782 protein-coding genes, 10 tRNA genes, 6 rRNA genes, 1 other RNA gene, 22 pseudogenes and 7 riboswitches (2 of these 828 only partly in view) are annotated in these 920,502 nt (G+C 66.8%); of the genes and pseudogenes, 451 read left to right on the plus strand and 370 right to left on the minus strand.

The window, feature by feature from the left end; all coding sequences use genetic code 11:
* The 3 genes from ASPU41_RS07670 to ASPU41_RS07680 all read left to right on the plus strand — a co-directional run.
* Window positions 1-214, plus strand: partial view of an IS256 family transposase gene (locus ASPU41_RS07670; protein ID WP_069950424.1) — the end only. 1,037 nt of this gene lie to the left of the window's left edge; 214 of the gene's 1,251 nt are visible here — the last part of the coding sequence; its start codon lies beyond the left edge, outside the window; the stop codon is at window positions 212-214.
* Window positions 215-916: 702 nt separating this feature from the next.
* Entirely contained in the window at window positions 917-1,159 is a 243-nt protein-coding gene (locus ASPU41_RS22590; RefSeq protein ID WP_157356958.1) for a hypothetical protein, read from the plus strand.
* 689 nt (window positions 1,160-1,848) lie between these two features.
* Window positions 1,849-2,238 (plus strand): DUF6596 domain-containing protein, encoded by a 390-nt coding sequence (locus ASPU41_RS07680; RefSeq protein ID WP_069950426.1) that lies wholly within the window; start codon window positions 1,849-1,851, stop codon window positions 2,236-2,238.
* 250 nt (window positions 2,239-2,488) lie between these two features.
* On the opposite strand, the gene ASPU41_RS21960 is transcribed toward ASPU41_RS07680, so the two are convergent.
* Genes ASPU41_RS21960 through ASPU41_RS07695 form a run of 3 tightly spaced genes read right to left on the minus strand, consistent with a single transcriptional unit; the run spans window position 2,489 to window position 4,725 of the window.
* Window positions 2,489-2,800, minus strand: coding sequence for a histone-like nucleoid-structuring protein Lsr2 (locus tag ASPU41_RS21960; RefSeq protein WP_083266675.1), 312 nt, complete (start codon window positions 2,798-2,800; stop codon window positions 2,489-2,491).
* Window positions 2,801-2,831: 31 nt separating this feature from the next.
* A complete protein-coding gene (locus tag ASPU41_RS07690; RefSeq protein ID WP_083266410.1) occupies window positions 2,832-4,070 on the minus strand; it encodes an exonuclease domain-containing protein in 1,239 nt (412 codons plus the stop codon).
* Window positions 4,063-4,725, minus strand: a complete 663-nt coding sequence (locus tag ASPU41_RS07695) for a hypothetical protein (protein ID WP_157356959.1) — start codon at window positions 4,723-4,725, stop codon at window positions 4,063-4,065. Before ASPU41_RS07695 ends, ASPU41_RS07690 begins: the two co-directional genes overlap by 8 nt.
* Window positions 4,726-4,976: 251 nt before the next feature.
* Here ASPU41_RS07695 and ASPU41_RS07700 point away from each other — a divergent pair, with 251 nt between their 5' ends.
* The 3 genes from ASPU41_RS07700 (at window position 4,977) to ASPU41_RS07710 (ending at window position 9,546) form a co-directional block, all read left to right on the plus strand.
* Window positions 4,977-5,207 (plus strand): hypothetical protein, encoded by a 231-nt coding sequence (locus ASPU41_RS07700; protein WP_157356960.1) that lies wholly within the window; start codon window positions 4,977-4,979, stop codon window positions 5,205-5,207.
* 288 nt (window positions 5,208-5,495) lie between these two features.
* The gene (locus ASPU41_RS07705) at window positions 5,496-6,266 is read left to right on the plus strand and encodes a Hachiman antiphage defense system protein HamA (protein ID WP_331712774.1); all 771 of its coding nucleotides are present in this window, start codon (window positions 5,496-5,498) and stop codon (window positions 6,264-6,266) included.
* An 85-nt stretch (window positions 6,267-6,351) separates the two neighbouring features.
* Window positions 6,352-9,546 carry a DEAD/DEAH box helicase gene (locus ASPU41_RS07710; RefSeq protein ID WP_197515788.1) on the plus strand — a complete coding sequence of 1,065 codons (3,195 nt, stop codon included), beginning with the start codon at window positions 6,352-6,354 and terminating at the stop codon, window positions 9,544-9,546.
* Window positions 9,547-9,558: 12 nt separating this feature from the next.
* On the opposite strand, the gene ASPU41_RS07715 is transcribed toward ASPU41_RS07710, so the two are convergent.
* The 3 genes and pseudogenes from ASPU41_RS07715 to ASPU41_RS07725 all read right to left on the minus strand — a co-directional run.
* A complete protein-coding gene (locus tag ASPU41_RS07715; RefSeq protein WP_069949528.1) occupies window positions 9,559-10,803 on the minus strand; it encodes an ISL3 family transposase in 1,245 nt (414 codons plus the stop codon).
* A 1,243-nt stretch (window positions 10,804-12,046) separates the two neighbouring features.
* Window positions 12,047-12,382: a hypothetical protein gene (locus tag ASPU41_RS07720; RefSeq protein WP_069950431.1), complete on the minus strand. Its 336-nt coding sequence runs from the start codon at window positions 12,380-12,382 to the stop codon at window positions 12,047-12,049.
* 44 nt (window positions 12,383-12,426) lie between these two features.
* Window positions 12,427-13,272: pseudogene (locus ASPU41_RS07725) on the minus strand (DinB/UmuC family translesion DNA polymerase); the annotation flags it as partial.
* Window positions 13,273-13,431: 159 nt separating this feature from the next.
* Between ASPU41_RS07725 and ASPU41_RS07730 the strand changes: the two are divergent.
* From ASPU41_RS07730 to ASPU41_RS07750, 5 genes are all read left to right on the plus strand, one after another.
* A complete protein-coding gene (locus ASPU41_RS07730; RefSeq protein WP_083266413.1) occupies window positions 13,432-14,541 on the plus strand; it encodes a tyrosine-type recombinase/integrase in 1,110 nt (369 codons plus the stop codon).
* The gene (locus ASPU41_RS07735; RefSeq protein WP_069950432.1) at window positions 14,538-14,876 is read left to right on the plus strand and encodes a helix-turn-helix domain-containing protein; all 339 of its coding nucleotides are present in this window, start codon (window positions 14,538-14,540) and stop codon (window positions 14,874-14,876) included. The genes ASPU41_RS07730 and ASPU41_RS07735 overlap by 4 nt, the downstream gene beginning before the upstream one ends.
* A 35-nt stretch (window positions 14,877-14,911) precedes the next feature.
* Window positions 14,912-16,963 (plus strand): hypothetical protein, encoded by a 2,052-nt coding sequence (locus ASPU41_RS07740; protein ID WP_197515789.1) that lies wholly within the window; start codon window positions 14,912-14,914, stop codon window positions 16,961-16,963.
* Window positions 16,964-17,116: 153 nt separating this feature from the next.
* The gene (locus ASPU41_RS23030; RefSeq protein WP_197515666.1) at window positions 17,117-17,620 is read left to right on the plus strand and encodes a transposase; all 504 of its coding nucleotides are present in this window, start codon (window positions 17,117-17,119) and stop codon (window positions 17,618-17,620) included.
* A 17-nt stretch (window positions 17,621-17,637) separates the two neighbouring features.
* Complete coding sequence (locus tag ASPU41_RS07750) at window positions 17,638-18,624, plus strand: IS3 family transposase (protein ID WP_231941082.1); 987 nt, start codon at window positions 17,638-17,640, stop codon at window positions 18,622-18,624.
* A gap of 59 nt (window positions 18,625-18,683) precedes the next feature.
* Here the strand turns inward: ASPU41_RS07750 and ASPU41_RS07755 are convergent, their stop codons facing one another.
* Entirely contained in the window at window positions 18,684-18,863 is a 180-nt protein-coding gene (locus ASPU41_RS07755) for a hypothetical protein (RefSeq protein ID WP_069950434.1), read from the minus strand.
* Between the two features lie 281 nt (window positions 18,864-19,144).
* On the opposite strand from ASPU41_RS07755, the gene ASPU41_RS07760 reads away from it, so the two are divergent.
* The 5 genes and pseudogenes from ASPU41_RS07760 (at window position 19,145) to ASPU41_RS07775 (ending at window position 23,018) form a co-directional block, all read left to right on the plus strand.
* A complete protein-coding gene (locus ASPU41_RS07760; protein WP_083266414.1) occupies window positions 19,145-19,795 on the plus strand; it encodes an isochorismatase family protein in 651 nt (216 codons plus the stop codon).
* An 84-nt stretch (window positions 19,796-19,879) separates the two neighbouring features.
* A pseudogene (locus ASPU41_RS24000) lies at window positions 19,880-20,302 on the plus strand (trehalase-like domain-containing protein); the annotation flags it as partial.
* A 45-nt stretch (window positions 20,303-20,347) separates the two neighbouring features.
* Window positions 20,348-21,733 (plus strand): glycoside hydrolase family 15 protein, encoded by a 1,386-nt coding sequence (locus ASPU41_RS07765; RefSeq protein ID WP_197515790.1) that lies wholly within the window; start codon window positions 20,348-20,350, stop codon window positions 21,731-21,733.
* A 3-nt stretch (window positions 21,734-21,736) separates the two neighbouring features.
* Window positions 21,737-22,399 (plus strand): TVP38/TMEM64 family protein, encoded by a 663-nt coding sequence (locus tag ASPU41_RS07770; protein ID WP_157356963.1) that lies wholly within the window; start codon window positions 21,737-21,739, stop codon window positions 22,397-22,399.
* Window positions 22,392-23,018: a CDP-alcohol phosphatidyltransferase family protein gene (locus ASPU41_RS07775; RefSeq protein WP_069950437.1), complete on the plus strand. Its 627-nt coding sequence runs from the start codon at window positions 22,392-22,394 to the stop codon at window positions 23,016-23,018. The genes ASPU41_RS07770 and ASPU41_RS07775 overlap by 8 nt, the downstream gene beginning before the upstream one ends.
* On the opposite strand, the gene ASPU41_RS07780 is transcribed toward ASPU41_RS07775, so the two are convergent.
* A complete protein-coding gene (locus tag ASPU41_RS07780) occupies window positions 22,972-24,426 on the minus strand; it encodes a dihydrolipoyl dehydrogenase family protein (protein ID WP_069950438.1) in 1,455 nt (484 codons plus the stop codon). The genes ASPU41_RS07775 and ASPU41_RS07780 overlap by 47 nt on opposite strands.
* Window positions 24,427-24,571: 145 nt before the next feature.
* On the opposite strand from ASPU41_RS07780, the gene ASPU41_RS07785 reads away from it, so the two are divergent.
* From ASPU41_RS07785 to ASPU41_RS07835, 11 genes are all read left to right on the plus strand, one after another.
* A complete protein-coding gene (locus ASPU41_RS07785; RefSeq protein WP_231941196.1) occupies window positions 24,572-25,162 on the plus strand; it encodes a class I SAM-dependent methyltransferase in 591 nt (196 codons plus the stop codon).
* 103 nt (window positions 25,163-25,265) lie between these two features.
* Window positions 25,266-26,771, plus strand: coding sequence for a hypothetical protein (locus ASPU41_RS07790; protein ID WP_197515791.1), 1,506 nt, complete (start codon window positions 25,266-25,268; stop codon window positions 26,769-26,771).
* A complete protein-coding gene (locus ASPU41_RS07795) occupies window positions 26,768-28,009 on the plus strand; it encodes an ABC transporter substrate-binding protein (RefSeq protein ID WP_197515792.1) in 1,242 nt (413 codons plus the stop codon). The genes ASPU41_RS07790 and ASPU41_RS07795 overlap by 4 nt, the downstream gene beginning before the upstream one ends.
* A gap of 67 nt (window positions 28,010-28,076) precedes the next feature.
* Window positions 28,077-28,892 (plus strand): ABC transporter permease subunit, encoded by an 816-nt coding sequence (locus ASPU41_RS07800; RefSeq protein WP_231941197.1) that lies wholly within the window; start codon window positions 28,077-28,079, stop codon window positions 28,890-28,892.
* Window positions 28,883-29,761, plus strand: a complete 879-nt coding sequence (locus tag ASPU41_RS07805) for an ABC transporter permease (RefSeq protein ID WP_197515793.1) — start codon at window positions 28,883-28,885, stop codon at window positions 29,759-29,761. Before ASPU41_RS07800 ends, ASPU41_RS07805 begins: the two co-directional genes overlap by 10 nt.
* Window positions 29,758-30,876, plus strand: coding sequence for an ABC transporter ATP-binding protein (locus tag ASPU41_RS07810; RefSeq protein ID WP_083266416.1), 1,119 nt, complete (start codon window positions 29,758-29,760; stop codon window positions 30,874-30,876). Before ASPU41_RS07805 ends, ASPU41_RS07810 begins: the two co-directional genes overlap by 4 nt.
* Before the next feature lie 323 nt (window positions 30,877-31,199).
* Complete coding sequence (locus ASPU41_RS07815) at window positions 31,200-31,661, plus strand: hypothetical protein (protein WP_069950443.1); 462 nt, start codon at window positions 31,200-31,202, stop codon at window positions 31,659-31,661.
* Window positions 31,651-32,439: a Crp/Fnr family transcriptional regulator gene (locus ASPU41_RS07820; protein WP_083266417.1), complete on the plus strand. Its 789-nt coding sequence runs from the start codon at window positions 31,651-31,653 to the stop codon at window positions 32,437-32,439. Before ASPU41_RS07815 ends, ASPU41_RS07820 begins: the two co-directional genes overlap by 11 nt.
* 104 nt (window positions 32,440-32,543) lie before the next feature.
* On the plus strand, window positions 32,544-33,092 hold the full coding sequence (locus tag ASPU41_RS07825; protein ID WP_069950444.1) for a carboxymuconolactone decarboxylase family protein: 549 nt from the start codon (window positions 32,544-32,546) through the stop codon (window positions 33,090-33,092).
* A 592-nt stretch (window positions 33,093-33,684) separates the two neighbouring features.
* Entirely contained in the window at window positions 33,685-34,128 is a 444-nt protein-coding gene (locus ASPU41_RS07830; protein ID WP_157356964.1) for a thioredoxin domain-containing protein, read from the plus strand.
* Window positions 34,129-34,145: 17 nt separating this feature from the next.
* Entirely contained in the window at window positions 34,146-35,780 is a 1,635-nt protein-coding gene (locus ASPU41_RS07835) for a DUF3179 domain-containing (seleno)protein (protein ID WP_069950446.1), read from the plus strand.
* Between the two features lie 60 nt (window positions 35,781-35,840).
* On the opposite strand, the gene ASPU41_RS07840 is transcribed toward ASPU41_RS07835, so the two are convergent.
* From ASPU41_RS07840 to merA, 8 genes are all read right to left on the minus strand, one after another.
* Window positions 35,841-36,800, minus strand: a complete 960-nt coding sequence (locus tag ASPU41_RS07840; protein ID WP_069950447.1) for an ABC transporter substrate-binding protein — start codon at window positions 36,798-36,800, stop codon at window positions 35,841-35,843.
* A gap of 96 nt (window positions 36,801-36,896) precedes the next feature.
* Window positions 36,897-37,223, minus strand: coding sequence for a thioredoxin (gene trxA / locus ASPU41_RS07845; protein ID WP_069950448.1), 327 nt, complete (start codon window positions 37,221-37,223; stop codon window positions 36,897-36,899).
* A 442-nt stretch (window positions 37,224-37,665) separates the two neighbouring features.
* Window positions 37,666-38,487, minus strand: coding sequence for an alpha/beta fold hydrolase (locus ASPU41_RS07850; RefSeq protein ID WP_231941289.1), 822 nt, complete (start codon window positions 38,485-38,487; stop codon window positions 37,666-37,668).
* Window positions 38,488-38,573: 86 nt separating this feature from the next.
* A complete protein-coding gene (locus ASPU41_RS07855) occupies window positions 38,574-39,353 on the minus strand; it encodes a DUF427 domain-containing protein (protein WP_069950449.1) in 780 nt (259 codons plus the stop codon).
* Between the two features lie 9 nt (window positions 39,354-39,362).
* Entirely contained in the window at window positions 39,363-40,037 is a 675-nt protein-coding gene (locus ASPU41_RS07860; RefSeq protein WP_069950450.1) for a haloacid dehalogenase type II, read from the minus strand.
* 51 nt (window positions 40,038-40,088) lie between these two features.
* The gene (trxA, locus tag ASPU41_RS07865; RefSeq protein WP_069950451.1) at window positions 40,089-40,415 is read right to left on the minus strand and encodes a thioredoxin; all 327 of its coding nucleotides are present in this window, start codon (window positions 40,413-40,415) and stop codon (window positions 40,089-40,091) included.
* Complete coding sequence (locus ASPU41_RS07870; protein ID WP_069950452.1) at window positions 40,412-41,776, minus strand: dihydrolipoyl dehydrogenase family protein; 1,365 nt, start codon at window positions 41,774-41,776, stop codon at window positions 40,412-40,414. The genes trxA (ASPU41_RS07865) and ASPU41_RS07870 overlap by 4 nt, the downstream gene beginning before the upstream one ends.
* 44 nt (window positions 41,777-41,820) lie before the next feature.
* Window positions 41,821-43,266: a mercury(II) reductase gene (gene merA / locus ASPU41_RS07875; protein WP_231941198.1), complete on the minus strand. Its 1,446-nt coding sequence runs from the start codon at window positions 43,264-43,266 to the stop codon at window positions 41,821-41,823.
* Window positions 43,267-43,519: 253 nt separating this feature from the next.
* On the opposite strand from merA, the gene ASPU41_RS07880 reads away from it, so the two are divergent.
* Window positions 43,520-43,909: a heavy metal-responsive transcriptional regulator gene (locus ASPU41_RS07880; protein ID WP_069950453.1), complete on the plus strand. Its 390-nt coding sequence runs from the start codon at window positions 43,520-43,522 to the stop codon at window positions 43,907-43,909.
* 22 nt (window positions 43,910-43,931) lie between these two features.
* On the opposite strand, the gene ASPU41_RS07885 is transcribed toward ASPU41_RS07880, so the two are convergent.
* Complete coding sequence (locus ASPU41_RS07885) at window positions 43,932-44,363, minus strand: DUF427 domain-containing protein (RefSeq protein WP_231941199.1); 432 nt, start codon at window positions 44,361-44,363, stop codon at window positions 43,932-43,934.
* A gap of 115 nt (window positions 44,364-44,478) precedes the next feature.
* On the opposite strand from ASPU41_RS07885, the gene ASPU41_RS07890 reads away from it, so the two are divergent.
* The gene (locus tag ASPU41_RS07890) at window positions 44,479-44,832 is read left to right on the plus strand and encodes an alpha/beta fold hydrolase (RefSeq protein WP_197515795.1); all 354 of its coding nucleotides are present in this window, start codon (window positions 44,479-44,481) and stop codon (window positions 44,830-44,832) included.
* A 196-nt stretch (window positions 44,833-45,028) separates the two neighbouring features.
* Here the strand turns inward: ASPU41_RS07890 and ASPU41_RS07895 are convergent.
* Both ASPU41_RS07895 and ASPU41_RS07900 read right to left on the minus strand, forming a co-directional pair.
* Window positions 45,029-45,481 (minus strand): annotated as a pseudogene (locus ASPU41_RS07895) (Y-family DNA polymerase); the annotation flags it as partial.
* A 47-nt stretch (window positions 45,482-45,528) separates the two neighbouring features.
* Window positions 45,529-45,960 (minus strand): annotated as a pseudogene (locus ASPU41_RS07900) (LexA family protein).
* Between the two features lie 442 nt (window positions 45,961-46,402).
* Here ASPU41_RS07900 and ASPU41_RS07905 point away from each other — a divergent pair.
* Entirely contained in the window at window positions 46,403-47,524 is a 1,122-nt protein-coding gene (locus tag ASPU41_RS07905) for an EcsC family protein (RefSeq protein WP_231941200.1), read from the plus strand.
* A gap of 291 nt (window positions 47,525-47,815) precedes the next feature.
* On the opposite strand, the gene ASPU41_RS07910 is transcribed toward ASPU41_RS07905, so the two are convergent.
* Complete coding sequence (locus ASPU41_RS07910; RefSeq protein ID WP_069950457.1) at window positions 47,816-48,472, minus strand: helicase associated domain-containing protein; 657 nt, start codon at window positions 48,470-48,472, stop codon at window positions 47,816-47,818.
* 425 nt (window positions 48,473-48,897) lie between these two features.
* On the opposite strand from ASPU41_RS07910, the gene ASPU41_RS21970 reads away from it, so the two are divergent.
* A complete protein-coding gene (locus ASPU41_RS21970; protein WP_083266419.1) occupies window positions 48,898-49,734 on the plus strand; it encodes a DUF4429 domain-containing protein in 837 nt (278 codons plus the stop codon).
* 529 nt (window positions 49,735-50,263) lie between these two features.
* Window positions 50,264-51,682 (plus strand): zinc-ribbon domain-containing protein, encoded by a 1,419-nt coding sequence (locus tag ASPU41_RS21975; protein WP_083266420.1) that lies wholly within the window; start codon window positions 50,264-50,266, stop codon window positions 51,680-51,682.
* Window positions 51,683-51,714: 32 nt separating this feature from the next.
* Here the strand turns inward: ASPU41_RS21975 and ASPU41_RS07925 are convergent, their stop codons facing one another.
* The 3 genes from ASPU41_RS07925 to ASPU41_RS07935 form a co-directional block, all read right to left on the minus strand.
* Window positions 51,715-52,392, minus strand: coding sequence for a hypothetical protein (locus tag ASPU41_RS07925; RefSeq protein WP_157356965.1), 678 nt, complete (start codon window positions 52,390-52,392; stop codon window positions 51,715-51,717).
* A 339-nt stretch (window positions 52,393-52,731) separates the two neighbouring features.
* The gene (locus ASPU41_RS07930; protein ID WP_197515796.1) at window positions 52,732-53,337 is read right to left on the minus strand and encodes a S1 family peptidase; all 606 of its coding nucleotides are present in this window, start codon (window positions 53,335-53,337) and stop codon (window positions 52,732-52,734) included.
* 131 nt (window positions 53,338-53,468) lie between these two features.
* Window positions 53,469-53,966 carry a hypothetical protein gene (locus tag ASPU41_RS07935; RefSeq protein WP_069950460.1) on the minus strand — a complete coding sequence of 166 codons (498 nt, stop codon included), beginning with the start codon at window positions 53,964-53,966 and terminating at the stop codon, window positions 53,469-53,471.
* Between the two features lie 167 nt (window positions 53,967-54,133).
* On the opposite strand from ASPU41_RS07935, the pseudogene ASPU41_RS24005 reads away from it, so the two are divergent.
* Window positions 54,134-54,232: pseudogene (locus ASPU41_RS24005) on the plus strand (recombinase family protein); the annotation flags it as partial.
* 183 nt (window positions 54,233-54,415) lie between these two features.
* Here the strand turns inward: ASPU41_RS24005 and ASPU41_RS24010 are convergent.
* Window positions 54,416-54,727 (minus strand): helix-turn-helix domain-containing protein, encoded by a 312-nt coding sequence (locus ASPU41_RS24010; protein ID WP_069950461.1) that lies wholly within the window; start codon window positions 54,725-54,727, stop codon window positions 54,416-54,418.
* A gap of 88 nt (window positions 54,728-54,815) precedes the next feature.
* Here ASPU41_RS24010 and ASPU41_RS07945 point away from each other — a divergent pair, with 88 nt between their 5' ends.
* Complete coding sequence (locus ASPU41_RS07945) at window positions 54,816-55,988, plus strand: LAGLIDADG family homing endonuclease (protein ID WP_231941295.1); 1,173 nt, start codon at window positions 54,816-54,818, stop codon at window positions 55,986-55,988.
* A 1,403-nt stretch (window positions 55,989-57,391) separates the two neighbouring features.
* On the opposite strand, the gene ASPU41_RS07950 is transcribed toward ASPU41_RS07945, so the two are convergent.
* The 3 genes from ASPU41_RS07950 to ASPU41_RS07960 all read right to left on the minus strand — a co-directional run bounded on the left by ASPU41_RS07950 (window position 57,392) and on the right by ASPU41_RS07960 (window position 60,257).
* A complete protein-coding gene (locus tag ASPU41_RS07950) occupies window positions 57,392-57,913 on the minus strand; it encodes a hypothetical protein (RefSeq protein ID WP_069950463.1) in 522 nt (173 codons plus the stop codon).
* A gap of 1,559 nt (window positions 57,914-59,472) precedes the next feature.
* A complete protein-coding gene (locus tag ASPU41_RS07955) occupies window positions 59,473-59,865 on the minus strand; it encodes a helix-turn-helix domain-containing protein (RefSeq protein WP_069950464.1) in 393 nt (130 codons plus the stop codon).
* The gene (locus tag ASPU41_RS07960) at window positions 59,862-60,257 is read right to left on the minus strand and encodes a hypothetical protein (RefSeq protein WP_069950465.1); all 396 of its coding nucleotides are present in this window, start codon (window positions 60,255-60,257) and stop codon (window positions 59,862-59,864) included. Before ASPU41_RS07960 ends, ASPU41_RS07955 begins: the two co-directional genes overlap by 4 nt.
* Window positions 60,258-60,696: 439 nt before the next feature.
* Here ASPU41_RS07960 and ASPU41_RS07965 point away from each other — a divergent pair, with 439 nt between their 5' ends.
* From ASPU41_RS07965 to ASPU41_RS07980, 4 genes are all read left to right on the plus strand, one after another.
* The gene (locus ASPU41_RS07965; RefSeq protein ID WP_069950466.1) at window positions 60,697-61,587 is read left to right on the plus strand and encodes a hypothetical protein; all 891 of its coding nucleotides are present in this window, start codon (window positions 60,697-60,699) and stop codon (window positions 61,585-61,587) included.
* Between the two features lie 3 nt (window positions 61,588-61,590).
* Window positions 61,591-62,238, plus strand: a complete 648-nt coding sequence (locus tag ASPU41_RS22600; RefSeq protein WP_157356966.1) for a hypothetical protein — start codon at window positions 61,591-61,593, stop codon at window positions 62,236-62,238.
* 190 nt (window positions 62,239-62,428) lie between these two features.
* Window positions 62,429-63,088 (plus strand): hypothetical protein, encoded by a 660-nt coding sequence (locus ASPU41_RS07975; RefSeq protein ID WP_197515797.1) that lies wholly within the window; start codon window positions 62,429-62,431, stop codon window positions 63,086-63,088.
* A 359-nt stretch (window positions 63,089-63,447) separates the two neighbouring features.
* Window positions 63,448-64,122 (plus strand): hypothetical protein, encoded by a 675-nt coding sequence (locus tag ASPU41_RS07980; protein ID WP_069950469.1) that lies wholly within the window; start codon window positions 63,448-63,450, stop codon window positions 64,120-64,122.
* Window positions 64,123-64,131: 9 nt separating this feature from the next.
* Here the strand turns inward: ASPU41_RS07980 and ASPU41_RS07985 are convergent, their stop codons facing one another.
* Entirely contained in the window at window positions 64,132-65,988 is a 1,857-nt protein-coding gene (locus ASPU41_RS07985; protein ID WP_069950470.1) for an alpha/beta fold hydrolase, read from the minus strand.
* A 149-nt stretch (window positions 65,989-66,137) separates the two neighbouring features.
* On the opposite strand from ASPU41_RS07985, the gene ASPU41_RS07990 reads away from it, so the two are divergent.
* The 11 genes from ASPU41_RS07990 (at window position 66,138) to ASPU41_RS08040 (ending at window position 73,912) form a co-directional block, all read left to right on the plus strand.
* Entirely contained in the window at window positions 66,138-66,596 is a 459-nt protein-coding gene (locus ASPU41_RS07990; RefSeq protein WP_231941203.1) for a hypothetical protein, read from the plus strand.
* A gap of 70 nt (window positions 66,597-66,666) precedes the next feature.
* Entirely contained in the window at window positions 66,667-67,131 is a 465-nt protein-coding gene (locus ASPU41_RS07995; protein WP_069950471.1) for an Asp23/Gls24 family envelope stress response protein, read from the plus strand.
* On the plus strand, window positions 67,128-67,319 hold the full coding sequence (locus ASPU41_RS08000) for a hypothetical protein (protein WP_069950472.1): 192 nt from the start codon (window positions 67,128-67,130) through the stop codon (window positions 67,317-67,319). The genes ASPU41_RS07995 and ASPU41_RS08000 overlap by 4 nt, the downstream gene beginning before the upstream one ends.
* Window positions 67,316-67,699, plus strand: a complete 384-nt coding sequence (locus ASPU41_RS08005) for a hypothetical protein (protein ID WP_069950473.1) — start codon at window positions 67,316-67,318, stop codon at window positions 67,697-67,699. Before ASPU41_RS08000 ends, ASPU41_RS08005 begins: the two co-directional genes overlap by 4 nt.
* A gap of 107 nt (window positions 67,700-67,806) precedes the next feature.
* Window positions 67,807-68,370 carry a DUF6286 domain-containing protein gene (locus tag ASPU41_RS08010; protein ID WP_069950474.1) on the plus strand — a complete coding sequence of 188 codons (564 nt, stop codon included), beginning with the start codon at window positions 67,807-67,809 and terminating at the stop codon, window positions 68,368-68,370.
* Window positions 68,367-68,978 carry a hypothetical protein gene (locus ASPU41_RS08015; RefSeq protein ID WP_069950475.1) on the plus strand — a complete coding sequence of 204 codons (612 nt, stop codon included), beginning with the start codon at window positions 68,367-68,369 and terminating at the stop codon, window positions 68,976-68,978. Before ASPU41_RS08010 ends, ASPU41_RS08015 begins: the two co-directional genes overlap by 4 nt.
* A 237-nt stretch (window positions 68,979-69,215) precedes the next feature.
* Window positions 69,216-70,502: an ABC transporter substrate-binding protein gene (locus ASPU41_RS08020; protein ID WP_069950476.1), complete on the plus strand. Its 1,287-nt coding sequence runs from the start codon at window positions 69,216-69,218 to the stop codon at window positions 70,500-70,502.
* Between the two features lie 7 nt (window positions 70,503-70,509).
* Entirely contained in the window at window positions 70,510-71,547 is a 1,038-nt protein-coding gene (locus tag ASPU41_RS08025; RefSeq protein ID WP_069950477.1) for a carbohydrate ABC transporter permease, read from the plus strand.
* Window positions 71,544-72,431, plus strand: a complete 888-nt coding sequence (locus ASPU41_RS08030) for a carbohydrate ABC transporter permease (RefSeq protein ID WP_069950478.1) — start codon at window positions 71,544-71,546, stop codon at window positions 72,429-72,431. The genes ASPU41_RS08025 and ASPU41_RS08030 overlap by 4 nt, the downstream gene beginning before the upstream one ends.
* Before the next feature lie 10 nt (window positions 72,432-72,441).
* Window positions 72,442-72,696, plus strand: a complete 255-nt coding sequence (locus ASPU41_RS08035; RefSeq protein WP_069950479.1) for a hypothetical protein — start codon at window positions 72,442-72,444, stop codon at window positions 72,694-72,696.
* Window positions 72,697-72,856: 160 nt separating this feature from the next.
* Window positions 72,857-73,912 (plus strand): LacI family DNA-binding transcriptional regulator, encoded by a 1,056-nt coding sequence (locus tag ASPU41_RS08040; protein WP_069952562.1) that lies wholly within the window; start codon window positions 72,857-72,859, stop codon window positions 73,910-73,912.
* Between the two features lie 26 nt (window positions 73,913-73,938).
* Here ASPU41_RS08040 and ASPU41_RS08045 read toward each other — a convergent pair whose 3' ends face one another.
* Complete coding sequence (locus ASPU41_RS08045) at window positions 73,939-74,871, minus strand: hypothetical protein (RefSeq protein WP_069950480.1); 933 nt, start codon at window positions 74,869-74,871, stop codon at window positions 73,939-73,941.
* A gap of 31 nt (window positions 74,872-74,902) precedes the next feature.
* Complete coding sequence (locus tag ASPU41_RS08050; RefSeq protein ID WP_069952563.1) at window positions 74,903-75,709, minus strand: exodeoxyribonuclease III; 807 nt, start codon at window positions 75,707-75,709, stop codon at window positions 74,903-74,905.
* Between the two features lie 165 nt (window positions 75,710-75,874).
* Here ASPU41_RS08050 and ASPU41_RS08055 point away from each other — a divergent pair, with 165 nt between their 5' ends.
* The 4 genes from ASPU41_RS08055 (at window position 75,875) to ASPU41_RS08070 (ending at window position 80,249) form a co-directional block, all read left to right on the plus strand.
* Window positions 75,875-77,374, plus strand: a complete 1,500-nt coding sequence (locus ASPU41_RS08055) for a CoA-acylating methylmalonate-semialdehyde dehydrogenase (RefSeq protein ID WP_069950481.1) — start codon at window positions 75,875-75,877, stop codon at window positions 77,372-77,374.
* On the plus strand, window positions 77,374-78,447 hold the full coding sequence (locus ASPU41_RS08060) for an enoyl-CoA hydratase/isomerase family protein (protein ID WP_069950482.1): 1,074 nt from the start codon (window positions 77,374-77,376) through the stop codon (window positions 78,445-78,447). The genes ASPU41_RS08055 and ASPU41_RS08060 overlap by 1 nt, the downstream gene beginning before the upstream one ends.
* Entirely contained in the window at window positions 78,440-79,390 is a 951-nt protein-coding gene (mmsB, locus tag ASPU41_RS08065) for a 3-hydroxyisobutyrate dehydrogenase (RefSeq protein ID WP_069950483.1), read from the plus strand. Before ASPU41_RS08060 ends, mmsB (ASPU41_RS08065) begins: the two co-directional genes overlap by 8 nt.
* Before the next feature lie 79 nt (window positions 79,391-79,469).
* Window positions 79,470-80,249 carry an enoyl-CoA hydratase gene (locus ASPU41_RS08070; RefSeq protein ID WP_069950484.1) on the plus strand — a complete coding sequence of 260 codons (780 nt, stop codon included), beginning with the start codon at window positions 79,470-79,472 and terminating at the stop codon, window positions 80,247-80,249.
* A gap of 182 nt (window positions 80,250-80,431) precedes the next feature.
* Here the strand turns inward: ASPU41_RS08070 and ASPU41_RS08075 are convergent, their stop codons facing one another.
* The gene (locus ASPU41_RS08075) at window positions 80,432-80,902 is read right to left on the minus strand and encodes a DUF1761 domain-containing protein (protein WP_069950485.1); all 471 of its coding nucleotides are present in this window, start codon (window positions 80,900-80,902) and stop codon (window positions 80,432-80,434) included.
* Between the two features lie 64 nt (window positions 80,903-80,966).
* On the opposite strand from ASPU41_RS08075, the gene ASPU41_RS08080 reads away from it, so the two are divergent.
* On the plus strand, window positions 80,967-82,364 hold the full coding sequence (locus tag ASPU41_RS08080) for an MFS transporter (protein ID WP_069950486.1): 1,398 nt from the start codon (window positions 80,967-80,969) through the stop codon (window positions 82,362-82,364).
* 92 nt (window positions 82,365-82,456) lie between these two features.
* On the opposite strand, the gene ASPU41_RS08085 is transcribed toward ASPU41_RS08080, so the two are convergent.
* The 3 genes from ASPU41_RS08085 to ASPU41_RS08095 form a co-directional block, all read right to left on the minus strand.
* On the minus strand, window positions 82,457-83,311 hold the full coding sequence (locus tag ASPU41_RS08085; RefSeq protein WP_069950487.1) for a helix-turn-helix transcriptional regulator: 855 nt from the start codon (window positions 83,309-83,311) through the stop codon (window positions 82,457-82,459).
* A gap of 79 nt (window positions 83,312-83,390) precedes the next feature.
* Complete coding sequence (locus ASPU41_RS08090; RefSeq protein ID WP_069950488.1) at window positions 83,391-83,897, minus strand: MarR family winged helix-turn-helix transcriptional regulator; 507 nt, start codon at window positions 83,895-83,897, stop codon at window positions 83,391-83,393.
* A 35-nt stretch (window positions 83,898-83,932) separates the two neighbouring features.
* A complete protein-coding gene (locus ASPU41_RS08095) occupies window positions 83,933-85,675 on the minus strand; it encodes an AMP-binding protein (RefSeq protein WP_069950489.1) in 1,743 nt (580 codons plus the stop codon).
* Window positions 85,676-85,940: 265 nt separating this feature from the next.
* Between ASPU41_RS08095 and ASPU41_RS08100 the strand changes: the two genes are divergently transcribed.
* Window positions 85,941-87,074: an acyl-CoA dehydrogenase family protein gene (locus ASPU41_RS08100; RefSeq protein WP_231941301.1), complete on the plus strand. Its 1,134-nt coding sequence runs from the start codon at window positions 85,941-85,943 to the stop codon at window positions 87,072-87,074.
* Between the two features lie 101 nt (window positions 87,075-87,175).
* Here the strand turns inward: ASPU41_RS08100 and ASPU41_RS08105 are convergent, their stop codons facing one another.
* Window positions 87,176-87,379, minus strand: a complete 204-nt coding sequence (locus tag ASPU41_RS08105; RefSeq protein ID WP_069950491.1) for a cold-shock protein — start codon at window positions 87,377-87,379, stop codon at window positions 87,176-87,178.
* A gap of 157 nt (window positions 87,380-87,536) precedes the next feature.
* On the opposite strand from ASPU41_RS08105, the gene ASPU41_RS08110 reads away from it, so the two are divergent.
* Window positions 87,537-88,295 (plus strand): glycosyltransferase family 2 protein, encoded by a 759-nt coding sequence (locus ASPU41_RS08110; protein WP_069950492.1) that lies wholly within the window; start codon window positions 87,537-87,539, stop codon window positions 88,293-88,295.
* Window positions 88,292-88,468, plus strand: coding sequence for a hypothetical protein (locus tag ASPU41_RS22605; protein ID WP_157356967.1), 177 nt, complete (start codon window positions 88,292-88,294; stop codon window positions 88,466-88,468). The genes ASPU41_RS08110 and ASPU41_RS22605 overlap by 4 nt, the downstream gene beginning before the upstream one ends.
* 12 nt (window positions 88,469-88,480) lie before the next feature.
* On the opposite strand, the gene ASPU41_RS08115 is transcribed toward ASPU41_RS22605, so the two are convergent.
* The 6 genes from ASPU41_RS08115 to ASPU41_RS08140 all read right to left on the minus strand — a co-directional run bounded on the left by ASPU41_RS08115 (window position 88,481) and on the right by ASPU41_RS08140 (window position 95,379).
* On the minus strand, window positions 88,481-89,419 hold the full coding sequence (locus ASPU41_RS08115; RefSeq protein ID WP_083266424.1) for an alpha/beta fold hydrolase: 939 nt from the start codon (window positions 89,417-89,419) through the stop codon (window positions 88,481-88,483).
* A gap of 59 nt (window positions 89,420-89,478) precedes the next feature.
* Window positions 89,479-90,636 carry an alpha/beta hydrolase gene (locus ASPU41_RS08120; RefSeq protein WP_231941206.1) on the minus strand — a complete coding sequence of 386 codons (1,158 nt, stop codon included), beginning with the start codon at window positions 90,634-90,636 and terminating at the stop codon, window positions 89,479-89,481.
* Between the two features lie 115 nt (window positions 90,637-90,751).
* Window positions 90,752-93,472 carry a PEP/pyruvate-binding domain-containing protein gene (locus tag ASPU41_RS08125; protein ID WP_069950493.1) on the minus strand — a complete coding sequence of 907 codons (2,721 nt, stop codon included), beginning with the start codon at window positions 93,470-93,472 and terminating at the stop codon, window positions 90,752-90,754.
* A 9-nt stretch (window positions 93,473-93,481) separates the two neighbouring features.
* Complete coding sequence (locus ASPU41_RS08130; protein WP_069950494.1) at window positions 93,482-93,799, minus strand: hypothetical protein; 318 nt, start codon at window positions 93,797-93,799, stop codon at window positions 93,482-93,484.
* Between the two features lie 144 nt (window positions 93,800-93,943).
* Window positions 93,944-94,999 carry a zinc-dependent alcohol dehydrogenase family protein gene (locus ASPU41_RS08135; RefSeq protein WP_069950495.1) on the minus strand — a complete coding sequence of 352 codons (1,056 nt, stop codon included), beginning with the start codon at window positions 94,997-94,999 and terminating at the stop codon, window positions 93,944-93,946.
* Between the two features lie 38 nt (window positions 95,000-95,037).
* Window positions 95,038-95,379, minus strand: a complete 342-nt coding sequence (locus ASPU41_RS08140) for an iron chaperone (RefSeq protein WP_069950496.1) — start codon at window positions 95,377-95,379, stop codon at window positions 95,038-95,040.
* 267 nt (window positions 95,380-95,646) lie between these two features.
* Between ASPU41_RS08140 and ASPU41_RS08145 the strand changes: the two genes are divergently transcribed.
* The 5 genes from ASPU41_RS08145 (at window position 95,647) to ASPU41_RS08165 (ending at window position 103,563) form a co-directional block, all read left to right on the plus strand.
* Entirely contained in the window at window positions 95,647-97,575 is a 1,929-nt protein-coding gene (locus ASPU41_RS08145) for a hydantoinase/oxoprolinase family protein (protein ID WP_069950497.1), read from the plus strand.
* A 50-nt stretch (window positions 97,576-97,625) separates the two neighbouring features.
* A complete protein-coding gene (locus tag ASPU41_RS08150; protein ID WP_231941210.1) occupies window positions 97,626-98,066 on the plus strand; it encodes an acetone carboxylase subunit gamma in 441 nt (146 codons plus the stop codon).
* 27 nt (window positions 98,067-98,093) lie between these two features.
* Complete coding sequence (locus tag ASPU41_RS08155) at window positions 98,094-100,220, plus strand: hydantoinase/oxoprolinase family protein (RefSeq protein ID WP_069950499.1); 2,127 nt, start codon at window positions 98,094-98,096, stop codon at window positions 100,218-100,220.
* Window positions 100,221-100,284: 64 nt separating this feature from the next.
* Complete coding sequence (locus tag ASPU41_RS08160) at window positions 100,285-102,618, plus strand: hydantoinase B/oxoprolinase family protein (RefSeq protein WP_069950500.1); 2,334 nt, start codon at window positions 100,285-100,287, stop codon at window positions 102,616-102,618.
* 123 nt (window positions 102,619-102,741) lie between these two features.
* Entirely contained in the window at window positions 102,742-103,563 is an 822-nt protein-coding gene (locus ASPU41_RS08165; protein WP_069950501.1) for a hypothetical protein, read from the plus strand.
* A gap of 11 nt (window positions 103,564-103,574) precedes the next feature.
* On the opposite strand, the gene ASPU41_RS08170 is transcribed toward ASPU41_RS08165, so the two are convergent.
* The 4 genes from ASPU41_RS08170 to ASPU41_RS08185 all read right to left on the minus strand — a co-directional run bounded on the left by ASPU41_RS08170 (window position 103,575) and on the right by ASPU41_RS08185 (window position 109,209).
* Window positions 103,575-106,388 (minus strand): LuxR C-terminal-related transcriptional regulator, encoded by a 2,814-nt coding sequence (locus ASPU41_RS08170; RefSeq protein ID WP_069950502.1) that lies wholly within the window; start codon window positions 106,386-106,388, stop codon window positions 103,575-103,577.
* A gap of 164 nt (window positions 106,389-106,552) precedes the next feature.
* On the minus strand, window positions 106,553-107,737 hold the full coding sequence (locus ASPU41_RS08175; protein WP_069950503.1) for an acetyl-CoA acetyltransferase: 1,185 nt from the start codon (window positions 107,735-107,737) through the stop codon (window positions 106,553-106,555).
* Window positions 107,734-108,420 carry a 3-oxoacid CoA-transferase subunit B gene (locus tag ASPU41_RS08180; RefSeq protein WP_069950504.1) on the minus strand — a complete coding sequence of 229 codons (687 nt, stop codon included), beginning with the start codon at window positions 108,418-108,420 and terminating at the stop codon, window positions 107,734-107,736. The genes ASPU41_RS08175 and ASPU41_RS08180 overlap by 4 nt, the downstream gene beginning before the upstream one ends.
* A gap of 33 nt (window positions 108,421-108,453) precedes the next feature.
* Complete coding sequence (locus ASPU41_RS08185) at window positions 108,454-109,209, minus strand: CoA transferase subunit A (RefSeq protein ID WP_069950505.1); 756 nt, start codon at window positions 109,207-109,209, stop codon at window positions 108,454-108,456.
* Window positions 109,210-109,411: 202 nt separating this feature from the next.
* Between ASPU41_RS08185 and ASPU41_RS08190 the strand changes: the two genes are divergently transcribed.
* Window positions 109,412-110,197, plus strand: a complete 786-nt coding sequence (locus ASPU41_RS08190; RefSeq protein WP_069950506.1) for an IclR family transcriptional regulator — start codon at window positions 109,412-109,414, stop codon at window positions 110,195-110,197.
* A gap of 121 nt (window positions 110,198-110,318) precedes the next feature.
* Here ASPU41_RS08190 and nadE read toward each other — a convergent pair whose 3' ends face one another.
* Window positions 110,319-111,140 carry an ammonia-dependent NAD(+) synthetase gene (nadE, locus tag ASPU41_RS08195; protein ID WP_069950507.1) on the minus strand — a complete coding sequence of 274 codons (822 nt, stop codon included), beginning with the start codon at window positions 111,138-111,140 and terminating at the stop codon, window positions 110,319-110,321.
* A 93-nt stretch (window positions 111,141-111,233) separates the two neighbouring features.
* Here nadE and ASPU41_RS08200 point away from each other — a divergent pair, with 93 nt between their 5' ends.
* Together ASPU41_RS08200 and ASPU41_RS08205 are read left to right on the plus strand one after the other, a co-directional pair.
* Entirely contained in the window at window positions 111,234-112,475 is a 1,242-nt protein-coding gene (locus ASPU41_RS08200; RefSeq protein ID WP_069952566.1) for an FAD-dependent oxidoreductase, read from the plus strand.
* Between the two features lie 50 nt (window positions 112,476-112,525).
* Window positions 112,526-113,113, plus strand: a complete 588-nt coding sequence (locus ASPU41_RS08205) for a dihydrofolate reductase family protein (protein WP_069950508.1) — start codon at window positions 112,526-112,528, stop codon at window positions 113,111-113,113.
* An 8-nt stretch (window positions 113,114-113,121) separates the two neighbouring features.
* Here ASPU41_RS08205 and ASPU41_RS08210 read toward each other — a convergent pair whose 3' ends face one another.
* From ASPU41_RS08210 to acsA, 5 genes are read right to left on the minus strand one after another with little or no spacing between them, the layout of a single operon-like run.
* Window positions 113,122-113,364 (minus strand): acyl carrier protein, encoded by a 243-nt coding sequence (locus ASPU41_RS08210; RefSeq protein ID WP_069950509.1) that lies wholly within the window; start codon window positions 113,362-113,364, stop codon window positions 113,122-113,124.
* A gap of 13 nt (window positions 113,365-113,377) precedes the next feature.
* Window positions 113,378-114,766: a dihydrolipoamide acetyltransferase family protein gene (locus ASPU41_RS08215; RefSeq protein ID WP_231941215.1), complete on the minus strand. Its 1,389-nt coding sequence runs from the start codon at window positions 114,764-114,766 to the stop codon at window positions 113,378-113,380.
* Window positions 114,767-114,773: 7 nt separating this feature from the next.
* Complete coding sequence (locus ASPU41_RS08220; RefSeq protein ID WP_069950511.1) at window positions 114,774-115,754, minus strand: alpha-ketoacid dehydrogenase subunit beta; 981 nt, start codon at window positions 115,752-115,754, stop codon at window positions 114,774-114,776.
* Complete coding sequence (gene pdhA / locus ASPU41_RS08225; RefSeq protein WP_231941217.1) at window positions 115,751-116,788, minus strand: pyruvate dehydrogenase (acetyl-transferring) E1 component subunit alpha; 1,038 nt, start codon at window positions 116,786-116,788, stop codon at window positions 115,751-115,753. The genes ASPU41_RS08220 and pdhA overlap by 4 nt, the downstream gene beginning before the upstream one ends.
* The gene (gene acsA, locus ASPU41_RS08230; RefSeq protein ID WP_069950512.1) at window positions 116,785-118,632 is read right to left on the minus strand and encodes an acetate--CoA ligase; all 1,848 of its coding nucleotides are present in this window, start codon (window positions 118,630-118,632) and stop codon (window positions 116,785-116,787) included. The genes pdhA and acsA overlap by 4 nt, the downstream gene beginning before the upstream one ends.
* Before the next feature lie 143 nt (window positions 118,633-118,775).
* Between acsA and pyrE the strand changes: the two genes are divergently transcribed.
* The 4 genes from pyrE (at window position 118,776) to ASPU41_RS08250 (ending at window position 122,049) form a co-directional block, all read left to right on the plus strand.
* Complete coding sequence (gene pyrE / locus ASPU41_RS08235; RefSeq protein ID WP_069950513.1) at window positions 118,776-119,360, plus strand: orotate phosphoribosyltransferase; 585 nt, start codon at window positions 118,776-118,778, stop codon at window positions 119,358-119,360.
* A 92-nt stretch (window positions 119,361-119,452) separates the two neighbouring features.
* A complete protein-coding gene (locus ASPU41_RS08240; protein ID WP_069950514.1) occupies window positions 119,453-120,226 on the plus strand; it encodes a GAF and ANTAR domain-containing protein in 774 nt (257 codons plus the stop codon).
* Window positions 120,227-120,334: 108 nt separating this feature from the next.
* Window positions 120,335-120,925, plus strand: coding sequence for a hypothetical protein (locus tag ASPU41_RS08245; RefSeq protein ID WP_197515798.1), 591 nt, complete (start codon window positions 120,335-120,337; stop codon window positions 120,923-120,925).
* 83 nt (window positions 120,926-121,008) lie between these two features.
* Complete coding sequence (locus ASPU41_RS08250) at window positions 121,009-122,049, plus strand: thioesterase domain-containing protein (RefSeq protein ID WP_442856238.1); 1,041 nt, start codon at window positions 121,009-121,011, stop codon at window positions 122,047-122,049.
* Window positions 122,050-122,058: 9 nt separating this feature from the next.
* On the opposite strand, the gene ASPU41_RS08255 is transcribed toward ASPU41_RS08250, so the two are convergent.
* Window positions 122,059-122,913 (minus strand): HAD-IIA family hydrolase, encoded by an 855-nt coding sequence (locus ASPU41_RS08255; protein ID WP_069950517.1) that lies wholly within the window; start codon window positions 122,911-122,913, stop codon window positions 122,059-122,061.
* Between the two features lie 130 nt (window positions 122,914-123,043).
* Between ASPU41_RS08255 and ASPU41_RS08260 the strand changes: the two genes are divergently transcribed.
* The 3 genes from ASPU41_RS08260 to ASPU41_RS08270 all read left to right on the plus strand — a co-directional run bounded on the left by ASPU41_RS08260 (window position 123,044) and on the right by ASPU41_RS08270 (window position 125,320).
* Entirely contained in the window at window positions 123,044-123,688 is a 645-nt protein-coding gene (locus tag ASPU41_RS08260; RefSeq protein WP_069952568.1) for a TrmH family RNA methyltransferase, read from the plus strand.
* A 180-nt stretch (window positions 123,689-123,868) separates the two neighbouring features.
* Window positions 123,869-124,888, plus strand: coding sequence for a class II fructose-bisphosphate aldolase (gene fbaA, locus ASPU41_RS08265; protein ID WP_069950518.1), 1,020 nt, complete (start codon window positions 123,869-123,871; stop codon window positions 124,886-124,888).
* A gap of 3 nt (window positions 124,889-124,891) precedes the next feature.
* Complete coding sequence (locus ASPU41_RS08270; protein WP_069950519.1) at window positions 124,892-125,320, plus strand: DUF3151 domain-containing protein; 429 nt, start codon at window positions 124,892-124,894, stop codon at window positions 125,318-125,320.
* 148 nt (window positions 125,321-125,468) lie between these two features.
* On the opposite strand, the gene ASPU41_RS08275 is transcribed toward ASPU41_RS08270, so the two are convergent.
* Both ASPU41_RS08275 and ASPU41_RS08280 read right to left on the minus strand, forming a co-directional pair.
* Window positions 125,469-126,101 (minus strand): uracil-DNA glycosylase, encoded by a 633-nt coding sequence (locus tag ASPU41_RS08275; RefSeq protein WP_069950520.1) that lies wholly within the window; start codon window positions 126,099-126,101, stop codon window positions 125,469-125,471.
* A 155-nt stretch (window positions 126,102-126,256) separates the two neighbouring features.
* Entirely contained in the window at window positions 126,257-127,465 is a 1,209-nt protein-coding gene (locus ASPU41_RS08280) for a cobalamin-independent methionine synthase II family protein (RefSeq protein WP_069950521.1), read from the minus strand.
* A gap of 11 nt (window positions 127,466-127,476) precedes the next feature.
* Window positions 127,477-127,580: riboswitch (SAM riboswitch) on the minus strand.
* Window positions 127,581-127,876: 296 nt separating this feature from the next.
* On the opposite strand from ASPU41_RS08280, the gene ASPU41_RS08285 reads away from it, so the two are divergent.
* The 4 genes from ASPU41_RS08285 (at window position 127,877) to ASPU41_RS08300 (ending at window position 131,385) form a co-directional block, all read left to right on the plus strand.
* Entirely contained in the window at window positions 127,877-129,166 is a 1,290-nt protein-coding gene (locus ASPU41_RS08285; protein ID WP_069952569.1) for an adenylosuccinate synthase, read from the plus strand.
* Between the two features lie 345 nt (window positions 129,167-129,511).
* Window positions 129,512-129,988 (plus strand): hypothetical protein, encoded by a 477-nt coding sequence (locus ASPU41_RS22610; RefSeq protein WP_069950522.1) that lies wholly within the window; start codon window positions 129,512-129,514, stop codon window positions 129,986-129,988.
* An 87-nt stretch (window positions 129,989-130,075) separates the two neighbouring features.
* A complete protein-coding gene (locus ASPU41_RS08295; protein ID WP_069950523.1) occupies window positions 130,076-130,624 on the plus strand; it encodes an RNA polymerase sigma factor in 549 nt (182 codons plus the stop codon).
* A complete protein-coding gene (locus tag ASPU41_RS08300; RefSeq protein ID WP_069950524.1) occupies window positions 130,621-131,385 on the plus strand; it encodes a hypothetical protein in 765 nt (254 codons plus the stop codon). Before ASPU41_RS08295 ends, ASPU41_RS08300 begins: the two co-directional genes overlap by 4 nt.
* Before the next feature lie 160 nt (window positions 131,386-131,545).
* On the opposite strand, the gene ASPU41_RS08305 is transcribed toward ASPU41_RS08300, so the two are convergent.
* The 7 genes from ASPU41_RS08305 to ASPU41_RS08335 form a co-directional block, all read right to left on the minus strand.
* Window positions 131,546-132,043, minus strand: a complete 498-nt coding sequence (locus ASPU41_RS08305; protein ID WP_069950525.1) for a CoA-binding protein — start codon at window positions 132,041-132,043, stop codon at window positions 131,546-131,548.
* Entirely contained in the window at window positions 132,040-133,407 is a 1,368-nt protein-coding gene (locus ASPU41_RS08310) for an O-acetylhomoserine aminocarboxypropyltransferase/cysteine synthase family protein (protein WP_069950526.1), read from the minus strand. The genes ASPU41_RS08305 and ASPU41_RS08310 overlap by 4 nt, the downstream gene beginning before the upstream one ends.
* Window positions 133,407-134,627, minus strand: coding sequence for a dimethylsulfone monooxygenase SfnG (sfnG, locus tag ASPU41_RS08315; protein ID WP_069950527.1), 1,221 nt, complete (start codon window positions 134,625-134,627; stop codon window positions 133,407-133,409). Before sfnG ends, ASPU41_RS08310 begins: the two co-directional genes overlap by 1 nt.
* 9 nt (window positions 134,628-134,636) lie before the next feature.
* A complete protein-coding gene (gene acs / locus ASPU41_RS08320; RefSeq protein ID WP_157356968.1) occupies window positions 134,637-136,616 on the minus strand; it encodes an acetate--CoA ligase in 1,980 nt (659 codons plus the stop codon).
* Complete coding sequence (locus ASPU41_RS08325) at window positions 136,607-137,518, minus strand: ABC transporter permease (RefSeq protein WP_083266427.1); 912 nt, start codon at window positions 137,516-137,518, stop codon at window positions 136,607-136,609. Before ASPU41_RS08325 ends, acs begins: the two co-directional genes overlap by 10 nt.
* Window positions 137,518-138,561, minus strand: a complete 1,044-nt coding sequence (locus tag ASPU41_RS08330) for an aliphatic sulfonate ABC transporter substrate-binding protein (RefSeq protein ID WP_069950529.1) — start codon at window positions 138,559-138,561, stop codon at window positions 137,518-137,520. The genes ASPU41_RS08325 and ASPU41_RS08330 overlap by 1 nt, the downstream gene beginning before the upstream one ends.
* A 133-nt stretch (window positions 138,562-138,694) precedes the next feature.
* Entirely contained in the window at window positions 138,695-139,555 is an 861-nt protein-coding gene (locus ASPU41_RS08335) for an ABC transporter ATP-binding protein (RefSeq protein ID WP_069950530.1), read from the minus strand.
* 376 nt (window positions 139,556-139,931) lie between these two features.
* Between ASPU41_RS08335 and ASPU41_RS08340 the strand changes: the two genes are divergently transcribed.
* From ASPU41_RS08340 to ASPU41_RS08370, 7 genes are all read left to right on the plus strand, one after another.
* Window positions 139,932-140,357 carry a CoA-binding protein gene (locus ASPU41_RS08340; protein WP_069950531.1) on the plus strand — a complete coding sequence of 142 codons (426 nt, stop codon included), beginning with the start codon at window positions 139,932-139,934 and terminating at the stop codon, window positions 140,355-140,357.
* Between the two features lie 64 nt (window positions 140,358-140,421).
* Window positions 140,422-140,832 (plus strand): MmcQ/YjbR family DNA-binding protein, encoded by a 411-nt coding sequence (locus ASPU41_RS08345; protein ID WP_069950532.1) that lies wholly within the window; start codon window positions 140,422-140,424, stop codon window positions 140,830-140,832.
* Window positions 140,829-141,374, plus strand: coding sequence for a DUF1990 family protein (locus ASPU41_RS08350; protein WP_069950533.1), 546 nt, complete (start codon window positions 140,829-140,831; stop codon window positions 141,372-141,374). Before ASPU41_RS08345 ends, ASPU41_RS08350 begins: the two co-directional genes overlap by 4 nt.
* Window positions 141,375-141,652: 278 nt before the next feature.
* Window positions 141,653-141,970, plus strand: coding sequence for a putative quinol monooxygenase (locus tag ASPU41_RS08355; protein ID WP_069950534.1), 318 nt, complete (start codon window positions 141,653-141,655; stop codon window positions 141,968-141,970).
* 144 nt (window positions 141,971-142,114) lie between these two features.
* The gene (locus ASPU41_RS08360) at window positions 142,115-143,335 is read left to right on the plus strand and encodes an IS481 family transposase (RefSeq protein WP_069949836.1); all 1,221 of its coding nucleotides are present in this window, start codon (window positions 142,115-142,117) and stop codon (window positions 143,333-143,335) included.
* A gap of 105 nt (window positions 143,336-143,440) precedes the next feature.
* A complete protein-coding gene (locus ASPU41_RS08365; RefSeq protein WP_069950535.1) occupies window positions 143,441-143,734 on the plus strand; it encodes a DUF503 domain-containing protein in 294 nt (97 codons plus the stop codon).
* Between the two features lie 121 nt (window positions 143,735-143,855).
* Window positions 143,856-144,797: a hypothetical protein gene (locus tag ASPU41_RS08370; protein ID WP_069950536.1), complete on the plus strand. Its 942-nt coding sequence runs from the start codon at window positions 143,856-143,858 to the stop codon at window positions 144,795-144,797.
* Window positions 144,798-144,874: 77 nt separating this feature from the next.
* Here the strand turns inward: ASPU41_RS08370 and purL are convergent, their stop codons facing one another.
* From purL to purS, 3 genes are read right to left on the minus strand one after another with little or no spacing between them, the layout of a single operon-like run.
* Window positions 144,875-147,202, minus strand: coding sequence for a phosphoribosylformylglycinamidine synthase subunit PurL (gene purL / locus ASPU41_RS08375; protein ID WP_069950537.1), 2,328 nt, complete (start codon window positions 147,200-147,202; stop codon window positions 144,875-144,877).
* Window positions 147,199-147,957, minus strand: coding sequence for a phosphoribosylformylglycinamidine synthase subunit PurQ (purQ, locus tag ASPU41_RS08380; protein WP_069950538.1), 759 nt, complete (start codon window positions 147,955-147,957; stop codon window positions 147,199-147,201). Before purQ ends, purL begins: the two co-directional genes overlap by 4 nt.
* 1 nt (window position 147,958) lies before the next feature.
* On the minus strand, window positions 147,959-148,210 hold the full coding sequence (gene purS / locus ASPU41_RS08385) for a phosphoribosylformylglycinamidine synthase subunit PurS (RefSeq protein WP_056427643.1): 252 nt from the start codon (window positions 148,208-148,210) through the stop codon (window positions 147,959-147,961).
* Window positions 148,211-148,497: 287 nt separating this feature from the next.
* On the opposite strand from purS, the gene ASPU41_RS08390 reads away from it, so the two are divergent.
* Both ASPU41_RS08390 and ASPU41_RS08395 read left to right on the plus strand, forming a co-directional pair.
* Window positions 148,498-148,683 (plus strand): hypothetical protein, encoded by a 186-nt coding sequence (locus ASPU41_RS08390; protein WP_069950539.1) that lies wholly within the window; start codon window positions 148,498-148,500, stop codon window positions 148,681-148,683.
* A 291-nt stretch (window positions 148,684-148,974) separates the two neighbouring features.
* Window positions 148,975-152,115 (plus strand): S8 family serine peptidase, encoded by a 3,141-nt coding sequence (locus tag ASPU41_RS08395; protein ID WP_442856239.1) that lies wholly within the window; start codon window positions 148,975-148,977, stop codon window positions 152,113-152,115.
* 107 nt (window positions 152,116-152,222) lie between these two features.
* Here ASPU41_RS08395 and ASPU41_RS08400 read toward each other — a convergent pair whose 3' ends face one another.
* Genes ASPU41_RS08400 through ASPU41_RS08415 form a run of 4 tightly spaced genes read right to left on the minus strand, consistent with a single transcriptional unit; the run spans window position 152,223 to window position 154,619 of the window.
* Window positions 152,223-152,603, minus strand: a complete 381-nt coding sequence (locus tag ASPU41_RS08400) for a serine protease inhibitor (RefSeq protein ID WP_069950540.1) — start codon at window positions 152,601-152,603, stop codon at window positions 152,223-152,225.
* The gene (locus tag ASPU41_RS08405; protein ID WP_069950541.1) at window positions 152,603-153,580 is read right to left on the minus strand and encodes a 3-methyladenine DNA glycosylase; all 978 of its coding nucleotides are present in this window, start codon (window positions 153,578-153,580) and stop codon (window positions 152,603-152,605) included. The genes ASPU41_RS08400 and ASPU41_RS08405 overlap by 1 nt, the downstream gene beginning before the upstream one ends.
* Complete coding sequence (locus ASPU41_RS08410; RefSeq protein ID WP_069950542.1) at window positions 153,555-154,118, minus strand: SSI family serine proteinase inhibitor; 564 nt, start codon at window positions 154,116-154,118, stop codon at window positions 153,555-153,557. The genes ASPU41_RS08405 and ASPU41_RS08410 overlap by 26 nt, the downstream gene beginning before the upstream one ends.
* Window positions 154,119-154,145: 27 nt before the next feature.
* Entirely contained in the window at window positions 154,146-154,619 is a 474-nt protein-coding gene (locus ASPU41_RS08415) for a MarR family winged helix-turn-helix transcriptional regulator (RefSeq protein WP_069950543.1), read from the minus strand.
* A gap of 119 nt (window positions 154,620-154,738) precedes the next feature.
* Here ASPU41_RS08415 and ASPU41_RS08420 point away from each other — a divergent pair, with 119 nt between their 5' ends.
* A complete protein-coding gene (locus ASPU41_RS08420; protein WP_442856246.1) occupies window positions 154,739-154,933 on the plus strand; it encodes a hypothetical protein in 195 nt (64 codons plus the stop codon).
* 166 nt (window positions 154,934-155,099) lie between these two features.
* Window positions 155,100-155,333, plus strand: coding sequence for a hypothetical protein (locus tag ASPU41_RS08425; protein ID WP_442856240.1), 234 nt, complete (start codon window positions 155,100-155,102; stop codon window positions 155,331-155,333).
* A gap of 88 nt (window positions 155,334-155,421) precedes the next feature.
* Here ASPU41_RS08425 and ASPU41_RS08430 read toward each other — a convergent pair whose 3' ends face one another.
* The 4 genes from ASPU41_RS08430 to ffs form a co-directional block, all read right to left on the minus strand.
* Window positions 155,422-156,780, minus strand: a complete 1,359-nt coding sequence (locus ASPU41_RS08430; protein ID WP_069950545.1) for an aspartate kinase — start codon at window positions 156,778-156,780, stop codon at window positions 155,422-155,424.
* Window positions 156,781-157,108: 328 nt separating this feature from the next.
* The gene (gene recR / locus ASPU41_RS08435; protein ID WP_069950546.1) at window positions 157,109-157,708 is read right to left on the minus strand and encodes a recombination mediator RecR; all 600 of its coding nucleotides are present in this window, start codon (window positions 157,706-157,708) and stop codon (window positions 157,109-157,111) included.
* 50 nt (window positions 157,709-157,758) lie between these two features.
* On the minus strand, window positions 157,759-160,884 hold the full coding sequence (locus tag ASPU41_RS08440) for a DNA polymerase III subunit gamma and tau (protein WP_083266429.1): 3,126 nt from the start codon (window positions 160,882-160,884) through the stop codon (window positions 157,759-157,761).
* A gap of 27 nt (window positions 160,885-160,911) precedes the next feature.
* An RNA gene (gene ffs / locus ASPU41_RS08445) (signal recognition particle sRNA small type) lies at window positions 160,912-161,008 on the minus strand.
* 235 nt (window positions 161,009-161,243) lie between these two features.
* On the opposite strand from ffs, the gene ASPU41_RS08450 reads away from it, so the two are divergent.
* Window positions 161,244-161,328: transfer RNA gene (locus ASPU41_RS08450), tRNA-Ser, on the plus strand.
* Window positions 161,329-161,344: 16 nt separating this feature from the next.
* Here ASPU41_RS08450 and ASPU41_RS08455 read toward each other — a convergent pair.
* Both ASPU41_RS08455 and ASPU41_RS08460 read right to left on the minus strand, forming a co-directional pair.
* A complete protein-coding gene (locus ASPU41_RS08455) occupies window positions 161,345-161,824 on the minus strand; it encodes a hypothetical protein (protein ID WP_069950548.1) in 480 nt (159 codons plus the stop codon).
* A 218-nt stretch (window positions 161,825-162,042) separates the two neighbouring features.
* Window positions 162,043-162,954 carry an oxygenase MpaB family protein gene (locus ASPU41_RS08460; protein WP_069950549.1) on the minus strand — a complete coding sequence of 304 codons (912 nt, stop codon included), beginning with the start codon at window positions 162,952-162,954 and terminating at the stop codon, window positions 162,043-162,045.
* Between the two features lie 329 nt (window positions 162,955-163,283).
* Here ASPU41_RS08460 and ASPU41_RS08465 point away from each other — a divergent pair, with 329 nt between their 5' ends.
* The 4 genes from ASPU41_RS08465 (at window position 163,284) to ASPU41_RS08480 (ending at window position 167,818) form a co-directional block, all read left to right on the plus strand.
* Window positions 163,284-164,657 (plus strand): M23 family metallopeptidase, encoded by a 1,374-nt coding sequence (locus tag ASPU41_RS08465; protein ID WP_231941220.1) that lies wholly within the window; start codon window positions 163,284-163,286, stop codon window positions 164,655-164,657.
* A 109-nt stretch (window positions 164,658-164,766) separates the two neighbouring features.
* Window positions 164,767-165,249: a glutathione peroxidase gene (locus ASPU41_RS08470; RefSeq protein WP_069950550.1), complete on the plus strand. Its 483-nt coding sequence runs from the start codon at window positions 164,767-164,769 to the stop codon at window positions 165,247-165,249.
* A 223-nt stretch (window positions 165,250-165,472) separates the two neighbouring features.
* Window positions 165,473-166,684 carry a formaldehyde dehydrogenase, glutathione-independent gene (gene fdhA, locus ASPU41_RS08475; RefSeq protein WP_069950551.1) on the plus strand — a complete coding sequence of 404 codons (1,212 nt, stop codon included), beginning with the start codon at window positions 165,473-165,475 and terminating at the stop codon, window positions 166,682-166,684.
* A gap of 195 nt (window positions 166,685-166,879) precedes the next feature.
* Window positions 166,880-167,818 carry a phosphodiesterase gene (locus tag ASPU41_RS08480; RefSeq protein WP_069950552.1) on the plus strand — a complete coding sequence of 313 codons (939 nt, stop codon included), beginning with the start codon at window positions 166,880-166,882 and terminating at the stop codon, window positions 167,816-167,818.
* A 22-nt stretch (window positions 167,819-167,840) separates the two neighbouring features.
* Here the strand turns inward: ASPU41_RS08480 and ASPU41_RS08485 are convergent, their stop codons facing one another.
* Window positions 167,841-169,475 (minus strand): stealth family protein, encoded by a 1,635-nt coding sequence (locus tag ASPU41_RS08485; RefSeq protein WP_197515799.1) that lies wholly within the window; start codon window positions 169,473-169,475, stop codon window positions 167,841-167,843.
* A gap of 105 nt (window positions 169,476-169,580) precedes the next feature.
* A complete protein-coding gene (locus ASPU41_RS08490; RefSeq protein WP_069950553.1) occupies window positions 169,581-170,495 on the minus strand; it encodes a hypothetical protein in 915 nt (304 codons plus the stop codon).
* Between the two features lie 179 nt (window positions 170,496-170,674).
* Here ASPU41_RS08490 and ASPU41_RS08495 point away from each other — a divergent pair, with 179 nt between their 5' ends.
* Window positions 170,675-170,974 carry a type II toxin-antitoxin system VapB family antitoxin gene (locus tag ASPU41_RS08495; RefSeq protein ID WP_197515837.1) on the plus strand — a complete coding sequence of 100 codons (300 nt, stop codon included), beginning with the start codon at window positions 170,675-170,677 and terminating at the stop codon, window positions 170,972-170,974.
* Complete coding sequence (locus tag ASPU41_RS08500) at window positions 170,967-171,644, plus strand: LytR C-terminal domain-containing protein (protein ID WP_069950555.1); 678 nt, start codon at window positions 170,967-170,969, stop codon at window positions 171,642-171,644. The genes ASPU41_RS08495 and ASPU41_RS08500 overlap by 8 nt, the downstream gene beginning before the upstream one ends.
* A 35-nt stretch (window positions 171,645-171,679) precedes the next feature.
* Here ASPU41_RS08500 and ASPU41_RS08505 read toward each other — a convergent pair whose 3' ends face one another.
* Entirely contained in the window at window positions 171,680-172,318 is a 639-nt protein-coding gene (locus tag ASPU41_RS08505) for a TetR/AcrR family transcriptional regulator (protein WP_069950556.1), read from the minus strand.
* Between the two features lie 163 nt (window positions 172,319-172,481).
* Between ASPU41_RS08505 and ASPU41_RS08510 the strand changes: the two genes are divergently transcribed.
* The gene (locus ASPU41_RS08510; RefSeq protein ID WP_069950557.1) at window positions 172,482-173,600 is read left to right on the plus strand and encodes a glycosyltransferase family 4 protein; all 1,119 of its coding nucleotides are present in this window, start codon (window positions 172,482-172,484) and stop codon (window positions 173,598-173,600) included.
* A gap of 15 nt (window positions 173,601-173,615) precedes the next feature.
* Entirely contained in the window at window positions 173,616-175,763 is a 2,148-nt protein-coding gene (locus ASPU41_RS08515) for an amylo-alpha-1,6-glucosidase (RefSeq protein ID WP_069950558.1), read from the plus strand.
* Between the two features lie 63 nt (window positions 175,764-175,826).
* Here ASPU41_RS08515 and ASPU41_RS08520 read toward each other — a convergent pair whose 3' ends face one another.
* Both ASPU41_RS08520 and ASPU41_RS08525 read right to left on the minus strand, forming a co-directional pair.
* The gene (locus ASPU41_RS08520; protein ID WP_069950559.1) at window positions 175,827-176,546 is read right to left on the minus strand and encodes a DsbA family oxidoreductase; all 720 of its coding nucleotides are present in this window, start codon (window positions 176,544-176,546) and stop codon (window positions 175,827-175,829) included.
* Between the two features lie 56 nt (window positions 176,547-176,602).
* Window positions 176,603-177,139, minus strand: a complete 537-nt coding sequence (locus ASPU41_RS08525; RefSeq protein WP_069950560.1) for a GNAT family N-acetyltransferase — start codon at window positions 177,137-177,139, stop codon at window positions 176,603-176,605.
* 603 nt (window positions 177,140-177,742) lie between these two features.
* Between ASPU41_RS08525 and ASPU41_RS08530 the strand changes: the two genes are divergently transcribed.
* Window positions 177,743-178,936, plus strand: a complete 1,194-nt coding sequence (locus ASPU41_RS08530) for an MFS transporter (protein ID WP_069950561.1) — start codon at window positions 177,743-177,745, stop codon at window positions 178,934-178,936.
* A gap of 230 nt (window positions 178,937-179,166) precedes the next feature.
* Here ASPU41_RS08530 and aceB read toward each other — a convergent pair whose 3' ends face one another.
* On the minus strand, window positions 179,167-180,831 hold the full coding sequence (gene aceB / locus ASPU41_RS08535) for a malate synthase A (RefSeq protein ID WP_069950562.1): 1,665 nt from the start codon (window positions 180,829-180,831) through the stop codon (window positions 179,167-179,169).
* Between the two features lie 104 nt (window positions 180,832-180,935).
* Window positions 180,936-182,249: an isocitrate lyase gene (gene aceA, locus ASPU41_RS08540; RefSeq protein ID WP_069950563.1), complete on the minus strand. Its 1,314-nt coding sequence runs from the start codon at window positions 182,247-182,249 to the stop codon at window positions 180,936-180,938.
* Between the two features lie 142 nt (window positions 182,250-182,391).
* On the opposite strand from aceA, the gene ASPU41_RS08545 reads away from it, so the two are divergent.
* From ASPU41_RS08545 to ASPU41_RS08555, 3 genes are all read left to right on the plus strand, one after another.
* On the plus strand, window positions 182,392-183,900 hold the full coding sequence (locus ASPU41_RS08545) for a helix-turn-helix transcriptional regulator (RefSeq protein ID WP_069950564.1): 1,509 nt from the start codon (window positions 182,392-182,394) through the stop codon (window positions 183,898-183,900).
* Window positions 183,901-184,076: 176 nt separating this feature from the next.
* Window positions 184,077-185,825, plus strand: coding sequence for a pyruvate dehydrogenase (locus ASPU41_RS08550; protein ID WP_069950565.1), 1,749 nt, complete (start codon window positions 184,077-184,079; stop codon window positions 185,823-185,825).
* 208 nt (window positions 185,826-186,033) lie between these two features.
* A complete protein-coding gene (locus ASPU41_RS08555) occupies window positions 186,034-187,314 on the plus strand; it encodes a serpin family protein (protein ID WP_069950566.1) in 1,281 nt (426 codons plus the stop codon).
* Between the two features lie 107 nt (window positions 187,315-187,421).
* On the opposite strand, the gene ASPU41_RS08560 is transcribed toward ASPU41_RS08555, so the two are convergent.
* Window positions 187,422-188,291, minus strand: coding sequence for a hydroxymethylpyrimidine/phosphomethylpyrimidine kinase (locus ASPU41_RS08560; protein ID WP_069952575.1), 870 nt, complete (start codon window positions 188,289-188,291; stop codon window positions 187,422-187,424).
* 142 nt (window positions 188,292-188,433) lie between these two features.
* Here ASPU41_RS08560 and ASPU41_RS08565 point away from each other — a divergent pair, with 142 nt between their 5' ends.
* Window positions 188,434-189,846: an MFS transporter gene (locus ASPU41_RS08565; protein WP_069950567.1), complete on the plus strand. Its 1,413-nt coding sequence runs from the start codon at window positions 188,434-188,436 to the stop codon at window positions 189,844-189,846.
* Between the two features lie 295 nt (window positions 189,847-190,141).
* Entirely contained in the window at window positions 190,142-190,837 is a 696-nt protein-coding gene (locus tag ASPU41_RS08570) for a queuosine precursor transporter (RefSeq protein WP_069950568.1), read from the plus strand.
* A gap of 246 nt (window positions 190,838-191,083) precedes the next feature.
* Here ASPU41_RS08570 and ASPU41_RS08575 read toward each other — a convergent pair whose 3' ends face one another.
* The gene (locus ASPU41_RS08575) at window positions 191,084-192,025 is read right to left on the minus strand and encodes a type IV toxin-antitoxin system AbiEi family antitoxin domain-containing protein (protein ID WP_069950569.1); all 942 of its coding nucleotides are present in this window, start codon (window positions 192,023-192,025) and stop codon (window positions 191,084-191,086) included.
* 193 nt (window positions 192,026-192,218) lie between these two features.
* Window positions 192,219-193,232, minus strand: coding sequence for a LacI family DNA-binding transcriptional regulator (locus tag ASPU41_RS08580; RefSeq protein WP_069950570.1), 1,014 nt, complete (start codon window positions 193,230-193,232; stop codon window positions 192,219-192,221).
* Between the two features lie 153 nt (window positions 193,233-193,385).
* Between ASPU41_RS08580 and ASPU41_RS08585 the strand changes: the two genes are divergently transcribed.
* Entirely contained in the window at window positions 193,386-194,564 is a 1,179-nt protein-coding gene (locus ASPU41_RS08585; RefSeq protein ID WP_069950571.1) for a Gfo/Idh/MocA family protein, read from the plus strand.
* Window positions 194,561-195,580, plus strand: coding sequence for a sugar phosphate isomerase/epimerase family protein (locus ASPU41_RS08590; protein ID WP_069950572.1), 1,020 nt, complete (start codon window positions 194,561-194,563; stop codon window positions 195,578-195,580). Before ASPU41_RS08585 ends, ASPU41_RS08590 begins: the two co-directional genes overlap by 4 nt.
* Before the next feature lie 219 nt (window positions 195,581-195,799).
* On the opposite strand, the gene tgt is transcribed toward ASPU41_RS08590, so the two are convergent.
* The 5 genes from tgt to ASPU41_RS08615 all read right to left on the minus strand — a co-directional run bounded on the left by tgt (window position 195,800) and on the right by ASPU41_RS08615 (window position 200,417).
* Window positions 195,800-197,098, minus strand: a complete 1,299-nt coding sequence (gene tgt / locus ASPU41_RS08595; protein WP_069950573.1) for a tRNA guanosine(34) transglycosylase Tgt — start codon at window positions 197,096-197,098, stop codon at window positions 195,800-195,802.
* A 33-nt stretch (window positions 197,099-197,131) separates the two neighbouring features.
* Complete coding sequence (locus ASPU41_RS08600; RefSeq protein WP_069950574.1) at window positions 197,132-197,857, minus strand: hypothetical protein; 726 nt, start codon at window positions 197,855-197,857, stop codon at window positions 197,132-197,134.
* Between the two features lie 48 nt (window positions 197,858-197,905).
* Window positions 197,906-198,946, minus strand: coding sequence for a DUF6707 family protein (locus ASPU41_RS08605; RefSeq protein WP_069950575.1), 1,041 nt, complete (start codon window positions 198,944-198,946; stop codon window positions 197,906-197,908).
* Between the two features lie 120 nt (window positions 198,947-199,066).
* Complete coding sequence (locus ASPU41_RS08610) at window positions 199,067-199,606, minus strand: NUDIX hydrolase family protein (protein ID WP_069950576.1); 540 nt, start codon at window positions 199,604-199,606, stop codon at window positions 199,067-199,069.
* Window positions 199,607-199,649: 43 nt separating this feature from the next.
* Window positions 199,650-200,417, minus strand: coding sequence for a hypothetical protein (locus ASPU41_RS08615; RefSeq protein ID WP_069950577.1), 768 nt, complete (start codon window positions 200,415-200,417; stop codon window positions 199,650-199,652).
* A 90-nt stretch (window positions 200,418-200,507) separates the two neighbouring features.
* On the opposite strand from ASPU41_RS08615, the gene ASPU41_RS08620 reads away from it, so the two are divergent.
* Entirely contained in the window at window positions 200,508-201,107 is a 600-nt protein-coding gene (locus ASPU41_RS08620) for a YdeI/OmpD-associated family protein (protein ID WP_069950578.1), read from the plus strand.
* Window positions 201,108-201,119: 12 nt separating this feature from the next.
* Here ASPU41_RS08620 and ASPU41_RS08625 read toward each other — a convergent pair whose 3' ends face one another.
* The 4 genes from ASPU41_RS08625 to ASPU41_RS08640 all read right to left on the minus strand — a co-directional run bounded on the left by ASPU41_RS08625 (window position 201,120) and on the right by ASPU41_RS08640 (window position 206,345).
* Window positions 201,120-202,295, minus strand: coding sequence for an ABC transporter ATP-binding protein (locus ASPU41_RS08625; protein WP_197515800.1), 1,176 nt, complete (start codon window positions 202,293-202,295; stop codon window positions 201,120-201,122).
* Window positions 202,292-203,884, minus strand: a complete 1,593-nt coding sequence (locus tag ASPU41_RS08630; protein WP_197515801.1) for an ABC transporter permease — start codon at window positions 203,882-203,884, stop codon at window positions 202,292-202,294. Before ASPU41_RS08630 ends, ASPU41_RS08625 begins: the two co-directional genes overlap by 4 nt.
* Before the next feature lie 4 nt (window positions 203,885-203,888).
* Window positions 203,889-204,944 carry an iron ABC transporter substrate-binding protein gene (locus ASPU41_RS08635; protein ID WP_069950579.1) on the minus strand — a complete coding sequence of 352 codons (1,056 nt, stop codon included), beginning with the start codon at window positions 204,942-204,944 and terminating at the stop codon, window positions 203,889-203,891.
* 165 nt (window positions 204,945-205,109) lie between these two features.
* On the minus strand, window positions 205,110-206,345 hold the full coding sequence (locus tag ASPU41_RS08640) for a glycoside hydrolase family 76 protein (RefSeq protein ID WP_069950580.1): 1,236 nt from the start codon (window positions 206,343-206,345) through the stop codon (window positions 205,110-205,112).
* Window positions 206,346-206,484: 139 nt separating this feature from the next.
* On the opposite strand from ASPU41_RS08640, the gene ASPU41_RS08645 reads away from it, so the two are divergent.
* Both ASPU41_RS08645 and ASPU41_RS08650 read left to right on the plus strand, forming a co-directional pair.
* Entirely contained in the window at window positions 206,485-207,318 is an 834-nt protein-coding gene (locus ASPU41_RS08645) for an SDR family NAD(P)-dependent oxidoreductase (protein WP_069950581.1), read from the plus strand.
* 83 nt (window positions 207,319-207,401) lie between these two features.
* Window positions 207,402-208,541, plus strand: a complete 1,140-nt coding sequence (locus ASPU41_RS08650; RefSeq protein ID WP_157357105.1) for an acyl-CoA dehydrogenase family protein — start codon at window positions 207,402-207,404, stop codon at window positions 208,539-208,541.
* A gap of 10 nt (window positions 208,542-208,551) precedes the next feature.
* On the opposite strand, the gene ASPU41_RS08655 is transcribed toward ASPU41_RS08650, so the two are convergent.
* Both ASPU41_RS08655 and ASPU41_RS08660 read right to left on the minus strand, forming a co-directional pair.
* Window positions 208,552-209,409 (minus strand): DUF1684 domain-containing protein, encoded by an 858-nt coding sequence (locus tag ASPU41_RS08655; RefSeq protein WP_069950583.1) that lies wholly within the window; start codon window positions 209,407-209,409, stop codon window positions 208,552-208,554.
* The gene (locus ASPU41_RS08660) at window positions 209,406-210,008 is read right to left on the minus strand and encodes a TetR/AcrR family transcriptional regulator (protein WP_069950584.1); all 603 of its coding nucleotides are present in this window, start codon (window positions 210,006-210,008) and stop codon (window positions 209,406-209,408) included. The genes ASPU41_RS08655 and ASPU41_RS08660 overlap by 4 nt, the downstream gene beginning before the upstream one ends.
* 147 nt (window positions 210,009-210,155) lie before the next feature.
* Here ASPU41_RS08660 and ASPU41_RS08665 point away from each other — a divergent pair, with 147 nt between their 5' ends.
* The 3 genes from ASPU41_RS08665 (at window position 210,156) to ASPU41_RS08675 (ending at window position 213,757) form a co-directional block, all read left to right on the plus strand.
* Window positions 210,156-210,476: an NAD(P)-binding domain-containing protein gene (locus tag ASPU41_RS08665; protein WP_231941221.1), complete on the plus strand. Its 321-nt coding sequence runs from the start codon at window positions 210,156-210,158 to the stop codon at window positions 210,474-210,476.
* 112 nt (window positions 210,477-210,588) lie between these two features.
* Window positions 210,589-213,408: a phosphoenolpyruvate carboxylase gene (gene ppc / locus ASPU41_RS08670; RefSeq protein ID WP_069950586.1), complete on the plus strand. Its 2,820-nt coding sequence runs from the start codon at window positions 210,589-210,591 to the stop codon at window positions 213,406-213,408.
* 43 nt (window positions 213,409-213,451) lie between these two features.
* A complete protein-coding gene (locus ASPU41_RS08675) occupies window positions 213,452-213,757 on the plus strand; it encodes a hypothetical protein (protein ID WP_069950587.1) in 306 nt (101 codons plus the stop codon).
* Window positions 213,758-213,773: 16 nt separating this feature from the next.
* On the opposite strand, the gene ASPU41_RS08680 is transcribed toward ASPU41_RS08675, so the two are convergent.
* Together ASPU41_RS08680 and ASPU41_RS08685 are read right to left on the minus strand one after the other, a co-directional pair.
* On the minus strand, window positions 213,774-214,397 hold the full coding sequence (locus tag ASPU41_RS08680; protein ID WP_069950588.1) for a DedA family protein: 624 nt from the start codon (window positions 214,395-214,397) through the stop codon (window positions 213,774-213,776).
* Window positions 214,398-214,507: 110 nt separating this feature from the next.
* A complete protein-coding gene (locus ASPU41_RS08685; protein WP_069950589.1) occupies window positions 214,508-215,509 on the minus strand; it encodes an RluA family pseudouridine synthase in 1,002 nt (333 codons plus the stop codon).
* Window positions 215,510-215,729: 220 nt separating this feature from the next.
* On the opposite strand from ASPU41_RS08685, the gene ASPU41_RS08690 reads away from it, so the two are divergent.
* Both ASPU41_RS08690 and ASPU41_RS08695 read left to right on the plus strand, forming a co-directional pair.
* The gene (locus ASPU41_RS08690) at window positions 215,730-216,389 is read left to right on the plus strand and encodes a winged helix-turn-helix domain-containing protein (protein ID WP_069950590.1); all 660 of its coding nucleotides are present in this window, start codon (window positions 215,730-215,732) and stop codon (window positions 216,387-216,389) included.
* Window positions 216,382-217,074, plus strand: a complete 693-nt coding sequence (locus ASPU41_RS08695) for an ATPase (protein WP_069950591.1) — start codon at window positions 216,382-216,384, stop codon at window positions 217,072-217,074. The genes ASPU41_RS08690 and ASPU41_RS08695 overlap by 8 nt, the downstream gene beginning before the upstream one ends.
* Window positions 217,075-217,096: 22 nt before the next feature.
* Here the strand turns inward: ASPU41_RS08695 and yczR are convergent, their stop codons facing one another.
* Window positions 217,097-218,611: a MocR-like transcription factor YczR gene (gene yczR, locus ASPU41_RS08700; protein ID WP_069950592.1), complete on the minus strand. Its 1,515-nt coding sequence runs from the start codon at window positions 218,609-218,611 to the stop codon at window positions 217,097-217,099.
* A gap of 61 nt (window positions 218,612-218,672) precedes the next feature.
* On the opposite strand from yczR, the gene yczE reads away from it, so the two are divergent.
* Window positions 218,673-219,305 (plus strand): membrane protein YczE, encoded by a 633-nt coding sequence (yczE, locus tag ASPU41_RS08705; RefSeq protein ID WP_069950593.1) that lies wholly within the window; start codon window positions 218,673-218,675, stop codon window positions 219,303-219,305.
* A 36-nt stretch (window positions 219,306-219,341) separates the two neighbouring features.
* Here the strand turns inward: yczE and ASPU41_RS08710 are convergent, their stop codons facing one another.
* The 5 genes from ASPU41_RS08710 to ASPU41_RS08730 form a co-directional block, all read right to left on the minus strand.
* Window positions 219,342-220,220 (minus strand): DNA-formamidopyrimidine glycosylase family protein, encoded by an 879-nt coding sequence (locus tag ASPU41_RS08710; RefSeq protein WP_069950594.1) that lies wholly within the window; start codon window positions 220,218-220,220, stop codon window positions 219,342-219,344.
* Window positions 220,213-225,282: an ATP-dependent helicase gene (locus ASPU41_RS08715; RefSeq protein ID WP_069950595.1), complete on the minus strand. Its 5,070-nt coding sequence runs from the start codon at window positions 225,280-225,282 to the stop codon at window positions 220,213-220,215. The genes ASPU41_RS08710 and ASPU41_RS08715 overlap by 8 nt, the downstream gene beginning before the upstream one ends.
* Before the next feature lie 77 nt (window positions 225,283-225,359).
* Window positions 225,360-225,995 (minus strand): DUF4232 domain-containing protein, encoded by a 636-nt coding sequence (locus ASPU41_RS21995; RefSeq protein WP_083266431.1) that lies wholly within the window; start codon window positions 225,993-225,995, stop codon window positions 225,360-225,362.
* 257 nt (window positions 225,996-226,252) lie between these two features.
* Entirely contained in the window at window positions 226,253-228,652 is a 2,400-nt protein-coding gene (ppsA, locus tag ASPU41_RS08725) for a phosphoenolpyruvate synthase (protein WP_069950596.1), read from the minus strand.
* Between the two features lie 150 nt (window positions 228,653-228,802).
* Window positions 228,803-229,621 carry a pyruvate, water dikinase regulatory protein gene (locus ASPU41_RS08730; RefSeq protein ID WP_069952579.1) on the minus strand — a complete coding sequence of 273 codons (819 nt, stop codon included), beginning with the start codon at window positions 229,619-229,621 and terminating at the stop codon, window positions 228,803-228,805.
* Between the two features lie 109 nt (window positions 229,622-229,730).
* On the opposite strand from ASPU41_RS08730, the gene ASPU41_RS08735 reads away from it, so the two are divergent.
* The 3 genes from ASPU41_RS08735 to ASPU41_RS08745 all read left to right on the plus strand — a co-directional run bounded on the left by ASPU41_RS08735 (window position 229,731) and on the right by ASPU41_RS08745 (window position 231,956).
* A complete protein-coding gene (locus ASPU41_RS08735) occupies window positions 229,731-229,934 on the plus strand; it encodes a hypothetical protein (protein ID WP_069950597.1) in 204 nt (67 codons plus the stop codon).
* A 747-nt stretch (window positions 229,935-230,681) separates the two neighbouring features.
* Window positions 230,682-231,461 carry a type 1 glutamine amidotransferase domain-containing protein gene (locus ASPU41_RS08740; RefSeq protein ID WP_069950598.1) on the plus strand — a complete coding sequence of 260 codons (780 nt, stop codon included), beginning with the start codon at window positions 230,682-230,684 and terminating at the stop codon, window positions 231,459-231,461.
* A 234-nt stretch (window positions 231,462-231,695) separates the two neighbouring features.
* Window positions 231,696-231,956, plus strand: coding sequence for a recombinase family protein (locus ASPU41_RS08745; protein ID WP_442856247.1), 261 nt, complete (start codon window positions 231,696-231,698; stop codon window positions 231,954-231,956).
* Here the strand turns inward: ASPU41_RS08745 and ASPU41_RS23310 are convergent.
* Window positions 231,950-232,122 (minus strand): annotated as a pseudogene (locus ASPU41_RS23310) (phosphomethylpyrimidine synthase ThiC); the annotation flags it as partial. The gene ASPU41_RS08745 and the pseudogene ASPU41_RS23310 sit on opposite strands and share 7 nt — an antisense overlap.
* A gap of 218 nt (window positions 232,123-232,340) precedes the next feature.
* Here ASPU41_RS23310 and ASPU41_RS08750 point away from each other — a divergent pair.
* Window positions 232,341-234,911 (plus strand): AMP-binding protein, encoded by a 2,571-nt coding sequence (locus tag ASPU41_RS08750; protein ID WP_083266432.1) that lies wholly within the window; start codon window positions 232,341-232,343, stop codon window positions 234,909-234,911.
* A 185-nt stretch (window positions 234,912-235,096) separates the two neighbouring features.
* On the opposite strand, the gene ASPU41_RS22620 is transcribed toward ASPU41_RS08750, so the two are convergent.
* On the minus strand, window positions 235,097-235,270 hold the full coding sequence (locus ASPU41_RS22620) for a hypothetical protein (protein ID WP_157356969.1): 174 nt from the start codon (window positions 235,268-235,270) through the stop codon (window positions 235,097-235,099).
* A gap of 281 nt (window positions 235,271-235,551) precedes the next feature.
* Here ASPU41_RS22620 and ASPU41_RS08755 point away from each other — a divergent pair, with 281 nt between their 5' ends.
* Together ASPU41_RS08755 and ASPU41_RS23315 are read left to right on the plus strand one after the other, a co-directional pair.
* Window positions 235,552-236,256: an SRPBCC family protein gene (locus tag ASPU41_RS08755; protein WP_197515802.1), complete on the plus strand. Its 705-nt coding sequence runs from the start codon at window positions 235,552-235,554 to the stop codon at window positions 236,254-236,256.
* Between the two features lie 896 nt (window positions 236,257-237,152).
* Window positions 237,153-237,877, plus strand: a pseudogene (locus ASPU41_RS23315) (IS3-like element ISAar46 family transposase); the annotation flags it as partial.
* Between the two features lie 118 nt (window positions 237,878-237,995).
* Here the strand turns inward: ASPU41_RS23315 and ASPU41_RS08765 are convergent.
* The 3 genes from ASPU41_RS08765 to ASPU41_RS08775 are packed head-to-tail and all read right to left on the minus strand — an operon-like array spanning window position 237,996 to window position 241,137.
* Window positions 237,996-238,988, minus strand: coding sequence for a tyrosine-type recombinase/integrase (locus tag ASPU41_RS08765; RefSeq protein WP_069950600.1), 993 nt, complete (start codon window positions 238,986-238,988; stop codon window positions 237,996-237,998).
* Complete coding sequence (locus tag ASPU41_RS08770) at window positions 238,985-239,920, minus strand: tyrosine-type recombinase/integrase (protein ID WP_069950601.1); 936 nt, start codon at window positions 239,918-239,920, stop codon at window positions 238,985-238,987. The genes ASPU41_RS08765 and ASPU41_RS08770 overlap by 4 nt, the downstream gene beginning before the upstream one ends.
* Entirely contained in the window at window positions 239,917-241,137 is a 1,221-nt protein-coding gene (locus tag ASPU41_RS08775) for a tyrosine-type recombinase/integrase (protein WP_069950602.1), read from the minus strand. Before ASPU41_RS08775 ends, ASPU41_RS08770 begins: the two co-directional genes overlap by 4 nt.
* Window positions 241,138-241,302: 165 nt before the next feature.
* Here ASPU41_RS08775 and ASPU41_RS08780 point away from each other — a divergent pair.
* The 9 genes and pseudogenes from ASPU41_RS08780 to ASPU41_RS22625 form a co-directional block, all read left to right on the plus strand.
* Window positions 241,303-241,920, plus strand: a pseudogene (locus ASPU41_RS08780) (transposase); the annotation flags it as partial.
* A 128-nt stretch (window positions 241,921-242,048) separates the two neighbouring features.
* Entirely contained in the window at window positions 242,049-242,708 is a 660-nt protein-coding gene (locus tag ASPU41_RS08785) for a hypothetical protein (protein ID WP_069950603.1), read from the plus strand.
* A 219-nt stretch (window positions 242,709-242,927) separates the two neighbouring features.
* Window positions 242,928-243,029 (plus strand): annotated as a pseudogene (locus ASPU41_RS24015) (IS110 family transposase); the annotation flags it as partial.
* Between the two features lie 100 nt (window positions 243,030-243,129).
* Window positions 243,130-243,579 (plus strand): annotated as a pseudogene (locus ASPU41_RS23330) (IS110 family transposase).
* 39 nt (window positions 243,580-243,618) lie between these two features.
* A complete protein-coding gene (locus tag ASPU41_RS23335) occupies window positions 243,619-243,978 on the plus strand; it encodes a hypothetical protein (protein ID WP_069950604.1) in 360 nt (119 codons plus the stop codon).
* Between the two features lie 272 nt (window positions 243,979-244,250).
* Window positions 244,251-244,598, plus strand: coding sequence for a cytoplasmic protein (locus ASPU41_RS08800; protein ID WP_069950605.1), 348 nt, complete (start codon window positions 244,251-244,253; stop codon window positions 244,596-244,598).
* 77 nt (window positions 244,599-244,675) lie between these two features.
* Window positions 244,676-245,083, plus strand: coding sequence for an antibiotic biosynthesis monooxygenase family protein (locus ASPU41_RS08805; RefSeq protein WP_083266435.1), 408 nt, complete (start codon window positions 244,676-244,678; stop codon window positions 245,081-245,083).
* A 260-nt stretch (window positions 245,084-245,343) separates the two neighbouring features.
* Window positions 245,344-245,445 (plus strand): annotated as a pseudogene (locus ASPU41_RS22000) (helix-turn-helix domain-containing protein); the annotation flags it as partial.
* A 155-nt stretch (window positions 245,446-245,600) separates the two neighbouring features.
* Window positions 245,601-245,723, plus strand: a pseudogene (locus tag ASPU41_RS22625) (transposase); the annotation flags it as partial.
* Here the strand turns inward: ASPU41_RS22625 and ASPU41_RS23340 are convergent.
* The 8 genes and pseudogenes from ASPU41_RS23340 to ASPU41_RS08840 all read right to left on the minus strand — a co-directional run.
* A pseudogene (locus ASPU41_RS23340) lies at window positions 245,697-245,885 on the minus strand (IS3-like element ISAar46 family transposase); the annotation flags it as partial. The pseudogenes ASPU41_RS22625 and ASPU41_RS23340 sit on opposite strands and share 27 nt — an antisense overlap.
* 221 nt (window positions 245,886-246,106) lie before the next feature.
* Complete coding sequence (locus tag ASPU41_RS08815) at window positions 246,107-246,469, minus strand: hypothetical protein (protein WP_069950607.1); 363 nt, start codon at window positions 246,467-246,469, stop codon at window positions 246,107-246,109.
* Window positions 246,470-246,670: 201 nt separating this feature from the next.
* A complete protein-coding gene (locus ASPU41_RS08820) occupies window positions 246,671-247,741 on the minus strand; it encodes an aldo/keto reductase (RefSeq protein WP_069950608.1) in 1,071 nt (356 codons plus the stop codon).
* 411 nt (window positions 247,742-248,152) lie between these two features.
* A complete protein-coding gene (locus tag ASPU41_RS22630; RefSeq protein WP_157356970.1) occupies window positions 248,153-248,368 on the minus strand; it encodes a hypothetical protein in 216 nt (71 codons plus the stop codon).
* Window positions 248,369-248,487: 119 nt separating this feature from the next.
* Complete coding sequence (locus tag ASPU41_RS08825) at window positions 248,488-249,510, minus strand: ornithine cyclodeaminase family protein (protein WP_069950609.1); 1,023 nt, start codon at window positions 249,508-249,510, stop codon at window positions 248,488-248,490.
* Window positions 249,511-249,613: 103 nt separating this feature from the next.
* A complete protein-coding gene (locus ASPU41_RS08830) occupies window positions 249,614-250,810 on the minus strand; it encodes a PucR family transcriptional regulator (RefSeq protein ID WP_069950610.1) in 1,197 nt (398 codons plus the stop codon).
* 498 nt (window positions 250,811-251,308) lie between these two features.
* On the minus strand, window positions 251,309-252,601 hold the full coding sequence (locus ASPU41_RS08835) for an MFS transporter (protein WP_069952581.1): 1,293 nt from the start codon (window positions 252,599-252,601) through the stop codon (window positions 251,309-251,311).
* A 592-nt stretch (window positions 252,602-253,193) separates the two neighbouring features.
* Window positions 253,194-253,281: transfer RNA gene (locus ASPU41_RS08840), tRNA-Ser, on the minus strand.
* A gap of 147 nt (window positions 253,282-253,428) precedes the next feature.
* On the opposite strand from ASPU41_RS08840, the gene ASPU41_RS08845 reads away from it, so the two are divergent.
* Genes ASPU41_RS08845 through ASPU41_RS08860 form a run of 4 tightly spaced genes read left to right on the plus strand, consistent with a single transcriptional unit; the run spans window position 253,429 to window position 257,442 of the window.
* The gene (locus ASPU41_RS08845) at window positions 253,429-254,502 is read left to right on the plus strand and encodes a zinc-dependent alcohol dehydrogenase (RefSeq protein ID WP_069952582.1); all 1,074 of its coding nucleotides are present in this window, start codon (window positions 253,429-253,431) and stop codon (window positions 254,500-254,502) included.
* Between the two features lie 4 nt (window positions 254,503-254,506).
* Window positions 254,507-254,905 (plus strand): 6-pyruvoyl trahydropterin synthase family protein, encoded by a 399-nt coding sequence (locus ASPU41_RS08850; RefSeq protein WP_069950611.1) that lies wholly within the window; start codon window positions 254,507-254,509, stop codon window positions 254,903-254,905.
* A 7-nt stretch (window positions 254,906-254,912) separates the two neighbouring features.
* Window positions 254,913-256,181 (plus strand): glycosyltransferase, encoded by a 1,269-nt coding sequence (locus ASPU41_RS08855; protein ID WP_231941224.1) that lies wholly within the window; start codon window positions 254,913-254,915, stop codon window positions 256,179-256,181.
* A gap of 4 nt (window positions 256,182-256,185) precedes the next feature.
* Window positions 256,186-257,442, plus strand: a complete 1,257-nt coding sequence (locus ASPU41_RS08860) for a DNA glycosylase AlkZ-like family protein (RefSeq protein ID WP_069952583.1) — start codon at window positions 256,186-256,188, stop codon at window positions 257,440-257,442.
* Between the two features lie 42 nt (window positions 257,443-257,484).
* On the opposite strand, the gene ASPU41_RS08865 is transcribed toward ASPU41_RS08860, so the two are convergent.
* Window positions 257,485-257,988 carry a nucleoside deaminase gene (locus ASPU41_RS08865; RefSeq protein ID WP_069950613.1) on the minus strand — a complete coding sequence of 168 codons (504 nt, stop codon included), beginning with the start codon at window positions 257,986-257,988 and terminating at the stop codon, window positions 257,485-257,487.
* Between the two features lie 61 nt (window positions 257,989-258,049).
* Between ASPU41_RS08865 and ASPU41_RS08870 the strand changes: the two genes are divergently transcribed.
* The 3 genes and pseudogenes from ASPU41_RS08870 (at window position 258,050) to ASPU41_RS08880 (ending at window position 259,904) form a co-directional block, all read left to right on the plus strand.
* Window positions 258,050-258,922 (plus strand): phosphatase PAP2 family protein, encoded by an 873-nt coding sequence (locus ASPU41_RS08870; protein ID WP_069950614.1) that lies wholly within the window; start codon window positions 258,050-258,052, stop codon window positions 258,920-258,922.
* Between the two features lie 12 nt (window positions 258,923-258,934).
* The gene (upp, locus tag ASPU41_RS08875) at window positions 258,935-259,570 is read left to right on the plus strand and encodes a uracil phosphoribosyltransferase (RefSeq protein WP_024366205.1); all 636 of its coding nucleotides are present in this window, start codon (window positions 258,935-258,937) and stop codon (window positions 259,568-259,570) included.
* Window positions 259,571-259,665: 95 nt separating this feature from the next.
* A pseudogene (locus tag ASPU41_RS08880) lies at window positions 259,666-259,904 on the plus strand (hypothetical protein).
* Window positions 259,905-259,941: 37 nt separating this feature from the next.
* Here the strand turns inward: ASPU41_RS08880 and ASPU41_RS08885 are convergent.
* The 3 genes from ASPU41_RS08885 to ASPU41_RS08895 all read right to left on the minus strand — a co-directional run bounded on the left by ASPU41_RS08885 (window position 259,942) and on the right by ASPU41_RS08895 (window position 263,334).
* Window positions 259,942-260,694, minus strand: a complete 753-nt coding sequence (locus tag ASPU41_RS08885; RefSeq protein ID WP_069950615.1) for a hypothetical protein — start codon at window positions 260,692-260,694, stop codon at window positions 259,942-259,944.
* A riboswitch (cyclic di-AMP (ydaO/yuaA leader) is annotated at window positions 260,693-260,851 on the minus strand. Its footprint overlaps the gene before it by 2 nt.
* 104 nt (window positions 260,852-260,955) lie before the next feature.
* Window positions 260,956-262,590: a sensor histidine kinase gene (locus ASPU41_RS08890; RefSeq protein WP_069950616.1), complete on the minus strand. Its 1,635-nt coding sequence runs from the start codon at window positions 262,588-262,590 to the stop codon at window positions 260,956-260,958.
* A gap of 3 nt (window positions 262,591-262,593) precedes the next feature.
* The gene (locus tag ASPU41_RS08895) at window positions 262,594-263,334 is read right to left on the minus strand and encodes a response regulator transcription factor (RefSeq protein ID WP_069950617.1); all 741 of its coding nucleotides are present in this window, start codon (window positions 263,332-263,334) and stop codon (window positions 262,594-262,596) included.
* Between the two features lie 623 nt (window positions 263,335-263,957).
* On the opposite strand from ASPU41_RS08895, the gene ASPU41_RS08900 reads away from it, so the two are divergent.
* From ASPU41_RS08900 to ASPU41_RS08920, 5 genes are all read left to right on the plus strand, one after another.
* Complete coding sequence (locus tag ASPU41_RS08900; protein ID WP_069950618.1) at window positions 263,958-264,821, plus strand: winged helix-turn-helix domain-containing protein; 864 nt, start codon at window positions 263,958-263,960, stop codon at window positions 264,819-264,821.
* Window positions 264,822-265,042: 221 nt separating this feature from the next.
* Window positions 265,043-265,246, plus strand: coding sequence for a dodecin family protein (locus ASPU41_RS08905; RefSeq protein WP_069950619.1), 204 nt, complete (start codon window positions 265,043-265,045; stop codon window positions 265,244-265,246).
* Between the two features lie 55 nt (window positions 265,247-265,301).
* The gene (locus ASPU41_RS08910) at window positions 265,302-265,829 is read left to right on the plus strand and encodes a SixA phosphatase family protein (RefSeq protein WP_069950620.1); all 528 of its coding nucleotides are present in this window, start codon (window positions 265,302-265,304) and stop codon (window positions 265,827-265,829) included.
* Between the two features lie 117 nt (window positions 265,830-265,946).
* On the plus strand, window positions 265,947-266,480 hold the full coding sequence (locus ASPU41_RS08915) for a hypothetical protein (RefSeq protein WP_069952584.1): 534 nt from the start codon (window positions 265,947-265,949) through the stop codon (window positions 266,478-266,480).
* A 79-nt stretch (window positions 266,481-266,559) separates the two neighbouring features.
* Entirely contained in the window at window positions 266,560-267,606 is a 1,047-nt protein-coding gene (locus ASPU41_RS08920) for an EamA family transporter (protein ID WP_083266439.1), read from the plus strand.
* Between the two features lie 525 nt (window positions 267,607-268,131).
* On the opposite strand, the gene ASPU41_RS08930 is transcribed toward ASPU41_RS08920, so the two are convergent.
* From ASPU41_RS08930 to ASPU41_RS08945, 4 genes are all read right to left on the minus strand, one after another.
* The gene (locus ASPU41_RS08930) at window positions 268,132-268,833 is read right to left on the minus strand and encodes a TetR/AcrR family transcriptional regulator (protein WP_069952585.1); all 702 of its coding nucleotides are present in this window, start codon (window positions 268,831-268,833) and stop codon (window positions 268,132-268,134) included.
* A gap of 20 nt (window positions 268,834-268,853) precedes the next feature.
* The gene (locus tag ASPU41_RS08935; RefSeq protein WP_069950622.1) at window positions 268,854-270,914 is read right to left on the minus strand and encodes a YhgE/Pip family protein; all 2,061 of its coding nucleotides are present in this window, start codon (window positions 270,912-270,914) and stop codon (window positions 268,854-268,856) included.
* Entirely contained in the window at window positions 270,911-271,546 is a 636-nt protein-coding gene (locus ASPU41_RS08940) for an ABC transporter ATP-binding protein (RefSeq protein WP_069950623.1), read from the minus strand. Before ASPU41_RS08940 ends, ASPU41_RS08935 begins: the two co-directional genes overlap by 4 nt.
* Window positions 271,547-271,663: 117 nt before the next feature.
* Window positions 271,664-273,121 carry a dihydrolipoyl dehydrogenase family protein gene (locus ASPU41_RS08945; RefSeq protein WP_069950624.1) on the minus strand — a complete coding sequence of 486 codons (1,458 nt, stop codon included), beginning with the start codon at window positions 273,119-273,121 and terminating at the stop codon, window positions 271,664-271,666.
* A 179-nt stretch (window positions 273,122-273,300) separates the two neighbouring features.
* On the opposite strand from ASPU41_RS08945, the gene ASPU41_RS08950 reads away from it, so the two are divergent.
* Window positions 273,301-274,014, plus strand: coding sequence for a FadR/GntR family transcriptional regulator (locus ASPU41_RS08950; RefSeq protein ID WP_069952586.1), 714 nt, complete (start codon window positions 273,301-273,303; stop codon window positions 274,012-274,014).
* Between the two features lie 87 nt (window positions 274,015-274,101).
* On the opposite strand, the gene ASPU41_RS08955 is transcribed toward ASPU41_RS08950, so the two are convergent.
* Window positions 274,102-274,175, minus strand: a tRNA-Arg gene (locus ASPU41_RS08955).
* Window positions 274,176-274,450: 275 nt separating this feature from the next.
* Here ASPU41_RS08955 and ASPU41_RS08960 point away from each other — a divergent pair.
* Window positions 274,451-276,283 carry a phosphoenolpyruvate carboxykinase (GTP) gene (locus tag ASPU41_RS08960; RefSeq protein ID WP_069950625.1) on the plus strand — a complete coding sequence of 611 codons (1,833 nt, stop codon included), beginning with the start codon at window positions 274,451-274,453 and terminating at the stop codon, window positions 276,281-276,283.
* Between the two features lie 252 nt (window positions 276,284-276,535).
* The gene (locus ASPU41_RS08965) at window positions 276,536-277,921 is read left to right on the plus strand and encodes an FAD-binding oxidoreductase (RefSeq protein WP_069950626.1); all 1,386 of its coding nucleotides are present in this window, start codon (window positions 276,536-276,538) and stop codon (window positions 277,919-277,921) included.
* Between the two features lie 121 nt (window positions 277,922-278,042).
* On the opposite strand, the gene ASPU41_RS08970 is transcribed toward ASPU41_RS08965, so the two are convergent.
* From ASPU41_RS08970 to ASPU41_RS08985, 4 genes are all read right to left on the minus strand, one after another.
* Window positions 278,043-279,203, minus strand: coding sequence for a globin domain-containing protein (locus ASPU41_RS08970; protein WP_069950627.1), 1,161 nt, complete (start codon window positions 279,201-279,203; stop codon window positions 278,043-278,045).
* Window positions 279,204-279,451: 248 nt separating this feature from the next.
* A complete protein-coding gene (locus ASPU41_RS08975; RefSeq protein WP_069950628.1) occupies window positions 279,452-279,901 on the minus strand; it encodes an RrF2 family transcriptional regulator in 450 nt (149 codons plus the stop codon).
* Between the two features lie 20 nt (window positions 279,902-279,921).
* Window positions 279,922-280,416 carry a hypothetical protein gene (locus ASPU41_RS08980; RefSeq protein WP_069950629.1) on the minus strand — a complete coding sequence of 165 codons (495 nt, stop codon included), beginning with the start codon at window positions 280,414-280,416 and terminating at the stop codon, window positions 279,922-279,924.
* Between the two features lie 2 nt (window positions 280,417-280,418).
* Entirely contained in the window at window positions 280,419-281,837 is a 1,419-nt protein-coding gene (locus ASPU41_RS08985) for a phosphomannomutase/phosphoglucomutase (protein ID WP_069950630.1), read from the minus strand.
* A gap of 164 nt (window positions 281,838-282,001) precedes the next feature.
* Between ASPU41_RS08985 and ASPU41_RS08990 the strand changes: the two genes are divergently transcribed.
* Window positions 282,002-284,203 (plus strand): RecQ family ATP-dependent DNA helicase, encoded by a 2,202-nt coding sequence (locus ASPU41_RS08990; protein ID WP_069950631.1) that lies wholly within the window; start codon window positions 282,002-282,004, stop codon window positions 284,201-284,203.
* Here ASPU41_RS08990 and ASPU41_RS08995 read toward each other — a convergent pair.
* From ASPU41_RS08995 to ASPU41_RS09010, 4 genes are all read right to left on the minus strand, one after another.
* Complete coding sequence (locus ASPU41_RS08995) at window positions 284,148-285,614, minus strand: MFS transporter (protein WP_069950632.1); 1,467 nt, start codon at window positions 285,612-285,614, stop codon at window positions 284,148-284,150. The genes ASPU41_RS08990 and ASPU41_RS08995 overlap by 56 nt on opposite strands.
* 15 nt (window positions 285,615-285,629) lie before the next feature.
* Entirely contained in the window at window positions 285,630-287,279 is a 1,650-nt protein-coding gene (locus ASPU41_RS09000; protein ID WP_069950633.1) for a phytoene desaturase family protein, read from the minus strand.
* Between the two features lie 152 nt (window positions 287,280-287,431).
* Window positions 287,432-287,519: transfer RNA gene (locus ASPU41_RS09005), tRNA-Ser, on the minus strand.
* A gap of 148 nt (window positions 287,520-287,667) precedes the next feature.
* Window positions 287,668-289,908 (minus strand): prolyl oligopeptidase family serine peptidase, encoded by a 2,241-nt coding sequence (locus ASPU41_RS09010; protein WP_069950634.1) that lies wholly within the window; start codon window positions 289,906-289,908, stop codon window positions 287,668-287,670.
* Window positions 289,909-290,029: 121 nt separating this feature from the next.
* Here ASPU41_RS09010 and ASPU41_RS09015 point away from each other — a divergent pair, with 121 nt between their 5' ends.
* Window positions 290,030-292,012, plus strand: coding sequence for an FAD/NAD(P)-binding protein (locus tag ASPU41_RS09015; RefSeq protein ID WP_157356971.1), 1,983 nt, complete (start codon window positions 290,030-290,032; stop codon window positions 292,010-292,012).
* Between the two features lie 160 nt (window positions 292,013-292,172).
* On the opposite strand, the gene ASPU41_RS09020 is transcribed toward ASPU41_RS09015, so the two are convergent.
* Window positions 292,173-296,732: an ExeM/NucH family extracellular endonuclease gene (locus ASPU41_RS09020; protein ID WP_197515803.1), complete on the minus strand. Its 4,560-nt coding sequence runs from the start codon at window positions 296,730-296,732 to the stop codon at window positions 292,173-292,175.
* 542 nt (window positions 296,733-297,274) lie between these two features.
* Here ASPU41_RS09020 and ASPU41_RS23345 point away from each other — a divergent pair.
* Complete coding sequence (locus ASPU41_RS23345; RefSeq protein WP_069950636.1) at window positions 297,275-298,039, plus strand: hypothetical protein; 765 nt, start codon at window positions 297,275-297,277, stop codon at window positions 298,037-298,039.
* Between the two features lie 202 nt (window positions 298,040-298,241).
* Here ASPU41_RS23345 and ASPU41_RS09030 read toward each other — a convergent pair.
* Window positions 298,242-298,329, minus strand: a tRNA-Ser gene (locus tag ASPU41_RS09030).
* Between the two features lie 168 nt (window positions 298,330-298,497).
* On the opposite strand from ASPU41_RS09030, the gene ASPU41_RS09035 reads away from it, so the two are divergent.
* From ASPU41_RS09035 to ASPU41_RS09065, 7 genes are all read left to right on the plus strand, one after another.
* Window positions 298,498-299,481: an NAD(P)H-quinone oxidoreductase gene (locus ASPU41_RS09035; RefSeq protein WP_069950637.1), complete on the plus strand. Its 984-nt coding sequence runs from the start codon at window positions 298,498-298,500 to the stop codon at window positions 299,479-299,481.
* A 131-nt stretch (window positions 299,482-299,612) separates the two neighbouring features.
* Entirely contained in the window at window positions 299,613-300,149 is a 537-nt protein-coding gene (locus ASPU41_RS09040; protein WP_069950638.1) for a PadR family transcriptional regulator, read from the plus strand.
* 193 nt (window positions 300,150-300,342) lie between these two features.
* Window positions 300,343-302,643: a carbon starvation CstA family protein gene (locus ASPU41_RS09045; RefSeq protein ID WP_069950639.1), complete on the plus strand. Its 2,301-nt coding sequence runs from the start codon at window positions 300,343-300,345 to the stop codon at window positions 302,641-302,643.
* A 13-nt stretch (window positions 302,644-302,656) separates the two neighbouring features.
* Window positions 302,657-302,848: a YbdD/YjiX family protein gene (locus tag ASPU41_RS09050; RefSeq protein ID WP_069950640.1), complete on the plus strand. Its 192-nt coding sequence runs from the start codon at window positions 302,657-302,659 to the stop codon at window positions 302,846-302,848.
* Window positions 302,849-303,022: 174 nt separating this feature from the next.
* Window positions 303,023-303,751, plus strand: coding sequence for a bacterial proteasome activator family protein (locus ASPU41_RS09055; RefSeq protein WP_197515804.1), 729 nt, complete (start codon window positions 303,023-303,025; stop codon window positions 303,749-303,751).
* A gap of 7 nt (window positions 303,752-303,758) precedes the next feature.
* The gene (locus ASPU41_RS09060) at window positions 303,759-304,214 is read left to right on the plus strand and encodes a hypothetical protein (RefSeq protein ID WP_069950641.1); all 456 of its coding nucleotides are present in this window, start codon (window positions 303,759-303,761) and stop codon (window positions 304,212-304,214) included.
* A 105-nt stretch (window positions 304,215-304,319) separates the two neighbouring features.
* A complete protein-coding gene (locus ASPU41_RS09065; protein WP_069950642.1) occupies window positions 304,320-305,165 on the plus strand; it encodes an aldo/keto reductase in 846 nt (281 codons plus the stop codon).
* Window positions 305,166-305,280: 115 nt separating this feature from the next.
* Here ASPU41_RS09065 and ASPU41_RS09070 read toward each other — a convergent pair whose 3' ends face one another.
* From ASPU41_RS09070 to ASPU41_RS09080, 3 genes are all read right to left on the minus strand, one after another.
* Window positions 305,281-305,682 (minus strand): hypothetical protein, encoded by a 402-nt coding sequence (locus tag ASPU41_RS09070; RefSeq protein ID WP_069950643.1) that lies wholly within the window; start codon window positions 305,680-305,682, stop codon window positions 305,281-305,283.
* A gap of 123 nt (window positions 305,683-305,805) precedes the next feature.
* Window positions 305,806-305,985, minus strand: a complete 180-nt coding sequence (locus ASPU41_RS09075) for a hypothetical protein (protein ID WP_069950644.1) — start codon at window positions 305,983-305,985, stop codon at window positions 305,806-305,808.
* Between the two features lie 39 nt (window positions 305,986-306,024).
* A complete protein-coding gene (locus ASPU41_RS09080; RefSeq protein ID WP_069950645.1) occupies window positions 306,025-307,008 on the minus strand; it encodes a hypothetical protein in 984 nt (327 codons plus the stop codon).
* 70 nt (window positions 307,009-307,078) lie between these two features.
* Between ASPU41_RS09080 and ASPU41_RS09085 the strand changes: the two genes are divergently transcribed.
* Window positions 307,079-307,450, plus strand: a complete 372-nt coding sequence (locus ASPU41_RS09085) for a hypothetical protein (protein WP_069950646.1) — start codon at window positions 307,079-307,081, stop codon at window positions 307,448-307,450.
* Complete coding sequence (locus ASPU41_RS09090; RefSeq protein ID WP_083266441.1) at window positions 307,447-310,344, plus strand: cation-translocating P-type ATPase; 2,898 nt, start codon at window positions 307,447-307,449, stop codon at window positions 310,342-310,344. Before ASPU41_RS09085 ends, ASPU41_RS09090 begins: the two co-directional genes overlap by 4 nt.
* A 37-nt stretch (window positions 310,345-310,381) precedes the next feature.
* On the opposite strand, the gene ASPU41_RS09095 is transcribed toward ASPU41_RS09090, so the two are convergent.
* The 7 genes from ASPU41_RS09095 to tmk form a co-directional block, all read right to left on the minus strand.
* Window positions 310,382-311,692: an MFS transporter gene (locus ASPU41_RS09095; protein WP_083266442.1), complete on the minus strand. Its 1,311-nt coding sequence runs from the start codon at window positions 311,690-311,692 to the stop codon at window positions 310,382-310,384.
* A 57-nt stretch (window positions 311,693-311,749) separates the two neighbouring features.
* Window positions 311,750-312,244: a hypothetical protein gene (locus ASPU41_RS09100; protein ID WP_069950649.1), complete on the minus strand. Its 495-nt coding sequence runs from the start codon at window positions 312,242-312,244 to the stop codon at window positions 311,750-311,752.
* Window positions 312,245-312,348: 104 nt separating this feature from the next.
* The gene (locus ASPU41_RS23710) at window positions 312,349-313,320 is read right to left on the minus strand and encodes a glycoside hydrolase family 16 protein (protein ID WP_157356972.1); all 972 of its coding nucleotides are present in this window, start codon (window positions 313,318-313,320) and stop codon (window positions 312,349-312,351) included.
* Window positions 313,321-313,571: 251 nt separating this feature from the next.
* Window positions 313,572-313,644 (minus strand) — tRNA-Thr (locus ASPU41_RS09110).
* A gap of 94 nt (window positions 313,645-313,738) precedes the next feature.
* A complete protein-coding gene (locus ASPU41_RS09115; RefSeq protein WP_069950651.1) occupies window positions 313,739-315,304 on the minus strand; it encodes an alpha/beta hydrolase in 1,566 nt (521 codons plus the stop codon).
* Window positions 315,305-315,413: 109 nt separating this feature from the next.
* On the minus strand, window positions 315,414-316,556 hold the full coding sequence (locus ASPU41_RS09120; RefSeq protein WP_069950652.1) for a DNA polymerase III subunit delta': 1,143 nt from the start codon (window positions 316,554-316,556) through the stop codon (window positions 315,414-315,416).
* Window positions 316,553-317,209, minus strand: a complete 657-nt coding sequence (gene tmk, locus ASPU41_RS09125) for a dTMP kinase (protein WP_069950653.1) — start codon at window positions 317,207-317,209, stop codon at window positions 316,553-316,555. Before tmk ends, ASPU41_RS09120 begins: the two co-directional genes overlap by 4 nt.
* 88 nt (window positions 317,210-317,297) lie before the next feature.
* On the opposite strand from tmk, the gene ASPU41_RS09130 reads away from it, so the two are divergent.
* Together ASPU41_RS09130 and ASPU41_RS09135 are read left to right on the plus strand one after the other, a co-directional pair.
* Window positions 317,298-318,488 carry a trans-sulfuration enzyme family protein gene (locus ASPU41_RS09130; RefSeq protein ID WP_069952589.1) on the plus strand — a complete coding sequence of 397 codons (1,191 nt, stop codon included), beginning with the start codon at window positions 317,298-317,300 and terminating at the stop codon, window positions 318,486-318,488.
* Window positions 318,489-318,497: 9 nt separating this feature from the next.
* Window positions 318,498-318,854 carry a DUF2516 family protein gene (locus ASPU41_RS09135; protein WP_069950654.1) on the plus strand — a complete coding sequence of 119 codons (357 nt, stop codon included), beginning with the start codon at window positions 318,498-318,500 and terminating at the stop codon, window positions 318,852-318,854.
* 184 nt (window positions 318,855-319,038) lie between these two features.
* Here the strand turns inward: ASPU41_RS09135 and ASPU41_RS09140 are convergent, their stop codons facing one another.
* Window positions 319,039-319,902 carry a class I SAM-dependent methyltransferase gene (locus ASPU41_RS09140; protein WP_442856241.1) on the minus strand — a complete coding sequence of 288 codons (864 nt, stop codon included), beginning with the start codon at window positions 319,900-319,902 and terminating at the stop codon, window positions 319,039-319,041.
* Between the two features lie 143 nt (window positions 319,903-320,045).
* Between ASPU41_RS09140 and ASPU41_RS09145 the strand changes: the two genes are divergently transcribed.
* On the plus strand, window positions 320,046-320,792 hold the full coding sequence (locus ASPU41_RS09145) for a phosphoglyceromutase (protein ID WP_069950655.1): 747 nt from the start codon (window positions 320,046-320,048) through the stop codon (window positions 320,790-320,792).
* A 116-nt stretch (window positions 320,793-320,908) separates the two neighbouring features.
* On the opposite strand, the gene phoU is transcribed toward ASPU41_RS09145, so the two are convergent.
* A complete protein-coding gene (gene phoU / locus ASPU41_RS09150) occupies window positions 320,909-321,571 on the minus strand; it encodes a phosphate signaling complex protein PhoU (RefSeq protein WP_069950656.1) in 663 nt (220 codons plus the stop codon).
* Window positions 321,572-321,777: 206 nt separating this feature from the next.
* On the opposite strand from phoU, the gene ASPU41_RS09155 reads away from it, so the two are divergent.
* Together ASPU41_RS09155 and ASPU41_RS09160 are read left to right on the plus strand one after the other, a co-directional pair.
* Window positions 321,778-323,034: a sensor histidine kinase gene (locus ASPU41_RS09155; RefSeq protein ID WP_069950657.1), complete on the plus strand. Its 1,257-nt coding sequence runs from the start codon at window positions 321,778-321,780 to the stop codon at window positions 323,032-323,034.
* A complete protein-coding gene (locus ASPU41_RS09160; RefSeq protein WP_069950658.1) occupies window positions 323,031-323,711 on the plus strand; it encodes a response regulator transcription factor in 681 nt (226 codons plus the stop codon). The genes ASPU41_RS09155 and ASPU41_RS09160 overlap by 4 nt, the downstream gene beginning before the upstream one ends.
* Before the next feature lie 97 nt (window positions 323,712-323,808).
* Here the strand turns inward: ASPU41_RS09160 and ASPU41_RS09165 are convergent, their stop codons facing one another.
* Window positions 323,809-324,351: a hypothetical protein gene (locus ASPU41_RS09165; RefSeq protein WP_069952591.1), complete on the minus strand. Its 543-nt coding sequence runs from the start codon at window positions 324,349-324,351 to the stop codon at window positions 323,809-323,811.
* A gap of 313 nt (window positions 324,352-324,664) precedes the next feature.
* Between ASPU41_RS09165 and ASPU41_RS09170 the strand changes: the two genes are divergently transcribed.
* From ASPU41_RS09170 to rlmB, 6 genes are all read left to right on the plus strand, one after another.
* Entirely contained in the window at window positions 324,665-325,147 is a 483-nt protein-coding gene (locus ASPU41_RS09170; RefSeq protein ID WP_024367191.1) for a CarD family transcriptional regulator, read from the plus strand.
* Between the two features lie 113 nt (window positions 325,148-325,260).
* The gene (gene ispD / locus ASPU41_RS09175; protein ID WP_069950659.1) at window positions 325,261-326,079 is read left to right on the plus strand and encodes a 2-C-methyl-D-erythritol 4-phosphate cytidylyltransferase; all 819 of its coding nucleotides are present in this window, start codon (window positions 325,261-325,263) and stop codon (window positions 326,077-326,079) included.
* 2 nt (window positions 326,080-326,081) lie between these two features.
* Complete coding sequence (gene ispF, locus ASPU41_RS09180; protein WP_069950660.1) at window positions 326,082-326,618, plus strand: 2-C-methyl-D-erythritol 2,4-cyclodiphosphate synthase; 537 nt, start codon at window positions 326,082-326,084, stop codon at window positions 326,616-326,618.
* 41 nt (window positions 326,619-326,659) lie between these two features.
* A complete protein-coding gene (locus ASPU41_RS09185) occupies window positions 326,660-326,989 on the plus strand; it encodes a hypothetical protein (protein ID WP_069950661.1) in 330 nt (109 codons plus the stop codon).
* A 55-nt stretch (window positions 326,990-327,044) separates the two neighbouring features.
* Window positions 327,045-328,511: a cysteine--tRNA ligase gene (cysS, locus tag ASPU41_RS09190; RefSeq protein ID WP_069950662.1), complete on the plus strand. Its 1,467-nt coding sequence runs from the start codon at window positions 327,045-327,047 to the stop codon at window positions 328,509-328,511.
* A gap of 123 nt (window positions 328,512-328,634) precedes the next feature.
* Entirely contained in the window at window positions 328,635-329,621 is a 987-nt protein-coding gene (gene rlmB, locus ASPU41_RS09195; RefSeq protein ID WP_069950663.1) for a 23S rRNA (guanosine(2251)-2'-O)-methyltransferase RlmB, read from the plus strand.
* Window positions 329,622-329,881: 260 nt separating this feature from the next.
* Here rlmB and ASPU41_RS09200 read toward each other — a convergent pair whose 3' ends face one another.
* Complete coding sequence (locus tag ASPU41_RS09200) at window positions 329,882-330,685, minus strand: carbon-nitrogen hydrolase family protein (RefSeq protein WP_069950664.1); 804 nt, start codon at window positions 330,683-330,685, stop codon at window positions 329,882-329,884.
* A 117-nt stretch (window positions 330,686-330,802) separates the two neighbouring features.
* Between ASPU41_RS09200 and glgX the strand changes: the two genes are divergently transcribed.
* Genes glgX through ASPU41_RS09215 form a run of 3 tightly spaced genes read left to right on the plus strand, consistent with a single transcriptional unit; the run spans window position 330,803 to window position 333,800 of the window.
* Entirely contained in the window at window positions 330,803-332,917 is a 2,115-nt protein-coding gene (gene glgX / locus ASPU41_RS09205) for a glycogen debranching protein GlgX (protein ID WP_069950665.1), read from the plus strand.
* Between the two features lie 33 nt (window positions 332,918-332,950).
* Window positions 332,951-333,436 carry a ribonuclease domain-containing protein gene (locus ASPU41_RS09210; RefSeq protein ID WP_069950666.1) on the plus strand — a complete coding sequence of 162 codons (486 nt, stop codon included), beginning with the start codon at window positions 332,951-332,953 and terminating at the stop codon, window positions 333,434-333,436.
* 7 nt (window positions 333,437-333,443) lie between these two features.
* On the plus strand, window positions 333,444-333,800 hold the full coding sequence (locus tag ASPU41_RS09215) for a barstar family protein (RefSeq protein ID WP_069950667.1): 357 nt from the start codon (window positions 333,444-333,446) through the stop codon (window positions 333,798-333,800).
* Window positions 333,801-333,877: 77 nt separating this feature from the next.
* Here ASPU41_RS09215 and glgP read toward each other — a convergent pair whose 3' ends face one another.
* Window positions 333,878-336,502 carry an alpha-glucan family phosphorylase gene (gene glgP, locus ASPU41_RS09220; protein ID WP_069952592.1) on the minus strand — a complete coding sequence of 875 codons (2,625 nt, stop codon included), beginning with the start codon at window positions 336,500-336,502 and terminating at the stop codon, window positions 333,878-333,880.
* A gap of 168 nt (window positions 336,503-336,670) precedes the next feature.
* On the opposite strand from glgP, the gene ASPU41_RS09225 reads away from it, so the two are divergent.
* The 7 genes from ASPU41_RS09225 (at window position 336,671) to ASPU41_RS09255 (ending at window position 350,899) form a co-directional block, all read left to right on the plus strand.
* Window positions 336,671-338,725: an alpha-1,4-glucan--maltose-1-phosphate maltosyltransferase gene (locus ASPU41_RS09225; protein ID WP_069950668.1), complete on the plus strand. Its 2,055-nt coding sequence runs from the start codon at window positions 336,671-336,673 to the stop codon at window positions 338,723-338,725.
* Window positions 338,722-340,518, plus strand: coding sequence for a maltose alpha-D-glucosyltransferase (treS, locus tag ASPU41_RS09230; RefSeq protein WP_069950669.1), 1,797 nt, complete (start codon window positions 338,722-338,724; stop codon window positions 340,516-340,518). The genes ASPU41_RS09225 and treS overlap by 4 nt, the downstream gene beginning before the upstream one ends.
* Before the next feature lies 1 nt (window position 340,519).
* Window positions 340,520-344,212 carry a 1,4-alpha-glucan branching enzyme gene (locus ASPU41_RS09235; RefSeq protein ID WP_069950670.1) on the plus strand — a complete coding sequence of 1,231 codons (3,693 nt, stop codon included), beginning with the start codon at window positions 340,520-340,522 and terminating at the stop codon, window positions 344,210-344,212.
* Between the two features lie 482 nt (window positions 344,213-344,694).
* Window positions 344,695-346,218, plus strand: a 16S ribosomal RNA gene (locus ASPU41_RS09240).
* Window positions 346,219-346,709: 491 nt separating this feature from the next.
* Window positions 346,710-349,856 (plus strand): 23S ribosomal RNA (locus ASPU41_RS09245).
* A 241-nt stretch (window positions 349,857-350,097) separates the two neighbouring features.
* Window positions 350,098-350,214: ribosomal RNA gene (gene rrf, locus ASPU41_RS09250) — 5S ribosomal RNA — on the plus strand.
* Together the 16S, 23S and 5S rRNA genes form the textbook arrangement of a ribosomal RNA operon.
* Window positions 350,215-350,401: 187 nt before the next feature.
* A complete protein-coding gene (locus ASPU41_RS09255) occupies window positions 350,402-350,899 on the plus strand; it encodes an SRPBCC domain-containing protein (protein WP_069950671.1) in 498 nt (165 codons plus the stop codon).
* A gap of 225 nt (window positions 350,900-351,124) precedes the next feature.
* On the opposite strand, the gene ASPU41_RS09260 is transcribed toward ASPU41_RS09255, so the two are convergent.
* Complete coding sequence (locus ASPU41_RS09260) at window positions 351,125-352,555, minus strand: IS1380 family transposase (RefSeq protein WP_069950672.1); 1,431 nt, start codon at window positions 352,553-352,555, stop codon at window positions 351,125-351,127.
* Between the two features lie 182 nt (window positions 352,556-352,737).
* On the opposite strand from ASPU41_RS09260, the gene ASPU41_RS09265 reads away from it, so the two are divergent.
* A complete protein-coding gene (locus ASPU41_RS09265; RefSeq protein WP_069950673.1) occupies window positions 352,738-354,105 on the plus strand; it encodes an FAD-binding oxidoreductase in 1,368 nt (455 codons plus the stop codon).
* A 44-nt stretch (window positions 354,106-354,149) separates the two neighbouring features.
* On the opposite strand, the gene ASPU41_RS09270 is transcribed toward ASPU41_RS09265, so the two are convergent.
* The 4 genes from ASPU41_RS09270 to ASPU41_RS09285 all read right to left on the minus strand — a co-directional run bounded on the left by ASPU41_RS09270 (window position 354,150) and on the right by ASPU41_RS09285 (window position 359,240).
* Window positions 354,150-355,568 (minus strand): DUF4032 domain-containing protein, encoded by a 1,419-nt coding sequence (locus ASPU41_RS09270; protein WP_069950674.1) that lies wholly within the window; start codon window positions 355,566-355,568, stop codon window positions 354,150-354,152.
* A 120-nt stretch (window positions 355,569-355,688) separates the two neighbouring features.
* On the minus strand, window positions 355,689-356,771 hold the full coding sequence (locus ASPU41_RS09275; protein ID WP_069950675.1) for an ABC transporter ATP-binding protein: 1,083 nt from the start codon (window positions 356,769-356,771) through the stop codon (window positions 355,689-355,691).
* 257 nt (window positions 356,772-357,028) lie between these two features.
* Window positions 357,029-357,841 carry a trehalose-phosphatase gene (otsB, locus tag ASPU41_RS09280; RefSeq protein WP_069950676.1) on the minus strand — a complete coding sequence of 271 codons (813 nt, stop codon included), beginning with the start codon at window positions 357,839-357,841 and terminating at the stop codon, window positions 357,029-357,031.
* Window positions 357,831-359,240, minus strand: coding sequence for an alpha,alpha-trehalose-phosphate synthase (UDP-forming) (locus tag ASPU41_RS09285; protein ID WP_231941321.1), 1,410 nt, complete (start codon window positions 359,238-359,240; stop codon window positions 357,831-357,833). Before ASPU41_RS09285 ends, otsB begins: the two co-directional genes overlap by 11 nt.
* Window positions 359,241-359,509: 269 nt before the next feature.
* Between ASPU41_RS09285 and ASPU41_RS09290 the strand changes: the two genes are divergently transcribed.
* From ASPU41_RS09290 to ASPU41_RS09320, 7 genes are all read left to right on the plus strand, one after another.
* Window positions 359,510-360,400, plus strand: coding sequence for a DsbA family protein (locus tag ASPU41_RS09290; protein ID WP_069950678.1), 891 nt, complete (start codon window positions 359,510-359,512; stop codon window positions 360,398-360,400).
* 153 nt (window positions 360,401-360,553) lie between these two features.
* A tRNA-Thr gene (locus tag ASPU41_RS09295) sits at window positions 360,554-360,630 on the plus strand.
* Between the two features lie 221 nt (window positions 360,631-360,851).
* Window positions 360,852-361,751: a hypothetical protein gene (locus tag ASPU41_RS09300; RefSeq protein ID WP_069950679.1), complete on the plus strand. Its 900-nt coding sequence runs from the start codon at window positions 360,852-360,854 to the stop codon at window positions 361,749-361,751.
* A gap of 115 nt (window positions 361,752-361,866) precedes the next feature.
* Window positions 361,867-362,355 (plus strand): GyrI-like domain-containing protein, encoded by a 489-nt coding sequence (locus tag ASPU41_RS09305; RefSeq protein ID WP_069950680.1) that lies wholly within the window; start codon window positions 361,867-361,869, stop codon window positions 362,353-362,355.
* 202 nt (window positions 362,356-362,557) lie between these two features.
* A complete protein-coding gene (locus ASPU41_RS09310; RefSeq protein WP_069950681.1) occupies window positions 362,558-362,860 on the plus strand; it encodes a DUF4193 domain-containing protein in 303 nt (100 codons plus the stop codon).
* A 256-nt stretch (window positions 362,861-363,116) separates the two neighbouring features.
* On the plus strand, window positions 363,117-363,662 hold the full coding sequence (locus ASPU41_RS09315) for an AMIN-like domain-containing (lipo)protein (RefSeq protein WP_069950682.1): 546 nt from the start codon (window positions 363,117-363,119) through the stop codon (window positions 363,660-363,662).
* A gap of 167 nt (window positions 363,663-363,829) precedes the next feature.
* Window positions 363,830-364,309 carry a Dps family protein gene (locus ASPU41_RS09320; protein ID WP_069950683.1) on the plus strand — a complete coding sequence of 160 codons (480 nt, stop codon included), beginning with the start codon at window positions 363,830-363,832 and terminating at the stop codon, window positions 364,307-364,309.
* 118 nt (window positions 364,310-364,427) lie between these two features.
* Here ASPU41_RS09320 and ASPU41_RS09325 read toward each other — a convergent pair whose 3' ends face one another.
* Window positions 364,428-366,059, minus strand: coding sequence for an MFS transporter (locus tag ASPU41_RS09325; protein WP_083266445.1), 1,632 nt, complete (start codon window positions 366,057-366,059; stop codon window positions 364,428-364,430).
* Between the two features lie 82 nt (window positions 366,060-366,141).
* Between ASPU41_RS09325 and ASPU41_RS09330 the strand changes: the two genes are divergently transcribed.
* The 6 genes from ASPU41_RS09330 to ASPU41_RS09355 all read left to right on the plus strand — a co-directional run bounded on the left by ASPU41_RS09330 (window position 366,142) and on the right by ASPU41_RS09355 (window position 374,599).
* A complete protein-coding gene (locus ASPU41_RS09330; RefSeq protein ID WP_069952594.1) occupies window positions 366,142-366,681 on the plus strand; it encodes a TetR/AcrR family transcriptional regulator in 540 nt (179 codons plus the stop codon).
* 196 nt (window positions 366,682-366,877) lie between these two features.
* Window positions 366,878-366,976, plus strand: a riboswitch (glycine riboswitch).
* A gap of 1 nt (window position 366,977) precedes the next feature.
* Window positions 366,978-367,094, plus strand: a riboswitch (glycine riboswitch).
* 39 nt (window positions 367,095-367,133) lie between these two features.
* Window positions 367,134-370,034, plus strand: coding sequence for an aminomethyl-transferring glycine dehydrogenase (gene gcvP, locus ASPU41_RS09335; protein WP_442856242.1), 2,901 nt, complete (start codon window positions 367,134-367,136; stop codon window positions 370,032-370,034).
* 12 nt (window positions 370,035-370,046) lie between these two features.
* A complete protein-coding gene (gene gcvT / locus ASPU41_RS09340; protein WP_069950684.1) occupies window positions 370,047-371,210 on the plus strand; it encodes a glycine cleavage system aminomethyltransferase GcvT in 1,164 nt (387 codons plus the stop codon).
* Window positions 371,211-371,307: 97 nt separating this feature from the next.
* Window positions 371,308-371,691 (plus strand): glycine cleavage system protein GcvH, encoded by a 384-nt coding sequence (gene gcvH / locus ASPU41_RS09345; RefSeq protein WP_069950685.1) that lies wholly within the window; start codon window positions 371,308-371,310, stop codon window positions 371,689-371,691.
* Window positions 371,688-373,010, plus strand: a complete 1,323-nt coding sequence (gene glyA, locus ASPU41_RS09350) for a serine hydroxymethyltransferase (protein WP_069950686.1) — start codon at window positions 371,688-371,690, stop codon at window positions 373,008-373,010. The genes gcvH and glyA (ASPU41_RS09350) overlap by 4 nt, the downstream gene beginning before the upstream one ends.
* A gap of 167 nt (window positions 373,011-373,177) precedes the next feature.
* Window positions 373,178-374,599, plus strand: coding sequence for an L-serine ammonia-lyase (locus tag ASPU41_RS09355; RefSeq protein WP_069950687.1), 1,422 nt, complete (start codon window positions 373,178-373,180; stop codon window positions 374,597-374,599).
* A 1-nt stretch (window position 374,600) separates the two neighbouring features.
* On the opposite strand, the gene ASPU41_RS09360 is transcribed toward ASPU41_RS09355, so the two are convergent.
* Window positions 374,601-375,086 carry a TspO/MBR family protein gene (locus ASPU41_RS09360; RefSeq protein ID WP_231941226.1) on the minus strand — a complete coding sequence of 162 codons (486 nt, stop codon included), beginning with the start codon at window positions 375,084-375,086 and terminating at the stop codon, window positions 374,601-374,603.
* Between the two features lie 184 nt (window positions 375,087-375,270).
* Between ASPU41_RS09360 and ASPU41_RS09365 the strand changes: the two genes are divergently transcribed.
* Both ASPU41_RS09365 and ASPU41_RS09370 read left to right on the plus strand, forming a co-directional pair.
* Window positions 375,271-376,344, plus strand: a complete 1,074-nt coding sequence (locus ASPU41_RS09365; RefSeq protein ID WP_069950689.1) for a lipid II:glycine glycyltransferase FemX — start codon at window positions 375,271-375,273, stop codon at window positions 376,342-376,344.
* A gap of 30 nt (window positions 376,345-376,374) precedes the next feature.
* Window positions 376,375-377,871, plus strand: coding sequence for a threonine/serine ThrE exporter family protein (locus tag ASPU41_RS09370; RefSeq protein ID WP_069950690.1), 1,497 nt, complete (start codon window positions 376,375-376,377; stop codon window positions 377,869-377,871).
* A 72-nt stretch (window positions 377,872-377,943) separates the two neighbouring features.
* On the opposite strand, the gene ASPU41_RS09375 is transcribed toward ASPU41_RS09370, so the two are convergent.
* Complete coding sequence (locus tag ASPU41_RS09375; RefSeq protein WP_069950691.1) at window positions 377,944-378,783, minus strand: siderophore-interacting protein; 840 nt, start codon at window positions 378,781-378,783, stop codon at window positions 377,944-377,946.
* A 51-nt stretch (window positions 378,784-378,834) separates the two neighbouring features.
* On the minus strand, window positions 378,835-379,620 hold the full coding sequence (locus ASPU41_RS09380) for a uracil-DNA glycosylase (protein ID WP_069950692.1): 786 nt from the start codon (window positions 379,618-379,620) through the stop codon (window positions 378,835-378,837).
* Between the two features lie 94 nt (window positions 379,621-379,714).
* Between ASPU41_RS09380 and ASPU41_RS09385 the strand changes: the two genes are divergently transcribed.
* The 6 genes from ASPU41_RS09385 (at window position 379,715) to ASPU41_RS09410 (ending at window position 385,606) form a co-directional block, all read left to right on the plus strand.
* Window positions 379,715-380,032: a DUF3263 domain-containing protein gene (locus tag ASPU41_RS09385; RefSeq protein WP_069950693.1), complete on the plus strand. Its 318-nt coding sequence runs from the start codon at window positions 379,715-379,717 to the stop codon at window positions 380,030-380,032.
* 81 nt (window positions 380,033-380,113) lie between these two features.
* A complete protein-coding gene (locus tag ASPU41_RS09390; protein WP_069950694.1) occupies window positions 380,114-380,755 on the plus strand; it encodes a LytR C-terminal domain-containing protein in 642 nt (213 codons plus the stop codon).
* Between the two features lie 220 nt (window positions 380,756-380,975).
* Window positions 380,976-381,182, plus strand: a complete 207-nt coding sequence (locus ASPU41_RS09395) for a cold-shock protein (protein ID WP_069952596.1) — start codon at window positions 380,976-380,978, stop codon at window positions 381,180-381,182.
* A gap of 89 nt (window positions 381,183-381,271) precedes the next feature.
* A complete protein-coding gene (locus ASPU41_RS09400; protein WP_069952597.1) occupies window positions 381,272-382,534 on the plus strand; it encodes an ABC transporter substrate-binding protein in 1,263 nt (420 codons plus the stop codon).
* 317 nt (window positions 382,535-382,851) lie between these two features.
* The gene (gene groL, locus ASPU41_RS09405; RefSeq protein ID WP_069950695.1) at window positions 382,852-384,489 is read left to right on the plus strand and encodes a chaperonin GroEL; all 1,638 of its coding nucleotides are present in this window, start codon (window positions 382,852-382,854) and stop codon (window positions 384,487-384,489) included.
* A gap of 121 nt (window positions 384,490-384,610) precedes the next feature.
* Entirely contained in the window at window positions 384,611-385,606 is a 996-nt protein-coding gene (locus tag ASPU41_RS09410; protein ID WP_069950696.1) for a ribonuclease HI family protein, read from the plus strand.
* A 27-nt stretch (window positions 385,607-385,633) separates the two neighbouring features.
* Here the strand turns inward: ASPU41_RS09410 and ASPU41_RS09415 are convergent, their stop codons facing one another.
* From ASPU41_RS09415 to ASPU41_RS09440, 6 genes are all read right to left on the minus strand, one after another.
* Window positions 385,634-385,921, minus strand: coding sequence for a WXG100 family type VII secretion target (locus tag ASPU41_RS09415; RefSeq protein WP_069950697.1), 288 nt, complete (start codon window positions 385,919-385,921; stop codon window positions 385,634-385,636).
* Window positions 385,922-386,044: 123 nt separating this feature from the next.
* Window positions 386,045-387,538 (minus strand): sensor histidine kinase, encoded by a 1,494-nt coding sequence (locus ASPU41_RS09420; RefSeq protein WP_069952598.1) that lies wholly within the window; start codon window positions 387,536-387,538, stop codon window positions 386,045-386,047.
* Between the two features lie 5 nt (window positions 387,539-387,543).
* Complete coding sequence (locus tag ASPU41_RS09425) at window positions 387,544-388,254, minus strand: response regulator transcription factor (RefSeq protein ID WP_069952599.1); 711 nt, start codon at window positions 388,252-388,254, stop codon at window positions 387,544-387,546.
* Between the two features lie 102 nt (window positions 388,255-388,356).
* On the minus strand, window positions 388,357-390,003 hold the full coding sequence (locus tag ASPU41_RS09430; RefSeq protein WP_069950698.1) for a DNA repair helicase XPB: 1,647 nt from the start codon (window positions 390,001-390,003) through the stop codon (window positions 388,357-388,359).
* The gene (locus ASPU41_RS09435; protein ID WP_069950699.1) at window positions 390,000-392,495 is read right to left on the minus strand and encodes a helicase-associated domain-containing protein; all 2,496 of its coding nucleotides are present in this window, start codon (window positions 392,493-392,495) and stop codon (window positions 390,000-390,002) included. The genes ASPU41_RS09430 and ASPU41_RS09435 overlap by 4 nt, the downstream gene beginning before the upstream one ends.
* Before the next feature lie 10 nt (window positions 392,496-392,505).
* Entirely contained in the window at window positions 392,506-392,739 is a 234-nt protein-coding gene (locus ASPU41_RS09440) for a hypothetical protein (RefSeq protein WP_069950700.1), read from the minus strand.
* Between the two features lie 178 nt (window positions 392,740-392,917).
* Between ASPU41_RS09440 and ASPU41_RS09445 the strand changes: the two genes are divergently transcribed.
* Genes ASPU41_RS09445 through ASPU41_RS09455 form a run of 3 tightly spaced genes read left to right on the plus strand, consistent with a single transcriptional unit; the run spans window position 392,918 to window position 395,382 of the window.
* Window positions 392,918-393,301: a cold-shock protein gene (locus tag ASPU41_RS09445; protein ID WP_069952600.1), complete on the plus strand. Its 384-nt coding sequence runs from the start codon at window positions 392,918-392,920 to the stop codon at window positions 393,299-393,301.
* A gap of 9 nt (window positions 393,302-393,310) precedes the next feature.
* Window positions 393,311-394,009, plus strand: a complete 699-nt coding sequence (locus ASPU41_RS22015; protein ID WP_083266446.1) for a DUF3027 domain-containing protein — start codon at window positions 393,311-393,313, stop codon at window positions 394,007-394,009.
* A gap of 44 nt (window positions 394,010-394,053) precedes the next feature.
* Complete coding sequence (locus tag ASPU41_RS09455; RefSeq protein WP_069952601.1) at window positions 394,054-395,382, plus strand: MFS transporter; 1,329 nt, start codon at window positions 394,054-394,056, stop codon at window positions 395,380-395,382.
* Window positions 395,383-395,421: 39 nt separating this feature from the next.
* On the opposite strand, the gene serC is transcribed toward ASPU41_RS09455, so the two are convergent.
* Complete coding sequence (gene serC / locus ASPU41_RS09460; RefSeq protein ID WP_069950701.1) at window positions 395,422-396,549, minus strand: phosphoserine transaminase; 1,128 nt, start codon at window positions 396,547-396,549, stop codon at window positions 395,422-395,424.
* Window positions 396,550-396,814: 265 nt separating this feature from the next.
* On the opposite strand from serC, the gene ASPU41_RS09465 reads away from it, so the two are divergent.
* The 9 genes from ASPU41_RS09465 to ASPU41_RS09505 all read left to right on the plus strand — a co-directional run bounded on the left by ASPU41_RS09465 (window position 396,815) and on the right by ASPU41_RS09505 (window position 407,282).
* Window positions 396,815-397,510, plus strand: coding sequence for a metal-dependent transcriptional regulator (locus ASPU41_RS09465; protein WP_069950702.1), 696 nt, complete (start codon window positions 396,815-396,817; stop codon window positions 397,508-397,510).
* A gap of 144 nt (window positions 397,511-397,654) precedes the next feature.
* Window positions 397,655-397,870: riboswitch (cyclic di-AMP (ydaO/yuaA leader) on the plus strand.
* A 3-nt stretch (window positions 397,871-397,873) separates the two neighbouring features.
* On the plus strand, window positions 397,874-398,695 hold the full coding sequence (locus tag ASPU41_RS09470; RefSeq protein ID WP_069950703.1) for a M23 family metallopeptidase: 822 nt from the start codon (window positions 397,874-397,876) through the stop codon (window positions 398,693-398,695).
* 129 nt (window positions 398,696-398,824) lie between these two features.
* Window positions 398,825-399,002, plus strand: a riboswitch (cyclic di-AMP (ydaO/yuaA leader).
* A gap of 309 nt (window positions 399,003-399,311) precedes the next feature.
* Window positions 399,312-400,055 carry an NlpC/P60 family protein gene (locus tag ASPU41_RS09475; protein WP_069950704.1) on the plus strand — a complete coding sequence of 248 codons (744 nt, stop codon included), beginning with the start codon at window positions 399,312-399,314 and terminating at the stop codon, window positions 400,053-400,055.
* A 222-nt stretch (window positions 400,056-400,277) separates the two neighbouring features.
* On the plus strand, window positions 400,278-400,778 hold the full coding sequence (locus ASPU41_RS09480; RefSeq protein ID WP_069952602.1) for an HNH endonuclease: 501 nt from the start codon (window positions 400,278-400,280) through the stop codon (window positions 400,776-400,778).
* Between the two features lie 64 nt (window positions 400,779-400,842).
* Window positions 400,843-401,499, plus strand: a complete 657-nt coding sequence (gene mobA, locus ASPU41_RS09485; protein ID WP_069950705.1) for a molybdenum cofactor guanylyltransferase — start codon at window positions 400,843-400,845, stop codon at window positions 401,497-401,499.
* Window positions 401,500-401,551: 52 nt separating this feature from the next.
* Window positions 401,552-401,839 (plus strand): DUF6457 domain-containing protein, encoded by a 288-nt coding sequence (locus ASPU41_RS09490; protein ID WP_069950706.1) that lies wholly within the window; start codon window positions 401,552-401,554, stop codon window positions 401,837-401,839.
* Window positions 401,836-403,203, plus strand: coding sequence for a molybdopterin molybdotransferase MoeA (locus tag ASPU41_RS09495; RefSeq protein ID WP_069950707.1), 1,368 nt, complete (start codon window positions 401,836-401,838; stop codon window positions 403,201-403,203). Before ASPU41_RS09490 ends, ASPU41_RS09495 begins: the two co-directional genes overlap by 4 nt.
* Window positions 403,204-403,279: 76 nt before the next feature.
* Window positions 403,280-404,155: a formate dehydrogenase accessory sulfurtransferase FdhD gene (gene fdhD / locus ASPU41_RS09500; RefSeq protein ID WP_069950708.1), complete on the plus strand. Its 876-nt coding sequence runs from the start codon at window positions 403,280-403,282 to the stop codon at window positions 404,153-404,155.
* Between the two features lie 103 nt (window positions 404,156-404,258).
* Entirely contained in the window at window positions 404,259-407,282 is a 3,024-nt protein-coding gene (locus ASPU41_RS09505) for an alpha-mannosidase (protein ID WP_069950709.1), read from the plus strand.
* A gap of 300 nt (window positions 407,283-407,582) precedes the next feature.
* Here the strand turns inward: ASPU41_RS09505 and ASPU41_RS09510 are convergent, their stop codons facing one another.
* Window positions 407,583-408,305, minus strand: a complete 723-nt coding sequence (locus ASPU41_RS09510; protein ID WP_069950710.1) for a hypothetical protein — start codon at window positions 408,303-408,305, stop codon at window positions 407,583-407,585.
* Window positions 408,302-409,048 (minus strand): hypothetical protein, encoded by a 747-nt coding sequence (locus ASPU41_RS09515; RefSeq protein ID WP_069950711.1) that lies wholly within the window; start codon window positions 409,046-409,048, stop codon window positions 408,302-408,304. The genes ASPU41_RS09510 and ASPU41_RS09515 overlap by 4 nt, the downstream gene beginning before the upstream one ends.
* 228 nt (window positions 409,049-409,276) lie before the next feature.
* Here ASPU41_RS09515 and ASPU41_RS09520 point away from each other — a divergent pair, with 228 nt between their 5' ends.
* On the plus strand, window positions 409,277-410,947 hold the full coding sequence (locus tag ASPU41_RS09520) for an ABC-F family ATP-binding cassette domain-containing protein (protein WP_069950712.1): 1,671 nt from the start codon (window positions 409,277-409,279) through the stop codon (window positions 410,945-410,947).
* Entirely contained in the window at window positions 410,944-412,857 is a 1,914-nt protein-coding gene (locus ASPU41_RS09525) for an ABC transporter ATP-binding protein (RefSeq protein WP_069950713.1), read from the plus strand. Before ASPU41_RS09520 ends, ASPU41_RS09525 begins: the two co-directional genes overlap by 4 nt.
* Here ASPU41_RS09525 and ASPU41_RS09530 read toward each other — a convergent pair.
* The 3 genes from ASPU41_RS09530 to ASPU41_RS09540 all read right to left on the minus strand — a co-directional run bounded on the left by ASPU41_RS09530 (window position 412,854) and on the right by ASPU41_RS09540 (window position 413,838).
* Window positions 412,854-413,273 (minus strand): NUDIX hydrolase, encoded by a 420-nt coding sequence (locus tag ASPU41_RS09530; protein WP_069950714.1) that lies wholly within the window; start codon window positions 413,271-413,273, stop codon window positions 412,854-412,856. The two genes, ASPU41_RS09525 and ASPU41_RS09530, sit on opposite strands and share 4 nt — an antisense overlap.
* Complete coding sequence (locus tag ASPU41_RS09535; RefSeq protein ID WP_069950715.1) at window positions 413,270-413,764, minus strand: DUF6314 family protein; 495 nt, start codon at window positions 413,762-413,764, stop codon at window positions 413,270-413,272. Before ASPU41_RS09535 ends, ASPU41_RS09530 begins: the two co-directional genes overlap by 4 nt.
* Before the next feature lies 1 nt (window position 413,765).
* Window positions 413,766-413,838: transfer RNA gene (locus tag ASPU41_RS09540), tRNA-Arg, on the minus strand.
* Window positions 413,839-413,923: 85 nt separating this feature from the next.
* Here ASPU41_RS09540 and ASPU41_RS09545 point away from each other — a divergent pair.
* From ASPU41_RS09545 to ASPU41_RS09555, 3 genes are all read left to right on the plus strand, one after another.
* On the plus strand, window positions 413,924-414,814 hold the full coding sequence (locus ASPU41_RS09545; protein ID WP_083266447.1) for a DUF998 domain-containing protein: 891 nt from the start codon (window positions 413,924-413,926) through the stop codon (window positions 414,812-414,814).
* 243 nt (window positions 414,815-415,057) lie between these two features.
* Window positions 415,058-415,519 carry a DUF7793 family protein gene (locus ASPU41_RS09550; protein WP_069950716.1) on the plus strand — a complete coding sequence of 154 codons (462 nt, stop codon included), beginning with the start codon at window positions 415,058-415,060 and terminating at the stop codon, window positions 415,517-415,519.
* Window positions 415,509-417,044, plus strand: a complete 1,536-nt coding sequence (locus tag ASPU41_RS09555) for a putative bifunctional diguanylate cyclase/phosphodiesterase (RefSeq protein ID WP_069950717.1) — start codon at window positions 415,509-415,511, stop codon at window positions 417,042-417,044. The genes ASPU41_RS09550 and ASPU41_RS09555 overlap by 11 nt, the downstream gene beginning before the upstream one ends.
* 105 nt (window positions 417,045-417,149) lie before the next feature.
* Here ASPU41_RS09555 and ASPU41_RS09560 read toward each other — a convergent pair whose 3' ends face one another.
* Window positions 417,150-417,332 carry a hypothetical protein gene (locus ASPU41_RS09560; RefSeq protein ID WP_069950718.1) on the minus strand — a complete coding sequence of 61 codons (183 nt, stop codon included), beginning with the start codon at window positions 417,330-417,332 and terminating at the stop codon, window positions 417,150-417,152.
* A gap of 210 nt (window positions 417,333-417,542) precedes the next feature.
* Here ASPU41_RS09560 and ASPU41_RS09565 point away from each other — a divergent pair, with 210 nt between their 5' ends.
* Complete coding sequence (locus ASPU41_RS09565) at window positions 417,543-418,562, plus strand: hypothetical protein (protein WP_069950719.1); 1,020 nt, start codon at window positions 417,543-417,545, stop codon at window positions 418,560-418,562.
* 194 nt (window positions 418,563-418,756) lie between these two features.
* Here ASPU41_RS09565 and ASPU41_RS09570 read toward each other — a convergent pair whose 3' ends face one another.
* Window positions 418,757-419,410 carry a hypothetical protein gene (locus ASPU41_RS09570; RefSeq protein WP_069950720.1) on the minus strand — a complete coding sequence of 218 codons (654 nt, stop codon included), beginning with the start codon at window positions 419,408-419,410 and terminating at the stop codon, window positions 418,757-418,759.
* A gap of 110 nt (window positions 419,411-419,520) precedes the next feature.
* Between ASPU41_RS09570 and ASPU41_RS09575 the strand changes: the two genes are divergently transcribed.
* The 7 genes from ASPU41_RS09575 (at window position 419,521) to sucD (ending at window position 427,601) form a co-directional block, all read left to right on the plus strand.
* Window positions 419,521-420,378 carry an inositol monophosphatase family protein gene (locus ASPU41_RS09575; protein WP_069950721.1) on the plus strand — a complete coding sequence of 286 codons (858 nt, stop codon included), beginning with the start codon at window positions 419,521-419,523 and terminating at the stop codon, window positions 420,376-420,378.
* Window positions 420,379-420,599: 221 nt separating this feature from the next.
* Entirely contained in the window at window positions 420,600-423,116 is a 2,517-nt protein-coding gene (gene pcrA / locus ASPU41_RS09580; RefSeq protein ID WP_442856248.1) for a DNA helicase PcrA, read from the plus strand.
* 113 nt (window positions 423,117-423,229) lie between these two features.
* The gene (locus ASPU41_RS09585) at window positions 423,230-424,030 is read left to right on the plus strand and encodes a hypothetical protein (protein ID WP_157356974.1); all 801 of its coding nucleotides are present in this window, start codon (window positions 423,230-423,232) and stop codon (window positions 424,028-424,030) included.
* Between the two features lie 22 nt (window positions 424,031-424,052).
* Window positions 424,053-424,508, plus strand: a complete 456-nt coding sequence (locus ASPU41_RS09590) for a glycosyltransferase (protein ID WP_069950724.1) — start codon at window positions 424,053-424,055, stop codon at window positions 424,506-424,508.
* Between the two features lie 75 nt (window positions 424,509-424,583).
* Window positions 424,584-425,291 (plus strand): hypothetical protein, encoded by a 708-nt coding sequence (locus ASPU41_RS09595; RefSeq protein WP_069950725.1) that lies wholly within the window; start codon window positions 424,584-424,586, stop codon window positions 425,289-425,291.
* A 225-nt stretch (window positions 425,292-425,516) separates the two neighbouring features.
* The gene (gene sucC / locus ASPU41_RS09600) at window positions 425,517-426,686 is read left to right on the plus strand and encodes an ADP-forming succinate--CoA ligase subunit beta (RefSeq protein WP_069950726.1); all 1,170 of its coding nucleotides are present in this window, start codon (window positions 425,517-425,519) and stop codon (window positions 426,684-426,686) included.
* Between the two features lie 12 nt (window positions 426,687-426,698).
* On the plus strand, window positions 426,699-427,601 hold the full coding sequence (gene sucD / locus ASPU41_RS09605) for a succinate--CoA ligase subunit alpha (RefSeq protein ID WP_069950727.1): 903 nt from the start codon (window positions 426,699-426,701) through the stop codon (window positions 427,599-427,601).
* A 208-nt stretch (window positions 427,602-427,809) separates the two neighbouring features.
* On the opposite strand, the gene ASPU41_RS09610 is transcribed toward sucD, so the two are convergent.
* Window positions 427,810-428,292, minus strand: a complete 483-nt coding sequence (locus ASPU41_RS09610) for an SRPBCC family protein (RefSeq protein WP_069950728.1) — start codon at window positions 428,290-428,292, stop codon at window positions 427,810-427,812.
* Entirely contained in the window at window positions 428,289-428,630 is a 342-nt protein-coding gene (locus ASPU41_RS09615; RefSeq protein WP_069952603.1) for an ArsR/SmtB family transcription factor, read from the minus strand. The genes ASPU41_RS09610 and ASPU41_RS09615 overlap by 4 nt, the downstream gene beginning before the upstream one ends.
* Window positions 428,631-428,864: 234 nt before the next feature.
* Here ASPU41_RS09615 and ASPU41_RS09620 point away from each other — a divergent pair, with 234 nt between their 5' ends.
* The 11 genes from ASPU41_RS09620 (at window position 428,865) to ASPU41_RS09670 (ending at window position 442,624) form a co-directional block, all read left to right on the plus strand.
* Window positions 428,865-430,508, plus strand: coding sequence for an alkaline phosphatase D family protein (locus tag ASPU41_RS09620; RefSeq protein WP_069950729.1), 1,644 nt, complete (start codon window positions 428,865-428,867; stop codon window positions 430,506-430,508).
* Window positions 430,505-431,806: an alkaline phosphatase family protein gene (locus ASPU41_RS09625; protein ID WP_231941227.1), complete on the plus strand. Its 1,302-nt coding sequence runs from the start codon at window positions 430,505-430,507 to the stop codon at window positions 431,804-431,806. Before ASPU41_RS09620 ends, ASPU41_RS09625 begins: the two co-directional genes overlap by 4 nt.
* Before the next feature lie 166 nt (window positions 431,807-431,972).
* On the plus strand, window positions 431,973-432,377 hold the full coding sequence (locus tag ASPU41_RS09630; RefSeq protein WP_069950730.1) for a tautomerase family protein: 405 nt from the start codon (window positions 431,973-431,975) through the stop codon (window positions 432,375-432,377).
* A 215-nt stretch (window positions 432,378-432,592) separates the two neighbouring features.
* Complete coding sequence (gene iolC, locus ASPU41_RS09635; RefSeq protein ID WP_069950731.1) at window positions 432,593-433,594, plus strand: 5-dehydro-2-deoxygluconokinase; 1,002 nt, start codon at window positions 432,593-432,595, stop codon at window positions 433,592-433,594.
* Complete coding sequence (locus tag ASPU41_RS09640; RefSeq protein WP_069950732.1) at window positions 433,591-434,556, plus strand: Cgl0159 family (beta/alpha)8-fold protein; 966 nt, start codon at window positions 433,591-433,593, stop codon at window positions 434,554-434,556. Before iolC ends, ASPU41_RS09640 begins: the two co-directional genes overlap by 4 nt.
* A 39-nt stretch (window positions 434,557-434,595) precedes the next feature.
* Window positions 434,596-436,524, plus strand: coding sequence for a 3D-(3,5/4)-trihydroxycyclohexane-1,2-dione acylhydrolase (decyclizing) (gene iolD / locus ASPU41_RS09645; protein ID WP_069950733.1), 1,929 nt, complete (start codon window positions 434,596-434,598; stop codon window positions 436,522-436,524).
* Window positions 436,525-436,570: 46 nt separating this feature from the next.
* Complete coding sequence (locus tag ASPU41_RS09650; protein WP_069950734.1) at window positions 436,571-438,088, plus strand: CoA-acylating methylmalonate-semialdehyde dehydrogenase; 1,518 nt, start codon at window positions 436,571-436,573, stop codon at window positions 438,086-438,088.
* A gap of 203 nt (window positions 438,089-438,291) precedes the next feature.
* On the plus strand, window positions 438,292-439,203 hold the full coding sequence (locus ASPU41_RS09655; RefSeq protein WP_069950735.1) for a sugar phosphate isomerase/epimerase family protein: 912 nt from the start codon (window positions 438,292-438,294) through the stop codon (window positions 439,201-439,203).
* Window positions 439,204-439,230: 27 nt separating this feature from the next.
* Window positions 439,231-440,244, plus strand: coding sequence for a Gfo/Idh/MocA family protein (locus ASPU41_RS09660; RefSeq protein ID WP_069950736.1), 1,014 nt, complete (start codon window positions 439,231-439,233; stop codon window positions 440,242-440,244).
* An 86-nt stretch (window positions 440,245-440,330) separates the two neighbouring features.
* Entirely contained in the window at window positions 440,331-441,206 is an 876-nt protein-coding gene (locus ASPU41_RS09665; RefSeq protein ID WP_069950737.1) for a sugar phosphate isomerase/epimerase family protein, read from the plus strand.
* Window positions 441,203-442,624, plus strand: a complete 1,422-nt coding sequence (locus ASPU41_RS09670) for a sugar porter family MFS transporter (protein ID WP_069950738.1) — start codon at window positions 441,203-441,205, stop codon at window positions 442,622-442,624. The genes ASPU41_RS09665 and ASPU41_RS09670 overlap by 4 nt, the downstream gene beginning before the upstream one ends.
* 76 nt (window positions 442,625-442,700) lie before the next feature.
* On the opposite strand, the gene ASPU41_RS09675 is transcribed toward ASPU41_RS09670, so the two are convergent.
* The gene (locus ASPU41_RS09675; protein WP_069950739.1) at window positions 442,701-443,150 is read right to left on the minus strand and encodes a MarR family winged helix-turn-helix transcriptional regulator; all 450 of its coding nucleotides are present in this window, start codon (window positions 443,148-443,150) and stop codon (window positions 442,701-442,703) included.
* Between the two features lie 172 nt (window positions 443,151-443,322).
* On the opposite strand from ASPU41_RS09675, the gene ASPU41_RS09680 reads away from it, so the two are divergent.
* The 7 genes from ASPU41_RS09680 (at window position 443,323) to ASPU41_RS09710 (ending at window position 450,940) form a co-directional block, all read left to right on the plus strand.
* Entirely contained in the window at window positions 443,323-444,558 is a 1,236-nt protein-coding gene (locus ASPU41_RS09680) for an MFS transporter (protein WP_069950740.1), read from the plus strand.
* Window positions 444,559-444,817: 259 nt separating this feature from the next.
* A complete protein-coding gene (locus ASPU41_RS09685) occupies window positions 444,818-445,813 on the plus strand; it encodes a substrate-binding domain-containing protein (RefSeq protein WP_069950741.1) in 996 nt (331 codons plus the stop codon).
* Between the two features lie 51 nt (window positions 445,814-445,864).
* On the plus strand, window positions 445,865-446,914 hold the full coding sequence (locus tag ASPU41_RS09690) for an ABC transporter permease (protein ID WP_069950742.1): 1,050 nt from the start codon (window positions 445,865-445,867) through the stop codon (window positions 446,912-446,914).
* Between the two features lie 14 nt (window positions 446,915-446,928).
* On the plus strand, window positions 446,929-447,843 hold the full coding sequence (locus ASPU41_RS09695; RefSeq protein WP_069950743.1) for an ATP-binding cassette domain-containing protein: 915 nt from the start codon (window positions 446,929-446,931) through the stop codon (window positions 447,841-447,843).
* A 141-nt stretch (window positions 447,844-447,984) separates the two neighbouring features.
* A complete protein-coding gene (locus ASPU41_RS09700) occupies window positions 447,985-449,088 on the plus strand; it encodes a Gfo/Idh/MocA family oxidoreductase (RefSeq protein ID WP_069950744.1) in 1,104 nt (367 codons plus the stop codon).
* Window positions 449,088-449,909, plus strand: coding sequence for a TIM barrel protein (locus ASPU41_RS09705; RefSeq protein ID WP_069950745.1), 822 nt, complete (start codon window positions 449,088-449,090; stop codon window positions 449,907-449,909). Before ASPU41_RS09700 ends, ASPU41_RS09705 begins: the two co-directional genes overlap by 1 nt.
* A complete protein-coding gene (locus ASPU41_RS09710) occupies window positions 449,906-450,940 on the plus strand; it encodes a Gfo/Idh/MocA family protein (protein WP_069950746.1) in 1,035 nt (344 codons plus the stop codon). The genes ASPU41_RS09705 and ASPU41_RS09710 overlap by 4 nt, the downstream gene beginning before the upstream one ends.
* A gap of 115 nt (window positions 450,941-451,055) precedes the next feature.
* On the opposite strand, the gene iolB is transcribed toward ASPU41_RS09710, so the two are convergent.
* Complete coding sequence (gene iolB / locus ASPU41_RS09715; RefSeq protein ID WP_069950747.1) at window positions 451,056-451,952, minus strand: 5-deoxy-glucuronate isomerase; 897 nt, start codon at window positions 451,950-451,952, stop codon at window positions 451,056-451,058.
* A gap of 100 nt (window positions 451,953-452,052) precedes the next feature.
* Window positions 452,053-452,793 carry a GntR family transcriptional regulator gene (locus tag ASPU41_RS09720; protein ID WP_069950748.1) on the minus strand — a complete coding sequence of 247 codons (741 nt, stop codon included), beginning with the start codon at window positions 452,791-452,793 and terminating at the stop codon, window positions 452,053-452,055.
* Window positions 452,794-453,089: 296 nt separating this feature from the next.
* Here ASPU41_RS09720 and ASPU41_RS09725 point away from each other — a divergent pair, with 296 nt between their 5' ends.
* Complete coding sequence (locus tag ASPU41_RS09725; protein WP_197515805.1) at window positions 453,090-455,012, plus strand: glycerophosphodiester phosphodiesterase family protein; 1,923 nt, start codon at window positions 453,090-453,092, stop codon at window positions 455,010-455,012.
* Window positions 455,013-455,037: 25 nt separating this feature from the next.
* On the opposite strand, the gene ASPU41_RS09730 is transcribed toward ASPU41_RS09725, so the two are convergent.
* Window positions 455,038-455,811, minus strand: coding sequence for a gamma-glutamyl-gamma-aminobutyrate hydrolase family protein (locus ASPU41_RS09730; RefSeq protein ID WP_069950750.1), 774 nt, complete (start codon window positions 455,809-455,811; stop codon window positions 455,038-455,040).
* Between the two features lie 53 nt (window positions 455,812-455,864).
* On the opposite strand from ASPU41_RS09730, the gene ASPU41_RS09735 reads away from it, so the two are divergent.
* Together ASPU41_RS09735 and ASPU41_RS09740 are read left to right on the plus strand one after the other, a co-directional pair.
* On the plus strand, window positions 455,865-456,353 hold the full coding sequence (locus ASPU41_RS09735) for an SRPBCC family protein (RefSeq protein WP_069950751.1): 489 nt from the start codon (window positions 455,865-455,867) through the stop codon (window positions 456,351-456,353).
* A 9-nt stretch (window positions 456,354-456,362) separates the two neighbouring features.
* Window positions 456,363-457,496 (plus strand): LOG family protein, encoded by a 1,134-nt coding sequence (locus ASPU41_RS09740; protein WP_069950752.1) that lies wholly within the window; start codon window positions 456,363-456,365, stop codon window positions 457,494-457,496.
* A gap of 25 nt (window positions 457,497-457,521) precedes the next feature.
* On the opposite strand, the gene ASPU41_RS09745 is transcribed toward ASPU41_RS09740, so the two are convergent.
* Both ASPU41_RS09745 and ASPU41_RS09750 read right to left on the minus strand, forming a co-directional pair.
* Window positions 457,522-458,430: a matrixin family metalloprotease gene (locus ASPU41_RS09745; RefSeq protein WP_069950753.1), complete on the minus strand. Its 909-nt coding sequence runs from the start codon at window positions 458,428-458,430 to the stop codon at window positions 457,522-457,524.
* The gene (locus ASPU41_RS09750) at window positions 458,430-459,623 is read right to left on the minus strand and encodes a VIT1/CCC1 transporter family protein (protein WP_069950754.1); all 1,194 of its coding nucleotides are present in this window, start codon (window positions 459,621-459,623) and stop codon (window positions 458,430-458,432) included. The genes ASPU41_RS09745 and ASPU41_RS09750 overlap by 1 nt, the downstream gene beginning before the upstream one ends.
* A 264-nt stretch (window positions 459,624-459,887) precedes the next feature.
* Between ASPU41_RS09750 and ASPU41_RS09755 the strand changes: the two genes are divergently transcribed.
* Window positions 459,888-460,124: a hypothetical protein gene (locus ASPU41_RS09755; RefSeq protein WP_069950755.1), complete on the plus strand. Its 237-nt coding sequence runs from the start codon at window positions 459,888-459,890 to the stop codon at window positions 460,122-460,124.
* 124 nt (window positions 460,125-460,248) lie between these two features.
* Here ASPU41_RS09755 and ASPU41_RS22020 read toward each other — a convergent pair.
* Window positions 460,249-460,441 (minus strand): annotated as a pseudogene (locus ASPU41_RS22020) (sodium:solute symporter); the annotation flags it as partial.
* A 129-nt stretch (window positions 460,442-460,570) separates the two neighbouring features.
* Here ASPU41_RS22020 and ASPU41_RS09760 point away from each other — a divergent pair.
* Window positions 460,571-461,146 carry a helix-turn-helix domain-containing protein gene (locus ASPU41_RS09760; RefSeq protein WP_069950756.1) on the plus strand — a complete coding sequence of 192 codons (576 nt, stop codon included), beginning with the start codon at window positions 460,571-460,573 and terminating at the stop codon, window positions 461,144-461,146.
* A 165-nt stretch (window positions 461,147-461,311) separates the two neighbouring features.
* On the opposite strand, the gene ASPU41_RS09765 is transcribed toward ASPU41_RS09760, so the two are convergent.
* Window positions 461,312-462,151 (minus strand): type IV toxin-antitoxin system AbiEi family antitoxin domain-containing protein, encoded by an 840-nt coding sequence (locus ASPU41_RS09765; protein WP_231941228.1) that lies wholly within the window; start codon window positions 462,149-462,151, stop codon window positions 461,312-461,314.
* A gap of 306 nt (window positions 462,152-462,457) precedes the next feature.
* On the opposite strand from ASPU41_RS09765, the gene speB reads away from it, so the two are divergent.
* From speB to ASPU41_RS09785, 4 genes are all read left to right on the plus strand, one after another.
* Window positions 462,458-463,546, plus strand: coding sequence for an agmatinase (gene speB / locus ASPU41_RS09770; protein ID WP_069950758.1), 1,089 nt, complete (start codon window positions 462,458-462,460; stop codon window positions 463,544-463,546).
* Entirely contained in the window at window positions 463,543-465,219 is a 1,677-nt protein-coding gene (locus ASPU41_RS09775) for a thiamine pyrophosphate-binding protein (protein ID WP_069950759.1), read from the plus strand. Before speB ends, ASPU41_RS09775 begins: the two co-directional genes overlap by 4 nt.
* Window positions 465,220-465,374: 155 nt before the next feature.
* Window positions 465,375-465,854 carry a MarR family winged helix-turn-helix transcriptional regulator gene (locus tag ASPU41_RS09780; protein ID WP_069950760.1) on the plus strand — a complete coding sequence of 160 codons (480 nt, stop codon included), beginning with the start codon at window positions 465,375-465,377 and terminating at the stop codon, window positions 465,852-465,854.
* A gap of 11 nt (window positions 465,855-465,865) precedes the next feature.
* Entirely contained in the window at window positions 465,866-467,635 is a 1,770-nt protein-coding gene (locus ASPU41_RS09785; RefSeq protein ID WP_231941229.1) for an MFS transporter, read from the plus strand.
* On the opposite strand, the gene ASPU41_RS09790 is transcribed toward ASPU41_RS09785, so the two are convergent.
* Window positions 467,632-468,387 (minus strand): class F sortase, encoded by a 756-nt coding sequence (locus ASPU41_RS09790; protein ID WP_069950761.1) that lies wholly within the window; start codon window positions 468,385-468,387, stop codon window positions 467,632-467,634. The two genes, ASPU41_RS09785 and ASPU41_RS09790, sit on opposite strands and share 4 nt — an antisense overlap.
* A gap of 77 nt (window positions 468,388-468,464) precedes the next feature.
* Window positions 468,465-469,208, minus strand: a complete 744-nt coding sequence (locus ASPU41_RS09795; RefSeq protein ID WP_069950762.1) for a hypothetical protein — start codon at window positions 469,206-469,208, stop codon at window positions 468,465-468,467.
* A gap of 463 nt (window positions 469,209-469,671) precedes the next feature.
* Here ASPU41_RS09795 and ASPU41_RS09800 point away from each other — a divergent pair, with 463 nt between their 5' ends.
* From ASPU41_RS09800 to ASPU41_RS09825, 6 genes are all read left to right on the plus strand, one after another.
* Window positions 469,672-471,405, plus strand: coding sequence for an ABC transporter ATP-binding protein (locus ASPU41_RS09800; RefSeq protein ID WP_069950763.1), 1,734 nt, complete (start codon window positions 469,672-469,674; stop codon window positions 471,403-471,405).
* The gene (locus ASPU41_RS09805; RefSeq protein WP_069950764.1) at window positions 471,402-473,471 is read left to right on the plus strand and encodes an ABC transporter ATP-binding protein; all 2,070 of its coding nucleotides are present in this window, start codon (window positions 471,402-471,404) and stop codon (window positions 473,469-473,471) included. Before ASPU41_RS09800 ends, ASPU41_RS09805 begins: the two co-directional genes overlap by 4 nt.
* Window positions 473,472-473,521: 50 nt before the next feature.
* Window positions 473,522-473,980, plus strand: a complete 459-nt coding sequence (locus ASPU41_RS09810) for an acyl-CoA thioesterase (RefSeq protein WP_069952605.1) — start codon at window positions 473,522-473,524, stop codon at window positions 473,978-473,980.
* Between the two features lie 91 nt (window positions 473,981-474,071).
* On the plus strand, window positions 474,072-474,350 hold the full coding sequence (locus ASPU41_RS09815) for a hypothetical protein (RefSeq protein WP_442856243.1): 279 nt from the start codon (window positions 474,072-474,074) through the stop codon (window positions 474,348-474,350).
* A 91-nt stretch (window positions 474,351-474,441) separates the two neighbouring features.
* The gene (locus ASPU41_RS09820; protein WP_069950765.1) at window positions 474,442-476,673 is read left to right on the plus strand and encodes an McrB family protein; all 2,232 of its coding nucleotides are present in this window, start codon (window positions 474,442-474,444) and stop codon (window positions 476,671-476,673) included.
* Complete coding sequence (locus tag ASPU41_RS09825) at window positions 476,660-477,928, plus strand: 5-methylcytosine restriction system specificity protein McrC (protein WP_197515840.1); 1,269 nt, start codon at window positions 476,660-476,662, stop codon at window positions 477,926-477,928. The genes ASPU41_RS09820 and ASPU41_RS09825 overlap by 14 nt, the downstream gene beginning before the upstream one ends.
* A gap of 21 nt (window positions 477,929-477,949) precedes the next feature.
* Here the strand turns inward: ASPU41_RS09825 and ASPU41_RS09830 are convergent, their stop codons facing one another.
* The 3 genes from ASPU41_RS09830 to ASPU41_RS09840 form a co-directional block, all read right to left on the minus strand.
* Window positions 477,950-478,249 carry a hypothetical protein gene (locus tag ASPU41_RS09830; RefSeq protein ID WP_231941230.1) on the minus strand — a complete coding sequence of 100 codons (300 nt, stop codon included), beginning with the start codon at window positions 478,247-478,249 and terminating at the stop codon, window positions 477,950-477,952.
* A 118-nt stretch (window positions 478,250-478,367) separates the two neighbouring features.
* The gene (locus tag ASPU41_RS09835; RefSeq protein ID WP_083266449.1) at window positions 478,368-478,898 is read right to left on the minus strand and encodes a very short patch repair endonuclease; all 531 of its coding nucleotides are present in this window, start codon (window positions 478,896-478,898) and stop codon (window positions 478,368-478,370) included.
* Between the two features lie 143 nt (window positions 478,899-479,041).
* Window positions 479,042-479,476 (minus strand): pyridoxamine 5'-phosphate oxidase family protein, encoded by a 435-nt coding sequence (locus ASPU41_RS09840; protein WP_069952609.1) that lies wholly within the window; start codon window positions 479,474-479,476, stop codon window positions 479,042-479,044.
* A 599-nt stretch (window positions 479,477-480,075) separates the two neighbouring features.
* Between ASPU41_RS09840 and ASPU41_RS09845 the strand changes: the two genes are divergently transcribed.
* Both ASPU41_RS09845 and ASPU41_RS09850 read left to right on the plus strand, forming a co-directional pair.
* Window positions 480,076-480,498 carry a DUF6318 family protein gene (locus ASPU41_RS09845; protein WP_069950766.1) on the plus strand — a complete coding sequence of 141 codons (423 nt, stop codon included), beginning with the start codon at window positions 480,076-480,078 and terminating at the stop codon, window positions 480,496-480,498.
* Between the two features lie 329 nt (window positions 480,499-480,827).
* A complete protein-coding gene (locus tag ASPU41_RS09850; protein WP_231941231.1) occupies window positions 480,828-481,421 on the plus strand; it encodes a PKD domain-containing protein in 594 nt (197 codons plus the stop codon).
* Window positions 481,422-481,504: 83 nt separating this feature from the next.
* Here ASPU41_RS09850 and ASPU41_RS09855 read toward each other — a convergent pair whose 3' ends face one another.
* Window positions 481,505-482,842 carry a GAF domain-containing protein gene (locus tag ASPU41_RS09855; protein ID WP_069950767.1) on the minus strand — a complete coding sequence of 446 codons (1,338 nt, stop codon included), beginning with the start codon at window positions 482,840-482,842 and terminating at the stop codon, window positions 481,505-481,507.
* Window positions 482,843-483,045: 203 nt separating this feature from the next.
* Between ASPU41_RS09855 and ASPU41_RS09860 the strand changes: the two genes are divergently transcribed.
* From ASPU41_RS09860 to ASPU41_RS09870, 3 genes are all read left to right on the plus strand, one after another.
* A complete protein-coding gene (locus ASPU41_RS09860) occupies window positions 483,046-484,836 on the plus strand; it encodes an NAD(P)/FAD-dependent oxidoreductase (RefSeq protein ID WP_069950768.1) in 1,791 nt (596 codons plus the stop codon).
* A gap of 134 nt (window positions 484,837-484,970) precedes the next feature.
* Window positions 484,971-486,026: a 2,3-butanediol dehydrogenase gene (locus ASPU41_RS09865; protein WP_069950769.1), complete on the plus strand. Its 1,056-nt coding sequence runs from the start codon at window positions 484,971-484,973 to the stop codon at window positions 486,024-486,026.
* 82 nt (window positions 486,027-486,108) lie between these two features.
* A complete protein-coding gene (locus ASPU41_RS09870; RefSeq protein WP_069950770.1) occupies window positions 486,109-487,179 on the plus strand; it encodes an alkene reductase in 1,071 nt (356 codons plus the stop codon).
* A gap of 219 nt (window positions 487,180-487,398) precedes the next feature.
* Here the strand turns inward: ASPU41_RS09870 and ASPU41_RS09875 are convergent, their stop codons facing one another.
* Window positions 487,399-491,064 carry a TM0106 family RecB-like putative nuclease gene (locus ASPU41_RS09875; RefSeq protein ID WP_069952611.1) on the minus strand — a complete coding sequence of 1,222 codons (3,666 nt, stop codon included), beginning with the start codon at window positions 491,062-491,064 and terminating at the stop codon, window positions 487,399-487,401.
* A 164-nt stretch (window positions 491,065-491,228) separates the two neighbouring features.
* On the opposite strand from ASPU41_RS09875, the gene ASPU41_RS09880 reads away from it, so the two are divergent.
* From ASPU41_RS09880 to ASPU41_RS09895, 5 genes are all read left to right on the plus strand, one after another.
* Window positions 491,229-491,831, plus strand: coding sequence for an SOUL family heme-binding protein (locus ASPU41_RS09880; RefSeq protein WP_069950771.1), 603 nt, complete (start codon window positions 491,229-491,231; stop codon window positions 491,829-491,831).
* A gap of 104 nt (window positions 491,832-491,935) precedes the next feature.
* On the plus strand, window positions 491,936-494,410 hold the full coding sequence (locus tag ASPU41_RS09885) for a Tex family protein (RefSeq protein WP_069950772.1): 2,475 nt from the start codon (window positions 491,936-491,938) through the stop codon (window positions 494,408-494,410).
* Window positions 494,411-494,568: 158 nt separating this feature from the next.
* Entirely contained in the window at window positions 494,569-495,963 is a 1,395-nt protein-coding gene (locus ASPU41_RS09890) for an OFA family MFS transporter (RefSeq protein ID WP_069950773.1), read from the plus strand.
* Window position 495,964: 1 nt separating this feature from the next.
* A complete protein-coding gene (locus ASPU41_RS23715) occupies window positions 495,965-496,093 on the plus strand; it encodes an MFS transporter small subunit (RefSeq protein WP_269450081.1) in 129 nt (42 codons plus the stop codon).
* Window positions 496,094-496,193: 100 nt separating this feature from the next.
* Window positions 496,194-498,011 (plus strand): gamma-glutamyltransferase family protein, encoded by a 1,818-nt coding sequence (locus ASPU41_RS09895; protein ID WP_069952612.1) that lies wholly within the window; start codon window positions 496,194-496,196, stop codon window positions 498,009-498,011.
* Here the strand turns inward: ASPU41_RS09895 and ASPU41_RS23860 are convergent.
* The 7 genes from ASPU41_RS23860 to ASPU41_RS09930 form a co-directional block, all read right to left on the minus strand.
* On the minus strand, window positions 498,008-498,568 hold the full coding sequence (locus tag ASPU41_RS23860) for an HNH endonuclease signature motif containing protein (protein WP_331712775.1): 561 nt from the start codon (window positions 498,566-498,568) through the stop codon (window positions 498,008-498,010). The genes ASPU41_RS09895 and ASPU41_RS23860 overlap by 4 nt on opposite strands.
* A 9-nt stretch (window positions 498,569-498,577) precedes the next feature.
* Window positions 498,578-499,945 carry a DUF222 domain-containing protein gene (locus ASPU41_RS09905; RefSeq protein WP_069950775.1) on the minus strand — a complete coding sequence of 456 codons (1,368 nt, stop codon included), beginning with the start codon at window positions 499,943-499,945 and terminating at the stop codon, window positions 498,578-498,580.
* Window positions 499,946-500,037: 92 nt separating this feature from the next.
* Window positions 500,038-500,895, minus strand: coding sequence for a YqjF family protein (locus ASPU41_RS09910; RefSeq protein WP_069950776.1), 858 nt, complete (start codon window positions 500,893-500,895; stop codon window positions 500,038-500,040).
* Between the two features lie 13 nt (window positions 500,896-500,908).
* Entirely contained in the window at window positions 500,909-501,697 is a 789-nt protein-coding gene (locus tag ASPU41_RS09915; protein ID WP_069950777.1) for an isocitrate lyase/PEP mutase family protein, read from the minus strand.
* A gap of 40 nt (window positions 501,698-501,737) precedes the next feature.
* Window positions 501,738-502,127 (minus strand): DUF1622 domain-containing protein, encoded by a 390-nt coding sequence (locus ASPU41_RS09920; protein WP_069950778.1) that lies wholly within the window; start codon window positions 502,125-502,127, stop codon window positions 501,738-501,740.
* Window positions 502,128-502,174: 47 nt separating this feature from the next.
* The gene (locus ASPU41_RS09925) at window positions 502,175-503,122 is read right to left on the minus strand and encodes an SDR family oxidoreductase (RefSeq protein WP_069950779.1); all 948 of its coding nucleotides are present in this window, start codon (window positions 503,120-503,122) and stop codon (window positions 502,175-502,177) included.
* A gap of 47 nt (window positions 503,123-503,169) precedes the next feature.
* On the minus strand, window positions 503,170-504,069 hold the full coding sequence (locus ASPU41_RS09930) for an MSMEG_6728 family protein (protein WP_069950780.1): 900 nt from the start codon (window positions 504,067-504,069) through the stop codon (window positions 503,170-503,172).
* A 212-nt stretch (window positions 504,070-504,281) separates the two neighbouring features.
* Here ASPU41_RS09930 and ASPU41_RS09935 point away from each other — a divergent pair, with 212 nt between their 5' ends.
* Complete coding sequence (locus ASPU41_RS09935; RefSeq protein WP_069950781.1) at window positions 504,282-504,809, plus strand: hypothetical protein; 528 nt, start codon at window positions 504,282-504,284, stop codon at window positions 504,807-504,809.
* A 204-nt stretch (window positions 504,810-505,013) separates the two neighbouring features.
* On the opposite strand, the gene ASPU41_RS09940 is transcribed toward ASPU41_RS09935, so the two are convergent.
* Complete coding sequence (locus ASPU41_RS09940) at window positions 505,014-505,697, minus strand: transglycosylase family protein (RefSeq protein ID WP_069950782.1); 684 nt, start codon at window positions 505,695-505,697, stop codon at window positions 505,014-505,016.
* A gap of 264 nt (window positions 505,698-505,961) precedes the next feature.
* A complete protein-coding gene (locus tag ASPU41_RS09945) occupies window positions 505,962-508,601 on the minus strand; it encodes an excinuclease ABC subunit UvrA (protein WP_069950783.1) in 2,640 nt (879 codons plus the stop codon).
* 48 nt (window positions 508,602-508,649) lie between these two features.
* On the opposite strand from ASPU41_RS09945, the gene ASPU41_RS09950 reads away from it, so the two are divergent.
* On the plus strand, window positions 508,650-509,741 hold the full coding sequence (locus ASPU41_RS09950; protein ID WP_231941232.1) for an adenosine deaminase: 1,092 nt from the start codon (window positions 508,650-508,652) through the stop codon (window positions 509,739-509,741).
* A 74-nt stretch (window positions 509,742-509,815) separates the two neighbouring features.
* On the opposite strand, the gene ASPU41_RS09955 is transcribed toward ASPU41_RS09950, so the two are convergent.
* From ASPU41_RS09955 to ASPU41_RS09975, 5 genes are all read right to left on the minus strand, one after another.
* The gene (locus ASPU41_RS09955; RefSeq protein ID WP_069950784.1) at window positions 509,816-510,208 is read right to left on the minus strand and encodes a helix-turn-helix transcriptional regulator; all 393 of its coding nucleotides are present in this window, start codon (window positions 510,206-510,208) and stop codon (window positions 509,816-509,818) included.
* Between the two features lie 10 nt (window positions 510,209-510,218).
* Window positions 510,219-511,262, minus strand: a complete 1,044-nt coding sequence (locus ASPU41_RS09960; RefSeq protein WP_069950785.1) for a TerC family protein — start codon at window positions 511,260-511,262, stop codon at window positions 510,219-510,221.
* A 186-nt stretch (window positions 511,263-511,448) separates the two neighbouring features.
* Window positions 511,449-511,883 carry a DUF2177 family protein gene (locus ASPU41_RS09965; RefSeq protein WP_069950786.1) on the minus strand — a complete coding sequence of 145 codons (435 nt, stop codon included), beginning with the start codon at window positions 511,881-511,883 and terminating at the stop codon, window positions 511,449-511,451.
* Window positions 511,880-513,748, minus strand: coding sequence for an AMP-dependent synthetase/ligase (locus ASPU41_RS09970; protein WP_069950787.1), 1,869 nt, complete (start codon window positions 513,746-513,748; stop codon window positions 511,880-511,882). Before ASPU41_RS09970 ends, ASPU41_RS09965 begins: the two co-directional genes overlap by 4 nt.
* Window positions 513,745-514,206 (minus strand): MarR family winged helix-turn-helix transcriptional regulator, encoded by a 462-nt coding sequence (locus ASPU41_RS09975; protein WP_069950788.1) that lies wholly within the window; start codon window positions 514,204-514,206, stop codon window positions 513,745-513,747. Before ASPU41_RS09975 ends, ASPU41_RS09970 begins: the two co-directional genes overlap by 4 nt.
* A 142-nt stretch (window positions 514,207-514,348) precedes the next feature.
* Here ASPU41_RS09975 and ASPU41_RS09980 point away from each other — a divergent pair, with 142 nt between their 5' ends.
* The 3 genes from ASPU41_RS09980 to ASPU41_RS09990 all read left to right on the plus strand — a co-directional run bounded on the left by ASPU41_RS09980 (window position 514,349) and on the right by ASPU41_RS09990 (window position 517,414).
* Window positions 514,349-515,215, plus strand: coding sequence for a DUF1295 domain-containing protein (locus tag ASPU41_RS09980; RefSeq protein ID WP_069950789.1), 867 nt, complete (start codon window positions 514,349-514,351; stop codon window positions 515,213-515,215).
* Window positions 515,216-515,442: 227 nt separating this feature from the next.
* A complete protein-coding gene (locus tag ASPU41_RS09985; RefSeq protein ID WP_069950790.1) occupies window positions 515,443-516,417 on the plus strand; it encodes a pullulanase X25 domain-containing protein in 975 nt (324 codons plus the stop codon).
* A gap of 202 nt (window positions 516,418-516,619) precedes the next feature.
* Complete coding sequence (locus ASPU41_RS09990) at window positions 516,620-517,414, plus strand: alpha/beta fold hydrolase (RefSeq protein ID WP_069950791.1); 795 nt, start codon at window positions 516,620-516,622, stop codon at window positions 517,412-517,414.
* 344 nt (window positions 517,415-517,758) lie between these two features.
* Here the strand turns inward: ASPU41_RS09990 and ASPU41_RS09995 are convergent, their stop codons facing one another.
* Both ASPU41_RS09995 and ASPU41_RS10000 read right to left on the minus strand, forming a co-directional pair.
* On the minus strand, window positions 517,759-519,537 hold the full coding sequence (locus tag ASPU41_RS09995; protein ID WP_069950792.1) for a glycoside hydrolase family 13 protein: 1,779 nt from the start codon (window positions 519,535-519,537) through the stop codon (window positions 517,759-517,761).
* 191 nt (window positions 519,538-519,728) lie between these two features.
* Window positions 519,729-521,000, minus strand: a complete 1,272-nt coding sequence (locus ASPU41_RS10000; RefSeq protein WP_083266450.1) for a mechanosensitive ion channel family protein — start codon at window positions 520,998-521,000, stop codon at window positions 519,729-519,731.
* A 219-nt stretch (window positions 521,001-521,219) separates the two neighbouring features.
* On the opposite strand from ASPU41_RS10000, the gene ASPU41_RS10005 reads away from it, so the two are divergent.
* Window positions 521,220-522,002 carry a hypothetical protein gene (locus tag ASPU41_RS10005; protein WP_231941233.1) on the plus strand — a complete coding sequence of 261 codons (783 nt, stop codon included), beginning with the start codon at window positions 521,220-521,222 and terminating at the stop codon, window positions 522,000-522,002.
* Here the strand turns inward: ASPU41_RS10005 and ASPU41_RS23355 are convergent.
* On the minus strand, window positions 521,976-522,236 hold the full coding sequence (locus tag ASPU41_RS23355) for a hypothetical protein (protein WP_157356975.1): 261 nt from the start codon (window positions 522,234-522,236) through the stop codon (window positions 521,976-521,978). The genes ASPU41_RS10005 and ASPU41_RS23355 overlap by 27 nt on opposite strands.
* 16 nt (window positions 522,237-522,252) lie before the next feature.
* Between ASPU41_RS23355 and ASPU41_RS10010 the strand changes: the two genes are divergently transcribed.
* Complete coding sequence (locus ASPU41_RS10010) at window positions 522,253-522,783, plus strand: hypothetical protein (protein WP_157356976.1); 531 nt, start codon at window positions 522,253-522,255, stop codon at window positions 522,781-522,783.
* Between the two features lie 15 nt (window positions 522,784-522,798).
* Here ASPU41_RS10010 and ASPU41_RS10015 read toward each other — a convergent pair whose 3' ends face one another.
* The 3 genes from ASPU41_RS10015 to ASPU41_RS10025 are packed head-to-tail and all read right to left on the minus strand — an operon-like array spanning window position 522,799 to window position 525,346.
* Window positions 522,799-524,067, minus strand: coding sequence for an ABC transporter permease (locus tag ASPU41_RS10015; RefSeq protein ID WP_069950793.1), 1,269 nt, complete (start codon window positions 524,065-524,067; stop codon window positions 522,799-522,801).
* A 4-nt stretch (window positions 524,068-524,071) separates the two neighbouring features.
* Window positions 524,072-525,028 carry an ABC transporter ATP-binding protein gene (locus ASPU41_RS10020; protein WP_069950794.1) on the minus strand — a complete coding sequence of 319 codons (957 nt, stop codon included), beginning with the start codon at window positions 525,026-525,028 and terminating at the stop codon, window positions 524,072-524,074.
* 54 nt (window positions 525,029-525,082) lie between these two features.
* On the minus strand, window positions 525,083-525,346 hold the full coding sequence (locus tag ASPU41_RS10025; RefSeq protein WP_069950795.1) for a YegP family protein: 264 nt from the start codon (window positions 525,344-525,346) through the stop codon (window positions 525,083-525,085).
* 201 nt (window positions 525,347-525,547) lie between these two features.
* Between ASPU41_RS10025 and ASPU41_RS10030 the strand changes: the two genes are divergently transcribed.
* On the plus strand, window positions 525,548-525,853 hold the full coding sequence (locus tag ASPU41_RS10030; protein ID WP_069950796.1) for an acylphosphatase: 306 nt from the start codon (window positions 525,548-525,550) through the stop codon (window positions 525,851-525,853).
* A 14-nt stretch (window positions 525,854-525,867) separates the two neighbouring features.
* Here the strand turns inward: ASPU41_RS10030 and ASPU41_RS10035 are convergent, their stop codons facing one another.
* The gene (locus ASPU41_RS10035) at window positions 525,868-527,661 is read right to left on the minus strand and encodes a RecQ family ATP-dependent DNA helicase (RefSeq protein WP_083266451.1); all 1,794 of its coding nucleotides are present in this window, start codon (window positions 527,659-527,661) and stop codon (window positions 525,868-525,870) included.
* Window positions 527,662-527,841: 180 nt separating this feature from the next.
* Here ASPU41_RS10035 and ASPU41_RS10040 point away from each other — a divergent pair, with 180 nt between their 5' ends.
* Window positions 527,842-528,177, plus strand: coding sequence for a cupin domain-containing protein (locus ASPU41_RS10040; RefSeq protein ID WP_069950797.1), 336 nt, complete (start codon window positions 527,842-527,844; stop codon window positions 528,175-528,177).
* Window positions 528,178-528,228: 51 nt separating this feature from the next.
* Here the strand turns inward: ASPU41_RS10040 and ASPU41_RS10045 are convergent, their stop codons facing one another.
* On the minus strand, window positions 528,229-529,860 hold the full coding sequence (locus tag ASPU41_RS10045; protein ID WP_231941327.1) for a PucR family transcriptional regulator: 1,632 nt from the start codon (window positions 529,858-529,860) through the stop codon (window positions 528,229-528,231).
* A gap of 135 nt (window positions 529,861-529,995) precedes the next feature.
* On the opposite strand from ASPU41_RS10045, the gene ASPU41_RS10050 reads away from it, so the two are divergent.
* The 9 genes from ASPU41_RS10050 to ASPU41_RS10090 all read left to right on the plus strand — a co-directional run bounded on the left by ASPU41_RS10050 (window position 529,996) and on the right by ASPU41_RS10090 (window position 538,430).
* The gene (locus ASPU41_RS10050) at window positions 529,996-531,345 is read left to right on the plus strand and encodes an alpha-hydroxy acid oxidase (protein WP_083266452.1); all 1,350 of its coding nucleotides are present in this window, start codon (window positions 529,996-529,998) and stop codon (window positions 531,343-531,345) included.
* 7 nt (window positions 531,346-531,352) lie between these two features.
* Window positions 531,353-532,255, plus strand: coding sequence for an ABC transporter substrate-binding protein (locus tag ASPU41_RS10055; protein ID WP_069950799.1), 903 nt, complete (start codon window positions 531,353-531,355; stop codon window positions 532,253-532,255).
* Between the two features lie 6 nt (window positions 532,256-532,261).
* Complete coding sequence (locus tag ASPU41_RS10060; RefSeq protein ID WP_157356977.1) at window positions 532,262-533,317, plus strand: amino acid ABC transporter permease; 1,056 nt, start codon at window positions 532,262-532,264, stop codon at window positions 533,315-533,317.
* Complete coding sequence (locus tag ASPU41_RS10065; RefSeq protein ID WP_069950800.1) at window positions 533,314-534,081, plus strand: amino acid ABC transporter ATP-binding protein; 768 nt, start codon at window positions 533,314-533,316, stop codon at window positions 534,079-534,081. Before ASPU41_RS10060 ends, ASPU41_RS10065 begins: the two co-directional genes overlap by 4 nt.
* Window positions 534,082-534,160: 79 nt before the next feature.
* Window positions 534,161-534,763 (plus strand): class I SAM-dependent methyltransferase, encoded by a 603-nt coding sequence (locus tag ASPU41_RS10070; protein ID WP_069950801.1) that lies wholly within the window; start codon window positions 534,161-534,163, stop codon window positions 534,761-534,763.
* Between the two features lie 180 nt (window positions 534,764-534,943).
* Entirely contained in the window at window positions 534,944-536,302 is a 1,359-nt protein-coding gene (locus ASPU41_RS10075; RefSeq protein ID WP_069952618.1) for an MFS transporter, read from the plus strand.
* A gap of 186 nt (window positions 536,303-536,488) precedes the next feature.
* On the plus strand, window positions 536,489-537,106 hold the full coding sequence (locus ASPU41_RS10080; RefSeq protein ID WP_069950802.1) for a DUF1326 domain-containing protein: 618 nt from the start codon (window positions 536,489-536,491) through the stop codon (window positions 537,104-537,106).
* Between the two features lie 42 nt (window positions 537,107-537,148).
* Entirely contained in the window at window positions 537,149-537,934 is a 786-nt protein-coding gene (locus ASPU41_RS10085) for a DUF2182 domain-containing protein (protein WP_231941234.1), read from the plus strand.
* A 76-nt stretch (window positions 537,935-538,010) separates the two neighbouring features.
* Window positions 538,011-538,430 carry an ester cyclase gene (locus ASPU41_RS10090; RefSeq protein ID WP_069950804.1) on the plus strand — a complete coding sequence of 140 codons (420 nt, stop codon included), beginning with the start codon at window positions 538,011-538,013 and terminating at the stop codon, window positions 538,428-538,430.
* A gap of 191 nt (window positions 538,431-538,621) precedes the next feature.
* On the opposite strand, the gene ASPU41_RS10095 is transcribed toward ASPU41_RS10090, so the two are convergent.
* The 21 genes from ASPU41_RS10095 to ASPU41_RS10185 form a co-directional block, all read right to left on the minus strand.
* Window positions 538,622-539,692, minus strand: a complete 1,071-nt coding sequence (locus ASPU41_RS10095) for a glycerophosphodiester phosphodiesterase family protein (RefSeq protein WP_083266453.1) — start codon at window positions 539,690-539,692, stop codon at window positions 538,622-538,624.
* Between the two features lie 139 nt (window positions 539,693-539,831).
* A complete protein-coding gene (locus ASPU41_RS10100; RefSeq protein ID WP_157356978.1) occupies window positions 539,832-543,389 on the minus strand; it encodes a DEAD/DEAH box helicase in 3,558 nt (1,185 codons plus the stop codon).
* Between the two features lie 166 nt (window positions 543,390-543,555).
* A complete protein-coding gene (locus tag ASPU41_RS10105) occupies window positions 543,556-544,008 on the minus strand; it encodes an SRPBCC family protein (RefSeq protein ID WP_069950807.1) in 453 nt (150 codons plus the stop codon).
* 72 nt (window positions 544,009-544,080) lie between these two features.
* Window positions 544,081-545,226 carry a flavin-containing monooxygenase gene (locus ASPU41_RS10110; protein ID WP_069950808.1) on the minus strand — a complete coding sequence of 382 codons (1,146 nt, stop codon included), beginning with the start codon at window positions 545,224-545,226 and terminating at the stop codon, window positions 544,081-544,083.
* A gap of 38 nt (window positions 545,227-545,264) precedes the next feature.
* Window positions 545,265-545,573 (minus strand): hypothetical protein, encoded by a 309-nt coding sequence (locus ASPU41_RS10115; RefSeq protein ID WP_069950809.1) that lies wholly within the window; start codon window positions 545,571-545,573, stop codon window positions 545,265-545,267.
* Between the two features lie 111 nt (window positions 545,574-545,684).
* On the minus strand, window positions 545,685-547,385 hold the full coding sequence (locus ASPU41_RS10120) for a response regulator transcription factor (protein WP_069950810.1): 1,701 nt from the start codon (window positions 547,383-547,385) through the stop codon (window positions 545,685-545,687).
* Window positions 547,386-547,540: 155 nt separating this feature from the next.
* Window positions 547,541-548,335, minus strand: a complete 795-nt coding sequence (locus tag ASPU41_RS10125; protein WP_069950811.1) for an alpha/beta fold hydrolase — start codon at window positions 548,333-548,335, stop codon at window positions 547,541-547,543.
* 134 nt (window positions 548,336-548,469) lie between these two features.
* On the minus strand, window positions 548,470-548,760 hold the full coding sequence (locus ASPU41_RS23360; protein ID WP_231941038.1) for a hypothetical protein: 291 nt from the start codon (window positions 548,758-548,760) through the stop codon (window positions 548,470-548,472).
* Window positions 548,757-549,362: a potassium channel family protein gene (locus ASPU41_RS10130; protein ID WP_231941039.1), complete on the minus strand. Its 606-nt coding sequence runs from the start codon at window positions 549,360-549,362 to the stop codon at window positions 548,757-548,759. The genes ASPU41_RS23360 and ASPU41_RS10130 overlap by 4 nt, the downstream gene beginning before the upstream one ends.
* Window positions 549,363-549,455: 93 nt before the next feature.
* Entirely contained in the window at window positions 549,456-549,809 is a 354-nt protein-coding gene (locus ASPU41_RS10135; protein WP_069950812.1) for a hypothetical protein, read from the minus strand.
* A gap of 118 nt (window positions 549,810-549,927) precedes the next feature.
* Complete coding sequence (locus ASPU41_RS10140; RefSeq protein WP_231941040.1) at window positions 549,928-551,364, minus strand: serine hydrolase domain-containing protein; 1,437 nt, start codon at window positions 551,362-551,364, stop codon at window positions 549,928-549,930.
* Window positions 551,365-551,539: 175 nt separating this feature from the next.
* Entirely contained in the window at window positions 551,540-551,764 is a 225-nt protein-coding gene (locus tag ASPU41_RS24020) for an alpha-amylase family glycosyl hydrolase (protein ID WP_231941041.1), read from the minus strand.
* A gap of 357 nt (window positions 551,765-552,121) precedes the next feature.
* Window positions 552,122-552,865, minus strand: coding sequence for a sulfite exporter TauE/SafE family protein (locus ASPU41_RS10145; protein WP_069950814.1), 744 nt, complete (start codon window positions 552,863-552,865; stop codon window positions 552,122-552,124).
* Complete coding sequence (locus ASPU41_RS10150; RefSeq protein ID WP_069950815.1) at window positions 552,866-554,305, minus strand: NAD-dependent succinate-semialdehyde dehydrogenase; 1,440 nt, start codon at window positions 554,303-554,305, stop codon at window positions 552,866-552,868.
* A gap of 22 nt (window positions 554,306-554,327) precedes the next feature.
* Window positions 554,328-555,440: a M24 family metallopeptidase gene (locus ASPU41_RS10155; protein WP_069950816.1), complete on the minus strand. Its 1,113-nt coding sequence runs from the start codon at window positions 555,438-555,440 to the stop codon at window positions 554,328-554,330.
* Complete coding sequence (locus tag ASPU41_RS10160; RefSeq protein ID WP_069950817.1) at window positions 555,437-556,252, minus strand: carbohydrate ABC transporter permease; 816 nt, start codon at window positions 556,250-556,252, stop codon at window positions 555,437-555,439. The genes ASPU41_RS10155 and ASPU41_RS10160 overlap by 4 nt, the downstream gene beginning before the upstream one ends.
* A gap of 4 nt (window positions 556,253-556,256) precedes the next feature.
* Window positions 556,257-557,219, minus strand: coding sequence for a carbohydrate ABC transporter permease (locus ASPU41_RS10165; RefSeq protein WP_069950818.1), 963 nt, complete (start codon window positions 557,217-557,219; stop codon window positions 556,257-556,259).
* Entirely contained in the window at window positions 557,216-558,505 is a 1,290-nt protein-coding gene (locus ASPU41_RS10170) for an ABC transporter substrate-binding protein (protein ID WP_069950819.1), read from the minus strand. Before ASPU41_RS10170 ends, ASPU41_RS10165 begins: the two co-directional genes overlap by 4 nt.
* 54 nt (window positions 558,506-558,559) lie before the next feature.
* Window positions 558,560-559,984, minus strand: coding sequence for a hypothetical protein (locus tag ASPU41_RS10175; RefSeq protein ID WP_069950820.1), 1,425 nt, complete (start codon window positions 559,982-559,984; stop codon window positions 558,560-558,562).
* Window positions 559,981-560,865, minus strand: a complete 885-nt coding sequence (locus ASPU41_RS10180; RefSeq protein WP_069950821.1) for an aldolase — start codon at window positions 560,863-560,865, stop codon at window positions 559,981-559,983. The genes ASPU41_RS10175 and ASPU41_RS10180 overlap by 4 nt, the downstream gene beginning before the upstream one ends.
* A 16-nt stretch (window positions 560,866-560,881) precedes the next feature.
* Entirely contained in the window at window positions 560,882-561,781 is a 900-nt protein-coding gene (locus ASPU41_RS10185; protein WP_069950822.1) for a PfkB family carbohydrate kinase, read from the minus strand.
* Window positions 561,782-561,914: 133 nt separating this feature from the next.
* On the opposite strand from ASPU41_RS10185, the gene ASPU41_RS10190 reads away from it, so the two are divergent.
* A complete protein-coding gene (locus ASPU41_RS10190) occupies window positions 561,915-563,054 on the plus strand; it encodes a Gfo/Idh/MocA family protein (RefSeq protein ID WP_069950823.1) in 1,140 nt (379 codons plus the stop codon).
* An 89-nt stretch (window positions 563,055-563,143) separates the two neighbouring features.
* Window positions 563,144-563,926 carry a DeoR/GlpR family DNA-binding transcription regulator gene (locus ASPU41_RS10195; protein ID WP_069950824.1) on the plus strand — a complete coding sequence of 261 codons (783 nt, stop codon included), beginning with the start codon at window positions 563,144-563,146 and terminating at the stop codon, window positions 563,924-563,926.
* A 101-nt stretch (window positions 563,927-564,027) separates the two neighbouring features.
* Here ASPU41_RS10195 and ASPU41_RS10200 read toward each other — a convergent pair whose 3' ends face one another.
* The gene (locus tag ASPU41_RS10200; RefSeq protein ID WP_157357112.1) at window positions 564,028-565,422 is read right to left on the minus strand and encodes a phosphomannomutase/phosphoglucomutase; all 1,395 of its coding nucleotides are present in this window, start codon (window positions 565,420-565,422) and stop codon (window positions 564,028-564,030) included.
* Window positions 565,423-566,156: 734 nt separating this feature from the next.
* Here ASPU41_RS10200 and ASPU41_RS10210 point away from each other — a divergent pair.
* The 4 genes from ASPU41_RS10210 (at window position 566,157) to ASPU41_RS10225 (ending at window position 570,750) form a co-directional block, all read left to right on the plus strand.
* Window positions 566,157-567,821, plus strand: coding sequence for a Mu transposase C-terminal domain-containing protein (locus tag ASPU41_RS10210; RefSeq protein WP_069950827.1), 1,665 nt, complete (start codon window positions 566,157-566,159; stop codon window positions 567,819-567,821).
* A 118-nt stretch (window positions 567,822-567,939) separates the two neighbouring features.
* Entirely contained in the window at window positions 567,940-569,184 is a 1,245-nt protein-coding gene (locus tag ASPU41_RS10215) for an ISL3 family transposase (RefSeq protein ID WP_069949528.1), read from the plus strand.
* Window positions 569,185-569,221: 37 nt separating this feature from the next.
* A complete protein-coding gene (locus ASPU41_RS10220) occupies window positions 569,222-570,115 on the plus strand; it encodes a TniB family NTP-binding protein (RefSeq protein WP_331712751.1) in 894 nt (297 codons plus the stop codon).
* Complete coding sequence (locus tag ASPU41_RS10225; protein ID WP_069950829.1) at window positions 570,115-570,750, plus strand: TniQ family protein; 636 nt, start codon at window positions 570,115-570,117, stop codon at window positions 570,748-570,750. Before ASPU41_RS10220 ends, ASPU41_RS10225 begins: the two co-directional genes overlap by 1 nt.
* Before the next feature lie 121 nt (window positions 570,751-570,871).
* Here ASPU41_RS10225 and ASPU41_RS10230 read toward each other — a convergent pair whose 3' ends face one another.
* From ASPU41_RS10230 to ASPU41_RS10250, 5 genes are read right to left on the minus strand one after another with little or no spacing between them, the layout of a single operon-like run.
* Window positions 570,872-571,492 carry a hypothetical protein gene (locus ASPU41_RS10230; RefSeq protein ID WP_069950830.1) on the minus strand — a complete coding sequence of 207 codons (621 nt, stop codon included), beginning with the start codon at window positions 571,490-571,492 and terminating at the stop codon, window positions 570,872-570,874.
* Window positions 571,493-571,534: 42 nt separating this feature from the next.
* Window positions 571,535-572,116, minus strand: a complete 582-nt coding sequence (locus ASPU41_RS10235) for a DUF6286 domain-containing protein (protein WP_069950831.1) — start codon at window positions 572,114-572,116, stop codon at window positions 571,535-571,537.
* A complete protein-coding gene (locus ASPU41_RS10240) occupies window positions 572,113-572,508 on the minus strand; it encodes an Asp23/Gls24 family envelope stress response protein (protein ID WP_069950832.1) in 396 nt (131 codons plus the stop codon). Before ASPU41_RS10240 ends, ASPU41_RS10235 begins: the two co-directional genes overlap by 4 nt.
* The gene (locus ASPU41_RS10245; protein WP_069950833.1) at window positions 572,505-572,684 is read right to left on the minus strand and encodes a hypothetical protein; all 180 of its coding nucleotides are present in this window, start codon (window positions 572,682-572,684) and stop codon (window positions 572,505-572,507) included. Before ASPU41_RS10245 ends, ASPU41_RS10240 begins: the two co-directional genes overlap by 4 nt.
* Before the next feature lie 57 nt (window positions 572,685-572,741).
* On the minus strand, window positions 572,742-573,251 hold the full coding sequence (locus ASPU41_RS10250; RefSeq protein ID WP_231941042.1) for an Asp23/Gls24 family envelope stress response protein: 510 nt from the start codon (window positions 573,249-573,251) through the stop codon (window positions 572,742-572,744).
* 220 nt (window positions 573,252-573,471) lie between these two features.
* Here ASPU41_RS10250 and ASPU41_RS10255 point away from each other — a divergent pair, with 220 nt between their 5' ends.
* The 6 genes and pseudogenes from ASPU41_RS10255 to ASPU41_RS10285 all read left to right on the plus strand — a co-directional run.
* Window positions 573,472-574,065 (plus strand): RNA polymerase sigma factor, encoded by a 594-nt coding sequence (locus ASPU41_RS10255; protein WP_231941043.1) that lies wholly within the window; start codon window positions 573,472-573,474, stop codon window positions 574,063-574,065.
* Entirely contained in the window at window positions 574,056-574,640 is a 585-nt protein-coding gene (locus ASPU41_RS10260) for a hypothetical protein (RefSeq protein WP_069950836.1), read from the plus strand. The genes ASPU41_RS10255 and ASPU41_RS10260 overlap by 10 nt, the downstream gene beginning before the upstream one ends.
* Window positions 574,633-575,046: a hypothetical protein gene (locus ASPU41_RS10265; RefSeq protein WP_069950837.1), complete on the plus strand. Its 414-nt coding sequence runs from the start codon at window positions 574,633-574,635 to the stop codon at window positions 575,044-575,046. Before ASPU41_RS10260 ends, ASPU41_RS10265 begins: the two co-directional genes overlap by 8 nt.
* Before the next feature lie 118 nt (window positions 575,047-575,164).
* Window positions 575,165-575,392 carry a hypothetical protein gene (locus tag ASPU41_RS10270; protein WP_069950838.1) on the plus strand — a complete coding sequence of 76 codons (228 nt, stop codon included), beginning with the start codon at window positions 575,165-575,167 and terminating at the stop codon, window positions 575,390-575,392.
* Between the two features lie 1,100 nt (window positions 575,393-576,492).
* Window positions 576,493-577,083 (plus strand): recombinase family protein, encoded by a 591-nt coding sequence (locus ASPU41_RS10280; protein ID WP_069950840.1) that lies wholly within the window; start codon window positions 576,493-576,495, stop codon window positions 577,081-577,083.
* A gap of 88 nt (window positions 577,084-577,171) precedes the next feature.
* Window positions 577,172-577,456, plus strand: a pseudogene (locus ASPU41_RS10285) (recombinase family protein); the annotation flags it as partial.
* Between the two features lie 553 nt (window positions 577,457-578,009).
* Here the strand turns inward: ASPU41_RS10285 and ASPU41_RS10290 are convergent.
* Window positions 578,010-578,537, minus strand: a complete 528-nt coding sequence (locus ASPU41_RS10290; RefSeq protein ID WP_069950842.1) for a hypothetical protein — start codon at window positions 578,535-578,537, stop codon at window positions 578,010-578,012.
* A gap of 496 nt (window positions 578,538-579,033) precedes the next feature.
* Between ASPU41_RS10290 and ASPU41_RS10295 the strand changes: the two genes are divergently transcribed.
* Entirely contained in the window at window positions 579,034-579,627 is a 594-nt protein-coding gene (locus ASPU41_RS10295) for a uridine kinase (RefSeq protein ID WP_231941044.1), read from the plus strand.
* Between the two features lie 7 nt (window positions 579,628-579,634).
* On the opposite strand, the gene ASPU41_RS10300 is transcribed toward ASPU41_RS10295, so the two are convergent.
* The 5 genes and pseudogenes from ASPU41_RS10300 to ASPU41_RS10320 form a co-directional block, all read right to left on the minus strand.
* A complete protein-coding gene (locus tag ASPU41_RS10300) occupies window positions 579,635-581,011 on the minus strand; it encodes an alpha-amylase family glycosyl hydrolase (protein WP_231941045.1) in 1,377 nt (458 codons plus the stop codon).
* Window positions 581,008-581,271 (minus strand): annotated as a pseudogene (locus ASPU41_RS10305) (carbohydrate ABC transporter permease); the annotation flags it as partial. The gene ASPU41_RS10300 and the pseudogene ASPU41_RS10305, both read right to left, overlap by 4 nt.
* Entirely contained in the window at window positions 581,272-582,207 is a 936-nt protein-coding gene (locus tag ASPU41_RS10310; protein ID WP_069952619.1) for a lipid kinase, read from the minus strand.
* Between the two features lie 35 nt (window positions 582,208-582,242).
* Window positions 582,243-583,916, minus strand: coding sequence for a thiamine pyrophosphate-binding protein (locus ASPU41_RS10315; RefSeq protein ID WP_069950844.1), 1,674 nt, complete (start codon window positions 583,914-583,916; stop codon window positions 582,243-582,245).
* Window positions 583,917-584,035: 119 nt separating this feature from the next.
* The gene (locus ASPU41_RS10320; RefSeq protein ID WP_069950845.1) at window positions 584,036-584,539 is read right to left on the minus strand and encodes an Lrp/AsnC family transcriptional regulator; all 504 of its coding nucleotides are present in this window, start codon (window positions 584,537-584,539) and stop codon (window positions 584,036-584,038) included.
* 93 nt (window positions 584,540-584,632) lie between these two features.
* Here ASPU41_RS10320 and hisC point away from each other — a divergent pair, with 93 nt between their 5' ends.
* Complete coding sequence (gene hisC, locus ASPU41_RS10325) at window positions 584,633-585,730, plus strand: histidinol-phosphate transaminase (protein WP_069950846.1); 1,098 nt, start codon at window positions 584,633-584,635, stop codon at window positions 585,728-585,730.
* A gap of 52 nt (window positions 585,731-585,782) precedes the next feature.
* Entirely contained in the window at window positions 585,783-587,195 is a 1,413-nt protein-coding gene (locus ASPU41_RS10330) for an amino acid permease (RefSeq protein ID WP_069950847.1), read from the plus strand.
* Window positions 587,196-587,561: 366 nt separating this feature from the next.
* On the opposite strand, the pseudogene ASPU41_RS24025 reads toward ASPU41_RS10330, so the two are convergent.
* Window positions 587,562-587,705 (minus strand): annotated as a pseudogene (locus tag ASPU41_RS24025) (RES domain-containing protein); the annotation flags it as partial.
* Window positions 587,687-588,025 carry a HEPN-associated N-terminal domain-containing protein gene (locus ASPU41_RS24030; RefSeq protein WP_442856195.1) on the minus strand — a complete coding sequence of 113 codons (339 nt, stop codon included), beginning with the start codon at window positions 588,023-588,025 and terminating at the stop codon, window positions 587,687-587,689. The pseudogene ASPU41_RS24025 and the gene ASPU41_RS24030, both read right to left, overlap by 19 nt.
* A gap of 79 nt (window positions 588,026-588,104) precedes the next feature.
* Between ASPU41_RS24030 and ASPU41_RS10335 the strand changes: the two genes are divergently transcribed.
* From ASPU41_RS10335 to ASPU41_RS24035, 7 genes are all read left to right on the plus strand, one after another.
* Complete coding sequence (locus ASPU41_RS10335) at window positions 588,105-588,575, plus strand: hypothetical protein (RefSeq protein WP_231941046.1); 471 nt, start codon at window positions 588,105-588,107, stop codon at window positions 588,573-588,575.
* A gap of 386 nt (window positions 588,576-588,961) precedes the next feature.
* Complete coding sequence (locus tag ASPU41_RS10340) at window positions 588,962-590,263, plus strand: hypothetical protein (protein WP_197515638.1); 1,302 nt, start codon at window positions 588,962-588,964, stop codon at window positions 590,261-590,263.
* A gap of 652 nt (window positions 590,264-590,915) precedes the next feature.
* The gene (locus ASPU41_RS10345; RefSeq protein WP_083266458.1) at window positions 590,916-591,977 is read left to right on the plus strand and encodes a DUF262 domain-containing protein; all 1,062 of its coding nucleotides are present in this window, start codon (window positions 590,916-590,918) and stop codon (window positions 591,975-591,977) included.
* A gap of 15 nt (window positions 591,978-591,992) precedes the next feature.
* Window positions 591,993-593,027 (plus strand): IS30 family transposase, encoded by a 1,035-nt coding sequence (locus tag ASPU41_RS10350; RefSeq protein WP_069952410.1) that lies wholly within the window; start codon window positions 591,993-591,995, stop codon window positions 593,025-593,027.
* Window positions 593,028-593,102: 75 nt separating this feature from the next.
* A complete protein-coding gene (locus ASPU41_RS10355; protein ID WP_069950850.1) occupies window positions 593,103-594,044 on the plus strand; it encodes a DUF4357 domain-containing protein in 942 nt (313 codons plus the stop codon).
* A gap of 328 nt (window positions 594,045-594,372) precedes the next feature.
* Window positions 594,373-597,507 (plus strand): DUF3427 domain-containing protein, encoded by a 3,135-nt coding sequence (locus tag ASPU41_RS10360; protein WP_069950851.1) that lies wholly within the window; start codon window positions 594,373-594,375, stop codon window positions 597,505-597,507.
* A 2,068-nt stretch (window positions 597,508-599,575) separates the two neighbouring features.
* The gene (locus ASPU41_RS24035) at window positions 599,576-599,770 is read left to right on the plus strand and encodes a matrixin family metalloprotease (RefSeq protein WP_157356979.1); all 195 of its coding nucleotides are present in this window, start codon (window positions 599,576-599,578) and stop codon (window positions 599,768-599,770) included.
* A gap of 643 nt (window positions 599,771-600,413) precedes the next feature.
* Here ASPU41_RS24035 and ASPU41_RS10370 read toward each other — a convergent pair.
* Together ASPU41_RS10370 and ASPU41_RS23370 are read right to left on the minus strand one after the other, a co-directional pair.
* Window positions 600,414-600,935 carry a PH domain-containing protein gene (locus ASPU41_RS10370; protein ID WP_069950853.1) on the minus strand — a complete coding sequence of 174 codons (522 nt, stop codon included), beginning with the start codon at window positions 600,933-600,935 and terminating at the stop codon, window positions 600,414-600,416.
* Window positions 600,936-601,123: 188 nt separating this feature from the next.
* A complete protein-coding gene (locus ASPU41_RS23370) occupies window positions 601,124-601,408 on the minus strand; it encodes an HNH endonuclease (RefSeq protein ID WP_331712752.1) in 285 nt (94 codons plus the stop codon).
* On the opposite strand from ASPU41_RS23370, the gene ASPU41_RS23375 reads away from it, so the two are divergent.
* Window positions 601,328-601,618: a hypothetical protein gene (locus ASPU41_RS23375; RefSeq protein WP_231941488.1), complete on the plus strand. Its 291-nt coding sequence runs from the start codon at window positions 601,328-601,330 to the stop codon at window positions 601,616-601,618. The two genes, ASPU41_RS23370 and ASPU41_RS23375, sit on opposite strands and share 81 nt — an antisense overlap.
* A 225-nt stretch (window positions 601,619-601,843) precedes the next feature.
* Here ASPU41_RS23375 and ASPU41_RS10380 read toward each other — a convergent pair whose 3' ends face one another.
* The 8 genes from ASPU41_RS10380 to ASPU41_RS10405 form a co-directional block, all read right to left on the minus strand.
* Entirely contained in the window at window positions 601,844-603,433 is a 1,590-nt protein-coding gene (locus ASPU41_RS10380; RefSeq protein ID WP_069950854.1) for an alkaline phosphatase D family protein, read from the minus strand.
* Window positions 603,434-603,536: 103 nt separating this feature from the next.
* Window positions 603,537-604,007, minus strand: a complete 471-nt coding sequence (locus tag ASPU41_RS24040; protein ID WP_083266460.1) for an SRPBCC family protein — start codon at window positions 604,005-604,007, stop codon at window positions 603,537-603,539.
* Window positions 604,004-605,293, minus strand: a complete 1,290-nt coding sequence (locus ASPU41_RS10385) for a Wadjet anti-phage system protein JetD domain-containing protein (protein WP_157356980.1) — start codon at window positions 605,291-605,293, stop codon at window positions 604,004-604,006. Before ASPU41_RS10385 ends, ASPU41_RS24040 begins: the two co-directional genes overlap by 4 nt.
* Window positions 605,283-608,711, minus strand: coding sequence for an ATP-binding protein (locus ASPU41_RS10390; protein WP_083266461.1), 3,429 nt, complete (start codon window positions 608,709-608,711; stop codon window positions 605,283-605,285). Before ASPU41_RS10390 ends, ASPU41_RS10385 begins: the two co-directional genes overlap by 11 nt.
* Entirely contained in the window at window positions 608,708-609,367 is a 660-nt protein-coding gene (locus tag ASPU41_RS10395; RefSeq protein WP_069950856.1) for a DUF4194 domain-containing protein, read from the minus strand. Before ASPU41_RS10395 ends, ASPU41_RS10390 begins: the two co-directional genes overlap by 4 nt.
* A complete protein-coding gene (locus tag ASPU41_RS10400) occupies window positions 609,364-610,806 on the minus strand; it encodes a DUF3375 domain-containing protein (RefSeq protein WP_069950857.1) in 1,443 nt (480 codons plus the stop codon). The genes ASPU41_RS10395 and ASPU41_RS10400 overlap by 4 nt, the downstream gene beginning before the upstream one ends.
* Window positions 610,807-610,991: 185 nt before the next feature.
* Complete coding sequence (locus ASPU41_RS22045; RefSeq protein ID WP_442856249.1) at window positions 610,992-611,252, minus strand: HNH endonuclease; 261 nt, start codon at window positions 611,250-611,252, stop codon at window positions 610,992-610,994.
* A 12-nt stretch (window positions 611,253-611,264) separates the two neighbouring features.
* Window positions 611,265-612,011, minus strand: a complete 747-nt coding sequence (locus ASPU41_RS10405) for a haloacid dehalogenase type II (RefSeq protein ID WP_069950858.1) — start codon at window positions 612,009-612,011, stop codon at window positions 611,265-611,267.
* Between the two features lie 44 nt (window positions 612,012-612,055).
* Here ASPU41_RS10405 and ASPU41_RS10410 point away from each other — a divergent pair, with 44 nt between their 5' ends.
* The gene (locus tag ASPU41_RS10410; RefSeq protein ID WP_069950859.1) at window positions 612,056-612,676 is read left to right on the plus strand and encodes a flavin reductase family protein; all 621 of its coding nucleotides are present in this window, start codon (window positions 612,056-612,058) and stop codon (window positions 612,674-612,676) included.
* Between the two features lie 92 nt (window positions 612,677-612,768).
* Here the strand turns inward: ASPU41_RS10410 and ASPU41_RS10415 are convergent, their stop codons facing one another.
* The gene (locus tag ASPU41_RS10415; protein ID WP_069950860.1) at window positions 612,769-614,157 is read right to left on the minus strand and encodes an SLC13 family permease; all 1,389 of its coding nucleotides are present in this window, start codon (window positions 614,155-614,157) and stop codon (window positions 612,769-612,771) included.
* A 12-nt stretch (window positions 614,158-614,169) separates the two neighbouring features.
* Window positions 614,170-614,988, minus strand: a complete 819-nt coding sequence (locus ASPU41_RS10420) for a maleate cis-trans isomerase family protein (RefSeq protein ID WP_069950861.1) — start codon at window positions 614,986-614,988, stop codon at window positions 614,170-614,172.
* Window positions 614,989-615,175: 187 nt separating this feature from the next.
* Between ASPU41_RS10420 and ASPU41_RS10425 the strand changes: the two genes are divergently transcribed.
* A complete protein-coding gene (locus tag ASPU41_RS10425) occupies window positions 615,176-615,961 on the plus strand; it encodes an IclR family transcriptional regulator (protein ID WP_069952621.1) in 786 nt (261 codons plus the stop codon).
* A 178-nt stretch (window positions 615,962-616,139) separates the two neighbouring features.
* Here the strand turns inward: ASPU41_RS10425 and ASPU41_RS10430 are convergent.
* A pseudogene (locus tag ASPU41_RS10430) lies at window positions 616,140-616,641 on the minus strand (alkaline phosphatase D family protein); the annotation flags it as partial.
* A 293-nt stretch (window positions 616,642-616,934) separates the two neighbouring features.
* On the opposite strand from ASPU41_RS10430, the gene ASPU41_RS10435 reads away from it, so the two are divergent.
* The gene (locus tag ASPU41_RS10435; RefSeq protein WP_069950863.1) at window positions 616,935-617,783 is read left to right on the plus strand and encodes an esterase/lipase family protein; all 849 of its coding nucleotides are present in this window, start codon (window positions 616,935-616,937) and stop codon (window positions 617,781-617,783) included.
* A gap of 33 nt (window positions 617,784-617,816) precedes the next feature.
* Here ASPU41_RS10435 and ASPU41_RS10440 read toward each other — a convergent pair whose 3' ends face one another.
* The 4 genes from ASPU41_RS10440 to ASPU41_RS10455 all read right to left on the minus strand — a co-directional run bounded on the left by ASPU41_RS10440 (window position 617,817) and on the right by ASPU41_RS10455 (window position 622,282).
* The gene (locus tag ASPU41_RS10440; protein ID WP_069950864.1) at window positions 617,817-619,082 is read right to left on the minus strand and encodes a flavin-containing monooxygenase; all 1,266 of its coding nucleotides are present in this window, start codon (window positions 619,080-619,082) and stop codon (window positions 617,817-617,819) included.
* Between the two features lie 2 nt (window positions 619,083-619,084).
* Window positions 619,085-619,471 carry a TfoX/Sxy family protein gene (locus ASPU41_RS10445; RefSeq protein WP_069950865.1) on the minus strand — a complete coding sequence of 129 codons (387 nt, stop codon included), beginning with the start codon at window positions 619,469-619,471 and terminating at the stop codon, window positions 619,085-619,087.
* A gap of 94 nt (window positions 619,472-619,565) precedes the next feature.
* On the minus strand, window positions 619,566-620,981 hold the full coding sequence (locus ASPU41_RS10450) for a ferredoxin reductase (RefSeq protein WP_069950866.1): 1,416 nt from the start codon (window positions 620,979-620,981) through the stop codon (window positions 619,566-619,568).
* On the minus strand, window positions 620,978-622,282 hold the full coding sequence (locus ASPU41_RS10455) for an aromatic ring-hydroxylating oxygenase subunit alpha (protein WP_069950867.1): 1,305 nt from the start codon (window positions 622,280-622,282) through the stop codon (window positions 620,978-620,980). Before ASPU41_RS10455 ends, ASPU41_RS10450 begins: the two co-directional genes overlap by 4 nt.
* A 160-nt stretch (window positions 622,283-622,442) precedes the next feature.
* Between ASPU41_RS10455 and ASPU41_RS10460 the strand changes: the two genes are divergently transcribed.
* Window positions 622,443-623,375 carry a LysR family transcriptional regulator gene (locus tag ASPU41_RS10460; protein ID WP_069950868.1) on the plus strand — a complete coding sequence of 311 codons (933 nt, stop codon included), beginning with the start codon at window positions 622,443-622,445 and terminating at the stop codon, window positions 623,373-623,375.
* 224 nt (window positions 623,376-623,599) lie between these two features.
* Here ASPU41_RS10460 and ASPU41_RS10465 read toward each other — a convergent pair whose 3' ends face one another.
* The 6 genes from ASPU41_RS10465 to ASPU41_RS10485 form a co-directional block, all read right to left on the minus strand.
* A complete protein-coding gene (locus ASPU41_RS10465) occupies window positions 623,600-625,621 on the minus strand; it encodes a BCCT family transporter (RefSeq protein WP_231941048.1) in 2,022 nt (673 codons plus the stop codon).
* A gap of 37 nt (window positions 625,622-625,658) precedes the next feature.
* Window positions 625,659-625,844, minus strand: a complete 186-nt coding sequence (locus ASPU41_RS23380; RefSeq protein ID WP_231941049.1) for a hypothetical protein — start codon at window positions 625,842-625,844, stop codon at window positions 625,659-625,661.
* Window positions 625,845-625,859: 15 nt separating this feature from the next.
* A complete protein-coding gene (locus ASPU41_RS23385; protein WP_231941050.1) occupies window positions 625,860-626,006 on the minus strand; it encodes a Rieske 2Fe-2S domain-containing protein in 147 nt (48 codons plus the stop codon).
* Window positions 626,007-626,173: 167 nt separating this feature from the next.
* Window positions 626,174-626,761: a GTP cyclohydrolase I FolE gene (gene folE / locus ASPU41_RS10475; RefSeq protein WP_069952622.1), complete on the minus strand. Its 588-nt coding sequence runs from the start codon at window positions 626,759-626,761 to the stop codon at window positions 626,174-626,176.
* Between the two features lie 8 nt (window positions 626,762-626,769).
* Window positions 626,770-628,959: an FdhF/YdeP family oxidoreductase gene (locus tag ASPU41_RS10480; protein WP_069950870.1), complete on the minus strand. Its 2,190-nt coding sequence runs from the start codon at window positions 628,957-628,959 to the stop codon at window positions 626,770-626,772.
* Between the two features lie 13 nt (window positions 628,960-628,972).
* On the minus strand, window positions 628,973-629,656 hold the full coding sequence (locus ASPU41_RS10485; RefSeq protein WP_231941051.1) for a methylenetetrahydrofolate reductase: 684 nt from the start codon (window positions 629,654-629,656) through the stop codon (window positions 628,973-628,975).
* 368 nt (window positions 629,657-630,024) lie between these two features.
* Here ASPU41_RS10485 and ASPU41_RS10490 point away from each other — a divergent pair, with 368 nt between their 5' ends.
* Window positions 630,025-630,720, plus strand: coding sequence for a GntR family transcriptional regulator (locus tag ASPU41_RS10490; protein ID WP_083266463.1), 696 nt, complete (start codon window positions 630,025-630,027; stop codon window positions 630,718-630,720).
* Window positions 630,721-630,769: 49 nt separating this feature from the next.
* On the opposite strand, the gene ASPU41_RS10495 is transcribed toward ASPU41_RS10490, so the two are convergent.
* The 4 genes from ASPU41_RS10495 to purU (ASPU41_RS10510) all read right to left on the minus strand — a co-directional run bounded on the left by ASPU41_RS10495 (window position 630,770) and on the right by purU (ASPU41_RS10510) (window position 635,828).
* On the minus strand, window positions 630,770-631,645 hold the full coding sequence (locus ASPU41_RS10495) for a bifunctional 5,10-methylenetetrahydrofolate dehydrogenase/5,10-methenyltetrahydrofolate cyclohydrolase (protein WP_069950873.1): 876 nt from the start codon (window positions 631,643-631,645) through the stop codon (window positions 630,770-630,772).
* Window positions 631,642-632,268, minus strand: coding sequence for a cyclodeaminase/cyclohydrolase family protein (locus tag ASPU41_RS10500; protein ID WP_069950874.1), 627 nt, complete (start codon window positions 632,266-632,268; stop codon window positions 631,642-631,644). Before ASPU41_RS10500 ends, ASPU41_RS10495 begins: the two co-directional genes overlap by 4 nt.
* 97 nt (window positions 632,269-632,365) lie before the next feature.
* Window positions 632,366-634,858 carry a GcvT family protein gene (locus ASPU41_RS10505; RefSeq protein ID WP_069950875.1) on the minus strand — a complete coding sequence of 831 codons (2,493 nt, stop codon included), beginning with the start codon at window positions 634,856-634,858 and terminating at the stop codon, window positions 632,366-632,368.
* A 55-nt stretch (window positions 634,859-634,913) separates the two neighbouring features.
* Window positions 634,914-635,828 carry a formyltetrahydrofolate deformylase gene (gene purU / locus ASPU41_RS10510; protein ID WP_069950876.1) on the minus strand — a complete coding sequence of 305 codons (915 nt, stop codon included), beginning with the start codon at window positions 635,826-635,828 and terminating at the stop codon, window positions 634,914-634,916.
* A gap of 120 nt (window positions 635,829-635,948) precedes the next feature.
* Here purU (ASPU41_RS10510) and ASPU41_RS10515 point away from each other — a divergent pair, with 120 nt between their 5' ends.
* The 13 genes and pseudogenes from ASPU41_RS10515 (at window position 635,949) to ASPU41_RS10570 (ending at window position 651,114) form a co-directional block, all read left to right on the plus strand.
* Window positions 635,949-636,632, plus strand: coding sequence for a GntR family transcriptional regulator (locus ASPU41_RS10515; protein WP_069950877.1), 684 nt, complete (start codon window positions 635,949-635,951; stop codon window positions 636,630-636,632).
* A gap of 207 nt (window positions 636,633-636,839) precedes the next feature.
* Window positions 636,840-638,138, plus strand: a complete 1,299-nt coding sequence (glyA, locus tag ASPU41_RS10520) for a serine hydroxymethyltransferase (RefSeq protein WP_069952623.1) — start codon at window positions 636,840-636,842, stop codon at window positions 638,136-638,138.
* Entirely contained in the window at window positions 638,135-639,355 is a 1,221-nt protein-coding gene (locus ASPU41_RS10525; protein ID WP_069950878.1) for a sarcosine oxidase subunit beta family protein, read from the plus strand. Before glyA (ASPU41_RS10520) ends, ASPU41_RS10525 begins: the two co-directional genes overlap by 4 nt.
* Before the next feature lie 14 nt (window positions 639,356-639,369).
* Window positions 639,370-639,777, plus strand: coding sequence for a sarcosine oxidase subunit delta (locus ASPU41_RS10530; protein ID WP_069950879.1), 408 nt, complete (start codon window positions 639,370-639,372; stop codon window positions 639,775-639,777).
* Window positions 639,774-642,749 (plus strand): annotated as a pseudogene (locus tag ASPU41_RS10535) (2Fe-2S iron-sulfur cluster-binding protein). Before ASPU41_RS10530 ends, ASPU41_RS10535 begins: the two are co-directional and overlap by 4 nt.
* A pseudogene (locus ASPU41_RS10540) lies at window positions 642,742-643,373 on the plus strand (sarcosine oxidase subunit gamma). The pseudogenes ASPU41_RS10535 and ASPU41_RS10540 overlap by 8 nt, the downstream one beginning before the upstream one ends.
* On the plus strand, window positions 643,373-643,477 hold the full coding sequence (locus tag ASPU41_RS23720; protein ID WP_269450047.1) for a serine dehydratase beta chain: 105 nt from the start codon (window positions 643,373-643,375) through the stop codon (window positions 643,475-643,477). Before ASPU41_RS10540 ends, ASPU41_RS23720 begins: the two are co-directional and overlap by 1 nt.
* Window positions 643,478-643,517: 40 nt before the next feature.
* On the plus strand, window positions 643,518-644,072 hold the full coding sequence (locus ASPU41_RS23390; RefSeq protein ID WP_269450048.1) for a serine dehydratase beta chain: 555 nt from the start codon (window positions 643,518-643,520) through the stop codon (window positions 644,070-644,072).
* A 194-nt stretch (window positions 644,073-644,266) separates the two neighbouring features.
* Window positions 644,267-644,731: an L-serine ammonia-lyase, iron-sulfur-dependent, subunit alpha gene (locus tag ASPU41_RS23395; RefSeq protein WP_231941052.1), complete on the plus strand. Its 465-nt coding sequence runs from the start codon at window positions 644,267-644,269 to the stop codon at window positions 644,729-644,731.
* A 461-nt stretch (window positions 644,732-645,192) separates the two neighbouring features.
* Window positions 645,193-645,777, plus strand: coding sequence for a TetR/AcrR family transcriptional regulator (locus ASPU41_RS10555; protein ID WP_069950881.1), 585 nt, complete (start codon window positions 645,193-645,195; stop codon window positions 645,775-645,777).
* A 332-nt stretch (window positions 645,778-646,109) separates the two neighbouring features.
* On the plus strand, window positions 646,110-647,813 hold the full coding sequence (betA, locus tag ASPU41_RS10560) for a choline dehydrogenase (protein WP_069950882.1): 1,704 nt from the start codon (window positions 646,110-646,112) through the stop codon (window positions 647,811-647,813).
* 33 nt (window positions 647,814-647,846) lie between these two features.
* Complete coding sequence (locus ASPU41_RS10565) at window positions 647,847-649,406, plus strand: aldehyde dehydrogenase family protein (protein WP_069950883.1); 1,560 nt, start codon at window positions 647,847-647,849, stop codon at window positions 649,404-649,406.
* A gap of 157 nt (window positions 649,407-649,563) precedes the next feature.
* The gene (locus ASPU41_RS10570) at window positions 649,564-651,114 is read left to right on the plus strand and encodes an APC family permease (protein WP_069950884.1); all 1,551 of its coding nucleotides are present in this window, start codon (window positions 649,564-649,566) and stop codon (window positions 651,112-651,114) included.
* Window positions 651,115-651,436: 322 nt separating this feature from the next.
* On the opposite strand, the gene ASPU41_RS10575 is transcribed toward ASPU41_RS10570, so the two are convergent.
* Entirely contained in the window at window positions 651,437-652,591 is a 1,155-nt protein-coding gene (locus ASPU41_RS10575) for an MFS transporter (protein WP_069950885.1), read from the minus strand.
* A gap of 122 nt (window positions 652,592-652,713) precedes the next feature.
* Between ASPU41_RS10575 and ASPU41_RS10580 the strand changes: the two genes are divergently transcribed.
* From ASPU41_RS10580 to ASPU41_RS10600, 5 genes are all read left to right on the plus strand, one after another.
* A complete protein-coding gene (locus ASPU41_RS10580; RefSeq protein ID WP_157356981.1) occupies window positions 652,714-653,205 on the plus strand; it encodes a hypothetical protein in 492 nt (163 codons plus the stop codon).
* An 813-nt stretch (window positions 653,206-654,018) separates the two neighbouring features.
* Entirely contained in the window at window positions 654,019-654,387 is a 369-nt protein-coding gene (locus tag ASPU41_RS23865) for a hypothetical protein (RefSeq protein ID WP_331712753.1), read from the plus strand.
* 446 nt (window positions 654,388-654,833) lie between these two features.
* Window positions 654,834-655,988, plus strand: a complete 1,155-nt coding sequence (locus ASPU41_RS23400; RefSeq protein WP_083266464.1) for a DUF6226 family protein — start codon at window positions 654,834-654,836, stop codon at window positions 655,986-655,988.
* Window positions 655,989-656,155: 167 nt separating this feature from the next.
* Window positions 656,156-658,138 carry a vWA domain-containing protein gene (locus ASPU41_RS10595; RefSeq protein ID WP_069950888.1) on the plus strand — a complete coding sequence of 661 codons (1,983 nt, stop codon included), beginning with the start codon at window positions 656,156-656,158 and terminating at the stop codon, window positions 658,136-658,138.
* 411 nt (window positions 658,139-658,549) lie between these two features.
* Window positions 658,550-659,758 carry an acyltransferase family protein gene (locus ASPU41_RS10600; protein ID WP_083266465.1) on the plus strand — a complete coding sequence of 403 codons (1,209 nt, stop codon included), beginning with the start codon at window positions 658,550-658,552 and terminating at the stop codon, window positions 659,756-659,758.
* 12 nt (window positions 659,759-659,770) lie between these two features.
* Here ASPU41_RS10600 and ASPU41_RS10605 read toward each other — a convergent pair whose 3' ends face one another.
* On the minus strand, window positions 659,771-660,925 hold the full coding sequence (locus ASPU41_RS10605) for a hypothetical protein (RefSeq protein ID WP_069950890.1): 1,155 nt from the start codon (window positions 660,923-660,925) through the stop codon (window positions 659,771-659,773).
* A gap of 140 nt (window positions 660,926-661,065) precedes the next feature.
* On the opposite strand from ASPU41_RS10605, the gene ASPU41_RS10610 reads away from it, so the two are divergent.
* Window positions 661,066-661,284, plus strand: a complete 219-nt coding sequence (locus tag ASPU41_RS10610) for a hypothetical protein (protein ID WP_069950891.1) — start codon at window positions 661,066-661,068, stop codon at window positions 661,282-661,284.
* 59 nt (window positions 661,285-661,343) lie between these two features.
* Here ASPU41_RS10610 and ASPU41_RS10615 read toward each other — a convergent pair whose 3' ends face one another.
* Both ASPU41_RS10615 and ASPU41_RS10620 read right to left on the minus strand, forming a co-directional pair.
* Window positions 661,344-661,745: a VOC family protein gene (locus ASPU41_RS10615; protein WP_069950892.1), complete on the minus strand. Its 402-nt coding sequence runs from the start codon at window positions 661,743-661,745 to the stop codon at window positions 661,344-661,346.
* Between the two features lie 38 nt (window positions 661,746-661,783).
* Window positions 661,784-662,206 carry a helix-turn-helix transcriptional regulator gene (locus ASPU41_RS10620; RefSeq protein WP_069950893.1) on the minus strand — a complete coding sequence of 141 codons (423 nt, stop codon included), beginning with the start codon at window positions 662,204-662,206 and terminating at the stop codon, window positions 661,784-661,786.
* A gap of 258 nt (window positions 662,207-662,464) precedes the next feature.
* Here ASPU41_RS10620 and ASPU41_RS10625 point away from each other — a divergent pair, with 258 nt between their 5' ends.
* The gene (locus ASPU41_RS10625) at window positions 662,465-662,668 is read left to right on the plus strand and encodes a cold-shock protein (RefSeq protein ID WP_024365339.1); all 204 of its coding nucleotides are present in this window, start codon (window positions 662,465-662,467) and stop codon (window positions 662,666-662,668) included.
* A gap of 113 nt (window positions 662,669-662,781) precedes the next feature.
* Here ASPU41_RS10625 and ASPU41_RS10630 read toward each other — a convergent pair whose 3' ends face one another.
* A complete protein-coding gene (locus ASPU41_RS10630; RefSeq protein ID WP_069950894.1) occupies window positions 662,782-663,141 on the minus strand; it encodes a DUF6176 family protein in 360 nt (119 codons plus the stop codon).
* A gap of 129 nt (window positions 663,142-663,270) precedes the next feature.
* Window positions 663,271-665,079: an SARP family transcriptional regulator gene (locus ASPU41_RS23725; protein ID WP_069950895.1), complete on the minus strand. Its 1,809-nt coding sequence runs from the start codon at window positions 665,077-665,079 to the stop codon at window positions 663,271-663,273.
* Between the two features lie 116 nt (window positions 665,080-665,195).
* Here ASPU41_RS23725 and ASPU41_RS10640 point away from each other — a divergent pair, with 116 nt between their 5' ends.
* Window positions 665,196-665,390 carry a hypothetical protein gene (locus ASPU41_RS10640; protein WP_069950896.1) on the plus strand — a complete coding sequence of 65 codons (195 nt, stop codon included), beginning with the start codon at window positions 665,196-665,198 and terminating at the stop codon, window positions 665,388-665,390.
* 122 nt (window positions 665,391-665,512) lie between these two features.
* Here the strand turns inward: ASPU41_RS10640 and ASPU41_RS24045 are convergent.
* From ASPU41_RS24045 to ASPU41_RS10655, 3 genes and pseudogenes are all read right to left on the minus strand, one after another.
* A pseudogene (locus ASPU41_RS24045) lies at window positions 665,513-666,066 on the minus strand (NAD(P)-binding domain-containing protein); the annotation flags it as partial.
* Window positions 666,067-666,179: 113 nt separating this feature from the next.
* Entirely contained in the window at window positions 666,180-666,869 is a 690-nt protein-coding gene (locus ASPU41_RS10650; RefSeq protein WP_069950897.1) for an alpha/beta fold hydrolase, read from the minus strand.
* Window positions 666,870-667,065: 196 nt separating this feature from the next.
* The gene (locus ASPU41_RS10655; RefSeq protein ID WP_069950898.1) at window positions 667,066-667,248 is read right to left on the minus strand and encodes a PspC domain-containing protein; all 183 of its coding nucleotides are present in this window, start codon (window positions 667,246-667,248) and stop codon (window positions 667,066-667,068) included.
* Window positions 667,249-667,387: 139 nt separating this feature from the next.
* Between ASPU41_RS10655 and ASPU41_RS10660 the strand changes: the two genes are divergently transcribed.
* From ASPU41_RS10660 to rrf (ASPU41_RS10680), 5 genes are all read left to right on the plus strand, one after another.
* A complete protein-coding gene (locus ASPU41_RS10660; RefSeq protein ID WP_069950899.1) occupies window positions 667,388-667,582 on the plus strand; it encodes a hypothetical protein in 195 nt (64 codons plus the stop codon).
* Window positions 667,583-667,630: 48 nt separating this feature from the next.
* The gene (locus ASPU41_RS10665) at window positions 667,631-668,902 is read left to right on the plus strand and encodes a plasmid pRiA4b ORF-3 family protein (protein ID WP_069950900.1); all 1,272 of its coding nucleotides are present in this window, start codon (window positions 667,631-667,633) and stop codon (window positions 668,900-668,902) included.
* Between the two features lie 573 nt (window positions 668,903-669,475).
* Window positions 669,476-670,999: ribosomal RNA gene (locus tag ASPU41_RS10670) — 16S ribosomal RNA — on the plus strand.
* 491 nt (window positions 671,000-671,490) lie between these two features.
* Window positions 671,491-674,637, plus strand: a 23S ribosomal RNA gene (locus tag ASPU41_RS10675).
* Between the two features lie 241 nt (window positions 674,638-674,878).
* A 5S ribosomal RNA gene (gene rrf / locus ASPU41_RS10680) occupies window positions 674,879-674,995 on the plus strand.
* A gap of 164 nt (window positions 674,996-675,159) precedes the next feature.
* On the opposite strand, the gene ASPU41_RS10685 is transcribed toward rrf (ASPU41_RS10680), so the two are convergent.
* The 4 genes from ASPU41_RS10685 to ASPU41_RS10700 all read right to left on the minus strand — a co-directional run bounded on the left by ASPU41_RS10685 (window position 675,160) and on the right by ASPU41_RS10700 (window position 679,247).
* Entirely contained in the window at window positions 675,160-676,395 is a 1,236-nt protein-coding gene (locus ASPU41_RS10685) for an amidohydrolase (protein ID WP_069950901.1), read from the minus strand.
* A 30-nt stretch (window positions 676,396-676,425) separates the two neighbouring features.
* Entirely contained in the window at window positions 676,426-677,154 is a 729-nt protein-coding gene (locus tag ASPU41_RS10690) for a hypothetical protein (RefSeq protein WP_069950902.1), read from the minus strand.
* Between the two features lie 27 nt (window positions 677,155-677,181).
* Window positions 677,182-677,937, minus strand: coding sequence for a DUF5058 family protein (locus tag ASPU41_RS10695; protein WP_069950903.1), 756 nt, complete (start codon window positions 677,935-677,937; stop codon window positions 677,182-677,184).
* A gap of 62 nt (window positions 677,938-677,999) precedes the next feature.
* On the minus strand, window positions 678,000-679,247 hold the full coding sequence (locus tag ASPU41_RS10700; protein ID WP_069950904.1) for a M20 family metallo-hydrolase: 1,248 nt from the start codon (window positions 679,245-679,247) through the stop codon (window positions 678,000-678,002).
* A gap of 213 nt (window positions 679,248-679,460) precedes the next feature.
* On the opposite strand from ASPU41_RS10700, the gene ASPU41_RS10705 reads away from it, so the two are divergent.
* Together ASPU41_RS10705 and ASPU41_RS10710 are read left to right on the plus strand one after the other, a co-directional pair.
* Complete coding sequence (locus ASPU41_RS10705) at window positions 679,461-680,537, plus strand: LacI family DNA-binding transcriptional regulator (RefSeq protein WP_069950905.1); 1,077 nt, start codon at window positions 679,461-679,463, stop codon at window positions 680,535-680,537.
* A gap of 48 nt (window positions 680,538-680,585) precedes the next feature.
* Window positions 680,586-681,434: an SDR family NAD(P)-dependent oxidoreductase gene (locus ASPU41_RS10710; RefSeq protein WP_069950906.1), complete on the plus strand. Its 849-nt coding sequence runs from the start codon at window positions 680,586-680,588 to the stop codon at window positions 681,432-681,434.
* A gap of 52 nt (window positions 681,435-681,486) precedes the next feature.
* Here the strand turns inward: ASPU41_RS10710 and ASPU41_RS10715 are convergent, their stop codons facing one another.
* The 5 genes from ASPU41_RS10715 to ASPU41_RS10735 form a co-directional block, all read right to left on the minus strand.
* A complete protein-coding gene (locus tag ASPU41_RS10715; protein ID WP_069950907.1) occupies window positions 681,487-682,479 on the minus strand; it encodes a sensor domain-containing diguanylate cyclase in 993 nt (330 codons plus the stop codon).
* Window positions 682,480-682,639: 160 nt separating this feature from the next.
* Window positions 682,640-684,739: a putative bifunctional diguanylate cyclase/phosphodiesterase gene (locus ASPU41_RS10720; protein WP_231941053.1), complete on the minus strand. Its 2,100-nt coding sequence runs from the start codon at window positions 684,737-684,739 to the stop codon at window positions 682,640-682,642.
* Between the two features lie 134 nt (window positions 684,740-684,873).
* Window positions 684,874-687,177: a sensor domain-containing phosphodiesterase gene (locus ASPU41_RS10725; RefSeq protein WP_083266468.1), complete on the minus strand. Its 2,304-nt coding sequence runs from the start codon at window positions 687,175-687,177 to the stop codon at window positions 684,874-684,876.
* A gap of 110 nt (window positions 687,178-687,287) precedes the next feature.
* Complete coding sequence (locus tag ASPU41_RS10730) at window positions 687,288-688,814, minus strand: UDP-glucose dehydrogenase family protein (RefSeq protein ID WP_083266469.1); 1,527 nt, start codon at window positions 688,812-688,814, stop codon at window positions 687,288-687,290.
* Complete coding sequence (locus ASPU41_RS10735) at window positions 688,811-689,959, minus strand: glycosyltransferase family 4 protein (RefSeq protein ID WP_069950909.1); 1,149 nt, start codon at window positions 689,957-689,959, stop codon at window positions 688,811-688,813. The genes ASPU41_RS10730 and ASPU41_RS10735 overlap by 4 nt, the downstream gene beginning before the upstream one ends.
* Before the next feature lie 402 nt (window positions 689,960-690,361).
* On the opposite strand from ASPU41_RS10735, the gene ASPU41_RS10740 reads away from it, so the two are divergent.
* Complete coding sequence (locus tag ASPU41_RS10740; RefSeq protein WP_069950910.1) at window positions 690,362-691,744, plus strand: phenylacetate--CoA ligase family protein; 1,383 nt, start codon at window positions 690,362-690,364, stop codon at window positions 691,742-691,744.
* Window positions 691,745-691,807: 63 nt separating this feature from the next.
* On the opposite strand, the gene ASPU41_RS10745 is transcribed toward ASPU41_RS10740, so the two are convergent.
* Window positions 691,808-692,671, minus strand: a complete 864-nt coding sequence (locus ASPU41_RS10745; protein ID WP_069950911.1) for an HNH endonuclease — start codon at window positions 692,669-692,671, stop codon at window positions 691,808-691,810.
* 209 nt (window positions 692,672-692,880) lie between these two features.
* Window positions 692,881-693,414: a TetR/AcrR family transcriptional regulator gene (locus ASPU41_RS10750; RefSeq protein ID WP_231941054.1), complete on the minus strand. Its 534-nt coding sequence runs from the start codon at window positions 693,412-693,414 to the stop codon at window positions 692,881-692,883.
* Between the two features lie 272 nt (window positions 693,415-693,686).
* On the opposite strand from ASPU41_RS10750, the gene ASPU41_RS10755 reads away from it, so the two are divergent.
* The 5 genes from ASPU41_RS10755 (at window position 693,687) to ASPU41_RS10775 (ending at window position 699,993) form a co-directional block, all read left to right on the plus strand.
* Entirely contained in the window at window positions 693,687-695,345 is a 1,659-nt protein-coding gene (locus ASPU41_RS10755) for a class I adenylate-forming enzyme family protein (RefSeq protein ID WP_157356982.1), read from the plus strand.
* A 2-nt stretch (window positions 695,346-695,347) separates the two neighbouring features.
* Window positions 695,348-696,142, plus strand: coding sequence for an SDR family oxidoreductase (locus ASPU41_RS10760; RefSeq protein WP_083266470.1), 795 nt, complete (start codon window positions 695,348-695,350; stop codon window positions 696,140-696,142).
* A 76-nt stretch (window positions 696,143-696,218) separates the two neighbouring features.
* Window positions 696,219-697,457: an acyl-CoA dehydrogenase family protein gene (locus ASPU41_RS10765; RefSeq protein ID WP_069950912.1), complete on the plus strand. Its 1,239-nt coding sequence runs from the start codon at window positions 696,219-696,221 to the stop codon at window positions 697,455-697,457.
* Window positions 697,454-698,554, plus strand: coding sequence for a phosphotransferase family protein (locus ASPU41_RS10770; RefSeq protein ID WP_069950913.1), 1,101 nt, complete (start codon window positions 697,454-697,456; stop codon window positions 698,552-698,554). The genes ASPU41_RS10765 and ASPU41_RS10770 overlap by 4 nt, the downstream gene beginning before the upstream one ends.
* A gap of 128 nt (window positions 698,555-698,682) precedes the next feature.
* Window positions 698,683-699,993 (plus strand): MFS transporter, encoded by a 1,311-nt coding sequence (locus tag ASPU41_RS10775; RefSeq protein WP_083266471.1) that lies wholly within the window; start codon window positions 698,683-698,685, stop codon window positions 699,991-699,993.
* Window positions 699,994-700,404: 411 nt separating this feature from the next.
* Here ASPU41_RS10775 and ASPU41_RS10780 read toward each other — a convergent pair whose 3' ends face one another.
* The gene (locus ASPU41_RS10780) at window positions 700,405-700,875 is read right to left on the minus strand and encodes a DUF4383 domain-containing protein (protein ID WP_069950914.1); all 471 of its coding nucleotides are present in this window, start codon (window positions 700,873-700,875) and stop codon (window positions 700,405-700,407) included.
* A 187-nt stretch (window positions 700,876-701,062) separates the two neighbouring features.
* Here ASPU41_RS10780 and ASPU41_RS10785 point away from each other — a divergent pair, with 187 nt between their 5' ends.
* On the plus strand, window positions 701,063-702,379 hold the full coding sequence (locus tag ASPU41_RS10785; protein ID WP_069950915.1) for a cell division protein PerM: 1,317 nt from the start codon (window positions 701,063-701,065) through the stop codon (window positions 702,377-702,379).
* A 58-nt stretch (window positions 702,380-702,437) separates the two neighbouring features.
* On the opposite strand, the gene ASPU41_RS10790 is transcribed toward ASPU41_RS10785, so the two are convergent.
* Entirely contained in the window at window positions 702,438-702,866 is a 429-nt protein-coding gene (locus tag ASPU41_RS10790; RefSeq protein WP_069950916.1) for a hypothetical protein, read from the minus strand.
* Window positions 702,867-702,905: 39 nt separating this feature from the next.
* Here ASPU41_RS10790 and purN point away from each other — a divergent pair, with 39 nt between their 5' ends.
* Window positions 702,906-703,490, plus strand: coding sequence for a phosphoribosylglycinamide formyltransferase (gene purN / locus ASPU41_RS10795; RefSeq protein ID WP_069950917.1), 585 nt, complete (start codon window positions 702,906-702,908; stop codon window positions 703,488-703,490).
* Window positions 703,491-703,506: 16 nt separating this feature from the next.
* On the opposite strand, the gene ASPU41_RS10800 is transcribed toward purN, so the two are convergent.
* A complete protein-coding gene (locus ASPU41_RS10800) occupies window positions 703,507-704,859 on the minus strand; it encodes an MFS transporter (protein ID WP_069950918.1) in 1,353 nt (450 codons plus the stop codon).
* A gap of 153 nt (window positions 704,860-705,012) precedes the next feature.
* On the opposite strand from ASPU41_RS10800, the gene purH reads away from it, so the two are divergent.
* Window positions 705,013-706,707, plus strand: a complete 1,695-nt coding sequence (purH, locus tag ASPU41_RS10805; RefSeq protein WP_069950919.1) for a bifunctional phosphoribosylaminoimidazolecarboxamide formyltransferase/IMP cyclohydrolase — start codon at window positions 705,013-705,015, stop codon at window positions 706,705-706,707.
* A gap of 498 nt (window positions 706,708-707,205) precedes the next feature.
* Here the strand turns inward: purH and ASPU41_RS10810 are convergent, their stop codons facing one another.
* Window positions 707,206-708,207, minus strand: coding sequence for a trypsin-like serine peptidase (locus tag ASPU41_RS10810; RefSeq protein WP_069950920.1), 1,002 nt, complete (start codon window positions 708,205-708,207; stop codon window positions 707,206-707,208).
* 245 nt (window positions 708,208-708,452) lie between these two features.
* Here ASPU41_RS10810 and ASPU41_RS10815 point away from each other — a divergent pair, with 245 nt between their 5' ends.
* Window positions 708,453-710,672, plus strand: a complete 2,220-nt coding sequence (locus ASPU41_RS10815; protein WP_069950921.1) for an NADP-dependent isocitrate dehydrogenase — start codon at window positions 708,453-708,455, stop codon at window positions 710,670-710,672.
* Between the two features lie 238 nt (window positions 710,673-710,910).
* Complete coding sequence (locus tag ASPU41_RS10820) at window positions 710,911-713,124, plus strand: catalase (RefSeq protein ID WP_069950922.1); 2,214 nt, start codon at window positions 710,911-710,913, stop codon at window positions 713,122-713,124.
* A 73-nt stretch (window positions 713,125-713,197) separates the two neighbouring features.
* Here ASPU41_RS10820 and ASPU41_RS10825 read toward each other — a convergent pair whose 3' ends face one another.
* The 11 genes from ASPU41_RS10825 to ASPU41_RS10880 form a co-directional block, all read right to left on the minus strand.
* Window positions 713,198-713,701, minus strand: a complete 504-nt coding sequence (locus ASPU41_RS10825) for a hypothetical protein (protein ID WP_069950923.1) — start codon at window positions 713,699-713,701, stop codon at window positions 713,198-713,200.
* Window positions 713,698-714,957, minus strand: a complete 1,260-nt coding sequence (locus ASPU41_RS10830; RefSeq protein WP_069952630.1) for a serine/threonine-protein kinase — start codon at window positions 714,955-714,957, stop codon at window positions 713,698-713,700. Before ASPU41_RS10830 ends, ASPU41_RS10825 begins: the two co-directional genes overlap by 4 nt.
* Window positions 714,958-715,623: 666 nt before the next feature.
* On the minus strand, window positions 715,624-717,099 hold the full coding sequence (locus ASPU41_RS23730; RefSeq protein ID WP_157356983.1) for a hypothetical protein: 1,476 nt from the start codon (window positions 717,097-717,099) through the stop codon (window positions 715,624-715,626).
* A gap of 115 nt (window positions 717,100-717,214) precedes the next feature.
* Window positions 717,215-718,285 carry a Gfo/Idh/MocA family protein gene (locus ASPU41_RS10840; RefSeq protein WP_069950925.1) on the minus strand — a complete coding sequence of 357 codons (1,071 nt, stop codon included), beginning with the start codon at window positions 718,283-718,285 and terminating at the stop codon, window positions 717,215-717,217.
* A gap of 177 nt (window positions 718,286-718,462) precedes the next feature.
* Window positions 718,463-719,170, minus strand: a complete 708-nt coding sequence (locus ASPU41_RS10850) for an ABC transporter ATP-binding protein (RefSeq protein ID WP_069950927.1) — start codon at window positions 719,168-719,170, stop codon at window positions 718,463-718,465.
* 2 nt (window positions 719,171-719,172) lie between these two features.
* The gene (locus ASPU41_RS10855) at window positions 719,173-720,624 is read right to left on the minus strand and encodes an ABC transporter permease (protein WP_069950928.1); all 1,452 of its coding nucleotides are present in this window, start codon (window positions 720,622-720,624) and stop codon (window positions 719,173-719,175) included.
* A 185-nt stretch (window positions 720,625-720,809) separates the two neighbouring features.
* Window positions 720,810-721,910: a substrate-binding domain-containing protein gene (locus tag ASPU41_RS10860; protein WP_069950929.1), complete on the minus strand. Its 1,101-nt coding sequence runs from the start codon at window positions 721,908-721,910 to the stop codon at window positions 720,810-720,812.
* Window positions 721,911-721,973: 63 nt separating this feature from the next.
* Window positions 721,974-723,242 (minus strand): multiple monosaccharide ABC transporter permease, encoded by a 1,269-nt coding sequence (gene mmsB / locus ASPU41_RS10865; RefSeq protein ID WP_069950930.1) that lies wholly within the window; start codon window positions 723,240-723,242, stop codon window positions 721,974-721,976.
* Between the two features lie 58 nt (window positions 723,243-723,300).
* The gene (gene mmsA / locus ASPU41_RS10870; protein WP_069950931.1) at window positions 723,301-724,857 is read right to left on the minus strand and encodes a multiple monosaccharide ABC transporter ATP-binding protein; all 1,557 of its coding nucleotides are present in this window, start codon (window positions 724,855-724,857) and stop codon (window positions 723,301-723,303) included.
* A 131-nt stretch (window positions 724,858-724,988) separates the two neighbouring features.
* Entirely contained in the window at window positions 724,989-726,179 is a 1,191-nt protein-coding gene (locus tag ASPU41_RS10875; protein ID WP_069950932.1) for an ROK family transcriptional regulator, read from the minus strand.
* A gap of 118 nt (window positions 726,180-726,297) precedes the next feature.
* Window positions 726,298-726,816 carry a gamma carbonic anhydrase family protein gene (locus tag ASPU41_RS10880; RefSeq protein ID WP_069950933.1) on the minus strand — a complete coding sequence of 173 codons (519 nt, stop codon included), beginning with the start codon at window positions 726,814-726,816 and terminating at the stop codon, window positions 726,298-726,300.
* A 40-nt stretch (window positions 726,817-726,856) separates the two neighbouring features.
* Between ASPU41_RS10880 and ASPU41_RS10885 the strand changes: the two genes are divergently transcribed.
* Window positions 726,857-727,177 (plus strand): hypothetical protein, encoded by a 321-nt coding sequence (locus tag ASPU41_RS10885; RefSeq protein WP_197515640.1) that lies wholly within the window; start codon window positions 726,857-726,859, stop codon window positions 727,175-727,177.
* Between the two features lie 68 nt (window positions 727,178-727,245).
* On the opposite strand, the gene ASPU41_RS10890 is transcribed toward ASPU41_RS10885, so the two are convergent.
* Both ASPU41_RS10890 and purU (ASPU41_RS10895) read right to left on the minus strand, forming a co-directional pair.
* Window positions 727,246-727,659 (minus strand): class I SAM-dependent methyltransferase, encoded by a 414-nt coding sequence (locus ASPU41_RS10890; protein WP_069950934.1) that lies wholly within the window; start codon window positions 727,657-727,659, stop codon window positions 727,246-727,248.
* Window positions 727,660-727,680: 21 nt separating this feature from the next.
* Window positions 727,681-728,541 (minus strand): formyltetrahydrofolate deformylase, encoded by an 861-nt coding sequence (gene purU / locus ASPU41_RS10895; protein ID WP_069950935.1) that lies wholly within the window; start codon window positions 728,539-728,541, stop codon window positions 727,681-727,683.
* Window positions 728,542-728,601: 60 nt separating this feature from the next.
* Window positions 728,602-728,687, plus strand: a riboswitch (ZMP/ZTP riboswitch).
* A 170-nt stretch (window positions 728,688-728,857) separates the two neighbouring features.
* Here purU (ASPU41_RS10895) and glyA (ASPU41_RS10900) point away from each other — a divergent pair.
* The 10 genes from glyA (ASPU41_RS10900) to ASPU41_RS10945 all read left to right on the plus strand — a co-directional run bounded on the left by glyA (ASPU41_RS10900) (window position 728,858) and on the right by ASPU41_RS10945 (window position 738,340).
* Complete coding sequence (gene glyA / locus ASPU41_RS10900) at window positions 728,858-730,159, plus strand: serine hydroxymethyltransferase (protein WP_069950936.1); 1,302 nt, start codon at window positions 728,858-728,860, stop codon at window positions 730,157-730,159.
* Between the two features lie 3 nt (window positions 730,160-730,162).
* Complete coding sequence (locus ASPU41_RS10905; protein WP_069950937.1) at window positions 730,163-731,095, plus strand: bifunctional methylenetetrahydrofolate dehydrogenase/methenyltetrahydrofolate cyclohydrolase; 933 nt, start codon at window positions 730,163-730,165, stop codon at window positions 731,093-731,095.
* Between the two features lie 205 nt (window positions 731,096-731,300).
* On the plus strand, window positions 731,301-732,248 hold the full coding sequence (locus ASPU41_RS10910) for an ABC transporter ATP-binding protein (RefSeq protein WP_069950938.1): 948 nt from the start codon (window positions 731,301-731,303) through the stop codon (window positions 732,246-732,248).
* Between the two features lie 10 nt (window positions 732,249-732,258).
* Window positions 732,259-733,128 (plus strand): ABC transporter permease, encoded by an 870-nt coding sequence (locus ASPU41_RS10915; protein WP_069950939.1) that lies wholly within the window; start codon window positions 732,259-732,261, stop codon window positions 733,126-733,128.
* Window positions 733,125-733,958, plus strand: coding sequence for an ABC transporter permease (locus ASPU41_RS10920; RefSeq protein WP_069950940.1), 834 nt, complete (start codon window positions 733,125-733,127; stop codon window positions 733,956-733,958). The genes ASPU41_RS10915 and ASPU41_RS10920 overlap by 4 nt, the downstream gene beginning before the upstream one ends.
* A gap of 87 nt (window positions 733,959-734,045) precedes the next feature.
* A complete protein-coding gene (locus ASPU41_RS10925; protein WP_069950941.1) occupies window positions 734,046-734,621 on the plus strand; it encodes a hypothetical protein in 576 nt (191 codons plus the stop codon).
* Window positions 734,622-734,631: 10 nt separating this feature from the next.
* The gene (locus ASPU41_RS10930; RefSeq protein ID WP_069952631.1) at window positions 734,632-735,465 is read left to right on the plus strand and encodes an exodeoxyribonuclease III; all 834 of its coding nucleotides are present in this window, start codon (window positions 734,632-734,634) and stop codon (window positions 735,463-735,465) included.
* Between the two features lie 131 nt (window positions 735,466-735,596).
* Entirely contained in the window at window positions 735,597-736,592 is a 996-nt protein-coding gene (trpS, locus tag ASPU41_RS10935) for a tryptophan--tRNA ligase (RefSeq protein ID WP_231941344.1), read from the plus strand.
* Window positions 736,593-736,596: 4 nt separating this feature from the next.
* Window positions 736,597-737,232: a 2'-5' RNA ligase family protein gene (locus ASPU41_RS10940; RefSeq protein ID WP_083266472.1), complete on the plus strand. Its 636-nt coding sequence runs from the start codon at window positions 736,597-736,599 to the stop codon at window positions 737,230-737,232.
* Between the two features lie 55 nt (window positions 737,233-737,287).
* Window positions 737,288-738,340 (plus strand): YihY/virulence factor BrkB family protein, encoded by a 1,053-nt coding sequence (locus ASPU41_RS10945; RefSeq protein WP_069952633.1) that lies wholly within the window; start codon window positions 737,288-737,290, stop codon window positions 738,338-738,340.
* Here the strand turns inward: ASPU41_RS10945 and ASPU41_RS10950 are convergent.
* From ASPU41_RS10950 to sdhC, 5 genes are all read right to left on the minus strand, one after another.
* A complete protein-coding gene (locus ASPU41_RS10950) occupies window positions 738,297-739,067 on the minus strand; it encodes an alpha/beta hydrolase family protein (protein ID WP_069950943.1) in 771 nt (256 codons plus the stop codon). The genes ASPU41_RS10945 and ASPU41_RS10950 overlap by 44 nt on opposite strands.
* 129 nt (window positions 739,068-739,196) lie before the next feature.
* Window positions 739,197-739,979: a succinate dehydrogenase iron-sulfur subunit gene (locus tag ASPU41_RS10955; RefSeq protein ID WP_069950944.1), complete on the minus strand. Its 783-nt coding sequence runs from the start codon at window positions 739,977-739,979 to the stop codon at window positions 739,197-739,199.
* Window position 739,980: 1 nt separating this feature from the next.
* Entirely contained in the window at window positions 739,981-741,789 is a 1,809-nt protein-coding gene (sdhA, locus tag ASPU41_RS10960; protein ID WP_069950945.1) for a succinate dehydrogenase flavoprotein subunit, read from the minus strand.
* Between the two features lie 127 nt (window positions 741,790-741,916).
* On the minus strand, window positions 741,917-742,402 hold the full coding sequence (locus ASPU41_RS10965; RefSeq protein ID WP_069950946.1) for a succinate dehydrogenase hydrophobic membrane anchor subunit: 486 nt from the start codon (window positions 742,400-742,402) through the stop codon (window positions 741,917-741,919).
* Between the two features lie 2 nt (window positions 742,403-742,404).
* Window positions 742,405-742,740 (minus strand): succinate dehydrogenase, cytochrome b556 subunit, encoded by a 336-nt coding sequence (sdhC, locus tag ASPU41_RS10970; protein WP_056433017.1) that lies wholly within the window; start codon window positions 742,738-742,740, stop codon window positions 742,405-742,407.
* Between the two features lie 348 nt (window positions 742,741-743,088).
* Between sdhC and ASPU41_RS10975 the strand changes: the two genes are divergently transcribed.
* The 24 genes from ASPU41_RS10975 to ASPU41_RS11090 all read left to right on the plus strand — a co-directional run bounded on the left by ASPU41_RS10975 (window position 743,089) and on the right by ASPU41_RS11090 (window position 768,849).
* Window positions 743,089-744,234: a mannose-1-phosphate guanylyltransferase gene (locus ASPU41_RS10975; protein WP_069952634.1), complete on the plus strand. Its 1,146-nt coding sequence runs from the start codon at window positions 743,089-743,091 to the stop codon at window positions 744,232-744,234.
* Window positions 744,235-744,404: 170 nt separating this feature from the next.
* A complete protein-coding gene (locus tag ASPU41_RS10980; protein WP_069950947.1) occupies window positions 744,405-745,604 on the plus strand; it encodes an amidohydrolase in 1,200 nt (399 codons plus the stop codon).
* A gap of 79 nt (window positions 745,605-745,683) precedes the next feature.
* Window positions 745,684-746,118, plus strand: coding sequence for a MarR family winged helix-turn-helix transcriptional regulator (locus ASPU41_RS10985; protein ID WP_069952635.1), 435 nt, complete (start codon window positions 745,684-745,686; stop codon window positions 746,116-746,118).
* Window positions 746,119-746,189: 71 nt separating this feature from the next.
* Window positions 746,190-746,621, plus strand: a complete 432-nt coding sequence (locus tag ASPU41_RS10990; RefSeq protein WP_069950948.1) for an organic hydroperoxide resistance protein — start codon at window positions 746,190-746,192, stop codon at window positions 746,619-746,621.
* Complete coding sequence (locus ASPU41_RS10995; RefSeq protein ID WP_069950949.1) at window positions 746,618-747,649, plus strand: NADP-dependent oxidoreductase; 1,032 nt, start codon at window positions 746,618-746,620, stop codon at window positions 747,647-747,649. The genes ASPU41_RS10990 and ASPU41_RS10995 overlap by 4 nt, the downstream gene beginning before the upstream one ends.
* Window positions 747,650-747,928: 279 nt before the next feature.
* The gene (locus ASPU41_RS11000; protein ID WP_069950950.1) at window positions 747,929-749,038 is read left to right on the plus strand and encodes a BMP family lipoprotein; all 1,110 of its coding nucleotides are present in this window, start codon (window positions 747,929-747,931) and stop codon (window positions 749,036-749,038) included.
* Between the two features lie 166 nt (window positions 749,039-749,204).
* Window positions 749,205-750,875, plus strand: coding sequence for an ABC transporter ATP-binding protein (locus ASPU41_RS11005; RefSeq protein WP_069950951.1), 1,671 nt, complete (start codon window positions 749,205-749,207; stop codon window positions 750,873-750,875).
* A complete protein-coding gene (locus ASPU41_RS11010; RefSeq protein ID WP_069950952.1) occupies window positions 750,868-752,235 on the plus strand; it encodes an ABC transporter permease in 1,368 nt (455 codons plus the stop codon). Before ASPU41_RS11005 ends, ASPU41_RS11010 begins: the two co-directional genes overlap by 8 nt.
* Window positions 752,232-753,569 carry an ABC transporter permease gene (locus tag ASPU41_RS11015; protein ID WP_069950953.1) on the plus strand — a complete coding sequence of 446 codons (1,338 nt, stop codon included), beginning with the start codon at window positions 752,232-752,234 and terminating at the stop codon, window positions 753,567-753,569. Before ASPU41_RS11010 ends, ASPU41_RS11015 begins: the two co-directional genes overlap by 4 nt.
* A gap of 2 nt (window positions 753,570-753,571) precedes the next feature.
* Complete coding sequence (locus tag ASPU41_RS11020; protein WP_069950954.1) at window positions 753,572-753,976, plus strand: cytidine deaminase; 405 nt, start codon at window positions 753,572-753,574, stop codon at window positions 753,974-753,976.
* Window positions 753,973-755,295, plus strand: coding sequence for a thymidine phosphorylase (locus ASPU41_RS11025; RefSeq protein WP_069950955.1), 1,323 nt, complete (start codon window positions 753,973-753,975; stop codon window positions 755,293-755,295). The genes ASPU41_RS11020 and ASPU41_RS11025 overlap by 4 nt, the downstream gene beginning before the upstream one ends.
* A 168-nt stretch (window positions 755,296-755,463) precedes the next feature.
* Window positions 755,464-756,144, plus strand: coding sequence for a DedA family protein (locus ASPU41_RS11030; RefSeq protein ID WP_069950956.1), 681 nt, complete (start codon window positions 755,464-755,466; stop codon window positions 756,142-756,144).
* Window positions 756,145-756,210: 66 nt separating this feature from the next.
* The gene (locus ASPU41_RS11035) at window positions 756,211-757,011 is read left to right on the plus strand and encodes a DedA family protein (RefSeq protein ID WP_069950957.1); all 801 of its coding nucleotides are present in this window, start codon (window positions 756,211-756,213) and stop codon (window positions 757,009-757,011) included.
* Window positions 757,012-757,071: 60 nt separating this feature from the next.
* Window positions 757,072-758,229 (plus strand): adenosine deaminase, encoded by a 1,158-nt coding sequence (locus ASPU41_RS11040; RefSeq protein WP_069950958.1) that lies wholly within the window; start codon window positions 757,072-757,074, stop codon window positions 758,227-758,229.
* Between the two features lie 64 nt (window positions 758,230-758,293).
* Entirely contained in the window at window positions 758,294-758,902 is a 609-nt protein-coding gene (locus ASPU41_RS11045; protein WP_083266685.1) for a MazG nucleotide pyrophosphohydrolase domain-containing protein, read from the plus strand.
* Window positions 758,903-759,058: 156 nt separating this feature from the next.
* Window positions 759,059-760,339, plus strand: coding sequence for a phosphopyruvate hydratase (gene eno / locus ASPU41_RS11050; RefSeq protein WP_069950960.1), 1,281 nt, complete (start codon window positions 759,059-759,061; stop codon window positions 760,337-760,339).
* 205 nt (window positions 760,340-760,544) lie between these two features.
* Window positions 760,545-761,252, plus strand: a complete 708-nt coding sequence (locus ASPU41_RS11055; protein ID WP_069950961.1) for an FtsB family cell division protein — start codon at window positions 760,545-760,547, stop codon at window positions 761,250-761,252.
* Window positions 761,253-761,347: 95 nt separating this feature from the next.
* Window positions 761,348-762,100: a DUF501 domain-containing protein gene (locus ASPU41_RS11060; RefSeq protein WP_069952636.1), complete on the plus strand. Its 753-nt coding sequence runs from the start codon at window positions 761,348-761,350 to the stop codon at window positions 762,098-762,100.
* Window positions 762,097-763,044 carry a Ppx/GppA phosphatase family protein gene (locus ASPU41_RS11065; protein WP_069950962.1) on the plus strand — a complete coding sequence of 316 codons (948 nt, stop codon included), beginning with the start codon at window positions 762,097-762,099 and terminating at the stop codon, window positions 763,042-763,044. Before ASPU41_RS11060 ends, ASPU41_RS11065 begins: the two co-directional genes overlap by 4 nt.
* A gap of 175 nt (window positions 763,045-763,219) precedes the next feature.
* On the plus strand, window positions 763,220-764,620 hold the full coding sequence (locus ASPU41_RS11070; RefSeq protein WP_069950963.1) for a S8 family serine peptidase: 1,401 nt from the start codon (window positions 763,220-763,222) through the stop codon (window positions 764,618-764,620).
* Window positions 764,621-764,658: 38 nt separating this feature from the next.
* Window positions 764,659-766,137 carry an NAD(P)/FAD-dependent oxidoreductase gene (locus ASPU41_RS11075; RefSeq protein ID WP_069950964.1) on the plus strand — a complete coding sequence of 493 codons (1,479 nt, stop codon included), beginning with the start codon at window positions 764,659-764,661 and terminating at the stop codon, window positions 766,135-766,137.
* 123 nt (window positions 766,138-766,260) lie between these two features.
* Window positions 766,261-767,220 (plus strand): N-acetyltransferase, encoded by a 960-nt coding sequence (locus ASPU41_RS11080; protein ID WP_069950965.1) that lies wholly within the window; start codon window positions 766,261-766,263, stop codon window positions 767,218-767,220.
* Window positions 767,221-767,240: 20 nt separating this feature from the next.
* A tRNA-Leu gene (locus tag ASPU41_RS11085) sits at window positions 767,241-767,314 on the plus strand.
* A gap of 179 nt (window positions 767,315-767,493) precedes the next feature.
* Window positions 767,494-768,849, plus strand: a complete 1,356-nt coding sequence (locus tag ASPU41_RS11090) for an ABC transporter substrate-binding protein (protein ID WP_069950966.1) — start codon at window positions 767,494-767,496, stop codon at window positions 768,847-768,849.
* A 332-nt stretch (window positions 768,850-769,181) separates the two neighbouring features.
* On the opposite strand, the gene ASPU41_RS11095 is transcribed toward ASPU41_RS11090, so the two are convergent.
* From ASPU41_RS11095 to ASPU41_RS11110, 4 genes are read right to left on the minus strand one after another with little or no spacing between them, the layout of a single operon-like run.
* On the minus strand, window positions 769,182-769,955 hold the full coding sequence (locus tag ASPU41_RS11095; protein ID WP_069950967.1) for an ABC transporter ATP-binding protein: 774 nt from the start codon (window positions 769,953-769,955) through the stop codon (window positions 769,182-769,184).
* Window positions 769,952-771,046 carry an ABC transporter ATP-binding protein gene (locus ASPU41_RS11100; RefSeq protein ID WP_069950968.1) on the minus strand — a complete coding sequence of 365 codons (1,095 nt, stop codon included), beginning with the start codon at window positions 771,044-771,046 and terminating at the stop codon, window positions 769,952-769,954. Before ASPU41_RS11100 ends, ASPU41_RS11095 begins: the two co-directional genes overlap by 4 nt.
* Complete coding sequence (locus ASPU41_RS11105) at window positions 771,043-772,011, minus strand: branched-chain amino acid ABC transporter permease (RefSeq protein ID WP_069950969.1); 969 nt, start codon at window positions 772,009-772,011, stop codon at window positions 771,043-771,045. Before ASPU41_RS11105 ends, ASPU41_RS11100 begins: the two co-directional genes overlap by 4 nt.
* A 9-nt stretch (window positions 772,012-772,020) precedes the next feature.
* The gene (locus tag ASPU41_RS11110) at window positions 772,021-773,304 is read right to left on the minus strand and encodes a branched-chain amino acid ABC transporter permease (protein WP_157356984.1); all 1,284 of its coding nucleotides are present in this window, start codon (window positions 773,302-773,304) and stop codon (window positions 772,021-772,023) included.
* Between the two features lie 519 nt (window positions 773,305-773,823).
* Between ASPU41_RS11110 and ASPU41_RS11115 the strand changes: the two genes are divergently transcribed.
* A complete protein-coding gene (locus ASPU41_RS11115) occupies window positions 773,824-774,702 on the plus strand; it encodes a Bax inhibitor-1/YccA family protein (RefSeq protein WP_069950971.1) in 879 nt (292 codons plus the stop codon).
* 107 nt (window positions 774,703-774,809) lie between these two features.
* On the opposite strand, the gene ASPU41_RS11120 is transcribed toward ASPU41_RS11115, so the two are convergent.
* A complete protein-coding gene (locus ASPU41_RS11120; RefSeq protein ID WP_069950972.1) occupies window positions 774,810-776,048 on the minus strand; it encodes an acetyl-CoA C-acetyltransferase in 1,239 nt (412 codons plus the stop codon).
* Between the two features lie 20 nt (window positions 776,049-776,068).
* The gene (gene galK / locus ASPU41_RS11125) at window positions 776,069-777,229 is read right to left on the minus strand and encodes a galactokinase (RefSeq protein ID WP_069950973.1); all 1,161 of its coding nucleotides are present in this window, start codon (window positions 777,227-777,229) and stop codon (window positions 776,069-776,071) included.
* A gap of 88 nt (window positions 777,230-777,317) precedes the next feature.
* On the opposite strand from galK, the gene ASPU41_RS11130 reads away from it, so the two are divergent.
* From ASPU41_RS11130 to ASPU41_RS11145, 4 genes are read left to right on the plus strand one after another with little or no spacing between them, the layout of a single operon-like run.
* Window positions 777,318-778,352, plus strand: a complete 1,035-nt coding sequence (locus tag ASPU41_RS11130; protein WP_083266686.1) for an aldose 1-epimerase family protein — start codon at window positions 777,318-777,320, stop codon at window positions 778,350-778,352.
* 47 nt (window positions 778,353-778,399) lie between these two features.
* Window positions 778,400-779,731 carry an AI-2E family transporter gene (locus tag ASPU41_RS11135; protein WP_069950974.1) on the plus strand — a complete coding sequence of 444 codons (1,332 nt, stop codon included), beginning with the start codon at window positions 778,400-778,402 and terminating at the stop codon, window positions 779,729-779,731.
* Window positions 779,732-779,776: 45 nt separating this feature from the next.
* Complete coding sequence (gene ilvA, locus ASPU41_RS11140; protein WP_069950975.1) at window positions 779,777-781,015, plus strand: threonine ammonia-lyase; 1,239 nt, start codon at window positions 779,777-779,779, stop codon at window positions 781,013-781,015.
* 5 nt (window positions 781,016-781,020) lie between these two features.
* The gene (locus tag ASPU41_RS11145; RefSeq protein ID WP_069950976.1) at window positions 781,021-781,647 is read left to right on the plus strand and encodes a rhomboid family intramembrane serine protease; all 627 of its coding nucleotides are present in this window, start codon (window positions 781,021-781,023) and stop codon (window positions 781,645-781,647) included.
* Window positions 781,648-781,805: 158 nt separating this feature from the next.
* Here the strand turns inward: ASPU41_RS11145 and greA are convergent, their stop codons facing one another.
* Both greA and ASPU41_RS11155 read right to left on the minus strand, forming a co-directional pair.
* On the minus strand, window positions 781,806-782,300 hold the full coding sequence (greA, locus tag ASPU41_RS11150; protein ID WP_069950977.1) for a transcription elongation factor GreA: 495 nt from the start codon (window positions 782,298-782,300) through the stop codon (window positions 781,806-781,808).
* A 208-nt stretch (window positions 782,301-782,508) separates the two neighbouring features.
* Window positions 782,509-782,967, minus strand: coding sequence for a DUF4307 domain-containing protein (locus ASPU41_RS11155; RefSeq protein ID WP_069950978.1), 459 nt, complete (start codon window positions 782,965-782,967; stop codon window positions 782,509-782,511).
* A gap of 120 nt (window positions 782,968-783,087) precedes the next feature.
* Between ASPU41_RS11155 and mca the strand changes: the two genes are divergently transcribed.
* From mca to ASPU41_RS23735, 4 genes are all read left to right on the plus strand, one after another.
* A complete protein-coding gene (gene mca / locus ASPU41_RS11160; RefSeq protein ID WP_069950979.1) occupies window positions 783,088-783,993 on the plus strand; it encodes a mycothiol conjugate amidase Mca in 906 nt (301 codons plus the stop codon).
* A 110-nt stretch (window positions 783,994-784,103) separates the two neighbouring features.
* A complete protein-coding gene (locus ASPU41_RS11165; RefSeq protein ID WP_069950980.1) occupies window positions 784,104-784,490 on the plus strand; it encodes a hypothetical protein in 387 nt (128 codons plus the stop codon).
* Window positions 784,468-786,720 (plus strand): thioredoxin domain-containing protein, encoded by a 2,253-nt coding sequence (locus ASPU41_RS11170; RefSeq protein ID WP_069950981.1) that lies wholly within the window; start codon window positions 784,468-784,470, stop codon window positions 786,718-786,720. Before ASPU41_RS11165 ends, ASPU41_RS11170 begins: the two co-directional genes overlap by 23 nt.
* Window positions 786,717-786,845, plus strand: coding sequence for a hypothetical protein (locus ASPU41_RS23735; protein WP_269450049.1), 129 nt, complete (start codon window positions 786,717-786,719; stop codon window positions 786,843-786,845). The genes ASPU41_RS11170 and ASPU41_RS23735 overlap by 4 nt, the downstream gene beginning before the upstream one ends.
* On the opposite strand, the gene trhA is transcribed toward ASPU41_RS23735, so the two are convergent.
* Window positions 786,812-787,474 carry a PAQR family membrane homeostasis protein TrhA gene (trhA, locus tag ASPU41_RS11175; RefSeq protein ID WP_197515845.1) on the minus strand — a complete coding sequence of 221 codons (663 nt, stop codon included), beginning with the start codon at window positions 787,472-787,474 and terminating at the stop codon, window positions 786,812-786,814. The two genes, ASPU41_RS23735 and trhA, sit on opposite strands and share 34 nt — an antisense overlap.
* Before the next feature lie 213 nt (window positions 787,475-787,687).
* Between trhA and ASPU41_RS11180 the strand changes: the two genes are divergently transcribed.
* Both ASPU41_RS11180 and ASPU41_RS11185 read left to right on the plus strand, forming a co-directional pair.
* The gene (locus tag ASPU41_RS11180; protein ID WP_069952638.1) at window positions 787,688-788,449 is read left to right on the plus strand and encodes an isoprenyl transferase; all 762 of its coding nucleotides are present in this window, start codon (window positions 787,688-787,690) and stop codon (window positions 788,447-788,449) included.
* A 233-nt stretch (window positions 788,450-788,682) separates the two neighbouring features.
* A complete protein-coding gene (locus ASPU41_RS11185; protein ID WP_069950982.1) occupies window positions 788,683-790,125 on the plus strand; it encodes a PhoH family protein in 1,443 nt (480 codons plus the stop codon).
* 220 nt (window positions 790,126-790,345) lie between these two features.
* On the opposite strand, the gene ASPU41_RS11190 is transcribed toward ASPU41_RS11185, so the two are convergent.
* Window positions 790,346-790,990 carry a GNAT family N-acetyltransferase gene (locus ASPU41_RS11190; protein WP_069950983.1) on the minus strand — a complete coding sequence of 215 codons (645 nt, stop codon included), beginning with the start codon at window positions 790,988-790,990 and terminating at the stop codon, window positions 790,346-790,348.
* A 48-nt stretch (window positions 790,991-791,038) separates the two neighbouring features.
* Window positions 791,039-791,866 (minus strand): hypothetical protein, encoded by an 828-nt coding sequence (locus tag ASPU41_RS11195; protein WP_069952639.1) that lies wholly within the window; start codon window positions 791,864-791,866, stop codon window positions 791,039-791,041.
* 58 nt (window positions 791,867-791,924) lie between these two features.
* Between ASPU41_RS11195 and ASPU41_RS11200 the strand changes: the two genes are divergently transcribed.
* Window positions 791,925-792,488 carry a prepilin peptidase gene (locus ASPU41_RS11200; protein ID WP_069950984.1) on the plus strand — a complete coding sequence of 188 codons (564 nt, stop codon included), beginning with the start codon at window positions 791,925-791,927 and terminating at the stop codon, window positions 792,486-792,488.
* Window positions 792,489-792,712: 224 nt separating this feature from the next.
* Here ASPU41_RS11200 and ASPU41_RS11205 read toward each other — a convergent pair whose 3' ends face one another.
* Window positions 792,713-794,278, minus strand: coding sequence for an IS1182 family transposase (locus tag ASPU41_RS11205; protein WP_069950985.1), 1,566 nt, complete (start codon window positions 794,276-794,278; stop codon window positions 792,713-792,715).
* An 87-nt stretch (window positions 794,279-794,365) separates the two neighbouring features.
* Between ASPU41_RS11205 and ASPU41_RS11210 the strand changes: the two genes are divergently transcribed.
* Window positions 794,366-794,836: an NUDIX hydrolase gene (locus ASPU41_RS11210; RefSeq protein ID WP_069950986.1), complete on the plus strand. Its 471-nt coding sequence runs from the start codon at window positions 794,366-794,368 to the stop codon at window positions 794,834-794,836.
* Window positions 794,837-794,938: 102 nt separating this feature from the next.
* Window positions 794,939-795,607, plus strand: a complete 669-nt coding sequence (locus ASPU41_RS11215) for a vWA domain-containing protein (protein ID WP_069950987.1) — start codon at window positions 794,939-794,941, stop codon at window positions 795,605-795,607.
* Between the two features lie 122 nt (window positions 795,608-795,729).
* Here ASPU41_RS11215 and ASPU41_RS11220 read toward each other — a convergent pair whose 3' ends face one another.
* The 3 genes from ASPU41_RS11220 to ASPU41_RS11230 all read right to left on the minus strand — a co-directional run bounded on the left by ASPU41_RS11220 (window position 795,730) and on the right by ASPU41_RS11230 (window position 798,592).
* Entirely contained in the window at window positions 795,730-797,166 is a 1,437-nt protein-coding gene (locus ASPU41_RS11220) for a class II fumarate hydratase (protein ID WP_069950988.1), read from the minus strand.
* A 72-nt stretch (window positions 797,167-797,238) separates the two neighbouring features.
* Window positions 797,239-797,853: a carbonic anhydrase gene (locus ASPU41_RS11225; protein ID WP_069950989.1), complete on the minus strand. Its 615-nt coding sequence runs from the start codon at window positions 797,851-797,853 to the stop codon at window positions 797,239-797,241.
* A gap of 10 nt (window positions 797,854-797,863) precedes the next feature.
* Window positions 797,864-798,592, minus strand: a complete 729-nt coding sequence (locus ASPU41_RS11230) for a DUF4245 domain-containing protein (RefSeq protein WP_331712754.1) — start codon at window positions 798,590-798,592, stop codon at window positions 797,864-797,866.
* Between the two features lie 236 nt (window positions 798,593-798,828).
* On the opposite strand from ASPU41_RS11230, the gene glpX reads away from it, so the two are divergent.
* Together glpX and galE are read left to right on the plus strand one after the other, a co-directional pair.
* The gene (gene glpX / locus ASPU41_RS11235; RefSeq protein ID WP_024366327.1) at window positions 798,829-799,851 is read left to right on the plus strand and encodes a class II fructose-bisphosphatase; all 1,023 of its coding nucleotides are present in this window, start codon (window positions 798,829-798,831) and stop codon (window positions 799,849-799,851) included.
* 113 nt (window positions 799,852-799,964) lie between these two features.
* Entirely contained in the window at window positions 799,965-800,939 is a 975-nt protein-coding gene (gene galE, locus ASPU41_RS11240; RefSeq protein WP_069950990.1) for a UDP-glucose 4-epimerase GalE, read from the plus strand.
* Between the two features lie 391 nt (window positions 800,940-801,330).
* On the opposite strand, the gene ASPU41_RS11245 is transcribed toward galE, so the two are convergent.
* The 5 genes from ASPU41_RS11245 to ASPU41_RS11265 are packed head-to-tail and all read right to left on the minus strand — an operon-like array spanning window position 801,331 to window position 807,077.
* Window positions 801,331-802,323 (minus strand): lipid II:glycine glycyltransferase FemX, encoded by a 993-nt coding sequence (locus tag ASPU41_RS11245; protein WP_069950991.1) that lies wholly within the window; start codon window positions 802,321-802,323, stop codon window positions 801,331-801,333.
* Between the two features lie 4 nt (window positions 802,324-802,327).
* Complete coding sequence (gene manA, locus ASPU41_RS11250) at window positions 802,328-803,620, minus strand: mannose-6-phosphate isomerase, class I (RefSeq protein ID WP_069950992.1); 1,293 nt, start codon at window positions 803,618-803,620, stop codon at window positions 802,328-802,330.
* Window positions 803,621-803,678: 58 nt separating this feature from the next.
* Window positions 803,679-805,310 (minus strand): LCP family protein, encoded by a 1,632-nt coding sequence (locus tag ASPU41_RS11255; RefSeq protein ID WP_069950993.1) that lies wholly within the window; start codon window positions 805,308-805,310, stop codon window positions 803,679-803,681.
* 10 nt (window positions 805,311-805,320) lie between these two features.
* Window positions 805,321-805,932: a 5-(carboxyamino)imidazole ribonucleotide mutase gene (gene purE / locus ASPU41_RS11260; protein WP_083266474.1), complete on the minus strand. Its 612-nt coding sequence runs from the start codon at window positions 805,930-805,932 to the stop codon at window positions 805,321-805,323.
* On the minus strand, window positions 805,929-807,077 hold the full coding sequence (locus ASPU41_RS11265; RefSeq protein WP_069952642.1) for a 5-(carboxyamino)imidazole ribonucleotide synthase: 1,149 nt from the start codon (window positions 807,075-807,077) through the stop codon (window positions 805,929-805,931). The genes purE and ASPU41_RS11265 overlap by 4 nt, the downstream gene beginning before the upstream one ends.
* Before the next feature lie 201 nt (window positions 807,078-807,278).
* Between ASPU41_RS11265 and ASPU41_RS11270 the strand changes: the two genes are divergently transcribed.
* Window positions 807,279-807,863 carry a GtrA family protein gene (locus ASPU41_RS11270; RefSeq protein ID WP_069950994.1) on the plus strand — a complete coding sequence of 195 codons (585 nt, stop codon included), beginning with the start codon at window positions 807,279-807,281 and terminating at the stop codon, window positions 807,861-807,863.
* Between the two features lie 45 nt (window positions 807,864-807,908).
* On the opposite strand, the gene ASPU41_RS11275 is transcribed toward ASPU41_RS11270, so the two are convergent.
* A complete protein-coding gene (locus ASPU41_RS11275; RefSeq protein WP_069950995.1) occupies window positions 807,909-808,613 on the minus strand; it encodes a TIGR03089 family protein in 705 nt (234 codons plus the stop codon).
* Window positions 808,614-808,963: 350 nt separating this feature from the next.
* Here ASPU41_RS11275 and ASPU41_RS23430 point away from each other — a divergent pair, with 350 nt between their 5' ends.
* The 3 genes from ASPU41_RS23430 to ASPU41_RS11290 are packed head-to-tail and all read left to right on the plus strand — an operon-like array spanning window position 808,964 to window position 814,663.
* Window positions 808,964-809,506 carry a WhiB family transcriptional regulator gene (locus tag ASPU41_RS23430; RefSeq protein ID WP_083266475.1) on the plus strand — a complete coding sequence of 181 codons (543 nt, stop codon included), beginning with the start codon at window positions 808,964-808,966 and terminating at the stop codon, window positions 809,504-809,506.
* Window positions 809,507-809,535: 29 nt separating this feature from the next.
* On the plus strand, window positions 809,536-812,937 hold the full coding sequence (locus tag ASPU41_RS11285; RefSeq protein ID WP_069950996.1) for a glycosyltransferase family 2 protein: 3,402 nt from the start codon (window positions 809,536-809,538) through the stop codon (window positions 812,935-812,937).
* Window positions 812,930-814,663 (plus strand): DUF5719 family protein, encoded by a 1,734-nt coding sequence (locus tag ASPU41_RS11290; protein ID WP_157356985.1) that lies wholly within the window; start codon window positions 812,930-812,932, stop codon window positions 814,661-814,663. The genes ASPU41_RS11285 and ASPU41_RS11290 overlap by 8 nt, the downstream gene beginning before the upstream one ends.
* Window positions 814,664-814,767: 104 nt before the next feature.
* On the opposite strand, the gene ASPU41_RS11295 is transcribed toward ASPU41_RS11290, so the two are convergent.
* Window positions 814,768-815,304, minus strand: coding sequence for a metallopeptidase family protein (locus tag ASPU41_RS11295; protein ID WP_069950997.1), 537 nt, complete (start codon window positions 815,302-815,304; stop codon window positions 814,768-814,770).
* Window positions 815,305-815,410: 106 nt separating this feature from the next.
* Here ASPU41_RS11295 and ASPU41_RS11300 point away from each other — a divergent pair, with 106 nt between their 5' ends.
* From ASPU41_RS11300 to ASPU41_RS22065, 5 genes are all read left to right on the plus strand, one after another.
* Window positions 815,411-815,800, plus strand: coding sequence for a DUF3499 domain-containing protein (locus ASPU41_RS11300; protein WP_069950998.1), 390 nt, complete (start codon window positions 815,411-815,413; stop codon window positions 815,798-815,800).
* 82 nt (window positions 815,801-815,882) lie between these two features.
* Complete coding sequence (locus ASPU41_RS11305; protein WP_069950999.1) at window positions 815,883-816,128, plus strand: Trm112 family protein; 246 nt, start codon at window positions 815,883-815,885, stop codon at window positions 816,126-816,128.
* A 122-nt stretch (window positions 816,129-816,250) separates the two neighbouring features.
* Window positions 816,251-817,738 carry an adenosylhomocysteinase gene (gene ahcY / locus ASPU41_RS11310; protein ID WP_069951000.1) on the plus strand — a complete coding sequence of 496 codons (1,488 nt, stop codon included), beginning with the start codon at window positions 816,251-816,253 and terminating at the stop codon, window positions 817,736-817,738.
* Between the two features lie 215 nt (window positions 817,739-817,953).
* On the plus strand, window positions 817,954-819,216 hold the full coding sequence (locus tag ASPU41_RS11315) for a L,D-transpeptidase (protein ID WP_069951001.1): 1,263 nt from the start codon (window positions 817,954-817,956) through the stop codon (window positions 819,214-819,216).
* A gap of 204 nt (window positions 819,217-819,420) precedes the next feature.
* Window positions 819,421-820,869 carry a TIGR01906 family membrane protein gene (locus ASPU41_RS22065; protein WP_331712755.1) on the plus strand — a complete coding sequence of 483 codons (1,449 nt, stop codon included), beginning with the start codon at window positions 819,421-819,423 and terminating at the stop codon, window positions 820,867-820,869.
* A 101-nt stretch (window positions 820,870-820,970) separates the two neighbouring features.
* Here ASPU41_RS22065 and ASPU41_RS11325 read toward each other — a convergent pair whose 3' ends face one another.
* Window positions 820,971-822,800 (minus strand): AMP-dependent synthetase/ligase, encoded by a 1,830-nt coding sequence (locus tag ASPU41_RS11325; protein ID WP_069951002.1) that lies wholly within the window; start codon window positions 822,798-822,800, stop codon window positions 820,971-820,973.
* A gap of 55 nt (window positions 822,801-822,855) precedes the next feature.
* A complete protein-coding gene (locus tag ASPU41_RS11330) occupies window positions 822,856-824,559 on the minus strand; it encodes a dolichyl-phosphate-mannose--protein mannosyltransferase (RefSeq protein ID WP_069951003.1) in 1,704 nt (567 codons plus the stop codon).
* A 251-nt stretch (window positions 824,560-824,810) separates the two neighbouring features.
* On the opposite strand from ASPU41_RS11330, the gene rsmI reads away from it, so the two are divergent.
* Window positions 824,811-825,632, plus strand: a complete 822-nt coding sequence (gene rsmI / locus ASPU41_RS11335; RefSeq protein ID WP_069952644.1) for a 16S rRNA (cytidine(1402)-2'-O)-methyltransferase — start codon at window positions 824,811-824,813, stop codon at window positions 825,630-825,632.
* Window positions 825,633-825,824: 192 nt separating this feature from the next.
* Window positions 825,825-827,324 carry an NAD-dependent succinate-semialdehyde dehydrogenase gene (locus ASPU41_RS11340; protein ID WP_069951004.1) on the plus strand — a complete coding sequence of 500 codons (1,500 nt, stop codon included), beginning with the start codon at window positions 825,825-825,827 and terminating at the stop codon, window positions 827,322-827,324.
* 28 nt (window positions 827,325-827,352) lie between these two features.
* Here ASPU41_RS11340 and ASPU41_RS11345 read toward each other — a convergent pair whose 3' ends face one another.
* The 3 genes from ASPU41_RS11345 to ASPU41_RS11355 are packed head-to-tail and all read right to left on the minus strand — an operon-like array spanning window position 827,353 to window position 832,557.
* Window positions 827,353-829,938: a transglutaminase family protein gene (locus tag ASPU41_RS11345; RefSeq protein ID WP_069951005.1), complete on the minus strand. Its 2,586-nt coding sequence runs from the start codon at window positions 829,936-829,938 to the stop codon at window positions 827,353-827,355.
* On the minus strand, window positions 829,935-831,446 hold the full coding sequence (locus ASPU41_RS11350; RefSeq protein ID WP_069951006.1) for a DUF58 domain-containing protein: 1,512 nt from the start codon (window positions 831,444-831,446) through the stop codon (window positions 829,935-829,937). Before ASPU41_RS11350 ends, ASPU41_RS11345 begins: the two co-directional genes overlap by 4 nt.
* A gap of 13 nt (window positions 831,447-831,459) precedes the next feature.
* Window positions 831,460-832,557, minus strand: coding sequence for an AAA family ATPase (locus ASPU41_RS11355; protein WP_069951007.1), 1,098 nt, complete (start codon window positions 832,555-832,557; stop codon window positions 831,460-831,462).
* A 207-nt stretch (window positions 832,558-832,764) separates the two neighbouring features.
* Here ASPU41_RS11355 and ASPU41_RS11360 point away from each other — a divergent pair, with 207 nt between their 5' ends.
* The 5 genes from ASPU41_RS11360 (at window position 832,765) to ASPU41_RS11380 (ending at window position 839,220) form a co-directional block, all read left to right on the plus strand.
* Window positions 832,765-833,652, plus strand: a complete 888-nt coding sequence (locus ASPU41_RS11360) for a TatD family hydrolase (RefSeq protein ID WP_069951008.1) — start codon at window positions 832,765-832,767, stop codon at window positions 833,650-833,652.
* A 305-nt stretch (window positions 833,653-833,957) separates the two neighbouring features.
* Window positions 833,958-835,118, plus strand: coding sequence for a resuscitation-promoting factor (locus ASPU41_RS11365; protein ID WP_069952645.1), 1,161 nt, complete (start codon window positions 833,958-833,960; stop codon window positions 835,116-835,118).
* Window positions 835,119-835,329: 211 nt separating this feature from the next.
* A complete protein-coding gene (gene rsmA, locus ASPU41_RS11370; protein WP_083266477.1) occupies window positions 835,330-836,253 on the plus strand; it encodes a 16S rRNA (adenine(1518)-N(6)/adenine(1519)-N(6))-dimethyltransferase RsmA in 924 nt (307 codons plus the stop codon).
* Between the two features lie 81 nt (window positions 836,254-836,334).
* Window positions 836,335-837,297, plus strand: a complete 963-nt coding sequence (locus ASPU41_RS11375) for a 4-(cytidine 5'-diphospho)-2-C-methyl-D-erythritol kinase (RefSeq protein ID WP_069951010.1) — start codon at window positions 836,335-836,337, stop codon at window positions 837,295-837,297.
* Between the two features lie 93 nt (window positions 837,298-837,390).
* Window positions 837,391-839,220: an ABC-F family ATP-binding cassette domain-containing protein gene (locus ASPU41_RS11380; protein WP_069951011.1), complete on the plus strand. Its 1,830-nt coding sequence runs from the start codon at window positions 837,391-837,393 to the stop codon at window positions 839,218-839,220.
* A gap of 220 nt (window positions 839,221-839,440) precedes the next feature.
* Here the strand turns inward: ASPU41_RS11380 and ASPU41_RS11385 are convergent, their stop codons facing one another.
* Window positions 839,441-840,040 (minus strand): TetR/AcrR family transcriptional regulator, encoded by a 600-nt coding sequence (locus tag ASPU41_RS11385; RefSeq protein ID WP_069952646.1) that lies wholly within the window; start codon window positions 840,038-840,040, stop codon window positions 839,441-839,443.
* A 215-nt stretch (window positions 840,041-840,255) separates the two neighbouring features.
* Here ASPU41_RS11385 and ASPU41_RS11390 point away from each other — a divergent pair.
* From ASPU41_RS11390 to sufU, 11 genes are all read left to right on the plus strand, one after another.
* Window positions 840,256-840,327 (plus strand) — tRNA-Gln (locus tag ASPU41_RS11390).
* A gap of 212 nt (window positions 840,328-840,539) precedes the next feature.
* Window positions 840,540-842,021 (plus strand): bifunctional UDP-N-acetylglucosamine diphosphorylase/glucosamine-1-phosphate N-acetyltransferase GlmU, encoded by a 1,482-nt coding sequence (glmU, locus tag ASPU41_RS11395; protein ID WP_069951012.1) that lies wholly within the window; start codon window positions 840,540-840,542, stop codon window positions 842,019-842,021.
* 5 nt (window positions 842,022-842,026) lie between these two features.
* Entirely contained in the window at window positions 842,027-843,007 is a 981-nt protein-coding gene (locus ASPU41_RS11400; RefSeq protein ID WP_069951013.1) for a ribose-phosphate diphosphokinase, read from the plus strand.
* Between the two features lie 274 nt (window positions 843,008-843,281).
* Window positions 843,282-843,884 carry a 50S ribosomal protein L25/general stress protein Ctc gene (locus ASPU41_RS11405; RefSeq protein WP_069951014.1) on the plus strand — a complete coding sequence of 201 codons (603 nt, stop codon included), beginning with the start codon at window positions 843,282-843,284 and terminating at the stop codon, window positions 843,882-843,884.
* Window positions 843,885-843,989: 105 nt separating this feature from the next.
* The gene (pth, locus tag ASPU41_RS11410) at window positions 843,990-844,577 is read left to right on the plus strand and encodes an aminoacyl-tRNA hydrolase (protein ID WP_069951015.1); all 588 of its coding nucleotides are present in this window, start codon (window positions 843,990-843,992) and stop codon (window positions 844,575-844,577) included.
* Window positions 844,578-844,765: 188 nt separating this feature from the next.
* The gene (locus ASPU41_RS11415; protein ID WP_069951016.1) at window positions 844,766-847,510 is read left to right on the plus strand and encodes a helix-turn-helix transcriptional regulator; all 2,745 of its coding nucleotides are present in this window, start codon (window positions 844,766-844,768) and stop codon (window positions 847,508-847,510) included.
* Window positions 847,511-847,541: 31 nt separating this feature from the next.
* Window positions 847,542-850,211 (plus strand): helix-turn-helix transcriptional regulator, encoded by a 2,670-nt coding sequence (locus ASPU41_RS11420; RefSeq protein WP_069951017.1) that lies wholly within the window; start codon window positions 847,542-847,544, stop codon window positions 850,209-850,211.
* Between the two features lie 890 nt (window positions 850,212-851,101).
* Window positions 851,102-853,837, plus strand: a complete 2,736-nt coding sequence (locus ASPU41_RS11425) for a helix-turn-helix transcriptional regulator (RefSeq protein WP_197515642.1) — start codon at window positions 851,102-851,104, stop codon at window positions 853,835-853,837.
* Between the two features lie 66 nt (window positions 853,838-853,903).
* On the plus strand, window positions 853,904-856,585 hold the full coding sequence (locus ASPU41_RS11430) for a helix-turn-helix transcriptional regulator (protein ID WP_069951019.1): 2,682 nt from the start codon (window positions 853,904-853,906) through the stop codon (window positions 856,583-856,585).
* A gap of 218 nt (window positions 856,586-856,803) precedes the next feature.
* Window positions 856,804-858,012, plus strand: a complete 1,209-nt coding sequence (locus ASPU41_RS11435) for an aminotransferase class V-fold PLP-dependent enzyme (RefSeq protein WP_231941345.1) — start codon at window positions 856,804-856,806, stop codon at window positions 858,010-858,012.
* Window positions 858,013-858,024: 12 nt separating this feature from the next.
* Complete coding sequence (gene sufU / locus ASPU41_RS11440; RefSeq protein ID WP_069951021.1) at window positions 858,025-858,498, plus strand: Fe-S cluster assembly sulfur transfer protein SufU; 474 nt, start codon at window positions 858,025-858,027, stop codon at window positions 858,496-858,498.
* A 94-nt stretch (window positions 858,499-858,592) separates the two neighbouring features.
* On the opposite strand, the gene ASPU41_RS11445 is transcribed toward sufU, so the two are convergent.
* The 3 genes from ASPU41_RS11445 to ASPU41_RS11455 are packed head-to-tail and all read right to left on the minus strand — an operon-like array spanning window position 858,593 to window position 860,899.
* Complete coding sequence (locus tag ASPU41_RS11445; RefSeq protein ID WP_069951022.1) at window positions 858,593-858,814, minus strand: SCO4848 family membrane protein; 222 nt, start codon at window positions 858,812-858,814, stop codon at window positions 858,593-858,595.
* A 3-nt stretch (window positions 858,815-858,817) separates the two neighbouring features.
* A complete protein-coding gene (locus ASPU41_RS11450) occupies window positions 858,818-859,315 on the minus strand; it encodes a DUF2505 domain-containing protein (protein WP_069951023.1) in 498 nt (165 codons plus the stop codon).
* A gap of 48 nt (window positions 859,316-859,363) precedes the next feature.
* Window positions 859,364-860,899, minus strand: a complete 1,536-nt coding sequence (locus ASPU41_RS11455) for an SDR family oxidoreductase (protein ID WP_069951024.1) — start codon at window positions 860,897-860,899, stop codon at window positions 859,364-859,366.
* Window positions 860,900-861,148: 249 nt separating this feature from the next.
* On the opposite strand from ASPU41_RS11455, the gene mfd reads away from it, so the two are divergent.
* Both mfd and ASPU41_RS11465 read left to right on the plus strand, forming a co-directional pair.
* Window positions 861,149-864,814: a transcription-repair coupling factor gene (gene mfd / locus ASPU41_RS11460; protein ID WP_069951025.1), complete on the plus strand. Its 3,666-nt coding sequence runs from the start codon at window positions 861,149-861,151 to the stop codon at window positions 864,812-864,814.
* Window positions 864,815-864,817: 3 nt separating this feature from the next.
* Window positions 864,818-865,651 (plus strand): metal-dependent hydrolase, encoded by an 834-nt coding sequence (locus ASPU41_RS11465; RefSeq protein WP_197515643.1) that lies wholly within the window; start codon window positions 864,818-864,820, stop codon window positions 865,649-865,651.
* A gap of 134 nt (window positions 865,652-865,785) precedes the next feature.
* Here the strand turns inward: ASPU41_RS11465 and ASPU41_RS11470 are convergent, their stop codons facing one another.
* The 6 genes from ASPU41_RS11470 to nirB all read right to left on the minus strand — a co-directional run bounded on the left by ASPU41_RS11470 (window position 865,786) and on the right by nirB (window position 872,954).
* Complete coding sequence (locus ASPU41_RS11470) at window positions 865,786-866,019, minus strand: hypothetical protein (RefSeq protein WP_069951026.1); 234 nt, start codon at window positions 866,017-866,019, stop codon at window positions 865,786-865,788.
* A 53-nt stretch (window positions 866,020-866,072) separates the two neighbouring features.
* Window positions 866,073-866,822: a deoxyribose-phosphate aldolase gene (gene deoC / locus ASPU41_RS11475; RefSeq protein ID WP_231941055.1), complete on the minus strand. Its 750-nt coding sequence runs from the start codon at window positions 866,820-866,822 to the stop codon at window positions 866,073-866,075.
* Window positions 866,823-866,923: 101 nt separating this feature from the next.
* Window positions 866,924-867,784: an FAD-dependent oxidoreductase gene (locus tag ASPU41_RS11480; RefSeq protein ID WP_069951027.1), complete on the minus strand. Its 861-nt coding sequence runs from the start codon at window positions 867,782-867,784 to the stop codon at window positions 866,924-866,926.
* A 225-nt stretch (window positions 867,785-868,009) separates the two neighbouring features.
* Window positions 868,010-869,128 (minus strand): uroporphyrinogen-III synthase, encoded by a 1,119-nt coding sequence (locus ASPU41_RS11485; RefSeq protein WP_069952649.1) that lies wholly within the window; start codon window positions 869,126-869,128, stop codon window positions 868,010-868,012.
* Window positions 869,129-869,208: 80 nt separating this feature from the next.
* Window positions 869,209-870,243 carry a uroporphyrinogen-III C-methyltransferase gene (cobA, locus tag ASPU41_RS11490; protein ID WP_069951028.1) on the minus strand — a complete coding sequence of 345 codons (1,035 nt, stop codon included), beginning with the start codon at window positions 870,241-870,243 and terminating at the stop codon, window positions 869,209-869,211.
* 2 nt (window positions 870,244-870,245) lie between these two features.
* Window positions 870,246-872,954: a nitrite reductase large subunit NirB gene (gene nirB / locus ASPU41_RS11495; protein ID WP_069951029.1), complete on the minus strand. Its 2,709-nt coding sequence runs from the start codon at window positions 872,952-872,954 to the stop codon at window positions 870,246-870,248.
* Between the two features lie 270 nt (window positions 872,955-873,224).
* Between nirB and nirD the strand changes: the two genes are divergently transcribed.
* Entirely contained in the window at window positions 873,225-873,602 is a 378-nt protein-coding gene (gene nirD / locus ASPU41_RS11500) for a nitrite reductase small subunit NirD (protein ID WP_069951030.1), read from the plus strand.
* Window positions 873,603-873,631: 29 nt separating this feature from the next.
* On the opposite strand, the gene ASPU41_RS11505 is transcribed toward nirD, so the two are convergent.
* Window positions 873,632-875,389 carry a phospho-sugar mutase gene (locus ASPU41_RS11505; RefSeq protein WP_069951031.1) on the minus strand — a complete coding sequence of 586 codons (1,758 nt, stop codon included), beginning with the start codon at window positions 875,387-875,389 and terminating at the stop codon, window positions 873,632-873,634.
* Window positions 875,390-875,520: 131 nt separating this feature from the next.
* Here ASPU41_RS11505 and ASPU41_RS11510 point away from each other — a divergent pair, with 131 nt between their 5' ends.
* Window positions 875,521-876,003: an RrF2 family transcriptional regulator gene (locus tag ASPU41_RS11510; protein WP_069951032.1), complete on the plus strand. Its 483-nt coding sequence runs from the start codon at window positions 875,521-875,523 to the stop codon at window positions 876,001-876,003.
* 2 nt (window positions 876,004-876,005) lie between these two features.
* Here ASPU41_RS11510 and ASPU41_RS11515 read toward each other — a convergent pair whose 3' ends face one another.
* Complete coding sequence (locus ASPU41_RS11515; protein ID WP_069951033.1) at window positions 876,006-876,824, minus strand: purine-nucleoside phosphorylase; 819 nt, start codon at window positions 876,822-876,824, stop codon at window positions 876,006-876,008.
* Window positions 876,825-876,930: 106 nt separating this feature from the next.
* Between ASPU41_RS11515 and ASPU41_RS11520 the strand changes: the two genes are divergently transcribed.
* Window positions 876,931-878,346 (plus strand): NAD(P)H-quinone dehydrogenase, encoded by a 1,416-nt coding sequence (locus ASPU41_RS11520; protein ID WP_069951034.1) that lies wholly within the window; start codon window positions 876,931-876,933, stop codon window positions 878,344-878,346.
* Window positions 878,347-878,365: 19 nt separating this feature from the next.
* The gene (locus ASPU41_RS11525; RefSeq protein ID WP_069951035.1) at window positions 878,366-879,091 is read left to right on the plus strand and encodes a hypothetical protein; all 726 of its coding nucleotides are present in this window, start codon (window positions 878,366-878,368) and stop codon (window positions 879,089-879,091) included.
* A gap of 112 nt (window positions 879,092-879,203) precedes the next feature.
* Here ASPU41_RS11525 and ASPU41_RS11530 read toward each other — a convergent pair whose 3' ends face one another.
* Window positions 879,204-880,661 (minus strand): benzaldehyde dehydrogenase, encoded by a 1,458-nt coding sequence (locus ASPU41_RS11530; RefSeq protein WP_069951036.1) that lies wholly within the window; start codon window positions 880,659-880,661, stop codon window positions 879,204-879,206.
* A gap of 178 nt (window positions 880,662-880,839) precedes the next feature.
* Between ASPU41_RS11530 and ASPU41_RS11535 the strand changes: the two genes are divergently transcribed.
* A complete protein-coding gene (locus ASPU41_RS11535) occupies window positions 880,840-881,379 on the plus strand; it encodes a flavodoxin domain-containing protein (protein WP_069951037.1) in 540 nt (179 codons plus the stop codon).
* 36 nt (window positions 881,380-881,415) lie between these two features.
* Here the strand turns inward: ASPU41_RS11535 and ASPU41_RS11540 are convergent, their stop codons facing one another.
* Both ASPU41_RS11540 and ASPU41_RS11545 read right to left on the minus strand, forming a co-directional pair.
* Complete coding sequence (locus ASPU41_RS11540; RefSeq protein WP_069951038.1) at window positions 881,416-882,108, minus strand: hypothetical protein; 693 nt, start codon at window positions 882,106-882,108, stop codon at window positions 881,416-881,418.
* A gap of 65 nt (window positions 882,109-882,173) precedes the next feature.
* A complete protein-coding gene (locus ASPU41_RS11545) occupies window positions 882,174-882,407 on the minus strand; it encodes a hypothetical protein (RefSeq protein ID WP_069951039.1) in 234 nt (77 codons plus the stop codon).
* A gap of 139 nt (window positions 882,408-882,546) precedes the next feature.
* Between ASPU41_RS11545 and ASPU41_RS11550 the strand changes: the two genes are divergently transcribed.
* The 4 genes from ASPU41_RS11550 to ASPU41_RS11565 all read left to right on the plus strand — a co-directional run bounded on the left by ASPU41_RS11550 (window position 882,547) and on the right by ASPU41_RS11565 (window position 885,517).
* Window positions 882,547-883,263 carry a Pr6Pr family membrane protein gene (locus ASPU41_RS11550; protein ID WP_069952650.1) on the plus strand — a complete coding sequence of 239 codons (717 nt, stop codon included), beginning with the start codon at window positions 882,547-882,549 and terminating at the stop codon, window positions 883,261-883,263.
* The gene (locus tag ASPU41_RS11555; RefSeq protein ID WP_069951040.1) at window positions 883,256-884,332 is read left to right on the plus strand and encodes a hypothetical protein; all 1,077 of its coding nucleotides are present in this window, start codon (window positions 883,256-883,258) and stop codon (window positions 884,330-884,332) included. Before ASPU41_RS11550 ends, ASPU41_RS11555 begins: the two co-directional genes overlap by 8 nt.
* Window positions 884,333-884,517: 185 nt before the next feature.
* Entirely contained in the window at window positions 884,518-885,006 is a 489-nt protein-coding gene (locus tag ASPU41_RS11560; protein WP_069951041.1) for a hypothetical protein, read from the plus strand.
* A 73-nt stretch (window positions 885,007-885,079) separates the two neighbouring features.
* Window positions 885,080-885,517 carry a hypothetical protein gene (locus tag ASPU41_RS11565; protein WP_069951042.1) on the plus strand — a complete coding sequence of 146 codons (438 nt, stop codon included), beginning with the start codon at window positions 885,080-885,082 and terminating at the stop codon, window positions 885,515-885,517.
* Between the two features lie 17 nt (window positions 885,518-885,534).
* Here the strand turns inward: ASPU41_RS11565 and ASPU41_RS11570 are convergent, their stop codons facing one another.
* From ASPU41_RS11570 to ASPU41_RS11580, 3 genes are read right to left on the minus strand one after another with little or no spacing between them, the layout of a single operon-like run.
* The gene (locus ASPU41_RS11570) at window positions 885,535-887,091 is read right to left on the minus strand and encodes an FAD-dependent oxidoreductase (protein WP_069951043.1); all 1,557 of its coding nucleotides are present in this window, start codon (window positions 887,089-887,091) and stop codon (window positions 885,535-885,537) included.
* Entirely contained in the window at window positions 887,088-889,301 is a 2,214-nt protein-coding gene (locus tag ASPU41_RS11575) for a molybdopterin oxidoreductase family protein (RefSeq protein ID WP_069951044.1), read from the minus strand. Before ASPU41_RS11575 ends, ASPU41_RS11570 begins: the two co-directional genes overlap by 4 nt.
* A 1-nt stretch (window position 889,302) precedes the next feature.
* Window positions 889,303-890,739, minus strand: a complete 1,437-nt coding sequence (locus ASPU41_RS11580) for an MFS transporter (RefSeq protein WP_069951045.1) — start codon at window positions 890,737-890,739, stop codon at window positions 889,303-889,305.
* Window positions 890,740-891,024: 285 nt separating this feature from the next.
* On the opposite strand from ASPU41_RS11580, the gene ASPU41_RS11585 reads away from it, so the two are divergent.
* A complete protein-coding gene (locus tag ASPU41_RS11585) occupies window positions 891,025-892,437 on the plus strand; it encodes an MFS transporter (RefSeq protein ID WP_069951046.1) in 1,413 nt (470 codons plus the stop codon).
* 162 nt (window positions 892,438-892,599) lie between these two features.
* On the opposite strand, the gene ASPU41_RS11590 is transcribed toward ASPU41_RS11585, so the two are convergent.
* From ASPU41_RS11590 to ASPU41_RS11600, 3 genes are all read right to left on the minus strand, one after another.
* The gene (locus tag ASPU41_RS11590; protein WP_069951047.1) at window positions 892,600-893,331 is read right to left on the minus strand and encodes a glutamine amidotransferase; all 732 of its coding nucleotides are present in this window, start codon (window positions 893,329-893,331) and stop codon (window positions 892,600-892,602) included.
* A gap of 67 nt (window positions 893,332-893,398) precedes the next feature.
* The gene (locus ASPU41_RS11595; protein WP_157357117.1) at window positions 893,399-895,174 is read right to left on the minus strand and encodes an acetyl/propionyl/methylcrotonyl-CoA carboxylase subunit alpha; all 1,776 of its coding nucleotides are present in this window, start codon (window positions 895,172-895,174) and stop codon (window positions 893,399-893,401) included.
* Between the two features lie 202 nt (window positions 895,175-895,376).
* Window positions 895,377-896,054: a Maf family protein gene (locus ASPU41_RS11600; RefSeq protein ID WP_069951048.1), complete on the minus strand. Its 678-nt coding sequence runs from the start codon at window positions 896,052-896,054 to the stop codon at window positions 895,377-895,379.
* Between the two features lie 369 nt (window positions 896,055-896,423).
* On the opposite strand from ASPU41_RS11600, the gene ASPU41_RS11610 reads away from it, so the two are divergent.
* Entirely contained in the window at window positions 896,424-897,926 is a 1,503-nt protein-coding gene (locus tag ASPU41_RS11610) for an HNH endonuclease (RefSeq protein ID WP_083266479.1), read from the plus strand.
* Window positions 897,927-898,069: 143 nt separating this feature from the next.
* On the opposite strand, the gene ASPU41_RS11615 is transcribed toward ASPU41_RS11610, so the two are convergent.
* The gene (locus ASPU41_RS11615) at window positions 898,070-900,610 is read right to left on the minus strand and encodes an MMPL family transporter (protein ID WP_069951050.1); all 2,541 of its coding nucleotides are present in this window, start codon (window positions 900,608-900,610) and stop codon (window positions 898,070-898,072) included.
* Window position 900,611: 1 nt separating this feature from the next.
* Window positions 900,612-901,349: a TetR/AcrR family transcriptional regulator gene (locus tag ASPU41_RS11620; RefSeq protein ID WP_442856196.1), complete on the minus strand. Its 738-nt coding sequence runs from the start codon at window positions 901,347-901,349 to the stop codon at window positions 900,612-900,614.
* Window positions 901,350-901,546: 197 nt separating this feature from the next.
* Between ASPU41_RS11620 and ASPU41_RS11625 the strand changes: the two genes are divergently transcribed.
* On the plus strand, window positions 901,547-902,113 hold the full coding sequence (locus ASPU41_RS11625) for a hypothetical protein (protein ID WP_069951051.1): 567 nt from the start codon (window positions 901,547-901,549) through the stop codon (window positions 902,111-902,113).
* A gap of 95 nt (window positions 902,114-902,208) precedes the next feature.
* On the opposite strand, the gene ASPU41_RS11630 is transcribed toward ASPU41_RS11625, so the two are convergent.
* The 4 genes from ASPU41_RS11630 to ASPU41_RS11645 form a co-directional block, all read right to left on the minus strand.
* Window positions 902,209-903,666: a dicarboxylate/amino acid:cation symporter gene (locus ASPU41_RS11630; RefSeq protein WP_069951052.1), complete on the minus strand. Its 1,458-nt coding sequence runs from the start codon at window positions 903,664-903,666 to the stop codon at window positions 902,209-902,211.
* A gap of 198 nt (window positions 903,667-903,864) precedes the next feature.
* A complete protein-coding gene (locus ASPU41_RS11635; protein ID WP_231941056.1) occupies window positions 903,865-905,559 on the minus strand; it encodes a DUF885 domain-containing protein in 1,695 nt (564 codons plus the stop codon).
* Between the two features lie 90 nt (window positions 905,560-905,649).
* Window positions 905,650-905,859 carry an acyl-CoA carboxylase subunit epsilon gene (locus ASPU41_RS11640; RefSeq protein WP_069952654.1) on the minus strand — a complete coding sequence of 70 codons (210 nt, stop codon included), beginning with the start codon at window positions 905,857-905,859 and terminating at the stop codon, window positions 905,650-905,652.
* 32 nt (window positions 905,860-905,891) lie between these two features.
* Window positions 905,892-907,475 carry an acyl-CoA carboxylase subunit beta gene (locus tag ASPU41_RS11645; protein WP_069951053.1) on the minus strand — a complete coding sequence of 528 codons (1,584 nt, stop codon included), beginning with the start codon at window positions 907,473-907,475 and terminating at the stop codon, window positions 905,892-905,894.
* Window positions 907,476-907,758: 283 nt separating this feature from the next.
* On the opposite strand from ASPU41_RS11645, the gene ASPU41_RS11650 reads away from it, so the two are divergent.
* The 8 genes from ASPU41_RS11650 to ASPU41_RS11685 form a co-directional block, all read left to right on the plus strand.
* Complete coding sequence (locus ASPU41_RS11650; RefSeq protein ID WP_069951054.1) at window positions 907,759-908,649, plus strand: SDR family oxidoreductase; 891 nt, start codon at window positions 907,759-907,761, stop codon at window positions 908,647-908,649.
* A gap of 73 nt (window positions 908,650-908,722) precedes the next feature.
* Window positions 908,723-909,679, plus strand: coding sequence for a biotin--[acetyl-CoA-carboxylase] ligase (locus tag ASPU41_RS11655; RefSeq protein ID WP_069951055.1), 957 nt, complete (start codon window positions 908,723-908,725; stop codon window positions 909,677-909,679).
* Window positions 909,672-910,280 carry a PH domain-containing protein gene (locus tag ASPU41_RS11660; protein ID WP_069951056.1) on the plus strand — a complete coding sequence of 203 codons (609 nt, stop codon included), beginning with the start codon at window positions 909,672-909,674 and terminating at the stop codon, window positions 910,278-910,280. The genes ASPU41_RS11655 and ASPU41_RS11660 overlap by 8 nt, the downstream gene beginning before the upstream one ends.
* Window positions 910,270-911,610: an adenylate/guanylate cyclase domain-containing protein gene (locus tag ASPU41_RS11665; RefSeq protein ID WP_231941057.1), complete on the plus strand. Its 1,341-nt coding sequence runs from the start codon at window positions 910,270-910,272 to the stop codon at window positions 911,608-911,610. The genes ASPU41_RS11660 and ASPU41_RS11665 overlap by 11 nt, the downstream gene beginning before the upstream one ends.
* Before the next feature lie 155 nt (window positions 911,611-911,765).
* A complete protein-coding gene (locus tag ASPU41_RS11670; protein WP_083266480.1) occupies window positions 911,766-917,951 on the plus strand; it encodes an Ig-like domain-containing protein in 6,186 nt (2,061 codons plus the stop codon).
* Window positions 917,952-918,024: 73 nt separating this feature from the next.
* Entirely contained in the window at window positions 918,025-918,999 is a 975-nt protein-coding gene (locus ASPU41_RS11675; protein ID WP_069951057.1) for an AAA family ATPase, read from the plus strand.
* Between the two features lie 99 nt (window positions 919,000-919,098).
* Entirely contained in the window at window positions 919,099-920,430 is a 1,332-nt protein-coding gene (locus ASPU41_RS11680; RefSeq protein ID WP_069951058.1) for a DUF58 domain-containing protein, read from the plus strand.
* Window positions 920,427-920,502: the 5' end (the start) of a transglutaminase-like domain-containing protein gene (locus tag ASPU41_RS11685; protein WP_083266481.1), read on the plus strand. Its footprint extends 2,477 nt past the window's final position; only the first 76 of its 2,553 coding nucleotides appear in the window; its start codon is at window positions 920,427-920,429; the stop codon falls past the right edge of the window. The genes ASPU41_RS11680 and ASPU41_RS11685 overlap by 4 nt, the downstream gene beginning before the upstream one ends.

The following is a 920,502-nucleotide window of genomic DNA, read 5'->3' on the forward strand; positions in this document are numbered from 1 at the left end:
CCGGCGCCGCACCGACGTCGTCGGGATCTTCCCCGACCGCACCGCGCTGATCCGGCTCGTCGGCGCCGTCCTCGCCGAACAGCACGATGAATGGATCGAAGCCCGCCGCTATCTCAGCCTGGACCTCATCCAACAATCACAGACCGTCGGCACCGCGCCGGCGCCCACCACGGAACAGGAGGAAACCAACCCCGAACTGGCGCTCAGCGCCTAACCAAAATCAAGAATCACGCGGCAACCGCGTTACACCACGCAAATGGACTTGACCGCGGCTCTCGTCGCGTATCACCCTTGATCGAAGCGTCCTCTGACGACCGTGAAGGCGAGCTGGACATGCGGTTGGTGGATTCCGTCATGACTCCAGCGGGCGTGACCAAGGTCAGCGCGCGGCTGAGCTGCTGGCCAACTAGGACGGCATCTGCAGCGGCCCGGTGACACGGGAGTCGGACGGGTACGCGGTGCCTCTAGATCGGCTTCTGCGACCCCGGGGCCCCTCGGAACGCTGGAAACGCTCAATGTCGGATGTTGGCCCTAGTCTTACATCGGCTCTCAAATCTGTGGGCCGACGTGTGGCAAGAGTTCCGTCGCTCGTGACGTGACAAGGAGTACATGTGCTCAGGAGGACTGTCATGGCCGGTCAGCTGGTCGAGGTGGAGGGACGCTCGATCTCAGCAGCATCTTCGAGCTTGATCTGATAGCGGAACTACAGCTGCGGGCTCAGGCCCGGGCTCAACAAATGGGGGAATGAATGAAACGACTGATCATAACTGGAGCCGTCGCCGCAATGGGGCTTGCGCTCACCGGTTGTGGCGGGGCGGCGCAAGCTGAGCCGTCTCCGACTCCGACTGACACTAGGACCACGCTGCAGAAGGCGACGTCCGAGTGCATAAAGGGGGCAACCGTCGGGATGGAGCTGATGGACGCAGGCAAGTCGGTGGAGATGCGCACCGCGGGGGAGAAGTCGCCCTACCTGACGGGCCTCAAGCAGGCTGAAGTGGATTGCGTGCTCAAGGCAAGCGGGGCCTCATCCGCCGTCCTGGCCAAGATGGGCAAGACGCGCGCTCTTGACGGAACCCGGACGGATTCCTGGAGCAACTTCGAGGTTTCGTACAGCTACCACCCCAACAGCGGATTTGCTGTCATCCTAGAGGAAAAGTAGCCGGAATCACCCCGGTCGTTACCGTAGTCAAGTGCCCACGTGGAGCCCCGGCCCTGAAAAGCTGGGGTTTTCCATTCTGGCATTCACTTTGCCGGGGGCGGCGGAGAATCTGCACGTGATCATAAACTTGCCGCCTCGTTGGCCGCCGGGAGCACGTACGCTCTGCGCGGCCAAGGTTTTGTTACCATTGCTGCGGCTCGAATGCGTCCAGCCACCCTTGGATTTGGGGCCATGACCGCTTGCGGCGGCTCGGCCGCAGAGTACGCATGATCTTCGGATAATTCGGCGAAATTTGGGAGCGGGTCTCCGGTCCGTCACTGAGGGGCTGGACACGACCTTTCCCATGGGGACCGCGATGCTGACGTGGGTTGTGGAACAACGTACGGGACGGCCAGGTTACGCGTCGGCTGCGGTTCGCGGTTAGCGGGAGAGCGTCCTAGGATCGCTGTTCCGGTTCTAAGAAGGTCCCGACGTCGATTGATGAGCCAGGTCGCCAAGGCCCGATCGCGGGCTGCGGGGGACTTGGATGAGGGGAGGCGGCCTTCGGCTTTGTAGAGGGCGAGGGTGTCGCGGAGGTTTTGCAGCGGTGATGCGGGTGGTCCGTGTGGGGCGGGTGGCGTTGCGGTGGTCGTCCCTTAGAGGCGGTTCGGCCTTGGCTGCCATGGCCAAGTGGTAGCGGACGGTGCTTTTTGGGCGGCCCCGGCGGTTGCGGCGATCTGGGTGCTGCTGAGGCCTTGCCGGTCTATCTCATGTTTAATGAGGGCTATTCGGCTACCGGCGGCAGCACCTTGATCCGCGGGTCTCTGGTCCGGGAAGCGATTCGCCTCGCCCGGTTGCTGATTGTGGTGCTCGAGGGTTCTCCGCAAGAGCCCGAGTCTCTGGGACTGCTGGCGCTAATGCTGTTCCACGACGCCCGGCGACGGGCGCGGACAGACGCCGCAGGGGCCCTGGTGACACTGGAAGAGCAGGACCGCGGATCCCGGAACCATTCTGCGATTGCCGAAGCTGCCGCGTTGCTGGCGGTCGCCGATAACCTGGACATCTCCCGCCATCGCGGCATGCCACATGACTATTTGTAAGGAAGTCAGCATGGCCAGGCGGGACATCTTATACATCAGGGTCAGGCTCGCGCGGAGCTTGGTGAAGTCGATGAGGACAAAGGTTGTCCCGCTCGAGTTGTCTAAGGAACAGCTGGTCAACTAGCAGAACCGAGGCCAGAACTCGAATAAGTTCCGGCCTCGGGTTTGCACTTTAGACGGTGCTCAGTGGGGTTCTGTTCTTGACCTACCCATATCGGCCGGCTGAACTCCGGATCTGGTGGTATGGCCCTTAGTGCGCGGCTTCGTACTTTTCCATGATGTCAGCCTGGATGCGGCCGCGGGTATTGACTGGCAGTCCTTGGTCTGCTGCCCAGAGCCGGACTTCGCGGGCGTTGGAGGAAGAAGGACGAGCTGTCCGAGCCCGCCCGCCGGTCTTCCTGGCCGCTTTGGTGTAGCGGCTGAATACTTCACGCAGTTCGCTTGCATGAGCATCATTGAGATCGATTGCATATTCGACGCCGTCGAGGGCAAACGAGAGTGTCTCACTTGCTTTGGAGCCGTCGAAGTCGTCTTCTAAAAGGGTTACTACTCTTTGTGCCATAAGAAAAGCATAGGTCTTCGAGGTTGTCTGCTCAGAGGCACGGGACTCCAATAACGTCGTACAGGTACTGTTCCGCGACGACCGGTATCCCATACAGGCGTGCCTTTGCGGCTTTTCCGGAGAGGCTGTCGGGATCTGCTGCGACGACGAGATCGGTCTTTTTGGTGGCTCTGTCTGCTACGTTGTAGCCCATTTCGGTGAGGAACCCCGCTAACTCGTTGCGTTCTCTCGTCATTGCCCCTGTCAGTACGATGACGGCGCCGTGCCGGATTGCTCTCGGAGGTTGAGCCGGCGAAGCATCAGTCGTCGGGGCAGGAGGCTCTGAAAGGTTGACGTCCACGAAGTCTCTTTCAACCGCCAGGAGATCCGCGGCTGTGTAAAGGTCTCCTCGTTCTTGGGCTGTTATAACTCCATCGGCCCACGCGGCCCTGACGAGCTGTTCGAGGTAGTAGATGTGAAGGGTCCGGCAGCGCTCCTGACTGATGCCGAGTTCATCGGCGACACGTAGCAGGGCGCGTGTCTCATGGACGGAAAGCTGCAAATCAAGCATGGCCTGTGAAAGTAGCGCCAGATACTGGTCGTGTTCTTCAGGTCCGGTGAATTCGGGCATATGCGAAGTAATTCGGGACAGGAAGTGCTTTTCGACGCGGTTACCGGTCGCCCGGATCACGGGGGAGAACGGCCGGGGACTTGCAGCGTACGAGGGCCAGGAGATGCTTCGGGCAGTCTCCAGTGCCCGGGTCCAGTCATGGCGGTCAGGGTCCATATCGATGTAGCGGCCAAGAAGGCCCGCGGCGGCCATGGCGTCATCGCCGGCGCAGTGGGCCCGATCATTGGCGACACTGAGGAACTCGCAGCAATGAGCCAGAGAGCGGGCATTTCCGATGACGAAATCGTGGGCGAGGCGCATGGTGCACAATCCGCCGAGGAACGCTTCCGGTAGTGACAGATCAGCCTTACGGAATTCGTGAGCGAGGAAAGCTGCATCGAAACTCAGATTGTGGGCGACCATGATGCTTCCCTGAAGTACTTCCGCCAGGGCCGGAGCGACTTGGCTGAAGGTTGGGGCATCGAGGATGTCGGCGGCCCGGATGCCGTGAATTCGCTGCGGGCCGAGATCTCGTCCCGGATTGACCAGGGTTTCCCACCGGTCAACGATCCGGCCCGCAGCGTCTACCCGTACGACACCGATCTCTGCGACGCGGTGGTTCATCGCAGTGAACACCCCGGTCGTTTCCACGTCCACAACGGCGAACATCGGCTCAGGCACTTGGCGCTCCTACCGCCGTCGCGGGAACTGGCCAGGAACGAACCGCCGAACCACCGACGCCGTTGAAGTACTTTCGGGACGCGCGCGAGCGGTCATTTTCGATCTCCAGCCAATAATTCAGGAGTTGGATGCACCCGTTGGCGACCCGAAGTGCTTCCGTATTCACTGGCTCGACACATTCCACCGAGCTTGCCCAGACTGAGGGGAGTGGTGGCGCCGGCCAATCGATGTCCTGAAGCGGACCTTGTCGCTGGTATTCCGGAAGGGGTTCGCCGGCGGCGCGGGCCTTCTTGCGTGCTTGAACCTTGTGGGAGTTGTGGGAGGCCCGTCGGTCATTTTCTGCCCAGAACAGGTCCTGGAGCAGATCTACCCAGGACGTGCAGTCGCTGACAAAGACTTCCGGATCGAACTCCGGCGTTTCCAGCACAACCGCTTCCGTGCAATGCTTCCGGGCCCGCGAAGTCAGAAGAACGGGACGCTTATACGAGAGGCTGCGAAATGCCCTCTCATCAAAACCGTCAGTAACTACGGCATTCGTGGCAGATGCTCTCAGTGAACCAGTCAGGGACATTGCTGAAACCTGCCAGATAGCCCATTTGTCTTCGTGGATATCGAGGACCGCAATTCCGTGTACGACAGTTTCAGATGTCGGCATCTATTCCCCCATGGTTGAGACCTGTGCTCATCCTAAGCCTAGGAAACTGCAGAGAACGGCCAGTATGAAAAATGACGCGCAGGTCTTCCCAGTAGTCGGCATGCCCGGGGGCTCATCTTTCCGGTTCGAAGATCCAACGCTCAGCACCGAAGAGTCCGGTAACGATCTTCGTTTAGAAAGAGCGGAGGGCAAGGTTTCCTCGATTCCGAGCCGCACGCCTCAATGTCGCACCCTCAAGTTACGCTCCGCTCATGACTGTAGATTCAGTAATTTCAGGAGCCCTCGAATGGTCCGACTCTTCGTTGGGCGATGGCGTTCTTGATGGCGTTCTCACTGGGGTTATCGTTGCCGGGGTATTTTCTCTGCCACGCCTCATCCGTCGCTTCATTCGCGGCGTCATCAGTGCCCCGGAGCGGATGCTAATGGGTGCCTTGAACATCATCGATCGAAGGACCTCATCCAGGAATCAGGGCTTGCTGTAAGGAGACACTCAGCTTGTCTTGGTAATCATTCGCACGGACGGCTGCGGTAATTCTGGAGTTCCAGGGTGGCGCAGTTGGCATGCTGTCGTATTCTGAACCAACAAGCGAGTTACTTCGCTGATATCCCTCAGGAATTAGGCTTAGCTTCCGGTATTGAGAAGAGGGTAGGGCCATGTAGGTCGAAGCCGGCCAGTAGGGGCGATGGCGCCCGGGTCGTGTATGAATGGAGAGGTTGTTGGGTGCGGGTTTCGAGCCGGCGCGATTTGGGGAGTGGATGAGCTCGTGACCATGTTTGATAGTTGGTGCTTAAACGGGGGGCTGACCTCGATCGCCGGCCAAGCAGTTGGCAAGGTAGTCGGCAAGATCGACTCTCATGACGACGCCACGGGCGTCGAGATCGTAGCTGCCAAGCTTCCTGATGCCTACGCCGACACGACGGCTCTCGCGTTGATCGCTGAGCGGCATGGAAAGCCTGGGCTGGCGACTTTTCTCCGCCATCGGCTTCCAACGAAGAAGAGCGCTCGATCCGGCGATATGGGTGAGATCCTGGCAACGGCGTATCTCGCCGAGGAGCACGGTTACGTCGTCGGGCCTAGTCGACTCATCGACCGAGACCACCAAGAGTGGGCGATGAGAGGTGACGACGTGCTGGCCGCCAAGATTCATGACGGCTCAAAGTTGCACCTCGTCAAAGCCGAAGCCAAGAGTCGCATTACCCTCGGTGAAGCAACAGTCAAGGAAGCCAGAGAGGGGCTCGCCCGGAACGACGAAATGCCGTCCCCACATTCGCTGTCCCAGTTCGCTACCCGACTCCTGAAGACATCTGATCGCGAGATTGGTGAGGCCGTGCTCGACGTGCAGCTGACTGACGGGGTGAGGTCGGACCGCGTAGGTCATCTGATGTTTCTGCTAACGGGTGGCGACCCAAGCGCTCACGTGGGCGCAGATCTCAACGCATACTCTGGCACGGTTCCCCAGCTGACAGTCACGCTCCGAGTCCAGTATCACCAAAAGTTCATCAACGACGCTTACGACAAGGTAGTCGCCGATGTCCCGTGACGCACAAGCTCTAGTCGCTGCTCTCAACGCCGCCACAGACGCGGGCTTCCGTAGTCGCCTATTGGCCCGCGGACAGGCCCAGTCAATGATTCGCCGGGACGGCGTGCTTCCGAACGGCTCGCCGGAGTTCAGCCCCCTCCTCGACGCCGACCTCCTCAACTATGGCTACGCGCTACTCGCCGACGGAATGGACCTACTCGAGGAGTTAGAAGCAGACGGCGACGGCGAAACGACCAGCCAAGTCGAGGTCGCCCGGCTAGCGTTCATTCAGAGCTCATACGCTTTGGAAGCGGCCACTCGCAACGCCGCGGACGTTTCCGACAAGATGTTTCATCGACTCATCGCGGGTGCGGCTAGCCATCTCGGTGGTTACGCCGCCCGTGCATTCTCGCTGATGGAAGGGAGTCGGGAATCCGGCCAGTTGACGCCTATGGAGCTCACCCTGGCTGACCTGACAATGCGCAATCTCGGCGCCATCGAGGAACGAACACGGCTGCTGCGCTCTTCCGAAAAAGTCTCTGACGACTCCCTGCTCGCATCCCTCTCCGATGAGGACACCCGTGAGGTGGATACGCTCGGCCCCATCGCCCTGCTGCTCAGCGAGAACTACCTCTCGGCCGTGTGCGCAGGTCTCTTTGCAATTGAGGTCGGTGACCGGGAACTTCTGGACAACGCATTGGAGGATGTGACCCTGGGTGAGCGGGCCTCAATGGACGTTAGCGCTCCCGGACCCTGGTGGGTGTATAGGCTCACTCGTCGGATGCTCGGCGACTTGTTCGCCACCAGCATCGACACTAACGTTCCGGTCGACCCGCCAATTGGCGGCGGGGGCGAGGTCCCCCGTTGGCGTTACTTGCGCCGTACTTTCATTGAAAATCTCCTTGCACGAGAACGGTCCGAGATCGATTTATGGCCGTCGCAGCTCCACGTCGTGGACCGCATTTTCGCCGATGCGCGCGACCTAGTCGTCGCCCTTCCGACCAGCGCTGGCAAGACTCGCATTGCCGAACTATCCATACTGGCGTGCCTGGCACAGAGGCGGCGTACCGTCTACGTCACCCCGCTCCGGGCTCTCTCTGCCCAAACTGAGCAGGTCCTGACGAGGACGTTCAGTCCTCTCGGCGTGCGAGTGTCGTCCCTGTACGGCAGCGCGGGAATCAGCGACGTAGACGACGACGCGTTGCGCTCCAGCGAGATAGTTGTCGCCACCCCGGAGAAGTTGGACTTCGCGCTTCGGTCCGATCCCTCTGTGTTGGACGACGTCGGGCTGGTCGTTCTTGACGAGGGCCACATGATCGGCGCGTCTGAGCGCGAGGTGCGCTATGAGGCCCAGATTCAGAGGCTCTTGCGGCGCCCCGACGCTTCAACCCGTCGGATCGTCTGTCTGTCCGCCGTGTTCCCTTCCGGTACAGATTTGGAGGACTTCGTTGCTTGGATCACCGACGACGACCCGAAGGGCCTGCACCACGAGACTTGGCGCCCGACCCTGCAGCGGTTCGGCCTCGTTGAGTGGCAAGGCGACCATGCGCGGCTGGCGATCACCCTCGGGTCTGACCAGCCGTTCATCCCCCGCTACTTCGAGGCACGTCGACCTACCGGGAGGCGCAAGAGGCAGTTTCCCGCGGACCAGCGCGAGTTGGTGATCGCGACAGCATGGCGCTTGGTCGATGAGGGCCAAACCGTTCTTGTCTTCTGCCCGCAGCGCAACTCGGTTGAACCCTATGCGCGCAAAATCATCGATTTACACAATCGAGGCCTCATCACCACCGTCCTGCCTGATCACGTCGACCTAAGCGGAGCGCTCGTTGTAGGAGCGGAGTGGTTCGGCGCCGATCACCCGATTCTGAAGTGTCTCGAGCTCGGCGTCGCCATTCACCACGGAGCCCTTCCGGCGCCGTTCCGCAGGGAAGTGGAGAAGCTCCTCCACGATGGCAAGTTGAAAGTCACTATCGCCTCACCGACGCTTGCCCAGGGACTCAACCTGTCGGCGTCGGCAGTGCTGTTCCATGGTCTCAAACGTGGCCGCGAATTGATGAAGGGCTCCGATTTTTCCAACGTCATCGGTCGTGCCGGGCGCGCGTTCGTCGACACCGAGGGACTGGTGCTCTACCCGATCTTCGAGCCGCAACCCCGCCAACGCCAAAATTTACGGCGGGAATGGCTGCAGTTAACGCAAGGTGAGGGAGGTAAGGCGCTCGACTCGGGACTCATCCAGGTCGGCCTTACGCTGCTCAAGCGCATGTACGCCTCGCGCGGGGCCGGACCCATCGAGCCCTTCCTGGACTACCTGACAGGTGGGCCGGACTGGAGCCTTCCAGTCCTGCAGCAGGAGCCAACTCCAGACCAGGTGAAAGCCGCGGCCACGTGGAGATCCAACCTCTCATTGCTGGATATCGGAATTCTCAGCATCATTGGGGACGGCGCTTACGACTCCGACCCGGACGCTGCTACGCAGGTCCTCTCCGATGCTCTTGTTGACTCGCTGTGGGAGCGCCAGCTACGCCGCGGAGAAATCGGCACCGCCACGGCCGTTCGTGAATTAGTCATGGGTCGGGTCCGACATCTATGGCGCACATCCACGCCGTCTCAACGCCGCGGCTGGTATCTCGCTGGGCTGGGAGCCGACGCCGGGGCGAGCCTGTCCGCGATCTCAGGGCATGTGATCGACCTGCTGGACCAAGTCGAAGTCGACCTCGTCGATGACGATCACGTCGCTGCGGCCGATCGTCTCGTCGAGATCGCTAATGCCGTCTTTAGCCTGGACACATTCGCCCCGGAAGTCTTGGTTGACGACTGGAGCGGCGTGCTTCGTCAGTGGGTCCAAGGACTGAGTCTTGCGGACCTCCCGGGGGATCGCGTCGCGATCGCGCGATTCATCGAATCAGGGCTGGTCTATGGATTGGTCTGGGGCATGGAAGCCGCCCGGGTCTTCGAGACAGCCCAAGGCAATGTCCTCGCCGAGACGTTGAATGGTGCAGCCGTGACCGCAATCGAAACCGGGACTTTTAACTGGTCGGCATCGGTCCTCATCCGTTCTGGCTTCGACCATCGACTTGCCGCTGTAAACGCCGTCGTCAGCACTGGAGCCGACTTCAACTCGGCGGCAGACATGCGCCAATGGATAGACGACCTCGACCCCACATACGCATCGAACGAAACGTGGCCAGGCCGTGAATCTCGGTCGGCGTGGGAGGAGTTTGCGTCGCACGTCCGCCGACCGAGATTCCGGCAATGGACGCGTACAGATGAAGACATTGAAGATGTGGCTCTCCTGACGTGAATGTGGGTTCGGTTATGTCTGGTATGGGAGTTTGATTTCGACGGGTCCGCAGGCGAGCATGATCAGGGCGAGGGCGGCTTCGGGGGTGTGGAATCCGTAGGATCTGCGGGTCATGGTGCGGATCTTGTTGTTCAGTCCTTCGTGGCGGCCGTTGGAGAGTTTCCTGGTGACTGCTGCGTGGATCCCTTGGGTGTGGGATCGGATCGTGGCGGCGGCCCTGGCGAACTCGCGGATGTTGGATTTGGCGGCGAGGTCGCACCAGGTGGTGATCATCTCCATCACGTCATCGGGGTTGAGGTCGCCGGCGAAGACCTCCCGGAGGGATTCCTTGAGCTGGTAGGCGTCCCAGAGCAGCCCTCCGGTGCGTTCGAGCCCGGCCAGGGTGGCTTGTTGTTTTTCGGTGAGGTTCTGCGGGTTTTTCAGCAGCACCCAGCGGGTTCCTTTGAACTTCTTCGCGATGTCCTGATCGGGCAGCTCACGGGTCCGTTGCCAGATGGAACGGCGGAAGGCTTCCAGCGCGTTGGTGGCGACCTGGATGACGTGGAACGGGTCGTAGCAGATGACCGCGCCGGGTGCGTTGGTCTTCACGGACTTGGCAAAAGCCGGGCCCATGTCCATGCTGACGGCCTCTATCGCCGCCGTGTTCACCGGTCCGATCTCCTTGAAGAATCCATCCAGTGTCGCCGCGTTCTTTCCCGGTGCGCCCCAGACGATCTTCGAGGTGGCGTGGTCCGAGACGAGGGTCAGGTAGCGGTGGTGTTTGCGCCAGGAAATCTCATCCACGCCGATATTGACCAGGCCTTCGAAGCGGCTCTCATCGAGTTGTTCGGCCACGACGCGTTCACAGATCGCCCCGACGGTCCGCCACGCTATCCGGGCGAAGGTGGACACCGTGGTCTTGTCCGCACGGGTGACCAGCCAGGCGATCATGTCCTCAAATTCCGTGCTGAACCGGGAGCCGGGCCGGGCGAACGGCACGCCCTGCACCACGACGCCGTGGCTGGGGCAGACCAGCCGCCGGCGGAGCATTGTGAGCACCAGGACCCTGCCGGCGAAATCCAGATGCCGCCACGACGATTCCGCCCACCGGGTGTCATACCCGGCCATCGTTGAGTAGCTGCAGTGCGGGCAGTCCAGGCGCTTGCGGGCCTTCAACGCCACCCGCACCAGCAGCGGACCCCCGGCGCCAGGATCAACGTCAACAACCCGGACCCCGGCCAGATTCAAGACGCCGTTGAGTAGAGTAGTAGCACGCATGGGTAGCTCCGAAATTTGGACAGTGTGAGAACTCCCAAATCTACCGGGCTACCCATGCCTCATAACACGCAAACCCTGACCCACACTTACGTCAGGAGAGCCGAAGATGTTAGGTGGCATGGAGATGTGCCTGCCCAAAAAACCTGGCTCCGGGCCACCGTCCGGGACGCAAACACTATCCAAATCTGGACGCCTGGCTTTGACCTCCTCGGCGAGGCCAATGTCCGAATAAACCCCGAGCGACTCGGGATTCTTCGCGCCCAACGTACGCCGCACTCTCAAGGGATCCGTTTGAAGTATCGCGGCCCCCGGGACCTCTTCCCTTCCACAGGCTCAGAGAGTTCGGGCCAGCCCCATTAGCACGCTCTTACTTACGGGGTGCGAAGTCCCCTTTTTAGACCACGCCGCCTTCTGAACTCGCCTGCTGCAACCTGGTCAGCTCAGATGAAGTGTCGTAGTTGATCAGTCGCCCAGACGTCGTCCATACAAGTACTGCGCAAGGCTCCTAGCTGGGCCGAGACCGGGGTGAAGGCTCACTCACTACCATCTCGGTCAGATGACAACGGTCGGTGCTTAAGCCGAACCAAGAAGCATCGCAACATCAGCGATTTCTATCAGCTGAAGTGATGCCGACTCTGTTCATCTAGTCACATATCTCGCTGCACTCAAGGCGTTACAAGTCCCGGACGAGACTTTCCGGGGTAGGGCGGAACAAGAAGAATGATCACCGACACGACGGCGAGTCCGGCATGACCAGTCCCGCACCGATCCGAATTGTTCCATCCCGCGCCGAAGTTTCCATGAACCACTGTCAGGGAGACTTCGTCCCCTTGACGGTTCCGCATAGCATCTCAGGTGATCTCCGCCGGAGACAACATCCAAGTGTCTGCCAGCGCCTACGATCGCTTGGGCTGGTACTTCCGTAAGAAGCTCGTTTGGGGGGAGGACGTAGTTGACCGAAAACTGATCGATCTTCGGAATACAGTCCGATCGGCCGCCAACAAACCGACACTCCCCAAACGAAAAGCGACCTTCAATCCCTAGACTCAAGCGGTCCTGTTAGGCCTTGCATTCGGACAACCCACTCTCGATAGTCCGGATAAGAAGACGCGCACGAGCTGCCGCATGACCGGTTCGGGGTCTTCCATCAGCTCGGAGAGACGGCGGCAGACCTGCTGCAGGGTCGGCAGTGCGAACTCGGGTCGGATTCTTTCCCACGTGTGATCGCTGATGGGTTGGCGGTTCAATTTTCGGTGGCCTCGTGGCAGTCGCTGATGCTGTCCAGGAGCCACTGCGTGGAGAGAGGTTCCCGGCGGAGCATCACGGTTCGAAGAGCGGAGCTGGAATCGGTCCGTACCTGGACCCGCCAGAATTCGATGCTGACCAGGTCGCCGCTACCTACGGCGGCGGTGCGTCGGGTGTCCCACCAGGCGTCCCGTCCGAACCAGTGCTGAGACTCCGTGTCGGGATCGACAAGCCAGATCCGTCCGTCGTGGCGGATGGCGAGGGGTTTGCCTGCCGGGTCGGTCCGGACCTGAAAGTCGTTGGTTTGGGTGGGCGCTTCGATGGTGGTGGTCATGGGGTACGTTCTTTCGTGGTGCGGTCGTGCGGGTGAAGTTTGGTTTAGGCGGCTTTGACGAGGGGGAGTTCGTCCCAGTGGGTGGTGTAGCGGGGGGAGAGCATGTCCCGTTTCATGGTCCAGTCCGGCCCGCCGCGGATGCCGCCGTGGCCCAGTCCGATGGATCCGCGCCCGTATCGGCGGGTGATGTCTTCGAGGAGGGTTCCGACGTGGCGTTCCTCGTGCGGGTTCTCGAACAGGGCCAGGGGTGCCTGGTTGCCGCTGGGCCTCAGGTCGGTGACCATGATCCCGGCCCTGGCGTACCGGATGCCCTCGCAGATGCGGGGCAACAGGGCGTGGGCGGCCTTGGTCAGGATCACCGGGTCTGCGGTGGGCATCGGCAGCGGCACGCACACCGAGGGGTAGGAGGTGTCTTTCGGGTTGAAGTGTGAGGTCCCGGCGAACGCGGTGAGGACTTTGGCCTGGAGCCCGTGTTTGGCCAGCCTTGCCGAGGCCTGCTGGCCGTAGACGCTCATGACCTGCCGGATCCCGGCAGCGGTGGTGATCGGGGTGGCGAAGGAGCGGGAGAAGATGAGCTGGTCCCGGCCGATCCGTTCTTCCTCCATCGGGATGCAGGGGGTGCCCTGCAGTTCCAGGACGGTGCGCATCATGACCACGGAGAAGCGGTCCCGGATCATGACCGGATCAGCCCGGGACAGATCAAAGATGGAATGAATCCCTAAGGCGTTGAGGCGTTTGGTCAGCCGCGCGGCGACACCCCAAATCTCAATGACGGACAGGCGGCGCATCAATCCTTCCCTGTCCGGGGCGGGCACGGAGTCCCAGTGGCAGACCCCGTCGAAGGCCGGGTTGTTCTTGGCCCATTTGTTCGCCAGCTTCGCCAGGGTCTTCAACTATGGACTGTTGCATCAGATGTAACTGGCCACCATATGAATCGTGATCTATAGGCACGAACGCGCCCGTTAGGCGTCCCCGTAATCAGCGTACTAGCAGGACAGCCGGTCCGGTTTTTGATGATTGTTGCATCTGTCCATACACTTTCGTATTAGATGCAACATTTTCTGGGGGTCAGTCAGCTCCGCCGGACGTTCGGATCCGACGACGGCGTCGACTTGCTGCGCCCGGAGGAGGCGGTGTACCAGTCGATGCTCGGGTCCTGGGGGCAGCAGCAGCGCAGCCGCAGCCTGGCCTCCGACACGATCGAGAGCCGGGTCCGCATCGTGAGGCGTTTCTCCGACTATGCAGGGTCCTATCCGTGGCAGTGGCAGGCCTCCGATCTGGATGAGTACACAGGGCTCCTTCGGTCCAAGGGCCTGGCCGTATCGACTATCCGCCAGATGCACGGGGCGTTGAGCCTGTTCTGCGATTACCTGACGAGCCCGGCGTACGACTGGGTGGAAATCTGCGAGTCCCAGTTCGGTGACACCCCGTCCCAGATCTGCCTGCCGTGGAACACCACCAAGCATGTGCAGGACTACGAGGGCCACCCTTCGCGGCGCGCGTTGACGTTCGACGAGCTCCAGCAGCTCTTCGACTACGCCGACTCGAGGGTGGAGTCCGCGATGAAGCAGGGCAGGAAGGGGGCGCTGGCGGCGTTCCGCGACGCCCAGATGTTCAAGACCGCCTACGCATTCGGGCTCCGGCGGGCAGAGCTTCGCGGCCTGGACCTGCCCGATCTGCACTTCAACGCGAAGGTCCCTCAATGGGGCCAGTATGCTGCCCTGCACGTGCGCTGGGGAAAGGCGAGCAAGGGCAGCGCACCGAAGCGCCGGACGGTCCTTCTCGTGCCGGAGCTGGCGTGGTGGATCGATGGAATGCGTCAGTGGGTTGAGGATGGCAGGGCCCTGTTCGCCCCCGGTGACCTCCCCGCGATGTGGCCGACCGAGCGCGGGACGCGCGTGTCGCTGGAGTACATCGACCGGCGGTTCACCGCCCTGCGCCGTGAGCTGGGTCTGGACCCTGCGCTGAAGTTGCACTGTCTGCGCCACTCTTATGTGACCCATCTGATCGAGTACGGGTATGCCGATCGCTTTGTCCAGGAGCAAGTCGGCCATCGGCATTCGTCCACGACCTCGATCTACACTTCCGTCAGCGGGGACTTCAAGAACCGGATTTTGGCAGATGCCCTGCGCCGCTTCAAGACACTGGAGGTGCCATGAGCACGGGAATCGAGACTGTCTGGCATTTGCGCCGGATTATGGCCGAGCACGGACTCTTCAAGACCACGGAGCTGATCCCGCTCTTGGAGAAGTATGGGGTCCACTTGTCGCGGGAGCAGGTCTTCCGGCTCGTCACGCAGACACCCGAGCGTGCAAACCTGCACGTGATCGGGGCAGTCTGCGCCGCGCTGGGATGCACTCCTGCGGACCTGATCGAAGTGCGGATTGTGGAGGAGAAAGCCGTCGCGTTGGAACAGACCCGCGGGTCACTCGGAAGCCTTCGGCCAAAACCCGCGCGGATCCACCGCCCGCGTTCGGTTTCACCGGAAGAGTGAGCGCCGCGACCGCGGGTGCGCCCGGGAATCTCGCAGTGATCGTTCGTGCGTGCCAGGCGGCGGTGCCGGAACTGCCGGAGTCGGCCATCATCGCCACCGCCCTGGACTCGGGCGGCCGCAGGGCCCTGACCAGGCTCGCGGGCGAGCTGGTTTCAAGGCCGGACCTGCTCGTCTCGGGCCGATCAGATGCCTCTCCGACCGCCCAGCGTCTGATCCGGGGGCTGCGTGCTCAAGGCTTTGATCGATTGCAGCTGCCTCGGTGCTCGTCCTGCGGGCGGGCAATGTGGCTCTCCCACCGCGACGGCAAGGGCGGCAAGCACTGCGACAAATGCAACCGTGATGCCCGCAACCGGGCGTGCACTTCGTGTGACCAGAGGCGCCCGGGCGGCTACCGGATGCTCGACGGGCAACCGTTCTGCAGGACGTGCTTTCGTCGGGATCCCCGCAGCCGCGAGACGTGCAGCGTCTGCGCGGAGAAAGGGGAGCCCCAGGCCAGAATCGACGCGGGCCCGATCTGCCGACGGTGCTACTCCGCGCCGCCGCTGATCTGCACGCTATGCAGGCGTGAACGCCCCGTCGCCACCAGGCGCGACGACCAGCCGCTCTGCATGAAGTGTTATCAGGCACTCCGCCGCACTCCCCGAACCTGCTCGGGCTGCGGGGAACGACGGATATCGCCCCACCTCAGCGAGCAGGGGCCGATCTGTGCCCCGTGCGCGGGCACGGACCGTTCGGGCGGCTGCGTCGGCTGCGGCGACGACCAGCGCCGGCTCAACGGCATCTACTGCGCCCGGTGCATCATTCCGGGCAAGCTCCGGTCACTCATTTCCGACGGTCAGGGCCGCCCGCACCGCCAACTGTTTGCTCTCGAGCAGTACCTGCTCCGCGACGAGGAGAACGCAGAGGCTGTCCTGTCCTGGATCAGGCGCAGCCCGATGTCCAGGGTCGTCCATGACATGGCAGCGGGGCGTACCCCGATTTCGCTCCGTGCCGTGGCTGAGCTGCCCGCGACGGGCGCCAGTGGCTACCTCGCTGCCTTGCTCATGGAATCCGGGGTGGTCCCGATAGAGAACTTCGACCGGGTCCGTCTGGAGGTGTGGGAGCGGGAGTTCCTCAAAACCCTTGTAAACCCGGACATACGGGCAGTGCTCCACCGGTATGCGGCTTGGATTGTTAACCCGCGCTTCTCCGATAAGGCCCACCTGAGCAGGTCAGACGACAGCCGTCGCCTCGGGGCCTCGAAGGCGCATCTGACCGCTGTGGCAGAGTTGCTGGAGGCGCTCGACGCCCAGGGACTGGATCTCGGCACGGTACCGCAGCGCAGTTTCGATGACTACGTCGTCGCCCGCGGGCGCAAAGGAAAGGAACTCACTCCGTTTGTCCGGTGGGCGCGTTCCCAGCAGCTGACCCGACTGCGCAGCGAATACCTCCAAAGCAGTCCCGGCGCTCCAGCGTTGTCAGAAGACCAGCGCTGGGCATGGGTGAAGGACCTCTTGAACGCGGACGACCTGGGGATCGCCTCGCGCGTGGGGGGACTTCTAATGATCGTCTACGGCATCACGGCAACCCGATCTGTCTCGATCCGGCGCGACGCGGTCGATCTGGCCGGCGGCAGGACGCGGATAACGCTTGGGACCGATCCGATCGAGCTTCCCGACGCGATTGGCGCCCTTGTCCGGCAGTTGATAGATACCGGTCCGGCACTCTCGAAGACGGACAGCATCTGGCTGTTTAACGGCCGCCGCGCGGGCCGCCACCTGACCACGGCTGCATTGAACGGTCCGCTTGCGAAGAGAGGCATCAATCTCCGGGCCGGAAGGAGCGCGGCCCTGCTCAACCTCGCCCGCGATGTCCCGGCGTCCGTGCTGTCCGATCTGCTCGGGATCTCCATTTATGCCGCCGAACGATGGGGCTCCCTTAGCGGCCGAGACTGGGTCGACTATCCCAGGACGCGGCTGACGGAAGTCGGCTCCTCAGTAGTTGGCGAGGCTGGATTATCTGAGGACCGCGGCAGCGATTGGGGCCACAGACGTAATTATGCGGAGGAACCCGCGCTCATAAGCTGCCATCCTTCGGCCGGTGTGTGAGGCCAGAGGACCATCGTGGAGGGAGAATCGCCTATTGGGATCGTGGTCATCCACACTCCTGTCAGGCCCGATGGGACGGCCCTATCGGCCAGACTCGTTAGAGACCGCTTCTTGAACGAGAATAGAGGCTGGAGGCAGGAGGGAAACTTCACCATGAATACATCCACACCAGCAGGGACTGGACAGCCCGTACCGGAAGAAATAGCCAGCCAGGACCAAGGATCAGCGGAGCAGGGCCCGCGTTCCAACCGGTCGGCACGCAGGACCTTTACCGCCGAGTTCAAACGCGCGATCGTCCAGGAATACGATGCGGCACCGAACGGTTCCAAGGGCGCAGTGCTACGCCGCGAACGGCTCTACGATTCCCATATCCAGGAATGGCGGGCCGCGTTCGATGCGGGCAGGCTCGCGAAGCCGGCGGCACGCCGGGGCCGGCCGAAGAACACGGACGAGCAGGCCCAGATCGCCCAGCTGACCAAGGACCTGGTCGCGGAGCGGGCCGCACACGAGCGGACCCGCGGGAAGTTGGCTTCCTCGGATGCCGCCCTGGATACCTTGGGAAAAGGAGTCGCGTTCTTGGAAGCTCTCTCATCGAAGAACGCGCAATCACCAGCACCGCACACCAGTCGTGGCAATCAGCAACCGCAACGGAACTGACCGGGCACCTCGGGGTGGTGAGGGCCTGCAGGCTGGTGGGCCGCTCCCGGGCCACCCATCACCGGCAGGCCGCGCCCAAGCCCCGGATGCACGGGCCCTGGCCCAAGGCCCAGCACCCGGCGGAGCTCTCGCCGGCCGAGCGTGCCGAGATCCTGTCGGTGCTCAACCGCCAAGACTACGCGAACCTTTCACCGACCCAGGTCTATGTCCGTGAGCTGGACGAGGGGCGGTACTGGTGTTCGCAGCGCACCATGTATCGCGTGCTGGCGGACGCGAAGATGGGCGGGGAACGCCGACGGCAAGCCACTCATCCGACCAAGGTGATTCCGGAGCTCATGGCCACAAAACCGTGCGAAGTGTGGTCCTGGGATATAACGAAGATGCGTGGCCCGGCGAAGGGAATCTGGTATCACGCCTACGTGGTGCTGGATATTTTTTCCCGTTACGTGGTGGGCTGGCGCATCGAGCGTATCGAGGACGGCCAGCTGGCCGCGGACCTCGTGCAGGAGATTGTCGCCGAGACCGGTGGTAACCCTCCGGGGTACCTGCACGCCGATGGTGGGGCGGCGATGACGTCCAAAGCCCTTGCCTCGATGCTGGTGGACATGGATATCACCAGGTCGCATTCCCGAGCCCATACATCGAATGACAATCCGTTCAGCGAGGCCCAATTCAAGACCATGAAATACACCTCTGACTACCCGGAACGGTTCGACTCCGTGAACGAGGCCAGGACCTGGATGGAAGGATTCACCGCCTACTACAACCACGAGCACAGGCATTCCGGGATCGGCTATCACACCCCGGCCAGCGTGCACTACGGCACAGCCGAGGACGTGCGTGAACAACGCCAGCACACCCTGGACCGGGCGTACGGCGCGCATCCCGAGCGGTTTGTCCGCCGTCCTGCCGCACCTCCGCTGCCGCTGAAGGCGGCGATCAACGACCCGGCAAAAAGAGCCGCGCCCTCGGTGCATTTACAACAACCACTACGTCTCATTTGATTTGACAAATTCCGCGGACGCCGCGCCGAGAGGCATGGCCGAAGGATGGTCGGGAGTTGTCAGCGCGCCTCGGAAATGCACTGTTCGGGGCGTTCCGCCAAACCGGACGAACATCTCCGATAGCGCGGTGCCGCTCCAAGATCCGCGTCGTTGAGTGCGTACTTCATCTTCCCGACGTTGCAGCCCTTGCCGAGTTCTCGGTTGAGCTCGTCGACGATGTCAGGCCTGAAGGTGCCCACGATCTCCTGTTCGACGTGAACTCGGCCGGCCTCTCCAGGGCGGGGTCGGATCGCCGGCCCCGAAGATGGCCTCCGAAGAACTGAGGAACGCAGGATGGCGCGACCTGCTACAGCGATTTCCCTGAGACTGACTGCCGACGAGGTTCTGGACGGGTCCAATGTCTGTACTGGAGAAAGGACTGATATTTGTGCGGCAGATTACAGACCAGTGGCTTACGCAGTCCTAGGTTGGAGCGACAGGCGTGCGCCGCACGTTTCCGGCTTCAAGGAGGAAGAATCCCGTGCAGTTTGATAGTTCTACTACGGCCCTTGTCCTGACTGATCCCCAGAATGATTTCCTGAGCCCCGACGGTGTGACGTGGGAGCTGGTGGGGAAAAGCGTCGAGGAAAACCACACCGTCGATCACATTGAGCAATTACTGGTGGCCGCGAAGGCAGGCGGCTACGGGGTGTTTGTGTCCCCCCACTATTACTTTCCGCACGATCATCAGTGGGAGTTTGGCGGGACGCTGGAAAAGAAGATGCATGAGATTGGGATGTTTGACCGTTCCGGGCCCCTCGATCTCGGGGGTTTCACGGATTCCGGGGCGGACTGGCTGGATCGGTATAAGCCTTACCTGGAAGATGGCAGTACTGTCATCTGCAGCCCGCACAAGGTCTACGGGCCTGAGCAGAATGATCTGGTCCTTCAGCTTCGCAAACGGGGTATCAGCAAGGTAATCCTTGCTGGCATGTCCGCCAACCTCTGCGTTGAAAGCCATTTGCGTGAACTCCTCGAACAGGGTTTTGAGGTAGCCGTCGTGGCCGACGCCACGGCCGCAGCGCAGCATCCTGAACTCGGAGACGGTTATGAAGCGGCCCTCATTAACTTCAACTACATTGCCGGGGCAGTGCTTTCCACTAAGGATGCCGTTGAGCAACTCGCTGGTTAGCCGGGATGACGGGCGTCCCTGGCTGGCGGGCAAGCGCCGCGTCTTCGCCTTGCTGAAGCGGACCGGGTCGGTCAGGCTGTGACGATGACCAGTAGCCGTATCGCAGATTATGGCCTGCTCTCTGACTGCCGGTCCGCGGCGTTGGTGAGCGCTGAAGGATCTGTGGACTGGCTGTGCCTGCCCCGGTTCGACAGTCCTTCGGTTTTTGGCCGGCTCCTGGGTGATGAAGCAGGGTTCTGGTCGATCCGTCCTGTTGCTGACTTTACGTCCACCCGGCGATACGTCGGTCCCAGCATGGTTCTTGAGACCTCTTTCCGCACCGACAAGGGGGAGGTCACCTTGACCGACGCCTTGGTTCTTGGAAACGGGAACAGGGGTCATGACCTCGGTGCTGGGTCACCGGGGGCGCTGTTGCGGCAGGTTTCCTGCACACGAGGAACGGTTGAGGTTGACGTCGTCTTTGTGGCGCGTCCGGAATACGGGTCGATACGGCCTTTGGTCCGCCCGGGATCAGGTGGGTTGCTGATTAGAGGAGGCGCCGCGATTCTGTCATTGTCTGCCCCCGTTCCGCTGACGATCGAAGGCGATGTCGCCCGGGTCCGCATTCTTGTGGGAGAAGGTGATGCTTTTGGATTCGCCCTTGAACACGCGAACAGCTGGGAGGATGCGCCCGGCTTTTGGGCGCAGGAGGAAATCAGCCGGCGGCTTGCCGACACCGTTGAGGGCTGGAGCAGCTGGTCGGGGATGCACCAGAACTACGCCGGCCCGTGGCAGGACCTGGTTGCCCTGAGTGGCCGGGTGCTGCAGGCGTTGACGTTCTACCCCACCGGAGCGATCGTGGCGGCGCCTACCACGTCACTGCCGGAGGTCATCGGAGGCCAGCGCAACTGGGACTACCGCTATACATGGATACGGGATGCAAGCATGACCCTGCAGGCACTATGGGTTGCTGCCTGCCCGGACGAGGCGGGAAAGTTCTTCCGTTTCCTGGCGACGGCTGGCTCCGGCCAGCTGGGGGAGGGTGAAGAGTTGCAGATCATGTACGGGGTCGGCGGTGAACGGGACCTGTCAGAACGTGAACTGTCCCACCTTCCGGGTTGGCGTTCAAGCGCTCCGGTCCGGGTGGGGAACGCCGCGTGGCAGCAGCGCCAGCTCGACGTCTATGGGGAACTGCTGGACGCTGCCGCAACACTGCCGGAATACCTGGCAGACATGGACCCCGACACCCGGCGTTTCCTTGCTGACGCCGCCGACGCGGCCGCAGGCCGGTGGCAGTCCCCGGACCAGGGGATCTGGGAGGTCCGCGGTGAGCCGCGCCACTACCTGTACTCAAAGCTCATGTGCTGGGTGGCCGTGGACCGTGCGATCAGCATTGCCGACCTCCTGGACGCAACTGACAGGGTCCCGTATTGGCGGGACGTGCGGGAGCAGATCGCCGCCGCAATACGAACCAATGGCTGGAGTGAGACTGCGAACGCCTACACCCAGGCGTTGGGCTCCGATGAGCTGGACGCTTCAGCTCTGATGCTCTCCATTGTCGGCTTCCTGCCGGGGGATGACCCACGGATACTGGCAAGCATTGACGCGATCCAGCGGCATCTGACGGACGCGCGGGGCCTGGTGTACCGGTACGCCGGCGAAGACGGGCTCCCCGGGGCTGAAGGGACGTTCCTGCTGTGTACGTTCTGGCTCGCCCATGCCCTCGCTCTTGCCGGTTCCGTTCAGCGCGCCCGGGAAGTTTTCGAAGCCGCGGCCGGCTTCGCTACAGAGCTGGGCCTGCTTTCTGAAGAGGTCGCAGCCGGCAGCGGCGAGTTGCTGGGGAACTTCCCGCAGGCGTTCAGCCATATCGGACTGGTCAACGCTGCCTGGGCGATCAGCCGGGCCGAAGAAAAGGGCCACGGGCCCGGAAACCCACCCAGCAGCGGAGCACAGGGCTAGCGGGTGGCAAGTTACATGAGGGGCCGCCGCCGGGCTGTGATCCGCCTGGCATGGTTGCTGGTTTTCATTGCGGCCGCGACTGTGGCCGCACTCCTGTTCCCTGTCCCGGCCGTGGATGCTCTCCAGCAGTACTTCACGACCACCCGGTGGGGTCCCACAGTTTTTGTCCTGGGCTACGCTGTGCTGACGCTTTCGCCAGTACCGAAGAACGTTCTGTCCATTGGTGCCGGGGTGGTCTTTGGCTTTGCCGGCGGAATAGGTGTCGTGGTGGCGGCGGCCCTGTTGGGTGCGACGGCCGCTTTCTGGCTGGGCCGCTGGCTGGGGCGTGAGGCTGTTGAGACTTTCACGGGAGCGAGGGTGGAGAAGCTGGATCAGGTGCTTCGACGGAGGGGGTTTGCCGCGGTGATCGGCGTGCGGCTGGTGCCCGTGCTGCCGTTCACTGCCATCAATTACCTGGCCGGTCTGACTTCGGTTCCCTGGTGGCCCTATCTCGCCGGCACGGCGCTCGGCATCCTGCCGGGCACGGTCAGTTACGTGACCCTGGGCGCGTTCGGCATGCAGTTCGGCTGGCAGGTCCAGGCCGCTGCGGCCGCCCTCGGTCTGCTGACCCTTGCCGGGCTTTTCGTGGCTGTGCGCAGGCGGCGGAAAGGGGCCTGGAATGTTTGATGCCATGCTGCGGACACGGACGGCGCCCGTTCTTGACCGGGTGGCTTCGGCGTTGGACCGGCCCTGGGTCACCCCCGACCGTTTGACCGGGCTGAACCTGGTGCTGGGCCTTGCCAGCGCGGGCCTGGCAGCGGCGCAGTGGTGGCTCCCGGCGCTGGCTGCGTGGTTGTTGTGTCGGCTGGCTGATGGCCTGGACGGGCCGCTGGCCCGTCTGAGGCGCCGCCGGTCAGGGCAGGAGGATCCTGGTCAGGGCGGCTTCTGGGACATCAGCGCGGACTTCGTGGTCTACGGCGCCACCGTCGTTGGTGTGGGCATAGGCGCCACGTCCGCGTTCGCCGCCCCGTGGCTGCCGTTCGTGCTGGTTCTCTTCGCCTATTACATCAACGGTGCGGTCTTCCTGGCCTTCTCTTCAATCGCCGAGAAGACCGGCCGCCAGATCGACGACGGAAGGTCGCTGTCGTTCTTGGCCGGACTGGCTGAAGGGGCTGAGACCGTGGTCGTGCACAGCCTGTGGCTGATTTTCCCGGAGGCTGCCTGGCTGATCGCCGCCGTCTGGGCCCTTCTGGTGGGGATCAGTGCCGCCCATCGGATCCTGGCGGGGTACCGGGCTTTGAGCTGATCCGGCGCCTGTCGATGGCCAGCCGCCGGATCCTGCTCAACACCTTGATGGCAGTGCCCGTGAGCGGGGAGCGCAGGCGTTCGCGGACATCCAGGACGGCGGCGTTCCACACACCGTCGGAATACGTGGGGTAGGCGTGGGTGGCGCCGGCAATGTCTGAGGTCCGTAGCTTCTTGTGCACGGCCAGGGACAGTTCGGCTAGGGATTCCCCTGCCCGGGGGCCCACGATGGTACCTCCGATGATGCGGCCGCCGCGGCCCACCAGCAGGCGCGTGAAGCCGTCGGTCTTGTCCTCGGTGATGGCCCGGTCCAGATGGGAATGCCGCACGGTCCGGGATACTTCTGACTGCCCCTCCTCGGATGCCGTGCTCACGGCGGCGATTTCCGGTGAGGTGTACGTGACCCGCGGGACCGCGGTGCTGATCCGGCGTCGGAGGCCGAGCACCGCATTGGATGCTGCCACGCTGGCGTGGACACCGGCAAGATGCGTGAACTGCGGGTGTGTGGTGACATCTCCTGCCGCCCAGATCAGGGGATTGGAGGTCCGCATGTGTGAATCAGTGATCACATGCCCGCGGGCGTCAAGGCTGACGCCCACGCGTTCGAGCCCAAGGCCAACGGTCCGCGGCGTGCGGCCCGTTGCCAGCAGCACGATGGAAGCGTCCATAGCCGTTCTGTCCGCCAGTTGCAGCCGCACCCCCTCCCCGGTACTGCTTGCCTTGGCGAGGGTCGTGTTTTCCAGGATCTTCACGCCGTCGGCCTTCAGGCTTTCCCGCACAAGGTCCACCGCCTCCGGGATCTCTTTGGCCAGGATCCGGGAGCGGACGATCATGGTGACATCAGATCCCAGCCGGGCGAAGGCCTGGCCCAGTTCACAGGCAACCGGTCCGCCGCCCAGGATGGCAAGCCGGTCCGGCAGTACGGCGAGGTCCCAGACCGTTTCGGAGGTGACGGTCAGGGCAGGGTCCAACCCGGGAATGGGTGGCCGGGCGGGCTCCCCGCCGGTTGCTATCAGCGCCTGCCGGAACCGGAGGGGGCGTCCGTCCAGGTCCGCGATCCCGGGACCGGTGAACCTCACCCGCCCCGGGAGGACTTCGACGCCGGCTTGTTCCAGAGCCTCCGGTGTATCCACGGGCTCGATGGTCCGGATTGCTGTGGCGATGCGTTCCCGCACTGCGGGGAAATCCGGTTCCTGGCCGGCCTGCATCCGCAAGGTCCTGGCCTGCGCCGCAGCGGAGAGGAGCGTCTTGGAGGGGACGCAGCCGGTCCACAGGCAGTCCCCGCCGGTGCGTTCCTGCTCCACGAGGACGGTGCGGGCGCCGAGGCCGGCTGCGGTCTTGGCCCCGACGATTCCCGCTGTGCCTCCGCCGAGGACCAGGAAGTCAATAATTCGGTCAGTGGGTGTCATGATGAAGGTCCTTACGGTCGTTGCCGGATGCTGCCGTGGAGGACGCCGGCGTCCCGGTGTATTCCCTTGATCAAAGGAGCGGGTTATCCCCGACAAGTACACAGCATTCGCGCCGTTTTACGATGCCCTCTCCGGCGAATACCCGGTGTACCGTGCCGGAAGGGTCCGCGGAATCGGTGCGCTGACGCTACGGCCGGGGGAGCAGGTCCTGGACCTGGGCTGTGGAACCGGGCTCAATTTTCCGTTGCTCCAGGACCGGTTAGGCCCCTCGGGAACGATAGTAGGAATCGACCGCAGCGCCCGGATGCTGCAGCAGGCCCGCCGACGCGCCATCAAGGCCGGATGGGACAACGTCATCCTCATCCAAGCCGACGCCGTCCTGCTGGATCCGGCAGAACTTTGCGCCACGATCCAAGGGCAGGGAGGATCCGGGACCTCCGATGCCGCCCTGGCCACCTATGCGCTCTCGCTGATGCCGGAATGGCGGAAAGCCTGGGCCAATCTGACGCAGCTGCTGCGCAATGATGCCAGGGTGGCCGTGGTGGACATGCAGGACCCGGTCGGATGGGCGCGGCTGCTCACTCCCTTGGCCCGGGCCGCGTGTGCCCTGGGCGGCGCGGACATAACAGCACACCCCTGGCAGGCCGTTGAGGAGGACTGCACCGGCGTCATCCGGGACTCAGCCCGGGCAGGACATCTGCAGATCCGCGCAGGCACGCTCGGGGGCCCTGCCTGAACACTTGCGAAGGAGCATGCCTTGTGTGCCCGAGATTACTTAACCGTGCTGCGGCCGGGCCGTAATGTTGCCGGTATCACTGCGGCAAGACGAAAGGCAGGCCATGACTCCGGGAGCCACCGTCCCGCACCGTTCGCGTCGGCCTTGGCTGAGCCGCGGTGCCGGCAGGGCAGTGCAGCGCGGAACAGCAGCTGCGGGGAAGATCGCCACGCTGCTTCGCAGCCTGGAACTGGGGACCAGACCTGTCCATCCGGAGAGCCGTGCCGCGCTCGACAGGCGCTGGTCCGAGCTGCCCGGGCACGTAAAAACCCCAGCCCAGCTGCTGGGCAGGACAGCGGTGGGATGCGAAGGAACCCACGGCGTCTTTCCCAAATGCAACCTGACCTGCACCCCGTGTTACCACTCAGCAGATGCGAACAAAGTGCGGATCGACGGCGGCCACACCGTGCGGGCAGTAAAGGAACAGCTGGCGTTCCTCCGCCGTCTGCGCGGACCCCGCGCCCACGCCCAGCTGATCGGCGGCGAAGTCAGTCTGCTGTCCGCCGCAGACCACGCAGCGGCCCTGCTTGCCATGCGTGCCGCCGGACGGGAACCGATGTCCATGACGCACGGAGACTTCGACTACCAATACCTGCTCGATGTTGCGCTGGAGCCGACCGGCAAACCGAGGTTCCGGAAAATATCGTTCGCCGCCCATTTTGATTCCCTCATGCGTGGCCGCAGGGGAGCGCCCCGTCCCTGGACCGAGGCTGAACTGGACCCGTTCCGCGAACGGTTCGCCGCGATGTTCACGGATCTCAAGAGGGACCACGGGATCAGCTCCTACATCGCCCACAACATGACTGTCACCCCGGCCAACATTGACCAGGTGGCCGGGGTCACCACCGCCGTGCTCGACATGCCTTTCGACATGCTGTCCTTCCAGCCGGCCGCGTACATCGGCGATGACAGGAGATGGGGGAAGGGCTTCACCGACGTCACCATCGACGCCGTCTGGGACCGGATCGAGGAGGGCGCCGGGCAGCGGATTCCCTGGCAGGGAACCCAGTTCGGCGATGTGCGCTGCAACCGGACCGCCGTGGTTTTACGGGCAGGGGAAAGGCAGGCCGCGCTGCTGGACCCGGCCGACCAAAAGGACCTCGACGCACGGGACCGGCTGCTGGCCCACTTCGGCGGGATGTATTTCGGCGGGACACCACACTGGATTGTCGCCGTAAAAGCCATCAGGGCATTGCTGGCCCACCCACGCGACGTCCCCGTAATCCTCCGCTTCGCTCAGCGTCTGGCCAGCCGCGCCGGCGGCCTGTTCGGGATCATTTCCGCGGCCTGTTCGGGACGGCTGGCCTTCAAGACGTTCGTGGTCCATAACTTCATGGATGCCGCCGACGTCGCGCCCGCGTGGGACCTGATGGGGAAGGGCGTGGCCAGTGAGGACCCGAAAACCCGTGAGGTCCAGGAACGGCTGGGCGCCTGCATGTACACCATGAGCCATCCCGAAACCGGCCAGCTGGTCCCCGCCTGCGTCCAGCATTCGGTGCTGGACCCGGCCGAAAACGCAGGCCTGCGCAAATTGCTCCCCCTCACCCCCAAAGTCAGGACCGAACCTTGAAGCCAGCCCTCCCCATGCGCCACCGGACCATGCCCGCGGCGGCTGCAGCCGGTTTGTTGTTCCTCAGCAGCTGCGCGGCGGTACCGGCCGGACAACCTGAAGCAGGCAGCTGGGAGGAAGTCATCTCCGAAGCGCAGGGACAAACGGTCAAGCTGTGGATGTACGGCGGGGACGAACAGGGTAACGCCTACGTGGACGAACACCTCATCCCTGCTGCAGCGGCTGAAGGCGTCAACCTGGAACGCGTGCCGGTGGCTGACACCAAGGACTCCTTGAACCGTGTCCTGACCGAGATCCAGTCCGGTACCGCCGACGGCGAAGTGGACCTCGTCTGGGTCAACGGCAACAATTTCGGCACGGGCAAAGAGGCTGGGGCGTGGTCCTGCGGCTGGACCTCGCTGCTGCCCAACATGGCTCTCACGGACCCGGCGGATCCGATGCTCTCGCAGGATTTCGGAACCCCGGTTGACGGCTGCGAAGCGCCATGGAGCAAAGCTCAGTTCACCATCGCCTACAACTCTGCAGCCGTCCCTGAGCCTCCGACAACGCTCGCCGGCCTGCTCGAATGGGTACGGTCCCATCCGGGCCGCTTCACATATCCGGCACCGCCGGACTTCACCGGTTCCGTCTTTACCCGCGAAGTGCTCTACAGCGTATCCGGGGGCTACGCCAACGTGCCGCTGGCCTTCGACGAAGTCGCCTTTGACAGACTCACCCCCGCCCTCCTGAAGGAACTGGAAGACCTGAAACCCTCGCTGTGGCGGAACGGATCAACCTACCCGAAATCCTCCAGCGAACTGGATGCCTTCTACGCCGGCGGGCAGGTCGATTTCACCATGACCTACGGGCCGGCCGCCCTGACCAAGCTGGTCGCGGACGGAATATACCCCGCCGGCACCAAAGTCCTCAGCCTGGAGGAGGGGACCGTGGGCAACGCCAGCTTCCTGGCTATCCCCTCAACTTCCGGTCAGCGCTCCGGTGCCATGGTGGTGGCCAACCTGGCATTGTCAGCCGGGCAGCAGGCCAAAAAGGCCGACCCCCGGATCTGGGGCCAGTTCCCTGTCCTGAACCCCGGCGCGCTCAGTTCCGAGGAGCGCGCCCTGTTCGAGCAGCTCCCGTCCTCCCCGGTTGTCCCGGGCTATGAGGTGCTGTCACGGAACGCGAACCCGGAGCTTGCCGCCGGATGGGTCACCGCCCTGGATGAGGCCTGGCGGAGGCAGATCCTTGCCGGAAGCTGAGGCTGTAAGAGCCCAACCCCCACCCCGGACACGGGCCCGCGCGGGGAGCCGATTCCGTATCGCGGGGGTGCTTCTGGCTGCCCCGGCGGTCCTGGTAGTAGCCTTCGTCGTTGTCGGTGGCTCGGCGATGGTGGGGGCCCAGAGTCTGGGACTGATGCCGCTGGTGGGCCCGCCTCACCTGTCGACCGTGGCCTACACCGCCCATGCCGGGGACGTCGTGGGCGGCGCCGGCCTCTCCCTGGTCATTGCTGGAACGTCCACCGTCCTGGCGTGCCTGATCGGCTTCACGGCCGCCTTGGTCATGATGCAGGGGAGGTGGTGTGGGAAGCTCGTTGCAGCCATGAGCACGCTGTCCATCCCGGTTCCCCACATTGTGGGGGCAGCCTCGGTAGGTTTGTTGCTCGCCGATTCCGGCCTGCTGGCGAGGATTTTCGGAGCAGCAGGCAGCTGGCCTGAGCTGGTGGGAGGGCCGTGGTGGCTGGCCGTCATCTTTGAGTACGCGTGGAAGGAATCAGCCTTCGTGGGACTCGTGGTGGCCGGCACTCTGGCAACCCGGTCAGTGAGCTACGAGGAAACCGCCGCTCTCCTGGGCGCCGGGCGGCTCCGCCGCCTGCGGCACGTGCTGTTGCCCCTGAGCCTGCCCTCCCTGATCATCGCCGGGACCATCGCCTTCATTTACAGCTTCGGTTCCTACGAAGTTGCCTGGCTTCTGGGCCGGCCGTATCCCGAGCCGCTGCCCGTCATGGCACTGCGTCTGTACAACTCGGTGACGCTCACCTCCCGGCCTGAGGCGGCCGCCGTCGCCGTCGTCACGGCAGTGGTGTCACTGGCCGCCGCTGCGACTGCCCTCGCCTTACTTCGAAAGATCCCGCTATGGCGATAACCCTGCCCCCCGGGCTCACCCCGTCCACACCGCCGGACACCACAGCACAAGACGGGACAGCACAGAACGGGCTGACGGTTTCGCGCGGCGCCGGGCGGATCATGAGGACGGCAGTTGCCGCCGCCCTTGCAGTGTGGTTTGTGCTCCCGCTGGTACCCCTTGGCCTGTGGGTCTTCGCGGACCGCTGGTCCTATCCCGTTGCCATGCCCCAGGAATGGGGATTCCAGAACGTGGGAACGGCGCTGGCCCAGGGTGCCGTTCCGGCGTTCTCCCGTTCGCTGGGGCTGGGCCTCCTCGTCAGCGCGATAGCCACGCCGCTGGGCGTACTGGCTGCCCGGAGCCTGGCGTTCCACCCTTCCCGGTGGTCCACCCTGGTCAGTGCCCTGTTGTTCGCTCCGCTGGCGCTCCCGGCCTTCGTCGCCGTTTTTGGGCTGAACGTCCTGCTGGTCCGGCTGCAGATTCCCGCCTACGCCGGGGTCGTCCTGGTCCTGACGGCCTACGCCCTTCCCTACACGGTGTACGTGATGCGGCTGGCGTACGCAGCCCATGACATCGGTTTCGAGGAAGAGGCCTGCACCCTGGGGGCAACCCCGGGGCAGGTGTTCTTTCGGGTGCAGCTGCCCCTGATCGCACCGGCCCTGGCCCGGGCGGCTTTCCTGGCCTTCCTGGTGGGATGGAGCGACTACCTGGTCACCCTCCTCATCGGCGGCGGTTCCGTGGTGACCACGCCGCTGCTGGTCGCGGCCGCTGCCTCGGGAACCGGCAACGACGGGATCGTGGCGGTGCTGTCGGTGGCAGCGCTGGCACCCCCGCTGGGACTGTTACTGGCTCTGGGACTGACAGGACGACGGCGGGGAGGCCGGTCATGACACAGGCATTGGTCCTGAGACATCTGTCCAAGTCGTTCAGGAAATCCCCCGTCCCGGCACTGGATGACGTCAGTTTTACCCTGGACGCCGGTTCCTGCACCGCAGTAGTGGGCCCCTCCGCCTCCGGTAAAAGTACGCTCCTGCGGACGGTCGCAGGCCTGGAAGTCCCGGACGAAGGCAACGTTCTGCTCGACAGCCACGATCTGGCCGCTGTCCGCCCCGAACACCGCCGGATGGCGATGGTCTTTCAGCGACCGCTGATTTTCCCGCACCTGAATGTCCTCGACAACGTAGCCTTCGCCTCCACGATCCGCGGTGTTCGGCAAAAGCGGGCCCGTGAGGACGCGGAGGCCTTCCTGGAAATGGTCCAGATGGGAGGAACCGGGAGGCGCGCGGTGACAGAGCTCTCCGGCGGGCAACAGCAGCGGGTGGCCATCGCCCGCGGACTGGCCGCCCGGCCGGCGGTACTGCTGCTGGATGAACCGTTCAGCGCCCTGGACCCCGAACTCCGCTCAGCCATGCACGAACTGCTGGCAGACGTTCGGGAGAAGCTGAACCCGACCATCCTGATGGTCACGCACGACCATGACGAAGCCGCGGCCGTGGCCGATAACCTGGCCCTGCTCAGCGGCGGCAGGCTGCTCCAGCACAGTTCTGTTGAAGCGATGTACACCCGGCCCGCATCACTTCAGGTCAGCCGCCTGATGGGAGGAACCAACGAAATCCCCGGGACGGTACGCGAGGGCGTGCATTACTCCGCCCTGGGCGCCCACCCACTGCCCGGGAGCCACCAATGGCCCGAAGGACCCGCCACGCTGCTCATCCGGCAGGAACGCATCGTCCTCCTTGAGGAACACAGCCCGGGCATGCCAGCGGTGGTAACCGGGATCCGCACCCGCGGGCCCCGGCGGCTGGTCACCCTGGAGGCCGCCGGCGTGAACCTGTACGCGGAAGCCACCGCCGGCCCTGCCCTCGCCACCGGGGATACCGTCCGTATCCAGCTCCCGACTCCCGCATTGGCGGCAGTCGGAGGCGCTGCAGAACACCCAAGCGCGGGCCTTGACTTCCCCCGACTGGAAGGTTTTAGCGTGACAGTATCAGCAACCAAAAACTGAAGGAAAGGAGCTGGCCATGGCGCTGCAACAAGGAGAGGTCTACCGCTGCCCGGATCAGGCATGCGGGTGCGAAATCACTGTCACCAAGGGCGCAGCCCCCGGTCACGGCGGAGACAGCGACCCTAAGTGCTGCTGCGGGCACAGTATGGAAAAAGTGAACTGACCCGGCGTCTGCCGCAACCGGGCGCCCCGGTTGCGGCAGACGCCATCGGACGCTGTTCCAAGCCGGGGCCCTTATGTGTCCGGGTTCACAGAGCGGGGAGGGACCACGGGCCTATCTTTCGAAGGTAAGCAGTTCCGTTTCAACGAAAGGCAGCAAAACGATGTCCGCTACATCTCCGGTGGCACACCAGCCACACGCCTTCACTCGTCACCTTGCCCGGCGCATCACCGCCGGGGTCACCGGCGGTATTGCCGGCGGCCTCGTTTTCGGCGTCCTGATGGCCATGATGGGCATGCTGCCCATGATCGCCTCGATGGTCGGATCGGATTCGGCCCTGGTGGGCTTCGGGATCCACCTCGTAATCTCCATCCTGATCGGCTGGGGCCTGACCGTTCCCTTCTCCGGACTCCTGACCTCCTACGGCCGGGCCGCGCTGATCGGCCTGGCCTACGGGGCACTCTGGTGGGTACTCGGTCCCCTGCTCATCATGCCCACGATGCTCGGCATGCCCCTGTTCATGGTCGACGCGACGGCAGGATTTTCCCTGATGGGCCACCTGATCTATGGGGTCATCCTGGCTCCCGTGGCCTTCCGCATCCTGAAGTCCGCACATGGACGATAACTGGGAAAAAGGGCTGGAAGCCGCCGTCGGCGGCCTCCAGCCCTGGTCTCCGGGCCAACGCGAACCGTATCCGCTCACGGCAGGCCCGGAGGACCCCTTCACCTGCCTGAATGAGGTGGACCTCTTCGCTGATCTGTCCGCTGAAGAGATGCACGCGATGGACATGATGGCCCCGGCGCGGATGTTCCGCCGCGGAGAGCTCGTCTTTAGCCAGTCCCAGCCCGTCACCGCGCTCTTTATCCTCAAGTCGGGCCGTATACGGGTCTTCCGCGTCGCCGAGGACGGTAAAGCCCTCACGATGGCCATCCTGGAACCGGGAGCCGTCTTCGGGGAAATGATGCTGGTCGGCCAGCGCATGTACGACAACTATGCCGAAGCTATCGAGGACTCCGCCATTTGCCGGCTGGGCGTCGAGGACGTTGAAAGGTACCTGATCTCTGACCCCCGCATCGCGATCCGGATCTCCCGGCTCCTGGGGGAGCAGGTGGCCCGACTGGAGGAACGCCTCACGGACCTGGCCTTGCGTCCGCTGGCTGCCCGGGCCGCGTCCATTCTGATCAGCCTCGATGCCGCGGCGCCCAGTGGCCGGTTCGGGCAGAGCCGGGCCATCCGGCTCACCCACGAACAGATCGCCGGACTTCTCGGCGCAACCCGGGAAGCCACCAGCAAGGCACTGGCAGACTTTGCAGCCCAGGGAATCATCCGCCAGGGCCGCGGCCGCATCACCATCCAGAACCCGGCAGCCCTGCGTTCGGCGGCAGTAAGCAGCAGCCCGTGACCGGGGATCAAGGCACGTGCCCGGCAAGTTGCACCATCCGAGGCCCCCCGCACACGGAAAGCCTTCACTGATCCGACACACGAACCGAAAAACAAGGAGCCACCATGCCCCGCATTCCTGCCCACACCCTCGACAGCGCCCCCCACGGATCCAAGGAAATCGCCGGCCACCTGAAACGGCGCATGGGAAAGTTCCTGAACATCCATGCCGGCATGGCCCACTCCCCGGCTGTGATCGGCGCCTACGACGGCATCTCGCAGGCCATCGCAGCCCATGGGTCCTTCGACGCCCGGACCAAGGAAGCCATCGCCTTGGCCGTGGGCAACCAGAACGGCTGCGAATACTGCCAGGCCGCCCACACGCTCTCGGCACAGAAATCAGGGCTCACGGACGAACAGATCCTCGCAGTGCGCGCAGGCGAGGTGGACTTTGACCTGAAACTGGCCGCCATCACCGAGGTGGCACGCGAAGCCGCGGCAAGGACCGGAAATGTCTCCGACGCCGTCTGGCAGGCAGCCCTCGACGCCGGCTGGACCGACGAGGAACTCGCCGAAGCCTTCGCGCACATCGCCGCGAACCTCTTCACGAACTACTTCAACCACTACGCCAAGACAGAACTTGACGTCCCGGCTGCACCGGCCCTGAGCGCTTAGCCCGGGGCGGGGCGCCCTGATGATGTGATCGGCGTGGAGCGTCGTGTCTCAGGCCTGCACCCTTCCCGGCCCGGTGATCCTGGCTTCGGCCTTGATAACCGTGGCGCCCTGCCCGGGTAGCCGGCGACCTGTGCCTTGTCATCCAAGTGCCGGATCATGTAATCCCGGTAGTCACTGACGGCGCCCCAATCCAGTCCGGCTCCCGTGACGCCGGCCGCCCGAGTCGCTGCCGTCCTCGCTTCCGGCGACGCAACAGGGTTTTGGACGGTATGCAGGCCCAGCGACGCGCATTCTCCGACGATCAGTTCACGTTCGATCACACGGCGACCTTTTCCCTGCCTTCAGAAGCCGGTCCGCTGCCACTCAACTGTCGCCGGCTTATTTTGGGTATGTCCGGCAGAAGGCGCCGCCGGCACCGTTGGCCTTCCGGCCCGGATAAGGGTCCAAGAATTTCGGGCGGGCGACATCCTGCCAGGGCATCTTTTTAAAGCGGGCGTTCAGTGTTCCTGAACACAGACTCCGCTGCCTTAGGTTGTTACGTTGGGCAGAGGAAGTGATTGAGCAACTCACCGTTGCCGGAGAAGGTGTAGCCATGAAGATGCCCGCAGCGGCCTTAGTCTTCGCCGGAGTCGTGGTGGCGGGGGCAGTATTCGTTGCCCAGTCCCTGAGCGACCCCTTGGGAAGAACCGATGGAGCCGGGCAGAGTTCCTCGTCCCTCGCCGCAACCTCAGCTTACGGCGGCTATTCCCCTGAGGCTGTTTCGTCAGCGTCGGACGGCGACAGGGTCGTGCTCTTCTTCCACGCCCAGTGGTGCGCAACCTGCAAGCTGCTGTCCGATGACATCTCCGCCAACATCGACCGGATACCGCACGATGTTCGAATCCTTGTGGTCGACTTCGATAGCCAGACTGCGCTGAAAAAGCGGTACGGTGTCACGCTGCAGCACACCCTGGTGCAGGTCACCCGTGACGGTGGCCTGGTAGCGAAATGGAACTTGAGCCGCACGCTCGACGATGTGATCAGCAGAATCTCCTGAGCAGAGGCGGGTGAATCATGGAACTCTTGCCGATCGCGTTTCTCGCGGGAGTCCTGACCGTTCTTTCTCCCTGTGTGCTGCCGCTTCTGCCGGTCGTGTTGGCCGGTTCAGCGGTTGAACCGAGCCGGCGCGCATCGTTTCTCATTATTGGCAGTCTTGCCGTTTCGGTGGTTCTCTTCACGCTCCTGATCAAGGCCACCACCGTACTGCTAGCTGTTCCAAGCGGTGTCTGGCTGGCTATTTCCGGTGTTCTCGTCGCCTTCGTTGGGGCGACATTGACCTTCCCCGCTGGATGGGAGTGGCTGTCCGGGCGGCTGCGCTTCCAGTCGGCGGCCGCCAGCTTGGCCCATCGTTCCGGTAAGCAATCCGGGACGGCGCGGAGCATCCTGCTGGGCTTTTCCCTCGGGCCGGTTTTCACGAGTTGCAGTCCTACCTACGGCCTGATTCTCGCCGTCGTCCTGCCCGCCAGCCTGGTCGTGGGCGTTGCGGATATCATCGCCTACACGCTCGGCCTGAGCGTGGTCATGCTCCTGGCAGCAATGGGCGGGCGGAAAATCACCAGGCACCTCGGATGGGCCGCCGATCCGGACGGGAAATTCCGACGGGGACTGGGCGTGGCCCTGCTCATCATTGGACTGCTGATTGCTTCCGGCCAGGTGAGGAAAATCGAAGCATGGCTGATCGACCGCGGCCTACTGGGAAGCGTCGTGCTGGAGCAAGGGATCCTCGATTCCATCAACGAACCGACGTCAGAGTCAGGTGTTGATATTCCGAACTTTTTGCGTCAGTCGTTTCCCCGCACGGACTGGTCCCGGGCCGATCCGGCAGTCGCAAATGCACTAAGTGGCGGACCATCCAAGGACGGCATCCCCGCGATCGACGAACCACACTTCATTCCGATCTCCAGCTTCACGCATCCCGACAGCGTGCAGGCGCTCGTCATCGAGGGCCGCACCGGGGTGAAGGCCTATCCTTACAACATCCTGATCTGGCATGAAATCGTCAATGACACTGTTGATGGAACCCCCGTTGCCGTGACGTTCTGCCCGCTCTGCGGGAGCGCCGTTGTTTTCGAACGGGTTCTTCCCGACGGCGGGACCACCACGTTCGGCGTGAGCGGTGGACTGCTGGAGAGCAACATGATCATGTTCGATCGCGCGAGCGAAACGCTGTGGCAGCAGAGCACCGGCCAGTCCCTCGCCGGCAAGCATTTCGGTCATCAGTTGCCACTGCACAAATTCCAGCTATTGACCGTCGGCGAAACCAAGGCGCAGTTTCCCGATGCGCTGGTCCTGAGCGACAGCACAGGCTACGGACGCGACTACTCACGCAATCCCTACGCCGGCTATGAGGAGAGCGAGGGCTTCTACTTTTCCCCCAGCGTGACCGACAAGCGGTATCCCGCCAAAGATATCTTCGTCGCCTTCACCCTCAACGGCACACCCGTAGCTGCACCGTGGCTTGCCCTCGAGAACGGCCGGACCTATTCACATTCTGTCGACGGGCACAGCGTCACCCTCAGCAAAGCGGACAACAAACTGGCGGTTACCGGCCCGGACGGATCAGATATTCCCTTTTACTTTGAGATGTGGTTCAGCTGGGCAGTCCAGCACAAGGACGCGGGGGTGGTGCTTGACCCGCGTGGACAATAATAGCCGGCTGCTTCACGGGGATTCCTGGTCCCCGGCCCGCTGCCCAACTACAGGCTGCTCCTACTTCGCGAGGCCTTTGTCTTTGAGCCAGGCAGCAGCAGCATCCTTCGGATTTTGCTTCTGGTCTCCGCTCACGGCGCGGTTGAGGTTAAGCAGGTCCTCTGTAGTAAGGGTTCTGGACACTGCGTTCAGCGCGTCCTTGGCCTTATCCGTCATCTTGGCTTTGTTGTAGAGCGGCAGGACCTGCTGGGCGATGAAATTGTTTTTGGGATCTTCAAGAACCACAAGATCGTTGTCAAAGATCGCCGGTGTTGTGGTGTAGATGTCAGCGACCTGGACCTGGTCATCCAGCAGTGCCCTGACGGTAAGCGGGCCCCCGCCGTCACTGAAGGGCTCCAGTTTCAGAACGCAGTTGTAGTTCTTCTTCAGCCCCGGAAGCCCGTAGGCGCGCTCGGCGAAAGTGGCAGGAGCCCCCATCACGAGCTGGTCGCACACCTTCGCAAGATCCTCAATGGACTCTAACTGGTACTTTTCCGCAGTCGCCTTGGTGACTACCATGGCGTCTTTGTTCTCAGCTTTGGACGCTTCCAGAACGGCCAAGCCATCTGGCAGCTTCGCTGGCAGCGCTTTTGCTATCTCGTCGGCGGAAACCTGGGTTGCTTCCTTGTCCAGGTGCAGGAGCAGATTGCCGCTGTAATCCGGCACCAGATCAACGGAGCCGTCCTGGACGGCCCTGAGGTACACCTCGCGGGATCCGATGTTGGCTTTTGTGCTGGCGGTAACGCCAGCGGCATTCAGGGCCCCCGCATAGACTTCGGCCAATATCTGGCTTTCGGGGAAATCGGCGGAGCCTACGACCAATGTGGATCCCGGGCCGGAGGCGCGGGAGGAGTCCGTGGCGGGTGCGCTGCCGATGGGATCCGATCCGGCGCAGGCGCTCAGTGCAAGCGCCAGGCCAAGCCCGGTGACCAGGCCACCGAACGCCCGTCGGGCAAGCCTCTTCTGACTGATTTCATGCATAACATGCCTCCTTGCAACGACGCCCCCATGGATGGAGAGCCTGTGAGCCCAACCGTGCCTGCTGGCCGCGGTCAGGCATGATGAGATAAGTGGCTTCTACTGGAGGTATTCGGCGAATTCCTTCTCGAAGAAAGGTTTCGGCCTGGCCCCAACCACAGAAATTTTCTGCTGCCCATCCTTGAACAAATAGACCGCCGGAATGGAGGTGATGCCGAATTCAGAGGCTGTTTCCGGATTTTCGTCGACGTTCACCTTGACGACGTCGACCTTGTCGGCGCAGTCCTCCGCGAGTTGCTCGAGTACCGGCGAGAGCCTGATACAGGGCGCGCACCAGGAGGCCCAGAAATCCACGATTACCGGCTTTACCGATTTGAGTACCTCAGTCTCGAACGAAGCGTCGGTGACGTCCCTGGTTTTTCCCATGATTCTCTCCCTTCATTGTGTGGCGCCTAGCCGCAATGTAGCCCCGTCAACGGCCCTACGTATGTAAACCAGGACACACAAACGGAAGGGGGCTATTGGCTCGCCGGACATGAGTGTGACTTCTGCGGCCTCGATGGCGATTATGTGACCCTCGGTAGTGCCAACCTTTTTGCATCGCTGCTGGTCAGTGGCGTGAGGTTGCCGGGAATTGTCGGCATACTAACAGGCCCTGATCCATCCCAGGCCAGGGACATACTTAACAAAGTTTCCTGGGTGCTCACCACCGCAGTCCTCATGCAGCTCAACGGGAAAGTTTCCGGCAGACGCGAAGCAAAACCCCTGGGACGCTGCAGCCGTCTGGCTCAAGGACAAAGGCTTCGCCTGACCGGATACCCCGGCACGCCAGAGCGGAGGGTGCGTAGCTTCCAAACGGCGGGCCCGGTCACGCTGCCAGGTGGTCGAGGATGGCTTCCGCCACCTGCTCCGGACTGTCTTCGGTCGGAATGTGTTTACCTGGCACCTCGACCAAATCGGATGCCGGGATTTCGGCCGAGTAGCGGCGGGCAAAGGTGATTTTCTGGAATTCATCCTCACGGCCCCAGACGAGGCGGGTGGGGACGGCAGCTTCTCTCAGGGCCGGGACAAGGTCCATGGTGTAGCGGGCGTCCGCCGCGGCGGCCATCGCCATCCACGACCTGACCCTGGTCGGGTCTTTCCACGGTGAGACGTAGTCGGCTACCTCATCGTCACTGAGTGGCCTGGCCACGGCTTTGCGGGTAGTTTCAGCGCGGGCGGTCAGCATTTCGTTGACCCCCATCGAGGCGCGGACCTGCGGGTCGCGGAACCGTTCGACGGCGGGAACCGGCCAGGAGTCGAACATCACCGAGTTCATCAGGACGAGACGGTCCACGCGTCCGGACGTCGCGGCCAGATGCTGGGCGATCCCTCCGCCAATGTCATGGCCGGCCAAGTTAAATCGGTCCATGCCCAGTGCGTCCGCTGCAGCCAGCACCGTCCGGGCGAGCTCCGGTACCGTGGCGCTGTGTACGTCCAGCTCTCCGTCGCTGGCACCGAAGCCGGGCAGGTCAAGTGCCACACACCTGGAATGTGTACCCAGCGCGGGAAGCACCGGGAGCCAGACACGGCTCCAGAAGGTGCCGTGCAGCAGAAGCAACGGCGCGGCACTGCGGCCGCCTGCTTCCAGGTACGACAATCCTGTCCCATTGACCTGTACTTGCTTGCGCTGCACCTGCTGTTCAGACATTGCTGTCACTTCCATTCTTCGTTGCAGATCCCCGCAGGGGCCCGTGGCCGGTCTCCTGTCAGGCTTCGGCTTCAGGCACCCGGCCGTCACCGGGGAGCTACGGCGGGTTTGCCTTCGACGTTGATGGTGGTCCGTTCGTCATAGAAAGCGATGAGGCCCGTGAGCTGGGTCGCGTCCTGAAGGGGCTGTTCGTAGCTCCACGCAATGTTCTCACCCCGGGTACCGGCCCCTTTGACGGACCAGTACGACGCTGTGCCTTTGTAGGGGCAGATCGTGCTGTGTGACGTGCGTTCCAGCAGCCCGAAGTCCACATCGCCGCGTGGCAGGTACGTCCGCACGGGCAGCATCGTTTCATAAACGAATACCGGCTGCGCGCTTTCGGCCAGGACCATCGATTCGTAACCAACACTCACACGCCGTGATGAGGCCCGCGCATCCACCCGGTGGAACGGGTCCCGGGGATGGCCTTCTATCACCTGGTCCTCCTCGCGCCACTGGTCAAAGGCCCCGAAGTCCAGCAGCACATGGCCGGCCAGATCCGGGTCAGCAACCCGGAAGGCGGCCGCCGGCAGTTCCAGCCCGCCGCTCCTCACGGTCAGTTCCTGGCCCTCGGCTGTGTGATTGGCGAAGTGCGAACGGGTGCCCCCGCCCGCCCTGCCCGGGGAGGAGGGGAGGAGATCTGCGGCGATGTCCGCTTCCGGTACCGCGAACACCGGGGTCAGCTTCCGTGGCTCGAAAACAAGGAGCGCGTCCTGTGAATCGACAACCGTCCTCCCCCCGGCGTCCGCTCTGATCCTGCGCGGCGTTGGCTCGTAGCGCAGGCCGTGCGCCAGCGCCCGCATTTCAGAGCGCAATCGAACAGCCATGCCAGTTCCTTAGCTTTCTCCGGCAAGGGCCGGGACCAGTTCAGGCAGGGCGGAGACAGCATGATCCGGCGCCTGGAAATAGTTTTGATACGGGCCCCCGGCGCGGTTGATCCAGGCGGTGGCAAGGCCGGCGCGGGATGCGCCGTGGATATCCCAGGGGTGAACGGCGACCAGGAGCATTTGCTCGGGCCTAGTCCCGCAGGCGGATGCTGCGTACTCGTAGGAGGCTTTGCCGGGCTTCCAGGCCGGGGCGTCCTCCACAGAGAGCAGCAGGTCGAAGCTGTCGCGGATGCCTGCATCGGTGAACAGCTTCTCGGCCACCTGGCTGGAGCCGTTCGTCAAAGTAACGAGCCGGTATCCGGCAGCGTGCAGGGCCTTGACGCCGGTGACGACATCCGGGTGCAGCCCAAGGCCGGACATGCCGGCCATGACGTGCTGCACGGCCGGCTCGACGTCCCGGTTCAGTTCCATGCCGGTGAACAGGCCGCGCAAAGCTTCGGCGCCGATCCCGGCGAAGGTGCCGTTATCTCCCGCTGCGGTGAGGGCAAAGCCATCCCGCAGCAGGGTCGCGAACCAGAGCTTTGCCAGGTGTGCCGGCGCCCCCACCTCGACGAACCGTTGTCCCATCGGGGACATGTCCGACAGGGTCTCGTTGACGTCAAAAATAATGGTTGAGGGTTTCATACACGCTTCTCCTTGATTCGAGGATTGACGGTGCCACGACAAACTCGGAAGTCAGTGCAGGTACTCCACGAATTCCTTCTCGAGGTATTGCTTGGGCCGGGCACCGACCACGGCGGATTTCAGGGCGCCGTCTTTGAACAGGTAGATGGCGGGGATGGAGGTGATGCCAAATTCCGCCGCTACCCGGGGGTTTTCATCGATATTGAGCTTGACGACGTCCACTTTTCCGGCGTGCTCGGCCGCGAGCTGGTCCAGGACGGGGGAGACCATCCTGCACGGCCCGCACCATTCCGCCCAAAAATCGACGATGACGGGCTTGTCTGATCGCAGGACTTCCTGTTCAAACGTGCTGTCGGTGACATCCCTTGCGCTGCTCATAACAGTTCCTTTCGGTATTTGAGGTTATCGAGGGCCATGTGGAAGGCCTCGCTGTAGCTGGGGAACTGGGCGACCTGGTCGTGCAGGACCGCCAAGGGGATCCGGGCCCGGATCGCGAGGGAGGCCTGATGGATCCATTCCCCGGCCAGGGGGGATACGGCCCATGCTCCGATGAGGGTGCCCGTGTTGGTGTCGGTGAGCAGCCCGAGGTGTCCCCGGGGTTCCTGCTCGTAGGTCCAGGGGCGGGTGAGCGATTCGGCCAGGTCCAGCTCGGCGAAAGCGGTGGAGAGCCCCTGCTCATCGGCCTGGGCCTGGGTGATCCCCGCGGCCGCGATCTCCGGATCCCCGAAGACCACCCTCGGGATACCGTCATAGGTGGCCGGCCGTGCGTGGCCCAGGATGGCGTCTGCCACGATACGGCCCTGGTACTTGGCCACATGGGTGAACGGCATGACCGCGGTGACGTCGCCGCCGGCCCATACGCCTTCGCCGGCCCGGCACTGCTCGTCGATCACCACCGCGCCCTTGGGGTCAAGCTTCACCCCTGCTGCCTCAAAGCCCAGATCCTTGCTCCGGGGCCTGCGTCCCGTTGCGAAAATGACGACGTCGGTGCCCACTGATGTGCCGTCGTCGAGCTCCAGCGAACTGCTGTCCCCCTCACGCCTGGCACGCACGGCATGGGACGCCAGCCGCACGTTCACGCCGGCCTCTTCGAGATAGAGCCGCGTCAGTTCTCCGACGCGGGGCTCCTCGCGTTCCATCAGGGCCTTGCCGCGGTGCACCAGGGTGACATCCACGCCGAAACGGGCCAGGAACGTGGCCGTTTCGGTGCCCACTGCGCTGCCTCCGATCACAACGGCCCGCCGCGGCAAAGTCGTGGTCGTAAATGTTTCCCTGTTGGTCCAAATGGTGACGTTTTCTGCCCCTTCCAGCTCGGGCATAACGGCCTCGGAGCCGGTCGCGATGATGATGTGATCGGCGTGGATGGTCCTGCCGCCGGCCTGCAGCGTGCCCGGCCCGGTGATTCTGGCTTCGGCTTTGATCACGGTGGCGCCCTGGCCTTTATAGCCATCGATCTGCGCTTTATCGTCGAGGTGCCGGATCATGTAGTCCCGGTAGTCACTGGCCGCGGCCCAGTCCAGTTCGGCTCCGGTGACCCCGGCCGACCGGGCAGCTGCTGTCTTCGCTTCCGGCGGCCGCAGGAGTGTTTTGGAGGGCACGCACGCCCAGTACGCGCATTCGCCGCCGATCAGTTCGCGTTCGATCACGGCGACTTTTTTGTGGGCTTTCAGGAGACGGCTCGCCGCCACCTCACCTCCCGGTCCCATGCCCAGGACTGCCACATCAAAGTGTTCCTCCATCAGTTCCTCCCCTTCGTGGTTAATAGGTATCGCTCGAGGCGTGGTCAGGTTGCGCAGCAGGAGAGCCTGGAGATGTCCGTGGTGTAGGACTGGGCGGCGATTTTGATGCCCTCGGCCATCGTCAGGTAGGGGCTCCACAGGTTCGCGACCTGCTCGACGGTCATGCCCGCCTCCAGGATGTAGACCCCTGCGGCGGCAATGTCACCGGCTTCCTTGCCGACGGCCGTAAGTCCGAGAATCCTGCCCGTACCGTTCTCGGCCACGAGCTTGATGAAGCCCCGCGTATCCCGGTTGACCAGGGCACGCGGAACGTATTCCAGCGGTAGAACACGGCAATCGCAGCTGATGCCCTCGCCGTTTGCTTCCTTGTCGGTCATCCCGACGGCGGCCATCGCAGGGCTGGTGAACGCCACCCGTGGCAGGTGCCGGTAGTCAATTTCGCGGCCGGCGTTGTTGAAGGCGTTTTCGACGGCGAGGGCACCGTGGGCGGATGCGACGTAAACGAATTCCCGGTGCCCGGTCACATCGCCCGCGGCCCAGATCCTGGGGTTGGTGCTGGCCATCGTGTTCTGTACCAGGACCTCGCCCCGGTCCCCGGTCTTTACCCCGACGGTGTCCAGGTTCAGTCCTTCGGTAACGGCGCGCCGCCCGGTAGCTACCAAGAGCCGCGCGGCCCGGAAGTTCTCCTGGCCGCCGGCGATGTCCGCGACAGCCTTGACACCGCCGGTGTCCTCATCTTTCCCGACGGAGGCCAGCGTGGCCCGGCGGATGACGCGGATGCCTTCATCGGTAAAAACGCTCATCAGTGCCAGTGAGACTTCGGGTTCTTCCGTCGAGGCGAGGCGGGACCGGACCAGCATGGTCACGTTGGATCCCAGGCGCGCGAACAGCTGGGCCTGCTCCAGGGCTACGTAGCCGCCGCCGACCACCAGCAGGGATTCCGGGACCTCTTCCAGTTCCATCGCGGTGGTGGAGGTCAGATAATCTGTTTCCCGAAGTCCCGGGACCGGGGGAGTCCACGGCGCCGAGCCGGTGGCCACCAGGTAGTGGGCCGCAGTCACTGACTCCCGCACGCCGTCGGAGGTGGTGATTTCCAGCACCGGTTCCTCCGGTGTCCCGGCGAACGCCGCAGTGCCGTGTCTGAAGTCCCATCCGTAGTCGGCGATCAGGTCGACGTATTTCTCCGAGCGCATCCCCTCCACCAGGGCGCGCTTCCCGCCGATCAGGCCGGGCATGTCCACCGCGCCGGCAGAAGTACTGATGCCGGGGAACCTGCCGCCGGCATCCAAGGCCACGTGGCGGGCCTCAGCTGCTGCGAGCAACGCTTTGGAGGGCACGCATCCGGTGTTCACGCACGTCCCGCCAACTGTTGACCGCTCGACCATCAGGACACTTTTGCCCAGGTTGGTTGCCCGGATGGCCGCAGCGAAGGCGCCCCCGCCTGAGCCGATGATCGCCAGATCAAAGTCAAACTCTTGTATTGCAGCCACGAAACCTCCGCCAGTAGCAGGGAACCTGTCCCTGGGTCGAACGGCGGCTCCCCGATGGACCCGCATGACGTTCTTCCTCTCCAGCCTGCACCTTCCCCCGTAGGGGAAGGTCAAGGGAATGCAATTCCCCCGCATTCATTGGTGTGTCAGGACTCCTTGGGGCCGTAGCAACCTTTACCTATACTGGAACCCCTAGGTCACCGGGGACCGCCGGAAACTCCCGCGGCATAAGGTGCTGGAAGTGAGGTCAGTGATGCTTATCGGTGAAATTGCCAAAGCCGCGGGGATGACGCCGAAGACCCTTCGGTTCTATGAAGAGCAAGGACTGCTTCCACCTGCCCAGCGAGGCCCCAACGGTTATCGGCAATACAACGATGACAGCGTGGCCCGGCTCGACTTCATTGCCCGGGGCAGGGCCGCGGGACTGTCCGTGAGCCAGATCCGGAACATCCTCGCCGTCAGGGAGCCCGGCAACGCTCTCTGTGCACATGTGCAGGACATCCTGGCGGGCCAACTGGCCGAGCTCGACCTGAAAATCGCTGAACTGACTGCCCTGCGGGCAGGTGTGGCCGCCTCGTATGAGGCCGTTGCGGCCGGCAATCCGGCAGCGTGTGATCAGTCCAGGGTCTGCAGCTACCTCTGATCATCCCTACGCACCCCACGCTTCATGCTTCGATCGTCACTCCCCGCCAGAAGGCAATGCGGTCCTTAATCGGTGCGGCCCGCTTTTTGGGTTCGCTGTAGAACCAGGCTGCGTCCACGTTGACCTGGCCGTCCACTTCAAGGGTGTGATAGCCGGCTTGCCCCTTCCACGGGCAGGCGGAATACATGTCACTCTCTCTGAGATACAGCGGATTCACCGCCTCACGGGGAAAATAATGGTTGCCCTCGACCATCACCGTGTCCTCGGACTCGGCAATGACTTTCCCGTTCCAGATAGCCCTGACCATATTCTTTACCTTCCACCGTTTCTCATTGATCCGGACGCGGCGAGGACAACGTCCATGGGGAGTGGAATCCCGTTGCACCCAGATGATGCGTGTTCTGTAGCAATCACGATAGGGCGACGCTGGCCGGGCTTCTGCGATCTCGAACACACACCGCCTGCCCCGGTTGTTGAACTTACTGCAGCCCGGGTACTGTCCAGGCGGTGACGGGGCAGGCTAACGTGGTCCCTCAAACAATCCTGTGCGCCGGCTCAAGGAGATGGTCATGACCGAATGGCAGCCCATGCGCGAGGATGCCCATGGCAGGTGGGCTGAACGCGGGACCCGCGCCCCTGTCATCCTCATTCATGGCATCCCCACTTCACCACGCCTGTGGCGCCACGTCATGCCTCTGGTTGAGGGCCGCTGCCTGGCGTGGGAGATGCCAGGCTACGGCTCAAGCATCCCCAGGGGAGCGCACCAGGATCTGAGCCTTTCGGCCCAGGCCGATTACCTTCTTGAATGGCTCGGCTCCCTGGACATTGGGGAAAAGCCGGTGTTGGTTGGCCACGATTTGGGCGGGGAGTGGCGCAAATCGCGGCCGTGCGGCAGCCGGATGCTTTCGCCGGCCTGTTGCTGACGAACACTGTTTCCTACGACTCCTGGCCGATCCCAAGCGTGAAGATGATGCAGCGGCTTGCACTTTTTCTGGCCCGGCTTGCCGCAACCCTGATCTACCCCACGCTTGTTCAGCTGCTTCACCGTGGTCATGACAACCGGCAACGGGCCCTTGAATCGGGGCAATAAGCCACTCCGAAATACTCGTCGATACCGGTAGTCGGTGCGATCCCCACGCAGACCGGAACCCCGACGTTCCGCCGCACCGTCGCCTTCATGCTCCGGCCGAGAGCGAGGAGTTCCTCCGGGGTGCCTTTGACGCCGAGGAACGCCTCGTCGATGCTGTAGACCTCCAGCCAGGCCGAGTACCGGCCGAGGACTTCCATCACGCGGGCGCTGATGTCGCCGTAGAGCTCGTAGTTGCTCGAGAGGGCAACGAGTCCCCATTGTTTGGCCCGCGGGGCGAGTTTGAACCACGGCTCACCCATGGCGATGCCGAGGGCTTTAGCTTCGGGGGAGCGGGTGACGGCACAGCCGTCGTTGTTCGAGAGCACGATGACGGGCCGGCCCTCCAGGGACGGGTTGAAGGCCCGCTCTGCCGAGGCGTAGAAGCAGTTCACATCCACGTGCGCGATCTGCGGCATATGACGCATGGCAGCGGGCTTAGACATTGCTTGCCCCGTGCCGGCAAAGCTCCCGTTTAACGCAATAGCTCCTCTTACACATGGTGAAGGCACCGGGTCGCGACGCCCCAGATGACGAGATCGGATAAGGACGGGACCCGGATGTCCGGGTAGGCCGGGTTCTCTGCCTACAGTACGACCCCGGTTCCGGTGATCCGCAGCCGTTTGATGGTCAGTTCGCCGTCCAGGACCGCGACGACCACGGACCCGTCCACCGGTTCCAGGGCCGGGTTGACGATCAGCTCATCGCCGTCGCTGATGCCGGCGCCTTCCATCGATTCCCCGGACACCCGCACGACATAGGTACTGGTGATGTCTTTGATCAGGTGCTCGTTCAGGTCGATTCGGCCATCGAAGTAGTCCTGCGCCGGCGAGGGATATCCGGCCGCAACAGCGACCGGAGAGATCAGCACCGACAACAACGATGCGCCCGCATCTATCACACGGGGACCAACAACAACGCCCACAACACGCCCCTATTCGAATATATGTTCGATTTAAACTATAGCTGTAGGGGGCGACAAAAGAACCATCACCGGCGCCTGGCGCCCGCCGTATCCCGCCACACTCTTCGAGCGGCTCAAACCCAGGTGTCTACGTTCCCAGCGTGCACGAAACTCGACCCTCCGCGCCCTCGCCCACGAGATCGCCGCCGCCCGCTCATGGACATGGTCGGCTAGAGCAAGCTCGTAAGCGCCCGCCACACTGTGCGCGCAGACGGGCTAATGCCGGACTACTACGTCGAATTGAAGGGGCCATCCACGCCGTAAGGGCGGGCACCGCATGCCGCCGTCCGCATCGACGGCCTAAGCCCAGCGCAGCTTCGAAGCCGAGCCGCCCGTGCTCAAGCGCTCAGGGCCAATCACGTGTCGGAGTCCTTCACACGTGATCGTGGGGCACAATGGCGGCATGACTGAACCCTCGGCCTATGAGCTCGATGCATGGCGCAACGTCCAACGGTTCCAGGGCCGCCCCCTCTCTCGAGTGATGAGGGACGCCGGCGAGCAAGTGGCCAGCGGCGCTGCGGAACTCGGCAAACGTGCGACGAAGTACCTGGAAGAACGCCCAGGAGCCCACGCTGCCGTTTCGCGTGGGCAGGAAATGGTCGCCAAGGGCGCTCAGACAATGGGCACCGGGGCCCGCAAGGCCGCCGATGCCATACCCGACGGCATGGCCAACTGGAGCGGCGCTGCTTTTGCGTCGATGCGGCAGACGGTGGCACGGGCCTCACGGGCGGGACTCTCACCCAAACAGGTCGTGAAAAAGCACAGGAAACGCGGACACGACGTTGCATCACTTCCCGACCTGCGACGCCTCGACCTCGAGCAGATCGACGCTGTCCGTGGACGAGGGGCGAGCTGGGGTTACCCGATAGCCGCGGCAGCCTCGGGAGCAGTTGCAGGGCTCGCGATCTCCGGAGGAGAACTCGCCATCCCCCTCACCGGCGGAGCCGCGGCAGCGCCTACGGGCGCTGTCATCGCCGGCGCTTTCGTTGGCGACGCCGCAATCGTTCTGGCACTCGGGTCCCGCTGCGTCGGCGAGGTGTCGCTGCTCTACGGCTACGATCCGGAAGAACCTGCCGAGAAGCTCTTCATAATGTCGGTCGTCAATGCCGGAACGGCTGTGTCAGCCGGCGCGAAGTCCGCCGCGATGGCCGACATTTCGCGGCTCACCCAAGCACTCGTCCGCAAAAAAACCTGGGAGATTCTGGACCAGTCAATCGTCGCTCAGGTCTCGAAACAGTTCGCCAGCGCATTCGGCGTTCGCCTTACCAAGCAGGGGCTCGGCAAAGTCGTACCCGTAGCCGGGATCCTCGTTGGCGGCACCTTCAACTGGACCACCTTGGAGGGGATCGTTGACGCCGCCAACATGGCGTACCGGCGGCGGTTCCTCCTGGAGAAGTACCCACACCTTGGCGCGGAAGCGCCCGGATTGCTTCCTGATGACGACCAGGACAGCCCAACCGAAGTCGACGAGGCTATCAGCGTTATCAGCGAGCTCGCCGTGGCGGGTGGCCCCGACCTCCACTGACCTGAGGCAAGTTCACACCGACAAAGCACTCACCGAGTCGCGACTGCCGGCCGCCAGATGTGTCCGCGGCCCGGTAACTGACAGTGTCCCTCAAGGACGCGAATCCATACGGAGTGCCCGCGTGAGCAGGGTGGTCCTTATCAGGCCTATGAGGAAAGCCTCCGCGCGAGTCCAGGACTCAAGCGCGGAGGCTCCGGTTCTCCAAGCTGGGGGGACTGGAGAACCACTCTCAGGCTATTCGCAGGCATGGCGTCCCGGCCGCAGGACAGGCCGGGAGGCGCGGCCTTCCGGTCACTGGCGGCGGGGGCGGCCGCGGGTTCTCCCGGTTTGCCATCCGGGAAGTGCGGCGTTCAGGAGCTTGACCTTGGCGCGGTCGAGTTCGCGGCGGCGGTGTTTGTACCGCTGAGTGTGGATCCACACGCCGAGGGTGTGTTCGCGCTCGGAGTCATAGTCGTGGTGGCGTGGCCAGTCGTGGCCTTCCTGCCGGAACTCCACGAGCTGGGCGAGGCGGTCACGCCAGCGGGATTCGTCCGCTACGTTCCGATGGTTTTCGGCCCAGCCGGGCACCCGGGCGAGTCCCTCGCTGTAGGCGGGGTCCAGTTTTCCTTCGCCGGCTTCGCGCCTGCGCCCGGACAGCCACCGCGCCATAGACCTTTCGCCCCGGTCGCCGGAACGGTCCTCCGGGAGCCGGCCTTCGGCCGACACCCAGGCGATGACCTCGTCCATGCGGGAAAGGTCCCTGGTGGAGGGGTGAGGAACGGGTACGGCGCCGGCGGCGGCCTGGTGTGCGGCCTCAAGTTCCGGGTCCTGGCGGCGGGCGATGACCAGATGGTATCCGACGGCGGCGGGCGGAACGCGCACGAGGTCAGCGATGCGTTTCCGGCTCAGCCCGAGCCGGTACATCAGCACCCATTCCGCGTCGGGAGCGCGTCGCAACCGCCTGTCCATAATGGACCCATCCTGCCACGGCCGACGGTTCGCACGAAGGAACATGGCGCCGCAAAGCCGACATTGTCTCCGGGCAGGTTAACGGGCGGACGTACCAGACCAACGCCGCGGCAAGCATGACCCCGCCGATGATGAAGATCAGCGGGGCAGGGTTGAACCCCTCGGTGCTGGAGGCCTGCTGAGCCGACACCGTGACGGCTTCAGGAGTGGCCGACGCCGACGGGTGCGCCGGCAGTCTCCCCCAACGGTCGTTCCGCCGCTATCGTACGGACGTTGGGCGCTGTCCAGGGCTCTAGGAGAGAGAGCGCCCTGGGCCGGCCTCCATTCCGGCCAGGGCACGCCCCACAAACTCCATGTTTACGGACGGCGCGCTGCCACGCTCACCGGTCGGCGGATTCGGTATGCCGGGTTGCTAGAGTCATCGCGTGGCTACCCAACATAAGAGCATCCAGTGGACAATCCAGACCGACCCTGCGACGGCGGTCGGCCATGTCCTGGCTGCCGCCAAGGCCCTGAAATTCAAGGCCAACCAGACGGGTGACGGACAGATCCTGGTGGAGACGCCTTTCTCAGTGAGGACCAACACATTTGCCGGGAAATATACCGGTACGATCACCGCCACCGGCGATGCAGCCGTCGTCATCTGGGCCATTGAGGGGCAAGGCAGCAATCAGCCCAGGAACCTCCAGAAGATGGCCGAGCAGCTGCCGGCCGGGGTCCTGGCAGAGGTCGAAGCCGTTGCGGAATCTGACGCTGCCTACCGGACGAAGCATGGCATCCCAGAGAATGCGATCGTGGCTGTGGGCGTGGGCGGATATTGCGCGTTTGACGGGCAGTTCCTCACCCTCCAGCACGTCGGAGCCCTTGGCCGCATGTCCGTGGGAAAAGGTGTCAAGCGTGTTCCGCTGGGGTCAGTTTCTGCGGTTCAGATCAAGCCGGCCGGCTCACTTATCAGCGGTTTCATCCAGTTCACGATGCCGGGCGGCAACGAACGGCGCAGCGAGTTCGGCAAGCAGACCTTTGATGCAGCCGGGGACGAGAACTCGATTGTCTTCATCCCAAAACAAGAGCCCGCGTTCCTGGCTTTCCGCGACGCGCTCGAGGCTGCCATTACTGCAAGGCACAACCCGGTTGCCGCAGCTGCTCCGGCCGCCCCTTCGGTACTGGACCAGATCTCCCAGCTTGCCGGCCTCCGGGACGCCGGAGTGCTGACAGCTGAGGAGTTCGACGCCAAGAAAGCCGAGCTTCTCAGCCGCCTCTGAGCCACTAAGCGTATCCGTCCCGTTCCTCGAGTTCGCCGGCGCGTGAACTTGTCCAAAGTTGATTTCATGCTGACATCCCGAGGTCGTTGAACTGCACGATCGTGGGCACGGCGAAGAACTCGTCGTCAGTGACCCAGAGGTCGACGTTGTGGCCGATCAAGCCGCGGAGGGCTGCGGCCATTCCGAAGGACCTTTGCCGGTTCAGGGTCTCGCTAGGAGCCACGCTTTCTTTGCGGTGATCTCATCTAAAGTGACTATTCCGCCGGCGCGGAGGGACCAAGCGTTGACGGCTACCTCAGATTGGTGACACATTCTTGCTTGGCGGGGCCGCGGGCAGGAATGGGCCTACCGTTGTCAGCGAATTCCTCTGAGGGCCCGTTGAGGCGGTGCTGGCGAGTGAGGCAGAGGGGAACATGCATCAGGACCCGGCGCGTGGCGGCGGAGTCACACGGCCCTCCTCTCTGAAGCCGCTAGCAACGCCGCACACAGCCCTGAAGCTTTCGGTACGCGAATCGGGAAGGATGACTATATGCCCGTGGAAGAACAAGTACTGCCGCCGCGTCCGCTGCGGCTTCATCCGGTACACGACGAAGGCGCGAAGTCGTTGGCGCGCCTATATCCGGCCATAGCCGCCCAGTGGGATCCGGACAGGAACTCCATTACGCCGTCCCAGCTCACGTCGGGAAGCAACCGCCCGATCTGGTGGCTGTGCAACAACCAACACTCCTGGCATGCGACCCCTTACGCGCGAACCAAAGGCCACGGTTGCCCGGCGTGCGCTGGCCTGAGAGCCACCCCAGAAAACAATCTGGCCGTGGCGAGGCCGGACCTGCTCTCCACGTGGCATCCGGAGCGCAACCGGGCCGAGCTCGGATTGTTGCCCACCGATGTGCTGCCCCAGTCCAACAAGAAGTTTTGGTGGACGTGCCCCCAAGATCCCACCCACGACTATCAAGCCTCCCCGGCGGCCCGTTTCCGCGGCCGGGGGTGCCCGTACTGCGCGGGTAAAAAGGTCAATGCTTCAAACAGCCTCGCAGGTGCGAGCCTGATCTTGGCCGCCGAATGGGATCCGGCCAACGACAAGCGCGCCGAAGAAGTCGCCAGAGGAAGTGATTACCGGGCCGGCTGGATATGCCGGAATGATCCGGACCATCAGTGGGAATCCTTCGTCAGTTCACGGCCAGCAGACGGGGCGGGATGCCCCTACTGCGACGGGAAGCGGCCCACTGACCGCAATCGTCTGTCCCTGAACAGGCCGGACCTTGCTGACCAATGGCACCCGGCCAAGAACAGTCCCCTGACTCCGGCCGACGTGACGACCGGAAGCAACCGTCGGGTCTGGTGGAACTGCCCCCAGGATCCTGCGCACGTGTGGCGTACAGCAGTTCGGGCGCGCGCCCTCGACGACGACGGTTGCAAACAGTGCGCCCCCGCCATCAGGTCCAGGATCGACATCGCATTGGCGTGTGAGTTCGCGGCCGTGTTTCCCGACGACGTGGACCCCAAGAGTCAGAAGCGCCTCGAGCTCGGTCATAACCGGCCCCACACCGTCGACATCCTCATCGAGTCCCTACGTATTGTTATCGAGTTCGATGGTTCACATACACACAAGGGCGACGACCACGAACAGCGCGACCGACAAAAGACAAAACGGCTCCGCGATGCCGGTTACAGGGTTGTGCGGATCAGGGAAGAACCTTTGCCCTTGTTGGATCTAAAATTCGACGTGAGCATTGAGCGCACGCGCAGGCCCGACGTCAAGGCGATCACGGACAAGGTCCTGCGGCACGTCACCGAGTTGGGCTGGGTCAGTCAGGAAGTCACCCGGGATTACCTCGCCTCCGCCGAACCGAAGGCAACGGTGCTGGCCGCTGAAATATACGATTCCCTTCCGCCATCCGAGCGATTTGTTCCATACAGCGCCCGGAAAGTCCGGAATCGAACATGACACGGTGACATGGTCAGGTTGCGCCCGCGGAGTCAGTCGCCCGGCTGTGAAGCTCCCGACCAATACACCGTGTGTGAGGTTGGATAGGGCCGTCGCCTCGTCCGTGGATTGAAGTCAGCATCCGTGGCGTAGACAGCCTCTAGCTGGCCGCCCTCATCAACCATCTTCGCAAGGTCGGACTCCCTCAACTGCTCGATCAACCTTTGCCGGACGGGCTCTATCATCTCGAAGAGAAGATCGTCCATTACTTCGATGAGTTCCCGGAAACGCTCAACTAGCGGAGGAGGCAGTGTCTGCGACGCGGTCGCTGCCGTAACGTCCCGCAAGCGAAGTGTTGCGGCATCGAGGAAACCCACCGGGAAGGTCGTCGCGAGGTTCGACTGGGAGTGCGCAACTGTGGTGTTCCTGAATGCCCCAACCAGCCCGTGTATGTCTGAATACTCGGCGGGGATGGCTATGTGCTCGGTCAGTGGCTTTCGAACGTTCGAATGGAAATATGTACGGCAGTATGCAACTACTGCGAAGGCGATTAGGTATGCCCCCGCGTCCTCCTGCTCCGATCCATCGCCTCGGGACCCAGTCGCGAGATCCAGGGCATGGCGGGCCTCGGCGAGATCCGCCCCGTAGCTCGACAACTCGACGAAGAGCCGGGCGTCTGCGGAGTCCGGTACGGTTACTACGTTGAAAACTGGTCGCTCAGTGCTGTTCACAGAACCATCATCGCCGACGTCGACCATCCCGGCGTCCGCTGCGGCTGTCACGCATTGTGAGGCGGTCAGTCAGGTTGAGGTGTGTGCCGGCCGCCGATGCATCATTTGAAGACATGTGGGAACATCGCGGCCGGACCCGCGCTGCACGCCCAGCCGCGTCACCAGAATCCGAGGGAACGACTCGTGGCCGGTGCCTCCCCGCATCGGCGTCGGCCATGTGGTGGCGGGGCTAGCCCCCGCGGATGGCAACGGTTCAGGTAACTCAGGAGCTACCGGCCCGTAGGTCGCCGGCGGCCTCGGTATGGCGTGTTCTTTGCTGAATCCGAGAACACTGGATCCTCAGTCGCAGCCAGCCCCGTTCGAGAAGTTCGCGGGATCCTTGAGCGCTTGGGTAAGGGCCGCCACCGGCACGGCGACATACTGGCCGCCGCCACCGGCGTAGGCCACGCCCACAAGCTTCCCTGATGAATCGACCAGTGGGCTGCCCGAACTGCCATGCTCAATAGGCGCGCTGTTATACATCATCTGCAACGGTGACGAGCCCAGTGGGTCGCGGTCGTACCGCAACACCCTTCCGCTCGTGGTTGTGAGTTCGCCGCCCAACGGGTACCCGACGGCTGTCACCTCAGCGCCGAGTGGCGGGTTCGACAGCGCGAGCTGGAGCGTGGCCGGTAGTGGTTCCTTCGTCCACACCAGGGCCAGGTCGGCGATAATGACCGCGCCCACGGCGTTGACCGTTATGTCCCTGCCGTCGTAGGTGCTTACCTGCAGGAGCGCCGCCCCGCCGACTACGTGGCGGTTCGTGACGAAAACATGATCTGCAATGGCGAAGCCAGACCCGCGCGAGACACCGCCGCAGCCGATGTTGCGAACACGCAGCGCAGCCCGCTCGTAGGCGCTGAACCCGGACGGGGTGATGATCGGGGCCGGAGCAGTCGGGGACACTATCGGCGATGCCGGGGCCAGGGTCCGCGCCGCGCTGGTTACGGGGGGCGGTGGCACAGGTGTGAGTCCGCAGCCTGATAGCGCCAGCAGGCAGAGGACGCCTGCGCACGCGACGCGCAGACCCCCGAACGTCACTTCAGTCCCTGGATCTTCTGCGTGAGGCTATCGCTGTCTGCCCGTGCGGTGTTGCACGCCGAGTTGACGTTCTGCACGAAACTGATCAGGGCGGCCTGATCATAGGCGGCGTAATTCACCAGATAGGTCTGCAGTTTCTGAAGGTCACGTATGCAGGTAGACAATTGCGTGCTGACATTCTGGGATGAGGCGACCAGCTCCGCCAGAAGCGCGGTGTCATCCCCGAGCTGGGCCTTCTCGTTGGCGAGGGAGCGGATCCGAGCGCTGGCGTCGTTGAGCTTGCTCGTCGTGTCATTCAGCTTGCTGTTCGTGTCGCTCAACTGCGAAGTCAGGGACGTGTTCTTCTCCGAGAGCCCATCCCGCTCGGCCGTCATCGCGGCGAGGTTACGCGAAGTCTTGTCCGCGGTCGCACGCCACTGGCCTGCGGAGTTCGTGCTGAAGGCGTAGGCGGCACCGAGGCCGAGGAGGCCGACGGCCAAGACGACGATGGTCACAACATATGGCCATTTCCGCGGCCTGCGGTCCCACGGTTGGTGAATCGCTGCCCCGTCCACTTGTGGAAGGTCTCCTGGACCAGGCTCGTGAGTCATGTCATCCCCCAATCAAAGTGTGCGCAAACAGCTAAGCAAGATTATGCGGCCCGAACGGCCCTAACAGCTAACGGCAGCAGGCGGATTTTCTGGCCGTCGGCGTCCGAGGCTATGACCTCTACGCTGATCACGGTGTGTCTGGTGCGCGAGCTTCACGACCCCAGTCCGATACAGGTGTGTATTGACCGCCCGGTGGGTGCGAGAGGTATCTGATGACGCTCTCGGACCTCGGGCGGGGTGTGGGCACGAGTCGATATACCGTTGTCAGCAAATTCATCCCAACGCCCATTGGGGAGGTGCTGGCGAGCGCGGATGTGGGGCCTACCGTGGCCGCCCTGAAGTTGCCGCCGAGACTAATTGCCCATGGGTCGCCGACGGCCCCGGTAAGGGGAAGTCTTGGCAGCCGAATCCGGCGGGAGAAGAAGTTGGCTGATCGGTACGTCCAGAACGTCAGCGATATCCCAAAGACGCTCGTAGGCTACGCTCTTCCGGCCCCACTCGATGCCGATCACCATATTTCTGCTCAGCCCCGACTCCAGAGCCAGTGCTTCCTGCGAGAGGCCCTGCCCGAGTCGTAGCTCACGGATTCGCGCCCCGACCATTGCCCTGCGTTCAGCCCACCGGCGTGTCTGCTCCTCGGAGGACTGGTGCGGGCGGGTGGGCATTCATCCATGTCAACCGAGATTGTCAGTCTTGTCTGCTCCACTAGCTGTACATGAAAAAGTGGGGCAGGCGAGAGGAGACGTGAAGTCGATGTATTTGGAAGCTAGCGGTACTTCGGATTTATCGGAGAATGGCGGCTCGGACGGGCAAGCGTCAACCACGGTGGACATCGCGAAAACGACAACGGTGGGTGTTCCCGGCCGCGGCCTTTGCGTCCCGGTCTCGGCAGTTCCCGAATGGCCCGCAGTGGCGCTGACACATCGAGTTGCCACGCCTTCCGGCTGGAAATCGGTCGCCGATCTGATAGTAGGCGACACTGTCTTCGACGGAGACGGCAACTGGCAAAGGGTGGACAGGGACACTTCAGTATTCCGGAATCTCGACTGCTACTCGGTGACTTTCGATGACGGTCAGCAGATCACGGCCGCAGCCTCGCACACGTGGACTGTCGAGACCCGCAATGGTCACGACAGTGGCTTTGTCGAACTAACGGTTTCCACCACAGAGCTGGCACGCATGAAGCTATTCCGCAGGTCCGCAATTAGCGTTCCGGTCGCCGAACGGCTGAGTCCCGATCTTGATCTCCCGGTCGATCCATACCTTTTTGGCTACTGGCTCGGCGATGGCTACTCCGCAAACGGCGCCATCTCTGTGGGGCGGAATGACGTAGAAGAAGTGACCACCCTACTTCAGGACGTTCTGCTTTCCTACGAGATGTTGTCCTCGACCTACTACGACTACAACCTGGCCCACTGCCTCAACGTCCGGAACGTGACGAAGCCGTCTCGCGGCGCGGTGAACCAGTCGCTCTTTCAGCGGCTGCGGACCTTGGGGGTGCTGCGCAACAAGCATGTTCCGGATGTGTACCTCTTTGCTGGGACTGAGCAACGCCGCGCACTCTTGCAGGGCTTGGTCGACTCAGACGGCAATGTGACAAACAGGAAGGGGCAGGTCCAGTTCGTTAACACGAACCGGCGGATTCTCGACGGTTTCGTGGAAATAGCCCGATCGTTGGGCTATAAGCCCAGTGTGCGCGCCCATCCGACGGCGGGCTGGCTGGCAGTGTTCCAGGTTGCTGACGACTATCCGGTCGCCCGGATCCAGCGCAAAGCGTCACGCCTTGTCCCCGGCGGCCGCATGGCCTCACGCCGCTACATCCGGTCTGTGCTGCCAGTAAGGTCGGTTCACCTTAAGGGCATCGGCATCGATACCGATGCCCACCAGTTCCAGGTTGAGGGTGGAATTCTCGCACACTGCCTGTAGAACACCCGCGACTTCGACCCGCGCCCGTGGCTCCGCCAGCCTTGGGGCCGGCAGCTTCTGGGCAAGAAAGTACGGTCACCACTGTCCTATCGACTGCCCGGACACCTGCGTCTCTCGCGATGATGTGGCGGGCGCCACGGCCTCGGCGTCTCTCCAAGGTCCTAGCGCCGCGCGGCGCCCGTGGGCGCACCTGCGTCTCTTGCCACGATGGACCCGCCAGGTCAAGGTGGTCTTTGTCCAAAGGGGCCTGGCCTCCAAGAGGCGGCATTCGGCCGGCGTACCCCTGGCAGTAGTGGTCGGACTGACAGCCTTGCAATCGACCGCGCCCCTAGTGCTGAGCGATACCGCCTACCCCGTGCCGGAATGTCGAGCAAGGTCCTGACTTGTTGGTGTCGACCTGATGCAGACGGCGCCGCTTCATCCGACTTTTTCCTCCGCCGTTCGCGGGGCAAGACATGCCGATAACGTCCAATCGCGCGACGCCGGTCCCTACTCGGGAGGCCACTGTTACGCGGTTCTCCTCCGCCTAGTCCATTAGGTCTTTGCGCCTCAACAATTAGGACCGCCCACTGGGGGCGGCCCTGGTCATCTGTTGGGACTGGTGAGCACAATGACGAAGCGCCCACTCTGCGATCATCACCCCGAGCACGACGACCCCATAAAGGGTCGTCGCGAACCCACCGATCTGACCGGTCACGATTAGTACACCGAGGACCACCATCAACCAGCCAAAGTACCCGCGGGGCGACCACCCCGCGGCGCTTTGCTGTCGTGCGCTCCATCTGAACACCGTCCCGTTGACTTTGGAATGCCCGAAGAGTACGCCCGCGAAGGGCGGCGCGTACAGCCAAATCAGGCCGCGCGGCCAGCCGCCGCACAGCTGCCTGGACAGGCACGCCCAACCTACGCTGCCATAGGTGCTGACGACGGCAATGTCGTAGGTAATGACAGCGTCATCAATACCTACGTTGACGTAGGCAATGACGACGTTGACTTGGTCGATGGCGAGCCTGGAAGTCGTCGGTGTCGGGGACGCTTGCGCTCAGGCTGGAGGCCTGCCCGGTGGTGGACTCATTGACAGCAGCGGTTGGCAGGCCCTGCCGCCGGACCGTAGGGCAACGTCGTTGGACGGGTGGGGGTGACCCCCCACGGCTTTCCCCCACCGCCCGCGCGTGATAGCGCCTAAGGTGCCGTACGAGTTCCAAAGTTCCGCATCGTGGAAGTTTCGGTCCAAAATTAACGGAGGAAGCCGCTCGGCCCGAAGCCCGGCCTCCAGCGTGGTCCGGACTGATGAGCTGGAGGCCGCTGGGGACGGTAGCGTCTGAGCCTTGGGAGCGGAACGCCATGCTCGTCGGATACCGGCGCGGCCGTGCTCCTCCCATGTGGACCCCCGGCCCGGCGGGCTACTCCAGGTCATGCAGCTGGGACCTAAGCCTGGCGAACAACTCCTCATCCGTCGGCCGTGCCGGGGCGGGTGCAGGCCGTGCCGGGACACGGTCCGGGACAGGTGGGGGTTCGGGTTCGCGTGCGGGTGCAGGCGGAGCCGGAACGCCGGCCGGCCCTGCCTGACGAAGCGGCTCAGCCTGCCCGGCGGTGTCCCGGAAGGCTCGATCCCATCCGGCCAGCTCCTCTCTGGCGACCCACTTGCGGGTCCCATCCCAACGGGGGATGTAGGCGGGCGCAGGAGGCGCCACGGGCTTGGCCTTGGGCAGCTTGGCAACCTTGGGTGGCCTTGGCCCCGCCTTCGCCTGGGCGCGGCGGACTGCGATGCAGCAGGCCGTGAGCGACGCTAGGCCGATGATGATCAGGAAGATCCACCACAGGTAATAGACAATGAACGCCGCAAAGAGAAGCCCCCAGAGCCCCGTCCCGGCCGCCCCAAGCCCGACCAGCCCTGCGGCGGAACCGCCTTTCCTCCGAGCCATCTCCCCACCCTTCAGCAAGTTTGACGAATGGGCTCATAGTCTCACCCCGGGCCCATGAAAAACAGATCCGCTGGACCTGTATCCGGCTCCGCAGTCATGCTCACGCCGTAGCCGGAAGGTAGCCCTTGACGACCGTCCGCTAGCTGTCGCTGTTCTGGGGGATGGGAGGGCGAAATTAGGCCATCAGGGCTTCAGCTGTTGTGCCGGCGATGGGCGCATCCGACAAGCAGATCTCCGTTAATTTGGGGGCGGCGATGTGCTCAGCGCCGCACATGGGCCGTACTCGGGCAGGAAGGTGGCATACGCCGTCGGGGCGCGGAGTAAACGGTAGTGGTAACACTGCCGCCGGCCGGTTGCAGAATCATCGGCGCTCGGGGCCTTAGCCTCCTGGCCCAGCGGTGGGCCCGCGAAGGTCCCTGGCGATGGACACTGCACGCCGTGTTCCAGTCCTCTCATCCCAGCAGGGGCAGGAACAACGCCTCCCACGTCATGCGTACGACCGGCTTCACGCACTCCTGCGCCGCCGGTCAACAGCGCGCCGGTGGCCCGTTTGGTGACGCTATCAGGCGGGACCGTGATCCCAGTGCCGCGCGCCGGTAGCGTCGTCAGAAATTCCACACACAGGGGCCGCTGCTACCGCACATCGGGAACGACCGAAGAGGAGAACTTGGCTCCCCTGCGCAGAGAGTTGGAGCGCCACTGATGTGGCTTGGCGACGGGGAAAGTGTCGACGAGCGGCTGGCACTCGCCGCAGGGCGGGTCGCTCCGCGAAAACCCGAGCTGGTGGCCCCAGGCAGCCTTGGCTGCGCAGGGACCGCAGAGGCCAAGACGCTGGTAATGGCGTTTGGTGGTGTCAAAGATCCTGGCCTGACGAAGCGATTCGGGAGAATCGTTCGCAGGCTGGGAGCGAATTTCGGTCACAGGTTCCCCTTAGGAGGTTGGGTTGGCGGTGGCGAATAACGACACGCGCCATAGGCGTGCGCTTTAGCGAGATTGTTGCGTTACGCGGAGCTTGCTCCGCCCTCCGGGCTGCGCGGCGCTCCGCTATGCCTTGACAGCCGGATCGCTAATCCGGTTGCAGGGCGGTGTCACAGCCCGTCGATGACCTTGCCGTGGGGCAACGCCATCGCCTTCCTTGACGCAGCAATAGTTGACCGAGGGCGGTGTGGCTTGCTTGGCCTTTGCCTAAAGGCAAAGGTCGCCGGTCTCCGCTGCTGGTGGGGTGTCGAAAATGTGCCCGCGACGGGTGCGGGCCTACCGACGTGGAAGACCCTAGGGGGTCCTCAGACCCCTACCTTGTCGGTAAGGGACTTCGCCGCCCGTCAGGGGCGTCGAAACCGTGACATAGATCAATTTAGGTAGTTCCAATGGGTAGAACTTCTTAGGTAGTTCTACCCAAGGTAGAGAGGTGAGGTAGTTAGGCAGTGGTATTTCCTGGGTCCCGGGGATGAAACCCCGGGGTAGGGGTAGGGCGGCAGTTCAGGGGTACCCCGAGGGGCTTTTGCTGCCCCCCCCCGGGGCGGACTTTCGGGTGCCCCTCCCGTGCTGCGACAGCGGCGTTAATGCCAGACGTCAGGACGGCCAGCCTCGTTCATGCGTTGGAGCTCCTGCAGCCGGGGCGGAATGGCCGCTCCGGTATCGGCGATCTGCACGCTCGGTGATTCTTCGACGACGGGGATCGTGATGGTGTATCTGATGGAACTGTTGTACTGACGGTCCTTCCGCAGGTACCCCCTGGCTTCGGCGACCCGTGTGTGCTTTGAAACGATGGGCTCGGAGAGCCCCGTGGCTTTGGCAAGTGTTGCGACGGTGGCATAGGCAACACCCGTGTTGTTGTTGGCGTAGGTGGCCATCGCCCAGCAGACGGCCCTAACCCCCGTCGGCAGGTCGGACTCCCGGATCGCTTTCGAATACTGCAAGGGGCGTGACGGCTCGCCAGGGACAAAGCTCACAGTTCTCCCTCCGGAATCGTCAGGGACCAGCCGCGGGACTTGTTGTAGCGGTTGCCCTGGAAGCGGCCCACGTACCCGGCCACCTGCAGTTCCCGGATGGTGTCGAACACTGCGGGGTCAGTCCTGTGGCGGCCAAGGGAATCGTTCACGCGCTGCCAGTTAGTAAAAGTGACGCGGCCGAGTCCGACGGTCCGGGCCAATACGACAGCCGCCGCGAGGGCTTCCGATGACAGTTCGTTGTCCCCGCCGACAACTTCGAGCCAGCGGTCCAAGTGCGGGTTTGTTGCGACGAACGCGGTGTTGTTGCGTCCGCACTGTTCAGCGCACCGCGGCTCGTCTGCCCGCGACGCGTGAGCATCCTCAGAGGACGACGGATCGGTCAAAGGGAACATAAATACCTCCGTTGGTGAGGACGAAGCCAGGGGCTGGCCCGGCCAGGGATGAAGTGCTCAAATGATGTGGAACCGCTGTGCTGGCCCACTTGCGGTTGGCGGTGAATTCTGTTGGCCGCGAACGACCGAAGTGAGAGTTCCGCTAGTGCCGGCCTTCATGAGCGGACATGAAAGCGGCCAAGGCTTCGACTGAGTAGCGCACGAGGCCCCCCGCCTTTGATGTACCGGGGGCCACTCTTGGTGTTGTTTGCGAGCCAGCGCGGGGGCACATTCAGGTAGGCCGCCGCTTCGGTGCGGGTGAGGTAGATCGAGCGCGTATCTTCTAGCCCTTTAGTCCCGGGCGGAGGCCCTGATTGCGCATTTGCCATGACATCCCTTCATAGTTCGACTCTTGTGTTCAGACTTGACTACTTTGAACAACGAAACTAAAGTTAGCGGCATGGATTCAAAGTTGTCAACCATGAACCAGAGGACTTCGACTGTGAACGATTACAGTGAAGATATGAAGTCCGAAGATGCCAGCCCCATCCTCAGAAAGCTCACTGAAGAAGTTGCTCTCGAGTATCAGCACCCGCAGGCCGCGCCGCGAGAGCGCTTATATGAAGACTTCGCCCTTCTTATCCGCCGCCCTAGAGACGGATGGGCCGTAGGGCTTAGGGTCGACTTCACAACCGAGTCGTGGTCGATCGCCGAAGTCGTAGCATTCCCGGCCGGACAGGTGCAGTCCCTTCCGCAGGTAGACACCGAGGACGTGCATTCCTACGTTGAAGAATCGGTGAACCGGGCGCGAGGAAGACGGCGGGTAGCTGAGAAACAGCTTGCTAAACTCGCCACCAACACTGCCTTCATCGAGCAGCGGTTTGAAACATGGCGGGACAAGGCAGCTCCGCGAACCAATGTCGAGTACGCAGCCCTTGCGGCAAAGTACGCCGAGCAAATTCGGCTGGGAAACAGCCGCGCGACGGCAACGCTCGCGGAATTAGTGGACATGTCGCCCTCGGTTATGGCTCAGCGAATCAAAGAAGCAAGACGCCGGGCCCTTCTGACGCCTGGTGAACAGGGTCGCGCCTCTGGTGCACTCACGCCGCTTGGAGTTCTGTACACGGATCCCCAATTCCCGGGGATGCGCAGCCTGCGGTTGGCCGGTATGACCCAGCGCGGAATCGCAGATAAGTACGGGATTGAAGAGCGCTTGGTGTGGGCCGCTTTAATGGGTGAGGGCTATTCCGATGGAGAGGGTCTAATACTTTCGGCCGATGTCTTGCCGTCTAAGCAAGGGATTCCACTGACCGCAGAAGACATAATGCGCAATATCCACCGGACACGATGAGCTATGGGCATCCGGAAATTGGACTGGGCTGTTTCGTACTCGTCGGCCTCTGGGAAACGGCTCCGGAACGAATACGACACTGAATCCAGGGCTAGGGCATTCGCGACACGCCAAACAGTTCGGGCATCTGAACTCGGTCTAGAGCGTCCAAGCGTCTCGCGGCTGAAACCTCGACGGTGGGAGGCTGGGTATCAGGACCCTGAGGGAAAATGGAAGACGCGGCGGTTCGAAAGCAAAGCCGAAGCCACTGAATTCGCCATGGGCCAGACCAAGTCGGTAAGGGCCGGTACGTATATCGACCCCAAATCAGCGGCCGGGATGACCGTAGCGGCCTTGTACGAACTGTGGATCGATCGAATCAAGTCAGTGGGTGCATCTGGCAGGCGCGCTGCCACGCCCAAGACAATACAGGGCTATGAGTGGTTATATGCCCGATTGATAAAGCCCTACTGGCAGGACTACCCCCTGAGCACTGTGACTTACGCCGGCGTCGCCCGGTGGACACAGAACATGAAAGGCGTGGCCGGCTCTACCGCGAGCAGCGACACGAGAGCCAGGGCCTCCAAGCAATTGTCGAGAATGCTTGATCATGCCGTCGGTCTAAAAGTCCTAGGTGTGAATCCGGCCAAGGATTCTGCGGGGGGGACGTGACTACGTCCCGCACATGACCGCCGGCCGTGAATCCGTCTATCTCACCCGTCCCCAGCTTGAGCGGCTCGCTGCATGTTCCGATCGATATGAACTCCTTGTAAGGTTCACCGGACTCACTGGGCTTAGATGGGGGGAAGTTACGGCTCTGGTTGTCGGAGATCTCGATCTCGGTCCCCGGCCGTACGTGTCCGTGTCCAAGGCCTATTCCGAGGTGAACGGTCGGCTGCTCTTGGGCGAAACCAAGGGCCACGCGGCCCGTGACGTGCCCCTGCCAGCTTCCCTTGTCGAGGATCTTTTACTGCTGGTGCGGGGGAAGACTGCCGAGGCTTTGCTATTCCCGTCCTCTCAAGGCCTGCCGATGCGCAACTCCAACTTCACAAGGCGGTACTACGAACCAGCCAGACAGTTGGCGTCGACTAGCGTCGGCCGCGTGCAGGCCGCCCTGGGTATAACTGAGACGCGGCGAGGGCTGGCAGTATTCGGCGACGTTACTTTGGCCGCGCTGACCGGCTTCCAATATGACCTGGAAATGCCAAACGCCGGTGCCATTGGCGAGGAAACCTGGCGGGCGCTTGCCTCCGAAGCCAGCGTTTCAGATGAGCAGCGTGCTTGGCTGCTTCGGTCGGGCGGCATCACGCTGGTATACGGGGACATGGATTTCCGGCCGCCGGTGTTCCATGATCTGAGGCACACCGCCGTCAGCCTGTACCTGTCCGTGACCAAGAACGTCAAGCATGTGCAGCGCATCGCCGGCCACAAGGACGGTACGACGACCATCAATACCTACGGCGCTCTATTCGATGACGACTTTTTCAAGGCTGCGGCGGGACTCGATTCGCTAGCCAAATGACGACGCACGGGAGACCTCCTCTGGTAAACCTCTGGTATGCGGGAAGAAGTTCTTGCTCCCATTGGGATGTAGGTCCATTCAGCGTTCGACTGAAAATCGAAAGGTCACCGGATCGACGCCGGTCGGAGCCACCAGCTAAAACCCCGCAGTTCCTCGTGTTTACACGGGAACGGCGGGGTTTTTTCGTTGGTTCGTCCGGACGCATGCCCCTCGCCCGCGGACGCCACGGCGAGCCAGCAGCGGCCCCGCCTGCTCCGCGGCCGGGGCCCAACGACCCTTACCTTGACCGGGCGACGCTGGTGGACTTGATATCCAGGCTGTGACCAATCCGAGTGATTGAACCCCGAGGGGGCAACGCGATGACACACCGCACACCCGGCCGGGTGGTGCTTGCCGCAGGTGCTGCCGCCGGTATCACCGCCGGATACCTGACAGCACTCCGCCCGCGCCTGCTTCGCGCAGGTGCCACCGACAGCGAAGTACAGGGACCCTACCCCGGTGCAGGGCTGATTCCGGACAGCACCCGAAGCGCGACCATGGCCGTGACCATCAATGCGCCGCCCTCCCGCGTGTGGCCCTGGCTGGTACAGATGGGGACCGACCGGGGCGGATGGTACAGCTGGGACCGACTCGATAACTTCGGGCGCCGCAGCGCTGAGAAGATCCATCCTGAATGGCAGGAAATCGCCCTGGGCGACCACCTGGCGGCAAAGCCGGACGGCAGCCAGTGGTGGGAGGTCGCGGCACTGGAACCCGAGCGGTTTTTGGGTCTCCGCATGTCCCTCGATCTGCGGGGGCGTCCGTTTGACCCGCGTCGAGAACGGCCGCGTTATTACACCGACTCGATCTGGGGATTCGAGCTGAAGGAGTCTGCAGGTGGACGCACCCGGCTGGCCGTCAGCGGGTACTGGGCGCTGAGACCGAAATGGCTTCAACCCTTCATCAGCGTTGTCTTGCTGGAGCCCTCCCACTGGGTCATGCAGACCCGCCAGTTCTCGAACCTCAAGCGCCTCGCCGAATCCTCAACGGCCTGACGCTCCCGGTCAGGGTCGGCGCAGGAACTCCCGCACGGCATCAATGTACTCCGCGGTGTGTGTTGCCATCACCCCGTGGCCTGCGTCCGCGAAAAGACGGATTTCTGCCGCGGGATAGAGGGCGCGGAGGGCCGCACGTGCCTGGGGCGGGAACGCCTGGTCGTGCTCCGACTCGATCAGCAGCACCGGTGCCGGCGGCGCCGGGGGCGTGCCTACACCCGGCGCTTCGGCACCGGGCAGACGGGAAAATTCCTGCATCTCCCGCAGGGCGGACAGCAGATCCTCCTTGCCCAGCTGGCTGAGGATGTCCGACAGCAGCATGTTCCAGAAAGCCGCGTCCTCCTGCGTGCCGGTTGCAAACCAGCGGCGCCAGTTCCAGCCGGTCAGATAACGCACAGCGCCTTCCGGAAGAACGGCGAGGAAGCTGATCAGGAACGGGAGCAAGGGGAGCGGGGCTGCGGCAGGGCTTCCGGTGTTCGCGAGCACGAGGCGCCGCACACGTTCGGGATGGCGCCGGGCGAAGGTCTGGGCCACAAATCCGCCGAAGGAGGAACCCAGCATGTCAGCCTGCTTGACTCCCTCGGCGTCGAGGATCGCCGCCAGGCCGTCCGCGAGCCCGGCGATGCCGGCGCCGGCCGGGTAGGCCGGCGCCAGGACGCGGAAGTCCCGTTCCAGCGCTTCGATCAGCAGCAGGTACAGGTCCGGCATCCTGGTCCCCCCGGAGGGCAGCAGCACCGTCTGCTCACCCGAGCCGCCGGCAAGGTAGCGCCAGCGCACGCCGGCGACGTCGAGCGTCCTGTACGGGTGGCCGGCACGGAACCCGGCAAGCCTGGCGTCCAGCGCCGCGGGCGGCACGGTCTCCGGTTCAGCCCGGCGGAGTTCGGATGCCGGACGGTGCGGCGCGGCGGCGGGGCTTCCGCTGCGTCCCGCGGAAAGGGAACGGCCTTCGAGGAAGCGTCCGACGACGTCGGCGTATTCGGCCGGGTGGGTGACGGCCGCCCAGTGGCCGCCCTGGCCAAACACGTGCGCGCGGGCGCCGGGATACGTGGCCAGCAGGGCCTCGCGTTCGCGCGACGTAAAGCCGCGGTCGTCGGAAGCGGCGATCACCAGCACCTCCTCCGGGCGTTCGAAGGTCAACGCCGCGGCGTAACGGTCCGGATATGCCGCCAGATCCAGCAGCACCGCCAGGCGCGCCAGGGCCGATTCCTTGGTGTGTGCTGCGAAAAGGTCCTCCGCGTAGGCGGTGAGGAAAGCACGCTCGGCGGCTTCTGCCCCCGAGGCAAGGCGCGCGAGCCTCGGACGGTAGAAAGCGGCAAGGGCGGTCTTGGGCAGCATCGAGAAAACACGGACGAAGGCGCCCACCAGGCGCGTATGGCCCGGGGTGTAGAGACCGAAACCGGAGAGGATGAGCTTGTCCACCCGCTGCGGATAACGGCGTGCAAAGGCGTGCGCGACGCCGGCGCCGAGGGAATGCCCGAAAACACTCGCCGACTCGATGCCCTCGGCGTCGAGGACAGCCGCGACCCCTGCCAGGATTTCGGCCATGGTCCGCACCGGGGGATAAGAGGGGGAGACAACGCGGAAACGGGGTTCGAAAGCGGTGATCGTGCGGAATGCGGAATCGCCGAAGGAGAAGCCGCCGCCCAGGACGAGAAGCGCCGGTCTGGCTTCCCCGGGCCCCGGGGGTACCTCCGCAGCAGGGTGCGCGGCGCTTTCCGCATCTGCCGGGGCGCGGGGCGCGGCGGGCCCCGCGATGTACCTCCATTCGACGCCGCCGACCGTCAGTGAACGGTACGGGTGGGTGGCGCGGAACGCCCTGAGCTCGGCATAGCCGTCTATGGATCCTCCCGCCGGATGGCCTGACACTGGGGAGACTACGCCGTTCCTTCCGGCCATGGCAATCGGTTCATTTGAGCAGGTCCGGCTAGACTCGCACGCTGGGGAAAGAACGCCAAGGCCGCCGGCAGCCTGATCGGGCCGGCGGTGCAATCTCAACCGAAAAGTGATTCCTAAACGTGATCTTGAAGAATGTTGCACGCCCGCTGACCATTTGCACCCTCCTGGCCACCCTTGCACTCACCGCCTGCTCGGCGCCGGACGCCGGCAGTGCGCCGTCGTCCAGTCCCGCAACGTCTGCCGCAACGTCTGCCGCGGCGGCGAGCCCCAGCAAGTCCTCCGGGCTCTGGGGTGACTTCCCCACGGCGGCGGAAGCCTGCGCCGAGATCTCCGAGCAGGCCACGGGCTCCACGCTTCTGCCGCTCACGGCCGCACAAAGCACGGCGGCCGAACTGGAGCAGGCCAAGGCGGAGCTGAACCGCGCCGCGGAACGCGCCCCCGAGAGCATCAAGGCCGACTTCACTGCCCTGAGCCAGACGGCCATCGCCGGCATCAAAGACCAGACCGTCTTCTCCAGCGGGAAACTCCAGGACGCGATGACCCCGGTGCAGGGCTGGCTCGCCGCCAACTGCACGTAGCAGGACCCCAGGCGGCCATCTTGTCGATGGCAGGTACTAGGGTGGTCACAAAGAGAAGGGGGAGTGCCTTATGGAATACCAGAATTCTCAACCCGTTGCTGCTGCGGTGCCCGAGTTGCCCAGCACCGCGCCCATGACCGGCGGTGGCCGCACCGTCATTTCCGAAGCCGCCGTCGCGAAGGTCGCCGGCATCGCCGCCCGCGCCGTCCCCGGCGTCTACTCCCTGGGGACAGGCCCCTCCCGCGCGCTCGGCGCCTTCCGTGACGCCGTCGGCAGCTCGGACCACGCCGCCGGTGTCCGCGCCGAGGTCGGCGAAACCCAGGTGGCCGTCGACATTGACCTGGTGGCGCTGTACGGCACTCCGCTTCACGCCCTGGCCGACCAGATTCGCGCCGCCGTGTATTCGGCGGTCGAAGAGCTTGTCGGGCTCCAGGTCATCGAAGTCAACATCGAGATCACCGACGTCCATGTGCCCGGCCCGCCCAAGACCGGCGGCCCGGCCGAGACCCGGCCTTCAAGGGAGGCAATCCAGTGAATCTGACGGTTGTGGGGATCGCAGTGGGCGCCTTCGTGGCGTTCATGTCCTTCCAGTTCGGCGTCTGGGGTTTCCTGGGCGCCCTGCTCTTCATGGGGATCGGAGCCCTGCTGGGCCGTGCCGCGGAAGGGAAACTGGACCTGCGCAGCGTGCTTGACGCCCTCACGGGCCGGCGTTCCTCCTCATGAGCGGCACCGCTGGCGCTGTCCACACTGCCGCGATGGCGGGGGGGCACACCAGGATCAGCACCCAGGCGCTCACCAGCGTGGCGCAGGCTGCCGCCGCAGAAGCCCTCGGCGTCACCCCCCAGGAGGTTCGGGCGGAGTGGTCCGACGACGACGGACTGCTGGCCCTGTCCCTTGTCACGCCCATCACCGTCCCGTCGCTGACCGCTGTGCTGCGGGACGCCGGACGGGTCACGGCCTTCGGGGGCTCAGTCTGGGACCGGGCCGTGGCCGCCAAAGCCGAGATCCTGCACCGCGTGACCGAACTGAGCGGCGCCCTGCTGAGCCGGGTGGACATCCGGATCAGCGGCGCCAGCATGAGTGAAGGAGGGCGTGTCCATTGAGTCACCGCTTTGACCACCCTTCCAGCCACCGGAGCCCCGTCCCGGCTGCTCCCAACGCCGCACCCGCAGCCGGCAGTGACGCCCCCGCGGGGAACGGCGCCGGAGGCATGGAGGAGATCCTCAAACGCGAGACCCACTCCTCACGGGCCGTGGCCTCGATCATCGCCGCCGTCCTCGTGATCGCGCTGTGCGTCTACGCCCTCCTGGAAACCGCGGTCCGGGCCATCGGACAGCCGCCCTGGCTCGTGGATCCGGAGACTGCAGCGGAACAGGTGGTGGCCCTCCCGAACGGGGTCCCGCCGCTCCTGCTTGGCGTCATGGGCGCAGTGTTGGTGATGGCCGGTCTGTTCTTCTTCCTGACCGCGGTACTGCCCGGCCGCCGGGCCCGGCACCTGCTGCGGGACCGCCGCGCCGCCGTCGTGGTGGACGACGAGGTGATTGCCTCCGCGCTGGCACGCCGTGCCCGGGTGGCAGCCAATTTGAGCCAGGATCAGGTAATGGTGACCGTGTCCCGGCAGCAGGTGGAGGTCAATGTCCGACCGACCTCCGGCGTGCCGCTGAGCCCGGATGCCGTCCGCGCCGCCGTGCGCGATGAGCTCCGGGACATGGGACCTTCCCCCCTGCCGGAGGTTCGGGTCAATGTGGCTGCGGCAGGAGTGATTGGCGCATGAACGGCACCCCACGGATCCTCAACCGGATCCTGATCGGCATCCTCGGCCTCAAGCTCCTCGCCATCGGAATCCTGCTCCTCCTGCTCGCGGCTGTCCCCGCCGTAGGGCGCTGGTGGCAGGGCTGGTCCGCCGGCGTGTGGCGCATTTGGCGTGATCTGTTCGAACGCACCCGTTTCCCGGGGCGTGCGGATAGCTGGCTTTGGATTGTCGTGGTGCTGGCACTGCTGCTGGTGATTGGCGTCATGGTGGCCTGGATCGCCCAGCAGGGCAAGGGCAGGGCCAACCTGCTCGTGTCCGAAGAGGATCCGGGCGAGGTGCCCGGGAACGTGAGGATCGGCAGCGGCGTGGCCGAGCAGGCGCTCCGGGCGGCCCTGGCAGACCGTCCGGACCTGGCAGGCGTCACCGTCGCCACCTACGAATTCCGCGGCGAGCCGGCCCTGAAGATCAGGGTCCAGCCGCGCCAGGGAGTGGCCCCGCAACGGCTCGCGTCCGAGGTGTCCGCCCTCGTGGAGGCGCTCGACGTCGCGATCGGCAAACGCACCCCGGTGCTCATCCATATCGCCGCCGGTGCACGGTCGAGGTTCGGGCGCGCGGAGCGGGTCCGCTGACCCGTCGGGGTGAGCTTTCGGCTATATCTTTTGCCAGGCAGGCCGGGGCGCCCCATGCCCGGATTCCGTTGAATCGGAGCGGGCTGGCACACAAATCAGGCTCCGGCACAAGAGTCTCCTTTCTGTAAAGGTTCGATGTAAACGCTTGCATTCCTTACCGGATGGTGGTTATTGTGATGGGCACCACATGAACGCACCGCCGTTTTTTGTCCGGAACTCAGCGAGGAGCCCCCCAGAATGAAGACACCGAAGTTCCTACTTCCCGTAGCTACAGCAGGCGTTCTAGCCCTCACCCTCTCCGCCTGTGGCGGCGGAGGAGGCGGCGGCACGACCGCTGGCGGCGGAGACGCCGAGCAGGGCTTGGATGGCCGCGGTCCCATCACCTACGTCCAGGGCAAGGACAACAGCAACGTGGTCCGTCCCGTGATTGAAAAGTGGAACGCAGCCCACCCGAACGAGACAGTCACGTTCAAGGAGCAGACCGACCAGGCCGACCAGCAGCACGATGACCTCGTGCAGAACTTCCAGGCCAAGAACGCCAACTACGACGTTGTCAGCGTCGACGTGGTTTGGACGGCCGAGTTCGCCGCCAAGGGCTGGCTCCAGCCGCTCAAGGACAAGATGGCGCTGGACACCTCGGCGATGTTGAAGCCGACGGTGGAAGCGGCATCCTACAAGGGCACGCTCTACGCCGTTCCGAAGGACTCCGACGGCGGCATCCTTTACTACCGCAAGGACCTCGTCCCCACGGCGCCCAAGACCTGGGACGAGATGATGGGCATGTGCTCCATTGCCACGGAAAACAACATCGGTTGCTTCGCGGGCCAGTACGCCAAGTATGAGGGCCTCACGGTGAACACTGCGGAGGCAATCAACTCCACCGGAGGTTCCGTCCTCGACAAGGATGGTAAGCCGAACCTGAACACCCCCGAGGCCAAGGCCGGCCTCGAAAACCTTGTCAAGGCATATGCCGACGGCAACATCCCGAAGGAAGGCATCACCTTCCAGGAGGAGCAGGGCCGCCAGGCCTTCCAGGACGGCAAGCTGCTGTTCCACCGCAACTGGCCGTACGTGTACAACCTGGCCGTGACGGAAGGTTCCTCCAAGGTCAAGGATGTCCTTGGCATGGCGGCTCTGCCGGGCACGGACGGCCCCGGGGCATCGACGCTCGGCGGACACAGTGCCGCGGTGAGTGTCTACTCGAAGAACAAGGCCACTGCCCTGGACTTCCTGAAGTTCATCACCACCGAAGAAACCCAGAAGTTCTACGCCACGCAGGGTTCACTCGCCCCGGTCCTCTCCGCCCTGTACGACGACCAGGAACTTGTCGCCAAGCTGCCGTACCTGCCGGTGCTGAAGACCTCGATCGAGAACGCCGTGCCGCGTCCTGTTACCCCGTTCTACCCGGCTGTCACCAAGGCGATCCAGGAAAATGCCTACGCGGCCATCAAGGGTGAAAAGACCGTGGACGCGGCCTTGTCCGATATGCAGAAGTCCATCGAGTCCGCTAGCGCGGGACAGTAGCCTCGCCATGGCAACCGAACTGGGCCCGACGTCGGTCAAGGAACCGGCGTCGGGCGGGACCCCGATCCACCACGCGCCCAAGGGCGTCGGGGAGGATAACCGGATAGCGAGCCAGGGCCGTTGGGCATCCTGGCTGCTCGCGCCGACCGTCATCGCACTGGCCATCGTGATCGTCTACCCGATCATCAGCGCCATCGTGATGTCATTCGAGAAGGACGCAGGCCTTGACCCCGTCACGGGGCTGTTCACCGCGGGCGGCCCGGCCGGTTTCTCGAACTACGTCAACTGGATCGCCCAGCAGTGCGCCGCTCCCGGCGGCGGAACGGTGGCCTGCCCTCCCGGCACGCTGGGCGCGCAGTTCTGGTCAGCGACCGCAACCACCTTCTTCTTCACCGTCGTCACCGTGACGCTGGAGACAATTCTCGGCTTCTGGATGGCGCTCATCATGGCCCGGACCTTCAAGGGCCGCAGCCTGGTCCGTGCCGCTGTCCTGGTTCCGTGGGCCATCCCCACCGCCGTCACGGCCCAGCTCTGGCTGTTCATCTTCGCCTTCGAGGGCATCGCCAACAAACTGTTCAACACCACCATCCTGTGGACGGGCAGCGAGTGGCCGGCCAAGTGGGCGGTCATCATCGCCGACACCTGGAAGACGACGCCGTTCATGGCGCTGTTGATCCTTGCCGGTCTGCAGATGATTCCTGCCGAGGTTTACGAAGCGGCCAAGGTCGACGGTGCGTCCGCCTGGCAGCGCTTCCGGATGATCACCCTGCCGCTGGTCAAGCCGGCGCTCATGGTCGCCATCCTCTTCCGTACCCTGGATGCCCTGCGTATGTTCGACCTTCCGTACATTTTGACGGAAGGTTCCAACAACACCACCACGCTTTCCATCCTGGTGATTAACCAGATCAGGCAAGGCTTCAACGCAGCCGCAGCCCTGTCCACCATTACCTTCATCATCATCTTCATTGTTGCCTTCATCTTCGTCCGCTTCCTTGGAGCGAACGTGGTGGAGCAGCAGACCGGCGCAGGTAAGGGGAAGAAATGACCGCCGCGACCGAACTCCGGGCCAAGCAGGACCGGGGCCGCAAAGTAGCCCAAAACCGCGAGAAGTGGGCCCAGGGACGCACCTACATCAGCGCGGCCGTCATCCTGATCTGGTGCCTCGCGCCGGCGTACTGGATGGTGGTCACCGCGTTCCGCAACGTGGGCTTCACCTACGACACCTCGCTCCTGCCCACCCATGTCACGCTGGACAACTTCATCACCGCCTTCGACACCTCGTTCGGCAACAGGTTCGGCCAGGCGCTGCTGAACAGCGTGTTCATCGGCGTGACGGTGACCGTGATCTCACTGGTGATCGGCGTCTTCGCGGCCTATGCCCTGGCGCGGTTGAACTTCCGGTTCAAGTACTTGGTGCTGGGCTTCATCCTGGGGGCGTCCATGTTCCCCGGCGTCGCCCTCATCACCCCGCTGTTCCAGCTGTTCACCAATATCGGCTGGATCGGCACCTACCAGGCGCTGATCATTCCGAACATCTCCTTCGTGCTCCCGCTGACGGTCTACACCATGACCTCGTTCTTCCGGGAAATGCCGTGGGAGCTTGAAGAAGCGGCCCGCGTGGACGGCTGCACCCAGGGCCAGGCCTTCCGCAAGGTGATCATGCCGCTGGCTGCACCGGCTATCTTCACGACCGCGATCCTGGCGTTCATCTCCTCGTGGAACGAGTTCCTGATTGCCAGCCAGCTCTCCAATGATGCGACCCAACCCGTGACGGTGGCCATTGCCAACTTCGCCGGGGCCCAGCCGCAGCAGATTCCCTACACGGCCATCATGGCAGCTGGCACGATCGTCACCATTCCGCTGGTGATCCTGGTGCTGATTTTCCAGCGCAAAATCGTGGCCGGCCTCACCGCCGGCGCGGTCAAGTGACGGCACCGCGATGAGCGGAAAGCCGAACCATGGCCTGGTGCGCAGCGAGCATCGTCGGGTGCGCTCGGGGGAGGACTTCGACATCATCATCGGGCTGCTCGGGTTCTGGGCGCTGGTGCTGCTGGTGGTCACCGTCTGGATGGAGGTGACGGCCCAGCCCGCCCTTGGCTGGGCGCTGGGCCTGTTGGCCATGCTGCTGGCCTTGTACGGCATGATCCGGCTGCGCCGGCGCCTGCCCCAGAGGACGGCAACCCGGCACAACTAAAGAACGCGGGGTCACTTGCGGCCCATGCGTATGGGATTTATGGGCCGCAAGTGACCCCGCGTAGCCCGGATGGGCTTTTGCTGCCGTGGGGAGGCACAGCTGATGCATGGCTGCGGAGGGCCGCGAGGCGCCTCCGCAGCCGGTCGACAAAGGGGACACGGTGGCAAAGACAACAGACAGGGCGCAGCGCGGCGGCCATTCCGGCGTCAGCATTGAGGACGTGGCCGCCGCAGCCGGAGTGTCAACCGCCACCGTGTCCCGGGCGGTCCGCGGTCTGCCCAGGGTATCGCCGGCCACGCGGGAGAAAATCCTGGGTATCGCCGAAACCCTGGGCTATGTGGCCTCCTCCTCGGCGTCCGGGCTGGCCACCGGGCGCACCAGGACCATCGGCGTGCTGGCCCCGTTCGTGAGCCGCTGGTTCTTCTCCAAATCCATCGAGGGCGCGGACCGGGAACTGCACGCCCGGCAGTACAACCTCTCGCTGTTCAATCTGGGCGGCCACGGCAGCAACCGTGAACGGCTCTTCAGCAAAACCATGGTCTACAAGCAGATCGACGCGCTGCTCGTGCTCTGTATGGCACTGACGCATGAGGAGATCGAACACCTGCAAAAAATCGACATCCCCATGATCGTTGTCGGCGGGCATGTCGAGGAGTGCCCCTACATCGGGATCGACGACTACGCCGCCGCCGCAACCGCCGTGCGGCACCTCATCGACCTCGGCCACACCGAGATCGCCCTGCTGCACGGCGACGACGAAACCGACCTCAACTTCGACGTACCCAGGGTCCGGATCAAGGCCTTCCAGGACGTGATGTCGGAAGCCGGACTGAAGGTCCGGGACGAATGGGACGAGTGGGGTGACTTCACGGTCCGCAGCGGCCAGGACGCCTTCCACCGGCTCTGGGACAGGCCTGGGCCGAAGCCCACCGCGATCTTCTGCGCCTCCGATGAGATGGCCATGGGGATCATCTTTGAAGCCAACCGTGCCGGAGCTCGGGTTCCGGAGGATTTGTCCGTGATCGGGATCGACGACCACGACTTTTCCGAAGCCATGGGTCTCACCACGGTCAGGCAGCGCCCTGACGAGCAGGCAGAACTGGGCACCAAGATGCTCCTGGACGAGCTCGACGGGATCGCCGGGGCGGTGCGCTCCACGATTGCCCCGCACGAGTTGATCGTCCGGAACACGACGGCGCCGCCGCGGCAGCTCTGACAAGCCGCTGTTCGGAAGGCCGGCAGTCAGGAAGCGCGGGCCAGCTGCCGGATCGGGATCCAGCGGGACGCCAGCCGCCGGTAGGCGGCGGCCGCGCCGGTCATGTCCCCTTCGGCCAGGCACTCAATGCCGAGCCGCACATCCATGGGGGAGTCATCCGGGTAGACCTTGTCCGCGACTGCGCCATAATCCAGTTCCACCACCGACTCCGGGTGGAAGAGTTCCAGCCATTCGGTGAGCTGGGTCAGGTCCTCGAGCATGTCCAGATCCGGCGCGGCGAGGGCCAGGTGGGCCACCGCGTAGCGGACCCGCTCCAGGGCTTCGCCAATCGTCGCACGGATGCGCACGGTGACAATGTGCCCGTCGGATTCCACCACGTCCGTGGGGTCCGATTCCTGGAACAGGCAGAACCAGCTGAACGGGATGCCCCAGGTGGACGCCCGGGTGTGCACGCGGCCCAGGCCTGCGTGGGCCCGCGCGTCGTTGATGCGTTCCTGGTGCTTGTCGCGCTGTTCCTCCGGAATCAGCAGCTGGGCCAGCGGCCCGTGGATCCCCTCCATCAAGGCGTTGGCGGCCAGCCCGGCCCGGAGCACCAGCTGGCTGGGGCAATACAGCAGTTTCTCCGGTTCACCGGCTGCGGCCCGAGCCCGGGTGTCCCCGGCAGCCGGGGCTGCGGGGCCGCCGTCGGCTGTGGCCGGGGGAGCGGTTTTCGGGGGCGGGGCAATGACCCGGACCAAGTCCGTCGCCCCGGTGGGGAATGGGTCCCCGCCCGGGCGGGTGATGCGGCCCAGAGAGGCCAGCAGCTCAGCGTTTTCGACGGCCGCGCGGGAAACGCTGCGGGCTCCCGCCGCGCGCAAGGCCTCCTGCTGTTCGGCCGGGAACGCCGCCAGGGGTTCGTAAATGCGCAGCGCGGAGGAGAAAGGCAGCCCGGCCTGTCCCCGGTAGAGGTTGCCCGTCATTGGATCACACCGCTTCCGTGGTGGGCGTTCATCAGTCGCTCAGCTCCACGATCACGGGGGCGTGGTCCGAGGCGCCCTTGCCCTTGCGTTCCTCGCGGTCGATCGCTGCGCCGGTGACCCGGGACGCCAGGGCGGGGGAGGCGAGGACAAAGTCGATCCGCATGCCCTCCTTCTTCGGGAAACGCAGCTGGGTGTAGTCCCAGTAGGTGTAGACGCCCGGCCCGGGGATGTGCGGCCGGACCACGTCCTGGAAGCCCGCCTCCTCGAAGGCGTGGAACGCCGCCCGTTCCGGCTCGCTGACGTGGGTGAGGCCCTCCGTGCGGAAGTAGTCGATGTCCCAGACGTCGTCGTCCTGCGGGGCGATGTTCCAGTCGCCCATCAGGGCGATCTGCGCTTCGGGATCTTCCCGGATCCAGCCCTCGGCGTGGGTCCGCAGCGTATCCAGCCAGCTGAGCTTGTACGGCATGTGCTCGTCGTCCAGTGCCCGGCCGTTGGGGACGTAGAGGCTCCAGACCCTGATGCCGCCGCAGGTGGCGCCGATGGCACGGGCCTCCTGCACGGCATCCTTGCCGCTCTTGCCGAAGAGGGGCTGGTCCAGGAAGGTGCGCTCGACGTCGGCGAGCCCCACCCGGGAGGCGATCGCCACACCGTTCCACTGGCTCACGCCGAAGTGCGCGACTTCGTAACCCATGTTCTCAAACAGCTCCCAGGGGAAGTTGTCGTCCTTGCACTTGGTTTCCTGGATGGCCAGGACATCACAGTCGGTGCGCTGAAGCCAGGCTTCAACACGGTCAGCACGGGCGCGGAGCGAATTCACATTCCAGGTAGCAATCTTCACAATCCCTAACTTACCGAACTTGTCTGCCGGACGAAGCTGCCCGCCGGCCACGCCCTCTGGAATTTAGTAGGAAGTCCGAGTATATTCAGGACTGGAAGATGACGTGGGTCACAGGCGGCCCGGCCGTCACCACGGCAATCACACGGTGCAAAGGAGCATTCCATTATGGTTCGCGAGCTATCCCACTACATTGACGGACAGCATGTTGAAGGCACCTCGGGGCGCTTCGGCGATGTCTACGATCCGTGCACCGGCGAGGTCCAGGCCAGGGTGCCGCTGGCAAGTACCGAGGAAGTCCGCAACGTGATCTCCAACGCGGAAAAGGGCCAGCTCGAATGGGCGGCCATGAACCCGCAGCGCCGCGGCCGTGTCCTGCTCAAGTTCGTCGATCTGGTCAACCAGAACCTGGACGAACTCGCCACCCTGCTGTCCTCGGAACACGGCAAGACCTTCCTCGACGCGAAGGGCGACATCCAGCGCGGCATCGAGGTCGTGGAATTCGCCGCCGGCGCCCCGCACCTGCTCAAGGGCGAATTCTCGGACAGCGCCGGAACCGGCGTCGACGTCCACTCGCTGCGCCAGCCCCTCGGCGTCGTCGCCGGCATCACGCCCTTCAACTTCCCGGCCATGATCCCGCTCTGGAAGTCCGGTCCGGCCCTGGCCGCGGGCAACTCCTTCATCCTCAAGCCCTCCGAACGGGACCCCTCCGTGCCGCTGCGGCTTGCCGAGCTCTTCACCGAGGCCGGCCTGCCGGCTGGCGTCTTCAACGTCGTCAACGGCGACAAGGAAGCGGTGGATGCACTGCTGGAGGACCCGCGGGTCCAGGCCATCGGCTTCGTCGGCTCCACGCCGATCGCCCAGTACATCTACGCCACCGCCGCCGCGAACGGCAAGCGCGCACAGTGCTTCGGCGGGGCAAAGAACCACATGGTGATCATGCCGGACGCGGACCTGGACATGGCCGCGGATGCCCTGATGGGCGCCGGCTTCGGGTCCGCCGGAGAACGCTGCATGGCGATCTCGGTCGCCGTCCCCGTCGGCAAAGCCACGGCAGACGCGCTCGTCGCGAAACTGGAGGAGCGGATCGCGGACCTCAAGGTGGGCCACAGCCTCGCCAAGGATTCGGACTTCGGCCCCGTGGTGGCGGCCTCCGCCAAGGAACGGATCGAAGGCTACATCCAGGCCGGCGTCGACGAGGGCGCCACCCTGCTGGCCGACGGCCGCGGCCTCAAAGTCGAAGGCTACGAAGGCGGCTTCTGGGTCGGCCCCACCCTCTTCGACAATGTCACCAAGGACATGACGATTTACAAGGAAGAGATTTTCGGCCCCGTGCTGAGTGTGCTCCGCGCGGAGGACTACGACGAGGCACTGCGGCTGTGCAGCGAGCACGAGTTCGGCAACGGCGTGGCCATCTTCACCCGCGACGGCGACTCCGCCCGCGACTTCGCCAGCCGGGTCCAGGTGGGCATGGTGGGCATCAACGTCCCCATCCCGGTGCCGATCGCCTACTACACCTTCGGCGGCTGGAAGGCCTCCGGTTTCGGTGACCTCAACCAGCACGGCGCTGACGCCTTCCGCTTCTACACCAAGACCAAGACGGTCACCACCCGCTGGCCCTCCGGCATCCGCACCGGTGCCAGCTTCGTGATGCCGGAAGGCAGCTGATGGCGGGGAAGCACTCTGAGCCGTCCCACACGGCGGAGGTGCTGTTCGAACGGCGCGGCCGGCTGGGCGTGGTCACGCTCAACCGGCCCAAGGCAGTCAATGCGCTCACCGCGGGGATGGCATCGGCGATGCTGGAGCAGCTCACCCTCTGGGCGGACGACGACGCCGTGGCAGCGGTGCTGGTCCGCGGCGCCGGTGACCGGGGGCTCTGCGCCGGCGGCGACATCGTGGCGATCTACCGGGACATGCTCGACGGCGGTGACGCGACGGCCGCTTTCTGGGCCGAGGAATACAGGTTGAACTCCCTGATCTCGGGCTACCCCAAGCCGTATGTGGCGTTCATGGACGGACTGGTCCTGGGCGGCGGGGTAGGGATTTCCGCGCATGGCTCGGTCCGGATCGTCACCGAACGCACGCGGATGGGTATGCCGGAGACCACGATCGGGTTGGTGCCCGACGTCGGCGGAACCCTGCTGCTCTCCCGCTCACCGGGGGAGACCGGCACCCATGCCGCCCTCACCGGGGCGCACCTGAGCGGGGCCGACGCGCTCTTCCTCGGGTTCGCGGACTACTTTGTTCCGTCCGGGAAGCTGGCGGAACTGGCCGAGGCGCTGGAAGGCGAAGCGGCGGACGCCGCCGTCGCCCGCTTCGCCGAGGAGGCTCCGGCCTCCGTGCTTGCGGCGCAGCAGGAATGGATTGACGCCTGCTATTCCAGCGACGACGCCGAGGAGATCCTGCGCCGGCTGCGCACCGTGGGCGGGGAGGCCGCCGAGGTTGCCGGCACCATCGAGACGAAGTCGCCGACCGCCGTGAAGGTGGCGCTGGAATCCCTGCGCCGTGTCCGCGGACTGAGCCTCGAGGAAGCCCTGGAACAGGAGTACCGGGTGGGGATGCGGTTCCTCGCCGGCCCCGACTTCCGCGAAGGCATCCGCGCCCAGGTGGTGGACAAGGACCGCAACCCGCGCTGGCAGCCCGCCACGCTGGCGGAGGTCAGCCGCGACGCCGTCGAATCCTATTTTGCGCCGCTGGGCGACCGTGAACTGATGCTTTCGAAGGAGCGCGACAATGTCTGAACCATCGCCGTCTGAACTGAACCAGCCAGGGGCGCAGGCCGGCCCGGTGGCCTTCCTTGGCCTTGGGCATATGGGCGGGCCGATGGCCATCAACCTGGTCAAAGCCGGTTACACCGTGACCGGCTTCGACGTGGTGCCGGCGGCGCTGGAAACTGCCCGCGCGCATGGCATCGCCACCGCGGACACCGCCGCCGAGGCCGTGGCAGGTGCCACTCTTGTGCTGACGATGCTTCCCAGCGGCAAACACCTGCTGGACGCCTACCGCGGCACGGACGGCCAGCCGGGGCTGCTCGCCACCGCAGCACCCGGCACGCTTTTCCTGGACTGCTCCACGATCAACGTGGACGAGGCCCGCGAGGCTGCCAACCTCGCCGTCGCGGCCGGCCACCGGGCCGTGGACGCGCCGGTTTCCGGCGGCGTCGTCGGAGCCGAAGCGGGCACCCTGACCTTTATGGTCGGGGCACTTCCGGAGGACTTCGAGGCGGTCAAGCCGATGCTCGAGGTGATGGGAAAGCGCGTGGTCCACTGCGGGGAGCACGGGGCAGGGCAGGCCGCGAAGATCTGCAACAACATGATCCTCGGCGTCTCGATGATCGCGGTCAGCGAAGCCTTCGTCCTCGGTGAGAAGCTGGGCCTCACACACCAGGCGCTGTTCGACGTCGCCTCCGCAGCCTCGGGCCAGTGCTGGGCGCTGACCACCAACTGCCCCGTGCCGGGCCCGGTTCCCACCAGCCCCGCCAACCGCGACTATCAGCCCGGCTTCGCGGGTGCCCTGATGGCGAAGGACCTCAAGCTCGCGCTCAATGCACTGGAAAGCACCGGCGTCGCCGCCAGGCTGGGGCCGCTCGCTTCGGAGATCTACGATACCTTTGCCGCGGAAGGCGGGGCGGGCCGGGACTTCTCCGGCATCATCACCGACATCCGGGAAAAATCCGAACACTAGCCGGTTCCGAACACTGGCCGGTTTGAAACACTGAGAAGCCGGACACCAAACATTCTGACAAGCAGCTGAGGGGACAGGCATGACGGAGCAGTACACAAACATTCTGGTGGAGCGCCGGGGCAGGGTGGGGCTCGTGACGCTCAACCGGCCCGAGGCGCTGAATGCCCTGAACAAGGCCACCATGGACGAACTCGTGGCCGCCGTGTCGGCCATGGATGTCGACCCGGAGGTGGGGGCGGTCGTGCTGACCGGCTCCGCCAAGGCCTTCGCGGCCGGGGCGGACATCAAGGAAATGCAGTCCAAGGGCTACATGGACATGTACGCGGCGGATTGGTTCCGCGGCTGGGAAGACTTCACCCGGCTGCGGATCCCGGTGGTCGCGGCCGTGTCCGGGTTCGCCCTGGGCGGCGGCTGTGAGCTCGCGATGATGTGCGATTTCATCATCGCCGGGGACAACGCCAAGTTCGGACAGCCGGAAATCAACCTCGGCGTGCTGCCCGGCATGGGTGGCTCGCAGCGCCTCACCCGCGCGGTGGGAAAATCCAAGGCGATGGACATGATCCTGACCGGGCGATTTATGGACGCAGTGGAAGCCGAACGCGCCGGCCTGGTGTCCCGTGTGGTGCCGGCCGCTGACGTTGTTGACGAGGCACTTAAAGCGGCCGGGGTGATTGCTTCCAAATCCAAGCCGGTGGCGATGGTCGCCAAGGAAGCCGTCAACACCGCCTTCGAGACCGGACTGGCCCAGGGCGTGCTCTTCGAACGTCGCGTGTTCCACTCGCTGTTCGCCACCGAGGACCAGAAGGAAGGCATGGCCGCCTTCGCCGAGAAGCGCCAGCCGGACTTCACCCACCGCTAGCCGGCACGCATCACGCGGCACGCAGGCCTTCGTGCGACGCGCCGGCTGTCTCGTGACGCGCAAAAGCCCTGTCGCCGCCGAATTCCGGTAGCGACAGGGCTTTTGCGCGTCACGGGGCCGTTCCCGCGGCGTCACGCCGGCCAGGACCCGCCGCGTCTGGGCTGTCCGGGCCCGTCAGGGCATCAGGCCGCGCTGATCCCGAAGAGCCCGATAATCAGGGCCATCACCGCGAGGGTGACGAGTTCGTGGGCACAGTTCAGGACCGTCAGTCCGGCCGGGCGTCCCTCGAAGGCGTCGTGGGTGATGAACCTGGCCGCGGTGAACCCCGCCCAGAGGATCAGGGCGGTGACCAGGGTGTTGACCAGGAAATTCCCGCCGTAGAAGTGCTGCGAGATGGCCGCGGACCCGGCCAGCACCCAGGCGCTGAAGAAGCTGACCACCAGTGTGATCAGGATCGGCGTCACGGCGTCCCTGGCCTCACCGCTCGGGTTGACCTTGGCGACGCGCATCCAGTAGTTGCCGAACACCTTCGGCATGTACCAGACGGACCCGACCACCATGCTGGACAGCGTGGCTAGCAGTACCGCCCAGATGTTGATTTCCGGTCCCCGGCGTTCCCGACTACCTCTTTTAGGAGGTAGTTGGATGTCCATGCTTTTCGTTACGGTGAGCTAAGTCACAAGCCGTGCATCGAGGCTGACATCAAAGGAGATTGCCATGACTTCAGTTTCACCGACTTCGCCGGCCGGGCTGCAAGCGCCGCCCAGCCGCAAGACACTGCGCAAGGTTGCCTTCGCGAGCGCCGCCGGAACCACGATCGAGTTCTACGACTTCTTCATCTACGGCACCGCCGCCGCACTGGTGTTCCCCGTCGTCTTCTTCCCGGCTCTCGGCGCGGCGGCAGGCACCATCGCCTCCTTCGGCACCTTCGCCGTAGCCTTCTTCGCCCGTCCCGTCGGCGCCATCATCTTCGGCCACTTCGGCGACCGGATCGGCCGGAAAAAGACGCTCATCACCACGCTGCTGATGATGGGCATCGCCACCGTGATGATCGGCCTCATCCCGGACGCCAGCACCATCGGCGTGGCCGCCCCCATCCTGCTGGTGGTGCTCCGCTTCGTGCAGGGCCTTGCCGTCGGCGGCGAATGGGCCGGCGCCACGCTCCTCGTGGCCGAATATGCTCCCGTGGGAAAGCGCGGGCTGTTCGGCTCCTTCCCGCAACTCGGTCCGTCGGTTGCCTTCGCCCTGGCCAGCGGCACGTTCCTCCTCACCAACCTGACGCTGGGGGACAAGTCCGAGGCCTTCATCACGATCGGCTGGCGGGTTCCGTTCATCCTCAGCGCAGTGCTCGTCCTCGTGGGCCTCTGGGTCCGGCTGAGCATCGAGGAAACCCCGGTCTTCAAGAACGCCGCCAAGGTTACCCGTACCAGCACCAAACTGCCCATCCTCGAATCCGTCAAGCGCCAGCCGCGCGAAATCCTCCTCGCCGGCGGCTCCCTGACGCTCCTGTTCGCTTTCTTCTACGTGGGCACCGCCTACCTCACCAGCTTTGCCACGAGCCCCACCGGCATGGGGCTGAGCCGCGTGGAAGTGCTGAGCACGGGCATGGTCTCCTCGCTGTTTGTCGCCGCCGCCACTCTGGCCTCCGGCGTCCTCTCGGACCGCTTCGGCCGCAAGAAGGTCATCGCCACCTCCTGCATTCTCGCCGTGCCGTGGTCGCTCATGCTGTTCCCGATCCTCAGCGCGAACACCGTTTTTGCCTTTGGTCTCGGCCTCACCGTCACCCTGGTGATCTTCGCCATCGCCTACGGCCCTGCCGGGGCACTGCTGCCGGAGCTCTTTGAGACCCGCTACCGCTACACCGGCGCCGGCATGGGCTACAACCTGGCCGGCGTCGTCGGCGGAGGCATTGTCCCGCTCGTGGCGGCGCAGCTCGCCGTTACGTCCGGTGCGTGGTCCATCGGGATCCTGCTCGCCGGCATCGGCGTGTTTAGTGTGCTCTGCACCCTGGCTCTGCCCAACCGCGAAAAGCAGGGGCTGGAAGACGGCGGTCCGCACACCTCCTCGAAGCATGTGGACGACGCAGCATTTATCGAGCCCGTCGCCGGTCCCTAGGGATCTGCCGAAGGCAATCCAGCCAGCGGATTCCGGGCTTTGGGGGATGCGCGGGTGGTGGCGGGGCTGCCGGTGAAACCGGCAGTCCCGCCCTATGGGATCAGGCCCAGACGGCGGGCCGCGGACACGGCCTCGAGCCGGTTGTGCGCGGACAACTTGGCCATCGCGTTTTGCAGGTAGCTCTTGACGGTCACCGATTTCAGGCCGAGACGCTCCGCGGTTTCCTGGTACGAGCAGCCCAGCGCCACCTGCGCCAGGACATCGAGTTCACGGCGGGCCAGCCGGGCCGTCGGATGGACGCCGTCGGCCGGCGGCGGCGCCAGGTGGCTGCCGATAAGGTCCACCTGCTGCGCCAGCTGGGGGTCGGAGACCGTTCCGGCAAGGGACCTCAGCTCGGCGTGGGCTTCCCGGACATGCTCCAGCCAACCCCGGTCCAGATTGGGGGAAGGCCCGGCCCTGGCGTTGTCGATGATCGAGACCCGGCGGTCCACCTCGTCCCGGATGCGGAGCTCCGCAGCAATCTCGGCGGCAGCCTCCATCGCCTCGCAGACGGCGTTTTCCCCCAGCGGCGCACTGTCCCGGCTGGCGATGTACAGCACCGCCCGCGACTGGCCCCGGACCACCACGGGGACGGCCGCCATCGAGGTCAGCCGCTCCCGCCTGACGGCGAGATCGTATTCATGGGTGATTCCTTCGGAGGCGATGTAGTCCTCGACCAGGAACGGCCGCCGCTGCGTGAAAACCCGGCCGCCGAGCCCCGTGCCGGGTACCACCAGCATCTGGTGCAGGCTGGACGTGGCGGTGCCAAGGAAATCCGTCAGCTGCAGCAGCTCGCCGCTGGCCAGCCCGGCGAAGAGCACGGCGGGCCGGAACCTGCCGGAGAGCAGGCGCAGGGAAGCGCGGAGCAGCTCCCGGTCATCGGGGCGGGAATACGCGTTCGGCTGCATGAGTTTCTCCAGGTGCCGCGGAAACCCGTCACCGCGTTGTGACGGGCTGTCAATCTTGGCCAGGCGGTTGCGCCGGGGGTCAGTCGCTGAAGTCGCCGGCGTTGCGGCGGAAGGTGCCCAGGATCCCGATCAGCTGGTCGACGTCCTGTTCCGCGAAGCCGGACCGGGCGAACACCTCGGCGTTCAGTGCCGCCGTCGCCCGCTTCGCCAGGGTCCGCCCCTCCTGGGTGAGTTCAATCAGGGTGGTGCGCCCGTCGGTCGGATGCGGCGACCGGATCACCAGCCCCGCCTGCTCCAGCCGGTCGACGGCGTTCGTCACCGACGTGGGATGGACCTGCAGCAGCGCGCTGGCCTTGTTCATGGGCAGGGCGCCGCTGCGGGCGAAGCTCAGCAGGGCGAGCAGTTCGTAGCGGGCAAAGGTAAGTCCGAACGGCTTCAGGACCCCCTCGATCCGGGCCAGCAGGATCTGCTGGGTCCGCATGATGGCGGTGATGGCAGCCATCGGGGCCGCGACGTCGGACCAGCCGTGACGCTCCCAGTTCAGCCGGGCGTCGGCGATCGGATCACGCGGCAGCGGCGTTGCCACGGCACCCCCAGCAACTCGACCTGAATCTCATGGGTTCAGCCTAGCTTTTCGGCCGGACTTTTCAGCCCGGGGAAGTCGGCTTCGGAGTACTCCGTGCCGAGCCCGGCCGGTACCGTTCCTCCGCCGTGGCGCAGTTCTTCGCTGTGCCGCAGCTCCACGCGCCGGATCTTGCCCGAGATGGTCTTGGGCAGCTCGGCAAATTCCAGCCGGCGGATCCGCTTGAACGGCGCCAGATGGTCGCGGCAGTAGCGCAGGATGTCTTCGGCGAGTTCCGGGCCGGGCTCGTGCCCGGCAGCCAGGACGACGAACGCCTTGGGCACGGAGAGCTTGAGCGGGTCCGGGGAGGGGACGACGGCGGCCTCCGCCACGGCCGGGTGCTCGATCAGCACGCTTTCCAGCTCGAACGGGGACAGCCGGTAGTCCGAGGATTTGAAGACGTCATCGCCGCGGCCCACGTAGGTGATGATGCCGCGCTCGTCCCGGCTTGCCATGTCGCCCGTGTGGTAATAACCGTCGCGGAACGCGTCCGCCGTCTTTTCGGGATCCCCGTAGTACGCCTTCATCAGCCCGACGGGACGGGGGTCGAGGCGCAGGCAGAGCTCGCCGTCGTCGCCCTCCGCCCCGGTGGCCGGGTCCACCAGGACGACGTCGTAGCCGGGCAGCGGTTTGCCCATGGCGCCGATCTTGATCGGCTGGCCGGGTGTGTTCGCGATCTGCACCGTGGATTCGGTCTGGCCGAACCCGTCGCGGATGGTCTGGCCCCAGGCGCGCTGGACCTGGTCGATCACTTCGGCGTTGAGCGGCTCGCCGGCGGAAACCACCTTGGTGGGCGGATTTTTCAGCAGGGTCAGGTCGGCCTGGATGAGCATGCGCCAGACCGTGGGCGGGGCGCAGAAGCTCGTCACGGATTCGCGGTCCATCTGCTCCATGAGCGCCTTGGCGTCAAAGCGCTCGTAGTTGTAGATAAACACGCAGGCCTCGGCGATCCACGGCGTGAAGACGTTGGACCAGGCGTGTTTGGCCCAGCCGGGCGAGGCCACGTTGAGGTGCACATCGCCGGGTTCCATCCCGATCCAGAACATGGTGGACAGGTGGCCCACCGGGTAGGAGGTGTGGGTGTGCTCCACGAGCTTGGCTTTGGAGGTGGTGCCCGAGGTGAAGTACAGCAGCAGGGTTTCGTCGGCCAGGGTCGGCGCGTCCGGGGTGAAGTCTTCCCCCGTTCCGGCGGACTCGGTGTACTGCAGGGCGGCTGTGTTTAGCCCGGCGCCGCCGTCGCCGATTTCGATCAGGGTGTAGTCACCGGGGACTTCGTCGAACTTCCTGATATTGGCGCTTCCGACGGCGGCCCAGTTCGCGCCGCCGCGCTCCACCCGGTCCTTGAGGTCCGCGGGTCCCATCAGGGTGGTCGTCGGGATCATCACGATGCCCAGTTTGATGCCGGCGAGCATCAGTTCCCAGAGTTCGACCTGATTGCCGAGCATGATGATCATGCGGTCCCCGCGCCGCACACCCTGGCTGCGCAGCCAGTTGGCCACCTGGGCGGAGCGCCGGGACAGGTCCGCGAAGCTGCGCCGGGTGGCTGAGCCGTCCTGTTCGACGATGACGAGGGCCGGGTTGTCCGCTTTGGCCGGGTCGGCCGCGATCTGGTCGAACCAGTCCAGGGCGAAGTTGAAGTGCTCAAAGCGCGGCCACTGGAATTCGCTGCGCGCCGCCTCGTAGTCCGTGCGGAGGTCAAGCATGCGGTCGCGTGCTTCGCGGAATTCCTCAGTGACTGTCATGGTGCACCTTTCGAAGTCTGGTGGCGCAGCCGTTCCAGGCCCGGCGCCGTTGCCCGGGGATCACCAGTTGCCTAGTGATCCCCATCACTGTGCAATATACTAGGACATCCAAGGGTTTGGAAGAGCCGACCCGGTTCATGACCGGATCACTACGAAGGGATACATGCCCGTGCAGCCACAGGGACGTGCCAGCGGACAGAGGGTCACTGCGGATGAGAAAGCGCCGGAAGGCGCGGCGGCACCGCCCTTCCCGGACGCCGATCTGATGTACATCGTCGACCTGCTGCCGCCGGCGGAACAGTCCCGCTACCAGGAAATCCGTGACTTCCTCCAGTCCCGGATCCGGGCGGCCTCGATCGATTACTGGAACCGTGAGGAGTTCCCCTTCGGGCTGCTCGCCGAGCTCGGCAAGTACGGCCTGGGCGGCCTGCAGACGGACGGCACCTCCAAGCTGTTCAAGGGCCTGATGTACGTCGAGGTGGCACGAGCCGATGTGTCCCTCTCGGCCCTGGTGGGGATCCACAACGAGCTGATCGTTGGCATGATCGACCAGCTCGGCTCCGAGGAACAGAAGGCGCGCTGGCTGCCCGGGCTCACCGCCCTGACCCAGATCGGCGCCTTCGCCCTGACCGAACCGGACCACGGTTCGGACATCGCAGGCGGGCTGGCCACCACGGCCCGGCGCGACGGCGGCGAGTGGGTGATCAGCGGCGCCAAGCGCTGGATCGGTGCGGGCACCATTGCGGACTTCGCCCTGGTCTGGGCGCGGGATGTCGCGGACCAGCAGATCAAGGGATTCATCGTAGAGACGGACCGCCCCGGCTACACCGCCACCAAGATCGCGAACAAAATCGGGCTGCGGATCATGCAGAACGCGGATATCGTGCTCGATGAGGTCCGCATTCCGGCGTCCAACCTGCTTCCCGGGGCCACGGACTTCTCCAAGGCCAACGAGCTGCTGCGGGATTCGCGCGCCTGGGTGGGCTGGCAGGCCGCCGGCATCCAGCTGGCCGCGTTCGACGTCGCGCGTTCCTATTCGCTGGAGCGCAAGCAGTTCGGCAAGGAACTGGCGCGTTTCCAGCTGATCCAGCAGCAGCTGGCCGAAATCCTGGGCAACGCCTCCGCCTCGCTGTCGCTGATGGCCCAGCTGGCCCGGATCCAGGAGGACGGCAAGCTCGAGATGGTCCAGGCCGCGATGGCCAAATCCACCACCACCCGGCTGGCCCGGGCATCGGTGGCGATGGGGCGCTCGCTGATGGGCGGTAACGGGATCAGCAGCGACTACGAGATGGGCAAGCTCTTTGGCGACGCCGAAATCCTCTATACCTACGAGGGCAGCTATGAGATCAACTCCCTGATCGTGGCCAGGGCTGTGACCGGAAAGTCCGCCTTCGTGTAGCCCAACGACAAACGCCCCTCCCGAGGAAATCCTCGAGGGGGGCGTTTGTGGTCTTGGGGAAAGCATGGCGGCCGGATGGCCGGTGCTGCTATCCGGAGTACTTAGAGCGGGCGGATGTTCTCAGCCTGCGGGCCCTTCGGGCCCTGGGTGACGTCGAACTCGACCTTCTGGTTCTCGTCCAGCGAGCGGTAGCCGCTGCTGGAGATTGCCGAGTAGTGGGCGAAAACGTCGGCTGACCCGTCATCCGGGGCAATGAAGCCAAAACCCTTTTCGGCGTTGAACCATTTAACTGTGCCTGTAGCCATGCCATATCCTTCTGAAATGCTGCTGATCTCCGGCGGCCCGGAGGCCAACGGCTGCGGAGACATTCGTCCGCTGTTGCCCAACCTACGGGGCCGGGGGCCGCGGTGCAAGAGGCCGACGGGGGCATTTCGTTGTGTATCGGGCTAATATCGGGGCAATATGACAACGATCTCGGTGGTTATCCCTACCCGGAACGACGCCGAGATGCTCGCCGTCTGCCTTGCAGCACTGGCCCGGCAGACCCGTCCGGCCGACGAAATCGTGGTGGTGGACAACGGCAGCACTGACAACACCGCAGAGGTCTGTGCCGCCGCGGGCGCACGGCGGATCGCCGTCGAACTCCCCGGCATCGCCGCCTCCACAGCACGCGGTTTCGACGAAGCCCGCTACGAAGTGATTGCCAGGCTGGACACGGACTCGGTCCCGCCCGCCGACTGGCTCGAACGGGTTGAAACCATCCTGGAAAAGGCGGGCCCGCTGTCCGCCGTCTCCGGTCCTGGCGACTTCTACGGCGAAACGCGGTTCGCCCGGTGGGTGGGCACGAGCGTCTACATTCCCGGGTATTTCTGGGCCATCGGCTGGCTGCTGGGTCATCCTCCGCTGTTTGGCTCAAATTTCGCCCTGCGGTCGAAGGTCTGGGACCGGATCCGGGGCTCCGTCCACCGGGGCCTTCCGCCGGTGCACGATGATCTGGACATCTCCTACCAGATCCCGCCCGAGGTGACGGTTATCGGTGACCCCACCCTGCGCGTGCAGGTCTCCGCGCGGCCGCTGGCGGACTGGCACTCCGTCGGCCGCCGGCTGGCGATGGCGTGGACCACGTTCGGTGTCGAGTTCAAGCAGGAGGGCCCGTTCCGGCGGCGCCGCCGCCGCCGGCAGTGGGAGCGCGAGCACGGGCGCAACGGCGTGTTGCCATGACTAACTATCGCGACCTGAGCAAAGCCGGGGCTGCCGACGCGCTCCAGGAGTTTCTCGACGAACGCGGCCCGGCACTGTCGCGGCTCCGGGAGCGGCTGGTGGCCGACGGCCAGGACCCTGCAGTACTCCTTGTGGAGCATCGACGCGCTCCAGGGTTCGCACTTCGCATCTGACGGTGACACGCGTTAGGCGGACCCGTACAACGCGATCAGGTCGCGGCTCATCTGATGCGGCGAGGTCTCACTGGGACTGTGCCCGCCCCGGTAGACCGCAATTCGGGCACCGATCGACTGCGCGAAGCGGCGGTGCAACACCAGCGGCCAGAGGTCATGCTCGCCGACGGCGACGAATTTCGGCAGCGGCGCAGCGGCCAGCACCGCTCTCAGGTCGGGTGCATGCTGCATCAGCCCGAAGATGTCACTCACGGAGCTCCGGCGGGTGAACCGGAACCGGTATTTCACAAACCGAATCCGGTTTGGCGGGACGTGCACGACGTTGATGCGGATGCCCAGGATCATCAGTGCGGCGCCGACCCGCGGGCTGGCCAGGCCGCTGAACCGGCCGATGCGCTGGACTCCGCCGAACGCCTGGCCGGGCTCGGGCGGGCAGCTCAGCAGCGTGAGGCTCCGGAACTTTTCCGGGCGCCGGGAGTGCGCCAGCTGGGCCACGAACGCGGCGAAGGAATAGCCGACGACGTGCGCGGCGCCCTCTTCCGCGTCGAGCAAGGCGATCAGGTCGTTGGTGAACAAATCGTAGTCGTAGTGGGCGCGCGGAGGCACGAGGTTTTCAGGGCCCGCCGCGGCGGATTCGTACTGGCCGGCGATGTCGCAGCTCAGGACAAAGTACCCGGCAGCGGCGAGTTCGGGCAGCATCAGGACAAAGTCTTCCTTGGATCCGGTGGCCCCGGGAATCAGGAGCACCCGAGGGCTGCCCGGGGTGCCCATGGAGAGGGTGGCGAGTGTTCCGCTGGGGGCATCGAAGGTGCCCCGCACCGCGCCGTGGGGAAGTGCGGTCCAGTCCACGTCGCCGAGGGCGGCATCCCGGCGGGCGGCTTCGTCAACCAGCGCCGATCCGAACCCCTCGGGTTCCGGATTGCTCTGTGCGTTGCTGCCGGCAGACACCATGGTCTAAACAATAACCCCGTGCCGCTGCGGCTGGGCGGATCCGGCACGAGTGGCAGCGCCTAACCTGCCGGTGCCGGGGCCACTTTGCGCACGAAAGCATGGAGCCGGCGGTACACTTCCTGCGATTCCGGGTAGCGGAAGTCCTGCTGCCAGGTGTGTTCGGTGTTGGAGTTGCCCCAGTCGTAGATGAGGCTGTCCACGGGGACGGAATGTTCGCGCAGCCGGGCAATGAAGTTCAGGTTTGCGGCGTAGAAGAAGTCCCGCTCCGAGGTGGTCACAAAAACCGGCGGGAAGCGGGAATCCAGCCACTCGATCGGGGAGAGGAAGCCCGCGCCCCTGCGGAGGGCCTCCAGCCGGCCGGCGCCGCTGCCGCCAAAGCGGCCGCCGGAGGCGGGGCTCAGTCCCCCGCCAATGCCCCGGCTCCTGCCGCTGTTCCCGCCGCCGGAGCGGAGGCCGGGCAGCAGCATGCGGATGAAGTTCAGGCTCAGCACGAAGCCCTTTTCGAAGAAGACGGAGAAATCCACCACGCTGCAGTGCTGGACCAGGCCCTTGAAGTCGGAGCCCGGAACGGCCGGTTCCAGGCCGTGGTGCCGCGCCAGTTCCGGCTGGAAGCTGGCCGCGGTGAGGAGGGCCGCGATCTGCCCGCCGGCGGAGTCGCCGCCGAGGATGATCCGCGATCCGTCGCCCCCATAGCCGGCGATGTTCTGCCGGACCCAGGCCAGTGCGGCGTTGGCGTCCGCCAGGACGTGTGCCATCTGGAAGCGCGGCGCCTTCCGGTAGTTCACGTTGACCACCACCATGCCGCCCTCGGCCTGGCTCGCGCAGTACTTGGTCAGCGAGGCCTTGTCCCCGGAAGTCCAGCCGCCGCCGTGGAAGTACACGTAGACGGGCAGGGATCCCGTGGAGCCGGCCGCCGAGGTGCCGGCCGGAAGGTGCGGGCTGATGACGTCGAGGCGGTGCGCCCGGATGCCGTCACCCACAAAATCGATGTCGTGGAAGTAGTCGACGCCGGTAATCGGGTCGGCGTTGAAGCGGGCGTTCTCGCTGGCCTTCACCGAGTGCATCAGCACCCGCCAGGTCCACACCGGAACCCTGCGCAGGACGTTCCTCGTCCTGCGGGCCAGGGCGAACGTGCCACCGGCCTGTTGCGGTGTCCGTTCCCGGGACAGCCGAAACGGCGACTCGTGGCGCGTTGGCTGGTGTGCCGGTGTGGTCATGGTTCGATTCTATCTGGCACAACTGTGCTAAACCTGTGAGGCCAGCCCGCCCTGCCTCGCACCCCACCGCAGACGGCGGCACGGATTTCCGGATGTACGGCTCCGCATCTCCGGGTCACGGCTCCGTGCGGATGGTGCCGGCCGCGCCGTCGACTGTGACGGACTGGCCGGTATGCAGCCGTGTCGTGGCGTCCGGGACGCCCACGACGGCCGGGATGCCGTACTCCCGGGCCACCACGGCCCCGTGGGATATCACCCCGCCCATTTCCATAACGAGCGCGCCGGCCGTCAGGAACAAGGGGGTCCAGCCGGGGTCCGTGGAAGGCGCCACCAGGATTTCGCCGGGTTCCAGATGGGCACCAACCGGGTCCAGGATGACCCTGACCTTTCCGGTGGCGGTGCCTGCCGAGGCCGGGGTCCCGGTCAGGGCACCGGATGCCGGTGATTTCGCCATCATCGCGGCCTCGACGTCGGTGCCGTCGGAGAGCAGCAGCCGCGGGATGCGCCGGCGTCGCAGTTCAATGGCGTAGAGCTGCCGGCGGTCCGCGACGATGCCGTGCAGATCCGCGCCGCGCAGGCCCACGCGGATCTCGTCGAAGTCAAGGAAGAAGACGTCATCGGCGGTGGCGATCGAGCCGGCTGAGGCCAGATCCGCGCCGATCCGATCCAGTTGCCGATGCATCTCGCCGAGCACCTCCACGATGTAGAACTTGGGGAGTTCGCGCAGTCCCGCCAGTTGCCGCACGCGGCGCAGGCTGAGCTCCAGCGCCCGCGCGCGCCAGGGGCTCCGGACCCGCGCGCGGGCCACCAGGCTGCGGATCCTGTCCTCGGCGTGCTCGGCTGCCCGGGCAAACTGCCGGTCGGGAGCCTGCTCCGGATCCTCGACGCGCAGGTAGTTGGAGATCATGCCGAGGATGTGGTCGGGCTGCTCGGACCAGCGGGGCATGCCGAGATCGATTTCCGCCACGGCGCGGTGGCCGTAGCGGGCGAGGAAGCCGCGCACCCCCGCCTGGGCCTGGGGCGGCAGCTTGCCGGCGAGATATTCGGCGGACAACTCCTCAGGACGTTTCGCCAGGAACTCCCCGCGCGAGACCGGGTCGTCGCCGATGGAAACGGCGAGCTGCCAGAGTTCCAGGTCCATTTCGGTTGTGATGTTGTGGGGGAGGCCGCGCAGGACCGCTTCCAGCTCACGGGGTGGCGCGATGCCGCGCAGCAGCCGCCGGGCCACCGCCAGCATGATGTAGCCCAGGGACGGGCCCGGCAGGGTGGCCATGATCAGACCGTTAATGGTCCGGCCCAGGATCTGCTCGGTGAAGTCCAGCCGCTGGGCGGAGCTGGCGGGTTCGGCCAGCCGGAGCTCGGATTCGAGCCGCCTGCCGTAGTTCTTCGCCCGCCGCAGCTCAGCGGCGGGCCGGAAGGCGGGCCGGATCATCGCGGGAAGGAGCCCCAGGATGAGACCGAGGCTGGCTGAATTCTCCGTGCCGCCGGGGCGGCGGGTCGGGTTCGGGCGGCCGCGTTTTGCACCGGCTTTGCGCAGGGTTCCCAGCAACGGGCGCTCAATGACATCGAACCTCGGATCCTCGAGCAGTGCCGGAAGCACGGCGCCGGATCGCCCGTCCGCCAGGGGGAGCAATTTCAGCAGGTAGGCCCGGCCCGACTTGCTGCGGAGCACAGCTGTCAGGTCCACGTACATCCGCATCCCGGGGTTGACGTACCGCCAGGGCCCCTTGCCATTGCGCATCATCTCAAGGACGGCCAGCCCCATCGGCGTGATCGGCCGGGTCAGCCCCTGGAACAGGGTGCCGCACAGGTACACCCGGGCGGGGGCCGCGGCACCCGCTCCGGCATCCTCGGGCGCGGGTTCGGGCAGGGGATAGAGCGTTGTGATCGGGCGGGACTGGGTGAGCCAGATCCGGCCCGTGGCGTCGATGGCCCATTCGATGTCCTGCGGCGCCCCGAGGAGGCGCTGCACACCGCCGCCCAGCGCCGTGAGTTCCTGCAGCTGCGGGTCGCTCAGTGCGGGGCCGCGCCCGGGGCCCGTCCCTCCCGGCGTTCGCAGCCTGACCTGACCGGAAGCCGTGTCCAGCACGAACTGGTCCGGGTTGACCGCTCCCGAGACCACGGCCTCCCCCGAGCCGGGGCTCGCATTGATGACCGTCTCCGTCCGGGTCCCGGTGACGGGATTTGCGGTGAACAGCACCCCGGCCGTGGCGGCGTCAACCATGGTCTGGACGACGACGGCGAGCCCGACGTCGCGGTTGCTGATGCCGTTGGCCGACCGGTACGCCACCGCACGGTCGCTCCAGAGGGACGCCCAGCAGCGCCGGACCGCCCCGACCACGGCGTCGGCGCCGATGACATCGAGGTAGGAGTCCTGTTGGCCGGCGAAACTGGCGAAGGGCAGGTCCTCCGCCGTGGCGGAGGAGCGGACGGCCACCGGCAGGGTTCCGCCCATTTCGGCGTAGGCGGTGCGGACGGCGGCATCGACCTCGGGCGGGATCGGCGCTTCCGCGATCAGTGCCCGGGCCCGCCCGGCGACGGTGCCCAGGGCCCCCGGGTCTGCCGCGGTCCGGACTGCCGCCGTCCCTGCCCCGGATCCAATCGCGTCGAGCTCGGCCGCGAGGGCCTCCAGCCCGGGCGGTGCCGCCAGTTCGTAAGCGGCGGTGGTCAGGCAGAACCCGGGCGGGACCGGCAGGCCGGCCGCCAGGAGTCTGCCGAGATTCAGGGCCTTGCCCCCCACCAGGTGCAGGGGAACCGTGCCGGCGCTGCTGAGGTTCAGCACGAGAGGTCCGGCCGGGGAACTCCCGGCCGGCGGGTCAGGACGTGCGGAATCCATGGCGGGCCCCTACGGAAGGTCCGTTGGGCTGCCGGTGTCCTCCCACATCACGTCCAGGTTGCGGAACACCGGCGGCCCGTCGCAGAGGGCGGCCATCCGTGCGGCGAAGTCCGAGGTCTCGGGCCGTGCGGAGTTCTCCATGGCCGAGTCGTAGGAATCGAATTCGACCAGGGTGAGATACGTTCCGGGGCGGTCGCGGTCCGCGGTGGCAAGGATCCGGCGGAAGGTGGGCGGGGTGCTTCCTTCAGTCCGGGACGGCCGGCCCAGCGCTTCGATTTCCTCGATGCGGGAGGTCTGGAATTCGATGATCTGCACAAACCTGGCCATGACGGCTCCTCAACGGCGGCGGATGCTGATGCGCTTCACGGTAGACCCCGCGCCCTGCCAGAACAAGAGCCGGAACACGAGCCGGTCCAGGGGTTCCCGGACGGGGCCGGGCAATCCCGGCGCCGCCGCCGTTTGGGCGTTCCGTCAGGGGGTCAGCAGGACCTTGATGGCGCGCCGTTCATCCATGGCGCGGTAGGCCTCGGCGGCGTCCTCCAGCGGCATCACAACGTCGAAGACGCGGCCCGGATTGATCGTGCCGGCGAGGACGTCCGCCAGCAGCTCCGGGATGTAGGTCCGCGCCGGGGCCATCCCGCCGCCGATGGAGATGTTCGTATCGAAGAGGTGGCGCAGCGGGACCTCTCCGCCGCCGGTGGGAACGCCGACAAAGCCCAGCGCGCCGCCCGGGCGGGTGCTGTGCAGCGCCTGGTCCATGGATTCCTTGGTCCCGACACACTCAAGGACGGAATCGGCCAGCACTCCGCCGAGGAGTTCGCGGACCTTGGCGACGCCGTCGTCGCCGCGCTCCGCCACGATGTCGGTGGCCCCGAACTCGCGGGCGATGGCCTGCCGGTCGGCGTGCCGGGACATCGCGATGATCCGTTCCGCGCCGAGGCGCTTGGCGGCCAGCACCCCGCAGAGCCCGACGGCGCCGTCGCCCACCACCACGACGGTGCGGCCCGGGCCCACCTTCGCGGCGAGGGCGGCGTGGTGGCCGGTCGCCATCACGTCGGAGAGCGTGAGCAGGCTGTTCCGGAGGGCATCGTCCGGCTCGGTGATCCCGGGAACCTTGACCAGGGTGGAGTCGGCCAGCGGGACGCGGACCGCCTGGCCCTGGCCGCCGTCGATCGCGTGACCGGTGTCGTCCCTGCCGCCCCAGCCGGCCAGGTGCTCGCAGGCCACGGTGACGCCGTTGAGGCATTGGGGGCAGGCGCCGCAGCTGATCACGAACGGCGCGATCACGAGGTCTCCGACCGCCAGGCTGGTGATTCCTGAGCCGATGCTTTCCACGGTGCCGATGAACTCGTGGCCGATCGCGGTGGGTTTGCGGGTGGGCCGCACGCCGCGGTAGGGCCACAGGTCCGAGCCGCAGACACACGTGGCGGTGACCTTGACGACGACGTCGGTGGGCAGCTGGACCGTGGGATAGTCACGGTCCTCGACCCGGATGTCGCCGGGGGCGTGGATGATCGTGGCGCGCATGGAGGCTCCTCAAGTTGCGGGCGGGGATGGACTCGAGTCTAGGTGATCTCCCGGAGCCGGAGCCGAACGATTTCCGTCAGGATTTCGGTGGGGACGGGGTGGTCCACTGTGAAGCGGATGGTCCCTTTGGAGACCGAGAAGCCCTCAAGCCGGGGCGCGACGGCGTCCACCACCCGCGCCGAGAACGGGAAGACCGAGAAGTGCCTGCCGCTCGCCGTGACTCCGATGAGCGGCTTGTCTTGAACCTTCAGCGCGGGCATGCCGTAGCTGACGCCATCCACGGCGTCGGGGGCTTCTGCCCGGGCCACGGCGATGACCCGCTGCAAGGCAGCGCGGGCCGGTTCAGGCAGGGCAGCCAGCGCGTCATCGACGGATCCCATGCCCGGAGTCTACTGCCAACGCGGGGTCAGATGCGGCCCATTAAGCCGCCCGGCATGGGCCGTATCTGACCCCGCGTTGGTTTTCGCAGGCCGCTACCCACCCGGGTAGCCGACCGGGCCCCGGATAGTCCACCCGGTCAGGTGGTTGCGGGCCACTCCGGCTGCTGAGCCACACTGAGACCAGTCCTCAATGTGGCTTGGATCACAGTCGCAAGGTGAGGAATACGCCGCTGGTGTCACCGCGCCTCAACATACAAAGGAGTATCAATGGAACGGCTCATTAACATCGACAACGGTGGGACACTGACCGATATTTGTGTCTGGGACGGTGAGAATTTTTCGTTCACGAAGACTCTCACGACGCCCTTTGACCTCTCCCAGTGTCTCTTCGACGGCATGGCCAAAGCTTCCAAGGAAATCTTCGGCGAAGAGGATCTCCCCGGGCTGCTGCACTCCACACGTCATATCCGGTACTCCACCACCCAGGGCACCAACGCCCTCGTGGAGCGCAAGGGACCCAGGATTGGCATCCTCACCGACAGCCCCACGCTGGCCGGCGAGCTCCGCAACGGCGGGGCGGCAGCTGAGCTGTTCGAAGACCTCGTCGGCACACGGGTGGCAGTCATCAACGCTGAACAGGACGCGGAGGAGCTCGCCCAGGAGATCGTCAAGCACGTCAACCGGCTGACGACCGACGGCGCCGCACGGCTTGTCATCGCCATGGCGGACCGCACCAGGGAGAAGGCCGTCAAAGGCGTCCTGCTCCGGAAGTTCCCCCGCCATCTGCTGGGCTCGGTGCCCATGCTGTTCTCCTGGGAATTCACGCCCGACACCGTCCAGGCTCGGCGCGTGTGGTCAGGAATCATCAACTCCTTCCTGCATCCGACCATGGAACGGTTTCTCTACAGCACCGAGCACCGGCTGCGGGACCACAAGGTCAAGAACCCGCTCCTGATCTACCGCAATGACGGCGCTTCGTCACGGGTGGCCAAGTCGGTCGCGTTGAAGACCTACTCTTCGGGCCCCCGCGGCGGGCTGGAAGGGACCAAGGCCCTCTCGGAGGCCTATGGACTCGCGCACGTTCTGATGATCGACGTCGGCGGCACCACCACGGACGTCGGCTCGGTGAAGAACTCGACCATCTCGACGGAGCGCAGGGGCTCGATCCAGGGGGTTCCGATGTCGTTCGAGATGAGCAACGTCCATTCCAGCGGAGTGGGGGGCAGCTCTGTCATCGCCGTCCGCGACGGCGTCATCACCGTCGGGCCCGAGAGCGTCGGAGCCGCACCGGGCCCTGCTTGCTTTGGTTTTGGCGGCAAGCAGGCCACGATCACGGATGTAAACCTGCTGCTCGGCGTGCTCGATCCGGACACCTACCTCGACGGAGGGTTCAGCCTTGACGCCGAACGCTCCCGCGCCGTCATCACCGAAGTCATCGCGGAACCTTTGGGGATTACCCTGAATGACGCCCTGATCCGGATGGAGGCCGCATACTTCGCCCGCATGTCGCAGTCCTTCGCGGCCGACGTCGAGGCTGCGGACGCCACCACGGTTGCCGCGTTTGGAGGTGCCGGACCGATGAGCGCCTGTGGTGCCGCCCGGATCGCCGGTGTCCGCCGCGTCCTGGTGCCGAAGATGGCCGCTGTCTTCTCCGCCTTCGGAATCGGCTTCTCCGACATTGCGCAGACCTACGAGGCCAACGTCGCGGGAATGGACGAGCAAAACTTCGGTGCAACCAAGGCGACGCTGCTGGCCCGGGCCACCCGGGACATGTTCCAGGAGGGCCACGAAATTGACGAATGCCGGCTCGAATGGAACGTAGTGCTGGAGGACGCCGAAGGGCAGCTGGTGTCCGAGCTGCCGTACCTGGCTTCCGACCCGCAGCCCGGCACCAGCGAACACAACACCATGCTGACGCTGACCGCCCGGTACGAACTGCCGCACGCATCGATCCGGCGGGCCGAATCAGTGGCGAAGACGCCCGCCGTCGCCGCCTCCACCCGGAAGGTCCGCTCCGCCGTGGACAAGGTCGACGAGGTTCAGGTCTTCGACCTGGAGAGCCAAACGGCCGGGGCCTCGGCGGCGGGCCCCGCAATCGTAGAAGGCCCCTACTTCACGGCCCGTGTGCCGCACGGCTGGGTCTTCGATGTGACGGTCTCCGGCGACCTCATGCTCACAGACACCATCCAGAAGTAACCCCACACATCCATCAGCAAGAACAGGTGAGACACGCTATGCGAATTCCAATGACGGAATATCTGATCATCGATCTCGACACCGAGCGGTGGAACTGCAAGGTATGCAACCACGACCTCGGCGAGGCCAGAGGCAACTACAAGGAGGGGACCCTGGTCTACGACCGGGACCCCACGGAAATCCACCAGTCGATCCTGGACCCGGAGAAGTATGAATTCACGTTCGCTCCGGACCCCACATTCTGCCGGATTCTCGAGTTCTACTGCCCGGGATGCGGAACCCAGCTGGAAACGGAGTACGTACCGCCGGGACACCCGCCCACGGTGGACATGCTGTGGGACATCGACTCGCTCCGCGAAACATGGCTCAAGCGGGGCACCAAGCCTGAGATCGTCATCAACTACGGACCCGGTGAAGAGGCGGTTGCCGATTTCACCCCGGCGCTCGGCTCCTACAACACCCACAACCATTCCCCCCATTCGTTCAGCTAGTACTTGGAATAAAGGAGACCACTGGTCATGAAGCGAATTTCCGTCGACATCGGCGGCACATTTACCGACTGTTTTTTTGCCTGGGAAGACCAGTACGTTGAAGCAAAGGCGCTCACAACGCACCACAATCTGGCCCAAGGCTTCAACGAAGCACTCGACCTCGCCTGCTCACGCGCCGGACTGGACCGGGACCTCGTCCTGAAGGAAGTCGATTCCGTCCGCTATGCCACCACCCTCGGCACCAACGCCCTGATCGAAGGCAAGGGCCCCCGTGTGGGGGCGCTGGTCACCCACGGCTTCGAGGACACCATCCCGCTTTCCCGCGGCCGCGGCTACGGCGAGGGACTGGACCCTTCCAAGCAGCAGAACATGCCCGACGCCACCCGCCCGGATCCGCTCGTGCCCCGCGCCCTGATCCGGTCGGTGAAGGAGCGAATCAATTCGGCCGGCAAGGTGGTCGTCTCGCTGATGGAAGACGATGTCCGCACCCAGGTGCGCGAACTCGTGGACGCCGGGGCGGAAGCGATTGTGGTCTCCCTGGTCAACTCGACCGAGAACCCGGTCCATGAGCAGCAGATCCTGGAGATCATCCTGGACGAGTACCCGGCCCACGAGCTCGGGGCCATCCCGGTCCTGCTCGGAAGCCAGGTGTCGGGCCGAAAAGGCGAGTATGTCCGGGCGACGTCGACGATCGTGGACGCGTTCCTGCACGAGATCATGTTCCACGCGCTGGGGCAGCTGTCCAACAACCTGCGTGCCTCCGGTTACGACAAACCCATGCTGGTGATCCACAACTCGGGCGGCATGGCGCAGTCCAACTCGACGGATGCCCTGCAGACCATCCACTCCGGACCCATCGCCGGCGTGGGCGCTGCCCAGCACCTGGCCCACAGCACCGGGCTGGGAAACGTGATTTCGACGGACATGGGCGGCACGTCCTTCGATATCGGCCTGGTCCCGGAAGGCGGAGTCAAGCACTACGACTTCCAGCCGACCATCGGCCGCTGGCTGGTATCGGTGCCCATGATTCACCTGCTGACGCTGGGTGCGGGCGGGGGTTCGATTGCCAGTTATGACCGCATCCACCATGCGGTACAGATCGGTCCGGAATCAGCAGGTTCAGACCCCGGCCCCGCCTGCTACGACCGCGGCGGCCTCCGCCCCACGGTCACGGACGCTGACCTGGTCCTGGGCTACCTGGATCCGGACAACTACGCCAACGGCTACATCAAGCTGAACAAGAAGCGCTCCGTCTACGCAATCGACGAGGTTCTCGCCGACGAGCTGGACATGGACACCATCCAGGTCGCCAAGATCATCAAGAATGCGGTCGACGAGCAGATGGCGATCGGAATGGCCAAGGAGCTGCGCGTCAGGGGATACCTCCCGGAAGACTTCACCATGCTGGCCTATGGCGGCAACGGACCCCTGCACGCCTGCGGCATCGCCGATCACGCCGGCATCCGCAGGATCCTCGCGCCGCCCTTTTCCTCGGTATTCTCGGCCTGCGGCGCCGGCAACATGAAACCCCTCCACATCCATGAGCGCGGCTCCCATGTGGTGTTGTACAACCCCACGGACCGCAGCCTCTACCAAAGCTACGACGAACTGAACAACGTCATCCAGGAGCTGGAAGCCAAGGGCAAGGAAGACCTGATCCGTCAGGGGTACGACGCCGCCGACATCCGCTACAGCCTCGAAATGGACATGCGCTACGGCAACCAGCTGGTGACCACGGCCGTCGTTTTCGACATCAACCGTGTGAACGGCGTCGCCGACGTGCTGCACCTGATCCGGACGTTCTCGGATATCTACGGGAAGCGCTACGGCGCCGGCAGCCAGGCCCCCGAGGCCGGCATCCGGGCCCAGACCGTGCGGGTGTCGTCCTATGTGGACGGGGACGTGGTCAAGTTCGACTCGATCGACTCCGGACACGACCGGACAATGCCCAGCCCTGTCGGCACCCGGCAGGTCCACTTCGTGAAGACCGACGGAGCCGTGGATACCCCGGTGTACGACGCCGAGGCCCTCCACCACCAGCACGTCATCCACGGCCCCGCCATCGTCACCACAGAAAACACCACGTATCTGGTTGAACCGGGCTGGCGCCTGGAACCGACGTCCCAGGGAGCCGTGTGGTTTCTCAAAGACTGATCCCGTGCCGCACGGATCCACATCCAGACCTTCCAGCTAATCCCATTGAAGGAGCTCGACAGCAATGACGCTTACAGCAAATGAAAACAGCACCACCGGCGCAGCCGGAGAAGAAGCCTCCCAGCCGCTGACTGCCCAGGAGCAGCAGTGGGTGGACCAGTTTATGGACGAAACAACCCTCTTCCTCGGCCCCGACCCGGCCATCATGCGCAGCCACCAGATCACCTCCCGCTCCGCCTACGAGGACGAGTGCATCTCCAAGGGCGTGGACCCGATCAAGGTGGACCGCATCCGCAAGCGCCTCGCCGGCGCCCTGGATGAGGGCTACGAAATGTGCGAGGCCATGGGCGCCGCTCCCGGCGCCAAATGGGGGGACCTGACGACGGCGATCTACACCGCCGAAGGGGACGTCACCTACCTGTCCTGCCACGGCGTGATCGCGTTCTCCGCGATCCTGCACCACCCGATCCGCTACATCATGAAGTACTGGAAGGACGAGCCGACGGTGGGGATCAACCCCGGCGATGGTTTCATCCACAACGATGCCCGGTACGGAAACGTCCACAACACGGACCAGTCCATGATCATGCCGATCTTCCGCGACGGAAAGATCATCGCCTGGGTCGCCGCGACCATTCACGAAGGCGAAAACGGGGCCTGCGAGCCCGGCGGGATGCCGTCAGGCTCCGAGACCCCGTTCGACGACGGGCTCCGGATGTCGCCCTTCAAGATCGTGGAGAAAGGTGACCTGCGCCGGGACCTGCTGACGTTCCTGCAGCACTCGGTTCGCGACCCCAAGCTGCAGCTGGCCGACCTCAAGGTCAAGATCGGTGCCGTCCAGCGCATCCAGGAACGCGTCGACAGCATCATCGACGAAGTGGGAGTGGAGACCTTCGTCGCCGCCTTGCGCGTCACCGTTGAAGACGTGGAGCAGGAAGTCAAGCGCCGCATCAGCGAACTGCCGGACGGAACGGTGTCCTTCAATCAGTTCATGGACTCCACGCTCAAGGAAAACATCCTGATCAAGTTCGCCTGCAAGGTGACCGTCAAGGGTGACAAAATGACCGTGGACCTGAGGGGCACGGGTCCTGAAATCCTCAACAGGGCCATCAACTCCCCGCTGTGCTCGGTCAAGTCGATGATGATGCAGGCGATCCTGGCGTTCTGGTGGCCGGACCTGCCCCGCTGTACCTCGGCGATGTCGCCCATCGACATCATCTCGGATGAGCACACGTGGGCCGACGCCGGTTACGATGCGCCGATGGGGCAGTCGCTGCAGGCCTCGTTCCGCGGCTTCTCAGCCCTGCAGACAGCCTTTGCCAAGATGCAGTTCTCCAACCCGGAGAAGTTCTCCAATGTCCTGGCTCCGTGGTTCAACCAGATCAACACCTTCCTGTGGGGCGGCCTGACCCAGCACGGCGACCAGGTGGGAAACCTGTGCGCAGACCTCAACGGCATGGGCGGCGGCGCCAAGGCGTTCCGTGACGGTGAAGACGCCGTCTCACCGTTGTTCTGTGCCATGGCTGACACTGCCGAACAGGAAGTCATGGAAGAGGAAGTTCCTTTTATGCAGCTGGTCAGCAAGCGGATCGTCCGCGACAACCAGGGCTTCGGCAAGAACAGCGGCGGCATGGGCTACGAGATGATCGTTGCCGCCGAGGGAACACCGATGTGGGGCTTCATGACCGTTACCTCGGGGTCGAAGTTCTCCTCGGTCACGGGAATGTTCGGCGGCTACGGCTGCAGCACCACTCCGCTGGCGATGGTCAAGGGCATCAACATCTACGACGTCATCCGCAAGGACTCCAGCAAGTTCGATCTCTCCATGGAACGGATCATGAACGAGCAGCCCTATGAGGGCGGCAAATACACCACTTCCCATATGGGCCTGCAGTTCGATGTCGCCAAGGACGGCGAGATGTACATGATCGCCCAGGGCTCCGGCGGCGGGTATGGCGACGTGCTGGAACGTGATCCGGAAGCGGTGGCCAAGGACCTGGAACTCGGCCGCATTTCACCGAAGGTCGCCACCACCATCTACGGCGTCGTCTGGGATCCTGAGACCTTTGTGGTGGACCAGGAGGCAACCACCCAGCTGCGCCGCGACTCCCGGCGGGCCCGGATCGCCCGCGGCAAGCCGTACAAGGAGTTCCTTGAGGGCTACGTGAAAGCCGAGCCGCCGAAGGACCTGCTCTACTACGGGTCCTGGGGCGACGATACCGAGGAGCTCACTGCCACCCACTTCACCAACAACGGGCCGGAACGGGTCAAGGCGACGATCGACAAGCTGCCGCTGATCATGCTTCCGGACCGCAGGGAAGTCAAAATCAGCGCACTGGAGGACCGGATCCGCGAGCTCGAATTGAAGCACGGGGAAGTTGTGCACCGGAAGTCCTAGCCCGTTGGGGTCCGTCCCGGCCCGAGACGCACCACCTCAAGAAGCCTTCAGCGCCGCATCCTCCCCAGCCGGGACGGTGCGGCGCTGAAGGCCGCTATCAGCCAAAGTTTGGAGAAAGACGTCATGACCACTTCCACTGCCACCACCCTCGCCAACGTTGTTGCCTCCCCTCCGTCAGGGCGGCCGAAGGCTGTGGTGTTCGACCACCACGAGTACGCAGCGTCCGTGATTCTTCGGGGCGGGCCCGTCCCCTGGGACAACCCCACCGCGTACGCGGCATTCTTCGCCCAGGCCCAGGGCCTGCTCCGGCCGGACGTCGCGCTCTTGGACCTGAACCGGCTGTACGGTCATTTAACCGCCGGCAACACCGGACTCGAAACTGAGATGGCGGCCCGATCCCGGACAGGTTTCGCGCTGAGGACGTTGCTGGGAAACGGTGACCTCAACCGGGCGGTGCTGGACTTCGTTACCGTGTTCGCCAAGACGGCCCGCCAGCCGGTGGTGCTGCGCATCCCGTCGCCGATGGAGTGGCTCGTGGGCACGCACCACTTCTCGGGTGCGGAGGACACCAGCGACCTCGACGCCGACAACGCCGAGAATGCCTCCATGTACGTCAGCGACTGGTTGCGGGCGTTCGCCGGGCTGCCCATCGCGGGACTCCTGCTGGACAACCGGACGCCTGCCGGCGCCTCCCGCAGCGTGCACGTTCCACTGGAGGCCTACACCCCGATTGCCAATCTGGCCGGCAACTACCGGTGGACGCTGGGGCAGCTCGACGACGACCGGGTGCGTCTGCAGGGGAACCCTGCGGTTGGCGCCTACATCCCTGCACGGTTCTGGCTTGGGCCGGACGTCGAACTCCCGGCCGGGGACTTCTACGTGGGCGAGCTCCCCAGCGCCGCGTCACCGGAGGGCGTGCTGGCCAGGCTGGAGACCCTGGGGTAACTGCCCCACGGTCACTTCGGTGGGAGCAGGTGCCGCCGCCGGGCCTCTGTGACGCAGGCCCGGCGGTCACTGACGCCGAGCGTGTTGAACAGGCTTTTGAGATACCACTTGACTGTGTTGATGCCCAGATGCAGCTCCTGGGCGATTTCGCGGTTGGACCTGCCCTTCTCGACCAGACTCAGGATCGTCTGTTCGCGTTGCGACAGGCCCGGTTCCGGCACGGAGGCGGTGCCCGGGCCGGTGACCGTACGGGCCGGCTCTGCAGACCACCCGGAATCCCGGCTGGTCTTGGCCTGGGAATCCAGCCGGATGAGGACACTGAGGAACCGCGGCAGCTCGTGGCTGACCTGCTCCGGGGCGGGTTCGCGCCGCAGCCTGGCTGAGATGGCGCGCACCAGCTCCAGGCAGCCTGCGCCGCCATCGAGCACCGGCCGGACCAAGCCCAGGCGGGAGCACGTGTCGAGGGCGGGCAGGAGCGTCGTTTCGGCTTCCTCACGGTTCCCCGCCCGTTCGAGCGCGGCCGCCAGCAGGATACGGGCATTAAGTTCCGCCCTCGGCCCCAAATAGGCTGCTGCCCGCGACAGCAGTCGTCGGGCACCTTCCACCGTTGCCAGGTGCCGGGGGGAGGCCGGGCCTTCGTGCCCGGCGTCAGCCAGGGCGGACCGCAGCTGCGTGGCCAGCCGGATCTGGTGCTTGGTTTCGGCCAGCCCTTCCAGCCGCGGTCCGGTGCTGTCCGCCGCTTGCCGGGCAGCTCCCGCTCCCAGTAAGTCACCGTCGGTTTCGTCGTGGGCGGTCCGTGGGCTGATTCCCAACTGCACGCGTTCCAGGTTCATGACCAGTTTGAGCCGGTCCAGGCCGAGGCTGTCGGCCACCAGATCACCTTCGTCGAGTATTTCCCGGGCCCGTGGAGTGTCCCCCCGAAGTGCCTTGATTCTTGCCAGCGTGGCGTAGGTGGACACCATGAAGTCCACCACCCCGCCTTCGGAACCCAGCTCGCGCGTTTCCTCCAGCAGCTTCTCGGCCTTATCGAGTTCGCCGCGTTCATAAAGAAGCTGGCCCATCATCGCTCCCGCGAGCCGGGCCGCATGCGAGTATCGTCCGGCCTTGCGCCGGCCGAGTTCCACGGCCGCGGTGAAGTGCTGGTCCACCCGGTCCAGATCGAGCAGGGCGTAGGCGGCAAGACCGGCAAAACAGTGTCCATACACACCGCTGAAGGGGCCCGACGTCTGGCCGTGGAACTTCGAGGCCCAGCGCTGTTGTTCCAGGGCGCGGCTGTAGTCGCCGTCGTGGATCTTCTTGAACGTTGACACGTTCGCTGCCACCGAGACGATCCATGGCCTGAGCAGGTCCGCCTGGGCGAAGCACTTCCCGTCCAGTTCATCCACGTGATTTACTCTGTCGCCGTACATGTCGATGCAGCTTTGAACCACGAGCCCTTCGACGCCCAGTTCGAAACGGTCGTGTTCGGTCAGCGTTGCATCCGCGGGCATCACGGCTTCGGCCAGGTTCAGGGCACTCTGCGCCGCTCCGGACTGGTTCAGCAGGGTATGGGCCCAGGCTATTGCCGTTTGGAGCCGGGCCTGCCCGGCCGCGTGGTCGGCCGGGATCTTGCCGACGAGTGCCAGCAGGGTCGACATGCTTGAGTGCTCCACCAGCCACATCGCGCGGAGTTCGACGATTTCCACGGCGAGCTCAACGTCCCCGGCGGCGAGGGCGTGGTCCACCGCGTCGCTGGGGAATCCGTTTTCCGAATACCAGCGGGCCGCGGTCAGGTTCAGTTCCCTGGTCCGGCCCGGGTAGTCGCGCTCCAGGCGGCGGCGCAGGTAGTCCTCAAACAGGTGGTGATAGCGGTACCACGTGCCGTCGTCGTCGAGCGGTTGCAGGAAAAGATCCTGTGCCTGGATCTTCTCCAGCATGGCCTGGCCCAGTTCTACGCCGGAGAGCGCGGACGCCAGGCCCGCGCAGAGGCGTTCCGGGACCGAGGTCATCAGGAGGAAATCCAGTGTTTCAGGGTCCAGGGTGTCGAGGACGTTTTCGGCGAGATACTCGCCAATGGACGCGTGCCTGCCGGAGAGCCGTTCAATCAGGTCCGAGGCCTCGCGGTGGTCCCTGAGGGACAGCGAGACCAGTTGCAGCGCGGCGATCCAGCCTTCAGTCGTCCGGTGGAGGCTGGACACGTCCCCCGCAGCCAGATCGAGCCGGTTGATGCCGACCAGGAAGTCCTGGGACTCGTTTTCATCGAACCGCAGTGCGACGGCGTCCACTTCGATCAGCTGGTCCCGCACCATCAGCCGGCCCAGCGGCAGGCCCGAGCGGTTGCGGCTGGTGATGATGAAGGACAGGTGTGAACCGCCGGCTTCCAGCAGCCGTTCCACGACCGCCCTGGTTCTAGGCTCGGTGACCAGGTGCCAGTCATCCAGGGTGATGACGATGTCCTGGCCGCCCTCGTCGATGGCGTTGATCAGGGCGGGGACCACGTACTGCTCGGCGTCGTCGGGTCGCTCCTCCAGCAGCTGCTGCAGTTCCTCGTCAAGTCCGGGACGGGCCTTGCGGATTGCCTGGAGCAGATGGGACAGGAACCAGATGGTGTTGTTGTCGTCCCGGTCCAGGGACAGCCAGACCGTGACGAGGCCCTGGGCGGCGAGGATCTCCATCCATTGGGCGGCAAGGGTTGACTTGCCGAATCCGGCCGGGGCATGGATCAGCGCGAGCCGGCGTTTCCGGTCCGAGCGGAGCATCTCCGTCAGCCTTGTGCGGTGAACCCACTGGCCGACGGGCTCGGGCGCCCGGAACTTGCTCGATGCACTGGGTGGTCCTGTGGGCATCCGCCACCTCCTTGTGGTCCGGCGGGCGCCGGGAGTGGATTTTGGCCCTCTGGAATCCTATGGGAAGCGCGGCATCAAAGACAGGGGCGCACCGCCAATGCGGGGTCAGATACGGCCCATGAAGGTGGGGATAATGGGCCGTACCTGACCCCGCGTTGGTGTTCCTAGACCGCTTCGAGGACGCTGACGTAGTTGGCGATGCCCACCCCGCCCATATTCTGCACGGCGCCGCGGCGCGGGTTCGTCAACTGCATGGCACCGGCGGTGCCGGTGAGCTGCATCGCGGCGATGACGTGCTGGGAGACGCCGGTGGCTCCGACCGGGTGGCCCTTGGCCTTGAGTCCGCCGGAGACGTTGACGGGCAGCTTGCCGTCCTTGAAGACCCAGCCTTCCTCGATGGCGCGGGAACCCTGGCCCGGTTCGGTCAGTCCCATGGCCTCGTACATAAGCAGTTCGGCGATGGTGAAGCAGTCGTGCACCTCGGCGAAGTCCAGCTCATCGAGCCCGACGCCGGCCATCCCCAGCGCGCGCTGCCAAGAGGCCCGCGTCGCGGTGAAGGCGGTGGGGTCGCGGCGCTCGGTGGGGAAGAAATCGTTCGCGTGGCCGAACCCGGCGAGCCGGACCGGGGCGGTGGCCCCGCCGGTGGGGGAGACGCTCAGCACAACGGCGGCGGCGCCGTCGGACACGGGCGAGCAGTCGGTGCGGCGCAGCGGGTCGGCGACCATCGGGTTCTTGTCCGAGACGGTGCGGCAGAACTCCTCGCCGAGGTCCTTGCGGAGCTGGGCGTAGGGGTTGTCCACGCCGTTGCGGTGGTTCTTCGCGGCGATGGTGCCCAGGACGTCCGACACCGGGCCGTAGCGCTTCTCGTAGTGCTTGGCGACCTCGGCGAAGAGTCCGGTGAAGCCGGTGCTGGAGGCCTTGCCGGCCATGTCGTAGTCGGCACCGAGCAGGGCCGCGCCGACGACGTCTGCCCCGGCGTGCGTCATCTTTTCGGCGCCGATCACGAGGACGGTCTTGGCGGTACCGGCCAGCAGGGACTTGGTGCCCTGCTGGAATGCCGCCGATCCGGAGGCGCAGGCGTTCTCGACCCGGGTGGACGGGACGTTGGCCAGCTGCTCGGAGACCTGCAGGGCCAGCGAGGACGGGAAGGCCAGCGGCATCATGCCGGAGTTGAACTGGCCGAGGTAAATTTCGTCGATCTGGCCCGGTTCGATCCCGGCGTTGCCGATCGCCTCCGTGGCGATCTGGACGATCAGGGATTCGAGGGTTTCGTCCGTGAGTTTGCCGAAGCGGCTGTGGCCCCAGCCGGTCAGCAGGACATCTTTGCCGAACTGTTCGCGCAGGCTCATGCGGTTGCTCCTTCAAGGGTGGGGGTGGTGTCCAGGGACGGGGCGACGTCGAACCGGGCCCCGGTTTTCCCGCGGAGTTCCTCGACGGTCATCCCGGGGGCGAGGCGGGTCAGCGTGAGCTGCCGGACGCCGCCGACCTTTTCCAGGTCAAACACGGCGAGGTCGCTGATGATGCGGTCAACGCAGCTCAGCCCGGTGAGGGGCAGGGTGCATTCCTTGACGATCTTGGCGGTGCCGTCCTTGGCATTGTGCTCGGTGAGGACCACGACGCGGGGGGTGCCGGCGACGAGGTCCATGGCGCCGCCCATGCCCTTGACCATCTTGCCGGGGATGGTCCAGTTGGCGAGGTCCCCGTCACCGGAGACCTGCATGGCGCCCAGGATGGCGACCTTGACGTGCCCGCCGCGGATCATGCCGAAGGAGGCCGCGGAGTCGAAGATGCTGCCGCCGGGCAGGACCGTGACCGTCTGCTTCCCGGCGTTGATGAGGTCCGCGTCCTCCTCGCCCTCGTAGGGGAACGGTCCCATGCCGAGCAGGCCGTTCTCGCTCTGCAGCACGACGCGGACGCCCTCGCGCAGGTTGTTGGCGACCAGCGTGGGGATGCCGATGCCGAGGTTGACGTAGTCGCCGTCGTTGAGCTCTTCGGCCGCGATGGCAGCCATTTCATTCCGGGTCCAAGCCATGGTGTTTCTCCTGAAGAAAGTAGGGGCCGGCGCTCAGGCCGGAACGGATGCGGTGGCGGTGCTGGCTGCCTCGGCGGGGACGGTGGCTTCGGCGCGGGGGCGGACCGTGCGCTGTTCGATGTCCTTGACCCGGCTGCTGGCCCGGACCAGGCGCTGGACGAAAACGCCGGGAGTGATGATGTGGTGGGGGTCCAGGACGCCGGGTTCGACGATGACCTCGGCCTCCGCGACGGTCACGGCGCCGGCAGCCGCGACGACGGGGTTGAAGTTCTGCGCGGTGAAGCGGTAGATCAGGTTGCCGTCGGTGTCGGCTGTGTGGGCGTGCACCAGGGAAACGTCGGCCTTGATGGCGCGTTCCTGGACGTACGTCTCGCCGTCGAACTCGGCGAGAGGCTTGCCTTCGGCGACAAGGGTCCCGACGCCGGTCTTGGTGTAGAAAGCCGGGATGCCGGCGCCGCCGGCGCGGAGGCGCTCGGCCAGGGTGCCCTGCGGGGTGAACTCAACCTCAAGCTTGCCGGCCAGGTACTGCTCAGCGAATAGTTTGTTCTCGCCCACATAGGAGGCGATGACCTTGCGGACCTGTCCAGCTTCGATCAGTATGCCGAGGCCTTTACCGTCCACGCCCATGTTGTTGGACACCACGGTGAGGTCCCTGACGCCCGAGTCGCGCACCGCCTCGATCAAATCAGCCGGGATGCCGCTGAGGCCAAAGCCTCCGACGGCGAGCGTCATGCCATCCCGCAGTACGTCCTGCAGCGCGGCGGCCGCTCCGGATTTCAGCTTTGACATCGCATTCTCCTCATTGAGCTCTTGACGCAATCCACTTTGTGGACTGTTCCTCTGCTGTTGGAGCCTACGGGGCCGAAACGGGGACTGTCAATGGACGATTTTGCTCTCAACCGTGCCTTTTTTACAGTGTGGACGGTAGGCTGGTGGCTATCCACAATGTGGATGGTTTGGATGGATCTAACGCAAAGTCCGAGGAAAAAAGATGTCTTCATTACCGGTCCAGGGAGCACAAGTCGTCAGCCGCGTGGCGTCCCTGCTGCGCATCGTCGGGCGGAAACCGGAGGGCTCCCCGCTTGTGGAACTCGTCCGGGAATCCGGGCTCACCCGCCCCACCGTGCACCGCCTGCTCAGTTCGCTGGCCGCCGAGGGGCTGCTGGACCAGGACCCGGTCAGCGGCAGCTGGGTGCTGGGTCCGGAGATCCTGCTGATGGGTTCGGTGGCCTCGGCCCGGTTCCCGCTGGAGGACATCGCCCGGCCCAGCCTCCGCCGGCTCGCCGAGGAAACCGGCGAAAGCGCATTCTTCTCCATCCGCCGCGGCGCCGAAACGGTGTGCCTGCTCCGGGAGGAGGGCAGCTTCCCGGTGCGGTCCTTCGTGCTTCACGAGGGCGTCCGTTTCCCACTCGGGGTCGCCTCCGCCGGGACCGCCATCATGGCGTTCCTGCCCGAGGCGGAGCAGGAGGAGCTGCTCGCGGACTGGGCCGCGCATGCGGGAAATTTCGCGGCCGCGCACACCGAGGCCCTGGTCCGGGCCAACCTGGCCGCGACGCGCCAGGCCGGCTACTCGGTCAATCCCGGGCTGGTGCTGGAGGGCAGCTGGGGGATGGGGGCAGCGGTCTTCGACCAGCGGGGGCGCCCCGCCTGGGCGTTGTCGCTGACCGGAATTGAGCCGCGTTTCAAGGGGGAGCGGCAGGAGATGCTGGGCCGCCTCCTGATGGATGAGGCGCACCGGATCTCCACCCTGCTGACCCGGTCGCCCGGCGGCGCCTAGCGGTAGCCGCCTGCCGTCGCGGGGCACATTGACACGGACACGCCGGCCCGGGGCGCCGAAACCGTCCGGCCAGTGCTCAAAGTGCCCCTGGACGGACGGACGGATGACTTCCTGGGGCGGGCTACTTCCACCAAGTGTCGAAGATGGTGACCGGGACGGTGCGCTTGTGCCGGCTGCGGAGGTATTTCTGTTCGATCAGCTCGGCCGCGGCCACGGGGATGTCGTGGCCTTCGAGGTAGTCATCGATCGTGTCGTAGCTGAGGCCCAGTTCGTCCTCGTCGGTGCGGCCGGGCTGGCCGTCGAGGAGGTCAGCCGTGGGAACCTTTTCCCAGATCCGGGCCGGGGCGCCCAGCTCGGCGAGCAGGGCGCGGTTCTGTCGCTTGTTCAGGCCGAACAGCGGCAGGATGTCGGCACCGCCGTCGCCGTACTTGGTGAAGAATCCGATGACTGATTCCGCGCCGTGGTCTGTGCCGATGACCAGATAGTTGTGCTCGCCGGCAAGGGCGTACTGCGCGATCATGCGGGTGCGGGCCTTCGTGTTGCCCTTGTGGAAGTCGGAGATCCCGTTGCCCACGGTCCGCTCAAATTCTTCCTCGAAGCCGTCCACCGCGGCGGAGATGTTGAAGGTCCACTCGGTCTTGGCCTGGATGAAGTCCAGGGCTGCCTGGGCGTCGTGCTCGTCGTGCTGCACGCCGTAGGGCAGACGGACGGCGACGAAGTTTGCATCCACACCTTCGGCTGTCAGCTCTTCGACGGCCAGCTGGGCCAGCCGGCCCGCGAGGGAGGAGTCCAGCCCGCCGGAGATCCCGAGGACGAAGCCCCTGGTCTGGGTCGTCTTGAGGTAGTCCTTCAGGAACGTGACGCGTTTGCGCACCTCCTCGGCTGGGTCGATCCGGGGCTGCACGCCCATTTCTTCAATGATCTTCACCTGGAGTTCGCGCATGCTTCACAGCCTAGCCAGCAGTGCCAACAGGACTCAACTGAGTCCTTGCGAAAACCCCTCCCGCGGTATCCCGCGCAGGCGTAGCGTATGGCCATGGAGACGACGGGATGCGTGGTGGTCGGCGGAGGGCCGGCCGGGATGATGCTGGGGCTGCTGCTGGCCCGGGCCGGGGTGGACGTGACGGTGCTGGAGAAACACGCCGACTTCTTCCGGGACTTCCGCGGCGACACCGTCCACGCCTCGACCGTCAGGCTGATTGACGAACTGGGCCTCGGCGAGGAATTCCGCCGGCTGCCCCAAAGCCGGTTGACCAACGTCGCCTTCCCGGTCCCGGGCGGGCCGCCGGTGACGATGGGCAACTTCGATGCGTTGCCGCCGCCGTACAACTACGTCGCCATGATGCCACAATGGGACTTCCTGAACTTCCTTGCCGAAGCCGCGGCCGAGGAACCGTCATTCACCCTGCGGATGAACCACGCCGCCACCGGGCTGCTCCGCAACGGCGGGCGCGTCACCGGCGTCCGTTACCGGACCGCGGAGGGTGCCGACGGGGAGATCCGGGCGGATCTGGTGGTGGCGACGGACGGGCGCCATTCCATCCTGCGACGCGCGGCCGGGCTGGCGCCGAAGGAGTACCGGGTGCCGTTCGACACCTGGTGGTTCCGTCTGCCGCGCTATGCCTCCGAGCAGGGCGCCGTGGCGGGCATCGTGCCCGCGTTCGGCCGGGGCGAGGCCATGGTGGCGCTGAACCGCACCGATTATTACCAGATGGGCTACCTTGCCCCGAAGAGTGCGGATGCCCGGATCCGGGCCGAGGGTGTCGAAAGCTTCCGACGCCGGGTCGCGGCGCTCCGCCCGGACCTCGCCGACCGCGTTGACGCCATTGCTTCGCTGGACGACCTGCACTGGCTCGACGTGCGCCTGGACCGGCTGCGCAAATGGCATATCAACGGGCTGCTCTGCATCGGCGACGCCGCGCACGCCATGTCACCGGCCGGCGGCGTCGGGATCAACCTGGCGATCCAGGACGCCGTGGCCGCCGCGGACTGCCTGGCCCCGGTGCTGCTCCGTGGCCGGGTCTCCCGCGCGGACCTGGCGAAAGTGGAACGACGCCGGCGGATGCCCACCATTGTTGTGCAGACGTTGCAGAGGGTCTTGCAGCGTCTGGTGTTCGAGCCGATCCTGACCGGAAAGCGGTCCGGGGTGCCGGCTGTCCTGCTGTTCGTGGGAGGGCACATCCCGGCCGCCGGCAAATTACTTCCGCGCTTCGTCGCCTTCGGGCCGCGGCCAGAACATGCGCCCGCCTTCGCACGCCGCACCCCGCAGCGTTCGTAGCCTGAGCGGTTCGTTGCCGCAGCGTTCGTAGCAGAGATGAGGAGCCGATCATGGGGCAACTGGTTGTCCAGGAATTCGTGACAGCCGACGGATTCGCGGCCAACACCAACAACGAATTCACCGCCTACGAGATGCTCGCGGGCGGGACAGCAGAGTTCGACCGAAACCAGCTGGCATGGCTCGACACCGTGGACGCCATGGTGCTGGGGGCATCCACGTACCGCATGTTCGTGGAATTCTGGCCAACGCCGGCATCGGAAGGGGAAATCATTGCGCCCGCCCTGAACGCCCTCCGCCGCTTCGTGTTCTCCCGCCGGCTCAAGACCGCGCCGTGGGGCGACCTGCCCGCGGCGACCATTGAATCCGGCGATGCGGTCGAGGCGATCCGCCGGATCAAGCTCGCGGTCAAGGGCACCATTGTGCTGTGGGGCAGCCTGACACTGAGCGAGGCGTTCTTCGCGGCCGGCGAAGTGGACGCCGTGCGCCTGGTTGTCATGCCGATCGCGATCGGCGCCGGGCGCGGCGTGTTCCCGGCCGGCGGGGACCCGACGCTGCTGAGCCTGCGAAGCTCGAAGACCTATGACGCCGGGCTGGTCGAGCTCGAGTACGCGGTCGGCAGAGGGCGTTCCGCCGGCTAAGGGCCTCCTCAGCCGTGGGCCTCCAGGTAGCCGATCAGTCCCTTGACCGTGGCCACCTCGGGGTAGTCACGTTCCGGGATGTCGACGCCGGTGGCCATGTCGATCGTTTCGACCAGCCGGAGGAAATCCAGCGAATCAAGTTCGAGGTCCTGCCGCAGCCGGGCGTCCTCGGCCACTTCGGCCAGGTCCACGTCCGGCGCCACTTTGCCGATCGCGGCCTGCACCGCGGCCCGGGCATCCTGTTCGTTCATGGTTCCTCCCGTTTCACAATTCCTCCGGCTTTTGCAGCAGCTCGTCGATCCGTGCCAGGTAGCGGCCGCCGCGCAGCCCGTCGCTGACCCGGTGGTCGGCGGAGAGGGTGGCGATCACGGCGGGCCGGACGCCGAGCATCCCGTTCTGCGCCCACGGTTGTTCCATCACCCGGCCGAAGCCGACCATCGCGACCTGCGGGGGATAGATGACACCGAAGACGCTCTCCACCCCCAGGTCCCCGAGGTTGGTCACGGTGATGGTGGGATCCGCCATTTCGGCGCGCTGCAGCCGCCCGGCCCGGGCCCGGCTGACGAGGTCACGGAGCTGTTCCATCAGCACGTCAACGGACAGCGTGTCCGCGTCATGGATGGCGGGGGCCACCAGGCCGCCCTTCCGGAGGGCGACGGCGACGCCGAGGTGCACTGACGGACTGGGCCGGAAGCCGTCCTCGTCGTCGTAAAAGCCGTTGACTTCCGGCACGTCCTTGGCCGCGAGGGCCGCGGCCTTGAGCAGGAGCGCGGAAGGTACCAGCCGGGAGGCCACCGGACGTTGGGCGTTGACGGACTGCATCCATTCGACGGCGGCGCGCAGGTCCAGGGTGGTGCTCAGGTAGTAGTGCGGGATGGTCTTCTTCGAGCGTGACATCAGGGTGCCGATGGCGCGGCGCAGGCTGGCGACGCGCTCCCCGGCGTCTGCGGGTTTCCCGGCCGCTGCCGCCGGTTCGGTTTCTTCCCGCGGGGGCGCCGTCCCGGCGGTACCGGCCTCGGGTGCTGTTCCTGCCGGGACGCCGGCCGCGGAAACCGCAGCCTCCGGGGGAGCTGCGGACGCGCTGTCCGCGGCGTGCTGCACGTCCGACACGGTCACGGCACCCTCCGGCCCGGAGCCGGTGACGGCGGAAAGTTCGACGCCGAGTTCGGCGGCGAGCCTCCGGGCCCGGGGTGAGGAACGGACCCGTCCAGCGGCGGACGGTGTGGCCGCCACGGCGTGCTCCACATCGGCCCGCGTGATGGCGCCGCCCTTGCCGGTGCCGTGGATCCTGGCGGTGTCGACGCCCAGCCGGTGTGCCAGATGCCGCACCGGAGGGGCGATCGGAGGAGCTTCCTTGGCGGGCGCCCCGGCGGGAGCCGGGACCGGGGGCGCGGGCGCGGGCGCCTCATGACGTGGAACGCCGACCTCTGCCGGGGTCTGGGTGATCCGGGCCAGCGGGGTCCCGACCGGCACCGTTTCGCCGAGTTCCACGAGCAGTTCGGCGACCACGCCTTCCTGGAAAGTTTCCACGTCCATGATGGTCTTGTCGGTGTCGACCACGGCCACGAGGTCGCCGCGGCGGACATAGTCGCCGGGCTTGACCAGCCATTCGACGATCTTTCCGTGTTCCATGTCCGCCCCGAGGGAGGGCATCAGGAAGTCATTCACCGGCGCTGACCGCCTGCCTGGCCGCCGCGATGATCCGGTCCACAGACGGCAGGGCCGCGAGTTCCAGATGCTTGGAGTAGGGGATCGGCACTTCGGCGCTGCAGACCCGGCCCACCGGGGCGTCCAGGTCATAGAACGCGTTTTCGGTGATCCGGGCACTGATTTCGGCGGAGATGCTTCCGCTGCGCCACCCCTCGTCCACGACGACGGCGCGGTGGGTCTTACGGACGGAGGCGAGGACGGCGGTCTCGTCGAGGGGGCGGAGGGTGCGCAGGTCCAGCACTTCGGCATCGATTCCCTCGTCCGCGAGCTGGGCGGCGGCGTCGAGCACCGCGGGGAGCGTTCCGCCGTAGGTGATCAGTGTGATGTCCGCGCCTGGCCGCCGGATCGCGGCGGTGTCGATGTCCACCGGGCCGGCATCATCGTCGAGCTCACCGGTCACGTTGTAGAGCGAGCCGTGCTCGAAGATCAGCACCGGATCGGGGTCCTCCAGCGCGGTCCACAGCATGCCTCGGGCGTCGGCCAGGGTGGCGGGGGCGAGGATGCGCAGGCCGGGGATGTGGGCGTACCAGCCCTCCAGACTGTGCGAGTGCTGGGCGCCGAGCTGGCGGCCGGCGCCCGTGGTCATCCGGATCACGATCGGAACATTGAATTGCCCGCCGGACATGTGCAGCAGGCTCGCCGCGTTGTTGACGATCTGGTCCAGGGCCAGCAGGCTGAAATTGACCGTCATAATCTCCACGATGGGGCGCATCCCGGCCAGGGCCGCCCCGATGCCGGCGCCAACGAAACCGGACTCCGAGAGCGGGGTGTCGCGGATGCGTTCCGGGCCGAACTCCTCCAGCAGCCCCAGGCTCACGGCGAAGGATCCGCCGTAGGACCCGACGTCTTCGCCCATCAGAAAGACACGTTCGTCGCGGAGCATTGCGTCGCGGATTCCAGCACGGAGCGCCTCGCGGTAGCTGGATTTCATCGCCCGCTCCGCCCGTTGTCAGTGCCTGGTCCGTTGTCCCCGGCGCGCTCGCTATAGACGAAGCGGGTGAGGTCCTCCACTGGTTCGAGCGTCCCCGCTTCGGCGAAGTCAACGGCGGCGGCAACCTCGGCGTCGGCGTCGGACTGCAGTTGTTCCCATTCCTCGGCGGTGAGCTGGCCGGCGGCCTCCATCGTGGCGCGCAGCAGGTTGATGGGGTCGCGTTCGAGCCAGCGGGCGACTTCGGCTTTGTCACGGTACCGCTCCGGGTCGAACATCGAGTGGGCCCGGAAACGGTAGGTGCGCAGTTCCAGGAAATGCGGTCCGCCCCCGGCGCGGACTGCCTCGACGGCATGGCGGGCGGCATCTTCGACGGCGAGGACGTCCATGCCGTCCACGGCCCACGCCGCGATCTCGTAACCGGCGGCCTTGAGCGCGATGTCCGTCTGGGATTCCGAGCGGCCCAGCGCGGTCCCCATGGCGTAAAGGTTGTTCTCGCAGCAGAACAGCACGGGCAACTGCCAGAGGGCGGCGAGATTGAGGCTCTCGTGGAATTCACCTTCCGCGACGGCACCCTCGCCGAAGAAGCACACCGTGACGCGGGAGCGGCCGGACATCTTGTCCGCGAGCGCCATTCCGACGGCGAGCGGCAGGCCGCCGGCAACGATCGCGTTGCCCCCGAAGAAGCGTGTGGCGGCGTCGAACAGATGCATGGACCCGCCCCGGCCTCTGCAGCAGCCCTCGACGTGGCCGTACATCTCGGCCAGAATCGACCCGGCGGAAACCCCGCGGAGCAGGGCATGGCCGTGTTCCCGGTAGGTGGCGAGGACGGCGTCCTCCGGAGCCAGCGTTTCCAGGACACCGGCCGCGACCGCTTCCTCGCCGATGTAGACGTGCAGGAAGCCGCGGATCTTGGCGGCGCTGTAGAGCTCGACGCACTTTTCCTCCAGCCGGCGCACCCGCAGCATCTGCGAGAGCAGGTGGCGGCCGTGGGCAGGGTCCAGGGTGCGGGCCGGAGGGTCCAGCGGCCCGGTCACGGCCGTGCCTCCGGCGGGGGACCGTCCGGTTCCGGCGCACCCGGAGGGGTCTCGATGGTGGAGGTGTCGCCCTCCGGCAGGCCGAGTTCGCGGGCCTTCAGCAGCCGCCGGAGGATCTTGCCGCTGCGGGTCCGGGGCAGGGCCGTGGTGAAGTCCAGCAGCCGGGGCGCCACCGCCGGGCCGAGCCTCTTGCGTGCGAAACCGATGATGTCCAGCTCCAGCTCCTCGGACGGTTCCCAGCCCGGACGCAGTTCCACAAAGGCCTTGACCACCTCGCCGGCCACGGGATCGGGGATCCCGATCACCCCGGCTTCGGCCACGGCCTCGTGTTCCATCAGGGAGCTCTCCACCTCGAAGGGACCGATCAGGTGTCCCGAAGACTTGATCACGTCATCGCCGCGTCCGACGAACCAGTAGTACCCGTCGCCGTCGCGCCTGGCGAGGTCGCCGGTGAGGTACCAGCCGCCCACGAAGCAGCGGCGGTAGCGCTCCTCCTCGTGCAGGTAGCCGCGGAACATGGAGGGCCAGCCCGGCCGCAGGGCCAGCTCGCCCACGGTGTCCGGCTCGGTCACGAGGACCGCCTCGCCGTCGCGGACGATCGGCTTGTCCTGGGCATCCCGGGCCACGATGCCCGCCTCGACGCCGGGCAGCGGCCGGCCCATCGAGCCGGGCCGGATCTCGGTGGCCGCATAGTTGGAGATCATGATGCCGCCGGTTTCGGTCTGCCACCAGTTGTCATGCACCGGCCGGCCGAATGCCTGCTGGCCCCAGACGACGACCTCCGGGTTGAGCGGCTCCCCGACGCTGGCGACGAAGCGCAGGGCTGACAGGTCATGGCCCCGGGCGCGGTCCGCCCCGGCCTTCATCAGCATCCGCAGTGCCGTGGGGGCGGTGTACCAGACGGTGACGCGCTGTTCGGCGAGGATCCGGTACCAGCGGTCCGTGTCCATCTCCTCCTCGTCCACGATCGTCGTCACCCCGTGGGTCAACGGCGCGATGACGCCGTACGAGGTTCCGGTGACCCAGCCGGGGTCCGCCGTGCACCAGTAGACATCCTCCGGGTGCAGGTCCAGCGCGGAGGTGCCGGTCGCGTGATGGGCGGTGACGGCGTCGTGCACGTGGATGGCGCCCTTCGGGGTTCCGGTGGTGCCGGACGTGAAATGCAGCAGGGCCATGTCCTCGGCCTGCGTCGCGGCGATTTCGCCGTCGGCGGGCGCAGCGGACATCAAAGCGGCCAGGTCCAGGGTCCCCGGCTCGGGGTGGCCGTCGGCGTCGGTCAGCAGGATGTGCTGGAGCTCCGGGAGTGCGTCGCGGAGCCGGGCAATCTTCTTGCGGTAGAGAGCCCGGGTGGTGACCAGGGCGCGGCCGGAACCCAGCTGCAGCCGCTGGCGGACCGGCTCCGGGCCGAAGGCGGAGAACAGCGGGCAGAAGACACTGGCGTTCTTGAGGGTGCCGAGCACCGCGATGTAGAGCGCCGGGCCGCGGCCGGTGAGCGAGAACACACGCTCACCGCGCCCGATGCCGAGGCTGCGCAGCACTGCGGCGAAGCGGTTGGTTTGCTCGGCGAGTTCGGCGAAGGTCAGCGAGTGGCTGCTGCCGTCGGCACGGATGAACCGCAGCGCCTCGTGACCGGCGTGCCCCCCGGCGGCGTGCCGGTCCACGGCCTCGTAGGCGATGTTGACGCCACGGCCCCCCGGCAGCCCGGACAGTTCGTGGCGGGCGTCGTCCCACGAAAACGCGGCACACGCCGCGTCGTAGTCCACCAGGTTCGGCCGGACCCGGAAGCTGCCGACGTCTTTGGGGATGGTGGGCCAGCGGGTCGAGGGTTCCGTTCCTGCCGTCATGGTTCCATCGGACTCCCGCCCGGCGAAGGTGGCTAGAGGATAAAGGCCCCCGGCGCGTGCGCTCCGGGGGCCTTCGCGAGCGTGCCCGACATCTAAGGGGACGGCGGGAAGTCCGGAACCGCCCAGCCACTAAACTGGGTCCCATGACTGCCAACAGTGCCCCTCCAGCTGACGCCGCTGCCGCCCGTGCCCGCCTGCTCGAACTGATCAAGGAGCTGGCCGTCGTTCGCGGCAAGGTCATCCTCTCCAGCGGCGCCGAGGCCGACTACTACATCGACCTGCGCCGGATCACGCTGCACCATGAGGCTTCCAAACTCGTCGGCCAGGTCATGCTCTCGCTGCTGGACGACGCCGGGATCGATTTTGAGTGCGCGGGCGGCCTCACCATGGGTGCCGACCCGGTGGCCACCGCAGTGATGCACACCGCCGTCGACGCCGGACGCACCGTCGACGCCTTCGTGGTCCGCAAGGCGCAGAAGTCCTACGGCATGGGCCGCCAGGTGGAAGGCCCCTCCGTCGAGGGCCGCAAGGTGCTGGTGCTGGAAGACACGTCCACGACCGGCGGCTCCGCGCTGACCGCCGTCGAAGGGGTCCGCCGGGCCGGAGGCAACGTTGTCGCCGTCGCCGTGATTGTGGACCGCGACACCGGAGCCAAGGAAAAAATCGAGGCAGAGACCGGTGTTCCTTACCTCTTCGCGTTCGGCAAGGACGAACTCGGCCTCAGCTAGGCGCTTCGTCCCCCGGCGGACGCGTGTGGACGGTGGATTGGCCGTGACTTATCATTTTCAAGTATCCACCAGACCCCCGGAGACCACGCGCCATGCTCCTTCCCGAAGAAATCCTCGGAACTGAACCCCTCAGCACAGTCGACCGGATCCAGAACCTCATCCTGGACAGCGCCGACTTCGAGGACTTCCTCAACGAACTCGCCCGGTTCTCCGCCCACCAGGTGGCAGGTGCCGGCGACGACGCCCTGTGCGGCATCACCCTGCTGCGCGACCGCAAGGCCGCGACCATCGGCTGGAGCAGTGACTCCGCCCGCGAAGTGGACGAGATCCAGTACCGGCTCTCGCAGGGCCCTTGCCTGACGGCGGCGCAGGAGGAACGCGAAGTCTACGTCCCGGACCTGTTCGATGAGGACCGCTGGGGACCGGACTATGCCAGCGCGGTCGCCTCACACGGTCTTCGCTCCGTGCTCTCCGTGCCGTTCCATCTGCAGGGCGAGGCGCACGCGGCCCTGAACCTGTATTCAGATGTGCCGCACAAGTTCGACGGCGATGTGGCCGCTCGGGCGCGCGGCTACACCCGCGAGATCTCCCAGGCACTGCGGCTGGCCGTGCGCTTCTCGCTGCACACGGACAGTGCCTCCAATCTGCGGGCGACGCTCGAATCCCGCACCGTGATTGACATGGCCATCGGGATTGTCATGGCACAGAACCGCTGCAACCAGGAGACGGCGGTCAGGATCCTTACCGACGCGTCCAGCAACGGCAACGTCAAGCTGCGTGAGATCGCCACCTCGCTGGTCAAGTCCGTCGGCGGCACCGCGTCCCGCACCCATTTCGAGGAGCCCGGCCGGAAAGAAGCCGGCTGAACTGGTAGCGCATTATGACTTGTGCGCAGAGTCCGGGGGCCGATACCCTTGACGAGGTTGAGCCGTCGGCCATAGACACCCTTTTTTGGAGTACCTATGGACCAGTCGTTGAACGCACAAGTCAAACTCGACATCGCCCTGGATGTCGTCCGGATCGATGTCCGGGGAAGTCTCACGCAGCACTCCCGACCAAGCCTGATGCAGTTGCTCCAGCGCGTCCGCCGGATGGGCATCACCTCACACATCCGGGTTCACCTCGGCCGCGCGGCCTTCGTGGAATCCGCGGCCCTCGCAGGGCTGCGCAACGATCTCAACGCAATTGACGGCGCCGCGGCACTGGTCGACACGGCCGGCGCCCTGCCCAGCTCGGCCGGTGTCTCCCTTGAGCTGAACCCCTCTGGGGAAGCCACCGCCGGGCTGCCGGCCCTCGATCTGTCGGCAGATTTCACCGCGTCGATTGACACCTCAGGGACCCGTCCGCTGAATGTCTTCTCCGACGACGAGCTGCTGGCCGCCAGTGACTCCGTGTTCGGGCTGCTGGACAACCCGGCCGACATGGCCCGCTCGCAACTCCTCGCGACCTACGAGGAAATTGGCCTGGAGATCAGCCGCCGCGAAGCCGGCATCGGAACCGTCCCGCGCGAAACCGGCCTCGAAACCAGCGGCCCGGAACGGGGCCGGGAGCCGGAACCGGCCTAGGCACAGCCAGCCGCCAGAAACGTGGCTGAGCTGTTATCCGGCGTCGTTTTTTATCCGCGTTCCCCGGTGGCTACGGTAGAGACGTGCCGCGTGAGCCGGAAGTTGAGGATATGGGCGGGGCCGGCGATGCCGACGCCCGCGTTCTCCGTCATGCCGCGGAACTGAAGAGATTCTCCCGCCGGGGTTTCCTGGCCGGGACGGGTGCCGCCTCTGTGCTGGCGGCCGACATGCTGTTCACCCGGCGCGTGCAGGCCGAACGCCGCGTCCACAGGATCCTCCCGGTGCCGGACGAGACGGCCGAGAAGTACTTCCCCAACGCCAGCTGGTTCCTCTTTCCCGGCTATAAGACCAGCTGGGAGGAGGCCCTGTGGATCCTGAACGCGCTTCGCGGTGCGCTGAACAAGCGCGGCCAGCTCGCCGCCGTCGGGTACTCCAATGTGGGCATCGACATCGATGAGATCGTGATCGCGGTGGTCGAGCACGCGCGGGCCCATCAACTGAACACGTTCTATTTCTACGGCCACAGCTTCGGCGGCATGGTGGCGACCCAGGTCGCGGCCCGGCTCCGGGAGCTCCACGGCATTGAGGTGGCCTTTATCCTGCTGGATTCCAGCCCGTACAGCAAGTACGACGTGCTGGACCAGAGCTGGTTCGAGGGAGTGGTGATCCTCTACGAGAGCGGCTTCCGGGTCCCCTCGGTGCTGCGCGGCGGCTACGAACTGGGCGAGCGGATGCTGCACAAGGACGAGCGCAGCTGGGGACAGGTCCTGGACCAGACGCTGGAACAGCTCTCGCCGATCGCGCCCTCCAGCGTGCTCGTCCAGTCCGAGTCCGCCTTCATCTACCACTTCGACGCAAGCCGCTTCGCGGGAAAGCTCGGCGGGACGCGGATGGCCTTTATCGGCAACCCCCGCGACCGGACCGTGGACTACGAGAGCGCCCGGGACTCCTGGGCCTTGACCTTCAAGGACAACATGGCCTCCGGCTCACTGCGGACCGACGGCGCCCGGCCGGCGCACGCCAGCCCGGGCTGGAGCCCGTTCATCTACCGGCCGGTCATCGAGGAACTGCAGGACGAACTTTTCCCGCTGCCCTCCGGCGGAGGCAAGAAGATCGCCTTCTAGCGCCGAGTCCTAGATCTGGTTCTTCAGGTCCGCGACGGAGTTCAGGATCTGGTCGGGCCGGAACGGGTACGCGGCGATGTCGTCCTTGTGGGTGATGCCGCTGAGCACCAGCACCGTGTGCAGCCCCGCCTCCATGCCGGCGATGATGTCGGTGTCCATCCGGTCACCGATCATGGCGGTGGTTTCCGAATGCGCGTCGATCTGGTTCATGGCCGAGCGGAACATCATCGGGTTCGGCTTGCCCACAATGTACGGCTCCCGGCCGGTCGCCTTGGTGATGAGCGCCGCGATAGCCCCGGTGGCAGGCATCGGGCCGTCCTTGGACGGGCCGGTGGCGTCCGGGTTGGTCGCGATGAACCGCGCGCCGCCCAGAATCAGCCGGATGGCCATTGTGATGGCTTCAAAGGAGTAGGTTCGGGTTTCGCCGAGCACCACGAAGTCCGGGTCCTGGTCGGTGAGGATAAAACCGGCCTCGTGCAGCGCCGTCGTAAGGCCCGCCTCGCCGATCGTGTAGGCGCGGTTGCCCGAATCCGAGCCGTGGACCTGGTCCTTGAGGAACTGGGCGGTGGCCAGGGCCGAGGTCCAGATGTTCTCCTCGGGGATTTCCAGCCCCGAGCTCTTCAGCCGTGCGGCGAGGTCCCGGGGAGTGAAGATGGAGTTGTTGGTCAGGACGAGGAAGCGCTTGGAGGTGTCCACCCAGCGCTGGATGAGTTCAGCGGCGCCCGGGATGGGCTGGTTTTCGTGGACCAGGACCCCGTCCATGTCGGTCAGCCAGCACTCGATCTCCTGGCCGCTGCGGTACACCGATTTTGATGAACGCACCTGGTCCGGGTTGTCCCTGTGCTCTGACTGCTGCTCCGCCATGGTGTCCTCCGCCGATAATGTGCCGATGCCAGTCCCAGTCTAATGTTGAGGCGTGACTGAACCCGAGATACCCAGCGAAACCCCTTCCGGCGCCTTGACCGCGACAGAGGGCGGGGAGGCCGCCGGGGCAGTGGACGGGACCGCGGCCGAGGCAGAGCCCAAGGCGGAGGTCGGCGTCGGGCCCTGGGAAGGCGAACTGCCGGAGGATGACCACTGGGACCCGGACCTTCTGGCGGACGGGGACCGCCGCAACGTGCTGGACAAGTACCGCTACTGGAAACACGAGGCGATCGTGGCGGACCTGGACTCGAGGCGCCACAATTTCCATATCGCGATCGAAAACTGGCAGCACGACATGAACATCGGCACCGTGGTGCGCAGCGCCAACGCCTTCCTGGCCAAGGAAGTGCACATCATCGGACGACGCCGGTGGAACCGCCGCGGGGCCATGGTCACCGACCGGTACCAGCACATCCGCCACCACCCGACCGTCGCGGACTTCGTCAGCTGGGCGCAGGGGGAGGGCCTGGCGATCATCGGCATCGACATCTTCCCGGACTCCGTCCCGCTGGAGACCTACGAACTGCCCAAAAACTGTGTGCTGGTGTTCGGCCAGGAAGGCCCGGGACTGTCCCCCGAGGTCCACGAAGCGGCAGTGGACACCTTGTCGATCGAGCAGTTCGGTTCCACCCGCTCGATCAACGCCGCCTCGGCCGCAGCCATCGCGATGCACGCCTGGATCCGCCGCCACGTCTTCAACCAGCTCCCGGGGTAGGTCAGCCGCGGCGCCGCGCCTCCGCCGCGCATCCGAGGCGGCGATGCCGGCGCGAGTATTACAGGTCCCGAGTGACCGGAGACACTGCCCGGCGCAGGAATGGCTAGGATGGTTCCTAGCCGACGAGGTTCACTCCAGGGTCAACCCAGCCCGCAGACGAAATTCACTTTAGGAGTCAGCATGCCCATTGCAACCCCAGAGATCTACTCCGAGATGATCGACCGCGCTAAGACGGGCGGCTTCGCATTCCCGGCCGTCAACGTCACCTCCTCCCAGACCCTTAACGCAGCCCTCCGCGGCTTCGCCGAGGCCGAGTCCGACGGCATCGTCCAGGTCTCCACCGGCGGCGCCGCGTACTGGTCCGGAGCCTCCACCAAGGACATGGTTGCCGGCTCGCTCGGCTTCGCCGCGTTTGCCCGCGAAGTCGCCAAGAACTACGGCGTCAACATCGCCCTGCACACCGACCACTGCCCCAAGGACAAGCTCGAGGGCTTCGTGCTGCCGCTGCTGGCAGCCTCCGAAGCCGAGGTCAAGGCCGGCCGCAACCCGCTCTTCAGCTCCCACATGTGGGACGGCTCGGCCGAGACGCTCCCGGAGAACCTCCGCATCGCCCGGGAACTGCTGGAGCGCACCGCTGCCGCGAAGATGATCCTCGAGGTCGAGATCGGCACCGTCGGCGGCGAGGAAGACGGCGTCGAGAACGCCATCAACGACAAGCTGTACACGACCGTTGAGGACGCCCTGGCCACCATCGAGGCTCTCGGCTCGGGTGAGAACGGCCGCTACATCACGGCGCTGACCTTCGGCAACGTGCACGGCGTCTACAAGCCCGGCGGCGTCAAGCTGCGCCCGGAGATTCTCAAGGACATCCAGGAGCAGGTCGGTGCCAAGATCGGCAAGGCCAACCCGTTCGACCTGGTCTTCCACGGCGGTTCGGGCTCCTCCGAAAAGGAGATCGCCGACGCCGTCTCCTACGGCGTGATCAAAATGAACATCGACACCGACACCCAGTACGCGTACACCCGCCCCGTCGCGGACCACATGTTCCGCAACTACGACGGCGTCCTGAAGGTCGATGGCGAGGTCGGGAACAAGAAGCTGTACGATCCCCGGGTCTGGGGCGCCTCCGCCGAAGCGGGCCTCGCGGCACGCGTCGTCGAGGCTGCCCAGCAGCTCGGCTCGACCGGCAAGACGTTCTAAGGCATGTCGGACGAATTCCGCAAGAACCTGATGGGTCCTGAGCCCACGCTCCTGCCCGCCGAGACCGAGGTCTACGCGGCGCTGGATGCGGGCCAGGAAGCCCTGGACCTGGTGGAAAGCCACCCGACTTCCTCGCTGCTCTGGGCCGTTCTGGCCGAGGAAGCGTGGAAGGAAGGCCGGACCATCGACTCCTACGCTTACTCCCGCGTCGGCTATCACCGCGGCCTGGATTCGCTGCGCCGCAACGGCTGGCGGGGCGTCGGGCCCATCCCGTGGGAGCACGAACCCAACCGCGGCTTCCTGCGTGCCCTGTATTCACTGGGCCGCGCCTCCGCGGCGATCGTCGAGGCTGCGGAGCCGGAGCGGATCGAGAAGTTCCTTCATGACTCCGATCCCACCGCCAAGGCAGCCATCGAAGCCGAGAAGCGCTAACCAGCCACCACCAACATGCAACGCGGGGTCACTTCCGGCCCATTCCAACCCTTGGGACGGGCCGGAAGTGACCCCGCGTTGGGTTTAAACGGCGACGGCGGACGTCCACCGGAAGGTGGGCGTCCGCCGTCGTGTAACGGTGGCGGAACTAGCTGGTCTTGGCGAGGCCGGTGCGGGCCATGGCGTCCGCGTAAACGGTGCCCATTTCGTCGAGGTACTGCTCCTGGCGGGCAGGCGTGCCGGCGAAGGCGCGGCCGCTGAGCGAGCGGACCTTGTAGGTCTTGAGGCCGCGGCGCCAGATCATGGGCACCTCGGTCTTCAGGAGCAGGTTGGCGAGGCGGTTGGCCTCGGTGCCGTGGGCCACAATCACGGAGGCGCGGGGCACCACGGCGAGGAACTTCAGCAGCGGCTTCAGGCCGGCGGAAATCTGGTCCGGCGTGAACTTGCCGTTGGGCTCGCCCGGGACGTACCAGGGGTGAACGTTCCACGGCATTACGTACTCGGGGCGCAGGCCCAGCTTCCACTGGACGCCGAGCAGGCGGGTGGCGGCTTCCTCGTCACCGGCAGTGATGAAACCCGACTCGTCCTCGGTTCCGATGTTGGAGAAGAGGCTGATGATGCGGCACTCGTCCACGTCGTGCATCGGATCCACATACGGGACATTCATGCCAGCTTTGGTTGCCTGCAGCGTGTCGCACAACTCGTTGACGGCCGCGACGCTAGGTTCGTAGCGGCGGCTCAGAAGCTGTTCGCGGGAATTTTCAGTGGCCAAGGCTGTCATATATTGCTGAGTCTCCTGCGGGATTGGTGAAGCTGCCAGACCGTCCGGGGGCACGCCGAATACGGTGTGGTTTGAAAATGTGGTGTGGACCGATTCCTGGTCGATCCTTATTAGTCTATCAAGCCCTGCGAAATGCCGGGTCGGCCGGAGGCCTCCTACCAGAGCCGCGCGGTGGCGCGGCGGGCGCCTTCACCCAGGGATTCCAGCTTGGCAAAGGCGATTTGGGGGTGCACCCGGCCGCCGAGACCGCAGTCTGTGGAGGCAATCACATTTTCCCGGCCCACCAATTGGGCGAAGCGTACGATCCGGTCAGCGACCAGGTCCGGGTGCTCGACGACGTTGGTGGCGTGGGAGACGACGCCGGGGATGATGACTTTTCCGTCCGGGAGCTTAGTGTCCTCCCAGACGCGCCATTCATGCTCGTGGCGGACGTTGGCGGCCTCGAACGAGTAGCCGCCCGCGTTGACCTGCAGGACGGAGTCGATGATGTCCGCGAAGGGGATGTCCGTGGTGTGCGGGCCGTGCCAGGAGCCCCAGCAGACGTGCAGCCGGATCTGTTCCTGGGGGAGGTCGCGCAGGGCCCAGTTTGTGGCCTCGACCCTGAGCTGGATGAACTTGAGGTAGTCGGCCAGGCTCGGTTCCGGGTTGATCTGGTCCCAGCTTTCGGCCAGCGAGGGGTCGTCGAGCTGGACCGTGAGCCCGGCGTCGATGATGGCCTTGTATTCCTCGCGCATGGCGTCGGCGCAGGCGTAGAGGAGCTCCTCGTCCGTCTTGTAGTACTCGTTGGCGACGCGGGCGCAGGAGCCGGGGGACAGGGAGGCCACGAAGCCCTCGGACAGCCCGGCGGCGGCCATCCCGGTCTTGAGGTTGGCGATGTCCGAGCCGACGAGCGCCTGACCGGTGTAGTGCAGCGGGCCCGCGATCTTCGGCTGCGTGACGCTCTTGCGGTGCGCCAGGATCCCGGAGGACGGATCGTTGTAGGCATCGTTGAACTTCTGCCGGTCGCGCCGGTCCGGGAAGGAGGTCAGCACGATGTTCCCGGGGCTTGAGCGGTGCACCGCGGCGTCCGCCCAGCGGTCCACGTCCGTGGGCACGAGCCCGCCGAGCCGGCTGAACGAGTAGTTCCACCAGGCTCCGTAGTCCACCGAGCTGGACATGGTGTGCCCGTATTCGCCGTCGTTGGCGATCTCGATGCCGAGGTCTTTCTGGCGCTGCACGATCTCCACCACGGAGGTTTCCAGCAGGTCCAGGAACTCGGGGGTGATGCCGTCCGCTTCCTTGGCCTCGTTCGCGGCGATGAGCTCGGGGGTGCGGGGCAGCGAACCGGCGTGGGTGGCGCGGATATGGTCGGTGTTCTGGAGCATGGGGTGCTTCCTTTCCATCGGTCCTGGCGGTAGCACCTTTGCCGTCACAGGGCAGTGTCCGGCAGGGTTGCTGCGGCGTCAACGGTTCAGGTCCCTCGGCCGCTCGGGATGGTCAACTCTTACTTAATTCCACCAAGAGACCCCGCGCAAGCCCTGACGCCGATGTTCCCGCAGGCTGGACACCGGTCGCCGGCGCAGCCTGCGGGAAGTCCACCGGGAAGTCCATTGGATGGTCAAATGAGTCGCCGCCACCGCTATCGGCTAAACTTGGGTGGTAAGAGCCCCGGACTCTGGCGTTGATGGTAAGAGCACAGCGGTAGATTCGGGGCATTCTCATGAACGGCGCTGAGCTCCGGTGAACACCCTGGTGAACCACACGGAATTCGGCCCGAACGAATGGGGGAGGATCCCATGCCAGCAATCGTGATCGTCGGAGCCCAATGGGGCGACGAAGGCAAAGGTAAAGCCACTGACCTGCTTGGTGGCCGCGTCGACTACGTCGTCAAGCCCAACGGCGGCAACAATGCCGGGCACACCGTCGTCGTAGGCGGTGAGAAGTATGAGCTCAAGCTCCTTCCGGCCGGCATCCTGAGCCCCAACGCGGTTCCGATTATCGGCAACGGCTGCGTGGTGAACCTCGAGGCGCTGTTCCAGGAGATCGACGGCCTGGAAGCGCGCGGCGCGGACACCTCCAAGCTGCGGGTCTCCGCCAACGCCCACCTCGTGGCGCCCTACCACCAGGTCCTGGACAAGGTCACCGAGCGGTTCCTCGGCAGCCGCGCCATCGGCACCACCGGACGCGGCATCGGCCCGGCCTACATGGACAAGGTGGCCCGCCTCGGCATCCGCGTCCAGGACGTCTTTGACGCCTCCATCCTGCGCCAGAAGGTCGAAGGCTCGCTGCGCCAGAAGAACGAACTCCTGGTCAAGGTCTACAACCGCCGCGACATCGAGGTGGATGAGATCGTGGAGTACTTCCTGTCCTTCGCCGAGCGCCTCCGCCCGCTGGTCATCGACAGCACCTATGTCCTGAACACCGCGCTGGACGAGGGCAAGGTGGTCCTCATGGAGGGCGGCCAGGCCACGTTCCTGGACGTCGACCACGGCACCTACCCCTTCGTGACCTCCTCGAACCCGACCGCCGGCGGCGCCTCCGTGGGCTCGGGCATCGGCCCCACCCGCATCTCGCGCTCCATCGGCATCATCAAGGCGTACACCACCCGCGTGGGCGCAGGTCCTTTCCCCACGGAACTGTTCGACGACATGGGTATGTACCTGCAGAAGACCGGCGGCGAGTTCGGCGTCAACACCGGCCGGCCCCGCCGCTGCGGCTGGTACGACGCCGTGCTGGCGCGGCACGCCTCCCGCGTCAACGGCTTCACGGACTACTTCGTCACCAAGCTGGACGTGCTCACGGGCATCGAGCAGATCCCGGTCTGCGTGGCCTATGACGTCGACGGCGTCCGGCACGACGAAATGCCGATGACCCAGACCGAATTCCACCACGCCAAGCCCATCTTCGAGTACTTCGAAGGCTGGACCGAGGACATCACCGGCGCCCGCACCCTGGACGACCTTCCGGAGAACGCCAAGAACTACGTGCTGGCACTTGAGAAGCTCTCCGGCACGCGCTTCTCGGCGATCGGCGTCGGCCCGGACCGCGACCAGACGATCGTGATCAACGACCTGATCAACGACTGAACCACCAACTGCTGACGCACGACGGCGGCGGGTCACCTGCAAAGGTGGCCCGCCGCCGTTCTCGTTATGGGCTGTTTCGGCCCCCGCGCAGAGCCGGACCAGCCGGGGAAAAGAAACTTCCGCCCGATGCGTAACCTTTCGGGGCACCCCAGCGATTACTCCTTTGTAAGCGCCGCCGGAGGATGGACCCCCACCAGAACCCGGCCGGCCTTCCACTGCAAGTGCAGGCCGGCGCCGCGCCCCCCATGCGGCGCCGACCAGCCTTCCACCGAAAGCGCGGGCTGGTGACAGCCCCGACAGGGCCTCAGCCGGCCTTCACACAAAAACAAAGGATGTACCTTACCTATGAAGAGTGTTAGCACGACCACCAAGATTGCCGTCAGCGCCGCGATTCTCGCCGTCGGAGGATTCTCTGGCATCGGCCTGGCCAACGCGGCCCAGGTTTCGAACACCCAGCAGGCTGAAGTAACCCCCGCCGTCCCGGCAACCCCTGCGGTTCCGGCGACCCCCGAGCTTCCCGCCGAGCCGGCCGTTCCGGCCGTCCCCGCCGTTCCGGCTGCTCCGTCCGTTGACGGCTCCGCCGAGGGCGACGCCAGCGTTGAGGGCACCGAAGGGTCCGCCGAGGGCTCCCTCGAAGCTGATCAGGACGGCGTCTCCGCCGATGGTGCCGCCAACGCCAAGGGCGCTGCCGAGGCCATGGCCCACGCCGACGTGACCGTCGCCGTCCCGGCAGTACCGGGTGCCAAGGGCGAGCCGGCCACCCCGGCCGTGCCGGCCATCCCGGCCCTGCCGTCGGACGAGCTGCCTGAGCTCAACAAGTAGGCATCAACCGCCTCCTTGGAGGCACCCGGGGTGCGGCCGCTAGACTTGCCAGGGCCGCACCCCAGCAGTAACCGGAAGGACAGCCTCTTGGCAGAACAGCTAAGCGATGACGAATTGTCAGCAGCCTTGGCTGGCGAGCCCTCAGGATTTAGCGCTGTCTACACGGTCATTTCGCCCGCGGTGCTCGGATACTTCCGGGCCCGCGGGGTGGAAGACGCCGAGGCACTCACCCAGGACGTCTTTGTCGATATCCTGCCGAAACTGGCCAAGGTCACCGGGGGCCACAGCGGCTTGCGGACCTTCATCTTCTCCGTCGCCCACGCACGGCTGGTCGATCACCGCCGTCGGGCCGAACGCACGCCGTACCTGGCCGAATACGATCCCCGGGATGACACACGGTACGCCCCTTCCGCCGAGGACGAGCTCCTGGGCTCGCTGGGCGGCATCGCGGATTCTCTTGCCCGGCTCAACGAGGAGCAACGGGAAGTGCTGGTCCTGCGGATCGTCGCGGACCTCTCCATCGATCAGGTGGCCGGCATCATGGACAAGTCACCGGGTGCGATCAAGCAGCTTCAACGACGCGGGCTCAGCGCCCTGCGCGAACTCGTCACCGAAAAGGACCACGCAGCATCATGACCGGAACCCGCGAACCCCAGCAGGATGGCAGCATCCAGGCGATGCTCCGTGATTCCGGCCTCGAATCAGCCTCAGAGCTCCGCAGTTCGCTGGAGGAGCTCCGTGCCCTGGTCCCGGAGCGGGCCCCCGCGCCCCGCGCCGACCTCGCGGCGCTGCTGGCAGCCGGCAGCGCCGCTGCCGCTGACGGTTCTGCCGCTGACAGGTTTGCCGCCGCAGGGACTGCCGCGCTGGCGTCGGTGCCGGCTGCGCCGGATTCCGCCGAATCCCTGCCGGCCGGGGTCACGAGCCTGGCCGAGCGCCGGGGCAGCAAGCGCAGGCTGGCAATCGTCGGCGGCGCCGTGGTCGGTGCAATGACTCTCGGCACCGGCGCCGTGGCGGCCTCCAGCGAGGACTTCCGCGACAGCGTCAGCCACTCAGTGGGCATCATCTTCCAGCCGTCCGGCGGGACCGCCGGTTCAGCTCCACAGCCTGCCCGCCCGTCACCGTCGGACGTCCCGGCTCCCGCGCCGTCGAACGCAGCGGGCGCCGTCGCACCGCCGGTGGTTGATGCTCCGGAGGCGCCCGGATCAACGGCAGTTCCGGTGACGCCGGTTGCGCCTGGCCCTCCGCCTGCTGTCGGCCGCGGCGGAGTCCTGCCGTCGCCGCCCCACCGCCCGGTCGTACCGGGGACACCCGCGCTCCCCGGCGCCGGCGAGGACCACGACCTTCCCGCGGTGCCGGCTCTTCCCGGAGTCCTCCCCACGCTCCCCGTCCAGCCCTAGCGCACCCCATCCAGCCCTGGTCCGTCCAGTTCGCGGGTGACGTTCAGGCTCGCCGTTTCGTTACGGCGAGCGTGAACCTCACCCGCGAGTTCGGCATCCGGACCTGCGGGAGGCGCTGCGTCCGGGCCTGCGAGTTCGGCATCCGGACCTGCGGGAGGCGCTAGGCCAGGACCTGCCGCTTCGAGGAGATGACCCCCGTGTCGAAGCCGGCCAGGTGCAAGCCGCCGTGGAAACGGGCATGCTCAATCTTCACGCAGCGGTCCATCACGACGTCGAGTCCGGCAGCTTCGGCTTCCTTCGCCACATCCTCGTGCCACGAGCCCAACTGAAGCCACAGCGTCTTGGCACCGGCCGCGATGGCCTCGTCCAGGACACCCGGCAGGTCGTCGTGCCTGCGGAACACGTCCACGATGTCCGGGCTCTCCGGCAGGTCCGCCAGCGAGGCGTACGTCGGTTCGCCCAGGATCTCCTTCACCACAGGGTTCACGAAATACACCTTGTAGCGCGTGGAGGACTGCAGGTACGTCGCCACAAAGTAGCTTGCCCGGGACGGCTTGTCCGAGGCGCCAACGATCGCGATCGACTTCGCCTGCCGCAGCAGGTTCAGCCGCTCCGGAGCGGAGGGCCCGGTCCAGGTACGGGTTTCTTCGCCGCTCATGAGAGTGCTCCAATCGTGCAGGTGTCGGCCGGAAGTTCGTCGGGATGTGCCGCTTCCGCGGATACACTTTCGGCCGTCCCGGTTGTTGCGGCGTCCAGGGCCTGGTCCAGGTCCCAGAGGATGTCCTCGATATCTTCCAGCCCGATCGAGATCCGGACCAGGTCCTCGGGGATTCCGGCGGACTCGAGCTGTTCCGGGCTGAGCTGCTGGTGGGTCGTGGAACCCGGGTGGATCACGAGGGTCCGTGAGTCGCCGACGTTGGCCAGGTGCGAGGCCAGCTGCAGGGACTCAATGAACTTTTGCCCGGCCGCGCGGCCTCCCTTCACGCCGAAGGAGAACACCGAGCCCGGTCCGAGCGGCAGGTACTTTTTGGCCCGCTCGAAGTGCGGGTGCGAGGGCAGCCCGGAGAAGTTCACGTAGGCCACACGCTCATCGGCCTCAAGCCATTCCGCCACGGCCTGGGCGTTCTTGAGGTGCTCGTCCAGGCGCTGCGGGAGGGTCTCGACGCCCTGCAGGAGCTGGAACGCTGACATCGGCGACAACGCGGGTCCGATGTCACGCAGCTGCTCGCAGCGCAGCTTGGTCAGGAACCCGTATTCACCGAAGTTCCCCCACCAGGAGACGTTCCCGTAGGAGGCCACCGGCTCGGTCATCGTGGGGAACTTGCCGTTGCCCCAGTCGAAGCGGCCGCTCTCGACGATCACGCCGCCCAGCGTGGTGCCGTGCCCGCCGAGGAACTTGGTGGCCGAGTGGATCACGATGTCGGCCCCGTGTTCGATCGGCCGCACGAGGTACGGCGTGCTCAAGGTGGCGTCGACGACGAGGGGGATGCCGGCGTCGTGCGCCACCTTTGCCAGCCCCTCCAGGTCCTGGACTTCCGAGGACGGGTTGGCGACCACCTCAACGAAGATCGCCTTGGTGTTTTCCCGGACCGCAGCGGCGTAGTCAGCCGGGTCGGTGCCGGGAACGAAGGTGGTGTCCACTCCGAAGCGGCGCAGCGTGACGTCCAGCTGGGTGACAGTGCCGCCGTAGAGCTGGGAGGCCGCGACGATGTGGTCGCCGGACTGGGTGAGCGCGGCGAAGGTGATGAACTCCGCGGCCATGCCCGAGGACGTGGCGACCGCCCCGATGCCGCCCTCCAGGGACGCGATGCGTTCCTCGAACGCGGCGACCGTGGGGTTGCCGATCCGGGAGTAGATGTTGCCGTACTTCTGCAGCGCAAATAGGTTGGCGGCGTCCTGGGTGTCCTTGAACACGAAGGACGTGGTCTGGTAGATCGGCACGGCGCGGGCGCCGTGCTCGGCGTCGGGTGTGCCGCCGGCGTGCAGGGCGCGGGTGCGGAATCCGAATTTGCGGTCAGCCATTACGCGTTCACCAGCCCGGCGGTTGAGCTGGCCGAAGCGACCGGGGTGCCGGACAGGTCCAGTTCCGTGCCGTTCCTGCGGGCGAGGTCGGCTTCGAGTTCGCGGACGATCGGGAGGATGTCCGCACCGAACGCCGCGACTTCCTCCTGGAAGTGCAGGTAGCCGGTGAGGAACAGGTTCACGCCGATCTTCTTGTACTCCACGATCCGTTCGGCGATCTGCTCGGGGGTGCCGATCAGCTGGGTCTTGAAGCCGTCGTTGTACTGGACCAGGTCCTCGAAGCTCGAGTCGGCCCACATGCCCTTGCCGTCCTTTGTGGAGGCACCGGCCTCCTGGACCGCGGCGCGGAAACCCTCGACGGCGGGCTTGTGCGCCTTCGCCACGATCTCGCGGAGGGTGTCCCGGGCCTCCTTCTCGGAATCGCGGGCGATCACGAAACCGTTCAGGCCAAACCTCGGAGAGGATAAAGCGGCGGGGAGTGCCCCGCCGGTCCCGCGGCTGGTCTCGCCGGCCGCGGCGACGACGCCGGCGATGTTCTCCTTGAAGCCCTCCAGGTCCTTGCCGTTGGAGAAGTACCAGTCCGCCACCCGGCCGGCCGTGGCCTGCGCCGCCGTGGAGTTTCCGCCGAAGAAGATCTCCGGGTGCGCCCGGCCCGGCACGTCCACCGGGGCAGGGTTCAGGGTGAAGTTGTTGATGTTGTAGTACTTGCCGGACTGGCTGTACTCCTGCTCGGTCCACAGCCCGCGGAGGACCTTGATGAACTCCTCGGTGCGGACGTAGCGTTCGTCGTGTTCAAGCCATTCGAGGCCGAAGTTTTCGAACTCCGCCTTGAGCCAGCCGGAGACGATGTTCACGGCGGCGCGGCCGTTGGAGATGTGGTCGGCGGTGATGATGAACTTCGCCAGCACGCCGGGGTGCCACATGCCCGGATGGACGGCGGAGATCACCTTGAGCCGCTCGGTGGCGGCCAGCAGCGCCAGGCTGAACGAGGTGGCCTCGTGCTGCTTGTCCGCGCCGTAGGAGGCGGCGTAGCGGGTCTGGGTCAGGGCGTACTCGAAGCCGGAGTTCTCCGCGATCCGGGCGAGTTTCTTGTTGTAGTCGAAGTCCCAGCCGGTGCGCTGTTCGATCGTGGAGACCACGAGGCCGCCGGAGACGTTGGGAACCCAGTAGGCGAACTTGAGCGGTTCGGAAAGACGGGCGACGTTGCTGATGTCAGTCATGGGAGGTCCTTACTTCTGGGTATTTCTGTGGTTGTCATTGCGGTCACGCAGGACGGAGTGGATGCCGGCGATCGACGGTTCGTTCTGGAGCGAGGTCGTGTCGCCGAGCGTGGTTCCTTCGAACAGCTGGGTCAGCAGCCGGCGCATGATCTTGCCGCTGCGGGTTTTCGGCACATCGGGAACGACGACGACGTCGCGCGGCTTGGCGATCGGTCCGATCTCCTTCGCGACGTGGTTGCGCAGTTCGGACGCGATGTCCTCGGTAGCCGCCGAACTCTTCAGCACCACGAACGCCACGATGGCGTGGCCGGTCTTCGGGTCCGCGACCGGGCAGACACCGGCCTCCACCACGTCCGGGTGCGAGACGAGGGCCGACTCGATCTCGATCGTGGAGAGCAGGTGACCGGAGACGTTCAGGGTGTCATCCACCCGCCCGAGGATCCAGATGTCGCCGTCGTCGTCGTACTTGGCGCCGTCCCCGGCGAGGAACCAGCCCTGTTCGGCGTACTTGCGCCAGTACGAATCGAAGTAGCGCTGCGGGTTGCCCCACACGGTCCGGGCGATGGCGGGGCCGGGGGCGTCCACCACGATGAAGCCCTGGATGCCCGGCGGCACGGTGTTGCCGGCGTCGTCCACGATCCGGGTGCTGACGCCGGGCAGCGGCCGGGCCGCGCAGCCGGGCTTGAACTGTGTGTCGGTGGGGGCGGGGGAGAGGATGGTGGCGCCGGTTTCGGACTGCCACCAGGTGTCCACCACGGGGGCGGTGCCGGCTCCGACGTTCTCCCGGAGCCAGCGCCAGGCCTCGGGGTTGACGGCCTCGCCGACAGTGCCCAGCAGGCGGATGGAGGAGAGGTCGTAGCTGGCCGGGACGCCGTCCGGGAACCAGCGCATCAGGGAGCGGACCAGGGTGGGCGCAGTGTAGTACTGGGTGACGCCGTAGCGTTCGATGATTTCGAAGTGCCGGCCGGGATGCGGGGTGTTGGGCGTGCCCTCGAAGATCACCTGGGTGGCCCCGTTGGAGAGCGGGCCGTACAGCTCGTAGGTGTGGGCGGTGACCCAGGCGAGGTCGGCCGTGCACCAGTGGACATCCTGGTCCCGGAGGGCCGGGTCCGGGTTGCTGAACAGGTGCTCGAAGCTCCAGGACGCCTGCGTGAGGTAGCCCCCGGAGGTGTGGACCAGGCCCTTGGGCTTTCCGGTGGTGCCGGAGGTGTACATGATGAACAGCGGCGTCTCGGCGTCGAAGGCTTCCGGCGTGTGCTGCGGGGAGGCCCGCCCGACGGCGTCGTGCCACCAGACGTCGCGGCCCTCGGTCATCGGGACGGTGTCCAGGAGGTCCGGTGCGGTGGTGCGGTTGACGACCAGGACGTGCTCGATGGCGTTGTCTCCGGCGACGGCCGCGTCCGCGTTGTCCTTGACCGGCACGGCGACGCCGCGGCGGAACTGGCCGTCGGTGGTGACGAGCAGTTTGGCGCCGGTGTCCTCCACCCGGAACTTGAGCGCCTCGGCGGCGAAGCCGCCGAAGACGAGCGAGTGGATCGCGCCGATGCGGGCCACAGCCAGGGTGATGATCACCGTTTCCGGGATGACCGGGAGGTAGATGACCACCCGGTCGCCCTTGGTGATGCCGAGGCCCAGCAGGGCGTTGGCGGCCCGGGAAACCTCGCGCTGCAGTTCCGCGTAGCTGATGGTTCGGCGGTCGCCCGGTTCGCCCTCGAAATGCAGGGCCACCCTGTCACCGCGGCCCGCCGCGACGTGGCGGTCGACGCAGTTGTAGGCGACGTTGAGCTTTCCGCCTTCGAACCAGCTGATGTCCGGGCCGATGCCCGCGTCGGGGTCGGCCGCGACGCGGCGGTGGGTGGTGTGCCAGGGTTTGTCCTGCCCGGGCACGTCCTCCCAGTCCAGCCGGAGGGCAGCTGCCTCCCAGAAGGAGAGGCGCTCCTCTTCGGTGGCCGGGTGATTGGCCGGGGCCGTTTCAGTCGTTACGCCCATCGTTTCACCGCCCATTTCTCAGCGAGGCCCAACAGGGCGTCGGTGATTTTTCCGATCACGGCGAGCAGCACGATCGCCAGCAGGAGCCGGTCCGTGCGGCCATTGTTCTGCGAATCCGTGAGCAGGAAGCCGAGCCCCATCGAGGAGGCAATGAGTTCCGCGGCCACGAGGAACAGCCAGGCCTGGGCCAGCGCCAGCCGGAGCCCCGAGAAGACCGCCGGCACCACGGCCGGGAGCTGCACCGTGGTCAGCAGCTTGACGCCTTTGAGTCCAAACGCGCGCGCCGCTTCCACCAGGTTCCGGTCCACATGGCGCAGCGCCAGGGAGACGGTGGTGAACACCGGGAAGAAAGCGCCGATCAGGATCAGGGTGATCTTGGAATCCTCGCCGATCTTCATCCAGAGGATGAGCAGCGGCACCCACGCCAGCGACGGGACGGCGCGGAGGGCGCCGATGGTCGGTGCGAGCAGGGCGTCGGCGAACCGGGAGAGGCCCACCAGCGATCCGAACACCAGGCCCAGGGCCGCGCCGGCGGCGAAGCCGATCAGCACACGCTGGGTGGAGATCGCGATGTGCTGGCCGAGCTGGCCGCGCTGGAGCAGATCGATGCCTGCCTCCAGCACCATGGACGGCGGCGGGAGCTGAACCACGCTGAAGACCCCGGCGGCCGTGGACAGCTGCCAGGCGGCAAGAACCGCAGCCGGAATGATCAATCCAAGGAGCAGACGCGCCCAGCCGTTGGCCAGGATCCCAGCGGGGGACCATCCGTTCGCCGGGGAGCCGCCCGAACCCGTAAGGGCCGGGCCCGGCCGGGCGGCGTCTGCTGGAGTTGCGGGGACGGCTGCAGCGCGCCCGTCCGCAACATTAGTGCCGGTGACGGCGGGATTCCTGAGCTGTGTCATCAGGAATCCTTGATGGCGGAAGCATCCGCCTTCTTCACCAGCGAGTCATCAAGAATGGAGGCCACGGCGTCGTCGATCTGCTTCTGGCTGGCGACGTCGCCGGTCTCCACGAACGTCGGGCCGATCTTCGCCAGGACCTTGCGCTGCGCCTCGCCCGGTGCCGGATCCACGTCCAGGTTGCTGCGCTCCAGCACCACGGTCTTCGCGACGGCGAGGTCCAGGCCGGCGACGTCGGCGAGGATCTGCGCCGTCTCGTCCGGGTTGGCCGCGGCCCAGGCGCGCGCCTTCTCATAGGCGTTGACGACAGCCTGCGCCTGGTTCGGCTTGTTCTTCAGGAAGGATTCCGTGGCGTTCAGGAAGCCGTAGGTGTTGAAGGAAAGGTTCCGGTAGAAGAGCTTGGCGCCCTTCTGTTCCGCGCCGGCCATGATCGGGTCCAGGCCGGACCAGGCGTCCACCGAACCGTTTTCCAGCGCGGCGCGGCCGTCCGCGTGCTGCAGGTTCTGCACCGTGACGTCCTTGGCGGAGATCCCGGCTTCGGAGAGGGACTGCAGCAGGAAGAAGTAGGGGTCGGTGCCCTTGGTCGCGGCCACCGACTTTCCCTTGAGGTCGGCCACGGTGGTGATGCCGGAGGACTCCTTCGCCACGAGGGCCGCCCATTCCGGCTGGGAGTAGATGTCGATCGTTTTGATCGGGGAGCCGTTGGCGCGGGCCAGCAGCGCGGCGGATCCGGCGGTGGAGCCGACGTCGATCGCGCCGGAGCGCAGCGCCTCGTTCGCCTTGTTGGAGCCGGCGGACTGGACCCAGTTCACGGTGACGCCCTGGTCCTTGAGCGAGGCCTCGAGCCAGCCCTTCTCCTTGATGACCAGGCTCAGCGGGTTGTAGGTGGCGAAGTCGATGTTGAGCGTGCCGCTCTCGACGGCGGGGTTCGCGGCGGGGGACCCGCCGGAACCTTCTCCTGCGACGCAGCCGGTGAGGACGAGGGCGGCGGAGACAGCGGCGGCGCCGATTACGGACCGGCGGGTGGCTTTGCGGGCGAATGACATGGGGGCTCCTTTGAGGAATGAAGCGATTGAAGCGAAAGGCGAACAGGCGTGAACTGGGTGGAGCAGGCGGTCGTACGCAGCAGCGGCGGCGGCGTGTCCGGCGGGGGAAATTCGAGGGAAAGCCGGGAAGCGGCTAGTGGCCGTCGACGCCGAGGGTTGCCAGGAGCGAGGCCCGCATTCGGGCGAGTTCCACGGAACCGCGGTCCCGGGGTCGATCGCCAGGAACGTCGACGGTGCGGACAATCGTCGCGCCCGGCGCGGCTGCTGCTGCCCCGCCGCCGGGGTGGGTTTCCTTGCCGAGGACGATGATGCGGTCGGCGAGCTGGAGGGCCTCGTCGACGTCGTGCGTGACCAGCAGCACCGTGGTGGGCTCGGCACGGTGGATGTCCAGCAGCAGGTCCTGCATCTTGATCCGGGTCAGCGCGTCGAGCGCGCCGAACGGCTCGTCCAGGAGAAGGACGCCGGGGTTGCGGGCCAGCGCACGGGCCAGTGAGGCGCGCTGGGCCATGCCTCCGGAAATCTCGCGGGGGCGGTGCTTGGCGAAGTGCGTGAGGCCCACGAGTTCGAGCAGCCGGGCCACCTTGGCTTTGCCGTCGCGGGCGCTGATGCCGGTGGGCAGGCCGATCGCGATGTTGGCCTGCAGGGTGTGCCACGGCAGGAGGCGCGGTTCCTGGAAGGCGAAGGCACAGCGGGAGTCGATTCCCTGGACCGGCGTGCCGTCGATGTCGACGCTGCCTGCGGTGGGGGAGTCGAGTCCCGCGGCGGCCCGGAGCAGCGTCGACTTGCCGCAGCCGGAGGTACCGAGGATGGCCAGGACCTCCCCGGCGCGGATCTCGAAGTCAACATCGCGCAGGACGGTGTGGGACTCTGCCCCGGTGCCGAAGGTGCGGCGCAGGGAGCGGAAGGCAACCGGCAGGGCCGGGGTGCGGGTGGCGGCTCCGGCGGGGGCGTCCAGGGACGTCTCAGGCGCGGAGGAGGACAGGACAGTAGTCATGGGGATACTCCATCGGTCCTGGCAGTAGCACCCTACGGAATGAGCCTTTGAACCGGGTGGTCAGTCCGGTGGTTCCCTTGGCTCCATACCTTGCTATCGCCGGCATCCAGGGTTGGACGACGGCGACCAGGGTTGCTGCGGCTTCATCGATCCAGGTCTCTCGGCCGCTCGGGATGGTCAGTTACAACTAAAACGGAATCGGAGCTTTTTCCCAAATGCGGGTGTTTTGCTGCGTAATATTCGGTCCCGTCACGCTGGCGGGCCGGGGATCGGTCAATTGTTCGAATCCGGAGGCCGGACGGCGCGGCAGCCGGCTGCCCGCGCGGGCGTGCGTGGCCTGTGCGCCCAATCCGGCCGGGGCGGTTAGGCTGTGCACATGGCCCACGTCAACGATCCGGCAGTCCTCGAGCGGCTCATGCGCACCAAAGGGCGGTGGGCCATTGTCGGTTTGTCCACGAATCAATGGCGTGCCGCCTATGACACGTCGCTGTTCATCCGGGACCGGCTCGGGATGGAGATCATCCCGGTGAATCTGCCCGGCGACCCCGTGCACGGGGAAACCGGCTACGCCACTCTTGCCGCCATTCCGGCCGAGAAGCAGCCCATCGACGTCGTCGACTGCTTTGTGAATTCCCGGAAGGTCGGGGCCGTCGTGGATCAGGCAATCGCCGTCGGTGCGAAGGCTGTCTGGATGCAGCTGGGTGTCATCGACGAGGCGGCGGCGGCCCGGGCGAAGGCTGCCGGTCTCGACGTCATCATGAACGCCTGCCCGGCGCAGGACGCCCGGCGTTTCGGCCTCTGACAGCTCTCCTGCCGTGACAGGACGGTCCCTGCAAATTGTCCGGGCCGGCCAGTAGGCTCGGATCATGGATGTAGCCGCACTCCGCGAAATCTGCCTGGGTTTTCCCGGCGCCTTCGAAGACTTCCCCTTCGGTCCGGAGACGTCTGTCTTCAAGGTGCAGGCTGCCGTGTCCGGCGGAACCCGCCACGGGGCCAAGATGTTCGCCCTCTCCGCCATGGCGGAGTCCGATTTCGCGGTAAGCCTGAAATGCGAACCTGCGCTGGCCGAGCAGCTGCGTGCCGCCCACCCGGAGATCACCGGAGCGTGGCATTTGAACAAGAAACACTGGAACGGTGTGCGCCTGGACGGGTCCCTGCCCGATTCGATGGTGCGGGACATGGTGGAGGATTCCTACGATCTCGTGGTGGCTTCGCTGAACCGCCGCCAGCAGGAGCAGCTGGGCTGGGCGCGGCTGGCCGGCGGCGGACGGGCATGAGCCCGCGGATCGCGGGCGGTGAACTGAACTACAGCGGGATCGGTTCCACGGAGTCCGGCCCGCCGCCCGCGGACGCCGATTGCCTGGTCACCCACGCCTACGTGGGCGAGGGCATGGCCGCCTACCGGCGCGTGGCGCAGGGGATGCTCACCTGGCAGCTGCAGAAACGGGCCGGGCTGACGGTCCGTGCGGAATCCGATGTGGTGGTCCCCGGCACCCGCGTGGTCAGCGGTTTCGGCGTCGGCCCGTTCCGGATCAACGCACCCTGCGAGGTCGTCTGGGTCCGCCGTCCGGTTCCCGGTGATGTTCCCCAGTCCGCCGGCTTTGGCTACGGGACCCTTCCCGGGCACCCCGTCCGCGGCGAGGAGGCCTTCGAGGTTTCCATTGACGCCAGCGGCCGGGTGACCCTCCGAATCACAGCCTTCGGGGTGCCCTCCAACTGGCTCTACGCAGCCGGCGGGGCCCTGACGAAGCGGGCGCGGGGCCATATCACTTCCCGTTACATTAGGAGTGCGCAGGAACTGGCCGCAGCTGTGAACTGAGAGGCAGAAATGCTGGATCAACAGACGCTTGACCAACTATGGGACTTCAATGACCCTGCACTTTCGGAGGACCGCTTCCCGGGGCCGGACGCGTCGGGACCCCGCGGCAGCGGGACCTGGCCCGCGAGGCGATCGAGGCCTGCTGAACCGCGCCCCGTCCACTGCAACGCGGGGTCACATACGGCCCATAAAAGCCCCCGCAATGGGCCGGATGTGACCCCGCGTTGTCCTGTTGCAAGAATGGAACACCATCCTGCCGCACCGAAAGGCGTTCTCCCGTGATCTTCATTGTCGTCAAATTCAAGGTCAAGCCCGACTGGTCGGACCGCTGGCTCGGCCTCGTGGAGGACTTCACCCGGGCCACCCGGCAGGAGCCGGGCAACCTCTGGTTCGACTGGTCCCGCAGCGTGGAGGACCCCAACGAATTCGTCCTGGTCGAGGCGTTCAAGGACGACGCGGCCGGAGACCATGTCAACAGCGCACATTTCAAGCAGGCCATGGCGGACATGCCGCAGGCGCTGCGGGAGACGCCCCGGATCATCAGCCGCCAGCTCGACGGCGAGGACTGGGACCGGATGGGCGAACTGACCATTTAGCCCCGTCGATTGCTCCCTAACGGCCCTTTTGAACCCTCAAAACGGCTGTGGAGTCTCATGACTTAATGGACACTTCTGTCTCAAGTCATCGTGGACAGTGTGTCTCAGGACATCGTGGACACTCGATGGCGTTTTGCTCATCTCATGAGCGAACGCAATCTGGATATGAAGGTCCGTCATCTCGTAGCGTCGTGGCCTGAGGATGCCCCTCGGGGTTCAGTGACGGCGTTCTGCCGCAAGCACAAAGTCTCCCGGGCCTGGTTCTACAAGATCAAGGCCGCTGCGTCCGCTCAGGGCCCGATGAAGGCCATGGAGATGCGCTCCACGAAACCCCGGACCAGCCCGGCCCAAGTCACCCCGCGGATGGTCGAGTTGGTCCTGGACACGCGGGAAACCTTGAAGAGGATGGGCCACGACTACGGACCACTGAGCGTTGCCGCAAAACTGCGTCGGCAAGGTCTGGAACCACCGTCACGGGCGACCCTGGCCCGGATCTTCACCCGGGCCGGGGTCGTCGTCCCGGAGCCGAGGAAGAAGCCCCGGAGCGCCTATCAGCGGTTTGTATATCCCGAGCCGAACGGGTGCTGGCAGATCGACTCGACCGAGTGGCTGTTGGCCGGCAACACGAAAGTCGCGATCTTCCAACTCATTGACGATCATTCGCGACTGGCACTGGCATCGTTGGTAGCCACCGGCGAGACCAGCGAAGCCGCCATCCGCGTCGTATCGGCAGCCATCGCCCGCCACGGCGTCCCGCAGAAGTTTCTTTCGGACAACGGTGCCGCGCTGAACCCGACCAGACGCGGAAGGACCGGCGCGTTGGTGGAATATCTGAAGTCCCACGGAGTGGAGCCGATCACCGGCAAACCCTACAAACCCACCACCCAGGGCAAGAACGAACGCTTCCACCAGACGCTGCACAGGTATCTGAATCAACAACCGCCGGCACACACGATGGCAGAACTCCAGGCCTATGTCGACGAGTTTGACCGGTACTACAACACCGAACGTGAGCATCAATCACTGCCACCAGGCACCACCCCGCAGGAGGCCTGGTATGCAACGGCCAAAGCCACGCCACCCGAGCCGCCCAACCCTGAAATCACCGTGCCCGCCACCAGGCGCAGCGTCCAGCGACGGGTCGGGAAAAACGGTTCCGTTGCCGTCATCGGCATGCATTTCGGCATGGGTAAAGACCACGTCGGCGCGACCGTCCATGTCCTCTACGACGAGGCCACGATCATGTTCTTCGACGGGCGCGGAACGGAAATCATCACCCACCCGCGCCCGCCCATAGGCACAAACTACGTCGGGAACAACAAGCCCCGAGGCTTCATGGCCAACCAAACGTCCACGAAGTGCTGAGACAGGAAACGTCCACGAGGTACTGAGACATCAACTGTCCACGAGGTACTGAGACATGACAAACCCTCAAAACGGCCGTTAGGGAGCAATGGATACGCTTAGTGCATGTGGATCGGCTGGATCGAATTCGATGTCCTCCTTGGCGACGTTCACAGCCTGAAGGAGAAGCGCTCCGTGGTGCGTCCCGTACTGGCCGAGCTCAAGCGCCGCTTCGACGTCTCCGTGACGGAGGCCGGCCTGCAGGACCAGTACCGGCGCACCGTCATCGGCGTCGGGCTGGTCGCGGCGGACCGGGCCCATCTGGTCGAGGTGCTGGCCGCCGTCGAACGCTTCGTCGCGGCGCGCCCGGAACTGGAACTGCTCAGCGCCCGGCAGCGAGAACTCCGCAGCGACGACTGACCCCCCCATCGACTGCTCCGCAACCGCCCTTACGGGGCTTCAAAACGGCACTTGCGGAGCAGCGGATAGGGTCCTGTGGATAACTTCTGCGGCGGTCCCGCGGTTCTGGTCTGATGAAGCCATGAAAACCGCACGCCCGCTGCCGGATGATTTCCACAGACGCCCCTTCACCGTTGCGGAAGCCGCAGCGGCCGGAGTGTCGCCCAAGCGGCTCCGCCACCGCTCCCTCGCAGCGCTGGGCCGGGGGATTCGTTCCCTGGACCCGACGCCGGAGCTTCCTTTAAGCGTGAGAGTGCGGCCTTTCGTTGAGGTCAATGAGCGATGCGCCGCGTCGCACCTCACTGCGGCGGAGCTTGGTTCGCTTCCGGCGCGGCAACAAAAGGAGGGACCGCAGATGTACCACCTGATCAGGCCCGAAGGTGCAGCCCATCTCAACCGGCCGCATGTCATCGTCCACCGGATGAAACTCTACGACGACGAAATCACGATCCATGACGGGATTCCCATCACCACCCCGGAGCGGACCTGGCTGGATCTTGCCGAAATGCTGAGCGTGGATGAACTCGTCGTGGCCGGCGACAGTTGTGTCCGGGTGCCCCGGCGTGAGTTCGAGGGCAGGGAGTTGCCGGTGTGCAGCCTCGGTGACCTGCAGCGGATGATCGACCGCCACAAGGGAAAGCGGGGAATCCGGCGGGCGCGGGAGGCACTCAAACTCATTCGAGTGGGTTCAGATTCGCCCCAGGAGTCCATGCTGAGGCTGGCCATGGTTCGGGCCGGCCTTCCCGAACCGGAGCTGAACGTGCCGATAATCGACGACGGCGGAACGCGGCACCACCAGCCCGACCTGTCCTATCGGAAATACCGGATTGGCGTCGAATATGAGGGTGAACTCCACGGTGATGAGGGCCAGATTGTCCGGGACATCGCCCGATCCGAGCGTTACGAGGCCCTCGGCTGGACAGAGGTCCGGATCGCGAATCGGCACATGCACAATGACGCCAAGGCTGCCGTGGCCAAGGTTCGGGCCGCGCTGGTCCAGGCCGGCTGGCGTCCGGGTCGCTAAACCACAACGACTGCTCCGTAACTGCCGTTCCGAGGGTTCAAAAGGGCAGTTGCGGAGCAGCCGATGGTGGGTGGGGACTAGCCGAAGTACTTCGGCAGGGTGGCCTCGTGGGCTTCGCGGAGCGCGTCGAGGTTCATGGTCTCGACGCCGTTGATCTCCAGCGTGCCGCCCTCGGCATCAACGACGCCGATCCGGAGGTGCGCGAAGCCGCGGGCGGTGCACATGTCCTTGAAACGGATCTCCTCGGAGCGGGGTACGGCCACGACGGCGCGTCCCTGCGTCTCGGAGAACAGCGCCGTGAACAGGTCCACGCCGTCGCGGTCCAGGACGTCCTGGAGTGCGATCCGGGCACCCACGCCGTAGCGCAGCGAGGACTCCACGAGGGCTGCCGCGAGGCCGCCTTCGGAGAGGTCGTGCGCGGAGTCCACCATGCCGTCGCGGGAGGCGTTGATCAGGATCTCGCCGAGCGCGCGTTCGGCGTCGAGGTCAACCTTGGGCGGCAGCCCGCCGAGGTGTCCGCGCATGTTGGACCACTCCGAACCGTCCAGTTCCGCCGCCGTCGTGCCGAGCAGATAGATGGCCTGGCCGTCCTCGCGCCAGCCCGACGGCGTGCGGCGGGCGACGTCGTCGAACTTGCCCAGGACTGCCACCACGGGGGAGGGGTGGATGGGCGTGCTGCCCGTCTGGTTGTACAGCGAGACGTTGCCGCCGGTGACCGGGATGCCCAGCACCATGCAGGCGTCGGACAGGCCCCGGATCGCCTCGGCCAGTTGCCACATCACGTCGGGGTCCTCGGGGGAGCCGAAGTTCAGGCAGTCGCTGACCGCCATCGGCACGGCACCGGAGGTGGCGACGTTGCGGTAGGCCTCGGCCAGCGCCAGCTGCGCGCCGTGGTACGGATCGAGGTAGGTGTAGCGGCCGTTGGCGTCGGTGGCCAGGGCAACTCCGAGCCCGGTTTCCTCGTCCACCCGGACCACGCCGGCGTCGTCCGGGAACGCCATGGCGGTGTTGCCGCCAACGTAGCGGTCGTACTGCTGGGTGATCCAGGACTTGCTGCACATGTTCGGTGAGGCGACGAGCTCGGTGATGGCGGCGGCCAGGTCCGCAGGGGCGGAGGGGCGCCCGGCATCCTGCACGGACCCGGTGAAGGCATCGGCCTGCACGGCGTCCTGCCACTCGGGGCGGGCGTACGGGCGGTCGTAGACCGGGCCGTCGTGAGCCACGGTGCGCGGGTCGACGTCGACGATAACGACGCCTTCCCACGTGATGATCAGGCGGCCGGTGTCGGTCACCTCGCCGAGCCAGGAGTACTCCACAGCCCATTTGTCCATGACCGCTTCAAACGCGGCGACATTTTCCGGGGTGACGACGGCCATCATGCGTTCCTGCGACTCTGACATCAGGATTTCGCCGGGAGTCAGGGTGGGGTCGCGGAGCAGGACCGAGGTCAGCTCCACTTCCATGCCGCCGTCGCCGTTGGAGGCGAGCTCGGACGTGGCGCAGGAGATGCCCGCGGCGCCGAGGTCCTGGATGCCCTCAACAAGTGAGCCCTTGAACAGCTCGAGGCAGCACTCGATCAGGACCTTCTCGGCGAAGGGGTCACCCACCTGGACGGCGGGGCGCTTGGACGGCTTGGTGTCGTCGAAGGACTCCGAGGCCAGCACGGAGGCGCCGCCGATGCCGTCGCCGCCGGTGCGGGCGCCGAAGAGCACCACCTTGTTGCCCTTGCCGGAGGCGTTGGCGAGGCGGATGTCCTCATGGCGCATTACGCCCACGGCCAGGGCGTTGACCAGCGGGTTGCCCTGGTAGACGGAATCGAAGACCATTTCGCCGCCGATGTTCGGCAGGCCCAGGGAGTTCCCGTAGCCGCCGATGCCGGCCACCGCGCCGTGCATGACACGGGCCGTGTCCGGGTGGTCAATCGCGCCGAAACGCAGCGGATCCATCACCGCGACCGGGCGGGCGCCCATCGAAATGATGTCGCGGACGATGCCGCCGATGCCCGTTGCGGCACCCTGGTAGGGCTCCACGAACGACGGCGAGTTGTGCGACTCGATCTTGAAGGTCACGGCCCAGCCGTCGCCCAGGTTCGTGACACCGGCGTTTTCGCCGATGCCCACGAGCATGTCCTTTTTCATCTCCTCGGTCACCTTTTCGCCGAACTGGCGCAGGTGGTTCTTGGAGGACTTGTAGGAGCAGTGCTCGCTCCACATCACGGAGTACATGGCGAGCTCGGCGCCGGTCGGGCGGCGGCCCAGAACCTTGACGACCTCGTCGAACTCGTTCTGCTTCAGGCCCAGCTCGGCCCAGGGGAGCTCGACGTCCGGGGTCTTGGCCGCGTTCTCGACGGTGTCGATGTTGAACTTCTTGGTCTCGGTGATCGAGACCGCTGACGTCTCCGTCATTTGTTGTCTCCCACGATTTTGTTCAGTACAGAGGTGAAGAAGCCGAGGCCCTCCGTGGCGGAGCCGATTTCGGGGCCGAAGCCGTCCTCCACCGCGTGCTCGGGGTGCGGCATGAGGCCAACGACATTGCCCGCGGCGTTGGAGATGCCGGCGATGTCGCGGCGCGAACCGTTCGGGTTGAAACCGACGTAGCGGAACACCACGCGGCCCTCCGCCTCCAGGGCATCGAGGGTCTTCTCATCCGCGATGTACTGGCCGTCCTGGTTTTTCAGCGGAATGGTGATTTCCTGGCCGACGGCGTAGTCGCGGGTCCAGTCCGTGGTGTTGTTCTCCACCCGCAGGACCTGGTCGCGGCACATGAACTTGAGGTGGTCGTTCTTGATCATCGAGCCGGGCAGCAGGTGCGACTCGGTGAGGATCTGGAAGCCGTTGCAGATGCCCAGGACGGGCAGCCTGGCCTCCGAGTTGGCGGCGTCGGTGATCCTGGCCATGAGCGGCGCGAACCGTGCGATGGCGCCGGCGCGGAGGTAGTCGCCGTAGGAGAAGCCGCCGGGAATGACGACGGCGTCGACGTCACCGAGGGTGGTGTCGGCGTGCCAGAGGGCCACGGGGGTGGCCCCTGCCAGCCGGACCGCGCGGGCGGCGTCGCGGTCATCCAGGGTTCCGGGGAAGGTGACGACGCCGATCCTGGCACCCGCGAGCCTGGGTTCCGCGGCGGGGGCGATCGTTTCACCGATCAGGGGGAGTTCAGTCATCTCAGGCCTCGACGACCTCGACGTTGACGACGTCCTCGATGACCGGGTTGGACAGCAGGGTCTCCGCGGCGTTCCGGGCCTGGGCCAGGATCTCTTCGGTCACCTCGCCGTCGACGGTGAGTTCAAAGCGCTTGCCCTGGCGGACAGCGCTGAACGCGGTGAAGCCCAGCCGGGGGAGTGCACCCACGATGGCCTTCCCCTGCGGGTCGAGAATCTCGGGCTTGGGCATGACGTCGACAACGATCCGGGGCATCCGGCAACTCCTGTGCGTGAGCATTGGGTAAGGGCGCAGCGGAGTGGTGCCGTCTCACGCCGGTCCGCTGTGTGGTGAGGACAACGTGAAGGGGCGCTCCGCGAGCTTGCATGCCCATTCTACCGGCCGCGGTGCGTCCGGGCGCATTTCGGGCTGGGAGTGTGAACGGTGCCACCCGGGCGGCGGGGCCGCCGGCCGGGAACGCTCCCGGGCAGCAGCGCCCCGCACCGGGGTGACCTGCGACGACACTATGGTCACCCCGGTGCCCCCGTCAGTAGCATGTGCGTATGGCTGAGAAATCGAAATCCGTGCTTTTGCCCGTTGTTGCCGCCGCCGTCTTCGCCGGCCTCGGACGGATGGTGCTGCAAAAGATCAAGGCGGACCGGAAGGCCCGGGCAAGCAATGTAGCCGGCCCCCTTGATGAAAAGACCCGCGCCTGGATCAGCGAAGTTGTCAGGACGCCCCGCCAGTAGCACCCCGGCACGCCCCCAGAGCGCCCCGGGAGCACCCCGTTTCCCCCGTGCCGGCTGGCTGGAGTGGACCGTCCGCGCACCCTCCGGCGCGGACGGGTATCACTATGCTGTCGAATTGATTGACTAATTTTGATTTACCCTATGTGTTCTATGTCATAACTGGCTCTCAGTCTGTACTGTATGAATCGGCTGGTATCCGTCGGTGCCGTGAGAGTCTCAGCTCTTGCTGTCCGGCCAGCCTTGACCCGGCAGCAAGGTCGGGGCCGTTCCTTATGAAAGGTTCAACCACACGTGAATTCACCAGGAAAGAGCTTCCTTCGAAGCGGGGGACTCCGGAGGGCCGTGGCACTGACCCTGGGCTTGCCGCTGCTCTTGTCAACAGTCGCTATCGCACCCGCCACCGCGGCACCCGCACAGGGTTCCACCGTTGCGGGAGTTGCCCAGAAGAGTCTGGATCCCGGCAGCTACCCGGACGGCCGCTACATCGTGCTCCTGGCTGAAATGCCGGCCGCGAGCTACGAGGGCAGCACCGCAGGTTTCCAGGCCACCAAGCCGGCGACCGGCAAGAAGCTGGACACCGCAAAGGCTGAGGTCAAGAAGTACCGGGCCCACCTGGAGAAGAAGCAGGCGGAGGTCGCCGGGCAGCAGGGCGTCCAGATCCAGCGCCAGTTCTCCGCCGCGGTCAACGGCTTCAGCGCCACGCTCACCACGGATCAGGCCGTCAAGCTCGCCAAGGATCCCGGCGTCCTGGTGGTTGCCCCTGACACGGAAAACACCCCGGACTACTCCAGCACCGATTTCCTCAAGCTCAGCGGCGAAAACGGAACGTGGAACACCCAGTTCGGCGGCCAGGACGGTGCCGGCAAGGGCGTCGTCGTCGGCGTCATCGACACCGGTTACACCCCGGACAGTGCCTTCTTCGCCGGGGACGAGGTCCAGCCCCTCGTCGGCGAACCCGTCGTCGGTGTGCCGTACAGGACGGCCGACGGCAAAATCGCGATGCTCAAGTCCGACGGCGACACCTTCCTCGGTGAGTGCCAGACGGGTGAGGAATTCGATGGTTCGGCCTGCAATTCCAAGGTCCTCAGCGCGCACTACTTCGCCGAGGACTTCCTCAAGTACGTTCCGGAGGGAAGCCGCGCACCGCAGGAGCTGCTGTCACCGGTCGACGTCGACAGCCACGGCACCCACACCGGAAGCACCGCGGTGGGCAACCCCAACATCGAAACGTTCGTCGACGGACGCAGCTTCGGCCTGACCAGCGGCATTGCGCCCGCCGCCAAGCTCTCCGTCTACAAGGTCTGCTGGGAAGACACCGATCCGAACACCGGCGGCTGCTACAGCTCCTCGTCCGTTGCCGCCGTCGAGCAGGCCATGGAGGACGGGGTTGACGTGCTCAACTACTCCATCTCCGGGTCAGCGACGTCCGTGATCGACCCCGTTTCGGTGGCCTTCCTGAACGCTTCCACCGCAGGAATCTTCGTCGCCGCGTCGGCCGGAAACTCCGGACCGACGGCCAGCACCGTCAACCACGGCGGCCCCTGGGTCACCACGGTTGCGGCCAGCAGCTTCTCCCAGGAGCTCCAGGGCACGGTGGAATTCGCCGACGGCGCGAAGTTCCGTGGCGCCAGCATCATGAACAAAGAGGTCAAGGACGCCGGGGTCGTGCTGGCTGCCAACGCGGCCATCACCGCCGGTAACCCGAACACGGCACTCTGCGGCCCGGACACGCTGGAGCCCGCCAAGGTTGCCGGCAAGGTCGTCGTCTGCGACCGCGGCGTCTTCGACCGCGTCGCCAAGAGCGCCGAGGTTGCCCGCGGCGGCGGCGTCGGCATGATCCTGGTGAACCTGAGCAGCTCTTCGCTGGACACGGACAAGCACGCCGTCCCGACCGTCCACGTGAACCCGCCGGCCACCGAGGCCATCAAGGCCAAGGTCACCGCCAACCCGGCCATCACGGTTTCACTGGTCAGCAAGGACACCACCGGCCTGCCCCTGGAGGCCCAGCCGCAGATTGCCGGTTTCTCCTCCCGCGGGCCGCTGCTGGCCGCCGGCTCCGACCTGCTGAAGCCTGACGTCGCCGCCCCGGGCGTCGCAGTGCTGGCCGGCGTCTCGCCGATCGGAACCGGCGGAGACGAATTCGGCTTTATGTCCGGTACCTCGATGGCCGCACCGCACGTTGCCGGCTTCGGCGCCCTGCTCCTGGGCAAGAACCCGAACTGGTCACCGGCAACGGTCAAGTCCGCCATGATGACCACGGCAGGCAATGTCGTGAATGCCGACGGCTCCAAGAACACCGACGTCCACGCCACCGGCGCGGGCCAGGTGGATCCGGCACGCATGGTCGATCCGGGTCTGGTCTATGACGCTGGCCTCACGGATTACCTGAAGTTCATCCAGGGCACGGGCGTCAACCTTGGCCTGCCGTCCAGCACGTTGCCGCGGGACATGAACGTCCCGTCCTTCTCGCTGGGCAACCTCACCGGCAAGATCGAGGTCACCCGTACGGTGACCGCCCTAACCCCGGGCATCTACAAGGCGAAAGCCAATGTGCCCGGAATCAAGGTCAGCGTCTCCCCGGCCGCCCTGAACTTCAAGGCCGCCGGCGAAACGAAAACCTTCAGGGTGACCTTCGAGAACAAGGGCGCTGCTCTGGGCAAGTTCGCGATGGGTTCACTGAGCTGGGTGGGTGCAGGCAAGACCGTCACCTCTCCGATCGCAGTCCGTCCGCAGTCCGCCGTGGCCGCCAAGGACATTTCCTTCACCTCCGAGACCGGGACCGGATCCGGTGACATCAGCGTGGTCTCCGGCACCGACAACCCGATCGCCATGACCCTTGATGGACTGTCCAAGGCGGATTCCACCGCAGTGGAGCTGATTCCGGGGCCGTTCACCGGCCGCGCTGACGCCTCGACCTTCGTCAAGACCGTCAAGGTCCCGGCTGGTGCTCCGCTGGCCAAGTTCTCGGTCATCTCCTCTGACCCGAACTCGGACTTCGACATGTGGGTGGTCACCCCCAGGGGTGTCCTGACGGTCGCGACGGCGTCGGCCAGTGAGACGGTTTCCATCCCCAACCCTGCTGCCGGCTCGTACACGATCTACGCGAACCTGTACTCCAGCCCGGACGGCGAGGCCCGCAAGGCATCCGTGGACGCGGCCGTTCTCGGTGCCAATGAGAACAACGCCACGCTCACGCCGAACCCGCTGGTGCTGCCCAACGGAGAGACGGGCAAGGTCACGCTGAACTGGACCGGACTTGAACCCGGCTCCTACATCGGACGGATCACCTTCGCTGGAGCCAGCGAGGCGACGTTCGTCAGTGTCCTGGTGAACAGCGCCGGCACGGCTTCTGTCGCGCCGACGTCGGAAGGCTCAGCCGGGCAGTCCAAGCTCCAGAACCAGGAGCTGGACCGCCCGAACAACGCCATCTAGGCGGAGTCCCACCCTGAGAACAGGGGCAATGGCCGGCGGTTTCCACCGCCGGCCATTGCCCTTTAACTTTGCCCTTTGGGTGCCAGGACTGAAGTGGCGTGGCCGGGCTAGATCGCGCCGGTGGAACCGGCAACCCCGCCCAGCAGCGGCGCCATGGCACGCCAGCGGGCGATCTCGCAGCCGTCGGTGCGGCTGAACTGGCTGTTGACCTCCCGGTCCAGGAACCAGCCGGTCACGATCGCCACCTGCGGACCGCCGTACTGCTGGGTGCACATTTTCGGCGGACCGGGCCTGGGGAAGAAAATGTCCGCCCCGTGCTCCAGAACGGCAGCGAGCGCCGCCGCTGAATCCGGGAGCGTGCACCCCTCGGCCAGGGAACCGCCGCTTGCCTCCAGCTGGAACACGTGTTCCGGGGCGCCCGGGGCCTCGGTCAGGCGGACGGTGAGATCGATCTCGTGGCGGCTCTGGCTGCGGGGTGCGGCGGTCATTACGGTCCTTCCGTGCGTTCGGTGGCAGGGCGAGGGCCGGAACCCGTCGACGGGATCAGGGGTGTCAGCTCCCGCAGCAGCCGCTGGCGCAGTTTCTGCGATTCGGCGGCGAAAACCCGCTGGTATTCAACGTACTCGGCCTTTCCCTCGGCCGTTTCGATCGGGATGGCGGGATAGCCCCACTCATTCAGGTCATAGGGGGACGCCTGCATGTCCATCGCCCTGATCCGCCAGGAGAGCTCGAAGCAGTCCATCACCAGCTCGCTGGGCAGCAGCGGGGAGAGCTTGTAGGCCCACTTGTACAGGTCCATGTTGGCGTGCAGGCAGCCGGGCTGTTCCATCGTCCGCTGGTTCTCCCGGCTTGGCTGCAGGCTGTTCAGCGTCACGGCGTCCGGGGTGTAAAAACGGAAGGCATCGAAGTGCGAGCAGCGGATCCGGTTCGTCTCGACCACCTCGTCGGTCCGTTCGGAGCCCAGCCGCAGCTGGAGGTACTCATGGCGGAGCTCGAATTTGTCCTGCCGGTAGACCATGGCCCATTCGTGCAGCCCGAAGCAGCCGAACTGGGCCGGCCGCGCCGCCGTGCCGGCCAGGATGATCCCGGCGAACTGCAGGGCGTCGCGGCGGTCCTGTCCGAAGGCTGCGGTGTCGACCGTGACGGCCGCGGCGCCCGCCGGCAGGCCCGCCGCGGCGAGGGCGCCGGCGTCGGGAGTGCCGTAGTACTTCCAGCCGGCGCGCTCAGCCGCGGCAGGACCTGAGAGCACGACGCCGGCGCCAGGGTGCCAGCGCAGCAGCTGGCCTGGTTTTTGGGTGTAGTAGGTGAAGAGGAAGTCTTCGACCGGGTGCTTCTTGCCCGCGGACCGGCGGGCAAGGTACGGGTCCGCGTAGCGCCGGACGCGCGCCTGGTGGGCGGCCTGGCGCTGCAGCCAGTCTTCCTGCGGCAGGTGCTGCAGCTTAGACAGCTCCGCCGGTGGAGCCAAGGACGTCCTTGGCGGCGTTCCAGTCGGCGATCTCGCAGCCGTCGCGCAGGCTGAAGCTCGCCTCGACGGCCTTGCCGTCCACGACGCCGGTGACTGTCGCCTCCTGCGGGCCGCCGTACTGCTGCGTGCAGGCCTGGTCAGTGGGCCGCGGCCCGGGGTTGAGGAGCGCCGCGTTGTTCTTCAGGGCGGTGCAGCCGGCCGCAGCGTCGGGATGCTGGCTCTCGGCGGCCGGGACGCCGTCCAGGCACACGAGCGTGAAGTTGGCCGGGGTTCCGGTTTCGGACGGTTTGACCATGATGGCCAATTCGACGTTGCCCTGGCCGGGACCGGGGGTCACCGGGGCGGCGGGAGGCGAGGGGGCGGGAGTCTTCGTTTCGGCGTCCGGCGGGAGGGTGTCCGTGGCCGAGGGGCTGGCCGTGCTTGTCGGGGCGGAAAGCGTGGCCGACGGCGACGTGGTGGTCCCGCCGCCGGGCATGCAGGCCGTCATTCCGGTGACCGCCATCAGAACGAGCGCCGCGTAACTGAGTTGCTTGCGCATCAGCTGTCCTCCTGTGTTTTGCCCAGTCTACCGCCGGGGCGCGTCCTTGGATGCGGTCTTCGTTGCCGCAATCAGGGCCGTCATGGAGGCATGCAGCTGGCCGACCTGTTCGCGGCTCAGGCCCAGCAGATCCATCATGGTTCCGGGCACAGCCGTGGCCTGCTGCCGCAGCGCGGTCCCTTGCGGGGTGAGCCCCACCGCAAGGGTCCGCTCGTCGCCCGGGACCCGCTGGCGCGTGATGAATCCGGCGGCTTCCAGGCGGCGCAGCAGGGGGGAAATCGTTGCCGGCTCCTGGGCGAGCGCTTCGCTGATGTCGCGAACCGAGCGCGGGCTGGATTCCCAGAGGCACAGCATCACCAGGTACTGGGGGTGGGTGAGGCCGAGCTGGTCCAGTACCGGCTTGTAGGCCCCGACGACACTGCGGGAAGCCACCGTGAGGGCGAAGCACAGCTGGTGTTCCAGCAGCAGGTCGTCCCTGGTTCCTTCGGTCACATCGGTCACTGGGGCACTCCATGGATAGTTAGTGCGCTAATCATTAGCGTACACTGATGGCATCGTCCCGTTCAGAGGAGTGGATAGTGAAAGCCAAGGAAAATGCCGACAACGCCTCGCAGAGGTTCATGCGCGCAACGGGCAGGCTCCGGATGATTTTCGGGCCGGCCAACCGCAGCTCCCTGGGACACGAAATGACGGAGCGTAACCGGCAACTGCTGGCCCAGCGCGAAGCCGAGACCCAGCAGTGGGAGACCCTCCACCGCCCCGACGGCAGCACCTACGTTGTGCCGCGCAACCCCGAGGACAAATCGCTGCGGTAAAGCCGGCGCCGGGTTCAGCCCGGGCCGGCTCCGCGCAGCGGGCTCGCTTTCGGGCCGCCGGCGCCCCTGCATTTTCCCGACGACGGGCGTAAAATAGGGGCACTGGCACCAGCACTTAGCCACGTCTGTTCGTCGTGGCCCGGACGCTGGAGAGGGGGTGGGAATTGTGGCACTCGCACTGAGGAAGATGGCACTCAGGCAGCACCTGCACCCGTCGTTATGGGCACGCTTTCTTTTCGGCCCGGCCCAGCGGGGCGATTACTCCGCGCCGGTTGTGCACAGGAATGATGACTTGGAGCGCGCCGCTGAAATGGAGCTCGCCGGCTTTGAAGTGGAGACCGATGCGCACGGACATCGCTACGCTGTCCGGAAGGAAGACCTCCCGAAAGAACAAGTCTGAGCAGCGCCCTGCAGGGGGCATGACAAAGGGAGCGGCACATGCCGCTCCCTTTGTCAGTTAATTCGATGCCTGCCCGAGGCGGGGTGGCTCAGCGGCCGGTACCGCCGTACACCGTTGCCTCATCCTCGCTGTCCAGGTCGAAAGCCTTGTGGATGGCGCGCACGGCGTCGTCGAGCAGGTCCGCGTGGGTGACGACCGAAATCCGGATCTCCGAGGTGGAGATCATGTTGATATTGATCCCGGCCTCGGAGAGCGCGGCGAAGAACTTCGCCGAGACGCCCGGGTGGGAACGCATGCCGGCGCCGATCAGCGAGAGCTTGCCGATCTTCTCGTTGTACTCGATGGTTTCGAAGCCGATCCGGTCCTGCGCGGCATGCAGCGCGGCGAGGGCATCGGCGCCCTCGACGATCGGCAGCGTGAAGGAAATGTCGGTCCGGCCGGTGCCGTGGGTGGAAACGTTCTGGACGATCATGTCGATGTTCGAGTGCGCATCGGCGATGACCTGGAAGATCGCCGCAGCCTTGCCGGGGATATCGGGAACCCCGACGACCGTGACCTTGGCCTCTGAGCGGTCGTGTGCAACACCGGAGATGATTGGCTGCTCCAAGGCAACTCCCTCTTGGGTTGTGATCTTGTCGTCAGCGCCGGGGAGGACCCAGGTGCCTTCGTTCTGGCTGAATGAGGAACGGACGTGCAGCGGCACACCGAACCGGCGCGCGTACTCGACGCAGCGCAGGTGCAGGATCTTGGCGCCGGACGCCGCGAGTTCGAGCATTTCCTCGCTGGAGATCCGGTCGATCTTGCGGGCGGACGGGACGACGCGCGGATCGGCGGTGTAGATCCCGTCGACGTCCGTGAAGATTTCACACACGTCGGCGTCGAGGGCGGCAGCCAGGGCCACGGCCGTCGTGTCCGAGCCGCCTCGGCCCAGGGTGGTGATTTCGTTGGTGGTGCGGCTCATGCCCTGGAAGCCCGCGACGATAGCGATATGGCCCTTGTCCAGGGCGGTGCGGATGCGGTGCGGGTCGACATCGATGATCCGGGCCTTGCCGTGGATGCCATCGGTGATCATGCCGGCCTGGGAACCGGTGAAGGACTGGGCCGAGGCGCCGAACTTGTTGATGGCCATGGCAAGCAGCGCCATCGAGATGCGTTCGCCGGCGGAGAGGAGCATGTCCATCTCACGGGCGGGGGCGGAGTCGGTGACCTGAGACGCGAGATCGAGCAGCTCATCGGTCGTGTCGCCCATGGCGGAGACGACCACGACCACTTCGTCGCCGGCGTTCTGGGCATCCACGATCCGTCGGGCCACACGCTTGATGCCCTCGGCATCCGCCACGGAGGAGCCGCCGAATTTCTTCACCACCAGGTGCTTCGTGGCGACGGCGGAGGCGGGCCGCTCCTGTGGCTGCGGTCCGGGGTGGACTTCGGTAGTGGGCAAACTCATGCGCGCACCCTCACTGGATCATCGGGGTTCTGGGCCAGGCAACCAAACGGCGCGACGGCGTAACTTCTCAGCCCAGTTTATCGCCGCGACCCCCGGTTGCTGAATTGTGACCGAATACCAGACACCCCGGCTCCCGTTCCCCTGGACATGCCCTCCGCTGCGGGCCAGGAGCGGACATGCGCTCCGGACCGTCAGGACATGCCCTCCGCCGCGGCTGGAGGATGGGCATGTTGGCACTATGTCCGTCCCTGGGCGCGGGGGCTGGGCATGTCCGGCCGGGAGTCGACGCACGACGGCGGCAGCGACCGGAAGCGCTCGGACGCAGCCGCTAGCTCAGTGCGTTGCGCCGGCCTTCGAAGGCCCGGCCGAGGGTGACCTCGTCGGCGTATTCGAGGTCGCCTCCCACGGGGAGGCCGGATGCCAGCCGGGTCACGGCGATGCCAATCGACTTGAGCATGCGCGCCAGGTAGGTCGCTGTGGCCTCGCCCTCCAGGTTGGGGTCGGTCGCGATGATGATTTCCTGGATTGCGCCGTCGTTGAGCCGGGTGAGGAGTTCGCGGATCCGGAGTTGCTCGGGGCCGATGCCGGCAATGGGGTTAATCGCCCCGCCCAGCACGTGATACCGGCCCCGGAACGAGCGGGTGCGTTCGACGGCGAGGACGTCCTTGGATTCCTCGACAACGCAGATGATCGAGGGGTCCCGGCGAGGGTCGCGGCAGATGTTGCACAGCTCCTGCTCCGTGACGTTGCCGCACACCGTGCAGAATTTGACCCGTTCCTTGACGGTGGTGATGGCGTCGACGAGTCTTTTCATGTCCTGCGGGTCGGCTTCAAGGATGTGGAAGGCCAGCCGCTGGGCGGACTTGGGCCCGACTCCGGGAAGGCGTCCGAGCTCGTCAATCAGCTCTTGAACTGCACCTTCGTACACAATGTCCTCGTTCGTTTGGGGTGGGAGCGGCGGCGGGCCCGGCGGGGCGGCTAGAAGCGCGGCGGCAGCGGGCTTCCGTCCAGTGACCGCTCTTCAATCAGCTTTCCGTCCAGGATTCGTTCGACGGCGGCACGTCCGAAGACGCCGGATTCCTCGATCGTTTCGTCATCCGCACTGGGGATGTCCTGGACGTAGGTGGTGGTGACGGCCGCTGCCCTGGCCGGAGCCTTGGCACGTCCCGCTTCAGCCTCCGGGCTGTTGGACAGCCGCTGATAGAGGCTTTGCCGGCCGGTCGCGGGTGTCGCTGCCGGGGCGACGGGATTCGCTGCCGGTGATGCCGTGGGTGGAACGGGCGCTGCCGTCGGCGCGGCGTTTGTCGGCGCGGCATTTGCCGGTGTGGCGGGCGCTGCAATCGGCGCCGCGTTCGCTGAGGCCGGCACGGACGGGGCGCCCACGGCCACCAACTCCGCGGGGTCGCCCCAGCCGTTTGACGAGGAGGCGACAGGCTCATACGAAGCGGAAGCCGACACTGCCGCGGCGTACTGCGGGACCTGGGCCGCCGCAGGTTCGTAGTGCGGCGGTTCCGGCTCAGGCGCGGGCTCCGGAGTCTCGGATGCTTCCCCGGGGTACCTTCCGACGTTCGGCTCAGTGCCGACGGCCCAGACCCCGGGGGCCTGCTCGACTGCACGGGCCCACGGGTCGTCAGCGGTATCCGGCGCTTGCGGGGCGGGAGCCCCGCTCGGTGCCGTCGGGGATGCGGCGCCGGTACGCGCCGGAGCGGCGGCTTTCTTGCGTGCGGGCGCAGGCGCGGCGGCCGGCGGGGCGGCCCGGACCAGGGCGGGTGCCGAGGGGTCCCAGTCCATGGGCGGTTCCTCGTCCAGCGGCGGAGCGTCCTCATCGCGGGGCGGGCCCCAGTCATCATCGGGGTGGTCGTAGGAACCCGCGGACTCCGGGGACGAGTTTTGCTGTTCGCCTGCAGCCGCCGCAGCCGGGGCAGGGGCGGGGGCAGGCGGGACCTCGGAGGCAGAGGTGGCCAGCGCCGGGGCCGGGACGGGCGGAACCGGCGCCTGGACTGGCGCCGCCGGAGTGACCGTTGCTTGGGCCGGAGCCATAGGCGCTGTCCGGGTGGCGGGAACGGCTGTCTGCGCCGGCGCTGGTTCGGTTCGCGGGGCCCCGGATTGGGCCGGTGCGGCCGCCGGGGTCAGACCCCAGTCAGCGTCGGCGGACGTGGCCGGGACGTCCCGGCTAACGGGTGCTTTTGGGTTTGGTTCAGAGCTCGCTGCGCTGTTGCTTCCGCTGGCCACCGCATTGATCTGGCATTCGATGCCGATGGTCTTGTGGATCGCCTGCCGCAGGTTCTCGGAGTGATCCGCCCGGCCGAACGCCCCCGCCAGCCCGGAGGTGGTGAAGGCGAGCGTCAGGACATGGTCTTCGAAGTGGCCCACCTGGGCATTCGGTTCAACCAGGGCCCAGGTGCTCCGCTTGATTTTGCTCAGCGTCTGCAGGATCTCAGGCCAGGCACGGCGGAGGACCTCGACGTCGGGCCCGGAGCCGGCGCCCGGCGCGACGCCGGGCGCGGCGGCAGGAGGCGCGGGGTCCCGCCGGTCCTGGGCCGGAGCGGTTCGGCCCGGGCCGGACTGAGCCTGGCCTGAAGGGAACGGGGCAGGTGGTGCAGCGGCCGCCGGCGCTGGCGGCGCCGGCGGGGTCGCCCGGGATTCCGGGGTCTTCCCCGGAGCGGCGCGCTGGACTCCGGCGGGCTCGTCGACAGGCCAGTCGCCGGTGCTGACGCGGGGCGGCGTGAGTGATTCCCGGGCAGGTTCGGTCTCGGGCTGGGGGGCCATGGCGGCCGAGGGGGATGCGGGGGTCGCTGACGCTGCCGCAGCAGGAGTTGCGGCAGCCGGAACCGGAGTCATTGGTGCGGGGGCAGCAGGTGCGGGAGCGGCCGCGGCCGGTACCGCGGCCGCCGGAACGGCCGCAACGGCGGCGGGAGCCCCGACGTCGCTCCCTGCGTAATTCAGGCGGCGTTCCACCCGGTCGATCCGGGCGGCGATGCCGCGTTCGGTCTGATCCGCGGAAGGCAGCAGGATGCGGGCACACAGCAGTTCGAGGTGCAGGCGCGGCGAGGTGGCGCCGGTCATCTCGGTCAGTGCGGTGTTGGTGACGTCCGCTGCCCGGGACAGCTCTGCCGCGCCCAGGTTGTGGGCCTGGTTCTGCAGGCGTGCGATCTGGTCTGCGGGCATGCCGCGGAGGATGGACTGGGCGCTCTCCGGCATGGCCTGGACGATGATGAGGTCCCGGAAGCGCTCGAGCAGGTCCTCCACGAAGCGGCGGGGGTCGTGCCCGGTCTGGATGACACGGTCCACGGCGCGGAACACGGTGGCGGCGTCTGATGCTGCCACGGCCTCCACAACGTCGTCGAGCAGGGAGGCATGGGTGTAGCCCAGCAGCGCGACGGCGAGTTCGTAGTCCAGTCCCGCCGGTCCGGCGCCGGCCATAAGCTGGTCCAGAACGGACAGCGAGTCACGTACAGAGCCGCCTCCGGCGCGGATGACGAGCGAGAGCACCCCGGGCGCCACGGGAACGTCTTCCTGCTTGCAGAGCAGCTCTAGATACTCCATAAGCGGCTCCGGCGGGACGAGCCGGAACGGGTAGTGGTGCGTGCGGGAGCGGATGGTGCCGATGACCTTGTCCGGCTCCGTGGTGGCAAAGATGAACTTGATGTGTTCCGGCGGCTCTTCGACGATCTTCAGCAGTGCATTGAAGCCGGCGGAGGTGACCATGTGGGCTTCGTCGATGATGAAGATCTTGTAGCGGTCCCGGACGGGGGCGTAGGTGGCCCGTTCGCGCAGGTCACGGGCGTCGTCCACGCCGCCGTGGCTAGCTGCGTCAATCTCGATCACGTCGAGGGATCCGGAGCCGCCGCGGGCGAGCTCAACGCAGCTGGGGCACCTGCCGCAGGGGGTGTCCGTAGGGCCTTCAGCGCAGTTCAGGCAGCGGGCCAGGATGCGGGCAGAGGTGGTTTTTCCGCAGCCGCGGGGGCCCGAGAAGAGGTAGGCGTGATTGACACGGTTCTTGCGCAGGGCCGTCATCAGCGGCTCGGTGACGTGTTCCTGCCCGATTACGTCCGCGAACGAATCTGGGCGGTATCTACGGTAAAGCGCGGTTGTAACAGTCACAGCTAAACCCTACCAATCGGCACAGACATAAAAGACCCCTCATGCACCCGCCAGAGCCCATTTACCCTTGCTACCTTCCGGTCCTGGGGGAGTTCAACAGGATGACGCCACATGAGGGGCCGTCAGCAAGTTTACCCGACGTTTGAGTGTGCCCCGAATCGTGCGCCCGGTGCCGCGAAATACCGCGGGACATGCCCATTTTTCGCGGCGGGGAGCGGGCGTGTTGGGACTATGTCCACTGCCCGCGGTCAGGGCGGGGCATGTCCCGCGGCGAGGGGCCCGCTGGGGGTCGAGGGGCCAATTGGGCGATGCCGGGAAATTCAGGTAGTCTAGTATCTGCTTTTGATTCAGAAGCTACTGGAGAATTCGCCTAGCGGCCTATGGCGCACGCCTGGAACGCGTGTTGGGTTAACGCCCTCGGGGGTTCAAATCCCCCATTCTCCGCGGTTGGCCCCGGTCCCTAGGACCGGGGCCTTTTTGCGTCACGAGGTGTATTCCTCGGGCTCACCGGCGGGCTATGAAACAAGGAACAGCCCCGAGCGCGCCGGCTCATGCCGCCGGCGGGACGGCCCGCATCGCCGGTGTGGGACGCTTCCCCGGCCGAGGTGCTGCTTCGCCTCCTCGGCGGGGGTGAAGGCCACAAACTCGCTTCCGGCAAACACGATCGGCGTGTGCCCGGTTCGATGATGAACGCGTCACCGGCCTCGAAGATCTCCTCGACCCCGTCGGCTCTCCGGACGCCGAACTTCCCCTTGAGTACGTAGCCCAGGTGGTTCGCCTGGCACTGATCGTTCGGCGCACCCTTGAAGAACGGCGCCTGGTCCATGTCGACGAGGTTGCTTTCCCAGCTGACATTCCAGTCGCCGATCTCCTGCTCGTCAGCGTCCACATAGCCGGGGAACGATGGGTAAGACGAGGCGGCCTTCGATACCTTAGTCATTTCTTCTCCTGACAAGCGCGCCTCGTGCCGGGTCCGGTGTGCCTCGGCCATCCTTCACTGTCCTGTCCACGCTAGGTATCCCTGTACCGCGCTCCCAGAGGTCTAGGTCCCGTGAGAAGTGATGGCGCAGCGTCGCCACCGATACCGCAAGCCCGCCATCACGTGCAGCTCGGGGGCGGCCCTGCATGCAGCCCTGATCCGGCACGCCGGTGAGGAGACTAGCCCTGGTAGCCCAGCCTGCGGAGCCGGTCCCGTGCGGCCTGCTCGCTGGGACCCACCCGGCCCAGGGCCAGATGGACGACGGCGAGCGTCACTTTCGTGGCCAGCCGCACCGGCAGCGGAATAGGGCCAAGCCGTGCGGTCCGGAGGCCCAGCAGCTCACGGTATTTGGGCTCCAGGCTCGCCACGGCCGCCGCGAACAGGACCCGGTAGCCCGGCCTGAGCGCGGGATGGAGCGGCGGATTGCGGATGAACGCCACCGTCTCGGCGACCTTTTCGTCGGAACGGAGCTCCCCGGCGTCGTACCAGTGGTCCAACTGCCGGCGCATGGCCTCCTCGCTGAGCGGCGGGGACTCCACCCCCATCAGCTCCCCTGCCTGTGCCCACTCACGCACGTAGGCATCGGGACCACCCGGAATCGGCCTGCCCCAGATCTTGTGTGCCGAAAGGAACGCATCGGTGAAGGCGATATGCACCCAGCGGAGCAGCTCCGGATCGTTGGCCGCGTAGTTCCGGGCGATGCCGTGGCCGTCCACGTACTCACCGCGCACCGACTCATGCAGCCTCAGCACCCAGCCGGACGCCGCCCGGGCCGCGTCGGTTGAACCGTAGGAAACCGTGAAGATCCAGCGGATCGTACCGGCAAGCCGACCGAGGGGATCCTCGCGGAAGCGGGAGTGGTCGTGGACCCCGGCCAGCGCGCCGGGGTGGAGCGCCTGCATCAGCAGAGCCCGGATGCCCGCCACGATCGTTGGCATGTCCCCATGGACGGTCCAGACGGCCGAGCCCGGCAAGTGGTAGCCAGGATCGTCGCCGTCCGCCAGACGCGGCACCCACTCGGGCGCGGCTTCCCGTGTCCCGGTGAAGGTCTGCTTGAGTTCTGCCTGCAATTCCTTGGCGAGGTTGCGCATACTCCATTCTCGCGCACCTCTGCTGGGCCCGGATACTTGGCCCAATACCTCGTACTACTGGGCCACCACCTGAGTTTGAAAGGGGGTAGCTTTTACCGTTCCCACGGCCATCCGATTGTGGTCACATAAGAACGTGAGTCCGCGCTATTGGGGACTGGCGAACGGGATTCGGGAGTCACATCGTGGGAAAACACTGGGGAAACTCATCGAGTGAGCAAGCAATTAGAGCGCGCATCATTGCTGTGCGCTGTCTGTCCGGCGGCTTTTGCCTCTCTCTGGCAGTCCTTACCTTTGGGGCCCAGGGATTGTCGGGCAGCGGCGCCCCTGTTTTGCCGTCCCCCTCACTTGCCTCCGGCGTCGTGGGGCCGGGCACGTTGAATCCGGGCACCGCGGGCAGCCTCGCCGTTCAAGGCCTTGGGGTCTCGCCTGCGGCAGGTTTCACCACGGACGCGCAGGCGCTGGTCGCTTACAGCCGGTCGACGGTTGAGACGACCTCCAGGGACGGGGTTCCCGGGGAACTCAATGTTGCTTCTGCCGGACTCAAGCGGCCGGCAGAGGGCTTCCTCATGGCTCCACTGGAATCACTTCAAGAATCATCGTCCTTCGGGTTGCGGACCAGCCCCATCACGGGGTCATCGGGGGAGTTCCACTGGGGCCAGGACTTCGCCGCCGCCTGTGGCACCCGGGTGTATTCGGCCGACGCCGGAGTCGTGCGGGCCGTTGGCTGGCACCCGTGGGGTGGCGGAAACCGTGTGGAAATCGACCACGGCAACGGGCTCATCACCACCTACAACCATCTAGAGGCGATCGCTGTCAAGAAGGGCGACTCTGTGCGGGTCGGCGAGGTCATCGCCCGGGTCGGCACGACCGGATCCTCCACTGGCTGCCACCTGCATTTTGAGACCATCCTGAACGGATCCCACAAGAATCCGCATGACTGGGTCCTTATTCCGATCGTTCAGACCGACCAGCTGGGCGCCATCGAAATGGCCAGCTACGTGCCCGACGCCGGCCTCCCGTCCAATACATCCCTTGGCTGGGCTATCCCGGCGTCCGACGACGGGCGGCACGAAGTCACCGGCGGCGCCCAGGAAGCGCGCGTCGCCGCCGTGCCCAGAACGCCGTACTTCACTTCCGCCGCAGCCACGCCCACCCCGTCCATCTGGGACGCGCTGTCGCCGACGAGGACGAGGTCAGGTACCCCGACGCTTGAGTCCACCCAGTCACCGAGCGGGTCGCCGAGTGAGTCCACCACAGTGGCTGACTCCCCGACCTCGAGCGGCACACCGCTTTCTTCGGAGCCCGGCACCACAGCGCCGCCACCACCGGAATCGCCGACGCCGACTCCGTCGCCTGAGCCCACCGCGCCGCCGTTGCCGCCGCCGACCGAGGAACCGGCACCGCCCGTCGTTGAGCCCGAGCCGGCGCCGCCGCCCGTGGTTGTGGAGCCCGCCCCGGCGCCGCCGCCCGTCGTTGAGCCCGAGCCGGCGCCGCCGCCCGTCGTTGAGCCCGAGCCGGCGCCGCCGCCCGTGGTTGTGGAGCCCGCCCCGGCGCCGCCGCCCGTGGTTGTGGAGCCCGCCCCGGCACCGGAGCCCACGTCGGCCCCTGCGCCGGCACCCACGTCGGAACCTGCGCCGCCGGCGCCCACGGAGTCCGCTGAACCCTCGGCAACCACGGACCCGTCACTGACTCCCGGCCCATAGCGGGCACAAACCCATACCCGCGCGCGTTGGTATCGAATGACTGTCGTGGCCAATTTCGGGACACCGTTCCGGACACGATCGTCAGTACCGACTTCGCAAGGAATCCTCCATGACCCCTCTCCACAGCATTCCCCTCACCCTCATCGACGGTACTGTCACCGACTTTGGCCGCTTCAAGGGGGGGGTGCTGGTGGTGAACGTTGCGTCGCAGTGCGGGTTCACGCCGCAGTACGCAGGACTCGAGGCGCTCCACAACAAGTTCCGCGGGCAAGGCTTCCAGGTGCTCGGCGTCCCCTGCAACCAGTTCGCGGGCCAGGAGCCCGCGGCCGACTCCGAGATCGCTGAATTCTGCGAACGGAACTTCGGCGTCACTTTCCCGCTCACCACCAAAGCCGACGTCCGCGGCAAAAGCCAGCATCCGCTCTATGCCGAGCTCACCAAATTCAAGAATGGCTTCCTGCCGGGACTGGTGAAATGGAACTTCGAAAAGTTCCTGGTCAGCCGGGAGGGCGAGGTGGTGGCCCGTTTCGCCCCCACCGTGGAACCCGACTCGCCGGAGGTCATCGAGGCGGTTCAGGCCGCAGTCAGTTGAGAGTCGACTTTCCGGCTACAAGGGGACAAGGGCCCCTATCCCTAAGCATGCTTACCGCCTTAGACTGGCCGGACCTTCCAAGTAAACCGGGCGCACCCACCGGGCGGATGCCTGTGCGTGCGTTGGCTGTGCAGCCGACGGGCCCGGGGAGGGTTTATCAGCACGCTTCGTGAATCACAACTGGACACTCAAATTGGGGGTCCGTGAAACCAGGAGGAAAGTGATGACAGGGAACAAAGCCGTTGCCTACAAGGGGCCGGGCAAGGTCGAACTGATCGACATTGACTACCCCAGCTTCGAACTCAAAGACGGCCCGGGGGTCAACCCCGCCAACGTGGGCCGCTCGGTGCGCCATGGCGTAATCCTCAAAACCGTTGCCACGAACATTTGCGGATCTGACCAGCACATGGTCCGGGGCCGCACCACAGCCCCCACGGATCTCGTTCTCGGCCACGAGATCACCGGCGAAGTCGTGGAAGTCGGACCCGACGTCGAGTTCATCAAGGTGGGGGACATCTGCTCCGTCCCCTTCAACATCGCCTGCGGGCGCTGCCGCAACTGCAAGGAGCGCAAGACCGGCATCTGCCTCAACGTCAACCCTGACCGCCCGGGCAGCGCCTACGGCTACGTGGACATGGGCGGCTGGGTCGGAGGCCAGGCCAACTACGTTCTGGTCCCCTACGCGGACTGGAACCTGCTGAAGTTCCCGGACAGGGACCAGGCCCTTGAGAAGATGATGGACCTGACGATGTTGTCGGATATCTTCCCGACCGGCTTCCACGGCGCCGTCAGCGCCGGCGTTGGAGTCGGCTCCACCGTCTACATCGCGGGTGCCGGTCCTGTCGGACTCGCCGCAGCCACCAGCGCGCACCTGCTGGGTGCCGCCGTCGTGATTGTGGGGGACCTGAACGCAGACCGTCTGGCACAGGCGCGCACCTTCGGCTGTGAAACCGTTGATCTGACCGAGGGCGGGCCTGCCGAGCAGATCGAACAGATCCTGGGTGTTCCGGAAGTTGACTGCGGCGTCGACGCAGTGGGCTTCGAAGCCAGGGGGCACGGCCACGACGCCAAGGAGGCGCCGGCAACGGTGCTCAACTCGCTGATGGAGATCACCGCCGCCGGCGGCGCGCTGGGTATTCCGGGACTCTACGTCACCGGGGATCCGGGCGGCGTGGACGAGGCGGCCAAGAAGGGCGCGCTCTCGATCAGCCTCGGCACCGGTTGGGCCAAGTCACTGAGCTTCACCACCGGACAGTGTCCGGTGATGAAGTACAACCGCCAGCTGATGATGGCGATTCTGCATGACAAGGTTCATATCGCCAAGAACGTCAACGCGAAGGCGATCACGCTCGAGGACGCTCCCAAGGGTTACGCGGAGTTCGACGCCGGCGCGGCCACGAAGTACGTGCTGAACCCGAACGGCTACCTGAGCTAGATGCCAGGTACCTGAGTAAGCGCGGTCCGGCGGACACATACCGGGGCAGGTATGTGTCCGCCGGATTACCCGTTGTTGCCTATTTTCAAACATGCCTACTGGAGTTTGCGCATTGTTGGCCGAATGTCTGGTTGGATAGACATTACTGAGAGGGACGCTGGCGGCAACATCCGCCACCCAACCAGGAAGGTAGCAATGGAGCTCATCGAGGCCGAGCACCCCCGGCCGCGTCATTTTCTACTCCATCTGAGTGACCCCCACCTGTTGGGAGGTTCAGCACCCTTGCATGGTGTGGTCGATAGCGACGCTCTGCTCCAACAACTCTTTGACGAAGTGCGCGCTTCCGGCGCGCGCCCCGAAGCCGTCATTTTCACCGGCGACCTGGCGGACCGGGGCGAACCCGAGGCTTACGCCAAGTTGCGGGCCATCGTCGACCCCGCCTGCAAGGCCATGGGTGCGAAAGTCATCTGGGCCATGGGCAACCACGACAACCGCGCCCACTTCCGCGCAGGCCTGCTGGACGAGCCAGCCGACGATGCCCCCGTGGACCACAGCTATTACATCAACGGGCTGCGGATTATCACCCTCGACACCTCAGTCCCGGGCTTCCACCACGGCGAGCTAAGCCCGGACCAGCTGGAGTGGCTCGCGGCCGAATTGTCCACCCCCGCACCGGACGGAACAATCCTGGCCCTGCACCACCCGCCGGTGCCTTCGGTCCTGGATCTCGCCGTCCTGGTGGAGCTTCGGGACCAGGCGGCACTGGCCGGGGTCCTGCGGAACTCCGACGTCCGGGCCATTCTGGGCGGTCACCTGCACTATTCTACGACGGCGACCTTCGCCGGAATTCCCGTCTCCGTCGCGTCGGCCACCTGCTACACCCAGGACCTCAACGTTGCGGTGGGCGGATCGCGCGGACGCGACGGCGGCCAGGCGTTCAACCTCGTCCACGTCTACGAACACACGATCGTGCACTCCGTGGTTCTGCTCGGCAACACCCCGGGCGTCGGCGAGCTGGTTTCGGCGGAGGAAGCGCAGCGCCGGATCGCGGCGGCGGGGATCCGCATCCCGGACAAGGCCAAGCTCGAAGACCCGGCCAGGACCCCCGGCCGCCGGCTGACCGCCAGCAACTAGCCGTGGCGGCAGCCCGCGCGGCCTACTTTTCCCAGGGAGCCTTGATCGGGTAGTACTTCTCCAGGAAATCCGTCACCAGTGCGGCTCGTTCCTGCGCCGCGACCTCGGGGAAACTTCCGTCATTGAGGCAGAAGAAGTCCATGTTCCGCTTGGCGAGCAGCTTCGGCAGGTAGTTCAGGCCCGCCCTGGCCGTAGTATCCACATACCGCACCTTCGCCGCCGTCTGGGTGACAGCCCGGCCGGTCAGTAGCGCGTAGTAATGGTAGAACGAGTTGGTCACCGAAATGTTGTCGGCCGCGCGGAAGGTGCTCGCCGCCGTCTTGGCGAATTCCGCCGGGAATTCCTGCTCCATCGTGGCCACCACGCTGCGCCGCAGCGGCGCAGCCGTGTGTTCCAGGTGCCGGGTGGTGATCCGGCCAAAGCGGTTCCAAAGCAGCTTTCGATTCACCCGGGCAGCGTTCTCGAAGCCGCTGCGCTCGGCGTCGTTGTCCCCGAGCCCGATCCGGGTTTCCGCCTCGATGAACTTCGTGATGCCGCCGGGCGTGAAGAACATGTCCGGCCCGACGGCGCGGCCGAAGAACATGTCGTCATTCGAGTACAGGAAGTGCTCGGACAGGCCCTCGATGTGGTGGAGCTGGCACTCCACCGCCTGCGAGTTGTGGGTGGGCAGCACGGAGGGGTCCGCGAAGAACTCCTCGCTGCGGACAATCGTCACGCCCGGATGATCAGCCAGCCAGGAGGGTGCGGGGGAGTCCGTGGCGATGAAGATCCGGCGGATCCAGGGGGCGAACATGTACACCGAACGCAGCGCGTACTTGAGCTCGTCGATCTGGCGGAAGCGGGCTTCATGGTCGTCGCCTTCACCCACCACGACGCCGGCCATCCGCGCGCGCCGCGCCGCGATGTACTCCGGGGAGCTGCCATCCACCCAGGAGAACACGAGGTCGATGTCGAAGCTGATGTCGCTGGCGTGGTCCGCGAACATGTTCTCGATCGTGGGCCAGGAGTGTCCGTAGCGCTCCACCGTGCCGCGGACGGCGTCCTGGGCCAGCAGCGTCCGGCGCGTCAGCGAGTTCTCGATCGGAAGGATCAGTTCGTCGCCTTCGAAGCTCCACAGTTCCAGCTGCACTCCGGCCGAAGCGCCGAACTCAAAGCCGCCCTCCGGCTCGACCCGTGGACGGTACAGCCGGAAGATCCGGGCCTGCCGGTTGGGGGAGAGCTCCCCGTCGGCGACCAGCACCGAGGACTTCTTTTTGGCGTCGACGCTCATCGAGTAGAAGGGCTCGTCGTGACACGCCTCCACGAGGGCATCGCGAAGTTCCTTGCGGTCCTTCCAGTCCACGGCAATGACCGGCCGGTGGTTGTTGCCGCGGACCAGCAGGTAGTCGAGGCCGGCGCCGTCAAGCACCGATCGGATGAACATCAAATCCTCAACCATCGCCTGGTATGGCGTCCGGTTCTCATTGATCAGTCCGTACCGGCCGCGCCGGCGCACAACGTCCTGGCGGGTCCGGAATCTCGCCACGGCAGCCGCGGAGGTGACCTCATCATGGGCGTCTACCGATGCCTGGCTGCCGTAGTAGATCTCGTCCTGGACCAATGCGTCTGTAATGTTGATTCTCCGTGATTGTTTGCGTGAATGTGTCCCTACTTGCATGATAACGTCCGCCCCAAAATCGCCCCAAAATTCCGCGGCCGAAACGCCGCCGGGGCGGGCCGCGAAAGCCCAACCCTCCCCACTCCCGGGCCAGTGGCCCCCGGATCAGCCCAGGAGCGCCGAGCGCCAGCTGCGCAGGAACGCCGCACCGGCGTCGTCGTGGATAACGTCCTCGCCCAGCCCCAGATCCGCCGCGGTGAGCACCTCGTACGGTTTCACCGGCACCCCGTCGGCGGGCCGGACATCGACGTGTTTCACCGGGTGGTCGTTGTGGTGCAGCCAGTCGGCCATGGCGTAGTCGGTGCGGGAATCGCCCACCGTTCGCCAGGCCTGAGGGGTGACGCCCTGGGCCGCCAGCAGCTCCACGGCCCGGCTTGCGCCGAGGTCCTTGCCAAGCCGGACCGACTCGATATCGGTGGAGATAATGGTCGGATCCACCCGGTAGTCGATCCGGTCATCGGAGTCGGGGGCGTGGTGGTCCAGGCGCACAACTCCAAGTCCGTGCCGGGCCATCAGATCCATCGCATCGGTGTCGAACAGCTGCTGCTCGGCCCGGTAGTCGGAGTTCTCGACGGCGATGTGCTGCTCCACGGAGACCATTGCGAGTTTGGTTTCGTCGAAGAACATGTGGCTGGAGTAGTCCTCGGCCACCAGCCGCCGGACGTCGTCACCGAAGGCCCGCGGGATGGCCAGTTCGTGATCGACGTGGACTGCACCGGGACCCGTGGACGTGTAGCTGAACCAGACAGCGCCCTTCTCGCAGACGGCGTGGATGAGGACACCGGCCGGCATTCCGGCGGCGATCATCGGGTCCATGACCTGTTCACGGATGAAAGCCGCTGAACGGCCGGTGTTGAAGATGACCGGGATCCCCGCCGCGGCCAGCGCCAGCAAATCCGTGATGATCGCCGGCTGTACCGTGCGGGTGACGGGACTCGCCACGGGACCGTCGACGTCGAGCAGCAGTGCCAGCGGAGGAGACGACGGCGGGTGGGATGCTGTGGTCTCGGGAGTTGTCATGACCCTATTCTCCCAGCAGACACGCGTCTTTGCATGTGTTGGGGATCGTGCCGGCGGCGAGGCGCCGATTGTGACAGGCGGGGGCAGGCGGTGTGCCAAATGGTTACCGTTTGGCTACAACCTCCCGGCTCCGGGCGTCGTGGATTCCTTTGGCCGGCCAAGTTCCCTACGCTGGCATGGTGATATTCAAAGCCGTGGGCGAGGGACGCCCGTACCCTGACCATGGTTACAGCACGCCCAAGGACTGGGCGTCACTGCCGCCGCGCCCGGTCCGGCTGGACGATCTGGTGACCACCAAGCGCACGCTTGACCTTGAGGCGCTGCTGGCGGAGGACTCGACCTTCTTCGGCGATCTGTTTCCGCATGTCGTGGAGTACCGCGGCGTCCTGTACCTGGAGGACGGCCTGCACCGCGCTGTCCGTACCGCGCTGCACCAGCGCACAGCGATCCACGCTCGTGTGCTGGTGATCAATGGCTAGAAAGCCGAAGGACCTTACCGTCCTGCATGGGCACCACGTCATCTCAGGATCTGATTTGCGGGCCACCTTCGTGGAGGACGAGCTTCAGGACAATCCCGTCAGGATGCGGCGCCGCATCCTGCACGGTGTTGTCCTGCTGCTGCTCGTCGGGCTGATTGCCGCTGCGGTGGTAGTGGCACTGGCGATCATGAACGGCCAGATCAAGATTCCGACGGCGGAGCGCAGCCAGGCTGCCGCGTCCGTCTGCCCGGAAGCGCGCTACGACTACACTCCGCCGGAGACGATCAACCTCAACGTCTTCAATTCAACGTCCCGACCGGGCCTGGCCCGGTCCGTGGCCGACGAGTTCGCGGCCCGCAAGTTCATTGTGGGGGCCGTTGCCAACACAACATCGAGCTACCGCGGGGTCGCGCTGGTCGTCTCCGGCGCAGCTGGCCAGTCCGCGGCGTTCACTGTGCAGCGCAACGTGCCCGGCTCGGACTATTTCCAGGACGGCAGGACGGATCCGAGCGTGGATGTCATCCTCACCGGGGACTTCAAGGAACTGGCGAAACCGGAACTGGTCGACCAGACCCCGGGCCAACTTAGCTGCCCGCGCGAGGACCGGCGGATTGTGGACGAAACGGAGTGGCCCGTGGCGCCGACGGGGCTGCCCACGCCCGGCAGCTGAGCGCGCCACACCCGGCACCTGAGGCTCCCGTGAGGTCAGGAGTCCAGGCGGCAGGGGCGGCCGTCGACGTCGAACCGCGCCCCGGCACCGAGCTGGACGAACCGCACGGTCCGGGCCAGCCGGGCCTCTGCCTCGGGGTCCCGTCCTGCGCCGTCACCGCGGGCGGCACTGGAGGAAAGGGTGCCGTGGATGAGCTGCGCGAGCTGGTTAATGTCCGCTTCCGGAAGGTAGCCCTGGGAGATCCCGTCCCGCAGGATGCCCTGAAGCAGCACACTGAGCTCCCCGACATGGTCCGCCAGCTTCGCGAACGACGCCGGGGACAGCACGGCCCCCATCGCGGGACCGGGCGGCAGGTGCCGACGGCTGAGGTCCTCGACCTGGGCGCGCACGTAGAGGGCCAGCCGGTCCACCGGGTTCTCCAGCGAGTCCAGGGATTCCCTCAGATCAACCAGGAAACGTTCGGTCTCGTCCAGCGCATACGCGATCAGCAGCTCTTCGATGTCGGCATAGTAGTTGTAGACAGCGGTACGGCCGATCCGGGCGTGCCGTGCGACGTCGGTCATCGTCAGTCCTGGCAGTCCATGGGTGAACAGGAGCTCGCCGAACGCGGTCAGGATACGGTGCTGGGTCTCGGCTCGTTGGGCGGCGTTGCTCGCGGCCGAAATCCTGGGCATACAGACACTTTAGCGCGATCTGTCAGCAAAACCCGGTTTGCCGCTGGGGCTTGTCATCGGCCTCTTACGGGGCGATAGTCGGAAGACAGGTTATGCAGAAGCCTTTTGGAAACCACTCAGGCCAGGTCCGGGACGTGGCCTGTCATCCTTTTGGAGACCAAGCATGCGGATAGGACTTGTTGCAGCACCGTGGATTCCGGTTCCACCTCTCGGATATGGCGGCATAGAGAGGGTTGTTGACTCCCTGGCCCGGGGTTTCATCGAGGCCGGGCACGAGGTGCTGTTGGCCGCACCTTCGGACAGCACCTGTCCGGCGCCTTTGGTGCCGGGAATGCGGCCATCAGAACCGGCTGCACTCGGATGCACGGTCTCAGAGCTCAGCCACGTCATCAGGGCCTATGACGGGCTGGGGGGTGTGGACATCGTCCATGACCATACTCTGGCCGGCCCGCTGTTGGCCCGAAAGTGGGTCAGCGTCCCTGTGGTGACGACCATCCACGGCCTGCTCACCCCCGCGTCGGCTGATTTATACCGTGCCATGGCGGCCAACACGGCCATCATCGGAATCTCGCGTGACCAGACCTCCCACGTGCCCGATGTTCCGGTCACCCGGGTCATTCATCATGGGATAGACGTCGCTTCCGTCCCGATCGGTTCGGGGACGGGCGGATATGTCTGCTTTGTCGGCAGAATGTGTCCGGACAAAGGCGTGCTTGAGGCAATCCACATCGCGCGCGCGGCAGGCATTCCGCTGCGCATTGCGGCCAAGATGCGCGAGCCCCAGGAGATCGAGTACTTCCGCTCCGCCATTGAGCCGATCCTGGGTTCCAACGAGGAGTTCCTTGGCGAGCTGGGGGACCCTGAGAAGTATCGGCTCATGGGTGAAGCGATGGCGTTCCTGAATCCCATCCAATGGTCCGAGCCGTTCGGACTGGTGATGATTGAATCCCTTTCGACAGGCACCCCGGTGGTGGGAACACTGATCGGATCCGCGCCGGAGATCATTGACCACGGCAAAACCGGCTATCTCGGGCCGACTGAACAGCTGCACAGCCTCCTTCCCCTCGCGGCAACGCTGGACAGGGCGCGCTGCAGGGACCGGGCCGTCAAACTGTTCAGCATCGAAAGGATGGTCCGCAACCATCTGGACCTGTTCGAGAAACTCTTAGAAGAGAGTCAGGCGCCGGGGGTTCCGGATGGTTCCAACATGGACCAGAATCGAGTACGGGGAGACGTTATCCGGACGCCGGAGCCGAGCCAGATTTCCACTCGGCGGCCCTGAGGAAGGAGTGCATCCATGACTGCATGGAATGCCGACACGGAAGCCGATATCGCCGGGGCCGACGCTGTAACGGTGGTGGAGGGGTCCTCCTTCTGCATTTCTGCCGTCAGCGGCGACATCAGCCCCGACGGCGGGACCAACGGCGCGTTTTACCAGGACACCCGTATTGTGTCCCGGTGGATTCTTCGCATTAACGGCGCGCTCCGTGAGCCGTTGGTGGCGCAGCGGCCCGACGCCTTCGAGGCCACCTTCGTCGGCCGGGCCACGTGGCCCGGCGGCCGGTTCGACAGCCCGCTCGTGGTCCGTCAGGAACGCCACATCGGACCCGGACTGCGGGACGACGTCACCGTGGAGAACTTTTCCGCGGAGGACGTTGACTGCGACATCGAACTGCTGGTGGACGCGGATCAGGCGGATCTTTTTGATGTAAAGGGTGGACGCCCATCCGAGGACGCCGCCGTTAGCCGGAGCGCCGGGGCTGACGGGCTGTTGGTCGAAGCCGTCCGCGGAGGACAGCGGCGTGGCTCTGCCATCCGCGCGGCGGGCGCCGAGGTCACCATAGACGGACTGCGTTTCCGCGCGACCATTCCGGCAAGAGGCAAATGGTCCACCAGCGTCATTGTTGTCCCACTGATCAACGGCGAGGCTCCCAAGGAACCCTTCACCGAGGCGGGGTTGCCCCGACACCGGGCGGGCGTCCAGCGGCACCTGGCGTGGGAGGAAAACGCCCCCCGCATCTCCGTGGCGGACCACGACGTGGAGGCAACCCTGCGCCGGAGCCAAAGCGATCTGGGATCGCTGCGGATTTTCGACGCCGACAACCCGGGCCGTGCGGCGGTGGCCGCCGGCGCCCCCTGGTTCATGGCGCTGTTCGGCCGGGACTCCCTGCTGTCCTCCTATATGGCGCTCCTGATCGATCCCAACCTGGCTGTCGGTACACTCCAGACCCTGGCGGACATCCAGGGCGCCAAGGAGGATCCGGCCTCGGAGGAACAGCCCGGGCGCATTCCGCACGAAGTACGGCTCGGAGTCACGGCCGGTCTGTCCCTGGGCGGGACTGCATATTACGGCACGGCGGATGCCACACCGCTGTTTGTCAGCCTTCTGGGCGAGCTCGGCCGCTGGGGACTATCGGGTGAGATTATCGATTCGCTGATCCCCAATGCAGACCGCGCCCTGGAGTGGATTGAAAAGTACGGCGACCGCGATGGCGACGGCTTCGTGGAATATCTGCGCCCCAACATCCACGGGCTCCTCAACCAGGGCTGGAAGGATTCCTGGGACGGAATCAACTTCGCGGACGGGCGGATGGCCGAGCCTCCCACGGCCCTGTGCGAGGTCCAGGCCTACGTCTATTCCGCGTACGTGGCACGATCATCGCTGGCCAGAACTGCAGGGGACACCAAGACAGAGCACCACTGGGCCGAGCGCGCAGCCGCCCTGAAGAAGGCGTTCAACGATAAATTCTGGCTGCCGGACAAGGGCTACTTCGCCGTCGCGCTGGACAAGGACAAGAACCCGGTCGATTCCTGCACGTCAAACATGGGCCACTGCCTCTGGACCGGGATAGTCGACGAGGAAAAGGCGCCGTCGGTGGCGGAACGGCTCATGTTGCCCGAGATGTTCACGGGCTGGGGGATCCGGACACTGGCCTCGGACATGGGGGCCTACAACCCGGTCAGTTATCACAATGGGTCGGTTTGGCCCCACGACTCTGCCCTGGTGGCTACCGGCCTGATGCGCTACGGCTTCGTAGATGACGCACAAAGAATCGCAAGCGGCATTCTGGACGCAGCCGCCCATTTCGACGGCCAGTTGCCGGAGCTGTTTTGTGGCTTTGACCGGGCCGAGTTCCACGGCCCGGTGCCCTATCCCACGGCGTGCGCGCCACAGGCGTGGGCCGCGGCAGCACCAATCCAACTGGCCCGCATACTGCTGAGGTTCGATCCGGATTTCACCCGCAATGTCGTGTATCTGGCGCCAATCCTGCCGGAAGAAATGGGCGAATTCAGGGCGGAAAACGTCCTGCTCGGGCGCTCGCGCGTAGCCATCAACGCCGACGGCAGGGAGGGCAGCATCGACGGCCTCCCGCCGGGCCTGAAGCTGCTCAAGGAACCGCGGCCACCCCTTGACGATCGTCTCGGGGGCCAGGCCGGCGACTAGCAGACCTCCTCGGGATGCGGCGTCCCGAGGGGCCTGTGGGAACCTTGGCCCTGGAAGATGTTTTCAGACGGCGCAGCCGTCCGGGCCGCAGGCGTTCGCGGTCCCGTCGGCGTTTCCGCTGCCGGCCGGGCTGACCATCTCCAGCGGCCGGCTGTCCTGCCATGCCTGCTCGAGGGCGGCGGTAAAGATCGCGGCGGGCTGGGCGCCGGAGAGCCCGAATTTGCGGTCAATTACGAAAAACGGGACGCCGGAGATGCCCAGGGCGCGGCCTTCCTCGAAGTCCAGCCGGACGTCGTCGGCGTACTTGTCCGTCGTGAACAGTTCATCCAGTTCGGCGGCGCCGATTCCGAGGTCCAGGCCCAGCGAGGTCAGGTACTCCCGGCTGCCGATGTCCTTGCCGTGCTCGAAGTGGTCGCTGAGCAGGCGTTCCTTGGCGGAGTCCTGCTGCCCGTGCGCGGCGGCGAGGTGGATCAGCCGGTGGGCGGTGAAGCTGTTGGCGACGACGACGTCGTCGAACCGGTAGTTGAGCCCCTCGCCGCTGGCCTGCTCCGCCACGTGGGCGAACATTCCGGCGACCTGCGCCGGGGCCATGCCCTTAAGGGTGCTCAGGTAGTCCAGTTCGGTGCCGTCATAGTGCTGTGGCAGTGACGGGTCCAGCTGGTAGCTGCGCCACTGGACCTCCACGGACTCCCGGTGCGGGAAGGCCGCGAGGGCCGTTTCAAAGCGGCGTTTGCCGATGTAGCACCAGGGGCAGGCCACGTCTGACCAGATCTCAATCTTCATGCTCGCCACAACCCTGCGGGGGCAGGCTCCATTCCCCGTCGCTCCTGTTGGCTTGGTCACGGGGTGACCGGGCGCTCCATGACGAAGTCGTGTTCCACGGTGCTGCCGAGCGTGAAGGACTTGGTGCCGACCTTCCGGAAGCCGGATTTTTCGTAGAAGCGGATGGCGCGGGCGTTCTGGTCGTTCACCCCGAGCCAGAGCCCCCGGGCGCCGGCCGCCGCGGCCGCGCCGATGCTGGCGTGCATCAGGTCGGCGGCGGCGCCCAGACCGTGGTGGTCCGGGTGGACGTAGCATTTGCTGAGCTCGGTTGAGGGCAGGATGGTCAGGACCGCAGCCACGTCAGGGTCCTGGGCGGGCCGCGCGGCCAGGAGGCTGTAGCCGCGCAGCTCGCCGTCGGCGTCGAGCACCAGTATGGTGATGACAGGATCGGCGAGGTAGCTGACGAAGTTGGCCTCGCTGAGGGTGTTCGCGAGGTGCGCGGCGATGTCTGCCGGTGAAGAACCCGGCGGGCAGGCCAGCGGGAAGGTGACGGCCGCCAGCGCGGCGAGCCGGCCGGCGTCGTCCGCGGTTGCCGTTCGGATTACATGCGTCATGCCCAGAACCCTAATCCCGGAAAGGTGCCCATATCGCTTCGTGAAGCGTTGTTGCGGCCGTCTGCAGGTTCAGGGCGGCTTTTCGCTTCGGAAAACGTCCTGTGACACGGAAGCGATCCTTCGCTACCCGGATCCGCGTAGCGAAGGACCGGTTGCGCGTCGCCCGCCCGGATCCGTAGCGAATTACTGCTGGAACCCGGCGACGAAGGACGTGTCCGACGCCCGAAAGTCAGCGGACCGGTAGGCAGCATACGCGATGCGTCTGGAATCGGGTGACCAGCTGTTGACGTTGAGGGTTCCCTGCGCCAGTAGCCGTCAAGGTCCAGCCGCCACAGACCGCCGGCGCCGTTGAGGATCAGAGCGGAGTTGTCGGGTGTCCAGTGGGGTGCTTCCAGGAGCAAGTCGTTGTCCTCAATCCTGGGTGCCAGCCAGATGGTTACCCAGTACGTGCTCTCGCCTGCCGTGATCGAGGCGACCCTGCAGGCCACGGGCTGACTCCGGCGATTGACGCGGGTGTCATAATCGCCGGGTCCGTAGTGCGCACGTGATAGCAATGGGACTGATGAAAGCATATTTCTGCCTGCAGGCCGAGCCGCGGCACCCATGAGCGCCAACGTCCTCGCGAAGGTGCCGCGGAGCTGGATGCTGCTGGCCGCCATCGGACTCATCGCCCTGAACATGCGCGGCCCGTTCGTCGCGGTGGCGCCGGTGGTCGGCCCGATGCAGGCGGAGCTCGGCTTCTCCCCGGTGGAACTTGGCCTCCTGACCGGCATCCCGGTGCTCTGCTTCGCCGTTGCCTCCCCGCTCGCCTCGTTCACCGGGCGCAAGCTCGGCGCGGAAGTCGCGATCACCCTCACCCTCCTGGGTGTCCTGCTGGGCGTGGTTGTCCGTTCGGCGGGCGACGGCGCCCTGGTCATGCTCGGCACGGTGATTCTCGGCATCGCCATCACGATTGGCAACATCGCCGTCCCGCTGATCATCCGGCGCGATTTCGCTCCTGCCCGGCAGGCCACGGCCATGGGCATCTACACCGCCGCCCTGAATATTGGCTCCTTTATCACCGCTATGGTGACGGCGCCGCTGGCGGAGCTGTTGGGGTGGCGGCTGGCCCTGGCCGCCTGCGGGCTCTTCGCCGTCGCAGCGTTCGTGGCCTGGGTGCTCGCCTTTGGCAGCCGGGCGTTCCGGCCCGAACCGGTTCCCGCCCCGGAACCCGCGCGCGCCGGGATCAAGAAGGCATCACGCTGGATCACAGTCGGCCTGACCGCAGGCTTCGCCGGACAGGCGTTCTCCTACTACGGTGTGACTGCCTGGCTGCCCAGCATCCTCGCGGACGAGCTCGGCATGACGGCCGCGGCGGCAGGCGCCGGGTCCTCGCTGTTCCAGATCCTCGCCATCGTGGGCGGGCTGGGCGTTCCGCTCGCGGCGCGTTTCGCCAGCACGACGGCGGTCGGGCTCACCCTCGGGCTCCTGTGGCTGACGGTTCCGGTGGGCCTGCTGCTGGCGCCGGAGCTGTGGTGGCTGTGGTCATCGTTCGGCGGCGTCGCCCAGGGCGGCGGCATCACGCTGATTTTCATCGCCATCATCCGGCTGGCCCGGGACCAGGCCTCCGCGGGCCGGATGTCCGCCGTCGTGCAGGGCGCGGGGTACTCCTTCGGTGCGGCGGCCCCCACCCTGCTGGGCTACGTGAACGGCGTCTCGGGATCGTGGACCGGGCCGCTGCTGATGGTGCTCGGCTCGGTGGCGATGTTCATCCTCGGGACCGCGCTTTCCCTCCGCCACGTCCCCAAGGCTCACTGACTCCGGCGGCGCCCCGGCCTGCGGCGCCAAAGTCATCGCTGAGGTCACAGTTAAGGCCCATGTTCACGAGGAACATGGGCCTTAACTCTCATCTCGACGCCGTTGTCGATTCCCTCACGGGGTCTTCCGTCGCTGGGCCACCGCCCCGGATCTCGGGGGTGCCTGTTGCGAAGGGCATGGCAGCCCAGCAGACGGAAATCTGTGCCTTCCGGTGTGTTTCTGTACCGGGCTTAGGCGGGGACGAGCGCGGGATCGTCGCTGGGGACATCGACGCCGTCGCGCGCTTCGTGCAGGAACCGGTCGTAGGCCGGAAGTGTCAGGAAGGCGGGGAACGACGCGGTGAGGGTGACTTCCTCGAAGATGTCCCGCGAATCGGCGAAGCGGTCACCTTCGAAGCGTTCGAGCCTGGCGAACTCCTCGTCCAGCATGTCCTCGACCCATTCGCGGGTGATGACGTCGCCCTTGTCCGTGATGGCGCGGGAGAAGATCCACTGCCACAGCTGCGAGCGGGAGATTTCCGCGGTGGCGGCGTCCTCCATCAGGTTGTGGATGGTGACGGCGCCATTGCCGCGGAGCCAGGACTCGATGTAGCGGATGCCGACCTCGATGTTGTTCCGGATGCCCTGCTCGGTGATGGTGCCGGTGGTGGAGGCGATGTCGAGCAGTGCGCGGTCATCCGGGGTGACGTCCTCGCGGAGGCGGTCCAGCTGGTTCGGACGGTCCCCGAGGACACCGTCGAACACCTCGCGGCAGACCGGAACCAGGTCCGGGTGGGCCACCCAGGAACCGTCGAATCCGTCGGCGGCGTCGCGGGTCTTGTCGGCCCGGACCTTCTCGATGGCGATCGCGTTGGCCTCGGCGTCCTTGCGGTTGGGGACGGCTGCGGCCATTCCGCCGATCGCCATGGCGCCGCGCTTGTGGCAGGCCCGGACCATTTGTTCGGTGTAGGCGCGCATGAACGGCTGGGTCATGGTGACCTGGCTGCGGTCCGGCAGGACGAAGCGCGGGCCGCGGGTGCGGAAGTTCTTGATCAGCGAGAAGATGTAGTCCCAGCGGCCGGCGTTCAGGCCCGCGGCGTGGTCGCGCAGTTCGTAGAGGATCTCCTCCATTTCGAATGCGGCTGTGATGGTTTCGATCAGCACGGTGGCGCGGATGGTGCCCTGCGGGATGCCGAGCAGGTCCTGGGCGAGAACGAAGATGTCGTTCCACAGGCGGGCTTCGAGGTGGTTCTCGATCTTCGGCAGGTAAAAGTACGGGCCCTTGCCCTGGGCGATCAGGCGGCGGGCGTTGTGGAAGAAGTACAGTCCGAAGTCGACGATGCCGCCGGCGATCGGGGTGCCGTCAACGAGCATGTGCTTTTCCGGAAGGTGCAAGCCGCGGGGCCGGACCACAATTGTGGGCAGCTCCTCGGCGGGGCGGAGCTTGTATTCCTTGCCCTCGGGGGTGGTGAAGTCGATCCGGCGCTCGAGGGCGTCGGTGAGGTTGAGCTGCCCCTGGATGACGTTGCGCCAAGTCGGAGTGGAGGCGTCTTCCATGTCCGCGAGCCACACCTTGGCGCCTGAGTTCAGCGCGTTGATGGCCATCTTCTTGTCCACCGGACCGGTGATCTCCACGCGACGGTCCGTCAGGCCCGGAGCCGGGGGAGCGACGCGCCAGCTCGGGTCGTTCCGGACGGACTCGGTCTCGCGGAGGAACCGCGGGTCCTGGCCCTTGCCGATCTGCTGGCGTCGGTCCCGGCGGGCCTGCAACAGCTCCAGCCGCCGTCCCTTGGTTGCCTTGTGCAGCTTGGCAACAAATGCCAGCGCGTCCGGCGTCAGGACCTCGCTCTGCCGGCAGATGGGCTGGGCGGTCAACGTAACCCCGTTGATGGTGTAGTCGTCAGTGAAGCTGTTCATGGGAGTTGCTCCTTGAATGTCCGCTGTTGCCCTATCACTTTTGGTCTCCAAGGGAGGCCGAAGGGGACCAAAAGTGATAGGGCAACTGGCGGGAAAAGCTGGGATTAGTGGAACTGGCCTTCTTCGGTGGATCCCACCAGGGCCAGGGTGGATGCGTTCGGGTTGAGCGCGGTTGCGATGTCGTCGAAGTAGCCGGTGCCGACTTCGCGCTGGTGCTTGGTCGCGGTGTAGCCGCGGGATTCGGAGGCGAATTCCTTTTCCTGCAGCTCGACGTAGGCGCTCATGCCTTCACGGGCGTAGCCGTGGGCAAGGTCGAACATCGAGTAGTTCAGGGCGTGGAAGCCAGCCAGGGTGATGAACTGGAAGGTGAAGCCCATGGCGCCGAGTTCGCGCTGGAACTTGGCGATCGTGGCGTCGTCGAGGTGCTTCTTCCAGTTGAACGACGGCGAGCAGTTGTAGGAGAGCATCTGGTCCGGGAAGTCGGCCTTGACGGATTCCGCGAACTTGCGGGCCAGTTCCAGGTCCGGGGTGCCCGTTTCCATCCAGATGAGGTCGGAGTACGGGGCGTAGGCCTTGGCCCGGGCGATGCAGGGTTCGATCCCGTTGCGGACCTTGTAGAAGCCCTCCGGGGTGCGCTCGCCGGTAACGAATTCCTGGTCGCGCTCGTCGACGTCGGAGGTGATCAGGGTGGCGGCCTCGGCGTCGGTGCGGGCGATGATGACGGACGGGGTGCCCGCGACGTCGGCTGCCAGGCGGGCGGCGTTCAGGGTGCGGACGTGCTGCTGGGTGGGGATCAGGACCTTGCCGCCGAGGTGGCCGCACTTCTTCTCCGAGGCGAGCTGGTCTTCCCAGTGCACGCCCGAGGCGCCGGCCTGGATCATTGACTTCATCAGCTCGTAGGCGTTCAGCGGGCCGCCGAAGCCGGCCTCTGCGTCGGCGACGATCGGGACCATCCAGTCCTCGACGGTCTGGACGCCTTCGGAGAACTCAATCTGGTCGGCGCGGAGCAGCGCGTTGTTGATGCGGCGGACCACGGTCGGAACCGAGTTGGCCGGGTAGAGGGACTGGTCCGGGTAGGTGTGGCCGGAGTTGTTGGCGTCGGCGGCCACCTGCCAGCCGGAGAGGTAGATGGCGCGGAGGCCGGCCTTGACCTGCTGCACGGCCTGGTTGCCGGTCAGGGCGCCGAGAGCGTTGGTGTACTTGCCTTCCTTGTGCTCAGAGGTGAGCTGCTTCCACAGCTTCTCCGAGCCGCGGCGGGCCAGGGTGTGCTCCTCGGAGACACGGCCGCGGAGGCGGACGACGTCGGAGGCCTTGTAGTCCCGGGTGACACCTTCCCAGCGAGGGTTGGCAGTCCACTCGAGCTCCAGGGCGGTGGCCTGCTGTTCGGGCGTCTGGGTGGGCTCAAATGCTGCAGTCATCTTTGTCTCCTTAGTGGGGCCCCGGGCCGGCTGCACTGCTTCCTCGCAGTGCCTCTGGCTGATCCGGTGCGGTGTAACTTTTCCGTAAGACCTACTTTTCTGTATTTCCAAGGGGTTTTCTAGACCAAAAGACTGGAAAGAAATGCACTTCTTCGCGTATTCTCAAGAAATGCACCCCGCCAGTTGGAACCGTCCCGCCTCCGCCGCCTCGCCTGCCGTCCCGGAAGTGGACGTCATCAGCATGGGCCGCCGCGTCCGCCACCTCCGCAAGGCCGCCGGGCTCACCCTCGATGACCTGAGCGCCACGGTGGGAACGGCCCCCAGCCAGCTGAGCCTGATCGAGAACGGCAAGCGCGAGCCCAAGCTCGGCCTGCTCCAGCAGCTCGCCGCGGCCCTTGGCGTCAGCATCGACGAGCTGCTCGGCGCGGAGCCGCCCAACCGGCGCGCCGCCCTGGAAATCGAGCTGGAACGCTACCAGCGCAGCCCCATCTACGAGTCCCTCAATCTGCCCAAGATCCGTATCAGTTCGCGGCTCCCGATGGACGTGCTGGAGTCCATGGTGGGGCTGCAGCACGAGCTGGAACGCCGGCTGAACGAGCAGGTCGCGACCCCGGAGGAGGCCCGCCGCGCGAACGGGGAACTGCGCGCCATGATGCGCGAACGGAACAACTACTTCCCGGAGTACGAGGCGGAGGCGCAAAAGGTCCTCGCCTCCGTGGGGCACACCAGCGGCCCCCTGTCCCATCACGTGATCGCGGACATCGCCGGGCACCTCGGGTTCAGCCTCCACCACGTCGGTGACCTGCCGCACTCCACCCGCTCGGTGACTGACCTTAAGAACCGCCGGATTTATCTCACCCAGAACGCTCGCAGCGACCACGACCCGCGTTCGGTGCTGTTGCAGGCCCTGGGCCACTACGTGCTGGGACACCAGACGCCCACAAACTACGGTGACTTCCTGATGCAGCGGGTGGCCACGAACTACTTCGCCGCCGCGCTCCTGCTGCCGGAGCAGGCCACGGTGGATTTCCTGCAGAAGGCCAAGCAGGCCAAGGAAATCGCGGTCGAGGACATCCGCGACGCCTTTGCCGTCTCGTATGAGACCGCCGCGCACCGCTTCACCAACCTCGCCACCCAGCACCTGGACCTGAAGACGCACTTCCAGAAGACCCACAAGAGCGGCATCATCTACAAGGCCTATGAGAACGACGGTGTGACGTTCCCGCAGGACCACACCGGCGCCATCGAGGGCCAGCCCTCCTGCAAGAACTGGACGTCCCGCGTGGTGTTCGACGTGCCGGACAAGTTCAGCGCCTACAACCAGTACACCGACACCCCGGCAGGGACCTTCTGGTGCACGGCCCGGACCGAGCGCTCCGCCAACGGCGAATTTTCCTTGTCCGTGGGCGTTCCCTATGCGCAGGTGAAGTGGTTCCGCGGCCGCGACACCACGGAACGGTCCAAGTCGACCTGCCCGGACGAAAGCTGCTGCCGGCGCCCGCCGGCGGCGCTGACCTCGGAGTGGGCCGGTAACGCCTGGCCCTCGGCCCGGGCCCATTCGCACCTCCTCGCCGCGATGCCGCCGGGCGCCTTCCCCGGCGTGGACGAGACCGAGGTCTACTCGTTCCTGCAGGCGCATTCGGGCAGCTGACGCTCCCTCAGCTGTGGCGGGTTTGGGCGGGACGCTCCCTCAGCTGTGGCGGGTTTGGCCGGGACGCTCCCTCAGCTGTGGCGGATTTGGGCGGGACGCTCCCTCAGTTTCTGCCCGGGTGGTCGGACTATATTGGCCGTGTCAGCTAATGGATTCGACGGCAGGAGCGCCCAGCCATGGCCAAGGAACTTGCAACCCAGCTCATCGAACAACTTCAAGCCGCCGGTGTGCAGCGCATCTACGGGATTGTTGGCGACAGCCTGAACCCGCTGGTCGACGCCGTCCGGAAAACGGGCGGTGCCGTCAAAGGCGGGATCGACTGGATTCATGTCCGCCATGAAGAGGCCGCCGCGTTCGCGGCGGCGGCGGAGGCCCAGCTGACCGGCCGTCTGGCGGTCTGCGCCGGCTCCTGCGGTCCAGGAAATCTGCACCTGATCAACGGGCTTTATGACGCCAACCGCTCCGGCGCCCCGGTGCTGGCCATTGCCTCGCATATCCCCAGCAAACAAATTGGCAGCAGCTTCTTCCAGGAGACGCATCCGGATCGGCTCTTCAACGAGTGTTCGGTGTATTCCGAGCTGATCAGCACCGCCGAACAGGCGCCCCGGGTCATGCACAGTGCGATCCAGCACGCCGTCGCCTTGCGGGGCGTCGCCGTCGTCACCCTCCCCGGTGACATTGCCGGACTGGAAGCGACGGCCGAGGCCCCTCTGCCGGCAGCGTTTGTGCCTGCCAGCCTGCTGCCGGCTGCACAGAGTGTCCGGGAACTGGCCGAGGCTATCAACGCTGCGGACAAAGTGGCGATCTTTGCCGGTGCCGGTGTCCAGGGCGCCCACGACGAGGTCATTGCCCTGGCGGAAGCCGTCAAAGCTCCGATCGGGCATTCGCTCCGCGGCAAAGACTTCATGCAGTATGACAACCCCTACGACATCGGCATGACCGGGCTGCTGGGCTACGGCGCCGCGGCCGAGGGGATCGAGGATGCGGACCTGCTGATCCTGCTCGGCACCGACTTCCCCTACGACCGGTTCCTCCCGGCAACCCGCACGGCGCAGGTGGACCGGGCTGCCCAGAAACTGGGCCGGCGGACCGACGTCGACGTCGCGGTCCACGGCGACGTGCTGCCGACCCTTGCGGCGCTGATGCCCTTGTTGAAGCCGAAGAAGAACCGCCGCTTCCTCGATGCGATGCTCAAGAAGCATGACCGGCTGATGAACAAAGCCGTCGGCGCCTACACGCGCAAAGTGGAAACGAAAGTGCCGATCCACCCCGAATATGCGGCATCGTTGCTGGACCAGACGGCGGCGAAGGACGCGATCTTTACCGCTGATACCGGCATGTGCAATGTCTGGACCGCCCGGTACATCAACCCGCTCGGCACCCGCCGGCTGATCGGCTCCTACCTGCACGGTTCCATGGCGAACGCGCTTCCGCATGCGATTGGCGCCCAGCTTGCCTACCCCGGGCGCCAGGTGGTGTCCGTATCGGGCGACGGCGGCTTGTCGATGCTGCTGGGGGAGCTGATTACGGTTGCCGCGCACCGGCTCCCGGTCAACGTGGTCGTATTCAATAACTCCACCCTGGGCATGGTCAAGCTGGAGATGCTGGTGGACGGGCTCCCGGACTTCGGCGTCGACGTGCCCGACGCCAACTATGCCGCGGTGGCCAGGGCCCTGGGATTCCACGCCGTCCGCGTCACGGACCCGACCCGGGTCGAGGCCGCCTACCGGGAAGCTTTCGCCCATCCGGGACCCTCCCTGGTGGAACTGATCACCGACCCTAACGCGCTCTCCCTCCCGCCGAAGATCAAAGGCGCCCAGGTCCTTGGGTTCGCCACGGCGATGTCCAGGGTGGTCCTCAACCGGGGAGCCGGTGAGGCCGTCAGCATGGCCCGCAGCAACCTCCGCAACATCCCGCGGCGCTGAGGACCCACTTCGACGTAGCCGGAAACTCCTCGGTTCGCGGGGACGTCGCTGCGAACGGGACGTCTTCCGGCGAACTGGACGGATGGTTCCAAATGAAGGGCAAATCGTGACCCCCGCGTGGTCGCGTTATTCCCGACCCGCTGGTTGACTGGCCGTAGGCGGATCACCGCCGTTTCCACCGTGACCGTTGAGCGGCCTTGGGGGCGCAATGAAACACAAGCCTTTGGCACGGCTTATTGCAGCGGCGGCGGCCACGGCGCTGGCATTGACGGCCTGCTCAGTCTCGCCGCCTGCGCTGTTGAAGGCCGGCGGCGTCGAACGCGTTTCGACGGAACGGTCCGCCTATCCGGCCGAGCAGGCTCAGCTCCGGGCGTCGGCGCGGAAGCTGGGCGCCGTGCTTCTGGCAGACGGCGGGGACGCCGGCGGCGGAAATGTGGTTTCCTCCCCGGGCAGCCTGCTGATTGCCCTGGCCATGCTGAGGGCAGGAGCATCCGGCGGAACGGCTGCCGAGATGGACAGCGTTCTGGGCCTCCCCGCGGAGCACCGTGACGAGGCCCTGAATGCGCTGCTGGCATCCCTGGAAACCTTCGACGGCGACCCTGGCTCGGTCGACGAAAAGAACCCTCCCCGCCGGCCGGTCCTGCACAGCGCCAACGGCCTGTTCGTGGACCAGGGCGTGCCCACCGGCGACGGTTATTTGCAGTCCCTTGCCCGGTATTACGGGACCGGTGTGTACCCGGTGGACTTCCAGGATGAGGCCGCCACCCGCCCCGCGATCGACGCCTGGGTCACCAAGAACACCGGCGGACGGATCAAAAAGGCACCGGCGCAATACGACCGCGAAAACACCTTCAGCCTGATCAATGCGGTGTACTTCGCCTCGGCCTGGAAGATCCCCTTCGACCCGGCAGACACCGCCGAGCTGCCATTCACGACGGCGGACGGCCGGCAGGTTGCCGTCCCCACCATGTCGGTCGTTCAGGATCTCGCCTTTGCCCGGGGTGCAGGCTGGCAGGCGGTGGACCTGCCCTATGCCGACGGCTTTGTGATGCGGCTCGTGCTGCCGGATTCCGGGACTTCCGGGCCCGGAGCGCGGGACGCCGCCGACGCTGCCCGGGCCCTAGGCTCCGTGGCCCCGGCGCCGACGCAGCTCTACCTGCCGAGGTGGGAGCAGAAGAGCAATTTTGAGCTACGCAAGGTCTTCGCGGCCCTGGGCCTGCAGGAAATGCTCCAAACCGCGACGGGCTTCGACTCAATCCAGCGCGGACTCAAGATCCGACAGGCCGGACAGTCCGCCACCATCACAGTGGCGGAAAAGGGCACGATTGCCGCGGCCGTCACACAGATCAACGCGCAGGCCGTCAGCGGTGTGGCGCCGATGAACGTGATCCGTTTCGACCGGCCGTTCCAGTATGAAATAGTCCACGTCGAGACCGGGCTGCCCCTTTTTATGGGCCGGGTGTCCGAACCCCGTGCGGCCGGACCCTGAGCCTGCGTTTCCGGGGTAGCGGGAAACTCCTCGGGTCGCCGAAAAGTCCCGGCGACCCCGACGTTGTCCGGCGCCCCCGGCGAACCCGCTGTGCCGGGCGGCGGACGTTAGCGCGGACCGCCCTGCCAGAGCGCGTCGAACGGCGCTCCCGAGGCCACCCGGTTCCGGATCCCCGCGGTCACAAACGCCTTGGCGCTGCGCGCGGCCTCCAGCGGTGACGCGCCCTTGGCCAGTTCCGCCGTCACGGCTGCGGCCAGGGAGCAGCCGGCGCCGGACACAGCCACTTCGCCCACCTTCGGGGCGGACAGGACTTCCAGCGTCTCGCCGTCATAGTAGACGTCGACGGCGTCGGGCCCGGCCAGACGCACTCCGCCCTTGGCGAGGACCGCGGCGCCACTGAGTTCGTGGATGCGGACGGCTGCGGCCTTGAGCGACTCGAGGTCGGTGATTTCCAGGCCGGAGAGGGACTCGGCCTCGAAGTGGTTCGGTGTGACAACCGTGGCAAGCGGCAGGATTTGCGCCTTGAGGGCCTGGTCCGTGTCCAAGGCGTGACCCGGTTCCTGGCCCTTGCAGATCAGCACCGGATCCAGCACCACGTTGGTGAAGGCAGCGGCGGCCAGCGCCTTGGCGACCGTCGAAATCGTCGCCGGGCTGCCCAGCATGCCGATCTTCACGGTGTCCAGCATGGACGGTGCGCCGGATGCCGGGCCGTAGGCCGCCGTCGTCGCCTCAAGCTGGTCGGCGATGACCTGCTGGTCGATCGGAACGAAGCGGTGGTTCCAGTTGTCCTGTGGATCGAAGGAAACGATGCACGTCAGGTTGGCGATGCCGAAGACGCCCAATTCCTGGAAGGTCTTTAGGTCAGCCTGCGCGCCGGCGCCGCCGGTCGCTTCGGATCCGGCGATGGTCAGGGCGACGGCGGGAGTGGCGGGGTCGGAAGCGGCCCGGGCGGTGGAGGCAACGGCGGTGAAAGTCATGGTCCCATCCTGCCATCCACCGGAAACCGCCAGCACTGTGCTCATGAACAGTATGAACACAAGCAGAGTGTTCCGGAACACGAGGAATATGGTGGCGGACGGCGTTGCTTTCTTGCGGCGCCGGATCCAGGAAGGTTCATTGATGAGCACCCAGCTGTCCGAATCGGCACAGACGAGAAAAGCCGTAAGCAACATTCTCAAAGGCTCTGCCGGCAACCTCGTGGAATGGTATGACCTCTACGTCTACACGGTCTTTGCGGCCTATTTCCAGTCGCACTTCTTCAATTCCAAGGACGAGCTGCAGGCGGGCCTTGAGGCCATGGCCGTCTTCTCGACCTCGTTCCTGATGCGACCGGTCGGGGCCTGGTTCTTCGGCCGCTACGCCGACCGCAAGGGACGCAAGGCCGCGTTGACCCTAAGCGTGACGATGATGTCCGCTGGATCCTTCGCCATCGCCATCCTGCCGACGACGCAGCAGATCGGCGTGTGGGCCCTGTTCCTGCTCGTCCTGGTGCGGCTGATCCAGGGCTTCTCCGTGGGCGGCGAATACGGCACCAGCGCAACGTACATGTCCGAGGCCGCCACCTCCAAACGCCGCGGCTTCTTCTCCAGCTTCCAGTACGTCACGCTGATCGGCGGCCAGATGCTGGCCCTGCTGGTCCTCGTTATCCTGCAGAACACCATGGACAAGTCCACCCTCACTGAGTGGGGCTGGCGCATCCCGTTCGCGATCGGCGGCGTCGCTGCCCTGGTGGTGCTGTGGCTGCGGCGCTCGATGGAGGAAACCGTGTCCGCGGAGCAGGTCGAGGCTGCCAAGGTTCCGGCCGTGGCTGGCGTGGCCCAGCCGGGCACCATGAAGCTGCTGTTCACCCAGCACTGGAAGCCGCTGCTGATCTGCATCGGCGTTACCCTGGGCGGCACCGTTGCGTTCTACACGTACACCAACTTCATCCTGAAGTTCATGAACGATACCTCCGGCATCGCGAAGACCGAAACCTCCGTGATCAACTTCTGGGCGTTGTTCATCTTCATGCTGCTTCAGCCGGTCTACGGCATTATCTCCGACAAGGTCGGCCGCAAGCCGCTCTTGATCTGGTTCGGCATCACCGGCGTCCTGTTCACCTGGCCGCTGCTCTCCACCCTGGCCGGTACCAAGGATCCCTTTACGGCATTCCTGCTGATGATGGGTGGCCTGCTGATCGTCGGCGGCTATACCTCGATCAACGCCCTGGTGAAGGCCGAGCTGTTCCCGGCCTCCATCCGGGCCCTCGGCGTCGGCCTCGGCTACGCGATCGCCAACTCGCTCTTTGGCGGAACGGTCCCGCTGATCGGGGCAGCGTTCCAGAAAGCCGAACGTGTGGACCTGTTCTTCACCTACGTCACCGTGGCCATTTCTATCTCTCTGGTGGTCTACATCTTCGCGCTGAAGAACAAGAAGTCGACCCACCTGGACCACGAACAGGGGCACGCCTGGGAGCCAACGGACTCTACAGCGGTGCCCGGCGACGGCGCCCGGGACGACGACAAGGAACTGGTCGACGCCTCGCGCCGCTAGGTCCGCGGGCCGCTCGCGGGTCAGTGCAGGCTGTGCGTGAGGAAGCGCCGAGCCGGCACGGAAACCGCGAAACGGCGGCGCCTGCGGCGGCGGGTTGCCGGCACTGGACTTTGGTCCGGCAGCCGGCGGCCCGCCGTCGTCCTTGTCCGGGCCGCGGCAGTCGCCGGGGTGAGAGAATGGAAGGCGGTTCCGGCGGCCAGCCCGCCAGGAGCCATCCAGTGCTAATACAGCCGGCTGCCCTATGACCTCTCCCGAGGACCCGGGCACCAGGCGAACCACTACGAATGGAACACCCATGACTTCCGCCAAGACTTTCCCGGCCGCCGCGCCGCCGAAGTTCGCCTCGATCGGTTCCCCCTACTTCGGCATCCTGCTGGCCGTTATGGCCGTGGTGCTGATCCTCTCCAACATCGGAGCGTCCAAGGGCGTGGCGATCGGCCCGATCATCACCGACGGCGGCTTCTTCCTTTTCCCGCTGGCGTACATAATCGGCGACGTCATCAGCGAGGTTTACGGCTTTGCGGTGGCACGCAAGGCCATCGTCACCACCTTCGCACTCTCGGTCTTCGCGTCCCTCTGCTACTGGATCATCATCGCCCTGCCGGGCTTCGACGACGACTTCGGCATCGCTAAGCAGACCGCGCTGGAAGGCGCGCTGGGCCCGGTCCCGCAGATCGTGCTCGCCTCCCTGCTGGCGTTCCTGGCCGGGCAGACCATCAACGCCTGGATCCTTGTGAAGATGAAGGCGCGCGCGGGGGAGAAGTCCCTCTGGGCGCGCATCATGAGTTCCTCAGTCGCCGGAGAATTAGTGGACACCCTGATCTTCTGCAGCATCGCGGCCTCCGTGATCGGGATTTCCGACGCCGCTACCTTTGTGAACTATGTCGTCGTGGGCTTCCTTTACAAGACACTCGTGGAGTTCCTCTTCGTGCCGGTGACCGCGGGTGCGATCGGCTGGATCAAGAAGCGCGAACCCAGCTACGGGGCGTAGGCTGCCGCCGGTGCCCTCGCCGGTGCCCTCGCCGGTGCCCCTCGCCGGTGCCCTCGCCGGTGCCCCTCGCCGGTGCCCCTCGCCGGTGCCCTCGCCGGTGCCCCTCGCCGGTGCCCTCGCCGGTGCCCTCGCCGGTGCCCTCGCCGGTGCCCTCGCCGGTGCCCTCGCCGGTGCCCTATCAGCGGGTCACTATCGACGTCGCCGTAACGAAACGGCGAGTCCAAGACTTTCGGGCGATTTCGCGGCTCAGGGTCCGGGACGGGCGGCCAGGGCGCGAAGTAGGCGGTTCTTGAACTCCTGCTCTCGGAAGAGGTCCTTCCACTCGACGCGGACGAAGAGCCAGCCGTCCTCGGTCAGGGCTTTCTCCCGGCGCCGTTCCTCGAAGAGCACATCGGCTGTGGGCTTGTAGTCGAAGTACTTGGTCTTGCCGTCGAATTCGAGAGCGACTTTCTCCTCCTTCCACGCGAAGTCCAGGCGATGCTTCCCGGCCCGGCTCGACACCTCAAACTGCGGCTGGGGCGCCTTGATCTTCAGACGAAAGATCAGCTCGCGGGTCAGGGTCTCGCCGGGGGACTCTGACCGTGGATCGGCCGTTGCGAGGACGCGGCGGAATATCCGGATTCCCCGCCTCCCGTCCAGGGCATCAGCCATGGCCTGCAGGGCGGCTGGGTCCGCGCCGAGGCGTAGCGCATGGTCCGTGAGGATCAGTGCCTGTCTGTAGCGCAGCATCATGGCGCAGTCGGCAACCGTGCGCTCCAGAGATGTCGTTCGAAGGCCGTTCACGAAGGCGACGTCGTGTTCGGCGAAGGCGCGGGTGTGGCAGCGGACGTCCCTGCCGTGGCGTTCGTTGGACGGCCGCACCTTCTGGAGGATGTGGATGGCGTCATCCACATCCCAGAGAAAGAGGCGGCGGAGGCGCGCCGCGGAGGTGTGGCTGTACAGGAAGCTGCCTGTCGACCTCGTGCGCGTTCCGTGGGCATGCGCGTAGATGAGTTGCCTGCTCCGTGCGGACGGGGACTGCGCATGCCAGAGGCTGGCGCGGAAGTAGCAGCCGTGCCGCAGCCGGACGAGGGCACCCGAATCCAGGAGCGAGTGGATGGCCCGCGGGCCGTAGCCGAGGTCGAGCAGTTGTTCTGTGCGCCAGAGGTTGCCCGTCGTTGGCAGCTCGAGTGGGTGGTAGTGCGTCATGCCACCAGCATGGTCTGCCGAGGAATCGGGGGGCAGAGTCCGCCGTCGCTATGTGGAAATGCGCGAGATCGCCGGACCGGCCTGGCGTCGCCGTAAGCTTCCGGCTCCTGCGGGATTTTCCCGCGACTTAGACGGTGACGGGCAGGTCTGGCGGGGCGGGGCGGGTGCCGCATTGCGCCGGCGGCGGGCTCGGTCAGCCGGAAATTCGCGCCGTGGTGCCGCGGACGACGAGGGCGGGCCGGATCAGCCTGCGCTCAGGCTCGAGGGTGGGGTCCTGGATTCGCGCCAGCAGGGTGTTGGCGACATCCACGCCGACTATGTCGCTGCGGTTGTCCACGGACGACATGTCCAGATACCGCGACTTGGCCAACTGGGAGTTGTCGTAGCCGATCACGGAGAGGTCTGCCGGGACGGACAACCCGCGTGCCGTCGCCGCGGCAAGGGCCCCCAGTGCCATGGTGTCGTTGGCTGCGAACAGGGCCGTTGTGTCCGGGAATCGGTCGAGAATCCCGCAGGCGGCAGCGTAGCCGTCCTCCTCGGAGGTCCCCCGGGACTCACCGGCAATCCGGACTTCGACACCGGCCTCCAGGACGCGGCTGCGGAAGCCTTCACGCCGGTGGGCCGCGGCGCCGCCGGAGCCCGAGAGATGTCCGATGCTGGTGTGGCCGAGCCCCAGCAGGTGGTCTGCGGCCATCCGCCCGCCGGCGTCGTCGTCATTCGTGATGAGGCCAGCGCCGGCCGGGACGCCGTTCCGCCAGCCGGCGACGACGGCGGGAACCCAGGTCCCGGCCATCATCGACTCACTCGGCTCGGCGGCGATGACCAGGCCCTCCACATGCATGGACAGCAGGCCGTCCGTGGCCTCCGTGATGCGGTTCTCGCCAGGGCGTGAATCCGCGAGGGTGACCTGGTAGCCATGGGGTGAGAGTGCCGACTCCATGCCGCGCAGGAGGTCCACGAACCAGAGGTTCCGGAAGTCGTCGATGACGAGCCCGATGCTTTTCGTCTGGCTGCTGGCGAGCGTTGTGGCTGCACGGCTGGGCCGGTATCCCAGCTCCGACATGGCCGCCCGGACGGCCGTCCGGCGCTTCTCGCTGACCTTTGACGGGTTTTGCAGCACGAGTGAGACCAGTGACGGCGACACGCCGGCGCTCTGGGCGACGTCATAGATCGTCGGGCGGCGTTTCCTGGCGGTGTTCAGCGTCATCTGCAGAGCCTTTCATGTTCCATCCGAGGATAGTCCGCCAACCATTGACAGGACATATTTACATAGTTAGGCTTTATTTCAGCGCAAGCTTTTGTAGCGCTCCAATTTTATCGCGTCGGGCCGTGGGCCTGGCCAATTTCAAAGGAGAAATCGATGGCCGACAGTCTGGGAGTCGCCGTAATCGGCGCCGGGATGGCGGGCAAGGCCCACGCGGCCGCATACCGCACGGCGTCGGCGCTTTACAGCCCGGTTCTTCCGCCGAACCGGCTGGTCTCCATCGGCGACGTCAACGCCGAGTTCGGCTCCCTCGCCGCGAAGCGCTTTGGCTACGAACGCAATGACACCTCGTGGCAGGCGATCGCGGCGGCCGATGACATCGACGTCGTGAGCGTTGTGATCGCGAACTCCCTGCACCGCGAAGTCGTGGAAGGCCTGCTCGCCGCCGGCAAGCACGTGCTGTGCGAAAAGCCGCTGAGTGACTCAATCGAGGACGCCCGCGCCATGGCCGAGGCGGCCCGCAACGCCAGCTCGATCGCACGCATCGGGTTCACTTTCCGCCGCACGCCGGGCATCGCGTACATCCGTGACCTCATCAGGTCCGGTGTGCTGGGCAAAGTCCTGCATTTCAGCGGCCGCTACTGGACGGACTACGGGTTCAGCCCCTCGGCGCCCATGAGTTGGCGCTACAAGGGCGGCCCCGGATCGGGTGCGCTGGCCGACGTCGGAAGCCACCTGACGTACGTCGCCGAATTCCTCTGCGGTGACATCAAATCCATCAGCGGGGGACGCCTCAGCACGGTGATCGACAAGCGCCCGCTGCCGCTCGGCGCCGTGATGGGCCATGACCACGCCGCCGTCAGTGACACCTTCGAACCCGTCGAAAACGACGACTACGCCGTGTTCTCGGCAGAATTCGAGAACGGCGCCGGCGGCTTCGAGGTCTCCCGTGTTGCGGCCGGGCACGCCAACAGCCTCATCTTCGAAGTCTTCTGCGAGAACGGTGCCGCAAGGTTTGACCAGCGACGCCCCGCGGAGATCGAACTGTTCCTCAACGACGGCCCGGCCAACGAGAACGGCTACCGCCAGGTCATCCTCGGTCCGGGACACCCCTACATCGCCGGCGGCCTGGCCATGGACGCGCCCAGCGTCGGATTCGGCCAGAACGACGCCTTCGGCTACCAGGCCCGGGCCTTCCTCGAGGAAGTCGCCGGCCTCAGCGAGGCGGAGTCGCTGCCACGCTGCGCCACCTTCGACGAGGGCGTGCGCAACATGGAACTGCTCGGCGCGGTCACCGAATCCGCACTCAACAACGGAAAGAAAATCACGCTATGAAACTCGGTGTCTACAACGCCATCCTGCACGACCGGCCCCTTCCGGAGGCCCTCAAGGTCATCGCCGACCTGGGGCTGACCGGCATCGAAATCAACACGGGCGGGTTCCTGCCCGCCGTCCACGTCCCCGACATGGACCAGATCCTGGAAAGCGATGCTGCCCGCGACGACTACCTCGCCATCTTCGAGGGGACCGGGGTCTCAATTGCCGGCCTGAACTGCAACGGCAACCCGCTGCACCCCAAGCGTGAGATCGGCGAGAAACATGCCGAGGACATCCGCCGCTCCATCCGGCTGGCGCAGCGGCTGGGACAGGACCGGATGGTGACCATGTCCGGCCTGCCCGGGGGCGAGCCCGGAGCCACGACGGTCAACTGGGTCGTCAACGCCTGGAACTCGGCCGCCCTGGATGTGCTCGACTACCAGTGGGGCATCGCGGCCGATTTCTGGAAGGAAACCGACCGCCTCGCCGCCGACCACGGCGTGAAGGTGGCCCTTGAACTGCACCCGCAGAACATCGTGTTCAATACCGCCGACGTCCACAAGCTCATCGAACTCACCGGCGCAACCCATGTCGGCGTCGAGCTGGATGCCTCGCACCTGTTCTGGCAGCAGATGGATCCGGTCGCAGTCGTCCGCGAACTCGGTCCGCTGGTCTTCCAGGCAGCCGCGAAGGACGTCCGCATCAACACCGCGAACGCCGCGCTCTACGGGGTGCTGGACAACAGCTTCCGCCGGCTCTCCCCGGAAGAAAACCGCACCAATCTCGGCGGCGATGAGTGGGCCAACGAATGGCCCAAGGACTCGGCGTGGGACTTCGTGGCCCTGGGACGCGGGCACGACACCGCCTACTGGACCGAGTTCCTGCGCGCGCTGTACGAGGTGGACCCGGACATGCTCGTCAACATCGAGCACGAGGACGTGTCCCTGGGCCGGATCGAGGGCCTCCAGGTGGCGGCCAAGGTTCTGCGCGACGCTGACGCGGCACTCTCGGCGTCGTTGCACCTCACGAACTGACGGCGCGGGGGCAGGGTGGCGGGCATGCGCCGCCACCCTGCCCCCCGGACACCCTCCCCGGCAGAACGGACGACGGCGCGTGCGGCAGGTCTCGTCCACGCCCCCGCCGGAACCGGGGTAGCCGGAGAGCGCCCAGGGCGCGGGAACCTTCCGGCGCACACGAATGCCTCCCGCGAATTCGACAGCGGCCGCCCCACGGCAGGCCAGGCCCGGCGGAACCTAGAAGTAGTACCGGTCCAGGGTCTCGTCCCTGAACTCGAAGAAGTTGCCGGCCTCGATGGCGAGCCGGGCGTCGTCGACCATCTTCACCACGAAGCGCTCGTTGTGGATCGAGATCAGCGTTGCCGAGACCATTTCCTTGGCCTTGAACAGGTGGTGGATATAGGCCCGCGAATAGTTCAGGCAGGCGTAGCAGTCGCACCCTTCCTGCAGCGGGCCGAAGTCGCGCTTGTACATGGCACCGGAGAGGTTGTAACGGCCGGTGGGGTGGTAGAACGCGGAATTGCGGGCCACCCGCGTGGGGGACACACAGTCGAAAGTGTCCGCGCCGTTCTCGATCGCCGTGAAGATATCGTCCGGCTCGGAAATGCCCAGCAGGTGCCGGGGCTTGTTCTCCGGCAGCTCCTCGTTGCACCAGCGGACGATCGTGCCAAGGTTTTCCTTCTCCAGGGCCCCGCCGATGCCGAAGCCGTCGAAGTTCAACGCGCCGAGGTCACGGCAGGCTTTGCGGCGCAGGTCCTCGTACTGGGCGCCCTGGATCACCCCGAAGAGCGCCTGGTAGGGCTTGCCCGTGCGCTCGGACGTGAGCCGGAAGTGCTCGGTGATGCAGCGCTCGGCCCACCGCCGGGTGCGTTCCAGGGACTCCTCCTGGTAGCCGCGGGAATTCTGCAGCGTGGTCAGCTCGTCGAAGGCGAACATGATGTCCGCGCCGATCTGGTGCTGGACGTTCATGGAGATCTCGGGGCTGAAGCGGTGCCGGTCGCCGTTGAGGTGGCTCTTGAACCACACGCCCTCCTCGTCCACGTGGGCCAGCCGTTCCTTGCCGGGGGCGACGGCGTCGTCGGGTCCGGACTGGTCCACCGATTTCATGTCGATGACCTTCTTGAAGCCCGAGCCCAGGCTCATCACCTGGAACCCGCCGGAGTCGGTGAAGGTGGGGCCGTGCCAGTTCATGAAGGTGCCCAGCCCGCCGGCCTCATCCAGGATGTCCGCGCCGGGCTGCAGGTACAGGTGGTAGGCGTTGGCCAGCACGGCCTGCGCGCCCAGCTCGGCGACAGACTCCGGAAGGACGGACTTGACCGTGGCCTTGGTGCCGACGGCGATGAACGCCGGGGTCTGGATTTCCCCGTGCGGTGTGGTGATCGTGCCGGTGCGGCCGAGGAACTCCCCGCCGTTGGCGCTGACCTGCGCCTCCGTCGGTGAGCAGCTCTCGCTCAGGCGCTTGCCCACGCGGAAGGAAAACTCGGACTGCCGGGCCGGCAGGGGCGGTGGCACGGGGGATTCAGGATTGGCTGGCACCGTTCAAGTGTGCCAGCTAACAGCCTCCAACCCTTAGTGCAGCGGATCGGATGTGGGGTAGTTCTCAGCCCGCCACTTGTCCCAGTAGCTGCGGATGGACTCCAGCTGGTGCGCGCCAAGGTCGTAGGTGGAGACGATGACCAGGGACCCGCCGTGCGGCCTGATGTCCTTGATGGCCGGCTGGTCCGCCACGATCACCAGCCCGTCGCCGTGCTCCGCATAGTGGTGGACCGTCAGGCCCACCTGGTGGTTGCTGCGGAACCATACCTTGCCGGAGATTTCCTCGCCCGTGGCCAGGGTGAGCGAGTGCGGCTCGCCGGGCTTCGGGACGTCGCTGAGGCCCAGCTGCTCGATGGCGGACCCCTCATCCCCCGGCACGGAGAAGAAGAAGGTCCGGCGCTTGCCGTGCGGATGCCGTTCGAGGGCGAAACGCAGCTGCTGGAGGAAGGTGAGCCAGCCCTGGGTGATGTCCTCGTCCCAGGCCGCCCACTCGGAATTATGGTCCACGGCGGCCCGCGTGACGCTGACTTCCGTGCCGGTCGGGACCGGTTTCAGGGTGAAAACGTCCCCGCCGTCGACCACCAGGGAGGTGTGGTCGGCGCCTTCGACCACGTTGGGGCTGAAGTAGATCTCCTGGATCTCGGCCGCCTGGTCGTCGGCTTGCCAGCCGTGCCACTGGGCAACCTTGGCGGGCTCGCGCAGCATTGTCCAAACCTGCTGCGCGTCGGAGTTGATCACAACGCTCAGATTGTTCGTCATGGGGTGAATCTACAACGCCGGGCCGCGAGGGGGTAGGGGCCAAACGACTCAGGAACGGACGGACTCGAGCTCGTTGCCGATCCGGCGGTCCAGTTCCGGGGCGCCGATGGTTTCCGATCCGCCATGGGCGCGCAGGAACAGCAGCGCCTCAAGCCGCAGGATCCGCCACTCGCGTTCCGCCTCCGGATTCGAGTTGTCCATCGCCCGGAAGATTTCCTTGTCGTACAGGTTTGGTTCGTTCAGCGAACGCTGGCGGACCTTGGCGTTGATCCGCGCCTTGAACGGGTCCGTCTCCATGCCATCGGGGGTGCGGAGGAACTTCTCGTAGACGGCGGCCCGCTCCTCCTGCCCGAGCTGGCGGCAGATGTAGCTGGACAGGGCGAGGGAGGACTCCACCGAGGCCCAGCGGCCCCGGTTGCCGTCGAAGGGCAGCACGTTGAGCAGGTCGGCAACGGCGAGGGCGTTTTCGGCGTCCTTGAGGATGATGAACAGCTCCTGCGCCAGGTCACTGAGGTCCTTGAGGCAGCTGCCGGACTTCGTGTTGATGCCCTTGGCCAGCCGTTCGCTGAGCAGCAGCACTCCCGCCGAGTCCGGGTGTGCCTCCGCCGCCGCCTGCACCACGGACTCGGGAGTGCCCTTGAGGGCGGGGATCAGCGCCAGCTCCTCGTCGCTGGGACCGCTCACCGCGGGCGGCGCGGGCGGCAGGGGAGGAACGACGGCGGCGGGCGCTGCGGCGCCGTCGGGGCTCTCCCCGCCCCTGTCCTGCCCGCCGGATCCGCTCTGGACGCCGGCATCCTCGGGGGCGGCCTGGACGAGCTGCAACGGGGAGGCGGCGTCCCCGGACGCGGTTTCCTCAGCCTGGGCAGGCGCTCCCAGAATCATGACCGTGGAGGCGGCCGCGATCCGGAGTCCGCCGCCGCCGGTGAGGGTCGCCAGGACCACGGCGGGGGTGCCAAAATCGTCGGTTTCGACGTCGACGCGCTGGATCTCAGCGGAACGGTTGCCATCGGGCAGGAGCAGATGATCACCGCTCTGCAGAGAGCCAGCCTGCTGTTCGATGTAGTTCGGGGCGGCTGGGGGGTGGGTCATCGGGAGTCCTTAAATTCTTTTGCGGTCCGCCCTACAGTCTACAAAGGCGCGCGCTGGAAGTCGGGGACGCAGCCCCACCCCCGGGCGTCCCGGGCAATAGTGCGGCCGGCCCGGTGCTTGTCAGTTCCCGACGCCGGCGAAGGCCAGGGCCTGTCGGATCAGGGCACCGCGGCCGCCGTTGAATTCCAGCTGGACATCCGAGCTCATGACTTCCTGCGGGGTCATCCAGGTCAGCTCCAGGGCGTCCTGGCGCGGTGAGCATTCGCCGGTGACAGGGATGATGTAGGCCAGGGCGACGGCGTGCTGCCGGTCATCGGTGAAACCGGTGTGGGACGGGGCAGGGAAGTACTCGGCCACGGTGAAGGGCACCGGGCTGATCGGCAGCTGCGGAAACGCGAGCGGGCCGAGGTCCTTCTCCATGTGGCGCAGCAGGGCCGCACGGATGGTCTCCCGGTACAGCACCCGGCCGGACACCAGCGAGCGGATCATGTTGCCGTCCGCGTCGGCCTGCAGGAGCGTGCCAACCTCGTTCACAAACCCGAGCGGATCCAGCCGGACCGGGACGGCCTCGACGTAGACCATGGGCAGCCGGCCGCGTGCCTCGAACAAATCATCTTCGGAGAGCCAGCCGGGGTTCGGGTCAGGAGTGCGAACGTTCATGGTTAAGTTCTACCCCATCCCCGCGGCCAGGGCGTGGTCGCACTCACCCCAAAGCCGGTGCCGCGGAAATCCAGAGGGGCGGATGGGCCGCTACACCGTCTGCATCGGGGTTGGCCACATGCAGGGTGGGCACGGCTGCTTCCTCGATGACCGCAGCCTCGTGTCCGGCCTCGACAAGCCGTTCACGCAAGGCGTCCAGGTCCCCGGTGTATTCGAAACCGAGTCCGGCGCTCGCGGCGCCTGTGCCTGCGCCGACCATCAGGATCCCGCCGTTCTTCGCCGTGAACGCTTCCGATTCGGCGGTGTCGGCGTCCCCGCCCGGAATCGGGCGGGGCAGGGCGCCGATGTCGCGAAGGGTTCTCGCCGCCGCCACCGCGTCCTCGGAGAACCAGACGACGACGACGGCGACGCCCGGGTCCGCTTCCGCCGCTCCGCCCCAGCTGCCGTCGGCGGCGTGCTTGGCCGGGTCCGCCAGGAAACTGAATCCGTCCGCGGCGGTGACGCGGCAGGAGGGGCCGCGGTCCGCGTCGACGAGTTCGGCGGTGGTCCCGGCGGCGCTGGTCCCGGCGGCCGCGCCGGCTTCTGTGGTGCGGCGGGCGAATTCCGGAAGGTCACCCACCTCGACGCCGAAGGACGTGGTGCCGTCCTCCGCGGAGCCCTCCTCGGTGAAATGGAGGGCGAGGCGGCCCGAGCCGGCGTCGAACTCCCGCCAGGTGGGCTCGTCAACGGTCTTGACCATGCCCAGGTCGGTGAGCAGCCGCTCCCATTCATCAAAACGGGAGGTGAAGTGGATCGGGCGGACACGCAGCATCGTTGCTCCTCAGGGTGAGACGGATTCCAGCTCTCAGGGATATCGTGCCACCAAAGCACCGATTTGGTGAGTGCCGGGCACAATGGTGCCATGGCTGATGAACTCGAGGAGCTGCTGGTAAAGGACGCGGCCGAGTGGCGTGCCTGGCTGGAACAGCACCACGCGGAGAGTCCCGGTGTGTGGCTGGTGCTGCACAAGAAGGGCGGTGCCGTCACGGAGCTGGACTACGAGGCCGCCCTGCAGGAGGCGCTGTGTTTCGGCTGGATCGACGGCCAGGGACGCCGCCGCGACGAGGGGAGTTCCTTCCAGCGGATGACCCGCCGGGGACCGATAAGTGTCTGGTCCGCCCGGAACGTGGAGCGGATCGGCCGCCTCGAGGCCGCGGGCAGGATGGCTCCGGCCGGCCGCGCCGCCGTCGAAAGCGCCAAGGCGGACGGCCGCTGGGAAACCGCCTACTCGGGCGCGGCGACGGCGGAGGTGCCCGAAGACCTGGCCGCGGCCATCGCGGCCGAGCCGCGCGCGCAGGCGATGTTCGAAGTCCTGACCTCGGTGAACAGGTACGCCCTGATCTACCGCACCAACGGGGTTAAACAGGCCGCCACCCGGGCGAAGAAGATCGCGGGATTCGTCGAGATGCTCGCCCGGCACGAAACGCCGTACCCGCAGGCCAAACGCCCGCCCGCGCCCTGACGATCGCCGCAGCTAGGCCGGCGGGAGGTCTTCCACCGGGAAGGCCACGGCTTCGCCGACGACCCGCAGGCAGAGCTCGGTCCCCGGGCGGGCGATCGAGGCGTTCCAGTGCCGGATGGTGATGATCTCACCGCCGCCGGGGTAGCGGTGGTCCGCCACGGCGCCTGCCGCGAGAACGGGCGGGACGGCGAGCTTGAGCCGGACGGTGGTTTCGGGGCCGAAGTAATCGGTGTCCACCACCACGCCGCGGATCGGGCCGTCCTCGGCGATCCGGATCTGTTCCGGGCGCAGCATGAGCTGGACCCGGCCCTGTGCCGGCGGCCGGCGCACGGGGATGCCGCCCAGCGAACAGGTGGCGAGGGATCCTTCCATCCAGGCATCGAGGATGACGGCGTCGCCCAGGAATTCCGCCGTGGCGCGGTCCGCGGGGCGGGTGTAGACGATAAACGGGTTGCCGATCTGCGCCAGCCGCCCGCCGCGCATCACCGCCACCTGGTCCGCGAAGGACAGCGCCTCGCCCTGGTCGTGGGTGACCAGGATGGTCGTGACACCGGCGTCCTGCAGCACCTTGCCGACGGCCCGCCGGGTGGCCACCCGCAGGCCCGCGTCCAGGGCGGAGAACGGTTCGTCCAGCAGCATCAGCTCCGGCTCGCGGGCGAGGGCCCGGGCCAGGGCCACCCGCTGCTGCTGCCCGCCGGAGAGCTGGTGCGGGCGCCGCCTGGCCATGGCAGGGTCCAGGGAGACCATTTCCAGCAGTTCGGCCACCCGCGCCTTAACGCCGCGATGTCCGCCGGTGAGCCTGGCGGAGTCGAGTCCGAAGGAGATGTTCTGCCCGACGCTCAGGTGCGGGAAGAGGGCGCCGTCCTGCGCCACGTAGCCGACATGGCGCTTGTGCGCCGGAACCCAGACGCCGTCACCGGCCACCTTGGCGCCGTCGAGCGAAATGCTCCCGGTGTCGGGGTGCTCAAAACCGGCGATCAGCCGCAGCAGCGTGGTCTTGCCGGAGCCCGAGGGTCCCACGATCGCCGTCGTGCCGCCTTTCGCGACCGACAGGTTGACCCCCTGGAGGACCGCCTGGGAACCGAAGTTCTTGGTGACGGCATTGATCTCCAGGTGGGTGTTGGTGCTGGTGGCCACGGACGCGGCGATCCGCGGTTCCGGGAGCCGGGAAGGGCTGTGTTCGGTCACTGTCCCGCTGCTTTCTTGGACTGCTGGAAGAGGAGGTAGGTCATCGGTGCCGAAATCAGGATCATCAGCAGGGCATAAGGGGCGGCGCCGGCGTAGTCGATTTCGCTGCTCTTGCTCCAGAACTCGGTGGCAAGCGTCCGGGTGCCGTTGGGGGAGAGCAGCAGCGTCGCCGTCAGTTCGTTCACGATCGCCAGGAACACCAGCGCGGCCCCGCCTGCTGCGGCCGGGGCGGTGAGCCGCAGCGTGACCCGGAGGAAGGCCAGCAGGGGCGGCTTGCCGAGCGCCTGGGCGGCCTCGTCGAGTTCCTTCGGCGCCTGGGCGAGGCCGGAACGGATGTTGACCAGTGCGCGCGGAAGGAACAACAGCACGTAGGCCGCGATCAGCAGCGCGGAGGTCTGGTAGAGGCTGGGCGCTGCCTTGATGCTGACCGTCACGAAAGCCAGGCCCACCACGATCCCCGGCATGGAGCTCGTGATGTAGTTCGACAGCTCCAGGGCCTTGCTGAACCAGCTGGGGTGCCGCACGGCCAGGTAGGCCATCGGGAAGGCGACGACGGTGGTGGCCAGGGCGCCGGCGAGGCCGTACATCAGGGTCTGCAGCAGGGCCGGCAGGAACTCGTCCGCGGCCCAGATTTCCGGGCCTCCGGAGAAGATCCAGCGCAGCACGAAGGTCAGTGGCAGGCCGAAGGCCAGCAAGGTGAGCGCGACCAGGAACAGCTGGGCCGGGAGCTGGTAGGCGTGCAGCGGAAGCCGCAGCGCGCGGGCCTGGGCGCCGGAGCCGATCCTGGCGTACCGGGCACTGCCGCGGCTGCGCACTTCAACCAGCAGCAGGATCAGGCAGATAAACACGAGCACACTGGCCAGCATGTTCCCGGCCGTGCCGTTGAAGGTGGACTGGTACTGCACCATGATCGCGGTGGTGAAGGTGTCGAAACGGATCATCGCGAAGGCACCGTATTCGGCCAGCAGGTGCAGGGACACCAGCAGCGCACCGCCGGTCATTGCGATCCGCAGCTGCGGCAGCACCACACGGAAGAAGGCGCGCCAGGCGCCGAGGCCCAGGGACGCCGCGGACTGTTCGATGGCCGGGTCCAGCCGGCTGAGCGTGGCGGCCGCCGGGATGTAGACGAGCGGGAAATAGGACAGCGTGGCGATCAGCACGCCGGACCACAGACCCTCGAGCGAGGGCACCGCGGAGACCCAGGCGTAGCTGTTGACGAACGCGGGGATGGCCAGCGGGGCCGCGAGCAGCACGGCCCACCACTTATGCCCTTTGAGCTGGGTGCGTTCCACCAGCCAGGCGCCGCCGACACCGAGGATGAGGCACAGCGGCACGGTGACCAGCATCAGCAGCACCGTGTTGAGCAGCAGCTCGGCGACGCGTTCCCGGAAGATCAGGTCTACGGCGGTGTCCCACCCGGTGGCCACCGTCATGACGATGACATAGCCCAGGGGAATCAGCGCGAAGAGGGCGATCAGGACCGCCAGGACCGCAATTACGGAAACGCCGAAAGGCGGGCGGGGGCGCTTGCCCCTGCCCGCCGTCGTCGTGCCTCCTGATGTCCCGGGGGCCGCCAGCTTGGTTGTCACGTGGTTACAGCAGTCCTGCCTTGGTCATCAGCTCGGAGACCTTTGCGGAGTTGAGCTTGGCCGGATCCACGGTGGGTGCCTGCAGTTCCGCCAGCGGGACGAGCTTCTCGTTGGCCGGGACATCCGAGGCGATGGCGTACTCGAATGAGTCGCCCTTCTGCAGGACTTCCTGGCCCTTCTTGCCGGTGATGAACTTGACGAAGGCCTGGGCCGCCGCCGCGTTCTTCGAGGAGTTCAGCACGCCGCCGCCGGAGACGGACACGAAGGCGCCCGGATCCTGGTTCTTGAAGTAGTGCGGGGCGACGTTCTTGGAGTTCTCGCCGGTCTTGGCCTGGTCGCCGTAGTAGTAGTAGTGGTAGATCAGCGCGGCGTCGACTTCCCCGGCGTTGACCGCCTTCATGGCCGTGCTGTTGCCCTTGTAAGCCTTGGAGTTTTCCTTCATGCCGCTCAGCCATTCCTCGGTGGCGGCTTCGCCCTTGAGTTCCAGCAGGGCGGAGACGATCGCCTGGAAGTCGGCACCTGACGGCGAGGCCGCCCACTTGCCCTTCCACTCCGGGTTGGCCAGGTCCAGCATGGACTTGGGCAACTGGTCCTCGGTGAACTTGGCCTTGTCGTAGACCAGCACGGTGGAGCGGGCTGCGATGCCGGTCCACTTGTTGGTGGAGGGGCGGAATTCGGCGGGCACCTGGTCGATAGTGGCCTGGTCGACGTCGGCGAAGAGTCCGGCGTTTTCAACCTGGGCCATGGCCGGGGAGTTCTCGGTGAGGAAGACGTCAGCGGGGGAGGCCTGGCCTTCCTGGATGATCTGGTTGGACATCTCGGTGTCCGAGCCCTGGCGCATGGTGACCTTGACGCCGGTTTCTGCGGTGAAGGCGTCCACCCACTCCTTGGTCAGGGACTCATGCTGCGCGTTGTAGACCGTCATCTCGCCGGAGATCTTGGCGTCAGCGGCTGCGCTGCTGCTGGGGGATGTGGAGGTGCCGGAGCCACAGGCGGCCAGGCCGAGCGCGGCGGTGGCGGCAAGTGCGATACCTGCCAGCGCGTTGTTGCGGATCTTCATCGGGGCTGCTTTCTGCAAGGAAGGTTTGGGAACCCTAGCCCCCTGTGAGCGGGGAAGTTAGGGCATGCTCACTACGAAAAACTGTAGGTTAGCCAAACCTAAGCAACCAAGCCGAGAGCCCCTTAAGTGACGAGGATCACATCAATTACGAAACTATTGCGTGTCTTAATTCTTTGTGGGTGATGCGGGGGATGCTTCCGCTGCAGGCGGCGCCGGTGCGCCGCCGGCGATCGCCGCCGCAGCTTCCAGCACCATCCAAGCCTGCAGCTGGGTGGAAAGTTCGACGGCGGCCCCCGCCGGGTGGTCCTGGCGTGCCGGCTGGTGCGGGTGGACGGAGAAGATAATCCGGTTGCCCCGGCCGGGCAGCGGCTCCTGGGCGGAGACGGCCCGGCGGCCCGCCCAGAACGCCTCGGCGGTGTTCTGCACGAGCGCGGCGGCCGTCGCCCTGGTCCCGGCCGGGAGCCGGGAATCGACGGCGGCGAGCGCGAGGTAGCGGGCCAGGATCCCGGTGAAGAGGCCGCCGTCGCCGCCTCCCTCGCAGCGCAGCACGGCGGTGCCGTGCCCCGTCGGCGCGGCCGGGAGGGTGAGGCTCCGCGCCGCGGCAGACACAAGCGAGGCCGCGCGGGCCAGGTTCGCCTCGCCGCCCAGCTCCAGCAGGGCGCCCAGGACCGGGCCCTGGTTGTAGGTGTAGATGGCGCTTTCCAGGACCACCTCGCCGGTGCTGGTGATCCGCAGGCCGTCCCGGTACATTCCCTGTTCCGGGTCAAAAAGCCGGGCATCCAGCCAGTCCAGCAGGGCCTGCGCCTTGGCCGGATTGCCGGTGCGGGCGTAATAGAGCGCCACCGGGGCCGTGGCCGGAGTGTTCTTGAAATCCCGCTTCTTGCTCCAGAACGTGCCCCCGCCGAGGTCGTCCGTGGAGGCGGAAGCGAACTGCAGGGTGAGGCTCTTCAGGACCCTGGCGTTGCGTCGCCGGCCGGCCGCTTTGCGGCTTTGCTCGGCGAGTTGCTCCAGGCGCAGGGTGGACAGCGCGAGCCAGGCCATGTCGTCGTAGTAGTTGTTGACGACGGTGAGGAAGTTGCGCAGCCGGATCCCCGTGACCAGCCGGGACGCGAGCCTGCCGGCGCTGGGCCGGTTCTCGCCGTCGAACCGTTTTCCGGGCCCGCCTCCGGTGCCGAGCTCGCGGCGGCCGGTGTCCACCAGGCAGTCCACGTAGTGCGCCTGCCACCAGTAGTGCCAGGGCAGGGCCAGGTTCTTGAGCCGGCCCGAGGGGCGCACGATCGCCGCGATATGGGTTCCGGGCAGGAAGAAGAGCCGCTGCCCGAACAGCCTGGTCACCGAACGGGCCGCTTCGTCCGCGCGGAATGACCAGTCGGGGGCGGTGGAACTCTCTGCCGGGCTCATGGTTCCAGCCTAGTAGCGGCGGGGTGAAGGTGCGGAATGCCCGAATTCCAGTTAACATTCACTAACTAATGTTCCCTGAAAGTTCGTGACGCTGCACACGGTGTCGTGGCGGGTTCCGGTTCCACATCAAGGAGGATGCATGGACATCAAAGGTACAGTTGCGCTGATTACGGGCGGGGCCTCCGGCCTGGGCGCTGCAACGGCGCGCCGCCTGTTCGACGCCGGCGCCTCCGTAGTGCTGGTGGACCTGCCCGGCTCCGCCGGCGACGCCTTCGCCGCCGAGCTGAACGCCGGGGTCAAGGCCCGGACGGCGGCCCCCGGCGCCGGCAGCCCGATGGAGCCGGCCAACACGGCGGTCTTCGTTCCCGGCGACGTCACCAGCGAGGAAGAGGTGCAGGCCGCCGTTGACGCCGCCGTCGCCCTCGGCCCCCTGCGGATCGTGGTCAACTGCGCCGGGATCGCCACCCCCGGCAAGGTCCTGGGCCGGGACGGCGTTCTGCCGCTGGAGAACTTCAGCCGCGTCATCCAGATCAACCTCGTGGGCACCTTCAACGTCATCCGCCTTGCGGCGGCGGCGATGGCGGCGACCGAACCCGCGGTGACCGAGCTCGGCGGGCCGGAGCGCGGCGTCATCATCAACACCGCCTCCGTCGCCGCGTTTGACGGCCAGATCGGCCAGCCGGCCTACGCGGCGTCCAAAGGTGCGGTGCACGCGATGACGCTTCCGATCGCCCGCGAACTCGCCCGGTCGCTGATCCGCGTGGTCACGATCGCGCCGGGCATCTTCGAGACGCCCATGATGGCCGGGCTGCCGCAGGAAGCCCAGGATTCCCTCGGGCAGCAGGTGCCACACCCGTCCCGGCTGGGCCGCCCCGCCGAATACGCAAATCTCGCCGCGCACATCGTGGAGAACGCCATGCTCAACGGCGAGACCATCCGCCTCGACGGTGCCATCCGGATGGGACCGAAGTGATACGGACCGGGCTCGCCGGTTCCCCGTCGCCCGCCGCCTCCGTCGAGGGGCTGCCGACCGCCGACTTCTTCGACTTCGTGTCGATGCTCAACGCCGCGGAACAGGCCAAACTGGCCGAACTGCGCACGTTCCTGGCCCGCGAGGTGGCGCCCTTTGCCGGCGAGTGGTGGAACAAGGCCGAGTTCCCCGCGCAGATCCTGCCCAAACTGGCGGCCCTCGAACTCAGCGCCCCGGCCCAGCGCGGCTACAGCCATCTGTTCGCCGGGCTGGTCATCGCCGAGATGACCCGGGTGGACACCTCGCTGGCGACGTTCTTCCTGGTCCACCATGACCTCTTCGTCGAATCGCTCTACGGCTTCGGCTCCGAGGAACAGAAGGCACGCCTGCTCGATGACGCCGCGAACCTCCGGACCACCGGCGCCTTCGCCCTGACCGAACCGGAGCATGGCTCCGACGTGGCCGGCGGGATGGAGACCGTCGCCCGGCGTGTTCCCGGCGGGGCGCCCGACGGCGGCGACACCTGGGTCCTCAACGGTGCCAAACGCTGGATCGGCAACGGGACGTTCTGCGACTACCTGCTGGTGTGGGCCCGTGACGAGGCCGACGGCGGCATCCGCGGCTTCATCGTGGATGCGACCCTTCCCGGCGTGAGCCGGAGCAGGATCGAGAACAAGATCGCGCTGCGCACGGTGCAGAACGCGGACATTGTCTTCAAGGACGTCGAGGTGGCGGAGTCGGACCGCTTCGCCGGTATCAACAGCTTCGAGGACACCAATGAGCTGCTGCGCGGCTCGCGCATAATGGTCGCTTGGCAGGGTGTCGGGCAGCAACTGGCCGCGTTCGACGTCGCCCGGCAGTACGCCGTCGAGCGCCGGCAGTTCGGGCGGCCGCTGGCCAAATTCCAGCTGGTCCAGCAGCAGCTGGTGACGATGCTGGGCAATGCCGTGGCGAGCATGGGGATGATGGTCCGGATCGCGCAGCTGCAGGAGCGGGGCGCCGCTGACATGCCCCAGGTGGCGCTGGCGAAGTCCTATGTGAGCGCCCGGATGCGCGAGACCGTGGCGATGGGCCGGTCCCTGCTGGGCGGCAACGGGATCGTCACCGACTACCGGATGGCCAAGATCTTCGCCGACGCCGAGGCGATCTACACCTATGAGGGCTCGTTCGAGATCAACACGCTGATCGTGGGCCGGGCCGTGACCGGGGTGTCCGCGATCGTCTAGACGATCCCGTCTAGAACAGCGCCGGCTCTTTCTCGCCGGCCTCGATCCGGTAGTCCAGGCTGTTGTTCTTCACCGGCATGGGGCAGGTGCCGTACGGGGTGAAGGCGCTCGGGTAGTTGATGGCCCGGTTGAAGTCCAGGATGACCGTCCGGTTTCCCAGGGCATCAACCCGGGGCCGGGCCGTGGAGACCTTCCGCCACTCGGCTGTTGCCAGTTCCGGCTGTTCTGCCCCGTTGGTCTCGTCATGGAACGTGACCGTCAGCGCGCCGAGTTTTTCCTCTTCGGCCTGCAGGTGGAACTCGTGGTCCTTGCCGGGGAGCCGGAACACCAGTTCGCCGACAGACCGGTGGACCCCGTCGACCAGCGGGTTGGCGGTGCCGGTCGGGACGTCCACGGGCTCCGGATACGGGAGGAACCGGGCCTCGACCACCAGATCCGGCCGGTAGCCAAAGGTGGGGACGCCGTCGAACTCGGTGAACACCGGAGACTTGGAGTCCCTGGTGCGGATGGCATATTTCCCCGCGCGCATGGCGAGTTCCACCACCACCTGCCGGCCGTCGTCGCCCCCGTACTGGACCCACAGCAGCGATTCCTCATCGGCCAGCGCCGCGCTGATGGTGCCGTCCACCGGCTCCCCGGTCTCCACGAGGGTCAGTCCCTCGGCCGCTGCGGCGGTGAGGAACGCCGTCGTGCCGTCGGTGGACCAGAGCCCGGGGACGAGTTCGACGGCGGCCGGACGGTCTTCCAGCCACTGGAAAGAGGTCAGCGTAAGCCAGCCGTACTCGCTGGCCAGCGCCGTGTTGCGGCTGCTGCGGAAGCGCTGCCAGCGGGCGAGCTGGGCGTCCGGATCGGGGTGCGTTGTGTTCACGGGTTCCTTCCAAGGCTTGCGGCCACGAGTTGTGCCGCGGTGTCGCGGGCGGCGATGGCCGCCGCGGGGTCGGCGTCGAGCACGCCGCTGGCCAGGCCGCCATCGAGCACCAGGGTGAGGCTGCGGGCGAGCTGGTCCGGGTCCCGGGCCCCGGCCTGGGCGGCCAGGTCCCGGATCCAGGCCCGGATGTGTTCCTTGTGCGCCACGGTCCGGAGGTGGACGCGGGTTCCGGAGGCGGACTCGGCGGCGGCGTTGATGAAGGCGCAGCCGCGGTAGCCGTCGCCGCGGCAGGCGCCGGCCAGCGCGTCGAACAGCCCCACGAGCTGGGCCGCGGGGTCGGGTCCGGCGGCTTCCGCGGCGGCGTGCAGCTGCCCGGTCCAGAGGCCGTCCACCTTCTCCAGATAGGCCAGGATCAGCTCGTCCTTGGCCGGAAAGTACTTGTAGAACGTGGCCTTGGCTACGCCGGATTCGGCGATGATCGTGTCGATGCCCGCGGCCCGGAGCCCGTGCGCATAGAACAGCCGGAAGGCGGTGGCGAGGATCTTGTCCCTGGCCTGGCCGGTGCGGGCGGCCGGCGTGGCTGTGGCTGGCGGCATCATGGCTCCATGGTACCCAGACAGCTCTGTCTATGGTTGTTCCGGGCAGGCCTGTCTGATAGCGTCCTGCTCAATAGTAGACCGACCTGTCTACCCCTCGTTGTGATGCATCAGCAGCCTGAAACAGAGGCAGCCGGAAGTGAGGACACCATGAGGATTGCAGTATTGGGAACCGGAACCGTCGGTCCCGCGATCGCCGGGGCGCTGTCCGCTCTGGGTCATGACGTGGTGATCGGAACGCGGGATCCCCGGGCGACGCTGGCCCGGACCGGGCCCGGGGCGACGGGGGGACCAGCCGTGAAGGGCCTGCTCAAAGGCTTCGGGCACCGGGACATCATCGATCTGGGCGACATCACCACCGCCCGCGGCGCCGAAATGATCCTGCCGGTCTGGCTGCGGATCTGGGGCGCACTGGGCACCGGTGTGTGTTCAACTTCAAAATCGTCCGCCAGGGAAGCTGACACTATCTGAGACGGATTCCCATGCCGCCCGGCATCCGGGTAGCATCCTGTAGGAAGAAAGTAACCCGGCTCACAGTATCCAGCGCAGTGTACGAGCCAAGTCCTCCCGAAAGATTGTTTCCATGGCTGACACTGCAACGAACCCCGGCGCCGATCTCGCCTCCGAACTGCGGGCCGACGTCCGCCGGGTGTCCACCCTCCTCGGCGAATCCCTGGTCCGCCAGCACGGGCCCGAGCTGCTGGACCTGGTGGAGCAGGTGCGCCTGCTGACCAAGGAGTCCAAGGAAGCCGCCCGTGGCGGCGCGGATGCCACCGGGCCGTGGAGCTCGTACGACGTCGTCGCCCAGGTCCGCGAACTGCTCGGCTCGCTGCCGCTGGAGCAGGCGACCGACCTGGTCCGCGCCTTCGCCTTCTACTTCCACCTGGCCAACGCGGCCGAGCAGGTGCACCGGGTCCGCGGGCTGCGCACCCGGCAGGAAAAGGACGGCTGGCTGGCCAAAGCGGTCACCGACATCGCCGCCCAGGCCGGCCCCTCCGTTCTGCAGGCCGTGGTCAATGAACTCGACGTCCGCCCCGTCTTCACCGCGCACCCCACCGAGGCGTCCCGCCGCTCCGTGCTGGACAAGGTCCGCCGGCTCTCCGACATCCTTGCCGAGACCACCGCGGAGGGCACGTCCGCCCGCCGCCGCCAGGACCGGCAGCTCGCCGAGGTCATCGACCAGATGTGGCAGACGGACGAACTCCGCCAGGTCCGGCCCACCCCGGTGGACGAAGCCCGGAACGCGATCTACTACCTCACCGGAATCCTCGGCGACGCCCTGCCGGAAATGCTCTCGGACCTCTCGGAGCTGCTCGGCGAACACGGCGTCACCCTCCACGTGGAGAAGGCGCCCATCCGCTTCGGCTCCTGGATCGGCGGCGACCGGGACGGCAACCCGAACGTCACCGCAGCCGTCACCCGCGAAATCCTGCAGATCCAGAACCAGCACGCCGTCCGGATCAGTATCACCCTGATCGACGGGCTGATCTCCATCCTGTCGAACTCAACGGCACTCGCCGGGGCGGACCTGGAGCTGCTGGACTCGATCGACGTCGACCTCAAGAACCTGCCGGGTTTGGACCGCCGGGTCCTTGAACTGAACGCCCAGGAGCCCTACCGGCTCAAGCTCACCTGCATCAAGGCCAAGCTGCTGAACACCGCCCGGCGGGTTTCGGCCGGATCGGCGCACGAGCCGGGCCGCGACTATACCGCCACCGCGGAGCTCCTCGCCGAGCTGGGCCTGCTGGAGCGCTCGCTCCGCAACCACCATGCCGCGCTCGCCGCCGACGGCGCCCTGGCCCGGGTCCGGCGCGCCATCGCCTCCTTCGGCCTGCACCTGGCCACGCTCGACATCCGCGAACACGCCGACCACCACCACGACGCCGTCGGGCAGCTGATGGACCGCCTCGGCGGGCCAGGCGTCCGGTACGGGGAACTCAGCCGTTCCGAGCGGCTCGAGGTGCTCGGTTCCGAGCTCGCCTCCCGCCGCCCGCTCTCCGGCCACCCGATCAAGCTCGACGGCGTCGCCGACGGCACCTACGACGTCTTCCGCGAGATCCGGCGGGCCCTGCGCACCTACGGCCCGGACGTCATCGAGACGTACATCATTTCGATGACCCGCGGCGCGGACGACGTCCTGGCCGCGGCGGTGCTGGCCCGCGAGGCGGGGCTGGTCAACCTCTTCGGCGAGACCCCCTATGCCAGGATCGGCTTCGCGCCGCTCCTGGAAACCGTGGAGGAGCTGCGGGCCTCGGCCGAAATCGTGGACCAGCTGCTCTCGGATGCCTCCTACCGCGAGCTGGTCCGGCTGCGCGGGGACGTGCAGGAAATCATGCTCGGCTATTCGGACTCCAACAAGGAGTCCGGCGTCATGACCAGCCAGTGGGAGATCCACAAAACCCAGCGCAAGCTCCGGGACATCGCGGCGAAGCACGGGGTGCGGGTGCGCCTGTTCCACGGCCGCGGCGGCTCCGTGGGCCGCGGCGGCGGGCCGACCTACGATGCCATCATGGCGCAGCCGAACGGGGTGCTGGAAGGCGAGATCAAGTTCACCGAACAGGGCGAGGTCATTTCGGACAAGTACTCGCTGCCGGAACTCGCCCGCGAGAACCTCGAACTCTCGCTCGCGGCGGTCATGCAGGGCTCCGCGCTGCACCGCACCCCGCGCACCTCGGAGGACCAGCGCGAACGCTACGGCCACGTGATGGAGACCATTTCCGACGCCGCCTTCGCCCGGTACCGGACACTGATCGATGACCCGGACCTGCCGGCCTATTTCATGGCGTCCACCCCGGTGGAACAGCTGGGGTCCCTCAACATCGGCTCCCGGCCGTCCAAACGGCCCGATTCCGGCGCAGGGCTCGAAGGCCTGCGGGCGATCCCTTGGGTGTTTGGCTGGACGCAGTCGCGGCAGATCGTTCCCGGCTGGTTCGGTGTGGGCTCCGGGCTCAAGGCCGCCCGCGAAGCCGGCCACTCGGCCCAGCTGGTGGAGATGATGGACGGCTGGCATTTCTTCCGCTCGGTGCTCTCCAACGTGGAAATGACGCTGGCGAAGACGGACATGGACATCGCCGGCTACTACGTCTCCACCCTGGTCCCCGAGGAGCTGCACCACCTGTTCCGTGCCATCAGGGCCGAATACGAGCTGACCGTCACCGAGATCCAGCTCCTGACCGGCGAGGCACTGCTGCTCGACGCGCAGCCGACGTTGAAGCGCTCACTGGAGATCCGGGACCAGTACCTCGACCCGATCAGCTACCTCCAGGTGGAACTGCTGCGCCGCATCCGCTCCGAGTCCGCGGCCGGGGAGAGCATGCCCAATGCCGAGATCGACGAACGCCTCCAGCGTGCCATGCTCATCACGGTCAACGGCGTGGCGGCGGGCCTGCGCAACACGGGCTGACCCCCGGAGGGGGCCCGGAGACCCGTCCCGATAGGGTGGTTGCATGCCGTCGTTCCAGACCAGACTGAAGATCACCGGGCTCAAGCCGGGCAACCCGCCCGAGGCCGTGATGGCCGCGGCCGTCGAGGCGCTGGAGACCCGGCACCACGTCGAAGCGAACCAGCTCGACCTGGCCGGCGGGGTTCCGCAACTGAACCTGCGCTTCCTCGTCGAGCCGACCTCCTACAGCGGCGAGAACCGCCAGGCGCTGGAGTCGGCAGCAATGATGCGCGACGCCGTCGAACGCGTTGCGGTGACCGGCAGCCTGCTGGTGCTCCGCCGCAACCGCGGCCGCTGGGCGCCCGTGTAGCTGCCGGGGGCCCGGCTCAGAAGTCCAGTTCCTCCTCGGGCCCGTCCACGGCAGGGGAACGGCCTCGCCGCCGGGTGACAATCACGCCCACGACGACGCCGATCACGACTCCGATTACGACGCCGATTACCGAGCTCATCCAGAAGGGCAGCCCGGTGGCAGCGCCCGTGACGTAGCCCAGACCGACGGACCAGACCGCCCAGAGGAGGCCGCCGAGTGCTGCGCAGAGGCTGAAACCGCGGGTGGAGACGTTGGCGATCCCGGCCGCCGCAGTCGTCGCCAGGCGTCCGCCGGGGATGAAGCGGATCCCGATGATCGCACCGTAGGTCGTTGACCGGCCCGCCTTCCCGATCGCTGTATGCACGGCCTGGTGGAACCAGCGGCCCCACCGCCAGCGGTCCAGGGCACGGCTCAGGCGCCTTTTGAAGAGCTGGAACACCAGGATGTCGCCGAGCCAGGACGCCGCCGTGGCGAGAAGGACCACCAGGAAGGCGTTGGCGCGCCCGACGGCGGACATGGCGCCGCCGGTGATCACGACCACTTCGGACGGCAGGGGCGGAAAAATGGCGTCGCCCATGACAACCGGGATGATCCAGAAATAGATCATGTCCCGCCAGCTGTCCGCGTTGCCGAAGTCCATGGGCACAAGCTACCTCATTTCCGGCCGGAAACCCGTCCGTGACGGGGCGCTGGCCGGCGGGAAGCCCGTCACGGACGGGCACCGGCCTGCCCGGTTCCGGGACTCTCTGCCTAGCGGGCCTCGCTGAGTTCCAGCCCGCTGCGGTATTCCACCGGCACCCCGGTGATGGGGTCCACGAAGCGGATCCCGCGGGCGAGGAGCTGGAGCGGCTTCGAGTAATCGTCCGGCGCCTTGTCCAGCAGTTCGGGGTAGAAGGCGTCGTTGACGATCCCCAGCCCCAGCGAGGCCATGTGCACCCGGAGCTGGTGGGTCTTGCCCGAGTGCGGTTCCAGCCGATACAGCGCCCGGCGCGGGGTGGCGCCGTCGGATCCGGTGTTGGCACCGGCGGGCGTTTCCGGTGCGGGAACGTCGACGCCGCGCGGTGTTGACTCGGGCCCATCAAGGGTCCGCAGCCGCTCGATCCGGGTCTCGGCGTTGGGCTCGCCGTCGATCACCTCGGCGAGCAGGTAGCTGCGGGACTTGGTCATCCGGTTCCGGACCACCGCGGGGAATTCGAGGGCGGGGTGCCCGGGCGCGGGCTCGGCCGCGGCCACACACTCGTATTCCTTCTGGACCTGGCGCTTCTCGAAGAGCACCTGGTACCTGCCCCGGGTCTCGGGATTTGTGGAGAGCAGCAGGATTCCGGCGGTCATGCGGTCCAGCCGGTGCATGGGAATGAGGTCCGGCAGGTCCAGCTGGTTCCGGAGCCGCACCAGCGCCGACTCCTGGATGTAGGTGCCGCCGGGGGTGGTGGGCAGGAAGTGCGGTTTGTCCACCACGAGGAGGTGCTCGTCCTGGTGCAGGATGTTCAGTTCCAACGGGATCCGGATTTCCGGCGGCAGCGTGCGGTAGTACCAGATGAAGGTGTGGTTCCGCAGCGGGGTGGCCCGGTCCAGCGGAATGCCGGCCTCGCCCACGATCTCTCCGGCGTCAAAGCGGTCCTCGATACCCTGCGGGTCGATGTGGCCCCAGCGGTGCATCATATAGTCCATCGCGGTGTCCCACGGGCCCTCGTCCGGGAGGCGGAGGCGGGTCGCGTTGACTCCGTCGCGCACGGGGAGGGGGGATTGCATCACCGGTCCATTCTACTTTGCCGGTCCCGCCGCGCTCTTCGCCCCGGCCGAGGGGGGGTGGCCGCGCCGCGTGGGTTGGTCCGGGGTAGCCGGAAACTTGCCGGCTCGCCGAAAGCTTCCTCGCGATCCCGACGTCTTCCGGCGATCTCGGCGCAGGGGCTCCCAACCGACGGTAAAAAAGTTCTTGACAAATAAAATCGTCGGTAGCGACACTTAAAGCATGTTGGACATCGAAGTGATCGAAGACCCGGCCGCGGCGGAGGCGTCCCTGGACCCCATCCGGACCCGCATCCTGATGGAACTCGCCGAGCCCGGGTCGGCCACGCAGCTCGCCGCAAAAGTGGGCCTGCCGCGGCAGAAGGTCAACTATCACCTCAGGGCCCTGGAGCGGCACGGGCTGGTCGAACTCGTGGAGGAGCGCCGGAAGGGCAACGTTACGGAGCGGATCCTGCGTGCCAGCGCGGCCTCCTACCTGATTTCCCCGGCAGCACTGGCCTCCGTGGCTCCGGATCCGCACAGGTTCTCGGACCGCTTTTCGGCCTTCTGGCTGCTGGCGCTCGCCAGCCGCATGGTCCAGGAAGTGGGCCAGCTGATCGCCGGTGCGGCCGCGGCCAAACAGAAACTCGCCACCTTCGCGATCGACGGCGAGATCACCTTCCGCACCGCAGCGGACCGGGCCGCCTTCGCCGAGGAACTCGGCGTCGCCGTGACCCGGCTCGTGGACAAGTACCACGACGGCGGACCGGAGGCTTCGGGGGCCGGAGCCGCCGCGGGCGTCGGGCGCCGGCACCGCCTCGTCGTCGCGCTTCACCCTTCGCTCAAGACACCACGCAAGGAAAATCCCACAAAAACATCAGCTAGGGAGCAGGACAATGACTGACAAGCGGAACTTCGAAATCACCGTGGACACGGAACTTCCCGCCACCCCGGAGCGCGTCTGGGAGGCGGTCACCAAGAACGAAGCCGGGTGGATGTTCCCCACGGACCAGTGGCCTGCCGTGCGGCCAGTGGAAGACTACCCCCGCCACGTGGTGTCCCGGATGGAGGGGGCGGACGGCTGGTTCAACCAGCTGGAGCACGTGCTGGAGCCGCTCGACGGTGGACGCGCCCGGCTGCACTACGTCCACAGCGGCATTTTCGCCGAGAACTGGGACCAGCAGTATGACGGCGCCAGCAAGCACACCGAGTTCTACCTGCACACCCTCGGCCAGTACCTGAAGTACTTCGACGGCAAGCCGGTGGTCTTCACCGATGTCCAGGCTCCTCCCGCGTCGGCGACGCCCGACGGGTTCATCCGGCTCAAGAAGGCCATGGGCGTTGAGGGGGCAGCGCCGGGCAGCACCGTGGAGCTGGAGCTCGACGGCGTCGGGAGGCTCTCGGGCGAGGTGGACTTCGCCAACGAGAACTTCCTGGGCCTGCGCAGCGCGGATACGCTGTACCGGTTCTTCGGGCGCAATGCCTTCGGCGCCACGGTCGGCATGACGGTCCACGACTTCAGCGGCAGCGGGAACTCCGAAGCCACGGCGAAGGCTTGGGGCGGCTTCCTCGAGAAGGTTTACGCCTAGGAAGTCCTTCAGCGCTGTCTGGTCAGGCGATGGCCGCTGCGGGCGGGGCTCCGAGGCTGCGCCGCAACTGCGGGGAAGCCTCCAGCCTGTCCTGGGCAGACCGCAGCGCCGCCACCGCGGTTTCGAGCTGCTCCGGGGGCAGTGTGAACGGCACCCGGAGGTGGTGCTCGAAGGCGCCGCCGGTGCCGAACCGGGGCCCGGCTGCGAGCCGGATGCCGAAGTCCGGTGCCACCACGGCAAGTGCAGTGCTGATCGGCGCCGGAAGGCGGCACCACACGGACAGGCCGCCCGCGGGCCGTTCGACCTGCCAGCCCGGCAACCGTCCCGCAATAAGACCCAGCAGTGCGTCCCGGTTGTCCCGCAGGCCGGCCAGCCGCCCAGGGAGCGGCTCGGAAAGCGCGTTGACCAGGTGGGCCGCGGCAAGCTGTTCCACCACCGGACCGCCGAGATCCATGGTGGTGCGGGCGGCGGCGAAACGCTGGATGAGGGATTCCTCGGCCCGGATCCAGCCCGTCCGCAAACCGGCCCAGTGGGACTTGCTGAGGGAACCGATGGAGACGATGGCGGGGCTGAAGGCGGCCATCGGCGCGGAGGCGACGCCGTCGAGGTTCAGCTCCCGCAGTGTCTCGTCAACGACGAGGACGGTGCCCGCAGCGGCGGCGGCGCGGACCAGCCGGCGCCGCTGGGAATCGGACATCAGCCTCCCGGTGGGATTGTGGAAGTCCGGGACCACGTAGGCCACTGCCGGCCGCTGCTGCGCCAGTGCGGCTTCGATTGCCTCCAGGTCCCAGCCCGGACGGGTCCCGGTTCGGGCGCCCGAGCGTGCGTCCGCGGGGGCTGCGGGCATGGCCACCGGCACCAGCCGGCAGCCCGCGGCCCGGATGGCGTCGATCGCGTTGGGGTAGCTGGGATGCTCCACGAGGACCTTGTCGGACCGGCCGGCCAGGGTGCGCAGCACGATGTTCAGGGCGTGCTGTGCGCCGGAGGTCACGAGGATCTGCTGCGCCGTTGTCGGCACTCCGGCCGCCGAATAGTGGCCCGCGACGGCCTGCCTCAGAGCGTTCACGCCCAGCGCGTCGTAGCCGAAGCCGGGCAGCAGCGCCGGCAGCTCGGTCAGGGCGGAGGCGAACGCCCGGTGCACCACCTCACCGCTTGCCGGCAGCGAGGCATAGGCAAGGTCGAGGATTCCGTCCGGAGCGGCCAGGCCCGGAGCCCCGCTGAGATCCGCCCCGGCATTGCCTCCCCGGCCGCCGCGCGGACTGGTCTGCGGGATCCGCGTCCGGCCGCGGCTGCCCTGGCCGCTGCTGAGGAAACCCTCGTCGCGCAGCAAGGAGTAGGCGGCGGTGACGGTCGTCCGGCTGATGCCGAGCGTCGCGGCCAGCGCCCGTTCGCTGGGCAGTGCAACCTCCAGCGGCACGCGGCCGTCAAGGATCAGGAGGCGGACGACGTCGGCGAGCTCCCGGTAGGCGGGGGCGGCACCAAGGTTCCATTCGCCGAGCAGCCGGGCGAGCGAACTGGGATTCAGGGATCCGGACATGTGGCCAGTATTTCAAACTGGCTATGGGATGCAAGGCCAGTTTTCCGGGAGGATGGGGGCCATGATGACCCGCAGGCTCCTTCAGCTCCTTATCGGCCTCGCCATGTACGGCGTATCCCTGGCCATGTTCATCCGCGCCGGACTCGGCCTGGACCCGTGGGACGTGTTCCACCAGGGACTCGCGGTCAAGACCGGGCTGAGCATCGGCACCGTTGTGGTGATCGTCAGTTTCCTGGTCCTGCTGCTGTGGATCCCGCTGCGGCAGTGGCCGGGCATCGGAACGCTCTGCAACGCCGTGCTGGTGGGCGTCTTCGCCGACGTCGGTCTGGCCCTGATCCCCGAGATCTCCCACCTCGGCGGGCAGGCCGGCATGCTTGTCGGGGCCATCCTGCTCAACGGAATCGCCTCCGCCTGCTATATCGGGGCCCGGCTGGGACCGGGTGCCCGGGACGGGCTGATGACCGGGCTGGCACGCCGCACGGGCTGGTCCGTCCGGACGTCCCGGACCGGCATTGAAATCGTGGTGCTGGGCGCGGGATGGCTGCTCGGCGGCTCCGTCGGCATCGGGACGGTGTTCTACGCCCTGGCGATCGGTCCGCTGGTGCAGCACCTGCTGCCGCGCTTCACCGTTCCGGAGCCGAACAAGCCCGAACTCCCGGTGGCGGCAGCCGATCCGGTCGCCGCCGCACCCTGAACCGCCGCACGCTCAGCCGGAGACCGCGCCGCGCCCTTAGCCGCCGCCTTCACCCTTAGCCGGGCCCGGCGGCTGGCACGTGGGGCAGTAGTAGATGTCCCGTTCTTCCGCACCGGTGGCCCGGGCGAGGACTCCGCGCCGCACCGGCGTTCCGCACTTCAGGCACGGCTGGTGTTCGCGCCGGTAGACCCAGTAGCCGGGCAGCCCCGAGGTCCGGCCCACGGCCATGCCTCGCGGATTCAGGACGGTGGTCCGGCGCCCCGCCCCCAGGTTGGCCTCGAGCAGGACTTTGGCGTCGGTGATGATGGCCGCCACATCCGGCACGGCCGAGACGGGCGCGGCCGGGTGCACTCCGGAGAGGAAACAGGCCTCGCAGCGGTAGATATTGCCGATCCCCGCGAGGTTGCGCTGGTCCAGCAGGGCGATGCCGATCGGGACCTCCGGCGCGGCACGGATCCGCCGTTCCGCCTCGGCCAGGTCCCAGCCAGGGCCCAGCAGGTCCGGACCAAGGTAGCCGACGATGGAGTTTTCCTCCGAGGTGCGGACCACTTCGAGGATGCCGAGGGAGAACCCGACAGCGTCTGCCGCGGCGGTGCGCAGCACGCAGCGGGCGGTGAAGCCCGGCTTCCGCCAGCGGCCGCCCGGAGGGTAGACCTGCCAGGTGCCTTCCATCTTGAGGTGGGAATGGATCGTCAGCCGGTCCGGTTCAGCAGGGCTGCCGTCACCGGGCCGTGCCGGGCCCTCCAGCCGCATGAGCAGGTGTTTACCCCGCGGAACGACCTCGGTCACCGTCCAGCCGCCCAGATTGAGGGTGGCGAACCGCGGCACCCGGAAGTCGGAGAAGATGAGCTGCTGGCCGGCCAGTGCGGCATGCAGCTGGGCGGCCGCGCGGAAGACCGAATCGCCCTCAGGCACGGATCCTCAGCCCCTTGGGTGTGGAGTAGGCCCCGGCGTGGGCCAGGGCGGCGGCGACCGGCGTGTCGAGGATGCCGTGGCCGTTGACCTTCTCCATGATCAGTTTGTCGACCGCGCCCCGGGTGACGACTCCGACCAGGGCCGCGCCGGCCGCGGCGAGGACCTCCGGGTCCTCGCTGAAGGCCAGCAGGGTCTTGCCGCCGCGTTCCACATACAGGACCAGGGCGCCGTCGACCAGCACCACCAGGGCCCCGGCCTTCCGGCCCGGGCGGTGGCCTGTTCCCGCTTCGACATTCAGGGCCGGCCACGGCAGGGCGGCGCCGTAGGGGTTGGCGGGGTCCGTCGCGGCAAGGGCCAGCGCCACGGGTTCGGGTTTGTGCAGCTGGGTGTCCTCGGCGTAGGAGCGCAGCCGGTCCACGGTCGCGGGGACGGCAAATTGTGCCGCGCCAAGGTGTTCGATGAAGTAACCGCGCCGGCACCCTCCCGCCTCCTCGAGCCGGGCCAGGACTTTGTACATCAGGCCGAAACCGCCCAGGATGTTCTCCGCCATGACCGAACCGCGGGTGACCACGCCGTACCGGTCCAGCAGGAGTTCCGCGGTGGCCCGGGCATGGATGGTGGCATCCAGTTCGGGTGCGGGCAGGGCGGACCAGCGCCCGGCGGCCAGCGGGGGAGTGGGCGCCGTTCCGGTGCCGGAGCCGTACCGCCCGCCGGTCAGCCCGGGGGATCCGAGCAGACCGGTCCCGTGGGAGCGCCCCAGCCGGCTCAACCGGGGGGCCCGCGCCCGCGGCGCGCGGGCAACCTGCCGGTGCGCCGTGTGGCCGCCGGCAATCATCGCCCGGACCGGGGCGAAGGTGTCGCCCGTGATCCGGCCCGCCCAGGCGAGGTCCCAGAGCGCGGACACGACGTCCTGGTCGCTGAGTACGGAGTCCATGCCGCCGGCGACCGCTGTCAGTTGCCGGAAGAAGTAGCCGCCGCCGTTGTTGCGCAGGTGGTCCAGCAGCCGCTGCTGCGCGTCGCCGGGCTCGAAGTCGATTGCCGGGTTCAGTGTCAGCTCGGCCGAATCGGCCAGATGCAGGCTGACCCAGCCGTCGTTGCCGGGGAGGGCGCCTGCGCCGGACCAGAGCACTTCGCCGGCAGCCATGAGTTCATCGAGCATGGCGGGCTGGTAGTCGGCCACCCGGCTAGCGAGGATCAGCGGTTCCCAGGCGGAGGCCGGAACGGGCACCCCGGAGAGCTGGTCGACGGCCGTGATGATCCCGTCCAGTCCGCGCAGCGCCGACTGCCCGCGTTTGCCAGGGACCCGGACGTTCTGCCAGGCCGGCAGGAAGCGGCCGTAGGCGGCGGCATCCACGGGTTCGACCTCGGCGCGCAGCGCGGCCAGCGAGCGCCGGCGGAGTTTGCGCAGGACTTCGGCATCGCACCACTCACTGGCCCCGGCCAGCGTCGGGGCTGCGGGGACGGCGTTGGCCTGCGGCGCGCCGGAGCCTGCGTCGCCGTCGTCGGTGTCCGGAGCGGGGGCCGGCGGAGGTGAGGCATGCGGGCGGAACTCGCCCTCCACCACCCGGCCGTCCGCGGCGAGCCGCTTCAGCGCGGTGCCGACGACGGCGACGCCCAGACCCAGCCGGGCGGCCGCCTCGGCGGAGGTGAAGGGCCCATGGGTGCGGGCGTAGCGCGAGACGAGGTCGCCGAGCGGATCAGCGACCGGTTCAATGAAGGCCAGCGGCACACCCATCGGCAGCGGGACGCCGAGGGCATCGCGCAGGCGGGCGGCATCCTCCACCGCGGCGTAACGCTCGGCACCGCCGACGTTGACCTTGATGGCGCGGTTGGCGCGCTGCAGCGCCACCAGGTGCGCGGTGGCATCGGCGACGGGGGCTTCGCCCCCGGGCGCCGGCGCGGCATCCGGAGCCTCGACAAGCCCGGCCGCCGGTGCGGTCTCGGCTGCCAGTTCCAGCCGGGCGGCGACTTCCTCCGGGGTCAGCGGGCCGAGCAGGCGGAGCAGGTCCGCGACGCCTTCGAGCCCGCGCACCTTCCGGTCCGGGGCGAGCCGCTGCAGCTCCTGCTCGGTGGCGTCAATGACCTTGGCGTCGAGCAGTTCGCGCAGCTCGACCCGGCCCAGGAGCTCGTTGAGCAGGGTCGAATCCAGCGCCAGCGCGGCGGCCCGGCGCTCGGCCAGCGGGGAGTCGCCCTCATAGAGGAACTGCGCGACGTAGCCGAAGAGCAGGGACTTGGCGAACGGCGAGGGCTGCTGGGTGGTGGTCTGCAGGATCCGCAGCTCGCGGCGCTCGATGGACGCTGCGATGTCCTTGAGCGCCGGAAGGTCGTAGACATCCTGCAGGCATTCGCGGACAGTCTCAAGGACGATCGGGAAGGTGGGGTACTTCCGGGCGACGTCCAGCAGCTGGGCGGAGCGCTGGCGCTGCTGCCAGAGGGGCTGCCGTTTGCCGGGGTGCTGCCGGGGCAGGAGCAGGGCCCGGGCGGCGCACTCGCGGAACCGGGAGGCGAACAGCGCGCTGCCGCCGACCTCCGCCGTCACGATCTGTTCGAGTTCCTCCGGGTCGAACATAAACAGTTCGGCCCCGGGCGGCTCGTCCTCCATCATGGGCACGCGCAGCACGATGCCGTCGTCGGCGGCCATCGCGGAGCCGTCCATGCCGAAACGCTGATGCAGCCGCTGCCCGACGGCGAGGGCCCACGGCGCGTGCACCGGCATGCCGAACGGGCTGTGCAGCACCACCCGCCAGTCGCCGAGTTCGTCGTGGAAGCGCTCCACCACAAGGGTGGTGTCGCTGGGGACCACCTCGGTGGCCAGCTTCTGCTCCGCAAGGTACTGGATCAGGTTGTTCGCGGCAAAATCGTCCAGGCCGCTGGCTTTGCAGCGTTCCGCGGCCGGCCCGACGTCGGACGCGGACAGCTCGCGCACGAACGCCCCCAGGGCGCGGCCCAGATCCACCGGCCGGCCGAGCGAGTCGCCCTTCCAGAACGGGAGTTTGCCCGGCTGGCCGAAAGCGGGGGAGACCAGGACCCGGTCGTGCGTGATGTCCTCGATCTTCCAGCTGGTCGCGCCCAGCGCGAACACGTCACCGACCCTGGATTCGTACACCATTTCCTCGTCAAGCTCGCCGACCCGGCGCCCGCCCTTCGCCGCGGCAGCGGCCGGGCTGGCCGCCCGGCCCTCGCCGCTGGCGGAGCCCGCGGATCCTGAGCTGCCGGTGCCTTCGGTCTCGGTGCCGATGATGTAGACGCCGAAGAGCCCGCGGTCCGGGATGGTGCCGCCGGAGGTGACGGCCAGCCGCTGCGCGCCGGGGCGGCCCTCGATGGTGCCGGCGTTGCGGTCCCAGATGATCCGGGGCCGCAGTTCCGCGAACTCGTCGGAGGGGTAGCGGCCGGCGAGCAGGTCCAGGGTTGCCTCGAAGGCGGAGCGGGGGAGCGAGGCGAACGGTGCGGACCGCCGCACGGTGGAGAACCAGTCCTCCACATCGATGGAACCCAGTGCCGTGGCCGCGACGGTCTGCTGGGCGAGGATGTCCAGGGGATTCGCGGGGACATAGAGCCGTTCGATTTTGCCGGCGAGCATCCGTTCCACCGTGATGGCGGTGTGCACCAGATCCGCGCGGTGCTTGGGGAACAGTACGCCCTGGGAGACCTCGCCGACCTGGTGACCGGCGCGGCCCACCCGCTGCAGCCCGCTGGCCACCGAGGGCGGGGATTCCACCTGCACCACGAGGTCCACGGCGCCCATGTCGATGCCCAGTTCCAGCGAGGACGTGGCCACGACGCAGCGCAGCCGCCCGGACTTCAGGTCGTCCTCGATCAGGGCCCGCTGGTCCTTGGAGACCGAGCCGTGGTGGGCCCGGGCCAGGACCGGATCGGCGCCGGCGGCGCTTCCGGCCTGGGCCATCATGTGTGCCGGAGTCGCGGTGGACGTCGGCAGCGTGGAGCCGGGCAGCGCGGTCGCGCCGCCGGCCGGGGCTCCCGCCGGCACAGGCTCGAAGTCGGGAGCCCCGGCGCCAGTTTCGCCCCAGCCGCCGCCTGCGGCCATGAGCTGGCGCTCGGCGTAGATCTCGTTGAGCCGGGCAGTCAGGCGTTCGGCGAGCCGGCGGGAATTGGCGAACACAATCGTGGACTGGTTGGCCAGCACCAGGTCCACGATCTTCTCCTCCACGTGCGGCCAGATCGACGCCTGCGGCTGCAGCCCGGACGCCGGACCGGAGTCGAACGCGCCGGCCGCGCCCTGCAGATCGGACATGTCCTCCACCGGGACGGAGACCGTCAGGTCCCAGGTCTTCTTCGATGGCGGCGCCACGATTTCCACCGGCGCGGAGCCGGCGAGGAACTGCGCCACCAGCTCCTTGGGCTCGACGGTGGCCGAGAGCCCGATCCGCTGGGCGGGCTGGGGGAGCAGTGCATCGAGGCGTTCCAGGGACACGGCCAGATGGGCGCCGCGTTTGGTGCCTGCGACGGCGTGGACCTCATCGACGATGATGGTGTCCACCTCGCTCAGCGTCTCCCGCGCCTTGGAGGTCAGCATCAGGAAGAGCGATTCCGGCGTGGTGATCAGGATGTCCGGCGGGTGGCTCAGCAGCGCGCGGCGGTCCGACGCCGGGGTGTCACCGGAGCGGACACCCACGGTGATCAGCGGCGCGGGCAGGCCGAGGCGTTTGGCGGTCTGGGTGATCCCAATCAGCGGGGCGCGAAGGTTGCGTTCGACGTCCACGCCCAGCGCTTTAAGCGGCGAAATATAGAGCACCCGGGTCTGGCGCTTGGGCGCCTTCCGCCGCGTACCCTTCACGGCGTCCAGGCCGGGCAGCCCCTCGGGCTCGGCGGGGGCAGAGACGAGCAGCCGGTCGAGCGCCCAGAGGAAGGCGGCGAGCGTTTTGCCGGAGCCGGTGGGGGCGACCACAAGCGCGTGCGCGCCGGAAGAGATCGCGTTCCAAGCGCCGTTCTGGGCCGGGGTGGGCGCAGCGAAGGCACCCAGGAACCAGTCCCGGGTCGGCCGGCTGAACCGGTCCATGGCGTCGGCCGCGAGTGTCCCGCCGGCGAGTTCCTGCCCCTTCATTCCTCCATCATGCCTTAAGCCGCCGACAGGAAATGGCGGGCCGTGCGCGGGTCAGGAGCGGGTGATCGCGGCTGGCGTTACGAGGCCTGGAACACGCTAATGGTGAGCAGCTTGGTGCCGGCGTCGCTGCAGGCGTCCCTGGGCTGGGCTATAAACAGCGAAGCGGTGTCCTCCGGCGGGTAGATCCGGAAGCCGGCCGCCGGTACAACGGCACAGTCCGGGTAGTTGCGGGCCTGGGTGTACCGCAGCGTGGCGGTTCCGGCCTGGCCCGGTGCGAGCAGCACGTCGACGGCGGGGGCGGCCTCATCACGTGCCGCGGGGGCCCCGATCGGTTCGCCGTTCGCGTCGGCCGTGAGGGAGACGCCGGGATAACCCCGCAACAGGCACGGCTCAGCGCCGGAGTTTGTCAGGATCAGCGTCATGTAGACGCTTCCGGCAGCCCCGCCGCCAGTGGAATCGATGGTGCCCGTCAGGCCCGCGGCCTTGCACAATCCGGGGCCGGCCGGCGTGGACTGCGCCGGCGCGGGGGCCAGGGAACTGGGGGCACCGGTTGCGGTGGTGGCCGGCTGGCTCGACGTGGTTGCCAGCGGGGACGCCGCGGTGCTGGACGTCTGGGCCTGCGGCGTGCCGCCGCCGCAGCCGGCGAGGAAGAGCGCTGCCGCGGCTGCCGCCGTCGTGAGTACCAGTCTGTTCGTGATTCGCTGAGCCGTCATGGCACCACCTTCGTGCCCGCGGTGCCCTGAGTCAACGACGCCACGACGGCAGCGCCGGATTGATGCCCGGATTGTGATTTCCGGGCATCAATCGAGGTCAGCTACTCCTTGGGTGCGGAACCGGGAGTAGGCTCCGCCGCCCGGCCGCCGGGCAAGAAGAAGCACCCCGGTCCGAAGACCGGGGTGCTTCCAACTTTCGAAGTGGTTCCAAAGTGTGCTTCAGCACACCGCGTCAGGTCGCCGTCAGGTCAACCGGATTAGACGGCGGCGGCCGTTGCGGCCGCGCTGGCACCGGCGAGCCGGAGCCAGGTGTCCACCACGGTGTCGGGGTTCAGCGAGACGGAATCGACGCCCTCTTCGACCAGCCATTCGGCGAAGTCCGGGTGGTCGCTGGGGCCCTGGCCGCAGATGCCCACGTACTTGCCGCGCGCCTTGCACGCCTTGATCGCCATGCTCAGGAGCTTTTTGACGGCAGGGTTCCGCTCGTCGAAGCTGCCGGCGACGATGGCGGAATCGCGGTCCAGGCCCAGGGTCAGCTGGGTCATGTCGTTGGAACCGATGGAGAAGCCGTCAAAGTAGTCCAGGAACTCGTCGGCCAGCAGCGCGTTGGAGGGCAGCTCGCACATCATGACGACCTCAAGGCCGTTCTCGCCGCGGCGCAGGCCGTTCTCGGCGAGCAGGCCGATGACGCCGCTGGCCTCGTCCAGGGTGCGCACAAACGGGATCATCAGCTTGACGTTGGTCAGGCCCATCTCGTTGCGGACGAAGGACAGTGCCTCGCACTCCAGGTCGAAGCAGTCCCGGAAGGACGGCTCGAGGTACCGCGAGGCGCCGCGGAAGCCGATCATCGGGTTCTCTTCGTGCGGCTCGTAGGCGGGTCCGCCAAGGAGGTTGGCGTATTCGTTGGACTTGAAGTCGGACATCCGCACAATCACCGGCTCGGGCGCGAACGCCGCGGCGATGGTCGCCACGCCTTCCGCCAGGCGCTTGATGTAGTACTCGCGGGGGCTGTCGTAGGCGGCGATCCGCTCGCGGATCTCTGCCTTGACCTCATCAGGCTGGTCATCCAGGTTCAGCAGCGCCTTGGGGTGGATGCCGATCTGGCGGTTGATGATGAATTCCAGCCGGGCCAGGCCCACGCCGTGGTTGGGCAGCTGAGCGAAGGTGAAAGCCTGCTCGGGCGTGCCGACGTTCATCATGACCTTTACCGGCGCCTCGGGCAGCTGGGTGATTTCGGTTTCCTCGACGCTGAAGTCGATGAGACCCTCGTAGATGACGCCGGTCTCGCCGTCGGCGCAGGAGACAGTCACGTCGAGCCCGTCGGAGAGGATATCCGTGGCGGACCCTGTGCCGACGACGGCAGGAATCCCCAGTTCCCGGGCGATGATGGCCGCGTGGCAGGTGCGTCCGCCGCGGTTGGTCACGATCGCCGAGGCACGCTTCATGATCGGTTCCCAGTCCGGGTCGGTCATGTCCGCGACGAGGACGTCGCCGGTTTTGAAGGCTGCCATCTGGTCAATCGAGGTGAGGATGCGGACGCTGCCGGCGCCGATGCGCTGGCCGATGGCGCGGCCCTCGACGAGCACCTTGCTGGTCCCGTTCAGCCGGAAACGGCTCAGGCTGCCGGAGGTCCGGCGGGACTGCACGGTCTCGGGGCGTGCCTGCAGAATGTACAGGCCGCCGTCGATCCCGTCCTTGCCCCACTCGATGTCCATGGGACGTCCGTAGTGGTTCTCGATGGCGACGGCGTGGCGGGCGAGCTGCTCGACGTCGTCGTCCGTGAGGCTGAAGCGGTTCCGCAGCGAGGCCTCAACCGGAACAAAGTCAATGGTGTGGCCGATTTCGCGGTTGCTCGTGTAGGTCATCTGCAGAGCCTTCTCGCCCAGTCCCCGCTTGAGGATGGCGGGGCGGCCGGCCTGGAGGGCCGGCTTGTAGACGTAGAACTCGTCCGGGTTCACGGCGCCCTGGACCACGGCCTCGCCGAGGCCGTAGGAGGAGGTGACGAAGACGGCGTCCTGGAACCCGGATTCGGTGTCCATCGTGAACATCACGCCGGAAGCGCCGACGTCGGAACGCACCATGCGCTGGACGCCCGCCGAGAGTGCGACCTCGGCGTGCTCGAACTTGTGGTGCACCCGGTAGGCGATCGCCCGGTCGTTGTAGAGGGACGCGAAGACATCCTTGATGGCCACGAGGATGTTCTCGATGCCGCGGACGTTCAGGAAGGTTTCCTGCTGTCCGGCGAAGGAGGCGTCGGGGAGATCTTCCGCGGTCGCGCTCGAGCGGACGGCCCAGGAGAGGTCATCGGAGCCCCCGTGCTTTTCCACCAGCTTCTGGTATGAGGCCCGGATCTGCGCTTCGAAGTCCGGCAGGAAGGGCGTCTCGCGCATCAGCGTGCGGATCTCCTTGCCCGCTGCTGCCAGGGCGGTCACATCGTCGGTGTCCAGGCCGACCAGCCGGTCGGCGATTTTCTGGTCCAGGCCCGAGTCAGCCAGGAAGCTGCGGTAGGCGTCGGCGGTTGTGGCGAAGCCGTCCGGAACCTGGACGCCGGCCGAGGTCAGGTTCTGCACCATCTCGCCGAGGGAGGCATTCTTACCGCCCACCCGATCCAGATCCTTGAGGCCGAGTTCTGAGAACCACAGGATGTCTGTCGTCATGGTTGCTGCTCCTTTGCAGATGATGGCATGGGGTATCACCGCCCCACGCGGGGCGGTCGCCGGTTGAGGGCGCGATTCCTGTCCACAGTGACATGTCTGCGCCGGTGTTTCCACCTGATGTGGTCCACGCAACACTTGTGAACCTTGCCCCTAATGCTTGAGGTTCATCTTCTGCAGGATCGTGGCCGCCATTTCCTCCACGGAGACGCTGGCCGAATTGAGGTATGGGATCCCGTGAGACACGTACAGCCGCTCGGCGCTGCGCAGCTCGAAGCCGCACTGCCGCAGCGAGGCGTAGGGCGAGCCCCGGCGGCGTTCGGTGCGGACCTGGCTGAGGCGCAAAGGGTTGGTGGTGAGGCCGAAACACTTCGAAACGAACGGCCGCAGCGGCTTGGGGAGTCCTTCGCGTTCAAAGTCCTCGTCCACGAGCGGGAAGTTGGCGGCGAAGATGCCGTGCTGCAGTGCCAGATACATGGTGGTGGGCGTTTTGCCGCAGCGGGACGGGGCCACCAGGATCACCTGGGCCTTTTCGAGCGCACGGAGGCTCTGGCCGTCGTCGTGCTCCATGGCGTATTCGACGGCGGCCATCCGGGACTGGTAACGGGCCGCATTGCCGAGGCCATGCGCCCGCCCCGGTTCCCCGCTGGCCTGCGTGCCCAAGGCACTCTCCAACACTCCGACGTGGGTCCCGATGAGATCCACGATGATCCCCTTGCAGGTGCCCAGCGTCTGGCGGATGTCGCTGCCGACGGCGGTGGAAAAGACGATCGGCTGCAGACCGGCGGCGGCCCGGTTGTCGATCACCTTAACAACGGCCCGCGCCTGGTCGACGGTGGTGATGAAGGGGACCGTGATGCGGTCAAAATCGTTTGCGGGGAACTGCGTCAGCAGGGTGTTGCCGAGCGTTTCTGCGGTGATGCCCGTACTGTCCGAAAGGAAGTAGACCGGGCGGGGAGCGTTATTGGTCATGAACGCATTGTGCACCAGTGCGGGCTCCGCGGTCTTCCGTGACGTGCGCGCCCGCAGGGGCTGGACAGCGAGGAGTAGGCTGTGTCCCACGTCACCAAAGGAGCCCAAAATGAGCTACAAATACCGGACCGTCAGGGTCCGCGGCACGGACCTGGTCGGAACCATTGCCCGCCGGCACGGGGGTGCGCCGGAAATCTACGAAACCTCGAAGGACCCGAGTACTTCCGTCGTTCCCGTGTTTTTTCCGGAAACCGGAGAGATCCGCTTCTTCGACCGGTCGGTGCTTGAAGACGTGGTGAGCCCGGCCGGCTAGGGACCTTTCAGGCGGGCCCAAAGTGCGAAAAGCGGGAACGAATAAACCACAGGAAAAAAGAATGTTCAAGTCAAATTGAATCCTCTTGCCCGCCAAAGCTAAGCCGTTTAGTCTTGCGTTGGGATCTGGCCCGGGCATCTTTCTGGGGAGAGACCATTTCGGTGTTCCGATCGAGCCGGATTCCGCAAAGGCTGGCTCCATGGTCTCAAAACGATGGAGCCAGCTGCAGGAATCCTCGGCCCCGGCCGGAACCTTCCCCTAAACCCTTCGATGGGGAGCTGCCCGCCGTTCCCGCCGCATTCTCATCGGCCGTCACATAACGTTCAGGCGTTACGCCGGGGGGACGCCACTTAGTCGGGACTGCACCACTCCAGGCCGTGCTGAAGACGGTCGCTATTGGGACACCGGGGGTCGCTGCACTTTGCCGGGACTGTTATAAATTGCTTTGCCCGATCACCCAACGACGTGGATTCCACTTTTCGGTTGATGGTCTTGGCACCGCAGTGGTCGCACGTCCACGCATCCGGCATTTTTCCCCCGTTTTTGATTAGAGGCAGCTGCCCCGGATTGAAAGCCTAGGGTCGCCATGCCTGCTAGGGAATGGCTGGCACCCGGTGATTCAAAAAAACTGCAGAACCCTCATGCGGTTGTGAAGATAGTTCCTGAGTTGAAGGAACCCAAATATTTCCGCAGGGAGGGCCCGAATTGGGCTGGCGTAGGGTGGAAGTTAGACGAAAGGAACACTTCATGAAGAAAATCCTCATGGTACTGACCAGCGTTTCCGAGATCGGCGACACGGGAGAGAAGACCGGCTACAACGTGGCCGAGGCTGCACATCCCTGGAAGGTCTTCAAGGATTCCGGGCACTTCGTCGACTTCGCGTCCATCCAGGGCGGCCAGCCCCCGCGCGACGAGGTGGACTCAGAAGATCCCATCCAGGTCGCCTTCACGGAGGACGAGACCACGCGCGCCGGCCTCTACAACACTGCCCGCGTCGACGTCGTTGATCCCGACCAGTACGACGCCGTCTTCCTCGTGGGCGGCCACGGCACCATGTGGGACTTCCCGGACAGCGAAGGCTTGCAGAACCTCCTAGCCAGCGTCTACAACGCCGGCGGCGTTGTCGGCGCGGTCTGCCACGGGCCGGCCGGCCTGCTGAACGTCGAGTTGGCCAACGGCTTTCGCCTCGTCGAGGGCCGGAAGGTGGCCGCCTTCACCAACGACGAAGAGGTTGCCGCAGGGAAGGACAAGGTCATCCCGTTCTTTTTGGCAGACCGGCTTGAGGAACAGGGCGCCACCCACGTCTCCGCTGATGTCTTTGAGGAGAAGGTCGTGGTCGACGAGCGGCTGGTGACCGGCCAGAACCCGGCCTCGGCCGCCGGCGTGGCCAAGGAGATGGAGAAACTCCTGGCAGAGGCCATCCACCACGAAAAAGCCGAGGAGCAGCACGAGGCGGAGGCGCTGCGCGCCGAGAAGGACGCCGAAAAGGACGCCAAGAAGAAGGCTGCCGCAGAGGCCGAGCACTAGCACCAATAACACGAACGAAAACTGGCGGCCACCCCGACGACGGGGCGGCCGTCAGCTGTCGTACGTGCTCCGGCAACCACACTGTGTGCCGGGCCGGACACCGTGAAAGGCCTTGAGTTCGGTTTCGATCTGCTAGGGAGAGGGACCGGACTATTGCCTGGGAGCGCCCGCGTTCGTGCCTGCAGCCTTCTGCAGCGCGGCGCCCTCCTCGCCGCCGGGACCGATCCTGAGGCCATGTACGAAGACAAGGCCTCGGGAAAGGACGACGACCGGCCACCGCTGGTCTCCTGCCTCAAAGCCCTGCGCCACGGCGACACCCTGATCGTCTGGAAACTTGACCGGCTCGGCAGTGACCTCCGCCACCTGGTCAACATCGTCCACGACCTGACCGAACGCGGCATCGGCTTGAAAGTCCTCACCGGCCAGGGCGCGGCCATCGACGCCACCGCCGCATCCGGCAAGCTCGTCTTCGGAATCTTCGCCGCCCTCAGATAGACCTTCCCGCCGGATTCGCGGAACTCGGTGGACTTGGCCTCCATTCCTGCGATGGCTTCCTGTTCGGACATGCCCCCGAACTGGTCGCGGATGTCCTGGGAGAGCCGCTGGAGCAGAACTTCGGTCCGCACATCGAGCAGAAGTGCGCGGTCTTCGCCGGCTCGGCGCTTGGCCAATTCGGCCAGGGTGTCCAGTTCGGCAAACTGGGCGGCGTCGTTGGCGCCCCTTGAGTCCGCCCATAAATAGGTCGAACGCTGCCAGGCAAGGAGGGCCGTCCTCGTCTGGGGGATCCCGCCGACCCTCAACTAGCGGCACCAGATAATTACGCAAAGTTTTTGTAGCTCAATTTTGCTTAGGTGATCCTAATCTAATACCATCGTCCGGGTGACCACGCAGCTTGATTTCTTGCGGGTGCCCTTTGCCGCGGATCTTGCGAGCCACGGGGACAGTCCCGCCATTCTCACCGACAACGTCGCAGTGACCTACCGGGAGCTGGCGGAGCGCGTCGACGATCTTGCCGTCCGGCTCGGCACCGAACGGCGCCTCGTCGCGCTGACGGCAGCCAACAACCTCGAGTCGCTCGTGGCCTATCTGGCGGCACTGGCAGGCGGGCACCCCCTTATCCTCCTGCCCGAGGACAAACCTGCAGCCCTGGAATCCCTTGTTGCTGCCTATGACCCCGATGTGATTGTGCGGTCAGGGAACGGGCGCACTGTCCTCGAGGAACGCCGGCCGGGCACCCGCCACGAGCTGCACCCGGATCTTGCCCTTTTGCTTAGCACGTCCGGGTCCACGGGCTCGCCGAAGCTTGTTCGTCTCTCGCATGCGAACCTGCAATCCAACGCCGAGTCTATTTCCGAGTACCTGAACATCGGCCCGGACGACCGTGCTGCGACGACCCTGCCGATGTCCTATTGTTACGGGCTGTCGGTAATCAACAGCCACCTGCTCCGAGGTGCGGGACTGGTCCTCACCGACCTTTCCGTCGTCGATCCGTGCTTCTGGGAGCTTTTCCGGAACCGCGGTGCGACAGCATTCGCCGCCGTTCCCTACACCTTTGAACTCCTGGAACGGGTGGGGTTCGCGGGTATGGAGTTGCCCAGCCTGCGCTACGTCACCCAGGCCGGAGGCCGGCTCGCACCGGAGATGGTGCGACAGTACGCCGGGCTCGGGCGCCGGCAGGGCTGGGATCTTTTCGTGATGTACGGCCAGACGGAGGCCACGGCCCGGATGGCTTATCTGCCTCCTGAACTCGCGGCCACAGTTCCCGGGGCCATTGGCATCCCCGTCCCCGGAGGCTCACTGCGCATCGACCCTGTTCCCGGCCTGGAGCATGGTGAGCTTGTGTTCACGGGCCCAAACGTCATGCTCGGCTATGCCGAGACGGCCGAGGACCTCGGAAAGGGCCGGAGCATCGATGAGCTCCGCACCGGCGATCTGGCCCGGCAGCACCCCACAGGAGTCTACGAAGTGGTCGGGCGCCGCAGCAGGTTCGTCAAAATCGTCGGCCTGCGCGTTGACCTCGGGCAGGTGGAGCGGATCCTGGCCGACCTCGGCGTGCAGGCAGCCAGCGCCGGGACCGACGACGGCCTCGTCGTCGCGGTCGAGGGCGACCACGACACTCGGCTGCTGGGCAAGGTTCTGTCCCAGGGATTGGGTCTGCCCCGTGCCGCTCTGCAGGTTCACGCCGTCGAACATCTGCCGCGTCTGGCCACGGGTAAACTGGACTATCAGGCTGTCCTGGCGCTGTCCCGGCCCGAACCCGTGCACGCGCCTGCGGACGGGGCCGCCGCCGGCCCCGGCAGCGTCCGAAGGATTTTTGAGGACGCTCTGGAGGTCGCCGACATTGCCGACGGGGACACTTTTGTCTCGCTGGGCGGGGACTCGCTGTCCTACGTGGCAGCATCGGTCAGATTGGAACAAGCCTTAGGCCATCTCCCGCCGGGTTGGCACGTGACGCCTGTCCGGGACCTGGAACCGCGGCCCCGCACTGCTCCGGCCCGGAAGCGGCGGCGGTTCTTTGCGCCGCTCGAAACGAGCATCGTGCTGCGGGCCGTGGGGATCGTCCTGATCGTCAGTACACACGTCGGTTTATTCAGTTGGCAGGGCGCGGCGCACGTGCTCATGGCCGTGGCCGGGTACAACTTCGCCCGCTTCCAGCTCTCGGGGGAGCGTTTCCAGCGCCTGCGGCGGCAGCTGAACAGCCTAGCCAGAATCGTCGTCCCCAGCATGGCGTTTATCGTTGTCGCTTATCTGATCACCGACAACTACACGCCTGCCAATATCCTGCTCCTAAACGCCATAGTTGGGCCGGAGACAGTGACCACACAGTGGCACTTCTGGTTCATCGAAATACTTGTCTACCTGCTCCTGGGAATGACAGCCCTGCTGGCCGTTCCGTGGGCGGACCGCGCCGAGCGGCGTTTCCCCCTGCTCCTTCCACTGGCCCTGACCGGAGCCGGACTGCTCACCCGCTACGAACTGGTGAACCCGGGAGTGCCGCACACGGCGCCGGCCCTCTGGCTCTTCGCGCTGGGCTGGGCCATTGCACGGTCCCGGACGGTAGCCCAACGATGTGTAGTCTCAGCCATTGCGGTACTCACCGTACCCGGGTTCTTCGAAAACGTGACCAGGGAATGCACGCTCCTAGCCGGGATCCTGGTGCTCATCTGGCTGCCCAGCATCCCGGTGCCGAAGGGCCTCCGCCGACTCACCGTGGTGTTAGCCAGTGCCTCCCTCTACGCGTACTTGGTCCACTGGCTGGTCTACCCGCCCCTGGCCGGGATAAGCCCGGCACTGGCCGTTGGGGCCTCGCTCGCTGCAGGGGCAGCGTACTGGGCGCTGTGCATGTGCGTGGTGAACGCAGCCACCCGCCGACTGACCCCGTCTAAGAAATCCCACAAACGAGTTCCCCCCAGCCTTCTCCCGAACCGCTTGACCGGTTCACAGGGCTAGTGCTCAAAGTCATCGTCCCGGAGTGCAAGGAAGCTAATATCTCTCTGTATACAGCACCCTGAAGCGGACGGCACAGACAGTCGTCGATCCGACGAAACTTTCCTACGCCGCGCACCTGCGTGACCAGGGGCTCTCCATCTCGCAGATCGGTAGGCAACCGGCATCACCCGCTCCAGTCTCTACCGTCATCTGCCGCTCCGGCCACCAGCGACGTTGTCGCCGAGAACCGGCAGAACGCCTGAGGGAACGGCCTCGGCGTGGCCTCCGTTTGCCCAGAAGCCGAGCGAGAGATCCAGCAGGATGAAGTTTCCGTCGTCAAGGCCGTTCCTGGCCACCCGGCGCAGAAAGTTGACGTCCATCAATTTCCTCCCGTACCGGGTGTCCTTCCCGGTACCGCGAGCACAGACGATGGCGCAAGCCGGTTCAGCCAACCGGCTTGCCCTGGCTTCGCGCTAATGGTGTTCGTGCTTTCCCTCTGAATCCCGGCGGCGCTGGCCCACCGTGCGTATCTTCTGCCAGGAAGGTGCTGCTTGGGGGGCCAAGATCACGCGCAGCTGTAAGGTCTTCCCTGGAAAAACCGTCCGGGAACGGGGGCTTCCGGCCCATGACAAGTCAACCGCGGGTTGGGAGACTCGGCTAAATGATGCCAGCACGAAACCTGGGCCGACTCTCTGCCCCCGCAGCGCTCACTTGCGTTGTGGGCTGCGGATTCGCATTCCGGCACCTCCAGCTCCGCTGGGGTTCCACCCCTGAGGAGCTGGGCGGCCGGCATCCGGGTGACGACTTCATCACTCATGCGGGCCTGCAGGCAACACGGTCCATCACCATTCATGCTCCGGCTGAAAAGGTGTGGCCCTGGCTGGCGCAGATGGGCCAGCGCCGGGGCGGGCTCTACAGCTACGACTTCCTGGAGAACCTCGCCGGTCTGGACATCCATAGCGCGGACCGGATACACCCTGAGTGGCAGGACATCAAAGTGGGGGACCCGGTTCATCTGGCACCCACGGACTCCTCGAACCTCGAGGTGGGGCTCCTTGAACCGGGAAGGACGCTTGTCCTGCGCATTCCCCCGAGTCCAGCACCCGGCCCCTTCGACTTCACCTGGGCCTTCGTCCTCCAGCCAAAGCCAGACGGAACCACCCGCCTCGTTGTCCGTGAGCGGTACGCCTATCGGCGGTGGTGGGCCCCGTTCCTGGTCGAAACCGTGGAAGTTGCCAGTTTCGTCATGTCCCTGCGGATGCTCCACGGGATCAGGAGCCGGGCCGAGGCAAACATTGAAGGGAACAAGCGCGCCGCCCAAGATGAAGCGGCGGAAGACGAACCCGTGCGCGCGGTAAAGCCCTAGGCAGATCCCTTCTCATCACGTTCCTTCACCCCGAGCAACATCCGGCGCTCCATCAGACTGCTCAGGAACCAGAAGCCCGCTAGCGCTGACCCGACTGGCCGCTGGGGACAACGGTGCAGTGGCGTCCTATCAGCCGGGGTCGGCCGCCTGCCCCGGTTCAAGAACGAGGGACCAGCACCGATGGGTTCCGGGTCCCGGAACGAGGCGTCCTGTCACCGCTTGAGTTGGCTGTCGTCGCCAAACTGATGCACGGGTTTGTTCAACGGCAGGATTCCCGAGGACAAGGGATAAGGGCCGGTGCCAGGCAAATGCCGCTGGGCGCACCGCGGGGTCAATTTCTTCTCCGGTGCGCATCAGGGGTATCCCACAGCCCGGACAACCACCCCCACGGCCGGCCCGACTGCCGAAGCAGGACCGGAACCGCGACCCCGCTGGACGAACCACAAACTCCCCAGCAGCCCGCCGAATTCGTTGCCCTGCCCGGGGCCGCCGGCGAACTGCCCAGCCGCTACCGCGAACCATATTCCGTCTTCGCAGACTGACCCACCCCTTAGCCCAGGGCTCGCACCCATAAGGGCGTCCGCTGGCGCGTTGATTTCAACCGTTTCTACAATGCTGGTGATAGATTCCCGGTTCTGGTGGCTAACTTTCCCCGATGCTCTGGTTCCTTGCCGCCGGCACGGCCCTATCCATAAACCCCCGCAACAGACGGGCCTAATGGCTCTGGCCCTTCCTCGGGTGAGGGGCCAAGCTAAACCTCAGGCGGCCTCCCTACGTGTCAGGCTGGAACGGTGCCACTGGGTCATAGCAAGTCCGCTTAATCGCGTGGGGCGAGAACCAGGAATCCAGTAATCATGTCCAGTCCAGTTTTGAGTGCCGTAGGCCAAGATGGTCCTATGAACAGTCCCGGACCGCGTTCCGGTGGACCGACCCCTCGACGGTCGTTCACCCCAGTGCAGAAGCTTGAATATTTGGCCTCGTACGAGGCGGCGTGCCAAGGCAACGAAGGCGGCGCGTTCCTGCGCCGCGAAGGCCTGTATTCATCCCAGATGACTGAATGGCGCCGGCTCCGTGACGCTGGCGTTTTGGCGGGCAAGAAGCCCGGGGAAACAATCGGGAAACTGTCGGCGGACCAGGCTGAGATCGCGCGGTTGCGCCGCCAGCTGGGGGTGAGTGAGAGCCGGTTGAAACGATCCGAGGCAGCCCTGGGAATCATGGAGAAACTCTCGGCGTTCTTAGAGAACGCCATTCAGGAATCACCGGACGAGCCGAAGTCCAAGAAGAACTGATGGCCGCCTACCACGGCCTGCGCCAACAACAGGTCCCCACCCGGCGGGCGGCCTCCCTGACCGGCGTCTCACGCACCACGGTTTACCGCAAGATCTCACCGCCCCGGGAGGCGGCGGCGGTGACGCCACCGAACAAGCTCAGCCCTGCCGAGCGGGCTGCGGTGTTGGCGGTGTTGAACGCCCCCGAGTTCGTGGACCTGGCCCCGATGCAGGTCTATGCGAAGCTCCTGGATGCGGGCGTCTATCTGGGCTCATTGTCAACGTTCTACCGGGTGTTGGAGGAGAACAAACAGGTCAAGGAACGCCGCCGCCTGGCCAAGCACCCTCCCCGAACTCGTGGCCACCGCCCCGGGCCAGGTGCTGACGTGTTATGCCGACGTTGTGATTATGCCGATGTTGGTCTGCGATCCCAGGTTCCAGGCGGTGGACGGGGTGAAAAGGTCGGCATAATCACAGCATCGCGAGGAAGGCCAGGACGGTGTCGGGGGGCTGGTAGCGCACCGTAGCCGCGATGCCGGGTGGGGTGACTTTCGCGATCGCTTCCTCCTTCACGGTCATGTCGGCGTGGAGGTAGATGTTTGTCGTGAAGATCTGTTCGTGGCCGAGCCAGAGAGCGATGACGGTGGTATCGACGCCGGCGTGCAGCAGCCGCATCGCGGCGGTGTGGCGCAGCGTATGCATGGTCACGTGTTTTCCGACCAGCGAGGGGCAGGACGTTGCAGCCGTGGTGATGGTGTGGTGGATGCGGTGCTCGATCGCGTCACGGCTGAGACGTCGGCCAGTGCTGGTGGTGAACAGCGCGGCATCGGCGGGGCCACTGTGTTCGACGATCCATTCATTCATGACGGTGACGGTGGCTGGCAGCAGCGGTGTGCGGCGTTCTTTGCGGCCCTTGCCGAGGCAGTGGACGTGCGCGCCGACACCGGTGTGGACGTCTGCGATGGTGAGCCCGATGATCTCGCTGATGCGCAGTCCGGTCTGGATCGCCAGGGTGAACATTGCATGGTCGCGGCGGCCGGTGCGGGTGTCTTGGTCGCAGGCGCGCAGCAGTGCATCGGCTTCGCTGGGGTCAAGCCAGGTGACGATGTTGCGGTGCATTCTCGCGGTCGGGATCGCCAGGACGCGTTGGATCACTTCGGCATGCTCGTGGTGGCGCAATGCGGCGTAACCGAACAAGGAGTGAATCGCGGCTAGGCGGGCGTTGCGGGTGCGGAGGCTGTTGCCCCGAACTTCCTCCAGATAGTGGAGGAACCCGGTGATGGTGTCGGCATCAAGATCGCTGATTTCCACCAGTGAGGGCGTCTTGTCTTTCAGATCGCAGACGTAGCCGAGAAGCAACGTGAACGTATCGCGGTAGGCCGCGATTGTGTTGCCGCTGGCCTGGCGCTGGGTGACCAGCCGGTCGGTGAAGAACGCTTGCAGCAGCGGGGCGAGACTGCTCATGATTCTGCCTGTTCCCGGGTGTTCGCGGCATCAAGGCGGGCGGCAGCGTGAGCGAGCAGTTCGGGAACGGCGCTCAGATACCAGTAGGTATTCGCCGGATCGGAATGGCCCAGATAGATCGACAGGGCGGGCATCTTCGCGGCAACATCGGCCCCGTCGCGATACCAGCCCAGCAGCGTGTTCACCGCGAACGTATGCCGCAGGTCGTGCATCCGTGGCTGCCGCGCCGCAGTGCGTAGTCCTGCGGCAGTAGAAGCGTGCACCCAGTTATCGCGAACAGTTGCGTATTTCAACCGTTCGCCGTCTGCGTCGGTGAAGAACGCTGGCCTGCGACCGTGGTGCTGGTCATCGCGCCAGTGAGCATAGCGTTCGAGTGCGGCAGTGGCGGTCGGGTGGAGCGGAACCAGCCGTGGGTCGCGCCCCTTTCCCCGACTGATCAGCAGCACTCCGGCATCCAAATCGGCGCTGTCCCTGTCCAGTGCGAGGGCCTCCCCGACCCGTAGTCCTGTGGCCGCCAGCAGCGCGAACAACACCGGGTAAGTCTGCGCCCGACTCCTGCCCTCCAGGGTGGCGGCTGCGCGGATCACCGCCGTGATTTCAGCGGAACAATATATGTAGGGACCCTGACGATGCACGGGGCCGGCGAAGATCCCGCGGGGCGGAACCTCGTGGATCGGGTTCAGGGCGTGCATGTAGTCGGCGAACCCACGGACGGCGGTCATCCGACTCGACGCCCGGGTCCTCGGCGCGGCCGTCACCCCGGCCGGCGGGAGACTGCACCAAGTGATTGCCTCGGTGACGGTGATAACCTCGATGCCCGCGGCCGTGAGGTGTGTGGCGAACTGGTGCAGCAGGTGTTCAGGCCAGGTAAGGCGGGCGCCGAGCTGGCGGCGCAGGCGCAGATAATCGGTGACTTTCTCGTTCCAGGTCATGACAGTTCACCCCCGGCCGGCCAGGGCCGGGCCAGCTCTCGTAACCGGATCACGTCCACCCGGGCGTAGTTCGCCGTCGTCGCGGGATCCTCGTGGCGGAGTACTTGCCCGATCGCGGCCAACGGCACTTCGGCGGCAACCATCGCCTCGGCCAAACTGTGGCGCAGCTGGTGGGGCCCGAATGTCTCCAAATCCGCGCGGGTGCAGGCACGGGTCACGATCGCCCAAACCCCCGGAGAGCTTAGCCGTCGTCGCGGAGCACGGATGGTGCAGAACACTTCCCGCAAGTCCGCATCGGCCGGACGGGCATGCATCAGATAGTCCACCACCGCGGCGCCGACCTCGGCTGGCAGCGGAAGGCACTCGAGTTTGGCGCCCTTGCCGCGGATGAGGACCTCGCCGTGGCGCCAGTGAATGTCTTCCAGCTGCATTCCGGCCACTTCCCCGGCGCGGAGGCCGAGCCGGGCTAGCAGGAGGATTACCGCATATTCGCGCCGCCCCGCAGCTGTGGTCCGGTCACAGCCCTGCAGGAGGGTGTCGATCTGTTCCGCGCTGGCGCCCAGCGGAAGAAGGGAGGGCAACGGTTCCCGAATCACCAGCGTCGCTCCGGTCAGATCACGGTCGAGCTCGCCGGTGATGAAACAGAACCGCAGAAAGGCCCGCAGCGCATAGCCGAACTTTTTCACCGACGCAGGTGCCCGCCCCACTCCCTCCTCCAGCAACGCGCGCGTGACGTCGGCACCGCTCAACCCGGCGAACCCCTCGGACGGACAATGTGTCTTCAGGAACCGCCGGACCCGCACCACATAAGCTGACGTGGTGCGCGCCCCGATACGACGCTCCGTCAGAAGGTAGCGCTCGAACCGGACCAGCACCGCCGGATCCTCCGGCGGCCGGGGTGGAGACGCTGCCTCCGCGGTGATCATCCCTGACTCAGCCAGCCAGCCCAGCAACGGGCGCAGCGCCTTGCGGGTGAACAACGCGGTATGTGTCGCTTTGCGTTCGGCGAGGAATGCATCGACCTGCACCACCGTCAGATCGCCAAGGCGCATGCTTCCCGCCTCGAGCCACCGGCTCAGATGTGCCAGCAGATGGAACTGATTCACAATCGATGCCGGGGTGAATCCCAGCCGCAATAGTTCGGCCTTGAATCCCTCGGCGTGTTTCTGCAGCGGACCGTGGATCTGGACCCGGTCCGCTCGTGTTGTCGCTGTCATCGTGTGCTCCTTGTCTGCCCAATAGTTGAGAAGACAAGCCGATCACCACAGCGTGATTATGCCGACCTTTTCACCCCGTCCACCGCCTGGAACCTGGGATCGCAGACCAACATCGGCATAATCACAACGTCGGCATAACAGGTGTTATGCCGACGTCGGCATAACACGTGGGACATTACGAAGCTGGCCGGGACCGTGAAGGGCAGATACTACGACTGCTACATGATGGTCGACATCCACTCCCGCTTCATTGTCGGCGCGCACGTGCACGCCAGCGAATCCGCGGTTCTAGCGGTGGAGATGATGAAGGAAATCTTCGGTATCCACGGCATCCCGCAGGTGGTCCACGCGGATCGGGGGACCTCGATGACGTCCAAGACTGTGGCCGCGCTGCTCTCGGACTTGGAGGTCACCCGGTCACATTCCCGGCCCCGGGTGAGCAACGATAATCCGTACTCAGAAAGCCTCTTCAAGACCATGAAATACGGGCCCATGTTTCCCGAACGCTTCGCTTCACTTGGCGATGCCAGGGCCTTTATCAGCGAGTTTGTGGACTGGTACAACCATCACCACCAGCATTCCGGGATCGGCTTCCACACGCCCGCGAACGTCCACTACAGGCTCGCCGCCGGCGTCGCCAAGGAACGCTCCGCAACCCTCGCAGCAGCACGGGCGAAACATCCCAACCGCTTCACCAAAACCACCGACCCCAAAATCCTGGCCCTGCCCGGGCCCGCATGGATCAACCAACCCAAGGAAAACACCGAACAGTCAGCCGCCTAACTCCCGTTGGTACCGTTCAGCTTGAAAAATTCCGCCTTGGCGCACAGCCGGCGCTGCTGAACGGGCGCCCCCAAGAGCCTGCCGGGAAACCCCTGGGATGGCATTCACGGTATGGAGAGGGCTCTACCATGGAAGATCCCGGGCATTTAGCTCAATTGCCTCCAAGGATCCTCCGGACTGTCGGGGCAATACTGGCCGCGGTGGCTGCCTACCATCGCTTCCTTCGCCCGCTCCACCTCCACTGGGGAACCAGCAGAGAGGAGGGTGAACGTTCAATGCCCGGTGACGAGCTCGTGAACGGCCCGTACATAACGACAACCAGGGCCGTGTCCATCAAGGCGGGCCCAGGCAGCATCTGGCCCTGGCTTGTGCAAATGGGCGACCGGCGCGGGGGCCTGTACAGCTACGACTTCCTAGACCGGGCCTTCGGTATCCTGAGCGGCCCAAGCGCCGACAGGATACTTCCCGAGTTCCAACGGCTTGCCGCAGGTGACGTGATCCCCTTGGGCAAAGGCCCGAACTGGCCGGTTGTGGTCCTTGACTCCGAACGAGCCATGGTGCTGGAACCGCTCTCCGGCCGCGTCAGCTGGTGTTTCGCGCTATACCCGAACGGAGACAGTACACGTTTGGTGAGCCGGGTGCGGATCCGGATCTACACCAGGACCGTCCTCTGGTTTCTGGCGCCGTTGATCGATACGTGCTGGTTCATCATGGAGCGAAGGATGCTAAAGGGAATCCGGCAACGTGCCGAGAAACTGCCGCCCGTTGCAGTTCCTCTGGCGACTTGACCATGCCCGGAGCCCATTCCTCCCGGGGGGAAATCGAACTGCCCGAGCGTGCTACTGGAAAGGTTTAGCTCCTTTCGCTGCTGCCTGCTTCCGTACTGAGACCCGAGGGCCGTTAGATCACCCGCCCACAGTGAGGTCCGCCCACATCTTCTTGGGCGATGGTGAACTTCTTGGCAGGCAATGTCTTGGGGCGGGCCGGCGCAGCCCGACTGCCGGAGCATGGGTATCGACGCCGGCAAAGCCCATCACCACTGTGTTGTGATCGACGCCGACGGAAACCGGCTGCTTTCACAGAAAATCCCCAACGACGAACCAGCCCTGCTCGGGCTAATCGCCAACTTACTCAAACTCGGGGACGGGGACGTGGTCCTCTGGGCAGGCCACAGACCTGAATCACGGGGGCCCGGCGCTGCTGATCGCGATGCTCGTCGCCCACGGCCAAAACGTCCTCTACATCCCGGGCCGGATTGTCCACCATGCCTCCCGCCTCTACGGCGGCGAGGGCAAAACCGACGCGAAAGACGCTGCCGTGATCGCCGACTAGGCCCGAATGCGCAAAGACCTCCAGCTACTGCGGCCAGGGGACGAGATCAGCACCGGCCTGCGGATCCTCACCGCACGGAGAGCCGATAAAGCCCCGGACCGGGTCCGGGCGATCAAACGACTGCAGGCCCAGCTGCTCGAATACTTCCCCGCGCTGGAGCGGGCCTTCGACTACAGCCGCTCCAAAGCCGCTCTGCTGCTGCTGACCAAACACCGGAGCCCGGACGGGATCCGCCGGACTGGCCAGACCAGGCTCCATGCCTGGCTGAAGAAACACGGCACCCGCTCGTCCGCCGCCGTCGCCAAGGCCGCCGTCGATGCCGCGTAATCCCAGCACACCACCGTCCCCGCCCAACACCTCGGGGAGATGATCGTCGCCGCCCTCGCACAGGAAATCATCACCCTCGACCAGGAACTCGCCGAGCTCGCTGCACTGGTCAGCGAGAAGGTCACCGAATACCGAGACGCCCAGACCCTGCTCAGCATGCCGGGCTTCGGACCCGTCCTGGCCGCGGAGTTTCTGGACGCCACCGGCGGCGACCTCACCGTCTTCGGACTGCTGACCGGTTTGCAGGGGTCGCCGGACTGGCCCCGGTGCCCCGGGACACCGGCAACCACCACCGCCCCCGGCGCTACGACAGGCGCCTGCTGCGCGCCTGATCCGCCTCGGGCAGCAAACCTCATTGGGGATCATCGGCGCTCGTACGTGCCCGCTCCACTGGCTTAGCCGTCCTGCGGACGGCACCGCACCGGATGCCCTGTGTCGGCGCTGCGCTTATTTCCTCCCACAATCCATCCGCTGCTTGCCCTTCGGGCTGCCCCCGGCTCCGTCGGCCACAGCTACGCGAAGCTCCGCCAACAGGACAACGGGGTGCCCCTATGTTTTTTGTCAAGCAGACTGTAGCGAGGGCCCTCTACCCCTCAGCGTCCGCGCCCCCAGCGCTATCAGGGCTTAGAATCCTCTGGTCCTGCTGCCATGTATAGGCGTATATTCCGTCCATGGCGGAGGATCCTGTTGAGACGAACCCGATGAATTACCGGGTGGCTTTTGAAAATGAACGCGTCCGCGTGCTTGAGTACACCGACTCACCCGGGCATACGACCACAGAGCATAGTCACCCCGACAGCGTGATGGTTACAGTCAGTGCTTTCCGTCGCCGCATTTCTTCCAACGGAAAGTCCGTGGATGTGGAGCTACCCGCCGGAGTCGCCCGGTGGTTGCCGGCCCAGCACCATTCCGGAGAAAACATTGGGGAAACAGACACGCATACGTTCTTTGTGGAGCTCAAGGAGACCCCGTTGCCCACGGACGATGAGGCGGAGCATCTGGGACCAAGCGAGTCCTAGGAGTTCCCCGCGCGCCCAATTGGTTCCGTGATTTCGTTCACTCCCGCTATCCCTTTGACGAGCAGAAGGAACACTTGATGACTGTGCCACCACCGATGAGCGATGACCTGCCCCTGGATTCCGATGTGCCGACTCCTGGCCGCGGTGTTGCCGCAGGGATCTTCTATACCTCCGGCCGCTGGTCGGTGAAGCCGGGCCATGAGGAGGCATTCGCACGGGCGTTCGCGGAATCGGGAGTAAAGGATGTGGATCCTCCAATTCGTGGCCTTCTTCAGCGTCCACGGCTACTTCGCGATCTCAATCAGCCCTCGAGTTATCTCAGCTACGCCGTGTGGGAGAGCCGGGAAGCGATCGAGGAGTTCAGGTCACGGCCAGATTTCCAGGCAATGATCGCACGGATGAAAGAACATCTGGATGACATGCAAATCTCCACACTGGAACTGGTTCTGGGTCAGGAACTGACGGCCATAGGGCTGGATTCCTAACAACTACGGCAGGTGTAACCCGCTCCTGACTGAGTCCGACGAATGTCGGAAGACCTGCCAGTGCATAGCCCCCGGCGTCCACTCATGGCAGGGCTCTGACAGGTCCTGTCCGACTAGGACGGCAGTCGGAAGCTGTGCAGACAACGTCGAACATTCCGGGAAGATGACTCCGGAAATCGACATTGTGGCTGAAGAAAGCCGGCTTTCTTATGTTTCGGAAACGCGTCTCACCATAAATGGTCTCCCGGGGGTGCATCATGGATGCCCGTGCGAAGGGACGCACCGCGGAAGTCGCCCGGCTCGTCGGCTGGAGCCGCGCAACGCTCTACCGCCATCTCGCCGAAGACGGCCGCCGGGCGTGACTGAGACCCTCGTTTCCTAGCGTCGGCTGGGTAGCGGCCCAGGAGGTCCATCAGTCCTCACTTCGCTCGGGCTGTAAAGACCTTTTTCTTTTTTGCTGCTACTGGAGGCTGTTTTGGCGAAATTGTGGGCCGGTATCGATGCCGGCAAAGCGCCCCTGCTCAGCATGCCCGGCTTCGGACCCGTCCTCGCCGCCGAGTTCCTCGGCGCCACCGGCGGAGACCTCACGGTCTTTGAAACCGGGGACCGGTTCGCCGGCGTCGCGGAGCTTGCGCCACTCGGTGATTTGGGAGGAATACAGGCCCTCAGCGCGCAGGTATGCCCCGCCGCCGGTGCCGTCGTCGCAGGCCCGCTGGTAGGCGTCCAGATGGGCCAGTTTTTGTGCCGGGGTGAAGGACCTGCGAGGGGTCGGGCCGCCGGCGCGGGGGCCAGAATTGCTCATGGACCCATCTTCCCGCACCGGGGAAATCGTGGAGATAGACATTGGTGATGTTCCTGATTCTCGCCCTACAGATTAAGCGAAGTTGCTATGAGCCACAGGCCTCATCCAACCCTGACGCGTAGGGGATGTGCCCGGGCCGAGTGCGAAGTCACTCTTGTCCTCCGGCCTGTTCGTTCATGTTTTTTGTCCTTTGCTGAGGAGTTTTTGGTGGGTGGTGGATGTCAGGCCGCGGGTTGGATCGCTCCGAGGCGGGTGTCGAAGAGTGCTTCGGCGCGGTGGATCAGATGCTCGGGGACGTCGGCGTCGTAGTCATGCTCTGCCCGTCCGAGGAACACGGCGGTTCCGGCGACGTCGGGCAGGTCGAGCCCGGTGTCGTGGAGCAGCTGCGCGGCCCGGATGTTCGGCCCCAGCTCAGCGGGAAGCTGGTCAGCGTTCAGGTACACGTGCCAGTCGCCCTGGGCGATACATTCCAGACGGCCCGAAAGGAGGACTTCTAGGCTGCCGTGCCGTGCATCGAGGTTTGCAACGGTGACCGCCCCGCTGAGCCGCGCGGGGACGATCAGCGCAAAGCATTTGTGAATCATGGTTCTGTCCTTTGCTGAGGATCTGGTGAGGGAGCGGCGTTACCCGGCCAGCGACTTCCTTTCCAACCCCGTTGCTTGCGGGCTTGTCTGATCGCGGCAGCACCCGTGCGGATCGCCCGCACGTCGAATCCCTCCTGGGTCAGGATGATGGTGTTGAGACCGGCGATGTCCTCGTCATTTTCAATGACGAGACAGGTTCCCCTAGACATGTCCGCTCCCGATCTGCCGATCCACCGGGTCCATGACGCCGCTACCTACTAGCGCCCGGGCGTGCGGAATCGGCCACGCTGGTTCAGGGCCCGGCGCGGGGACCGGCACGTCGGCTCCGCGGGCTGCCCTCCACAGGGCATACCATTCGTGTCTGGTCATGAGGGTGGCCTGATACTCTGCGTCCTGGCTCGCCAGGATCCGCTTGGGGTCCCTCGTCCCGATGACGGGTTCGATCCCGGCAGGGTGTTTCATCAGCCATGCCAGGACGATGGCTTCGGGCGTGGTGTCTCTGCCGTGGGCAAGGGAGAAGACCAGCTTGGCCGTGGCGGCCTCTTCCGGCGTGCTGGTCGTGGATGCACGGCCCGAGTAGACACCCCTGGCGAGTGGGGCCCAGGCCTGGAGCCTGACGGAGTTGCCCAGGCAGTATTCGATGGTTCCCTCGGGGAAGCTGTACCTATTTCCATCCGGGTGGTTGACGAGGACACCGGTCTCGATCCAGTCCCTCTTGCCCAGGCTCATTTCCATCTGATTGACGACGATAGGTGTGTCAAGATGCTTCTGGAGCGAAGCGATCTGGGCGCCGGACATGTTGGAGACGCCCAGATACCGGACCTTGCCGGACGACCTCAGAAACTCGAAGGCCGAAGCGATCTGTCCTGGTTCCAGGAGCGGGTCAGCCCGGTTGAGCAGGAGCGTATCGATGTAGTCTGTTTTCAGCCGCGTCAGGCTGCGCCCTACACTCTCAATGATCGCGGCGCCATCCAAGTCATAGTGCGGCACTTCACCTCTGCCGTTGCTGGGTCCGCAATGCGTGTTGATTTGGATGCGTTCCCGGAGGCTCCCCGAACGGGAAAGGACCTCACCAAAGACGGCTTCGGACTTACCAAATCGATAGGCCTCCGCTTGGTCGAAGACCGCGATTCCCGCGTCCAGCGCAGCCTCGACGGCGGCTTCTGCCTCGTCAATCTCGGCCAGCCCGTACGGTGCAGATGACCAATCGCCGCCAAGACCCATGCACCCATAGACAACATGGCCTAAGCCCATGATTTTTTCACCATTCATGATTCTCTTCTTTCCAGCGCTCTTCGAGCTATGAGGTCGAGCGTGCGTGAATAGGTGCCGAAACCTCTGAGGCGTTCGCCCCAGAGGTTTCTGGCAGACTCCCCACAGGCTGCCGGTTGAGAGGGTTGATGCCTAGAGGAGTTCGGAGAGGTCGTCCACGACGTAGCTCGCGCCGGCTAGGGAGGCGAGGCAGCATCGACCCCACGAAAACAGCTGAATAGACGGCGGGGCACCTGGTAGAGCTCCTTGAGGGCTGCTCCGTGCGGCAAACGGGGCTGTGAAAAAGCCGCCGTTTTTCGTTGGCGCCACCTCACTGTCTCGCGAACGGTCGTTCACGAAGCTGGGAGGGGATGCCTCTTCGGTCCCTCATTCATTGGTGGCGGGGCCGTCGACATCCGGTATGGCGCCGCGTTATGGCGATTCCCACTTGTAGTTGATCCATACATGGAAGCCCTGTGCGCGGTCGATGATGCGCCGATTCTTGAGGCCATCAGGGGCCAGCCAGAGGAGTCCGTCGTCGGGGGTCACTGCATCGACCGTTCCGGCGTCCACGGCGTCTTTGCCGAGGCGGATCTCGACGCGCTCACCGGCGAGTGGGAGCCACGATTGTTGCGGATGTAATGCCAAGGGCCCATCCCTTCTCGAAGATACTGGTGCGCGTGATGGAATGCCTAGCTTCGCTCTCCCGGCATGGAGGCGGCTGCAATGTTGGAAGAGGCTGAGCGCAACCGCCTCCGGTCCGGGTGTTAGAGGGCGAGCGTGGTGCCGATGCGCTGGGCGATGGCGCGGTCGTAGATGGCGCGGCCGACTACGACGTCGCACACGGCCATACCGATATTGCTGTTGACAATGAGCTGGTCCGAGTTCTCACGGCCGAGTTTGACGTCGGCAATCACTTCACCGATTTCAGCGACGATGGTCGGGAGCCCGCCGGGGAAGTAGCCCATGTTGGCGAACAACTCGTGCTCTTCGATGCTGTCGACGATGTACTTATCGGCGCGCTTGGTGGTCTTCGGGTCCCAGAAGGTGTTCAGGTCGCAGGGCAGGATGGTCTGGCCGGCGCTGACCCATTTGTCCTTTACCGCGGCCAGCGGTTCCTTGAGGATCACCGTCGCGGAACTGAGCACTTCCGAGCTCTTGACCACCGCTTCGATGGATTCGCCCTTGACGAGGGTAAACGGCACCTGGCCCTGGAGCTCGGCGATCAGGGCATCGGCTGCGGCTTCCCGGTTGTCGTATACGTACACGGTCTTCAGGTCCGGAAGCGCCTCGGCCGCGTAGCGGACGTGTTCCTTGCCCTGGACGCCGCATCCGAACATGCCGAATGTCTCGGCACCCGGGTGCAGCTTCGCGGCGGCAAGAACCGTCACGGCCGGGGTGCGCATCGCGGTTACCCAGGTTGAGTCCATGATCGCGACGGGGACACCGGACTCAACATCGTTGATGACCATCAGGCCGGTGGTCTGGGGCAGCCCGAACTTGGCCGGGTTATTGGGGTAACACTCGATCCACTTGCACCCAACGGCGTTCTTGCCCGGGACGTAGGCGGGCATGGCGTGGAAGAACACCTCAGGGTAGGGGTGGACGCCGATCTTGGCCGGCATCTCGTAGCGCTGGTGGCCATGTTCCACGAGTGCATCGCGGGTGTAGCCGATGATCTCGGCGCGGCTGATGGCAAGATCGAGGACATTCTGCTTGCTGAGGTACAGGACGTCGCTGCCCAGGTTCAGGCCTGGCGTGCGGGCGTCCAGTTCGGTTGTGGTTGTCATGATGGTCCTTTCACACCAAGTTTGTCTTTGCAGAGGAATTGCTTCCCTGTGTTCAATCTTGCTCCGCCGACGTGAACCGGATCATGCACATTTGCAACGATCTTTAGACGGAATCTTCCTCATTTTGAAGGAGAGCAGCGACTCCACTGCCGGCGATGCGCTGCAGCTTGATCGCTATCTGCAGAGCGAGCTGGCTGCGGCCGTTGGCCGGGTCCAGTCCGGTGAGCTTCTGGACCTGGCTCAGGCGGTAGTACAGCGTGCTGCGGTGGATAAAGAGGGCTTCAGCACTAGCCGTTCTGTCCCCGCCGTGGTCGAGATACGCCTCGACCGTCTCCAGCAGGACAGCATTGGCGGGGTCAAACAGGGCGGCCATTCCTTCCGGGGGAAGGGAGCTTTGCGGGAAGGCAAGGGCCATTTCCATGAGGACGCGGTGGGGGAACATCTCGGTCCAGGAGTTGACGTGACCAAGTTCGCCGAAGATGTGTCCTGCGTAAGCCGCCAGCAGCGCTTGTCGCAGTAGTGCCCGGGATTCCAGGAGTTTCCCGGGGGCACTCATCCCGATTCGAACTCCGGATTCGTTCAGATCGGCGGCGAGGCGAGTGATCAGCCGGTCCAGGCCTTCATCGGCATCGCCAGCGCGCCGGGCGCAGATCAGCACTGCTGCGGCGTCGAGGTCGACCTCGATCATGTCCCGTCCTGGACGCATCCATTCGCGCGCCGGCCCTGACGTTCGCAACACCGGGAACCTCACACTCCTGGCCCGGTGCAGAGGCTGGGCGACGGCGACGACGCGAACAAGAGAGTCCACCGAGGCGAACCCGTTCTCCGTCAGAGCCGTGGCGACGTGGTTCGCGTCGTAGGCGGTAGAGAGTAACTGCCGTCCCAGCTCAGTTAGCCGATGAGTGTCGGCTTCGGCCGAGTCCTCCTGCTGGCCGAGGGCTTCAGCGATCTGGTCGGCATAGGGGCGGACGACGTCGTCGGGTGCGCAGTCGTCAATGAGCCAGATAAACCCCAGGAGTCTGCGGTGGTGGCGCAGCGGATAGCAGCACCGGGCTTTGAGGCCGAGCTCCGGCTTGGCCGGTATCAGCACGTTTTCGCTGGCCGAGCGTATTCCGAAGCTGAAGAGGTACTTGGCGACGCGCGGCTCGAGATCGCGTGAAAGGACCACATTGATCCGGGGTGTGTCCTCGTCGCCGAAGTGTTTGCTGGAGGCAATGAGGTGACCGCGGGGGGTGTCGACGGCTACTGATCTCTGTAGTCGCTCGGCCAGTTGATCGACCAGCTGTTGTACGTCTGCCATGGCTCTTCCTGCTTGCGGCCTTCCCCAGTGGCCTGTTTGTCCATGCGGTATAGGCTTCCATTCCTGATTTGAGTATCCACCAGGACCGGAACCCTTTGCCGCGATTGTTGATGTTCGAGGCGCGCCTATCGCCGACAGACCTCACTAAGTGAGATCAGCCTCATTGGGTCCAAAGCACTTCGCACGGCCGGCGACGACCCGTCATAATAAACGATCTCGAATGAGAACGGATAGGCCTCTCCTGATCGGAATCTGCGAAGAGCATCCTGGGACGCTTCATCGCCCGGAAGTGTGCCGAAGAAGCCTTGCGCGAATCCTTCGTCATTGCCTGGCATTGACTAGACGGCCGAGGTCCGCGACGGGCCCGGTGATTGCGTTCAACCGGCCAAGGTTCTGCAGGCTGGCCGATACTCCATTTCTGGGGGTTATCGCACGGCGACGCCCGTTCTCCCACAATGTCTGTTCCGGGACATTGTGGGCGAACGGGCGTGGGGTTCGTCAGTGGATCGCGGCCTTACTTGTTTCGGGGGCCCACGCGATGGAAGCGAGGAACCCGATCAGGGGGAACAGCGCGAGAATAAGCAGCGAGAGATTGATGCCCACGCTGGCAATCAGGACGGGCAACAAGTAGGTGGCAAGCGCCGCGCCCACGCGGCTCATCGATGCCGCGAAGCCTACGCCAGAGGAGCGAAGCCGGGTTGGGAACATCTCTGACGGGTAGACGAACTCCAAGTTGGCGGACCCTGCGGCGACAAAGAGGTAGACGCCGGTCGCGATCGCCAGTACCGCGAGGGGTGCGTCCGGGAAAACGCCAAGGACCAGGAGCGCGGCGAAGGTGACGCCGAATGTCCAGATCGCGAGGGAACGGCGCCGGCTCGCAGCCAGGATCCAGATGAAAATAACCGCGCCGCCCAGTTGCAGCATGTTCATGATGAAGTCGCGCTCGAACCCGGAAGGCAGGCCCAAGTCGTCCAGGACCGGGGTGATGAACGTGAAAATCGCGAAGAGCGGACCAACCTGGCATGCCCAAAAGATGCCGCTGTACGCGGACCGGCGCCAGTGTTCCTTGTTGAACAGCTCGCGGAACCTGCCGGCCCCACCCCCTGGCTCGACCTCGGGCAGCGTGGTTCCGGCCGGGAAGTGCTTGTCAACTATCGCCTGGGCCTCTGCCCGTCGCCCCTGTGATACAAGCCATCGCGGGGATTCCGGAAGCCGGATGCGGGCGATGGCAATGATGAGAGCAGGAACAGCGCTGCTTGCAAGGACAAGCCGCCAGTTGGTGTTTGCCCAGGCAAGGGCGACGAAGTTCGCCCCTACGAAGCCCAGGAACCACGAGGCCTGCAGGGAAGCGAGAAGGGGACCGCGCGTTCGACGAGGTACCAGCTCGGACAAAAGAGCCGCGCCGACGGCGTACTCGACACCAATGGCGACACCCAACAGGACCCGATACGCCGTCAGGTCCCAAGTGTTCATCGTGAACAACTGGAGAACTGAAAGTACGACGAAGAAGACCAGATTCCAGCGGAACACGACCCGCCGGCCCCACCGGTCCGCCGCGCGCCCGAAAACAAGCCCGCCAATGAAGATGCCGATCAGGGCACTCGCACCAACGAGCCCCTGGCTCAAGGGCGAGAAGTGCATCTCGTCCGTTGCCGCGCCAATCGAACCGCCGACGACTCCGAGAATGTACCCGTCCAACGCGGTTCCACCGAGGGTGCAGAACGCCGCCAACGTGTGCAGGCGAGTCCATTTAGCATCGTCCATCGACGTACCAGTGGTCTGGGATGTCATTGGGTCCGCTGGCGGTCTCTTAGAACTAGATATCGACACCATGCGCTCCTCTCGCGCCCGCACCGTCGCGGGCTGCATAAGTCTGAATCCTCTGATTCCGAGGCTTTATTCAGTATGAGGAGGATCACATGGCATGGTCATGAGGCGGGCTGTGGAAAAGAAGTCCCGGCTTTACGACATTCTGTTGAGAGGGATGACGATCGTCCTGACGCTGCGCGACTTGTCAATCAACTGCAGGAACATTCGACGATGCCTAGCGCCGATCGGGCGCAAGCATGACCCGGACCGGCGGCATTGTTTTCAGCGACCCGGGCTGGCCTGCATCTGCTGGAACAGTCATAGCAGCTGTCAGGGCTGAATTGCCCGCCACGGCTGACTGCACGTACCTTTTTGCACCTCGTCGGGTTGGGTCATCGATGCTGCCAGGGCGATGAACTTGTGGAACCACACCCTGTCCTGCGCGTTGCCCCGGTGTGGCTGAACGTTGAGCGTTGCGGGAATTTCGTTACTGCTACGTTACCGCTGGCTCTTTCCAGACAAAGCAAAAGGCCCCACTTCCCTTTGTTTACAAGGGAAACAGGGCCTTTCTCATTGGCGGTGACGGTGGGATTTGAACCCACGTTGGCTTTCACCAAACAACATTTCGAGTGTTGCACCTTCGGCCGCTCGGACACGTCACCAACCTGACTAGGGTACCGGAGCGAAGCGCTCATCCACAAAACGGCGCGCCAAAACACCGCGAATGCAGCACCCTGGAGCGCCCGCGGCGCGCCCGGGTGCGCCGGCACTTCCCCGCGAACGGGCAGGGGACTAGATTCGTCAGCAAGATGAGCAATTCAGACAAGCATCCGCCGCACACAACCCGGCACACCACAGCCACCGCCTACTGGACCGTCGGCCCCGGGAAGGGGGAACTCCGGCGCGGGGCCCTGCCCCTCCCCGGCCCCGGTGAAGCGCTCGTGCGCACCCTCTACTCCGGCATCAGCAAAGGCACCGAGCTCGTCGTCCACAATGCCCGCGTCCCGCAGTGCGTGGCCGAGGAGATGGCCGCCCCGAACCAGGAGGGCTCCTTTCCGTCCCCGGTGAAATTCGGCTACCTCTCCGTCGGCGTGGTCGAGGACGGCCCGGCTAACTGGATGGGCAAGATGGTCTTCTGCCTGTACCCGCACCAGGACCGCTACGTCGTCCCGGTGGAATCCCTCACCGTGGTTCCGGACGATGTCCCCGCCCGCCGCGCCGTGCTCACCGGCACCGTCGAAACGGCCATCAACGGGATCTGGGAGGCCGGTCCCCGGCTCGGCGACCGCGTCGCCGTGATCGGCGCCGGCCTTGTCGGCGGCATGGTGGCCAAGCTCCTGGGCTCCTTCCCGCTCGGACGGCTGCAGTTGGTCGACGTCGACCCGGCCAAGCGGGCGTTCGCGGCAGCCCTCGGCGTCGAGTTCAGCCATCCCGACGACGCCCTGCCGGACTGCGACATCGTGATCCACTGCTCCGCCTCGGAAGCGGGCCTCGCGCGGGCCCTGCAGCTCGCGGGAGACGACGCCGACGTCATCGAAATGTCCTGGTACGCAGACCGGAAGGTCACCGTGCCGCTGGGGGAGGACTTCCACGCGCGCCGGCTGTCCATCCGCGCCAGCCAGGTCGGCGTGGTGGCCCGTGCGCGCCGCCACCGCCGCACCAACGCCGACCGGCTGCAGCTCGCCGTCTCGCTGCTGCGCGATCCCGGGTTTGACGTCTTCCTGACCGGCTCCTCCACCCTCGGCGAGCTGCCCGACATCGTCCAGCAGCTCTCCGACGGCACCCTGGACGCTCTCTGCCACGTCATTGACTACGCGGCCAGTAGGAATCCGGCCGGTGCAGACCCCGCCACCGAATCAGCCCCAACAGAAGCCACGAGGTAAATCCGTGTTCAGCCTGACCGTCCGCCGCAACTTCATGATCGCCCACAGCCTCCCGCGCCCGGCCTTCGGCCCCGCCCAGGGCATGCACGGCGCCACCTTCGTCACGGAAGTGACCTTCCGCCGCAGGAGCCTGAACGACGACTCGATCGTCCTGGACATCGGCGAGGCCGGGGAGGTGCTGGATTCGATCCTCGAAGGCCTGAACTTCAAAAACCTCGACGAGCACCCGGACTTCGCCGGCAGGCTCAGCACCACCGAGGCCCTGGCCCAGTACGTCGCCGACGCCGTGGCGGCCAGGATCCGCCCGGGCGCGGACGGGCGCGAACTGGCCGGGCTGGACGTCACTCTGCGCGAGACCCCCGACGCGTGGGCCAGCTACTCGCTCGACTTTGAGGCCAGCTAGGACTCTGGTGCCAGTCAGGAACGCCGTGCAGCCGGACGGCCTCCGCGTCCGGTTTGTGGTGCCCGGCAACGTGCGCCACAACTCCGGCGGCAACGTCTACAACGCAGCCCTCGCCCGCGAGCTTGCCGCACTGGGAGTGGCGGTGGAGACCTGCCCGCTCGACGGCGACTGGCCGGTGGGTAGTGCCGAGGACCGGAGCCGGCTTGGCGGCCTGCTGCTCGCCGACTGGGTCGACGGGGCCGACGGCGGCAACGGCGCCCGCGCCGGACGCACGGTGACCCTCGTTGACGGGCTCCTCGCCTGCGGGGCGCCGGAGGAACTCGCGGCTGCCGCGGCCGCCGGACGGCCGGCCTGGATCCTCGTGCACATGCCGCTGGACGACACCGGGCATGACGACGCCGGGCTGGAACGCCGGGCGCTGCGGGCCGCGGCCGGGGTGATCTGCACCAGCGGCTCGGCGGCAGCCGGCATCCGGGCCAGGCACGGGGTAAGCGGTATCCGGGTTGCCCTGCCCGGCACGGAGACGGCCGCGCTGGCCGCCGGATCGGAACCGCCGCACCTCCTGGCCGTGGCCGCCCTGCTGCCGAACAAGGACCAGACGCTGCTGCTCGCCGCACTGTCAGCCCTGACGGACCAGCCGTGGACCGCCTCCCTGGTTGGCTCGGACACCGCTGATCCTGGCTATGCCGCGCTCCTCCGGGACACGGTGCAGCGGCTGGCGCTGCAGGACCGCATCCGGATCCCTGGGGAGCTCCGGGGCGGGGCGCTTGAGGCGGAATGGGCCGCGGCGGACCTGAGCCTGCTCATCTCACAGGCCGAGACCTACGGCCTGGTGGTCACGGAGTCGATTGCGCGGGGTGTGCCGGTGATTGTCCGGGCCGGCACCGGCGCCGTCGAGGCGCTCGCAGCGGGCACCCCCGGGTCCCGGACGGCGCCACTGACGGCGCCACTGACGGCGCCATCGGAGGAGCCCCGGACGGAGCCGCCGGAGGCGGCGGGCGGTGCGGCCGCCCTGCCGGGAACCGCCGTCGCCCTTGGTGCGGACCCGGCTCCCCTCGCCGAAGTGCTGCGGCGCTGGCTGGGAGATCCGGGAGTCCGCGCCCGCTGGCGGGCTGCGGCGGTTGACGCCCGGGACCGTCTGCCCGGCTGGGATGCCACGGCCCGGACCGTGCTGGAGGCCCTGAACCCGGGTCATCCGGCCGGTCAGCCGCCGGCTGTCCCGCCGGAAACGCCCTTCGCGGAAGATTCCCCTGCCGCGCAAGCTGGTGGACAATGACCCCATGACGCCCCAGCCCCTGACCACGCAGCCCCTGACGGCGAACGCGCCGCCTGCCCGGACCCTCACCCCGGAACGGCTCCGCGCCTGGGCCTGGCACAAACAGGGCCTGGACGGCTCGCTGGCCGGCTGCACCTCGGAACAGGTGTTCGCCCGGGGAGGCTGGGCCCGGTCCGTCGGCGGCGCCAACCCCTACCTCACGCTCTTCGCCCGCGCCGGCATCCGCCGGGAACAAGTGGACGCCGACGTCCTGGCGCACCGGATCCTGGAACTTCCGACGGCGCGCGGCTGCACCTACGTCCTGGGCCGTGACGACTACGCCTGGTCGCTGCAGCTCGGGCGGGACGCCGCGGAGAACGCCGTCAAGGTGGTCGGCAGGCTCGGCGTGGACCGCGGCGAAATCGCCCTGCTGGAGGAGCAGGTGCTGCATACGCTCGCCGAAGCCGCCGTCCCGCTGGACCCGCGGCAGCTCAAGGAGGAACTCGGTGAGTCCGTGCGGAACCTCGGCGAGGAAGGCAGGAAGAAAGGCGCCACCACCACGCTGCCCACGGCCCTGGGCATCCTGCAGTCCCAGGGGCGGATCCGCCGGGTCCCGGCCAACGGCCGCCTCGACCAGCAGCGCTACGCCTACGAACTGTGGGACCTGCCGCCGAGCCCGCTGGACGAGGATGAGGCCCGCACCGAACTGATCCGCCGCTACCTTGGCTGGACCGGAGGGGCCACCTTCAAACAGTCGCAGTGGTTCACGGCCTTCACCGTCGCCCAGAGCAAGGCGTCGCTGGCCGAGGCGGGCGCGGTGGAGGTTCCCACCGCCGCCGGGGAGACGCTGTGGATGCTGCCCGACGACGTCGAACGGCTCGCCGCGTTCCACGAACCTGCCGGCGAGCAGATCCAACTGCTCGCCGGAACGGACTCCCTCGCACTGCTGCGGCGCAATGCCGCCGACCTGCTGGACGAGGAGGACCGGCATACGCACGCCCTGGGCTCGCTGGCGCTGCAGGCGGACCTCCCGGACCATCCCATCGTCGACCGGGGCCGGATCATCGGGCTGTGGCAGTACGATCCCGGCAGGGAACGGATCGTGCCCTGGCTGTTCCATGGCCGCACGCCTGCGGTGACCCGGCGGATCACCGAGGTCGAGGACTGGATCCGCGAGGACCTGGGCGATTTCCGGGCCTTCAGCCTCGACTCACCGGCCACCCGGCAAAAGCGGATCGACAACCTCGAGGCAGCCGCAGCGGGCTCCGCCTCCGGCAGCTAGCGCGGCAGGGACGCCGCAAGGGGGCCGGCGATGACCTTGGGCTCAGGCGCCGCGGTGCCCGGCAAAGAAGTCCCGCAACAGCGCCGCGCACTCCTGCTCCCTGACCCCGCCGTACACTTCCACCCAGTGGTTGAGCCGGCGCTCGCGGAGGATGTCGAACACGGAGCCGGCGGCCCCGGCTTTCTCATCCCACGCGCCGAAGACCACCCGTGGAATCCGGGCCAGCACGACGGCCCCGGCGCACATGGCGCAGGGCTCCAGCGTCACCACCAGGGTGCAGTCGGCCAGACGCCAGCCGTCGCCGGCCTGCCCGCCACGGGCGCTGAGTTCCTGCAGACGCGCGGCGGCCTCGCGGATGGCCACCATCTCCGCGTGCGCCGTCGGGTCCCCGAGGGCTTCCCGTTCGTTGCGCCCGCTGCCGAGCACGGTGCCGTTGGGGCCGATGACGACGGCGCCGATCGGCACGTCCGCCGTGGCCAGCGCGGCACGCGCCTCGGTGAGGGCAAGGCCCATCCATTCGGCATGGCGCGGCTCAGGGGAAGTCATGGCTCAATGATAGTTTCGGTACTAAGCAAGCTGTGCAGCAAAGAGGAGTCAGGAGACAGCAGTGAGTGCCTTCACTGATCGCTGGGGCAAGTGGGTTGTCCCTTACGCGGCCCTCTGGATCACCATGCTCGTGGGCGGCGTGATCGTGATCGTTCTGGCGCTCCTGGGCGCTGAAGTGTACGACAGCGTCGTGGACGAGGCTGGATTGGCGAACCTGGACAAACCGGCACTCGCCCTGGCGGAGGACCTGCGCAACCCTGAGCTGAACGTGGCCGTCACCGGCTTCACGAACGTCGGCGGGAGTATCGGCATGCCGATTCTGGCAAGCATCCTCACCGCGTGGCTCACCTGGGTGAACCGCACCTGGCGGCCGATCATCCTGGTCTGCGGGGCCGCCGCCGTGTCCATCACGGCCACGACGTTCGGCAAGAACCTCGTGGGCCGCGCGCGTCCCGATTTCATCAACGCCGTCCCGCCGTACGAGACCTCTCCGTCGTTCCCCAGCGGACACGCCCTTAACTCCACGGTGGTCATCGGCGTGCTGGTGTACCTGACCTGCCTGCAGTTGAAAAAGACCTGGGCACGCGTCGCCGTGATCACGGCGGGACTGATCTTCGTCCTGGCGATGGGCCTGAGCAGGGTCTTCCTGGGGCACCACTGGATGACCGACGTCATCGCCGCGTGGCTGCTGGGCCTGGCCTGGCTGGGCATCGTGATCCTCGCCCACCGGCTCTTCCATGTGATCCGCCACCGGGAACACGCGGGCCCCGCGCCCACCTTCGATAACCCGGCGCACCTCCACGATGGCCGCGCCGATCCTCCGGCGGGCAGCGCCGCCGGCAGCGAGGGGGCGGACGCCGCGGGGAGCGGTGCCACCACCAAGGACGACGTCGGCGCCCGCGGTCCCACGGGCGGGCCGCCGGCCGCCGGGTGATAGTTTTGACCCATGCGCACTCTCGTTGTGGACCACCCGCTGGTCGCCCATAAGCTCACCGTTCTGCGGGACAAGAACACCCCGTCCCCGGTCTTCCGCCAGCTCACCGAGGAACTCGTCACGCTCCTGGCGTACGAGGCAACCCGCGAAGTCCGCACCGAACCGGTGACCATCGAGACCCCGGTCAGCACCACCATCGGCACCGCGTTCACCAAGCCCACCCCGCTGGTGGTGCCGATCCTGCGCGCCGGACTGGGCATGCTTGAGGGTATGACCAAGCTGGTCCCCACGGCCGAGGTCGGTTTCCTGGGGATGGCCCGCGACGAAGAGACGCTGGACATCATCACGTACGCCGAGCGCCTCCCCGAGGACCTTACGGACCGCCAGATCTTCGTCCTGGACCCCATGCTCGCCACCGGCGGCACCCTGCGCGAGGCCATCAAGTTCCTCTTCAAGCGCGGCGCTTCCGACGTCACCTGCATCTGCCTGCTGGCCGCCCCGGAAGGCCTCGCGAAGCTGGAGGAAGAGCTCGCCGACGCCAACGTGACCATTGTGCTCGCCTCGATCGACGAGAAGCTCAACGAAAAGTCCTACATCGTGCCGGGCCTGGGCGACGCCGGAGACCGGCTCTACGGCGTGGCCGGCTAACCCGGCCGCCTGGTGCGGAACCTGCCCTCGGGGCCGGTTCCACACGCTTGAGATTTTCCTTCCGGAAGAGACCCCCCGGAACTAGCCTGAGCCCCATGGACTGGAAACTTGAACTTGTCTTTGTCCCGGTGTCCGATGTGGACCGCGCGAAGGATTTCTACGTCAACAAGGTGGGCTTCAACGCCGACTTCGACGAGCGGCCCACAAGCAGCTCAAGGACAGCGGCGTGGAGGTCAGCGGCGTGGATGTCCAGGGCTGGGGGCATTTCGTCTATTTCGCCGATCCCGACGGCAACAAGTGGGCGGTGCAGTACTTCCCCCACCGACCCGGCTAGACGCGCCGGGGGGAGGGGCCGCAGGCCGTGCCGGCGGTTAGTACCAGTTGTTGGCGTAGTGGAAGTTCAGGGCGCCGCACGGTGAGCCGTAGCGCTCCTTGACGTAGTTCAGGCCCCAGTTGATCTGGGTCCGGTAGTTGGTCCGGTAGTCCGCGCCCGCGCTGGCCATCTTCTCGGCCGGCAGGGACTGGACCACACCGTAGGCGCCGCTGCTCGGGTTGGTGGCAGTCGTCTCCCAGTCCGACTCCTTGGTCCACAGCGTCATCAGGCACTGCATCTGGCCGGGGGCCCAGCCATAGGCGCCAAGCTGGCTGGCCGCGTAAGCCTGCGCGCCGGCCGGGTCATCGATGGCAACGGGAGCCGGCGCGGGCTCGGGAGCGGGAGCGGCAGCCGGTGCAGGAGCAGGAGCAGGGGCGGGTGCTTCGGCAGGCTTCTCCTCGGCCGCGGGGGCCGCGGGGGTGCCGGCGGGGATCACGGCCTGGTTAGCGACCCGGACGCGTTCGAAATCGAGGTGCGTCAACGGGTCCGCCGTCGTGGCTGCCTGCGTGGAAGCTTCCGCGCTGGCCTTGTGGGCGGCTGTCTCGGACGCCTGGCCCGCTGCGCCGGCCCCCACGAGGACCGTGCAGGCGGCAAGAACAACCGGGGCCCGGCGGCCGGTGGAGCCTACGCTGCCGGCAATCCGGGACAGCGCCGAAGCGGGCTGGGCCGGTTGAGCGCGGTGGCGCGATGGCTTGGTGCGGGTCGGATGTGCGGCGCCGTCGGGGCGCGTTTGTGGCTTGGAATCAGTCATGATCGCCTCTCAACGCCTGCGGAGTTAGCTGTCGGGTTCGGATGAGGTCACCCGGCCGCACGGAAATTCACGTGTCGGCTTCACCCCAAGGGCGCAAGATGCAAATGCCCGGGAACTCTGGGTCCCCCGCCTCTGCCTGGTGCAGCGGAATCCGGGAGGCGGCAGAGCTTGGCGTACATCCGGATATGCGGCCCCAGTGATGGACGCACCCTAAAAACCGTACAGGACTTGGACGCCTAAGTCACATTTCGATAACAGAGATCACGACGGCGGGGCGGCGCCTTGCGCACCGACCCGCAGCCGTGCCGCATCCGCGGCGGGCGGGGCCGCCGGCAGCCGCACCGTGAACTCCGTCCGGCCCGGGACCGACGTCACGCTGACAGTCCCGCCATGGGCCGCGACAATTGACTGCACGATGGACAATCCCAGCCCGCTGGTTCCCTCGGAGGATGCACCCGTGGCGGCGGCAGCGGCCTCGGAGGCGGCCAGGGGAGGCCGCGGCGGGTGCAGCGGAAGGCGGGGAAGCGGCCGCCGTCCGTGTGCCGCCGTCGTGGCTGCCACCGGATTCTTCCGGGACGCGTCCGCACGCGTGAACCGCGCAAAGACGCGGTCCACGAACTCGGGGGCGATGCCCGGGCCGTTGTCCGTCACGGTCACCACGGCGCTGCCGTCCGCGGTGCGCTTCACTCCGGTCACGACCGTGGTGCCGGGTCCGGTGTGCTTTCGCGCGTTGGAAAGCAGGTTGGCCAGCACCTGGTGGAGCTGGGTCGCGTCGCCGCGAACCACCACCGGCTCCTCCGGGAGCTCCAGGTGCCAGATCCGGTCCGGGGCAATCACCTTCTCGTCGCTCACCGTCTCGACGGCCAGTTGGGTCAGGTCCACGTCGCTGAGCTTCAGCGGCTGGCCCTCGTCCAGCCGGGCGAGCAGGAGCAGGTCCTCCACCAGGGTGGTCATCCGTTCGGACTGGCTCTGCACGCGGGCGAGGGACTTCTGGCCGTCGGGGGTGAAATGTTCGGTCATCCGCATCAGCTCCGTGTAGCCGCGGATGGCGGTCAGGGGAGTGCGCAACTCATGCGAGGCGTCCGCCACGAACTGGCGGACCTTCATCTCGCTCGTCTGCCGGGCCTCCAGCGCGTTGGAGACGTTGTCCAGCATCAGGTTCAGGGCATGGCCGACGCTGCCCACTTCGGTTCCCGGATGTGCTGCCGCCGCCGGCACCCGCACGGCGAGTCCGACTTCTCCGGCATCGAGCGGGAGCCGGGAGACCTTCGTCGCCACCTCGGAGAGCTGATCGAGCGGCTTCATGGTCCGGCGGATCAGCGCCGTGCCGGCCAGGCCGATTACCACGAGTCCGCCGGCGGACACGATCACCATGGTCCAGACCAGGGAGGCCAGCGTGTTCTGTTTTTCCGCGAGCGGCAGCCCGGTCACGATCACGTCGCCGTCCGGGGTCTCCGCGGCAACCAGCCGGTACGCTCCGGCGGACAGGGTCCGGTCAACCGGCTCGCTCCACGGGGTGAGCTCAAGGAGAACCTCGTCATCCTCGTCGGTGAGGGATTCCCGGGAGGCGTCCTCGGCGAGGAAGCCGGCGCTGCGGACCGAGTCGTCGTGGATCCTCGCGTTCAGCGTGCCGATGCCCTGGCCCCGTGCCTCAAGGGGATCGGAGCGGCCGGAGCGGCCAAACTCGCGGGCGCGGGCCTCGGCCTGCTCAAGCTGCGTGTCGAGCTGCCTGGTCAGGAAGAAGTCCATCGAGGCGTAGCTGACGACGCCGACGGCCCCGCAGATCGCCACGAGCAGGGCCATGGTGACGAGGACAAGCCGGGTGCGCAGGTGCCACGTGGAGGGGTCGCGCCAGTTGGGCCCGGAGGGGCGGATCTCGCCGGAGCGTTCGGGCACGGATCAGTCCACCGGTTTCAGGACGTAGCCGGCCCCGCGCACCGTGTGGATCATGGGCGGGTGGTTGGCATCGACTTTTTTGCGGAGGTAGGAGATGTAGAGCTCCACGATGTTCGCCTGCCCGCCAAAGTCGTAGTCCCAGACCCGGTCCAGGATCTGGGCTTTGCTGACGACTCGCTTCGGGTTTTCCATGAGGTAGCGCAGCAGCTCGAACTGGGTGGCCGTGAGGTGGAGTTCTTCCCCGGCCCGCCGTACTTCCCGCGTGTCGATGTTCAGGACGAGATCCCCGACGACGAGTTCGGCCGTGTCCATCGCAGCCACTCCGGAGCGCTGGACCAGCCGGTGCAGCCGCAGCAGCACTTCCTCCATGCTGAACGGTTTGGTCACGTAGTCGTCCCCGCCGGCAGCCAGTCCGGTGATCCGGTCCTGGACGGCGTCCTTGGCTGTCAGGAACAAGGCCGGCACCTCCGGCGCGAAGGCGCGGATCCTGCCCAGCAGCTCAACGCCGTCGAACCCGGGAAGCATCACGTCGAGCACTAGCACGTCAGGGCGGAACTCCTTGGCAAGCCTCACTGCCTCGGGGCCGTCTGCGGCGACGGCAACCGACCAGCCCGCCATCCGCAGTCCCATGCTCATGAGCTCGGAGAGGCTGGGTTCATCGTCCACGACCAGGGCACGGATGGGGGAGCCATCCGGATGGGTGAGCTGGGGGAGGTTGTTGGTCATGGAGTGCGAAGTGGCCATGGGACAACTCTCCGATCTGACGGTTAGGCGCGCCTTTGGGGATCCTGTGCGGCACCTGTGAATCCCACCCTAGCGAGCTGGGCATCCCCGAAGCGGTCCGGGGGCAGCAATTTTCCGGAATGCGGGGTCCACTCTGTGGGACGGTAGACAACCATTGATAAGTAGGCGAACGGTTTTGCCATTCCGATTTACAGTGAATGAAAGCGGTGATAAGGCCCCCGGTAGCGAAGAATATTCGACCATCGCCCTGCTGGTGGCCCAATCGCAAGGAAGTGTTGTTTTTTGGCCGCCCTGCCAGAATTGTGATCTGCACTACAATTCCGAGCTTCGTCTCACATTGTGGACTTTTTGAGCCATTGTTACTTGCAAGTTTTCATTGTTACGTTGCACACTTCAATTGTGAACAAGAACTCAACAGCACCTGCAGCCGCAGTTTTTTGGATCAGCCCACCCGCTGATACCGAGAAGCGCTGTTGTCGAATGCACGCCTAACTTTTACACCCCAAAGGTTTCTAGGCATTCGCCCCCAGCCCAGCGTCGGGCGCCCCTCCCCAAGTTTTCATTGCGGGGAAAAGTAGCATTCGAGCCGCGATGACGGCCATTCACATTGAGGTAAGCATTCCATGTCAGTTGCATCCGGATACGTCCATATCTCCGTCCGTAACGCCAGCAAGCCCGGCCAGGCCTCCGGCATCCGCCAGGGCTTCGGCGGCCGAGCCTCCTTCGCCCCCGCCGGATCCGGCAACAGCTTCCCCGCCCCGGGCTATGCACCGCAGGGATTCAACCCCAACTCCTACGGACAGCTCCGCGCTGTTCCGCCGGCGCCGGCCACGGCCCCGACCCCGGTGATTGCGCCGGGCAACAGCAGCCCCGTCCGCCCGGTCCCGAACGACAACGTCGCCCGCGGATTCGTGCTTTACATGGGTATCGACGAGGAAACCGCGGCGGCCGCCGGCACCTCCATCGCCAAGCTTGCCCAGGAGATCCGGGCCTATGCCCAGTCCCTGGTCGCCGGCGCCGAGAGCTACGCCGCCGTCGCTGTCGCCCCGGCCAGCGCTCCGGGCTCCGCGCTCGACGTCGTCCGTTCCACCTTCGGTGACCCCACGGTCGGCGCCCGCCAGCGTTCCGAGAATGCCCGCCTGCAGCAGCCGCAGGACCCGCGTCCGGCCGGCGTCCTGATTGACCTTGCCCGCCGCGAGGTGGCCCTCGACGGCGAATCCCTGAACCTTACGTTCAAGGAGTTCGAGCTCCTGAACTACCTCGTCGAAAACGGCACCCGCACCGTGGGCCGCGATGAGCTGCTCGAGGGCCTGTGGCGGAATGCCGAAGAGGTGCCCAACGAGCGCACCATCGACGTCCACATCCGCCGCCTGCGCTCCAAGCTCGGCCGCCTCGCCAACACCGTGCGCACGGTCCGCGGCCAGGGCTACCGCTTCTACGAGCACCCCGAAGTTGTTGTCTGGGCCGCTCCGGAATACTCGATCTAGTTTCCACGCCAGGCAAAAGCGTCCGTCCTGAACCGGGGCGGGCGCTTTTGCGTTCTCCCGGAAGCCCCGGCAGCTCCCTTCCGCCGGGAATGTCGCCGCCTTTTGGTGGGCCGGGTGAGGGGTTTGGGCCTCAGCGGCTGTTGGATGGCTTTTGGGCCCTGTTGTGTTTCCTGCCTTCGGCGTAGTCTCGGACCCGTTGAGCCGACTATTGGGAGGAAGATATGTCTGTTGCACGGATTACTACCCTGAGCGCGAATTCCAAGACCTCGTTTGATGCCGCCATCAAGGAGGGCGTCGAACGGGCGAACAAGACCCTGCGCAATGTCACGGGGGCGTGGGTGAAGGAACAGAAGGTTGAAATCAGCGACGGCGCCGTCGTGGCCTGGCACGTCGTGCTGGAAGTGACCTTTGTCCTTGACGACTGAGTGAGCGCTGGAGTGATGCGCGCCCGGGGATCAGCCACCGCATTAGGATTGGTCCATGAGCGCGCATCACATCAAACGGCTGGTGATCATGCGGCATGCCAAGGCGGATTGGCCCGGCGGCGTCGCGGATCACGACCGGCCGCTCGAAGAACGCGGCCACCGGGACGCCCCGCAGGCCGGAAAATGGCTGCTGAAGCACGGTGTCATCCCCGATTTCATCCTCTGCTCCAGCGCCTTGCGCACACGGCAGACCTGCACCTGGGTCTGCAGCGAACTCGGAGACAAAGCTCCGACGCCGAAACTTGAGGACGGTCTCTACGCCGCCCCGGCGTCGCGGATGCTGACGGTCATCAACCACGTGCCGGATACCGTGACCACTCTCATGGTGATCTCGCACATGCCCGGCGTGCAGGACCTCGCCATGCACCTTGCCTCCCGCGATTCCAACCACGATGCCTACATGGACGCCGCCACGCGGTACCCCACGAGCGCGCTGACGGTGATGGAGACGGAGAAACCCTGGGCCGAACTGGACGGCCGGGACGCCCGGATCACGCATTTCAAGGTTCCCCGGGCCAAATAACGCCCCGGCGGTGCCGCCTGCCTGGATCCTGATGCATGGTCATGCAGGCAATTGTGCGGTTTACTGATGCTGTTTACTCGTGGACTTATGGCGACCGAGGGAAAAGGCGGAATCATCGTGGATTCAGGACAGCTCATTGGGATCATTATCGGCGTCGTTGTCGTGCTCGCGATCGTCGTCGTGGCAGTCATGCTCAGCCGCAAGCGCAAGGTGGAAGCGGACCGCCACAAGGCAGTCGAAATGCGGGAGAAGGCCAAGACCGACGCCATCGGTGCACGGGAGCGCGAGGCGCAGGCAGCCCGGGCTGAGGCCGACGCGAAGCAAGCCGAAGTCGAGGCCGAGCGCCTGCGGGAGGAAGCCCGCGAACGGCAGCAGGAGGCCGAGCACGTTCGTGCCGGCGCCCAGGAACAGCTGCGGAAAGCGGACGAACTGGACCCCGATGTCGTCACCACCAAGCGCGATGCCCACGACCGGGACCAGGCGCCCCGCGAGTCCGCGGGCAATGAAGAGCTGCGCCGCGACCGCAGCGACCGGAACCCTCCCGCCGCAGACCAGACCCCCAACGCGGAGGGCAGCAGGTCACCCAACACCCAGGCGCCGACCGATCCCCGCAACGACGGGCCCCGCACTGACAACCCCCGCAACCTCTGACCGTTCACTTTTTAGCTAACCTCCGGCAGCCAGGGCCGGTTCGGCTGCGGTTCCCGGCCGGATCCGGCATAGTGGCAGAGTGAACCCCCGCCATTCCGCCCTGGCCCTGCTCGTCGCTGTGCTCTGGGGCGTCAACTTCGTAGCGATTGACCTCGGACTGCACCCGGACGGGGCGGAGATGCCGCCGCTGTTGTTCGTGGCCATGCGGTTCACCCTGGTGGTCCTCCCCTGCATTTTCTTCATCCGGAAGCCGGATGTGAGCTGGAAGGCGATCATCGGCGTCGGGCTGCTGATGAGCGCCGGCCAGTTCGGCCTCCTGTATCTGGCCATGTCCCTGGGCATGCCCGCTGGCCTGGCCTCGCTGGTCCTGCAGGCGCAGGTGCTGCTGACCGTGCTCCTGGCCGCCGGTTTCCTCGGCGAGCGGCCCAGCCGACGGCAGCTCGCGGGCGTTGTGCTGGGCGTGGCCGGACTCGCTGTTGTGGCTGTCGGCCGCAGCCTGGTCGCCCCGGTGCTGCCGCTCATGATCGTCCTCGCCGCGGCGCTGTCCTGGGCGGCCGGAAACATCGTCGCCCGACAGGCCAAGGCAGCATCCGGACTGGGTCTTGTGGTGTGGTCAGGGGCCGTGGTGCCGCTGCCGCTGCTGGGGCTGTCCCTGCTGGTGGACGGGCCGTCGGCGGTGTCGCAGGCCCTGGTGGAAGTCCAGCCCATCACGCTGCTGAGCGCCCTCTATACGGCCGTCTTCGGTTCCCTGGTGGGCTACGGAATCTGGAACCGGCTGTTGGGGCTGTACCCATCTTCTGCCGTGGTGCCTTTCACCCTGCTGGTTCCCGTCGTCGGGATGACGACGGCGTGGCTCGTCCTGAGCGAGGTGCCCACCACCGCCGAGGTCACAGGCGGACTCCTGCTGCTCGCCGGGGTGGCGACGGCGGTGCTGCGCCCCTGGAATTTTGGACGGAATAATCGACGGCGGGACCCCCGGTCCCGTGCTCAGCGGCGCGGGGAGGTCCGCGCTGCGGGGCGCGCCGGGGGCTTGGGCGTGGATTTGGCAGCGGAGGACCTTCCGGCGGAGGAAGGCCGCTGGAGCCCCGAGGATGCCGCCCGCGGAGCGGGAACACGGGCCGACTGAGACTTGGCCGGCTGGCCGGAGGTGGCCCTCGGCGTCGGGCGCGGGGCGGTCCGGTTCGGTGCGCGGCGGGTGGCCGCCGTCGTCCTGGCTGCCGGGCGTCGCGCGGCGGCCGGACGCCGCCGCGGGGCACGGCCGGCGGCGCGCGGGCGCCTGCCCCTGCCCGGCAGGACTGTTCCTGCCACCAGCAGCAGCAGGGTGGCTGCGCCGGACGCCGCGGCGAGGTAGAAATACAGGTCCGGCTGTTCGGAATCCACCCGGGTCGACAATGCATCCGGATCAGCGTTGAAGGCCAAACCCCACTGCCGCAGGAACGCGATGCCGAAGGCAATAAACAGGATGCTCCCGACCCCGCTCGCGGTCAGGGTCCGGTGCCGGCGGCGGATGACCACCTCGGAAACGCAGGCCACGTAGGCTGCCGCGGAGGCCGCCAGGAACCACAGGAAAACCGTTCCGTGCAGCGTGATGCCGGTCAGCGCCAACAACGCCAGCGCGGCGAGAAACGCACCGATGGCAATCCTGCCGCTGTTACCCATGTGGCCCATGTGAATAATCATCCCCGAGCGGGGGCTGCTTCACGACGTAGCCGCGCATGGACGCCATAATCGCTGTGACACTTTGTTCCCGGGTCCGCTCCGGGTTGTAGGTCTGCCGGTCCAGGCCCACCACAAAGCAGGCCCCGAAGATCGCTGTCTCCAGGCTGCCCCGCGACACGCCCGGATCCACCGGGTAAACGGCCGCCACCGCATCGATCGCCGCGCCGACCACGGTGAGCAGCCGGCCGCGGAGCTCGGTGAAGGTGTCCTGCCACTCGCTGGGGGTCCGCCAGTTCTCGCTGACCCACAGCCGGGCGAAGGAGGGGTACTCGTCCATGAAGTCCATGGCCTGGCCGATCATTTCGTCCATCGCAGCGAGCGGGTCCGCCGTATCGTCCCCAACGCTCAGCAGCCGCGCCAACAGGATGTCCGCCCCGTGGCGCAGCAGTTGGGCGATCAGGTCCGACTTGCTGCCGAAGTTGTAGTACACCGTGCCCTTGGAGACCCCTGCGGCCGCCGCGATCTCATCGACCGTCACCCCCGCCACGCCGCGTTCGCCGATGAGTTCCATCGAGGCCTCAAACAGCTTCTGCCTGGTCGCGTTGGTGCGGGCCGGCCGGAGCTTCTTCGCCGCCCCGGACGGGGTTTCCGTATAGGTCTCCGCGTAGGCTTCCGCGTCGCCGGAAGTCGCCATGCTGCTGTCCGTGCGGCTGCTCATACGGTGATCTCCGGTTTCAGGGTCTTCAGGGTCCAGTACTTGTGCTTCCGGACGGCCAGGGTGGACATGGCCGTTCCCAGCAAAGTGTAGCCAAGCAGCCCCAGCATCGTGGGCAGGATGACGGCAAGGTCTGCCCCGTAAATCAGGTGCCGCATGCCGTTGACCACATACCCCATCGGCAGCAGTTGGTGCACCACGTGGAGCGGCTGCGGCGTTGTCTGCCAGGGGAAGGTGCCCCCCGAGGAGACCAGCTGCAAAACCAGCAGGATGAGCACCACGAGCTTGCCGGGGGATCCCAGCAGCGCGACGACGCCCTGGATGATTGCGCTGAACGCCATGGCGGCGGCCAGCATGAGGATCCACATCAGCCAGGGGTGGGCGGGGTTGAGTCCCAGCCCCGCGTCGACCACCAGGGTGAGCAGGCTCGCCTGGACAGCCGAGACGGCCAGGAACGGAAGCCAGCCGCCGACGGCGATCTTCCACGCCGGGGCGTTCGACGCCAGCGCCCGCTGGGTCACCGGCCGCATCGCCTGGATCAGCATAAAGACGCCGATCCAGAGGGCCAGCGTAAGGAAGAACGGGGCCAGGCCTGCGCCGTAGGAGCCCGCCTTGGCCTGCGAGACGGTGCTGACGGCGACCGGATCCGCCATCACCTTGGCGAGGCCGTCCTTCTGGGTGTCGTCGGGGTTGGGGACCTGGCCGGCGCCCTTGGCGAGTTCAGCGGAAAGAGTTCCGGCGCCTTCGGAGGCCGTGGCCGCGCCGCTTTCCAGCCGGGCCGCACCGTCGTCGAGTTTTTGCGCGCCCGCAGTGAGTTGTGCGGCACCGTCCACGGCGCTCTGCTGCCCGGCGGCGAGCGTGGCGGCACCGCTGGACAGCCGGTCCGCCCCGGTGGACGCCTGGCCGATGGCGCCGGTGAGGGCCGGAGTGGCTCCCGCCAGCCTTGCCGCCCCGGCGCTGACGGCAGCGGACCCGTCCGCCAGCTGCTGGACCTGCGCCGCGGATGCCGTGAGGGATGCCGCCGGGCCGGCGGACGACGGCGCGGCGGGGTGGGCGTCGAAGTCCGCCAGGATGGCCTCCGCCTGGGCCGGGGTGATGGTCCCGGCAGCGACGAGCCGGCTGTTGGACGCGGCCACCCGGCTGTGTTCTGCTTGGGCGGCCCCCTGGGCCGCTGCCTGTTCGGAGGCGGCCTGCTGGCCGGCCAGGGCCTTCACCTGGGTGTTGAGCGCGGCGTTGCCGGCCGCCACCTTTGCGGCACCGTCCGCCAGCGTCCGGGAATCGGCCGGCAGCGTGGCGGTTTTGTCCTTGAGCTGGGCCAGTCCGCCGCTGAGCTCGGCTGCCCCGGTACTCAGGGCGTTGGCGCCGTCCCGGAGCTGGAGCTGGCCGTTGTGTACTTCGGCGGCGCCGTTCTTGAGATCACCGGTGCCCTGGTGGAGGGCGACGGCCCCGTCACGCAGGCCGGCGAGGCCGTCGGCGAGGTTCCCGGCCCCGTCGGAGGCCTGGAGCATCTGGGCGTGGATGGTCCCGAAGCCGGTGAGGAGCTGGTTGGCGGTCTCCTCGCCGACCTCGGCCGCCACCGTGGTGTGCACGGCGGTGGTGAGCTTGTCCACGATGGTGCCCAGCAGGTAGTTGTTCGCGTCGTTGGTGGTGACGTTCAGCATGGCCTGGTTGGCGGCGTCGAAGCTGCCGGGGGAGACGAGGTTCGCCGAGAAGTCCCGGGGGATCTTCAAGGCGAAGGCGTATTTGCCCGTGCTGACGCCCTGGTCCGCTTCCGCCGGCCTGGTGACCGTCTGCCAGTTGAAGACATGCCCGTCCGCCAGGCTCTCGGCGACTTTCCGGCCGGCCTCGAGCCGGGTGCCGTCGGCGGAGGTGGCGCCGCTGTCCTCCACCACGAGCGCCGCATCGATCTGGTTCAGGTTTCCGTAGGGGTCCCAGTTGGCGTAGAGGTACACGGCGCCGTAGAGCAGGGGCACCATGGCCAGCGCCAGAATGGTCAGCTTGGGCAGCACGCCGCCGGTCATGCGCTTGAGTTCGGAACGGGCCAGCCGCAGCACCGTCACTGTGCGTTGCCGATCGCGGCGGTCGGGCCGGTCCAGCCCGCCGGCACGCTCAGTACGGTGGCGACGACGGCGAGCGGTCGCCCGGCGTCGTACGCCAGCTCCTCCAGCCGCGGCAGCCACTCAGCCGGATCGCCGTGGCGGTCCGGGGAGTCCACGACGAGCAGGTCCGTGTGCGGGTTCGCCAGGGCAAGCGCCGTGAGCAGCTCGATCCGCCGGGCGGCCGGAAGCTGGTCGGTCCACAGCCCGGCGATGTCCTGGAAGCGGTTGACCTTCAGCCACGGCCTGCCGCGCAGCGATCCCCGGTAGCGGCGCGGGATCAGGGCAAGGTCCTCGGTAACGAGGTCGCTGACGCTCAAGTGCTGCTCAGGTTCGTTCACGCCGGGGGAGTCCACCACGGCGCTCGCCTCCCGCAGGGTCTTGATCCGGGTACTTCCGTCCCACTCCGCCCCGTCCCATTCGAAGCGGCCGCCGGAGGGCTTGAGCCGTCCGCTCAGGGCCAGGGCCAGGGCGGTGCGCTGGGCCTGGCGTTTGCCGGAAACCAGCAGGAGTTCACCGCGCCGGACCTGCAGGGAGGTCTCCGGCAGCAACTCCTCCCGTCTGCCGCCCACGGAGAGCTGTTGAACGCGGAGCAAGGGGAGCCTTTCGCAGAAGAATGTCTACGACCAAGCTAACCGAACTGACCGGTCAGTTCAAATAGAAGCGCGTGAATCTGAGCAGGCCGACTGTTCCGGCCCGGTCCGCGCGCCGGGTCAGAGCCCGTATTCCTCGAGCAGGCGCAGCCAGACCTCGCTGATCGTGGGGTAGGAGGGCACGGCGTGCCACAGCCGGTCCAGCGGCACCTCGCCGACGATGGCGATGGTGGCGGCATGGAGCAGCTCGGCCACGTCCGGCCCCGCGAAAGTGGCGCCCAGCAGTACCCGGCGGTCCTCATCGACCACCAGCTGGACCCAGCCCTCGTACCGCTCGGCGTGCAGTGAGGATCCGGCGACCTGGATGGGCAGTTCCACGGACGACGCCCTGAATCCGTCCCGTTCCGCCTGCTGCACCGTCCGGCCCACATTGGCCAGTTCCGGATCGGTGAAGACGACGTTGGGAATGGCATGGTCGTTGGCCGTCCGGGCGTAGCGGCTCCACGGGGCGGCCTCGCCGTTGAGTTCGCCACTGGCCCGGGCGGCAATGGCGTCGCCCGTGGCGCGCGCCTCATACTTGCCCTGATGGGTCAGCATGACCCTTCCGGCGGCGTCGCCCGCGGCGTACAGCCACGGATCGACGTCGTTCCCGGTGCCGCCCGCAACCAGGCCCGTGGAGTCGGTGCTGAGCCGCAGTTCCTTCCCTTCCGCGGCGGCGAGGCCCACACGCTCCAGACCGATTCCTTCGAGCGCGGGATGCCGGCCGGTGGTGACCAGGAGCTTGTCCGCCGTCACCGTCCCGCCGCCATCAAGTTCGAGGGTGACGGAGCCCTCGTCGTTCTCGCGAACGTTCCTGGTGCCGGTGCGGAGACGGAGATGGACGCCGTCCGCGCGCAGCCCGGCGGCAACCAGCGTGGCTGCCTCTTCCGGGAAGGCGCCCAGCAGGCCGCCGCGCGCCACCAGGGTCACCGAGGCGCCGAGTCGGGCGAAAGCCTGGGCGAGTTCGGTGCCGGCCACCCCGCCGCCGAGGACCGCCAGCCGGCCCGGGATCTCGCGCGCGGACGTCGCTTCCCTCGTGGTCCAGTAGTCCACGTCGGCCAGTCCGTCGATGGGCGGCGCCGTTGGCGAGGAGCCCGTGGCCAGCACGACGGCGTGCCGGGCCGTGAGCGCGTAGCTGTTCCCGTCCAGGCCCGCGACCTCAACCTTCCGGGTGTCCGTGATCCAGCCGTGGCCGCGGATCAGCTCTATCCCGGTGTCCTGGACCCACGTGGCCTGGCTGTCGTCCTGCCAGTTGGACGTGAAGTGGTCGCGGCGTTTGAGTACCGCGGCGGCGTCCAGGGTCCGGGTGACGGCTTCCCTGGCGCCGGGCACTGCCTGTGCGCCGTGGAGTGCGGTGCCCGGGCGAAGCAGCGCCTTGGAGGGCATGCAGGCCCAGTAGGAGCACTCGCCGCCCACCAGTTCCGCCTCGATCAGCACTGCGGTCAGCCCGCCCTGCACCACCCGGTCCGCCACATTCTCGCCCACGGCGCCGGCGCCGATCACAATGACATCGAATTCCCGTTCAAGCTGTGCCGTCATGGCAAAAGCCTACGCCCGGGGCCTCGCCGCTGAGCCTCGCCCGAAGCCCTTTGCAGGACGTGGGACCACGGTTACTGTTGGGAACATACTTGGGGGAGGGCAGGGCGATGACGGCAGGCAACTTGACTGCGGGCAGTGTGGGCGCAGGCGGCACGGCGGGGGGCGCTGCCGGCGGGTCCATGCCGCAGGCGAGATTCAGTGCGCAGGCCAGGCTGAGGGCGCTTCAGACGGACATCATGGACCTGATCCTGGCGCGGGAGCTGGAAGCAGGGGATCCGCTGCCGACCGAGCATGAGCTCGCCGCCGTGCTGGGCGTCGGCCGGAACACCTTGCGGGAATCCCTGAAGGTACTCCAGGCACTGGGTGTCATTGAAATCCGTCATGGTTTCGGCATGTTCGTGGCCCCGAGAAATTTTGACGCCCTCACCGATGGCCTCACGTTCCGTGGCCGGTTGTCGCTGCGCCATCACGGTCAGGAAGCGCTGCAGCTCGTGGGCGTCAGGCAGGCGCTGGAGGCCGGGCTGATTGCGGGCGCCATGGACCTGATGACCCCGGAGCATCTGATGGCCGTCGAGGAATCCGTGATCCGGATGGAGGCCCTGGCCGGCGCCGGGGAGAACTTCGTCGAAGCGGACGCCCAGTTCCACCGCAGGCTGTTCGAGCCGCTCAACAACGAGCTGCTGGTCAGTCTGCTCGATGTCTTCTGGCAGGTCTACCGCCGGCTCTACGTTGAGCTGGGCGGTGCGGCAGGAATCGACCTCCTTGCAGCAGCCGGCCTGCACCGGGGGATCTACGATGCCGTCTCGACCGGGGACAAGGTTCTCGCTGCCCACCGGCTCAACAGCCACTTCGATGCTATGCGGCTCCGGATCAGCCAGGCCGTCTCGCCGTAGCGGAGTCCGGCCCAATGCCGCCGTCGGGTGTTCTCCGGGTTAAACAAAAGATCCGCACCGGCGGGCCGGTGCGGATCTTTTTCTCTGTGCGCCCAAAGGGATTCGAACCCCTGACCTTCTGTTCCGTAGACAGACGCTCTATCCAGCTGAGCTATGGGCGCATTCTCGGCTCTTGGAACTTCTCGCTCCCCGAACCTCGAATTACTTTACGCGAGGTGGGGCCATAGTTACAAATCGAAACGTGTGTAATCTAGCCGACTAGACCGGTCTACGTGACCTTGGTCACAAAAAGGGCCCTGTTCATGCCGCAGATTCCTTGCATTTCCGGGGTTTTTGATTTCCAGGTCCCCGGACGTCCCATGTCTGGGCCCGATTTTGGGGGGTGATCTAGCCCTACATTTAGGACACACGACTGAACCCGAGGAAGGGAACCGTAATGGGAGATCTGGCGCGACTGCCGTTGCTTGAAAAAGCACCCACCACACATGCCGGCCTGCTGGCATGGGTTGAAGAGGTAGCTGGGCTGACCCAGCCGGACCGGATCCACTGGGTAGACGGCTCTGAGGAAGAGAACACCCGGCTTACGGACGAGCTGGTCGCCGCGGGCACGCTGACCCGCCTCAACGAGAAGCTGTTCCCCAAGTCTTTCGCTGCATTCTCTGACCCCGCCGATGTGGCCCGCGTCGAGGAGCAGACTTTTATCTGCTCCGAGAACGAACGTGATGCCGGTTTCACCAACAACTGGATGGCTCCGGCGGAGATGAAGGAGAAGCTGCGCGGCCTCTTCAGCGGTTCCATGCGCGGCCGCACCATGTATGTCATCCCGTTCGTCATGGGCCACCTTGACGCCGAGGATCCCAAATTTGGCGTGGAGATCACGGACAGCGCCTACGTTGTCGCCTCCATGCGCATCATGGCCACGATCGGCACCAACGTCCTGGACAAGATCACCGCCACGAACGCATTCTTTGTCCCGGCATTGCACTCCCTGGGCGCACCGCTGGCCCCCGGACAGGCCGACGTCGCGTGGCCCTGCAACCCGGACAAGTGGATCGTGCACTTCCCCGAAGAGCGCTCCATCTGGTCCTTCGGCTCCGGCTACGGCGGCAACGCCCTGTTGGGCAAGAAGTGCTACGCCCTGCGCATCGCCTCGGTAATGGCCCGCGACGAGGACTGGCTGGCTGAGCACATGCTGATCCTCAAGCTCACCTCGCCTGAAAAGAAGGCGTACTACATCTCCGCGGCCTTCCCGTCGGCCTGCGGCAAGACCAACCTCGCCCTGCTGGACCCGGCCATTGAAGGCTGGGAAGTCGAAACCCTCGGTGACGACATCACCTGGATGCGGATCGGCAAGGAGGGCGAACTGCGCGCCACCAACCCGGAAGCCGGCCTCTTCGGCGTCGCGCCGGGCACCGGCTGGGGCACCAACCCCAACGCCATGCGCGCCATCGCCAAGGGCCACAGCATCTTCACCAACGTGGCCCTCACGGACGACGGGGGTGTGTGGTGGGAGGGCATGACCGACGAGACTCCCGCGCACCTGACTGACTGGCAGGGCAACTCCTGGACGCCTGATTCGGACAAGCCCGCAGCCCACCCGAACTCGCGGTTCTGCACGCCGATTTCCCAGGTCGACATGCTGGCCGAGGAGTACTACAACCCGGAAGGCGTGGAGCTCTCCGCGATCCTGTTCGGCGGGCGCCGTAAGACCACGGTTCCCCTGGTCACCCAGGCCCGCAGCTGGACCAACGGCATCTTCATGGGCTCCACACTCTCCTCGGAGACGACGGCTGCCGCCGCCGGCCAGGTCGGCGTGCTGCGCCGTGACCCGATGGCCATGCTGCCGTTCATTGGCTACGACGCCGGCGACTACCTGAAGCACTGGATCAGCGTCTCCGGCAAGGCCAACCCGGAACGCCTGCCCCACATCTTCCTGGTCAACTGGTTCCGCCGCACGGCTGACGGCGACTTCGCCTGGCCCGGCTTCGGCGACAACGCACGCGTCCTCAAGTGGGCCATCGAGCGCATCGAAGGCAAGGCAGACGCTGTCGAGACCCCCATCGGCTTCGTGCCGGCCGGGCACTCGCTGGACCTCACCGGCCTGGACCTGACGCACGCCCACGTGGAAGATGCCGTCCGCGTCGACCCCGAGGAGTGGGCCGCCGAGCTGGCCTCCATCGAAGAGTGGTATGCAAAGTTCGGTGACTCGCTGCCTGCGGAGCTACGCTCCGAGCTCGAAGGCCTGAAGGAACGCCTGGCGGCCCAGTAGCGGCCTGCGTTTCAGCTGACAACGACGGCGGCCCGCACCTTGTGACAGGTGCGGGCCGCCGTTTTGCTGGGTCCGCGAGGCAGCCAGCGGTGCCCGGGGCTTAGGTCCCTAGACCGCGGCGGCAGTGGACCGTAAGCTTCTACGCATTCATCAGCCGGGCCGTCCGCCGACTGGAGAGGGTGCTGGGGGCATTCCATGCGCGCGCTGCCGTGCCCCCAATCTGCCCGCAGCAGGCGGGCGCAGGAGCCCATCATGCTTGTCACCGACGACATCCAGGCCTTGACCACGGCGGTCAGCGGCCCTGTCGCTTTGCCGGACACCCCCGAATTCGCGGCCGAGACGCTCGCGTTCAACGCCGCAACAGTCCACCGGCCCGACGTCGTCCTTGGCGCCCGGGACGCGCAGGACGTTGCGGCCGGGGTGAAATGGGCGGCAGAACACAGGCTCCCGGTGGCGGTCCAGTCCACCGGCCACGGCGCTGACTCGGCGGTCGACGGTGGCCTGCTCATCAACACCCGGCGCCTGCAGGAAGTGGCAATTGATCCGGTCGAACGCACCGCACGGGTGGGGGCCGGGGTGAAGTGGCGCAGTGTCCTGGAAGCGAGCGTCCCGCACGGACTGATCGGGCTGCACGGCTCCAGTACCGACGTCGGCGTCGTCGGCTACACCGTCGGCGGCGGGCTGCCCCTGATGGGCCGCGCCTACGGTTTTGCGGCGGACCATGTCCGCAGCATGGAAGTCGTCACCGCGGACGGCGCCTTGCGCCGGATCGACGCCGGGGCCGAAGCCGAACTGTTCGCGCTGATGCGCGGGGGGAAGGGAAACTTCGGAATCGTGACGGAGCTTGAGTTCAGCCTCTTTCCGCTGGGGGACTTCTATGGCGGCGGGATCATTTATCCCGGGGCGGATGCCGCCCTTGTGCTGACGGCGTTCCGAGAATGGCTGCCCACGCTGCCCGAGGACGCCTCGCCGTCAATCTCCCTGCTGCGGCTTCCGGAGATGGAGTTCGTCCCCGAGCCGCTGAGGGGCCAGTTCGTGGTGCATCTCCGCTTCGCCTTCCTGGGCAGCCGCGAGGACGGCGACCGCTTGCTGGCCCCGATGCGCGCGGTTTCCAGGCCGTTAATGGACACGGCCGGTCCCATGAGCTACCTGGACGTCGACCAGATCCACATGGACCCGTCGGATCCGCTCCCGTTCACGGCCGGCGGGGCGCTCCTGAAGGACCTCGGCGAAGACACCGTTGCGGACCTGCTGAAGCTCACCGGCGAGGGCTCGGACTGCCCGCTGCTCCTCGTTGAGATCAGGCCGCTCGGCGGGGCCTTGGGCCGGGCCGGGGCTTCGCCGGACGCGGTGTCGGGGCGGGACGCGGCGTTCCTGCTCTTCCTCCTCGGCTTCAAGATGCCGCCGATCGCCGAGGCTGTCGCCGCATCCATCCGCGGAATCCTGGCAGCGATGGCGCCCCATTCCACCGGATACACGCTGGTCAACTTCCACGGCGCCCCCGGCGATGTGGCTGACCGGGCCAGGGCTTGGCCGCCCGCGGTCTACGAACGGATGCAGGCCGCGAAGTCCAGCTACGACCCGGGCAACCTCCTGCGGTTCGGCCATGCAATCACGGGTATGCCGTCCGCGGGGTGATTGGGGCCGTGCGGGGCCGACGTGGTGCTGGCTGCGTTGCCTGGTGGTGCGTCGCGTGGGCAGATCAGGGCGGCTACGGGGTCCGCATCCGCCCTGATCTGCCCACCGGGGGGCGTGGGGACTAGCTGGCCAGCCAGATGTCCGGGCCGAAGACCTCGTAGTGGATCTTGGTGGCCGGGATGCCGGCGTTGATGGCCTCGTTGCGGATGCTCTTCATGAACGGCAGCGGACCGCACAGGTACAGCGAGGCGTTGGCCGGCAGGTCCACTTCGCGCAGCGACATAAAGCCCTCCCTGGTTCCGGCAACCGGCCGCTCGAGCCAGAGCTGGAGGTCGGCGCCGTCGAGGCGTTCGACGTCGTCCGTCATCTGGCTGCGCAGCGCCCAGGACTCCAGGTCGCTTTCCGCGTGCAGGACCAGGACCTGGCGGTCCGAGCCGGCGTCCGCGAGCGAGCGCAGGATGGACGCGGTCGGTGTGCAGCCGATGCCGGCGGAGGCCAGGACGACGGGGCCGTCGCCTTCCTTGAGGGTGATTTCGCCGTAGGGGTTGGAGATCTCCAGGATGTCGCCCACCTGGACGCTGTTGTGCAGCACGGGGGAGACTTCGCCGCCGTCGTCCTTCTTGGTGGTGAAGGTGCGGTTGGCGCCGGCGCCGCCGGACAGCGAGTACTGGCGGACCTGGCGCAGCCCGTCCGGGAGCTGGACCTTGACGCTGACGTACTGGCCCGGGAGGGCGGGGGTGATGGGGGTGTCGTCGGCCGGTTCCAGGGTGAAGGTCATGGAGCCGGTGCCGGCGGCAGTTTTGGCGGCGACCCGCCACGGGCTCCACATCGTGCCGTTGGCCTGCATGGCGTAGAGGCCTTTTTCGAGCTTGATCAGCGCGTCCGCCATCAGCCAGTAGACCTCGGTCCAGGCTTCGGCGATTTCGGGGGTGATGACCTCGGCGAGGTCCTCGGCGATGGCGGCGAAGAGGTGCTCGTAGACCACCTGGTACTGCGGTTCGGTGATGCCGAGGGAGGCGTGGCGGTGGGCGATGCGGGCGAGCACGGTCTCCGGCAGGGTTCCGGGGTTGTTCACCAGGTGGGTGGCGAAAGCGGCGATGCTTCCGGCCAGGGCCTGCTGCTGGTTTCCGGAGCGCTGGTTGGAGCGGCTGAAGAGTCCGTCCATCAGTTCCGGGTGCGCCGCGAAGAGGCGGGCGTAGAAGTTGGGGGTGATTGCACCGATCCGGGAACCGACCAGCGGGAGGGTGGCCTCGATCACGGGGAAGGACTTGTCCGAGAGCATATTGTCTCCTGAGATAGTGGCCCGGGGGTCTTCAACCGGACCGACGAGAATACCTGTATTTGAAATGCAAGTATTTGTACCTCTGTTCTACAGGGCGTAGAAAATGATTGCAATTCGGCCCGCTCAGCGGTGACGTTCCGGCCGGACGCGGGGGCCCGCGATTCCGGAGCGAGCCCGGGGCCGGCGGCGAGCCGGCGCGGGGAGGCGGCGCGGGAGACGGGGCCCGGCTCAGAGGCAGGGGGTCCGGCTCAGAGGCCGGGGCGCAGGCCGATCGCCTGGAACACCGGGGCCATCTGCCGGGCGGTCGGCAGGGACGCGACGACCATGTCGTCCAGTTCGCGGTAGAAGGCCTCCCGGGCCCGGGCGAGGGCTCCGCGGAGGAGGCATTCGTTGATCAGCGGACAGGCCCCGCCGGCGGCGACGCAGTCGGCCGGGTCCGTGCGCGTGTCCAGCTGGCGCAGGAGCTGGCCCACGGTGGCGGTCCGGCCGGCGCTGCTGAGCCGGGAGCCGCCGTGCCGGCCGCGCTCGACGTCGATCATGCCCAGCTCGCGCAGCTTCCCCATCGCCTTGCTGACGTGGTTGTACGGCGTCGCGACGGCGTCGGCGATGCTCTGGGTCGTGAGGAGTCCGCCGTCGGGAGCCGCCGCGAGCACCATCATGGCGCGCAGGCTGACATCCGCGAAGGCGTTGATCTTCATAACACCAGTTTACCGGCGGTCTAGTCCACCCAGACGCCGGGCTCGTTGGTGTCGGCGGAGAGCTCGCCGAATTCGAGATCGCGCGTCTCCGGGTTCGCGGCGTACGGCAGGACCGCGGCGAACAGCGACCCGTCCCGGTGCTCCGCGGCCACGTGGATGGCGTCCGAGGCTTCCTCCAGCAGAGTGATGTCACACACGATGGCGGCGGCGCGGAACTCATCCCGGTGCTGCCGCAGCAGTTCCGTGAGGTCGCTGATCATCGAGTCCGCATCGAAGTCGGCGTCCGTGCCCTCGGCCGCGTCGGCGGGGGTCACGGCAACCAGCCGGACCTCGCCGTCGTTCTCGACCACCAGGGCGAACGGCAGGAACCCGCCGTTGCGCTCGAGCTGCTCCTGGGCTGCGCCGACGCCGGTGCCGAGCAGGTTTTCCAGATCGGTGGCGCTGGACTCCGGGACGCTCTCGCGCCAGGACCCAGTGGCCGTCTCAGCAGCGGTTTCGGCCGGCCGTTCCGACACCTCTAGCCCCGGACCAGTGCCAGGACGCGGTCCCGGACACGCTCCATGGTGGCTTTATCCGTGGCCTCCACGTTCAGGCGGAGGAACGGCTCGGTGTTGGAGGGGCGCAGGTTGAACCAGTAGCTGCCGTCGGTGGCGATGAACGTGCTGCCGTCGAGGTGGTCCACCTCGACGTCGTCGTTGCGGAAATCGTGGCGGACCCGCTCGACGGCGGCGGCCTTGTCTTCGATTTCGGAGTTGATCTCGCCGGAGGACATGTACGGCTCGTATTCGCGGCCGAGCTCGGACAGCGGGCCGTCCTGTTCGCCGAGGGCGGCCAGGACGTGCATGGCGGCCAGCATGCCGGTGTCTGCGTTCCAGAAGTCGCGGAAGTAGAAGTGGGCGGAGTGTTCGCCGCCGAAGACGGCTCCCTCCGCGGCCATCACAGCCTTGATGAAGGAGTGGCCCACGCGGGTGCGGACTGCCCGGCCGCCGAGGCGCTCCACCAGCTCGGGGACGGCGCGGGACGTCAGCAGGTTGTGGATGATTGTCGGGTTCGCCTCGCCAAGCCCCTGGGCGCGGGCAATCTCGCGGCGGGCCACCATCCCGGTGATCGCCGACGGCGAGACCGGTTCGCCCTTCTCATCGATGACGAAGCAGCGGTCGGCGTCGCCGTCGAACGCCAGTCCAAGGTCCGCCCCGTGCTCGACGACGGCGGCCTGCAGGTCACGCAGGTTCTCCGGCTCCAGCGGGTTGGCGGGGTGGTTCGGGAAGGATCCGTCCAGCTCGAAGTAGAGCGGGATGATCTCAAGGGGGAGCTTGGGCAGCAGGGCGTCGCCGAGGACAGCGGGGGTGGTGAGGCCGGCCATGCCGTTGCCGGCGTCCACGACGACCTTCAGCGGACGAATGCCGCGGAGGTCCACGAGGCTGCGCAGGTACTCGGAGTAGCCCTTCAGGACGTCGTGCACGCCGATCAGGCCGCGAACGGGGGCCGCGGGGATGGACCCGGTGTTCAGGTACTCCTCGGCGCGGGCCTGGATTTCCTTGAGCCCGGTTTCGGAGGAAATCGGCACGGCGCCGGCCTTGGCCATCTTGATGCCGTTGTACTCCGCGGGGTTGTGGCTGGCGGTGAAGGTGGCACCGGCCGCGTTGAGCGCGCCGCAGGCGTAATAAAGCTCGTCGGTGGAGATGAGGTCGAGGAGCTGGACGTTGGCGCCGCGCCGGGCGGCGCCGTTGGCAAAGGCCTTGCTGAACTCGGGGGAGGACGGGCGCATGTCGCCGCCCACCAGCACCGTCTTGCCCTCCAGCTGCAGGACGTCGACGAACGCCGCGCCCACCGCCTCGACGATCTCGGCGGTGATCGATTCGCCCACAATGCCGCGCACGTCGTAGGCCTTGAAGGAGGCCGAGAGGTCAAAAGTCTTTGTCTGGTCCATAGTCACGCGTCTTATCTTACGTTGAGGGCCGGGGGCGGCTGCGGAGGAGCGCGCCCGCGGTGTCTTCCGGCCGCGGACCACCGGCGGACCACCGGCAGATCCGCTGTGATTGTCCACATAGCGGCGCCCGTGGCTTCGCGGCTGTCGGAGGGGGCTGGGATACTAAAGCAATGGCCAATCACCAGAACGCTGCAGTCCTTTCCGCTTTGCCTCCCGCTGAGGCCGCCGGTACTGCCGGGGGCGCCGGGACCCGGGAGCAGGCCCAGGAAGTGCTGCGCGAACTGGTCGGGCACCCGGAGGCGCAGTTCCATGACGGCCAGTTCGAAGCCATCGAGGCCCTCGTCGACGGCGGCCGGCGGGCCCTCGTTGTGCAGCGCACCGGCTGGGGCAAGTCGGCCGTGTACTTTGTCTCGTCCCTGCTGCTGCGGCGCCGCGGCGCCGGCCCGACCCTGATTGTGTCCCCGCTGCTGGCCCTCATGCGTGACCAGGTTGCCGCCGCCGCGCGGGCCGGGGTCCGCGCGGTGGCCATCAACTCCGCCAACCAGCTGGACTGGGACACCGTCCGCGAACAGCTTGCGGCGGACGAGGTCGATGTCCTGCTGGTCTCGCCGGAGCGCCTCACCAACCCCTCATTCCGCGAGAACCAGCTCCCGGAACTGATCCGCCGCACCGGGCTCCTGGTCATCGACGAGGCGCACTGCATCTCGGACTGGGGCCACGATTTCCGTCCCGACTACCGGCGCATCGCGGACCTGATCACCCAGTTGCCGGATACCGTTCCGGTCCTGGCCACCACCGCCACCGCCAACTCCCGGGTGGTCCACGACATCGAGGAGCAGCTGGGCGCCGGAGTGCTGACGATCCGCGGCGCCCTGGGCCGTGAATCGCTCCGGCTGGGTGTGCTGAGCCTGCCGGACTCCCGGGACCGGCTCGGCTGGTTGCTCACGCACCTCAAGGACCTGCCCGGCAGCGGAATCATTTACACGCTGACTGTTTCCGCGGCCGAAGACACCGCCAGGCTGCTGGCCGAAGCCGGACACGAGGTGCTCGCCTACACCGGACGCACCGACCCCGCGGACCGCGAACGAGCCGAGCAGCTCCTCAAGGACAACCAGGTCAAGGCGCTCGTCGCCACCTCCGCCCTTGGCATGGGCTTCGACAAACCGGACCTCGGTTTTGTGGTGCACCTTGGGGCGCCATCCTCTCCCGTGGCCTACTACCAGCAGGTGGGCCGTGCCGGCCGTGGCGCCGCCAACGCCGACGTGCTGCTGCTGCCCGGCTCCGAGGACCGCGATATCTGGCAGTACTTCGCGACCGCATCGATGCCCTCGGAGCAGAAGGCCGGTGCGGTGCTGACCGCGCTCGCCGAGGCGGGGACCGCCGTGTCCACGGTGGCGCTTGAAGCGCGCGTGGACCTGCGCAGGACGCCGCTGGAGCTGCTGTTGAAGGTGCTGGCGGTCGACGGCGCCGTGGAGCGGGTGGGCGGGGGCTGGCGGGCCACCGGCCAGCCGTGGAACTACGACGCCGAGCGCTACAGCCGGATCGCGGAGGCCCGGGTGGACGAGCAGGACTCCATGGTGATCTATCAGGACACCGCCGGCTGCCGGATGGAATACATCACCTCGGTCCTGGACGACGAGACCGCCCACGCCTGCGGCCGCTGCGACAACTGCGCCGGACAGTGGTTCCCGGCAGACATTGCCGCCTCGGCCACCGAAGCCGCCGGCCAGACGCTGAGCCGCGCCGGGGTACCCCTGGAACCCCGGCTGCAGTGGCCCAGCGGCATGGACCGGCTGGGCGTGCCGGTGAAGGGCAAGATCAAACCCGAAGAAAACGTCGCGCACGGCCGGGCGCTGGCACGGCTCACCGACCTGGGCTGGGGCGGCGCCCTGCGCGAAGCCTTCGCCGCCGGAGCCCCCGACCGCGCGGTGGACCCGGGCATGCTGCAGGCCTGTGTCCAGGTGCTGCGCGAGTGGGGCGCCGGGGACGCCCGCACCCCCGGCTGGAGCGGGGCAGGCCGGCCCGCCGCCATCATCAGCGTCCCGTCCCGTGGCAAACCGGCCCTGGTGGACTCGCTGGCCCGGGGCATCTCGGAGATCGGCCGGATCCCGTACCTGGGGCAGCTGCAGCTGGAGCACGGCGGACCGACCGGCGGGCGCGGCGGCAACAGCGCCTACCGTCTTGCCGGGGTCTGGGAACGCCTCGTGGTCGGACCGGAGCTGGAAGCAGCCCTGGCCGGGACCCAGGGCCAGAGCGTGATGCTCATCGACGATCTGGTCGACAGCCGCTGGACCGTGACCGTCGCCGGCCGTGCCCTCAGGCTTGCGGGCGCCGGGGCGGTGCTGCCGCTGGTGCTGGGCCAGGCCGGCTGACCTCGGCTCCCGCGTGCCGGGGCAGCATCAGGCTGTCCAGGGTGCTCAGGAGCATAACCACCGCGATCGCGAGGAACGCCGCGCGGTACGCCGCTGCCGCAGCACCTCCCAGTAGCGGTCCGCTGGCCTCGTAAACCCGGATCAGCAAGGCCCCGATGGCGATCCCGGCTGCCGTCGCAAGCTGCACCAGCGTGGCGGACACGGCGTTGGCCGACGGCAGCTGGGCGGGAACGACGTCGGCGTACTGCACCGAGGCGTAGGCCGAGAAACCGATGGACCGGAAGGCGCCGCTGGCTACAAGCAGTGCGAAAATCAGCGGCTCCGGGGTGCCGGCGTCGAGCAGGGCGCACAGCGCGAAGGTGGCCGCCGAGGCTAGGGACGCGAAGACCAGCACCGGTTTGAAGCCGAAGCGCCGGATCAGCGGTGTCGTGGCCGGTTTGATCCCGATATTGCCGATGAACACTGCCGCGACGAGGACCCCGGCGTGCAGCGGATCCCAGCCGAAGCCGTTCTGGAACATCAGCGGCAGCAGGAAGGGCATGGCACTGATGGTCAGGCGGTAGATGAAGCCGCCGGTCGCCGTGGCGCGGAACGTCCGGGTGGAGAAGACGCCGAGATCAAACAAGGGGAAACGGGCACGCCGCATCCACCAGACGGCCGTGCCGAGGAACAGCAGCCCTGCGGCGCTGCCGATGGCCGCCCAGGCGCCGGATTCGCGGCCGCCGGCCAGCTCCAGGCCCACCACGACGGGCCCCACGCCCAGGGTCGTGAAGGCAAGCCCCAGCCAGTCCAGGCGGCGGGTGCGGTCCCCGGGGGCGGCCGGGACCAGCCGCAGCGCCGCGAGGAACGCCGCGAGCCCCAGCGGGAGGTTGATCAGGAAGATCCAGTGCCAGGACAGGAACGTGGTGAGCGCGCCGCCCACCAGCGGAGCCAGCACGGGCGCCAGCAGCCCGGGCCACACCAGGTACGCCGTGGCGCGGAGCAGGTCCTTCTTTGCCGTTCCGCGGAGCACCACGAGGGTGCCCACCGGGACCATCATGGCGGCGCCCGCGCCCTGCAGCACCCGGCTCAGGGTCAGCATGGCCAGGTCCTGGCTGAGCGCGCACAGCAGCGAGGCCACAGTGAACGTCGCAATGGCCAGGCAGAACACCCGCCGCGCCCCGAGCCGTTCGGCCAGCCAGCCGCTGAGCGGAATGCCCATCGCCACCGTCATCAGGTAGGCGGTCATGGTGATGTTGACGTCCGCCGACGGGATGGAGAAGTCCGCCGCGATGCTGGGGATCGCCGTGGTCAGGACGGTGCCGTCCAGGAACTCCATAAAGAACGTCGCAGCAACCAGCAAAGCCAGCCGCGGGCTCCATTTGTCCCCGGCGGTGCTGGGAGCTGGCCGGGGCGGCGAAGGCTCACTCATCCGGGGTTGCCAGGCTCAGCCCCGGGAGGCGCGGCCGGTGTCAGGCCGGCCGGACTCGAGGACCGCCATGGCCGCGTTGTGCCCGCCGATGGCACTGACGGCGCCGCCGCGCCGGGCACCGGAGCCGCAGAGCAGGATCCGCGGGTCATCCGTCGCGACGCCCCAGCGCTGCGCCGGGGTGTCCAGCGGCGCGTCGTCCTCGACGAAGGGCCAGTCGAGGCCGCCGTGGAAGATGTTGCCGCGCGGCATGCCGACCGCCCGCTCGATGTCCAGGGTCGTTTTCGTTTCGATGCAGGGCCGGCCGTCCGGGCCGCTCAGCAGCAGCTCCTCGATGGGTTCGGCCAGGACCGAGTTCAGCGATTTCAGGACGGCCGCCTGCAGTTCGGCCCGGCGCTGGTCATTGTTTTCCGCGGTGATCAGCCGGTCCGGGACGTGCAGGCCGAACACGGTGAGGGTCTGCGCGCCGGCGGCCTGCAGTTCCGGGGACAGGATGCTGGGATCCGTGAGGGAGTGGCAGTAGATCTCGCAGGGCAGCGGATCGGGGATGGTGCCGGCGGCGGCGGCGAGGTAGGCGGCGTCGAGCTGAGACCAGGTCTCGTTGATGTGGAAGGTCCCGCCGAAGGCCGCTTCCGGGCTGACAGTCCGGTCCAGCAGCCGGGGCAGGCGGGTCAGCAGCAGGTTCACCTTGACCTGCGCACCCTCCCGGAGGTGGTTCGGGTTCTTCGTGGCGGGCGGTGCCTGCGTGGGAGCGCCGCTGGCAGCGTCGGAGCCCCTGAGCCGGTCCAGCACCACCGGGGCCACGTTGGCGAGGATCCAGGACGCGGCGGCCGTGTGCTCTGCGCCGTTGTGGCGGTAGCGGACCTCGCCTCCCGGGCGGACGGCGGTGACGTCCGCGGAGGTCAGAATCGTTGCCCCGGCCTCGCGGGCGGCCCGTTCCAGTTCCCCGGAGACGGCGCCCATGCCGCCGACGGGCACGTCCCAGTCGCCCGTTCCGCCGCCGACCAGGTGGTACAGGAAGCAGATGTTCTGCTGCAGATCCTCGTCGCCGGCCCGGGCGAAGGTCCCGATCAGGGCATCGGTGAGCACCACGCCCCGGACCAGGTCGTGCCGGAGTTCCGCGGCGATGGTGTCCCCGATGGGCCGTTCCGTGATGGCGTCCCAGGCCTGCCCCGCACCGGCGCGCGCCGCGAGATTCCTCGCCTCGGAGCGGGTCGGCAGCGGGGAGGTCATGGTCGGCCAGAGGGCTTCGGTGAGTTTGCGGCAGCCGGTGTAGAAGTCGGCGAAGGCCTGGAATTCGCCGTCGGCAGCCCCGACCGCGGCAAAGGACGCCGCAGTGGCTGACGCATCCCCGTTGTCGATCAGCAGGGCTTTGGTGCCGTCGTGCGGGTCGGGCGTGTAGGACGAGTACCGGCGCCGCGCCAGCCGGATGTGCAGGCCCAGGTCGTCAATGACCTGCTGCGGCAGGAGGCTCACGAGGTAGGAATAGCGCGAGAGGCGCGCGTCGACGCCGTCGAACGCCTGCGCGGACACCGCGGCGCCGCCGGGCTGCTCAAGCTTCTCCAGCAGCAGGACCTTCAGGCCCGCTTTGGACAGGTACGCTGCCGCGGCCAGGCCGTTGTGGCCGCCGCCTACGATGATCGCGTCAAACTCGGTGTTCCTTGACATGGGCTAATCCTGCCACCCGGGCCGCGGTAAGGCGTCCGGTGTCCGGCACCCGGACGGGCGCGGCGGCACAGCTCCGGACATGCCCGCACCTGGCGCCCCGCCAAGGTCCCCGGGGTACGCAAAAGGCCCCGGTCCAGGACCGGGGCCAAACGCGGAGACGGGGGGATTTGAACCCCCGGTGGAGTTGTGCCCCACACTTCATTAGCAGTGAAGCCCATTCGGCCGCTCTGGCACGTCTCCAAATGCTAGTAACTAGCCAACCAAGGATACGCAGAAGGGGCCATGCAGTGCAAAACGAGCAACGCGGGGTCACTTCGCGCCCATGGTGGGGCCGCGGATGGGCCGTAGGTGACCCCGCGTTGCTCCAATGGGCGGGTGTTCCGGCGGGTCAGGCGTCCCGGCCGGCCAGCGCGCGCCAGAGGAAGTGCTGGCTGCGGCTCTGCAGGGCCGCGGCCTGGCGGTTGTCCGAGGCGCCGGCATGGCCGCCTTCCAGTGCCTCGTGGAACCAGACGTTGGGGATGCCCATCGCCTGCATCCGGGCGGCCATCTTGCGCGCCTGCACCGGGCCCACGCGGTCGTCCGAGGTGGCCGTCCAGATGAACGTCTCCGGGTAGTCCACCCCGTCCTTGAGCAGGTGGTAGGGGGAGAACGTCTTGATGAACTCCCACTGCTCGGGCACATCAGGGTCGCCGTATTCGGCGATCCAGGAGTGGCCGGCGGAGAGCTTGGTGTAGCGGCGCATGTCCAGCAGGGGGACCCCGCAGGAGACGGCGCCGAAGAGTTCCGGATACGTGGTGAGCATGTTCCCCACCAGCAGGCCGCCGTTGGACCCGCCCACGCAGCCGAGCCGCTCGCGGGACGTCACGCCGCGGGAAATCAGGTCCGCCGCCACGGCGGCGAAATCCTCGTAGGCCCGGTGCCGCTTGTCCTGCAGGGCTGCGCGGTGCCACGAGGGGCCGTATTCGCCGCCGCCGCGGATGTTGGCCACGACGTAGACCCCGCCGCGGGTGTGCGGGACATCCCCCTGGCGCCCGGCGGATTCCCCGGTCCGCCGTTCCAGCCAGGCGCGGCCGATTGCGCCGCTGTAGGCCGGGGTCCGCGAAATCTCGAAGCCGCCGTAGCCGGACAGCTGCGTGGGGTTCTGGCCGTCCAGCACCAGGTGCTTGGACGCCACCTGGAAATACGGCACCCGGGTGCCGTCCTTGGACACGGCAAAGTGCTGCTGGACCTCATAGGCCTCGTCATCGAAGAACGACGGCGAGGACCGGACCACCTCGTGGGTGCTGTCCACGCCGCCCCCGGCGGCGCGCTTCAGGGTGCCACGGGTGAGCGTGCCCGGCGTGGTGAAACCGGTGGCCACAAGCCAGAAGTCGTTCCCCGCGCCGGGAGCCTCCGTCTCGGCCACCGGAGCGGCGCCGTCGGTGCCGTCATCGTCCGTGCCGCGGGCGTCGTCCTCGTCGTCGACGGCGTAGGCGGTGACGTCGTGCAGCGGCGGGCAGGCCTCCAGCACGGTGGCGGCCCAGGCAGCGTCGGTCCCGGGCTGCTGCGGATCGAGGACCCGGATCTCCGAGGAGACGTCACGCAGCAGGTTCAGCAGCAGGAAGTCCCGCGTCCAGCTCCAGGACTGCAGGGAGGTGTGCTCATCCGGGGCGAACAACACGGACAGTTCCCGGCCGCCGGCCAGGAAATCCTCGAAGTCGGCCGCGAGCAGGGACCCGGCCGGGTGGGTGGTTCCGCCGGTGGTCCAGTCCTTCTGCGGCCGGAACAGCAGCCAGCCGCGGTGCGAGCTAAGGTTTACGTCCGCGGGGACGTCGATCTGCACCCACCGTCCGTCGCGCAGCACCGCGGTGGTCTTCTCGAAGAAGCTGATCCAGTCGACGGCAAAGGTCCGCTCGAAGCCCGGGGTGGAGTCGTGCGCCACGAGCGCCATCATGTGGTCCTCGGGGATTTCGAAGAGCCGTTCCGCCGTGGCCAGGGAGCCGCCGCGGTGAAGCTTGACGCCGGTCCGGGCGTAGGAGGATGTGGTGCTGGGCAGTCCCTCGGCCGTGGAGGCCACCAGCAGCGTGTCGGCGTCGAGCCAGGAGACGTTGCCCTTCGCTGTGGGCAGGTCAAAGCCGCCGGCCGCAGGGTCAACGAAGCTGCGGGACTCGACGTCGAACTCGCGGTAGCGGTTTGCATCGCCGCCGTCGGGGGAGAGGGCCAGCAGGGCACGCCGGTGCGGCTCGCCTTCGGCCGGGCGCAGGAAGTTGGCGCCATGGAAAACCCATTCCTCGCCTTCGGCCGCGGCCAGCGCGTCCACATCCAGCAGCAGGTCCCACTCGGGTGATCCGCCGCGGTAGCTGTCCCAGCTGGTCCGGCGCCACAGGCCCTTGGGGTTCTCCCGGTCCTTCCAGAAGTTGTAGTACCAGTCGCCGTGCTTGCCCACCATGGCGATCCGGTCGGTGGAGTCCAGCACCTCCAGGATGCTCTCTTCCAGGTGGGCGTATTCCGCGTCCTCCAGAAGCTCCTCGGTGCGGGCGTTTTGCTCCCGGACCCAGGCAAGCTGTTCCTCGCCACAGATCTCCTCGAGCCAGATGTTCTCGTCGACGGGTTCGGGGGCGGGAGGGGGCGCAGCTTCAGCGGTGGTCATTTTTCCATCCAAGCAACATCAGCGTGCCGGTAGCAAGTCACGCCGGGGGCCAGCGCGGAGCCCGCACCAGATGCGCCGGGCCGGTCCGGGCTGCGGGCCGGTTGCGGATACGCTGGATGCCGTGGGCATATCGCAGAGCATCCGGACGGCAGTGATTGGCGCCGGTCCCCGGGGCGCGAGCGTGCTGGAGCGGCTGCTGGCCAACTGGGTGCCTTCCGGGCCGGACGCTGTCCTGCACATTGATGTCATTGATCCCTATCCGGCGGGGCCCGGACATGTCTGGCAGCCGGGCCAGTCCCGGCTCTACCTGATGAACACTCAGTCGTTCTACCCCACGGTCATTCCCGAGGACCCCGGCCTAGCGCGGCCGCTGGCCGGCCACACGTTCGACCGCTGGCGTGAACTGCAGCAGGACCAGCCGCACCCTTCGCTCTCCGCTGAGGAGTGCGCCGAGATCTCCGGGCTGGGCTCGGCCGACTTCCCCAGCCGGGCACTGTACGGGCGCTACCTCCGCTCGACCCTTGAAGAGCTGCTCTCCCGCCTTCCCTCCGGTGCGACGGTAACGTTCCACGGCACGACGGCAACCTCGGTGCGCCACGCTGCCGCTCCCGGGGCCGGGGCGGACGAGGGCCGCGTGGGGTTCGACGTCGGGCTGGCCGACGGCACCGTCCTCACCGTTGATTCCGTCGTGCTGGCCCTCGGCCACCTCGAGTCCCGGCTCAACCCCGAACAGCGCGAGCTCCAGGCGGCGGCGGAGGAATTCGGGCTGCTGTACCTGCCTCCGGCTGCTCCGGCCGACGTCGACTGGTCCCTGGTGCCGGCGGTCAAACCGGTGCTGGTGCGCGGCATGGGGCTGAACTTCTTTGATGCCATGGGACAGCTGACCGAGGGCCGCGGCGGCCGGTTCCTGCCCGGCCGGGACGGCAGGCTCGGCTACCTTCCTTCCGGCCGTGAACCGCTCATCATCGCCGCTTCCCGGCGCGGCACCCCGTACCGGGCCAAGGCGACCCTCACCGGCTACTACCCCGACGCAGTGACCCTGAGGTACTGCACCGAAAGCGCCGTGGCGAAATTCGCGGAGGCAGGAATCCGGCCCGCCTTCGACCACGACCTCTGGCCCCTCCTGCACCGCGACGCTCTCTGGGCCTACTACTCCACGCTTGCGCGCTCGCAGCCGGGCGCCATCCTGACGGACCCTAAGGAGTTCCTGAAGGCCCTGGAGGAAGCCCTGCACCCGCATGCGCACTCCACCGCGAAATGGGAGGACCTGGTGGACTCCGTCCTCGACGTGCACCTCCGCCCCTCCCACCGGCTGGACCTGCTGGGCCTCGCGGCGCCGTTCGCCGGGCGGTCGTTCCATTCCCGCGCCGAACTCGACGCCGCCGTCGTCGATTATCTGCTCGACGACGCCCGGCGTTCCGCCTTGGGGGAGGAGGACCCGGTGAAGATGACCATCGGCGCCCTGCACCACGGCCGGGCGGTGCTGAAGACCGCGGTCGCCGACGGCGGCATCACCGACGAGTCATGGGTCGCCGGGCTCCGCGGCTGGTTCGAATCGTTTGTGGAAGGTCTCGCCAGCGGACCGCCGGCGCTGCGTGCCGAACAGCTCGCGGCCCTGGTGACCGCCGGCATCGTGCGGTTTGTCGGTCCGGACCCGAAGTTCGGGGTGGACCGCAAAGCCCGGACCTTCAGGGCGGTGTCGCCGTGGGTGGGGAACAACCCGGACGAGGGCGGCGGGGAAGTTGTGAATGCCGTGGCCATGATCGAGGCACTGGCGCCGGCCAACAAGGTCACGGTCAACGAGTCGCCCCTGCTGGAGCAGTTGCTTGCCGAAGGCCTGGTCCGCCCCCGGCTCATGATGACCGTCGAGGGAGCGCCGGTGCCGACTTCCGGGCTGGACGTGGCGCCGCACCCCTACCGCCCGCTTGGCGCGAACGGCTCGGTGACGGAAGGCCTGTATGTCCTGGGGCTGCAGTTGTCCGCCGTGCAGTGGGGAACGGCCATCGCGGCCGAGGCCCGGCAAAAGAGCGGGCCAGAGTACCGCAGCGGCCAGCGCACGCTGCGGGACGCCGACGAGATCGCCCGGGCCATCCTCGGACGCTGATTGCCTGCACCTGGCGCGCCCCACGAATGAGCATGCCCTCCGGTCCCCGCGCCCCACGAATGAGCATGCCCTCCGTCCCGGCTGAGCAGAGGACATATGGGCAATATGTCCACCGCTGCAGCCCGGGGGAGGGCATGCTCACTGGGGCGTGGCTAGGGGATCAGCCCTTCAGGCACTTGCGGTAGGCCGCCATTTCCTTTCCGTAGCTGAGCTGGCCCACGACGTCGGCGAGCCGCGGCTTGACCGGCGCGGTGCACTGCGGCGGGACCGGAACGCTGGCCGCGACCAGGACACCGGTCTTCACCACGGTGCCGGATTCGACGGCGGTGAGCACCAGGGTGCCCGTGCCGGCAGCGGCCCCGGCGGGAACCGTCAGGTTTACCGTGGCGGCACCGGCGGAAACCGGTACCGTTCCCAGTGCGGTGACCGTGCCGGTTGCGTCCGTGAACTCGGCGCGCAGCGAGGTGTTCACCGGGCTGCCCAGCGAGGTGAGGTCCAGCTTGGAGACCGCCAGGGTGATGGCCTCCCCGCCCTTGACCTCGGTCGCGGTGGTGTTCACCACGGCGACAGAGCGGCGCGCGAAGTCCGGTGAGACCGGGTTGTTCGCCTGCAGGTACTTGATCCAGGCGTCGCGGTCCACGAGTCCGGAGTCCTTGGTGTTGGCGCCGGAGGTGAAGATGCGGAAGTTGTCGCCGCCCGTTGCCAGGAAGCTGAACGTTCCGATCCGGTAGGACATTGCCGGGTCGATCAGCGCGCCGTTGATCCGGATCGAGGTGATCCGGTCACCGGCGGCGCGGGCGGCGTCGTAGGTGTAGTTGACGTTCTTGGACAGGCCCAGCTGCTGGTAGGCGCGGCTGGGAACCGTGCCGTCCGGGTTGGTCTGCCATTGCTGCTCCAGCAGCGTCTTGAACTGTTCGCCGGTCAGCGAGGTGGTCCACAGGTTGTTGACGAACGGCAGGACCGCGTTGGCCTCGGCGTAGGTGATGGTCCCGTCCGGCGCGTAGTACAGCTCGTTGCGCAGGCCGCCCGGGTTGACGACGCCGATCTCGGCGCCGCCGAGTTCCGGGGCCTTGAGCGAGTCAACCAGGGAATCGGCAACGAGGTTGCCCAGGGTGGACTCGCTGGAACGGTCATCGCGTGCCGCCGGCGTGGTGGTGGTGGCGGGGGTGAACGCGGTGGTGATATCCGCGGTCACCGCGCCGACCGGCTGGTTGCCGACCACTGCTGCGTCGGCGAGGGCCTTGTCAACGATGGTCTTGACCGCGGCGACCCGCGGGTACGCGGCCACCAGGTCGGCTGCCTGCTGGTCAGCGGAGGTGGTGCGCTTGACGTTGCCGGCCTTGTAGCCGGTGACCGACATGGTTTCCGTGTCGATGGTCAGCTGGATCTGGCCGATGTACTCGCCGTAGTTGCCGGTCTGCACGATCGGGCGGGTTTTGCCCTCAACGCCGGGAACCGGGGCATCCCAGGAGTACTGCTTGTGGGTGTGGCCGTTGAAGATGGCCGCAACGTCCGGGGTGACCTCGGTGACCATCTTGGCGAAAGGGCCGCCGGCGGCGACTTCCTGCTCCAGGGTGGAACCTTCGGGCGCGCCGGAACCGGCGCCGTCGTGGTTCGCCACGATGATCACGTCGGCAAGGTTGTCCGCCTTGATCCTCGCGGCGACGCGGTTGATGGCGTCGACGGGGTCTCCGAACTCGAGGTCGGCGATGCCGGCGGGGGTGACCAGCGAGGGTGTTTCCTGCGTGACGGTGCCGATGACGGCGACCTTGATGCCGTTCATGTCCAGCACCGTGTACTCCGGCAGGACCGGCTCGGTGGTGCCCTTCGTGTAGACGTTGGCTCCGAGGTACGGGAACTTGGCGTTGCTGCCGCCCGCGATGACGCGGTCGCGCAGGTCGGCCCAGCCGCCGTCGAACTCGTGGTTGCCCACGGCCGAGGTCCGCAGTTCCAGGGCGTTCAGCACATCGATGGTCGGCTGGTCCTTGGCAACGGCCGAGGCGAACAGCGAGGCGCCGATGTTGTCGCCCGCGGAGAGGAATGCCGTGGCGCCGGGGGCAGCCGCGGCCCGCAGCTTCTCGATGGTTCCCGCAAAGAACACGGTGTTGGAGTCGATCCGGCCGTGGAAGTCGTTGATGCCCAGGAGGTTCAGCTCAACGCTGGCGGGGATGGCCGGAGCGGCCGGAAGGTCCAGGCCCACCACCACCGGATCGTGGTCGCTCGCGCGGAACTGGTCCGGCGCGTAGTAGTCGGTCACGTTGTTGTTGTACCGGCTGTACTCCAGGGCGACGGACTCGACGGAGTTGATGTTCCAGATGTCGGCGCCGGTGACGATGGCGTTGGCGCCCGGTGAGGCGAGGATGTGGTCCAGGGAGCCGACCAGGCCGCCGTAGAGGTAGGAGTGCTTGGCGGAACCGTCGGCGTTGGTGGCCTTCTCGTCCTGGTTGACGTACCCCGCGGCCGTGAAGACGTTGATCGGGTCTTCCTTGGCGTAGGCATTGAAGTCGCCGATCAGGAAGACTTTGTCGGTGCCCTTGGACTTCTGCAGTTCGTCGGAGAACGCCAGCAGCGACTGGGCCTGGGCGGTGCGGGCGAGGTTTGAGGCGCCCTGGCCCTTGTCGGTGTCCTCCGGGGTGGCGGCTGAGCCCTTGGACTTGAAGTGGTTGGCGATCGCGATGAACTGCTTGTCGTCGGTTGCGCCGGCGGGCTTGAAGACCTGGGCCAGGGGCTTGCGGGCAGTCGCGAAGGCGACGGTGTCGTTGTGGATGATGGACTCGCCCACCGGCTCCGCTGCGGACTTCTTGAAGATGAAGGCGGTGCGGATCATGTCCTCGTCAGCCAGCGGGGGTGCGTTGGCGGGTGTGCGGACGTAGTCCCAGATCCCCGGCGTGGCGATGTTCAGGGAATCGACCAGCTTGGCCAGGGCGTCGTCACGGTTCTTGCCGAACTGCGCCGAGTTCTCGATCTCCATCAGGGACACTACGTCGGCGCCGGACTTGGTGATGGCGGCGACGATCTTGTCCTGCTGGCGCTGGAGGTTTTCGGCGTTGGCCGCGCCGCGGGCGTTGCAGCCGCCGCGGACGGTGATCGGGTTGCCGGCGCGGTCCATGTAGTAGGTGCATCCGGTGAGCTGATCGCCTGTGGTGGGGAAGTAGTTCAGCACGTTGAACGAGGCGATCTTGAGGTTGCCTCCGACGGCAGCCGGAGCCTCCGTGCGGGAGGTGGCGCCGAAGCCGGCCGGCTGGACCGCGGCCGCCGTGGCGGGCGTCAGGTGGCCCAGCGGCTGGAACTTCCAGGCGTTGTTGGCGTAGCTGAGCACAACGTTGGTCTTGAAGTTCACCGGTGCGCCCACGCGGACGGGGTCCGCCGTGGTCAGGTACGGCAACTCCAGGGCTTTGGTGCCGGCGTCCTTGAAGAAGTTGGTGGTGGCGCCGTCGTCGAGCTTGATGCCGCGGGCGGCGTTGGCGGCGACGGTGGCGGTGTACTCGGCAGAGCCGAACGGCGCGACGGCGGTGGGCTGCTCCAGCGGGGTGGTTCCGCCGGCCAGACCGACTTCGCCGTACTGGTTCAGCGAGTAGTTGTCAGCGACAGTGACGGATCCCTGCGGGGTCAGCAGCATGCCTTCGAGCGCTTCGCGGAATGCTTCCCCGGCCGGGAGGGCAAATCCGGTGGCCTTCACCTCAGGGGCGGCCTCGGTGAGTTTCTTCAGGTCAGCTTCGGCGGCAACCGTCACCTGGGTCATGCCGAAGTATTCGCTGACGGCGCCCGTCACCTCGACGTAGTCGCCGATCTGGACGGAGCCGGCCGTGGCGGCCGAAAAGATGAAGATGGCGTCCGACGCCGTGTGGTTGGCCGGAGTCAGTTCGCCGCCGGTGCCGGGGGTCTGGATGTAGTAGCCGGAGAAACCGCCGGTGGGGAAGGCCGCGGTGACCTTGCCCCGGGTGGTGACCGAGGCCCCCACAAGCGGGCTGGCGGCGCCGTTGCCCTGGATCTCCGCGATGGTCCTGGCCGCCGGTGGAGTGCCGGGGTCGACCGGTGGCTCGACGGGGGTTGCTGTCCCGTTGACTGCCTTGGGCGTGACCGCGGCGCTCAGGGTGAAGTCTTCGGCGTTGTTGTTGCTGTCAACACCGTTGCTGCGGTTCAGGCTCTTGACGTCGCTGTTGCCCGCCGGTGCGGTGGCGGCGAGGGTTTCGAAGGTGTTGGAAGTCCCGTAGCCGAGCAGATCTGCGACGTTGGCGGGCTCGATGACGGAACCGGTGGCCAGCGGGTTGAGGGCGGTGGCTTGCTTGGCCAGCACAATGGTTCCGGTGGTGCCGCTGGGGTTGAAGCCGGTGGCTGTGACGTCGGCGCCGGTCAGATCCGCCCCGATGGCACCGTTGCTGCCGCCCTTGACCAGATAGTAGCCCCTGGCCGGGATGCTGCCGCTCAGGCCGGAGACAACGCTGGGCGGGGTGGTGTTGCTGTAAGGCCGGTACTGGAGTGACCAGCCGTCCAGCGAGACCGGGGCGTCCGAGGTGTTGTACAACTCAACGAACTTGTTCTTGTAGGCTGCTCCGGCGCTGCCGCCGCTGAGGTATGCCTCGTTGATGATGACCGGCGAACTGCCTGCCGCTGCCGGGGAGACCTCCACGGCGAACGCCGGCACAGCGGCCAGCGGGGCTGCGATGAGCCCCGCCGACAGCGCTGTGCCCAGTGCGGTTTTCCAAGGTATGTGTTTCATCCGCTCTAACTCTCATTAGGTGCCCGGGTAAGGGCTGATGGAATGTGTCCGGGCGATGCCGCGGACCGTCCGGTTTTTGCTCCTGGTCAAGCAGTTCCCGGCACATCAAAACAGGGGTGAATGAACACGGTGTGTATTGCATGTGCATTCGGCGAGACGTCCCCCAGCGGAACGCGTCACAGCCGGCACGGGACCCCCAACGGTGCGCCCCAGCGACGGAGTTGGTGTAGCTCCCGACCTAGGTCAGGTAAATGCCCGGCCACCTGGGTCGGGCATGCCAAAAGAATACCGGCCAGTAGCCCAAGTGGAAGAGGCCGGCCGGTATTTCTTACAGCAATTTTCCTAATGGACCCTAAGGGTGCTTCCGGTCCGCCGGTCAAGGCGTATCCGCGGGGTGCACCGCCGCCGCGGGGGCAGATCAGGGTGGATGCACTTCCCGCATGCGCCCTGATCTGCCCGGGCAGCTGACGGACCGTCGGGCGCAGGATGCGAGGCTGTGGATAACCCGGGCAGCCCGATCCTCGTTGTGGCCTAATGGGCGCATGGCAAGTCCGAAACCCTTACCGGCGGAACTGTCGGCGGGATCCTTCACCATCGGCGAGGGTCGGCTGGGCGGGATCTCCCCGTGGCGGGCCCGGGCGAAGGACATCCATGTGCCCAGCCGCGGCATCCGGGTGCCTGTCGGGGCGCAACAGTCGCTGCTGGCCAGGGCGCGGACCTACACGCAGCTGGGGACGCCGGACACTGTCAGCCATGACTCCGCGGCTACCATCCATGCCTTCAAGGTCCCCGGCGTCCTGGCGAACGCTGCCTCGGCGCCCTCGGCGGGGCTGCTGCACCTGACGAGGGCCGGGAGCGCAGCCCCCCGCCGGAAGGGCGTAGTCGGCCACCGTTCGCTGCTTGAGCCCGCCGACATCGTGATGATCCAGGGCGTTCCGGTCACCTCGATTCCGCGGACGCTGCTGGACCTCGCCGGGACGGGGACTCTGACGGTGGAGGATCTCGTCGTTATCGCCGATGATTTGGTCTGCGAACATGAGCGCTACCAGCACCCCCGGACCGCGCGGCTGACGCTGGGGGAAATCGTGCTCTATGCCGGGCGGCAACGTCCCGTGGCCGGTCTTCGCCTGCTGAGGGAGTCGCTGGGGCTTGTCCGCGTAGGGGTCGACTCGCCTCCGGAAACCCGGCTCCGCCTGCTCTTCGGACGATCCGGCCTGCCGGCGGACATCACCTCACGCCTGAACAGCAGCTCGCCGATGCGCTGCGGAACGAGCGCACATTCAACGCCGGCTGGAGGCAGTTGGTAGTCAACAAACTCGACTTGCGCAACGGCGAGGGCTGGGTGCTGATGCGTGTCCGGCAGGCGCTTCGGGCGCAGGGGTGGCCCGGGTGAGCTTGGCCCAGCGCCCCTTCGCGCCGCGTGCCCGTGCCCTCCAAGGAGCGGGACCGGCGCCGCGACGCAAAAATGCCCCTGCTCCGGCGCTAACGCTGAAGCAGGGGCATTATTCGCGGAAGGTAAGAGATTCGAACTCTTGGTACGGGGTTACCGCACACTGGTTTTCAAGACCAGCTCCATCGGCCGCTCGGACAACCTTCCCTAACGAGTAGTGTTTCATAGGCAGTCGGAAGCAACAAAAACGCGATGCGCCAGCGGGCGGGGGGTCTCCTGCGCCTACTCTGGAAGAATGTGCTTCGGGCATGGTGCGCAGCGGGCGCATCCCTGCACGAACGCTGCAAGAAGTCTGTTACTAACCGGGAGTTCTCCATGAAGGCTGTTTATATCTCAGAGCCGGGCGGACCCGAGACCCTGGAGGTCCGTGACGCCCCGTCCCCGGTGCCCGGAGCCGGTGAGGTGCTGATCGACGTCGTCGCCGCGGGGCTCAACCGTGCTGATGTCCAGCAGCGCAAGGGCCACTATCCACCCCCGCCCGGTGCCTCGGAGATTCCCGGGCTGGAAGTCTCGGGCCGGATCGCCGGTTTCGGGCCCGGTGTCGCCAGGCCATTCACCGTGGGGGACAAGGTCGTCGCCCTGCTGGCCGGCGGCGGCTACGCCGAACAGGTGGCCGTTCCGGCGGGGCAGGTCCTCAGGGTCCCCGACGGCGTTGACCTCGTCACGGCCGCGTCCCTGCCGGAAGTTGCGGCGACGGTCTACTCCAACCTGATCATGACGGCGCAGCTGCAGCCGGGCGAGACGGTCCTCATCCACGGGGCAACCGGCGGCATCGGCACGATGGCCATCCAGCTCGCGAAAGCCTTTGGAGCCATTGTGGCCACCACCGCGGGAAACGCGGAAAAGGTCAGCACCGCCAAGGCCTTCCTTGGTGCGGACATCGCGATCAATTACGCCGAGGAAGACTTCCCGGAGAGCCTGCGCGCGCAGAACGGCGGCAAGGGAGCTGATGTCATCCTCGACGTCGTCGGGGCCAAATACCTCACCCAGAACGTGGAGGCGCTGGCGGACTACGGGCGGCTGGTGGTGATCGGGCTGCAGGGCGGCGCCAAGGGTGAACTGGACCTCGGCAAACTGCTGAGCAAGCGTGCTGCGATCATTGCCACGGCATTGCGCCCCCGGCCCGTCGAAGAGAAGACCGTGATCATGGACGCTGTCCGCGACGCGGTCTGGCCGATGCTGACCGATGGCCGGATCCGGCCGCTGGTGGCCAAGACCTTCCCGCTGGAGCAGGTCAGCGCCGCGCACCGGTACTTCGACAGCGGCGATCATGTGGGAAAAGTCCTGCTGGTGATGTAGCACAAATATTCCAGTTCTGACATATCCCGAATTGCTCGAGGATAGCGAATGACTGTAATGTAATTCCATACGCGGTATACACGCGTCTTGGGGCGCGTGTATGCTTCGTCCCGCTACCCTCCGGGAGCAACATGTCCATCCGTCACAGCCTCCTCGCACTTCTGCAGGACCGGCCACGCTATGGCTACCAGCTCAGGACCGAATTCGAGGACCGCACCGGATCCTCCTGGCCCCTCAACATCGGGCAGGTCTACACCACCCTCGATCGCCTGGAACGCGACGGCCTTGTCCGCAAGGATGGCGCCGACGGCGAGGGGCACGTCATCTACAGCATCACCCCGGACGGGCTCGCTGACGTCCGGACCTGGTTCACCACGCCGGTGCCGCGGTCCAGCCCTCCGCGGAACGAGCTGGCCATCAAGCTCGCACTGGGGCTGACGCTCCCGGGCGTCGACGTCGGCGCCGCCATCCACGCCCAGCGCGCCGTGTCCATCCGGGCCCTGCAGGACTACACCAAGGCCCGGCGGGACACGGCGTCCCTGCGCCGCCCGGCGGACACCGCCCGGCTGCTGGTGTTGGATTCCCTCATCTTCCAGACCGAGGCCGAGGTGCGGTGGCTGGACCTCTGCGAGGCCCGGCTCATGCAGCTGGCCGGCCCGACGGCCTGACCCGAGGTTCCCGGGTGCCCGCCGGAAGCCAGCCGGTAATCGAGCCTGCCGTTCGGCGCATTTGCCCGGCCGTTAATCGCCTCCATGGCACCGCCTGGCGCAAACCCATATCCAAGAATCACCGCCATTGGTAAGGTGCCTTGGGGCACGTCTGTCAAGTGGATTTGCCCGCTGGGTTTCTCAAGGAGGAGACATGGGCACAATGCCAGATGGCACGCCGAAAAACATACTGGTCGAGGACGGCATAACGCCGGATCCGACTCTGCCGCCCACCGCCGTGGACGAGGCAGTGCGTGAGGCTGAAGAGAACAAATGGACGCCGGCCAAGATTGCCCTCTGGGTGGGAATCTCCCTGCTGGGCGCCGTGGCCTGGTTCATGCTCGCGATCGTCCGCGGTGAGACGGTCAACGCCATCTGGTTCGTGTTCGCCGCGGTGAGCACGTACCTGATCGGTTACCGCTTCTACTCCAAGGTCATCGAGCGCTACCTGCTCAAGCCGAACGACCGCCGGGCCACCCCCGCAGAGTACAAAGCGGACGGCAAGGACTACGTCCGCACGGACCGCAACGTCCTGTTCGGCCACCACTTCGCCGCCATCGCCGGCGCCGGCCCCCTGGTGGGCCCGATCCTCGCTGCCCAGATGGGCTACCTCCCAGGCACCATCTGGATCATCATCGGCGTGGTGTTCGCCGGAGCCGTCCAGGACTACGTCGTGATGTTCTTTTCCATGCGCCGCGGCGGACGCTCCCTGGGCCAGATGGCCCGCGAGGAACTCGGCGTCATCGGCGGCACCGCCGCGCTGATCGCCACCCTGCTGATCATGGTGATCATCGTCGCCATCCTGGCGCTCGTCGTCGTCAACGCCCTGGCCGAGAGCCCGTGGGGTGTCTTCTCCGTCGGCTTGACCATCCCGATCGCCCTCTTTATGGGCGTCTACCTGCGCTTCATCCGCCCCGGCAAGATCATGGAAGTCTCGCTGATCGGCTTCGTGCTGCTCATGGCGGCCATCATCGGCGGCGGCGCCGTCGCCGCCACCGAATGGGGCGATGCGCTCTTCACGCTGGACAAGGTCACCATCGCCTGGGCCATCATCATCTACGGCTTCATCGCCGCCATCCTGCCGGTCTGGCTCCTCCTGGCCCCGCGTGACTACCTCTCCACCTTCATGAAGATCGGCGTCATCGTGATGCTGGCCCTGGCCGTCATTGTGGTCCGTCCGGAAATCTCCGTCCCGGCCTTCAGCGAATTCGCCAGCCGCGACAACGGTCCGGTCTTCCCGGGCGCGCTGTTCCCGTTCCTCTTCGTCACGATCGCGTGTGGCGCACTCTCGGGATTCCATGCCCTGATCGCCTCCGGCACCACACCGAAGCTGATCGAAAAGGAACGCCAGACCCGCTTCATCGGGTACGGCGGCATGCTGATGGAGTCCTTCGTGGCCATCATGGCCCTCGTTGCGGCGATCTCCATTGACCGCGGGCTCTACTTCGCGATGAACGCCCCGGCAGCCCTCACCGGCGGCACCGTGGAAACCGCGGCCGCGTGGGTCAACAGCCTCGGACTGTCCGGCGTCAACATCAGCCCGAACATGCTTGCCGAGACGGCGGCCAACGTCGGTGAAGCCAGCATCGTTTCCCGTACCGGCGGCGCCCCGACCCTGGCCGTGGGCCTTGCCCACATCATGCAGCAGTTCATCGGCGGCACCGCCATGATGAGCTTCTGGTACCACTTCGCCATTATGTTCGAGGCCCTGTTCATCCTTACCGCAGTCGACGCCGGCACCCGCGTTGCACGTTTCATGCTGCAGGATTCGATCGGCAACTTCATCCCGAAGTTCAAGGAGCACTCCTGGCGTCCCGGCGCCTGGCTCGCCACCGCCGTTATGGTCGGCGCCTGGGGCGCCGTGCTGCTGATGGGCGTCACAGACCCGCTGGGTGGGATCAATACGCTGTTCCCGCTCTTCGGCATCGCCAACCAGCTGCTGGCCGCCATCGCCCTGTCCGTCTGCCTCGCCATCGCGGCCAAGAAGGGCTCCTTCAAGTTCCTCTGGATCGTGGCGCTCCCGATGGCCTTCGCGGCCGTCGTGACCATCACGGCCAGCTACCAGAAGATCTTCTCTTCCACTCCGGCGGTTGGCTACTTCGCCAACAACGCGGCCTTCTCCAAGGCACTCGAGGAGGGCAAAACCTCCTTCGGCACGGCCAAGACCGTCCCGGCCATGGAAGCTGTGGTCCGGAACACCGCGATCCAGGGCTGGCTCTCGGTCATCTTCGTCGTGCTCAGCATCATCGTCATCACGACGGCCCTGATCGCCACCTACAGGGCCTTCCGCAACGCCAAGGCCGGCCTGGCCACCACGAGCAACGAGGATCCGGCGCTGCCGTCCCGCGTGTTCGCCCCGGCCGGGCCTGTTCCCACACCGGCGGAGCGTGAGCTCATGGCCAAGTGGAACCAACTGCCGGCGGACAAGCGGGCCGAGAAATCCGCCCACCACTAATGCGGAGGAATCGATGAATGCTGTAGTGGAAGGCTTCCGGGGATTCGCCCGGTACCTGGGCGGTGTGATGGGCGCGGATGCGTATACAAAGTATCTGGCACACCATGCCGAAGCCGGTCACGGCTCCGCACCGATGACCGAGCGGGAGTTCTGGCGGGACCAGACGGACCGTCAGGACGCCAACCCGCAGGGCCGTTGCTGCTGATCAGTTTCGGCTGATCAAAGTTGCCGCCACCGGAGGGCGCCGCCGGGCACATCAGTGCTCGACGGCGCCCTCCGCTGTCACATTTGCCTCCGTAGTCGGCCGATTGTTGAGCCTGGCGGCGTTGTCCGCGGGATGGCCCGCTGCGGGGCTCCGGGCTCGTGAGAGTATGAAGCCATGAGCGATCCACACGACACTCAGCCTGCGGCCGTTGTCCCCGTCGAGGGCACCACCGTGGGCTCCCCGCCGGGGGGCGACGGCAGACGGGCGGCGCCCGGACAGCCCACGGACCCCGGACAAGCCGGACGGCCGGACCAGTCCGTGGGATCCGGGCCGCAGGGACAACCGGGACCGCACGGCCAACCCGCGGCACCCGCCGGCGCGCGGCCCAAGTCCGGCCCGCTCCAGGACCTCGTGGACGAACCTGCGAAGGTGATGCGGATCGGCACCATGATGAAGCAGCTGCTGGACGAAGTGAGGTCCGCCCCTCTCGACGACGCGGCGCGGGTGCGGCTCGCCGAAATCCATGAACGTTCGATCAAGGAACTCGAGGATGGCCTGGCGCCGGAACTCGTCGAGGAGCTGGAACGGATCACCCTCCCCTTCCCGGAGGACGGAACTCCGTCGGACGCGGAGCTGCGGATCGCCCAGGCCCAACTGGTCGGCTGGCTGGAGGGTCTCTTCCACGGCATCCAGACCGCCCTCGCCGCGCAGCACGCCGCACGCGAGCATGCCGCCGCGCAGGCACAGCTGCGCCAGTTGCCGCCCGGAACGGTGATCGCGCCCGGCGTGATTATCGGCGAGAACGGCGAGCCCCAGCGCGCCGCAGCGCCCAGACCCGGCGTGGATCCCTCCCAGGCTCCCGTCCCCGTAGACCCGGACCACGGTCCCGGCCAGTACCTGTAAGGCACCGTTGGGATTTTTCAGCGCCGCCCGGCAGGGACGCAAAGACGACGTCGAACTCGGCCGGGGCCTCTGGCGGCGGGCCCACGACCGTTTCACCCGCGGGCTCGACCGCTACCACCAGATCCTCGAAGGGGTGGAGGATGAGGCGCTCTATGCCGAACTCCTCGAGATCGCCAACGAACTGTCCGCGCTCTCGGGGAGGGTCCGCCAGGTGTGTGTGGAGGCCCAGCGGCGTGTACCCAGCGAGGGACTTGACATCCCGGGAACGCTGGCCGGCGTCCACCGCGCCCTGTCGTCGGCCGGTAACTCCCTGGCCACCACCGCCGAAGCGGCCGCCATGCTTCGGCTCGCCGCCGGCCCCGTCGCGGCCGGTGCTGAGTCCGTGCGGCGCCGCGCAGCGTCGGTGCTGGAGCAGGTCAACGACGCCGAGCGCCGGCTCTCAGAGGCGGCCGCCGCGGACTGAGCGGTCCCGGCCGCCCACGGCGCGGGCCGGCATTCCCGGTTAAGCGCCTAGCTTAGCCGGCCCCAAACACTGGCGGTCCGGCGCGGGCATTGGCAGGATGGGTGGATGACTTTTTCACCGGAACTGACTTTCAATGACGGCAACACCATTCCCCAGCTTGGCTACGGAGTGTGGCAGGTGGAAGACGACGTGGCCGAAAAGGTCGTCGTCCAGGCTTTCGAGGCGGGCTTCCGCCACATAGACACCGCGAAGATCTACGGCAACGAGGCAGGCGTCGGCCGGGCGATCGAGCGCTCAGGCCTCCAGCCCGAGGAAATCTTCATCACCACCAAGCTGTGGAACGCAGACCAGGGTTACGAATCTACGCTGAAGGCCTTCGAGGACTCGATGGAGCGCCTGGGCCTGGAAACCCTGGACATGTACCTGATCCACTGGATGCAGCCCAAACAGGACAAATACCTGGACACCTGGAAGGCCCTGATCGAGCTTCAGAAGCAGGGCCGCGTGAAGACCATCGGTGTCTCCAACTTCACCAAGGAAGGGCTGCAGCGCCTGATCGATGAGACCGGCGTCGTACCGGCCATCAACCAGATCGAACTGCACCCGTTCTTCAACCAGTCCGTCCTGCGGGAATTCCATGCCTCCAAGGGCATCCTCACCCAGGCCTGGTCGCCGCTCGGCCAGGGCGGCGAGCTGCTGGAGAGTTCGGTAATCGGCCAGATTGCGGCAAAACACAACGCCACCCCGGCGCAGGTTATCATCGCCTGGCACCTGGCCATCGGCAACGTGGTCATCCCCAAGTCCGTCACCGAATCGCGCATCCGCGAGAACTACGCCGCGCTGGATGTCAGCCTGGATGAGACCGATGTGCAGGCCATCAACGGGATGGACAACTCGGCCGAGGGCGCCGGCCGGATCGGCGCCGACCCGGCAGTCTCCGACTTCGCCTAAGCCACCGCGGCCTAAGCCGTTCCGGTATTGCCCGGACCCGGCGCGGACCGCAGCAGGGCCTTCATCCGAAACCGGGTGGAGGCCTTTCTGCTGCCCGGCGGTCTTGGGGGCCGGGTTACTGGCGTCGAGTCGTAGGCGGCCCACACCGGGAGAATCCTGGGCCGGGGTCATGGATGATCACGGTCCCGCCCAGCAGCAGGGTCTTCGCCTCGAGCTGTTTCATCACTTCCTCGGTGACCGCACCGAAGATTTCAATGTTCAGAAGCCGGACGAGAGGCGCAACCGGAGGGAATCGCGGACCGGCGACCTTCAGATGAAATTCCAGCGATGATATGTCCTGGTGGATGTGAAGGACACTCATCCGGCTTCCGTCGCCCGAGAAATAGACTTTATAGGCGACGATCCGCGGCTCATGGGCTTCGACGAAACCGGCAAGCTCCTCCATGGCGGCCTTCAGCTCGCCCAGCTTCCCGGGCCGAACCTCGGACGTATCAAGATACACAAGGAAATCGTTCACGGTGCTCCTTGCAGATCAGCTGACGTCTCCAGCGGAGATGGTGGCCAGGAAAGGGCCTCCCGCCACAATTCTTCGCCGGGACGAAGCCCTTGTCGAGGTCCCCGCCCTGGCCAGGCGACAGCCCTAGGCGGCCTTGCGGCGTGCCCGCACCGGTACCGCGTCGACGATGGCCCAGGCGTACTCGTCCGCTGCCCGGCGGCTGGCGAAGCGTTCGGCGTCGGAAGCATCATCGAAGGTCTCGGTGCGGATGCGGTTGCAGTCCGTGTCCAGATACGTGACTTCAAAGTACTGGTTGGTTTCCATGAATTAAGTGTGCGGCCGGCCTCCGACACTATGAGCTCATCAGTCCGGCGTGTTGCCAAGCCGCAGCACCCTTTCCCGGGCCAGGTCCGCGGTGCGCCGGGCCTTCTCCGCCGCCCGTGCGCTCTGCTGCGACCGGGCGGCGGCCATGTCACGCCATTTCCTGGCGGCCTTGAGTTCCTGCTCGCGCTGGGCAAGCTGCTCCCGCAGTTCCCGTACGGTCTCGGACAGCTCCGTGGCCAGGGCGGAGGTCGAAGCAAGCTCCTCTTCATATTTCCGGGCGTCCCCCGCGGCCGCCCTGGCGGCGTCTTCCGCATCCTTGAGTGCTGCCCGGGCGCGTTCCAGCGCGGACGGAGTGGATCTCCGGGGCTCCTGCCGGACGGCCCGCAGGCGGGGCTGCTCCGGCTCTTCCCTGGTGGTGGTCCCGGTCCGGGCAGAGCCTCGGGGCCTAACAGACTCCCCGGACGGGCCGGGCGCGGGAACCGGCAGGGCCGGGGCGGTGAGCTCCGTCCCGGGCAGCGCCACGGCGCCCGAAAGATCCACGACGTCGACCCCGTCGGCGGACAGCCCCCGGAGCAGGCGGCCGGACTGCACGGCAGCCGCGGCACCCTCGTCAGCTGTCGCGGCGCGCAACGTCGCTTCCACCTCCGCCGCGATCGCATCGCTGATCTTCCGGCCCTGCTGTTCGGCGACTGCCCTCGCTGCCTGGACCGCGCTGGCCAGGAGTTGGCGCCTTTCCCGTCCCAGCCGGCGGAGTTCCAGGGCCTCGAAGGAGGATTGCGCCGAGCGCATCGACTGCCCCAGCCTGGCGAGTTGCCGGAGGGTCTCCGGCTGCCGGGCCGCGAGCATGTTCACCGTCCACGCCGCCACGGACGGCTTGGGCAGGGCACGTACATCTGCGGCGAGTGACCGCTGGCCTTTCCCGGCGGCCGCGTCCTTGGCTGCGGCTGTCCGGGCGGCGATAAAATCGTCGAACGGGAGGGCGTAGAGTCGTGCCGCCACATCCGTCAGCCACTGCTCGCCCATGCAAGAATCATAGAAGCCCGGCCCCGGCGATGCCGCTGCTCCCGGGCAGTTCTGACGGATAAGGGCACACATGATTGAAATTGCTGGGCTTCCGGCCCACATCCTGCTCATCCACGCCGTCGTTGTCCTGGCGCCGATCGCCGGTCTCGCCGCGATCGTGTACGCCGCGGCGCCACGCTGGCGGGGATACCTGGCCTGGCCGCTGGGAGTGCTGTCCCTGGTGCTTGTGCCTGTGTCGCTGCTGACCGCGCAGGCCGGGGAGCAGCTGGAGAAGATCCGCCCCTCCTCTGCCCTGATCCGGGAACATGCGGAACAGGGGGACGTGCTCAAGGCCGTCTCAGTGGGGTTCTTCCTGGTCATCGCGGCGGCAGCCGGTGCTTTTTTCATCTACCAGAGCGTCATCACGGGCCATTCCGGGGCAGCTTCCGTCTGGGCCGCATGAACGCCCCGTCGCGCCGTCCCGGTCCGGGAGACACCTGGCACAGGCCTGCAGGCACGACGCCGGACGACGCCGCGGCCGGGACCAATGCGGTCCCGTGGCACGTCCGGCGTGCCATGGAGGCCCTGCAGGCGCTTGACGTCAACCCTGAGACGGGGCTGGACTCGGACGAAGCGGACCGGCGCCGCGAAATCTACGGAGCCAATGAACTCCGTTCCGCACCGCCCGTTCCGCTGTGGCGGAAGGTCCTCAGGCAATTCCAGGATCCGCTGATCTACCTCCTGCTGGCCGCCATCGCCATCTCGGTCCTTGCCTGGGCGGTGGAAGGTGCCGCCGGGGTACCGATCGACGCCCTCGTGATTGGGGCCGTGGTCCTGTTCAACGGCGTGCTCGGCTTCGTTCAGGAGAACAAAGCCGAGAGCGCCGTCGCCGCACTGCGGCTGATGACGGCGGCGAACTCCATGGTGCTGCGGGACGGTGAACTGAAAACGGTGCCGTCCGCGGATTTGGTGCCGGGAGACATCCTGGTCCTCAATGAGGGCGATTCCGTCGGTGCCGATGCCCGGCTAATCACGGCGAGTTCCCTGGGTGTCGCTGAGTCCTCCCTCACCGGCGAAAGCGCGCTGGTTTTCAAGGACCCGGCCCTCCTCAATGGCACCGTCCCCTTGGGGGACCGGCTGAACATGGTCTTCAAGGGGACGGCTGTCGCCCGGGGCGTGGGCCGCGCGGTGGTCACCGGAACCGCGATGGACACCGAGGTCGGTGCGATCGCGGGAATGCTGGCCGCCGCTGAGGACGCCCCGACCCCGCTGCAGCGCGAAATCGCGGGCATCAGCAAGCTGCTCGGCATCACAGTGATCGGGATCGCCGTCGTCGTGATGGCCACGATCATCATCGTGAACGGGGTGTCCACGCTGAGCGGGCTCGTCGCCGTCCTGCTGCTGGGGGTCTCGCTCGCCGTGGCGGCTGTACCCGAGGGGCTGCCTGCCATCCTGTCCGTGGTGCTCGCCATCGGCGTCCAGAACATGGCCAAACGCAAGGCCGTCGTCAAGGAGCTGCACTCGGTGGAAACGCTCGGCTCCGCCTCCGTCATCGCCTCGGACAAGACCGGCACACTCACACGCAACGAAATGACCATTTGCCGGATCACGACCGCCTCCGGCCTGGTCGAACTCACCGGTGTCGGCTACCGGCCGGAGGGCGCAGTGCTCCACAACGGCCAGCAACTGCGTGATCCGGCCCTGCTCCAGGAGGCACGCATGGTGCTGGCCGGCGGCTCCTTCGCCAACAACGCGCAGCTTCGGGAGCACGACGGCGGGTGGGAGATCCAGGGCGACCCGACGGAAGCGGCGTTCCTCGTCGCCGCCCGGAAGCTGGAAGGCGTCACGGACCGCGTTGACGAGTTCGACCGGGACGGCGAAATCCCGTTCACCTCGGAGCGGAAACTGATGTCCGCGCTGGCCCGCCACCGTGAGGCCGACACCCTGTCCCTGGTCACGAAGGGCGCCCCGGACGTCCTGCTGCAACGATGCACCGGTCTGCAGCTCGGCAGCGACGTCGTCCCGCTGGACGCGGACCGCCGCGCCCGGGCACTGGCCGACATCGAGGAGCTCTCCGCCCAGGCCTTCCGCACCCTCGGCGTGGCCTACCGCCAATACACCGAAGCGGACCGCCACGAAGCGGACGTGCTCACCGAGGAAGACGAGAGCACGCTCGTGTATGTCGGCGTCGTCGGAATCCTGGACCCGCCCCGGACCGAAGCGGCCCCCGCGGTGGCCGAGGCGCGGCGGGCCGGTATCCGCGTCGTGATGATCACCGGGGACCACCCGCTCAGCGCGGCGCGGATCGCCGGCGATCTCGGGATCACCAGGCCGGGGGAGCGGGCAGTCACGGGCGCCGAACTGGACAAACTGGACGAGGACGGCCTGCGCGCGCTCACCCTGAACACCTCCGTGTACGCGCGGGTCGCCCCGCAGAACAAACTGCAGATCATCACCGCCCTGCAGGCCCACGGCAATGTGGTGGCGATGACCGGGGACGGCGTCAATGACGCGCCCGCGCTGAAGACCGCGGACATCGGCATCGCCATGGGTGTCACCGGCACCGAGGTCACCAAGGAAGCCTCGAACATGATCCTGGGCGATGACAACTTCGCCACGATTGTCTCGGCGGTGCACCAGGGCCGGGTCATCTTCGAGAACATCGAAAAATTCCTGCGGTACCTGCTTTCCTCGAACATGGGTGAAGTGTTCACGGTGTTCCTCGGCGTCGTGTTCGCCGGCGCCATGGGCCTGGCCGGAGCGAGCGCCGGCGAAGTCGCCGTGCCGTTGCTGGCGACCCAGATCCTCTGGATCAATCTCGTGACCGACTCCGGACCCGCTCTCGCGATGGGCGTTGATCCCGAAATTGACGACGTCATGGCACGCGGGCCCCGCAAACGCGGCGACCGCATCCTCGGCACCCGGATGTGGCTGGGCATCCTGAGCATCGGGCTGGTCATGGGTGTCGCGTCGCTGCTGACCATCGACATCTTCCTGCCGGGCGGGCTGGTCCCGGGCGGCACCGAATCGCTCGACGTCGCACGGACCGCCGGCTTCACCACCCTGGTGTTCGCCCAGCTGTTCAACGCCTTCAACTCCCGTTCGGAGACGACGACGGCCTTCCGCCGGCTCTTCGTGAACAAATGGCTCTGGGGCTCCGTGCTGCTGGCTACGGTGCTTCAGGTCGCCGTCGTCGAGCTGCCCTTCCTGCAGCAGGCCTTCGGGACAGCGTCCCTGGACCCCGGTCAGTGGGCCGTCTGTGTCGTGATGGCCTCGACCGTGCTCTGGTTTGATGAGCTCCGCAAGATTGCCCTTCGGCTGGCCGGACGTCGCCGCGCCGCGCAGGCACCCCGCTGACGCCGGCGCCGGCTGACGGCGGCGCCGGGTCCCGGCCCTAAAGCTGCCGCCGGGGACTGCGGGGACTGCGGGGGCTGCGGAGGGCCGCAACCAGCACCACGAACGCGAGCAGCTGCAGGACCGCCACAGCCGCGATCAGCAGCGGGCGGGTGTCATAAAGCGCGCCGTACAGGGCCCCGCCCGCCAGCGCCCCGGCCCCCTCGAAGGCCGCAAAAACGCCGTACGCTGTCCCCTGGCGCGGTTCCGGCACCAGATCCGCGACCAGCGCCTTGACGGTCGAGTCCTGGATGCCCAGAGCCGTGCCCCAGACGAGGACACCGGAAAAGACCACCCCGGCCGCCGGCGCCAGAGCCAGCACCGGCACGGCAGCGATCAGCAGGGGCAGCGCGAGGAGCACCCAGGCGCCGGACCGGTCGTAGAGGACACCCGTGGCGAGGGCGCCAAGGGCCGCCGCCGCCATCGCACCGGCGTACAGCAACGGGACCACCGCGACCGGAACGGCCGCCGCCGTCGTGAGGTGGTAGGAAATGACCCCGAAGGCAACCAGCCCGGCGCTCCAGAAGAAGGCGGCGACAGCGAACAGGGCAAAACTGCGCGTAAACAACGACGCCGGGCGGCCGGCAGCTCCCGGAGACGGCGGTTCAACGGCGGCCTGCCGGCCTCCGCCCTCTTCCTCCGGCGCCGGCCGGCCGGCGCCGGCATCCGCCACCTGGCGGCGCAGCCAGAACAGCAGGAGCATAGCCGCCCCGGCCGGAACGGCCAGCACCGCGAAGGCCGCCGACAGGTTCCCGCTGGCCGCGAGTACCGCCCAGACCAGGACCGGCCCGAGCAGCGCACCGGCGAGGTCGAGGGACTTGTGGACGGCGAAACCGCGGCCGCGGCCCACGGGCCTGGCGACCGCCGCCAGCAGCACGGTCTTTGCCGGGCTGCGGACGGCTTTCCCGACCCTGTCCCCGATAATCAGCGCCGCGGCCAGAACCAGCCCGGATCCGCCGGCCCAGGGCGCCACGGCCAGCAGCGGCACACAGACCGCCGTAAGCGCATATCCGGCCAGTGTGAACGTCCAGTACCTGCGCGTCCGGTCCGCCCAAGGCCCGAACACCAGCCGGAGTCCCTGCGCGGCGGCTTCGGCGCCGCCCGTCACGAGGCCGACGAGCAGCGCGGACGCACCCAGCTGGGCGAGCAGGGGGCCAGCCAGCGGCCTCGCGCCGTCGGAGACGACATCGGCGGCCAGGCTGACGAGGCCAAAGCCGATCACCGGACCCCAGACAAACCCCCGGGTGGCGCCGGGCAGGGCAGATCGGCTTACCCGCTGGCGGGCTGAAAGGTTTCGTCGGGGACGGCCCATTTGCCCAGACTCGCGGACGTTCCCTGGAAGAACAAGGGCCCTCGAGCCCGCCTGCTGCTAGGCGGACTTCCGGATGGCAAGGAACGCCCACGCCGCGACCAGCAGGCCACCGAGCGCCAGCAGGATCGCGCCGGGAACGCCGCGGTCACCGGAAGCCGGAGTCGCTGCGGCGGCCGGACCCGCCGCCGGGCTCGGTGTGCCAACGGAGGGTGAGGCAGTGGCCGATGGTGCCTCGGCCGGCGGCAGGGCCGCGGCGTCGACGGGCGGTGGCTCCGGGGTGGCCTCCGGTTCGGGGGCCACGGAAGTCCGCGGGGCAGGGGCGGCGCCGGACGGGATCGACGGGGACTTTGGCACCACGGTGGCGCCTGCCGTCGGGACGGGTGCCGCGGAGGGACCCGGACGACCCGGGGGAGTCGGGCAGGGGCGCGCCGGCGCAGCGCTGCCGCCGGGATCGCAGGGGTCAGCGGAGGCCGGCAGGGCGAGGACCAGCGGGGCTAATGCCAGCATCAGCGCAGCCGTGGCGGCGTAGCCGGCTCCCTTTGTGGACTTCACCCGATCCATCGTAGGGGTACGGACGTTGCCTGGCGGGGACGGCAGGCAACGTCCGCCGGCCCTCAGCCGGTCCCGCCGCGCTGACCGGTCCCTGGCTTTTCCTGCTACTGCCAAGCCCTGACGTAATCAACCTTCATCTCGGAGGCCGGCCCGTACGCCGTGCTGGTGCCGGCCTTGCCGACATTCAGCACGAGGTACTGGGCGGCATTGCCGTCGTCGGTGGGGAAGGACTTGACCTTGATGCCGTCGACGTAGACCTCGGAGAGGTTGGCCTTGCGCCACAGGCCGTAGGTGTGGAATTCGTTCCCCCACGCGCCGGAAATGGTGCCCTGGTTGTGGGTACCGGAGCCCGAATGGTAGTTGGACGTCAGCTTTCCCTTGAGCACCTCGGCGATGTCGTTCTCACCGGTCGCCGGCCAGGACTGTCCGGTGGTCCACCACGCAGGCCAGTTGTGCAGCACGGTCCCGTTGCCGGGGAAGGAGATGCGGGCCTCCGTGTAGCCGGTCCGGAACTCGTAGCCGGTGGTGGCGGTGTCCTTCGGGTTCGAGGACACGAGGCCGCCGGTGCCGGCGTCCGACAATGTCAGCGAGAGGGTTCCGCCGCCGACCGAGACGTTGGCCGGGTCCGTCCTGACCTTGTTCATTGTGCCGCCGCCGAACCAGGAACTGGACCATTTGTTGGTGTCGAGCGTGGTTCCGTTGAAGTCATCGCTGAAAGTCTGCGACCATGCGCCCGGGACCCCCAGGGGCATCAGTGAGGAACCGGTCGAGGCCGGCAGTACCGTGGCGGGTGCTGCCGCCGGCGCTGCGGCTGCCGGAGCAGGCTCTGCCGCGGGTGCGGGTGCGGGTGCAACTGCAGCGGCCGGGGCAGGGGCCGCGGCGGGCGCGGGCGCCGCTTGAAGCGTGCAGGGAGGCACCCCTGTGCTGAACTTGAGGGTGCACTTGTAGGTGCCTGCCCCTGCGGTTGGCGGCGCGGCCGGGGTTCCCCCGGGGGCCGCAACGGCGCCGAGGGATGCAGTGAGGGACAGCAGGGCCGCTATGGCCGCACCGGAAAACAATGTTGTGCATTTCTTCATGTACTACTCCTGGAGCTCACGCTCTGTTGGTGGCGCCATCCCGCGCAGCGCTGAAGGCGCGCGGGCAGGACGGAATGCGCCATTCTTCATGGCCGCACCGACGCTGATTCATCGGCGCGCCAGACGTTCGGCCGCGTACGTCATCAAGGCAGCGAGGTGCCTTCTTACGCGCCTTGGGGCAGGCGACACCCGGGGAGGGGCAAAAAGAAACGGCCCCGGCGACTGCGCCGGGGCCGATAGATGAAGACCAGAGCTTCCTGCCAGAATCGAACTGGCGACCTTCTCATTACGAGTGAGACGCTCTACCAACTGAGCTAAGGAAGCAACCGCCTGAAGTGTCCGGTGTCCCCGGGCGCTTCATGCCAGAGACAACTGTAGTAGAGTCCTCCGGCCCGGGTCAAAATGAGTGGCGGGCGCCTCAGCAGACGGTGTTGTCCGCCGGGGTCTTCCCGTCGACGAGGTAACCGTCGACGGCGTTGCCGATGCAGTCGTTGGAGCGGCCGTAGGCCGTGTGGCCCTCACCCTCCCACGTCAGCAGGGAGGCTTGACCCAGCTGCTTGCGCAGGGAGCTGGCCCATTCCACCGGGGTGGCCGGGTCGCCCGTGGTGCCGATGACGACGATGTCGGCCGAACCCTTGTATTCCACCGGCGCCGGGGTCCGGACGTTTTTGTACGGCCAGTCCTTGCAGTTGGTGCCGCCGTAGGCGAAGTACTTGCCGAATGTGGGCGAAGCCAGGCGCAGCTGCTGCTCGTCCGCGCGCATCCCGGCAGTGTCCGTCACCATGGGGTAGTCAAGGCAGTTGATGGCGGTGAAGGCGAAGGTGCTGTTCGAGGAGTAGCTGCCGTCGGGTTCCCGCTCGGCGTTGAAGTCGGCCAGCCTCAGGAACGGCGTCGCATCATTTTTCATGATCGCGTCGAGTGCCTGCGTCAGGAGCGGCCAGTTGTCGTCGTTGTACAGCGGGACGATCATGCCGGTGACCAGCGTGGACGCCGAGACCACCCGGCCGTCCTTGGCGCGCACGGGGTTGGCTTCCACGGCGGCGATCGCGTCCCGGATCTGCTGGATCCCGTTGTCGACGCTGCCACTGAGCGGGCAGCCGCCGCCCTGGAGGCAGCGTTCCACGTAGGTGCGGAGGGCTTTTTCAAAGGCTTTGGCCTGGCCGCTGGTGAGCTCCTCATTGCTCAGGGACGGGTCCATTGCACCGTCCAGGACCATCCGGCCGACGTTGTCAGGGAACAGCGAGGCGTATGTTGAACCGAGGAACGTCCCATAGGAGAACCCCATGTAGTTCAGCTTGGTGTCGTTGAGGGACGCACGCAGGATGTCCAGGTCCTTGGCGGAACTGACGGTGTCGATGTGGCCCAGGACCGGCCCGGCCTTTTCCTCGCACTTGGCGGCGATCACCTTGTTATCAGCCAGGGTTTCGGCCAGGCCGGCGTCGGTGTCCAGGGCATAGATCTTCGCGCGGGAGGCGTCGCGTTCCTGATCCGTCAGGCAGGTGACCGGGGCGGAGCGCTTCACACCGCGCGGGTCGAAGCCCACAATGTCAAAGTTCGCGCGGACCTTTTCCGAGAAATGGGTGGCTCCGGCGTCCCTGACGAAGTCGTAGCCCGAGCCGCCGGGTCCGCCGGGGTTGATGAGCAGGCTGCCCTGGCTGGTGCCCTTCGTGGACAATTTGAGCGCCGCGATTTCGATGCTGTCGCCGTCCGGCTGGCTGTAATCGAGCGGGACCTTGACCTTGGCGCACTGGAAGTCCGTCTCGCAGGGGGTCCAGTCAACCTGCTGCGTGTAGTAGCTCCGGAGCTCGGCGGGCGCGGCGGAGGCGATCTCCGGATTCGGTGTACTGGAGTTTTTTGCCCCGCTGTCGCCGCCGCCGAACAGGGTGCACGAGGAGAGCACCATGGCCAGTGCCACGGCGCCTGCTGTCCGCATGCCGATCGCAACGGATCGGGATCTGGCGGACACTGCTCGTGCAGACTTCATACGGTTCTCCTTGGAGGAATAGGAACTGGACGGCTGCCGCGTCACGCCGGGCGGCCGGTTGGAACTGGGCGGGTGGTCGGTCCGCCTGGGCGGGTCCCTTAATGATCCCTCAGATGAGGCTGGCCGCCATGGATTCGATCGTCAGCAGCGGAGCCACGTTGGATGTCGTAATGCGTTTGCGGGCCTTGTTGATGGCGTCCATCCGGGCAAGTGTGGTTTCGGCGGAGGAATGGCGCGCGAACTCAACGAGCTCACTCCTGAGCTCAACATTGACCAGCTCCACGGCGTTCCCCATCTGGATGATCAGCACATCCCGGTAGAACGACAGCAGATCGGTGAGCGTGCGGTCGAGCGAGTCTGTCACGGAACGCTTGGCGCGGCGCTTCTGGTCGTCCTCAAGCTGCTTGACCTGGCCGCGCATGGACGGCGGCAGTGTCCCGCTTTCGGGGGCTCCCAGGGTGGCGAGCAGGGCGGCTTTTTCGGCCGTGTCGCGCTCGTCGTTGGAGCTGTTGGCTTCCTCGGTGGCGATCTTGACGAGCTTCTCCGCCATCAAAACCGCGGCGGTCACGCCGCGGAGCCCCAGGGGGAACCGCACGGTTTCGAGCCTCCGCTCGCGGGCTTCCGGATCCCGGGCCAGGCGGCGGGCGATCCCGACGTGGCTTTGCGCTGCCCGGGCGGCACGTTCAGCGACGGCGGGGTCCACGCCGTCGCGCTTGACCAGCAGGGCGGCGACGTCGGCCGCGGGCGGCAGCCGCAGCGCCACCGTGCGGCACCGGGAGCGGATGGTGACCAGGACGTCGGCGGGGGAAGGCGCGCACAGCATCCAGACGGTGCGCGGGGTGGGTTCCTCGATCGCCTTGAGCAGCACGTTGGTGGTGCGCTCCGCCATCCGGTCCGCGTCCTCGACGACGATGATGCGCCAGCGCGCCGAGGACGGCCGGTTGCCGGCAGAGGAGACAAGCTCGCGGGCCTCGTCGATGGTGATGGTGACCTTTTCAGTGCGTACAAAAGCCACATCGGAGTGCGTTTCGCCCAGGATGGTCAGGCAGGCTGCGCATTCGCCGCAGCCGCGCAGCCCGACGTCGTCCTGGTCGCAGTTCAAGGCCGCGGCGAAGGCCTTCGCCGCGTTGGACCGGCCCGAACCCGGCGGGCCGGTGAAGAGCCACGCATGGGTTGGGCCCTCACCCTGGGCTGCCTGGCGCAGTTGGGCCACGACGGCGGGCTGGCCCTGGAGGTCGTCCCAGACGCTCATGCGGTCACGCCCCGGTGCAAGGACAGCAGCGACTCCACCCGCTCGAGGATCCGCGCGGCCAGTTGGTCGACCGGGAGGTGGGCGGGGAGGACAAGGTACTGCTCGGGCCTGGCCGCCGCGAGGTCGAGGAAAGCGGTCCGGATCCTGGCATGGAACTCGTCCGCCTCGGATTCCAGCCGGTCCTCGGCCGCATCGCCCGCGGTGCGCCGGCGGCGGCCGACCTCCGGGTCAACGTCAAGCAGCACCGTGAGGTCCGGCTGCAGTCCTGAGGTGGCCCACTCGTTAATGTGGCGGACGGCCTCGGTGCCCAGATCCCGGCCGGCGCCCTGGTATGCGACCGAGGAATCGATGTAGCGGTCGGTGAGGACGATCTCGCCGCGCTCGAGCGCGGGGCGGATGACCTGGCTGGCGTGGGCGGCGCGGGAGGCCGCAAAGATCAGGGCTTCGGTGTGCGCATCGATGTGGCCGTGGCCGTGGTCCAGGACCAGGGAACGAAGTTTTTCGCCGATGGGAGTGCCGCCCGGCTCACGGGTCCGGAGCACCGGGAGGCCGCGCGATTCAAGCGCGGCAGCCAGCTCAGCTGCCTGCGTGGACTTTCCGGCGCCGTCGCCGCCCTCGAAGGCGATAAACAGTCCGGGGATCTGGTTGGTCACTGCTCTAGCCTACCGACAATCCCTGACAGCAACGCCCCTGGCCGTAACGTCGTGGCCGCCCTGCAGGGCGCCAAAGTACCCTGTGACCATGACTCTTTCCGAAGAACAGGCAGCCGCGCTCTCCGCAGAAACGGTCGTTGTGGCGGCGGGCCGGCCGCCGCGAGAACGCGATGAACCGGTCAACCCCCCGCTGGTGCTTTCCTCGACCTATTTTGGCACCGGGCCGCTGGGCGCCGGCGACCGCGGCTACGGGCGGTACTCCAACCCCACCTGGGACCCTTTCGAGGAAGCCCTCGGCCAGCTTGAGGGCGCCGGGCTTCCCGGCCTGCTGTACGCCTCCGGCCTCGCCGCCGTCAGTTCAGCCCTGTCCCTGGTTCCGGCCGGGGGAGTGCTGGTCATGCCGTCGCACAGCTATGCAGGTTCCCTGGTGATGGCGACGGAACTTGCCGAGAAGGGGTTCCTGGAACTGCGCACCGTGGACATCGCGGACACCGACGCCGTACTGGCGCAGCTCGCGCCGTCGGACGGACGCCCCGCCAGCATGCTGTGGCTGGAGAGCCCCACCAACCCGATGCTTGGCGTCGCGGACATCCGCGCGCTGACTGCCGCAGCGCACGAGGCCGGCGCCGTCGTTGTTACGGACAACACCTTCTCCACCCCGCTCGTCCAGCAGCCTCTCGCGCTGGGCTCCGACGTCGTGCTGCATTCGGTGACGAAGTACCTCTCCGGCCATTCCGACGTCGTGCTGGGCGCCCTGGTGACCTCCGACGCCGAGCTCCGCGCCGCGCTGCTGCACCACCGCACCATTCACGGCGGCATCGCCGGGCCTTTTGAGGCGTGGCTGGCGCTCCGGGGCCTGCGCACCCTGGCCCTGCGGATTGAGCGCTCGCAGGCTTCGGCGGCGGTACTGGCCGAGCGGCTGAGGACGCACCCCAGGGTGGGCAGCATCCGTTTTCCGGGCCTTCCCTCGGATCCCGGCCACGAACGGGCCAAGAGCCAGATGAAGGGCTTCGGATCCGTGCTGTGCATTGAAATGGCCCCGGTTGCCGGCGGCAGCGTCAGCGGAGCGGACGCCGCGGACCGGATGATCCAGGCCCTGAAACTGTGGCTGCCGGCCACCTCGCTGGGCGGCGTGGAGTCCCTGATCGAACGGCGTCGCCGGCACACGGCCGAACCTGCCAGTGTGCCGGACAACCTGGTCCGGCTGAGCGTGGGGATCGAAAACGTCGAGGACCTTTGGGCCGATTTGGAGCAGGCCCTCGCGAGTTTGGGCCGCTAGGCTGGGGGGATGGACGGAAGAACGCTTATTGACTTTGTAGAAACCGGGATCTACTTTCTGTTGGCCCTGGTAGCCCTTGCCCTTGAGGTGTGGGCGTTCTTCGATTGCCTGCGGCACAAGGGCAGCGCCTTCGAGGCCGTGTCCAAGCGCACCAAGACTTTCTGGCTGGCCGTCACCGGTGGCGCCATGGCCGTGGGGCTGCTTTCCCTGCTGGGCGGAGGCGGAGGAGGCATCCTGGGCCCGCTGGGGCTGTTCGGACTGGTTGCCGTGACGGCAGCGTCCGTCTACCTCGCCGACGTCCGGCCCGCGGTCAAGGATGCCGGCCGCGGCGGAAACCGCAACACAGGCCCCTACGGCCCCTGGTAGTCCCCACCGGCCCCCTCAGCTCGCAAGCTCGCTCAGGGAACCCTGCCGGCGTGGGCCCATCCACCGGCCCCCTCAGCTCGCAAGCTCGCTCAGGGAACCCTGCCGGCGTGGGCCCATCCACCGGCCCCCTCAGCTCGCAAGCTCGCTCAGGGAACCCTGCCGGCGTGGGCCCATCCACCGGCCCCTAAGATCCCGGCGCCACGGCTTCCCAACCCACCGTCAGCTCGCCCAACCGCCAACGTGACGGGCCGTCCCGGACCGGCCAGCCGCCGTCGCGCAGGGCCCGGCACATGGCCGTCCAGCGCTGCCGGTTCCCGAAGGACGCCAGCGGGGCAGCTTCCAGCCAGGCCTGGTCCATCGCCTGCAGGAACGCCTGAATCCGCTCGCCCGGCACGTTCCGGTGGATGAGGGCTTTTGGCAGCCGCTCGGCCACTTCCGAGGGCAGCAGAAAACTGCCAAACCGCATGGACATGCTCAGGCTCAGCGGCCGTTCGGCGTCAAGCGCCACCCAGGTGACCCGGCGGCCGATCTCGTCGCAGGTGCCGTCAATGAACAGCCCATCCGGGGCCAGCCGCCCCTGCACCAGCCGCCAGATGGCAGCGACGTCGGCTTCCTCGTACTGCCGCAGCACATTGAACGCGCGCACCAGGACGGGCCGGCCGGGCACGGGCAGTTCGAAGCCGCCCAGCCGGAAGCTCAGCCCGGGCCGTTCCAGTTCCTTGGCCAGCCGGACCCGCTCGGGCTCAATTTCGATGCCGACCACCCGCACATCGGGCCGGACCACGCACAGCCGGTCAAAGAGTTCGACGGCGGTGGCCGGGGAAGCGCCGAAGCCCAGATCCACCACGAGGGGATCGGCCGCCGCGCGCAGCCGCCAGGCCTGCGGTCCGGTCAGCCAGCGGTCCAGCCGCCGCATCCGGTTGGGGTTGGTGGTGCCGCGGGTGACGTTGCCCACCGGCCGGCCGGCGCGGGGTCCGCTTTTCGCCGCGCCGCGTTTTTCCATGACATGGGTCTGCGGGGACGCCACCCGCTCAGCCTTCTGCACCACAGGCCAACCCTATCCTCCAGCGCGGGGTCACTCCCGGCCCATGAGATGCCGCCGGATGGGCGCGTAGTGACCCCGCGGTGCGGTGCAGGCCCTGTGATGTAACGCTCGGCACCGTCCGGGATCGCTCGGCTAGGATGAAAACCATGACTTACAAGCTGATTCTGCTGCGCCACGGCCACAGCGAATGGAACGCCAAGAACCTGTTCACCGGCTGGGTGGACGTTGACCTCAACGACCAGGGCCGTGCCGAGGCGATTCGCGGCGGCGAGCTTCTCGTCGAGCACAACATCCTCCCGGACGTCCTGTACACCTCGTTGCTGAAGCGGGCCATCAACACCGCCAACATCACCCTCGACAAGGCCGACCGCGGCTGGATCCCGGTGAAGCGGGACTGGCGGCTCAATGAGCGCCACTACGGCGCCCTGCAGGGCAAGGACAAGGCCCAGACCCTCGCCGAGTACGGCGAGGAGCAGTTCATGACGTGGCGCCGGTCCTACGACACCCCGCCGCCGCCCCTAACCGACGATTCCGAATTCTCCCAGGCCCATGATCCACGCTATGCGGACCTCGGCGACGCCCTGCCCCGCACCGAGTGCCTCAAGGACGTGCTGGTCCGCCTGCTGCCCTACTGGGAATCGGACATCAAGGAAGACCTCAAGGCCGGCAAGACCGTGCTGGTCACGGCCCACGGCAACTCGCTGCGCGCCCTGGTCAAGCACCTTGACGGCATCAGCGATGAAGCCATCGCCGGACTCAACATCCCCACCGGCATCCCGCTGGTCTACGAACTCGACGAGAACTTCAAGCCGCTGAAACCGGGCGGCACCTACCTCGACCCCGAGGCCGCCGCCGAGGCCATCAAGGCCGTCGCGAACCAGGGCAAGAAGTAGCGCCTACGACAGACGCAACAGGGAATGAACGACGCCGGCCGGCCACCTCGCAAGGTGGCCGGCCGGCGTCGTAAGTTCTGCTGGCCGGCGCCGGTTTCCGGCGCCGGCGGCGGGTGCTAGCTGTGTTCGATGCCGTTCGGATGCCAGGCGCCGGTGACCAGGTAGGTGACCTTCTGCGCCACGGAGACGCCGTGGTCAGCGAAACGCTCGAAGTAGCGGCTGGCGAGGGCGACGTCGACGGTCGTGGCGGGGGACTCGTGCCAGTCGCTGCGTGCGATCGCCTTGAAGACGCTCAGGTGCAGGTCGTTCACGGCCGCGTTCGCCTTCATGATGTCGCGCGCTACCTCCAGGTCGCGGGTTTCCAGCAGCACGGTGAGCTTCTGGGCGATCAGCATGTCATGCTCGGCGAAGCTCTTGAACGTCTCGCGCAGCTGCACGGGAACCACGGTGGCGGGGTACCGGAGGCGGGCAAGCTGGGCGAGGTGGCGGGCCAGGTCGCCCATCCGCTCCAGCGAGGCGCTCATCCGGAGCGAGCCCACGATCATCCTCAGGTCGCTGGCCACGGGGCCCTGCAGGGCGAGGATGTCGATCGCGCGCTCGTCGAGGCTGTTCTGCAGGAAGTCGATCCGGGCATCGGCCGCGATGACGTCCTCGGCCAGATCGATGTCGGCGCCGGCGAAGGCAGTCGTTGCTTTCTCAATGGCCTCACTGACCAGCTTTGAGATTTCGACGAGCTGTTCCCCCACTTGGGCGAGCTCTTCCTGAAAAACCTTGCGCACGTGTGCTTCCTTTCCTTGGAAATATTGCCGACCACCACAGTGGCGGGTCCATTTCGGTTCACCTCTCGGCGCTTCAACACTCAAGTCTTCCAGCGTCCGGTGAACTGTTAAGCCTCAATAGGTGAACGTTAGCTGAACCGGAGCGCGAATGGGGCAGATTTCAGTTTCTGACGCGGGGCAGAGCATAAGCTGGAGCCGTGGATCCAATGCTCATCGGCGTGATCGCCGGCCTGATCGGCCTGTCGCTTGGTGTTTTCGGCGTGCTCGCGTTCCGGGTCAGCGAGCAGCAGCGCAAACTCGTGGACGTCGAGTTCGAGGACCCGTCGATCCCGGAGGGAGCCGCCCAGGTGCTGGCCGTCATCGGCCGGGCCTTCGTGGTGGTGGACGCTATTGACGGCGTGGTCCGGGCCAGTCCCGCTGCGTACGCCTACGGACTGGTCCGCGGGCACACCCTGGTCCACGACCAGCTGCTGGAAATGACGGCCAAAGTCCGGCGCGACGGCGTCATCCTCGAAAAGCAGCTCGAATTGCCGCGCGGCCCGCTGGGGCAGGGCACGATCGTCGTCCAGGTCCGTGCGGCCGTGGTCGCTGAGGAATACATCCTCCTGCTGGCCGACGACCGGACCGAATTCACGCGGACCGAGGAAGTCCGGAACGACTTCGTGGCCAACGTCTCCCATGAACTGAAGACGCCGGTTGGCGCCATTTCGCTGCTGGCGGAGGCGCTGGAATCCTCTGCGGATGACCCGGAAGCCGTTCGACGCTTCGCCAAGCGCATGCACAAGGAATCCGCCCGGCTGGCCGCGCTCGTGCAGGACATTATCGAACTCTCCCGGCTGCAGGGCGCCAACGTCACCCAGCAGGGCCGGCCGGTAGATATCAACACGGTGGTGTCCGAGGCCGTGGACCGTTCGCAGTTGCCGGCGGAAAGCAAGAACATCGCACTCGTCGTCGGCGGCCACGCGGACGCGATGGTCTACGGCGACCAGGACCTGCTGGTGACGGCGCTGCGGAACCTGATCGACAATGCCATCCGCTACTCCCCGGAGAACACCCGGGTGGGAATCGGCATTCGTTCCAAAGGCGGCCTCGTCGCTGTGTCGGTGACCGACCAGGGAGAGGGCCTCTCGCCCGAAGACCAGGAGCGCGTCTTCGAGCGCTTCTACCGCGTGGACTCCGCCAGATCCCGGCACACCGGCGGCACCGGCCTTGGCCTGAGCATCGTCAAACACGTTGTCGCCAACCATGGCGGTGAAGTGACGCTGTGGTCACAGCCCGGGCAGGGATCCACCTTCACCATCCGGCTGCCGGAGCTGGAAGGCCAGGACCTCGAGGGAGTTCCCCAGGCCCGCACCCCGGCGGCACGGGCGGACACCCCGTCCACGCCCCACAGCCCGTCCCAAAACCCCAGAACCATACGAAGTGACGCCGCCGGCGCCCGTGAGCAAGGAGCTACCGCTTGAGCAGGATTCTGATTGTCGAGGACGAAGAGTCGTTCAGCGACCCGCTGTCCTACCTGTTGGGCAAAGAAGGGTTCGAGGTCGAGGTGGTGGACAACGGGCTTGACGCCATCACCGAGTTCGACCGTAACGGCGCCGACCTGGTGCTGCTGGATCTGCAGCTGCCCGGGCAGTCGGGAACCGAGGTTTGCCGGCAGCTTCGGCAGCGCTCGTCCGTCCCGGTCATCATGCTGACGGCAAAGGACGCGGAGATCGACAAGGTCGTGGGGCTGGAACTCGGCGCCGACGACTACGTCACCAAACCGTACTCGTCCCGGGAACTGGTGGCCCGCGTCCGGGCCGTGCTGCGCCGCCAGGGCGAACCCGAGGAGCTGGTGTCCAGCACCGTGCAGGCGGGTCCGGTCCGGATGGATATTGAGCGTCACGTGGTCACGGTCAGCGGCGAACAGGTCTCCCTGCCGCTGAAGGAATTCGAGCTGCTGGAAATGCTGCTGCGCAACTCCGGCCGGGTCCTGACCCGGGGGCAGCTGATCGACCGGGTCTGGGGATCGGACTACGTGGGGGACACCAAGACCCTGGATGTCCACGTCAAAAGGCTGCGCAGCAAGGTCGAGCCGGACCCTTCGGCACCGCGGCACCTGATCACGGTCCGCGGCCTCGGCTACAAGTTCGAGCCCTAGGGCCCTCAGGATCTTCCGACGGCAGGGAGGCACGGACTGAAAGCAGGCAGGAAAAAGGAGGGGCACCCTGACGGGTGCCCCTCCTTTTGTATGGAAGCTAGTGGTCCGGCCCGCCTGTCGGCGAGGGGGTCGAGGTCGGCGTGGCCGACCCTGTGGGCTCGCTGCCGGCCGGCAGGTACTGCTTGTAGTCGGGTATCGTCGCGTCCAGCACCGGGACCTTGAACTTGGTGTTCTGGTTGGTGCCGTCCTCGCTGATGCTGACCTCAACGAGGGATCCCGGGACGCCGCCGGTGCTGCTCAGGATGGCCTCGTCAGTGGAATCGTTGAGCAGCGTATAGGAGTTCTGCTTGACCGGGATCCGGGTCTGCGCGCCGCCGGCACCGTTGACGGTCAGCGTCACATCCTCGGACGACGAGTTGTAGACGGCGCCGATCACGCGGCCGGGCTTGTCCTCACCGGCGGAGATGATCATCATGTTGCGCAGCTGCAGCGGGCCAATGTTGGCCTGGGTCCCGTCCGAAGCCGCGTACTGCGCGGAGGTCTGCTGGGGGTTGATGTAGCCGCAGCCTGTTACGGACAGCAGGCCGAGGCCCAGAACAGCCGTTGCCATTGCCAGCTTGCCGCGCTGGCCCCGGTTCATCGCAGTGAAACCCACGTCACGCACCCCTTGAGAGTCTTGGAACATTATTCAGCCATAGCCTATCGGCAATCCTCGCCAAACATGATTCGGGCGGTACACAATGCCGCGGACTTCGGGCCGGCGCGCCGCTCGCGGGGGTCAACGCGCGGCCTTGGCAACGGCAGTGCAATGCACTAATATCCGCATTCGTCAAGGGGTTCGGAGGCCGGTTTGGGGCCATTTTCCCCGGATTCATGCGGTTCTTGGCCACGTTCCATGGCAGTCGTATGCCTTAAACGTGATAAACTGGTCTGCGGGAAAGGGGAATGTCCACATGGTTTTTGAGGTCGGCGAGACAGTAGTTTACCCTCACCACGGTGCAGCCAAAATTGAAGAAATCAAGATGCGCACTGTCAAGGGCGAAGAGAAGATGTATCTCAAGCTCAAGGTGGCTCAGGGTGATCTGACCATTGAAGTTCCAGCAGAAAACGTTGACCTTGTTGGGGTCCGGGACGTAGTGGGCAAAGAAGGTCTGGAGCACGTGTTTGAAGTGCTCCGGGCTGAGTTCACTGAAGAACCCACCAACTGGTCACGTCGATACAAGGCAAATCTGGAGAAGCTTGCTTCCGGTGACGTCATCAAGGTGGCGGAGGTCGTCCGCGACCTGTGGCGCCGCGATCACGACCGGGGTCTCTCCGCAGGGGAGAAGCGCATGCTGGCCAAGGCACGCCAGATTCTGATTTCAGAACTGGCGCTGGCTGAGAAGACTGATGAAGAGAAGGCTGCAAGCGTTCTCGACGAGGTCTTGGCTTCCTAAGCAAGAGTTGAACAGACAAGAATCGAACCCCGGCAGCGTAACGACTGCCGGGGTTTCTTTTTGCCTGATGGCTCAGTGGGCTACTCGCGGCGCCGGGACGTAGTCTTGTGCGCATGGACTCTGCACCGAGAAACCCCGTCACCGCGGTTATCGTCGTCGCCGCCGGCTCCGGCCAGCGCCTGGGCTACGGCATGCCGAAAGCCAAGGTTCCGCTGGGCGGGGACAGCATCCTCACCCACGCCCTGCGGGGCGTCGCCGCTGCGGGCATCGCGCGGCAGATCTGCGTCGCCATCCCGCCCGGCGATCCGGAACTGCACGCCCTTTGTGAGGCCTTCGCGCAGGAACTCAAAGCGGAGCGCGGGCGGACTTCCGGTCCGGGGGACGCCGCGCAGCTCCCGGTGGTGACCATTGTCGACGGCGGCGCCAGCCGCGCCGAGTCGGTCCGCGCCGCGTTGGCGGCGCTCCTGCCGGCCACCGAAGCCGTCCTGGTCCACGACGCCGCCCGCGCCCTGGCGCCCGAGGCTGTCTTCCACCGCGTGTCCCGCGCCCTGGCGGCTGGCGCCCTCGCCGTCATCCCGGTCATCCCCGTGGTGGACACGGTGAAGACCGTGGAACCGACCACCGGCGACGGCGCCGCAATCGCCCCGGAGCTCGTCACCGGCACCGCCGCCCGGGAAACCCTCCGGGCCGTACAGACCCCGCAGGGCTTCGAACTGGCCACGCTGAAACGGGCCCACGAGGCTGCGGCAGGGTTCGACGCCGGCCAGGCAGCCGCCGTCACCGACGACGCCATGCTGGTGGAACGCCTCGGTGTCCCCGTCCACGCAGTGCGCGGCGCCAGCCAGTCGCTGAAGATCACCACCCCGCTGGACCTGATCATTGCCGAAGGTCTCCTCGAAGGCCCGCTGGGCGCCCGCTGGGTGGAGGGCTGAGCATGTCCGGGCCCCAGAACACCCCGCTGCCCGTCATTCCGCGGACCGGCATCGGCATCGACGTCCACGCCTACGCCCCCGAGGGCGCACCCCAGCCGCTCTGGCTCGGCGGGCTGCTGTGGGACGGGGAGCGCGGGCTGTCCGGCCACTCCGACGGCGACCCCGTCGCTCACGCCGCTGCCGACGCACTGTTCTCCGCCAGCGGCATCGGTGACCTCGGTACGCATTTCGGCACGGACCGGCCGGAGTACGCCGGAGCCTCCGGGGTGACCCTGCTGGCCGAGGCCGCCCGGATCGTCCGCGCCGAGGGCTTTGAGATCGGGAACATCGCTGTGCAGTTCGTGGCCAACAGACCCAAATTCGGCCCGCGCCGGGAGGAATCCCAGCGGGTCCTGAGCGAGGCCGCCGGCGCCCCGGTGAGCGTTTCGGCCACCACAAGCGACGGCCTTGGCTTCACCGGCCGCGGCGAAGGCATTGCCGCCACCGCGACAGCCCTCGTCTACCGCTCCGTCTCGGCGTCTCCGGAGACCGTCGCCTAGGCTTAACCGAACATCCCTTTCCGCAACACCAGGAGACCCCCGTGAAAAAGCTGCTGCCCGCCGTCGTACTAGTGGCCGGACTGCTGCTCACTGGCTGCGCAGGGACACCGAAGATGAGCATCCCGGACAGCTGCGCGTTCCTGAACCAGGACACCTTCGTCCCCACGGGCAACCAGCAGCAGCAGGCGGAACAGATATCCAAGCACTACCAGGAGGTCGCGGACAAGGTTGCTCCCGAGGTGGCGGCCCCCATCCAGAAGATGGCCGACATCATGAAACAGGTCTCCGGTTCCTCCCTCGGGGCCAAGAGCGAGGAACAGAACAAGCAGCTCGCCGAACAGATGAACAAGATCGGCGAGCACTGCAAGTAGTCCCGCGGGGCGGTCCGCACGTCAGTGCCGGAGCCCCATCGGCTAATCTGGAGCGGTGACCCTGCGCTTCTATGACACTGCATCCGCCGAAGTCCGCGACTTCGTCCCCCTGATTCCGGGCAAAGTGAGCCTCTACTACTGCGGCGCCACGGTGCAGGGCATGCCGCACGTCGGGCACATCCGCTCCGCCATCGCCTTCGACCAGCTCACGCGCTGGCTGCAGTACCGGGAGTTCCGCGTCACGGTGGTCCGCAATGTCACGGACATCGACGACAAGATCCTCGCCAAGTCCGCGGCGTCGTTCGGGCCGGACTTCGAGGACGAGCCGGGCGCCGTCCGGAATGAGGAATGGTGGGCACTCGCGTACCGCTACGAGCAGGAATTCCTCAAGGCCTACGACACCCTGGGCGTTTCCCGCCCCACCTACGAACCGCGCGCCACCGGCCACATCCCGGAAATGCACACCCTGATCCGGCAGCTGATCGACCGCGGGCATGCCTACCCGGCGCCGGACGGGTCCGGCGACGTCTACTTCGACGTGCGCTCCTGGGACAGGTACGGCTCCCTGACCCGTCAGAAGGTCGACGACATGCAGGGCGCCCCGGACGTGGAAGCCCAGTTCGGCAACAGGAAAAAGGATCCGCGTGACTTCGCCCTCTGGAAGGGCCACAAGGAGGGGGAGCCGACGACGGCGAGCTGGGCCTCGCCGTGGGGCGCCGGCCGTCCGGGCTGGCACCTCGAATGCTCCGCGATGGTCACCAAGTACCTCGGCGCCGAGTTCGACATCCACGGCGGCGGACTGGACCTCAGGTTCCCGCACCACGAAAACGAGATGGCGCAGTCACAGGCTGCCGGCCACGGTTTTGCCAACTTCTGGATGCACAACGGCATGGTCACCTACGGCGGCGAGAAAATGTCCAAGTCGATCGGCAACACCGTCAGCCCCGCCGAGATGCTGGAGCTGGCCCCGCCGCGTGTGGTCCGCTATTACCTCGGCCAGGCCCAATACCGCTCGGTGCTGGACTACCAGCCGACCTCGTTGCAGGAGGCCGCCGCCGCGGTGGAACGGGTCGACGGTTTCATCAGCCGCGCCGCCCGGGCTCTTGCTACGGCGGACGGAGACTTCGCCTTCGGCAGCCACGGGTCCGTCCCGGACGGTTTCGCAGCGGCGATGGACGATGACCTCAACGTCCCGCAGGCTCTGGCGGTGCTCCACGAAACCGTCCGCGCCGGCAACACTGCCCTCACCGCCGGGGAGTTCGACGCCGCCCGGCAGGCACTCGTCAGCGTCAACGACATGCTGCGTGTCCTTGGTCTCAACGACATCGCGGGGCCGGCAGTTGACGAACAGAGCACCACCGCTTTGGGAGTCCTCGTAGAAGCGCAGCTGGCGGCCCGGTCCCGGGCCCGCGCCAGCAAGGACTGGGCCGCCTCGGACGCCATCCGCGATACCCTGGCCGCCGCCGGCGTCGTGGTCGAGGATGGCCCGGACGGGGCAAGCTGGAGCCTCAAGCGGGGCTGATCCGACAACCTTCCTGGCGCTGAGCCAGGAGCCCGCCACCGCCCGCGGTTCAGGATTTAACTCGAGTCAGTAGACTGGAGTTCAGACTTATTAACGAATCGCGTATTTAAAAGGGTGAAAATTATGGCCAACAACGGTCGCCGGTCGGTCAAACTGAAGAAGGGCCCCTCCGTCGGAACCGGCGGTCACGGCCGCAAGGCTCTCGAAGGCAAGGGTCCCACTCCCAAGGCGGAGGACCGTCCCTACCACAAGGCGCACAAGAACAAGCAGCTCGCGGAACGCTCCGCAGCCAAGCGTCCGGGCGCCCCGCGCAACGCCGGCGCACGTTCCGGCCCCAAGGGCCGCGCCACCGAGGAAGTCGTCACCGGACGCAACTCCGTCGTGGAGGCACTGCGCGCCGGCATCCCGGCCAAGGCCCTGCACGTCGCCATCCGGATCGAGATGGATGACCGCGTCAAGGAGTCCCTCAAGCTCGCTGCCGAGCGCGGCATCCCGCTGCTCGAAACCGGCAAGCCCGAGCTGGACCGGATGACGGACGACGCCATCCACCAGGGCCTGGTGCTGCAGATCCCGCCGTACGAATACCAGGACGCCTACGAGCTCGCCGAGGAAACCCTCGCGAGCTGGAAGAAGGGCCACGTCGCCAACGCCCCCCTCTTCGTTGCGCTCGACGGCATCACCGATCCGCGCAACCTTGGCGCGATCATCCGCTCGGTCTCGGCTTTCAGCGGCCACGGCGTCATCGTTCCGGAGCGCCGTTCTGTCGGCGTCACCGCCTCGGCCTGGAAGACCAGCGCGGGAGCCGCCGTCCGCGTCCCCGTGGCACGTGCGGCCAACCTGAACAACACGCTGAAGGCGTTCAAGAACATGGGCATCTATGTTCTGGGGCTCGACGGCGACGGCGACGTCTCGCTGCCCGACCTCGCCCTGGCCACCGAGCCGGTCTGCATCGTCGTGGGTTCCGAGGGCAAGGGCCTCAGCCGCCTGGTCCGTGAGAACTGCGACCAGATCGTTTCCATCCCGATCGACTCCGCCATGGAGTCACTCAACGCTTCCATGGCCGTCGGCATCTCCCTCTACGAAATCTCCCGCCAGCGCGCCGTCAAGTAATCCACACCAGCTGGGGGCCCTGACGCTCCCTCACCTTTGGCGGGTGATGACCAAACGCTCCTTCACGTCTGGCGAAAAGTCAGGAAACGCTCTCTCACGTCTGTTGGGGGAGCGTTTCCGGTTCAGCCGCGAAAGATGAGGGAGCGTTTCCGGTCTAGCCGCGAAAGGTGAGGGAGCGTTTCCGGTTTAGCCGCCACAGGTGAGGGAGCGTTTCAGGCGCCGGTGTCCGGGGAAGGCACCAAGCGGACTCGGCGGCGGCCCTAGAACTTGTGGCGGTTTGCGAGGACCGGGAGTTTGGCCCGGGCTTCCTTGACGGCGGCGGGGTCCAGGTCCGCGAACAGCAGGCCGGGGGCGCCGTCGAGCTCTTCGAGGACTTCTCCGAAGGGGGAGACGACGACGGAGTGCCCGACGCCGGTGGGCGCTGCACCCTTGGGCTGGATTCCCTGGCTGGCCGGGTCGCCCTGGCCGCAGGCGAGGATCAGGGTGGTGGAATCCGCGGCGCGGGCGCGGGCCAGGAGCTTCCACTGCTCGGCCTTGCCGGGACCGGACCCCCAGGACGCGCACACAATGTTCACGTCGGCTCCGCGGTCCGCGTTCTCGGTGAACAGGTCCGGGAAGCGGATGTCGTAGCAGGTGGCGAGGCCGAACGTCACGCCGTCAAACTCGAAGGTGACGGGCTCTTCGCCGGCGTCCACGGTGTCCGACTCCGCGAAACCAAAGGCGTCGAAGAGGTGGATCTTGTCGTAGCTGGTCTCCAGGCCGCGGCCCGTGACCAGCAGGGTGTTGCGCACCTTGCCGCCGTCGCCCGCGGCCCCGGGCGTGAACATCCCCGCAACGATCACGATGTCCTGTGCCGCCGCAATGGCGCGCACCCGCGATGCCCAGGGGCCGTCCAGCGGCTCTGCGATGTCCAGCAGCGAGTTACCGAAGGCGCGCATCGTGGCCTCGGGGAACACCACGAGCTCGGCGCCGCCGGCCCTGGCGCGGGCCGCATAGTCCTCCACGAGGGCCAGATTTGCGGCAAGATCGCGTCCGGTAATGATTTGAGCGAGTGCAATCCGCACTTTTACCTCCAATTTTGGCGTCTGTTCCAGTATGCAACGCCGCCATTTGCGTAAACTGCACTTCGTCAGGAAATCGGAATCCGGGGCTTTTTGTTCGGCCCCGCTAAACTTTGAGCAATGGTTATGACCTACGTAGACACAGCTTCCACCGTAGACGCCTCGCGTGCGTTTCCGCTGGGAATCAGCGTTCCGTCCACCGGTTCGCCGGCACTGGATGATCCTCGGAGTGCCTTCGCGAATGTGGCTGTCTACGCGCCCGGGGTGGCGACGCTGGAGATCGCCTACCAGGCTCCCGGTGGCACCTGGCAACTGAAGACGCTGCCGAACGTGACCGACGGCGTCCACCACGGCATCGTCGAGGGGATTCCGGCCGGTTCGCGGTACGGTTTCCGGGCCACCCCGGATCACGAAGCGCTCCCGCTGTCCATGCCCGCCCCGGATTTTGACGAGAGCGGCGGGCAGCCGCTGCTGCTGGACCCCTACGGCCGGGCGGTCGACGAGCGCGGGGAGTTCATCACGAGCGTCCGGATGGAGAGCGGCTTCGACTGGGGCAACGACCGCGGTCCCAGGGTTCCGTGGCGCAACACCATCATCTACGAGGCGCACGTCCGCGGCCAGACCAAGCTCCACCCGGATGTGCCCGAGGCCCTTCAGGGCACGTACGCCGGCCTGGCGCACCCGGCCATGATCGAGCACCTGATCGCGCTGGGGATTACGGCCGTCCAGCTCCTTCCGGTGCACTTCCACGTCGACGAGCCGCACCTGCAGAATCTCGGCATGACGAACTACTGGGGCTACAACACGGCCGCGTTCTTCGCCCTGCACCCCGGTTACGCCACCGAGGCGGCGCAGGCCGCCGGCCCGCAGGCAGTCCAGGACGAGTTCAAGGGCATGGTCAAGCTGCTGCATGCCGCCGGCCTGGAAGTCATCCTTGATGTCGTGTACAACCACACGGCGGAGGGTGGCCGGGACGGCCGGACTCTCAGCTTCCGCGGACTCGGCGAGATGACGTACTACCGCAATGACGGCCACGGCAGATATGTGGACACCACTGGTTGCGGCAACAGCCTGAACTTCGGCGATTCCCGCGTGGTCCAGCTGGTGCTGGATTCCCTGCGTTACTGGGTGACGGAGTTCCACATCGACGGCTTCCGCTTCGACCTCGCGGTAACGCTGGCCCGCAATGCCGCCAATGAGTTCGACCCCCAGCACCCGTTGCTGGTCGCAGTCGGCGCCGACCCGGTGCTGTCCGCGACAAAGCTCATCGCCGAACCCTGGGATATCGGCTATGGCGGCTGGCAGACCGGTCGTTTCCCGGCCGGCTGGGTGGACTGGAACGATCACTTCCGCGACGCCGTCCGCAGCTTCTGGCTCGCTGACCGCGCCGCGATCGACGCCGGCGGGCAGGGCGGTTCGGTGGCCCGGCTCGCGGACGCGCTCTCCGGCTCCGCGAGCCTGTTTGAACCCTCCGGCCGCTCCCGGCTCGCCTCGCTCAACCTCGTGACCGCCCACGACGGCTTCACCCTGGCTGACCTCGTGTCCTACGACCGCAAGCACAACGAAGCCAATGGCGAACAAAACCGTGACGGCCATGGCGACAACCGCAGCTACAACCACGGCTTCGAGGGCCCGACGGAAGACGAGAACATCCTTGCCCGACGCGCGCAGTCCAGCCGCAACCTGATGGCTTCGCTGATGATCTCCCAGGGCGTGCCCATGATCACCGCCGGCGACGAGATCGCCCGCACCCAGCAGGGCAACAACAACGCCTACTGCCAGGACAACCCGATCACCTGGATCGATTGGACCAGCACTCCCGAGTCACACTCGATGCTGCGCACCACCAAGCGCGTGATCCGGCTTCGCCGCGAATTCCTGGCCGGGCAGCCGCATGACTACCCGACCCGCGAAAATCAGTCCTACTTCCACTGGTTCGACGACCGGGGCGAGCCGATGGCCGGGGAGCGCTGGCAGGATCCCGGCCACCGGGTGGTGCAGCTCCTGCTCGGTTCCGACGACGGCCACGTGGACGGACTCGTCGTGGTCAACGGCGGCGCCAAGGACGTCAAAGTCACGCTGCCTCTGCTCAGGAACGAGGACGGGACAGGCAACCGGCTCTTCGAACTGCGCCTGACCACCTCCGAGCTCCACGACCGGCGCCAGGGCGTCCGGGTCGCATCGGGCGAACGGGACGTCGTGCAGGCCAATTCCATCAACATCTACCGCACCTAGTCCGGCCCTGGATTCAGTGCAAGGAAACGAAGAATGAAACCCCAGCGGCTGACGGCCCTGCTTGCCCTGCTGATCGGGCTGGCGGTGCTGGCCTTAGTGCTGGCAGGGGTCCCGCTGACGGGGACTGCCCCGCCCGGCACCGCCCCGGCGGGCGCCAGCCCAACGAGCATGTCCCAGCCAAGCGCCGCCCGGCGCGGCGCCCCTGCCGCGCCGCGGTCCATCGCGAACGCGTCCGGGCTGCCGGAAGTGCGGGCCTCGGAACTTCCCGCCGAAGCCCGCCAGACACTGGCGCTGATCGCCCGGGGCGGTCCCTACCCCTACACCAGGGATGATGTCACATTCGGAAATTTCGAGCGCCTTCTGCCTCGGAAATCCTCCGGCTACTACAAGGAATACACGGTCAGGACCCCGGGTGAATCGGACCGGGGAGCCCGCCGGATCGTCGCCGGGCAGGCGGGCGAGAAGTATTACACCCCGGACCATTACAACTCGTTTAAGTTCATCGTCGAAGGCAAGTAGCAAACCCATGAAGATTTACTCCGCAGACACCTGGACCATCGAGGAACTGCAGACGCTGGTGGGCGACGCCGGCCGGCGTCCCGTGCTGATTCCTGCCGCCGACAGCAAGCGCGGCGTCCTCGAGACGTTTGCGGAGACGCTGGACTTTCCGGCGGACTACGGCGTGAACCTCGACGCGCTCAACGACTCCCTGCACGACTTCGCCGACGCCGTCGCCGACGACGGCCAGGTCCCGGTCACCTTCATCTGGGAGGTCCCGGCGGCCTTCCGCTCGGACCGTTCGTTCGGTGTCATCTGCGAAATCCTGCAGGACGCCGAACGCTACTCCGGCAAGAACCTGGCCGTCATCGCCGTCTGCCTCTAGCCACACAGGAGAGAGCAGCGCCGCACCCCGGGATCCGGGGTGCGGCGCTGTTCTCGTTCAGCCTGTCGGCAGGCGGCTCAGGCGTTAACGATCAGGCCCAGTTCCGCCCTCGACGCCAGGGCAATGTGCTTGGGGAGCACCCGGACCGTGTAACCGAAGGAACCGGACCGGTCGATCACCAGGGTTCCGCTGAAAAGGTGCCGGCCCCGGCCAAGGTCCTCGATCGATTTCAGCTCCGCCACCGTGACGTCGGCCAGTTCGTCGCCGTCCTCCGCCCTGCCGTACGCCACTTCCACGGACACATCATCCGGGGTGAGATCGTGCAGGGCCACGTAGGCGTTGACCTGGAGAATGTCCCCAATCTGGGGGTCCTCCGAGACGCCCACTGAGTCCACATGCTCCACCTGGATCTGCGGCCAGGCGGCCCGGACCCGGGAAATCCACCCGGCGAGGGCCTTGGCCTCGGAAAAATTGTCCTCCGCCGCCCGGCGGCCGGCGACTGCCGCCGGCCGGTACAGGACGTTGACGTAGTCCTTGAGCATCCGGTCGGCGGAGACCGCCGGGCCCAGGTGGGACATGGTGTGCTTGATCATCGAGACCCAGTGCGTCGGGACCGCCTGCGGCCCGGGCTGGGAGGGTCCCGCAGCGCCGGCGCCGTCGGAGACCGTCAGCCCGTAGAAGCGGGGGGCCACCTGCTTCTCAAGCAGCTCGTACAGGGCGGCCGCCTCGATGTCATCGCGTTCCTCGGGGGAGGCGTCGTTGTTTGCGGTCGGAATGGCCCAGCCGTTCTCGCCGTCGTACATCTCGTCCCACCAGCCGTCCAGGACCGAGAGGTTAAGCGAACCGTTCAGGGCGGCCTTCATTCCCGAGGTGCCGCATGCCTCGAGCGGACGCAGCGGATTGTTCAGCCACACATCACACCCGGGGAACAGGGTCCGGGCCATGGCGATGTCGTAGTTGGGCAGGAACACGATCCGGTGCCGCACCGCCGGGTCGTCGGTGAACCGGACGAGGTCCTGGATCATCTTCTTGCCCGCGTCGTCGGCCGGGTGCGACTTGCCTGCGATGACCAGCTGGATCGGGTGCGTCTTGTGCAGCAGCAGGGCCTTGAGCCGCTCGGGTTCGCGCAGCATCAGGGTCAGGCGCTTGTAGGTCGGCACGCGCCGGGCGAAGCCGATGGTCAGGATGTCCGGGTCCAGCACGGAATCCGTCCACGCGAGCTCGGCATCGGCCGCCCCGCGCTTCTTCCAGGCGGCCCGGAGGCGGCGCCGGACGTCCTCGACGAGGGACACACGCATCTCCCGGCGGAGGGCCCAGACGTCCTCGTCGCTGACGTTGTACGCCAGGTCCCAGCGGCCCTGCGTTTCCGCGTCGGAGCCGAACTGGTCACGCGCCAGTGCGGAGACGCGGGGGTCCACCCAGGTGGGCACGTGCACACCGTTGGTGACCGAGGTGATGGGAACCTCCGAGGGGTCGAAGCCCGGCCACAGCGCGGAGAACATTCCGCGGGACACCTCGCCGTGCAGTTTGGCTACGCCATTGGCGCGCTGGGCCAGCCGCAGGCCCATCACGGCCATGTTGAACACGAACGGATTGCCGTCGGTGTAGTCCTCGCGGCCGAGGTTCAGGATCTTGGCCACCGGAACGTCGGGAGCCAGTCCGGCGTCGAAGAAGTGCTGGATCTGCGAGACCTCGAAGCGGTCAATGCCGGCCGGGACCGGGGTGTGGGTCGTGAAAACGGTGGAGGCGCGTCCGGCGGCCAGCGCCTCGTCCCAGCTCAGCGGCGCCGCGGCGGCCATCATTTCCTGGATCCGCTCCACTCCGAGGAAGCCGGCGTGGCCTTCGTTGGTGTGGAACACTTCCGGCGCGGGGCTGCCGGTGAGTCGCTGGAAGATGCGGATGGCCTTGACCCCGCCCATGCCGAGCAGGAGCTCCTGTTGGAGGCGGTGGTCACCGCCGCCGCCGTACAGGCGGTCCGTGATGCCGCGCGCGGCTTCGTCATTGCCCGGAACGTTGGAATCCAGCAGCAGGAGCGGAACACGCCCGACGTCGGCGCGCCAGACGTGCGCCAGCAGCCGCCGGCCGTGGGGCAGGGGCAGGGGCAGGGAAATCTGGATCGGCTTGCCGTTGCCGTCGGCGGAGGCCTCGCGCAGCAGGGTCAGCGGCAGCCCGTCGGGATCCAGGACGGGGTAGGTCTCCTGCTGCCAGGCGTCCCGGGACAGCGACTGCTTGAAATAGCCGGCCTGGTACAGCAGGCCGACGCCAATCAGGGGGACACCCAGGTCCGAGGCTGCCTTCAGGTGGTCCCCGGCCAGGATGCCGAGGCCGCCGGAGTACTGCGGCAGCACTTCGGTGATGCCGAACTCAGGGGAGAAGTAGGCGATGCACGCCGGGGCGCCGTCGCCGAGGCTCTGGTACCAGCGGGGCTGTTCCAGGTACCGGTCAAGGTCCTCCGCGGCAGCGTGGACCCGGCGCACCACATCGAGGTCCGCGGCGAGACGCTGCAGTTCTTCCCTGCTGACCAGGCCGAGGAAGCTCACCGGATCGTGGTCGCTCTCGGCCCAGACCTTCGGGTTCAGGCTCTCGAAGAGTTCCCGGGTGGGCCGGTGCCAGGACCACCGGAGGTTGGTGGCCAACCGGGCCAGCGGCCGGATCGACTCGGGGAGAACGGTTCGGACGGTAAATCTGCGGATTGCCTTCACCTGCGAAACACTAACCGACAAGTCGGAAGCTCGGAACCGCTTTAAGTTTCTTTCGCATAAATGACGGACCGGCGTCCGGAAACCGCCGAAAAAGCGGAGCAGGCTTAGCAATCTGGCCCATTTGTCGCTAACGTCGAGGCTGTGACGACTAACTCCCGAACCAGTGCCGTGTCCAAGCAAAAGCCGAAGACCCCGATCTTGGAGGGCCTCCGCTTTGGCCGTTTTCCGATCACCGCCGTGCAGCCCGCGGTCGAAGACGGTAAATTCCCTGCCAAGGCCGTTGTGGGGGAAACGCTCGTGGTGGGCGCCACCGCCTTCCGCGAAGGCCACGACCGGCTCGGTGTCAGCGCCGTCCTGCTCGATCCCCGCGGGAAAGAACGCCAGCGGGTCCGCCTCGCCCCGCCCCGGGGCCCGCGCGGTCTCGGAACCGACCGCTGGGAAGGTCTCCTGACCCCGTCCGCCACCGGCAACTGGTCCTTTGTGATTGAGGCCTGGCATGACAGCTATGGCACGTGGCACCACAACGCCGAGGTGAAGGTGGAAGCCGGAATCGACGTCGAGCTGATGCTCGCCGAGGGCGCCGCCCTGCTGGCCGAAGCGTCGGAGGACCCCTCCCGTCCGTCCGCTGACCGGCGGACGCTGCGGATGGCCGTCGTCGGGCTCAACGACGCGGGCAAGACCGCCGAGGAACGCCTGGCCGCCGGATTCAGCCCCGACGTGACCGCCGTCATCGAAAGCCAGCCGATCCGTGAACAGATCACCCTTTCCGAGCAGTACCCCCTGCTGGTGGAGCGCGAGCTCGCCGGACGGGGCGCCTGGTACGAGTTCTTCCCCCGGTCCGAGGGCGCCGTCCGCAACCACGAAACCGGCGAGTGGACCTCCGGCAACTTCCGCACCGCCGCCCGGCGCCTCGACGCCGTCGCGGCCATGGGTTTCGACATCATCTACATGCCGCCGATCCATCCGATCGGCATCCAGCACCGCAAGGGTCCGAACAACACCCTGCTGGCCGGACCGCACGATCCGGGCTCGCCGTGGGCCATCGGCGCCAAGGAGGGCGGCCACGACGCCATCCACCCGGACCTGGGCACCTTCGAGGACTTCGACGCCTTCGTGGCGCGGGCCGGGGAGCTGGGGCTGGAAGTGGCCCTGGACCTGGCGCTGCAGGCCGCCCCGGACCACCCCTGGGTCGAAAGCCACCCCGAGTGGTTCACGACCCGGGTCGACGGGAGCATCGCCTACGCCGAGAACCCGCCGAAGAAGTACCAGGACATTTTCCCGCTCAACTTCGACAACGATCCCGCCGGCCTGTCCAACGAGATCCTGCGCGTTGTTTTCCTCTGGGTGAGCCACGGCGTCAAGATCTTCCGCGTCGACAACCCGCACACCAAACCCGTGTGGTTCTGGGAATGGCTGATCGCCAGGGTCAACAAGAAGCACCCCGACGTCGTTTTCCTCGCGGAGGCGTTCACCCGCCCGGCCATGATGCACGCGCTGGGGCGGGCCGGCTTCCAGCAGTCCTACACGTACTTCACCTGGCGGAACACCAAGGAGGAGCTGGAGGAATACTTCCAGGAAGTCAGCCACGAGTCCCCGGCCTACTTCCGGCCGAACTTCTTCGTCAACACCCCGGACATCCTGACCGAATTCCTGCAGTACGGCGGACCGTCCGCGTTCAAGATCCGGGCGGCGCTGGCCGCCACGGCGAGTCCCATCTGGGGCGTCTATGCCGGATTTGAACTCTACGAGCACGTGGCCCGGCCCGGCGCCGAGGAGTACATCGACAACGAGAAGTTTGAATACAAGGCCCGTGACTGGGACGCGGCGGCCGAATCCGGCCGATCGCTGGCGCCCTACCTGACGCGGCTCAACGAGATCCGGCACGCCCACCCGGCCCTGGGGGACCTGCAGAACCTGACCGTGCACGAAAGCACGGACAACGCCACCGTTGTCTATTCGAAGCACAAGACCCTCCCCGACGGCACGAAGGACACCCTGATCATCGTCGTCAACGTCGATCCGCATGGCATCCGGGAGAGCACGGTGACGCTGGATTTGGCGGCACTGGAGCTGGACCCGGACAACCTGACCCACAACGGGCGGTTCATGGTGGATGATCTGTTGACCGGCGAAAGCTGGGAATGGGGGGAGTACAACTACGTCCGGCTGGACGCCCATGTCGAGCCTGCACACATTCTTAGCATCCGGAGGCAGCACGCGTGAGTTTCAGCCCGACCAACCCCAACCAGCACTTCAGCCCAAAGGGGTCCTTTGAACTGAACGCGCCCGGGCTCCAGCACGATCCGCACTGGTACCGCAAGGCGGTATTCTACGAAGTGCTGGTCCGCGGCTTCGCCGACGGAAACGGTGACGGCTCGGGCGACTTCCACGGGCTGATCGAGAAGCTGGACTACCTGCAGTGGCTCGGCGTCGACTGCCTCTGGCTCCCGCCCTTCTTCCAGTCCCCGCTCCGGGACGGCGGCTACGACATCTCGGACTACAACTCCGTGCTCGACGAATTCGGCACCATCAGCGATTTCAAGCGCCTTGTCGCGGAGGCCCACGCCCGCGGCGTGCGCGTGGTCATCGACCTTCCGTTGAACCACACCTCCGATCAGCACCCGTGGTTCCAGGAGTCCCGCAAGGATCCGGACGGGCCGTTCGGTGACTTCTACGTCTGGAGTGACACGGACGAGAAATACGAAGACGCCCGCATCATCTTCGTGGACACCGAGGAATCCAACTGGACCTTCGACCCGATCCGGCGGCAGTTCTTCTGGCACCGCTTCTTCAGCCACCAGCCGGACCTCAACTTTGAGAACCCCAAGGTCATCGACGCCCTCTTCGACGTCGTGCGGTTCTGGCTGGACCAGGGCATTGACGGTTTCCGGGCGGACGCCATCCCGTACCTCTTCGAGGAGGAGGGAACCAACTGCGAAAACCTGCCGCAGACCCACGAGTTCCTGCGCAAACTGCGCAAGATGGTCGACGAAAGCTATCCGGGCCGCGTGATCATCGCCGAGGCCAACCAGCCGCCGGCTGAGGTGGTTGAGTACTTCGGCAGCGAAACGGAACCGGAATGCCACATGGCGTTCCACTTCCCGATCATGCCGCGGCTGTACTACGCGTTGCGGGACCAGAAGGCCGCGCCGATCATCGAGACGATGAAGGACACGCCGAACATTCCCGAAGGTGCCCAGTGGGGCACTTTCCTGCGGAACCACGACGAGCTCACCCTGGAAATGGTCACCGCCGACGAGCGCGCCGCCATGCTCGGCTGGTACGCCCCGGACCCCCGGATGCGCGCCAACATCGGGATCCGGCGCCGGCTTGCGCCGCTGCTGGACAATTCCCGCTCCGAGATTGAACTCATCAATGCCCTGCTGCTCTCCCTGCCGGGCAGCCCGTTCCTGTACTACGGGGACGAGATTGGCATGGGCGACAACATCTGGCTTGAGGACCGTGATGCCGTCCGGACCCCGATGCAGTGGAACCCGGACCGCAATGCCGGGTTCTCCAACGCGGACCCCGGCAAGCTCTACCTTCCCGTGATCCAGTCGCTGGTCTACAACTACAGCATGGCCAACGTCGAGGCTGAGGCAGCCCACTCGGGTTCGCTGCTGCGCTGGACCCGCCAGATCCTCAGCGTCCGGAAGAACCACCCGGCCTTCGGGCTGGGCGGTTTTGAGCATGTGGAAGCGGACCACGACGTGGTCCTCGCCTACCTGCGCGAGCTGCCGGAGGGGAACTCGGCCGGCGAGGACAGCGAAACCATCCTGTGTGCCTTCAACCTGTCCCAGCACCCGGTGGCCACCACCCTGCGCGTGCCGAGGTTCGCCGGCCGCGGCCTGCGGGACGTGTTCGGCGGCCAGGCGTTCCCGGGGATCTCCGAGGACGGCACCCTGACGCTGACCCTTGGCAGCCACGACTTCTTCTGGCTGCGGATCCGCTCGGCTACATCCAACCCTGCGTCGCCCTACACCCAGGCCATGCCTATCCTGTCCATCGAAGGCTGACATGACCCGACCGACCCTTGCCCCTGCCCTGAGCGGCCTGCTCGGCGGCTGGCTTCCGCGCCAGCGCTGGTTCCCCGTCAAGACCGCGGAGTTCAGCTTCGAGCCCGCCGGGGGCCTGAGCCTCGCCGCCGGTCCCGGGACCGCAACAGGGACGGCCGAACTTGAGGTGCTGCTGCTGGCCGTGAGCTACCCGACGCCGGACGGCTCCCGGACCGATGTCGTCCAGGTACCGCTCAGCGTCCGCCGTTCGCCCCTGGCCGGGGCGGAACCGGCGCTGATCGGGCAGACCTCCGGAACCGGCCCCGCCGGGACACCCGAAGCCCGGTGGATTTACGACGGCGTCCACGATCCGGCGTTCATCGCGGCGTGGCTGGAACTCATGCGCGTCGGCGGCACTACTCCCTCCGGGAACGCTGCCGGCCACCTCGTGGAGTCCGGCTACCGCCTGCCCCTGGCCACCGGCCATGTGAAGGTCCTCTCCGGGGAGCAGTCCAACAGCTCGGTGATTGTCGACGACGGCGAATCGGCCGCGATCCTGAAGTTCTTCCGGGTGCTCTCCGAAGGCCAGAACCCGGAAGTGGAAATCGGGGCGGCCCTGACCGCCGGGCGCACCGCCGAAGTGCCGGCGACCCTCGGCTGGGTCACCGGGGAGTGGGACGAGACTCCGGCCGGGGGGCAGGGAGCCCGCCGCGCTCTCGGCGAACTTGCCGTGGCGCACGAATTTCTCGCCGGGGGCCTGGACGCCTGGCGCCTGGCCGTTGACGCGGCGAGCAGGGGGCGGAGTTTCACCGCGGAGGCCCACGCGCTCGGCGCCGCCACCGCCACCGTGCACCGCCGGCTGGCCGCGGCCCTCGGGGTCGCCACCGAATCCGTCCCGGGCGGCGACATAGCGCCCGGCGTGGCCCAGCGGGTGCGTCAGTCCTGGGCACAGGCTGCAGCCGCCGTCGGCCCTTACGACGAGGCGCTCGACAGGCTCCTGGCGCGCCTCGAAGACAGCAGTGCCGGGCCCCTGCAGCGGATCCACGGCGACCTGCACCTGGGCCAGATCCTGCAGGTACCGGGCGGTGCCGGGGAGGCGCCGCGATGGGCCATCCTCGACTTCGAGGGGGAGCCGCTCCGGCCGATCTCGGAACGGAATTTCCCGGATGTCCCGTTGCGGGACGTCGTCGGAATGCTGAGGTCCTTTGACTACGCCGCCGGCGCTGCCGTCCGCGAGCACCCGGAGGCGGACGTCTCGGAATCCTGGGTGGACGACTGCGCTGAGGCGTTCCTGGCCGGCTACGCGGAAGTCATCCCCGGCAGCATCGACCGGGATTCGCCCCTCTTCGTGGCGCTTTGGCTCGACAAGGCCCTCTACGAGGTCATCTACGAACTACGGAACAGGCCCGACTGGCTCTCCATTCCGGTCCACGCATCACGTCGGCTCCTCGGCAGTACAGGCTCCGGCGTCACCGCCGAAGCCGCAGCGGAAGGTATCAAAATGACAGGTTCAGCACGTATCGATCGACCCGGAAGTCCACTGCCGGTGGATGCCGATACCCTGGCGAGGGTCGCCGCCGGCGAACATCACGCGCCGCACTCGGTACTGGGTGCGCACCTCGATGACCACGGCCACGTCACGATCCGCACGGTCAAGCACCTTGCCGAGGCCGTCTCCGTGGTGACCGCCGCCGGCACTTTCCCGATGACGCACGAGTCCGGCGGGGTGTGGGTTGCCGTGCTGGAGCCGCTGGACACGGACCATGTGCCGGACTACCGGCTGGAAGTGACCTACGAGGGCCAGGCGCCGGAGCCGGCCGACGACCCCTACCATTACCTGCCCACCATCGGCGAACTGGACCTGCACCTGATCGGTGAGGGCCGCCATGAGCGTCTCTGGGATGTGCTCGGCGCGCACGTCCAGCACTACAAGTCAGCCCTGGGCGATGTTGACGGCGTGTCCTTCGCCGTCTGGGCGCCGAACGCCCAGGCAGTCCGCGTCAAGGGCGACTTCAACGGCTGGGATGGCCGGCAGCACTCGATGCGTTCCCTCGGCTCCTCCGGGGTCTGGGAACTCTTCATCCCCGGCGTTGTAGCAGGGGCGTGCTACAAGTTTGAGATCCGGACCAAGCACGGTTACTGGGTGGAGAAGGCGGATCCGCTGGCCTTTGGCACAGAGGTTCCGCCGCTGACGGCGTCGCGCGTCGTGGAGCCCTCCTACGCGTTCAAGGACGCGGAGTGGATGGAAGCCCGGGCCGGACGGGATCCGCACAACTCGCCGATGAGTGTCTATGAGGTGCACCTCGGCTCCTGGCGGGTCGGTCTCAGCTACCGGGAGTTGGCCAAGGAACTGGTCGAATACGTCAAGTGGCTCGGCTTCACCCATGTGGAGCTCATGCCGGTGGCCGAGCACCCGTTCGGCGGATCCTGGGGCTACCAGGTCACGTCCTATTTTGCCCCGACGTCGCGCTTCGGCCATCCCGACGAATTCCGGTACCTCGTGGATGAACTCCACCAGGCCGGCATCGGCGTGCTGCTGGACTGGGTGCCGGCGCACTTCCCCAAGGATGAATGGGCGCTGGCGCGGTTCGACGGCGAAGCCCTGTATGAGCACGCCGACCCGAACCTGGGCGAACACCCTGACTGGGGAACGCTCATCTTCGACTTCGGCCGCAGCGAAGTCCGCAACTTCCTGGTCGCGAACGCGCTCTACTGGCTCGACGAATTCCACATCGACGGCCTGCGGGTGGACGCCGTGGCCTCGATGCTTTATCTCGACTACTCCCGCGAGGAGGGGCAGTGGCAGCCGAACCGCTTCGGCGGACGGGAGAACCTTGAAGCCATCTCCTTCCTGCAGGAAGTCAACGCCACGGTCTACAAGACGCACCCCGGCGCGGTTATGATCGCCGAGGAATCCACCGCGTTCCCGGGTGTCACGGCTCCCACAAGCCAGGGCGGCCTGGGCTTCGGCATCAAATGGAACATGGGCTGGATGCACGACTCGCTCAAGTACATGGCCGAGGATCCGTTCAACCGCAGGTGGCACCACGGCACCATCACGTTCTCCATGGTCTACGCCTACACGGAGAATTTCCTGTTGCCGATCAGCCACGACGAGGTTGTGCACGGCAAGGGTTCGATGCTCCGGAAGATGCCCGGGGACCGCTGGCAGCAGCTGGCGAACCTGCGCGCCTTCCTCGGCTACCAGTGGGCGCACCCGGGCAAGCAGCTGATCTTCATGGGCACCGAATTCGGTCAGGAGGCCGAATGGTCCGAGCAGCACGGCCTGGACTGGTGGCTGGCGGAAACTCCGGCGCACCGCGGGATGCAGCTCCTGACCAAGGACCTCAATGAGTTGTACAGCTCCACCCCGGCGCTCTACGAGCGGGACAATGATCCGGCAGGCTTCCAGTGGATCAACGGCGGGGACTCGAACCGCAACGTCCTGACCTTCATCCGCCGGGACGCCGCGGGCAACCCGCTGGTGTGCGCCTTCAACTTCTCGGGGGCCCCCCACACGGATTTCCGCCTCGGCGTCCCCTCGGCGGGGACCTGGCAGGAAGTGCTGAACACCGACGCCGCCTTGTACGGCGGTTCCGGTGTCCTGAACGAAGGTTCACTGACGGCCGCGGACCTCGCCATCGACGGCCAGCCGGCCACCCTCACCGTCACGCTGCCCCCGCTGGGCGCTGCGTACTTCAAGCCGGTGGGCTGAGGCCGGTCAGACCGTCCCGGGAACGGGCCGCCTGAGCTCACCAAAGAGCCCGGAATCCGCGTGATTCCGGGCTTTTTGATGCCCCGCCGCAGGGTCCGCGCGGAGCGCCTTTGTCACCGGGGCAAAGTGGTGGTAGAGTTTATTTCCGCGCTGCTCCCCGGAGTTGGTCGGCCACGAAGACCCAGATGCCTCACGGCGAGACTGGATCGGGAAGCCGATTTGACAAGGGTGAAGCGGCCCGGTAACTTTATGAAGTTGCTCCGGAGCGATCCACGGCTGAGGTTGTGGTGGTGCCGGGTGTGTCTGTTGTTTGAGAACTCAATAGTGTGCCAAGTTTGTTGATACCAATTTATTATATTGAATTGGTTGAATTGACTGGATCCGCCACCCCGTGGTGTGGTCTGGTTTTTACAGCTGGTTTCAAATTTTGTGCAGCCGGCATGCCCCGTTTTCCCGGGGGTGTTGGTTGTGTCTGTTTTACTTCAACGGAGAGTTTGATCCTGGCTCAGGATGAACGCTGGCGGCGTGCTTAACACATGCAAGTCGAACGATGATGCCAGCTTGCTGGTGGATTAGTGGCGAACGGGTGAGTAACACGTGAGTAACCTGCCCTTAACTCTGGGATAAGCCTGGGAAACTGGGTCTAATACCGGATATGACTCCTCATCGCATGGTGGGGGGTGGAAAGCTTTATTGTGGTTTTGGATGGACTCGCGGCCTATCAGCTTGTTGGTGAGGTAATGGCTCACCAAGGCGACGACGGGTAGCCGGCCTGAGAGGGTGACCGGCCACACTGGGACTGAGACACGGCCCAGACTCCTACGGGAGGCAGCAGTGGGGAATATTGCACAATGGGCGAAAGCCTGATGCAGCGACGCCGCGTGAGGGATGACGGCCTTCGGGTTGTAAACCTCTTTCAGTAGGGAAGAAGCGAAAGTGACGGTACCTGCAGAAGAAGCGCCGGCTAACTACGTGCCAGCAGCCGCGGTAATACGTAGGGCGCAAGCGTTATCCGGAATTATTGGGCGTAAAGAGCTCGTAGGCGGTTTGTCGCGTCTGCCGTGAAAGTCCGGGGCTCAACTCCGGATCTGCGGTGGGTACGGGCAGACTAGAGTGATGTAGGGGAGACTGGAATTCCTGGTGTAGCGGTGAAATGCGCAGATATCAGGAGGAACACCGATGGCGAAGGCAGGTCTCTGGGCATTAACTGACGCTGAGGAGCGAAAGCATGGGGAGCGAACAGGATTAGATACCCTGGTAGTCCATGCCGTAAACGTTGGGCACTAGGTGTGGGGGACATTCCACGTTTTCCGTACCGTAGCTAACGCATTAAGTGCCCCGCCTGGGGAGTACGGCCGCAAGGCTAAAACTCAAAGGAATTGACGGGGGCCCGCACAAGCGGCGGAGCATGCGGATTAATTCGATGCAACGCGAAGAACCTTACCAAGGCTTGACATGAACCGGAAACGCCTGGAAACAGGTGCCCCGCTTGCGGTCGGTTTACAGGTGGTGCATGGTTGTCGTCAGCTCGTGTCGTGAGATGTTGGGTTAAGTCCCGCAACGAGCGCAACCCTCGTTCTATGTTGCCAGCGCGTTATGGCGGGGACTCATAGGAGACTGCCGGGGTCAACTCGGAGGAAGGTGGGGACGACGTCAAATCATCATGCCCCTTATGTCTTGGGCTTCACGCATGCTACAATGGCCGGTACAAAGGGTTGCGATACTGTGAGGTGGAGCTAATCCCAAAAAGCCGGTCTCAGTTCGGATTGGGGTCTGCAACTCGACCCCATGAAGTCGGAGTCGCTAGTAATCGCAGATCAGCAACGCTGCGGTGAATACGTTCCCGGGCCTTGTACACACCGCCCGTCAAGTCACGAAAGTTGGTAACACCCGAAGCCGGTGGCCTAACCCCTTGTGGGAGGGAGCTGTCGAAGGTGGGACTGGCGATTGGGACTAAGTCGTAACAAGGTAGCCGTACCGGAAGGTGCGGCTGGATCACCTCCTTTCTAAGGAGCACCTACGATCACCGTGCCTCATGTATGTGAGTGTGTCGGGGTTGTCAGGAGTACGCCCGTTGCGCAGACGCTAGTTCTGCGGCGGGTGCTCACGGGTGGAATATCAATGAATAGCGGCCGCCGGTTTTTTCCGGCACCCAGTACGGACTGTTCACTCTTCGGGGTGTGGTTCTGGAACGGTGCGGGGAGGGTACGGGCGGTTTAGTGTTTGGCACACTGTTGGGTCCTGAGGCAACAGGGTCGGGAGGGGTTTCTTTCCCGGGTTTGTTTGTTTCTGGTTTCCTGGCTGCACCGGGCATGCACTTTTTTGTGTGTGGGGTGTGTGGTATGGGGTTGTTGTTTGAGAACTACATAGTGGACGCGAGCATCTTTTATAAGAAGCAATTTCCAAGAATTATGAACCTGGATCTGTTGTTCCATCCTTCGGGGTGGGGTGATGGTTTTCATGGTTCTCTCGTGAAGTAGTTTTTTTGATCTTTTGTGGTCAAGTTTTTAAGAGCACACGGTGGATGCCTTGGCATTAGGAGCCGAAGAAGGACGTAGGAATCTGCGATAAGCCTGGGGGAGTCGATAACCGGACTGTGATCCCAGGGTGTCCGAATGGGGAAACCCCGCCAGGGGCGCGAGTTACCTGGTGACCCGCATCTGAACACATAGGGTGCGTGGAGGGAACGCGGGGAAGTGAAACATCTCAGTACCCGCAGGAAGAGAAAACAATAGTGATTCCGTCAGTAGTGGCGAGCGAACGCGGATCAGGCTAAACCGTTCCATGTGTGATAGCCGGCGGGCGTTGCATGGTCGGGGTTGTGGGACTTCCCATTCTGTCTCTGCCGGGACAGTGGGGTGAGTAGTACAGGCATAGGTGAACGGTCTTGAAAGGCCGGCCAGAGAGGGTGTGAGCCCCGTAACCGAAATGTTGTGTACCGCCCGGGGAGTATCCCAAGTAGCACGGGGCCCGAGAAATCCCGTGTGAATCTGTCAGGACCACCTGATAAGCCTAAATACTCCCTAATGACCGATAGCGGACCAGTACCGTGAGGGAAAGGTGAAAAGTACCCCGGGAGGGGAGTGAAACAGTACCTGAAACCGTGTGCTTACAATCCGTCGGAGCATCTGCAGCTTGCTGTATGGGTGTGACGGCGTGCCTTTTGAAGAATGAGCCTGCGAGTTAGTGTTACGTCGCGAGGTTAACCCGTGTGGGGAAGCCGTAGCGAAAGCGAGTCTGAATAGGGCGTTGCAGTGGCGTGATCTAGACCCGAAGCGAAGTGATCTACCCATGGCCAGGTTGAAGCGACGGTAAGACGTCGTGGAGGACCGAACCCACTTCAGTTGAAAATGGAGGGGATGAGCTGTGGGTAGGGGTGAAAGGCCAATCAAACTTCGTGATAGCTGGTTCTCCCCGAAATGCATTTAGGTGCAGCGTTGCGTGTTTCTTACCGGAGGTAGAGCTACTGGATGGCTAATGGGCCCTACAAGGTTACTGACGTCAGCCAAACTCCGAATGCCGGTAAGTGAGAGCGCAGCAGTGAGACTGTGGGGGATAAGCTTCATAGTCGAGAGGGAAACAGCCCAGACCACCAACTAAGGCCCCTAAGCGTGTGCTAAGTGGGAAAGGATGTGGAGTTGCGAAGACAACCAGGAGGTTGGCTTAGAAGCAGCCATCCTTAAAAGAGTGCGTAATAGCTCACTGGTCAAGTGATTCCGCGCCGACAATGTAGCGGGGCTCAAGTACACCGCCGAAGTTGTGGATTTCAGATAGTAGCCAAGCCGCCTCCTTTGTGGGGTTGGTTCAGGCGTCTGGAGTGGTAGGGGAGCGTCGTGTGGGCAGTGAAGTCGCGGTGTAAACCAGCGGTGGAGCCTACACGAGTGAGAATGCAGGCATGAGTAGCGAAAGACGGGTGAGAAACCCGTCCGCCGAATGATCAAGGGTTCCAGGGTCAAGCTAATCTGCCCTGGGTAAGTCGGGACCTAAGGCGAGGCCGACAGGCGTAGTCGATGGACAACGGGTTGATATTCCCGTACCGGCGAAAAACCGCCCATGCTGAACAGGGGATACTAACCGCCCGAGACCTGCCTGACACCCCTTGTGGGTGGAGGGTTTTGGTGGAGCGCGGGACCTGATCCTGGGAGGCAAGCGTATTAACAGGTGTGACGCAGGAAGGTAGCCGAGCCGGGCGATGGTTGTCCCGGTCTAAGGATGTAGGGCGAACGGTAGGCAAATCCGCCGTTCATGATGCCTGAGACCCGATGGGACTCCCGTAAGGGGGGATTCGGTGATCCTATGCTGCCTAGAAAAGCATCGACGCGAGGTTTTAGCCGCCCGTACCCCAAACCGACACAGGTGATCAGGTAGAGAATACTAAGGCGATCGAGAGAATTATGGTTAAGGAACTCGGCAAAATGCCCCCGTAACTTCGGGAGAAGGGGGGCCCCCATCGTGATGGACACTAGCTGTCCGGAGCGTGCAGGGGCCGCAGAGACCAGGGGGAAGCGACTGTTTACTAAAAACACAGGTCCGTGCGAAGTCGCAAGACGATGTATACGGACTGACTCCTGCCCGGTGCTGGAAGGTTAAGAGGACCGGTTAGCCGCAAGGCGAAGCTGAGAATTCAAGCCCCAGTAAACGGCGGTGGTAACTATAACCATCCTAAGGTAGCGAAATTCCTTGTCGGGTAAGTTCCGACCTGCACGAATGGAGTAACGACTTCCCCGCTGTCTCAACCATAAACTCGGCGAAATTGCAGTACGAGTAAAGATGCTCGTTACGCGCAGCAGGACGGAAAGACCCCGAGACCTTTACTATAGTTTGGTATTGGTGTTCGGAGTGGCTTGTGTAGGATAGGTGGGAGACGTTGAAGCCCGGACGCCAGTTCGGGTGGAGTCATCGTTGAAATACCACTCTGGTCACTTTGGACATCTAACTTCGGCCCGTAATCCGGGTCAGGGACAGTGCCTGATGGGTAGTTTAACTGGGGCGGTTGCCTCCTAAAAAGTAACGGAGGCGCCCAAAGGTTCCCTCAGCCTGGTTGGCAATCAGGTGTCGAGTGTAAGTGCACAAGGGAGCTTGACTGTGAGAGAGACATCTCGAGCAGGGACGAAAGTCGGGACTAGTGATCCGGCGGTACATTGTGGAATGGCCGTCGCTCAACGGATAAAAGGTACCTCGGGGATAACAGGCTGATCTTGCCCAAGAGTCCATATCGACGGCATGGTTTGGCACCTCGATGTCGGCTCGTCGCATCCTGGGGCTGGAGTAGGTCCCAAGGGTTGGGCTGTTCGCCCATTAAAGCGGTACGCGAGCTGGGTTTAGAACGTCGTGAGACAGTTCGGTCCCTATCCGCTGCGCGCGCAGGAAATTTGAGAAGGGCTGTCCTTAGTACGAGAGGACCGGGACGGACGAACCTCTGGTGTGTCAGTTGTACTGCCAAGTGCACCGCTGATTAGCTACGTTCGGATGGGATAACCGCTGAAAGCATCTAAGCGGGAAGCTCGCTTCGAGATGAGATTTCCATACACCTTGTGTGTGAGAGGCCCCCAGCCAGACCACTGGGTTGATAGGCCGGATGTGGAAGCGAGGACTAACGACTCGTGAAGCTGACCGGTACTAATAGGCCGATAACTTACACCACACACCCTCTTCGTGAACGGATTCAAAAGACGTTCACACCATGAAGAGGGTAAAAAGAAAACAAGACTGCTTGCGTCCACTATGTGGTTCCCAAACAACAAACCCGTTGCTTGAGGAACGAACAACTACATAACAACACCACAACTGCACCACCACCCCCAGGGGTAGCGGTGCAGCGAGGTTGTAACCACAGATTTCCCACCCCAACGCCCACCAGGCGCACCGGGGTCGGGAGCAAGGGTTACGGCGGTCATAGCGTGGGGGAAACGCCCGGTCCCATTCCGAACCCGGAAGCTAAGACCCACAGCGCCGATGGTACTGCACCCGGGAGGGTGTGGGAGAGTAGGTCACCGCCGGAACATCATTAAACGGTCGAGAGCCCCAACCACACGGTTGGGGCTCTCCCGCATTTAACGGCCGGAACGGTACAAGGAACGCCGGGCACCGCGTTTCCCGCAACCGGCAGCCCGTGCACCCTGCACACCCGCCACTGCAGGATCTGGGCGAATAACGGGGAGCACCGGGCCGCGGGTAGAGTTGGTGCCCATGGATAACCTCTTCAGCCACGCAGCCTCTGACGCCGCCGAGACGCCGGAGCCGGCCGCGGCGGACGGGCTGGCGCCCGTCGTCTGTACCGTCATTGTGCCGGGTGCAGTGGCCCGCGCCTTCGTGGGTTTCACCGAACACACGCACCTCTGGTGGCCACTTGGGGAGCGCAGCGTCTTCGGCGCAGGTTCCTACGTCGAATTCGAAGAGAACCTGATCCTGGAGAGCGCGGACGACGGCAGGACGGCCATCTGGGGCTCCATCGATGACTGGCAGCCCCCGCTGTCCTTCCACGCCAGCTGGCACCCCGGATCCTCCGCGGTATGGTCCACGGAACTCCGCGTCGCGTTCCGGGCCGTCGAGGCGGGCACGGAGCTTCGCCTCGTCCACACCGGATGGGAAGGCGCCGAGGATCCCGCCGCGGCCCGGGCGGACTACGCCGCCGGCTGGCCCCTGGTGCTCGACCGCTTCGTGCGCTTCATGGGAACCGGCGGTTGAGCCTTCCCAGCCTCCCCTGATCCGCGGCGGCCGCGCGGGCCCCGCGCTGCCTTAGCCTCGATTTTTCATGATGCTCGTTGATGGCCGCTGATTTGTGGCGGCGGCTGGTGGGCGGTTGTTTTCTGTTTTCGGGCAGTCTGGTGTGGCCTGTTGGTTCGCCTGGGTTGGCGCCGGTTCCACTTCCGGGTGATCGCGCTGTTCGTTGGGACAGGATGAGGTCCACGATCAGCCGGTAGAAGGAACAAGCCCTTTGCTGAGGCGGTCGGTGTTCTCCAGAAGCAGTTTCAGGAGGTCTTTCTCGGGCGCTGTTTCCGGGAGCAGGAGCTGGTGGCGGCGGGCGCGGGTGATGATTTTCCCGGCTGTCGCGAAGAGCCGGTAGCGCCAGCGTTTGATGTCCCAGGCCTTGGCGTGGTGGCCGTCCGGGAGGGCAGCGAGCTGGATCCAGGAAACCAGGTTGAAGGCCAGCGCGGCGATGTTGGCCCAGGCCTGGTTCGCGGCGAAATCGAAGAACGGCAGCTTGCCCAGGCCAGTGTTTTTCAGGGTCTTGATCCGGTTCTCACACCGGCCCCGGGCCCGGTGTCTGGCATCCAGGAACGGCCCGTGCCAGCGCGGGGAATTGGTCAGGAACGCGGTGATCCGGTGCCCGTCGACATCGAGCAGCGTCGGCTGCGCTCCGGGGTGCAGCGGCTCGGCGCGGAGGAACAGGTTCGTGCCCGGCGGGTAATCGGTGCGCGGGATGACGTCGGTGGCGTTGATGACCCACGCATCGGTCCGGTCGTTTCCGGACTGGTCCAGGGCCGGCTGCCAGTACTCTTTGTCGTTGATCCAGTCGATCATGTGCGCCTTGCCCAACGGCAGCGCGAAGCTGGTGGAGAACTGCACGCCAAGGCTGTGCAGATGCCAGAGGAACTTCCGTGAGGCCCCGGCACTGTCGGTACGGACCAACACCTTCTCCCCGGCCAGGGCCCCGGCCTCGTTGAAGAAGCTCTCGGGAAGTTGGGCTGCGGCCGTGTGGAAGACCCGGATGTGGTCCTCGGCGCTGTTCGCTCCGGCGTTGCCGGGCCGCAGCACGGCGGCGAGGATCTCCCCGGAACCGTTGCCGCCGCCGTAATCGACGCTGGCGATGAACGGGGCGAACCCGTAGCCACCCTTGTAGGTGCCGGCCACGTTCTCCTTATCCGAATGCGAGGTCACGAGCGTCGCGTCGAGGTCGATGATCAGCGGGTCCGCGGCGGTCGCGGCCAGTGCCGGGTTCCGGTCCCCGGCGGCGTCCCAGGCCCTGGTCCGCAGTTCCCGGGTAAGGGTTTCAAATCCGTAGCCGAACAGCTCCGGGTTCGCCACGGTGCGTTCGAAGAACCGGGACACGGTCGCGTTCGAGGGCAGCTGACCGAAGACCCCCGGCGAGGAACGCAGGATGTCCAGGTCCGAGGCGTGTTCGCCTCCGGCGGCGAGCATCGCGGCCAAAGAACCAACCAGCCGGCCAGGCCGGTGTTTCGCGCCAGAGGGAACAAACTGGCCCAGCCTGTCCTCACACAGCCTGCCGAAACCCAGCGCATCCATGAAGCCGGTGAGCACCGAAACCCCGGCGTGGGAGATCAGCGACTGGCCGGTGAAACTGACCGGCAGGGACGGAAAAACAACGGTAGACTTCTGCATCGAAAGGGTGCTCCCTCGCTCGGCAAATAACGGTCTCGACAACCACTATTTTCCCAGTTCAGAGCACCCTTTCCCTGATTAACACGCCATCCCGCCGGACCCGCCATGAAAACCTAGGGTTAGCTCCCCACGGCGCGGCGGCGGCTTAGACTGAAAGCCGGATTCAACGAACTGGAGACCGCATGAGCATCATTGACGAGCTCACCTCTGCCCTGGGCACGGCGAAAGTCGCCCTGGACGCCCCCGCCCTGACCGTCTATGCCGTGGACCAGGCGCCGGTGCTGGATTACCAGGTGCCGCAGGCCGTCGTCCTGGCCGAAACCGTCGAAGACGTCCAGGCCGCCGTCCGTGCCTGCGCCGCCCACGGGGTGCCGCTGGTGGCCCGCGGCGCCGGGACCGGTGTCTCGGGGGGTGCGCACGCCAGCAAGGACTGCATCGTGCTGAGCCTGGAACGGATGAACCGCATCCTCGACCTCAACCCCGACGACGAGACAGCCGTCGTCGAACCCGGGGTCATCAACGCGGACCTCAACGCGGCCGCCGCGGTCCACGGACTCATGTATGCCCCCGACCCCGCCAGCTTCAAGGTCTCCACGATCGGCGGCAACGTGGCCACCAACGCCGGAGGCCTGCGCTGCGCCAAGTACGGGGTGACGCGCGACTCCGTGCTCGCGCTGGACGTCGTCCTGGCGGACGGCTCGCTTATCCATACCGGCCACCAGACCTTCAAGGGCGTCGCCGGCTATGACCTCACCGGGCTGTTCGTCGGCTCCGAAGGAACCCTTGGCGTTGTTGTCGGGATCACCGTCCGGCTCAAGTACCTCCCGCAGGACGTGCACACGATCGCCGCCTTCTACCCGGACTTCCGCAGCGCCGCGGCAGGCGTCCTCGCCGTAGGCAGGGCACGCGTGCAGCCGGCAATCATGGAACTGCTCGACAGCGGCACCCTTGTCCGGCTCGACGAGCTCCACGGCTCGGACCTGGCCTCCAGGGGACAGTCCCTGCTGCTGATCCAGACCGACGGCTTCGGCGCCGCGGCCGAGGCAGCGGCGATCCGGCCGGTCCTCGTCGCCGGCGGCGCGGTGGTCACCATGGAAGCCAGCGCCGAGGCGGAGCAACTGGTGGACCTGCGGCGCAACAGCCGCGGGGTGGAGGTCGACGACGAATACCGGGTGGGCGAGGACGTCGCCGTTCCCCGTTCCCGGCTGGTCGACTATGTGGAGGCCCTTGAAACCATGGCAGCCTCGCACCGGGTCAAGCTCAAGGTGGTCGCACACGCCGGCGACGGGAACCTGCATCCGACCTTCTGGGTGGACCGGGTGGACAAGACTGTCGCCGCGGACGCCATGGAGCGCCTTGGGGCCGCCCTGGACGAGTCCATTACGGTCGCCCTGGCCATCGGCGGCACCATCACCGGGGAGCACGGGATCGGCCAGTACAAGCTGCGCTGGCTCGGGCTGGAACAGAAGGAACCCGTGCGCGAACTGCAGCGCCGGATCAAGGAGCTCTTCGACCCGGCCGGCATCCTGAACCCCGGCAAGGCGATCTAGCGGGGCCGTGACCCCGCTGTCCCGCATCCCGGGGCAGCGGAAACCTAGTCGTCGGAGTCCGGGTACTCGTCGATGGATTCCTCGGTGCCGTAGCGGGATTCCTCGGTCTCCACCTCCAGGATCTTCAGCAGTCCCGTGTCCGGGTTCAGCATGATGGCCGACTCGTCCCGGCGATGACGAAGTTCGGAGTCAATGTAGGACTGCACCGCTTCGGCCAGCGGGATGTGCCGGTTCTCCTTTTCGGACATGTACCAGCGGTGCTCCAGGATCTCGTGCACGGCCTCCGCCGGCTCCAGCTTCCCGGAAAGGTCGCGCGGGATGGACCGGACAATGGGTTCGAAAATCTGGCTGACCCACAGGTGGGCGCTGTATTCCTCGTCCATCCCGGGGTTGTTGTCGGCCCGGAAGCTGTCCATGTCGTTCAGGAGCCGGCGCGCCTGGTTTTCCTGCGCGTCCAGGCCGGTCAGGCGAAGCAGCCGGCGCTGGTGGTGCCCTGCGTCGACCACCTTGGGCTGGAGCTGGATGGTGGAACCGTTCTGCGTCGTCTTGATCATGTACTCCTCGACGTCGAACCCCAGCTCGTTGAGCTTCCGGATGCGGGCGGCCACCCGCCAGCGTTCGCCGATCTCGAACGATTCCTTCTCGGTCAGCTCGGTCCAGAGGCGCCGGTAGCTGTCCATGATGAGTTCGCTGGTGGCCACGGGGTCAACTTTTTCCTCGATGAGCCCGCCGTCGAGCAGGTCCATGAGTTCACCGGCAATGTTGACGCGGGCGATCTCCAGATCGTATTCGCGCTGTCCGGTGGAGAGATCCGGATACAGCTCGCCCGTCTCCGCGTCCACGAGGTAGGCGGCGAACGCGCCGGCATCGCGGCGGAACAATGTGTTGGAAAGCGAGACGTCGCCCCAGTAGAACCCGATCAGGTGCAGGCGGACCAGCAGCAGGGCCTGGGCGTCAATCAGCCGGGTGAGGGTGTCCTTGCGCAGCATCTGCGAGAAGAGCGCGCGGTACGGCATGGAGAACTTCAGGTGCCGGGTGACCAGGACGGGGTTCAGCGGCCGGCCGTCAGGGGTGGTGCGCCCGGTGATGACCGCTACCGGTTCCACGCAGGGGACGTCCAGCCGGGCGAGCTTGCGCAGCATGTGGTACTCATGGCGGGCCACGTGTTCCGAGGTTTCCTTGATGGCGATGACGGAACCGCCCAGATGGGCGAAACGCACAATGTGGCGGGAGATGCCGCGCGGGAGCGCGGCGAGATACTCGGCCGGCCACTCCTCCAGGGCGATATGCCACGGCAGGTCCAGGAGCTCAGGCTCGGTGGCGGCGGCGGTGATGCTCAGCGAACTCGAGGCCACGGAACCTTTGCTGTCGTTGGCGCTGGCGGCTTCGAACCGGGGCAGTTTGCCGATCTGGCCGTAGTCGGTCGGTTCGTCGTGCCAGTGGGCGCTGTTTTCCTCGGTCATGAACCAATTCTTCCGTACTAAGGGCGGCGGCCCTAACGATTGGGTTGTGCAAGGGATGTTAAAGCCCGACGGCGGCCCTCCAAAGGGGAGGACCGCCGTCGGATGCGTCATGCGGGAAAATCAGTCCCCCAGGCGCAGGCCCGTCTTGGTGTCGAACAGGTGTACGTGGCCTGACTGCGGGCGGACCCAGATCGTCTCACCCTTCATCGGGGGGCGGCGGCCGTCGACGCGGGCCACGATGTCGTGGCTCTGGCCGTCGAGTGTGGTGTGGCCGTAGACGTAAGCGTCGGCGCCGAGCTCTTCGACGACGTCGACCTCAACCTGGAGGCCTTCGCCCTGCGGGGCCGTTTCGAGGTCTTCCGGGCGGGAACCGAGCGTAACGGTCTTGCCGCTGGCCTCTTCGAGGACGCCGCGCGGCACCGGGTAGACGGTACCGCCGAACTGCACGCCGCCGTCGACGACGGGAAGCTCCAGCAGGTTCATCGCGGGGGAGCCGATGAAGCCGGCCACGAAAACGTTCTTCGGCTTGTCGTAGAGGTTGCGCGGGGTGTCGACCTGCATGAGCAGGCCGTCCTTCAGCACGGCGACGCGGTCGCCCATGGTCATGGCCTCGACCTGGTCGTGGGTCACGTAGACCGTGGTGACGCCCAGGCGCCGGGTCAGGGACGCGATCTGCGTGCGGGTCTGCACACGGAGCTTGGCGTCCAGGTTGGACAGCGGCTCATCCATGAGGAAGACCTGCGGGTTACGCACGATCGCGCGGCCCATGGCAACACGCTGGCGCTGACCGCCGGAGAGTGCCTTCGGCTTGCGGTCCAGGTAAGGCTCGAGGTCCAGGAGCTTGGCAGCCTCCCGGACACGCTCCGCGCGCTCCTCCTTGCTGACGCCGGCGATCTTCAGGGCGAAGCCCATGTTGTCCGCGACCGTCATGTGCGGGTACAGGGCGTAGTTCTGGAAAACCATGGCGATGTCGCGGTCCTTGGGGGGAACGTCGGTGACGTCGCGGTCGCCAATCAGGATCCGGCCGGAGTTTACGTCCTCAAGACCTGCGAGCATCCGCAGGGAGGTCGACTTCCCGCAGCCGGAGGGTCCAACGAGGACCAGAAATTCGCCGTCGGCGATTTCAATGTTGAGCTTGTCAACAGCGGGCTTATCCGTGCCCGGGTACAAACGTGTTGCGTTGTCAAAAGTAACTGTAGCCACAGTTATCAATCCCTTCACCGGCAGGTACGTGCCGGACGATCCGTAGTGAATGGTCTTATTATTCAGTTGGTAATTCAGTTGTCCGCACCTGATCGTGCGCATACTCCCCGGCCGGAGCCGAGGAGTATCCAATGACGCCGCACGGTACTTGTGCGCCACATCACAACCAGAGTATGTCAGATTTATACTGAATGGGTTAAAAAGTTACGGATGTCACACGTGATTCGGCTTACGGGACCTCTGACATGAGCTAGGGGTCACAGGCCGAGGGCGCGCTTGCGTTCCCGCAGCAGGGCCTCCAGAAGCTCGGCAACGTGCACCGGGGACTCGATCCGGAACTGGGCCTGGGTGAAGTCCAGACCCACCTTCACGCCAAGGTCCCCGGGGAGCAGGCTGGCCAGGGCGTCCTCGTCGGTGGTGTCATCACCGGCGAAGATGGTGGCAGTGGCGCCAGTGGCCTGGCGCAGGAAGGCGACGCCTTCCCCCTTCGAGGCGTGCACCACGGAAGCCTCCAGCACGCGGTTGCCGCTCTTCAGGAAGACGCCGGGCCGGTCCTGCAGGATGGCGCGGGCCGCGGCCACGGCGTCCTCGGCGACGTCGTCCGCCGCAAGCCGGGTGTGCAGTACGACGGCGGCGGGCTTGTCCTCCAGCAGGGTGCCCGGTGCCAGCTCCACGATGCCCTCCAGCTCGCGCCGGACGTCGGCCAGCAGATCCCGGCGGGCGTCATCGAGTTCCAGGGTCGAGGAGCCGGGTCCCATCCACACTTCGGCGCCGTGGCTGCCGATCAGGAGTGTCTTCTCCGGGGGAAAAGCGACCGCCCGCAGGCTGTCCAGTGCACGGCCGGAGATGAGCGCCGTCGCCGTCCGCGGAAGTTCGGTGAGGGCGGCAAAGGCCGCTGCCGAGCGGGGCAGGGCACGCGCATCCCCGGCGTGGTCCACCAGCGGGGCCATCGTGCCGTCGAAGTCCATCGCGACCAGCAGGTGCTCCGTTGCGGCGATCCGGTGCAGGGCGTCGAGCAGCTCCGGGGAGAGCGCGAGCGGGGTCTGCTTTGGTGCGTGCTCAGGAGTCATCGCGGATTACCTTTTCTTCCAGTGCGCCCAGGAAATCGGAAGACCAGCGATCGACGTCGTGGTCCAGGATCTGCTTGCGCATCGCACGCATCCGTCGGGCGGCCTCCGTTGGCTGCATGTTGACGGCCCTCATGATTGTGTCCTTGAGGCCGTCGATATCGTGCGGATTCATCAGCAGGGCCTGCTTGAGCTGGTCCGCGGCGCCGGCGAACTCGCTCAGCACGAGGGCGCCGTCATTGTTGGTACGGGCGGTGACGTATTCCTTGGCCACGAGGTTCATTCCGTCCCGCAGGGCGGTGACGAGCATAACGTCCGCCGCCAGGTACAGCGCCACCATCTCCTCGACCGGGTAGTTGTGGTTCAGGTAGCGGACCGCCGTGTTTTGCAGGGTGTCATAGGTGCCGTTGATGTGGCCGACCGTGCCCTCGACTTCTTCGCGCAGCAGGCGGTAGTGTTCCACGCGCTCCCGGCTGGGGCTGGCGACCTGGATCAGTGCGGCATCCTCCACCGTCACTTTGCCGTCGGCCAGGAGTTCCTCGTAGGCCTTGAGCCGGTGCGGGATCCCCTTGGTGTAATCGAGGCGGTCGACGCCGAGCAGGACCGTCTTAGGGTTGCCGAGATCCTGGCGGATCTGGCGGGCGCGTTCGATGATTTCGGGCTTCCGGGCGAGTCCGCTGATTTGCTGGACGTCAATCGAGATGGGGAACGCCTGGGCCCGGGCGATGTGGGTGGTCGCTCCGTCGCTTCCCTTGACGTGGATCTGCTGCCGCTTGACGCTGGCGCCGAGGAAGCGGCGGGCGGAACGCATAAAGTTGCCGGCGTCGCTGCTGCGCTGGAATCCGACCAGGTCGGCGCCGAGCAGCCCATCGATGATTGCGCGGCGCCACGGCAGCTGGGCGAAGATCTCCGGCGGGGGGAAGGGGATGTGGTTGAAGAACCCGATCTTCAGGTCCGGACGCGCCTCGCGCAGCATCTTGGGGACGAGCTGGAGCTGGTAGTCCTGGACCCAGACCGTGGCGCCGGGGTTGGCATGTCGAATGACGGCGTCCGCGAACCGGCGGTTGACCTCGCGGTAGGAGTCCCACCAGGTCCGGTGGAACTCCGGCGGGGCAATCACGTCGTGATAGAGCGGCCAGAGTGTGGAGTTGGAGAAGCCTTCGTAGAAGAATTCGATGTCATGCGTGCTCAGCTGGACCGGAACGAGGTCGATGCCGCCGTGACTGAAGGGCTCGACGTTCTCATCCGGGGCGCCGTGCCAGCCGACCCACGCGCCGTCGGTCTTGGTCATCATGGGGGCCAGGGCAGTGACCAGGCCGCCGGGGGAGCGGCGCCAGCCGCCCTCGCAGCCCGGCTCGTCCGAGGCGCAGCGATCGACCGGCAGGCGGTTGGACACCACCATAAAGTCATACTGCGGATCCGTGTCGCCGGCGCCGTGGGCGGCCGGGCTCTCGGTTTCCGGATCCGTTTCGGCGTGTTTCGTTGCCTGCATTTGTGACCCCCTGGGGTTCGCTCGTGGCTCCTATCCACCCTATCGGGGCGGAATCCCCTGTGCTATTCGCCGGTCGGGCTGCCCGCAGGAAGGTTGAAAGCGCAAGTTCCCAGTTTTCTCCCCTAAAATGATGAATTGCCACCCAGTGGACACCACCGGCCGATCGACCCGAGGAACCAATGAGCCCCGCAAACGAACCCCGTCAGTCCAAAACAGAGCGAACTGCCGCGGCCCGCGAGAAAGCCCGTGAGATCCGTGAGGCGCAGCTGAAGAAGGACAAACGCAATAAGCTGCTCATCGGCTGGGGCATCGTCGCCGCTGTCATCGCCATCATTATTGTCGTGGCGCTGGTCGTGACCTCAAACATTCAGAACAACGCCCCGGTCGCTGACGAGGGACCCACCCCGGCGAACGGCAACGTTTACGGCGGCGTCACCCTGCTCGCCAACTCCGAGGTCGCGAGGACCGAACCCGCGACCGTCAGGATCGCCGACCTCCCTTCCGCCCCGGCCACGCCGCCGGCGCAGGTGACCGCGCCCGGTGCGGAAGCTGAGGCCGGCAAGCCGGTCAAGGTGGTCCTCTACATCGACTTCATCTGCCCCGTTTGCAAGAACTTCGAAACCCAGTACAACGAGTCGCTCACGAACCTCCGCAACGAGGGCAAGATCTCGGTCGAATACCGCCCGCTGGGCTTCCTGGACTCCCGTTCCACCACCAACTACTCCTCCCGCGCGGCCAACGCGGCGGCGTGCGTTGTGAACGAGTCGCCGGAGAAGTACGCCGACTTCGTCAATGCCCTTTTTGAGAAGCAGCCCGCTGAAGGTGGCGCCGGCATCTCCGACGCGGACCTGAAGAAGATGGCAACCGACGTCGGGGCCAAGAGCATCGACACGTGCGTCGAGGAGAAGACCTACCGGCCGTGGGTCAAATACACCACCCAGCAGGCAGCGGCCATCGGTGTCACCGGCACGCCGACCGTCTTCGTCGAGGGCGAGCAGTGGGGCAAGGGTGCGAGCGCCCAGACCCCGTTCGAGCAGTTCCTCCAGGCCGCCATCGACGCCAAGCAGTAAGCGGCACCGCCCACCAGCAAAACCGCAGGCCCGGTTCCGGATTCTTCCGGGCCGGGCCTGTTTTTATCACCGGGCATCCGTGGGCTAACCTTATCTAGCGCCCTTTGCGCCAGGCCGCTCATCGCGGTCCGGTGCCGGCTGGCGCACAGGAATGCCTCCTTAGCTCAGTTGGCCAGAGCACCGCTCTTGTAAAGCGGGGGTCGTCGGTTCGAATCCGACAGGGGGCCCCACGAAAAACCGCGCCGTCACCGGGAAAAACCCCGGTGGCGGCGCGGTCTTTGTTTGCCCCAGTGAGGACGCACTTCTTCGTCCGCCGGAGTCCTGCCGGCGCCCTGCGAGGCCAGGGTCTTGACCTGCTGCCCTGCAGGACTAGCGTGGCTAGGACAAGGCTCTGATTCTCTGGCCGGGCCGCCGGGATAACCGGCCGGCCCCAAGTTGTTTGGGGGACGCTATGACCGCCGGACGTCTGCACCTGCGCCGCGACACCGCCGCCACCTTGACCCTGCTCACGCTGGCCGCCGTTGTGGCCGGCTGCGCTGCGGGCACTCCAACTGGCGCCCCTACCCAGCCCGGCGCCTCAACCCAGCCCGGCAGCCCTGCCCCGTCGACTGCTGCGACTCCGCCCGCAGCCTCTTCCGCCCCCGCCGTCCCGGGATGGACTGCCTTGGCGGACAGCGCGCCGTACAAGGCGCTCGCGCCGGAGCAACAACAGAAAATCAGCGCGCTGGAGGCCATGGACCGGGCCACGTTCGAGAAGCAGAGCCGGGATGACCAACTGGCCTACGGGGCGTTCCTTCGGGAGGTCTACCAGGACGACGCAATCGCCGGCGCGCCCGGGACGTCGCCGGGCGTACCGGTCCCGGCCGCCGGGAACGTGTCCCTTACAAGCACCGGCGAAGAGATCATCCACGATGAACGACTCAAGGAAGCGACCGCCCGTCAGAGCGTCCAGCCCGACCGCGACGCCGCCACAACCCGTGCGGCGCCCGGCAGCAACTACACCAAGATGGCTCCGTCCCGGGTTTCGCCCCTCTTTCCCACGGCCTATGCCGAGGCCTCCGCGCCCGCCGGAATGACCCAGGAGTCTGTCCTCGCTGTTCTTTCGGATCCGAAGCGCATGCTCATCCTGGACCAGTCCAATAATTTCATTCCGTATGACGGCTCCTGGGAACCGCTGGAGTTTCGGGTCATCGAGATGCAGCGCACCGAAAGCCAGGCCCGCAGCCAGTTCTACTTCGCCTATACGCCGTTTCTGGATATCCACGGAGCCGAGAACGGCGTCTGGATTCTGATGTTCAACGCCCAGGAGTCGCAGGAAAGATGGATACCGGACTTGGCCGTGATCGACTGACCGGACGGCGGGCACTGGAGCCGCCGCCCTGGGAGTCCGGAACATGGCACCCGGACGCAGGGTCTGGGGACGTTAGGCCCTAGACCGCGAAAACGGCACGGCGGAGTCTTGGCTTATGACTGCAACGAATCCGGAAAAGACGCCGGACATCAAGTCCACCCAACTCCAGGAACAGCCGACCGCGGTGCTCCGCGAAACCGTCCCCATGAACGAGCTGCGTGAGTTCTTCAGTCGCGCCTACCGTTTGGTGATGAGCGCGGCCGAACAACAGCACGTCCAGCTGGCCGGACCGCCCTTCGCGATGTACCGCGGAATGCCCACCGACGTCGTCGACGTCGAGGCGGGCTTTCCGGTGGCGGCGCCCTTTTCCGGCGGCGGGAACGGCGGCGTGACCGCGGGATCCCTTCCCGCCGGCCAGGCCCTCGAAGCGATGCATGTCGGGCCCTACGAGACGCTCCCCGAGACGTACGGGGCGGTCATGGGGAAAATGCAGGCAGAAGGCCTAACTCCTGGGAATGCAATGTGGGAGTACTACCTCAGCGACCCGGCCGCGGAGCCTGACCCGGCGAAGTGGAAGACGCTGGTCGTCTGGCCGGTCGTCTGAGCGGTCGACCGTCCGCGCCGGCTCCCGGCGTCGAGCCCCTTCCGGCGGCGCTTCGGAAAGCCCTGTCCGCCCTAATCGAGGGGCCCTGCGACGCAAACTGTCGGGTTCGCTACACTATTCTTCGGCTACGTGCATAATGTCCTAAACTGCTTCACTGAGGTGCCTGAAATGGCGCTGCGCAGCAACGAAAGTGAACCCCCAAATGGCTACCGATTACGACGCACCACGCAAGACAGAGGAAGAGTCTCCCGCTGAGTCGGTGGAGGCACTTCAGGCGTCCCGCAGCGGCGGCGCCCAGACTGCTGTCATCGACGTCGACGAGAACGACACGGCTGAAGGCATCGACCTTCCCGGGGCCGATCTCTCCGGCGAAGAACTGACCGTCATTGTTGTTCCCGAGCAGTCCGATGAATTCACCTGCTCCTCCTGCTTCCTGGTCCGCCACCGGTCCCAGGTGGCCAAGGAAAAGAACGGCTTGAAGTACTGCCGCGATTGTGAAGGCTAGGGGACCTTCCACCGCGCACCACGACTTCAGGACAAGCCAGCCCGGCAGCAGGGCACCGTGAAGCGCCGGAACCCGACAGGGACCGGCGCTTCGCCGTTCCCCCGAGGGGGCCAGCCGCCGGCCGCCGGCGGTGCGACCGTCCCGTGACCGGTCGCGGCGCAGCCTAACGGTTGGGCGCCGATCCGGCAGGGCCCTCGATTCGCGCGGGAAACACCCCTATTCTGAAGCTAACTCATCGCGTGAGGGGGCGGCCCAAATGAACAAGTTCCGGGTGTGGCTGATAGCTGTCCTGATGGCAGTGGGGTCGGCGCTGGTGGCGCCGGCCCCCGCATCGGCGGCTCCCTACTGCGGGCAGGTGTGGGGGTCGCTGATCAAGTCGGATCCTGCGATGAGCCAGGCCAAAGTCACGAATGTCCGCACCGGGCAGCACTATTGCTTCGACCGCCTGGTCATTGACCTCAACGGACCCGTCGGCGGGTACACCGTCCGCTACGTTCCGCAGGTCACGCAGGACGGTTCGGGGTTTCCGGTCCCGCTGCGGGGACAGGCTTTCCTCCAGGTCACGGCCAACGCCCCGGCCTATGACGACAACGGCAATGCCACGTACACCCCCGCCGACCGGAACGAATTAAGCAACGTCACCGGGTATCAGACGTTCAGGCAGCTGGCGTGGGCCGGCAGCTTCGAGGGGTATTCGAGCCTTGGCCTCGGGGTCCGGGCCCGGCTGCCGTTCCGCGTGTTCACCCTGGCCGGGCCCGACGCGGGCTCACGGCTCGTGATCGACGTCGCCCACTTCTGGTGATCCCCGGCCGGGTGCTTGCCCGCGTCTCACCGGGCACACCCGCAGTTGGTAAGCCGACTTAGTAAGCTGACCGAGAAATTCTTCCGGGACCGTCGCGGTCCCGTTACGCCCTGGGGTAGCGTCGGAGGCATCGGATCTAGCCATATCGGACCTACCCAGGAGGACCCATGAAAGCTTCACCTACGCTCACGACGAACCTGCAGGCAGTGCTCGTGGACCTGATCGAACTTCACGTGCAAGGCAAGCAGGCGCACTGGAACATCGTGGGAACAAACTTCCGGGACCTCCACCTGCAGCTGGACGAGATTATCGATTCAGCCCGCGCCTTCGCGGATGACCTGGCCGAGCGCATGCGTGCCCTCCACGCGCTCCCGGACGGCCGCAGCTCCACCGTGTCCAAGTCCACCTCGCTCGCCGAGTTCCCGGCCGGGCTGATCAACACCAAGGACGCCATCGAGCGGATCGTCGCGGCGCTCGAGGCCGCCGTCGGCACCATGCGCAAAGTCCACGACGAAGTCGACGAAGAGGACCCCACGACGGCGGACCTGCTGCACGCGTTCATCGCCAAGTTCGAGCAGTACGCCTGGCTGGTCAACGCGGAGACGATGCGTGCCAACACCAGCGTCACCACGGCGGAGAGCCAGTAACGTCCTCCAGCGCAGTTCCCAGCGCCCCGCGCCGGTTCCACCGGCGCCGGGCGCTGGGCGTTTAAGCCACGGCGCCCCTGCCCGCGCCGGCCGTCCCGGGAGTGTTCTGCGGCCCCGGCTATTGGGCGGTCGGCACCTTCCGGAGCACGACGGCGGCGAGGACTGCGGCCCCGGCCATGAGCACAAGCGCGATCGTGGCCGTGATGTGGACGCCCGAGTCGAAGGCGGTGCGGGCGGCCGCCATGACGGCCTCCGCCAGCGGTCCCGGCAGGGCCTGCGCCAGCTCCACGGCCCCTGCGAGCGTCTCACCGGCCTGGGCTGACGCTTCCACGGGGGCCGCATCGACGGCGCCGGCGGGAAGCCGGAGATTGCCCTGATACGAGGCCGTCAGGATGGACCCCAGGATGGCAGTGCCCAGCAGGGAGCCGATCTCGTACCCGGTCTCCGAAATCGCGGCCGCCGCCCCGGACTTTTCCGCGGGGGCTGCGCCGAGTATCAGGTCGTTGGAGATGGTCTCCGCAGCGCCGACGCCAAGGCACAGCACCAGCAGTGCCGCCAGCAGCAGCGCCGGGCCGTTGCCGTGATCGCCGAAGGCCACCAGGCAGTAGCCCGCGGCGCTCAGGAGCAGCCCTCCGGCCACCACAAAGCCGGGGCGGACCTTCTTTACCAGCGGCACCACCAGCAGTCCGGCCAGGACGGTGGCGATCAGGGCCGGGACCATGGCGATGCCGGACTCGGAAGGGGACTGTCCCTCGAGCAACTGCAGGTGCTGGGCGAGGAACAGAATGAAGCCATTGAAGGAGAACAGTGCCAGCACGTTCGCGATGATGGCGGTGCTGAAGACCCGGTTGCCAAAGAGGCTGATGTCCAGCAGGGGAGCGGTGCGGTTTCCTGCGCCGCAGCCGTCCTGCACCGGGGCACCGGTCAGGAGGGAACGCTGCCGCCGGACGAAGACGTATCCCATCAGCAGGCCAAAGCCGATCGCGGCCAGCGGCTCCAGGGCCAGCCCGTGCGTGGCAAGGACCTTGATGCCATAGACCACGGGCACCATCACCAGCAGGGACAGGATGATGCTGGGCACGTCCACCCGGCCCGGATTCGGGTCGCGGGATTCCGGGATCAGGACCGGCCCCAGGGCCAGCAGCGGCAGGATGATCGGCACGGCCACGAGCAGGACGGCGCCCCACCAGAAGTGCTCCACCAGCCAGCCGCCAAGAATCGGGCCCAGCGCAGCGCCGCCGGAGAAGCCGGCGGCCCAGATGGCCACGGCCAGCCGGCGCCGGTTGGGCTCCGGGAAGATGTTGCGGATCAGGGACAGCGTGGAGGGCATCAGCATGGCCCCGAAGAAGCCCAGCCCCGCGCGTCCTGCGATCAGCCATTCGGCGCTGGGCGCGAAGGCGGTAACCGCCGATACAGCGGCGAAGCCCGTGCTGCCGATGAAGAGCAGCCGGCGGCGGCCGATCCTGTCACCGAGGCTGCCCATCGCCACGAGCAGGCCGGCGAGCACCAGGGGATAGGCGTCCACAATCCAGAGCAGCTCCACCCCGGAGACGTCGAGGCTGCGCGCGATGGCCGGCAGCGCGAAGGTCAGGGCCGTATTGTCGACGGCCACGAGCAGCACCGGAAACATCAGCAGCGCCAGCGCCAGCCAGTCGCGCCACGGAGCGCGCGGCGTCGGGGTGGACCTCGTTCCGGCGGCGTACCTGCCGAGCGTGCCGGTGCTGCCGGGGGTGAAGGAAGTGTTGCTCATAAAATTAACTGTACCGTCTGGACGGTACAGTTAAGAAGCCGCCCGTTAAGAACCGCCCCGCATGGAAGGCATGATAGGAACCATGGCCAGAAAACCCGTCGCCCGCGAAGCCGTCCTTGACGCGTTCGAATCCCTGCTGATCGAAGAAGGCGAGCGTGCCGCGACCCTGGACGCGGTGGCGAGGCTGGCCGGGGTTTCCAAGGGCGGGCTGCTGTACCACTTCCCGAACAAGGAAGCGATGATTTCCGTGCTGCTGGAACGGCTGGACCGGCTGCTCGCCGAGGACGTCGCGGCCATGGCCGCCGCGCCGGAAGGCGCGGCCGCGTACTTCATCAAGTCCTCGGTCTGGGCGGACACCCCGCTGGACCGCGCCTTCGTCGCCGCCACCCGGCTGGCCGAAGTGGCCCACCAGGAAACTCTGCGGCGAATGGCCGCCGCGCAGGCGAGCTGGCTGGAACTGCTGGCGGCCGACGTCGGGCCCGCCATGGCCAAGCCCGTCCTCTACATGGGGGATGGGCTGTACTTCAACGCCATGCTGGCACGCGGCCCCGGCGGCCCCCTCCCGGAGGTCGGCCCCGACGTCGAAAGCCTGCTCACCGCACTCGGGCGGCTCCGCGGCTGATGCGTCCCGGATGCCCCGCATGCCCCCCATGCCGAAAACGCCGGAGGGTCGCGAAACCGCGGGGCACCTTACGGCGACCACGCCGCTCTCCGGCGATCTCGCCGCGTCGACACGGCGGGGTCACTAGTTTGCGGACGCAGGCCGGACATAGGACAATGGATGCTGTGACTGTTGTCACGGCAACTTAATATGCCTTTGATCTGCGGCGGGAGAGTTCTGCAAGTAGGTACAAGCAGGCGCCGTAGGAGCAAATCCTCCCCAGGAATCTCTCAGGCCCACGTACCGCCGCGGCAAGGCAACTCTGGAAAGTAGCAGGCTGTCCCCGGACATGCTGTGCTCACCGACGGTGCAAGCGGGGCCCTGCGAGAGCGAGGCGCTGCGGAAACTCTCAGGTCCAATACAGAGTGGGGAGGAACCCGAATCAATGCGGCGTACCCTGCGCCGCCTTAGTTATGGAGTTCCTTGTGACTGTTACCTCAGCCTCCACGTCCTTCGTTGACCGGCACATCGGCGCCCGTCGCCAGGCCGACGTCGACGCCATGCTGAAGGCTGTCGGCTACGACACCGTCGATGCGCTCGTAGACACGGCCGTCCCGAAAGACATCCGGCAGGATTCCCCGCTGAAGCTCACCGAAGCCCTCAGCGAAGTGGAGGTTCTCTCCGAGCTTCGCGCGCTGGCCTCCAAAAACAAGACCGCGGTCCAGATGATCGGGCAGGGCTACTACGACACCCTCACCCCGGCCGTCATCCGCCGCAACATCCTCGAGGCCCCGGCCTGGTACACCGCGTACACGCCGTACCAGCCGGAAATCTCGCAGGGCCGGCTTGAAGCGCTGCTGAACTTCCAGACCATGGTCCAGGATCTCGTCGGCCTGCCGATTGCCAACGCCTCGCTGCTGGACGAAGCCACCGCCGTCGCCGAGGCCGTGCTGATGATGCGCCGGGCCAACAAGAACAAGACTGCCCACGACGGCAAGACCGTCCTCGACGCCGACTGCCTCCCGCAGACCATCGCGATCGTCAGGGGCCGCGCCGAGGCCCTCGGGTTCGAGGTTGAGGTCGCCGATCTCTCCAAGGGGCTGCCCGACGGCGTCATCAACGGCGTCGTGCTGCAGCAGCCGGGTGTTTCCGGCCGCGTGTGGGACCAGTCCGCCGTGATCGCCGACGCCAAGGAACGCGGCGCGCTGGTCACCGTGGCCGCGGACCTGCTGTCCCTGACCCTGATCACCCCTCCCGGCGAGCAGGGCGCCGACATCGCCGTCGGCTCCACCCAGCGCCTGGGTGTGCCGCTGTTCTTCGGTGGCCCGCACGCCGCCTACATGGCCGTTGCCAAGGGCCTCGAGCGGTCCATGCCCGGCCGCCTGGTCGGCGTTTCCAAGGACAACGCCGGCGTCCCGGCCTACCGCCTGGCACTGCAGACCCGCGAGCAGCACATCCGCCGCGAGAAGGCCACGTCCAACATCTGCACCGCGCAGGCCCTGCTGGCGATCGTGTCCTCCTTTTACGCCGTTTACCACGGCCCGGACGGACTGAAAGCCATCGCGGAGACCGTCCACGGCCACGCGAGGACCATCGCCGCCTCGCTGAAGGCTGCGGATCTGGACGTGCTGCACACCAGCTTCTTCGACACCGTCACCGTCTCGGTGCCGGGCAGGGCAGCGCAGATCATCGCCGCCGCGGAGGCCAGGGGCATCAACCTGCGCACCATCGACGCCGACACCGTCGGCATCTCCACCGATGAAGCCACGACGCCGTCCATCGTCGCCGAGGTCCTCGCAGCTTTCGGCGCCAAGGTGGCCGGGCCCGCCTCCGGCGCGGACACTGCCGTCGCGCTGGACGCCGCCGTCGAACGCACGTCCGACTACCTGCAGCACCCGGTGTTCAACACCCACCGCTCCGAGACCCAGCTGCTGCGTTACATCCGCCGCCTTTCGGACCGCGACCTCGCCCTGGACCGGACCATGATCCCGTTGGGCTCGTGCACGATGAAGCTCAACGCCACGGCCGAGATGGAGGCCATCTCCTGGCCGGAGTTCGCCTCCATCCACCCCTTCGCCCCCGAATCCCAGACCGCCGGCTGGCGTGAACTGATCGAGGACCTCGAAGCCCAGCTGACCGAGATCACCGGGTACGACCAGGTGTCCATCCAGCCGAACGCCGGATCCCAGGGCGAGCTCGCCGGGCTGCTGGCGATCCGCGGCTACCACCTCTCCCGCGGCGACGCCCAGCGGAACGTCTGCCTGATTCCGGCTTCCGCGCACGGCACCAACGCGGCCTCGGCTGTGCTGGCCGGCATGAAGGTCGTTGTTGTGGCCACCGCAGCGGACGGCACGATCGACCACGCGGACCTGCGGGCCAAGATCGAGCTGCACAAAGACGCGCTGTCCGCCATCATGATCACCTACCCGTCCACCCACGGCGTGTATGACGCCGACGTCCGCGAGGTTTGCGATTCCGTGCACGCCGCCGGCGGCCAGGTCTACGTCGACGGCGCCAACCTGAACGCCCTCGTCGGCCTGGCCCAGCCGGGCCAGTTCGGCGGCGACGTCTCGCACCTGAACCTGCACAAGACCTTCTGCATCCCGCACGGCGGCGGCGGACCCGGCGTGGGACCGGTCGCGGCCAAGGCCCACCTGGCACCCTTCATGCCGGGCGATGCCAACAACGCCGCTCCGTCCAACGGCGAAAGCGGCACCCCCATCTCCGCGTCGCGCTACGGCTCTGCCGGTGTGCTGCCGATCTCCTGGGCGTACGTGAAGCTCATGGGCGGCCAGGGACTGACCGAGGCCACCAAGTCCGCGCTGCTGGCGGCAAACTACATCGCCTCCCGCCTGAACGAGTTCTTCCCGGTGCTCTACACCGGCGAAGGGGGACTGGTGGCGCACGAATGCATCCTGGACCTGCGCGAACTGACAGCCAAGACCGGTGTCACCGCGGAGGACGTGGCCAAGCGCCTGATCGACTACGGCTTCCACGCCCCGACCCTGGCGTTCCCGGTGGCCGGAACCCTGATGGTTGAGCCGACCGAGTCCGAAGACCTTGGCGAGATTGACCGCTTCATCGATGCGATGATCTCCATCCGCGCCGAAATGGACCAGGTCGCCCATGGTGACTTCACCGTCGAGAACAGCCCGCTGCGCAACTCTCCGCACACCGCTGCCGCCGTCATCAGCACCGGCTGGACACGGGAGTACTCCCGCGAGCAGGCCGTCTTCCCGGTCCACCACCTCAGGCAGGACAAGTACTTCCCGCCGGTTGGCCGGATTGACGGCGCAGCCGGGGACCGCAACCTGATCTGCTCCTGCCCGCCTCTCGAAGCCTTCGAGGACCACACCGACGAGACTGCCCACTAAGGACTGCCAACAATGACTGAAAAATATACGGCCCTCCACGAAGAGCACAAGACACTCGGCGCCTCCTTCACGGACTTCGGCGGCTGGCAGATGCCGCTCAAATACAGCTCCGAACTGGCTGAGCACCACGCAGTCCGCAAGTCCGCGGGCCTCTACGACCTTTCCCACATGGGTGAAGTCTGGGTAACCGGCCCCGACGCCGCAGCCTTCCTGGACTACGCCCTGGTCGGCAAGATCTCCGCGATGGCGATTGGCAAGGCCAAGTACTCGCTGATCTGCAACGAGGACGGCGGCATTATCGATGACCTCATCACCTACCGGCATCCGGCAGGGGCCGACGGCACTGACAAGTTCCTCGTGGTTCCGAACGCCGGCAACGCCGAGGTTGTCGCCGCGGCCTTGGCCGAGCGCGCCGGCTCCGGTAAAGAGGGGGGCTTCGACGTCACCGTCGAGGACGCCTCGGCCGACACCTCGCTGATCGCCGTGCAGGGCCCCAAAGCGCAGGAGATCCTGCTGCGCCTGGTTCCGGCCGCGCAGCACGAGCTCGTCACCGGTCTGAAGTACTACGCCGCCGTTGACGTTCCCTTTATGTTCGGCGGCACCAGCAAGGAGCTGCTGCTGGCCCGCACCGGGTACACCGGTGAGGACGGGTTCGAGATCTTCGTCTCCAACGACGACGCCGTTGCCCTCTGGCAGGCGCTCGTCGCGATCGCCGAAGACGGCGAGCTGACGCCCGCCGGCCTCGCGTCCCGCGACTCGCTCCGGCTGGAAGCCGGCATGCCGCTCTACGGCAACGAGCTCTCCCTCGACGGCGACCCGTTCGCTGCCGGACTGGGCCCGGTCGTGGCGCTTTCCAAGGAAGGGGACTTCGTCGGCAAGGCGGCCCTCGCCGCCAAGAAAGAAGCCGGCGCCGGCTCCACCACCGGCCGTAAGCTCGTCGGGCTCAAGGGCCTCGGACGCCGGGCCGGCCGCGGCCACTACCCGGTTCTGAAGGACGGCAGCACCGTCGGGGAAGTCACCTCCGGCCAGCCCAGCCCCACCCTCGGCTACCCCGTCGCGATGGCCTACGTCGACATCGAGTTCACCGAACCCGGCACCACCCTGGACATCGACCTCCGCGGCAAGGCCGAGCCCTTCGAAGTGGTCGCGCTGCCGTTCTACAAGCGCGAGAAGTAGCCCGACGAGTACCCCAGCGGGCCCCGGCACCGGGGCCCGCTGGCCCCTGCCACCATTGAGGTGGCCCCCGACTTTTCAAACGTAAAGGAAAAAAACCATGGCAAGAGTTGCCCCTGAACTGCAGTACTCCGACGAGCACGAGTGGATTGCACGGGAGGCCGGGAACGTTGTGTCCATCGGCATCTCTGCTGTCGCCACGGATGCGCTGGGCGACATCGTGTACGTGGACCTGCCCGAGGTCGGCGCCACGGTGACCGCGGGGGAGACCTGCGGCGAGGTCGAGTCGACCAAGTCCGTCTCGGACCTGTATTCCCCCGTCACGGGCGAGGTCACCGAGATCAACCCCGCAGTCGTGGACGATCCCGCGCTGATCAACAGTGACCCGTACGGTGCCGGCTGGCTCTTCAAGGTCGCAGCCGAGTCCGACGGCCCGCTGCTCTCGGCCGAGGAATACGCCTCGAAGAACGGCGGCGAACTGTGAGCGCAGCCGAGGCAAGCACCACCTTCCAGCAGGTCGTTTCGGCGTCCCTGGACGCGGACCTGTCCGCTCTGGATCCGGAGGTCGCGGCGCGGATCGATGCCGAGCTGACCCGGCAGCGCGACGGCCTGGAGATGATCGCGTCGGAGAACCACACCGCCCGGGCCGTGATGCAGGCGCAGGGCTCGGTGCTGACGAACAAGTACGCCGAGGGCTACCCGGGCAAGCGCTACTACGGCGGCTGCGAGCACGTTGACGTGATCGAACAGCTCGCAATCGACCGGGTCAAGGCCCTCTTCGGCGCCGAATACGCCAACGTCCAGCCGCACTCCGGTGCGCAGGCCAACGCCTCCGTGATGCACGCCCTGATCCGTCCGGGCGACACGATCATGGGCCTGAACCTGGCCCACGGCGGGCACCTGACCCACGGGATGAAGATCAATTTCTCCGGCCGGCTCTACAACGTGATTCCGTACCAGGTCCGCGAGGACGACCACCGGATCGACATGGTCGAGGTCGAACGCCTGGCCCGGGAACACAAACCCCAGCTGATCGTTGCCGGCTGGTCCGCGTACGCCCGGCAGCTGGACTTCGCCGAATTCCGCCGGATCGCGGACGCCGTGGGCGCCTACCTGATGGTGGACATGGCGCACTTCGCCGGACTCGTCGCCGCCGGGCTGCACCCCTCCCCGGTGCCGCACGCCCACGTCACCACCTCCACCACGCACAAGACCCTCGCCGGTCCGCGCGGCGGCATCATCCTGACCAACGACGCCGCCATCGCCAAAAAGATCAACTCGGCAGTGTTCCCCGGCCAGCAGGGCGGCCCGCTGGAGCACGTGATCGCCGGCAAGGCCGTGGCCTTCAAGATCGCCGCGTCGCCGGAGTTCAAGGAACGCCAGGAACGCGTGCTGGCCGGAGCCCGGATCCTCGCGGAGCGCCTGGTCCAGCCGGACGTCACCGCCAAGGGCATCAACGTGATCTCCGGGGGCACCGACGTGCACCTGGTCCTGGTGGATCTGCGCAACTGCGAGCTCAATGGCCAGGAAGCCGAGGACCGCCTCGCGGAAATCGACATCACGGTCAACCGCAACGCCGTGCCGTTCGACCCGCGCCCGCCGATGGTCACCTCCGGGCTGCGGATCGGCACCCCCGCCCTGGCCACCCGCGGCTTCGGCGAGGCGGCGTTCGCCGAAGTCGCCGACATCATCGCGGAGGCCCTGATCGCCGACGCCGGCACGGACCTGTCCGGTCTGCGCACCCGGGTGGAGGCCCTCGCCGCCGCCCACCCGCTCTACCCCTCGGTTGCCAACCTCGCCTAGGGGACGTATCACAGGTAGTAGACGCAGTACAGATCACGACGCCGGGCCGCTGCCACAAGCTGCCGCCCGGCGTCGTGCATCCGGCGGAACCGCCGCCACCCGGCGGCCGCACCGCCCTCCGGCAGGACCATCTGCCGGGCCACAGTTTGAGCTAGTTAGGAACGACAATGGCCGTTGGAGTCTTTGACCTTTTTTCCATTGGAATAGGGCCCTCCAGTTCGCACACCGTTGGCCCGATGCGGGCCGCGGCGGTCTTCGCCGGTGAGCTCAAGAGTTCCGGAGTGCTGGACCGGGTGACCGCGCTGCGCGTGGACCTCTACGGCTCCCTCGCCGCCACCGGACACGGCCACGGCACCATGACCGCCATCCTGCTCGGCCTGGAAGGCTTCCACCCCGAACTGATCCTCCCGGAGGAAGTGGAGGAACGCCTCGCCACGATCGCGGAGACCGGCATCCTGCAGCTCGCCGGAGAGGGAACCGGCGTGCCGCTGCCCTACGGCGTGAAGGACATGGTCCTGCGCCCCCTGACCATCCTGCCCCGGCACACCAACGGCATGACGTTCACCGTCTCCGGTGCCGACGGCGAGGTCCTGCACAGCGCCACCTTCTTCTCCGTCGGCGGCGGCTTCATCGTCCGCGAGGGCGAGGAGGACGCGGCCCTGAAGGAACTCGACGAATCCAAGAAGGAACTGCCCCTGCCGTTCCGGACCGCCGCGGAACTGCTGGGCCGTTGCCAGTCCAAGGGCCTCTCGATCGGCGAGATCATGTTTGTCAACGAGCGCGCCTCCCGGACCGAGGCCCAGATCCGCGAAGGACTCCTGCACATCTACTCTGTGATGGAAGCCTGCGTCGAGGTCAGCCTCAAACGCGAGGGCCTGCTGCCGGGCGGACTGAAGGTCCGCCGCCGGGCACCGGACTGGCACGAGCGCCTCATGAAAGAAACCCTGGACCAGGACCCCGACTTCCGGGACCCGAAGTACTGGCAGGAATGGGTCAACCTGATCGCCCTGGCCGTGAACGAGGAAAACGCCTCCGGCGGCCGGGTCGTCACCGCCCCCACCAACGGCGCCGCCGGGATCATCCCCGCCGTGCTCTACTACGCCCTGCACTTCGCCCCCGGCATGGACAAAGCCACCCAGGCCGACCGCGACGACGTCGTGGTCAAGTTCCTGCTGACCGCCGCGGCCATCGGGGTGCTCTACAAGGAACAGGCCTCGATCTCCGGCGCCGAGGTCGGCTGCCAGGGCGAAGTCGGCTCGGCCTCCTCGATGGCCGCCGCCGGGCTGGCCGAAGTCATGGGCGGGACACCCCAACAGGTCGAAAACGCCGCGGAAATCGCGATGGAGCACAACCTCGGCCTGACCTGCGACCCGATCGGCGGACTCGTGCAGATCCCCTGCATCGAACGCAACGCCATCGCCGCGGCGAAGGCCATCAACGCCGCCAAGATGGCCCTCTGGGGCGACGGCACCCACCGGGTGTCCCTCGACGAGGTCATCGTCACCATGCGCGAAACCGGCAAAGACATGAGCTCCAAATACAAGGAAACCGCCATGGGCGGCCTCGCCGTCAACGTCGTCGAGTGCTGAGTCAGTTGTTCAGTGCGGCCCAGAGGTTCAGCGACGAGGCGAACACAATCCAGGTCAGGTACGGCAGCAGCAGCAGGCCGGCCGCGCGGCTGATCGGCCCGAAGTAGAGCACGGTGACCGCCACGGCCACCGCCAGCGCCACGATGATAACGAAAGCGATCCACAAAGCCGGTGTGCCGAGCGCCGGGTACAAACCGAAGAAGACCGGCGTCCACAGCAGGTTCAGCACAAGCTGGACGGCGTAGGCGGTGAGGGCGGGCCGGGTCCGCTCGGCGCGCCGGCGCCAGATGAGCCACGCGGCAACCGCCATCGCGGCGTAGAGGGCCGTCCAGACGGGCCCGAACACCCAGTTCGGCGGCGACCAGGGAGCCCTGTCCGCGTCGGCATACCAGCCGTTGACGTTGCTGGCGGTGGCCAGTCCGCCCAGCCCCGCAACCACAGCGGAGGCCGCAAGGAAGGACAGCAGCCCCAGCAATTGGGGGCCCATCGCGCGTCTCCCGGCCGGGCGTCCCCGGCGTCCGGATCCGGCGGTTAAGGATTGCTGATCAGAGGGCATGCTTCCAGCGTAGCGGCTCCGTCCCGGGCGGGAGCACGGGGCCGGGCAGATAGACTTGAGCCTGCATGTCCGCATGCCGCCAACGCTCCTACCGCAATGATTGGATGCCGCACCCTTGCGTGAATTCACCGCCCGTTTTGCCTCTGCCGAAGAGATCGCCAACTGGGATACCCACGTCACCGCGAACCCCAATGGCGGCAACCTCCTGCAGTCCGAAGCCTTCGCCGAGGTCAAGCAGCACTATGGCTGGAAGCCCCTTCACCTCGTGTACGAGACGGCCGATTACACGAGCTACAACCTCGTCCTGGAGAAGGCCTTCCCGCTCCTGGGCAAGCTCTGGTACCTGATCAAGGGTCCGGATGTCGCTGCCGCCGAGGACATCCCCGGCATCGCCGCGGCCAACGCCGAGTTCGTGAAGCGCGCCGGGCTGGGTGTCTTCGCCGTCAAGATCGAGCCGGACATCGTGCGCTCCGAGGAGGCCCGGCGCGTGATCGAAGGCGCCGGCCTGGTCAAGACCCACAACCTGCAGCCCAACGACTCGACGGCCCTGCTGGACATCTCCCCGGACGAGAACCAGCTGCTGCGCAAGCTGCACTCCCGCGGCCGCAACGCCGTCCGCCGCGCCATCCGCGAAGGGGTGGAGGTCCGCAACATGGAACCCACCGAAGAGAACTTCCGCGCCATGTACGCGTTGATGACCAACACCGTGGAAGCCAAGTCCCAGGTCCGGGTCCGGGAATACGAGTACTACCGCCAGTTCTGGACCAACTTCATCAACCGCGACCAGGGACGCCTGCTGTTCGTCTACGAAAACGGCGTGCCCTCGGTGGGCGCCTTCGTCATCAACTACGGCCGCAAGGGGACCTACAAGGACGGCGGCTCCCTGCAGAAACGCACCCAGTACGGCGACTCCCACCTGGTGCAGTGGACAGCCATCAACCAGCTCAAGGAACTCGGCTGCACCGAATACGACTTCTGCGGCACGCCGCCAGGCGACCAGCTCAAGGACACGTCCAACCCCTTCCATGGCCTGGGTCTGTTCAAGACCAGCTTCAGCAAGACCGTGACCGACTTTGTCGGCTGCTACGACCAGGTGCTCAGCCCACTGAAGTACAAGGCCTGGATGGCCGCGGGGGAACGCATTGCCCGCCAGCTGTACACCCGCCGCACCGGCCAGCAGTTCTACTAAACGCCGACCAGGGAAACTGAGAACGACGGAATGACCAAGGAACCCGACGGCCGACGCAGGCCGCAAACCGATGGACTGCCCAAGACCGAGCCGATGTCGGCCACGCAGGTGCGCCAGAACGCCGCCGCCAAGCGGATGCTGCGCCGGCTGGTCCAGGGCGAGAACCCGCCGACCGCCCCGATGAGCATCGTCGACCGCCTCGCCGGCAGCCCCTACGCCAACCCGATGATCCAGGTCGGCGGGGTGGACACCTCTGCCCGCAAAACCATCGACTTCGCGCTGCATCTGGCCGAGTCCATGTTCCGCTACGGTGCCGGCGCCCTCGAAGTGGAAACCAGCATCATCGCCATCACCGCCGCGCTGGGACTCAAACACATCGAAGTGGACATCACCAACCAGTCCGTGGCCATCAACTATGCACCCAAGGACCAGACCCCGATCTCGCTGCTGCGCGTCGTGCGGTCATGGACCAACAACTACGCCGGACTCTCCCAGGTGCACCAGCTGGTCACTGAAATCGTGGCCGGCGGGGTGGGGCGCGAGGAAGCCGTGCGCCGGCTGGAGGAGATCACCCAGCGCGCCAAGCCCTTCCCGCGCTGGATGGTCACCGTGGCGTTCGGGGTCTTCTCCGCCGTCTTTGTCGGAGTTCTGGGCGGCGGACCCGGCGCCTCCGCGGTGGCCTTCGGGTCCAACCTCCTGGTCAGCCTGCTGGCCCGGCAGCTGGGCCGCTGGCGCACCCCGGACTTCTTCATCACCGCGTCGTGTTCGTTCCTGGTCACCTTCATCGCCCTGCTGCTGTGGCGCTTCGGAAGCCTGATTGGAATCCAGATCGCCCCGGCCATCGTGGTGGTCGGGGGGATCCTGCTGCTGCTGCCGACCGGACGCCTGGTGTCCTCGGTCCAGGACGCGATCAACGGCTTTCCGGTCACGGCGGCCGGCCGGTTCCTGTCCACGATGCTGACCTTCGGCGCGCTCGTCGCCGGCATCGCCGTGGGCTTTGTGGTGGGGGACATGACGGGTATGGACCCCATCAACGTCACCGAAACATTCCCGCCGGCGTATGACTTCTGGGTGGTGGTCATCCTGATCGCCATCGCGGTGCTGATGATCGGCATCACCGAGCAGACCAGCTGGAACCTGCTGCTGCCGACCGCGGCCATCGGCGTTGTGGGGTATCTGGTCCTGATCGGGGGGGAGGCCCTCGGCATCGGTCCGCGCTTTTCGCCCGCCGTGGCCGCCGTCGTCATCGGCCTGCTGGGCCGGGTCGTGGCCCTCCGGATGGGCGCCCCGCAGCTGGTGGTGGCCGTGCCAGCCGCGCTGATCCTGCTGCCCGGACTCACCATATTCCGGTCCATGTATGTCTTGACCATTGAGGAATCGGAGATCCTGCTGGGTGCCGGGGGCATGCTCAATGCCGGGGCCATCGTGATGGGCGTCGCGGCCGGCATCGTGCTCGGTGACACGCTCGCCCGGCCGCTGACCCGCGGCCAGGCCAGCAACGAACGACGGCGGGCGCGGCGCCGCTAGGCGCATGCCCCGCAGCGGTGCCGCTGGCTCCGGTTGGAAACCCGGGGTGCCGCCGGGGCGGTTTGACGGACCTTAAATCTTTCCGATGGGCAGCTTCTTCTCGGCCTGGAAGTCGTCCTCCACGCGGCCTTTCGCCCAGTACCCGGACAGTGAGACCTGGGAGCGCTCCAGACCCCGCTGCGCATACAGCACTTCCCGCAGGCTCTTCATGTAGCCTCGCTCGCCGTGCGCAAAGACCTGCACGCGGCCCTGCGGCCAGGTGGCGTCGCGCACCGCCGTGACCAGCAGTTCGCTGGCGCCGGCCGGCACGCCGCCACGCAGGAGCCAGCGCAGCTCCACACCGGCCGGAGCGGCGATAGCCTGGATGTCGGCGTCGCCGTCCACCTCGAGGAAGGCCAGGCCGCGGGCGTCCTCCGGCAGCGACTCGATCGAGGCGCCGATGGCCGGCAGAGCGGACTCGTCGCCTGCGAACAGGTACCAGTCCGCGGCCGGATCCGGGTTGTAGCCGCCGCCCGGTCCGGTGAAGATCAGGGCATCTCCCGGCTGGGCGGAAGCGGCCCACGGTCCCGCGAGGCCCTCGTCGCCGTGGATCACGAAGTCGATGGCGAGTTCGCCCGCCGCCTCGTCGACCCAGCGGACGGTGTAGGTCCGGGTGTGCGGCCACTGATCCCGAGGCATTGAGTCGCGGATCTCCCACAGGTCCAGCGGCTGCCGGTAGTTGATCCCGGGTTGTGGGAACACGATTTTGACGTACCGGTCCACGAAGGCGTTGTTGACGTAGCCGGCGAAGCCCGGGCCGCCGGCAATGATCCGGACCATGTGCGGCGAGAGCTGCTCGCGGCGCAGGACGGTGAGGTTGGTCTGCGGGCGCGATTTCCGGGTGGCCGACGTGGCAGCGGGGACTGAAGTCATGGAGCCAAGCCTAGCCAACAAGCCTGGGCGGGACACTGACCGTGAAGCCGGCTACGGAAGCGGCGGCAGTTCCCACTCCACCGTGCCGTCCCCCTGCTCCCGGAGCAGTGCATTGGTGCGGCTGAACGGCCGGGAGCCGAAGAATCCCCGCGCGGCCGACAGCGGACTCGGATGGGCGCTCGCGATCACCGGCGTGGAACCCAGCAGCGGCCGGACCGTCCCGGCATCCTTGCCCCACAGGATGGCCACGAGCGGCGCGGGGGTGCCGTCTGCCCTCACGCGGTGCGCCACGGCGGTGATCGCCGCCGCCGTGATGGCTTCCCAGCCCTTGTTCCGGTGCGAGCCGGCTTCCCCGGCCCGGACGCTCAGGACCCTGTTCAGCAACAGCACCCCCTGGTCCGCCCAACGGCTGAGGTCCCCGTGGATCCGCGGCGCAAAGCCCAGATCGGCGTCGAGTTCCCGGTAGATGTTGGCGAGGCTGCGCGGAATGGGCCGCGTGGCACCGTCCACGGCAAAAGACAGCCCGACGGCATGGCCCGGCGTCGGATACGGGTCCTGGCCCACTATCAGGACCCTGACATCCGAGAGCGGCTGCCGGAACGCCCGGAGCACATTCGAGGGCGCCGGCAAGATCGCGTGGCCCCCGGCGACCTCCCCGCCCAGAAAAGCCAGGACATCCCGCAGCTGCGGTTCAACTGGTGCCAGCACCCCGGCCCAGTCGGGAGCAACGAGCTCATCCAGCGGCAGGAGTGCCAGCTCAGCGAAGCCGACAGCATCCGGGGACGGGGACTCCAGCTCGAAGAGGGCATCGGAATCAAGCGCGTCGGAGGCAGGCATAGGACCTATTCTCGCAGGGCGGCAAATGACAACCCTGTTATTCGCCCGTAACATAGGGGAAGAATTTTCACCGGATCCAGCCAGGGAGTGTGTCGTGGCCGAACAAGCGCAGGAGCACCTGTCGACGGCGGAATCCCTGTCCGCAGGGACCCGCCCCGAGTCGCCGCTGAGCAGCCGGGAGCAGCAGATGCTGGCGCTGGAGCGGCAGTGGTGGAAGTACGCCGGAGCCAAGGAACAGGCCATCCGGGAGCTCTTCGACCTCTCCGCCACGCACTACTACCAGATCCTCAATGCCCTCATTGACACCGAGGATGCGCTGGCCCACGATCCCATGTTGGTGAAGAGATTGCGTAGACTACGTACGTCACGCCAACGTGCGCGCACCGCCCGCCGCCTGGGCTCGGACGCGTAAAGTGCCACCGGGTGCACGGATTCCTGCGCGGAAGCCGGTGCGGGCAATGGATCAGAAATCAGCAAGGACGTCGTTTTTACCATGACCAAATACGCTCGGGATGAATTTGATCGGGTCCCGGAGACCTCCACCCGTCAGGGTGTTCACCGCGCAGTCGCCGAATCCCGCCGCCGCCGCCATCTGGGCCCCATCCTGGCCGTCGGCGCCGCATCCCTGGCCGTCGGCCTCGTGGCGTTCCTGATCCTTCCCAACCTCGGACTTTCCTCCCCCGGGACCACCCTGGCGGTAACGGCCGGGCAGGGCGGCAGCAGCGCCGCTGCGTCCCCCGCCCCCACAGCCTCCAGCCCGGTATCCGCCAGCCCCGCGGCCAGCGCGACGCCCTCCGCGACTGCCACACCCTCCGCCACCCCGTCTGCAGCCCCCGCGGCTGCCGCCGCCGCTGCCACTGTTGACAAGAGCCAGCCGGTTGCGGTTTACAACGCCACCACCACCGCAGGCCTGGCCAACCGCGTGGGCGGAACCATCACCACCGCCGGCTGGACAGTCGGCACGCTCGGAAACTGGGGCGGTGTGCCCCAGCAGCGCTCCGTCATCTTCTACAGCGGCGCCACGCAAAAGAGCAACGCCGAGGCCCTCGGGAAACTTCTTGGCATCCCGGCCGCGGTTGACTCGGCCGAATTCCAGCTGCCGCTCGTTGTGGTGCTGGCGCCGGGCTTCCGGTAGCCCGCGCCGGTTACGCCTGAATAACCGTTAGCCGCCCGACCCGCCCGACCCGCCCGCGCCCCGCGCTCCGCACGGAGGCTGTGGGTAGAGTATTTGCGGACTGCGTTTGTGTTCTGCGTCTTGCATCCCTGTCTGCATGCTGCGTTTGCATTCTGCGTGTCGCATTCCGCGGCGCACATTGGGGTGGGCCGCCCGCCAGTCAACTGAAAGTGTGAACACCATGGCATTGGGAACCGTCAAATGGTTCAACGCCGAAAAGGGCTACGGCTTCATTACCGTGGACGGCTCCGGGGTCGACGTGTTTGTGCACTGGTCGGCGATCGCCGGGGAGGGCCACCGTGCCCTGGACGAGGGGCAGCGTGTGGAACTCGAAGTCGGCGAGGGCGAGAAGGGCCCGCAGGCCGAAAGCGTCCGGCCCGCCCCGTGATCTTCGCCCTCGCACACGCGTCGCAGGGTCCGGCCGGAACGGACGCTGCCCAAGACGCCGGCACCACGGCCCGACGCCGGTCCGGGACGCTGCGGCCGGCGCGCGCCGTGGCCGTCGCGGCGGTTGCGGCACTGACCACGACCGCGTGCCTGGGACCAACAGGCGGCGCCCGCGTGCAGCAGGCCGATGCCAGCGGCGACGGCACCCTGAGAATCGGCCTGGTCCTCGACAACACCGGCCCGCAGAACTTCCTCAATGCCCCCCAGCTGGCCGCCGCGAAGCTCGCCGTCAAGGAAATCAACGCTGCGGGCGGCCACAAGGGCAAACCGGTGGAGTTGCTCCCCGAGACCATCAGCGCGGACGCGGCAGCGCAGGCAAAAGCCCTGGTGGCGGCCAAAGCCGACGTTGTCATCGGCCCGACGGACTCCAGCCGGGCGCCCGCCGCCATCGACGTGCTGTCCAACGCCAGGATCGCGATGATTTCCCCCGCCAACACCGCCAGCAGGCTCAGCAGCTATGAGAGCCACGGCTACTACTTCCGTACCTCCGCAGCCGACATCGCGCAGGCCCCCGTTCTCGTCAAGCTCGCCAGGGACAGCGGCGCGGCAACCATTGCCGTCGTGTACGAGGAAGGCGCCTACGGCAAGGATGTGTCCAACGCAGTCGCCGCCGCGGCCAAGGATGCCGGCCTCGGGCCCGTCGCCGTCGCAGGCTTCACCCCCGGCCAGGCGCAGCAGGCTGCCGCCGCCGCCAAGGCAGCGGCACCGGACGCCGTCGTGCTGGTCTCCCGCACCGGCGCCCAGGGCGCCATCGCCGAACTGAACAACGCCGGCCTGTCCGGAAAAAAGCTCATCCTCAGCGACGGCGCGGTCAACCAGTACGGTTCAGGCCTTGGTTCCAGGGCCCTCGACGGAGCGCGCGGGATCCTTCCGGGGACCTTCGCCTCCGCACACTTCCAGGGCGAGCTGGTCTCCGTGGATCCAGGGCTGAAGGACATGACCTTTGCCGCAGAGACCTACGACGCCGTCAACCTCGCCGCCATCGCGGCCGCCGCTGCCCAGGATGACGCCGGAACCTCGATTGCTGCCAGCCTGATTGCCGTCTCGGGCGGCAACGTCCCGACCACCGGGGGCGCCGTGCCCGACGGCGACACCACGGTCTGCAAGAGCTACCAGGAGTGCCTCGACGCCATCCGGGCCGGCAAACGCCCCGACTACGACGGGGAGTCCGGGCGGATCAGCTTCGACTCCAGCGGTGACATCACCTCCGCAAACTACGTTCTCTACCGCTATGGGCCGGACAACAGGGCGATCATGAGCGGCAGCGAAACAGCCGGCAGCAGCGGGAGTTAATCGCCCGTAGCGTATTGCGTCGTGCAGCGGGCCGCCAGCAGGCCGGTGCCGGGCACTCCCGCGCAGCTGCTGCTTGCACTCTCCCCGGGGGAGTGCTAATTATTGAGTTAGCACTCCCGCGTATTGACTGCTAAAACAACGCCCGGTTCACCCGGCCGCGAAGTGGAAGCAGCCGATCCAGGAGCGAAAGAAACACCTGGCTGGGGTGAGATCCCTGGCCCGGCGGCATACAGAGGCCGCAGGGCAAGGATCGTCCGTCGCGGGCACCGCAGCAAAGGTTCATTCTTAACGACTGTCCCGAAAGGACTACTGCCGTTATGGCCAAGATCATTGCATTTGATGAAGAGGCACGCCGCGGTCTTGAGCGGGGCCTGAACATCCTCGCCGACGCCGTCAAGGTCACCCTCGGCCCGCGTGGACGCAACGTCGTCCTCGAAAAGAAGTGGGGCGCCCCCACGATCACCAACGATGGTGTATCCATCGCCAAGGAGATCGAGCTGGACGATCCTTACGAGAAGATCGGCGCCGAGCTGGTCAAGGAAGTTGCCAAGAAGACGGATGACGTCGCCGGCGACGGAACCACCACCGCAACCGTGCTGGCTCAGGCCCTGGTCAAGGAAGGCCTGCGCAACGTCGCGGCCGGCGCTGATCCCCTGTCCCTCAAGCGCGGCATCGAAAAGGCTGTCGAAGCCGTCACCCGCGAGCTCCTGGCCTCCGCCAAGGAAATCGAAACCAAGGAAGAGATTGCCGCCACCGCGTCCATCTCTGCCGGTGACAACGAGATTGGCGCACTGATTGCCGAGGCCCTGGATAAGGTCGGCAAGGAAGGCGTCATCACCGTCGAGGAGTCGAACACCTTCGGCCTCGAGCTGGAGCTCACCGAAGGCATGCGCTTCGACAAGGGCTACATCTCCGCGTACTTCGTCACTGACGCCGAGCGTCAGGAAACGGTCCTCGAGGATCCGTACATCCTGATCGTCAACTCGAAGATCTCCAACGTCAAGGAACTGGTTGCTGTCCTTGAGAAGGTCATGCAGTCCTCCAAGCCGCTGCTGATCATCGCCGAGGACATCGAGGGCGAGGCCCTGGCCACCCTGATCGTCAACAAGATCCGCGGCACCTTCAAGTCCGTCGCCGTCAAGGCTCCGGGCTTCGGCGACCGCCGCAAGGCGCAGCTCGCGGACATCGCCATCCTCACCGGCGGCCAGGTCATCTCCGAGGAAGTCGGCCTCAAGCTTGAGACTGCCGGACTCGAACTCCTGGGCCGCGCCCGCAAGGTCGTTGTTACCAAGGATGAGACCACCATCGTCGAGGGCGCAGGCGACGCTGACCAGATTGCTGGCCGCGTTTCCCAGATCCGCGCCGAGATCGAGAACTCCGATTCCGATTACGACCGCGAGAAGCTGCAGGAGCGCCTGGCCAAGCTGGCCGGCGGCGTTGCAGTCATCAAGGCCGGTGCCGCAACCGAAGTTGAGCTCAAGGAACGCAAGCACCGCATTGAGGACGCTGTCCGCAACGCGAAGGCTGCTGTCGAAGAGGGCATCGTCGCCGGCGGTGGCGTTGCCCTGATCCAGGCCGGTGCCAAGGCATTCGCCAACCTGCAGCTCGAAGGCGACGAGGCAACCGGTGCGAACATCGTCCGCGTTGCCATCGACGCCCCGCTGAAGCAGATCGCCTTCAACGCAGGCATGGAGCCGGGCGTTGTCGTCGACAAGGTCCGCGGCCTGCCTGCAGGCCACGGCCTGAACGCAGCAACCGGCGAGTACGTCGACCTGCTGGCTGCCGGCATCAATGACCCGGTCAAGGTCACCCGCTCTGCCCTGCAGAACGCGGCTTCCATTGCCGGCCTGTTCCTTACCACCGAGGCCGTTGTGGCCGACAAGCCGGAGAAGAACTCCCCGGCCATGGGCGGCGGCGACGACATGGGCGGCATGGGGGGCATGGGCGGTTTCTAACCACCCGGCCTCCGGCGCTGACTAGTTCAGCGCTGAACGTCCAGTTCAACGACGGCGGTCCCTCCTTCGGGCGGGGCCGCCGTCGGCGTTAAGCGACCGCCCGGTCTGGCAGGATGGTGCAGTGACGATTACAGCAGCAGCCGACGGTTCGGCTTTAGGAAACCCCGGCCCGGCCGGATGGGCCTGGTACGTGAACGATGACTGCTGGCGGGCCGGAGGATGGCCGCACGGCACCAACAACATGGGCGAGCTCATGGCCGTCCTGGATCTCTTCCGCTGCACCGCGCACCTGCCGGCCGAGGATCTGCACATTCTCTGCGACAGCCAGTACGTCATCAACTCCGTCACCAAATGGATGCCCGGCTGGAAGCGCAAGGGGTGGCGCAAGTCCGACGGCAAGCCGGTGATGAACGTCGAGCTCCTCAAGGAGATCGACCAGGCGCTGGTCGGCCGCAAATACAAGTTCGAATGGGTGCGGGGCCACGCCGGGCATGACCTTAACGAGGCCGCGGATGACCGCGCCCGGGCCGCTGCCACGGCCTACCAGCAGGGCGTAGCGGTGCGCCAGGGCCCCGGGTTCGGCGCCGGGGCTGCGGCACCGGCGGCCCAGGCGGCACCCGCGGCCGCGCAGGCGGCAACCGCGGCAGCGCAGGCAGCTCCCGAGGCAGCGGCACTGTCCGGCCAGCACGAGCTGTTCGGCGCACCGACGCTCTTCGACGAGCCCGACCTCTTCAGCGAGCTCGACGAGGACACCACCCCCGCCCCGGGGACGGACGCGAGCCCGGAAGCCATCGTTGAGGCACTCGAGCGCGAACTCCTGTTGCCGGAAACGCGCGCCGACCTCGGACGTACCGGTGTGCTGCTGCACCCGGATTTCACCGAGATTGGCAGCTCGGGCCGGATCTGGACCAGGGACGCCATCATGATGTCCCTGGAAGAGAATCCGGGCGCCCCCGCCGAGCTGGAATTGCTGGGCGCAGACCGGCTGGGCGAGCAGACCGTACTCCTGACATACCGCAGCCACGTCCGGTCGGGAACGGCCCTGTGCAGCTCGCTGTGGGTCCGTGACGGCGCCCAGTGGCGACTCCGCTTCCGCCAGGGCACCCCCGAGGCCTGAGCCCTTCTCCGGCTCAGTGAGGGCCGGTCAGCTAAAACGTTGGGTGTTGTGCAGTTCGGCCTGGGCGTAGCTCGCCGCCGCCGAGTTCAGCGCCAGGTTGATCGAGGCGAGGGAGGCCTCGACTTTGCCCTGGGTCAGGGTCCACTCCGAGACGAGGGCCTGGAAGTTGGTGGCGGCCGAGCCGCGCCACGTGGCCTGCAGCTCGTCGAGGCCGCGCTTCATGGCCTGCACGTCGGCGCTGATCCGGTCGACCGTGGCCTTGACGTTCGCTGACTTGAGCTGGAGGAGTTCCGTATCGACGGAGATGATGCTCATGGGATGACCTCTCGACAGTGCCTGTTCCGGAATTTCCGGACACTGCGAGCGTAGGCCGGCCCGGGGGAGCCGGGGAACGGCCGATTCCCGGTATGTGGAAAAGCCGCAGGGATCCCCGGCAGGCTACTCCGCGGATCCGGCACGTGTGCCGGAGCCCGGGACGGCATTGGCACCGTCGTCCCCGCTGGCCTCGTCCAGGAACGGCAGGCTGACCACCAGCGTGGCGCCGCCGCCGTCGGTCTTCGCGACTCTGACGGTCCCGGAATGCGAGCCGACGATGGCCGCGACGATCGCCAGGCCCAGCCCGCTGCCCCCGGTCTCCCGGGTACGGGACGTGTCCGCACGGTAGAACCGCTCGAAGATCCGCGCCGCTTCCTCGTCCGGGACACCGGGGCCGTGGTCGCGGACCTCGATGACGGACTGCCGGGTGCCGTCCCCTGCGGTGCGGACACCAACGGCCAGTTCGATGGGCGTGCCCTCGGGGGTGTAGCGCAGGGCGTTGCCCACGAGATTTCCGACCACCTGCCGCAGCTTGGCCTCATCGCCCAGCACCGGCGCCGGCCCGGGCGGACCGCCGTCCAGCCCGGTCAGCGAAATGACCCGGCCGCGGTCGCTTGCCTGAGTGTCCACCACGGCGTCGTTGGCAACCAGCAGCAGGTCCGCGGGCTTCTGCTGCAGCGGCCGCTGCTCGTCGATCCTGGCCAGCAGCAGCAGGTCCTCCACCATGGTCCCCATCCGCTTGGCTTCGCTTTCGATCCGCCCCATGGCGGTCGTCACATCCTCCGGGGTGGACAGGGCGCCGTGCCGGTACAGCTCCGAGAAGCCGCGGATCGTCACCAGCGGCGTGCGCAGTTCATGGGAGGCGTCGGCGGCAAAGCGGCGCATCCGTTCCTCGGAGGCCATCCGGGCGGCGAAGGCCGTCTCGATATGGGCGAGCATGGCATTGAGGGAGCTGCCCAGCCGGCCGACCTCGGTATTGGGGTTTTCGATTTCGACACGCCGGGAGAGGTCGCCGGCGGCAATCGCTGCTGCGGTCTTTTCGACCCGGGCCAGCGGCCGGAAGGACCGGGAGATGCTCCAGGTGGCGATGAAAAAGGCCAGGACAAGGGTCAGCAGCCCGACGCCGACGACCACCAGGACGGCGTGTTCCATCACGGAATCGACCGGCCACAACGGGAGCCCGATGACAACGACGGAACTGCGCTGGTTGCTGTCCACGACGTTGAGCGCGACCACCCGCCAGTTGCGCCCGTCCGTGCCGCGGACCTGGAAAGGGGTCTGCTGGCGGTCAGCGGCATCCGCGGCGGTGATGCTGGTGATATCCGGGTGGAGTTCCTTGTTGCCGCCGAACGGCAACGGCGGCTGCCCCGGCGTGAATAGCATCAGCGAGTAGTCGGTGGGGATGCTCTGGTTCTGGTCCTGCAGCTGGCTGAAGGACTGCTGCTGGCGCACCGAGGTGACCGCGGCCCGGAGCTTGTCGTCGACCTGGCCCTGCAGATAGCTGTGCAGCAGGGTCAGGGTCCCGGCGCCGGTGGCGGTGAGGGCCACCAGCATCAGCGCGGTCATGATGGCGACCAGCTGGGACCTGAGCGACGCCGACTTCCAACGGTGAAGCAACAAGGTCAGCGCTTCTCTGCCGTCCGCAGCACGTAGCCGACGCCCCGTTTGGTCTGGATCAGGGCCGGCGCGTCCGGGTCGATGTCCACCTTGCGGCGCAGATAGGAGATGTAGGACTCCACGATCGAGGCGTCCCCGTTGAAGTCGTATTCCCAGACATGGTCCAGGATCTGGGCCTTGGACAGCACCCGGTTGGGGTTCAGCATGAGGTAGCGCAGAAGCTTGAATTCGGTGGGGGAGAGCTCGATCACCGTGCCGCCGCGGCGGACCTCGTGGGCGTCGTCGTCGAGCTCGAGGTCATCGACGCGGATGACCGCGTCGTCATCCTGCAGGGGCTGCGTGCGGCGCAGCACGGCGCGGATGCGTGCCACGACCTCGTCGAGGCTGAAGGGCTTGGTGACGTAGTCGTCGCCGCCCACGGTCAGGCCCATGACCTTGTCCTCGGTGTCATCCTTGGCGGTCAGGAAGAGTACGGGGAAGTGCTTTCCTGCCGCTCGCAGCCGGCGGGTGACGGTGAAGCCGTCCATGTCCGGCAGCATAACGTCCAGGACGGCCAGGTCGGGGGAATGCAGGTCAGCGGCCGCCAGGGCTTCGCGCCCGTTGGACGCGGAGACCACCTCAAAGCCGGCAAAGCGCAGGGAAGTGGACAGCAGCTCGCGGATGTTGGGTTCATCATCGACGACGAGCAGCTTGGCTTCGGGACCGTTCTTTTTCATGGTTCCCATGATGCTCCCAGAATCTGGGAGTTTTCTGAATGGCAGATGTGTGTTGCGTGGACGTCCCTCGCCGCGGGGCGGCCGGTTGCCCGGCCGGGGGCCTCAGCTGGCCGTCCCGACGTCCTTGGCGTCCATGATGCGGTAAGCGTAGCCCTGCTCGGCCAGGAAACGCTGGCGCTTGGCCGCGAAGTCCTGGTCCAGGGTGTCCCTGGCCACCAGGGAGTAGAAGCGTGCGGCGCGGCCGTCCTTCTTGGGGCGCAGCAGCCGGCCAAGGCGCTGCGCCTCCTCCTGCCGGGAGCCGAAGGAGCCGGAGACCTGGATGGCGACCGAGGCCTCGGGCAGGTCGATCGAGAAATTGGCGACCTTGGACACAACGAGAGTCTGCACTTCGCCGGCGCGGAAGGCCTCAAAGAGTCTCTGGCGGTCTTTGACCGGGGTGTCACCCTTGATTACCGGGGCCTGCAGGCGCTCGCCGATCTCGTCCAGCTGGTCGATGTACTGTCCGATTACCAGCAGCTGCTCACCGGTGTGTTCGGCGACAAGCTGTTCCACCACCAGGGTCTTGGATTCGGACGTGGCGCACAGCCGGTACTTGTCCGCGTCCTCGGCCATGGCATAGGCGACGCGTTCGTCGCGGGGCAGGTCGATCCGGACCTCGACGCAGTCGGCCGGGGCGATGTAGCCCTGCGCCTCGATGTCCTTCCACGGCGCGTCGTAGCGCTTGGGGCCGATCAGGCTGAAAACTTCGCCCTCGCGGCCGTCTTCGCGGACCAGCGTGGCGGTCAGTCCGAGCCTGCGGCGCGCCTGCAGATCCGCTGTCATCCGGAAGATGGGGGCGGGCAGGAGGTGGACCTCGTCATAGATGATGAGTCCCCAGTCGTTGCCGTCCACCAGCTCCAGATGGGGGTACAGCCCGCCCCGTTTGGTGGTGAGGACCTGGTAGGTGGCGATCGTGACCGGGCGGACTTCCTTGACGGAGCCGGAGTATTCGCCGATTTCCTCCTCGGTGAGGGACGTCCGCTTGAGCAGCTCGTCCTTCCACTGGCGGGCGGAGACCGTGTTGGTCACCAGGATCAGTGTCGTGGTGGAGCTGGTGGCCATCGCGGCGGCCCCGACCAGGGTTTTGCCGGCTCCGCAGGGGAGTACGACGACGCCGCTGCCGCCGGCCCAGAAGTTCTCCATGGCCAGCTGCTGGTAGGGGCGCAGCTTCCAGCCGGACTCGTTGAGCATGATGGGGTGCGGTGTCCCGTCGACGTAGCCGGCGAGGTCTTCGGCCGGCCAGCCGATCTTGAGCAGCAGCTGCTTGAGCTGCCCGCGCTGGGAGGAGTGCACGACGACGGTTTCTCCGTCGATCCTGGGGCCCAGCAGGGGCGCGATCTTCTTGGCGCGGCTGACCTCCTCCAACACCGGATAGTCTGACGTGCGCATGACGAGGCCGTGCTGGGGATCCTTTTCGAGACGGAGCCGGCCGTACCGGGACATGGTCTCTTCGACGTCGATCAGCAGGGAATGGGGCACCGGGAAGCGGGAGTACTTCAGCAGGGTGTCCAGCACTTTTTCGGCGTCGAGGCCGGCGGCCCGGGCGTTCCAGAGGCCCAGCGGCGTGAGCCGGTAGCTGTGCATGTGCTCGGGGGCACGTTCCAGCTCGGCGAACGCGGCGATGGCGTGGCGTGCCTCGGTGGCGAGTTCGTGGTCGACTTCGAGCAGGATGGTCTTGTCACTCTGGACGATCAGCGGTCCATCATTCACTGCAGCAGTTCCTCTGCGACTTCGACGTCAATTATCCGGTGGATGGACAGCACACGCTCGGTTTCCTTGTTCGGATCGAACACCCGGACCCGTCCGCCGTTTACCGCCACCGGAACAACCGTTTCGCGCACGGCGTTTCCCATGCTGTCGACAACGTTCATCACCACGCGCTGTTTGAGCCGGATCGCCTTCTGCAGGGTTTCCAGTCCCAGCTGGGTCGCTTCCTCGCTGCCGGGGGTCACCGGCGGATTTGCGCCGGTGCCGCCCGTGGCGGGGCGTTCACTGCGCAGCACGGCCAGCTGGGCGTCGACGTCGGCCTCCGGAGGGGCAGTGCGCGGAGCGCTGTAGACCGGCCGCGCGCTTCCGGACACCGCAGTGGTGCGACGCAGCCGGAGGCCGCCGGTATCGGGTTCCTCCACCGCCGGGGACAGCCCCAGGCTCCGGAGGACCTGGGCTGTCTCCCGCGGTGCCGCGTGCGCGACCAGCACGGTGGGTGCGATCTTGACCAAACCGAGGCCGGAGGCGCCGGGGGTGTTCAGCAGCTCCAGGAGCGCCGTTTCGTCGTCGCTCTGGATGAAGCTGGCCGCGGCACCGACCCGCAGCCTGGCATGGCGGGCTGCGGTGTCCTCAATCAGGTACTTCAGCGGCTGCGGGATCGCCGTGGCCGAGTGCAGTTCCAGGAAATCCAGCAGCGCCTGGGCATCCTGGCCCGCGTCGAGTGCGCGGCGGACGGTGGAAATGGAGAAACGGTAGATCGTGGCGGGGCCCTGGCCCTCGGCGTCGGCCATGGTGAGGAGCTTTTCGGTCAGTTCCGGAGCGAGATAACCCGGCGCCACCGCGGTGAGGTCGGCCTGGAGCAGGACATGGTTCAGGGCGGCCGGCAGGTGTTCACCCAGGATTGCCATCGCCTCGTCGGGCTGTTCGGCGGTGATTGCCGCGCCGATCTGGCTGAGCGCGCCCGAGCCGATGAGGCCGAGCATCTCCGCTTCGGCCAGGACCCCGCGGATCAGCGAGCTGAAACGCCGTGCCATCCGGGGCTGGGTCCAGTCGGCGCGCTCCAGCACGGCCGCGGCGTCCAGCACCGGGGCCTGCCCGTCCGCCGCTGCGGCCTCCTCGGTCAGCTCGGCCAGGATTTCCAGGATCCGCCTCCGGACCACCGGGGCGTCCGGGCGCTGGGCCTCCGCCGAGAGCGCATTGATGGTGCTGACCGCCGCGCCGCGGTGGAGGGCCGGGACCGCGGCCTGGCCGCTGACGGGCTGTCCGACAAGGGAGGGCGCCCGTTCGCTGGCGAGCCAGGCATTGACCAGCCAGAGCCACTGCTCCTGCCGCGAAAGCGTCAGCCATTCAAGCTGCGCCGGCTGCACCCAGGCGGAGCTGTCGACGTCCAGGCGGATGAGGCCGGCCAGGGCGCACAATTCCGCCAGCACACCGGCGTCGTGCATCTCGATCCGCAGCACGTCCGCCAGGCGCTTCAGCTCACGGACGCCCACTCCGCCGCTGCGCAGGGTGACGAGAGGCTGTTCGCGGACTGCATAGAGCAGTTCACCCACGAGCCGCAGGGTCTCGGCGATCGCGCCCAAGGCGGCGTTGCGGCGCAGCGCCGCCGAGGTGGAACCCAGCCGCGGCACCGGGGGAGTAAGCGCGAACCTCTCAATGACAAAGCCGCCGCGCAGGGACACCCCGACGCTGTGCGGAAGCTCGACGTGGGCGGCGTCCAGCGGCACCAACAGGCCGCGGGCCAGGAGCCAGTCCACCGGACCGACGTCGGCGGCCTCGTGCAGGACGGAGGCCCGCCGGTGCGCCTGGGGAACCGCGCCCATGGCCCAGTTCCCGAAGCGTGCGAGCAGCGCCCCGGTGCGCTCCGGAGCGGCGGCCAGAATTTGGCGGAGGGACTCCGGCGTGGCGGTCCAGTGCTGGAGCGAGAGTGCGGCCTCCATCGGTGTGGTCGCCGGGGAGATCGCCGCACCGCTCCGGTGGAGTTCCCCGACCAGTTGGACCACGCGCTGCGCGAACGCCGGCTGGAGCCGGACGAGTTCGGTGTAGCTGCGTCCCAGCCCGGCCGGGTAGATTCCGATCACGTCCTTGAGGCTGCCCACCGGCAAGTAATAGCGCAGCTTCGTGCCGGCGGCCGGCGCGGCACCGTGCGGGGGTTCCGCACGGTGGACCAGGGCGAGTTCCTGCAGGGAATGCAGCATCTTCTCAACCGCGGCCAGCGTGGAGCCGTTGATGAGCTTTTTGAGCATCGGGGCGGAGGCGCTGTGCCCGGTGTCTGTGTTGGTGCACAGGTGCAGGGTTTCCAGGACCTGCATTTCCGGGCGGTTGAGCCGCTCCAGGGCGCGCTGCACGCTGACGCGGCCGCTGGCCCGGGCGGCGAGTGCGGCGAAGTCCGGCACGCCGGGGGAGATGAGGTCCGGCCGCGCGGAGAACAAGGCACGCAGCGAGTCATCGCTGCGTGCCTGCAGTTCCTTGCTGAGCGCGCGGATAAGAGACATCAGTCCAACGTTACCTTTCGTCCGGCCGTCGGGTCCGTCGCCGGGCTGCAATTTCGTCGATGACGAGCAGGAGCATGAGCAGGAAAGCCACGGGCAGCCCATAGAGGGCGGTGGAGGTGATCCACACGGGCGACACGGCGTTGTTGAAGGCCATCGCCATCACGACGCCGACGGCCGCGAGCGACAGGACGGCGGCGACGGCCGCAACGATCAACAGCGGCCGCCGGAAACGCAATTCACTCATGGAGCTAACGCTAACAGTCCGGCTTCTCCCGCGCTTCAAACGGCCAAAGTGGGCAAGGCAGGATAACCTTGAGGGAACAGACCAACACGGTCCGGGCAGTCACACCCTGAACCCGCATATCGATGCGGATGCGGTGACCGCCGGCCGTGTCACCAGCAGAACGAAGAAGGTTGATTACGTGCCTACCGGCAAGGTCAAATGGTATGACAAGGAAAAGGGCTTCGGATTCCTCGCAGGCGAGGACGGCCAGGAAGTCTTCCTGCCCAAGTCCGCGCTGCCCGAGGGCGTAACTGAGCTCAAGGCCGGCACCCGGGTCGAATTCGGTGTTGCCGACGGCCGCAAGGGCGCCCAGGCTCTGGGCTTGCGCGTGCTGGACAAGACGCCCTCCATCGCCAAGGCCAAGCGGCCCAGCGCCAGAGATCTCGCCCCGCTGGTGCAGGACCTTGTCTCCGTGCTGGACAACCTGTCCGGGACATTGTCGGCGGGCAAATACCCGGAAGGCAACAAGGGCAGGGCGATCGCCGTCGCCCTGCGTAAGGTTGCCGACGAGCTGGACGCGTAGGTCGCGGCGATGACTCCGGAAACTGATCAGACCCCTTCCCGGACCGCTGGGGACAGCAAGGCCGCCGGTGACAAAAAAGCCGGAACCAAAGAGGGCTCCAAGCCGCGCGCGGGGGTTCCCGTCTGGCGCACCGGCAAGCCCGATGCTTTCCTGGCCGCCGCCGTCGACGTCGCCCGTGCCGCGCTGGAGGAGATCGCCCCCGCCGAGCAGATCGGCAGGCACCTGGCAGCCAAGAGCGAAGGCGACCGCCTGGTCACCCACCTCTTCGGGTCAAAGCTGGCCGGCTACGGCGGCTGGCAGTGGTACGCCGTGCTGACGCGCAACTCAAGGTCGAAGGTCGTTACGGTCGACGAGCTGGGCCTGCTGCCCTCCGAGGACTCGATCCTGGCGCCGGATTGGATCCCGTGGGCCGAACGCGTCCGCCCGGGCGATGAACAGGGCGAGGAGGAACCCGCGGATGCGGTGATCCCGGTGCTCCTGCAGGACGCCGGCGAACCCGGCACTGCCGGTGCTGACTCCGACGAGGAGCCTGACGCTGACTCCGACGAGGAGCCTGAGGATGACTCCGACGACGCCGACGGCAACGCGGACGGTTCCGGCGACGAGTACGACGCCGACGACGTTGACGACGATGACAACGACGACGCAGCTGACAATGACTCCGGAGACGCCCCGGTCGATGAGCTGCCCGCAGCGCAGGCTGACTAGCGGTTGGAACCATCCGGGGCGCTGCACAGTGAGGGCCGGACATGATGTCCACCTTCAAGTCCCTGCATATCCTGAACTACCGGATCTGGTTCATCGGGGCGATCATCTCCAATATCGGGACCTGGATGCAGCGCACTGCCCAGGACTGGTTGGTCTTTGACCACCTGACCGAGCACGACGCGAGCGCCATGGGCATCACCATGGCCCTGCAGCTCGGACCACAGCTCTTCCTCGCACCCGTGGCCGGGCTGGTGGCCGACCGTTTCAACCGTAAACAACTGCTCGTCATGACCCAGTCCGCGATGGCGCTGCTGAGCGCGGGCCTGGGCATCCTTGTGGTGTCCGGGGCCGCCGAACTGTGGCATGTCTACGGCTTCGCCCTGCTGCTCGGCGTCGTCTCCGCCCTCGATGCCCCCGTGCGCCAGACGTTCGTCTCCGAACTGGTCCGCGACGACTACCTCCCCAATGCAGTGGCCCTCAACAGCGCCTCCTTTAACGTGGCCCGGATGATCGGACCCGCAGTCGCCGGCCTCCTCACGGTCGCCGTCGGCCCCGGCTGGGTCTTCCTGATCAACACCCTGACCTTCCTGGCGCTGCTGCTGAGCCTGTGGAGGATTCCCACCGCTTCGCTGCGCCGGCTGCCCCGGGCCGCGGCAGGAAAGGGCCGGATCCGGGAGGGGCTGCGCTACGTGCAGTTCCGGCCGGACATCGTGGTGGTGCTGGTTGCGGTCTTTATCGTCGGCACCCTGGGACTGAATTTTGTCCTGTTCATCGCGGCCATGGTCGGGACGGAATTCGGCCTGGACGCCAGTGCCTTCGGGCTGATGAACTCCATTATGGCCATTGGCTCCGTCGCCGGCGCGCTGCTGTCCGCCGGACGCAAAAAGCCCAGGCTGCGGATCATCTTCGGGGCTGCCGGAGCCTTCGGCGTGACCTCCGGGATCGCCGCGCTGGCCCCGAGCTACTTCTGGTTCGGCGTGGCTCTCGTACCCGTGGGGCTCTTCGCCATCACCATGCTGACCAGCGCCAACGGCTACGTCCAGACCACCACGGACCCCGTGATGCGCGGCCGGGTCATGGCGCTCTACATGGCGATTTTTATGGGTGGCACACCCATCGGGGCGCCGTTCGTGGGTTGGGTCGCGAACGTCGCCGGACCGCGCTGGGCCCTGAGCGTCGCGGCGGCCTCCGGCCTGATCGCGGCCCTGATCGGGCTGGTGTGGATCGTCCGGGCCAGACAACTCCGGATCCGGTTCGACCGCCGCGCCCGCGGGCTGCGGTACTTCCGCGTCGTGTCAGCGGGCCCCCGGAGCGCCGACGGCGCCGACCGGGGACAATACCCGGATGACCCCGTCGACGCCGTCGACAGCTGACCAGCGCTGACGCTTCAGCGCTCGTGTTCGGTGCTGGAGCTACTTTTTCAGCTCGCCCACGACGAAATCGATGCATTCCAACAGCGCGGACACATCGTCGGGCTCGATCGCCACGAAGGTCGCGATGCGGAGCTGGTTGCGGCCCAGCTTGCGGTACGGCTCGGTGTCCACGATGCCGTTGGCGCGGAGCACCTTGGCGATCGCGGCGGCGTCGATGGAGTCGTCGAAGTCGATCGTGGCGATGACGTTGGAACGCTCATCAGCCTTCGCCACGAACGGTGTGGCGTATTCGGAAGCCTCGGCCCAGCGGTAGATGCGGCCGGCGGAATCCGCGGTCCGTGACGAGGCGAAGTCCAGCCCGCCGCTCGCGTTGAGCCACTGCACCTGGGCGTCCAGGGTGACGAGCGTGGCCAGCGCCGGGGTGTTGTAGGTCTGGTTCAGCCGCGAGTTGTCAATCGCCGTCTGGAGGTCCAGGAAGTCCGGGATCCAGCGTCCGCCGGCCTTGATCCGCGCCGCGCGCTCCAGCGCTGCCGGGGAGAACAAGCCAAGCCACAGGCCGCCGTCGGAAGCGAAGTTCTTCTGCGGGGCGAAGTAATAGACGTCCGCCTCAGCGACGTCAACGTCAAGCCCGCCGGCAGCGGAGGTGGCGTCCACCAGGACGAGGGAGCCCGCATCGGCGCCGGCCACGCGCTGGACCGGAGCGGCCACGCCTGTGGACGTCTCGTTCTGCGGCCAGGCGTAAACATCGACGCCGGCCTCGGCCCGGGCTGACGGGCGCGTGCCCGGCTCGGACTTGATGATGGAGGAGTCCGCCAGGAACGGTGCCTTGTTGGTGGCGGAGGCGAACTTCGAACCAAACTCGCCGAAGGACAGGTGCTGCGCCTTGTTTTCCACCAGGCCGAAGCTGGCGATGTCCCAGAACGCGGTCGAACCGCCGACGCCCAGGATGACCTCGTAGCCCTCGGGGGCGCGGAAGAACTGGCTGAGCCCGTTCCGGACCGATCCCACGAGGTTCTTCACCGGCGCCTGGCGGTGGGACGTTCCGAGCAGCTTCGATGCTGCGGCGAGGGCCTCCAGCTGTTCAGGACGGACCTTGGAAGGTCCGGCGCCGAACCGGCCGTCCTTGGGAAGGAGGTTTGCGGGAATCGTGATGCTGGTGTCGCTCACAGTGGCTCCAATTTTCGGCAGGTACAAAGTGTGGCTTGGGAGGTGGTCCGGCAGGGTCGCTGCGGCGGAGCCTGTCGTTTCATTCTGCCTGACTGCCCGGCGGGGGAGGCAAAAGAGCCCGTCACAGTCCGGTCATTGAGATTATCCGGAGTAATTCAAAATAGGCTAAGCTGGCCTGCGAACGTACGGCGGTCCCCGCCAGGGCGCCAGCAGCACGCGGTACGGTCGGAATCACGCAAGGACGGCGCCCGAGGAGCTGAGCTGAATGACGGATCTGATCGATACAACCGAGATGTATCTTCGGACCATTCTGGAACTTGAAGAAGAAAACATCGTCGCCCTCCGCGCCCGCATCGCCGAGCGGCTGCGCCACTCCGGCCCCACTGTTTCCCAGACAATTGGCCGCATGGAGCGCGACGGTCTGGTGGTTGTTTCCGGCGACCGGCACCTTGAACTGACAGAAACCGGCCGGAAACGTGCCATCGAAGTCATGCGCAAGCACCGCCTGGCCGAACGGCTGCTGGCCGACGTCATCGGGCTCGACTGGGCGTACGTCCACGAGGAAGCCTGCCGCTGGGAACATGTCATGAGCGAGCGGGTGGAGCGGCGGATTTTCGAACTGCTCAACCATCCCACCGTCTCGCCCTACGGCAACCCGATTCCCGGCCTCGCCGAACTGGGCGGCCTGCCCTCCCAGCCCTACGCGGACGGCGTCGTGAACCTGCTCGAGGCCATGGCCGGGTACGGGCCGGACTCCAGGGTCACGGTCAGCCGGCTCGCCGAGCCCATCCAGGTGGAGCCGGAACTGCTCGTCCAGCTCGACGAGGGCGGCATCCGTCCCGGCGCACTGGTGTCGCTGGAGCGCGTGGGGGAGTACATCTCGGTGCGGGTCCCCGATATCGAAGGCGCATTGGAGCTCCCGCCCGAGGTTGCTGCCCACGTCTTCGTTACCGTCGACTAACCGGCGCTGACTGTCCACTCATGGGATGACCCATGAGTTGTGCACAGGTTGGATAACGGATTTATCTCTGGGCGGCTTAATCGCCTATAGTTGATCACTAACACCGATACCAAAGCGTTACCTGATCCGAGCCGAGCTCTGCCAGCGGATCAGTCGCAGAATCACCTTTCTGGCAGGGGCGGGGGAACCACTTCCGGCTGTTCAACAGCCTTGGGGTGAAGTCCGTCAGCGGCAAGCACACTCCACCGAGGGACTTTTTGGCTGCCTCTGTGCCTGGATGCTTGCTTACGGCGGACCGGGTCTTTGATCTCTCTGACCCGAATCCGACAGCTAACTTCGCAGGCTCTCCAGAGAGGAACGTTTTTGACCACCCAGACCGCCAGGGGCCGCCGTCGTGCGACCGGCCCTGCTCCGGAGCCCCGTCCGGCCGCCGCCGTCCTGGCAGACCGCCCACGCGACGTGCACCGCGACGAACGCCGAGGCCGCCGCAGCCCGTTCCGCCAGGTAACAGAATTTGCTGCCGCCAGCGGCGTTGGGCAAAAGGCCGGCATTGCCCTGGCCGCCACGGGACTGGTCCTCACCGTCACCGTCCCCGCTACGGGCCCTGTTTTGGCTACCGATGCCGGCTCCGCCTCGGGTTCCATCTCGGCCGCGGTCCAGCCGGACGTCACCGCCGCCGAAGCCAAGATCGACTTCAACCGCACCGCCGTCACCACCCAGGGTGACCCGGACGGAAAGCTCAAGCAGTTGCTGAGCGCCCAGTCCGTCGGCTCGATCACCCGGGCAGCCTCCGCGGGCAGCCTCGGAGCACCCCTTGCCCAGTTGAAAACCGCGTCACCCTTCGGATACCGGGTCAGCCCCATCACCGGAGGCTCCGGGGAGTTCCACCGCGGTCAGGACTACGCCGCCCAGTGCGGCACAGGCATCCTGGCTGCCGCCAGCGGCACCGTTACCTTCACCGGATGGCATCCCTACGGCGGAGGGAACCGGGTCGTGATCGACCACGGCAACGGCCTGGAGACCACGTACAACCACCTGTCCTCAGCCAGCGTCAAGGTGGGCCAGCAGGTCTCCCGGGGCGACGTTGTGGCGCTGAGCGGCACCACGGGCGCCTCCACGGGCTGCCACCTCCATTTTGAGGTCATGGTCAACGGCGAAGTCGTTGACCCGACCGGCTGGCTGTAACAAAGCTGATGGGACGCTCTCGCATTCTCGTGACACTCCGTGATCTGAATGTGACATTGACTCTTAACTGCTGTACCGTTTGACCTACGCCAACTTTTCCGAAGTTGGCGCTCTTGAGTGGATTGCCTAACTCTGCCACCGCTCAAGGTCCTTTCGCATTACATCGTCTGGCAGGGGCGGGGGAACCAATTTTGGTCTTCGCAAGAAGGCCTTGGGGTTAAGTCGCAAAGCTTCCCAGGAAGCAGCGCGGCCGGGTGACTCCCATCCGAATCCGACAGCTCACCTCGTAGGCATTGGGAGAGGCTACTTTCGTGTCTTCACGCCACAATGCTGCGCATCACCGCGCTTGCGCGGCTCTTACGAGCCCGCTGAAATCCAACGTCCGTGTCGCCCTTCGTGGTGCCCGGAACGGATTTCGCGCGGCCGACTCAATCTCTGCCGAGTCCGGCCCGCAGGCCAAGCACCTGCACGCAGTTCCCGCTTTTGGCGCGTCTTCGCAGTACACCCTTCGCTAAGTAACCCATTTCGGGGCGATCCGGCGTACCCCCAAGATGCCGGAGCGTCCTCAGCCTGCGCCCAAAAGGCGCGGACCCAGGATCACGAAAGAGAGAACTTAATGACTACTCGTGCAAACGCACGGCACCGCGCCGAGGTCACCAAGACCAACTCGCTGGCCGTCATTGCCAAGGCTGTCGGCGACAACGCCGGCGGCATGGGTCGCCAGGCCGCAGTTATCGCTGCCGCTTCCGGCCTCGTCCTGACCAGCGGTATCGCAGCCAACGCTGCCGAGGCCAACGTCCAGCGGGAATCCACCTCCGCTTCCACGCTCGAAGTCCAGTCGGCCGCCCCGGCGACCATCTCGGCTGCTTCCACCATCGCGATCTCCTACGAGAAGCCGGCTGTCACCACCACCCCGGCCCCCGTTGTCGAGGCCCCGAAGCCGGTCGTCAAGGTCCAGGAAGCCCCCGCGGCGAAGACCGTCACCACCAAGACCGCCAGCACCCAGGTAGGCGCCACCGCGCCCGCCAGCGCCCCGGCCGCGACCATCGCCGCGGCTGCCTACGCCCAGATCGGTGTCGGCCAGGACTGCACCGCACTCGCCACGAACGCCCTGGCTGCTGCGGGCATCAACTACCACGGCTGGCCGGCAGGTTACCTGTCCCTCGGCCGCACCGTGAGCGCCGGAGAGGCACGCTCCGGCGACCTCGCGTACTACCAGAACGGTGGCGCCGGCCTGGCCCACATCGCTGTTTACGTCGGCAACGGCATGGCCGTTCACGGCGGCTGGAACGGCGGGACCACATCCCTGCAGAGCGTCAACGTCGGCTCCGGCCCGGTCTTCATCCGCGTCGGCGGCTAAGACAGCAGCTAAAAGCACCACAAAGGACCCCCGCCACTCGGCGGGGGTCCTTTGCGTTGCCGCAAGATGAACTTCAGCCGGCACAGCCGGCGGCCGGCAAAAAAAGATTCGGTGAAACGGCACCTCCGTGTTTACTCTTGTTTTGTCGATCCATAGCCCGACCATGCAGAGGGCAGCCGGCCCTCGTGCCACTGGCGGGTGCGGCCGTGAAGAGGTATGCGGATGCGCACTCTCGTTCTGAATGCTGGATATGAACCGCTGGCGGTTGTGACCTTCCGCCGGGCGCTCGTCCTTGTGCTGACCGGAAAGGCCAGCGTCGTGGCGGAAGGCGACGATCCTGTCGTCGGGCCGCAGGACGTCCTTGGCCGGCCCTCGGTGATTCTTTTGCACCGTTACATCAGGCCCCGGTACAACACCATAACGGCGGTCAGCCGCCGCGGTGTGCTGCGCCGGGACGGACACCGTTGCGCCTACTGCGGCAAAGCCGCCCACACCATCGATCACATCCAGCCCAAATCCAGGGGCGGTGCGGATTCCTGGGAAAACCTCGTCGCGGCCTGCCTGCGCTGCAACAACGCCAAAGGCGACCACACCCCGGGGGAAATGGGGTGGAAGCTCAGCTTCAGCCCTGCGCCCCCACGGGGAACAACCTGGCAGATCAAGGAGCTGGAGAAGCCGACCCCGGCCTGGGACCCTTTCCTGCTGCCGGAATCAGCTGCCTGAAACGGCCCGCCGCGCCTGGCCATCGGTGCCTGGCCGCCGGCCCGGACCGCGCTAGGCTGGGCCGGTGGAATTTGATGCTGTCATTCTCGCCGGGGGGAGGTCCTCCCGCCTGGGGGGTGTGCCCAAGGGCGGTCTGCTGCACGACGGCGCCACCCTGCTGGAGCGTGCCCTCCGGGCCGCCCGCGGTGCGGCGGCAACCGCCGTCGTCGGGCCCGACCCGGGGAATCTGCCGGAAGGTGTGCTGAGCTGCCGGGAGGACCCGCCGTTTGCCGGACCCGCTGCCGCCATCGCGGCAGGACTCGCCGCCCTCGAACGGCACCGGGGCCGGGATCCCCTTCACCGGACTGCCGCCCCCTATACCCTCGTCCTCGCCTGCGACATGCCACGGGCCGGCGCCGCCGTCCGGGCGCTGCTGGAGGCGGCCGCGGAAGGCGCGCCGGAGGACGGGCTGGCGGCGGTGTCCGCCGACGGACGCCGGCAACCCCTGGTGGGTTTATATAACACGGCCGCGCTACAACGCAGGACTGCGGAAGCGGCCCAACGGGGCGCGCTCGAAAATGCCTCGGTATTCGCCCTTCTTGCTAGGCTGGAGGTGCGGGAAGTCAACGTCCCCGCAGGGTCCACGGACGATGTGGATACCTGGGACGATGCCTCCGCATTAGGGGTGACCCGCCCTCCCGGCGGTCATGGCAGCGACAGCCACGACCGCGGCAGCCAGTGATCTGGCGTCCGGCCCGGGACTCCCCAGCTGAACTCGACCTTGGAGGCAAACGGTGAAAAGCCAGGATGAAACATTGGAAGACTGGTGCCGTGCCCTGCTTCAGGCCCTGGAACTGGAAGACGTCGAGGTTGACGTGAACGAGATCCTGGCCCTGGCCGGTGTGGCGGCGCACTCCATTGTGCGCCCTGCCGCTCCCTTGACGACGTTCATCGCCGGCTTCGCGGCAGGCCTGGCCTCCGGCTCCGGACAGGCCACGGATGCCGTCTCGATGCAGGCAGCGATGGGCGTAGCCCGCAAACTCGCCACGGACTACGCAGCCAGCGAAGCCCCCGGGGCATGACACCTGCGCCCCACCGGCACCTTGCACACACCTGGCAGGAAGCCTGGCAGCTGGCCTTCGACTGCGCATCTCCCATCCCCGCCGCCCCTGTCGCCCTCCGCGAGGCCCTGGGACGGACACTCGCCGCGGATGTCGAGGCGCTCGTTGACCTGCCGCACTACGCCTCCTCCGCCATGGACGGCTGGGCCGTCAACGGCAGCGGACCCTGGATCCTCGCGGAACCCGGCCAGCGGCTGGCTCCCCATCAGGCCAGTCCGATCGTCACGGGCGGACTGATTCCTCCCGGGGCGAAGGCCGTGCTCCGCAGCGAAAGCGGCACCATCGGCAGCGATGAGGACGGTCTGCCGGTCCTGCTGCTCGCCGGCGCCGCCAAGCCCGGCGAGCCGCGAAACGGCGAGCACATCCGGAAGGCCGGAGAGGAAGCCGCCGCCGGCGATGTTCTGATCAAAAGCGGTACCCTGCTCAACCCCGCCCACCTGGCCCTCGCGGCCGTCGCCGGCCACGACGCCCTCCCGGTGCTGGGCAAAGCCCTGGTCCGACTGGTGTTCACCGGCTCCGAGGTGGTCACCGCGGGGATTCCGCAGCCGGGGGAAGTGCGGGACACCTTCGGTCCCCAGCTCGCCGGCGTCGTGGAGATGCTCGGGGGAATCTGCGCCGGTGAAACGAAAATTGGCGACAGCTACGCTGAATGGCTCGCGGCGCTCGAGGACACCGACCCGGCGGAGGGCATCGGGGCAGCAGCCGCGGGGCAGTTCCTGGCGCGTTCCGCCGCTGAGCTGCTGCCGGCCGACGTGGTCATCACCACGGGCGGCACCGGTCCGTCCGGCACGGACCACCTGCGGCGTTCGGTCGCCGAGCTCGGCGGACGCCTGCTCATCGACGGTATCGCCATGCGGCCCGGCCATCCGGCCGTCCTCGCTGAACTGCCGGACGGCAGGTTCATCATCGGGCTGCCGGGCAACCCGCTCGCGGCCATGATGGCGTTGTCAACCATCGGGGCCCCGCTCCTGGCGGCGCTGGGGCACCGGAGCCTGCCTCCCGTCACCGAGGTTCCCTGCGGCGCCATGATCGAACCGGACCCCGGCCGGACCCGGCTGATGCCGTTCCGGCTCCTCTACGGTATGGCCTCCCCGGCCCGGCACACCGGCCCGGGCATGATGCGCGGGCTGGCCGCAGCCGACGGCGTCCTGGTGGTCCCGCCGCATGGAGTGCAGCTGGGGGAACTTGTCCCCGCCTTCGCCCTTCCCTGGGGTGCCGCCCTTCCGGACCTCGCCGCGGGGAAGGACAAGCCTGCCCCGAAACGGACCGCCCGGAAGCCCGCCGGTACCGGCGGCTCCGTGGACTGGAGTGAATTGCTGGGGTAGTGCCCGGTCTTGAACGCGCGCTGGCCACCCGGCCAAGTGCTTGCCATGATGGAATTATGTTGGTTAGGAGTACCTGATGGGCCGCGTCACGCAGCGCCGCAAGGTGCACAAATATGTCCTGGACGGATCGCCCCAGGCTCTCGAGTTCCCGGTCCGGCACCGGGAGGACGTACTCGCCGTTGAGGAGCCGCTGGAGATCCGGCTCGACCGCCTTTCCTTCTCCGTCACCATGCGGACCCCGGGGAACGATTTTGACCTGGTGGCGGGCTTCCTCGTCTCCGAAGGCATCATCTGGAGCCCCGAACAGCTCGTTTCGCTGCGGTTTTGCGCGGGGGAGGACGAGGACGGCGTCCAGACCTTCAACGTGGTGGAGGCCCAGCTGAGGCCCGACGTCGTCCGGCCGGACACCGGGCGGAACGTGTTCACCTCCAGCTCCTGCGGCATCTGCGGCACGGATTCCATTGAAGCCGTGCACAAGTCCTCGCATTTCAGCCCGGCAGAGGACCCGCTGATGGTCCCAATCACCACCCTCGCGTCCCTCCCGGACCGGCTCCGGGAAGCCCAGGCCGTCTTCGACGTCACCGGCGGCGTGCATGCCGCCGGCCTGTTCCGGATCGCTGACGACGGTTCCGCCGAACTGCTGTGCGTGCGCGAGGACGTGGGCCGCCACAATGCCGTGGACAAGGTGGTCGGCTGGGCCCTCCGCGAAGGTATGCTGCCGCTGCGCGGAACCGTGCTCCAGGTCTCCGGGCGGGCGTCCTTTGAACTGGTGCAGAAGGCGGCCCTGGCCGGCATCCCCGTCCTGGCCGCGGTCAGCGCGCCGTCGAGCCTGGCTGTCGAACTGGCCGAGGCGAGCGGCATCACGCTGGCCGGGTTCAGCCGCGGCACGTCGCTGAATGTGTATGCGGGCCAGACCCGCGTGGGCGGGGTGCCCGCACCCGTAGGTGGGTAGCGTCCGCCGGATCCCCCTTGGTTTGGGGCCAGCGGCGCCGTAAGTTTTATCCATCGATTGGACGCCTTTCTGCGTCATTCACGCCAGCGCTAAGAGGGACACATTGCACGACGACCGCCGTCTCACGGAAGTCCGGCTTGACCGTTTTGTTCGCGAACGCATCGTCCCCGCGGTCTATCCGCGCAGCGTGCCGCTCACCCTGAGCAGCTGGGATGTCCCGGATGAACCGGTGCCGGCACTGGAGGCTCTCAAGCAGCAGTTCACGCCGCAGGAGCACGGTGCTGCCTGGGGGCGGCCGTGGAGCACCAAATGGTTGCGCCTGCAGGGGCAGGTCCCGGACGCCTGGGGCACGGCGGCGGACACCTCAGTGGAAATCATCGTGGATCTGGGTTTCAGCGGCGACCTTCCCGGCTTTCAATGCGAAGGAATCGCCTGGCGGCCGGACGGTACGATCGTGAAAGCCATCTCCCCGCGCAACCAGTACATCCCGCTGAAGCTCCTGGGCAGCGGGATGTCCGTCGATTTTTACGTGGAGGCGGCCGCCAACCCCGATCTGTCGCAGGGGTGGACCTTCGCAGCCACGCCGTACGGCGACAAAGCGACCTCGGGCAACGAACCCAAATACCGGCTCGGCAGGATCCTCATCGCCGAACTCAACCAGACCGTCTGGGAACTGCAACAGGACATCTGGACCCTCAACGGACTCATGCACGAACTGCCGATGGAACTGCCCCGCCGGCACGAAATCCTGCGCGCGCTGGAACGGATGCTGGACGTCATGGATCCCGATGACGTACCGGGCACGGCAGGCGCGGGACGTGAGGCCCTCGCCGGGGTCCTGGCCCGGCCGGCCTACGCCTCGGCACACCACCTGCTGGCCACCGGACACGCCCACATCGACTCCGCCTGGCTCTGGCCGGTCCGCGAAACCATCCGCAAATGCGCCCGCACCTTCTCCAACGTGGTGGCGCTGATGGACGAGGATCCCGGGTTCGTGTTTTCCTGCTCCTCGGCCCAGCAGCTCGACTGGATCAAGGAGCTGTATCCGGAGCTTTTCGGGCGGATCCGGGAGAAGGTCAAAACCGGCCAGTTTGTCCTCGTGGGCGGCATGTGGGTCGAGTCGGACACCAACATGCCCGGCGGCGAGGCCATTGCCCGCCAGTTCCTGGAGGGAAAGAGCTTTTTCCTGGCCGAATTCGGCGTCGAATGTGAGGAAGCGTGGCTCCCGGACACCTTCGGCTATTCGGCTGCCATGCCGCAGATCGTCAAGTCCGCGGGCAGCAAGTGGTTCCTGACCCAGAAGATCTCCTGGAACCAGGTCAACCGGATGCCGCACCACAGCTTCAACTGGGAAGGCATTGACGGCACCCGGGTCTTCACGCATTTCCCGCCGGTGGACAGCTACAGCTCCGAACTCAGCGGACGGGAGCTCGCCCACGCCGAGCGGAATTACCGGGACCACGGCCGCGGCACCACCTCGCTGGTGCCGTTTGGCTACGGCGACGGCGGCGGCGGACCCACCCGGGAGATGCTGGCGGCGGCGCGCCGCACCGCGGACCTCGAGGGATCGCCGAAGGTGGAGCTCGGCTCGGCCGCGACCTTCTTCGCCCGGGCCGAGGCCGAGTACGAAGCGCTGCCCGTCTGGGTTGGTGAGATGTACCTTGAACTTCACCGCGGCACGTACACCAGCCAGGCGAGGACCAAACTGGGCAACCGGCGCAGCGAACACCTGCTGCGGGAGGCCGAACTCTGGTGCGCCACGGCCGCCGTGCGCACCGGGTTCAGCTACCCGGCGGCAGAGCTCAAGCGGCTCTGGCGTTTGGTGCTGCTGCAGCAGTTCCACGACATCCTCCCGGGCAGCTCCATCGCGTGGGTGCACCAGGACGCCGAGCGGAACTACGCCGCCGTCGGCAGCCAACTGGAGGCGATCATCGCCGACGCCGCCGGTGCGTTGCTGGGTGCCGGGGACACCGATTTCCTGCTCAACGCCGCCCCGCACCGGCGCGCCGGCGTCGCCCCGCTCGGCGCGGCCGAGCCGGTCATTGCCGGTCAGCCGGTGCTGGCCACCGAGGAGGGCGGCGGCTTCATACTGGACAACGGGATCATCCGCGCCGTCATCAACGCCGAGGGCCTGCTGGAATCCCTGGTCGACTATGCCAGCGGGCGAGACGCGATCGCTCCCGGGCAGTACGGGAACCTGCTGGAGCTTCACCGGGACACCCCCAACGAATGGGATGCCTGGGACATCGACGCCTTCTACCGCCGCAACGTCGTCCGGCTGACCGCCGCGCGCTCGCTGGCGGTGGAACGCAGCGGCCGGGACGCCGCCGTCGTGGTGGAACGGCTGGCAGGCGCTTCAGCGGTGACACAGCGGATCTCGCTGGAGGCAGGTGCCGGTTCGCTGGCGATTTCGACCGCGGTGGACTGGCAGGAAAGCGAAAAGCTGCTCAAGCTCGGATTCGCGCTCGATGTCCGGGCGGACCGCTCGGCGTCGGAGACCCAGTTCGGCCATGTGTTCCGCCCGACGCATCTCAACACCTCCTGGGAGGCGGCGAAGTTCGAGATCTGCGCCCACCGGTGGATCCATGTCGCCGAGCCCGGCTACGGGGTGGCGGTGTCCAACTCATCAACGTACGGCCATGACGTCACCCGGAATATCCGGGAGGACGACGGCGGGACGACCACCACCGTGCGGCTCTCGCTGCTGCGCGCGCCCAAGTTCCCGGACCCGGGGGCTGACCGGGGCCGGCACGAATTGAACGTGACTATCCGGCCAGGTGCCAGCATCGCTGACGCCGTCGAAGAGGGCTACCGCACGAACCTGGCGCCGCGGGTGCTCACGGGCGCCCACGGCGCGGAACCGCTCCTGACGGTTTCCAACCCGGCCCTGGTCGTGGAAGCCGTGAAGCTGGCCGAAGATGGCTCGGGCGATGTGATCGTGCGGATCTATGAATCACTGGGGGAGCGGTCCGCCGGGATCGTGGGCGCCAACTTCGCTGTCCGCGGCGTCCATTCCGTGGATCTGCTGGAGCGTGCGGCGGCTGCACCGGGCGTGACTGCGGCGGGGGACTCGGCGGAACTGGCGCTGCGGCCTTTCCAGCTGGTGACGCTGAGGTTCCTGCGCTGAGGCCGTGGTCCCGGCCTGGGCGCTGGGCGGCTTGGCCGGCCCGTCCGGCCGGCCGGCCCGGAAACGGGCCGTTAAACAGGCTGAGTGGGAGCGGTCCAGTTGGACCGCTACCACTCAGCCCCCCAATGGCGCTCGGGCGGCTGCCTCGGCTCCGCACGGTTTGTCCCCGTCCACGAAGCAACTGCCGCTTTCACACATTCATGATTCTCTCATGATCTAATGATTTTGTGAATGTCAATCCGGGGTTCTTACGTAATGTTGCCTGAGCGTTACCTGATGTGTCCGCGGGTGACCTTCCGGTCACGATAGTTTGCGCTCTCTGCGTCCGGCCACGATCTTCGACAGCCAGATTACCGCCAGCCCCACCACGAGGCACAGAATGGCGGTGTAGTTGAGGACGAACCGCAGGTATGCCAGCGACTCAGGAATCACCGGGGACAGGAGGCTTAAGGTAATGGCAACGGAACCAAGTGCCAGCAACGCAGCGCCGAGCCGCACGAGGCCAGGCAGGCTGCTGCGGACCGTCCGCACCATGGCAGGAAAGAGGGCAAGTGTGATGTACGCGGGATAAAGGCGCCCGGCGGCTCCGTAGTACTCCACGAGCGCCGCATTGCGCGCATCCTTGTCATAGACCGCGATCAATCCGGCGGACGAACCCGCCGTATCCATCATGAGGAAGACCACCACCACCGCCACCGATGCAACTCCCGCGAACGCGATTCCGGGCGGGCCGGTGATAAGCCGCAGTGCGTCGTCGGCGCTAAAAGCCCGCGCGATTCTGAGCCCGAGCGCGAAGATGGTGCCGAAGATAATGAAGCGCAGAATCAGGTTGGCAAGGTTCATGTCGCCCAGGACGCCGTCGACGGCCAGGTACGGCGCCTCTATGCTCAAGATGATGGCCACCGTCATGAACGCGTAGACGAAGAACAGCGACCTGTTCTCACCCCGCAGGGCGCCGGGAATCCGCGCGATCGCGACGAGGCCGCAGACCGCCAATGTGGTCCACTGCAGGATCGCGATCATCCGAGGTTCTCCCATATCTTTTTAGTCTGTTCGTGTTCGTGTTCCTGGCGGCGCAGGGTTTTGCCGAGGGACTGCAACCGCTCGCCGGCCAGGGCTGTTAGTTCACCGTCGGTGAGGGCGTCCAGGGCGGCTTGCCTGGCCGCCGGAGGCCAGCCGGCCTCGAATTCTGTGATCAAGCCCGTGGCGACAAGTCCGCCAGTGAAGCCTACGCCAGCGGCGCGTGCGGTCGCGACCGCCAGCTCGGGGGAGAGCCTGTTGGCGGTCAACTGGGCCGAGTAGTTCTGCGGGGCGACCCCGGTGGCGGCGGAGACCCGGTGCCGCAACTCGCCGTCGTCGATCGAGTCCACCCAGTTCCGGACCGAGGTGGCGTGCGGTGCGGGGCCCAGCGCCGGCGTAAACGAGCTGCCGTCATCTCCGAAGCCGCCGAAGGCCGGGGACGAACGGGAAATGACCGCGCGCAGCAAATCCATGGTGGCAATTTGGCTGACCAGCTCGGCAGCGGTCGGCGGCCGCGGCTGCCCCGCCAGCTCGGCGAAAGTGTCGAAAGAAGCCAGTTCCGCCAGCGGACTCAGGTGCAGGGCCCGGCTGATGCTGACGAGGGTGGTTTCCGCGACTTTTCCGCGAACCAGCTGCTGGGCGAGCGTGGTGCGCTTGATCCCGGAGATCCTGCAGATGTCGGCCGTGCTCGCGGTGGGGGCGACGACATGGAGCCAGTGTTGAAACGCCTTGGCGGGTAAGGGCATTTATGGCTTTCTGCGGAGTCGAATGGACGTGCGGTGTTTGACGTTCAGTGGAGCGCTGACTGGTTGATTTTACGTCAGGTCCTGATTCAACTATGCTAAATGTTCGAACCCGCTGGTCCGTACACCCCCCAAGTCCGGACCGGCGGGTTCTTCTATGCCCGGCGGCTGTGGGCCGCCCGAACCGCCCCTCCGACGGTCCGTTTTGGGCCGCGGTGAGAGAATGGACTAATGACTGCAACCCTTGTTGCCAAGGACCTCGCCGGTGGCCATGACCACCGCACACTCTTCTCCAAACTCTCCCTTACCGTCGCGCCAGGCGACGTCGTCGGCGTCGTCGGGGCCAACGGTGCAGGAAAATCCACCCTGCTCCGGCTGCTGGCCGGCGTAGACGAGCCGCAGGAGGGCGCCGTCAGCCTGTCCCCGGCCGACGCGTTCGTCGGCTGGCTCCCCCAGGAGCACGAACGGATCTCCGGCGAGACAGTGGGAGGCTACATCGCGCGGCGCACCGGCTGCGCCCGGGCCACCCTGGACATGGAGTCCGCAGCGGACGCCCTTGGCAGCGGCGCCCCCGGGTCCGACGACGACTACTCCCTCGCGTTTGACCGCTGGATGGCCTCGGGCGTCGCGGACCTCGACGACCGCATCCCGGCTGTGCTGGCGGACCTCGGCCTCGAGGTCGGCCAGGACGCCGACATGACCGGGCTCTCCGGCGGACAGGCTGCCCGCGTGGCGCTCGCGGCGCTGCTGCTGAGCCGCTTCGACATCGTGCTTTTGGACGAACCCACCAACGACCTGGACCTCAACGGACTGGCCAAACTCGAGGCGTTCGTGCAGGGGCTCCGCGGCGGCGTTGTGCTGGTCTCCCATGACCGGGAGTTCCTGGCCCGCTGCGTGACCACCATCGTGGAGCTGGACCTCGCGCAGAACTCCGTGGCCGTCTACGACGGCGGCTACGAGGCCTACCTTGAGGAACGGGCGGTCGCACGCCGGCACGCCCGCGAACGGTACGAAGAGTTCGCCAACACCAAGGCCGATCTTGTCTCCCGGGCCCGTACCCAGCGCGAGTGGAGCTCCCAGGGCGTCCGGAACGCCATGAAGAAAAACCCGGACAATGACAAAATCCGGCGCGCGGCCAGCACCGAGTCCTCCGAGAAACAGGGCCAGAAGGTCCGCCAGATGGAATCCCGCATCGCCCGGCTCGAAGAGGTCGACGAACCCCGCAAGGAATGGCAGCTGCAGTTCAGCATCGGCCAGGCACCGCGTTCCAGCGCCGTCGTGGCGACGCTCCGCGACGCAGTCGTGCACCAGGGCGACTTCACCCTGGGGCCGGTGAACCTGCAGCTCAACGCCGGGGAGCGGATTGGCATCACCGGCCCCAACGGCGCCGGCAAGTCCACCCTGCTCCGCCTGCTCCTGGGCGTCCAGCGGCCCGATTCCGGCGATGCCTCCATGGGCGCGTCCGTCGCCATCGGGGAGATCGACCAGGCGCGCGGGCTGCTGGCCGGCGGGCTGAAACTGGGAGACGCCGTCGAAGCCGTGCTGGCGGATCAGACCCCGGCCGAGGTCCGCACCCTGCTGGCCAAGTTCGGGCTCAAGGCAGACCACACGTCCCGCCCGGTGGATTCGCTCTCGCCGGGGGAGCGGACCCGGGCCGCCCTGGCACTGCTGCAGGCCCGCGGTGTGAACCTGCTGGTGCTCGACGAACCCACCAACCATCTGGATCTCCCGGCGATCGAACAGCTTGAGGAAGCCCTCGAAAGCTACGACGGCGCCCTGCTGCTGGTCACGCACGACCGCCGGCTGCTGGAAAACGTGCGCCTTGACGCGCGCTGGAACGTGGACAACGGCGTCGTCACCGAGCTGTTGGGCCATACCGCCCCGAAAGGCAACAACACATGAGCATGGACCGGGTAGCCTGGAGCTCCCTTTACAACATCACGCGCGCCTCGAGCGGCTCGAAGCCGTTCTCGAAGGAGACGCTCAAGCGTGTGTTCAGCTTCGCCCGCCCGCACAAGGGAAAGCTGATCGCCTTCGTGCTGCTCTCGATCGTGATGGCCGTTCTGGCCGTTGCCACCCCGGTCCTCGCCGGGCAGGTGGTTGATGCGATCATCGCCGGCGCGGGCACCGACGTCGTGGTCTGGCTGGCCGTGCTGATCGCCATCGTGGCGGTCGCCGAAGCCGGGCTGGGACTGGTCACCCGCTGGCTGTCCTCCACGATCGGCGAAGGCGTGATCGTGGACCTGCGCACCAAGGTTTTCGACCACGTGCAAAAGATGCCGATCGCCTTCTTCACCCGCACCCGCACCGGGGCGCTTGTCAGTCGGCTGAACAACGACGTGATCGGCGCGCAGTCGGCCTTCGCCGGAACGCTGTCCGGCGTCGTCAGCAACGTGGTGGCGCTCGCCCTGACCCTCGTGGTGATGCTGGGCAAGTCCTGGCTCATCACGGTGCTCGCGATGATCCTGCTGCCGATCTTCCTGATCCCGGCCCGCCGGATGGGCTCCAAGCTGGCCGACCTGCGCCGTGAAGCCGCCGGGCACAACGCCTCCATGGGCACCCAGATGACCGAGCGCTTTTCCGCCCCCGGCGCCACTCTGGTGAAGCTTTTCGGCCGCCCGGACGAGGAATCCCGGGAATTCGCTGTCCGCGCCGGCCGCGTCCGGGACATCGGCGTGCGGACGGCGATGCTGCAGTTCACCTTCGTGACCGCCCTGACGCTGGTCTCGGCGCTGGCCCTCGCGCTGGTCTACGGCCTGGGCGGCTTCCTGGCGCTGCAGGGGCAGCTGGCAGCCGGCGACGTCGTTGTGCTGGCCCTGCTGCTCACCCGCCTCTACGCGCCGCTCACGGCGCTCTCCAACGCCCGGGTCGAGATCATGAGCGCCCTGGTCAGCTTCGAGCGGGTCTTCGAGATCCTGGACCTCAAACCGCTCATCCAGCAGAAGCCCGACGCGGTGTCATCGCCGTCCGGGCCGCTGTCCGTGGAGTTCGACGACGTCCGCTTCTCCTACCCTTCGGCGGACAAGGTCTCGCTCGCCTCGCTGGAGGACGTGTCCACGCTCGATACCCGCGGCGGCGAGGAGGTGCTGCACGGCATCAGCTTCCGGGTCGAACCCGGCCAGACCGTCGCCCTTGTGGGCTCCTCGGGCGCCGGCAAGTCCACGATTGCGCAGCTGCTTTCGCGCCTGTACGACGTCGATTCCGGTGCCGTCCGCTTCGGCGGAACCACGCCCGGGACCGGGGTGGACGTCCGTGACCTCACCTTCGACTCGATGCGGCACACCCTCGGGATGGTGACGCAGGACGGGCATCTGTTCCACGAGAGCATTGCCTCCAACCTGCGCCTGGCCCGTCCGGACGCCAGCGACGAGCTCATGTGGGACGTCCTGCGGCAGGCCCGGCTGGAAGACATGACCCGCTCGCTCCCGGACGGCCTGGACACGGTGGTGGGGGAGCGCGGCTACCGGCTTTCGGGCGGCGAACGCCAGCGGCTCACCATCGCCCGCCTGCTCATTGCCCAGCCGCGCGTCGTGATCCTGGACGAGGCCACCGCGGCCCTGGATTCAACCAATGAAGCCGCGGTCCAGGAAGCGCTCGGCGCAGCGCTCGAGGGCCGCACCGCCGTCGTGATAGCGCACCGGCTTTCGACCATCCGGGCCGCCGACGCCATCCTGGTGGTGGAGGACGGCCGGATCGTGGAGCGCGGAACGCACAGCGAGCTGCTGGCTGCCGAGGGCCGGTATGCCGAGCTGTACCGGACCCAGTTCAGCGAGGCCAGCGCCGTGGCGGAAGACGCCGTTCCGGGGCTCTAGCCGGACTGGCCCGAGCCGGACTGGCCCTCCAGGGCCGGCAGGACGTGGTCGGTGAGCAGCGGGGCGAGATCGTCCGGCAGCTCCGCGGCCAGGTCCAGCCAGCGGATCTCGGCGATTTCCGCTGAGGGGCAGGCACTCCAGACCCCGGGGGCGGTGAAGACCGTCGCCTGGATCTGCGTGGCCGCCTCATTGGCGGCGTCCGCGAACCAGATTCCCAGCAGCACCAGCTCGTCCGCTGCGAGTACGATCCCGACTTCCTCCGCCAGTTCCCGGGCGGCCGTCTCGGCGGCCGTCTCGCCCGATTCGGGCTTGCCGCCGGGATGCATAAATTTGTCCGTGCCCCTTTTGCGGACGGTGAGGAGCCGACCGGCCTCGTCGAAGACACAGACCGCGGACACGATGATGAGCGGGTTCATGCCGCGGCGTCCGTGCTGCGGCGCAGGACCGAACTGAGCAGCTGGTCCTTGGCCGGCCCGGTGACATCCCACTGGTAGCGGAATTCGTCCGGGCCGATTCTGCTGTAGCTCACGCGGTAGCTGTCCGGGTCGCACCAGTGCGCGTCCTGGCTGCTGTGCGGGCCGAAGCCCATGCGGTGGAACGGCCGGCCGTCAGGGAAGAACATGTCCAGCGTGTCCGGCGCGGCGGTGGGCCGGAGCAGGTACTCCCGGCTGGCCGGACCGGTGAACGGGGTGCCGACCGGGCCGCCCGGGACGGACGTCCAGGAAACGGTGCCCTCTTCACGGAGGCGGAGGCCGCCGTCGTGCGTTTCGGTGAAGCGGACGACGCCGGTGAAGGCCCCCCGGGTTCCGGTGGACCTGTCCAGCAGGGTTCGTTCCACGGTCCAGTTGCCCAGCAGATAGGCGCGGAGATCGAAGTCCGGAGCGTCGTCCGGGGACTGGGGATTCAAGTGCCCTCGATTGGAATCGAACCAACGACACCGGCTTTAGGAGAGCCGTGCTCTATCCACTGAGCTACGAGGGCGGGCATCCGGGCTGGACGGCCGCGGCCGGCCCGTTCGGACACGGATATAAGCATACAAGGTGAGGGGCCGTACTACGCTCTTCGCATGACTGCCCCCGCTGACTCGTCGTCCCAGGACATCATCTACATCCCGGATCTGCCGTCCACGAGGTTCTACGCGGGCGCGCTGGCCCTGCTGAGCGTGCTGCAGTATTTCGTCGCCGAGGCCGCCGTGATCGGGGCGTGGGCGGGCCAGCAGCCGTACAGCCGCCGGACCGGCTACATCAGCGACCTGGGCGCCGTGAACTGCGGGGTTTTCGACTTCCGGGATGTCTGCTCGCCGGCGCACCTGCTGATGAACGCCTCGTTCGTGGTCCAGGGCATTGGCATGATGGTCGGCGCGCTGCTGCTCAGTTCGGCGCTGTTGTGCACGGCGGCGCGTCCCGCCGCACGGCTCAGGCTGGCTCCAGCCAAGGTCCCGTGGGCGGCCGCGATCGCCGCCCGGACCCTGACCGCCGCTGCCGGCGCCGGCACCGTCCTGGTGGGGCTGGTGCCCGAGGACGCCGGCTCGGTGGGGCATGTCGTGGGCGCCATCATGTTCTTCGCCGCCGGGGGACTGGCGCTGGTGCTGCTGGGCTGGCTCTGGCTGCGGCAGACACCGCTGAGCTGGCTCATCCTCGCCTGCGGTGTGGTGTCCGTAGGTGCCCTCATCACTGGCGGCGTGACGGGCATGGAAGTGCCGGAGCCCGGGACCCTGGAGCGGCTGATGGGTTACCCCATCACGATCGGCATGGCAGCAGTCGGGCTGATGGTTGCGCAGCGGGTAGGCAGGGAACGGACGGTCCGGCGGCTGGCAGGAGCGCTACCTCCGGCGGCGGGCGGGGGTGCGGACGGGGGTGCCGGCGTGCGTGCCGGCGTGCGCGGCGGAGGCGGACTGACGGCGGGCTCCTGTCCGCCTGGGCACTGCAATTCCGGGGTGTCTTATGTCTCAAAGTAGCCCGACCTTCGATTATCATAAGGGCAGTCACCGGAACATTCCGGGGCAGCATGCGCGACGTGACTCCAGCGCATGACGAACGGCCAACTTCGGAGTCCATTGGGGACGAATGTTTGATGAGCTAGTCTTGCGGCGCTTTGATGCAGCGATCGCCTCCGCGGGCTTGAGCGATGGCGTTGTCCACCACGACGTCGGCCGGGCCCGCCCACGGGCTGTGCCGGCCTGCCGCCGGGCTGAGCTCCGATGACGCTCGAGGCCACGGCCGAACCCGGCGAACTGATCCCCGCAGAGCCTGCCCGTGCGCCTGCCGGCGCGCATGATCCCGGGTTGGCGAGCCTCACACCTGGCCCGATCGGAGTCCGCATCCGTGACGGCGGCATCATCGAAGTGATGCTTCCCGCCAACGAGGAGATCCAGGGTCCCGAGGCCCGCGTTGCCGGAGCGGCGGTCCGGGCACTGGCCCACGGCCGGCGCATGCCCGTGCTGCTGGTCATCACCGGAGTGCTGGGCGTCAGCGTTGAGGCGCGGCACGTCTACAGCACCTCCATCGCGGCGTCCGCGTTTGCCCTCGTTGGTGAAAGCCCCGTCGACCGCGTGATCGCGCACTACCTGCTGCGGTCCAGGACCGAGACCATCCCGGCGCAGTTCTTCCTGTCCGAAGCGGAGGCCATCGACTGGTTAGGGCAGTACGCGAGTGAAAACTGATCCGCCGGACCCCAGGCTGCATGCCCTCGTCGAAGGCATCGTCCGGATCGCAGGCGGTGACCTGACGACCAGGATTCCCCATTCCGGTGCCAGGGACGACGTCGCTGCGGTTATCGCCGGAATCAACCTGATGGCCGACGACCTGCAGACCATTTACCAGGAACTTGAGGAACGCGTCGAAAGCCGGACGGCGATGCTGCGCGACGCCCAGGTCGAGCTTGAGCGGATGGCACTGACCGATCCGCTGACCCAGCTTGCCAACCGGACGGCGCTGAACTCGGCCCTGAGCCACGCCCTTGCTGAGACGTCCCGGGGCGAATTGCCGCCGGCGCTGCTGGTCCTCGACCTCGATTCCTTCAAGGGCATCAACGACACCCTGGGCCACAGCGCCGGCGACGATGTCCTCCGGGTGATTTCGCGGCGGCTGCAGCAAGCCGTTCGGGACACGGACACGGTCGCACGCCTTGGCGGGGACGAATTCGCCGTGATGCTGCCGAAGTCCAATCTGGTCCGGGCCCGGCGGGTCGCCAACCGGATCCTCAAGGCCCTCGGCGAGAGCCTGGAAATCGGGGACCTGCGTATTACCTGCGGCACCAGCATCGGGCTGCGAGTCGCTGAACCCGGACAGTCAGTCGACGACCTGGTCATGGAGGCGGATACGGCTATGTACGCGGCCAAGGCGCAGCCGCACAGCAGCATCAAGGTATTCGAACCGGCGCTGCTCTATGCCCGCCGGCTCCAGAGCGTCATGATCACTGAACTGCGTGAGGCGATCCGCCAGGACCAGCTCACGCTGCATTATCAGCCGGTGGTCGAGCTTTCCACCGGCAGGATTGAAGGCGTGGAAGCGCTCGTGCGCTGGAACCACCCGGAGCGTGGCCTCCTGATGCCCGATTCCTTCATCCCGCTGGCTGAAGAGACGGGGATGATCGTGGACCTGGGCCACTGGGTCCTGCGCAACGCCGTGCGCCAACTGCGGCAGTGGCAGCAGGAGCTGAACGTCGACGATAAGTTCAACGTCCGCGTGAACATCTCAACGACCGAATTGCAGAACCTCGACCTGATCGAACATGTCCGCGACATCCTCAGCGAAACGGGGGTGAATGCCGCTAACCTGATTGTCGAGCTCACGGAGTCCATGGCGATCAACGGCGGGGACGTGGACCAGTATTCACTGAGCGGGCTGCGGCGCTTGGGCGTGCAGCTTGAAATCGATGACTTTGGCACCGGCTATTCATCCATCAGCTACCTGCGGAAATTGCCGGTCAACGTGGTCAAAATCGACAAGAGCCTGATCGCCGGGCTGGGCTCAGACGAGGAGCAGAGCAACTTCGTCGCGGCGGTCCTGCATCTCATCCACGCCTGCGGGCTCACGGCCGTTGCCGAGGGCATCGAGACGGCGGAGCAGGCGGCTGAACTCGTCCGGCTGGGCTGCGCCAGCGGCCAGGGTTACTACTTCAGCCGGCCCGTGCCGGCGGCCCAGGTCGAGGCGCTGGTTGGGCCGGGGAACCTGCGGTTAGGTTAATCGCCCGCCGGGTGGTTGCCCGCATAATCTGCGAGGTGTTAAGCAAGGACGGCGGGTACTGGAAGTCGCCCTCCGGTACCCGCCGTTTCTCTGAATGTCCCAGCCTTAGACGCTCGTGGCGTCCGGCCACCAGTTGACAGTCGGCTTGACGGTGTCCGGCCACCAGTTAACGGCTTCCACGGAGCCCTGGGCAGAGTTTCCACCGGCCGCCGAGATTGCTGAGGTCGCGGAAAGGCCCGCCACGGCCAGCGCGCCAGCGACAAGGAGTGTTGCAAGGGTCTTTTTCATATAGGACTCCAGATACGTAAGAGGCTGATGTGACTCGTGTTATGCGAGTTCAGTATAGGGGCATTCGACACGCCACGGTCTAACAATTCTTCGAAGTAATGCAAACCTTGTGTTAACGTGTGGTCCTGAGTCGCTGCTGCGCCAATACTTCGTCGACGTGACTCGCGAGTTTGGTTCTGTTTCCCTCTCGCAGCAACGGATAATTGGATCATGCAACAAAATTCTGTTTCCTCGTCGTATGTGGCGGCTGAGCTGCAGGCGCGGGAACACCGGGCTGGCCACGACTTTGGAGAGGCATCCCGAAGCGCCCGCAAAGCTGCGGTGATAGCACTGAGCGACGGCCAGGCCGGGGCGTGGTGGAACATGACCTTTCTCCAAGCTGAGTGTCTGCTGGCAGCTGGTGAATTCGAAGCCAGCGCTGAAGTTGCCGGGACCCTTGTCACGTCAGTGGCCACCACACCGCAGCTTCAGGCACAGGTCCACATTCTGAGGGCCAAAGCCTGTCAGGGTGCCGGCTTATTGGACATCGCTGCGGCCGAAGCCCGAGCCGCGACGGAATTGATGCAGGACGAAGCTGACATTGAAGTGAACGTAACGGCGGGACTGGCCCTCATCTCCGCGTTGGGGGACAGCGGGCAGCTCGACGAAGCGTGGGCTGAGAGCCTCAATCTCGCCAAAGTGATATCGGCGGAAGTCGATGAACAGGTGCTCGGCAAGGCCTACTGGGTGATCGGGAACGTGGCCTTCCTCTGTGGCAAAGTGCCGGAGGGCTTGTATTACCATGAGCTGGCAGCTGCAACGTTTTCTCCGACTAGGAACCTAGATGTCTGGGCCAAATTCAACAAGGCATCCGCGGCAATGCGGCTTGCCGCGGATGTGTCCGATGACGACACCCTCCGGTGCATCGAGCGAGCGGAACTGGCCACGGACATCATCGGCGGCAGCGCGAACGATTATCTCTTATTGAAGCTCAACCGGGGCCACTGGAACTTCCTGGCCGGCGACCACGCCGCAGCCGTCGCATTGCTGGAAGACATTTTTGTGGAAGCCGAAAAACCTTCGCCACAGATTCTGGGAGAGGCTGGCCTGTTACTGGGTCGGGCAAATGCAGCAATGGGACATCGGGAAGCGGCCCAGAAGCATCTACTCAAGGCCGTCGAGCATTTTGAGGCTTCGGGCGCACAACAACGTGCGGACCAGGCCCGGGAATATCTCACAAACGAGGCCTGAGCCCGCCTGTCTGATTCTGTGCCCTCCTACCCCAGCGAGGGGCATGCCCTCCGGGATCCGCGACGGATGGACTTAGGGCACTGTGTCCACGGGCCGTGACTAGGACTGGGCATGTCCCGCGGGAGGCATCGTGGGACATGCCCGCCGGGATCCGCGACGGATGGACATAGTGGGACTACGCCCAGTGGCCGCAGCTAGGACTGGGCATGTCCCTCGGTGCGAGCACCGGCGGAGGCAGGCTTGCGGCCCAGGAACACTGCGGCGATTCCGACCACGAGGCTCAGTACCAACAGCACCCAGCCCGCGACGGTGAGGCCCGATGCCAGGGCAACTTGGCCGGCGTCGACGCTGTCGGCGGACATCATTTGGTCTATGGTCGCATTGCCCCACAGCCTTACCGCCGCGAAGAGCAGGGGTACGGCCCACAGTGCCCAGCGCAGTCCCTTCCGCGCGACGTTCGTGCCGATGAGCAGGAGCCACGTGAAGCCGAAGATCAGCGGGAAGAGCGTGCCCGCCGTCTTGTGAACGTAGTTGAGCTGCCCGCGGGCATCCTCGTCCATCGCGGCACGCAACCGCTCCACGAAGCCTTGGTCGAAACCCCCGAACAGGGAGTCCGGCATTGCCAGGCCGCCGCTGAGCTGGGTGAGCTGGTTCAGGGTGAGCAGGTGCAGGTACCAGAACAGGAACAGGCTCGCCACAACACCGGCGATCAGGATCAGATTGCTGTTGTTCTGTGCCTTCTTCGGGGTCCGGCTGGTGCTGGGATTGATCACCGACGGCAGGTGGTGCTGGGGGATGGACGCGTTGGCGCCGTGCTTCTTGAACCGCTGCGCGGGTGTCTTGGCCATGGCTCCATTATCGCCCGCAGCCCGGGCTGCGCGGCACCGGCCGTCCGGCGGGCCTGCGCCGTCCCCCTGCCGTCTGTTCACTGCCAACGGGCGCCGATAGGCTGGAACGCGTGACTGAACTAGGAAAGCACCGGCTCGGCCGGCACAGCACCGCTGAACTTAACCCCGCCCTGGATGATTACCAGCTCGCCGAGGCCCTCGTGCGCGAGGCGGGAACACTGGCCCTCCTAATGCGGCAGGCAGGGCTGGAGGGCCGGCAAAAGACGTCGGTTTCCGATGTCGTCACTGCCGCGGACCATGCTGCCGAAGCATATGTGCTGGAACAGCTCCAGCGCTGCCGGCCTGACGACGGCATCCTCGGCGAAGAGGGCGCCTCGGTCGCAGGCACCAGCGGCAGGACCTGGGTTATTGACCCTGTCGACGGGACCTATAACTTCCTGCACGGCTCCACCTACTGGTGCTCCGCCATCGCCCTCAAGGACCCGTCCGGGGTGGTGCTCGGCGCGATCTTCCAACCGGAGGAGGACAAGCTCTGGCTCGGCGGAACGGGCCGGCCGTCAGCCCTCAACGGCGAACGGCTGACCACCTTCGGGACCGATGGAGTCCCCGGTGCCCGCCGCTCCGACACCCCCTTGTCCGAGCTCGGTGCCGCAACGTACATCCACCCCACCTGGCTTGCCGACCCGATGTGCGCGATGCCATGGCACGCCGCCGCGACCTCGGCCGCCGCGCTGCGGATGTTCGGCTCGGGCTCCTGCGACCTCAGCCGGGTGGCCGACGGCGGACTGGGCTGCTGGTTCCAGCACAGCTGCCCGGAGTGGGACTGGCTGCCGGGCAAAGCGATTGTGCTCGCTGCCGGCGGCGCCGTCGACGTCGTCCGGGTCAACGGACTGGACTGGTTCATGGCCGGAGGCACGACGGCGGTCCGCCAGCTCCGTGCCGCCCTCGAATCCGGCTCCGCGGGGTAGGCCCGGGCGCCTGACACTCCCGCCGCACGGGACATGTTCATTGCCCGGGCCCGGACCGGCTCAGGCTGGGCATCGCGCGCTCCAGTGGACATGTCCATTGTTGGCCGTGGCCCGTGGGCATATAGGCACCATGTCCGCTGGTCCCGAGCAGGGGAGGGCATGTCCCGAGGGGGCGGATCTGAGCGTCAGTGGCACCGCCTAGACTTGTTAACACCATGGATATGTTGTTTGACCCCTACGCCGACGGACCCTTCCAAGCTGCCTCGAAGACGGCGGCGCGCACGAAAACGCCCGCTGGCAACGGGATGGCGGCGCTGGATTCCGCCCCGGACGCAGGGCGCTACGGCGGCCGCGGGGACAACCCGGCCGGCGAACGGGACCACCCCCAGCTCCCGGGTGCGGCCGAGCTCCTCGAGGGACTGAACCCGCAGCAGGAAGAAGCCGTCAAGCACGCCGGCAGCGCCCTGCTGATCGTCGCCGGCGCCGGCTCGGGCAAGACCCGCGTGCTCAGCAACCGGATCGCCTACCTGATCGCCACCCGCCGCGCGCACCACGGCGAGATTCTGGCCATCACCTTCACCAACAAGGCTGCCGCCGAAATGCGGGAGCGGGTTGAAGCCCTGGTTGGCGGCCGCGCCAAGACCATGTGGGTCTCCACCTTCCACTCCTCCTGCGTAAGGATCCTGCGCCGCGAAGCCAAAAATGTGGGCCTGAACTCCAACTTCTCCATCTACGACTCGGCTGACTCGCTGCGCCTCATCACGCTCGTGGCCAAGAACCTGGACCTCGATCCGAAGCGTTTTGCCCCCAAAGCAATCCAGCACAAGATTTCCGCGCTCAAGAACGAACTGATCGACGCCGACAGCTACTCCTCCAGCGCCAACTACAACGACCCGTTCGAACAGGCCGTCGCCGAGGTCTTCAAGGGCTACACGCAGCGGCTGCGCCAGGCCAACGCCATGGACTTCGATGACCTGATCGGCGAGACGGTCTACATGTTCCGGGCCTTCCCTGCGCTCGCCGAGTCCTACCGGCGCCGCTTCCGGCACGTCCTTGTCGACGAATACCAGGACACCAACCACGCCCAGTACGCCCTGGTGCGCGAGATCGTCGGCGAAGGCCCCGGCGCCGCTGAACTCACCGTCGTCGGCGATTCGGACCAGTCCATCTACGCCTTCCGCGGCGCCGACATCCGCAACATCGTGGAATTCGAGAAAGACTACCCGGACGCCCGCACCATCAAGCTCGAGCAGAACTACCGCTCCACCCAGACAATCCTCAGCGCTGCCAACTCGGTGATCTCCCGCAACCCGAACCGGCCGGAGAAGCGGCTGTGGACAGCTGAAGGCGACGGCGAGAAGATTGTCGGCTACGTCGGGGAGAACGAACACGACGAAGCCCAGTTCATTGCCAAGGAAATCGATCGGCTGCAGGACGAGGGCGACCTGCGCCCCGGCGATGTCGCCATCTTCTACCGCACCAACGCGCAGTCCCGCTCGATCGAGGATGTCCTGGTCCGCGTCGGGCTCCCGTACAAGGTGGTCGGCGGGACCCGCTTCTACGAACGCAAGGAAATCAAGGACGCGCTCGCCTACCTGCGGGTACTGGTCAACCCGGACGACGACGTCAACCTGCGACGCATCCTGAACGAGCCCAAACGCGGCATCGGCGACCGGGCCGAGGGCACCGTGGCCTCCCTCGCGCAGCGCGACCGGATCTCGTTTATGGCCGCGGCCCGCCGCGCCGACGAGGCCCCCGGCATGGCCACCCGGTCCGTCAACGCGGTCCAGGGTTTCGTGAAGTTGCTCGATGACCTCGCCGTGGTGGCCTCCGGCTCCGGCGCCGCCGCTGCCCTGGAGGCGGTCCTTGAACAGACCGGCTACCTCGCAACCCTTCGTTCCAGCACCGATCCGCAGGACGAGTCCCGGGTGGAGAACCTCGCGGAACTCGTCGCCGTCGTGCGTGAATACGAGCGCGACAACCCCGAGGGTTCGCTCGGCGCCTTCCTGGAGGGAGTCTCCCTCGTGGCCGACGCCGACCAGATCCCGGACGCCCCGGCGGGGTCCCCGGACCAGCTGGCGGCCGCTGTCGCCGAAGCCAAGCGGCTCGGCGTCGTCACCCTGATGACCCTGCATACCGCCAAGGGACTCGAGTTTCCGGTGGTGTTCCTGACCGGCATGGAGCACGGCCTGTTCCCGCACCAGCGCTCCGCCACCGACCCCAAGGAACTGGCCGAGGAACGCCGCCTTGCCTACGTCGGCCTGACCCGGGCCCGGAAGCGCCTGTACCTGACCCGCTCCGAAGTCCGCAGCATGTGGGGCCAGAGCCAGTACAACCCCGCCAGCCAGTTCATCGAGGAAATCCCGGCCGAGCTGGTGGAGTGGAAGCGTGAAGGCTCCACCCGCCAGACCGGCGGCTGGGGGAACGGCGCCTCCATCGGTTCCAGCCGCTACGGCGGATCCTTCTGGGGAGCCGGCACCGCACGCGGCACCGAGGCCAGCCCCTCGGCCGGCTTCAACGCCGATGTTCCGGCGGCCATCGCCAAGAACCGGGTGCAGCCGCAGAAGGAAGTTGTCGCCGTCAGTGTGGGCGACAAGGTCAACCACACGAGCTTTGGCAACGGCACCGTGCTGGCCGTTGAGGGCGCAGGGGACAAGACGGTGGCGAAGGTGAAATTCAGCGTCGGCGAGAAACGGCTCCTGCTCCGCTACGCCCCGCTGACCAAGCTCGACGTCTGAGCTCCGCCGCTCCGAAACGTTGTGCCGCGGGCTCAACCGGCTTAAGGTCTGAACATGGGGCGCCCCGCGGCGGAGGTCCGCTCCCGGACGCCGGGTCAGAACAGCGTTGGAGCGTGAGCATGAAAATTCTGCTGGCCAGCCAGGCCATCGCCGGCCACTTCAACCCCATGACGGGCATCGGCGTCCGACTCAGGGACGAGGGCCACGACGTCGGCTGGTATACCGGCCGCACCCTCGCCGGAAAACTGGAGGAACTGGGCATCCCGTTGTACCCGTTCGAGCGCGCGATCGAGCACACCGGGGACAACCTCAACGAGCTCTACCCGCAGCGCGCCACGCTGAAGGGGCCGCTGGCCATCCGGTTCGACGGCGAACGGATCTTCGCGAGCAACGTCACGAATTTCTTCGAAGACATCCGGGAACTGCACCAGCGCTTCCCGTTCGACGCCGTCGTGATGGACAGCTCCATGTTCATCCAGCGGCTGGTCGCCGTGGTGCTGGGCAAGCCAGTGGTCAGCTTCGTCGCCATCGGGAACATGGAAAGCGATCCGCTGGTGCCCCCGATGTTCTTCGGCTTCGTCCCGGCGCGGACCACTGCCCAGAAGATCCTCCACGCCGGCGCGGAACAGCTACGTCCGGCAACTGCGCGGCTACGGCCTGCAGACCGGCCGGGGAACCCGGATCACCGACGAAACCTACCGCTGGTCGCATGCGGTGATCCAGACAGGCACCGCGTCCCTGGACTTCCCGCGGCGGAACGTCAACCCGAAAGTCCACTACGTCGGCGCGCTGCTGCCGCACCGTGCGGGAACCGCGGACACGGCGACCGCGGCTGTCCACACGCCGGAGGCCAAGCAGCCTTCGGCGGACAGGGACTACCGCCGGACCGTCGTCGTCACCCAGGGAACGGTTGACAACAGGGACCCGGCCAAGCTGATGGTCCCCACCATCGAGGCGCTGAAGGATACGGATTCCCTCATCGTCGTGGCCACTGGCGGTGCGGGCACAGAGGATTTGCGACGCCGGTATCCGCAGCCCAACGTCATCGTCGAGGACTACGTCGACTTTGCCCGCGTGTTCCCTTTCACGGACGTTTTCGTCACCAACGGCGGATTCGGCGGGGTGCTGCTGAGCCTGTCCCACGGAGTCCCGCTCGTGACGGCGGGCCTCAACGAGGGGAAGAACGATGTCAATGCCCGGGTGGAGTACGCCGGTGTCGGCGTTAACCTGAGGACCGAGAGGCCCGGTGCCGCCGCGATCCGCTCCGCTGTCGACACCGTGCTGGGGGATCCGTCCTGGCGCGCACGGGCGCAGGCCGTGCGCGAACAGTTCGAGGCCGAAGACAGCATCGGCGCCGCCGTCGAGGTCATAAAAGCGGTCGTTGCGGGCTGACGCAGGCACACGGAAGCACCTGCCGGCGGAGGCTGACGGCGGCAGCCGCCACCGGGGAGCATCCCTGCAGGCATAATGGAGCCCATGCGACGGACACTTCTGGGGATCCTGGCCGCCATGCTCCTGCTGGCGTCCACGGCGTGCACCATCACACAGAAGGACCCGGGCTACGTCCCTCCCGCGCCGCTGCCTGCCCTGGAGCAGCTCACCCAGGCGCCCCTCGCGGACCCGGCCAGGTATGCGGCTGGCCAGGACATCCTGAGCTTCATCACCGCGGACCGGAACGTGGTCTGCTCCCTGACCTCGGCCAAGGGCGATCACGTGAACCTGCCCTACGAGCCGAACGCCTATTCGGACTCCGCCAACAACAAGCTGGCGACCGTCCCGGTGGCGCACTGCGAACTCGCGGCCTACCCCGCACCGGAGGCCGAGGACATCACGGACGATTGCGGCGGGACCGGTCTGGGCTACCTCGGCGGTGCCGCGCTGCTCACCCCGGAGCGAGCCGGCTACGGCGAATGCCGCTCCGGCGTCACACAGCAGGAAGCGGAATTCGGGCCCAAGGGGAGCCGCGCGGGCCCGATGTCGCAACTGCCCGTCCTCGACGAGGGCCAGAACCTGGAGCGCAACGGGCTGCGCTGCTCGGCGTACAACGGCGGGGTCGCCTGCGGAAATGTCTCCGCCGGGGTCGCTTTCTTTGTCTCGCGGGACCATTACGAACTGATCTCCGACGCCGGGACACAGGCCTCCCAGCCCCCTTCGGAAGCCCCAAAAACCCCGTAATCTAGCGGTTTTTCTACGCTCCATAGAATAGTGTCCTTACTCACATAACGGGTACTCTGGGACGGGCCGGTCCCCAGAAAGGACTAGAGTTCCGAAAGGAGCATTGCGCCGTGTGGCTCGTTTTCCAAGCCAGCCGCGGGGTGCGTTTATTCCGCAGCCCGGTAACTGCGATAACGCGGGGTCCGGCTGTACAGAAACTACTTCGACGTAGAAGGACACTAAACCGTGGACCTGTTTGAATACCAGGCGCGCGATATGTTCGAGGCGCACGGTGTACCCGTGCTTGCTGGCATCGTGGCGCACACCCCTGAAGAAGCAAAGGCAGCTGCCGAGAAGATCGGCGGCGTAACTGTCGTCAAGGCACAGGTCAAGGCCGGAGGCCGCGGCAAGGCCGGCGGCGTCAAGGTCGCCAAGACCGCTGACGAGGCGTTTGAACACTCCACCAACATCCTCGGCATGGACATCAAGGGCCACACCGTCCACCGCGTGATGATTGCCCAGGGTGCGGACATCGCCGAGGAATACTACTTCTCCGTCCTCCTGGACCGGGCCAACCGCAACTACCTGGCCATGTGCTCGGTTGAAGGCGGCATGGAAATCGAGCAGCTCGCCGTTGAGCGCCCCGATGCCCTGGCCAAGATCGCGATCGACCCGGCCGTCGGCATCGACCAGGCCAAGGCCGACGAAATCGTCGCCGCCGCGGGCTTCGCCGAGGAACTGCGCGGCAAGGTCGCCGGCGTCATCCTGAAGCTCTGGGACGTTTTCAAGAAGGAAGACGCCACCCTGGTGGAGGTCAACCCGCTGGTCCTGACCGGCGCCGGTGACATCGTTGCCCTCGACGGCAAGGTCTCCCTCGACGAGAACGCCGGCTTCCGCCACCCCAAGCACGCGACCCTTGAAGACAAGGACGCTGCGGACCCGCTCGAGGCCAAGGCCAAGGCGCAGGACCTCAACTACGTGAAGCTGGACGGCTCCGTGGGCATCATCGGCAACGGTGCCGGCCTGGTCATGTCCACCCTCGACGTCGTTGCGTACGCCGGCGAGAACCACGGCAACGTCAAGCCCGCCAACTTCCTGGATATCGGCGGTGGAGCGTCCGCCGAGGTCATGGCAGCAGGCCTCGACGTCATCCTGGGTGACCCGCAGGTCAAGTCCGTCTTCGTCAACGTCTTCGGCGGCATCACCGCCTGCGACGCCGTCGCCAAGGGCATCGTCGGTGCACTGGCCGAGCTGGGCCACTCCGCGAACAAGCCGCTGGTAGTCCGCCTCGACGGCAACAACGTTGAGGAAGGCCGCCGCATCCTGGCCGAGGCCAACCACCCGCTGGTTACCCTGGCCGCCACCATGGACGAGGGCGCCGACAAGGCTGCCGAGCTCGCCAACGCAGCGAAGTAAAGGGACTCGACTATGTCTATTTATCTGAACAAGGACTCCAAGGTCATCGTCCAGGGCATCACCGGCGGCGAAGGCACCAAGCACACCGCCCTGATGCTGAAGGCCGGCACCAACGTTGTTGGCGGTGTCAACGCCCGCAAGGCCGGCAGCACCGTCCTGCACGGCGACAAGGAGATCACCGTCTTCGGCACCGTCAAGGAAGCCATGGCCGAGACCGGCGCTGACGTCTCCATCGTCTTCGTGCCGCCGGCATTCACCAAGGACGCCGTCGTTGAAGCCATCGAGGCCGGCATCGGCCTGGTCGTCGTCATCACCGAAGGTGTGCCGGTCCAGGACTCTGCCGAGTTCTGGGCGCTGGCCCAGTCCAAGGTCGACGCCAACGGCAAGCAGGTCACGCGCATCATCGGACCGAACTGCCCCGGCATCATCACCCCGGGTGAGGCCCTCGTTGGCATCACCCCGGCGAACATCACCGGTAAGGGCCCGATCGGCCTCGTCTCCAAGTCAGGCACCCTGACCTACCAGATGATGTACGAGCTGCGCGACCTGGGCTTCTCCACCGCCATCGGCATCGGCGGCGACCCGGTCATCGGCACCACCCACATCGATGCCCTCGAAGCATTCGAGGCTGACCCGGAGACCAAGGCGATCGTGATGATCGGCGAAATCGGTGGCGACGCCGAAGAGCGTGCCGCTGACTACATCAAGGCACACGTCACGAAGCCGGTTGTTGGCTACGTGGCCGGCTTCACCGCTCCGGAGGGCAAGACCATGGGCCACGCAGGCGCCATCGTCTCGGGCTCCGCGGGCACCGCCCAGGCCAAGAAGGAAGCCCTCGAGGCTGCCGGCGTCAAGGTCGGCAAGACGCCGTCCGAGACCGCCAAACTGCTGCGCGAAGTCTTCGCAACGCTCTAGGCTCCAAGCACCACCAGCAACGCGGGGTCACCTACGGCCCATCCCACACCCCGGGATGGGCCGGAAGTGGCCCCGCGTTCTGCGTTTAAGTGCGGCGAAGCACGACGGCGGCAGGTCACCATCCCCGGGGAGGTGGCCTGCCGCCGTCGTGCATCTGCGTTCAGGTTCGCGCCCGGACACGTGCCCGGCCGGTCACCCGCGCTGTTCCTCAGACTTTCGCGCCGGTGAGGACTTCCTCGAGCCGCTCGTAGCCTTCGGCCACTCCGTCCTCCATGCCGGACTGGGCCATGCCGTCGCGGGCTTCCATGCTGGGATACACCGCGTGGGCCTTCAGTCTGGTGCGGCCGCCGCCCAGATCCTCAAAGGTCAGGAATTCGATGCTGACCACGTCCGGGTAGCCGTCGAATTCGAAGGTCTGGATGGCGAAGTCGTTCTCCCGGACGGTGTGGAAGACGCCGTTGAAGCCATAGGGGACGCCGTCCGGCCCGGTGTGGGTGTAGCGGTAACTGCCGCCGGTGCGGAAATCGTAGTGGTCGATGTCCATCTTCAGCCGCCGCGGCCCGAGCCACTGGACGACGAGTTCGGGTTCCTTGTGGGCCCGGAAGACTTCAGCCACGGGAAAGTCGAACTCCCGCTCGAAGTCGATAAAAGGCAGACCCTCCGGAACAGTGATTTTCAGGGCGTTGGTCATGATGAGTCCTTTGCCTGCGTGCCGCGTGCCGCGGCGTTGAATTGGAGCACAGCATCAAGGCTGCGGAACTGCCCCTCGCGGACCAGCCGGTACTGGTCTATCCATGCGGTGAGCGCCTCCAGCCGTGCGGGGTTCAGGTGCACGGGCCGGCGCTGGGCGTCACGGGTGCGCGTGACCAGCTGCGCCTGCTCGAGGACCTGGATGTGTTTCGAGACCGCCTGCTTGGTGATCGCGAAAGGTTCCGCCAGGTCGTTCACGGTGGCCGGGCCCCGGCTGAGCCGGGAGATGATGCGGCGGCGGACGGGGTCGGCGAGGGCCAGAAACGCCGCGTCGAGCATGCCGTCGTCGCGTTCGTCCACTAGGTACCCCACCTCCTCGCCGTCCCGTAATCAATGTATTGGTTGATCAACCCTATGATTGTTTAAGGATAGGACGAGGCCCGCGGCGAGGCAAGGGTGTATCGCTCCGACGGCGGAAGCGGGCTCGGCGCCACGGAGAACACTGGGCGAAGGTGCGGTTAACTGCGGGGAAAACCGCCGGATGGTGGCGGAATCATCCGGATACTGGAAGGCATGACTACCTTTACTCGTCGTCAAGTACTGCGTTCAGCAGGAGTCGCCGCCGTGGCCGGAGCCATGGCCACCGGCACTCCCGCGGGCGCGTTTTCAGCCTCCCAGACCGGCCTCTTTGGCCACGGGATCGCCTCAGGAGATCCCATGCCGGGGAGCGTGCTGCTGTGGACCCGCGTCACGCCCACCCCGGAATCACTGCCCGGCAGCGGTGCCGGCCCGGACGTTTCCGTCCAGTGGGAAGTATCCGCCGATGCGGCGTTTACGAAAGTGGCGGCCCGCGGCACTGTCCCCACCGGACCGGCCCGCGACCACACCGTCAAGGTGGTTGCCGGCCGGCTGCTGCCCGCCACGAGCTACTGGTACCGGTTCACTTTCGGGGGCGAGGCCTCACCCGTGGGCCGCACCCGGACCGCGCCGGCCGCGGGGGCGGCGGTGAACCGGCTGAAATTCGGCGTAGTGTCCTGCGCGAACTGGCAGGCAGGCTATTTCTCCTCCTACCGCCATCTGGCCGCACGGGGCGATCTCGACGCCGTCCTGCACCTGGGCGACTACCTCTACGAGTACGCCCCCGGCGACTACCAGGCCCGCGACGTCGTGGTCCGTCCGCACGACCCTGCCTTCGAGATGACCCAGCTGGCCCACTACCGGACCCGCCACGCCCAGTACAAAACCGACCCCGACCTCCAGGCGCTGCACGCTGCGGCCCCGTTCATCGTGACCTGGGACGACCACGAATCGGCCAACGATGCCTGGAAGGGCGGGGCCGAAAACCACACCCCGGGCGTCGAGGGCGTCTGGAGTGAGCGCTTCGCCGCCGCGCACCAGGCCTATGCCGAGTGGATGCCCGTCCGCTACGAAGCCGGCGGCCAGCTCTACCGCCGCCTGGACTTCGGCTCACTGGCCAGCCTGTCCATGCTGGACCTGCGCACCTACCGTGACCAACAGGCCGGCAACGGAACCGATCCCGCGGTCAGCAGCCCCGAGCGCACGATCACAGGCGCCGCCCAGATGAACTGGCTGCTGGGCAACCTCGAGTCCACGGGCCCGCAGTGGAAACTCGTGGGCAACCCCGTCATGATTGCCCCCGTCCGGGTTCCCTCGACCCTGAGCACCGCAGAGCTTGCCGGAGTGCAAAAACTGATGGGCGGGACAAGCATCGGCGGCGTGCCGTACAACGTGGACCAGTGGGACGGCTACGAGGCGGACCGCAGCCGCGTGGTACGCCACCTGCGGGATAACGCCGTCAAGGACACCGTGTTCCTCACGGGAGACATCCACTCCGGCTGGGCCTGCGACATTCCCGCCGATCCGGCCAGCTACCCTGCCACCGGCGATTCCGTCGCCGCGGAACTGGTCTGCACCTCCGTCACGAGCGACAACCTCGATGACATCCTGAACGTTCCGCCCCGGACCGGATCCGTCGGCGTCGAGAACGCCATCAAGGCGGCCAACCCGCATGTGAAGTATCTGGACTTCGACTCGCACGGCTACTCCGTCCTGGACATCACAGCCGCCGGGGTCCGGATGGATTGGTACGTCCTCGCCGAACGCACCTCCGCGGGCTCAGGAACCGCACTGTCCACCTCGTTCAACGTTCAAGCCAACACCGGCAAAGTCACGCCGGCGCAGGGAGGACTCCAGTGAGTGGTTCACCGCGGCAGGTCACGCCCGCCAGCAGCAGACTGTCGACGCCGGGTCGCCGGCAGTTCCTGCAGATCGCCGCTGCCGGCGGGGCCGCCGTCGTGCTTTCAGCGGCACAGGGCACCGCCTGGGCAGCCCCGGCCGCGGGACGGACCCGTAGCTACGTGCTGGTGGTGGACGGCTGCCGGCCGGATGAGATCACGCCCGCCCTGACGCCGAGGCTGTCCGCACTGCGCGATGCAGGCACCAATTTCCCCGCAGCGCGCTCCCTGCCGGTGATGGAGACCATTCCCAACCACGTCATGATGATGACGGGGGTGCGCCCGGACCGTTCGGGCGTGCCGGCGAACGCCATCTTCGACCGGGCCGAAGGTGTGGTCCGCGACCTCGACCGGTCCACGGACCTGCACTTTCCCACCCTTCTGGAACGGCTGCAGGAGCGCGGGTTCACCACCGGGTCGGTGCTCAGCAAGAGGTATCTGTACGGCATCTTTGGTGCCCGGGCAAGCTACCGGTGGGAACCCCAGCCCCTGCTTCCGGTAACCGGCCACGCGCCCGACGCCGCCACCATGGACGCCCTGCTGGCGATGGTGAGCGGCCCGGACCCGGACTTTGTCTTCACCAACCTGGGCGACATCGACCGCGTGGGCCACTCGGATCTTTCCGGAACCACGCTGCGGGCGGCGCGGGAGGCCGCCCTGGCGGACACGGACCTGCAGGTGGGCCGTTTCATCGACCACCTCAGGAACGCCGGCAAATGGGACTCCAGTGTGGTGATGGTGCTCGCCGACCATTCCATGGACTGGTCCATCCCCAGCAACGTCATCTCAATCAGCCTCATCCTCCAGTCCCGTCCGGAGCTGCACTCGAACGTCACGATTGCCCAGAACGGCGGCGCGGACCTGCTCTACTGGACCGGCCCCGAACCGGACCGCGCGGCCGGACTGGCCGCCGTTGCCCAGTTGGTCAGCGCGCACGAGGGCGTGCTGTCGGTCAACACTCCGGCGGACCTCCGGCTGGGCGACGAGGCCGGAGACCTGGTTGCCTACTGCCGCGCGGGCTGGCGCTTCTCCGATCCGTACGTGGCATCCAACCCCATCCCGGGCAACCACGGGCACCCCGCCACGGAGCCAATTCCCTTCTTCGTCACCGGCGGCAGCCCGTTGGTGGTGAAAGGATCGGTGTCCTCCGAAGCCGCCCGGACCGCCGACGTCGCGCCGACCATCGGCGGGATTTACGGGCTGAAGGCCCCTGCCGGCGGCTATGACGGCACGGCCCGGAGGTCCGCCTTCACCGCGTAGCCCGCCCTCCGCACCGGCTCCCGTCAAGGCAACGCGGGGTCACCTTGCGCCCATCCCATGCCCCGGGATGGGCGCGAGGTGACCCCGCGTTGTTTTGTGCCGGATGCTTGTGCTCCCCCCGACATACTTGTTAGTATGTCAGGACAAACTATTGAAGGAGCGGCCAGTGCCTCTTGTGCGAATCGACGTCAACCGGGGCCGGAGCCCCGAGCGGCTCCGGGCGCTCAGCCAAACCATCCACGACGCCATCCTGGCCGAATACGGCATTCCGGTGCGGGACTATTTCCACGTTCTGACCGAGCATCCCCAGGGCCAGATTGTCGCCCAGGATGCCGGGCTCGGGTTTGAGCGGACGCCGGATGTGGTGATGATCCAGATCTTTACGCAGGCCGGGCGCAGCCAGGCGGCGAAGCAGTCCCTGTTTGCCGCGATCGCCGCCAACCTGGCAGCTGCCGGCGTGGCCGGCGAGGACGTGTTCATCGGCTACGTCGAGAACACCGCGGGGGACTGGTCCTTCGGTTTCGGCCGGTCGCAGTACGTCACCGGCGAACTCGAAGTCCCCAGCAAGTAGCGGCAGCGGGCTTGCTGGCTGCCGCCGGCGGTGCCGTGCGGCGGGACTGCAGTCCTCCCCGTGTCATGTTGTAAATATGTCAGTACAAACCTTTGACAGTACATGGATTCTAAGGCAAAGTAGGGGGTGTGGTCCGGCTCACGCCGGCCCGCCGGGCACCGAAGCTCAGGCTGTGTAAAGGTACAGAGTTCACACCAGAAAGGTCCACGATCACCGTGACCCACGAACTGCTTACGATCGGGCGCATCAGCGTTGATATCTACCCGAACGACATCGGGGTGGATCTGGAGGACGTTACGTCTTTCGGAAAATATCTGGGTGGCTCCCCGTCCAACGTCGCCGTGGCCGCTGCCCGCCATGGCCGCCGCGCCGCCGTCATCACCCGTACCGGCGATGATGCCTTCGGCAAGTACCTGCACCGCGAACTGCGCAAGTTCGACGTGGACGATTCCTTCGTCACTGCCGTCAAGGAATGGCCCACCGCGGTCACGTTCTGCGCGATCAAGCCCCCGGAAGACTTCCCGCTCTACTTCTACGGACGCTTCCCCACGGCACCTGACCTGCAGATCAAGGCAGCGGAACTGGACCTGGACGCCATCCGTGACGCCGGGATCTTCTGGTCCACCCTGACCGGCCTCTGCCAGGAACCCAGCCGTTCCGCGCACCTCGCAGCCCACGAGGCCCGGCCGCGCACCGGACTGAAGCCGGGCCAGTACACGATTTTGGACCTCGACTACCGGCCGATGTTCTGGGCCTCCGAAGCGGAGGCCCGGGAACAGGTCGCCAGGATCCTCCCGCACGTCACCGTGGCGATCGGCAACGACAAGGAATGCGCCGTCGCCGTCGGTGAAGGCACCCCGGACGAGCAGGCAGACCGGCTGCTCGCCGCCGGCGTCGAAATCGCCGTCGTCAAGCTCGGCCCCGAAGGTGTGATGGCAAAGACCCGCACCGAACGTGTTGTGTCCGCTCCGGTCCCGGTGGAAACCGTCAACGGACTCGGAGCCGGAGACTCCTTCGGCGGGGCCTTTTGCCACGGGCTGCTTTCCGGCTGGCCGCTCGCCCAGGTCCTGGACTTCGCCAACGCCGCCGGCGCGCTGGTCGCCTCCCGGCTCTCCTGCGCCGATGCGATGCCGACGCCGGAGGAAGTCACCGGCCTGCTCGCCGAACGCGGCCGCCTGGTACCGGGCACCTACGCCCCCGAAGGAGCAACCCTGTGAGCCTCAATCCCTCCTCCGCCACTGCCACGGTTGACGATGATCCCCGCCGCTACGAGCACCTGAGCATCATCCGGCTCGAGGACCCGGACGCGATCGCCCGCGCCGCGCAGGCCCGCCGCCGCCACCCCGGCGTCAAAGCCGGCAAACAGAACTTCATCGTCGCCGCCGACCACCCGGCCCGCGGCGCCCTCGCGGTCGGCAACGACCCCGTGGCCATGGCCGACCGCCGCCAACTCCTGGACCGGCTCCGGATCGCGCTCGCCAACCCGGACGTGGACGGCGTGCTGGCCTCCCCGGACATCATGGACGATTTGCTCCTGCTCGGCGCGCTGGAGGGCAAGCTGATCTTCGGCTCGATGAACCGCGGCGGGCTCTCCGGCCTGGTCAACGAACTCGATGACCGCTTCACCGGCCACACTGCCGCCGCGCTGGCGGCGCTGGGAGCCGACGGCGGCAAGATGCTCACGCGGATCTGCCTCGGTGACCCAGACACCGTCGCCACCCTGGAAGCGACCGCCAAGGCGATCGATTCGCTCGCCCAGCACAAGCTCATCGCCATGGTGGAGCCCTTCCTCTCCGTCTGGCAGAACGGCAAGGTCCGCAACGACCTCTCCACCAACGCCGTGATCAAATCCGTCGCGATCGCCGAGGGCCTGGGCTCCACCAGCGCCTACACCTGGATGAAACTCCCGGTGGTGGCCGAGATGGAACGCGTCATGGCGGCCACCACGATGCCCACCGTGCTCCTGGGCGGGGACCCGGACAGCAGCCAGGACGATGTCTTTGCGAGCTGGGAGGCAGCCCTCGCACTGCCCGGCGTCCAGGGGCTCACCGTCGGCCGGACACTGCTCTACCCGCACGACGGCGACGTCGCCGGCGCGGTGGCGACCGCCGCCTCGCTGCTGCACCATACGCAATCCGCCCGCACCGAATCCGCCCGCACCGCAGAAGTATCGGAGTAACTTCCCATGGGAATGAGCACTGCACCAGGAACCCGCAGAATGACGGTCGCCCAGGCCGTCGTCGAATACCTGTCCCGGCAGTACACCGTTGATTCGGTCGGCGGCCAGGACTACCGGGAACGGCTGATCCCGGGCACCTTCGGGATCTTCGGCCACGGCAATGTTGCCGGGGTCGGACAGGCCCTCAAGCAGTACCAGCAGCTCGATCCGACGATTATGCCGTACTACCAGGGCCGCAACGAACAGGCCCAGGCGCACCAGGCCGTCGGCTACGCCCGCCACACCCGCCGGCGCCAGACGTTCGCGATCAGCACCTCGATCGGGCCCGGTTCCTCGAACCTGCTCACCGGTGCCGCGCTGGCCACCACCAACCGGCTGCCGGTGCTCCTGCTGCCGAGCGACACCTTCGCCACCCGCGCCGCGGACCCCGTGCTGCAGCAGCTCGAGCAGCCCCACGGCTACGACATCACGGTCAACGACGCGTTCCGTCCGCTGTCGAAGTTCTTTGACCGGGTGACGCGGCCCGAGCAGCTGTTCTCCGCGTTCCACCACGGGCTCCGCGTGCTGACGGACCCGGCCGAGACCGGCGCGGTGACCATCTCGCTGCCCCAGGACGTCCAGGCCGAGGCCTTCGACGTGCCGGAGGAGTTCCTGTCCGAACGCGAATGGCGGATCCGCCGCCCGGACGCCGACGACGAGGACATCCGCCGCGCCGCCGCGGCCATCCGCGCCGCCAAGCGCCCGCTGATTATCGCCGGCGGCGGTGTGCTCTACGCCTACGCCAACGAGGAACTCGCGAAGTTCGTCGAGCTGACCGGCATCCCGGTGGGCAACACCCAGGCCGGCGTCGGCGTCCTGCCCTGGGACCACCAGTTCTCCCTCGGGGCGATCGGCTCCACCGGCACGACGGCGGCGAACGCCATCGCCGCCGAAGCGGACCTGATCATCGGCATCGGCACCCGCTACGAGGACTTCACCACCGCGTCCCGCACCGCGTTCCAGAACCCGGACGTAAAGTTCATCAACATCAACGTCGCCGCGATCGACGCCTACAAGCACGGCACCTCGCTGCCGATCGTCGCGGACGCCCGCAAAGCCCTGGTCAAGCTGAACCAGGCCCTGGGCGGCTACCGGATCGGCGAGGACCTGGAGCAGCGGATCGCGGACGAGAAGTCCCGCTGGGACGCCACCGTGGACGAGGCCTTCGACACCCGCTTCACCCCGCTGCCGGCCCAGAACGAGATCATCGGCGCCACGCACCGGGCCATGGACGCCCAGGACGTCGTCATCTGCGCCGCCGGGTCCCTCCCGGGCGACCTGCACAAGATGTGGCGCGTCCGGGACCCGTTCGGCTACCACGTCGAGTACGCATACTCCTGCATGGGCTACGAAATTCCCGGCGGCCTCGGCGTCAAGCGCGCGGCCCTGGCCGAAGCCGCGAAAGGCGGTGCGCAGCGCGACGTTGTGGTGATGGTGGGGGACGGTTCCTACCTCATGATGCACACCGAGCTGGTCACCGCCGTGGCCGAACGGATCAAGCTGATCGTGGTCCTGATCCAGAACCACGGCTACGCGTCGATCGGCTCGCTCTCCGAATCCCTGGGCTCCCAGCGCTTCGGCACCCAGTACCGCGCCCTCGACGAGGAACACCACAGCTTCGACGACGGCGACCGGCTCCCCGTGGACCTGGCCCTGAACGCCGAAAGCCTCGGCGTGACGGTGATCCGGATCGAACCGGGGGAGAAGGTCATCGCCCAGCTCGAACATGCCGTCCGGGACGCCAAGGCGGCCCCCGAACGCGGCGGCCCGATCCTCATCCACGTCGAATCCGACCCGCTGCTGGACGCCCCCAGCTCCGAGTCCTGGTGGGACGTTCCGGTCTCCCAGGTCTCCGAGCTCGACTCCACCAAACAGGCCTTCCAGACCTACCTCGATCACAAGAGCCAGCAGCGCAAGCTGCTCGGCTGACCCCGGCTCCCGCGCCACCCCGGCATCCAACCCCAAGGACATTCTGATGAGCACCCCCACCCTCACCACCACCAAAACCATCCACCACTTCATCAACGGCGCCGAAACCGCCGGCGTTGGCGACCGCACCCAGCCCGTCTACAACCCCGCCACCGGCGCCGTCACTGCAGAGCTGCGGCTGGCCAACCGGGCGGACCTGGACGCCACCGTGGCCGCCGCCCGCGCCGCGGCCGACAGCTGGGGCGACTTCTCCCTCGCCAAGCGCACCGCCGTGCTGTTCAAATTCCGTGAGCTCGTCGCGGCCCACGTGGACGACCTCGCCGAGCTGATCACCGCCGAACACGGCAAGGTCCTCTCCGACGCCAAAGGCGAAATCGGCCGCGGCCTGGAGGTCATCGAGTTCGCCTGCGGCATCCCGACCCTGCTCAAGGGCGACTACTCGGACCAGGTCTCCACCGGGATCGACGTGTTCTCCTTCCGCGAACCGCTCGGCGTCGTCGCCGGCATCACCCCGTTCAACTTCCCCGTGATGGTGCCGCTGTGGATGGCGCCGATGGCGATCGCCACCGGGAACGCCTTTATCCTCAAGCCCTCCGAACGCGACCCCTCCGCTTCGATGCTGCTCGCCAAACTGTGGAAGGACGCGGGCCTGCCCGACGGTGTCTTCCAGGTCCTGCACGGGGACAAGGAAACCGTCGAAGGACTCCTCACCCACCCGGACGTGGACGGCATCTCCTTCGTCGGCTCCACCCCGATCGCCCAGTACGTCCACGAGACCGCCACCAAGCACGGCAAGCGCGTCCAGGCCCTGGGCGGCGCGAAGAACCACGCCATCGTCATGCCCGACGCCGACCTCGACAACGCCGCGGACCACCTCGCCGCCGCCGCCTTCGGCTCCGCCGGTGAGCGCTGCATGGCCATCTCGGTCGCCGTCGCAGTGGGCGACGCCGCGGACGTGCTGGTCGACAGGGTCCGGGAACGCGCCCTCGCCGTCAAGGTCAACAACGGCACCGCGCCCGACGCCGAAATGGGCCCGGTCATCACCCCGGCCTCCAAGGAACGCATCGTGAAGATCGTCACCGAAGCCGAAACCGCCGGAGCGGCGATGGTGGTGGACGGCCGCGACCTCGTCGTCCCCGGCCACGAGGACGGCTTCTGGGTCGGCCCCACGGTCCTGGACCACGTCAAGACCGAAATGACCGCCTACAGCGAGGAAATCTTCGGACCCGTCCTCGTGGTGGTCCGGGTCGAGGACCTGGACGCCGGCATCGCCCTGATCAATTCCAACCCCTTCGGCAACGGCACCGCCATCTTCACCTCCTCCGGCGCCAATGCCCGCAAGTTCCAGCGCTCCGTCACCGTGGGCATGATCGGCATCAACGTGCCGCTGCCCGTGCCGGTGGCACACCACTCCTTCGGCGGCTGGAAGGCCTCGCTCTTCGGCGACAAGCACATCTACGGCCCGGAGGGCGTGTCCTTCTACACCCGCGGCAAGGTGGTCACCTCACGCTGGCCCGAACCGACCCACGCCTCGGGCGCCTCCTACAACTTCCCGTCCAACTAGTCCCCACCGCCTCCCTGCCCTCGCAAGTCCCCACCGGCTCCCAGCCTTCGCAAGCTCAGGCAGGGGCCCTCGCCGGTGGGGCCCCACGGCCAGGGAACCCTGGCGGCGTGGGCCCAACCAACAACCCCGATCGATTGCTCCGTACCCGCCGTTTTGAGCGTCCAAAACGGCACCTGCGGAGCAGCCGATGAGAAGGAATGGCAATGACTGAGAACAAGCTGATCATCGGCACCGCGCCGGACTCCTGGGGCGTCTGGTTTGCGGATGACCCCAAGCAGACCCCTTGGGAACGGTTCCTCGACGAAGTCGCGGAATCCGGCTACAAGTGGATCGAACTCGGCCCCTACGGCTACCTCCCCACTGACCCGGCCCGGCTGGCAGAGGAGCTGAAGGCACGCGACCTGCAGATCTCGGCCGGCACCGTCTTCACCGCGTTCCACCGCGGCCTGGACCAATGGGAAACTGCGTGGGAACCGGCCCGCAGGGTCGCCGAACTCACCGCCGCGATGGGCGGGGAACACATTGTAGTCATCCCCGCGATGTGGCGCGACGACGTCACCGGCGAGGCTGTGGAAAGCGGCGAGCTCACCGAGAAGGCCTGGGCCGACCTCTTCGCAGGGCACAACCGCCTCGGCAGGACCCTGCTGGAGGACTTCGGCCTGAAGCAGCAGTTCCACTCGCACGCGGACTCCCACGTGGGCGCGCAGGCGGACATCGAGACCCTCCTCGCCGCCACGGACAGCCAGTACCTCAACCTGTGCCTGGACACCGGGCACGCCGAGTACTGCGGCGCGTCCAGCCTGGAGCTGATCAAGAACTACCCGGACCGGATCGGCTACCTGCACCTCAAGCAGATCAACCCGGACATCCTCAGGAAGGTCAACCAGGAGAACATGACCTGGGCCGCCGCCAACCTGGCCGGTGTGATGACCGAACCGCCGAGCGGACTGCCGGACCTGCGCGCCGTCATCGAGGCCGTCGAGGCGCTGAACCGGCCGATCTTTGGCATCGTGGAGCAGGACATGTACCCCGTGGCCTTCGACGTCCCGATGCCGATCGCCAAGCGCACCCGGAACTACTTGCTTTCCTGCGGCTCCCGCACCGCCGTCAACTAGACGTCAACCAGAACTGAGGACAAAACCATGACCAAGACCCTCCGCGTAGCCGTCATCGGCGCCGGCCGAATGGGCGCAGACCACATTCAGCGGCTCAACACCCGTATCCGCGGCGCCGAAGTTGCCGCAGTCGTCGACGTCGACCTGGCCCGTGCCCAGGCCGCCATCGAAGGCATCCCGGGCGCCGTCGCCCTTGCGGACGCCGACGAGGCCCTCAGCAACGGCGACGTCAACGCCGTGCTGATCGCCACCCCGGGTTTCCTGCACGAGGACATCCTGTTCAAGGCGCTCGCCAAGGACATTCCGATCCTCTGCGAGAAGCCGCTCACCCCGGACGCCGAGTCCGCCTGGAGGATCGTCCAGGCCGAGGAAAAGCTCGGCCACCAGCGCATCCAGGTCGGTTTTATGCGACGCTTCGACGCCGAATACGCCGCCCTGGGCAACATCATCCGGAGCTCCGAACTCGGTGAACTGCTGATGCTGCACCACCAGCACCGCAACCCGACCACCCCCGCCGGGTTCACCAACGAAATGCTGATCAACGACTCCGTGGTGCACGAATTCGACGCCATCCGGTACTTCACCGGCGAGGAAATCACCTCCGTCCAGGTCCGCCTCGGCAAGGCCACCCGGAACGCCCCGGCCGGCCAGCACGACCCGCAGCACGTGCTGATCGAAACGGAATCCGGTGTCCTGGCCGACGTGGAGATCTTCGTCAACGCGAAGTTCGGCTACCAGGTGGCCACCCAGGCCTCCTTCGAGGACGGCATCGTCAGCATCGGCGGGGACACGGGCCCGTCCACCCTCAGCAACGGCCGCTGGGGCGGCAGCGTCACCCCGGGCTTCGAGGAGCGCTTCGGGGCCGCCTACGACGTCGAAATCCAGTCCTGGGTGGACGCCGCCCTGCGCGGTGAAATCGGCGGCCCGACGGCCTGGGACGGCTACGCCACCGCCGCCTGCTGCGAGGCCGGCGTCGAGGCGCAGAAGAACGGTGAAAAGGTCGCCGTGAAGCTGAACGCAAAGCCCGCGCTCTACCGCTAGGGCGAACGCCGAAGGGGGCCAGGCCTCCTTCGGCGTTCCTTCCGGTCCCCCGCACAACCTGCCCGATCCACCATGGAGTGTTCCACGTGAAAATCGCACTTGATCCAACGCCCTTCCACCACTCGCACAGCCTGCTCGAATTTCCCCGGGTGGTGGCGGACCTCGGCTACAAGTACATGCAGATGACCCCGCACGCCGACCTCATCCCGTTCTACAACCACCCGAAGGCCGACGACGAACTGGTGGGCCAGCTGGCCAAGGCCTGCAGGGACGCCGGGATCGAAATCGCCTCGATCCTGCCGGTGCTGCGCTGGTCCGGCCCGGATGAGGATGCCCGCGAAGCGGCCGTCCGGTACTGGAAGCGTGCCATCCAGATCGCCGTGGACCTGGGTGTCAGCACCATGAACACCGAATTCAGCGGACGCCCGGAGAAGGCCGAGGAATCCGAGCGCGCGTTCTACCGCTCCATGGAGGAACTGCTGCCGATCATCGAACGCGAAGGCATCGACCTGCTGATCGACCCGCACCCGGACGACTTCGTCGAGGAGGGCCTGGCCGCGATCCGGGTGATCCGCGGCCTGAACTCCAAGCACGTCGGCCTGGTCTACGTCGCTTCGCATAGTTTCCATATGCAGAACGCGCCGCTGGACATCATGCGCGCCGCGGGGGACAAGCTCCGCCTGGTCCACGTCGCCGACACCATGGACCACCACGCCTCGCACGGGCTGCGCTACATCACCAACCCGCCCGGCAACCCGGTCCGGGTGCACCAGCACCTGAAAATCGGCGACGGCGACGTCAACTGGGACGAGTTCTTCGGCGGGCTGAAGGAAATCGGCTTCCTCGACCGCGAGGACACCGTGATGGTCTCCAGCGTCTTCGCGGAGGACGACAACGCCGCCGAGGTCTCCCGCTACCAGCTGGAGACCATGAAGCAGCAGATCCAGAAGGTGAGCGTATGACGTCGGTGGCAACCGCCCAACAGCGGAAGGCGCCCGGAAACCACAAACGGGCACTGCGCACCGCGACCATCATCTCCACCTTCGGTGGGTTGCTCTTCGGCTACGACACCGGTGTCATCAACGGCGCCCTGCCGTACATGCAGGAGGACCTGGGCCTCACGCCGCTCACCGAAGGGCTCGTGACCTCCTCGCTGCTCTTCGGCGCAGCCTTCGGCGCCCTGTTCGGCGGGCGGCTCGCGGACCGTAACGGACGACGCAAAATGATCATGGTGCTCGCCGTCATCTTCCTGATCGGCACCCTCGCCTGCACCTTCGCCCCGAACACCGAAGTGATGATCCTGGCCCGCTTCGTCCTCGGCCTTGCCGTCGGCGGCGCGTCCGTCACCGTCCCGGTGTACCTCGCCGAAGTCTCGCCGAGCGCACGGCGCGGCCGGATCGTGACCCAGAACGAGCTGATGATCGTCACCGGCCAGCTACTGGCCTTCATCTTCAACGCCTACCTCGGCAACACCTTCGGTGAATCCGGCGGGATCTGGCGCTGGATGCTCGTGATCGCCACTCTTCCGGCGATCGCGCTCTGGATCGGCATGAACTTTATGCCCGAAAGCCCCCGCTGGCTGGCCTCGATGGGCAGCTTCGGCGAAACCCTCAGCGTGCTGCAGCGGATCCGCTCCCAGTCCGAGGCCCGGGCCGAGTTCGAGGAAGTCAAGGCCATGGCCGTGGAGGACTACAAGTCCAAGATGGGTTCCTGGAAGGACCTCGGCGTCCCCTGGCTGCGCCGCATCTTCGTGATGGGCGTCGGCCTCGCCGTCATCCAACAGATCACCGGCGTGAACTCGATCATGTACTACGGTACCCAGATCCTCGCTGAGTCCGGCTTCGGCAGGGAGGCTGCGTTGACGGCGAACATCGCCAACGGCGTCATCTCCGTCGTCGCGACCTTCGTGGGGATCTGGCTGCTGGGCAAGGTGGGCCGGCGCAGGATGCTCATCACCGGCCAGCTCGGCACGACGGCGGCGTTGCTGTCGATCGGCTTCTTCTCGCTCATCCTGCCCGAAGGTACCGCCCGCGGCTTCGTGATCCTCGCCCTGACCGTAACGTTCCTGGCATTCCAGCAGGGCGCGATCTCCCCGGTCACCTGGCTGATGCTCTCCGAGATCTTCCCGCTGAAGATCCGCGGCCTGGGCATGGGCGCCTCAGCCTTCGTACTGTGGACAGTGAACTTCCTGGTGGGGTTCGGCTTCCCGCAGCTCCTTGCCGCGATCGGGCTCTCCAACACCTTCTTCGTCTTTGCCGTGCTGGGCGTCGGTGCCATCGCGTTCGCCGCGAAGTACATTCCGGAAACCAAGGACAAGAGCCTGGAAGACCTGGAGCACTACTTCAAGAACGTGGCCGGCAAGCAGCCCGCCACCGCGTAGCCGTGCCTGCAAAGCCCTGCCCCGTCATTCCGTGCGGGGCAGGGCTTTGTGCGTGTCCGGAAGCCGGGCAGCGTCGCTAAACGTGCGCGTGCAGCGTCGGAAGCGCAGCGACGAGCGGCGCCAGCTCCGGCACCTCCTGCGCCTCGGCCAGCGCCCGCTCCAGTGTGGCGTCATGGCTGGGCCGGGCCTCCTCGAGCAGCTTGATGCCGTCCGGCGTGAGCTCGGTGTAGATTCCGCGGCGGTCATCGGCGCACAGGATCCGGGTCAGCAGGCCCCGGTCCTCGAGGCGGTTGACCAGGCGGGTGGTGGCGCTGGCGCTCAGCGCGGTGGCGCGGGCCAGCTGCTGCATCCGCATGTGCCAGCCGTCCTGGCGGCTCAGCGCATCCAGCACGGTGTACTCCACAACGGACAGCTGCGCCACAGCCTGCAGCGAGCGTTCCAGTTCCGCCTCGATCAGTCCATGCAGGGCCGCCAGGGTCCGCCAGCCTTGCGCCCGGACCTCGACGGCGTCGTCCTTGATGCCCATCAGTTCTTCCCTTCAGATCAGCCTGCTCCGCTCCGGAGGACCCCAGGGCGGAGCAGGCCCGCAAATTAGTTGCTTGCGCGGTATAGTTGCTTGTGCAACAATACATAACGCGTCTGCAACTAATAGCTTACGCTTCGCATTTCTTTCCGTACAGTTTTGAAGGAGCTCCACCATGCCAATCGGCCTGATAGCACTCGCCCTCGGCGGGTTCGGGATCGGACTCACTGAGTTCGTCATCATGGGCCTGCTGCCCGAAGTGGCCGCGGACTTCCAGGTCAGCGAGGCCACCGCGGGCTGGCTCATCTCCGGCTACGCGCTCGCCGTCGTCGTCGGGGCCCTGCTCCTGACCGCCGCCGTGACGCGCTTCGAGCGCAAACCCGTCCTGGCCGTGCTGATGGTGCTGTTCATCGCCGGCAACCTGGTCTCCGCCATCGCGCCCGACTACTCGCTGATGATGATCGGCCGCATCATCGCCGCGCTCGCGCACGGCGCCTTCTTCGGCATCGGCGCGGTGGTCGCCGCCAGCATGGTCGCCCCCACCAAAAAGGCCGGCGCGATCGCCATCATGTTCACCGGGCTCACGGCGGCCAACGTCCTGGGCGTTCCCTTCGGCACCATGCTGGGACAGGCCGCCGGCTGGCGCTCCACCTTTTGGGCGATCACCGGCATCGGCATCATTTCCCTCGTCGGCATTTTGACCCTGGTCCCCAGGACAGGCTCAGGGGAGGTTGCCCCCGGCGGCCTGCGCGGGGAGCTCCGCGCCTTCCGCTCCGGCCAGGTATGGCTCTCCATCCTGGTCACCATCCTGGGCTACGGCGGCATGTTCGGCGCCTTCACCTACATCGCCTTCACCCTCACCGAGGTGACCGGGTTCTCCGCTTCCACCGTGCCGTGGCTGCTCATCCTCTTCGGCGTGGGCCTCTTTATCGGCAACACTGTCGGCGGCAAGGCGGCGGACCGGAACGTGGACCGCACCCTGCTGGTGTCGCTCTCCGCGCTGGTGGTCGTCCTCGTGGTCTTCGCGCTCACCGCGGGCAACCAGCCGATGACCATCGCCTCCATGGTGCTGCTGGGCGGCTTCGGCTTCGCCACGGTCCCCGGGCTGCAGATGCGCGTCATGAAATACGCCACGACCGCCCCCACCCTGGCCTCCGGCGCCAACATCGGAGCCTTCAACGTGGGCAACGCACTCGGCGCGTGGATGGGCGGCGTGACCATCACCGCCGGCCTCGGCTACACCTCGCCCATCTGGGCCGGTGCCGGGATCACCCTGCTAGGCCTAGGTGTCATGGTGTTCGCGGCGGCCGCTGCGAAACGGCACGACGCCGGACGTGCCGGCGGCACGCCCGGAACCGGCGTCGCCGGTGCAGACAGCGAGCGGGAAAGCGTGGAACTCCAGCGGGCCTAGCGGCAAAGATTGCATGGCAGATTTGACGACGACGGCGGCCCTCCCGGCTGCCGTCGTCGTCATTCCTGGGCCGCGGCCGCCCTGGAGGCGCCCGGGAACCGGTAGTTCTTTACGCGCATAACGGCCATAGTTACGTGATTACATTCTAATGTCAGGACAAACTATTGACATGAGTGAGCTAAGTCACCATGATCGGAGTAGGCATTATTCCGGCGGCTGCAAGGTAGCAGCCCGGAGCTGAAATCAAAGGAGATTCACGGTGGCTAAATTTTCCTGGCGCAAGGCGACCCTGGTGGCGGCGGTTGTGCCGATGCTGGCAATGAGCGCATGTTCAAGCACCGGCGGCAAGCCCGCAGATTCCGGCAACGCGGCCGGCGGCGGCCAAGTCGCCACGACGGAACGGATGAAGATTGCCCTGATCACCCACGCCGCAGCGGGTGACACCTTCTGGGACATCGTTCGCAAGGGTGCCGAGGAGGCGGCGGCGAAGGACAACGTTGAACTCCTCTACACGTCCGATCCCGAAGCCGGGCGCCAGGCCCAGCTCATCCAGCAGGCTATCGACCAGAAGGTGGACGGCATCGCGGTCACGCTCGCCAAGCCCGAAGCCCTCAGTGACTCCCTGAAGAAGGCCGCCGACGCAGGCATCCCGATTGTGAGCCTTAACGCCGGCGAATCGGTTGCCACCCAGCTGGGGGCTTTCACCCACTTCGGTTCGAACGAAAAGCTCGCCGGTGAGGCCGTCGGCACGCGGCTCGCGGCGGAGAACTTCAAGCACCCGGTCTGCGTGATTCAGGAACAGGGCCACGTCGGCCTGGAAGCACGTTGTGCCGGCGTCAAGGCGAAGGTGCCCGGAACTGAGATCCTTTACGTCGAGGGCAAGGACATGACCTCCGTCCAGTCCACCGCGACGGCCAAGCTGCAGGCTACCAATGACGCCGACGTCATTATCGGCCTCGGCGCCCCCATCACCCTGACTCTCCTCAAATCGGTCACGGATGCCGGCAGTTCTGCCAAGGTGGCAAGTTTCGACCTGAACGCTGATCTCGCCCAGAAGATCGTGGATGGTGCAGTTCTGTTCACCGTGGACCAGCAGCCATGGCTGCAGGGCTACGGCGCCATCGATGCGCTCTGGCAGAACAAGCGCGGCGGATTTAGCATCGGCGGCGGCCAGTCGGTCCTCACCGGCCCGAGCCTCGTCGACAAATCGAATGCGGCCGATGTCCTGACCTTCGCCCAGCAGGGTATCCGCTAACAGCCCGTTGGCCGGGCGGGCTCAGGCCGGCCCGGCAGCAAGGAGATCTCCATGACCATGACCCAGACCAAGACAAAGTCACCGGCGCCCGATGAGCGCGTCGCCAAGCGCAGTCCGTTCCAGAAGCTTCTCGGACGTCCCGAGGTCGGCGCCCTGGTGGGCGCGATCGTCCTCTTCATCTTCTTCGCGGCCGTTTCCCCGACGTTCACCCAGCCCAATGCGCTGGCGACCATCCTGTACGGCAGCTCCACGATCGGGATCATGGCCGTGGGGGTGTCCTTGCTGATGATCGGCGGGGAATTCGACCTGTCCACCGGTGTTGCCGTGATCTCCTCGGCGCTGACGGCGTCGATGTTCAGCTGGTACTTCAGCACGAACGTCTGGGTCGGCGTCCTCCTGGCCCTGGTGGTCTCCCTGGGCATCGGCTACATCAACGGCTGGATCCTGATGAAGACCAAGCTGCCCAGCTTCATCGTCACCCTGGCCACCTTCCTGATGCTGACCGGCTTGAACCTGGGCCTGACCCGCCTGATCGGCGGCTCGGTCTCCTCCCCGTCCATCTCCAACATGGACGGCTTCGCCTCGGCCCGGGCGGTGTTCGCCTCCTCGGTCACCATCGGCGGCGTCGACGTCAAAATCACGGTGTTCATCTGGATCGCGCTCGTTGCGGTCGCCACCTGGGTGCTGATGCGGACCCGGGTGGGGAACTGGATCTTCGCCGTCGGTGGGGACGCGAACGCCGCCCGCGCCGTGGGTGTGCCGGTCAAGGCCACCAAGATCGGACTGTTCATGGCCGTCGGGTTCTGCGGCTGGATCCTGGGCATGCACAACCTCTTTGCCTTCGACACGGTGCAGTCCGGTGAAGGCGTGGGCAACGAATTCCTCTACATCATCGCCGCGGTCATCGGCGGGTGCCTCCTGACCGGCGGCTACGGCTCGGCGATCGGCGGCGCGATCGGCGCGTTCATCTTCGGCATGGCCAACAAGGGCATTGTCTACGCCCAGTGGAACCCGGACTGGTTCAAGTTCTTCCTGGGCCTGATGCTGCTGCTGGCCACCATCGTCAACCTCATCGTCAAGCGCCGCGCGGAACTCAAGTAAAGGGGCCCGGAGAAATGAACGCCAACGAAATCGACCAGCAAACGCTGCTCCAGAACGAAAAAGACCCCCTCACCCACACCCCCGTCCACCTGCTCTCCCTCGAAGGCGTCGGCAAGCACTACGGCAACATCATCGCCCTGTCCGACGTCACGATGGCCGTGGACAACGGCCGCGTCACCTGCGTCCTGGGCGACAACGGCGCCGGCAAGTCCACGCTGATCAAGATCATCGCGGGCCTGCACCAGCACGACGCCGGGGTCCTGAACATCATGGGCGAGGAACGCGAATTCGCATCGCCCCGGGACGCACTGGACGTCGGCATCGCCACCGTCTACCAGGACCTCGCGGTGGTGCCCCTGATGCCGATCTGGCGCAACTTCTTCCTCGGCTCGGAACTGACCTCCGGCTTCGGCCCGTTCAAGAGCATGGACGTCGAGAAGATGAAGGACATCACGCTCAAGGAACTCGCCGCGATGGGCATCGACCTCCGCGACGTCGAACAGCCCATCGGCCAGCTCTCCGGCGGTGAACGCCAGTGCGTCGCGATCGCCCGCGCCGTGTACTTCGGCGCGAAAGTCCTGATCCTGGACGAACCCACCGCCGCCCTGGGCGTGAAGCAGTCCGGCGTGGTCCTGCGCTACATCCTGCAGGCCCGCGACCGCGGCCTCGGCGTCATCTTCATCACCCACAACCCGCACCACGCCTTCCCCGTCGGCGACCGGTTCCTGCTGCTCAAACGCGGCAAGTCAATCGGCTACTACGACAAAAAAGACATCACCCTCGACGAACTCACCGCCCAAATGGCCGGCGGCGCCGAACTCGCCGAACTCGCCCACGAACTCGAACAACTCGGCGGCCACGGCGACATCGTCAAGGAAGTCCAGGGCGAAGCGGCCGAGGTGGCCCAGACCACCGGTAAGTCCTACTAACACCAAGGGAGAGCAGGGCCCGCCCGCGTGGGCCTGGCCCTGCTTCTTCGTACGCCGGTCGAGTCCAGGCCGGGAAACCGCCTTTCGCACAGCACAGGCCCCACGCCCAGCTGTTGTGAATATGTCTGAAAGGACGAGCCAGTGGCTTACCTGAATCGAGAGTCAACGAATGTTCCCCTGCCCGTGCGCATCGGACTTATCGGCTCCGGCTGGATGGGAGCTTTCCACGCCGAGAGCATCGCCCGCCGGGTTCCGGGCGCCGAGCTCGCGGCTATCGCTGATCCCAATGTGGAGTCCGCCGCAGCCCTGGCAACCGTCCTGGGCGCCGGCAAGGTGACGGCCGACGCCGCCGACATCCTCGCTGACCCCGAGATCGACGCCGTGATCATTGCGAGCCCGGCTCGTTTCCACTCGTCCCTCATCGCCCAGGCGGCCGCCGCCGGGAAGCACGTGTTCTGCGAGAAACCGGCCGGACTGGGGCTCGACGAACTCGACGCCGCCCTGGCCGCCGTGGAGGCGGCCGGGGTGCACTTCCAGATCGGGTTCAACCGCCGGTATGCGGCGGATTTCCAGGCCGCCAAAAAGGACCTCGCCGCCGGTACCGTCGGGACGCCGCAACTGCTGCGCTCCCTGACCCGGGACCCGGGCACGGGAAGCATTCCGCACGCGGCCAGGGTCCCGGCCTGGACCGTCTTCCTGGAAACCCTGATCCACGACTTCGACACCCTGAACTGGTTCAACGAAGGCGCCGAACCGGTGGAGGTCTACGCCATTGCCGATGCGCTGGTGGAACCCGGGCTGCGTGACCAGGGCTTCCTGGACACCGCGGTTGTGACCATCCGCTACAGCAACGGCGCCATCGCGGTGGCCGAGGCGAACTTCAGCGCCCTCTACGGCTACGACATCCGCGGGGAGGTCTTCGGCTCCAAGGGCATGGTGCAGGCCGGACGGGCCACGGAAACCGCCGCCCGCCGGTTCACCGCCGAAGGGATATCGGCCGACACTCCCCGGCTGAACGTCGAGCTCTTCCGCCAGGCCTACACGGACGAACTCGTCGACTTTGCCGACGCCGTGCGCGCCCGGCGTGACGGCACGACGCCGCCGTCGGTCGCCTACTCGCTCACTCCCGGGGCCGCGGACGCCCGGCGCGCGCTGGCCATGGCGCTTGCGTGCATCGAGTCGGTCAAGCGCGGGACTGGGGTTGCCGTCAACACAGCGGCCGTCAGCGAGAGGGCAGTCCTCTGATGCGGCTGGCTGTCTGCGCGGAGATGGTCTTCACCGACCTTCCGTTCACCGAGCGGGTGCGCCGGATCCACGAGGCGGGTTTCGACGTCGAACTCTGGGATTCGCGGACCAAGGACATTGGTGCCCTGAAGGCCACCGGTGCAGTGTTCTCGTCCATGACGGGATACACGGCAGGAAGCCTGGTGGACCCCGGCTCGGCCGATGAGGTGGTGCGGACGGCGGAGTCGCTGATCCCCACCGCCCTGGAGCTCGGCGTGAGCCGGATGGTGGTGCACCCGGCCGAACTCATCGACGGCCACGCGGCCCGTCCGGTCTACCGGTCCAGCGGGCGCATGTGGATTACCGGGGCGCGTACCCTCGAGCGGCTCGGCAAGCTTGGCGAGAAGTACGGCGTGACCTTCTGCCTCGAGAACCTCAACACCATCCTGGACCACCCCGGGATCCCGCTGGCCCGCGCGAAGGACACCCTGGCGCTCGTTCAGGCCGCCGGGCATCCGAACGCCAGGCTCATGCTGGACCTCTACCACGCCCAAATGGGGGAGGGGAACCTGATCGAGCTCGTCCGGAGAGCCCTGCCGTACCTCGGCGAAATCCAGGTGGCGGATGTTCCGGGCCGCTGCGAACCCGGGACCGGGGAAATCAACTACGCGGCTGTCGCCAGGGCACTGGCCCAGGCCGGCTATGACGGCACGGTGGGCATGGAGGCCTGGGCCCTCGGCGACAGCGATGCCGCGCTGGACGCTTTCCGGGCGGCCTTCACCGTGCCCGCACCAACCGAGGCATCCACCCTGCCCGCACCACCAACAGGAGTAGAAGTATGAAAGATGTAATCCTCGGACTGGTGGGGGTGGGGCGGATCGGCGTTATGCACGCCAACAACATCGCCGCGCTCAACGGCGTCCTCAATCCGCAGGGCATCAACGTCCGGCTCCGGCTCACCGACGTCGCGGAAGACCACGCACGGACCATCGCCGCCGGGCTCGGCGCCGAATTCCTGCCCTCGACGGAGGCGCTCCTCGCGTCCGGGCTGGACGGCCTCGTTATCGCCACCGGAACCGGGACCCACCCGGACCTGATCAGGGCCGGGGTGGACGCCGGAATCCCGGTCTTTTGTGAGAAGCCCGTCGCCCTGAACGTGGCCGACGCCCTCCCCGTGCTCGACTACATCCGGGAAAGGAACGGGGTGGTCCAGATTGGCCACCAGCGCCGCTTCGACGCCGGCTACCAGGAGGCCCGGCGCGCCTACCAAACAGGGGAACTGGGCTGGATCCACTCGCTGCGCGCCGTCACCTGCGATATGGCCCCGCCGCCGGTCGAGTTCCTGGCCAGTTCCGGCGGGCTGTTCCGGGACTGCTCGGTCCACGACTTCGACATCCTGCGCTGGCTCACCGGCCGGGAAATCGTCGAGGTGTACGCCCGGGGCTCCAACAACGGGGACCCCGCGATCGGGGAAGCCGGCGATGTGGACACCGCCCTCGCGCTGGTGACCTTCGACGACGGCACCGTGGGAACGGTCTCGGCCACGCGGTACAACGGGGCGGGCCACGACGTGCGGCTGGAAATCCAGGGCTCCCGGCGTTCGCTCATGGTCGGCCTGGACGCCAAGACGGCGCTGGCCTCCGCCGAAGCCGGGGTCTCGTTCCCGGCAGGGGAGCCGCACCGGACCTTCGCCGAGCGGTTCGAGACGGCCTACCGTTCCGAGATGGCTGCCTTCGTCGAGTTAATCCTGGGCCGCCGGGAAAACCCCTGCACGCCGGAGGATGCCGTGGCCGCTTCCCGGGTCGCGGATGCCGCCCAGGAATCCCTCGCGACCGGTGTGCCGGTGCGGGTGGTCCAGACCGTCGCCGGCTGAACGGACACTGCGCCCCGGTTCCGTCACCGGGGTGGAGAGGCAAAAGAACCCGGGGCCCAAGGGCTCCGGGTTCTTTTTGTCCGGACTGCGATCTCGTCTGGACTGCGTGGTGCCGTCAGGCGCCGAAGGGCAGCCGCGGATCGAGGTCCTGGCCTTCCCAGGCCTGACGGATCCAGCCGTGGTGCGGGTCGTCGCTGATGAGCCAGTCGCGGACCGCGCCGGGGCCCGCCATGACGTTGAGGTAGTACAGGTCGTAGCCGGGGGCCGCCATGGCCGGGCCGTGCCAGCCGTACGGCACCAGGACGACGTCGCCGGTCCGGACCTCCGCGGCGACATCGATGGGACGCTCGTCCGAGGCGTACACGCGCTGGTAGCCGATCGCGTCGTCCGATCCGGGACGGGCCGGGGCTCCGGGCGTTACCCGGGTTTCGAAGTAGTAGATCTCCTCGAGGCTCGTTTCGCCGTCCTTCTCCTCGTCGTGCTTGTGCGGGGGATAGGAGGACCAGTTGCCGGCCGGCGTGAGGACCTCGCAGACGATAAAACGGTCCGCCTCCAGGGCGGCGGGGGTCCCGAAGTTGTGGACCTGGCGGGAGCAGTTGCCGGCCCCGCGTAGTTCGACCGGAGTCTCCGCGGCCGTGATGAGGCGCGTCGGGTAGGACGCTTTGGCCGGGGCGGTGGCCACGGCGACGCGTCCGCCGTCGGCCGAACTGATCGTCACCGCCTTGCCGGTTCCCGTGTAGAGGACATCGCTGGGGCCGCTGAAGACGCTCGCCCGGCCGGCCAGACGGTACTCCTCGCCGTCGACTGACACCGTAAAGGACCCGTTGAGCGGGACCACGATGCGTTCCTCATCCGCGGCGGGAAGTTCGACGGCGGCCCCGGCTCCCAGCGTGGCGACCTTCAGCCCGGTGTGGGCCCAGCCCTCCACCTGCACGGCGGAGTCGGAGGTGCCCAGCGAGATGTCCCAGGCGCCTTGGGCGGCGGTGCCGAGCGGATAGACCCAGTTGGCCATGAGTTCTGCCCTTTCGTTGTCGCGCCGGAGGAAGGCACGGGTGTGGAGGGGATGGGGTGCTGGCGACGGGCGTGCAGCACCCGCCGGCCGGCGCTGACGCCTATCTTTGGACGAGCGTCATTTCGAAGCTGTAGGAATCCGCGCGGTAGACGTGGTGCCCGGTCTCCACCTGGCGGCCGGTGTCGTCCACGGCGGTGCGCTCCATGGTGACCAGGGCAGAGCCGGGGGTGGTTTCCAGCAGGGTCGCCTGGTAATCGTTGGCGATCATGGCGCCGATCCGCTGCGAGGCGAGCCGGAAGTTCACGCCGCCGTTGCGGAGGATCGCGTACAGGCCTTGTGAGCCCAGGAGCGCCTCGTCGATGGGGGTAATGTCATCGCGCACCCAGTTCTCCATCAGCGCCAGCGGTTTGCCGCCGACCTTCCGGAGCCGGGTGAAGTGGTAGACCTTGGCGCCGGCGGGAAGCTGGAGTGCCGTGCGGGTGGCGGCGTCGGCCTCGTCGTGGGAGAAGCTCAACACCTCGGTGGTGGGCTTGCTGCCGTTGTTGCTGAGGTCGTCGTAAAGGCTGGAGAGCTCGAGGGGACGCCGGACCTGGCTGGAGACCACCTGGGTGCCGACGCCGCGCTTGCGCACCAGCAGGCCGGAGCGGACAAGTTCGTCCATGGCCTTGCGCATGGTGGGGCGAGAGAGGTTCAGCTGCGCGGCAAGGTCGATCTCGTTGTCGAGGCGGCTGCCGGGGGGAAGGACTCCGCCATGGATCGCGGCTTCGATGCCCTGGACCACCTGGTGGTAGAGCGGCACCGGCGAGGACCGGTCGATGTTGAGACTAAGGTGATTAGCCACTTTTTGAATAGCCACTGTTGAAGCGCTCCCTTGTGCCCCGGACCGGAACCCCGGGTGGGGCCGCCAGTTATGTTTCCCGGCCTATGTTCGCTTGATAGGACATACTGTTTAAGTTTATAGTAGCAGGGCTGTCCGGGCGGGTGGAAGTGTGCGCCGGGTTGCCGTGGCGGTCCCTGACGGGCGCCAGAGCGGTGGGTGTCTCCTGTTGACGGCCGGGCAAGATGGTTGATTCTGAGTCACCGCCAGTTCATTACCCGGACGCTGACGAACCATGCGCTGAGCCTAGCCTCGGTTGTGTGATCTCATTAACCCGTCGTCTTTCCCTGCCCCTGGCCGTGTCGTTGCTGGCCGCCGTCGCCGTCCTCCCGCTCTCTGCCACCCCGGCCCACGCCGCCGCCGTTTCCACCGTAGATCCGGCCGGAAGTCCTGAGGAGGTGCAGCCTCCGGTGACAGAGCCGCGACTCGCCTACAGTCAAGACTTCTCCGGCTCCGGCCTGCCCGAGGGGTTTACCGCCGTCGAAGGCGACTGGAAAGTGCAGGATGGACGGCTGGTCGGGACCAGTACCAGTACGGGCCAGATCTCCCGCGCGACGTTCGGCCCACACCTCGCCAACTACCGTTTTGAGGCGACCGTGCGTTTTGACAACGTCCTCAATGCGGCCCGCTGGTCCGCACTCGCCCTGGACATCCAGCCCAGCGGAGCCGTTCCGTTCTGGCTCGCCACGATGCGCTCCGGTAGCAAAGCCACGAACGGTCTGGAATTCGCCGAGCGGACGGCTGCCAGCGGCTGGAACGTCACCGACACGGCGTCGGCGCCAACCGATGCCGGCACGGGAACGGACGTGCGTGTTGCAGTCGAGGTCCACGGCAAAAAGGCCGCCTGGTACTTCAACGGCCAGAAGATGATGGAAACGAACCGGTTGGTCCGCTCCGACACGGGCGTCCTGGGGTTGGTGGCCAACGGCTCCACGGTGTCCTATGACAACATCAAGGTCACCGAACTCCCGGACACGGAGTCCCTGCTGGTCGGCCCCGGCAAACAGCCCGCTGTGATCGCCCACCGCGGACTGTCTTCTGTGATCCCGGAGAACACCTTGCAGGCCCTGCTGTCCGGGGGCCGCAGCGGAGCCGACTGGATCGAAATGGATGTTAACACTTCCAAAGACGGCGTGCCCGTAGTCATCCACGACAACACCGTGGATCGGGTGACCGCGGGAACCGGCGACGTCTCCGTCCTGACCGCCGAGTACATTGCCGGACTGGAAGCCGGTTCCTGGTTTGCCCCGGCCTATAGCGGCGCCAAGATTCCCACCCTGGCCGAGTTCCTGGACCAGACGGACACGGAGGGCTCCGGGCTTCTCCTCGAAGTCAAGGGACCCGAGACAAGGGAGGAAGTGCAGCGGACCATCGATATGGTGAAGGACCGCGGCATGTTCAACCAGACCATCCTGCAAAGCTTCGATACCAATGTCCTGCAGTACGCCCGCGAATACGCTCCCACTCTGCGCCTGGGCCTGCTCCGAGGGGCACTCGACGCCGACGTTGTCGCCGCGGCGAAGCGGTACGGCGCCGTAACGTACAACCCGAGCTGGAATGCCCTCGCAGCCCGGCCCGCGGCCATCAAGGAACTGCACGACGCCGGCATCGCCGTTATGCCGTACACGGTGGACAACCCCCAGCAGTGGAAGTCCATGACCGACGCCGGGGTAGACGGCATCATCACCAACCGGGCAGGTGCACTCGTCGGTTTCCAAAGTGCCTTGCCGTCCGCACCGCCGGCTCCGGCGCCTTTGCTGGCGTTCCTTGGAAAGCTCGACGGCGCCACGCTCACCCGAGGCGACACCGCCGTCCCGGCAACCGGCGTCACAAACGCCGACGCCATCGCGATCACCCTGGACAGCAAGTCCGTAGCCGAGGGCGAGGCGGTCGACGTCAACACCCTCACCCTGGGAGAGCACGCATTCGCGGCCAAGGCCACCGGCCCCGGCGGCGAGGCCACCGCAACCGCAACGTTCACTGTCCGGGCCAGCAAAGCCGGACTGCTCGCCCTCGTGATGACTGAAGATGTGGATTCCAAGGTTCGGGACAAGGTGCTGAAATACATCGACGCCGAACGCTGGGAGGACGCCGCTGTCGAAGCGGAAGCCGCGGCCGGCAAGGGTATCCCGGCCGGGCGGGCCACTCTCATTGCCTCAGACGCACGGGCGCTCGCCGGCTAGCCGTACGGATTCCGCCGGAGACAGGTCAGCGGCGGGTCCGGCAGACCTCGACGAAGGCGCGGAACGGGGCCAGCCGCTCCTCGGCCGGCAGTTCCAGGGCCTCGGGGTGCCACTGCACGGACGCCACCCAGCGTTCCGGGTCCTCCAGCGCCTCGACGGTTCCGTCCCCGGCGACGGCAGTCACCACGAGCCCGTCGGCCACGCGGGCCACGGCCTGGTGGTGGCCGGAGGCGATCTTCACGCTCACGCCGGCGCCGTGTTCCCCGGCCCCGCTTGTGCCGCCGCTGTACAGTTCGGCAACCTTGCTTCCGCCCTGCACCTCGACCTCGTGCCAGGCCCACGGCCCGGCTCCGTGCGCCGGCTCGGTTTCCCGGTGCGCCACGGTGCCCGGATCCATGTCCTGGATCAGCGTCCCGCCGTAGAGCACATTGAGCAGCTGGTGTCCCCGGCAGACGCCGAACACGGGCAGCCCGGCATCGATCGACCGCCGAGCAACGCCCAGGTCCAGTTCGTCCTGGGCGTGGCTGACGTCGTAGCAGGCCTGTCCTGGAGTTTCGCCGTAGCGCCGGGGGTCCAGGTCGCCGCCGCCGGGAAGGACGACGCCGTCCAGCTCCTCGAGCGGATCCTCCGGTGCGGCCAGCAGCACCGGGTCGCCGCCCCCGTCGCGTACCAGCTCCACGATGTAGTCAAAAAGCTCGTTGGCCTCCGCCACCCGCGGATCCGGGTCCGTGGAGCTGCTGAGCCGGAGGGGAATGCCGATGCGGGGCCGGCTGCTGCGGAGGACGGGGAGGGTCTGCATGATTTATTCTGCAACAGAACTTCCGTCTTCCAGCGCGGGTCTAGGATGGCCGGATGACCAACAGATATCTCGTGTCCCGCAGCCGCTTCATCGCGGCCGCTCCGGAAACCATCTTCGAAGTGCTCGCCGCACCTGCGCTGCACAGCGTGATCGACGGTTCGGACACAGTGAAGGGCGCCCAGCCGCGCGGCCCCGAACGGCTTGCCCTGGGCGCGAAGTTCGGCATGGAAATGAACATCAAGCTGGACTACAAGATCCTCAACACGGTCTGCGAGTTTGAGGAGGGCCGGCGGATCGCCTGGCGGCACTTCGGCGGCCACGTCTGGCGGTACCTGCTGGAGCCCGCCACCGACTCCGCCGGCAAACCCGGCACCCTCGTCACGGAACAGTGGGACGCACGGGAAGTGCGCGCCAGGATCCTCCTGCGCCTGGCCGGCTACCCCCGCCGCCACCCGGCCAACATCGAGCAGACCCTCGCCAAGCTTGACGCCTACGTGACGTCCGAAACCGCGTCCGGCACCGCCCCGGCTCCACTTCCCTAGGGGCCCCGGATGAGTGCTGCCAGCAGCCTGCACCCGAGTCCGCGCACGCTGGAGGTCGACAGCCTCGACAGCTTCGACCGGCTGGTCGCGGCCGGCGCCAGGACCATGCAGGGCTGGCATGCGCAGTCGCTGGACCTGCGCGGACGGGCGGCGCAGCTTGCGGCCATGAACCCGCAGGGCGGGATATTCCTCGGCTGCACCTTCGACGACGGCGTGGAGGATTTGCTGCGCAGCGGCGGCGCCCTTATTTTCCCGAAGCTCGAGGCCGTGCCGTTCAACCCGTACCGCGCGCGGCTCTACACCCCGCAGGAGCTGTACGAGGGGATCTCCGATTCACGTTATGAGGACACCCCGGATGCCAGGGTTTACCAGTGGAGCATCCGGCCGGGGCAGCGGCACCGCCTGGACGCGACCCTGGCTGCGGCCCTGCATGACCACTCGATCGGCGATGCCCTTGATGAGCTGACCCGTTCGGAACTCTGCGCCGGCCGGACCATGGTGGGCGTCATGGGCGGGCATGCCGCCAAGCGCGGTTCCGGCGTTTTCGAGGAGGCCGCACTGCTGGGGCGGCTGCTGGCCAGGGACGGGCGGGTGGTTGCCACGGGCGGCGGGCCCGGCACCATGGAGGCCGCCAACCTCGGCGCCTACCTGAGCGATGCCCCGGAGCGGGATTTCCGGAAGGCACTGGAGGACCTCGCCGCGGTTCCCGGTTTCCGCCCGTCCGTTTCGGCGTGGGCGCGCGCCGCCGCCGCCGTCGTCGAACGCCACCCGGAGGGAACGCCGTCGCTGGGAGTCCCCACCTGGTTCTACGGGCACGAGCCGCCGAACTTCTTCGCCACCCACATTGCCAAGTACTTCGCGAACGCCATCCGCGAGGCCATCCTGCTGGAACTGTGCAACGGCGGGATTGTTTTCCTGCCGGGCTCCGGGGGCACCGTGCAGGAGATCTTCCAGGATGCCTGCGAGAACTACTACGGCACCCCGGAAACCATCATGCCGATGGTGCTGGTGGGGCAGGAACACTGGCTGCGGCGCTACCCGGCCTGGCCACTGCTGCAAAGCCTCGCCTCGGGACGGCGGATGGAGAGCAGCATCTTCCTGGTGGACACCGTGGAGGAAGCGCTCGCCGTCCTGGACGGCTAGCTGCAGGTCCTCGGCGGCCGGCTGCTCAGAGGTCTTTGCGGCACTGGGCCTGGCCCAGCTCGTACAGGCCGTTCAGGTCACCGGCGGCCAGGCCGTCCGGGGCGCCGATCTCGGGGTACATCAGTTGCACCGGATCGTCCACATGCTCCAGCCCCATGACGTGGCCGAGTTCGTGCAGGATCACGGCGGTGGCATACGCGGCCCCGTCCCGCCGGCTGAGGTCCTCGGCGATCTGCGGGGCGTCGAGCTCCAGGCTGCCGGTGACAAAACTCTTGGGTCCGGTGCCGAAGCTGAAGTGCGTGCTGCCCCCGGTGCCGATTACCGGGCCTTTGAGCTGCGGGGCCTGGTCCGGGGTCGTCCACGCGATCAGCAGCGGCGCCCAGCGATCCCCGTAGGCGTCCTGCTGGTACGGCACGCGGGACTGGGACGGCACCTCCGTGGTCGGGCCGTCGTCGACAAATTGGATGCCGGTTGCGCGGGAAATCGACCTGATCGCGTCGTCAACGAGGCGTTCGGCTCCCTGCGGGGCGAGGGCCGCGTTCACTACATAATGCAGGGGCCGGCACGGGGAATAACCCACCGGGGTGCCGTCGTCATTCACGGCAAGAAACCTGTATGAGCTGCTCGCAACGGCTGGCTTCTGCGCACGACCGAGCGGATCGTCCTGCTCCTCAAAGCCGGCCGGGGGAGTGTCGGTCCGCACCACCTCGGCGCCCGGCGGCTGCCCGGAATGGCCTGCCGCCGCCCTGCCTGGGCCGGGTCCGCGGCCGACTTCGAAGAGCCCGGCGAAACGCGGATCCCCGTCGATGAGCCCGGCGGCCAGGAACGCGCCGCCGGCAATCAGCCCGGCGGTGGCGAGACCGCGGACGATCTGCCAGGTGGCGCGGGAGCGGCTGTGACGCGGTGTCCGGTCCCGGAATTCAGGACCGTCCACTACGCGACCACGGCGCCGAAGGCCATGCCCAGCAGGTACGTTACGCCCGCGGCGCCCATACCGATCGCCAGCTGGCGGAGGCCGCGGGAGGCGGGAGACGTTCCGGAGAGAAGCCCGACGACGCCGCCGGTGAACAGGAGCGCCAGGCCCACCAGGACGGCGGACAGCACGAGCGCGGCGACGCCGGTCATGCCCAGGACAAAGGGCAGGATCGGCACGATGGCGCCGGAAGCGAAGAAGCAGAAGCTCGACGCCGCCGCGCTCCAGGCGGTGCCGACGGCTTCGTGCTGGTCGTGGGTGGCCGGCAGCTCCGGCTGCAGGGAGAGGCTGGGATCGCAGTCGCAGTCGCGCAGGCCCATCCGCTCCGCGACGCGGTGTTCGGCAGCCTCCCGCGACATGCCGCGGGCCAGGTAGACCAGCAGGAGTTCGTTGTGTTCAATGTCCAGCGAAGGTGCGGCGGCCAGGGTGATCTGCGTTGGCCGGGTCGCGGCCAGGAGTTCGCGCTGGGAGCGGACGGAAATGAACTCGCCGGCTCCCATGGACAGCGCCCCGGCCAGCAGCCCGGCGACACCGCTGAGCAGGACCACGGAACTTCCCACGCCGGAGGCGGCCATGCCCATAACGAGGGAAAGGTTGCTGACCAGCCCGTCGTTGGCGCCGAAGACGGCCGCCCGGAAGGTGCCGGCCAGCCGGTTGCGGCCCCGGGTCGCGAGCCCACGGACGACTTCCTCGTGGATCTGTTCGTCGGCGACCATGGCCGGGGTGGCGGAGGGGTCGGTGGCGTACGGCGAACGGCTTTCGGCCCGCTGGGCGAGGGCCAGGACAAAGACGGAGCCGAAGTGGCGGGCCAGGAAGCCCAGGAACTGGCTGCGGAGTGAGGCGGGGCGGAGGCGGCCGGCGTGGTCGCCGAGAAGCTGGATCCAGTGCGCCTCATGGCGGCCTTCGGCTTCGGCCAGGGCCAGCAGGATCGCGCGCTCCTCGCCGCGGCGGTTCTGGGCCAGGTCCCGGTAGACGGAAGCTTCGGCCCGTTCGTCGGCGAGGTACTGCCGCCACCGCTTGATGTCCGCGGGGCTGGGGGTCGCGGCGCCCGGGGTTGCGGCTGGCGTCTCCTGGCCGGATGCGTGGCCGGATTCCGCGTGGGATTCCTGGCGGGGTTCTGGGTTGAACGGGTCAGATGTGGCGTGCTGGGACACGGAAGCTCCTGGGCTTGAAAAGGGCATGGTTAAGCCCCATTGCGTTTCCAGCGTACCCCGTATTTCCGCGGATTTTCGGCTGGCGATCCTCAGCGGAGAGTTTAGGCTAACCGTAAAAAAGCCCTGCACTGCGGGGCAGTCCGCAGCAGTCGGGGTCCGGCCCGGGGCGAGCTCTTGACCGTCCGGGTTCCCGGTGTTCGAATGAAACCCAGGGCGGGCTCTCCGGGGCCCTCGCCGCCACCCCAGTCACACGGAGGTTGCATCATGGACAACATCGGCTCACGCCCCATCCAGCCGGCCCGGGATTCCCTCGAGTCCGACCCCGCCTACGACTACGCCGAGGACGCGCCCGTGAGTGATGCTGCGGAGACCGAGGAGGAAGAACTCTTCGAGGAGGCCGATCGCATCGTTCCCCTCGACGAGGAGGACTTCCTGGGCGACGAGACGCCGGTGGTGCCTTTGGAGGGGGAAGAGTTCCTTGAGCCGGAGGAGAAGGAATAATTCTCCGGGCGGCTTGAATATCCGACGGCGGCGCCCCCGGAAGGGGAGCGCCGCCGTCGGCCTTTAACCCGCGGTCAGGAACTCACGGCGTCAGTGCGTCGGGACCGGGGCGGCGAGGAACCCGGCCGACGAGGATGTCGTAGACGATGGTGAGCGCCGCGGCGACGTCCTTGGTGATGATGGCGATAACGATCGCCACCACGCCCAGTCCCAGGACCCACGTGCGGTTGGCCTTGACGTCGTGTTCCGGGGTAGTCCGTGTCGTCGGTGTTGGTGTTCTTGCCGAACCGGCTGGCAACAAACGGCAGGGAGTCGGCGCAGGGTGTGATCCGGGTAACAATCGAGGCGTGTGACGCGTCGCGGGTTGATCGGGCGTCCGGGGGATGCCGTCCCGCTAGTATTGCTCCAACGATGGGGCCGAGCGGCCGGCCGTGAAAGGTTCCAAAATGAAGGCTCTACCAGTTGAACCGAGCAATGTTCCCGTTGCCATCGGTTCCCGGATCCGTGCCGCCCGGCAGTCGCAGCGGCTCACCATCGAGCAGGTGGCCGACGCCACCGGGCTGACCAAGGGGTTCCTCAGCCGGGTCGAGCGGGACCTCACCTCACCCTCTGTCGCGTCCCTCGTTACCCTGTGCCAGGTGCTGTCCATCTCGATCGGGGACCTCTTCGCCGCACCGGAAACGCATCTGACCAAAAAGAACGAAGGCCCGCGGATTTCCCTCGGCGGTGAAGGGATCGTGGAACGGCTGCTGACCGCGCGCTCCGAGCGCCGCGTGCAGATCATCCAGGCCGTGATCGAGCCCCGCGGCCGGGGCGAAGCTGAACTGTATGCGGTGGACTGCGACGTCGACGTGCTGCACGTTGTCAACGGCAGCATCCGGCTGATCCTCACCAACGAGGAATTCGAGCTGCACACCGGCGACACCGTGACCTTCCCCGGCCGCGAGCCGCACACCTGGGTGAACCCGACGGATGAAGCCGTCGAGGTCCTCTGGGTGCTGGTCCCCGCCGCGAGCCGCTAGGTTCCCTCACCGGTTTTGGGGTGGCTGCCTTCCCTGGCCCGGGCTGAGGACCGTTCGTGCGCGCTCCTGCCCAGTTACCGGAGCCCGCGCCGCCTGCCGGATTGGGTGAGCCCCGGAATTCCGCGGGCGCCGGGGGGCGGGCCCCGAAGTAACTGGGCAGGAACGTCAGGGCGCGGGCCGCGGCCGGCCCAGTACGGCCCGGATCTCGGCCACGACGCGCTCCGGCTCGAACCAGATGTGCTCCGGCATGTACCTGAGCACGGCAAAGCCGCTCAGGGTCGAGGCGTTGTTCCGTCCCAGGTCCCGGCGCAGGGCCTCGCGGCTGGAGTGGTACGCGAAACCGTCCACCTCAACGATCAGGTACCCCTCGATCAGGAAGTCGACCCGGCCAATCCCGGGCAGATAGACCTGGGCATCGTAGCCGATTCCATTGGTTGTGAAGAGGTGCTGCGCGTCGACCTCCACGATGGACTCGGCCCGGAGGTCCAGCTGATCCAGCGCCTTGCGGACCTGGCCGGACCGGTCGGCGGTGAGCTGGGCCTTCAACAGCTCCAGCGGGACACCATGCAGACGCATCGCCGAAGTCGCGATGGCCGCCGATGCCGGAGGGGCGAGGCAGGTCAAGGCATGCAGCACCACGTCCTCAACCGCGGCCAGGGGCAGCACTGGATGGCCCTCGAATCGGACCGTCCGGTGCCGGATGAAGCCGCTTCCGCGCCCGTGGTTGCAGGCCAGATGGTGCTGCGCCGGAGGGTCCCGAAGCCACAGCCCGTAATGCCCGGCCGCGCTGGCGCACGTGACGCGGGCGTTGTGGCGGATTGCAGCCTCAAGATCGGGGCGGCACTCCGGAAGGGCGAAGACACCGCGCCGCACTTGCCGGATGCCGGCGTCCGCCAACCGGGCAATGTCGGTCCGGGAAAAGCCTGCGGCCAACAATTGTCCGGTCCGGGCTACTCCGCCCAGCTGGGCCAGGTAATTAATCGGGTCCATCAAGTCAGTTGACATCCGAAGCCGTGCTGGTGAAACGGGGCGGGTGGCCCATGTGGAAAGCATTCCGGGGGATTGTTTCTGGACTCTGCCAGCGCTCCTGCCCAGTTACCCGCCACGGCACCGGACCCGGCCTGCCGCAGAGCCCCGGTTTTCCGCGGTTCTGCGGGTGCACCGGCCGGCTTGGTGGGGAAGTAACTGGGCTGGAACGTCCGGACCTGCCGCGCCCGTCGGGATCAGGTAAACATTTGATGCACAAGGGACAACTTCAAGTGTATGATGACTGTCACACCCGTCGGTCAATCCTCGAAGGAGAGCTTTCTTTTGGAAGAGCTGCGCATCGAGGCCAATGGCAACCTTGGCCCCATCGATTCATCCCGCATTCCGCGCTACGCGGGAGCCGCCACCTATGCGCGCCTGCCGCGGCTGGACCAGGTCGCCAAGGCCGACGTCACGGTTGTCGGCGTCCCCTTCGACTCGGGCGTCTCGTACCGCCCCGGCGCCCGCTTCGGGTCCAACCACATCCGCGAAGCCAGCAGGCTGCTGCGCCCGTACAACCCGGCGTGGGACGTCAGCCCCTTCGAGAACATCCAGGTTGCCGACGCCGGCGACATGGCGGTCAACCCCTTCAACATCCATGAAGCGATCGAGGCCATCCAGCAGAACGCGCTGGACCTGACCGCCTCCGGCAGCAAGCTGCTGACCCTCGGCGGGGACCACACCATCGCGCTGCCGCTGCTCCGCGCCGCCGCCGAACGCGCCGGCGGGCCCGTCGCCCTGCTGCATTTCGACGCGCACCTGGACACCTGGGACACCTACTTCGGCGCCGAATACACCCACGGCACGCCCTTCCGCCGCGCCGTCGAGGAAGGCATCCTGGATACCGAGGCCATCAGCCACATCGGTACCCGCGGCCCGCTGTACGGCAAGAAGGACCTGGACGACGACCACCGGTTTGGCTTCGGCATCGTGACCTCCGCCGACGTCTACTACCAGGGTGTGCTGGAAACCGTCGCCAAGGTGCGCGACCGGATCGGCAACCGCCCGCTCTACATCTCGGTGGACATCGACGTGCTGGACCCCGCCCACGCGCCCGGCACGGGAACGCCGGAAGCGGGCGGCATCACCAGCCGCGAACTGCTGGAAATCATCCGCGGCCTGCGCGGCATGAACCTGGTCGGGGCCGACGTCGTCGAGGTTGCCCCCGCGTACGACCACGCGGACATCACCGGTGTGGCCGCCAGCCACGTGGCCTTTGAACTGGTCACCCTGATGGCGGACCGTGCGGTTGAAGGCGACCGCTTCGGCGCGGCCAGCGGTTACGCTGCCCAGGCCCTCGGGCAGGAACCCCGCCGCCCGGCCGGCTTCGCGGCCCCGGCCGCCGGACGCGTCGAGAGCGGAGTCTCCCAGTGACCGGCGTGCGCAACGGCGGCGACCTCGTCGTAGAGACCCTCGAAGCGCTCGGCGCCAAAACCGTCTTCGGCATCCCCGGCCAGCATGCCCTGGGTCTCTTCGACGCGATGGGCCGCGGAAACCTGCACTTCGTCTCCTCCCGCGTGGAGAACAACTCGGCCTTCGCCGCGGACGGATACTCCCGCGCCACCGGCGAAGTCGGTGTCCTCTTCCTTTCCACCGGCCCCGGCGCACTGACCTCCCTGGCGGGGCTGCAGGAGGCCTACGCCACTGGCGTCCCCATGGTGGTCGTCGCGAGCCAGATCCCGCTGGAAGGACTGGGAGCCCGCCGCAAAGGCATGCTGCACCAGCTCGATGACCAGAAAGCCTCGGCCGCGAACGTCACCAAGAGCCAGCGGCTGATCCAGCACGCCTCCGGCATCCCCTCCGCCATCCAGGACGCCTGGACCGAGGCGATCTCCTCGCCGCAGGGCCCCGTCTGGCTGGAAATCCCGCAGAACGTCCTGCTGGATCCCATCATGGTGCCCCCGGTGGAGGACGCCCTCGCCGAGGCGGCAGACAACCCGCCCCGAGTGGAACTCATCCGCGAGGCCGTGAAATGGCTCTCGACCGCGGAACGTCCCGCCATCATCGCCGGCGGCGGCACCCGCCGCGGCCGGGCCGAGAAATCGCTGCGCTCCATTGCGGAGAAACTGCGGGCCCCGGTCATCTGCACCCCCGGCGGCAACGGTGCGTTCCCCTGGAACCACGAGCTCTCCCTGCAGTCCTGGATCGAGGACGAGTACATGACGGAGCTGCTCGAGGACGCCGACGTGCTGATCGTCGTCGGCTCCTCGCTTGGCGAAGTCACGTCCAACTACTTCACCTTCGCGCCGCGCGGCAGGATCATCCAGATCGATGCCGAACCGCGCGTGCTGGAATCCAACCGCCCCGGCCTCGGCATCCGGGCCGACGCCGGCCAGGCGCTCGCGGCCCTCGACGCGGCCCTCGACGCCGCCCTGGCGGAGCCGCGCCAAGGGCACGCGGACTGGCACGGCGCCCCGCCCGAAACTCTGGTCAAGGAAACCCTGGCCAAGGTCAAGGCCCGGCTGGAATCGCAGGACCTCGGCAAGGAACTGAAGTTCATGGCGGACATCAGGGAAGCCGTTCCCTCCGCCATGCAGACCTTCTGGGACATGACCATTTCGGCCTACTGGGCCTGGAGCTGCTGGGACGCCCGCGAGGGCCAGTTCCACTCCGCCCAGGGTGCCGGCGGACTCGGCTTCGGCTTCCCCGCGGCGATTGGCGGCGCCGTCGGCCTCGAAACCACCGGCAAGCCCGGCAGTTCAGCCCGGGTGCTGGCCGTCTCCGGCGACGGCTCGGCGATGTACTCCATCTCCGAGCTGGCCACGGCCAGGCAGCATAATGTCCCCGTCACCTGGCTGATTGTCGACGACGGCGGCTACGGCATCCTGCGCGAATACATGGTCGGGGCGTTCGGCAAGGCCACGGCCACCGAGCTCGCCCGTCCTGATTTCGTCAAGCTGGCCGAGGCCTTCGGGGTACCGGCCGTCCGGGTTGCGCCCGAAGACGTCGGGGACGCGCTTAGGGCTGGTTTCGCCGCAGACGGGCCGAACGTCGTCGTCGTCGAAACTCTGCTCCGGATGTTCGCCCCCACCCACGTGGAGGTCTGAGCCCCACGCTCCCCGCCTCTTCGAGGACAAGCAAGCGCGGGCCGGCAGCACTGCTGCCGGCCCGCGCCGGCTTTTAAGCGCACGATATGAGTTAGTTTCCCAAAGTAACTAAAATCCTGATATATTGTTGCCCCAGGCAAGCAAAGGGGGCCGTTATGGCCGTTGCGCCGGACACCGCAGCCAGACTCGTCCATCAGATCTTCGACCTGCAGCGCGCCGTACGATGCGTCGCCGCGGTCAAACTGCGCGGGGAGGACACCGGTGTGGCGCTCCAGGGCGTACTGCGCTTCGTGGGGGAGGGGGAAACCCGCGCCACCCGGTTTGCCGAGCGGCTTGGCGTCAGCGCGCCGGTCCTCAGCCGGCACATCGCCGAGCTGGAGGAACAGGGCCACGTGGTCCGCCGGCCCGACCCGCTGGACGGGCGGGCGCAGCTGGTCGCGCTCTCCGTATCAGGAGTCGCGAAACTCCGCTCCATTGAGGACCAGCTCGCCGCCGCCCTCCTTGGCTTCCTGCAGGACTGGAGTGAGCAGGACATCGAAGAGACAACGAAAACCTTGCAGAAACTTGCTGAGTCCCTCAGGACGGCAGCCCGGGCAACGACGGCCGGTTCCATCAATACGACCGACATTGTTTAAGGAGCGCCCCCATGGCCGCAACCGCAGAAATGCCCCCGGCACCAACGGTGGTGATGACGCACCGCCAGATCATGGAAGCCCTCACCGGACTGCTGGCCGCGTTCTTCACCGCGATCATCAGCAGCACGATCGTTGCGAACGCACTTCCCACGATCATGTCCGAGCTCAACGGCACCCAGACGGACTTCGCCTGGGTCATCACCGCTGCCCTGCTGGCCAACGCCGCAACCACCCCCATCTGGGGCAAGCTCGCCGACCTCTTCGATAAAAAGGTCCTGGTCCAGCTCAGCATTGTGATCTTCGTGGCCGGGTCCGTCATGGCCGGCCTGTCAGGGACGATCCCGCTGCTGCTGACCGCCCGCGTCATCCAGGGCGTCGCCATGGGCGGGCTCACCGCAATGGCGATGGCCATCATCGGCTCCATCATCCCGCCGCGGGACCGCGGCAAGTACTCGGGTTACATGGGCGCCGTGATGGCCGTGGGCACCGCCGGCGGCCCGCTGCTCGGCGGCTTCATCGTGGACAGCCCGCTGGGCTGGCGCTGGACGTTCTTCGTCTGCGTTCCGCTGGCCATTGTTGCGCTGATCCTGCTGCAGATCACCCTGAAACTGCCGCACGTCAGGCGCCCCGCCAGGATCGACTGGCTTGGTTCCATCCTGCTGACCTCCGGCGTGAGCCTGCTGCTGATCTGGGTGTCATTCGCCGGCAACCCGGACTACTACGACTGGTGGTCCTGGCAGACCGGAGCCATGGTGGGCGGGGGCCTTGCGCTGCTGGCGCTGCTGGTCCTGGTCGAATCCAGGGTCCCGCAGCCGATCATCCCGCTGAAAATCATTTCGCAGCGCACCACCGCTCTCGCCATCCTCGCCTCGATCGCCGTCGGCGTCGGGATGTTTGGCTCCTCCACCTTCCTGGGCCAGTATTTCCAGGTGGCCCGCGGCGCATCACCCACCGAGGCCGGACTCCTGACCCTGCCGATGATCGCCGGCAACCTGATCGGCTCCGTGGCCTCGGGACAGCTGATCAGCCGCACCGGAAAATGGAAGCGCTACCTGGTCGCGGGCTCGCTCCTGCTGATTGCCGGCCTCGGACTGACCGGCACCATCGATCACACCACCGAGCTCTGGCTGACCAGCGTTTACACCGCAATCCTCGGCCTCGGGCTGGGCCTGCTGATGCAGAACCTCGTGCTGGCCGTGCAGAACACCGTTCGGGCCGGCGACATCGGAACCGCCAGCGCCTCGGTGGCGTTCTTCCGCTCGGTCGGCGGCGCCATCGGAGTCTCCGTGCTCGGAGCCATCATGGGCAACCGGGTCAAGCAACTCGCCGCCGAGGGCCTCGCCGCCGCCGGGATTCCCGCCAGCGGGGGCGTTGCGGCCAGCATGGACCTCACGGACATGCCCGAACCCGTCCGCGAGATCATGCGGGCCGCCTACGGTGACGCGACGGCGCAGATCTTCATGGTCTCCGCGATCGTCGGCGTGGTCGCCCTGGTCGCGGTCCTCTTCATCAAGGAGGAGCCGCTGCGGCGCACCGTGGACATCGTCAGCCCCTCCGCCGCAGGCGACGGCGGCGGCGACGGCGGCGGCGACGGCGGCCCGGCCGCCGGGTTTACGCCGACTGCCGTGACTGCACCGGCACCGTTCGCGCCCGCCACGACGGGGCCAGCCCCCGCCACGAGAGAGCCTGCCCCCGCAGCCCCGACCGGAATCGTCGACCTCGACCGGGAATTTGTCGAGGTGCTCAGCCAGCAGCGCGAAAGCCGGCGCCGGGCCGACTAAACGGCGGGAGATGCCACGAGGAGCACGTTTTTCCCGAACAGATCTTCGGTGTAGCAGCTGATGAGGACGAGGCGATTGGGTACGACCTGCCAGATCGGATGGTCCTTGAGCGAGGCCTTGTTCTCGGTGGAAATGGAATCCACCCGGTAGCTGATCTTGCCCGCGGCCGTTGTCACTTCGAAGATGTCCCCGGGGGCGGTGCCTGAACTGAGCCGGTTGAACGGTGCGTCCCGGCCTTCCCAGCTGTGGCCCATGATGTAGGTCGTGTTGGCGGACCCCGCGCCGGGGGCGCCGAAGTTCGTCACCCAATACCCGTCCAGGGAGACGGGCGGAACGATGGTCTGGGATTCGATTTCGGCCGGGCTGGGCTGCAACGGGTGGACCGCAACGTCAAAGCCGGCGGCCGGATAGACGACGCGAAGGGGTGCCGCCGCCGGGGGGAACGGGGGAAGTGCGGGCGGCTGTTCGGCTGCCGGTACCGGGGACGCGGTGGCGGCACCGGTACCGGCGGCGCCCGGAGCCTCAGCGCTGTCCGCCGGCGCGGCGGGAGCGGGGCTTTCCGGAATGACAAGCGCGGGCGCTGCCGGCGGGGTCGCGGCCAGCTCGGACCGGGCGGGGGTTCCCGGGCCGGACAGGAACGTCAGGACGAGGAATGCAACCAGACCGCAGGCCAGAAGCAGCAGGTCGCCGCGGTTCCAGGTCCGTGGCTTCGCGGTCGCTGAACGGTGGGCCGGGGAATGGAGGAAGGGCATTGGAGCTCCTTCGTGAGTTCGGAAAAGGTCGGGGCACCGGCCCAAGCTGGTCCGGTGCCCCTTCGCCACAGCAACCCCTATGAGGTTGCGTCCGCGTCCTGCGCGCGTCCCTGACGCCTCACTGCGACTACCGAAGCGGCCGTGAGCAGTGCCGCGAGGCCTGCCGCCCATCCCGGAAGTCCGGCATCAGTCTCGCTGCCAACAGCGGTTTGAGCGTTGAATCCCCGGTTGACCGCGACTGCAGCAACGGCTGCGCCGGCACCTGACGGTACGACGGCAGCTGCGCCGGCTCCGGAGGGAACCTCTGCGTCTTCCCCGGGGGTTTCCACAGCGGGCGGAACCGTGGTGTCTCCGCCGCCGCCCGGATTCTCCTCTTCTTCCTCCCCTTCGTGGTCGTCATCGTCGTGGTCAGCTACGAGGCAGCCCTTGGCGGGGACCGGGTAGATGTCGGCGTGGCCGTTGTGCCCGTCCTTGTGCCCGTTGAGCCAGGCCTGCTCGGCCACAGTGATGACGACGTACGGGTTCTTCTCGGATCCCGTGGCGTGGCAAATGGTGACCTTCTTCGATTCAGGTCCGTGGTCTCCGTTGTCGCCCGCCGGGCATCCGCCGGCCGGGGCCGGAACGATGTCGCCGTCGTGCACGCCCTGGGCGTTGTGTCCGTTGAGTCCGTTTTCGCTGATCGTGATTTCAGCGTAAGGATTCGACTCGGAGCCGGTCGCATGGCAGATGCTGATTTTGTCGTCTGGGCCGGCAATTGCGGGGGCGCTGGTAGCTAGTAGGGCAAGGCTGGCAATGCCGGCCGCTGCAAGGACTTTCTTCATGGCAGTGCTCCATCTGGATCATTTTGGACTGACCAGACTGCGGGAGATGGCGGCTCGAGGCCGAGCCGGCAGATTCACTCGGGTCCCAGATGTCCCTTATTACCCCTGCAGCGTTGTCCAGTAACTGACAACTTCACGCTAGGCCGCACGACGCCGGCGGACACGAGTAATCACTACCCGGTGGACTACCGGTTCTTTAGACGGCACTACTGGGGCCGAAGTGATTACTGGGGTCGAAAGCGGGTACTGGTGCCGGAGGTGACTACGTTGTCCCCAGTTTCGAAAGGTACGCCGTTGGGATGATTTTCGGGGCCCGATGTCCCGCACGGGCCGGTCGTTTCGTAGAGTTGGATGGCTATGGCTGTCGGCCCGCTCTGCTACTACTGGGAGCGAGCAGGAGGCGGTTTCCCGCCGGGCTCTTCTCCCGCCTCATTTACTCGGTATCTCCTAAGGACTCGTGGGCATGCTTGTCACCCTCATGCGGCGCTATTCGAAGCCGTATCTGCCATACATTGCGGCAGTCATTTTCTTCCAGCTCGCATCCACCATTGCGGCGCTGTATCTGCCCAGCCTGAACGCCCGGATCATTGACGAGGGCGTCTCCCGCGGCGATACGGGCTACATCTGGCGCACCGGCGGGGTGATGCTCGGCGTCGCCCTGATCCAGGTGGCCACCGCAATCGCCGGGGTCTACTTCGGGTCCAAGGCCGCCATGGCGTTCGGCCGCGACCTGCGCCGCGGGGTGTTCCGGAAGGTCACGAGCTTCTCCGCGAAAGACGTCAACGTCTTCGGCGCCCCCACCCTAATCACCCGCGGCACCAACGATGTGCAGCAGGTGCAGATGCTGATGCTGATGGGCCTGAACTTCATGGTGGCCACGCCCATCATGTGCGTCGGCGGCATCTTTATGGCACTCCGCGAGGACCTCAACCTGTCCTGGCTGGTCTGGGTTTCCGTCCCGGTGCTCGTGGTGGTGGTGGGCTACCTCGTGGTCCGCCTGATGCCGCTCTTCCGTTCCATGCAGCTGAAGATCGACCGGCTCAACGGCATCCTCCGCGAGCAGATCATCGGCATCCGCGTCGTCCGCGCCTTCGTCCGCGAACCCCACGAGGCCGAGCGCTTCGGCGCGGCGAACAAGGACCTCACCGATGTCTCCCTGAAGATCGGCGCCCTGTTTGTCCTGATGTTCCCCGCGATCGGCATGATCCTGCACGTCTCCACCGCCGCCGTGCTGTGGTTCGGCGGCCAGCGCGTCGAGGCCGGCGAGATGCAGGTCGGCGCGCTGACGGCCTTCCTGCAGTACCTGCTGCAGATCCTGATGGCGGTCATGATGGGCACGTTCATGGCCATGATGATTCCGCGCGCCGCGGTCTGCGCGGACCGCATCGGGGAGGTGCTCGACGTCGAACCCTCCATCCACGAGACGCTCACCCCGGTGGCGCCGCTGGAGAAGGCGGGCCGGGTCGAGTTCCGGAACGTGTCCTTCGCCTACCCGGGAGCCGAAGCGCCGGTGCTCAGCAACATCAGCTTCACCGCAGAGCCCGGCCAGACCGTGGCCATCATCGGCTCCACCGGCGCCGGCAAGACCAGTCTGCTGTCCCTGCTGCCGCGCCTCTACGACGCCGCCTCGGGCGAGGTGCTGCTCGACGGCGTCCCGGTCACCCAGCTGGACCGCTCGGAGATCACCCAGCGCGTGGCCATGGTGCCGCAGCGGCCGTACCTGTTCTCCGGAACCATCGAGCACAACCTGCGCTTCGGCCGGCCCGGAGCCACCGACGAACAGCTCTGGGACGCCCTCGCCGTGGCCCAGGCGGCTGACTTTGTCGGCGAGAAGAAGAACGGACTCGGCGCCCGGATCGCCCAGGGCGGCACCAACGTTTCGGGCGGCCAGCGCCAGCGCCTCTGCATTGCCCGGGCACTGGTCACCGAGCCCAAGGTCTTCTTGTTCGACGACTCCTTCTCCGCCCTCGACGTCGCCACTGACGCCAGGCTCCGCCGGGCCCTCAAGGCGAAAACCGCGGAGGCCACCGTCATCATCGTCGGCCAGCGAGTCTCCACCATCGCCGACGCCGACCAGATCCTGGTGCTCGAGAAGGGCCGGATCGTGGACCGCGGAACGCATGAGGAACTGCTGGAGAGTTCCAGCACCTACCAGGAAATTGTCGAATCCCAGCTGACTGCAGAGGCCATGGCATGAGCACCAACGAGAAGGTCGACCTTCCGCCCCCGGGCGCCGGGCCGGCGACTGAATCCTCCGCCGCCGGGCCGGACGACGATTTCTACGAAGAGGAATTCAAACCCGGCGAGGCCGACGGCGGCATGTTCGGTGCCCTGCCCGCGAAGAAGGCCCAGCACTTCTGGCCCTCCGCGAAGCGGCTGATGGGGCTGCTCAGGCCCGAGCGGACCGGCATCATCGCCGTGCTCGCGATGGTGACGGTCGCCGTCGTCCTCAATGTCGTGGCCCCCCGGATCCTGGGCCAGGCGATGGACGTGATCTTCGGCGGAGTCGTTGGCAAGCAGCTGCCGGCCGGCGGCACAAAGGAGCAGTTCGTCGAAGGGCTGCGGACCCAGGGCCAGGATAACTTCGCGGACATGCTCTCCAGGATGGATGTCATCCCCGGCGTCGGCATCGATTTCCAGCAGCTCGCGTTCCTGATCAGCGTGGTGCTGGTGATGTACTTCGTCGCCAACATCTTCCTCTGGCTGCAGGGCTACGTCCTGAACATCCTGGTCATGCGGGTGGTCCGCCAGTTGCGCGACGACACCGAGAAGAAGCTCAATAAGCTCCCGCTGAACTATTTTGACACCCGCCAGCGCGGCGACATCCTCTCCCGGGTGACCAACGACGTGGACAACATCCAGCAGGCGCTGCAGCAGGCCTTCGCGCAACTGCTGAACTCGGCGCTGACGGTGATCGGCATCGTCATCATGATGTTCATCGTGTCCTGGCAGCTGGCCCTGATTGCCCTGGTCGCGCTGCCGCTCTCGGCCGTCGCCGCCGGCATCATCGGCTCCCGCAGCCAGAAGCTCTTCGCAGCCCAGTGGAAGAACACCGGCGAACTCAACGGCCAGATCGAGGAATCCTTCTCCGGCCACGACCTCGTCCGGGTCTTCGGACGCGACGCCGACATGCTGGAGCGATTCGACGAGCGGAACGAGGCCCTCTACCAGGCCAGCTTCGGGGCGCAGTTCGTCTCCGGCATGATCATGCCTGTCATGCAGTTCGTGTCCTACCTCAGCTACGTAGGAATCGCGGTCGTGGGCGGGCTGCGTGTTGCCTCCGGCGGGATGAGCCTGGGCGACGCCACCGCGTTCATCCAGTACTCGCGCGAGTTCACCCAGCCGCTCGGCCAGATGGCGGGCATGGCCAACATGCTCCAGTCCGGCGTCGCTTCCGCGGAACGGGTCTTTGAATTCCTCGACGCCGACGAACAGGACGCAGAGACCGCCACGGAGAAGCTGCCGGCCAAGACCGACGGGCACGTCGACTTCCGGCACGTCACCTTCAGCTACACCCCGGAAAAACCGCTGATCGAGGACCTGTCCTTCACTGCGGAGCCCGGGCACACCGTGGCGATCGTCGGACCCACCGGTGCCGGCAAGACCACCCTGGTGAACCTCGTGATGCGCTTCTACGAGCTCCAGGGCGGCAGCATCACCCTGGACGGCGTCGACATCACCCATCTGAGCCGGGCGGAACTCCGGGCCAAGGTGGGCATGGTGCTGCAGGACGCCTGGCTCTTCGGCGGCACCATCTACGACAACATCCGCTACGGCAAGCTGGACGCCACCGAGGACCAGGTGATGGAGGCGGCGAAGGCCACCTTCGTGGACCGCTTCGTCCGCGCCCTCCCCGAGGGCTACAACACCATCATCGACGAGGAAGGCAACAACGTCAGCGCCGGCGAGAAACAGTTGATCACCATTGCCCGGGCCTTCGTGGCGAATCCCTCGCTGCTGATCCTGGACGAGGCCACCAGCTCGGTGGACACCCGCACCGAACTGCTTGTCCAGAAGGCCATGGCTGCCCTCCGCACCGATCGTACGAGCTTCGTGATCGCCCACCGCCTCTCCACCATCCGCGACGCCGACACCATCCTGGTGATGGAAGCCGGCCGGATCGTGGAACAGGGTGCCCACGGGAAGCTGCTGGAACTCAAGGGCGCCTACCACCGTCTGTACATGTCCCAGTTCGCCGGCGAGGACGCGGAGACGGCCTTTTCGGAAAACACGGCCGACGACGCCGCGGCGGTGCACAGTTGAGCGCCGCCGGCCGGGCCGCGGAGCCCCGGCGCATCGAGGTGCAGATCCCGATGCGCTGGGGTGACATGGACGCCTACGGACACATCAACAACGTCCAGCTCGTCCGGATCCTGGAGGAAGCCCGGATCGCGGCCTTCGGCCCGCCCCGGGGTCCTGGGTTGCCGGGGGTCGAACCCCCGGTGCCGCTCTTCAACACGGTCCCGGAGGGGACCCTGGCGCTGATCGTGGAGCACAAGATCCGCTACGTCCGGACCCTCGAGTACCGCAATGTACCGGCCCTGGTCCAGCTGTGGATCGGTGCCGTGAAGGGCGCCAGCTTCGACATCCATTATCTGGTCCTGGATCCCGTCACCCGCGAGGAGTGCGTCCGGGCCACGAGCCATCTGGCGTTCGTGGAGGAGGCCACCGGGCGGGTGCTCAGGCTTACGCCGGAGCAAAGGGACACCCTGGCCCCCTACATGGCCGTCCACGCCGCCCCGGCCGCGGACCCCGCCCACCCGGTCCGATAGCCTCTACCTCGGTCCACCGATCGTCCCTAGAATGAACAACCGCGGGCAACCAGCCCGGAAGCCGTAGTCCGGAAGCCAAGGAGCACACATCATGGTGAACAAACGAGCACAGATCATGGCGAAAAAGCGCAGGAAGAACGCCCGGAAGAAGACCTGGAAGGAACTCTCTCCGATGGCGAAGTTCGGCACGATCACCGCCGCCGTCGTCCAGCTCTCGCTCCTGATCGCAGCCCAGCGCGACATCTCACACCGCCCGGCCGAACAGATCCGGGGCAGCAAAACGTTGTGGCGCCTGGCGACCCTGGTCAACTTCGTCGGCCCGGGCAGTTATTTCACCTTCGGCGTCAAGCGGAGCCCGGCGGCCAAGTAGCAGGCGGTCCCGCCCCGCCGCGGGGCTACTGTTCAGTAACTTTGGCGGCCGGCGGGACGGGGCGTCCGGCTTAAGCCTGTAAATTGAAAGCATGACCCCAGCCAAAAAGCCTGCCATGCACCGTGCCCTCGGCATCTCCAAGGAGATCGAAGACGCAGCGTGGTTTGTCCTGGGGCCAGGGCTGCACGGGAAACCGTCGGCCCTGGACCGACGCACCAAAACATGGTCGGTGCCGGCCGCCGCGGAGCTGCTGGACCGTCTCGAACGGGGGGTCCCGGATCCCAAAGCCCCCATGATGACCAACCTGCGGCAAAACCTTCAGGGCGCCTCCCGGGGCGCCAAGCAGTTGGCCGTCGAACTGCTCTTCCTGCAGTCCCTGCCGCTGGCACACGAGGTGAAATCCCTCAAGGTCAAACGCGCGCGGGTGGCCGAAGCCGCGTCCTGGCTGGAGCCGCCGCTGGAACTGCCGGACGAACTGTTCGCCGGCATGACGGACCACGGTGTCATCCGGGACCGCACCGCCGAGTTCAACTGGACCATCTGGGACCACCTGAAATGGCTCTGCCGGTTCGTGCAGCACGTCGCGCAGCGTCCGGCAGGCGACGTCGCTGCGGCGGTCAAGGATCCGCTGGCGTTCCACCGGCTGGTTGCCGGCACGGCCGACGACCAGCCGGCCATCCGCCGCAGCATCGAATTCCTGGTCTGGCCCGGCTACTTCGAGCCCGTGGTGGCCGACGTTGAGCGCCAGGAGATCCGCGACGCCTTTGCCTCCCTCGTGGGCGGCGCGAAGGGCGACAGCGACGAGGACGTCACCGCCGATATCCACCGCATCCGGCTGCACCTCGACGAACAGGCCGGCCAACGGATCGACTGGTACTCCCGGCAACTGGTCAGCCAGTGGCGCAAGGTCGGCGACCCCGGTCGGCGGGCCTGGCTGCTGCGCACCCACCACGACAATGCCGAGCTCCTCGGCACCTGGCAGTCCGAGGAGACAGTGACGCTCGACGTCGAGCACCTCCGCCTGCTGGACCCCGGCGTCACCGCCGGGCTGGTCCAGCATGCCGTTGACGAGGACTATCAGCACCTCGGCTACGTGGAACGCGAGGACACCAAAACCGCCGTCTTCGCTTTCCTGACCGTGATGAAACCCGGCGACCTGACTTTGTCCCAGAGCTCCGGCACGGTCCGCGTGGGTGTGGTCCTCGGTGAGCCTGAGCACCACGAGGACAACCGCCGGCTGCGCCGGAAGGTGCGCTGGTTCGACGAAACCCACAACATGACCGAGCTGCCCCGCCACGTGCAGCGGCAGCTGGCAACCTCCGGCATCGTGGTGGACATCACCCGCGTCATCCAGGCGCTGGAAGCGCTGCTTCCGGCCGAAGCGGAAGCCGAGCCGGACGACGGCGCCGAGCCGGCCGCCGTCGTCGAACCCGCCTGCGAAGGGTTCCGCCCGCTGACGCCGGAGTTCGCCGCATCCCTGCACATGGACCTCGAGCCGCTGCAGGAGATCGCCGAAATGCTGGAGGAGAACCGGCAGCTGGTGCTGTACGGTCCGCCCGGTACCGGCAAGACGTACCTGGCCAAGCACCTGGCCGCCCAGCTCGCCGGCGACACCACGGACGAACGGGTGAAGCTGGTGCAGTTCCACCCTTCGTACGCCTATGAGGACTTCTTCGAGGGCTTCCGTCCGGACAAAACGGAGGAAGGGCAGGTGTCCTTCAAACTCGTGGCCGGGCCGCTGCGCCGGATCGCCGAAGAGGCCGCCAAACCCGGGAACGAAAGCAAACCGTACTTCCTGATCATCGATGAGATGAACCGGGCGAACCTCGCGAAGGTCTTCGGCGAGCTGTACTTCCTGCTCGAATACCGCGATGACCGGATCTACCTGCAGTACAGCCCGAACGAGCCCTTCACGCTGCCGGACAACCTCTACATCATCGGCACCATGAACACCGCGGACCGGTCCGTTGCGATGATGGATGCGGCCATCCGCCGCCGCTTCTCCTTCATCGAGCTGCACCCCAAAACGGAACCGGTGAAGGGAACGCTGTTGCGGTTCCTGCAGGCCCGGGACCTGGACACGACGCCGGCCCTGCTGATGGACGCGCTCAACGACGCCATCGATGAATGGGACCGGGACCTGATGATCGGCCCGTCCTACTTCATGAAGAAAACCGCCCAGAGTTCCAAGGGCCTGCGCCGGATCTGGAAGTACGAGTTGATGCCGCTGCTCGAGGAGCACTACCACGGCCAGCTGAACCGCGCGCAGTTGGAGGAGCGCTTCGGACTGGACCAGCTGCTTGACCGCCTTGCGCGCGTCTAGCCAGCCTGGGCCCGCCAGCCACGGGGCGCCGGGCTCCCGGCCGGTCCGCCGGATCCTGCTCGACGAGCTCTCCGGCGGCGTCGTCGAACGGCTTGACCCTGGAAGCGCGGCCTACGTCAACGGCAGCGGCCTGGCCAATGCCTCGCCCATGGGCATGGGTTTGTACCGGATCGAGCCCGTCGGGAAGGTCGGCTCGGTGCGCACCCCGACCGTGCAGCTCGAGGTCCGGCCCAAGGAACGGCTCGGCCTGGACCGGCTCCTGTTCCTGCTCGGGTACGCCGGGGACCAGGGCTTCCAGGAGGAATGCGTCACCGCAGCCGAGGAAGCGGACCTGTGGAGTGCACTGGCCGAATCGCTGGCCCAGCTCGCGGACCGGGCACTCAGCCGCGGCGTGCTGCGGGGCTACCTGAATGTGGAGGAATCGCTCCGGACGGTCAAAGGCCGGATCCGTATTTCGGACCAGATCTCGCGCCGGCCGGGCATGCTCGTTCCCCTCGAAGTGTCCTACGACGAGTTCACCGAGGACATTGCGGAGAACCGCATCCTGCGGGCGGCGCTGGAACGGATGTCCCAGGTTCCGGGCGTGCGGCCGGAGGTGCTCAGCCGGCTCCGCCAGCTCAAGGGCAAGCTCGCGGCCGTGACCCGGCTGCAGTCCGGCGCGCCGCTGCCGGTCTGGCGGGCCAGCCGGATGAACACCCGGTACCAGGCCGCGCTGCGGCTCGCCGAGGTGATCCTGCGCCACGGTTCGGCGGAGGCCGGCGACGGCACGCAGCAGTCGGCGTCGTTTGTGGTGGACATGTCCGTGCTGTTCGAGGACTTCGTCGGGAGAGCGCTGCGCGAGGCCATGGCGGTGTACCCGGGGGAGATGCGGCTGCGGTACAACGCCCTGCTCAATGAGGCCGTGCGCGACTCTGACCGGATCGTGGTGCAGCCCGGAGCCGTCCACCTGCTGGGCGGGCGGCCGGTGATGGTCTACGACGCCAGGTACCAGGCCGCGGCCGACGCCGGGGCGTCACTGTCGGGTGACCACTACCGGATGCTCGCGTACTGCACCTCGCTCAGGGTTCCGACGGCGTGGCTGGTGTATCCCGGCACGGGAGAGATCAAACTGCGCCGGATCCTGAACACGGACATTGACGTGGTGGAGTTTCCGCTGGACCTGTCGAGGCCGCCGTCGGAAATCCTGGCCTCCGTGGCGGACCTCGCGCAGCAGTCGTGGGGCGAAGTGGTGCGCCAGGCAACCATCAGCCGCTGACGCCCTTCTCGGGTGGCGGCGCTACCCGGCAGGCTGTTCCACGGAGACAGAGAGCAGGTGGCTCAGGAGGGCTTTCTCCGGCTGGCCCGGGTTGTTGGCGACATGCCAGCGGAGTTTCTCGCGCACCGCCGCGTCTTCGGGTTTGGTGTCGGAGAGGATCGCGTCGATGATGGTGGTCACCTGCCGGCGCAGGGGGCCGAGATCGGTATCCGGTTCGATCCCGGGGGACCTTCGCCGCGCAGGCGGACGGGAATCGGGGGATGACTTCGCTGGCCGCGTTGCGGGCCTCAGCGACGTCGTGGACCTCAGCAAGTGCGGCATGGTGGCGCTCTCCCGTGGAGTAGAAGTACGAGTAAGTGCGGACCCGATAGAGTCCTTGTCCCCAGATTCGGATATTACCCGAGACAGACCAGTCTGTCTCTGTAGCGGTGAGACATTCCTAGTTTTGGGGGCGGGGGAGTGCCGGAGTTTGGCCGGTCGCCTGCTCGGCCACGGCCGTGGCCGGCCCGGCGGTCTCGCCGGCGGGGGTGACAGCGGGGAGTGTTTTGCTGGCCAGCAGGAAGTCATCCAGTTGCTTTTCCAGCGCGGAAAGATCCTTGAGTTCGCATTCCCAGACGGTGAGGACTTCCCAGCCCGCGTGCTCCAGCAGATGGCGCTGTTCGGCGTCGCGGGTCCGTGTCCGGGTGCGTTTGGTTTCCCAGAACTCCGCGTTGTTCTTGGGGGCATGCTGCCCGGCCCGGCAATCGTGGAAGTGCCAGAAGCAGCCGTTGACGAAGATGACTTTGCGTCTGCCGGCGAATACCAGATCCGGGTTGCCAGGCAGCAGCCCTCCCCGGGCGGTGCCGTGCAGCCGGTAGCGGTAGCCCTTGGCGTGGAGCAGCTTTCGGACCAGCAGTTCAGGCTTGGTGTTCTTCCCGCGGATGCGGGACATGTTCCAGCTGCGCCGCTCGGGGGTCAGCTTGTCCGCCATGGTTTAAGTCTAGGCGGCCGGGAGGGGCGCGACGGCGGCCGTCCGCATCGGGCTGGCCGCCGTCCTTATCGGGACATCGGGCTGCCGATCAGTGGCGATTGCCGCCGTCGCGACGTCCGGCGATTGCCGCCGTCGAACAGTTGCTAGATCTCCCGCTCCGGGTGTTCGCCAAACTTGAAATGGCGCCCGCTGACCGAGGTGGGCTCGATCTCGACGTAGAAGTCCTTCAAGGTGGGCACCCATGGCTTGAGCCCCAGGGCCTCCGCCGCTGCGATGTCGGCGGACTGGTCCAACACCCTGGCCGTGCCGCGCATGACAACCGACCAAGCCTCATCGGAGAGGATCCCGTCTGTTTCGAACAGCACCTTGGAATTGATGGTCAGTTCAGCAAGTTTGTTGCCGGGAGCGGTCCGCAGGTAGAGCTTCCGGTCGCTCACGGCATAGTTCACCGGAAAGATATCGGGTTCGCCGCCCACGATGACCACGAGCCTGCCGTGCTTGGTGCCCTCAATCAGCTTCCAGCTCTGGTCGTCATCAAGGTGGAGGATGGGATTTTCGTCTGCATGTTCGAACATCATGGGTTCATTGTTCTGGGCGATGTAGAAAAAGACCAGTGGCTCAGCGGGAAAGTCGTTGTGAGTCGGTGTGAGGCGGAGCATTTGCGGTGAACGATTAGGCGGCGGCAAATTGTCGGACCTCGTTCATGGTCTGATTTCGTTCGACGTGCTGCGGTTGCCCCGTGATCCTCGGTTTATCGCGCCGCGGCGCCCCGGGTCCAGGCCCTCAGCAGCGCGTGAGCGCGCCTGAGTGGTATGGGAAGTCGGCCGCCTGCGCGGTCCATGGGGCGTCTGTGGATAACTTTGAAGTTCAAAATGTGATGTCAGTTACCCTTAAGTCATTGTTTGGCTTCAGGCGTCTTGATTTCTATCGGGGGGAATAGCTGACCATGACATCTCGCACTTCACACTTCGTTCGGCGCAGACGCATCTGCGCCGTCCTGCTTGCGCTCTCTTTGATGTCGGTGACCGCCTGCACCGGCGGGGGAACACCGGGTGCAACGGCCGCACCAGGGTCGTCGAGTCCGACGGCGTCGCCGACACCAACAGCCACCCCCACGCCAATGCCCAGTTACAAGCCGGCAGATGCCTCGGGGAGGGCGCAGAACGTGCCAGTTCCCGTGCTGCCGGAAGCCGCGACGGCCGAGACGAAGGAAAGTGCAATCGCCTTCGCGACTTACTGGTACGAGGTACTGAATTATGCCTATCAAACCGGCGACTTCGGGCCGATGGATGCGGTTACTGGCCCAACATGTCGTATGTGCTCGAAGGTTCGCCCGGGCATAGTTGAATGGAATTCAGACGGACGTTGGATTGCGGGAGGCCTTGTTGCGGTTAAGGGGGCCTTCACGGAATTTGTGAAGACAGCCGAAGGCAACTATCAAGTGACCACGCAGTTGGAACAGCCTGTCGGGTTCCTTTATCGGGCGGACTCAAGTATCGAAAAGTCCGTACCTGCAGCACAGGTTCTCGCCGACATTATGACCGTTCGCTTCACCGATGGCAGGTGGAACGCGCTGGACGTTGACCGGCTCGGTGTATGAAAAGAGGCGGGGGTCTTCGCGGCTGGCTCGGGCACGCCCTGAGGGTCCTAGCCACTGTAATTCTGATTTCGGTTTCAACTGTATCTCCGGCTGTCGCAGATACATCGGACGTGTTCTGGAACTCAACTGGCGTTGGCGTCTGGCGCTACGATGCGGCTCTCAAAGTCTGGGTAGACGCACCGAACACTGTTCCTGAGAGCCCTTATCAGTACCGGTTCGATTACCTGTGCCTGGTGGACAACAATGCTTTCGATGTCGATTGTCTCGCAGCGGCGACAGAGTGCAGTGCTGGTGAAAATGGGCGCCCGGTCAGGTGGTGGTGGAAGTTGGTGGTCGCTGGCCCGAACGATTGGAGCCGGATCGCCCCGGACCGCTGCGTTTACTCCGAGAAGCCGGATGACGTCCTGGGCAAGATTGCTGCCCAGATCCAGACGAAGTTCCAGCAGCTTCCCGTCAGCCCCGGCAACCTGGTCATGCAACCGAGTCCGCACACCCTGAGGGGCGCTGAGACCAACTTCTATGTTGAAGCCACGGAGCAGGCGTTCACAGTGGACATGCTCGGTCAAAGCGTCTCGATCGTTGCCAGACCCGTCCAGTACACCTGGAATTACGGCGATGGAACCTCGCTGGGGCCGCAGACCGCGGCCGGTGCACCCCTCCCGCAGGAGCGCTGGGGCGAAAAGACAGCCACCAGCCACGTCTACACCGAGACCGGAGATTTTTCGGTGGTGCTGACGACCCACTTCCAGGGGACGTACTCCGTCAACGGCGGCCCGCCCTTGCCCATCCCGGGCCAAGGGCAATTCGGCTCACCGCCGCAGACCGTGAGCGTCTGGCGCTCCATCACCCGGAACTACGCCGACGACTGCCTCCGCAACCCGCAAGGTCAAGGTTGCCCCGGCGTCGTGGCGCCTGCTCCTTAGCCTCGGCGCCACCCTCGGCTCGACGTTCTGATCCACATCCGGACCCACTTTCGGCACGTGCAAGGACGCCGAAGGCGCGGCGCTCAGGCCCGCAGCTCCCGGTCGACCCTTTCCATCCGGGCGCTCACCAGTTGGCACCGGGGATCCTCGGGTCCCATCAGCGCGGCCGCCGTCGCCGCGGCAGCCGTATCCGAGGAACCCATATCGCTCGTGCACCATTGCAGCATCAACCGGGCGTCGCCGCTGGCGCGTATGGAGGCGCCAACGGCCTCGTTAAGCTCGTCTCGCATGAACCCGACGGCGAGGGTGCTCGAACGGTTGAGGAGTTTTGCCCGGTACGCCGCAAACGCCTCGGCAACCCGGCCGTCGCGCAAATGGCCAGCCACAAGCGAAGCATCAGTCACGACCCTGACGGTGGACGAGAAACGGTAAGGATTCGCTTCCACGACACTGCCCAGGATGCTGCGTATCCGGTGCATCTCGGTCCGGATTGCCGCAGCGGTGCCCGAGTCGCCATGGATCTCGTAGGCCAGTTCATCGGCACTCCAGCCCTGGGTGCGCGAGGCCAACAGGGCCAGAATCTCGGCACGGCGCAGCGTCAGCGGGCGACGGTTGCCGCCGTCGAGCGCCGCCGATGGTGCGTCCCCCAGCAGCTGCAGCGTCAGCTGGGACCGGGCCGAGGATTCCGAGCGTCCGCCTGCGGCAAGCCCTTCCGCCTCCCCGGTCCTCCCGCCGGTGCTGACGGGAGGGGCCGCGGATTTCAACAGCTCCTCAGCCAGCCGCACGCCACAGCGCACCAGGCGCAGACTGTCCGGCGTGACGGATTCAAACGGGCCGGACACGTCCAGGACGCCGACGACCTCGCCCGTCAAAGGGTCGCGAATCGGAGAAGCCGTGCAGGCCCAATCGTGATGCGTCCGGACGAGGTGTTCGGCCGAGAAAAGCTGTGCCGGCAAGCCTGTCACCAGTGCCTCGCTGATGGCGTTGGTGCCCACCCCGGACTCGGACCAGTCGGCCCCCTCCACGAATTCCAGAGAGTCGGCGAGTTTCAATGCCTGTTTGCTGCCAACGCGCCACAGCACTTCGCCTTCGTGGTCGGTGACGATCAACAGGTGGCGGCCGGTTGCCGTCTCATCGGCCAGTAATTGGGAGAGCGCGGGCATCACGGCGGCCAGCCGGTGGCCGGCACTGAGCGAGCGGGCCTCGGAAACTTCATGCCGGTGGACCGGGCGGTGCTGGTCCGGATTGATGCCCAGCGCGAGGGAACGCTGCCAGGACTTAAGCAGGGACGGCGACAGATGCGGGTTTGGAGTACCGGAAACCGTGGCCTCGTGCGCCTTCCGGAGGGCCCGTGCATACTCCGCCGGCGCGGAAAACCTCAGGTCCGGGAGCGGCGTAATGGAGCGACTTTCCGGCCGCATGCTCATTTACCCAACCCGCCCTCGAATCGTCGCGCCCCGCAGCCACCGTCGGCCCCTGGCCCGCCTGAGCGCGGACCATGAGCCTGAGAGCTCTGTGTAACCCGATTGTAACCCCCTGCGGACTTTACTTGTGATGCGGGTCACTGCATGGCCGAGACGCCACCCACGGAACCCGCCCACAGTTGGCAACGGAAAGAGGAAACATGCCTGAGACTCCAAACGGCGTGATCGAGGCGTGGCTGGCGCAGTTCGATGAGGCGCTGCGCAGCCACAACACGGACAAAGCGCTTGAACTATTCGACGACGAGTCGTACTGGCGCGACTTCGTCTCCTTCACCTGGAACCTGAAGACCCTCGAGGGCAAAGAGGACATCCGGCGCATGCTGGACGCGACCCTGGCCGACGTGCAGCCCAGCAACTGGATCCTGGCCGAGGACGCCACCGGGGACGCGGCCAACACCGAAGCCTGGGTGAACTTCGAGACCGCCCAGGCCGGGGGTTACGCCCACCTGCGCCTCCGGAACGGTAAATGCTGGACCCTGCTCACCACCATGCAGGAGCTCAAGGGCTTCGAGGAAAAGAAGGGCGTGAACCGGGAAAAGGGCGTCGCCCACGAGATCACCAAGGGCCGCAAGTCGTGGCTGGAACTGAAGGAAGAGCAGGAAGCCCGGCTCGGCTACGAAGACCAGCCCTACACCGTCATCATCGGCGGCGGCCAGGGCGGAATCGGGCTGGGCGCACGGCTGCGCCGGCTCGGCGTGCCCACCATCATCATCGAAAAGAATGACCGCCCCGGTGACTCCTGGCGGAACCGCTACAAGTCCCTCCACCTGCACGATCCGGTCTGGTACGACCACCTGCCCTACATCAAGTTCCCCGACGACTGGCCGGTCTTCGCGGCCAAGGACAAGATCGGCGACTGGCTGGAAAACTACACCCGGATCATGGAACTGAACTACTGGTCCAAGACCGAATGCACCAACGCCCGCTTCGACGAATCCTCCCAGGAGTGGGTGGTTGAGGTGGTGCGCGACGGCGAACCGGTCACCCTGCGCCCCAAACAGCTCGTCTTCGCCCTGGGCGTTTCGGGGTACCCCAGCGTCCCCACGTTCGACGGCGCCGAATCCTTCCTCGACGAGCAGTACCACTCGTCCAAGCACCCGGGCGGCGGGGACTGGACCGGGAAGAAGGCCGTGGTCATCGGCTCCAACAATTCCGCCCACGATATCTGCGCCGACCTGTGGGAACACGGCGCGGACGTCACCATGGTCCAGCGGTCCTCCACGCACATCGCCCGGAGCGAGTCGCTGATGGACCTTGCCCTTGGCGGTCTGTACTCCGAGCAGGCACTGGCCAACGGGGTCACCACCGAGAAGGCCGACCTGCTGTTCGCCTCGCTGCCCTACCGGATCCTGCCCGCAGCCCAGATACCGGTCTACGCGGAGATGGCCGAGCGGGACGCCGAGTTTTACTCCCAGCTGGAAGCCGCCGGCTTTGACCTGGACTTCGGCGTGGACGGGTCCGGCCTGTTCCTCAAGTACCTGCGGCGGGGCTCCGGCTACTACATCGACGTCGGCGCCTCGCAGCTGATCATCGACGGCCGGGTCAAGCTCGCCAACGGTGAGGTCGGCAAGATCACCGGGAACGCCGTGGTGATGGCCAACGGAGCGGAACTGGAAGCGGACGCCATCATTTACGCGACCGGCTACGGGTCCATGAACGGCTGGCTGGCCGATCTTGTCTCACCCGAGGTGGCCGACGCCGTCGGGAAGTGCTGGGGCTTTGGATCCGATACTCCCAAGGATCCAGGTCCGTGGGAAGGCGAACTGCGCAACATGTGGAAACCCACAAACGTGGATAACCTGTGGATCCACGGCGGCAATCTGCACCAAAGCCGCCACTATTCCAACTATCTGGCGCTGCAGCTCAAGGCCAGGATGGAAGGGCTGCCGACGCCGGTCTTCGAGCGTCAGCCCACGCACCACGCGCGCTGACCCGGACGGGCCGTGACAATCCCACTCCCGGGAACCACACTGGGGATGACGGCCACCTTGTGAGAATCCAACGACATGCCGTGGATGCGCCTGACCGGCGCATCCACGGCCCGCAATGCGAAGGAAAATACATTATGAAAGCAGCACGATTCCATGCCCGTGAGGACCTCCGGATCGAAGACATCCCGGAGCCGGAGCTGCGGCCCGGAGCGGTGAAAATCGCCGTCGCCTGGTGCGGGATCTGCGGCACGGACCTCCACGAATTCCTGGAAGGGCCGATCTTCACCCCGCCGCCCGGTCACCCCCACGGGCTGTCCCACGAGGCCGCCCCCGTCACCCTGGGACACGAGTTCTCCGGCACCGTCGAGGAACTGGGGGAGGGAGTCACCGGCCTCGCCATCGGAGACAGCGTGGTGGTGGAGCCCTATATCGTCTGCAATGAATGCGGTCCCTGCCTCAGCGGCCACTACAACCTGTGCACCAAGCTGGGCTTCATCGGCCTGGCGGGCGGCGGCGGGGGCCTGAGCGAGACGATCGTCGTCGACTCCCGGTGGGTGCACCCCGTCGGCGATATCCCGCTGGATGAAGCCGCCCTCATCGAACCGCTGGCTGTGGCCTATCACGCCGTCGGCCGCAGTGGCGTCAAAGCCGGGGACGTCGCCGTCGTCGGCGGTGCCGGCCCCATCGGTTTGCTGACCGCGGCAGTCCTCAAGGGCCTTGGCGTCACCACGATCGTCACTGAGCTGTCGACGGCCCGGAAGGACAAAGCGGTTTCCTCGGGAGTCGCTGACCATGTTCTGGACCCGAGCTCCGACGACGTCACGGCGCGGGTGCTGGAACTGACGGAAGGAGCCGGGGCAAACGCGGCGTTCGAATGCGCCGGCGTGAATGCCGTGCTCGATACGATGTTCGACGTCGTCAAGCCGGCCGGCGTCGTCGTCAACGTCTCGATCTGGGGACATCCGGCCACCGTCGACATGCAAAAGGTCGTCCTGAAGGAAATCGATCTGCGCGGCACCATCGCCTACTGCGGCGATCACGCGGCCGCGATCAAGCTTGTCCAGGAGGGAAAAGTCGACCTGAAGCCCTTCATCACGGGAAGAATCGCCCTGGATGATCTCGTGGACAAGGGCTTCGATACGCTGATCCACCACAACGACACCGCGGTGAAGATCATCGTCCACCCCTAGTGATTCGAGTCTCCTGAGGAATAGTTGCAGGCGCCGCGCAGTTGCCGCCAGAGAACCCAATCCCTGGTGAAAGGAACTGCGCATGCTGTTTTCCCCGATTACTCTCGGCGAGCTGGAACTGCCCAACCGACTCGTGATGGCGCCGCTGACCCGCGTCCGCTCCGGCAAGGAGGGCATTCCCGGCCCGCTGGTTGTGGAGCACTACCGCCAGCGCGCGTCCCTCGGCCTGATCGTCAGTGAGGGCACCTACCCCAGCCACGCAGGCCGGGGGTTCCCGGGCCAGCCGGGCCTGGTGACCGAGGAGCAGCTTAAGGGCTGGGCCGATGTGACCGCCGCCGTGCACGCCGAGGGCGGCCGCATCTTCGCCCAGGTCATGCACGCGGGCCGGGTCACCCATGAGGCCACCAACGGTGGTCACCAGGTGGTGGCGCCCAGCGCCATCGCGATCGACGGCGAGACCCGCACCTACGAGGGGAAGCAGGCTTTCCCGGTTCCGCACGCCCTGACCGCCGAGGAACTGCCCGGCATCGTCCAGGAGTTCGTCACCGCGTCCCGCAACGCGGTCGGTGCCGGGTTCGACGGCGTGGAACTGCACTCCGCCAACGGCTACCTGCTGCACGAATTCCTGGCACCGTCCGCCAACCAGCGCGACGACATCTACGGCGGCTCGCCGGAGAACCGCGCCCGCTTCGTCATCGAAGTGACCCGGGCCGTGGTGGACGCCATTGGTGCCGACCGCGTCGGCATCCGCATCTCGCCCGAGCACAACGTCCAGGGCGCGCTGGAGCTCGACGCCGCCGACGTCCGGGAGACCTACGGGATCCTGGTGGATGCCCTGGCGCCACTGAACCTCGCCTACCTGAGCGTGCTGCACAAGGAGCCGACGAGTGAACTCGTGCAGGAGCTGCGTGCCCGGTTCCACGGCACGTTCCTGCTGAACACCGGCTTCGGTGTCGTCACCACCCGCGAGGAGGCCACCGCGATTGTTGCGGACGGCCACGCAGACGCCGTCGTGGTCGGGCGCCCGGCGATCGCCAACCCGGACCTGGTCCGCCGCTGGCGTGAAGGACTTCCGACCAATGTGGCCGACCCTGCCACTTTCTACACCGACGACGCCAAGGGCTACACCGACTACCCGGTGTACCAGAACTAGGGCAGCCAGCAGCCCGGAGCACCCACGCGGGCCAGCCGCGCGGCTGGACATGTCCCTCCGCGGCCACTCGCACCGCTGGACATGTCCCGCGGCAGCCACGAACAGTGGGCAGAACGCCATTCTGCCCACTGTTTGTGTTTAAGAATGAGCATGTCCCGTGCTGGCGGGCGCCAGGAATGGGCATGTCCCGTGGGTGGCAACGTGAAGGATGGGCATGTCCTACCGGGCGGCAGGCACCGAGCGCTGGCAGAGGCCGATGAATCCGCCCAGCTGCTCCAGGCCCTCGGGATGCGCGGGAAGGTAGTTGGTCAGCTCGGGTGCGCGGACCACGACGGCGCGCCACTGGCCGCGCGAGACCGCCACGTTGATCCGGTTGCGTGAGAGCAGGAATTCCATGCCGCGCGGCGCCTCGGCCACCGCCGAACAGGCCATGGACACGATCACCACGGCGGCTTCCTGGCCCTGGAACTTGTCCACGGTTCCCACCCGGACACCGGGGAGGTTCGCCCCGTCCAGGGCATCACGGATCACGTTGACCTGGGCGTTGTAGGCTGCCACCACGAGAATGTCGGCTGCACCGAGCGGCCGGGTGACCTGCTCCGAATGCCAGGCCAGCCCCAGATGGCGCCGCACCTGTCGGACGACTTCGGCGGCTTCCTCGGTCGAGGACGTGACGTTGCTGCTGTGCTCCACCATGACGGTCTCGATCCCGGCGGGGACTCCCTCGAGCCTCCGGACGTCCGCAGCCGGAGCCGAGCGCAGCTTGCCCTCATAGGACAGCTCGGAGACGGCCCGGCACAGCTCTGTGGTCATCCGCCAGGAATCGGCCAGGAAATAGCCAAGCTCCGGCGGAAGCGTGGCATGACCGGCGGAAACCCAGCCCAAAGCTGACTCATCCACAGGTTCGGGGTGGGTGCCCTGGCTGACCTGCGGCAACTGCTGGGGATCACCGAGCAGCAGCAGCCGGCTGCTGGCCTGCGCCACGGCGAGGGTGTTGGCCAGGGAGAACTGGCCGGCCTCGTCGACCACCAGCAGGTCCAGCGATCCGGCCGGGACGGTGGCCCCCGTCATGGTCCACGCCGTCCCGCCGATGAGCGCCCCGCCGGCCGAGCCGAGCAGGCGCGCCACGTCCTTCGCCGAGCGCTGCCCCCAGGGGAGGGGTTCGGCGTGTTTCACGTCCTTGGCGACCAGGGCCGGATCGACGCCGGCCTTGGTTACGGCCGTCGTCAGCAGGTTCTCCACCACGGCATGGGACTGGCCGACAACGCCGATCTTCCAGCCCCGGGCAACCAGTCGGGCGATGACATGCGATCCCACGTGGGTTTTGCCGGTCCCGGGCGGCCCCTGGACTGCCAGGTAGGAGTGGTCCAGGGCTCCGACGGCCTCGGTGATCGCGTCAATGAACCGGTCGGGGCCCTCCCCGGGCGCGGGCAGTTGCCCCCCGGAGACAAACCGTGGCGGAACCCGGCGGATGATATCGAGCGCCGGATGGCGAGGGAACCGGGACGGGCTGGTCTGCAAACCCGCAGTGACGGCGGAGGCCAGCGCCGCCAGCGCGTCCTCGAGGCTCTTGGTCTGGATGGGTTGGTCTTCGGTCAGCGCAACGGGGACCTGGCGGTAGGGTTCGATGCCCTTGCGGAGTTTGTCGCGGATGATGACGGTGTCCCTGCCGTCCTCGTGGCCCAGCTCCAGAACCTCGGTCCCGAACCACCCGCTGCGTCCGGTCCCGTTGATCCCCGCGCCCTCCAGCCCGGCCGGCAGCGGCGGCTCATACATGCGGAACCACGTGCTGCCCTCGCGGAGATCGGAGCCCGGACTGACCGTGCCGATCAGCTTGACCTTCCGCTCCGGGAGCTTGGCTCCGTCCTTCCACCAGTCCTCAAGTACCTCCGCGTCCTCGACGAGGAAAACGTTGCGGTCCTGCTGGTGATGGGTGTCGGGGCCGTTCTCGCAGCGGTCGAAATGCGCCCACCAGAAGGCCTTGCGCTCCCGGCGGTGGTAGCTGACCGCCGCCGCCAGCATCGAAACTGCCTTCCGGTCATCCTCTGACAGCCCGACGCCGGCACCCGCCAGCCCGGCCAGCGCCACCTCCAGCGGGTCCAGGTCAGCGGAGCTTGGCGCTGTGTCCGCCCTGCCGCCGCCGGCAACCGCCCTGCCGCGGACGTCCCTGGCCGCGGCTGCGGACGTTGCCGTGGACGCGGCTGGGGAAGCGCCGCCCTCGCCCCCCGGTTCGATGCCGCGCTCCCGGGCCAGGCCCAGGAGCCAGTTCCGCAGCTTCAGCGTGGAGAGGCAGTCGTATTCGTTGTAGTCGGAAATCCCGGCGAGGATGCGGGCCGCTTCCTCGTGCCGCTCGTCGTCGCGCGCATCGCAGTAGTGGGCGTAGGCGACCACGGAGGCGCCGGCGTCTTTGACATCCCCGGTGCGAAGATTCGTCCCCATGTAGAGCGGTTCGAGTTTCTTGATGCTGTAGGAGTTCTCAGAGATCCGGATGCTGTTCCGGACGGTCTGGTAGAGGTCCACCAGGAGCCCTTCGCGCAGCCACTGGTCGACGATGTCTTCACCGGCGACGTGCAACACGGAGAGCTTCCGGAGCGCCGTCTTCTCGTAAGCGGCGTAGTGGTAGACGTGCATGTCCGGGTAGTCCTGCCGGCGTTTTTCCACGTAGTCGAGGAAATCGAGGAAGGCCTGTTTCTCGGCGTCCCGGCTGTGCGCCCAGAACGGCCGGAACACCCCCGGGTCGCCGGGGCCCGTCGGTGCCTCGATGACGCCGAACAGGTACTCCAGTCCCCAGACTCCGGTGGTGCTTTCCTGCCACAGCGGATCGCCCTCGAAGTCGAAGAAGATGTCGCCGGCGCTGGGCGGGGGCAGCTCCGCCAGGGAATTGTCCGGGACCACCCGGTAGCTGATGGTGTGTTCGGTTCCGTCATTGAGGTACCGGACGCCGCCGTCGGAAGCGCCGGTCCCGCTCTGCATCCGGGCCTGGTCCCGGAGGCGCAGCAGTGCCGCGTTCGCGCCGGGCAGCCGGGCTTCCGCGAGTTCCTTGACCGTATAAATGTTCCGTCCATGGAGTGCTTTGCGCTGGGCCGAATTCATCCGCGCCACGAGCAGCAGATCATCGGTGGCCACGACCTGCTCCTGGCAGTAGTCGCAGCGGCCACAGGCGCTGAGCCCGGGCGAACCCCACTGCACGGTGCCGGGCTGTGCCAGATGGGAGGAGGTCAGCGCCAGGAACCGGTCCCGCCGCTCACGGAAGACCGGCAGGATCTCCGAGAGTTTGTGGTGGCTGCGGACGTAGTCGAAGCCTCCACCCGGGAGCGGGACCGTGGCGCCGAGGACCAGGGTCACGGCCGGGGCTGGTGTGATCCCGGCTTTCAGCAGCTGATCGCCGTAGGCGGCCAGCTGGAGCAGCGCGCTCACCTTTGCGTGGCGGGCCAGTTTGGTGTCGAACACCGCGTAGCTGCCGTCGGCCTGCCGGACCAGGAAGTCGGAGCGTCCGTGGAACTGGCCGTCGAAGAAGGCGGCCTGGAACACCACGTCGGCGCCGGAGCGCAGCGCGTCGAGGGATTCCCGGTGTTTGGCCAGCAGGGTGGCACGGTCCATGGTTTGGGCCGGTTCGACGTCGTACACGCCGCGTCGGGCGGCCGGATCCCAGGGCCCGAACTCCGCGACGAAACCGTCGAGGACCTTGTGTTCGTGCAGGTCTCCCAGCACGGCCGCATGCTGGAGCATCTCGTCGTTGTCGAAGACAGCCTTGGGGGACCGGCCCAGCTTCTCGTCGAGCTTCCGGAGCAGCTGGTACTCACAACTGGCCGCGATCACGAGGTCGCTCGCGGAGAAAACCAGATCCTGCACGGAACCCGGCATTTCCGGTTCAAGAAAAAACACTGTGCCCCCGATGTTGATGGCCTGCGGTATGTCCGGCTCGGACGTGCCGCCAGCGCAGCCTTGCCGTCTGTTCTTCAAGCTATCAAAGCCCCCTGACAATCCTGCGGGCCTGCCGGTGGAACGGGCTGGTTCCTGTCGGCGGCGCGGCGTATGGTCTGAAGATCATGACCGAACAGCAACCTTTCGAACTGGTCCAGCGCTACCAGGGTTTCGAGTTGCGCCGCTATCCCGCGCACGTGGTGGCCGAGGTGCAGGTCAACGCGACATTCGACCGGGCCGGTAACGCGGCTTTCCGGCACCTCTTCAACTACATCAGTGGCAGCAACTCCGCCCGGCAATCGGTGGCGATGACCGCCCCGGTGGTGCAGCAGCCCGGCCCGTCCCAGAAGCTGGCCATGACGGCCCCGGTTCTGCAGAGCGGATCCCTGACCAGGGGAGGGGACACCGCGGACTTCACCGTTGCCTTTGTCCTGCCGGCGGGAATGACCGCGGAGACCGCCCCGGTCCCGACGAATCCGGACGTCAGGATCCGGACCGTGCCGGGCTCCCTTGCCGCCGCCCTTGGCTTCTCCGGCGGCGGATCGGAGAGCGCCTTCAGGAAACGGAACCAGGAACTGCAGGCCGCTCTGACCACCGCCGGGCTGACCGCCGTCGGGCCCCCACGGTTCGCCCGTTTTGATCCGCCCTTCAAACCGTGGTTCCTGCGCCGCAACGAAGTCCTCCAGGACCTCGTGCAGCTCCGCCCCGATTCCGGCGCCACCGGCTAAAGTCCCCGGTAGGGCAAAATGGCAGGGTGACCCAACTCCCGCAGCGCCCCGCCAGTTCAGCCTCCGCACCGCCGCCCAGGACCCCGTCCCTAGGGACGCCCTCGGTGAAAACCCCGGGTCCGCACACGCAGGAGTCCGGCATCGCCGCCCAGATCGCCGCCGAGCTCGGCGTGCAGGCCTGGCAGGTGAAAGCGGCCGTGGACCTGCTCGACGCCGGGTCCACCGTGCCGTTCATCGCCCGGTACCGCAAGGAGGCCACCGGGACGCTGGACGACACCCAGCTCCGCGAACTGGAGGAGCGGCTGCGCTACCTCCGCGAGCTGGAGGACCGCCGCCGGACCATCCTGGAGGCGATCGCCGCACAAGGTGCACTGACCCCGGAACTGCAGGCCGCCGTCGTCGGCGCCGACACGAAGTCCCGGCTGGAGGACATCTACCTGCCGTTCAAGACCAAGCGGCGGACCAAGGCGCAGATCGCCCGCGAGGCCGGGCTGGAGCCGCTTGCCGACGCCCTGCTGAAGCGGCCCGAGCTGGATCCGGACCGCGAAGCCGCCAGGTACCTCAACGCCGATCACGCCATTGACGATGCCGCCGCGGCGCTCGCCGGCGCCCGTTCGATCCTGGTGGAACGCGTCGCCCAGGACGCCGACCTGGCCGCGACGCTGCGGGAGCGGCTCTGGACCCAAGGCCGGATGGTCTCCCGGGTGAAGAAGGGCAAAGACGCCGAGGGGCAGAAGTTCAAGGACTATTTCGAGTTCTCCCAGCAACCGTCCGGGATGCCCTCGCACCGCGTGCTGGCGCTGCTGCGCGGCGAAAAAGACGGGGTGCTGGAGCTGGATCTCGCCGAGGCTGAACCGAACGACGACGCCGCCCTGGCCGCCGCGCGGGGCCGGTACGAAGCCGCCGTGGCCCGGTTCCTCGGGGTCGCCGACCGCGGCCGGCCCGCCGACGCGTGGCTGCTGCAGACCGCCCAGCTCGCCTGGCGCTCGCGGGTGCTGGCGCGGCTCACGGCCGACCTGCGCAGTCGGATGTTCGCTGCCGCCGAGGACGAGGCCGTCCGGGTCTTCGCGGCCAACCTCCGGGACGTGCTCCTCGCGGCGCCGGCCGGGAACCGCGCCACCCTTGGCCTGGACCCGGGACTGCGCACCGGAGTGAAGGTCGCGGTGGTGGACGGCACCGGCAAGGTGGTTGCGACCGACACGATCTACCCGCACGCGACGGCCCGGAAATGGGACGAGGCGCTGCGGACCCTGGTGGACCTGGCGCGCAAGCACGATGTCGAGCTCGTCGCCATCGGCAACGGCACCGCCTCACGCGAGACCGACAAACTCGCCGCGGAGCTGCTCAAGCAGCTCGCGGCATCCGGCGCCGACGCTTCGAAAGCCGGTGCCGACGCTGCGAAAGCCGGCGCCAAACCGCAGAAGATCGTGGTCTCCGAGGCCGGGGCCTCGGTGTATTCGGCCTCGGCGCTGGCCGCCGCGGAACTGCCCGGCATGGATGTGTCCCTGCGCGGGGCCGTGTCCATCGCGCGGCGGCTGCAGGACCCGCTCGCGGAGCTGGTCAAGATCGAACCGAAGTCGATCGGCGTCGGGCAGTACCAGCACGACGTCACCGCGGCCAAACTGGACCGCAGTCTCGATGCCGTCGTCGAGGACTGTGTGAATGCCGTCGGTGTCGACGTCAACACCGCCTCCCCGGCGCTGCTGAGCCGCGTCGCCGGCGTCGGGCCGCTGCTGAGTGAGAACATCGTCGCGTACCGGAATGAGCACGGCCCGTTCCACAAACGCAGCGAGCTGAAAAAGGTGCCGCGGCTCGGTGCCAAGGCGTTCGAACAGTGCGCCGGCTTCCTGCGGATCACCGGGGGAGCGGAACCGCTGGACGCCTCCAGCGTGCACCCGGAGGCGTACCCGGTGGCGCGGAAGATCAAAGCCGCCGCCGGCGGGCAGGGACCGGCCGCGGGGAGCTTTGCCACCTTGAATCCGCAGGACTTCGTCGACGGCTCCTTCGGCCTGCCCACCGTGCAGGACATCATCGCCGAGCTTGAGAAGCCCGGCCGTGACCCGCGTCCGGCCTTTGCCGCGGCGACGTTCTCGGAGGGCATCGAGAAGATCTCGGACCTCAGACCCGGGATGGTGCTGGAAGGGACCGTCACCAACGTCGCGGCGTTCGGCGCGTTTGTCGACGTCGGGGTCCACCAGGATGGCCTGGTGCACGTCTCCGCGCTGGCCAACCGCTTCGTCTCCGATCCGCGTGAAGTGGTCAAATCCGGCCAGGTGGTGCGGGTCAAGGTGCTGGAGGCCGATCCGGAACGGAAGCGGATCTCGCTGACGCTGCGGCTCGACGACGAACCCGCCGCGCCCGACGAACCCGCCGCGCCCGGCGGACGGGCCGCCCCCGGCGGCCGTGCGGAGCCGCGGCCGGACCGTCCGGCCCGCCAGGCGCCCTCGCAGCAGCCCTCAAAAAAGCCCGCACCCGACCGGCGGACGCCCGCCCGGCAGCCGCAGAAGCCGACGCCGGCCGCCGCACCAGCCAACACGGCGATGGCGGAGGCGCTGCGGAAAGCCGGACTCGGACGGTAGGCCGCGACCGCTTGTCGCGGACTTCCTACCGTTCGGCGCACAAATAGTACGGTTGCTGACGATTTGCACCATGATTGCCGGAGGTAACGGCCGAAATTGGAGCCGTTTGCCTCAATGCCACTGGGACACCGACGTCTTCGACAAGCAATGGAGCAATTATGGGCTGGCTGGACCGTGACCGAACGATCGCCCCACCGGGATTCAACCGGTGGCTGGTGCCTCCCGCGGCGCTCGCCGTGCACCTGTGCATCGGTCAGGCGTACGCGACGAGCGTCTACAAAACTGCGCTGGTAAAGCACTTCGGCGCCAGCCTGACCGAGATCGGCGTGATCTTCTCGATCGCCATCGTGATGCTGGGCCTCTCGGCCGCCATCATGGGCACGTGGGTGGACAAGAACGGCCCGCGCAAAGCGATGTTCACCTCGGCGATGTTCTGGGCCAGCGGCTTCCTGATCGGTTCGCTCGGCATCTTCAGCGGCCAGCTCTGGCTGGTCTACCTTGGCTACGGCTTCATCGGCGGTATCGGCCTGGGCATCGGCTACATCTCGCCGGTCTCCACCCTAATCAAGTGGTTCCCCGACCGTCCGGGTCTCGCGACCGGCATGGCCATCATGGGCTTCGGCGGCGGTGCCCTGATCGCCAGCCCGGTCTCCACCGCGCTGCTGAAAATGTACGACCCCAACTCCGGAGCCAAAGGCTGGGTGGCCAGCGGTGACTCCGTCGGCAAGCTCTTCCTGACCCTCGCCGTTGTGTACCTCGCCTACATGCTGTTCGGCGCGTTCACCATCAAGGTCCCGGCCGACGGCTGGAAACCGGCCGGCTTTGACCCGTCCAAGGTCAAGACCGCCACCCTCGTCACAACGGACAACGTCTCCGCAAAGAACGCCGTGAAGACCAAGCAGTTCTGGCTCGTCTGGATCGCCCTCTTCTGCAACGTCACCGCCGGCATCGGCATCCTGGAGCAGGCCGCCCCGATGATCCAGGACTTCTTCCGCCAGTCCGACGGCGTGTCCCTGGTCAGTGCCGCCGTCGCATCCGGCTTCGTGGGGCTGCTCTCGATCGGCAACATGTCCGGCCGCTTCGCCTGGTCCGCCACCTCCGACGTGACCGGCCGCAAACGCATCTACATGATGTACCTCGGAGTCGGTGCCGTGCTCTACACAGTGCTGGCGCTGGGCGGGTCCACCAGCACGTTCCTTTACGTGGCGCTGGCCTTCGTCATCATTTCCTTCTACGGCGGCGGCTTCGCGACCGTTCCGGCCTACCTGAGGGACCTGTTCGGCACGTTCCAGGTCGGGGCGATCCACGGCCGGCTCCTCACGGCGTGGTCCGCGGCCGGCATTGCCGGGCCGTTGATCGTCAACGCGTTCCTGGATGCCCAGGGCAAGCCCGGCCAGTTGACGGCCGCTTCCTACCAGCCGGCACTGCTGACCATGGTGGGGCTGCTGGTGATCGGCTTTGTGGCCAACCTGCTGGTCAAGCCGGTCGATGCCCGGTTCCATGAACCACGCCCGGACCGTGTCCGCGCCGAAGAACCCGCCCTGGAGGCCTGAGATGAGTACTGCACAGACATCGGTGAAACAGTCCACCGGGAAGCTAGCGGTCGCTTGGGCGCTGGTCGGAGTCCCGCTGGGATTCGGCGTGTATGAGACCCTCACCCGGGTGGCGGCCCTGTTTGGCTGAGCTCGCTGAAGAGTCCCTGCTTCCCTCACGTGCCGGCGCCGAGGAGTTCACACGCCCGGAGGCGTTCACCACCCGGCCCACGCTGCAGGGCACCTTCGGGATGAGCGCCTCCACGCACTGGCTCGCGACGGCGGCTGCCCAGGCCGTGCTGGAGCGTGGCGGTAACGCGTTCGACGCCGCGGTTGCGGGTGCCTTCGTGCTGCACGTTGTCGAGCCGCACCTGAACGGTCCCGGCGGGGACATGGCGGGCGTCTTCGTCACCGCGGAGGAACCCGGCAAGCCGGTCGTCCTTATGGGCCAGGGCCCGGCCCCGGCCGGGGCCACCGTGGAGCATTACCTCGCCGAGGGCCTGGAACTCGTGCCGGGCTCGGGGGCGCTGGCCGCTGCGGTGCCGGCCGCCGTCGACGCCTGGCTCCTGCTGTTGCGGGACCACGGGACGTGGGAACTGGACGAGGTGCTGGAATTCGCGATCGGCTATGCCCGCGACGGGCACCCGATGCTGGGCAGGGTCGGGGCGACGATCGCGGCGGTGTCCGAGCTTTTCCGGACGCACTGGCCCACCTCGGCCGAACTCTGGATGCCCGGCGGCCGGATTCCGGCCGAAGGGGAGCTGGTCCGGAATCCGGCCTACGCCCGGACGTTGCAGCGGCTCGTCGACGCCGGGGCAGCCGGCGTTGAGTCCTCGGAGATGGGCCCCCGTGAGCCTGCCCCCGGGGACTCCCGCGACGGGTCCGTCACGCATTCCCGTGAGACCAGCATTGACGCCGCACGCCGCGAATGGCGCGAGGGTTTCGTGGCCAGGGCCATGGTGGACTCCGTCAAGACCCCGCACCGCCATTCCTCCGGCACGGACCACCCGGGTGTCCTAGAACTGGAGGACCTCGCAGGGTTCGAGGCCGCATACGAGTCGGCAGCCACAGTTGAGTTCCGGGGGCACACGATCGCCAAGACGGGGCCGTGGGGGCAGGGTCCGGCGCTGCTTCAGACGCTCGCCATTCTCGAGGGGCTCGATGACCGGTACCTCGACCCGTCCACCGAGCTCGGGGCGCACACGATCCTGGAAGCCCAGAAGCTGGCGCTCGCGGACCGGGAAGCGTACTACGGAGACACTGACGTGCCGCTGGAATATCTCCTGTCCGCCGGATACTGCGCCGCCCGCCGATCGCTGATCGGGGAGCGGGCCTCGCATGAATTCCGGCCCGGCACGGTGCCCGGGCGTGAGCCCTACCTGCCGCCGTTGCGCACGCACTACACGCCGCCGGCCCTCGCGGGAGCTGGCTCCGCCGGGCTCGGGGCGGGCGAGCCCACCGTGGCGCCGAGCGGGGAGACCCGCGGCGACACCTGCCATATCGACGTCGTGGACCGCTGGGGCAACATGGTCTCGGCCACGCCGTCCGGTGGCTGGCTGCAGTCCTCGCCCGCCATCCCGGAGCTGGGTTTCTGTCTCGGCACCCGGCTGCAGATGATGTGGTTGGAACCGGGCACACCGTCCACCCTGACGCCGGGGAAGCGGCCCCGCACGACGCTGACGCCCACTCTCGTGCTGCGGGACGGCCGGGCAGTGACCGCGTTGGGTTCGCCGGGCGGTGACCAACAGGATCAGTGGCAGCTGCCGTACCTGCTGCGCACGATCATCGGCGGTTACTCACCGCAGCAGGCCATCGACGCCCCCACCTTCCATACGACGTCGATGCCCGGCTCCTTCTGGCCGCGCACCTGGGAGCCCGGTGGGGCCGTCGTGGAGGACCGGCTGGGCGACGACGTCATCGCAGGTCTCGAGCGCCGCGGTCATGTCGTCACCCGCGCGGGCGGATGGACGCTGGGACGGTTGTCCGCGGTGGTGCGGGATCCGTCAACCGGGGTCCTTCAGGCGGCGGCTAATCCCCGCGGCGCGCAGGGGTACGCCGCCGGTCGTTAGCCCGCGCCGGCTCGGAGCTCCTCCCGACCCTCCAGGCGGCATGCAGTGTCGCTTGGAGGCGCCGGACCTTCGTCGCCTGGATCCGCCGGACCTTCGTGATCCCGGCCGACGAATTCGTTGAGCGCCATGGCGTTGCCTTCGGAGTCTTCTTGGAACGCGGATATTCCCATGGAACGGACAGATTCCGCGGCAACCCGCTGCTTGCGCTTTGCATAGTCAGGCGGCCAGGCGGCGGTGCTGAGGTCTGTTGGGTGGAAGTAGTAGTTGCGCCTGGGTTTTTGGCGTGGGTCCAGGTGGGGTGGCGGGATGAACCACGGAACGCCGTTTTGCAGCTGGATGGTCCATTGTTCTTTGTGGATCACGTGGTGGTGGTGTGAACAGAGCAGTACACCGTTTTCCGTGCCGGTGGTTCCGCCGCGGGACCAGTAGGTGATGTGGTGCGCTTCGCACCAGGACGCGGGGATGGTGCAGCCGGGGAACGCGCAGCCCTGGTCCCGCGCGGTGAGGGCTTTGCGGATGTGGTGCGGGAAGACCCTGGAGGTCCGGCCGATGTCCAGGACCCGGCCCTAGGTGCCGAGGAGGACCGGGATGATGTCCGCGTCGCAGGCGATTTTCCGGGCGGTGGAGGCCGTGACCGGTCCGGTGAACAGCAGCGTTCCGGTGTGTTCCACCGGGTCACCGGGGGCGGCGGCGCCGTCGCCGTGCCCGAGGCGGGCGAGCAGGTCGCGGTAGTCGATGGTGACCATGACCTGGGGCCGGAGTCCTCCTGCGGCGGGCAGGGTGCCGGCGGCGAGGGCGACCTTGGCGGCGCTGACGAGGCCGTCGAGGTGTTTCTGCGGGCGTGAGCGGAGATCGAGCGGGATGTCGGCGCTGTCCTGGCCGCCCTCGGCCCAGGGGACCCGGCCTGCGGTGGAGGAGGTGGCGGTTCCGGCGGCCGTGAACCCGGCGGCGGCTCCAGCGGGGACGGTGGCCGAAGAACCGGCGGACAGCGTGGCGCCGGCGGCGGTGGTTCCTGGTGTCTGCGCGGCGCCGGCGCGGGGGTTGGTGGCGGTGTTCATGACGGTCATGAGGTGTTCGAACTGTTCGGCGGTCGCGAAGATTTCGAGGTGCTGGAGGCCGTGGCGGGGTTTGCGGATGAAGGCGCCCTGGAGTTGGCGCAGGAGTTCTTCGGAGGGCTCGGCGCCGTCCTGGTCCAGCGCGTCGGTCCAGCTCCGGGCGACGCGGGTCAGGAAGTCCGGGTCGTTCTCGGCGGCGGTGCGGGTCAGGGCGTGTTCCATCCGGTCGGCGGCTTCGGCGTCGCAGACGAGCCGGACCCGGTCCAGCGCGAGGGTGATGATCGTCGCGGAGCGGGACGGGACCTCCCCGGTGGCGACGGCGGCGCCGAGTTCCGCGTGCACGGCAGGCAAGGGTTCGCCGGTGAATCCTTGGCGTGGCAGGAGATTCCCGGCGAGTGCGAGCCGGCGGCGGGCTTCGGCGGCGCTGATCCGCAGCCGCGCCCGGAGGAATTCCGTGGTGTTCCGGTACCCGTCATCCGCGGTAGCCGCTGGAACGGCGGCAGCCGCGGTCGACGGGGTTCCGGATGCAGCTTTGGCGTCGTGCGCGTCCTCCGGCGTCGCGGTGCCGTAGTTGGAGTCGTCCCGCCAGCCCGTGGTCCACGAGGTGCTGGCCTTCGTCCCGGTGGCCGAGGCCTGCTTCCGGGCCCGGTCCACGGCACCGGCCGCGACGAGCTGCAAATACTCCGCAATCCGGGAGACCTCCTCCACCGTGCCAGCGAAATCCGAGGCAGCCTGGAACCCCCGCAGCGCCGCGTCCTCGACCGCCGTTAGAGCCACGTCCCGCAGCGTGGCCAGGGCGTCGTCCACCCCGGACTGCCCGGCCGGGGTGTTGCCCCGGCCGGAGTCCTGAACGGCGATGAAATCCCTGACGGCTTCCATAAACCAAGACTACTTTCGGCCTCAGACATTTTTGCCGCTCCGTGCGCCGGCCGCAGATTTGCGGAATTCCCGTGCTCAGGCCGGCTCAGGACCTACCATCCAACACGCGCGCCATCCAACACGCGCGGCCGGCCAAACTGGGTGCGGACTCCGGGTGAGAAGAGCACCGATTCGGGCGGCCCGGTGACGTGGATCCCTGCCTCGGCAACCAGTTGGTCCTCAAGGGAAGTCAGTTGCGCCCGGTACAGCGGCCACGCGGCGTGGGTGTTGGGAACATGCAGGGTTTTGCCCAGGAACCGGGTATGCAGACCAAACCGGGCAGTGAGGTGGATGGACAGCGGATCGGTTGCTTCGACGTCGAGCTCGGGGGCCACCTCAAAGTCGCTCCGGGCGCCCCGGAACCGGCGCACCCAGTACCCGGCTCGGGGGCCAGCCTGGCCGTCCCGCCCAGCCCGCCCGTCCCTCTCGGCCTGGCCGTCCCTCTCGGCCCGGCCAGCACGGCCGGCCCGGCCAGCACGGCCACCTGAACTGGCGGTGCCCGGAGAATCCAAAACCCCCACCCCGCGGAAGCCCGCCCGCGACCACACATAGGGGATCCCGGCCGCCCGAGCCGCCAGAACCACGGCCAGCCGGGTCGCATCGAGGCTGAGGAAAACCACACCCCGGGTCCCATCGGGCTCCCGGGAATAGAGTCGCACGTTGATCTCGTTGAAGCTCCCGAAATAGGGGATCCCGGGCCCGCGGCCCAGGCCGGCGCCCTGCATACGGAATCCGATCAGCCCCACCCAGGCGGATCCGTCGAAGTCGTCCGGAACCACGCCGGGAGGCATAAACGGCGCCGCGACGGCATGGGGGATGCGCCAGTGAAGAAAGACCGCATCCGTCCACCGCTGATCCATGATGATCGGGGCCGGAAGCTCAGGGGCACTCGGCCACGGATCAACGCTCATTAGCCGGGGCCCGCTAGTTCAGGGGCCGGGTATTGTCCGGAAGCGCCCCGCCGGCGAGGAGTTCTCCCGTTGCATCGGCCAGCGCCGTCAGCGCCACGCGCTGGGTCCATGGACCATAGGAAATGCGGGCCACTCCGAGATCCTGAAGTTTGGCCGGTGTCAGGGAACCGGGAACGTTGATGACCGAAACCGTGTTCCAGCCGATACCATCCACCAGTGCCCTGACCGTGGCCTCGTCCAGCAGGCCCGGCACAAACACCGCCGTCGCGCCCACTTCGAGGAAGGCTCGGCCGCGCTCAATGGCATCGGCCAGCACAGCCTCAGGGTCCCGGTCTTTGCCCTTCAAAAAGGCGTCGGTGCGGGCGTTGAGGACAAAGTCAATGCCCTCGGCCTCGGCTGCGCGCACTACCGAGCTCATCTGCGCCACGGCCTCGCCGAGCGGACGCATCTGGTCCTCGATATTGGCGCCGACAATGCCCGCAGCAGTGGCTTTGCGTACTGTCTCGCCGGGGTTGCCGTAACCCGATTCGAGGTCGGCACTGACCGGGAGCGTTGTGGCGGCGGCGATCCGCCGGACGGCGTCGATCATTTCGTCCACCGGAATGTTCTCGCCGTCCGCGTAGCCCAGCGACGCCGCGATTGAATGGCTGGCCGTGGCCAAAGCGCTGATCCCCGGAACGTCAGCCACCACCTTGGTGGAGATGGCGTCCCAGACATTGATGACCTGCAGGATTTCGGGCGCCTGGTGGAGCCGGAGCAGCTCGGTGGCTTTCGGGGCAAGGGCAGCGGTGGAGTCAGTCATGACCCGAGCCTAACCGGAGCCTGCGACACCCGAAAGGGATTCAGCCCGCAGATGACGCTGCGGAGGAGCCCTCGGGTTGTTTCTGCCAGGGCCAGCGGCCGGTGATTTCGAGCTCGAGTGAGAAGCTCAGGAAGGTCCGGATCAGGACGATGATGGCGAGCACCCCGACACTTTCGAAGGTAGGGGTCACAGCGACAGTCTTGATGATGTCCGCCGCGACCAGGAGCTCCAGCCCGAGCAGGATTGAACGGCCCAGCAATTGCCGGTACGAGCGGTACACAGACAGCGGCTCGGCCCCTTCGGGCAACCGCCGGGGCTGGAAGCCGCGAATCGCCAGCGGGAGGGACACCATGGCGCCGAGCACCATCACGGCCACACCGGCGGCGTCCATGTACCCGCCGATCGCTTCAATAATTTGCTGCAAATCCATTGTTCCCCTCACTGGAAACTCGGTGGGTGACCTCTGGAACGGCGGGCTCAGGCGTGCCGTTCCCCCACGCCGGCGAGCATGGCCCGGTAGCCTTCGCGGAAGCTCGGGTAGGTGAACTCGAATCCAGTGCTGCGCAGAAGTGCGTTGCTGCAGCGTTTGTTGCCGCCGCGGGACGGCTCGCCGCCGGTTTTCTGCCCACCGGCCGTTGCGGCCGTTGCAGACGGTCCGGCCGCGCCGCTGTTGCCACCGGCCTTCGGGCCGCTTTCGGCCGTGTCCGACGGCGGCTGGGGAAGTCCCAGCTCGGCGGCCAGGAAGCGCAGCACCTCACCAAGCTCGGCAGGTTCATTGTCGACGCCCAGATACACCGGTGCCGGGTCCGAGTCCATGGTGCACAGGTGGACGATCGCGGCAGCGGCGTCGTCCCGGTGGATGCGGTTCGTGAACCGCGGCTCCGCCGGAACCACCGCGGATCCGCCGCGCACCTGGTCAATCAGCCGGGTCCGCCCCGGGCCGTAGATGCCGCCGAGCCGCAGCACCACCGGCGTGATTCCGGTGCCGCGCAGCCGGCTGGCCAGGTGGCCCTCCGCCTCGCGGATGATGCGGCCGGAGAACCCGCCGGGCTCCGGCGCCGTGCTCTCGTCGATCCAGCCCCCGCCGGCGTCGCCGTAGACCGCGGTCGAGGAGACAAAGAGCACGCGGCGCACTGGGGCGCCGGAGCGCAGGACGGCGTCCACAACGTTGGAGAGCCCGTCCACGTAGGCGGCCCGGTAGGCAGCCTCGGTGGGTGAGTCCGCCGCAATCGCGACGACGACGGCGGTGGTGTCCGCCGGGACGGGCGGCAGTTCGCCGGAGCTCAGGTCAGCCGCGGCGCCTTCGATGGCCGGCGGGAGCTTCTCCGGCGAGCGCCGCCAGCCCACCACGCGGTGGCCCGCCGCGGCGAACCGCAGCCCGGCCTCGGTGCCCAGATCGCCGCAACCGGCCATAAATACAGTCATGGTGGCCAGTCTGCCATTTTTCGGCGGACGCGGCCGCCGAATCCGAGTTACCGCGCCGGGATCGGGAAGAAGACCCGCGGATCCTGTAGTAGCGCCGGGTAGTCAAAGTCCGAGCGGTTCAGGATCTCGTCGACTTTGAAGTTCCGCGCGAAGCGGCCCTCCACAGTGATCGGACGGCCCAGGACTTTGCCGACGGCGAAGGTCGCGCCGCCGTCGAACGGGATGGCCACCGTCGAGTTGCCCGGAAGCGTGTTGAACGCTTCTTCCTGCTGCTGGCGCTTGCGGGTGGGCTTTTTGATGAGCTGCTTCGGCGGGAGCTTGCGCACCTTGGGCCGGCGGGAACCGGAGTCTGCATAGATGAACTGGTACTCCTCGTCGCCGGCTGCGGCTGCCTTGGCCTTGCCCACGAGCGGGAGGCTGACAGTCTCCAGCTTCTCCGGCTCGGTGTCACCGAGCGGCTGGCGAAGGACCCACATGCGGTCACCGGAAGGGTCCTCCGGCAACAGCTCAAGTTTGGGCTCGGGCCAGACATACTCCAAGTCAAGCTCCGTATCCGGGAACAACGGGGTGTAGAACCGCGGGTCCTTGGCGATCAGCCGGGAGCGGTGGCTGAGGTGCAGTTCCGGGGCTCCCAGCCACGGCGGCATCGGGATCTTCGCGGCGTAGTCGGGGTGCGCAGCCTGGGGTGCGAACTCCATGATCTTCTCGCGTGTGGTGTCCTCGCCGCCGCGGGCCGTCCATTCATTCACCACAGTCAGGCCGTAAAGAGTCAGGGCCGGGACGTACCCCATCCACATCCGGATGGCGGGGTGCGACTGCCACCCGTACTCCGGGATCACCAGCGCCCGGAGGATCTGCAGCGCTTCAACGCGTTGCTTGCCGAGCCGCTCGCGGTCCAGAACCGCGGCGCTCTGCTGGAAATCGGGGAAGGGGAGAAAGGTCTGCATCACTCCAGTTTGAGGCCATCGAGCCAATGCGCCAATTGCGGCAGGCTGCGGGTGAGCGTGTTCACATTTCGGACGGGACAGACAGCTCACAGATTGGGCGCGTAAACTAGCACAAACAACCCCTGCCGCCCGGAAGACACGCCATGCCGAAGAAGTCAGTTACAGAATCAGCGGCGCGGACTGCGCCCGGACAACTGCCCAAGTACGGACAAATGCTGGGCCCCGAGGCGAACGGGATCCTCGTCCTGGAGGAGTTCACCATTGATCCGGCGGCTGCCCGCAAGGAGCAGCACGGTTTCCGGACGGCGCTCGCGTCCGTGGCGCTGACCATGCGGCGCATCCTGGCGCTCCGGCTCTTCATCGCGGTGGTTGCGATCGCCAATCTTCCCCTGTTCCTGCTCTCCAGCGGCTGGGAGATCTATGTCATCTCAGTCGCCGTCGTGGTGGCCGTCCACACCGCGGTGTCCTGGCTGAACCGCCATGAGCCCACGATCCGGCAGCGCGGGCTGCTGGAACTGCACCTCCATCGCGAAAAGAGCACCAATTACCGCAAGGTCCGCGACGCCGTGAAGTACGTGATCGACGCCCCGGCCCGGATGAACGAGAGTCTTTACCTTGAGCTGCTCGCCGCCAAGCGGGTTGCGCTGAACCTTGCCATGGGCACCGTCGCGCTGCTGGACACCAGCGACGACACCGTCTGGAAAGTGCAGATCGTCCGCGAAATTCCGCGGATCGCCTAGGTCCGGCGGCCACAGCGCAGCGCCCCCCGTTAGACAGCACGACAGACAGCTGACCAGACAGCACAATCAGACAGCACGACACAATCAGACAGCACGACGCCGGAGGTTCCCCTGAGGGAACGCTCCGGCGTCGTGGTTTAACCGCTTCTGCCGGGAAGGCTACTGTCGTGAACAGCTGCCGCCGGAAAAGGGTGGGGGCGCAGATCAGGCGGGGAGCTGCAGCACCTGGCCGGGGAACACCACATCAGGATCGCTGATGGTCGCGGTGTTGGCGTCGGCCAGCACCTGCCAGCCGCCGGCGATGTTGAGTTTCTCGGCGATCTTGGACAAGGTGTCGCCACTCTGGATGGTGTAGCTCTCGCCGCTCAGGGGGACGGCCGCCACATGGCGTGCCGGTGCGGCGGCCTTGGGTGCTGCGACCTTCGGCGCGGCTGCGGCCTTGGGGGCTGCGGCCGTGGCGGGCTTGGCTGCTGGAGCCGGAACCGCGGCGGGAGCCTGCGCCTTCGGCGCGCTCTGCGGAGCTATCGCGCCGCCGGTCAGGCCCAGCTTGGCGGCGCAGGAGGGCCATGCTCCCCAGCCCTGGCCGGCCTGTACCTTTTCGGCAACGGCGATCTGCTGCTCCCGGCTGGCGTTTGCCGCAGACCCGGTGCCGCCGTAGGCGGCCCACGTGCTGGGGCTGAACTGCAACCCGCCGGCATAACCGTTGCCGGTATTGATGCCCCAGTTGCCGCTGCTTTCGCACTCGGCGAGGGAATCCCAGACGGTCGTGGCTGTGGCGCTCGGGACAGCTGCGTTGGCAGCCGAGGCGGACAGGGCGACGCCGGCGATGGAGACCGCCGCAAGGGTGAGTCCGCGGCGCGCGACAGTGCTGTAGGTGGATTTCTTCATGGGTTAGATGCTCCTGAGGGCCACCGGTGCTCGGTCCGTCCCCGGACGTTGTCGCACTACTGCCCGCCCCTGACAATAGAGGTCGTTGCGGTGTCTACCGGTCGGGCAGTATCTGGTGGTGGTAGCACCGGGCATTCATGCCCGGTGTCCGGGCATGAACTCTAGGCTAGGCGAGGCCGCGGCCGTTATCAAGCCGTTATCATCAACTAAAGTCGTTTTATCCTTGGCAACCTCAGCCGAAATCCCGGAGCACTCACGCGCCGCTCAGCCGCCGAGCACCGCGGCAAGATACGGCGCCGTGCGGCTCTTTTTGGACCGGGCGACGACGGCCGGCGTCCCCACCGCGATGATCTCGCCGCCGGCGTCGCCCCCGGCCGGGCCAAGATCGATCACCCAGTCCGCGGCGGCCACGACGTCCATCTCGTGTTCCACCACGATCACGGTGTTTCCGGCGTCGACCAGCCGGTGCAGCTGCGCCATCAGGAGTTCGACGTCGGCCGGGTGCAGTCCGGTGGTGGGCTCGTCCAGCAGGTAGAGCGAATGCCCGCGCTGGGCACGCTGCAGTTCGGTGGCGAGTTTGATGCGCTGCGCTTCGCCGCCGGAGAGTTCCGTGGCGGGCTGGCCCAGCCTCAGGTAGCCCAGGCCCACCTCGCGGAGGGTCTGCAGGCTGCGTGCGGCGGCGGGGACCGCGGCCAGGAACTCCGCGGCGGCGTCGACCGTCATGCCGAGGACCTCCGCCACGTTCTTGCCGCGGTAGGTCACCTCAAGGGTTTCCGGGTTGTAGCGCGAGCCCTGGCATTCCGGGCAGGGGCCATAGCTGCCGGGCAGGAACAGCAGTTCGACGGCGACGAAGCCCTCGCCCTGGCAGGTCTCGCAGCGGCCGCCTGCGACGTTGAAGGAGAAGCGGCCCGCACCGAAGCCGCGGGTCCGGGCCTGGTCCGTCGCCGCGAATTCCTTGCGGACCGCGTCGAACAGCCCGGTGTACGTGGCGAGGTTGGAGCGCGGGGTGCGGCCGATCGGCTTCTGGTCCACCTTGACGAGCCGGTCCAGCCGGTCCAGCCCGGAGACCGGGCCGACACTGAGCGGCTCGGCGGATTCCGCGGGTTCGGACTCCAGGTCCTCCGGGGCTTTCGCCGCGGCGTCGGCTTCCGGATGCAGCCGGCTTCCCACGACCTCGGCGAGCACCTGGCTGACCAGGGTCGACTTTCCGGAGCCGGACACGCCGGTGACCGCGGTCAGCACACCGAGCGGGAAATCGGCGTCGAGCTCGCGCAGGTTATGGCGGCTGATGCCGCGCAGCTCCAGCCAGCCGTCAGCGTCCCGGCGGGTGCGGGCGGTGGAGGTGCGGGCAGCGGAGCTGCCGGATGCTGACGTGCCACCGGTGGAGGAACCGCCGTCGTCCGCTCCACCAGAGCCGTCCGCTGGACCTGATCCGTCCGGGAACAGGAACGGCCGGGTCACCGACGCGTCCACCTCGGCGAGCCCGGCGACCGGGCCGCTGTAGAGCACCTCGCCGCCGCCTTCACCGGCGCGCGGGCCGACGTCGACCAGCCAGTCGGCGCGGCGGACGATGTCCATGTTGTGCTCCACCACGAACACCGAGTTGCCGGAGGACTTGAGCTGGTCCAGGACCGCCAGGAGCGGTTCGGCGTCGGCCGGATGTAGCCCGGCGGAGGGCTCATCCAGCACATAGATCACGCCGAAGAGGCCGGAGCGCAGCTGGGTGGCGATCCGCAGCCGCTGCATCTCGCCGGGGGAGAGTGTAGGGGTGGACCGGCCCAGCGCGAGGTAGCCCAGGCCGAGGTCCAGCAGGACGGTGACGCGCTGCAGCAGGTCCCGGGTGATGGCAACGGCCACCTCGTTGCCCTCGCCGGAGCTCTGCTTGCGCGAGGCGGTGCCGGCGTCTTTGAGCTCGGTGGTGGGACGGATAATTTCGGCCAGTTCGCTCATGGGGACGGCGTTGAGTTCGGCGATCGTTCTGCCCGCGAACGTCACGGCGATGGCGGCCGGGGTCAGGCCGCTGCCGGCGCAGACCGGGCACGGTCCGGTTTCCATAAAGCGCAGCACGCGGTCGCGCATGGTGGTGCTCTTGGAATCGGCGAGGGTGTGCAGCACGTAGCTCTTGGCACTCCAGAAACGGCCCTTGTACGGCTTCGCGACGCGGTCGCGCTGGGGCGTTACCTCCACCACGGGCTGTTCCTCGGTGAAGAGGATCCAGTCGCGGTCCTTCTTGGGCAGCTTCCGCCAGGGGGTATCGACGTCGTAGCCCAGGTGCGTGAGGATGTCGCGCAGGTTCTTGCCCTGCCAGGCCCCGGGCCAGGCGGCGATCGCGCCGTCGCGGACGCTCAGTGACGTGTCCGGGACCAAAGAGGACTCGGTGACGGTGTGCGCGATACCGAGGCCGTGGCATTCCGGGCAGGCGCCGGCGGCGGTGTTGGGGGAGAAGGCGTCCGAGTCGAGCTGGCCGGCGCCGTCGGGGTAGCTGCCGGCGCGGGAGAAGAGCATCCGGAGCGAATTCGACAGCGTGGTGACCGTGCCGACCGTGGAGCGGGAACTGGGCGTCCCGCGGCGCTGCTGGAGTGCGACGGCGGGCGGCAGCCCGGAGATCATTTCCACCTTGGGGTTGTGGCCCTGCTGGATCAGCCGGCGGGCGTAGGGCGCCACGGACTCGAAGTAGCGGCGCTGGGCCTCGGCGTAGATGGTCCCGAAGGCCAGCGAGGACTTTCCGGAGCCGGAAACCCCGGTGAACGCGACGATCGCGTCGCGGGGCACGTCCACGTCCACGTTCCGCAGGTTGTTCTCCCGGGCACCGCGCACCCGGACAAAGCCGTCCGCGGGACGGTCGGCGCCCAGCCCTGTCAGGGCCGGGCCGGAAGGATGGGAAGCATGCTGATCACTGTGCATTAGATCGACTCTATCGGTGTCTGCTGCCGGCGGGCATATCCTTACCGAATGGAAACTAACGACGGCGTCGCTGCCACCGGGGACGCTGCACCGGACAGCCCAGTACCTCCCACCCCCGAGAGTCCCGCCTTCGCCGAGGTTCCCGAGGAGGTCCACGGTCCGCTGCCGGTCGCAGAGCTCCATCTCCACATCGAAGGAACCCTCGAGCCCGGGCTGATCTTCGCCCTGGCGGAACGCAACGGCATCCAGCTGCCGTACGCGGACCTGGACGAGCTGCGCTCCCGCTACGAGTTCACGGACCTGCAGTCCTTCCTGGACCTCTATTACGCCAACATGGCCGTGCTGCAGACCGAGCAGGACTTCGCCGACATGACCCGGGCGTACCTGACCCGGGCTGCGCTCGCCGGCGTCCGGCATGCCGAGATCATGTTTGATCCGCAGGCCCACCTGTCCCGCGGGGTGTCCCTGGAGACAAGCGTGAACGGCGTGGCGTCCGTACTGGCCGTCTCTGCGCAGGAGTTCGGGATTTCAACCCTGCTCATCGCCGCGTTCCTGCGGGACCTGTCCGAGGATTCCGCACTGGAGGTGCTGGAGAAGCTGCTCGCCATGGACGCGCCGATCGCGGGCATCGGCCTGGATTCGGCCGAGGCGGGCAATCCGCCGGCCAAGTTCCAGCGGCTGTTCGCCCGGGCCAAGGACGCCGGGCTGCACCGGATCGCGCACGCCGGCGAGGAGGGCCCGCCGTCGTACATCATCGAGGCGCTGGACCTGCTGGAGGTGCAACGGATCGACCACGGCATCCGTTGCATGGAGGACCCCGAGCTGGTGGAACGGCTGGTGCACGAGCTCATGCCGCTGACCGTGTGCCCGCTGTCCAATGTCCGGCTCCGCGCGGTGGACAGCCTGAAGGAGCACCCCCTGCCCGCAATGCTCGCCGCGGGGTTGAACGTGAGCGTGAACTCGGACGATCCGGCATATTTCGGCGGATACGTGGACGACAACTTTGTGCAGCTGAAGTCCGTGATCGGCCTGTCCGAATTCGACTTCGTGCGGATGGCGGCGAACTCGATCCGTTCCTCCTTCGCGAGCGAGGAACGCAAGACGGAGCTGCTGGCCGAACTCGCCGCCTCCGGGCACTAAACCCACAAGCAACGCGGGGTCACCTCCGGCCCATCGGGCGGCCTCGCATGGGCCGTAGATGACCCCGCGTTGCACTATGACGGGGCGTCCTTTGGCGGCACTGCCTCGGCTGACGGTGCGGCGCCCGAGAAGAGGCCGATCAGTCCGTCGATTTCCCGGCTTGCGGTGGCGGGGTGACGGAAGTGCTGGTGGGGTTCAAGGGCATAGCGGGTTCGCCGTCCGGCCCGGATGCGGTGGAGGTAACCTCCGTCCTCGAGATCCTTGAGGATCTGGAGGGTCGCGCGCGGTGTGATGCCGACCCTCGCGGCGATCTCGGTAATGCGGGCTTGAGGGTCGGCCGCCACCGAAAGCAGGACGTGCCCGTGGTTCGTGAGAAAGGTCCATGCGGGACGCGGGGGTGCCGGAGGAAAGGGCGGATTCGAGCCTTTTTCCGGACCCTTTTCCGTGCCAGGCGGGGCGGCTGTCATGGTTCGTTCCTTACTGGCGTTTCGACGACGACGCCGTCTTCGTGTCGCGGGGCTTGCGCCACAGCGGTTCCAGCCCGGCGATTTCCTCGGGTGAGGCGGTTCCGAAGGGGGAGTGCGCCGGCGCCGTGGGATCCTTGCGGCCCTGTCCGCGGGTGGCCCAGAGGCTCAAGCCGATGGACACCCCAAGGATGGTGGCGATGACGGCAAGGGAGAGCGGGGTGGGGATGTAGAAGATGTCGATTTTGAGGAGCATTTTGATGCCGACCCAGATGAGGACGAGCGCGAGTCCGATCTTGAGGTAGATGAAGCGGTGGATCATGTCAGCGAGCAGGAAGTACATTGCCCGGAGGCCCAGGATGGCGAAGGCGTTGGCGGTGAAGACCAGGAACACTTCGTCGGTGACGGCGAAGATCGCGGGGATGGAGTCCACGGCGAAGATGATGTCGGTGACCTCGATGAGGACCAGCACCGCGAGCAGCGGGGTGGCCAGCAGGACGCCGTTCTTGCGGATCAGGAAACGCTGTCCGTGGAAGTCGTCCGTCATGGGCACGCGTCGGCGGAAGAGTTTCAGGGCCCGGGACTTTTCCGGGTCAAGCATGTCGTTGCGGTGACGGATCATCCGGTAGCCGGTGAGGAGGAGGAAAGCGGCAAAGATGTACAACACCCACTCGGCACTGGCGATGATGACGGCGCCCGCGGCGATGAAGATGCCCCGGAAGACCAAGGCGCTCAGTACGCCGAGGAACAGCACCCGGTGCTGGTATTCGCGGGGTACTGCGAAGTACGTGAAGATGATGGCCCAGATGAACACGTTGTCCACGGCGAGGGATTTCTCGATCAGGTATCCGGCGAAGTATTGCTGGCCGAACTCCGCTCCGTAGATTTGCCAGACCAGGGCGCCGAACCCCAGGCCGAAGGCGACCCAGACGGCGGACCAGAGCGCGGCTTCCCGGACACGGATGACGTGCGCTTTGCGGTGCGCGAACAGGTCCACGGCCAGCATCAGGACAATGACAGCAAGAACGGCCAACCAGGCCCAAAAAGGAACATCCATCGAGGGAACACTCGCTTCCAGTCAGTACACCAACTGGAGGTCTTTCCCGGCCCCAAGGGACCTGTCACGCCGGGCCGCTCAGGGTCGGCCGTACTGACGACGGGACATTCAGGGGATACTCCCCTCCGCATAAATAGTGAAGCATACTTCACCTATACCGGGCAAGGGTTGCGTCGCCCGTGGGCGCTACTTTGAGGTGCCGGCCGGCGCGAGCATACGCCGCAGGAGCACGGCCGTGAGCCAGGTGACGGCGCTGCAGGCAGCGGCGCCCCAGGCGATGTCGGTCAACGCCACCACGGCCGGGAAGTCCTTGAGGACCGCGAGCCCGGTCAGGGCCCAGGTTGCGTAGGTGAAGAAGCCGAACAGGGCGGCTCCCGTCACCCGTTGCCTCAGGGTGGCGTCCGGGTCGTTGGGCCGGACGCCGTAGTGCACGATCCCCGCCACAAAGATGAGGTAGAAGGCGACGGCGCCGGCGAGGTTGACGCTGGGCGCCAGCAGGTCACCGATCTGGCTCTCGTACTGCTTGTTCGCCACGGTGCCGATCCAGACGACGTCGAGGACGGCGAAGATCACGGCGGCGACCGCGTAGGACAGCAGCCACCTCTTGACTCGGATGCTCATGCTTGGCTCCTGTTTTCCGCGTAGAGGTTGTCAACGATGTGGCGGGCTCGTTCGGTGAAGGCGCCGCGTTTGAGCTTCATGGTGGGGGTCACTATCCCGTTGGCCTCGCTGAGGTCGGTCAGCAGCAGCACGAAGCGGCGCACCTGCTCGGAGCGTGCGATCTTCGCGTTGGCGGCGCTGACTGCCTGGCCGATCGCGGTGAGGAGCCGCGCGTTGTCGATCTGGACGGCGCCGCCGTCGTCGGGGATGCGCAGACCGGCCAGATCGGCGATGCCCTCGCGCTCCGCCCAGGCCGCGACGGATTCCGGGTCCAGCAACACGAGCCCGCCGAGGAAGGGTTTGCCCTCCCCGACCATCACGGCGTGGGCCACGAGGGGGTCGCCTTCGACATAGCCCTCCCAGATGGCGGGGGAGATGGTTTTGCCGCCCGCGGTGACGATGACGTCCTTGATCCGGCCCCTGAGGGTCAGCCTTCCCAGCTCATCGAGCTCGCCGAGGTCCCCGGTGCGGAAAAACCCGTCGGTGAAAGCGTCCGTGTTGTCGGCCGGTCTGCGGTAGCCGGCGAACACGCCCACGCCGCGGGCAAGCACCTCGCCCTGGTCCGAGAGGCGCACGGTTGTTCCCGGCATCGGGACGCCCACCGAGCCGGCCCTGATCGATCCGGGCATGTTCCCGGTCAGCGGGGCGGTTGTTTCGGTGAGGCCGTAGCCCTCGATGACCGGCAGGCCGAGGCCGCGGAAGAAGAGGGACAGCTCGGCGTCGAGTGCGGCGGCACCGGAGAGCAGGTAGCCGAGGCGTCCACCCATCAGCTGCCGGAGCCGGGCGTAGAACAGCCGATCAAACAGCGCATGCCTGAACCGCAGGCCCGGCGCAGCCCGGGCGGCCGGGTCGGCGTCGCGGGCTTCGGCGAACCGGCCCCACGCGACCGCGGTGCCCTGCGCTGACGCCCACACCGGACCGAGGTGTTTCTTCGCCGCGGCGGCCGCGGCGGACGCCTGGATCTTCTGCAGCACGCGGGGGACCACCACGAGGAAGGTTGGCTTCAGGGCGCCGAGGGCGGGCACCACGTCCCGGGGGTCGGACAGGTGCGCGATGCGCATGCCGTTGGCCAGGCAGGTCAGCTGCAGTCCGCGGGCCAGCACGTGGGCCATCGGCAGGAAGATGATGGTGTTGCCGCCCTCGCGGACCACCCCGGTGTAGGCGGCGGCCACGTTCAGCACCTGCCCCACGAAGTTGCCGTGGGTGATCAGGGCGCCCTTGGGAGCGGCCGTGGTGCCGGAGGTGTAGACGATGGTCGCCACCGCGTCGAGATCTGCCAGCAGGCGCCGGTCCTCGACCGCACTCTCGGAAATCCCGGCGCCCAGGAGCGCGAGGTCGGCCAGGTCCGCCCCCGGACGGTCGTCCATGGTCCAGACCCCCAGGCCCGGCATCCAGGCCTGTTCAAACCCCTGCTCCAACAGGACGGCGTGCTCAGCTGTGCCCGCCACCGCGAGGCGCACCCCGGCGTCGGCGATGATTGCGGTCACCTGGGGAGCGGCAGAGGTCTCGTAGATCGGGACGACGACGGCGCCGGCGAACCACGCTGCCATGTCCGCCAGCGCCCACTCATACCGGGTGGGGGACATGATGGCGAGTGATTCGCCGGGCTTTATGCCGGCCGCAATGAAGCCCTTGGCCAGCGCGCGTACCTCGTCAACGAACTGCCGGGTGGTCACCTGGCGCCAGGGACCCGTGACCGCGGCATCCGCGGCCCGCACCTCAAAGGCAACGTGGTCCGGGGAAGTCCGGAAGCGCTGCATCAGCAGCTCGGTCGCGTTCCGGTGACCGGACGGCCCAACCAGCAGCGGGGTGGTGAACTCTCTCATCGGGCGTCCTTCTCCGAAAGTGTGTGCAAGTGGTCCTGCATCAGGTGCTGGGCGACGTCGAGGAAGTCCGCGACGACCCCCTGGTGGGCGGCGGGCAGGGCCTTGATGTGCTCGTTGGCGGCGGTCATCAGCGGCCGCATCAGGTTCATGATTCCACGGTTGGCTGCCGGCGTGGCGCTCACGTGGACCTGGCGCCGGTCCTCGGTGTTCCGGTGGCGGGCCACGTAGCCGCGGGACTCCAGCCGGCTCACGATCGCGGTGGTGGTGGCCGGGGTGGCGCCCAGTTCCGCGGCGAGCTTGCCCACCGTCACCGGTCCGGACTGTGCCAGCGCCGAGAGCGCCCGGTAGTCGGTGAGGTTCAGCCCCAGTTTGTGGGCGACTACACGCTCTGTCTCGTTGGCAAGCGTGAATAGGCCCTGCAGGGCCGACGAGGCCGGGTGGTACGGCGACGCAGTCATGATCCCTCCTTACGCTCGCCTCATTCGACAATACGCAATTCCATTTGATCGTCAAATAGAATTGACTAAAACTGTGGTGACCGGTGGGATGACTCCGGGCGGACTGCCGGCATCCGGCTCCGCCTGTGAAAGGAACTTCGTCATGAAGGAACCAGACCGTAAGGCGCTCATCGCCCTCCCCGTGGTGGTGCTGATCGGGGCGCTTGTCGCCGTGGCCGGCAGCCAGGGTGGAGCCACCCTGGGCGGGATTCCCGTTTTCGCGATGGCGGTCGGGGCCGCGTTCCTCATCCAGTGGCTGGCATTCATCCCCTCATTCAAGGCCCAGACCGAGAAGTTCTACGACCTGACCGGCACCCTGACCTACACCGCCATCACGCTCCTGCTCATCCTGCTCACCCCGGGAGTCGACGCCCGCGCCCTGCTTCTGGCAGCCATGGTGCTCGCCTGGACGCTGCGGCTGGGCACCTTCCTGTTCCGCCGCATCAGCAAGGCTGGCAAGGACGACCGCTTTGACGAGATCAAACCCTCCTTCGTCCGGTTCCTCAACGTGTGGACCATCCAGGGTCTCTGGGTGGTCTTCACCGCGGCCGCAGCGTGGGTGGCGATTACCTCGGCGACCAGGGTGGCGCTGGACTGGTTCGCGCTGCTCGGCTTCCTGGTGTGGGCCGTCGGTTTCGGCATCGAAGTCGCGGCCGACCGCCAGAAAAGCCGCTTCAACGCCGACCCCGCCAACAAGGGCAAATTCATTTCCACCGGGCTGTGGTCCAGGTCCCGCCACCCGAATTACTTCGGCGAGATCCTGCTCTGGATCGGTGTCGCGATCATCGCACTGCCCGCGCTGCAGGCCTGGCAGTGGGTGGCCCTGATCTCCCCGGTGTTCGTTACCCTGCTGCTGACCAAGGTCAGCGGCGTGCCGCTTCTGGAGAAGAAGTCCGACACGAAGTGGGGCGGCCAGGCCGATTATGAAGCCTACAAGAAGAACACCCCGGTCCTGATCCCCAAGATCTAGCAGCAGCACCACCCCAGGTTCAGCGCGGCTCCGGTCCTCGCCGTGCCGGGGCCGGAGAGTGCGTGCCGGAAATACTACCCGCGGGTACACTGCCCAAGGCCCCTCGCGCCCGCAGTTATGGGGTGTAATAGTGGGTCACGACACACAGAGTTAACCGTTACCGACTCGCGGAAACTCGATGATCCTTGGCAAAATGCAGGTGGATCAATTGCTTCTAGAGGAGACCCATGGGCGCGAACACTGCCGAAAACACCACCCGTCGACTGAAGGCCGTACTGGACGTTCTGGCAGAGGGGGTGTGGACGGGCGAGAAGCTGAACGCCGGAGCAGTGCTGGGCGAGGCCATCGCCCGCGTTCCGCTCAACGAGTTTGAGCGCGAACTGCTCAGCGGCGGAATTCCCCGTGGCCACAAGACCCTGACCACCGCCACCGCGAAGCTGGTCAAGGCCGGCTGGCTGGTCAAGGGCCGTGCGGGCTGGACCATTACCGAGGACGGCCAGCGCGCCACGGTCGCGTTTGCTGACCCTGCCGCTTTCGCCGCAGCGCTCGACGCCGGAACTCCTGTTCCCGCCGACACCCCGCTTCCGTCGGCGCCCCCTGCCGGGACCCCGGTTCGGAAGGCCGCTTCCGAAGCCGCGGCTCCGAAGGCTGCCACGGTTGCCGAAAAGGTCGCCGGCAAGGCTGCCAAGCTGGTCGAAGACGCCGTCGCCCCGGTCGCCAAGGCGGTCCGCAAGCGCAAGGCAGCCGACAAGGCAGCCGAGTCACCCGCCACTGCGCCGGCCGCTGAGAAGCCCGCGGCTGCAACGACCGCGGCTACAGCGCCTGCGGCCGCATCTCCCGTAGCCGGTGCGGCAGCCGCCGCGGCCGCGGCTCCTGCCACCAGCGTGGGAACCGTTGAGCAGCCCGAAGCTGTCGCCGTCGCCGGCGATTTCAACATCCTGCTCGGCGCCCCCGCCAACTGGGCCCCGCAGTACGACGAATCCCAGATGGAACTGGACCTCGTCGATCAGCTCTGGAAGCTCGCAGCGGATCTCCCGGCCGGTACTTACAGCTTCAAGATCGCGCTCAACCGCTCCTGGGACGAGAACTTCGGCGCGTTCGGTGCCTTCGACGGCACCAACCACGAGGTGCGCCACTCCGGCGGCCTGCTGGTCATCCACTACGACCACCGGACCCGGGACATCATCATCATCCTGCCGTAGCCGGCGACACGCATTTTTCCGGCCGTCGCGCCAAAGACCCCTCGCCACCCGAACCCGGGCGTCGAGGGGTCTTTTGTGCGACGCGGGCGGCTTTGCGCGTCGTGAGTCTGGGGCCGTGGCGCGGACAGGCTTCCCTTCAGTCCTCCTGAACGGGGCGCGTCCTGGCCCTGCGGGCCACGGCGGACCGGCCTAGCATTGAATTATGGAAACCGTCGAGGTTGATGGGCTGCGGATCGCATATCAGCGGGTTGGCCAGGGACCGGCGCTGGTCCTGTTCCACGGGGCCGGGGAGGACAGCCGGATCTGGCGTGCGCAGCTGGAAGGGCTCTCGGACGAGTTCACGGTGTTCGCCTGGGACGCTCCCGGGTGCGGCCAGGCGGACGACCCGGACCCAGGGATGTCCGCCGGTGAGCTTGGCGCCATCACGGCCGGATTCCTGCGCGCAGCCGTACCGGCGAAGCCACATCTCCTGGGGCTGTCCTGGGGTTCCATGGTGGCCCTGGAGCTGTACCGCGGGTATCCCGGGATTCCCGCGTCCCTGGTGCTGGCTTCGGCCTATGCCGGCTGGGCGGGTTCCCTGCCGGCCGAGGAGGTCGAGCGGCGCTACGCCCAGGTGCTGGCCGAGATCGGTCAGCCTCCGGAGAAATTCATCGACGACTGGCTGCCGACACTCTTCACCGACAAGGCCGATCCCGCCGTCGTCGCTGAAGCCGCCAGGATCATGGCTGATGTGCGCCCGGCCGGGCAGCAGGCTCTGCTCTCAGCCAGCGGCCGGGCCGACTACCGACCCGTGCTGCCAACCATCACCATTCCCACGCTCCTGCTCTACGGCGCAGACGACCAGCGGTCCCCGCTGAACGTCGCCCACGAACTGCACCGCCAGATTCCCGGCGCAAAACTCGTCGTGATTCCCGACGTCGGGCACCTGGCCCCGCTAGAGGCGCCCGACGCCTTCAACGCCGAAGTGAGGAACTTCCTGCACGGCATGGCCGGTTGAACCAGGCCGCCGGCCAAGCCAGCCGCGGCAAACCAGCCGGCCGGTGAACCAAGCTAGAACCGCGTCGGGTCCGGCCGCGGCGGGACCGGCCCGGGGTCCGGTATCGGCAGCGGACCGGGCGTGGGGAACGGGCCGGGCGCCGGCGTGGGGCCCGGCTGCGGAATCGGCGCCGGGGGCGGGACCGGTCCGGGCTCCGGCGGGAAGGGGTCCCCGGGTTGCGGCTCAGGCGGGGTCGGGCCCGGTTCCGGCGGAAACGGCTCGGGTTCGTGTGGCGGTGGAATGGTCATCTCAGGCTCCCTCACTCATCGTTGAACGTGTGTTGCACGGGATTGCGCGTCCGCGGTTTACCGGGCGGGCCGCGCTGCGCCGGCGCGGAAGACCTTCAGCTCCCACGGCCGGAGGTGCAGGCGGGGCACCGGGGGCTCGGCCGGGTAGTTGCCCAGGATCAGATCCGCGCTGCCCCACGCCAGCGGAACATCGGCGTCGTCGAGTGTCACCTCCTGATCCTGGCCGGAGAAGTTCCCCAGCACCAGCAGCCGCGTCTCCGGCAGTGACCGGACGAAGGCGTAGACGTGCTCGTCTTTCGGCAGCAGCATCGTGAAGTCCCCGTGCGCAATCACGGGCTCGGTGTGCCGCAGCCCGATCACCTTCCGGTAGAAGCTGTAGACCGAATCGGGGTCGTCGATCTGCGCGGCGGCGTTGATGTGGTTGGCGTTCGGGTTGACCGCAATCCAGGGCGAGCCGGTGGTGAAACCGGCATGCCGCGACGCGTCCCACTGGACCGGGGTGCGCGCGTTGTCGCGGTTCAGCGGCGCCAGCGCGGCGAGGACGTCGGCGTCCGTGTGGCCCAGATGGGTGGTGGCCTCGCGGTGGTGGTTGAGGACCTCGATGTCGCGGTAATCGCTGATCGCCCCGAAGGTCATGTTCGTCATGCCCAGTTCCTCGCCCTGGTAGACGTAGGGCGTGCCCCGGTGCAGGTGCAGGATCCCGGCGAGCATCTTGGCGGAGAGTTCACGGTATTTACCGTCGTCGCCGAAGCGCGAGACCGCACGGGCCTGGTCATGGTTGCCCCAGTAGAGGCTGTTCCAGCCGCGCTCCGCCAGGCCGGTCTGCCAGTGCCCCAGGGTCCGCTTGAGGTCCGTGAGTTTGAGCTTTTTGGGCCGCCACTTGTTCCCGTCCTCCTGGTCCAGGGCGACATGCTCGAACTGGAAGACCATGTCCACCTCGGCGCGCTCCGGGTCGGTGAACAGGATCGCCTCCTCCACGGTGACGCCGGGCATTTCGCCGACGGTCAGCAGCGGGCCGGGGCGGTGGGCGAAGACCTCGCGGTGCATCTCCTGCAGGAATTCATGGATCCGGGGCCCGCCGATGTAGAACGGGCTGCCGTCGCCGTAGAGCATGCCGGCGGCGATGGGCCCGTCCGGCAGGGCGGTGTCCTTGGAGATGAAATTGATGACGTCCATCCGGAAGCCGTCCACACCCCGGTCCAGCCACCAGGTCATCATCTCGTACACCGCGGCCCGGACCTCCGGGTTTTCCCAGTTCAGGTCCGGCTGCTTCCTGGAGAATATGTGGAGGTAGTACTCGCCGGTGGCCTGGTCGAACTCCCAGGCCGGTCCGGAAAACGCCGACCCCCAGTTGTTCGGCTCCGCGCCCGGACCGGCGGCGGAGCCGTCAGCGGAGGTCTCGCGCGGCGGCCGCCACCAGTACCAATCCCGCTTTGGGTTGTCCTTGGAGGAGCGTGATTCGACGAACCAGGGATGCTCGTCCGAGGTGTGGTTGACCACCAGGTCCATGACCAGCTTCATGCCCCGGGCGTGCAGCCCGTCCGTCAGTTCCCGCAGTTCCTCGAGGGTGCCGAAGATCGGGTCGACGTTGCGGTAGTCGCTGATGTCGTAGCCGTTGTCATCCTGCGGGGAGGTGTAGATCGGGGAGAGCCAGAGGACGTCGACGCCGAGCCGCTGCAGGTAGTCCAGCTTGCTGATGATGCCCCGCAGGTCCCCGATGCCGTCTCCATTGGAATCGGCGAAGCTGCGCGGATAGATCTGATAGACGACGGCGCTCCGGAACCAGTCGCGGGACGGGGCCGCAAGGGATTCGTCAGTCGGCTGTTCTACCGTCATTGGGGGACTCCTCAGCTGCTCCGGCGGGCTCCGGCGGGCACCGGCGGGCAACGCGGACGCTGTCTCACCGAATCCTGATTATTGAACAGTTCCCGCAGGCAGGGAAGACCCCGCCGGTGCCATGTGGACGGCGCCCGCCGATTGGGGGCGGCCGGCGCCGGGCAGCACCGGCCGGCGGCGAAACGGCCAGGCTAGTTCTGCGCGGCGATGCTCTTGTCCCGGTCCTCGAACACTTCCTCGCCGGGGCCGGTGAAGGCCCGGGAGCGCTGGATCGCCTCGATCGATCCGGTGAACAGCTGGGAGTCGTGCGGATCGGCGGGGTGCCGGCTGTGTTCGTCCGCGGCGGAGACCGTGCCGGGCTGCTTCGTGGAGGGTCCGGACGCCTGGGCCGAGGCGGTGGTACCGGATCCGAGCGAAGCGGCATTGAGCGATTCGAGCCGGACGTGGGGGAGCGCCGTCGGGTGTTCCTGCTGCAGGAACAGCACCAGCTCTTCGCGGATCAGGCAGCGCAGGTCAAAGAGCGTGGCGCTGTCGGCGGCGCTGACCAGGATGCGGACCCGCACGAAGCCCGCGGTCGCGTCGGTGATCTGCAGGATGCCCACCCGCTTGTCCCAGAGCTCGGTGGTTGCCAGGACCCGTTTGAGTTCCGCGCGCATGTCCTCGACCGGGGCGCGCCAGTCGAGGTCGAACTCCACGGTGCCCATGACCTCGGACTGCCGCCGGGTCCAGTTCTCGAACGGGGTGGTGGTGAAGTAGGTCGAGGGCAGGATCATCCGCCGGTCGTCCCAGATGTGGACCACCACGTAGGTCAGGGTGATCTCCTCGATCCGGCCCCATTCCTTCTGCACCACCACCACGTCGTCGACCCGGATCGCGTCCGTGAAGGCCAGCTGGATGCCGGCGAAAACATTGACCAGCGAGGTCTGCGCGGCAAGTCCGGCGACCAGCGAGATCACGCCGGCGGAGGCCAGCAGGCCGGCGCCGAGGGCCTGGATCGCGGGGAACGTCAGCATCGCAATGCCCAGGGCCACGATGACGATCAGGGCCACGCCGATCCGGCGGGCGAGGATCACCTGGGTGCGCAGCCGGCGGGCGCGGCGGTTGTCCGCCACGTCCACCCGGTAGCGGGTCAGCACCATGGTCTCGATGATGAGGAAGACCGCGATCGCCATCCACGCGAGCGAGCCGATCAGCGCGATCTGCAGCGCGTGGTCAAGGTTGCGGCGCCATTCGGCGTCGTCCGTGGTCAGGCCCAGGGCGATTCGGACGCCGATCAGGCAGAGCGCAAAGCGCAACGGCAGCCGCGCCACCCGGGAGGTCTCGCGGAGGGCGGGCTGGTTGCGGTTGAGCCGGAGCACGATCCGGCGCACCAGCCAGGAGGCGAGGAGTCCGGCGGCCACGGCGAGGGCCACTGCGAGGATGGGGGCGAGGAAGGGCATGGCGGGGTCAAGGACGTCTTGCATTACTTAAGCTCTAGCAAGCTTCCGCTGCCAATTGAAATCTGCAGGGCGCAAGGTGGGAAGCATCACGGCCGGCGGCGAGGCCAGCACCCCGGCGCCGCATGGCCGTCACGGCAGGGGCGCCAAGGGCCCTTTGCCCCTATTTTCCTCCCGGAAACCCCAGAGAATTGTCCAACCACTTTATTTTCCCAGGGGGAGGGTGTCATGCGCCGAGCCGCATCATTGGCTACAGCTGTTTCCGCTTTCTGCGCAGCTGCAATCCTTGCAGGGTGCGGGACGCCGGCAACGGCCCCCGCCGTTTCCGCTTTCTGCGCAGCTGCAATCCTTGCAGGGTGCGGGACGCCGGCAACGGCCCCCGCCACCAGTTCCGCGCCGGCGACGACGGCCACGGCCAGCGATCTGCCGGCCAGCCCTTCGCCGTCGGCCACCCCTTCTCCGGCGCCCACGGTCCCGGCGGGCTGGAAGACCTACACGACCTCGGACGGCACGCTGGCGTTCGACTACCCGGAGACGTGGACCATCACGGACCCGGCCGATGAACCCGCCGAGGGCGGTGTCGCGGTGGACCTGGTGAGTGACTACGGCAAGACGATGGCGACCCTGCGGACCAACCTGGTCACGGGCGCCGAGTGCACGGAGAAGTTCCCTTTTATGCTGTACGACTCGGAGCCCATCCCGGCGCTGGCCCAGGGGGGAGTGACGCCGCGGTTCGTCTACGAGGGGCGGACCGATCCGGAGCCGGACTCGGGTGACCCGGCGGATTCCTTGACCCTGGCCTACGGCATCACTTCCGCGCCGGAACCCACCGGGGATACCGCCTGCCCGATTTCCCACTTTTTCACCTGGCCGCCCAGCGGCGCCATGTTCGGCGGTGCCTATGATCCGTTCGACACCACACCGGGTGGTCCCATGCATGTGGATACCCCCGAGGTGTACAAGGACACCACCGAATACAAGTACGTCAAGCAGGCGATCACTTCACTGCGGCCCGCCGGAAAGCCATAACGTGAGGAGGCCGGCCGTTTCGCCCGGCCCCATCCGGTGCGCCGCCGCCGGCGCCGCCCTCAGCTCGGTCCTGCTGCTGACCTCCTGCGGTTTGTCCCCGGCGCTGCCGGCGGGCCCCGCCGCTTCGGAAAGCCAGAGCCCGGGAGGCACGACGTCGGCTGCGGCGCCGTCCGCCACGACGCCGGCCGGGTCCCCGGCGTCGGAAGGGCCGGCGTCGGGCTGGACGACGTTCACAACGACAGACGGGGATTTGTCGTTCGACTACCCCGCCGGCTGGACGGTCAACAACCCCGGCGGGGCGCTCTCCGGAGAGTTCGTGGACGTGCTGAACGCCGAGGGGAAACCGATGGCGGGGCTGCGGACCAACATCGTCACCGGGGCGGAGTGCGTCGAAAAGTCCCCTTATGAGGTCTACGACTCCGAGCCGATGGTTGCCCTCGCCGAGGGCGGGGGAGCCGACGGCGGGGTGCCCCGCTACGTGTTCGAGTCCCGGGGCGAAGACACCGCTCCGGTGGCCACGCAGTCCACTGTCGCCGCCTACGGCATCACCATGGTCCCCGAGGAGCCCGGCGACACCGCGTGTCCGATGTTCCACCTGTTCCTGTGGCCGCCGAGCGGTGCCTTCTTCGGCGGGACGTACAACCCGGAGCACCACGAGACACCCGCGGACCCCGCGCTGCCGTACCGGGAGAAGGCCAGACTGTACGCCGGAACCCCGGAGTACCAGGACATCCGGACGATGATCACGTCCCTGCGGCCGGCGGAGGCGCCGGCAGGATAGACACCGGGACCGGCCTCAGCGCTCCGTCGTCCGGGGACGCGGCGCCGCATCGGCGGCCGGGTGCCGCGACCCGGCACGCAGTGCGGTGCGGATGTTGACCTTCGAGGTGTAGGAAATGGAGCCGTACTGGAAGAGCCGCACGGCGAGGCGAAGCATCACCGCGGCGCCCACGAAGAGGATCACGATCACGATTCCTGCCTCGACCAGGCTCAGCGAGCCGAAGCCGTTGCGCAGCAGGGCGGTGACCGGGGCGGAGAACGGGAAGAACGTGAAGATCTGCACAATCACGGACTGCGGATCGGAGACCACCAGGGACACGGCGTAGAACGGCACAAAGATCAGCGCCATCATCACGCCCATGAAGTTGCCGGCCTCCTTGGCGGTGGGCATCACGGCGCCGATCGCCACGAGGGTGGTGGTGAACAGGGCGAATCCGCCGACCAGGATCAGCAGGCCAACGGTCATCCGGACCGGGTCCAGGATCAGCGGGGGCAGGTCCAGGGCCGCGATGCTGAGCTCCTCAGGGAAGAACAGCCGGCCGATCAGGACGGGTGAGAGGAACACGATCATCTGTACCAGGCCGATCGCGAACAGCGCGATCACCTTGCCCGCGATCAGCGTCGTCGGTTTGAGGGTGGTCAGGATCATCTCGGTGACGCGGTTTTCCTTCTCCTCCAGCGTGGAGTTGAGCATCTGCCCGGCCAGCAGCACGATCAGCCCGTAGAAGATGACCAGGAAGATCAGCGGCGGAATCACCGAGCCCAGGCCCCCGGATTCCTGGGTGCCGTCATAGGTGACGGTCTCGATCTGCACCCTCCCGGCCGCGAGCGCGGACAGTTGCGGTGAGCTGACCTTCTGTTCGACGGCGTGCGTCAGCAGGGCCTGCGCGACGGCGGCGTACTTGCCGTTCTCGAAGATCCCCTTGTCCGCACCGTAGACGCGCACGGCCGTCGATTCGGGGTGGGCCGGGTAGTCGAAGTAGGCGTCCACGGTGCCGGACTGCACGGCCCGGATCCCGGCGTCGGGGGAGTCCGCGGCGGTGGCCCCGAAGACCGCGGCGTCCCGGGCGGTGATCAGTCCGGAGGCGTCGGTGTAGGAGATGCTGAACTGGGCGCTTTTCTGGGCCTCGGCAGCGGTGTCCGTGCTGGTGTTGCTGAGGAAGATCAGCCCGAAAACCACGCCGATGATGATCGGGACGGAGAGGGTGCCGATCCAGAACCGGCCTTTGGTCACGGTGCGGATGAACTCGAAGCTCACGACCGTGCCGAGATTATGCTGCGCCACCGCGCTACACCCCTTCCCTGCCCGGGGACCGTGCGGTGCCGGCAGCCCCGGACGCGGACGGCGTGTTCTGGTCGCCGTAGACCCGGATGAAAATGTCCTCGAGGGAGATCTTGGTGGTGGTGAAGCTCCGGATGGTCAGGTCCGCCTCGACCAGGTCCCTGAGGATGACGGCTTCGTCGGTGGCGTCGGTGATCGAGAGCTCCGAGTAGTTGGTCTCCTCGAGCATCACCTCGTAGTGGGGGGAACGGGGGATGGGGCCGCTGTGCCTGATCCGGACGATGCGGCCGCCGTACTTGTTCTGTACCTCGTCGATCGTCCCGTAGGCTTCCGCGGTGCCGTCCTTGAGCAGGATGACCCGGTCGCAGAGCCGCTCCACCTCCTCCATCTGGTGGGTCACCATGACCACGGTGGCACCGCCCTCCTTCTGCTCGGCGATGATGTCCATCAGCAGGCGCCGGTTGACCGGGTCGAAGCCCTTCGTGGGTTCGTCCAGGATCAGCAGCTCGGGGTTGTTCATGATGGTGACGCCGAGCTGGACCTTTTGCTGCTGCCCGCTGGAGAGCTTGTCCAGCACGGCGGAGGCGCGGTCCGCCAGCGCCACCCGGTCCAGGTACTCGAGCGACCAGCGTTTCGCGGTGCGCCGCTCCATCCCTTTGAGCCGGCCGAAGTAGGTCATGATGTCGATGACCTTTTCCTTCTTGTACAGCCCGCGCTCTTCGGGAAGGTAGCCCAGCTTGTCGCCGTGCTCGGGTTTGAAGGCCCGGCCGTTGATGTGGAGGATTCCGGCGGTGGGCTCGTAGATGCCCAGCAGCGCCCGGATGGTGGTGGTCTTGCCGGAGCCGTTGCTACCGAGGAATCCGAAGGTTTCGCCGGCGTGCACGTCGAAGGACAGATCGCGGATCACCGTGGTGTCCCCGAAGTCCATTCGGAAGCCGCTGATGTGGACCCGTGCTTCGTCCATTGCGGCTCCCGAATGGTGCCGGGCTACCCGCCCGGGGTCTTGCAGTTCCGCCGCTTAGACGGCGGGGTAATGCCGATGCCGGCGGTGGGCGGGCGTCGGCAGCCCTGCCCTGACCTTTCCGGTGCCGCCCCAGGCGTTGGAACGGGCCTCCTTGATCAGGCCGGTGCCGGCACATTCGCGGACCGCCATGATGCCGTCCGCGGCGGACCGCTTGTCCTCAAAAGCCTTGGAAATCGCCAAAACCGTGCCGTCGGCCCCGAGGAGCCGGAAACGGACGTTGGCCTCAGCGTCCGTGAAGATTTCGAATTGTCCTGCCATCTTTGTTTTCCTTCCGGGCAATACAGCACCGCGGGAGGGTGAGGCACTTCCATGTGCCATGCCTTGTCTCGACACGTCCCCGCAGCGCACTTGTCAATCCTTGCCGCCGGGCCCGGGGCGGGTAAGGGGCAAAAGTCCCTATGTGGACAAGTGCACTAGTCCTCTGGCGGCGGGGTCCGGGGCCGGCGCTACATTGGGAGCATGGCTGAGTTTCCGAGGGGCGATTCCGGCGAGTGGGTCCGGCTGACGGCGCGGGTGGACGGTGTGGTGCAGGCCGTTGGCTTCCGCTACTGGACGGTGCACCGGGCCGAGGAGCTGGGACTGACCGGCACCGTCCGGAACAACACCGACGGTTCGGTGGGCATCGTGGCGGAGGGCCCGCAGTCGGTGGTGCTGGAGTTCCGGCGCTGGCTGCGCTCGCCGGAGGCGCCGGGCAAGGTGGAGAACGTGGACGAAACGGTCTCCCGGGCCACGGGGGCGTTCAGCAATTTCCGGGTGGTGTACTGACTCCCGGCCGGGGGTCAGGCGGGCGTGAGCAGGCCGTGGCCGAGGACGGCTTTGCGGGACAGCGTCCGGTAGCCCTCGCGGTCGAACAGCACGGTGAGGAGGTCGCCGTCGTGCCCCATCACCAGGCCCGGGCCCCAAAGGGCATGCTCCACGCGGGAGTTCACTGGAAAGGCCTCGTTGGGGCCGGCGTCAGCACCGCCGTCGGGCGTTCCGGTGTGCTCGCCGCGCTCCTGCTGCAGCGCGGAGCCGTCGGTGCAGTTGTCGCAGTTCCCGCAGGGGCCGGGCAGGTCCTCGCCGAAGTAGCCGAGCAGGAACTGGCGGCGGCAGCGGCGCGTTTCGGCGTAGCTGCGGATCATGGCGATGCGGGACTTGTCCACGCGCTCGCGGGCTGCGGCGAGCTCGACGGCGCGTTCCACCACCTGGGCGGGATCCGCCGCGGGGTCGAGCCGGACCCCGTCGGGGTCTGCGGTGACGGCGCCGGTCTCCTGCAGCTGGTTCAGCAGGCCGGTGATCCGCCGGGCGGGCCACACGGTCCCCTCGGCCAGCGCCCGGGGCTGGAGCGGCCGGCCCGCGGCGCGCAGTGCGGTCAGGACCGTCCGCAGCGCGGCCTGATCGGGGGTGTGCGTGGCGAAGTAGCGCCGTAGCCCGAGGTCCTCGGAGCGGTAATGCAGGACCGCGGCGGCAGGCAGCCCGTCCCGTCCGGCCCGGCCGATCTGCTGGTAGTAGCTGTCCAGGGATTCCGGGATGTCCGCGTGGAGGACGAAGCGGACATCGGGCTTATCGATCCCCATGCCGAAAGCGGTGGTGGCCACCACCACGTCCAGGCCGCTGTCGAGGAACTGCTGGTGGACCAGTTCGCGCTCGGCGGGTGTGCGGCCGGCGTGATAGGCCGCGGCGCGCAGGCCGCTCCGGGCCAGTTTCGCGGCGTACTTTTCGGTGTCCCTGCGTTTGGCGGCGTACACGAGCCCGGGCCCGCGCGTTCCGGCGACCAGCTCGGTGACCTGCTCGACGACGGCCCGGCGCTTCTCCTTGTCCTCGTGGTGGCGGCGCACCTCGAGGACGATGTTGGGCCGGTCGAAGCCGTGGACCAGGATCAGCGGGTTGGTCATGCCGAGGCGGGCCAGGATCTCCTCGCGCACCGGGGGAGAGGCCGTGGCCGTCAGCGCGGCGGTGGTCGGGTTGCCGAGGCGCTCGCGGACCTCGCCGAGGCGGAGGTAGTCGGGCCGGAAATCGTGGCCCCAGGAGGAGACGCAGTGCGCCTCGTCCACCACGAACAGGGCGATGTTGAGCGCCGCGATCCGTGCCACGGTGCTGGGCTTGGCCAGCTGCTCCGGGGCGAGGAAGAGGAACGCCGCCTCGCCGCATTCCACCGCCTGCCACGCACGCTCCTGCTCCGCGGCGCTGTGCGAGGAGTTGACCGCGACGGCGCTGCCCGGCCCCGCGGCGTCCCGCAGCCCGTCCAGCTGGTCCTCCTGCAGGGAGATCAGCGGGGACACGACGACGGTGGGCCGCTGTTGCTGGCGGTGCAGCAGCAGCGCAGGGACCTGGTAGATGGCCGACTTCCCGTAGCCGGTGGGCATGACGGCGAGGACGTCCCGGCCGGCGGCGAGGGCGCGCATCCCCGTGAGCTGGCCTTCGCGGAGGTGCGGCAGGCCGAAGGTGGCGTCCGCGAGCCGGCGGAGTCCGGCGTCGTCGTCCGCTGGAATGGGGAGTGCCGGGGCAACCTGGGCTGCCGAAGCTGCAGGTACGCCCGGACGCGATGCATCCGGGCGCGGCGCATCAGCGCTGGCGGCGATGGCCTCGGTCATAGTGCGGCTCCGTTGCGACAGTGAGGTGAAGCGGGCCGGGCAGCTGCCGGCCGCTGATCTCAGGGTAGGACGTCCCGGAGTAGTTACAAAGAATGCGTGGTGTCCCAGGGCCTGCAGCTCAAGCCCTGACCGGGGCAAAGGACCCTCGGCAGCGCGGCCGTTTCTGGGTAGGGTGGCCGCATGCAGAAGATATCGCTCGATGCCCTTGCCCGTCAGCAAATCGCGGCTGCGGTGGCGGCACCCAGCGGACGCGCTGCGGATACTGCCTTTGGCGGCCATGAGAAGACCCTCCGCCAGACGGTGATGGCGTTCCGGGCCGGGACGCGGCTGAGCGAACACCAGAATCCCGGCGAAGCCACGGTCTTTGTGCTCCGCGGCTGCGTCCGGCTGCGCTCGGGCAAGGAATCCTGGCAGGGAAAGGCCGGGGACCTGCTGATCGTGCCGGACGGGCTGCACAGCCTGGAGGCGGAAGAGGACTCGGCGATCCTGATGACGGTCGCGAAAATCAAGACCTGAGGCCACGGCCCGGTTGGGCGGCGGCCGCGCAGACCGGCCTGGCCGGATTGCCTACTCGTTGTGCCTCGCCCATAACTGCAGCCCGACAAGCAGGCGCGTCTCGGGATCGTCCAGGTCGATGCCGAAGAGAGGTTCCACCCGGGCCAGGCGGTAGCGGACCGTGTTGACGTGCACGCCCAAGGTCTTGGCGGCCTCGATCGCGTTGCCTCCGCAGCTCAGATAGGCGTGGATGGTCTCTTCAAAGGACTTGTTCTGGTGTTCGTCGTACTCGGCGATCCGGAGGGCGTGGGTTCCGGGCAGCTGGCCGGACGTCGTCAGCGCCGAGACGATCTGGCGCAGCTGCAGGCGCGAGCCGAGCGATTCGTCGTCGGCCACCACGTCATCGGAGCCGGCAGGGATCCGACCCTCGGCGACGTTGCGGACCAGCTCGGACAGGACCAGTTCCGCGTTGACCCGGGACTCCGCGAGCCGGTCGATCGGGGCCGCTGTGCCCAGCGCGGCCAGGACCGGGCGGGAGAGCAGCCGCCGCGCATTCTGGACAATCTTGAGGACCGCGCCGCGTTGGAACTGCCGCGACGATTCAGTTGTCTGCGGCAGGACGATGTACACGATGCCGTCCGAGAGCCCGCAGACCGCCGTGGGCAGCCGGATGGCGCAGGCGGTCCGGATGGTGTCGAAGAGCCGAAGGCGTGACTGCAGCGTTTCGGCCGCTACGGCTTCCGCCGGCCAGACGCTGAGTGCGGCTACCCGGATGGAAGCTGCCGAAATTCCCAGCCGGATGGCCGCCAGCTCGGCGCGCTCCGGCTCGAACAGCAGCGGCTGGACCAGATCCATCTGGCGGGTGAGGTTCGAGACGTACGTCGTGCGTTTGTGCAGGATGTGCAGCGCGGCAACGTTGGCGGCTTCGCGCAGGATCCGGTGCGCGTCCGGGTTGTGGTCTTCGGCCCGTTCCAGGAGCCAGAGCGATCCCAGCACGGCGCCGCCGGCCCGGATGGCGACCGCCGTGCGGCGGAGCAGCGGGTCCTCGGTCGCCACATCGACAGCACCGTTGGTGGCATGGACGCGCCGGTAGTCCTTGTCGGTTTGCGTGGAGTGCGGCACGTGCAGACGCAGGATCGAGCTTCGCCGGGTCTCGTCAATGGGCTGGTCGGGCAGGGTCGAATAGGCCAGGATCATCTGATCGGGATCGGCGATCGCAATGGCACCGCCGGCCTGGGCCGCGACGGTGTTGGCCAGATCGAACAGGTCCCCGGGACGGATGTCCACCAGGGTGCGGCCCGATTGGCGGTGCGGAACGACGGCGGCGTCCATGATCTCCGCCAGCTGGTTCCACGGCACCGAGTCGGAGGCCCGGAAGAGGGCCATCCCGGTTTCCCGGGCGGCCGCCCGGAGTGCGGCGTCCGAGCTGCCATTGGATTTGTAGACGATTGCCACGTAGCCGGCGTCGTGGAGCTCCTGGATCTTGCCGCGCAGACGCTTCCCGGACAGCGACAGGCCGATGGCCAGCGCAACGGCCCCGGCGAACCTGGCGGGCGGGGCCGTCGGGTCGTACAGGACGGAGCCCGCGACAGTCTGCTGGTCATCGGCCGGCATTTCGACGAGGCTGACAATTTCCGATCCGGCCGAGCGCGCCACGTCCGCGAGGGTGGGCAGCGCCTGGCTCTCCGCCGCGGCAAACACCATCACGGTGTCATCCCACACGATGTTTGGTAGCAGCTGCTAATGAAGGACCCTCCAATTTGTCGCAATCTCCATAGTGGCACGGTGTTTCGCTTTCTACGCTGAACCATAACGCACGCACGCAGTGGAAGGCCCTCCTTGAAAATCAGCGACGCCCGGCAGCTAATCCAGGTCAAAACCCCCGTCTTCTCCCGACGGCGCCGGGTACTGGCCGACGCTTTCAATGTGGAGGAATACCGCAAATCGGCACAGCGGGTCCTGCCGGCCGGGATCTTTGACTACCTCGACGGCGGCTCGGAAGACGAGGTGACGCTGCGCCGCAACCGCGCCGTCTTCGATTCCTGGGCGCTGATGCCCAGTTGGGGCCCGGTCTCCGGACCCGACACCAGCACCACCCTGCTCGGAAAAAGCAGTGCCCTGCCCCTGACCCTGACGCCCACCGGCGCCACCCGGCTCTTCCATCCCGAGGGCGAGCTCGCCGTCGCCGCCGCCGCCGACCGGGCCCGTATCCCCTACGGACTGGCCGGGCTGAGCACCGTGCCGATGGAAACCATCGCGGCGAGCCACCCGGCCCTGGACCGCTGGTTCAACTTCGGGCTCACCTCCGACGCCCAGGCAATGAAGGACAAACTGGCGCGCTGCGAGGCCGCCGGGTTCAACACCCTGATTGTCGGCGTCGATACGCGGGCCCTGGGCGCAAGGGAACGGGACCTGCACAACGGCTTCACCGCGCCTCCCGCCCTGACGCTGTCAACCATCGCGGACATCGCCCGCCGGCCGTCCTGGTGGATCAGCTTCCTGAAGTCGGACGGCATCAGTTTCCCGAACCTGGATCCGCGCAGTGCCGCGGCCACCTCCGTGGTCACCCCGTCCATGTGGCAGCACATCCTCGGCCACTCGGATGCGACCAGCGGATGGAAGGAACTGGAAGCCTTGCGCCAGGCGTGGCACGGCAAGATCGTGCTCAAGGGCTGCGTAAACCCGGCCGACGTCGAAAAAGCAGCCCGGATCGGCCTGGACGCCGTCCAGCTCAGCAACCACGGCGGCCGCCAGCTCGACCACATGCTCAGCCCGATGGATGTGCTGCAGGAATCCCGCCAGCGGGTGGGCGATTCGATGGAAATCTATGTCGACTCCGGCATCCGGCGCGGCAGCGACGTCCTCAAGGCGCTGGCGCTCGGTGCCGATGCCTGCTCGATCGGCAGGGCCTACCTGTACGGACTGGTGGCGGCGGGCTCGCCCGGCGTCGGGCGCATCATCGAGATCTTCGCGGATGAGCTCCGGCGTACCATGACGTTAGTGGGCGTTTCCAGCATTCCGGAGTTGAAAGCTCGAGGCGGGGAAATTCTCCGGGACATCCGTCATTCCGGAGAAATCCTCGAAACAACAGCGTCAGGCAACACGCACCAACAAGTTCTGAACCTGCAGGCACGCAGTGCCCTCCTCCCGCAGACTTGCGGGAAGCTTTGTGAATCTCTGAACAGCTAAGGAAACCATGCGCACCCGATACCTTCTCCCCGTTCTCACCATAGCCACAGCCCTCTCGCTCTCCGGCTGCGTCAACAACAGCGAGCCGGCGGCTACCGGCGGGGCATCCGGAACCGCTGACGCCATCGAGGTGAAAAAGAATGACGCCGTCGCCGCGATGCTCCCGGAGAAAATGAAGAGCGCCGGCGTGCTCAACGTGGGCATGGCAAACAACTACCCGCCCAACGAGTTCAAGGACGACAACGGGGCGCCGGCCGGCTGGGCCGTGGACCTGACCAACGCCCTGGGCCAGGTCATGGGCCTGAAGGTCAACTTCGACATCGGCACGTTCGACAACATCCTCCCTGCGGTAAAGGCAGGAAAGGATGACATGGGTGTGTCCTCCTTCACCGACACCCTGGAACGCGAAAAGCAGGTGGATTTCGTGAACTACTACTCCGCCGGCATCCAGTGGGCCGCCCCGAAGGGCAAGACCGTGGACCCCGACAACGCCTGCGGGCTCAAGGTCGCCGTCCAGGCCACCACCTACCAGGACACGCACGAGGTTCCGGCCAAGTCGAAGGCCTGCACCGACGCGGGCAAGCCGGCCATCACCATCTTCAAGTACGACGCGCAGGACCAGGCGACCAACGCCCTGGTGGTCGGGCAGGTCGACGCGATGAGTGCCGATTCCCCGGTGACCCTTTACGCGATCTCCAAGACCAAGGACAAGCTGCAGACCGCGGGCGACGCGTTCGAAGTGGCACCGTACGGGATGCCCGTGGCCAAGGACAGCGAATTTACGCCGGCCCTGCAGAAGGCGCTCCAGACGCTGATCGACGACGGTACCTACAACAAAATCCTGTCCAAGTGGGGAGTGGAAGCCGGCGGAGTCAAGACGGCCGAGCTCAACGTGGCAGCCAAAGGGTGATAGCAGATGAGCGAGCCGGAATCCGACCGGATGATTGAGGCGGAACCCGGCAAATCGCCGGAGTCCGGCAGGAACGCGGAGTCCGGCAGGGCGCCGCGGGCCGGCAGGGGGCGGGACGCGGACAACGCGCCGCCGGAAGCGATCGTCGCGATCCCGCTGCGGCACCCGTGGCGGAACGTGGTGGCCGTGCTCCTCGTCCTCGGACTGGCGGTCTTTGTCCTCGACGCCGCCCAGCGCCCGGACTATGGCTGGGCGGACGTGGGCAAGTTCATCTTCGACCGCCGGATCAGCCAGGCGGCGTGGGTGACATTGTCGCTGACCATCTACGCGATGATCGGTGCGATCGTCATCGGCCTGCTGCTGGCCATCATGCGCCTCTCGCCGAACCCGGTGCTGAAGAGCATCGCCTGGCTGTACATCTGGCTCTTCCGGGGAACCCCGGTCTACGTGCAGCTGGTCTTCTGGGGCATCGTGTCGCTGATCTATCCGGTGTTCACGTTCGGCATTCCGTTTATGGATCCGTGGGTCACCATCCCGAACGAGATCTTCACCAACCTCTTCATCACCGCGGTGATCGGGCTGGCCCTGAACGAGGCAGCCTACATGTCCGAGATCGTGCGCGCCGGGCTGCTGTCCGTGGACCAGGGCCAGGAGGAAGCCTCCACGGCCCTGGCGATGTCCTGGGGGCAGACGATGCGGTACGTGGTGGTCCCGCAGGCGATGAAGATCATCATTCCGCCCACCGGCAACGAGGTGATCTCGATGCTCAAGACCACCTCACTGGTGGCTGCGATCCCGTTGAGCATCGACCTGTACGGGGTGTCCCGCGGCATATCCGCGGTGACGTTCACCCCGGTGCCGCTGCTGATTGTCGCTTCCCTCTGGTACCTGCTGTTCACCTCCGCCCTGATGGTGGGACAGCACTTCATTGAGAAGCGGTTCTCCCGCGGAACCGGGCGGGTCAAGGCGGGCAAGGAATCGGCGACGCCGGAACCGGCACCGACGGCGGTTCCCGGCGCGCCCGGCGGACCGCTCGGCACGGACTTTGGAGGAAAAGGATGACGGACGTGCCGATGGTGCTCGCGGAGCGGGTCTCCAAGAATTTCGGCTCCAACAAGGTGCTGCGCGGGATCAGCCTGGAGGTTGACCCCGGGGAGGTGCTCTGCATTGTGGGCCCCAGCGGTTCGGGTAAGTCGACGTTCCTGCGGTGCATCAACCACCTGGAACGGGTCGACGGCGGCCGGCTCTCGGTCGACGGGCAGCTGGTGGGCTACCGACAAAAGGGGGACAAGCTCTACGAACTGAAGCTCAAGGAAGCAGCCTTCCAGCGCCAGGAAATCGGGATGGTGTTCCAGCGGTTCAACCTGTTTCCGCACCTGACCGCCGTGGAGAACATCATCCTTGCCCCCATGCGGGTGAAGGGTGTGTCCAAGGCCAAAGCCACCGCCCGGGCCAAAGAACTGCTGGAACGCGTGGGCCTGGGCGACAAAGGGGACGCCTATCCGGCGCACCTGTCGGGCGGGCAGCAGCAGCGTGTGGCCATCGCCCGTGCCCTGGCCATGGACCCGAAGCTGATGCTCTTTGATGAGCCGACCAGCGCCCTGGACCCCGAACTGGTGGGCGAGGTGCTGGACGTTATGAAGGAACTGGCGAAGAGCGGCATGACCATGATCGTGGTGACCCACGAGATGGGCTTCGCCCGCGAAGTGGCGGACACGCTGGTGTTCATGGACGAAGGCGTGGTGGTGGAGGCCGGACCGCCCCGGCAGATCCTGAGCGACCCGCAGCACGACCGCACCAAGGCGTTCCTCTCCAAGGTTCTCTGACGCCGGGAGTTGACTCACGCGGCGGCGGGCCCAGCTAAGAGCTGTGGCTTCGCCGCCGCGCGCGTGGAAAAATAAGGCTGTGACAACGCTCGCGGACAGCAAGGTCTGGACCGACTACAACGCGGCCCAGGCGGACCGTCCCGTGCGCCCGCTCTGCCTCGGCGCCATGGAGCTAGCCGGTCCCGGCAACGGCCGCCGGGCCATCGACCTGGGCTGCGGAGCCGGCAAGGAAACGCTGGCGATGCTGCGCGCTGGCTGGTGCGTGCACGCCGTGGACTCGCTGCCGGACACCCGGGAACGGCTCCTCGGGATCGCTCCGGCGGATGCGGACGGCCGGCTCAGCATCGAGGTGCGGGCCTTCCAGGAACTCCGGGAACTCCCGGCAGCGGACCTCATCTTCGCCGGCTATTCGCTGCCGTTCATCCACCCGGACCACTTCGGACGCTTCTGGCGGATGATGCTGGGCGCCCTTCAGCGCCGGGGCATCGTGGCCGTGAACCTGTTCGGGGACCGGGACTCCTGGGCGGACATCCCGGAATGGAACTTCCACACCGAAGCGCAGGCACGGCAGCTCTTCGACGGGCTCCAGATCCTGACGTTCGAGGTGTACGACGACGACGGGCAGTCATTCCGGGGCCCCAAGCACTGGCACATCTTCGACGTGACCGCCCGCACGCCGTGATGCAGGCGTCACTGGAGGCAGACTTTTCCAGCACCGCAGCGAGGACTTCCGCTTTATTCCGCGGGGTCCCGGGTCACGCAGGGCCAAAAGCCTGCCCGGCGTGACGTCTCAGGCGGCCCGCCGTAGCGGAATTTGTCGTCCGGTTCGATTTTGGCCGCCGCCGTGGGACAGACTGTTGCCGTGAGCAACTCCCCACGGACGGGCCTCGCCGTCGCAGGACTCAGCCTGGGCACGGCCCTGAACCCGCTGAACTCCTCGATGATCGCCGTCGCCCTGGTGGTGCTGCGCGCCGACTTCGGGCTCGACGTCGCCACCGTCACCTGGGTGATCACTTCCTTCTACCTCACCTCCGCGGCGGGCCAGCCGCTGATGGGCCGGCTGGCGGACCGCTTCGGGCCGCGGCGGCTGTTTATGCTCGGCATGGCGCTGGTGGCCGCGACCTGCGCGCTGGCACCGTTCGCCCCGAACTTCGCCCTGCTGTGCGTGGCCCGCGCCGTTATGGCACTGGGCACCGCGACCGCCTACCCGAGCGCGGTCGTGATGGTCGGAGCGCTGGCGAAGCTGGCGGACGTCAAGTCCACCCGGCCGCTGGGCCGGATCCAGATGGCCAACACCTCGGCGGCCGCGGTCGGGCCGGTGGTGGGCGGCCTGCTGGTGGGCTTCGTCGGCTGGGAGGCGCTGTTCCTGGTCAACGTCCCGCTGGCCCTGGGCGCGATCCTCCTGGTCCGGCAGTTCGCGCCGGCGGATGAGGACCGGGAACGCGGCCGGGCCGCGGAGCTGCTGCGGGACTCGGACATCCCCGGCATCCTGGCTTTCATCGGCTCCATGGTGCTGGTGATGATGGCGCTGCTCAATGTCGTGCCGGAGTACCGCTGGTGGCTGCTCGGGGCAGGCACCCTGCTGGCCGTACTCTTTGTCTGGCGCGAGCTGCGCTTCGACCCGCCGTTCCTTGACCTGCGGCTGCTGGGCCGGAACCGGCCGTTGCTGCTGGTCTATCTGGGCTTTGCCTTGTTCAACGGTGTCTACTACTTCGCCTTCTTCGGCCTGCCGCAGCTGCTGCAGGAAGCCGGCGGCTACGAGCCCGGTCTGGTGGGCCTGCTGATGCTGCCGCTGGCCGCCGTCTCGGTGATCTCGACGCCGCTGGCCGTCCGCGCGATGGACCGGATCGGCGTCAAGCGGGTGCTGATCGCCGGCGTCGTGCTGCTGATCGCCGCATCGGGGACGATGTGGCTGCTGACCGCCTCGTTCGCGATCCCACTGGTGATTGCGCTGACCGCGATGCTGGGCGTGCCGTACGGAGTGGTCAGCATCGCCTCCAGCCAGGGCATGTACCTGTCCACCCGGCCGGAGGAGCGCGGCGTGGCCGCCGGGATCTTCCAGACCTGCCGGTATCTCGGGGCGATCACGGCCACGGTGCTGATCGGGATTTTCTACGGCACCGGCGTGAACCAGGCCAACTGGGGGCTCATGGTGTTCACGATGCTCGGACTCGGCGCGGTGGTGTTTGCCGTGTCGCTGATGTGGCGGGAGCGGCGGTGAGCTCCGGGCAGCCCCAAAAGAGCCCCACATCGGCGCCTCGTTTCCTTGTGTTCGCGGAGCATTGACACGCGGATTGTGCAGGAATACTGTCTGCCTTAACGGGGCTTTCCGACCCGTTTTCTAAGTATTTTCGGCGCTGTCTCTGGGCCGCTTCTGCTTGGCGACGGTGCCAGCTAGGAGGATTCCATGTCGTGGGAAATTTCGGGAACTTACGTTGGCAACTGCACTTGCCGGATGATCTGCCCGTGCCCCGTGGACGGCGTGCCCACCGGACCGGATGGCGAGTGCCGTGGTGTAAACGTCTTCCATATCGCGAGCGGGAAGCTGGATGAAACGGACCTCTCGGGCGTCGACTTCGTCTTCTGCAATTGGTTCCCCTCTCATCTGACCGCAGGCGGCTGGAAGGTGGGTGCCGTCGTCGACGACGGCGCTTCGGATGCGCAGGTGAGCGCCCTTGAGAGCATCCTTCGGGGACAGGCCGGCGGGCCGTTCGGGGATTTCGCGGCGCTGTACGGCGAATGGCTGGGATTGGAACGCGCGAGTGTCTCGTTCTCGGACGGGGATACTCCGTCCGGCTCAGTGGCGGGCCGCGTGGTCGTTACGTTCGAGCCACTGCCCGGGCCCGACGGCGGCGTGACCACCGTGAAGAACGCGATGTACGGCTTTGCGCCGGAATTCCGGATCGGCAAGGGGCCGGGACACCCGGATCTCTTCGGCCTGGAGTTCGACGGCGTTTACGGCGAGACATCCGACTTCACCTTCGCCAGTGAAATGGCGGAAGGCGCACCCAAGGGCCGCGGCTAAGGCCGGCCGATGTATTACAGGAAGCCGTTCAGGAGAGCGGGCGTGCAGCCTGCAGTGCACGCCCGTATGCCGTCCCGTGTCGACCCGCGGGAGGCTGGCCTGATTGCGGCGCTGCTTCTGCTCGCTGCGGCCAGTTGGGTGTTCACGTCCACGCAGCTCAGCGGGATGGACATGGGCCGCTGGACCGACCCGGGGCCGCTGGGGTTTTTCGTCGTCACGTGGGTGGTGATGTTGGCGGCCATGATGTTCCCGTCCGTGTCGCCCATGGTGGTGGCCTATGACCGGATCCAGCAGCATCGGCGCAAAACGGGACGGTACGCTCCCGCTGGGTCCACCGCAGTGTTCGTCGCCGGGTACCTGATCTCCTGGACCGTCTTCGGGCTGGTGGCATATTCGCTGTACATGTCGGTCGCGTCGATGGCCCCCGGGCTCTTCGGCTCGGATCAGGGCGGACGCTACCTGGCGGTCAGCGTGGTCCTGCTTGCGGCTCTGTATCAGCTGACGCCCGCCAAGAACGTCAGCCTGATGAAATGCCGGACGCCCATGGACTTTGTTTTGCACCGCCTGCGGACCGGGTACCGGGGTGCGCTGGTCATGGGCGTGGAGCACGGCGCCTGGTGTGTCGCCTGCTGTTGGGCGCTGATGGTTGCGCTATTCGCACTCGGGGTCATGAGCATCGGCTGGATGGCGCTGATCGGAGCCTTCATCGCCGGGGAGAAGATGCTGCCCTGGAAGCGGCTCGCCAACCGTTCCGTTGCGGTGGCGCTGGCTGTAATTGCACTCGGTGTGGCCCTCACACCCGCGGCGACGGGCGGGATGGGGATGTAATGTGCTGTCTCCGCCGTAGCGCAGGCAGCGACAAACCGGGGGAATATCACAGGTCTCATCCAACAAGGAGTCGGAAATGTCTGAAGATATTAAGTTGATAGAGCGGTTCTACAAGGACGTGATAGAGGCCGGGAACCTCGACCTCGTTGATGAGCTGGCGCTGGACAGCTACGTGGATCACGAGGAGGGCCTCCCCGGGCAACCGCCCGGCAGGGAGGGCGTCAAGTACTTCGTGAAGACGATGCGGTCGGCGTTCCCGGATATCAAGGTCAAGGAGATCACACCATCGCTGAGCGCCGGAAACATGGAGGCATGCCACGTGGTCCTTACGGGCACCCATCGTGGGGAACTGACCGGCATCCCGCCAACGGGCAAGAGCGTGGAGTTCGACTGCACCGACATCATCCGCGTCGAGGAAGGCAAGGTGGCCGAGCATTGGGGCACCACTGACAACATGGGCATCATGCGGCAGATCGGCGCCATGTCTATGGCCTGAGTAAGCCCCAGCACGACGTAAAACACCAGCACGACGGCGGCCGGATCGACCGCCGCCGGGCACAACGAAGGCTGTCCACGTTCCGAAAGGGAACGCAGACAGCCTTTTCCGCGGCGGATTTCGTCTACCGAGTTCAGCTCTGCGGGACACCGAACGCGTCTACTGGGGGTCAGCCGGCCGCCGTTGTGTTTCTAGACCGTCGGGGCGTAGGCCTTCGGCAGCTTCAGTCCGCGCTCTTCCATGACGGTGCGCAGGCGGGTGGGGTAGTCGGTGATGATGCCATCGACGCCGAGGTCCATCAGGCGCTCCATGTCCGCCGTGGTGTTGACGGTCCAGGGGACGACCGGCAGGCCGAGCTCGTGGGCTTCGGCGATCATTCCGGCGGTGACGGAGCGGAAGGCGGGGGAGATGACGTCGTAGCCCTGGGCCGCGGCTGCCTTGGCGAGGGATCCGCCGTAGGTGTCGATGTCGATGCCGCCGAGGTTGGGGCTGGCGCCGGGCTGGCCGATCTCGAGCCAGGCGTCGCCGCTGGACAACGCAACCAGCGGCATCTCCGGGGCGATTTCTTTGGTCAGGTTCAGCGATGACCAGTCGAAGGACTGCACGGTGACGCGGTCCGCCATGCCGGAGGCCTGGATCTCGGTCACCACGGCCTTGGTCAGGGCCACCATGCCCTCGCCGCCGATCTGGCTGCTTTCGACTTTGGTCTCGATGTTGAAGCCGACCTTCTCTGCGTCGGCGTCGCGAACCAGCTGGAACACGTCCTTGAGCTCGGCGATCCGGTTGCCCTCGATCACGTCCTGCTCCGGGTACCCCTTCAGCTGGGTGAAGCCGCAGTCCAGCGTCTTGATCTGGGCCAGCGACAGCTCGGCAACCCGGTCGCCGACATACGGGAAGTCTGCGTCGCCAGGCGTGGCCGGCGCCGTGTCCAGGCACTTGTCCGCCTGGATGGTGTCGTCGTGCCAGACGATGACCTTCCCGTCCGACGTCAGGTGGGTGTCCAGCTCCAAGGTGGTCACTCCCAGCCTCAGCGAGTTGGCGAAGGCGGCCAGGGATTCCTCGGTCCACTCGCCGCGGCCTCCCCGGTGGGACTGCAGGTCAAAGGAGCCGTTACGCTCGTTGGTCTTGATGCTGGAGGTGGCGGTTCCGGCAGCGTTCGACGACGGCGCGGTGCCTGCTTCGGTGTGTGAAGCGGCGACGGCGGGGCTCGCCAGCGAGGCGATGAGCGCGGCGGTGGCCGCGGCAGTCAGGACTGTGCGCATGGTGATGGTTCCTCCTGGGTGACGGGTCGCCGGCGCTGCGCCGGCGACCCGACCACCCTAGGGAGGCCAGATGGACTGCCGTGTTCGGGGAACTGGACCGCGGGTGAACGCCTCATGATGCGGGGGGCGGGGTTGGGGGTCAGCCGTCGAACAGGCCCCGCACATCCTCCGCCGACAGTGCCGAGGAGAACATCGCGTCGTCGTCCAGTACGGCGGTGAACAGCTTGGCTTTCTTTTCCTTCAGCGCCATGACTTTCTCCTCGATGGTGTCCCGGGCCACCAGCCGGTAGACCATGACATTCCGGGTCTGGCCGATGCGATGAGTACGGTCAACGGCTTGCGCCTCTGAAGCGGGGTTCCACCACGGGTCCAACAGGAAGACGTAGTCCGCCTCGGTCAGGTTTAGTCCGAATCCACCGGCCTTGAGGCTGATCAGGAACACTGGGGCGTTTCCGGACTTGAACTGCTCAATCACGTCGCCGCGCCGGCGGGTTTTGCCGTCCAGGTAGGCGTACGGGATACCTTCGGCGTCCAGCCGGGCCGCGGCCTTGCCCAGGAAGCCAGTGAACTGGCTGAAGATCAGCGCGCGGTGTCCCTCGGATACTATGTCGGCAAGCTGCTCCAGCAGGGCGTCGAGCTTGCTGGACGGGACGGACGCGTATTTCTCGTCCACCAGGGACGCGTCCAGGCTGAGCCTGCGCAACATCGTGAGGGACTTGAAGATCGCGAAGCGGTTCTTGTCCATGTCGTCCAGCAGCCCCAGCACCTTCTGTCGTTCGCGCTGTAAATGCCGCTGGTAAATGGTGCGGTGGCGCGGCGCCAGGTCCAACTCCAGCACCTGTTCCTGTTTGGCGGGCAGATCCTTCGCGACGAGGTCCTTGGTGCGCCGCATCATCAGAGGCCGGATCCGGCGTCGTAATTGCGCCAGTTTCTCCGCATCCCCGTCCTTCTCCACCGGCTTCTGGTAGTACTCGGCGAAATTCTTCGACGACGGGAACAAACCGGGAGCGGTGATCGCGAACATCGACCACAACTCCATCAGGTTGTTCTCCATGGGCGTGCCCGTGATGGCGAGCTTGAACGGGGCCGGGAAACGGCGGGCGTTCTGGCTGGCCTTGGTGGCCGGATTCTTGACAAACTGTGCCTCGTCCAGCACCAGCCCGGCCCAGCGCTGTGCGGCGAACGCGTCGTAGTCGAGCCGGAAGAGCGTATAGGAAACAACCACGACGTCGGACCCGGCAGCCAGTGCCGCCGGATCCGTCCCGCTGCGCTGCAGCGTGTCCGTGACCGCGGTGACGCGCAACCCGGGGGCGAACCGTCCGATTTCCGCGGCCCAGTTGGGCACCACGGAGGTAGGGGCGACCACCAGGAAGGGGTGGCGCGCAGTTTCGTCGCGGTCCGGAGCGCCGATGCCGTTCTTGGCGTGGCAGATCAGAGCGATGGCCTGGAGGGTTTTGCCCAGGCCCATATCGTCCGCGAGCACGCCGCCCAGGCCCTGCTCCCACAGGAAGGCCAGCCAGTTGTAGCCGTCCTGCTGGTAGGGACGCAGCGATGCGTTGAGGTCCGCCGGCAGCGGCACGTCCAGCAGCTCCGTGAACCGCAGCAGCCCGCCAACGCTCCGCCGCCAGGACTCGGCCTGTTCGGCCGTGGCAGACAGTTCCTCGAGCTCGTCCCAGAGCCCGGCCTGGTACCTGCTGATCCGCAGGGGCCCTTCGTGGTCCTGCAGGGACCTGGCTTCCTCGATCAGCCGGCGCAGCTGGAGGAATTCGGGCTGGTCGAGCCGGAAGTAGTTTCCGGTGGAGAGCATCAGGTGTTCCTCGCCTGCGGCCAGGGCGCGGAAGAGCTGGTCGAAGGGGACATCTTCCCCGCTTAGGGTGACCGTGACGCCCAGATCAAACCAGTCGCCGTCGTCCGTTCCCTGGGTGCTGACGCCGATGAGAGGGCTGTCCGTCAGCTCGCTGTAGTCCGGCACGGTGCCCGTGGTGACGACCCGTACGTGCTCGAGCTGTTCCAGCACGGGGAGTGCCTCAGTGGTGAACCGGGCGGCGGCGATGTTTCTGAGCACCGCCGGCGCGGTGCTGCCCGGGTGGCCGGAGGTTGGGTCCGGGAACTGCTCCTGCCAGGCTGCCGGGAACGGGTCCAGGGCCCCGGCCGCCCGGGCCAGGAGCTGTGCTTCGAACGCGCGGTCGCGGTAGCCGGTGCCCGCATCGGGCAGCGGCTGGCGGGTGACGGTGCCCGCGGAGCTGTATTCCCAGTGCCATTGAAGGTGCAGCGCGCCGGGATCCTGCGGTGCTCCGGCCGCGGGGCGGCGCTGGGTCCGGCCGGACGGTACCCGCTCTGCTGTGGATTCGTGCGGGACGTGGGCGGCTGTCAGCACCAGCTCCGGCGGCAGGATCTGCGGCAGCTCCACGGAGCCGTCGCTGCAGATGACATCTGCTGCCTGGGCGAGTTGCGGGAAGATGGCACCCAGGAAGGAACCGCGGGCCGCCGCCGGAACCAGCAGTTCCGTGCGGTGGCTGATCAGCGGCCGGATGGCGTCAGGAACGGGCGCTGTGCTCGGGGCCAGATGGAAAACACGGGGAGCCGTGGAGGTGCCCGGGCCTGTGGCGGCATCCCACCAGAACAGTCCGTGGCCGGGCCGGCCGATCACGCCCATCGCGGTGCGATCCGCGGAACCGCCGCCGATGCCGACGTACGGCGCCAGCCGCAGTCCGCCGTCGTGATCGCGGATGTCCAGCGAAATGCTGACAGGCTCATGAACCAAGACGGCGTCGCCGGTCTTTGCGGCCACCAGCGCCACCCCGATGTCGTTTGCCTGGGCGAGGAGCTGCCAGAGCAGCGGGTTGTTGAAGCCTTCCAGGGGCAGATGCGTATACGGAGCCGACGTGCCCTCGGCAGCGTAGAGCGTGGCGAAGGTGCGCATCCAACGAACCTGTTCCGGACTGAATTCCTCAAGATGGGCTCCATAGTAGGAGCGCCCGAAGGTATCCCAGCGCAGCTGGCCCACCACCCACTTGCCCTTGGCATTCAGTCTCACCGGCCTGGCGGTCAGGCTGACCGGCGGGGCGGATTGATCTTGCCACGGGTCAACGCGGCCACGCTGGTACCAGGCGGGCTGGCTGGAACCGGATTCGTGCAGTTCCAGCTGCACACCGAGGGGCAGCGTTGGCTTGCTGGCGCTTCGAATGGCCGGTACGCCAGCGAAACCCGGGTACCGTGATGCCGGCTCCGGGTGGAGAAGGGAATGGATCTGCTCCTGCCAGGGAGCGGGAGGGGCCGGTTTCTGGACAGCTTTCTGAACGGCGGGTTTCAGAACGGCGGGCGCGGGCTGCCTCGGCGCGCGAGTGCTCACCGTGGCCGGCGGAATGTCCAGGAGCGCTGGCTGCTCCACGATGGGCCCACTGCTGATGTCCAGGAGCAATGCGGCGACGTGTTTGCAGTTGGAGCGCATGGGGCAGGAACATTCGCCCCAGTCAAGACGCAATCCGCTGGTGCCGTCCTGGAATGAGACTTTGGTCCGGTAGGGGGCGCCGCGGTTGCCCTGGACCTTGGCCTTCAACTCCAGGGATTTGGGGTACCACTCAATGCCGGAAACAGCGCCCTTGCGCGCGTACGTGCGGCCGCGACTGAGGGAGGTGGAACCCACAAGGGCACTGATCACGGCGTCATCGACCTGCGGAAGCGGGGGTAAAGTCACGGCTTAACGGTAACTGCTGGTGCGAGCCTCTTGCGAGCACCCGGTCATCGTCCGGTGGGCTTCAACTCTGGATTCGGCGGACAGGGCCCGGTAGCGCTCAGGCGGTGTGGCTGGGGGCTTCTCCATTTGTCGCGGCTTAAACCGTCGGCCGGACGGTCAAGGTCGCTCAGGTGCGACTATCCAATACCGACTCCAGTTTCTCGAAGGACTCGGTCCATCCGCTGCGGTGCAGGGCCAGCCGCTCTTCCGTCAGGAACGGTCCCTGCGAGAGCACCAGGCGCGTGGCTTCGCCGGTACTCCCGAGTGCGAGGTCGACGACGGTTTCCCGGTCGTCCGGTGTCGGTTCCTCCCAGCGGAAGGTGTACACCAGACGCCAGGGAGGATCGATCTCCAGGAACTCGCCTGAGAGGTGGAACGGTTCGCCCTCCGGTGGCGTCATGCGGAATCCGTAGCGGCCGCCTTCCGTGAGGTTCAGTTCGGCTGCAGGGATGGTGAAGCCGTGCGGACCCCACCACTTCATAAGTTCGGTCGATTCCGTCAGCATCCTGAAGACTTCCTCCGGGGGAGCATCGAGCGTGCATTCCAGGTTCAGGACCAGCCCGCCAGTTTCCTCGTTCATCGTCCCACTCTGGCATCTTGCGGGCGCTGGCGGAAGGGGGCGGGTTGGCAGCCGCCACGCCGCGCTTGCCGGTCATGCCGCCAGCCCGCTCCGGACCTCCGCTCCGTGCTGCGGAGCCTCTTTGGCGGCGAGCCGCTTCGCCAGGTATTTGGCATCCCGGCCCACACCGGGGAGGGTTTCCGATGCTTCTGCGAAGATGAGCTCTTTCCCCAGCAGGTAGAGGCCCGGCAGGGCATCCACGATCCCGCGGTGCTGCTGCTCCCGCCAGTTCGCGGGCAGCGCCGGGATGTCCAGCCACGGGTAGGCCTCGGTGAAGCCGGTGCACCAGATGACATTTGCCACCGGAAGGCGCTGGCCGTCGTCGAGCATCACCGCGCCGTCCTGGACTCCGGTGACCCGCGGCACCAGGTGGACGCCGGCGGCGCCCAGGTCCGCGAGCTTGGTGCGGATCAACGGCCTGGCCATGGCGGCGATCTTGGGCAGCGCCTTGCGACCCACCGGCGTGCTGGTGTTCAGCACGTGCAGCCCGGCGAAGCGGACCACCGGGAACAGGAAGCGGGCCGCGGTCCGGCCGTGCCGGAACGGGAGCTCGCCACTCGGCTTGCCGGCCAGCCAGGTTTCGTGTGTGCGGCTGGTCTCCAGGGCGATCTCCGCCCCGGAGTTGCCCACCCCCACCACCAGGACGGGACCGGGCTTGAGTTGCGCCGGGTTCTTGTAGTGGTGGGAGTGGAGCTGCACGACGTCGGACGGCAGTTCCGCCGCAAAGCCCGGCGTCTTGGGCAGCTGGCAGGCACCGGTGGCGAGGACGACGTTCGCCGCCGTCCAGCGCTGCGTCCCGGCCGTGACATGGAACCGCTGCCCGTCGTGGCTCAGCCGGGTGACGGCCGTGTTGGGCCGGACCGGCAGGTGGAACCGGGAGGCGTAGTCCTCCAGATAGTCCGCCTGCTCATCCTTGGTGGGGAAGGCGAGGGGGTCCCCCGGGAAGGGCCGGCCGGGCAGGCCGTCGTACTTGGCCGGGGTGAACAGGCGCAGCGAGTCCCAGCGGCTCCGCCACGCGTCGCCAACCCGGGTGCCGGCGTCAAGAATGACAAAGTTCCGGTGCTGCCGCGCCAGGTAGTAGCCCAGCGCCAGGCCGGACTGTCCGGCGCCGATGATGACGGTGTCGACGGCGGCAGTGCCGACGGCGCCGCCGGTGTCGGTTGCTGGGGTGGTGTTCATGGTGGTGCCTCCTTGGTGTTGCACGTGCGGTGGGGTGGTTATGAACGCTGTGCCCGCTGTGCCTGCTGTGCCGCCGGCTGGACCGCGGGTCCGGACCGGAAACGCAGGTACCAGATGAGCAGCAGCGCGGAGGCGACGACGTAGAAGGAGTGCAACAGCCAGATCGGCCCCAGCGGGAGGCTGAAGACGTACAGGCAGTGCACTGCGTTGGCGACGTTGCTCAGCGCGAGGTAGCCGAGGCTGTAGGAGTCAAGATCCCTCGTGTGCAGGGCCTTGAGCAGCATGGGCAGGTAGCTCACCGCGAAGAGGCCGGTGGAAACCATTCCTGCGAGCACTGAAACGTTCATGCCATTAACGCTATTTTTCGTCGCGTCGCGGCGAATCGGGCGAATCACCCATTTCGCATTTGCCGGGGAGAAATCCGGCGGGTGGGGAATGGGTATTTGTATGCAGGGAGGTCAGGCCAGTCCGTGCTGGTAGGCGTAGGCCGTGACCGCGGCCCGGGAGGTCAGGCCCAGCTTGGTGAAGATATTGCTCAGGTGCCGGGCCACGGTTTTTTCGCTGATGAACAGTTCGGCTGCGATGTTGCGGTTGCTCAGGCCGGCGGAGACGAGCCGGACCACCTCGGCCTCGCGGGCGGTGAGCGGCCCGGCGTCGGCGGCGTGATGGGCGTCGTTGTTGCTGGTTGGCGCCGGGGCTGTCCGGGCCTCCGGCGCTCCGGGCAGCGGTTGCTCAAGCTCCAGTTGCTCGAGCTCCGGTTGCTCAAGCTCCGCGAGCGCCGGCGCGGCGCCCAGCTCGGAAAATACTGCCCGGGCCGCCTCATGCTCCAACCGGGCGGATTCCTCATCGCCGAGCGCGGCGCACAGCCTGGCCAGGAGGGCGCGGCAGCGGGCCGCTTCGAACGGTGCGTCGAGGCTGAGCCAGCGGGACCACGCGCGGCGCAGCGGGACCAGGGCAGCCTCGGGGTTGCCCTCGTGGAACAGGACAGCGGCCTCGGACTGCTCGGCGAGGGCGTGCAGCATCGGCATGTCGATCGAGGCGCACAGCGCGGTCAGCTCCTCCGCGGCGGCCCGTGCTGCCGGCGCGTCCCCTGCCGCCAGTTCGACCTCCACCCGGGCGGCGAGCATCCGGCGCCGGTAGGCTGGGTCGACGCCGTCCATCGCCTGCCGGAGCAGGGACCGGGCCTGGTCCGGCCTGCCTTGGGCCAGACGCAGGAGCGCCAGCCCGGGCTGCGGCGGGAAACCGGTCTCCTGAGCGTGCAGGTAGCAGGCCTCGGCGGCGTCGAAGTCGCCCCGGAGCCGGTGGATTTCGCCCTGTTCGTAGAAGCCGCCGTAGGTGGCCATGCGGTCGCCGCGGAAGGCGAGGTCCAGCGCCGCTTTGGCCTCGTCCATCGCCTCGGTCCAGGCGCCGTGCAGCCGGTACAACTCGGCCCGGTGCATCTGGCACTGACCGCTGAAGGCCACCAGGCTCTGTTGCGCGTCGCACCACCGGTCCAGCGCCCGAGTCCACTCGTGGGCGCGGTGCAGGTCGAAGGCCAGACGGCAGGTTTCGATCACCGCGCAGTAGATGATCCCGGCGGGGATCGGGGAGATTTCCCCGACGGTGACGGCGACCATGGCTTCGTCAAGCAGGGCCAGGCCGTCGTCGAACTCGCCCAGCATGACCTTCGCCTGCCCCAGGCCCAGCGTACCGAGGGCCGCAGAGTCAGCGTCCCCGCGGGCCCGGCCGAGGTCGGCGGCCCGGGTGAAGGCTTCCGCGGCGGCGGCTCCGTCGCCGCGGTAGAGGGCGCCCAGCCCGGCAGGGACGGACAGCAGGCCCTCGAAAGGGCAAGGCTCGGGCAGGTCCTCGATGATCCGGTGGGCGCGGGCGAACCAGCCGGCACTGCGGGCCGGTTCGCCCAGCAGGATGAGGTTCATCCCGGTCCAGACAGCGCAACGGACGGCGGCGGAGTAGTCGCCGTCGGCGAGGTACTTCAGGTGCGCCCGGGCCAGGATGTCCACTCCCTCGGAGCCCCGGCCGGTGAGGATGACGGAGGTGGCCAGCTGTTCCAGATCCCTGGCCGGGAGTTCGGCGTCGTGGTCGGCTGCGGTGTACTGCCCGACGGCGTCCGGCCAGCGCCGTTCGGCGTAGGCTTCCCGGCCGTGTGCGAGTGTAGACATCGCGCCTCCCCGTTCCCGGTGGCGGGTCTGAGCCTGGGGGCGCTGCCCGGCCCCGGCACTCCCGGAACCGGGGGGTGGGCGCGCGGCCCGTCATCTGCTTTTCAGGCTACCGCCGCCGGTTACGGGGCGGCAAGGTGCGGGGCCGAAGCTGAGTTTCAGCCGAGGGAATGGAAGAACGCCGCCGCGTCCCCGGCGACCCGCTCCGGGCACTCCCACAGGACCAGGTGCGCCACGTCGGGGTAGACCTTCACCGCTGCGCCGGGGATCCGGGCGGCCAGGGTCTCCTGATCCTCGCGGGGGAGCAGGTTGTCCCGGGCGCCCCAGAGGATCAGCGTCGGCGCGTGGATGGTTCCCGATTCCGTGGGCGGCGTGGCCTCGCACAGGCCGTTGAGGATGCCTTTCCATGCGCGGGCGGGCATCCTGAGGCCGTCGCGCACGCGGTCCTCGATGAACCCTGCGGGAACCTCGTGCAGCATGGGAAACCAGGTCAGGGATTCCCGTACCCAGGCCTCGCTGAGCGGGTCGGTCAGGCCGTCCACTTCGTCGGCGAAGGCGGGCCGGCCCTGCAGGCTTAGGGGAGCTCCCACCAGCACCATCGCCGCAACCCGTCCGGGGCAGGTAACGGCCAGCTGCTGGGCAACGTAGCCACCGCTCGAGGAGCCAAGGACGAAAGCCTCCGGCACGTTCAGGGCGTCCAGGATCGCGGCGACGTCCTCGGCCTGTTCGGCCAGGGAATAGCCATCCTCCGGTTTGTCCGCCTCGCCGTGCCCGCGGAGATCGGGAGCATAAATCCTGAAGCCGGTCAGCAGGGGTATGAGGCGGTCAAAGCTTCCGCGGGATTCGCCCCATGCATGCAGCAGCAGCACCGGTTTCGCGTCGGCGGCGCCCCGGACGAGGCACGGCACCGTAATGCCGGTGCGGAGATTGAGGTCCCGGACTTCGGATTCCATAGACCCGGTTTCCATAGCCTCAGGGTACGCCGCAGCGGCTGCCCGGATCGCGGTCCTGGGGACGCCCGGCGCGGCCGGCCGCCGTTGGGCCTGTGATTTGCCGCTGAGGTCAGGGGAGAGGGATGGCCGTGACGCTAGTTCGTGTCCGGTTCCCCGCGCCGCAGGTGCCGGTGGTGCAGCTCGTAGCTGTCGAACACATCGGAGGACGTGGTTCCGGAATGGCCGAATTTGCCGCGAAGGACCTCCGCGAGGGCGTCCAGCGACGCGTGGAGCATCCGTCCGGCGAACCGGAGTTCAGGGCTCTCGCTGCGCTGGGCCTGGGACGCGAGCTCCTGGGCGTAGGCCACCGTGGCGGGCAAGGAGCCGCGCTGTTCGATTTCACGGAAGTAATAGGTTTCATGGAACGCAAGCAGATCTATGCTCACCGAAGCCACGTTTCCGGCCATTGATTCCAGCAGCCCGGCAGCATGCCTTGGATCCAGCGACAATACACCCGCCGGACCTGCGGCCTCCGGAACAGGCTCAGTTGGTGGGCAAGTGTCCGGCGGCGGTTCAGGGCCGGGTACGTCTGCAGGATCCAGGTGACCGTTGCCGTCAGCAACCCGAAGCCGGTGACGGCCTGGAGGGCCACAACCAGCCTGAGCAGCGGATGCGCCGGTACGATTTCGCCGAACCCCACGGTGGAAAGAGTGACTAGGGAGATGTAGAGCGCTTCGGCAAAGTCGCTCCGCTGCGGCACCCCGGCTCCGTGAACAAAACCGGCCGGCAGGTGAGGCAGATAGAGCAGGGCCCAGCCGATGGCCGCCAGGGCCGCCCAGGCGCCAATGATTGCGGCCATGGCCAAAGGTGCTGCGATGAAGGAGCCCCGGCCCCGCAGTTTTCTGGACACCAGCCAGAATCCGCGCATGATCGCCCGGCCCAGAGGACCGGACCCGTGCGGGTAGAGGAGCGTACGAAAGACGTCAACGAGCATCAGCAGAACCAGCCCGGCTCCCAGAATCGTCCAGAGCGTGCCTTCGAAGTCCATGCCTCATCCTATGGGCGGCACCGTGGGCACAGTAAAAAACAGAGGAACCCCGCAGTGCCGGCACTGCGGGGTTCCTCACTGGCTGGATCCAGGTTACTCGGAACCGGGTTTCTGTTCCCGGTCCCGGAGGTTCTTCTTGAGTTCGTCGAACTTCTCCTTGATGACCCGTTCGGCTTCCGAGAGGGTTTTCCCGGCGCTGCTCAGGGGATCCATCTGGAGGTAGACGTTCTGGCTGACGGGCAGGTCGTATTCGTCCTTGAGGTGTGTGCCGCCGCCCACTCCCTGAAGCGACAGGTACACCATGGCGTCCGTCCGGGCAACGCCGGCCAGTGTTCCGAAGACAACGGTGAAATCGTTCGCCTGAAAGCTCACCGTCTGACCGATATGGCTGCGGTCCAGGTCACCGGCTGCTACCGGCTTTTCGGACTGACTTCCGCTGTAGCTCATGAACTTCTCCTAAAAGTCGAGGGTCACGTACCCCAGCAGTCTATCTACGGGGCCAGTGAAGTTCCGGCGGTTCCGCTGCCCGGCAAGGAGACCGCGCAAGGCGGGTCAGCATCTCCTCTCAGGGTGCTGCCCGCGAGGCCCGCATCCCAAGCAGCAGCCACGTTGTCCGCGGGATCGGCCACAGGATAGCCAGTGCCAGAACCGGCACCAGCGAGATGCCGACGTCGGGGAACTGCCGGACGATGACGAAGAAGTGGGTGTCGAACCGGGCGGGGGCGTGGATGAGGCACAGCCACAGCGCAAACCCGTCGAGGGCCAGGGCCGCGGCGGCCCAGGCCAGGGGAGCCCGCCGCTTCCCGGCAGGGTCATGGCGCCGCGGCAACAGGAACCGCAGCGCCAGCCACAGGCTCAGCAGCTCCGCCAGCAGCAGTCCGAGCGCGACCGCCGAGCTGTAGCGCTGCAGCCAGTCCTCGTGCACCACCGCAGGCACCGGCGCGTGGCCGTGGAGAATCCGCAGGAGATTGGTGTCGATCGCCTTCAGCCGGGACGGGGCACCCGTGTCATTGCCGTTGATGACCAGGGCGACGCCAAGACGGGCTGAGGGAACCATGGCCAGGTAGGTGTGGCTGTTGCCCCATTCCCCCTGATGCTCCAGGAGAAGAGGCAGCGTCTTCTCCGGGACGGGCGGTGTTGCGGCCTCGGCGGACTCCACCAGCGGCCGGGTAAACCAGCCCATGGCGTAGCGCTTGGATCCGTCCACCTGCACCCGTGGCTCGAACATCGCCTCAACGCTCCCGGGCTGGAGGATGCGGGCGGCGCCGTAGCGGCCGCCGTCGAGCAGCGCCATTAGTTCGTGGCTGAGGTCCTCGGCCGAGGAGTACAGCGTGGAGGACGGCATCCCGGTGGTAGGGGCGGGGACGTCGGTCTGGCGCCACCATGCGCCAAACCACCGCGAGTACCCGGCAGCAGCGTTGTCGGCGCGGGCACCGGCCCGGGTCGGATGGCTGTGAGCCATCTCCAGTGGTCTGAAGACGTGCTGCGCCAGGTAGTCGCCGAACGGTTGGCCGGAGACCGTCTGCACCAGGAGGCCCAGGATGTTGAAGTTGGCGCTGGCATAGCGGAAGGCCGCGCCCGGTTCGCCGGCCAGCGGGGAGTCACCCAGGGCCCGCACCCCTTCTTCGAGGGCTTCCGGGACCTGTGTGTCGGAGGCCTCGAAGGCCGTGTCCTTCGAGGCCATGCCGCTGGCCTGATGGAGCAGGTGGCGGAGGGTGATGGCGGACGAGCGGCTGTCGTCCAGCGTGAACCAGGGCAGGTACGTCTGCACTGGCTCATCCAGCCGCAGCCGGCCCGCCTCAACCTGCTGCAGCACGGCGATGGCGGTGAGGGTCTTGCTGGTGGAGGCCAGCAGCACCGGCGTCTGCGCGGTCAGCGGCCGTCCGAAGTCATCGGCTCGGCCAAAGGCAGCGGCGTGCACCCGGACCCCGTCCCGGACGACGGCGATGGCGGCGCCTGGAATTCCGAGGGCCCCGATTTGCTCCTGGAGGAAGGAGTCCAACTCCGCATAGACCTGCTCGGGATTCGGCGGGCCGGTGGCTGGCGCAGCGTAAGCGGCAGGTGCCGGCGGTGTGAGACCGCCAAGGATGCCCGCGGCCAAGAAGCACAAGAGGAGGCATTGCGCTGACCAGGGAATAGCTCGCATGTCCGCACCTGCACTTCGGCTGACCGTCCCTTCACGGTATGACCGGGCCACGGGGAAAACAACTGCGCACGGCGCCGGAGGTGGCCCTCCGACGCAGAATCCGGTGCTGTCTTCTGTCTTCTGTCACGCAGCACCCAGGTAGCGTAGGAGCACTGGTCCAGCTGTGGGGAGGACTCGAACGGGTCATCCAGATCCCGTCGACGCCGAGGGCAGCGATGTACGGCAGCCGGGCGGCCAGCCCGGCGAAGTCGCCCACGCGGTCGCCCGAAGGAACGCAGATAGACCTGGTAGATGACGGCGGACTGCCACCACTGCACGCTCCACTATGGTGCCGGACGTCACGGCGGACACTCTAGGCCGGCGTGGTGACGTCCCTGTCGATATAGGAACCCGCTCGCGACGAGGGCGCCGCATGGCAGCCGCACTTGCTGTCTACTTCCAACCGGACGGTGACGGCCCGGTCTCCTTCCAGCTGTAGTGTGATGGTCTCGTTTCGATCGGTCGAAACTCGCAGAACGGTTACTTCAGGAGAGATGGCAGACATGGTGTCCTTTCGTGAGCCGTGTGGCTCGTGGCGGAAATATCGGGTGGTGCATTGAAGGATTCGGGGGGCCTAGGTCAGGGCGTTCAGGACACCTCGCACAATGGTTGCTACGGCGCCCAGATAGGCGAGGACAATCAGTAGGATCTGAGCGGTCCTGGCGGGTACGAACTTGGCCGCGATATCTCCCAAGACCAGCCCGGCGAGGCAGGCGAAGGCCACGGCCAGCCACATGGTCCAGGGGAGCACAGGGAATGAAGCGGGGGCGGTAATGGCCTTGGCGGCCAAGGAAAAGGTTCCAATGGTGAGGAAATACGGTTGCATCGTGGCCGCGAACGAACGGTGGTTCCAGCCGGTGGCGATGGAGTACATGCTCACGGCGGGCCCGCCCACACCCGCCGCCGTGTTCATGAATCCGCTCAGGCCTCCGGCCGTCCAGAGATAGCGGCGGCGGGCCGGCAGTTTCGCCGATTTCAAGGCGAGCAGGACGGTCAGCCCGACAGCCAGAAAGACGCCGATCGAGATTTCCAGGACAGCCGGGGGGATCAGCCTGATGAGGAACGCCGCCGGGATGATCCCGAGGAGCGCCGAGGCGGCCAGCGCTGCATACCGGCGCCAGTCGATGTCCCGGACCACCCGGAAGATGATGGCACCGGCTGTCACGGCTCCGCAGAGGTTCACCAGCACCACGCCTTCCACCGGTCCGAGGAGCAGGACCAGGAAAGGAGCGGCCACCAGGGCGAAACCCATGCCAGTGATGCGCTGCATCCCAGCGCCCATGACGACGGCGGCCAGCACCAGCCCGGTGGTCAGCACCTATGGCCTCCAGGCCACGTACTGGACCTCCTCGAACTCTGCCATGCCCAGGTCTGATCCCTCCCGGCCAAGGCCGGATTGCTTGACTCCGCCCATCGGTGCGAATGCCACGGACGGCAGGGGATCATTGACTCCCACGATGCCTGCTTCCAACCGTTCCGGGACATTCCAGGCACGCTTGGAATCGGTGCTCCAGACATAGGCTGCGAGCCCCATCTCGGTGGCGTTTGCTTTCCGGATGGCGTCCTCGTCCGAGGCGAACGTGACAACACCGGCTGCCGGGCCGAAGACCTCCTCGGTCACCAGGGCTGCGTCGTCCGGTACGTCCATCAGGAGCGCCGGGGCCATGAATGCCCCACCGTCGGGAACGTCCGTCCGCTGGGTGATCCGCCGGGCACCGCGTTCGACGGCGTCGTCCACCAGGGCCTGCACGGCTGACACCCTCTCTCCGTCGATCATCGGACCAAGATCCGGAACGGCTGAACCGCCTTCTGGAACGCCGTGTCCGATCGACATTGCATCGAACCGTGCCCCAAGCTTTTTCGCGAATTCCTCGGCGATGCTTTCCTGGACCAGGAAGCGGTTGGCTGCGACGCAGGATTGCCCGGTGTTGCGGAGCCGTCCAAGAACGGCGCCTTCTACCGCCGCATCCAGGTCGGCATCTTCGAACACGATATACGGCGCGTTGCCGCCCAGTTCCAGAAGGGGACGGACCAGGCGATCGGACGCCATGGCCATGATCTGCCTCCCCACGCCGGTGGAACCCGTGAAACTGACGGCCCGCACGGCCGGGTGACGGACCAGGGCAGCGGTGATGTCCCGGGAGGGCCCATGGACGACGTTCACGACGCCGGCGGGGAACCCGGCGTCGTGCAGGACCTCGAACAACCCGGTCGCCGCGAGCGGCGCCTTTTCGGAGACCCGTCCCACCACGGTGCAGCCTGCAGCCAGCATGGCAGCAAGTTTGCGGGCCTGGATGGACACCGGGAAGTTCCACGGTGTGAGGCTCAGGGCAACCCCGATAGGTTTGCGAAGGCTAAGGTGACGCCGTCCCGGCATTTCGGGCGGACTGATCTTCCCCGTGGAGCGGCGGACTTCCTCGGCGAACCAGCGGAAGTACTCGACAGAGAAGTCCACTTCACCCTGAGCTTCGGGGAGCCGTTTGCCGGCCTCCAAGGCCAGGGTGTAAGCGAGTTCGTCGCGCCGTTCGGCGAGGAGGTCAGCCGCATTCCGGAGCAGGTCGGCCCTCATCCGCACGGTGGTTTGGGACCACGATTCGAACGCGCCGGCAGCGGCGTCGGCGGCCTTGACGGCGTCGTTAGCTGTTCCCCAGGCAACTTCACCCACGGTGAGGCCATTCCCGGGATCGACAACGTCCCTTGAATCGTCGGCGGACTGCCAGATGCCGTTCACTAGGTGACGGGCTGATTTCAGGTTCACGTTTGGGTTCTCTTTTCTTGGGCTAGTGAATTTCAAGCACGGCGGGGCGGGTTCGGCCACCCACGGCCAGGGTGGGCCAGACATCATCGATGGTGAGAATCCGGGGACCGTCGGCGGTGACCAGCACGGTGTCCTCAACTTTGAACCCTGCTCCGGACGGATTCCAGCCCAGCACCATGCCCTCAGCCAGTTCAAGGGTGGTGCGCGGGCTCACTATTAGTTCGCGCGGGTTGAACCCGGTGAGGCCGCCCTGGTGGTGCCGGCGCCACTCCTCGGGTTCGAAGCCGTTGTCGCCGTAGGCGCCCGCCCCGTGGGAGAAAATCCCGCCCAGTACGGCGCCGGGTTTGCTGTGGTCCAGGAACACCTGTTCCACGCGCAGCAAAGCGTTGTACGTGGCGGATTCGGCACCGAGCGCGGAAAAGGACGCCATCCGGGTGATGGTTCCCACCATGCCGCCCCGTCGCCCGCAGCAGGCAACCATCACGCGGTCCTGCACCGGCTTCGCGGAGGCGAGAGGGTGGCGGTGGGCGCCGATCCGTTCGTCGGATCCCACGAACAGCGCCACTGCCTCAATGCCTTCGTCCAGCAGCGCTGCCACCAATTGGCCGGCAATGTGCTGCTCTGGGTCGCCTGGCCTGATGGCAGACACAACCCGTCCGGTGATCCGCGCAAGGTCGGCGCACAGTCCGGTGAGGGTCTGCTGCTGGTCGGGGGTGAGGATCCGGCGGATGGCGGCAAGCGCTGCCTGACCGTCAATACTGTCAACACCTCCGTTGGGCTGGTCCGTCAGGACGCCTGGTCCGGAGGGAAGCCTGATTGACCGGTCTTCGGTCCAGTCCACGGCGTCGAACACCACCGCGCGGCCGGCGAATTCGGTATCGCGCAGCCTCGGCGCCTCGATGGCATTCGTGACGATCCGCACCTCTTCGGCGGACTGCGGTCCTCCGAGGCCGGAGATCACGACGTCGAAGCAGGCCATGTTCAGCGTCTGCGGCACGTGCCACTTGGCTCCCGTGAACCATGAGAGGTTCAGCGGGTCCCGGAGCACCACCGTGTGGGCACCGTGTTCCACGGACAGCCGGCGGAGGGAGGCGAGTTGATCTTCCCAGCTGCCCGGGAGGCTTGCTGCACTCATCCCTTGCTTGCTCCGGCCGTGATCCCGGCAACGAAGTAGCGCTGCAGGAAGACGTACGCCACCACCACGGGCAGGGAGGCCAGGATGACACCGGCGAACAGCAGCGGATAGTTGGTCTGGAACTCGCCCTGGAAGCTGAGCAGTGCCAGCGGCAGGGTCCGGTTGCCCGGGGACTGGATGAACAGCAGCGGGTACAGCAGTTCGTTCCAGTGGATCACGAACAGGAAGATTGCGGCCGCCGCCACTGACGGTGCGGACAGCGGGAGGGCGATGGAGACGTACGTCCGCCAAGGCCCTGTTCCGTCAATGGAGGATGCCTCGAAGAGTTCCTTGGGCAGGGTCCGCATGAACCCGCCCAGGATGAAGACCGCGATCGGCAGCGTGGAAACCACGTTGGCCACCACCAGGCCGGTGAGGCTGTCCAGAAGCCCGAGCCGTCCGAACAGTACGTAGAGCGGCACCATGTTGGCCTGGGCGGGGATCGCCATGCCCAGGACCAGGAAACCGAAGACGGCCCAGGACATGAAGCCCCTGAGCCGGGCCACGGCGTAGCCGGCGAGGCTGGCAAGGAACAAGGTGAGCGGCACGGAAATGGCGGTGACAATGACGCTGTTCATAAACGACGAGCCAAGGTCCTGGCCGGCGATGACCTCCGCGTAGTTGGCCGGGGAGATCGACTGCGGCAGGCTGAACGGCCCCTCGAAGAGTTCCTGGGTGGACTTGAAGCTGCCGAACCCCACCACGGTCAGCGGAACGATGATGATGACCGTGTAGATCGCGAGGATTCCGCGGCGGGTTATTGACGAGAGCATGCTGTCATTCCCCCTTCGGGGTGAGGCGGAGCAACCGGCGCTGCAGCCACGTGACCAGGGCAATCATCGCCATGAAGATGATTGACTGGGCGGCGGCATAGCCGAACTCCGAGTTGGCGAAAGTGCTGTAGATACGGGTGGAGAGGATGTCCAGGGACGCTTTCGGCGGATTGCCGGCGATACCGAGGATCAGGTCGAACGCCTTGAACGACTGGACGGTGGAATAGGCCACCACGATGGACGTGGCGGGTGCCACGAACGGCCAGGTGATCGACTTGAACTGTTGCCATTTGCCGGCACCGTCCATCTCCGCCGCTTCGTAGAGTTCCCGCGGGATGGCTTGCAGCCCGGCGATGAAGACGACCATCATCTGCCCTGCGTGGAACCAGACCTGTGTCAATGCCACCCAGTACAGCGCCTGCGCGTTGTTCCCCAGGTAGGAGCCCTGCAGGGCTTCCAGGCCTACGGCCCCGAGTACCGAGTTGGCGAGTCCGAAGTTCGGGTCATAAATGAACTTCCAGATGAACGCCACGGACACGGAGGACAGGATGGTGGGGAAGAAGAACAGGGCGCGGAGCAGGATGCTTCCGCGTGAGTTCTTGGTGAGCAGCAGGGCGAGCAGCAGCGAGAACACTGTCTGCGCCACCACCACCAGCAGCACGAACTTCAGGTTGTTCGTCAGCGCGTTGGTAAACAGCGAATCCTTGGTGAACGCGCGGATGAAGTTGTCCATGCCCACGTAGTTGAACGCGGCGGAGAAGCCGTTCCAGTCCGTGACGGCGTACTGGAAGGCCTGCAGCGTGGGCATCACCAGGAAAAACGAAATGATGGCCACGGCGGGCAGGGGGAAGAGGTAGAGAGCCGGGTTCACCCGGGTGGGTGAACGGCGGCGCGCCTTCGGGTCGGGGGCGCCGGCACGGCTGTCCGGTGCGCTCCTCTTCGCATCCGTTCCGGGGTGGATGCTCATAGCCGTTCGTCAACAATCTTCTGGGCCGCCTCGGCAGCCTGCTCCGGGCTGGTACCGGAGATGACGGCGGTGGCGCTTGCTTCCACGGCGTTGCGCACGTCCAGGTTCTGGAACTGGAACCTGGCGGCCAGCGCCGTCTTCTTCTCCAGCCAGGGGCTCAGCCTCTTCAGGTCGGGGTTGGTGTAGTCCACCTTGTCCACTGACACGTGCTGGGCCGTTTGGTTGGCGTAATAGGCGGCGTTCTCCGGTTCGGAGAGGAAATCGATCCACGCTGCTGCGGCTGCCTGGTTCTTGCTGGCTGAGTTGACGCCCAGGATGAACGTGGCGTTATAAACGCCCTCGTACTTGGCGTTGCCGCCGGTGGAGGTGTTGGGGAACACCAGTTCAATGGGGAACTTGGCGCCCAGTCCCCGGACAGCGGCGATGTGGTAGGAGCCCGTGGCGAGCATCGCGGCCTTGCCCTGGGAAAAGAGGTTCTGCGCCGGCTCCACCGCGGTGCCCGTGGCGTTGGGCTGCAGGTAGGGGACCAGATCCTTGTACTGTCGGAGCATCTTCAGGAACCAGTCGTCCGTGCACTTGAGCTTGCCCTGCTCGATCTGGGCACACATGTCGTCAACGGGGGCATTGTTGGCGATCATGCAGTTGAACAGCTGACCGCCGTTTCCGACGTCGCCGCCGGGCCAGGAGATGGGGATAACACCGGAGGCCGCGAGCTTTTCGCACATCGCCAGGAAGGCGTCCCAGTCCTTGGGCGCGATGTCTGCCCCTGCCTTGTCGAACAGGTCCGCGTTGGCCATGGGCATCGGGAAGACCACCTGGTAGGGGAGGCCAAGCTGGCTGTCCCCGGACTTGCCGGCGGCGAGCAGGCCCGGCTGATAGTTAGACGCCGCCTTGCTGTCCTTCAGATCGGTGTAGATCCCGGCCTCGGTGAAGTTGTTGAACTGGGACCCGCGGAAAGTGGCGAACGCGTCACCGATCGAACCGCCGCGCAGCTTCTGCAGAGCCTGCGCGTTGTAGTCGTTGGAGGTGGAAATGTCCTGGGCGATTTCCACGCCGTTGTGGAGGGCGGCGAAGCGCTTGATCAGTTCGTCGAATACCACCTTGTCCTCACCTCGCCAGTGCGCGAAGGACACCTTGCCTGTGATGTTTCCGGCGGACGGGGCAACGGCGCCGGCGCTGCCGCCCGGTGCCGTGCTGCCACCGGGGCCCGCGCATGCCGCGGCCGTTGCGCCGAAGCCAAGGGCGCCAAAAACAGTGATTGCCTGCCTGCGTGAAATCTGACTCACAATAATCTCCTCGTTGAGTGTTTGCGTTGCCGTGTTGCGGGCTGTTAGGGGGTGTCACCACTCGGTGACAGGGATCCCCAAAAGGTCAGCCGCGGTGCGGAGCTGGGGACGGATGTCCTTCCAAGCCAGGACCGTGTGGTGGGGGAACCCGCCCACCACCAGGGAGTTCACGAACGAACTGGCGTCCACGTCGAGCCGGACTTCCGCGGTGTTGCCCTGGAAGTGGTTGGGCGCGGGGATCGATTCCCCGGCGCCGATGAGCAGCCGCAGCCCGCCACCGCCGTCGTTGTTCTCGGTCAGGCGGGCCATGACCACCGGTCCGGTCTTGAGCGGGAAGTTGCCGGCAACGCCGATTTTCCGGTTGCAGTGGGTGAACTGGGTGGCCTCGGCCGGATCGGCCGCCAAAGCAGTGGCCGCCGAGCCGCAGTGCCAGAGCCGCACGCTGTTGTTGTCCGTGTTCAGGTCCACGGTGTCCACCAGGTAGGTGGGGCCGGAGCCCAGGGACTGCATCATCAGCATGGTGACGGCGCCGTAGACGTCGCGCTCGCAGGCCGTGGGGGTGCCTTCGTCGGCGATGCGCGACAGGGAGGAACAGGGGCAGACCCCGCGCTGGGTGGGGAATTCCGGCCAGCAGCGGACGGCGATCGCGGACAAGTCCTTGGCGGCTCCCCATTCGCGCATCGCGACCGTGGTGGCGGCGGACCGTGCCACCTCGTCCGGGTTCACGGAGTCGAGGCTGGGCTGCGCGGCGCGGGCTGATTTCTGCTCCGCGTCGCACTGGGCGGGGGCCACATCGTCGATCTTGCTGAACATCTCATCGATGCTCAGCTGCTCCACCTGCAGTCCGAAGAGCTTTTCCAGCAGCTCGGGATCAAACTGGCTGGGAGTGAAACCCGGGGGGGCCTCGGACACAAGTCCCAGGCGCTGGCCCTTCATGCCCAGCAGTGACGCGCCCACGGCTTCCTTGTCCTTGGCACGTTCGCCATGCACCGGTGCCAGGGCGGCGCCGGAGGGCAGCGTCCCGTTGATGGCGTTCCGCAGAACCTCCGCCACGGTGGCCTCGTCCGGGTTGCCGTACATCAGCCGGACGCTGCGGCCGGCGCGGACCAGGGCGTGGGCATAGAGGTTGGACCCGCACAGCGAGTTCAGCCAGAGCCTGTCTCCCACCGGTCCCGGTTCGCGGAAGGACCACAGGAGCACCGGCTGGTCCAGCTCCGCATACAGAGCCAGCGCCGGGGAGGCATCGGAGAAGCTGGCGCAGACGTTGACCACCAGGTCGAAGTCCTCCTGCAGGTACGGCAGGGCGGCTTCGATGTCCTCGGGGGTCATGACCAGTTCGCTGGGCCCGAAGACCTCGGCGCCCAGTTCCTCCACCAGGGCCCGGGCGGCCGCGGCGTAGCGGCTGGCGACGTCCACCACGAAGGTGGGCCGCGCCGTCGCGATCATCAGTACGCGCTTCCTGGCGCCGGTGGTGCTCATGCGTTGGTCCGCTGGGAGGCGACGACGTCGTCCACGACGGCGCAGAGGTGCTGCAGCCGCCGCACGGCGTCGGTGGACAAGGAGGCGACGACGTCGGGGGAACCGATGCAGGATGCCCACACTGCACGTCCGGAGAGGAAGCCGCTGGCACCTTCGAGGCAGGCCCACCGGACGGCGTCGGGGAAGACATCCTCGGGGACGCCCGAGGAGAGGACAACCCAGGGGCCGTCGATGGCCCGGGTCAGTTCGGCGCAGGCTGCCCGTACCGCTTCTTCCGGGGCCTGTCCGTGGAATGGCACTTCGGCCTTGTACAGGTCGGCTCCAAGGCTGCCCAGTTCTTTGGCTGCGGCCAGGATGCCTGCGTCCCAGTCGAAATCGTCCCCGGAGAGCGGTTTGCGGGATAAAGGTTCGATGATGCTGATCAGTCCGGCAGACTTGCACAGCTCCACGAACTCGCGGACCATCTGCACCCGGCCCCCGGCAGGCTCATCCGGGCGGTAGAGCACCAGCAGCTTGAGTGCCTTCACGCCCAGGGCGGCATACTTGTGCGGATCAACCAGGCGGTCGATGGTTACCTCGCCCACCAGTTCGCCATGCGCTGATTCGAAGTGGTCGGCTGAAGCGATGAGACCGCAAGAAGGGTCAACCACCCCTGCCTCTATGGCCTGGTCCAGGGCGAACTGCCGGTCGATCAGGACACCGGAGGCGTACGGGCTAAGGATGCGGGCTGCCTCCAGTTTGAAGTCGCGCAGGTCTTCATCAGTGACCGGCTCCACCTGGTGCTCAGCGATCATGTTGCGCATGGCTTCGCGCTGGTCGACGGCGAGCATTGCGAAGGCGCCGGACGGGCGCTGGAGGGGTGAAAGATCTGTGAGGGTCATGGGCTGCTTCTTTCGGCTAGGCGGTGTGGTTTGAGGCAAGAACAGGTGTGATGATTTCGCGCGGGATGGCAGAGCGGCCGTCCAGCCCAGCGCAGGATGCGGAGGCAATACGGCCGGCGAAGGCGGCGGCGTCGACGAGGGGCTGGCCGGCCGCCACAGCGGCGAGCAGTGCGCCGTGAAAGACGTCGCCTGCGCCCAGGGTGGAGACGATATGGGCAGGTGTCGCCGGTACATGGACCGCCTCGCCGTTGGCGGACTTCACCCAGGCCCCGTTCGCGCCGGCAGTGGCGACGACGGCGGTGGCGCCGTCGTCGATCGCTTTCTGGAGCAGCGACTCAACCGGCAGGTCTGCGCCGTACACGGCCTGCAGGCGCTCGACGGTGGGGACGTAGAGGGCCACGCCGCGCGGGCTGAAGTTAGGGATGGGGTTGCCAGCGTCCACGCTGAGGTTCAGGTTGGGGATGCCCGTGACGGCGTTCCAGCCGAGGTGGTCCACATGGACCCACGCTGCGGCGTTGAGCAGTTCCCGGAAGCGTCCGTCCGTGGGGAACTGGACCGGCGGGACCGGCCGGGTGACGATGGCGCGGCTTTCGGAGCGCTTGCTGACGACGATCACGCTGGCACCTGTTTTGACGCCCGGATCGCGGAGGACGGCGGAGGTGTCCACCCCCTCGGCCTGCAGGCCGGCGATGATCCGGTCCCCCTCCTCATCCGTGCCGAGCACCCCGGCGAAGGCGGCTTCAGCTCCGGCGCGGGCGGCGGCGACGGCTGCGGTGGCGGCTGGTCCGCCGCCCGCTGTGGCAAAGTCGGTTGCGATGGTGCGGCTGTCCGCCGCGGGGTAGTCCTGGACCAGGGCAATGGAGTCAAGAGTTGCGCAGCCTACGAATAGCAGGGTTCCGGTTGACGGTTGGGACACGTTCCACCTCGTTGTAGTTCCGGTTGTAATGAAGAAATATACACACGCTATGTTGGAATAACAACACTTTCTGTATAGTTCTGTCTGGGATGCAACGCGATCCCATCCTCAACGTAGAGAAACGGAGCAGCTCATGTCATTGCCCACTGCGGAAGCGGTCAGGACCATTCGTTACGGACTCATAGGCGCCGGCCACATGGCCCGGGAACACGTTCGCAACCTTGCTTTGATCCCCGGAAGCCTGATTACCGCGGTTTCGGATCCCCAGCCGTCCTCCCTCGAGGAGACCGTGGCGGAGATCGGCTATGAGGTGACGACGTTTCCGGACCACCGTGAACTCCTGGTCTCAGGCCTGGTTGATGCGCTGGTCATCGCAAGCCCGAACGACACGCACCTGGACATCCTGAAGGACATCTTCTCTAACCAGATGAAGCTCCCCGTGCTGGTGGAGAAGCCGGTCTGCACCACGGCCGCACAGGCTGACGAACTCGAGTCCCTCGCCGCGGGCTACTCCGCCCCTGTCTGGGTGGCCATGGAGTACCGCTACATGCCTCCGGTGCAGGAGCTCATCCAGGCCGCCCACGGCGGCAAGCTGGGCAACGTGTTTATGCTGTCCATCGTGGAGCACCGGTTCCCTTTCCTGCACAAAGTGGATGCGTGGAACCGCTTCAACGAGCGCACGGGCGGAACCCTGGTGGAGAAGTGCTGCCACTTCTTCGACCTGATGAGGCTGATCCTCCAGGACGAGCCCACCCGCATCTATGCAAGCGGCGGCCACGACGTCAACCACATGGACGAGCTGTACGAAGGCCGGGTGTCGGACATGATCGACAACGCCTACGTTGTGGTGGACTTCAAGAGCGGCCGGCGGGCCATGCTGGAGCTGTCCATGTTCGCCGAAGGATCCAAGTTCCAGGAGCGGATCTCCATCGTGGGCGATGCCGCCAAGATCGAGTGCCTTATCCCCGTCGCGGCCAGCCACTGGATCGAGGGCGATGAATCCGAAGCTGTGGTGGAATTCAGCCCCCGCTCACCGCTGGGCCCCGAAACACACGAGGTCCCGGTTGATGAAGCGGTGCTGGCAGCAGGCGCCCACCACGGCTCCACCTACTATGAGCACCTTGGCTACCGCAAAGCCATCCTGGGGGAGGGCCCGGTGGAGGTCACGGTTGCGGACGGACTGCAGTCGGTGCGCATGGGCCTCGCGGCCGAGCGCTCCATCATTGAAGGACGCCCGGTTGAGCTGCTGAGCGCCAACAGCGCCGTCAGCTGATACGTAAGTTCACAAAGTACATTTGAGCGTGGAATGAAAATCCCCGCCAGGCCAGATCGTCCGGTCAAGGGACGCAGGGAGAAGGGGACATGAGCATCTCAAGTGAAGAGGCGCCGCTGACGCCCCGACAGCGCACCATACTGGATGAATTGGAGCGGCGGGGGTTCATCTCCACCACCGACCTTGCCCAGACATTTTCAGTGTCGGACATGACGGTACGCCGGGACACCCGCCAGCTCTCGCAGCGCGGGCTGGTCCGGGTGGTGCACGGTGGGGTGAGTGCGGTCGACGGGGCCGGCCAGAACGCTGATTTTGCCGCGAGGGTCCGTGAGGACGCGGACGGCAAGCAGCGGGTGGCACGTGCCTGCGTCTCCCTCATCGGGGAGCGCGACGCCATCATCCTCGATGCCGGCACGACAACGTACCAGATCGCGCAGGAGCTCCCCGCGCTGTTCGCGGGCACCATCATCACGCATTCGGCCCCGGCCATCCAGCGGTGCCTGCAGCTCACGTCGGCGCGGACCATTTGTCTTGGCGGGGAGCTGCTTCTGGACAGCCAGGCGTTTAACGGGGACATGACAGTTGCGGCCGTGGCGGGGCTCCGGGCAAAAACCGCGTTCATCGGGGTGAGCGGGATCCACGACGAGGGGTTCTACATCGAGCGGGATGTGGAACGGGCCACCAAGCTGGCGCTGATGAACTCCGCCGAGCAAGTGGTGGTGGTGGCGACCCGGCAGAAGATGCTCCGGTACGCGTTGGCGCGGCTCGCCGCCTTTGAAGCGGTCGATGTTCTCGTGACGGACGCTCCGCCGCCGCGGGAAATTGAAGCTGCGCTGCGGGCCGCGTCCGTCAACGTGATCGTGGCGCGGTGACGGCCGGGACGTAGTGAAGTCGCTTCGACAGCGCTCGCTGGTGCTGCGCAAAAGGGTGCCGGGCCTCAACGGCCCGGCACCCTTTATTGTGGTTCGTGGCCTTAGCGGCGGATTAGTTCCAGGACGCTGTCCCGCACTCGCTGCATGGTTGCCGCGTCCTTGCCTTCGACATTCAGCCGCAGCAGCGCTTCAGTGTTGGAGGCGCGAACGTTGAACCACCAGTCGCCTGTTTTGGAGGAAATGCTCAGGCCGTCGAGCTGATCCACGACGACGCCGCCGAGACTTTCGAAGCTGGCGTGGACCCGGGCGACGGTGCTGGCGACGCCTTCCACGGAGGAATTGATTTCCCCGCTGGCCGTGTACGGCTCGAATTCCCGGCCGAGTTCAGAGAGCGGCACCGCCTGCTCACCCAGGGCGGCGAGCACATGCATCGCGGCCAGCATCCCGGTATCGGCGTTGTAGAAGTCGCGGAAGTAGTAGTGGGCCGAATGCTCGCCGCCGAACACGGCGCCTTCCGCGGCCATCCGGGCCTTGATAAAGGAGTGCCCGACCCGGGTGCGCACCGGACGCCCGCCGGCGGCCTTGATGAACTCGGGTACAGCCTTTGAGGTGATCAGGTTGTGAATGATGGCTGGTTCCGCCGCGCCGGCGGTTCTTGCACGTGCAATCTCGCGGACGGCGATCAGCGACGTGATGGCGGACGGCGTCAGCGGCTGGCCTTTCTCGTCGACCACAAAGCAGCGGTCCGCGTCTCCGTCAAAGGCCAGGCCGAGGTCCGCGCCGTGTTCGACGACGGCGGCCTGCAGGTCGCGGAGGTTATCCGGGTCCAGGGGGTTTGCCGGATGGTTGGGAAAAGTGCCGTCCAGCTCGAAGTACAGAGGCACCACTGTGAGGGGCAACGCCGGGAGGATCTGGTCCCCGAGTACTGCCGGGACAGTCAGCCCGGCCATGCCGTTGCCGGCGTCCACCACGACTTTGAGGGGGCGGATGCTGCCGAGGTCCACCAGGGAGCGAAGCTTTTCCGCATAGCCATTCAGTATGTCGAATGCCGAAGTGCTCCCCGGCGCTCCGTCTTCCGGAATTCCCTCGGTGAGGTACTGCTGGGCCAGGTCCCTGATCTCATTGAGTCCGGTTTCGGAGGAGACCGGGACGGCTCCGGCCTGGGCCATCTTGATCCCGTTGTATTCGGCAGGATTGTGGCTTGCGGTGAAAATGGCGCCGGCTGCATCAAATGCGCCGCACGCGAAGTAGAGCTCGTCGGTGGAGATTAGACCAAGGTCCCTGACGTCGGCGCCGCGCTTTGTGGCTCCGGCGGCGAAGGCCGCTGTGAAGGCGGGGGAGGACGGCCGCATGTCCCCGCCGCAGAAGATTGACTGTCCGCGGAGTCCCAGCACGTCAACGAAGGCCGCTCCCACAGCCTCGCAGCTCTCCGCTGTGATGCTCTCCCCGACGATGCCCCGCACGTCGTAGGCTTTGAATGACGCTGACATGTCCATGGCGCTCCCCGCGGTTGCTAATGCAAACATAAAATGTTGGATAAACAACATCAGTTTAGCCGGGGAGGTTGTGGGGGCGCGAATCGCCGGGGGCCGGCGCCACGGAGACCTCGGTGCCCGGCGGGCTCTGTCCACGTTCCCGTTGCGCTATCACGTATGGGCCTTCTGAGCGCTGAGAACAGCTAAAAGTGATAGCGCAACGGGTGTCCCGTCTTGCCGGTCGGCTCAGCCGCGCAGCACCCACGCCGCATTGTCCGGCTGCAGCCAGCCGTCCTCCGCCAGGGGTGCGGCACTGAGCAGCACGGATCCGGCCGGCAATTGCACCGGTTCAGTGCCCATGGCGACGGCGACGAAGAAGCCGGCGCTGCGTTCGCAGATCAGCAGGTTCCCTGCCTCGATCCGCCAGGTGCCGCCGTCGTCCGGGCCGAAGACCTCGTTCTTCCACAGCAGCCGGCGCAGTTCCAGCGCCTTGGTGACCAGCGCCAGCCGGGACTCCGGGTCCTGCTGCTGGCGTTCGATCGCGTGCGCGCCCCAGCCCGCGGGCTGCGGGAGCCACGGCCCTGATGTCGTTTTTCGAAGTCGTCTGCACTGGCATTCGCGGTAGCCCGAGGGTTGTGCAGACGGGTTTGAACACGCGTTTGTTCAAACCCGCCTGCACAAAAGGCATTCTGTCTCAAAGCCGTCTGCACTACCTTTAACTATGGCTTTGAGGCGCCTGCACCGTCGTTACCGGCATGACTGACGAGGAACCGCCGATCGTTGAGCGTGGCCTGCTGGCCATGTCCGATTCGGAGTGGGATGAGGCAGTGCGACAGGCTGCGGTGATTGCTCCCTTGGCTGCGTCGGATGTTGTCGGGCGGGGGGCAGTCAATGATGCTGCCACGCTGCTGGGTGTGTCGCATCGGCAGGTTTACGTGCTGATCGACCGGTACAGGCGCGGCACCGGCAGAGTCACGGATCTGCTTCCTGGCCGATCGGGGGGCGGCCGCGGAGGGGGCCGTCTGACGCCACCGGTGGAAGCGGTGATCGACGGGCTGATCCGCAAGCGCTATCTGAAGCGGCAGAAGCTCTCCCTGGCGGTGGTTCACCGTGACATCGTCCGCGCGTGCACGGAGGAGGGATTGCCTGCCCCGTCGCGAAGTACTGTTGCCCGCCGCGTCGCTGAATTGCATCCAACGACCGTCGCCCGCCGTCGGGAAGGCGCGGACGCGGCCCGTCCGCTGCCGTCGGCCGGAGGTATCGTTCCGGAAATCTCTGCCCCGTTGGAACAGGTCCAGATCGATCACACCGTGATTGATCTGGTCATCGTGGACGAGCGTGATCGACAACCAGTCGGCCGCCCGTATCTGACCGCGGCCATCGACGTTTACAGCCGCTGCCTGGTCGGCATGGTGGTCACTCTTGAGCCCCCATCGGCAGTTTCCGTCGGGCTCTGCCTGGCCCACGTGTGCAGCGACAAGCGTCCGTGGCTGGAGGGCTTGGGGATTGGAGGGGACTGGCCGATGAGCGGCAAACCGCGGCTGCTGTACCTGGATAACGCGTCCGAATTCAAGAGTGAGGCCCTGCGCCGCGGCTGCGAACAGCACGGTATACAACTGGACTACCGACCCCTGGGGCGGCCGCACTACGGCGGCATTGTGGAGCGGGTGATCGGCACGGTCATGGCGCAGATCCATGAACTCCCTGGGACGACGTTCTCCAATCCCGTGGAACGACGAACCTATGATTCGGAGAAGACTGCCGCATTGACGTTGAATGAGCTGGAGCGATGGCTGGCCCTGGCTGTGGTTTCCTATCACGGCAGCATCCATAGCGGCCTGGCCCAGACACCTGCCGCACGCTGGGATCAGGGCATCACCGAATCCGGGAAACCGCCGGTGGTCACCAGCCCCACGGCGTTTCTGGTGGACTTCCTGCCGGTGCTCCGCCGCAAGCTCGGACGCACCGGTTTCGTCATCGATCACGTGCACTACTTCGCTAACGTGCTCAAGCCCTGGATCGCCCGGCGGGACCGGTTGGAGCGGTTTGTCATCCGTCGGGATCCTCGTGACATCAGCAGGATCTGGGTGCTGGACCCGGAGGGCAACAACTACGTTGAAGTCCCGTACCGGACCCTGTCGAATCCTGCGGTGACACTGTGGGAACACCGCCAGGCCGTAGCGCGGCTGCGCGAGCAGGGGCGTGCGCAGGTCAACGAGCAGGAGCTGTTCCGCATGATCGGACAGATGCGTGAGATCGCCAGCACCGCGCAGCGCGATACCCGGCGGTCGCGCAGGGATCGGGAGCGCCGGAGCCAGCTGAAATCCGGGCACAATCTCAATGTTTTGAAACCGCCGCGGGACGGGATGGCCGGCGATTCTCCGCCGGCCGCGCCGTTTGATGACATCGAGGAGTGGTAGCTGTGGATGAATATCCGGCTCTCCTGACGTAAGTGTGGGTCAGGGTTTGCGTGTTATGAGGCATGGGTAGCCCGGTAGATTTGGGAGTTCTCACACTGTCCAAATTTCGGAGCTACCCATGCGTGCTACTACTCTACTCAACGGCGTCTTGAATCTGGCCGGGGTCCGGGTTGTTGACGTTGATCCTGGCGCCGGGGGTCCGCTGCTGGTGCGGGTGGCGTTGAAGGCCCGCAAGCGCCTGGACTGCCCGCACTGCAGCTACTCAACGATGGCCGGGTATGACACCCGGTGGGCGGAATCGTCGTGGCGGCATCTGGATTTCGCCGGCAGGGTCCTGGTGCTCACAATGCTCCGCCGGCGGCTGGTCTGCCCCAGCCACGGCGTCGTGGTGCAGGGCGTGCCGTTCGCCCGGCCCGGCTCCCGGTTCAGCACGGAATTTGAGGACATGATCGCCTGGCTGGTCACCCGTGCGGACAAGACCACGGTGTCCACCTTCGCCCGGATAGCGTGGCGGACCGTCGGGGCGATCTGTGAACGCGTCGTGGCCGAACAACTCGATGAGAGCCGCTTCGAAGGCCTGGTCAATATCGGCGTGGATGAGATTTCCTGGCGCAAACACCACCGCTACCTGACCCTCGTCTCGGACCACGCCACCTCGAAGATCGTCTGGGGCGCACCGGGAAAGAACGCGGCGACACTGGATGGATTCTTCAAGGAGATCGGACCGGTGAACACGGCGGCGATAGAGGCCGTCAGCATGGACATGGGCCCGGCTTTTGCCAAGTCCGTGAAGACCAACGCACCCGGCGCGGTCATCTGCTACGACCCGTTCCACGTCATCCAGGTCGCCACCAACGCGCTGGAAGCCTTCCGCCGTTCCATCTGGCAACGGACCCGTGAGCTGCCCGATCAGGACATCGCGAAGAAGTTCAAAGGAACCCGCTGGGTGCTGCTGAAAAACCCGCAGAACCTCACCGAAAAACAACAAGCCACCCTGGCCGGGCTCGAACGCACCGGAGGGCTGCTCTGGGACGCCTACCAGCTCAAGGAATCCCTCCGGGAGGTCTTCGCCGGCGACCTCAACCCCGATGACGTGATGGAGATGATCACCACCTGGTGCGACCTCGCCGCCAAATCCAACATCCGCGAGTTCGCCAGGGCCGCCGCCACGATCCGATCCCACACCCAAGGGATCCACGCAGCAGTCACCAGGAAACTCTCCAACGGCCGCCACGAAGGACTGAACAACAAGATCCGCACCATGACCCGCAGATCCTACGGATTCCACACCCCCGAAGCCGCCCTCGCCCTGATCATGCTCGCCTGCGGACCCGTCGAAATCAAACTCCCATACCAGACATAACCGAACCCACATTCACGTCAGGAGAGCCGAATATCCTTTGGAGGACCTGTCCCATCTCCAGGACTCCGCACGGGAAACAGCACGGTTGCCGGGGCCGGAACGGACCCAGCGGATCCGTGCCGACCGATGGATCGGCTACCCCCGCGCCCAGGAAGCCCTCGCCCGGCTCCAGACCCTTTACGAGTGGCCGGTCAGGCAGCGCATGCCCAACCTGTTGCTGGTCGGGCCGACCAACAACGGCAAGTCAATGATCATCGAAAAATTCCGGCGCCGGCATCCATTAGTTCCCGGACCCGACCGGGAACAGATCCCGGTGCTCAGCGTGCAGATGCCCTCCGATCCCTCCGTCGCCCGCTTCTACGCCGCGTTATTGGCGGCAACGGGGGCTCCCGTCCAACCGCGCCAGCGGCTGGCCGAACTCGAACGGTTAGCCGTGTTCCTGCTGCGCGAGGTCGGGGTGCGGATTCTGGTGATTGACGAACTGCATAACGTGCTGGCAGGGCGGGAGAGCGGCCGCCGGGAGTTCCTGAACCTGCTGCGCTTCCTGGGAAACGAACTGCGGATCCCCCTGGTAGGGGTCGGAACCCGGGAGGCGTACCTGGCCATCCGCTCCGATGACCAGCTCGAGAACAGGTTTGAGCCCATGACCCTGCCCTTATGGGAGGTCAACACCGACCTGTTGTCCCTGCTCGCCAGCTTCGCGTCATCCTTCCCGCTACGCCAGCGCTCGGATCTGGCCACCGAGGATATGGCCCGCTACCTGCTCACCCGCAGCGAAGGGACCATCGGCGAACTGACCATGCTGCTCACCGAGGCAGCCGTGGCGGCCATAGACAGCGGCGAGGAATCCATCAACCACCGGACGCTGACCCTGGCAAGCTACGACGGTCCCGCTGCCCGGCGCCGTAAGTTCGAACGCGAACTGATGTGATGCCCCCGCCGCGCTGGCCCCTGCACCCGGCCCCCGCAGAGGCCGAGGCACTGTCCTCCTGGCTGAACCGGCTGGCCGGCACCTACCGGATGGACACCTCCGCGCTCCTGGAGCACGGGCTGGGCCAAGGAAGAATCCAGGACCGGCAACTCGACGAGAACCCACCGGCCACTCTGCTGACGGAACTGGCCAGGTGCAGCGGCGTCGGCCGGGAACTGCCACTCATGCTGAGCTGTCCGCGGCACGGCCGCCGCATCGAAACCTACGAAGGCCTGCCCCCGGACTACCTGCGTTGGACCTCAGCGACCTCTGACCCGCCCTCGACCCGGGACGCAGTCACACTCATGGACCGGCGTACCTGGCAGGCAATAACGACAGGATCAGTAGACCTGCCCCGCCGCCGCGTTCACGCAGGCATCTGGTTCCGGCTCCTGCGCACCCTACTGGACGAGCTCTCAACCGCCCAAGGACGATACGGGCGGCAGTTGGCAGAGGTCCGCCTTGTCTGGGAGTACTGCGGTCACCCGTTTCGGGCAGGCATGCATGCTTGGCGCCCGTTCGAGAACCTGCACTGGGAGAAGCAAAAGCAACTGCTCGAAGCAGCCGCCGCCGGGGAAAAGCTCATCTCCCGGTAGACGCCCACGTAGGCCCGATCGTTGGCTGCGCGCCGTCCCACCGTGTCCGGTGGTGCTGCTTCTGTCATGGATTTGGAACGATCTCGCCGGCACTGGTCGTATTCGTCGACGTGACGTGTTCCTAGTAGATGACGGTGCCGGTGGTCGCCACAGTGGTGCCGGAAATGGCGTTGCGGCCGCTGACCTCGAGCTGGATTCCTGTCCGCTGCAGCGGTGTCTCCAGGGCCGTGGATAGGTCCGGAATGACCCTGGTGTTGATCCTGTGGAGGACGTCCTGGATGTCGGCGCGGTTGGAAACCGTGACTTTCATTGTGAGATCCGGTTCCATGGCGGTGCCGCGCAGCAGCGCCGAGGAACCCACAACTCCGGGAAGGGTATTGATCTGGTTTTCCACCGCGGAGCCCAGCACCGAGGCTTCACACAGCGTGGTTCCGGAGGCGGGGTCCTGATGCAGCCGGTACCTGTCGGCGGGATTCCTTCGTGGAATCTGTGCCAGGATCCACAACAACCCCAGGGCGCCCATGAGAACCCCGGCCACCAGGACAATGGCCGTAACATACGCGGGCCCGAAGGCAGTGTGCAGGTCCCCTGTCACGACGGGGCCCTCTGCAGCCACAGTTGCGGGGTTCATGGCGTGCAGCGTTCCGCTGGCGACCAGCAGTATCAGGACGCCGCAGGCCAGGGCGAGAATGCCAAGGATGGCCAGCCAGGTGCGGTTCAGCGCTCCGGCGTGTTGTCGCATGGGGTGCCTTCTTTCCGGAGTGCGGGAGGATGGTTGCCGCGGTCATTCCCTGGACCGGACGGACGCGGTGACCTTTGGGACCGGGTTGAGCCCGGTACCGGCCAGTTGTTCCCTGACCACGGCAATGACACGCCCGCGCAGCTCCCCTGTTTCGTGCAGAGCCGTGGTCACGTTCAGGTGGACTGCGCGGGCCGAGGCCGTGGCCGATGCTGAACGGACGCCGTCGACGAGTTCACAGTGCGCCGCCGCGTACCGCGCCACGGCCCGCCGCGTCATGACTATCTCGTGCGCGCCCGCCACAGGCACTTGCCCCCCGTCCTCGGGCGCCTGCAGACGCAAGGCGTTAAAGCGGCCCGGAACCAGTGCCGCCGCCAGCAGGACGGCTCCCACGACCGCCGCCGCAGCCCCCACGGCCCAGACTCCCGGATCGTTCCAGGTCAAACCGCTCAGCCAGTCCCGGGGGCCGGCCAGATACACCGGCCACGAACCCGTGACCAGCCGGGCCACTGCCGCCCACACCAGTGCCACGCCGGCGGCCAGAAGCAGCGTTCCCAGGATCAGGGCAGGAACAGCCCGGCTGGGACGGTGCCGCAGGGGTGTGGCTTTCCCATCGTGCCGGCTCATAACAGCCTCCGGCGGCCGGTGGTTTCATCGGCCGGTTTCAGCCAGGACACTGTGATGTCGATCTGGCGGACCTCCACACCGGTCAGGGCGTTGACGCGTTCGCTGATCCGGCGCCGCAGCTGTTCGGTCACCTGGCGCAGCGGTACCGGGTAAAGCAGCCCTATTTCAACGCTGAGCACGGCAATATTGCCTGCCAGCTCCACCGTGACTTTGGGCCGGGCGGAAAAGTCCGAATGTGCTCCGATGCCCAGGAACCCTCCGGAGGACCCGCCGGCAAAGGACTCTTCGCTCGCGACCTGACTGGCGATCTTCTCCACCACCTTCCGGTCAAGGACGGTGCGCCCCCGCGAATCCAGGTCCCGGGAGCCGGCAGGTGCTGCGGGAGTATTCATCGGCTGGATGCTTTGCCGAACAGTGCCTGCAGATCCAGTTTCCCTTCCGCAATACGGCCCACCACCAGCCCGATCAGACCAAAGAGGAGCACTGTCACCAGGGCTGTAAAACCTCCGAAGGCCAAAACGATTCCTAATACCAGACCGACTGCCAGACACCATCGTGTAGTGGACATGCGGCGCTCCTTCCAAATCGGTTACCGCCCGACAACGGGGCGGAGTGGGTGAGGTGGTTACTCCAGAGGCTTCCTGGCGTCCTCTTCGGGCCGCTCATCCTCGGGCAGATGAACATCGGTGACGTTGACGTTCACTTCCAGCACCTCCAGGCCGGTTGCGCGCTCCACTGACTGGATGACATTGCGCCGGATACCCTGGCTTACCTCGACAATGGACGTTCCGTACTCGACGACGATGCTCAAGTCGATGGCGGTCTGGCGTTCGCCCTTTTCCACGCTCACACCGCCGCTGACATTCGTCTGGGAACCGGGAATGCGCTCGGTCATCGCGCCGAACGCGCGCCGGGCAGCACTGCCCATCGCATACACGCCGGGAACCTCACGCGTGGCCATGCCTGCCAGCTTCTGAACCACGGTTTCCTCAATGGTGGTATCCCCCCGGTCCGTGTGCAGCAGGTCAGTGCTGCGGCGCGACTCACGCGACTCAGCCGGGGCGTTCCGCTTCTGCTCCTCCTGGGTTGCCACCATGCCTCCGGACTTTCCTGGGAGCTGCGGGGCTTCTGTCACGGGAACCATCTCCTCAATCAACCGATGTGATTTTGCCTACATGGTTAAAGACGCACGTCACCGCCAAACGTCACGCGGAAAGGCAAACTGCTTTGTCCCTGTTTCTCCCCGCACCGGCCATTCCCATTGCCGCCCGCGTCTGAAAATATTGGTCCTAAGCCCCGGAACCCGGGTGGTGCGGTTCGGGGGCAAAAGGGGATGGCGGTGACGATGGATGAGCGTGAACCGGTTGCCCCTGACCCGGCCGGAGGATCTGGACGAGGCGACCGTCGTCGCCCGGGCCCAGGACGGCAACTTGGACGCCTTCGAATACCTCGTCGAGGCGTATCAGGGCAGACTTTTCCGTCTCGCTTTCCGGATGCTCCATGACCGGGGAGAGGCCGAAGACGTCGTGCAGGACACCCTGATGGCCTGCTGGAGAAAGCTGCCGCTGCTGACAAGCGTTCAGGCTTTCAGCGGGTGGCTGTACCAGATGGCCACCAACCGTTGCCTGGACAGTCTGCGTCGACGGTCCAGTCAGGCGGAGGTCGTCCAGGAACCGGTAACTCTGCAAACAACCGCGGATTCCTTCATCAGACCGGGAACCGGAGACGATCCCGCCCGCGAAGCGGAAATCTCCTGCGAGATCGATGGCCTGGCCGCAGCGTTGCTGACCCTCCCGCCCGGGCAGCGAGCCTGCTGGCTCCTGCGGGAAATCCACGAACGCAGCTACGCTGAAATAGCGGCAACGCTGAAGGTCAGTGAACCGACGGTCAGAGGCCGCCTCGCCAGAGCACGCGCACAACTCGCGGAAAGGATGAGTCAATGGCAATAGACGAAACCATCCCCCGCCTGGGCTGTGGGCGCAGCATCGACGAGGTCTGGGCGACCATCAACCAGCCTCCCAGCGCCCATGAAAACGGCTGCGGCCACTGCCGGACGGCCCGGGCCAGCCTGGCGAAGCTCGCGAAAGCCGCCCGCACGCTTCGGGACAACGATGCAGAAGATGCCTCCCTGCAGCCGCAGCACGCCGTCAAGGACACCATCATGAACCTGGCCCGCGCCGAAGTCCGGAGGGGCAGCCGGCTGCCCGTCTACCGGTCTGGCCAGGGTGGCATTGCGATCAGCGAACAAGCCATCACTTCAGTGATCTGGTTCGGCGCCGATGCCCTTCCGGGAGTACGGGGCCGTCGCTGCCGCGTCCATCCTGACCCGGATAACGCGGAGGACCCCCGCCCGGCCGGGACCGCCGACATCCTGGTTGACCTTCGAATCGCCGTGGCCTCCGGCACCGACATCCCCGGAACCGCCGAGCTGCTGCGTCAGCGGATCATCGGCATGATCACAGCACACGTCGGAGTCAACGCCGGAGCCGTCAACATCACCGTGGAGGATTTCTACGATGTCTGAGCGTCCTCTCGAGGCCCGGCTGATCAGCAGTCACCTTATTGCCGGCCTTGCCGCCCGCACCGCCCTCGATACACCAGGCGTCCTCCGGCTCGAACCGACCCTGAAAAACCTTCTCACCCACCTGGGAACAGGAACAATCCAAAATCTCCGCAGGACAGACACCCGGACCACTCCCGCCCGGCACGACGGGGTCTTTGTCACCCTCCACAACGGCATCGCCGACGTCCAGCTCGACATCGCCACCGATATCGCCTTCGCAGCCCTGAACGTCGCCCAAGCCGTGCGGGAGCAGATCTCCCGGACCATCAGCCACACCGGGCTCATCCCCGGGCGCATCGACATCTCGATCCTGGCCATCGAGCACCCACCCACCGCCACAGCGGCCCGCGCTCCCAGGCCCCTCTGATCCAGAACACCAGCATGCCGGCCACCAAACCATCATCGTTTACGGACTCGTTTAACGATTCCGAACCACGGCACCGCGCCCCGGACTCCCGGGCGGGACCCATCGGCATGGAACCGGCATGAACTCTGAACCCAACAACCAGGAAAACCCGACCGAAGGCATCCCGGACGGAACCGGCCGGCACCAAGGCAAGACATCCTGGGCAACGGCCATCCTCCTCCCACCGGCGCTGCTGCTCTGCGGCGTCTGGCTGCTGCTGATTGCCAACTACCTTCTCGCCGCCGTATTCTTCTTCGCCGCCATGGCCTCTCTGGCCTACTTCGCGGCCAGCCGCCGACGCGGATGAACTAGAAGCATCCCTCCGGGCGGCCGGTGCGGCGGATCCCGTCCGAGGTCCGGTGTTTGGTGAGCAGCAACAGTGCGGCTTTGGAGCGGCACCTGCTCGAGTACTTCCCGGCGCTGGAGCAGGCCTTTGACTACGCCGAGGAACGAGGGGCTGGACAGGCTGGAGCGGACACGTAGAATCCGAAGGAACAGCCAAAAACGGTCGTAGACACAAAGATCGGACACGGCGGAGCCCTGCGACGTCGGGGCCGGGTCCAACAGCCGGCCGCGCCAGCGGAGGCCCGATAACTGGTGGAGCGCAACGGAATCCGATGCGTTGATGCTCTGTTTGGCGCTCTAACATCAGAAGGGAGACCGAGATGGGCCTCAGAAGTCTCTTTCAGCGAAAAGCAGTAACCACCGCATGTGTGAGCCCCGTTCGGGCGGCCACCGCCGGCCAAGACCAGCTTTTGTCGCCGGAACGCCAGGAGGAGCTGCAGGCCGCCTGGGTTGAACTGACTGAGGCAGCCAGAGGCTCAAAGGTGACCAGCTTCCACGCCTGCACCCGGAATGGCCGACCCTGGACGGAAGATCCGGCCGCGGTCAGAGCCGTCGCCGCCACACTCCGTGAATTCCCGGCCTCGGACAGCCAATAGGCCGCATTTCCCCCGCATTGTTCAAGCAGGGCGAGCATGCGCTCCTCTTCGGCCCGGTCTGTGCCCCATGCCGATAACAGTAACGCTGGAAAGGATCCGCACCGGAGAACCGTCGCCGGCCCCAAGTCTCAGGTGGTAGCCGCTTGGAAGGCTTCGGCGATTCCGACCCAGTATCGTGCCGTGGGAGCGTACCTGATACCCATTCTCGATGGCCCAACGAGCGGATCGGCCCGGGGCGGAGACTCTGCCCGCGCGGGGCGTCTTTGCCGCGGGCCCGGCGGTCCTGTGGTCTCCGCGTCCGGGGGCGGGTTGGCAGCCCGACAGTGTGCAGACGATTTCGAACATTCCGTGCAGACGACTTCGAAAAATGACACCGACCCTACCGGCGACACGCCGCGAAATCCATGTCGAAAACCCGCGCCGGAAATCAACGTCGGCAAACCCTGGGTATGGGTATTATCGACACATGTTGATCGGATATGCGCGCGTCTCCACCGCCGACCAAAACCCCGTCCACCAAACGGACGCCCTCGCCCGCGCCGGCGTCGACCCGGCCAACATTTACCTCGACCACGCCAGCGGTGCCAAAGCCAGCAGGCCCGAGCTCGACAAGGCCCTCGCCTCCTCCAACCGGGCCGGTGACCAGCTCGTCATCACCCGCCTCGACAGACTCGGCCGGTCGGTACTCCACCTCGTCACCCTCGGCGCAGCTCTCCGGGAACGTGGTGTGGGATTGCGTGTCCTCGAGCAGGGCATCGACACCACGACCGCGGAAGGGCGGGCAATGTTCGGGATGCTCTCCGTCCTCGCCGAACTCCAACGAGAACTCATCATCGCCAACACCCGGGACGGCCTCGCGGCCGCCCGCGCCCGCGGACGAACCGGAGGAAGACGCCCCAAACTCACCCCCGATCAGGCCCACCATGCCCAACAGCTCTACGACGCCGGGGACCACACCGTTCAGCGCATCGCCGATCTGCTTCAGGTCCCGCGCTCCACGATCTACGGCCACCTCAACAAATCAAGCATCGGGCGACGCCCCACCCCAGCGCCGTGACCCGGCGTAACAGCGGTGCCGACCAGAACCTCTACTACCTGGCCCCAACGGCTTAGCGTGACTTTCCCGAGCATTGGTCCTCAAGCCCCTCGTCTTCGGGATGTTCGCCGCCCTCGCCGAGTTCGAACGCGAACTCATCTCCGAACGCACGATCGCAGGCCTCGCCGCCGCCCGTGCCCGCGGACGGAACGGAGGCCGCCCCTACAAGATGACGCCGGCGAAACTCCGGCTCGCGGTGGCGTCCATGGGCAAGCCAGGAACCAAAGTCAGCGACCTCTGCACCGAACTCGGCATCACCCGCCAAACCCTCTACCGGCACGTCTCACCCACAGGGGAGCTGCGGCCCGACGGTGAGAAACTTCTCTCGCGATAGCAGTAGACCCGCCCGTACCAGCAGCGGCCGGCACCACCGCCCTGGCCAGCGCATCCGGCCTCGCCGGCGTTCCCTTTCACGCCCCGTCACCGGTCGTTTCAGCGGACGGGGGTTACGGGACGGTCGACTTTCCTGTGAATTCCGGAATTTCTTATGTAGCAGGTCAGGGCGGGGTGCGCTCCGCTAGCCGACCGGCTTGCGGGATGGCAGGAAGGCTCTATAAGGGACACCCCAAAAGGTGCTGTATATGATGACGCACTTATGCAGAGCTGGCGTTCCGGCTGCGGAGCTTTGCCTTATTCTTCTCCACTCGTCAAGCCCACGGCCAACCAGGCAGCTGCAAAAGCTAGTGCAAGGACCGGCTTCCATATGTCAGCACCTTCGATGAGCCCACTGATACCCAGCCATCCAAATACCAGGGCTCCGAGGATCGCAACGATCAGAGTTGTTCGTGGCGCCTCGTACAGCCTCAACGAGATGGCGCCGTCGACGTCAGAGAACCGGGGCCTGGCCCCGGTTCTCCGTCTTGCGCGAAACTACTGGCGTGCGATGGTCACGGCCCGGTGATCGTGATGTAGTCGCCGGTGAAGCCGGCGAAGTGCAGCGTGTAGGTGAAGCTGCTGAGCGTGATGGTTCCTCCGAGCAGTTCCTTGGTCCAGTTGCCGTTGGGGCAGGTCGCTCGGGCCACGAAGTCTGCCGCCGTCGGGACGGGCGACGAGCTCAGCGCTGTTACCCTGAGCCTGCCGTTCTTGGGTGCGAGGTCTCCGGTGGTCGCCGGCACGGTCGTGACCTGAGACTTGACCTCGACGATCTGGCCACCGCGGTTGCGGCATTGGACCGTGGCCGTGTAAGTCGTGGACAAGGTTGCTTCGGCATTGGCGTTTCCGACGCCCGCCAATTCGAACGTGGTGCAGTCGACCTGGGTTGCTGTGACGCTACAGCCGATCGTTCCCGACTGAAGATGCGTGCCCGTCGGGGCGGCAGCGGGATCGATGGTGGTGGTGGCGGCCAGCGCCGATGTGGTGACGCCGAACAAGAGCATCGCCATGGCGGCGATGATCGCAAAAAATCGCTTATACATCTTTGTCTCCTGTAGCAAAAGTGGTAAGACTTGGCCTCCGCTAATCAGCGGGGAAAAGGACCCCCCAGTCAGTCCCAACAGTTGCTCGTCGGGATTTCTGCTCTCGCTATTCCCGGCCCTCCAAGAAGACACCTAACGGAACGAAACCACAAGGGAATTCAGTACTATCTCTTGATGCGAAGTCACGATTTACGGTCGCAGGAACGTGGCAACGGCAACACCTACGAAAAAGCCAGAGATTCAACGACCTCCTGCACGTGATCGCGAACGTTCGTGCTCAGATCGAACATGATCTTGAGATGGGCTACTTCGAGCTTAAAACCTAATCGATCGCGCCGCACAGTCTTCGAGCCCTCGGGCATCGAACCTGCCCGTTGAGGGATCCTCTTGCGGACGCTCGTTAGGGGTCGCTTCGGGCAAAATGGCGATATGAAACAGTTCATGCGATCACTGGCAAACTGACATTCTCAGCGCCGTCGGTCCAGGGCGCCGAGTAGTGGCAGTCGACGGCGTGGATGGCAGTGGCAAGACATTCTTCGCCGCAAACCTGGCATTCGAGATCCAGAATCGACCCGTGATCGTCATCCACGCCGACGACTTTCTAAACCCCTCGCCCGTGAGGCATGCCAAGGGACGTGCTTCACCCGAAGGGTTCTGGGAGGATACCTACAACTACGCGGCCCTGCAGGATCGGTTGCTCGCGCCACTCGGCCCAAAGGGAGACGGCTGGTACTCGCCGGTTTGCTACGACGCAGTGACCGACCGAATGCCACAAGTGGAGGTCGTTCGCGCTCCATCGGATGCACTGGTCGTTGTCGAAGGCATGTTCCTGCACCGCGATGAACTCACCTCCTTCTGGGATGCGTCGGTATTCCTGGATGTTCCGTTCACCGAGACCGCGGCACGAATGGCAGTTCGGAACGGTAGCAACCCCGACCCTGAGCACCCAACGATGCGCCGGTACGTCGGCGGACAGCGCCTCTACTTCGACGCTGCACGACCCTGGGAACGTGCCACGTTCGTCGTGGATAACTCGGATTTCACTTCACCGAAAGTCATCCGTCCCGACGAGGCTTCAACTGTCCGGTGAGGGTTCCTCATACGGACTTGTAGAGGGCCGTGCAGGCGAGTGTGGACATTCCGTGCAGACGACTTCGGAAACTGACACCTGATGCCTGAACCGCAGCGGCTGGTTCAGTCAGCGAAAAGCCGTGGTTCAGCGCGACGTCCTCGGTCCAGGGCAGCGGCACGCGGGCGCCGTCGCGGCAGACGCCGCCGCGGGCCCACATCGGATCCACCCGGGCCTCGAGCGGGACGTCGACCTCGGGCAGCCCAAGCTCCTGGCCCTGGTACAGGTATGCCGGGCCGGGCAGACCCAGCAGGGCGACCAGTGCGGCGCGGGCCCGCAGGGCGCCAACGTCCCCGCCGCCGAAGCGGGTGACGGAGCGGACGATGTCGTGGTTCTCCAGCGCCCAGGTAGGGGTGGCGCCGTGGAGCTGGCGGGCGGCTTCGAGTTCGTTGCCGGCGGTGGCCCAGTCCGCGGGGTCCCAGCCGAGTTTCACGAACGCGAAGGCGAAGGCCTGCTGCATTTCGTCCGCGCGGGTGTAGCGGGCGGCGCGGGCCGGTTCCAGGTTGACCTCGCCCACCAGCAGGCGGTGCGGCTCATACTTCTCGGCCAGGACACGCCAGCGCCGGTAGACCTCGTGGACTTCCTCCTGGTCCGAGACCTGCGGGTTGGACCGCAGCCCGTCCACCACCCCGCCGGTGGAGGGCGAGTCCGGCAGGCCCTCGGCCTTGAACAGGGCATGGGCGACGTCGATCCGAAGCCCGTCCACGCCCTTGTCGAACCAGAAGCGCAGCACGCCGTCGAAGTAGTCGCCGACGGCGGGGTTGCGCCAGTTCCAGTCCGGCTGTTCGGCCGAGAACAGGTGCAAGTACCAGTTGGTGTCCTTCGCCGAGCCGGGGGTGGCGCGGCTCCAGGCGCGGCCGCCGAAGACGCTCTGCCAGTTGTTCGGCGGGGTGTCAGCATCGCGCCCTTCAACAAAGTGGAACATGTCCCGTTCCGGCGAGCCCGGGCCGGCCACGAGGGCCGCCTGGAACAGCGGGTGCTCCGACGAGCAGTGGTTGGGGACGACGTCGAGCAGCACGCGCAGGCCCAGCGAGTGGGCGAGTTCCAGCAGATGGTCGAACTGTTCCATGGTGCCGAACAGCGGGTCCACGCCGGAGTAGTCGGACACGTCGTAGCCCTGGTCCACCTGCGGGGAGGACTGGAACGGGGTCATCCAGATGCCGTCGACGCCGAGCGAGGCGATGTACGGCAGGCGGGCGGTGAGCCCGGCGAGGTCGCCCACGCCGTCGCCGTCGCCGTCGGCGAAGGAGCGCGGATAGACCTGGTAGATGACGGCGGAGTGCCACCAGTGCACATCCGGCGTGAGGGTGGTTTCCTCAACGGTGCCGAATTCGAGAGGGCTCATTTGCTGGCGCCCGCGGTGAGGCCCTCGACGATCCGGCGCTGGAAGATCAGCACCATGATCACCAGCGGGACGGTGACGATCACGCCGGCGGCCATCTGCTCGCCGAAGGGCGCCTGGAATTCGGTGGCGCCGGTGAACTTGGAGATCGCGACCGTGGCGGTCTGGATCTTGGGATCGTTGATCATCGACAGCGCGATGATGAACTCGTTCCAGCTGTGGATGAACGTCAGGATCGCGGTGGTGAAGCCCTCAGGATGGGCCTAGGCGCCGGGTCCGTCGAACAGCGCGCTGGTGCTGCTCTGCGGCACCACCACGTGGACGGCGTTACGCTGGACGGTGAAGTCGGTGGGCGTGGTGGTGGCGATCTCGCCGTCGAGGTTCACCGGCGGCTCGTCGGTGACCAGCCGCACACTCCTGGTGGTCAGGTGGTACACCCGGTCGTGTTTGATGAAGCTTCCGTCTTTGAGCAGCCGTGCGATGCTCACGTGCTCCCGCAGAGGCCCCGCCAGGATGGCGTAGATATCAAGGATGTGGTCATCGATGCCTGCGGTGGGGGAGACCGTGTTGCCGCCGCCGTAATGCCGGCCGTTGCCGACCGCCACCTGGAGCAGGTCCTCGAGCTCCAGCGGCTCGTGGTCACCCTCCGGGAACTCGAGGCGGACCCGAAATGGCTTGTGCCGGGCATAAGCCCGAAGCGTGGCGATGCTGTAGGCCAATGGCCCGATGTACCGCTTCAAGCGGGGGCTGAGCGCTTCGGTAGCCGCCACCGAGAGGCCCACGGATGCGACGTTGAGGAACGGCTCACCGTTGGCCCGGCCGAGGTCGATGTCCACCACCTTGCCTTCGGCGACGGTGGCGCACGCCTCGGCAAGATTGTTCGGTATCTCCAGCGTGCGGGCGAAGTCGTTGGCCGTGCCCAGTGGAAGAACGCCGAGCATAACGTTGGTGCCGGCAACCCGGCCGGCGGCGTAGGAGACAGTCCCGTCGCCGCCGCCGACAACCATTAGGTCGTGCCCGTCCGCCAGCACCCGGTCAAGCGCCCCGGCCAGGTCTGCCCCCGACAGCACGCGGTGCACGGCGGAGATTGGCACGCCGGCCTTTCGCATCACGTCCACGGCAAGTTCGTGTGACGCCCCTCGGCGTGATCCGGCGTTGATCACAACGGCGGCAGAGCGTGCGTCCCGGGCAGCCTTCATGTGGAACATGGTAGGCCGCGGACCTGTGAATTCCGTTAGCCGGCCACCGCCGCCTTCGCGGCCTGCGAGGCCGCCATCCACTCGCTCAGCCACGGGGCCCGGACGCTCGACGTGATCCGGCAGTCGGCCACAAAGGTTCCGCTGGCGCCGGCGTCGATCCAGTCCGTGAGCGCGGAAAGGTCCGCCAGCGAGCGGATGATCGCCGATTCGGCACCAAGCGCTCGAGCGACGCCGCTGAAGTCCACCTCGGGGATCAGCATGGGCTTTTCGGTCAGGCCCTGGGAGCCGTACTGGTGGATTTCGGCTCCATAGGCGGCATCGTTGTAGATCACGACGACGGCGCTGCTCGCCGCGCCAATCAGCGATTCGAGGTCGGACAGGCCCATCAGGAAACCGCCGTCGCCGGAGGCCAGCACCAGGGTGCGGCCGTCCTCCACCGCGCGGGCTGCCCCGACGGCGCTGGCAAGGCCCAGCCCGATGGTCTGGTAGGCGGTCCCCACCATGACCAGGTCCTGTGGCCTCGGGATGCGCCAGTACATGGGTGCCCAGCCGACGAAGTGCCCTCCGTCCTGGACCACCGTGCGGCGCTCCGGCAGCACCACATCCAATGCCGTGGCAAGGGAGCGCGGGTCCAGCCGGCCGTCCGGGGTCTCCGCTGAGCCTGGATGGTGGGCCGGTCCTTCAGCCAGGCGTTTGCGGGCTTCCGCGCGCCAGGCTTCTGCGGGGGTGGCGTCCGGCGAGGCCGGGCCATCCAGCATCTTCAGGATGCGTCCCGCAGCAGACTTCACGTCCGCGCTGACGAAAGTGTCCACCCGGGGGTGCGTCGGCTGCAGGGCGGCGTCGATCTGGATGACCGTGCTGTCCGGGCCGAGCAGGTGCCCGAACCGCATGGTGAAGGGGCTCAAGCTGGCCCCGGCCACGAGGACCACATCGGCCTCACCCATGAGCCCGGCCGCGGTATCCGTGCCGAAGCCGCCCGCGACGCCGAGATACCCGTCGCCGTGGAGGAGGTTGAGCGCCAGGGCGGTTCCGGCGGTCAGCGCGCCGAGCCGGTCGGCAAGTTCGCGGAGCTCCGGGCCGGCGCCGGCGAGGTGTGCGCCGCGGCCGGCGAGGATCAGCGGCCGCTTCGCCCCGGCGAGCAGGCGGGCTACCTGCCCCAGTCCGCCGTCGACGTCGTCCGTTACCTGGGGTGCCAACGGCGCCGGAAGCTCTTCATCTGCCGCCTCGAGTGCCGCGAGATCGTAGGGGATGGCAATCACGACGGCGGTGCGCTTGGTGAGTGCGTACTCCACCGCCTGCCGCGTGATGGAGCCCGCGGCGTCGCGGGTCACGGTGAAGGTGGCCGCGCCGAGGCCTGCGGCGATGGCTGCCTGGTCCACGTCCTGAGGACGGGCGCCACTGCTCGGAGCGTCCCCGGTGACCAGCACCACGGGGATTTGGGCCTGGACCGCCTCGGCGAGGGCGGTGAGTGCGTTGGTGTAGCCGGGGCCGTAGGTGGTGGTGCCCGCTGCGAGACGGCCCGAGGCGCGGTAGTAGGCGTCGGCTGCGGCGATGGCGGCGCCTTCATGGCGGACGGCGGAGAAACGAAGGCCCAGCTTCTCAGCGGCGTCCAGGAAGTAGACGTTTCCGTTGCCCATGACACCGAAGAGATCGGTGAGATAGCTGCTGAGAACCTGTGCCACGCGGCCGGAGACGGTGAGTGAAGTCATGCAGCAATTTTGTGTGCTGGGTCACGAATCAGCAAGAGAGTTGTTTTTGATTGGTATTTTTGGCAGTTGAAAGTGGTTCGAAGTGAAAATAGGCACGCTTGTGGTGTGGGTCATGCGTATTAGTCGGCGGGGCGGGATTCCTGCTCCGAGAGCCGGGCCAGGAGGCCGTCGTAACGCGGCGGCATGAGTTCCAGCACGGAAATGGCGGTGCTGGTCCGCTGGATGCCGTCGATTTCCAGGATCTCATTGGTAATGCGGTAGAGGTCGGCCGTGCCGCGGGCCACCACCTTGGCCATGAGGTCCGCATCCCCGGTGGTGGCGTGCACCTCGATGACCTCCGGGATTGCTGCTAGCCCGTCTTCCACCGCTCCGGTCCTCGTCTGGCTGATGGACAACGAAAGGAAGGCCATGAGCTCATAGCCCAGCGCGGCGGGGTCCAGCCTGCGGCTGAAGGATCGGAGGGCGCCGCTGCGCTCGAGCCGCGCCAGCCGGGCATGGACGGTGTTCCGTGCGACGCCAAGCGCCCGCGAGAGTGCCAGGGCGCTGGCCTCGGGATCCTTGTCCAGGGCCAGGATGATCCTGCCGTCGAGGGAATCCAGGGTGCGAGGGCTCGGAATGGTCATATTTTCACCGCAGACAGTAGAAGTTGAGCAGAAGTCCCAATGGAATGAGGGTATCTTGCATTGTGGGGCGGGTCACAATCATGATCGTTCCTCATGACCCATGATCAGCTCCTGACCGCACCGGACACAGCGTTTCCCACCCTTCGTGGCGCTGTGGCCGGACTTCCGTCCTACGTCCCGGGCCGGCGGAGCGCCGGCCTGGACATTGCAGCCCTCGCTAGCAACGAAAGCCACTACGAGCCGCTGCCGGCGGCCGCCGCTGCGGTGACCGAAGCGGCCGGCACCATGAACCGCTACCCGGACAGTACCGCCGTCGAACTCCGCGAACGGCTCGCCCGGCACCTGGGCGTCACCGCCGGGGAGGTCGCGGTGGGGCCCGGCAGTGTGGGGGTCCTCCAACAGATCATCACCGGACTGTGCGACGCCGGCGATGAAGTGATCTTCGCCTGGCGCTCCTTCGAGGCGTACCCCATCCTGGTTGAGCTGGCCGGCGCCCGGCCGGTCCGCATCCCGCTGGACGACGCCGAGGGCCACGACCTCGAGGCCATGGCCGCGGCCGTCACTGACCGCACCAAGGTGATCCTGCTCTGCACTCCCAACAACCCCACCGGCGTGCCGATCAGCCACGAGCGCATCGAGGCCTTCCTGCAGTCCGTCCGTTCCGACATCCTCGTGGTGGTCGACGAGGCCTACGTGGAGTACGCCGAAGCGGGCAGCGGCCCCGATTCCCTGTCGCTCTACCGCCAGCACCCGAACGTCTGCATCCTGCGCACCTTCTCGAAGGCCTACGGACTCGCCGGCCTGCGCGTGGGCTACGCCGTGGCGGCGCCGGCCATCGCCGAGGGACTGCGCCGCACCGCGCTTCCCTTTTCGGTGAGTGCGCTGGCCCAGAAGGCTGCCATCGCGTCGCTGGACGCCGGAGAAGAGATGGAATCGCGGGTGACAGCCGTCAGGCAGGAGCGCGCCCGGATGGCCGCGCAGCTGGAAGCGCAGGGCTGGAAACTGCAGCCAAGCCAGGGCAACTTCCTGTGGATCCGCGCAGATAACAGCCTCCGGGCGAGGCTGGTGGACGCGTTCGACCGCGCAGACATCCTGGTCCGGGCGTACCAGGGCGACGGCGTGCGGATCACCGTTGCCGATCCCGCCTCCAACGATCGCGTGCTCCGGCTCCTGGCAGCCCACGCTGCTTAGCAACCACTGACCCGAATCCCCATCCGTTCCACCAACAACCAGAGGACTCCCCATGGAACAACAGACAAAGACGTCTGGCCGCGCACTGGGCGCCGCACTCAAACCCCGCCAGCTCACGATGATGGGCCTCGGAAGCGCCATCGGCGCGGGCCTGTTCATCGGCTCCGGCGCCGGCATCCAGGCTGCCGGCCCGGCCGTGCTGATCTCCTACCTCGTGGCAGGCACCCTTATCATCCTGGTGATGTGGGCCCTCGGCGAGATGGCCGCCGCCAATCCGGACAGCGGCGCCTTCTCCGTCTATACCGCCAAGGCCTACGGGCCGGTGGCCGGCGCCACGGTGGGCTGGCTCTGGTGGCTGCAGCTCGTGGTGGTCATCGCCGCCGAAGCGCTCGGCGCGGCAGGCCTGCTGGCCACCATCTTCCCGGCCCTGCCGGTGTGGCTGATGGCCTTCGTGTTCATCGTGCTGCTCACCGCCGTGAACCTCACCAGTGTGAAGAACTTCGGCGAGTTCGAGTTCTGGTTCGCCCTGCTCAAGGTGGCAGCAATCGTCGGGTTCCTCCTGGTGGGCGCTGCGCTGCTCTTCGGCTGGCTGCCGGGCGTGCAGTCGCCGGGCCTGTCCAACTTCACGGGTGCCGGGTTCGCGCCCAGCGGTTTTGCCGGGATTGCGACGGCGCTTTTCGTGGTGGCGTTCGCGTTCGGCGGCACTGAGATTGTCTCCGTGGCGGCAGCTGAGACCGCCGAACCTGCCCGCAGCGTGAAGAAAGCGGTCCGCACGGTGCTGTGGCGCATCCTGGTTTTCTACATCGGTTCCATCTTCATTATTGCGGCCGTGGTTCCCGTGGGTTCGGCGGGGCTGAAGAGCCCGTTCGCTGCCGTGTTGGAGGCCGCCGGCATGCCCGGCGCAGCCACCGCCATCACCCTGGTGGCCGTCGCAGCGCTGCTCTCGGCCCTCAACGCCAACCTCTACGGTGCGTCACGGATGGCGTACTCCCTCGCGGAGCGGGGTGAAGCACCACGCCTGCTTGCCTCGGTGTCCAAGGCGCGGGTCCCGGTTGTCGCAGTCCTGGCCAGCGTTGCCTTCGGTGTTGTCACGGTTGTGCTGGAACTGGCCTTCCCCGAAATGGTCCTTCCCGTCCTGCTCAACATCGTGGGTTCAACGTGCCTGCTGGTATGGACCTCCGCGCTGCTCGCCCAGCTCGCATTGCGCCTCCGCGCCGACCGCGAGGGAACGGAGCTTCCCCTGCGGATGCCGGGCTTCCCCTGGCTCACGGTGTTCGGTCTGGTCATCCTCGCGGCGATCTTCACGGTGGGATTCATCGGCGAGGATTCCCGTCCCCAGCTCCTGAGCACGTTCGCACTCGTGGCACTTCTGGCGGTGGCGAACTGGATGCATCACCGGAACGGGAAGGTTTCGCCGGTTGTCGAATCCTCGGAGCGTGCCAAGGAGCCGGTGCTCATCGACTGAATCAGGGGCTGTGGACCCACCTCGTGGGTTCGGTGCACGCGGAGGGCGCGTCCGGTCGGGCCGGGCGTGCCCTCCGCAATGCTTTGCCGAGCTGGCCATGCTGACCATAGAATCGGCCAGTTCGGCTGCGCCTCTCTCGTTGGGCGCACGACTGCGGACCGCCGCCACCGCTGCTCCGGATGCGTGGCCGGCCACAACGCTAGATAAACAAGCTCCACCTCGGTCCTGCGAACTACCCTGTAAGTCGTCACTTCTTCGGGGTTCACAGTGAAGACGGGCTGGGACTTCTCACCTGAGCTGCTAAAGTCTTCCTCCGCGGGCAGATGGTTTCCCACGGAAGCTGGCCTATAGGGCGGCGATACGGCGTCACCAAGAGCGCTGATTTCGGAATGTCCCGATTCTCGCGAAGCTGTGCGTTCCATGAGTGGCGAGCTCCCGTACTGCAGTTGTGGCGGCGGCAGAGGCGTAAAACATCGGGATGCCTTCAGGGCTCATGCGGTTGGCTGCAGCGAGGTGTTCAGGAGCAGGCCCGAGGTAACTTCGCTATTGGCGTCGGGCATGAAAATGAAGCGTGACTCCGACTTCACAGCCGCCACGAAGCTTTCCCATTCCCACCGCACAACCTGCACCGAGTTTCCGTGGCGACTTGGAATCCACTCATGTTCCCGAGCAGCCTCCGATAAGAGCTCAAAGAGGACTTCATCAACGTCTGAGGCGAAGGCGCCCGCACAAACACTAGAAATGACGTCCCACGAGTCGAGATTCTCTGGGTCAAAATAGCCCAATCCGGTAGGACCTGGTCCGGGTGCCTTCAATTTCCTAATAACCACGCAACTCTATGAGGTCCTGTCTCGCTGGCAGTCTCCACGCCTAAAAGCTCGCCACACACCAAGCGACGTTTCGTTGGTGGTGAGCAAGAACCACCGCTTGGACATCCTGCGCAGGATGACATACTTCAACCACACGTCCAGCTTCGCCACCATCTCCGCCGGCGCCGCCATCGCCGCGTACTCGTTCCTCGAGTTCGACGCTGTCACCGCCGTCACCGAGGAGACCGTCGAACCGCGCAAGAACATGCCGCGCGCCATCATGCTCATCGCCCTGATCGGCGGCATCATCGTGACGGTGTCCTACGTGATCCACCTGGTCAGGCCCGGCGGTGTATTTGAGGACTCGGCCTGCACGGCCAGGTCCATCGCACTGCAGATCGGAGGGCAGCTGTTCAGTGCCGTGTTCCTCGCCGACCTGGTGGTGGCGCAGTCCGCCTCCGCTGTCGCGGCGCAGGGCAGTGCCTCCCGCCTGCTGCACGCGATGGACCAGGACTCCGTGCGGTCCAAGGCGGTCTTCGGCCGGCTCAGCGAGAAGTTCCACACCCCGTGATGAACCTGATTTTCACGGTTATTGTCGAACTGATCGCGATCTTACGTCCAACGAAATGGCCATAGCAACCGCACTGGACGCGGCGTGCAACGCTGTCCGGAGAGCGCGCTCGGTGCGAGCCCTCCGTTCTCAGAACCCCGTCTATACCGGGCCGAGCTTCCGGAACCCGTCCTGCACGTCGTTCTGTCAGGGCTTTGGGCCCGCTACACCGGACATCGGAGCTGCCCCAACATTTCCGGTGCCAACTCGGCCGGATAGGCTTCCAAGACGCGCCAGGGTGTGCCAGGCGCTGGCCGGAACCAGAGGACACCCCTATGCGATTGATTTCCCGCTCCCGATTCGATGCGCTTGCGGCTTATGCTCGCGCCCCAATGGCTGTGTTCGTTATGGAGGAACTTGCTTGGTTTGAGGATGCTGACGGCAGTATTCTTTCGACTATTGTCTTCGACAGGACAGACGGTGATTATGGGGTGATTATCCTTGCTAGGGACCTGAATGACCGGTTTCGATGGATTAGCGGGACTCATTCGCACGGGACCCCGGAGCAGGCAGTAATGGCACTGAGTCTTCGGCTCAACAAGATTGGCCCAGACCTGGCCGCGATGCGCATACAGGGCGACGAGACTGGCCAGCCGGTCGACTTCTTTGCACCTCTAGCTATTGAAGAGAAGCTCCACGAGGACTTCCTCCATTTAGCCTCGGATAAAGGATTCTCAGCTGCACGAGGCATCATCAGCGCCATGATGCGGTGGAACAAAGACATTGACGGAAACTTTGTGGAGCAGTTTCAAACCACCGGATTTGATGCGCGTCTATGGGAACTATATCTTTTTGCTGCTCTAACTGAAGCCGGCCTGTTTGTGGGTCGGCCTACACCCGCGCCCGACTTTCTTGCGACGGGACCTCTTGGAGAATTTGCCATGGAAGCAACCACCATCAACCCCAGCGTGGGACCTGGCGGGAAGCCAGCAGCGTCGCAAAAGCCGAGCAGTGAAGCAGAAATAGGACCTTACGTCCATGAGTATCTCCCCATCAGGTATGCAGGACCTCTGACTGCCAAATTGCGCAAGGAGTACTGGAAAAAGCCAGCAGCGGCTGGGAAGCCGCTAGTGTTTGCCATCCAGGACTTTCACGACACGATGTCTATGACATATAGCGGAACTGCCCTGGAAACTTACCTTTATGGATATAAGCACGAGGCCAAGAAGGACTCCGAAGGCGGCCTTACAATTGTGCCTATCCCCGTTACTGAGCATAAGTGGGGGGAGAAGAAAGTCCCATCTGGATTTTTCTCACTCCCGGATGCAGAGAACGTCAGCGCGGTTATCTTCAATAGCAGCGCGACGCTCTCCAAGTTCAATAGAATGGGAGTTGGCGCAGGCTTCGGGTCTGACGACGTCGTACTCATTCGTCGGGGATATTTCGCGGACTCTAATCCGGATGCGTCAAGCCCCAAGCCCTATGTTCACTTCGTCACGCAAGAGGATACGGAGACTTGGATTGAGGGCATGGACGTATATCACAATCCAAGGGCCGCTCACCCCTTTGACCCCGACCTGCTTCCGGGCGCGTCCCACCATCGGTTAGTCGAGGGTGGAGGGATAGAAACCGTCTCTCCACGTTGGAAACCACTGCAGTCGCGGACGTCGATTCTGACATTGACAGGAAGCGATGGGCAGGTGAAGTAGCCGCATCATGATTCTCACGAGTAGAGGCCTCGTGACTGGTGGTGGTGGTTGACGAGGACCGCAGTTTCTTTACAAGGGGAAGACAATCATGAGTATTGCTCAGAGGCGTCTAAGCCCCGGGCGCCGCTGCCACAGCCTGGCGAACAGCAATCGCGTGTCGAGCGGGTCGAGCGTTGCTATTCCACGCCTACAGAACTAGCGCGTCCCGGACCCGAGCCACGGCGGCTCCAGGCCCGTGTATCCAATAATTCTGGGCCGCGAGATAGCACATCAGTCGCAACTGGACCGACAGTTGTGCGACCTAGAGCTACGCAAGGAGCCGACGCGGACACCGTCCAGCCGCAGCCCCAGCAGTCCTCCGTCAACAGGCTGCGGGCACAGGGGGCATTGGGTTGGAGAATCGGCAGCCTGTTGACGTGGATGGCCCTGAACCGGACAGGGAAAGCATTCCAGCCGTCGACCGCCAGGACTCATCGGCACGGCCAAACGGAGCACAGTGCACCTGCTTCCGGTCCTGGACGGCGGAGACCGCGGCGCTCTGGTACCTGCTGCGGATCTGGCAGTCAGTGATCCTGCGACTATCGAGCAGGTCGCGGCGCTATAGTTGCCATCAACCTAAATCAGTGGTCTGCCGCATTCTTGTACGGGGGAAATGATGTCACCAAGGGAAAACACTCTTGAAGCGCACGAATTACCGTTGCGTTCAATCTTTGACGATGATTTTCGGTTCACTATTCCCGACTATCAGCGTCCGTACTCGTGGACGCGCGACCAGGCCGGGCAGCTACTCGACGACCTCCTCACCGCGCTAGGCGAGCGAAACGCGTCGTCGGAGTCGGGAGATCCGTACTTTCTGGGGTCGCTAGTCCTCGTCAAGAAGAAGGGGCGTCCTGCTGCTGAAGTGATTGACGGCCAACAGCGGCTTACTACACTCACACTCCTTTTTGCTGTGCTGGCACATCTTGCGGAGAGCTCGGAAGAGAAGACCTCGTATATGAAGCGGATACAGCAGCCAGGAGACGTAGTTGCGGGAACGAGGGCGGAGGCCCGCCTGAAGCTTCGAGCCCGGGATCGCGAATTCTTTACTAAATTCGTCCAGTCACCTGACGGTATTGGTCTCCTTGTATCCCTCCCTGACCATCAGGTACTTGATGGAAGTGTCCAACGCCGTCTTCGGGACAACGCATCGTTGTTCGTGGAAATCCTCAAAACGAAGACGAGTGCTGAGCGCTTAAGTTTAGGGTCGTTGCTCGTCAACGAGACGTTTCTAGTGGTCGTCAGTACCTCCACTGAGGACAGCGCACACAGAGTGTTCAGCGTGATGAATTCCCGCGGTCTGCAACTGTCGCCAGCCGACATATTCAAGGCGCGAGTCATAGGATCCATCGACGAATCCAAGCGAACCGAATACTCCACCAAGTGGGAGGATGCAGAAGAACAGCTCGGCCAGGAGCCATTCGCAGATCTGTTCTTGCATCTTCGTACAATATTCGTTCAGGAGCGGGCAAAGCAGTCCTTGCTAAAAGAATTTCAAGAGGTTCTCAATAGCCAGTTTTCGGGCGAAGCCGGAAAATTCGTCGATGATGTCCTTGTGCCTTATGCGTCGGCTTTTGAACAAGTTCGGGATGCTTCCTTTTCTGGCTCAACACATGCACCAAGCATTAACCAGAAGATCCGCCGGCGGTGTCATACCCTCGAAGCAACAACACGTTGAATAGAGGGGTTGCCGGTGGCGCGCAGGGCGTTGACTTTTTCGGATCGGGCGGATATCGCGGTGGGGCTTCAGGCCGGTAAAACGGACCGGCAGATCGGGTCCGATATCGGCCGGGACCACACGATCGTGTGGCGTGAACGGCGGCGGAATTCCACCAAGACCCGTGGCTACCGCCCTGTCACCGCAGACGTGAGGGCGGAGCGGAAACGCAGCCGTCCGCAGGCCCGGAAGATGGACACCGATCCTGTCCTCGCGGCACGGGTGAAGGCTGACCTGTTCCGGTCCAGGACGCCGCGGCAGATCGCCGGGCGCTTGCGTTTGGAAGCCACGGAGACCAGCGTTGAGACCATGGTTAAATCTCCTGACGCGCAAGGCCGGACCGTCTCCCACGAGGCCATCTACCGGTGGATCTACGCCCTGCCCAAGGGCGAGCTGGCGAAGTCCGGGATCCTGCTGCAGTCCAAACGAACCAAGCGAAAAACCCGCAAGCCGTTGGGTGAGCGGACAGGCGGGAGGATCATCGGCATGGTCAGCATCGATGACCGCCCGGAAGAGGCCGCGGACCGGCGGGTTCCAGGGGCGTGGGAAGGGGATCTCGTGGTCGGCAAGGCCGGCAGGACCGCTGTGGCCACGCTGGTGGAGCGGAACAGCAGATTCCTGATCATGCTCGGCCTTCCCGACGGCAAAAAGTCTGCAGGACTGGCCGATGTGCTGATCGAGAAAGTCAATGACCTGCCGGCACTGATGCGCGGATCCCTGACCTGGGACCAGGGCACCGAAATGGCCCGCCACGCCCAGCTGACACTCGCCACGGACCTGCCCGTGTACTTCGCCCACCCGCACTCACCGTGGGAGCGGCCCAGCAACGAAAACACCAACGGCCTCATCCGGGAATACCTGCCCAAAGGCGAAGTCCTTCCCAGCCACCAGCCGTTCCTGGACTCCATCGCCGATGAACTCAACGACAGACCACGCGCCGTCCTGGGCTACTTCACACCGAGGGAAGTATTCACCAAGCTACTCAACGACGACGTTGCTAAGACGGGTTGACACCGCCGCCAGCTGAATCGTCTGGCTAATAACGACTGGGTCGCGCCTGCGCTCTGGGCTATCTGTGATCCGCAAATGGACGAGTCGTCGCTCCTGTCCTTCCTGACATCGCTAGAGCGGCTGGCTGCGTCGATGCTTCTGCAGCGCTACTACGCCACTCCTCGGGCCAGTAGATACGTAGAACTCCTCAAACAGCTTGCAGCGGGAAGAGGGATGCAGTCACCCGCGCTCAAGCTCTCCGGCGAGGAACTAGCCAAGTGCAGAAACGAACTCGACGGCGAAATCTACAGGAATTCCGCACAGGCTAAGTACGTCCTGCTGAGACTGGACGAGGATCTTGCTGATGCCAGCGGAGTCAGTTATGAGCACAGGGTTGTGTCCATTGAGCATGTTCTCCCGCAGACTCCCCGGGAAGGATCAGAATGGAACGAAGACTTCACAGAGTACGACCATGGTCAGTGGCTCCATCGTCTTGGCAACCTCGTGCTCCTGAGCCGCAGCAAGAATTCGCAGGCACAGAACTACGACTTTACGGAGAAGAAGTCTAAGTATTTCCAGAGCTCTCGAGGAACATCAAATTTTGCTCTGACGTCGCAGGTCTTGAACTCAGTTTCTTGGACGCCGGAAGTCGTCGAGCGTCGTCATTCGGACCTTGTGAATCGGCTGGTTGGCATTTGGAACCTTGGCGAGGAGAACGCGGAGGAATCAGACCCGGACGCGCACGGAGTCCTGACTCTTTTCGGCACGGGTGGCGTGCACGCGCTAGGACGGTTCTCAGGAAACGGACACTTTGTCGTCGAGGAAGCGATGGTGCGCCCACAAGTTAGAGTCTCGATGCGGAATTCGTTCAAGGATCTCCGCGACGGGCTACGACTGAAGCAAGTGCTAGTTGAGGAAGGAGATCTGCTGAAGCTCGTGGAGCCCCTGACATTTACATCGTCGTCTGCGGCGGCGGAGTTCGTGCTCGGATACTCGGCGAGCGGGCCTCTGATGTGGAAGTCTGTGTCTGGCGTCTAGCGGGCTCCTCTTTAAACGTGTTGACATAACCGATCGAAATGGGCGGCCGAGCGGTCTTCGAATCGAAGACATTGCTTGCCAATGCTCGACTCCATTTTTCGTCAGGGACCTCTGTGCCGTTGAGCTCCGCCTCACGTCAATTAGCGTTTTCTGGGTTCCACTGTCTTCTGTATTTGGAGCAGGTTGAAACTCCGTGGGGCGGCTCCGCTATAAAGTACAGACGAGCTGGTCTTTCTAAGTGCTTTTTTAGATGTCCAGAATTGGCGTGGCGTTGGTCTTTCTGGGTTCCAGCGAATAGCCTGGCGCAGTGAATACATCCAATGGGGGAATGGCAGTAGGACAACTGTCTGAAGGACTTTACGAGCTCCTCAGCACCGAGGCTCTGACTGCCGATCTGACGAGAACTCCTCAACTCGAGGCGCATTTCGATTCCGTCGAGGACGCGGATAGTCCGGATATCCTTGCCCGTCACGTCGCCCAGGTGGTTCGTCGAGCTTTGGCCGCTGCCAAGCCAGGTGAGCGCGTGGCTCTCGCCAATCGAGTTCTGTTGGAAGTCGAGCAAGGCAACCGTATCGCCAACGGCCCGACTCAGCTTCAGTCCCTCCACCGTCCAGCCGGACTCAAGCGCAGACAACTCCGCCGCCCCACCACAAAGCTGAGTGATTCGGCGCTCCTCACCAACAGCAAGGACGATCCGAACCTCGCGGCCGAGCTCCGGGCAGAGATCGAGTCCGCCAACACAGTGGACCTGCTTTGCGCCTTCGTCCGCTGGACGGGCCTCCGGCTGCTCCATCCGGCGCTTGAGGAGCTCAAGGAGCGCGGCGCGAAACTCCGGGTCATCACCACCACCTATATGGGCGCCACAGAACGTCGGGCCATCGACGAGCTGGTGACCCGGTACGGCGCCGAGGTGAAGATCAGCTACGAAACCCAGGCCACCCGTCTGCACGCCAAGGCCTGGCTGTTCCGCCGGGACTCCGGCTTCGACACCGCCTACGTCGGCAGCTCGAACCTCAGCCAGGCGGCCCTTCTGGACGGCCTGGAATGGAACGTCCGGCTCAGCTCCGTCGGCACGCCTGCGCTGCTGCAGAAGTTCGAGGTCACCTTCGACAGCTACTGGGGACAGCGCGCCTTCCAGAGCTACGATCCCGAACGCGACGGCGAAAAGCTGGACGCCGCACTCGAACGCAACGGCGGCCGGCGAACAGCTGTCCCTGGGGCAGCCACCGGCCTCGAGCTTCAGCCCTTCCTCCACCAGGACGAGATGCTTGAAGACCTCGAAGCCGAGCGGCTCAAGGGCTTCAACCACAACCTTCTGGTCGCAGCCACCGGTACGGGCAAGACCGTCATCGCCGCACTCGACTACAAGCGTCTCTGCGAAGCAGAGGGCAAAAATCTCAAGCTGCTCTTCGTCGCCCACCGCCAGGAGATCCTCAAGCAGGCCATGCGCACCTACCGTGACGTCATGCAGGACGGCGCCTTCGGCGAACTCTACGTCGGCGAGCACAAGCCACGGCACTGGAAACACATCTTCGCCTCGGTCCAGTCGCTCTCGTCCCTCGGCATCGAGCAGCTGGAGCCGGACTTCTTCGACGTCGTCGTCATCGACGAATTCCACCACGCCATGGCGCCCACCTACCGCCGGCTGCTGGACCACCTGCAGCCGCGGCAGCTCCTCGGGCTGACCGCGACGCCGGAACGCGGCGACGGCGTCGACGTCGCCAAGCAGTTCTTCGACGGCCGCACCGCCAGCGAACTGCGCCTCTGGGATGCCCTGGACGCGGATCTGCTGGTGCCGTTCCACTACTTCGGCGTCTCGGACGACGTCGACCTCAGCCAGCTGGAATGGAAGCGCGGCAACTACGACACCGCACAGCTGAGCAACCTCTATACCGGCAACGACGCCCGCGCTGCCAAGGTGATCCGCGAACTGCGCGACAAGGTCACCAGCACGGAGCAGATGCGGGCCATCGGCTTCTGCGTCTCTGTCCAGCACGCCCACTACATGGCGCTGGTGTTCAACCGCGCCGGCATCGCCTCCGTCGCGGTCGACGGGAGCACCGACGACGCCGACCGCGCGGCGGCGCTGGAGCGGCTCCGCACACGGGAGATCAACTGCATCTTCGCCGTCGATCTCTTCAACGAAGGCCTGGACCTGCCGCAGGTGGACACCATACTGCTTCTCCGGCCCACGCAGAGCGCCACGATTTTCCTCCAGCAGCTGGGACGTGGGCTGCGCCGTGCCGAGGGCAAAGCGGTGCTGACGGTCATGGACTTCATCGGCCAGCAACGCCGGGAGTTCCGCTTCGATCTGCGCTACCGGGCGCTGACCGGCTACGGGCGCAAGGAACTGGAAAAGGCTGTCGAGGACGAATTCCCCTACCTGCCGTCGGGCTCGCAGATCGTGCTGGACCGGGTGGCGCAGAAAGTCGTGCTGGACAACATCAAGGCGCAGCTGCGGTTCAACCGGGCACAGCTGGTCCGGGACATCGCCTCGTACGCAGAGACCGAGCTGCAGGCGTACCTGGAGCGGTCAGGCAACGACGTGAAGTCGATTTACCGGTCGACCAAGGACTCCTGGACCGGCTATCTCCGCCAGGCAGGCCTGATCGACGGGTTCTCGCCAGTGGAGGCGGTCCTCAGTGGCAGGATTCAGGACCTTTCGAACGCCGACGAGAAGAAGCTCCTCGGCCGCATGGCGGCGCTGATCCATGTGGACGATACGGAACGCGCCGAGGCCTACTCGATGCTCGTCGGCACCGACGCGCCCCGCTACGCGGACCTCGGTATGCGGGAACAGACCTTCGCCCGCATGCTGTTCTACACACTCTGGGACGACGGGGGCGGGTTCCAGTCGCACGACGCCGGACTCGACTATCTGCGCGGCTACCAGTTTGTCTGCAACGAGATCCGCCAGCTCGTGAAGCTCGGCGTGGCGGCGTCCAAGCACGCCGCCAAGGGCCTCGGAGCGGGCCTGCAGCACGTCCCTCTGCTCTCCCACGCCACCTACCGGCGTGAGGAGATCCTGGCGGCCCTGCAGTACGGTTCGCTGGAGCTCGGCAAGAATGTGCAGCACCGGGAGGGCGTGGCCTGGTGCCCGGCGACGTCTACGGATGCCTTCTTCGTGACGTTCAACAAGGACGACAAGAAGCACTCGGCGACCACGATGTACAAGGATTACGCCATCAGCCCGGAGCTGTTCCACTGGGAGTCCCAGAATGCGACATCCCCCGGAAGCCCAACGGGCAGGCGCTACTTGGACCGGGCTTCGCAAGGATCGAAGGTCCTGATTTTCACCCGGGACACCTCAGAGGACGAGACCGGGCTGACCGTTCCGTACACATGCCTCGGCCAGGTGGACTATGTGCAGCATTCGGGTGAGAAGCCGATTGCCATTACGTGGAAGCTGCACCGGCCGATGCCTGCTAATGTTTTTGCGACGGCGGCTGCTGTGGCGCAGTGACTCAACGGGAACATCAAGGATGGCTTGCCCGTTCGTAGGAATCCCTGTGTGGAAAGGCTTTGGCAGCGCCAGCCGACAGATCGCCGAAGAATCAGCGACGGCTGTCCGTTCCCCTGGAACTCCGCTCCACTATTCGCAGCCCATACCGTCGCCGTCGCGGTCCAGCCCATAGATGTCAGTTCCAACAACCGTCACAGGTCCTCTCACATAAGCTGGGCCGTTGCCGCTCCCGCCGGCGCAATCCACATCGGAAGCAACTGGCACGCATGCTCCTGAATAGTTGCGATCGCATCCAGAAGGAGCGGCAGGGGCAACGGCCGGCGCGGGCGGTTTCACTGCAGCCGCTGCCTGTTGGCGAGCGGCCGCTGCCGCTGCAGCCTGTTGACGCGAGGCTTCTGTGGCAGCCTGTTCTTGCGCAGCCTTAGCTGCCGCCTCCTGGGCGGCTTTGTCGGAAGCAGCTTTTTCGGCTGCCACCTTGGCCGCAAGCGTTGCAGCCGCCGCTCGCGCAGAAGTTACTCGTTGTGATGCCGACTGTTCCATCCACAGCAGTTTTCCGTCGTCAGTCATGGTGCATATGAAAACGGTTCGTTGGTGTGTTTCGGTCGAATTTTCGGAGGTGCAGGTCGTTGTTTTTGGGGCAGTTGGAGTGGGTGATGCTACTGGAGTTGTAGATACCGACGCAGTGCCTGACGGAATTGACAGGGAGGCCGCAGCTTGGCCTCCACACGCCGTGAGGGCCAGAAGAGCAGCGCCCGCCAGGGCCGCGCTCTTCGCCGAGCGACCGTAGGCCCGGAATTGGCGGTTTCCTTCGTTCGCCCGGTAAGAAGTGGTTTGGCCCGAGACCTCAAACGCTGTTGGCCTGAATCGTATATTCATTTGTACCCCCACAAATTACACTTTGGATAAAAAAGTCTTGCCGATCGTATCACTCGGGCAGGTTCTAAACGGACTTCTGAACATTACAAAAGCAGTCACTTATTCGGTCGAATCGTTGTCAACTGTAACGACCTGTATTTCGTCAAAGTCCACCGGGCGGGCGCAAGGGAGCGCTGGTGAAAGTTAACGCCTTCAGCCATGGCATTGACTGTCGTCCGGCGGCATTGAAGCCGGCTTCAAAGAACACATGACATGAAGGCCGTGATGGTGAGAAAACCAGCGACGGCCCACTCGGGCGCGGTCTTGACCCAATAAGCTGGGGTCACCATAAAGGGATTGTCTTGGTCATCGGGGGGACGAAGTCGCCTCCGAGAAGTGGACGCCGCGGCGGTTTGAATTCAGGTCACGGTCGCAGGAGCGGCGACGACTCCCCCAACGGTGTTCGCCGATCGCCGAGTGGGCGCATCCCGCAATGGGCTATCGACGAAGCACTTGGAAAAGTGCAAGAGCTTGTTGGATGGCGCACGGATTCCTCAGCCGGAAGAAGGGGCAAAACAAGACGCGAAGGCTGCGACGACGGCCGGGTCGGGGACGCGGCTGAGGAAAGGGAAGTCAATGCCCACAGCCCTGGGACTTGCTCTTCTCGTGGGCTTGTATTTCAGCCCGGCATTATTTGAGCGGTTTGTTATACAGCTTTCCCGGCCGTCCCTGCCTGGCGCCACCGCACCTCCGCCGGGGGTCGGGGCGGCGGACGCCCCTCGGCCATCCACCGGAAACGACTCCCTCCAGCGCGCATGTTCTTCAACTCTCTTCGGACCCGGACCAACCCGTCGTAGCCTATGGTCCCTGCCGTCCCATCCACTACGCCGTCGGGCCTGACAACGCGCCGCTTGGGGCGAACAGCGGATTCAAGAGCCCGTCGAAAAAGGTTTCAGCTACAACAGGACTGCAGTTCGTGAACGACGGGCATACGTCTGAGGGTCCCATTGAACCGCGCCAGGCATACCAGACGGACCTCTATGGCAATCGGTGGGCGCCGGTTCTGATTGCGTGGTCGCCCCCCGAGGAAAGTCAGCGTCTGGAAGGCAAAGTTGTCGGAGTTGGTGGAAGTGGGCAGTCTGTTGCCGCCGGGCGCCCCTCAGCCCTGGTTACCGGGCAAGTGGCACTAGACGCCCCGGCTCTTGAGGAGATCATGCAGCGGCCAGACGGCACCCTCGTGGTTCGCGCGGTGATCATGCACGAACTGGGCCATGTCGTGGGGCTTGCCCACGTCGATGATCCGAAGCAGCTGATGAACGCGGATAACACCGGGAGCATAGAGTTTGCGGACGGTGACCGCGCTGGCTTGGCTTTGTTGGGCAGAGGGGTGTGTGTCCCTGAAATCTGACCGGACCAGACCCGAAGATGGCGGCAACCGGTCGTCGATGCGTTCGTGCCCAGGACGCGGTTGCCAGCACGAACGACCAGAACGGCCCTTTGATCGCACCCATAGGAAGGACTACACCGTCTGCCCGGAGCGTTTACACCAGGTCTTTCGGATTCTTTCGGGGCGAGCCTCGCCAGCGTGAGGGCTACCAGGTCCGGGTCGTCGTAGATGAGTTCCATGGGCCAAAATTGCGCATCTCGCCGGCACCGTAAAGAGCCGCCCAGGCCGATGGAACCACGCCTGTACCTGATGTATTCCAGGAGGCATGTGTACTAGCGCCATCCGCAACCTCGGTAGCAATCGGTTCTTCGCCACCGCAGGGTGTGCTCGTGGATTTGTCCGGGAAGGTCGGATAACCCGCATGCCAGGCCGGAGACACGCTGCAGCAAAAAGGTCCGAGCGGCTCAAACCGGTCGGACCTTTTCCGTGATTCGTCTAAACGTGCTTTGCCAGCGCTCAGTCTCCTCCTCAGATGAAGGCCTGCTGACGGCTCGCACAGTGACGGGGTTCTAAATAGGTGGCCGCTTTCCCCACGAGCGCCTCACGGCATGATTCGTCCCCGCCACCGTGAATGACGAGACCGCGAGTGCCATGCCCTGCCGGTTCATAGTCGTGCCAGGAGCTCGGCTTTCTTTGCGGTGAACTCATCGTCAGTTACTATTCCGGCGTCTCGGAGGGAGCCGAGCTTATGGAGCTGGTCGAACACTTCGTCCTTGGGGTCAGCGGCGAGCTGCTGCTCGGGCTGTGGGGCTATGGTGCTGCTGTTGTGGGCCCCGGTCATGCGAGATTTTACGGTCTCCGTGAATATCTGCATCGCGGGTAGGTCCGTTATCCATTTCATGGCCACTTTGTGGCCGGTGGCGAAAAAGGAGATTCTGTGGCCCATAGGACTTTTGGACTGTTCGAAAGATGAAATGTTGCGGTAGGCAAAGGACTCAAGATCGTATCCTCCAAATTTCTTGGCATAAAAGACGAGACGACCTTCTGTCGCGATAAGTATTCCGTTTCGCGTGGTATCGCTGCCAAGAATTTTCGTCTCGTAGGCACCGATCACGACCGCAAGTGCAGTTTCGCTGGGTTCGAGATGCGCGGCCGCCATCTCTTGCAGTTTGTCTACCTTGGCCAATCCGGCCCTGGCTCTGACCTTAGTACAGGGTTGCCGTTGCGCAGGCTCCCATTCGGCATGGGGTCAAGATAGGCATCCAAACGGCGGCCGGGATGCTCGGCGCGGGCTACGTCGACCGAGGTGCAGGCTGAGGGTTAAGGTATCTGCGAGCACAGACACCCTGTGGAGGAGAAGTCGAGGGTCCCATTTTAGTGCGGGGTGGACCAAGAGAGCGGCTGCCGGGCCCCGACGCTGACGGAACCGGACGGCGCAACGTATTCCCGCCGTCGTCGTTCCATCCTTGCCTGCTGACCGGGCGAGGGAACCCGCGCGCCCTTCGTCCGGTTGCACCTGGCACAGGCCGCGACAAAGTTCTGCAGGCTGGTGGATCCGCCCTTGGACCACGGGTAGAAATGGTCACCGTGCTCGGCGGGCAGCGAGCATCGCCATCGGAGTCCGGACTCCATCTCGCACTGGCCGCCAGCGCGTGCCATGCCCTCCAGGCGCTGCTGGCGACTGAAACGCCGGGCCGGGTCCCTGCGTTTTATGTCGCGGACGCGAATGACCGCCGCAGCAATTATCGGAACCACCGCGAAAAGCCCTGGGAGGGCGACGGCAGCCAGAAGGCCGTCGACCATGCCTCGCAAAATTTCGGCGGCGGTTGCTGTGGCTGGGGCTGCCCGCCGGGTTTGCCTTCGGCATGAGCGCCAGGACAACGGAGGCGCCCAACCATACAACCACCGCCGAATAGGCCGCACGCAGAGCCTGGCGGCTCCAGTAGAAGCGTTTCAGTTCCACCATTCAGTCGTCCCCCAATCGATCTTCAGCCCGGTCGAATGCGTGCCGCGCTGCAGCTAGGGAGATCATACCGTCGGGACGACGAGGGCGGGCACGTGCCCGCCGTCGTCCAGCCTGGTTTTGAACGGGTTCTACCCCCGCGCGACCAGCCCCGGGACCCCATCCTGAATCTCAAAGGACGCCTTGGTGCTCACGGGCGCCCCCGGCGTCGTGACGTATTCAAGCACCCGGAAGTCAGCGGTCATCGCGTCCTTCGTGATGCGGGTGTTCACGTAGCCGCGGTTGTCGTTGTAGAACTTCAGGTGCGGATTCCAGGCCATCATCGGATCCGTGGTGGAACCCGTGCCGTCACCGGTGGAAGTGATGGACGTGCACACCAGTTCCGTCCCCACCACGGGCGAGGCCGGGTCTTTGTAGTCCACCTTGACGTCGTTGGCCCAGCTGCGGTGCACGTCTCCGGTGAGGACCACGGCGTTGCGCACCTTCGCGTCCACCCAGCCCTGCGTGATCCGGCGGCGCGACGCGGCGTAGCCGTCCCACCCGTCCATGGAGACGTCGTCGATCTCCGGCGCCTGGTTCCGGTCCTTCTCTGCGAAGAACACCTGCTGGCCCAGGATGTCCCAGCGCTGCGTGGAGTTCTTGAAGCCGTCCAGCAGCCACTTCTCCTGCTCCGCGCCGGTGATGGTGCGGTCCTCCGCCAGACGCCCGGCCACGTTCTTCTTCCAGCCGTCGCCGGCGAGCTGGTCGTCGCGGTACTGCCGGGTGTCCATCATGTGGAAGTTCGCCAGCTGGCCCCACTGGATGGTGCGGTAAATCTTCATGTCGAACCCGGCCGGCACGGACGACGGCCGCAGCGGCATGTTCTCGTAGTACGCCTGGAACGCGGCGGCGCGGCGCTGCCGGAAATGCTCGGTGGTGTCGTTCAGCTGCCCGGCATCAGTGTTCTCCGGGACCTCGTCAGCCCAGTTGTTGTCCACCTCGTGGTCATCCCACACCACCAGCCACGGCGCCACCGCGTGCGCTGCCTGCAGGTCGGCGTCGGCCTTGTACTGCGCGTGCCGCTGCCGGTAGCCGGCCAGGCTGGTGGTCTCGGGCCCTTCGTGGTCGCGCGGGTTGCCGCCGCCGATCACGTAGCTGTCCTTCTTGTACTCGTACAGGTAATCACCCAGGTGCAGCACCAGGTCCGGCTGGTCCTGCGCCAGCCGGGCGTAGGCGGTGAAATAGCCGTGCTCGAACTGCGCGCAGCTGGCGAAAGCCATGGCCAGCGCCGCCGGCGTCTCGTGCAGCGCCGGGCTGGTCAGCGTCCGGCCCACCGGGCTGACGTGCCGTCCGGTGCGGAACCGGTAGAAGTATTCACGCCCCGGCCGCAGGCCCCGCAGCTGCACGTGCACCGAGTGCGCGGTCTCGATCCGGGCCTGCTCGACGCCGCGGGCCACCACCGAACGCATGCCCGCGTCCTCCGCCACTTCCCACGCCACCGCGACGTTGCGCGACGGCATGCCGCCCAGGCCGTCCCCGGCCACCGGGTCCAGCGCCAGCCGGGTCCAGATCACGAAGCCGTCCGGCCACGGCTCGCCGGAGGCGATACCCAGCAGGAACGGATCCGTGCGGAGGCCGGCGTCGTCCGCGGTGGAAACGGCAACGGCGGCACTCGGCCAGGCGGCGACAAGCCCGGCCCCGAGGCCGGCGGAAAGAACGGATCTGCGTGAAATGTTGTCCATGCCTTCGACCGTACGGCGGCCGGTTGGACAAGTCCTGTGGGCCATGTGAATGCGCGGTAAACTGCGTGACAAGATCTGTTGACTGGGTCAACACCCCGTGCGTTCAGGTCAGAGCCGGCCGCTTTCCGGTATGCCAGCTGCCGGCATTGATTCCAGATAGCGTTTGAGGCTTGCCCAGTTGGCGGCTTCCTGGCGTTTGCCGACTCGGCCGATGACCGGGGAGAGGAACCTGAGCGCGCCTCGGGGCTGGATGTCCCACGACCATCGCAAGAGGGTCCCCCGGTTCAGGCTCGAAGGTGAGAACTCCCAGGATCGTGGCCGAGGACATGCTTGTCGTGTTCGCGAGCCGGGTGGGGCGGTGATACTCCGTGGTTTCCAGGAGCATGGTCAGCAGCCGTCTCCTGGACGTGGTCGTCACTTTGAACTGCGTCCCGTTGCCGATGGCTCCGCCCGTGACTTTCTCGACACGCAGTATGCGGGGGTTGTATCTGGGCTCGTTCCGTTCGTCGGCGACGAAGTCAAAAACCTCACTCGGTGGTCGACCGATAACAATCTCACCGTGGATGCTGGTCATTGTCCCGGTCCCTCCCGACGGCCGTCCAGCAGTCTGTCCAGCGCCCAGTCCCAGCGGATCAGTTCCTGTTCCAACCGGACGGACTTCCCGAACCGGTCACTGCCCAGCGATTCATAGAGCGTGGACTCTTCGGCGGTCAGCCTGCCGAGCGCAGCCCTGGACGGAGTCGGTTCGCTACCCCACGCATCACGGTGCGCCAACAGCGTTGCCTGGTCCATCAGCACGCTGACCACGTGCGGGTGCTCCGCCCGGAGCTGGTCCAGAATCCGGAATCCGTGGGTGTCCAGGTCACCCCAGTACCAGACCTCGCAGTCGCGGAGCCATCCGGCCTCGCGCAGCGACGAGAACCCGTACCCGCCCCCGTAGAGGGCCAGATTGCCAGGGAGAGCGGGCAGGGCGAGGAAATTCACCAGGTTTTCGGTGACGATGACGCGCCGGACAGGCAAGTTCAGGGTGCTGAACGCGTCCGCCGAGACCGTCAGGTCCCGTGCGTCGCCCAGCAGCGGTATTCCGGGGTCCAGCGCCCGGAACCGGACGAGCTCGGGCGGGTGCAGGAAACCGTGCCGGGCGGCGAAGCGGGCTGCCGGAGTCCGGGCCGTTGTCCCGCCGAGCAAGGACCCCGGTTCCGCGGGCACTTCCGGAAGGGTCTCATCGTCCGCCAGGGCCCCGGGAACCGGATCGGAGGCCTGCATCTCCGCGGCCATCCCATCAATCACTTTTCGATGGTGCTCGACGAATTTGGTGTGCACCCCGGGCAAGCTGAGCTGCCGGACATAGACGCCAGGGTCCTCATTCTCCCGCAGCCACAGTGCCACACGGGCGGCGGTCAGCGCGTCGCCGCCGAGCTCCAGCAGCCGCATTGGCCGATTCAGGGCCCAGGCACGGAAGGCAGGATCCAAGGCCACTAACTCCTCGGCGAGCCCACGGAACCGCGCCGCATCCTTCGTCTTCCCCACAAACGCAATCTCATCCTCCGCGGAGGCGAACACCGCCGCCGCCGGCAACAGGTTGGACCCGATAGTAGTGCGGCCCACCTCCGCCGTCTCCAGCGTGAAATGACCGGCGGCTGCAAACAACTCCGCCGCCCACGCACGGGCCGCAGCATAGTCACTCCGGAGGGTGGCCGCCGTCGGGCGCTTCAGCTTACGGTGGCGCGGATACACGCCAGTGGGTTCCAGCAGCTCACGCAGCAGCGCCCCACTGTCCCAGGCCTTCTGCGACTGGGCACGCAACATTGCCAGCGTGGTCCAGCCCTGCGCCCGTATTACCAAAGATTCAGCCGGCACGCCGGTCCCGTTCGTCCCGTTCGTCCCGGTATTCCTGGATGGTCATGTTGCGCAGCTGGGAGTCGTCGCCGTTGGTGTTCGCCACGAAGCCGACATGGGCCACGAACGGTTCGATCACATGGATCTTCTGCAGGGGAGTGACGATCAGCAGCTGCAGCTTCATCCGCTGGAAGAGCTCCAGGCCGTACCGCGCGGACTCGTCCGAGCCGCGGCCAAAGGCCTCATCGATGACGACGAACCGGAAACTGCGGCCCGCGCCGGCGTTCCTCCCCGTCGATTTTGCAGAGCCCAGCCCGAACTGGAAGGCCAGGGCGGCGGCGAGGATGGTGTACGCCAGCTTTTCCTTCTGGCCGCCGGATTTTCCGCCCGAGTCGGTGAAGTGCTCGAACTCCTCGCCGGTCTCGGTCCACTTCTCGGACGCGGAGAACGTGAACCAGTTCCGCACATCCGTCACTTTGGCCGTCCACCGCTCGTCGAGCGCGGTGTAGCCGTCCCGGCCGCGGAACCGCTCGATCAGCCTGGCCACCTGCAGGTACTTCTGCTCCGAGTACTGTTCCTCGTCGCCGATGGTGCCCTCCGAACAGGCCCGCAGGTCGATGCCAAACTGGCGGACGTCCAGGTCCGTGGTGTTCTGGTGCTCAAGCTGGATGTGCCGGCCGGGGTTGTACTCAATCCCGGCCAGCGAGAGGTTGATTTCGCCGATCCGGTTCACAATGTCCTGCCGGCGGCTGTCCAGGAAGGCATTGAAGGCCACCACCTCGTGGATGGTGTTCTGGTTGAGCGAGTCCTTGAAGTGGGCTTCGAAGCGGGGCAGGTCGTTGCTGGCCAGCTGCTCCAGGAGCCGGTTGTAGTCCCCGGCGGCCTCGAGGGCGGCGTCGATCTCGGTGGTCTCGTTCGGGTATTTGTTCCGGAAGTCGGCCATCAGCCGCACCGTGGTTTCCGCCGTGCGGGCGATCCGCTTGACCAGCGCGTCGATGATGTCCGTCAGACCGGCACGCACGGTGCTTTCCACCGCCGCAGTGTTTTTGTACGTCAGCGCTTTGTCCCCGAGCGCGCCGGCGGCCAGCTTGGCGACGGCGGCCAGCACACCGGCGTCGTCCGTCAGGGGCTGCTCGGCGAGGACGGCAGCGCATTCCTCGATCGCGGCCGCGATCTCCTTGGCCGCCTCCTCGTTGGCGCCGATCCGGCGCTGGAGTTTGTCCGCCTGGTCCTCCAGGCGCCCCAGCCGCCCGGCCATCTCCTGCTCCTGGGCCGCCAGCTGCTGCAGGACATCGCTGGCGGACTCGAGGTCGGTCTTCTCCTTTTTGAGGTCCTCGATCCGGCGGGCGGTGAGCTGCCAGCTGATCTCGGCGAAATCCGTCACGGACCGGACCGTGCCGAGCTGCTGGTTCTGCCGTCCGAGCGCACCGAGGTAGTGGTCCACCTTGCCGAGCCGGTCTTTGTTGCCCTGGAGCTGGCCGCGGACCTCGTCCTGCTCGGCGAGGAAGCGGGTGACCTTGTCCTGGTTGTCCCAGCCGAGCACGTAGTTGCGCCGGTCAGCCAGGTCCCTGCGGTCGTCCTTCTCATGCCTGCCGCGGCCGCCCTTGAGCTGGCCGTTGAGGGTCAGCGCCTTGGGGTACCGGCGGAAGTCGTCCAGATTCTCGCAGCAGAAGTAGTCGAACCGGCTGCCCAGCTCGTCGAGGAGGAAGTCGCGGAACGGGGTGCCGTGCTTGATGGCGATCTTGGCCGCCAGCGTCCCCGGCTCGGCTGGCCTGGGTGCGTACGACTCGCCGATCTTCAGGTACACCAGCCGGCCCCGGAGGTTGTTGGTGTCCACCCATTTGCTCACGGCCTGGTAGTGCTCGGCGGGCACCAGCAGGGAGAGCGCGAAGCCGTGCAGGGTGCGTTCCGCGGCGCCCTCCCACTCGGCCTCGCCGTCGCGGACCCGCAGCAGTTCGCCGGCGTAGGGCAGCGCGTTTTCCGGTATTCCGGTGCCGTCAGAGAGCCGACGGCGGAGCTCCAGCTGGGGGCGCGGCAGCAGGTTGGGGCGGGACTGCAGGCTGGTCAGTTCCGCGGCGATCTCGGCGGCGCGCTCGGTGAGCGTGGTCCGCTCGATGGTCAACGTGGTGCGGCTTTCCTGCAGCCCGCGGGAGTTCTCGGCGAGCTCCGCTTCCACCGCGGCGAGGCGGGCGCGGTTGGCATCGAACAGCACCCGGTCCTCGGCGGCCGGCAGGCCCAGCCCGGACGCCGCGTCCGTGTAGTTTTCGAAGCGCTGCCGCTGGGCGCGGGATTCCCCGGCGAGGCGGGTGACCTCGGCGTCAATGGCGGCCAGCCGGCCGCCGCCGTTGCTGCGGATGTCCTCCTTGACGGCGCTGAGGTCGTGGCGCAGCGCGGTGATCGCGGTGGACAGCTTGCCGCCGTCCTCGCGCAGCCGGACGCCGGTGTCCGCCAGCTCCGCCTGGTGTTCCAGGCTCAGCTGCAGCTTCCGGTCCGTAAACCAGGGGTGCAGCTGGTCCCGCTGTGCCCGGGCGGTCTCGTCCTCGCCGGTCAGGCGGGCGTGCTGGGCGGAACCCTCCCTGATGGGGGTGAGCAGGCCGATCTGGTCCTTGGCCCGCAGCACGGCGTCGTGGGCCTTTTTCAGGTCGTCGAAGTGGTGGATGAGGTTGCCGATCCGGGCCTCGACGTCGTCCTCCTCGAGCATGTTGGTGCGCACGAAGGAGGTGATGTTCTCCACCTGCTTCATGGACACGGTGCGGTGGAACAGCTCCATGGCCTGGTTCCCGCCGATGCCGAACTGCCGCTTGAACGCCGCCGCGTAGGGCTCGAAGGAGTCATGGACGGTTACGCCCGCTGCGCGGAGCTTCTTTTTCAGTTTCGCGGGGTCCTGGCCGAAGTTCGCGAAGTCCGCCGCGATCGACTGGTCCGTCTCGGCGAGGGAATAGAAGCGGCTGGGCTGGCCGGCCTCCTGCATGGCCCACAGCGTGACCGCCAGGGTGACCGACTTGTTCAGCACCGCGTTGTGGAAAACGCCGAGCACCACGGTGAGGGTGCCCGTCCCGCGCAGTGCCACCGGCTTGGAGTACTCACCCCCGGCGCTGCGGGCGCTCTTGTGGAAGCCCCGGACATAGGACATCAGGGTGCGTTCCTTCTTCTGCGCCCCCGCGGCCTTGTTGTACTCGATCTTGTTGGCCGGCAGGAGCAGGGTGGTGATCGCATCCACCACGGTGGACTTGCCCGAGCCGATGTCGCCGGTGAGCAGGCTGTTGGCGCCGTCCAGCCGGAACGTGCGGATTCCCTGGTGGAAGGTGCCCCAGTTGAGCAGCTCCAGACGGTGCAGCCGGAAGCCCGGGGGAGCCCCGGCGTCGTCCGTCACGTCCTGGCCGGGTAACTCCAGGCTGAACAGGCTGTCCTGCAGGTCGGTCTTCAGTTCAGCGGTCATTTGCTGGCCCCTTCCGTTACCTCAGGACCGGCGGCGGTGCCGGTCCCGGTGCCGCCGGTGAGCGACGAGCGGTAGTCCCCCAGCCGCGCGTCGAACTCCTCCAGCCACTGCGCGTCCACGTAGGCCTTGAGGATGCGGGCCACCTCGTAGGTGCCGGTCTGCCCGCGGAGTTTCCGCAGGAAACCGAGCTCCACCACCTTCTTGATGTTGGCGCCGAGCTGGTCCAGGATGCGGGCCTCGTTGCTGGATTCGGGCAGGAACACCGAGACCATGTCCGCGATCTCCTGCTCGGTCATGATGAGGCGGAGCTCGCTGGAGTTGGTGTCAAACTCCAGCATCCGGCCGCGCAGCAGGGCCAGCAGCAGGCTCACGTTGAAGGTCAGCTGGCGCCGCGGGATCAGCCGGGGGAGGGTTCCGTCCGGGTCCTCCCGCGACTTCAGGAACGCGTAGCCTTCGGATTCGTCCAGGATCAGGTCCAGCCCCAGCACGGCAACGTAGTCGCGGACCTGGGACGTCAGGGCGAGCAGTGACTGCCAGATTTTCTCGTCCGCTTCGGCATAGACCACACCTTTGAACAGGCGGGTGACGACGCCGGGAAGCTCCTCCGGTGTCCGGGCTTCGGCGGTCCTGGTTTCCGGTGCTGCGGCGGGGTTCATGCTGGCCTTCCAAAGATGATCTGGTCGATGGTTGCTTCGCGGATGCTGCCGTCCGGGAGCTGCCAGGACAGTTGCTGCGTGGCCTCGGGGTTGATGCTGGCCCACTCGGATTCGGTGGCCAGCTGGTAGTAGGCGACGATCTCGGCGAGGCCCTGCTGCAGGGGGTGCGCGTCGGTGATCTCGGCGAGGGTTGCCTGCTCCGCGTTGGCCAGGACGGCGTCGATGCTGGCTTTGAGCCGTTGCGTGTCGACGTGGAACTGGCTGAACAGGGCGCCGGCGTCCACGTCCGCGTCGTCGGCGGCCACGACGTCGTCGTCCACCATCACCTTCCGGCTGGGCTCGTAGAGCGGCCGTTCGAACGGCAGCGCCACGTCCACGGACGGCGCGGCGATGTCCAGGAAGGCGCCCGACGGCGGCGCCTCCCGGGTGCCCAGCGCGCCGGATTCGATGCTGCGGATCAGCTGCATGATGCGTTTGTTCTCCAGGAAGACCTTGTCATCGAGGAGCCGGCGCATCTGCTGGGAGAGCTGGCGGACGGTCGCCTGGGTCTGTTCGACGGCGGGCAGCCAGTCCTGGTGGAGGTTGGTCACGGCCTGGAGGTTTTCGGTGCCGGCCAGCGCCTCGATCCGGGTGGCGCGCTGCAGCAGGTCCTTGAGTTCGGTGCGCAGCTGCGGGGACATCAGGTAGTCCCAGAAGCCTTGGAACGTCCGGCCCTGCAGGGAGCTGCTGATGTCCTGCTGGTTGGCGAAGATGGTTTCCAGGAGATCGCCCTGGGACCCGTCCCAGGTGGCGATCTGTTCGCGGACCTGGCGGTCCAGTTTCCGGAAGTTCTGCTCGACCTCGCGGAAGTCCGAAAGCAGGTCCTTGGCCAGGGAGGTGAGCTGCTGGAAGTGGTCCAGGGCCTCCGGGGCGGTCATCACCCGGATGTTGCCGTCCCGGATGCGCTGCATTTCCGCGTCGATGCCGTCGCGCTGGCGCTGGAGCTCGGCCAGCCGCACTTCCGGGTCCGTTTCCGACTGCTGAACGAGGGCCTTGAGGACGGCGAAGATGCTGGTTAGCCGCGACTGCGTGGCGACGAAGTCCCGGCCGCGCAGGCCCTCCACCCAGTGCACCACGTCCTCCGCCGCGGCGGTGAGGTCGTAGCGGGGTTCGTCCTGGCCGGAGACGTAGTATTTCCGCAGCCAGGCCCGCTCGGGGGCGGCCCAGTCGTCCAGGTACTCCGCGGCCGGGCGCGGGAACTTGTCCTCGCCGAAGTCGTCGCGGAGGCCGAACAGGACGTCGTCGAGGTGGTCGATGAGGTCCTGGCGGCCGATGTCGCGCTGGTTGGGTCCTGTGAAGGCCTTGATGAAGAAGGAGACTGCCAGCGGGGCGTTCTGCGCGCGCAGCAGCGACCAGCCGGGGTGGTTCTCACGCAGCGAACTGATTGCGTAGTAGTCCATCGTGTCCTTGATGCGGGGGTGCGTGCTGAGGGTTAAGGCCTAAGGTACATGCGACCACAGACAGGCTGTGGAGGAGAAGTCGACGATCCTATTTTAGTGCGGGGTGGCTCCGGGCGTGGGCATGGTCAGTATCGAGGCGCGCGAGTGTTCAGCGAGAACTCGCGCGGCGTCGACTCTCAGCCCGCTCAGGGGAGCGGCTGCCGGGCCCCGACGCTGACGGAACCGGCCGGCGCAACGTATTCCCGCCGTCGTCGTTCCATCCTTGCCTGCTGACCGGGCGAGGGAACCCGCGCGCCCTTCGTCCGGTTGCACCTGGCACATGCCGCGACAAAGTTCTCCAGGCTGGTGGATCCGCCCTTGGACCACGGGTAGAAATGGTCACCGTGCTCGGCGGGACCCCGTCCTGGATCGCGAAGGACGCTTTCGTGCGGCCCCGGGCGGAAAATACGGTATGCAGCTCAGGCCCCGAGCTCGTGAGCCAGTTCGGTGATGCTCGACGCCGAGAGGTCCCAATCGCTCTCCGGCGCCAGATCCGCAACCTGGCCCTGGCCGTATTCGGTGGGGCGGGCGATGAACGCCGTCGCCAGCCCGGCCTCCCGGGCAGCACGCAGGTCGTTGTTGTGGGCGGCCACGAGCATCACAGCGCCGGGCCTGAAGTCCAGGAACTCCGCAGTCCGAAGGTAGGCCGCCGGCAGCGGCTTGTACGCGCGCGTCATGTCCGAGCCGATGATCACGTCCCACGGAAGGCCGGCGTTTCTGGCCATGTCCAAAAGCAGCGAGGTGTTGCCATTGGAGAGGGGACCCACGATGTAGCCACGGCGGACGGAGGCCAGGCCCTCCAGGCTGTCCGGCCATGGGGGCAGACGGTGCCAGGATCTGTTCAGCTCCTCCAGGGTTCGTGCGTCCAGCCGGTCCGGATCGAAGCCGTGGTGGCGGAGCACCTGGTCCAGATTTTCGCGGTGGAGCGTGTCCAAGGTGGCGAATTCGCGGGATCCGGAGCGGATGGCCTCCATTGCCGGCTGGTAGAGGGAGCGCCAGTCATCGGCGAACGCCTCAGCGTCGAGGTCCTGCCGATGTGCCGCGGCGAAGGCGGCCGCCTGCCGGGCGACGCCTGTGCGCCAGTCCACCACCGTGCCGAAGGTGTCGAACAGGACGGCGCGTACCTCGCACCCGGTTGACGGTGAACGGTATGGCTTGAACTTCATATCCTGTCTCCTTCCCGAACTTCCCTGACCGTTAGTCTGGCAGTATGCGTACTGATTTCGATCCCGCAACCACGTCCACCAGTGATTTCTACCGGCTGCTCACCGCGGTGGTGGTGCCACGGCCCATCGCTTGGGTATCTAGCGTCTCGCCGGAGGGCGTTGACAACCTAGCCCCTCATTCGTTCTTTACGGTGGCGTCCACGACTCCACCCATTGTTCAGTTCACCTCAGTGGGGGAGAAGGATTCGCTCCGCAACATCACCGAGTCGAAAGAATTCGTGGTGAACCTCGCCCCGGCAGCGCTGCTGGAGGAGGTCAACGCCACCGGCACGAACTTTCCGCCCGATGTCAGCGAGTTCGACGCCGCCGGCCTCACTCGTGAGCCGAGCCTCACCGTGGCTGCGCCGAGGGTCAAGGAATCGCTGGCGGTGCTCGAATGCCGTCTCCACTCGGTCCTGCCGATGGGGGACTCCATCCTGGTTTTCGGCGAAGTGACGCACGCTGCCGTGAGTGATGCGGTTCTGGACGGCAGCCACCCTCGGATTGACCTGTTGGAGCCGCTGTCCCGGCTGGGACTGGACGAGTGGGGCACGCTGGGCGCCATCCAAGACCTCAAGCGGATCCGGCTTAGGGACTGGCCGGGGTCGTTCCGCCCGAAGGCCTGAACCGGTGGAAGCCTGACCGCGTGAAGTCGCTCAAGAAGGGGAAGGGATGCCCTGCCACGCAGGACACCCCCTTCCCTTCTGATGTGCGGTGATCAGCCGAGGCCCAGCTGGACGAACACGAACCATACGAGGAGCGGCACCACGCCGATCATCGCGATGGCCCAGAGCAGCAGCGCCCGGAAGAACATCCGCTCGTCCTTGGGCTGCGCGCTCGCCATCAGCAGGGCGCCGCTGGTGGACATCGGGCTCACGTCAACCACCGAGGAGCTGATGGCGATGGCCGTCACTACCCCGATGGGGGTGAGCAGCGGATCCATAGCGATGGGTGCGACCACCGGGCTGATGACGCCGAGGGTGCCGGTGGTGGAGGCGAAGGCCGAGACGATGGCCACCACATAGCTGGTGAGCAGGGCGGCAAGGGAGCTGTTGCCCAGGCCGGCGATGCCTTCCTGCAGTTCCTTCAGCGCACCCATCTTTTCGAGCATGCCTACATAGGTGACGATGCCGGTCACCAGAATGATCGCAGACCACGGCATGCTTTCCACTGCCGGCTTTTGCACGCCCGAGTCGAGGACGATCAACACAGTGGCAATGACCAGCGAAGCGACTCCGACATCCAGTCCCAGGACAGTGGTGAGCACCAGAAGGGAGGCGATGCCCACCAGGGTGAGGATCCGCATCGGCGTTGCGGCGACCTTCTCGGGACCGGTCCTGGTGGTGCTTGCGGCAGCCACAGCAGTATGCGCCGGGGCGGTGAGCAAAGCCGTTCCGGACCCGGACGGCGCCGGTGCGCTGGTTCCAGCGGTAGCGGCAGCGCCGCCGTCGTGTGCGTCGCCGGCCTCACCGGCCTGGTGACGTGCCTCCGCCTTGGCCGTGCGGCGTTTCATGATGGCCTGGACCAGGACGTAGGCGATCGCGGCCAGGATGGCATTGAAGACGAAGCAGTAGGCGTAAAGCTTGAAGGAACCGTCCGCGGCCCCGGCGCCGTCCAGCATCTTGTTGGCCAGCACGCCGAAGGGGTTGACCGGGGAGAAGGCGCCGGCGTTGGCGCCCTGGACGATGACCAGGCCCATGGCCAGGGTGCTGATGCCGAACCGCATGCCCAGCGCCAGGCCCACCGGTGCCACGATGGCGATGGCGGCGGGGGTGAATGCGCCGGCCGAAGCCAGGGCGGCCGTCAGCAGGAACATCAGGATGGGGACCAGGATCTTCCGGTCGCCGGCGAGCCGTTCAGCCCAGTAGGCCAGCAGGTCGATGGTCCCGTTGATCCGCACTATGGCGAAGAGCAGTGTGGCGCCCACCAGGATGAAGAACAGCCCGGCGGGGAACTGGCCGATGACGTCCTTGATGGACATGCCGGCCAGGAGGGTTCCGACGCCGAACGCGGCGACAGTGGCCAGCAGGCCGGCGTTGATCTTGGTGAAAGAACCGATGGCAAAGGCCGCAACCAGGACCAGGAATGCGATTAGTGACAAGGACATAGTGCCGGCCGCCTAGGCGTTCGCCGGGGTGAGGACGCCGGCGCCGGACAGCAGGCTTCCGGCTCCGCTGATTGCGGGCTGGTGGCCGAGTGCCTTAAGGATCTCGTACGTGGTGGCGGTGGCCGCCGTGATGACCGGCAGTCCGAGCTCGTCCTCCACTGCCTGGACCGCAGCCAGCGACGGCATCTGGACGCAGGCGGAAAGCACGACGGCGTCCGCGCCTTCGCGCTGCAGGCTGCGGGCAAGCGCTGGCAGGTTCTGCGGGTCAAGGCAACCGACGTCGAGGTTGTCCGCCACTTCGAGGCTGATGGCATCCAGCACGGTGATGCCGGAGCCTTCGATGTAGTCCACCACCATCTTGGTGAGCGGCTTCATGTACGGGGTGATCATGGCCACCTTGAGCGCTCCGATTTCCTGCAGGGTGCGGACCAGGGCGCCGGCGCTGCTGGTGACCGGAGCAGGGTGCCCGTTGCCGGCGGCGGCGTCAGCGATGACTTTTTCCGAGCCCTCGTGGGCTCCCGGCCCCTGGGCCATGACGGCGACCAGGCAGGCGTAGGCGATGACGTCCACATCGGCGTCGGAGACTGCCTCGGCGCAGCCAGCTGCCTTACCCACCATGGCCAGCAGCTCTTCCCGGGTGACCTTCTTCATGCCGGCGCGGGCGGAGTGGAACGTGTAGCTGTGGCCGGTTGCCTCGGCCTGGCGCCGGAACAGCTCGGGCAGCTCCGTCTCCATAGTGGTGTTGGAGCTGGGGACGATCAGTCCAACCCTGGAGGAGCCCGGGCGCTTGGGCTCCGGCGCGGTTTCGCAGGTGATTTCGGGGGTGCTCATTGTTTTCTCCACATCATTGTGCTTGAGGGCTGAGGGCTGAGGGCTGAGGGGTTAGACCCACTACGTGGGTTCGGCTCCCATGATGTGGGTCACAAGCGTATGATGTCAAGTGGGTCACGTTCCGTGGCCCGCTTCCGGCTTACTAGGCTGGAGGCTGCGAGTGGAAAAATGAAGGGACGTGGAAACTGTGGCGACAGAGCCGGGCCCTGGGGCCTCACCTCTGCTGGTGCTGCACAAGGTGGCGGAGATCCTGGACTGTTTCACGGTCGAGGCTCCGGAACCAACATTGCAGCAGATCATCCGGAAGACGGGCCTGCCGTCCAGCACCTGCCAGCGGCTTGTGCAAAACATGTTGCGGGAGGGGTTCCTAGACCGCGACGGCGACCGCTACCGGATCGGCATCGGTCTGGTCCGCTGGGCTACCCCGGGAACGTTCGGGCTGGACGTGGTCCGGCTGGTGAAGCCAGCCTTGCAGCAGCTGCGCGACGAGACCGGTGAAACTGCGTGCCTGTATGTCCGGGACGGTGCCTTCCGGACCATAGTTGCCGTAGCGGAGACGCGCCACGTGGTGATGCGGCCGTTCATGGTGGGCATGGTCATGCCCCTTCACGCCGGAGCGCCGGGCAAGATATTCCTGGCGTTTGACCCTGATTCGTGGTCCGCCCTGAGCGAACACAAACTAGACCGCTTTACCCCCCACACACCGGCCTCCTTGGAGCTGCTCCGCCAGCAGGCGGCGGTGGCACGGGAGCAGGGATATTATGCGGCTTTCGGAGAACGGAACGAAGACGTGGGTTCCATCAGCGCACCCGTGTTCGACCACACGGGGCGGCTCGCCTGCGCAGTGGGTCTGGGATTCCCGACGCAGCGGATTGGGCCCGCCGACGTGGAACGGTTGGGGCCGATGGTGGCCCGCGCGGGCCTGGAAGCTAGCCGTGCGCTTGGATATGACAGCAGCCAATCAGCAGGTTGACCCTGCCGGGCTCACGATTCTGCACTTCTCACGCGTTTTCCGCGTGAGTACGGCTGATGCGCGGTGGCGACGCGGGCGCAATGGATGTTTGCGGAAGGTCCAACGGTAAGGAAGTGCCGACGAGGGCGGGTGCGTGCCCGCCGTCGTCTTGGCTGGTTACGAGCGGATTTTTCCCCCGCTACTGCAGCCCCGGAACCCCGTCCTGGATCGCGAAGGACGCCTTCGCGCGGAAGGGGGGATCCCGGCGTCGTGACGTAGTCCAGTACCCGGAAGTCAGCGGTCATAGCATCCTTGGTGATCTTTGTGTACACGTAGCCGCGGTTGTCGCTGTAAAACTTCAGGTGCGGGTTCCATGCCATCACCGGATCTGTAGTGGACCCGGAGCCGTTGCCCGCGACGGTGATGGATGTGCACACCCGTTCCGACCCCGCCACACGCCGGATCCTTGTAGTCCACGTTGACGTCGTTGGCCCAGTTGCGGTGCACATCGCCGGTCAGGACCACGACGTTGCGCACGTTGGCGTCCACCCAAGCCTGGGTGACGGTCCGGTCCCCAGCGAGGCGTCCGGCGACGTTTTTCTTCCAGCCGTCACCGAACAGCTGGTCATCGCGGTACTGCCAGGTATTCATCAAGTGGAAGTTGGCCAGCTGCCCCACTGGATGGTGCGGTAGATTGTCAGCTGTTTCCGCCGCCCAGGAAGTGAACGTTTGTGCAGATGCTCCCGGCCGTCACTGGGCCAGCGGCCCGAGCCAGATTAGCTACTCACCAGTAGCTATGGGCTGAACGAGGGTGTTTCGCCCGCGGACAACGAGGTTCAGCTGAGCGGCCCAATTTCGCGCACGTTCGTGCAGTCCACGCCGCTTGGGCCCTTGATCTGCCTAGCATTTCAGGACTGCGGTACGGTTCGACCGGCACGAAGAACCGGCAGCCGCGGCTGGTCCCACCCGCTGACACGCGAACAAAGAGGTTTCTATGTCACTGCTCACCAGAACCCTGTCCATTGCCGCCGCCGCGGTCCTCGCTGGCTCCCTCGCCGTGGCTCCCGCCCAGGCAGGCACCCTTGACGTTTCCCCGCCCGGAGCCAACGACTGGACGTGTAAGCCCTCCGCCGAGCACCCCTATCCCGTCATCCTGGTGCCTGGGACCTTCGAAAGCATGGCGAAGAACTGGTCCACCCTCTCGCCCTATCTGAAGAGCAAGGGGTACTGCGTGTTCGCCCTCAATTACGGCGAGACGAACGGCGTGTACGCCACCGCACCGGTGACCGAATCCGCGAAGGAACTTGCCCCCTTCGTGGATGCGGTACGTGCTGCCACCGGAGCCAAAAAGGTGGATCTGGTGGGCCACAGCCAGGGCGGCATGATGCCCCGCTATTACATGGGCTTCCTGGGCGGAGCCAAGAACGTCCATCACCTGGTGGGCATCGCACCCTCCAACCACGGCACCGAAGGCGTGATCGTCCCGCCGCCGGGATTCGTCCCGCCTCCGGACTACACCGGCCTGGGCTGTGCGGCCTGCGCCGACCAGCAAGCCGGATCGGCCTTCATGCAGCACCTCAACTCCATCGGCGACACCGTTGCGGGACCGTCCTACACCGTCCTTTCCACCGTCTACGACGAAGTGGTCATCCCCTACAACAGCCAGTTCCTCAACGGCCCGGCGCGGCAGGTCACCAACATCACCATCCAGGACAAATGCCCCGCCGACGTCTTCGAACACGATCAGACGCCGAACGACCCCGTGGTGCACCAGTTCGTGGCCCACGCCCTGGGACAGGCCTCCGGCCCCGCCGATCCGGCGTACCAGCCCAGCTGCATTTAGCCGGCTTCAGCGCGGTCCAAGAATGCAGCCCGGTCAGCGGGCCGCGATGTGCCCTGCCACGAACTCTGCGTCGTCGCCCACGACTGACAGCGTGGCCGACAGGTGTTTGGTGAGCCAGGGGAGGCCCACAGCGTAGAGACCCGGAACCTCGGTGACACCGCGGAAGTGGCGCGGGTAGTTCCATCCGTCGAGCACCGGGACGTCCAGGAAACTGAAGTCCAGGCCGTAGCCGGTGGACCAGATGACGGAGGTGACCCCTTCGGCCTCCAGGTCCAGGCGTGCCCCGGTGTCCGCAGGCAGCCAGTCGTCCGCCGGCACAGGGTCAGCGGGCGGTGCGTCGATGCCTGCGGCGTGAATGTAGGCGTCGGCCAGCCGCCCCAGCCGCGCACCGAACCCCGCCTCCACCAGGGCCAGGCGTGCGGGGAGGTCGTCGCTGAAGACGAGCACGCCGTCGTCCGTTCCCTCAAACCGGCCGTGCAGCCGGACGCCCCGGCGGCCGAGGTCCCGCAGATGGATGCCGTGGCCGCCGCCGTTGCCGGAGATCAGCGGGTTGCACATAAAGCGCGCGGCGGGGGCGGGGAGCTGCTCCGCCTGGAGGCCGGTGATGCCGTACTCGGGGCCGTGGAGGTTGACCTGCAGGATCCAGTGGAAAACGTCCCGGCCGCGGTACCGCCTCGGGGCCTCGGGGCAGGCCGAGACGGAGAGGTGGACCTCCCGGCCGGCGTCGAGCAGGTCCTCGGTGATCTGCCCGCCGGACTGCCCGGTGCCCAACACCAGCACGGCGCCGCCGGGGAGCTGCTGCGGGTTGCGGTAGTCGTGGCTGTGCAGCTGGCGGATGTGCCCTGGCAGCGCGGCGGCAGCGGCCGGGATGCGCGGGAGCTGAAAGGCGCCGTTCGCGAGGACCACGTTCCGTGCCTGCCAGCGGCCGTGGTTGGTATCCACGGCGAAGCCGCCGTCGGCCGCGCCGACCCGGGTCACCTCCGTGCCGAGCAGGACCGGCGCCGCGATCCTCGCGGCGTAGTTCCGGAAGAGCCCGATCACCTCGTCCCGGGGGAGGAAGGCGTCCGGCTCGGGGCCGTCGTAGGTCAGCTCCGGAAGGAGGAACGAAAAGTTCGGGGTGTTCAGGTAAAAAGAATCCCAGCGGTCCTGCCAGGCGCCGCCCAGTTCCGGCCGCCGCTCCAGCAGACGATGTTCGACGCCGTGCCGGCTCAGCCAGTAGCTGGTGGCCAGGCCGGCCTGCCCCGCGCCGATCACCAGGGTGTCGACCTCGTGGACCGGGCCTGCCGCGGAGGAGGGCATGGCTACTCCTTCGCGGCCTTCGCCTTCGGAACCTTGGGAGCCTTGGGCGGGAGTCCGGCCACATGCTCGAACGCCTTCTCCACCCAGGCCCGGGCCCGCGCCTGGTCGCCGTCGCCCTCCGCGTTCCAGATTTCCGGCAACCCGGTGTACCCGCCCATGGGGCGCTCCGCGGGCCCGAACGGAACCGTCCGCTCGGTGCTTTCGAGCAGTTCCCTGTCCGTCTCGGACAGCTTCACCCCGATGGTGGGGCCGAACAGGCCGGCGAACATGTTCCCGTTCACGAACGCGCCGAGGTTCCCGAACATCGGCTTGATGACCACCTCGGGAATCTCCGGCAACACCGAGCGGAAGTGGTCCTTGTCGGCGTCGGATGCTTTGGGCATTTCCATGGGGTACCTCGGAATTGCTGGTCAGGGACGGGTCTTCCTGCAGGATATGCCCGCCGCCGGACAAGGTACAGAGCGGTCACGCAGCTGGTAGCGCCTAGGCATCGATCACCAGATCGGTCCGCGCGGTGGAGCAGCAGGGCAGGAACTTGCCTGCATCGATTTCCCGTGCCCGGATCCCGCCCTGATGGTTCATCTCGACCTCCCCGGACAGCTTGACGACCTTGCAGGAGCCGCACATGCCTTCCTTGCAGTTCGCGCCGATCCTGACGCCTGCACGCTGGGCCACCCCGAGGATGTGTTCGGCGGGGTCGATGCGCACGTTGATGCCGGTGCGCATGAAGGACAGTGTGAGGCTTCCCGTTCCGACCGTGTCGAAGCTCGAGGCGTCGGGGGACCCGGCCTCCGGCCCGCCGTCCGGACTGCCGTCGGGGGATTCGGGACAGGGCGCGTCCGGGTCGACGGTTTCCAGCGGCAGCCCCGTGGCCTTCAGGGTCCCCTCGGCGTCGTAGCCGGGTTCGTAGAGCCCGAACGCGGTGGGCTGGCTTTCGTAGTAGTCCTCGGCGGAATCGGCGATTTCCTCGGCGATTTCCTCGGCAATGTCCACTGCCAGCGCGAGCTCCGCCTGGTATTCAAGGATTGTCTGGCGGTCTCCCGAGAAGAATTCCATGTGGATGGAGGTGTCGTCGACGCCGACCTTCTCGAGGAGCTCGGTGGCGGTGTTCAGGTAACCCTCGGGGCCGCAGGCATAGACCTGGCGGCCGTTAGCATCGGGGGCCACCTCGTCGAGCATGGCCGCCGTCAGCCTTCCGGTGAGCCCTTCCCATCCCTCGGGTTTGCTGCGGTCGCCCAGGGAGTAGAAGACCCTGACGCGCGAGTCCACGGAGGCGATGTAGGCCAACTCCTGGTGGAAGGCAAAGCCTCCGGCTTCGGCTCCGTGGTACAGCACCACGACATCGGCCTGTCCGGGCAGGGAGTGGATGGTCCGCAACATCGACATGATGGGGGTGATGCCTGCGCCGGCGGCCAGCAAGAGGTACCGTGCCCGCCGGTCGGCGTCGGGCAGGTGGAATGCCCCGACCGGTCCGAGCATCTCGAGGACGGTGCCGGGTTTGACGTTCTCGTGCACCCACGGCGAGACCAGTCCCGTGGGGTCACACTTGACGGTGATGTCGAAGGTCCACGGCTTGGTGGGGGAGCTGGACAGCGAGTAGCTGCGGTCCACCGCGTCGTGGTCGTCGCCGTTCACGGGAAAGGCGACGTTCACGTACTGGCCCGGACGGAACGCCAGGGGCGCACCGTCCGAGCGGCGGAACACGAAGGTCATCATGCCGCCCACCTCGGGAACGGTCTCGACACATTCGGCCATGAACTCCTGCGGATGCCAGGGACCCAACGCGCGGGCGGCACTGGCGGGTCCCTCGGTGCTGCCCATCACCCTGTTCCACGGCATCTCAAGACCGCGAATGCGCTGTGGTTCCTGAATTGCCGTGACGGTGCGGAGTTCAATCATGCCAAGTGCTCCTGCACGCGCTGCACATACCAGTTGATGAACGCCTCGACCTGGTATTCGCTCTTCATGTACGGGCCGGGCTCGTAAGCGGGGCTGCTGGCGCCCTTCTGGCACAGCTCCACGAACGCCTTGTCCTGCAGATTGGTCTGCTTCCAGGTGTGGGTGAGTTTCTCCAGGTCGTAGTCGACGCCTTCCTCGGCGTCGTCAGCCACCAGCCAGGTGGTGCGTACCAGTGTCTGGTGTTCGTTCACGGGGAAGACGGCGAACGTGATGACGTGGTCCCCGAGGAAATGGAACCAGCTGTTGGGCTGCAGATGCATCGAGCAGCGGCCAAGGCGGAAGTCCCGCAAGTCGCCGAGCAGCTTCTTGGAGAGCCTGTGCCCATCGGGCGAGAACGATTCGCCGTCACCGTCGAGCGAGTCTCGTGAGATGCGGATTCCCGCTACACGGGTGTCGAGCTCCTCGACGACCTCATAGGGAAGGCCATAGCGGCGGCAACGGTCCTCGAGCGAGGACTGTGCTTCCTTGTTGCGGTCCCACACCTCCTCGAGATGGGGCGGGATCAGGCCCTCCGTCAGGCCCCAGGTGGGAAAGAGGGAACAGGCGAGTTCCGGGTGGCCGTCGCAGTGGTAGCACTCACGGTTGTTCTCCATGACGAGCTTCCAGTTGCCCTCCTCGATGATGTTCTGCTGGTAGGCGATTTTCGTCCTCGACAGATCGTGGGGCGCGAGGTAAGGCTCGAAGATCTTTCCGGTTTCGTCGAAATCCGTCGGCGGTTCGTCCGCAATGCAGACGAAGATGAGTCCGGCGAACACGCGGCTGTGGGCGCGCTTGAGGCCGAAGCAGCCCTTGTCGAACTTCGTTTCCCCCGGTGCCGAGGCATGGATCAAATCGCCGTTGGGGGAGTAAGTCCAGGAGTGATAGCCGCATACCAGGTTTCCCGTTGTCCCCGCGGGTTCGGTCAGGACGCGGGCGCCGCGGTGGCGGCACACGTTGTGCAGGACGTTCACGCCGCCGTCATCGTTGCGCAGCACGATCAAGGAGTAGGGCCCGTAGTCGACGGTGACGTAGTCGCCCGGCTCCGGGAGCTCGGCGATGCTGGCGGCGAAGATCCAGTGCCGGCCAAAAATGGCCTGCATGTCGATGTTGAAAATCGTCGGATCGGTGTAGAAGGGGGCATCGAGGGAATATCCCGGGCGCCGGAAATCGAACAACTCGGTGATTTCCGCCAGCTGCTCGGCAGGCAATGATGAAGCGAGTTTTCCGCGTGAATTGAGCGGCACGTTCACTGGAGCAGACATGTGTTTCCTCCCGGGAGGGTGGGTAAGTGTGCGATTCGTGGGGACCACGGGTTGGTGGGGTGCAACCGGCGTTGTCTAAAACCTTGTACTCATGAGATTAGGGACGATTGATCTGCAACAAAAGCGCAACATTTAGGAGATAACAGTGCACAATGGGTGCATGATCGATCCACGGCTCATAACGCTTCGGGTGTTTGCCCGGTGCGGCACCGTTGGCGCAACCGCGGAGCTCCTGGGTTATTCTCCGTCCGCCGTCTCCGCGCAATTGAGGGAGCTCCAGCGCGTGCTTGGAATGCAGCTGTTGACTAAAGACGGCCGGGGTGTGCGGCTGACCGCCACGGGCCGCTTCCTCGTGGCAGGCTCGGACACGCTCATCGCGGAATGGGAGAGCCTGCGCGCCGCGGCCATGGAGGCCGGCGACCAGGTGCAGTCCCGTTTTGGCCTCGGCGGATTCTCCACGGCAGCCGCCCAGCTGCTTGCGCCGCTGGCCGCCACCCTGCGCTCAACACGCCCCCTGCTGGAGGTGCAGGTACTTGAGGCCAACCCGGCCCGCTGCTTCGACTTGCTGGTTGCCGAGCGCATCGACCTCGCGGTCATCATCGCGATGCAGTCCGACACCTATGTCGAGGACGATCCGCGCTTCGAGCAGACCGTTCTGCTCGACGATCCCCTGGACGTGATCATTCCCGCCGATCACCCGCTGGCATCGCGGGACACGGTGATGCTCGAGGAGTTGGCGTCGGACCCTTGGATCACCGAGGCTGCCGGTTCCACCTACCACTCCCTATTCACTGCGGCGTTCACGGCAATCGGGGTGACACCGCGGATTGCCCATGAGGCCGTTGAATGGGAGACCCAGATCGCCTTCGTTGGTGCGGGCCTGGGCGTGGGCCTGCTGCCGCGACTGGCGCCCCTGCGTAGTGCCGAAAACGTGGTTCGACTGCGCATTACTGGCAAGGGGAAGCCCGCGCGCCGCATTGTCGCGGCGGTGCGCCGGGGCAGCATGGCATCGCCCCTGATCCAGGAGTCGCTCGGCATCCTGCAGGTCAGCGCCAAACGGATCCTCGCCGCCCGACCCGAAGACGATCTCTGACATCACATGGCTGAGCCGCGTGTAAACGCTGGCGTCGCGGACTTGGTCCGTTGCGTGTCCCTGCCGGACCAGTTCCGTCATTACGGGTCCCAGGGCCTGACTATCATCCAATCCTGCAGTCCGGGCCCCCGGGGTGGATCGTTATTTGCTATGGGTGTGCCAGGGCGGCACGCTCCGGAACAAGCCGCGTGCCGCCCAGGTGGGGTGCTACTTAAGGTGCTCTGCTATTTACGGTCCGCGTCGGGGTGCTGGGACTCGACGGTTGGGATGGTCCCCGTGGGAGTCCCTCCCAGACAGTCCGAGTCGGGGCACTTTTCGGCGCAGTCGTGCTTTGTTACGAGGTCGAACTGAACGCCGCCGTGTTGTTCCACGCCAGTGCGTATGGCCCGCTCCACTACGGATGTGGCCAGGCGACGCCGCAAGGAGAGGGGATCGCGACGCAGGTCCTTGGTGAGGGCAAAGCAGAGCAACATCATGACGACGACGAACGGTAGCGCTGCCACGATGGTGATCCGTTGCAGGCCAGCCAAGGCTTCCGATGGTTTATCGCCGCCGGCCAGCAGCATGACCGCCGCCACGGCGCCGGTGAGGCAGCCCCAGAAGATGACCACTCCGCGGCGAGGGTGCTCGGCGCCATTGGAGCTGAGCGATCCCATCACGATTGAGGCAGCGTCGGCGCCAGTGATAAAGAAAATAGCGACCAGAATCATGGCCAGCACGATAACGGCAGTGGTAGCCCAGTCAGGCATACTCAGGTTCTTGATCAGGTCGAAGAGCGCTCCGTCGAAGTTGACGGACGGTGCCCCGTTGACCATGGTGACCAGGCCGGGGGTGTTGGCCTTGTCGGCTTCCTGCTGGATCTGGAAGGCGGCGCCTCCGAAGACGGCAAACCAGATCACGCTGACGACGCTGGGCACCAGCAGCACACCGGTGACGAACTGGCGGATGGTGCGGCCACGGCTGATGCGGGCGATGAAGAGGCCCACGAACGGGGTCCATGAGATCCACCAGGCCCAGTAGAAGATGGTCCAGCTGCTCATCCAGCTACGCAGTGACTCATCGCCGACCGCTTCGGTCCGGGACGACATCTCGGCCAGATCACGGGCGTAGTCGCCGACCGCGGAGGGGACCAGGTTAAGGATGAAAAGCGTGGGGCCGGCGATGAAAACGATCAGTGCAAGGACGACGGCCAGGACCATGTTGATGTTGGAGAGCCACTGGATGCCGCGGCTGATGCCGGAGACAGCCGAAGCGACGAAGCACAAGGTCAGGACGGCGACGATCGCAACGAGCACGGGGGTGCCAATTTCGCCAAACCAGCCGTTGGAGGTCATGCCGCTGCCAATCTGCAGAGCGCCCAGGCCCAACGATGCGGCGGTACCAAACAACGTGGCGAAAATGGCCAGGATGTTGATGAACTTCCCGGTTGGCCCTTCGACCGTCCTGACGCCGAAGATCGACGTGAAGGCGACAGAGATCAGTTGCCTGCGACCCAAGCGGTAGGTCCCGTAGGCCATTGCGATGCCGACAACTGCATACATGGCCCAGGGGTGCAGGGTCCAGTGGAAGATCGAGGTGGCCATGGCAGTCTGGATGGCTTCGGGGGTCCGTCCGTCCACAGTGCCGGGCGGGGGAGAGATGTAGTGGTAGAGCGGTTCGGCCACGCCGTAGAACATCAGCCCGATGCCCATGCCGGCCGCGAACATCATCGCGACCCAGGAGACAGTGCGGAATTCGGGCTTTTCGCCATCCTTGCCCAGCGGGATGTTGCCGAACTTGCCCAGGGCCAGCCACAGGACGAAGATCACGAAGAGCGATGCCATGAGCATGAAGAGCCACCCGGTGTACTCCATGACCCAGTTGAGGGCACCCGTGGAAGTGTCGGACAGGCTGTCGCGTCCCACGAAGCCCCAGATAACAAAGGCAATGGCGATGACGCCTGTGATACCGAACGTGACCTTGTCGAGAACGAGCTTGTGGTTCCGGCGATCCGCAACTGCTTGCTCGGTCTTGGCATGACGCAGCTCTTCGAGGATTTGCTCGTACTCGACGTCCGGTAGGGGAGGTGCGCCTCCTTCCTCCGGATCGAGGACAGCGGAGTTTCTGTCTACTTCGCCGGAGAGACTACTGACTGCTTCACTATTCTCCCCATTTCCAGGTTCTTCATTACGCAGAGCCTTTGCCACCCCGTTGTCAGCAGGCAACTCTTCGGGTGTATGGGATTTTAGGTCACTATTAAAAGCCATGAGCGGGTCCTTTGCTCGGTGAGGCATGGGCCTGCGGTTAAACAAGGCCCTCGGGAGTCAGACCGGGTGGAAGCTTGAGGGCCTCGTCCGATTCGATGATCATGATGTTGCCGTCGATGATTTCTGTCTCTTGGGTGCGTACCGGCAGTTTGGCCGGGGGTGCATCCCAGGCTCCGGTGCGGGGGTTGAGCCTGGATGCGTGAAAGGCGACTCGTCCCAGCACTCCGTTACGTAGCCGTCAGCCAGTGAGGCGTCGGTGTGTGCACGTGTCGTCGATGGCGAAGAACTCGCCGGCTTCGGTGTGGAAAACGGCGATCGGCGGAGCAGTATCGAGCCGTAGTGCCTCCCCGGGAGCGAATTCACTGAGCGGGCAGGCCTTGTGCATGGGGCACCTCTTTTATGTTCAGGGGATGAAGTTCGCGCCAAGCGGGTAGGGCGGGATCGTTCCGCATTGACTCAACGGAAATCGCAAGTAAAGCTGATATGCTTCGATCATCGATAAAGATATATCAGTTATCGTATTGCAGGACTGGGTGAGTGTCCAGAGATTTCTTAGCGGCCGTGTATCAGGCTGAGCGCCTCAGCCCGGGCCGCCGGCAGACGGAGCTCCCCGCGGACGGCTGAAGTGATGGTCTTGGCCCCGGGCTTGCGGACACCGCGCATCGACATGCAGAGGTGCTCGCACTCAACTACCACAATGGCCCCCAGCGGCCGCAGCGCACTGACCAGCGCATCAACGACCTGGGTTGTCAGCCGTTCCTGGACCTGGGGCCTGCGTGCGAAGACATCGACGAGCCGGGCCAGCTTGCTCAGCCCCGTGACGAGACCATCAGCCGAGGGGATGTAGCCAACGTGGGCTACGCCGTGGAACGGCACCAGGTGGTGCTCGCAGGTGGAGTAGAAAGGGATGTCCTTGACGATGACCATTTCTCCGTGCCCAAGGTCAAAGGTCTTATCCAGCACGGCCAGGGGGTCCTCATGGAGCCCGCCAAATATCTCCGCAGCCGCCCGGGCCACCCGCGCGGGCGTATCCACGAGCCCTGGCCTGTCCGGGTCCTCTCCGATCGCAAGCAGATAGTCACGGACGGCCTGCTCAACCCGCGGCCCGTCCACACCCTTGGACGCTGTTGCCGTCGTCATGTCCGCGCTCACGCTTCGGCCCGTTCCAGCCGCACGATGACAGACTTGGATGTCGGTGTACCGCTGGTGTCAGCTACCGAATCGAGCGGCACGAGCACGTTGGTCTCCGGGTAGTACGCTGCCGCACAGCCCTTCGGCGTCGAGTACGAAACAATCCGGAAGTTGTCCGCCCGCCGCTCTGTGCCGCGGAACTCGGAAATCAAATGAACCATGTCTCCATCCCTAAAGCCCAGCTCAGCGATGTCAGCCTCGTTGACAAGAACCACCCGACGCCCACCCTGGATACCGCGGTATCGGTCATCCTTGCCATAGATGGTGGTGTTGTACTGGTCATGTGAGCGCAGGGTCTGAAGGACTAGCCGCCCCTCGGGTACTTTGATGAATTCCAGCTCATTGCCGCTCCTCGAAATTTTCGAAGCCGTCGATGACCGCCTCGATGTGCACACCCTGGCGGCTTTGTCCTCCCCCACGGTGAAGTGGGCCTTGCCCGACGCGGTGTCGAACTGTCTGGCGTCCCAGTGGAGGTGCTCGCTGGCAGGCTTAATGCGTCCGCGGGACGCATGGACGGCGCTCATCGAGTCTTCCACCGTCACCCTCTGGTCCCCGGTGCGCTGCGCGTCCTTTTCGGTCCGGCCCAGCGTCGGGAGAATCAGCGCGCGTCGGCCCGTGGACACGTGGGAATGGTTCAGCTTCGTGGAGATCTGTACCGTCAGGTCTGTGTTGGCCAATGCCCACTCCGTGACCTCGGAATCCGGGGCCGCCCGGACGAAGTTTCCACCCATTCCAATGAAGACTCGGACTTTGCCGTCCCGCATGGCACGAATCGCCGCAACGGTGTCGTAGCCGTGCTTGCGGGGGGAAAGGAACTCGAACTCCTGGTCCAGCCTGTCGTGGAATGCCGCTGGCATCTTTTCGAAGATGCCCATGGTGCGGTCGCCCTGGACGTTCGAGTGGCCGCGGACGGGGCATACTCCAGCTCCGGGCTTACCGATGTTGCCTTGGAGAAGCAGCACGTTGACGACGTCCCGGAGCGTGGGAACTGAGTGTTTGTGCTGGGTTAGGCCCATGGCCCAGCAGACGATGGTGGCGTTGGAGGCCAGCAGGCGTTCGCCCGTGGACTTGATCTGCTCCAAGCTCAGGCCCGTGGCTTCGACTATTTCACTCCACTGGACCTTTTCGAGGTGCCGCAGGTACTCGTTGATGCCCACGGTGTGGTTATTGATGAATTCGTGGTCCAGGACCGCAGTCAGTCCCAGGGTCTTCCTCCCCTGCGCCTCCGCCTCGAGGAGGTATTTGCCAAGCCCCTGGAAGAGGGCCTGATCCCCGCCGGCCCGGATCTGCAGGAAGTCGTCCGTCAGTTGCGTGCCCACGAACGTTCCGGAGATCGTCTGTGGATTCTCGAACCGGAGAAGCCCGGCCTCGGGAAGTGGGTTGACGGAGATGATGACGGCGCCGTTCTTCTTCGCTTTTTCCAGGGCGCTGAGCATACGCGGGTGGTTAGTCCCTGGATTCTGCCCGGCAACGAAGATCAGCGAGGCTGTCTCCAGATCGAGGAGGCTGACCGAGCCCTTGCCGATGCCGATGGTTTCAACGAGGGCTGAACCCGTGGATTCGTGGCACATGTTGGAGCAATCGGGGAGATTATTCGTGCCCAGTCCCCGCACGAGGAGCTGGTAGAGGAAAGCGGCTTCATTCGAAGTCCGCCCGGAAGTGTAAAAAACTGCCTGGCCGGGATGGTCCATTTCTTTCATCTCGTGGGCGATCAGCTCATAGGCTGCGTCCCATTCGATGGGTGTGTAGTGCGTTGCCCCCTCGGCCAAAAACATCGGGTGCGTCAGCCGGCCCTGCTGACCCAACCAGTAGTCGTCCCGCGTTTTCAGGTCCTCGATGGAGTGTTTGGCGAAGAACTCGGGGGTGACGCGGCGGCGGGTGCCCTCCTCGACCACTGCCTTCGCGCCATTTTCGCAGAACTCGGCTGCGTTGCGCTTTTCGTGTTCGGGCCATGCGCAGCCCATGCAGTCGAACCCGTCGACCTGGTTGACTGCCAGCAGCGTTTGGACACTGCGCAGCGGACCCATCTGCTCGAGGGAGATCTTCAGCGAGTTCACCACCGCGGGGATTCCGACGGCCTTGGTCTTGGGTTTGGTGACGGTCAGCCTTGACTCGTCGATGTTATGTAACGGGGCTTTTGAAGCCATGTGATCTTTCCCTTCAGATCTGGGCAGGAAACAGGGGGCCGGATTTGCTTGGTGGCTTTGTGGCGGCCTCCTGCAGCTTCGGCAGGCTGTCCAGGAGGCCGGGCAAGCGGCCCAGGCCGTTGAAGGTGTAGACGTGGAAACCGGCAAAGAGGGGATCACCTGCCAGCTCTTGGTGAACTTCGCGAATCAGTCGGCCACTGTCGTAGTTCATAAAGTCCCCTCGCTGCCAGAGGGCGCCTGCCATGCCTGAACTGCGGGCCAGCTTGAGCGAACGGCCGACACCGAGGCGTGCTCCCATAGACACCAGCTTTTTGACTGAGACCGGACCGGGCACCCCAACCCACACAGGGAGCTCGACGCCGTTTTTGCGGATCGTCCGGAGGTAGTTGCTGATCGCCTCGGCAGAAAAGCACATCTGGGTGACCAGGGATGACGCCATCGGCGCCTTGATCTCGAGGCTGCTCAGGAGTTTGTCCTGGCCCAGGTGGGGGTGGCCTTCGGGGTAGCCGGCAATGCCTACTGAAAAGTCAGCCGAATACGCTTTGACAGCCTCCAAGAGCTGTCCGCTCCAGCAGTAGGGACCCGCGGGGGTGCGCCGGTCACCGGCAACGACAAACAGCTCGGAGACTCCCGCCTCCTGCAGCTCCAGCAGCAGGGAATGCAGTTGGGCCTTGCTGGTGATACTGCGGGCGGCCAAATGGGGAACCGCGTGGTACCCCAGGCGCGCCAGACACGTGGATGCTTCTACGGTGCGTTCAGGACCGTGGTGCGGAAGGCACGTCACACTCACGGAGCCCGGAGGATCAAACACCAAGGGGAGCGCCGTGAGCAGATCGGCTGAAGGAACAACTTCCAGCCGCACCCTTGCAACAGCTTCATTGCCCATTGCTCTCCATTCGTGGCGTACGGGTTGCATATCCCGTGCAGTCCGGGGCTTACCATTTGAAAGGCACTGTAGCCATTGACATTCTTATGCTGACATATTGATATATCAGTTGTTGGAATACTATGTACTGAGGGCCGGGGCGTCAAGGCTCGGACGCGCATCGGGAGGAGTCTGGGAAAATGGCAAACGCTGGCGGAATACCAGTGGAGGCGGGGGGTTCCTCCTTGCCGCAGAGGCAAGACGACGAATCCTTTGCCGACTTCGCCTACAGGATCTTGTGCGATGAATTGATCGTTCTGGACATCAAGCCGGGTGAGCCCCTCAACGATGAAGTAATCTCCAGGCGTCTCGGTGTCGGCCGGACGCCAATCCGCGAAGCTATGAAGCGGCTTGAGAGCGACCATTTGGTGGTGGCCTATCCGCGGCGCGGAACGTTCGCCGCGGGCGTGGACATTAAAGATCTGGCGGAAATCTCCGAGATTCGCCACCTTCTGGAGCCTGCCGCAGCCGCGCGGGCTGCGCGGATGGCGTCGCCGCAGCTTCGGCAGGAGCTGAGGGACTTTGCGCGGGAAGTAGAGCAGCTGCTGCCAGGGATGCAGTCGCAGCAGGACCTCATGCGCCTGGACATGCGGGTACACCGGACGATCTATCGCGCCACAGGAAGCCGGCACCTCCAGGATGTCCTGATTCGTTATGACAATCTGGCAACACGGATTTGGAGCCTGGTGCTGGAAAAGCTCCCGCCGGTGTCCGAGCATATTGCCCAGCATATTGAGCTGCTCGAATGCATCGCGGCTGGGGACTCCGAAGCTGCTGCGCGGTTGACCGCCCAGCACGTCACCGATTTCGAGAAGCTCATCAGGGCTGTGCTGTAGACGGCAACGACAACGGGTTCCAGGGGCTGGCAAGTGTGTCTACCGTGGATCACCCGGCAGCTTCCAGAGCTAAATCACGCGACTGTTTCCGCGCGGCCTCGGTTGTGTGCAGGAGAAGCAGTGATGTGGTGACGGAGCCGACGCCGCCGGGGACAGGGGTCAGCGCCGCGGCGACGCCGCGCACGCTGGCTGCGTCGACATCCCCCACGAGGGATCCGTCGGGAAGGACGTTGGTGCCGACGTCGACCACTGTGGCCGCTGAAGAAACGTGGTCGCCGGTCAGCAGGCCGGTGCGGCCGGCTGCGACGACCACGACGTCGGCGGTCCTGGTGTAGTTCTCCAGCGGACCTGACTTGGAGTGGCAGATAGTAATCGCGGCGTCGCGTTCCAGCAGCAGCAGGGACAGTGGCTTTCCCACGACGGCGGAACGGCCAATGACGACGACGTTTCGGCCAGCGAGTGGGATGTCAAAGTGGTCAAGGATCTCGATTACGGCGCGGGCAGTGGCAGGTGCGAACGCGGGCTGGCCGACAGCCAGTCGTCCCAGGCTTAACGGGTTCGCGCCATCTATGTCCTTCTCCGGGGCAATGTGCCCGACCAGCTCATCCGTCTGGACGCCGGGAGGCAGAGGCGTCTGGAGGATGATGCCGTTCACTGAAGGATCGGCGCTGAGGTCCTTCAGGACGGCGGCCAAGGCGCGTCCGCTGGCATCGTGGCCAAGGTCCACGAGCCGGCAACTGATGCCGGCATTCTCTGCGGCCCGTTCGATGGACCGGACATACCAATGCGTGGAGCCGTCGTCGGTGGCCACAACGACTGCGAGCGTGGGCCGTAGCCCGTCGGCTGCAAGGTTCTGCGCCTCATCATGGGCTTTCTGCCGGATGGTCTTTGCCAGTGTTTTGCCGGAGAGGAGTACGGTGCTCAACCGAGGATCCTTCCGCGCACGCGCCCTACGAGGGAGTCTGCTGCCAGGATGACCTTTTCCTCGATGCCGTCGGTCTGGGCAGCAAGCCGTGAACGGGCCGCGGCGTCTTTGATGGCCACCACGTTAATGTCGATGTTGACCCGGGCGGTGGTGGCGGCTGCGCGGGCTGCGTCTGCGGCAGCAGCGATGTCGCTGATCACGTTGGCGTTCGCGACCTCGAAAAGTTCCGTGGCAAGATCGACGACGGCGGCGGCTAGCTTGATGAGTTGTGCGGGGGTTTGGGCGGCCAGGATAAGGGCGCCCTGGATGGATTCCGTTCGTGCGGCCTTGAGGTCTTCCGTTCCGGCCGGAAGTTTGTACGAATCGATGACGCTCTGGAACGCATGTTGGTCAGCGTCCGCCAGCCGCAGCGCCTCGGCCACCAGTGCGTCCGCAGCGCTGATGATCCTGTGAACGAGTTCGGCGTGCTGGTCGTATTTCGGGCCGGTGGTGTACCTGCCAACCATGGCGACGAGTGCCGCCCCCTGGGCGGCGTGGATGGCTGCGACGGCGCCGCCGCCGGGGGTGGGCTCGCGTGCGGCAAGGCTGGCAAGGTAGCCATTGATTGTTTCTGAACTGATCATGTGTCTTCCTGAGTATGAGAGCCATGGAAGGCTGCGGCCCGGACTCTGGTTCGAGGGGATGGGTCCGGGCCGCTGCCTTGAATGGTCCGGCGGGGTGTTAGCCGCGGAGCCTGGTCATCGTGGGGTCGTACAGCGGATCTGCGGTGACCGTGGCCTGGATGCGCCGGCCGAAGTATTCGATCTCAACGGAGTCGCCCACGGAGACAGCGGCCGGGAGGTACGCGTAGGCGATCGGTTTGGCGACGGTGTAGCCGTAGGCGGCGCTGGTGACGTAGCCGACCGCCTGGTCCTTGTAAAAGACCGGTTCCTTGCCCAGGACGATGCTCCGGCCGTCGTCGACCGTCAGGCAGCGCAGGTGCCGTGCGGCGTTTTCCTCGGTGCGGCCTTCCAACGCTTTCTTTCCGACGAAGGATTCCTTGGCCATCTTCACGGCGAATCCCAGTCCGGCTTCCAAGGGGTCGTGCTCGGTGGTCATGTCTGTGCCCCAGGAGCGGTAACCCTTTTCAAGACGCAGCGCGCCGAACGCTGCACGGCCTGCCGCGATGACACCGTGAGGCTGGCCGGCCTTCCACAGCGCATCCCAGAGGCGCTGCCCATTGTCTGCGCTTGTGTAGAGTTCCCAGCCCAGCTCGCCGACGTAGGACAGGCGCATGGCCGTGACGTTGACGCCGCCGATGACTACCTCCTTGGCGCGGAAGTAACGGAGACCGTCGTTGCTGAAATCGTCGGTGCTGACGGTGCTGATCAGGTCCCGGGCGAGGGGGCCCCAGAGGCCAATGCAGCACGTGCCGCCCGTCGTGTCGCGCACCTGTACCCAGTCGCTGGCGCTCCCGTTTTCAGTCTGATGGCGGGCTGCCCTCTCAAAGTAGGCAGTATCGATGTTTCCGTTGGCTCCAAGCTGGAAGGTGTCTTCGCTCAGCCGGGCCACGGTGATGTCGCTTCGGATGCCGCCGGCGTGGTCCAGCAGGAGGGTGTAGGTGACTGCGCCGGGCTTCTTTGCCATGTCCGCGGTGGTGAGTTCCTGCAGCAGCTTCAGTGCTCCCGGGCCGGAGACCTCGAGGCGCTTGAGCGGAGTCATGTCGTACATGGCCACTGCCGTGCGGGTCTTCCAGGCTTCAGCGGCGGCGATCGGCGAGCTGAACATCCCCGACCAGGCGTCGCGGGCCGGTGGCAGCCAGCTGTCCGGCATTTCCTTCAGCAGCTCCGCGTTGGCTTCGAACCAGTACGGGCGTTCCCATCCGCCGCCCTCCAGGAAGAACCCGCCCAACTGCTTGTGGCGGGCGTGGAACGGGCTCACGCGGAGGTTGCGGGGGGAGAGCTTGGACTGGAGTGGGTGGAGGACGTCGTAGATTTCCACGAAATTCTGCTGGGACGTTTCGCTGACGTATTCCGGGGTCAGCTGGACCTCTTCAAAGCGATGAATATCGCAATCAGCCAGATCGATCTCCGACCTGCCGGTGGTCAGCAGTTCGGCAACGGCGCGGGCGATACCGGCAGAGTGGGTGACCCACACGGCTTCGGCGACGAAGAAGCCGTCCAGCTCCTTGGACTCGCCCACCAGGGATCCGCCGTCGGGGGTGAAGGAGAAGATGCCGTTGAAGCCATCCTCGATGTCGCTTTCCCGCAGCGCGGGCAGCATTCGTTTGGTGGCTTCCCATGCCGGGAGGAAGTCCTCCAAGGTGAAATCCAGCCGGGAGGGCATGTTGTGTTCGGTGATCGCGGCGGGCTTAAAGGTGCCGAGTTCGTCAAGGTCCACGGGCATGGGGCGGTGGGCGTAGGAACCGATGCCGTAGCGTTCGCCGTGCTCGCGGTAGTAAAGGTCCTGGTCCTGGTGTCGCAGAATGGGCAGGGAGGCCCCGTTGGGCAGGTCGTTCTTGCCCTTCAACGCCGGCACCGGAGTGGTCTTGACGTACTGGTGGGCCAGGGGCAGAAGAGGGACGGACATGCCGATCATTTCGCCGATCTTGGCCCCCCAGAAGCCTGCGCAGGAAACCACGATGTCCGCGGGGATAACACCGTCGGACGTCTGGACGCCAGTGACGCGGCGGCCCGACTGTTCAATACCGGTCACCGTGGTGTTGCCCCGGTACGTGACGCCCGCGGCTTCGGTACGTTTGATCAGCAGCTGAACGGCGCGGGCGGCGTTGGCCAGGCCGTCGCTGGGGACGTGGAGACCACCCAGGACGTCTTCCTCGTTCAGGAGCGGGTAGAGCTCCATGCACTCTTCACGCGAAAGTATCTTGCCGTCAATCCCATACGAGGCTGCGTATCCGAGCTTCCGCTTCAGGTCAGCGAGACGGGTCTCGGTGGTGGCGACCTCGAGGCCGCCGACCTGGTTGAAGCAGTTGACGCCGTCCTCGGTCAAGGACAATAGCTTTTCCACCGTGTACTTGGCGAAGAGCGCCATGGACTTTGAGGGGTTCGTCTGGAAGACAAGGCCCGGGGCGTGGGAGGTGGAGCCCCCGGGCATGTTCAGCGGCCCTTGGTCCAGGACGGTGATGTTGTTCCAACCCCGGGTGACCAGTTCATCGGCCAGGTTCGTGCCGACGATTCCGGCTCCGATGATGACAATGCTTGGCGTCGATGCCATGTGGTTTCTCCTGCTGATATTCGTGTGTTGTCTCTGCGGGTTTGGTGGCTTCTACTTACCTGAACACGACGGTGCTGGTCCGATCCAGCAGCACACGGTGTTGGCAGTGCCAGCGCACGGCGCGGGACAGTGCCAGTGCCTCCGCGTCCTGGCCAACCGTTGAAAGGGCGGTCGGTCCGTAGCTGTGGTCGACCCTGATGACCTCCTGTTCGATGATTGGCCCCTCATCCAGTTCCGCGGTGACGTAGTGGGCCGTGGCGCCCACCAGCTTGACGCCACGATCGTAGGCCTGGTGGTAAGGGCGCGCACCCTTGAAGCCCGGGAGGAAGGAATGGTGGATGTTGATGGCCCGGCCTTCCAGGGAGCGGCAAAGGTCGTCGGACAGTACCTGCATGTACCGGGCGAGTACGACGAGGTCGATGTTATGCTCGTCCACCAATTCCAGCAGGCGCCGCTCGGCATCTGCCTTGGTCTCGGGGGTCACCGGGAGGTAGATGAAGGGGACGCCGGCGGCCTCGGCCATGGCCCGGTGGGTTTCATGGTTGGAAACCACAAGGGCGATGTCGCCGCCGAGGCTTCCGCCCCGCCAACGAAACAGCAAGTCGTTCAGGCAGTGGCCGAACTTGGACACCATGACGAGGAGGCGCTGCTTCGTCTCGTCATGAAAGCTGAATTTCATGTCGAAGCGGTCAGCGATCGAACGGAATTCTTCCTCGAGCCCGTCCGGGGTGTAGACAGAGAGGCCCGAGAATGCGGTGCGCAGATGCAGAGTCTCGCGGAGGCCGTCATCGAACTGCTGGTGTTCTTCGATGTTAAAGCCGCGCTCAAAGAGGAACGTGGTGACCGCTTGGACGATTCCTGCGCGTTCGACGCACGACAATGTGAGAACGAACTTTTTCGTCGGGTCGTCCCCCAGAACCTCCGACTGGGGCAGCGTGCTGGTAGATGAGTCTGTCGCCATTAGCGTCATGTCTCCGCCTTTAGATATATTCTTAGAATTGTTACTGATATATTAGGTTTGATCACCAGCGTATACTGGTCGTTAGGAGAGGTCAATAGCCTTCTCACTGGAATTGAAAGGGGTCCACGGATGGCTGTCGAAGCCTTAGTGCGTGCTGGTGATGATGCCGCAAGGAGGTCGTTGGCGGATGTGGCCTATGAAAGCATTCGTGACCGGCTGTTGATGCTGGACATCAAACCCGGCGATCTCCTTAATGATGACCAGCTCGCCAAGGACCTTGGCGTGGGGCGGACGCCGGTGCGCGAAGCCTTGAAGCGGCTGGAGCTCGATCGCCTTGTTGTGTCCTACCCGCGGAGGGGAACTTTCGCGACGCGCGTGGAGGTTACTGACCTTGCGTTCATTTCCGAAATCCGTGCGCAGCTTGAACCCCTTGCCGCGTCCCGGGCTGCGCGCGTGGCCACGGCGTCTGCCAGGGAGCAACTGCGCGATGTTATGCGCGCCGTTGAGGCATTCGACGCGGGCGCAGCGTCCGTCGTCGAGACACTGCGGCTGGACGCCAGCGTGCACCGGGGCATCTATGCGGCCGCCGGCAATCCCCACCTTGAAGATGTCCTGATCCGCTACGACAATCTCGCAACACGAGTCTGGTGCATGGTCCTGGATCGCCTGCCCGACCTGTCCCGGCACGTCCATGAGCATGTGGACCTGCTCCGTGCCGTTATCGACGGAGATGAGGCGGGCGCCGCTGAACTCGCACGGATCCACGTCAGTGGCTTCGAGCACGCGGTACGCGAAGCTCTTTTCGCCGCCTGAGGCAGACGCCGCCGGCCACGAAACTAAAGCGCAGCCCGGAATGGGCTGCGCTTTAGCCCGTTCCGGGGCGCTTTGGTCCGCTCCGTGGCCGCCAGCCCCGCCGGCCGGGCCGGGTCGGGAAATCTGTTGACACCTACCGGCCCGGATAGCATACTTGAGTCACTGAACTAATATATCAACAGGATATTAGAGAGACTAGGAGACATGATGGTCGATGTTCTGACCCGCTCGCTCGCAGAGACCGATCCCCAGATCCACGCCGCTGTGCACCAGGAATTGCTGCGCCAGCAGGGCACACTGGAGATGATCGCCTCCGAAAACTTTGCGCCGACTGCCGTCATGGAAGCCCAGGGATCTGTGCTGACCAACAAGTATGCCGAGGGCTACCCCGGCAAGCGCTACTACGGCGGCTGCGAGCACGTCGACGTGGTCGAGCAGCTGGCCATCGACCGCCTCAAGTCCCTCTTCGGCGCTGAATTCGCTAATGTCCAGCCCCACTCAGGCGCCCAGGCCAATGCAGCGGCGATGTTCGCCCTCATCCAGCCCGGCGACACCATCCTGGGGCTGAACCTCGCACACGGTGGCCACTTGACCCACGGGATGCGAATCAACTTCTCCGGCAAGCTCTACAAAGTGGTCCCGTACGGAGTCGCCGAAGACACCATGCTGATTGACATGGCTGAAGTCGAGCGCCTGGCGGTCGAGAACAAGCCGAAGCTGATCGTCGCCGGCTGGTCCGCTTACTCCCGGCAGCTGGACTTCGCCGAGTTCCGCCGTATCGCGGACTTGGTAGGTGCCTACCTGATGGTGGACATGGCGCATTTCGCAGGCCTGGTGGCCGCGGGGCTTCACCCCAACCCCGTGCCTCACGCCCACATCGTCACGAGCACCACCCACAAGACCCTTGGCGGCCCGCGCGGTGGTGTGATCCTGACCAACGACGCCGACATCGCCAAGAAGGTCAACTCCGCGGTGTTCCCCGGACAGCAGGGTGGCCCGCTGGAGCACGTCATTGCCGCGAAGGCTGTTGCGTTCAAGCTTGCTGCTGAGCCCTCGTTCCGCGACCGCCAGGAACGCACCCTGGAAGGCGCCCGCCTCATCGCAGAACGCATGCTGTCCGCCGACGTTGCAGAGTCCGGCGTGACCGTAGTCAGCGGTGGCACTGACGTGCACCTGGTCCTGGTGGATCTGCGCAATTCGGAACTGGACGGCCAGCAGGGCGAAGACCGCCTGCACCGGATCGGCATCACGGTCAACCGCAACGCCGTGCCCTTCGACCCGCGTCCGCCGATGGTCTCTTCCGGTCTTCGTATCGGCACGCCGGCACTGGCCACGCGTGGCTTCGGGAAGGCAGAATTCACCGAGGTCGCGGACATTATCGCCGCAGCACTCAAGCGCGAGTTCAGCGACGAGACCGTGGCGGAACTCCGGCAGCGGGTTGAAATCCTGGCCGGAAAGTTCCCCCTCTACCCCAACCTCTCCTCTGACGTGACCGAGGTGGCATGATGGCCGACCTGCTTCCGGAGCACCCGGAATTCCTCTGGCACAACCCTGACCCCAAGAAGAGCTACGACGCCGTGATTGTGGGCGGTGGCGGGCACGGCCTCGCCACGGCCTACTTCCTGGCCAAGAACCACGGGATGACCAACATCGCCGTCCTGGAAAAGGGCTGGCTCGCCGGCGGCAACATGGCCCGGAACACCACGATCATCCGCTCCAACTACCTCTGGGACGAATCCGCGGCGATCTACGAGCACGCCCTGAAGCTCTGGGAGATCCTGCCCGAGGAACTCGAGTACGACTTCCTGTTCAGCCAGCGCGGCGTCATGAACCTCGCCCACACCCTGGGCGACGTGCGCGAGAGCATGCGCCGCGTGGGAGCGAACAAGCTCAACGGCGTGGACGCCGAGTGGCTGGACCCGCAGCAGGTCAAGGAACTCTGCCCCATCCTGAACATCAACGACAACATCCGCTACCCGGTGATGGGCGCCACCTACCAGCCGCGCGCCGGCATCGCCAAGCACGACCACGTCGCCTGGGCGTTCGCCCGCAAATGCGACGAACTCGGCGTGGACATCATCCAGAACTGCGAAGTCACCGGCTTTCTCAAGGACGGCAACAGGGTCACCGGCGTCAAGACCAACCGCGGCACCATCAACACCGAAAAGGTCGGTCTCTGCGCGGCCGGGCACAGCTCGGTCCTCGCGGAAATGGCCGGGTTCCGGCTGCCCATCCAGTCCCACCCGCTCCAGGCACTGGTCTCCGAACTCCACGAGCCCGTCCACCCGACCGTGGTCATGTCCAACCACGTGCACGTGTACGTCTCCCAGGCGCACAAGGGCGAACTGGTGATGGGCGCCGGCGTCGACTCCTACAACGGCTACGGCCAGCGCGGTTCGTTCCATGTGATCGAGCACCAGATGGCCGCCGCCGTCGAACTTTTCCCGATTTTCGCCCGCGCCCATGTGCTCCGGACCTGGGGCGGGATCGTGGACACCACCCTGGACGCCTCCCCGATCGTGGGCACCTCCCCGGTGGAGAACATGTTCGTCAACTGTGGCTGGGGTACCGGCGGCTTCAAGGGCACCCCGGCCGCGGGCCTCACCTTTGCCCACACCATCGCCACGGGAACGCCGCACGAACTGAACAAGCCGTTTGCGCTGGAGCGGTTCGAAACCGGCGCCCTGATCGACGAACACGGCGCCGCCGCCGTGGCCCACTAGAAGAGAGTCCGGACATGCTCCTCATTTCATGCCCCAACTGCGGCTCCCGCGACGAAACCGAGTTTCACTACGGCGGCCAGGCCCACGTGGCCTATCCGGAGAACCCTAACGAACTGAACGACCGTGAATGGGCCGAGTTCCTGTTCTACCGCGACAACACCAAGGGCGCCTTCGCCGAACGCTGGCTGCACAGCACCGGCTGCCGCCAGTGGTTCAACATGCTCCGCGACACGGTCACCTACGAGATCCAGGCTGTCTACCCCATGGGCGCCGCCCGTCCGGACAAAGCCGCCCCGGCACCTGAGTCCGGCACCGCCAGCACCGCCCCGGACAGCACCACCACCGCGACCGCGGCTCCGGACATCACCGGCACAAGCACAGCCCCCGCCAGCGCCACCGCCCCGGAAGGAGCAACCAAGTGACTTCCCAGAACGCCCGCCTCGACGCCGGCGGACGCATCGACCGCACCATCTCCTGGCGTTTCACCGTAGACGGCGAGGAATTCACCGGCCACCCCGGCGACACCCTCGCCTCGGCCCTGCTCGCCAACGGCCGCATCGCCGCCGGCAACTCACTTTACGAGGACCGCGCCCGCGGCATCATGTCCGCCGGCGTGGAGGAATCCAACGCGCTGGTTCGTATTGAACCCCGGTTCCCGGGCCACGTGGCCGAGTCCATGCTCCCGGCCACTACCGTCACCCTGGTGGACGGCCTGAAAGCAGAGCTGCTCAACGGACTGGGCAAGCTGGACCCGGACGAGGACCGCGCCGAGTACGACAAGAAGTACGTCCACACCGACGTCCTAGTCATCGGCGGCGGCCCGGCCGGCCTGGCCGCGGCCCGCGAAGCCGTACGCACCGGCGCCCGGGTCATCCTGATGGACGACCAGCCCGAGTTGGGAGGTTCGCTCCTGTCAGGGTCCACGGCTCCCGGCCTGGTCGAGACCATTGAAGGCAAGCCGGCCCTGGAATGGGTGGCGGACGTTGAGGCCGAATTGGTTTCCGCTGCCGAGTGCACCGTCCTGAACCGCACCACCGCCTTCGGTGCCTACGACGCCAACTACGTCATCGCCGTCCAGAACCGCACCGACCACCTGTCCAGCCCCGCAGCTCCCGGCGTGTCCCGCCAGCGGATCTGGCACGTGCGCGCCAACCAGGTGGTGGTAGCTCCCGGCGCGCACGAACGCCCGCTGGTCTTCGAAAACAACGACCGCCCCGGCATCATGCTCGCCTCGGCCGTCCGCACTTACCTCAACCGTTACGCCGTCGCGGCCGGGCAGTGCGTTCTCATCAGCACCACCAATGACAGCGCCTACGCCCTGGCTGCGGACCTGCAGGCCGCCGGCGTCAAGGTCGCCGCAGTCGTCGATGCCCGTGCCAAGTTCACGGACGTTGCTGCGGCCGCCGTCGAAGCAGGCACCCGGGTGCTGATCGGCAGCGCCGTGGCCGCCACCGCCGACGGAACAGGAACAGCCGCGGACTCCGGCGATGGCCGGCTCAACGCCGTCACGGTCCGCAGCATCAACGACGACGGCGACCTCACCTCCGGCATCGAAGAGGTCCCCTGCGATCTGCTGGCCGTTTCCGGTGGCTGGAGCCCGCTGGTCCACCTCCACTCCCAGCGCCAGGGCAAGCTGCGCTGGGACGACGAGCTCGCCGCCTTCGTGCCGAGCACCGTGGTCCCGAACCAGCAGACCATCGGCTCGGGCCGCGGCAGCTTCGAACTCGAGGACTGCGTGGCCGAGGGCATCTCCGCCGGAGCGTCGGCAGCCATCGCCGCAGGCTTCAACCCTGAAAATGCTGGCGCAGTTCTCGATCCGCTGGTCTTCTCGGAACCGAAGGCCTCCGCCCCGACCCGGCAGCTGTGGCTGGTGCCCGGCCAGTCCGGCACCCCGGAGGACTGGCACCACCACTTCGTGGACTTCCAGCGCGACCAGTCCGTGGCCGACGTCCTGCGTTCCACCGGCGCCGGCATGCGCTCGGTGGAACACATCAAGCGCTACACCTCGATCAGCACCGCCAACGACCAGGGCAAAACCTCCGGCGTCAACGCGATCGGCGTCATCGCCGCCGCGCTCCGCCAGGCCGGGGAAGCCTCGCGCGGGATCGGCGACATCGGCACCACCACCTACCGTGCACCTTTCACCCCGGTGGCGTTCGCAGCACTCGCCGGACGCCAGCGCGGCGAACTGTTCGACCCGGCCCGGCTCACCTCCATCCACCCCTGGCATGTCGCCCGCGGCGCCCTGTTCGAGGACGTCGGACAGTGGAAGCGGCCCTGGTACTACCCGCAGGCCGGCGAGGACATGGACGCCGCAGTGCTGCGGGAATGTGCCGCCGTCCGGGAATCCGTGGGCTTTATGGACGCAACCACCCTGGGCAAGATCGAGATCCGGGGCAAGGACGCCGGTGAGTTCCTCAACCGCATTTACACCAACGCGTTCAAGAAGCTCGCCCCGGGTTCCGCCCGCTACGGCGTGATGTGCATGGCAGACGGCATGATTTTCGACGACGGCGTGACCCTGCGTCTCGACGAGGACCGCTACTTCATGACCACCACCACCGGCGGCGCCGCCAAGGTGCTCGACTGGCTGGAGGAATGGCTGCAGACCGAATGGCCGGAACTGGACGTGCACTGCACGTCGGTGACCGAGCAGTGGTCCACCATTGCCGTCGTCGGACCCAAATCCCGCGCGGTACTCGCAAAGGTGGCCCCGGGCCTTGCCGCGGACGGCGGGCTGGAAGCGGAAGCCTTCCCGTTCATGACCTTCCGCGAAACCACCCTCGCCTCCGGCGTGCAGGCCCGGGTCTGCCGGATCTCGTTCTCCGGCGAACTTGCCTACGAGATCAACGTTCCGTCCTGGTACGGGCTAACACCTGGGAAGCCGTGGCAGCCGCCGGGGCCGACTTCAACATCACTCCCTACGGCACCGAAACCATGCACGTGCTACGCGCTGAAAAGGGTTACCCGATCGTCGGGCAGGACACCGACGGACCGTGACCCCGCAGGACGCGGGCATGGAATGGGTGGTTTCCAAGGCCAAAGACTTCATCGGCAAGCGCTCCTACGCCCGCAAGGACGCCGGCCGCACAGACCGGAAGCACCTGGTCAGCGTCCTTCCCGTGGACAAGACGCTCCGGTTGCCCGAAGGAACCCAGCTGGTGGAAAAGGGGATGCCACGAACCCCGCCGACGGCCCGGTCCCCATGCAGGGATTTGTGACCTCGAGCTACCACAGTGCCGCCCTTGGACGTTCCTTTGGGCTGGCACTGATCAAGAATGGCCGCAACCGCATCGGTGAGACCCTCGTGGCCGCCGCCGGCGACCAGCTCGTTGAAGTTGTCGTCGCAGAAACCGTACTTTATGACCCCGAAGGGACCCGCAAAGATGGCTAAGACAGCAGCACTGACAGGCGTCAATGGACTCCGGGACATCCGCCGCAGCCCCGCCTCCCACCTGGCCGAGGCCTTGAATGCCGGCTCCGTCCCGGGCAAGGTCGTCCTCAACGAAGGCCCGTTCCAGACCATGGTCGGAGTCCGCGTGGACCCCCGCTCCGAGGAAGGCTCGCAAATCGCCCGCGTAGCCGGCAACCTGCCGGCGCGCTGCGGCGAAGTGACCGGCACGAACGGCATCAGCGTCCTCTGGCTCGGACCTTCCGAGTTCCTGGTGGTGGCACCGGAAGCTGCCCATGATTCCATCGGTGGCAACCTCATCGGATCCCTCGTGGAAGCACTGGGCGACGCCCCGGGCCAGGTGGTGGACCTCTCCGCGAACCGCACCACGTTCGAGCTCTCAGGCCCGCAGGCCCGGGCAGTTCTGGAAAAGGGCTGCGCCCTTGACCTGCACCCCCGCAGCTTCACCCCGGGAACAGCCTGAACACCGAGGTGGCAACATCCCGGTGGTCCTGAGAAGACCGGGGAGGAAAGCTTCCGGCTCTTCCCGCGCGCCTCCTTCGCGGAGTTCCTGGCCGGTGGCTCCTCGATGCAATGCGCGAGTACGACTCGCCGGAGGTCCCCTGATGGCGCTTAGCGTCCTGGACCTGTTTTCCGTTGGCATCGGGCCCTCGTCGTCACACACGGTCGGCCCGATGCGGGCGGCCAAAGCTGTTCGCCGACGGACTTAAGGCGACGGCCACCTGAGCGCCACCAACGCGTCAGGCTGAGTTGTTCGGTTCCCTCGGTGCCACCGGGCGGGGCCATGGCTCGACAAGGCAGTGGTCCTGGGCTTCAAAGGGCTGGACCCGGAACCGTGGACACCGCACGGCTGATGACCAGGTGGCCGGCCGCAGCCCTCGACGCCGAACTGTGGTGTGCGGGGACCATCGGGTGGATTTCAACTGGGACGAGGACGTGGTGCTTCACCGGCGCAAGTCCCTCCCGGCCCACCCCAACGGGATGACCTTCCGGGCCCTCGACCACACCGGCGCCGTTCTGAGGAGCGGAGCTCTATCCATTGGGGCGGCTTCGTTGTTGATGGCGACGCCGACGCGGGCGACCGGTGGTGGCAGACGCTACAGTCTCCCTTCCCGTTCACCACAGCCGACGAACTCCTGGAGATCTGCAGCGGGAGACATGTCCATCTCCGACGTCATGCTCGCCAACGAACTCGTCTGGCGCAGCGAAGCCGAGCTCCGCGAAGGCTCCTGGCCCTGTGGGCGGTCATGCGCCAGTGCGTGGAGAACGGCTGCGCCGCGGAAGGGAATCCTCCCGGCGGACTGAACGTCAAGCGGCGCGCCCCGTCGTTACCTCAGACCCCTGGACCGCGGACACAGGTGGTCCCCGACCCGCTGCCGCCATGGAATGGGTGAACCTGTTCGCCCTGGCGTCAATGAGGAAAACGCCGCCGGCGGCCGCATCGTCACGGCACCCACCAACGGGCCGCAGGAATCGTCCCCGCCGTCCTGCACTACTACGTGAAGTTTGTTCCTGGCGCCAACGACGACGGCGTGGTCCGCTTCCTCCTTGCCGCGGCCGCCGTCGGAATCCTCTTCAAGATCAACGCCTCCATCTCCGGAGCCGAAGTGGGCTGCCAGGGCGAGGTGGGCTCGGCCTGCTCCATGGCGGCCGCCGGCCTCTGCGAGGTCCTGGCCGGCACGCCCGCGCAAGTGGAAAACGCCGCGGAAGTGGGGATCGAGCACAACCTCGGCCTGACCTGCGATCCCGTGGGCGGGCTGGTGCAGATCCCCTGCATCGAGCGGAACGCCATCGCCAGCGTGAAGGCCATCAACGCCGCGCGGCTGTCCCTGCACGGGGACGGCAGCCACAAAGTATCCCTCGACAAAGCCATCAAAACCATGCGGGAGACAGGAGCGGACATGAAAACCAAGTACAAGGAAACCTCCCGCGGAGGCCTCGCCGTCAACGTCATCGAGTGCTGAGCCCTGAAGTACCGGTAGCTCCAAGCGTGAACAAGCACCCAGGCAGTCACGAGCACGTCACCGTCGCTGGCAGCAACCGCGTCAAGCGAGGCGGGTAGCGCATCATGTGGGATACGAGTTCAGGCCGGACCTCGGCTGGACGCGGGCCGCGCAGCGACTGGGCCCGGCTGACAGGCCACATGGTGGAGGTGTGGCTATTCGGCGAGCACATCGTGACCGGGGTGGTGGAACAAGCCGCTGACGACGGCTCCGTCCTTTGGATTGCGGCCGCGGGAGCCAGCACACGAAAGCTCTTTGATAAGCCGACCGGATATAACATCCGGGCCTAGGCGCTCAGGGAGTGCCTCTTCCCCCCGTAAGCAGTCTCCCGGGTGGAGGCGCGGCGGCGTGCGACCGCGCTTGGGAGCAGGGCGTCCTGTCCGCGGGATGCACCGTCACGATTTTGGCCATATTCTGGCCAAGTGACTACAAACACCATGAAGTCGGGCCAACAGCTTGACAGGCAGGCGCGCATTCTCGAAGCGGCACTGGAGCTGCTGTCGCGCCACGGCATCTCAGGTGTCAATATGCGCGCGGTGGCCCGGGAAGCCGGCGTGGCACTCGGGCTGGTGAACTACTACTTCGAAGACAAGATGAGCCTCATCCGTGCGGCCTTGCATCAGATTGACGAACGCGATGTCAAGCTGGTCGCCCCCGATCCGGCATCGCCCCCCGACGGGCAGCTGCATAAGGCTCTGCGCCGCGTTGCGGACCCGGAATTCCTCACCACCGAACATCTGTCCCTGCGCCTCCACCTCTGGGCTCTTGCGCAGGCCCATGAAGACTTTGCGCTGATTAACGCGGCGGCCTTCGAGCGGTACCTCAGTGGACTCGCGGCCCTGATAAGCAATGCGAAACCTGAACTTTCCAGTGATGAATGCAGGGTGCGGGCGGCGGACATTGTTGTCGTGCAAAACGGGATGTGGCTGACAGCGCTCCTGGGCGTGGACGAGGCCTCCATCCAAAGGAGCATCGCCCGTACTGAGGAGATCGCCTTCGCCGCCTAGCGGGGGATTGCCTGGGAATTCCGTGAAGGCGCCACCGCCTTCTCCAACGACGCGAGAACTCTTCACGCCCGGTCTCCGCACGCCCGCCAGTCCCTGGCGCGAATCAAGCCGCCGTAGCCCTTGCACGTAACAAACAAACTTTCCTGAACACTTGTCCAGCAGCGCTATTGAACACTTGTTCAAGTTACATTACTGTTCAGCGGTATGACCTACACCACACCAGCGGCGTCTTGCGGGTTCTCCGGAGCGCCACGGTGCACCGCAAGTTCCCGGAAGCAGGATCACCGGCCCTGGGCGGAAGATCTGCGCCAGGCAGAAGGAGAGTTTGCAGCATGACAAAAACCAACTACGACTACGTCATCGTCGGTGGCGGAAGCGCGGGGTCCGTGCTTGCCAACCGTCTGAGCGATGGAGGCCAGAGCAGCGTCCTGGTCCTCGAAGCGGGGCGGAGTGACTACCCTTGGGACCTCTTCATCCAGATGCCCGCCGCGCTGACCTTTCCCAGCGGCAATCCTTTGTACGACTGGCGATACGAGTCGGACCCCGAGCCTCACATGGGCGGCCGTCGGGTAGCGCACGCACGCGGGAAGGTACTGGGCGGCTCCAGCTCAATCAACGGCATGATCTTCCAGCGCGGAAACCCGCTCGACTACGAACGCTGGGGCGCGGACGCCGGGATGGAAACATGGGACTTCGCGCATTGCCTGCCGTACTTCAACAGGATGGAAACCGCGTCCGCCGCGGACCCGGACGATGAACTGCGCGGGCACTCAGGCCCCCTCGTGCTGGAACGCGGCCCGGCCACGAACCCCCTGTTCCAGGCTTTCTTCGCCGCCGCCCAGGAAGCCGGGTACCCGCTGACGGATGACGTCAACGGTTACCGCCAGGAAGGCTTCGCGGCATTTGACCGCAACGTCCACAAAGGCCAGCGGCTCTCGGCGTCCCGCGCCTACCTCCGGCCGAATTTCGGCCGGGACAACTTGACCATCCTGACCCGGGCCTTGGTCACCAAGGTCAACTTCACGGGCAACGTGGCTACCGGCGTCACTTACCGCCGCAATGGCAGGACCCACCAGGTGAACGCAGGCGAAGTGATCCTCGCGGGCGGCGCCATCAACACCCCACAGCTGCTCCAGCTCTCCGGCGTGGGAGACGCGACCCACCTGAACTCCCTGGGCATCAACTCCGTTGTCAACCTGCCCGGCGTCGGCGAAAACCTCCAGGACCACCTTGAGGTCTACATCCAGCACGCCTGCACCCAGCCGGTCTCCATGCAGCCTAACCTTGACCTGTGGCGCTACCCGCTGATCGGGCTCCAGTGGCTGCTGGGCCGGACGGGACCGGCAGCCACCAACCACTTCGAGGGCGGCGGCTTCGTCCGCTCCAACGAGGACGTTGCGTACCCGAACCTGATGTTCCATTTCCTCCCGGTCGCAGTCCGCTACGACGGCCAGAAGGCCGATGCCAAGCACGGCTACCAGGTGCACATCGGCCCCATGTACTCCGACTCCCGCGGCACCCTCAAGATCAAGTCCACCGATCCCACCGTGCACCCGTCCATGGTGTTCAACTATCTCTCCACGGACCAGGACCGCCGCGAATGGGTTGAGGCCGTTCGTGTTGCCCGTGACATCTTGGGCCAGTCCGCCATGGTCCCCTTCAGTGGGGGCGAATTGTCTCCGGGCCGGGCCGTGCAGACGGACGAGGAGATCCTCGACTGGGTTGCCCGCGACGCCGAAACAGCACTCCACCCGTCCTGCACTGCGAAGATGGGCCCCGATTCCGATCCCATGGCTGTAGTGAACCCGCTGGACATGACCGTGCACGGCACGAGGGGCCTCCGCGTGGTGGACGCCTCCGCCATGCCCTATGTCACCAACGGCAACATCTACGCGCCTGTCATGATGCTCGCTGAAAAGGCCGCCGACCTGATCGCCGGCAATGCACCTTTGGCGCCGCAGCACACGGAGTTCTACCGGCACGGCGTCAGCCCGCTGGAGCGTAACGGCAACGCCGCCCCTGCGACCAGGGGCTAGGAATGACGGATGCACACACCAGAAGGAGAGACAATGACTGCCACAGCTGAGCAAGTCCATCAGGCCGGGAAATCACGGGATTCCATCAAGGGCCTCTACATCGGCGGAGCCTGGCAGCAGGCGTCCGACGGCGGCACCACATCCGTGCGCTGCCCGGCAGACGGTCACGAAGTGGCAGTGGTCGTGTCGTCCACCGTCGAGGATGCCGAGCGGGCGATCGCCAGTGCACGGGCAACGTTCGATAGCGGCCCGTGGCGCAAGCTCACAGATATCGAGCGGGGTAGCGTGCTGCTTCGCGTGGCCGACCTGCTTGAGCGGGACAAGGCCGCCTACGCCCAGGCGGAGGCGCTCGACACCGGCAAACGCCTCGTCGAGGCCGAGTACGACATGGACGACATTGCTGCCTGCTTCCGCTACTACGGAAAGATCGCAGGCCTCGACGCCGGCCGGGTGATCGACACGGGCCGGCCCAACGCCATCAGCCGCGTGGTCTACGAGCCGCTCGGTGTCTGTGCCCTCATCGCACCGTGGAACTACCCGCTCCTCCAGGCTGCATGGAAGGTGGCGCCAGCACTCGTCGCCGGAAACTCGTTCGTGCTGAAGCCCAGCGAGCTCACACCGTCCACGTCGATCCTGCTCATGGAAACCCTCGAAGAGGCAGGCGTGCCTGCCGGCGTCGCCAATCTCGTCACCGGACCCGGCTCGAGGGTGGGCGGCCCACTCAGCTCCGACCCGCGCGTCGACCTCGTCTCCCTGACCGGGAGCCTGGCCACAGGCCAGACGATCATGGCCGCGGCCGCGGAGACAGTGAAGAGCGTCGCCTTCGAACTCGGCGGGAAGAACCCGAACGTCGTCTTCGCGGACGCGGACTGGGACGCCGCCGTCGACAACGCCCTGACTGCTGTTTTCCTGCACTCCGGGCAGGTCTGCTCGGCAGGGGCGCGGCTCGTCGTCGAGGAGTCGATTGCAGACCGCTTTGTGGCCGAGATCGTGGAACGGGCGAAAAAGATCCGGATGGGCGGGCCGTTCGATCCCGACGCCGAGACCGGGCCGCTCATTTCCGCCAAGCACCGGGACCAGGTCCACGCCTACGTACAGGCCGGCATTGCGGAGGGCGCCGAGCTACTGTGTGGCGGCTACATCCCTGAAGAGGGACCGCTCGCCGACGGTTACTTCTACCCGCCCACCGTACTCGGCAACTGCCGCTCCGGCATGAGCGTACTGCGCGAGGAGTCATTCGGCCCGGTGCTGACCATCGAGACGTTCCGGACCGAGGATCAGGCCATCGCAATCGCGAACGATACAGAGTACGGCCTGGCCGGCGCGGTATGGACATCGGACGCCTCTAAAGCGCAGCGCGTCGCCGGCGCCCTCCGGCACGGAACCGTGTGGATCAACGACTACCACCCGTACGTACCCCAGGCTGAGTGGGGCGGCTTCGGGAAGTCCGGGATCGGCCGTGAACTCGGCCGGGCGGGCCTCAACGAGTACCGCGAGGCAAAGCACATCTGGCAGAACATCCAGCCCACGCCCAGCGGCTGGTTCGGCGCGACTCCGGCTCCGAAGGAAACGGGGGAGGGCGCAGCCAACTAGGCAACAGCATTGGGGAAACAGCCGGGCGCCACAACGGCGCGGCGCCCGGTCGCTTGGTTTCATCTGCGTCCAAAGCGGCCGCAAATCACCACCATCGTGCTTTTCTGACTTAGGAGTTCCATTGACAGAACCCAGCAAGAGTACTGATTCAAGCGGCATGGACCAGTTCGGCTATGCCCAGACCCTGGACCGAAGCATTGGCAAGTTCGCCAGCTTCGCGGCCGGAGTTAGCTACATCTCCATCCTTACCGGCGTTTTTCAACTCTTCTATTTCGGTTTCGCGATGGCCGGCCCGGCCTACGCCTGGTCCTGGCCGCTTGTCTTCGCCGGGCAGCTGATGGTGGCCTTATGCTTCGCCGAACTGGCAGGGCGTTACCCTGTGGCCGGTTCGGTCTACAACTGGGCCAAAAGGCTCTCCTCCGGCACTTTCGCCTGGCTGGCCGGGTGGCTGTTGTTAATTTCCTCAATTATGGCCCTGGGCGCCGTGGCACTGGCCCTCCAGCTCACCCTGCCCCAGATCTGGTCCGGGTTCCAGATCATCGGTGACGGCACCGGCACCTACGACTTCGCCCTCAACGGGGTACTGCTCGCGAGCATCATGATCGGCATCTCCACCCTCATCAACGCCTTCGGCGTGAAACTCATGACCAAGATCAACAGCGTAGGCGTCCTCGTTGAACTTGTTGCCGCGGTGTTGCTTATCCTCGCACTTGCATGGCACATGGTCCGCGGACCCGGTGTCCTTTTCGAAACTACCGGGTTTGGGGCGGACCACCCCTTGGGCTTCTTCGGAGTGTTCATCATCGGCGCCATGGCATCGGGCTACGTGATGTACGGCTTTGATACCGCCAGCTCCCTCGGCGAAGAGACGAAGGACCCGAAGCGCACAGCACCCAGGGCCATCCTGCGGGCGATCACCGCGTCCTTTGTGCTGGGCGGACTGATCCTGCTCACCGGACTCCTCGCGGCCCCGGACCTAAATGATCCCAAGCTAGGCTCTGCTGACGGCGGCCTGCAATACATAGTGCTCTCCGTACTGGGCGGCCCCTTCGGCAAAGCCTTCCTGCTGTGCATCGTGGTAGCCGTCATGGTCTGTACGCTGGCCGTCCACGCCGCCGCCATCCGCATGATGTTTGCAATGGCCCGGGACAACAACCTTCCGTTCAGCCGCCACCTGGGCAAGGTACACCCCGTCCGGAAGACCCCAACGGTCGCCGCCATCGTGATCGGAATCATCGCGATCATCCCGCTGATCGTGAACGTCTCCCAGCCCGCCATCTTCACCATCCTCTCCAGCATCAGCATTGTCCTGATCTACCTCTCCTACCTGCTGGTGACCGTGCCCATGCTTCGGAACCGCCTGGCCAAAAAGTGGCCGCTGCCCGATGACGGCACCGAGCCCGGCTTCAGCCTGGGCAAATGGGGACTGCCGGTGAACATCCTCGCGGTCCTGTGGGGCGGCGCCATGACACTGAACCTCATCTGGCCACGCCCGGAAATTTACAACTCCGTGCCGCCATTCGAGTGGTACCTGCAGTGGGGCGGGGTTCTCTTCGTCGCTGCCGTCACCCTCACCGGCGTCCTGATGTACCGACTGAAGCTTCGGCACCAGACGGGTGTCCTCGCCGGGCATGCAGCCGCAACCACAGCACCTCCGTCGCTGGGCTCCGCCGAGACGAAATCGGAAGTGCCCATTAGCGTGAGGTAACGGCCCGGCTCCCGGACGTGAGGCGGGCACCGCGTGATTCTTGAAACGACACACCAAAGTACGTTTCGAAGAGAGCTCACGCGGTGCCCGCCCCCCGTGTTACCGATCCCGCCCGTCGTCACGTCCTACAACGGCCATCGCTCCACCGTCCCGGTCGTGGCCGGATGGAAAGACCCGTGCTTCACGCTCCGGTACACCGGCTACGGGGCGTCATCGGCGCCCAAGGGCCCGATTACGGAGGAGCAGAAGGCCGAGCGGAAACCCTGATCGAAAATAACACGCTGATGCAGTCGGCTACCTTGCTCTGCACTAACGTGGGCAGCTAATTCGCTTTCCCTGCCGATGACCGATGCAGCATCAGCGTTACCCCGCTCAGTAGTGACACCGCGGCGGTGAGAACCAGCAGTGGCCCCAGCCCCAGGCCAGGGATCACCGCGCCGGCGAGGGCCGGCTCTGCGACTGAACTGATGGCTCCCACAACCAAGCAGCCCGTGAAGGCGGCACCTGCGCGGTCGGGCACCAGCTCGGCGGTCCAGACCGCGAGTACCGCCGATCCTGTCATGTACCCCGCACCGAAAATACACGCTGAGACCGCCGTCGCGGTCAGGGAGTCGCTGGCCAGGCCGAGGAGCGCCAGCGCCGCACCGACGGTCACGAGGCACAGGGCGGCGACCCGAGAGGTGCCCAGCCGCTGCGCGGCGGCCCCGGTCGCTACGCCCACCATGCCGCTGAGGCCGATAGCGGCGTAGAGCGCCGGGACGGCTGCCGCGGGGAGCACTCCGCGGTCCAGGATGTCCGCGGCGTAGGTGAAGTAGATGACGACGACCGCGAAGTAAACGACCGAGTAGGCGGCAGGGACTCGTAGCGCTCTGGCCAGTGAGGGGGTACCGCGCGCTCCGTCCGGGCGCGGGTCCGGCCTGGTCCGCGGTACCAGTCGGAGGTTCACGGCTGCGGCGGCCACCGCGGCAAGGGCGGTGCCGGCCCAGACCAGGCGCCATGAACCGAGCGCAGCGAGGACGGCCAGGCCGCCCAGCAGTACCAGTCCGCCGCTGGTACCGGTCGTGATGATGGCCAATGTTCTTGGTTGCTGCCGCAAGGGCACCGAACCGGTCACGATGTCGGAGTAGGGCGCCCAAACCCAGCCTCCTGCGCTGCCGGCTAATATGACACCGAGGGCGAGCAGCCAGGGCGACTGGGCGACCGTTACGATCACCGCTCCCAGAGCGCCGCAGGCGCCGCCTACGGTCGTCGGTGTACGCGACCCGTGGCGGGCGGCGAGAGGTCCCGTGAGCAGCAGGCCGGCCAGATAGCCTGCGAATGTTGCGCTGGCGACCAGGCCGAGCACCAGCTCGGAAAGCCCCAGGTCCTGCCGGATGTCGGGCAGCGTCAGGCCGTAGGCGTATCGGGCCATGCCGAAGGCGACCCCGACCACCGCCGCACCGGCCAAACCGACGCGGCCACCCGCGGAGAGCTTCATGACTACCCCTCGTCCTGCACCGTGCGCTGTCGTCCTGACGAGCTCGGCCTTGAAATCATCGGGCAGCAGTCCGATGTGGACTTAGCGGTCCTCGCGCGCCAGCACCGAGGCTAACCTTACCAATGGCTCGTCGACGCAGCCGTCAGGTGCGTACCCTTGGCATGCCGGGGGGTGCCTGCCCGCTTTGGGCGCGGGCCGGTGATGAGCCCGGGGTTGATGACACCTATAGCGCCCGCAACGCGCTGTGGTGGGCGGCCAACGAAGGGCTAAGCCGCAACCAGTACGCAGAGAAAAATGATGATGGCGCCGAACAGTGGGGCCTGACCGTGATGCGTGCCGTTCCCGCCGGCGATTCAAAGTTCCGGCGCGGGGGCGAGGCTCTGGTGGAAATGTTGACCAACGAGGTCCTTACAGGTTCTTTTGCAGACCTCGACGTCGAATATTCGCTTCCGGCCAAAGCATCGGGACTTTTCGTTTTGGAGCAGCAAGAGCTTAAGAACGCTGCGGAAGAATTCGATCTTATTCTCCTGGGTTCGCTGGCCTATGGGGTGGTCAGCGACGTTTTGTCCGCGTCCGTCAAGCACGAGATCAGCCGAATCTTCCGTGCCCACTGATTGTCGCTCCGGATGCCAGGGAAGACCAGCGGATCCGGATACGCAACGCAACACTGGCGATGGAGAACCACTGGTCACGTGGCATCGGGCTCGATAGCTGGGAGAAAGGCCCCATTATCTAGTCCGACGATTCGGCTCTGGGACCGCGGTGAACTGCTCCCCGAAAGTTGGACTGAGAATTCAGTTCTGACTTTTTGGGGGAGAAGTTTTTAGGCGGTGAGCAGCTCGTTATCCAAGGCGGAACGGGAGGCCGCGGTAGCGTTTTTCGAGACCGCGATTGGGGCGCCAGGTCCGTGGCAAAAAGACGGGGTGCGTGCGGAGGCCGTCAGCGGGTATTTGACCGGCGGAAAGTTCGCAGAGGTACGTCGCTAGCAGTTCCGGAGGGCGCGACACTTAAGGGACCATTGTCGGCACCGGGAGGATCACATGAGCAGATCAAAATCGTCCAGCGTTGTGGTTTCCGCGGCATTTCTATTCGCCTTGTCGCTTTCCGGATGCGGTCAGCAGGCAGCGCCGCCGGCATCGGACACTGCGAGCGGACCCGCCGCCTCAGTCACGACAACCACAGCACCGAGCCAAGGGCCCTCCTCGGATGGGTCACCGAGCGCTACTGGCGCCCCCACGGCGTCGGCGGCCTGGACTAAGTACACGACGGCGGATGGCCAGCTGACATTCGACTTGCCCGCCGCATGGACCGTCAGGGATCCCGCCGGTGAGCTGGCAGAAGGTGGTGGCGCATTCGCTGAGGTTAAGAACCAGGCCGGGAAGCCATTGGCTACTCTCCGGACCAACATGGCCACGGGTTCTACCTGCATGCAGCGGTACCCTTACTCCGTCCTGGACTCGCAGGAGATGACGGCGCTCACGCAGAACGGTGCGGTGCCCCGGTACGTGTTCGAGACACGCGGCAACGCCGAGGATCCCGGGCCAGCGGATACGCCGGGAGCTGCCTACGGCATCGTGACCGGACCGGTCCCCACGGGGGATTCTGCGTGCTATATGTTCCACTTCTTCATCTGGCCGCCCAACTCTGCCATGTTCGGGGCGTTCTACGATCCCGCAAACAACGTGACCCCTGGAGACGCAACCCTGCCGTATCTGGAGAAGGCGAAGAGGTACGCGGACACTCCCGAGTACCGGGATATCAGGAGGATGATCACCTCGCTGCGGCCGACGAGTTAGACAAACAAGAATCGGCCTCAGCTTCCAGCCCCTGCCACCCTCGCCAGCGGTGCCGGTGGCACCCGCTGCGGTGTTGACGATGCCTGGGCCCACACTGGCGCTGGCAGAGGTGCCGGAAGTGAAGGCACCGGAGAGGCCAAGTCGTGCTATGCCGGCTGCGGTGCCAGGCCGCAAGGCAAGGGCAACAGCGCCTCAGACACCGGTAAGATGCTCGGAGTCTCCCGCGCCACGGTCTACCGATACCTCACATAGACGACGTGGCGAGAAACCCCGGTCCGACGACGACATCGAAGCGGCCCGCTCGACCCTCGTCATCGGTCGCAGGCGGGTGGCGGGCCGTTGGCGATGATACCGGGAGAGGTGCGCTTCGCGATGGCATCGATGGCGAACCCCGATACGAACGTCGGCGAACTATACGAGGAGCTCGGGAGATTAGGATCGCAGTTATGGGGACAGCAGAGGACTTGTTCGAAGGGCAGCCCACCGGAATGCCGGAACCGATGCCGCGGCGCACCGCGCTCTACCGGGAAGGTTCCGGCCCCGCGGTGGTCCGGCACCTTGAAGGCTATGCCCCGTTCGTTGACTTCTGTTCGGCCCAGGGAGCACGGGCCGAGGAGCTGGCCGCGGACCCGGAACAACTCATCCGGTTCCTGCGCACGGCCGGCTCCCGGCTCGCGGACGACAGCACCCTCAGTGCGGCGGCGGCGGTCTTCGTCGGGAACACCATCGCGGCGCTGCGGCCGGACGCGAAGTGGACCGCCTACGAAGGGGCCCCTTCCACGGTGGGAAACCGTGCGAAGGCGGTCGAGGTCGACCGCCTCCTCGAAGCGCTTCGCAGCGCGGACGACGACGCGGTCCGGGGCCTGATTGCCGTGCTCTCGGACTGGGCCCAGGAAGAGCCGGACGAGCCCCCGGCAACGCCGCCCCGGCCGGTATTCCGGCCAGCAGGACAGCCCCGCTACGTCCGGCCCGCCCTGCCGACTGAGACCTACTACAACAGCGACGGGGAGCCCATTCCCTACGGCCGGCACTGGGGCGCGGGCGCGCCCGACCCGGATTCCTACAGCGTGGACAGCCACCCCGAGCGTTTCGCCGGGCTCCACGTCGTGGCCCGTGCCCTGATCGACCACCTCACCGCGGTGTACGACGTCGATGTCCAGGACGATCCCGTCCATGCCGGGGAGCTGCTGATGCAGGGCCCGGGCGTGCTGCAGGCGGTCAAAATCTCCCCGCGGGATCCCGGGGCGGCGGCCCTGACGTTTGTGCTGACTGGGTACCCGGGCGTCATGGTCCACGCCGGGGTGCTGCATGACTTCGCGTTTCCGGTCTGCGGCTGCGATGCCTGTGACGAAACGATGGAGACAACAGCGGACCGGCTGGAGCTGCTGGCGCTCTCGGTCGCGGCCGGCGGTTACAGCGAACGCTACCCGGTGGGCCACAAGCGGTGGAGCGAATACGCGCTGGCCGCGTTCGACGGTTCCGGCTCGGAAGGCGGCCAGGGCGAACCCCCTCCGGCCAGCGCCGAGCGCCTGCGCGACGCTGAAAACCGGCTGCGGGAGGTCGCCGGCGGGTGGAGACCCTGGCCGCTGCGCCGAAGCTGACGCAGCGAGACCGGGGCGCAGCCCGACCATGGAGGTGCATAGGCCCGGTGTCCCGGCGCCACCCCGCGGGCTGCCAGCGCACCCAGTGCAACCATCGTCCCAGTTCAGGCCCACATTCCGGGTAGGTTCAAGTCCACTCTTACTTTCCACCGCTGCGAAAGGGCCTTATGTCCGGCCGACCGCTCCGCAAGTCCCTTTTCACCCGCACTGCTTCCGCGGCAGCAGCCCTGCTGCTCGCCGTCGCGCTGGTGCCGGCCGCGATCCTGCTGCCGGCGGCGCCGTCCGCGGCGGCAGAGGAATCCGTGCCCGTTATGGTGGTCCTCGACGCGTCCGGCTCCATGATGCAGAACGACGCCCCCGGCCTGCGGATCGACGCAGCCAAGTCCGCGGTGAAGAACCTCATCGGCGCCGTGCCGGACTCCGCCCGGATGGGGCTGATGGTCTACGGGACAGGCACCGATTCCGCGGCATCCTCCAAGGCCGCCGGGTGCGCCGACATCCGGACCCTGGCTCCGGTGGGTGCGGTGGACAAGGCAGCCCTCACCGCCGCCGTCGACGGGATCAAGGCCACCGGCTACACTCCCGTGGGGGCGTCGCTCCGGGCGGCCAGCGAGGCGCTGGCAGGGGTGAAGGGTCCGCGGTCCATCATCCTGGTCTCGGACGGCATCGACACCTGCGCCCCTCCCGCGGCGTGCGACGTCGCCAAGGAACTCGCCGCCGCCGGCTCCGAACTGAGCATCCATTCCATCGGCTTCAAGGTGGACGCCTCCGCCCGGGCGGAACTCGAATGTATTTCGAAGGCGACCGGAGGCACCTACACCGACACCCGGGACGCGGCAGCGCTCACGGACGAACTCACCATCCGGACCACCCGGGCCATCGGCGTCTACGAGGCGCAGGGCACCCCGATTACCGGCGGGACGTCCCCGGCGGATGCCCCGCTCCTGTCCGCCGGGCAGTACCTGGACGTGCTGGACAAGGGGTCCAAGAAGAACAGCACGGCCGAGGCCGGTTCCACCCGCTACTACAAGATGCAGCTGGCCCCCGGCGAGCGGGCCCATGCGGCCGCGACACTGCTGGTCCCGCGGCGCGGCGAAACGGACACCTCGGGCACGGCCTACCTTGGAGTTTCCGTCGTGAACGCGGAGGACGAGTCGTGCTTCCTCCATGACACCGAGCACGGTAACTCCAACCAGTCCTTCCTGTACCCGCCAACGGCGGCGTTCAGCACCCCAGCCCTGGGAGAGGACGCGGGGGACGAGTGCTTCGGGGCGGACGCCACGGGGGAGGCCTTCCTGAAGGTGGAGCGCTCCGGCAGCTGGGCCTGGACCAAGGCACTGCCCGTGGAGCTCCTGTTCGCCACCGAGCCTGCCGCCGACACCAAGGGCCTGCCGGACGCATACCCGGCGGCGTTGCCCCCGGTGGTCCCGGCTCCCGGCGGCACCGCTTCCCCGGTGACCGGCGGAGCCAGCTACAACACCGCGGCCGAGCTCACGCCCGGCCTGTTCTCCGATTCGCTCCTGGGCGCGGAAACAAAGTTCTACAAAATCCCGGTGGGCTACGGGCAGAGGCTCAGTTTCAAGGCCACCGTGACAGCCGACGGCGCCTCCGCCGGGTCGCTCGGCAAAAGCCTGGACCTTGCCCTGTTCAACCCGCTGCGCCAGGAGACCGAACTTGCCCCCGGGAGTGATAAATACATTCTGGGCAACTCGCTGGGCTACACCTTCATGGGTACCGGCGACAGCCTGGGGGCCAGTATGGCGGTCCCCGTGCGCTACAACAACCGCAATTCGAAGGACGATGGCATCGAGCTGATCGCCTACCCCGGCGGCTATTACCTCGCCGCGTCGCTCAAGGACAATTCCACGGCGGACATCGGCAGCGAACTGGCGTTTGACCTGGCCATCGACGTCAGCGGCGACGCCGAGGACGGGCCGCAGCTGAAGGTCGCGGAAGCTTCCGCGGAGGCGTGGTCGGCGCCCTCCGCGCAGACGTCCGCTGCGGCCGCCGCGGACGCCCCGCCGGAGGCCTCGACGTCGGATAATTCCAGTCCGCTGTGGTGGGGACTCGGCTTCGCCGGGCTGCTGGCGGCGGCCAGCGGAGTATTCGTGTTCCTGCGTCCCAGGTCGTCCCAGCGGCAAGTGGGCTAGCTGCTTCGGCGGCAGCGTCGCCACATAGGAGAAGGCCCTAGCTATCCACGCTTGTGCTGAGATTACCGAACATCGGCTTCACGGTGATGCCAGGGTCCGCCGGCATCACCGCGCGGAATCGCTCCTTGTCTGCATCTGACGGCTTGGGCATATGCATCGTCCCCTTCTTCCGGATCGTGTGGGGTCGATATGAGGGGCTTTTCTGAGCCTATTTGTGTTCCGCGCACCCGATCCAAGGTCCACAGAGGCGGGTTCTCCGAAGGCCTCTGGATTCCTCCCACTACGGTTCCTGTTTCGGTGTACTGGGTCGGGACGTTGGTTACACCGTGCACCAGCTCGGGCGTCACGGAACTGCTTGAGGAGCAGTCCCGCGCCCAGGGTGCTAAGTAACGAACTGGTAACATTGGGCTAATGCAGTCTAAGTCTGGTCAAACAAGAGTCACGCAGCTGGATGGCCTCAGGGGGATTGCCGCCCTGGTGGTTGTCGCCTGCCACGCCCTGTCAACGCTCCCGGGAATCGGGAACGTTGTCCATGGGAACCGGTCCGCGGGACTCAACACGGCGGAGGCGTGGGCCGTTTTCTCGCCGCTGCACGTTCTTTGGAACGGCACTCCGGCTGTCCACGTCTTTTTTGTGCTCTCCGGCTTCGTCCTGGTCCTGCCGTTCACCAGGCCGGGAGCGGCGGGGAAGTGGGCACAGTACTACGCCAAGCGTTTCTTCCGCCTCTACTTGCCGGCCTGGGCGTCCCTGGCGGTGGCCGTTGCGTTGATGATCATCATTCCCCGGTCTGTGTCGCCGCTTCAGAGCCCGTGGGCGGACATGTACGTGACCGACCCCAGCGTGGCCCAGGTCCTCAAGGACGGACTGCTCATGCTGAATGCCAGCACCATCAACACCCCGCTGTGGTCCCTCAAATGGGAAGTCGCATTCTCGCTCCTGCTCCCGGCCTACGTACTCATCGCCGTCCGCTGGCGGCGCTTCTGGCACGTGAAAATCGGCCTTGCCCTTCTGCTGGCCGCGGTGGGAGCCCTGCAGGACCTGGAGTGGCTGTCCTATCTCCCGATTTTCGCCATCGGCGCTGTCCTCGGCGCCGAGCGCGAGCGGATCCGTGAACTGACCCAGCCCTGGCCCCGCTTCATCTGGTTCTTCGTGGCCGCCGCGGGACTTTTCCTGGCCAACGCGGAATGGATCAGCCCCGAGCAGCCGATCCCCGGCGTCGAGGCCCTGGTCACGGTGGGCGCGACGCTGATCGTCCTCCTGTTCGTGTCCTGCGGCTCGGCCAAGAGGCTCGGTGACACGGCCGTCGCGCAATGGCTGGGACGGGTGTCCTTCAGCCTCTACCTGGTGCACCTTCCGATCATCCTGGCGGGCGTCACCTTGCTGCGGTCCGTCTCGCTTCCGCTGGCGCTCGCCGTCTCCGCGGTCGCCTCGTTCGTGGTCGCCGAGCTGTTCTACCGCTACGTGGAACAGCCCGCCCATCGGCTGTCGATGGCCGTGGGGCGTGCCGTGGGGCGCCGGACCCGCAGCGACGCTCCCTCGGACAGTCCGGCCATCCCACAGCCGGCAGAAGCGACTTCGCCTCCAGTAGCACGGGAATATGCCGGGTCCGGCTCCCGGTAACCTGGGGCGGCGCTAATTGGAAGGTGCGAGGAGTCCTGCCGTGATCAGAAGACTGAGCAGAATAAGGATGATGCCGATGGCTGTGAAGATCCAGACACGGCTGGACTTCCCCTTCGGGGCTCGCCAGATCGCGATAAGCGCAGCGAAGAACAAGCCGGCCGCAACCGGAATGAACGCGAGCTGCTTGGACTCTGTGTTCAAAGGCAGGAGCCGGTCAGCGCCAGTGAGGGCCAAGACCAGCGCCGGTATGCCGAGGCCGAGAGAGGCCACTGCCGCAAGGGTGTTGAAGGAAGACTGCGCGTCGGCTTCCCTGGAGTTCGAAATGCTGGCTGCCGCGGCCATGAGGGCCCGTGTGGTGGCCGATTCAGCATCCAGCTGCTTTCGCATTTCCAGGCACTGGCGAATGGCGGCATCGTGGAGTCTCATCCAGGTGCGTGTGCTGGGCGTCGCCACGGCGGCGTCATTGACGATCGACGGGTCCTGCAGCCTGCGATATGAGTGATAGGCCACGGAGTCCGAAAGGTGCAGCCAGAGACCTTCCCGAACTGCTTCCCTCGCTTGGTCGGCAGCGCGGCCACAGATGATGTTCAGTTCGAGCAGCGAAGCGACGATGGGTGTATTGCTGGACGTTTGATGTCCCTTGCCGCTGAACACCGCCAAGCGGTGTTCCAGCGCATAGCGGATTTCCCTGACCTGGGCCACCGAGTTTCGAGACATTTCCGCCAGAGCCTTGGCGTGCCGGGCCGCATGCATCTGCGGATCACTGGCTTCGGACGCCTCCGGCCACGCCGGCAGGGCGTCCTTGAACCTTAAGACTGCCTCCTTGACACGGGCGTTGCCGCCCGCGTCGCCTTTGTCCACCAGAGTGAACTCCCCCTCGTCCGCGCCTTCAGTCCAGACGTTGCTCAAGAAGCACTCCACGGCCACGTGGTCGACGTCCTGGACGATCACACGTGAGTGGCCCACCATCACGACGCGCTGTCCCTGTGCCCCGGAGACATGCAAGAGCGGGACGGCCCGAATCGTGCTGGTGCCGCCCGGACGGCCCAAAAAGTCGGCAGCGGCTCTGGCCGACATGGCCTCCTGGCCCACGACGCCAGCGTCAAACGAAATGCTGATGGTGTCAGGGGCTTGGATGGTGCCATCCGGGCTGGAGTGTGCATGCATTTGTCCATCGTATTGCCCCGCCCGCGCTCCGGGGTCGCCCCACCGGTCGGCGCCCCGCCGCTGAGCGCTCCGTCGTTTTCCGGGCGCCCGTCGTGGGGCAGTTTCTGGGTCCCCTTGCCGCGTCCGGCTGAGCCCTGCTGGTGGCGTTCCCGCTTGCCGTACTCGCCGCCGGCCTCAGTTTCGCCGTGGCCAGGCGCCGAACGGCGGACTTCGAAAAATACCGTGCCACCGTTGACCTGCTCAAAGATGAACTGGAGCAGGTCAAGCGGCAGATCTCGTCGGGGGATTTCGTCGAAACGGCACTCCCTGCAGAGGGCGAGGTCACTGATGTGCGGCCCAGACTGACGCGCAGTGGGTGATTCAGGACGGTGCTGGAGCCGTCATAAGCCGCCCCCGGTGTCGTTCGCGTCTTCGTGCCTCAGGCCTGGTTGAAGCGGACCATGTTGCCGGACGGGTCGCGGAAGGCGCAGTCGCGCGGGCCCCAGGGCTGGGCGATGGGTTCCTGGAGGACCTCCGCGCCGGCGGCCCGGACTTTCTCGAACGTGGCGTCCAGATCATCCGTGCGGAACACGATGTTCGGCAGGACACCCTTGACGAGCAGCTGCTGGAGTGCGTCGCCGTCGTTCTTCGAGCGGCCGGCGTGCGGGACGGACAGCACCAGCTCCAGATCGGGTTGGGCCGCGCTGCCGAGGGTGACCCAGCGCTGTCCGTCCGAGCCGATGTCGTTGCGCACTTCCAGGCCGAGCACGTCGCGGTAGAAGGCGAGCGACTCGTCCAGGTCATTGACGGTGATGTGTGAGTACTGCAGTGAAATGTTCATGTCTCCCACGTTATTGCGGCGCCCGCGGGGGCGCTTCTTCAATCCTGCTCGGCTTGCCTGCTCAACTTGCGGGCGGGCCGCGTGCGCAGCCGGGCAATGCACGGCGGCATGGCCTGCACCGCGGAGTGCTCCCGGGCCCGGTACTCGTTGGGCGGCATGCCGACGATCTCGGTGAACCGCGAGCTGAACGATCCCAGCGAAGTGCAGCCGACCTCCATGCAGGCATCGGTCACGCTGGCACCGCCCCGCAGCAGCGCCATGGCCCGTTCAATCCGCCGGGTCATCAGGTAGTTGTAGGGCGACTCGCCATAGGCCGCCTTGAACTGGCGGGAGAAGTGCGCCGGCGACATCAGCGCCCCGGCGGCCATGGCAGGCACATTGAGCGGCCGGGCGTAATCGCGGTCGATCAGGTCCCGGGCACGGCGCAGGTGTGCCAGGTTGGCCTGCTCCTGCGGTGTCATGCGGCCATTCTAGATCCGCGAACGTCCCGGCGGAGGGCTCAAATGCGGCGGCGGGGGAGCCGTCCGAAGCCCCGGTGGTCATCGGCTCCGGAAATCTCCTGTATTGTTGATCCTGTTGTTGTGTTTATGCAGTTCGTAGTTCAGGCAGTACGCAAGGTTGCAAGACCTTGTTCTTCTGAAGCAGCGGTTTTGAGCACCCCACACCGGAGGACCCGAAAGTCGGGACTTTTCCTCCACCTTCACGAAGGACAAAAAATAATGGCTACTGGTACCGTCAAATGGTTTAACGCTGAAAAGGGCTTCGGCTTCATTTCCCCCGATGACTCCTCACAGGACGTCTTCGCACACTACTCCGCGATCGCCTCTTCCGGCTTCCGCTCACTCGAAGAGAACCAGAAGGTCTCCTTCGAAACCGAGCAGGGCCCCAAGGGTCCCCAGGCCGTAAACATCCAGGCTCTCTAAGACTTAGCTTTCAGCTAACTCTTCTGAGTCCGGAACCTTACAGGTTTCGAGCAGGGTCCGTCTTTGACGGGCCCTGCTTTTGTTTAACCCCGGGTGTGCTGCTTCAGCCAGCGCTAGGCCGCACCGCCGGCGTCGCGGTATTCGAAGAACACCTCGGCCGGGGGAGGACCCTGCAGCATTTCCGCCGTCAGCCCGTGCACGCTTACCAGGTGCTCGCGGAACCAGACATCGTAGGGATCGTCCGACGCGGCGAGCGTCTGGAAGGCCTTCGCAAGGTCCTCGGCCTCATGGAAGAGGCAGACGAAATCCCCCTGCGGGGTCTGCATCAGGCTGGCCACTTCCCGAACCACGCCCATGCGCTTCCTCGAACGTGCATGTTCCTCCCGGCGCGGGCCGTTCATTTCCGCGTCGAGCGCCTTCCACTCCTCCAGTTTCCCGGGCAGAATCGGCGCGAACCACGTTATACATTCCATGACAGATTTCCTTCCACGCAGTGGTGAGCACGGTGGTAATCCCATCGGTACAGCTGAATGGTAGTCCCGTGTCCGACGGCGGGACAGGGCTTCCGGAATAGGTTCGGGTCCTGCTCCACTTCCACAGGATCACGCGGAAACTCCATGGCGCCGGGCCAGGAACGCGGTCAGCGCCGGGTTGTCGATCTCCTTCGCCAGCCAGGGCACGGCCTGGGCTGCCGCCCCGTCGCCGAGCACCGCCCGGTGCGACTGCGCCCGGACCACAAACTCCCGCATGCCGCTCCTGCTGGCCAGCGCTGCCAGCCGGTCCACGAACTGCGAGGCCCGCGGCGAGCCGGTGGCGATGGTGACTTCCGCCGCGACGTCCAGCAGCCGGGCCGTGTACCAGAGGTACCACGGCTTGGGTCCGAGGCCCCGGTCGATCCAGTGCTCGGCGGCAGCCAGGTCGCCGTGCGCCAGGTACAGCCGGGCTTCCGCCCCCGCGGCCAGGGCCATGTAGCAGTGGTCGCCGGCGAGATCGGCCATCACCCAGGACCGGTCAATCAGGTCCGAGGCGTGGTCCAGCCGGCCGGCGGCCAGATAGGTTTCGCCGCGGACTCCGGCGGCAAACGGCTCGAACGCGGTCCAGTGTTCCTCCGCGATCCAGTCCAGCGCCCGGTCCAGGCAGGCGGCCGCCAGCTCCAGGTCCCCGCGCAGCAGATGCACCCGTCCCAGCAGGGCCTCGCTGAAGGCGTGCTGCCGGCGGTTCCGCACCGCCCTTGCCAGCCGCCCGGATTCGGTGAAGGCAGTGACGGCGTCCCCGTAGCGCGCGGTGTCCGACGCGAGCATGCCCTGGATCGCGAGGATCCTGGCCTGCTCGTCGGGGATTCCCCGTGCCGCCTGCATCGCCCGGTCCAGCCAGCCGGCCGCGCGGTCCGGGACACCGCGCTGGACTGACAGGTAGCCCAGCTCGCGGAAGGCGGCAGCGGCGGTCCGGGAGACGCCGTCGGGCGCTTCGGCGGACAGCGCACGGTGCAGGAAGTCGGCGACTTCGGCGCCGCGGCCGCCCGCCTGGTGGATCAGGGCCCCGGCCAACGTGACCAGCGACTCGGCCACCAGGTGCCGGTCAGCGGTGCGCTGCGCCAGCACGACGGCGAGGCGCAACTGGTCCAGGCCCCGGTCCACGGCGCCCGCCGACAGGGAGGCACTGCCGGCGTCGAGGTAGGACCGGACCGTGGCCACGTTGGCGCGGATCTCGGGGTCAGCGTCCGGGGCGGAGTCGGACAGGGCACGCCGGACCTCCGCCGGAAGCGGCAGGCCCAGCTCACGGTGGTAGAGGTCCGCGTATTTGGTGACCTCCTCCCGGGCCCGCCGGTGCTCGCCCAGGGCAACCAGCGCCTTCACCAGGACGGCCGTGCAGTCGGCGTGGAAGGGATCCCGGCGCAGTGCCAGCGAGGCCAGTTCGACCGCGTCCGCGGGGGCACCGGTGGCCAGGGCAGCCACCGAGGCTTCGTACAGCAGCGACTGGACGCAGTTCTCGAGCCGGTACCGCTGGTCCGCCAGCCAGGAGTCAAAGACCGGGCTGTCCGCGAAGGAGAGCCCCTCCAGCAGCTGGCCGCCGAACGGGCGGGGGTCCAGGCCCTGGCCGTCGGCGGAGCCGAGCAGCTCCAGGGCATCGCAGCGCCAGGGATCCAGGAGGGCCAGCCGCAGCGGGTCGCCGGTGATGGACACACCGCCCAGGGTCCGGCGCAGCTCGGACAGGTTCCAGCGCAGGGCGCCCAGCGGGTCCGCGGCGTCGGGGAAGAGCAGGGTGGCGGTGCGGGAACGGCTGACGCCGTCCGGCTGCAGGGCGAGGTAGGCCAGCACGGCCCAGGCTTTGCGGCCTTTGGGCTGTGGGGGAGTGGTGCCTGGGGACTCGATCTTTGGCGGACCGAGGAGCCGAATCCACGTCTCGGCCATGGGAGTAATTTTACGCCGCCGGACCCTCTCTCGTCGCGGGGGATTCACACGGTTGCTCACACGGGCGCTGCGGAAACTGGAGTCATCCCATCCGCTCCACCCCCGAGGAATCACAAATGGAACTGCTTGTAGTCCTGCTGTTCGGACTGCTCATGGCCGCCGGGACCGCCACGGTCCGCGCCATGCTCAAGGACGGCCACGGCCACACCCCCGTGGTGCGGTCCACGGAGTCCTGGTACGCCGGCAACCTGCCCAGCGAACCTTTCACCTCGTCGCTTGCCTGGTACCGGCCGGGAGCGCGGGTCCAGTAATCCCCCGGGTGCGACGAGCCCCATCGCCGGCGCGGCGAACATTTGCGGGGCGGTGGGCCGGAAGCTCACCGCCCCGCAATGTGCCCGGCAAGATACGCCGCGTCGCGGCCCACGCGCGGCGGTTCCGGGAGGTCGTCGCTGAAGACGAGGTCGCCGTCGTCGGCGGCTTCCAGGTGGCCGTGAAGCCGGACGCCGCGGCGGCCGAGGTCCCGCAGGTGGATGTCGTGGCCGCCGTCCGCGCCGGACAGCAGCGGGTTGCACATGAACCGCGCCGCGGGGAGGGCAGCTGCTCGACGGTGAGGCCGTCCAGCCCGTACTCCGGGCCGTGCAGGCCGAGCTGGATCATCCTGTAGATGGTGTCCTTGCCGCGGTAGCGGCGCGGCGCCTCCGGGCAGGCGTTCACCGCCAGATGGACCTCGCGGCCGGCGGCCAGCAGCTCCTCGGCGATCTGCCCGCCGGACTGGCCGGTCCCCGCGACCCGGACGGCACCGTCCGGCAGCCGGCCGGGGTTGCGGTAGGCATCGGTGTGCAGCTGCAGGACATGCCGCGGCAGCCCTGAGGACAGCGCGGGGATCCTCGGTTTCTGGTAGCCGCCGGTGGCCAGCACCACGTTGCGTGCACGCCAGCTGCCGCGGGTTGTCTCCAGGCTGAAGCCGCCGTCCGGCGCGGGAGCGATGCCCCGCCGAGGCTCCCGCGCCGACCACCAGGGTGTGCACCTCCCGGGGCGCGTCCGGAGGCGCATCCAGGGGAAGGTCCCCGGGCACCGCCCCGGGCGGTGCGCTAAGAGGATCAGCTGACGGCGGCATGGTCCCTGCCTTCGGCTCGGTCCCAGTGCTCACGCAGGAGCGCCCCAAGCCGTTCGGGCTCAACCCGGTGCGGGGGATCGGAGTGGTGGCGGTCCTCGAACACTTCGAGCCGGAAGTCGGGGAAGACCGTGGACAGGCGCTCGGCAATGTCACCGAACTGGTCCGGGTTGCTCCGGCCGCCCAGGACGAACAGGACCGGGGCGTCGAACGCAGCCAGCGCCCCGCGGTCCAGCTCATAGCTCCGGAACGTGCGCAGGAAGGCCGCGATGCCGGCCGGGCGCCTTGCCATCCACGGCGGAGGCTCCCCCGGCGCGGGCGGCGGCAGGACGACGTCGGGCTTAACCTGCAGCCGCAAGAACTCCGGCATAAACTGCCCCGGCGGCAGGGTTTCCAGCCGGTCAAAGGCCTTCCACAGCTGAGCGTGGGCAGGGCTCCAGTCCCAGGTGCCGGCCCAGGCCGGTTCCAGCAGGGCCAGGCTCAGCAGGCGCTGCGGGTGTTTGGCCACGACGGCCAGTGCGGCCGCGCCGCCCCCGGAATAACCGGCGAGATGGAAAGTCTCCCAGCCCCGGGCATCCGCCTCGCGCAGCACACCGTCAATTTCCGCGTCCAGGCTCCAGCCCGGCGGCGGATCGTCGCCCGCGTAGAGTTCCAGGTCCTTGGCGAGAGCCTGCATGTCCGGTCCGAGGGCCCCGATGAGCGTATGCCGGCTGCGCGGGGAGGACAGCGCCCGGAAGCAGGATGACCCGAATCGGTCCCATGGCAAAACGATACGCGCGGCCGGGCAGGTTTCAAGGGGAACTTGCCAAGCGCCGGCGCCCGGCCGGCCGCCGCCGTCGGGCCTGCCCGCTACGGGCCCTTGGTTCTGGCCGCTACGGGCCCTTGGGCATGATGATCCACAGCACGATATAGACCAGTTCCCCGACGCCGAACAGGCCGAAGAACACGAAGCCGATGCGGACCAGTGTCCTGGGGATGCCGAAGCGGTCAGCGAGTCCCGCGCACACACCCGCGATGATCTTGCCGTTCCTGGGTCTAACCAAAGATCGTTCCATCCAGCCAAGGTAGCAGTGCGACCCGGTCAAGAGAACAGCCCCGCACGAGCGGGACCGTCCCCGCCGTCACACGATTGCTCACACGGCGCCTGAAGACACTGGGATGACTAACCCGCCCATCACCTGAGGTGAATCACCAATGGAAGTCCTGATCGCCCTGCTTGCCGGAACCATGCTCGTCGCCGTTCCCGGAACGCTCCGCTCCGTCCGCAAGGACGGCCACGGCCGCACCCCAGAGGTGCGGTCCACCGAGCCCTGGAAAGCCGGGACCCTGCCCAGCGAACCGTACTCGGCGCCCAACGCCTGGTATCTGCCCGGGGCATGGATGCGCTAGCCGCGCCACTGACAGTCCATGCGGCGGGGCTCTGGCAGGATAGCCAGCATGGAGTCCGTCACCCCTGCCCTTCCCGCGTCAGTCCCCGCCTACGACCTTCGCGTCAGCATCCAGGACACCGACCCCCTGATCTGGCGCCGGGTCCAGGTGCCGGAAACCATCACCGTCCCGGAACTGCACCGGGTGCTCCAGACGGCCTTCGGCTGGGAGAACCGCCACCTTTATGGCATCCGGTGTGTGGACCGGCTCGGCCAGCCCCGCGTCATCATCGGCCCCGACGACGCGGCGGAGGAGACGGGTGCCGAGCCAGCTTCCGGCGTCGTGCTCTTTGAACTCCTGGACGCGCAGCAGGCCGGGCCGAGCACACTTGAGTACGAGTACGACTTTGGTGATGTGTGGACGCACACCTTTGAGGTGATGGGGCCGACCGAACTCCCTGCCGGTGCCCTGCGCTGCATCGGTGGCGCCAACCGGGGCCCGGTGGAGGATTCCGGTGGGACCTTCGGCTATGCGCGCCTCATTGAAGCCCTGGCCGATCCCTTGCATGAGGAACACCAGGAGCTCTCCGGCTGGTACAGGTTCGCGACGGGCCAGGATGCCGGCACCTTCGAGCCGGACGCGTTCGACGCCGCCGCGCTCAACCGCCGCCTGGGCGAGCTGGCGAAACGCTTGTGGCCGGACCCGCCCACGGACTCGGAGATCGATGCCGTCATCCGTCCCGTGCAGTGGCTGCTGAACCGGGCGGGCACTGAGGGACTGCAATTAACCCAGGACGGCTATCTCAAACCTGCCGTGGTCAGCGAGGCCGTCCGCGAACTTGGGTGGGCCTATCGCTGGCCGGGAGCTGCGAACCGGGAAAGCCAGACCCTCCCCGTTCTGCTGCTCCGGCAGCAGCTGCAGGCCTGGAAGCTGCTCCGGAAGAGCAAGGGACGGCTTGTCCTGTCACCGGCCGGCCGCAAGATGCACGACGGCGGCCGCCTGCTGTGGGACTACCTCGCCGGGGCCGTTGCCTTCCCGGCTGAGCAGTCGACGGCCGTTGTGACCCGCATTGTGGTCCATTGGCTGCTCGAGGGCTCCACGCCGCCATGGGACCGGCGGCCGCGGATCATCGCGGATGCCCTGACCGCGGCGGGGTTCCGGATGGCGGGTGGGGATTCGGTGCCACGGGACGCCGCCCAGGACCTCTATCTGGAAGTGCGCTGGACGCTGGACTGCCTTCAGCTGAAGGTTCCGGAACGCACCTTCAGTGAAGAGCCGGCCCTGACCGACGGCGGACGGAAGTTCCTCCTGCAGGTTCAGGGGTTGCTCGACCGCATGTGAAGCCTGCCGGGCCGTCCACCGCGGATGTGAGCCAGTACACAGGAACCCTGGTTCGTCGTTTCGGCTGGCGGAAGGCCTGCCGGCTGGCAGGATTCTGCGCGGTTCCGGGTTTTTTGGGGGGTTGGGGGGTGGTGTGGGGGTGGATTTGTGTGGGGTGCGGTGGGCGTGTAAAGTAATTCGAGTCGCCGCCGCTGATGCGGAGAGATTGCGACCGACCCCCTGCTGAACAGCCTGGAAATGGCGCGCTGATTGGCGTGCTGAGTATGGGTGGGGATCCATTCCTGGAACTGGAAATCGCGGAAACGCTGATTTGCGTTGTTCGTTGGAGTCGGGTAAGTTTGGGAAGTTGCTCCGGAGCGATCCACGGCTGAGGTTGTGGTGGTGCCGGGTGTGTCTGTTGTTTGAGAACTCAATAGTGTGCCAAGTTTGTTGATACCAATTTATTATATTGAATTGGTTGAATTGACTGGATCCGCCACCCCGTGGTGTGGTCTGGTTTTTACAGCTGGTTTCAAATTTTGTGCAGCCAATACGTCCCGTTTTCCCGGGGGTGTTGGTTGTGTCTGTTTTACTTCAACGGAGAGTTTGATCCTGGCTCAGGATGAACGCTGGCGGCGTGCTTAACACATGCAAGTCGAACGATGATGCCAGCTTGCTGGTGGATTAGTGGCGAACGGGTGAGTAACACGTGAGTAACCTGCCCTTAACTCTGGGATAAGCCTGGGAAACTGGGTCTAATACCGGATATGACTCCTCATCGCATGGTGGGGGGTGGAAAGCTTTATTGTGGTTTTGGATGGACTCGCGGCCTATCAGCTTGTTGGTGAGGTAATGGCTCACCAAGGCGACGACGGGTAGCCGGCCTGAGAGGGTGACCGGCCACACTGGGACTGAGACACGGCCCAGACTCCTACGGGAGGCAGCAGTGGGGAATATTGCACAATGGGCGAAAGCCTGATGCAGCGACGCCGCGTGAGGGATGACGGCCTTCGGGTTGTAAACCTCTTTCAGTAGGGAAGAAGCGAAAGTGACGGTACCTGCAGAAGAAGCGCCGGCTAACTACGTGCCAGCAGCCGCGGTAATACGTAGGGCGCAAGCGTTATCCGGAATTATTGGGCGTAAAGAGCTCGTAGGCGGTTTGTCGCGTCTGCCGTGAAAGTCCGGGGCTCAACTCCGGATCTGCGGTGGGTACGGGCAGACTAGAGTGATGTAGGGGAGACTGGAATTCCTGGTGTAGCGGTGAAATGCGCAGATATCAGGAGGAACACCGATGGCGAAGGCAGGTCTCTGGGCATTAACTGACGCTGAGGAGCGAAAGCATGGGGAGCGAACAGGATTAGATACCCTGGTAGTCCATGCCGTAAACGTTGGGCACTAGGTGTGGGGGACATTCCACGTTTTCCGTACCGTAGCTAACGCATTAAGTGCCCCGCCTGGGGAGTACGGCCGCAAGGCTAAAACTCAAAGGAATTGACGGGGGCCCGCACAAGCGGCGGAGCATGCGGATTAATTCGATGCAACGCGAAGAACCTTACCAAGGCTTGACATGAACCGGAAACGCCTGGAAACAGGTGCCCCGCTTGCGGTCGGTTTACAGGTGGTGCATGGTTGTCGTCAGCTCGTGTCGTGAGATGTTGGGTTAAGTCCCGCAACGAGCGCAACCCTCGTTCTATGTTGCCAGCGCGTTATGGCGGGGACTCATAGGAGACTGCCGGGGTCAACTCGGAGGAAGGTGGGGACGACGTCAAATCATCATGCCCCTTATGTCTTGGGCTTCACGCATGCTACAATGGCCGGTACAAAGGGTTGCGATACTGTGAGGTGGAGCTAATCCCAAAAAGCCGGTCTCAGTTCGGATTGGGGTCTGCAACTCGACCCCATGAAGTCGGAGTCGCTAGTAATCGCAGATCAGCAACGCTGCGGTGAATACGTTCCCGGGCCTTGTACACACCGCCCGTCAAGTCACGAAAGTTGGTAACACCCGAAGCCGGTGGCCTAACCCCTTGTGGGAGGGAGCTGTCGAAGGTGGGACTGGCGATTGGGACTAAGTCGTAACAAGGTAGCCGTACCGGAAGGTGCGGCTGGATCACCTCCTTTCTAAGGAGCACCTACGATCACCGTGCCTCATGTATGTGAGTGTGTCGGGGTTGTCAGGAGTACGCCCGTTGCGCAGACGCTAGTTCTGCGGCGGGTGCTCACGGGTGGAATATCAATGAATAGCGGCCGCCGGTTTTTTCCGGCACCCAGTACGGACTGTTCACTCTTCGGGGTGTGGTTCTGGAACGGTGCGGGGAGGGTACGGGCGGTTTAGTGTTTGGCACACTGTTGGGTCCTGAGGCAACAGGGTCGGGAGGGGTTTCTTTCCCGGGTTTGTTTGTTTCTGGTTTCCTGGCTGCACCGGGCATGCACTTTTTTGTGTGTGGGGTGTGTGGTATGGGGTTGTTGTTTGAGAACTACATAGTGGACGCGAGCATCTTTTATAAGAAGCAATTTCCAAGAATTATGAACCTGGATCTGTTGTTCCATCCTTCGGGGTGGGGTGATGGTTTTCATGGTTCTCTCGTGAAGTAGTTTTTTTGATCTTTTGTGGTCAAGTTTTTAAGAGCACACGGTGGATGCCTTGGCATTAGGAGCCGAAGAAGGACGTAGGAATCTGCGATAAGCCTGGGGGAGTCGATAACCGGACTGTGATCCCAGGGTGTCCGAATGGGGAAACCCCGCCAGGGGCGCGAGTTACCTGGTGACCCGCATCTGAACACATAGGGTGCGTGGAGGGAACGCGGGGAAGTGAAACATCTCAGTACCCGCAGGAAGAGAAAACAATAGTGATTCCGTCAGTAGTGGCGAGCGAACGCGGATCAGGCTAAACCGTTCCATGTGTGATAGCCGGCGGGCGTTGCATGGTCGGGGTTGTGGGACTTCCCATTCTGTCTCTGCCGGGACAGTGGGGTGAGTAGTACAGGCATAGGTGAACGGTCTTGAAAGGCCGGCCAGAGAGGGTGTGAGCCCCGTAACCGAAATGTTGTGTACCGCCCGGGGAGTATCCCAAGTAGCACGGGGCCCGAGAAATCCCGTGTGAATCTGTCAGGACCACCTGATAAGCCTAAATACTCCCTAATGACCGATAGCGGACCAGTACCGTGAGGGAAAGGTGAAAAGTACCCCGGGAGGGGAGTGAAACAGTACCTGAAACCGTGTGCTTACAATCCGTCGGAGCATCTGCAGCTTGCTGTATGGGTGTGACGGCGTGCCTTTTGAAGAATGAGCCTGCGAGTTAGTGTTACGTCGCGAGGTTAACCCGTGTGGGGAAGCCGTAGCGAAAGCGAGTCTGAATAGGGCGTTGCAGTGGCGTGATCTAGACCCGAAGCGAAGTGATCTACCCATGGCCAGGTTGAAGCGACGGTAAGACGTCGTGGAGGACCGAACCCACTTCAGTTGAAAATGGAGGGGATGAGCTGTGGGTAGGGGTGAAAGGCCAATCAAACTTCGTGATAGCTGGTTCTCCCCGAAATGCATTTAGGTGCAGCGTTGCGTGTTTCTTACCGGAGGTAGAGCTACTGGATGGCTAATGGGCCCTACAAGGTTACTGACGTCAGCCAAACTCCGAATGCCGGTAAGTGAGAGCGCAGCAGTGAGACTGTGGGGGATAAGCTTCATAGTCGAGAGGGAAACAGCCCAGACCACCAACTAAGGCCCCTAAGCGTGTGCTAAGTGGGAAAGGATGTGGAGTTGCGAAGACAACCAGGAGGTTGGCTTAGAAGCAGCCATCCTTAAAAGAGTGCGTAATAGCTCACTGGTCAAGTGATTCCGCGCCGACAATGTAGCGGGGCTCAAGTACACCGCCGAAGTTGTGGATTTCAGATAGTAGCCAAGCCGCCTCCTTTGTGGGGTTGGTTCAGGCGTCTGGAGTGGTAGGGGAGCGTCGTGTGGGCAGTGAAGTCGCGGTGTAAACCAGCGGTGGAGCCTACACGAGTGAGAATGCAGGCATGAGTAGCGAAAGACGGGTGAGAAACCCGTCCGCCGAATGATCAAGGGTTCCAGGGTCAAGCTAATCTGCCCTGGGTAAGTCGGGACCTAAGGCGAGGCCGACAGGCGTAGTCGATGGACAACGGGTTGATATTCCCGTACCGGCGAAAAACCGCCCATGCTGAACAGGGGATACTAACCGCCCGAGACCTGCCTGACACCCCTTGTGGGTGGAGGGTTTTGGTGGAGCGCGGGACCTGATCCTGGGAGGCAAGCGTATTAACAGGTGTGACGCAGGAAGGTAGCCGAGCCGGGCGATGGTTGTCCCGGTCTAAGGATGTAGGGCGAACGGTAGGCAAATCCGCCGTTCATGATGCCTGAGACCCGATGGGACTCCCGTAAGGGGGGATTCGGTGATCCTATGCTGCCTAGAAAAGCATCGACGCGAGGTTTTAGCCGCCCGTACCCCAAACCGACACAGGTGATCAGGTAGAGAATACTAAGGCGATCGAGAGAATTATGGTTAAGGAACTCGGCAAAATGCCCCCGTAACTTCGGGAGAAGGGGGGCCCCCATCGTGATGGACACTAGCTGTCCGGAGCGTGCAGGGGCCGCAGAGACCAGGGGGAAGCGACTGTTTACTAAAAACACAGGTCCGTGCGAAGTCGCAAGACGATGTATACGGACTGACTCCTGCCCGGTGCTGGAAGGTTAAGAGGACCGGTTAGCCGCAAGGCGAAGCTGAGAATTCAAGCCCCAGTAAACGGCGGTGGTAACTATAACCATCCTAAGGTAGCGAAATTCCTTGTCGGGTAAGTTCCGACCTGCACGAATGGAGTAACGACTTCCCCGCTGTCTCAACCATAAACTCGGCGAAATTGCAGTACGAGTAAAGATGCTCGTTACGCGCAGCAGGACGGAAAGACCCCGAGACCTTTACTATAGTTTGGTATTGGTGTTCGGAGTGGCTTGTGTAGGATAGGTGGGAGACGTTGAAGCCCGGACGCCAGTTCGGGTGGAGTCATCGTTGAAATACCACTCTGGTCACTTTGGACATCTAACTTCGGCCCGTAATCCGGGTCAGGGACAGTGCCTGATGGGTAGTTTAACTGGGGCGGTTGCCTCCTAAAAAGTAACGGAGGCGCCCAAAGGTTCCCTCAGCCTGGTTGGCAATCAGGTGTCGAGTGTAAGTGCACAAGGGAGCTTGACTGTGAGAGAGACATCTCGAGCAGGGACGAAAGTCGGGACTAGTGATCCGGCGGTACATTGTGGAATGGCCGTCGCTCAACGGATAAAAGGTACCTCGGGGATAACAGGCTGATCTTGCCCAAGAGTCCATATCGACGGCATGGTTTGGCACCTCGATGTCGGCTCGTCGCATCCTGGGGCTGGAGTAGGTCCCAAGGGTTGGGCTGTTCGCCCATTAAAGCGGTACGCGAGCTGGGTTTAGAACGTCGTGAGACAGTTCGGTCCCTATCCGCTGCGCGCGCAGGAAATTTGAGAAGGGCTGTCCTTAGTACGAGAGGACCGGGACGGACGAACCTCTGGTGTGTCAGTTGTACTGCCAAGTGCACCGCTGATTAGCTACGTTCGGATGGGATAACCGCTGAAAGCATCTAAGCGGGAAGCTCGCTTCGAGATGAGATTTCCATACACCTTGTGTGTGAGAGGCCCCCAGCCAGACCACTGGGTTGATAGGCCGGATGTGGAAGCGAGGACTAACGACTCGTGAAGCTGACCGGTACTAATAGGCCGATAACTTACACCACACACCCTCTTCGTGAACGGATTCAAAAGACGTTCACACCATGAAAAGGGTAAAAAGAAAACAAGACTGCTTGCGTCCACTATGTGGTTCCCAAACAACAAACCCGTTGCTTGAGGAACGAACAACTACACAACAACACCACAACTGCACCACCACCCCCAGGGGTACCGGTGCAGCAAGGTTGTAACCACAGATTTCCCACCCCAACGCCCACCAGGCGCACCGGGGTCGGGAGCAAGGGTTACGGCGGTCATAGCGTGGGGGAAACGCCCGGTCCCATTCCGAACCCGGAAGCTAAGACCCACAGCGCCGATGGTACTGCACCCGGGAGGGTGTGGGAGAGTAGGTCACCGCCGGAACATCATTAAACGGTCGAGAGCCCCAACCACACGGTTGGGGCTCTCCCGCATTTAACCACCAAACCATTACGGGAACCAGACGCCGAGCGCCTCCCGAGCCGACACGGTGCAACTCGGGAGGCCATCGGCCGGCCTGACCTAAATCAAGTCCGCCTGACCGTCGGTCAGGCAGGAGTCCCCAGCTTCGACAACAGAGCCGTCATGGCGGCCCGGACGCCGGTCGTCAGCGTCGGCTCGATCACCGGCGCGAAGAAGGGGGAGTGGTTTCCGGCGGGAGGGTGCTCGCCGTCGAACGCTTCCTGGGGGTGTCCGCCAAAGAACCAGTACACGCTGGGAACTCCGATCGCCTCTGCCAGCAGGCCAAAGTCCTCACTGCCCATGACCGGCGGCGTTTCCAGGACCGCGTCCTTCCCCAGAACTTCTGCCAGGGCCGTCATCAGGTCCCCGGCGGAGGCGGGATCGTTGTAGCACTGCGGGAAGCTTGAGATTTCCTCGATGGTGGGCTCCGGGGCGCCTGAAGCCGCAGCCTCGGCGCTGATGATGCGCCGGAGCGAGCCGAGAACCAGATCGCGCACGTCGTGATCGAAGGTCCGCACGTTGAGCGTGAATTCCGCGGATGCCGGGATGATGTTTTCCTTCAATCCCCCATGGAACGTGCCGATGGTGACCACGGCCGACTTCATCGGATGGACCTGGCGCGAAACGATCGTCTGGATCCGCACCACCATGTGGGCGCCCAGCACGATCGGGTCGATCGACTGCTCGGGCTGTGATCCGTGTGACTGCTTGCCGCGCACCGTGACCTTCCACGAGTCGGCCATGGCCATGGCGGTGCCCTTGCTGAGATTCACGGTGCCGGCGAGTCCGGGCCATACGTGCTGCCCGTAAATGACGGCTGGTTTGGGCGCCCTGTCCCACAGCCCGTCCTCCACCATCGCTTTGGCCCCGGCGGCGGTTTCCTCCCCTGGCTGAAAGATGAACACGGCGGTGCCGGCCCAGGCGTCACGGTTCTCGGTCATCAGCCGGGCCGCGGTCAGTCCGACGGTGATGTGCGTGTCGTGGCCGCAGCCGTGCATGACCGGGACCACGGCGCCGTCGGGCATCGTGCCTGTTGCCGTGCTCGCAAAGTCCAGCCCGGTGTCTTCCTGGATGGGGAGGCCGTCGGTGTCCGCGCGGTAGCCGACCACGGGGCCGTCCCCGTTGCGCAGGATGCCCACGACGCCGGTGCCGCCGCACAGGAACGTCTCGAGCCCCAAGCCGTCCAGCTTTTCGCGGATGTATTCGGCGGTACGCGTCTCCTGCATGGACAGCTCGGGGTGGGCGTGGAGGTGCTTGTAGATGTCGTGCATGTCGGTGGTGTGGGCGGCGGAGAGGCCGAAGATGTCAGAGGTGATGGTCATGATGTCCTTTCACAGGGCGGGAAGCGGTGCCTAATTGACGAGGGGGGTGGGGGTTGCGTGGGTCTTGCGTGAGCGGAGGAAGCAGGCGAGGACAGCGGTGATGAGGACGACGATACCGGTGGCGGGCTTGGCGAGGGCCGGAACCGCCGGGACCAGGACGAACAGCACGAGCACGGCCACCACGACGGCGATCACCGTAACCCGGGGCTGCTTCAGGGTAGCGACGAGCTGGACCAGGACGCCGCCGATGATGGCGGGGAAAATATAGAGCCGCGCCACATCAACGATGTCGGTGGGAACGATGCTGACGAGCCAGGTGCCCAGGACGCCGACGAAGAACAGCATGGACAGCACATGGACCATCGCTGCCCCGCAGATCGCCATCAGGGCGGAAAACTCGCCGCGCTTTGTGCCGGGCTTGGCGCCGATGGCCGCCTGGGCCACCAGTGCGGACGGCAGCAGCTTGTTGGCGATGTTGCCGATCATGAACGCCTGGTACATGCCTGCCGGACCCAGGACGGGGAAGTAGGTGATGGGCTCAACAAACCACAGCACAAAGAAGGCAGCGGCAACGGCGAGGTACGCCGTCCAGATCATGCCGGAGGTAATGCCGAGATCCTGGGTCAGCACGAGATACAGGGGCGCTGCGACGGAAAGCAGGAGCGCGGCCCCCATGGTCCCCTGACCCCAGCGCGAGGTGGTGCGGTCAAACTCCTGGAGGGAAGCGGAGGCGGAGCGGGCAGTATCTGTAGAGGACATGGTGGTTCCTTTCGGGTGAGGGACTGCCTAGGCGGCGGGTGCCATGCCGGAAATGTGGGCAAAATAGGCCGCCGTCAAACCGACCATGATGGAAATGCCCAGCCCCCATTCCCGGAGCCAGGTGGCCGAGGTCCTGTTGGCGAGGAGGATGCAGGTACCCATGGTTACTGCGGACACGATGACCGCGAGGACGTGGACCGGTGTCTTGCCGAGTTCAGCGATGCCGAGGCTGGCAAAGGCCCCGATCAGGGCGGCCGCGGGCACGATTGCCATCAGGGCCGGATTGACTTTCCGCAGCTTGCTGTCGCCACGGCGCAGGATTGGCGTCAGGATCAGCGTCGCCAGCATCCAGCCGGCACCGGAGAGGCTCATGGCCATAAAGGCGACCACGAAAACGGCCTGCGTATAGCTGGCGTCGCCCAGCACGGCGCCCATGGTCCCGGCAGCGAGGCTGGCCGACGCGGATTCGGTGGCTGCGGACCCCACCAGGCCGATGCGCACGAGCACGGCAGGAGTGCCGAAGAGTGTCAGCAGCGCGATGCTCACCAGCACCACCGCCAGGGACGGTCCAATAGCGGCGATGGCTCCGGCACGGAAGGAAACCTTGAGTTCGGCGTTCGAGATGTCCGCCGCCGGCCCGGCCTTCTTCGCGGCCTTCATGTAGACCAGTGACTGCACAATGATGGCGGCGAACACGCCGATGGCCAGGACCCAGAGGACGGGCAGGTTGGCGATGGCCAGGATGTCGGTTGAGGACCCCTGAGAGGTCAGTTCTGTTTGCATGATCGCTCCAGTTGGCGAGGACGGGGAAAAGGGTCGGGCTGCCTGCGGTGCGGGCAGGGGTGCTATTGGCGGTCAAGGTCCTTGATGGTCTCCAGCAGGGCGCTGACTCCGAGGGCGATGTCAGCGGTGTCGCTCCACTCCTCGGGACAGTGGCTTTTGCCGTCTTTGGAAGGAATGAAAATCATTCCCATCGGTGCGAGCGAGGCCATGTGGACCGCGTCGTGCGTTGCCCCGCTGGGGATCGGCATCCAGGGGATTCCCAACGAATCAGCGGCGGAAGCGGCCACGTCCTGAACCCCGGCGTCCGCGGTGACGACGGCATTGTCGGTGGACCAGTCAAACCCGACGTCGACGCCGAGCTCCGCGGCCTTGGCGGCAATCTCGCCGGTCAGCCGGCCCTTGACGCCGGACAGCCAGGCGGAATCAACGCTTCGGACCTCGCTGTACATGCGGACCAGCGACGGCACAACGTTTGGCGACCGGGATTCAGATTCGACCCGGGTGGAGGTGGCCACGCCATGGTTCGGCGCGCCGCACCCTTCCGCGCGAACGGCCAGAACGGCTTCGGCGGCCGCAACCATCGCGTCGCGGCGGTCATCCATGGAGGTGGTACCGGCGTGGTCGGCCGACCCGGTGAAGGTGGCGATGAACCGCTCAATGCCGGTGATCGCGGTGACCACCCCCAGGGGCAAGCCCCGCTTCTCAAGGGTGGGGCCCTGTTCGATATGGAGTTCGATGAACCGATGCAGCCGCTGTCGGGCCCACGGGACGTCGGAGAGTTTGTTGGGGTCCAGCCCGTAGTCGGCGTAGGCCTGCCCCAGGCGCACTCCGCGGTAATCGGTCCGGTCGAGGTCTTCCGGCGTCAGTTCCTGCGCTGCGGACCGGCTTCCCAGGCAGCTCAGTCCGTAGGCATTGGATTCTTCGCCGAGGAAATCGACAACCAGCAGATCCCGGCTGAGCCGCGTGCCTGATTGCCTGAGTTGGCGGGCGGCCTCGATGGCTCCCAAAACTCCGACGATGCCGTCGAAGCGGCCGCCGCCGTCGACCGTGTCGGTATGGGATCCGGTCACGAGCGCCGGGGCCGAGGAATCCCGCCCGGCGAGGCGTCCCACGATGTTTCCGGCATTGTCGATGCGGACCTCCAGGCCGGCCTGCCTCATGCGGTCAGCCGTCCAGTCCCGTGAGGCCCGATACGGCTCGCTGAAGACCTCGCGGGTCCATCCCGGCCGGGCCGGATCACGGAATTCGGCGAGCTCGGCGAGCCCGGAGTCAAGACGCTCGACCGTCTCTGTTGATGCGGGGTGATACATGGGGATCCGATCGTGTGGCGCAATCGTTTGCGCGAATTGTCATGAGCACGATTCACCTTGCTTGTGGTGTACATAACACCATCAGGTCTTGGTTTCGTCAACGTTTCGGCCGCGTGAAGATTGAAATACCGGCGCCGGGACGCAAACCTTTGCGCAACACACCGCCCATGGCGTCGCAGGAGCCGTAGACTCTTGCTAGCGGGAGGAGAACGCATGTCAGAGCAGCCCGAATCGGGGCGGACTCGCCCGGTGACACTCGCCACCGTGGCGCGCCACGCACAGGTGCACATTTCCACTGTTTCGCGCGCCCTCAGCGATGACCCGACTGGGGTCGGGCCCGAAACGGTCAAAAGGGTGCGCGAGCTGGCGTCGGCCATCGGCTACCGGCGGGATGTCCGCGCGGCCGGGCTGCGCACGGGCAGCTCGCGCCTCATCGGGGTGCTGGTGCCCCGCCTCACCGACCTTGCCCTCGCCACCATCTACGACAGCATCGATATCGCTGCCAGTGCCGCCGGCTACGGAACCGTGGTGGCCAATACCCTGGATGACCCCGGGCACCGCAGGATCCGCATTGACGCCATGCTGTCCAGAGGGATCGACGGCATGATTATCGGCGACTCCCACCTCGGTGACACCGCCGCTCAGGAACTGCAGAGCCGCGGCATCCCTTACGTGCTCGTCATGCGCAGGCTTGAGGGGCATCTCTCGGTGACGACCGATGACTACCGCGGCGGGCAACTCGCGGCCGAACACCTCCTGAAGCTGGGCCACCGGCGGGTCGGAATCGTCGCGGGAGATCAGCTCGCGAGCACCGGCAGGGAACGGACGCTGGGCTTCCGCAGGGCCTTTGAGGCCGCAGGCTACCCGGTAGGAGAGCGCTACGTCATCGGATCGGAGTTCACCACTCCCGCCGGCCTGCGCGCAGGGGAGACGCTGATGGGCCTTCCCGAACCGCCGACGGCCATCTTTGCCGTGGACGACCTGATTGCCCTGGGCGTTATGGGCGCCATCCGTGAGGCCGGCAAGCAGCTGGGATCCGAGGTCGCCCTGGTGGGATACAACGACCTGGATCTCGCGGCGACACTGCCCGTGCCGCTCACTTCGGTCAGTTCGGATCTCAGCCTGATGGGCCGGCTGAGTTTCGAGGCCCTCACCAGCAGGATCAACGGCAAGCCCACTGACTCCGTCATGCTGGAACCGGTGCTGATCCCGCGGGCATCGACGCTCGGCGGCCAGGATCGCCAGGTCCTGGAACCGCACGGCCAACCCGGGGCCGTTGTGGTTCGGTAGGCTCGGTTCCTACCAGCCCGATTACCGCTACCGCTCAAAGGGACTCTTATGACCGCACGGACCATCGTCATCACCGGCGCCAGCGACGGCATCGGCGCCTCCGCCGCCCGGACCCTGGGCAGGCAGGGGGAGCGGGTCGTCGTCGTCGGGCGTTCCGCGGAGAAGACCGCCCGGGTCGCCCGGGAGATCGGCGCGGACTACTTCGTCAGCGACTTCGCGGAGCTGGCACAGGTGCGTCAACTCGCCGCGCAGCTGCGGGAGAAGTACCCGCGGATCGACGTCCTGGCCAACAACGCCGGCGGCATCATGGGCCGGCGGGAACTCACCGTGGACGGGCACGAGAAGACCTTCCAGATCAACCACCTGGCCCCGTTCCTGCTCACCACCGAGCTGATGGACGTGCTCACCGCCAGCAACGCCACCGTCATCAACACCTCCAGCGCGGCGAACTCGTTCTACGGCAAACTGGACCTCAACGACCTCGACACGGCCGGCAAGTACTCCGCCAACCTTGCCTACGGCAACGCCAAGCTGGAGAACATCCTCTTCACCGCGGAGCTGAACAACCGCTTCCAGGCGGCCGGCATCTCCACCGCAGCGTTCCATCCCGGGGTCGTGGCCACCAACTTCGCCGCTGACACCACCAGCCCGTTCCGGTTCATCTACCGGAGTTTCCTGAACAGGTTCATGCTCAGCCCCGACCAGGGCGCGGACACGCTCGTCTGGCTCGCCACGGCTACGCCGGGACAGGACTGGATCTCCGGCGCGTACTACGCCAAGCGGGCGCTGGCCAAGGCCAACAAGCAGGCCTACGACCCGGAACTCGCGCGGGAGCTGTGGGAGCGCAGCGCGGCCCTGGTGGGCGCTGACCTCGGCGAGCTCGACCACCGGCCGTAGCCGGCCAGCCCACCGGCCGAGGTGCCGGCCGGGTGCCGACGGCGCGAACGGATTACCGGGCGGGGAACCGCAGCCGCGTGCGGGGAGCCCCGGGCGTTTCCTTCGCTGTGGCCATGGCTGCATACGCCTGCCGCAGCAGCTCCGCTCCGTCGAGCGTTCCGGCGGTCCGGGATGCGAGACCCATGCTCACGCCGGTCCGGACCAGGGAGCCGCCGGCGCGCAGCGGCTCGTGCAGCGACGCGGCGATCCGGGCCGCCGCCGCGTCGGCGTTGAGGCATTCGGTGAACAACACCACGAATTCACCGCCGCCGAGGCGGGCCACGGTGTCGTGCGGCCGGACGCCGTTGAGCAGCCGGCTCGCGACCTCCAGCAGGAGCTCGTCCGCGGCGGCCCGGCCCAGCGTGTCGCTGAGGTTGGTGAAGTCATCCACGCTCAGCAGCAGCACGTCCACCGGGTCCGGGCGGCGGAGCGCCGCGGCCAGCCGCTTGGTGAACAGCGTGCCGTTGGGCAGCGCCGTCAACGCATCCCGCAGGGCCCCGGCCCTGAGCCGGTCGTCGTGGTCGGCAAAGCCGGCGGTGGCGGTGGCGGCAGCGGGCGCTGCCGCGGCACGACGGCGGGACGCCGCCCCGCCCGCTGTTGTGCCGCCGTCGTCCGGCTGGTTCCGGCCTGACTCCTGACGGTGGCCGGCGCTGCGGACCGAGAGCGCGACGGACGGCGCAGGCGGGCCTGCCCCGGCGCCGGAGGGCAGCAGCGAGCAGGTGATTTCCACCGGGACTTCGGTGCCGTCGGCGCGCCGGCCGGAGCCGGCGAAGGGCTGGCCGGGCCGGCGCAACGGGTTGCCCAGCCCGGCGAGGAGGGCGCGGAAGTCCGCGCGGAAGGCCTCGGCCAGGAGCAGGCTGGCGTCCGCGCCCAGCAGCCGGGACCGGGAGTAGCCGAAGAGTTCCTCCGCGGCGGTGTTCAGGAAGGAAATGGTCCCGTCCGGATCGAGCAGCAGCAGCGGGTCCGGGCCGTGCTCCAGCAGCAGTTGTGCGAGTCCTGATTCCATGATGTCCGACAGCCCCCAAGCCGATAAATGTGGAGGGCAGCCGCCGCTGCGGAGAACAGGGCGGGCTGCGCTCCCTGAAGCATATGCGCAGTTGCCGGTTGCGGGGTGCCCGTCAGGCCGCCGCGCCCAAGATGCCGGTTTGCGCCGGCCTGGATGGCGCTTATCCCGGGCGGGAAACGCCGAGTGACGCAGCGGCGGCGGCGGTGTTGCTGATGCCCAGCTCCCGGCGGTGCTCCGGCTCCGGGCGGGAGAAGAAGTAGCCCTGCAGGGCATCGCAGCCGTGGGCGATCAGGTAGCGGGCCTGTTCCGGGGTTTCGATGCCCTCGGCGGTGACCTTCAGGCCCAGGCTGCGGGCCATGTGGATCATCGAGGTCAGGATCGGCAGCTTCTCCGCGCCGGTGCGCAGCATGGAGACGAAGGACTTGTCGATCTTCACGATGTCCACGGGGAGCTCCTGCAAACGGCCCAGCGAGGAGTATCCGGTGCCGAAGTCGTCCAGGGCCACCCGGATTCCGGCCCCGCGCAGGCTCTCGAGCTGGGCGATGACGCGGGACCGGGGGTCGAAGAACACACTCTCCGTCACCTCCAGCACCAGCTGGTGCGGGTCCACGCTGCCCCGGGCCGCAATATCCAGGACGCGTTCGGCGAAGTCACGGTGCAGCAGCTGCACGCCGGACACGTTCACCGCCAGCGTCCGGGACCGGTCCCCGGCAAGCCAGGGCTGCAGCTCGGCGCAGCTGCGGCGGAGCACCTCCGCCCCGATGTCACGGATCAGGCCGCTGCGTTCCGCGGTCCGGATGAACTCGTCCGGGGGCATCAGCTTCCCCTCGAACTGCCAGCGCGCCAGCGCCTCGAACTGCACCACCTCCAGCAGCCCGGTGGACACGACGGGCTGGTAATGCACGACGATCTGCCCCAGTTCCACAGCCCGCCTCAGCCCGGCCGTCAGCCGGGTCCGCGCGAGCAGTTCCGCCAGCATCTCGGGCCGGAAGTGCAGATAGCAGTTCTTGCCGGCTTCCTTCGCGGCGTACATGGCCAGGTCCGCCTGCCGCAACAGCTCCGAGGACGTCGCGGCACCGGCGCCACGCGAGGCGACCCCCAGGCTCAGGCCCGGCCGCAGCAGGGTTCCCTCGATGGAGAACGGGGCGTTCAGGGTGGCCACTATCCGCCGGGCCACGGTGTCGGAATCCTTGCAGCCCACCAGCAGGATCACAAACTCATCCCCGCCCAGGCGCGCCACGGTGCCGTGCGGTCCCACGCAGTCCTGGAGCCGGGCCGCGATCTCCACCAGCATCTCATCCCCGGCATGGTGGCCCAGGATGTCGTTGACTTCCTTAAAATCGTCCAGGTCCAGCAGCAGCACATTCACCGGATCATCGGTCAGCATCGCGGCTGCGACGCGCTCGGTGAAGAGGATCCGGTTGGCCAGTCCGGTCAGCGGGTCCCGGAACGCGAGTTCCTTGAGTTTGTCGGCCTGCGCGGCAAGCTCCTCCATGGCGCGGCGCGCCTGGTCCTGGGCGCGCTGAGTGGAGGTAATGTCGCGGAAGTTCCAGATCCGGCCCACGACCGCGTCCGCGACCTGCTGTGGCCGGGAATAGAACTCCACGGTGCGGCCGTCCCTGAATCCCAGCACGTCGTGGCTGTGCAGGACCTTGTCTGCGTAGAGGTCGCGGACTTTCTGCAAAAAGTACTCCGGATCCAGCAGTTGCCGGGAGATGAAGGTGACCATCGCCGTCGGGTCCTCCGCTGCGACCAGCTCAGGCGGCATGCCCCACAACTTCAGGTACTGGTCGTTGATCCCGGTGATGAGCCCATCGCTGGAGACGACGAGAATCGCGTCGGCGGTGGATTCCAGCGTGGCGTCCAGGAGGGCGACGGCGACGCGCCGGCCCGAATCGGTGTCCTCCCGGTGGCTGCCGTCCCTGATGGCCACCGCCATGGCGGGGCGGGAGTCGACTATGACCAGCGAGCAGGTGATCTCCAGTGACAGTTCGCTGCCATCCCGGCGCCGGCCTGCCGCCGCGAACGGCTGGCTGCCGGAGAGGCTGCCGCGGCCCAGCCGGCCGAAGGCCCGCAGGAAGCCGCCGCGCTCGTCCTCGGAGAGCAGGATGTTGTGCGCGGCGCCGAGCAACTGTTCGCGCGGGTAACCAAAGAGGCGCTCGGCTGCCGCGTTGACGAGGGCGATGGTTCCGTCCGCAGTCAGCAGCACAAAAGCGTCGGGACCCTGCTCAAGCAGGCCCTCTCCAATCCCGGTTCCCACGGCGATACCGGCCCCCAAAGCGACGGTTGGTGTGTTAAAGGCTGTTCCGGCGGCGGCGCCGCGTACAGTGTGTTCCCTGAATCATAGGGTCCGCTGGCCCCTTGTCCAGTACCCCGGCAGTGGACCGTGCCGGGTCACCGCGCCCGGGACACCCGTTCTCCCCGCAGGGCCGCGAACGCGTCGTTGGACTCGGCAATGGCGGACCGCAGGCCGGGGCCCGCTTTGGGGCGGGAGAACAGGCAGCCCTGCAACGAATCGCAGTCCAGTTTCATCAGGTATTCGGCCTGCGCTGCCGTCTCGACGCCTTCCGCCGTGACGGTCAGGCCCAGGCCGTGGGCCATGGAGATCATGCAGCTGAGGATGGGCAGTTTCTCATCCCCCGTGTGGATCATCGACGTGAAGGACTGGTCGATCTTCAGGGTGTCCACCGGCAGCCCCTGCAGCCGTCCCAGCGAGGAGAAGCCGGTGCCGAAGTCATCCAGCGCCACCCGCACACCGGCGTTGCGGAGGGCGGTGAGCTGCTGGATCACGTGGCCGTCGTCGTGGAAGAAAACACTTTCGGTGACCTCCACGACCAGCTGCCGCGGGTCCACCGCGGTGTTCGAGGCGACGGCCAGCAACAGCTCGGCGAAGTCCCCGTGCTGCAGCTGGACCCCGGAGACGTTGACGGCGAGGGCGCGTCCGGGGTCCTCCGCCAGCCAAAGTCCCAGCTCGGTGCAGCCTTTCAGGAGCACCTCCGTGCCGATCTCGACGATCAGGCCGCTGCGTTCGGCCGCCGGAATGAACTGCGCCGGAGGGACGATTTCGCCGTCGCGGTCCCAGCGGGCCAGGGCCTCAACCTTCACCACCACGCCGCGCTCGGTCGAGACGATGGGCTGGTAGTGCACGGTGATCTGGCCGGCGTCCACGGCCAGCCGCAGCCCGGCCTCCAGCTCGGTGCGCTGGACCAGGCTCTTCATCATCTCGGGCCGGAACCGCAGGTACCGGTTCTTCCCGGCGGCCTTCGCGGCGTACATCGCGATGTCGGCCCGGCGCATCAGCTCGGAGGCGCCGACGGCGTCCTCGTTGATGGATGCCAGGCCCAGGCTCAGGCTCGGGCGCAGCATGGATCCGTCGATCCGCAGGGGCGCCTTCAGGGACGCGACAATCCGCTCGGCAACGGTTCCGGGGTCCAGCGAGCCGACCAGAAGCACCACGAATTCGTCACCACCCAGCCGTGCTACAACGTCGTTCGGGCGGACACACTCACGCAGGCGCCGGCCGACCTCGATCAGCAGCTGGTCCCCGGCGTGGTGGCCCAAAATGTCGTTGACTTCCTTGAAATCGTCCAGGTCCAGGAGCAGGACGTCGACGGCGGTGCCGCACGGCCCGCGCAGGGCTGCTTCGAGGTGGTCGTTGAAGAGCTTCCGGTTGGACAGTCCGGTCAGCGGGTCCTGGAACGCGAGGGCCTTGAGCTGGGCGGCCTGTGCGGCCAGATCGGCCAGGGCCTGGGTGATCCGGTCCTGCGCGATCCGGGCCGGGGTCACGTCACGGAAACTCCACACCCGGCCGACGACCCGGTCCGCGACCTTCTGCGGGCGGGAATAGCGTTCGAAGGTGCGGCCGTCAAGGAAGTCAAGGACGTCGTGGCTTTCGGCGTCCGGATCGGCGTAAAGCGCGCTGATCTTTTCGACAAACTGCGCGGGGTCCACGAGCTGGTCCAGGACGAAGCCCATTACGGCCTCGTCGTCCTGGGTGGCCAGCAGTTCGCGCGGGACGCCCCACATGGCGTGGAACTGGTTGTTGACTCCGGCGATCCGGCCGTCGGCGCCGACGACGAGGATGCCGTCAGCCGTGGATTCCAGCGTGGCGCTGAGCAGGGACAGAGCTTCGCGGAGTCCGGCGTCGGCGGCGAGCCGGTGGGAGGTGTCGCGGACGGCGACGGCCATGCTGACGGGGGAATCGTCGGTGCCCCCGACCAGCAGCGAGCAGGCCACTTCGCACTGGAACTCGGTGCCGTCGCGCCGCAGACCGTAGGCTTCGACCGGGGGGAGGTCCGGGGCGGTGGGTCCGGGGGCGGCACCCGGGGTGGATTCTGGGTTGGAGTTTGGGACGGCGGTGCCGGCGCCGGTGCCGGCGTCGTCGGCGGAGGAAGCGGAGGCGGAAGAGGTGACGTCAGCGGAAGCGTCCGCCCCCTTGCGGAGGGCGAAGGCGAGGCGGTGGAAGCCGCTCCGGAACCCTTCGGCAACGAGCATGCGGTGGTCCTTGCCCACCAGTTCCTCACGGGTGTAGCCGAACATGCGCTCCGTGGCAGCGTTGACCCGGCGGATGATCCCCTCCTCGGAGATCACCAGAAGGGCATCGGGGCAGGATTCGAGGACCGCCTCGGCGCCGGGCGCAGGGTGCGAGGAAGCCGTCACGGTGCCGCTGTCTTGCGTTTGAGACCACAGGTAATTCATTTGGATTCCTCCCCTCAGGGAATCATAGGGGCCTCACGGCTGAGCGGTGGCTACGTGCACCCGGCGTTTCAGCGTCCGGGTGCCAGCAGCCGGGTTTCAGAGGATGGGTTTCAGCGGGCCCCGTCAGCGCTGCTCGGGCTGGTCGCAACAAGCCGGTGGCCCGCGGACTGGTCCGGGCCGCCTGAGGTGGGTGCGGCGGGGCCGGTTCCGGTCGGGCGGGTTGCGCGGCCCCGACCAAGGCCGCGGACCGTCCAGCCGTCCGCTTCCCAGACTGACGCGTCGACGATGTTCCGGGCGTCCAGCAGGGTCCGGCGCCGGACCAGCGTCCCGGCTTCGGCCGGTAAGAGCGCGGCGTACTCGTCCCATTCGGTCAGCAGCAGCACCAGTTCGGCCCCCTCCAGTGCCTGGGATGTTGACGGCTCGAAGCGCAGCTGCGGGAAGCGGAGCCACGCGTTGTTGATCGCGGCCGGGTCCGTCACCGTGATGTGGGCGCCGTGCGAGGCCAGCTGGAGGGCAACGTCAAGGGCGGGGGAATCCCGGATATCGTCCGTGTCGGGTTTGAAGGCCGCGCCGAGCACCGTGACCCGGCGGCCGCCGAGCTCACCGCCGCACAGTTCCCTCGCCAGCCCGACGGTGCGGGAACGCTGGTCCCGGTTGATGGAATCCACCACCTCCATCCACTGATCCACCGAATGCACGCCCAGACCGGCCGCCTGGACCCGAAGGGATCGGATGTCCTTGGGCAGGCAGCCGCCGCCGAACCCGAGGCCGGCATGGAGGTACCGGCTGCCGATGCGCGGATCGAGGCCCATCGCCGAGCCCAGCTGTTGCACGTCGGCGCCCGTAGCGTCGCAGAGCTCGGCCATTGCGTTGATGAAGCTCAGCTTTGTGGCAAGGTACGCGTTCGACGCGGACTTGATCAGTTCCGCCGTGGCGAAGTTGCAGACCAGCCGCGGAATCCCCGCCGCCAGCAGGGGCGCATAGACGGCGTCGAGGGCCGCGGTGATCGAGGTGCCGGTGAGGGCGGTGTGGGCGGTGCCGGCGGTGCCGGTATGGGCGGTGCCGACGTCGGCATCCGTACCTTCAGCGTTGCCACCTTCAGCGTTGCCGTCGCGGGAGTGGCCAGCCTCGGGGACGCCGTAGACCAGGCGGTCCGGGACCAGGGAGTCCTTGACCGCGGTGCCCTGGCGCAGGAACTCCGGGTTCCAGCCCAGCAGAACATCCGGCCGCTGGGACAACACACCGCGGAGCATATCCACCGTTCCCACCGGAACCGTGGACTTGCCCACCACGGCGGACCGTGCGGCCAGATGGGGGAGCAGCGTCTCGGTGGCGGCGACGAGGTAGCTGAGGTCGGCGCCGTCGGAAGTTTTGGACTGCGGTGTGCCCACGCAGAGAAAATGCAGCTGAGCGCTGGCGGCGTCGGCGAATTCCGTGGAGAAGCTGAGCCGGCCGGTGGCGATGCCGTCGCGCAGGAGTTCGTCCAGCCCCGGTTCGAAGAACGGCGCCGCACCCCGGCCCAGCTGTTCGACCTTGGCGGCGTCGACGTCGATCCCCACCACGCGGTGGCCCATCGATGCCAGGGTGGCCGCATGCACGGCCCCCAGGTAACCGCAGCCGATCACGGAAATTATCACAGGGCGACTCCTTGAGGGGTTGTTGTGGCGATGTCGGCGGCGAGGACCGCCTGGTAGTGCTGGACCAGCTCGGCACCAAGGGCTGACCATGTCCGGCCCTGGACCGACGCGTGGGCCGCCGCGGCGAACGCCCGGCGCTTGGCGTCGTCGCCCATCAGGTCCACCACGTGGTTCCGCAGCGCGGCGAGATCGCCCGGCTTGTACAGCCAGCCGGTGCGGGAATTCTCGACGAGGTCCAGCGGTCCGCCGCGGCCCGTGGCAACCACCGGCACGCCCGAGGCCATCGCCTCCTGGATGGTCTGGCAGAAGGTCTCAAACTCCCCGGGGTGCACAAAGAGATCGAAGGACGCCACCGCCCGGGCCAGCTCCTCGCTGCCGAGGAACCCGGTGAAGACCGCGTCCGGCAGGGCGTCCTGGAGGGCCTGCCGCTGGGGCCCGTCGCCCACAATCACCAGCCGGGTCCCGGGAACATCGGCCAGCACGCCAAGGTCCTGCACCTGCTTCTCGACCGCGAGCCGGCCCACGTAGCCGATGATGCGCTCGCCGGCCGGGGCGACGGCCGCCCGCCATCCGGCGTCGCGCTTGTCCGGGGAGAACCGCTGGGTATCCACGCCGCGCCGCCACATCTGGACCCGCGGAATGCCGCGGCCGCGGAGCTGGTTGACCGCGAAACTGGAGGGAGCCAGGGTCCGGGAGGCGAGCAGGTGGATGTTCTCCACCCGGTTCCAGGCCCAGTTCTCCAGGAAGGGGACGCCATACCGCCCGGCGTAGCCCGGGACCTCGGTCTGGTAGATGGCTATGGTGGGGATCCCCAGCTGCTGTGCGGCCTGTGCCGCGCGCCAGCCGAGCACGAACGGCGACGCCAGGTGGACCACGTCCGGTGCAAACTCGGCAAGGATTCGCTTGACCCGATAAACACCGCCCATCGCCACCCGCACGTTCGCGTAGCCAGCCAGCGGAACCGAGGGCAGCCGGTGGACATGCGCCCCGTAGACCCTGTCGGGGGCCTCCGTGTCCTGGGTGGACGGCGCGATCACGAGCACCTCGTCCCCGCGCTCCTGCAGATGCTCCAGGACCCGCAGGATCGAATGCGTTACCCCATTCATAAGCGGAAGGAATGACTCGGCGACAATTGCGATCCTCACCCCTCCACGGTGCGGGGACAGGCTTTCGGGGCGGGGGTGGGCGTATGGCGGGGGAAGGAAGAGTGGGTTAACAGGGCGGGCGCGGGGTCCGAGATCGGCGCGGCTTGGCTCGAGATCGGCGCAGGCGGGGCTTGCTCGGGATGGTTGCGGCGCGGGTGCGGTTGCCGGATCTGCCTCCCGCCCGCTGGACGTGCCCTCCGGCCGCGCCCAGGACAGGACATAACCCCGTATGCCCCCTCGTTGCCGCGAAAAATGGGCATGTCCAGTGGTCACGTCCGCGTGCGGATCCGGCGCAGGTCCGCTTCCCGGGGTAGGCGGGGACGAAAGCCCCTGTCAGGGCGCCTGCTGCAGTGGAAAGGTGGTCTGAAGGCTGAGGTGCCGTCCTGGAAAGGGTGATTTCCGATGCGAAGCCTATCCGGAACGATGATCGGGATCGCTTGGGACATCTGGCGCGCTGAGCGGGGCGGCCCCGAAGGGATCGCCCGGCGGCAGCAGGCCCGGCTCGCGGAGCTCGTGGAGTTCGCCCGGTCCTCGTCCCCCTATTACCGCCGCCTGTACCGGGACGTGCCGGACGAGGTCACGGATCTGGGGCAGCTTCCCCGGGCCGGCAAGCGGGAGCTGATGGCGAACTTCGACGACTGGGTGACGGACCCGCACATCACCCTGGCGAAACTGAGGTCGGAGTTGCTCGCTGACGTCTCCCGGCTCGGGACCCTTTACCGCGGGAAGTACCTGGTGGTGACCACGTCCGGCACCACCGGGGAGCCGGCCGTCCTGGTGCACGACCGGTTGTCGTGGGTGGTGGTCAACCTGGTGGTGCGGGTTCGCGAGCGGCGGACCCTGGTCCGGGCTGCTGAAGTGCGGGCGCTTCTGCGCCACGGGGCGCGGGCTGCTGCCCTCGTCGCGGGAGGAGGCCACTTCGCGGGCGTGGTCCTGACCGAATCCGCGCGGCGGCGCGCCTCGATCATCGCCCGGCGGGTCCGGGTCTTCTCAGTGCTGAGGCCGCTTCCGGATCTGGTGGCGGAACTCAACGACTTCAAGCCCACGCTACTGTACGGCTACCCCAGCGCGATGGCGCAGCTGGCCGCCGAACAGCAGGCCGGGCGGCTGCGGATCCGCCCCGTCCTGGCCATCAGTTCCGGCGAGAACCTGTCCGCCGCCGGACGTGCAACCATCGAATCGGCGCTTGGCTGCCGGGTCACCGAACGCTATCTCTCCTCGGAAGTCCCCGCCCTGACCAGCCAGTGCCGGAACGGCGCGTTCCACGTCAACAGCGACTGGTACATCCTCGAGCCGGTGGACGCGGACTACCGGCCGGTCCCGGCCGGCGTCGCCTCCCACACCGTGCTCGTGACCAACCTGGCCAACCGGGTGCAGCCGTTGATCCGCTACGACCTCGGGGACCGCGTCTCGTTCGCCACTGCCCCGTGCCCCTGCGGCAGCCCTTTTCCTCCGGTAAGAATCGAAGGGCGTGCCGGGGACTTGGTTTCCTTCGCGGCACCTGACGGTCGCGGGGTCACGGTCGTGCCGTTGGCACTGGGCACGGTGATCGAGCAGACCGCCGGAGTGCGCCGGTTCCAGGCGATCCGCACCGGGCCGGCAACCCTGCGGCTGCGGCTGGAGGTCTGGCCAGGATCCGATCTGGCGCAGGTGCGGAAAGCAGTCGGGGAGCGGTTGGACAGCTTCTTCGCGGCCCAGGGGACCGGCAGGGTCGCCGTCGAACATGCGGAGGAGCTGCCGCGGCCGGACCCCAGCGGCAAGTTCCGGCAGGTCTGGTCCGCCTGACGGCGCTGCAGCCGGACGACGTGGTGGGGGATGCTCAATACCGGCGGAGATGCCGCGGCGGGTCTACTGCGGCCCCAGAAGCTCGCGGGCCTGCCGCTGGGCCTCGAGCTGTTCGGCGGTGAGGGTGGAGCCGCGGAGGAACCCGGCGTCGCCAATGATCCGGCGCAGCTCGGCCACCGTCCGGGGAGTGCCCACTCCCTGGTGGGCCATGGCATGGCAGTTCGCGCAGAGCGGGATGAGGTCGGTGATGGGATCGAGCTGGTAACCGCTGCCGAGCTGGGAAACCGGGACGACATGGTGGATATGGATGAAGTCCTTGCCGATCTCGCCGTAGGCCGTTTCGAAGGAAAATCCACACGCCGCGCAGTTGGTGCCGTGGTACGCGATGCAGGCTCGCCGGGCCTCCGGGCTGCGTTCGTAGCGGTTGGCCTCGACCCTGACGACCGCGCCCTCCGGATAGGTTCCTGGCACGGCGTCCGTGGGATCCGGCCCTTGCTGAGGCCCGAAGCTACCCCACAGGGTGCGGATGTTGGCCTCCTCGGGCGGCTCAACGGCCAGTCCCGAGCCGAAGACGCTGCTCCAGGGGACCCCGGGCACGGCTTCCTTGAGAACTGCGGAGGCTATCTGGTCGCCCAGGGGAAGGAGTGCGTCGAAAGCCACCTGCACGTACATCGCGGTCTTCCCCGGTTCGGAATAGTGTGGGCCGGGTTCGGGCTGCTCCGAGACCACGACGCCATGGCCGATCAGTCCCCGGCCGTGGTCTCCCTGCAGGAGCAACCAGGCGTCCGCACCCGCGCTGATATTCCGGTGGCGGCCCACGCTCCACGGCTCGAGGTGAAGGCCGGTCGCGGCAACGCGCTCGACGACTTCCGCGTAGTTCCAGTCGTTCCAGCGGTCCGGGTTCCAGCCCAGGATGATGGCGGTCATCTGGCCATTCTCGCAGGACCGGGGCGCAGTAAGCGCGGCCTCGATTGAGCCATTGGACGCAGATGGCCGCCATTCGTGACTTCATAGCGGCCGTTTGCGGCGAATGGGCGCGGGAGGGGTGGCCCATGGCGGCCGTTTGTGGCGAATGGGTGAGCTTGAGCGGGCGGGTTCAAGCGGTCGGGCGACCCGAACCAAAGAGGCAGACTCCGTCAGCGTCCGACGGCTGCCCCTGCGGTCAGTCGGCACAGCCGGCCGTACCGGTCGGCAAGTTCCTCGGGCGTGAGCTCGCCGTCGATCCGGTACCACTGGGCCACGCCCGTGCACATCGTGGTGATCGCGCGGCTGGTTTCGCGGGGGTGGGGCGCGTCAAAGATCCCGGCGGCCACGCCTTCGTCGATGATCCCGCTGAGCAGGGCCTGCTGGCGGTCGCGGGCTGCAATGTGGTCCGCGCGCGCGGATCCTTCAAGGCTGCGGATCTCGCTGAGGGCGATGAAGGCCAGTTCGCCCCGGTGGGCGTGGAAGAGAGTGAGGCAACGGATCAGCCGGTTGAACCTGTCCAGCACCGACTGCGGGCCGTCGGCAAGTGCAGCCGTGCTCCGGGTCCAGAGCTCGCTCATGGCCTCGGCGTCGAGCGCCACAAGCAGCGCCTGCTTGGACGGGAAATGGTGGTAGAGCCCGGGCACTGACAATCCCGCCCGGGTCGCAACCTGGCGGATCGTCGTCCCGTGGTAGCCGTTCTCCATAAAGCATGCCAAGGCTGCTGCCAGGGCCGGGCGGAGGGCGGGAGGCGAGAAATCCTGCCACCCGGCGCTCGCAGCCTTCGGACGCTCCGTCCCAGTTACCGCAGCCGACGCCTTTGAATGCGTGGCACCTCGTGCGCCCATGTCCACGTGACCCCTTGCCGTAGTTGTGTATCTACACTATATTCGATTGAACCGAGCGAGCGCTCGGTAAAGTAAGCTAAGTCACAAAGAGATTCACTGTCCTCTGTTCAACGAAGAAGAGACTCATCGCCGTGAACGAAACCGTAGACCCAGCCTGGACTGCCCTGTATCCCGCGGGCATCCCACCCCGCGTCGAGCCTGCCGCCGGGTCCATCAATGAAGCCTGGTCCCAACGCGTCCGTGAGGCGCCGGATGCCACCGCGGTGACCTACTTCGACCAGTCGCTGTCCGCGTCCGACGTCGACTCCCTCACCGACGCGCTCAGCGTCGAACTTCAACAGCGGGGCGTTGGCCCCGGAAGTGCCGTCGGCATCTACCTGCAGAACATCCCGCAGTTCGCCCTGTCCATGCTGGCCATCTGGAAGGCCGGCGGGACGGCGCTGATGCTGAACCCGATGTACAAGGGAAAGGAGCTCCGCAACATTATCGACGACTCGGGCGCCGTCGGGATCGTGTGCCTCGACGGAGAGCTTGACGACGTGAGGGCGACGCTCCGCGGCAGCAGCGTGGCCTGGGTGATTACCACCACCGACCTAGACTTCCAGAGCGAGGATGACCCGCGGGTCTTCCGCTCGCCGGTCCGGCGTGAACGCACGGACGATGACCTGCGCTCGATCCTCCAGCGGAGGTCCGGCCAGGTCCCGATCCCGGCGGCGCTCACCGGAGACAGCGTGGCGCTGCTGACCTACACCTCGGGAACGACCGGCCCGGCAAAGGGTGCCCTGGGAACCCACCGGAACGTGATGGCCGTGGCAACGGGCTACGCGCAATGGCAGGACCTGGCGCCAGGGGACGTCGTGCTCGCCGTTGCACCCCTCTTCCACATCACGGGTGCGGTGGCCACCGCGGTGACGGCCCTCATCCACCCCGTGAACCTTGTTTTCATCAACAGGGTCCGGCCGGATGTCATCCTTGAGTCCTTCAACCGGCACGGGGTGACCCATGTCATCGGGTCAATCACCGTGTTCAACGCGCTCCTGGATCTGGCGCACGCCTCGTCCGCGGAGTTCGCGACGCTCAAGTACATCTACTCCGGCGGCGCTCCGATCCCGCCGGCCACTGTGGCGGCTTTCCAGGCACGCTTCGCCCAGTACATCCACAACGTCTATGGCATGACCGAGACGGCCTCTGCCGTGATCGCGGTACCGCCCGGGCTGGTGGCGCCGGTCGATGCCGCCAGCGGCACTCTCGCGATCGGCGTGCCCCTGCCGAATCTCCTGGCCCGGGTCATTGGTCTGGACGGCGAACCGGTTCCGGACGGCGAGCCGGGGGAGCTGGAGCTCAGCGGGCCGCAGGTGACCCCCGGCTACCTGAATAAGCCGGCAGAGACGGCAGCCGCTATTCCCGGCGGCCGGCTGCGCACCGGGGATGTCGCCATTATGGACGCGGCCGGCTGGATCTACCTCGTGGACCGGATGAAGGACCAGATCAACGTTTCGGGCTACAAGGTGTGGCCCCGGGAAGTCGAAGACGCCCTCTACGAGCATCCGGCGGTCCTCGAAGCCGCGGTGGTCGGCCAGCCGGACAGCTACAGCGGCGAAGCGGTGGTTGCCTACGTCTCGCTGAAGGCCGGCGAACATGCGACCGACACCGAGCTGATTTCCTTCGCCAAGGAGCGGATGGCGGCCTACAAGTATCCGCGCCGGCTCTACATCCTGAACGATCTACCCAAAACGCACACCGGCAAGATCCAGCGGCGGGAACTCCGCGGCCTGAACCTGAAGGACTGAACGTGACCGGACAGAACGAGACCCAGCCCAACATCCCCCGCCGGCTCGAGGGCAAGACCGCCCTGGTGACCGGCTCCAGCCGCGGCATCGGCCTGGCCATCGCCCGCCGGCTCTCGGCGGAAGGTGCGCGGGTCGTCCTGACGGCCAGGACGCAGGAAACCCTCGACGAGGCCGTTGCGTCCTTCCCCCCGGGCACCGCCTACGGCGTCGCCGGAAAAGCGGACGACGCCGGCCACCAGCAGGCAGTCTTCGAGTTGATTGCCCGCGAAACCGGCGGCCTGGACATCCTGGTCAACAACGCCGGCATCAACCCGGTCTACGGCCCGCTGGCCGAACTCGACCTCGACGCGGCACGCAAAGTCTTCAACGTCAACGTCATCGGAACGCTGGCCTGGGTGCAGGGTGCACTGTCCCACCCCGGGCTGGGCTTCCGGGACCGCGGCGGCTGCGTCGTGAACATATCCTCCGTCACCGGCGACACTCCCTCCGAAGGGATCGGGCTCTACGGCATCAGCAAGTCCGCGGTATCCCACCTGACCCGCACCCTCGCCGTCGAACTCGGCCCCGAGATCCGCGTCAACGCCGTCGCCCCCGCCGTCGTCAAGACCCAGTTCGCGAAGGCGCTCTACGAGGGCAAGGAAGCAGAAGTCGCCGGGCAATACCCGCTCAAGCGGCTCGGGGTCCCCGAGGACGTCGCCGCCGCCGTCGCGTTTCTCGCCTCCCCGGACGCTGACTGGATCACCGGCCAGATCCTCACGGTCGACGGCGGTCTGCTGACCGCCGGCGGCACCGCCTAGCACCCGCCTTCCGCTGCAGCACCCCGGCGGTGCTGCGCTTCAGCGCTTCACCCCTTCCGGCCCGAAAGGACCTCCCATGAACCAAAGCCCCCTGCCTCCCGCCGCCGAAGACCTCCGGCTCCGCACGCGAGAGTTCATCCGCAGTGTCGTGATCCCCGCCGAGCCGCGGCCAGGCGTTCGCCTGGACGACGGGCTCCGACGGGAACTCGGCGAAGCCGCCAAAGCCGCCGGCGTGTTCGCCCCGCACGTCCCCGTCGCCTTTGGCGGACAGGGCCTGCCCGTGGACCAGTGGTCCCCGATCTTCCAGGAAGCCGGCTATTCCCCGATCGGGCCGGCCGTACTCAACTGCATGGCGCCCGATGAGGGCAATATGCACATGCTGAACATCATCGGCACCGAGGAGCAGAAAAGGCGGTATCTTGCACCCCTCGCAGCCGGTGACACCTTCTCCTGCTTCGGGATGACCGAGCCCCACCCGGGCGCCGGGTCGGACCCCGCGGGGCTGCTGACCACCGCGACCCGCGAGGGGGATTCCTGGACGATCTCCGGGGACAAGCGTTTCACCAGCGGGGCCGAACACGCCGGATTCGCGATCGTCATGGCACGGACACCAGGTGCCGGGCCGGAGACGGACGGCGCCACGATGTTCCTGGTGGACATGGACGCCCGGGGGGTGCGCCTGGGCAACCCGATCCACACCATTGACCGGACCATCGCCGGCGGGCATCCGAACCTGCACTTCGACAACGTTGTGGTCGGGCCGGAGGCGGTGCTCGGCGAAGTCGGCCTCGGCTTCAAGTACGCCCAGGTCCGGCTGGGACCGGCCCGGCTCACCCACTGCATGCGCTGGCTCGGCCTGGCCCGCCGCTCGCTGGACATCGCTTTGGACCGGACCGACACCCGGGAAATCTTCGGCTCACCCATCGCGCAGCTCGGCATCGCCCAGGAGATGATCGCCCAGTCCGTGATCGACATCGAAACCTCGGACGCGATCATCACCAAGACCGCCGCCCTCCTGGTCTCCGATCCGAAGGCCGGCTCGGCGATGTCCTCGATCGCCAAGGTGCACTGCTCCGAGGCCGTTTTCCGGGTCATCGACCGCGCCATCCAGCTCTGCGGGGGCGACGGCGTGTCCGACGGGCTGCCGCTGGCACAGTACGCCGCCGAAGTCCGGCCCTTCCGGATCTACGACGGCGCCAACGAGACCCACAAGTGGGCCATCTCGCGGCGCGCCTCCTCGCACCGCCGCCGGGTGGTTGCCGGCGGCGAGCCGTTCCTGGGCGCTGCCCGTTACCCTCTGGGAGCCGAATCATGAAGCCCGCCGGGGTCACGGAAGCCGCCCAGCCCGAGGTCGTCGACAGCGGGGACCAGGCCGCCTCGCTGACCCGGCCGCCGTTGCTGATCCTGGACAACGTCCGCGACTTCCTGGACGGAGCCGGGCTGGGGTCCGGCGACCTGGAGTGGGAGCGGATCGGGGACGGCCAGTCAAACGTGACGTTCCGGCTGCGCCGGGACGGGACCGACGTCGTGCTCCGCCGCGGACCGCGGCCGCCGCTGCCCAAGTCCACCCACGACATGGTGCGGGAAGCCCGAATCCAGCTGGCCCTGGCACCGCTGGGCATGCCCGTTCCGCGCATCCTGGCCGTGTGCGAGGACGACTCCGTCCTCGGTGTTCCGTTCTACGTGATGGAGCACCTCAACGGCACGGTCCTCACCGACACGGTTCCCCCGCACCTCGACGCCCTGGAATCGCGCCGGGCGACCAGTGAGGCAGTGGTGGACACCCTCGCGGACCTGCACTCCCTGGACGTGTCCAGCGGAGAGATCGCCCGGATCGGCCGGCCCCAGGGCTACCTGGAACGCCAGGTCGCGCGGTTCGCCTCCTTGTGGGACGTCAACACGACCCGGGATCTGCCCGCTGTCGGACGCTTAGCCTCCTGGCTGGAGGAAAACCGCCCGGAGAGCCAACGCGATTCGGTGATCCACGGCGACTACCGCACCGGCAACCTGATGTTCGCCTTGGACGCGCCGCCGCGCGTGACCGCCGTGCTCGACTGGGAAATGGCCACGCTGGGCGACCCGCTGGCCGATCTCGGCTATCTGACCGCGACCTACGCCGACGCCGACGAGCCGTTCACCACCATGGAACTGACACCGGTCACCCGGCTGCCCGGGTACCTTCGGCGGCAGGAACTGATCGACCGGTACCAGGAGCGGATGTCCCTCGACCTCACATCCCTGCCCTGGTACCAGGCCCTGGCCCTGTGGAAGGCCGCGATCTTCAGCGAGGCGATTCATACCCGCTGGCTGCGTGGCGAACGCCCGGGGGACACCGGTTTCGGCGCCGCCATGGAACACGGCGTGCCGCAACTGCTGGACGTCGCCGAACGCCTCGCGACCCGCCTGAAGTAAAACCCTCGCAAGTCCGCCACCCGCGGGCTGTCTGCTCCTGGGCTGTGGCCGCCGCCGGCGCCATGGTCCCCCCAGTCATGCCCCTTTGACCGAATTCCTCATACAGCGCAGTTAGGGAAGGAACCACCATGGACAGCACCATCCGACTTGAGGCCGCCCCGCCCCGGCAGCAACAGCCTCGTCCCGATCAAGGCTCCAAACGACGTTCCATGCTGGCCAGCACCGTCGGCAACGTCCTGGAATGGTACGAGTGGAGCGCCTACGCCGTCTTCGCGCCCTTCATTGCGGCGGCGATGTTCGATTCCAAGGACCCTGTCTCGGCCCTGCTCTCCACGCTGGCGGTCTTCGCGGTGGGATTCCTGATGCGCCCGCTGGGCGGCATTGTGTTCGGACGGATCGCCGACAAGCGCGGCCGCAAGTTCGTATTGATCACCACCATGCTGATCATGGCCGGCGGCTCGCTCCTGATCGGGCTGATGCCGACCTATGGCCAGGTGGGTATCTGGGCCTCCGTGCTCCTGCTGCTGGCCCGGGTTGCGCAGGGCTTTGCCCACGGCGGAGAGTCGGCCACGGCCAACACCTACATCGCGGAGATCGCACCGCCGGCCAAACGCGGGCAGTGGGGAAGCATCGTTTTCGTCGCCATCTTTGGCGGCTCGGTGCTCGCCTATGTCGTGGGCGGCGGCGTGACCAGCATCCTGGGCGCGGCCGGAGTGGCGCAATGGGGATGGCGCATCCCCTTCCTGCTGGGGGCCGTGCTGGCACTGGCGGCGCTCTACCTTCGCCGGGGCATGGAAGAAAGCGACGTCTTCGAAGCCAAAGCAGCGGCCGCCGAGGTTGCACCGATCCCGCGCAAGACCGTCATCCGCGCCGTCCTGCTCATGATCGCCATGACCTCCGGCATCACCGCCGCGCACTACACCTGGACGTCCTACGCCTCGACCTTCGCCATCACCCAGCGGGGAATGGATCCCCAGACCGCGTACTGGGCCTCCGTGATTGCACAATCGATTGCCCTCATCACCCTGCCGTTCTGGGGGCGGCTCTCTGACCGGATCGGACGCAGGCCCCTGCTGATCGGCTTCTCCGTCGCCATGGTCGCCGCGCAATTCCCGCTGATGGGCATGATCACCAGCGATGGCTGGACGCTCGCCGTCGCCGCCACCCTGGCCCTGTGCATCGTCGCCATCCCGGGGGCACTGCTCGCAGCCGTGCTGTCAGAGAACTTCCCCACCAAGATCCGCACCCAGGGCATCGGCTTTGCCTATTCCTTGTCGGTCGCGATCTTCGGCGGAACGGCACCGTACCTGAATGCCCTCTTCAACAGCTGGAGCCTGGGCTGGCTCTCCAGCATCTACATCATTGTGCTGTGCCTCGCCACGGCGCTCGCGGTGTTCAAGCTTCCGGAGACCAGGGGCATCGACCTGAACGACGCCTAGTGGCGCAGCACGCCTGCCCCGGCCGGAGATCTGCGCCCGGGGGTGTTGCAACGATCGCTAGAACTCAAGCATTACGGGCAGCGATTCGCCACAGATGGCCGCTAAACGCGGTTTCATGGCGGCCATCTGCGGCGAATGGGCGCCGGAGAGCTGGCTCATAGCGGCCATCTGCGGCGAATGGGCGGGGTTTGGCCGCTCCGGGGGCCCCGGGCGGTCACAAAATGCCGCCCGCCGGGGCGCGAGGCCGCCAACACCCGGCCAGCCCCACGCCGACGCGAAACGCAGCCCCGCCCCCGGCACAAAGAAAGCTGGTGCAGCCGCACGAGGCGACTGCACCAGCAGGTAGTACGAATTTTCAGAATGCTATGAAACGTTACTCATTCGCGGCTCCCTTTATCCCGGTTGTTTGCTTTACCGGGTCTTTGCGTCCTCGGCCAGATGCCTGGACATCAGCCAACCGGCGCCCACCATTGCTACGCCCAAGATCATGAAGGCCCAGTTATCCATGGTGTTCAGCGACAGGAAATTGGCCGCCGACCCCACCCCAACGATGAGCCCGTAGACGCTAAGGACGATGTACAGCAGGCCAAAGCCCATGAGAAAGTTCCGGGCACCCATGGGGTTGTTCCGGGACATGGCCCAGCCGGTGGCGCCGATCGCGAGCTGAACGACGTTCAGCAGCATCGATACCTGGAACACTCCCAGGAACAGGGCCTGGGAATCGGGTCCGAGGAACGCCAATTCGTTGTACTGCGTGGTGATGCCCGGGATGAACCCCAGGATGCCCACGACTATCAGGACGATACCTACACCCATGCCGGCGTTCTGGACATCGGTCCGTCCGAAGTGAACGCCGTGTGCATGTGGAGATGCGGTAGTCATTTTTCTGCCTCCAACCACTGATTGCGGACATTCCAATTTTACGGCGCAGTAGGGAAAAAAGCTCCGCCTGGAGCCGCAGTTCAATGCAGCGGCCGCAGCACGTGATCCGGGCAACATACCGGCAAAAACGGCCGGTTGAGCCTGTCGGCACGGGCCGGAACGCCGGTACGTGGCACCATGGAACACGATGAAACTGCGCGCTGATCAGACCGGGGAACGTGGACTTCCGATGCCCTTGTGGCTGCAGGGGGCCCTTGAGTCCGCGCAGGCAGCCATTATCTCCGCACTGGTGGTGGTTGCCCCCATCCTTGCCGTGTGGGCCACGGCCGGTTTCCTCAACGGCGCACCCGACGTCCTGGCCCGGCTCGCCGGCCAGGCCTGGCTGCTGATCCACGGCGTTCCCCTCCTGCTGGACACCGCCGGCGCGGCCTCCGCGGCCCAGCCGCAATCCGGCGTCCTCTCGCTCACCCCGCTCGGCCTGACCCTGATCCCGTTCCTGCTCGCCTGGCGCGCCGGCCGCCGGCTGGCCCGGGCCTCGTACACGGACCAGCTCTGGCAGGCGCTGCTGGGCTCCTGGCTGATGTACGCCGGCTTCGGACTGACCACCGGATTCGTCTGCCGCACGGACGACGTCGGCGTGGGGCTCTGGTCCGCCGCCCTCATCCCGCTGATCCCGGTCGGGCTCGGCATGGTGATCGGCGCCCGCCGTGAGGCCGGTTCCTGGAGCCGCCTGATCGGCGTCGACGCCGTCGCCTGGCTCTCCCGCACCAGCCAGCATTCGCGCTGGGCCGGCTCCTACCTGGGGTCCGCGGTCAAGGCCGGCTTCGTGGCGCTGCTGGCCAGCCTGGCAATGTCCTGCGCGCTCCTCGCCGCCACGTTGTTCATCCACTGGAACCTCGTGATCGCGGTCTATGAAGCGCTCGACGCCGGCATCCTCGGAAGTTCCGTGCTGACCATCGCGCAGCTCGGCTTCCTGCCCAACCTGGCCGTGTTTGCGCTCGCCTGGACCTCCGGCGGCGGCTTCGCCCTCGGCATCGGCTCCCAGTCCGGGGCGCTCGGCACCGCCGTCGGGCCGCTGCCGTCGATCCCGGTGTTCGCGGCGCTGCCGGCCGGGTCGCTGGACTACGGGATGGCCGCGCTGGTGGTGCCCGTGCTCGCCGGAACCCTGGCCGGCTGGTGGTTCCTGCGCGAAGGCGAAAACCACTTCGACGAATGGCTCTCGATCAAGATCCACGCCCGCTGGTTCACCGCCACGGTCTCCACGCTGGCGCTCGGCGTTATGGTCGGCAGCGTCGCCGGTCTGCTCGCGGCGGGCCTGGCCTGGCTGGCCGGGGGCTCCGCCGGCATCGGGCGGCTCACGGAGATTGGGCCCGACCCGCTCCGGACGGCACTGTTTGTCGCCGCGGAGGCGGGGATCGGCGTCGTGATCGGTTATGCGGCGGGACCGTGGCTGGAACGCCAGCAGAAACTGCGCGAAGCGGACCTGGAGCCGGCGTCCCTGTGACGCGGCCCCGCGCTGCGCGGAACTGCGCTCAGCCGGCCCGCGATTGGCGGAACTGCGCTCAGCGGAACTGCGGCAACGATTTTTCCAGCTGGGTCTGGCACATGGAGGCGGCCTGCTGGGTCAGGGCCTGCCGGCTGCACTGCTGGTAGTCCCGGACCTGGTTGAAGAACAGCGCCGTGGACACGAGCAGCAGCACCTGCACGGCCAGGACCACCAGGCCGGAAATCGTCCCGAACAGCACGAACCGGGATTCCTTGAGCCTGGCGTACCGGACCAGCACGATGATGCCCAGCACCAGGGCAATCGCCGTCAGGAGCGCGCTCAGCCAGAGGTAGTTGATATCCAGCTGGTAGACGAAGAACGACCCCAGCACCGCCACGACGAAGCTGCGGAACAGATTATGGGTTTTCGCCTGTGAGGCTTTGGCCGCGTCGCTGAGCGGGTGCTTGCCGCCCTGGTTGCCGGCTGAGTCGTTCGGGGGATTCATGGTTTCCAGCCTACGCGAGCGGCCCCATAAGCTAGGACAATGCGCATCGTAGTCCTCGTCTCCGGCACCGGCTCCAACCTCCAGGCTGTCATCGACGCCGTTCGGGAGGGCAGGCTCGAGGTGGAGCTCGCCGCCGTCGGCGCGGACCGGCCGGGGACCTACGGGGTGGAGCGCTCGGCCGCCGCCGGAATCCCGACCTTCGTGGTGGACTTCAAGGCCTACCCGGACCGGGCCGCCTGGAACGCCGCGCTCACCGACGCCGTCGCCGCGTACGCGCCCGACGTCGTCGTGTCCTCAGGTTTTATGCGGATCGTCAGCGCGGATTTCATCAACGCGTTCGGCGGCAGGTACCTCAACACCCACCCGGCCCTGCTGCCGTCGTTCCCGGGCGCCCACGGGGTCCGCGACGCGCTGGCCTACGGCGTGAAGGTCACCGGCTGCACGGTGCACTGGGCCGACGCCGGGGTGGACACCGGCCCGATCATCGCGCAGGAAGCCGTGGCGGTCGGCGACGGCGAGACCGAGGAGTCCCTGCACGAACGGATCAAGGTCGTGGAGCGCCGGCTGCTGGTCTCGACGCTGGCGTCCCTCGCCGCCGCGCACACCCCCGCCACCCCTGCCTGACCCCACCGTTGAGCTGTCACTTGAGGTGGCGCTGCTTCGTTTCGGGGGCGAAGAACGCCATCCAGAGCACACTGAGCAGCACCAGCCCGCCGGCGAGGGCAAAGGAGGTCGCCAGGCCCAGTTCCGGCCAGAGGAACGCCGCGAACACCAGCGGGCCGAATCCCGCGCCGAGCCGGGAGAACGTCGAGGCCCAGCCGAAGCCCGAGCCGCGCAGTTCGGTCGGATACAGCTCGGAGACATAGGCGTAGAGCACCGGGATGGCCACCTGCACCACAAAGCCGAAGACCAGCAGCCAGAACACGGCCGCCGTCGGGATGTCCACCACAAATGCCACGATCACCAGGGTCAGCGCCGACAGCGGCCCGGTGATCGCCAGGATCCACTTCCGGCCCACCCGCTCCACCAGCAGCGCGGCGAGCACCACACCCAGCAGCCCGACGGCGGCCATGGAGGCGGTGGTGAGGAAGGCCTTGTACTCCTCGAAGCCGGCACCGATCAGGATCCGCGGCATCCAGGTCAGCGACAGGTAGTAGACCAGCAGGATGCTGAAGAACAGCGACCAGGCCGCAGTTGTGATCTTCCAGTCGTACTGCCAGAGCAGGCGCAGCTGGGTCCAGGCGCTGCCGGCGGAGAGCCGCGGAGCCTCCTGCGCCTCGGGCAGGCTGTAGGCGCGCGGTTCGGCCCCGGTGGCCGCGACGAGGTCATCGATCACCTTGGCGGCCTCGTCCCGCCGGCCCTTGCGGATCAGGAACAGCGGGGATTCGGGGACGCTGCGGCGGACCCAGAACACCAGGAGCGCCGGCAGCACCATCACCATCATGGTCAGGCGCCAGTCACCGAACAGGGCGACCAGCCCGGCGGACACGAAACCGCACAGGGCGGCCCCGATCGGCCACCAGCCGTCCATCGCGGTGAGGACCCTGCCGCGCTGCTTGCGGGGCGTGAATTCGCCCACCAGCGCGTAGTCCACCGGGATGCAGCCGCCCAGGCCGAAGCCGGCCATAAAGCGGAACGCCACGAACCAGAGGAAGTCGGGCGAGAACGCGCCGAGCACGGTGAAGAGCGAGAAGATCAGCAGGGTCGCGGTGAAGGCCTTCTTGCGCCCGATGGTGTCCGCGATGGTGCCCCAGACGAAGGCGCCCAGGGCCATGCCGATCAGGTTCGAGGCGCCGATCCAGGCCGCCTCGCCCGGGGTGAGGGCCCAGTGCTTGGACAGCAGCGGAATCAGGATGCCGTTGAGCGTCACGTCCCAGGCGTCGAACATAAAGCCCAGGCCGCCGATCAGGAAGATCCGGCCCTGCACTTTCCAACGCCAGGGCAGTTCCTGGACCACCTGTTCGCCGCTGGGCACAGTGGTGTAAGTATTCATCTCTCAGCCTCCTGGGAAAACTCTACGTGTCCCTGCACACCGCTGCGGCGCGCTTCATACTCCGGCGCGCGGGAAGGCCCGGTGCGCTGACGCGATAAACTGGCCCCATCCCCACCACCCGCGGCCCCGCCGCGATATAAGACGGAGACTTTTGTGAGCTTCACGCAGCTTGACCGTGTATCCATCGACCGTGTTCCCATCCGCCGGGCCCTGATTTCGGTCTACGACAAGACCGGTCTGGAGGAGCTCGCGAAGGGCCTGCACGAAGCCGGCGTCAAGATCGTCTCCACCGGTTCCACCGCCAAGAAGATCGCCGCCGCCGGCATCCCGGTGCAGGAAGTCGAAGAAGTCACCGGCTCCCCGGAAATGCTGGACGGCCGCGTCAAGACCCTGCACCCGCGCGTCCACGGCGGCATCCTGGCCGACCGCCGCGTCCCGGCCCACATGGACACGCTCGCGTCGATGGAGATCGAGCCCTTCGACCTCGTCGTGGTGAACCTCTACCCGTTCGTGGAAACCGTGAAGTCCGGCGCGGCGCAGGACGACGTCGTCGAGCAGATCGACATCGGCGGCCCCGCGATGGTGCGTTCCGCCGCGAAGAACCACGCCGCCGTCGCGATTGTGGTGGACCCGTCCTCCTACCACGACGTCGTTGCCGCCGCCGCCTCGGGCGGCTTTGACCTGAAGACCCGACGCCGGCTCGCCGCCAAGGCCTTCGCGCACACCGCCACGTACGACACCGCCGTGGCCAGCTGGACCGCGAGCCAGTTCCTCGACGAGGACGGCGACGGCGTCATCGACTGGCCCGCCTACGCCGGCCTGGCGCTGGAGCGCTCCGAAGTCCTGCGCTACGGCGAAAACCCGCACCAGCAGGCCGCCCTCTACGTGGACAAGGCCGCCCCGGCCGGCATCGCGCAGGCCGACCAGCTGCACGGCAAGGCCATGAGCTACAACAACTTCGTCGACGCCGACGCGGCCCTGCGCGCCGCGTTCGACTTCGCCGAGCCCGCCGTCGCGATCATCAAACACGCCAACCCCTGCGGCGTGGCCGTGGGGTCCGCTTCCGCGGCGGATCCCATCGCCGACGCGCACGCCAAGGCGCACGCCTGCGACCCGGTCTCCGCGTTCGGCGGTGTGATCGCGGCCAACCGCACGGTCACCGCCGGCATGGCCCGGACCGTTGCGGGCATCTTCACCGAGGTCGTCATTGCACCGGGCTTCGAGGACGAGGCGGTGGAAATTCTGTCCAAGAAGAAGAACATCCGCCTGCTCGCCCTGCCCGAGGGCTACGGCCGCTACCCCTCCGAGATCCGCCAGGTCTCCGGCGGCGTGCTGGTGCAGATGTCGGACCGGGTCGACGCCGAGGGCGACAACCCCGCCAACTGGACGCTCGCGGCCGGTGCAGCCGCCGACGCCGACACCCTGGCCGATCTCGCCTTCGCCTGGACCGCCTGCCGCGCGGCCAAGTCCAACGCCATCCTGCTGGCCAACCACGGTGCCGCCGTGGGCATCGGCATGGGCCAGGTCAACCGGCTTGATTCCTGCAAGCTGGCCGTCGAGCGCGCCAACTCGCTGGGGGTGAGCGTGGACTCCGACGTCGAGGGCGCCGGCGGTGCAGCTGGTCCGTCGACGGCAGAGACGAGCGGGGCGCCCGAGCGTGCCCGCGGAGCCGTTGCCGCCTCGGACGCGTTCTTCCCGTTCGCTGACGGGCTGCAGATCCTGATCGACGCCGGCGTCCGCGCCGTCGTCCAGCCCGGCGGTTCGGTCCGCGACGAGGAAGTCATCGCCGCAGCCAACGCCGCGGGCATCACGATGTACTTCACCGGCGCGCGCCACTTCTTCCACTAGGCCGGCCGCGCGGGGTCCTGCATCCCGGACCAGGCGCACATGGCACCGTTGCACCAAGAATGGACATGCCCTCCTTTGCCGGAGGACATGTCCATTCTTTGTGCCGGGGACTGGGCACAGCGGGTATATGTCCAGGCCCTGCGCCGTGAGGGGGACATGCCCAGTGGTGGCGGGGGGAGGACCGGGCACGGGTGCGGCAGTCCGTGCGGGGACATGCTCAATTTTTGTGCCGGGGACTGGACACAACGGGTGTATGTCCGTGCTCTGCGCCGTGCGGGGGACATGTCCGGTGGTGACGGGGAGGACCGGGCACGGGTGCGGCAGTCCGTGCGGGGGGACATGTCCGGCGCCGGGGCTGCGCGGAGGGCATGTCCCGCGGGCGGCCTGGGTCCACAGGCAAGGACCGGGCGCAACGACAACGCGGGGCCACTGCGGACCATCCCCCCTGCCGGAGATGGGCCGCAAGTGACCCCGCGCTGGTGTGGGTGAGGCTGGAGCCTAGGAAGCAGCCGCTGTGGTGTAGGCCTGCTGGATGACGGAGCCCCAGTACGGTCCGTACATGGTGGTGGACTTGCTGCCGTAGCCGTAGCTGTTGACGGAGTTCTGGTAGCCGGTGGAGCTGGAGCCGATGAACCACGGGCCGCCCGAGGAGCCGCCGGTCATGTTGCACGGGATACCCTGGGAGTTGAACTGCGGGTTGTAGGGATCGTTGGTGGCGGTGCCGGTGCAGCTCTTCAGGGACTCGCCGGTGAAGGGCCGTGCCGCCGGGTAGCCGAAAGCCTTGTAGCTCAGGCCGCGGGCGGCGTTGAACTGCACACCCGAGGCGCCCACAACGTCCGCGAGCGTCTGGCCGTTGAGCGTGTTCATGACCGCGAAGCCGGTGTCGTACGTCATGTCGCCGCCGGAGCTCCACTGGGTCGGGGCGTGGAGGGACTTGGCCGTCCACATGCCGTAGGGTGCGGAGCCGTTGAGGTAGGCCGGGACGAAGGTGAACTTGGTGGCGAAGGCGCCGGGGCCCTCGTTGAGGCAGTGCCCGGCCGTTGAGACGGTGCTCTTGTTCGTGGCGGAGACCGAGTTGCCCGAGCACACATAGTTGCTGCCGCCGAGCGTGAAGAAGACCTTGCCGATGTGCTTGACCGGGGTCTCGCTCGCGTTGACCTTGGCCTGGACTTCCTTCGCCTGCAGGACCGGCGCCTGGGACTCGACGGTGATGGGTGCTCCCGCTTCCGCCGGGCGGTTCAGGGCGGCCGTGGAGCCGGCACCCCGCTGCACGGCCTTGTCGGCCAGTACGTCGCCGGGGATGGCGTTGCGCATCCGCTCTTCCGTCCAGTACTCGGCACCGCCGGTCTCGACGACGGTGTGGCTGCTGACCCCCGACGTTTCCATCGGTGCCTTGCCGGGGGCCGGGGCGGCGCTCGCTGCGCCGGCGGCACTCAGAGCCAACAGTGCCGCTGCCGAGAGGCAGAGGAGGCTGGTGGCCAGAGTCTTGGGTGTTCTCATGGTTGTCCTAACCGTGGAAAGCGGGGCGGCCGCCCGTGGCGGCCGCTGTAATGGAACGAAACTACGGCACTTTGACGGAGCTGTAAACCCTCCTGTCAACTCTTGTCACTTCTGGTTGCTGGCGTCACGGAGGTCTGGCCCGACGACGCCGGTAGGCGGCAATCCAGCTCCCTCGGGTAAGTTAGACATGTTGAAATGGCACAAATTTCCGGAAATACCCAGACCTTCAGGGAGACGCCCGAGCAATGGCAAAGATTATCTATACCCACACCGACGAAGCGCCGATGCTGGCAACCTATTCGTTCTTGCCGATTGTCGAAGCCTTCGCTTCGACGGCCGGTGTGGAAGTGGAGACCCGCGACATTTCGCTGGCCGGCCGCATCATCGCCGCGTTCGGCGACTACCTCACCGAAGACCAGCGCGTCAGCGACGCCTTGGCTGAACTTGGCGCCCTCGTCAAAAATCCCGAAGCCAACATCATCAAGCTGCCCAATATCAGCGCCTCGACGCCGCAGCTGAAGGCCGCCGTCGCGGAGCTCCAGGGCCAGGGCTACGCCCTCCCGGACTACCCGGACAACCCCTCCTCGGACGAGGAGACGGACATCCGCTCCCGCTACGACAAGATCAAGGGTTCCGCCGTCAACCCGGTACTGCGTGAGGGCAACTCCGACCGCCGCGCACCCCTGTCGGTCAAGGCTTACGCCCGCCAGAACCCGCACAGCATGGGAGCCTGGAGCCCCGAGTCCAAGACCAACGTCGCCACGATGGACTCCGAAGACTTCCGCGCCAACGAGAAGTCCGTGGTCATCAAGGCCGATGGAACCATCAAGATCCAGCTGGTCAAGGAAGACGGCACGGTCAAGGTCCTCAAGCGTGCCTTCCCGGTCCTCGCCGGCGAGGTCATCGACGGCACCGTGATGCGCGCCGCCGCACTGGACACGTTCCTCGCCGCGCAGGTTTCCCGTGCCAAGGAAGAGGGCGTGCTGTTCTCCGCCCACCTCAAGGCGACCATGATGAAGGTCTCGGACCCGATCATCTTCGGCCACGTCGTCAAGGCGTACTTCTCCGAGCTTTTCGACACCTACGGCGCCCAGATCGCCGCCGCCGGCCTGAGCCCGAACAACGGCCTGGCCTCCATCCTCAACGGCCTTGAGGACCTCCCCGAGGAAATCCGCGGCGACGTCGAGGCGGCCATCAAGAAGGGCCTGAACGACGGCCCCGAACTGGCCATGGTCGATTCCGACAAGGGCATCACCAACCTGCACGTTCCCTCCGACGTGATCGTGGACGCCTCCATGCCTGCCATGATCCGCAGCTCCGGCCACATGTGGGGCCGCGACGGCCAGGAAGCCGACACGCTCGCCGTCCTCCCGGACAGCAGCTACGCCGGCATCTACCAGGTCGTCATCGACGACTGCCGCGCCCACGGAGCCTTCGACCCGACCACCATGGGCACCGTCCCGAACGTCGGACTGATGGCCCAGGCTGCCGAGGAATACGGCAGCCACGACAAGACTTTCGAGATCCAGTCGGCCGGCACCGTGCAGGTCGTCGACGACGCCGGCACCGTGCTGATCGAGCACCAGGTCGCCCCGGGCGACATCTGGCGCGCCTGCCAGACCAAGGACGTGCCGATCCGCGACTGGGTCAAGCTGGCCGTCACCCGCGCCCGCGCCTCCGCCGTGCCCGCCGTATTCTGGCTGGACAAGGGCCGCGCCCACGACGCCCAGATGATCGCCAAGGTGGAGGAATACCTCAAGGAATACGACACCGAGGGCCTGCAGATCGCCATCATGACCCCGGACGACGCGACGGCCTTCACCCTGGAGCGGCTCCGCAAGGGCGAGGACACCATCTCGGTGACCGGCAACGTGCTGCGCGACTACCTCACGGACCTGTTCCCGATCCTGGAACTCGGGACCAGCGCCAAGATGCTCTCCGTGGTTCCGCTGATCAACGGCGGCGGCCTCTTCGAAACCGGCGCCGGCGGCTCCGCCCCGAAGCACGTCCAGCAGCTGCTCAAGGAGAACCACCTGCGCTGGGACAGCCTGGGTGAGTTCCTGGCCCTCGCCGTCAGCTTCGAGCACCTGGCCACGTCCACAGGCAACGCCCGCGCCCAGATCCTGGCCGACACCCTGGACCGCGCCACCGGCACCTTCCTGCTGGAGGACAAGTCCCCGAAGCGCAAGGCCGGCGAACTGGACAACCGCGGCAGCCACTTCTACCTGGCCAAGTTCTGGGCGCAGGAACTGTCCCGCCAGACCGACGACGCCGAGCTGGCCGCGGCGTTCGCTGCAGTCTCCGGCGCGCTGGATTCCGGAGAGGAGACCATCACCGGCGAGCTCCTGGCAGTCCAGGGCTCCCCGGTGGACATCGGCGGCTACTACCGCCCCGACGAGGCCAAAGTCACCGCAGTGATGCGGCCTTCGGCGAAGTTCAGCGAAGTGCTGTCCATGCTGGGCTAGCTCCGACCCAGGCCGGCGTCCCGCCGGCCACGTGTTACCCGAACGGCGCACCGGACATGTCCGGTGCGCCGTTCCGTGTTTTCGGAGATCGGCGACGTTTTCCGGGGACGGCCACCGGACGGCTGTTGCCTCCGCGGAGGCTGTCACTTAGGGTACTAAGCACGCTTAGTTTCGGCTGGGGCGCCACGCGGCCGCCGCCCGTCCGGGACCAAGGTTGCCTACCCTGAGGAGTCATCCCATGCCAGCAGAGAGCAACATCCAGATCCCCGGCGCAGCGTCCGTGGAACCGCCCGCCCTGGAGGAGCCCACCACGCCGCGGGAACCGCTTCCGCCCAAGCCTGACCAGCAGGGGCCGGAGGCCGTCTCACCGACCGGCACCCCCACGGGTGCGCCGGTGAACTCGCGGGCACAGTCCGGTGCCTACCTCACCACAGCCCAGGGGCTCCGGCTCTCCGACACCGACCACTCGCTGAAGGCAGGACGGCGCGGCCCGGTGCTGCTCCAGGACCACCATCTGCGCGAGAAGATCACCCACTTCGACCACGAGCGCATCCCGGAACGGGTGGTCCATGCCCGCGGCGCCGGCGCGCACGGGTTCTTCCGGTCCTACGGTTCGGCGTCGAACATCACCCGCGCCGGTTTCCTGGCCAAGGACGTCGAGACGCCCGTCTTCGTCCGCTTCTCCACCGTGCTGGGCTCCCGCGGCTCGGCGGACACCGTCCGGGACACCCGCGGCTTCGCCACCAAGTTCTACACCGACGAGGGCACCTTCGACCTCGTCGGCAACAACATCCCGGTGTTCTTCATCCAGGACGGCATCAAGTTCCCGGACATCGTCCACGCGGCGAAGCCGCACCCGGACCGCGAAATTCCGCAGGCCCAGAGCGCACACGACACCTTCTGGGACTTCGTCTCGCTGCACACCGAGGCCCAGGCCCATACCATGTGGAACATGTCCGACCGCGCCCTCCCGCGCTCCTTCCGCACCATGGAGGGCTTCGGCGTCCACACCTTCCGCTTCGTCAACGGCGAGGGCGCCACCAGCCTGGTGAAGTTCCACTGGAAGCCGAAGCAGGGCGTCCATTCACTGCTCTGGGAGGAAGCCCAGCTCATCAACGGCATGGACCCGGACTTCCACCGGAGGGACCTCGCCGACGCGATCGAGGCCGGCGCTTATCCGCAGTGGGAACTCGGCGTACAGGTCTTCCCGGACACGGAGGAGGAGTTCTTCGAGGGGATCGACCTGCTGGACCCCACGAAGTTCGTCCCGGAGGAGCTGGCGCCCGTGCAGCCGATCGGCATCATGACCCTGAACGCCAACCCGGTGAATTACTTCGCCGAAACCGAGCAGGTCGCCTTCCACCCCGGCCACCTCGTCCCGGGCATCGACGTCACCAACGATCCGCTGCTGCAGGTCCGGTTGTTCTCCTACATTGATACCCAGATCAGCAGGCTGGGCGGCCCGAACTTCGGCCAGCTTCCGATCAACCGGCCGCACGCCCCCGTCAACGACATGCTGCGCGACGGCATGCACCAGACGGCGGTGCACGGGGGAGCGGCGCCCTACCACCCGAACTCGCTCGACGGCGGCTGCCCGTTCCTGGCCGGCGCCGACCTTGGTGCGTTCATCGACGTCCCGGAAGAACTCGCGGCCGCGGTCAAGGAGCGGAAGTCGCCCGTATCCTTCGAGGACCACTACAGCCAGGCGCGGCTGTTCTTCCGCAGCCTGACCCCGGTGGAACAGGACCACGTGATCCAGGCGTACACCTTCGAACTGGGCAAGTGCCGCGAGGAGACCATCCGCCAGCGCCAGCTGCTGGCGCTGGCCAACATCGACCCGGCCCTGTGCTCGGCAGTGGCAGCCGGGCTCGGCCTGCCGGCCCCGCAGGCCAGCGAACAGGTCGAAGACGCCGCCCTGAGCCCCGCGGTCTCCCAGCTGGGAGGCTCCTGGCCGGTGGCCGGCCGGGTGGTGGGCATCATCGCCGACGAGGACAGCGACCTGGACTCCGTCCGGAGCGCCCGGGCGGCGCTGGACGCCGCCGGGATCGTGCCGCTCGTGATCGCACCGGCCGGAGGCTTCCTCGGCGGAGCCGAGAGCGGCATCCCGGTCCAGCGGACCTATCTCACGGCCCGTTCGACCGAGTTCGACGCCGTGGTCGTTGCCGCTTCGGGTGCGCCGGCCAAAGACGCCACGCAGGGACGGGACGCCAAGGCCGGCGAGCCGGGGGCGTCGCTGGACCCGCGCGTCGTGCTGCTGCTTTCGGAGATGTTCCGGCATGCGAAGGCAATCGGCGGCTGGGGCCCGGCCGTCATGTGCCTCGACGGGGCCAGCATCCCGACGGACGCCGCGGGCATCGCCCTGGGAGAGGGGCCGGACGACGTCGTGGCCCGGCTCGCCGGGCTGCTCGCCGCACACCGGGTGTGGGACCGCTTCCCGGCGGCGGGGGCATAGCACCTAAGGATCCGGACAACCGGACAGCCCGCGGGCTCCTCCCTCCGTCATGTACTGCCGATCTTCAACGGCCTTAGTCGTCGTCCTTGCCCTTGCCCTTGGCCTTGCCATTGTCGGCAGGCGGCGCGGGCGCGACGGCGGGAGGGGCAGCCGCTGCAGCCGCTGCAGCGGCGTCGGCTTCGGCCTGGGCGGCGGCCTGTGCTGCCGCTTCCTGCTCGGCGGCAACCCGGGCGGCTTCGGCCTGCTGGGCGGTAAGGTCCGCCCGGACGGTCTCAACCGACGCCCGGATGCTCTGGTGCCGTTTGAAGGAGACTTCGCCGCGGGCGGCCGCCTCGTCCAGTTTCAGCACAAGCCCGTCGAGTTGCTGCAAGGACGCTGCCGGATCATTGGCGGCTGCGGCCTCGGTCACGGCAAGGACCTGGACTTGGAGCTGCCGCGCGGCGTCGCGGTCCAGCTCGGGGGCCGGGGCGCAGCCGGCCAGGATGCCGGTGAGGAGCACCGCGCCCAGGAGCCCGGCGATGACCGGACGCGAGCCGCCGCGCCGGGTGCCGGAAGCCTGCAAGGTGGTCAGGTTCATGGTTCCACACTCTTCTGCAGCTCTTGGAGGTGCTGCCCCAGGTCGCCTGTCACGGCCGGATAGGGTACGACGTCGGGTGCTTCCGGGGCCGCGAGGGCGACGGTGGCCGCCACGGTACCCGCAGCAACGGCCAGCAGCGCGAGGGACAGCAGGATCCGGGTGCGGCGCCGGGCCTGCCGGAAACCTGAGGCGACCCGGGCTGGCAACGTGCCTCGGTTCGCCTGTGGGGTGGTTACGGCGTCCGGGTCGAGCACGGGCATGGCCCTTGTCCGGGCGCTGCTGTCGCCGCCAGCAGCCGTGGGTGCGCTACTGCCGGGGCCGGCGCCGGCGGAGGGCGGCCGCGGGGGCAGCGCCGGCGGGGCGGGCAGCACCCGGGTGCCCGCTTCGGCAAGCAGGCCGGGAAGGGACCCGGGGGAGACCAGGGCATGTCGCAGCGCCACTTCGAGGTCCGCGGCGGACGGGCGGTCCAAGGGGTCCATTGCCGTCATGGCCCGGATCAGTTTGGCCCATTCGGCGGGCACGGAATCGGGGATGGCCGGGGCCCGGTGCAGTCTTGCGACGGCGGATTCCACGGCACCGCCGGGGTACTCGACGTCGCCCTTGATACATTCGAGCAACACCAGCCCGAGCGAGTAGATGTCGCTTCCCGGGCCCAGCTCAGCGCCCCGGGACTGTTCCGGGCTCAAGTACGCGGCGGTCCCCACCATGGTGCCGGTGGCGGTCAGCCGGGTCCCGTCCATGATGCGGGCGATCCCGAAGTCGGTGAGTTTGGGGCGCAGGGGCTCCCCGGGACGAACCGGAACGAGCAGGATGTTAGCCGGCTTGATGTCCCGGTGGATGATGCCTAGTGAGTGCACGTAGGCCAAGGCGTCCGAGACTCCCGCTCCGATGACGGCGACCTCGTCCAGGGGCAGCGGGCTGTGCCGGATCCGTGCCCGGAGATCCTGCCCGTCCACCAGTTCCATGGTCAGGAACGGCCGGGGTTCCTCCGAGATACGGGTGTCCGTGCCGGCATCGAAGAGGGTCACCAGGCTCGGATGGTTCAGGGCGGCCAGGAGTTGGATCTCGGCTTCCTGACGCCTGAGTTCGTCAGGATTCGCGGACTGAGGGGCAAAGAGCTTGAGTGCCACGTCGCGGCCGAGGTTCAGGTCCTTGGCGCTGTAAACGGACGCCATTCCGCCCCGACCGATCACTTCCCCCAGTTGGTATCGGCCGCTCAAGAGCTCTGCCGTGACGTTATTGGGCGAACTGTCCATGCTTTCCCCGTCCACTACCCCGGGCGCCACGGCGGCGCCTCTCAAGAATGATACCGGGACGGGTTTCAGGTTCCCGAATGGCGGCCGCGGACCGACGGCCGCCACACGGGGGAGATGCTGCCGGAGCGTGTGTGCCGTTGAGTCCCCCAGCGGACCCAACGACGGGATGCTTTGCCGGTGCGTGTGTGCCGTTGAGTCCCCCAGCGGACCCAACGACGGGATGCTTTGCCGGTGCGTGTGTGCCGTTGAGTCCCCCAGCGGACCCAACGACGGGATGCTTTGCCGGTGCGTGTGTGCCGTTGAGTCCCCCAGCGGACCCAACGACGGGATGCTTTGCCGGTGCGTGTGTGCCGTTGAGTCCCCCAGCGGACCCAACGACTTCGCTCCGACCTCACGAAACCTCAGCGAGGCGGGGGCATCCCTAAGGGGGGTGTGCCTCATGTTGAGGGGACGGTTTGCGGCGCGCCGGCGGTCCGGCTGGCCGGTCGGCTCCTTGGCGCGCAGCTGCAGGCCTTAGCCCCGTGCTGGGGGAGGCGACAGCGGAAAGAGGGTTGCCGGAATTACGGCAGGGGACGGTGGCGTCCATTGGGGATCTCCTGAATGACTGTAGGCGGGCGCCCAAAGCAGCCCGATTGGCCGTGCTCTGTGGAGGGCAGAGACGGCTAACTAGTCAGGAGAGGAACCGGGATCGGCGGCGACGGCGGAGTGCACGTGCTGCAGCGGACCACGGATTGGATCAGCGCCGGCTGTGGGAAGGACGAAGTACGGGCTGGGAAGCCAGGCGGCTCCACCGGAGGGTCCACCGGACGAGACGGTGTTTCCGGATCCAGACCCGGGAGCTGCGGGCAGCGCATCGGGAGCAGGCAGACCGGTCCCGTTGGGCCAGGGAACCGGGTCGTCCTTGCCAGGAGGTGCCGGCGGAACGCTGCCTCCCGGGGCAGAACCTGCCGGGGGCACGCTTCCGGAGTGCTGTCCTGAACCGGCGGTCGGCTGGATGGGGCCGTCAAGGACCGGGAGGAAGACAGCACCTCCGAAGGGCTCAGATCGGGGCGCCGGGGCGGCCTCCTGCAGGGCGGTGAGCACCGCGTCGTTGACTTCGCAGTCCCCCGGAGTTTCGGTCACGGCGGGAACTGCCGGGTCCAACGGAACGGGAACCGGAGCGGGGAGCACCACGTCAAGGAGCGCCAAGTCTGGAACGGCCGGGTCTGCAGTGGTTGCGGGGTTCGTGACGGCGGGTTCCGTCGGCAGCGGGCCGGTCACCGGCGGGTCAGTACCCAGGGGGTCCGTGCCCAGGGGAGCCGGCACCAGCGGGTCGGTAGTCGCCGGTGCCGGGAGGGCCGGGTCGGTGACGGGCAACGTGGGATCCAGGGCCGGGTCGGTGACGGGCAGCGTTGGCGCTGGGGCTGGCTCGGTGACGGGCAGCGACGGCGACGTGACAGGATCCGGGGTGGGAGCCGGTGACGTTACCTCCGGGTCCGGAGACGGGACGGGCGTGGGGCTGGTTGGAGTCGGGGCCGGTGCGGGTTGGGTGACCGGTTCGGGCGCAGGTGCGGGTGCGGTCGTTGGTTCCGGGGCGGGCGCTGAAGTCGGGAAGGCTGTGGGTGCTGGTGCGGGAGCAACAACGGGTTCGGGGGCGGGTGCCGGGGCTGGTGCGGGAGCAATAACGGGTTCGGGGGCGGGTGCCGGCGCTGGTGCGGGAGCAACGGGCTCGGCCGGGTGAACCGGGTGAACCGGGTGGACAGGGGTGGCTTTGCCCGGGGCCGGGTCCACGGTGGCCGGGACCGGAAGAGCCGCCGGCGGTGCCTCTGGTGTGGGGCCAGCCACGGCAGGGGGCAGGATGACCGCTGGTACGGACAGCGCCGGGTCAACCAGCGCCGGGTCAATTAGTGCCGGAACGGCCAGGGCCGGGTCGATCAGCGCGGGGTCGGAGAGCGCAGGGTCGGTGAGTGCCGGGTCGGGTTCCAGGGGGACGATGATGATCGAGGTGACCGTGACGTCGGCGGCCGGAGCCGGAGAAGTGGCGGCGTCGTCCGCGCTGGCAGCCGTCGCGGAGAGCGCCAGCCAGGCGATGCCGGCGACGCCTCCCAGAAGCACCCGCCGGAGCAGGCAGCGCGCGCGCAACGGGACTGATGCTGGGTCCACGCGCACACCCCATTTCCCCGAAAGCTCGACGGATGCCTATAGGGTAAGTCCGCGCGCGGTGGCGAGTCCAGAGCGTACCGTAAACTTGGGCGGATTCAGGCCCCGGAAACCACCGTCACCGGGCGTCGTTCGGGTAACTGACGCCCAGTTGGGCGCGCACGCCGTCGAACAGCCGCATGGTGTTCAGCGAGTCCTCCAGCGGCATCACGGGGCTCTCGCTGAGTCCCTGCTGGATGCAGCGGGTCACCTCACGCAGTTCGTAGCTGTAGCCCCGGCCCACGACGTCGAACGATTCGCTGCGGGGTTCGTCGAATCCGACCCGGACCAGGAGTTCCCTGGGGTTGTTGATGGAGCCGATGGACTGCAGGAACCCTTCGCTGCCGGCCACAGTGGCGGTCCGTGGACCATGCGCCAGGAGTGACGAGGTCAGTTGCGCCTGGGCGCCGTGCTGGTAGCCAAGGGTCAGCGCGTTCTGTGCGTCCACGCCGTCGTCGTTCAGCCAGCCGGTGGCACTGACGGTCTGCGGGAAGCCCAGGGTGCCCAGGGCCCAGAGCAACGGATACACCGTGATGTCCAGCAGGGCGCCGCCGCCGTCCTTCGGTGCCCAGAGGCGGGAGACGGGCGAATACGGGGCCGGGAAGCCCAGGTCAGCCCCCACCCATTTGACCTCCCCGATCTCTCCGGAGGCGGCGATCTCGAAGGCCCGCTGCATGCTCGGCAGGAAGCGGCTCCACATGGCCTCCATTAGGAACAGGCCCTTGGCCCTGGCCAGGGTCACCAGTTCGGAAGCTTCCCGGGCATTGACGGTGAGCGCTTTTTCGCAGAGCACGTGCTTGCCTGCGGTCAGGGCCGCCAAGGCGATTTCGTGGTGATGGGCGTGCGGTGTGGCGACGTAGACGACGTCGACCGCGTCATTGGCGAGCAACCGTTCATAGCCGGTCTGCCCGTCCTGGTCCCCGTAGGCCCGGGCGAAGCCGAAATCGGCGGCGAAGGCATCCGCCGCCGCCTGCGTGCGCGAACTGACCGCGTAGAGCTCAGCGTCGGCCAGGAGCTCCAGGTCGCGGGTCACGGCCGCCGCGATTCCTCCGGTGGCGACGACGCCCCAGCGCAGCCTGGCGCCGGTGGTCGTGCGGGGATCGGGGTCCGGCTGGCTGAACAACCAGGGCGTGGCGATGTGGGCGGTCATGGTGTCATCCTCTCACCCGGGTGGCGGAGGAAACGGGTGAGCACGCCGAAATCTGAGAGGGCGTCGGGGTTTTGGCCGCGGAAGCCGGGGACGGGCTGAAGGGACAACCCGTCTTCTGTGGCCCCGGCTTCCCCGGCGGTGGTGAGCTGCGCGTTGAGCGTCGTGGTGAGCCGCGCGCTAGGCGGGGGATCCCGCCGCAATCCGGCCGCGCGCCACCTCTTCCGTTAGCCGGCCCTGCTGCAGCCGGAACCGCCGGTCGGTCTTGTTGGCCAGCGAGCGGTCATGGGTGACCACGAGGATGGTGGTGTTGTGGTCACGGCTCAGCGAACTGAGGAGCTCGATGATGTGCTCGCCGGTCTGTTCATCCAGGTTGCCCGTGGGCTCGTCCGCAAGGATCAGCTTGGGGGAGTTGGCCAGCGCGCGGGCGATCGCCACGCGCTGCTGCTCGCCGCCGGAGAGCCGGTTGATGCGCCGCACGTGCTTGTCCGGATCGAGTTGCACCTGCTCCAGCAATTTCCGGGCACGCTCCAGCCGTGCCGCCTTCCTGGTCCCGGCAAACTCCATCGGAAGCATGACGTTGTCCAGCGCGGAGAGGTTGGGGATCAGGTTGAACTGCTGGAACACGAAGCCGATGTCCCGCCGGCGGTACTCGGTGAGCCTGCTGTCCGGCATCCCGGCCAGGCTCACGCCGTTGACGAGGACGTCCCCGCTGGTGGGCTTGTCCAGGGCGCCGAGGAGGGACAGCAGGGTGCTCTTGCCGCTGCCGCTCTTGCCCACGATCGAGGCCAGGGTGCCCTGCTCGAGCTCGAAGCTGACATCGTTGACCGGCTTGATGGTGCGGTCGCCGGACTTGAACGTGCGGACCAGGTTTTTGACTTCAATCATGGCTACTCTCCTCGGAGGACTTCGATGGGACGGATGCGGGCGGTCAGCAGCGCGGGAACCAGTGCCCCGACGATGGCGACACCAAACACCGCGGCAATCCCGGCAGCGATGACGCCGGGGGAGGCACTCGCGGTCACGGACGTCAGCAGCTGGCCGGCGCCGCCGAGCGGGTTGCCTGGATCGCCACCAGGCAAGCCGCCGGGCATGCCACCCCGTCCTGCGCGCTGGCCCGCAACGGTTGTGGCAGCGGTGGTGTTGGAGCTGATCAGTGCCGAAGCGATACCACCGCTGGCGAAGGACGCGACGGCGGCACCCACCACGCTGCCCAAAGCGACGAGGACGAGCGCCTCCAGCACGAACTGCAGGCCGATGGTGCGGTTCGGGGCGCCGATCGCCTTCAGCACGCCGATTTCCCGGCGGCGCTCGCGGACCAGCATGACCATGATCAGCAGGATGATCAGGCCTGCAGTGGCCACAGCCGCGACGAAGGCGAGGAAGGAGATGTTCTTGACACTGCCCAGCGAGCTGACCGCTGTTTCAAGGTTGCGCTGGCCCTGGCTGACATCGGCAGCACCGGTGCCGAGCGCAGCCTGCAGCGCCGACTTGGCGGCGTCGACGTTCTCCAGGGAATCTACGGTGACGATCATCGTGGACAGTTCCCCGGGCAGTTCCGCCAGCGTCTGGGCCGAGGGGAGCGTGAGGTAGAGGGCGTTGTTGCCGAAGGAGGTTCCGGCGTCGAACAGGCCCGCCACGGTGAAGTCCTGGCTATTGATGGTGAACGTGGAGCCGACCGTGAGGCCGTTTTTCTCGGCCAGGGTGGTGCCCAGCAGCGCGCCGGTGGACGCCGCCGTGTAGTCGCCGAGTCCCGTGCCCTGCGTCAGTTCCAGCGCCTTGCCGGTGGTGTCCACTTCGGCGCCGATCCCGGTGGCCGTGATCGGTACAGAGAATGCCGGGGGTGCCGCAGCGGTTCCGGAAGTGCCGGAGCTTCCCGTGCTGCCTTCCGCGCTCTGGTTGCGTGCGCCGAGCGTGCCGGCGTCGACGGCGGCCGTGAGGCTGGTGGTCACTGTGGTGGCGGACTGGCTGTCCGGACCTCCCTGCCCGCCGGGTCCGCCCTGCCCGCCCGCCCCGGTCTGGGCCGCAGCCGCGTCGGCGTTCCGCAGCCGGAGGGCCCTGGTGCCGACGACGGTGCTCACGCTGGGCACGGAGGCTGCCGTTGTGGCCTGTTCCGCGGTCAGCGGCTCGCCGCCGCCCTCGAAGCCCTGCCCGCCGGCGGGATTGACGGTAAGCACAGTGCCCACCGAGGCGTTGAGTTCCGCGACCTTCCCCGCGACGGCCTGGTTGGCCACCAGCATGGCCAGTGCGAGGCCGATGGCAACCGCCAGCATGGCCACCACGGCCGCTGTTCGGACTTTGTTTCTGAAGGCGTTGCCGATACTGCGGGCAAGGACGCTCACGTGACTCCTAGGGATTACAGGCCGGACGGGTTGGCCGGCGGCAGATCCCACACTGGTACGGCCTGCTGTGCGGATCACAGTCCCGAGCTATGGATCCGCTGTGAAGGGTGCCCGGAACTCCGGGCAACAAAAAGCCCCGGCCCGCCAGGAGGCGGAACCGGGGCTCTTGTCGTCGGGTGAACGAACTACTTGGTGAGCGGTCCGAGGACCGGATCGTTGACGTAGGCCGTCTTGACGTTCTCCTGGGTCACGATGACCGGCTCCAGCAGGTACGCCGGAACCACCTTGACCGTGTTGTTGTAGGACTTGTCATCGTTGATCTCGGGCGTCTTGCCGGCCTGGAGATCCTTGACCATGGTGATGGCATGCTCCACCAGCTTGCTGGTGTCCTTGTTGATGGTGGAGTACTGCTCGCCGGCCATGATGGACTTCACGGACTCAACTTCGGAGTCCTGCCCGGTGATGACCGGAAGCGGCTTGCCGGCTGCCTTGACCGAGGTCAGGACGGCGCGGGCCAGGGTGTCATTCGGGGACAGCACGCCGTCGAGCGATGCGCTGCCGTAGCTGCCGGTCAGCAGGGTGTCGGCGCGACGCTGGGCGTTTTCTGCCTTCCAGCCCTGGGTGACTGCCTGCTCGAAGGACGTCTGGCCGGAGAGAACTTTGAGGGTGCCGTCGTCGATTTTCGGCTTCAGGACGCTCATGGCGCCATCGAAGAAGACCTTCGCGTTGGCGTCATCGGGGGAACCGGCGAACAGTTCGATGTTGTACGGGCCTTCCGGCTTCTTGGCCTTCATGCCTTCCAGCAGCGCCTCGCCCTGGAGGACACCGACCTTGAAGTTGTCGTAGGCCACGTAGTAGTCCACGTTCGCGGTGTTCAGGAGCAGGCGGTCGTAGGCGATGATCGTGGCGCCGGAGTCCTTGGCCTGCTGCAGCTGGGTACCCAGCTGCGCGCCGTCGATGGCACCAACGATGATGACCTTCGCGCCCTTGGTGATCATGGCGCTGATCTGGTTCTGCTGTTCGGAAACGCCGCCGTTGGCGAACTGCACGTCCGGCTTGAAGCCGGCGTTCTTGAGGCCGTCATTGAACAGCGTCTCCGCCAGGACCCAGTTCTCGCTGGTCTTCTGGGGGAGCGCGACGCCGATCATGGAGTCCTTCGGGAATGCTTCCCCGCCGGCGGTGGAACCGCCGGATGCCCCGGTGTCGGAACGGCCGCAGGCCGTCAGCGCCAGTGCCGCAATAGCAGCTATTGCTGCTGCCTTTCCTGCTTTACCAATCATTCGCATTGCTTGGTTCACTTTCTTTAGATGGTGTGCGGAGAATCGTGAGGGAGCGGAACAGGGAGCGGATTAGGCGCCCTTGGAGATGACCTCTTTGGTGGAGGTGGTTTCGTCGGGCTTCATCTCGCTGCTGCGGCCGAAGTTCTTGAACATCAGGCCGATGATGGATTTCTTGCCCTGGGACTTGTTGTAGACATCGAATGCGACGGCGATCAGGAGCACCAGGCCCTTGATGATCTGGGTCAGGTCGGCGCCGACGCCGAGCAGCTGCAGGCCGTTGTTCAGCACGGCCATCACCAGGCCGCCGACGATCGAGCCGATCACGGTGCCGACGCCGCCGGTCACCGCGGCGCCGCCGATGAACACGGCCGCGATGGCGTCCAGTTCCCAGCCGACGCCGTCGAACGGTCCCGAGGCGGTGGAACGGCCGACGAAGATCATGCCGGCGAGGCCGGCGAGGACGGACATGTTCATCATGACCAGGAAGTTGACCTTCTTGGACTGGACGCCGGAGAGCTCGGCGGCGTGCCGGTTGCCGCCGACCGCGTAGACGTGGCGGCCGATGACGGTCTTGGAGGAGATGAAGCCGTAGATGAGCACGAGGGCCGCCAGGATCAGGCCCGGGATCGGGAAGGACGTTCCCGGCCGGCCGGTGGCGAACAGGTACGTTGCGTAGAGGATGGCGCCGCAGATCAGGACCAGCTTGGTGATGCTGACCCAGGCTTCGGGCACCTCGGCGCCCAGGGCCTTGGCGTTGCGGCGGGAGCGGATCTCACTGAACACCACGAAGGCGACGGCGAGCAGGCCCAGCAGCACGGTCAGGTTGTTGTAGCCGAGGTCGGGCCCGACCTCGGGCAGGTAGCCGGAGCCGATCTTCTGGAAGTCGGAGGGAACCGGGATGGTGTTGGACTTGCCGACGTACTGGTTGAAGCCGCGGAAGATCAGCATGCCGGCCAGCGTGACAATGAACGCCGGGATCCCGACGTAAGCCGTCCAGAATCCCTGCCAGGCCCCGATCAGGACGCCCAGCAGCAGCCCCATCAGGACGCCGAGGTACCAGGGGATGCCCCAGTCCCGGATGAAGAGGGCCACGCAGACGCCCACGAACGCTGCCACCGAGCCAACGGAGAGGTCGATGTGGCCGGCAATGATCACCAGGACCATGCCGATGGCGAGGATCAGGATGTAGGAGTTGCCGTTGAAGAGGTTGATGACGTTGCCCGGGGTGAGCGTGCGGCCGTCGGTTGCAATCTGGAAGAAGATGATCAGGGCCACCAGGGCGAAGATCATGCCGAATTGGCGGGTGTTGCCGCCAAAGAGCTTCTTGAGCGCGTTCATTGTTTCAGTCCTTGTTTCCGGGGTGTGCGGAGGGTTCGGAGCAGTTGGCCCCAGCGGGTCAGGCGGTCTTGCGGGCCGAGGTCATGAGTTTCATGAGGCTTTCCTGGCTGGCTTCGTCCTTGTTGAGCACGCCGGTAATGGCGCCTTCGAAGATGGTGTAGATGCGGTCCGAGAGCCCCAGCAGCTCGGGAAGTTCCGAGGAAATCACGATGACGCCCTTTCCCTGGTTGGCGAGCTGCTGGATGATGCCGTAGATCTCGTACTTGGCGCCGACGTCGATGCCCCGGGTGGGCTCGTCCAGGATCAGCAGCTCGGGGTCGGTGAACATCCACTTCGCCAGCACCACCTTCTGCTGGTTACCGCCGGAGAGTTTGGCCACGCCCTCCTCCACCGATGGGGCCTTGGTCCGCAGTGATTTGCGGTACTGCTCGGCGACGGTGAAGACCTTGTTGGCGTCAATCACATTGTGTTTACTGACCTTGCGCAGGTTGGCCGAGACCGTGGTGGCTTTGATGTCATCCAGCAGGTTCAGCCCCAGGGTCTTGCGGTCCTCGGTGACGTAACCCAGCCCGGCGTCGATCGCCTGTTTGACGCTCTTGAGCTCGGTCTCCTTGCCGTGCATGTAGATCTGCCCGGAGAGGAAGCGGCCGTAGGACCGGCCGAAGACGGAGCGGGCGAGCTCGGTGCGGCCGGCGCCCATCAGCCCGGCGAAGCCTACGATCTCGCCGCGGCGGACGAAGAAGCTGGAGTTCTTGCAGACCAGGCGGTCCTGGATCTGCGGGTGGCCGACGTTCCAGTTCTTGACCTCGAAGAAGACTTCGCCGATTTTCGGCTCGTGCGCGGGGAAGCGGGATTCCAGGGTCCGGCCCACCATGCCCTTGATGATGCGGTCCTCGTCGACGCCGTCGGCCTTGACGTCCAGCGTCTCGATCGACTTGCCGTCACGGATGATGGTGATGGAGTCCGCGATCTGCTCGATCTCGTTCAGCTTGTGGGAAATGATGATCGAGGTGATGCCGCGGCCCTTCAGGCCGAGCATCAGGTCCAGCAGGTGCTGGGAATCGGATTCGTTGAGGGCCGCCGTGGGCTCGTCCAGGATGAGCAGCTTCACCGATTTGTTCAGGGCCTTGGCGATTTCGACGAGCTGCTGCTTGCCGACGCCGATTTCCTTGATCGGGGTTTCCGGATCCTCCCGGAGCCCGACCCGGGCCAGCAGCTCGGTGGAGCGGATCCGGGCCTCGGCCCAGTCGATCACGCCACGCTTGGTGGGTTCGTTGCCCAGGAAGATGTTCTCCATGATGGACAGCTCGGGGATCAGCGCGAGTTCCTGGTGGATGATCACGATGCCGGCGTGCTCGCTGGCCCGGATGTCCTTGAACTGCTGGACTTCGCTCTGGTAGACGATGTCCCCGGTGTAGGTGCCGAAGGGGTAAACCCCGGAGAGCACCTTCATGAGGGTGGACTTGCCGGCGCCGTTCTCACCGCAGATCGCGTGGATCTCTCCGGCCTTTACCCGCAGGTTCACCTCGGACAATGCTTTAACGCCGGGGAACTCTTTGGTGATGGAGCGCATCTCGAGAATAATCGGATCGCTGTGCGTGTTGAGGGACGTCATTTGCCCTTACGCCTCCAATGCATGACTTCGTTGTCCGCCCCTGCAAACCGCAGGGTCGTCTGATGGAAAAGTAAACTGGATCACAGGGCTTGTCGTCAAGTCTTTAACGCAACGGCCGGATAACGAAAAGCTCAGTTCCGCCGGATTCCGGCGTGCTGGAAGACCAAAGCCGTGGCTCCCAGAGCCTCGGCGCGGTCGCCCAGGGAGGACATCGTGAGCGTTGTCGTCTCGCCGATCACGGGCACCGCGTGCCGGACCAGGCCCCGCCGGATCGGGTCCAGCAGCAGATCCCCGAGCCCGGCCAGCGGGCCGCCCACCACGATCACTTCGGGGTTGATCAGGTTGGCCACGTTGCCCAGGGCGCGGCCCACGGCGAGGCCGGCGTCGTCCACCACACGCAGCGTGGCGGAGTCCCGGGCGAGGGCCTTGCGGACGATGTCCTCCGGGGTGAGCGGCTTGTCCTCGCCACGGCTCAGGAGTTCGATCATGGTGGTGGTCGAGGCGATGGTTTCCAGGCATCCGCGGTTCCCGCAGCGGCAGACCAGCCCGTGCTCATGGATGGTCGCGTGGCCGATTTCGCCGGTGATGCCGACGTTGCCGTAGTAGGGCATCCCGTTCAGGATCAGGCCGGCGCCGATGCCGGATCCGATCTTGAGGAACATCAGGTTGCTGACGCCGGTGTGGGGCCCCCAGGTGACCTCCGACAGGGCGCCCAGGTTGGCGTCGTTGTCCAGGAAGACCGGGAGATCCAGTGCTTCCTCGAGGCGTTGCAGGATGTTGATGCCCACCCATTCGGGCAGGATGGCGCCCTGCGCCACCGTCCCGGTGCGGCGGTCTATGGGGCCGGGAATGCCGACGCCGGCTCCGACGACGGCGCTGCGTTCCACGCCGCTGCTGGCCAGGAGCCGGTCCAGGAGTCCGACGGCGGCGCTGATGCCCTCCTCGGCGTGGTGGCCCAGGGGGAGCAGGACCGATTCCTCGGCGATCACGTCATAGCCCAGGGAAGCGAGGACCACGCGCAGGTGCCGGCGGCCGAAATCGATGCCGACCGCGACGGCCCCGTTGCTGTTGAGCCGGACGTTCAGGGCCCGCCGGCCGGAGCTGGTGATCGGCTCGGTGGAGGCCAGCCCGGCGTCCTGCATGATCTTGACGATATTGGAGACCGTGGCCGTGGAGAGGCCGGTCTGCCGGGCGAGTTCCGCCTGCGTGGAGGGCCCGGCGAGCAGGCATTCGATGATGCGCTGCTGGTTCAGGTGCCGGAGTGCAGACTGGGACCCGGGGTTTTTCGTTCGGCTCCTCGTTGAGCGCGTTGGTGAGGGCATGCAATGAAGAGTGCCGCATCAGCGTCTTGTAGTCAAGAAGTTAACGCAACTGGCGGTGCGCGTGACACTCCGGCGGCGGCGGGTTCCGCCGCCGCCCACAGTCGCCGGGCCCCGGGCCTTAGCCGTGCAGCTCGCGGTGCGCCCGGGCCAGCTCCTTGTAGTGCGCCGCGTTCTGCTGGACGCCCGCGAACTCCTCGTCGGTAAGCTCACGGCGGACCTTGGCCGGCACGCCGGCGACGAGCGAGCGCGGCGGCACCACGGTTCCTTCCAGCACCACGGCGCCGGCGGCCACGAGCGAGCCGGCACCAATGACGGCGCCGTTGAGGATGGTGGCGCTCATCCCGATCAGGCAGTCGTCCTCGACCGTGCAGCCGTGCACCACGGCGCTGTGCCCGACGCTGACCCGGGCGCCGACCGTGCAGGGAAAGCCCGGGTCCGCGTGCAGCACCACGTTGTCCTGCAGGTTGGTGCCGGCGCCGACGGTGATCGCGGCGGTGTCGGCCCGGACGGAGACGCCGTAGAAGGCGCTGGAGTTCTCGGCGAGCGTTGCCTTGCCGATCACCGAGGCGCTCGGTGCGATGAAGGCGGATTCGTGGACGGCCGGGGTGTCCCCGGCGAATGCGTAAATGGGAGCCATGCCTCCAGCCTAGGACACACCCCCTGCCGCCGGGCCGGGCGTGAGTAGGATCGGGGCCATCAAACGCGCTGTCCGGAAGGTGGTCCGGGGCGACGCCACCGGCAGCAGGCCGCACACGGTCGCCACCGATGTGCCATTTGGGGCCTGGTTCATGGCGATCTTCCTGGACTTCTTCCCCGACGAAGGGAGCCGGCGGGCAGCCGCCCGGCTCGTGGCCCTCGGCCTCGTCGCGGCCGCTCCCACCGGACTGAGCGGCTGGGCCGAATGGGCCCGTGCCGCCCCCTCAACGCAGCGCGTCCGCGCCGTGCTGGTCATTGGCGGGTTCCTGGGCGGGTACCTGGTCAGCGTGCGCCGCCCCTGAGCCCGTTGAGCTATCAGGTGTGGTCCTTCTGAGCGCTGGGAACGACCGGAACTGACGGCGCAACGGGGTCAGACGGGGGAGCGCAGCACGGTGAAACCCGCACCGTGTTCGGGGAGGGCCGGTTCCGGCAGCACGACGGCGATCGGGGCGCCGGGCGCCGTCACCCGCCCCAGTTCGCGGACGACGCCGGCCCATTCCTCCGGCGGCAGCCCCGCCAGGGCGTCCACCGCCCACGCGGAGGGGAAGGCCGCATCGGCGAACGGCAGCGAGCCGGCCGCGGCCACCGAGACCTCCAGGCCGCGGGCCCGCGCGGAATGGATGTTCTCCTCCGACGGGTCCACTCCGGTGAAATGGATGCCGGACCGGACAAAGCGCAGCCCGTCCTCGCCCGGGCCGCAGTCCAGGCCCAGCACACTCCTGCGGCCCTCGGACTTGAGCAGGGCCACGAATTCGGACAGCGGGTCGTTCGGGGAAAGAGCCATACCCCTATTCAATGACCGGTGTCAGTTGAATACAACCGTGCGGTTCCCGTCCAGCAGGACCCGGTGCTCGGCATGCCACTGCACCGCCTGGGCCAGGGTGCGGCCCTCCACGTCGCGGCCCATCTGGACGAATTGCTCGGCCGTGCGCCGGTGGTCCACCCGGATGACTTCCTGCTCGATGATCGGCCCCTCGTCCAGGGCCGCCGTCACGTAGTGCGCGGTGGCGCCGATGAGCTTCACGCCGCGGGCGTGGGCCTGGTGGTAGGGCTTGGCGCCCTTGAAGGAGGGCAGGAACGAGTGGTGGATGTTGATGGCCTTGCCGGTCAGCTCCTGGCACAGTTCGTTGGAAATGATCTGCATGTAGCGGGCCAGGACCGTCAGCTCGACGTCATGCTCGGACATCAGCGCCCGCAGTTCATCCTCGGCCTGGACTTTGGTCTCCGGGGTGACCGGGATGTGGTGGAAGGGGATGCCGTAGAACTCGGCCAGGCCCGCCAGGTCCCGGTGGTTGGACACGATGGCCGGGATCTCGATGGGCAGGGTGCCGGAGCGCTGCAGGAACAGCAGGTCGTTCAGGCAGTGCGCGGAGGTGCTGGCCATCAGCAGGGTGCGGACCTTCCGGCCGGCCGGGTTGAGGCTCCACTCCATGCCGAAGGCCTGGGCCACGGGCTCGAGGGCGGCCCGCAACTCGAAGGGGGAGGCCGGCGTCGTGGCCTCGACGCGCATAAAGAACGTCCCGGTGCTCTGGCTGCCGTACTGCTGCGAGTCCGTAATATTGCAGCCCGCGACGAGCAGGGCGCCCGCTACGGCGTGCACGATTCCGGGGCGGTCCGGGCAGGAGAAGGTCAGGATATAAGAAGCAGTCAGCTGGTCGTCAGTCACGAAGACAGCCTACCCGCGGGCAGGCGCCGGCTGGGGCCGGGCCGCCGGCCTGGGGTACTCTGAAACCGTCGCAACTGGCGTTGGGTGGCTAACCACCAGGGAGCGGCACTCACGAAGACCACGGATCGTACGCCTGGGCCGAGGGTCATGTTTTGCCGGTCGGCAGCAGCAGCTGCCGCCCCGACGCAGGCATCCCAAAAGGATGCCGCCCCTTGGCGCGCGCCCGGATCTGCCGGCCCGTAACCTAGGGGCGCTGCCGCGGGCCAGCCGGTAACCTGACCTTAAGCAGTGCCCGTTGCCTAGCCAGGAGTTCCCCGTGACCACTTCTCTTAGCCTTTCTTCCGCCGCCGTGAGCAACCAGCCGCTGGCCGACCTTGACCCCGAAATCGCCGCCGTCCTTGCCCAGGAGCTGGGCCGCCAGCGCGGCACCCTGGAAATGATCGCCTCCGAAAACTTCGCCCCGCGCGCGGTCATGGAAGCCCAGGGCTCGGTCCTGACCAACAAGTACGCCGAGGGCTACCCCGGCCGCCGCTACTACGGCGGCTGCGAGTACGTCGACATCGCCGAGCAGCTCGCGATCGACCGCGTCAAGGAGCTCTTCGGAGCCGAATACGCCAACGTCCAGCCGCACTCCGGCGCCCAGGCCAACGCCGCGGCGCTCTCCGCGATGATCACCCCGGGGGACAAGATCCTCGGCCTGTCCCTGGCCCACGGCGGCCACCTGACACACGGCATGAAGCTCAACTTCTCCGGCAAGCTCTACCAGGTTGCCGCCTACCAGGTCGAGCAGGACAACTTCCGCATCGACATGAACAAGCTGCGCGAGCAGGCCATCGCCGAGAAGCCCCAGGTCATCATCGCCGGCTGGTCCGCCTACCCGCGCCACCTGGACTTCGCGGCCTTCCGCTCGATCGCCGACGAGGTCGGCGCGCTCCTCTGGACGGACATGGCGCACTTCGCCGGCCTCGTGGCCGCCGGACTGCACCCGAGCCCGGTCCCGCACTCCGACGTCGTCACCTCCACCGTGCACAAGACCCTCGCGGGCCCCCGCTCCGGTGTGATCCTGGCCAAGCAGGAATGGGCCAAGAAGATCAACTCCAACGTCTTCCCGGGCCAGCAGGGCGGACCGCTCATGCACGTCATCGCCGCCAAGGCGGTCGCGTTCAAGATCGCCGGCACGGAAGAATTCAAGGAGCGCCAGGAACGCGTGCTGGAAGGGGCCCGGATCATCGCGGACCGCCTGAACCAGTCCGATGTCTCCGACGCCGGCGTCTCCGTCCTTACCGGCGGCACCGACGTGCACCTGGTCCTGGTGGACCTGCGCAACTCCCGGCTCGACGGACAGCAGGCCGAAGACCTCCTGCACTCGGTCGGCATCACGGTCAACCGCAACGCCGTGCCGTTCGACCCGCGCCCGCCGATGGTCACCTCCGGCCTGCGGATCGGCACCCCGGCGCTGGCCACCCGCGGCTTCGGCGCCGCGGAGTTCACCGAGGTCGCCGAGATCATCGCGACCGCGCTGAAGGCAGGCTCCGCGACGGACATCGAGGCGCTGCAGTCCCGCGTGGACAAGCTCGCCGCAGACTTCCCGCTGTACCCGCAGCACGAGCAGTGGTAGGCCATGACTTCTGCAGAAACTGCTAAAACGGCCCAGACTGCCCGGATCCTCGACGGCAGGGCCACCGCCGCGGCGATCAAGGCCGAACTGACCGAACGCGTGGCCGTCCTCAAGGCCAGGGGCATCGTCCCGGGCCTCGGCACCATCCTGGTCGGCTCCGACCCGGGCAGCACCTGGTACGTCGGCGGCAAGCACAAGGACTGCGCCGAGGTGGGCATCACCTCCATCCGGCGCGACCTGCCGGAGGACACCAGCCAGGAGGACCTCCTGGCCGTGGTCCGGGAGCTCAACGAGAACCCGGAATGCACCGGCTACATCGTCCAGCTCCCGCTGCCCAGACACATCGACCAGGACGCAATCCTGGAGGCCATGGACCCCGAAAAGGACGCCGACGGCCTGCACCCGATGAACCTGGGCCGGCTCGTGGCCAACGTCAGCGGCCCGATGCAGTCCCCGCTGCCGTGCACCCCCAAAGGCTGCGTGGAGCTGCTCACCCGGCACGGGATCAGCCTCAACGGCAAACGGGTGCTGGTGGTGGGCCGCGGCGTCACGATCGGCCGGCCGGTGGGACTGCTGCTGACCCGCAAGGACGTCAACGCCACCGTCATCCTGGCCCACACCGGCACCGTGGACCTGCCCGGCGAACTCCGGCAGGCCGACGTCGTGATCGCCGCGGCCGGCCAGCCGCACATGATCAAGGCCGGGGACCTCAAGCCGGGCGCCATCGTCCTCGACGTCGGCGTCAGCCGCGTCGATGACGGGTCCGGCAAGGCCGTGGTCACCGGAGACGTGGACCCCGCAGCGGCCGGCGTCGCCGCCTGGCTCTCGCCGAACCCCGGGGGAGTGGGCCCGATGACCCGCGCCATGCTGCTGGCCAACGTGGTGGAAACCGCGGAACGCCAGCTGGCGGAGGCGGACAGCTCCGGCGCCGCCTGAGTCACCTGCCGCCTGAGTCACCTGCCGCCAGGGCGCCCCTCCTTCCCGGAGGTGGCGCCCTGCGCCTGGTTAAGCCGCCGGCCTCACGGAAAGGCAAACGTTTGGATTTTCTACGAAAAGACTCTTTCATAGTTCGGCGGTATCCACTACCGTGATTCGGGTGCCTGAACTCGTCTCCAAAGAATCCTCACCCAAGGAAGCTCCCGTGAGCAGCCCCTCCGACGCCGGCCCGCAGTACGTGATCACGGCCGAAAACCTGACGAAACGCTACGGCGATGTCGTCGCCGTCGACGGGATCTCCTTCTCCGTCCCCGCCGGGGAAGCGTTTGGCCTGCTCGGCCCCAATGGCGCCGGCAAGTCCACCACGATGAAGATGATCGGCGGGGTGTCCCAGCGGACTTCCGGGAACCTGAGCATCATGGGCCTGGACCCCGACCAGAACGGCCCGGAAGTCCGGGCGCACCTGGGGGTCGTCCCGCAGCAGGACAACCTGGACGAGGAACTCAAGGTCCGGGACAACCTGCTGGTCTACGGCCGCTACTTCGGCCTGCCGATGAGCTACCTCAGGCCGAAGGCCGACGAGCTGCTGGAGTTCGCGCAGCTCACCGACAAGGCCAAATCCAAGGTCGATGCGCTCTCCGGCGGCATGAAGCGCCGGCTCACGATCGCCCGCTCCCTCATCAACGAACCCCGGATCCTGCTCCTGGACGAACCCACCACCGGGCTGGACCCGCAGGCCCGGCACATCCTCTGGGACCGGCTGTTCCGGCTCAAGGAGCAGGGCGTCACCCTGATCCTCACCACCCACTACATGGACGAGGCCGAGCAGCTCTGCGACCGCCTGATCGTGGTGGACAAGGGCAAGATCATGGCCGAAGGGTCGCCCGCCAGCCTGATCCGCGAATACTCCACCCGCGAAGTCCTCGAGCTGCGCTTCGGCTCGGAACGCAACGCCACCGTGGGCGCCGAGCTGGCGGGCATCGGCGAGCGGCTGGAAACCCTGCCGGACCGCGTCCTGATCTACGCGCACGACGGCGAGGCCGCCCTTGAGGAGGTCTCCGCCCGCGGGCTGCGCCCGGTGACGTCACTGGTGCGCCGGTCCTCGCTCGAGGACGTCTTCCTGCGCCTGACCGGCAGGAGCCTCGTTGACTAGGAAAGCAGCGGTGGCCGGGGCGGCGTCCGCCGCGGCGCCGGGCGCAGCGCCCGCTCCGGTCCTGCGGGCCCATTCACCGGAAGTCTCGGCTGCCCGGGCCCGGCGCTGGGGGTCCCTCTACTTCGCCGAGCACGTGCTGCGGGTGATGAAGAGCTACGGCTGGACCATCGTGATGTACGGCGTCGGGCAGCCGGTGGCCTACCTCTTCGCCATGGGCGTGGGCCTGGCGACGCTGGTCGACACCAACACCGAAGCCGGCTTCGGCGGGGTCAGCTACCTGACCTTCATCGCGCCGGCGCTGCTGATCTCGGCCGCGGTGATGACGGCCGCCAACGAGTTCACCTTCCCGGTCATGGACGGGTTCAAGTGGCGCCGGATCTACTACGGACCGCACGCCTCCCCGCTGACGCCGCAGCAGATTGCCCTCGGCCAGGTCATCGCCGTCACGGTGCGCTTCCTGCTGCAGTCCGCGATCTACTTCGTGGTGGTGGCGCTGTTCGGAGCCTCACCGAGCCCCTGGGGCTGGGTCTCGATCCTGGTCGCCTGCCTCGCCGGGCTGGCCTTCGGGCTGCCGCTGATGGCCTACGCCGCCTCGATCAAGGAGGACAAGGGCCAGTTCGCCATGGTCATGCGCTTCATCGTGATGCCGCTGTTCCTGTTCTCCGGCACGTTCTTCCCGCTGGATACCCTGCCCCTGGCCGTGCGCTGGATCGGCTGGATCTCACCGATCTGGCACGGCACCGAGCTGGGCCGGGTGTTCAGCTACGGCTACCAGGAGGCCCCGCTGCTGACCACTGCGCACCTTCTCTTCCTGCTGGCCCTCACCGTCACCGGCTGGTTCCTCGCCAAGCGCCAGTTCATCAAAAGGATGGGCGGATGAGCGCGGTCACCACCGGCCACAGCGTCACCGAGGAGGCGCGCAACCGGAAGTTCGGGCCGCTGTACTCCCGCAACGTCCGCGCCGTCGTCGCCCGCGGGCTGATGGCCACCAAGAGCAGCAACTGGATGGTCATGCTCTCCGGCTTCTTCGAGCCCGTGCTGTACCTGATCTCGATGGGCGTGGGCCTGGGCGCGATTGTGGGCTCGGTGCAGGGCCCGGGCGGCGGGGAGATCTCCTATGCCGCCTACATCGCCCCGGCACTGCTTGCCGTGTCCGCGATGAACGGCGCGGTCTACGACTCCACCTGGAACGTCTTTTTCAAGATGAACTTCGCCAAGCTCTACCAGGGCATGCTCTACACCTCGCTGGGCCCGCTGGACGTCGCCATGGGGGAGATCTTCCTGGCCCTGCTGCGCGGCCTGATGTACGCCACGGGCTTCACCGCGGTGATGGGCCTGATGGGGCTGATCACCACGCCGTGGGCCATCCTGATGATTCCGGCCGCGGTGCTGATCGCCTTTGGGTTCGCGAGCTTCGGTATGGGCATCACCAGCTTCATGAAGACGTTCCAGCAGATGGACTGGATCAACTTCGTGATGCTGCCGATGTTCCTGTTCAGCGCCACCTTCTACCCGCTGAGCGTCTACCCGCAGTACATCCAGTGGCTCATCCAGGCCATGCCGCTGTGGCACGGCGTGGAACTGCTCCGGCAGATCAGCGTCGGCGCCTTCACCCCGGCAACCATCATCCACGTCGGCTACTACCTCGTGATGATCGCCTTCGGCGTGCTGCTGACCACCGGCCGGCTGCGCCGGCTGTTCCTCAAATAGGGCCGCCGGAAGACGTCCCCGGGGCGAAGCGTTCGCCCCGGGTGGAAGCGGGCCCGGGCCGCTGTGCGGGTTTGCGATAATAGGCTCATGCAATCTCTGGGCAACTCCCCGTCTTCCAAGCCGTCCGCGTCCCACACCGCCACGGGCAAGTTCTCCATGTTCCGCATCAGCGGGCCCGGGATGATGGTGTTTATCATCGCCTTCGTCGTCGCGGTCATCTTTGCTGCGAACCAGAACGACGTCGTCGGCTGGGTCGTGGCGGTCATCGCGGGCTTCTGGCTCGCCCTGGCCGCGTTCGTGGTCTTCAGCATCCAGAAGGCGGCCAGGAAGGCCGGTGCCAAGCTCACCGAAGCGCAGAACGCCTTCAACGCGGCGACCGGCCGGGCGCCGTCGACGGGCAGCGTTGACCACGGCTCCACCCGCCTCAGGGAGGTCCGCCGCGAAGCGGACGAGGTCCGGGACCTGAAACTGGACCACTCGTTCAAAATTGTGCAGGTGCAGGTCCGCGTCGTCGAACAGGAGCGGGCGAAGGGCGCCGCCTCGGACCAGGAAACGATCCGCCGGGCGCTCGAGACCATCGAGATCACCGCCACCAACGCCCGGGACATGATCAAGTCCTCCGGCGGCACCGACGAGCCCGTCTCCGGAACCATTGTCGACTAGAGTGGATCGGGTGAGTTCGGCATTGAAGAAGGACAACCTTCGCATCGCATCAGTCAACGTCAACGGCCTGCGCGCCGCCTACCGGAACGGCATGGCGGAGTGGCTTGAACCGCGCGAAGTGGACATCCTCTGCCTGCAGGAAGTCCGCGCGCCCGACGCGATCGTCCAGCAGCTGATCGGCGAGGGCTGGTACATCCTGCATGCCGAAGCCGAGGCCAAGGGCCGTGCCGGCGTCGCCATCGCCTCGCGCACCGAACCGCTCCAGACCCGGGTGGGCATCGGCGATGACTACTTCGCCACCGCCGGCCGCTGGGTCGAAGCCGACTACACCGTCCGCAACGCGGAGGGCGAAGCCTCCCGGCTGACCGTCGTGAGCGCCTACGTGCACTCCGGCGAGGCGGGCACCCCGAAGCAGGACGACAAGTTCCGTTTCCTCGACGTGATGCTCAGCCGGCTTCCCGAGCTGGCCAAACACAGCGACCACGCCCTCGTGGTGGGCGACCTCAACGTCGGCCACACGGAACTGGACATCAGGAACTGGAAGGGCAACGTCAAACGTGCCGGCTTCCTGCCGGAGGAGCGCGCGTACTTTGACCGCTTCTTCGGCGAGGACATCGGCTGGAAGGATGTTCACAGGGGCCTGGCGGGTAACGTCGACGGCCCCTACACTTGGTGGTCGCAACGGGGACAGGCCTTCGACAACGACACCGGCTGGCGCATTGATTACCAGATGGCCACGCCCGCTCTCGCTGCTGCCGCAGTGTCAGCCGTTGTTGACCGGGCGCCGTCCTGGGACACCCGCTTCTCTGACCACGCCCCGCTGGTAGTGGACTACCGGCTCTAGTCTTAAGGCTCCCACGAATGACCTCTCCTTCCACTGTGACCCCCGTCAACGACGCTGAAACCGTCACCGTCACCGCCGCCGCTGACACCGCGGCCCCGGCACCGGGCGTCCGCCAGCGCGTCCTCTCCGGAATGCAGCCCTCCGCGGATTCCCTGCACCTGGGCAATTACCTCGGGGCCCTGGTGAACTGGGTCCGGATGCAGGACGAGTACGACGCGATCTTCTTCATCCCGGACCTGCACGCGATCACCGTTCCGCAGGACCCCGCCGAACTGGCCCACCGCACCAGGGTCACGGCCGCGCAGTACATCGCCGGCGGCGTCGACGTGGACAAATGCACCCTCTTCGTCCAGTCCCAGGTGCCCGAACACGCCCAGCTGGCCTGGGTCCTGAACTGCATCACCGGCTTCGGCGAGGCCTCCCGGATGACCCAGTTCAAGGACAAGGCCTCGAGGCACGGCTCGGACCAGGCCAGCGTCGGCCTGTTCACCTACCCGGTGCTGCAGGCCGCGGACATTCTCCTCTACCAGCCGCACGGTGTGCCGGTGGGCGAGGACCAGCGCCAGCACGTGGAACTCAGCCGCGACCTGGCCCAGCGCTTCAACACCCGCTTCGGCAAGACCTTCAACGTTCCGGCCCCCTTCATCCAGAAGGAGTCCGCCAAGATCTACGACCTGCAGAACCCCACCGCCAAGATGTCCAAGTCGGCGGAGTCCCCGGCCGGCCTGATCAACCTCCTGGACGACCCCAAGGTCATCGCCAAGCGGATCAAATCCGCCGTGACGGACGCAGAGACGGAGATCCGTTTCGACCGCGAGGCCAAACCGGGGGTGTCCAACCTGCTGACCATCTACTCGGCCATCACCGGGCAGAGTGTCGATTCCCTCGTCGCCGCCTACCAGGGCAAGATGTACGGCCACCTCAAGGTCGACCTGGCCGAGGTCGTATCGGAGCGGCTCACCCCCATCCGGGACCGGGCCAACGAACTGTTGAACGACCCCGCGGAGCTGGACCGGCTGCTGGCCCTCGGCGCGGACAAGGCCCGCGAGATCGCCTCGGTCACCCTGCGCGACGTCTACGCCAAGGTGGGGTTCCTGCCCTACGCCGGAACCCGCGGAGCCCGCTAGGCCAATGTCCTCCGCCAGCAGAGTCACCGCTAACGAGCCGAAGCGTGCCACCGCGCGCGCCGTCCGCAGCACGGCTTCGGAAGTCCAGGAACCCCACCCGGACAACGGCCAGCGCACCGACGGCATCAGCATCGGCGTGATCCTGGGCTTCCCGGCGGAGATCGCCGAGGAGCTCCAGCGCTGGCGCGCCTCCTTCGGCGACCCCATGGCGGCTGTTATCCCCGCCCACATCACGCTCGTGACGACCACCATGACCCAGGACTGGGAAGCGACCCGCAACCATGTGCGCGACGTCGCGAGCAAGCAGGAGCCCTTCAACGTGACCATCGCCGGCACCGGATCCTTCCGGCCGGTGTCCCCGGTGGTCTTCCTCAACGTTGAGGACGGCTTCGGTGACTGTGTCAGCCTGCACCAGCAGCTCCAGACCGGGCCGCTGGAACGGGAACTGCCGTTTGCTTACCATCCGCACGTCACCGTCGCGCACGACGTCGCGCCGGAAAGCCTCGATGAGGCCGAAACGGTACTCAAGAATTACCGGGCCACGTTCCCGGTGGCTAGCATGGGACTCTACGAGCACGATGACAACGGCATCTGGCAGCTACGGGAAGAACTTGACTTTGGGACCGAACCTGACCACTGAGCCGCCCCTGCCCACCGAGCTGGCCCGGCTGAAACTGGAAGTCATCCGGAAGCGGATGGAATGGGGAAAGTCCCGCCGCTCCGGCGGGGGACTGCCGTCGCTGATGGCGATGCTGCTGTGGATGCTGGCGCGGTTCAACACCTTCCGTCCGCTGCGCGTCTTCCAGCACTACGGGCGCCAGCACGGCCCGCTGATGAGTGCCGGCATCGGGTTCAGGATGTTCTTCTCCGTCACGGGCCTGCTCGCCACCGGATTCTCCCTGGGCGGCCTCATCCTGAGAGGACAGCCTGCCCTGCTGGACCAGGTCATCCAGAGCGTTGCCCTGACGGCCCCCGGACTCCTGAAAGTGGACGGCAGCGAAGGGCTGGTCGATCCGCAGGAGCTGCTGAACCCCGCCGGACTCGGCTGGACCGCCGTGATCGCCGCGGCGGTGACGGTGGTGACGTCCCTGGGCTGGATCAGCGGCGTCCGTGACGGTGTGCGGGGCATGATGCAGTTCGGCCCGCGGGGGATGAACCCGGTCCTGCAGATCCTGCGCGACGCCGGCACCCTCCTGCTGCTCGGCGTGGCCCTGGTGATCAGCGCGGCCGCCTCACTGCTGTTCGGCACCGCGGCAGACTGGGTGACCGAACTGCTGCACCTTGATCCGCTGCTGGCCGGGCCCCTGACAACCTCGGTCACCATCCTGGTGCCGCTGCTGCTCGGCTGGGGTACCGCCCTGATCATGTTCCGGGTGGCCGCGGGGCTGAAACCGGCCCGGCGCGCACTCCTGGAAGGAACAATCCTGGCCGCGGCGGGTACCACCGTGCTGCAGATCTTCAGCACCCAGCTGCTGGCCAGCGCCACGAGGAACCCCATCCTGGCCCCCTTCGCCATCATCATCGGCCTGCTCATCTGGTTCAACCTGGTCAGCCAGGTGTACCTGATCTGCGCCTCGTGGGTGAAGATCCGCGAGGAGGACCTCAAGTTCGAACCGGCCAACAAAAAGACCGGGTGGGGGCCCCGCCAGGTCCAGCCGGGCAAAACTCCGGTGGACGCCGGCGAGAGCCGCCGACCGGCCCCCGCTACCCGCTGGCGTCGAGGTACTGATCGGCCCACGCCGAAATAATCTTCGCGGCACGCGCGGCCTGGCCCTTAGCCGTCAGCAGATGGTCGCTGCCCTCGAGCGACACGAAGCTGCGCGGATGCCGTGCGGTCCGGAAGATGGTGCTGGCGTTCTCGATCCCCACCGTGTTGTCAGTGGGGGAGTGCAGCACCAGCAACGGCTTTCCGAGCCGCCGGATGCAGTCCGTGAGGTCGGCCTTCTCCAGGTCCTCCACGAAGTGCCGGCGGATCTCCACCCGTTTGCCGCCCAGGTCCACTTCGGCGCTGCCCTCGCTGAGGATCCGGTCCAGGGCCGCGTCAAAAACGTGGGCCACATGCTTGGGCGAGAACGGGGCGCCCACGGTGGCGACGGCGTCGAGCTCCGGAATCTCCCGTGCGGCCGACAGCACCGCGGCCCCGCCAAAGGAATGACCCACCAGCAGTGACACCGGCCGGCCCGACTCACGCATGAATTCGGCCGCCTTCACGGTGTCCGCCACCTTGTGGCTGAAGGAACCCTCCGACCAGAGCCCGGCGGATTCGCCGAGGCCAAGGTTGTCGAAGCGGAGCATGCCCACCCCGTTGTCCGCCAGTGCCTTGCACACCCGGGAGGCCGAGGGGCTGTCCTTGCCCAGCGTGAAGCCGTGCGAGAACACGCCCCAGCCTTTCACCGGCCCCTCGGGGACGTCCACGATGCCGGAGAGGATTTCGCCGGTGGAACCCGGGAAGGAGACTTTTTCGGAGCGGGACACGGGAACCCTTTCTTTGGTGCTGCCGACGACGACGGCGCCCCCACCTGAAAGGTGGGAGGCGCCGTCGTCGTGCTTCTTCTGGTTCTGACTAACCAGGTTCTGGCTCTTTAGATTCTTGCGAACCAGCCGCTAGATCTTGCGGGACAGGATGGCCTGCTTGACCTCGGCGATGGCCTGCGTGACCTGGATGCCGCGGGGGCATGCTTCGGTGCAGTTGAAGGTGGTGCGGCAGCGCCACACGCCTTCCTTGTCGTTGAGGATCTCCAGGCGCATGTCGCCGGCATCATCGCGGGAATCGAAGATGAAGCGGTGCGCGTTGACGATGGCCGCGGGGCCGAAGTACTGGCCGTCGGTCCAGAACACCGGGCAGGATGAGGTGCACGCGGCGCAGAGGATGCACTTGGTGGTGTCGTCGAACCGTTCGCGGTCCTCGGCGGACTGCAGGCGTTCCTTGGTGGGCTCGTGGCCGCGGTTGATCAGGAACGGCATGACCTCGCGGAAGGACTGGAAGAACGGCTCCATGTCCACGATCAGGTCCTTCTCCACCGGGAGGCCCTTGATCGGCTCGACCGTGATGGGCTTGGACGTGTCCAGGTCCTTCAGCAGGGTCTTGCAGGCGAGGCGGTTGCGGCCGTTGATGCGCATGGCATCGGAACCACAGACACCGTGCGCACAGGACCGGCGGAAGGAGACGCTGCCGTCGATTTCCCACTTGATCTTGTGCAGGGCGTCCAGGACGCGGTCGGTGCCGTACATGGTGACCTTGAAGTCATCCCAGGTGGACTCGTCGGAGACCTCCGGGTTGTAGCGGCGCACGCGCAGGGTCACGTCGAAGGACGGGATCTCCCCGCCGCCTCCGATGTGGGCGGGCAGTTCGATCTTGGAGGCTGGCTCAGCAAGTTCAGCGGTCATCTTAGTACTTCCTCACCATCGGCTCGTAGCGCGTAAAGACCACCGGTTTGGTGGCAAGCCGGATGCCGGCTGTGGTAGCTGCGGGTCCCGCGGCCCCGTCCGCCGGAGCCAGGTCTTCCTTGTACGCCATGGAGTGCTTCATGAATTTTTCGTCGTCGCGCTCGGGGAAGTCCTCGCGGAAGTGCCCGCCGCGGGATTCCTCGCGGTGCAGGGCCGCCACGGTCATGACCTTGGCGAGTTCGAGCAGGAAGCCCAGTTCCACGGCCTCCAGCAGGTCCAGGTTGAAGCGCTTGCCCTTGTCCTGGACGCTGATGCGCTGGTACCGCTCCTCGAAGGAGGCGATGTCCGTCAGGACCTGGTTCAGCGTCTCGGCGGTGCGGAACACCTGCATGTTGGCATCCATCGTGTCCTGCAGTTCCTTGCGGATCGCAGCGACCTTCTCGGTGCCGTCCGAGGTGCGGACGTGGTCCAGCAGGTCCAGCGTGTAGGCCTCCGGGTCAACGGGGAGTTCCACGAAGTCCGCGGTCTTGGCGTACTCCGCGGCGGCGATGCCGGCGCGCTTGCCGAAGACGTTGATGTCCAGCAGCGAGTTGGTCCCCAGCCGGTTGGAACCGTGCACGGAGACACAGGCCACCTCACCGGCGGCGTAGAGGCCCGGGACGACCGTGTCGTTGTCCTGGAGCACTTCGGCGGTGATGTTGGTCGGGATGCCGCCCATGGCGTAATGCGCCGTCGGGAAGACCGGAACCGGCTCCGTGTACGGCTCGACACCGAGGTAGGTGCGGGCGAACTCGGTGATGTCCGGCAGCTTGGCGTCGATGTGCGCCGGCTCAAGGTGGGTCAGGTCCAAAAGGACGTAGTCCTTGTTCGGACCGCAGCCGCGTCCCTCACGGACTTCGTTGGCCATGGAGCGGGCCACGATGTCGCGGGGGGCGAGGTCCTTGATGGTCGGGGCGTAGCGTTCCATAAAGCGCTCACCCTCGGAGTTGCGCAGGATCGCGCCCTCGCCGCGGGCAGCCTCGGAGAGGAGGATGCCCAGGCCTGCGAGGCCTGTCGGGTGGAACTGGAAGAACTCCATGTCCTCCAGCGGGATGCCGCGGCGGAACGCGATGCCCATGCCGTCACCGGTGAGGGTGTGGGCGTTGGACGTGGTCTTGAAGACCTTGCCGGCACCGCCGGAGGCGAAGACCACGGACTTGGCCTGGAACACGTGCAGCTCGCCGGAGGCGAGGTCGTAGGACACGACGCCGGCGACGCGCTTCTGCTTGTACGGCGTGCCGTCCTCGCGGACAGCGTCTTCCTCGACGGTCAGCAGGTCCAGGACGTAGTACTCGTTGTAGAACTCGACGTTGTGCTTGACGCAGTTTTGGTACAGGGTCTGCAGGATCATGTGGCCGGTACGGTCGGCGGCGTAGCAGGCGCGGCGGACCGGAGCCTTGCCGTGGTCGCGGGTGTGGCCACCGAACCGGCGCTGGTCGATGCGGCCCTCGGGCGTGCGGTTGAACGGCAGGCCCATCTTTTCCAGGTCCAGGACGGCGTCGATCGCTTCCTTCGCCATGACCTCGGCGGCGTCCTGGTCAACCAGGTAGTCGCCGCCCTTGATGGTGTCGAAGGTGTGCCACTCCCAGTTGTCTTCCTCGACGTTGGCCAGCGCTGCGCACATGCCGCCCTGCGCCGCGCCGGTGTGGGAGCGGGTGGGGTACAGCTTGGTCAGTACTGCTGTTCGGGCGCGCTGACCTGATTCGATCGCCGCGCGCATCCCGGCGCCACCGGCACCGACGATGACGACGTCGTACTTATGGACCTGCATACCAGACGCTCTTTCTCTCAAAATTCGCTAACAACACCGGCCGGCGGAGCCAGCCCGGTGAAACCTCGTGGAAATCCCTTGCCCGCACCGGGCAGGCAAGGGATCGGTTGCCGCTGGGGCTGCGCCGCTACGGCGCGGGGCAGAACCCGCCGGGAAGCTGGACACCATTGACCACGGGGCACGGGTCAAAGGTGAAGATGACCAGGGTGCCCAGGATGATGATGACGGTGGTGGCCGCGTAGAGCACGACCTTCAGCCACAGACGCGTCGCGTCCTTCTCGGCGTAGTCGTTGATGATGGTGCGCACCCCGTTGGTGCCGTGCAGCATGGCAAGCCACAGCATGGCCAGGTCCCAGATCTGCCAGAACGGGTCGGCCCACTTGCCGGCCACGAAGCCGAAGTCGATCGCTTGGATGCCCTCGCCGACCAGCAGGTTCACGGTGAGGTGTCCGAAGATCAGAACGACCAGGACGACGCCGGAAAGCCGCATGAAAAGCCACGCCAGCATTTCGAAGTTGCCCTTGGAACTGCCGTTGCGGCGGTACTGCGGTGCAATCCGGTTGCTGCCGACCTTGGCAGCACTGCGCGGGCTCTGAATTTCAGTTGCACTCATGGCTAGTGACCTCCAAGGGCGAGGGAAAGGTGGCGGATGGAGAAGCCCACCATGACGACCGCCCAGAGAATGAGCACCGTCCACAGCATCTGGCGCTGGTACTTCGCGCCCTTCTTCCAGAAGTCGACGGCGATGATCCGCAGGCCGTTGAAGGCATGGAACACGATCGCTGCGACAAGGCCCGTTTCACCCAGGGCCATCAGGGGGTTCTTGTAGGCACCAATCACGGCGGTGTAGGCCTCGGGGGACACACGCACCAATGAGGTGTCCAGCACATGGACCAACAAGAAGAAAAAGATCACTACACCGGTAATGCGATGTCCAACCCAGGACCACATGCCTTCACGGCCGCGGTACAAGGTGCCAGCTGGTTTTGTCGGCACTGAATAAACCTCCCTGCAACACAGCGGCGCTGGCATGGGATCCACGCGGGGGGAACGCCTGCTGCGAGAGCACTCGTAAGCTCAAGCCTAAATCTAGGCTTCGCTGTCAGCTTATTCAATTCAGCCACCCGTTGGTGACGGCGCCCGGCGTGGTTTTCGTCCGGTTTTGAGACGAACGCCACATTCCGTTGCCCGACGGGAACGCTCCGGTTGCTCCCGGACTGCGGCAGCCGGGCGCCGCACTGTGTCGTGTCCGACACCGGATCAGGGACGGCCGCACGACGTTCGGCTAAAGTGGCGGTGATGAATACAGACAAAGCGACAAACCAGGACTCACCACAGGGCTCGGCCCTGGACCGATTTATTGCGGTGATTCCGGCAGGCGGGGTGGGGACCCGTCTCTGGCCTCTGTCGCGGGCTGCAGCCCCCAAGTTCCTGCACGACCTCACCGGATCGGGCAGTACCCTGCTCAGGTCCACCTACGACCGGCTTGAGCCGCTCGCCGGTAAGCATATGCTCGTGGTCACCGGAAGGGCGCACCGCGACGCGGTCTGCCGCCAGCTTCCCGAGATTGACGAGGCGGACCTGGTGCTGGAGAGCGAGCCCAAGGACTCCGGCGCCGCCATCGGCCTGGCCGCGGCGATCCTGCACGAGCGGGACCCGGACACCATCATGGGATCCTTCGCGGCGGACCAGGTCATCAGCCCCGACGGGCTCTTCCACGAGGCCGTCAGGGAGGCCATCCACGCGGCCGCCGCCGGCAAGATTGTCACCATCGGGATCAAGCCCACGCACCCCTCCACCGGCTTCGGCTACATCCGGGCCGGGAAGAACCTCGGTGTGGCCGGGGCCCCCAGCGCCCAGGCAGTCGTCGAGTTCGTGGAGAAACCCAGCGAAGAGGTCGCCCAGGAATATCTCGACAGCGGAGAATACGTCTGGAACGCCGGCATGTTCGTGGCTCCCGTCTCGCTGATGCTCAAGCACCTCGAAGCCAACCAGCCCGAGCTTTTCGCCGGAGTGCAGGAAATCGCCCAGGCCTGGGACACCCCGCAGCGCGATGAGGTCCAGGCGCGCATCTGGCCCACCCTGCCCAAGATCGCGATTGACTACGCCGTGGCCGAACCCGCAGCCGCCGCGGGCGACGTCGCCGTCGTCCCCGGTACCTTCCGCTGGGACGACGTCGGGGACTTCGCCTCGGTGGGCCGGCTCAACAGCGCCAAAGAGGTCAAGGACGTCACCGTGATCGGGGAGGGCGCCCGCGTCTTCACCGAGGACGCGAGCGGCGTCGTGGTCTCCGATACCAAGCGGGTGATCGCGCTGATCGGCATCAAGGACGTCGTTGTGGTGGATACCCCCGATGCCCTGCTGGTGATGCACAAGGAACACTCCCAGCGCGTGAAGCAGGCCGTGGATGCCCTCAAGGCCAGCGGCGACACGGACGTCCTCTAGTCCCGGGCCGGCTTCCGGCGGCGTACGGTCCTGCCGCGGCCCGTCCGGGCGGGGGTCCTGCTGCCGCGGGCGTCCCACCGGCCCGTCCGCAGGCGGGCGCAACTGTTTGCCGAACCGTAACGCGCCGTACCGGATGCCGCTATTCTTTGTGCGCTCGCTAGAGTTATGCCGTGCGCAACTACTCAACTGAAGCTCAGCCCACCACCCTGGTGCGGCCGTGGCTCGAGCCTCTGCTCCCGGAACTGATCGCCTTCCGCCGGGACCTGCACGCGCACCCGGAGCTCTCCTTCAAGGAGTTCCGCACCACGGACAAGCTCGTGCAGCGCCTCGAGGAGGCCGGACTCAAGCCCCGGCGCCTCGAAGGCACAGGCCTGACGGTGGACATCGGAGACGGTCCGATCGCCACCGCCCTGCGCGGGGACATTGACGCCCTGCCCATCATCGAAGAAACGGGTCTCCCGTTCGCCTCGAAGAACCACGGTGTCACCCACGCCTGCGGCCACGATGTGCACACCGCCACCATGCTCGGCGCGGCCCTGGTCCTGCAGCGGATGCACGAGGAGTCGCCCCTGCGCGGCTCCGTGCGGATCATCTTCCAGCCCGCCGAGGAAACCATGCCCGGCGGCGCCCAGAGCTGCATCGAACAGGGCGTCCTCGAGGGTGTTCCCCGGATCCTGGCCCTGCACTGCGACCCCCGGATCGAAGTGGGCAGGATCGGCACCCGGATCGGCGCCATCACCTCCGCCTCGGACACCATCAAGATCGAACTGACCGGCCGCGGCGGCCACACGTCACGCCCGCACCTGACCGAAGAGCTCATCTTCGCGCTGGCGCAGATCGCCATCAACGTTCCGGCCGTGCTCTCCCGCCGCGTCGACGTCCGCAGCGGCGTCTCCGTGGTCTGGGGCCACATCTCCGCCGGTTCCGCCCCCAACGCGATCCCGGCCAGCGGCTACATGGCGGGCACCATGCGCTGCCTGGACCGCGACGCCTGGCACGACGCCGGGGAAATCCTCGACGAGGTCGTGCAGCAGATCGCGGCACCGTACGGCGTCGATGTGCACCTGGAGCACACCCGCGGCGTGCCTCCCGTGGTGAACTCCGAACACGAAACCGCCCTGATCGAGGCCGCGGCCCGCGCCGAGCTCGGTGAAGGCGCCGTGGTCCTGACCCCGCAGTCCATGGGCGGCGAAGACTTCGCCTGGTTCCTCGCGGACCTCCCGGGCGCCATGATGCGCCTCGGCACCAAGACCCCCGGCGGCGAGGAGTACGACCTGCACCGCGGCGACTACATCGTGGACGAACGCGCCCTGGGTCTGGGCATCCAGGTCCTCACCGCGGCCGCCCTGCGCACCCTCCGCGACCTCTAGGCCACCGCCCACCAATCGCGACCTTCCGCCCCCCGCCAACTAAGTTGTGCACAATTCAATTGTGTACTATCGTATTTCCATGACCAATGCTCCCCGCCTGAACCGGCAGCTGTGCTTCGCGATGTACTCCGCGTCCCGGGCAGCCACGGCGGCGTACCGGCCGATGCTCGACGAGCTTGGCCTGACCTACCCGCAGTACCTCGTCATGCTGGTGCTCTGGGAAGAGGAACCGCGCAGCGTCCGCGAACTGGGGGAGGAACTGGGCCTCGACTCCGGCACGCTCTCCCCGCTGCTCAAGCGGCTCGAAGCCCTGGGCCTGGTGGAACGGCGGCGGTCGGCCGAGGACGAACGCCGGGTTGAGGTCTTCCTCACCGACGCCGGCACCGCGCTCAGCGCCCGGGCCACCGGCATCCCGCAGCGGCTCGCGGACGCCGCCGGACTCCCGCCCGCTGAACTTGACCAGCTCCGCGAGACCCTGGACAGGCTGACCGCCGCGCTGCACGGCTCCCACTGAGCTGCGCGGCGCCCGCTGACACCAACTGACCTGCACTGACTTCCACGCAAACGCAACAGATCGGATCCCCCATGAAGTCGCTTTACACTGCCGAGGCGCTGGCCTCGGGCGAAGGCCGCGACGGCACCGCGGTCACCAAGGACGGCAAGCTCAGTGTGAACCTGGCCAGCCCGGTGGAGCTCGGCGGCAACGGCGAAGGCACCAACCCCGAGCAGCTTTTCGCGGCCGGGTACGCGGCCTGCTTCCACTCGGCCCTGCGGCTGGTCGGCCGCCAGACGAAGGCGGACCTGACGGATTCCGCCGTCGCCGCCAAAATCCACCTGGGCGCCCTCGCCGACGGACCGGGCTACGGCATCGCCGCGGAACTTGAGATCGCGCTGCCTTCCGTCGACCGAAAAACTGCCGAGGACCTCGTGGCCAGGGCGCACGAAGTCTGCCCCTACTCCAACGCCACCCGCGGCAACATCACCGTCGACATCAAGATCCTGGAGGTCGCCGCATGAGCCCCGCCGCCGAAACCGCCGCGCTCCCCGGCAGCACCCGCGAGATCCAGCTGGCGTCGCGTCCGCACGGACGCCCCGTGCCGGAGAACTTCCGCCTGGCCGAGACGGCGCTGCCTGAACTCCAGGACGGCCAGGTCCTGGTCCGCAACCTCTATGTCTCGGTGGATCCCTACATGCGCGGCCGGATGAACGACGTCAAGTCCTACTCGGCGCCCTTTGCCCTCGACACCGCACTGGACGGCGGCGCTGTCGGCGAGATCATCGCGTCCCGGTCCGCCGACCGCACTGTGGGCGACGCCGTCGTCCACTCCCTCGGCTGGCGCGAATATGCCGTGCTCGACGCCGGAGCGACCACCCCCGCCCGCACCGACCTGGCCCCCGCGCCGGCGTTCCTCGGCGCGCTGGGCATGACCGGCCTGACCGCCTACGCGGGCCTGCTCAAGGTGGCCGGTTTCAAGGCCGGCGAAGTCGTCTTCGTCTCGGGCGCGGCAGGTGCCGTCGGCTCCCTGGTAGGCCAGATCGCCAAAGCCATGGGTGCGTCGCGGGTCATCGGCAGCGCAGGCTCCGCGGAAAAGGTGGCCCGGCTGCTGGAGCTCGGCTTCGACGCGGCGTTCAACTACCGCGACGGCCCGGTCGCGGGGCAGCTCGCCGCGGCCGCGGGCGAACGCGGGATCGACGTGTACTTCGACAACGTCGGCGGGGAACACCTTGAAGCCGCCCTGTCGGCGCTCACCGTCGGCGGCCGGGTGGCCATGTGCGGCGCCATCTCGCAGTACAACTCAACCGAGCCCACACCGGCTCCGCGAAACCTTGCGGTGGCCATCGGCAAACAACTGACCCTCCAGGGTTTCCTGGTCAGCGGCTACTGGCAGCATCTGGCCGAGTTCGTGGAGACCATGTCCGGCTGGCTCGCAGACGGCACCGTGCGGTATGACGAGACTATTGTGGACGGACTGGAAAACGCCCCTCAGGCCTTTATGGATCTGCTGGACGGCGCCAACACCGGCAAGATGCTGGTCCGGATTTAGGGGCACGACTTCCCAGGCTGACAGCAGCAAACCCCGCACCGGAGAAGCCGTGCGGGGTTTGCTGTCGCTACCGGTTGGTAACAAGTTCTGAACAATCTGCGGAATCGCTGTGAAGTGTGCTACTTCGACGTGTCACAGGACACTATTGTTTCTTTCATCAGTGCGCCTCGGCGCAGTGCTGCGAAATCCATCAGTGAAAACAGCGTTTCAGCGGCAACCCCGCCAACAGACACTCATTGAGCTCCGTCGTAGCGCCTACTCTTTCTTCCTGGAGGAAAATTGAAGAACTCTCTGCGTGCAACCTTCAAGCGCGGTTCAATTGCCGGAGTCGCCACCGCAGGTGCGGCGGCCCTGCTGCTGACCGGCTGCGGGGCCGCCCCGACGGCCAGCAGCACCGCCACCGCGACGGCCAGTGACTACACCGGCTGCATCGTTTCGGACTCGGGTGGATTCGACGACCAGTCCTTCAACCAGTCCTCCTACGAGGGCCTGAAGAAGGCTGAGAAGGACCTGGGCATCAAGGTCAACCAGGCCGAGTCCAAGACCAACAACGACTTCGAGCCCAACCTCCGCGCCATGGTCACCGCCGGCTGCGACCTGACCGTCACGGTCGGGTTCCTGCTCGGCGACGCCACCAAGGCCCAGGCCGAGGCCAACCCGAACAGCCACTTCGCGATCGTCGACTACGGCTACGATCCCGCCGTCGCCAACGTCAAGCCCATCATCTACGACACCGCGCAGGCAGCCTTCCTCGCCGGCTACGCGGCCGCGGGCACCACCAAGACCGGTACCGTCGGCACTTTCGGTGGCATCAAACTCCCCACCGTGACCATCTTCATGGACGGCTTCGTGGACGGCGTGAAGTACTACAACGAGAAAAAGAGCAAGGACGTCAAGGTTCTTGGCTGGGACAAGGCCAAGCAGGACGGTTCCTTCACCGGTGACTTCGAAAAGCAGGACAAGGGCAAGCAGCTGACCCAGAACTTCCTGGACCAGGGCGCCGACATCGTGATGCCTGTCGCCGGACCCGTCGGCAAGGGCGCGGGCGCAGCCCTGAAGGAAGCCAAGGCAGCAGGCAAGGACGTCAAGCTCATCTGGGTTGACTCCGACGGCTTCCTTACGGCACCGGAGTACAAGGACCTGATGCTGACCTCCGTGATGAAGCAGATGGGCGAGGCAGTGGAGAACGTCGTGAAGGAAGACAAGGACGGCAAGTTCAACAACACGCCGTACGTTGGCACCCTCGCGAACGACGGCGTGCAGCTGGCGCCGTTCCACGACATGGACTCCAAGGTTCCCGCCGAGCTCAAGACCGAGCTGGACCAGATCAAGAAGGACATCGCCGACGGCACGCTGAAGGTTGAATCCGCAGCCAGCCCGAAGGTCTAACTCACGCCGCTAAGCGCCACGGCCCGTCCGGTCATCCACCGCACGGGCTGTGGCGCTTTTCGTTGAGCAGCCCGGCTCCGCACCCGGCTGCAGGCACTAGGCTGTTGCTGCAGCCCCATCATCCGTCCGGGCAAGGTCCGCCGGACACTCGAGATTGGTCAGGGTTTTGAAACTTGAACTCAAGGGGATCACCAAACGCTTTGGCTCCCTGGTAGCCAACGATCACATCGACGTGGTTGTTGAACCCGGGCAGATTCACTGTCTGCTCGGCGAAAACGGCGCTGGCAAGTCCACGCTGATGAACGTCCTGTATGGACTGTACGAGCCCACCGAGGGCCAGATCCTCGTCGACGGCAAACCCGTCACCTTCCGCGGTCCGGGGGACGCCATGGCCGCGGGCATCGGCATGGTGCACCAGCACTTCATGCTGGTCCCCGTCTTCACGGTGGCCGAAAACGTCGCGCTGGGAGCGGAAACCACCAAGGCCGGCGGATTCCTGAACCTGGATGACACCCGCCGGAAGATCAAGGAGATCTCGGACCGGTACGGCTTCGACGTCGACCCCGACGCCCTGATCGAGGACCTCCCGGTGGGGGTGCAGCAGCGCGTGGAGATCATCAAGGCCCTCGTCCGCGACGCCAAGGTCCTCATCCTCGACGAGCCCACTGCCGTGCTCACCCCGCAGGACACCGACGAGCTGCTGGACATCATGCGCCAGCTCAAGAGCCACGGCACCTCGATCGTGTTCATTTCGCACAAGCTCCGCGAGGTCAAAGCCGTTTCCGACACCATCACGGTGATCCGGCGCGGCAAGGTGGTCGGCACCGCCGATCCCAGCGCCTCCACGACGGAACTGGCGTCCATGATGGTGGGCCGTGCCGTGAACCTGACCCTGGACAAGGCGCCGGCCCAGCCCCAGGAGACAACTTTCCAGGTCAAGGACCTCACCGTGATCGCGCCCAGCGGCCAGCACGTGGTGGACGGCATCAGCTTCGACATCGCCCGCGGCGAGATCCTCGCCATCGCCGGCGTCCAGGGCAACGGCCAGACGGAACTGACCGAGGCCATCCTGGGTCTCCAGGACCGCGTCCACGGCTCCATCCTGCTCGACGGCGAGGAACTCCTCGGCCGCAGCGTCAAGGATGTCCTCAACGCCGGCGTCGGCTTCGTGCCGGAAGACCGCTCGGTCGACGGCCTGATCGGCACCTTCTCGATCGCCGAAAACCTGATCCTTGACCGGTATGACCAGGCACCGTTCGCCAGGGGCATCAGCATGAGTCCCGCCAAGGTCCTGGAGAACGCCAAGACCCGGATCGACGAGTTCGACGTGCGCACCCCGTCCGGATCGCTGGCCGCCGGCACGCTGTCCGGCGGCAACCAGCAGAAACTCGTGATGGCCCGGGAGCTCTCCCGGCCGCTGCGGCTCTTCATCGCCTCCCAGCCCACCCGCGGCGTGGATGTCGGATCCATCGAGTTCCTGCACAAGCGCATCGTGGCCGAGCGCGACCACGGCACCCCCGTGATGATCGTCTCCACCGAACTGGACGAGGTGATTGAGCTCGCCGACCGGATCGCGGTGCTCTACAAGGGCAAACTGGTCGGGATCGTCCCGGCCGGCACCTCACGGGGGGTCCTGGGCCTGATGATGGCCGGTCTGTCCCCGGAGGACGCCCCCGCCGACGCCCCCGCCGACGCCGCGGGCAGCCGCCCGGCCCGCCGCTCCGCGGAAAACCCCGCTGACCTTCCGCCCGCTGACCTTCCGGCAACGACCCCGGCCCCCGCCGCCCTGCCCGTGCAGGAGCCCCGCTCCGGCGCCGTAGGAGACGACCATGAGTGAGAACAACGAGCCGCACCGCCCGGCTGAACCGGAACCGGGCTCCCCGGCGCCGAAGGAGGACACCGCCCTGGTGACCTCGCTGGACACCGCCGGCGGGGCGATGCGGCCATCGGCGGTGCCCGTCTCGGCCCAGAGCGGGTCCCTCCCCGGCGGCGAGGACTCGGCCTCGGTGCTGCGCAAGATCTTCACTGGCAACGGCATCGTCACCATCCTCGCCGTCGTCCTCGCCCTGATCCTGGGCGGGCTGCTCATTGCCAGCACAGACAAGGCGGTCGCCGCCACCTCCAGCTACCTGTTTGCCCGCCCGACTGACTTCCTTGCCGCCGTCTGGTCGGCCGCGACCAGCTCCTACGTCGCGCTCTTCCAGGGCTCGGTCTTCAACCCGCGGGGGAGCGGAATAGGCGGACAATTCGCCCCGCTGATGGAGACCCTGACCATCGCCACCCCGCTGATCACCGCAGGCCTCGGCGTGGCCCTGGCGTTCCGAGCCGGCCTGTTCAACATCGGCGCCCAGGGCCAGATCATCATGGCCGGCATCCTGGCCGCCTGGGTGGGCTTCGCGCTGGACCTGCCGGCGGGGCTCCACCTGCTGCTGGTCCTGCTCGCGGGAGTCATCGGCGGCGCCGTCTGGGGCGGCCTCGTGGGCGTGCTCAAGGCCAGAACCGGAGCCCATGAGGTCATCGTGACCATCATGTTCAACTACATCGCCCTGTACCTCGTCCGGTACCTGCTCGATTCGCCGGCGTTCCAGCGGCCGGGGGAGGCAACCCCGATCTCCCCGATCCTGGACCCCACGGCCGTGTACCCGCAGATCTTCGGCAGCCAGTACCGGCTGCATCTTGGCTTCCTGCTGGCCATCGCGGCGACAATATTCGTCTCCTGGCTGCTGAACCGCTCGACCGTCGGCTTCGAGTTCCGCGCGGTGGGGGCCAATCCCAAGGCAGCCCTGACCGCCGGCATCAACGTTCCCCGCGCCACGATCCTGGTGATGGCCATCGCCGGGGCCCTGGCCGGACTGTCCGGCGTCGCGCAGGTGGCGGGCACCGAAAAGGTCCTCACCGACGGCGTCGCCGCAACCTACGGTTTTGACGCCATCACCGTCGCGCTGCTGGGGCGTTCGACGCCGTGGGGCACCTTTGCCGCCGGAGTGCTGTTCGGCGCCTTCCGCGCCGGCGCGGTCCAGATGCAGATCCAGACCGGAACCCCGATCGACATCGTGCTGGTGGTCCAGTCGCTCATTGTGCTGTTCATCGCGGCGCCGCCGCTGGTCCGGCTGATTTTCGGACTCAACCCGCGCAAAAAGAAGGCCGCCACCGCCCGCAAGTCCCAGAAGGCAGCCACCACCGGAGGTGCAGCATGAGCACAACGGCAACCTCACCCGTCCCGGGAAAACCTGCCAAGCCGCAGCAGGGACAACCGCAGCCGGCCGGGAACGGCAAGCCTGCGGTGTCCGCCAAGCCCGTCACCTGGAAGCTGCCGGTGACACTGCTGGTGCTGGCCGTTCTGGCGTTCATCTTCTTCGGCCTGCTGGGCCCCCAGAAGACCGCCAGGTTCGGCATCTCCTCCGGCGGGGACTTCTTCCAGCTGCCCGCCATCGAAGTGCCTGCCTACCTCGCCGGAATCGTGCTGACCGTGATCATGCTGGGCCTCGCCGGCTACGCCATGTTCCTGAAGACGAAAAACGTCCGGCCCCCGCGCTGGCTGCCGGTCCTCTTCACGGTCCTTTTTGTGGTCTCCTTCCTGATCTGGGTCGTCGGCGGCGCCCGGACCCCCAGCATCTCGCTGGCCGGCCTCATCGCCGGATCCGTGACCCTCGCCGTGCCGATCGTTTTTGGCTCGCTGTCGGGTGTCCTGTGCGAACGCGCCGGCGTCGTGAACATCGCCATCGAGGGCCAGCTCCTGGGCGGCGCCTTCACGGCGGCGATCGTGGCCAGCCTGACCGACAACCCCTACCTGGGCCTGCTCGCGGCAGCCGTCGCCGGCGCCCTCGTCTCCATGGTGCTGGCGGTCTTCAGCATCAAGTACGTGGTCAACCAGATCATCGTCGGTGTGGTGCTCAATGTCCTGATCTCGGGCCTCACCGGCTTCCTGTTCAGCACCGTGATGCAGGCGGACAAGGAAATGTTCAACTCGCCGGGCCGGCTTCCCATCATCGAAATCCCGGTGCTCTCCAGCATCCCGGTCCTCGGCCCCATCCTCTTCAAGCAGTCCGTGGTGGGCTACCTGATGTACGTGGCCGTGATCGTGGTGTGGATCGGGCTGTTCAAGACGAAGTGGGGCCTCCGGGTCCGCTCCGTCGGCGAGCACCCGCAGGCCGCCGACACGCTGGGCATCAAGGTCAACGCGACCCGTTTCTGGAACGTCACCCTTGGCGGCGCCGTCGCCGGGATCGGCGGATCGTTCTTCACCCTCGTGGCGATCGACAGCTTCACCAAGGAGATCTCCGGCGGCCGCGGCTTCATCGCCCTCGCCGCGATGATCCTGGGCCGCTGGAACCCGATCGGGGCGTTCTTCGCCGCACTGCTGTTCGGCTTCGCCGACAACCTGCAGAGCATCGTGACGATCATCGGCACCCCGGTGCCGAGCCAGTTCATGGCGATGCTGCCCTACCTCGTGACCGTGTTCGCCGTCGCCGGCCTCGTGGGCCGGTCCCGGCCGCCGGCCGCGAGCGGCATACCGTACGTCAAGGGGTGACCATGGACAGCACCGACGTCGACTGGGCCGCCCTCGAGGCCGCCGCGGTCGCCGCCATGAAGAACGCCTATGCGCCGTATTCGAAGTTCGCGGTGGGGGCCGCAGCCCTCACCGCGGACGGCCGGATCGTGAGCGGCTGCAATGTCGAAAACGCCAGCTACGGCCTGACGCTGTGCGCCGAGTGCGCGCTCGTCGGCAATCTGCACATGACCGGCGGCGGCCTGCTGCGCGCCTTCTATTGTGTCGATGCCGGCGGCAACATCCTGATGCCCTGCGGACGCTGCCGGCAGCTGCTGTACGAATTCCGGGCCCCCGACATGGAGCTCATGACCACCCAGGGAATCAGGACCATGGACCAGGTCCTTCCCGACGCCTTTGGCCCCCAACACCTGGAGGAACCCCGGTGACACACACCCCGCACACCAGCGAAGCGTTCGACGCCGTCGACATCATCCGCATCAAGCGGGACAAGGGCGTGCTCAGCCCCGCGCAGATCGACTGGACAATCGACGCGTACACCCGCGGCGCGATCGCCGACGAACAAATGGCCGCCCTGAACATGGCGATCCTGCTCAACGGCATGGACCGGGCCGAGATCTCGCGCTGGACCGCGGCCATGATCGCCTCCGGGGAGCGGATGGACTTCTCCAGCCTCCGCCGCCCCGACGGCACCGTGAAGCCCACGTCCGACAAGCACTCCACCGGCGGTGTGGGGGACAAGATCACCCTGCCGCTGGCACCGCTGGTGGCGGTCTTCGGCGTCGCCGTCCCGCAGCTCTCCGGACGCGGCCTTGGCCACACCGGCGGGACCCTGGACAAGCTCGAATCGATCCCGGGCTGGCGCGCCGCGCTGAGCAACGAGGAAATGCTGGCCCAGCTCCAGGACGTCGGCGCGGTCATCTGCGCCGCCGGCGCCGGACTGGCCCCGGCCGACAAGAAGCTCTACGCCCTGCGGGACGTCACCGGCACGGTCGAGGCCATCCCGCTGATCGCCTCCTCGATCATGAGCAAGAAGATCGCCGAAGGCACCGGTTCGCTGGTGCTGGACGTCAAGGTCGGCAGCGGCGCCTTTATGAAGGACGAGGCACGCGCCCGCGAACTCGCCGAGACCATGGTGGCCCTGGGCAAGGACGCCGGCGTCAACACGGTGGCCCTGCTGACCAATATGAACACACCCCTGGGCCTCACCGCCGGCAACGCGATCGAGGTCGAGGAATCTGTGGAGGTGCTGGCCGGCGGGGGTCCGGAAGACGTCGTCGAACTCACCGTCCGGCTCGCGGAGGAAATGCTGGCCTGCGCCGGCGTCCGCGACGCCGATCCCCGGGCCGCGCTCCGGGACGGCCGGGCCATGGACGTGTGGAACCGCATGATCCGGGCGCAGGGCGGGGACCCGCACGCCAAGCTTCCGGTCGCCAGGGAATCCGAGGTGATCTACGCGCCGGCCGACGGCGTGCTGGTGGAACTCGACGCGATGGCCGTCGGCGTCGCCGCCTGGCGCCTCGGTGCCGGACGGGCCCGCAAGGAGGACCAGGTCCAGGCGGGCGCCGGAGTGCGCATGCACGCCAAGCCCGGCGCCCTGGTCAAGGCCGGCGAGCCGCTTATGACGCTCCTGACGGACACCCCGGAGAAATTCGAGCGGGCGAAAGAGGCCCTCGAGCACGCCGCGGTGATCGCCCCGGAAGGCTCCCGCCCGGCGCAGCAGCTCATCATCGACCGGATCGCGTAGCCGGGCCGAACTAGAGGCCCCCGCACTGCCGTTGCCCTATCACTTGTGGTCCCACCCGTCCGGGTTGACCGCCGCATGTGATAGGGCAAGCGGCTGGGACGGGGCACAGCGGGCGGCCCCACAGTACACTGGCACAACAGCCGTCCTCCCGTTGTTTGTTAGGAAACCGTGCAGGCAATCAACGACTTCATCCTGGCCGCCGCCGGGCAGCCCTGGGTGCTCACCCTCGTGTTCGCATGCTGCGTGATTGACGGCTTCTTCCCGCCCATTCCGAGCGAATCCGTCGTCGTGGGCCTCGCCGCGGTGGCCGCGACCGCCGACGTCCCCAACCCGGTGCTGCTGGCCGCAGTCGCGGCGGGGGGCGCCTTTCTCGGCGACAACATCGCCTACCTGATCGGCCGCGGCACCGGAACGCGGCGCTGGGCATGGATGCGCGGCCCGCGGATGCAGCGGGCCTTCCGCTGGGCGGGCACGGAGCTCCGGAAACGGCCGGCCTCGCTGATCCTCGTCGCGCGGTTCGTGCCGATCGGCAGGGTGGCGGTCAACCTGACGGCCGGCGCCACGCTCTTCCCGCGGCCACGTTTCGTCGGGCTGACGGTTCTTTCCGCCGTGCTGTGGGGGGCCTATTCCGTCGCGATCGGCCTGTTCTTCGGCCAGTGGTTTGAAGAGAACCACCTGCTGGGCATCATCGTCGCGGTTATCTGCGCGATCGGCTTGGGCATCCTGGTGGACCTGATCATCAGCAGGCTCCGCGGGCAGCTTCCCGAAGACGCCGGCAAGCCCGCTCCGTCCGCAGAGCCGTGGAGCGACACGGACCGGAAACGAGAGAATTATCCCGACGGAACATAGCGCAACCCAACCGGCCATGGGACACTGAAGAGCGCTTTTCGTCACTTTCCAAGGAGCAACGCCCGCGTGGAATTTATCAATGAGGCTATACTCCATGCCGCGGGACAATGGTGGATCTACCCGATTCTCACGATCTTCTGCTTCATCGACGGTTTCGTTCCGATCCTGCCGAGTGAAACCCTGATCGTTGCCTTGGGGGCACTGTCCGTCACGTCCGGTGAGCCGAACATGTGGTTCGTTATGGCCGCCGCCGCCCTCGGCGCAATTGCCGGTGACAACATGGCCTATCTGCTGGGCCGCCACGTCGGCGTCGAGCGGTTCCGCTGGATGCGCAAACCCAAGGTCCAGCGCGCCCTGAACTGGGCGCGCTATGAACTCGACAAGCGCGGGGCCATGCTGATCTTCACGGCCCGCTACATCCCGGTGGGACGGGTCGCCGTCAACTGGATCGCCGGCACCACCGCCTACCCGCGCCGCCGCTTCGTCATCCTCGATTTCTTCGCCTCCGTCACCTGGGTTGCCTACTCGGCCGGCGTCGGCATCATTGCCGGCAACTGGGTCCACGAACATCCGCTGCTCGGGGTGGGGATCGCCATCGCTTTCGCCATCGTGCTGGGCATTGTGATCGACCATGCACTGACCTGGCTGCACCGCTGGCGCGACACCCGCGGCGCCGCCGCGGCCGCCAGCCGGGCCGCGTCGCTGGCTGCCGAAGCCAAGGTTGCGCACACCCGGGCCCCGGCCGCCGGCGCACCTGCCCCGTCCGCCAAGCCCGCGCCCCCCGAGACCGGCACCGCGCCCCGTCAGGCCTCCGTCACCTCACCGCTGCCCCCGCAGCTGACAGCAGCGGCCGACGTCGAGGCCTGATACCCGCTTGTCCGGCCGCACCGGCTGGTGTTGCCGGGCCCCCGACCCTAAGGTTGGAACGTGACTGAGATAATTCTTGACGCTGCCCCTGACCTCGACTTCGACCTGAAGGGCCTCCCCAAGGTTTCCCTTCACGACCACCTGGACGGCGGACTCCGTCCGGCCACCATCATTGAACTTGCCGAGGCCGCGGGACACACCCTGCCCTCCACCGACCCCGTCGCCCTGGGGGAGTGGTTCCGCGAATCCGCCGACTCCGGCTCGCTGGTCCGGTACCTTGAGACCTTCGACCACACCATCGCCGTGATGCAGACCAAGGACGGACTCTTCCGCGTCGCCAAGGAATTCGTCGAGGACCTCGCCGACGACGGCGTGATCTACGGCGAAGTACGCTGGGCCCCCGAACAGCACCTCCAGCAGGGCCTGAGCCTGGACGAGGCCGTCGAGGCCGTGCAGGCGGGCCTCGAAGCCGGCGTCGACGCCGTCGCAGAGACCGGCCGCGACATCCAGGTCGGCCAGCTGATCACTGCCATGCGCCATGCCGACCGCGGCCAGGAAATCGCCGAACTGGCGGTCCGCCACCGCAACAACGGCGCCGTCGGCTTCGACATTGCCGGCGCCGAGGACGGGTTCCTGCCGTCCCGCTTCAAGGACGCCTTCACCTACCTGGCCCAGCACAACTTCCCGGCCACCGTCCACGCCGGGGAAGCGGCCGGACTCGAAAGCATCCAGTCCGCCCTGGTCGACGGACGCGCCCTGCGCCTCGGCCACGGCGTCCGGATCGCCGAGGATGTCACCGTTGAATTTGACGATGACGAAGACGCCGACGGGGAGAGCGACGAGTCCAACGACAACATCGGCATGGTCACCCTGGGCGAGCTCGCCAGCTGGGTCCGCGACCGTGGCATCGCCCTGGAGATCTGCCCCTCCTCCAACCTGCAGACCGGCGCCGTCGCAGGCTTCGGCGAGGGAATCGAAAACCACCCGCTGGACATGCTCTACCAGCTCGGCTTCAACGTCACCATCAACACGGACAACCGGCTCATGAGCGGTGTGACCCTCACGGACGAGTTCGAACTGCTGGTCGAGACGTTCGACTACGACCTCGACGACCTGCTCGAGCTGACGCTGAACGCCGCCGAGGCCGCCTTCCTGCCGCTTGAGGAGAAGGAAGCCCTCGTCGAATACATCAACGAGGCTTACGCCGACCTTGGCTAACGAGGACAACCCGGTGGGCGCGCTGGTCGGTGTCATTGCCGAGCTGCGCGCCCACTGCCCCTGGATGGCGGCCCTCACCCACGAATCCCTCGTGGAATACCTCCTCGAGGAGGCCTATGAGGTGGCGGAAACCATCGAGACGGCCGGCGTTGACGCCGAACTGAAGGGCGAGCTGGGCGACGTCCTGCTCCAGGTCGTCCTCCATGCCCGGCTGGCCCAGGAGCGGGGCGCCTTCGACGTCGGCGACGTCGCCCGCGGCCTGTCCGCCAAAATGATCCGGCGCAACCCGCATGTCTTCCGGCCGGACGGCTCGCTGCAGGGGGTCTTTCCGGCGACGGTGGAGGAGATCGTGCAGAAATGGGACGCCGTCAAGCGCTCGGAGCAGGTGCTGCACTCCGGGCTCCCGGACTCCGGCGCCCGGGGCCCGGTCGGAGGCGTTCCCGCCTCCCTTCCGGCGTTGGCCCGGGCCCAAAAACTCCTGGACCGCGCCGAACGCGCTGGCCTTCCGGCGCCGGTTGAACCGGTCGAGATCCCGTCCTCGGAAGAGGATCTGGGGGATATGCTCTTCGCCCTGGCCGCTGCCGCCCGTGCCCGGGGGCTCGACGCCGAACGTGCCCTGCGCGGGGCCAACCGCCGTTTCCAGGACGGCCAGGCCCCGCCGCCGTCCCCGTGATCCACAAAATGACGTCCGGGGACTGGATGGGTTTCTGTAACTTATCCCACTCTCGACTAGGCTGGGTCGCGACGAGGACGTCGGTTTTTCAGCATGATCCCAGCCTGATTTCCCATCAGATTCCCAGCAGATCGCTTCACCCAAAGGAGCCTATCCATGGCGCTTATCGATGCCATCCATGCCCGCGAGATCCTCGATTCCCGTGGCAACCCCACCGTAGAAGTTGAAGTCCTGCTCTCGGACGGCCAGATCGGCCGCGCGGCAGTTCCCTCCGGAGCCTCCACCGGCGAGCACGAGGCCGTTGAACTCCGCGACGGCGACAAGGGCCGTTACCTCGGCAAGGGCGTCCAGAAGGCCGTCGACGCCGTCATCGACCAGATCGCCCCGGCGCTGATCGGTTTTGACGCCACGGACCAGCGCAGCATCGACCAGTCGATGATCGACCTGGACGGCACCGCGAACAAGAGCAAGCTCGGCGCCAACGCCATCCTCGGTGTTTCCCTGGCCGTCGCCAACGCAGCCGCCGCGTCCGCGGACCTGCCGCTCTACAAGTACCTCGGCGGACCGAACGCCCACGTCCTGCCCGTGCCGCTGATGAACATCCTCAACGGCGGCTCGCACGCCGACTCCGACGTCGACATCCAGGAATTCATGGTTGTCCCGCTGGGTGCCGAGACCTTCTCCGAAGGCCTTCGCTGGGGCGTCGAGGTCTACCACGCGCTGAAGGCAGTCCTGCAGGCCAAGGGCCTGTCCACCGGCCTCGGCGACGAAGGCGGCTTCGCGCCGAACCTGCCCTCCAACCGCGCAGCCCTGGACCTCATCCAGGAAGCCATCCGGAACGCCGGCTACACCCCGGGCAAGGACATCGCCCTCGCCCTGGACGTTGCCTCCTCCGAGTTCTTCAAGGACGGCGCCTACCAGTTCGAAGGCAAGTCCCTCAGCTCTTCCGAGATGAGCGACTACTACGCCGAGCTCGTCGCCGATTACCCGCTGGTGTCCATCGAAGACCCGCTGGACGAAAACGACTGGGACGGCTGGAAGACCCTCACCGACGCCATCGGCGACAAGGTCCAGATCGTTGGTGACGACCTGTTCGTCACCAACCCGGAGCGTCTGCAGACCGGCATCGATTCGCGGACCGCCAACTCGCTGCTCGTGAAGGTCAACCAGATCGGTTCGCTGACCGAAACCCTGGATGCCGTCTCCCTCGCCCAGCGCGCGGGTTACACCACCATCACCTCGCACCGCTCCGGCGAGACCGAGGACACCACGATCGCTGACATCGCCGTTGCCACCAACGCGGGCCAGATCAAGACCGGTGCCCCGGCCCGTTCCGAGCGGGTTGCCAAGTACAACCAGCTGCTGCGCATCGAAGAGGAACTCGACGACGCCGCACGCTACGCCGGCCGGAGCGCTTTCCCGCGTTTCAAGGGCTAGTAACCGCAGGAACCGCGAACCGGTGGCTATGGTTGAAAGACCATGGCCACCGGTTCCTTTTTGGCACCCTGCCTTGAGGCGCCGCCCTCGTGGCACCGTCCCGCCGGCACCGCACAGCTCCGTGCCGGTGCCCGGCCCAGGCCACGGGGATCAGCACTGAACGCAGCAAGCCAGCCGGGTGCGAACCCGGCATTACAGGAGTGACATGGCTACCCGCCGACCCAAGGTTCCCCGGGCCACGCCTGCGGCCCCGAAGTCTCCGGACACCGGCGACGGCGGCGACGTCATCCAGGCTGATTTCGGCACTTCCCGTGAGACCCAGTCCAGCGCCGCCGGCAAGGCCGCCCCGGGCTCCCGGGCTCCGGGCACGGCGGCCGCAACTCCACCGGGCGCCGCCCGGCCGGCCGCACCGAAACCGGGCGCAGCCGCCAAAGCGGGCACGGCCAAAGCGGGCGCAGCCAAACCGTCCAAGGGCGGGACGGCGCAGGCCGAGGAGAACGGGGGCGGGGAGAACCTCGACCCGGTTCCCGCCAAGGCATTCTCCGGCCGCATGCTGGCACTGTTCGTGGTCATGATTGCCATCACCATCATGCTGGCGCCCACGGTGAAGATCTTCTTCGAAAAGCGTGCCGAAATCGCCGCGCTCCAGGCGGACATCTCGGCCAAACAGTCCCAGCAGAACGACCTCAAACGCCAGGTCTCCCGCTGGCAGGATCCGAACTACGTGAAGCAACAGGCCCGCGACCGCATTAACATGGTTATGCCCGGAGAGACGGGCTACTGGGTCTTCGGCAGCGACCTGCCTGCCGGAACCTCCAGTGGCGCGGCCGGTGCAGGATCAGCACAAGACCCGGCCGAGCTGCCGTGGGTGGACTCCCTCTGGGACTCCATCCGCCGCTCGGCAACAGACTAAGACGCGGCGCCCGCCGCAGGATTGTCCGCCGGACAAGCCAGACAGGGCAGGAAGGTGCCGCGCCCGTGGACGAGAACCGAGTGGACGAGAAACTGATGGCAGCTGACCCGGCAACCCCGGAGACGGCCAGCTCACCGGAGCAATCCCGCCGGCCCTCGCCCCGCGACCTCGATGTCCTGAGCCGGCAACTGGGACGCCCGGTGCGCGACGTCGTCGAAATCCCCGCCCGCTGCGTCTGCGGCAACCCGCTGGTGGCGGCCACCTCCCCGCGGCTGAGCAACGGCACACCCTTCCCCACGACCTTCTACCTGACGCATCCGGTCATCACCGCGGCGGTGTCGCGCCTCGAAGCGGGAGGCCTGATGAACGAGATGAACGACCGGCTCGGGGCAGACCCGGCTTTGGCGGCGGACTACCGCGCCGCCCACGAGGCCTACCTGGCCTCCCGCGTGGAAATCGGGGCCAGGTCCGGGATCGGAGCAGTGCCCGAGATTGACGGCATCTCCGCCGGCGGCATGCCCACCCGCGTCAAATGCCTGCACGTCCTGGTGGGCCATTCCCTCGCCGCCGGACCGGGCGTGAACCCGCTCGGCGACGAGGCCATCGCAGCCATCGGCGAATGGTGGACCACAGACCGCTGCTACTGCGGCGGGGCCTGGGACACCGGCGGCGAGACCCCCTCACAGGACCTCAGCCGGCACGGTCCGCAGGGGCTGCCGGAGATCGTGGGCCGCCCTGCTCCGGTCCGGAAGGCGCGCGCCGAAGACCCGGGCCACGCGCCCGCCGCCGGAACCGAACCCGCTGGAACGGAACCTGCTGGAACCGATCCCGACGGGGCCGGCCAGTGACCCGCGTGGCCGCCGTCGACTGCGGCACCAACTCGATCCGGCTGCTCATCGCCGACGTGGACACGGACGGCGCGGCTCCCCGGCTGTCCGACATCGTGCGCGAAATGCGCGTGGTCCGGCTCGGCCAGGGTGTGGACGCCACCGGCGAACTCGCCCAGGAGGCGCTGGAGCGGACCTTCGCGGCCGCCGCGGACTACGCCGATCAGATCCGCCGGCACGGGGCCACCAAACTGCGCTTCGTCGCGACCTCCGCCACCCGGGACGCCGCCAACCGGCAGGTCTTCGTCGACGGCATCCGCGAGCTCCTCGGCGTCGAACCCGAGGTCATCACCGGTGACGAGGAGGCCGCGCTCTCCTTCGCCGGCGCCAGCAGCGTGCTGCCCTCCCGCGGGCAGGCGCCGGTCCTCGTGGTCGACCTCGGCGGCGGCAGCACCGAGTTCGTCCTCGGCAGCGCCGACGGCGTCATCGCCGCCAGGAGCGTCGACATCGGCTGTGTCCGGATGACCGAACGCCACCTGCGCAGCGACCCGCCGACGCCGGAACAGATCTCCGCCGCGGAGGCGGACGTTGACGCGGCCATCGATGAGGCGGCCCGGACCGTACCGCTGGACCGCAGCGCCGCCGTCGTCGGGGTGGCCGGATCCATCACCACCATCACGGCCCACGCGCTCCGGTTGCCGGAGTACTCCGCGGCGGCGATCCACGGCACCGAACTGCCGCTCGAGGCCGTGCGCCGGGCCTGTACAGAGCTGCTGGCGATGTCCCACGCGGAACGGGCCGCCCTGCCCTACATGCACCCTGGCCGGGTGGATGTGATCGGGGCGGGCGCCCTCGTCTGGCGGCGCGTCCTGGAACGGCTGGCCGGGGCCACCGACGGCAGGGTTACGACGGCCGTCACCAGCGAACACGATATTCTTGACGGAATTGCCTTGAGTATCAGCTAGGCCGCAGGCCGGCCGGGCGCTGTGGCCGGCCTGGCCGGGGGACGGCCGTCCCGCCGTCGCCGGCGCCCGTTTCCCGAAATCCCCGCCCGGAGCCCTCCCTGCGTTCCGCAGCGCTACCGTATCCGCAGCACGCCCCGTTTCCGCAGCACCCTGGTGCCCCGCTGATTGGACCCGAATGACCAGAGCAACAGCCCGGCGCCGCCGGACCGCCTCCGCGTTGATGGCCCTGGCCCTTGCCGGCGGCACCCTGACTGCCTCCTTGACCGCCGCCCCGGCCGCGCACGCCGACGCCTGGCGCGACAAGGAGTTCTGGCTCGCCGAATCCGGTATCACCAAGGCCTGGGAAGTGTCCAGGGGCGCCAACGTCAAGGTTGCCGTGATCGACAGCGGCGTCGACGGCAAGCATCCCGACCTGGCCGGAGTGCTGGCGGGCGGCGTTGACGTCTCCGGCGCCGGGAGCCCGGACGGCCAGAAGAGCATCGGCGCGAAGCCCGAGCACGGAACCCTCGTCGCCACCATGCTGGCAGGCCGCGGCCACCAGCCGCCCGATTCGACGGCCACGCCCAGCCCCGGCGCCGGCCCGTCCGCCGGCCCGTCCGTTGGGCCCGACGGGATCGTCGGTGTGGCACCCGAGGCGCAGCTGCTGTCCGTCTCCACCTGGCTCGGATCGGCAAACCCCGGCGGCAAGACTGACCTGCAGCAGATTCCCCAGGCCGTCCGCTGGGCCGTGGACAACGGAGCCCGCGTCATCAACATCTCACTCGGCAGCACCTCGCCGGAATGGCCGCAGAGCTGGGACGCTGCCTTCCTCTACGCGGAGCAGAAGGACGTGGTGATTGTCGCCGCCGCGGGCAACCGGGGGGGCGGCAACATCCAGGTCGGCGCCCCGGCCACCATCCCCGGCGTGCTGACCGTCGCGGGGCTGGACCGCAAGGGAACCGCCAGCATCGATTCTTCATCCCAGGGGATCAGCATCGGCGTCGCGGCCCCGGCGGAAAACCTGATCGGGGGAATGCCCGGCGGCGGCTACGCGGAATGGGCCGGCACCTCGGGCGCCACCCCGATCGTGGCCGGCGTGGCGGCCCTGATCCGTTCCAAATGGCCGGAGATGACGGCCAGCCAGGTCATCAACAGAATCGTGAGCACCGCCAAAGACGCCGGCGCTCCCGGGAAGGACCCGCTGTACGGGTTCGGGATCCTCGACGCCGAGGCCGCGCTCAAGGCCGACGTGGCGGAAACCCGCACCAATCCGCTGGGCTCGATCTCAGACTGGATCCGGGTCCACCGGCGGGGCAGCCTGGCCACACCGCCCGCCGCCTCCGCAGCAGTCCCCTCCAGCGCGGCGCCCACCCTCCCGGAGGCCACCGTCCCGGTTGCGGAGCCCCCGTCCGAACTCGACAGCGCCGTGCCGGCCCTGGTGGTCCTGGGCTTCGGCGGACTGTTCCTGTGCATTGTGGCAGCCGCAGTCTTCCAGCTCCGCCGTGCGGCCGGGACCGGCCCCGCGGAACGCCCGGACGGCCCCGGAGACCCGGACACCGGAGTGCTCGATTCGGTGGATTCCACCGGGAAACCGTAGTTAGTGAAGTTTTTCACAAACTACGGTATTCTTGGGGAATGGCATCCTCCCCTCAGCTCCAGGACCGTCCCAGGGTACTCGTCGTCGGCGGCGGGTACGTCGGCCTGTACGTAGCCCTCAAACTGCAGAAGAAGATCGCGAATGCCGGTGGCATCGTCACCGTCGTGGATCCCCTGCCCTACATGACCTACCAGCCCTTCCTCCCCGAGGTCGCCGGCGGCAACATCGAGGCCCGCCACGCGGTCGTCTCGCACCGCCAGCACCTCAAGCAGACCGAGCTCATCCAGGGCCGCGTCACCTCTATCGACCACGCAAATCGCACCGCCGTGGTGGCCCCGGCTGACGGCGGCGACCACTTTGAGGTTCCCTACTTCGACGTCGTCGTGGCCGCAGGCGCGATCACCCGGACCTTCCCGATCAAGGGACTCGCGGACAAGGGCATCGGACTCAAGACGATCGAGGAGGCCGTCGCCCTGCGCAACAAGGTCCTCGACCGGATCGAAGCTGGTTCCCTCATGACGGATCCGGCCGAACGCGCCCGCGCCCTGACCTTCGTTGTGGTCGGCGGCGGCTTCGCCGGCATCGAGTGCATCACCGAAATGGAAGACCTCGCCCGCGCCGCGGTCAGGAACAACCCGCGCATCAAGCAGGAGGAAGTCCGCTTCGTCCTGGTTGAGGCCATGGGACGCATCATGCCCGAGGTCACCGCCAGCCAGGCCGAGTGGGTCGTCGAGCACCTGCGCAGCCGCGGCATCGAGGTCCTCCTCAACACCTCGCTGGACAGCGCCGAGGGCTCCCTGAAGCTCATCAACCTCCCGGACAAGTCCGCCGCCCAGGAGTTCCGGGCCGACACCCTGGTCTGGACTGCCGGCGTGCAGGCCAACCCGATGGTCCGCTCCACCGATTTCCCGCTCGAACCGCGCGGCCGCGTCCGCGTCCTGGCCGACCTGCGCATCGCCGGTGACGAAGGCATCATCGAGAACGCCTGGTCTGCCGGCGACGTTGCGGCTGTGCCGGACCTCACGGGCAGCGGCCTGCCGGACGGCACCTGCGTCCCGAATGCCCAGCATGCGCTGCGCCAGGCCAAGCGGCTCGCCAAGAACCTGTGGGCCTCCCGCTGGGACAAGCCGCTCAAGGATTACAAGCACAAGAACCTGGGCGCCGTCGCCGGCTTCGGCGAGTGGAAAGGTGTTGCCAACATCAGCCTGGTGGGCCGCATCGGCCTCAAGGGCCCGCTGGCCTGGCTGGCGCACCGTGGCTACCACGGCTTGGCCATGCCGACCGTGGAGCGCAAGATCCGGGTCATTTTCGGCTGGATCCTGGCCTTCTTCATGGGCCGCGACACCACGCAGCTGGTCGACCTGGACAACCCGCGCGGCGCCTTCGTTGCCGCCGCAACGCCGGCACCCAAGCCGGCCGCAGCGTCCGCGCCTGCCGCCGCTCCCGCGGCCGGGAAGCCGGCAGCAGAGGCCAGCAAGGCAGCAAGCAAGGAATCAGTCTCGGCTGACTCCAAATAGCTCGGCAGCAGCATTCGACGGCGGCCGTTCCCCTGCGGGGGAGCGGCCGCCGTCGCCGTTAAACGGCAGTCCGGCGCCGGCCGCCTGACCGGGCGCGGCCGGCGCCGAGCCTAGACTGGCACGATGACCGCTGAAAAGGACCTCCACACCCTGCTGGCCACCATGCACCCGGAAACCCGCGAGGGCGAGTTCGTCTATGTCCTGTGGCCGCACGGCCGGCCCCTCGCCGGGACCATCGCTGCCGCCGTCCGCGAAGCCGAGGGCCTCGCCGTCGTGCTGCCGCGGGCCGAAGCCGACAGCCTCGGACTGGGCTACGACTTCGTCGGCGCCTGGATCACCCTCAAGGTGCACTCACCGCTCGAAGCCATGGGCCTGACCGCCGCGGTCAGTGCCGCCCTGGCCGAGGCCAAAATCAGCTGCAACGTCCTCGCCGGCTTCCACCATGACCACCTCCTGGTCCCCGTGGCGGACGCTGACCGGGCGCTCGAGGTGCTGCACGAACTGGTCGAAGCACACGGGGAACACAAACCCGCGCCGGAGCTCGTGCTGCGCAGCGAACAGCCGGCGGACCGGCCGGCCATCCTCGCCCTCACCGCCGCGGCCTTTGCCGTCTCCCCGGCCACCGGGCTGCCCGTCGAAGGCGAGCCCGAGGAAGTCCGGCTCATGGCTGCGCTCTTCGACTGCGAGGACTACCTGCCGGAATTCAGCATCGCCGCGGAGCTCGACGGCGAGATCGTCGGGCACGTGATCAGCACCCGCGGCCGGGTGGGGGAGCTGGAGCTCCTGGGCCTCGGCCCCATCGGCGTGGTGCCGCGCCTGCAGCGGCACGGCATCGGCAGCGCGCTGATGAAGGAAACGATTGCCCGGGCCAACGCCGCGGGGGAGCGCGGCATCGCGCTGCTGGGGGACCCGGAGTACTACTCCCGGTTCGGCTTCGTGACGTCCACGTCCCTCGGCGTCGAGGCCCCCGACCCGGCCTGGGGTGTGAACTTCCAGCTGCTTCCACTCGCCGTCTGGCCGGGCGGCGTGAGCGGAACATTCCACTACGCCAAGCCGTTTGACAGCGCCCAGTCCGCGGCCTGACGGGATACCATGGACCGGGCGCCCCAGTAGCCCAATTGGCAGAGGCAGCGGACTTAAAATCCGCGTGTTGTGGGTTCGAGTCCCACCTGGGGCACACCTCCTGGCGCCCGTCCGTGAATAGGGCAGATTTCCTCTATGCAACGAGTGTTATAAGGATGTGACCGTAGTCACTTTGGATCGGGCCGTTATTGCACTAGCTTGAAGGGTAAATCAGGAACACCTGATCTTTCGCATCAAAGGCCGTTCGCACCTTTAGATCGAGGAGCTTTGTAAATGACTTCACTCCCCCAGGTGGCACCCCGCGTCGCTAAGCTAACCGCGCTTAGCATCGGCGTCGCCCTTCTGGCTACGGCTTGTGGTGGCGCGTCCACCCCGACGTCGACGTCCGGATCCGCCACGGCCAACGCCGCCGGCATCGCGTGCCCGGCGCCGAGCGCCGGAGCAGGCGCCGGCACATCGGCCGCGACGAACACCGGCCCGATCCCGGCGTCCGCCACAACCACTGACACCGCGCTGAAGATCGGCTCGCTGCTGCCGACCACCGGCTCGCTGGCCTTCCTCGGCCCGCCCGAAATCGCGGGTGTCAACCTTGGCATCAAGGAAATCAACGACGCCGGCGGCGTGCTGGGCAAGCCGGTGGAGGTCATCCACCGCGACTCCGGCGACACCAAGACCGACATTGCCACGCAGTCCACCACGGCACTGCTGGGCCAGGGCGTCAGCGCCATCATCGGTGCCGCATCCTCCGGCGTTTCCAAGACCGTGATCAACCAGATCACCGGCGCCGGGGTCATCCAGTTCTCCCCGGCCAACACCTCGCCGGACTTCACCGACTGGGACGACAAGGGCCTCTACTGGCGCACCGCCCCCTCGGATGTGCTGCAGGGCAAGGTCCTCGGCAACTACATGGCCACCTGTGGCGCCCAGACCGTCGGCATGATCGTGCTTAACGACGCGTACGGAACCGGCCTTGCGAAGAACGTGAAGGCTGCGTTTGAGGCAGCAGGCGGACAGATCGTTGCGGAGGAACTCTTCAACGAAGGCGATTCCCAGTTCAGCAGCCAGGTTGACAAGGTCATCGCCGCGAAGCCGGATGCCATCGCCCTGATCACCTTCGACCAGGCCAAGAGCATCGTTCCGCTGATGACGGGCAAGGGTGTCAAGGCCACCCAGATGTTCCTTGTCGACGGCAACATGTCCGACTACAGCAAGGACTTCCAGGCCGGCACCCTGAAGGGCGCCCAGGGCACCATCCCGGGCACCTTCGCCAAGGATGACTTCAAGAAGAAGCTCCTGGCCATCGATCCCGCGCTGAAGGATTTCAGCTACGCGGGTGAGTCCTACGACGCCGTGAACCTGATCGCCCTGGCATCCGAAGCCGCCAAGAGCACCAAGGGCGTCGACGTCGCCGCGCAGCTCAAGGCGGTCTCCGAATCCGGCGAAAAGTGCAGCGACTTCCCCTCCTGCGTCACCCTGCTCCGCAACGGCAAGGACATCGACTACGACGGCCAGTCCGGCCCCGTAACGTTCTCCGAAGCCGGCGATCCGACCGAAGCCTACGTTGGCATCTACGAGTTCCAGGATGACAACACCTACAAGGCATCCAAGGAAGAGTTCGGCAAGCTCTAAGCCCGCCGCTCCCCAGCCACAGAAGACCCCCGTCCACGTTGGGCGGGGGTCTTCTGCGTCCCGGGGGAGTGCGGCGGGGCGCGAGGCGGCCGCCGCGTCACGCAGGGCAGGTTTTCGGCCGCCAGCGAAGCGTCCGACGCCGGGAATCCGGCGATGGATCCCGGCGGCGTGGCCAAAAGTCTGCACCGCGTGACGCCGCCGGTGTATGGCCGGGGCGCTGGGCGGTAGCCAGACGCCGTCAGGAACGCGCGGGGCACGCAGAAGGGCCGTCATCACCGCTGGAACCCAAGCGGTGGTGACGGCCCTTCGGTGGCTGCGGAGCAGCCGGTGAACTACTCGACGGTGTCGGCGAGGGTGCCCAGATACAGCTGGATGACCTTGGGGTCCTTCATGAGCTCCCGGCCGGTGCCGGTGTACGCGTCCTTGCCCTGGTCCAGGACGTAGCCGCGGTCACAGATCTGCAGGCAGCGCCGGGCATTCTGTTCCACCATGATGACCGAGACGCCGGCCCGGTTGATCTCGTGAACCCGCAGGAAGGTCTCATCCTGTTTGACAGGGGAGAGGCCCGCGGAGGGCTCGTCGAGCAGCAGCACGGCCGGGTCCATCATGAGGGCCCGTCCCATCGCCACCATCTGGCGTTCGCCGCCGGAGAGCGATCCCGCCCGCTGGGCGCGCCGCTTGCCGAGTTCCGGGAACAGACCCGTGACGAAGTCGAAGCGCTCGGCGAAGTCCTTCGGGCGCTGGAACATGCCCATCTGGAGGTTCTCCTCGATGGTCAGCGCCGCGAACACGTTGTTGTTCTGCGGGACGAAGCCCACACCCTTGCTGACCAGTTTGTTGGCCTTGAGCCCGGTGATGTCCTGGCCGCGGACCACCACGGAGCCCGAGTGGACCTTGACCAAGCCGAACATCGCCTTCAGCAGCGTGGACTTGCCGGCGCCGTTCGGGCCGATGATGCCGATGAGTTCACCCTTGCGGGCCTCGATGCTGCAGCCGTTGAGGATGTTGACGCCCGGGATGTAGCCGGCCACCAGGTCGGTGACCTTGACGACCGAATCCGGGTCGTGGACGGGCTTTGCGGCTGCTGCCGCGCTGGTGGCGCTCATTCTGTGTCCTTCTCTGTGCTGTGCGGCTGCTCGCCTCGGGTCGGCTCCTCGGCGCTGCGCCGGCCGCGCGCCGGACCGCTGCTGTCCGGACCCGCCGGCTCCTCCGCCTTCGCCGCGACGACGTCGAGCGAGATGATGCCGGCGTTTTCGGTGCCGACAATCGATTCCTCATCGGCGACCAGTTCGGCGGCGAGCTCCTTGATGCCTTCCGAGTCACCCAGGTCCACGTCGTGGTGGGCGCCCAGGTAGGCGTCGATCACGGCGGGGTTCTTCATGACCTCGGCAGGCGGGCCTTCGGCCACGATTTTGCCCTCGGCCATGACCACGACCCAGTCGGCGATGTGCCGGACCATGTGCATGTCGTGTTCGACGAACAGCACGGTCATGCCCTCGGCCTTGAGGTTCTTGATGTGGTCCAGGAGGGACTGCGTCAGAGCCGGGTTCACCCCCGCCATCGGCTCGTCGAGCATGACCAGCTTGGGCCGGACCATGAGGGAGCGTGCCATCTCCAGCAGCTTGCGCTGGCCGCCGGAGAGCGAGGCTGCGTAGTCATCCTTCTTGGCGTCCAGTTTGAACTTCTGGAGCAGCACGTTCGCTTCCTCGGTGATCTTCTTTTCCTGGCCGCCCCAGATGCCCTTGAAGAGCGCCTTGGACAGCCGTTCGCCGGCCTGCTGGGAGGCGCCGAGGCGCATGTTCTCCATCACGGTGAGCTTGCCCATGACCTTGGTCAGCTGGAAGGTGCGGACCATGCCCATCCGGGCGACCTTGTACGAGGAGACCCCGGCCAGGCTGTTGCCCTCGAACTGCCATTTGCCCGAGTTCGGGGTATCAAAGCCCGTGAGCAGGTTGAACAGGGTGGTTTTGCCGGCACCGTTCGGGCCGATCAGCGCCGTGATCTTGTGCCGCGGGATTTCGAGGTACTCGACGTCGACGGCGTTGATGCCGCCGAAGCTGCGGGTGACGTTTTCCGCCACCACGATCGGATCGCGCTTCTTGCAGCCGGGAACGGCCTCGCCGACGGCGATCGGACGCGTGTCCGTCATGTAGTCAATTGTTTCCGCTGTGCGCGGTTCGTTGCTCTGCGTGCTCATGCGAACGCCAGCTCCTTCTTGTTGCCGAAGACTCCCTGGGGCCTGAAGATCATCAGGAGCATCAGTGCGATGCCCACCAGGATGTAGCGCAGCTGACCGGCCTGGACCGTGTTCAGCCAGGTGACGGCGCCGGATTCAATGAGTCCGTACAGGATTCCCTGGGTAAGGGACAGCACAACCCAGAAGATCATGGCGCCGACGACGGGCCCCAGCACCGTGCCGAGGCCGCCGAGCAGCAGGCAGGTGTAGAGGAAGAACGTCAGTTCCGTGCCGTAGTTGGCGGGCTGGACGGCGCCGCGCGGGAGGGTGAAAACCATGCCCGCCAGGGCCCCGAGCACACCGCCGATGATCAGCGCCTGCATCTTGTAGGCGTACACGTTCTTGCCCAGCGAGCGGACGGCGTTCTCGTCCTCCCGGATGCCCTTCAGGACGCGGCCCCACGGGCTCCGCATCAGCAGCCACACCAGGAGGCAGCAGACAGCAACCAGGCTCCAGCCGACCACACGGATGAAGAAGTCGCGGTTGTTCATGCCCAGATAGGAGCCCTCGGGGAACGGGTTCATCGCATAGAACCCGCCTTCGAAAGCGGCCAGGCCGTTGGCGGAACCGGTGACCGCGGTCAGCTGGTTCGTCGTGACGATGTAGCGGACGATTTCGGCCGCCGCAATGGTCACGATGGCCAGGTAGTCGGCCCGCAGCCGGAGGGTTGGAATGCCGAGCAGCAGGGCGAAGATGGACGAGGCGACCACGGCGATGAGGAGGCCGACAAAGAACGGCACGCCGAAGGTCAGGGTGGAGATGGCGAAGCCGTAGGCCCCCACCGCCATAAAGCCGGCCTGGCCGAAGTTGAGCAGGCCCGAATAGCCGAAGTGAACCGCAAGGCCGAGCGCGGCGAGGGCGTACGCCGCCGTCGTCGGGCTGAACAGTTCGCCGGCAGCGCTGGAAAATATAAATCCGAAGTCCATGGCTGTCTCCTAACCCACGCGCTCGCGACGGCCCAGGATTCCCTGGGGCCGGATCAGAAGGACAATAATCATGATGAACAGTGCTCCCACGTACTTAAGGTCGGCGGCGAGGCCGAACACGGTGGTCAGCTCCACGAAGATGCCGACGATGATGGATCCGATCAAGGCACCCCAGACCGTGCCGAGGCCACCCAGGGTGACGCCCGCGAAGATGAGCAGCAGGATCTGCGAACCCATGTCGAACGTGACGCCGGGCCGGTAGTACGCCCAGAGGATGCCGCCGAGGGAAGCGAGCATACCGCCGGTCACCCAGACAATCCGGATGACGGAGTCGACGTCGATGCCGGAGGCCGCGGCGAGTGCCGGGTTGTCGGCGACCGCGCGGGTGGCTTTGCCGAGCCGGGTCTTGAGCAGGACAACACCAAGGACGGCGATGACGACGGCGCTGATCACGAGCGACCACAGGTTGTTCGGCGAGATCGAGACCGGGCCAAGCTGGATTTCGGCGCTTTGCGCGTAGGGCAGCTGCTGGGTGGCGCCGCCGAAGAAGAACTGGATGATGTAGCGGACGGCGAGTGCGAGGCCGATGCTGACGATCATCATGGGAACCAGGCCGGTGCCGCGGCGCCGCAGCGGCTTCCACAGGCCGGCGTCCTGGACATAGCCGAATAATCCGCCGCCGAGCAGGGCGAGCAGGATGGCCAGCCAGAACGGGAGGTTCATGGCGTTGAAGGCGAAGACCAGGACGGCTCCGAGGGTCACCATCTCGCCGTGGGCGAAGTTGGTCAGGCCGGTGGTCCCGAAGATCAGCGACAGGCCGACGGAGGCGAGGGCGAGCAGGAGGCCGAAGCTCAGGCCTGCCACGAGCCGGTTGATCAGGTTCTGGCCGAAGTCCTGCTGCTGGATAACGATGCCTTCACCGAAGGCGAAAATCACCGAGAGGTTGGAGGTCTGGCTGAAGGTGACTTTCCGGGGGTTTTCCTGGCCCTCGGCGAGTTTGATGCCCTCCGGAAGGGTGGATTCATCCAGTTCGACCTCGTAGGTCCCCTGGGTGGGCACCCCGATGGTCCAGGAGCCGTTGGCTCCGGATTTGGCCGTTCCGGTGAATTCGCCGCTCTTGGCTGTGATGGTTACGTCAGGGATCGGCGTGCGGTCGTCGCCGCGAAGGAAGCCGCTGATGTTGTTCTGGAACGTGGTTGCCGACGGGGATGGTGTCGGCGAGGGGCTCGTGGCCTGCGATGCCGGTGCGACGATCAGCAGGAGCGCGGCCACGGCGGCAAAAATGGCCCCCACAGCTTTCAGCAGTCTGCCGCGCCGTCTCTGCGACAGGCCTCTCGGTGTGCTTCTCAAAATGAAAACCTCCACATGGGGGTGGTGTGTGGGTTGCGCCCTTGCAACCACTGCGAACGGTCAGGGTGACGGGTCGTGCCTCGTGCGATGCGGTGGAGCGGTAGAGCCTGTGATATCCGTCACCCTGTCCGGCCCATGTTACAGCCCGTTCGAGGCATTGAATGCCGTCGCGAGCAGGGAGAACGTCGCGATCGGGTAACAACCGTGAAGCCCGGGCGGCATGGTGGTTTACCCATGCTTAAGTAAACTTTTGTTGATTGGGGGTGTGCCTAAACATTCGGTCTGCCGCGGTGCGGAGCGGGCGCGGGAAAGCCGCGGAGAGGTCACGGTTGGGTTGCGGCAGGAGCCGTCCGGGAACTAACGGTGCCCCTGAGCTGTTGAAATTGGTAGCGTGGTGTAACAAGGTACGAACAGTTCACCACCGGATCACCACTCACCCCCTTTATTTGGAGGACACCCGCAATGGCACTTGGCGGAAACCCAGTCTTCAACGGAAAGAACTTCCGTGGAGCAACCCAGGCACCGCCTGCCCCGCAGGCTTACGGACAGGCCCCCTACGGCCAGGCCCAGACCGGCTGGAACCCGGCCCAGCAGGGTATGACCCAGGACCAGCTTCAGGACATGTACAACCGGCCCGCCGCCGGGCCGGCCGACACCGGACGCATGACGTATGACGACGTCATCATGAAGACCGCGGCCTGCCTCGGCGCCGTCGTCGCCGGTGCGGCTGTCACCCTCGTGGTGGCGTCGGGCCTGGCCTATCTGCTGATGATCGTTGGCGCCCTGGGCGGCTTCGTCCTCGCCCTCGTCAACACCTTCAAAAAGCAGCCCTCACCGCCACTGATCCTGGCCTACGCGGCCCTCGAGGGACTCTTCCTCGGCGGCCTGACCCGGATCCTCGACGGGATGTTCCCGGGTGTCGGCCTGCAGGCCGTGATCGGCACGCTCTCCGTGTTCGCCGTGACGCTCGTGCTTTTCAAGAACGGCAAGGTCCGGGCAACGCCGAAGGCCATGCGCTTCTTTATGATCGCAACCATCGGTTACGCCGTGTTCGCGCTGATCAACATGGTCATGATGTGGACCGGCGCCGTCGATTCCCCCTTCGGCCTGCGCACGAGCATTCAGATCTTCGGCATCCCGCTGGGCGTCTTCATCGGCGTGCTCGCCATCGGTCTGGCCGCCTTCGCGCTGATCATGGACTTCACCAGCATCGAAGCCGGTGTCCGCAGCGGCGCCCCGCAGCGCTTCTCCTGGACCGCCGCCTTCGGCCTCACGGTGACGCTGGTGTGGCTCTACGTCGAGATCATCCGGCTGCTGGCCATTCTCCGCGGCGAAGAGTAACCGCGGTTTAGAACTGGTAGCTGCTTACCAAGCCAGGAGGAGCCCCGTCACAAGGCGGGGCTCCTCTTTTTGCGCCCGCCGTGGTGCGGCTGCAGGCGCGGGGCAGCTCAGCTGAGCCGCTCCAGCACCACGGCCATGCCCTGCCCGCCGCCGACGCACAGCGTCGCCAGGCCGAGCGCGGCATCGCGTTCCCGCAGGCCGTTGAGCAGGGTCGTGGTCATCCGGGCGCCGGTCATGCCAAAGGGATGCCCCAGGGCGATGGCGCCGCCGTGGACGTTGAGCTTCTCGTGATCGATCCCGAGTTCCTTGGCGCTGGCGATGACCTGCACCGCGAAGGCCTCGTTGAGTTCCACGAGGTCGATGTCCTCGATCCGGAGTCCGGCCAGTTCCAGTGCCCGGCGGCTCGATTCGACCGGACCCATGCCCATCAGCTCCGGGGAGAGGGCGCTGACTCCGGTGGAGCGGATCCGCGCCAGCGGTTCCAGCCCGAGTTCGCGCGCCCGCATATCACTCATGACGACGACGGCGGCCGCTCCGTCGTTCAGCGGGCAGGCGTTGCCGGCGGTGACGGTGCCCTCGGCGCGGAAGACCGGCTGCAGGGCGCTGACCGACTCGAACGTGACGCCGGCCCGCGGGGAGTCGTCCCGGTCGATCACGGTGCCGTCCCTCCGGGTGTAGGGCGTGATCTCGCGGGCGTAGAATCCGGAGGCGAGGGCTGCCTCGGCGCGGTTCTGGCTCAGCACCGCCCAGGCGTCCTGCTCCGCCCGGCTGATGCCGAAGCTGGTCGCCACGTTTTCCGCCGTCTGGCCCATGGCAATATAGACATCCGGCATCCGGCCGCCCAACCGCGGGTCCGTCCACGGCGTGTTGGACGCGGCCCGGGCGGCCGTGCGCTGCCGGGCGGCTTCAAAGCGCGGGTTGTGGGTGCTGGCGTCGGTCTCGCCGGCGCCGGCCCAGTCCCGGTAGCGTGACACGGCCTCCACGCCTGCCGAGACAAACGTGTGGCCTTCGCCCGCCTTGATGGCGTGGAAGGCCATCCGGAGGGTCTGCAGGCTCGACGCGCAGAAACGGTTGATGGTGGCGCCCGGGACGTTGTCCAGCCCGGCCAGGATGGTGACCACCCGGGCCATATTGGAGCCGGCTTCTCCGCTGGGCTCGGCGCAGCCCAGGTAGAGGTCGTCCAGGCCGCGGCCGGAGGTGTCCGATGCGTCGAAGGACGGAATCCGGGCCAGCGCTGCGGCCACCATGGCCGCGGCGAGATCGTCGGGCCGTTCATCCTTCAGCGAGCCTTTAAAGGCGCGGCCGATCGGGCTTCTGGCAGTGGAAACTATGACGGCTTCTGACATGGGGCCAGCCTACGCTCCGCCTACGCCAGGCGCATCGCCCCTGCCGCGGGGCGTACGCGGAAGACCTCCGGCGCCGTGTATCCGGCCTCAGCGAAGGCATGCCCGACGGCGGCGCGCACCCGCTGCTCGGCCGCGACCGGGGTGAGCGCGATGGCGGAGCCGCCGAAGCCGCCCCCGGTCATCCGGGCACCGACGGCCCCCGAGGAGCGGGCCGACGCCACGGCGAGGTCCAGTTCGGGGCAGGAGATCTCGAAATCGTCCCGCATCGAGGCATGGGAAGCATCCAGCAGCGGGCCGATTGCCGCCGGCCCGCTGCTCTCCAGCAGCCCGACGGCCTGCAGGACCCGCTCATTTTCGGTCACGACGTGCCGGACGCGGCGGAACGTCACCGGGTCCAGCAGGCCGCTGGCCTCGTCCAGGTCCTCCAGCCCGACGTCGCGCAGGGCCTTCACGCCGAGGACCTCGGCGCTCAGCTCGCAGGAGGCGCGCCGGGAGGCGTAGCCGCCGCCGGCGTGGGAATGCGACACCTTCGTGTCGATCACTAGCATCACCAGCCCGGCGCCTTCGGCGTCGAACGGCACCAGCCGGATGCTCTGGTCGCGGCAGTCGAGGAAAAGCGCGTGCCCGGCCTGGCCGCGCAGGGACGCGGACTGGTCCATGATGCCGGTGGGTGCGCCGACGAAGTCATTCTCCGCGCGCTGCGTGGCCAGGACCATCTCCTGCACGCCCAGGCCCGCCCCGGTGAGCTCGTTGAACGCCGAAATGACGGCGCATTCGATCGCGTGGGAGGAGGACAGCCCGGCGCCGCGCGGCACGTCGGAGTCCAGCAGCAGGTCCAGGCCGCGCGCAGGGAGTCCGCCCTGCTGCAGCGCCCACAGGACACCCAGCGGGTACTTGGTCCACCCCTTCGCCGTGCCGCGGCCCAGGGACCGGGCATCCGCCGTCGTCAGTCCCTGGTTGCCGAAGGTGGACAGCAGCCGGATTTCGGCGTCCGGACGCAGGCGGACCGCCACGCGGGCTGTCCGGTCGATCGCAAACGGCAGCACAAAGCCTTCGTTGTAGTCGGTGTGCTCCCCAATCAGGTTGACGCGGCCGGGCGCCTGCCACACGCCCTCAGGCGCCGAGCCGAAGACGGACTCGAAGCGGGCCGACAGCTGCCGGGCATCGAGGGCGGGGGTCATGCCGGGCCGCCGGCGGTGGCCGTGCTGGGAATGCGGGTCATGGCTCCACGGTATACGCCGCGGCGTGCGGCTAGGTACGGTGGTGACCATGAACCTGCTGCCCCCCGTTTCCCCGGACTCCGACCACCCCGACAGCCCCGCCGACAGCCCCGCCGACAGCCCCGCCGGCAGCCCCGGCGGCGGCCCCGGCGGTGCCGGGCCGGACGCTTCAGCCCGGCGGTACGCCTCGGGCCGGCAGTACGAGCTGCGGCGCGGCGACGCGCTCGCCGTCGTCACCGAACTCGCCGCCGGGTTGAGGCTCTACAGCCGCGGGGGCACGCAGCTGACGGAAAGCTACGGGGACGCGGAGATTTCGCCCGGTGCCGCCGGCGTGACGCTGGCGCCGTGGGCGAACCGGGTGGAGGACGGCGTCTGGTACCTCAACGGCAGGAAACAGCAGCTGGACATCACCGAGGTGTCCCGCAACAATGCCAGCCACGGGCTGCTGCGCAACGCCTCCTATGAACTCGTCGACGAGTCGGAATTCTCGGTCACCCTGGAAGCGGCCGTGTTCCCGCAGCACGGCTACCCCTTCCTGTTGCGTCACCGCGTGCGCTACGAACTGGCCGAGGACCTGGGCCTGGTGGTCCGGCAGATGCTGATCAACGACTCCCAGGAACCTGCCCCGTTCGTCCTCGGCGCCCACCCCTACCTGCGGCTGGGGGATCTGCCCAGCGAGGACCTGACGGTCACCGTGCGCGCCGGCACCCGGCTCGTGACCGACGGGCGCCTGATCCCGCGCGGCACGGAACCGGTGGGCGGCGACTACGACCTCCGCGGCGGGCGGCTGGTGGGCGAACTGGAACTCGATTCCGCCTACACGGACCTGGAGTTCGATGCCGGCATTGCCCGCCACACGCTGAGCGCACCGGACGGCCGGACCGTGAGCCTCTGGCAGGACAGGAACTGCGGCTACGTCCACGTCTTCGTCACCAGGCAGTACCCGGGCCGGACCAAGGCGGTGGCCATCGAGCCGATGACCGGCCCGGCCAACGCCTTTAACAGCGGCGACGGCCTCCGCTGGCTGCCTCCGGGGGAGCGGTTCGCCATGACGTGGGGGATCAGCGCGTCGCTGGAGACGTGAGCGGCAGCCGGTTTCCCATCAGCGCGGCGCTGGTGAATCATGGGGCTATGACGCCAGCTGACGACTCCGCCCCGCGAGACCACCCCGACGCCGCGCGCGCCCCGGTCAGCGCCGGCGCCTCCGCACCCGTGCGAATGGTCACGGAACGCGAAATCGACCAGGACATTCCCTACGGCGTGCGGATCGCCGCGTCCTGGTCCTGGCGCCTCGGACTCATCATTCTGATGGCGGGTGCTCTCGTGTGGCTGCTCAGCAGGGTCAGCTTCCTGCTGATTCCCGTACTGGTTGCCGCGCTGCTGGCCGGGCTGCTGGCGCCGGTCAAGAACTGGCTCGGAAGAAGCGGCGTCCCCACCGGGCTCGCCGTTGCCATGACCGTCCTGGGCTTCATCGGCGCGATTGGCGCGGCCCTGGCCCTCGTGGGCCGGCAGCTCGTGGCCGGCTTCGCCGAGCTGTGGAGCGAGGCGCTGGCCGGAATCCAGAAAATCCAGGCCTGGCTCGCGGAAGGCCCCCTGCACCTCACCGCGGCCCAGATCGACCAGTACCTCAAGGAGGGCACCGAGGCGCTGCAGAACAACAGCAGCAGCATTCTCAGCGGTGCACTCTCGTTCGGCAGCACCGCCGGGCATTTCGCCGCCGGCATGATCCTGGCGCTGTTCATCCTCATTTTCTTCCTGCTCGAAGGAGGACGCATCTGGTCCTTCCTCGTGCGGCTGCTGCCCCGGAAGGCCCGCGCCGCGGCGCACGGAGCCGGCAGCAAGGGCTGGGAGTCGATGGTGAGCTACGCACGGGTCCAGATGTTCGTCGCCTTCGTGGACGCGGTCGGCATCGGGGCGGGGGCGGCGATCCTCGGCGTTCCCTTGGCGCTTCCGCTGGGGGTGCTGGTGTTCCTCGGCTCCTTCATCCCGATCGTCGGCGCCCTGGTGACCGGCGCCGTCGCCGTGCTGCTGGCCCTGGTCGCCAACGGCTGGGTAAACGCGCTGATCATGCTCGGTGTCGTCCTGCTGGTCCAGCAACTGGAGAGCCACATCCTCCAGCCGCTGATCATGGGCAAGGCCGTCAAGCTGCACCCGGTCGCCGTCATCCTGGCCGTCGCCGCCGGTTCCTACCTCGCAGGGATTCCGGGAGCCCTGTTTTCCGTCCCCATCCTCGCCGTAGCAAACTCGTCGATTCGCTACATTGCCGGCAGAACGTGGGAACATGAAAGTGCGCCGGCCTTCGCGGGACAGCAGGGCATCCCTGCCCCTGCGTCCGGCGCCGGCACAACTGTGAGGGACGCCCGGCTGCCGGGCGCCGCCTCCGGCCGCGGTGCTGATGACACACCCGACGATGGCTCCCCTGGCCGTGACGCCGGGCGGGGCACCGACGCCGGAACACCCTGAGCCGAAGACTGAGCCGAAGACATTTCCGAAAAAGGAGACTAGTTCGTGAACACCCTTGAGAGCCTGCCCGTCACGCTGGACGATGTCCTGGAGGCGCAGAAGCTGCTCGACGGGATTATTACGCGGACGCCGGTTGAATCCTCCCGTGCCCTCGGCAGCATGGTCGGCGGCGAGGTCTTCCTCAAGTGCGAGAACCTGCAGCGGGCCGGGTCCTTCAAGGTCCGCGGCGCCTATGTGCGGATGGCCAAGCTCTCCCCGGAGGAAAAGAAGCGCGGCGTCGTCGCGGCCTCAGCCGGCAACCATGCCCAGGGTGTGGCCGTCGCTGCCAAGAGCCTGGGCATCAAGGCCCGGATCTACATGCCGCTGGGCGTCGCACTGCCCAAACTCGCCGCCACCCGCAGCCACGGTGCCGAGGTGGTCCTGCACGGCCACAACGTCGACGAGGCCCTCGCGGAAGCGAAACGCTACGCCGACGAGTCCGGCGCCGTCTTCGTCCACCCCTTCGACGACGTCGACATCGTCGCCGGCCAGGGAACCGTCGGACTCGAGATCCTGGAACAGATCCCCAACGTCGACACCATCCTGATGGGCGTCGGCGGCGGCGGGCTCCTCGCCGGCGTCGCCGTGGCCGTGAAGGCCAGGGCCAAGGAACTGGGCCGGGAAATCCGGATCATCGGCGTCCAGGCCGAAAACGCGGCCGCCTACCCGCCCTCGCTGGCCGCGGACGCCCTCGTACCGCTCAAGCGGGTCTCCACCATGGCCGACGGCATCGCCGTCGGCCGGCCCGGGCAGCTGCCGTTCAGCATCATCCGGGAACTCGTCGACGACGTCGTCACTGTCAGCGAGGATGCCCTGGCCCGGGCGCTCATTTTCCTGCTGGAACGCGCCAAGATGGTCGTCGAGCCCGCCGGAGCGGTGGGCGTCGCGGCGCTGATGGAAGGCAAGATCGAGAACCCCGGCACCGTGGCCGTGGTGCTGTCCGGCGGCAACATCGACCCGATGCTGATGCTCAAGGTCATCCAGCGCGGCCTCTCCGCCGCAGGCCGGTACATGACCGTGCGGATGATGCTGGACGACCGGCCCGGCTCGCTCGCCACGATCGCCCGGATCATCGCCGAGAACGACGCCAACGTGACCGGCCTGGACCACACCCGGGTGGGCGGCTCGATCAGCATGGGCGATGTGTCCATCACGGTGAACCTGGAGACGAAGGGCCACGAACACTGCGAGCAGGTCCTCGCCGCGCTCCGGGCCGAGGGCTTCCAGCCGATCGTGGTGCACTAGGGACCATGGCGCCGGACTCCACCCGGAAGGGCTGGTCCCGCAGCGGCAGCACCGCAGCGGGACGCGCCCGCACCGGACTGCTGGTGGTGGGATTGTTCGTGCTGGTGCTCTACGTCATCGAGATCATCAACACCCTGATGCTCCGTTCGCTCAACGGCATGTTCGGCCTGCGCCCGCGCAGCCTCGACGGGGTCCTCGACATCCTGACGTTCCCGCTGCTGCACGCCAACCTGGCGCACCTGTTTTCCAACACGCTTCCGTTGATCATCTTCGGTTTCCTGGTGCTGCTGTCCGGGCTGCGGGTGTTCTTTACGACCCTGGCCCTGAGCTGGCTGGCTTCGGGGGTGGCGGTGTGGCTGATTGGCGGCTTCAACATCACAATCGGCGCGTCCGGCCTGGTTTTTGGGCTCTTCGCGTTCCTGCTGGTGCGGGGGTTCTTCAACCGCAACTGGTGGCAGATCCTGCTCTCCGTGGTGCTGTTCCTGACCTACGGCGGGATCCTGTTCGGAATTCTGCCCACGGTGGCGAGTTTCGTGTCCTGGCAGGCGCACCTCGGCGGTGCCGGCGGCGGGGTGCTGGCCGCCCTGCTCCTGAGCGTCCCGCGGCCCGGAACACTGCGCGTCCGGCCGTAACAACCCCGGCAGCAATAACAACCTGCAGTAACAACCCGGCAGTATCAACAGCCCGGCAGTAACACCCCGGCAAAAACGAAACGACGCCGGCCCTTCCGCGATGGGAGGGGCCGGCGCCGTTTGCTGCACTGCAGGGGTGCTGCGGTGTCGTTCTCTTCTTAGCCGACGTACGGCTTGGCGGAGATGATCTCCACCGTGATGTCCTTGCCGTTCGGGGCGGTGTAGCTGAGCTTGTCGCCCTCCTTGTGGCCGACGATGGCGGCACCGAGGGGGGACTTCTCGCTGAAGACGTCAAGATCCGAGTCGCCGGCGATTTCCCGCGAGCCAAGCAGGAAGCTTTCCTCATCGCCCGCGATCCTGGCAACAACGATCATGCCGGCCTCGACAATTCCGTCGTCGGCCGGGGATTCGCCCACGTGGGCGTCCCGGAGCAGCGCGGTCAGCTGGCGGATGCGGGCTTCGATCTTGCCCTGCTCCTCCTTGGCCGCGTGGTAGCCGCCGTTTTCCTTGAGGTCGCCTTCCTGGCGCGCAGCCTCGATCTTCTGAACGATATCCGCCCGGCCGGGGCCGGAGAGGTGGTCCAGCTCTGCCTTCAGGCGGTCAAAAGCTTCCTGGGTGAGCCAAGCTGCAGTTGCGCTGTTGGTGGTAGACACGGACTTCTCCTTTTTGGTCAAACAAGCAAAGACCCCGCCACGGTGGCCACTTATGGGACTCAGTAACCAGCTCAGCGGGGGAAAGGTATTGATTCATTGTAGTCAATCCTGTGGATATACCAAAGAACGCTGGGGCGTGCATCACACCGTGTTACCCGCCGCCGGTGTCCGTCCGGCCCGGAGAGCCGGGGGGCGCGGCACAAAGGGTCTACTTGGCGGCGTCCGGAATCCAGCAGTTGTCGACGACGCCGGACACGGCCTGGGACTCCGTGCGCACCGTCGCCCGGTGGGCAGTGGTGCGCCCGCCGTCGGAGCCGGCATCGGCGGCGTTGGGGGCGATGTCCACGACCTTCCACCCCACAACGGCGAACTTGGAATCCAGTGCCTTGACGGAGCATTTGGCGGCAGTGGCCGGTTCCTTGGTGACCTGGAAATCCACCTCAGCGAGGGTGGCGTCCGGGGTGCTGTAGCCGATGTCCTTGAAGGTGACCGTGTCGGTGGCGTTCGAGGTCGAAATCCAGGCCATAAAGGCCATCCCGGCCACGAGGGCAAGGATCAGGATGGTCCGTTTCGCCTTGCCGCTGAGTGTTCGCTTTTGGCCGCCGTAGCGATTGGCTAGGCTGGGAGATGCCGGCGCAGTCGCGGCAGGCTGATCCTGGGAAGTCACCAGTCCAGTTTAGTGTGGATCCGGCGGGTAAATGTTCGCTCCTCCGGACCAGACGCAGAAGCACGCCCGCAACCGCACACCTTCAGGTGAAACTTCAGATGAAAGAGGAGCCGTCCCACGATGACAGCGTCCACCAGCCCGTCAGCGCCGCTTCGACTGTTGGCTGTCCATGCTCATCCCGACGACGAATCCAGCAAGGGCGCCGCCACGATGGCGATGTATGCCGCGGCCGGCGTCGACGTCCTGGTGGCCACCTGCACCGACGGGTCCCGTGGTGACATCCAGAACCCGGCACTGGCGGGCGAGCCGCACCCCAAGCGGGACATGGCCGGCGCGCGCAGGCTCGAGATGGGGCACGCCGCGAAGGTGCTGGGCGTCCGCCAGCGCTGGCTCGGCTTCGTCGATTCGGGGCTGCCGGAAGGCGATCCGCTGCCACCGCTGCCGCCGGGCTCCTTCGCCACGCTTCCGCTGGAACGGGCCGCCGCCCCGCTGGTCCGGCTGGTCCGCCGGTTCAAGCCCCAGGTCATCCTGAGCTACGACGAGAACGGCGGGTACCCGCACCCGGATCACATCATGGCGCACCGCGTCGCCGTCGAGGCCTTCGAAGCTGCCGGGGACCCGGCCCGCTACCCGGGAACCGGCGAGGCCTGGGCGCCGAGCAAGCTGTACTACGACCGCGCCTTCAGCCCCGAACGGTTCCGTGCCCTGCATTTCGCGCTGGAGGAATCGGGCCTCCAGTCGCCCTACGCCGAACGGCTCGCCGCCTGGCTGGAAGCCGACGCCGAGGGCCACACCCCGCCCGCGCCGACCCACCCCACGACGACCCAGATCGAGTGCGGCGACTTCTTCGAGGCACGCGATGACGCCCTGCGTGCCCACCGCACCCAGGTGGACCCCGAGGGGTTCTTCTTCGCCGTCTCGCCGGCCATGCAGCGCCGGGTCTGGCCGTGGGAGGACTACTCGCTGATCCAGTCCCGGATCCCCGCCGACCTGCCTGAGAAGGACTTCTTCGTCGGGCTAAGATAGACCCATCAGGCCTTTTCTATGACGCGTAGAAGACGTCGTGGAAACAGTTCCGGCCCGACTGCCAGCCCTGGCGTTGGGTTGCCATTCAGCCCCCATAGAAGGTCCTCACCGTGTATTCCTCGCTCCTTGTCCTGGCCACAACCCCGGCGCCCACCCCCACGCCGTCGCTGCGTCCGGGACTGTCCCAGGACCAGGTGACGCCCGGCCTGCTGGGTTTCCTCCTGACCGCCTTTATCGTGGTGCTGACGGCCCTGCTGATCGTGGACATGGTCCGGCGCATCCGCCGTGTCCGCTACCGCGCGCAGGTGGAGGAGGAACGCGCCGCCGCCGCCGAGGCCGCCGCCGCCGAGGCTGCCGCCGGCGGGGGCACGCCTCCTGACGCCGACACCGATGCCGACACCGATGCCTGGACCGGCTCCCCGTCGGACCCGGACCAGCCCGTCCGGCCCGGCACCCGTCCGGAAAACAACGGCGATGCAGGCCCGGGAAACCGCTGACAGCGGCACCCCGCGCTTCTCCGAGGCCGCCAACGCCCTGGGCGGAGAACCCTCTGCCTACCTCCGGCAGCACGCCGGAAACCCCGTGCACTGGCGGCCCTTCGGTGACGAGGCATTCGCCTTCGCCGCCGCTCGCGACGTGCCGGTCTTCCTCTCGATCGGCTATGCGGCCTGCCACTGGTGCCATGTCATGGCCCGGGAGTCCTTTGAGGACCCTGACACCGCGGAGTTCCTGAACGCCCACTTCGTCGCCGTGAAGGTCGACCGTGAGGAGCGTCCCGACGTGGACGCCGTGTACATGGCCGCGACGCAGGCGATCAGCGGCGAAGGCGGCTGGCCCATGTCCCTCTTCCTGTTTCCTGACGGCCGGGCATTCCACGCCGGCACCTACTATCCGCCCCGGCCGCTGCCGGGCAGGCCCTCCTTCCGTCAGGTGCTCGGGGCCGTGGTCGACGCGTGGCGGGAGCGCCGCGGCGCCCTGGAACAGAACGCCGAATCGCTGGCCCGCGGGCTCGCCGCCTCGCAGCCCGGAGCCGCCGTGCGGCTGGACGGTGTGCCGGCGCCGATCGACCCGTCATTGCCCGGGGAGGCCGTCAGCGCGCTGGCAGGCTCCGAAGACCCCTCCGGCGGCGGCTTCGGCGCCGCGCCGAAGTTCCCGCCCTCCGCCGTACTGGAATTCCTGCTCCGGCACGCCGCCGCTGCCTCACGGGCCGTCGAGACCGGAACCCCGGCGCAGGCGCGCGAGCTGGCGGGCCGGACACTCGCCGCAATGTCCCGCTCGGCCCTCTTCGACCAGCTCGACGGCGGCTTCGCCCGCTACTCCGTGACCCGCGACTGGTCAGTGCCGCACTTCGAGAAAATGCTCTACGACAACGCCCAGCTGCTGCGCGTCTATGTCCACTGGGTCCGGCTGGGCGGCACATCCGGGTATCCGGCCGCGGAAGCCGCCGACGTCGCCGGCCGCACCGCGGGCTGGCTGCTCGCATCGCTGGGGCTCGGCACGGACGAAGCCGGCAGCGAGGCGCCCCCGGACAACCCTCCCGGGCAGCTTCCCGAGGCGCTGGCCTCGTCCCGGGATGCCGACACCGTCGTGGACGGTGTCCATGCCGAGGGCGCCAGCTACCTGTGGACCCCGTCGGCGCTGGAGGCCGTCCTGGGCCCCGGCGACGGCGCCGCCGTCGCCGGGCTGATGAACGTCCACGCCCGCGGCACTGTCTCCGCGGACGGCTCCCCGCTGCACCCCGGCCGGGCACTCAGCCCGGCCGAAGCGGAGCTGTGGCAGCGGGTCCGGCCGGTGCTGCTCGCCGCGCGTTCCCGCCGGCCTCAGCCCGCCCGTGACGAGAAGGTGGTGGCCGGCTGGAACGGGCTGGCCGTCGCCGCCCTGGCCGAAGCCGGCGCCGTGCTCGGGCAGCCCCGGCTGGTTCAGGCGGCGGAACGCATCGCGGGATACCTGGAACGGGTGCACTGGCGGGCCGGTGCCGCAGGCGGGCCCGGCACGCTGATCCGGGTCTCCCACCAGGGCGTCGCGCGGGGGATTGGCGGGCTGCTGGAGGACTACGCCTTCTGCGCCGAGGGCCTGATCGCGCTCTATGCCGTCACGGGCAGGACCCGCTGGTTCCGGCTGGCAGAGGAGATTCTGGCGGCGGCCTGCGCGCGGTTCACGGCCGGCGGCACGCTCAAGGACACAGCGGGGGAGCCGGAACAGGTCTCCAACGCCCTGGGCGGACGCGCGTCGCTGGAGCTGTTCGACAATGCCACGCCGAGCGGGGCCGCGGCCTTCGCCGGGGCGCTGCTGTCCTGTTCTGCGCTCACCGGCTCCCCGGAACACCGCTCGCTCGCCGGCAACATCCTCTCGCTGCTGCCCGCTCTGGCCGTCCGCGCCCCCCGGGCGGCCGGCTGGCTGCTCGCGACGGCGCAGGCCGCTCTCGCCGGCCCGGTGGAGGCCGCCGTCGTCGGGCCGGATACGCCGGATCGGGCAGCACTGCACCGCGAGCTGCTGCTCTCGCCGAGCCCCGGAATGGTGATCGCCCTGCAGGACGACACGGCTGCGGCCGGCGCCGTGCAGGAGGTCGGAGCGCAGCGCGATGCCCTCAAGGTGCCGCTGCTCCGCGGCCGCGGCGCGGCCGCCGACGGATCACCCCTGGTCTACCTGTGCCGGGGGATGGTCTGCGGGCTTCCCGTGGGTTCACCCGGCGAGCTGCGGGAACGTCTGGCCGTGATGGCGGAATGACTTTTCACGACGGCTTCGCCGTTGTGGTGTTCGGCTGCGGCGGCGTCCCGGTGGATTCCGGGGTGACCGCCGTCGGGGTGACGCGCGGACGTCAGCTCAGGACGGCAATGGCAATCGCGATGTAGTGCGCGGCGAAGGCAAAGACTGTCAGGGCGTGGAACAGTTCGTGGAAACCGAAGTGTCTGTAGCTGAAGTTCGGCTTCTTCAGCGTGTAGAAGACGGCTCCGGTGATATAGAGGGCACCGCCAACGCAGATCAGCACGGCGGAGGCGATATTGGCGGCGAAGAAATCCGGCAGGTAGAACAGGGCGCCGCAGCCCAGGGCGATATAGATCGGCACGTAGAGCCAGCGCGGGGCGTGGGTCCACAGCAGCCGGAACAGCACACCGAGGATGGCGCCGGTCCAGATCACCCACAGCAGCAGCTCGGCTTTTGGCCGGTCCAGGAGGGCCCAGGCGAGCGGGGTGTAGCTTCCGGCAATCACCAGCATGATGTTCGTGTGGTCCAGCCGCTTCAGCACGATCTTGACTCCCGGGGACCAGTTGCCACGGTGGTAGATGGCGCTGATGCCGAACAGCAGGACCCCGGTGAAGGCATAGATGGCGCAGGCAATTTTCAGGTCCGGCGTCGGGGCCAGAATCACCAGCACCAGGCCCGCGGCCAGCGCCAGCGGGGCGGTCACGGTGTGGATCCAGCCGCGCCACTTCGGCTTGATCATCAGGAGTTCCGCCAGCCGTACCGCGGCGTCGTCCATCGGGCCGGACCTGCGGTCCGCAGGCTGCTCCGGATCCGGCTCGGGGCTGTAGCTTTCCATGCCGCCATACTAATCTACGGTCCAGTAAGTTACCCGCGGGTAGCACGGTTTTATGGGCAAAATCGCACTGCCCTTGCGCCCGGCCTGCCCGGCGCCGGGTAGCCTAGGATGTGCACAGCAGTCGTACTTCAAGGAAGCCAGGTGAATCTCCGGATGGAAATGCCCGGGTTCCTCTATGGCTTCTACGAGCGCAAACTGCAGCGCTCTCTGGACCCGGAGCGCATCCCCCGGCATATCGGCGTCATGGTGGACGGCAACCGCCGCTGGGCCCGGCAGTTCAACGCCCCGACCAGCCAGGGGCACCAGGCCGGCGCCGACAAGATCCACGAGTTCCTCGGCTGGTGCCAGGAACTCGGCGTCAAAGTGGTCACCCTGTACATGCTCTCCACGGACAACATGAACCGTTCCGGCGAGGAACTGGACCTGCTGATGGGCATCATCGCCAACACCCTGGACCGGCTGGACGAGGACGCAGAAATTTCGGTCCATGCCATGGGAGCGCCGGAACTGCTGCCCGACTACCTCGCCGCACGGCTGAACCGGCTCACCTCCCGCACCCCGGCGCGGGAGAAACTCCACGTTAACGTCGCCGTCGGCTATGGCGGACGCCGCGAGATCGTTGACGCGGTCCGCGAACTGCTGCACGACGCCGTCGCCCGGGGCACGGACATCGGGAAACTGGCCGATGAGCTGAGCGTCGACGACATCTCACGCTGCCTCTACACCCGCGGCCAGCCCGATCCGGACCTCGTGATCCGAACGTCCGGGGAGCAGCGCCTCTCCGGCTTCCTGATGTGGCAAAGCGCGTACAGCGAGTTCTATTTCTGCGAGGCCCTGTGGCCCGCCTTCCGGAAAGTGGACTTCCTCCGGGCCCTGCGCGACTACGCGGGCCGGCAGCGCCGCTACGGCTCCTGACCCGTCACCCGGAGTTCACACGACGGCAACAAGAATCGCCGCAAAATGGGCACCGAAACGTCGCACCCCGGACGTACGTTAATCCCATCAGCAGGCAAACCGCCGGCTGATCGGGGAGGCCAGTACATGGAGCGGAAGTTCGCACCGGGTGTATGGGAGGCCGCGTCCGGCCTCAAGGCCAAGCCGCCTCACCAATAACAATTCCGGGCATGCGCCCCGGGGCTGGAGTCGATGTGGCTATTTCTGAACAACTGCCCGACGTCGTGACCGACCAGGGACAGAAAGCTACCTCTCGCGCCAAGCGAGCCACCTCAACGACCGGTGCAGCCGATAACAGCGCTGCAGCCGGTCCTGCTGTTTCCGGGGAAGGGACAGCAGACATGGAACCGGCCCGGAGCTTCGTCATCGACACCTCGGTGCTGCTCTCGGACCCGCGGGCCGTGCTGCGCTTCGCGGAGCACGAAGTGATCCTGCCGATCGTCGTGATCACCGAACTCGAAGGCAAAAGGCACGATCCCGAGCTTGGCTATTTCGCCCGCAAGGCGCTCAGGCTCCTCGATGACCTGCGGGTCGAGCATGGCGGGCTGGACCGTCCCATCCCGCTCGGCCACGACGGCGGAACCCTCATGGTGGAGCTGAACCACATCTCCGCCGAAGTGCTCCCCGCCGGCTTCCGCGGCGGGGACAACGACAGCCGGATCCTCGCCGTCGCCAAGAACCTCGCCAACGAGGGCCGGGACGTCACGGTGGTGTCCAAGGACCTCCCGATGCGCGTCAAGGCCTCCGCCATGGGGCTGCAGGCCGATGAGTACCGCAACGAACTCGTCAAGGACTCGGGCTGGACCGGCGTCGCGGAAATCGACGCGAGCGAGGAGGAAGTCGCCACCCTGTACGGCCATGAGCCGGTCTTCATCCCGGAAGCAGCCGAGATGCCGACGAACACCGGCCTGGTGCTGCTCTCCCAGCGGGGATCCGCCCTCGGCCGGGTGGGGGCCGACAAGCAGGTCCGCCTTGTGAAGGGCGACCGCGACGTGTTCGGGCTGCACGGCCGTTCGGCCGAACAGCGGCTGGCGATCGACCTGCTGATGGACCCGTCGGTGGGCATTGTGTCCCTCGGCGGGCGCGCCGGCACGGGCAAGTCGGCGCTGGCTCTGTGCGCCGGCCTCGAAGCCGTCCTGGAGCGCCAGGAGCACCGCAAGGTGATCGTCTTCCGGCCGCTCTACGCCGTCGGCGGCCAGGAACTGGGCTACCTGCCCGGTTCCGAGGCGGAGAAAATGAACCCGTGGGCGCAGGCCGTTTTCGACACCCTCGGTGCCCTGGTCAGCCAGGCGGTCGTGGAGGAAGTGATGGACCGCGGCATGCTCGAGGTGATGCCGCTGACCCACATCCGCGGGCGTTCGCTGCATGACGCGTTTGTGATCGTGGACGAGGCCCAGTCGCTCGAGAAGAACGTGCTGCTGACCGTGATGAGCCGGATCGGGCAGAACTCCAAGATCGTCCTGACCCACGACGTCGCCCAGCGCGACAACCTCCGGGTCGGCCGGCACGACGGCGTCGCCGCCGTCGTCGAGACGCTCAAGGGCCACCCGCTCTTCGGCCACGTCACCCTCACCCGCTCGGAGCGCTCGCCAATCGCTGCGCTTGTTACGGAGCTGCTCGAAGGGGCAGAGATCTAAGAGCGTCTTCTCGCGGCCGATTGGCGTTGGGGCCGTGGTCGGGTCCGCCGGGCCACGGCCCTTCGCCGTCGCTTAGACACCTCCCGTCGCTGCGCTGTGGTCGCTGGGCGACCTCCGCTTCGCTTTGGTCGGCGATGCGCTCCTTTGCGAAGAACCGTGACCCGGCTTGGTTGCCTGCCCACCATCTTGAAGGTGGCATGCGCGTCCGTTGACTTTGTTCCTAGATCCCCAGGAATTTGGCTGTGGGTTCGTGGCCTTCGACCTGCAGCTGCCAGTCGGGGCGTTTGAAGGAGGCCGGGGTAAGGCGGACTTTCCGGGCCTCGTGGACTTTGCCGCCCCAGTTGACGCGGGTGACGCCGTTGAGTTCGTAGCCGAGGGAGCGGGAGACGCCGAGGGACTGCCGGTTCCAGAGGGCCGCCTCCGACTCCGCGACCTCCGCGCCGAGCCAATCGAAGGCATACAGGGCCACAGCGGCACGCATCTCCTTGCCGAGTCCCCGGCCTTGGACGCTCCGCGTCAGCCAGGAGCCCGTGCCGACGGTCTTCAGGGTGGCAAAATCCCTGGCCCCGACGTCCTGGCACCCGACGAACCGGCCCTCATGCCAGATGCCCAGCAGGAGGGTCCATTCCCCGGGGGACATGGTGCCGCGGCACCGCCAGTACCACTGCGCCATGTTGGGGCCGAGCTCCTCTTCCGGGGCCTCCGCCCACGGTCTGCTGAAGGGGCTGCGTCCGGGTTCGTGGATGCCGCTCAGGGCCGCCTCCACCGCCGCGGGAATCTCCTCGTCGCGGATCGGCCGCAGCACCAGGCGGGGTGTGGTCAGGGTGAGGCCAAAAGGCGGCCAGTAGCGGGCGGGCTCAGTCATCCGGGAAGCCTAACGGTGCGGCCGGAGCCCTGCCGGTCACACACGCCGTCAGCCTGCCGGGAGTTCCCAGCTGATGTGCCGCCGGACATCCGTGAGGTTCATCGACTCGGCGAGGAACAGGTCATCGAGCATGTACTCGTCCACGGCCAGGATCCGGAGCCAGTGCCCGTACTCCTCGGGTCCGTACCCCTCCTGGCCGTTCTCCAGCCAGCGGCTCGCCACGCAAACGCCCGTGCCGGCGTCGATCCTCACCAGGTTGCGGCCCGGCCGGCACAGCGGGGCCCCGGGGTCGAGGGGGCGGTAGCCGGGGTTGGGAACCACCACGGCTTCCAGGGCGGGGCGGCCTTCGTGCAGCACCTCGATAACGGGGCCCAGCTCCACGGCATTTGAATTGGGGAATTCCAGCGGCACGGGGGCGTTGCCCGCCAGTTCCACCGGGTCCAGCGCGGCGGCGAAACGGCCGTTGCCGAAGCCGGGCTCGCCGTAGGCTGCCTCGGGGCGGCGCCGGACCAGACCCTGGTCGTCGTAGACCGGGGTGACGAGCTGGGGCGGCAGCAGCCACGTCTTCCTGGTGGACCCCAGGTAGAACACGTCGCGGGAGTCATTGATGCCGGTGGTGCTGTGCAGGACGAGGCCGTCCGCGGTCTCCAGCCGCAGCGCCCCCGGACGCCGCAGCCACGCGCGGACCCGGTCCGGAGCAGGTGCTGGTGCAGGGGCGTCAGGATCGACGGCGAGGGGCCGGTCCAGGTACTCAAAACGCAGGGACTGCCACCTCCACGGCGAGGAACGGCACAGGTTCCGGAAGGCGGCCGCCTCTTCCGCGGGGTCCCCGGGCGTGCGCCGATCGCGCGGGTTCGAGGTGTCCCATCCGGCCATATCCACAGTGTACGCGCGGGCCGGCCCGGGCAGCCGGAAATTCCAGTAGCATCCGAGGGTGATCCAACGACTCGGCGAACTCGGCGAAGCGACCCCGCTGGCCTTCTGGCTGGTGCTCCTGGCGTGCGCCTACTTCGCGGTGGTGGCCGTCCGGCTGACGGTCATCGACGTCCAGCACCATCTCCTGCCGAACCGGATTGTTTTTCCGTCCTACGCCGTTGCCGGGGTCCTGTTGCTGGGTGCAGTGGCGGTCCACGCGGCAACCGGTGCCCCCGCCTCGGCGGCTGCGCCCGACGGCGGAGCCGGACTCTTCGGGGTGCCCGGACTGCGCGTTGTGGCCGGGGGAGCGGTGTTATGGCTTTTCTACTTCCTGCTGCGGGCCGTTTATCCGCCGGGGATGGGTTTTGGCGACGTCAAGCTCGCAGGCGTGCTCGGCATGTACCTTGGCTTCCTCGGCTGGCCGCACGTCTTTGCCGGAACCTTCGCCGCCTTCCTCTTCGGCGGGCTGTGGAGCGTGGTCCTGCTGCTTTCGCGGCGCGGCAGCCTGAAATCGAGCATCCCGTTCGGGCCGTTTATGCTCGCCGGAACCGCAGCCGCCATGGTGTTACTCCCGGCGTCGTGAGGCCCGGGCGCGCTCTCCCGGGCCTTTTGGCTAGGACTCTGCTGAACTAAGGGCTCTTTGAGTTGCCGGTTCGGGAGCTTTGGCGCCTTAGCCGGCCATTTGGCCGTTGTCGGTGGGGATCCGGTGATCTGGTTTTCACTCATTTGGGGATGTTGGCGGGGCCGGGACGCCGTGCGGGGACCATGAGGGCCCGCGCCTGGGGCAGGGTTACCGGCCCCGACGGGTCAGGCGATGATCCAGGCCCTGTTTTCGTTGGTGAGTCCCAGTTTCAGGAGCCGTTTGAGGTTCAGCCCGGCAACGCGGAACTGGATCCAGGCGTGGTTTTTCCCGGTGCCGCGGTATCGCAGGCGCCGGTTGTTGTTGGCGACGAGCCAGGCTATGGATCGTTCGATCAAGGGCCGGTATTGCCGGTAGTCCTGCTGGAATCCTGATTCACGGGCTGCGGCCCGGTGGGCCCGTTGCCGGCCGTGGTGTTCGGTGATCACAAGTTTGCGGCCGTTTTTCGCCTTCGTGCACTGCTCACGCAGCGGGCAGCCGTTGCATTCGGAACCGAAGTTTACGTTGCCTTTGGGACTGATCTTGCGGACCAGACCGTTCGGGCATGTCATGGTCCCCTTCCCGGGGTCGTAAACGAAGTCATCAAGGGTGTATCCGCCCGCCACGGCAGGGCGCAGAGGTTTGGGTTTCACCAGCGCCTGGTGCCCGGCCTCTTCCAGATGTTCGAGCATGGCGCCGGAACCATACGCCGAGTCCCCGAGCACCTGATACCCGGTGGCGTCATCCATGGACGGGTCGGCGGCCAGCAATTCCTGGCCGGCCTGGGCATCGGAGGAGCCGTCCCCGGCGGCTTTCGTGACCGCTGCGTTGGTGATCAGCCCGGTTTCGGGTTCCCCCACGATGTGGGCCTTGTATCCATCGCGCAGGACCGACCGGGACTTGTGCGCGTGCCGTGCTTCCGGGTCGACGATGGAAATGATCCGGTCCTTGGCCACCCTCCTGGCGATCCGCCAGCGCCCGTCCGTGCCGTCCGAGCCTTCGGCCGGTTCCACGTCCTGCCCGGCAACCAGCGCCAGCAACGCATACGTCTCCGCGGCCGGGCCCTCCAGCTCTTCCGGGTCCACGGCGTCCAGCAATGCCAGCGCGTCCGTCACCAGTGCCGAAATCAGCGCGTTCTTCGCTTCCCTGTCGTCCCAGGCAATATCGGGCTTCCCGACCCTGCTGTAGTCATACCCGGGAGCGTGGACCGCGAGCAGGCTCGTGCCGTCCGGGACGTCCCGGCCGAAGCGGCGGATCACGGCAATCAACTGGGTGATCGTGTCCTGCCGGGCCACCGCGTCATCCAGGACCGTGGAATCCACGGCCCGCCGGTGCCGGCCATTCAGCACCCCGGTCTCCGTGATGACCTCAAAGACGGCTTCGGTGATCCGGTGCGGACGCTTGCTCGCGGCCAATCGTTTGCGCCAATACGTCAACGTCGAGGGGTGGAACGCGGCCTCGTTGAGCCCGTACCCGCACGCAGCCTTCCACCGCAGATCAAAGGTCAGCGCTTCGGCCGTTCCCCGGTCCGAGAGTCCCTCCAACGCCTGAAGAACCAGCACCGAACCGATCACCGACGCCGGGATAGAGGGCCGGCCCCTCGATGACGTGAAAAGGTCCTCCATCATCGAATCCGGGAACAACCGGTTCCGGTGTTCAGCCAAAAACGCGAAGGCACCTCCCGGGGCCAAGAGCTCCCCGGCCAGTGCCTCCACATCCAAAAACCCGCGCTGGGCGTCCTCAATTCCTTGCATTCAACCAGTCTTAACGACCAGCCCCGCAAGTCCAGCAGGCGCGCCTTAAACCCACCAATTTGTTCAGCACTGTCCTAGGCTGGCCGGATGGCTACCCCTGACTTCATTCTCAAGCTCCGCACCAAGATCGGCCACGAGACCCTCTGGATTCCCGGCGCCCGTGCCGTGGTGTTCGACGGCGACGGCCGGGTCCTGCTCGGCCAGCGGGCCGACAACGGCCAATGGGGACTGATCACCGGGATCCTGGAACCGGGAGAAGAGCCCGCGACGGGCCTGCTGCGGGAGGTCCTGGAGGAGACCGGCGTCGTTGCCGCCGCCGAACGGCTCGTCTCGGTGGACTCGGTGGGCCCCACCACCTATCCGAACGGGGACGTCTGCCACTTCCTGACGCTCGTGTTCCGGTGCCGCTATGTCTCCGGGAAGGCGCGCGTCAACGACGACGAATCCCTCGCCGTGGGCTGGTTCGGCCCGGAAGAGTACCCCCTGCTGATGCCCGGGCATCTGGAGAGCATTGAACGCGCGGCGCAGCCTGACGGTGCCGCCCACTTCCGGCAATGACGAGGAGCGCTCTTATTGTCGGTGCCCCGACGTAGCCTGCTCTTGTCCAGCCAGCCGCTGGCGGAGTTGGTTCGGGTGCGCCCGGACCGGAAACGGGGAAGCATGACAGACGCCGCATTGACACACGTGTACGTTCTCCTGGACCGATCGGGGTCCATGAGCTCCATCGCCGACGACACGGTGGGCGGGTTCGCGGCCTTCGTGCGCGACCAGCAGTCGGTGGCCGGCCGGTGCCTGCTCTCCCTCGCCCAGTTCGACGACAGCTATGAGCGGGTCTATGCCGCGGTGGACATCCGGGAGGTTCCGCCCCTTGACCTGCGGCCCCGCGGCAGCACCGCCCTGCACGATGCCATGGTCCGGCTGATAGGGGAGGCCGGTGCGGAACTGGCCGCCCTGCCGGAGGACCAGCGGCCCGGGACGGTGCTTGTGGCGGTCCTGACCGACGGCCACGAGAACTCCTCACGGGAGGCCACCGGCGCGATGGTCAAGGAGTTGGTCGAGCGGCAGCAGGGCCAATGGGGCTGGCAGTTCACCTACCTGGGCGCCAACCAGGACGCCGTGCTGACGGCCGGCGGCCTCGGCATCCGGGCCGAGGACGCCCTGACCTACGCGGCCGGGAACGTGGATGCGGCCTTCTCGGCCCAGTCGGCCAAGACCCGGCGGCTGAGGGAGGCCCGGATCGGCGGTGCCAGCATGGCGGACGCTGCCGCCGCGGCGGCCTACACGGCCCAGGAGCGTGAGGTGGCCGGGGGAGAACCGCCCCGGGGATAGGACCGGCGCTCAGGGGCGGGAACGCCGGCGCCGCGAACGCCGCCGGCGGGCACCCTTCACGGAAAGGGTGCCGGCCGACGTCAAACGTTCCGGATGGGGCGGAGGCGTTGCCGCCCGCGGTGCTAGGCCTTGTGCGGCGGACGGGTCATGGACATAACGTCCAGGGCGGTGTCGAGCTGTTCCACGGTCAGTTCGCCGCGCTCCAGGAAGCCCATCGCGACGACGGTTTCGCGGATGGTCAGGCCCTCGGCCACGGCCTTCTTGGCGATCTTCGCGGCATTCTCGTAGCCGATGAACTTATTCAGCGGCGTGACGATCGATGGTGAGGCCTCGGCGAGGAAGCGGGCGCGCTCGACATTGGCGGTGATGCCGTCGATCATCTTGTCCGCCATGACGCGGCTGGTGTTGGCCAGCAGGCGCACGGACTCGAGCAGGTTGGCCGCCATCACGGGGATGCCGACGTTGAGCTCGAACGCGCCGTTGGTGCCGGACCAGGCGATGGTGGTGTCGTTGCCGATGACCTGGGCGCAGACCATGATCGAGGCTTCGCAGATCACCGGGTTGACCTTGCCGGGCATGATCGAGGAACCCGGCTGCAGGTCCGGGATAGCGATTTCGCCGAGGCCGGTGTTGGGGCCCGAACCCATCCAGCGCAGGTCGTTGTTGATCTTCATGAAGGAGATCGCGATGTTCCGCAGCTGGCTTGAGGCTTCGATCAGGCCGTCACGGTTGGCCTGGGCCTCGAAGTGGTCGCGGGCCTCGGTCAGCGGCAGCCCGGTATCGGCTGCGAGCAGTTCGATAACACGCTCCGGGAAGCCTGCGGGGGTGTTGATGCCGGTGCCGACGGCGGTGCCGCCGAGCGGAACTTCGGCGACCCGGGGGAGCGAGGCGTTGATGCGTTCGACGCCGTAGCGGACCTGGGCGGCGTAGCCGCCGAATTCCTGGCCCAGGGTCACCGGCGTGGCGTCCATCAGGTGGGTGCGGCCGGACTTCACCACGTCTTTGAACTCGACGGCCTTGCGTTCCAGCGAGTCGGCGAGGTAACCCAGCGCGGGGATCAGGTCGTTGATCAGGGCGGACGTGGCGGCCACGTGGACCGAGGTCGGGAAAACGTCGTTGGAGGACTGCGAGGCGTTGACGTGGTCGTTCGGGTGGACCACCTTGTCGCTTCCGGCGGCCTTGAGGGCGCGGGTGGCGAGCTCGGCGATGACCTCGTTGGTGTTCATGTTGGAGGACGTGCCCGAGCCCGTCTGGAAGACGTCGATCGGGAAGTCGCCGTCGTACTTACCGGTGGCAACCTCGTCGGCGGCATCCGCAATCGCCTGGGCGAGCTCGCCGTCGAGCACTCCCAGTTCTGCGTTGGCCTGGGCTGCGGCCTTCTTGACCCGGGCGAGGGCCTCGATGTGGGTGCGTTCCAGGGTTTTGCCTGAGATCGGGAAGTTTTCGACCGCACGCTGCGTCTGGGCACGGTAGAGGGCGTTCACGGGGACGCGGACCTCGCCCATCGTGTCGTGTTCGATGCGGAACTCTTCGGTGTTCAACTCTTCTGTGGAAGTCATGTCGCTAGCTTATTGGGCGGAGGCGTTGCATCGAAAACCGTGAAGTGCTTGCTACTTGGCCGCTGGACGGACCTAGAGCTCGCCGATTCCGGAAACGAGGTCCGCCCGGCCGTCGGCCAGGCTGTAGGCCAGGCCGATCACTGCGGCCCGGCCGCTCTCCACCGCCTCGGAAATCACGCGCGAGCTGTCCACGAGCCGCTGCGAGGTTTGTTTGACGTTCTCGACCACCATGTCGTTGACATCGGTCTGGTTGTTGCGCAGCGAGGTCAGCACCGACGGCGTGATGCGCTCGACGAGGCTGCGCATGAAGCCGACAGGCATCTGCCCGGTTTCAACCGCTGCCTTGGTGGCCGTGACCGCGCCGCAGCTGTCGTGTCCCAGGACGACGATCAGCGGCACCGAGAGGACGCTGACGCTGTACTCCAGCGAGCCGAGCACGGCGTCGTCAATCACCTGGCCCGCGGTGCGGACCACGAAGGCGTCCCCCAGCCCCAGGTCGAAGATGATTTCAGCGGCCAGCCGTGAGTCGGAGCAGCCGAAGATCACCGCGAAGGGGTGCTGGTTCTCGACCAGGGAGGACCGGCGGGAGGCGTCCTGGTTGGGATGGGAGGACTTGCCGGAAACAAAACGCTCGTTGCCGTCGCGGAGACGGCGCCAGGCTAGGGCGGGAGTGAGATAGGTGGCCACGGCCCCTACCTTACGGCGAAGCGGCGGGGGAGGGCGAAACTGTTGCTTCGGCGGTGCTCCCGGGTGACGCGCCGCCCGCCGTGCCGGAGGCACCCTCGAGGTCCTTGACGACCGCGGCTGCCAGCAGGGTGAATTCGTCCAGCTGCGCGGATCCGGTCAGGATGACGGTGGAGCCGCCGGCGTCCAGAAGCACCATGCTCTTCTCGCCTTTGCCGGTGTCCCGGAGTTCCCAGTCCCGTCCGCCGGCGCTGCGGGTGCCGGTGACGGGCGCACTCTTCACCTGCTGCAGCAGCCAGGTGGGGTTGGACTGCCGCGTCTGGACCAGGGCGATGAAGGATTCCTTGGGGGTAAGGTAGCCGACCTCCCAGGTCGGGACGCCGCTGCCTGTCCCGGATTGCCAGCGGGCGTAATTTGCACGGAATGTGTCGGAAGTATCCGGCGCCGCCGGTGTGAATCCCGCCACATCCGCAGCGTTCTGCGCCACCGCGCCGACGTTGATGTCCGGCCGGTAGCCGTCGGACTTGGGCGAGGGGTTCATCAGGACGATCGGCAGGAAAGCGGCGATGCTCACGACCAGGGCGATGATCATGCCGATCACGGAGGCGTTCGCGCGCTTGGCCGCTCCGGCGCTCAGGACGGGTTTGACGGGCGCCTGGCCGGGCGCGCCCGGCGCGTCCTGGCCGGCGGCGGGGCCGGGGGATGCTGGGGCTGCGGGGGGCGTTTCCTGCAATTCACTCACCCCTCTATAGTCGCCCATTCCGGGCCGATCTCACATTCGACGGCGCCAGCCGGGCCGGGCAGGGCCGGGGGCCTGCCGTTTCACGGGCTGGTCATTCCAAGACGCAGCTTTCCACCACGACTATGATCAGTTGAAGACGAGATCACAAACATACGAATCACCGCGACGGATCGATCCTGTCCGTGCGTATTCAATGATCGCCACTCGAAGAAGAGGTTCACGTGACACCTGCGCCAATGACCCAGAAGTACTCCACGCTCTCCCCGTCCCTCGCCGTCGGCATCGACGAGCCGGACCGCAACCTTGCTCTGGAACTGGTGCGCGTCACCGAAGCCGCCGCCATCGCCGGCGGCCACTGGGTCGGGTTCGGGGACAAGAACAAGGCCGACGGTGCCGCCGTCGACGCCATGCGCTCATTCCTCCAGACCGTGCACTTCAACGGTGTTGTAGTCATCGGCGAAGGTGAAAAAGACGAAGCGCCGATGCTCTTCAATGGCGAGAACGTCGGTGACGGCACCGGACCTGAATGCGACGTCGCCGTCGACCCGATCGACGGAACCCGGCTGGCCGCCCTTGGCATCAACAACGCCCTCGCCGTCCTCGCCGTCGCCGAGCGCGGTTCCATGTTCGACCCTTCCGCGGTCTTCTACATGGAGAAGCTCGTCACCGGACCTGAAGCAGCCGACATGGTCGACCTGCGCCTGCCGGTCAAGCAGAACCTGCACCTGATCGCCAAGGCCAAGGGCGTCAAGGTCAACCAGCTCAACGTCATGATCCTGGACCGGGACCGCCACCGCGGGCTCGTGGAGGAAATCCGCGAAGCCGGTGCCCGCACCAAATTCATCATGGACGGCGACGTCGCCGGTGCCATCGCCGCCGCGCGCGCCGGTACCGGAGTTGACGCCCTGATGGGCATCGGCGGAACGCCGGAAGGCATCGTCTCGGCCTGCGCCATCAAGTCCCTCGGCGGCGTCATCCAGGGCCGGCTCTGGCCCACCAGCGACGACGAGAAGCAGAAGGCGATCGACGCCGGCCACGACCTGGACCGGGTGCTGTCGACCAACGACCTCGTCTCCAGCGACAACTGCTACTTCGCAGCCACCGGCATCACCGACGGTGACCTGCTCAAGGGCGTGCGTTACTCCAAGGACAAGGTCCTGACCCAGTCCATCGTGATGCGCTCCAAGTCCGGGACCATCCGCTTCGTTGATGGCGAGCACCAGGCCAGCAAGTGGGAAGGCTACGCCCGCAAGAGCTAGCACCCGCCGCAAGAGAACTCCCGGATCCCGGGGCGCGTTTCGCGCCCCGGGATTCGTCGTTTCCGGGCGGGCCGGGCAACCGGCGGACTTCCGGCATTGGGTAGGGTGGAACCATGACATGGCTCGTAACAGGTGGCGCAGGATATATCGGTTCTCACGTGGTTTCCGCATTGCGCGGAGCCGGGATGCAGGCGGTGGTGGTCGATTCGCTCTCAAGCGGTCACCGCGAGTTCGTTCCGGACGACGTGCCCTTCGTGCACGGCACGATCCTCGACTCGGAGCTCGTGGCCCGCACGATGCTGGACCACGGCGTCACCGGGGTAATCCACCTCGCAGGCTTCAAGTACGCCGGCGTTTCCGTACAGGAGCCGCTGCTGACCTACGAGCAGAACGTCACCGGCACCGCGGAACTGCTGAAGGCGATGGAGCTCGCCGAGGTGGACAAGCTGGTCTTCTCCTCCTCCGCGGCCACCTACGGCACCCCCACCGGGGACATCGTCACCGAAGACACCCCGACGCAGCCGGAATCCCCGTACGGCGAGAGCAAACTGATCGGCGAATGGCTGATCCGGGACCAAGGCAGGGCGCGGGGGCTGAAACACACCTCGCTGCGCTACTTCAACGTCGTTGGCTCCGGTTCGCCCGAGCTCTATGACACGAGCCCGCACAACCTCTTCCCGATCGTGCTCCGCGCGCTGACGGCCGGCAAGACGCCGCGGATCAACGGCACCGACTACAACACTGCCGACGGCACCTGCGTGCGCGACTACGTGCATGTGGCCGACCTTGCCGCCTCACACGTCGCGGCAGCCCGGGCCCTCGCCGCCGGCCGGCCGCTGGAACGCGTCTACAACCTCGGGTCCGGCGACGGGCTCTCCGTCCGGCAGATCATGACGGCGATGGCGAAGGTCACCGGCCTCGACTTCGAGCCGGAGATCGGCCCCCGCCGGGCCGGCGACCCGGACCGGATCGTGGCAGACGGCACTCTGGCCGCCCGCGACCTGGACTGGAAGATGCGACACTCCGTCGAGGACATGGTCGCCAGCGCCTACGAAGCACAGAAGCGCGCAGCCGCCGCCGAAATCTAGGCTCCGCCGCCCGCCCGGGGACATGCCCAGTCTTCGGGCCCGGGAATGGACATAGTGGCAATATGTCCATTGGGCCAGCGCTCACGCGGGGCATGTCCGGTGCTGCATCTGGGGTGCGCAGGGGACATAAAGCGGGACATGCCCAGTCTTCGGGCCCGGGAATGGACACAGTGGCAATATGTCCACAGGCCAGCGCTCACGGGGGGCATGTCCGGTGCTGCATCTGGGGTGCGCAGGGGACATAAAGCGGGACATGCCCAGTCCTCGGGCCCGGGAATGGACACAGTGGCAATATGTCCACAGGCCAGCGCTCACGCGGGGCATGTCCGGTGCTGCGCGGGTGCTGCACAAGGGGTGTACGGGCGACATGCCCAGTGGCCGGACCGCGGGGTCAGCGGCGGAGGGCGCTCCGCAGCCGCGCGGGCAGCTTCCGGGCCGCCAGGACGCCGCGGCGGGCAGCCTGGGCCCCCTGCCTGGCCAGCTGGTACCCGCTGTAGCGCAGCTTCCGCACCGGCAGGTCCCAGGTTCCGGGGTATGAGACCTCGCGTCCGCCAAAGGACTTTTTGAAGGCGGTAAACCCTGCCCACTGGTGCTCAGGCTGGTCCGCGGGTGCCACGCCCCACAGATCCACATGCTTCAGGCCCTTGTCCCTGGCATCGGCCATCAGGGTGACCAGCAGCGGAATTCCGGCGCTGAGCTTCCGGTGCGCGTCGTCCAGGGCGGCGTGGGCGTAGGTGCGGGTGTCCGCGGAGTCGTAGGCCAGGGCGGCGGCGATGGGTTCGCCCGCGAGTTCGGCGATGAAGAGCGTCGCGGCGCCGGCCGGCATCAGCGAGCGGGCCACCTGCGTCAGGTACTCGTCGCTCTGCGGCTTGAAACCGTTGCGCGCCGCCGTCAGGTGCAGGAAGGTCAGCAGCACGGAGATCTCGGCCGGGTCCTGGCTGGCGCGGAACGTCACACCCTTCTTGTGGATGTTCCGGTACAGATTGCGGTTCGCCGGCTTCATGTCCGCGAGGACGTCCTTGAAGTCCCGGTCCAGGTCCACGATCCAGCTCAGTTCGGGCTGCTGGCTGGCCGGGGCGGGCCGGAGCCCGCGGGCCCGCAGGACCGCACCGGCGTCCGCGGCCGGGAAACCGGCATCGACGGGCTCAACCCGGACGAACACGGCCCCGCAGCTGCGCGCCAGGTCCGTCAGCGCCGCCAGGGCGGCGTCGAACGCGGCCAGGGAAGCGGCAACCGGGCCGTAAGGGGCGTAGAGGAGTTTCCCGGCCGGGTTGCTTTCCTCGATGGCCAGGAAGCGCCAGCCGGGGCCGGAGCGTTCGTGGACTGTCCGCCCCAGGGCGCGCTGGAAATTGGCCCAGGCCGGGCTCTGCAGGAAATGGTCCACGGTCTCAGGCTCCCAGGCCGGTGGTGACGGCAAAGGCCAGGGCGGTCCCGGTGGCGCCCGATGCGGCGTGTGCATTCACCGGTGCCTCGGCGGCGGGCAGGAAGGCGCTCGCGCCGCGCTCCAGCCGCAGCTCGCCCTTGGGGGAGTCGAGGATCAGGGATCCGGACACAACGATGATCACCGCCGCACCCGACTGTGCCAGCGGGACGGGCTGCGCGCCGGGCTCAAGCTGGACGCGCTGGAGCTGGAATTCGCGGAACGGGGGCCGGAAGACCTCCTGTCCCAGCATCGTGGTTTCGGGTTTGAGCATCGGCACACCGGCGGTCTCAAAGGCGACGGTGCGGAGCAGTTCGGGCACGTCCACGAACTTCGGGGTCAGGCCCCCGCGCAGCACGTTGTCCGAGGACGCCATCACCTCGATGCCCAGGCCGTGCAGGTAGGCATGGACGTTGCCCGCCGGCAGGTAGACCGCCTCGCCGGGCGCCAGCGAGACGCGGTTCAGCAGCAGTGAAATCAGCACGCCCGGATCGCCCGGGTACTGCGCATTGAGGGTGACGACGGTGGAAAGCTCGGCCTGGTAGGGCGCCGTGGGGGCACCGGAAACCAGGGCGGCCACAATCGCGGCCGTCGCCTCCGCGACGGTGTCGCCGCCGGCGATCAGCCGCTCGAAGGCCGAGCGCAGGGCCGTGTGCTCCTCGGGCTGCGCCAGATCCTCCAGCAGCAGCGGAACGAGCGGAGGAAGCTCCAGCCCGGCCAGCTCAAAATCCGCCACCAGCAGCTCGAAGACGGCGCGCGCGTCCGCCGCGGGCCGGAAGCCGCACAGCGCCTCGAACGGGGTCAGCGCGAGGAGCATCTCGGGCTTGTGGTTATCGTCCCTGTAATTGCGCTCCGCAGCCGCGCGGTCGACTCCGGCGGCCTCCTCGCGGGCGAACCCCGCCCGGGCCTGCCCGAGGGTCGGATGAACCTGCAGCGAGAGGGGGCTGTCGGCGGCCAAAACCTTGAGCAGGAACGGAAGGCGGGGACCGAATTCGGCCACGCTGTCGCCGCCCAGATGGTGCTCCGGGTCTTCCGCGATCAGCGCGTCCAGGGACCGGCGTCCGCCGTCGTCGGCGACCGCGGCGTGGGCGCCGGTCGATCCGGCACCGCCCGGGCTGAGCGCCACCGACGGGGAGTCCGGGTGCGCGCCGATCCACAGCTCCGCCTCGGGGCCGCCGGAAGCCGCCCTGCCGAGGAGCCCGGCAATGGCTGTCGTGGAGCCCCAGGCGTAGGGCCGGAGGACATTCTCGAGTTCGTACACTGCCGGGGTGTCCCTATCTGTTCTGGAATGCTGTGACGGAAAGACTGGCTGCTGGGGGCTAGAGCGGGGCGCACTGGCCGTTTGTGGCGACCAGGTTGCGGATCGACTGTTCGTCGCCGTAGCGCTTGAACTCGTTCAGCATCTCTTCGGTGATCGGCTCGCCCTCGGGCGTGGTGGTCACCGGAGTGAAGTCCGACGGCGGCGGCGCGGGCTGGGTGCGCGGCGGCCCGCCGGCTGCCGAGAGCGGTCCGGGTGCCGCGTCCTGCTGCCGGATGCCGTCGTCGGCGCTTGCCGCGGGGGCGGGCCCGAGGAGGGCATCGACCTTCTGGTGGATCTGGTCGAAGTCCGGGACCGTGGAGAAGGACGCGTCGAAGTCGGGCGGTCCGATGGTCAGCCGGCGCATTTCCTGGCCCTTGGCCTTCATCGCGAGGTCCACGAAGCTGCCGAGCTGGCCCGCGGAGATGTTGGAGTCGACCACCTTGGTGCCGGCCTTGACGATGTCCTCGAACTTCGCCAGCAGGGTGGCCGGATCCAGCTGCTTCAGCATCGCCTGCTGGACGCACTGCTGGCGGGCGATGCGGGCGTAGTCGTCCACGAATTCGCGCGAGCGGCCGTACCAGAGGGCGTGGTAGCCGTCCAGGGTGTTGTCGCCGGCCGGGATCCAGCCCAGCGGCATGCCGTGGATGCCGTTGGCTTCGTCAACGGTCTCGCCGCTGATCGGTACCCAGCCGCCGGCCTTGATCCGGATGCCGCCCATGGCGTCGATGAGCTTGGCGAAGCCGTCCATGTCCACGAGCACGTAGGCCTGGACGGTGATGCCCAGGGTTCCGGACACGGCCTCCAGTGTGGCCTGCGCACCCGGGTCCGGCACCCCGGGGTACAGGTCCTGGTGGTCGTTGGTGACTTCGGTGTTGATGGCGTTGATGAGGCATTCGTTGCCGCAGTCGTAGCCGTCAGGGTAGATCGTGCGCATCGGGGAGTCTTCGCTGAACTGTGCGTTCTGCAGGTTGCGGGGCACCGAGATGATGGCGGTCTCGCCGGTCTTGGCGTCCACACTGATGACCGACAGGCTGTCCGGCCGGCGGCCGGTACGGTCTGATCCGGCGTCGCCGCCCATCATCAGGAAGTTGTACCGGCCCTCCGAGGGTTCCATGGTCGGTCCGGCGGAGAAGATGCTGCCGATGGCGTCGCGGCTGACATTGAGCAGGTAGGCGGCATAGCCCAGCGAACCGCTGCTGAGGATCATCGCCAGCACCAGGGCGCCAACGACGGCGGGGCGCACCCTGGGTGGCAGCAGCACGGGACGGATCAGCCGCAGGGTGTTGATGAAGAGGGCCGCCCAGCCGATGGCCAGCGCCGCGAGGCCGATGATGAGCAGCAGCGAGCTGACCGGGCCGGTGAACAGGTTGATCAGCGTCGGCCGGGATACCGCGAGGAGCACCGCGGCCAGGACGGCCAGCACCCAGACGGTGAGGGTAACGCGCAGCGCCATCCGTCCCAGCCGCCGGTTGCCGGCAACGATCTGGGCGCTGCCGGGCACGAGCAGCGTCATCAGGACCAGCAGGAAGGCACGCTTGGTCAGAACCGGGGCGGCCGCTCCCGAGGGATAACGGACGGGATCCGTGAGCGACGGCGCAGCCGTCCGGTTCCGCGGCGCCGGCTGGCGGGGGTGGGCGTAACTGTTGGTCATCTGGTGATCCTTAACGGCTGCCCCGGGTGACGACGTTGGCATCGGCGAACACTTCGCCCACCTTGTGCCGCAGGCTTGCACCCTTGCGGGTGGCAACGTCATTGAGCTCCTGGGCGAAGTCGAGCAGATCGGCGCGGAGCCGGGCCGCCAGGGGATCCGTGCCGGTGGCCAGCATGCGGACGGCCAGGAGACCGGCGTTCCGGGCCCCGCCGATGGAGACGGTCGCGACGGGGACCCCGGCAGGCATCTGGACGATGGAGAGCAGGGAGTCCATGCCGTCGAGGGTCTTGAGCGGCACCGGCACACCGATGACCGGCAGCGGGGTGACGGAGGCGAGCATGCCCGGCAGGTGCGCGGCGCCGCCGGCGCCGGCAATGATGACGCGCAGTCCGCGCTCATGGGCGGTGCGGCCATAGCTGATCATTTCCAGCGGCATCCGGTGCGCGGAGACGACGTCGGCCTCAAAGGGGATGCCGAATTCGGCGAGGGCCTCGGCGGCAGCCTCCATCACGGGCCAGTCGGAGTCCGAGCCCATCACGAGCCCGACGATCGGGGCGTCGGCGTCCGGCGCTGCCGGGGACTGGGCGTCCGTGGACCGGGGCGTGCTGCTGCTGGCGCTCATGCGTTCTCCTCGTGGGCTCCCGCTGCGGTGCGGGCCCAGGCCCGTCCGTTCCGGATGATGTTGGCGACGGTGGTGGCACGCTCCCGGACGGAATCGATCTCGGCCGCGGAGCCGCCGACGAGGTTGACGTGTCCGATCTTGCGCCCGGGCCGGACGGCCTTGCCGTAGCAGTGGACCTTCGCGGCGGGTTCGCTGGCCAGGGCTGCGGGGTAGGCGGAGAACAGGTTCTGGTTCTCGCCGCCCAGGAAGTTCTTCATCACGACCACGGGGCCCAGTAGGTCCGTCGCACCGAGGGGCAGGTTGAGGATCGCCCGGAGGTGCTGTTCGAACTGGCTCGTCACCGAGCCGTCCTGCGTCCAGTGGCCGGTGTTGTGCGGACGCATGGCAAGTTCGTTGATCAGGAAGCCTGTTCCGACGCCGGGGGTTTCGAACAATTCCACCGCCATAACACCGGTGACGCCGAGCTCGCTGGCGATCCGCAGGGCGGCGTTCTCCGCCGCGGCCGCGACCTCCAGCGGGATGTCCAGTGCCGGGGCGATGACTTCGTCGCAGACGCCGTCGACCTGGATCGTGTGCACCACGGGCCAGGCGCGCGCTTCACCGTCCGGGGTCCGCGCCACCAGGGCCGAGAGTTCGCGGCTGAATTCCACCTTGGCCTCGGCCAGCAGCGGCGACATCGCCGCGAACCAGTCCGCGGTGTCCGCAGCCTCCGCCGCGGAGCCGACGATCCGCACCCCCTTGCCGTCGTACCCGCCGCGCGGGGTCTTCAGCACGACAGGCCAGCCGGTGTCCTCGCCGAACGCGATCAGCCCGGCGACGTCGTCGACGGCGGCCCAGCGCGGATTGGGCAGTTCGAGCCTGTCGATGGCTGCCCGCATCACAAGCTTGTCCTGGGCGTTGACCAGCGCGTCCGGTCCGGGGTGGACGTTGACGCCGGCCCGCTGCAGGGCGCGGAGATGCTCCGTGGGGACGTGCTCATGGTCGAACGTCAGTACGTCCAGGCCGCGGGAGAACTCGAGCAGATGGTCCAGGTCGGTGTAATCACCGACCGGGGCATTGGCCACGGCAGAGACGGCTGAGACGTCCTCACCTTCGGCAAGAACGCGGAGCTCGAAGCCCAGGGCGGTGGCCGCCGGGGCCATCATTCGGGCGAGCTGGCCGCCGCCAACCACACCGATCACAGGAAAAGTCACATGTCCCAGCCTACCGAAAACCTCGTCATAACCCGGCTTTTGGACGTCCCGGTGCGGGTCCGGCACGGGAAAGCCGGGGCGAGTTCCCCGCAATCGGCGCTAAAATGGGCAGTTGGCCCAATGGCCGACAGTTCAAGAGGGCCACGGAGGGTCATGATTACTACACTTACCGAGCGCTTGCGGGGGCTCGCCTCGCTCTTCTGGCGCGAAGTGGCCAAGTTCGGTGCGGTCGGCGGTGTTGCGTTCATCATCGACAACGGACTCACGTACTACCTGATGCACGGCCCGATGACCGACAGCGAGGCCAAGGCCCGCTTCGTGGGCGCCAGCATCGCCACCGTTTTCTCCTGGATTGCGAACCGTTTCTGGACCTTCCGCCACCGCCGCCAGGACAATGTGCTCCGCGAGTTCGCGATGTTCATCCTGATCAACGGCATCGGCATCGGCATCTCCACCGGGTTCACCGCCCTGGCCAAGTACAGCTTCGGCGTCACGGACAAGAACATGCTGTTCGCTGCCGGTGTCGTGGGCATCCTGGTAGCCACGGTGGTGCGGTTCTTCGCCTACCGCTTCCTCGTCTTCAACAAGGAACTCGACGAAGAGCCGGAGTTCTCCCACGACCACGAGATCATCGAACGGCATCCGCACACCCACCCGGGCGTCACAGTCAAGAGCCCCGCCGTCCAGAGCCGCGCGGTGAAGGATCCGGAACTGCCGGGCCCGCCCGCCAAAGGGTAAGCGCCGGCTCCGGCCTCCGGAGGCGGTCCTCCCGCGAAGGGGCGCTCAGCTGCCGTTGACGCGCTCGTCCGCCAGCAGCTTCTCCGTCACCGCGACGGCGGGGTGCACCAGCACCACCGAGCCGTCGCTCTTCCAAGCACCCAGGGACTGGGCCAGGGCGGCCTCCAGCCCTTCTCCCGCAGGAACCAGCAGCCGCACACCGTCCCCGTGCGCCGCGGCGAAGCCGTCCAGCAGCTCCGCGTGGGTGTGCGGGGTCCCCGCGGCGCCCAGCACGGCACGCCGGGAGGCTTCCGGGTCCACGTGCGGCATAAAAACGTCGCCGTGGGAGCGCACCTCGGCGGCATAATCCACGACGCCGGTGGGCAGCTCGCCCGGCCACCGCATGGCCAGCGCCGGCAGGGCCACGGCCAGGACGGCGTCGAAGGCTCCCTGCGCCGCCCCGGGCCCCGGATCGCCGGTGGCCAGCAGATCAGCCTCAGCGTCGTCGAACACGACCTCCATTCCGAGCTGCCAGGCCGCGAGGGCCAGGATGACGGACTTCCAATGGGCCGGCAGATCCAGCCGGAGCCGCGTCCCGGGTTCGGCGTCGAGCTCGTCCTGCAGGAGGTTGCTGGTCTTCGCCACCCAGTTGTCCAGCACCCGTCCGGAGAGCTCAACGCGCTCGGACTCAGGCCCGTACCAGGTGAGCCGGGGGGAGGTGGACTGGCCGGAACGCAGTGCTGTCATCAGTTCGATTGCCGGGATGCTCATGGCTTCATCTTGCCACGATGACAGGGCGTGTGATCTCTGTCATACAACCCCCGGGGCCGGCCGGACGGGATCACCGGCGCAGATCAAAAAGTTCCCCGTAAATTCAACAAAAATTCTCCGAAGTGCTCAGCACCCTGATTATTCCGCGGGTTCTTCGGGCCGGAGCGTAAAAATCCCGGGCGTGGCGTGCCCCGGATTTCCGTCCCGGGTTGATTATTATCTCCGCCGCGGCTTGACTCCGGGTTACTTACACACGTGTAATTAGGTATCGAAAGCCAATGCGCAGAAACCGGCACACAACCGAGTGCCAAGGATCAGTCAATGGCTGCAAAATCAGAGAGGAAACGCCAATGGGGCTAGCAGAGCGTATCCATGAAGAGGCCGTCGTTGCTGGGCAGGCCACGGCCAAATACCGTTCCCGCGGGGTGCCGGGTGACTGGTACGTAGATCCGGCCGACCCGGACGCGGCAGAACGCTTCAACGAACACACCAAGGACTCACTGCAGGACCAGGCGACTGCCTTCCTCGCGGCGCACGACGAACTTCTGTCCGGTCCGGACCAGGACAACGACCTGCACGACCCGCCGATGGAACTCCAGACCCTCCACGCGGGCACCACCGCGCAGCCGGTCTGGATCGGTCTGCCCTCCCAGCAGGACTTCGACGACGAAGGCGAGCTGGGCTGGCAGACGGACGCCCTCTGTGCACAGACTGACCCGGAGGCATTCTTCCCCGAGAAGGGTGGCTCCACCCGCGACGCCAAGAAGGTCTGCGGGGCATGCAACGTCCGCTCGCAGTGCCTCGAATACGCCCTGTCAAACGACGAGCGTTTCGGAATCTGGGGTGGCCTCTCCGAGCGCGAGCGGCGCCGGCTTAGGAAGCGAGCGATCTAATTCTTCAGGAAGTACGAGTCACCGCCGTCGTGGTTTCCCACGACGGCGGTGATTTTCTCCCCAGGACCCTTGCGGCGCTGGCGGCTCAGACCCGGCCGGCGGACACCTGCATCGGGGTTGACACCGGTTCCCGCGATAACTCCGCGGCCCTTCTCGAGCAGGCCTTCGGCACCGCCAACGTAACCGTCTTTAACCAGACCCGCAGCGGCATGGGCGGCGCGGTGCAGGCCGGGCTGTCCGCCCTCGCCCCCTGGGGCGACGGCGGAATCTCCGGCAGCGGCCGGGCCGCCGGTCCGGCCGGGGAATGGATCTGGCTGCTGCATGACGACGCGGCCCCCGCACCCGAAGCACTCGCGGAGCTGCTGCAGGCCGTGGAACGCGCGCCGTCCGTCACCGTGGCCGGCTGCAAGCAGCTGGACTGGTATTCCGGCCGCCGGCTGATCGACGTCGGGCTCTCCACCAGCCGCTGGGCCGAGCGCCTTACCCTGATCGAGGCCGACGAGCTCGACCAGGGACAGTACGACGGCCGGAGCGACACCTTTGCGGTCAACTCCGCCGGCATGCTCGTCCGGCGCGACGTCTGGGAGGACCTGCGCGGCTTCGACCCGGCCCTGCCGGGCAGCGGCGACGACGTCGACTTCTGCTGGCGGAACCGGCTGGCCGGACACCGTGTGGTGGTGGTCCCCAGCGCCAGGATGTTCCACGTCCCGCACCGCCCGCACGCCCTGGGCAACGCGGCGGCGGCCCGCAAGGCCCAGGTGCACCTGCGGCTCAAACACGCCGCCGCCTGGAAGGTGCCGCTGCACGCGGCCGGCGCCCTGCTGGGCAGCATCTTCAAACTGGTCCTGAGCATTGCCGTCAAAGATCCGGGGCACGGCTTCTCGCAGCTCCTGGCCACGTTCGGCGCCCTCGGGCGTCCCGCGGCCGTCATCCGCGGGCGGCGGAACGCCGCCCGGACGCGCCGCATCCGGCGGTCCGTCATCAAGGGGCTGCAGACGCCCCGGCGCGAGGTCTGGGCCCACCGCCGCTCCCTGATGGAAGCCCTCGGGGCAGACGACTCCGGGGACAGCCTGACCGGGAACGATCCGCTGGCCGAACAGCCCACCGGCGACTCGGCTGATGACTTCGCCGCACTCACCACCTCCGAACGGGGCTGGGTCGGCAACGGCGCGCTGCTCGCCATCCTGATCACCACGGTGGCCTCCCTTGCCGGCCTGCTGAGCCTGTTCCGGGCCGAGGCCGTCTCCGGCGGCGCGACGATTCCGCTCTCGCAGCGGCTGGGCGAGATCTGGAACCATGCCTCCGGCTGGTGGATCACCCTCGGCGCGGGTCTTCCCGGCCACGGCAACCCGTTCGGCTACGTGCTGTGGGTCCTGGGCGTGCTCGGCGCCGGCGACGCGAACAGTGCCCTCGGCTGGCTGCTGATTCTGTCCATGCCCCTTTCCGCCCTCGGCGCCTGGTTTGCCGTCGGGGCGCTGACGGAGCGCCGGCGACTCCGCCTGGCCGGCGCCATCCTCTGGGCCGGCGCGCCGGCCCTGCAGGTGGCGCTCAACCAGGGACGCGTCGGGGCGCTGGTGGTCCACCTCATGATGCCGTTGCTGGTCCTCGCCCTGCTGCGGGCCACCGGCACCGCCGCGGGACGCGGGCGCTTCGCCGTACCCGCCCCGGGGGAGCGGCGATTCACCGAGGCGCCCCCGGTCAAGCCGGGAATCAACGGCACGCCCTCCTGGACCGCCGCCGCGGCGGCCGGCCTGGCACTGGCCGTCGTGACCGCGGCAGCGCCCTCGCTGCTGCTCCCCGCCGTCGTGCTCGTGGCACTTTGCGGCACGCTCCTGGGCCGCCGCGGACGCACCGTCTGGTGGGCGCTGCTGCCCAGCCTTGTCTTGTTCATTCCGTTCCTGGCCTCCACCCTGGACCGGCCCCGGGGCCTGCTCGCAGACCCCGACCTGCCGCTGGGCTTTGACGCCGCACCGCTGTGGCAGCAGGCCCTGGGCCAGCCGCTGCGCTTCGCGGCCGACGGCGGCCTCACCGGCCTGCCGGTGTTCGGTGCGGACTCAGCCGTGCCGTGGGCGCTCCTGCTGGCCCTGCTGATCGGTCTGCCCGTCCTGCTCCTGGCAGCGGCTGCCCTGTTCCTGCCGGGCCGGCCGCCGCGGACCGCCCGGGCGCTCTGGGCCGCAGCACTCCTGCTGCTGGCCGGCGGCTGGCTCAGCAGCCAGGTCGCCACCGGAGCGACCGGCAACGTCCTGGTGACTCCCTTCACCGGACCGGCGGTGTCGGCCGCGGCCTTCGCCATCCTGGGGGCATCCGTGATCGGCGCCGCGGGCCTGCTGGACTCCGCCGACCGGGCCGCGGCCGCGACGATGGGCCGCAAGATCCTCATCCGCACCACCGCCGTCACGGCCACGGTCCTCCTGCTGGCCGGCCCGCTCGCCGGGCTGACGGTGTGGGCAGCACAAAACCTCGTGCCGCAGCCCGCCCCGGCCGCCGCGGAATCAGCCGGTGCGCCCGTCGCGGAATCAGCCGGTCCGCCCGGCACGAATCCGCCCGGCACGGGTTCCCTCGGCGCGCCGAGACTGGTGCAGCCGGCCGAATCCCGGACCCTCCCGGCCACGGCCATTGACCGCGGCGAGGGGCCGGAACAGTCCCGCACCCTCATCATCACCACCGGCGAAAACGGAACGTTTGACGCCGCGGTGATGCGCGGCGCCGGGACCACCCTTGACGCCCTGTCCGCCATCGCCGCCGCCCGCCCGATCATCGGCGCGCCGGGGCAGGAAACGGTCCGGGACGACGACGCCGCCGTGGCCTCCGTGCGCAACGTCGTGGCCACCATTGTGGCCGGCCAGGGGGTGGATCCCCGCGCGGAGCTCGAGCGGCTCGGTGTCGGCTTCGTGGTCCTCCGGGCAGCCGATTCCGCGGCGCAACTGACCGCGAGCCGGATGGACGCCGTCCCCGGGCTCGTCGCGGTCGGAAAGACCGACGTCGGCTGGCTCTGGCGGATCAGCCCCCTGAACCAGCCGGTGATCCAAGCCGCCGACGTCGCACACCGCGTCCGGATCGTCGACGGCGCGGGCGCCACCGTCGGGCTGGTCCCGTCCCAGGCGGTGTCCGCGGACGCCGCGGTGCCGGCCGGGCCGGAAGGACGGCTCGTGGTGCTGGCGGAACGCGCCGACCCGGGCTGGAGCGCCTGGCTCGACGGCCGCCGCCTGACCGCAACCACCTCCGGCTGGGCGCAGGCCTTCACCCTGCCCGCGCAGGGCGGACAGCTCAGCCTCCGCTACGAGGCACCGTGGGCCCTCTGGACGGGCGTTGCCCAGGCCGTCGTCATCGGCCTGACCGCACTGCTTGCCATTCCCATGCCTGCCCGTCGGCCGAACACCGGCCTCTCCCGGGACGAAGGCTCCCTGCGTAAGGAACACCAACATGCCTAGGGACGACTTCCCCACGAACGACAGCACCGCGACCCCGGACGGCGACGGAAGTTCCGACGCCACCGTGGCAGCCGACTCGACCGCAACACCGGACGGAGCCGGCCCCGCCGTGCCGGCGCGCTCGCGCTGGACGTCGCGTCCGCTGGCCGGCCGGCTGGCCGGGGTGCTCTCGGCCGTCGTCCTCGTGGCGGCCGGAGGCGGGCTCGTGGCCGCCACCGCACTGACCCCGCAGGGCCCCGGAAGCAGCCGGCCCATCGCGGCCCCGCTGGCGGCGGTCCCCGCCGGCAGCAGCGTCGGCGTCTGCCCCGGTCCCGCCCGGCTGCTCGAAGGCGCCCCCGTGGGCACCGACCCGCAATTCAGCCCGGAATCCGCCACCGCCAGGAGCGACGTCAATGCCCTGGTGCTGGGCTCCAGTTCCGGTGTCCTGCCCGGCAGCAGGCTCGCCTCGCTCACCGGCAGCACCCTGGTCGAAATTGCCAAGGCCACCCCGGCGTCCGAAAGCCCTGCCGCCGCCCCGCCCAAGCCCGCAAACCTTGTGCCGACGGCCGGCGTGGTGTCCCAGCAAGGCGTCGATGCCGTGACCGTCCTGAGCGCCGACGCCCTGGCCGACCGGCAGGCTTCCGCGGCGGCCGCCATGCGCTATTCAGCCGAGGACGGGGATCTCCGGGGTTCGGCGGCAGCGGCCTGCCAGCAGCCCGCCAACGATCACTGGCTCGTCGGCGCGAACACCGCGCTCGGCCGGACGGCCGTCCTGAACCTCAGTAACACCTCGACCAGCCCGGCCACGGTCAGCCTCGAGCTCTTCGGAGCCAAGGGCCCGATCCAGGCCCCGGGCAGCCGCGGCCTCCTCGTCGCCCCGGGCACCACCCGATCGGTGATCCTGGCCGGCCTGGCCCCGGGACAGGAGCGGCTCAGCGTCCGGGTGCGCAGCGCCGGCGGGCCGGTGGCCGCCGTCATCCAGCAGAGTGTGTTGCGCGGACTGACCCCCGGCGGCGTCGAGTTCATCGCCCCTGCCACGGCTCCGGCCCTCCGGCAGGTGATCTCCGGCGTCGACATCCAGGATCCGGCCGGGCTGGCGGACCTTGCGGGGAAATCCGGCTTCGCGGATGCGGGACCGGCACTGCAGATCACGGTGCCCGGCTCCGCCGATGCGGTCGTCGCGATCAAGCTGTTCGGACGGGACGGGCAGAAGGCCCTGCCCGGCGGCGAAGTAGTCACGGCGAAGGCCGGATCCGTCACCGAGGTACCCCTCGCCGGCGCGCCGGCCGGGCCCTACACCGTGGCCGTCAGTTCGGACGTTTCCTTCACCGCGGCGGCCCGCGTGACCCGGGGCCTCAAAGCCGAAGATGCCGCCGACTTCGCCTGGTCGGCGGCCTCGGCGAGGCTGGGCAGCCAGCACGTTGTGCCCGTCCCCGGCGCGGGGCAACGCTACCTCATTTTCGGCGCCCCCGAGGGCCGGGCCACCATTTCCTACACGCCAATCACGGCCGACGGCAAGGTCCGCGCGGCCGCGGCCGCCGACATCGCGGGCGGCACCACAGCCTCCATCCAGGTCCCGGGCGACATCGAGGGCTCACCGCTCGTGGGCTACCTCGTCTCCGCCGCGGGGGATCCCGCCTACGGCGCGGTGCTGCTGCAGCAGGACGGCAGGCAGGACGTCTCGACCCTGGCCGTTGCCCCCGGGGCGGCGGGCCAGGAGCAGGTCCCGGTCACCCTCGGCTACTGACGGTGCAGGGCGCCGCGGTTCCGGCCGCCGGCGCCCGCGCCCGGCCCCGGCTGAACAGTCGTAGGTTCCGGCCGCCCTCTCAGGGAAGAAGCGTAGAAGCAGCCCTAGTAGCGGCGGCGGTAGACGGGGTCCAGGGACTCGGGCGGCACACCGAGCATTTCGGCCGTGTACTCCACCACAACGTCATGGACCAGGTCCTGGAGTTCCTCGCGGCTGCCGCAGGCCTGCTCGACGACGCGGCGGTACAAGGTGATTACCGGGCCCTCGTCCGGCGTGGCGGGGGAGTAGGCCCCCATCGGCGCGGCCGTGCGGTCCGCCACGAGCTGCTCGAGCCCCGGCGGGATCTCGTCAACGGCGAAGCGCACGCCGTCCAGCGGTTTGCCCCAGATGTCGTGCAGCCGCTCGGCCGAGTCCAGCACAAAATCGTCGAAGCGGTCCGAACGGGTGCGGTAGCCGGGCAGTGTGGGCAGCATCAGCTCGCCGCGGAGTCCCCGGCCGTGCCGGTTCCTGCGCCGCTGGCGGAATCCCCGGGGCGCCGTGGCGCGCCCGGAGCCGGCCGGTGCGGAACCGGCGTCGTGACCTCCGGCGTCGGGGTCAGCCAAACGGACCGTAAAACCCGGATCTTGGTGCGGTGACTGCATATCTCGACTCTAAACCCGGCGAATGGTTTACGCGATACGGACCGCCCGACCCGCCGCCAGCGCGTCGGGCGGCCTCCGGCGGCCCGGAGGAGTAGTCTGTGGTGTCGTGGGTGCAATTCGTCTTTGTTCAAGGTCAGCCTGCCGCAATTCAGCGGTGGCCACTTTGACGTATGTTTACGCCGACTCCACCGCAGTCCTGGGCCCCCTGGCCACCTACGCCGAGCCGCACTGCTACGACCTGTGTGAACAGCATGCCGGGTCCCTGACCGTCCCGCGCGGCTGGGAAGTGCTGCGCCTGGCCATGCCGGCCAGCCCTGCAGGTCCCGGACCCGATGACCTTCTCGCCCTTGCCGACGCTGTCCGGGAGGCGGCCTCCCGGCCCGCCGCGCCGGAATCCGGCCAGGGCCAGCGCGGAGTCCACCCGACCCTGGCCGCCCCGGCCGCGGCTGAGGGCGCCCGCCGGGGGCACCTGCGCGTCCTGCGCGAACCGTCCTAGGCGCCAACTGGCGGTAGGCTGGGAACTGCAAAATCCGTAAGCCACCGGCGCCTGCTGCGGCGTCCACCAGGGAGCGTTCACCATGCCGAAGATCAGTCCCGAACTGTTGTCTGTCCTGAGATGCCCCGTGACCGGCTCGCCGCTGGTGCAGGACGGCGAGGAACTCGTCACGACGGCGGCCGGCCCCTCCGGAGAGAAGCTGCGCTACACGATCGAGGACGGTATCCCGCTGCTGCTGCCGCCGGAACTCCTCCCGGCTGCCGCCGCGGCGCCCGCTTCCCAGCACTCCGCCGGCCGGCCCGACTCCGGCCGGCACGAAGCGGACTAGGCCGCGGCCCATCGCTGCGCCGTTCGGCACCGAAGTACTTTCCAGTCACCGATAAACACGTACCCGTTCGTCACAGGCAGCCAGGTCCCGGACCTGTCCGCCGGCCACAGCAAAGGATTCATATGACTCTCGATTACAGGATTGCGGACATCTCCCTGGCCGAGGCCGGCCGTCACCAGATCCGCCTCGCCGAGCACGAAATGCCCGGCCTGATGTCCCTGCGCGAGGAATTCGGCGCCAGCCAGCCGCTCCAGGGCGCGCGGATCGCGGGTTCGCTGCACATGACGGTGCAGACCGCCGTGCTGATCGAGACGCTCACGGCCCTCGGTGCAGAGGTCCGCTGGGCCTCCTGCAACATCTTCTCCACCCAGGATGAGGCCGCCGCCGCCGTTGTGGTCGGCAACGGAACCGTCGAGGACCCCCAGGGTGTTCCCGTGTTCGCCTGGAAAGGCGAGACGCTGGAGGAATACTGGTGGACCGCCGAGCAGATCCTGACCTGGCCCGGCGCGGACAGCAGCCCGGACCTCGGCCCGAACATGATCCTCGACGACGGCGGCGACGCCACCATGCTGGTCCACAAGGGTGTCGAATTCGAGGCCCTCGGTGCTGTTCCGGCCACCGCCGATGACGAGTCCGAGGAAGGCCGGGTCTTCCTCGAGGTGCTGCGCGCCTCGCTGCAGGCGGACCCGCAGAAGTGGACCCGGATCGGCTCCCGCCTGCTGGGCGTCACGGAGGAAACCACCACCGGCGTGCACCGCCTCTACCAGCTCGCGGAGCAGGGCAAGCTGCTGTTCCCGGCCATCAACGTCAACGACTCGGTCACCAAGAGCAAGTTCGACAACAAGTACGGCATCCGGCACTCCCTGCCGGACGGCATCAACCGCGCCACCGACGTCCTGATGGGCGGCAAGGTCGCCGTCGTCTGCGGTTACGGCGACGTGGGCAAGGGCGCAGCGGAGGCCTTCCGCGGCCAGGGCTCCCGGGTCATTGTCACCGAAATCGATCCCATCTGCGCACTCCAGGCAGCCATGGACGGCTACCAGGTCGCGAAGCTGGAATCCGTCCTCAGCGAGGGCCACATCTTTATCACCACCACGGGCAACAAGGACGTCATCATGGCCGAGCACATGGCCGGGATGCGCGACAAGGCGATCGTGGGCAACATCGGCCACTTCGACAACGAGATTGACATGGCCGGACTGGCCCGGATCCCCGGTATCCGGAAGGTCGAGATCAAGCCCCAGGTGCACGAATGGGTCTTTGAGGCGGACCCGGCCACCGCAGCGGGCAGCCGCTCCATCATCGTGCTTTCCGAAGGGCGCCTGCTGAACCTCGGCAACGCCACCGGGCACCCGTCCTTCGTGATGAGCAACTCCTTCGCCAACCAGACCATCGCGCAGATCGAGCTCTTCACCAAGCGCGACCAGCCGGAAGGGGAGCGGGAGTACGAAAAGCAGGTCTACGTCCTGCCGAAGATCCTCGACGAGAAGGTCGCCCGGCTGCACCTCGACGCCCTCGGCGTCGAGCTGACCGAACTGTCGAAGGAGCAGGCCGCGTACCTGGACCTCGAAGTTTCCGGACCTTACAAGCCGGACCACTACCGCTACTAGGAACCGTTCGGCTGCAGAGCCACCCTGGGGCCGCAGCTATCCGCCCGACCGGCGGGGCAGGGCCCCGGACTACCGTCCGGGACCCCTGTTGTGACCGGATCGTGGCGCAGCCGCGGCCTGCGCGCCGTGCTGATTCGCTTATGCTGGCATAGGGAGATCGTGAGCTCTGATGTGGGCTTGTAGGCAAAAGCAGTGGGGGAACACAGGAAGTGGCCATGACTGAAGACAGCGCGCGTCGACGCCGGGAGCCTGGACACCGTCCCCGCAACACCGGGAAGATGCTGGCCGTCCTTGCCATCTGCGCAGCTGTCGGTGCCGGCGGCATCGGCGTCGCCACCTCACCTGGCTGGGCGCATGCCGACATGCCCTCCGAGGCCTCGGCGCCGATGCGGAGCGTGTCCGGCCTGGCCGCACCCGTCGTGAAGCTCGTTGAGCTCGGGGTGACCCCGACCGACGGTGCCAAAGGCGTCAACCCGGCCGCCGCACCCTCGGTCAAGGCCGTCAACGGCGTGGTCAAGGACGTCGTGCTGGTCCCGGCCGCCGGCGGCGCGAGCGTCCCCGGGACAACGAGCCCGGACGGCTCGACCTGGACCGCCGGGGATCCCCTGGAATTCGACACGCAGTACAAGTACAGCTTCACCATCGTGGACGAAGCCGGGCGCGAGACGAGGAAGGCCCAGACCTTCGCCACCGTGGCCAAAGCCAACGAGGCGGACGCCGCGGTGTATCCGCTCAACGGCACCACGGTCGGCGCCGGCCAGCCCATTGAGATTGTCTTCAGCGAACCGGTGCTGAACAAGGAAGCCCTGGAGAAGGCCGTCACCGTCACGGCCTCCTCCGGCCAGGCCGTGGCGTGGCGCTGGTACTCGGACCGCCGTGTCCGGATCCGCCCCGAAGCTTTCTGGGCTTCCAACAGCGAGATCACCGTGGACCTGAAGCTCTTCGGCGTCGACTTCGGCAACAAGATGATCGGCAACTCGGACAACAAGGTTTCCTTCAAGGTCGGGCCGCAGCGCCTCGCCGTCGTTGATGACACCACCAAGACCATGAACGTGTACTTCGACGGCCAGCTGGTCAGGACTGCGCCGGTCACGCTGGGGGACGAGGACTGGCTCTCCCCAACGGGCTTTGCCGTCATCATGGAGCAGGAACGCCACTCCGATTTCAACGCCGGTAGCATCGGTCTGAAGCCCGGAGACAAGGGTTACTATCCGCCGCTGACGGTCGAGTACGCCAACCGCCTGACCAGCTCCGGGGTGTACGTCCACCAGGCGCTGGAATCGGCCTGGGGCGCGGTGGGCAAGTCCAATGTCTCGCACGGCTGCGTCGGACTGCTCCCGGCGGACGCCGCCTGGTTCTTCAACAACATGAAGACCGGCGACCTCGTCCAGACCCTCAACACCGGGGCCCCGGCCGTGGAACCGCTTGAAGGCTTCGGGGACTGGAACATCCCCTGGGCGCAGTACGCCAAGCGCTGACCGGGGACCGGGCCTCCGGCTCCTCCTGTCGCCGGCTGAATCCCCGCCGCTGAATCCCCGCCGCTGAATCCCCGCCCCTGAATCCCCGCCCCTACGGGGTGGCACCTCGCCCAGTCCGAGACTCTGGCGGTAGGCTCGGAACCAGATAAGTAGCGTTGCCAGGCCCCGGCCGGCGGCGCGGACGCCGACGGAAGCGATGCCGCAGTGACTGACTCAAGTCCCACCCCTCCGAACCGACAGGATCCGCAGCTGGATCCGCCCGATGACGCGGACGAGCCCGCCTTCGACTGGATGAAGCCCAGCTCCGCGGACAAGGGCTCGGCCGCGGCCTCCGCCGGCACCGCCGGACGTGATGGCGGCAGCAGTCCGGAAGCCCTGCCACGGGCCGACAGCGCAACCGGACCGGCCGTGCCGGACTCCGGCAGCCCGGCGACGCCGGCCGCAGCCGCCACCCCGACGCCGGCCGCAACCTCGACGCCGCCGTCGTCAGCGGCCGCAGCGGCCCCGGCCTGGCGCCAGGCCGGCAGCCGCGCCGACCGCAAGGCCGCGGAAGCCGCCGTCGAACCGGCACCGAAGGGCAACGGTGCGCACTTCAGCGAACCGCTCCCGACCTCCGCGCTGCAGCTCCGCCCCCCGGAGGAAGAAGTACAGCGCCGGAACGCCGAACGTGAACACGCGGCGAACGCCAAACCGGTGGCCCCGCGCGTGATGCAGGTCCTGCTTGCCGTGTGCTTCCCGGTCATCCTGCTGGTGCTGGCCGTCCGGGCCGTCGCCAGTCCCCTGTTCCTCTGGGTCGAGTACAACCGCCCCGGATTCCCGGGCGACGGCTACGGCTTTAACACCGACGACCGAATGACCTACGGCTCCTACGCCGTGGACTACCTCAGCAACTGGGCAGGACCGCGGTACCTCGGCGATCTCGTCGACCGCAGCGGAGACAAGCTCTTCGGGGACGGCGAAGTCAGCCACATGGCCGACGTCAAGCTCGTCATCCTGTCCGCCTTCGGCGCGGGCGTCCTGCTGATCCTGCTGAGCCTGATCGCCGTCATCTACCTGCGGCGCCGCAGTCCCGGGGGAGTGCGGCGCGGTCTGTTCGCCGGGTCCATCATCACCCTCGTTATCATCCTCAGCCTCGGCGTCCTGGCGGTGCTTGGCTGGGAGGAGTTCTTCGCCCAGTTCCACAGCGTCTTCTTCGCCAGCGGCACCTGGACGTTCTCGCTGCAGGACACCCTGATCCGGCTCTTCCCGGCCCAGTTCTGGGTCGACGGCGGCATCGTGATCGCCGGCCTGGTGCTGATCACCTCGCTCGTCACCCTCATCCTCACCTGGCCGACGCGCAGGCGCCGCGGGCTGCCGAAACGGGGCACGGCGGCAGCTCACCCGGCCGGCGACGACACCCCGGAACTGGACCCGGCCGGGGACGAAACCCCGGAAACTCCCCCCGCCAAACGGTCCCGGTTCCGGCGGAACAAAGCAACCAAAGCCGGCGAGGCCGGCGAGGCAACGGCCGGGGACGCACCCGGGGCGGCTCCGGCTCCCGGGAACTCCGCATCCGGTACCCCCGCCACTGGGCGCTCCGGCACACCCGGCTCCGGCGCAGCCGACACCGGTTCGCACGGCAGCCCGGCCCGGGGATACTCCAGCACCGTCTAGAGGGGCGCCGGGACCCGGCGTCTGACAGGGACATCGAAGCGGCCGGCACCACACGGTGCCGGCCGCTTCCCGCGTCCCGGACGCGGCGCGTCAGCTGCTGATCAGCCGTAAATGCGGTTGATCTGCGTCTCGAAGTCGCGCACGACGGCGGCGCGCTTGAGTTTGAGCGTCGGTGTCAGGTGCCCGGATTCCACCGTGAAGTCGGCGTCCAGCACCACGAAGCTGCGGATCGACTCGGCCTTGGAGACGAGGGCGTTTGCCTCGTCCACGGCGCGCTGCAGGGCAGCGCGGACCAGTTCGCTGCCGCGGGCTTCGGCCGTGCTCATCCCGGGAACCTTGCGCGCGGCGCACCAGTTTTCCAGGCCCTCAGGGTCCAGGTTGATCAGGGCCGAGACGAACGGCCGGCCGTCCCCGACCACCACGGCCTGCAGGACGAGTTCGTGTTCGCGGATCTTCTCCTCGAGCGGCCCGGGGGCGACGTTCTTGCCGCCGGCGGTGACGAGGAGGTCCTTCTTCCGTCCGGTAATCGTCAGGAAGCCGTCCGCGTCCAGGGACCCGAGGTCGCCGGTGCGGAAGAACCCGTCCACGAACGCCTCGGCATTGGCTGCGGGGTTGTTGTGGTAGCCCTTGAAGACGCCGATGCCCTTGACCAGGATCTCGCCGTCCTCGGCGACCCTGATGGTGGTTCCCGGCACCGGGATGCCGACCGTCCCCACCCTGGTCCGCGTCGGGGTGTTGGCGGTGCACGGTGCCGTGGTTTCGGTGAGGCCATAGCCTTCCAGGACGGGGATGCCCGCGCCGCGGAAGAAGTGCGCGTCGTGGGCGCTTAGCGGGCTGGCCCCGGAGACCGCATAGCCCAGTTGGCCGCCGAAGGCCTGACGCAGCTTGGGGTACAACAACCGGTCAAAAAGGGCGTGCCGGGCGCGGGTGGCGAATCCGGGCCCGGGTCCGGTGCCCCGGGAGGCGGCGTCAAGGGCCTTGGAATAGTCGATGGCGACGGCGGCGGCCGACTCGAACAGGCGCTGCTTCCCGGCCAGGGCCGCCTTGTGGGCGGCACCGGCGTACACCTTCTCGAAGATCCGGGGAACGACGAGAAGGAAGGTGGGCTTGAAGCTGGCCAGGTCCTCCAGCAGCTCCTTGGCGCTGGCGGTGTGGCCCAGGGTGGTCCCGGCGCTCAGGCAGATGACCTGGACGGCGCGGGCGAGGACGTGGGCCAGCGGGAGGAACATCAGGGTCCTGGAGCGGGGCTGCAGGAGGATCTCGGGCAGGAACAGCACGACATTCTTGGCGATGAGCGCGAAGTTCCCATGCGTGATTTCGCACCCCTTGGGCCGGCCCGTGGTGCCGGAGGTGTAGACGAGTGATGCCACGTCCGCGAGCCCGGCGGCGGAGCGGTGCCGTTCCAGCTCGGCGTCGCCGACCCCGGCGCCTGCCGCGGCCAGGCTGGCCAGGTTCGGCGCCGCGCCGTCGTAGTCCATCCGCACCACGGGGAGCACGGTGTCTCCGAGCAAAGTGGAGCCGTCCAGGACCTCCTGGACCAGGGCTGCGGTGGCCGCGTTCTCCGCGAAGATGCGCCGGGCCCCCGAATCATGCAGGATCCATTCGACCTGGCTGGCCGAGGACGTTTCGTAGACGGGGACGGGGACGCCGCCGGCGAACCAGATGGCAAAGTCCACCACGGTCCACTCGAAGCGGGTGCCGGACATGACCGCCACGGTCTCCCCGGGGGTGATGCCGCCGGCTATCAGGCCCTTCGCCAGCGCCCGGACCTGGTCCAGGAACTGCTGGGCGGGGACATCGGCCCAGCCGGACGGGCCCTTGCGGGAGTAAAGCGCGTGCACAGGATCCTTGGCGTGCTGCTCCAGGAGCAGGTCCGTCACGTTGCTGCCCGGGTCGAGCTCGACGAGCAGCCCGGTACTTGCTTCTCTCACAGCCGTATCTCCGTTCCGGGTCCGTCTGATGGGGGACGCCCCCTGCAATCCTGCCCTAGATCCAGGACGGCATCCACATCCGGAACCGCCAATCCTGGTAGGAAATGGTCTCGGCGGTCCAGACCGGATAGAAGAACGCCGACACGATGACGGCGGTGACCACAAAGAGGGCCACGAGGTAGAGCCCGGAACGCCGCCGCCAGAGCGGATCGGTGCGCTGGCCCAGGATGAGGCCCAGGCAGTACACCAGGGCCAGCACGAGGAAGGGCTCGAAGGATACGGCGTAGAAGTAGAACATGGTGCGTTCCGGATACAGGAACCAGGGGAGGTAACCGGAGGCCACGGCGGCCAGGATCGCCCCCGCTCGCCAGTCGCGCCGCCCGGCCCACCAGAACAGCAGGACGCCCAGGCAGACGGCGGCGCCCCACCAGATCAGCGGGTTGCCGACGGAGAGGATCGCCGTTGTGCAGCTGGCCGTATCGCACCCGGGGCTGCCCGGCGTGGGCGATTCGTAGAAGAAGGACGTGGGCCTGCCGAGCACCAGCCAGCTCCAGGCGCTGGCCTCGTAAGGATGCTCCGCGCTGAGCCCCTGGTGGAACTTGTACGCCTCCACGTGGTAGTGCGCCAGGGACCGGACGGCGTCCGGCAGCCAGCCCCATTCCGCCGAGGGGACGGTCTGCGCCCAGTTCCGGAAGTAGGCGTCCGTGGAGCCGAACCAGCCGGTCCACGTGGCGGCGTACACCAGGGCGGCCACCGGGACAATGCTGAGGAAGGCCGGAATCCCGTCCTTGAGGATCCCGCCGCTGATCCAGCCGTGGATTCCGGCGATCCGGCGGGCGCTCAGGTCCCAGAAGACCGTCAGCAGCCCGAAACCCGCCAGGAAGAACAGGGCGGACCATTTCGTGCCGACAGCCAGTCCCAGGCACACGCCGGCGGCGAGCCGCCACCAGCGGATCCCCAGCCACGGGCCGGATGCCAGCTGGAGCAGGCCGGGCCGTCCGTCCGGGGAGGCTGCGGCCTGCCGGCCCAGCCGCTCGGCAAGCCGGCGGCGGCCGTCGTCGCGGTCCATCAGCAGGGCCCCGAACGCGGCAAGGACCCAGAACATCAGGAAGATGTCCAGCAGGGAGGTCCGGGACATCACCAGGTGGTGGCCGTCCACCGCCAGCAGCACACCGGCCACCGCCCCGAGGGTCAGCGAGCGGAAGAGTTTTTGCGCGATCAGGGCCAGCAGGACAATGGACAGTGTGCCGGTCAGGGCCGCTCCGAACCGCCAGCCGAAGGGGTTGTCCGGGCCGAAGAGCCACATGCCGGCGGCGATCATCCACTTCCCGACCGGCGGGTGGACGACGTACTCGGGCGCGTCAAGCAGCACCCCGGGATTGCCGGCGGCAAAGGCCTCGTTGGCCTTGTCCGGCCACGACCGTTCGTAGCCGCTGACCAGGAACGAGTAGCCGTCCTTGACGTAGTAGGTCTCGTCGAAGACCAGGGTGCGGGGCGAATCCAGCCGGACGAAACGGAGGACCCCGCCCAAGGCCGCGGTGATGACCGGAACCAGCCAGAACCACAGCCGGAGCGAGGGCGGATAGTCCCGCCAGCTCTGGATGCCGCCGATCAGGCGGTCTTTGAGGGCTGCGGGCGTAAACGCATCCGCCGGGCGGCTGACCCAGCGGTGCCCCTCCAGGCTGCGGCCGGGGCGGGTGGCTGGGGGCGCCGATCCGGGGGAACCGGCCTCGGCAGGCCGGGCGGGGGTCTGCGTCACGTTGCCATGCTACCTTTTGCCGCTGTGGTCCCCGGCCAGGCCGCCCCGGCCCCGTCCCGGGCGGGTGCCAGCAGGGTCCGTCCGCCCTCGGCCCGTGCCAGCAGTAGGCTGGTCGTGTGGACCCTATACTCAGCACCTCCCCGAATCTTCCCAGCGATGGCGCGGGCCAGCCGGACGACGCCGGGGACGGCACCGGGCCCGCCGGAAGCCCCGCGACGGAGGCGGTCCCGGAAACCGGCGGACCCGGCCGGATCGTGCTGGCGGCGACCCCCATCGGCAACGTCGGGGACGCCACGTACCGGCTCGTCGAACTCCTGACCACGGCGGACATCGTCGCCGCCGAGGACACCCGCCGGCTGCACCGCCTGGTCCAGAACCTGGGGATCACCGTGTCCGGCCGGATCATCAGCTACCACGAGCACAACGAGGCAGCCAAGACCGGTGAACTCCTGGACCAGGTACGCGCCGGCAAGACCCTCGTGATGGTCACCGACGCCGGCATGCCCTCCGTCTCGGACCCCGGCTTCCGCCTGGTCGAAGGGGCCGTGGCCGCCGGATTGACGGTCACCGCCGCGCCCGGACCCTCCGCGGTGCTGACCGCGCTCGCGCTTTCCGGCCTGCCGACCGACCGCTTCTGCTTTGAGGGGTTCCTGCCGCGCAAGGCCGGAGAACGGTCCTCCCGGCTCGCTGATCTCGATGCCGAGCGGCGCACCATGGTCTTCTTCGAGGCCCCGCACCGGCTCGAACCCATGCTTCGTGCGCTGCGTGAGCGGTTCGGCGCGGACCGGCGGGCAGCCATCTGCCGGGAACTGACAAAGACCTATGAAGAGGTCATCCGCGGCACCCTCCGCGAACTGCTGGAGTGGGCCGAGTCCAACGAGGTGCGCGGCGAGATCGCCGTCGTTGTCGGCGGCGCCCCGGAACGGGAACCGGGCAAGCCGGAGGACCACGTGGCGGACGTCAACGCGCTCATGGCCCAGGGAATCCGGCTCAAGGAAGCCGTCGCCGCCGTGGCGGAGGACGCCAAGGTCAGCAAACGGGAACTGTACTCCGCGGTGCTCGCAGCCCGGTAGCCAGGCCGGCCTCCGGCCCCAACGTCCGCTGTGCAGCTGCACAGCGGACCCCGCCTGACGTAGTGCGGACATGCGTAGACAGTCCGGAGAGCGCGGCAGTACCGTGGCAGTAAATCCGGCGCCTGCCCAAGGTGTCCGAACAGTGCTGAACCCGATCCCATTCACCCCGAATCGCTGACGAGGGAGTCAACCGTGACTGTAACTGCCCAGCCCATTGTTACCGCCGAGCGCGAGAGCGCCCTGCTGGCCTCCGTTCCCACCGGTCTGCTGATCGGCGGCCAGTGGCGTCCGGCCGCTTCTGGTAAGACCTTCGCTGTGGAGGACCCCTCGACGGGCAAGGTCCTGCTGAGCATCGCCGACGCCGGCCCCGAGGACGGGGCGGCGGCCCTGGATGCCGCGGCCGCCGCGCAGGACTCCTGGGCGAAGGTCCCGGCGCGCGAGCGCGGGGAGATCCTGCGCCGGGCCTTCGAGCTCGTCACTGCACGGGCGGAGGACTTCGCGCTGCTGATGACACTGGAAATGGGCAAGCCGCTGGCCGAGGCCCGCGGCGAAGTCACCTACGGCGCCGAGTTCCTGCGCTGGTTCTCCGAAGAAGCCGTCCGGGCCTTCGGCCGCTACTCGGTATCCCCGGACGGGAAGTCCCGGCTGCTGGTGACGAAGAAGCCGGTGGGCCCCTGCCTGCTGATCACGCCGTGGAACTTCCCGCTGGCCATGGCGACCCGCAAGGTTGCCCCCGCCGTCGCCGCCGGCTGCACCATGGTGCTGAAGTCCGCGAACCTGACCCCGCTGACCTCCCAGCTGTTCGCGGCCGTGATGATGGAGGCCGGACTCCCCGCCGGGGTGCTGAACGTCATCCCGACCTCCACGGCCGGTGCCACCACGGGGCCGCTGATCAAGGACTCCCGGCTGCGCAAGCTCTCCTTCACCGGCTCCACCGAGGTCGGCCGCCGGCTGCTCGCCGACGCGTCCGAGAACGTGCTGCGGACCTCGATGGAACTCGGCGGGAACGCCCCGTTCGTGGTGTTTGAGGACGCCGACGTCGACGCCGCCGTCGCCGGGGCGATGCTGGCGAAGCTGCGGAACATGGGCGAGGCCTGCACGGCCGCGAACCGGTTCATCGTGCACGAGTCCGTCGCGGACGAATTCGCGGAGAAGTTCGCCGCGAAGATGGCGGACATGACCACGGCCCGCGGCACCGAGGCGGAGTCCAAGGTCGGCCCGCTGATCGATGCGAAGAGCCGGGACAAGGTCCACGAGCTGGTTTCCGATGCGGTGTCCGCCGGTGCGGTCGCGGTGATCGGCGGCGCCGCCGTCGAGGGTCCGGGCTACTTCTACCAGCCCACCATCCTCAAGGGCGTCACCGAGGGCACCCGGATCCTGTCCGAGGAAATCTTCGGGCCGGTCGCCCCGATCATCACCTTCTCCTCCGAGGATGAGGCGGTCCGGCTGGCGAACAACACCGAGTACGGTCTGGTGGCCTACGTTTTCACCCGGGACCTGAACCGGGGCATCCGGATGGGCGAACGCCTGGAGACCGGCATGCTGGGCCTGAACGCCGGCGTGGTCTCCAACGCCGCGGCACCCTTTGGCGGGGTCAAGCAGTCCGGCCTGGGCCGTGAGGGCGGCCTCGAAGGCATCGAGGAATACCTCTACACCCAGTACATCGGCATCGCGGACCCGTACGCCGGCTAGGAACCACCCCGGCCGGGCAGAGCGGGCCTCAGCCTCGGCGCATCCAGTGCACCCGGCGCAGCGCCCCGCGGATCCTCGACCGGGCCTCCGCGGTGCGGCGCCGGGTGCGCCGGGCTGTGCGGCGGGCGGCCCGGAACGGCGCCGCGGCGGCTCGCCGCCAGCGGGCCAGGACGGAGGCGGGCAGCCACTCGGCCCGGAACCCCGGGAGCGGCCGGGCATGGGCGTGCAGCGAAGCCTGGACAGCTGCGATCCGGTGGGCGGCTGATTCCCCGGGGCTGCGCGGGAGAGCAGCGGCACCGGCGGAGCTCCGGGCGCGGCCCGGGAGGCCGCCGTCGTCCTGCCCGGACGGGGGGCGGCCGTATTGCCGGCGTTCGAAATCCGCGGTCAGCGACCGGACTGCGGTGTGGGCGTCCGCGTCCATGCCCTCCGGCTCTCCGAGGGCCCCCGAGAGCCGCAACCTCTCGGAGAAATGACGGGGAGTTTCACTGGTCTGCGGCGGCACGCCGAAGTCCGTGGTGAGGTCGCGCAGCTCCGCCCACGCCTGCAACGCCGCGGCACCGTCGGTCCGGGAACCGGTCAGCCGGCGTCGGCGCAGTGCGGCGCGCGACAGGCGGGGGGACGCCAGCAGCAGCCCGAGGAACAGCAGGGCGCCGGCGCCGTACAGCACGGGCAGCAGCCGGCTTGCCGCGTCCACCGGACCGGCAGCGCCCGGGAGCGGCAACGGTGACACACTGGGCAGCGGTGCCGGGGTCGGGCTGCTGCCGGGGATGAGGCCGTCGTTGTTTTCGTTGGTGCTGGCGCCGCTGGCGGCCGCGGCATCCGTGGCATAGGACGGAACCACGCCGCGCGAGGGGGTTGGTTCGAAAGAAATCCAGCCCAGCCCCTGGAAATACAGTTCCGGCCAGGCGTGGGCGTCGCGGGCATCGACCTCATACTCCGGGAGGGCCCCCTCGCCGCCGATCGAGACCGTGGCGCCGGTGGGGCGCCCCGGGGCGTAGCCGACGGCGATGCGGCTGGGGATGCCTTCCAGCCGGGCCATCACGGCCATTGCCGAGGCGAAGTGGATGCAGTATCCGCTCTTCTGGTTCAGGAAGTCCGCCAGGACCGAGAGCCCGTTGCCGTCATAGCCTCCCTGCACCGGGGACTGCAGCGAATAGGCGAACTCGCCGGAGCGCAGGTACCGCTGGATGGCCATCGCCCGCGCGTACGGCGTGGTGCTGTCAGCGGTCACGGCCTCGGCGGTGGTGCGCACAATCTCCGGGACGTTGTCCGGGGTCCGGACGAACTGCTCGGGCACGTCCTGCACCGGCCCGGCGGCCTGTGCCAGCAGGGCCGGGGTGAGCTGCGGGGCCACCGAGAGCACCACGTACTGCTGGTCGCGGGAGTTGGCGTCGACCCCCTTGATGCTCAGCGTGGCCGGGTCCCAGCTCCAGCGGCCGGTGAGGCCGTTCACGGCCTCCGGGGCGTAGGGCACCGGCAGGTAGGGGCTGGTGAACTGCCCGGTGTTGACCGCGGTCACCACGCGGACTTCCGTGGCGGAGGACTCGAATCCCGAATCCATCCGGCCCGTGCCCAGCCGGCGGGTGTCATTGCGGTCATCCGGAGCCCAGTTGTCGCCGTTGAAACTGTCAACGGTCACGGACCGCAGGTACGGGGTGCTGGGGGCATTGGTGGCAAAGGTGATCCGGCCGTCACCGGTGGGACTGCGGAGGCTGTTGCCCAGGCTGATCATCGGGTTGAGCCCCGTGGCGGGGCCAAAGGGGTTCAACCGCGAGCCCTGCGGGAAGGTCCCCTGGTCAAAGCCCGGGATCACCAGCTGAAGCAACAGGGTCACGGTCAGCGCAGCGGCCCCGGTCAGGGCGCCGCGGCGGAACTGGCCCGGGTTGCGCGCGGTGTCGGCCCCGGTCCGTGAATCGGGCGCGAACCAGTGGCTGCAGCCGAGGATCATGAGGTAACCCGCGGCGGCACCCGCAAAGCCCAGAACGCCCACACTCTGGGGTTTGATCATGGCGGGAACAACCAGGATGGCCAGGATCCCCAGACCGCTCGTCGCTGGCAGGGCCAGGGGATAGGCGAGGGCATCGATCAGGACCACCAGCAGCCCCAGGACGGCGCAGACCAGCAGGACGATACCGGCGTTCGGGGCCACCGGGGCGCTTTCCGCGAGGACAGTCTCACCGGCACGGCGCAGGAACCGGCCCAGCTGCGTCATGGTGGCGCCGGAAGGAATGAAACCAAGGATGCTGTGCGGGCGGAAGAAGGTGAAGGTCAGGATCAGCACGAGCGCGGCCAGCGCACCGGCCGTCACGAAAATGCTGCGCCACCGGAGCGCCCGGAGCCCTGCCATGGTGAAAGCCACCGTGAAGACCGTTGAGAGGACGGGGGAGTACCAGGCCCAGCCCCGCAGCACCCCGTTGAGGCTCAGAGCTGCACCGGCGACGGCGACTGCCACCGCGAGGGCCATCAGCCACGGCTGCGTGCCCACCTTCCTCCGGGCCGTCTGCCCCGCTGAACCAGAGGCAGGGGAAACCGGGCCGGCCCCCGTGCCCGGCCCCGCGTCCGAGCCGGACTCGCCGGAGTGAGCACCCGCGCTGCGCTGCGGTGTCAGCGTCATCGCCGCACCGCCGTCCCGCGCCGCACGTCGGCTGCCGCTGCCAGCGGGGCGTTTCCGCCCTCGTCGAAGGCCGTCCACGCGGCGGGCAGCGGCGTCGACGGGGAGACTGCCACGGCCCGCCAGCCGCCGAGCCGGAGGGCCTCGAGCACCTGGTCCAGGTCCCGGGGCCGCTCCGTGATGACGAGGGCAAACGCGTTGGCGGCAAAACCGGCAGCCGGGGCCAGTGCCCGGGCCTCGGCCAGGGTGAGGTGTCCAAGGACCGCCAGGACCGGCCCCCGCATCCGGTGGGCGGCCAGCTTGTCCATCAGCCGGTCGTCGAAATACTGCGGGCCGGCCTCCCCGCCGGAAGTGTGGCGGCCGGGAGTCCAGGGGGAAGCGGAGTCCTTGGGCTCCCTGCGGTGGTGGTGCGGCCCGGTGAGCTGGATCGCCGCGAGGCTCTCGGCGACGGACTGCAGTCCGGACGCGCCGGCGTACTCTTCGGTCTCCGGCTCGGGGGCGGAGGGGGAATGCGCGAACGCGGGCTCGCCGGCGGCGTCGAGGAAACGCAGGGCGTAGCTGCGCTCGGCGAGATGCGCACCGATGGACATGGCGGCCGTTACGGCCCACTCGAAGGTGTCGCTGGTCAGGAGCTCACGGCCGTCCGGTCCGGAGGCGCCACGCTGGCCGGCCCCGTGGTCCGTCCCGCGGTGGCCGGCGCCGAACGGGTGGTGGCCGGAACGCGCATTCGAGCCGGCGGCGAAGGCGCCGCGGGTGAAGGCCGAGAGCCGCTGGTCCAGGATGATGGTGGCCTCCGGCGTGGTGACGGACTCCTCCTGGCGGACCATCAGCTCCCCCTGCCGTGCCGTCGCCGCCCAATGCACGCGGCGCATCGGGTCGCCGTGGCGGTATTCCCGGGTCATGACATCGTCATCGCTCGGGTTGGCCCGGATGCGCGTGGCGGTCACGCCGTCGTGCCCCCTGGCGCCGGCCAGCCCGGTGCCGGGAAGGTCGACGGCGGCGGGCGTCACGGTCAGGATGTCGCCGTCGTCAATGGCGTGGCGGTGCAGGGACAGCCCGAACGGGTCGCTGAACTCGGCCGTGACCGGTCCGATCCGGAACTGGCCGCGTTGCCCGGAGCGCAGGTGGTATTCGTAGCGGCTGGTCCCGGCCGCCGCCGAGCGCGCCGGGAACCGGAACACCGGCGATTCCCCGAACCGGGCGGGCAGGCGCTCCTCCATCAGCGCGTGGCCGGAGCCGGTTCCGGTCCGGGCGACAGCCAGCCGGACGGTCGTCGTCGCCGCCGTTTCGACGCTGGCAGGGCTGAACTCCCGGAAAACCTGAAAATTCGGCTTCAGCACTCGGGTTCCGGCCAGTGAGAGCAGCGGCAGGACAAGCAGCAGGATGGCCAGCGCCAACAGGTCCCGGCGTCCCATCACCTGGGCTGCCAGCAGGAAAACCACTCCAGCGCCCAGCAGCCCCCAGCCGCGGCTGGTGAAAAGGTGCCTCGGGAACTGACCAATCAGCGCCACGGCCGGGCCCGTCCTAGCGGCGGTTCGGCAGCGTGGCAGCCGGAGCGGCCAGGTCCGGGCTGACCGGGATCTTCGCCAGGACGGCACGGATAACGCTCTGGGCGGTCTCGCCCATGCTCGCGGCTTTCCGGTCCAGGATGATCCGGTGCGCCAGGACGGATTCCGCCACGCTGACGATGTCGTCCGGCAGCACAAAATCCCGGCCCTCCAACGCCGCCGTGGCTTTGGCCGCACGGAGCAGCTGGAGCATGGACCGGGGGCTGGCCCCGAGACGGAGCATGCCGCTTTCCCTCGTGGCGCGTCCCAGCGACACGGTATATTCCTTGATCGACTGGGAGACGTAGACCTGCCGGACCGTGGCGATCATCGAGGCGACCTCGGCGGCGGTGACGACGGCGGTGACCCGGGTCAGCGGCGACGTCGCCTGGTGGGTTTCCAGCATTTCCATCTCGGCGTCCTTGTCCGGGTAGCCCATGGAGATCCGCGCCATAAAACGGTCCCGCTGCGCCTCCGGGAGCGGGTAGGTGCCCTCCATCTCGATCGGGTTCTGCGTGGCCACCACCATAAACGGCTCGTCGAGCTTGTAGGACTTGCCGTCCACCGTGACCTGGTGTTCCTCCATGCATTCCAGCAGGGCTGACTGGGTCTTGGCGGAGGCGCGGTTGATTTCGTCGCCGATGACGATGTTGGCGAATACCGCACCGGGGCGGAACTCAAAGGACCTCGACGACTGGTTGTAGATGGACACGCCGGTGACATCGGAGGGTAGCAAATCCGGGGTGAACTGGATGCGGCTCACCGAACAGTCAATGGTCCGGGCCAGGGTCTTCGCAAGCAGGGTCTTGCCCACCCCGGGGACGTCCTCGAGGAGCAGATGGCCCTGGGCCAGCAGCACGGTCAGAGCCAGCTTGGCCGCCTCCGCTTTGCCATCGATCACGGTGTTGATTGCGGTCAGGATGCGCCCGCTGGCGGAGCGGAACTCGTCCGCGTCCATGGCGACCGGCGGCTGGGCAGGGCGCCGGGCTGCCGGGAGCCCGGCCACGGCGGATTCTTCCCTCCGGCCCTGCCCTTCCGGGAGAGCGTCGTCTAGGGAGATGCGGTGGTAGTCCATCGGTAGCCTCTCAGCCCTGGTGGGTTCCCGACCTTCCGTTGTCCTGCAGCCGGTATTTATATCAGAGTACTAACACAACTGCCGGGCCTGACAGAGAGTTCCCGGGGAAATCTGTCTCGGGCCGCCGGCCGGGAGATAGCGCGGGCAGGTTAACTGCCTGCGCGGTTCCGGTTCATCCGGCCGCAGGACCGACGTTAAGGTTGAAGGATGATCAATCCCCTGACTCCCGTCCCGTTCCGTGCGCCCGGCAGTGATGGCACCGGCAGGCAGGGATACCCGCCGGCCCCGGAACCGCTTCCGGTGCCGGTGATGGACAACCACACCCATCTCGATTTCCCGAACGAGGACCTTGCGGTCAGCATCGGTGACGCCCTCGATGCCGCCGAGGCCGTGGGGGTCCAGGGTGCCGTGCAGGTGGGATGCGACCTCGAATCGTCCAGATTCACTGTCCAGGCAGTGGACCTGGATCCGCGGCTGCTGGGCGCCGTTGCCCTCCACCCCAATGACGCGCCGGGATATGCCGCGCGCGGAGAACTGGACGAGGCCCTGGCCGAGATCGAGGCCCTCGCGGCGCACCCGAGGATCCGGGCCATCGGCGAAACCGGCCTGGATTTCTTCCGCACCCAGGGGGAGGGGTTGGCCCATCAGCGCTATTCCTTCCGGCGTCACATCGACATTGCCAAACGCCTCGGGCTGGCACTGCAAATCCACGACCGTGACGCGCATGACGACGTCGTCCAGGTGCTGCGGGAGGAGGGGGCCCCCGAACGCGTGGTGTTCCACTGTTTCTCGGGCGGGGCGGAGCTGGCCCGGATCTGCAACACCGAGGGCTGGTACATGTCCTTCGCCGGGACCCTGACCTTCAAAAATGCCGCGGATCTCCGCGCCGCCGTGGCTATCGCGGAGCCGGAGCGGATCCTGGTCGAGACGGACGCGCCGTTCCTGACCCCGCATCCCCACCGGGGCCGGCCCAACGCAAGCTATATGGTCCCCTACACCGTCCGGGCGATGGCCGAATTGACTGGATGGGAGCTCTCGGAACTGTGTGCCCGGATCGCCGGAAATACCGTGCAGGCATACGGATCCTGGGACTGATGTGACGAAAGCGCACCCCGCCGGATAGATACCGCGTATGCGGATTTTGTTGGTGGCTTTATAACGCTCCGGTTACAGTGGACAACTATTAGCCGGGGTCGGGGAAGGCCTTCGGACAATTTCACTCCTGCAGGGCGCGCATCGTGGCCAACGAACCATGTGCGCGCTCTCGTTTGTGAGTGTGGCAGTGCACACAGCTGCCGCGGACATCACGCGCCCTGCGGGTGCGGCCTCAGGGCTGTCGGCGGCGGGTGAAAGCGTGCACTTTTCCCCGTGCCCGGATGGTCCAAAAGATACGGGCAATCGTGGTCAAGTTCTTCACATCGGATGGCAAAGTCAGCTTCGTCAAAGTCGGCACGCAGCTCGTGGTGCTGGTGGCACTCGTGCTGGGACTCGTTGCCTTCGTCGGCAACAACAAGACAGTCACCCTCAACGTCGACGGCAAAGTGAGTTCCGTCCAGACCTTCGGCGGCACCGTCGGCCAGGTCGTCAAGGGCGCCAACCTTGAACTCCAGTCCTCCGACCGGGTCACGCCCGCCGCGGACTCCCATGTACAGGACGGCTCCGTCATCAACGTCAACCTCGCCAAGGCCGTCAAGGTCAGCCTGGACGGCGCGGAGCGGACCATCAGCACCACCTCGCCCACTGTCGAGGGCCTCGTGACGGAACTCGGCGTGGCCGGCGCCTCGGAACTGTCCGTTCCGAAGGACGCGCAGCTCGCAGTCTCCGGCTCCTTCGTTACGATCTCGACGCCGAAGAGCGTGAGCATCGTTGCTGACGGCAAGGCCGACAAGACCACAACGACAGCGGCCAACGTCGGCCAGCTCCTCGCCGACGCCGGCATCTCGCTGGGCGCCACCGACCGCGTCTCGCAGCCGGACAACGCCCCGGTGGTCAATGACATGGTCATTAAGGTTTCCCGCGTGGACGCCAGCCAGACGGCCGAAGCGACCGAGGCCGTGCCGTTCGAAACCTTCACCACCGAGGACGCCGGGCTGACCAAGGGCGAAAAGAAGGTGACCCAGGCGGGCGTGGCCGGCACCATCAGCAAGAGCTTCAAGCTGGTCCTCGTCGACGGCCGCGAAGCCTCCCGCACCCTGGTGTCCGAGTCCGTCAGCATCCAGCCAGTCACCGAAAAGATCACCGTCGGCACCAAGCCCAAGCCCAAGCCGGCAGCACAGACCGCCGGTGCCAACACCGGCGCCGGGGCCCCGGCCATGATGAACGAAGCCATGTGGGACAAGATCGCGCAGTGCGAGTCCACCGGCAACTGGTCCATCAACAACGGCAACGGCTACTACGGCGGACTGCAGTTCGACATCCAGACCTGGCTCGGATCCGGCGGCGGCGCATACGCCCCGAACGCCAGCCTGGCCACCAAGGCCCAGCAGATCGACATCGCCAACCGGGTCTACGCACAGCGCGGCCTGCAGCCCTGGGGCTGCGGCTGGGCAGCCTCAAGCTAAGCGGAGACCGGCCGGAGCCTCAGCTCCGGCCGGCGCCCAAATGCATTTAGCCAAATGTATCTGGACGGCGTCCGCAGCTGCTGACCACGGCAGCGGACACCAGGCAAAGGCCGGGTCCGGTTCCCGGACCCGGCCTTTGCCATGCCCGGGCTGTGGATACCCGGCGTTTGCCAGGCCATGCCCAACCTGGCCGGCGGGATAGGATACCTAGGTGACTGAACCGACCCCCTCCGCGCCAGGCAGTACGCCACTCTCTGCCCCGACCGGTACTCCGGCGACCGCGCCCCCACCCCTGATGGGCGCCTCGGACATCCGCAGGCTGGCCGAGGAGATCGGGGTCCGTCCCACCAAGTCCCTGGGCCAAAACTTCGTCATTGACGGCAACACCATCCGCAGGATCGTCGCCGCCGCGGACATCCACCCCGACGAGACAGTCCTTGAGGTGGGGCCCGGGCTGGGATCGCTCACCCTGGGGCTGCTGGACGCCGCCCGCTCCGTCGTCGCCGTCGAGATTGATCCGGTGCTTGCCGGCAAACTGCCTGCCACGGTCGCCCAGTGGCGACCGGCCGCCGTCGGGAATTTTCACCTTGTGCTCGCCGACGCCATGCGGGTCACCGAGCTGCCGGTGCAGCCGACCGCTCTCGTGGCGAACCTTCCCTACAACGTTGCCGTCCCGGTGGTCCTGCACCTGCTGCAGCACTTCCCGAGTCTCCGCCATGGCCTGGTGATGGTCCAGGACGAGGTGGCCGACCGGCTCGCCGCCGGGCCCGGGTCCAAGACCTACGGCGTTCCCTCGGTCAAGGCAGCCTGGTACAGCAGCATGCGCAAAGCGGGGGTCATCGGCATGAACGTCTTCTGGCCCGCACCCAAGATCCACTCCGGCCTCGTGTCGTTTACCCGCCGGGAACCACCCGTCACCACGGCCACCCGGGAACAGGTGTTCGCCGTTATCGATGCCGCCTTCGCCCAGCGGCGCAAGACGCTTCGCGCGGCACTGGCCGGATGGGCCGGCAGCGCCGCGGAGGCCGAACGCTGCCTGCGGGCCGCCGGCATCGACCCCACCGCGCGCGGCGAAGTGATCGACATCGCGGCCTTTTCCAGGATCGCGGAAGCCCGCGAGCAGCCGGTAAACTGACCCCGCCGGCAGCACCGGAAACGTGAACCCGGTCCTGCGCCGTGCTTGGAGCCTGACCCTGCCATGCCATAGCGTGGAGCCATGAACGCAGTGAGAGGGCGCTTTGCCGCGAGGACTGTCCGGGTCAAGGCCCCCGGCAAGGTAAACGTCTCACTCGATGTTGGCCCCCTTCGCCCGGACGGCTACCACTCGGTGGCCAGCGTCTACCTCGCGGTGTCCCTCTACGAAGAAGTCGCCGCCACCAGCACGGACACCGGGGAAATAACAGTCAGCATCAGCCCGGCCAGCACCCTCGACCTCGACGGTGTGGACATCCCCCTGGATGAGCGCAACCTGGCCTACAAGGCCGCCGCGATCATGGCCGACGTCTCGGAGCACTCCACCGGCGTCCATCTCGAGATCACGAAGCGGGTGCCCGTGGCCGGAGGCATGGGCGGCGGCTCGGCCGACGCGGCAGCCACGCTGCTTGCCTGCGACGCGCTGTGGAACAGCGGACTCTCGCGCGACGAACTCGCCCATCTGGCCGCAGAACTCGGCGCCGACGTTCCGTTCTCCCTGCTCGGCGGTACCGCCGTCGGGCTCGGCCTGGGCGACGAACTCTCGCCGGCCCTCGTCAAAGCCCAGACCGACTGGGTCCTGGTGACCGCGGATTTCGGCCTGCCCACCCCGGAGGTCTACCGGACCCTGGACCGGCTGCGCGCCGCCGAGGGGGCCGCAGTCGAGGAACCCACCGCGGTGGACCCGATGATCCTCCAGGCCCTGCGCAGCGGGGACGCCGACGCTTTGAGCCGCGTGCTGGTCAACGATCTCCAGCGCGCCTCGATTGAGCTGGCCCCCGGCCTCCGGGACACCCTGGGTCTCGGTGAATCTTTGGGGGCGATCGCCGGCATCGTCTCCGGTTCCGGACCCACGGTCGCGCTGCTGGCCCACAGCCCGGCGGCGGCTGAGGGGCTGGCCGAAGACCTCCGGCACCACGGCCTCGACGCCATGGCGGTGCACGGCCCGGTTCACGGGGCGCGCATCATCTCCGATACGCTCCTTTAATAGGATTGTCGTCACCCGCACGACGTATGTGGCTTGGATCGATCCGGCCTGACCTTTGCTTGACATTATTTTTCTCTAGGAAAGCAGTTCCCAGTGGCACACCTGCTCGGCGGCGAGAACCTTACGGTCTCGTATGCAACCCGTACCGTTCTCGACGGCGTTACCATCGGCCTCGAGGAGGGCGACCGGATCGGCATGGTCGGCCGCAACGGCGACGGCAAGTCCACGCTGATGCGTCTGCTGGCGATGCGCGCCACCCCGGACACCGGCCGGGTGACCAAGCGCAGCGAGGTCAACATCGGTTACCTGGACCAGAGCGACGTGCTCGACGGCGACCTCACCGTCGGTGCCGCGATCGTCGGGGACCAGGCCGACTATGAGTGGGCCCGCAATCCCCAGATCCGCGAAGTCATGGGCGGCCTTGTCTCGGACGTTGACTGGCATGCCAACGTGCATGCCCTGTCCGGCGGGCAGAAGCGCCGGGTGGCGCTGGCCAAGCTGCTGATCGAGGACCACGACGTCATCATGCTCGACGAGCCCACCAACCACCTCGACGTCGAAGGCGTCGCCTGGCTGTCGAGGCACCTGAAGACCCGCTGGCGGGCCAACCAGGGTGCCTTCCTGGTGGTCACCCACGACCGCTGGTTCCTTGACGAAGTCTGTACCAAGACCTGGGAAGTCCACGACGGAATCGTCGACCCGTTCGACGGCGGCTATGCCGCCTACGTGCTGGCCCGGGCCGAACGCGACCGCTCGGCCTCCGTGGTGGAAAGCAAGCGCCAGCAGCTCGTGAAGAAGGAACTCGCCTGGCTCCGGCGCGGCGCCCCGGCCCGCACCGCCAAGCCCAAATTCCGGATCGAGGCGGCAAACGCCCTGATCGCTGATGTTCCCGAGCCGCGCGACGCGACGGCCTTGAGCAAAATGGCCACCGCCCGGCTCGGCAAGGACGTCCTGGACCTCGAAAACGTCTCCCTCGACTTCCTCGGCGGCGACCCCGGGCAGAAGCTTTTCGACAACATCACGCTGCGGCTTGCGCCCGGCGAGCGGCTGGGCCTGGTGGGCGTCAACGGTGCCGGCAAAACCACCCTGCTGAAGCTCCTCAACGGCGAGATCCAGCCCAGTTCGGGGAAGGTCAAGCGCGGCAAGACCGTGGTCACCGCGGTCCTCTCCCAGGAGGTCAAGGAGCTTGACGACGTCTCGGACCTGCGCGTGATCGAAGTGATCGAGCGCGAAAAGCGCTCCTTCAACGTCGGCGGCAAGGAATTCACCGCCGGCCAGCTCGTGGAGCAGCTCGGCTTCACGAACGAGAAGCAGTGGACCCCGGTCAAGGACCTGTCCGGTGGCGAACGCCGGCGCCTCCAGCTCCTGCGCCTGCTGGTGGGGGAGCCGAACGTGCTGATGCTCGACGAGCCGACCAACGACCTCGACACCGACACCCTGGCCGCCGTCGAGGACGTGCTGGACGGCTGGCCCGGCACCCTCGTCGTCGTCAGCCACGACCGCTACCTGCTGGAGCGGGTCACTGACCATCAGATGGCACTCCTCGGCGACGGCAAGATCCGTGCCCTGCCGCGCGGCGTGGACCAGTACCTGGAACTGCGCGAGGCGGCGCTGGCCGGCTCCACGATCACCGGCGGCGGCAACCCCGTCATCGCCGCCAGCGGTAGCTCCGCGGCCGCCGCGGGCGGCCCCTCGGAAGCCGAGAAGCGGGACGCCCGCAAGGCCAAGAACCGGATTGACCGCCAGCTGGGCAAGCTCAAACAGCAGGAGGACAAGATCCACGCCCAGATGACCGCAGCGGCTGCCGACGGCTCCGCCGCGGGCAAGCTCGCCGAGCTCAACAAAAAGCTCAAGGATCTCGCGGTCGAACGCGAAGCCCTTGAACTTGAATGGCTGGGAGCCCTCGAGGTTCTCGGCGAGTAGTCCCTTGGACCCGGGGGGACATGCCCAGTATGTTGCGGCCCGGCTGGACATGTCCCCCGCTCGCGTCCGATCCCTCAGGACATGTCCCTCGGGGCAGGCAACGGTTGGACATGTTGGTGCTATGTCCATGCTTTGAGACCAGGGGAGGGCATGTCCCGCGGGGACGCTCAGAGCCCCCAGCCCGCCCGCTGCCGCAGGAATGGGCCAGCCGCACCTGGGTCTAGTCGTCGCTGCGGAGTTCGGGGTCTTTCCGGAGGCCGGTGAGGCCGTTCCAGGCGAGGTTGACCAGGTGCGCGGCCACTTCGCGCTTGTCCGGCGTGCGGCACTCCTGCCACCACTGTCCCGTCATTGCCACCATTCCCACCAGCATCTGCGCGTACATGGCGCCGTCGGCCGACGTGAAGCCGCGGCGGGCGAACTCGTCGGCCAGGATGTACTCCACGCGGGCTGTGACGTGGGAGAGCAGGGTGGAGAAGGCTCCCTCGGGCTGCGCCGGCGGGGCGTCGCGCATCAGGATGCGGAAGCCTTCGGTGCGGTCCTCGATATAGGTCAGCAGCGCCAGGGCGGCCCGCTCGACCAGCACGCGCGGTTTGGCTTCCTCGGAAAGCGCATCGTTGATGGAGCCCAGCAGGATCCGGAACTCGCATTCCACGACCTGCGTGTACAGGCCTTCCTTCGAGCCGAAGTGCTCATAGATCACCGGTTTGGACACCCCTGCCGCCGCGGCGATCTCCTCGATGGTGGTCCCGTCCAGTCCGCGCACTGCGAAGAGTCCCCGGCCGATGCCGATCAGCTGGCTGCGGCGCTGGGGCCCTGTCATCCGGACCCGGGGTATGTAGTCGGCGGACCGCACGGGCCTGCCGCTGCGGCCCTCCGCCGCTCCGGATACCCCTGCGCTGTTGCTCACCGCTCCATCATGCCCCAGATTCCCCCGCCGGGAGGGGAGCCGCCGCGCTCTGTCCGGGGTCAACACTGGGCGGCAACGCAGTATGGCAGAATTGACTCTCGTGCCACAGGCTCACAGCCTTGGCATGGTCCGCCCTGGTGTAATGGCAGCACCCCGGCCTTTGGAGCCGTGGAGTATAGGTTCGAGTCCTATGGGCGGAACTGCTGCGCGTTGAGGGGCCGGGAAGCGGCACCCGGCGGACGCGGCCCGGCGCGAGTCCAGTAGGATGAATCTGGCGCCGTGACCGGAATTTTCTCCGGCCAAGCCGCGCGGATCCGGCAACCGAGGTGCATCAACTGCCCTCAGCCGCCCGCCACCCAGATCCACCGAACAGCGGCAATGAGCTAAGCCACTGAGCAAGGAGAGCCCGTACGTGAGCCCCGAGAAGACCGGCCCAGCCGCCGTAATCGTCCTAGCTGCAGGTGCCGGTACCCGGATGAAGTCCCGTACCCCCAAAATCCTCCACGAGATCGGTGGCCGGTCCCTCGTCGGCCACGCCCTGCATGCCGCCCGCACGATCCGGCCGCAGGAACTGGCCCTCGTGGTCCGTCATGAACGCGACCTGGTGGCCGCCCACATCGCCGCCGTCGACCCGGGAGCCCTGATCGTTGACCAGGACGAGGTTCCCGGCACCGGCCGCGCCGTCGAAGCCGCCCTGGAGGCACTGGACGCACGCGGACCGCTCAGCGGCACCGTCGTCGTGACCTACGGCGACGTCCCCCTGCTCACCGGTGAACTGCTTGGCCAACTCGTCGCCAGCCACGAGGCTGAGCACAACGCCGTCACAGTCCTCACGGCCGTTCTGGACGACGCCACCGGCTACGGCCGCATCCTCCGCGCGGCGGACGGGTCGGTCACCGGCATCCGGGAGCACAAGGACGCCACGGACACCGAACGCGACATCCGGGAGATCAACTCCGGCATTTACGCCTTCGACGCCGCAGTGCTCCGTGACTCGCTGGCCCACGTCACGACCGACAACGCCCAGGGCGAGAAGTACCTCACCGACGTGCTGTCCCTGGCCCGTGCCGCCGGAGGCCGCGTCGCCGCCGTCGTCACGGAAGACCGCTGGCAGGTCGAAGGTGCCAATGACCGGGTCCAGCTTTCGGCCCTCGGCGCCGAACTCAACCGGCGCACCGTCGAGGCCTGGATGCGCGCCGGCGTCACTGTCCTCGACCCGGCCACCACCTGGATCGACGCCACCGTGACCCTCGACGAGGACGTGCGGCTGCTGCCCAACATCCAGCTGCACGGCACCACCACGGTGGCGCGCGACGCCGTCGTCGGCCCCGACACGACCCTCACCGATGTCCGCGTGGGGGAGGGCGCCAAGGTGGTCCGCACGCACGGTTCAGGTTCCACGATCGGAGCCAAAGCGAGCGTCGGGCCGTTCACCTACCTGCGCCCCGGCACCGTCCTCGGCGAGACCGGCAAGATCGGCGCGTTCTACGAGACCAAGAACGTCACCATCGGCCGGGGTTCCAAGCTCTCCCACCTCGGCTACGCGGGCGACGCCGAGATCGGCGAAGACACGAACATCGGCTGCGGAAACATCACCGCGAACTACGACGGCGAGAAGAAGCACCGCACGGTCATCGGCTCGGGTGTGCGCACCGGCTCCAACACCGTCTTCGTCGCACCCGTCCGGGTCGGTGACGGGGCCTACAGCGGAGCCGGCGCAGTGATCCGCCGCGACGTTCCGCCCGGCGCCCTGGTCCTGTCCCTGGCCAAGCAGCAGAACTCCGAGGGCTGGGTCCTCGCGAACCGCCCCGGCTCGGTTTCGGCGTCCCTGGCCGAGGCTGCCGGCGCCACCACAACTTCCTCCAGTACTCCGGCATCTACAGAAGAGGGCTAGCAAAAATGAGCGAAATTACGGCACGCGGCGAGAAGAAGCTGGTGCTTGCCGCTGGGCGCGCGCATCCTGAGCTGGCGAAGGAAATCGCCAAGGAGCTCGGAACCGAGCTGCTGCCCCTGGATGCCTACGACTTCGCCAACGGCGAGATCTACGTCCGCGCCGGGGAGAGCGTGCGGGGCACCGACGCTTTCGTCATCCAGGCGCACCCGGCCCCGCTGAACAACTGGCTGATGGAACAGCTCATCATGATCGATTCGCTCAAGCGGGCCTCCGCCAAGCGCATCACCGTGGTGTCTCCGTTCTACCCGTACGCCCGGCAGGACAAGAAGGGCCGCGGCCGCGAGCCCATCTCCGCCCGCCTGATCGCGGACCTGTACAAAACCGCCGGCGCCGACCGCATCATGAGCGTTGACCTGCACACCTCGCAGATCCAGGGCTTCTTCGACGGTCCCGTGGACCACCTGATGGCCATCCCGCTGCTGGCGGAGTACATCCGCACCCGCGTCGCGGCAGACAACATCACGGTCGTCTCCCCGGACACCGGCCGGGTCCGGGTCGCCGAACAGTGGGCCGAGCGCCTCGGCGGCGCGCCGCTGGCCTTCGTGCACAAGAGCCGGGACCTGACCGTTCCGAACCAGGCCATGTCCAAGACGGTCGTCGGCCAGATCGAGGGCCGCACCTGCGTCCTGATCGACGACATGATTGACACCGGCGGCACCATTTCCGGCGCGGTCCAGGTGCTCAAAAACGCCGGCGCCAAGGACGTTATCATCGCCGCAACACACGCCGTCTTCTCCGATCCCGCGGCCCAGCGGCTGGCGGAATCCGGCGCCCGCGAGGTCGTCGTCACCAACACCCTGCCGATTGACGCCAGCAAGCGCTTCCCGCAGCTCACCGTGCTGTCCATCGCGCCGCTGATCGCGCGCGCCATCCGCGAAGTGTTCGACGACGGCTCCGTCACCAGCCTGTTCGACGGCAACGCCTAACACCTGCGGTTGAGCCTGCTCAACCGTCCGCCAGTGCGGGACCGTTTTAATGAATCCGGCCCCGCACTGGTAGCCTAGACACGAAACCTTGGCGAGGGAGAGCGCCCGGTACTCCGTATTAATGGAAAATTAATCGGTAACCGGACTGCTGGTCTCCGTTATCGACTGGGTCTGAATCTCCCTTCGGAAGGGCGGCCTCACGGCCACCCGGCGTTGAAGGTCGCAAACAGACCTCCGCCCTTGCCGAACACCGCAATCCCACGAGGAGATCCACATGGCTGAGCAGAAGCTCGCAGCAGAAGTACGCACCGAATTCGGCAAGGGCTTCGCCCGCCGCGCCCGCATGGAGGGCCTGATCCCGGCCGTCATCTACGGCCACGGCGCCGAGCCCATCCACATCACCCTGCCGGCCAAGTCCACCACCCTGGCCGTCCGCGTTGCCAACGCGCTCCTGACCCTGGACATCAACGGCGAACAGCACCTCGCCCTGGTCAAGGACATCCAGCGCAACCCGATCAAGCAGATCATCGAGCACCTCGACCTCCTGACCGTCCGCCTGGGCGAGAAGGTCACCGTGGACGTTCCCGTGCACGTGACCGGTGAGCTTGCCCCCGGCAACGTGTTCAACCAGGAAATGACCACCGTCTCCCTCGAGGCCGAGGCTACCCACCTGCCGACCGGCATCGAGGTCAGCATCGAGGGCCGCACGGCCGGCGAGCACATCCACGCTTCCGACCTTGTTCTGCCCAAGGGCGCCGTCCTGCTGGCCGACGCCGAGGCCCTCGTCGTGCACATCTCCGAGGCCACCGAGGTCTCCGAGGAAGAAGCATCCTCCGACGTCACCGAAGGCTCTTCGGTCTCAGAAGCAACCGCGTAGTTCCGGCAAATTTCGGTGGCCGGGTCCCATTGGGGCCCGGCCGCCGTCGTCTGCCCCGCCTGCCATCCGACCCGGACTTCCCGAATTGCCCCAAAGGACTGATCCATGACTGACACCTGGCTGATCGTAGGCCTCGGGAACCCCGGAGCCGAGTACGCCCACAACCGGCACAACGTCGGACAGATGGTCCTTGACGAACTCGCTTCCCGGATCGGGAGCGGCTTCAAGTCCCACAAGTCCCGGGCGCAGGTTCTGGAGGGCCGGCTTGGCATCGGCGGACCGCGGGTGGTGCTGGCCAAACCGATGAGCTACATGAATATTTCCGGCGGGCCGGTCTCTGCGCTGGCCAGGTTCTATGACATCGAGCCCGGCCATGTCATCGCCGTGCACGACGAAATCGACATTCCCTTTAATACAGTGAAGCTGAAGCTCGGTGGCGGCGAAGGTGGCCACAACGGGCTGCGGGATATCTCCAAGGCCCTGGCCACCAAGGACTACCTGCGGGTGCGGGTCGGCGTGGGCCGTCCGCCGGGCCGGATGGACACGGCAGACTATGTGCTGAAGGACTTTTCCGGCTCCGAGAAAAAGGAACTGCCGTTCCTCATCGACGCCGCGGCCGATGCTGTGGAGACTTTGGTCCGCGACGGCCTGCCTGCGGCCCAGCAGCAGTTCCACCCCGCCAAGGCACCCTAGGCGGACGCGCACTGTACTTTAGCCCGCGCCGGTGGCGAAACGCGTCGTCACCGACCCCCTAATTGATTTCCAAGCGTACTGAAATGCCGATATGATCGCTCTACTCTCATGTCGGGGGATAGGGATACGCTACTTCTAGGCGGACGGTCTCGGTTTTGCTGTCCGCAAAGCGGTACGAAGGAAACTAGATGTCGAGGGAATCGCTGGGCTGGGGAAATGTTTCCACTACATTGGCACCCGCCGAAGAAGAACCTGCAGCAGGTCCGCTGGACCGGCACCGGTGGACCGGTCTCGCGCGCAATGCCGACGCCGACCGGGTCCGTAGTGCCCTGCTCGCGGAGGACCGCATGGGCGTGGTCATCACCGGTGACCGCGGGGTCGGCAAGACACAGGTAGGACGCACTGCGATCGCGGGCTTCGGCCCCGACGTCTATACCCTCCAGCTCCGCAGCTCGGGACCGGGGTCGGCGACCCCTTACGGCTGCCTCGCCTTCACCCTCGCCCGCCTGCCGCAAAGCTCCCTTGGCTCGCCGACGGCCATCCTGCACGGCATCACCTCCCTGATCCGGGACGACGCCGCCGGGCGCAAATGCGTCATTATGCTGGACAACGCCGGAGCCCTGGACGAACTGAGCACCGGTGTCCTGCTCAACCTGCTCCAGACCCGGACCGCACGGCTCGTCGCCACTGCCCAGCGCACAACGGACCTTCCGCCGGACTTCTACTGGCTCATCACCTCCGGGCAGCTGGCCGAGGTCCGGCTCGCCAACCTCACGGAGGTCGAAACCCTCGAGGTGCTCAAGGCGGCACTCGGGCACAGGGTCTCCAGCGCACTGGCAAGCCAGCTGCACCAGCTGGTCGGCGGCAGCCCGACGCTGCTGCAGGCCGTAGTCTCCGAGCAGATCGAACGCGGCAACCTGGTGCTGTCCGGATCCGTCTGGACCCTGGTGGACGAGGTGGTCCTTGACGGGCGGACCGCACTGGAAGACATCGTCCGGGCACGGTATGCCCGGGAAACACCGGTGGCCCGGGAGCTCATCGAGGTGCTGTCCTGCGCCCGGACCCTGCCACTGGCCCGGCTCGCGCGGATGTACAGCCCCGGGGTGATCGCGGACATGGAGGACGCGGGCCAGATTGTGATCGAACGGACGGACCGGCATCCCGTTTCACTCGGGGACCGCTATCTGGGCGACATCGTTCGGAACTGGCTCAGTGTGGAGCGCAGGCTGGAGCTGCGGGACAAGGTGCCGGGGCACCAGCAGGAGGAGCTCAATGAGCTCACCGTGGAGGACCTGATGGCCTACGCGGCCTGGACCCACGACTGTGATGCGCCGCTGGCACCCGCCCACGCCGTGGCGGCCGCCGGCGCCGCCGTCAAACTCTTTGACCCGAAGTTTGCGCTCAAATGCGCCGACAGCCTGACCCCGGAGGATCCGGAATGGACCGAAGGGCAGCTGCAGAAATCCGCCGCCTACCTTCAGCTGGGGCTCCCACTGCAGGCCATGGCTGCCCTGGACGACGTCTCCGAGGCCCAGCTCAGCACCCTCGGCGCGGAGGCATACGCGGAGCTGATCGCCGCGAAGGCGGACTGCATGTCGTGGCTCGAGGACCGGACGGGACAGGTTCCTGAACTGATCCGCCGGGCCCGGCTGCGGCTCCATGAACTCGGTGAGCTCCAGCCGGCGGCCTCAGCCGGGGAACTGGCGAGCGCCGGTTGGTGCCTGGACCTCTGCGAATTCAACTACCTCTCCTTCGTCGGTGACTACGCGCCCATGATGGAACGGCTCAACGCGGCGGCTTCGCCGGACGTGGATGACATCGATCCGGTGCACCGGCTGAGATCCGGGATCATCCTGATGGAAGCCCTCTGCATGACGGGCAAGGAAATCGATGCCCGCAAGCTGATGCGTGACATCGGCGGGCAGCTGGGGGAATGGTCCAACGTTCCGAGGATCCGCGAAAACTTCGCCTGGCGGTCCTTCAACGTGCTGCTGCTGTCCGGACAGTGGCGCCAGAGCATCGACATGCTCAAGGACGCCAGCGGCCGGGCCGGCCACGGGCTGCATTCGGGCAGCGCGGCCACTGATCTTGCGGTTGGACTTGCATACGTCTACGCGGGCCGCGGCTATATGGCGCTCGACCCGCTCCTGGCCGCGATCGCGCAGCTCGAAGTCCGGGCCAGCCTGCACTCCCTGCGGCAGGCCTACGCAGCGACCGCCTTCGCCTACGCCCAGACCGGCAATTCCGTGCAGGCCACCGTTTACCTGGACCGGGCACGCTCAGCGGACGGCCCCGCCCGCTTCACGGTCCGAAGCGCCGCGGACTTCTGCATGGACATGGCCTCACGCTGGCTGGGTGATCCGGAGGCGAAGGACCGGCTGGTGCGCGCGGCCGAGGAACACTACCGGGCCGGCCGTTACACCCTGGCCGGCATCTTCATGCTCGGCGCGACGGTCAACGGCACCACCCGGGACTTCCACTTTATGGAGGAGATCGCCGGGTTGCGGCAGGGTCCGCTGGCGGAGCTGTCCCGGACCGTAGCCGTGGGCAGCCGCAAGAAAGACGCCGCCATCATGCTGGAAGCCGCAGCCCAGGCCGCGGCCATGGAACTCGACGCAGTCCAGGCCAGATGCGCCGCCCTCGCCTTCGACTTCGCCAAGGCTGCTGGTCTGAGCGGAAAGGCCAGTGCCGCACACGCCATCCTTGAAAGCCTCGCGGATTCCCTGCCCGCCCTGCCGATCACGCCCAGGAACAAGGGGCCGCTCCTCACCGAGAGGGAGCGGCAGATAGCCACCCTTGCCGGAAACGGAGTCTCGAACAAGGATATAGCCCTGGCCATCGGCATCTCAGTGAGAACAGTGGAAGGGCACCTCTACCAGGTGTTCACCAAGCTGGGAGTTTCTTCGCGAAGTGATCTGCTTGGACTTATCTAGGAAGCGCGCAGCCGCCCCCGATGCGACAGAAGTGTCCAGAGCCCTGACCGGGCGGACGGAGGACCTGCGCTCGGCGGTGGAGGCCATCCAAGGCAGCACCCACGTCGCGGTCCTGCTGCTCGGGGACAGCGGGATCGGCAAATCCACGCTTCTGGAAGCCGTGGTGGAGGAACTGCAGACTACTGTGACCCCTGTGCTTATCCACGGCAGCCCTTCGCTGGCGAATGTTCCGTACGGGGTGCTGGGTCCCTTCATTGTCGGCCTGCCCGTGCAGGATGCCACCTCGCAGCTCGCGGTGCTCAGAACCTTCTGGTCCCGGTTGGAGGAAGAGCGCGGCGTCACCCAGAAGCCCCTGCTGCTGATCGTGGACGACGCCCATGACCTGGATGAGTCGACCGCAGGGATCCTGGTGGAACTCGCCGCCGCGGGGTGGGCCAAGCTGCTGGTGGCCTCGGCCACCCGCCCGGGCCTGCCGGAGCCGCTGCTTCAGTTGTGGTTTGAAGGCATAGCGGAACGCCTCGACCTTCGTCCGCTAACCCAGCAACAGACGGCCGAAATCCTGCAACACGAACTCGGTCCCCAGATCCTGCCGAACGTCGCCGAGGTCCTCTGGGAAGCGTCCGAGGGCAACCCGCTCCTGCTCAACGGGTTGATCGAAGACGCGAAGAGTGACGGCTCACTGCTGCAACGCAACGGGGTGTGGCTGCTCGGGCGTCCCCTCAACAGCCACGGGGACCGCTTGACCGATGTGGTGCGGCGGCAGTTGCTGCGGCGCTCGCCGGAAGAACGCCAAGCCCTGAACCTGATCGCCCTGGCCGAGCCAGTGTCCCGCGAGCTCATTGAGTCGACGGTGGGTGAGGTCCCGGTTGCTGCCCTTATCGAACACGAGTTGATCCGCGTTACGCCATCGCCCCACCCTCAACTGCGGTTGTGGCACTCGATCTACGCGGACACGCTGCGCAACCTGATCTCGCCGGCGCGCAGCCTCCAGCTCCGGCAGAGCCTGCTGCGGCTGATGGACAGCGAGCTGACGTCGGCAGAAGGCCTGCTGCGCCAGGTGAGCTGGTCGCTGGAATGCGGAGCTGAAGTCGACGACCGTCAGCTGCTGCGTGCCGCGGTCCTCGCCAGCCGGCTCTATCAGGACGAACTGGCACGCAAGGCCGCCGCTTTGGTCAAGGACCCTGAACTGCAGGTGGCGGCCCGGACGGTGACGGCACGGACCTACTTCAATACCTCGGACTATGCTGCCGCGCGGGACATCCTGGAGGCCGACTTCGCCAAGGGACACAGTGTGGCTGTCCTCCTCACCGGAACCCTGATGTGGGCTTCGGTGCTGGCCGCTCTCGGCCACACGCCCACCGACATCATGGACCGCGCCGGCGCACTCCTGGAGGCAGGGGAGCGGCTGGCCAGGGAGAACCCGGACGACGCCGAGGAAATCCTCGCGGCCACCAGGGAACGCTATGCCACCATGCACGCCATGGTGTTCGCGCTTGCAGGCGAAAACCCGGACGGTGCCGGCACGGGAACCGAAGCGGAGCCCGCCCTGCCGAATCCGCCGGCCAACTCCCCTGAAGCAGCCTTCAGGCTGGCGCTGAAATCGGAACTGCTCCTGGTGCAGGGCAAATCGGAGCAGTCGTTCGCGGCGGTGTCCGAGGCTCTTGACGTCGCGGGCTCCGGGCACGACGACCTGTATTTTCTGGCCGAATTCCTTGTGGCGCGGGCAGCAGCGCCCGTGATCCACGGCGGCGACTGGGAAGCCGCAGAATCCCTGCTGGCACGCGTCGCCGCCGGACCGGGACCAAACCTCATCACATTCGGCGGGGGAGTCCACGCCGCGCGCGGGATCATCCTGCTGTACCAGGGCAAGGCCGCCCAGGCTCTGAACACCCTGAGCGCGGCCCTGGAATCACTGCGGCTCGCGGATCCCCAGCAGCTCTTCGCCCTGGCCTCCTCGATGGCTTTCGCCGCCGCCGCGGAAGTCGGCGCCAAGGACAGGGCTGCGGCATTCCTCGCCGACTACGAAGCCGCACCGCGGGCGGTGTCACGCTACCTGCGCCTCCTCTCGCAGATGGCGGTCACCTACGGAAAAGCGCGCCTCGGCAACTACCCGGGCGCCGTCGAGGAGCTGCGGGCACTGGGCCGGCCCGATGGCGACGATTCCACCGCAGGCGTGGAGTTCGACTCGCTTGCCTTCTGCCTGGCCCTGGGGGACCGGGACGCAGCTCTCCGGCTGCTGGAACTGCAGCCAGGGCTGGAAGGCCCCAGGCCGGCCGCGATCTGTCGCTACGCGGCGGCGATCAGAACCGACCTGCCGGCGGACCACCTGGACGCTGGCAAAAGCTGCGAGGATGCCGAGCTCTGGGGCTTCGCGGCTTTGGCCTATGACGCCGCTGCGAACGGGTACCGGGCAGCCGGCGACACCCTGAGGGAACGCATGGCAATGTCCCAGCGCAAGCGCTGCCTGGACAGGGCCGACAGCGCCAACGGCCTCGAACAGGAACCCGAGACCGACGCCTTGGGTCTGCTGACCCGCCGTGAGCGCGACATCGTGGCACTGGCCGTGCGGGGCCTCAGCGACCGCCAGATTGCCGCCGAACTGCAGGTGTCCATCCGGACAGTCGAGGGCCACCTGTACCGAAGCTATGCCAAGCTCAACGTCAAAGGCCGGGACCAGCTGCCCGGAGCGTCCCCCGCTTAGCCGACTGACGTTCTCCGGTCCCCCCGTTGCGCCATTGTGCCGCTGCGCTGCGGTCTCCCGGCGGCGCCCTGGCGGATCCACTCCATTTTCCGCACCGGGCGTGCGTAACTCGCGGGGTCCGGCAAGTAGGCTCCGGGCCGGACGGGTAAGCGGACCGCGTAGCCGGACCGAGCCAGCGTCGGAAGCCCGCCGTCGTGGCAAGTACCCTCGATCATGGTTCGTTCGCAACCCGTCACGAATTCGAGTACGGACTACCGGTGTGCCGCTGGCGTCCGGTTCGCTAGATTGTAGTCAGCACCAGGAACCACCCGACAAAGGACTTTGAACGTGGAGCCATCAACGCGGATGCGGCCCAGGCCCTTCGATGAAGCTGCCAGGATCGCCGGCGTGGGGACGATGATCAGTTCTGGTGCCATAGATACTAAAATTCTTCCAAATTGGTCTCCCGAATGGTTCCCGCCCTGTGCGTGAACCCCTTTGACGGAGCCGACGGCGTCGGAACCTTCTGAGACCGAGGTTCCTCCCCCCAGCCGCCGTCGGCTCCCTAAGATTTCAGTGGCCGCAGTCCTGGCTCGGCCGCCCGCAGGCCGGGCGGCCGTGCCAAGACTGTGTCGGCACCGAGAAGCAGAATCTGGCCGGGACGGCAGCCCTCCCGAGCCTTCGCCCGCAGGGACACCCGCGTGGTCGGGCATCGCGTCTCCGGGCGGGCGTGACGGTTCGGACTACTTGGTTTGGAACCCTTCGAGACCCGCAGATCCTGAGTACACCCACGTAGCCCAGGTCATGCCCCTACGCCTGTAATCGAGTAGCGCATACGCATCCCGAATTTTCCTGCGGTCAATATGTTGGACCTATCGGTAGTCAATACTTTGATTGCGAAGGTCTCTCTCATGTTTCAGCAAGAAGCCGGCCTGTCTGCGGGCAGCGGCAGAACAGATGCGATTTCAGCCGCCCAACGCCAGGGGAAGGTGTGGCACGAGAAGCACTTCACGCGACACAAAACCGTTACTGATGTAGTCGCGGCCCTGACCTCGGGATCGGGCTGCGGGGCAGTGATAGTGGGGGAACACGGGGCCGGCAAGTCCTTTATCGCCCAGCGCGCCCTCGAACAGCTCGGTGACGAGTTCCTGGTAGTCCAGATCAGGGGCAGCTCCATCTCCTCGAAGCTCCCGTACGGCGCCCTCAGCGTCCTGCTCAACGATCTCGATGCCTCCCACCTCGAGCACCCGCTGATGGTCCTCCGGGGCTTGACCCAGTTGCTCCATACCCGTGCCCAGGGCCGCAGCGTCGTACTCTTCGTGGACAATGCCCATGACCTGGACGAGCTCTCCACCATGATGGTTGCCCAACTCTGCGCCGGCGGCCATGTCCTGCTGCTCGCGGCGTGCGTGGACCTGCCCAATCTGGGCAGCGACATCATGGGCCTCTGGAAGGACGACCTGCTGCGCCGGGTGGACCTTGGCCCCTTCGATTTCGTCGAGACGGCGGACAGCCTCGCCCAGGAGTACGGCGGGCACTTTTCCCACGCCGCGGCACGTGCCCTCTGGAACGCCAGCGGCGGCAATGCGCTCTTCCTGCACTCCCTGGCCCGGGAACAGATCAAACTGGGAACGATTGTCCGCCATGAGGATTCCTGGGTTTTGGGGGACCGCCCGGTGGCTCTGGCAGGTGAGATCCGGGATGTGCTGAAGGCCCGCCTCAACCGGCTCAGCCCGGGCCAGCGCGACGTGTTTGAAATCCTGTCGCTCGCCGGAGCTTTGCCCCTGCAGACCCTGATGCACGTGTCCAAGGCGCAGGACATCGACACCCTCCAGGAGCGGGCGCTGATCCGCGTCAGCCATGAACATCCGCCCATGGTGAGCATCGCCAATCCGGTGACCGCCGGCATCGTTGCCAGCGTGGTTCCGCCCGGCCGCAGTGCCGAGCTTCGCCGCCGGCTGGGCGCCGTGCTCCAAGACCTGGACCTGGACGAATACACGGGTTCCACCGCCGTCGCATGGGCACTGGACTGCGGGGAGGAAGTCGATCCCAAGCTCGCCCTGGCCGCGGCGCGCCTCGCGAACAAGGCGTCCGATCCGCAGTCCGCCCTGAGGTTCACCCGGGAAATCGACGGACGGGAAAAGCTGACGGACGTGGCCGTCGAATCTGCCCGGGCATTCATCACCCTGCACAACGACGAAGCAGCCCGCCGGATTCTGACCGACGTTGAACAGCGAGCCGGTGAGGGCCTGGCACTGGATGAATGGGCCTCACTGCAGCTGCTGTGGGCGGAACTGGACAGCCGCAGCCCCGCAGCGGCGGGCAGCGCACTGGCCCGGCTGCAGGAGATCGAACTGCGGGTCACGATGTCCGCGGACGCCGGCACGAAGCGTGGCTCCGTGGCGGAGCGGGTGCGCCTGGCATATGCCGAACTGGCCGTTTTTGAGGGCCGGTACCGTGATGTCCTGCAGATGTTCCCGCATGCGGATGCCACCGATCTGGGCAGCGAAGCCAAGATCATGGCGGCGAGCCTGTTGTCTGAGGCGCAGGCTGTCACCGGCGACATCCTCGGCGCCGTGGGGCTGGGCCGGCAGGTCATTGTCGCCGCTGCCGCCCTGGATCTGGCCGACGTCACCATCCGCGAAATCAGGGGCAGGTTCCTGCTGCTCCTGCTGCTGTCGGCAAAGTTCCGGGAGGCCGGGGACTTCATCGCGGGCACCTCGGAGTCCTGGGACGAGCAGGCCAGGCTTGGCGGCATGTTCGAGATCGGTCAGGGGATTGTCGACCTCCATCATGGTCATCTCACCCGGGCCCTTCCGCGGCTGCAATCCGGAGTCTGGCAGCTCAGCGTGCACGATCCGGATGCTGTTGCCGGACTCGCAACGGCAGCCTGCGCCTACGCGCTTGCACTCCAGGGCGAGGAGGACAAAGCCGGGGCCCTGCTGCTGGATCTTGAGGAGCCAATGCCGCGGGCGTCGTGGCTGGTGAACCGGATCACGCGCTACTTCGAGCTGTCCGCAAAAGCGGAAATCGGTCAAAAGACCGAGGCGCTCCGCGCGCTGAAGCTTGAAGCCGACATCGACACTGAAGCCTCCGCGCTCGCCACCGGACTCCAGTTTCTCTCCGCTGTGGCCCGGCTGGGAGACCGCCAGGCCAGCCAGAAGCTCAGTGACCTGGCGGGCCAGGTCACGGGCCACTTCGCCGGCCTTTGCTCCCGGCTCGCGGAAGGGCTGAAGGATGCCGACAGCGAGGAATTGCTGGCAACCTCCAAGGACGCCGATGCGGCCGGACACGCAGTCTTCGCCAGGGACGTGACAAGAAAAGCTGTCAGCTGCGCCAACGATGCCGGGAACCGTATCTCGCTCCGGATGGCCCAGCGCACCCAGCAGTCCCTGGAGGACCGGTTCGGCAACCCCAGGAACGGCGTGCTGTCCCTGCTGACCTCGACGCTGACAGCCCGGGAATCCGAGGTGGCTGTCAGGGCCGCCGCGGGTACCTCCAACCGGAAGATCGCAGACGAGATGCACGTTTCCGTCCGCACGGTTGAGGGACACCTCTACCAGGTGTATGCGAAACTCCACGTCGCGAGCAGGTCGGAGCTCAAAGATGTCATCGCCGGACCAGCGGAACACGCCCGCCTCGGTTAGCGGAGCCGGCCCACCATCCTCCGGGCCCGTCCGTGAGCCGCCGCGCCGGCGCAGGGAGGGTCGCAGGTGGAAAGCCTGACTGAGTCAGCCACGCTGGTTGGACGGTCCGGCGTCGTCAAGGACATTGTCAGGTGCCTGCGGGACGGCGTGAAGTCCGGCGCCCTCATCGTCGGCAACCCGGGGACCGGGAAGACCGCCGTTTCCAGGGCGGTCATCCGGGAACTCCGGCCCAACACGGCGGTGATTCGACTCGCAGCAACCCCGGCCCTGTCGGCCGTGCCCTTCGGCGCGCTGTCGCCCTATCTCAGCCAGCTGCCCGCGCACGACCTGGATTCGTACTCCGCCGTCGTTAAGGCCGTGACGGACAGTATCAAATCCCAGCCCAGCAGGCCGCTCTTCGTGATCGACGACGCCCAGTGCCTGGACCGCGGGACGACGCAGCTTGTGGCCCAGGCCGTAGCCACCGGGGCTGCCAGCGTCCTGGCCACCTGCCGGCCGGGCCTGCTGATCCCCGAGGAATTCCTGGCCCTCTGGGATGACGGGATCCTGGCGAAATTTGATCTGGAGCCGCTCACCCGGGCCGAGGTGCACCAGCTCTGCGAGCAGGTACTCCGGGCCGATGTCTCGCCCTGGGCCAGCGCGGTGTTCGCGGACGCCTCCGCCGGAAACCCGTTTATGCTGCTCTCCCTGATCGAACACGCCCGGAAGACCGGGGCGCTGGGACTGCGCCGTGGCATCTGGTTCCTGCTCTCACCTCCCGCCCTGGCCGATATCCCGGTCGCTGACCTGATCGGCCATGAACTGCGCTCGATGTCACCCGAGGAACGGACTGCTGCCGCCATCGTGGCGCTGGCTGGACCAATTTCGCTCGGCCAGTTGCTGGGATTCGGCGGCCCGAAGGCTGTCGACGCGCTGGAGAGGGCCGGCATTATCAGCGTGTCGCGGGGCGCCGACCGGACGGTGCGTCCGGCAAGCCCCCTGATCGGCGAGATCATCCGCCGCTGGGTTCCGGCGGGCAGAAGCGCGGGACTGCGTGCCAGCTTCGTGTCACTGCCGTCGGGAACGTTTGTGCCCCCGGACGCCTTCCTGAACCGGGTTCGGTGGGCCCTGGATTGCGGGGCCGTGGTCCCGGCGGACCAGCTCCTCAAGGCGGCGTCCACGGCCAATGCGGCCCTCGATGCCCCGGCGGCGCTCAGGACCGCTGAGGCAATTTCCGACGCTGCGTTGGTTCCCGAGGCCCGGCTGCAGATGGCCTACGCGCGCTATCTGCTCGGCGACCGCGAGCAGTCCGCGAAATTCCTTCAGCTCTCCGAACCCGCCCCGAACGAGGAATCTCGCCTTCTGGCGGCGCTGCTGTCCGGCCGCCTGCGGGGACGGGCAAAGGCACCGGCACCTCCGGACGCAGCACCCGCCGGCGCGGCACCCGGCGTCGGCCGGATCCGGAACGGAGGGCCGGCCTCGCCAGGGGAAGCCGCGGCGGGGCCGTCGTGGCTGGATCCGGCTCCGATTGCCGCGGCGGCGGGGATCGCCGGTAGCCAGCTGAACGCCGGCCAGGAGGACCGTGAGGGCAGACTGAGCCGGCTGGTCGTGGCCGCAGGGGAGCGGCCAGAAATCAAACTTCCGGCGGAGTCGCTGCTCGCCGAACTGCTCTGCGCCAAGGGCAGGGTCGTGGAGGGCATCGGGCTCGCCCGCGACGCCTGGCAGGGGGCGCAAAGCTGGGACATGGCGTTGCCGCTCGTTTACGAAGACCTGCTGGTGCGCTACAGCCTGAGCCTGAACTGGGCCGGGGAATGGGAGGCGCTCGGCACTGCCCTCGATGAGTACGAGGCCCTTTACCCGTCGAGGCTGTTGCTCAGCGGCGGCATCCTGCACTTGATGAGGGGCCTCGCCCGCGTCCGTCAAGGGCGCATGCCCGAGGGCATTGCCGAACTCGTTCTTGGCGTCGAGGAACTCACGATTGCCGATCCCTGGGAGTTGCTGCCGCTAGCCCATGCCGTGGCAGCCTATGCCGCCTCCGTGGTGGGCCAGGCGCAGGAGGCCGAGGAGCACGCGGCCGCTTTCCGGCTGTTCCGATACCGGGGGCCGGGGGCCGTCCCGCTGCTCGCCGAAGCCTATTCAACCGCGGCCAGCGGATCACCGGGCGGGGCCGGCGATGTCAGCAAGAGGCTCACCGGCCTGGCCGCGGAGGCCAAACGGCAGGGACTGCGGGGGGTCGAGACGGATATCAGACGGCTTGCCGTGCGCCGCGGAGATACCGAAGCGGCGGACGGTCTTGCCCTCAGCAGCCTCGCGGTCGAGGGGAGGGAAGCGGGGATGCTGCACGACTATGCGCTTGCAGTGCTGCAGGCTGACGACGCCGAACTCGTCCGGATCAGTGACAAGGCATTGCGTGCCGGCTACGTGTTGCTGGCCCTCGAAGCGGCGCAGCAGGCGGAACGGTGCCTGGCCGAAACCACGGACAAGCGGAAGCTGCTGGCGGTCCAGCGGAAGATCCAGAACCGGATGACTGCTGCCGGGATGGCTGCCCACATCGACCTGGTCCGTCCCGAGCAGGATGCGGAACTGACCGCCCGGGAAACCGAAATCCTGGATTTGGTGTCCGGCGGTGCCACCAACGCCGAGATCGCCAGCAGGCTCTGCGTTTCCCAGCGGACCGTGGAAGGACACCTCTACCGGGTCTTCGCCAAACTGGGCGTCAGCCGGCGGGTCGATCTTATCGACACGGGCGGCGATTCGCACCGGGCCTGAGGGGCCCGGCGGGCACCCGCAGAAACACCTGCCAAATCGCCCGCAGAATCTGGCGTGCCGTTCCGTGGGATGATGGACAGTAGTCCTTTTAACCCCGATCTGAGGAGGCCAGCGTGGCTTTTGCGGCGACGTCAGAGTCCCAGGCCCTGCTCACGCCTGCACTGAGCGACGATGAAGTCTTGCGGATCCGCAACGACTTCCCCATCCTCTCCAGGTCCATGGGCGGGCACCCCCTGATCTACCTGGATTCCGGGGCAACCTCGCAGAACCCGGTGTCCGTCATTGAGGCCGAGCAGGAGTTCTATGAACAGCGGAACGCCGCCGTTCACCGCGGCGCCCACCTGCTGGCCGTCGAGGCCACGGAGTCCTTCGAGGACGCCCGCGACACTCTTGCCGCTTTCCTGGGCGCCCGGGCCGATGAGATCATCTGGACCGCGAACGCCACCGAGGGCCTGAACCTGCTCAGTTACGCGTTCCTGAACTCCTCCCTGCCGGGGGCCGGGGCGCAGGCGGCCCGGTTCGCCCTGGGGGCCGGCGACGAGATTGTCGTCACCGAGATGGAGCACCACGCCAACCTCATCCCGTGGCAGCAGCTCGCGGTGCGGACCGGTGCGACCCTTCGGTTCATCCCCGTCGACGACGCGGGCGTGCTGGACCTCGAGGCGGCCGCCGGCATCATCACCGGGGCCACCCGGGTCCTCGCCTTCAGCCACGCCTCCAATGTCCTGGGCACCATCAACCCGGTCAAGACGCTGGTGGCAATGGCCCGCCAGGTGGGGGCCCTGACCGTACTGGACGCCTGCCAGTCCGCGCCGCACCTGCCGCTGGATGTGAAGGACCTCGGCGTGGACTTCGCGGTCCTGTCCGGGCACAAGATGCTGGGGCCCACCGGCGTCGGCGCGCTGTACGGCCGGTCCGAACTGCTGAACGCGCTGCCGCCGTTCCTCAGCGGGGGATCGATGATCACCACGGTAACGATGGAGCGCGCCGAATTCCTGCCTGCCCCGCAGCGCTTTGAAGCGGGAACCCAGAACGTCTCCCAGGCCATCGCCCTCGCCGCGGCGGCGAACTACCTCACCGAGACGGGGATGGGCCGCATCCACGCCTGGGAATCCTTGCTCGGGCAGCGCCTCGTCGAGGGTCTCGCGTCGATCCCCGGCATCCGGGTCCTCGGACCGGCCCCGGGACAGGAGCGGATCGGCCTCGCCTCCTTCGACGTCGCCGGTGTGCACGCCCACGACGTCGGCCAGTACCTGGACAGCAAGGGAATCGCGGTCCGGGTCGGCCACCACTGCGCGCAGCCGCTGCACCGCCGTCTCGGCCTGACGGCCACCACCCGGGCCAGCACCTACCTGTACAACACAACGTCCGATGTGGACACTTTCCTCGCGGCTGTCGCCGAGGTCCGAGCCTACTTTGGAGCTTAAGGATTTTCCCGCATGAGCCTTGAACAGCTGTACCAGCAGATCATTCTCGAACACGCGAAACTGCGTACCGGCAGCGGACTGGCGGAGACCCCGGTTCCGGCGGGGGCGTCGTCCGGGCAGTCCCACCAGCTTAATCCTGTCTGCGGGGATGAGATCACCGTCCGCGTGGCGGTCTCTGACGGCAAGGTCGCCCAGCTGCGCTGGGACGGGGCAGGCTGTTCGATTTCGATGGCCTCGGCCTCGGTGCTTGCCGACCTCGCCGAAGGAATGGACGTCGGCAGCTTCACGACGGTCATCGACAACTTCCGCGAAGTCCTGCGGTCCCGGGGGAAACTGGCCGCGGACCCCGAGATCCTCGGCGACGCATCAGCCTTTGAAGGCGTTTCGAAATACGCCGCCCGGGTCAAGTGCGCCATGATTTCCTGGGTGGCGGCAGAAGACGCCCTGGCCCAGGCCCTGGCACCGGAAACCACGGCACCCCACTAGCGGGGGGCCGCGCCGGACTCAGGCCCGGCCGGTACCCTTCCGGTACCCGGCAGGATCCGGCCCGGCTCCGTCCGGGCGAACCCGGCCTGCCCGTCTAGCCGAGCAGGCCGGCGATCCCGATGGCCGCCGTCGCCGCCCCGAGCAGCATGGAAATGCTGACCAGGACGACGTGGACCGTGAGGAAACGTGTGGCTTTGCCGTTCGCGTCCCGGGACCGTGCATCCTTCATGACCCGGCGCAGGAATTGCGGCCAGACGACCAGGGACCAGAGGCCGGCCACGATCAGGACGATGGCAAGGAATGCCGGCAGCTCCACGTGCTAGTGGCTTTCGAGCCAGGCCTGGGCCTGGGTGGACTGGATGTTCAGGGCCTTGCCGACCATCGGCTCGGCTGCTTCGGCGATCTTGCCGCCCAGGAACGGCACCGAGGACGTGACGGTGCCCTCCAGCTCGATCCGGGTGTGGCCGCCGACGGAGACCAGGCGCTGGACGGCGTTGACGTCCAGCGGCGCGCCGGAGACCTTCAGGGTGATATTGCTCAGCCGCGAGCCGTCGGCGCCGGGGGCGTCCCAGCTGTCCAGCTGCGTCACCGTCAGGCTCTCGCCAACAAACTTCCGCGCCATGTCAGGCATCCGGGTGGTCGGGATGGTCCGCACGGTCGTGGTGCTGAAGGCCCCGGCCGTGTCGCCGTCGACCGCGAAGGACTCAAGCGTCCCGCCAACGAGTTCACTGGTGTGGCGAAGGAAGTCCTCATTCACGAAGACTGCGGTCACGCGGTCAACGCTGTGCGGAAGGTTGGTGGATGCGCTCAAGGCCATTGGGGGTCCTCCATGGGGTGGAACTGGTCGTTTCGGGCTCCAAACATCCTACGCGGTGCGCCGTGCCGGCTCCGATTCGAGGTCCTGGAGATCCTTCGCCGCGGCCGTGATATTCCGCGACATGGCAGGGAAAATCAGGCTGTGGAAGGGAAGCACGGCCAGCCAGTACAGGCGCCCGCCGAGACCCTTCGGGAAGAAGATCGCCCGCTGGCGGTAACGGCTGCCCGTCCCCTCCGGCTCCACCGACAACTCCAGCCAGGCCCGGCCCGGCGCCCGCATTTCGGCGCGCAGCCGGAGCAGCCGGCCGCGTTCGATTCGCTCGGCCCGCCACCAGTCCACGACTTCCCCTTCGGCCAGCAGGTGCGGGTGCCGCCGGCCGCGCAGCAGCCCGGCCCCGCCGGTGAGCTTGTCCAGCCAGCCGCGGATGCGCCAAGCCAGCGGGAGCGAATACCAGCCGTTGCGGCCGCCGATCCCTTCGATGATGGTCCAGACGTGCTTCGGGTCCACCTGGCTTGAATAGGTGCGTTCGTCGACGTACACCCGGTGCCCGGCCCAGTCCGGGTCGCTGGGGAGGGGATCGGCGTCGGCCCCGGCACTGGCCCAGGTCGTCTCGACCTGTCCGTCGCGCTCCTTGCCCAGGGCCAGCGCAACGGCCCGGCGGTAGGGGGCCAGCCCGCCCTCGGGCTGCGGAATGTAGGCATCGATGTCGTGCTCGCGGGAGACGGCGTCGTGCTGGAGGGACTCCACCAGCGGCAGGGACATCGACAGCGGAATCGGGGTCACCAGCGCCACCCAGAGTCCGGCGAGTTTGGGGGCGGGGACGGGCAGGGCAAGGACCCAGCGCCGGGGGAGACCGGCCTCGGCCGCGTATTCCTGCATCATCCCGGCGTAGCTGAGGACCTGGCGCGACCCGATGTCGAAGGTGCGGTTGATCGGGCCTTCCAGCGACGCTGCCCCGACGAGGTAGTGCAGCACATCGCGCACGGCAATCGCCTCGATCTTGTTGCGTACCCAACTCGGGGCGGGCATCACCGGAAGCGTCTCGGACAGGTGCCTGATCATCTCGAACGACGCCGAACCCGAGCCGATCACGACGCCGGCCTGGAAGACGACGGCGTCCACCGGACTGTCCAGGAAGACCTTGCCCACGGCTTCCCGGGACCGCATGTGGGTGGAGAGTTCGGTGTTGCTGGGGTGCAGGCCGCCCAGGTAGACGATCCGGCCCACGCCGGCGCCGGCTGCCGCCTGCGCCGCGGTCTCCGCCATCGCCTTTTCCTTGGATTCGAAGCCGGCCCCGGCCGCCATCGAGTGGACCAGATAGTAGAGAACGTCGACGCCGTCCAGGGCCGCGCGCAGGGCCGCGCCGTCGTCGAGGCTGCTCTGGATGAGTTCGACGTCGTCAAGCCACGGCACCCCGGCGATTTTCGCAGGGGTGCGGACCAGAACCTTGACGGTGTGCCCGGCCTCCAGCAGGCGGGGAACCAGCCGCCCGCCGATATAGCCGGTGGCGCCGGTGACGAGCACCGTCTTCGGCTGGCCGCTCGGTGCCGGGGTGGTCGGTGCTGATTCGGGGGTGCCGGTCATGGTGACTCCTTGTTGTCTATGAGGCATTCGGAGCGCCGGGTCGTTTGGACGGCCGTGTCTTCTGCCAGCTTAGCCCCGGCGCCGCCCGGGCCGGCAGGTCCGCGGGCCCGCGGGCCCGCCGGAGGATGGGACGGTCCGGGTGCGGACCTGCCTCCGGGCTGCGCGGTAGGCTTGGGTTACCCGGGATTCTCGCGAATTCCGGCTATTCGTGTTGCCTGCATCCCCGTGACTCTGACAGGAGCTACAGCTATGAGCCACTCCGGCCCCACTCTCACCGGTTTGCGCCGTGCCCTCTCCGAGGACCGGAATTACGCCCGGGTCCGGACCGAAGCCGCCCGCGGTTTCGACGCCCGCAGCGAGGATTACCAGATCAGCGCCCCCGCCGGACTGCGCCCGGCGCTGCTCGCGGAAATGGCCGACGGACTGGCCGCCTTGGCCGCGGACACAGCGAAGGACAGCACCGGTCTGGGCCCGGTCGTTCTGGCCGTCACCGCCACCGGCCGGGAGGCCGAGGACCTGACCGAAGCGCTGCGCGCTTTCCTGCCGGCCGACGCCGTCGCCGAGTTCCCCAGCTGGGAAACGCTCCCGCACGAACGGCTTTCACCCCGTTCGGACACGGTGGGCCGGCGGCTGTCCGTGCTGCGCCGGCTCGCGCACCCCGAAACATCCACCGGCGGCGCCCTGCGCGTCGTTGTCGCCCCGGTCCGGGCCGTTGTGCAGCCGCTCGTCGCGGGTCTTGGTGAGCTGGTGCCGGTGACGTTGACGGTCGGCCAGGAGGCCCCGTTCAGCAGCGTCGTGCGAAGCCTTGCCGACGCCGCCTACGCCCGTGTGGACATGGTCACGCGGCGCGGTGAATTTGCCGTCCGCGGCGGCATGCTGGATGTCTTCCCGCCCACCGAGGACCACCCCATCCGGGTGGAGTTTTTCGGCGACGAAGTGGACCAGATGCGCTGGTTCGCCGTCGCCGATCAGCGTTCGCTGAGCGCGCCGGGGGTGCACCACCCCACCGAACTGCACGCCCCGCCGTGCCGCGAAATCCTGATCACACCCTCGGTGATGTCCCGCGCCGCGACGCTGAAATCACAGTTGCCGGCCGCCGCGGACATGCTGGAGAAGATCGCCGGCGGCATCGCCGTCGAGGGGATGGAGTCCCTGGCCCCGGTGCTGGTGGATGCCATGGTGCCGTTCCTGGACCAGTTCCCGGCCAGTTCGATGGCCGTGGTGATCGAACCGGAAAAGGTCCGGACCCGCGCCCACGACCTCGCCGCCACGAACGAGGAATTCCTTGAGGCGGCCTGGTCGACGGCGTCCGACGGCGGTACAGCACCCCTTGACCTCACGTCCCAGGCCTCCGAGGCCCTGCATTCGGCCAGCTTCCGTTCGCTCACCGAAACCCGCTCCGCGGCCCTCGCGCACGAGGTGTCCTGGTGGTCGATCACCTCGCTGGCCACCGACGAGGAACTGCTGCCGGACGTCGATGTCCTTAACCTGCACGCCCGGGAACCCCGCGGCTACCAGGGCGACGTCGCCGAGATGATGGACTTCATCGGCTCCCACGTGCGGGAGCAGTGGCGGGTTGTTGTCGTCACCGAAGGTCCCGGCCCGGCCCAGCGGCTCGCCGAGCTCTTCCATGACAACGACATTCCGTGCGCCCGGGTCGGCTCCCTCGACGACGAGCCCCAGGCCGGGCTGATCGAGGTGACCACGGCCGCGCTCGGACGCGGTTTTGTGCTGGAACCGCTCAAGCTCGCGCTGCTGACCGAGGCGGACCTGCTGGGACGGACCTCCGCCGGTTCCACCAAGGACATGCGCCGGATGCCGTCCAAGCGGCGGAACGCCGTGGACCCGCTGCAGCTCGTGGCCGGCGACTCCGTGGTGCACGAACAGCACGGCATCGGCCGGTTTGTGGAGCTGATCCAGCGAAAGATCACCGTCGGCGGCTCAAAAGACTCAGTCGGGGTGCGCGAATACCTCGTGCTGGAGTATGCGCCGTCCAAACGCGGCGCCCCGGGCGACCGGCTCTTTGTGCCCACCGACCAGCTGGACCAGGTCACCCGCTATGTTGGCGGGGATACCCCCGCGCTGAGCAAGATGGGCGGCGCCGACTGGTCCAGCACCAAGTCCAAGGCGCGCAAGGCAGTCAAGGAAATCGCCGGCGAGCTGATCCGGCTCTACTCGGCCCGGATGGCCTCCCGCGGCTACGCCTTCGGCCCCGACACCCCGTGGCAGCGCGAACTCGAGGAAGCCTTCCCGTATGTGGAGACCCCGGACCAGCTGACCACCATCAACGAGGTCAAGGCGGACATGGAGCGGGAGATCCCGATGGACCGGCTGATCTCCGGCGACGTGGGCTACGGCAAGACCGAGATCGCGGTCCGGGCGGCCTTCAAAGCCGTCCAGGACGGCAAACAGGTCGCCGTGCTGGTGCCCACCACCCTGCTCGCCCAGCAGCACTATGAAACCTTCACCGAACGGTTCTCCGGCTTCCCGCTGGTGGTCAAGCCGCTGTCCCGCTTCCAGGCCGGAAAAGAGGCCAAGGAGACGGCCGAAGGGGTCAAAGCCGGCTCCGTGGACGTGGTGATCGGCACCCACCGGCTGCTGTCCAAGGACTTCGCGTTCAAGGACCTCGGCCTCGTGATCGTGGACGAGGAGCAACGCTTCGGCGTCGAACACAAGGAAGCGCTGAAGAAGATGCGCACCAACGTGGACGTCCTGGCGATGAGCGCCACCCCGATTCCCCGGACCCTGGAAATGTCGCTGACCGGCATCCGCGAGACCTCCACGCTCGCCACCCCGCCGGAGGAACGCCACCCGGTGCTCACCTACGTGGGCCCGTACACGGACAAGCAGACCTCCGCGGCGATCCGCCGGGAACTCATGCGCGAGGGCCAGGTGTTCTTCGTGCACAACCGGGTGTCCACGATCGACCGGACCGCGGCGAAGATCCGCGAACTCGTCCCGGAGTCCCGGGTGGAGGTGGCGCACGGACAGATGTCCGAAAGCCGGCTGGAGCAGATCATCGTGGATTTCTGGGAGAAACGCTTCGACGTGCTGGTCTGCACCACGATCATCGAGACCGGGCTGGACATCTCCAACGCGAACACCCTGATCGTGGACGGGGCGGAGAAATACGGGCTCTCCCAGCTGCACCAGCTGCGCGGGCGGGTGGGCCGTGGCCGCGAACGCGCCTACGCGTACTTCCTGTACCCGTCCGAGAAGCCGCTGGGCGAAGTGGCGCTGGAACGGCTCAAGGCCGTCGCCACCCACAACGAGCTCGGTGCCGGGATGCAGCTGGCCATGAAGGACCTCGAGATCCGCGGCGCCGGCAACCTGCTGGGCGGGGAGCAGTCCGGCCACATCCAGGGTGTGGGCTTCGACCTCTACATCCGCCTGGTCGGCGAGGCTGTGGCCGAGTACCGGGGCGAGGCCGAGGAGAAGGCCGCGGAGATGAAGATCGAGCTGCCGGTCAACGCGCACCTGCCGCACGACTATGTGCCGGGCGAACGGCTGCGCCTCGAGGCGTACCGCAAGCTCGCCGGGGCGATCACCTACGAGGCGATCGACGAAGTGCTCGCCGAGCTCGTGGACCGCTACGGCGAGCTGCCGCTGCCCGCGAAGAACCTGATCGACGTCGCCCGCTTCCGGGTCGGTGCCCGCGAGGCCGGGCTCAGCGATGTGGCCCTGCAGGGCAACTTCATCAAGTTCTCCCCGGCACAGCTGCCGGAGTCCAAGCTCATGCGGCTGACCCGGATGTATCCGGGGTCGCAGTCCAAACCCGCCCTGGACGCGGTGCTCATCCCCAAGCCCAAGACCGCCCGGATCGGCGGCCGGGACCTGCAGGACGCCGAGATCCTGGAGTGGGCCAACGGCGTTATCCGCAACATCTTCTCCGATGCGCCGCTGGCGGTGAAATAGCGAATGATGGGCGGACACCACGCCGCGTCGGGGGCCGCGGCGTGGGTGGCGATTGCCTCCACCGGCCCGTACACTCTCGGCTGGTTTCCGCTGGACGCGACCGGGATCCTGATCGGCGGGATGGCGACGGCGGGAACGGCCCTGGTCTGCGACTGGGACCACCGCTCCAGCACGGTGGCGCACTCGCTGCCGCCGCTGTCGAACGTGATCGCGGTCGGCATCGAGAACGTCTCCGGCGGCCACCGGCAGGGCACACATTCCCTGCTCGGCGCCGCGTTTTTTGTCATGCTGGCGGCGCTGGCGGGGCAGCTTCAGCTGCAGACCCACTGGGGCCTGCTGTCGGTGGGTGCCGGGCTGCTGTGCATGTTCATGATCAACATCGCCGCGAAAGCCCTGAAGCTCTTCCCGAAGTACGGCTGGATCAGCAACTGGGTCTTCGCCCTCTGCATGGCCGGGCTGGTGACCTGGTTCGCGCCGCACCAGTGGACCTGGCTTCCGGTCTCGATGCTGACCGGCGTGCTGGTGCACATCGTCGGGGACATGATCACCACCGGGGGAGTGCCGCTGCTCTGGCCGCTGGTGATCAAGCCGCCGAAATTCCTGCGGAAGCTGCCGCTGGTGAAAAACGTCTGGAAGGCCAACGGGGCGTTCGCGGTTCCGCTGCTGGGCCGCGCCGGGTCACGGCGGGAATGGTTCGTGCTGATTCCGGTCAGTGCCTACGCCATGATCGGCATGTTCGGCGCGGTGCTGGCCCTGGCCGAGCTGCAGTGGCCCGCCGCGGTGGCGACCGGGACCGGTCTGCTGCAAAGCCTCTACGGGCTGCTCGCCGCGGCGTAACGGCGCTAACCCGCAACGGCGGGCCGGTGACGCCGGCCGCCCCCGCCGGCCCGGGCCGCGGGTGAAATGGCCGGGGGTTAAACGACCGAAGCCCCGGGGGTCCGGGGCTTCGGTCGTTCACGTACGGTGCGGCTTTAGAATTCGCCCGCGGAGTCCGAGCGGCCGGTGATGGTCTGCGGGATCCAGAAGGCCAGGGCGAACAGGCCGAGGCAGGCGGCCATCGGCCACGGGTTGCCCAGCGTCAGGAAGGTCAACGAATAGAGCGAAGCGAAGAACAGGACCATCATGAGGACGAACAGGATGAGGCTGGAGGCCAGGCTGTTCTCGTTCTGCGGGGTCTGCTGGGTTTTCGCGGTGTTGCTGGACATTCGTTCCTCCTCGGCCCCGTGGGGCTCAAAACTGTGGCGGCTGCCGGAGCGGATCAGTACGCGGAGGAACCCTGTTCACCCTTGACGATCGCGATCCCGGAGCTGGCGCCAATACGTGTTGCACCTGCAGCAATCATAGCCTGTGCGTCGGCGAGCGAACGCACGCCACCCGAGGCCTTGACACCGAGTTCCGGGCCCACCGTCCGGCGCATCAGCGCGACGTCCGCGGCGGTGGCCCCGCCGCCGTTGAAGCCCGTGGAGGTCTTCACGAAATCGGCTCCCGCCGCCACGGCAGCCTCACAGGCCAGCACCTTCTGGGCATCGTCCAGCAGCGCCGTTTCGATGATGACCTTCAGGATGGCGCCGCCGTCGTGGACAGCGTCCGCGACGGCGGTGATGTCATCGATCAGGGCGCCCTTGTCGCTGGCCCGGGCCGCGGCGATGTTGATCACCATGTCGACTTCCTCGGCGCCGTCCAGCACGGCACCGCGGGCCTCGAAGGCCTTGACGTCGCTCGGGGTGGCGCCCAGCGGGAAGCCGACGACCGAGCAGGTCAGCACGCCGGTGCCCCTCAGGGCCTTCTTGACCGTCTTGACCCAGACCGGGTTGACGCACACGGACTTGAACCGGTATTCGGCGGCTTCGGCACAGACCCTGAGGATCTCGGCCTCGCTTGCCTCCGGCTTGAGCAGCGTGTGGTCGATGTAGGAGGCAATGTTCCCCGAAGTTTCGGGGTTTCCCGCGGTTCCGGATTCCGGGGCAGCGGCGGTGGCGTTCCCGGCAGTCGCGGCTTCGTTGCTCATGGTGGTCCCTTTCCTGGCTTCTCAGGTGTCCATCTTGCCATAACAGGCCATGCCACCGGAGGGCCTGCACGCAGGGGCCGGGCAACACTTCAGGCAACGGTTCAGGCGGCTTCCGCAAGGGGCTCCGCCATGCCGGCCCGGAGCAGCTGGGAGGCGCACACGGACGCCGAGGAGGAGGCGGCCACCAGCAGTCCCAGCCGGACGCCGTCGAACACCGCGGCGTCCCCGATCGCCCAGATCCCCGGAACGGAGGTGCGGAAGTCGCGCCCGATGACGATCCCGCCCTGGCGTGCCGTCTGCAGCCCGGCGCTGACCGCGAGGGCGTCGCGGGCAATCGGTTCCTCGGCCAGGACCACAAGGTCCCCGGCCATGCTGGAGCCATCCTCGAACACAATCCCGGCGGCCGTGAGCGCCGAGCCGGCAAGGGTGGGTACGACGGCGGCCGGCCGCTGCGTCGTGCGGATGGGGCGGACACCGCGGGAGCGCAGCACAGCCTCGGCCTGGCCCGCGGCCGTTCCGGTGCCGACCAGGATGCCCAGCGGCCGCCGCCCCAGCACCCGAGTGACGTCCTTGACGGCCTCGCCCAGCCCGGCGGCGTCGTCGATCGTGGAGTAGTTCAGGCAGCGGCCTTCCCCGGCAAGCGGTGCGCCGGCGGGGGAGGACCCGGTCGCGATGACCAGCTGGTCGTAGCTGAATTCCAGGCCGTCCGCCGTCGTGACATGGCGGCTGTCGGGGTCGACGTAGCTGGCCGGCTGGCCGAAGCGGACCGAGACCTGCGGGAGGGCGGCCAGTTCCAGGAGCTCGGCGGGTGCGTCATCCCGGTTGCTGAGCACCGTGATGCCGCCCGCGAACGGCGTCCGGGTGAGCTGGCGGACGAGGGCCTGCGCGGCCGGGCCGGCCCCGGCGATGACGATGCGGGGCCGGGTCTGGGAATCGGCGGGAACGGTGGAGGTGGCGGACATGGTGAGGCCCTTTCGCTGGTGGCCTTTGGTGCGGCCTGACTGCTTGTTGGTCCCCAGCGTAGGCGGCCGATTTTTCCGGCAGGTTTCCCCGGTGTTGCGGAATTTTCGCCGCCCGTTCGCCAGTATTTACTCACCGGTAATGTCGTGCGTCACACACAACGCGGGGTCACTTCGCGCCCATAAAACACCTTGGGATGGGCGCGAAGTGACCCCGCGTTGCTGTTGTTAAACGCGGATCCGGTAGCCGCGCTTCACCACGGTTTCCACCAGCCGGCCGTCCGGCAGGGCCGAGCGCAGCCGGCTGACCGTCATGTCCAGGGCATGGACGGAGCCGCGGAGTTCCAGCAGCTCGGACAACGCCTCACGGGACAGCACGGCGCCGCCGGCGCCCAGCAGCGCCCGCAGCAGCAGCAGCGGCGCGGGGGCCAGTTCCACGGCCCCGCCATCGATCCGCAGCGAGCGGCCGCGGAGTTCCACGCGGCCTGACACGGTGTCCAGGCGGCGGACGTGGTTGAGGGCAAGGTGCTCCACGACGAGCCGGATCAGGGCGCCCATCCGGAACCGCTCCGGAACCAGCGGCTGCAGTCCGGCGTCGATGAGCGGCTGCGCCGTGACCGGGCCGACGACGGCGGTGGCCACGGTGGTCTTCAGGCTCTCCACGAGCTGCCGGTACAGGCCCATCTCGTGCGCGGTGCTCCACATCGCATCCACCGCGGGGGCGCTGGTGAACGTCAGCACGTCCAGGTTGCCGCTGCAGGCGGCCTCGATCAGCCGCGGCAGCCGGTCCGCGCCGTCGGGCTTGACCCAGCGGTACGGGGTGACCGTCAGGACCGTGGCGCCGGACATCCGGAGGCGTTCGAGCTGGCGGACGTCGGTGTAGCCGTGCAGCTGCACCGCGACGGTCTTGCCGCGCACCCCCTCGGCCAGGAGCATGTCCACCAGGGTGGCGGTGGTTTCGTCGCTGCTGATCCCGACGTCGGCCAGCCCGGCCGCGCGGACGGCGCCCCGGGCCTTGGGCCCGCGGACGAACATCCGGGTGGCGCCGAGCGTTTCCAGCAGCTGCTCGCCGATGCCGAAGGTGTCCGCGGCCTCGCACCAGCGCCGCATGCCGTAGGCGGTGGTGGCGATGCACAGCTCAGGGCGTGCGGCGATGATGGCGCGGGTGTCCTCGATCAGGTTCAGGTCCTCCTGCACCGGGGCGATCTTCAGCGCCGGCGCGTGCAGCACCTCCGCGCCGCGCCGCTCCAGGGCCTCGATCAGGTCCTGGGAGCGGCGGTGCGAGGTGACGCCGATCCGGAAGCCCTCCAGCGGCAGCTCCACCGTCCCCGCCGCAGGCCCGGCCACCGTCTCCGGCCCGGTGTCCGGTCCCGGATCGGCGCCCGGCAGCCCGGCGGGGGCGATGGCGTTGAGCGCGCTCACGGTTCTCACGCCCCCATCAGGGACGCGGCCAGGCGGCCTAGTTCGGCTTCCGCCTCCGCGCAGCCCCGGTTGGCCTCGGCCACCCGGACGACGTCGCCGATCACCAGCACGGCCGGGTTGCTGCACTCCGCCGCCGCCGTTGTGATGGTGCCCAGCTCGGCGATGGTGGTCCGCTGGCCGGGCCGGTAGCCGCGTTCGACGACGGCCATCGGCATGTCCGCGCGCATCCCCGCCCGGCGCAGCCCCGCGGCGAGCTGGTGCAGCGTGCCGATGCCCATCAGCACCACGATGGTGCCGCCGAGTCCGGCAAGGTGCAGGTGTTCCTTCTCGGTCAGCGGGGCGTGGCCGGAGACGACGGTGAACATGTGGCTGACCTCGCGGTGCGTGACCGGGATCCCGGCCGCGGCGGGGACGGAGATGGCACTCGTAACACCGGAGATCACGCGGACGGGCACGCCGGCCTTCACGCAGGCGGCCACCTCCTCGCCGCCGCGGCCGAACACGTACGGGTCGCCGCCCTTGAGCCGGACCACGTTCCTCCCGGCCAGCGCGGCCTCCACCATGAGCTCCTCGATGCCGGCCTGGCTGACCGGGTGGTGGCCGGGGCGCTTGCCCACATCCACCAGCTCGGCCGTGCTCAGTGCGGGCAGTTCCTGGTAGGGGGCCAGCCGGTCGTAGAAGACGACGTCGGCGTCCCGCAGGGCCTGGACGGCGGCGACGGTCAGCAGTTCGATGGTTCCCGGTCCGCCGCCGACCAGGGTGACGCGGCCGGCGGTGCCGGCGGCGGGTTCCACCGCGACCGGGATGCCGGTGTCACGGCAGCGGTCCAGCAGCGCCTCCCAGCCGGGCTGGCCGTCGTCGACGGCGGCGACCAGGAAGGGGCGCTCCGGCAGGGGCCCGTCGTGGCGGGCGCCGCCCGGGCTGCTCAGCCGGGAGACGACGGCGCCGGCGGCCCGGTAGCGGCGGACCGCCTGGCGCGCGGCGGTGTCCGAACCGGTGACGAGGACTTCGCGTCCGCTGAGATCGATGCTGAGCTGCATGGTCAGACCTGGCTTTCGGTGGCGGTGGCTGGGGCGTCGGAGGGCCGGACCGGGATGCTGGAGGCGATCAGCACGGGCTGCTGAAGGGCAAGGGACTTCTCCTCGGCGGTGGCGGGGCGGATCTGGCCGCGCTCCGGGACGAAGGAGATCGAGTCGTCCTTCTGGTCCGGGGCGTTCACGAAGGAACGGAAGCGGCGCAGGCGTTCCGGGTCCTTGAGGGTCTCGGCCCATTCGTCCTGGTAGGTGTCCACGTGCCTGGCCATGGCCGCTTCGAGTTCCGCGGCGATGCCGAGTGAATCCTGCACCACCACCTCCTCGACGTGCTTCAGGCCGCCGTCGAGCTCCTCCTGCCAGCGCGCGGTGCGCTGCAGCCGGTCGGCCGTGCGGATGTAGTACATCAGGTAGCGGTCGATGTACCTGAGCAGGGTCTCGTCGTCGAGGTCCTGGGCCAGGAGCTGGGCGTGGGCCGGCTGGAAGCCGCCGTTGCCGCCGACGTAGAGGTTCCAGCCCTTGTCCGTGGCGATTACGCCGACATCCTTGCCGCGGGCCTCGGCGCATTCACGGGCGCAGCCGGAGACGCCCATCTTGAGTTTGTGCGGGCTGCGGAGGCCCCGGTAGCGCAGCTCCAGGTTGATGGCCATGGCGACGGCGTCCTGGACCCCGAAGCGGCACCAGGTGGAGCCGACGCAGGACTTCACGGTGCGCAGGGACTTGCCGTAGGCCTGGCCGGATTCGAAGCCGGCGTCCACGAGTTCCTTCCAGATTTCGGGCAACTGCTCCAGCCGGGCGCCGAACATGTCGATCCGCTGGCCGCCGGTGATCTTGGTGTAGAGGCTGTATTTCTCGGCGACGGCGGCAATCACACCGAGCTTCTTCGGGGTGATCTCGCCGCCCGCGATCCGCGGGACCACGGAGTAGGTGCCGTCCTTCTGCATGTTGGCCAGGGCGCGGTCGTTGGTGTCCTGCAGGGTGCCGCGGCCGGCGTCGAGCACGTAGGCGCTGTTCTGGCTGGCCAGGATGTTCGCGATGGTGGGCTTGCAGATGTCGCAGCCGGTGCCGGTGCCGTATTTGGCCAGGATCTCCTCGAAGGAGGCCAGTTCCAGGACCCGGATGGCGTCGAAGAGTTCCTGGCGGGAGAGCTCGAAGTGCTCGCAGAGGGCCTTGGAGACCGCGACGCCGGACTTGGTCAGTTCGCTTTCCATCAGCTTTTTCAGCATCGGGACGCAGGAGCCGCACTGGGTGCCGGCGCGGGTGCAGCCCTTGAGCTCGCCGAGCTCCTGGACCGGGGCGTTGCCCTCGCAGGCACCGCAGCCATTGATGGCGTCGCGGATGCTGCCGGCGGCCACGTTGTTGCAGGAGCACAGGATGGCATCGTCCGGGAGTTCGGTTTCCGGGGCGTCGCCGCCGCCGGCTGCGGTGAGGTAGGCGCCGGGTTCGGCGGCGAGTTCGCGGCCCAGCATGGGGCGCAGGGACGTGTACGGTGCCGCGTCCCCGACGAAGATGCCGCCGAGCAGGGTCTTGGCGTCGTCGGTGGTGACGATCTTCTGGTAGACGCCGCGGGCCGGGTCGGCGTAGACGATTTCCAGCGCGTGCTCGGTCCTGGCGAAGGCGTCACCGAAGCTGGCGACGTCGACGCCGGAGAGCTTGAGTTTGGTGGCGGTGTCGAAGCCCGGGAAAGTAGCATTGCCGCCGTACAGCCGGTCCGCGACGATCTCCGCCATGGTGTTGGCGGGGGCCACGAGGCCCAGGCACATGCCGCCGAAGTTGGCGACCTCCCCGATCGCCCAGATGCCGGGGACCTGTGTTTCGCAGCCGTCGGAGATCACGACGCCGCCGCGCGGGCCCAGGTCGAACAGCGGCGCGGTGCCTTCCGGGCCCTCCGCCGCCGGGCCGTTGGCGGCGCGGAACAGCTCGTCGCGGGGCTTAACGCCGATCGCGACGATCACGAGGTCCGCGTCGATGATGCGTCCGTCGGCCATCAGCACGCCGGTGACCTGGCCGTCGTCGTCGGAGAGGACTTCGGAGGGGAACACGCCGCCGTGGACGGTGAAGCCCTTGGCTTCGATCAGGCGGCCGAGGGCCTGCCCGGCGCCCTGGTCCAGCTGGGTGTTCATCAGCCAGGGGGAGCCGTTGATGACGATCGGGGTGGCGCCGAGCTGCTCGGTGCCGGCCGCGGACTCCAGGCCCAGCAGGCCGCCGCCGATGGTGACGGCGTTGACCTTGCGGCCGAGCTTCTCCGTCAGTTCGGCAATCGCCTTGTTGATGGCCCAGACGTCCTCCAGTGTGCGGTAGACGTGGGTGAGCCCGGATCCCGGGATCGGCAGGCGGGCGGCGTCGGAACCGGTGGCGACGACCAGCTCGTCGTACGGGTAGACGGTGCCGGCCGCGGTGGACACCGTCTTGCCGGCGATGTCGATGCCGGTGACGCGCTCGCCGGTCTGCAGCGTGAGCGCCTCGTGCTCCCACATCGCGGCGGTACCCAGGGTGAGGTCGACGTCGGCGTCGGTGAGGGCCCTGCTCAGCGCGACGCGGTCGTAGGGGAGGTGTGCTTCCTCGGTGAGGACGGTGACGTTCCAGCCGTCCAGGCCCCGGGCGTGCATTGCGTCGGCGAAGCGGTGGGCGGCAGGGCCGCCGCCGGCAACCACGATGCGGCGCGGTGCTGTGGTGCGCTCTGCGTCCTGGTTCTGGGGGCTTGAAGTCTGTCCGGTCACGGTGGGCCTTTCGCATGGGCCGCAGTCGGTGCTCTGCGGCCTTCTCAATCGAGGTGTCCATCCAGACTAGGCAAGCGCAGTTTCGCTTCAGTTTCCCTTATGTTTCGTGATCTTAACTTCTGCATCACGAACGCATTTCCGGCGGCGTGAGGTCTCTTTTACCCGCCGGACACATTCACTGCACGCCGATGAAACACCGCGGACCTAGCTTGGGTATATGGCCGCAGGAGCGGCTGAGCCCGGGAGAGATGTATCAGAGAGGGGCCCGAAATGACTGCCGTACTTGAGAGCGCAGCACGGAGCTTTGTAGAACACCCCAGCTATGGGACCGGCTGGCACCGCGTGTGCGCGGTGGAGGACCTGGAACCGGCCTGGGGCGAGGCGGCGCTGATCGCGGGGCGCCAGGTGGCGTTGTTCCGCACGGGCTCCGGTGAGGTTTTTGCCGTCGCCCAGGAGGACCCGGCGACCGGGGCGCACGTGATGGCCCGGGGCATCACCGGGTCCCGCGGCTCGCGCCCGACGCTCGCCTCGCCGCTGCACAAGGAGGTCTATGACCTCGGAACGGGGGAGTGCCTGGGCGCGCCGGAACTCCGGCTCCCGACCTTCGGTACCCGGATTGTGGGCGGGTACATTGAGGTCGAGCTGTAGGCGCTGACGCCCCGGAAGCTGCGCCCCGGCTACAGCCCCAGCGCCTCACGGACGTCCGCCAGGACCGCGTCAAGCGCGGCGCGTGCCTCCTGCCGGGCCCCGGGCAGTTCGGCGGCCGAGCCGACGCTGCGGATGACCTCCAGGTAGCACTTGAGCTTGGGTTCGGTCCCGCTGGGGCGGATGATGATGCGGCTGAGGTCCTTCGTCAGGTACAGCAGGCCGTCGGTGGGCGGCAGCTGTGCGCTGCCCTCGGCGAGGTCCGTGACGCATTCGACGGCCGAGCCGCCGAAGGATTCCGGCGGGCTGACGCGCAGCCGGTTCATCATGGCATCCAGCAGGCCCAGGTCCGCGACCCGGATGCTGAGCTGGTCACTCGCGTGCAGGCCGTGCACCAGGTACAGCTCGTCGAGCGTGTCGAAGATGGTCCGGCCCCCGGCCTTGGCCGCCGCCGCGAGTTCCGCGATCAGCACTGCCGCGGAGATCCCGTCCTTGTCCCGGACCAGTGAGGGCGCGACGCAGTAACCCAGTGCCTCCTCGTAGCCGTAGAGCAGGCCGGGAACGCGGGCGATCCATTTGAAACCGGTGAGGGTTTCCGCGTGGGCGTAGCCCGCCGTCGCGGCGATCCTGGCCAGCAGCCGCGAGGACACGATCGAATTCGCGAACACCCCCGCCGTGGTCTCTCCACTGCCTCCGCTGCCGCCGCCGGCGGCCCGCCGCGCCACGACGTGCGCGCCAAGCAGGGCGCCCACCTCGTCGCCGCGCAGCATGCGCCAGGCGCCGGTGTCCGGATCCTTCGCCGCAACAGCGGCGCGGTCCGCGTCGGGATCGTTCGCGATCACAAGGTCCGCATCCACCCGGGCCGCGGTTTCCAGGGCCAGATCCAGGGCGCCGGGCTCCTCGGGGTTCGGGAAGTTCACGGTGGGGAAGTCGGGGTCCGGCTCGGCCTGCTCGCTCACCACGGTGACGTCGTCGAAGCCGGCTGCGTGCAACACCGCCACTGCGGTCCCGCCGCCCACGCCGTGCATCGGGGTCAGGACAATCTTGAGGCCGCGGGCCGGGAAGTGCTCCGGGACGGCCAGGGCCGCGACGGCGGCCTCGTAGCCGGCGGCGATCGAGGGGTCCAGGACGGTCCAGCCCTCCGTGGCCAGGGCGACGCCGGAGAGCTCGCCGACGGCGGCGATCTTCGCCGCGATCAGCCCGTCGTAGGGCGCCACGATCTGCGCGCCGCGTCCGCTCTCCTCGACGGCGTGCCGGCCCAGGTAGACCTTGTAGCCGTTGTCCTGCCGCGGGTTGTGGCTGGCGGTGACCATGACGCCGCCGTCGCACTCCAGCGCCCGGACCGCGTAGGCGAGCAGCGGGGTGGGCAGGGCGGACGGCATCAGGAAAGTCTCGACGCCGGCGGCGGTGAGGACCGCAGCGGTCTCTTCCGCGAAGATGGCGGAGTTGTGGCGGGCATCGTAGCCGACGACGGCGCGTGGCCGGGTGCCGGGGGCTGCCTGGGCGACGGCTTCGGTCAGGAAGGCCGCGAAGCCGGCGGCGGCGCGGCGCACCACGACGCGGTTCATCCGGTTCGGGCCGGGGCCGAGGGCTGCCCGCAGGCCCGCGGTGCCGAACTGCAGGGTCCCGCTGAAGCTGTCCGCGAGCTCCTGGCGGGCCGCAGGGGTGCCATCGCCGGCGAGCCGGACCAGTTCGGTCAGGGCGGCGGCCGTGGCGGGATCCGGGTCCTGGGCGGCCCAGGTGCGGGCGTCGTCCAGCAGGCGGGTGAGTTCGGCATCAGAAGACGTCATAGGAACCAAACTAGCGCCAATCGCCGCGGATGCCTTCCCCGACCAGCGGGAGTCCGACTTACAGACCACTCAGGGCTGTCCTGCACACCAGCCCTTGACAGGCAATTTTCCGGACACGTAGCGTCTGGAATATGAAGATGGGCCGTGGGGTGGAATGGGCCGTTCACAGCTGCGTCAATATGGCGTGGACGCCGGCCGGTGAAGCGGTCAACAGCGCCCGGCTGGCGGAGTACTACAAGCTCCCGGGCTCCTATCTGAACAAGCAGCTCCAGGCCCTGGTCCATGCCGGGATCCTGGGTTCCGTGTCGGGTCCGCGCGGCGGTTTCCATCTGGCGCGCCGGCCGGAAAACGTCACCGTCCTGGACATTGTCCTGGCCCTGGAGGGCCCCGACCCGGTGTTCCGCTGCGAAGGCATCATGTCCAACGTCCCGGATGCCGACACGGAGCAGAACTTCGTCCGGACCTGCCTGATCTCCCAGACCATGCGCCAGGCCGAACTCGCCTGGCGGCAGGCACTGGCCCGGCAGACCATTGCCGGGATCGCCGACTCGATGGAGCGTCGTTTTCCGCAGGACAAGGTCAAGGCTGTGCGCTACCTCGCCTCGGGGAGCTGAGCTCAGAGCTTTGCGATGATCTCCGCGAGCAGCTTGGAGATGCGCGGGCCCGCGGCCTGGCCGGCTTCGAGGACTTCCTCATGGCTCAGCGGAACCGGGCTGATTCCGGCGGCGAGGTTGGTCACGAGCGAGATGCCGAAGACCTCCATGCCGGCGTGGCGGCCGGCGATCGCCTCGAGCGCGGTGGACATGCCCACCAGGCTTGCCCCGATGCGCTTGGCGTACTGCACCTCCGCGGGGGTTTCGTAGTGCGGGCCGGTGAACTGGGCGTAGATGCCTTCGTCCAGCGAGGGGTCGACTTCGCGGGCGAGGCCGCGGATCCGCGGGGAGTACAGGTCGGTGAGGTCCACGAAGGTGGCGCCTTCAAGCGGTGAGGTCGCGGTGAGGTTAATGTGGTCGCTGATCAGCACCGGGGTGCCGGGTGTCCAGTCCTCGTTGAGGCCCCCGCAGCCGTTGGTCAGGACCAGGGTCCTGCAGCCGGCCGCCGCGGCGGTGCGCACGCCGTGGACAACAGCGCGGACGCCTTTGCCCTCGTAGTAGTGCGTCCGTGCGCCCAGGACCAGGGCGCGCTTGCCCTCCCGGGTCAGCACGGAGCGGATGGTGCGGACATGGCCCACGACGGAGGGGGAGGAGAAGCCGGGGACCTCGTCCGCGGAGAGGGTGGCCGTGGTCTCGCCGATCAGTTCGGCGGCGTCGGCCCAGCCCGAGCCGAGCACCAGGGCGACGTCGTGCGCGTCGACGCCGGTCTCCTCGGCGATGTAGTCGGCGGCGGCGCGGGCGGCGTCGAAGGGGTCCGTGGTCAGGAATTCTGTTGTACTCACCGGTACAAGTTATCGTGCCGGCACCGTGCTGCCCAGCACCGCACACTGTGCCGTGCCGGCCCGGATTCTTGGTGGTGCCGGTCCAAATGGTGGACAATGGCTGATTGTGACTACGCATCCCGATTTCAGCTCGCCCCGCATCGCAATCCTGGGCGGAGGGCCCGGCGGCTACGAAGCCGCCATGGTCGCCGCCTCCCTGGGAGCGACGGTCACCATCATCGAACGGGCGGGGCTCGGCGGCTCCGCGGTGCTGACCGACGTTGTGCCCTCCAAGACCCTGATTGCCACGGCGGACCTGATGACCCGCGTCGGCGAGGCCGGTGAGCTCGGCGTCAAGTTCGACCTCGACGGCGGCGACTGCACCCCGACGATGCGCGCGGACCTCAAACACATCAACGACCGCCTGCTGCGGCTGGCCCGGCAGCAGTCCTCGGACATCCAGAAGGGCCTCGAGAACCAGGGCGTCCGGATCATGCTCGGCTCCGGCAGGATGCTGGACAGCCACACCATTGAGGTCCTCACCGCTGACGGCACCGAAATCGTCGAGGCGGACGCGATCCTGCTGGCCGTCGGCGCCCACCCGCGCGAGCTCCCCACCGCCCGCCCGGACGGCGTCCGGATCCTGAACTGGGCCCAGATCTACAACATGGACGAGCTCCCCGCGGACCTGATCGTGGTGGGATCCGGGGTGACCGGCGCCGAGTTCGCCTCCGCCTACAACGGCCTCGGTTCCAGGGTCACCCTGATTTCCAGCCGCGACCGCGTGCTGCCCGGTTCGGACGCCGACGCCGCAGAGGTTCTTGAGGGCGTCTTCGAGCGCCGCGGCGTCAAGGTGCTGTCCCGTGCCCGTGCCGAGACCGTCGAGCGCACCGAGGACGGTGTGATCGTGACGCTTGGCGACGGCTCCAAGGTCACCGGCAGCCACTGCCTGGTGGCCGTCGGGTCCATCCCGAACACCGCCGGGATCGGCCTCGAGGAGGCCGGCGTTGCGCTCACCGAGAGCGGCCACGTCAAGGTCGACGGCGTCTCCCGCACCAGCGCACCGAACATCTACGCCGCCGGCGACTGCACCGGTGTGCTGGCGCTGGCGTCCGTGGCCGCGATGCAGGGCCGGATCGCGATTGCCCACTTCCTGGGCGACAGTGTTACCCCGCTCAAGCTGCACCAGGTCGCGTCCAACATCTTCACCTCGCCCGAGATCGCGAACGTCGGCGTCTCCGAGGCCGAGATCGAATCCGGCAAGTACCAGGCCGACGTCGTGAAGCTCTCGCTGCGCAGCAACGCCCGCGCCAAGATGCGCAACCACCGGGACGGCTTCGTCAAGATCTTCGCCCGCAAGGGCTCCGGAACCGTGATTGGCGGTGTGGTGGTGGGCCCGAACGCCTCGGAGCTGATCTTCGCGATCTCCCTTGCGGTCACCCAGAAACTGCACGTCGACGACGTCGCCAGCACCTTCACCGTGTACCCGTCACTGAGCGGCTCGATCTCCGAAGCGGCCCGGCGCCTGCACGTCCACATGTAGCACAACGGAGGCCGTCACCATGCAAAGTCCCCGCGACCTTGTTGAGTCCGTGGAACAGAACCCCGCGCTGCCCTCCGGCCCGGAAGAACGCTTTGCCGGCTACGGCGTGATGGGCGTTCCGTTCAGCTCCGGCCACGTCCTGGCCCTGCGGCATTTTGCGGCCTCCTCGGTCGGCCCGGGCTATTCCTCGGTCTGGATCCGTGACCCTGCCGGCGTCTGGACGATGCACAGCACCACCGACCCCGGGTCCTCCTGTCCGCGGTACTTCGGCAGTGCGCTCGGATCGGCGTCGACGGGCCGGATCTCCATCCGGTGGCACGACGGTTACTCCTTGAGTGTGGCGGTCGGAGACGGGATGGACCTGAGCTGGGACCTGACGCTGGCCGCCACGCCGGTCACCCGGTTCATGTCCGCGGTTGCCGGCGCGGTTCCCGAGCGGCTCTGGCGCAGCCGGACGTTCCTTCGCGCCATGGGGGCTGTCGCCGGCCCCGTACTGGGGGCCGGACACATCGGGCTGACGGGCCGGGTTCCCAACGGTCAGGGATTCGGGGCCCGCCCGCGGCAGATGTGGTTTATCCGCGACAGCAAGGCGCGCCTGTCGGGGCAGAGCCTCGGACAACCTTCGGCGCTGCCCGTCCAGGACAGGCTCGGGGACTTCTGGATTCCGCAGCGCGGCATCTTCATGATCGGCTCGTCCGTGTTCGAGCCCTTCGACCCCGCCACACACCACGCAGCGGAACACTGACCCGCGGAACTGACCCGCGGAGTACCCGATCAGCGGGCACCGGCCCGCGTAAGGAAGGACCCGGCGGCAGCCGGGTCCTTCCTTTTTCGTTCTCCGTCGGAAAGGGCAGAGGCTAGAACGGGTACGGGGCGATGTCCGGCCGGACCGTGAGCCACTGGATTTCGGTGAAGGACTCCATATTGGCGTGGTGCCCGCCGATCCGTGAGCCGTTGCCCGAGCTCTTCATCCCGCCGAACGGTGAGTTCGCCTCGTCGGACACCGTCTGTTCGTTGATGTGGACCTTGCCGGAGTCCAGCTGGTCCGCGATGGTCATTGCCAGGCCCACATCGCCCAAGATGCCGATCGAGAGGCCGTATTCGTTGCCGTTGGCCAGGGCCACGGCTTCCTCCACGGTGGAGAACTTCATCACCGGTGCCACCGGGCCGAAGATCTCATCCCGCCACGCCGGGCTTTTCACGTCCAGGTCGGCGAGGACGGTGGGCCGGTAGAACCTGCCGTCGTGTGTGCCGCCGGCGGCCAGCCGGGCGCCGCCCTGCACCGCGTCCTGGACGATCGTGTCGATCCGGTGCAGCTGCTTGTCGTCGATGATCGGGCCCAGCGCCACGGTCCCGCTCGCCGGATCACCGACAGGCAGATGCGTGGCCTTTTCCGTGAGGGCGCTGACATAGTCGTCGTAGATGTCCTCGTGGACGATGTGGCGCCCGGCGGCCATGCAGACCTGGCCCTGGTGCATAAAGGAGCCGAACGCCGCCGCGGAGGCGGCCTTGGGCAGGTCCGCGCCCGGCAGCACAATGAGCGCGTTGTTCCCGCCGAGTTCCAGGTGGGCGCGCTTGAGCAGCCGGCCGGCGGTCTCGCCGATCTTCCGCCCGGCCGCCGTCGAGCCGGTGAAGGCGATGACGCCGACCTCCGGTGCCTCGACGACGGCGGCGCCGATGTCGGCCCCGCCCGGCAGCAGCGCCAGGAGCCCGGACGGCAGCCCGGCTTCCTCGAAGATCCGCACCAGCGTGACCCCTCCGCAGACCGCGGTGCGCGGATCCGGCTTGAGCAGCACCGCGTTGCCGAGGGCCAGGGCCGGGGCGACGGCGCGGATGGAGAGGATCAGCGGGAAGTTGAAGGGTGCAATCACGGACACCACACCGACCGGACGCCGGCGGGCGAAGGACCAGCGGTTCTCGTTGGACGTGAGCACATCCCCGGCCGGGAGGGAGGGCAGCGCCGAAGCGTCGTAGCATTCGTTGGCGGCGATATGCGTTTCCAGGCCTGCCTTGGCCGGAATGCCGCCGGACTCGCGCACGATCCAGTCCTGGATCTCGGCAGCGTGTTCCTCCCACAGCATCCCGGCGCGGCGCAGCACGGCGGCACGGTCCTCGGGGTTGAGTTTCGCCCAGCCCTTCTGGGCCGCCGCCGCTGCCGTGGCGGCTTCACGGACATCGTCCACGGAAGCAAGGCCATAGCTGCCCAGCGTCCCGCCGGTGGCGGGCTCGACGGCGTCGGCTGTCCCGCCGCCGCCCGGGCGCCAGCCGTTGAGGTAGATCTTGCCCTCCCAGAGGGAGGCATCGAGCAGGGACATGTCCTGTCCTTTCGTGGGGATACGGTGTTCCGCACCGGCCGGTCGACTGTGAACCGGGCCGGGGCCTTCGTACATCACATGCCGCCGGGGGCGCAGCCGTCAAGGGTGCGGTGCGCTTTCGGGACGGCGGGGACGTTCGGCCCTACTTCGTCAGTGCACCGCTCGGACACAGTGGACCATGGCCAAGATCTATATCCCTTACGGGAGCGTTGAAGGACAGACAGCCCAGATCGCGGAGTACATCGCCGAGGTGATCCGGGCCCACGGGCACGAGGCGGATACGGGGGATCTCAAGCGTTCCGGCGACACCCTTCCGGGCGGCTACGACGGTGTCATTGTGGCGGCGTCCGTGCACATGGGCAAACACGAGGGGTTTGTTGCCGACTTTGTCCGGAAGAACCGCGGAGAGCTCGAACGTCTCCCGTCCGCCCTGGTTTCGGTCAGCCTGGCCGCCCACGGGGACGAGGAAAGCGCCGAGGGCTATGTGGCGAAGTTCGAGGAGGAGACCGGCTGGCGGCCGGCCCATGTCGGGATTTTCGGCGGCGCGCTGCTGTACACCCACTACAACTTCATCAAACGCCAGCTCATGAAGAAGATCACCAGGGACAAGGGGTCCCCGGACCTGGATACCTCCCGCGACTACGTCTATACCGAGTGGGACGGGGTCAAGCATTTCACGGAGGATTTCCTGGCCGGACTGGCTGCCCCGGCGGGTTAGGAACAGATGTGTGCGGCTCAGGAGCAGCCGCAGGACTCAGGATCGGGCGTAGGGCGGAACCGCGTGCCAGGGGGCGTAGGGCGTGAACCAGTGCTCGAAGCCCAGCCTGTCGGCGTCGTCCTCGAGAACGTCGAGCCTGTCCGAATAGAGCGCCTCACTGTCCGCGTCCCCCAGCAGGACTTCCTCGACCTCTGCCCGCCAGTCCGGGGGGAGGTCGAGCTCGTAGATATCCTCGGTGATTTCCGCCTGGTCGAGCAGGCAGCGCACGGCGAGTTCGGCCGCGAGGCATCCGGGGGCGGCCCACCCGCGGACCAGGCACGCGGTGACGTCGGCGGCGACAACGATGAGCTTCTGGGTGAATTTCGCGTCGTAGCTGGACGCGAACTGGGGCGGCAGCGAGGACAGTACCGAGGTCCCGGCGATGTCGGGCGGGGTGACGGTCTCCGGTGTGCCGAGAGTGCCCAGATCGCGGAAGAGCTGGTCGATCAGGATGCTCGATGAGTTCCACAGCAGGCCTGCCAGCAGGCGCGTCTGGCTCACGGCTTTCCGGCGGCCCTCCGGGGAGACGGCGGCCATTTCCTCCAGGTCCTCCGGATCGAACTGGAGCCGCTGCTCCGGGGTCATGTCATCCGGGTGGGGGTCAAGGCCCAGCAGTTCGAGGCTCAGCCCCGTCAGCTTCTCGGCGTCGGCCAGCAGTTCTTCGGTGATGTCGTCGTCGTCGGCGCTCATGGCCCCGATGCTACCCGCCATCGGGCCGCCGCCCGATTCGCGTTACGCGGAGGGTTGCGGCCGGATCAGGCCGCAGCTGCCCGGACGGTTCCCGGCGCAGAACTGCCCCGCTCCATCCGGGCGGACAGGAGATAGACGATCCCCGCGATCAACGGGACCCCGCTTGCCGCGGCGAGCGACACGACCGGGCCCGACCTTCCGATGACCGTAATCAGGAGCGGCAGCACGCCCAGGGCCACCAGCAGCCAGCCGGCTCCGGCCGCGAGGACCAGCATCGGCAGCACCCAGGCGAGGGTCATCAGGAGTCCGCTGTTTCCCCCGGGATCCTGGCTTCAGTACACGCCGGCAGGGGCGGGCTGGCCAGGGGGAGAAAGGCCCTGAGCGAACCCGGTCCTTTTGGCTCTGGGTCCCGGCACGGCGAAGCGCAACACTGATGCCATGAGTGATGTGCTGACGCTGAATCCCGCGGTCGAACGCAACGCGGGCGCCAACCGGGCGCTGCATCCGGACTGCCTCTGGATCCGTCTGGTGCGCGGCGGGGCCGGACTTGCCATCCTCGCCGCCCTCGGCCAGGAGGTCTACGACGCGACGCAACCGGGCAATTCCGTCGACATCCCCCAGCTCATCTCCCAGTTCACGTTCCACTCGAACCTTGTCCTCGCGCTCGTACTCCTGGTGTCCGCCGCGCGGCCGCGGGCGCGGCTGCCCCAGTGGTGGGATCACCTGTTCGGGGCCCTCGCCTTCTACCTGGTGATGACGGGCATTATCTATGCGGTGCTTGTGGCCCCTCCTGATGAGCCGTGGTGGACGCTGGACATGTACTGGCCGTGGATGATCACGCACCGCATCGCACCGCTGGTCGCGGGGCTCGACTGGCTTTTCGTCACCCGCACCGTCCGCGGCCCGTGGCGGCGGCCCCTCATCTGGCTGTGCTACCCGGCCGCATTCCTGATCTTCTCGTGGGTGCGCGGTGCCCTTGACGGCTGGTATCCCTACGACTTCCTGGATCCGAGGCTCGATGGAGGCTGGCCAGCGGTGACCGCCACAAGCGCCCAGGTGCTCGGCGCGTTCCTTGTGGTCGGGGTGCTCGTGCATCTCGCCGGCAATGCCCGGGTGGGCCTCGCCCGCGGACCCGGAAAGCAGTTCCGTGCCTAGGCGCCAGTCCTGGCCGGCGCGACTCGGCATCACGCTCGTGGCAGGGCTCGCCCTGTTCCTCACCGCGTGCTCCCAGCCCGCAGGCCAAAGCGGGCCGACGTCGTCAACCGCACCCTCATCCAGCACCGGCAACCCGGCCTGTGATCTCATCACCCCGGAGATTGCGGCGAAGACCGAACCCGGGCTCGTGCCCGTGGGCCAGATCAGCCAGGCCAGGCCGCCGGGAAGCGAGGCCTACCTGTGCACCTATTCCAGCAAGTCCGATACAGGGATGACGGCCCTGTCTGTGGCTCTCATATCTCCCGCATCGGCCGCCGACATCTCCAAAGCGAAGTCGACACCCGACTGCTCACCCGTCACGGGCATCGGCGACTTCGCCTGCCTGCAGTGGACCGGCTACTTCCGCGGTGAGCCCGGCAACGTGTCCGCGAATGTCGTCCTGACGGCTGTCCGGGGCAACGAGACCCTTGAGATGCCCTATGTAACCGGACCGCCCATGGCCGGGTCCGGCGTCCCGGATGGCGACGCGATGGCCCGCGCGCTCTCGCAGGCTGCCGTGGACGCCGGCTGGGGCAACGGCACAGCACTCAACGTCCCCGCCGCTCCGCCCGTGGGTCCTGCGGCCACGACGAACAACCCGGTCTGCGCCCTGATCAGTCCCGATGAGGCTAAACAGGCATTCGGGGCGAAGACCCAACCGCAGATCCTCCCGGGCGAGTCCAACTGCCGATACAGGTTCGGCGACTTGGGCACACCGGGCCCGGATTCTCTGGTCTTCTCAATCGAAGTCCTCGAGGGTGCAGCCCCGGGGCTGGCCGCCCGCGGCCTGCCCGGCGAGCCGCTCGACGGCGTCGGCGACAAGGCGGCCTTCAACATGGGAACCGAACCGGCTGGCCCGAAATCCCTTCGCCCGGCCGGCGACGTGCCGATCACGATCCTGTCCGTGATGGTGGTCAGGGGCCAGAACCTCGCGACATTCACCGCCCAGGTCCTGATCTCCCCGACGGGGCCCACGGCCGAGCAGACGAAGGAACAACTCATCACCCTGGTGCGCGGCGTCGAGTTCTGACGGCGCGCGAGGGCTCCGAATAACTCTCCGGGCCTGCGTCAGCCGGTGCAGTTTCTGATCAGCAGTTCCGCAGGATCAACCCACCCGCCCGCACAGACCCGTTTCTCTGCAGTAACGTGACGCCCGGCTGGCTCTTTAGGGCGGCCTCCGGATAAACGCACGTCCCCTTTCCCGAAAGGCCTCTCATGGCAGGAATCTTCTCCCTTTTCGGTGCCCTGGGCACTACCACCAAAGCTATCGCGGTAGCCTCAGTCGTCGCAGCCGGCGGCGGCGCAGCGTTGGCTGCCACTGCCGAAACCACCGGGCCCGTCTCCGTGGTGTCCGAGGCCCCGGCAGAGACGGCCGATCCGGTCGAGCCTGCACCCGTGGAGCCTGCACCCGTGGAGCCTGCCCCGGAAGAGCCCGAACCAGTGGAGCCTGCCCCGGAAGAGCCCGAACCAGTGGAGCCCGCGCCCGTCGACCCGGCTCAGGTTGTTCCAGTTCCAGCGGGTAACTCCGCGTGGGCGCACGAGAACGCCGCGGCCAAGCGCGCAGCCGGACAGGAAAATGCGGCAGAGCACCGCAGCCCCAATGCCGCTACACCGGCAACGCCGTCCTACGGCGCGGGTCCGGCCGTCAATGCCTCCCCGGCCTCGAAGGCTGAGAACCCGGGCAAGGCCAACACGAACAAGTAGCCCTATGCCGGGCCCTGAATCGCAGAGGATTTCGATCAGGGCCAGCACGGTCTTACTTCTTGGGGGGAAGCGCTTGGACTTTTCAGATCACCGCGCCGCCGGCGCCGGCCTGCCCGCCGAAACCCTGGCCACAACGAAGCTCCCCGTTCCCGTGTCACGTCTCCGCTGGGCGCTGGTGCGCAGGCTGGTCTTTGCCATTCCGTTGGGGCTGCTGTTTGGCGTGATGCTGATCAACGGCTTCAGGGTCAACGAGCCCGGGACGACGGCTGCGATGGCCGGCGGGGTGGGGTTGTCCTTCTCCCTGTTCCTGGGAATCATCTGGCTCGTTGGCCGCCGGCGTCGGGCTCTTTTGGCCGCATCCGGCGGTGACCCGGACGCAGCCGGAGTGCTGCTGTTCGGCGCCATGGCACCGAAGATCGGGCGCCTCGGTCCCAACCGCGACACCACCTACTACCGGTGGATCGGCGGCTTCGGCCCGGGCGGCGATGGAGGTAAAGGCGACTGGGGCTGATGGAAGCCCGCCCGGTGTCAGGCTACGGCCCCCTGAAAGTGTTTTTCGATGATCCCTTTGATGTCGTCATGGCAGCCGCCGCACCCTGTCCCGGCGCGGGTGGCGCCTGAAACTTCGGCCACCGTCCCGCAGCCGTCGGTCACCGCAGCAGCGATCCTGATCCCGCTCACACCGGCACACCGGCATACGGTCCGTTCGGGGTCAGTAGCCCCGGCAGATGCCGCCTGGTCCGGTCCGTCGAGGCGCAGCAGCAGTGACCGGTCCGCCGGGAGTTCGGCGCCGCGCTCGAAGAGCTGCACCAGCTCGGCCGCGGTGCGGGGCATTCCCACGGCCACCAGGCCTTCAAGCACCCCGGCGCGGGTGGTCATCTTCACGTAGCGGCCGTGCTCGGGATCGGCCCACTGTGCGATCTGCAGCCTGGCCCGGCCATTCACGGCGCCGGCGGTCAGGGCTTCCTCGTCCCACGGCTCCGCGTCGTTGTCCCCGGCCACCGCCATGTTCATGCCGCGCGCCTTGAGCACCACCACGGCCGGCAGTTCGGCCGGCAAGGGAAGCAGTGCCTCGGCATCCGGAGCCCCGGAAGCCAGCAGCGTCAGGTACCCGGCGAGCCATTCGGCCTGCCGCCAGCCCGGCCCGACCAGCCCGGCCGGACCACGCGCGGTCCGGCACTGAAGGCATTCCGGATCGGGGCAGCGGACTTCGGCGCAGTCGCCGATCGCGAAGATGTGCGGCTCGTGGTGGGCCCGGAGCTTGTGGTCCACCAGGATCCCGGCGCCGGTGGAAAGCCCGCAGCCCTCTGCCAGTTCGGTCCGGGGACGGACGCCGCAGGAGAGCACCAGCAGGTCACCGTCGATCGCGGAACCGTCATCGAGCAGCAGCGCCGAGAAGCCGCCGTCGGGCCCGTTGTGTTCCACGCCGGTGGAGCGGGCATTGCCGGCCACCCGCACGCCGCAGTTCCGCAGCGAAGCCGCGAGGACGGCGCCGCCGCCACGGTCGATGTTGCGGCCCAGCGGATGCGGGCCGTTGTGCACCACGGTGACGGTGGCGCCTTCCTCGGCCGCGGCGAGGGCCGTCTCCAGGCCCAGCACGCCGCCGCCCAGCACCACCACGCGCTTGCCGCCGGCCACCGCCGCCTGCAGCACCGACGCGTCGCGCAGGTCCCGAAGCGCGGTCACGCCTGGCGGCAGGACAGGCGCGGCAGGGTCCGGGTTGAGCCCGGTGAGGTTGGGGATCACCGGGCGGGAGCCGGTGGCGAAGACCAGCCGGTCGTAGCCGGGGGAGGTGCCGTCGCTGAGGATCAGCTGTTGCCGGGCGCGGTCCACCCGGCGGACCCGGACGCCGAGCCGGACGTCGACGCCGCCGTCAATCAGCGCCGCGGCGTCGGACAGTGCCAGGGCCGACGCCGTGGTCCGGCCGACGCCGAGGTCCGCCACGAGCACGCGGTTGTAGGCGGCCTCGGCCTCCTCACCGATCACCGTCAGGTGGGCGAGCCCGCCGCGGACTGCAGGCAGCAGCTCGTCGACCAGCCGTGCGGCCACCGGCCCGAAGCCCACAACAACAATGCGCTCTGTCATGACGCACCTTCTTTCTGCAGTTCAATGGCGTGGAGAGTGGCAGCGCCGGGCCGGACCCAGACGTGGCTGAACTTGAATTCCGGCATCCCGGAGATCGGATCCGTGGCCGCCTCCGTGAGCCGGTTGGCGCTCTCCAGCTCCGGGAAGTGGAACGGCAGGAACACCGTTTCGGGCCGGATGTCCGTGCTCAACTCGGCGCGGCAGGATACCTCGCCGCGCCCGTTGGAGATCGAGACGACGTCGCCCTCGGCGATGCCCTGCGCGGCGGCGGCCGCCGGATGGATCTGCAGCCGCGCTTCGGGCTGGGCCGCGGCCAGGGCGGCAACCCGGCGGGTCTGGGCGCCGGACTGGTAGTGCTCCATCAGCCGCCCGGTGATCAGGGTCATCGGCCTGCCGGCCCGGTCCGCCGCGGCTGCCGCGCCGGCGGAAACCGAAGAAGCAGCACGACGGCGGGGCGTCACCGGAGTGAACACGGCCCGCCCGTCCGGGTGGGCGAAGGAGTCCAGGAAGAGCCGCGGGGTCCCGGTGCTGCCGGCGGGATAGGGCCAGTAGGCGGCCTCGCCGCGGTCCAGCATGGCGTAGTCGATCCCGGCATAGTCGGCCAGGCCGCCGGAGGAGGCGAGCCGGAGTTCCTCGAAGACGGTCTCCGGGTCCTCGCTGAACGTCGAGGGGGCGTCCAGCAATTCGGCCAGCCGGGTCATGATCCACAGCTCGCTGCGTACCCCGGGCGGGGGAGCGATCGCGCGGCGGCGGCGGAGCACCCGGCCCTCGAGATTGGTCAGGGTGCCTTCCTCCTCGGCCCATTGGGTGACCGGCAGGATCAGGTCAGCCTCGGCGGCAGTCTCGGAGAGGAAGAAGTCGCAGACCACCAGGAAGTCCAGGCTCCGCAGTCCGGCGATCACGGCGTTGGCGTCCGGCGCGGAGACCGCCACGTTGGCGCCGTGCACAAAGAGGCAGCGGACGCCGTCGGGCTGTCCCAGGGACTTCAGGAGCTGGACGGCGGGGAGGCCGGGTCCGGGGATGAGCGCCTCGGGAACGCCCCACACCGCGGCCATGTGGGCGCGGGCGGCGGGGTCGGTGATCTTGCGGTAGCCGGGGAGCTGGTCCGCTTTCTGGCCGTGTTCGCGGCCGCCCTGGCCGTTGCCCTGGCCGGTGAGGGTGCCGTAGCCGCTGCGGGCGGAGCCGGGCAGGCCCAGCAGCAGGGCGAGGTTGATGGCGGCGGTGGCGGTGTCCGTGCCGTCGACGTGCTGTTCCACGCCGCGGCCGGTGAGGATGTAGCTGCCGCCCCGGCGGGAGCCGTCGGCGAGCCGGCGGGCGGTGTCCCGGATCAGTCCGGCCGGGACGCCGGTGAGGGACTGCACTCGTTCGGGCCAGTAGGAGGCGACGCTGCGGGCCAGGGCGTCGTAGCCGGCGGTGCGGGCGCCGATGTAGCCGGCGTCGGTGAGGCCCTCGTGGATCACGACGTGGGAGAGGCCCAGCAGCAGCGCGAGGTCGGTGCCGGGCAGCGGCTGCAGGTGCAGGCCGCCGCCGTCGGAGGTGAACGCGGCGGTGGCAGAGCGGCGGGGGTCCACCACGATCAGGCCGCCGGCGTCGCGGGCGCCCTGCAGGTGCTGCACAAACGGCGGCATGGTCTCGGCAACGTTGGAGCCGAGCATCAGGATGGTGCTGGCGGTATCGAGGTCCGCCAGCGGGAACGGCAGGCCGCGGTCCAGGCCGAAGGCGCGCATTCCGGCGGCCGCGGCTGAGGACATGCAGAACCGGCCGTTGTAGTCGATCCGTGAGGTGCCCAGGGCCAGCCGGGCGAACTTGCCCAGCTGGTAGGCCTTCTCGTTGGTCAGCCCGCCGCCGCCGAAGACTCCGACGGCGTCCGCCCCGTAGCTGGCCTGGGTGGACTTCACCGCTTCGGTGACTGAGGCCAGGGCCTCCTCCCAGCTGACCGGGCGGTGGACGCCGTCGGCGCCCCTGAGCAGCGGTTCGGTGACGCGGCCGGGGTGGTTCAGCAGCGACGCGGAGGTCCAGCCCTTGCGGCAGAGTCCGCCGCGGTTGGTGGGGAAGTCGCGGCCGGCCACGTCGAGGAGGGCTGCGGCCGGCTGCTCCGGCACGGGGTCTGACCCCGGCTGTGGAGCCGGGGTCAGAGCCGCTGGTGTGGTGAGCGTCATGGCGCACTGCAGGGCGCAGTAGGGGCAGTGCGTGGCGGCGCCGTTGGTCATGTTAGACGTGTCCCATCGCGTTTCGGTTGGCGTTGCGGATGTAGCAGAACCAGCACACGGCCAGCATCAGGACGTAGGCCCCGACGAAGCCGTAGAACGCGGGGGTGTAGGAGCCGCTGGCGCTGTTGGAGGCGTTGAGCACCTGCGGGATGACGAAGCCGCCGTAGGCGCCGATGGCCGAGATCAGGCCGAGGGCCGAGGAGGCGAGGCGCTGGGTGGTGACGGTGCTGGCGCCGGACTTGGCTGCCCGGCTGGAGGTGGCGAAGATGATCGGGATCATCCGGTACGTGGCACCGTTGCCGAAGCCGCTGGCGGTGAAGAGCAGCAGGAACAGGCCAAGGAAGAGCCAGAAGTTCTTCAGCGGCAGGGTCCAGACCATGGTCAGGGTGATGACGGCCATCGCGGCGAACGCGGCGACGGTCATCCGGGCGCCTCCCATGCGGTCGGCCATGCGTCCGCCGTAGGGGCGGGCCAGCGAGCCGACCAGCGGGCCCAGGAACGCGAGGGACAGGGCCACGGTGCCGACGCCGATCGAGGAGAATGCCGGGAAGTAGTCCTTGATGAGCTTGGGGAACACGCCGGCGAAGCCGATGAACGAGCCGAAGGTGCCGATGTACAGCAGCGCCATGATCCACAGGTGGGGTTCCTTGAGCGCGGCGAGCGAGCCGGCGACGTCGCCCTTGGCGCTGGTGAGGTTGTCCATGTACTTCCATGCGCCGAAGGCGGCGAGCAGGATCAGCGGGACCCACATCCAGCCGGCCATGGGCAGGTTCACGGTGCCGGCAGCCAGGAGGGTGATGGCGATCGGAACGGCAAGCTGTGCGACGGCGGCGCCGAGGTTTCCGCCGGCGGCGTTCAGGCCCAGCGCCCAGCCCTTTTCGCGGGCCGGGTAGAAGAAGGTGATGTTGGCCATCGAGCTGGCGAAGTTGCCGCCGCCAAAGCCCGCCAGGGCCGCCACGAACAGCATGGTGCCGAACGGGGTCTCCGGGTTGGAGACGCACATGGCGAGTCCGATCGAGGGGATCAGCAGCAGCAGGGCCGAGACGATGGTCCAGTTGCGGCCGCCGAAGCGGGGGACCATGAAGGTGTAGGGGATGCGGAGGGTGGCGCCGACCAGGCTGGGCATCGAGATCAGCCAGAAGATTTCTGAGGTGGTGAAGGTGAAGCCGGCGGCGGGCAGCTGGACGACCACAATCGACCACAGCTGCCAGACCACAAAACCCAGGAACTCGGCGAAGATGGACCAGTTCAGGTTCCGCTTGGCGATGGAGCGGCCCTGGGACTCCCACTGTTCCTTGTTCTCGGCGTCCCAGTTGGCGATCCAGCGGCCGGGACGGTATTCAAGGGCGGGGCCGCCGAGGGTGGTGCCGGCGTCGAGTCGGGGGGAAACGCCGGGGGAGACGCCGGTATCGGCGCTCGCAGTTCGTTCAGCAGTCACGGGGACCTCCTTTGGGGATGTTGTCCTTCCAAAGTAGGGAATCCGCGTTTCCGGGACCCTCGCCGTTTGTTAACGTGCTGTGACGTTTGCCTATCGGCGCGCTTGTGGCGGCGTGAGGGGCGCTTCGGGGCGTAGTGTGATGACCACCACGTGAGACGAAATCAAACGTCCAAATAGTGGACTGCTTGTCCATCGAATGGACTGCGGGAACTATTATGTAATCCTACTTATCCCCATCTGGACGGCTTTTCAGCCGCGGTCCGGTCTTCATGAAAGCGCTACTACATGTCATCCACTGCCATTTCCGCAGAGCAGGGGTCCGCCCAACCGGTGAACTCGCGCGGCCGCGTCATCGTCGCCAGCCTGGTCGGCACCACCGTTGAGTTCTACGACTTCTACGTGTACGCCACTGCGGCTGTGCTCGTGTTCCCCCGGCTGTTCTTCCCCGGCCAGAACGAGACCACCCAGCTGCTGAGCTCCTTCGCCGTTTTCGGCGTCGCGTTCATTGCACGGCCGCTCGGCTCCATCGTCTTCGGCCACTTCGGTGACAAGTTCGGCCGCAAGGGCACCCTGGTGGCATCGCTGCTGACCATGGGTATTGCCACGTTCCTCATCGGCTGCCTGCCCACGGCCCTCGTGCCGGGCTGGGAATTCTGGGCTCCGGCCCTGCTGGTTGTCATGCGCTTTGCCCAGGGCCTTGCCCTCGGCGGCGAATGGAGCGGCGCGGCCCTGCTGGCCACCGAGAACGCCCCGGCGAACAAGCGTGCCATCTACGGCACGTTCCCGCAGCTGGGTGCACCGATCGGCTTCATCATTGCCAACGTGATCTTCCTGGTCTTCAGCTACGCACTGTCCCCGGCGGCCTTCATGGAGTGGGGCTGGCGTGTGCCGTTCCTGCTCAGCGCGGTCATGGTTATCATCGGCCTTTACGTCCGGCTCAAGCTGATCGAAACCCCGGCCTTCACCAAGGTTCTGGAATCCAAAGAAGTTGCCAAGCTGCCGCTGGCCCGCGTCTTCAAGACCAGCTGGAACCAGCTGATCCTCGGCACGTTCATCATGCTCGCCACCTACGTGCTATTCTACCTGATGACAACGTTCACGCTGACCTACGGCACCCGCCCCGCCACCCTGGACGCAGCCAAGGCTGCAGCCGAGAAGGCAGGCAAGCCGATGACCGAGGCCGCAGCTGCCGCGTTCGTCCCCGGCCTGGGCTACACCCGCAACGACTTCCTCTGGATGCTGATTGCCGGCGTCGTGTTCTTCGGTATCTTCACCCTGGTCTCCGGCCCGCTGGCTGAGAAGTACGGCCGCCGCAAGATGCTGATCGCCGTGACCCTCGGCATCTTCGCGTTCGGCCTGCTCTTCATCCCGCTGTTCAGCGCCGGTTTCTGGGGCACGATGTCCCTGCTGATCATCGGCTTCTCCCTGATGGGCCTGACCTTCGGGCCGATGGGTGCGCTGCTACCGGAGCTCTTCCCGACGAACGTCCGGTACACCGGCTCGGCCATCAGCTACAACGTCTCCAGCATCCTCGGTGCCGCCGTGGCACCGTTCATCGCGGTCTGGCTTTGGGAAATGGGCAAGGGCAGCCCCGGGCTGGTCGGCGTCTACCTCGCCTCCATGTCCGTGCTGACGCTGATCGCACTGTTCGTGAGCAAGGAAACCCGCGACCTGGAGTACACCAACAACGTGGCCTGACGCTTTTCCCACGGCTTCGGCTGACGCTCCAGCCCGGTTACTGAAGGAAATGCCCGGCGTGTTCACTGAACACGCCGGGCATTTCCGTGTCGGCAGCGGAATGCGGGAAAGTAACCGGGCAGGAGCGTCAGCGCCCGGACCGGGCAGTGCCAGCGGTCAGAGTTAGCGGGCGTAGCGCTCCACGAAGTTGCGCAGGATCTTCATCGGTTCCGTGGCAGTGAAGCGCCGGGCGTCCTCCATCAGAATTTCGGCGGATTCCGGCGGGAAGTATCCGGCGTGGCGGTAGATATCGATCCTGGTGACCAGACCCTGAGCATCGAGCTCGGGGTGGAACTGGGTGGCATACAGGTTGGTCTTGATCCGGAACATGTGCACCGGGCAGGCAGCGGAGCTGGCCAGGAGGACCGCGTGGGCGGGGAGGAGGGTGCAGGCTTCCTTGTGGCCGGTGAAGGCCGTGAAGCTCTCCGGCAGCCCCCGCAGGAGGGGATCGAGCAGCCCTTCTTCCGTCAGCTTGATGGTCACGCCGCCAAGCCCCTCGCCGTAGGTCCGGTCGATCACCGCGCCCTGGTGCCGGCCCAGCGTGCCGACCCCGTAGCAGGCGCCGAAAAACGGGAAATCCTCCGGCACGATCCGGTCGAGCAGGGCCGCGAGCTCATGCTCCACCCGGTGCTGGACGTCGCTTTTTTGCTCGGCGGGGTCGCTGGAGGTGAACGGGCTCCCGCCCACAATCACACCGGAGTAGTCGGAGAGTTCCAGCCGGGGCAGCGGGGCGGCCTCCATCCGGATGCGCTTCAGCTGCGAGGGTTCGAGCCCGCCGTAGCGCAGGTAGGCTTCGTATTCGTTCTCGGCGGCGGCGTCCTCGGCCCGGGAGGCGAGGAGCAGAAATGGCTTCACAGACCCAGTCTGCACGGGCGGAACGCAGGGGCGCCAGAGGCGCGCCTGTGTCCCGGGACTCGTGCGGCTACTCTGCGGCCTCGTCCTCAATGAGGGCGATGATGGCGCCCGCGGAGACGGTCTCGCCGGCGGAGGCGGACAGCCCGATCACGATTCCGGCGCGGTGCGCGGTGAGCGGCTGCTCCATCTTCATCGCTTCCAGGACCACCACAAGATCGCCCTCGGCAACGAGGTCGCCCTCGCCCACTGCCACCTTCACGATGGTTCCCTGCATGGGGGAGGTCAGGGCGTTGCCGCTGGCTGCGACCACGGCGCCGCCGCTGCGGGAGCGCTTCTTGGCTTTGGCCGGTTTGACGGCGCCGGCGCCGCCACCGGTGCCCAGCGACGCCGGCAGGACGACCTCCAGGCGCTTGCCGCCGACCTCGACGACGACGCGCTGGCGTTCGCCGGCGTCGGGCGCTTCAGCGTCGGTGCCGGTCGGCGTCCAGGCGGGGATGTCGTTGACAAAGGCCGTCTCGATCCAGCGGGTGTGGACCTTGAACGGACCCTCGGCGGGGGCGAAGTCCGGGTCGGTGACGACGGCGAGGTCGAACGGGATGACGGTGGGGATGCCCTCGACCACCATCTCCTCGAGGGCGCGGCGGGCGCGCTGCAGGGCCTGCGGGCGGGTGGCGCCGGTGACGATCAGTTTGGAGAGCATCGAGTCGAAGTTGCCGCTGATGACGTCGCCCTGCTCCACGCCGGAGTCGATCCGGACACCGGGGCCGGTGGGGTTCAACAGCCGCGTGATGGTGCCCGGGGCAGGCATGAAGTTCCGGCCCGGGTCCTCGCCGGTGATGCGGAACTCGATCGAGTGGCCGCGGACCTCGGGGTCCCCGTAGCCCAGTTCCTCGCCGCGGGCCAGCCGGAACTGCTCGCGGACGAGGTCGATTCCGGTGACTTCCTCGGAGACGCAGTGCTCCACCTGGAGACGGGTGTTGACCTCAAGGAAGGAGATGGTGCCGTCCTGGCCCACGAGGAACTCGCAGGTGCCGGCGCCGAGGTAGCCGGCCTCCTTGAGGATGGCCTTGGAGGATTCGTAGAGCCGGCGGTTCTGCTCCTCGGTGAGGAACGGCGCCGGCGCTTCTTCGACGAGCTTCTGGTTGCGGCGCTGCAGCGAGCAGTCGCGGGTGGAGACGACCACGACGTTGCCGTACGCGTCGGCGAGGCACTGGGTCTCGACGTGACGCGGGGCGTCCAGAAAGCGCTCGATGAAGCACTCGCCGCGGCCGAAGGCGGCGACCGCTTCGCGCACGGCGGATTCGAACAGTTCGGGGATTTCCTCGCGGGTGCGGGCCACCTTGATGCCGCGTCCGCCGCCGCCGAAGGCTGCCTTGATGGCGACCGGCAGGCCGAACTTGTCGACGAACTCGAGGATTTCCTCGGCGGTCTCCACCGGGTCTGCGGTGCCGGGAACCTGGGGTGCGCCGACTTTTTCGGCGATGTGGCGGGCCTGGACCTTATCGCCCAGGGCGGAGATCGCGGCGGGGGAAGGGCCGATCCAGGTGATGCCGGCGTCGATCACCTTGGCGGCGAATTCGGCGTTCTCGGCCAGGAAGCCGTAGCCGGGGTGGATGGCATCGGCGCCGGAGCGCTGGGCCACCTCGATCAGCTTGTCCATCACGAGGTAGGACTCGGCGGCGGTGTTGCCGCCCAGGGCGTAGGCCTCATCGGCGAGCTTGACGTGCAGCGCGTCACGGTCCGGGTCCGCGTAGACCGCCACGGAGGCGAGGCCTTCATCGCGTGCGGCGCGGATGATGCGCACTGCGATTTCGCCGCGGTTGGCGATCAGCACCTTGCTCATCCGGCGGGTTGCTACGGCAGTGCCTTCTTGGGCTGATCGCTGCACGGGATTTGCGGACTGCTCCGAATTTGCTGACAAGGCGTCTCCTTCTTTCCTTCAGGGAGCCTAGCGCGGTTTTGTGGGTTCCGCCGATATTACTTGCGGATTCCGCGCGTAAAGCGCCCAGCCTTTGTAGGGTTGCTACAAAGGTCTGCGAATTAGCTCACTCCGCCCGGAGCAGGGCGGGATCCGCGGCACCGGTGGTCCAGAGTTCGGTGATGCCCACCTGCGCCTGGCCCAGCAGCCCGCGGAGGGTGGAAATGGACAGCCCGACGACGGCGTGCGGGTCGCCGTCGACCTTGCGGATGAAGGCCCCGCCGTAGCCGTCGATGGTGAAGGAGCCGGCGCACTGCAGCGGCTCCCCGGTGGCGATGTAGGCGTCGATCTCCTCGGCGCTCATCTCCATGAAGTGGACCTCGGCGGAGGTGACGTGCCCGAGGGTCGCGCCGGAACCGGCCGTCCCGGTTTCGTCGGTGTCCTCGGTGTCGCGGCAGTCGACCAGCCAGTGGCCGGTGTGCAGCACGCCTTTGCTGCCGCTCATCCGGAGCATCCGCTCCCTGGCGACCTCGGCGGTGTACGGCTTCCCGTGCGCCTCGCCGTCGAACTCAAAGACGGAATCGCAGCCGATCACCAGGGCGCCGTCCGCGTCGGGCAGCGAGGCGACGGCCTCGGCCTTGGCCCGGGCCAGCAACAGGGCTGTGTCGTGCGGGTCCGTCACGCCGTAGCGGGCCTGGACGGCGTCCTCGTCCACATCGGAGACGAGGATCTCGTGCCGGATGCCGGCATCGGTCAGCAGCTTGGTGCGGGCGGGGGACTGGGAGGCAAGAATGAGGCGGGTCACTGCTCCAGCCTAGTTCCTGGGGCCGTCGTCGCCGTGCCCTTTTTTGTCAGAGGTCGACGGGAAAGTTGGTTCATGGACAGGAACCAAGGACCGGAAGACATACTCCGCTGCGTGATAGCGATGTGCGGCCGCGCGCTTGAGGAGGTTACTTTGCCCGAGAGCAGCGCAGGACAGATTGAAGCCTGGCACCGGTTGGAGGAGCTGGGCTCCGCGTTGGCCACTGTCAGGACCCGACTGGAAGTGGCGGCGGTCCTTAGCCGTGTGCCGACATCTGCGTCCGATGTGGGGACCACCCCCATGGCCTCCGAAGCCGTTGACCGGCTTCTGTTGGCCCTCAATAATTTCATAGCCCTCCGGGACACTTGAGCTATGGACGGTACTCAGTCAGCCGCGGGGGCTCTGGCAGCAGTGGGGTGCAACTGCGCCTTTAGTTGCGGGAAGAGGCCGCCACCCGAAGATGCAGGCATAGCGCTGTGCGGCGGCGGGCCTGAGCTGCACGGCGCGCACTTGATTGCTGAAATCCGAGGCCTGGAAGACCGAAAATCTGCCCTGGCTGCCCGTCAGGCCCGTCTGTCCGTCGCCTTCGATCTGATCCAGCGACGTGAGCAGCGGGAGCTTGGGATGCCGGCCGCGGAGCTGGGCGCCGGGGTTGCGGCGCAGATCGCCCTGGCGAGGCGGGAATCCCCGGCCCGCGGCGGCCGGCTCCTCGGCCTGGCGAAGGCACTGGTCACCGAAATGCCCCACAGCCTCGCGGCTCTGGAGTCCGGGCAGCTCAACGAATGGCGCGCCACCCTCTTGGTGCGGGAAACCGCCGGCCTCTCCGCAGAGGAACGGGCCGTCGTCGACGAAGAGCTCGCCGCCGACACCGGGACCTTCGACGGTGCCGGGGACCGGAAGATCATCGCCGCCGCCCGCGCCGCAGCATACCGCCGGGACCCGCGCTCCGTCACCCAGCGCGCCAGCCACGCCCAGACCGAACGGCACGTCAGTCTCCGCCCGGCCCCGGACACCATGTGCTATCTCACCGCCCTGCTCCCCGTCGCCGCCGGTGTCGCCGTCTACGCCAGCCTCACCCGGCAGGCCGACACCCTGCGGGCCGCCGGGGACCCCCGGACCCGCGGGCAGCTCATGGCCGACACCCTGGTCGAACGCACCACCGGGACCCCCGGCGGGATCAGCGGGATCGAGATCCAGCTCGTCATGACCGACCGCACACTCTTCCAGGGCGACAGCGAACCCGCCCGGCTCCCGGGCTACGGCATCATCCCCGCCGGCTGGTCCCGCGGCATGCTCACAAACGCCGGCAAGGACGCGGCGGGAGCTGGCACAGCAGGACGGGGCACGAAGGGAACGGTCACGGGAGCCGGGGCCGGGGTCACGGCCGGGGACAAGGGCATGAACGTCTGGCTGCGCCGGCTCTACACCGCCCCCGGCACCGGCGAGCTCACCGCGATGGACTCCCGCGCCCGGCTCTTCCCGGCCGGACTCCGCCGCTTCCTCACCGCCCGCGACGACACCTGCCGCACCCCCTACTGCGACGCCCCCATCAGACATTTCGACCACATCATCCCCTGGCACCATGACGGACCGACGACCCAGGGCAACGGGGCCGGGCTCTGCGAAGCCTGCAACCACACCAAAGAAACCCCCGGATGGTCCTCGCGGCCACGCCCCGGACCCCGCCACTCCCTCGGCGTCACCACCCCCACCGGCCACACCTACGGATCCACCGCCCCGCCCCTGCCAGGAGCCACGGTCCGTGAATCGGAGCCGGACCTGGCCGCGGCAAAGAGCCCCAGCAGCCGCCGCCAACGCCGCCAAAGAGCCAAGGATCTTCTCTGCACCCGCAGGCAGGGCAAATTCGCAGCCTGAACAAACACCCGCGGTGCGCTGCCGCCTGCCGGCTGTCGCGCCCGGACGCCAGTCTTGCCGAACGTGACCACAACAAAGCCGCCCGCCGACCAAAAAGTGATCGGCGGGCGGCTGGTCGAACCCTGGTTGGCAGCCGGTGTCGGCTACCGGGCGGTAGCCTCGGCGGGTTCCGCCACGGGGCCCGGGACGGCGGCCGCAGGCTTGCGCAGCTTGGCGCCTTCAACGTCCACGTCCGGCAGGATGCGGTCCAGCCAGCGCGGCAGCCACCAGGCCTTCTCACCCAGCAGGTACATCACGGCCGGAACAATCGTCATACGGACCACGAACGCGTCAATCAGCACACCGAAGGCCATCGCGAAGCCGAGCGGCCGGACCATGTTCAGGTGCGAGAAGATGAAGCCCGAGAACACGCTGACCATGATGATCGCGGCCGCGGTGACCACCGCGGCGGCGTGGCTGAAGCCGGAGCGGACCGCGTGCTTGGCCGATTCGCCGTGCATGTAGGACTCGCGCATTCCGGAGGCGATGAACACCTGGTAGTCCATGGCCAGGCCGAACAGTACCCCGATCAGGATGATCGGCAGGAAGCTCAGCACGGCGCCCGGGTTCTCGACGCCGAAGATGGCCCCCAGCCAGCCCCACTGGTAGACCGCGACGACGGCACCGAACGCGGCGGCGAGCGAGAGCAGGAACCCGCCGGTGGCCAGCAGCGGCACCCAGATGGAGCGGAACACGAGCAGCAGCAGGATCAGCGAGAGGCCCACCACAATGGCCAGGTAGGGAGGCAGCGCGTCGCCGAGCTTGGTGGACACATCGACGTTGCCGGCGGTCTGTCCGGTGAGCCCGATGCTCACGCCGGTGGTGTCCTTGATCTGGCCCTTTTCGGCGCGGAGCTCGGAGACCACCTGGACGGTGCTGGCGCTGGCCGGGCCTTCGTTCGGGATGACCTGGAACACCGCGGTGCGGCGGTCCTCGCTCAGAGCCAGCGGCACGGCTGCGCTGACATTCTCGGTTTCGCGCAGGATGTCCGCGACGTCGAACTGTCTGGCCTGCGCCTCGGCTTCGCTCAGCCCCTCCGGGAGGTCACCGACCACAATGATCGGGCCGGTCATGCCCTCGCCGAAGCTCCGCTTGGTGACGTCGTAGGCCTTGAAGGCCTGCGAGGCGACCGGCTCGGAGCTGGCGTCCGGCAGGGCGAGCCGGAGCTGGCTGGCGGGCAGCGCCACGACGCCCAGCAGCACCACCCCGGCCAGCAGGGCCAGCCACGGGTGGCTGGTGACGACCCCGCCCCAGCCGTGGCTGCTGCGGTATTCGTCCTTGGCGCGGTCCTCGGTTTCGTGGCCGGGAGCGGCGTTGTGCTGCTCCGCCTTTGCCCAGGCCCGCTTGGAGATCAGTTTCCGGCCCACGAGGGAGAGCACAGCCGGCGTCAGGGTCAGGGCGACGACGACGGCGACGGCCACCGTGGCGGCCGCGGAGAGGCCCATGACCGCCAGGAAGGGAAGGCCCGGGACAACGAGGGCCGCGAGGGCGATGATGACGGTCAGGCCGGCGAAAAGCACGGCATTGCCGGACGTGCCGGTGGCCAGCGCCACAGACTCCTCGGGGTCCATGCCGGAGAGCAGCTGGCCGCGGTGCCGGTTGACGATAAACAGCGAGTAATCAATGCCCACGGCGAGGCCGAGCATCAGCGCCAGCATCGGGGAGATGGAGCTCATGTCCACGGCGCCGCTCAGGGCGAAGGTGGCGCCCACGCCGACGGCGACGCCGACGACGGCCATCAGCAGGGGAAGTCCGGCGGCGATCAGGGTTCCGAGCATGATGATCAGGACCAGTGCTGCCACCGCGATGCCGAGAATCTCGGCGGTGCCAAAGAGCTCGGAGATGTCCTCGCTGATTTCCTTGCTTGGCAGGGCGGTCACGTTGGCGGCGGAAACCTCCTTGACGATGTCCTGGACTTCCTGGCGGACCTCGGGGTCGAGCCCGTTGATGGAGGTCTTGAACTGGACCTGCGCGATCGCGGCCTTGCCGTCCTCGGACACGAAGCGGAGGCCCTCCGAGGCCTCCAGCTGGCGGGCGCCAAGGGCCAGCTTTGCCTCGCCGGCCGCCAGGTCCTTCGTGCCGGCGTCGAGCTTTGCCTGACCTTCGGCCAGGGCTGCCTTCTGCTGGCCGAGCTGTGCCTCGATCGCAGCGGGCGGCAGGCCGGCGGCTGCCATCTGCTGTTCGGCACCGTCCAGCTGGGCCTTTCCGGCGGCGAGTTCGGCGGCAGCCGTCTCCAGCCGGGCCTTGCCGGCAGCGGACTGGGCCTGCCCGGCGGCCAGGTCTGCGGCGGCCTTGTCCAGCTGCGCCTGGGTGGCGAACGGATCCACCGTCCCCTGGACGTCAGGAAGGGTCTTGAGCTTGGTCAGCGCTGCCTTGACCGCTTCCTGGCCGGCCTGGCTGAACTGGGCGTCGTTGGCTTCGAAGACCACGCTGGCGGAGCCGCCGGAGGACGAGGGGAGCTCCTGCTTGAGCTTGTCCGCCATCTGCTGGGTTTCTGTGCCCGGGATCTGGAAGTTGTTGGACAGGGTGCCGTGGAAGGCAGCAGCCGCGCCACCGACGGCCACCATAACGGCCAGCCACAGTGAGATGACCAGCCAGCGGTGGCGGTAGGAGAACTTGCCGAGGCGGTAGAGCATTAGGGCCATGTCAGTGCCGATCTGGGGAAGGGGTGGCGGTGGAGTTACCGGCGGGCCGGGCGGCCTGGACGGTGTCGGGCCGGGAGAACCCGGAGCCCAGCATGCTCATTGAATCGATCAGGAGTTGCCGAAGGGTGGACAAGGATTCCGGGGTGAGGGATCCGCCGCATCGGGCGAACCAGACGTCCATGGCGGCCTTGCCGCAGGAGATGACGGAGCCGGCCAGGGCTCGGAGGTACAGCTCGTCGAGTTCAACGCCGCTGCCGGCGCCGGCGCGCTCGCGGGCCGCGGAAATGATTTCGGCGGTGCAGTGATCCCAGGCTTCCAGTTCGGACCTGCTCAGCTGCGGATTGGCCTGGCCAAGGCTGTACAGCTCGGCCAGCGGAGCCACTGTCATCGGATCCGCGAGTTCGACGAGGGCGGCCCGGGCCGATTCCAGGAAGGGTTCCCCGGCCGGCCGCAGCCGGAACTGCTGAAGCGCTTTGTCCAGGAATCCGAAGGTGACGGCGGCAATGGCCGCTTCGGTGCTGCCGAAGTAGTTGAAGAACGTGCGGCGGGAGATGCCGGCGGCGTCGGCAATGTCCTCGACAGTGAAGTTGCCGGGCCCCTGGGAGCGGAGCAGCCCAAGGGCGGCGTCGGTGATGGCCAGGCGGGTGGCCGCTTTGTTCAGCTCTCGCCGGGACGTCACCTCGGCCGGGGCGTCGGAGGCCGGGGGCATCATGGCGCGGGGGGAAGTGGAAGCGGGCATGCAATTACACTACGTGCATGTTTGCACTCAGGGCAACTTTTCCCCCGGTTGGCGTCCGGAGCGAGCCCCAAACCTTCACAGCAAGATGAAAGGTTCCGAACAGCTCCTGCTGAAGGGGACGGGCGAGACTTGGACTACGTCTTGGAAGAGACAACCACCAACCGCAGCCGTCACCGCTGCAGACCAGGAGACAGCACATGTCACGTACCAAGAGAATAACGCTCGCCATCTCCGCCGGGGCTCTGGCCCTGGGCGCCGGCCTGGGAGTCACCGGGATGGCGTCAGCAGCCACCACGCCGGCCCCCACCCCCGGCTCCAGCGCCTCGGCTGAGGCAACGCCCGGCACCACCGAGGGCCAGGGCATGCGCGGCGGCCATGGACACGGCCGGGGCGGGGAGCGCGGCGGCGCCCAGGCTGCCGAACTGGCTGCCAAGCTCGGCGTTGACGAGGCCAAGGTGACCGAGGCCCTGCAGGTCTTCCGCGACGCCAACAAGCCGACCACCCCGCCGGCCGAGGGCACGAAGCCGGACCGTGCCACGAGGGACGCGGCACTGGCCAAGTCGCTGGCGGCGTCGCTGGGGATTGAGGAATCCAAGGTCACTGCGGCCCTGGAGGAGCTGCGGACCGCGGCCCAGGCTGACCGCGCTGCGGCGCTGAAGACAAGGCTGGACACGGCTGTCACCGACGGCACGCTGACCCAGGCCGAGGCGGACGCCGTCGCCAAAGCCGTCGAGAAGGGCGTGATTGGCGGAGGCGGACACTAAGGCAGTGCCGCAGGGCCGCCGCTGACGTGGCTTAACTGAGGAAGTCCCCGGGAAAGCTCCCGGGGACTTCTGTCAGTTAAGACTTCGGCAGGCGCTTATGCCTTGGCGCCGGCCAGCTCGCGGCCTTCCGGGGGTGCGCCGGGAGCAGCGGCAGCGGAGGGGTCCACGCCGGCCGTGCCGGCGCCTGTGTTGTCGACGTCGTCGCTGAACGGGTCACCGGTGCGCGGTGCGTTGTACAGCGACTCGTCGAGGATGCCGTGGCGTTTGGCCACAATGGTGGGGACCAGAGCCTGCCCTGCCACGTTGACCGCGGTGCGGCCCATGTCCAGGATCGGGTCGATCGCCAGCAGCAGGCCGACGCCGGCCAGCGGCAGTCCCAGCGTGGAGAGCGTCAGGGTCAGCATCACCACGGCGCCGGTGGTGCCGGCGGTCGCGGCGGAGCCAAGCACGGAGACGAGGGCGATCAGCAGGTACTGGGTGAAGTCGAGCTGGATGCCGAAGAACTGGGCCACGAAGATCGCCGAGATCGCCGGGTAGATCGCGGCGCAGCCATCCATCTTGGTGGTGGAACCCAGCGGCACGGCGAACGAGGCATAGGCGCGGGGGACCCCCAGGCTGCGTTCGGTCACGCGCTGGGTCAGCGGCAGGGTGCCCACCGAGGACCGGGAGACAAAGGCCAGCTGCACGGCCGGCCAGACGCCGGAGAAGTACTGCTTGACGGACAGGCCGTGGGCGCGGATCAGGACCGGGTAGACCACGAACAGCACCAGGGCAAGGCCCACATAGATGGCAAAGGTGAACCTCCCCAGGGAGCCGATGGTGTCCCAGCCGTAGATCGCCACAGCGTTGCCGATCAGGCCGACGGTGCCGATCGGGGCGATCCGGATGATCCACCAGAGGAGCTTCTGGATCACGGCGAGGGCGGAGGCGTTCAGGTTCAGGAACGGCTCGGCCGCCTTGCCCACCTTCAGCGCCGCGATGCCAACGGCGATCGCGATCACCAGGATCTGCAGGACGTTAAAACTCACCGCGGTGGTGGCGGCGCTCTCGGTGACGGTGGTGCTGGCGCCCAGGCCCAGGAAGTTCTTGGGGAACAGGCCGATGAGGAAGGCCCACCAGTCACCGGACTTGCCGGCGTACTTGGCCTCCTGGGTGATGCCGGTGTTGGCGCCGGGCTGCAGGAACACGCCCAGGCCGATGCCGATCAGCACGGAGATCAGCGCGGTGATGGCGAACCAGAGCAGCGTGTGCCAGGCCAGCCGGGCGGCGTTGGAGACGGCCCGCAGGTTGGAGATGGAGCTGACGACGGCGGTGAAAATCAGGGGCACGACGGCGGTCTGCAGCAGCGACACGTAACTCGAGCCGATCGTCTGCAGCGTGGCGCCGAGGGCGTTGGGGCTCGCCTTGGTGCTGCCCGTGTACTTGGCCAGGAGGCCGAGCCCCAGGCCCACGATCAGGGCGGCGATGATCTGGAAGCCGAACGAGCCGGCCCACTTGGGCAGCTGGAGGCCGGTCTTTCCGGCGGATGCGGGGGTGCTTGTCTGAGTGCTCACCGGAACACGCTAGGTCCGGCCCGGTTATCACGACGAACGGACGTTGAGAAATGTTACGCGCCATGATGTGGGAAATCAGCGCCGAACACCCGGAAACCAGCGTCACACAGCGTCTTTGTGAAGTTATTCCAAGGCGGAATGTGGCGATTGTCTCCCGCGAACCCGCCCTACTCCAGCAGCGCGCGCTTCTCGGCGCGGCTACTCCAGCAGCGCGCGCTTGAGGGTGTCGAGGCCGACGGAGCCGATGTTCAGCGCCTTGGTGTGGAAGGCCTTGAGGTCGAAACCGGGGCGGGATTCGAGCTCGGCACGGATCTGCTCCCAGAGCCGCTGGCCCACCTTGTACGAGGGCGCCTGGCCCGGCCAGCCGAGATAGCGGGTGAATTCGAAGCTGAGCTGGCCCTCGCTGATGGCGAGGTTCTGTTTGAGGAACTCATAACCCTTATCCGGAGTCCAGGTGCCCGACCCCCAACGCTCGGGCACCGCCAGCTCCAGGTGGACACCGATGTCGAACACCACACGGGCGGCCCGCATGCGCTGCATGTCCAGCATGCCCATGTGGTCGCCCGGGTCCTTGAGGTAGCCCAGTTCCTGCATCAGCTTCTCCGCGTACAGGGCCCAGCCTTCACCGTGCCCGGAGGTCCAGCTGACGTTCCGGCGCCACTTGTTGAGCAGCTCGCGGCGGTAGGTGGCCGTGGCCACCTGAAGGTGGTGGCCCGGGACGCCCTCGTGGTAGACCGTGGTGGTCTCGGCCCAGGTGGTGAAGCTGTCCTCGCCCGGCGGCACGGACCACCACATGCGGCCCGGGCGGCTGAAGTCGTCCGAGGGACCGGTGTAGTAGATGCCGCCTTCCTCGGTCGGGGCAATCCTGCACTCAAGGGTCTTCATCACGTCCGGGATGTCGAAGTGCACGCCCGCGAGGTCGGCCACGGCCTTGTCGGAGAGCTCCTGCATCCAGGCCCGGAGGGCGTCGGTGCCCTTGAGCTGCCGGGCGGGGTCGTTGTTCAGGGCCTCCTTGGCTTCCTCGATCGTGGCACCCTGGCGGATCTCCCCGGCCACCCGCTCCTGTTCGGCGATCAGCCGGTCGAGTTCCTGCACACCCCAGGCGTAGGTTTCCTCGAGGTCCACCGTGGCGCCGAGGAAGGCGCGGGACGCCAGCGAGTAGCGCTCACGGCCAACGGCGTCCTTCGCCGGGGCGACCGGAAGCAGCTCGGACTCCAGGAAGCCTGCCAGCCGGGAATAGGCCACCCGCGCGGCGGCAGCACCGGCGTCGAGCCTGGACTGCACGTCCTCGGGCAGCTCGCCCTCCGCGGTTTTGGCGGTGGCGGCCAGCTTCGCGAAGAAGCCGTCCTCCGCGGCGTGTTTGGTGGTCTGTTCGATCACGATTTTCACCTGGCGCGCGGCGGCAACCTTGCCGTCCTCCCTGGCGGCGCGCAGCGACAGGATGTAACCGTCCAGGGCGGCGGGGACATTGTGCGCCCGGCCCGCGATGTGGTCCCACTGCCCTGCGGTGTCCATCGGCATCAGGTCGAAGATCGCGCGGATCTCCTGCGCGGGGGAGGCGATGTTGTTCAGCTCGGCCAGGTCCCAGCCGGACGCGTGGAGTTCCAGCTGAAGGCCCAGGCGCTCGCGCATGGCATCCAGGGTGACGGCGTCGACGTCGTCCGCAGGCTCCAGGCCGTCCAGCGCGGCGAGCGCCTCCCGCGCGGCTACGGCGAATTCCTCGTGCCCGGCCGGGGAGAAGTCCTGGTATTCGGTTTCGTGCCCGGGGAGCCCGAGTTCCGTGGCGAAGCTCGGGTTGAGCCGGATCAGGGTGTCCGTGAAGGCATCGGCGACGGCATCGATGGCGGTCTGCGGGCGTCCGGAGGCAGTCTTGTCAGTGGTTTCGATAGTCACCCGAAAGACACTAGCCGGGCTCCGGCTGTTATGAAAGGGTTGCTGCACTTTTCGCGGGGGACAGCGGAGCTTTACCCTGTCGCGGGTGCCTTAGCCGCGGCTGCGCTTCCACGAGCCGGGGCCCGGCTTCGGGGCCAGCTGCAGCTGCTGCCGGCGGATCCAGTGCCGGGCGCTCGGCTTGTCCGCTGAGGCAGGTTCCCCGCTGCCCAGGGACAGCACAACGGCGGTCAGCGCCGCGAGCTCCTCCGGCGTCGGCTCGCCCTTGACGACGGCGAGCAGGGGCTGCACGGCCGGCGGCATCTCCTCGGGCTCAGCCGGGGTGTGGGCGGGGATCACAGCGGGATGTTCCCGTGCTTCTTGGCGGGCAGGCTGGCGCGCTTGTCCCGCAGGGCACGCAGTCCCTTGATGATCTGCACCCTGGTCTCGGACGGGGCAATGACCGCGTCCACATAGCCGAGCTGGGCGGCCTGGTAGGGGTTGAGCAGCTCTTCCTCGTACTGCCGGATGACCTCGGCGCGCTTGGCCTCGACGTCGCCGCCGGCCTCCGCGACCGCGGCGAGTTCGCGGCGGTACAGGATGTTGACGGCGCCCTGCGCGCCCATCACGCCGATCTGCGCGGTGGGCCAGGCCAGGTTGAGGTCCGCGCCGAGCTTCTTGGAGCCCATCACGATGTACGCTCCGCCGTAGGCCTTGCGGGTGATCACGGTCAGCTTCGGTACGGTGGCCTCGGCGTAGGCGTAGAGCAGCTTCGCGCCGCGGCGGATGATGCCCTGGAACTCCTGGTCCTTGCCCGGCAGGAAGCCCGGCACGTCCACCAGGGTGATGATCGGGATGTTGAAGGCGTCGCAGTGCCGGACAAAGCGGGCGGCCTTCTCCGAGGCGGCGATGTCCAGGGTGCCGGCGAACTGCATCGGCTGGTTGGCCACGATGCCGACGGTGTGGCCCTCGACCCGGCCGTAGCCGATCATGACGTTCGGCGCGTAGAGGGACTGCATTTCCAGGAAGTGCCCGTCGTCCACGATCTGCCCGATAACCTTGCGCATGTCGTACGGCTGGTTGGCCGAGTCCGGGATCAGCGCGTCCAGGGCGAGGTCTTCGGCGTCGATCTCCAGCTCCTGGGTGTGCTCCAGCACGGGGGCCTCGGCGAGGTTGTTCGAGGGCAGGAAGTCCAGGAGTTCGCGGACGAACTCGATGGCGTCGGCCTCGTCCGAGGCGAGGTAGGTGGAGGTTCCGGTGTTGGCGTTGTGCTGGCGGGCGCCGCCAAGGGTCTCCATGTCCACGTCTTCACCGGTGACGGTCTTGATCACGTCGGGGCCGGTGATGAACATGTGAGAGGTCTTGTCGACCATGACCACGTAGTCCGTCAGGGCGGGGGAGTAGGCCGCGCCGCCGGCGGAAGGGCCCATGATGAGGGAGATCTGCGGGACCACCCCGGAGGCATGCACGTTGTTGCGGAAGATGTCCGCGAACATCGCCAGCGACGCGACGCCTTCCTGGATGCGGGCGCCGCCGCCGTCGAGGATGCCGACCACGGGACAGCCGTTGCGCAGTGCGAATTCCTGGACCTTGACGATTTTCTCGCCGTTGACCTGGCTCAGCGAGCCGCCGTAGACGGAGAAGTCCTGGCTGTACACGGCCACGGGCCGGCCGTCCACGGTGCCGTAGCCGGAGACCAGGCCGTCGCCGAGCGGCTTCTTCTTCTCCATGCCGAAGGCGGTGGAGCGGTGCACGGCGAGCGCGTCGAATTCAACGAAGGAGCCGGCGTCCAGCAGCAGGTCGATGCGCTCGCGGGCCGTGTTCTTGCCGCGTGCGTGCTGCTTCTCGATCGCTTCGGGGCCGGATGGCTGCTCAGCACGGGCCTGGCGGTCGCGGAAGTCGGCAATCTTTCCCGCGGTCGTGGTCAGATCGTGGCTCATCAAGTGTCTCCGGCTCTGTAGCTGATGTTCTGCTGAATCGTGTGGTGCTGATCGTGCGTTGGTGCGCCGGCCCTGAACTGTGAGGCGCTTTAGCTGGTATCCACAAACGCCGGGCCTTGATGGCAAGTCTAGTGACGCTATTGGCCCATGCCGCTGTAGAAAACCTACAATATTCGCCCCAACTCTCACCGCGACCACAACGTGAGGGTGCACGGCCGTGGTCCCGGCGACCGCGGCGCGTCAATGTTACTCGCCAGTAACATTAGTCGGCTAGAGTGTCCTCATGACTTCGAGCAATGATGCTTCGGGCACCGCTGCAGGGCCCTATCAGGCCGCCGGTTCCCTCCAGGGCCGCACCATCCTCATCTCCGGCGGAAGCCGCGGCATTGGCCTGGCCATCGCCACCCGCGCCGCACGCGACGGCGCCAACATTGTCCTGATGGCCAAGACCGGCCAGCCGCACGCCAAGCTGGAAGGCACGGTGTACTCCGCCGCCGAGCAGATCGAGGCGGCCGGCGGGCAGGCCCTGCCGCTGGTCGGGGATGTGCGCAACGACACCGACGTCGCCGGCGCGGTGGCCGCCGCCGTCGAACGCTTCGGCGGGATCGACATCGTAATCAACAACGCCTCCGCGATCGACCTGTCCAGGACCGACAGCATCGACATGAAGCGCTATGACCTGATGCAGGACATCAACGTCCGCGGCACGTTCCTGCTCTCCAAGCTCGCCCTGCCCGCGCTGCGGGAATCCGACGCCGGCCAGATCCTGACGCTCTCCCCGCCGCTGAACCTGGACCCGAAGTGGGCCGGAATGCACCTGGCGTACACGATGGCGAAGTACGGCATGAGCCTGACCACCCTGGGCCTGGCCGAGGAACTCAAAGTCGACGGCATCAACGTCAACTCGCTGTGGCCCTGCACCCTGATCAACACGGCCGCCATCCGCAACATGCCGGGCGGCGAAAAGATCATCCAGGGCGCCCGCGGCCCCGAAATCATGGCGGACGCGGCCCACGCGGTACTGACCAGCAGCAACGCGATCCCGGAATCCGGCAGCTGGAGCGGCAACTTCTACACCGACGAGCAGGTGCTGGCCGCCGCCGGCGTCACGGACTTCACCCCGTACAGCCTGGGCGCCCCGGAAGACCGGCTGATCCCTGACATCTTCCTCTGAGTCTGCTGTGCGCCCGTGCCGCCGGCGGCACGGGCTGGAGCCGACGGCGCCGGGACTCGGTAGGATTCAAAGCATGGAAGCCGCGCAGGAAGTCCCGGACCGTCCGCCCCTCGATGTGAACGCCCTCAGCGATGAGGCGTTTCTCTCCGCCAACGGCATTCCGCGGCTCACGGTGGTGGAATCCACGGGCTCCACCAACGCGGACCTGATCCGCGGTGTCACCGAGGATCCCCGGGGGTATCCGGACCTCACCGTGCTCACCGCCGAATACCAGAGCGCTGCCCGCGGCCGCCTCGACCGCCGCTGGGAAGCCCCTGCCCGCAGTTCCGTCTCCGTCTCGCTGGTGCTGCGCCCGGTCAACGCCGAGGGACGGCCGCTGCCGACCCAGAGCTATTCCTGGCTCTCGCTGCTCGCGGCCCTTGCCCTGCGCGAGGCGCTGCTGGAGACCGCAGGGATCCCGGCGGAGCTCAAATGGCCCAACGACGTCCTGGTCCGCGGCAAGAAGATCGCCGGCATCCTCGCCCAGCTGGGCCCGATGGCGGACGGCGCCGTACCGCCCGTGGTGCTCGGGACCGGACTGAACGTCACCCTCACCGAGGCTGACCTCCCGGTGCCCACCGCCACGTCCGTCCTGCTGGAACACCCGGGCACGGTGGACCGGACCGAGCTGCTGAAGAGCTACCTGTCCCGGTTCGCCACCCTTTACCGCAGCTTCTGCAACGCCGACGGCGATCCCGCCGCCGGGATGGCCGGCGGCCCCTCCCTGCACAAGCGGGTCGAGCACCTGCTGACGACGCTGGGCAAACAGGTCCGCGCCCAGCTGCCCGGCGACCACGAAATCATCGGCCGCGCCACCCGCCTGGATGACTACGGCTCACTCCTGGTGGTGGACTCCGGCGGACACGAGCACGTGGTGACGGCCGGAGACGTGGTGCACCTGCGTCCCTGGGCACCCCCCGGCACGGAAAGCGGCGGGGACCGGACCGGCGGTGCCGGCAGTAATCCGGGCTTCGAAAGCGGTTATGCGTAAAGAGCTCCTCCCGGGCGAGCAAGTGATTGTGGTGACCCGGCCGCAGCCCCGGACCCTGATCGTCCCGGCGCTGTTATTCGTCCTGGTTCCCGCGCTGGCCGCCTACGCCACCGCCTGGATCGTGAAGGGCGGGCCGGCCCAGCTCACGCCGCTGATCAGAGGCTCGGCCAAGGAATGGACGCCCTGGCTGATCGGGGCGTGCGCGGCACTGGCAGCCTGGGTGCTGCTGGGCTATTGCCTGCCGCGGGTTATGACGTGGAACGCCACGAGGTACACCCTGACGAACCGGCGCCTGGTCGCCCGTTACGGCATGTGGCGGCGGCGTGATCAGCAGGTTTCGTTGGCCACCGTCCGTAATGTGGTCATCCATCAGTCGTTGCTCCAACGCGTATTGCGCTCCGGGAATATATCCTTGGAAACCGGGCACCCCACCGGCATCATGGTGCCCGACGTCCCGGAGGTCGTGACGTTCCGTAACTTCATCCTCGACGCCATCAACGATCTCCCGCACGACGGGGATGCCGGTTCCGAGGAAATGATGCACAACCCCGATGCGGCGTGGCCGTGGGAGACGAGAGAAGGTGGAAGAGATGAGCGCTGAGAAAGTCCACCAGGACACCGGCCTCCTGGACGAAGAGCCGTCCCAGGTTCCGGACGCCGTCGTCGAGACCGCCAGCCTCCAGGAAGCCGTCCTCGATTCCGTGGCCGACCCGGTTGAGGAGGACGCCGAGGACGGTGCCGCCAACGCCCAGGCATGGCTTCCCGATTCCGCGGACACCGACGTCACGGTGGAACCGGGACCGGACGCCGACGACGACTCCGACTCCGACGACGACGAAGGGTCCCACGGCGCGGAACCCGGCGCCGCCGCGCCCCCCACCGGCACCTTGTCCGCCGAACGCATCGCGCTCAAAGCCCTCGAACAGCGGCTGCTCGGCGGCGAACGCAAGCTCCGCCGGCGTGAAGTCGCGTCCGGCGCCGGGCTCTCGCTGCTCTCCGCCCGCAAACTCTGGCGGGCCCTGGGCTTTCCCAACATCGGCGACGAGGACGTTGCCTTCACCGAACGCGACCAGGCCGCGCTGACCATCATTGTGAACCTGGTCCGCGCCGGCAAGCTCACCGAGGAAGCCGCGATTTCCGTCACCCGCGCCATCGGACAGATGACGGACCGCATGGTGGTCTGGCAGATCGAGGCCCTCGTCGAGGACATGGTCCACCAGCAGGGCGTCACCGACGCCGTTGCCCGCAAACACCTGGTCAGCGAGCTGCCCTCGCTGGTGGACGCGCTGGAGGAAATGCTGCTTTACTCCTGGCGCCGCCAGCTCAACGCCGGGGTCCAGCGCCTGGCCGTCCGCGCCGAGGCCGGGCTGGCGTCCAGCGAGGAGGGCCGCGAAGGCGACGAGGACGACGCCCCGCTCCCGCTGGCCCGGGCGGTCGGCTTCGCTGACCTGGTTTCCTACACCAGCCTTTCCCGCCGGATGAACGAAAAGACCCTCGCCCAGCTGGTGCAGCGCTTCGAGAACAAGTGCGCCGAAATCATTTCCGTGGGCGGCGGACGCCTCGTCAAGACGGTCGGCGACGAAGTCCTCTACATAGCGGAAACCCCGGCGGCCGGGGCCGAAATCTCGCTGGCACTGTGCCAGGCCTTCACCGACGACGAAATCCTGCCCGAGGCGCGCGTCGCCATGGTCTGGGGCCGCATCCTCTCCCGCCTGGGCGACATCTACGGGCCCACGGTCAACCTGGCCGCGCGGCTCACCGCCCTGGCGGATCCCGGCACCGTGCTGGTGGACTCGATGACCGCCGCCGCGCTGGAAAACGACGAACGATTCGTCCTGCTGCCGCGGCCGGCCGAGGACGTCCGCGGCTTCGGCGAAATCCACCCGGTCCAGCTGCAGCGGGGCAGCGGCCGCGGACTCGTCCTGGATTAAGGGCCTCTGAACTGCATCGATGCCGGCCCTGCCGGAGCTGACCCCGCCAGGGTTTCTCTAATCGATGGCTAATATGCGATAGTCGTAGCATCTGGCACCAGCACGGGCGATGCCCCCTGCCTGGCGGCCGTGACCTTCTGGGGGACACACCACACATGAAGACCTTCCTTTCCGCCCTGCGGCCAAAAACCCGCCGGCCGGGTGCGGCAGGCCCGCTGACCGGCCGCTTCACCGCACGGCGAAAGCGCTTCCTGGCAGGAACCGGGCTCGCTGCCGCCTCCGCGGTCCTCATCACCGGCGCCATCATCTATCCCGGGTTCAAGACCACTGAGGTGGAGCTGAACGACGGCGGAGTGTGGGTGGTGTCGAAGTCGAAGAATGCGGTGGGGCGGCTGAATTACCCGTCGCGGGTGCTGGACGGGGCGGTGACGCCGGCGTCGGCGACGTTTGATGTGCTCCAGGATGCCGGGACGGTGTTCGTGGATGACACTGCCGGGTCGACGTTGAACCAGGTGTCGGCGGCGCAGATGCGTTTGGGCGGGGACAAGAAGCTGCCGGGTTCGGCGGCGGTGAGTTTCGGGTCGAAGGTCATTTCGGTGACGGATGCGGCCAAGGGCCGGGTCTGGGCGCTGTCGCCGTCGACGGTGACGGGTTTTGACGAGGAGAATTCCGAGCCGGTCCTGGCGGGGTCTGCCGGGACCGTGTCGGCGGTGGGTGCTGATGACCGGATCTACAGTGCGGATCCGAAGTCCGGGCAGGTCACGGTGACGACGGTGGATGCCGAGGGTGGGCGCACAGACGCGAAGGTGAGCACGTGGGACGGGCTCAAGGGTGCGGGGGACCTGCAGCTGGCGGTCGTGGGGGACCAGCCGGTGGTGCTCGATGCGGGCCGGGGGAAGCTGTTTCTTCCGGGCGGGCGTGAACTGGCGCTGGCGGATGCGCGGGATGCGAAGCTGCAGCTCTCGGGTCCGGCTGCGGATGCGGTTGCGGTCGCGACGCCGAAGGCGCTGCTGAAGCAGCCGCTGGACGGTTCGACGGCGAAGACGGTCACGTTCGGCGGGCAGGGGGTTCCGGCGGCGCCGGTGCAGCTGGCCGGGTGCATCCATGCGGCGTGGTCGGGGGCAAACAAATACGTCCGTGAGTGCGTGAACGATGCCGATGACAAGACCGTGGACGTGCCCAAGGCCTCGGCGTCGCCGAGCTATGTGTTCCGGGTGAACCGGGACTTGGTGGTCCTCAACGACGTGAACTCCGGCAATGTCTGGCTGGTGAACCAGAACATGCAGCTGGTCAACAACTGGGACGACGTCATCCCGCCGCAGCAGACCTCGGACGACGCGGACAAGGACTCCGCCGACGAGGTCCAGCAGACCGTGCTCCCGGACCGCACCAAACCCAACAGCGCGCCCGCCGCCAAACCCGATACCTTCGGCGTGCGCGCCGGCAAGACCACCATCCTGCCCGTGCTGGACAACGACACCGACCCGGACGGCGACATCCTCACCGTCCGCAGCCCGGACCCGCTCAGCTCCGGGCTGCTGGCGCCCATCTACGGCGCCACCGGCTTCCAGATCAGCGTCGGGGCGGACAAGTCCGGACCGGAAACCTTCAAATACGCGGTCGACGACGGCCGCGGACTCTCCGCCAGCGCCGACGTGACCCTCAACATCGTGCCGCCGGGGGAGAACGCCGCCCCGCGGCAAAAACCCAACCGCAACACCACGCTCGTGGTGCAGTCCGGCAAGATCGTCAGCCAGAACATCCTCCCCGACTGGATCGACCCCGACGGCGACGATCTCTTCGTCGTCGGCGCGGCCAGCAGCGACCCCCGCGACCAGGTCAAGGTCCGGCCCGACGGCCTGCTCAGCTTCCAGGATGCCGGCTCCGAGCCCGGCCGCAAGACCGTCACGGTCACCGTTTCGGACGGCCGCTCCACCGCCGAAGGCAAGGTCACCGTCGACGTCCGCGCCCCGGGGGCGCTGCCGCCGATCGCGAACGCGGACCACCTGGTCGCCGTCGCCGGGGTGGACACCGTCATCGCGCCGCTGAAGAACGACTCGGACCCCCTGGGCGGCGCCCTGCGCCTCGCGCAGGTCACCCCGGACGGGAACTCCACCGCCACCATGGGCGCGGACCAGCAGACCTTCACGTTCAACTCCACCGCCCAGGGCGCCCACTACGTCTCCTACCTGGTGACCAACGGACCGGCCAGCGCCCAGCAGCTGGTCCGCGTCGACGTCGTCCCCGGCGGCGGCGACGGCGCCCCGGTGGCGGTCCGGGACACCGCCCTGCTGCCCAGCGGCGGCAGCGTCCTGGTGGACGTTCTCGGCAACGACTCCGATCCCTCCGGCGGCATGCTCGTCGTGCAGTCGGTGACAGCGGCGGACGGACTGCCGGTGAGCGCTGCGGTGCTGGACCACTCCGTGGTCCGGATCACCGACGTCCGCGCGGAAGGCCAGCTCAGCGTCAAATACACCATCTCCAACGGCAAATCCTCCGCGAGCGGGGAGATCGCCGTCCTGGTGGTCCCCGCCCCCACGAAACTCCAGGCGCCGCAGGCCAAACCGGACGAGGCGACCGTGCGAGCCGGCGACGTCGTCACCATCCCGGTACTGGAAAACGACACCGACCCCAACGGCGGAAAGCTCAGCCTGGAACCGGTGCTGGCCCAGCAGCCGGACGCCGCGGACGGCCGGATCTTCACCTCCGGCGGGATGCTGCGCTTCATCGCCGGTGAGGTCCCGAAGACCGTCTACGCGATCTACAAGGTCACCAACGCCTCCGGACAGTCGGATTCCCAGCAGGTCACCATCCGCATCCGGGCCCGCGACGACGAACGCAACACCCGCCCGGAACCGAAAAACCTCACCGCCCGCGTGGTGGCCGGCATGACGGTGCGCATTCCCGTGCCGCTCGACGGCGTCGACACCGACGGCGACTCCGTCCAGCTGACCGGCGTGGACAAGGCCCCCGCGATGGGCACGGCCGTGGTCAAGGACGGCTACCTCGAATTCACCGCCGCCGGCAACGCCGCCGGCACGGACACCTTCAGCTACCGCGTCCGGGACCGGATCGGCGCCGAAAACACCGGCACCGTCATCGTCGGGATCGCGCCGCAGGAAGCCAACAACCAGAAACCCATCGCCGTGGACGACGCGGTGGACGTCCGGCCCGGCCGCAAGATCGCCGTCGAGGCCCTCGCCAACGACTCGGACCCGGACGGGGACCCGGTCAGCCTGGTCAGCAACGGTTTCGAGGCCCGCCCCGAGCTCGGGGTCGAGCCCGCCGACGGCGGCAAGGTGCTCCTCACCGCCCCCGGTGCCGCCGGCAACGAAAGCGTCAGCTACAAGATCCAGGACGACAAAAAAGCCCAGGGCAGCGCCGTGATCCGGGTCCGGGTCAGCCCGGACGCCGCCTTGAAGCTTCCCGTCGCCAAGGACGACGTGGTCACGCCCGCCGAGACGCTGGGCAAGTCCGCCGTCGACGTCCCCGTCCTGAAGAACGATTCGGATCCGGACGGCGTCGCCGCCGAACTCAAGATCAGCCTGCCGGACGGCAACCCGAACGCCCGCGCGGGCGACGGCAGTGTCCGGGTGGCCCTCGTGCCGAAGGACCAGTTGGTCCCGTACACTGTCACCGACGTCGACGGCCAAAGCGCGACGGCGGTCATCTGGGTCCCCGGCCAGGGCGAACAGCACCCCACGCTGGCCCGGACCGACGCCGTCGAAGTGATGGCGGGCAAGCAAATCGACCTGGACCTGAACGAATACGTCCGGGTCAGGGAGGGCCGCACCCCGCGGATCACCCAGGTGGACAACGTCCGGGTGCAGGGGGCCGACCCGCAGAACGTCGTGGCCGGAAACGGCGACAAGCTGCGCTACGCCGCGCTCGAGGACTACGTGGGCCCGGGCTCCGTCACGTTTGAAGTAACCGACGGCACCGGCCCGGATGACCCGCAGGGCCTCAAATCGACCCTCAGCGTCATCACCAGGGTGATTCCCGATCCGAACGCCAACCACCAGCCGAGCTTCAGCGGAGCGACGCTGGAGGTGCCGACGGCGGAATCCGCAAGCCTGGAGCTGGGCAACCTGGCCAAGGACGTGGACTCCGGCGACCAGGAGAAGCTCAGGTTCGAACTCGACGGCACGCTGCCGGAGGGCTTCAAGGCCGCCGTGGACGGCGGAACCCTGAAGGTCACCGCGGACTCCGGCAAGGCCGCAGGCTGGAAGGGCAGTATCCCGCTCAAGGTCACCGACGGCCGCTCCGAGCCGGTCAGGGCCAGCATCACGGCAACCGTCGTGGCCTCCAACCGCCCGCTGCCGGTCGCCAACGAGGACGTGATCGAGAAAGTCAACGCCGGCAAGACCGAGACCATCAACGTGCTCGCCAACGACTTCAACCCTTTCAGCGAGACCCCGCTGCGGATTGTCGCGGCCACGGTGGAAACCGGCTCCGCCGCCGGACAGCCTGCCATTTCCGGCGACTCGATCACCGTGACCCCGGCCGCCGGCTTCAAGGGCGTGATGGTGCTGCGCTACACCGTGATGGACAAGACCGATGACGTGTCCCGGCAGACCGACGGCAGGGTCCGGATCACGGTCCGGGACAAGCCGGACGCCCCCTCGGCGCCGGCCGCCACGGACGTGCGCAGCCGGACCGCGGTGCTTAAATGGACTCCGCCCTCGGATAACGGAGCCACCATCAGCAAGTACACCGTGCGCTCGGCCGGCTTCAGCCAGGACTGCGCCACCACCACCTGCACGCTCAGCGGACTGACCAACGACGTCAAGTACGTCTTCACCGTCACCGCCACCAACGAGGTCGGGGAGTCGGTGCCGTCGCCGGCCTCCAACGAAATCCGGCCGGACGAGAAACCCTCGCCGCCGGAGGCCCCCACGGTCAAGGCCGGGGACAAGAACATGGTGATCACCTGGCCCGCGGCAAAGACCGAAGGCTCCGCCGTGAAGAACTACAACCTGGAGATCTCCCCGCCGCCGGCCAGCGGCATCGCCGTGAAGAACGGCGTGGCCGGACTGAGCTACACCTGGCCCGGACTGACCAACGGAGTGCGGTACAAGGTCCGCGCCCAGGCCGTCAACGAACTCGGACCCTCCGACTGGGGACAGTACTCGGCCGAGGACAACCCGGCCGGCGTGCCCGCCGCCCCGGCAGCCCCGACGACGTCGGTCGCGTCCGCCGTGGGCACCTCCAACCAGCTGAAGGTGAACTGGAGCGAGCCGAACACCAACGGCGACGCCATCAAGAGCTACTACGTCACCATGAGCGGCGGCGGAGGCGCCACCCAGACCCAGATGGTCGCCGGCACGGTGAGGACCGCGAACTTCACCGCGAACAACTCCGAAACCGGCTACACCTTCACCGTCCAGGCCGAGAACAAGGCGGGCAAGGGTGCGGTCAGCGCCGCCTCGGCACCGCGCCGTGCCACCGGCAAGCTCGGCCAGGTCTCCGGCGTGAGCGCGACGGCGGCGGACACCGGCGGCGCGGGCCGGGCCGTGGTCATCAACTTCCGGGAACTCGACACGGCCGGACGGAACGGCTCCCAGCCCGGCGAGGTCAGCTACACCTACTACGCCAGCCCCAGCGGGAAGACCGGGGGGATCACTCCCGGCCAAAAGGTCGGCGGGTTCACCAACGGCACCCCCACCACGATCACCGTCACGGCCAACTCGTCCGTCGCGCCAAGCTCAGACGCCAGTACAGGGGCCACCACCACGCCGTACGGCGCGCCCGGAACCCCCTCGGCGTCCGGACAGAACGGCGCCGAAAACCAGCGGAGCCTCAGCTTCAGCTGGAGCTCGCCGTCGACGACGACCAACGACGTCGCCTACACCCAGATCAGCATCGACAACGGGGGCTGGGAACGGGTCGCCGCCTCGGGCAGCCGGACCATCAACACCGGCGGCTTCAGCGAGCCGCACTCCATCCGCGTGCAGACGGTCAACTCCCTCGGCACCGGCGGGCCGATCGCCTCGGCGTCCGCCCAGTCCGGCGCCGCGAAGACCCGCTGGAGCACCCGGCTCAACACCGGGATGGACCGCAGCTGCACCGACCTTCCCGGCGCCACGTCCTACGATCCGAATGCCTTCACCTGCGACGGCCAGGGCGGCTACGACCGGCCGTGGATGTCCCGCTTCGACTCCTTCGACGTCATGTGCTGGAAGCCGCACGGCACCCCGTACGGCGGTGACGGGCAGTGGTACTACATCATGCGCGGCTCGCCGAACGCGACCCGGTGGATCAACTCCACGCACACCCTGATCGGCCCGCCCGCGCAGAGCGGCGTCCCGGGCTGCGACTTCCCGGTCGGAGCGACTCCATAGCCGCGCCAGGCCCGGCGGGACTTCCCGCCGGCGGCACCACGCTTTGTCACCATGAACAGAAGAGGATCCACCCATGACCATGACCACCGAACAGGCCGAATGGTTTTCCGGCACCTTCGAGAAGCTCGTCGCCAACGTCGGCCAGGCCGTGCTGGGCAAGGCCCACGTCATCCGCCTGACCTTCACCGCGATGCTCGCCGAGGGGCATGTCCTCTTCGAGGACGCCCCGGGCACCGGCAAAACCTCGCTGGCCCGGGCCCTCGCGGCCACCGTCCAGGGCTCCAACAACCGGATCCAGTTCACCCCGGACCTGCTGCCCTCGGACGTCACCGGCGTGACCATCTACGACCAGAAGACGCAGAAGTTCGAGTTCCATAAGGGACCGATCTTCAACAACATCGTCCTGGCCGACGAAATCAACCGCGCCTCGCCCAAGACCCAGTCGGCGCTGCTGGAAGTCATGGAGGAATCCCGCGTTACCGTCGATGGAACCACCTATGAGGCAGGCCGCCCGTTCATGGTGATGGCCACCCAGAACCCGATCGAGCAGGCCGGCACCTACCGGCTGCCCGAGGCCCAGCTGGACCGCTTCCTGATGAAGACCTCCATCGGCTACCCGGACCACGCCTCCACCGTGCAGCTGCTCGGCGGCGCCAACCTCAAGGACCGCTCCAGGGACATCACCCCCGTCATCACCACCCAGGCGATCGCGGACATGGCCGACCTGGCCGCCACCACCCACGTGGACACCGCCGTGCTGGAATACATCTCCCGGCTCTGCAAGGAGACCCGCAACGCTCCGGAGACCCGCCTCGGCGTCTCCGTCCGCGGCGCCCTCGCCATGGTCCGCGCGGCCAAGGTCTGGGCCGCCAGCCAGGGACGCAACTTCGTGCTGCCGGACGACATCAAGGACCTTGCCGCTGTCGTCTGGACCCACCGCTTCGTGATGGACCCGGAAGCCGAATTCTCCGGTGCGACCGCCGAGGCCGTGCTCAAGCGCGTCCTCGCCGAGGTCGCCGCGCCGCAGCAGCGCGCCTCCGTTGTTTAGGAGCGCCGGCTAGCACCACCGGCCAGCAGCACGGCATCACGCGCATCTCCCGGCAGCACCCCCGGCACCCATGAGCCCGGCACAAACAAAGGCACCCATATGTCCTCCAGCACTCCGCTGACCCGGCTTGCTGAACGCCTGCAACGGCCCTTCCACCGGGACGGCCGGCCCACGCGCCTGCATCCGGGCTCCCTCTGGGCCGAAGCCGGCGGCACGGCCCGGCTGGCCGTGGCACCGGCCTGGCGCGCCGTGCGCGGGCTCTGGCTGCGCTACGCGTGGCCTGTCCTCTCGGTAGTCAGCGCCCTGGGCTGGTTCATCCTCGCCGCGTCGGTCCTGCTGTGGACCTTCGGACAGGCGTTCGGCTGGCAGGAAGCCAAGGCCGCCGCGATCGCCGCGTTCGTGCTGTTCGTGCTCGCCGTCGGCTTTATCCTGGGCCGCTCCTCCTACGGTGTTGTGCTGGACCTGGCCCGCACCCGGGTGGCGGTGGGGGACAGCGCCGTCGGAAGCATTGCCGTCTCTAACACCTCGGCCCGCCCGCTGCTGCCCGCGGACCTGGAACTGCCGGTCGGAGCCGCCACCGCCGTGTTCCACCTGCCCCGGATGAAACCGCAGCAGGTCCACGAGGACCTGTTCACCATCCCCACGGCGCGCCGCGCCGTCATTGTGGTGGGCCCGGTCCGCTCCGTCCGCGCCGACCCGCTGCACCTGCTGCGCCGCCAGGTGCTCTGGACCGAACCCGAGGACCTGTTCGTGCACCCGAAAACCACGGCCCTGGCCGGTTCGGCCGCCGGATTCATCCGCGACCTCGAGGGCATGCCCACCACCGACCTCTCCAGCGCCGACGTGTCCTTCCACGCGCTGCGAGACTACGTGCCGGGAGACGACCGGCGGCACATCCACTGGAAGACCACGGCCCGCACCAACAAGCTCATGGTCCGCCAGTTCGAGGAAACCCGCCGGGCACACCTCGCCATCTCGCTCTCGATCAACACGGACGAATACGCCTCCGAGGAGGAGTTCGAGCTGGCCATCTCCGCCGCCGCCTCGATCGGACGGCAGGCCATCCGCGAACAGCGCGACCTCGACGTGCTCACCCAAAAAGGCCCGCTGCGCTGCGAAACCGGCCGCAACATGCTCGATGACATGACCCGGATCGTCGGCGCCCCCCAGCGCCGGACCGCCGTCGACCTCGCCCGAAGCCTGGCGGACACCGTTCCCAACGCCTCCGTGGTGTTCCTGATCGTCGGCAGCAACGTCACCCCCACCCAGCTTCGCTCCGCTTCGGCCGCCGTGCCGCTGGGCGTCCGCAGCCTCGCCGTCCGGCTCCAATCCGGCGCCGCGCCGGCCCGGGCGAATATCGGGGACCTGACCGTGCTGACCCTCGGCGACCTCTCTGACCTGGCCATCGTGCTGAGGAAGGCGGCAGCATGAGCACCGCAACCCCCATGCGGCCCCGCAACAACCAGCCAGCGGGGCGTTCGGCCCTGATCGGCGCCACCCCGC

Source organism: Arthrobacter sp. U41, from assembly GCF_001750145.1.
GTDB lineage: Bacteria > Actinomycetota > Actinomycetes > Actinomycetales > Micrococcaceae > Arthrobacter.

Bases quoted from the DNA above. Each gene is read 5' to 3' on its own strand.
- ASPU41_RS22590 (WP_157356958.1), top strand. From the start codon at position 917: ATGGACGCAGGCAAGTCGGTGGAGATGCGCACCGCGGGGGAGAAGTCG.
- ASPU41_RS21960 (WP_083266675.1), bottom strand. From the start codon at position 2,800: ATGGCACAAAGAGTAGTAACCCTTTTAGAAGACGACTTCGACGGCTCC.
- ASPU41_RS07695 (WP_157356959.1), bottom strand. From the start codon at position 4,725: ATGCCGACATCTGAAACTGTCGTACACGGAATTGCGGTCCTCGATATC.
- ASPU41_RS07700 (WP_157356960.1), top strand. From the start codon at position 4,977: ATGACTGTAGATTCAGTAATTTCAGGAGCCCTCGAATGGTCCGACTCT.
- ASPU41_RS07705 (WP_331712774.1), top strand. From the start codon at position 5,496: ATGTTTGATAGTTGGTGCTTAAACGGGGGGCTGACCTCGATCGCCGGC.
- ASPU41_RS07710 (WP_197515788.1), top strand. From the start codon at position 6,352: ATGATTCGCCGGGACGGCGTGCTTCCGAACGGCTCGCCGGAGTTCAGC.
- ASPU41_RS07715 (WP_069949528.1), bottom strand. From the start codon at position 10,803: ATGCGTGCTACTACTCTACTCAACGGCGTCTTGAATCTGGCCGGGGTC.
- ASPU41_RS07720 (WP_069950431.1), bottom strand. From the start codon at position 12,382: ATGACCACCACCATCGAAGCGCCCACCCAAACCAACGACTTTCAGGTC.
- ASPU41_RS07730 (WP_083266413.1), top strand. From the start codon at position 13,432: ATGCAACATTTTCTGGGGGTCAGTCAGCTCCGCCGGACGTTCGGATCC.
- ASPU41_RS07735 (WP_069950432.1), top strand. From the start codon at position 14,538: ATGAGCACGGGAATCGAGACTGTCTGGCATTTGCGCCGGATTATGGCC.
- ASPU41_RS23030 (WP_197515666.1), top strand. From the start codon at position 17,117: ATGAATACATCCACACCAGCAGGGACTGGACAGCCCGTACCGGAAGAA.
- ASPU41_RS07775 (WP_069950437.1), top strand. From the start codon at position 22,392: ATGTTTGATGCCATGCTGCGGACACGGACGGCGCCCGTTCTTGACCGG.
- ASPU41_RS07780 (WP_069950438.1), bottom strand. From the start codon at position 24,426: ATGACACCCACTGACCGAATTATTGACTTCCTGGTCCTCGGCGGAGGC.
- ASPU41_RS07790 (WP_197515791.1), top strand. From the start codon at position 25,266: ATGACTCCGGGAGCCACCGTCCCGCACCGTTCGCGTCGGCCTTGGCTG.
- ASPU41_RS07805 (WP_197515793.1), top strand. From the start codon at position 28,883: ATGGCGATAACCCTGCCCCCCGGGCTCACCCCGTCCACACCGCCGGAC.
- ASPU41_RS07810 (WP_083266416.1), top strand. From the start codon at position 29,758: ATGACACAGGCATTGGTCCTGAGACATCTGTCCAAGTCGTTCAGGAAA.
- ASPU41_RS07815 (WP_069950443.1), top strand. From the start codon at position 31,200: ATGTCCGCTACATCTCCGGTGGCACACCAGCCACACGCCTTCACTCGT.
- ASPU41_RS07820 (WP_083266417.1), top strand. From the start codon at position 31,651: ATGGACGATAACTGGGAAAAAGGGCTGGAAGCCGCCGTCGGCGGCCTC.
- ASPU41_RS07825 (WP_069950444.1), top strand. From the start codon at position 32,544: ATGCCCCGCATTCCTGCCCACACCCTCGACAGCGCCCCCCACGGATCC.
- ASPU41_RS07830 (WP_157356964.1), top strand. From the start codon at position 33,685: ATGAAGATGCCCGCAGCGGCCTTAGTCTTCGCCGGAGTCGTGGTGGCG.
- ASPU41_RS07835 (WP_069950446.1), top strand. From the start codon at position 34,146: ATGGAACTCTTGCCGATCGCGTTTCTCGCGGGAGTCCTGACCGTTCTT.
- ASPU41_RS07840 (WP_069950447.1), bottom strand. From the start codon at position 36,800: ATGCATGAAATCAGTCAGAAGAGGCTTGCCCGACGGGCGTTCGGTGGC.
- trxA (WP_069950448.1), bottom strand. From the start codon at position 37,223: ATGGGAAAAACCAGGGACGTCACCGACGCTTCGTTCGAGACTGAGGTA.
- ASPU41_RS07850 (WP_231941289.1), bottom strand. From the start codon at position 38,487: ATGTCTGAACAGCAGGTGCAGCGCAAGCAAGTACAGGTCAATGGGACA.
- ASPU41_RS07855 (WP_069950449.1), bottom strand. From the start codon at position 39,353: ATGGCTGTTCGATTGCGCTCTGAAATGCGGGCGCTGGCGCACGGCCTG.
- ASPU41_RS07860 (WP_069950450.1), bottom strand. From the start codon at position 40,037: ATGAAACCCTCAACCATTATTTTTGACGTCAACGAGACCCTGTCGGAC.
- trxA (WP_069950451.1), bottom strand. From the start codon at position 40,415: ATGAGCAGCGCAAGGGATGTCACCGACAGCACGTTTGAACAGGAAGTC.
- ASPU41_RS07870 (WP_069950452.1), bottom strand. From the start codon at position 41,776: ATGGAGGAACACTTTGATGTGGCAGTCCTGGGCATGGGACCGGGAGGT.
- ASPU41_RS07880 (WP_069950453.1), top strand. From the start codon at position 43,520: ATGCTTATCGGTGAAATTGCCAAAGCCGCGGGGATGACGCCGAAGACC.
- ASPU41_RS07890 (WP_197515795.1), top strand. From the start codon at position 44,479: ATGACCGAATGGCAGCCCATGCGCGAGGATGCCCATGGCAGGTGGGCT.
- ASPU41_RS07905 (WP_231941200.1), top strand. From the start codon at position 46,403: ATGACTGAACCCTCGGCCTATGAGCTCGATGCATGGCGCAACGTCCAA.
- ASPU41_RS07910 (WP_069950457.1), bottom strand. From the start codon at position 48,472: ATGGACAGGCGGTTGCGACGCGCTCCCGACGCGGAATGGGTGCTGATG.
- ASPU41_RS21975 (WP_083266420.1), top strand. From the start codon at position 50,264: ATGCCCGTGGAAGAACAAGTACTGCCGCCGCGTCCGCTGCGGCTTCAT.
- ASPU41_RS24010 (WP_069950461.1), bottom strand. From the start codon at position 54,727: ATGCCCACCCGCCCGCACCAGTCCTCCGAGGAGCAGACACGCCGGTGG.
- ASPU41_RS07945 (WP_231941295.1), top strand. From the start codon at position 54,816: ATGTATTTGGAAGCTAGCGGTACTTCGGATTTATCGGAGAATGGCGGC.
- ASPU41_RS07950 (WP_069950463.1), bottom strand. From the start codon at position 57,913: ATGGCTCGGAGGAAAGGCGGTTCCGCCGCAGGGCTGGTCGGGCTTGGG.
- ASPU41_RS07960 (WP_069950465.1), bottom strand. From the start codon at position 60,257: ATGTTCCCTTTGACCGATCCGTCGTCCTCTGAGGATGCTCACGCGTCG.
- ASPU41_RS07965 (WP_069950466.1), top strand. From the start codon at position 60,697: ATGGATTCAAAGTTGTCAACCATGAACCAGAGGACTTCGACTGTGAAC.
- ASPU41_RS22600 (WP_157356966.1), top strand. From the start codon at position 61,591: ATGGGCATCCGGAAATTGGACTGGGCTGTTTCGTACTCGTCGGCCTCT.
- ASPU41_RS07980 (WP_069950469.1), top strand. From the start codon at position 63,448: ATGACACACCGCACACCCGGCCGGGTGGTGCTTGCCGCAGGTGCTGCC.
- ASPU41_RS07995 (WP_069950471.1), top strand. From the start codon at position 66,667: ATGGAATACCAGAATTCTCAACCCGTTGCTGCTGCGGTGCCCGAGTTG.
- ASPU41_RS08005 (WP_069950473.1), top strand. From the start codon at position 67,316: ATGAGCGGCACCGCTGGCGCTGTCCACACTGCCGCGATGGCGGGGGGG.
- ASPU41_RS08010 (WP_069950474.1), top strand. From the start codon at position 67,807: ATGGAGGAGATCCTCAAACGCGAGACCCACTCCTCACGGGCCGTGGCC.
- ASPU41_RS08015 (WP_069950475.1), top strand. From the start codon at position 68,367: ATGAACGGCACCCCACGGATCCTCAACCGGATCCTGATCGGCATCCTC.
- ASPU41_RS08020 (WP_069950476.1), top strand. From the start codon at position 69,216: ATGAAGACACCGAAGTTCCTACTTCCCGTAGCTACAGCAGGCGTTCTA.
- ASPU41_RS08025 (WP_069950477.1), top strand. From the start codon at position 70,510: ATGGCAACCGAACTGGGCCCGACGTCGGTCAAGGAACCGGCGTCGGGC.
- ASPU41_RS08030 (WP_069950478.1), top strand. From the start codon at position 71,544: ATGACCGCCGCGACCGAACTCCGGGCCAAGCAGGACCGGGGCCGCAAA.
- ASPU41_RS08035 (WP_069950479.1), top strand. From the start codon at position 72,442: ATGAGCGGAAAGCCGAACCATGGCCTGGTGCGCAGCGAGCATCGTCGG.
- ASPU41_RS08045 (WP_069950480.1), bottom strand. From the start codon at position 74,871: ATGACGGGCAACCTCTACCGGGGACAGGCCGGGCTGCCTTTCTCCTCC.
- ASPU41_RS08055 (WP_069950481.1), top strand. From the start codon at position 75,875: ATGGTTCGCGAGCTATCCCACTACATTGACGGACAGCATGTTGAAGGC.
- ASPU41_RS08060 (WP_069950482.1), top strand. From the start codon at position 77,374: ATGGCGGGGAAGCACTCTGAGCCGTCCCACACGGCGGAGGTGCTGTTC.
- mmsB (WP_069950483.1), top strand. From the start codon at position 78,440: ATGTCTGAACCATCGCCGTCTGAACTGAACCAGCCAGGGGCGCAGGCC.
- ASPU41_RS08070 (WP_069950484.1), top strand. From the start codon at position 79,470: ATGACGGAGCAGTACACAAACATTCTGGTGGAGCGCCGGGGCAGGGTG.
- ASPU41_RS08075 (WP_069950485.1), bottom strand. From the start codon at position 80,902: ATGGACATCCAACTACCTCCTAAAAGAGGTAGTCGGGAACGCCGGGGA.
- ASPU41_RS08080 (WP_069950486.1), top strand. From the start codon at position 80,967: ATGACTTCAGTTTCACCGACTTCGCCGGCCGGGCTGCAAGCGCCGCCC.
- ASPU41_RS08085 (WP_069950487.1), bottom strand. From the start codon at position 83,311: ATGCAGCCGAACGCGTATTCCCGCCCCGATGACCGGGAGCTGCTCCGC.
- ASPU41_RS08095 (WP_069950489.1), bottom strand. From the start codon at position 85,675: ATGACAGTCACTGAGGAATTCCGCGAAGCACGCGACCGCATGCTTGAC.
- ASPU41_RS08100 (WP_231941301.1), top strand. From the start codon at position 85,941: ATGTACATCGTCGACCTGCTGCCGCCGGCGGAACAGTCCCGCTACCAG.
- ASPU41_RS08105 (WP_069950491.1), bottom strand. From the start codon at position 87,379: ATGGCTACAGGCACAGTTAAATGGTTCAACGCCGAAAAGGGTTTTGGC.
- ASPU41_RS08110 (WP_069950492.1), top strand. From the start codon at position 87,537: ATGACAACGATCTCGGTGGTTATCCCTACCCGGAACGACGCCGAGATG.
- ASPU41_RS22605 (WP_157356967.1), top strand. From the start codon at position 88,292: ATGACTAACTATCGCGACCTGAGCAAAGCCGGGGCTGCCGACGCGCTC.
- ASPU41_RS08115 (WP_083266424.1), bottom strand. From the start codon at position 89,419: ATGGTGTCTGCCGGCAGCAACGCACAGAGCAATCCGGAACCCGAGGGG.
- ASPU41_RS08120 (WP_231941206.1), bottom strand. From the start codon at position 90,636: ATGACCACACCGGCACACCAGCCAACGCGCCACGAGTCGCCGTTTCGG.
- ASPU41_RS08125 (WP_069950493.1), bottom strand. From the start codon at position 93,472: ATGGATTCCGCACGTCCTGACCCGCCGGCCGGGAGTTCCCCGGCCGGA.
- ASPU41_RS08130 (WP_069950494.1), bottom strand. From the start codon at position 93,799: ATGGCCAGGTTTGTGCAGATCATCGAATTCCAGACCTCCCGCATCGAG.
- ASPU41_RS08135 (WP_069950495.1), bottom strand. From the start codon at position 94,999: ATGCGCGCCACGATCATCCACGCCCCCGGCGACATCCGGGTCGAGGAC.
- ASPU41_RS08140 (WP_069950496.1), bottom strand. From the start codon at position 95,379: ATGGGATCCGTCGATGACGCGCTGGCTGCCCTGCCTGAACCGGCCCGC.
- ASPU41_RS08145 (WP_069950497.1), top strand. From the start codon at position 95,647: ATGGAACGGCTCATTAACATCGACAACGGTGGGACACTGACCGATATT.
- ASPU41_RS08150 (WP_231941210.1), top strand. From the start codon at position 97,626: ATGACGGAATATCTGATCATCGATCTCGACACCGAGCGGTGGAACTGC.
- ASPU41_RS08155 (WP_069950499.1), top strand. From the start codon at position 98,094: ATGAAGCGAATTTCCGTCGACATCGGCGGCACATTTACCGACTGTTTT.
- ASPU41_RS08160 (WP_069950500.1), top strand. From the start codon at position 100,285: ATGACGCTTACAGCAAATGAAAACAGCACCACCGGCGCAGCCGGAGAA.
- ASPU41_RS08165 (WP_069950501.1), top strand. From the start codon at position 102,742: ATGACCACTTCCACTGCCACCACCCTCGCCAACGTTGTTGCCTCCCCT.
- ASPU41_RS08170 (WP_069950502.1), bottom strand. From the start codon at position 106,388: ATGCCCACAGGACCACCCAGTGCATCGAGCAAGTTCCGGGCGCCCGAG.
- ASPU41_RS08175 (WP_069950503.1), bottom strand. From the start codon at position 107,737: ATGAGCCTGCGCGAACAGTTCGGCAAAGATGTCCTGCTGACCGGCTGG.
- ASPU41_RS08180 (WP_069950504.1), bottom strand. From the start codon at position 108,420: ATGGCTTGGACCCGGAATGAAATGGCTGCCATCGCGGCCGAAGAGCTC.
- ASPU41_RS08185 (WP_069950505.1), bottom strand. From the start codon at position 109,209: ATGTCAAAGCTGAAATCCGGAGCGGCCGCCGCGCTGCAGGACGTACTG.
- ASPU41_RS08190 (WP_069950506.1), top strand. From the start codon at position 109,412: ATGTCTTCATTACCGGTCCAGGGAGCACAAGTCGTCAGCCGCGTGGCG.
- nadE (WP_069950507.1), bottom strand. From the start codon at position 111,140: ATGCGCGAACTCCAGGTGAAGATCATTGAAGAAATGGGCGTGCAGCCC.
- ASPU41_RS08200 (WP_069952566.1), top strand. From the start codon at position 111,234: ATGGAGACGACGGGATGCGTGGTGGTCGGCGGAGGGCCGGCCGGGATG.
- ASPU41_RS08205 (WP_069950508.1), top strand. From the start codon at position 112,526: ATGGGGCAACTGGTTGTCCAGGAATTCGTGACAGCCGACGGATTCGCG.
- ASPU41_RS08210 (WP_069950509.1), bottom strand. From the start codon at position 113,364: ATGAACGAACAGGATGCCCGGGCCGCGGTGCAGGCCGCGATCGGCAAA.
- ASPU41_RS08215 (WP_231941215.1), bottom strand. From the start codon at position 114,766: ATGCCCTCCCTCGGGGCGGACATGGAACACGGAAAGATCGTCGAATGG.
- ASPU41_RS08220 (WP_069950511.1), bottom strand. From the start codon at position 115,754: ATGAAATCCAGCTACCGCGAGGCGCTCCGTGCTGGAATCCGCGACGCA.
- acsA (WP_069950512.1), bottom strand. From the start codon at position 118,632: ATGACGGCAGGAACGGAACCCTCGACCCGCTGGCCCACCATCCCCAAA.
- pyrE (WP_069950513.1), top strand. From the start codon at position 118,776: ATGACTGCCAACAGTGCCCCTCCAGCTGACGCCGCTGCCGCCCGTGCC.
- ASPU41_RS08240 (WP_069950514.1), top strand. From the start codon at position 119,453: ATGCTCCTTCCCGAAGAAATCCTCGGAACTGAACCCCTCAGCACAGTC.
- ASPU41_RS08255 (WP_069950517.1), bottom strand. From the start codon at position 122,913: ATGGCGGAGCAGCAGTCAGAGCACAGGGACAACCCGGACCAGGTGCGT.
- fbaA (WP_069950518.1), top strand. From the start codon at position 123,869: ATGCCCATTGCAACCCCAGAGATCTACTCCGAGATGATCGACCGCGCT.
- ASPU41_RS08270 (WP_069950519.1), top strand. From the start codon at position 124,892: ATGTCGGACGAATTCCGCAAGAACCTGATGGGTCCTGAGCCCACGCTC.
- ASPU41_RS08275 (WP_069950520.1), bottom strand. From the start codon at position 126,101: ATGACAGCCTTGGCCACTGAAAATTCCCGCGAACAGCTTCTGAGCCGC.
- ASPU41_RS08280 (WP_069950521.1), bottom strand. From the start codon at position 127,465: ATGCTCCAGAACACCGACCATATCCGCGCCACCCACGCCGGTTCGCTG.
- ASPU41_RS08285 (WP_069952569.1), top strand. From the start codon at position 127,877: ATGCCAGCAATCGTGATCGTCGGAGCCCAATGGGGCGACGAAGGCAAA.
- ASPU41_RS22610 (WP_069950522.1), top strand. From the start codon at position 129,512: ATGAAGAGTGTTAGCACGACCACCAAGATTGCCGTCAGCGCCGCGATT.
- ASPU41_RS08300 (WP_069950524.1), top strand. From the start codon at position 130,621: ATGACCGGAACCCGCGAACCCCAGCAGGATGGCAGCATCCAGGCGATG.
- ASPU41_RS08305 (WP_069950525.1), bottom strand. From the start codon at position 132,043: ATGAGCGGCGAAGAAACCCGTACCTGGACCGGGCCCTCCGCTCCGGAG.
- ASPU41_RS08310 (WP_069950526.1), bottom strand. From the start codon at position 133,407: ATGGCTGACCGCAAATTCGGATTCCGCACCCGCGCCCTGCACGCCGGC.
- sfnG (WP_069950527.1), bottom strand. From the start codon at position 134,627: ATGACTGACATCAGCAACGTCGCCCGTCTTTCCGAACCGCTCAAGTTC.
- acs (WP_157356968.1), bottom strand. From the start codon at position 136,616: ATGGGCGTAACGACTGAAACGGCCCCGGCCAATCACCCGGCCACCGAA.
- ASPU41_RS08325 (WP_083266427.1), bottom strand. From the start codon at position 137,518: ATGACACAGCTCAGGAATCCCGCCGTCACCGGCACTAATGTTGCGGAC.
- ASPU41_RS08330 (WP_069950529.1), bottom strand. From the start codon at position 138,561: ATGTCATTCGCCCGCAAAGCCACCCGCCGGTCCGTAATCGGCGCCGCC.
- ASPU41_RS08335 (WP_069950530.1), bottom strand. From the start codon at position 139,555: ATGACTACTGTCCTGTCCTCCTCCGCGCCTGAGACGTCCCTGGACGCC.
- ASPU41_RS08340 (WP_069950531.1), top strand. From the start codon at position 139,932: ATGGCCCACGTCAACGATCCGGCAGTCCTCGAGCGGCTCATGCGCACC.
- ASPU41_RS08345 (WP_069950532.1), top strand. From the start codon at position 140,422: ATGGATGTAGCCGCACTCCGCGAAATCTGCCTGGGTTTTCCCGGCGCC.
- ASPU41_RS08350 (WP_069950533.1), top strand. From the start codon at position 140,829: ATGAGCCCGCGGATCGCGGGCGGTGAACTGAACTACAGCGGGATCGGT.
- ASPU41_RS08360 (WP_069949836.1), top strand. From the start codon at position 142,115: ATGAGCGAACGCAATCTGGATATGAAGGTCCGTCATCTCGTAGCGTCG.
- ASPU41_RS08365 (WP_069950535.1), top strand. From the start codon at position 143,441: ATGTGGATCGGCTGGATCGAATTCGATGTCCTCCTTGGCGACGTTCAC.
- ASPU41_RS08370 (WP_069950536.1), top strand. From the start codon at position 143,856: ATGAAAACCGCACGCCCGCTGCCGGATGATTTCCACAGACGCCCCTTC.
- purL (WP_069950537.1), bottom strand. From the start codon at position 147,202: ATGACGGAGACGTCAGCGGTCTCGATCACCGAGACCAAGAAGTTCAAC.
- purQ (WP_069950538.1), bottom strand. From the start codon at position 147,957: ATGACTGAACTCCCCCTGATCGGTGAAACGATCGCCCCCGCCGCGGAA.
- purS (WP_056427643.1), bottom strand. From the start codon at position 148,210: ATGCCCCGGATCGTTGTCGACGTCATGCCCAAGCCCGAGATTCTCGAC.
- ASPU41_RS08390 (WP_069950539.1), top strand. From the start codon at position 148,498: ATGGCTGAGAAATCGAAATCCGTGCTTTTGCCCGTTGTTGCCGCCGCC.
- ASPU41_RS08400 (WP_069950540.1), bottom strand. From the start codon at position 152,603: ATGACCGCCGCACCCCGCAGCCAGAGCCGCCACGAGATCGATCTCACC.
- ASPU41_RS08410 (WP_069950542.1), bottom strand. From the start codon at position 154,118: ATGCGCAAGCAACTCAGTTACGCGGCGCTCGTTCTGATGGCGGTCACC.
- ASPU41_RS08420 (WP_442856246.1), top strand. From the start codon at position 154,739: ATGCGCGCAACGGGCAGGCTCCGGATGATTTTCGGGCCGGCCAACCGC.
- ASPU41_RS08430 (WP_069950545.1), bottom strand. From the start codon at position 156,780: ATGAGTTTGCCCACTACCGAAGTCCACCCCGGACCGCAGCCACAGGAG.
- ASPU41_RS08455 (WP_069950548.1), bottom strand. From the start codon at position 161,824: ATGACTAAGGTATCGAAGGCCGCCTCGTCTTACCCATCGTTCCCCGGC.
- ASPU41_RS08460 (WP_069950549.1), bottom strand. From the start codon at position 162,954: ATGCGCAACCTCGCCAAGGAATTGCAGGCAGAACTCAAGCAGACCTTC.
- ASPU41_RS08470 (WP_069950550.1), top strand. From the start codon at position 164,767: ATGACCCCTCTCCACAGCATTCCCCTCACCCTCATCGACGGTACTGTC.
- fdhA (WP_069950551.1), top strand. From the start codon at position 165,473: ATGACAGGGAACAAAGCCGTTGCCTACAAGGGGCCGGGCAAGGTCGAA.
- ASPU41_RS08480 (WP_069950552.1), top strand. From the start codon at position 166,880: ATGGAGCTCATCGAGGCCGAGCACCCCCGGCCGCGTCATTTTCTACTC.
- ASPU41_RS08485 (WP_197515799.1), bottom strand. From the start codon at position 169,475: ATGCAAGTAGGGACACATTCACGCAAACAATCACGGAGAATCAACATT.
- ASPU41_RS08490 (WP_069950553.1), bottom strand. From the start codon at position 170,495: ATGACAACTCCCGAGACCACAGCATCCCACCCGCCGTCGTCTCCTCCG.
- ASPU41_RS08500 (WP_069950555.1), top strand. From the start codon at position 170,967: ATGGCTAGAAAGCCGAAGGACCTTACCGTCCTGCATGGGCACCACGTC.
- ASPU41_RS08505 (WP_069950556.1), bottom strand. From the start codon at position 172,318: ATGCCCAGGATTTCGGCCGCGAGCAACGCCGCCCAACGAGCCGAGACC.
- ASPU41_RS08510 (WP_069950557.1), top strand. From the start codon at position 172,482: ATGCGGATAGGACTTGTTGCAGCACCGTGGATTCCGGTTCCACCTCTC.
- ASPU41_RS08515 (WP_069950558.1), top strand. From the start codon at position 173,616: ATGACTGCATGGAATGCCGACACGGAAGCCGATATCGCCGGGGCCGAC.
- ASPU41_RS08520 (WP_069950559.1), bottom strand. From the start codon at position 176,546: ATGAAGATTGAGATCTGGTCAGACGTGGCCTGCCCCTGGTGCTACATC.
- ASPU41_RS08525 (WP_069950560.1), bottom strand. From the start codon at position 177,139: ATGACGCATGTAATCCGAACGGCAACCGCGGACGACGCCGGCCGGCTC.
- ASPU41_RS08530 (WP_069950561.1), top strand. From the start codon at position 177,743: ATGAGCGCCAACGTCCTCGCGAAGGTGCCGCGGAGCTGGATGCTGCTG.
- aceB (WP_069950562.1), bottom strand. From the start codon at position 180,831: ATGAACAGCTTCACTGACGACTACACCATCAACGGGGTTACGTTGACC.
- aceA (WP_069950563.1), bottom strand. From the start codon at position 182,249: ATGACTGCAGCATTTGAGCCCACCCAGACGCCCGAACAGCAGGCCACC.
- ASPU41_RS08545 (WP_069950564.1), top strand. From the start codon at position 182,392: ATGCACTTCTTCGCGTATTCTCAAGAAATGCACCCCGCCAGTTGGAAC.
- ASPU41_RS08550 (WP_069950565.1), top strand. From the start codon at position 184,077: ATGGCCAAGGAACTTGCAACCCAGCTCATCGAACAACTTCAAGCCGCC.
- ASPU41_RS08555 (WP_069950566.1), top strand. From the start codon at position 186,034: ATGAAACACAAGCCTTTGGCACGGCTTATTGCAGCGGCGGCGGCCACG.
- ASPU41_RS08560 (WP_069952575.1), bottom strand. From the start codon at position 188,291: ATGACTTTCACCGCCGTTGCCTCCACCGCCCGGGCCGCTTCCGACCCC.
- ASPU41_RS08565 (WP_069950567.1), top strand. From the start codon at position 188,434: ATGAGCACCCAGCTGTCCGAATCGGCACAGACGAGAAAAGCCGTAAGC.
- ASPU41_RS08570 (WP_069950568.1), top strand. From the start codon at position 190,142: ATGACTTCCGCCAAGACTTTCCCGGCCGCCGCGCCGCCGAAGTTCGCC.
- ASPU41_RS08575 (WP_069950569.1), bottom strand. From the start codon at position 192,025: ATGACGCACTACCACCCACTCGAGCTGCCAACGACGGGCAACCTCTGG.
- ASPU41_RS08580 (WP_069950570.1), bottom strand. From the start codon at position 193,232: ATGACGCTGAACACCGCCAGGAAACGCCGCCCGACGATCTATGACGTC.
- ASPU41_RS08585 (WP_069950571.1), top strand. From the start codon at position 193,386: ATGGCCGACAGTCTGGGAGTCGCCGTAATCGGCGCCGGGATGGCGGGC.
- ASPU41_RS08590 (WP_069950572.1), top strand. From the start codon at position 194,561: ATGAAACTCGGTGTCTACAACGCCATCCTGCACGACCGGCCCCTTCCG.
- ASPU41_RS08600 (WP_069950574.1), bottom strand. From the start codon at position 197,857: ATGACGAACAATCTGAGCGTTGTGATCAACTCCGACGCGCAGCAGGTT.
- ASPU41_RS08605 (WP_069950575.1), bottom strand. From the start codon at position 198,946: ATGACCCACCCCCCAGCCGCCCCGAACTACATCGAACAGCAGGCTGGC.
- ASPU41_RS08610 (WP_069950576.1), bottom strand. From the start codon at position 199,606: ATGAACGTTCGCACTCCTGACCCGAACCCCGGCTGGCTCTCCGAAGAT.
- ASPU41_RS08615 (WP_069950577.1), bottom strand. From the start codon at position 200,417: ATGCTGCGTGTCCGCCCGATCCACTTCACCTCCCGTTTTGATGAATGG.
- ASPU41_RS08620 (WP_069950578.1), top strand. From the start codon at position 200,508: ATGGCTGATGAACTCGAGGAGCTGCTGGTAAAGGACGCGGCCGAGTGG.
- ASPU41_RS08635 (WP_069950579.1), bottom strand. From the start codon at position 204,944: ATGAAGATCCGCAACAACGCGCTGGCAGGTATCGCACTTGCCGCCACC.
- ASPU41_RS08640 (WP_069950580.1), bottom strand. From the start codon at position 206,345: ATGAGCCCGGCAGAGAGTTCCACCGCCCCCGACTGGTCATTCCGCGCG.
- ASPU41_RS08645 (WP_069950581.1), top strand. From the start codon at position 206,485: ATGGACATCAAAGGTACAGTTGCGCTGATTACGGGCGGGGCCTCCGGC.
- ASPU41_RS08650 (WP_157357105.1), top strand. From the start codon at position 207,402: ATGCTCAACGCCGCGGAACAGGCCAAACTGGCCGAACTGCGCACGTTC.
- ASPU41_RS08660 (WP_069950584.1), bottom strand. From the start codon at position 210,008: ATGATGCCGCCAGCCACAGCCACGCCGGCCGCCCGCACCGGCCAGGCC.
- ASPU41_RS08665 (WP_231941221.1), top strand. From the start codon at position 210,156: ATGAGGATTGCAGTATTGGGAACCGGAACCGTCGGTCCCGCGATCGCC.
- ppc (WP_069950586.1), top strand. From the start codon at position 210,589: ATGGCTGACACTGCAACGAACCCCGGCGCCGATCTCGCCTCCGAACTG.
- ASPU41_RS08675 (WP_069950587.1), top strand. From the start codon at position 213,452: ATGCCGTCGTTCCAGACCAGACTGAAGATCACCGGGCTCAAGCCGGGC.
- ASPU41_RS08680 (WP_069950588.1), bottom strand. From the start codon at position 214,397: ATGGACTTCGGCAACGCGGACAGCTGGCGGGACATGATCTATTTCTGG.
- ASPU41_RS08685 (WP_069950589.1), bottom strand. From the start codon at position 215,509: ATGCAATCCCCCCTCCCCGTGCGCGACGGAGTCAACGCGACCCGCCTC.
- ASPU41_RS08690 (WP_069950590.1), top strand. From the start codon at position 215,730: ATGTTGGACATCGAAGTGATCGAAGACCCGGCCGCGGCGGAGGCGTCC.
- ASPU41_RS08695 (WP_069950591.1), top strand. From the start codon at position 216,382: ATGACTGACAAGCGGAACTTCGAAATCACCGTGGACACGGAACTTCCC.
- yczR (WP_069950592.1), bottom strand. From the start codon at position 218,611: ATGTCCGGATCCCTGAATCCCAGTTCGCTCGCCCGGCTGCTCGGCGAA.
- yczE (WP_069950593.1), top strand. From the start codon at position 218,673: ATGATGACCCGCAGGCTCCTTCAGCTCCTTATCGGCCTCGCCATGTAC.
- ASPU41_RS08715 (WP_069950595.1), bottom strand. From the start codon at position 225,282: ATGAAGGGGCAGGAACTCGCCGGCGGGACACTCGCGGCCGACGCCATG.
- ASPU41_RS21995 (WP_083266431.1), bottom strand. From the start codon at position 225,995: ATGACGGCTCAGCGAATCACGAACAGACTGGTACTCACGACGGCGGCA.
- ppsA (WP_069950596.1), bottom strand. From the start codon at position 228,652: ATGACGACAGACATCCTGTGGTTCTCAGAACTCGGCCTCAAGGATCTG.
- ASPU41_RS08730 (WP_069952579.1), bottom strand. From the start codon at position 229,621: ATGACCAATAACGCTCCCCGCCCGGTCTACTTCCTTTCGGACAGTACG.
- ASPU41_RS08735 (WP_069950597.1), top strand. From the start codon at position 229,731: ATGAGCTACAAATACCGGACCGTCAGGGTCCGCGGCACGGACCTGGTC.
- ASPU41_RS08740 (WP_069950598.1), top strand. From the start codon at position 230,682: ATGAAGAAAATCCTCATGGTACTGACCAGCGTTTCCGAGATCGGCGAC.
- ASPU41_RS08745 (WP_442856247.1), top strand. From the start codon at position 231,696: ATGTACGAAGACAAGGCCTCGGGAAAGGACGACGACCGGCCACCGCTG.
- ASPU41_RS22620 (WP_157356969.1), bottom strand. From the start codon at position 235,270: ATGGACGTCAACTTTCTGCGCCGGGTGGCCAGGAACGGCCTTGACGAC.
- ASPU41_RS08755 (WP_197515802.1), top strand. From the start codon at position 235,552: ATGATGCCAGCACGAAACCTGGGCCGACTCTCTGCCCCCGCAGCGCTC.
- ASPU41_RS08765 (WP_069950600.1), bottom strand. From the start codon at position 238,988: ATGAGCAGTCTCGCCCCGCTGCTGCAAGCGTTCTTCACCGACCGGCTG.
- ASPU41_RS08770 (WP_069950601.1), bottom strand. From the start codon at position 239,920: ATGACCTGGAACGAGAAAGTCACCGATTATCTGCGCCTGCGCCGCCAG.
- ASPU41_RS08775 (WP_069950602.1), bottom strand. From the start codon at position 241,137: ATGACAGCGACAACACGAGCGGACCGGGTCCAGATCCACGGTCCGCTG.
- ASPU41_RS08785 (WP_069950603.1), top strand. From the start codon at position 242,049: ATGGAAGATCCCGGGCATTTAGCTCAATTGCCTCCAAGGATCCTCCGG.
- ASPU41_RS23335 (WP_069950604.1), top strand. From the start codon at position 243,619: ATGATCGTCGCCGCCCTCGCACAGGAAATCATCACCCTCGACCAGGAA.
- ASPU41_RS08800 (WP_069950605.1), top strand. From the start codon at position 244,251: ATGGCGGAGGATCCTGTTGAGACGAACCCGATGAATTACCGGGTGGCT.
- ASPU41_RS08805 (WP_083266435.1), top strand. From the start codon at position 244,676: ATGACTGTGCCACCACCGATGAGCGATGACCTGCCCCTGGATTCCGAT.
- ASPU41_RS08815 (WP_069950607.1), bottom strand. From the start codon at position 246,469: ATGATTCACAAATGCTTTGCGCTGATCGTCCCCGCGCGGCTCAGCGGG.
- ASPU41_RS08820 (WP_069950608.1), bottom strand. From the start codon at position 247,741: ATGAATGGTGAAAAAATCATGGGCTTAGGCCATGTTGTCTATGGGTGC.
- ASPU41_RS08825 (WP_069950609.1), bottom strand. From the start codon at position 249,510: ATGACAACCACAACCGAACTGGACGCCCGCACGCCAGGCCTGAACCTG.
- ASPU41_RS08830 (WP_069950610.1), bottom strand. From the start codon at position 250,810: ATGGCAGACGTACAACAGCTGGTCGATCAACTGGCCGAGCGACTACAG.
- ASPU41_RS08835 (WP_069952581.1), bottom strand. From the start codon at position 252,601: ATGACATCCCAGACCACTGGTACGTCGATGGACGATGCTAAATGGACT.
- ASPU41_RS08845 (WP_069952582.1), top strand. From the start codon at position 253,429: ATGAGCAATTCAGACAAGCATCCGCCGCACACAACCCGGCACACCACA.
- ASPU41_RS08860 (WP_069952583.1), top strand. From the start codon at position 256,186: ATGACGCCCCAGCCCCTGACCACGCAGCCCCTGACGGCGAACGCGCCG.
- ASPU41_RS08865 (WP_069950613.1), bottom strand. From the start codon at position 257,988: ATGACTTCCCCTGAGCCGCGCCATGCCGAATGGATGGGCCTTGCCCTC.
- upp (WP_024366205.1), top strand. From the start codon at position 258,935: ATGCGCACTCTCGTTGTGGACCACCCGCTGGTCGCCCATAAGCTCACC.
- ASPU41_RS08885 (WP_069950615.1), bottom strand. From the start codon at position 260,694: ATGACTGATTCCAAGCCACAAACGCGCCCCGACGGCGCCGCACATCCG.
- ASPU41_RS08895 (WP_069950617.1), bottom strand. From the start codon at position 263,334: ATGGCCACTTCGCACTCCATGACCAACAACCTCCCCCAGCTCACCCAT.
- ASPU41_RS08900 (WP_069950618.1), top strand. From the start codon at position 263,958: ATGTCAGTTGCATCCGGATACGTCCATATCTCCGTCCGTAACGCCAGC.
- ASPU41_RS08905 (WP_069950619.1), top strand. From the start codon at position 265,043: ATGTCTGTTGCACGGATTACTACCCTGAGCGCGAATTCCAAGACCTCG.
- ASPU41_RS08910 (WP_069950620.1), top strand. From the start codon at position 265,302: ATGAGCGCGCATCACATCAAACGGCTGGTGATCATGCGGCATGCCAAG.
- ASPU41_RS08930 (WP_069952585.1), bottom strand. From the start codon at position 268,833: ATGGCGACTTCCGGCGACGCGGAAGCCTACGCGGAGACCTATACGGAA.
- ASPU41_RS08945 (WP_069950624.1), bottom strand. From the start codon at position 273,121: ATGACGGCACAGCTTGAACGGGAATTCGATGTCATTGTGATCGGCGCC.
- ASPU41_RS08950 (WP_069952586.1), top strand. From the start codon at position 273,301: ATGCCGCAGGCGAGATTCAGTGCGCAGGCCAGGCTGAGGGCGCTTCAG.
- ASPU41_RS08960 (WP_069950625.1), top strand. From the start codon at position 274,451: ATGGGAGATCTGGCGCGACTGCCGTTGCTTGAAAAAGCACCCACCACA.
- ASPU41_RS08965 (WP_069950626.1), top strand. From the start codon at position 276,536: ATGCTTGTCACCGACGACATCCAGGCCTTGACCACGGCGGTCAGCGGC.
- ASPU41_RS08970 (WP_069950627.1), bottom strand. From the start codon at position 279,203: ATGCTCTCGGACAAGTCCTTCCCCGTGATCGAGGCCACCCTCCCGCTG.
- ASPU41_RS08975 (WP_069950628.1), bottom strand. From the start codon at position 279,901: ATGAAGATCAACGCCTTCGCGGATGTCAGCCTGCGCGCCATGATGGTG.
- ASPU41_RS08990 (WP_069950631.1), top strand. From the start codon at position 282,002: ATGGCCAATCACCAGAACGCTGCAGTCCTTTCCGCTTTGCCTCCCGCT.
- ASPU41_RS08995 (WP_069950632.1), bottom strand. From the start codon at position 285,614: ATGAGTGAGCCTTCGCCGCCCCGGCCAGCTCCCAGCACCGCCGGGGAC.
- ASPU41_RS09000 (WP_069950633.1), bottom strand. From the start codon at position 287,279: ATGTCAAGGAACACCGAGTTTGACGCGATCATCGTAGGCGGCGGCCAC.
- ASPU41_RS09010 (WP_069950634.1), bottom strand. From the start codon at position 289,908: ATGACCACCGCTGAAGCTGCGCCCCCTCCCGCCCCCGAACCCGTCGAC.
- ASPU41_RS09020 (WP_197515803.1), bottom strand. From the start codon at position 296,732: ATGAAACACATACCTTGGAAAACCGCACTGGGCACAGCGCTGTCGGCG.
- ASPU41_RS23345 (WP_069950636.1), top strand. From the start codon at position 297,275: ATGGCAAGTCCGAAACCCTTACCGGCGGAACTGTCGGCGGGATCCTTC.
- ASPU41_RS09035 (WP_069950637.1), top strand. From the start codon at position 298,498: ATGAAGGCTGTTTATATCTCAGAGCCGGGCGGACCCGAGACCCTGGAG.
- ASPU41_RS09040 (WP_069950638.1), top strand. From the start codon at position 299,613: ATGTCCATCCGTCACAGCCTCCTCGCACTTCTGCAGGACCGGCCACGC.
- ASPU41_RS09045 (WP_069950639.1), top strand. From the start codon at position 300,343: ATGGGCACAATGCCAGATGGCACGCCGAAAAACATACTGGTCGAGGAC.
- ASPU41_RS09050 (WP_069950640.1), top strand. From the start codon at position 302,657: ATGAATGCTGTAGTGGAAGGCTTCCGGGGATTCGCCCGGTACCTGGGC.
- ASPU41_RS09055 (WP_197515804.1), top strand. From the start codon at position 303,023: ATGAGCGATCCACACGACACTCAGCCTGCGGCCGTTGTCCCCGTCGAG.
- ASPU41_RS09065 (WP_069950642.1), top strand. From the start codon at position 304,320: ATGACTTTTTCACCGGAACTGACTTTCAATGACGGCAACACCATTCCC.
- ASPU41_RS09075 (WP_069950644.1), bottom strand. From the start codon at position 305,985: ATGGAAACCAACCAGTACTTTGAAGTCACGTATCTGGACACGGACTGC.
- ASPU41_RS09080 (WP_069950645.1), bottom strand. From the start codon at position 307,008: ATGGGCGAGCAGTGGCTGACGGATGTGGCGGCACGACTCTACGCCCTC.
- ASPU41_RS09085 (WP_069950646.1), top strand. From the start codon at position 307,079: ATGATTGAAATTGCTGGGCTTCCGGCCCACATCCTGCTCATCCACGCC.
- ASPU41_RS09090 (WP_083266441.1), top strand. From the start codon at position 307,447: ATGAACGCCCCGTCGCGCCGTCCCGGTCCGGGAGACACCTGGCACAGG.
- ASPU41_RS09095 (WP_083266442.1), bottom strand. From the start codon at position 311,692: ATGGGCCGTCCCCGACGAAACCTTTCAGCCCGCCAGCGGGTAAGCCGA.
- ASPU41_RS23710 (WP_157356972.1), bottom strand. From the start codon at position 313,320: ATGAAGAAATGCACAACATTGTTTTCCGGTGCGGCCATAGCGGCCCTG.
- ASPU41_RS09115 (WP_069950651.1), bottom strand. From the start codon at position 315,304: ATGAAGTCTGCACGAGCAGTGTCCGCCAGATCCCGATCCGTTGCGATC.
- ASPU41_RS09120 (WP_069950652.1), bottom strand. From the start codon at position 316,556: ATGAGCGTCTGGGACGACCTCCAGGGCCAGCCCGCCGTCGTGGCCCAA.
- ASPU41_RS09130 (WP_069952589.1), top strand. From the start codon at position 317,298: ATGACTCTTTCCGAAGAACAGGCAGCCGCGCTCTCCGCAGAAACGGTC.
- ASPU41_RS09135 (WP_069950654.1), top strand. From the start codon at position 318,498: ATGGACGGAAGAACGCTTATTGACTTTGTAGAAACCGGGATCTACTTT.
- ASPU41_RS09145 (WP_069950655.1), top strand. From the start codon at position 320,046: ATGACTTACAAGCTGATTCTGCTGCGCCACGGCCACAGCGAATGGAAC.
- ASPU41_RS09155 (WP_069950657.1), top strand. From the start codon at position 321,778: ATGCTCATCGGCGTGATCGCCGGCCTGATCGGCCTGTCGCTTGGTGTT.
- ASPU41_RS09165 (WP_069952591.1), bottom strand. From the start codon at position 324,351: ATGAACCGGGGCCAGCGCGGCAAGCTGGCAATGGCAACGGCTGTTCTG.
- ASPU41_RS09170 (WP_024367191.1), top strand. From the start codon at position 324,665: ATGGTTTTTGAGGTCGGCGAGACAGTAGTTTACCCTCACCACGGTGCA.
- ispD (WP_069950659.1), top strand. From the start codon at position 325,261: ATGGACTCTGCACCGAGAAACCCCGTCACCGCGGTTATCGTCGTCGCC.
- ispF (WP_069950660.1), top strand. From the start codon at position 326,082: ATGTCCGGGCCCCAGAACACCCCGCTGCCCGTCATTCCGCGGACCGGC.
- rlmB (WP_069950663.1), top strand. From the start codon at position 328,635: ATGGCCAACAACGGTCGCCGGTCGGTCAAACTGAAGAAGGGCCCCTCC.
- glgX (WP_069950665.1), top strand. From the start codon at position 330,803: ATGGTTATGACCTACGTAGACACAGCTTCCACCGTAGACGCCTCGCGT.
- ASPU41_RS09210 (WP_069950666.1), top strand. From the start codon at position 332,951: ATGAAACCCCAGCGGCTGACGGCCCTGCTTGCCCTGCTGATCGGGCTG.
- ASPU41_RS09215 (WP_069950667.1), top strand. From the start codon at position 333,444: ATGAAGATTTACTCCGCAGACACCTGGACCATCGAGGAACTGCAGACG.
- ASPU41_RS09235 (WP_069950670.1), top strand. From the start codon at position 340,520: ATGACCCGACCGACCCTTGCCCCTGCCCTGAGCGGCCTGCTCGGCGGC.
- ASPU41_RS09255 (WP_069950671.1), top strand. From the start codon at position 350,402: ATGGATAACCTCTTCAGCCACGCAGCCTCTGACGCCGCCGAGACGCCG.
- ASPU41_RS09260 (WP_069950672.1), bottom strand. From the start codon at position 352,555: ATGCAGAAGTCTACCGTTGTTTTTCCGTCCCTGCCGGTCAGTTTCACC.
- ASPU41_RS09265 (WP_069950673.1), top strand. From the start codon at position 352,738: ATGAGCATCATTGACGAGCTCACCTCTGCCCTGGGCACGGCGAAAGTC.
- ASPU41_RS09270 (WP_069950674.1), bottom strand. From the start codon at position 355,568: ATGACCGAGGAAAACAGCGCCCACTGGCACGACGAACCGACCGACTAC.
- otsB (WP_069950676.1), bottom strand. From the start codon at position 357,841: ATGACTCCTGAGCACGCACCAAAGCAGACCCCGCTCGCGCTCTCCCCG.
- ASPU41_RS09285 (WP_231941321.1), bottom strand. From the start codon at position 359,240: ATGGTGGTGTCCAACCGCCTGCCGGTCGATCGCTGCGCCTCGGACGAG.
- ASPU41_RS09290 (WP_069950678.1), top strand. From the start codon at position 359,510: ATGAGCCCCGCAAACGAACCCCGTCAGTCCAAAACAGAGCGAACTGCC.
- ASPU41_RS09300 (WP_069950679.1), top strand. From the start codon at position 360,852: ATGACCGCCGGACGTCTGCACCTGCGCCGCGACACCGCCGCCACCTTG.
- ASPU41_RS09305 (WP_069950680.1), top strand. From the start codon at position 361,867: ATGACTGCAACGAATCCGGAAAAGACGCCGGACATCAAGTCCACCCAA.
- ASPU41_RS09310 (WP_069950681.1), top strand. From the start codon at position 362,558: ATGGCTACCGATTACGACGCACCACGCAAGACAGAGGAAGAGTCTCCC.
- ASPU41_RS09315 (WP_069950682.1), top strand. From the start codon at position 363,117: ATGAACAAGTTCCGGGTGTGGCTGATAGCTGTCCTGATGGCAGTGGGG.
- ASPU41_RS09320 (WP_069950683.1), top strand. From the start codon at position 363,830: ATGAAAGCTTCACCTACGCTCACGACGAACCTGCAGGCAGTGCTCGTG.
- ASPU41_RS09325 (WP_083266445.1), bottom strand. From the start codon at position 366,059: ATGAGCAACACTTCCTTCACCCCCGGCAGCACCGGCACGCTCGGCAGG.
- ASPU41_RS09330 (WP_069952594.1), top strand. From the start codon at position 366,142: ATGGCCAGAAAACCCGTCGCCCGCGAAGCCGTCCTTGACGCGTTCGAA.
- gcvP (WP_442856242.1), top strand. From the start codon at position 367,134: ATGGAGTTCCTTGTGACTGTTACCTCAGCCTCCACGTCCTTCGTTGAC.
- gcvT (WP_069950684.1), top strand. From the start codon at position 370,047: ATGACTGAAAAATATACGGCCCTCCACGAAGAGCACAAGACACTCGGC.
- gcvH (WP_069950685.1), top strand. From the start codon at position 371,308: ATGGCAAGAGTTGCCCCTGAACTGCAGTACTCCGACGAGCACGAGTGG.
- ASPU41_RS09355 (WP_069950687.1), top strand. From the start codon at position 373,178: ATGGCCGTTGGAGTCTTTGACCTTTTTTCCATTGGAATAGGGCCCTCC.
- ASPU41_RS09360 (WP_231941226.1), bottom strand. From the start codon at position 375,086: ATGGGCCCCCAATTGCTGGGGCTGCTGTCCTTCCTTGCGGCCTCCGCT.
- ASPU41_RS09370 (WP_069950690.1), top strand. From the start codon at position 376,375: ATGACCAAGGAACCCGACGGCCGACGCAGGCCGCAAACCGATGGACTG.
- ASPU41_RS09375 (WP_069950691.1), bottom strand. From the start codon at position 378,783: ATGACTTCAGTCCCCGCTGCCACGTCGGCCACCCGGAAATCGCGCCCG.
- ASPU41_RS09380 (WP_069950692.1), bottom strand. From the start codon at position 379,620: ATGCCTGCCTCCGACGCGCTTGATTCCGATGCCCTCTTCGAGCTGGAG.
- ASPU41_RS09390 (WP_069950694.1), top strand. From the start codon at position 380,114: ATGACCAAATACGCTCGGGATGAATTTGATCGGGTCCCGGAGACCTCC.
- ASPU41_RS09395 (WP_069952596.1), top strand. From the start codon at position 380,976: ATGGCATTGGGAACCGTCAAATGGTTCAACGCCGAAAAGGGCTACGGC.
- groL (WP_069950695.1), top strand. From the start codon at position 382,852: ATGGCCAAGATCATTGCATTTGATGAAGAGGCACGCCGCGGTCTTGAG.
- ASPU41_RS09415 (WP_069950697.1), bottom strand. From the start codon at position 385,921: ATGAGCATCATCTCCGTCGATACGGAACTCCTCCAGCTCAAGTCAGCG.
- ASPU41_RS09425 (WP_069952599.1), bottom strand. From the start codon at position 388,254: ATGAAAAAGAACGGTCCCGAAGCCAAGCTGCTCGTCGTCGATGATGAA.
- ASPU41_RS09435 (WP_069950699.1), bottom strand. From the start codon at position 392,495: ATGTCTCTTATCCGCGCGCTCAGCAAGGAACTGCAGGCACGCAGCGAT.
- ASPU41_RS09440 (WP_069950700.1), bottom strand. From the start codon at position 392,739: ATGAGTGAATTGCGTTTCCGGCGGCCGCTGTTGATCGTTGCGGCCGTC.
- ASPU41_RS22015 (WP_083266446.1), top strand. From the start codon at position 393,311: ATGACTCCGGAAACTGATCAGACCCCTTCCCGGACCGCTGGGGACAGC.
- ASPU41_RS09455 (WP_069952601.1), top strand. From the start codon at position 394,054: ATGTCCACCTTCAAGTCCCTGCATATCCTGAACTACCGGATCTGGTTC.
- ASPU41_RS09465 (WP_069950702.1), top strand. From the start codon at position 396,815: ATGACGGATCTGATCGATACAACCGAGATGTATCTTCGGACCATTCTG.
- ASPU41_RS09475 (WP_069950704.1), top strand. From the start codon at position 399,312: ATGACTACTCGTGCAAACGCACGGCACCGCGCCGAGGTCACCAAGACC.
- ASPU41_RS09480 (WP_069952602.1), top strand. From the start codon at position 400,278: ATGCGCACTCTCGTTCTGAATGCTGGATATGAACCGCTGGCGGTTGTG.
- ASPU41_RS09495 (WP_069950707.1), top strand. From the start codon at position 401,836: ATGACACCTGCGCCCCACCGGCACCTTGCACACACCTGGCAGGAAGCC.
- fdhD (WP_069950708.1), top strand. From the start codon at position 403,280: ATGGGCCGCGTCACGCAGCGCCGCAAGGTGCACAAATATGTCCTGGAC.
- ASPU41_RS09510 (WP_069950710.1), bottom strand. From the start codon at position 408,305: ATGATCGCGATCCTGCAGTGGACCACATTGGCGGTCTGCGGCCTCGTC.
- ASPU41_RS09515 (WP_069950711.1), bottom strand. From the start codon at position 409,048: ATGCCCTTACCCGCCAAGGCGTTTCAACACTGGCTCCATGTCGTCGCC.
- ASPU41_RS09520 (WP_069950712.1), top strand. From the start codon at position 409,277: ATGACTGCAACCCTTGTTGCCAAGGACCTCGCCGGTGGCCATGACCAC.
- ASPU41_RS09525 (WP_069950713.1), top strand. From the start codon at position 410,944: ATGAGCATGGACCGGGTAGCCTGGAGCTCCCTTTACAACATCACGCGC.
- ASPU41_RS09530 (WP_069950714.1), bottom strand. From the start codon at position 413,273: ATGAACCCGCTCATCATCGTGTCCGCGGTCTGTGTCTTCGACGAGGCC.
- ASPU41_RS09545 (WP_083266447.1), top strand. From the start codon at position 413,924: ATGACTGCCCCCGCTGACTCGTCGTCCCAGGACATCATCTACATCCCG.
- ASPU41_RS09550 (WP_069950716.1), top strand. From the start codon at position 415,058: ATGACGCTCGAGGCCACGGCCGAACCCGGCGAACTGATCCCCGCAGAG.
- ASPU41_RS09560 (WP_069950718.1), bottom strand. From the start codon at position 417,332: ATGAAAAAGACCCTTGCAACACTCCTTGTCGCTGGCGCGCTGGCCGTG.
- ASPU41_RS09565 (WP_069950719.1), top strand. From the start codon at position 417,543: ATGCAACAAAATTCTGTTTCCTCGTCGTATGTGGCGGCTGAGCTGCAG.
- ASPU41_RS09570 (WP_069950720.1), bottom strand. From the start codon at position 419,410: ATGGCCAAGACACCCGCGCAGCGGTTCAAGAAGCACGGCGCCAACGCG.
- pcrA (WP_442856248.1), top strand. From the start codon at position 420,600: ATGTTGTTTGACCCCTACGCCGACGGACCCTTCCAAGCTGCCTCGAAG.
- ASPU41_RS09590 (WP_069950724.1), top strand. From the start codon at position 424,053: ATGGTCCCCACCATCGAGGCGCTGAAGGATACGGATTCCCTCATCGTC.
- ASPU41_RS09595 (WP_069950725.1), top strand. From the start codon at position 424,584: ATGGAGCCCATGCGACGGACACTTCTGGGGATCCTGGCCGCCATGCTC.
- sucD (WP_069950727.1), top strand. From the start codon at position 426,699: ATGTCTATTTATCTGAACAAGGACTCCAAGGTCATCGTCCAGGGCATC.
- ASPU41_RS09610 (WP_069950728.1), bottom strand. From the start codon at position 428,292: ATGACCAACGCCCTGAAAATCACTGTTCCGGAGGGTCTGCCTTTTATC.
- ASPU41_RS09615 (WP_069952603.1), bottom strand. From the start codon at position 428,630: ATGCTCGACGCGGCGTTTCTGGCCCTCGCCGACCCCGTCCGCCGCCGC.
- ASPU41_RS09620 (WP_069950729.1), top strand. From the start codon at position 428,865: ATGACTACCTTTACTCGTCGTCAAGTACTGCGTTCAGCAGGAGTCGCC.
- iolD (WP_069950733.1), top strand. From the start codon at position 434,596: ATGACGGTCGCCCAGGCCGTCGTCGAATACCTGTCCCGGCAGTACACC.
- ASPU41_RS09650 (WP_069950734.1), top strand. From the start codon at position 436,571: ATGAGCACCCCCACCCTCACCACCACCAAAACCATCCACCACTTCATC.
- ASPU41_RS09655 (WP_069950735.1), top strand. From the start codon at position 438,292: ATGACTGAGAACAAGCTGATCATCGGCACCGCGCCGGACTCCTGGGGC.
- ASPU41_RS09660 (WP_069950736.1), top strand. From the start codon at position 439,231: ATGACCAAGACCCTCCGCGTAGCCGTCATCGGCGCCGGCCGAATGGGC.
- ASPU41_RS09670 (WP_069950738.1), top strand. From the start codon at position 441,203: ATGACGTCGGTGGCAACCGCCCAACAGCGGAAGGCGCCCGGAAACCAC.
- ASPU41_RS09675 (WP_069950739.1), bottom strand. From the start codon at position 443,150: ATGGGCATCAAGGACGACGCCGTCGAGGTCCGGGCGCAAGGCTGGCGG.
- ASPU41_RS09680 (WP_069950740.1), top strand. From the start codon at position 443,323: ATGCCAATCGGCCTGATAGCACTCGCCCTCGGCGGGTTCGGGATCGGA.
- ASPU41_RS09690 (WP_069950742.1), top strand. From the start codon at position 445,865: ATGACCATGACCCAGACCAAGACAAAGTCACCGGCGCCCGATGAGCGC.
- ASPU41_RS09695 (WP_069950743.1), top strand. From the start codon at position 446,929: ATGAACGCCAACGAAATCGACCAGCAAACGCTGCTCCAGAACGAAAAA.
- ASPU41_RS09705 (WP_069950745.1), top strand. From the start codon at position 449,088: ATGCGGCTGGCTGTCTGCGCGGAGATGGTCTTCACCGACCTTCCGTTC.
- ASPU41_RS09710 (WP_069950746.1), top strand. From the start codon at position 449,906: ATGAAAGATGTAATCCTCGGACTGGTGGGGGTGGGGCGGATCGGCGTT.
- iolB (WP_069950747.1), bottom strand. From the start codon at position 451,952: ATGGCCAACTGGGTCTATCCGCTCGGCACCGCCGCCCAAGGCGCCTGG.
- ASPU41_RS09730 (WP_069950750.1), bottom strand. From the start codon at position 455,811: ATGCAGACCCTCCCCGTCCTCCGCAGCAGCCGGCCCCGCATCGGCATT.
- ASPU41_RS09735 (WP_069950751.1), top strand. From the start codon at position 455,865: ATGACCAACAGATATCTCGTGTCCCGCAGCCGCTTCATCGCGGCCGCT.
- ASPU41_RS09740 (WP_069950752.1), top strand. From the start codon at position 456,363: ATGAGTGCTGCCAGCAGCCTGCACCCGAGTCCGCGCACGCTGGAGGTC.
- ASPU41_RS09755 (WP_069950755.1), top strand. From the start codon at position 459,888: ATGGACAACATCGGCTCACGCCCCATCCAGCCGGCCCGGGATTCCCTC.
- ASPU41_RS09760 (WP_069950756.1), top strand. From the start codon at position 460,571: ATGAAGGCTCTACCAGTTGAACCGAGCAATGTTCCCGTTGCCATCGGT.
- ASPU41_RS09765 (WP_231941228.1), bottom strand. From the start codon at position 462,151: ATGTCAACTGACTTGATGGACCCGATTAATTACCTGGCCCAGCTGGGC.
- ASPU41_RS09780 (WP_069950760.1), top strand. From the start codon at position 465,375: ATGGCCGTTGCGCCGGACACCGCAGCCAGACTCGTCCATCAGATCTTC.
- ASPU41_RS09785 (WP_231941229.1), top strand. From the start codon at position 465,866: ATGGCCGCAACCGCAGAAATGCCCCCGGCACCAACGGTGGTGATGACG.
- ASPU41_RS09790 (WP_069950761.1), bottom strand. From the start codon at position 468,387: ATGCCCTTCCTCCATTCCCCGGCCCACCGTTCAGCGACCGCGAAGCCA.
- ASPU41_RS09795 (WP_069950762.1), bottom strand. From the start codon at position 469,208: ATGAAGAAAGTCCTTGCAGCGGCCGGCATTGCCAGCCTTGCCCTACTA.
- ASPU41_RS09800 (WP_069950763.1), top strand. From the start codon at position 469,672: ATGCTTGTCACCCTCATGCGGCGCTATTCGAAGCCGTATCTGCCATAC.
- ASPU41_RS09805 (WP_069950764.1), top strand. From the start codon at position 471,402: ATGAGCACCAACGAGAAGGTCGACCTTCCGCCCCCGGGCGCCGGGCCG.
- ASPU41_RS09810 (WP_069952605.1), top strand. From the start codon at position 473,522: ATGCGCTGGGGTGACATGGACGCCTACGGACACATCAACAACGTCCAG.
- ASPU41_RS09815 (WP_442856243.1), top strand. From the start codon at position 474,072: ATGGTGAACAAACGAGCACAGATCATGGCGAAAAAGCGCAGGAAGAAC.
- ASPU41_RS09820 (WP_069950765.1), top strand. From the start codon at position 474,442: ATGACCCCAGCCAAAAAGCCTGCCATGCACCGTGCCCTCGGCATCTCC.
- ASPU41_RS09830 (WP_231941230.1), bottom strand. From the start codon at position 478,249: ATGCCGCACTTGCTGAGGTCCACGACGTCGCTGAGGCCCGCAACGCGG.
- ASPU41_RS09835 (WP_083266449.1), bottom strand. From the start codon at position 478,898: ATGGCGGACAAGCTGACCCCCGAGCGGCGCAGCTGGAACATGTCCCGC.
- ASPU41_RS09840 (WP_069952609.1), bottom strand. From the start codon at position 479,476: ATGATGTTCGAACATGCAGACGAAAATCCCATCCTCCACCTTGATGAC.
- ASPU41_RS09855 (WP_069950767.1), bottom strand. From the start codon at position 482,842: ATGCGGCCGGAAAGTCGCTCCATTACGCCGCTCCCGGACCTGAGGTTT.
- ASPU41_RS09860 (WP_069950768.1), top strand. From the start codon at position 483,046: ATGCCTGAGACTCCAAACGGCGTGATCGAGGCGTGGCTGGCGCAGTTC.
- ASPU41_RS09865 (WP_069950769.1), top strand. From the start codon at position 484,971: ATGAAAGCAGCACGATTCCATGCCCGTGAGGACCTCCGGATCGAAGAC.
- ASPU41_RS09870 (WP_069950770.1), top strand. From the start codon at position 486,109: ATGCTGTTTTCCCCGATTACTCTCGGCGAGCTGGAACTGCCCAACCGA.
- ASPU41_RS09880 (WP_069950771.1), top strand. From the start codon at position 491,229: ATGACCGAACAGCAACCTTTCGAACTGGTCCAGCGCTACCAGGGTTTC.
- ASPU41_RS09890 (WP_069950773.1), top strand. From the start codon at position 494,569: ATGGGCTGGCTGGACCGTGACCGAACGATCGCCCCACCGGGATTCAAC.
- ASPU41_RS23715 (WP_269450081.1), top strand. From the start codon at position 495,965: ATGAGTACTGCACAGACATCGGTGAAACAGTCCACCGGGAAGCTAGCG.
- ASPU41_RS09895 (WP_069952612.1), top strand. From the start codon at position 496,194: ATGAGCGCCTCCACGCACTGGCTCGCGACGGCGGCTGCCCAGGCCGTG.
- ASPU41_RS09905 (WP_069950775.1), bottom strand. From the start codon at position 499,945: ATGGAAGCCGTCAGGGATTTCATCGCCGTTCAGGACTCCGGCCGGGGC.
- ASPU41_RS09910 (WP_069950776.1), bottom strand. From the start codon at position 500,895: ATGAGCGTTGATCCGTGGCCGAGTGCCCCTGAGCTTCCGGCCCCGATC.
- ASPU41_RS09915 (WP_069950777.1), bottom strand. From the start codon at position 501,697: ATGACTGACTCCACCGCTGCCCTTGCCCCGAAAGCCACCGAGCTGCTC.
- ASPU41_RS09920 (WP_069950778.1), bottom strand. From the start codon at position 502,127: ATGGATTTGCAGCAAATTATTGAAGCGATCGGCGGGTACATGGACGCC.
- ASPU41_RS09925 (WP_069950779.1), bottom strand. From the start codon at position 503,122: ATGACTGTATTTATGGCCGGTTGCGGCGATCTGGGCACCGAGGCCGGG.
- ASPU41_RS09930 (WP_069950780.1), bottom strand. From the start codon at position 504,069: ATGCAGACCTTTCTCCCCTTCCCCGATTTCCAGCAGAGCGCCGCGGTT.
- ASPU41_RS09935 (WP_069950781.1), top strand. From the start codon at position 504,282: ATGCTGGGCCCCGAGGCGAACGGGATCCTCGTCCTGGAGGAGTTCACC.
- ASPU41_RS09940 (WP_069950782.1), bottom strand. From the start codon at position 505,697: ATGAAGAAATCCACCTACAGCACTGTCGCGCGCCGCGGACTCACCCTT.
- ASPU41_RS09945 (WP_069950783.1), bottom strand. From the start codon at position 508,601: ATGCACAGTGATCAGCATGCTTCCCATCCTTCCGGCCCGGCCCTGACA.
- ASPU41_RS09950 (WP_231941232.1), top strand. From the start codon at position 508,650: ATGGAAACTAACGACGGCGTCGCTGCCACCGGGGACGCTGCACCGGAC.
- ASPU41_RS09955 (WP_069950784.1), bottom strand. From the start codon at position 510,208: ATGACAGCCGCCCCGCCTGGCACGGAAAAGGGTCCGGAAAAAGGCTCG.
- ASPU41_RS09960 (WP_069950785.1), bottom strand. From the start codon at position 511,262: ATGGATGTTCCTTTTTGGGCCTGGTTGGCCGTTCTTGCTGTCATTGTC.
- ASPU41_RS09965 (WP_069950786.1), bottom strand. From the start codon at position 511,883: ATGAGCATCCGAGTCAAGAGGTGGCTGCTGTCCTACGCGGTCGCCGCC.
- ASPU41_RS09970 (WP_069950787.1), bottom strand. From the start codon at position 513,748: ATGAGAGAGTTCACCACCCCGCTGCTGGTTGGGCCGTCCGGTCACCGG.
- ASPU41_RS09975 (WP_069950788.1), bottom strand. From the start codon at position 514,206: ATGACTGCGTCGCCGTACCACCCGGCCTCGTCGGCCCTGCAGGGCCTA.
- ASPU41_RS09980 (WP_069950789.1), top strand. From the start codon at position 514,349: ATGAAGGAACCAGACCGTAAGGCGCTCATCGCCCTCCCCGTGGTGGTG.
- ASPU41_RS09985 (WP_069950790.1), top strand. From the start codon at position 515,443: ATGGGCGCGAACACTGCCGAAAACACCACCCGTCGACTGAAGGCCGTA.
- ASPU41_RS09990 (WP_069950791.1), top strand. From the start codon at position 516,620: ATGGAAACCGTCGAGGTTGATGGGCTGCGGATCGCATATCAGCGGGTT.
- ASPU41_RS09995 (WP_069950792.1), bottom strand. From the start codon at position 519,537: ATGACGGTAGAACAGCCGACTGACGAATCCCTTGCGGCCCCGTCCCGC.
- ASPU41_RS10000 (WP_083266450.1), bottom strand. From the start codon at position 521,000: ATGCAAGACGTCCTTGACCCCGCCATGCCCTTCCTCGCCCCCATCCTC.
- ASPU41_RS10020 (WP_069950794.1), bottom strand. From the start codon at position 525,028: ATGGACGAAGCACGGGTCCACATCAGCGGCTTCCGAATGGACTTCGGG.
- ASPU41_RS10025 (WP_069950795.1), bottom strand. From the start codon at position 525,346: ATGGCAGGACAATTCGAAATCTTCACGGACGCTGAGGCCAACGTCCGT.
- ASPU41_RS10030 (WP_069950796.1), top strand. From the start codon at position 525,548: ATGGCTGAGTTTCCGAGGGGCGATTCCGGCGAGTGGGTCCGGCTGACG.
- ASPU41_RS10035 (WP_083266451.1), bottom strand. From the start codon at position 527,661: ATGACCGAGGCCATCGCCGCCAGCGCTGATGCGCCGCGCCCGGATGCA.
- ASPU41_RS10040 (WP_069950797.1), top strand. From the start codon at position 527,842: ATGCAGAAGATATCGCTCGATGCCCTTGCCCGTCAGCAAATCGCGGCT.
- ASPU41_RS10045 (WP_231941327.1), bottom strand. From the start codon at position 529,860: ATGGTGTTTGCCGCGGCGGAGAGCCAGGCGCTGCCCACCCTCGCGGAC.
- ASPU41_RS10055 (WP_069950799.1), top strand. From the start codon at position 531,353: ATGCGCACCCGATACCTTCTCCCCGTTCTCACCATAGCCACAGCCCTC.
- ASPU41_RS10060 (WP_157356977.1), top strand. From the start codon at position 532,262: ATGAGCGAGCCGGAATCCGACCGGATGATTGAGGCGGAACCCGGCAAA.
- ASPU41_RS10065 (WP_069950800.1), top strand. From the start codon at position 533,314: ATGACGGACGTGCCGATGGTGCTCGCGGAGCGGGTCTCCAAGAATTTC.
- ASPU41_RS10080 (WP_069950802.1), top strand. From the start codon at position 536,489: ATGTCGTGGGAAATTTCGGGAACTTACGTTGGCAACTGCACTTGCCGG.
- ASPU41_RS10090 (WP_069950804.1), top strand. From the start codon at position 538,011: ATGTCTGAAGATATTAAGTTGATAGAGCGGTTCTACAAGGACGTGATA.
- ASPU41_RS10095 (WP_083266453.1), bottom strand. From the start codon at position 539,692: ATGCGCACAGTCCTGACTGCCGCGGCCACCGCCGCGCTCATCGCCTCG.
- ASPU41_RS10105 (WP_069950807.1), bottom strand. From the start codon at position 544,008: ATGAACGAGGAAACTGGCGGGCTGGTCCTGAACCTGGAATGCACGCTC.
- ASPU41_RS10110 (WP_069950808.1), bottom strand. From the start codon at position 545,226: ATGAACACCACCCCAGCAACCGACACCGGCGGCGCCGTCGGCACTGCC.
- ASPU41_RS10115 (WP_069950809.1), bottom strand. From the start codon at position 545,573: ATGAACGTTTCAGTGCTCGCAGGAATGGTTTCCACCGGCCTCTTCGCG.
- ASPU41_RS10120 (WP_069950810.1), bottom strand. From the start codon at position 547,385: ATGTCTACACTCGCACACGGCCGGGAAGCCTACGCCGAACGGCGCTGG.
- ASPU41_RS10125 (WP_069950811.1), bottom strand. From the start codon at position 548,335: ATGGAATCCGAAGTCCGGGACCTCAATCTCCGCACCGGCATTACGGTG.
- ASPU41_RS10130 (WP_231941039.1), bottom strand. From the start codon at position 549,362: ATGGACTTCGAAGGCACGCTCTGGACGATTCTGGGAGCCGGGCTGGTT.
- ASPU41_RS10135 (WP_069950812.1), bottom strand. From the start codon at position 549,809: ATGAGCTACAGCGGAAGTCAGTCCGAAAAGCCGGTAGCAGCCGGTGAC.
- ASPU41_RS10155 (WP_069950816.1), bottom strand. From the start codon at position 555,440: ATGAGTGCAGCAAGCCTCCCGGGCAGCTGGGAAGATCAACTCGCCTCC.
- ASPU41_RS10160 (WP_069950817.1), bottom strand. From the start codon at position 556,252: ATGCTCTCGTCAATAACCCGCCGCGGAATCCTCGCGATCTACACGGTC.
- ASPU41_RS10165 (WP_069950818.1), bottom strand. From the start codon at position 557,219: ATGAGCATCCACCCCGGAACGGATGCGAAGAGGAGCGCACCGGACAGC.
- ASPU41_RS10175 (WP_069950820.1), bottom strand. From the start codon at position 559,984: ATGAGCACCACCGGCGCCAGGAAGCGCGTACTGATGATCGCGACGGCG.
- ASPU41_RS10180 (WP_069950821.1), bottom strand. From the start codon at position 560,865: ATGACCCTCACAGATCTTTCACCCCTCCAGCGCCCGTCCGGCGCCTTC.
- ASPU41_RS10190 (WP_069950823.1), top strand. From the start codon at position 561,915: ATGTCATTGCCCACTGCGGAAGCGGTCAGGACCATTCGTTACGGACTC.
- ASPU41_RS10195 (WP_069950824.1), top strand. From the start codon at position 563,144: ATGAGCATCTCAAGTGAAGAGGCGCCGCTGACGCCCCGACAGCGCACC.
- ASPU41_RS10200 (WP_157357112.1), bottom strand. From the start codon at position 565,422: ATGGACATGTCAGCGTCATTCAAAGCCTACGACGTGCGGGGCATCGTC.
- ASPU41_RS10210 (WP_069950827.1), top strand. From the start codon at position 566,157: ATGACTGACGAGGAACCGCCGATCGTTGAGCGTGGCCTGCTGGCCATG.
- ASPU41_RS10215 (WP_069949528.1), top strand. From the start codon at position 567,940: ATGCGTGCTACTACTCTACTCAACGGCGTCTTGAATCTGGCCGGGGTC.
- ASPU41_RS10225 (WP_069950829.1), top strand. From the start codon at position 570,115: ATGCCCCCGCCGCGCTGGCCCCTGCACCCGGCCCCCGCAGAGGCCGAG.
- ASPU41_RS10230 (WP_069950830.1), bottom strand. From the start codon at position 571,492: ATGCGACAACACGCCGGAGCGCTGAACCGCACCTGGCTGGCCATCCTT.
- ASPU41_RS10235 (WP_069950831.1), bottom strand. From the start codon at position 572,116: ATGAGCCGGCACGATGGGAAAGCCACACCCCTGCGGCACCGTCCCAGC.
- ASPU41_RS10240 (WP_069950832.1), bottom strand. From the start codon at position 572,508: ATGAATACTCCCGCAGCACCTGCCGGCTCCCGGGACCTGGATTCGCGG.
- ASPU41_RS10245 (WP_069950833.1), bottom strand. From the start codon at position 572,684: ATGTCCACTACACGATGGTGTCTGGCAGTCGGTCTGGTATTAGGAATC.
- ASPU41_RS10260 (WP_069950836.1), top strand. From the start codon at position 574,056: ATGGCAATAGACGAAACCATCCCCCGCCTGGGCTGTGGGCGCAGCATC.
- ASPU41_RS10265 (WP_069950837.1), top strand. From the start codon at position 574,633: ATGTCTGAGCGTCCTCTCGAGGCCCGGCTGATCAGCAGTCACCTTATT.
- ASPU41_RS10270 (WP_069950838.1), top strand. From the start codon at position 575,165: ATGAACTCTGAACCCAACAACCAGGAAAACCCGACCGAAGGCATCCCG.
- ASPU41_RS10280 (WP_069950840.1), top strand. From the start codon at position 576,493: ATGTTGATCGGATATGCGCGCGTCTCCACCGCCGACCAAAACCCCGTC.
- ASPU41_RS10290 (WP_069950842.1), bottom strand. From the start codon at position 578,537: ATGTATAAGCGATTTTTTGCGATCATCGCCGCCATGGCGATGCTCTTG.
- ASPU41_RS10300 (WP_231941045.1), bottom strand. From the start codon at position 581,011: ATGAGCCCTCTCGAATTCGGCACCGTTGAGGAAACCACCCTCACGCCG.
- ASPU41_RS10310 (WP_069952619.1), bottom strand. From the start codon at position 582,207: ATGAAGGCTGCCCGGGACGCACGCTCTGCCGCCGTTGTGATCAACGCC.
- ASPU41_RS10315 (WP_069950844.1), bottom strand. From the start codon at position 583,916: ATGACTTCACTCACCGTCTCCGGCCGCGTGGCACAGGTTCTCAGCAGC.
- ASPU41_RS10320 (WP_069950845.1), bottom strand. From the start codon at position 584,539: ATGACCATTCCGAGCCCTCGCACCCTGGATTCCCTCGACGGCAGGATC.
- hisC (WP_069950846.1), top strand. From the start codon at position 584,633: ATGACCCATGATCAGCTCCTGACCGCACCGGACACAGCGTTTCCCACC.
- ASPU41_RS10330 (WP_069950847.1), top strand. From the start codon at position 585,783: ATGGAACAACAGACAAAGACGTCTGGCCGCGCACTGGGCGCCGCACTC.
- ASPU41_RS10340 (WP_197515638.1), top strand. From the start codon at position 588,962: ATGGAGGAACTTGCTTGGTTTGAGGATGCTGACGGCAGTATTCTTTCG.
- ASPU41_RS10345 (WP_083266458.1), top strand. From the start codon at position 590,916: ATGATGTCACCAAGGGAAAACACTCTTGAAGCGCACGAATTACCGTTG.
- ASPU41_RS10355 (WP_069950850.1), top strand. From the start codon at position 593,103: ATGGACGAGTCGTCGCTCCTGTCCTTCCTGACATCGCTAGAGCGGCTG.
- ASPU41_RS10360 (WP_069950851.1), top strand. From the start codon at position 594,373: ATGGCAGTAGGACAACTGTCTGAAGGACTTTACGAGCTCCTCAGCACC.
- ASPU41_RS24035 (WP_157356979.1), top strand. From the start codon at position 599,576: ATGCAGCGGCCAGACGGCACCCTCGTGGTTCGCGCGGTGATCATGCAC.
- ASPU41_RS23375 (WP_231941488.1), top strand. From the start codon at position 601,328: ATGGTCACCGTGCTCGGCGGGCAGCGAGCATCGCCATCGGAGTCCGGA.
- ASPU41_RS23370 (WP_331712752.1), bottom strand. From the start codon at position 601,408: ATGGCACGCGCTGGCGGCCAGTGCGAGATGGAGTCCGGACTCCGATGG.
- ASPU41_RS10380 (WP_069950854.1), bottom strand. From the start codon at position 603,433: ATGGACAACATTTCACGCAGATCCGTTCTTTCCGCCGGCCTCGGGGCC.
- ASPU41_RS24040 (WP_083266460.1), bottom strand. From the start codon at position 604,007: ATGACCAGCATCCACGGTGAGATTGTTATCGGTCGACCACCGAGTGAG.
- ASPU41_RS10390 (WP_083266461.1), bottom strand. From the start codon at position 608,711: ATGACCGCTGAACTGAAGACCGACCTGCAGGACAGCCTGTTCAGCCTG.
- ASPU41_RS10395 (WP_069950856.1), bottom strand. From the start codon at position 609,367: ATGAACCCCGCCGCAGCACCGGAAACCAGGACCGCCGAAGCCCGGACA.
- ASPU41_RS10400 (WP_069950857.1), bottom strand. From the start codon at position 610,806: ATGGACTACTACGCAATCAGTTCGCTGCGTGAGAACCACCCCGGCTGG.
- ASPU41_RS10405 (WP_069950858.1), bottom strand. From the start codon at position 612,011: ATGAAGTTCAAGCCATACCGTTCACCGTCAACCGGGTGCGAGGTACGC.
- ASPU41_RS10410 (WP_069950859.1), top strand. From the start codon at position 612,056: ATGCGTACTGATTTCGATCCCGCAACCACGTCCACCAGTGATTTCTAC.
- ASPU41_RS10415 (WP_069950860.1), bottom strand. From the start codon at position 614,157: ATGTCCTTGTCACTAATCGCATTCCTGGTCCTGGTTGCGGCCTTTGCC.
- ASPU41_RS10420 (WP_069950861.1), bottom strand. From the start codon at position 614,988: ATGAGCACCCCCGAAATCACCTGCGAAACCGCGCCGGAGCCCAAGCGC.
- ASPU41_RS10435 (WP_069950863.1), top strand. From the start codon at position 616,935: ATGTCACTGCTCACCAGAACCCTGTCCATTGCCGCCGCCGCGGTCCTC.
- ASPU41_RS10440 (WP_069950864.1), bottom strand. From the start codon at position 619,082: ATGCCCTCCTCCGCGGCAGGCCCGGTCCACGAGGTCGACACCCTGGTG.
- ASPU41_RS10445 (WP_069950865.1), bottom strand. From the start codon at position 619,471: ATGGAAATGCCCAAAGCATCCGACGCCGACAAGGACCACTTCCGCTCG.
- ASPU41_RS10450 (WP_069950866.1), bottom strand. From the start codon at position 620,981: ATGATTGAACTCCGCACCGTCACGGCAATTCAGGAACCACAGCGCATT.
- ASPU41_RS10455 (WP_069950867.1), bottom strand. From the start codon at position 622,282: ATGTCTGCTCCAGTGAACGTGCCGCTCAATTCACGCGGAAAACTCGCT.
- ASPU41_RS10460 (WP_069950868.1), top strand. From the start codon at position 622,443: ATGATCGATCCACGGCTCATAACGCTTCGGGTGTTTGCCCGGTGCGGC.
- ASPU41_RS10465 (WP_231941048.1), bottom strand. From the start codon at position 625,621: ATGGCTTTTAATAGTGACCTAAAATCCCATACACCCGAAGAGTTGCCT.
- ASPU41_RS23385 (WP_231941050.1), bottom strand. From the start codon at position 626,006: ATGCACAAGGCCTGCCCGCTCAGTGAATTCGCTCCCGGGGAGGCACTA.
- folE (WP_069952622.1), bottom strand. From the start codon at position 626,761: ATGACGACGGCAACAGCGTCCAAGGGTGTGGACGGGCCGCGGGTTGAG.
- ASPU41_RS10480 (WP_069950870.1), bottom strand. From the start codon at position 628,959: ATGGCTTCAAAAGCCCCGTTACATAACATCGACGAGTCAAGGCTGACC.
- ASPU41_RS10490 (WP_083266463.1), top strand. From the start codon at position 630,025: ATGGCAAACGCTGGCGGAATACCAGTGGAGGCGGGGGGTTCCTCCTTG.
- ASPU41_RS10500 (WP_069950874.1), bottom strand. From the start codon at position 632,268: ATGATCAGTTCAGAAACAATCAATGGCTACCTTGCCAGCCTTGCCGCA.
- ASPU41_RS10505 (WP_069950875.1), bottom strand. From the start codon at position 634,858: ATGGCATCGACGCCAAGCATTGTCATCATCGGAGCCGGAATCGTCGGC.
- purU (WP_069950876.1), bottom strand. From the start codon at position 635,828: ATGACGCTAATGGCGACAGACTCATCTACCAGCACGCTGCCCCAGTCG.
- ASPU41_RS10515 (WP_069950877.1), top strand. From the start codon at position 635,949: ATGGCTGTCGAAGCCTTAGTGCGTGCTGGTGATGATGCCGCAAGGAGG.
- glyA (WP_069952623.1), top strand. From the start codon at position 636,840: ATGGTCGATGTTCTGACCCGCTCGCTCGCAGAGACCGATCCCCAGATC.
- ASPU41_RS10525 (WP_069950878.1), top strand. From the start codon at position 638,135: ATGATGGCCGACCTGCTTCCGGAGCACCCGGAATTCCTCTGGCACAAC.
- ASPU41_RS10530 (WP_069950879.1), top strand. From the start codon at position 639,370: ATGCTCCTCATTTCATGCCCCAACTGCGGCTCCCGCGACGAAACCGAG.
- ASPU41_RS23720 (WP_269450047.1), top strand. From the start codon at position 643,373: ATGGCGCTTAGCGTCCTGGACCTGTTTTCCGTTGGCATCGGGCCCTCG.
- betA (WP_069950882.1), top strand. From the start codon at position 646,110: ATGACAAAAACCAACTACGACTACGTCATCGTCGGTGGCGGAAGCGCG.
- ASPU41_RS10565 (WP_069950883.1), top strand. From the start codon at position 647,847: ATGACTGCCACAGCTGAGCAAGTCCATCAGGCCGGGAAATCACGGGAT.
- ASPU41_RS10570 (WP_069950884.1), top strand. From the start codon at position 649,564: ATGGACCAGTTCGGCTATGCCCAGACCCTGGACCGAAGCATTGGCAAG.
- ASPU41_RS10575 (WP_069950885.1), bottom strand. From the start codon at position 652,591: ATGAAGCTCTCCGCGGGTGGCCGCGTCGGTTTGGCCGGTGCGGCGGTG.
- ASPU41_RS10580 (WP_157356981.1), top strand. From the start codon at position 652,714: ATGGCTCGTCGACGCAGCCGTCAGGTGCGTACCCTTGGCATGCCGGGG.
- ASPU41_RS23865 (WP_331712753.1), top strand. From the start codon at position 654,019: ATGCAGCGGTACCCTTACTCCGTCCTGGACTCGCAGGAGATGACGGCG.
- ASPU41_RS23400 (WP_083266464.1), top strand. From the start codon at position 654,834: ATGGGGACAGCAGAGGACTTGTTCGAAGGGCAGCCCACCGGAATGCCG.
- ASPU41_RS10595 (WP_069950888.1), top strand. From the start codon at position 656,156: ATGTCCGGCCGACCGCTCCGCAAGTCCCTTTTCACCCGCACTGCTTCC.
- ASPU41_RS10600 (WP_083266465.1), top strand. From the start codon at position 658,550: ATGCAGTCTAAGTCTGGTCAAACAAGAGTCACGCAGCTGGATGGCCTC.
- ASPU41_RS10605 (WP_069950890.1), bottom strand. From the start codon at position 660,925: ATGCATGCACACTCCAGCCCGGATGGCACCATCCAAGCCCCTGACACC.
- ASPU41_RS10615 (WP_069950892.1), bottom strand. From the start codon at position 661,745: ATGAACATTTCACTGCAGTACTCACACATCACCGTCAATGACCTGGAC.
- ASPU41_RS10620 (WP_069950893.1), bottom strand. From the start codon at position 662,206: ATGACACCGCAGGAGCAGGCCAACCTGGCACACCTGCGCCGTGCCCGG.
- ASPU41_RS10625 (WP_024365339.1), top strand. From the start codon at position 662,465: ATGGCTACTGGTACCGTCAAATGGTTTAACGCTGAAAAGGGCTTCGGC.
- ASPU41_RS10630 (WP_069950894.1), bottom strand. From the start codon at position 663,141: ATGGAATGTATAACGTGGTTCGCGCCGATTCTGCCCGGGAAACTGGAG.
- ASPU41_RS23725 (WP_069950895.1), bottom strand. From the start codon at position 665,079: ATGGCCGAGACGTGGATTCGGCTCCTCGGTCCGCCAAAGATCGAGTCC.
- ASPU41_RS10640 (WP_069950896.1), top strand. From the start codon at position 665,196: ATGGAACTGCTTGTAGTCCTGCTGTTCGGACTGCTCATGGCCGCCGGG.
- ASPU41_RS10650 (WP_069950897.1), bottom strand. From the start codon at position 666,869: ATGCAGGCTCTCGCCAAGGACCTGGAACTCTACGCGGGCGACGATCCG.
- ASPU41_RS10655 (WP_069950898.1), bottom strand. From the start codon at position 667,248: ATGGAACGATCTTTGGTTAGACCCAGGAACGGCAAGATCATCGCGGGT.
- ASPU41_RS10660 (WP_069950899.1), top strand. From the start codon at position 667,388: ATGGAAGTCCTGATCGCCCTGCTTGCCGGAACCATGCTCGTCGCCGTT.
- ASPU41_RS10665 (WP_069950900.1), top strand. From the start codon at position 667,631: ATGGAGTCCGTCACCCCTGCCCTTCCCGCGTCAGTCCCCGCCTACGAC.
- ASPU41_RS10685 (WP_069950901.1), bottom strand. From the start codon at position 676,395: ATGACCATCACCTCTGACATCTTCGGCCTCTCCGCCGCCCACACCACC.
- ASPU41_RS10690 (WP_069950902.1), bottom strand. From the start codon at position 677,154: ATGTCCTCTACAGATACTGCCCGCTCCGCCTCCGCTTCCCTCCAGGAG.
- ASPU41_RS10695 (WP_069950903.1), bottom strand. From the start codon at position 677,937: ATGCAAACAGAACTGACCTCTCAGGGGTCCTCAACCGACATCCTGGCC.
- ASPU41_RS10700 (WP_069950904.1), bottom strand. From the start codon at position 679,247: ATGTATCACCCCGCATCAACAGAGACGGTCGAGCGTCTTGACTCCGGG.
- ASPU41_RS10705 (WP_069950905.1), top strand. From the start codon at position 679,461: ATGTCAGAGCAGCCCGAATCGGGGCGGACTCGCCCGGTGACACTCGCC.
- ASPU41_RS10710 (WP_069950906.1), top strand. From the start codon at position 680,586: ATGACCGCACGGACCATCGTCATCACCGGCGCCAGCGACGGCATCGGC.
- ASPU41_RS10715 (WP_069950907.1), bottom strand. From the start codon at position 682,479: ATGGAATCAGGACTCGCACAACTGCTGCTGGAGCACGGCCCGGACCCG.
- ASPU41_RS10725 (WP_083266468.1), bottom strand. From the start codon at position 687,177: ATGAATTACCTGTGGTCTCAAACGCAAGACAGCGGCACCGTGACGGCT.
- ASPU41_RS10740 (WP_069950910.1), top strand. From the start codon at position 690,362: ATGCGAAGCCTATCCGGAACGATGATCGGGATCGCTTGGGACATCTGG.
- ASPU41_RS10745 (WP_069950911.1), bottom strand. From the start codon at position 692,671: ATGACCGCCATCATCCTGGGCTGGAACCCGGACCGCTGGAACGACTGG.
- ASPU41_RS10750 (WP_231941054.1), bottom strand. From the start codon at position 693,414: ATGGAGAACGGCTACCACGGGACGACGATCCGCCAGGTTGCGACCCGG.
- ASPU41_RS10765 (WP_069950912.1), top strand. From the start codon at position 696,219: ATGAACCAAAGCCCCCTGCCTCCCGCCGCCGAAGACCTCCGGCTCCGC.
- ASPU41_RS10770 (WP_069950913.1), top strand. From the start codon at position 697,454: ATGAAGCCCGCCGGGGTCACGGAAGCCGCCCAGCCCGAGGTCGTCGAC.
- ASPU41_RS10775 (WP_083266471.1), top strand. From the start codon at position 698,683: ATGGACAGCACCATCCGACTTGAGGCCGCCCCGCCCCGGCAGCAACAG.
- ASPU41_RS10780 (WP_069950914.1), bottom strand. From the start codon at position 700,875: ATGACTACCGCATCTCCACATGCACACGGCGTTCACTTCGGACGGACC.
- ASPU41_RS10785 (WP_069950915.1), top strand. From the start codon at position 701,063: ATGAAACTGCGCGCTGATCAGACCGGGGAACGTGGACTTCCGATGCCC.
- ASPU41_RS10790 (WP_069950916.1), bottom strand. From the start codon at position 702,866: ATGAATCCCCCGAACGACTCAGCCGGCAACCAGGGCGGCAAGCACCCG.
- purN (WP_069950917.1), top strand. From the start codon at position 702,906: ATGCGCATCGTAGTCCTCGTCTCCGGCACCGGCTCCAACCTCCAGGCT.
- ASPU41_RS10800 (WP_069950918.1), bottom strand. From the start codon at position 704,859: ATGAATACTTACACCACTGTGCCCAGCGGCGAACAGGTGGTCCAGGAA.
- ASPU41_RS10810 (WP_069950920.1), bottom strand. From the start codon at position 708,207: ATGAGAACACCCAAGACTCTGGCCACCAGCCTCCTCTGCCTCTCGGCA.
- ASPU41_RS10815 (WP_069950921.1), top strand. From the start codon at position 708,453: ATGGCAAAGATTATCTATACCCACACCGACGAAGCGCCGATGCTGGCA.
- ASPU41_RS10820 (WP_069950922.1), top strand. From the start codon at position 710,911: ATGCCAGCAGAGAGCAACATCCAGATCCCCGGCGCAGCGTCCGTGGAA.
- ASPU41_RS10825 (WP_069950923.1), bottom strand. From the start codon at position 713,701: ATGAACCTGACCACCTTGCAGGCTTCCGGCACCCGGCGCGGCGGCTCG.
- ASPU41_RS10830 (WP_069952630.1), bottom strand. From the start codon at position 714,957: ATGGACAGTTCGCCCAATAACGTCACGGCAGAGCTCTTGAGCGGCCGA.
- ASPU41_RS10840 (WP_069950925.1), bottom strand. From the start codon at position 718,285: ATGACCGCCCACATCGCCACGCCCTGGTTGTTCAGCCAGCCGGACCCC.
- ASPU41_RS10850 (WP_069950927.1), bottom strand. From the start codon at position 719,170: ATGATTGAAGTCAAAAACCTGGTCCGCACGTTCAAGTCCGGCGACCGC.
- ASPU41_RS10860 (WP_069950929.1), bottom strand. From the start codon at position 721,910: ATGCGAATGATTGGTAAAGCAGGAAAGGCAGCAGCAATAGCTGCTATT.
- mmsB (WP_069950930.1), bottom strand. From the start codon at position 723,242: ATGAACGCGCTCAAGAAGCTCTTTGGCGGCAACACCCGCCAATTCGGC.
- mmsA (WP_069950931.1), bottom strand. From the start codon at position 724,857: ATGACGTCCCTCAACACGCACAGCGATCCGATTATTCTCGAGATGCGC.
- ASPU41_RS10875 (WP_069950932.1), bottom strand. From the start codon at position 726,179: ATGCCCTCACCAACGCGCTCAACGAGGAGCCGAACGAAAAACCCCGGG.
- ASPU41_RS10880 (WP_069950933.1), bottom strand. From the start codon at position 726,816: ATGGCTCCCATTTACGCATTCGCCGGGGACACCCCGGCCGTCCACGAA.
- ASPU41_RS10890 (WP_069950934.1), bottom strand. From the start codon at position 727,659: ATGGCTCTTTCCCCGAACGACCCGCTGTCCGAATTCGTGGCCCTGCTC.
- ASPU41_RS10905 (WP_069950937.1), top strand. From the start codon at position 730,163: ATGACTTCTGCAGAAACTGCTAAAACGGCCCAGACTGCCCGGATCCTC.
- ASPU41_RS10920 (WP_069950940.1), top strand. From the start codon at position 733,125: ATGAGCGCGGTCACCACCGGCCACAGCGTCACCGAGGAGGCGCGCAAC.
- ASPU41_RS10925 (WP_069950941.1), top strand. From the start codon at position 734,046: ATGCAATCTCTGGGCAACTCCCCGTCTTCCAAGCCGTCCGCGTCCCAC.
- trpS (WP_231941344.1), top strand. From the start codon at position 735,597: ATGCAGCCCTCCGCGGATTCCCTGCACCTGGGCAATTACCTCGGGGCC.
- ASPU41_RS10940 (WP_083266472.1), top strand. From the start codon at position 736,597: ATGTCCTCCGCCAGCAGAGTCACCGCTAACGAGCCGAAGCGTGCCACC.
- ASPU41_RS10945 (WP_069952633.1), top strand. From the start codon at position 737,288: ATGGAATGGGGAAAGTCCCGCCGCTCCGGCGGGGGACTGCCGTCGCTG.
- ASPU41_RS10955 (WP_069950944.1), bottom strand. From the start codon at position 739,979: ATGACCGCTGAACTTGCTGAGCCAGCCTCCAAGATCGAACTGCCCGCC.
- sdhA (WP_069950945.1), bottom strand. From the start codon at position 741,789: ATGCAGGTCCATAAGTACGACGTCGTCATCGTCGGTGCCGGTGGCGCC.
- ASPU41_RS10965 (WP_069950946.1), bottom strand. From the start codon at position 742,402: ATGAGTGCAACTGAAATTCAGAGCCCGCGCAGTGCTGCCAAGGTCGGC.
- sdhC (WP_056433017.1), bottom strand. From the start codon at position 742,740: ATGTGGTCCTGGGTTGGACATCGCATTACCGGTGTAGTGATCTTTTTC.
- ASPU41_RS10975 (WP_069952634.1), top strand. From the start codon at position 743,089: ATGAATACAGACAAAGCGACAAACCAGGACTCACCACAGGGCTCGGCC.
- ASPU41_RS10985 (WP_069952635.1), top strand. From the start codon at position 745,684: ATGACCAATGCTCCCCGCCTGAACCGGCAGCTGTGCTTCGCGATGTAC.
- ASPU41_RS10990 (WP_069950948.1), top strand. From the start codon at position 746,190: ATGAAGTCGCTTTACACTGCCGAGGCGCTGGCCTCGGGCGAAGGCCGC.
- ASPU41_RS10995 (WP_069950949.1), top strand. From the start codon at position 746,618: ATGAGCCCCGCCGCCGAAACCGCCGCGCTCCCCGGCAGCACCCGCGAG.
- ASPU41_RS11010 (WP_069950952.1), top strand. From the start codon at position 750,868: ATGAGTGAGAACAACGAGCCGCACCGCCCGGCTGAACCGGAACCGGGC.
- ASPU41_RS11015 (WP_069950953.1), top strand. From the start codon at position 752,232: ATGAGCACAACGGCAACCTCACCCGTCCCGGGAAAACCTGCCAAGCCG.
- ASPU41_RS11020 (WP_069950954.1), top strand. From the start codon at position 753,572: ATGGACAGCACCGACGTCGACTGGGCCGCCCTCGAGGCCGCCGCGGTC.
- ASPU41_RS11045 (WP_083266685.1), top strand. From the start codon at position 758,294: ATGGCGGCCCTCACCCACGAATCCCTCGTGGAATACCTCCTCGAGGAG.
- eno (WP_069950960.1), top strand. From the start codon at position 759,059: ATGGCGCTTATCGATGCCATCCATGCCCGCGAGATCCTCGATTCCCGT.
- ASPU41_RS11055 (WP_069950961.1), top strand. From the start codon at position 760,545: ATGGCTACCCGCCGACCCAAGGTTCCCCGGGCCACGCCTGCGGCCCCG.
- ASPU41_RS11060 (WP_069952636.1), top strand. From the start codon at position 761,348: ATGGCAGCTGACCCGGCAACCCCGGAGACGGCCAGCTCACCGGAGCAA.
- ASPU41_RS11070 (WP_069950963.1), top strand. From the start codon at position 763,220: ATGACCAGAGCAACAGCCCGGCGCCGCCGGACCGCCTCCGCGTTGATG.
- ASPU41_RS11075 (WP_069950964.1), top strand. From the start codon at position 764,659: ATGGCATCCTCCCCTCAGCTCCAGGACCGTCCCAGGGTACTCGTCGTC.
- ASPU41_RS11080 (WP_069950965.1), top strand. From the start codon at position 766,261: ATGACCGCTGAAAAGGACCTCCACACCCTGCTGGCCACCATGCACCCG.
- ASPU41_RS11090 (WP_069950966.1), top strand. From the start codon at position 767,494: ATGACTTCACTCCCCCAGGTGGCACCCCGCGTCGCTAAGCTAACCGCG.
- ASPU41_RS11095 (WP_069950967.1), bottom strand. From the start codon at position 769,955: ATGAGCGCCACCAGCGCGGCAGCAGCCGCAAAGCCCGTCCACGACCCG.
- ASPU41_RS11100 (WP_069950968.1), bottom strand. From the start codon at position 771,046: ATGAGCACGCAGAGCAACGAACCGCGCACAGCGGAAACAATTGACTAC.
- ASPU41_RS11105 (WP_069950969.1), bottom strand. From the start codon at position 772,011: ATGGACTTCGGATTTATATTTTCCAGCGCTGCCGGCGAACTGTTCAGC.
- ASPU41_RS11115 (WP_069950971.1), top strand. From the start codon at position 773,824: ATGGCACTTGGCGGAAACCCAGTCTTCAACGGAAAGAACTTCCGTGGA.
- ASPU41_RS11120 (WP_069950972.1), bottom strand. From the start codon at position 776,048: ATGTCAGAAGCCGTCATAGTTTCCACTGCCAGAAGCCCGATCGGCCGC.
- galK (WP_069950973.1), bottom strand. From the start codon at position 777,229: ATGACCCCCGCCCTCGATGCCCGGCAGCTGTCGGCCCGCTTCGAGTCC.
- ASPU41_RS11130 (WP_083266686.1), top strand. From the start codon at position 777,318: ATGAACCTGCTGCCCCCCGTTTCCCCGGACTCCGACCACCCCGACAGC.
- ASPU41_RS11135 (WP_069950974.1), top strand. From the start codon at position 778,400: ATGACGCCAGCTGACGACTCCGCCCCGCGAGACCACCCCGACGCCGCG.
- ASPU41_RS11145 (WP_069950976.1), top strand. From the start codon at position 781,021: ATGGCGCCGGACTCCACCCGGAAGGGCTGGTCCCGCAGCGGCAGCACC.
- mca (WP_069950979.1), top strand. From the start codon at position 783,088: ATGACAGCGTCCACCAGCCCGTCAGCGCCGCTTCGACTGTTGGCTGTC.
- ASPU41_RS11170 (WP_069950981.1), top strand. From the start codon at position 784,468: ATGCAGGCCCGGGAAACCGCTGACAGCGGCACCCCGCGCTTCTCCGAG.
- ASPU41_RS23735 (WP_269450049.1), top strand. From the start codon at position 786,717: ATGACTTTTCACGACGGCTTCGCCGTTGTGGTGTTCGGCTGCGGCGGC.
- trhA (WP_197515845.1), bottom strand. From the start codon at position 787,474: ATGGACGACGCCGCGGTACGGCTGGCGGAACTCCTGATGATCAAGCCG.
- ASPU41_RS11180 (WP_069952638.1), top strand. From the start codon at position 787,688: ATGGAAATGCCCGGGTTCCTCTATGGCTTCTACGAGCGCAAACTGCAG.
- ASPU41_RS11190 (WP_069950983.1), bottom strand. From the start codon at position 790,990: ATGACTGAGCCCGCCCGCTACTGGCCGCCTTTTGGCCTCACCCTGACC.
- ASPU41_RS11195 (WP_069952639.1), bottom strand. From the start codon at position 791,866: ATGGCCGGATGGGACACCTCGAACCCGCGCGATCGGCGCACGCCCGGG.
- ASPU41_RS11205 (WP_069950985.1), bottom strand. From the start codon at position 794,278: ATGCAAGGAATTGAGGACGCCCAGCGCGGGTTTTTGGATGTGGAGGCA.
- ASPU41_RS11210 (WP_069950986.1), top strand. From the start codon at position 794,366: ATGGCTACCCCTGACTTCATTCTCAAGCTCCGCACCAAGATCGGCCAC.
- ASPU41_RS11215 (WP_069950987.1), top strand. From the start codon at position 794,939: ATGACAGACGCCGCATTGACACACGTGTACGTTCTCCTGGACCGATCG.
- ASPU41_RS11220 (WP_069950988.1), bottom strand. From the start codon at position 797,166: ATGACTTCCACAGAAGAGTTGAACACCGAAGAGTTCCGCATCGAACAC.
- glpX (WP_024366327.1), top strand. From the start codon at position 798,829: ATGACCCAGAAGTACTCCACGCTCTCCCCGTCCCTCGCCGTCGGCATC.
- galE (WP_069950990.1), top strand. From the start codon at position 799,965: ATGACATGGCTCGTAACAGGTGGCGCAGGATATATCGGTTCTCACGTG.
- ASPU41_RS11255 (WP_069950993.1), bottom strand. From the start codon at position 805,310: ATGACCAACAGTTACGCCCACCCCCGCCAGCCGGCGCCGCGGAACCGG.
- purE (WP_083266474.1), bottom strand. From the start codon at position 805,932: ATGAGCGCCAGCAGCAGCACGCCCCGGTCCACGGACGCCCAGTCCCCG.
- ASPU41_RS11265 (WP_069952642.1), bottom strand. From the start codon at position 807,077: ATGATGGCCCCGGCGGCCACCGCCCTGGGCTTCGAGCTCCGCGTTCTT.
- ASPU41_RS11270 (WP_069950994.1), top strand. From the start codon at position 807,279: ATGATTACTACACTTACCGAGCGCTTGCGGGGGCTCGCCTCGCTCTTC.
- ASPU41_RS11275 (WP_069950995.1), bottom strand. From the start codon at position 808,613: ATGAGCATCCCGGCAATCGAACTGATGACAGCACTGCGTTCCGGCCAG.
- ASPU41_RS23430 (WP_083266475.1), top strand. From the start codon at position 808,964: ATGGGGCTAGCAGAGCGTATCCATGAAGAGGCCGTCGTTGCTGGGCAG.
- ASPU41_RS11290 (WP_157356985.1), top strand. From the start codon at position 812,930: ATGCCTAGGGACGACTTCCCCACGAACGACAGCACCGCGACCCCGGAC.
- ASPU41_RS11295 (WP_069950997.1), bottom strand. From the start codon at position 815,304: ATGCAGTCACCGCACCAAGATCCGGGTTTTACGGTCCGTTTGGCTGAC.
- ASPU41_RS11305 (WP_069950999.1), top strand. From the start codon at position 815,883: ATGCCGAAGATCAGTCCCGAACTGTTGTCTGTCCTGAGATGCCCCGTG.
- ahcY (WP_069951000.1), top strand. From the start codon at position 816,251: ATGACTCTCGATTACAGGATTGCGGACATCTCCCTGGCCGAGGCCGGC.
- ASPU41_RS11315 (WP_069951001.1), top strand. From the start codon at position 817,954: ATGACTGAAGACAGCGCGCGTCGACGCCGGGAGCCTGGACACCGTCCC.
- ASPU41_RS11345 (WP_069951005.1), bottom strand. From the start codon at position 829,938: ATGACGCTGACACCGCAGCGCAGCGCGGGTGCTCACTCCGGCGAGTCC.
- ASPU41_RS11355 (WP_069951007.1), bottom strand. From the start codon at position 832,557: ATGGACTACCACCGCATCTCCCTAGACGACGCTCTCCCGGAAGGGCAG.
- ASPU41_RS11360 (WP_069951008.1), top strand. From the start codon at position 832,765: ATGATCAATCCCCTGACTCCCGTCCCGTTCCGTGCGCCCGGCAGTGAT.
- ASPU41_RS11375 (WP_069951010.1), top strand. From the start codon at position 836,335: ATGAACGCAGTGAGAGGGCGCTTTGCCGCGAGGACTGTCCGGGTCAAG.
- ASPU41_RS11385 (WP_069952646.1), bottom strand. From the start codon at position 840,040: ATGACAGGGCCCCAGCGCCGCAGCCAGCTGATCGGCATCGGCCGGGGA.
- ASPU41_RS11400 (WP_069951013.1), top strand. From the start codon at position 842,027: ATGAGCGAAATTACGGCACGCGGCGAGAAGAAGCTGGTGCTTGCCGCT.
- ASPU41_RS11405 (WP_069951014.1), top strand. From the start codon at position 843,282: ATGGCTGAGCAGAAGCTCGCAGCAGAAGTACGCACCGAATTCGGCAAG.
- pth (WP_069951015.1), top strand. From the start codon at position 843,990: ATGACTGACACCTGGCTGATCGTAGGCCTCGGGAACCCCGGAGCCGAG.
- ASPU41_RS11415 (WP_069951016.1), top strand. From the start codon at position 844,766: ATGTCGAGGGAATCGCTGGGCTGGGGAAATGTTTCCACTACATTGGCA.
- ASPU41_RS11425 (WP_197515642.1), top strand. From the start codon at position 851,102: ATGTTTCAGCAAGAAGCCGGCCTGTCTGCGGGCAGCGGCAGAACAGAT.
- ASPU41_RS11435 (WP_231941345.1), top strand. From the start codon at position 856,804: ATGGGCGGGCACCCCCTGATCTACCTGGATTCCGGGGCAACCTCGCAG.
- sufU (WP_069951021.1), top strand. From the start codon at position 858,025: ATGAGCCTTGAACAGCTGTACCAGCAGATCATTCTCGAACACGCGAAA.
- ASPU41_RS11450 (WP_069951023.1), bottom strand. From the start codon at position 859,315: ATGGCCTTGAGCGCATCCACCAACCTTCCGCACAGCGTTGACCGCGTG.
- ASPU41_RS11455 (WP_069951024.1), bottom strand. From the start codon at position 860,899: ATGACCGGCACCCCCGAATCAGCACCGACCACCCCGGCACCGAGCGGC.
- mfd (WP_069951025.1), top strand. From the start codon at position 861,149: ATGAGCCACTCCGGCCCCACTCTCACCGGTTTGCGCCGTGCCCTCTCC.
- ASPU41_RS11465 (WP_197515643.1), top strand. From the start codon at position 864,818: ATGATGGGCGGACACCACGCCGCGTCGGGGGCCGCGGCGTGGGTGGCG.
- ASPU41_RS11470 (WP_069951026.1), bottom strand. From the start codon at position 866,019: ATGTCCAGCAACACCGCGAAAACCCAGCAGACCCCGCAGAACGAGAAC.
- deoC (WP_231941055.1), bottom strand. From the start codon at position 866,822: ATGAGCAACGAAGCCGCGACTGCCGGGAACGCCACCGCCGCTGCCCCG.
- ASPU41_RS11480 (WP_069951027.1), bottom strand. From the start codon at position 867,784: ATGTCCGCCACCTCCACCGTTCCCGCCGATTCCCAGACCCGGCCCCGC.
- cobA (WP_069951028.1), bottom strand. From the start codon at position 870,243: ATGCAGCTCAGCATCGATCTCAGCGGACGCGAAGTCCTCGTCACCGGT.
- nirD (WP_069951030.1), top strand. From the start codon at position 873,225: ATGACTGCCGTACTTGAGAGCGCAGCACGGAGCTTTGTAGAACACCCC.
- ASPU41_RS11505 (WP_069951031.1), bottom strand. From the start codon at position 875,389: ATGACGTCTTCTGATGCCGAACTCACCCGCCTGCTGGACGACGCCCGC.
- ASPU41_RS11510 (WP_069951032.1), top strand. From the start codon at position 875,521: ATGAAGATGGGCCGTGGGGTGGAATGGGCCGTTCACAGCTGCGTCAAT.
- ASPU41_RS11525 (WP_069951035.1), top strand. From the start codon at position 878,366: ATGCAAAGTCCCCGCGACCTTGTTGAGTCCGTGGAACAGAACCCCGCG.
- ASPU41_RS11530 (WP_069951036.1), bottom strand. From the start codon at position 880,661: ATGTCCCTGCTCGATGCCTCCCTCTGGGAGGGCAAGATCTACCTCAAC.
- ASPU41_RS11535 (WP_069951037.1), top strand. From the start codon at position 880,840: ATGGCCAAGATCTATATCCCTTACGGGAGCGTTGAAGGACAGACAGCC.
- ASPU41_RS11540 (WP_069951038.1), bottom strand. From the start codon at position 882,108: ATGAGCGCCGACGACGACGACATCACCGAAGAACTGCTGGCCGACGCC.
- ASPU41_RS11545 (WP_069951039.1), bottom strand. From the start codon at position 882,407: ATGACCCTCGCCTGGGTGCTGCCGATGCTGGTCCTCGCGGCCGGAGCC.
- ASPU41_RS11550 (WP_069952650.1), top strand. From the start codon at position 882,547: ATGAGTGATGTGCTGACGCTGAATCCCGCGGTCGAACGCAACGCGGGC.
- ASPU41_RS11560 (WP_069951041.1), top strand. From the start codon at position 884,518: ATGGCAGGAATCTTCTCCCTTTTCGGTGCCCTGGGCACTACCACCAAA.
- ASPU41_RS11570 (WP_069951043.1), bottom strand. From the start codon at position 887,091: ATGACAGAGCGCATTGTTGTTGTGGGCTTCGGGCCGGTGGCCGCACGG.
- ASPU41_RS11575 (WP_069951044.1), bottom strand. From the start codon at position 889,301: ATGACCAACGGCGCCGCCACGCACTGCCCCTACTGCGCCCTGCAGTGC.
- ASPU41_RS11585 (WP_069951046.1), top strand. From the start codon at position 891,025: ATGTCATCCACTGCCATTTCCGCAGAGCAGGGGTCCGCCCAACCGGTG.
- ASPU41_RS11595 (WP_157357117.1), bottom strand. From the start codon at position 895,174: ATGAGCAAGGTGCTGATCGCCAACCGCGGCGAAATCGCAGTGCGCATC.
- ASPU41_RS11610 (WP_083266479.1), top strand. From the start codon at position 896,424: ATGGACGGTACTCAGTCAGCCGCGGGGGCTCTGGCAGCAGTGGGGTGC.
- ASPU41_RS11615 (WP_069951050.1), bottom strand. From the start codon at position 900,610: ATGGCCCTAATGCTCTACCGCCTCGGCAAGTTCTCCTACCGCCACCGC.
- ASPU41_RS11620 (WP_442856196.1), bottom strand. From the start codon at position 901,349: ATGCCCGCTTCCACTTCCCCCCGCGCCATGATGCCCCCGGCCTCCGAC.
- ASPU41_RS11625 (WP_069951051.1), top strand. From the start codon at position 901,547: ATGTCACGTACCAAGAGAATAACGCTCGCCATCTCCGCCGGGGCTCTG.
- ASPU41_RS11640 (WP_069952654.1), bottom strand. From the start codon at position 905,859: ATGCCGCCGGCCGTGCAGCCCCTGCTCGCCGTCGTCAAGGGCGAGCCG.
- ASPU41_RS11645 (WP_069951053.1), bottom strand. From the start codon at position 907,475: ATGAGCCACGATCTGACCACGACCGCGGGAAAGATTGCCGACTTCCGC.
- ASPU41_RS11650 (WP_069951054.1), top strand. From the start codon at position 907,759: ATGACTTCGAGCAATGATGCTTCGGGCACCGCTGCAGGGCCCTATCAG.
- ASPU41_RS11655 (WP_069951055.1), top strand. From the start codon at position 908,723: ATGGAAGCCGCGCAGGAAGTCCCGGACCGTCCGCCCCTCGATGTGAAC.
- ASPU41_RS11660 (WP_069951056.1), top strand. From the start codon at position 909,672: ATGCGTAAAGAGCTCCTCCCGGGCGAGCAAGTGATTGTGGTGACCCGG.
- ASPU41_RS11665 (WP_231941057.1), top strand. From the start codon at position 910,270: ATGAGCGCTGAGAAAGTCCACCAGGACACCGGCCTCCTGGACGAAGAG.
- ASPU41_RS11670 (WP_083266480.1), top strand. From the start codon at position 911,766: ATGAAGACCTTCCTTTCCGCCCTGCGGCCAAAAACCCGCCGGCCGGGT.
- ASPU41_RS11675 (WP_069951057.1), top strand. From the start codon at position 918,025: ATGACCATGACCACCGAACAGGCCGAATGGTTTTCCGGCACCTTCGAG.
- ASPU41_RS11680 (WP_069951058.1), top strand. From the start codon at position 919,099: ATGTCCTCCAGCACTCCGCTGACCCGGCTTGCTGAACGCCTGCAACGG.